Annotated in this window: 633 protein-coding genes, 16 tRNA genes, 2 other RNA genes, 11 pseudogenes, 1 CRISPR repeat array, 1 riboswitch and 1 other annotated feature (1 of these 665 cut by a window edge); of the genes and pseudogenes, 345 read left to right on the forward strand and 317 right to left on the reverse strand. The window is 57.7% G+C overall.

Translation table 11 applies throughout. The annotated features are described in order from the left end of the window. Window positions 1-105, forward strand: partial view of an L-fuculokinase gene (fucK, locus tag BN3796_RS10060; RefSeq protein ID WP_061708210.1) — the 3' end only. 1,299 nt of this gene lie to the left of the window's left edge; only the last 105 of its 1,404 coding nucleotides appear in the window; its start codon lies off the left edge, out of view; its stop codon occupies window positions 103-105. Beyond that, window positions 98-520 carry an L-fucose mutarotase gene (gene fucU, locus BN3796_RS10065; protein ID WP_061708211.1) on the forward strand — a complete coding sequence of 141 codons (423 nt, stop codon included), beginning with the start codon at window positions 98-100 and terminating at the stop codon, window positions 518-520. Before fucK ends, fucU begins: the two co-directional genes overlap by 8 nt. 45 nt (window positions 521-565) lie before the next feature. Here fucU and cyoE read toward each other — a convergent pair whose 3' ends face one another. From cyoE to BN3796_RS10100, 7 genes are all read right to left on the reverse strand, one after another. Continuing rightward, on the reverse strand, window positions 566-1,453 hold the full coding sequence (cyoE, locus tag BN3796_RS10070) for a heme o synthase (protein WP_061708212.1): 888 nt from the start codon (window positions 1,451-1,453) through the stop codon (window positions 566-568). An 11-nt stretch (window positions 1,454-1,464) separates the two neighbouring features. Next, window positions 1,465-1,791, reverse strand: coding sequence for a cytochrome o ubiquinol oxidase subunit IV (locus tag BN3796_RS10075; RefSeq protein ID WP_061708213.1), 327 nt, complete (start codon window positions 1,789-1,791; stop codon window positions 1,465-1,467). Further along, window positions 1,791-2,405, reverse strand: a complete 615-nt coding sequence (locus BN3796_RS10080) for a cytochrome o ubiquinol oxidase subunit III (RefSeq protein WP_061708214.1) — start codon at window positions 2,403-2,405, stop codon at window positions 1,791-1,793. The genes BN3796_RS10075 and BN3796_RS10080 overlap by 1 nt, the downstream gene beginning before the upstream one ends. Then, complete coding sequence (gene cyoB / locus BN3796_RS10085; protein ID WP_061708215.1) at window positions 2,395-4,386, reverse strand: cytochrome o ubiquinol oxidase subunit I; 1,992 nt, start codon at window positions 4,384-4,386, stop codon at window positions 2,395-2,397. The genes BN3796_RS10080 and cyoB overlap by 11 nt, the downstream gene beginning before the upstream one ends. 16 nt (window positions 4,387-4,402) lie before the next feature. Further along, window positions 4,403-5,350, reverse strand: a complete 948-nt coding sequence (gene cyoA, locus BN3796_RS10090; protein WP_061708216.1) for a cytochrome o ubiquinol oxidase subunit II — start codon at window positions 5,348-5,350, stop codon at window positions 4,403-4,405. A 472-nt stretch (window positions 5,351-5,822) separates the two neighbouring features. After that, entirely contained in the window at window positions 5,823-7,304 is a 1,482-nt protein-coding gene (gene ampG / locus BN3796_RS10095) for a muropeptide MFS transporter AmpG (protein ID WP_061708217.1), read from the reverse strand. Window positions 7,305-7,349: 45 nt separating this feature from the next. Next, on the reverse strand, window positions 7,350-7,928 hold the full coding sequence (locus tag BN3796_RS10100; RefSeq protein ID WP_061708218.1) for a lipoprotein: 579 nt from the start codon (window positions 7,926-7,928) through the stop codon (window positions 7,350-7,352). Window positions 7,929-8,232: 304 nt separating this feature from the next. Between BN3796_RS10100 and bolA the strand changes: the two genes are divergently transcribed. From bolA to BN3796_RS10155, 11 genes are all read left to right on the forward strand, one after another. Next, window positions 8,233-8,550, forward strand: coding sequence for a transcriptional regulator BolA (gene bolA, locus BN3796_RS10105; RefSeq protein WP_061708219.1), 318 nt, complete (start codon window positions 8,233-8,235; stop codon window positions 8,548-8,550). A 330-nt stretch (window positions 8,551-8,880) separates the two neighbouring features. Further along, window positions 8,881-10,179 (forward strand): trigger factor, encoded by a 1,299-nt coding sequence (gene tig / locus BN3796_RS10110; protein WP_061708220.1) that lies wholly within the window; start codon window positions 8,881-8,883, stop codon window positions 10,177-10,179. A gap of 258 nt (window positions 10,180-10,437) precedes the next feature. After that, window positions 10,438-11,061, forward strand: a complete 624-nt coding sequence (gene clpP, locus BN3796_RS10115; protein WP_061708221.1) for an ATP-dependent Clp endopeptidase proteolytic subunit ClpP — start codon at window positions 10,438-10,440, stop codon at window positions 11,059-11,061. A gap of 127 nt (window positions 11,062-11,188) precedes the next feature. Then, window positions 11,189-12,463 carry an ATP-dependent protease ATP-binding subunit ClpX gene (gene clpX / locus BN3796_RS10120; protein WP_061708222.1) on the forward strand — a complete coding sequence of 425 codons (1,275 nt, stop codon included), beginning with the start codon at window positions 11,189-11,191 and terminating at the stop codon, window positions 12,461-12,463. Window positions 12,464-12,647: 184 nt separating this feature from the next. Next, window positions 12,648-15,002: an endopeptidase La gene (gene lon / locus BN3796_RS10125; protein WP_061708223.1), complete on the forward strand. Its 2,355-nt coding sequence runs from the start codon at window positions 12,648-12,650 to the stop codon at window positions 15,000-15,002. 210 nt (window positions 15,003-15,212) lie between these two features. After that, window positions 15,213-15,485 (forward strand): nucleoid-associated protein HU-beta, encoded by a 273-nt coding sequence (gene hupB, locus BN3796_RS10130; protein ID WP_061708224.1) that lies wholly within the window; start codon window positions 15,213-15,215, stop codon window positions 15,483-15,485. Window positions 15,486-15,695: 210 nt separating this feature from the next. Continuing rightward, a complete protein-coding gene (gene ppiD, locus BN3796_RS10135; protein ID WP_061708225.1) occupies window positions 15,696-17,570 on the forward strand; it encodes a peptidylprolyl isomerase in 1,875 nt (624 codons plus the stop codon). 148 nt (window positions 17,571-17,718) lie between these two features. Continuing rightward, window positions 17,719-18,096, forward strand: coding sequence for a helix-hairpin-helix domain-containing protein (locus BN3796_RS10140; protein ID WP_061708226.1), 378 nt, complete (start codon window positions 17,719-17,721; stop codon window positions 18,094-18,096). Window positions 18,097-18,195: 99 nt separating this feature from the next. Continuing rightward, window positions 18,196-18,594 carry a YbgC/FadM family acyl-CoA thioesterase gene (locus BN3796_RS10145; protein ID WP_061708227.1) on the forward strand — a complete coding sequence of 133 codons (399 nt, stop codon included), beginning with the start codon at window positions 18,196-18,198 and terminating at the stop codon, window positions 18,592-18,594. Window positions 18,595-18,641: 47 nt separating this feature from the next. Further along, window positions 18,642-18,977, forward strand: coding sequence for a type II toxin-antitoxin system RelE/ParE family toxin (locus BN3796_RS10150; protein WP_061708228.1), 336 nt, complete (start codon window positions 18,642-18,644; stop codon window positions 18,975-18,977). Between the two features lie 5 nt (window positions 18,978-18,982). Continuing rightward, window positions 18,983-19,312, forward strand: coding sequence for a helix-turn-helix domain-containing transcriptional regulator (locus BN3796_RS10155; protein ID WP_061708229.1), 330 nt, complete (start codon window positions 18,983-18,985; stop codon window positions 19,310-19,312). Between the two features lie 4 nt (window positions 19,313-19,316). On the opposite strand, the gene queC is transcribed toward BN3796_RS10155, so the two are convergent. Beyond that, on the reverse strand, window positions 19,317-20,012 hold the full coding sequence (gene queC / locus BN3796_RS10160; protein WP_061708230.1) for a 7-cyano-7-deazaguanine synthase QueC: 696 nt from the start codon (window positions 20,010-20,012) through the stop codon (window positions 19,317-19,319). A gap of 66 nt (window positions 20,013-20,078) precedes the next feature. Continuing rightward, window positions 20,079-21,776 (reverse strand): SgrR family transcriptional regulator, encoded by a 1,698-nt coding sequence (locus BN3796_RS10165; RefSeq protein ID WP_061708231.1) that lies wholly within the window; start codon window positions 21,774-21,776, stop codon window positions 20,079-20,081. 100 nt (window positions 21,777-21,876) lie between these two features. Here BN3796_RS10165 and cof point away from each other — a divergent pair, with 100 nt between their 5' ends. Further along, on the forward strand, window positions 21,877-22,695 hold the full coding sequence (gene cof / locus BN3796_RS10170) for an HMP-PP phosphatase (protein ID WP_061708232.1): 819 nt from the start codon (window positions 21,877-21,879) through the stop codon (window positions 22,693-22,695). A gap of 40 nt (window positions 22,696-22,735) precedes the next feature. Here cof and BN3796_RS10175 read toward each other — a convergent pair whose 3' ends face one another. After that, window positions 22,736-23,782 carry a PLP-dependent cysteine synthase family protein gene (locus BN3796_RS10175; RefSeq protein ID WP_061708233.1) on the reverse strand — a complete coding sequence of 349 codons (1,047 nt, stop codon included), beginning with the start codon at window positions 23,780-23,782 and terminating at the stop codon, window positions 22,736-22,738. Window positions 23,783-23,897: 115 nt separating this feature from the next. Here BN3796_RS10175 and BN3796_RS10180 point away from each other — a divergent pair, with 115 nt between their 5' ends. From BN3796_RS10180 to amtB, 5 genes are all read left to right on the forward strand, one after another. Then, window positions 23,898-24,356 (forward strand): Lrp/AsnC family transcriptional regulator, encoded by a 459-nt coding sequence (locus BN3796_RS10180; RefSeq protein ID WP_061708234.1) that lies wholly within the window; start codon window positions 23,898-23,900, stop codon window positions 24,354-24,356. 29 nt (window positions 24,357-24,385) lie between these two features. Beyond that, window positions 24,386-26,158 (forward strand): SmdA family multidrug ABC transporter permease/ATP-binding protein, encoded by a 1,773-nt coding sequence (locus BN3796_RS10185; RefSeq protein ID WP_061708235.1) that lies wholly within the window; start codon window positions 24,386-24,388, stop codon window positions 26,156-26,158. Continuing rightward, a complete protein-coding gene (locus BN3796_RS10190; protein WP_061708236.1) occupies window positions 26,151-27,932 on the forward strand; it encodes a SmdB family multidrug efflux ABC transporter permease/ATP-binding protein in 1,782 nt (593 codons plus the stop codon). The genes BN3796_RS10185 and BN3796_RS10190 overlap by 8 nt, the downstream gene beginning before the upstream one ends. A 219-nt stretch (window positions 27,933-28,151) precedes the next feature. After that, window positions 28,152-28,490, forward strand: coding sequence for a P-II family nitrogen regulator (gene glnK / locus BN3796_RS10195; RefSeq protein ID WP_061708237.1), 339 nt, complete (start codon window positions 28,152-28,154; stop codon window positions 28,488-28,490). Between the two features lie 34 nt (window positions 28,491-28,524). Beyond that, window positions 28,525-29,811: an ammonium transporter AmtB gene (gene amtB, locus BN3796_RS10200; protein WP_061708238.1), complete on the forward strand. Its 1,287-nt coding sequence runs from the start codon at window positions 28,525-28,527 to the stop codon at window positions 29,809-29,811. Window positions 29,812-29,891: 80 nt separating this feature from the next. On the opposite strand, the gene tesB is transcribed toward amtB, so the two are convergent. Continuing rightward, on the reverse strand, window positions 29,892-30,752 hold the full coding sequence (tesB, locus tag BN3796_RS10205) for an acyl-CoA thioesterase II (protein ID WP_061708239.1): 861 nt from the start codon (window positions 30,750-30,752) through the stop codon (window positions 29,892-29,894). 207 nt (window positions 30,753-30,959) lie between these two features. On the opposite strand from tesB, the gene BN3796_RS10210 reads away from it, so the two are divergent. Then, window positions 30,960-31,529: a YbaY family lipoprotein gene (locus tag BN3796_RS10210; protein WP_061708240.1), complete on the forward strand. Its 570-nt coding sequence runs from the start codon at window positions 30,960-30,962 to the stop codon at window positions 31,527-31,529. A gap of 34 nt (window positions 31,530-31,563) precedes the next feature. Here BN3796_RS10210 and BN3796_RS10215 read toward each other — a convergent pair whose 3' ends face one another. Beyond that, window positions 31,564-31,875, reverse strand: coding sequence for an MGMT family protein (locus tag BN3796_RS10215; RefSeq protein ID WP_061708241.1), 312 nt, complete (start codon window positions 31,873-31,875; stop codon window positions 31,564-31,566). Between the two features lie 173 nt (window positions 31,876-32,048). On the opposite strand from BN3796_RS10215, the gene ffs reads away from it, so the two are divergent. The 3 genes from ffs to BN3796_RS10230 all read left to right on the forward strand — a co-directional run bounded on the left by ffs (window position 32,049) and on the right by BN3796_RS10230 (window position 32,770). Next, window positions 32,049-32,145, forward strand: an RNA gene (gene ffs / locus BN3796_RS10220) — signal recognition particle sRNA small type. Between the two features lie 161 nt (window positions 32,146-32,306). Continuing rightward, a complete protein-coding gene (locus BN3796_RS10225) occupies window positions 32,307-32,558 on the forward strand; it encodes a hypothetical protein (protein WP_061708242.1) in 252 nt (83 codons plus the stop codon). Beyond that, the gene (locus BN3796_RS10230; RefSeq protein ID WP_061708243.1) at window positions 32,555-32,770 is read left to right on the forward strand and encodes a hypothetical protein; all 216 of its coding nucleotides are present in this window, start codon (window positions 32,555-32,557) and stop codon (window positions 32,768-32,770) included. The genes BN3796_RS10225 and BN3796_RS10230 overlap by 4 nt, the downstream gene beginning before the upstream one ends. A 43-nt stretch (window positions 32,771-32,813) precedes the next feature. On the opposite strand, the gene yczR is transcribed toward BN3796_RS10230, so the two are convergent. Continuing rightward, complete coding sequence (yczR, locus tag BN3796_RS10235) at window positions 32,814-34,235, reverse strand: MocR-like transcription factor YczR (protein ID WP_061708840.1); 1,422 nt, start codon at window positions 34,233-34,235, stop codon at window positions 32,814-32,816. Window positions 34,236-34,319: 84 nt separating this feature from the next. Here yczR and yczE point away from each other — a divergent pair, with 84 nt between their 5' ends. After that, window positions 34,320-34,931 (forward strand): membrane protein YczE, encoded by a 612-nt coding sequence (gene yczE / locus BN3796_RS10240; protein WP_061708244.1) that lies wholly within the window; start codon window positions 34,320-34,322, stop codon window positions 34,929-34,931. 17 nt (window positions 34,932-34,948) lie between these two features. Here yczE and BN3796_RS10245 read toward each other — a convergent pair whose 3' ends face one another. Beyond that, window positions 34,949-36,505, reverse strand: a complete 1,557-nt coding sequence (locus BN3796_RS10245; RefSeq protein ID WP_061708245.1) for an EAL domain-containing protein — start codon at window positions 36,503-36,505, stop codon at window positions 34,949-34,951. 262 nt (window positions 36,506-36,767) lie between these two features. On the opposite strand from BN3796_RS10245, the gene BN3796_RS10250 reads away from it, so the two are divergent. Together BN3796_RS10250 and ykgO are read left to right on the forward strand one after the other, a co-directional pair. Then, window positions 36,768-37,034, forward strand: coding sequence for a type B 50S ribosomal protein L31 (locus BN3796_RS10250; RefSeq protein WP_061708246.1), 267 nt, complete (start codon window positions 36,768-36,770; stop codon window positions 37,032-37,034). Window positions 37,035-37,036: 2 nt separating this feature from the next. Further along, entirely contained in the window at window positions 37,037-37,177 is a 141-nt protein-coding gene (ykgO, locus tag BN3796_RS10255; protein WP_061708247.1) for a type B 50S ribosomal protein L36, read from the forward strand. A 36-nt stretch (window positions 37,178-37,213) separates the two neighbouring features. Here the strand turns inward: ykgO and BN3796_RS10260 are convergent, their stop codons facing one another. The 6 genes from BN3796_RS10260 to acrA all read right to left on the reverse strand — a co-directional run bounded on the left by BN3796_RS10260 (window position 37,214) and on the right by acrA (window position 44,052). Further along, window positions 37,214-37,711, reverse strand: a complete 498-nt coding sequence (locus tag BN3796_RS10260; RefSeq protein ID WP_061708248.1) for a YlaC family protein — start codon at window positions 37,709-37,711, stop codon at window positions 37,214-37,216. A 110-nt stretch (window positions 37,712-37,821) separates the two neighbouring features. Continuing rightward, on the reverse strand, window positions 37,822-38,373 hold the full coding sequence (maa, locus tag BN3796_RS10265; protein WP_061708249.1) for a maltose O-acetyltransferase: 552 nt from the start codon (window positions 38,371-38,373) through the stop codon (window positions 37,822-37,824). Window positions 38,374-38,571: 198 nt separating this feature from the next. Beyond that, window positions 38,572-38,790, reverse strand: a complete 219-nt coding sequence (locus tag BN3796_RS10270) for an HHA domain-containing protein (protein WP_010428174.1) — start codon at window positions 38,788-38,790, stop codon at window positions 38,572-38,574. A gap of 27 nt (window positions 38,791-38,817) precedes the next feature. Continuing rightward, the gene (gene tomB, locus BN3796_RS10275) at window positions 38,818-39,192 is read right to left on the reverse strand and encodes an Hha toxicity modulator TomB (RefSeq protein ID WP_061708250.1); all 375 of its coding nucleotides are present in this window, start codon (window positions 39,190-39,192) and stop codon (window positions 38,818-38,820) included. A 497-nt stretch (window positions 39,193-39,689) separates the two neighbouring features. After that, on the reverse strand, window positions 39,690-42,836 hold the full coding sequence (acrB, locus tag BN3796_RS10280) for a multidrug efflux RND transporter permease subunit AcrB (protein WP_061708251.1): 3,147 nt from the start codon (window positions 42,834-42,836) through the stop codon (window positions 39,690-39,692). Window positions 42,837-42,858: 22 nt separating this feature from the next. Continuing rightward, complete coding sequence (gene acrA / locus BN3796_RS10285; RefSeq protein ID WP_061708252.1) at window positions 42,859-44,052, reverse strand: multidrug efflux RND transporter periplasmic adaptor subunit AcrA; 1,194 nt, start codon at window positions 44,050-44,052, stop codon at window positions 42,859-42,861. Window positions 44,053-44,194: 142 nt separating this feature from the next. Here acrA and acrR point away from each other — a divergent pair, with 142 nt between their 5' ends. Both acrR and mscK read left to right on the forward strand, forming a co-directional pair. Beyond that, complete coding sequence (acrR, locus tag BN3796_RS10290) at window positions 44,195-44,851, forward strand: multidrug efflux transporter transcriptional repressor AcrR (protein ID WP_061708253.1); 657 nt, start codon at window positions 44,195-44,197, stop codon at window positions 44,849-44,851. Between the two features lie 100 nt (window positions 44,852-44,951). After that, entirely contained in the window at window positions 44,952-48,314 is a 3,363-nt protein-coding gene (gene mscK, locus BN3796_RS10295; RefSeq protein WP_148381781.1) for a mechanosensitive channel MscK, read from the forward strand. Between the two features lie 54 nt (window positions 48,315-48,368). Here the strand turns inward: mscK and rsmS are convergent, their stop codons facing one another. Continuing rightward, on the reverse strand, window positions 48,369-48,527 hold the full coding sequence (rsmS, locus tag BN3796_RS10300) for a pleiotropic regulatory protein RsmS (RefSeq protein WP_061708254.1): 159 nt from the start codon (window positions 48,525-48,527) through the stop codon (window positions 48,369-48,371). A gap of 10 nt (window positions 48,528-48,537) precedes the next feature. Then, window positions 48,538-49,065, reverse strand: coding sequence for a primosomal replication protein N'' (gene priC / locus BN3796_RS10305; RefSeq protein ID WP_061708255.1), 528 nt, complete (start codon window positions 49,063-49,065; stop codon window positions 48,538-48,540). 50 nt (window positions 49,066-49,115) lie between these two features. Here priC and BN3796_RS10310 point away from each other — a divergent pair, with 50 nt between their 5' ends. From BN3796_RS10310 to BN3796_RS10350, 9 genes are all read left to right on the forward strand, one after another. Next, a complete protein-coding gene (locus tag BN3796_RS10310) occupies window positions 49,116-49,493 on the forward strand; it encodes a DUF454 family protein (RefSeq protein ID WP_061708256.1) in 378 nt (125 codons plus the stop codon). Between the two features lie 153 nt (window positions 49,494-49,646). Continuing rightward, window positions 49,647-50,198: an adenine phosphoribosyltransferase gene (gene apt / locus BN3796_RS10315; RefSeq protein WP_061708257.1), complete on the forward strand. Its 552-nt coding sequence runs from the start codon at window positions 49,647-49,649 to the stop codon at window positions 50,196-50,198. 88 nt (window positions 50,199-50,286) lie between these two features. Next, a complete protein-coding gene (gene dnaX / locus BN3796_RS10320; RefSeq protein WP_061708258.1) occupies window positions 50,287-52,206 on the forward strand; it encodes a DNA polymerase III subunit gamma/tau in 1,920 nt (639 codons plus the stop codon). Continuing rightward, window positions 51,536-51,600: a sequence feature (DnaX frameshifting element), on the forward strand. (Overlaps the previous gene by 65 nt.) A gap of 53 nt (window positions 52,207-52,259) precedes the next feature. Beyond that, a complete protein-coding gene (locus BN3796_RS10325) occupies window positions 52,260-52,592 on the forward strand; it encodes a YbaB/EbfC family nucleoid-associated protein (RefSeq protein WP_004386900.1) in 333 nt (110 codons plus the stop codon). Further along, window positions 52,592-53,197, forward strand: a complete 606-nt coding sequence (recR, locus tag BN3796_RS10330) for a recombination mediator RecR (protein WP_061708259.1) — start codon at window positions 52,592-52,594, stop codon at window positions 53,195-53,197. The genes BN3796_RS10325 and recR overlap by 1 nt, the downstream gene beginning before the upstream one ends. A gap of 111 nt (window positions 53,198-53,308) precedes the next feature. Continuing rightward, window positions 53,309-55,183, forward strand: coding sequence for a molecular chaperone HtpG (gene htpG, locus BN3796_RS10335; protein ID WP_061708260.1), 1,875 nt, complete (start codon window positions 53,309-53,311; stop codon window positions 55,181-55,183). Between the two features lie 261 nt (window positions 55,184-55,444). Next, a complete protein-coding gene (gene adk / locus BN3796_RS10340) occupies window positions 55,445-56,089 on the forward strand; it encodes an adenylate kinase (RefSeq protein ID WP_014069168.1) in 645 nt (214 codons plus the stop codon). Window positions 56,090-56,213: 124 nt separating this feature from the next. Then, window positions 56,214-57,176 (forward strand): ferrochelatase, encoded by a 963-nt coding sequence (gene hemH, locus BN3796_RS10345; RefSeq protein ID WP_061708261.1) that lies wholly within the window; start codon window positions 56,214-56,216, stop codon window positions 57,174-57,176. Between the two features lie 62 nt (window positions 57,177-57,238). Next, the gene (locus tag BN3796_RS10350) at window positions 57,239-58,543 is read left to right on the forward strand and encodes an inosine/guanosine kinase (RefSeq protein WP_061708262.1); all 1,305 of its coding nucleotides are present in this window, start codon (window positions 57,239-57,241) and stop codon (window positions 58,541-58,543) included. A 441-nt stretch (window positions 58,544-58,984) separates the two neighbouring features. On the opposite strand, the gene ybaL is transcribed toward BN3796_RS10350, so the two are convergent. Both ybaL and BN3796_RS10360 read right to left on the reverse strand, forming a co-directional pair. Further along, a complete protein-coding gene (gene ybaL / locus BN3796_RS10355; RefSeq protein ID WP_061708263.1) occupies window positions 58,985-60,661 on the reverse strand; it encodes a YbaL family putative K(+) efflux transporter in 1,677 nt (558 codons plus the stop codon). Between the two features lie 232 nt (window positions 60,662-60,893). Further along, on the reverse strand, window positions 60,894-62,099 hold the full coding sequence (locus BN3796_RS10360) for an MFS transporter (RefSeq protein ID WP_061708264.1): 1,206 nt from the start codon (window positions 62,097-62,099) through the stop codon (window positions 60,894-60,896). Between the two features lie 163 nt (window positions 62,100-62,262). Here BN3796_RS10360 and ushA point away from each other — a divergent pair, with 163 nt between their 5' ends. Beyond that, complete coding sequence (gene ushA / locus BN3796_RS10365; protein WP_061708265.1) at window positions 62,263-63,915, forward strand: bifunctional UDP-sugar hydrolase/5'-nucleotidase UshA; 1,653 nt, start codon at window positions 62,263-62,265, stop codon at window positions 63,913-63,915. 204 nt (window positions 63,916-64,119) lie between these two features. Here the strand turns inward: ushA and ybaK are convergent, their stop codons facing one another. The 3 genes from ybaK to copA all read right to left on the reverse strand — a co-directional run bounded on the left by ybaK (window position 64,120) and on the right by copA (window position 68,194). Next, window positions 64,120-64,599, reverse strand: coding sequence for a Cys-tRNA(Pro)/Cys-tRNA(Cys) deacylase YbaK (gene ybaK / locus BN3796_RS10370; protein ID WP_061708266.1), 480 nt, complete (start codon window positions 64,597-64,599; stop codon window positions 64,120-64,122). A 199-nt stretch (window positions 64,600-64,798) separates the two neighbouring features. After that, complete coding sequence (locus BN3796_RS10375; protein WP_061708267.1) at window positions 64,799-65,593, reverse strand: TraB/GumN family protein; 795 nt, start codon at window positions 65,591-65,593, stop codon at window positions 64,799-64,801. Between the two features lie 102 nt (window positions 65,594-65,695). Further along, on the reverse strand, window positions 65,696-68,194 hold the full coding sequence (copA, locus tag BN3796_RS10380) for a copper-exporting P-type ATPase CopA (protein WP_061708268.1): 2,499 nt from the start codon (window positions 68,192-68,194) through the stop codon (window positions 65,696-65,698). 108 nt (window positions 68,195-68,302) lie between these two features. On the opposite strand from copA, the gene cueR reads away from it, so the two are divergent. Further along, entirely contained in the window at window positions 68,303-68,722 is a 420-nt protein-coding gene (cueR, locus tag BN3796_RS10385; protein WP_061708269.1) for a Cu(I)-responsive transcriptional regulator, read from the forward strand. Here the strand turns inward: cueR and BN3796_RS10390 are convergent. The 5 genes from BN3796_RS10390 to tesA all read right to left on the reverse strand — a co-directional run bounded on the left by BN3796_RS10390 (window position 68,709) and on the right by tesA (window position 72,567). Then, window positions 68,709-69,158, reverse strand: coding sequence for an NfeD family protein (locus tag BN3796_RS10390; protein ID WP_061708270.1), 450 nt, complete (start codon window positions 69,156-69,158; stop codon window positions 68,709-68,711). The two genes, cueR and BN3796_RS10390, sit on opposite strands and share 14 nt — an antisense overlap. Beyond that, a complete protein-coding gene (locus tag BN3796_RS10395; protein ID WP_061708271.1) occupies window positions 69,155-70,069 on the reverse strand; it encodes an SPFH domain-containing protein in 915 nt (304 codons plus the stop codon). The genes BN3796_RS10390 and BN3796_RS10395 overlap by 4 nt, the downstream gene beginning before the upstream one ends. 152 nt (window positions 70,070-70,221) lie before the next feature. Further along, window positions 70,222-71,076, reverse strand: a complete 855-nt coding sequence (locus tag BN3796_RS10400) for a co-chaperone YbbN (RefSeq protein ID WP_061708272.1) — start codon at window positions 71,074-71,076, stop codon at window positions 70,222-70,224. Window positions 71,077-71,135: 59 nt separating this feature from the next. Beyond that, window positions 71,136-71,945 (reverse strand): SDR family oxidoreductase, encoded by an 810-nt coding sequence (locus tag BN3796_RS10405; protein WP_148381782.1) that lies wholly within the window; start codon window positions 71,943-71,945, stop codon window positions 71,136-71,138. After that, window positions 71,926-72,567 (reverse strand): multifunctional acyl-CoA thioesterase I/protease I/lysophospholipase L1, encoded by a 642-nt coding sequence (tesA, locus tag BN3796_RS10410; protein ID WP_187374033.1) that lies wholly within the window; start codon window positions 72,565-72,567, stop codon window positions 71,926-71,928. Before tesA ends, BN3796_RS10405 begins: the two co-directional genes overlap by 20 nt. Here tesA and ybbA point away from each other — a divergent pair. The 3 genes from ybbA (at window position 72,535) to BN3796_RS10425 (ending at window position 76,961) form a co-directional block, all read left to right on the forward strand. Further along, window positions 72,535-73,221, forward strand: coding sequence for a putative ABC transporter ATP-binding protein YbbA (gene ybbA, locus BN3796_RS10415; protein WP_061708274.1), 687 nt, complete (start codon window positions 72,535-72,537; stop codon window positions 73,219-73,221). The genes tesA and ybbA overlap by 33 nt on opposite strands. Next, window positions 73,218-75,632, forward strand: a complete 2,415-nt coding sequence (gene ybbP, locus BN3796_RS10420) for a putative ABC transporter permease subunit YbbP (protein WP_061708275.1) — start codon at window positions 73,218-73,220, stop codon at window positions 75,630-75,632. The genes ybbA and ybbP overlap by 4 nt, the downstream gene beginning before the upstream one ends. Before the next feature lie 183 nt (window positions 75,633-75,815). Then, window positions 75,816-76,961: a porin gene (locus BN3796_RS10425; RefSeq protein WP_061708276.1), complete on the forward strand. Its 1,146-nt coding sequence runs from the start codon at window positions 75,816-75,818 to the stop codon at window positions 76,959-76,961. Window positions 76,962-77,053: 92 nt separating this feature from the next. On the opposite strand, the gene mnmH is transcribed toward BN3796_RS10425, so the two are convergent. The 3 genes from mnmH to purE form a co-directional block, all read right to left on the reverse strand. Continuing rightward, window positions 77,054-78,127: a tRNA 2-selenouridine(34) synthase MnmH gene (mnmH, locus tag BN3796_RS10430; RefSeq protein ID WP_061708277.1), complete on the reverse strand. Its 1,074-nt coding sequence runs from the start codon at window positions 78,125-78,127 to the stop codon at window positions 77,054-77,056. A gap of 94 nt (window positions 78,128-78,221) precedes the next feature. Beyond that, window positions 78,222-79,289, reverse strand: coding sequence for a 5-(carboxyamino)imidazole ribonucleotide synthase (gene purK / locus BN3796_RS10435; protein WP_061708278.1), 1,068 nt, complete (start codon window positions 79,287-79,289; stop codon window positions 78,222-78,224). Then, the gene (gene purE / locus BN3796_RS10440; protein ID WP_061708279.1) at window positions 79,286-79,795 is read right to left on the reverse strand and encodes a 5-(carboxyamino)imidazole ribonucleotide mutase; all 510 of its coding nucleotides are present in this window, start codon (window positions 79,793-79,795) and stop codon (window positions 79,286-79,288) included. Before purE ends, purK begins: the two co-directional genes overlap by 4 nt. 390 nt (window positions 79,796-80,185) lie before the next feature. Here purE and yajD point away from each other — a divergent pair, with 390 nt between their 5' ends. Together yajD and BN3796_RS21235 are read left to right on the forward strand one after the other, a co-directional pair. After that, complete coding sequence (gene yajD / locus BN3796_RS10445) at window positions 80,186-80,530, forward strand: HNH nuclease YajD (protein ID WP_061708280.1); 345 nt, start codon at window positions 80,186-80,188, stop codon at window positions 80,528-80,530. A gap of 67 nt (window positions 80,531-80,597) precedes the next feature. Next, window positions 80,598-80,723, forward strand: a pseudogene (locus BN3796_RS21235) (nucleotidyltransferase family protein); the annotation flags it as partial. An 18-nt stretch (window positions 80,724-80,741) separates the two neighbouring features. Here BN3796_RS21235 and lpxH read toward each other — a convergent pair. Together lpxH and ppiB are read right to left on the reverse strand one after the other, a co-directional pair. Next, on the reverse strand, window positions 80,742-81,464 hold the full coding sequence (gene lpxH / locus BN3796_RS10455) for a UDP-2,3-diacylglucosamine diphosphatase (RefSeq protein WP_061708282.1): 723 nt from the start codon (window positions 81,462-81,464) through the stop codon (window positions 80,742-80,744). Between the two features lie 3 nt (window positions 81,465-81,467). After that, the gene (ppiB, locus tag BN3796_RS10460; protein WP_061708283.1) at window positions 81,468-81,962 is read right to left on the reverse strand and encodes a peptidylprolyl isomerase B; all 495 of its coding nucleotides are present in this window, start codon (window positions 81,960-81,962) and stop codon (window positions 81,468-81,470) included. A gap of 172 nt (window positions 81,963-82,134) precedes the next feature. Between ppiB and cysS the strand changes: the two genes are divergently transcribed. Then, window positions 82,135-83,520: a cysteine--tRNA ligase gene (gene cysS, locus BN3796_RS10465; RefSeq protein ID WP_061708284.1), complete on the forward strand. Its 1,386-nt coding sequence runs from the start codon at window positions 82,135-82,137 to the stop codon at window positions 83,518-83,520. A 92-nt stretch (window positions 83,521-83,612) separates the two neighbouring features. On the opposite strand, the gene BN3796_RS10470 is transcribed toward cysS, so the two are convergent. From BN3796_RS10470 to BN3796_RS10495, 6 genes are all read right to left on the reverse strand, one after another. Beyond that, on the reverse strand, window positions 83,613-84,134 hold the full coding sequence (locus BN3796_RS10470; RefSeq protein WP_061708285.1) for a metal-dependent hydrolase: 522 nt from the start codon (window positions 84,132-84,134) through the stop codon (window positions 83,613-83,615). Window positions 84,135-84,207: 73 nt separating this feature from the next. Beyond that, the gene (gene malI / locus BN3796_RS10475; RefSeq protein WP_061708286.1) at window positions 84,208-85,224 is read right to left on the reverse strand and encodes a Mal regulon transcriptional regulator MalI; all 1,017 of its coding nucleotides are present in this window, start codon (window positions 85,222-85,224) and stop codon (window positions 84,208-84,210) included. 83 nt (window positions 85,225-85,307) lie between these two features. Then, on the reverse strand, window positions 85,308-86,807 hold the full coding sequence (locus tag BN3796_RS10480; protein ID WP_061708287.1) for a PTS transporter subunit EIIC: 1,500 nt from the start codon (window positions 86,805-86,807) through the stop codon (window positions 85,308-85,310). Window positions 86,808-87,080: 273 nt separating this feature from the next. After that, entirely contained in the window at window positions 87,081-87,293 is a 213-nt protein-coding gene (gene ybcJ / locus BN3796_RS10485) for a ribosome-associated protein YbcJ (RefSeq protein ID WP_061708288.1), read from the reverse strand. Between the two features lies 1 nt (window position 87,294). Continuing rightward, on the reverse strand, window positions 87,295-88,161 hold the full coding sequence (gene folD, locus BN3796_RS10490; protein ID WP_061708289.1) for a bifunctional methylenetetrahydrofolate dehydrogenase/methenyltetrahydrofolate cyclohydrolase FolD: 867 nt from the start codon (window positions 88,159-88,161) through the stop codon (window positions 87,295-87,297). A 51-nt stretch (window positions 88,162-88,212) separates the two neighbouring features. Then, window positions 88,213-88,461 (reverse strand): hypothetical protein, encoded by a 249-nt coding sequence (locus tag BN3796_RS10495; protein ID WP_061708290.1) that lies wholly within the window; start codon window positions 88,459-88,461, stop codon window positions 88,213-88,215. A 23-nt stretch (window positions 88,462-88,484) separates the two neighbouring features. On the opposite strand from BN3796_RS10495, the gene BN3796_RS10500 reads away from it, so the two are divergent. After that, a tRNA-Arg gene (locus tag BN3796_RS10500) sits at window positions 88,485-88,561 on the forward strand. A 106-nt stretch (window positions 88,562-88,667) separates the two neighbouring features. Here BN3796_RS10500 and BN3796_RS10505 read toward each other — a convergent pair. Continuing rightward, window positions 88,668-90,584 carry a methyl-accepting chemotaxis protein gene (locus tag BN3796_RS10505; RefSeq protein WP_238379225.1) on the reverse strand — a complete coding sequence of 639 codons (1,917 nt, stop codon included), beginning with the start codon at window positions 90,582-90,584 and terminating at the stop codon, window positions 88,668-88,670. A gap of 127 nt (window positions 90,585-90,711) precedes the next feature. Beyond that, complete coding sequence (locus BN3796_RS10510) at window positions 90,712-91,149, reverse strand: winged helix-turn-helix domain-containing protein (protein WP_061708292.1); 438 nt, start codon at window positions 91,147-91,149, stop codon at window positions 90,712-90,714. A 577-nt stretch (window positions 91,150-91,726) separates the two neighbouring features. Here BN3796_RS10510 and BN3796_RS10515 point away from each other — a divergent pair. The 5 genes from BN3796_RS10515 to pheP all read left to right on the forward strand — a co-directional run bounded on the left by BN3796_RS10515 (window position 91,727) and on the right by pheP (window position 98,016). After that, window positions 91,727-92,515, forward strand: coding sequence for a winged helix-turn-helix domain-containing protein (locus BN3796_RS10515; protein ID WP_061708293.1), 789 nt, complete (start codon window positions 91,727-91,729; stop codon window positions 92,513-92,515). Then, window positions 92,505-92,969: a hypothetical protein gene (locus BN3796_RS10520; protein ID WP_148381783.1), complete on the forward strand. Its 465-nt coding sequence runs from the start codon at window positions 92,505-92,507 to the stop codon at window positions 92,967-92,969. The genes BN3796_RS10515 and BN3796_RS10520 overlap by 11 nt, the downstream gene beginning before the upstream one ends. A gap of 247 nt (window positions 92,970-93,216) precedes the next feature. After that, entirely contained in the window at window positions 93,217-94,296 is a 1,080-nt protein-coding gene (locus BN3796_RS10525; RefSeq protein WP_061708295.1) for a YncE family protein, read from the forward strand. Window positions 94,297-94,359: 63 nt separating this feature from the next. After that, window positions 94,360-96,528: a TonB-dependent receptor gene (locus tag BN3796_RS10530; protein WP_148381784.1), complete on the forward strand. Its 2,169-nt coding sequence runs from the start codon at window positions 94,360-94,362 to the stop codon at window positions 96,526-96,528. Between the two features lie 102 nt (window positions 96,529-96,630). Next, window positions 96,631-98,016: a phenylalanine transporter gene (gene pheP / locus BN3796_RS10535; protein ID WP_061708297.1), complete on the forward strand. Its 1,386-nt coding sequence runs from the start codon at window positions 96,631-96,633 to the stop codon at window positions 98,014-98,016. Between the two features lie 74 nt (window positions 98,017-98,090). On the opposite strand, the gene nfsB is transcribed toward pheP, so the two are convergent. The 3 genes from nfsB to BN3796_RS10550 form a co-directional block, all read right to left on the reverse strand. After that, on the reverse strand, window positions 98,091-98,744 hold the full coding sequence (gene nfsB, locus BN3796_RS10540) for an oxygen-insensitive NAD(P)H nitroreductase (protein ID WP_061708298.1): 654 nt from the start codon (window positions 98,742-98,744) through the stop codon (window positions 98,091-98,093). Window positions 98,745-98,863: 119 nt separating this feature from the next. Further along, window positions 98,864-99,232 carry an MmcQ/YjbR family DNA-binding protein gene (locus tag BN3796_RS10545; RefSeq protein WP_061708299.1) on the reverse strand — a complete coding sequence of 123 codons (369 nt, stop codon included), beginning with the start codon at window positions 99,230-99,232 and terminating at the stop codon, window positions 98,864-98,866. Further along, window positions 99,222-99,812, reverse strand: coding sequence for a TetR/AcrR family transcriptional regulator (locus BN3796_RS10550; protein ID WP_061708300.1), 591 nt, complete (start codon window positions 99,810-99,812; stop codon window positions 99,222-99,224). Before BN3796_RS10550 ends, BN3796_RS10545 begins: the two co-directional genes overlap by 11 nt. Window positions 99,813-100,003: 191 nt before the next feature. On the opposite strand from BN3796_RS10550, the gene BN3796_RS10555 reads away from it, so the two are divergent. Further along, window positions 100,004-101,107 (forward strand): MBL fold metallo-hydrolase, encoded by a 1,104-nt coding sequence (locus tag BN3796_RS10555; RefSeq protein WP_061708301.1) that lies wholly within the window; start codon window positions 100,004-100,006, stop codon window positions 101,105-101,107. A 29-nt stretch (window positions 101,108-101,136) separates the two neighbouring features. Then, complete coding sequence (locus BN3796_RS10560; protein ID WP_061708302.1) at window positions 101,137-101,478, forward strand: RamA family antibiotic efflux transcriptional regulator; 342 nt, start codon at window positions 101,137-101,139, stop codon at window positions 101,476-101,478. 27 nt (window positions 101,479-101,505) lie between these two features. On the opposite strand, the gene BN3796_RS10565 is transcribed toward BN3796_RS10560, so the two are convergent. From BN3796_RS10565 to fepD, 4 genes are all read right to left on the reverse strand, one after another. Continuing rightward, complete coding sequence (locus BN3796_RS10565; protein WP_061708303.1) at window positions 101,506-101,754, reverse strand: DUF1158 domain-containing protein; 249 nt, start codon at window positions 101,752-101,754, stop codon at window positions 101,506-101,508. A gap of 77 nt (window positions 101,755-101,831) precedes the next feature. Continuing rightward, window positions 101,832-102,632, reverse strand: a complete 801-nt coding sequence (gene fepC / locus BN3796_RS10570; RefSeq protein WP_061708304.1) for an iron-enterobactin ABC transporter ATP-binding protein — start codon at window positions 102,630-102,632, stop codon at window positions 101,832-101,834. Beyond that, the gene (fepG, locus tag BN3796_RS10575; protein ID WP_061708305.1) at window positions 102,629-103,621 is read right to left on the reverse strand and encodes an iron-enterobactin ABC transporter permease; all 993 of its coding nucleotides are present in this window, start codon (window positions 103,619-103,621) and stop codon (window positions 102,629-102,631) included. The genes fepC and fepG overlap by 4 nt, the downstream gene beginning before the upstream one ends. Beyond that, window positions 103,618-104,622 carry a Fe(3+)-siderophore ABC transporter permease gene (gene fepD / locus BN3796_RS10580; protein ID WP_061708306.1) on the reverse strand — a complete coding sequence of 335 codons (1,005 nt, stop codon included), beginning with the start codon at window positions 104,620-104,622 and terminating at the stop codon, window positions 103,618-103,620. The genes fepG and fepD overlap by 4 nt, the downstream gene beginning before the upstream one ends. A gap of 111 nt (window positions 104,623-104,733) precedes the next feature. On the opposite strand from fepD, the gene entS reads away from it, so the two are divergent. Further along, entirely contained in the window at window positions 104,734-105,981 is a 1,248-nt protein-coding gene (entS, locus tag BN3796_RS10585; protein ID WP_061708307.1) for an enterobactin transporter EntS, read from the forward strand. Between the two features lie 137 nt (window positions 105,982-106,118). Here entS and fepB read toward each other — a convergent pair whose 3' ends face one another. After that, complete coding sequence (fepB, locus tag BN3796_RS10590; RefSeq protein WP_061708308.1) at window positions 106,119-107,078, reverse strand: Fe2+-enterobactin ABC transporter substrate-binding protein; 960 nt, start codon at window positions 107,076-107,078, stop codon at window positions 106,119-106,121. A gap of 187 nt (window positions 107,079-107,265) precedes the next feature. Between fepB and entC the strand changes: the two genes are divergently transcribed. Genes entC through entH form a run of 5 tightly spaced genes read left to right on the forward strand, consistent with a single transcriptional unit; the run spans window position 107,266 to window position 112,089 of the window. After that, the gene (gene entC / locus BN3796_RS10595; protein ID WP_061708309.1) at window positions 107,266-108,441 is read left to right on the forward strand and encodes an isochorismate synthase EntC; all 1,176 of its coding nucleotides are present in this window, start codon (window positions 107,266-107,268) and stop codon (window positions 108,439-108,441) included. A 9-nt stretch (window positions 108,442-108,450) separates the two neighbouring features. Next, window positions 108,451-110,061 (forward strand): (2,3-dihydroxybenzoyl)adenylate synthase EntE, encoded by a 1,611-nt coding sequence (gene entE, locus BN3796_RS10600; protein WP_061708310.1) that lies wholly within the window; start codon window positions 108,451-108,453, stop codon window positions 110,059-110,061. A 10-nt stretch (window positions 110,062-110,071) separates the two neighbouring features. Beyond that, on the forward strand, window positions 110,072-110,926 hold the full coding sequence (locus tag BN3796_RS10605) for an isochorismatase (protein ID WP_061708311.1): 855 nt from the start codon (window positions 110,072-110,074) through the stop codon (window positions 110,924-110,926). Then, the gene (gene entA / locus BN3796_RS10610; RefSeq protein ID WP_061708312.1) at window positions 110,926-111,675 is read left to right on the forward strand and encodes a 2,3-dihydro-2,3-dihydroxybenzoate dehydrogenase EntA; all 750 of its coding nucleotides are present in this window, start codon (window positions 110,926-110,928) and stop codon (window positions 111,673-111,675) included. Before BN3796_RS10605 ends, entA begins: the two co-directional genes overlap by 1 nt. Continuing rightward, window positions 111,676-112,089, forward strand: coding sequence for a proofreading thioesterase EntH (gene entH / locus BN3796_RS10615; protein WP_061708313.1), 414 nt, complete (start codon window positions 111,676-111,678; stop codon window positions 112,087-112,089). It begins immediately after the preceding gene. A gap of 275 nt (window positions 112,090-112,364) precedes the next feature. On the opposite strand, the gene BN3796_RS10620 is transcribed toward entH, so the two are convergent. Continuing rightward, window positions 112,365-113,477: a M20 family metallopeptidase gene (locus tag BN3796_RS10620; RefSeq protein ID WP_061708314.1), complete on the reverse strand. Its 1,113-nt coding sequence runs from the start codon at window positions 113,475-113,477 to the stop codon at window positions 112,365-112,367. Between the two features lie 282 nt (window positions 113,478-113,759). Here BN3796_RS10620 and cstA point away from each other — a divergent pair. Together cstA and BN3796_RS10630 are read left to right on the forward strand one after the other, a co-directional pair. After that, window positions 113,760-115,887 (forward strand): annotated as a pseudogene (gene cstA, locus BN3796_RS10625) (pyruvate/proton symporter CstA). A gap of 59 nt (window positions 115,888-115,946) precedes the next feature. Then, window positions 115,947-116,144 (forward strand): YbdD/YjiX family protein, encoded by a 198-nt coding sequence (locus tag BN3796_RS10630; protein ID WP_061708315.1) that lies wholly within the window; start codon window positions 115,947-115,949, stop codon window positions 116,142-116,144. A 410-nt stretch (window positions 116,145-116,554) separates the two neighbouring features. Here BN3796_RS10630 and citR read toward each other — a convergent pair whose 3' ends face one another. Next, window positions 116,555-117,454, reverse strand: a complete 900-nt coding sequence (gene citR, locus BN3796_RS10635; protein WP_061708316.1) for a DNA-binding transcriptional repressor CitR — start codon at window positions 117,452-117,454, stop codon at window positions 116,555-116,557. Between the two features lie 771 nt (window positions 117,455-118,225). Between citR and ahpC the strand changes: the two genes are divergently transcribed. The 6 genes from ahpC to BN3796_RS10665 all read left to right on the forward strand — a co-directional run bounded on the left by ahpC (window position 118,226) and on the right by BN3796_RS10665 (window position 124,919). After that, window positions 118,226-118,789 (forward strand): alkyl hydroperoxide reductase subunit C, encoded by a 564-nt coding sequence (ahpC, locus tag BN3796_RS10640; protein ID WP_061708317.1) that lies wholly within the window; start codon window positions 118,226-118,228, stop codon window positions 118,787-118,789. Between the two features lie 184 nt (window positions 118,790-118,973). Then, on the forward strand, window positions 118,974-120,539 hold the full coding sequence (ahpF, locus tag BN3796_RS10645; protein ID WP_061708318.1) for an alkyl hydroperoxide reductase subunit F: 1,566 nt from the start codon (window positions 118,974-118,976) through the stop codon (window positions 120,537-120,539). Window positions 120,540-120,767: 228 nt separating this feature from the next. Next, entirely contained in the window at window positions 120,768-121,322 is a 555-nt protein-coding gene (locus BN3796_RS10650; RefSeq protein WP_061708319.1) for a TorD/DmsD family molecular chaperone, read from the forward strand. Continuing rightward, a complete protein-coding gene (locus tag BN3796_RS10655; protein WP_061708320.1) occupies window positions 121,319-123,601 on the forward strand; it encodes a molybdopterin-dependent oxidoreductase in 2,283 nt (760 codons plus the stop codon). Before BN3796_RS10650 ends, BN3796_RS10655 begins: the two co-directional genes overlap by 4 nt. Beyond that, window positions 123,598-124,155 carry a 4Fe-4S dicluster domain-containing protein gene (locus BN3796_RS10660; RefSeq protein ID WP_061708321.1) on the forward strand — a complete coding sequence of 186 codons (558 nt, stop codon included), beginning with the start codon at window positions 123,598-123,600 and terminating at the stop codon, window positions 124,153-124,155. Before BN3796_RS10655 ends, BN3796_RS10660 begins: the two co-directional genes overlap by 4 nt. Next, entirely contained in the window at window positions 124,155-124,919 is a 765-nt protein-coding gene (locus tag BN3796_RS10665) for a dimethyl sulfoxide reductase anchor subunit family protein (RefSeq protein WP_061708322.1), read from the forward strand. The genes BN3796_RS10660 and BN3796_RS10665 overlap by 1 nt, the downstream gene beginning before the upstream one ends. Window positions 124,920-124,953: 34 nt before the next feature. Here BN3796_RS10665 and uspG read toward each other — a convergent pair whose 3' ends face one another. Next, on the reverse strand, window positions 124,954-125,382 hold the full coding sequence (uspG, locus tag BN3796_RS10670) for a universal stress protein UspG (protein ID WP_061708323.1): 429 nt from the start codon (window positions 125,380-125,382) through the stop codon (window positions 124,954-124,956). A 218-nt stretch (window positions 125,383-125,600) separates the two neighbouring features. On the opposite strand from uspG, the gene BN3796_RS10675 reads away from it, so the two are divergent. Then, window positions 125,601-126,839 carry a zinc-dependent alcohol dehydrogenase gene (locus BN3796_RS10675; protein ID WP_061708324.1) on the forward strand — a complete coding sequence of 413 codons (1,239 nt, stop codon included), beginning with the start codon at window positions 125,601-125,603 and terminating at the stop codon, window positions 126,837-126,839. Between the two features lie 6 nt (window positions 126,840-126,845). Here the strand turns inward: BN3796_RS10675 and yldA are convergent, their stop codons facing one another. Then, window positions 126,846-126,935 (reverse strand): small membrane protein YldA, encoded by a 90-nt coding sequence (gene yldA / locus BN3796_RS21120; protein ID WP_321572441.1) that lies wholly within the window; start codon window positions 126,933-126,935, stop codon window positions 126,846-126,848. Between the two features lie 133 nt (window positions 126,936-127,068). Beyond that, the gene (gene rnk, locus BN3796_RS10680) at window positions 127,069-127,479 is read right to left on the reverse strand and encodes a nucleoside diphosphate kinase regulator (protein WP_061708325.1); all 411 of its coding nucleotides are present in this window, start codon (window positions 127,477-127,479) and stop codon (window positions 127,069-127,071) included. A 270-nt stretch (window positions 127,480-127,749) separates the two neighbouring features. Here rnk and BN3796_RS10685 point away from each other — a divergent pair, with 270 nt between their 5' ends. After that, a complete protein-coding gene (locus tag BN3796_RS10685; RefSeq protein ID WP_061708326.1) occupies window positions 127,750-128,370 on the forward strand; it encodes a flavin reductase family protein in 621 nt (206 codons plus the stop codon). A 2-nt stretch (window positions 128,371-128,372) separates the two neighbouring features. Beyond that, window positions 128,373-128,492: pseudogene (locus tag BN3796_RS20975) on the forward strand (AraC family transcriptional regulator); the annotation flags it as partial. 64 nt (window positions 128,493-128,556) lie between these two features. On the opposite strand, the gene rna reads toward BN3796_RS20975, so the two are convergent. After that, on the reverse strand, window positions 128,557-129,366 hold the full coding sequence (rna, locus tag BN3796_RS10690; RefSeq protein WP_061708327.1) for a ribonuclease I: 810 nt from the start codon (window positions 129,364-129,366) through the stop codon (window positions 128,557-128,559). A 91-nt stretch (window positions 129,367-129,457) separates the two neighbouring features. Then, window positions 129,458-130,831: an anaerobic C4-dicarboxylate transporter DcuC gene (dcuC, locus tag BN3796_RS10695; RefSeq protein WP_061708328.1), complete on the reverse strand. Its 1,374-nt coding sequence runs from the start codon at window positions 130,829-130,831 to the stop codon at window positions 129,458-129,460. Between the two features lie 879 nt (window positions 130,832-131,710). Between dcuC and cspE the strand changes: the two genes are divergently transcribed. Continuing rightward, on the forward strand, window positions 131,711-131,920 hold the full coding sequence (gene cspE, locus BN3796_RS10705; RefSeq protein WP_002439184.1) for a transcription antiterminator/RNA stability regulator CspE: 210 nt from the start codon (window positions 131,711-131,713) through the stop codon (window positions 131,918-131,920). Between the two features lie 215 nt (window positions 131,921-132,135). Here the strand turns inward: cspE and crcB are convergent, their stop codons facing one another. Next, window positions 132,136-132,519 (reverse strand): fluoride efflux transporter CrcB, encoded by a 384-nt coding sequence (crcB, locus tag BN3796_RS10710; RefSeq protein WP_061708330.1) that lies wholly within the window; start codon window positions 132,517-132,519, stop codon window positions 132,136-132,138. A 66-nt stretch (window positions 132,520-132,585) separates the two neighbouring features. Here crcB and BN3796_RS10715 point away from each other — a divergent pair, with 66 nt between their 5' ends. Continuing rightward, window positions 132,586-133,374, forward strand: a complete 789-nt coding sequence (locus BN3796_RS10715) for a deaminated glutathione amidase (RefSeq protein ID WP_061708331.1) — start codon at window positions 132,586-132,588, stop codon at window positions 133,372-133,374. A gap of 127 nt (window positions 133,375-133,501) precedes the next feature. Next, the gene (gene tatE / locus BN3796_RS10720) at window positions 133,502-133,705 is read left to right on the forward strand and encodes a twin-arginine translocase subunit TatE (RefSeq protein ID WP_061708332.1); all 204 of its coding nucleotides are present in this window, start codon (window positions 133,502-133,504) and stop codon (window positions 133,703-133,705) included. A gap of 77 nt (window positions 133,706-133,782) precedes the next feature. On the opposite strand, the gene lipA is transcribed toward tatE, so the two are convergent. From lipA to leuS, 14 genes and pseudogenes are all read right to left on the reverse strand, one after another. Next, the gene (lipA, locus tag BN3796_RS10725; RefSeq protein ID WP_061708333.1) at window positions 133,783-134,748 is read right to left on the reverse strand and encodes a lipoyl synthase; all 966 of its coding nucleotides are present in this window, start codon (window positions 134,746-134,748) and stop codon (window positions 133,783-133,785) included. 207 nt (window positions 134,749-134,955) lie between these two features. Beyond that, window positions 134,956-135,910, reverse strand: a pseudogene (locus BN3796_RS10730) (YbeF family transcriptional regulator). A 298-nt stretch (window positions 135,911-136,208) separates the two neighbouring features. Further along, window positions 136,209-136,850: a lipoyl(octanoyl) transferase LipB gene (gene lipB, locus BN3796_RS10735; protein WP_061708334.1), complete on the reverse strand. Its 642-nt coding sequence runs from the start codon at window positions 136,848-136,850 to the stop codon at window positions 136,209-136,211. 89 nt (window positions 136,851-136,939) lie between these two features. Then, a complete protein-coding gene (gene ybeD / locus BN3796_RS10740) occupies window positions 136,940-137,203 on the reverse strand; it encodes a DUF493 family protein YbeD (protein WP_061708335.1) in 264 nt (87 codons plus the stop codon). Between the two features lie 105 nt (window positions 137,204-137,308). Next, window positions 137,309-138,520 carry a D-alanyl-D-alanine carboxypeptidase DacA gene (dacA, locus tag BN3796_RS10745; RefSeq protein ID WP_061708336.1) on the reverse strand — a complete coding sequence of 404 codons (1,212 nt, stop codon included), beginning with the start codon at window positions 138,518-138,520 and terminating at the stop codon, window positions 137,309-137,311. Between the two features lie 139 nt (window positions 138,521-138,659). Then, window positions 138,660-139,707 (reverse strand): annotated as a pseudogene (rlpA, locus tag BN3796_RS10750) (endolytic peptidoglycan transglycosylase RlpA). 16 nt (window positions 139,708-139,723) lie between these two features. Then, entirely contained in the window at window positions 139,724-140,836 is a 1,113-nt protein-coding gene (gene mrdB / locus BN3796_RS10755) for a peptidoglycan glycosyltransferase MrdB (protein ID WP_061708337.1), read from the reverse strand. A gap of 2 nt (window positions 140,837-140,838) precedes the next feature. Continuing rightward, window positions 140,839-142,740: a peptidoglycan DD-transpeptidase MrdA gene (gene mrdA / locus BN3796_RS10760; RefSeq protein WP_061708338.1), complete on the reverse strand. Its 1,902-nt coding sequence runs from the start codon at window positions 142,738-142,740 to the stop codon at window positions 140,839-140,841. Window positions 142,741-142,768: 28 nt separating this feature from the next. Continuing rightward, entirely contained in the window at window positions 142,769-143,236 is a 468-nt protein-coding gene (rlmH, locus tag BN3796_RS10765; RefSeq protein WP_003858701.1) for a 23S rRNA (pseudouridine(1915)-N(3))-methyltransferase RlmH, read from the reverse strand. A gap of 3 nt (window positions 143,237-143,239) precedes the next feature. Next, a complete protein-coding gene (gene rsfS, locus BN3796_RS10770; RefSeq protein WP_061708339.1) occupies window positions 143,240-143,557 on the reverse strand; it encodes a ribosome silencing factor in 318 nt (105 codons plus the stop codon). Window positions 143,558-143,825: 268 nt separating this feature from the next. After that, on the reverse strand, window positions 143,826-144,491 hold the full coding sequence (gene nadD / locus BN3796_RS10775; RefSeq protein WP_061708340.1) for a nicotinate-nucleotide adenylyltransferase: 666 nt from the start codon (window positions 144,489-144,491) through the stop codon (window positions 143,826-143,828). Continuing rightward, a complete protein-coding gene (gene holA, locus BN3796_RS10780) occupies window positions 144,484-145,515 on the reverse strand; it encodes a DNA polymerase III subunit delta (RefSeq protein ID WP_061708341.1) in 1,032 nt (343 codons plus the stop codon). The genes nadD and holA overlap by 8 nt, the downstream gene beginning before the upstream one ends. Further along, entirely contained in the window at window positions 145,515-146,087 is a 573-nt protein-coding gene (lptE, locus tag BN3796_RS10785; protein WP_061708342.1) for an LPS assembly lipoprotein LptE, read from the reverse strand. The genes holA and lptE overlap by 1 nt, the downstream gene beginning before the upstream one ends. Before the next feature lie 14 nt (window positions 146,088-146,101). Beyond that, a complete protein-coding gene (gene leuS / locus BN3796_RS10790; RefSeq protein ID WP_061708343.1) occupies window positions 146,102-148,684 on the reverse strand; it encodes a leucine--tRNA ligase in 2,583 nt (860 codons plus the stop codon). A 214-nt stretch (window positions 148,685-148,898) separates the two neighbouring features. On the opposite strand from leuS, the gene BN3796_RS10795 reads away from it, so the two are divergent. Further along, the gene (locus tag BN3796_RS10795; protein WP_061708344.1) at window positions 148,899-149,381 is read left to right on the forward strand and encodes a zinc ribbon-containing protein; all 483 of its coding nucleotides are present in this window, start codon (window positions 148,899-148,901) and stop codon (window positions 149,379-149,381) included. A gap of 70 nt (window positions 149,382-149,451) precedes the next feature. Here the strand turns inward: BN3796_RS10795 and rihA are convergent, their stop codons facing one another. The 10 genes from rihA to miaB all read right to left on the reverse strand — a co-directional run bounded on the left by rihA (window position 149,452) and on the right by miaB (window position 160,078). Continuing rightward, window positions 149,452-150,408 carry a pyrimidine-specific ribonucleoside hydrolase RihA gene (gene rihA / locus BN3796_RS10800; RefSeq protein ID WP_061708345.1) on the reverse strand — a complete coding sequence of 319 codons (957 nt, stop codon included), beginning with the start codon at window positions 150,406-150,408 and terminating at the stop codon, window positions 149,452-149,454. A 120-nt stretch (window positions 150,409-150,528) separates the two neighbouring features. Next, window positions 150,529-151,254, reverse strand: coding sequence for an amino acid ABC transporter ATP-binding protein (locus tag BN3796_RS10805; RefSeq protein ID WP_061708346.1), 726 nt, complete (start codon window positions 151,252-151,254; stop codon window positions 150,529-150,531). Beyond that, entirely contained in the window at window positions 151,251-151,928 is a 678-nt protein-coding gene (gene gltK / locus BN3796_RS10810; RefSeq protein ID WP_061708347.1) for a glutamate/aspartate ABC transporter permease GltK, read from the reverse strand. Before gltK ends, BN3796_RS10805 begins: the two co-directional genes overlap by 4 nt. Next, entirely contained in the window at window positions 151,928-152,668 is a 741-nt protein-coding gene (locus tag BN3796_RS10815) for an amino acid ABC transporter permease (protein ID WP_061708348.1), read from the reverse strand. The genes gltK and BN3796_RS10815 overlap by 1 nt, the downstream gene beginning before the upstream one ends. A gap of 155 nt (window positions 152,669-152,823) precedes the next feature. Continuing rightward, window positions 152,824-153,729, reverse strand: a complete 906-nt coding sequence (locus tag BN3796_RS10820) for an amino acid ABC transporter substrate-binding protein (protein ID WP_061708349.1) — start codon at window positions 153,727-153,729, stop codon at window positions 152,824-152,826. A gap of 729 nt (window positions 153,730-154,458) precedes the next feature. Continuing rightward, window positions 154,459-155,997 (reverse strand): apolipoprotein N-acyltransferase, encoded by a 1,539-nt coding sequence (gene lnt / locus BN3796_RS10830; RefSeq protein WP_061708351.1) that lies wholly within the window; start codon window positions 155,995-155,997, stop codon window positions 154,459-154,461. Between the two features lie 5 nt (window positions 155,998-156,002). Beyond that, window positions 156,003-156,881 (reverse strand): CNNM family magnesium/cobalt transport protein CorC, encoded by an 879-nt coding sequence (corC, locus tag BN3796_RS10835; RefSeq protein ID WP_061708352.1) that lies wholly within the window; start codon window positions 156,879-156,881, stop codon window positions 156,003-156,005. 89 nt (window positions 156,882-156,970) lie between these two features. Then, window positions 156,971-157,438, reverse strand: a complete 468-nt coding sequence (gene ybeY / locus BN3796_RS10840; RefSeq protein ID WP_061708353.1) for an rRNA maturation RNase YbeY — start codon at window positions 157,436-157,438, stop codon at window positions 156,971-156,973. Next, the gene (locus BN3796_RS10845; protein WP_061708354.1) at window positions 157,435-158,481 is read right to left on the reverse strand and encodes a PhoH family protein; all 1,047 of its coding nucleotides are present in this window, start codon (window positions 158,479-158,481) and stop codon (window positions 157,435-157,437) included. Before BN3796_RS10845 ends, ybeY begins: the two co-directional genes overlap by 4 nt. 172 nt (window positions 158,482-158,653) lie before the next feature. Next, a complete protein-coding gene (gene miaB / locus BN3796_RS10850; protein WP_061708355.1) occupies window positions 158,654-160,078 on the reverse strand; it encodes a tRNA (N6-isopentenyl adenosine(37)-C2)-methylthiotransferase MiaB in 1,425 nt (474 codons plus the stop codon). Between the two features lie 136 nt (window positions 160,079-160,214). Between miaB and ubiF the strand changes: the two genes are divergently transcribed. Beyond that, on the forward strand, window positions 160,215-161,390 hold the full coding sequence (gene ubiF, locus BN3796_RS10855; RefSeq protein ID WP_061708356.1) for a 3-demethoxyubiquinol 3-hydroxylase: 1,176 nt from the start codon (window positions 160,215-160,217) through the stop codon (window positions 161,388-161,390). Window positions 161,391-161,487: 97 nt separating this feature from the next. Here ubiF and BN3796_RS10860 read toward each other — a convergent pair. The 12 genes from BN3796_RS10860 to nagB form a co-directional block, all read right to left on the reverse strand. Further along, window positions 161,488-161,562 (reverse strand) — tRNA-Gln (locus BN3796_RS10860). Window positions 161,563-161,603: 41 nt separating this feature from the next. Next, window positions 161,604-161,678 (reverse strand) — tRNA-Gln (locus BN3796_RS10865). 43 nt (window positions 161,679-161,721) lie between these two features. After that, window positions 161,722-161,798: transfer RNA gene (locus BN3796_RS10870), tRNA-Met, on the reverse strand. Window positions 161,799-161,819: 21 nt separating this feature from the next. Further along, window positions 161,820-161,894: transfer RNA gene (locus BN3796_RS10875), tRNA-Gln, on the reverse strand. A 33-nt stretch (window positions 161,895-161,927) separates the two neighbouring features. Further along, window positions 161,928-162,002, reverse strand: a tRNA-Gln gene (locus tag BN3796_RS10880). Between the two features lie 23 nt (window positions 162,003-162,025). After that, window positions 162,026-162,110, reverse strand: a tRNA-Leu gene (locus BN3796_RS10885). Window positions 162,111-162,117: 7 nt separating this feature from the next. Continuing rightward, window positions 162,118-162,194, reverse strand: a tRNA-Met gene (locus BN3796_RS10890). Window positions 162,195-162,418: 224 nt separating this feature from the next. Then, complete coding sequence (gene asnB / locus BN3796_RS10895) at window positions 162,419-164,080, reverse strand: asparagine synthase B (RefSeq protein ID WP_061708357.1); 1,662 nt, start codon at window positions 164,078-164,080, stop codon at window positions 162,419-162,421. A 234-nt stretch (window positions 164,081-164,314) separates the two neighbouring features. Further along, complete coding sequence (locus BN3796_RS10900; protein WP_061708358.1) at window positions 164,315-165,067, reverse strand: HAD-IIA family hydrolase; 753 nt, start codon at window positions 165,065-165,067, stop codon at window positions 164,315-164,317. 46 nt (window positions 165,068-165,113) lie between these two features. Next, a complete protein-coding gene (nagC, locus tag BN3796_RS10905; protein ID WP_061708359.1) occupies window positions 165,114-166,334 on the reverse strand; it encodes a DNA-binding transcriptional regulator NagC in 1,221 nt (406 codons plus the stop codon). Window positions 166,335-166,342: 8 nt separating this feature from the next. Continuing rightward, window positions 166,343-167,491, reverse strand: coding sequence for an N-acetylglucosamine-6-phosphate deacetylase (gene nagA / locus BN3796_RS10910; RefSeq protein ID WP_061708360.1), 1,149 nt, complete (start codon window positions 167,489-167,491; stop codon window positions 166,343-166,345). Window positions 167,492-167,544: 53 nt separating this feature from the next. Further along, on the reverse strand, window positions 167,545-168,345 hold the full coding sequence (nagB, locus tag BN3796_RS10915; protein ID WP_061708361.1) for a glucosamine-6-phosphate deaminase: 801 nt from the start codon (window positions 168,343-168,345) through the stop codon (window positions 167,545-167,547). A 328-nt stretch (window positions 168,346-168,673) separates the two neighbouring features. Between nagB and nagE the strand changes: the two genes are divergently transcribed. From nagE to chiQ, 4 genes are all read left to right on the forward strand, one after another. Continuing rightward, window positions 168,674-170,626, forward strand: coding sequence for a PTS N-acetyl glucosamine transporter subunit IIABC (nagE, locus tag BN3796_RS10920; protein ID WP_061708362.1), 1,953 nt, complete (start codon window positions 168,674-168,676; stop codon window positions 170,624-170,626). 226 nt (window positions 170,627-170,852) lie between these two features. Beyond that, on the forward strand, window positions 170,853-172,520 hold the full coding sequence (glnS, locus tag BN3796_RS10925) for a glutamine--tRNA ligase (RefSeq protein WP_061708363.1): 1,668 nt from the start codon (window positions 170,853-170,855) through the stop codon (window positions 172,518-172,520). Between the two features lie 416 nt (window positions 172,521-172,936). Beyond that, entirely contained in the window at window positions 172,937-174,334 is a 1,398-nt protein-coding gene (gene chiP, locus BN3796_RS10930; protein ID WP_061708364.1) for a chitoporin ChiP, read from the forward strand. Between the two features lie 45 nt (window positions 174,335-174,379). After that, on the forward strand, window positions 174,380-174,709 hold the full coding sequence (gene chiQ / locus BN3796_RS10935; protein WP_061708843.1) for a ChiQ/YbfN family lipoprotein: 330 nt from the start codon (window positions 174,380-174,382) through the stop codon (window positions 174,707-174,709). 112 nt (window positions 174,710-174,821) lie between these two features. Here chiQ and fur read toward each other — a convergent pair whose 3' ends face one another. The 4 genes from fur to ybfF form a co-directional block, all read right to left on the reverse strand. Then, window positions 174,822-175,268, reverse strand: coding sequence for a ferric iron uptake transcriptional regulator (fur, locus tag BN3796_RS10940; RefSeq protein WP_061708365.1), 447 nt, complete (start codon window positions 175,266-175,268; stop codon window positions 174,822-174,824). Between the two features lie 286 nt (window positions 175,269-175,554). Then, window positions 175,555-176,085 carry a flavodoxin FldA gene (gene fldA, locus BN3796_RS10945; protein ID WP_061708366.1) on the reverse strand — a complete coding sequence of 177 codons (531 nt, stop codon included), beginning with the start codon at window positions 176,083-176,085 and terminating at the stop codon, window positions 175,555-175,557. Window positions 176,086-176,242: 157 nt separating this feature from the next. Continuing rightward, window positions 176,243-176,530, reverse strand: a complete 288-nt coding sequence (gene ybfE, locus BN3796_RS10950) for a LexA regulated protein (protein WP_061708367.1) — start codon at window positions 176,528-176,530, stop codon at window positions 176,243-176,245. A gap of 128 nt (window positions 176,531-176,658) precedes the next feature. Then, the gene (gene ybfF / locus BN3796_RS10955; protein ID WP_061708368.1) at window positions 176,659-177,432 is read right to left on the reverse strand and encodes an esterase; all 774 of its coding nucleotides are present in this window, start codon (window positions 177,430-177,432) and stop codon (window positions 176,659-176,661) included. Window positions 177,433-177,619: 187 nt separating this feature from the next. On the opposite strand from ybfF, the gene seqA reads away from it, so the two are divergent. After that, window positions 177,620-178,156: a replication initiation negative regulator SeqA gene (seqA, locus tag BN3796_RS10960; protein ID WP_061708369.1), complete on the forward strand. Its 537-nt coding sequence runs from the start codon at window positions 177,620-177,622 to the stop codon at window positions 178,154-178,156. 23 nt (window positions 178,157-178,179) lie between these two features. Then, window positions 178,180-179,820 (forward strand): phosphoglucomutase (alpha-D-glucose-1,6-bisphosphate-dependent), encoded by a 1,641-nt coding sequence (pgm, locus tag BN3796_RS10965; RefSeq protein WP_061708370.1) that lies wholly within the window; start codon window positions 178,180-178,182, stop codon window positions 179,818-179,820. 63 nt (window positions 179,821-179,883) lie between these two features. Here pgm and kdpE read toward each other — a convergent pair whose 3' ends face one another. The 6 genes from kdpE to kdpF are packed head-to-tail and all read right to left on the reverse strand — an operon-like array spanning window position 179,884 to window position 187,670. After that, window positions 179,884-180,561: a two-component system response regulator KdpE gene (gene kdpE / locus BN3796_RS10970; protein WP_061708371.1), complete on the reverse strand. Its 678-nt coding sequence runs from the start codon at window positions 180,559-180,561 to the stop codon at window positions 179,884-179,886. Then, window positions 180,558-183,245, reverse strand: coding sequence for a two-component system sensor histidine kinase KdpD (gene kdpD, locus BN3796_RS10975; protein WP_061708372.1), 2,688 nt, complete (start codon window positions 183,243-183,245; stop codon window positions 180,558-180,560). The genes kdpE and kdpD overlap by 4 nt, the downstream gene beginning before the upstream one ends. Beyond that, window positions 183,246-183,821: a potassium-transporting ATPase subunit KdpC gene (gene kdpC, locus BN3796_RS10980; RefSeq protein WP_061708373.1), complete on the reverse strand. Its 576-nt coding sequence runs from the start codon at window positions 183,819-183,821 to the stop codon at window positions 183,246-183,248. 12 nt (window positions 183,822-183,833) lie between these two features. Beyond that, window positions 183,834-185,882 (reverse strand): potassium-transporting ATPase subunit KdpB, encoded by a 2,049-nt coding sequence (gene kdpB / locus BN3796_RS10985; RefSeq protein WP_061708374.1) that lies wholly within the window; start codon window positions 185,880-185,882, stop codon window positions 183,834-183,836. Between the two features lie 19 nt (window positions 185,883-185,901). Further along, window positions 185,902-187,581 carry a potassium-transporting ATPase subunit KdpA gene (gene kdpA / locus BN3796_RS10990; RefSeq protein ID WP_061708375.1) on the reverse strand — a complete coding sequence of 560 codons (1,680 nt, stop codon included), beginning with the start codon at window positions 187,579-187,581 and terminating at the stop codon, window positions 185,902-185,904. After that, window positions 187,581-187,670 carry a K(+)-transporting ATPase subunit F gene (gene kdpF / locus BN3796_RS20150; protein ID WP_071601114.1) on the reverse strand — a complete coding sequence of 30 codons (90 nt, stop codon included), beginning with the start codon at window positions 187,668-187,670 and terminating at the stop codon, window positions 187,581-187,583. Before kdpF ends, kdpA begins: the two co-directional genes overlap by 1 nt. Before the next feature lie 310 nt (window positions 187,671-187,980). Between kdpF and BN3796_RS11000 the strand changes: the two genes are divergently transcribed. The 7 genes from BN3796_RS11000 to nei all read left to right on the forward strand — a co-directional run bounded on the left by BN3796_RS11000 (window position 187,981) and on the right by nei (window position 194,056). Then, window positions 187,981-188,187, forward strand: coding sequence for a YbfA family protein (locus BN3796_RS11000; protein ID WP_061708844.1), 207 nt, complete (start codon window positions 187,981-187,983; stop codon window positions 188,185-188,187). A gap of 565 nt (window positions 188,188-188,752) precedes the next feature. Next, complete coding sequence (gene phrB, locus BN3796_RS11005) at window positions 188,753-190,165, forward strand: deoxyribodipyrimidine photo-lyase (RefSeq protein WP_061708376.1); 1,413 nt, start codon at window positions 188,753-188,755, stop codon at window positions 190,163-190,165. Between the two features lie 9 nt (window positions 190,166-190,174). Further along, the gene (locus BN3796_RS11010; RefSeq protein ID WP_061708845.1) at window positions 190,175-190,918 is read left to right on the forward strand and encodes a type 2 GTP cyclohydrolase I; all 744 of its coding nucleotides are present in this window, start codon (window positions 190,175-190,177) and stop codon (window positions 190,916-190,918) included. A 14-nt stretch (window positions 190,919-190,932) separates the two neighbouring features. After that, window positions 190,933-191,589, forward strand: coding sequence for a 5-oxoprolinase subunit PxpB (pxpB, locus tag BN3796_RS11015; RefSeq protein ID WP_061708377.1), 657 nt, complete (start codon window positions 190,933-190,935; stop codon window positions 191,587-191,589). Then, the gene (gene pxpC, locus BN3796_RS11020; protein ID WP_061708378.1) at window positions 191,583-192,515 is read left to right on the forward strand and encodes a 5-oxoprolinase subunit PxpC; all 933 of its coding nucleotides are present in this window, start codon (window positions 191,583-191,585) and stop codon (window positions 192,513-192,515) included. The genes pxpB and pxpC overlap by 7 nt, the downstream gene beginning before the upstream one ends. Further along, window positions 192,502-193,239 (forward strand): 5-oxoprolinase subunit PxpA, encoded by a 738-nt coding sequence (pxpA, locus tag BN3796_RS11025; protein ID WP_061708379.1) that lies wholly within the window; start codon window positions 192,502-192,504, stop codon window positions 193,237-193,239. Before pxpC ends, pxpA begins: the two co-directional genes overlap by 14 nt. Window positions 193,240-193,264: 25 nt before the next feature. Further along, window positions 193,265-194,056 carry an endonuclease VIII gene (gene nei / locus BN3796_RS11030; protein ID WP_061708380.1) on the forward strand — a complete coding sequence of 264 codons (792 nt, stop codon included), beginning with the start codon at window positions 193,265-193,267 and terminating at the stop codon, window positions 194,054-194,056. Between the two features lie 98 nt (window positions 194,057-194,154). Here nei and BN3796_RS11035 read toward each other — a convergent pair whose 3' ends face one another. Further along, a complete protein-coding gene (locus BN3796_RS11035; RefSeq protein ID WP_061708381.1) occupies window positions 194,155-195,438 on the reverse strand; it encodes a citrate synthase in 1,284 nt (427 codons plus the stop codon). A gap of 220 nt (window positions 195,439-195,658) precedes the next feature. Next, window positions 195,659-195,751, reverse strand: a complete 93-nt coding sequence (locus tag BN3796_RS21240; protein WP_425606151.1) for a hypothetical protein — start codon at window positions 195,749-195,751, stop codon at window positions 195,659-195,661. A 323-nt stretch (window positions 195,752-196,074) separates the two neighbouring features. On the opposite strand from BN3796_RS21240, the gene sdhC reads away from it, so the two are divergent. From sdhC to sucD, 8 genes are all read left to right on the forward strand, one after another. Beyond that, entirely contained in the window at window positions 196,075-196,479 is a 405-nt protein-coding gene (gene sdhC, locus BN3796_RS11040; RefSeq protein ID WP_061708382.1) for a succinate dehydrogenase cytochrome b556 subunit, read from the forward strand. Continuing rightward, window positions 196,473-196,820: a succinate dehydrogenase membrane anchor subunit gene (sdhD, locus tag BN3796_RS11045; protein WP_061708383.1), complete on the forward strand. Its 348-nt coding sequence runs from the start codon at window positions 196,473-196,475 to the stop codon at window positions 196,818-196,820. The genes sdhC and sdhD overlap by 7 nt, the downstream gene beginning before the upstream one ends. Next, the gene (gene sdhA, locus BN3796_RS11050) at window positions 196,820-198,586 is read left to right on the forward strand and encodes a succinate dehydrogenase flavoprotein subunit (protein ID WP_061708384.1); all 1,767 of its coding nucleotides are present in this window, start codon (window positions 196,820-196,822) and stop codon (window positions 198,584-198,586) included. Before sdhD ends, sdhA begins: the two co-directional genes overlap by 1 nt. A 15-nt stretch (window positions 198,587-198,601) precedes the next feature. Beyond that, on the forward strand, window positions 198,602-199,318 hold the full coding sequence (sdhB, locus tag BN3796_RS11055) for a succinate dehydrogenase iron-sulfur subunit SdhB (protein ID WP_061708385.1): 717 nt from the start codon (window positions 198,602-198,604) through the stop codon (window positions 199,316-199,318). A 293-nt stretch (window positions 199,319-199,611) separates the two neighbouring features. Next, the gene (gene sucA / locus BN3796_RS11060; RefSeq protein ID WP_061708386.1) at window positions 199,612-202,419 is read left to right on the forward strand and encodes a 2-oxoglutarate dehydrogenase E1 component; all 2,808 of its coding nucleotides are present in this window, start codon (window positions 199,612-199,614) and stop codon (window positions 202,417-202,419) included. Window positions 202,420-202,433: 14 nt separating this feature from the next. Further along, entirely contained in the window at window positions 202,434-203,660 is a 1,227-nt protein-coding gene (gene odhB / locus BN3796_RS11065; protein WP_061708387.1) for a 2-oxoglutarate dehydrogenase complex dihydrolipoyllysine-residue succinyltransferase, read from the forward strand. Between the two features lie 117 nt (window positions 203,661-203,777). Continuing rightward, window positions 203,778-204,944 carry an ADP-forming succinate--CoA ligase subunit beta gene (sucC, locus tag BN3796_RS11070; protein ID WP_061708388.1) on the forward strand — a complete coding sequence of 389 codons (1,167 nt, stop codon included), beginning with the start codon at window positions 203,778-203,780 and terminating at the stop codon, window positions 204,942-204,944. Continuing rightward, the gene (gene sucD, locus BN3796_RS11075; RefSeq protein WP_005122544.1) at window positions 204,944-205,813 is read left to right on the forward strand and encodes a succinate--CoA ligase subunit alpha; all 870 of its coding nucleotides are present in this window, start codon (window positions 204,944-204,946) and stop codon (window positions 205,811-205,813) included. The genes sucC and sucD overlap by 1 nt, the downstream gene beginning before the upstream one ends. An 85-nt stretch (window positions 205,814-205,898) precedes the next feature. Here sucD and BN3796_RS11080 read toward each other — a convergent pair whose 3' ends face one another. Next, entirely contained in the window at window positions 205,899-206,615 is a 717-nt protein-coding gene (locus tag BN3796_RS11080) for a GntR family transcriptional regulator (protein ID WP_061708389.1), read from the reverse strand. A gap of 181 nt (window positions 206,616-206,796) precedes the next feature. Here BN3796_RS11080 and mngA point away from each other — a divergent pair, with 181 nt between their 5' ends. The 20 genes from mngA to pnuC all read left to right on the forward strand — a co-directional run bounded on the left by mngA (window position 206,797) and on the right by pnuC (window position 224,111). After that, window positions 206,797-208,713 carry a PTS 2-O-a-mannosyl-D-glycerate transporter subunit IIABC gene (mngA, locus tag BN3796_RS11085; RefSeq protein ID WP_061708390.1) on the forward strand — a complete coding sequence of 639 codons (1,917 nt, stop codon included), beginning with the start codon at window positions 206,797-206,799 and terminating at the stop codon, window positions 208,711-208,713. A gap of 23 nt (window positions 208,714-208,736) precedes the next feature. Beyond that, complete coding sequence (gene mngB, locus BN3796_RS11090) at window positions 208,737-211,370, forward strand: mannosylglycerate hydrolase (protein WP_061708391.1); 2,634 nt, start codon at window positions 208,737-208,739, stop codon at window positions 211,368-211,370. 674 nt (window positions 211,371-212,044) lie between these two features. Beyond that, entirely contained in the window at window positions 212,045-213,613 is a 1,569-nt protein-coding gene (cydA, locus tag BN3796_RS11095) for a cytochrome ubiquinol oxidase subunit I (protein ID WP_061708392.1), read from the forward strand. 15 nt (window positions 213,614-213,628) lie between these two features. After that, on the forward strand, window positions 213,629-214,768 hold the full coding sequence (gene cydB / locus BN3796_RS11100) for a cytochrome d ubiquinol oxidase subunit II (protein ID WP_061708393.1): 1,140 nt from the start codon (window positions 213,629-213,631) through the stop codon (window positions 214,766-214,768). Between the two features lie 14 nt (window positions 214,769-214,782). After that, the gene (cydX, locus tag BN3796_RS11105) at window positions 214,783-214,896 is read left to right on the forward strand and encodes a cytochrome bd-I oxidase subunit CydX (RefSeq protein WP_061708394.1); all 114 of its coding nucleotides are present in this window, start codon (window positions 214,783-214,785) and stop codon (window positions 214,894-214,896) included. Window positions 214,897-214,898: 2 nt separating this feature from the next. Continuing rightward, window positions 214,899-215,189: a cyd operon protein YbgE gene (ybgE, locus tag BN3796_RS11110; protein WP_073885205.1), complete on the forward strand. Its 291-nt coding sequence runs from the start codon at window positions 214,899-214,901 to the stop codon at window positions 215,187-215,189. A gap of 142 nt (window positions 215,190-215,331) precedes the next feature. Continuing rightward, a complete protein-coding gene (gene ybgC, locus BN3796_RS11115) occupies window positions 215,332-215,736 on the forward strand; it encodes a tol-pal system-associated acyl-CoA thioesterase (RefSeq protein ID WP_061708396.1) in 405 nt (134 codons plus the stop codon). Continuing rightward, entirely contained in the window at window positions 215,733-216,425 is a 693-nt protein-coding gene (gene tolQ, locus BN3796_RS11120; protein WP_061708397.1) for a Tol-Pal system protein TolQ, read from the forward strand. The genes ybgC and tolQ overlap by 4 nt, the downstream gene beginning before the upstream one ends. A 3-nt stretch (window positions 216,426-216,428) precedes the next feature. Further along, on the forward strand, window positions 216,429-216,857 hold the full coding sequence (tolR, locus tag BN3796_RS11125) for a colicin uptake protein TolR (RefSeq protein WP_061708398.1): 429 nt from the start codon (window positions 216,429-216,431) through the stop codon (window positions 216,855-216,857). Between the two features lie 38 nt (window positions 216,858-216,895). After that, window positions 216,896-218,188: a cell envelope integrity protein TolA gene (tolA, locus tag BN3796_RS11130; protein WP_061708399.1), complete on the forward strand. Its 1,293-nt coding sequence runs from the start codon at window positions 216,896-216,898 to the stop codon at window positions 218,186-218,188. Between the two features lie 134 nt (window positions 218,189-218,322). Then, entirely contained in the window at window positions 218,323-219,615 is a 1,293-nt protein-coding gene (gene tolB, locus BN3796_RS11135; RefSeq protein ID WP_061708846.1) for a Tol-Pal system beta propeller repeat protein TolB, read from the forward strand. A 34-nt stretch (window positions 219,616-219,649) separates the two neighbouring features. Next, window positions 219,650-220,174, forward strand: coding sequence for a peptidoglycan-associated lipoprotein Pal (gene pal / locus BN3796_RS11140; protein ID WP_061708400.1), 525 nt, complete (start codon window positions 219,650-219,652; stop codon window positions 220,172-220,174). 9 nt (window positions 220,175-220,183) lie between these two features. Further along, window positions 220,184-220,978 carry a cell division protein CpoB gene (cpoB, locus tag BN3796_RS11145; RefSeq protein WP_061708401.1) on the forward strand — a complete coding sequence of 265 codons (795 nt, stop codon included), beginning with the start codon at window positions 220,184-220,186 and terminating at the stop codon, window positions 220,976-220,978. Window positions 220,979-221,139: 161 nt separating this feature from the next. Beyond that, window positions 221,140-221,215: transfer RNA gene (locus BN3796_RS11150), tRNA-Lys, on the forward strand. Window positions 221,216-221,351: 136 nt separating this feature from the next. Beyond that, window positions 221,352-221,427, forward strand: a tRNA-Val gene (locus tag BN3796_RS11160). A 3-nt stretch (window positions 221,428-221,430) separates the two neighbouring features. Beyond that, window positions 221,431-221,506 (forward strand) — tRNA-Lys (locus BN3796_RS11165). A gap of 145 nt (window positions 221,507-221,651) precedes the next feature. Continuing rightward, a tRNA-Lys gene (locus BN3796_RS11175) sits at window positions 221,652-221,727 on the forward strand. 23 nt (window positions 221,728-221,750) lie between these two features. Then, window positions 221,751-221,826, forward strand: a tRNA-Lys gene (locus tag BN3796_RS11180). A 482-nt stretch (window positions 221,827-222,308) separates the two neighbouring features. Then, window positions 222,309-223,352, forward strand: coding sequence for a quinolinate synthase NadA (gene nadA / locus BN3796_RS11185; RefSeq protein ID WP_061708402.1), 1,044 nt, complete (start codon window positions 222,309-222,311; stop codon window positions 223,350-223,352). A 36-nt stretch (window positions 223,353-223,388) separates the two neighbouring features. Then, window positions 223,389-224,111, forward strand: a complete 723-nt coding sequence (pnuC, locus tag BN3796_RS11190; protein WP_061708403.1) for a nicotinamide riboside transporter PnuC — start codon at window positions 223,389-223,391, stop codon at window positions 224,109-224,111. Here pnuC and zitB read toward each other — a convergent pair. Together zitB and BN3796_RS11200 are read right to left on the reverse strand one after the other, a co-directional pair. Continuing rightward, a complete protein-coding gene (gene zitB, locus BN3796_RS11195) occupies window positions 224,105-225,040 on the reverse strand; it encodes a CDF family zinc transporter ZitB (RefSeq protein ID WP_061708404.1) in 936 nt (311 codons plus the stop codon). The genes pnuC and zitB overlap by 7 nt on opposite strands. 104 nt (window positions 225,041-225,144) lie before the next feature. Further along, window positions 225,145-225,639 carry a YbgS-like family protein gene (locus BN3796_RS11200; RefSeq protein WP_061708405.1) on the reverse strand — a complete coding sequence of 165 codons (495 nt, stop codon included), beginning with the start codon at window positions 225,637-225,639 and terminating at the stop codon, window positions 225,145-225,147. A 320-nt stretch (window positions 225,640-225,959) separates the two neighbouring features. Between BN3796_RS11200 and aroG the strand changes: the two genes are divergently transcribed. Continuing rightward, window positions 225,960-227,012, forward strand: coding sequence for a 3-deoxy-7-phosphoheptulonate synthase AroG (aroG, locus tag BN3796_RS11205; protein WP_061708406.1), 1,053 nt, complete (start codon window positions 225,960-225,962; stop codon window positions 227,010-227,012). 79 nt (window positions 227,013-227,091) lie between these two features. On the opposite strand, the gene gpmA is transcribed toward aroG, so the two are convergent. The 7 genes from gpmA to modE form a co-directional block, all read right to left on the reverse strand. After that, window positions 227,092-227,844 carry a 2,3-diphosphoglycerate-dependent phosphoglycerate mutase gene (gene gpmA, locus BN3796_RS11210; RefSeq protein ID WP_061708407.1) on the reverse strand — a complete coding sequence of 251 codons (753 nt, stop codon included), beginning with the start codon at window positions 227,842-227,844 and terminating at the stop codon, window positions 227,092-227,094. Window positions 227,845-228,095: 251 nt separating this feature from the next. Next, on the reverse strand, window positions 228,096-229,136 hold the full coding sequence (galM, locus tag BN3796_RS11215) for a galactose-1-epimerase (RefSeq protein WP_061708408.1): 1,041 nt from the start codon (window positions 229,134-229,136) through the stop codon (window positions 228,096-228,098). Then, window positions 229,130-230,278, reverse strand: coding sequence for a galactokinase (gene galK, locus BN3796_RS11220; protein ID WP_061708409.1), 1,149 nt, complete (start codon window positions 230,276-230,278; stop codon window positions 229,130-229,132). The genes galM and galK overlap by 7 nt, the downstream gene beginning before the upstream one ends. A 2-nt stretch (window positions 230,279-230,280) precedes the next feature. Then, window positions 230,281-231,327 carry a galactose-1-phosphate uridylyltransferase gene (galT, locus tag BN3796_RS11225; protein WP_061708410.1) on the reverse strand — a complete coding sequence of 349 codons (1,047 nt, stop codon included), beginning with the start codon at window positions 231,325-231,327 and terminating at the stop codon, window positions 230,281-230,283. A 9-nt stretch (window positions 231,328-231,336) separates the two neighbouring features. After that, the gene (gene galE, locus BN3796_RS11230; RefSeq protein WP_061708411.1) at window positions 231,337-232,353 is read right to left on the reverse strand and encodes a UDP-glucose 4-epimerase GalE; all 1,017 of its coding nucleotides are present in this window, start codon (window positions 232,351-232,353) and stop codon (window positions 231,337-231,339) included. Between the two features lie 279 nt (window positions 232,354-232,632). After that, entirely contained in the window at window positions 232,633-234,105 is a 1,473-nt protein-coding gene (modF, locus tag BN3796_RS11235; protein ID WP_061708412.1) for a molybdate ABC transporter ATP-binding protein ModF, read from the reverse strand. 67 nt (window positions 234,106-234,172) lie between these two features. After that, window positions 234,173-234,961: a molybdenum-dependent transcriptional regulator gene (gene modE / locus BN3796_RS11240; RefSeq protein WP_061708413.1), complete on the reverse strand. Its 789-nt coding sequence runs from the start codon at window positions 234,959-234,961 to the stop codon at window positions 234,173-234,175. A 129-nt stretch (window positions 234,962-235,090) separates the two neighbouring features. On the opposite strand from modE, the gene BN3796_RS11245 reads away from it, so the two are divergent. The 4 genes from BN3796_RS11245 to modC all read left to right on the forward strand — a co-directional run bounded on the left by BN3796_RS11245 (window position 235,091) and on the right by modC (window position 237,942). Further along, window positions 235,091-235,240, forward strand: coding sequence for an AcrZ family multidrug efflux pump-associated protein (locus BN3796_RS11245; RefSeq protein WP_061708414.1), 150 nt, complete (start codon window positions 235,091-235,093; stop codon window positions 235,238-235,240). A 179-nt stretch (window positions 235,241-235,419) separates the two neighbouring features. After that, window positions 235,420-236,196 (forward strand): molybdate ABC transporter substrate-binding protein, encoded by a 777-nt coding sequence (gene modA / locus BN3796_RS11250; protein ID WP_061708415.1) that lies wholly within the window; start codon window positions 235,420-235,422, stop codon window positions 236,194-236,196. Further along, window positions 236,193-236,882 (forward strand): molybdate ABC transporter permease subunit, encoded by a 690-nt coding sequence (gene modB / locus BN3796_RS11255; RefSeq protein WP_061708416.1) that lies wholly within the window; start codon window positions 236,193-236,195, stop codon window positions 236,880-236,882. The genes modA and modB overlap by 4 nt, the downstream gene beginning before the upstream one ends. A 1-nt stretch (window position 236,883) precedes the next feature. Next, complete coding sequence (gene modC / locus BN3796_RS11260) at window positions 236,884-237,942, forward strand: molybdenum ABC transporter ATP-binding protein ModC (protein WP_061708417.1); 1,059 nt, start codon at window positions 236,884-236,886, stop codon at window positions 237,940-237,942. Here modC and BN3796_RS11265 read toward each other — a convergent pair whose 3' ends face one another. After that, window positions 237,943-238,761 (reverse strand): pyridoxal phosphatase, encoded by an 819-nt coding sequence (locus BN3796_RS11265; RefSeq protein WP_061708418.1) that lies wholly within the window; start codon window positions 238,759-238,761, stop codon window positions 237,943-237,945. 141 nt (window positions 238,762-238,902) lie between these two features. Between BN3796_RS11265 and pgl the strand changes: the two genes are divergently transcribed. Beyond that, a complete protein-coding gene (pgl, locus tag BN3796_RS11270) occupies window positions 238,903-239,898 on the forward strand; it encodes a 6-phosphogluconolactonase (RefSeq protein WP_061708419.1) in 996 nt (331 codons plus the stop codon). A 56-nt stretch (window positions 239,899-239,954) separates the two neighbouring features. Here the strand turns inward: pgl and BN3796_RS11275 are convergent, their stop codons facing one another. The 3 genes from BN3796_RS11275 to bioA all read right to left on the reverse strand — a co-directional run bounded on the left by BN3796_RS11275 (window position 239,955) and on the right by bioA (window position 243,310). Continuing rightward, window positions 239,955-241,238, reverse strand: coding sequence for a putative acyl-CoA thioester hydrolase (locus BN3796_RS11275; protein ID WP_061708420.1), 1,284 nt, complete (start codon window positions 241,236-241,238; stop codon window positions 239,955-239,957). Window positions 241,239-241,472: 234 nt separating this feature from the next. Next, the gene (locus tag BN3796_RS11280; protein ID WP_061708421.1) at window positions 241,473-241,949 is read right to left on the reverse strand and encodes a kinase inhibitor; all 477 of its coding nucleotides are present in this window, start codon (window positions 241,947-241,949) and stop codon (window positions 241,473-241,475) included. A 74-nt stretch (window positions 241,950-242,023) separates the two neighbouring features. Further along, window positions 242,024-243,310 carry an adenosylmethionine--8-amino-7-oxononanoate transaminase gene (gene bioA, locus BN3796_RS11285; protein ID WP_073885206.1) on the reverse strand — a complete coding sequence of 429 codons (1,287 nt, stop codon included), beginning with the start codon at window positions 243,308-243,310 and terminating at the stop codon, window positions 242,024-242,026. 86 nt (window positions 243,311-243,396) lie between these two features. On the opposite strand from bioA, the gene bioB reads away from it, so the two are divergent. The 5 genes from bioB to uvrB all read left to right on the forward strand — a co-directional run bounded on the left by bioB (window position 243,397) and on the right by uvrB (window position 249,628). Then, window positions 243,397-244,437, forward strand: coding sequence for a biotin synthase BioB (bioB, locus tag BN3796_RS11290; RefSeq protein WP_061708422.1), 1,041 nt, complete (start codon window positions 243,397-243,399; stop codon window positions 244,435-244,437). Continuing rightward, window positions 244,434-245,591: an 8-amino-7-oxononanoate synthase gene (bioF, locus tag BN3796_RS11295; RefSeq protein ID WP_061708423.1), complete on the forward strand. Its 1,158-nt coding sequence runs from the start codon at window positions 244,434-244,436 to the stop codon at window positions 245,589-245,591. The genes bioB and bioF overlap by 4 nt, the downstream gene beginning before the upstream one ends. Beyond that, entirely contained in the window at window positions 245,575-246,330 is a 756-nt protein-coding gene (gene bioC, locus BN3796_RS11300) for a malonyl-ACP O-methyltransferase BioC (protein ID WP_061708424.1), read from the forward strand. The genes bioF and bioC overlap by 17 nt, the downstream gene beginning before the upstream one ends. Beyond that, window positions 246,323-247,015 carry a dethiobiotin synthase gene (gene bioD, locus BN3796_RS11305; protein WP_073885175.1) on the forward strand — a complete coding sequence of 231 codons (693 nt, stop codon included), beginning with the start codon at window positions 246,323-246,325 and terminating at the stop codon, window positions 247,013-247,015. The genes bioC and bioD overlap by 8 nt, the downstream gene beginning before the upstream one ends. 591 nt (window positions 247,016-247,606) lie before the next feature. Next, window positions 247,607-249,628: an excinuclease ABC subunit UvrB gene (gene uvrB, locus BN3796_RS11310; protein ID WP_061708426.1), complete on the forward strand. Its 2,022-nt coding sequence runs from the start codon at window positions 247,607-247,609 to the stop codon at window positions 249,626-249,628. A 621-nt stretch (window positions 249,629-250,249) separates the two neighbouring features. Here the strand turns inward: uvrB and yvcK are convergent. After that, on the reverse strand, window positions 250,250-251,158 hold the full coding sequence (gene yvcK / locus BN3796_RS11315; protein ID WP_061708427.1) for a uridine diphosphate-N-acetylglucosamine-binding protein YvcK: 909 nt from the start codon (window positions 251,156-251,158) through the stop codon (window positions 250,250-250,252). Window positions 251,159-251,382: 224 nt separating this feature from the next. Next, window positions 251,383-251,517: riboswitch (molybdenum cofactor riboswitch) on the forward strand. Between yvcK and moaA the strand changes: the two genes are divergently transcribed. The 6 genes from moaA (at window position 251,505) to BN3796_RS11345 (ending at window position 254,979) form a co-directional block, all read left to right on the forward strand. Continuing rightward, window positions 251,505-252,494 carry a GTP 3',8-cyclase MoaA gene (gene moaA, locus BN3796_RS11320; protein WP_061708428.1) on the forward strand — a complete coding sequence of 330 codons (990 nt, stop codon included), beginning with the start codon at window positions 251,505-251,507 and terminating at the stop codon, window positions 252,492-252,494. It overlaps the preceding riboswitch by 13 nt. A gap of 23 nt (window positions 252,495-252,517) precedes the next feature. Then, window positions 252,518-253,030 carry a molybdenum cofactor biosynthesis protein B gene (moaB, locus tag BN3796_RS11325; protein WP_061708429.1) on the forward strand — a complete coding sequence of 171 codons (513 nt, stop codon included), beginning with the start codon at window positions 252,518-252,520 and terminating at the stop codon, window positions 253,028-253,030. Window positions 253,031-253,033: 3 nt separating this feature from the next. Next, window positions 253,034-253,519: a cyclic pyranopterin monophosphate synthase MoaC gene (moaC, locus tag BN3796_RS11330; protein ID WP_061708430.1), complete on the forward strand. Its 486-nt coding sequence runs from the start codon at window positions 253,034-253,036 to the stop codon at window positions 253,517-253,519. Beyond that, complete coding sequence (moaD, locus tag BN3796_RS11335) at window positions 253,512-253,757, forward strand: molybdopterin synthase sulfur carrier subunit (protein ID WP_061708431.1); 246 nt, start codon at window positions 253,512-253,514, stop codon at window positions 253,755-253,757. Before moaC ends, moaD begins: the two co-directional genes overlap by 8 nt. 2 nt (window positions 253,758-253,759) lie before the next feature. Next, window positions 253,760-254,212: a molybdopterin synthase catalytic subunit MoaE gene (gene moaE, locus BN3796_RS11340; protein WP_061708432.1), complete on the forward strand. Its 453-nt coding sequence runs from the start codon at window positions 253,760-253,762 to the stop codon at window positions 254,210-254,212. A gap of 59 nt (window positions 254,213-254,271) precedes the next feature. Next, window positions 254,272-254,979 (forward strand): Bax inhibitor-1/YccA family protein, encoded by a 708-nt coding sequence (locus tag BN3796_RS11345; RefSeq protein WP_061708433.1) that lies wholly within the window; start codon window positions 254,272-254,274, stop codon window positions 254,977-254,979. A 106-nt stretch (window positions 254,980-255,085) separates the two neighbouring features. Here BN3796_RS11345 and BN3796_RS11350 read toward each other — a convergent pair whose 3' ends face one another. Genes BN3796_RS11350 through BN3796_RS11360 form a run of 3 tightly spaced genes read right to left on the reverse strand, consistent with a single transcriptional unit; the run spans window position 255,086 to window position 258,047 of the window. Further along, entirely contained in the window at window positions 255,086-256,048 is a 963-nt protein-coding gene (locus BN3796_RS11350) for a lysylphosphatidylglycerol synthase domain-containing protein (RefSeq protein WP_061708434.1), read from the reverse strand. Further along, a complete protein-coding gene (gene clsB / locus BN3796_RS11355; protein WP_061708435.1) occupies window positions 256,048-257,289 on the reverse strand; it encodes a cardiolipin synthase ClsB in 1,242 nt (413 codons plus the stop codon). Before clsB ends, BN3796_RS11350 begins: the two co-directional genes overlap by 1 nt. After that, window positions 257,286-258,047 carry an endonuclease/exonuclease/phosphatase family protein gene (locus BN3796_RS11360; protein WP_061708436.1) on the reverse strand — a complete coding sequence of 254 codons (762 nt, stop codon included), beginning with the start codon at window positions 258,045-258,047 and terminating at the stop codon, window positions 257,286-257,288. Before BN3796_RS11360 ends, clsB begins: the two co-directional genes overlap by 4 nt. A gap of 133 nt (window positions 258,048-258,180) precedes the next feature. On the opposite strand from BN3796_RS11360, the gene BN3796_RS11365 reads away from it, so the two are divergent. After that, window positions 258,181-258,591, forward strand: a complete 411-nt coding sequence (locus tag BN3796_RS11365; protein ID WP_061708437.1) for a YbhQ family protein — start codon at window positions 258,181-258,183, stop codon at window positions 258,589-258,591. On the opposite strand, the gene BN3796_RS11370 is transcribed toward BN3796_RS11365, so the two are convergent. The 5 genes from BN3796_RS11370 to cecR all read right to left on the reverse strand — a co-directional run bounded on the left by BN3796_RS11370 (window position 258,553) and on the right by cecR (window position 264,267). Further along, window positions 258,553-259,659: an ABC transporter permease gene (locus tag BN3796_RS11370; RefSeq protein WP_061708438.1), complete on the reverse strand. Its 1,107-nt coding sequence runs from the start codon at window positions 259,657-259,659 to the stop codon at window positions 258,553-258,555. The genes BN3796_RS11365 and BN3796_RS11370 overlap by 39 nt on opposite strands. An 89-nt stretch (window positions 259,660-259,748) precedes the next feature. Continuing rightward, window positions 259,749-260,882 (reverse strand): ABC transporter permease, encoded by a 1,134-nt coding sequence (locus BN3796_RS11375; RefSeq protein WP_061708439.1) that lies wholly within the window; start codon window positions 260,880-260,882, stop codon window positions 259,749-259,751. Then, complete coding sequence (locus BN3796_RS11380) at window positions 260,872-262,608, reverse strand: ATP-binding cassette domain-containing protein (protein ID WP_061708440.1); 1,737 nt, start codon at window positions 262,606-262,608, stop codon at window positions 260,872-260,874. The genes BN3796_RS11375 and BN3796_RS11380 overlap by 11 nt, the downstream gene beginning before the upstream one ends. Next, window positions 262,601-263,593: a secretion protein HlyD gene (hlyD, locus tag BN3796_RS11385; RefSeq protein ID WP_061708441.1), complete on the reverse strand. Its 993-nt coding sequence runs from the start codon at window positions 263,591-263,593 to the stop codon at window positions 262,601-262,603. Before hlyD ends, BN3796_RS11380 begins: the two co-directional genes overlap by 8 nt. After that, complete coding sequence (gene cecR, locus BN3796_RS11390; protein ID WP_061708442.1) at window positions 263,590-264,267, reverse strand: transcriptional regulator CecR; 678 nt, start codon at window positions 264,265-264,267, stop codon at window positions 263,590-263,592. The genes hlyD and cecR overlap by 4 nt, the downstream gene beginning before the upstream one ends. A gap of 245 nt (window positions 264,268-264,512) precedes the next feature. Between cecR and rhlE the strand changes: the two genes are divergently transcribed. Next, the gene (gene rhlE, locus BN3796_RS11395) at window positions 264,513-265,844 is read left to right on the forward strand and encodes an ATP-dependent RNA helicase RhlE (RefSeq protein ID WP_061708443.1); all 1,332 of its coding nucleotides are present in this window, start codon (window positions 264,513-264,515) and stop codon (window positions 265,842-265,844) included. Window positions 265,845-265,941: 97 nt separating this feature from the next. Beyond that, the gene (gene dinG, locus BN3796_RS11400; protein ID WP_061708444.1) at window positions 265,942-268,119 is read left to right on the forward strand and encodes an ATP-dependent DNA helicase DinG; all 2,178 of its coding nucleotides are present in this window, start codon (window positions 265,942-265,944) and stop codon (window positions 268,117-268,119) included. Here the strand turns inward: dinG and BN3796_RS11405 are convergent. Genes BN3796_RS11405 through BN3796_RS11425 form a run of 5 tightly spaced genes read right to left on the reverse strand, consistent with a single transcriptional unit; the run spans window position 268,106 to window position 273,431 of the window. Then, a complete protein-coding gene (locus tag BN3796_RS11405; protein WP_061708445.1) occupies window positions 268,106-268,603 on the reverse strand; it encodes a fimbrial protein in 498 nt (165 codons plus the stop codon). The two genes, dinG and BN3796_RS11405, sit on opposite strands and share 14 nt — an antisense overlap. Further along, a complete protein-coding gene (locus BN3796_RS11410) occupies window positions 268,600-269,586 on the reverse strand; it encodes a fimbrial protein (protein WP_061708446.1) in 987 nt (328 codons plus the stop codon). Before BN3796_RS11410 ends, BN3796_RS11405 begins: the two co-directional genes overlap by 4 nt. Window positions 269,587-269,603: 17 nt before the next feature. Continuing rightward, window positions 269,604-272,141: a fimbria/pilus outer membrane usher protein gene (locus BN3796_RS11415; protein ID WP_073885176.1), complete on the reverse strand. Its 2,538-nt coding sequence runs from the start codon at window positions 272,139-272,141 to the stop codon at window positions 269,604-269,606. A 31-nt stretch (window positions 272,142-272,172) separates the two neighbouring features. Then, window positions 272,173-272,847, reverse strand: coding sequence for a fimbrial biogenesis chaperone (locus BN3796_RS11420; RefSeq protein WP_061708447.1), 675 nt, complete (start codon window positions 272,845-272,847; stop codon window positions 272,173-272,175). A 47-nt stretch (window positions 272,848-272,894) separates the two neighbouring features. Then, window positions 272,895-273,431, reverse strand: a complete 537-nt coding sequence (locus BN3796_RS11425) for a fimbrial protein (RefSeq protein ID WP_061708448.1) — start codon at window positions 273,429-273,431, stop codon at window positions 272,895-272,897. Between the two features lie 261 nt (window positions 273,432-273,692). On the opposite strand from BN3796_RS11425, the gene ybiB reads away from it, so the two are divergent. Next, window positions 273,693-274,655, forward strand: coding sequence for a DNA-binding protein YbiB (ybiB, locus tag BN3796_RS11430; RefSeq protein WP_061708449.1), 963 nt, complete (start codon window positions 273,693-273,695; stop codon window positions 274,653-274,655). 105 nt (window positions 274,656-274,760) lie between these two features. Here ybiB and ybiJ read toward each other — a convergent pair whose 3' ends face one another. The 3 genes from ybiJ to mcbA all read right to left on the reverse strand — a co-directional run bounded on the left by ybiJ (window position 274,761) and on the right by mcbA (window position 275,944). After that, entirely contained in the window at window positions 274,761-275,021 is a 261-nt protein-coding gene (ybiJ, locus tag BN3796_RS11435; protein ID WP_061708450.1) for a DUF1471 family protein YbiJ, read from the reverse strand. A gap of 284 nt (window positions 275,022-275,305) precedes the next feature. Then, complete coding sequence (locus BN3796_RS11440) at window positions 275,306-275,572, reverse strand: DksA/TraR family C4-type zinc finger protein (RefSeq protein ID WP_061708451.1); 267 nt, start codon at window positions 275,570-275,572, stop codon at window positions 275,306-275,308. Between the two features lie 108 nt (window positions 275,573-275,680). Next, window positions 275,681-275,944 (reverse strand): DUF1471 family periplasmic protein McbA, encoded by a 264-nt coding sequence (mcbA, locus tag BN3796_RS11445; protein WP_061708452.1) that lies wholly within the window; start codon window positions 275,942-275,944, stop codon window positions 275,681-275,683. A 241-nt stretch (window positions 275,945-276,185) separates the two neighbouring features. Between mcbA and rlmF the strand changes: the two genes are divergently transcribed. Further along, on the forward strand, window positions 276,186-277,100 hold the full coding sequence (gene rlmF / locus BN3796_RS11455) for a 23S rRNA (adenine(1618)-N(6))-methyltransferase RlmF (protein ID WP_061708454.1): 915 nt from the start codon (window positions 276,186-276,188) through the stop codon (window positions 277,098-277,100). Between the two features lie 4 nt (window positions 277,101-277,104). Here rlmF and ybiO read toward each other — a convergent pair whose 3' ends face one another. The 8 genes from ybiO to rhtA form a co-directional block, all read right to left on the reverse strand. Continuing rightward, on the reverse strand, window positions 277,105-279,312 hold the full coding sequence (ybiO, locus tag BN3796_RS11460; protein ID WP_061708455.1) for a mechanosensitive channel protein: 2,208 nt from the start codon (window positions 279,310-279,312) through the stop codon (window positions 277,105-277,107). A gap of 157 nt (window positions 279,313-279,469) precedes the next feature. Beyond that, on the reverse strand, window positions 279,470-280,432 hold the full coding sequence (locus tag BN3796_RS11465) for an adenine-specific methyltransferase EcoRI family protein (protein WP_061708456.1): 963 nt from the start codon (window positions 280,430-280,432) through the stop codon (window positions 279,470-279,472). 45 nt (window positions 280,433-280,477) lie between these two features. Further along, window positions 280,478-281,314, reverse strand: coding sequence for an EcoRI family type II restriction endonuclease (locus BN3796_RS11470; protein WP_061708457.1), 837 nt, complete (start codon window positions 281,312-281,314; stop codon window positions 280,478-280,480). A gap of 185 nt (window positions 281,315-281,499) precedes the next feature. Next, window positions 281,500-282,222, reverse strand: a complete 723-nt coding sequence (glnQ, locus tag BN3796_RS11475) for a glutamine ABC transporter ATP-binding protein GlnQ (RefSeq protein ID WP_061708458.1) — start codon at window positions 282,220-282,222, stop codon at window positions 281,500-281,502. Next, the gene (gene glnP, locus BN3796_RS11480; protein ID WP_061708459.1) at window positions 282,219-282,878 is read right to left on the reverse strand and encodes a glutamine ABC transporter permease GlnP; all 660 of its coding nucleotides are present in this window, start codon (window positions 282,876-282,878) and stop codon (window positions 282,219-282,221) included. The genes glnQ and glnP overlap by 4 nt, the downstream gene beginning before the upstream one ends. Before the next feature lie 91 nt (window positions 282,879-282,969). Continuing rightward, the gene (glnH, locus tag BN3796_RS11485) at window positions 282,970-283,713 is read right to left on the reverse strand and encodes a glutamine ABC transporter substrate-binding protein GlnH (RefSeq protein WP_061708460.1); all 744 of its coding nucleotides are present in this window, start codon (window positions 283,711-283,713) and stop codon (window positions 282,970-282,972) included. Between the two features lie 361 nt (window positions 283,714-284,074). Then, window positions 284,075-284,578 carry a DNA starvation/stationary phase protection protein Dps gene (gene dps / locus BN3796_RS11490; protein WP_061708461.1) on the reverse strand — a complete coding sequence of 168 codons (504 nt, stop codon included), beginning with the start codon at window positions 284,576-284,578 and terminating at the stop codon, window positions 284,075-284,077. Window positions 284,579-284,865: 287 nt separating this feature from the next. Continuing rightward, window positions 284,866-285,753 (reverse strand): threonine/homoserine exporter RhtA, encoded by an 888-nt coding sequence (gene rhtA, locus BN3796_RS11495; RefSeq protein ID WP_061708462.1) that lies wholly within the window; start codon window positions 285,751-285,753, stop codon window positions 284,866-284,868. 355 nt (window positions 285,754-286,108) lie between these two features. Between rhtA and ompX the strand changes: the two genes are divergently transcribed. After that, window positions 286,109-286,627 (forward strand): outer membrane protein OmpX, encoded by a 519-nt coding sequence (gene ompX / locus BN3796_RS11500; RefSeq protein WP_061708463.1) that lies wholly within the window; start codon window positions 286,109-286,111, stop codon window positions 286,625-286,627. Between the two features lie 72 nt (window positions 286,628-286,699). Here ompX and BN3796_RS11505 read toward each other — a convergent pair whose 3' ends face one another. Together BN3796_RS11505 and mntS are read right to left on the reverse strand one after the other, a co-directional pair. Further along, on the reverse strand, window positions 286,700-288,283 hold the full coding sequence (locus BN3796_RS11505) for a phosphoethanolamine transferase (RefSeq protein ID WP_061708464.1): 1,584 nt from the start codon (window positions 288,281-288,283) through the stop codon (window positions 286,700-286,702). A gap of 277 nt (window positions 288,284-288,560) precedes the next feature. Then, entirely contained in the window at window positions 288,561-288,689 is a 129-nt protein-coding gene (gene mntS, locus BN3796_RS11510; RefSeq protein WP_061708465.1) for a manganase accumulation protein MntS, read from the reverse strand. 181 nt (window positions 288,690-288,870) lie between these two features. Between mntS and mntR the strand changes: the two genes are divergently transcribed. The 5 genes from mntR (at window position 288,871) to BN3796_RS11535 (ending at window position 294,735) form a co-directional block, all read left to right on the forward strand. Beyond that, the gene (gene mntR / locus BN3796_RS11515; protein ID WP_061708466.1) at window positions 288,871-289,344 is read left to right on the forward strand and encodes a manganese-binding transcriptional regulator MntR; all 474 of its coding nucleotides are present in this window, start codon (window positions 288,871-288,873) and stop codon (window positions 289,342-289,344) included. Then, window positions 289,341-290,450: an anion transporter gene (locus BN3796_RS11520; RefSeq protein ID WP_061708467.1), complete on the forward strand. Its 1,110-nt coding sequence runs from the start codon at window positions 289,341-289,343 to the stop codon at window positions 290,448-290,450. The genes mntR and BN3796_RS11520 overlap by 4 nt, the downstream gene beginning before the upstream one ends. Before the next feature lie 102 nt (window positions 290,451-290,552). Continuing rightward, window positions 290,553-291,647 (forward strand): HlyD family secretion protein, encoded by a 1,095-nt coding sequence (locus BN3796_RS11525; protein WP_061708468.1) that lies wholly within the window; start codon window positions 290,553-290,555, stop codon window positions 291,645-291,647. After that, the gene (locus BN3796_RS11530) at window positions 291,644-293,215 is read left to right on the forward strand and encodes a DHA2 family efflux MFS transporter permease subunit (protein WP_061708469.1); all 1,572 of its coding nucleotides are present in this window, start codon (window positions 291,644-291,646) and stop codon (window positions 293,213-293,215) included. Before BN3796_RS11525 ends, BN3796_RS11530 begins: the two co-directional genes overlap by 4 nt. Then, a complete protein-coding gene (locus BN3796_RS11535; protein ID WP_061708470.1) occupies window positions 293,215-294,735 on the forward strand; it encodes an efflux transporter outer membrane subunit in 1,521 nt (506 codons plus the stop codon). The genes BN3796_RS11530 and BN3796_RS11535 overlap by 1 nt, the downstream gene beginning before the upstream one ends. Before the next feature lie 65 nt (window positions 294,736-294,800). Here BN3796_RS11535 and ldtB read toward each other — a convergent pair whose 3' ends face one another. Then, complete coding sequence (gene ldtB, locus BN3796_RS11540) at window positions 294,801-295,721, reverse strand: L,D-transpeptidase (RefSeq protein ID WP_061708849.1); 921 nt, start codon at window positions 295,719-295,721, stop codon at window positions 294,801-294,803. 221 nt (window positions 295,722-295,942) lie between these two features. Here ldtB and BN3796_RS11545 point away from each other — a divergent pair, with 221 nt between their 5' ends. After that, window positions 295,943-297,538, forward strand: a complete 1,596-nt coding sequence (locus BN3796_RS11545) for an ABC-F family ATPase (protein ID WP_061708471.1) — start codon at window positions 295,943-295,945, stop codon at window positions 297,536-297,538. Between the two features lie 64 nt (window positions 297,539-297,602). Here BN3796_RS11545 and BN3796_RS11550 read toward each other — a convergent pair whose 3' ends face one another. Next, the gene (locus BN3796_RS11550; RefSeq protein ID WP_061708472.1) at window positions 297,603-299,966 is read right to left on the reverse strand and encodes a glycoside hydrolase family 31 protein; all 2,364 of its coding nucleotides are present in this window, start codon (window positions 299,964-299,966) and stop codon (window positions 297,603-297,605) included. Window positions 299,967-299,983: 17 nt separating this feature from the next. Then, window positions 299,984-301,285, reverse strand: coding sequence for an MFS transporter (locus tag BN3796_RS11555; protein ID WP_061708850.1), 1,302 nt, complete (start codon window positions 301,283-301,285; stop codon window positions 299,984-299,986). A gap of 279 nt (window positions 301,286-301,564) precedes the next feature. Here BN3796_RS11555 and BN3796_RS11560 point away from each other — a divergent pair, with 279 nt between their 5' ends. Further along, window positions 301,565-302,638, forward strand: coding sequence for a LacI family DNA-binding transcriptional regulator (locus BN3796_RS11560; RefSeq protein WP_061708473.1), 1,074 nt, complete (start codon window positions 301,565-301,567; stop codon window positions 302,636-302,638). Here BN3796_RS11560 and BN3796_RS11565 read toward each other — a convergent pair. The 4 genes from BN3796_RS11565 to BN3796_RS11580 form a co-directional block, all read right to left on the reverse strand. Continuing rightward, the gene (locus BN3796_RS11565) at window positions 302,635-303,891 is read right to left on the reverse strand and encodes a DUF1479 domain-containing protein (protein ID WP_061708474.1); all 1,257 of its coding nucleotides are present in this window, start codon (window positions 303,889-303,891) and stop codon (window positions 302,635-302,637) included. The two genes, BN3796_RS11560 and BN3796_RS11565, sit on opposite strands and share 4 nt — an antisense overlap. Before the next feature lie 143 nt (window positions 303,892-304,034). Further along, window positions 304,035-304,850 carry a Cof-type HAD-IIB family hydrolase gene (locus tag BN3796_RS11570; RefSeq protein ID WP_061708475.1) on the reverse strand — a complete coding sequence of 272 codons (816 nt, stop codon included), beginning with the start codon at window positions 304,848-304,850 and terminating at the stop codon, window positions 304,035-304,037. A 155-nt stretch (window positions 304,851-305,005) separates the two neighbouring features. Then, window positions 305,006-307,438: a formate C-acetyltransferase/glycerol dehydratase family glycyl radical enzyme gene (locus tag BN3796_RS11575; protein ID WP_061708476.1), complete on the reverse strand. Its 2,433-nt coding sequence runs from the start codon at window positions 307,436-307,438 to the stop codon at window positions 305,006-305,008. Between the two features lie 4 nt (window positions 307,439-307,442). Continuing rightward, window positions 307,443-308,342, reverse strand: a complete 900-nt coding sequence (locus BN3796_RS11580; RefSeq protein WP_061708477.1) for a glycyl-radical enzyme activating protein — start codon at window positions 308,340-308,342, stop codon at window positions 307,443-307,445. Window positions 308,343-308,468: 126 nt separating this feature from the next. Here BN3796_RS11580 and fsa point away from each other — a divergent pair, with 126 nt between their 5' ends. Beyond that, the gene (gene fsa, locus BN3796_RS11585) at window positions 308,469-309,131 is read left to right on the forward strand and encodes a fructose-6-phosphate aldolase (RefSeq protein WP_061708478.1); all 663 of its coding nucleotides are present in this window, start codon (window positions 308,469-308,471) and stop codon (window positions 309,129-309,131) included. Window positions 309,132-309,362: 231 nt separating this feature from the next. On the opposite strand, the gene moeB is transcribed toward fsa, so the two are convergent. After that, window positions 309,363-310,124: a molybdopterin-synthase adenylyltransferase MoeB gene (gene moeB, locus BN3796_RS11590; protein ID WP_061708479.1), complete on the reverse strand. Its 762-nt coding sequence runs from the start codon at window positions 310,122-310,124 to the stop codon at window positions 309,363-309,365. Window position 310,125: 1 nt separating this feature from the next. After that, window positions 310,126-311,358: a molybdopterin molybdotransferase MoeA gene (gene moeA / locus BN3796_RS11595; protein WP_061708480.1), complete on the reverse strand. Its 1,233-nt coding sequence runs from the start codon at window positions 311,356-311,358 to the stop codon at window positions 310,126-310,128. A gap of 187 nt (window positions 311,359-311,545) precedes the next feature. On the opposite strand from moeA, the gene iaaA reads away from it, so the two are divergent. From iaaA to gsiD, 5 genes are read left to right on the forward strand one after another with little or no spacing between them, the layout of a single operon-like run. Beyond that, a complete protein-coding gene (gene iaaA, locus BN3796_RS11600) occupies window positions 311,546-312,484 on the forward strand; it encodes a beta-aspartyl-peptidase (RefSeq protein WP_061708481.1) in 939 nt (312 codons plus the stop codon). An 11-nt stretch (window positions 312,485-312,495) separates the two neighbouring features. Next, window positions 312,496-314,367 (forward strand): glutathione ABC transporter ATP-binding protein GsiA, encoded by a 1,872-nt coding sequence (gene gsiA / locus BN3796_RS11605; protein WP_061708482.1) that lies wholly within the window; start codon window positions 312,496-312,498, stop codon window positions 314,365-314,367. Window positions 314,368-314,390: 23 nt separating this feature from the next. Continuing rightward, complete coding sequence (gene gsiB, locus BN3796_RS11610) at window positions 314,391-315,926, forward strand: glutathione ABC transporter substrate-binding protein GsiB (RefSeq protein ID WP_061708483.1); 1,536 nt, start codon at window positions 314,391-314,393, stop codon at window positions 315,924-315,926. Window positions 315,927-315,971: 45 nt separating this feature from the next. Next, window positions 315,972-316,892 carry a glutathione ABC transporter permease GsiC gene (gsiC, locus tag BN3796_RS11615; RefSeq protein WP_061708484.1) on the forward strand — a complete coding sequence of 307 codons (921 nt, stop codon included), beginning with the start codon at window positions 315,972-315,974 and terminating at the stop codon, window positions 316,890-316,892. Then, window positions 316,893-317,804 (forward strand): glutathione ABC transporter permease GsiD, encoded by a 912-nt coding sequence (gene gsiD, locus BN3796_RS11620; RefSeq protein ID WP_061708485.1) that lies wholly within the window; start codon window positions 316,893-316,895, stop codon window positions 317,802-317,804. It abuts the gene before it with no gap. Window positions 317,805-318,044: 240 nt separating this feature from the next. On the opposite strand, the gene rimO is transcribed toward gsiD, so the two are convergent. Then, window positions 318,045-319,370, reverse strand: a complete 1,326-nt coding sequence (rimO, locus tag BN3796_RS11625) for a 30S ribosomal protein S12 methylthiotransferase RimO (protein WP_061708486.1) — start codon at window positions 319,368-319,370, stop codon at window positions 318,045-318,047. A gap of 215 nt (window positions 319,371-319,585) precedes the next feature. Between rimO and bssR the strand changes: the two genes are divergently transcribed. Beyond that, window positions 319,586-319,969, forward strand: a complete 384-nt coding sequence (bssR, locus tag BN3796_RS11630) for a biofilm formation regulator BssR (protein ID WP_061708487.1) — start codon at window positions 319,586-319,588, stop codon at window positions 319,967-319,969. Between the two features lie 107 nt (window positions 319,970-320,076). Next, window positions 320,077-321,192, forward strand: a complete 1,116-nt coding sequence (locus tag BN3796_RS11635; protein ID WP_061708488.1) for a PQQ-dependent sugar dehydrogenase — start codon at window positions 320,077-320,079, stop codon at window positions 321,190-321,192. Between the two features lies 1 nt (window position 321,193). On the opposite strand, the gene BN3796_RS11640 is transcribed toward BN3796_RS11635, so the two are convergent. Beyond that, window positions 321,194-321,820 carry a glutathione S-transferase family protein gene (locus BN3796_RS11640; RefSeq protein WP_061708489.1) on the reverse strand — a complete coding sequence of 209 codons (627 nt, stop codon included), beginning with the start codon at window positions 321,818-321,820 and terminating at the stop codon, window positions 321,194-321,196. Window positions 321,821-322,060: 240 nt separating this feature from the next. Here BN3796_RS11640 and dacC point away from each other — a divergent pair, with 240 nt between their 5' ends. After that, on the forward strand, window positions 322,061-323,263 hold the full coding sequence (gene dacC / locus BN3796_RS11645; protein ID WP_061708851.1) for a serine-type D-Ala-D-Ala carboxypeptidase: 1,203 nt from the start codon (window positions 322,061-322,063) through the stop codon (window positions 323,261-323,263). Between the two features lie 143 nt (window positions 323,264-323,406). Here the strand turns inward: dacC and deoR are convergent, their stop codons facing one another. The 3 genes from deoR to BN3796_RS11660 all read right to left on the reverse strand — a co-directional run bounded on the left by deoR (window position 323,407) and on the right by BN3796_RS11660 (window position 325,574). After that, window positions 323,407-324,162 (reverse strand): DNA-binding transcriptional repressor DeoR, encoded by a 756-nt coding sequence (gene deoR / locus BN3796_RS11650; protein ID WP_061708490.1) that lies wholly within the window; start codon window positions 324,160-324,162, stop codon window positions 323,407-323,409. A gap of 67 nt (window positions 324,163-324,229) precedes the next feature. Then, window positions 324,230-324,838, reverse strand: a complete 609-nt coding sequence (ybjG, locus tag BN3796_RS11655) for an undecaprenyl-diphosphate phosphatase (protein WP_061708491.1) — start codon at window positions 324,836-324,838, stop codon at window positions 324,230-324,232. A 7-nt stretch (window positions 324,839-324,845) separates the two neighbouring features. Then, window positions 324,846-325,574 carry a phosphatase PAP2 family protein gene (locus BN3796_RS11660; RefSeq protein ID WP_061708492.1) on the reverse strand — a complete coding sequence of 243 codons (729 nt, stop codon included), beginning with the start codon at window positions 325,572-325,574 and terminating at the stop codon, window positions 324,846-324,848. A 168-nt stretch (window positions 325,575-325,742) separates the two neighbouring features. Here BN3796_RS11660 and BN3796_RS11665 point away from each other — a divergent pair, with 168 nt between their 5' ends. Further along, window positions 325,743-326,975: an MFS transporter gene (locus tag BN3796_RS11665; RefSeq protein WP_061708493.1), complete on the forward strand. Its 1,233-nt coding sequence runs from the start codon at window positions 325,743-325,745 to the stop codon at window positions 326,973-326,975. A 32-nt stretch (window positions 326,976-327,007) separates the two neighbouring features. On the opposite strand, the gene BN3796_RS11670 is transcribed toward BN3796_RS11665, so the two are convergent. Both BN3796_RS11670 and BN3796_RS11675 read right to left on the reverse strand, forming a co-directional pair. After that, entirely contained in the window at window positions 327,008-327,820 is an 813-nt protein-coding gene (locus tag BN3796_RS11670; RefSeq protein ID WP_061708494.1) for a Cof-type HAD-IIB family hydrolase, read from the reverse strand. Next, window positions 327,810-329,027, reverse strand: coding sequence for an MFS transporter (locus BN3796_RS11675; protein WP_061708495.1), 1,218 nt, complete (start codon window positions 329,025-329,027; stop codon window positions 327,810-327,812). Before BN3796_RS11675 ends, BN3796_RS11670 begins: the two co-directional genes overlap by 11 nt. Window positions 329,028-329,108: 81 nt before the next feature. On the opposite strand from BN3796_RS11675, the gene BN3796_RS20980 reads away from it, so the two are divergent. After that, a complete protein-coding gene (locus tag BN3796_RS20980) occupies window positions 329,109-329,660 on the forward strand; it encodes a TetR/AcrR family transcriptional regulator (RefSeq protein ID WP_061708496.1) in 552 nt (183 codons plus the stop codon). A 6-nt stretch (window positions 329,661-329,666) separates the two neighbouring features. On the opposite strand, the pseudogene BN3796_RS11685 reads toward BN3796_RS20980, so the two are convergent. Continuing rightward, window positions 329,667-331,049: pseudogene (locus tag BN3796_RS11685) on the reverse strand (MFS transporter); the annotation flags it as partial. A 124-nt stretch (window positions 331,050-331,173) separates the two neighbouring features. On the opposite strand from BN3796_RS11685, the gene BN3796_RS11690 reads away from it, so the two are divergent. Continuing rightward, on the forward strand, window positions 331,174-332,085 hold the full coding sequence (locus BN3796_RS11690) for a LysR family transcriptional regulator (RefSeq protein WP_061708497.1): 912 nt from the start codon (window positions 331,174-331,176) through the stop codon (window positions 332,083-332,085). Here the strand turns inward: BN3796_RS11690 and BN3796_RS11695 are convergent. After that, entirely contained in the window at window positions 332,075-333,589 is a 1,515-nt protein-coding gene (locus BN3796_RS11695; protein WP_061708498.1) for a UbiD family decarboxylase, read from the reverse strand. The two genes, BN3796_RS11690 and BN3796_RS11695, sit on opposite strands and share 11 nt — an antisense overlap. A gap of 115 nt (window positions 333,590-333,704) precedes the next feature. Here BN3796_RS11695 and BN3796_RS11700 point away from each other — a divergent pair, with 115 nt between their 5' ends. Together BN3796_RS11700 and BN3796_RS20165 are read left to right on the forward strand one after the other, a co-directional pair. Then, complete coding sequence (locus BN3796_RS11700; RefSeq protein ID WP_061708499.1) at window positions 333,705-334,589, forward strand: LysR substrate-binding domain-containing protein; 885 nt, start codon at window positions 333,705-333,707, stop codon at window positions 334,587-334,589. 90 nt (window positions 334,590-334,679) lie between these two features. Continuing rightward, complete coding sequence (locus BN3796_RS20165) at window positions 334,680-335,282, forward strand: sterol desaturase family protein (protein ID WP_148381786.1); 603 nt, start codon at window positions 334,680-334,682, stop codon at window positions 335,280-335,282. On the opposite strand, the pseudogene crtB reads toward BN3796_RS20165, so the two are convergent. From crtB to BN3796_RS11735, 7 genes and pseudogenes are all read right to left on the reverse strand, one after another. Beyond that, window positions 335,246-336,094, reverse strand: a pseudogene (gene crtB, locus BN3796_RS11705) (15-cis-phytoene synthase CrtB); the annotation flags it as partial. The gene BN3796_RS20165 and the pseudogene crtB sit on opposite strands and share 37 nt — an antisense overlap. Further along, window positions 336,088-337,566 (reverse strand): phytoene desaturase, encoded by a 1,479-nt coding sequence (locus BN3796_RS11710; protein WP_061708500.1) that lies wholly within the window; start codon window positions 337,564-337,566, stop codon window positions 336,088-336,090. The gene BN3796_RS11710 and the pseudogene crtB, both read right to left, overlap by 7 nt. Further along, a complete protein-coding gene (crtY, locus tag BN3796_RS11715; RefSeq protein ID WP_061708852.1) occupies window positions 337,559-338,737 on the reverse strand; it encodes a lycopene beta-cyclase CrtY in 1,179 nt (392 codons plus the stop codon). Before crtY ends, BN3796_RS11710 begins: the two co-directional genes overlap by 8 nt. 59 nt (window positions 338,738-338,796) lie before the next feature. After that, window positions 338,797-340,050: a glycosyltransferase gene (locus tag BN3796_RS11720; protein ID WP_061708501.1), complete on the reverse strand. Its 1,254-nt coding sequence runs from the start codon at window positions 340,048-340,050 to the stop codon at window positions 338,797-338,799. Beyond that, window positions 340,047-341,327, reverse strand: coding sequence for an alpha-hydroxy-acid oxidizing protein (locus tag BN3796_RS20580; protein ID WP_407681203.1), 1,281 nt, complete (start codon window positions 341,325-341,327; stop codon window positions 340,047-340,049). The genes BN3796_RS11720 and BN3796_RS20580 overlap by 4 nt, the downstream gene beginning before the upstream one ends. Further along, window positions 341,318-342,235 carry a polyprenyl synthetase family protein gene (locus BN3796_RS11730; RefSeq protein ID WP_061708503.1) on the reverse strand — a complete coding sequence of 306 codons (918 nt, stop codon included), beginning with the start codon at window positions 342,233-342,235 and terminating at the stop codon, window positions 341,318-341,320. Before BN3796_RS11730 ends, BN3796_RS20580 begins: the two co-directional genes overlap by 10 nt. A 231-nt stretch (window positions 342,236-342,466) precedes the next feature. Next, the gene (locus BN3796_RS11735; RefSeq protein WP_061708504.1) at window positions 342,467-344,143 is read right to left on the reverse strand and encodes a GIY-YIG nuclease family protein; all 1,677 of its coding nucleotides are present in this window, start codon (window positions 344,141-344,143) and stop codon (window positions 342,467-342,469) included. 508 nt (window positions 344,144-344,651) lie between these two features. Here BN3796_RS11735 and BN3796_RS20985 point away from each other — a divergent pair. Beyond that, window positions 344,652-344,860, forward strand: a pseudogene (locus BN3796_RS20985) (regulator). A gap of 32 nt (window positions 344,861-344,892) precedes the next feature. Beyond that, a pseudogene (locus BN3796_RS11740) lies at window positions 344,893-345,015 on the forward strand (phage regulatory CII family protein); the annotation flags it as partial. A 14-nt stretch (window positions 345,016-345,029) separates the two neighbouring features. On the opposite strand, the gene BN3796_RS11745 reads toward BN3796_RS11740, so the two are convergent. After that, window positions 345,030-345,272 (reverse strand): DUF7694 domain-containing protein, encoded by a 243-nt coding sequence (locus tag BN3796_RS11745; protein WP_061708505.1) that lies wholly within the window; start codon window positions 345,270-345,272, stop codon window positions 345,030-345,032. Between the two features lie 132 nt (window positions 345,273-345,404). On the opposite strand from BN3796_RS11745, the gene BN3796_RS11750 reads away from it, so the two are divergent. The 3 genes from BN3796_RS11750 to BN3796_RS11765 all read left to right on the forward strand — a co-directional run bounded on the left by BN3796_RS11750 (window position 345,405) and on the right by BN3796_RS11765 (window position 347,130). Further along, window positions 345,405-345,860, forward strand: coding sequence for a hypothetical protein (locus tag BN3796_RS11750; protein ID WP_148381787.1), 456 nt, complete (start codon window positions 345,405-345,407; stop codon window positions 345,858-345,860). Window positions 345,861-345,862: 2 nt separating this feature from the next. Next, window positions 345,863-346,384: a DUF2778 domain-containing protein gene (locus BN3796_RS11755; RefSeq protein ID WP_061708507.1), complete on the forward strand. Its 522-nt coding sequence runs from the start codon at window positions 345,863-345,865 to the stop codon at window positions 346,382-346,384. Between the two features lie 254 nt (window positions 346,385-346,638). After that, the gene (locus BN3796_RS11765) at window positions 346,639-347,130 is read left to right on the forward strand and encodes an Hcp family type VI secretion system effector (protein WP_061708508.1); all 492 of its coding nucleotides are present in this window, start codon (window positions 346,639-346,641) and stop codon (window positions 347,128-347,130) included. Between the two features lie 288 nt (window positions 347,131-347,418). Here the strand turns inward: BN3796_RS11765 and BN3796_RS11770 are convergent, their stop codons facing one another. Beyond that, a complete protein-coding gene (locus BN3796_RS11770; protein WP_061708509.1) occupies window positions 347,419-349,104 on the reverse strand; it encodes an aspartate:alanine antiporter in 1,686 nt (561 codons plus the stop codon). Between the two features lie 275 nt (window positions 349,105-349,379). On the opposite strand from BN3796_RS11770, the gene BN3796_RS11775 reads away from it, so the two are divergent. The 12 genes from BN3796_RS11775 (at window position 349,380) to BN3796_RS11830 (ending at window position 360,622) form a co-directional block, all read left to right on the forward strand. Continuing rightward, on the forward strand, window positions 349,380-349,748 hold the full coding sequence (locus BN3796_RS11775; protein ID WP_061708510.1) for an inner membrane protein YbjM: 369 nt from the start codon (window positions 349,380-349,382) through the stop codon (window positions 349,746-349,748). A 125-nt stretch (window positions 349,749-349,873) separates the two neighbouring features. After that, on the forward strand, window positions 349,874-350,596 hold the full coding sequence (gene nfsA, locus BN3796_RS11780; RefSeq protein WP_061708511.1) for an oxygen-insensitive NADPH nitroreductase: 723 nt from the start codon (window positions 349,874-349,876) through the stop codon (window positions 350,594-350,596). Between the two features lie 70 nt (window positions 350,597-350,666). After that, window positions 350,667-351,569 carry a 30S ribosomal protein S6--L-glutamate ligase gene (gene rimK, locus BN3796_RS11785; RefSeq protein WP_061708512.1) on the forward strand — a complete coding sequence of 301 codons (903 nt, stop codon included), beginning with the start codon at window positions 350,667-350,669 and terminating at the stop codon, window positions 351,567-351,569. Between the two features lie 62 nt (window positions 351,570-351,631). After that, on the forward strand, window positions 351,632-352,108 hold the full coding sequence (locus BN3796_RS11790; protein WP_061708513.1) for a YbjN domain-containing protein: 477 nt from the start codon (window positions 351,632-351,634) through the stop codon (window positions 352,106-352,108). A 345-nt stretch (window positions 352,109-352,453) separates the two neighbouring features. Then, a complete protein-coding gene (gene potF, locus BN3796_RS11795; protein WP_061708514.1) occupies window positions 352,454-353,566 on the forward strand; it encodes a spermidine/putrescine ABC transporter substrate-binding protein PotF in 1,113 nt (370 codons plus the stop codon). Window positions 353,567-353,667: 101 nt separating this feature from the next. Next, entirely contained in the window at window positions 353,668-354,801 is a 1,134-nt protein-coding gene (gene potG, locus BN3796_RS11800; RefSeq protein ID WP_061708515.1) for a putrescine ABC transporter ATP-binding subunit PotG, read from the forward strand. 9 nt (window positions 354,802-354,810) lie between these two features. Then, on the forward strand, window positions 354,811-355,758 hold the full coding sequence (gene potH, locus BN3796_RS11805) for a putrescine ABC transporter permease PotH (protein WP_061708516.1): 948 nt from the start codon (window positions 354,811-354,813) through the stop codon (window positions 355,756-355,758). Continuing rightward, the gene (gene potI / locus BN3796_RS11810) at window positions 355,755-356,600 is read left to right on the forward strand and encodes a putrescine ABC transporter permease PotI (protein WP_061708517.1); all 846 of its coding nucleotides are present in this window, start codon (window positions 355,755-355,757) and stop codon (window positions 356,598-356,600) included. Before potH ends, potI begins: the two co-directional genes overlap by 4 nt. Before the next feature lie 42 nt (window positions 356,601-356,642). Then, complete coding sequence (locus BN3796_RS11815) at window positions 356,643-357,140, forward strand: YbjO family protein (protein WP_148381788.1); 498 nt, start codon at window positions 356,643-356,645, stop codon at window positions 357,138-357,140. A 40-nt stretch (window positions 357,141-357,180) separates the two neighbouring features. Then, the gene (gene rlmC, locus BN3796_RS11820; RefSeq protein ID WP_061708519.1) at window positions 357,181-358,311 is read left to right on the forward strand and encodes a 23S rRNA (uracil(747)-C(5))-methyltransferase RlmC; all 1,131 of its coding nucleotides are present in this window, start codon (window positions 357,181-357,183) and stop codon (window positions 358,309-358,311) included. Window positions 358,312-358,467: 156 nt separating this feature from the next. Continuing rightward, entirely contained in the window at window positions 358,468-359,175 is a 708-nt protein-coding gene (locus tag BN3796_RS11825) for a response regulator transcription factor (RefSeq protein WP_061708520.1), read from the forward strand. Beyond that, on the forward strand, window positions 359,162-360,622 hold the full coding sequence (locus BN3796_RS11830) for a sensor histidine kinase (RefSeq protein WP_061708521.1): 1,461 nt from the start codon (window positions 359,162-359,164) through the stop codon (window positions 360,620-360,622). The genes BN3796_RS11825 and BN3796_RS11830 overlap by 14 nt, the downstream gene beginning before the upstream one ends. Before the next feature lie 73 nt (window positions 360,623-360,695). Here the strand turns inward: BN3796_RS11830 and artJ are convergent, their stop codons facing one another. The 6 genes from artJ to BN3796_RS11860 form a co-directional block, all read right to left on the reverse strand. After that, window positions 360,696-361,427, reverse strand: coding sequence for an arginine ABC transporter substrate-binding protein ArtJ (gene artJ / locus BN3796_RS11835; protein WP_061708522.1), 732 nt, complete (start codon window positions 361,425-361,427; stop codon window positions 360,696-360,698). A gap of 195 nt (window positions 361,428-361,622) precedes the next feature. Beyond that, window positions 361,623-362,291, reverse strand: coding sequence for an arginine ABC transporter permease ArtM (gene artM / locus BN3796_RS11840; RefSeq protein ID WP_061708523.1), 669 nt, complete (start codon window positions 362,289-362,291; stop codon window positions 361,623-361,625). Further along, complete coding sequence (gene artQ, locus BN3796_RS11845) at window positions 362,291-363,007, reverse strand: arginine ABC transporter permease ArtQ (RefSeq protein ID WP_061708524.1); 717 nt, start codon at window positions 363,005-363,007, stop codon at window positions 362,291-362,293. The genes artM and artQ overlap by 1 nt, the downstream gene beginning before the upstream one ends. A gap of 6 nt (window positions 363,008-363,013) precedes the next feature. Beyond that, window positions 363,014-363,745 carry an arginine ABC transporter substrate-binding protein ArtI gene (gene artI / locus BN3796_RS11850; RefSeq protein WP_061708525.1) on the reverse strand — a complete coding sequence of 244 codons (732 nt, stop codon included), beginning with the start codon at window positions 363,743-363,745 and terminating at the stop codon, window positions 363,014-363,016. A 19-nt stretch (window positions 363,746-363,764) separates the two neighbouring features. After that, a complete protein-coding gene (gene artP / locus BN3796_RS11855) occupies window positions 363,765-364,493 on the reverse strand; it encodes an arginine ABC transporter ATP-binding protein ArtP (RefSeq protein ID WP_061708526.1) in 729 nt (242 codons plus the stop codon). A gap of 225 nt (window positions 364,494-364,718) precedes the next feature. After that, complete coding sequence (locus BN3796_RS11860; RefSeq protein ID WP_061708527.1) at window positions 364,719-365,237, reverse strand: lipoprotein; 519 nt, start codon at window positions 365,235-365,237, stop codon at window positions 364,719-364,721. A 117-nt stretch (window positions 365,238-365,354) separates the two neighbouring features. On the opposite strand from BN3796_RS11860, the gene BN3796_RS11865 reads away from it, so the two are divergent. The 3 genes from BN3796_RS11865 to BN3796_RS11875 all read left to right on the forward strand — a co-directional run bounded on the left by BN3796_RS11865 (window position 365,355) and on the right by BN3796_RS11875 (window position 367,403). Next, a complete protein-coding gene (locus BN3796_RS11865) occupies window positions 365,355-365,678 on the forward strand; it encodes a heavy metal-binding domain-containing protein (RefSeq protein ID WP_061708528.1) in 324 nt (107 codons plus the stop codon). Beyond that, entirely contained in the window at window positions 365,675-366,496 is an 822-nt protein-coding gene (locus BN3796_RS11870) for an N-acetylmuramoyl-L-alanine amidase (RefSeq protein WP_061708529.1), read from the forward strand. The genes BN3796_RS11865 and BN3796_RS11870 overlap by 4 nt, the downstream gene beginning before the upstream one ends. A gap of 283 nt (window positions 366,497-366,779) precedes the next feature. Further along, the gene (locus tag BN3796_RS11875) at window positions 366,780-367,403 is read left to right on the forward strand and encodes a helix-turn-helix domain-containing protein (RefSeq protein ID WP_061708530.1); all 624 of its coding nucleotides are present in this window, start codon (window positions 366,780-366,782) and stop codon (window positions 367,401-367,403) included. Here the strand turns inward: BN3796_RS11875 and BN3796_RS11880 are convergent. Both BN3796_RS11880 and BN3796_RS11885 read right to left on the reverse strand, forming a co-directional pair. Beyond that, a complete protein-coding gene (locus tag BN3796_RS11880; RefSeq protein ID WP_061708531.1) occupies window positions 367,400-368,035 on the reverse strand; it encodes a hypothetical protein in 636 nt (211 codons plus the stop codon). The genes BN3796_RS11875 and BN3796_RS11880 overlap by 4 nt on opposite strands. Continuing rightward, a complete protein-coding gene (locus BN3796_RS11885; protein WP_061708532.1) occupies window positions 368,035-369,588 on the reverse strand; it encodes a peptidoglycan-binding domain-containing protein in 1,554 nt (517 codons plus the stop codon). The genes BN3796_RS11880 and BN3796_RS11885 overlap by 1 nt, the downstream gene beginning before the upstream one ends. Window positions 369,589-369,844: 256 nt before the next feature. Between BN3796_RS11885 and gspC the strand changes: the two genes are divergently transcribed. The 15 genes from gspC to BN3796_RS11960 all read left to right on the forward strand — a co-directional run bounded on the left by gspC (window position 369,845) and on the right by BN3796_RS11960 (window position 386,055). Next, the gene (gene gspC / locus BN3796_RS11890; protein ID WP_061708533.1) at window positions 369,845-370,615 is read left to right on the forward strand and encodes a type II secretion system protein GspC; all 771 of its coding nucleotides are present in this window, start codon (window positions 369,845-369,847) and stop codon (window positions 370,613-370,615) included. 12 nt (window positions 370,616-370,627) lie between these two features. Beyond that, entirely contained in the window at window positions 370,628-372,544 is a 1,917-nt protein-coding gene (gene gspD, locus BN3796_RS11895) for a type II secretion system secretin GspD (RefSeq protein ID WP_061708534.1), read from the forward strand. Window positions 372,545-372,556: 12 nt separating this feature from the next. After that, window positions 372,557-374,032: a type II secretion system ATPase GspE gene (gspE, locus tag BN3796_RS11900; RefSeq protein ID WP_061708535.1), complete on the forward strand. Its 1,476-nt coding sequence runs from the start codon at window positions 372,557-372,559 to the stop codon at window positions 374,030-374,032. Further along, window positions 374,032-375,240, forward strand: a complete 1,209-nt coding sequence (gene gspF / locus BN3796_RS11905) for a type II secretion system inner membrane protein GspF (protein ID WP_061708536.1) — start codon at window positions 374,032-374,034, stop codon at window positions 375,238-375,240. The genes gspE and gspF overlap by 1 nt, the downstream gene beginning before the upstream one ends. 2 nt (window positions 375,241-375,242) lie before the next feature. After that, window positions 375,243-375,692: a type II secretion system major pseudopilin GspG gene (gene gspG, locus BN3796_RS11910; protein ID WP_061708537.1), complete on the forward strand. Its 450-nt coding sequence runs from the start codon at window positions 375,243-375,245 to the stop codon at window positions 375,690-375,692. After that, window positions 375,692-376,174, forward strand: a complete 483-nt coding sequence (gspH, locus tag BN3796_RS11915) for a type II secretion system minor pseudopilin GspH (protein ID WP_061708538.1) — start codon at window positions 375,692-375,694, stop codon at window positions 376,172-376,174. Before gspG ends, gspH begins: the two co-directional genes overlap by 1 nt. Beyond that, on the forward strand, window positions 376,167-376,547 hold the full coding sequence (gspI, locus tag BN3796_RS11920) for a type II secretion system minor pseudopilin GspI (protein WP_061708539.1): 381 nt from the start codon (window positions 376,167-376,169) through the stop codon (window positions 376,545-376,547). Before gspH ends, gspI begins: the two co-directional genes overlap by 8 nt. Further along, window positions 376,544-377,194: a type II secretion system minor pseudopilin GspJ gene (gene gspJ / locus BN3796_RS11925; protein WP_061708540.1), complete on the forward strand. Its 651-nt coding sequence runs from the start codon at window positions 376,544-376,546 to the stop codon at window positions 377,192-377,194. Before gspI ends, gspJ begins: the two co-directional genes overlap by 4 nt. After that, window positions 377,191-378,201 (forward strand): type II secretion system minor pseudopilin GspK, encoded by a 1,011-nt coding sequence (gspK, locus tag BN3796_RS11930; RefSeq protein ID WP_061708541.1) that lies wholly within the window; start codon window positions 377,191-377,193, stop codon window positions 378,199-378,201. Before gspJ ends, gspK begins: the two co-directional genes overlap by 4 nt. A 14-nt stretch (window positions 378,202-378,215) precedes the next feature. Further along, window positions 378,216-379,355 carry a type II secretion system protein GspL gene (gspL, locus tag BN3796_RS11935; protein WP_061708542.1) on the forward strand — a complete coding sequence of 380 codons (1,140 nt, stop codon included), beginning with the start codon at window positions 378,216-378,218 and terminating at the stop codon, window positions 379,353-379,355. After that, window positions 379,352-379,837 (forward strand): type II secretion system protein GspM, encoded by a 486-nt coding sequence (gene gspM / locus BN3796_RS11940; RefSeq protein ID WP_061708543.1) that lies wholly within the window; start codon window positions 379,352-379,354, stop codon window positions 379,835-379,837. The genes gspL and gspM overlap by 4 nt, the downstream gene beginning before the upstream one ends. After that, a complete protein-coding gene (locus tag BN3796_RS11945; RefSeq protein ID WP_061708544.1) occupies window positions 379,834-380,673 on the forward strand; it encodes a prepilin peptidase in 840 nt (279 codons plus the stop codon). Before gspM ends, BN3796_RS11945 begins: the two co-directional genes overlap by 4 nt. 252 nt (window positions 380,674-380,925) lie before the next feature. After that, entirely contained in the window at window positions 380,926-383,601 is a 2,676-nt protein-coding gene (locus BN3796_RS11950) for a glycosyl hydrolase family 18 protein (protein WP_061708545.1), read from the forward strand. 83 nt (window positions 383,602-383,684) lie between these two features. Continuing rightward, window positions 383,685-384,137, forward strand: a complete 453-nt coding sequence (gene iagB / locus BN3796_RS11955) for a type III secretion system invasion protein IagB (protein ID WP_061708546.1) — start codon at window positions 383,685-383,687, stop codon at window positions 384,135-384,137. Window positions 384,138-384,255: 118 nt separating this feature from the next. Further along, on the forward strand, window positions 384,256-386,055 hold the full coding sequence (locus BN3796_RS11960) for a glycoside hydrolase family 19 protein (RefSeq protein WP_061708547.1): 1,800 nt from the start codon (window positions 384,256-384,258) through the stop codon (window positions 386,053-386,055). Between the two features lie 328 nt (window positions 386,056-386,383). Here the strand turns inward: BN3796_RS11960 and BN3796_RS11965 are convergent, their stop codons facing one another. From BN3796_RS11965 to aqpZ, 8 genes are all read right to left on the reverse strand, one after another. Continuing rightward, window positions 386,384-387,397: an NAD-dependent epimerase/dehydratase family protein gene (locus BN3796_RS11965; RefSeq protein WP_061708548.1), complete on the reverse strand. Its 1,014-nt coding sequence runs from the start codon at window positions 387,395-387,397 to the stop codon at window positions 386,384-386,386. 88 nt (window positions 387,398-387,485) lie between these two features. Then, window positions 387,486-388,925: an SDR family oxidoreductase gene (locus tag BN3796_RS11970; RefSeq protein ID WP_061708549.1), complete on the reverse strand. Its 1,440-nt coding sequence runs from the start codon at window positions 388,923-388,925 to the stop codon at window positions 387,486-387,488. Window positions 388,926-388,934: 9 nt separating this feature from the next. Continuing rightward, window positions 388,935-389,936 carry a low-specificity L-threonine aldolase gene (gene ltaE / locus BN3796_RS11975; RefSeq protein WP_061708550.1) on the reverse strand — a complete coding sequence of 334 codons (1,002 nt, stop codon included), beginning with the start codon at window positions 389,934-389,936 and terminating at the stop codon, window positions 388,935-388,937. A 38-nt stretch (window positions 389,937-389,974) separates the two neighbouring features. After that, complete coding sequence (poxB, locus tag BN3796_RS11980; protein ID WP_061708551.1) at window positions 389,975-391,693, reverse strand: ubiquinone-dependent pyruvate dehydrogenase; 1,719 nt, start codon at window positions 391,691-391,693, stop codon at window positions 389,975-389,977. A 195-nt stretch (window positions 391,694-391,888) separates the two neighbouring features. After that, window positions 391,889-392,857, reverse strand: coding sequence for an NADH oxidoreductase (gene hcr / locus BN3796_RS11985; protein WP_061708552.1), 969 nt, complete (start codon window positions 392,855-392,857; stop codon window positions 391,889-391,891). Window positions 392,858-392,867: 10 nt separating this feature from the next. Beyond that, window positions 392,868-394,520, reverse strand: a complete 1,653-nt coding sequence (hcp, locus tag BN3796_RS11990) for a hydroxylamine reductase (protein WP_061708553.1) — start codon at window positions 394,518-394,520, stop codon at window positions 392,868-392,870. A gap of 143 nt (window positions 394,521-394,663) precedes the next feature. Beyond that, complete coding sequence (locus BN3796_RS11995; protein ID WP_061708554.1) at window positions 394,664-395,563, reverse strand: lysine exporter LysO family protein; 900 nt, start codon at window positions 395,561-395,563, stop codon at window positions 394,664-394,666. A gap of 106 nt (window positions 395,564-395,669) precedes the next feature. Then, window positions 395,670-396,368 (reverse strand): aquaporin Z, encoded by a 699-nt coding sequence (gene aqpZ, locus BN3796_RS12000; protein WP_061708854.1) that lies wholly within the window; start codon window positions 396,366-396,368, stop codon window positions 395,670-395,672. Between the two features lie 334 nt (window positions 396,369-396,702). On the opposite strand from aqpZ, the gene BN3796_RS12005 reads away from it, so the two are divergent. Beyond that, a complete protein-coding gene (locus tag BN3796_RS12005; protein ID WP_061708555.1) occupies window positions 396,703-398,361 on the forward strand; it encodes an ATP-dependent endonuclease in 1,659 nt (552 codons plus the stop codon). On the opposite strand, the gene BN3796_RS12010 is transcribed toward BN3796_RS12005, so the two are convergent. Next, on the reverse strand, window positions 398,358-399,314 hold the full coding sequence (locus tag BN3796_RS12010) for a VirK/YbjX family protein (protein WP_061708556.1): 957 nt from the start codon (window positions 399,312-399,314) through the stop codon (window positions 398,358-398,360). The genes BN3796_RS12005 and BN3796_RS12010 overlap by 4 nt on opposite strands. 158 nt (window positions 399,315-399,472) lie before the next feature. On the opposite strand from BN3796_RS12010, the gene macA reads away from it, so the two are divergent. Both macA and macB read left to right on the forward strand, forming a co-directional pair. Then, window positions 399,473-400,588, forward strand: coding sequence for a macrolide transporter subunit MacA (macA, locus tag BN3796_RS12015; RefSeq protein ID WP_061708557.1), 1,116 nt, complete (start codon window positions 399,473-399,475; stop codon window positions 400,586-400,588). Then, the gene (gene macB, locus BN3796_RS12020) at window positions 400,585-402,525 is read left to right on the forward strand and encodes a macrolide ABC transporter ATP-binding protein/permease MacB (RefSeq protein ID WP_061708558.1); all 1,941 of its coding nucleotides are present in this window, start codon (window positions 400,585-400,587) and stop codon (window positions 402,523-402,525) included. Before macA ends, macB begins: the two co-directional genes overlap by 4 nt. 116 nt (window positions 402,526-402,641) lie before the next feature. Here macB and cspD read toward each other — a convergent pair whose 3' ends face one another. Beyond that, complete coding sequence (gene cspD / locus BN3796_RS12025) at window positions 402,642-402,863, reverse strand: cold shock-like protein CspD (protein ID WP_061708559.1); 222 nt, start codon at window positions 402,861-402,863, stop codon at window positions 402,642-402,644. A 325-nt stretch (window positions 402,864-403,188) separates the two neighbouring features. Between cspD and clpS the strand changes: the two genes are divergently transcribed. The 9 genes from clpS (at window position 403,189) to cas6f (ending at window position 418,393) form a co-directional block, all read left to right on the forward strand. Further along, window positions 403,189-403,509, forward strand: a complete 321-nt coding sequence (gene clpS / locus BN3796_RS12030) for an ATP-dependent Clp protease adapter ClpS (RefSeq protein ID WP_061708560.1) — start codon at window positions 403,189-403,191, stop codon at window positions 403,507-403,509. Window positions 403,510-403,538: 29 nt separating this feature from the next. Beyond that, a complete protein-coding gene (clpA, locus tag BN3796_RS12035; protein WP_061708561.1) occupies window positions 403,539-405,818 on the forward strand; it encodes an ATP-dependent Clp protease ATP-binding subunit ClpA in 2,280 nt (759 codons plus the stop codon). A 496-nt stretch (window positions 405,819-406,314) separates the two neighbouring features. Beyond that, on the forward strand, window positions 406,315-406,755 hold the full coding sequence (locus BN3796_RS12040) for a hypothetical protein (protein WP_061708562.1): 441 nt from the start codon (window positions 406,315-406,317) through the stop codon (window positions 406,753-406,755). Window positions 406,756-406,924: 169 nt separating this feature from the next. Beyond that, window positions 406,925-410,020: direct repeats of the CRISPR family, unit length 28 nt; unit sequence GTTCACTGCCGTGCAGGCAGCTTAGAAA. A gap of 313 nt (window positions 410,021-410,333) precedes the next feature. Beyond that, window positions 410,334-411,302, forward strand: coding sequence for a type I-F CRISPR-associated endonuclease Cas1f (gene cas1f, locus BN3796_RS12045; RefSeq protein WP_061708563.1), 969 nt, complete (start codon window positions 410,334-410,336; stop codon window positions 411,300-411,302). After that, a complete protein-coding gene (gene cas3f / locus BN3796_RS12050; RefSeq protein ID WP_061708564.1) occupies window positions 411,299-414,523 on the forward strand; it encodes a type I-F CRISPR-associated helicase Cas3f in 3,225 nt (1,074 codons plus the stop codon). Before cas1f ends, cas3f begins: the two co-directional genes overlap by 4 nt. Before the next feature lie 55 nt (window positions 414,524-414,578). Beyond that, window positions 414,579-415,886 carry a type I-F CRISPR-associated protein Csy1 gene (gene csy1, locus BN3796_RS12055; RefSeq protein ID WP_061708565.1) on the forward strand — a complete coding sequence of 436 codons (1,308 nt, stop codon included), beginning with the start codon at window positions 414,579-414,581 and terminating at the stop codon, window positions 415,884-415,886. Further along, window positions 415,883-416,812 (forward strand): type I-F CRISPR-associated protein Csy2, encoded by a 930-nt coding sequence (gene csy2 / locus BN3796_RS12060; protein ID WP_061708566.1) that lies wholly within the window; start codon window positions 415,883-415,885, stop codon window positions 416,810-416,812. The genes csy1 and csy2 overlap by 4 nt, the downstream gene beginning before the upstream one ends. Before the next feature lie 18 nt (window positions 416,813-416,830). After that, window positions 416,831-417,829: a type I-F CRISPR-associated protein Csy3 gene (gene csy3 / locus BN3796_RS12065; RefSeq protein ID WP_061708567.1), complete on the forward strand. Its 999-nt coding sequence runs from the start codon at window positions 416,831-416,833 to the stop codon at window positions 417,827-417,829. 9 nt (window positions 417,830-417,838) lie between these two features. Further along, window positions 417,839-418,393 (forward strand): type I-F CRISPR-associated endoribonuclease Cas6/Csy4, encoded by a 555-nt coding sequence (gene cas6f / locus BN3796_RS12070; protein WP_061708568.1) that lies wholly within the window; start codon window positions 417,839-417,841, stop codon window positions 418,391-418,393. Between the two features lie 114 nt (window positions 418,394-418,507). On the opposite strand, the gene infA is transcribed toward cas6f, so the two are convergent. From infA to trxB, 5 genes are all read right to left on the reverse strand, one after another. Then, window positions 418,508-418,726: a translation initiation factor IF-1 gene (gene infA / locus BN3796_RS12075; RefSeq protein ID WP_001040187.1), complete on the reverse strand. Its 219-nt coding sequence runs from the start codon at window positions 418,724-418,726 to the stop codon at window positions 418,508-418,510. Between the two features lie 284 nt (window positions 418,727-419,010). Then, on the reverse strand, window positions 419,011-419,715 hold the full coding sequence (gene aat / locus BN3796_RS12080; protein ID WP_061708569.1) for a leucyl/phenylalanyl-tRNA--protein transferase: 705 nt from the start codon (window positions 419,713-419,715) through the stop codon (window positions 419,011-419,013). Window positions 419,716-419,757: 42 nt separating this feature from the next. Continuing rightward, window positions 419,758-421,479 (reverse strand): heme ABC transporter ATP-binding protein/permease CydC, encoded by a 1,722-nt coding sequence (cydC, locus tag BN3796_RS12085; RefSeq protein ID WP_061708570.1) that lies wholly within the window; start codon window positions 421,477-421,479, stop codon window positions 419,758-419,760. Then, on the reverse strand, window positions 421,479-423,245 hold the full coding sequence (gene cydD, locus BN3796_RS12090; protein WP_061708571.1) for a heme ABC transporter permease/ATP-binding protein CydD: 1,767 nt from the start codon (window positions 423,243-423,245) through the stop codon (window positions 421,479-421,481). Before cydD ends, cydC begins: the two co-directional genes overlap by 1 nt. Window positions 423,246-423,358: 113 nt before the next feature. Beyond that, on the reverse strand, window positions 423,359-424,327 hold the full coding sequence (gene trxB / locus BN3796_RS12095; protein ID WP_061708572.1) for a thioredoxin-disulfide reductase: 969 nt from the start codon (window positions 424,325-424,327) through the stop codon (window positions 423,359-423,361). 551 nt (window positions 424,328-424,878) lie between these two features. On the opposite strand from trxB, the gene lrp reads away from it, so the two are divergent. The 10 genes from lrp to BN3796_RS12145 all read left to right on the forward strand — a co-directional run bounded on the left by lrp (window position 424,879) and on the right by BN3796_RS12145 (window position 439,116). Then, window positions 424,879-425,373, forward strand: coding sequence for a leucine-responsive transcriptional regulator Lrp (gene lrp / locus BN3796_RS12100; protein ID WP_000228469.1), 495 nt, complete (start codon window positions 424,879-424,881; stop codon window positions 425,371-425,373). A 135-nt stretch (window positions 425,374-425,508) separates the two neighbouring features. Next, window positions 425,509-429,453, forward strand: coding sequence for a DNA translocase FtsK (ftsK, locus tag BN3796_RS12105; protein ID WP_061708573.1), 3,945 nt, complete (start codon window positions 425,509-425,511; stop codon window positions 429,451-429,453). 123 nt (window positions 429,454-429,576) lie between these two features. After that, window positions 429,577-430,191 (forward strand): outer membrane lipoprotein chaperone LolA, encoded by a 615-nt coding sequence (lolA, locus tag BN3796_RS12110; protein ID WP_061708574.1) that lies wholly within the window; start codon window positions 429,577-429,579, stop codon window positions 430,189-430,191. A 9-nt stretch (window positions 430,192-430,200) separates the two neighbouring features. After that, a complete protein-coding gene (gene rarA, locus BN3796_RS12115; RefSeq protein ID WP_061708575.1) occupies window positions 430,201-431,544 on the forward strand; it encodes a replication-associated recombination protein RarA in 1,344 nt (447 codons plus the stop codon). 91 nt (window positions 431,545-431,635) lie between these two features. Next, window positions 431,636-432,928: a serine--tRNA ligase gene (gene serS, locus BN3796_RS12120; protein WP_061708576.1), complete on the forward strand. Its 1,293-nt coding sequence runs from the start codon at window positions 431,636-431,638 to the stop codon at window positions 432,926-432,928. 214 nt (window positions 432,929-433,142) lie between these two features. Further along, window positions 433,143-435,587: a dimethylsulfoxide reductase subunit A gene (gene dmsA, locus BN3796_RS12125; RefSeq protein WP_061708577.1), complete on the forward strand. Its 2,445-nt coding sequence runs from the start codon at window positions 433,143-433,145 to the stop codon at window positions 435,585-435,587. Window positions 435,588-435,597: 10 nt separating this feature from the next. After that, window positions 435,598-436,212 carry a dimethylsulfoxide reductase iron-sulfur subunit DmsB gene (gene dmsB, locus BN3796_RS12130; protein ID WP_061708578.1) on the forward strand — a complete coding sequence of 205 codons (615 nt, stop codon included), beginning with the start codon at window positions 435,598-435,600 and terminating at the stop codon, window positions 436,210-436,212. Window position 436,213: 1 nt separating this feature from the next. Then, window positions 436,214-437,077, forward strand: coding sequence for a dimethyl sulfoxide reductase anchor subunit family protein (locus BN3796_RS12135; RefSeq protein WP_061708579.1), 864 nt, complete (start codon window positions 436,214-436,216; stop codon window positions 437,075-437,077). Between the two features lie 263 nt (window positions 437,078-437,340). Beyond that, window positions 437,341-438,489 carry an MFS transporter gene (locus BN3796_RS12140; RefSeq protein ID WP_061708580.1) on the forward strand — a complete coding sequence of 383 codons (1,149 nt, stop codon included), beginning with the start codon at window positions 437,341-437,343 and terminating at the stop codon, window positions 438,487-438,489. Between the two features lie 123 nt (window positions 438,490-438,612). Then, window positions 438,613-439,116: an anti-virulence regulator CigR family protein gene (locus BN3796_RS12145; RefSeq protein ID WP_061708581.1), complete on the forward strand. Its 504-nt coding sequence runs from the start codon at window positions 438,613-438,615 to the stop codon at window positions 439,114-439,116. A gap of 35 nt (window positions 439,117-439,151) precedes the next feature. On the opposite strand, the gene pflA is transcribed toward BN3796_RS12145, so the two are convergent. The 4 genes from pflA to ycaO form a co-directional block, all read right to left on the reverse strand. After that, on the reverse strand, window positions 439,152-439,892 hold the full coding sequence (gene pflA, locus BN3796_RS12150) for a pyruvate formate lyase 1-activating protein (RefSeq protein ID WP_061708582.1): 741 nt from the start codon (window positions 439,890-439,892) through the stop codon (window positions 439,152-439,154). 342 nt (window positions 439,893-440,234) lie between these two features. Next, on the reverse strand, window positions 440,235-442,517 hold the full coding sequence (gene pflB, locus BN3796_RS12155; RefSeq protein ID WP_061708583.1) for a formate C-acetyltransferase: 2,283 nt from the start codon (window positions 442,515-442,517) through the stop codon (window positions 440,235-440,237). Window positions 442,518-442,568: 51 nt separating this feature from the next. Then, window positions 442,569-443,426, reverse strand: coding sequence for a formate transporter FocA (gene focA / locus BN3796_RS12160; protein WP_061708584.1), 858 nt, complete (start codon window positions 443,424-443,426; stop codon window positions 442,569-442,571). A gap of 394 nt (window positions 443,427-443,820) precedes the next feature. Next, window positions 443,821-445,590, reverse strand: a complete 1,770-nt coding sequence (gene ycaO, locus BN3796_RS12165) for a 30S ribosomal protein S12 methylthiotransferase accessory factor YcaO (RefSeq protein ID WP_061708585.1) — start codon at window positions 445,588-445,590, stop codon at window positions 443,821-443,823. A 137-nt stretch (window positions 445,591-445,727) separates the two neighbouring features. Here ycaO and BN3796_RS12170 point away from each other — a divergent pair, with 137 nt between their 5' ends. From BN3796_RS12170 to BN3796_RS12230, 13 genes are all read left to right on the forward strand, one after another. Then, window positions 445,728-446,420 carry a DUF421 domain-containing protein gene (locus BN3796_RS12170; RefSeq protein WP_061708586.1) on the forward strand — a complete coding sequence of 231 codons (693 nt, stop codon included), beginning with the start codon at window positions 445,728-445,730 and terminating at the stop codon, window positions 446,418-446,420. Window positions 446,421-446,582: 162 nt separating this feature from the next. Then, window positions 446,583-447,671 (forward strand): 3-phosphoserine/phosphohydroxythreonine transaminase, encoded by a 1,089-nt coding sequence (gene serC, locus BN3796_RS12175; protein WP_061708587.1) that lies wholly within the window; start codon window positions 446,583-446,585, stop codon window positions 447,669-447,671. 68 nt (window positions 447,672-447,739) lie between these two features. Beyond that, window positions 447,740-449,023 (forward strand): 3-phosphoshikimate 1-carboxyvinyltransferase, encoded by a 1,284-nt coding sequence (gene aroA, locus BN3796_RS12180; RefSeq protein ID WP_061708588.1) that lies wholly within the window; start codon window positions 447,740-447,742, stop codon window positions 449,021-449,023. Window positions 449,024-449,209: 186 nt separating this feature from the next. Further along, a complete protein-coding gene (cmk, locus tag BN3796_RS12185; RefSeq protein ID WP_061708589.1) occupies window positions 449,210-449,893 on the forward strand; it encodes a (d)CMP kinase in 684 nt (227 codons plus the stop codon). 110 nt (window positions 449,894-450,003) lie between these two features. Then, window positions 450,004-451,677, forward strand: coding sequence for a 30S ribosomal protein S1 (gene rpsA, locus BN3796_RS12190; RefSeq protein ID WP_061708590.1), 1,674 nt, complete (start codon window positions 450,004-450,006; stop codon window positions 451,675-451,677). Between the two features lie 120 nt (window positions 451,678-451,797). Beyond that, entirely contained in the window at window positions 451,798-452,085 is a 288-nt protein-coding gene (ihfB, locus tag BN3796_RS12195) for an integration host factor subunit beta (protein ID WP_061708591.1), read from the forward strand. A gap of 212 nt (window positions 452,086-452,297) precedes the next feature. Continuing rightward, window positions 452,298-454,562, forward strand: a complete 2,265-nt coding sequence (locus BN3796_RS12200) for a ComEC family protein (RefSeq protein WP_061708592.1) — start codon at window positions 452,298-452,300, stop codon at window positions 454,560-454,562. Between the two features lie 36 nt (window positions 454,563-454,598). Then, window positions 454,599-456,347 carry a lipid A ABC transporter ATP-binding protein/permease MsbA gene (msbA, locus tag BN3796_RS12205; RefSeq protein ID WP_061708593.1) on the forward strand — a complete coding sequence of 583 codons (1,749 nt, stop codon included), beginning with the start codon at window positions 454,599-454,601 and terminating at the stop codon, window positions 456,345-456,347. Continuing rightward, window positions 456,344-457,321, forward strand: coding sequence for a tetraacyldisaccharide 4'-kinase (lpxK, locus tag BN3796_RS12210; RefSeq protein WP_061708594.1), 978 nt, complete (start codon window positions 456,344-456,346; stop codon window positions 457,319-457,321). The genes msbA and lpxK overlap by 4 nt, the downstream gene beginning before the upstream one ends. A gap of 40 nt (window positions 457,322-457,361) precedes the next feature. Further along, window positions 457,362-458,582, forward strand: coding sequence for a winged helix-turn-helix domain-containing protein (locus tag BN3796_RS12215; protein ID WP_061708595.1), 1,221 nt, complete (start codon window positions 457,362-457,364; stop codon window positions 458,580-458,582). 45 nt (window positions 458,583-458,627) lie between these two features. After that, window positions 458,628-458,810 (forward strand): protein YcaR, encoded by a 183-nt coding sequence (gene ycaR / locus BN3796_RS12220; RefSeq protein WP_061708596.1) that lies wholly within the window; start codon window positions 458,628-458,630, stop codon window positions 458,808-458,810. Continuing rightward, window positions 458,807-459,553, forward strand: a complete 747-nt coding sequence (gene kdsB, locus BN3796_RS12225; protein ID WP_061708597.1) for a 3-deoxy-manno-octulosonate cytidylyltransferase — start codon at window positions 458,807-458,809, stop codon at window positions 459,551-459,553. The genes ycaR and kdsB overlap by 4 nt, the downstream gene beginning before the upstream one ends. 143 nt (window positions 459,554-459,696) lie before the next feature. Further along, complete coding sequence (locus BN3796_RS12230) at window positions 459,697-460,587, forward strand: YcbJ family phosphotransferase (RefSeq protein WP_061708598.1); 891 nt, start codon at window positions 459,697-459,699, stop codon at window positions 460,585-460,587. Here the strand turns inward: BN3796_RS12230 and elyC are convergent. Further along, window positions 460,567-461,343, reverse strand: coding sequence for an envelope biogenesis factor ElyC (elyC, locus tag BN3796_RS12235; protein WP_061708599.1), 777 nt, complete (start codon window positions 461,341-461,343; stop codon window positions 460,567-460,569). The genes BN3796_RS12230 and elyC overlap by 21 nt on opposite strands. Before the next feature lie 125 nt (window positions 461,344-461,468). Here elyC and cmoM point away from each other — a divergent pair, with 125 nt between their 5' ends. From cmoM to BN3796_RS12270, 7 genes are all read left to right on the forward strand, one after another. After that, complete coding sequence (gene cmoM, locus BN3796_RS12240; protein WP_061708600.1) at window positions 461,469-462,254, forward strand: tRNA uridine 5-oxyacetic acid(34) methyltransferase CmoM; 786 nt, start codon at window positions 461,469-461,471, stop codon at window positions 462,252-462,254. After that, a complete protein-coding gene (gene mukF / locus BN3796_RS12245) occupies window positions 462,251-463,573 on the forward strand; it encodes a chromosome partition protein MukF (RefSeq protein ID WP_061708601.1) in 1,323 nt (440 codons plus the stop codon). Before cmoM ends, mukF begins: the two co-directional genes overlap by 4 nt. Further along, complete coding sequence (gene mukE / locus BN3796_RS12250; RefSeq protein WP_061708602.1) at window positions 463,554-464,255, forward strand: chromosome partition protein MukE; 702 nt, start codon at window positions 463,554-463,556, stop codon at window positions 464,253-464,255. Before mukF ends, mukE begins: the two co-directional genes overlap by 20 nt. Next, entirely contained in the window at window positions 464,255-468,703 is a 4,449-nt protein-coding gene (gene mukB / locus BN3796_RS12255) for a chromosome partition protein MukB (RefSeq protein WP_061708603.1), read from the forward strand. The genes mukE and mukB overlap by 1 nt, the downstream gene beginning before the upstream one ends. Window positions 468,704-468,881: 178 nt before the next feature. Continuing rightward, a complete protein-coding gene (ldtD, locus tag BN3796_RS12260) occupies window positions 468,882-470,702 on the forward strand; it encodes a L,D-transpeptidase (RefSeq protein WP_061708604.1) in 1,821 nt (606 codons plus the stop codon). A 176-nt stretch (window positions 470,703-470,878) separates the two neighbouring features. Further along, the gene (locus BN3796_RS12265; RefSeq protein WP_061708605.1) at window positions 470,879-471,430 is read left to right on the forward strand and encodes a YcbK family protein; all 552 of its coding nucleotides are present in this window, start codon (window positions 470,879-470,881) and stop codon (window positions 471,428-471,430) included. Window positions 471,431-471,446: 16 nt separating this feature from the next. Further along, entirely contained in the window at window positions 471,447-472,094 is a 648-nt protein-coding gene (locus BN3796_RS12270) for an MBL fold metallo-hydrolase (protein ID WP_061708606.1), read from the forward strand. A 57-nt stretch (window positions 472,095-472,151) separates the two neighbouring features. Here BN3796_RS12270 and aspC read toward each other — a convergent pair whose 3' ends face one another. The 4 genes from aspC to pncB all read right to left on the reverse strand — a co-directional run bounded on the left by aspC (window position 472,152) and on the right by pncB (window position 478,005). Continuing rightward, the gene (gene aspC, locus BN3796_RS12275) at window positions 472,152-473,342 is read right to left on the reverse strand and encodes an aspartate transaminase (RefSeq protein WP_061708607.1); all 1,191 of its coding nucleotides are present in this window, start codon (window positions 473,340-473,342) and stop codon (window positions 472,152-472,154) included. A 180-nt stretch (window positions 473,343-473,522) separates the two neighbouring features. Beyond that, window positions 473,523-474,629, reverse strand: a complete 1,107-nt coding sequence (locus BN3796_RS12280; protein ID WP_061708608.1) for a porin — start codon at window positions 474,627-474,629, stop codon at window positions 473,523-473,525. 604 nt (window positions 474,630-475,233) lie between these two features. After that, on the reverse strand, window positions 475,234-476,634 hold the full coding sequence (gene asnS, locus BN3796_RS12285) for an asparagine--tRNA ligase (RefSeq protein WP_061708609.1): 1,401 nt from the start codon (window positions 476,632-476,634) through the stop codon (window positions 475,234-475,236). Window positions 476,635-476,802: 168 nt separating this feature from the next. Continuing rightward, on the reverse strand, window positions 476,803-478,005 hold the full coding sequence (pncB, locus tag BN3796_RS12290; RefSeq protein WP_061708610.1) for a nicotinate phosphoribosyltransferase: 1,203 nt from the start codon (window positions 478,003-478,005) through the stop codon (window positions 476,803-476,805). Window positions 478,006-478,268: 263 nt separating this feature from the next. On the opposite strand from pncB, the gene pepN reads away from it, so the two are divergent. After that, a complete protein-coding gene (gene pepN / locus BN3796_RS12295; RefSeq protein WP_061708611.1) occupies window positions 478,269-480,881 on the forward strand; it encodes an aminopeptidase N in 2,613 nt (870 codons plus the stop codon). Between the two features lie 112 nt (window positions 480,882-480,993). Here the strand turns inward: pepN and ssuB are convergent, their stop codons facing one another. The 5 genes from ssuB to ssuE are packed head-to-tail and all read right to left on the reverse strand — an operon-like array spanning window position 480,994 to window position 485,250. Then, entirely contained in the window at window positions 480,994-481,779 is a 786-nt protein-coding gene (gene ssuB / locus BN3796_RS12300) for an aliphatic sulfonates ABC transporter ATP-binding protein (protein WP_061708612.1), read from the reverse strand. Next, window positions 481,776-482,567, reverse strand: a complete 792-nt coding sequence (ssuC, locus tag BN3796_RS12305; RefSeq protein ID WP_061708613.1) for an aliphatic sulfonate ABC transporter permease SsuC — start codon at window positions 482,565-482,567, stop codon at window positions 481,776-481,778. The genes ssuB and ssuC overlap by 4 nt, the downstream gene beginning before the upstream one ends. Window positions 482,568-482,577: 10 nt before the next feature. Continuing rightward, window positions 482,578-483,723, reverse strand: a complete 1,146-nt coding sequence (gene ssuD, locus BN3796_RS12310) for an FMNH2-dependent alkanesulfonate monooxygenase (RefSeq protein WP_061708614.1) — start codon at window positions 483,721-483,723, stop codon at window positions 482,578-482,580. Next, window positions 483,720-484,682, reverse strand: coding sequence for a sulfonate ABC transporter substrate-binding protein (locus tag BN3796_RS12315; protein WP_061708615.1), 963 nt, complete (start codon window positions 484,680-484,682; stop codon window positions 483,720-483,722). The genes ssuD and BN3796_RS12315 overlap by 4 nt, the downstream gene beginning before the upstream one ends. Further along, window positions 484,675-485,250, reverse strand: a complete 576-nt coding sequence (ssuE, locus tag BN3796_RS12320; protein WP_061708616.1) for an NADPH-dependent FMN reductase — start codon at window positions 485,248-485,250, stop codon at window positions 484,675-484,677. Before ssuE ends, BN3796_RS12315 begins: the two co-directional genes overlap by 8 nt. Window positions 485,251-485,498: 248 nt before the next feature. Between ssuE and pyrD the strand changes: the two genes are divergently transcribed. Further along, window positions 485,499-486,509, forward strand: coding sequence for a quinone-dependent dihydroorotate dehydrogenase (pyrD, locus tag BN3796_RS12325; RefSeq protein WP_061708617.1), 1,011 nt, complete (start codon window positions 485,499-485,501; stop codon window positions 486,507-486,509). 167 nt (window positions 486,510-486,676) lie between these two features. Next, window positions 486,677-487,219 carry a cell division protein ZapC gene (gene zapC / locus BN3796_RS12330; RefSeq protein WP_061708618.1) on the forward strand — a complete coding sequence of 181 codons (543 nt, stop codon included), beginning with the start codon at window positions 486,677-486,679 and terminating at the stop codon, window positions 487,217-487,219. Here zapC and BN3796_RS12335 read toward each other — a convergent pair. Beyond that, complete coding sequence (locus BN3796_RS12335) at window positions 487,216-488,325, reverse strand: YcbX family protein (protein ID WP_061708619.1); 1,110 nt, start codon at window positions 488,323-488,325, stop codon at window positions 487,216-487,218. The two genes, zapC and BN3796_RS12335, sit on opposite strands and share 4 nt — an antisense overlap. A gap of 98 nt (window positions 488,326-488,423) precedes the next feature. Here BN3796_RS12335 and rlmKL point away from each other — a divergent pair, with 98 nt between their 5' ends. The 6 genes from rlmKL to rmf all read left to right on the forward strand — a co-directional run bounded on the left by rlmKL (window position 488,424) and on the right by rmf (window position 496,348). Beyond that, complete coding sequence (rlmKL, locus tag BN3796_RS12340; RefSeq protein WP_061708620.1) at window positions 488,424-490,532, forward strand: bifunctional 23S rRNA (guanine(2069)-N(7))-methyltransferase RlmK/23S rRNA (guanine(2445)-N(2))-methyltransferase RlmL; 2,109 nt, start codon at window positions 488,424-488,426, stop codon at window positions 490,530-490,532. A gap of 12 nt (window positions 490,533-490,544) precedes the next feature. After that, complete coding sequence (locus BN3796_RS12345) at window positions 490,545-492,452, forward strand: ABC transporter ATP-binding protein (protein WP_061708621.1); 1,908 nt, start codon at window positions 490,545-490,547, stop codon at window positions 492,450-492,452. Between the two features lie 12 nt (window positions 492,453-492,464). Further along, window positions 492,465-493,718: a membrane integrity-associated transporter subunit PqiA gene (gene pqiA, locus BN3796_RS12350; protein WP_061708622.1), complete on the forward strand. Its 1,254-nt coding sequence runs from the start codon at window positions 492,465-492,467 to the stop codon at window positions 493,716-493,718. 4 nt (window positions 493,719-493,722) lie between these two features. Continuing rightward, window positions 493,723-495,363: an intermembrane transport protein PqiB gene (gene pqiB, locus BN3796_RS12355; RefSeq protein WP_061708623.1), complete on the forward strand. Its 1,641-nt coding sequence runs from the start codon at window positions 493,723-493,725 to the stop codon at window positions 495,361-495,363. After that, entirely contained in the window at window positions 495,360-495,926 is a 567-nt protein-coding gene (gene pqiC, locus BN3796_RS12360; RefSeq protein ID WP_061708624.1) for a membrane integrity-associated transporter subunit PqiC, read from the forward strand. The genes pqiB and pqiC overlap by 4 nt, the downstream gene beginning before the upstream one ends. A gap of 254 nt (window positions 495,927-496,180) precedes the next feature. Continuing rightward, window positions 496,181-496,348, forward strand: coding sequence for a ribosome modulation factor (rmf, locus tag BN3796_RS12365; protein ID WP_061708625.1), 168 nt, complete (start codon window positions 496,181-496,183; stop codon window positions 496,346-496,348). A 64-nt stretch (window positions 496,349-496,412) separates the two neighbouring features. Here rmf and fabA read toward each other — a convergent pair whose 3' ends face one another. Next, window positions 496,413-496,931 (reverse strand): bifunctional 3-hydroxydecanoyl-ACP dehydratase/trans-2-decenoyl-ACP isomerase, encoded by a 519-nt coding sequence (gene fabA / locus BN3796_RS12370; RefSeq protein WP_061708626.1) that lies wholly within the window; start codon window positions 496,929-496,931, stop codon window positions 496,413-496,415. Between the two features lie 68 nt (window positions 496,932-496,999). Then, entirely contained in the window at window positions 497,000-498,760 is a 1,761-nt protein-coding gene (locus BN3796_RS12375; protein ID WP_061708627.1) for an AAA family ATPase, read from the reverse strand. Between the two features lie 185 nt (window positions 498,761-498,945). Here BN3796_RS12375 and matP point away from each other — a divergent pair, with 185 nt between their 5' ends. Further along, on the forward strand, window positions 498,946-499,401 hold the full coding sequence (matP, locus tag BN3796_RS12380; RefSeq protein ID WP_061708628.1) for a macrodomain Ter protein MatP: 456 nt from the start codon (window positions 498,946-498,948) through the stop codon (window positions 499,399-499,401). A gap of 62 nt (window positions 499,402-499,463) precedes the next feature. On the opposite strand, the gene ompA is transcribed toward matP, so the two are convergent. Continuing rightward, window positions 499,464-500,516, reverse strand: a complete 1,053-nt coding sequence (gene ompA, locus BN3796_RS12385; RefSeq protein WP_148381790.1) for a porin OmpA — start codon at window positions 500,514-500,516, stop codon at window positions 499,464-499,466. Between the two features lie 357 nt (window positions 500,517-500,873). Next, window positions 500,874-501,368: an SOS-induced cell division inhibitor SulA gene (gene sulA / locus BN3796_RS12390; protein ID WP_061708630.1), complete on the reverse strand. Its 495-nt coding sequence runs from the start codon at window positions 501,366-501,368 to the stop codon at window positions 500,874-500,876. A gap of 217 nt (window positions 501,369-501,585) precedes the next feature. Between sulA and BN3796_RS12395 the strand changes: the two genes are divergently transcribed. Beyond that, complete coding sequence (locus tag BN3796_RS12395; RefSeq protein WP_061708631.1) at window positions 501,586-502,203, forward strand: TfoX/Sxy family DNA transformation protein; 618 nt, start codon at window positions 501,586-501,588, stop codon at window positions 502,201-502,203. Here BN3796_RS12395 and yccS read toward each other — a convergent pair. Continuing rightward, a complete protein-coding gene (yccS, locus tag BN3796_RS12400; RefSeq protein WP_061708632.1) occupies window positions 502,169-504,322 on the reverse strand; it encodes a YccS family putative transporter in 2,154 nt (717 codons plus the stop codon). The genes BN3796_RS12395 and yccS overlap by 35 nt on opposite strands. Before the next feature lie 18 nt (window positions 504,323-504,340). Then, window positions 504,341-504,787, reverse strand: a complete 447-nt coding sequence (locus tag BN3796_RS12405) for a YccF domain-containing protein (protein WP_061708633.1) — start codon at window positions 504,785-504,787, stop codon at window positions 504,341-504,343. Window positions 504,788-504,904: 117 nt separating this feature from the next. Between BN3796_RS12405 and helD the strand changes: the two genes are divergently transcribed. Then, window positions 504,905-506,959: a DNA helicase IV gene (helD, locus tag BN3796_RS12410; RefSeq protein WP_061708634.1), complete on the forward strand. Its 2,055-nt coding sequence runs from the start codon at window positions 504,905-504,907 to the stop codon at window positions 506,957-506,959. A gap of 40 nt (window positions 506,960-506,999) precedes the next feature. Here the strand turns inward: helD and mgsA are convergent, their stop codons facing one another. After that, entirely contained in the window at window positions 507,000-507,458 is a 459-nt protein-coding gene (gene mgsA / locus BN3796_RS12415; protein ID WP_061708635.1) for a methylglyoxal synthase, read from the reverse strand. A gap of 81 nt (window positions 507,459-507,539) precedes the next feature. Then, the gene (gene csgI, locus BN3796_RS12420; RefSeq protein WP_061708636.1) at window positions 507,540-508,202 is read right to left on the reverse strand and encodes a curli synthesis inhibitor; all 663 of its coding nucleotides are present in this window, start codon (window positions 508,200-508,202) and stop codon (window positions 507,540-507,542) included. Window positions 508,203-508,371: 169 nt separating this feature from the next. Between csgI and BN3796_RS12425 the strand changes: the two genes are divergently transcribed. Further along, complete coding sequence (locus BN3796_RS12425; RefSeq protein ID WP_061708637.1) at window positions 508,372-508,785, forward strand: CoA-binding protein; 414 nt, start codon at window positions 508,372-508,374, stop codon at window positions 508,783-508,785. A 26-nt stretch (window positions 508,786-508,811) separates the two neighbouring features. On the opposite strand, the gene hspQ is transcribed toward BN3796_RS12425, so the two are convergent. Together hspQ and rlmI are read right to left on the reverse strand one after the other, a co-directional pair. After that, window positions 508,812-509,129: a heat shock protein HspQ gene (gene hspQ / locus BN3796_RS12430; RefSeq protein WP_061708638.1), complete on the reverse strand. Its 318-nt coding sequence runs from the start codon at window positions 509,127-509,129 to the stop codon at window positions 508,812-508,814. 60 nt (window positions 509,130-509,189) lie between these two features. Next, window positions 509,190-510,380: a 23S rRNA (cytosine(1962)-C(5))-methyltransferase RlmI gene (gene rlmI / locus BN3796_RS12435; RefSeq protein WP_061708639.1), complete on the reverse strand. Its 1,191-nt coding sequence runs from the start codon at window positions 510,378-510,380 to the stop codon at window positions 509,190-509,192. A gap of 92 nt (window positions 510,381-510,472) precedes the next feature. Between rlmI and yccX the strand changes: the two genes are divergently transcribed. Beyond that, window positions 510,473-510,754, forward strand: a complete 282-nt coding sequence (gene yccX, locus BN3796_RS12440; RefSeq protein WP_073885181.1) for an acylphosphatase — start codon at window positions 510,473-510,475, stop codon at window positions 510,752-510,754. On the opposite strand, the gene tusE is transcribed toward yccX, so the two are convergent. Together tusE and yccA are read right to left on the reverse strand one after the other, a co-directional pair. Beyond that, complete coding sequence (gene tusE, locus BN3796_RS12445; RefSeq protein ID WP_061708641.1) at window positions 510,751-511,080, reverse strand: sulfurtransferase TusE; 330 nt, start codon at window positions 511,078-511,080, stop codon at window positions 510,751-510,753. The genes yccX and tusE overlap by 4 nt on opposite strands. 88 nt (window positions 511,081-511,168) lie before the next feature. Continuing rightward, window positions 511,169-511,828 carry an FtsH protease modulator YccA gene (gene yccA, locus BN3796_RS12450; protein ID WP_061708642.1) on the reverse strand — a complete coding sequence of 220 codons (660 nt, stop codon included), beginning with the start codon at window positions 511,826-511,828 and terminating at the stop codon, window positions 511,169-511,171. A 259-nt stretch (window positions 511,829-512,087) separates the two neighbouring features. Between yccA and BN3796_RS12455 the strand changes: the two genes are divergently transcribed. The 3 genes from BN3796_RS12455 to agp all read left to right on the forward strand — a co-directional run bounded on the left by BN3796_RS12455 (window position 512,088) and on the right by agp (window position 515,322). Then, window positions 512,088-513,710 (forward strand): ABC transporter substrate-binding protein, encoded by a 1,623-nt coding sequence (locus tag BN3796_RS12455; protein ID WP_061708643.1) that lies wholly within the window; start codon window positions 512,088-512,090, stop codon window positions 513,708-513,710. Window positions 513,711-513,845: 135 nt separating this feature from the next. Next, window positions 513,846-513,933, forward strand: a tRNA-Ser gene (locus tag BN3796_RS12460). Window positions 513,934-514,080: 147 nt separating this feature from the next. Next, window positions 514,081-515,322, forward strand: coding sequence for a bifunctional glucose-1-phosphatase/inositol phosphatase (gene agp / locus BN3796_RS12465; RefSeq protein WP_061708644.1), 1,242 nt, complete (start codon window positions 514,081-514,083; stop codon window positions 515,320-515,322). A 30-nt stretch (window positions 515,323-515,352) separates the two neighbouring features. On the opposite strand, the gene BN3796_RS12470 is transcribed toward agp, so the two are convergent. Together BN3796_RS12470 and wrbA are read right to left on the reverse strand one after the other, a co-directional pair. Further along, a complete protein-coding gene (locus BN3796_RS12470) occupies window positions 515,353-515,580 on the reverse strand; it encodes a YccJ family protein (RefSeq protein ID WP_061708645.1) in 228 nt (75 codons plus the stop codon). A gap of 19 nt (window positions 515,581-515,599) precedes the next feature. Further along, a complete protein-coding gene (gene wrbA / locus BN3796_RS12475) occupies window positions 515,600-516,196 on the reverse strand; it encodes an NAD(P)H:quinone oxidoreductase (RefSeq protein WP_061708646.1) in 597 nt (198 codons plus the stop codon). A gap of 388 nt (window positions 516,197-516,584) precedes the next feature. Here wrbA and BN3796_RS12480 point away from each other — a divergent pair, with 388 nt between their 5' ends. Continuing rightward, window positions 516,585-516,758, forward strand: coding sequence for a con-10 family general stress protein (locus BN3796_RS12480; RefSeq protein WP_061708647.1), 174 nt, complete (start codon window positions 516,585-516,587; stop codon window positions 516,756-516,758). Window positions 516,759-516,846: 88 nt separating this feature from the next. On the opposite strand, the gene rutG is transcribed toward BN3796_RS12480, so the two are convergent. Genes rutG through rutA form a run of 7 tightly spaced genes read right to left on the reverse strand, consistent with a single transcriptional unit; the run spans window position 516,847 to window position 522,280 of the window. Then, entirely contained in the window at window positions 516,847-518,169 is a 1,323-nt protein-coding gene (rutG, locus tag BN3796_RS12485) for a pyrimidine utilization transport protein G (RefSeq protein WP_061708648.1), read from the reverse strand. Between the two features lie 20 nt (window positions 518,170-518,189). Continuing rightward, window positions 518,190-518,684 carry an NADH-dependent FMN reductase RutF gene (gene rutF, locus BN3796_RS12490; protein ID WP_061708649.1) on the reverse strand — a complete coding sequence of 165 codons (495 nt, stop codon included), beginning with the start codon at window positions 518,682-518,684 and terminating at the stop codon, window positions 518,190-518,192. A 9-nt stretch (window positions 518,685-518,693) separates the two neighbouring features. Further along, the gene (locus BN3796_RS12495) at window positions 518,694-519,284 is read right to left on the reverse strand and encodes a malonic semialdehyde reductase (protein ID WP_061708650.1); all 591 of its coding nucleotides are present in this window, start codon (window positions 519,282-519,284) and stop codon (window positions 518,694-518,696) included. A 9-nt stretch (window positions 519,285-519,293) separates the two neighbouring features. Continuing rightward, entirely contained in the window at window positions 519,294-520,094 is an 801-nt protein-coding gene (gene rutD / locus BN3796_RS12500; RefSeq protein ID WP_061708651.1) for a pyrimidine utilization protein D, read from the reverse strand. A 7-nt stretch (window positions 520,095-520,101) separates the two neighbouring features. Then, on the reverse strand, window positions 520,102-520,488 hold the full coding sequence (gene rutC, locus BN3796_RS12505) for a pyrimidine utilization protein C (protein WP_061708652.1): 387 nt from the start codon (window positions 520,486-520,488) through the stop codon (window positions 520,102-520,104). A gap of 11 nt (window positions 520,489-520,499) precedes the next feature. Next, a complete protein-coding gene (gene rutB / locus BN3796_RS12510; RefSeq protein WP_061708653.1) occupies window positions 520,500-521,189 on the reverse strand; it encodes a pyrimidine utilization protein B in 690 nt (229 codons plus the stop codon). Continuing rightward, window positions 521,189-522,280 carry a pyrimidine utilization protein A gene (gene rutA, locus BN3796_RS12515; protein WP_061708654.1) on the reverse strand — a complete coding sequence of 364 codons (1,092 nt, stop codon included), beginning with the start codon at window positions 522,278-522,280 and terminating at the stop codon, window positions 521,189-521,191. Before rutA ends, rutB begins: the two co-directional genes overlap by 1 nt. A gap of 277 nt (window positions 522,281-522,557) precedes the next feature. On the opposite strand from rutA, the gene rutR reads away from it, so the two are divergent. Beyond that, window positions 522,558-523,196, forward strand: coding sequence for an HTH-type transcriptional regulator RutR (gene rutR, locus BN3796_RS12520; protein WP_061708655.1), 639 nt, complete (start codon window positions 522,558-522,560; stop codon window positions 523,194-523,196). Here rutR and BN3796_RS12525 read toward each other — a convergent pair. Beyond that, complete coding sequence (locus BN3796_RS12525) at window positions 523,193-523,588, reverse strand: lysozyme inhibitor LprI family protein (protein WP_061708656.1); 396 nt, start codon at window positions 523,586-523,588, stop codon at window positions 523,193-523,195. The genes rutR and BN3796_RS12525 overlap by 4 nt on opposite strands. 99 nt (window positions 523,589-523,687) lie before the next feature. Further along, the gene (gene putA, locus BN3796_RS12530; protein ID WP_061708657.1) at window positions 523,688-527,650 is read right to left on the reverse strand and encodes a trifunctional transcriptional regulator/proline dehydrogenase/L-glutamate gamma-semialdehyde dehydrogenase; all 3,963 of its coding nucleotides are present in this window, start codon (window positions 527,648-527,650) and stop codon (window positions 523,688-523,690) included. A 403-nt stretch (window positions 527,651-528,053) separates the two neighbouring features. Between putA and putP the strand changes: the two genes are divergently transcribed. The 5 genes from putP to phoH all read left to right on the forward strand — a co-directional run bounded on the left by putP (window position 528,054) and on the right by phoH (window position 534,333). After that, window positions 528,054-529,562 (forward strand): sodium/proline symporter PutP, encoded by a 1,509-nt coding sequence (gene putP, locus BN3796_RS12535; RefSeq protein WP_061708658.1) that lies wholly within the window; start codon window positions 528,054-528,056, stop codon window positions 529,560-529,562. 202 nt (window positions 529,563-529,764) lie between these two features. After that, window positions 529,765-530,598 (forward strand): iron uptake transporter permease EfeU, encoded by an 834-nt coding sequence (gene efeU, locus BN3796_RS12540; protein ID WP_061708659.1) that lies wholly within the window; start codon window positions 529,765-529,767, stop codon window positions 530,596-530,598. 44 nt (window positions 530,599-530,642) lie between these two features. Next, window positions 530,643-531,770: an iron uptake system protein EfeO gene (efeO, locus tag BN3796_RS12545; protein WP_061708660.1), complete on the forward strand. Its 1,128-nt coding sequence runs from the start codon at window positions 530,643-530,645 to the stop codon at window positions 531,768-531,770. 5 nt (window positions 531,771-531,775) lie between these two features. Then, on the forward strand, window positions 531,776-533,056 hold the full coding sequence (efeB, locus tag BN3796_RS12550; RefSeq protein WP_061708661.1) for an iron uptake transporter deferrochelatase/peroxidase subunit: 1,281 nt from the start codon (window positions 531,776-531,778) through the stop codon (window positions 533,054-533,056). 488 nt (window positions 533,057-533,544) lie between these two features. Next, window positions 533,545-534,333, forward strand: a complete 789-nt coding sequence (gene phoH, locus BN3796_RS12555; protein WP_187374035.1) for a phosphate starvation-inducible protein PhoH — start codon at window positions 533,545-533,547, stop codon at window positions 534,331-534,333. A 707-nt stretch (window positions 534,334-535,040) separates the two neighbouring features. Here phoH and BN3796_RS12560 read toward each other — a convergent pair. From BN3796_RS12560 to BN3796_RS12570, 3 genes are all read right to left on the reverse strand, one after another. Further along, a tRNA-Ser gene (locus BN3796_RS12560) sits at window positions 535,041-535,128 on the reverse strand. A 145-nt stretch (window positions 535,129-535,273) separates the two neighbouring features. After that, entirely contained in the window at window positions 535,274-535,951 is a 678-nt protein-coding gene (locus BN3796_RS12565) for an isochorismatase family protein (protein ID WP_061708663.1), read from the reverse strand. Window positions 535,952-535,971: 20 nt separating this feature from the next. Next, complete coding sequence (locus tag BN3796_RS12570; RefSeq protein ID WP_061708664.1) at window positions 535,972-536,832, reverse strand: pirin family protein; 861 nt, start codon at window positions 536,830-536,832, stop codon at window positions 535,972-535,974. A 108-nt stretch (window positions 536,833-536,940) separates the two neighbouring features. On the opposite strand from BN3796_RS12570, the gene BN3796_RS12575 reads away from it, so the two are divergent. Beyond that, a complete protein-coding gene (locus BN3796_RS12575; RefSeq protein WP_061708665.1) occupies window positions 536,941-537,846 on the forward strand; it encodes a LysR family transcriptional regulator in 906 nt (301 codons plus the stop codon). 489 nt (window positions 537,847-538,335) lie between these two features. On the opposite strand, the gene BN3796_RS12580 is transcribed toward BN3796_RS12575, so the two are convergent. Next, window positions 538,336-538,472, reverse strand: a non-coding RNA gene (locus tag BN3796_RS12580) — RtT sRNA. A gap of 45 nt (window positions 538,473-538,517) precedes the next feature. Continuing rightward, window positions 538,518-538,605, reverse strand: a tRNA-Ser gene (locus BN3796_RS12585). Between the two features lie 228 nt (window positions 538,606-538,833). Here BN3796_RS12585 and ghrA point away from each other — a divergent pair. From ghrA to BN3796_RS12605, 4 genes are all read left to right on the forward strand, one after another. Continuing rightward, window positions 538,834-539,772: a glyoxylate/hydroxypyruvate reductase GhrA gene (gene ghrA / locus BN3796_RS12590; protein ID WP_061708666.1), complete on the forward strand. Its 939-nt coding sequence runs from the start codon at window positions 538,834-538,836 to the stop codon at window positions 539,770-539,772. Window positions 539,773-539,856: 84 nt separating this feature from the next. Continuing rightward, window positions 539,857-540,594, forward strand: coding sequence for a phosphatase (locus BN3796_RS12595; protein ID WP_061708667.1), 738 nt, complete (start codon window positions 539,857-539,859; stop codon window positions 540,592-540,594). Between the two features lie 20 nt (window positions 540,595-540,614). Next, the gene (locus BN3796_RS12600) at window positions 540,615-541,169 is read left to right on the forward strand and encodes a TorD/DmsD family molecular chaperone (RefSeq protein WP_061708668.1); all 555 of its coding nucleotides are present in this window, start codon (window positions 540,615-540,617) and stop codon (window positions 541,167-541,169) included. 96 nt (window positions 541,170-541,265) lie between these two features. Next, a complete protein-coding gene (locus tag BN3796_RS12605; protein WP_073885183.1) occupies window positions 541,266-541,748 on the forward strand; it encodes a DUF1097 domain-containing protein in 483 nt (160 codons plus the stop codon). A 40-nt stretch (window positions 541,749-541,788) separates the two neighbouring features. Here the strand turns inward: BN3796_RS12605 and csgG are convergent, their stop codons facing one another. The 5 genes from csgG to BN3796_RS20715 all read right to left on the reverse strand — a co-directional run bounded on the left by csgG (window position 541,789) and on the right by BN3796_RS20715 (window position 544,785). Beyond that, a complete protein-coding gene (gene csgG / locus BN3796_RS12610; protein ID WP_061708670.1) occupies window positions 541,789-542,622 on the reverse strand; it encodes a curli production assembly/transport protein CsgG in 834 nt (277 codons plus the stop codon). 26 nt (window positions 542,623-542,648) lie between these two features. Then, window positions 542,649-543,065 (reverse strand): curli production assembly/transport protein CsgF, encoded by a 417-nt coding sequence (gene csgF / locus BN3796_RS12615; RefSeq protein WP_061708671.1) that lies wholly within the window; start codon window positions 543,063-543,065, stop codon window positions 542,649-542,651. 16 nt (window positions 543,066-543,081) lie between these two features. Then, window positions 543,082-543,471 carry a curli production assembly/transport protein CsgE gene (csgE, locus tag BN3796_RS12620; RefSeq protein WP_061708672.1) on the reverse strand — a complete coding sequence of 130 codons (390 nt, stop codon included), beginning with the start codon at window positions 543,469-543,471 and terminating at the stop codon, window positions 543,082-543,084. Window positions 543,472-543,475: 4 nt separating this feature from the next. Continuing rightward, window positions 543,476-544,123, reverse strand: a complete 648-nt coding sequence (gene csgD, locus BN3796_RS12625) for a biofilm master transcriptional regulator CsgD (RefSeq protein ID WP_061708673.1) — start codon at window positions 544,121-544,123, stop codon at window positions 543,476-543,478. Between the two features lie 467 nt (window positions 544,124-544,590). Continuing rightward, complete coding sequence (locus tag BN3796_RS20715; RefSeq protein WP_155848009.1) at window positions 544,591-544,785, reverse strand: hypothetical protein; 195 nt, start codon at window positions 544,783-544,785, stop codon at window positions 544,591-544,593. Window positions 544,786-544,870: 85 nt separating this feature from the next. Between BN3796_RS20715 and csgB the strand changes: the two genes are divergently transcribed. From csgB to BN3796_RS12655, 6 genes are all read left to right on the forward strand, one after another. Then, entirely contained in the window at window positions 544,871-545,326 is a 456-nt protein-coding gene (csgB, locus tag BN3796_RS12630; RefSeq protein ID WP_061708674.1) for a curli minor subunit CsgB, read from the forward strand. A 40-nt stretch (window positions 545,327-545,366) separates the two neighbouring features. Then, window positions 545,367-545,831, forward strand: coding sequence for a curli major subunit CsgA (gene csgA, locus BN3796_RS12635; RefSeq protein WP_061708675.1), 465 nt, complete (start codon window positions 545,367-545,369; stop codon window positions 545,829-545,831). Window positions 545,832-545,888: 57 nt separating this feature from the next. Beyond that, entirely contained in the window at window positions 545,889-546,212 is a 324-nt protein-coding gene (csgC, locus tag BN3796_RS12640; RefSeq protein ID WP_061708676.1) for a curli assembly chaperone CsgC, read from the forward strand. 163 nt (window positions 546,213-546,375) lie between these two features. Then, entirely contained in the window at window positions 546,376-546,702 is a 327-nt protein-coding gene (locus BN3796_RS12645; RefSeq protein ID WP_061708677.1) for a fimbrial protein, read from the forward strand. A 100-nt stretch (window positions 546,703-546,802) separates the two neighbouring features. Further along, window positions 546,803-547,345 carry an O-acetyl-ADP-ribose deacetylase gene (gene ymdB, locus BN3796_RS12650; protein ID WP_061708678.1) on the forward strand — a complete coding sequence of 181 codons (543 nt, stop codon included), beginning with the start codon at window positions 546,803-546,805 and terminating at the stop codon, window positions 547,343-547,345. Continuing rightward, window positions 547,281-548,765 (forward strand): phospholipase D family protein, encoded by a 1,485-nt coding sequence (locus BN3796_RS12655; protein ID WP_162267586.1) that lies wholly within the window; start codon window positions 547,281-547,283, stop codon window positions 548,763-548,765. The genes ymdB and BN3796_RS12655 overlap by 65 nt, the downstream gene beginning before the upstream one ends. Window positions 548,766-548,774: 9 nt before the next feature. Here the strand turns inward: BN3796_RS12655 and mdoC are convergent, their stop codons facing one another. After that, window positions 548,775-549,932: a glucans biosynthesis protein MdoC gene (gene mdoC / locus BN3796_RS12660; protein ID WP_061708680.1), complete on the reverse strand. Its 1,158-nt coding sequence runs from the start codon at window positions 549,930-549,932 to the stop codon at window positions 548,775-548,777. Between the two features lie 272 nt (window positions 549,933-550,204). On the opposite strand from mdoC, the gene mdoG reads away from it, so the two are divergent. From mdoG to BN3796_RS12675, 3 genes are all read left to right on the forward strand, one after another. Beyond that, window positions 550,205-551,740, forward strand: a complete 1,536-nt coding sequence (mdoG, locus tag BN3796_RS12665) for a glucans biosynthesis protein MdoG (RefSeq protein WP_148381791.1) — start codon at window positions 550,205-550,207, stop codon at window positions 551,738-551,740. Beyond that, window positions 551,733-554,261 (forward strand): glucans biosynthesis glucosyltransferase MdoH, encoded by a 2,529-nt coding sequence (gene mdoH / locus BN3796_RS12670; protein WP_061708682.1) that lies wholly within the window; start codon window positions 551,733-551,735, stop codon window positions 554,259-554,261. Before mdoG ends, mdoH begins: the two co-directional genes overlap by 8 nt. A 75-nt stretch (window positions 554,262-554,336) precedes the next feature. Further along, window positions 554,337-554,564, forward strand: a complete 228-nt coding sequence (locus BN3796_RS12675) for a YceK/YidQ family lipoprotein (protein WP_061708683.1) — start codon at window positions 554,337-554,339, stop codon at window positions 554,562-554,564. On the opposite strand, the gene BN3796_RS12680 is transcribed toward BN3796_RS12675, so the two are convergent. The 3 genes from BN3796_RS12680 to BN3796_RS12690 all read right to left on the reverse strand — a co-directional run bounded on the left by BN3796_RS12680 (window position 554,565) and on the right by BN3796_RS12690 (window position 557,326). Beyond that, window positions 554,565-554,939, reverse strand: a complete 375-nt coding sequence (locus tag BN3796_RS12680) for a MysB family protein (protein ID WP_061708684.1) — start codon at window positions 554,937-554,939, stop codon at window positions 554,565-554,567. 98 nt (window positions 554,940-555,037) lie between these two features. After that, the gene (mdtG, locus tag BN3796_RS12685) at window positions 555,038-556,276 is read right to left on the reverse strand and encodes a multidrug efflux MFS transporter MdtG (protein WP_061708685.1); all 1,239 of its coding nucleotides are present in this window, start codon (window positions 556,274-556,276) and stop codon (window positions 555,038-555,040) included. Between the two features lie 123 nt (window positions 556,277-556,399). Then, window positions 556,400-557,326 (reverse strand): Kdo(2)-lipid IV(A) acyltransferase, encoded by a 927-nt coding sequence (locus BN3796_RS12690; protein ID WP_061708686.1) that lies wholly within the window; start codon window positions 557,324-557,326, stop codon window positions 556,400-556,402. A gap of 214 nt (window positions 557,327-557,540) precedes the next feature. On the opposite strand from BN3796_RS12690, the gene trhO reads away from it, so the two are divergent. Continuing rightward, entirely contained in the window at window positions 557,541-558,590 is a 1,050-nt protein-coding gene (gene trhO, locus BN3796_RS12695) for an oxygen-dependent tRNA uridine(34) hydroxylase TrhO (protein WP_061708687.1), read from the forward strand. 45 nt (window positions 558,591-558,635) lie between these two features. Here the strand turns inward: trhO and BN3796_RS12700 are convergent, their stop codons facing one another. The 10 genes from BN3796_RS12700 to mdtH all read right to left on the reverse strand — a co-directional run bounded on the left by BN3796_RS12700 (window position 558,636) and on the right by mdtH (window position 566,063). Further along, window positions 558,636-559,211: a YceI family protein gene (locus BN3796_RS12700; RefSeq protein WP_061708688.1), complete on the reverse strand. Its 576-nt coding sequence runs from the start codon at window positions 559,209-559,211 to the stop codon at window positions 558,636-558,638. A gap of 1 nt (window position 559,212) precedes the next feature. Further along, window positions 559,213-559,779: a cytochrome b gene (locus BN3796_RS12705; RefSeq protein WP_061708855.1), complete on the reverse strand. Its 567-nt coding sequence runs from the start codon at window positions 559,777-559,779 to the stop codon at window positions 559,213-559,215. A gap of 259 nt (window positions 559,780-560,038) precedes the next feature. Beyond that, entirely contained in the window at window positions 560,039-560,152 is a 114-nt protein-coding gene (locus BN3796_RS12710) for a DUF2770 family protein (protein ID WP_061708689.1), read from the reverse strand. Between the two features lie 58 nt (window positions 560,153-560,210). Then, window positions 560,211-561,329, reverse strand: coding sequence for an N-methyl-L-tryptophan oxidase (gene solA, locus BN3796_RS12715; protein ID WP_061708690.1), 1,119 nt, complete (start codon window positions 561,327-561,329; stop codon window positions 560,211-560,213). A 116-nt stretch (window positions 561,330-561,445) separates the two neighbouring features. Beyond that, complete coding sequence (gene bssS, locus BN3796_RS12720) at window positions 561,446-561,700, reverse strand: biofilm formation regulator BssS (protein WP_061708691.1); 255 nt, start codon at window positions 561,698-561,700, stop codon at window positions 561,446-561,448. A 262-nt stretch (window positions 561,701-561,962) separates the two neighbouring features. Continuing rightward, a complete protein-coding gene (gene dinI / locus BN3796_RS12725) occupies window positions 561,963-562,208 on the reverse strand; it encodes a DNA damage-inducible protein I (protein WP_061708692.1) in 246 nt (81 codons plus the stop codon). Window positions 562,209-562,281: 73 nt separating this feature from the next. Beyond that, entirely contained in the window at window positions 562,282-563,328 is a 1,047-nt protein-coding gene (pyrC, locus tag BN3796_RS12730) for a dihydroorotase (protein WP_061708693.1), read from the reverse strand. 136 nt (window positions 563,329-563,464) lie between these two features. After that, the gene (locus tag BN3796_RS12735; RefSeq protein WP_061708694.1) at window positions 563,465-564,025 is read right to left on the reverse strand and encodes a lipoprotein; all 561 of its coding nucleotides are present in this window, start codon (window positions 564,023-564,025) and stop codon (window positions 563,465-563,467) included. Window positions 564,026-564,144: 119 nt separating this feature from the next. Further along, window positions 564,145-564,792 carry a glutaredoxin 2 gene (grxB, locus tag BN3796_RS12740; protein WP_061708695.1) on the reverse strand — a complete coding sequence of 216 codons (648 nt, stop codon included), beginning with the start codon at window positions 564,790-564,792 and terminating at the stop codon, window positions 564,145-564,147. Between the two features lie 62 nt (window positions 564,793-564,854). Continuing rightward, window positions 564,855-566,063 carry a multidrug efflux MFS transporter MdtH gene (mdtH, locus tag BN3796_RS12745; protein ID WP_061708696.1) on the reverse strand — a complete coding sequence of 403 codons (1,209 nt, stop codon included), beginning with the start codon at window positions 566,061-566,063 and terminating at the stop codon, window positions 564,855-564,857. Between the two features lie 284 nt (window positions 566,064-566,347). Here mdtH and rimJ point away from each other — a divergent pair, with 284 nt between their 5' ends. The 4 genes from rimJ (at window position 566,348) to murJ (ending at window position 570,201) form a co-directional block, all read left to right on the forward strand. Next, complete coding sequence (rimJ, locus tag BN3796_RS12750; RefSeq protein ID WP_061708697.1) at window positions 566,348-566,932, forward strand: ribosomal protein S5-alanine N-acetyltransferase; 585 nt, start codon at window positions 566,348-566,350, stop codon at window positions 566,930-566,932. 9 nt (window positions 566,933-566,941) lie between these two features. Continuing rightward, complete coding sequence (locus tag BN3796_RS12755) at window positions 566,942-567,592, forward strand: YceH family protein (RefSeq protein ID WP_061708698.1); 651 nt, start codon at window positions 566,942-566,944, stop codon at window positions 567,590-567,592. Window positions 567,593-567,594: 2 nt separating this feature from the next. After that, window positions 567,595-568,518 carry a Gfo/Idh/MocA family protein gene (locus tag BN3796_RS12760; protein WP_061708699.1) on the forward strand — a complete coding sequence of 308 codons (924 nt, stop codon included), beginning with the start codon at window positions 567,595-567,597 and terminating at the stop codon, window positions 568,516-568,518. A 147-nt stretch (window positions 568,519-568,665) separates the two neighbouring features. After that, window positions 568,666-570,201, forward strand: coding sequence for a murein biosynthesis integral membrane protein MurJ (gene murJ, locus BN3796_RS12765; RefSeq protein WP_061708700.1), 1,536 nt, complete (start codon window positions 568,666-568,668; stop codon window positions 570,199-570,201). Between the two features lie 58 nt (window positions 570,202-570,259). Here murJ and flgN read toward each other — a convergent pair whose 3' ends face one another. The 3 genes from flgN to flgA all read right to left on the reverse strand — a co-directional run bounded on the left by flgN (window position 570,260) and on the right by flgA (window position 571,730). Then, window positions 570,260-570,682 carry a flagella biosynthesis chaperone FlgN gene (gene flgN / locus BN3796_RS12770; RefSeq protein ID WP_061708701.1) on the reverse strand — a complete coding sequence of 141 codons (423 nt, stop codon included), beginning with the start codon at window positions 570,680-570,682 and terminating at the stop codon, window positions 570,260-570,262. Between the two features lie 4 nt (window positions 570,683-570,686). After that, window positions 570,687-570,980: a flagellar biosynthesis anti-sigma factor FlgM gene (gene flgM / locus BN3796_RS12775; protein WP_061708702.1), complete on the reverse strand. Its 294-nt coding sequence runs from the start codon at window positions 570,978-570,980 to the stop codon at window positions 570,687-570,689. A gap of 90 nt (window positions 570,981-571,070) precedes the next feature. Continuing rightward, a complete protein-coding gene (gene flgA / locus BN3796_RS12780) occupies window positions 571,071-571,730 on the reverse strand; it encodes a flagellar basal body P-ring formation chaperone FlgA (protein WP_061708703.1) in 660 nt (219 codons plus the stop codon). A gap of 157 nt (window positions 571,731-571,887) precedes the next feature. Between flgA and flgB the strand changes: the two genes are divergently transcribed. The 11 genes from flgB to flgL all read left to right on the forward strand — a co-directional run bounded on the left by flgB (window position 571,888) and on the right by flgL (window position 581,735). Continuing rightward, window positions 571,888-572,304, forward strand: coding sequence for a flagellar basal body rod protein FlgB (gene flgB / locus BN3796_RS12785; RefSeq protein WP_061708704.1), 417 nt, complete (start codon window positions 571,888-571,890; stop codon window positions 572,302-572,304). A gap of 3 nt (window positions 572,305-572,307) precedes the next feature. Continuing rightward, window positions 572,308-572,712 carry a flagellar basal body rod protein FlgC gene (gene flgC, locus BN3796_RS12790; protein WP_061708705.1) on the forward strand — a complete coding sequence of 135 codons (405 nt, stop codon included), beginning with the start codon at window positions 572,308-572,310 and terminating at the stop codon, window positions 572,710-572,712. An 11-nt stretch (window positions 572,713-572,723) separates the two neighbouring features. Continuing rightward, window positions 572,724-573,434 carry a flagellar hook assembly protein FlgD gene (flgD, locus tag BN3796_RS12795; protein WP_061708706.1) on the forward strand — a complete coding sequence of 237 codons (711 nt, stop codon included), beginning with the start codon at window positions 572,724-572,726 and terminating at the stop codon, window positions 573,432-573,434. Window positions 573,435-573,460: 26 nt separating this feature from the next. Continuing rightward, on the forward strand, window positions 573,461-574,669 hold the full coding sequence (gene flgE / locus BN3796_RS12800; protein WP_061708707.1) for a flagellar hook protein FlgE: 1,209 nt from the start codon (window positions 573,461-573,463) through the stop codon (window positions 574,667-574,669). 17 nt (window positions 574,670-574,686) lie between these two features. After that, a complete protein-coding gene (locus tag BN3796_RS12805; RefSeq protein ID WP_061708708.1) occupies window positions 574,687-575,442 on the forward strand; it encodes a flagellar basal body rod protein FlgF in 756 nt (251 codons plus the stop codon). An 11-nt stretch (window positions 575,443-575,453) separates the two neighbouring features. Continuing rightward, window positions 575,454-576,236, forward strand: a complete 783-nt coding sequence (flgG, locus tag BN3796_RS12810; RefSeq protein WP_061708709.1) for a flagellar basal-body rod protein FlgG — start codon at window positions 575,454-575,456, stop codon at window positions 576,234-576,236. Between the two features lie 57 nt (window positions 576,237-576,293). Further along, window positions 576,294-576,992: a flagellar basal body L-ring protein FlgH gene (gene flgH / locus BN3796_RS12815; RefSeq protein ID WP_061708710.1), complete on the forward strand. Its 699-nt coding sequence runs from the start codon at window positions 576,294-576,296 to the stop codon at window positions 576,990-576,992. A gap of 11 nt (window positions 576,993-577,003) precedes the next feature. After that, the gene (locus tag BN3796_RS12820; protein ID WP_061708711.1) at window positions 577,004-578,101 is read left to right on the forward strand and encodes a flagellar basal body P-ring protein FlgI; all 1,098 of its coding nucleotides are present in this window, start codon (window positions 577,004-577,006) and stop codon (window positions 578,099-578,101) included. Then, window positions 578,101-579,051, forward strand: coding sequence for a flagellar assembly peptidoglycan hydrolase FlgJ (gene flgJ / locus BN3796_RS12825; RefSeq protein WP_061708712.1), 951 nt, complete (start codon window positions 578,101-578,103; stop codon window positions 579,049-579,051). The genes BN3796_RS12820 and flgJ overlap by 1 nt, the downstream gene beginning before the upstream one ends. Before the next feature lie 75 nt (window positions 579,052-579,126). Then, entirely contained in the window at window positions 579,127-580,770 is a 1,644-nt protein-coding gene (gene flgK / locus BN3796_RS12830; RefSeq protein WP_061708713.1) for a flagellar hook-associated protein FlgK, read from the forward strand. 14 nt (window positions 580,771-580,784) lie between these two features. Beyond that, window positions 580,785-581,735 carry a flagellar hook-associated protein FlgL gene (gene flgL / locus BN3796_RS12835; protein ID WP_061708714.1) on the forward strand — a complete coding sequence of 317 codons (951 nt, stop codon included), beginning with the start codon at window positions 580,785-580,787 and terminating at the stop codon, window positions 581,733-581,735. Window positions 581,736-581,803: 68 nt separating this feature from the next. On the opposite strand, the gene BN3796_RS12840 is transcribed toward flgL, so the two are convergent. Next, a complete protein-coding gene (locus BN3796_RS12840; RefSeq protein WP_061708715.1) occupies window positions 581,804-583,015 on the reverse strand; it encodes an MFS transporter in 1,212 nt (403 codons plus the stop codon). A 108-nt stretch (window positions 583,016-583,123) separates the two neighbouring features. Here BN3796_RS12840 and BN3796_RS12845 point away from each other — a divergent pair, with 108 nt between their 5' ends. Continuing rightward, entirely contained in the window at window positions 583,124-584,062 is a 939-nt protein-coding gene (locus BN3796_RS12845; RefSeq protein ID WP_061708716.1) for a LysR family transcriptional regulator, read from the forward strand. 42 nt (window positions 584,063-584,104) lie between these two features. Here the strand turns inward: BN3796_RS12845 and rne are convergent, their stop codons facing one another. Beyond that, complete coding sequence (gene rne / locus BN3796_RS12850; RefSeq protein ID WP_061708717.1) at window positions 584,105-587,278, reverse strand: ribonuclease E; 3,174 nt, start codon at window positions 587,276-587,278, stop codon at window positions 584,105-584,107. A gap of 570 nt (window positions 587,279-587,848) precedes the next feature. On the opposite strand from rne, the gene rluC reads away from it, so the two are divergent. Then, a complete protein-coding gene (rluC, locus tag BN3796_RS12855) occupies window positions 587,849-588,796 on the forward strand; it encodes a 23S rRNA pseudouridine(955/2504/2580) synthase RluC (RefSeq protein WP_073885215.1) in 948 nt (315 codons plus the stop codon). A gap of 79 nt (window positions 588,797-588,875) precedes the next feature. On the opposite strand, the gene BN3796_RS12860 is transcribed toward rluC, so the two are convergent. After that, window positions 588,876-589,460 (reverse strand): Maf family protein, encoded by a 585-nt coding sequence (locus tag BN3796_RS12860; RefSeq protein WP_061708719.1) that lies wholly within the window; start codon window positions 589,458-589,460, stop codon window positions 588,876-588,878. Window positions 589,461-589,601: 141 nt separating this feature from the next. Here BN3796_RS12860 and yceD point away from each other — a divergent pair, with 141 nt between their 5' ends. The 14 genes from yceD to ptsG all read left to right on the forward strand — a co-directional run bounded on the left by yceD (window position 589,602) and on the right by ptsG (window position 602,104). Further along, window positions 589,602-590,123, forward strand: a complete 522-nt coding sequence (gene yceD / locus BN3796_RS12865) for a 23S rRNA accumulation protein YceD (protein ID WP_061708720.1) — start codon at window positions 589,602-589,604, stop codon at window positions 590,121-590,123. Window positions 590,124-590,139: 16 nt separating this feature from the next. Continuing rightward, window positions 590,140-590,313 carry a 50S ribosomal protein L32 gene (rpmF, locus tag BN3796_RS12870; RefSeq protein WP_003857964.1) on the forward strand — a complete coding sequence of 58 codons (174 nt, stop codon included), beginning with the start codon at window positions 590,140-590,142 and terminating at the stop codon, window positions 590,311-590,313. A gap of 145 nt (window positions 590,314-590,458) precedes the next feature. Next, window positions 590,459-591,493 (forward strand): phosphate acyltransferase PlsX, encoded by a 1,035-nt coding sequence (plsX, locus tag BN3796_RS12875; protein WP_061708721.1) that lies wholly within the window; start codon window positions 590,459-590,461, stop codon window positions 591,491-591,493. A 6-nt stretch (window positions 591,494-591,499) separates the two neighbouring features. Next, window positions 591,500-592,453, forward strand: a complete 954-nt coding sequence (locus BN3796_RS12880; protein ID WP_061708722.1) for a beta-ketoacyl-ACP synthase III — start codon at window positions 591,500-591,502, stop codon at window positions 592,451-592,453. Window positions 592,454-592,468: 15 nt separating this feature from the next. Next, on the forward strand, window positions 592,469-593,398 hold the full coding sequence (gene fabD, locus BN3796_RS12885) for an ACP S-malonyltransferase (RefSeq protein ID WP_061708723.1): 930 nt from the start codon (window positions 592,469-592,471) through the stop codon (window positions 593,396-593,398). A 12-nt stretch (window positions 593,399-593,410) separates the two neighbouring features. Further along, entirely contained in the window at window positions 593,411-594,145 is a 735-nt protein-coding gene (fabG, locus tag BN3796_RS12890) for a 3-oxoacyl-ACP reductase FabG (RefSeq protein WP_061708724.1), read from the forward strand. Between the two features lie 277 nt (window positions 594,146-594,422). Beyond that, on the forward strand, window positions 594,423-594,659 hold the full coding sequence (acpP, locus tag BN3796_RS12895; RefSeq protein ID WP_000103754.1) for an acyl carrier protein: 237 nt from the start codon (window positions 594,423-594,425) through the stop codon (window positions 594,657-594,659). Between the two features lie 91 nt (window positions 594,660-594,750). Then, window positions 594,751-595,992: a beta-ketoacyl-ACP synthase II gene (gene fabF / locus BN3796_RS12900; protein ID WP_061708725.1), complete on the forward strand. Its 1,242-nt coding sequence runs from the start codon at window positions 594,751-594,753 to the stop codon at window positions 595,990-595,992. A 120-nt stretch (window positions 595,993-596,112) separates the two neighbouring features. Beyond that, entirely contained in the window at window positions 596,113-596,922 is an 810-nt protein-coding gene (gene pabC, locus BN3796_RS12905; protein ID WP_061708726.1) for an aminodeoxychorismate lyase, read from the forward strand. Between the two features lie 2 nt (window positions 596,923-596,924). Next, on the forward strand, window positions 596,925-597,947 hold the full coding sequence (gene yceG, locus BN3796_RS12910) for a cell division protein YceG (RefSeq protein ID WP_061708727.1): 1,023 nt from the start codon (window positions 596,925-596,927) through the stop codon (window positions 597,945-597,947). Beyond that, entirely contained in the window at window positions 597,937-598,578 is a 642-nt protein-coding gene (tmk, locus tag BN3796_RS12915) for a dTMP kinase (RefSeq protein WP_061708728.1), read from the forward strand. Before yceG ends, tmk begins: the two co-directional genes overlap by 11 nt. Continuing rightward, window positions 598,575-599,579, forward strand: a complete 1,005-nt coding sequence (holB, locus tag BN3796_RS12920) for a DNA polymerase III subunit delta' (protein ID WP_061708729.1) — start codon at window positions 598,575-598,577, stop codon at window positions 599,577-599,579. The genes tmk and holB overlap by 4 nt, the downstream gene beginning before the upstream one ends. A gap of 10 nt (window positions 599,580-599,589) precedes the next feature. Next, window positions 599,590-600,384, forward strand: a complete 795-nt coding sequence (locus BN3796_RS12925; protein WP_061708730.1) for a metal-dependent hydrolase — start codon at window positions 599,590-599,592, stop codon at window positions 600,382-600,384. 286 nt (window positions 600,385-600,670) lie between these two features. Then, window positions 600,671-602,104 (forward strand): PTS glucose transporter subunit IIBC, encoded by a 1,434-nt coding sequence (gene ptsG, locus BN3796_RS12930; protein WP_061708731.1) that lies wholly within the window; start codon window positions 600,671-600,673, stop codon window positions 602,102-602,104. A gap of 112 nt (window positions 602,105-602,216) precedes the next feature. Here the strand turns inward: ptsG and fhuE are convergent, their stop codons facing one another. Then, window positions 602,217-604,409, reverse strand: coding sequence for a ferric-rhodotorulic acid/ferric-coprogen receptor FhuE (fhuE, locus tag BN3796_RS12935; protein WP_061708732.1), 2,193 nt, complete (start codon window positions 604,407-604,409; stop codon window positions 602,217-602,219). Between the two features lie 332 nt (window positions 604,410-604,741). Between fhuE and hinT the strand changes: the two genes are divergently transcribed. The 8 genes from hinT (at window position 604,742) to BN3796_RS12975 (ending at window position 610,825) form a co-directional block, all read left to right on the forward strand. Further along, window positions 604,742-605,101 carry a purine nucleoside phosphoramidase gene (gene hinT / locus BN3796_RS12940; RefSeq protein WP_061708733.1) on the forward strand — a complete coding sequence of 120 codons (360 nt, stop codon included), beginning with the start codon at window positions 604,742-604,744 and terminating at the stop codon, window positions 605,099-605,101. A gap of 1 nt (window position 605,102) precedes the next feature. Continuing rightward, window positions 605,103-605,477: a YcfL family protein gene (locus BN3796_RS12945; RefSeq protein ID WP_061708734.1), complete on the forward strand. Its 375-nt coding sequence runs from the start codon at window positions 605,103-605,105 to the stop codon at window positions 605,475-605,477. Window positions 605,478-605,490: 13 nt separating this feature from the next. Further along, window positions 605,491-606,138 (forward strand): penicillin-binding protein activator LpoB, encoded by a 648-nt coding sequence (gene lpoB, locus BN3796_RS12950; RefSeq protein ID WP_148381804.1) that lies wholly within the window; start codon window positions 605,491-605,493, stop codon window positions 606,136-606,138. Continuing rightward, window positions 606,119-606,931: a thiamine kinase gene (thiK, locus tag BN3796_RS12955; RefSeq protein WP_061708736.1), complete on the forward strand. Its 813-nt coding sequence runs from the start codon at window positions 606,119-606,121 to the stop codon at window positions 606,929-606,931. The genes lpoB and thiK overlap by 20 nt, the downstream gene beginning before the upstream one ends. A gap of 22 nt (window positions 606,932-606,953) precedes the next feature. Beyond that, window positions 606,954-607,979 carry a beta-N-acetylhexosaminidase gene (gene nagZ, locus BN3796_RS12960; protein WP_061708737.1) on the forward strand — a complete coding sequence of 342 codons (1,026 nt, stop codon included), beginning with the start codon at window positions 606,954-606,956 and terminating at the stop codon, window positions 607,977-607,979. Between the two features lie 32 nt (window positions 607,980-608,011). Further along, window positions 608,012-608,554 carry an alpha/beta hydrolase YcfP gene (gene ycfP / locus BN3796_RS12965; protein ID WP_061708738.1) on the forward strand — a complete coding sequence of 181 codons (543 nt, stop codon included), beginning with the start codon at window positions 608,012-608,014 and terminating at the stop codon, window positions 608,552-608,554. Window positions 608,555-608,790: 236 nt separating this feature from the next. Then, window positions 608,791-610,095, forward strand: coding sequence for an NAD(P)/FAD-dependent oxidoreductase (locus tag BN3796_RS12970; RefSeq protein WP_061708739.1), 1,305 nt, complete (start codon window positions 608,791-608,793; stop codon window positions 610,093-610,095). A gap of 190 nt (window positions 610,096-610,285) precedes the next feature. Next, window positions 610,286-610,825 carry a glycine zipper 2TM domain-containing protein gene (locus BN3796_RS12975; protein WP_061708740.1) on the forward strand — a complete coding sequence of 180 codons (540 nt, stop codon included), beginning with the start codon at window positions 610,286-610,288 and terminating at the stop codon, window positions 610,823-610,825. A 509-nt stretch (window positions 610,826-611,334) separates the two neighbouring features. Here BN3796_RS12975 and BN3796_RS12980 read toward each other — a convergent pair. Next, the gene (locus BN3796_RS12980) at window positions 611,335-611,970 is read right to left on the reverse strand and encodes a TetR/AcrR family transcriptional regulator (RefSeq protein WP_061708741.1); all 636 of its coding nucleotides are present in this window, start codon (window positions 611,968-611,970) and stop codon (window positions 611,335-611,337) included. A 245-nt stretch (window positions 611,971-612,215) separates the two neighbouring features. On the opposite strand from BN3796_RS12980, the gene bhsA reads away from it, so the two are divergent. Beyond that, window positions 612,216-612,473 (forward strand): multiple stress resistance protein BhsA, encoded by a 258-nt coding sequence (bhsA, locus tag BN3796_RS12985; RefSeq protein ID WP_061708742.1) that lies wholly within the window; start codon window positions 612,216-612,218, stop codon window positions 612,471-612,473. A gap of 135 nt (window positions 612,474-612,608) precedes the next feature. On the opposite strand, the gene ldtC is transcribed toward bhsA, so the two are convergent. The 3 genes from ldtC to BN3796_RS13000 form a co-directional block, all read right to left on the reverse strand. Beyond that, entirely contained in the window at window positions 612,609-613,565 is a 957-nt protein-coding gene (gene ldtC, locus BN3796_RS12990) for a L,D-transpeptidase LdtC (RefSeq protein WP_081430665.1), read from the reverse strand. A gap of 154 nt (window positions 613,566-613,719) precedes the next feature. After that, window positions 613,720-617,166, reverse strand: coding sequence for a transcription-repair coupling factor (gene mfd / locus BN3796_RS12995; protein WP_061708744.1), 3,447 nt, complete (start codon window positions 617,164-617,166; stop codon window positions 613,720-613,722). 147 nt (window positions 617,167-617,313) lie between these two features. After that, window positions 617,314-618,387 carry an acyltransferase family protein gene (locus BN3796_RS13000; RefSeq protein ID WP_061708745.1) on the reverse strand — a complete coding sequence of 358 codons (1,074 nt, stop codon included), beginning with the start codon at window positions 618,385-618,387 and terminating at the stop codon, window positions 617,314-617,316. 267 nt (window positions 618,388-618,654) lie between these two features. Here BN3796_RS13000 and lolC point away from each other — a divergent pair, with 267 nt between their 5' ends. The 5 genes from lolC to cobB all read left to right on the forward strand — a co-directional run bounded on the left by lolC (window position 618,655) and on the right by cobB (window position 623,673). Further along, the gene (gene lolC / locus BN3796_RS13005; protein ID WP_061708746.1) at window positions 618,655-619,854 is read left to right on the forward strand and encodes a lipoprotein-releasing ABC transporter permease subunit LolC; all 1,200 of its coding nucleotides are present in this window, start codon (window positions 618,655-618,657) and stop codon (window positions 619,852-619,854) included. Next, window positions 619,847-620,548 carry a lipoprotein-releasing ABC transporter ATP-binding protein LolD gene (gene lolD / locus BN3796_RS13010; RefSeq protein WP_061708747.1) on the forward strand — a complete coding sequence of 234 codons (702 nt, stop codon included), beginning with the start codon at window positions 619,847-619,849 and terminating at the stop codon, window positions 620,546-620,548. Before lolC ends, lolD begins: the two co-directional genes overlap by 8 nt. Then, on the forward strand, window positions 620,548-621,792 hold the full coding sequence (gene lolE, locus BN3796_RS13015) for a lipoprotein-releasing ABC transporter permease subunit LolE (RefSeq protein WP_061708748.1): 1,245 nt from the start codon (window positions 620,548-620,550) through the stop codon (window positions 621,790-621,792). Before lolD ends, lolE begins: the two co-directional genes overlap by 1 nt. 132 nt (window positions 621,793-621,924) lie before the next feature. Beyond that, a complete protein-coding gene (gene nagK / locus BN3796_RS13020; RefSeq protein ID WP_061708749.1) occupies window positions 621,925-622,836 on the forward strand; it encodes an N-acetylglucosamine kinase in 912 nt (303 codons plus the stop codon). A 15-nt stretch (window positions 622,837-622,851) separates the two neighbouring features. Then, window positions 622,852-623,673 (forward strand): Sir2 family NAD+-dependent deacetylase, encoded by an 822-nt coding sequence (gene cobB / locus BN3796_RS13025; RefSeq protein WP_061708750.1) that lies wholly within the window; start codon window positions 622,852-622,854, stop codon window positions 623,671-623,673. A 458-nt stretch (window positions 623,674-624,131) separates the two neighbouring features. Here the strand turns inward: cobB and potD are convergent, their stop codons facing one another. From potD to potA, 4 genes are read right to left on the reverse strand one after another with little or no spacing between them, the layout of a single operon-like run. Beyond that, on the reverse strand, window positions 624,132-625,178 hold the full coding sequence (potD, locus tag BN3796_RS13030) for a spermidine/putrescine ABC transporter substrate-binding protein PotD (protein WP_061708751.1): 1,047 nt from the start codon (window positions 625,176-625,178) through the stop codon (window positions 624,132-624,134). A gap of 2 nt (window positions 625,179-625,180) precedes the next feature. Continuing rightward, window positions 625,181-625,966: a spermidine/putrescine ABC transporter permease PotC gene (potC, locus tag BN3796_RS13035; RefSeq protein WP_061708752.1), complete on the reverse strand. Its 786-nt coding sequence runs from the start codon at window positions 625,964-625,966 to the stop codon at window positions 625,181-625,183. Then, window positions 625,963-626,820, reverse strand: a complete 858-nt coding sequence (gene potB / locus BN3796_RS13040) for a spermidine/putrescine ABC transporter permease PotB (protein WP_061708753.1) — start codon at window positions 626,818-626,820, stop codon at window positions 625,963-625,965. The genes potC and potB overlap by 4 nt, the downstream gene beginning before the upstream one ends. After that, window positions 626,804-627,940, reverse strand: coding sequence for a spermidine/putrescine ABC transporter ATP-binding protein PotA (gene potA / locus BN3796_RS13045; protein WP_061708754.1), 1,137 nt, complete (start codon window positions 627,938-627,940; stop codon window positions 626,804-626,806). Before potA ends, potB begins: the two co-directional genes overlap by 17 nt. Before the next feature lie 251 nt (window positions 627,941-628,191). On the opposite strand from potA, the gene pepT reads away from it, so the two are divergent. Next, a complete protein-coding gene (pepT, locus tag BN3796_RS13050) occupies window positions 628,192-629,415 on the forward strand; it encodes a peptidase T (RefSeq protein WP_061708755.1) in 1,224 nt (407 codons plus the stop codon). 120 nt (window positions 629,416-629,535) lie between these two features. Continuing rightward, window positions 629,536-630,027, forward strand: a complete 492-nt coding sequence (locus tag BN3796_RS20590) for an REP-associated tyrosine transposase (RefSeq protein ID WP_061708756.1) — start codon at window positions 629,536-629,538, stop codon at window positions 630,025-630,027. A gap of 296 nt (window positions 630,028-630,323) precedes the next feature. On the opposite strand, the gene BN3796_RS13060 is transcribed toward BN3796_RS20590, so the two are convergent. The 9 genes from BN3796_RS13060 to rluE all read right to left on the reverse strand — a co-directional run bounded on the left by BN3796_RS13060 (window position 630,324) and on the right by rluE (window position 638,473). Continuing rightward, entirely contained in the window at window positions 630,324-631,445 is a 1,122-nt protein-coding gene (locus tag BN3796_RS13060; RefSeq protein WP_061708757.1) for a ribosomal protein uL16 3-hydroxylase, read from the reverse strand. A gap of 92 nt (window positions 631,446-631,537) precedes the next feature. Next, window positions 631,538-633,001, reverse strand: coding sequence for a two-component system sensor histidine kinase PhoQ (gene phoQ / locus BN3796_RS13065; RefSeq protein WP_061708758.1), 1,464 nt, complete (start codon window positions 632,999-633,001; stop codon window positions 631,538-631,540). Beyond that, on the reverse strand, window positions 633,002-633,673 hold the full coding sequence (gene phoP, locus BN3796_RS13070; protein ID WP_061708856.1) for a two-component system response regulator PhoP: 672 nt from the start codon (window positions 633,671-633,673) through the stop codon (window positions 633,002-633,004). A 124-nt stretch (window positions 633,674-633,797) separates the two neighbouring features. Then, entirely contained in the window at window positions 633,798-635,168 is a 1,371-nt protein-coding gene (gene purB / locus BN3796_RS13075) for an adenylosuccinate lyase (protein ID WP_061708759.1), read from the reverse strand. Window positions 635,169-635,187: 19 nt separating this feature from the next. Beyond that, a complete protein-coding gene (hflD, locus tag BN3796_RS13080; protein ID WP_061708760.1) occupies window positions 635,188-635,817 on the reverse strand; it encodes a high frequency lysogenization protein HflD in 630 nt (209 codons plus the stop codon). 27 nt (window positions 635,818-635,844) lie between these two features. Next, complete coding sequence (gene mnmA, locus BN3796_RS13085) at window positions 635,845-636,954, reverse strand: tRNA 2-thiouridine(34) synthase MnmA (RefSeq protein ID WP_061708761.1); 1,110 nt, start codon at window positions 636,952-636,954, stop codon at window positions 635,845-635,847. Window positions 636,955-636,995: 41 nt separating this feature from the next. Next, a complete protein-coding gene (locus BN3796_RS13090; RefSeq protein WP_061708762.1) occupies window positions 636,996-637,469 on the reverse strand; it encodes an NUDIX domain-containing protein in 474 nt (157 codons plus the stop codon). Window positions 637,470-637,480: 11 nt separating this feature from the next. Beyond that, window positions 637,481-637,810 (reverse strand): lysozyme inhibitor LprI family protein, encoded by a 330-nt coding sequence (locus BN3796_RS13095; protein ID WP_061708763.1) that lies wholly within the window; start codon window positions 637,808-637,810, stop codon window positions 637,481-637,483. Beyond that, window positions 637,811-638,473 (reverse strand): 23S rRNA pseudouridine(2457) synthase RluE, encoded by a 663-nt coding sequence (rluE, locus tag BN3796_RS13100; protein WP_061708764.1) that lies wholly within the window; start codon window positions 638,471-638,473, stop codon window positions 637,811-637,813. Between the two features lie 117 nt (window positions 638,474-638,590). Between rluE and icd the strand changes: the two genes are divergently transcribed. Both icd and BN3796_RS13110 read left to right on the forward strand, forming a co-directional pair. Then, window positions 638,591-639,841, forward strand: a complete 1,251-nt coding sequence (icd, locus tag BN3796_RS13105) for an NADP-dependent isocitrate dehydrogenase (RefSeq protein WP_061708765.1) — start codon at window positions 638,591-638,593, stop codon at window positions 639,839-639,841. A 234-nt stretch (window positions 639,842-640,075) separates the two neighbouring features. Continuing rightward, window positions 640,076-640,624 (forward strand): OmpH family outer membrane protein, encoded by a 549-nt coding sequence (locus BN3796_RS13110; RefSeq protein ID WP_148381793.1) that lies wholly within the window; start codon window positions 640,076-640,078, stop codon window positions 640,622-640,624. Between the two features lie 94 nt (window positions 640,625-640,718). Here the strand turns inward: BN3796_RS13110 and BN3796_RS13115 are convergent, their stop codons facing one another. The 8 genes from BN3796_RS13115 to BN3796_RS13150 form a co-directional block, all read right to left on the reverse strand. Next, the gene (locus BN3796_RS13115) at window positions 640,719-641,261 is read right to left on the reverse strand and encodes a LuxR C-terminal-related transcriptional regulator (RefSeq protein WP_061708857.1); all 543 of its coding nucleotides are present in this window, start codon (window positions 641,259-641,261) and stop codon (window positions 640,719-640,721) included. Between the two features lie 163 nt (window positions 641,262-641,424). Continuing rightward, window positions 641,425-642,507 carry a fimbrial protein gene (locus BN3796_RS13120; RefSeq protein ID WP_148381794.1) on the reverse strand — a complete coding sequence of 361 codons (1,083 nt, stop codon included), beginning with the start codon at window positions 642,505-642,507 and terminating at the stop codon, window positions 641,425-641,427. Window positions 642,508-642,509: 2 nt separating this feature from the next. After that, window positions 642,510-645,023 (reverse strand): fimbria/pilus outer membrane usher protein, encoded by a 2,514-nt coding sequence (locus BN3796_RS13125; RefSeq protein WP_061708768.1) that lies wholly within the window; start codon window positions 645,021-645,023, stop codon window positions 642,510-642,512. 56 nt (window positions 645,024-645,079) lie between these two features. Further along, window positions 645,080-645,748 carry a fimbrial biogenesis chaperone gene (locus BN3796_RS13130; protein ID WP_061708769.1) on the reverse strand — a complete coding sequence of 223 codons (669 nt, stop codon included), beginning with the start codon at window positions 645,746-645,748 and terminating at the stop codon, window positions 645,080-645,082. 54 nt (window positions 645,749-645,802) lie between these two features. Beyond that, window positions 645,803-646,414, reverse strand: a complete 612-nt coding sequence (locus tag BN3796_RS13135; protein ID WP_073885187.1) for a fimbrial protein — start codon at window positions 646,412-646,414, stop codon at window positions 645,803-645,805. A gap of 214 nt (window positions 646,415-646,628) precedes the next feature. Next, window positions 646,629-647,891, reverse strand: a complete 1,263-nt coding sequence (umuC, locus tag BN3796_RS13140; protein WP_061708770.1) for a translesion error-prone DNA polymerase V subunit UmuC — start codon at window positions 647,889-647,891, stop codon at window positions 646,629-646,631. Next, window positions 647,875-648,309 (reverse strand): translesion error-prone DNA polymerase V autoproteolytic subunit, encoded by a 435-nt coding sequence (gene umuD, locus BN3796_RS13145; protein ID WP_061708771.1) that lies wholly within the window; start codon window positions 648,307-648,309, stop codon window positions 647,875-647,877. Before umuD ends, umuC begins: the two co-directional genes overlap by 17 nt. Before the next feature lie 227 nt (window positions 648,310-648,536). Continuing rightward, on the reverse strand, window positions 648,537-648,776 hold the full coding sequence (locus BN3796_RS13150) for a DinI family protein (RefSeq protein WP_061708772.1): 240 nt from the start codon (window positions 648,774-648,776) through the stop codon (window positions 648,537-648,539). 300 nt (window positions 648,777-649,076) lie between these two features. Between BN3796_RS13150 and lpxL the strand changes: the two genes are divergently transcribed. Beyond that, complete coding sequence (gene lpxL / locus BN3796_RS13155; RefSeq protein ID WP_061708773.1) at window positions 649,077-650,042, forward strand: LpxL/LpxP family Kdo(2)-lipid IV(A) lauroyl/palmitoleoyl acyltransferase; 966 nt, start codon at window positions 649,077-649,079, stop codon at window positions 650,040-650,042. Window positions 650,043-650,355: 313 nt separating this feature from the next. Next, the gene (locus BN3796_RS13160) at window positions 650,356-650,604 is read left to right on the forward strand and encodes a GlsB/YeaQ/YmgE family stress response membrane protein (protein WP_061708774.1); all 249 of its coding nucleotides are present in this window, start codon (window positions 650,356-650,358) and stop codon (window positions 650,602-650,604) included. Between the two features lie 49 nt (window positions 650,605-650,653). On the opposite strand, the gene yoaJ is transcribed toward BN3796_RS13160, so the two are convergent. Genes yoaJ through BN3796_RS13165 form a run of 3 tightly spaced genes read right to left on the reverse strand, consistent with a single transcriptional unit; the run spans window position 650,654 to window position 651,897 of the window. Next, window positions 650,654-650,728: a protein YoaJ gene (gene yoaJ, locus BN3796_RS21190; protein ID WP_073885218.1), complete on the reverse strand. Its 75-nt coding sequence runs from the start codon at window positions 650,726-650,728 to the stop codon at window positions 650,654-650,656. Beyond that, a complete protein-coding gene (locus BN3796_RS20720; RefSeq protein ID WP_148381795.1) occupies window positions 650,729-650,827 on the reverse strand; it encodes a YoaK family small membrane protein in 99 nt (32 codons plus the stop codon). 41 nt (window positions 650,828-650,868) lie between these two features. After that, entirely contained in the window at window positions 650,869-651,897 is a 1,029-nt protein-coding gene (locus BN3796_RS13165) for a GGDEF domain-containing protein (protein ID WP_061708775.1), read from the reverse strand. A gap of 299 nt (window positions 651,898-652,196) precedes the next feature. Here BN3796_RS13165 and BN3796_RS13170 point away from each other — a divergent pair, with 299 nt between their 5' ends. Together BN3796_RS13170 and BN3796_RS13175 are read left to right on the forward strand one after the other, a co-directional pair. Further along, window positions 652,197-652,439, forward strand: coding sequence for a putative hemolysin (locus tag BN3796_RS13170; RefSeq protein ID WP_061708776.1), 243 nt, complete (start codon window positions 652,197-652,199; stop codon window positions 652,437-652,439). Window positions 652,440-652,505: 66 nt separating this feature from the next. Continuing rightward, window positions 652,506-652,811: a hypothetical protein gene (locus BN3796_RS13175; RefSeq protein ID WP_061708777.1), complete on the forward strand. Its 306-nt coding sequence runs from the start codon at window positions 652,506-652,508 to the stop codon at window positions 652,809-652,811. Here the strand turns inward: BN3796_RS13175 and BN3796_RS13180 are convergent. Next, window positions 652,798-653,157: a DUF488 domain-containing protein gene (locus BN3796_RS13180; protein ID WP_061708778.1), complete on the reverse strand. Its 360-nt coding sequence runs from the start codon at window positions 653,155-653,157 to the stop codon at window positions 652,798-652,800. The two genes, BN3796_RS13175 and BN3796_RS13180, sit on opposite strands and share 14 nt — an antisense overlap. Window positions 653,158-653,303: 146 nt before the next feature. Between BN3796_RS13180 and BN3796_RS13185 the strand changes: the two genes are divergently transcribed. Then, window positions 653,304-654,011: a CTP synthase C-terminal region-related (seleno)protein gene (locus BN3796_RS13185; protein WP_061708779.1), complete on the forward strand. Its 708-nt coding sequence runs from the start codon at window positions 653,304-653,306 to the stop codon at window positions 654,009-654,011. 6 nt (window positions 654,012-654,017) lie between these two features. Here BN3796_RS13185 and BN3796_RS13190 read toward each other — a convergent pair whose 3' ends face one another. Then, the gene (locus BN3796_RS13190; RefSeq protein WP_061708780.1) at window positions 654,018-655,205 is read right to left on the reverse strand and encodes a CynX/NimT family MFS transporter; all 1,188 of its coding nucleotides are present in this window, start codon (window positions 655,203-655,205) and stop codon (window positions 654,018-654,020) included. 100 nt (window positions 655,206-655,305) lie between these two features. Between BN3796_RS13190 and BN3796_RS13195 the strand changes: the two genes are divergently transcribed. Beyond that, entirely contained in the window at window positions 655,306-656,097 is a 792-nt protein-coding gene (locus BN3796_RS13195; protein ID WP_061708781.1) for an AraC family transcriptional regulator, read from the forward strand. Here the strand turns inward: BN3796_RS13195 and BN3796_RS13200 are convergent. Beyond that, the gene (locus BN3796_RS13200; protein ID WP_061708782.1) at window positions 656,081-656,527 is read right to left on the reverse strand and encodes a DUF441 domain-containing protein; all 447 of its coding nucleotides are present in this window, start codon (window positions 656,525-656,527) and stop codon (window positions 656,081-656,083) included. The two genes, BN3796_RS13195 and BN3796_RS13200, sit on opposite strands and share 17 nt — an antisense overlap. A gap of 148 nt (window positions 656,528-656,675) precedes the next feature. On the opposite strand from BN3796_RS13200, the gene yoaI reads away from it, so the two are divergent. After that, window positions 656,676-656,780 (forward strand): small membrane protein YoaI, encoded by a 105-nt coding sequence (yoaI, locus tag BN3796_RS20990; protein WP_238379226.1) that lies wholly within the window; start codon window positions 656,676-656,678, stop codon window positions 656,778-656,780. A gap of 11 nt (window positions 656,781-656,791) precedes the next feature. On the opposite strand, the gene BN3796_RS13205 is transcribed toward yoaI, so the two are convergent. The 3 genes from BN3796_RS13205 to yeaG all read right to left on the reverse strand — a co-directional run bounded on the left by BN3796_RS13205 (window position 656,792) and on the right by yeaG (window position 660,695). Next, complete coding sequence (locus BN3796_RS13205; protein ID WP_061708783.1) at window positions 656,792-657,292, reverse strand: YbaK/prolyl-tRNA synthetase associated domain-containing protein; 501 nt, start codon at window positions 657,290-657,292, stop codon at window positions 656,792-656,794. Between the two features lie 90 nt (window positions 657,293-657,382). Beyond that, entirely contained in the window at window positions 657,383-658,666 is a 1,284-nt protein-coding gene (locus tag BN3796_RS13210) for a YeaH/YhbH family protein (RefSeq protein WP_061708784.1), read from the reverse strand. A gap of 94 nt (window positions 658,667-658,760) precedes the next feature. Continuing rightward, complete coding sequence (yeaG, locus tag BN3796_RS13215; protein WP_061708785.1) at window positions 658,761-660,695, reverse strand: protein kinase YeaG; 1,935 nt, start codon at window positions 660,693-660,695, stop codon at window positions 658,761-658,763. A 432-nt stretch (window positions 660,696-661,127) separates the two neighbouring features. Here yeaG and BN3796_RS13220 point away from each other — a divergent pair, with 432 nt between their 5' ends. Continuing rightward, window positions 661,128-661,874, forward strand: a complete 747-nt coding sequence (locus tag BN3796_RS13220; protein WP_061708786.1) for a MipA/OmpV family protein — start codon at window positions 661,128-661,130, stop codon at window positions 661,872-661,874. A 92-nt stretch (window positions 661,875-661,966) separates the two neighbouring features. Further along, window positions 661,967-662,821 carry an aldo/keto reductase gene (locus BN3796_RS13225; protein ID WP_061708787.1) on the forward strand — a complete coding sequence of 285 codons (855 nt, stop codon included), beginning with the start codon at window positions 661,967-661,969 and terminating at the stop codon, window positions 662,819-662,821. A 39-nt stretch (window positions 662,822-662,860) separates the two neighbouring features. Here the strand turns inward: BN3796_RS13225 and BN3796_RS13230 are convergent, their stop codons facing one another. Both BN3796_RS13230 and gapA read right to left on the reverse strand, forming a co-directional pair. Continuing rightward, entirely contained in the window at window positions 662,861-663,745 is an 885-nt protein-coding gene (locus tag BN3796_RS13230; protein ID WP_061708788.1) for a D-hexose-6-phosphate mutarotase, read from the reverse strand. A 74-nt stretch (window positions 663,746-663,819) separates the two neighbouring features. Beyond that, window positions 663,820-664,815 carry a glyceraldehyde-3-phosphate dehydrogenase gene (gapA, locus tag BN3796_RS13235; protein ID WP_061708789.1) on the reverse strand — a complete coding sequence of 332 codons (996 nt, stop codon included), beginning with the start codon at window positions 664,813-664,815 and terminating at the stop codon, window positions 663,820-663,822. Window positions 664,816-665,153: 338 nt separating this feature from the next. Here gapA and msrB point away from each other — a divergent pair, with 338 nt between their 5' ends. Continuing rightward, on the forward strand, window positions 665,154-665,567 hold the full coding sequence (gene msrB / locus BN3796_RS13240; protein WP_061708790.1) for a peptide-methionine (R)-S-oxide reductase MsrB: 414 nt from the start codon (window positions 665,154-665,156) through the stop codon (window positions 665,565-665,567). 41 nt (window positions 665,568-665,608) lie between these two features. After that, the gene (locus tag BN3796_RS13245) at window positions 665,609-665,884 is read left to right on the forward strand and encodes a YeaC family protein (protein WP_061708791.1); all 276 of its coding nucleotides are present in this window, start codon (window positions 665,609-665,611) and stop codon (window positions 665,882-665,884) included. Window positions 665,885-665,918: 34 nt separating this feature from the next. On the opposite strand, the gene BN3796_RS13250 is transcribed toward BN3796_RS13245, so the two are convergent. From BN3796_RS13250 to sppA, 4 genes are all read right to left on the reverse strand, one after another. Further along, window positions 665,919-667,172, reverse strand: a complete 1,254-nt coding sequence (locus tag BN3796_RS13250; RefSeq protein WP_061708792.1) for a glycoside hydrolase family 18 protein — start codon at window positions 667,170-667,172, stop codon at window positions 665,919-665,921. Between the two features lie 216 nt (window positions 667,173-667,388). Beyond that, window positions 667,389-668,030 (reverse strand): bifunctional nicotinamidase/pyrazinamidase, encoded by a 642-nt coding sequence (gene pncA, locus BN3796_RS13255; protein WP_061708793.1) that lies wholly within the window; start codon window positions 668,028-668,030, stop codon window positions 667,389-667,391. Between the two features lie 9 nt (window positions 668,031-668,039). Further along, window positions 668,040-669,056: an asparaginase gene (gene ansA / locus BN3796_RS13260; protein ID WP_061708794.1), complete on the reverse strand. Its 1,017-nt coding sequence runs from the start codon at window positions 669,054-669,056 to the stop codon at window positions 668,040-668,042. A 55-nt stretch (window positions 669,057-669,111) separates the two neighbouring features. Beyond that, window positions 669,112-670,968: a signal peptide peptidase SppA gene (gene sppA / locus BN3796_RS13265; protein WP_061708795.1), complete on the reverse strand. Its 1,857-nt coding sequence runs from the start codon at window positions 670,966-670,968 to the stop codon at window positions 669,112-669,114. Window positions 670,969-671,136: 168 nt separating this feature from the next. Between sppA and BN3796_RS13270 the strand changes: the two genes are divergently transcribed. The 3 genes from BN3796_RS13270 to BN3796_RS13280 all read left to right on the forward strand — a co-directional run bounded on the left by BN3796_RS13270 (window position 671,137) and on the right by BN3796_RS13280 (window position 674,760). Further along, a complete protein-coding gene (locus BN3796_RS13270) occupies window positions 671,137-671,688 on the forward strand; it encodes an NAD(P)H nitroreductase (RefSeq protein ID WP_061708796.1) in 552 nt (183 codons plus the stop codon). Between the two features lie 116 nt (window positions 671,689-671,804). Beyond that, window positions 671,805-672,848 (forward strand): selenide, water dikinase SelD, encoded by a 1,044-nt coding sequence (selD, locus tag BN3796_RS13275; RefSeq protein WP_061708797.1) that lies wholly within the window; start codon window positions 671,805-671,807, stop codon window positions 672,846-672,848. 4 nt (window positions 672,849-672,852) lie between these two features. After that, window positions 672,853-674,760, forward strand: coding sequence for a DNA topoisomerase III (locus BN3796_RS13280; protein WP_061708798.1), 1,908 nt, complete (start codon window positions 672,853-672,855; stop codon window positions 674,758-674,760). A gap of 473 nt (window positions 674,761-675,233) precedes the next feature. On the opposite strand, the gene gdhA is transcribed toward BN3796_RS13280, so the two are convergent. Then, window positions 675,234-676,577, reverse strand: a complete 1,344-nt coding sequence (gdhA, locus tag BN3796_RS13285; protein WP_061708799.1) for an NADP-specific glutamate dehydrogenase — start codon at window positions 676,575-676,577, stop codon at window positions 675,234-675,236. Window positions 676,578-676,801: 224 nt separating this feature from the next. On the opposite strand from gdhA, the gene BN3796_RS13290 reads away from it, so the two are divergent. Next, window positions 676,802-677,071, forward strand: coding sequence for a YnjH family protein (locus BN3796_RS13290; RefSeq protein ID WP_061708800.1), 270 nt, complete (start codon window positions 676,802-676,804; stop codon window positions 677,069-677,071). On the opposite strand, the gene BN3796_RS13295 is transcribed toward BN3796_RS13290, so the two are convergent. Then, window positions 677,031-677,447 carry a pyrimidine (deoxy)nucleoside triphosphate diphosphatase gene (locus BN3796_RS13295; RefSeq protein WP_061708859.1) on the reverse strand — a complete coding sequence of 139 codons (417 nt, stop codon included), beginning with the start codon at window positions 677,445-677,447 and terminating at the stop codon, window positions 677,031-677,033. The genes BN3796_RS13290 and BN3796_RS13295 overlap by 41 nt on opposite strands. Before the next feature lie 75 nt (window positions 677,448-677,522). On the opposite strand from BN3796_RS13295, the gene BN3796_RS13300 reads away from it, so the two are divergent. Both BN3796_RS13300 and BN3796_RS13305 read left to right on the forward strand, forming a co-directional pair. Then, window positions 677,523-678,092, forward strand: a complete 570-nt coding sequence (locus BN3796_RS13300; protein WP_061708801.1) for a carboxymuconolactone decarboxylase family protein — start codon at window positions 677,523-677,525, stop codon at window positions 678,090-678,092. After that, window positions 678,085-678,702: a CDP-alcohol phosphatidyltransferase family protein gene (locus BN3796_RS13305; RefSeq protein ID WP_061708802.1), complete on the forward strand. Its 618-nt coding sequence runs from the start codon at window positions 678,085-678,087 to the stop codon at window positions 678,700-678,702. The genes BN3796_RS13300 and BN3796_RS13305 overlap by 8 nt, the downstream gene beginning before the upstream one ends. Here the strand turns inward: BN3796_RS13305 and BN3796_RS13310 are convergent. From BN3796_RS13310 to xthA, 6 genes and pseudogenes are all read right to left on the reverse strand, one after another. After that, window positions 678,699-680,006: a rhodanese-like domain-containing protein gene (locus BN3796_RS13310; RefSeq protein ID WP_061708803.1), complete on the reverse strand. Its 1,308-nt coding sequence runs from the start codon at window positions 680,004-680,006 to the stop codon at window positions 678,699-678,701. The genes BN3796_RS13305 and BN3796_RS13310 overlap by 4 nt on opposite strands. A 77-nt stretch (window positions 680,007-680,083) precedes the next feature. Continuing rightward, window positions 680,084-680,704, reverse strand: coding sequence for an ATP-binding cassette domain-containing protein (locus BN3796_RS13315; protein ID WP_061708804.1), 621 nt, complete (start codon window positions 680,702-680,704; stop codon window positions 680,084-680,086). Further along, a pseudogene (locus BN3796_RS13320) lies at window positions 680,704-682,277 on the reverse strand (ABC transporter permease subunit). Before BN3796_RS13320 ends, BN3796_RS13315 begins: the two are co-directional and overlap by 1 nt. Further along, entirely contained in the window at window positions 682,250-683,413 is a 1,164-nt protein-coding gene (locus BN3796_RS13325; protein WP_061708860.1) for an ABC transporter substrate-binding protein, read from the reverse strand. The pseudogene BN3796_RS13320 and the gene BN3796_RS13325 overlap by 28 nt, the downstream one beginning before the upstream one ends. 21 nt (window positions 683,414-683,434) lie before the next feature. Next, window positions 683,435-684,115 carry a TVP38/TMEM64 family protein gene (locus tag BN3796_RS13330; RefSeq protein ID WP_061708805.1) on the reverse strand — a complete coding sequence of 227 codons (681 nt, stop codon included), beginning with the start codon at window positions 684,113-684,115 and terminating at the stop codon, window positions 683,435-683,437. 4 nt (window positions 684,116-684,119) lie between these two features. Continuing rightward, window positions 684,120-684,926, reverse strand: coding sequence for an exodeoxyribonuclease III (xthA, locus tag BN3796_RS13335; RefSeq protein ID WP_061708806.1), 807 nt, complete (start codon window positions 684,924-684,926; stop codon window positions 684,120-684,122). A 433-nt stretch (window positions 684,927-685,359) separates the two neighbouring features. On the opposite strand from xthA, the gene astC reads away from it, so the two are divergent. From astC to astD, 3 genes and pseudogenes are all read left to right on the forward strand, one after another. Beyond that, entirely contained in the window at window positions 685,360-686,580 is a 1,221-nt protein-coding gene (gene astC, locus BN3796_RS13340; protein WP_061708807.1) for a succinylornithine/acetylornithine transaminase, read from the forward strand. Then, a complete protein-coding gene (gene astA / locus BN3796_RS13345; RefSeq protein WP_061708808.1) occupies window positions 686,577-687,611 on the forward strand; it encodes an arginine N-succinyltransferase in 1,035 nt (344 codons plus the stop codon). Before astC ends, astA begins: the two co-directional genes overlap by 4 nt. Then, window positions 687,608-687,760: pseudogene (astD, locus tag BN3796_RS20230) on the forward strand (succinylglutamate-semialdehyde dehydrogenase); the annotation flags it as partial. The gene astA and the pseudogene astD, both read left to right, overlap by 4 nt.

Genomic DNA, 687,760 nt, shown 5'->3' on the forward strand with positions numbered 1-687,760 from the left:
TATGGCTGGTGGGGAGCCGGAGAGGCACAAAGCGCAGAGGCGGCGCGCGCGCGCGTGACCTACCGCTACCGTTATTTTTATCCGAAGGAGCAGACTGATGCTTAAAACCATATCGCCGCTGATCTCGCCGACGCTGTTAAAGACGCTGGCCGAGATGGGGCATGGCGATGAGATTATTTTTGCCGATGCCCATTTTCCCGCACATAGCCTGGGGCCAGCAGTCATTCGCGCCGACGGGCTGCGGGTGAGCGAACTGCTGGCTGCTATCATCCCGCTTTTTGAACTGGACAGCTACGCAGATCCGCTGGTGATGATGGCCCCGGTCGAGGGCGATACGCTCGATCCTGAGGTGGAGGCGCGCTACCTGAAAGCGCTCTTTAATGGGGAGCAGGGGAGGGGAGTGATGCGCATCGACCGGTATGCTTTTTATGAGCGGGCGCAAAAGGCGTTCGCTATTGTGGTGACCGGCGAGACGGCGAAGTATGGGAATATTTTGCTTAAGAAAGGGGTGACGCCGTAAGCATAAAAAAGCCGGGATAAGTCCCGGCTTTTCGTTTTTACACCTTTACCAGACGTAGGTCAGCAGGCTGTGCGAATCGGGGACCATAAAGTCCACGGACATCATCACCGACAGAGAGGTGATGGCAACGATCGAGAACACAAACAGCTTGCGCGCCCAGACCTTGTCATCTTCCACCTTGTAACCGCGAAGCGCCATACCGAGCCACCAGACGCTCACCGCAGCGGCAACCGCCAGATATTTATAGCCGGCGTAACCACCCAGCGAGAGCATCAGCGTTGCCACGGCAAATGCGATGATGTAGAGCGTGATATGGTTCTTGGCGACCGAAATGCCTTTAACCACCGGCAGCACCGGAATGTTCGCCGCCTGATAATCCTTAAAGCGGAAAATCGCAATGGCGTAGGAGTGCGGCATCTGCCACAGGCTAAAGATAGCCAGCAGAATCAGCGCACCGCTGTCGAACTCGTTGGTGACCGCACAGTAGCCAATCACCGGCGGCGCCGCGCCGGAGAGAGAGCCAATCAGCGTACCGTAGACGGAGTGACGTTTCATATAGAGGCTATAGACGCCCACATAGACCACGAACCCCATCACCCCCAGCCAGCAGGCCAGGGGATTCGCACCAAACCACAGCAGCATAAAGCCAGCAATACCCAGCAAGGTGGCGTACACCAGCGAGACGGAGGGAGACATCAGGCCTTTTACAAGCACCCGATTCTTGGTCCTTTCCATCTTCTTGTCGATATCCCTGTCGATGTAATTATTAAATACACAACCGGACGCAACCACCAGCGACACCCCGACCAGCGTATTGATAAAGAGGAGGTAATCGATGCTGCCTTTCGAGGCGAGCAGGAACCCTCCGATCACGGAGATCAGGTTGCCGAAGATGATGCCTGGTTTCGTTACTTGCAGGTATTGCTTAAACATACTCGCCGCTCTTAGTGAACCATCATGTTGTAGTTAAGGTTCCACATGATCCAGATGGAGCCTACTACCAGGATAGCGATGATAATCACGGTAAAGATAAAGGCGGTCAGGTTCCAGCCCTCATCAGACTTGGTGTTCATGTGCAGGAAGCAAACCAGATGCACCAGAATCTGAACTACGGCGGTGACCAGAATGGTACCCAGAATCACCGTCTTAGAAGCAGAACCGTTCATCACCATCCAGAACGGGATCACCGTCAGGATGATCGACAGGATAAAACCTGTCATGTAGGTTTTTACGCTACCGTGGGAAGCGCCATGATCGTTGGTATGACTCATTACATCGCCCCCATCAGATAAACAACAGAGAACACACAGATCCACACCACGTCCAGGAAGTGCCAGAAGAGGCTCAGGCACATGATACGGGTGCGGTTAGTGCTGGTCAGACCGCGGCGGGAGATCTGGAACATCAGTACAGCCATCCAGATCAGACCGGAAGTCACGTGCAGACCGTGGGTGCCGACCAGCGCAAAGAACGCCGACAGGAAACCGCTGCGATCCGGGCCGAAGCCCTCCATGATCAGGTGATGGAACTCATAGATTTCCATCCCGATAAAGCCAGCGCCAAACAGCCAGGTCAACGCCAGCCAGGAGATAACCTGGCTTTTGTTGTTCTTGTACATGGCGATCGCCGCCATGCCGTAGGTGATGGAGCTGAAGAGCAGCAGAGCGGTTTCTACCAGAACGAACGGCAGTTCAAAGATATCCTTGCCGGTCGGGCCGCCCGCTGTGCCGTTCACCAGAACGGCATAGGTCGCGAACAGACAGCAGAACAGAATGCAGTCGCTCATCAGGTAGATCCAGAAGCCGAAGACTTTCGTCGCTCCTGCATCATGGTGCGCATGGTCATGCGCGTGCGCGGTTGAGTGCGCCAGAGTATCAGTTGCCATTTTTCAGCCCCGCTTTAGAAATCTCATCGAAATGCTGGTTTTCCAGTTTTTCGACTTCACGGACTGGTACGTAGTAGTCCACGTCCTCGTCAAAACTCTTCACAATCCAGCTAATGACGATACCGGCAAAGCCGACAATTGCCATCCACCAGATATGCCAGATCATGGCGAAGCCAAATACCGTCGCGAATGCGGCAATAACGATGCCCGCGCCGCTGTTTTTCGGCATGTGGATCTCTTCATAATGGGCAGGCTGCTTATACGCTTCGCCTTTCTCTTTCATTTCCCAGAAGGCATCACGCTCGTGAACGTGCGGCACAACGGCAAAGTTATAGAACGGCGGCGGAGAGGAGGTAGACCACTCCAGCGTACGGCCACCCCACGGGTCACCGGTCAGATCGCGATTCAGGTTACGGTCGCGGATAGAGACGTAGTACTGAATCAGCTGGCACAGGATACCGCAGGCGATCAGCGCCGCGCCGCCCGCTGCAACCATCAGCATCGGGTGGAACTGCGGATCGATCTGCTGGCTCAGACGACGGGTCATCCCCATGAAGCCCAGCACGTACAGCGGCATAAACGCCACGAAGAAGCCGATGATCCAGAACCAGAAGGCGCGCTTACCCCATTTTTCGTTCAGGGTGAAGCCGAACGCCTTAGGCCACCAGTAGGTCACGCCCGCGAAGCAGCCAAATACCACGCCGCCGATGATGACGTTATGGAAGTGCGCAATCAGGAACAGGCTGTTGTGCAGAACGAAGTCCGCGCCCGGAACCGCCAGCAGCACGCCGGTCATACCGCCCACCGAGAAGGTGACGATAAAGCCGATGGTCCACATCATGGCCGAATGGAACTGGATACGGCCCTGGTACATGGTGAACAGCCAGTTGAAGATCTTCACCCCGGTCGGGATGGCGATAATCATGGTGGTAATACCGAAGAAGGCGTTTACGTTCGCACCGGCACCCATGGTGAAGAAGTGGTGCAGCCAGACGATGAACGACAGGACGGTAATACAGACGGTTGCCCACACCAGAGAGGTGTAACCAAACAGACGCTTACGCGAGAAGGTCGCTGCGATTTCGGAGAAGACCCCGAAGACCGGCAGAACCAGGATGTACACTTCCGGGTGGCCCCAGGCCCAAATCAGGTTGATGTACATCATCATGTTGCCACCCATATCGTTGGTAAAGAAATGGGTGCCCAGGTAGCGGTCCAGGGTCAGCAGCGCGATGGTGACGGTCAGGATTGGGAAGGAGGCGATAATCAGTACGTTGGCGCACAGAGAAGCCCAGGTAAATACCGGCATTTTGAACATCGTCATGCCCGGCGCACGCATGCGCAGGATGGTGACGAAGAAGTTAATACCGGTCAGCGTCGTACCGATACCGGAGAGCTGCAACGCCCAGATCCAGTAATCGACCCCGACACCCGGACTGTACTCAATTCCCGAGAGCGGCGGATAGGCCAGCCAGCCGGTCTGAGCAAATTCGCCCACACCCAGCGACAGGTTAACCAGGATAACGCCGACAACCGTGAACCAGAAGCTCAGGTTGTTCAGGAAAGGGAACGCCACGTCGCGCGCACCGATCTGCAGCGGCACAACCACGTTCATCAGACCGATAACCAGCGGCATCGCCACGAAGAAGATCATGATAACGCCGTGGGCGGTAAAGATCTGATCGTAGTGGTGCGGCGGCAGGAAGCCTGCTTCACCCGCTGAGGCGAGCGCCTGCTGGCTACGCATCATGATCGCATCCGCAAAGCCACGAATTAACATGACGATACCGACGATGCAGTACATGATGCCCAGTTTTTTGTGGTCAACCGAAGTCAGCCACTCTTTCCACAGGTAGCTCCACTTACCAAAGTAAGTGATCAAGCCCAGAACGGCCGCGCCACCAATGATAATTGCAGCAATCGTAACCATGATAATGGGTTCATGGTACGGCACCGCATCCAGTGTCAATTTTCCGAACATTTTCTTCCTCGGCCCCTTAGTGAGCGGATTCCGCGTGGCTCATGTCCATGCCTTCCATACCTTCGTGCGAGCCGTGCTCACCTTCTGGCTGAGTCATGTCCATGCTCTTGCCGTGCCCCATAAATTTGTTAATCACCTCTTTGAACAAATCCGGTTTCACGTCAGAGAAGTACTCCACCTTGTTGTATTCGCTAGGCACAGCCACTTTTTCGAACGCTGCCATGTCAGACATGGTGTTCGGTGACTGTTTCGCTTTAGCAACCCACTGGTCGAAAGTGGCGCGGTCAGGCGTGGCAATGGCTTTAAACTTCATGCCAGAGAAGCCCGGGCCGCTGTAGCTGGCGGAGATACCATCATAGGTGCCTGGTTCGTTCGCGATCAGGTGCAGGTTAGTCTGCATACCGGCCATCGCGTAGATCTGGCTACCCAGACGCGGGATAAAGAAAGAGTTCATCACGGAGTTGGAGGTCACTTTGAACTGCACCGGCGTGTTCGCCGGGAAGGCGATCTCGTTAACGGTTGCAATGCCCTGCTCCGGGTAGATGAAGAACCATTTCCAGTCCATGGAGACCACTTCAATGGTCACCGGTTTCTCATCGTGGACCAGCGGTTTGCTCGGCTCAAGTGAGTGGGTGGTTTTCCACGTCAGTACGGCCAGGAACAGGATGATCAGGATAGGCACCGTCCAGACCACAGCTTCAACTTTGTTGGAGTGTGACCAGTTCGGGCTGTACTTCGCATCTTTATTGCTCGCACGATACTTCCAGGCGAAACCAATTGCCATCAAGATAGCCGGGATCACGACAATCAACATCAGGCCAAAGGCCGTCAGTATCAGTGAACGTTGCTCCAGTCCAATCTGTCCTTTGGGGTCAAGAAGTGCAGAATCGCAGCCACTGAGTAAAACAGTGCCTGCGAATAAAGACATCCATCCCAAACTTTTATTGTATTTCCTGAGTCTCATTTAACGACCTCAATTCCACGGGATCTGGTGGCGTTTAAAGTGTGTGGGCATTTTACGGGAAGGTTACATTACTGTAAACATCATTAGCCCTGTGTCAGTAAGGTGTTACCAGGTTCTGCCGCACATGTCACATGTGTTGCAAAATATGTCCCTTATAAGGATAGAATGCCCTGAGACGAGGCGTTATAACGAAAGAGATGTCGGTGAGAGGGGAGAGAGGGTAATTGGTATAACCATTACTTAAAAGACACAAATAATTAACAATTAATTATCATTAAAAAGACAAGTGAGAAACGAATAATTAATCCTGTCATTGCTGAATCGTTTAATGAGAAATAGCCAGTAAAATTAAGTTGGGTTAATTTTCTCTGGCTATCCCGCACAAAACAACAAATAAATTTTTTAACGCCTGCTGTTTATTTCGCCAATATAATTACGGCTCGTGATTGCAACGGAAAATAACCTTTCTTTATTATCTGGTTATTTCCGCTGTTTTACGCAGAGCCAGAAAATCAAGCAGGCCTCCCGTCACAATACCAAGCAGCGCCAGCGTCCCGCCAATATCCAGCAGCAGGGACTCCACGGGCAGCGCAAGCGTGGTCAGGCTGTTGATAATCAGAATGATTAACCAGAGAACCAGCACCAGAGACCCGGCCATCAGCACGCGCAGCGCCAGACGGTACGCGCGGGGAAACGCGGTGCGCGGCGGGAAATGTTCGGTGCGCTGGATATATTCCAGCGTCTGGCGACAAACCAGCAGCAGGGCGATCCCCGGCACCGCCGCCGCCACGGAAAAGAGGTAAAAGGTCGGCCAGCCGTGGGCCTCCACAAACCAGCCGGCCGCGGGGCCGACGTAGACGCGTCCCACCGCAGAGAGAGCGGAGAGCAGGGCAAACTGCGTGGCGGAAAATGACTTGTTGCACAGCGTCATCAGTAACGCCACAAAGGCCGCGGTACCCATCCCGCCGCAGAGGTTTTCGAAAAAGACCGCAGCCGCCATGCTGAACATCTGTTTATCGGTCACCGACAGCAGCCAGTAGCCAGCGTTCGACGCCCCCTGGAGCAGACCGAAGATCAGCAGCGCGCGAAACAGCGACAGGCGCTGCATCAGCACCCCGCCGTAGAGCGCGCCGACAATCGTGGCGCACAGCCCCAGGGTTTTGTTCACCACCCCAACCTCACCGGCGTCAAAACCCACGCCGCGGATAAGAAAAGTGGTGGTCAGGCTCATGGCGAAAGCGTCGCCGAGCTTATAGAGCACAATCAGCAGGAGGATCAGCCAGGCGTTGTTGCGGCCAAAAAAGTCGCGTAACGGCGCGACCACCGCCTGCTCCAGCGTACGAGGCACCGGAATCGCATCACTCGGCTCCGGGGCGAGAAGGGTGGCGATAATGCAGGGGATGAGCAGCGCGGCCATCAGCCAGTACATTCCCTGCCAGCCGAGGTAGCGATCCGCCAGCCAGAGCGCCAGCCCGCCGGAGACCAGCATCCCCAGCCGGTAGCCGAGCACGCTGATTGCCGCTCCCGCTCCGCGTTCATCGGCAGGCAGCACGTCGGTTTTCCAGGCGTCAAAGACAATGTCCTGCGAGGCGGAGCAGAAGGCGATAACCACCGCCAGCGCCGCCATCCAGCGCAGCTGTGTTGACGGTTCAAGAAATCCCATCGCGGCAATCGCGACCAGCAGCAAAAGCTGCGTCATGGCCAGCCAGCCGCGACGTCGCCCCAGGAACGGCGGCGTGTAGCGGTCCATCAGCGGCGACCAGAGAAATTTAAATACGTAGGCCTGACCGACAAGCGAGAAAAAGCCGATGGTTTTCAGGTCAATATTTTCGACGGTCATCCACGCCTGAAGCGTACCGGAGGTAAGGGCAAGCGGCAGACCGGAGGCGAAGCCGAGGATCAGCAAAATCGCTGATTTAGGCTGCTGGAAAATGCGCAGGTAAGGAGTCGACATGGGCTGTAGTGCTGGCCCGACGAGACGCCGGGCCAGGCGGCAGAATTAACGGGCGTTCTGCTTGATAAAGTCGTGGATGCTAGTGTCCTGCGCCATATCGGCGATGGTGTCGGTCAGCACGCTGTTAACGGCATCAGCAATATTCTTATTCGAGGCCTGGAAAGCCCCCTCCACGGAGTAGCTGGCGCGATAGTTCTTGGTCATCTTGTTGCCGCTCTTCGCGGTGGCGATGATGGCGATATCCGCTTTAGTGGAGATGTTATAACGCACGTTACCCTGCGAGACGTCAGCGTAAAGGTTATTAACAATAATTTGCAAATCCACCGCACCGCTTGGGCCAATCATATAGCCGCGCGCCGTCATCTGCTTCTCCAGCACTTCCTGGAGCAGGAAACGCAGATCGCGTGAGGCGGTGAGCGTCACCAGCTGGTTGTCGCGGGTCACTTTCGCCAGCGCCTGATCCTGACGCTGGTCGGCACCGTTAATGCTCACGGTAACGCCCATCAGGCTCGGATCCTGCTGCGGCAGGGAGATTTTCGGGGAGACATCAATAGTGGTCGGTGGCGTGGCGCAGCCGGCCAGCATAAAGAGGGCTACCAACGGGAAGAAGAGTTTTTTTAACATTTCAGATTCTCAACGGATCGTAAGTATGTAGAGCGAAAAATTGTCGCCATCATAACATTGCCAACGGCCAGTGGAAGTGGTCAACGCATGTAAATTCATCGTCTTGTCCGAAAACTAACCACATTGCTCTTTTCACCGCGGCGCCAGCGGCAAAAAGGGTGAGACAGACAGGAAACTTCATCCATTTGGCTGAAAAAAACGGCTGAAGGCTAAATATTTGTTGTCTTGATGTAATGGAAACGGTAAAAGCGGCTAACATTTAAAGGGATGGGCGACCAACCAGCGTTGTCGAAGGAGTAAATTCATGATGATACGTGAGCAGATCGAAGAAAAATTAAGGGCAGCGTTTAACCCCGTGTTTCTCGAAGTCGTCGACGAGAGCTATCGTCATAATGTACCGGCGGGATCTGAAAGCCACTTTAAGGTGGTGCTGGTCAGCGATCGCTTCCTGGGTGAACGTTTTCTGAACCGTCATCGTATGATTTACAGCACGCTGACGGAGGAGCTCGCGACCACCGTACACGCGCTGGCGCTTCACACTTACACGCTTAAAGAGTGGGAAGGGTTACAGGATACGGTCGTTGCCTCACCGCCCTGCCGGGGTGCGGGAAGCTTCGCCTAAAAATCCAATTTGCAACAGTTGAAGCTTTTCCAGTATGTTGCATACAGATTTTCTCAAGACGGCCTGCGGGCCGTTTTGTTTTGTCAGAGTTTTGGACGTGTGGCGCGATTTTGCGGCTAAAAATAGCCTTAAAGTGTGAAAAAAGCCGTAGCTACATACCGTAACCGTTCTCGACTCCCCCCATTGATGCCGCTATAATGCCGCGTCTTAATGAATGTCTTCGGGATGATTCTGGCGACAGGGAATGTGAGTCTGCACTCAGAGCGCATCCCGGTATAGCGAGACAGATTCAGAGTTGACCGAGCACTGTGATTTTTTTGAGGTAACAAGATGCAAGTTTCAGTTGAAACCACTCAAGGCCTTGGCCGCCGTGTAACGATTACTATCGCTGCTGACAGCATCGAAACTGCTGTGAAAAGCGAGCTGGTCAACGTAGCAAAGAAAGTACGTATTGACGGCTTCCGTAAGGGTAAAGTACCGATGAATATCGTTGCTCAGCGTTATGGCGCTTCCGTACGCCAGGACGTGCTGGGCGACCTGATGAGCCGCAACTTCATTGATGCCATCATCAAAGAGAAAATTAATCCGGCTGGCGCGCCGAACTATGTGCCGGGCGAATACAAACTGGGCGAAGACTTCACCTACTCCGTAGAGTTTGAAGTTTACCCGGAAATCGAACTGAAAGGTCTGGAGTCTATCGAAGTTGAAAAACCGATCGTCTCCGTGACTGACGAAGACGTTGACGGCATGCTGGAAACCCTGCGCAAGCAGCAGGCGACCTGGAAAGACAAAGAAGGTGCCGTTGACGCTGAAGACCGCGTGACCATCGACTTCACCGGCTCCGTAGACGGCGAAGAGTTCGAAGGCGGCAAAGCGACCGACTTCGTACTGGCGATGGGCCAGGGCCGTATGATCCCGGGCTTTGAAGATGGCATCAAAGGCCACAAAGCAGGCGAAGAGTTCACCATCGACGTGACCTTCCCGGAAGAGTACCACGCTGAAAACCTGAAAGGTAAAGCGGCGAAATTCGTTATCAACCTGAAAAAAGTTGAAGAACGCGAACTGCCGGAACTGACCGAAGAGTTCATCAAACGTTTCGGCGTGGAAGATGGCTCCGTTGCCGGTCTGCGCGCTGAAGTGCGTAAAAACATGGAGCGCGAGCTGAACGGCGCCGTGCGTAACCGTGTTAAATCTCAGGCGATCGAAGGCCTGGTAAAAGCGAACGAAATGGATGTGCCGGCTGCGCTGATCGACAGCGAAATCGACGTACTGCGTCGCCAGGCTGCTCAGCGTTTCGGTGGCAACCAGCAGCAGGCGATGGAACTGCCGCGCGAGCTGTTTGAAGAGCAGGCTAAACGTCGCGTCGTTGTAGGTCTGCTGCTGGGCGAAGTGATTCGTACCCATGAGCTGAAAGCTGACGAAGCGCGCGTGAAAGGCCTGATCGAAGAGATGGCTTCCGCTTATGAAGATCCGAAAGAAGTGGTTGAGTTCTACAGCAAAAACAAAGAGCTGATGGACAACATGCGTAACGTCGCTCTGGAAGAACAGGCTGTTGAAGCGGTTCTGGAAAAAGCGAAAGTGACCGAAAAAGAGACCTCTTTCAACGAACTGATGAACCAGCAGGCGTAATTCGCGCTAAACGGTTTAAAGTTTGAACAAAAACCCGTTGCCCTGTGGCGACGGGTTTTTTTTATCACCGCTTTGGTCCAGGAAGAGTGCTAAAACGGCGCCAGAGTGTTAGCGTAACAACAAAAGATTGTTATGCTTGAATTATGGCGATGCTGTCCCAATTAGTAGGTAAGCATGTTTTGAGACTGGCTGATAATCCGTCCGTAAGGTTACAATCAGTACAGCAGGTATTTTCCAATTTTTATCCAGGAGACGGAAATGTCATACAGTGGCGAACGAGATAACTTTGCACCCCATATGGCGCTGGTGCCAATGGTTATTGAACAGACCTCACGTGGTGAGCGTTCATTTGATATCTATTCCCGTCTGCTGAAGGAACGCGTTATCTTTCTGACCGGCCAGGTAGAAGACCATATGGCCAACCTGATTGTCGCGCAGATGCTGTTTCTGGAAGCAGAAAACCCGGAAAAAGACATCTACCTGTATATCAACTCTCCAGGCGGCGTTATCACTGCCGGGATGTCCATTTATGACACCATGCAGTTTATCAAGCCGGATGTCAGCACCATCTGTATGGGGCAGGCGGCGTCCATGGGAGCCTTCCTGCTGACGGCAGGCGCCAAAGGCAAGCGTTTCTGCCTGCCGAACTCCCGCGTCATGATTCACCAGCCGCTGGGAGGGTATCAGGGGCAGGCGACGGATATTGAAATCCACGCCCGTGAAATTCTGAAAGTAAAAGCGCGCATGAATGAACTTATGGCGCAGCATACGGGTCAATCACTTGAGCAGATCGAGCGCGACACCGAGCGCGATCGCTTCCTCGCTGCCCCAGAAGCAGTGGAGTACGGCTTAGTCGATTCCATTTTGACCCATCGTAATTGATGCCCGCGACGCAAGGGTGCCGCTATAATAATGTAGGGCGGCACGCTGTCTGGCAGCGGCTTGCGTCTAAAAATGGCATTTGCGTCGTCATGTGCGGCACAAAGAACTTAAAAAGAGGTTTGGACTCATGACAGATAAACGCAAAGATGGTTCGGGCAAACTGCTGTACTGCTCTTTTTGCGGCAAAAGCCAGCATGAAGTGCGTAAACTGATTGCCGGACCGTCCGTGTATATCTGCGACGAATGTGTCGACTTATGTAACGACATCATTCGCGAAGAGATTAAAGAAGTCGCGCCGCATCGCGAGCGCAGCGCGCTGCCGACCCCGCATGAAATTCGTCACCATCTGGACGATTATGTGATCGGTCAGGAACAGGCGAAAAAAGTGCTGGCGGTAGCAGTGTATAACCACTACAAACGCCTGCGTAACGGCGATACCAGCAACGGCGTGGAACTGGGCAAAAGTAACATTCTGCTGATTGGCCCAACAGGTTCCGGTAAAACGCTGCTGGCGGAAACGCTGGCGCGTCTGCTGGATGTCCCTTTTACCATGGCCGATGCCACCACCCTGACCGAAGCCGGTTATGTGGGCGAGGATGTTGAGAACATCATCCAGAAGCTGCTGCAGAAGTGCGACTATGACGTACAGAAAGCGCAGCGCGGGATCGTCTATATCGATGAGATCGATAAGATTTCCCGTAAGTCCGATAACCCATCCATCACTCGTGACGTCTCCGGTGAGGGTGTGCAGCAGGCGCTGCTGAAGCTTATCGAAGGTACCGTGGCGGCCGTTCCGCCGCAGGGTGGACGCAAGCATCCGCAGCAGGAGTTCCTGCAGGTTGATACTTCGAAGATCCTCTTTATCTGCGGCGGCGCGTTTGCCGGTCTGGATAAAGTGATCTCCCACCGTGTAGAAACCGGCTCCGGCATCGGTTTTGGCGCGACGGTAAAAGCGAAATCTGAAAAAGCGAACGAAGGCCAGCTGCTGGCTCAGGTAGAACCGGAAGATCTGATCAAGTTTGGTCTGATCCCGGAGTTTATCGGCCGTCTGCCGGTTGTCGCCACGCTGAACGAGCTGAGCGAAGAAGCGCTGATCCAAATCCTGAAGGAGCCGAAAAACGCCCTGACCAAGCAGTATCAGGCGCTGTTTAATCTGGAAGGGGTTGATCTGGAGTTTCGCGATGAGGCGCTGGATGCGATCGCCAAGAAAGCGATGGCGCGTAAAACCGGCGCCCGTGGTCTGCGCTCTATCGTAGAAGCCGCGCTGCTCGACACCATGTACGATCTGCCATCAATGGAAGACGTTGAGAAAGTGGTGATTGACGAGTCGGTTATTGCCGGGCAAACCAAGCCGCTGTTGATTTACGGCAAACCGGAAGCGCAGCAGGCGTCTGGCGAATAATTAGCCAAAGCTAACAAGCAGTTAAGCCGGAAGGGGGGATTTTATCCCCCCTTTTATTTTTCGTTAATCATGGCGTTGAATGTGTGGGAAACATCCCCATATACTGGGTTACATGTTAAAGGTTGTGTGAAGCACAGTCGTGCAGCCTGTTTACCTGGCGGACACTAAACTAAGAGAGAGCTCTATGAATCCTGAGCGTTCTGAACGCATTGAAATCCCCGTATTGCCGTTGCGCGATGTGGTGGTTTATCCGCACATGGTCATACCCTTATTTGTAGGGCGGGAAAAATCTATCCGTTGCCTTGAAGCCGCCATGGATCATGATAAAAAAATCATGCTGGTTGCGCAGAAAGAAGCGTCAACGGATGAGCCGGGTGTAAACGATCTTTTCACCGTCGGGACCGTGGCCTCAATTTTGCAGATGCTGAAACTGCCGGACGGCACCGTGAAGGTGTTGGTTGAAGGTTTGCAGCGTGCGCGTATTACCACCTTGTCTGACAATGGCGAACACTTCTCGGCTAAGGCGGAGTATCTGGAGTCGCCACAGATTGACGAGCGTGAGCAGGAAGTGCTGGTACGCACGGCGATCAGTCAGTTTGAAGGCTATATCAAGCTGAACAAGAAGATCCCGCCGGAAGTGCTGACCTCCCTGAACAGCATTGACGATCCCGCGCGCCTGGCGGACACCATCGCTGCTCATATGCCTCTGAAGCTGGCGGACAAACAGTCCGTGCTGGAGATGTCCGACGTTAACGAACGTCTGGAATACCTGATGGCGATGATGGAGTCGGAGATCGATCTGCTGCAGGTTGAGAAACGCATTCGCAACCGCGTGAAAAAGCAGATGGAGAAATCCCAGCGCGAGTACTATCTGAACGAGCAGATGAAAGCCATTCAGAAAGAGCTGGGCGAGATGGACGACGCGCCGGACGAAAACGAAGCGCTGAAGCGCAAAATCGACGCGGCGAAGATGCCGAAAGAGGCGAAAGAGAAAGCCGAAGCGGAACTGCAGAAGCTGAAAATGATGTCGCCGATGTCGGCAGAAGCGACCGTCGTGCGCGGCTACATCGAGTGGATGGTACAGGTTCCGTGGAACGCCCGCAGCAAGGTCAAAAAAGATCTGCGTCAGGCGCAGGAGATTCTGGATACCGACCACTACGGCCTGGAGCGTGTCAAGGATCGTATCCTTGAATACCTCGCGGTGCAGAGCCGTGTGAACAAAATCAAAGGCCCGATTCTCTGCCTGGTAGGACCGCCGGGGGTAGGTAAAACCTCCCTGGGGCAATCTATCGCCAGAGCGACCGGCCGTAAGTATATCCGTATGGCGCTGGGTGGCGTACGTGATGAGGCGGAAATCCGCGGTCATCGTCGTACCTATATCGGCTCCATGCCGGGTAAGCTGATCCAGAAAATGGCGAAAGTGGGCGTTAAAAACCCGCTCTTCCTGCTGGATGAGATCGATAAGATGTCGTCGGATATGCGCGGCGATCCCGCCTCCGCGCTGCTGGAGGTTTTAGATCCAGAGCAGAACGTGGCGTTCAGCGATCACTATCTGGAAGTGGACTACGATCTCAGCGATGTGATGTTCGTGGCGACCTCTAACTCCATGAATATTCCGGCGCCGCTGCTGGATCGTATGGAGGTGATTCGTCTGTCGGGCTATACCGAGGATGAGAAGCTAAATATTGCTAAAAAGCACTTGTTGCCGAAGCAAATTGAGCGTAATGCGCTTAAAGCCAGCGAACTGACCGTAGAGGATAGCGCCATTGTCGGCATTATTCGTTACTACACTCGCGAAGCGGGCGTGCGTAGTCTGGAGCGTGAAATCTCTAAACTGTGCCGTAAGGCGGTGAAACAGCTGCTGCTGGATAAGAGCCTGAAGCACATCGAGATCAACGGCGATAACCTGCATGAGTACCTGGGTGTACAGCGCTTTGACTATGGCCGCGCCGATAACGAAAACCGCGTGGGCCAGGTTACCGGGCTGGCATGGACGGAAGTGGGCGGCGATCTGCTGACCATCGAAACCGCCTGCGTACCGGGTAAAGGTAAACTGACCTATACCGGCTCGCTGGGTGAAGTGATGCAGGAGTCCATCCAGGCGGCGCTGACCGTGGTACGCGCGCGTGCGGAAAAATTGGGTATTAACTCCGATTTTTACGAAAAACGCGACATCCACGTTCACGTTCCGGAAGGGGCGACGCCGAAGGATGGCCCAAGCGCCGGTATCGCTATGTGTACCGCGCTGGTCTCCTGCCTGACCGGTAACCCGGTGCGCGCCGATGTTGCGATGACCGGCGAGATCACTCTGCGCGGACAGGTATTACCGATCGGTGGTCTGAAGGAAAAACTGCTGGCGGCACACCGCGGCGGCATTAAGACCGTGCTGATTCCTTATGAGAATAAGCGCGATCTGGAGGAAATTCCTGATAATGTCATCGCCGATCTCGATATCCATCCGGTGAAGCGTATTGAGGAAGTTCTGACTCTCGCGCTGCAAAATGAGCCGTCTGGGATGCAGGTCGTTACCGCAAAATAGTGACCTCGCGCAAATAGCGCCAATAAAAACGAGGCTGGTAAGTCATTTCGTACTTGCCAGCCTTTTTTTGTATGGCTAATTTAGATTGCTGATCGGGCAAGCCATCAACAACGGGTGTTGTAAGGTCATGGCAGGCCTGTTATAACTGCTGCGCGGTCGCATCGTGAAGGATTTAGATGCGATATAAATAATAAAGAGAGGAAGAGAACAGTGAATAAATCTCAATTGATTGACAAAATTGCTGCGGGTGCTGATATCTCTAAAGCTGCGGCTGGACGTGCATTAGATGCTTTCATTGCATCCGTGACTGAGTCTCTGAAAGACGGGGATGATGTAGCGCTGGTTGGCTTTGGTACTTTTGCTGTTAAAGAGCGTGCTGCCCGTACTGGCCGTAACCCTCAGACCGGTAAAGAGATCACCATTGCTGCCGCTAAAGTTCCTGGCTTCCGTGCAGGCAAGGCACTGAAAGACGCAGTAAACTGATCGCTTTCTCCCACAGGGAAACCGAAAAGTACAAGGGCGCATCGCGAGATGTGCCTTTTTTGTTTGTCGAGAGCTGATTTGTTCGAGTTTATGCGATTCCGGGCTGACAATCGCCCCGGTTTCTTGTCACAATACGTCTTTACGCGCTGCGGTCAGGATTTGCCGGCAGCGTAAGGTCACCAGTCACCTTCAGCGGAGTGTGGTTACACCATGATGGACAGCTTACGCACGGCTGCTAACAGTCTCGTGCTCAAGATTATTTTCGGTATCATTATCGTGTCGTTCATTTTGACCGGCGTGAGTAGTTACCTGATTGGCGGTGGCAGCAACTATGCCGCAAAAGTGAATGGCCAGGAGATCAGCCGCGGGCAGTTCGAAAATGCTTTTGCCGGTGAGCGTAACCGTATGCAGCAGCAGATGGGCGAGCAGTATTCCGTCCTCGCCTCTAACGAAGCCTGGATGAACCAGCTGCGCCATGACACGCTGAACCGCCTTATTGATGAAGCCCTGCTGGACCAGTATGCAAAACATCTGGGTCTTGGCATCAGCGACGAGCAGGTAAAAAATGCCATTTTCGCCACGCCTGCCTTCCAGTCTAACGGTAAGTTCGACAACACACGCTATAACGCCATTATCAATCAGATGGGCATGTCAGCCGACCAGTATGCCCAGGCGCTGCGTAACCAGTTGACCACCCAGCAGCTGATCAACGCCGTTGTCGGCACCGATTTCATGCTGAAGGGTGAAACCGACGAGCTGGCCGCGCTGGTCGTGCAGCAGCGTGTGGTGCGTGAAGCGACGCTGGATGTTAACGCGCTGGCGGCGAAGCAGCAGGTGAGCGACGAGGAGGTGAAAGCCTACTATGCGCAGAACAAAAATACCTTCACCGCACCGGAACAGTTCCGCGTAAGCTACATCAAGATGGATGCTGCCGCGATGGCGCAGACCGCCTCGGACAGCGAAATTCAGGCGTACTACGATCAGCATCAGGATCAGTTCACCCAGCCGCAGCGTAACCGCTACAGCGTGATTCAGACCAAAACCGAAGCTGACGCGAAAGCGGTACTGGATGAGCTGAATAAAGGCGCTGACTTTGCCACGCTGGCGAAAGCGAAATCCACCGATATCATCTCCGCGAAAAACGGCGGCGATATGGGCTGGCTTGAAGCCTCCACCACGCCTGATGAGCTGAAAAACGCGAATCTTACCGAAAAAGGCCAGCTTTCCGGGGTGATTAAATCCTCTGTAGGCTTCCTTGTAGCGCGTCTTGATGACGTTGAGGCGGCAAAAACCAAGCCGCTGGCGGACGTGCGCGATGAGATCGCGGCGAAAGTGAAGCAGGAAAAAGCGCTGGATGCTTACTATGCGCTGCAGCAGAAAGTGAGTGACGCCGCCAGCAATGATAATGAATCGCTGGCTGGCGCCGAGCAGGCTGCGGGTGTGAAAGCGGTCGAGACGGGCTGGTTTGGCCGTGATAACGTGCCGGAAGAGCTTAACTTCAAACCGGTAACCGATGCGATTTTCAACGGCGGCCTGGTGGGAGAAAATGGCACGCCGGGCAGCAACTCCGACATTATCACTGTCGATGGCGACCGCGCGTTTGTTCTGCGTGTTGCGGAGCACAAGCCGGAATCGATCAAGCCGCTCGAGGCGGTAAAAGATCAGATTACCGCGCTGGTGAAACACAACAAAGCGGTTGAGCAGGCAAAACTCGATGCGGACAAGCTGGTGGGTGAGCTGAAAGCGGGCAAAGGCGATGAGGCGATGAAAGCTGCTGGCCTGAGCTTTGGCGAGGCGAAAACGCTGAGCCGTACCGGTCAGGATCCGATAAGCCAGGCGGCCTTTAATCTGGGCCTGCCGGCGAAAGATAAACCGGTCTACGGCACCGCTTCCGATATGCAGGGTAACGTGGTTATCCTGGCGCTGGATGAAGTGAAAGCCGGTACCATGCCGGACGCGCAGAGAAAAGCGATGGTAGCGGGCATCACCCAAAATAATGCGCAAATCGCGTTTGAGGCGCTGATGAGCAACCTGCGTAAAGAAGCCAAAATCAAACTTGGCGATGTGGTTAACCAGCCGCAATAATCGCGATGCTTCTCGCATAATGTAGCAACCCGCTGCAATAAACAAAGGCCGCTTTCGCGGCCTTTTCCATTTCTGCAATCTGCTGTTTGTTCTTGTTTTTGCCCACCGTTATTGTGGCCCCGCTGTCAACAAACAAGGAGAAAACAGCATGAAACGTGGATTCAAAGCGCTTCTGGTTACGCTTGCTATCGCAGGCTTTGGGATGAACGGTAGCGCGCAGGCGGCCCCGGCGAGTAAAAACCCGACGGTGCAGGCGCAGGCCAACGGTGCAGCACCCGCTACCGAACAGGCAAGGGCAACGGAAAGCAGTAAAAAGAGCGACGAGGATGGCTCGAAGGTGAGTATTAATCAGGCCCCGGCAGAGGAGCTGGCGCGGGTGATGAACGGAGTGGGGCTGAAGAAGGCGCAGGCCATCGTCAGCTATCGCGAGGAATATGGTCCTTTCAAAACGCTCGACGACCTGAAGCAGGTGCCGGGAATGGGAAGCGCGCTGGTTGAGCGTAACCTCTCACATCTGACGCTCTAATCACGTAATAACTTGCACAGTGGCAAAAATTTGCCAGGCTAGAGAGGTCATACCAGTTGTGACCTCTTACCCTATAACAACAGTAAAGGTTTTTGCGCTATGCAGACACAAATTAAAGTTCGTGGTTACCATCTTGATGTTTACCAGCACGTTAATAACGCCCGCTATCTGGAGTTTCTTGAAGAGGCGCGCTGGGATGGTCTTGAGAACAGCGAAAGTTTTCGCTGGCTGACGGCGCGTAACATCGCCTTTATCGTCGCCAACATCAATATCAACTACCGCCGTCCGGCGGTACTGGGGGATCGCCTCACCGTAACAAGCCAGCTGCAGCAGCTTAATGGTAAAAGCGGCGTGCTCAGTCAGGTGATCACGCTGGAGCCGGAGGGGCAGGTGGTCGTTGACGCGCTCATCACTTTTGTCTGCATCGATCTGAAAACCCAGAAAGCGCTGCCGCTGGAAGGAGAGCTGCGCGAAAAGCTGGAGCAGCTGATCGAATAGCAAATTTGTCTTTTATAAAAGACAAATGAGCGTTTCAGGGATAGACTATGCACAGGGACTACAGCATTGAGCGTTACCGGACGCGTGACGGAAAGATCCCGTTTACCGACTGGATAGAGAAGATGAACCGCAAGGATCCGTATGTCGCTTTTCGGATCCTTATGCGTATCAACCGCGCGATTAAGCGCAACTTTGGTGACTATCGTTATCTCAGGGAGGGTGTCTGGGAAATGCGAGTGGATTGTGGTCCAGGTTACAGAATCTATTTTGCCGTTGAAAATCGACAGGTTTTATTACTGCTGGTAGGGGGTGATAAAAAAACGCAGAAAGCCGATATCAACCGTGCGATAGAATACTGGCAGGATCATCAATCAAAAGGATAAAACGAATGAGCCAGGAGAAAAGAAAATTTTCAAGCTCAGTAAGCCACCACGATGCGGTTGTGCAGATGCTGCGTGAAAATCCTCACTATGCACAAATCTATCTGCAGACGGCCCTTGATGAGATCTATGAGGATCAGGGGATCCCTGCCTACCTGATTGCGCTGCGCCATGTTATCGAGGCGCGCGGCGGTATCGGCGTCATCTCTGAGAAAGCGGGCTTATCACGCCAGCAACTCTACAAAACGCTCTCTGATAATGGTAACCCCACGCTTACCACGCTGATGAAAGTTACCCGTGCTGCCGGCGTGAAACTGTTCGACAGCACGGTGAAATAAGGCCTTATTGCAGCCCGGTTTTCTGCTTCATCGCCGCCATGACCGCAGGCTTATCGGCCAGGTAGTGGTTCAGACCGTTAGCTCGCAGGTTGCAGGCGGCGCATTCGCCGCAGCCTTCGCCCTTAATGCCGTTATAGCAGGTGAGCGTCTCATAGCGCACCAGATCCAGCTTACCCCAGTAGTCGGCCAGCGCCCAGGTTTCGGCTTTATCGAGCCACATCAGCGGCGTTTCGAAGCGTATTTCTTTCGCCATGCCTAAATTCACCGCATGGTTTAGCGCCTTAACAAACTCATCCCGGCAGTCAGGGTAACCGGAAAAATCGGTTTCGCACACGCCGGTGATCACCGCCTCGGCCTGCACCTGATAGGCGTAAATCGCGGTCAGCGTCAGGAAGAGGATATTACGGCCAGGAACAAAGGTATTGGGAATGCCGCTGGCGTCGGGAGCATAGTCCGGAACCGGAATGTTATCGCGGGTCAGGCTGCTGACCGCCAGTTCGTTGAGCAGGGTTACGTCCAGCACCTTATGCGCCCGGGCGCCCAGTTGCAGCGCTAAATCACGGGCTACGTCGATCTCCGCACGATGGCGCTGCCCATAATCAAACGTTACGCAATGCACTTCATCATACTGCTGAAGCGCCTGAATCAGGCAGGTAGTGGAATCTTGTCCTCCGCTGAATACGACCACGGCACGTTTCATAGATAGTCTCGACAGTTACGGTAAAAGGATAATGGTAACCGCTGAGCCTGACCGCGACCAGCTTCTTCACTCTTTTGGCGCTGGCAGCCACGCCTCGGTAAAATCGAACCAGCCGCGGGTATTGAGGCGAATACCATTGACGCCAGGGGGCGCGCTAACCTGATACTGGTAGTTGAAGAGCGGTGTTAGCACCGCTTTCTCCATCAATCTGGCGAAGATCTCCTTAAGCTTCGCATGCCGATCCTGTTCGCAGGCCTGCTTTTGTACCGCGTCCAGCGTCGCCTGCAGATGCGCAAATTCCGGCGCGCTCAACAGATGCGGCCAGAGGATATCGCAGCGCAGCCACTGCTCAAGCGTCGACTCCGGCGCTTCACCAATCAGGCGATCGCCCATCATCATATCCGCCTGCGCAAGCGAGGCGCAGCCATCCCAGGTTTTCGCGTCATGAAAAATAACCGTAAGGTCGCAGCCCTGCTGTGCCAGGTACCGTTTCAGCTGTTCAGCCATGATATGCAGCTCAACGGGGAGGTGATAAACCAGCGTCAGCGTCGCGGGAAGCGTCACATGGTTGAGGGCGGGCCACTGCGGAATGGCCCAGCCCGGCAGCAGTTCCCGGGAGGGGGTGATAAGATTTTTCTCCAGCGGCAGGGTAAGCAGCAGGGTTTGATGGATGATATTGATTAACCGGCGCGCCTGCATCTCGCTGAGTCCGGAGCTCTGCTTGAGCGTGAGATAACAGAAGCCCAGGCTAATACTGTTGCTGACCAGGCGCAGGCTGGCCAGCTCCTCCGGCTCGCCGATGGCGATTTGTACCGGATGGCGGCAGCTGGTTCCCAGCCCGCGATCGAACAGCTGCGGCGTGATCCAGTATTCGATCGCCTTCAGCAGCGGATGGCTGAGATGATACTGTTCGTGGCACTCCAGACGCACCAGCTCGGGCTCCCAGGCGGCGATGCGGAACGGGCCGCTGCCGATGTCAGGGCGCTCCGGGTGGGCAAGACGACTGGCGTAGCTCGCCAGACGGTGCGCCAGCCAGTAGTCTGGCTGATGCAGCACAAAGGTTAAACACTGCGGATGGGTCACCTCCGTGCGTTGCACGCTGGCAAACAGCCGCTGCAGAACGGGCAGGGCGAGCAGCGCCGTCAGGCTTGCCTGCAGCTGCGCCGTTTCGATTTTATCGCCGTTATGCCAGTGGAGCGTAGAGCGGATGTAGAAATGCCAGCGCAGCCCATCGGCTGAGATCTCCCAGTGGTGGGCCAGATCGCCCGCGGGCGTGCTGCAGTTGCCATTAAAGCGCGTCAGGCCGGAAAAAACCTGGCCCGCCAGATGCTGTTCGGCGCGTCCCGGCAGGAAGCCCGGCTGCAGCGGATCGAGTGGGCGATAGTAAGGAATACGCAGCGTAGGGGTATCGTTCTGCCACTGCCCGCCGAGAAAGGGCTCCAGCAGCGCGCGAATATCCTGCGGCGCAAGCTGGGCCAGTTCGAGCGCGGTATGTTTATGCCCGCTTCTGAGCGCCTCTTCCATCATCCGGTTGCGCAGGGTCTCGGGCGACACGTGAAAGGTGAGTTCCCCGCGTTTTCCGCGCCCGGATTGTGCCCGCCAGCTAAGCCAGCCCGCCTCCTGCGCCTGGCGCAACAGCGTACGCACGTGCCGCTCGCTGCAAAAACAGCGTTCGGCAAGTTCGGTAACGGTAACACGCTGCGGCGCTCCGGCGGAGGGGTGCCACAGGCGCTGATACTGATTAAGGCGGTTGAGCTGGCGCATAATAAACCCGGAACAATAATTTTCATCTATTCACTATTACTTCCGTATATCGCAGGCAATACTGGTTCACAAGTCACCGCATCACATTTCGGGAGTAAACATGGCTCGGCTCGCTGCATTTGATATGGACGGCACGCTTTTAATGCCGGATCACCGCTTAGGCGACAACACCCTGAGTGTACTGAAGCGGCTGCGGGAGCGTGATATTACTCTGACCTTTGCCACCGGCCGCCACGTGCTGGAGATGCGCCACCTGCTGGACAAGCTGGCGCTGGATGCGTTTCTTATCACCGGTAACGGCACCCGCATTCACACTAATGAGGGAGAGGTCATTTATCGGCAGGATCTTGACCCGTCTGTTGCAGAGCAGGTATTGCACAGCCGCTGGGACACCCGCGCCAGCATGCATGTTTTTAACGATACCGGCTGGCTGACGGGACAGGAGGATCCGCTGTTGCTGAAGGCCCATGCCTATAGCGGCTTTCGCTATCAAATTACCGACCTGCGTCGTATCCCGGCCCATGCGGTGACTAAAATCTGTTTTTGTGGCGATCATGACGATCTGCGTCGCCTGCGTATTCAGCTTAACGAGGCGCTGGGCGTCCGGGCGCATTTAACCTTTTCAGCGTTCGACTGCCTGGAAGTGCTGCCGGTGGGGTGCAACAAAGGCTCAGCCCTGGCGGTGCTGAGCGATCGTCTGGGGCTGACTCTGAACGACTGTATGGCGTTTGGCGACGCGATGAACGATCGCGAAATGCTGGGAAGCGTTGGTCGCGGCCTGATTATGGGCAACGCCATGCCGCAGCTTATCGCCGAGCTGGCCCATCTGCCGGTTATCGGTCACTGCCGTAACGAAGCAGTCTCCCATTTTTTGAACCATTGGCTGGATAAACCCGATCTTCCCTATTCCCCCGAATAGTCAGATGTTTCCGGCAAGCCAGACGCAGGTCTGGCTTTTTTTATGCGACAAGCTGGTTAATCTCCGCTCTCCACGGCGCGATATCCCCGATGTGCTGTTTTACCCACTCTTCGTGATAGTAGGTGTCCAGGTAGCGCTCTCCGCTGTCGCAGATAAGCGTCACGATGGAGCCCTGCTCCCCGGACGCCCGCATCCGCGCCGCCAGCTGCAGGGCGCCCCAGACGTTGGTGCCGGTTGAAGCGCCAACCTTACGGCCAAGCTGCGTCTCCAGCCAGTGGGCGGCGGCGATGCTTGCCGCGTCGGGTACGCGCAGCATCTCATCCACCACGTCCGGGATGAACGACGGCTCCACGCGCGGGCGGCCAATCCCTTCGATTCGGCTGCCTGTCGGGCTTCGCAGCGTTGCATCGCGGGAGTGCCAGTAGTCGAAAAAGACGGAGTTTTGCGGATCCACAACCATCAGGCGCGTGTCGTAACCCTGGCAGCGGATATAACGGCCAATCGTGGCGGAGGTGCCGCCGGTGCCTGCGCTCATCACAACGTACGCGGGAACGGGATGCGGCTCGCTGCGCATCTGCCGGTAGATGCTTTCGGCAATATTGTTATTGCCGCGCCAGTCGGTGGCGCGCTCGGCATAGGTAAACTGATCCATATAGTGGCCGCCCAGCTCGCGGGCAAGCATTCCGGAGGCGGCGTAAATCTCACAGGCGCTTTCCACAAAATGGCAGCGCCCGCCATAAAATTCGATCTGCTCAACTTTGCGTTTCGCGGTGCTGGCGGGCATGACGGCGATAAACGGCAGCCCCAGCAGACGGGCGAAATAAGCTTCCGAGACGGCGGTCGAGCCGGAGGAGGATTCGATAACCGGCGTGCCCTCTTTGATCCAGCCGTTACACAGGCCATATAAAAAGAGCGAGCGCGCCAGGCGGTGCTTCAGGCTGCCGGTAGGGTGGGTGCTTTCATCTTTAAGATAGAGCGAGATCCCCGGAAAACCCGGCAGGGGGAGACGAATCAGATGCGTATCCGCTGAGCGCTGATAGTCGGCGTTAATTTCGCTGATAGCATCTTTAACCCAGGAGCTGATCATTAAATGTTCCATTTTGTCATTTTGTGCCCAGAATAGCGAAAAGCCGGGAAAAAATTGTTGCCATCCGGCCTTTAAAATAGAATGTAAGGAGAAAAAAATTCTCTCAGAGGCGGATATGTTAGACAAAATTGACCGTAAGCTGCTCTCTTTACTCCAGAACGACTGCACCCTCTCTTTGCAGGCGCTGGCTGATGCCGTTAATCTGACCACCACCCCCTGCTGGAAACGGCTCAAGCGGCTGGAGGATGACGGTATCCTTCTGGGGCGGGTGGCGCTGCTCAACCCTGAAAAGCTCGGGCTTGGGCTGACCGCGTTCGTGCTTATCAAAACGCAACATCACAGCAGCGAATGGTACAGCCAGTTCGTTACGCAGGTGGGGGAAATGACCGAGGTGCTCGGCTTCTGGCGGATGGCCGGAGAGTATGACTACCTGCTGCGCGTACAGGTGGCGGACATGAAACGCTACGACGACTTTTATAAGCGGCTTGTCAATAGCGTGCCGGGCCTTACGGATGTCACCTCCAGCTTTGCGATGGAACAGATAAAATATACTACCGCGCTACCCATTGAATAACGTCGAACAAGACCTCAGGAATTAACCGCGTGCGATTATTTGCTCAGTTAGGCTGGTATTTCCGCCGGGAGTGGCGACGCTACCTCGGCGCAGTAGCCCTGCTTATTATCATTGCCATTCTTCAGCTGCTGCCGCCCAAAGTGGTGGGCTTTGTGGTGGATGGCGTTACGCAACAGCATTACACCGCCGTACGGGTGTGGATGTGGATCGGCACGCTGGTGTTAACCGCGGTGATTGTCTACCTGCTGCGCTATGTCTGGCGCGTGCTGCTGTTCGGCGCCTCCTATCAGCTAGCGGTAGAGCTGCGGGAAGATTTTTATCGTCAGCTCAGCCGCCAGCATCCGGAGTTTTACCTGCGCCATCGCACCGGCGATCTGATTGCGCGCGCCACTAACGATGTGGATCGGGTGGTGTTTGCCGCCGGGGAAGGGGTGCTGACGCTGGTGGATTCGCTGGTGATGGGCTGCGCGGTGTTGATTGTGATGTCCACCCAGATCAGCTGGCAGCTCACCCTGCTGGCGCTGCTGCCGATGCCGGTCATGGCGCTGGCAATCAAACGCTACGGCGACCAGCTGCACGAGCGTTTCAAACTCGCCCAGGCGGCCTTCTCCTCGCTCAACGACCGCACCCAGGAGAGCATGACCAGTATCCGCATGATCAAAGCCTTTGGCCTGGAAGATCGCCAGTCGGCGCTTTTTGCCGCCGATGCGGCGGATACCGGGGCCAAAAATATGCGCGTGGCGCGTATCGACGCCCGCTTCGATCCTACTATCTATATCGCTATCGGCATGGCGAACCTGCTGGCCATCGGCGGCGGCAGCTGGATGGTCATCAACGGCACGCTGACGCTGGGCCAGTTAACCAGCTTCGCCATGTACCTGGGGCTGATGATCTGGCCGATGCTGGCGCTGGCGTGGATGTTTAATATCGTCGAGCGCGGCAGCGCAGCCTACAGCCGTATCCGCGCCATGCTGGCGGAGGCGCCGGTGGTTAACGACGGCAGCGAAACGGTTCCCGACGGGCGGGGAACCCTGGCCGTGGCGATCCGGGAGTTTGCCTGGCCGCAGACTGACCACCCGGCGCTGGAGAATCTTCACTTCACCCTGACGCCGGGAGAGATGCTTGGGATTTGCGGCCCGACGGGGGCAGGAAAAAGTACCCTGCTGGCCTTAATTCAGCGGCACTTCGACGTGGGGCAGGGGGAGATTCGCTTTCACGATATCCCCCTCCCGCGCCTGCAGCTGGACGCCTGGCGCAGCCGCCTGGCGGTGGTGAGTCAGACGCCGTTTTTATTCTCCGACACTGTCGCCAATAACATCGCGCTCGGTCACCCGAACGCCACCCCGGAGGAGATTGAACATGTGGCGCGGCTGGCAAGCGTGCATGAGGATATCCTGCGGCTGCCGCAGGGTTATGAAACAGAGGTAGGAGAGCGCGGCGTGATGCTCTCCGGCGGTCAGAAACAGCGTATCGCCATCGCCCGCGCGCTGCTGCTCAATGCGGAAATCCTGATTCTGGACGACGCGCTCTCCGCTGTGGATGGCCGCACCGAACATCAGATTTTGCATAATCTGCGCGAGTGGGGCGAGGGGCGCACGGTGATTATCAGCGCGCACCGGCTGTCGGCGCTCACCGAAGCGAACGAAATTCTGGTATTGCAGCACGGTCATATTGCCCAGCGCGGCCAGCATGAGCAGCTCGTCGGGCAGCCGGGATGGTATCGCGATATGTATCGCTATCAGCAGCTTGAAGCGGCGCTGGACGATGCGCCAGAGCTGAACGAGGAGGTAGCGAATGCGTAAATTTGCCGAGCTGTGGCCGACGCTGAAACGTCTTCTGGCGTATGGATCGCCGTGGCGCAAGCCGCTCTCGCTGGCGGTGGCGATGCTGTGGATTGCCGCTATCGCCGAGGTGAGCGGTCCCCTGTTGATCAGCTATTTTATCGACAATATGGTGGCGAAAAATCATCTGCCGCTGGGGATGGTCGCAGGGCTGGCGGCGGCCTACGTGGGCCTGCAGGTGCTGGCGGCCGCGCTGCACTATACGCAATCCCTGCTCTTTAACCGCGCCGCCGTTGGGGTGGTGCAACAATTGCGCACTGACGTGATGGACGCCGCGCTGCGCCAGCCGCTGAGTGAATTTGATACCCAGCCGGTGGGCCAGGTGATCTCCCGCGTCACCAACGACACCGAAGTGATCCGCGATCTCTACGTAACGGTGGTGGCAACGGTGCTGCGCAGCGCGGCGCTGATCGGCGCCATGCTGGTGGCGATGTTCACCCTCGACTGGCGCATGGCGCTGGTGGCGATGACTATCTTCCCGGCGGTGTTGACGGTGATGCTTATCTACCAGCGTTACAGCACGCCGATTGTACGCCGGGTCCGCGCCTATCTGGCAGACATTAACGATGGCTTCAACGAAGTGATCAACGGCATGAGCGTGATCCAGCAGTTTCGCCAGCAGGCGCGTTTTGGCGAACGGATGGGCGAGGCGAGTCGCTCCCACTATATGGCGCGGATGCAGACCCTGCGGCTGGATGGCTTTCTGCTGCGGCCCCTGCTGAGTCTTTTCTCTTCCCTGGTGCTCTGCGGCCTGCTGATGGTGTTCGGCTTTACCTCTGTAGGGACGATCGAAGTCGGGGTGCTTTATGCCTTTATTAGCTATCTTGGCCGTCTTAACGAGCCGCTGATCGAGCTCACTACCCAGCAGTCGATGCTGCAACAGGCGGTGGTGGCGGGGGAGCGCGTTTTTGAGCTGATGGACAGGCCGCGCCAGCGCTACGGTGATGATGAGCGTCCTTTGCAAAGCGGAGCGATCGCCTTTGACCATGTTTCGTTTGCCTACCAGGACGATCGTCTGGTGCTGAAGGATATCGACCTGAACGTGCCGTCGCGCAGCTTTGTGGCGCTGGTTGGTCACACTGGCAGCGGCAAGAGCACGCTCGCCAGTTTGCTGATGGGCTACTACCCGCTGACGCAGGGGGAGATTCGCCTGGATGGCCGTCCGCTCGCCTCGCTTAGCCACCATACGTTGCGTAAAGGGGTGGCGATGGTGCAGCAGGATCCGGTGGTGCTTGCGGACTCCTTTTTTGCCAACGTCACGCTGGGACGCGCCTTCAGCGAGGAACAGGTCTGGGCGGTGCTGGAAAAAGTGCAGCTGGCGGATCTGGCCAGAAGCATGAGCGAGGGGATCCATACCCGGCTCGGCGAGCAGGGTAACAACCTCTCTGTAGGGCAGAAACAGCTGCTGGCGCTGGCGCGGGTGCTTATCGAAACCCCGCAGGTGCTGATTCTGGATGAAGCCACCGCCAGCATTGACTCCGGTACGGAGCAGGCAATCCAGCAGGCGCTGGCGGCTGTGCGCGATCGCACGACGTTGGTGGTGATTGCCCATCGTCTCTCCACCATCGTGGAGGCAGACACCATTCTGGTGCTGCATCGCGGTCAGGCGGTGGAGCGTGGCACCCACCGTGAGCTGCTGGCGGCGAAAGGACGCTACTGGCAGATGTACCAGCTGCAGCTGGCGGGGGAGGAGCTGGCCGCCGCTACCCGCGAGGAGGCCTCCCTTAGCGCCTGATGCACCAAAATCAGGCAGAGCATCTTCAACGAATGTTGTTGGTGCAGAATCGTAACGCATCATGCACTGGCATGGTGCGTTTTTTTAACCGCTTTCCCTTCGCGCTTTACGCCATCAGCCCGCCACTGCCTTTTCACGCCGTTTTCAATCCTGGCACACCGCTTGCAATAACTCTCAGGTGAGCTGCGGCGACAAGCAAATTCTGACTGGAGGGGATCTATGAAGCTGGTAACGGTGGTAATTAAGCCATTCAAGCTGGAGGACGTGCGCGAAGCACTGTCTTTAGTGGGTATTCAGGGATTAACGGTGACCGAAGTGAAGGGCTTTGGTCGTCAGAAGGGGCACGCCGAGCTTTACCGTGGCGCGGAATACAGCGTCAACTTTCTGCCGAAGGTGAAGATCGACGTGGCGATTGCGGACGATCAGCTCGATGAAGTGATCGACGTTATCAGCAAGGCGGCCTACACCGGAAAAATTGGCGACGGTAAAATTTTCGTTGCCGAACTGCAGCGCGTCATTCGCATCCGTACGGGCGAAGCTGACGAAGCGGCTCTTTAAGTCACTCCTGCATACAGCGATAGGGATCAACACAATGAAAACATGCACAATCAAATCGGCTCTGGGGTCTCTGGCGCTGCTGCCCGGGCTGGCGATGGCCGCCCCGGCGGTCGCGGATAAAGCCGACAACGCCTTTATGATGATCTGCACCGCGCTGGTGCTGTTCATGACTATCCCGGGCATTGCCCTCTTTTATGGCGGCCTAATCCGCGGCAAAAACGTTCTCTCTATGCTCACCCAGGTGGCGGTGACCTTTGCGCTGGTGTGCGTGCTGTGGGTGGTTTACGGCTACTCGCTGGCGTTTGGTGAGGGCAACAATTTCTTCGGCAGCTTCAACTGGGCGATGCTGAAAAATATCGAGCTGACCGCCGTGATGGGCAGCTTCTACCAGTATATTCACGTGGCGTTCCAGGGCTCGTTTGCCTGCATTACCGTGGGGCTGATCGTCGGGGCGCTGGCGGAACGTATCCGCTTTTCGGCGGTGCTCATCTTCGTGGTGGTGTGGCTGACGCTCTCCTATGTTCCGATTGCGCATATGGTCTGGGGCGGTGGTCTGCTGGCTTCGCACGGCGCGCTGGACTTCGCCGGTGGTACGGTGGTGCATATCAACGCGGCGGTGGCCGGGCTGGTGGGCGCCTATCTTATCGGCAAGCGCGTGGGCTTTGGCAAAGAGGCGTTTAAGCCGCACAACCTGCCGATGGTCTTTACCGGGACGGCGATCCTCTACTTCGGCTGGTTTGGTTTCAACGCCGGCTCCGCCAGCGCTGCCAACGAAATCGCCGCTCTGGCCTTCGTTAATACCGTTGTGGCGACGGCGGGGGCGATCCTCTCCTGGATATTTGGCGAATGGGCCGTGCGCGGGAAACCCTCCCTGCTCGGCGCCTGCTCCGGTGCCATTGCCGGTCTGGTCGGTATTACGCCAGCCTGTGGCTTCGTTGGCGTCGGCGGCGCGCTGATTATCGGTATCGTGGCGGGTCTGGCCGGGCTGTGGGGCGTTACCGCGCTCAAGCGCCTCCTGCGCGTGGACGATCCCTGTGACGTATTTGGCGTGCACGGCGTTTGCGGTATTGTGGGTTGCATCATGACCGGGATCTTCGCGGCGACCTCCCTCGGCGGCGTAGGCTTTGCCGAAGGCGTCACGATGGGGCATCAGGTGCTGGTGCAGCTGGAAAGTATCGCTATCACCATCGTCTGGTCGGGCATTGTCGCCTTTATTGGTTACAAGCTGGCGGATATGACCGTTGGCCTGCGCGTACCGGAAGAGCAGGAGCGCGAAGGGCTGGACGTTAACAGCCACGGCGAGAACGCTTACAACGCATAATCTATTGCCCGGCGGTGGCATCGATAAAACAAAACGGCAACCAGGAGGTTGCCGTTTTCGTTCACAGGGGGCGCGTCATCTCATCCCCGGTTACGCATCACCCCTTCCTGCACCGTGGACGCCACCAGTACGCCATCCTGAGTATAGAACTCCCCGCGTACAAAGCCGCGCGCGCTTGATGCCGACGTACTCTCCACGCTGTAGAGCAGCCACTCATTCATGTTAAACGGACGATGGAACCACATGGAGTGGTCAATAGTCGCGACCTGCATCCCTTTTTCCAGGAAGCCCACCCCGTGCGGCTGCAGGGCAACCGGCAGGAAGTTAAAGTCGGAGGCGTAGCCCAGCAGATACTGATGGACGCCGAACTCATCCGGAACGGTGCCGTTGGCGCGGATCCAGACCTGCCGTCTGGGTTCTGCGATGTGGCCCTTAAGCGGGTTATGAAACTCCACCGGGCGGATCTCCAGCGGCTTATCACAGAGGAATTTCTCTTTTGCCTGCGGCGGCAGAAAATGCGCCAGCTCGCGGGCAATCTCCGTTTCTGATTTCAGCCCCTCCGGGGAGGGGGCAGCAGGCATCGGTTTTTGATGCTCATATCCCGGCTCCGGCGCCTGAAACGAGGCGGTCATATAGAAGATGGGCTTACCGTTCTGGATCGCCGCGACGCGGCGCGCGCTGAAGCTTTGACCATCGCGCAGCACTTCTACGTCATAGACGATAGGTTTGGCGCTGTCGCCGGGACGCAGAAAGTAGCTGTGAAAAGAGTGCACCAGACGATCCGCGGGCACGGTCTCTTTGGCGGCATAGAGCGCCTGGCCCACAACCTGACCGCCAAAGACCTGTCGCAGGCCCAAATCTTCGCTCTGCCCGCGAAAGAGGCCTTCTTCTATTTTTTCCAGATTCAGTAATGTCAGCAGATTGTTCAGGGCCTGACTCATAAACGTCCTCAATAATACGCCGTGGCGAAAGATAAGCTGATTATAACGCAGAAAAGGAAGTGGTCGGATGGGTACATTAGTCTGAATAAGCGGCTGAAACCAGGCAAAAATGAGTGAGCTGTGCCACACTTGGTTACGTTATCTTAATGTTAACCACTCATCCGACGGGATCGATCCCGCTGGGGCATTGATGATAAGGAGACTTCAATGAAACTCGTTCACATGTTAAGTGGTTTAGCGGTAGCGGTTGCCCTGTCCGCCTGTGCGGATAAAAGTGCGGACATCCAGACGCCAGCGCCAAACCCAAATACCGCTGGCGTAAACACCCAGCCAGTTATTCAGCAGCCGAATGTTTCCGGTACCGTCTGGATCCGTCAGAAAGTGGCCCTGCCGCCTGACGCGGTATTGACCGTTACCCTCTCTGACGCGTCCATGGCCGACGCACCGTCAAAAGTGCTGGCTCAGAAAGCGGTGCGTACCGAAGGGAAACAGCCGCCTTACAGCTTTGTACTGCCGTTTAAACCTTCTGACGTCCAGCCGAATGCGCGCATTCTCCTGAGCGCAGCCATCACCGTCGACGGCAAACTGGTCTTTATCACCGATACGGTGAAGCCAGTGCTTAACCAGGGCGGCTCTAAAGCTGACCTGACGCTGGTGCCTGTACAGCAGACAGCCGTACCGATGCAGCAGAGCGGTGGTGCGGCAACAACGGTGCCGTCAACGTCGCCGACTCAGGTTAATCCGTCTAACGCGGTTCCTGCCCCCACTCAGTTCTAAGCGCCATATCCCTCTCCCGGACGGGGGAGGGAAGCTACCCGATCCAGCGATAGCGCGCTAAATCGATCTCCCCGCGACCCGATACTTCGACCCCTTCAGCTAATAAAGCCTGACGCTGACGCTGCAAATCTGGCCCTTTCAGAGAGATGGCGCCATGCCGGTTAACGACCCGATGCCATGGCAGCTTGCTCCCCTCGGGCAGTCGTTTTAGCACGCCGCCCACCTGTCGCGCCGCGCGCGGCGAACCGGCCAGTCGGGCGACATCGCCATAGGTGGTGACATAGCCTTCGGGGATCGCGGCAACGATTTGCCAGACTCGCTGCGGAAAAGCGTCATGCTCGTTCACGGGGACTCCTGATACCTGATTTGTCGCTTACAGGGTATCACGCCCCGTTTTAGTGAAAAATAATGGTTTGTTGCGTAATAAACCAGCATCCGGTTGAGGCTAACTTGCAATTGCTTTCCGCTGCAGGGATAATGCGCCAGCGCGTTGGTTATCAACGCTCTCAATGGGGGCTCTGTTGGTTCTCCCGCAACGCTACTCTGTTTACCAGGTCAGGTCCGGAAGGAAGCAGCCAAGGCAGATGACGCGTGTGCCGGGATGTAGCTGGCAGGGCCCCCACCCATTTCTGCCTCCCTCTTTTTTGTTACGAATATTTCACCCATTTTTCATGACGCTGACATCTTTTTGTCATAAACCCGTCACAATTCGCTGGCATCTTAATACCGGGTTCCTTCTCTTATAAAACGCTCTTATTGCGAAAGGATGTTTCAGACATGGCCACGGCGGTATTGAACGTAAAAATTGATGAAGCGCTGAAAGAAAAACTCCGCCACTACGCAGAAGTTCATAATGAAAATTTAAGCGTAACCACAGAAAAACTGCTGTTGCTGGCTTTTGAGGCAGCGGAAGAGGCGGGGGTATCGGAAGAGGAGATAGATAATCAGCACACGGAAGAAGAGAACATCCTTCCTTTTAATCCTAAAGAAACCAAAGCATTACGTAAAATTCTGAAGAAGAGAAAATGAAAAGCCATTCGACAATCGCCAACGACTATAAAGAAGCCTGCGACCTGTTACGTTCAGGGTATGTAAAGCGTGTCCGTCTGGGCTGGAATGTTGGAAGTGATGAATTTTTTCGTATCGCCTCAGACTGGTGTGATACCGGCGCTAAAATAAAAAAAGAGGGCGATAGCTTCGTGATCTCCCTCAAAGGTTTCCCCATTCCCCCGCAGCATTAAGCTGCAACCGTAAAAACGGCTGGCCGCAACCGGGCACGCCGTTTTAAATCACCCGTCTTCTGAAGGGCGTCTCCGCTTTATCAAGCGGCAACCACAGCGTCTTAATTTTCAGCAACGCCTCTTCAAGCGCGTCCGATTCCAGCGTGAAAGGTATACGTAGATAGCGATCAAATGCCCCGGCGAGGCCAAAGCGTGTACCGGTCCCCAGATGGATCCCCTGCGTCTCAGCCCGCGCGGCCAGCGACGTCGCCACGCTATCCGGAAGCTCAATCCAGTAAGAGAGACCTCCCTGCGGGACCTCAAAACGCCACTGGGGAAAATGTTCACGCATCAGGGCGCCGCAGATATCCCGGCGAAGAGCCAGCATCTGCCGACGCGCGGGTAAAATTTGAGCCTCATGCTCAATAAGCCACTGCGTTGCTAGCTGCTCCAGAAGCGGAGAGCCGAGATCGAGGGTGTCACGCGCCTGCGCCAGCGCGGCAAGGGTACGTGCCGGGGCGCGGATCCAGCCCAGGCGCAGCCCGCCCCAGAAGCTTTTTCCGGCAGAGCCGATAGTAATGACTGACGCCCGGGAGTTAAACGCCGCCAGCGGCGCAGGCGGCGGCTCGTCATACCAGAGATCGACCATCGTCTCGTCAACAACCAGCGTCGTGCGGGTATTGGCCGCGATATCGGCTATCGCCTGTCGGGTGGCGATATCCATACAGCGCCCGGTCGGATTATGGAAATCAGGCATCAGCCAGGCGAGACGCGGCGAGGTCTGCGCGACGGTCGCGGCAAACCCGGCGACATCCCACCCTCTCTCCGGCAGAGAGACACCCACCGGACGGCATGAGGCCCCCTGGATGGCGGCAATCGCCAGCGGATAGGTGGGGTGATCGACCAGCACCCGGTCGCCGGGGCCGGTTAACATACGCAGCACCATCGCCAGGCCGCTTACTGCGCCGTTCACAATCATAACCTCATCCGCCTGCGTGGGAAGCCCGCGCGCGCTGTAGCGGGCGGCGATCGTCTCGCGCAGCGCGGGCAGGCCGAAGCGCTCGTAACCTGTCTGATGAAGGTGCTGTGGCAGAGCGGCAATCGCATGGGTATAGGCCTGATGGATTTCGGGGCCGGCACCCAGCGCGGCCGTGGAGAGATCAACCCCTTCGCCGCTCACGGCGCTGGCCTGCATGGGACGGCCCGCAGGCAGTAGCACGCGTGAGCCGCTGCCGTGTCGGCTCTCCAGATAGCCCTCTTCCCGCAGATGCGCCAGCGCGCTGCCCACGGTGGTGCGGCTGACCGCCAGCGCGGCGGCCAGCTCCCGCTCGCCGGGCAGGCGTGTGTCCAGCGCCAGACGGCCGTCGAGGATCAACAGCCGTAGCGCGTCCGCCAGCTGTCGCCAGAGTGGCATGCGGGAGCCGGGCTGCTGCCAGTGACCGAGCAGGCGAACCAGCGACTGACTTGCGAAACGGCGTGATGACATAGGCAGACCACTATTTGAAAACTGGTCATTAATCATAAGACCAATTTCGGTAAAGATGGAAGTCTCAACTACCGGAGGAAAATTATGCTGCGTCGCCTGCTGCAACTCTATATCGGACTGGGGCTTTATGGCCTTTCCACCGCGATGTTTGTCCGTGCCGATCTGGGGGCCGATCCATGGAACGTCTTTCATCTCGGCGTGGCAAAACTGCTGTCAATGGACATTGGCACCGTCATTATCCTGACCGGAGCGTTGGTGCTGCTGCTGTGGATCCCTCTGCGCCAGTGGCCGGGACTGGGTACGCTCAGCAATGTGATTGTGATTGGCCTGGCCGCCGACGCGGCGTTATCTCTGCTGCCGGCGATGAGCGCGCTGACGGCGCGCAGCGTGATGCTGGCGGCGGCCATAGTGGTTAACGCCCTGGCGACAGGTATGTATATCGGGGCTGGCTTTGGCGCCGGACCGCGCGATGGGCTTATGACCGGTATCAACGCGCGTACTGGCTGGTCTGTACGGCGCGTGCGCACGGCAATTGAACTGGCGGTGCTGCTGACGGGATGCGCGCTGGGCGGCACCTTTGGAGTTGGCACGGTACTATACGCGCTGACTATCGGGCCGCTGATCCAGCTCTGCCTGCCGTGGTTTCGTTACCCGACCCGGCGATGCGCCGCTGCGCGACCGGAGGAGATGGCCTGAAAATACGTTCCTGGGGCTTACTCCGGCTCCAGGTTATTTTCCGCCCAGAGAATAAACTCCCCTTTGGCTAATGCCTTGCTGTAGAGCCACCCCTGGCCATACTGCACGCCGTGCTTACGCAGCCATGCGAGCTGGCCTTCGGTCTCTATTCCTTCAGCCACCATCGCCAGATTCAGCGATTTCGCCATCTCGATAATGTGTGGCGTCACGTTTTTATACTCCAGCGCATCCACGAACGACTTATCAATTTTCAGAATATCGACGTCCAGATCCTGCAGGTAGCTGAGGCTGGAGTAGCCGGTGCCGAAATCGTCGATATAGACGGCGTGACCGGCCCGGCGATAGCCCGCGATAACCGGCGCGCTGATAGTTGGATCGGCAAAGCCACGCTCGGTCAGCTCCAGGGCGATTTGCTGCGGCAGCACGCGCCAGCGGTTTAAAAGCGTGGCCAGCAGGGGAGGCAACTCTTTGCAGCGCAGATCGGCCGGCGCCAGGTTGATGGAGATATGTTTGTCCGGATGGTGGTGCAGCCAGTCGCCCATATCTTCAAACACCCTCTCGATAACCAGCCGGGTAAGCTTTGCCGTTAGCCCGGTCTGCTCCGCCAGTGGAATAAAGCTATTGGGCGGCAGAAAGGTGCCGTCAGGCTGCGGCCAGCGGGCGAGCGCCTCGGCGCCAACGATTTTGCCGCTGCTGAGCGTTACGATGGGCTGGTAATGCACCTCGATTTCGCGGGCGTGGAGAGCGTCCAGCAGGCGGTTGCGCGGAGACTGGAGGCGGCTTAAGACGCGCAGAATAAAGAGCGCGGCCGCCAGGCTAAGCAGGGCGCCAAAGGGAAGCCAGAAAAGCAGCTGCCGGTGCCAGCTATCTTTTAACGGCGCCAGGGATGCCCAGCTCACAAGGGTGAAGTGCAGCTCAGGCACTTCTCTGGCGACATACAAAAAGCCGTTGTGCTGGAGCGGTTCAAGCTTCTGCTGGCGAAGCTTTTGCCAAATCTCCGGATCGAGCTGGCTGCTGCTGGCAAAGATCCTTCCGTCAGGACTGACCATCGCCACCTCGATAGGCCACGAACTCAAAGGGATCACGTCGATCAGTGAATCCGGGTCGATTATTACTACATACCGGCCTTTCCCCATTGCCGCCATATAACGTTTAAAACCGAGATCGTTATGTTCTGTCAGCCAGGTCTTATAGCCATCCGGAGTGATACGCCCGGGAGGGGGGAAGGGGGGCGCATTACTTTCCTGCTCCAGGGATGAACAGATCGGCTGGAGATTGTCCATATAGAGCGTTTCCTGAATATAGAGCAGCGAGTAGGCCACGCGGCGCAGCGCCAGCAGATGCGCGTGCTGGCAGGGAGCATCGTGATTGCGCTCCAGAAGGTCTAACGCCATTTTCCCCTGATCCACGACTCGGGTGGTGCGTATAAGTACGCGGGAAGCATAATGATTAAGATCGTCGACAAATTTCTCCTCCGCCTGTCGATGCGCCAGCCAGACGCTGAGACTGACGGGAAGCAGCACCGATAAGATCAACACACCGATAACCAGGCTGATCAGATGTCGCGTTGTCATGCTGTCGTACCTTTCCTGAATACCCGGTTAGTCGGCGGGAGGGAGAGTTTCGAATAAGAAGTAAAATGACGCTAAATGATAATGTTATAGCATGCGGCAAGATTTGATCTTAGCCAGCTCAAAAAGAAACAAAAAGAACTTAAGGCTACTGTTATTCGCGTTGCCAGAAACAGGATACAACACCCCATTACGGGAAGGGTTGTTTTTTGATCGGGAACGGCATAGGATTAATGTTATGTTATAACAAAACATAGGATCGCCAATGAAACCTGATATCCACCCTTACTACCGCACCGTAGTTTTCCATGACACTACCGTGAACGAATATTTTAAAGTGGGCTCGACCATCAAAACCGATCGTGAAATCGAACTGGACGGCGTGACTTACCCGTATGTCACGCTCGACGTCTCGTCGAAATCCCACCCCTATTACACCGGTAAGCAGAAAACCCTCTCCACAGAAGGGAGCGCCGCGCGTTTCCGCCAGCGCTTTGGCGGTTTTCTTAATGCCAGCGAAAAGCGGAGCTGATCATGCAGGTACTCAACTCGCTGCGCAGCGCGAAACAGCGCCATCCCGACTGCCAGGTCGTCAGACGCAAAGGCCGTCTGTATGTGATCTGTAAATCGAATCCGCGCTTTAAGGCGGTACAGGGAAGAAAGAAAAAGCGGTAAGCAGGCCCGCCGTCGCGTTGACGGCGGGCTCGTTTTTTAACTTACGCTAACAGCAGCTGTAGAAGCCGGGGCAGGGGCCGGTCGTGACAGGGTAAAGATATCGTAAAATGACAGCTCGCCTTTGGTCGCTATCATCTTTTTCAACCTCGCCTTCTGTTCTGCCTCCACCTTTGGCGACTGTAAAATGCTCTCAATCAGCGAGGGCGGTACAAAGCGGGTGTTGTACCACTCGCCGTTGTAACAGACGCGAAAATCGAGTACGTCGATATCTTCGTAGCGATAACGCGGGTTAACGTCAAAAAAGAAAAACGCGTTAAAGACAATAAACAGGACCACCAGAAGCCAGACCGAGCCGATAAGGGTTTCGGAAAGCAACATCACCACCAGCGTCGCGAGCAGCGCCGCGTACATCGCGACGAAGAGACCGGGATGCTTACGAATAAAGCTGATGCTGAAGCGCGGGCGATTGTCGCGCTTTTCACGCTGGTTAATATCATCGATGGTTTGGGTGAGCAGGCGCTGTATTTCAGTCATTTAATGCCTTTAAGAATGTTGCAAAATACAGGCCCATTTTAGGTGAGCAAATTGTATGAAAAAAGTAACAGTTATGGTGGGAAAGAGCATAACAGTTACTTTTTGCCCGTTTACAGCGTCTTAATAATCTTTGCCGGGTTGCCGCCGACCACTACATTTGCCGGCACATCTTTCGTTACCACGGCGCCAGAAGCCACTACTACATTATCGCCGATGGTCACCCCAGGATTAATTACTGCCTGCCCGCCTATCCAGACGTTATGACCGATAGTAACGGGCTTACCCAGTTCGACGCCGCTGTTACGCTCGGTGGCGTCTAGCGGGTGGGTGGCGGTGTAGATATGCACGCCTGGCGCGAGCATACAGTTATCCCCGATATGAACAGGGCAGACGTCCAGGATCACGCAATCAAAGTTGGCGTAAAAGTCACGGCCGAGAAAAATGTTATAGCCGTAGTCGCAGCGAAAGCTCGGCTCGATATAAGCGCCTTCGCCAGCGCCGAGCAGTGCCGTCAGGATCGCCTGGCGTTCAGCCCGTTCATCGGGGGCGGTATGGTTATAGCGGTGGATCAGATGGCGGGCGTGTAGCCGATCGGCCCGTAACGTTTCGTCAGAGGGACGATAGCGCTCCCCGGCAATCATTTTGCGTTTTTCTTCACTCACAGCTTTCCCTTTTCAGTAGAGGTTTTCCCTGAGCATAACGATTAGCGGAAGAAAGGGGAACGTTCCCGCCTGCCTGTTGCGAGCGCTGTCACAATCTAACGCTGAATGGCACGTAACGGCGGGTCCGCTTTAAAAAGAGAAGGGACGTAACAGAAAAGGGTATGCAATTTAAAAGTAAGCCTCAAAGCGCAGAGCGTGCTAACGGACAAATTTCCATACGGAAGTCGGAATTTTATCGTACAGCTTATTCATGGTGAGCTCGGCGAGACGATGGTCAGCGGCTGAATAAAAGACGGCCAGTTCATTATCGGACAGCTCGTATTTATTTTTTTCAATCACACGCTCCAGCGTGTCAATTGACTGGCAGCGTCGCAGACGCATCAAATAATCAACTTTAGTCAGGGGTTTGTCAGACATAAATTCACCTTAGTCATTGTAATAATTTTAACAGGAGAGGCTAACAGGGTTAGCTCTGCTCACATTGACGAAACTGCGGAATAGTCGATTTCCGGATTTACGCCATTTTTGCAAATCCTGCGCAGTAATGCCGTAGCTGCTGAACAGCATAAAGGTGTCGTCCAGGTATTCGTCAATTTGCTCAATCAGCTTATTGTCTTCATTATACTTAATTTTATAATTAAGTGCGAAGGTCGCAATATGCTCAATCAGTTCATTTAACTGTAAATTGATGGCCGAAGTTGGGTCATTAACCCATCCATGATTACTGTCGTCAAGGTTGGCAAGGCAGTCATGGTACAGGGATTCACAGAGAAACTTCAACTGTGCGATATCATGCCTTTTTGGCGAGTATTCGTCCATAGCGCATCCCCTTTTGAGTGATTTTTTACTCACCGAACATCAGCGTCGGGATGGTACAACTTACTGTGCCGCGCGAGGCGGTGTCCTGATAAGGTAACTATAAGCTAGTCTGATCAAGATTTCATCGCGCTATTACGAAAAATTACAAATAAAAAAACAAGGCGTCGCGATAAAAGTCCAGTATTCATAAGATCAATTTTATCCTCTATACACTATTGCTCTGTTCAATCCTTATCTTTCATTAACTTAGCGCCTGAAAGAAAAAGTCCAGATTCGGGCTCTATTTCTGATACAGGGACATGCAACAGGAATAATCCTAATAAAATAGCCAAAGAGTGAGTTATTAAAAGTGTTGTGAAGCAAAATAAAGGGAAGATTATTGGCAGCTATCCATTCACAATAAGACAAAATAAATGAATGGACAATAAGCATAATTTATCATTTAGCGCGCAATAAAAAAGGCCGCAGCGCGGCCTTTTTCAAATATGAAACCGGTATCAGTGATGTTCTACCGGATGGGTATGCTCCACGTCCTCATTCTTGCGGCTAAAGCGGCGGCGAACCACCACAAAGAAGACCGGAACGAAGAAGATCGCCAGAATGGTTGCTGTCACCATCCCGCCCATTACGCCGGTACCTACCGCATTCTGCGCGCCGGAACCTGCGCCGGTGCTGATAACCAGCGGCAGAACGCCGAGGATAAACGCCAGCGAAGTCATCAGAATCGGACGCAGACGCATACGTACCGCTTCCAGCGTCGCCTCGATAAGGCCTTTACCCTCTTTCTCCATCAGATCTTTGGCAAATTCCACGATAAGTATCGCGTTCTTTGCCGACAAGCCAATGGTTGTCAGCAGGCCCACCTGGAAGTAAACGTCGTTGGTCAGGCCGCGGAAGGTCGCCGCCAGCAGCGCCCCGATAACCCCGAGCGGTACCACCAGCATAACCGAGAACGGTATCGACCAGCTCTCATACAGCGCCGCCAGACAGAGGAAGACCACGATCAGCGAGATAGCGTAGAGGGCAGGGGCCTGGTTGCCGGAGAGGCGTTCCTGATAGGACATGCCGGTCCAGTCATAGCCGATACCTGCTGGCAGCTTGCTCGCCAGCTGTTCCATCATATCCATCGCTTCACCGGTGCTTCGCCCCGGCGCCGCCTGGCCGAGGATCTCCATCGATGGCAGACCGTTATAGCGTTCCAGACGCGGTGAACCGTACTCCCAGCGAGAGGTCGAGAAGGCGGAGAACGGCACCATCTGCCCGTCGCTGCCGCGCACGTACCAGTTATCAATATCGCTTGGCAGCATACGGTATGGCGCTTCGGACATCACGTAAACTTTCTTCACGCGACCACGGTCGATGAAGTCGTTAACGTAGCTACCGCCCCATGCCGCGCCCAGCGTAGTATTAATATCGCTAATGGATACGCCCAGCGCCTGCGCTTTCTCCTGGTCAATATCGATCTTGAACTGCGGGGTATCTTCCAGACCGTTAGGACGTACGCCGGTCAGCAGCTCGGGGTGCTTGGCCACTTCGCCAAAGAGCTGATTACGCGCCTGAGTCAGTTTTTCGTGGCCCAGTCCGCCCTGGTCGATCAGCTGGAAGTCGAAACCGGTGGCTGTCCCCAGCTCGACGATGGCCGGCAGGTTAAAGGCGAATACCATCGCATCTTTAATCTGCGAGAAGGTACCCATCGCACGGCCGGTAATGGCCTCGACCTTGTTCTCATCACCCGGACGATCGGCCCAGTCTTTCAGCGAGACGAAGGCGATACCGGTGTTCTGGCCGCGGCCCGCAAAGCCGAAGCCGTTAACCGCAAACACCGACTCGACGTTCGCTTTCTCTTTGGTGAGGTAGTAGTTCGTCACCTCATCCAGCACCTTCTGGGTACGCTCCTGAGAGGCGCCCGCCGGCAGCTGCGCCATGGTCAGGAATACCCCCTGGTCCTCATCGGGCAGGAAGGAGCTTGGCAGACGGACAAAGAGATAGGCCATGCCCACCACAATGATGATGTAGAGCAGCAGGTAACGACCGGTGCTGCGCAGGATGTTGCCCACGCTGTCGGTGTAGTGGTGCGTGCTCTTGTCGAACATGCGGTTAAACCAGCCGAAGAACCCTTTGTGCTCCCCGTGGCCGCCTTTCTGAATCGGTTTCAGCATGGTGGCGCACAGGGCAGGGGTGAGGATCAATGCGACCAGCACCGACAGCGCCATCGCCGAAACGATGGTAATGGAGAACTGACGGTAGATTGCGCCGGTGGAGCCGCCGAAGAAGGCCATCGGGATAAATACCGCCGACAGCACCATGGCGATACCCACCAGCGCGCCCTGGATCTGGCCCATCGACTTACGGGTCGCCTCTTTTGGCGGCAGCCCCTCTTCGGACATGACACGCTCGACGTTCTCGACCACTACGATGGCGTCATCCACCAGCAGGCCTATCGCCAGCACCATCCCGAACATTGTCAGGGTGTTTATCGAGAAGCCGAAAGCGGCGAGGATCGCGAAGGTCCCCAGCAGAACGACCGGTACGGCGATGGTTGGGATCAGCGTCGCGCGGAAGTTTTGCAGGAACAGGTACATCACCAGGAAGACCAGGATGATCGCTTCGACCAGCGTTTTCACCACTTCGTGGATAGAGATTTTCACGAACGGCGTGGTGTCATACGGGTAAACAATCTTCAGGCCTGACGGGAAGAACGGCTCCATTTTTTGCAGTTCAGCGCGGATCGCGGTGGCGGTATCCAGCGCGTTGGCGCCGGTTGCCAGCTTGATCCCCAGCCCCGAAGCGGGCTGACCGTTGAACTTAGCGATCACATCGTAGTTTTCGCCGCCCAGCTCAATCTTCGCGACGTCGCGCAGACGTACCTGAGAACCATCCGGGTTAACCTTCAGCAGGATCTTGCCAAACTCATCCGTGGAGGTGAGACGGGTCTGGGCAATAATCGAGGCGTTAAGCTGCTGGCCTTTCACCGGCGGCGTACCGCCCAGCTGACCTGCCGCGACCTGGGCGTTCTGCGCTTTGATCGCGTTAATAACGTCAACCGGAGTCAGCTGGAAGTTATTCAGCTTGTTCGGGTCCATCCAGATACGCATCGCATACTGGGAACCAAACAGCTGAACGTCACCCACGCCGGAGGTACGGCTGATGACATCCTTCATATTGGCGCCCACGTAGTCGGAGATATCCTCCTGCGTCATGGTGCCGTCGGTGTTGATAACGCCGACAACCATCAGGAAGCTACTGGACGATTTCTCGACGCTAACACCCTGCTGTTGTACTTCCTGCGGCAGCAGCGGCATCGCCAGCTGCAGTTTGTTCTGCACCTGTACCTGCGCAATATCCGCATCAGTACCGGATTCGAAGGTAAGCGTGATCTGCACCGTACCGGTGGAGTCACTGTTTGAGGACATGTACATCAGGTTATCGATACCGTTCATGTTCTGTTCGATAACCTGCGTAACGGTGTCCTGCACCGTTTTGGCATCAGCCCCGGGGTAGGTTGCGGAGATCGTAACCGCCGGCGGCGCAATCGTTGGATATTGCGCAACAGGCAGCTTCAGGATCGCAAGTCCCCCGGCCAGCATGATGATAATGGCGATCACCCACGCAAATATGGGGCGATCGATAAAGAAATTAGGCATGTCTTAACGGCTCCTGTTTAAGTTAAGACTGAGGTTGTTCTGACTGTCCACCGGCTGCAGCTTGCTGGTTATTGTCAGACTTCACTTCCTGCGCTTTCACCTGCGCCCCAGGACGGACTTTTTGTAAACCGGTCACAATTACGCGATCGCCTTCCTTCAGGCCTTTCGTTACCAGCCATTTGTCGCCAATGGCCTGCGTCGCGGTAATGGCGCGGGTTTCGACTTTATTGTCGGCCCCCACTACCAGCGCGCTCGCGTCGCCGCGCGGCGTACGGGTCACACCCTGTTGCGGCACCAGCAGCGCATTCGGGTTAGTCCCCTCTTCCAGACGGGCGCGGACGAACATACCCGGCAGCAGCGTATGATCAGGGTTAGGGAAAATCGCGCGCAGGGTGATAGAGCCAGTGGTCTGATCGACGGTTACGTCGGAGAACTCCAGCGTCCCTTCCTGAGGAAACTTATTGCCGTCGTTGGTCACCAGTTCCACTTTCGCTTTGCCGTTTTCCTGCTTCAGCGTGCCGTTTGCCAGCTCCTGCTGTAAACGCATGAAATCGTTGCTCGACTGGGTGACATCTACATAGATAGGATCGAGCTGCTGTACGGTGGCCAGCGCGGTGCTCTGGCCGTTCTGCACCAGCGCCCCTTCGGTCACATTAGATTTACCGATACGTCCGCTGATAGGAGAGGTCACTTTGGTGTAGGCGAGGTTAATACGTGCCGTTTCAACCGCCGCTTTGGCCGCCACGACCGCCGCGCTGGTCTGCTGGGCGTCTGCCAGCGCAGTATCATAATCCTGTTGGCTGATGTACTGCGTGCCGAGCAGTTTCTTATAGCGATTGAGCGTTACCTGGGAGATCTTGGCGGCCGCTTCTGCTTTCGCCAGATCGCCTTTCGCGCTCTCATACGAGGCCTGATAGGTCGCCGGATCAATCTGATACAGAGATTCACCCGCCTTCACATCACCGCCTTCGGTGAAGTTACGTTTCAGGATGATGCCGCTCACCTGAGGACGAACTTCCGCCACGCGATAGGCGCTGGTACGGCCAGGGAGTTCCGTTGTGATCTGAAGAGGTCCGCTCTTGAGCGTCACGACGCCCACTTCGGGCACCTGCTGAGCTCCTTGTTGAGCCTGTTTCTCATCACATCCTGTAAGCGCTAAGCCGCCTGAGAGCATCAGAACGATCGCCAGAGGCGTTAACCCTCTGTTTTTGTTCATAAGTAAACCTCGAGTGTCCGATTTCAAATTGATCAATGGATCAAAAGTCCGCAAACCCATTGCTGCGTTTATATTATCGTCGTGCTATGGTACATACATTCATAAATGTATGTAAATCTGACGCCTGTAAATTCATTGACCTATGGCACGAAAAACCAAACAACAAGCGCGTGAAACACGTCAGCATATCCTGAACGTCGCGATGCGTTTGTTCTCGCAGCAGGGTGTCTCTTCTACCTCCCTGGCGCAAATCGCGCAGGCCGCTGGCGTTACCCGGGGCGCGATTTACTGGCATTTCAAAAACAAGTCAGATCTGTTAAGTGAAATTTGGGCGCTGTCAGAATCCAGTATTGGCGATCTTGAATCAGAGTATCGGGCAAAATTCCCCGGCGATCCACTCTCCGTGTTAAGAGAAATTCTCGTCTATGTGCTTGAGGCGACGGTCCTCGAGGAGCGGCGCCGTTTGCTGATGGAAATCATCTACCATAAATGTGAGTTTGTCGGCGAAATGGCGGCGGCGCAAGAGGCCCAGCGCAGTATGTGCCTGGAAAGTTACGACCGCATTGAACAGGCGCTTAACCAGTGTAAAGAGTCAAATATGCTGCCCGCGGATCTGCTGACGCGTCGGGCCGCGGTGCTGATCCGCAGCTATATCTCCGGGTTGATGGAAAACTGGCTGCTGGCGCCGCACTCCTTCGACCTCAAAAGCGAAGCCCGCAGCTACGTCGCCATCCTGCTTGAGATGTGCCAGTATTGTCCCACGCTTCGCGATCGGGGTGCTCTCGCTTTAGAAGCGTAGCCAGGAATTATCTGCAGGTACATGTTCACGCTATTCTGCTTCAGGCTGGCGTGATATTCTTCGCGCCGGACTATTTTCGGTCATCTTTCAGATCGCTTTCATGACTATGCTGCACTACACTCGCTCGCAACAGCCTGTTTTGGCTTTAGTTTTTACTTTCATACTGTTTCTGTTTTCTGCTCAGGACGCTTTTGCCCGTGCGGAGAATAACAGCGATACCCCGACCCGCGCGGATATCCAGTCCCAGCTGGATACGCTCAATAAACAGAAGGATCTCTCCGCTCAGGATAAGCTGGTTCAGGCCGATCTGACCGAGACGCTGGAAACGCTCGATAAAATCGAACGCGTTAAAACCGAAACCACCCAGCTTCGCCAGAGGGTGGCCGATGCGCCGGAGCAGATGCGCAAGGCGATGGCCTCGCTCAACGCCCTGAGCGATGTGGATAACGATGACGAAACGCGTAAAACGCTGGCGACGCTCTCCCTGCGCCAGCTAGAAGCCCGCGTGACGCAGCTGCTGGACGATCTGCAGAGCGCCCAGAGCGATCTCTCCACCTACAACAGCCAGCTGGTTTCTCTCCAGACGCAGCCAGAGCGTGTGCAAAATGCCATGTATAGCGCGTCGCAGCAGCTGCAGCAGCTGCGTAACCGTCTGAACGGCACCGCCTCCGGCGAGGGGGCTCTGCGACCCACGCAGCAGACGCTATTGCAGGTACAACAGACCCTGCTAAACGCGCAGATCGACCAGCAGCGAAAGAGTCTTGAAGGCAACACCGTATTGCAGGATACCCTGCAAAAGCAGCGGGACTACGTCACAGCGCATATCAACCGTCTGGAGCATCAGCTTCAGCTGCTGCAGGAGGCGGTCAGCAGCAAACGTCTCACCCTGACGGAAAAAACCGCGCAGGAGGCTATTTCGCCGGATGAGACGGCGCGTATCCAGGCCAACCCCCTGGTGAAACAGGAGCTGGATATCAACCATCAGCTCAGCGAGCGGCTAATCCAGGCGACCGAAAATGGCAGTCTGCTGGTTCAGCAAAACATCAAGGTGAAAAACTGGCTCGACCGCGCGCTGCAGGCCGAACGCAATATTAAAGAGCAAATTTCAGTGCTGAAGGGGAGTCTGTTGCTTTCGCGCATCCTCTACCAGCAGCAGCAGACGCTCCCTTCGGCGGATGAGCTGGAGGATATGACCAACCGCATCGCCGACCTGCGTCTGGAACAATTTAACGTTAATCAGCAGCGCGATGAGCTGTTCCAGAGCGACGCCTTCGTGGCGAAGCTGGAAGAGGGGCACAGCAGCGAAATCAACGACGACGTTCATGACGCCCTGTTGCAGGTGGTAGATATGCGCCGCGAACTGCTGGATCAGATGAATAAACAGCTGGGTAATCAGCTGATGATGGCCATCAACCTGCAGATTAACCAGCAGCAGCTGGTCAGCGTCTCGAAAAGTCTGCAGGAGATCCTCACTCAGCAGATTTTCTGGGTGAACAGCAATAAACCGATGGACTGGGACTGGCTTAAATCGTTCCCGGCGGCGCTGAAAGCACAGGTTAGCGGTATGAAGATCACCGTTAACTGGGAAAAAGCGTGGCCTGCGGTGGTCATCGCTTTTCTTGCCGGCCTGCCGCTGCTGCTTATCGCAGGGCTGATCCGCTGGCGTCTGAAATGGCTGAAACAGTACCAGGCGAAGCTCGCCTCTGAAGTTGGACAGCTGCGTAGCGACAGCCAGCTCCACACCCCGAAAGCAATTCTTATCGATCTGGTCCGTGCGCTGCCGGTTTGTCTGCTGATTCTGGCCGTGGGCCTGATTTTGCTGACGATGCAGCTGAATATCAGCGATCTGCTCTGGGCTTTCAGCAAAAAGCTGGCGCTCTTCTGGCTGGTGTTTGGCCTCTGCTGGAAGGTGCTGGAAAAAGAGGGCGTGGCGGTACGTCACTTCGGCATGCCTGAGCAACTGACCAGCCACTGGCGCCGTCAGATCGTACGCATCAGCCTGGCGCTGCTGCCGCTTCATTTCTGGTCGGTCGTGTCGGAACTCTCCCCGCTGCATCTGATGGACGATGTGCTGGGGCAGTTTGTTATTCTGCTGAACCTGCTGCTGATTGCGGTATTAATGTGGCCGATGCTGCGCGACAGCTGGCGCGATAAAGAGTCGCACACCTTTCGCCTGATTACCGTGACCGTTCTGTCGCTCATCCCGGTGGCGCTGATGGTGCTGACGGCGACGGGCTACTTCTACACCACGTTGCGTCTCTCCGGACGCTGGATCGAAACGGTCTACCTGGTGATTTTCTGGAACCTGCTTTATCAGACGGTATTGCGCGGTCTGAGCGTGGCCGCCCGCCGCATTGCCTACCGCCGCGCGCTGGCGCGCCGTCAGCATCTGGTGAAAGAGGGGGCGGAAGGGGCAGAGCCTCAGGAGGAGCCGACCATTGCGCTGGAGCAGGTGAACCAGCAGACGCTGCGTATCACCATGCTGGTGATGGTCTCCCTCTTTGCCGTGCTCTTCTGGGCAATCTGGTCAGATCTGATTACCGTCTTTGCCTATCTCGACAGCATTACCCTCTGGCACTACAGCGGCACCGAGGCGGGCGCAGCGGTGACGAAAAGCGTCACCATGGGCAGCCTGCTGTTCGCCCTCATCGCCTCGATGGTGGCCTGGGCATTGATCCGCAACCTGCCGGGCCTGCTGGAGGTGTTAATTCTTTCGCGCCTCAAGCTGCGTCAGGGGGCCTCGTATGCCATTACCACCATCCTGAACTACGTCATTATTATCGTCGGGGCGATGACGGTCTTTGGTTCGCTGGGCGTCTCCTGGGATAAGCTGCAGTGGCTGGCGGCGGCGCTGTCGGTCGGTCTTGGTTTTGGTTTGCAGGAGATCTTCGGTAACTTCGTCTCCGGCCTTATCATCCTCTTTGAGCGCCCGGTGCGTATCGGGGATACGGTGACCATCGGCACCTTCTCCGGGACGGTCAGCAAGATCCGTATTCGCGCCACCACCATTACCGATTTCGATCGTAAAGAGGTGATCATCCCCAACAAGGCCTTCGTGACCGAGCGGCTGATCAACTGGTCGCTCTCCGATACCGTCACCCGCGTGGTGATCCGCGTCGGGGTTGCCTATGGCTCCGATCTGGATAAGGTGAGAGATGTGCTGCTGCAGGCGGCGATGGAACATCCCAAGGTCATGCACGATCCTGAACCGGCGGTATTCTTCACCACCTTTGGGCCAAGCACGCTGGATCATGAGCTGCGTTTATACGTGCGCGAACTGCGCGACCGCAGCTACGCGGTGGATGAGCTGAACCGGGCAATCGACCGTCTGTGTCGTGAAAACGGGATCAACATCGCCTTTAACCAGCTTGAGGTGCATCTGCACAATAATAAGGGCGAAGAGCATACGGAAGTGAAGCGCTCCCTGCAGGGACAGGATCCGCAACCTGATTTTCTTTCTTAAAGAGAGACCAAACGGGGACGTTTTACAGCCGTCCCCGTCTTCCTCCTCTCCCTTTCAGGGAGAGGGCAGGGGGGAGGGTAACTTCCCCTCGAAATCCCGTCTGACAATCTCCAGCGCCTTCAGCACCGTCTCTGCCGGAATGGCGTGATTCTCCAGCAGCATAATCAAATCCACGGCCAGTTTAACCTCGTCAGGGGCGTTCTCCAGCGACATACGATCTCCTCTAGCGTGTCAGGCGTTCAATAACGCGTTCGATCTTATCCAGCGCCTGGCGGCAGCGGCTCAGACGGCCCTCCAGCAGAGTGACCTCCCGTAGCAGGCGCTGCTGCGCCTCCAGCGTGTCGGCGGTGCGCAGATTCGCTTCCCGGGCTTGCTTCATCCCGAACAGCCGCTGCTCATACTCCTGGTGCTGCAGCCGTTTTCGCTGCCACTTTTCCAGCGCGGGCGAGGCGCTATCCCAGACGCGCAGGGGCCAGGCGGTAATCTCCTGGTGCAGGGCGGCGATCTGCTCGCCCAGATGTTCCGCCAGCCAGATAACCTGCTCCCGACGATCGTGGCTGACGGCGTGGCGCAACGCCTCCAGGTTCTCCTGCGCCTCATCAAGGTAATCTTCCATCCGCGTGCTGCGGGTGCGAAAGCGTTGCCGGTCAAAGCGGGGCTTCAGCGTCGCGTGCTGCATCAGCGGCGATGCCTGCGCGCGCAGCGACGTAAGCTGATTTTGCAGCGTCTCTAAAAGCAGGGCTGTTTTCAAGGCGCTCTCCAGTGGTACAGTAGCCGTTCAGTTTGATAACGATTCGCATTATGCAGCGTACTATTTTAATCATCATTGGCTGGCTCGCGGTAGTGCTTGGCACGCTTGGGGTGGTTTTACCTCTGTTACCGACTACGCCCTTTATTCTGCTGGCAGCCTGGTGCTTTGCCCGCTCCTCGCCACGATTTCACCACTGGCTGCTTTACCGCTCCTGGTTCGGCGGCTATCTGCGTCACTGGCAAAAACACCGGGCGATGCCGCCGGGGGCGAAACCGCGCGCCGTGGCGGTGATCCTGATTACCTTCGCTATCTCCCTGTGGCTGGTGAAGATCCTGTGGGTGCGGATCATGCTGCTGGCGATCCTCAGCTGTCTGTTGATCTTTATGTGGCGGATCCCGGTCGTCGATGAAACGCAACAAAAGCACTGAAGCCTCATAATCGCTGTTGCAATTCTCGCGTACAGCCAGTAAATTCGAGCGTTTTCGAGCACAGGCGCGCCTGGTCAAAGGTTATACGATTGTAACGTTGGCCCTGGTTTTTGCGCGCCCTGAGTAACACCGTTTCCAATCAGGCATACATTTATGACCGCAACTGCGCAGCAGCTTGAATTTCTTAAAAACAGCATCAAAAGCATCCAGGATTATCCTAAGCCTGGCATTCTTTTCCGTGATGTCACCAGCTTGCTGGAAGACCCGAAAGCGTACGCGCTCAGCATTGAACTTCTGGTGGAGCGTTATAAAAACGCCGGAATCACGAAAGTCGTTGGTACCGAAGCGCGTGGCTTCCTGTTTGGCGCCCCGGTTGCGCTGGCGCTGGGCGTTGGCTTTGTGCCGGTGCGTAAGCCGCGTAAACTGCCGCGTGAAACCATCGCGGAAAGCTACGAACTGGAGTACGGCACCGATCAGCTGGAGATCCACGCTGACGCCATCAAGCCGGGCGATAAGGTCCTGGTTGTGGACGATCTGCTGGCGACCGGCGGTACCATCGAAGCGACCGTTAAGCTTATCCGTCGTCTGAATGGCGAAGTCTCCGACGCGGCGTTCATCATTAATCTGTTCGATCTGGGCGGCGAACAGCGCCTGGAGAAACAGGGCATTACCAGCTACAGCCTCGTCTCATTCCCGGGCCACTGATCCCGAACGTCACAGCCTCGCCCAAAGGGTGAGGTTGTGATAGCATTCCCCCTCATACATCCACCTTCCAGCGTTGCAGAGCCTGCCCATGAGTTATCAGGTGTTAGCCCGAAAATGGCGACCCCAAACCTTTGCTGACGTTGTCGGCCAGGAACATGTGCTGACCGCCCTGGCGAACGGTTTATCGCTAGGACGTATTCACCACGCGTACCTTTTTTCCGGCACGCGCGGCGTCGGTAAAACCTCGATTGCCCGCCTGCTGGCGAAAGGACTGAACTGCGAAACCGGCATCACCGCCACCCCCTGCGGCGTGTGCGATAACTGCCGTGAAATTGAACAGGGGCGTTTTGTCGATCTGATTGAGATCGATGCCGCCTCGCGCACGAAGGTTGAAGATACCCGCGATCTGCTGGACAACGTGCAGTATGCTCCGGCGCGTGGCCGCTTCAAGGTCTACCTGATCGATGAAGTGCACATGCTGTCGCGCCACAGCTTTAACGCGCTGCTGAAAACGCTGGAAGAGCCGCCCGCGCATGTGAAGTTCCTGCTGGCGACCACCGATCCGCAAAAGCTGCCGGTTACTATTCTGTCGCGCTGCCTGCAGTTCCATCTGAAGGCGCTGGATGTCGATCAGATCCGTAGCCAGCTGGAGCATATTCTTGACGCCGAGAAGATCGACCACGAGCCGCGCGCCCTGCAGCTGCTGGCCCGGGCGGCGGATGGCAGCCTGCGCGATGCGCTGAGCCTCACCGATCAGGCGATTGCCAGCGGCGACGGCAGACTTACCACCCAGGCGGTGAGCACCATGCTCGGCACGCTCGACGACGATCAGGCGCTGTCGCTCATAGAAGCGGTTGTTAACGCCGATGGCGAGCGGGTGATGGCGCTGGTCAACGAGGCCGCCTCCCGCGGCGTCGAGTGGGAAGCCCTGCTGGTGGAGATGCTGGCGCTGCTGCACCGCGTGGCGATGCTTCAGCTTTCACCTGCCGCGATTGGCGCTGACATGGCGGCCATTGAACAGCGCATGCGTGAGCTGGCCCGCACCGTTCCGCCGGGCGACGTGCAGCTTTACTACCAGACGCTGCTGATTGGCCGCAAAGAGCTGCCGTTTGCGCCGGACAGGCGCATGGGGATCGAAATGACCCTGTTGCGCGCGCTGGCGTTTCATCCGCGCAAGCCGCTGCCGGAGCCTGAGGGGCCCCGGCAATCTTTCGCTCCCGTCGCACCCACCGCGGTGATGACGCCGACGCAGGTTCCGCCGCAGCCGACGCCGCAAAACGTGCCGCTGTCGGATGTCACCAGTTCGGTGCTTGCCGCCCGCAGCCAGCTGCAGCGCGCGCAGGGAGCAACCAAACCAAAAAAGAGTGAACCGGCAGCGCCAGGCAGAGCGCGGCCGGTTAACAACGCCGCGCTTGAACGACTGGCTTCGGTAACGGAGCGCGTTCAGTCGCGTCCCGCGCCGTCCGCGCTTGAGCAAAAAGCCCCGGCGAAGAAAGAGGCTTACCGCTGGAAGGCGACCACGATTACCGAAGAGGTGAAAGTCGAGGTCGCCACGCCGAAGGCGCTTAAAAAAGCGCTGGAGCATGAGAAAACGCCGGAGCTGGCGGCCAAACTGGCCCAGGAAGCGCTGCTGCGCGATCCGTGGGCTGCCGAGGTGAATCAGCTCCAGCTGCCGAAGCTGGTGGAGCAGGTGGCGCTGAACGCCTGGAAAGAGCAGGAGGGGAACCAGATCCGCCTGCACCTGAGGCCGACTCAGCGGCACCTTAACTCCCCGGCTGCGCAAAAGGCGCTGGCTGAGGCGCTCGCCACATTACAGGGCGTACCGGTTGAATTGACTATCATTGAAGATGATAATCCGGCGGTGCGCACGCCTCTGGAGTGGCGTCAGGCCATTTATGAAGAGAAACTCGCGCAGGCGCGCGAGGCGATTATTGCGGATAACAATATTCAGACCCTGCGCCGCTTTTTCGACGCGGAGCTGGATGAAGAGAGTATTCGCCCCCTTTGATCGTAAGCCTGGCTTACGGTTGTACTATTGACTTTGACGTGAGAGATAAGCCTATGTTCGGTGGTAAAGGCGGTCTGGGTAACCTGATGAAGCAGGCCCAGCAGATGCAGGAAAAAATGCAGAAGATGCAGGAAGAAATCGCTCAGCTGGAAGTAACGGGCGAATCGGGCGCAGGCCTGGTCAAAGTGACTATCAACGGCGCGCATAACTGCCGTCGCGTCGAGATCGACCCTTCTCTGCTCGAAGATGACAAAGAGATGCTGGAAGATCTGGTCGCTGCGGCCTTCAACGACGCGGCGCGCCGTATCGAAGAGACCCAGAAAGAGAAAATGGCTTCCGTCTCTTCCGGTATGCAGCTGCCGCCGGGCTTCAAGATGCCGTTCTGATGCAGACCAGTCCGCTGCTCACGCAGCTTATGGAAGCCCTGCGCTGTCTGCCGGGCGTTGGCCCAAAGTCGGCGCAGCGTATGGCGTTTACGCTCCTGCAGCGCGACCGCAGCGGCGGAATGCGCCTGGCGCAGGCGTTGACCCGCGCCATGTCGGAAATTGGTCATTGTGCGGACTGCCGTACCTTCACCGAGCAGGAGGTCTGTAACATCTGCTCCAATCCGCGCCGTCAGGAAAACGGCCAGATTTGCGTGGTGGAGAGTCCGGCAGATATCTATGCCATCGAGCAGACCGGCCAGTTTTCAGGACGTTACTTCGTGCTGATGGGCCATCTCTCGCCGCTGGACGGAATCGGCCCGCACGATATCGGTCTCGACAGGCTCGAACAGCGGCTTGAGTCCGAAACCATCAAAGAGGTGATCCTCGCCACCAACCCCACGGTGGAAGGCGAAGCGACGGCGAACTACATCGCCGAGCTGTGCGGGCAGTATGGCGTCGACGCCAGCCGCATCGCCCACGGCGTGCCGGTGGGCGGCGAGCTGGAGATGGTCGACGGCACTACGCTTTCGCACTCTCTGGCTGGTCGTCACAAGATTACTTTTTAATCAAACGGAGGCGGCGCTGGCTGCCTCCGCTTGAAATTCTCCCTCGCTATCCCCATCTCAGACCCAACGTTTTTTAAACCCCATTAAATGGCATTGTTGAGGTCGACTTACATGAAAGGACAAGAAACCCGTGGTTTCCAGTCAGAAGTAAAACAGCTTCTGCATCTGATGATCCATTCTCTTTATTCCAACAAAGAAATCTTCCTGCGTGAGCTTATCTCCAACGCCTCCGATGCGGCGGACAAGCTGCGTTTCCGCGCGCTGTCCAACCCGGATCTGTACGAGGGCGACGGCGAGCTGCGCGTGCGCGTCTCCTTTGATAAAGAGAAACGCACTCTGACCATCGCCGACAACGGTATCGGCATGAACCGCGACGAGGTGATCGACCATCTCGGTACCATCGCCAAATCCGGCACCAAAGCCTTCCTGGAGTCGATGGGCTCTGACCAGGCGAAAGACAGCCAGCTGATCGGCCAGTTCGGCGTTGGCTTCTACTCGGCGTTTATCGTGGCGGATAAAGTGACCGTCCGCACCCGCGCGGCGGGCGACAGCGCCGAAAACGGCGTCTTCTGGGAATCCCAGGGCGAGGGCGAGTACACCGTCGCAGATATCACGAAAGAAGATCGCGGCACCGAGATCACCCTGCATCTGCGCGAAGGCGAGGATGATTTCCTCAACGACTGGCGCGTACGCTCCATTATCAGCAAATATTCCGATCACATCGCGCTGCCGGTAGAAGTTGAGAAACAGGAAGAAAAAGATGGCGAAACCGTCATCTCCTGGGAGAAGATCAACAAGGCGCAGGCGCTGTGGACCCGCAACAAGTCGGAAATCAAAGAGGACGAGTACAACGAGTTTTATAAGCACATCGCCCACGATTTCACCGATCCGCTGACCTGGAGTCACAACCGCGTGGAAGGGAAGCAGGAGTACACCAGCCTGCTCTATATTCCTTCCCAGGCGCCGTGGGATATGTGGAACCGCGATCACAAGCACGGCCTGAAGCTGTACGTGCAGCGCGTCTTTATCATGGACGACGCCGAGCAGTTTATGCCGAACTACCTGCGCTTCGTGCGTGGCCTGATCGACTCCAACGATCTGCCGCTGAACGTCTCCCGTGAAATTCTGCAGGACAGCACCGTCACCCGTAACCTGCGTAACGCCCTGACCAAACGCGCGCTGCAGATGCTGGACAAGCTGGCGAAAGATGATGCGGAAAAATATCAGACCTTCTGGCAACAGTTTGGCCTGGTGCTGAAAGAAGGCCCGGCGGAAGATCCGTCCAACCAGGAAGCGATCGCGAAGCTGCTGCGCTTTGCCTCCACCCACACCGACTCCTCCGCGCAGACCGTCTCTCTGGAAGAGTATGTCTCTCGCATGAAGGAAGGGCAGGAGAAGATCTACTACATCACCGCCGACAGCTACGCCGCGGCGAAGAGCAGCCCGCACCTGGAGCTGCTGCGTAAGAAAGGCATCGAAGTACTGCTGCTTTCCGATCGCATCGACGAGTGGATGATGAACTACCTGACCGAGTTCGACGGCAAGGCGTTCCAGTCTGTCGCCAAGGCAGATGAGTCTATCGAGAAGCTGGCGGATGAAGTGGACGAAAGCGCAAAAGAGGCCGAGAAGGCGCTGGAGCCGTTCGTGGAGCGTGTGAAAACCCTGCTGGGCGACCGCGTGAAAGAGGTGCGCTTTACTCACCGTCTGACCGATACCCCGGCGATTGTCACCACCGATGCGGACGAAATGAGCACCCAGATGGCGAAGCTGTTCGCCGCAGCGGGCCAGACCGTGCCGGAAGTGAAATATATCTTTGAGCTGAACCCGGATCACCCGCTGGTGAAACGCGCGGCAGAGACCCAGGACGAAGCACGTTTCGCCGAGTGGGTTGAACTGCTGCTGGATCAGTCTCTGCTGGCCGAGCGCGGCACGCTGGAAGATCCTAACCTTTTCATTAAACGTGTGAATGCGCTGCTGCTGGCGTAATTAAACACCTGCCCCTTGCCCTGCTCTCTCCCCAAAGGGGAGAGGGTGTTCAAGTTCTCTTTTCCCTTTGGAGAGGGGGTGTTCAAGTTCCCTCTCCCCTTTGGGGAGAGGGTTAGGGTGAGGGGAAACCCTTGCACTATCCCAAATAATCTCCCCGCATTAACCGTTTCAGCCTTCCCGCCTTCCTTGAGCGATCCCCGTTCTGGTGGTATTGTTTAGCGCTTTTGAAAAATTGAAACGACATTTGAGGGGATTTTCGCAATGCGTATTATTCTGCTTGGCGCTCCGGGCGCGGGTAAAGGAACTCAGGCTCAGTTCATCATGGAGAAATACGGTATTCCGCAAATCTCCACCGGCGACATGCTGCGCGCCGCGGTGAAATCTGGCTCAGAGCTGGGCAAACAGGCGAAAGATATCATGGACGCGGGCAAACTGGTGACTGATGAACTGGTTATCGCCCTGGTGAAAGAGCGCATCGCGCAGGAAGATTGCCGCAATGGTTTCCTGCTGGACGGCTTCCCGCGCACCATTCCGCAGGCTGACGCCATGAAAGAAGCGGGCATCAACGTCGACTACGTTCTGGAGTTCGACGTGCCGGACGAGCTGATCGTTGACCGCATCGTGGGTCGTCGCGTACACGCCGCCTCTGGTCGCGTTTACCACATCAAATTCAATCCGCCGAAGGTGGAAGGTAAAGACGACGTGACCGGCGAAGAGCTGACCACCCGTAAAGATGACCAGGAAGAGACCGTGCGTAAGCGTCTGGTGGAATACCATCAGATGACCGCGCCGCTGATCGGCTACTACTCTAAAGAGGCGCAGGCGGGTAACACCAAATACGCAAAAGTCGACGGCACCCAGGCCGTGGCTGACGTACGTGCAGAGCTGGAAAAAATCCTCGGCTAATTGTGCACCTCTCACCCGGTTCTCCGGGTGAGAAAAATTCTCATCTTACCTATTACAGCAATGGGTTTCGTTTAAACGCATTTCCGCTACAATTGACAACCTATCAAATGGTTAAGAGGCGTGAATGAGTCAGGCGAAAACCGGCATCCTGCTTGCCAATCTGGGGACCCCAGAAGCACCTACTCCAGCGGCGGTAAAACGCTACCTGCGACAATTTTTAAGCGACAGGCGCGTCGTGGATACCCCGAGACTCTTATGGTGGCCACTGCTGCGTGGCGTCATTCTGCCGATTCGTTCCCCGCGTGTGGCAAAGCTCTATCAATCCGTCTGGATGGATGAGGGCTCACCGCTGATGGTCTACAGCCGTCGTCAGGAAAAAGCGCTCGCCGAACGCCTGCCGGATATGCCCGTTGCGCTCGGCATGAGCTATGGCAAACCGTCGCTCGAAAGCGCGGTGGACAATCTGCTCTCACAGGGGGTGGATCATATCGTGGTGCTGGCGCTCTACCCGCAGTACTCCTGTTCGACCGTGGCTGCCGTCTGGGACGAGCTGGCGCGCATCCTGGCGACCCGCCGCCGCATTCCAGGAATCACCTTTATCCGCGATTATGCCCAGCATCCGCTTTACATCGCCGCGCTGGCGAACAGCGTCCGGGCCTCCTTTGCGAAGCACGGCGAGCCGGATCTGCTGCTGCTCTCCTACCATGGCATTCCGCAGCGCTACGCGAACGAAGGGGATGACTATCCGCAGCGCTGCCGCGATACCACGCGCGAGCTGGTCTCCGCGCTGGGTCTGCCGCCGGAGAAGGTGATGATGACCTTCCAGTCGCGCTTTGGCCGCGAGCCGTGGCTCACCCCTTACACCGACGACACCCTCAAAATGCTGGGGGAGAAGGGGATAAAACATATTCAGGTGATGTCGCCGGGCTTTTCGGCGGATTGCCTGGAGACGCTGGAGGAGATTGCGGTGCAGAACCGGGAGTTTTTCCTTGAGGCGGGGGGCGAAAAGTATGAGTACATTCCGGCCCTTAACGATGCGCCGGAGCATATCGACATGATGGTTTCGCTGATCGCCAACAGCCGCTGATCGCGCCAGTGAGCGGGAATGTGCTACCATTCCCGCCCCATTTATCATCCGTAGCGCAGACCATGAAATTTCCCGGTAAACGTAAATCCAAACACTATTTCCCCGTTGACGCCCGCGATCCGCTGCTGCAACAGATCCAGCCGGAAAACGAGACCAGCGCCGCCTGGGTGGTGGGCATCGACCAGACGCTGGTGGATATCGAAGCGAAAGTGGACGATGCGTTTGTCGAACGCTACGGCCTGAGCGCCGGACACTCGCTGGTCATTGAAGATGAGGTGGCCGAGGCGCTCTATCAGGAGCTGACGCGCGAAAATCTGATCACCCACCAGTTTGCCGGCGGTACCATCGGCAACACTATGCACAACTATTCGGTGCTGGCGGACGACCGTTCGGTGCTGCTGGGGGTGATGTGCAGCAATATCGATATCGGCGGCTACGCTTACCGCTATCTTTGCAACACTTCCAGCCGGACCGATCTTAACTATCTGCAGGGCGTTGACGGGCCGATTGGCCGCTGCTTTACGCTTATCAGCGACTCCGGCGAGCGAACTTTCGCCATCAGCCCCGGCCACATGAATCAGCTGCGCCCGGAAAGCGTCCCGGAAGCGGTGATCGCAGGCGCCTCGGCGCTGGTGCTGACTTCCTATCTGGTGCGCTGTAAGCCGGGAGAGCCGATGCCGGAAGCGACCATGAAAGCCATCGAGTATGCGAAAAAGTATAACGTGCCGGTGGTGCTGACCCTGGGGACGAAGTTTGTTATCGCTGATAACCCGCAGTGGTGGCAAACGTTTTTAAAAGAGCACGTCTCGATACTGGCGATGAACGAGGAGGAGGCCGAAGCGCTGACCGGCGAAAGCGATCCGCTGCTGGCTTCTGATAAGGCGCTGGACTGGGTCGATCTGGTACTCTGCACCGCCGGACCGGTGGGACTCTATATGGCGGGCTTTACCGAAGAGGAGAGCAAGCGCAAAACCCAGCATCCGCTGCTGCCGGGGGCGATTGCTGAATTTAACCAGTATGAGTTCAGCCGTGCGATGCGTCATAAAGAGTGCGTCAATCCGCTGCGTATCTATTCCCACATCGCCCCTTATATGGGCGGGCCGGAGAAGATCATGAACACCAACGGCGCAGGCGACGGCGCGCTGGCGGCGCTGCTGCACGACATTACCGCTAATGCCTACCATAAGACCAACGTGCCGAACTCCAGCAAACACGCTTTTAACTGGCTGACCTATTCCTCGCTGGCGCAGGTGTGCAAGTATGCGAACCGCGTGAGCTACCAGGTGCTGAACCAGCACTCGCCGCGTCTGACGCGCGGGCTGCCGGAAAGGGAAGATAGCCTGGAAGAGGCGTACTGGGAGCGTTAAGCAAGGCCCCTCACCCTGGCCCTCTCCCCAAAGGGGAGAGGGGACCGATCGTGCGCGATTTTTCACAGCCCGGTCAGGGCGGGTTTCCTTCTCTCCCCAAAGGGGGGAGGAGTGTGGGGCGTTATTGTTTATCTTTGCGGCTGAAACGGGGTGGTTTTCCCCCTCTCCCCTCCTGGGTGAGGGGATCCGATCGACTGTCTTTTCTGCCGTATCTGTTTTCCCCCCTCTCCCCAAAGGGGAGAGGGAATCGATCGTGCTCGATTTTTCACAGACCGGTCAGGGCGGGTTTCCTTCTCTCCCCAAAGGGGGGGAGTGTGGGGCGTTATTGTTTATCTTTGCGGCTGAAACGGGGTGGTTTTCCCCCTCTCCCCTCTGGGGGTGGTTTTCCCCCTCTCCCCTCTGGGGAGAGGGCCGGGGTGAGGGGCCCGCCAGCCTGCGCGCTTATCCCGTCACCGCTTCTTCAGCAGACGGTTTACCCAGCAGCGTCAGCATCGTATTCGCAATCTCGCGCTCGCCCATCACCACCTGATTCGCTCCGCGTTCGGAAATGTACTCCACCTCGTCGTCATAATGCGCGCGGGCGATAATCTCGATATCCGGGCACTTCTCGCGTGCCGAGGCGACAATCTCCCCGGCCTCGTAGCCGTTCGGAATCGTCAGCAGCAGCCAGCGGGCGCAGTCGAGATGCGCCAGATTCATGATCTCTTCATTCGCCGCATTGCCCAGCACCGCCCGAATACCGCGCGCCCGCAGCTCGTCCACCCGGGAGCGGGAGGTTTCGATCACCACCAGGGGGATCCCCTGCGCCATTAGCTTCTCACCCAGCAGGCTACCGACGCGGCCAAAACCGACCAGCAGGGCATGATTACAGATATCCACCGGGATCTGTTTCTCATCTTCCGTCACCTCTTCCAGCGTCTGGTCGTCCAGCGTTTCGGTTTTTTCGAGATATTTTTCCAGCAGGGCAAACAGAATGGGGTTAAGCATAATGGAGAGAATCGCCCCCGCCAGGACAAGGTTCTGCCCGGCCTGCGGCAGCAGATCCAGCGCCATGCCGAGGCCTGCCAGGATAAAGGCAAACTCCCCGATTTGCGCCAGACTCGCGGCAATGGTCAGGGCGGTACGCGGCGAGTGGCCAAAGAGACGCACCAGGAAAAAGGCCGCTGCCGATTTACCGAAGATAATAATGGCCAGCGTTCCCAGCACCGCCAGCGGTTGCTCCACCAGAATCATCGGGTTAAAGAGCATTCCTACCGAGACAAAGAAGAGCACCGCGAAAGCGTCGCGCAGCGGCAGCGTATCGTGCGCCGCACGATGGCTGAGTTCTGACTCGTTCAGCACCATTCCGGCGAAGAAGGCGCCAAGCGCAAAGGAGACATCGAAGAGTTCGACGGCGCCAAACGCGATACCCAGCGCCAGCGCCAGTACGGAGAGGGTGAAAAGCTCCCGGGAGCCGGTCGCCGCGCTGCGCGCCATAATCCACGGCACCAGCCGACGGCCCACGAGCATCATGATGGCGATAAACGCTACCACCTTGCCGATGGTAATGCTCATATCCAGCGCCAGCGTCGCCAGGCCGACGTTCTCTTTTTCAATCATTCCGGCGACGGCGGGCAACAGCACCAGCGTCAGTACCATTACCAGATCTTCTACGATCAGCCAGCCGATGGCGATCTGCCCGCGCTGGCTGTCGATCAACTGTCGCTCTTCAAGCGCGCGCAGCAGCACCACGGTACTGGCGGTAGAGAGACAGAGACCAAAGACGATACCGGTCATCAGCGACCAGTCCAGCAGTGCCGATAGCGCCATCCCCAGCAGCGTCGCCACCACAATCTGGGCGATCGCGCCGGGTATGGCGATAGACTTTACCGCCATCAAATCCTTAAGGGAGAAATGCAGACCCACGCCAAACATCAGCAGAATCACGCCCAATTCCGCCAGTTCTGGCGCCAGTTTGGTATCCGCCACAAAGCCTGGCGTAAAAGGTCCCGCCAGCACACCCGCTAATAAATAACCGACAAGAGGAGAGATTCGAAGCTTATTGGCAATCATGCCAAGGATAAAGGCAAGCACAAGTCCACCAACAATGGTGGTGATAAGCGGTGTGGCGTGGTGCATTCCGTCTCCTTTCGTCAATAAGGTGTTCCATTTTTGGCCAAAACCAAAAGTCCAGATAATAGTTTATGACAAAATGCTTCAGTATGTTTATGAATAATTATTGAAAACTGAATAAAAAGGTCATAAAGCGGTAAAAAAGTCAAAGACGATACGCAGATGCATATCTGCCGGCACAAGGGCTGATGGAGTAAGGGGAGAAGGCGGCTAAAGTTCGACTTTAGCCGCAAGAAAATCAGGCTTTATGCCGGTTATCAGGCAGGAATATGGTCAACATGCCCAGAAGAGGCAGGAAAGCACAGATTTTATAAACTAAAAAGATGCTGGTATGGTCGGCAACGATACCCAGCACCGCCGCGCCCAGGCCGCCCATGCCAAAAGCAAAGCCAAAAAAGAGTCCGGAAACCATGCCGATACGTCCCGGCAGCAGCTCCTGCGCATAGACCAGGATAGCGGAAAAGGCCGATGCCAGGATAAAACCAATGATCGCGGTGAGAATCCCCGTCCATTCCAGTCCCACATAGGGTAAAACAAGGGTGAAAGGCGCGACGCCGAGGATAGAGCCCCAAATCACATATTTTCTTCCAATTTTGTCCCCTACCGGGCCGCCAATCACGGTGCCTGCGGCGACGGCAAAAAGGAAAGCGAAGAGGTGTAGCTGGGCGTTTTGTACCGATAATCCGAATTTTTGCATCAGATAAAAGGTGTAATAGCTGCTGATGCTCGCCATATAGAAATATTTCGAGAAAATCAGCACCAGCAGCACGCAGACCGCCAGCACCACCTTGTTGCGCGGCAGGGGATTGACCACCACCGCCTTCGGTTTGCCTTTATTAACCCGATGCTGAGCGGCGTACCAGCGGCTGATCTGAGCCAGCACCACAATCGCCAGCAGCGCTGCCAGCACAAACCACGCCACGTTGCCTTTGCCGTAGGGGGCAATAATCACCGCCGCCAGCAGCGGGCCGAGCGAACTGCCAAAGTTGCCGCCCACCTGGAAGAGCGATTGCGCCAGGCCGTGTCGGCCGCCGGAGGCCATCCGCGCCACGCGCGATGATTCCGGATGGAATACCGAAGAGCCTGTTCCCACCAGCGCCGCCGCCAGCAACACCATCTCAAAGCTCCCCGCCAGCGCCAGCAGCACCAGACCGCTCAGGGTAAAGCACATCCCAATGGGGAGCGACCAGGGCATGGGATATTTGTCCGTCCAGTAACCCACCACCGGCTGCAACAGCGAAGAGGCGAGCTGGAAGGTGAGGGTGATAAGCCCAATCTGAACGAAGGTTAACGAAAACTCAGACTGCAGTAGCGGATAGATCGCAAGGATGAGCGACTGAATCATATCGTTAAGGAGATGCGAGAGGCTGATCGCCCCTAAAATGCCAAACGCCGTCCGCCCTTTCGGCGGCGCAGCGGGCCGGGAGGTTTCACTGATTGCCATAAATACCACGTATGAAGTTAAACGAATTGCAGGGAGTCATTATTATCCGCCTAACATACCTGTCCGTGAGTTTTGAAGGAAGTCGCAATTCTGAAAACATATTTGTCTATTCTTTTTACTCACTGTAATTTCAGCGTTTGTCTTGAGGTCAGGGAGCGAGAATATGAAGTTAATGAAGCGAGGCGTCGCGCTGGCGCTGGCGGCGGTCTGGGCGTTATCGGCTCTGCCCGCGCAGGCGTATGAGAAAGATAAAACCTATAAAATCACCATCCTCCATACCAACGATCACCATGGCCATTTCTGGCGAAGCGAATATGGCGAATATGGGCTGGCGGCGCAAAAAACGCTGGTGGACTCGATTCGTAAAGAGGTGGCTGCCGGGGGCGGCAGCGTGCTGCTGCTCTCCGGGGGGGATATTAATACCGGCGTGCCGGAGTCCGATCTGCAGGACGCCGAGCCCGATTTCCGCGGGATGAACCTCATTGGCTATGACGCCATGGCCGTCGGCAACCATGAGTTCGATAACCCGTTAACCGTCCTGCGCCAGCAGGAGAAATGGTCAAAATTCCCTTTTCTCTCCGCCAATATTTATCAGAAAAGCACCGGGGAGCGGCTCTTTAAGCCCTGGGCCATCTTCAAGCGACAGGATCTGAAGATTGCGGTAATGGGGCTGACCACTGACGATACGGCAAAGATCGGCAACCCGGAATTTTTTACCGACATCGAATTTCGTAAGCCCGCTGAAGAGGCGAAGCTGGTGATTCAGGAGCTGCAGCAGACCGAAAAGCCGGACATCATTATCGCCGCCACCCATATGGGCCACTACGATAACGGCGAGCATGGCTCTAACGCCGCGGGAGATGTGGAGATGGCGCGCAGCCTGCCCGCAGGCTCACTGGCAATGATCGTTGGCGGTCACTCTCAGGATCCGGTTTGCATGGCCTCTGAAAATAAAAAAGAGGTGGATTATGTGCCGGGTACTCCCTGCGCGCCGGATCGCCAGAATGGTATCTGGATCGTGCAGGCTCACGAGTGGGGCAAATATGTGGGCCGGGCAGATTTTGAATTTCGCAACGGCGAGATGAAACTGGTGCACTATCAGCTGATCCCGGTAAACCTGAAGAAGAAGGTGACCTATCCGGACGGGAAGAGCGAGCGCGTGTTATATACGCCAGAGATCCCGGAAAACGGCCCGATGCTCTCTCTGCTTACGCCGTTCCAGAACAAAGGAAAAGCGCAGCTGAGCGTCAAAATCGGTACCCTTAACGGCCGCCTGGAAGGGGATCGCAGCAAGGTGCGCTTTGTACAGACTAATATGGGCCACCTGATTCTGGCCGCGCAGATGGCGCGCACCAGCGCCGATTTTGCGGTGATGAGCGGCGGTGGCATTCGTGATTCGATTGATGCGGGTGATATCACCTATAAAGATGTACTCAAGGTTCAGCCGTTTGGCAATATCGTGGTCTATGTGGACATGAGTGGCAAAGAGGTGATTGATTACCTCACCGCCGTGGCGCAGATGAAGCCCGATTCTGGCGCCTATCCGCAGTTTGCTAACGTGAGCTTTGTGGCGAAAGAGGGCAAATTGTCCGATCTGAAAATTAAGGGCGAACCGGTCGATCCGGCTAAAACCTACCGTATGGCGACGCTAAGCTTTAATGCCACCGGGGGTGATGGTTACCCGCGTATTGATAATAAACCGGGCTACGTGAATACCGGCTTTATTGATGCCGAGGTACTGAAGCAGTTCATCGAGCAGAACTCGCCTGTGGATGTGAATCAGTACGAACCGAAGGGCGAGGTGAGCTGGCAGTAGCGCCTGTTGTTTTGCCCGGTGGCGCTTCGCTTACCGGACCTGCGGTATCGTGCACTTCTGGAGGCCGGGTAAGGCGTAGCCGCCACCCGGCTTTTAACCGCTGCCCTGCAGGGGGATTTATTGCCCGGTGGCGCTTCGCTTACCGGGCCTGTGGTATCGTGCACTTCTGTAGGCCGGGTAAGGCATAGCCGCCACCCGGCTTTTTTAATCCCGGCGCGCAATATCGGCAAACTGAGCATCCAGCATTTTCGCCAGATCGTCTGCCGCCAGTTCAATATCCAGCCCGCGCTTGCCGCCGGAAATATAGATGGTGTCAAAACCCCGGGCCGGGGCGTCAATCAGCGTTGGCAGCCGTTTTTTCTGCCCCAGCGGGCTAATGCCGCCCACCAGATAGCCGGTGGTGCGTTGCGCAACCATTGGATCGGCCATATCCACCTTTTTCGCCCCCAGCGCTTTGGCGACCTTCTTCAGATCCAGCTGCCCGGCCACCGGCGTTACCGCCACGGCGAGATGCTTCATGTCGCCATTCACCGCCACCAGCAGCGTTTTATAGACCTGCTCACTATTCAGCCCCAGTTTACGCACCACTTCGTCACCAAAGTTGGTTTCGTTAGGGTCATGATCGTAGGTATGGATCCGGAATAAAATTTTTTTCTTTTCGAGTAACTTAACGGCTGGAGTCATAGCAAACCTTACTCATACAGACGGAAGAGGCAATGAGCATACATCTGATGGGTGTCTGAAAAATAGCACCATCTTGCGCAATAGTATTGGCAGCGATGGTCACTTTGAGCGACAATCTGCTCAACCGGAGGCTTCCTCCGGCATAATAATAACGATGAAATTCCTCTTTGACGGGCCAATAGAAATATTGGCCATTTTTTTATCGCAACAGCGACGGCAGATTCCCTTCTCCATACAGATGCAGCGCGCCGACGGCCACCACGTAGCGGCCCGGGGGCAGCGCGTTCAGCATGGTACACCACGCCTGATTACGCTCGTTCATCAGCACATCATAAAGCGATTCGCTAAAGGTGGAGGGCAACGCCAGCCGCTCTTCAGCGGGCGGCGCGTTCAGCCACCAGCCGATCATCGTCTGCAGCAGCCGGGCGTTGGTGTGCCAGTGGGTGAGCGTATCATCCAGCAGCAGTTTTCCCTCTTCAGGCAGGCGGCGAAGCAGGGCGACCTGACTCTGTGCCCCCTCCAGCTCAATCACCGGAAGCTGACGCGCCCGGGCCAGATGCAGCAGCTGGTAATCGATACCATAATCACCGCGCAGCCCCAGACGCTGAGCCTGCGTCGCCTGCAACACCATCGCGATCTGCCACAGGGGCAGCGTTTGCAGCATCGACAGCGGGAGATCCAGCTCCCCGGCGTAACGCTCCAGTTCGGCGAACTGCGCGGCATCAAGCCGCTCCTCCAGCGTGGGCGGCGTCCCGGTATCGGTAAAGGGCGACTCGCTGCCGGAGATATCTGCTTCCACCACCAGCGCGTCAGCCTTTTTAAGCTCTTTTACCAGCCCGTCAGGAAGGGGGGACATATCGCGGGTGCCCATGTGGATGCTGCCCACCAGATGCAGATCCTGGCCGCCGGGAAGCAGAATATCCAGAGCGGGCCAGGTATAACGGCGGGGGAAAAAGGCGCGAAGTGATGCTCTTATACGACGAAACAGACTCATGCGCGCTCCCGCAGTTGAAAAGAGCATGCTAGCGCGTGGCTGGAGAAGGTGCAACTTCACGCTCCCCTGCGCCAATTAAGGACAGGCGCAGGGGAGGGGCGATTACGCCTTAGGTTTAAAGCGCAGCAGGCGGTTAGCGTTACTCACCACCGTAATGGAGGAGAGCGCCATTGCCGCGCCAGCGACCACTGGATTGAGCAGCGTACCGGTGAGCGGCCAGAGGATCCCGGCGGCAATCGGAATGCCGAAGGCGTTATAAATAAACGCGCCCAGCAGGTTCTGCTTCATGTTGCGCAGCGTCGCCTTCGCGATAGCGAGCGCGTCCGCTACCCCCATCAGGCTATGGCGCATCAGGGTAATGGCTGCGGTTTCAATCGCCACGTCGCTGCCGCCGCCCATGGCGACACCCACTTCCGCCTGTGCCAGCGCCGGGGCGTCGTTAATTCCGTCGCCCACCATCGCCACCTGGCGCCCATGGCTTTGCAGCGTCTTAATGGCATCCGCTTTGCCGTCCGGCAGCACGCCGGCAATCACCTCGTCGATACCCGCCTCGCGGGCAATCGCGTTGGCGGTAACCGGATTATCGCCGGTGAGCATCACCAGGCGGTAGCCAGCCTGATGCAGGCGAGCCAGCGCCTCTACGCTATCCTGGCGCAGCGGATCGCGAATGGCGAACAGCGCCACCGCCTTGCCGTCAACCGCCAGCAGTACCGGGGTCGCCCCCTGCGACGCCTGCGCTTTCACCTCGTCGTCAAGCGCAACGGTATCTACACCCTTTTCGTTAAGAAGCGTGGCGTTGCCGAGCAGCAGCGTTCGGTTTTCCGCCTCGCCGCTCACCCCCAGCCCGCGCAGGGTGCGGAAGGCGCTCACCTGTGCCAGCGCGGCGTCACCCGCTTTATCAAGAATGGCGCGGGCCAGCGGGTGGCTGGAGCCTTGCTCAAGCGAGGCGGCAAGACGCAGGGCTTCCGCTTGCGCAAAATCAACCGTCCTGAAAGCCACTACCTGCGGTTTACCTTCGGTGAGGGTGCCGGTTTTATCAAACACCAGCGTGTCGAGCGTGCTGGCTCTTTGCAGCGCGTCGGCGTCGCGCACCAGGACGCCAAATTCGGCGGCACGCCCGACGCCTGCGATAATCGACATCGGCGTCGCCAGTCCCAGCGCACACGGGCAGGCGATAATCAGCACCGTGGTCGCAATCACCAGCGTATAGACAATCTGCGGCGCGGGGCCGAAGAGATACCAGATAGCGCCGCTCAGAAGCGCTATCGCCACCACCACCGGTACGAAAACCGCCGAGATCTTATCCGCCAGCTGGCCAATCTCCGGCTTGCTGCTTTGCGCCTGGCGCACCATACGGATAATGCGCGACAGGGTGGTATGGCTACCCACCGCGCTCGCCTGGAACAGCACGCTCCCATCCTGGACCACCGTTCCGGCGTGAACGCTCTCGCCTTCGCCTTTTTGTTGCGGCACCGGCTCGCCGGTCAGCATCGCCTCGTCGAGCCAGGCCTCACCCCGGGTAATGGTGCCGTCTACCGGCACGCGATCGCCGGTGGTTAAACGCAGCGTCATGCCTGGCTGTACTTCGGCCAGCGGCACCGTTTTCTCACCCTCGTCAGTGACTACCCGCGCGGAGGGGGGCGTCAGGTCAAGCAACCTTTCCAGCGCCTTCGACGAACGCTGGCGGGCGCGCGCTTCGAGCATATGACCCAGGTTAATCAGACCGATGATCATGGCGCTCGCTTCGTAATAGAGATGACGCGCCTCTGGCGGGAAGGCGTGCGGCCAGAGGTTGACGCTCATGGAGTAGAGCCACGCCGCGCCGGTGCCCAGCGCCACAAGGGTGTCCATGGTCGCGGTGCGGTTTTTGAGGCTTTTCCAGGCGCTGGTATAGAAGTGGCCACCGGCAAAAATCATCACCGCCAGGGTAATGATACCGATGGTCAGCCAGAGGGAGCGGTTGCTGTCGGAGACCATCATATTGTCGCCGATCATCCCCCAGACCATCACCGGGATACCTACCAGCAGGGCGACAATTGCCTGCCAGCGAAAGCGTTTCATGGTGGCGATGGCGGATTGCTGCTGACGTTCACGGCGTTCGGCGTCATCCTCGATCGCCTCCGCCCCGTAGCCTGCTTTCTCCACCGCCTGCACTAAATCGGTGGCGGACGCGCTGCCCATTACCAGCGCAGTGCGTTCCGCCAGATTTACCCGTGCCTGCGAGACGCCCGGTACGCTCTGCAAAGCGTTCTGTACGCGGGAGACACAGCTGGCGCAGCTCATACCATTGATCAACAGCTGTTGGCTGTCGTCGATATCATCCGCTGCCGGAAGCTCAGGAGTAGCCGCTGTCAGTGCTTCCGACGGGATTGATGACTCTGTCAGCGGTTTAGCCTTTGGGTGGCTTAACTCCGCGCCGTAACCGGCCTCTTTGACGGTGTCTATCAGGGCCTCGGCGCTGGCGCTACCGGTGATAACCGCATGGTCGATTGTCACTTCCGCGCTTTCCACATCGGCGCGTTTTTCCAGGCTTTCTTTTACCCGTTTGACGCAGTGGCCACAGGAGAGGCCGTCCAGCGTCAGGTTGATGGTGTGAGACATAGCAAAACTCCTTTATAATTTTCCGGTCAGCTATTGACCTTCATAACGCGTTTACCTGACAGTTATAAAGGTTAAACCTTCCATCAAGGGGAAGGTCAAGGGGGAAAAGTGAATATCAGCGATGTGGCGAAAAAAACCGGCTTAACCAGCAAGGCGATTCGGTTTTATGAAGAGAAGGGACTGGTCACGCCGCCGTTGCGCAGCGAGAACGGCTACCGCAGCTATACCCAAAAACATCTTGATGAGCTGACGTTGCTGCGCCAGGCGCGGCAGGTGGGGTTTAACCTCGAAGAGTGCGGCGAGCTGATCAATTTGTTTAACGATCCAGCGCGTCACAGCGCCGATGTGAAAAAGCGGACTCTGGAGAAGGTGGCGGAGATTGAACGTCACATCACTGAACTGCAGACGATGCGCGAGCAGCTGCTGGCGCTGGCGGACGCCTGCCCGGGCGATGAGAGCGCCGACTGCCCGATCATTGATAATCTCTCCGGCTGCTGTCATCGCAAATCCGGAACTAGCAGCGCGTAATACGCAGCGTAATGCCCTCTACGGCAATTACCTCGACCCGCGTGCCCGCGGCGAGGTCGTCGTCCGCCACGACGGGCCAGGAGCTGTCGCCGACGCGCACATGCCCATGGCCATTTACCAGCGCGTTTTCCAGCATAAACCGCCGTCCTATAAGCTGTTGTCCGCGCTGATTCAGGTGGGCATCCACCGGCTTTTGTTGCCGGACCTGGCGCGCCAGCCAGCGCCACCACAGCCAGACGGCCACCAGTGTCAGGGCTGCAAACAGTACACCCTGCCACTCCCAGCTCAGCGGGAAAAGCCAGGCGATCAGCCCGACGATCAGCGCCGCGACCCCGCTCCAGAGCAGATAGCCGTTGGTACCGAGCATCTCTGCAATCAGCAGCAGCCCGCCGAGGCTGAGCCAAAAAACATGAGGGTGTGCCGCGATCTCATTCATTTTTTGCGCTCGTTTCCACTTTCTTTTATCAGTTCGGCAATGCCCGCGATGGAGCCCATCAGGCTGCTGGCATCCAGCGGCATCATCACCACTTTGCTGTTATTGGCCGCGCCAATCTGCTGCAGCGCGTCGGTGTATCGCTGCGCCACAAAGTAGTTCACCGCCTGGATATCCCCCGCGGCGATAGCCTCTGAAACCATCTTCGTGGCTCGTGCTTCCGCCTCTGCCGAACGCTCGCGCGCCTCCGCCTGCAAAAACGCCGACTGGCGCTCACCTTCCGCCTTCAGGATTTGCGACTGTTTATCCCCTTCGGCCTTGAGGATCTCCGCCTGGCGCACACCTTCTGCCTCGAGAATGTAGGCGCGCTTGGTACGCTCGGCCTTCATCTGGGCGTTCATGGAGGAGATCAGCTCCGCAGGCGGGCGCACGTCGCGGATTTCGATACGGGTAACCTTGATGCCCCACGGGTTTGTCGCTTCATCGACGATATGCAGCAGACGCGTGTTAATGCTGTCGCGTTGAGAGAGCATCTCATCCAGCTCCATAGAGCCGAGCACGGTGCGGATGTTGGTCATCGTCAGGTTGATGATCGCCAGTTCCAGATTGCTCACCTCATAGGCCGCTTTAGGTGCGTCGATCACCTGGATAAAGCAGACGGCGTCGATGGTCACGTTGGCGTTATCTTTCGAGATCACCTCCTGCGAGGGGATATCCAGCACCTGTTCCATCATATTGATTTTACGACCGATGCGGTCCATAAAGGGGACAACCAGGCTCAGACCAGGCTGCAGGGTGGTGGTATAACGTCCGAAGCGTTCGACGGTCCACTGATAGCCCTGCGGTACGATTTTCACGCCCGCCGCGACGACCACCAGCACCAGAAAAATAAAGACAGGAATAACGATAAGCATAAAACCTCCTGTTTGCATGCCATAACCGGAAAAGCAGTTCTATGAGTATATCGACTACAAATAAAAATTCTTCTCTTATCGCCAGCAGGTGGCGTTTCGGACAGACAGGAGGGAAAGGGGCAGATCGCGCATCGGGCGATCTGCCGGGGGGATCAGTAGAGCAGGGCGTAGAGCTGACGACGGTATTTAGACGCCAGCGCGTCGCCAGTGCCCAGCGCGGCGAGGATCTCCTGGAAGACCTTCCGCGCCTGGCCATCAGCCGCGCCGAGATCGCGCTGCAGGTGCCCGAAGAGCAGCGCCAGCGCCTCTTCGTTGCGTCCAACCTGGTGCAGCTGCAGCGCAAGCTGGCTGGCCAGCGCGGCATCGTCCGGGTTATCGGCCACCTGCTGCTGAAGCTGCTGAATTTCCGGCGTGTCTGCCGCCTGCTTAAGCAGCTCAATCTGCGCCACCAGCCCCTGGTAGCGGGTATCCTGGTCCTGCAGCGGAATGGTTTTCAGCACCGCTTCCGCCTCTTCGGAGCGGTGAAGCGCAATCTGCGCCTGCGCCAGCAGCAGCCCGATCTGGCTATCCTGATTTGAAAGCTGCCAGGCCTCTTTCAGCAGCGGCAGCGCTTCGTCGTTTTTGCCTTCCTGCATCAGCGCCATCGCTTCCTGCGCCTTCAGCTCCTCTTCACGCGGCAGCACTTTGTCCAGCAGGGCGCGGATCGCCTCTTCCGGCTGCGGCCCCTGGAAACCATCCACCGGCTGGCCGTTCTGGAAGAGATAAACGGTAGGGATCGCGCGCAGGCCAAACTGGGAGGCGATCATCTGCTCCGCGTCACAGTCCAGCTTCGCCAGAATGAATTGTCCCTGATATTGAGCGGCGAGCCGCTCCAGCACCGGCGTCATCTCCAGGCATTGCTGGCTGCGCTCGGACCAGAAGTAAAACAGCACCGGCGTTGTCATCGACTGTTCCAGCGTCTGGTGCAGGTTAGCTTCGGTAATGTTGATAATATTCTGTACGGACATGCGGCATTCTCTGTTGTCAGTGTAAGGGTTACATGGGGGGCGTCAGGCGCGCCTTCAACTCAACCCTGTAAAATTTTATCCATCAGACGGCCCGGCAGCAGACGCTTAAGCAGCGTAACCGCGCAGGTCACCAGCGTCACCGGATAGCGCATTTTGGGACGATCGCTCTCAAAAGCATGGCGCACTTTGGTGACCACCGCCTCCGGCCCGAGGGTGAAGCGGGCGGCGATGCCGGGGTTCTCCACCGGCTGGTCAGCCTGGGTCTGGTTGACGTTATCGGTGAAGCGGGTGCGGATGGGGCCTGGCTCAATCAGGCTCACCTTGATCCCGCTGTGGCGCAGCTCCATGCGTAGCGCGTCGGCCCACGCCTCCAGCGCATATTTGCTGGCGGCATAGGCGCCGCGCCCCGGCGTTGAGATCAGTCCCATCACCGAGGAGGTCATTACGATGCGCCCTTCGCCGTGGGGCAGCATGGCGGGCAGCAGCGCCATGGTGAGCTGGTGTACGCCAAAAAAATTGGTGGAAAATTGCTGTTCAAGCTGCTCGCGGGTGACGGTCTGCAGCGGGCCGTAAACGCCAAATCCGGCGTTGTTAAAGAGGCCGTAGAGCTGGTTATCAGTCAGCGCGATCACCTCGGCGGCGGCGCGTTCTACGCTCTCGGGGGAGTTAACGTCCAGCAGGATGCCGGTGAATCCCATGCCGTTCATCCGTTCCACATCTTCTGGTTTACGACAGGCGGCCAGGACCCAAAATCCCTGGCGCTTAAGTTCAAGGGCGCTTTCAAGGCCAATACCGCTGGAACATCCTGTTATTAAGACCGATTTTTGCATAACTTTACCTGTTACGATCTCAGCTGTTTGACGAGTCATGTTTAACTAAAGGAGCCAGCCGGGTTGCCATCCAGTCGGCAATAAAGGGCTGTGCGTCGCGATTGGGGTGAATACCATCCTCCTGCATCCATTGGGGTTTCAGATAGACCTCTTCCATGAAAAATGGCAGCAGCGGAATATCAAACTCTTTGGCAAGCTTAGGGTAGATCGCGCTAAAGGCTTCATTATAGCGGCGACCGTAGTTAGCTGGCAGCCGAATTTGCATCAGCAGCGGTTGGGCATCAGCGGCCTGAATCATCTGCACGATCTGGCGCAGCGTCTGTTCGGTCTGCTGCGGCTGGAATCCGCGCAGGCCGTCGTTGCCGCCCAGTTCCACCAGCACCCAGCGCGGCTGGTGCTGTTTCAGCAGGGCGGGCAGGCGGGATAGTCCCTGCTGGGAGGTGTCGCCACTAATGCTGGCGTTCACCACCTGCGTCTGAGCCTGCCATTTATCGTTAAGCAGTGCAGGCCAGGCGGCGGTGGCCGCCATGCGGTAGCCCGCGCTCAGGCTATCGCCCAGAACCAGTAGCGTCTCCGCAGCGGCGGCGCGAAACGTCATCAGAATCAGAATCAGAAACAGGAAAGGCAAATGCCAGCGGAAAACAGTGTTGAAGTTCATCATCTTAAGAAGTCCGTGGGTCAGGGAGAGCATCAGCTTTCCATCCTTACCGGAGTTGAACTTGTTGTCAAACGCGCAGAGACCATTGCGCTGATCGGGGAGTCGGGTTCTGGTAAATCGACGCTGCTGGCGATTCTGGCCGGGCTGGATGACGGCAGCAGCGGCGAGGTCTTTCTGGTCGGCCAGCCGTTGCACCAGCTTGACGAAGAGGCGCGCGCGGCGCTGCGGGCGAAACATATCGGCTTTGTCTTTCAGTCTTTTATGCTGATCCCGACGCTGAACGCGCTGGAGAACGTGGAATTGCCGGGGCTGCTGCGCGGCGAGAAGAGCGCCCAGAGCCGCAGCCAGGCCAAAGCGCTGCTGGAGCAGCTTGGCCTTGGCAAACGTATCGGCCATCTTCCGGCCCAGCTCTCCGGCGGCGAACAGCAGCGCGTGGCGCTGGCCCGTGCCTTCAACGGACGTCCGGCGGTGCTCTTTGCCGATGAACCCACCGGTAATCTCGATCGCCACACCGGGGACAAAATTGCCGATCTGCTGTTTGAGCTGAACCGGACGCATGGCACCACGCTGATTCTGGTGACCCACGATCCGCAGCTGGCGGCCCGCTGCGATCGCCGCCTGCGGCTGGTGGAAGGCCAGCTCCGGGAGGAAGCATGATCGCCCGCTGGTTCTGGCGCGAGTGGCGCTCTCCCTCGTTGCTGATTGTCTGGCTGGCGTTGAGCCTTGCCGTCGCCTGCGTGCTGGCGCTCGGCAGCGTCAGCGACCGTATGGAGAAAGGGCTCAGCCAGCAGAGTCGGGAGTTTATGGCGGGCGACCGGACGCTGCGCAGCTCGCGGGAGATACCGCAGGCGTGGCTGGATGAGGCGCGAAAAATCGGGCTGAAGGTGAGCGAGCAGGTCAGCTTTCAGACCATGACCTTTGCGGGGGATACGCCGCAGCTGGCAAGCGTAAAAGTGGTGGACGATCTCTATCCCCTCTACGGCGAACTACAGACCTGGCCGCCGGGGCTTAAGCCCGCCGCGGGCACCGTACTGCTGGCGCCACGGCTGATGGCGCTGCTAAATCTGAAGCCCGGGGAGAGTATCGACGTGGGGGACGCCACGCTGAAAATCGCCGGCGAGGTGCGTCAGGAGCCGGATGCTGGTTTCAACCCGTTCCAGATGGCGCCGCGCCTGCTGATGAACCGCGCCGATATGGCGAAAACCGGGGCGGTGCAGCCGGGCAGCCGCGTCAGCTGGCGCTACAAATTCGGCGGTACGCCGTCGCAGCTGGCGGCGTATGAAAAGTGGCTTCTGCCGCAGCTCAGGCCGGAGCACCGCTGGTCCGGGATGGAGCAGGAGGAGGGGGCGCTGGGCAAATCCCTGGCGCGCGCCCAGCAGTTCCTGCTGCTTTCGGCGCTGCTGACGCTGCTGCTGGCGGTGGCTGCGGTGGCGGTGGCGATGGGACATTATTGCCGCAGCCGCTACGATCTGGTGGCGATCCTCAAAACCCTGGGGGCAGGACGGGCGCAGCTGCGAAAACTGATCGTCGGCCAGTGGCTACTGGTGCTGGCTCTCTCCGCCCTGACCGGAGGGGCAATCGGGCTGGCGTTTGAGCGGCTGCTCATGCTGCTGCTCAGGCCGGTGCTGCCCGCCGCGCTGCCGCCCGCGAGCCTCTGGCCTTGGCTCTGGTCGGTGGGGGCGATGGTGATGATTTCGCTGCTGGTGGGATTACGTCCTTATCGCCTACTGCTGGCCACCCAGCCGCTGCGCGTGCTGCGCCGCGACGCGGTGGCTAACGTCTGGCCTTTGAAATTTTACCTTCCGGCGATGATCGTGGCGGTGGTTCTGCTGCTGGCCTGGCTGATGGGCGGCAGTACGCTGCTCTGGTCGGTGCTGGCGGGGGCGGTGGTGCTGGCGCTGCTCTGCGGCGCACTGGGCTGGTTGCTCTTGAAGGCGTTAAAACGGCTCACCTTTAACGCGCTGCCGGTACGCCTGGCGGTTAACCGCCTGCTGCGCCAGCCCTGGTCCACCTTAAGCCAGCTTTCGGCCTTCTCGCTCTCATTTATGCTGCTCGCGTTGCTGCTGGTGTTGCGTGGCGATCTTCTCGATCGCTGGCAGCAGCAGCTTCCCCCGGAAAGCCCTAACTACTTTCTGATCAATATCGCGCCGGAGCAGGTGGCGCCGTTGAAAGCCTTCCTCGCCGCGCATCAGGTGACGCCGGAGTCGTTCTACCCGGTGGTGCGCGCGCGCCTCACAGCGATCAACGGCCAGTCGACCCAGGGTAATCAGGACGAGGCGCTGAACCGCGAACTGAACCTGACCTGGCAAGAAAAGCGCCCGGATCATAACCCGATTACCGCCGGAAGCTGGCCGCCGAAAGCGGGGGAAGTCTCCATGGAGGAGGGGCTGGCGAAACGCCTGAACGTGCGTCCCGGCGATACCCTGACCTTTACCGGCGATACCCAGGCCTTTAACGCCAGGGTGACCAGCCTGCGTAAGGTGGACTGGGAGAGCCTGCGGCCTAACTTCTTTTTCATCTTCCCTTCCGGGGCGCTGGACGGACAGCCGCAGAGCTGGCTGACCAGCTTTCGCTGGGAAAAGGGCAACGCCATGCTAACGGAGCTTAACCGCGCCTTTCCCACGGTCTCCCTGCTGGATATCGGCACCATCTTAAAGCAGGTGGGGCAGGTGCTGGAACAGGTCAGCCGCGCGCTGGAGGTAATGGTGGTGCTGGTGACGCTCTGCGGCGTGCTGCTTCTGCTGGCCCAGGTACAGGTAGGTATGCGCCAGCGGCATCAGGAGCTGGTGGTCTATCGCACGCTGGGGGCGGGCAAAAAACTGTTGCGTACCACGCTCTGGTGCGAGTTTGCCCTGCTGGGGCTGGTCTCCGGGCTGGTCGCGGCTATTGGCGCCGAGACGGCGCTGGCCCTCCTGCAGAAACAGGTCTTTGATTTCCCCTGGGAGCCGGACTGGCGGCTGTGGCTGATCCTGCCAACGAGCGGGGCGCTGCTGCTCTCGATGTGCGGCGGCTGGCTCGGTTCGCGGTTGCTGAAAGGGAGAGCGCTGTTCCGTCAGTTTGCTAGTTAAGATTTTTTTTTGTATTTGTTACGCGCCAGTTAATTTGCTGGCGCGTAACATTTTTAGCAGCACAGATCGTTAAAGTCATTGTTTTTAGAAGCACAAATCTTCAAAAAAGTGTCAACATGAGTCAAAAAATTCCAGATATGATTAGTGTGCTAATTTTTTAGCCGTGTCTATCAAGGAATTAAAATGAACATAAAAAAAACAGCGCTGGCGACAACGATCGGCGCAGCAGTGGCGTTGGCGTCATTCGCCTCGCAGGCGGAAATCACGCTTCTGAAGCAGGATCCGCAGGCGGGCGATCCCCTGAGCCGTCTGAACTTCACCGTGGGCGGGAGTATTCGTCCGCAGTTCCAGAACATGACGGGCAACGACGGTAAAAATAGCTACAAGCGTAATGGCTTCGACGGCGGCACCCGCTTCCGTTTTGCTGCGGATTACTACCTGTTCGACGACATCAGCTGGATCAGTTATTACGAACTGGGCGTCAATATTCCGGCCCTGTTTGACTGGGATAACCACTACGCCGACGGCGCGAACGACACCTCCCGTCGTATGCTCTATACCGGCCTGAAGAGCGCGACCTGGGGTACGCTGACCTTCGGCCAGCAGAACAGCGTTTACTACGATGTCATTGGCGCGAAGACCGATATCTGGGACTACGATATGCTCGCCCAGGCGCCGGGTAACGGGATTAATGGCGACTACGATGGCTCCTACCGTTCACGCAAGATGCTGAAGTATAAGAAAACCGTAGGCGATGCCGATCTCTACGCCTCTTATCTCTTTGAAGATGGCGAATATCTGCCGGGCAACGGCCTGCGCTATAAGCGCAAAGGCGGCGGCTCTCTCGGTGTGGATTACCATCTGACGAAAGATCTGACCTGGGGTACGGCGTGGAACTATACCCGCGCGGATATGCGTAACCCTGGCAACGACGACAGCAAAACTTACGACCAGAACATCGTCGGTACGGCGCTGAGCTGGAAGCCGGACAACTGGACCTTCTCCGCTGGCGGCGGCTGGTACCAGAACTTCCTGACCACCAAAAAAGTCTCCGTGGATGACTACTTCGCTGGCGACGCGTGGGGCGTGGAATACTTTGCGGGCTACACTTTCCCGATTGGTCAGTATGCGGTGAAATCGATCCAGCCATACTTCATGGGCGATCGCCTGGAGTATATCAACGGGCGTAACTACCAGCGCATTGATAACGGCTTAGGCATTAGCTTCCAGCTGGATTACGGTTTCCGTGTCGATTATGAACACGTCTTTACCTCCAGCACCGACGATCTGGGCGATATGAACCTGGTGCGTCTGCGCTACGACTTCTAAGGTCGGATAGCGGGGTGGGAGCGGATGCCCACCCTGATACTCAAAACGGCAACCTGCGTTGCCGTTCTGTTGTTACCTCGCCACCCGATTTTTTATCCGCGATTAAGCCACTCGGCCATCTCGTCATACGTCCCGCGAAAGACAATTTTCTGCGCTTTTTTACTGAGCTGGTAGCGATACATCGGATCGTAATACTCTTCCAGCAGCGGAGTAAGCCAGCTGAAATGGGCATCGGTGCTGCCGGTGCGACGCTGCACCTCAAGGGCAGCATCCAGCAGGGCGGTGAGTTCGGCAAAACGCTGCAAACCGAGACGGCGGCGAATGGCGAACAGCCCCTGATGCAGATAATCAACATACTCCTGCCAGCCCGTCTCATCGCCATAGGCCGCGCTGAAATCGTGATGCATCCGCAGGAAATACTCTTCGCGCAACCGCTCAAGACGGATGTCAAAGGGGTCCTCAATCACCGCCACCGGCGAATCGGCCATCCGCTCGCGCAGACAGGCGGGCAGATGATTCGAGCCGATGGTGCGACCTTCATCCTCCAGCACCCAGCGCGGCGTCTCTTTCTTCAGCAGGGCCACCGCCAGATAATTTTCAAAGCTGGCCTGCGAGAGCTGCGCCCGGAGGGTGCGGCCAAAGGAGGAGCCACGATGGCGCGCCAGCCCTTCGAGATCGATCCCGTCAGGCCGGGCGCTTACCAGCAGCGTTTTACCGCTGCCGGTACAGCCGCCAATCAGGATTATCGGCTTTTGCACCTCTTCTTCGGTGGCCTGTATCGCCGCCTGACGCAGTGCCTTATAGCCGCCCGCGATGAGCGGATAGTCGATACCCGCCTCTTTTAGCCACGCCTGGGCGATATGCGACCGCTGCCCGCCCCGGGCGCAGCAGAGATAGCCCTGCGGATGCGCCTGCGCCGCCTCGCGCCAGGCGTTAATGCGCTGCTCGCGCACCTCGCCGCAGACCAGCTGATGCCCCAGCGCCAGCGCCGCTTCCGGTCCTTGACGTTTATAGCAGGTGCCCACGGCCGCCCGCTCCTCGTCATCCATCAGAGGCAGGTTGATTGCGGCGGGCATAGCCCCCTGTGTAAATTCGATCGGCGCGCGAACGTCGATAACTGGCGTATCGGTCGCCAGAATGGCGCGATAGTCCGTCCCATCTTTCATAACGATCCTGAAAACTAAACTGCGATGGGCGAGGATTCTACGCTTGTCAGGAGAGGCCGGGGAAGGGGAAGATCAACTCCCCGGCATTTATCGCTTATCCGAGCAGGGATTGCGCCCAGGTGATACCGCTGGCGTACTCCGCCGGCAGGAGAGGGCGGATCGCTTCCAGCGTGGCGCTCAGACGATCGGTGTCGCAGTCGTTGAGGTTCAGATGCCCCACTTTACGACCGGGGCGTACCTCTTTGTCATACCAGTGAAGGTGAACCAGCGGCAGCTTCAGCCAGTCGTAGTTGAGATCGGTGCCGATCAGGTTGATCATCACCGACGGGCTGTTGACCACCGGCTGCGGCAGCGGCAGGCCGGTGATGGCGCGCAGATGCAGCTCAAACTGGCTAATAGAGGCGCCATTTTGCGTCCAGTGACCGCTGTTGTGCACGCGTGGCGCCAGCTCGTTGATCAGCAGACCGGCAGGGGTAACAAAGCACTCCATCGCCATCACGCCTACATAGTTCAGCGCCTGCATAATGGCGCCGAGCATCGACTCCGCCTGCGCCTGCTGCTGAGCGTTGGCCTGCGGGAAGGCGACGCTGGTGCGTAAAATGCCTTCCTGATGGAGGTTGTGGGTCAGGGGATAAAATACGGTGCTGCCGTCAGCGGCACGGGCTCCCACCAGTGAGACCTCGCCGCTGAAGTTAATTCCCTGCTCGACGATACATTCCCCATAGCACTCCTGCGGGAGAGTGTCGGTTTCCCCGGCGCGCAGACGCCACTGTCCGCGCCCGTCGTAGCCGCCGACGCGGCGCTTAACGATTGCCAGCTCGCCGAGCTTGTCGAATACCGCCGGCCACTCTTCCCGATCCGCCAGCAGCTGCCACGGCGCGGTGGCCAGTCCGAGCTGGTCAAAAAGCTGCTTTTGCGTCAGGCGATCGGCAATGACGGGAAAGACGTCGCGATTGACGAACGCCTTGTGGCGCGCCAGCTCGCGGGTAAGCGCGGTTTCGGGCCAGCGCTCGATCTCTGCGGTGATGACGCTCTGCTGAAAGGGAACCGCTTCCGGCTCCGCGTCCAGCCCGACGGGCCAGACGGCGATACCGAGCGGCTCACCGGCCTGGCGCAGCATACGGCCCAGCTGACCGTTGCCAAGAACGCACACCTGCTTCATGCCGCACCTCGCGGGTCCGGATTTTCCAGCACTTCGTCGGTCTGCGCCTTGCGCCACGCCGCCAGACGCTGGTGCAGCTCACGGTCGTGGGTCGCCAGAATCTGTGCCGCCAGCAGCGCCGCGTTAGCCGCGCCCGCCTTGCCGATGGCAAGAGTTCCCACCGGAATGCCGCGCGGCATCTGAACGATAGAATAGAGGCTGTCGACGCCGCTCAACGCCGCGCTCTGTACCGGTACCCCGAGCACCGGCACCAGGGTTTTGGCGGCGATCATGCCCGGCAGATGCGCCGCGCCGCCCGCGCCCGCGATAATCACCTGATAGCCGTTCTCCTCCGCCGCTTCGGCGAAGCTGAAGAGTTTATCCGGGGTGCGGTGTGCGGAAACCACTTCGGTGTGGCAGGGAACATCGAGAATATCGAGGATTTCGGCGGCAAACTGCATGGTAGCCCAGTCGCTTTTGGACCCCATCACGATGGCGACACGCGCCGGGTTATTGCGGGTAGACATGCGTCTGAAAACTCCTGTGGTGCAAATCACACTGCGTTGAGGGCAGAGAGAATAGCACGATAAACGGGCAAGGAAAACGGTTGCGTGGCGGCCGGAACGGCAAATCTCCTTTCAGGGGAGGCAGACATTGTTAGCTACCTTTGCCGCCGTTGAAAGCGATATCTCGCCTTCAAAACGGGTCGAAAAAATCACCAAAATTGTCCGTCCTGGCTACCGTCTATGACCTATTTCCGGGCAATAAGGATGTGTTGCGCCAGCGGCTTCTTTCGTTGCAGAACGCGGAAATTTAGCGGAGGATACCCGATCAGTTTACGAGGGAGGCTATCTGTTCAGCAGACTGGCTCACTTCACCCTATGTAAAATTATCTTTTAATACAGGTAATACTGATAATGGCTCTGATCCCAAAAAACTATGCGCGGCTTGAAAGCGGCTATCGAGAGAAAGCATTAAAAATTTATCCGTGGGTATGCGGAAGATGCTCGCGAGAGTTTGTCTACTCGAACCTGCGTGAACTGACGGTCCATCATATCGATCACGACCATAACAACAACCCGGAAGATGGCAGTAACTGGGAATTACTGTGTTTGTACTGCCACGACCACGAACACTCGAAGTACACGGAAGCTGGATTGTATGGCTCAACCGTTATCGCGGGAGACGATGCGCAAAAAGATATTGGCGCCGCCACCTACAATCCCTTTGCCGATCTGAAGTCGATGCTGAATAAAAAATAGTGGCTGAGTGGGAAGAGCACTGCTTTCCCTGACTAAGGTGCCAGCAAAGAGCATGACCATGAAAGTGATGAACACTCAGCGCGCATTGCAGAACATAGTGTTAAACGATCCTTTGCAGATGCAGGCGCTTTTTGCGGTGCAGGCATTACAGCTTAATGATGGCTGGATCGGCGCCGGGTTTGTGCGGGATGCCCGGAGGGGCGCTGAATGTTCAAAACGGAAAAGCGATTAACTCCACGCCTTCCGGTGTCACTTTTACCATTGATCCTTCGCTGTGCCAGGCTCCCAGCACCACGCGATGCGCGGTTGTACCGTTGGCGATAAGCGTGTGGACGTCAGGCCGATGGGTATGGCCGTGGATCAGCCACTGCACCTGATGCTTCTCCATGACGTTAACCACCGCCTGCGGATTGACGTCCATGATGGTCATCGATTTGCTGCTGTTGGCGGCCTTGCTGCCCGCGCGCATCTTCGCGGCGATGCGACGGCGGATAAAGAGCGGCAGGGCGAGGAACAGCTTTTGAATCCAGGGGGTATGCACTTTGGCGCGAAACGCCTGATAGCCGGTGTCGTCGGTGCAGAGCGTGTCGCCGTGCATGATCAGCACCTTGCGGCCATAGAGATCGAGCACTTCCTCTTCTTTCAACAGCCTCATGCCGCTTTCACGGGCGTAACGCTTGCCGAGTAAAAAGTCGCGGTTACCGTGGATGAAAAAACAAGGAACGCCCGCATCGACCAGTGATTTGATGGCGGCGGCTATCTCGCGGTGAAGCGGGTCAGGATCGTCATCGCCAATCCAGGCTTCGAAGAGATCGCCCAGAATATAGAGCGCGTCGGCGGTTTTCGCTTCGCCGCGTAAAAAATGCAGAAAACCGGCGGTGATCGCCGGTTCTTCTGTTTGCAGATGGAGATCTGCAATGAAAAGTGTCGCCACGAATTATTCGCTGACGGTCACGTTTTCAATAATAACGTCCTCTTTCGGAACGTCCTGGTGCATACCGCTGCGACCGGTAGAAACGGCTTTGATCTTATCAACCACGTCCATACCTTCTACCACTTCTGCGAATACGCAGTAGCCCCAACCTTGCAGGCTCTCGCCGGAGAAGTTGAGGAAGTCGTTGTCCGCCACGTTGATGAAGAACTGCGCGGTTGCGGAGTGCGGCGCCTGAGTACGGGCCATCGCCAGGGTACCGCGGGTGTTTTTCAGACCGTTGTTCGCTTCATTCTGGATCGCTGCTTTGGTCTCTTTCTGACGCATGCCAGGCTCGAAACCGCCGCCCTGGATCATAAAACCATTGATCACACGGTGGAAAATAGTGTTGTTGTAGAAACCTTCGCGGCAGTAGTCCAGGAAGTTTTTAACTGTTTCAGGCGCTTTGTCATCAAAGGTTTTGATTACGATATCGCCATGATTAGTGTGGAAAGTAACCATTTTTGCATCCTGTTCCGTTAGTGTGGTGCATGACCCGTGCTCGGATCACATATAGGGGCTTGTTATAGCATAACCTTAATGCGCGATCACCCTGCATTGTGTGCTGCTTCAGCTCAGAATTATGGGTATGATAGGACCGTATCTATCCACACACGTCTACATGGAATCTTCGATGTTAAAAATCTTTAATACACTGACGCGCCAAAAAGAGGAATTTAAACCTATCCATGCCGGGGAAGTCGGCATGTACGTGTGTGGTATTACCGTTTACGATCTCTGTCATATCGGCCATGGACGTACGTTTGTTGCATTTGATGTGGTCTCCCGTTACCTGCGCTTTCTGGGATATAACCTGAAGTACGTGCGTAACATCACCGATATTGACGACAAAATCATCAAACGCGCCAATGAAAACGGCGAACACTTTGTCGCGCTGGTGGATCGCATGATCGCCGAGATGCACAAGGATTTTGATGCGCTTAATATTCTGCGCCCGGACAGCGAGCCGCGCGCCACTCACCATATCAATGAAATTATCGAGCTGACCCGCACGCTGATTGAACGCGGTCACGCCTATGTTGCCGAAAACGGCGACGTCATGTTCTCGGTGCCCACCGATCCGACCTATGGTTGCCTCTCCCGCCAGGATCTGGAGCAGCTGCAGGCAGGCGCGCGCGTTGACGTGGTTGACGTTAAGCGCAACCCGATGGACTTTGTGCTGTGGAAGATGTCCAAAGAGGGCGAGCCGAGCTGGCCTTCGCCGTGGGGCGACGGGCGTCCGGGCTGGCATATCGAATGCTCCGCCATGAACTGCAAGCAGCTGGGCAACCATTTCGACATCCACGGCGGCGGCTCCGACCTGATGTTCCCGCACCATGAAAACGAAATCGCCCAGTCCACCTGCGCCCACGGCGGCGAGTATGTAAACTACTGGATGCACTCCGGCATGGTGATGGTCGACCGCGAGAAGATGTCCAAATCGCTTGGCAACTTCTTCACCGTGCGCGACGTGCTGAAGTATTACGACGCTGAAACCGTGCGTTACTTCCTGATGTCCGGCCACTATCGCAGCCAGCTCAACTATAGCGAAGAGAACCTTAAGCAGGCGCGCTCCGCGCTGGAGCGTCTCTATACGGCGCTGCGCGGTACCGATAAGTCTGTTCCGGCCGCAGGCGGCGAGGCGTTTGAAGCGCGTTTTATCGAGGTGATGAACGACGACTTTAACACGCCGGAAGCCTACTCTGTGCTGTTCGACATGGCGCGCGAGGTGAACCGTCTGAAGGCAGAAGATATGGCGGCGGCAAACGCGCTGGCCTCTCACCTGCGTAAGCTCTCTTCCGTACTGGGCCTGCTGGAGCAGGAGCCGGAAGCGTTCCTGCAAAGCGGTGCGCAGGCGGATGATGCTGAAGTCGCTGAAATTGAAGCGCTGATTAACGCCCGTCTGGAAGCGCGTAAGGCGAAAGACTGGGCGGCGGCGGATGCGGCGCGCGACCGTCTGACCGAGATGGGCATTATTCTGGAAGATGGCCCGCAGGGGACCACCTGGCGTCGTAAGTAAGTCTGATGCGCGCTGATGCCCTCACCCCAGCCCTCTCCCACAGGGAGAGGGTGCAAACACTAAAAACGGCAACTTGAGTTGCCGTTTTGCTTTTACCTCCGCTTCCACCACAGCAACCCCATCAGCACCATCCCCGGCAGCCACACCCACAGCAGTTCCGAAATGATCACCTGATGCCCGTACGGCGTGGTGTAACGTGACAGCGCAAACGGCGCGACCTTAATCACCTGCCACGGCGCGAAAAAGCGTTCATCTGACCACGGCCACAGCCAGCCGACGCCTTTCCCGCCGGTGGTAACAGAATCCAGCAGGCTGTGTGACAGCAACGACACGGTTAAAAAGAGCCAGCTGCGCGTCAGGCTGGCCCTGAACCATCGACGCCCAGCCAGCACGCAGAGTATCGGCACCACCAGGGCAAACAGCAGGGAGTGGGTGAAACCGCGGTGGCCGAAAATATTCCCGTAAGCGACACCGAATTTAAACGCCAGTACGTCGGCGTCCGGCAGCATGGCGAGGACGATCCCGGCAAACAGCAGGCGGGGTGGGATGACTTTGGTTCCGAGCCCCAGGCCCAGACACAGGGGGACGGCAGCGTGGGTGATAACGGTAGGCATTGCATTTATCCATGGCAAATCATGGGAATATAGCAGTGAATCCGCCGCCACAAACCTGTGCTAAATTCTGATTTTATGCCGATTCCCGCGCGATAAGCTGCCCGGAGAGGGTAATGCGCTGGGTTTGCAGATCCGGCTCTTTCAGCCGGCGGATCATCAGCCCTGCCGCCTGGCGGCCTGTCTCTTCACTGGCAGAGGAAACGTAAGTCAGCGACGGCGACGTGAGGTTAACGTGGAGCATATCTTCAAAACCAATCAGTGCCACCTGCTGTGTCAAAAAAACGTCTTTACCCACCGTGCGTCCTACCTGGTGAATGCCGGATATCGAACCGATCATCGCATCCGGTGAATGGCAGAGCAGGGCAGTAATCGTATTGTTCTTCTCCAGCAGCTGGCGGGTCACTATTGCCGCCGCCTGCGTGTCATCGGTGCAGGCGGGAGAATATTCCTCACGCCAGACCAGGCCGTTCTGCGTTAGCGCGCTGCGAAAACCGAGCAGGCGCTGCTCGCGAATACGACACCCGTCGCGCCCGCCAATGTAGGCGATGTTGCGGTGCCCGCGCTCGATAAGATAACGCGCGGCCAGGTTCGCCGCCTGGCGGTTATCGCGCATCACCAGGTTGCATTTCTCTTCCAGCAACGACTGCGAAACCGCCACCAGCGGCAGCGGGCAGTGGCGAATGTGCTCCGGGAGAGAGGCGGCGCGGGTGTCCGACGCCAGGTAGATAACGCCCGCCACGCCCTGCTGCTTAAACGAGAGCAGGGTCCGTTCGAGATGTTCGCCGTCGTTCAGCGGCTGACCGAGAAAAACCATATAACCCTGCTTCTCCAGCTCCTGAACGATGCTCGCCATCACTTTGATGGAAAAGCTGTCGCTGAAGTCTCGCAGGATCAGGCCGATTAAGTTGGAGGTGTTGGCGCGAAGGTTGGCCGCGGCGACGTTATGAACATAGCCCAGCGTTGTGATGGCAGCATTGACCTTCCCGATCGTCGCCTCTGAGATCTTCCCTTTCTGGCGCAGCACCAGCGAAACGGTAGAAACCGACACGCCCGCATGCTTTGCAACATCAATAATGCTGACTTTCTTCAAAACCGCTCCCTGAAATTTACCGATTATCAGCCAGATAAGAGGCGTCTCCCAGCGTACAGGAGACGCCTCTTTCAGGCATCTTATTATTTGCCAATCATCGTTGACATGGTCTGGGCGATAAACTGTGCTCTGGCCCCGAAAATCACCTGTATACCGTTGTCGCCAACGAACACCACGCCGCGCGCGCCAAGCCCGTTCAGCCCGTCCCGGTCTACCGCATCGCTCTTCGCCACTTCCAGACGCAGACGGGTGATGCAGGAGCCAACGGAGTCAATGTTCTGCGCACCGCCCAACAGGCTAATAATTTCGGTGGCAAGTTCGGAATCAGACTTGTCATTTGCACTGGCGGTGACTTCGGTGCGCCCCGGCGTTTTCACGTCGAAACGGCGGATCACGAAGCGGAAGGTGAAGTAGTAGATAAGCGCCATCGGAATGCCGATGATAATGGCGCTCAGGAAGTTGGTCTGATAGCCATTAAACGACGGCAGGATCCCGAACGACAGGTAGTCGATAAAGCCCGCCGAGAACGATTTGGCGATATGCGCATGCATCAGATACATGGTCATATACGCCAGCCCCGCCATGATAGCGTTGAAAACGTAGAGAATGGGGGCCACGAAGATAAAGGTGAACTCCACCGGCTCGGTGATCCCTGTCAGGAAACAGGTGAGCGCCGCAGAGAAGAGAATACCGGCCGCAATTTTCTTATTTTTGGTGTGCGCTTCGTGGTACATCGCCAGGCACGCCGCAGGCAGCGCGAAGAGCATCAGCGGGAACTCGCCCTGCATGAACTTCCCGGCGTTCTGGTAGGTGTCGCTGCTGAAGGATTTCACCCCCTCTTCCAGCATCTTGAACCAGATGGTCTGGTCACCGTGGATCACCTGTCCCGCCTGGGTGGTGTAATCCCCGAACGAATACCAGAAGGAGGGATACCAGATGTGGTGCAGGCCGAGCGGGATCAGCGCGCGCTCCACCAGCCCGAAGATAAAGGTCGAGGCCGCCTGGTTATCGCCATTCACCACCACGGACAGGGCGTCGATCCCGGACTGAATATGCTGCCAGATGTACGGCAGCAGCAGGCCGAGCAGGAACGACAGAAACGCCGTCGCAATCGCCACAAAGCGCTTGCCGGAGAAGAAACCGAGGAACTCCGGCAGCTGCATGGTGTGGAAGCGGTTATAGCACCAGGCCGCGAGAATACCGCAGATCAGGCCGCCAAAGACGCCCATCTGCAACGTCGGGATGCCGACAACCATGGCGTATTTCCCGCCCAGAGAGGCCATTTCCGGCGTAATACTCAGCACCGTGCTGATGGTGATGTTGGTGACAAAAACCGAAACTGCCGCAGAGAGGGCGGCAATGCCGGATTCCGAGGCCAGGCCGACGGCAGAGCCGATGGCGAACAGCATTGGCAGGTTATCAAAGATAACCCCGCCAGCGTTCATCATCAGCGGCAGATGGAACTTATCGCCGAAGGCCAGCAGCAGGCCCGCAGCGGGAAGCAGTGAAATTGGCAGCATTAATGCGCGACCAATCATCGATAACTTAGACAGCGATTTAACAAACCCTGATATCAGACTCATGCTGATTTCCCCCGAGTAGCGCTTTTTTTGCGCTGTTATTTTAAGTAGAACGTTTTAGTAGAACGTTCTACTTATCGTGATGAAAGGGAGAACAGCGTGCAACTTAATTTTTACATTTCGCCAGAGGGAATAGTGATTGTTTGAAGTTGATCGATAATTAACCACGATGGCTGTGGGGGGTTTGGGAAGGGAGTGTCGGGTGGCGGCTACGCCTGACCCGACCTACAAAACCCGTAGGCCCGGTAAGCGCAGCGCCACCGGGCATCACACGGCTCAGGCCGTAACCGTCACGCTCTGGCCTTCAAACGTCACCGTCTGACCGACGACAATCTTGCAGCGCTTGCGGGTTTCAACCGCGCCATCGACCAACACCCGCCCGTCGGCGATAAAGAGTTTGGCCTGCGCGCCGCTCTCGCTCCAGCCTTCCAGCTTCAGCAGGTCGCATAATTCAACGTGAGGGTGTTTGCCCAGAGAAAATGTCGCCATCTTACGCCTCCTCCACGTCGTGATACTCTTCGCACGCCTGAAGCGTGTTCTGAATCAGCGTGGCGACCGTCATCGGGCCAACACCACCCGGCACCGGCGTGATATATGAAGCACGCGCGGCGGCCTCTTCAAACACCACATCACCCACTACCTTGCCATTCTCAAGACGGTTGATGCCCACATCCACCACAATGGCCCCCTCTTTAATCCATTCGCCAGGAATAAAGCCCGGTTTGCCCACGGCCACGATCAGCAGGTCAGCGTTCTCAACGTGATGACGCAGATTTTTGGTAAAGCGGTGCGTAACGGTCGTGGTGCAGCCTGCCAGCAGCAGCTCCATACTCATAGGACGCCCCACGATATTGGAGGCACCGATGACCACGGCGTTCAGCCCGTAGGTGTCGATGTTATAACGCTCCAGCAGGGTGACAATCCCGCGCGGCGTACAGGGGCGCAGGCGCGGCGCGCGCTGGCACAGACGGCCCACGTTATAGGGGTGGAAGCCGTCCACATCTTTATCCGGCGCGATACGTTCCAGCACCTTCACGTTGTCGATGCCCGCAGGGAGCGGCAGCTGCACCAGAATGCCGTCGATCTCTTTATCACCATTCAGGGTGTCGATCAGCGCCAGCAGCTCCGCTTCGCTGGTGGTTTCAGGCAAATCGTATGAGCGGGAGACGAACCCCACCTCTTCGCAGGCTTTACGCTTGCTGCCGACATAAATCTGCGAGGCCGGGTTGCTGCCGACCAGCACAACGGCCAGCCCAGGCGCGCGTTTTCCTGCGGCTTTGCGCGCCTTTACTTTTTCCGCGACCTCAGAGCGCACCTGCTGCGCAATCGTTTTACCGTCAATAATCTTTGCTGCCATCAGAGAGAGGATTCCATCTGTAACGTTTGAAGGGGGGATGTGACTATTTTGTCAGAAGCGAGCCTCGCTGTCAGTTATCCTGTAAGAGTTTTCCACGGCAGGGGAGAAGAAGGGGGAAAACAGGGCGCTCGTTCGCATCGGGTGATTTTGCAGTACGCTGACCTGCAAGACATTTTCGCACAATGGTGAAAAAAACGGCGCTCTGATGAAGAATTGGCGAGCCAGCGCCCGTAAGCCCGCCGCTTGCGCGAAAAGACGTTGACTCACCTGCCATTGACCGTATAATTCCAGGCGTTTCATCCCCGCGAAGTTCTCTTCTTCGTGCGCCCTTAGCTCAGTTGGATAGAGCAACGGCCTTCTAAGCCGTGGGTCGCAGGTTCGAATCCTGCAGGGCGCGCCATTTGAATCAGTCAATTACCTGTTATGTATCGCTTTTCGCCTCCGTCAGAGGTGGCGTAACGGGTGTTATTCCGTTATCGCATATCGCCACCTTATTGCTGCGCTAATCAGAACGTCACCCAGTCGCCCGAAGCATGCTCTTTTGCGCTGCCTGGCCCCTGGGACGGGCGCGGTTCGCTGCGCGGGGCGGCGTCGTTTGATACCCTGAAAACAGAGACCACTTTTTCCAGCTGGATCGCCTGATCCTCCAGCGAGCTGGCGGCGGCAGAGGACTCCTCTACCAGGGCGGCGTTTTGCTGGGTGGTGGTATCCATCTCGGCCATTGCCTGGGCTATCTGGGCGATCCCGCGGCTCTGCTCGTCAGTGGCGGAGGCGATTTCGCTCATGATGTCGCGCACCTGAGCCACGGAGGATTCGATCTTCGCCATCGCCTCGCCGGCGCTCTCCACCATTGTAAAGCCTGTATCCACATGTTCCACGGATTCGCCGATCAGGTTTTCTATCTCCTTCGCCGACTGGGCGCTGCGCTGGGCGAGATTCCGCACCTCCGCCGCCACGACCGCAAAACCTTTCCCCTGATCGCCGGCACGCGCCGCCTCGACCGCCGCGTTCAGCGCCAGGATGTTGGTCTGAAAGGCGATACTGTTGATAACCGTGGTGATCTCTGAAATGCGATGCGAGCTGCTGCGCACGTTTCTCATGGTTTCGACCACCCTTCGCGACAGCTGGTTACCTTCGCTGGCGTTCCGGGACGCCTCCTCCGCCAGCAGCCGGGCGTGGCGGGCGTTATCGGCATTGAGCGCAACGGTGGAGGTCAACTCCTCCATGCTGGCGGCGGTCTCCACCACGGCGGCGGATTGCTGCTCGGTCCGTGCGGAGAGATCCATATTGCCTGCGGCTATCTCGGTGGCCGAGCGCGCCACGCTATCCACGCCGTTGCGAACCTCATTAATAATGTTTTTCAGGTTGGCATTCATGGTCGCCACCGCCTGCATCAGGCGGCCCGGCTCGTCGCGGCGCGTGCTGGTTAGCGTACTGGTGAGATCCCCTTTCGCAATCTGACCCGCGACCGCCAGCGTCTGGTTGAGCGGACGGGTAATGGATACGGTGATGGTCATTGCCATCAGAATACCCAGCGCAATACCGATAGCCGCCACAATGCTCATCTGGATCTGTACGCTGACGACGGTCTCGGCCACTTTTTTCTGCTGCAGATCGAACAGTGTCTGGATGGCGCTGGTTAACACTCCGGCCCGACTGGTCAGGTCATCCGAAATAGCCGCCTGCTGGATCCAGGCGCGCTGATAGTTATCCAGCCCGGCCTGAATAGTGGCTATCTCTTTTAAGGCAGAAAGCATCGCCTCTTTTTGTCCGGCGACAAGTACCGGCAGAAGCTGCCCGATGGCGCTATCGGCCTGGCTCAGGCGCGCGATAATCCCGCCCTGGATCTCATCGGTCGGGTGCTCTTTAAAGAGATTAACCTGCGTGTCGATATCGCTCATCATAAATGCCACCTGAGCTGCGACCAGCGTCAGCGGCGGGGAGAGCGTTTCACCCCGACTCAGGGTAGCGGCGATTGTTGCGTTATCGCGTAATCCGCTGGTGTTAAGCGCACTTTCGCTCCGCTTTTTCAGCTCCAGCGCCCGGGTAAAGGGGGTCAGCGCCGCGACATAGTTATCGATGGCGCGCAGGCTCTCCTCCAGCGCCGCCTTGCCGTCAGCCGTCCACGAGAGCGCCTCCATTTGTTTGACGGTCTCCTTCAGCGCCCGGGTCGCGGCGTTAGTCTGATCGAGATAGCTCTGCTCCAGCGTATATTGATAGTTAGTGCGCCCCAGCCGCACGGCGGAAAGTTCGTTAAACAGATCCGTTGCCAGGCGATTTTTGGCCACTTTATCGTGAATGCTGCTAAATCCATACAGACCCGAAGCCAGAATCGCCAGGGTTACTGACAGAACAATGGCAAAGCCGATAAATAATTTTCTACTGACTTTTAAATTTAAAAAGCGATCTACTGTGCTCATCATTTTTCCAGTGTCGGCACAGGCCGACAGGTTATTATTGTGATACGCTATCATTAACAAGAATTAATGGATGGATTCGGGATAAAAAAAGCCCCGGCGTCAGGCTCAGGGCAAAACATCTGAGTTGACATCACTCACTCAGAGCAAATGGTGTCTCCTTCTTTTTTAAATTCGGCGGGAGTTCACTTACTCTGTAATATACGGGAATGACCTCCTGATAGTTTATGAAGTAGCCACGACCTTTAATATTAATAATAAAATCATCAGGCAAACCCAGCAGCTGAAGTTTACCGTTAAGGTTGTGCAGTACCTGCCATAAACGTTGCGTGGAGGGGCTGAGATTATACTCTTCCCATATTTTTTCAAATAACTCTTCCTTAGGGACAACTTTCCCTCGCCCATGCTGCAGAAGATAGAGAAAAAGCCGCATCATGGTATCATTAAAATATATCGAAGCGAACGCCACGCTTTTATCCGTCAGATCCCCTGTGAGCCGATACAACCTGCGGTGCAGAATATCGAAGTGTATTCCATCACCAATTTTAAAACCGTATAGCTGATAGTCCATTTTTTGTAATCCACATAATTTGCACGAGGCCAGAGGTATTGACAGCGAGAGCGGTATAAATCCCTATTATTTATGTGGCCGATTATATTGCCGCGCGAAAGAGTTTCAATACTCAGCAGGCTACGCTACAACCTGCTTTATGTTGCCCCCCTGCGAATGCGCTATTCTGTTCCCTAAATCCTATTTCCAGTATTTATGAGTCCATCTTCCCGGCCTGGTTAGCGCAATCTGCTGATTTGGAGTGAGCGATCTACAGATCAACTTTATATCGTCTATTTTCGACTGAATGTAGAATCTTTCACTGCAGGCGGTGCATCGTTCCCCGCACCGTTTCGGATCACGCCCTCCGATGATGGTGAAGATAAGATTTACCTGACAAAAAGAAGAGTGAAGTTCTATGATTTATAGTGAGTCATCGTTCGCGGCATATGCCAGGAACGACCATTTGCAGTGCGTTAGGGAATGATTTATCTTGCTGATTAATATCAGATAAAAATCTGAATCAGAACTATTTGGTTATGTGTCGCCGTGAGGATGGAAAATGTCCTGTTATTCTCACAGGGCTGATGAACACGCCATGAACATAATTTACCTAATCAATGAAACGGTGCTTTTTGAACCGGATCGACGCCGGCTGGGACCCGCCTCTGGTTATCCGCAGTGGGCCGTTACGCTGCATGGGCCGGTGAGTGAGTGTCTGAATTTGCTGCTGGAGCACAATGGAGAGGTGTTAAGCCAGCGATTTCTCTTTGCCGCCGTCTGGGAAAAGCAGGGCGCCGTGGTGACCACCAACGCCCTCTATCAAACCATCGCCTCTATCCGCAAAGCGCTGAAAACAGCGGGTCTGCAAGAAAATATCGTCCAGACGGTACCAAAGGAGGGATTTAAATCGGTCGCCCGGATAAGGGTAGTCAGCCCTGAAGAGTGGGTGGCTTCCCCCACGGTTGCGGTTCTCAACCCGCCCGTTATTCAGGAGGAGAGCGGGCGCGTAAAAAAGCGTACCGACTGCGCGTTGACTATGAAAATCGCTTATTGTCTGGCCGCGCTGCTTTTTATCGGTGCATGCTTTGTGCTCTACAATGAATTGAAACCTCCGGCCCCCGTCTATGCTCGCTACCAGTCGGCGGGAAAGGTAAATGGCTGTGAAATTCTCTCCTCTTTGCGTGATAATAATAAAAGCAGGCAACTCTTTAATGCACTTTCTAAACGATATCCGCTGACCTGTGACCCGGGCGGGGTGGTGTATATATCCTTTAATCAGTTGCAGCTGGGGAACGTGGTTCTGGTTTGCGACAGACGTGTCGAAAATAACCAGACAAATTGTCACTCCATTTTTTATAGCGAGCGTTTTCAGGATGATGAATAGTAAAAACAGGCTGATCTGGTCCGGTATTGCTATCGCCATTGCGGCGCCCCTTATTGCGGCCGGCTACCTGCACGCGCAGCGGGATAGTTTTTCCTGCGAAGCCTATACCACTATAATTCAGGGTGATGCGGCGATCGAACTGATAATGAATTATGACTTCCGGCAGGGGAAGGGACACTATCAGTCGTCAGGGGAATATAGCAGCCCGGGGAAACCGACCATCAGGCTCAGTAATAAGGTGGAGTTTGATTACTGGCATGAGGCCGGGCGGGTTATTATGATCTCCAGCGAGACCAATGAATTACCGCGAAAGGATTTCCCGTTCCGAAATGTGATCCCTGATTTCTATCATTTACGTGAGCGCGGCGTGAGTTTTCAGGTCGTACCCGCAAACGACGCCAGCTACTATTTTCTTTACGCCGGATCGCCGGTCTTTTACTGCATCCGGGATTAGCGCCCCTTTTTTCCTGCCAGATTACCTTTACGCTTGCTTACATAAAGATAATGAGTATAGTTCTCATTCTCTTTAGTGTTTGCGGCCCTGATGGACCCTTTCCGCACTGATAGTGAGGCTACCTCACATGGAACGCTGAATGTGAAACACGGATCCTGCTCAGGCCAGACGGCCTGCCATAACCCGACGCGCCAGCAAGACGCGATGCAGTTTCCGCCTCCTTTTTTGACGGTAATGGATGTTCCTGATGACGAAAACATTGTCCACGCTGGCGCTACTGATCGCCACGACGCTGACCGGCTGTGCCGCCCACCACGACGCCGCTCCCGTTCCGGCAGCGCAAAAAACTGCGCCCGCCGCAGCGCAAACCGGAATTATTAAACGCGAGCTTGCCGACGGCCTCTATGAGATGGCGCTGAGCCCGAAGGGAGATGCCCTCTACGTTGCCAGCTCAGAAGGTTTTAAGGATGTGCAGGGCGGGGTGATCTATAAGCTCGACCCCGCCACGCTGAAGAGCCGGGGCCGCAGCCACACCGATCTGAAAAACTTCGCGCTGGCGATTTCGCCGGATGGCCAGACGCTCTATGTCACCAACTCGCTGGACGGCGGTATCTCAGCCATTAGCACCGCCGATGGCAAAGTGAAAAAACGGCTGATGTTTACCGAGCGCAATAAAGAAGGATACCCGTTTGGCGCCCGGGAAATTCTGCTGCACGACGGGCTGCTCTACGTGGGCGGCGTGGGCGAACCGGGGGTGATTTGGGTCGTCAACGCCGACACGCTGACGCTGAAAAAGACCATCAAAAACGCCGGGCAGTGGGTTACCGGCCTGCTCTGGTCTGAACAAACCGGCAGGCTCTACGCGGCGAACGGCGGCGGTGAAATCCTGGTGATCAACCCGCGCAACAACCGTATCGAAAAACGCTGGAAGCCGCTCGGCGACAAACCGGCGCTGCTGCTCAATATGGCGGAGGACAAGGCAACAGGCCGTCTCTTCGTAACCGATAATTCAAAAGCAAAAACCACGCTGGTGCTCGATATCAACACGGGCGCGCTCATTCGCTCGCTGCCGGTGGGCGACTCGCTGGCGGTGAAATTCAACGCCGCGCGCCACGAGCTTTACATCACCCAGCGTGAAAGCGGAAAGCTGCTGAGCCTGGATGCCACCACCCTGGCGGTGAAACGCTCCTGGGATCTGCCACCTCATCCGAACAGCCTGCTGCTGTCGGCGGACGGGCAGACGCTCTACGTCACCGTGAAGCAGCCCTTCAATAAAGACCACTCCACCAACGGGCCGGACAGCGTGGTTCGTATCGCCCTCCAGTAAATACTCCGGCCCGGGAGCGGGCCATTTTGCTCTGATGAGTCGGTTATGAGAGAGACCAGAAAAATGAAAAAAACGCTGCTGGCGCTGGCCATTGGCGCGGTTGCGCCCGTTTCCCAGGCGGCGGAAAAGGCCGGGGAAGAGACTATCGTCGTGCAGGCCGCGCCGGCGGGCGATTTCAAACCCGGCGGTGACCAGCCGATGCCCGCTTTTCTCGACGGACAGGTGGCGAACGGCGGGCGGCTGGGGATGCTCGGCCAGCAAAACGCGATGGATGTCCCTTTTAACGTCATTAGCTACACCTCGAAGCTGGTGGAAGATCAGCAGGCGAAAACCATTGCCGACGTGGTGGCAAACGACGCGGGCGTGCAGTTTGTGCAGGGCTACGGCAACTACGCCGAAAGCTACCGCATACGGGGCCTGAAGTTTGACGGCGACGATATGACCTTTGGCGGGCTTTCGGGCGTGCTGCCGCGTCAGGTGGTGGATGCGCAGATGGTGGATCGCATCGAGGTCTTTAAGGGGGCCAACGCCCTGATGAACGGCGCGGCCAGCTCCGGCGTCGGCGGGATGATTAATCTTGAGCCGAAGCACGCGGGCGATACGCCGCAGGCGAAGGTGGGGGTGGATTACACCTCCGACTCCCAGTTCGGCGCCACGCTGGACGCGGGCCGCCGCTTTGGCGACAACGACCAGTTCGGCGCGCGCGTCAATCTGGTGCATCGCGAAGGCGAAGCGCCGGTGGCAAACGATCGCCGTCGTACCACGCTGGCCGCCGTCGGGCTGGATTACAAAGGCGATGCCGTGCGCTCCTCACTGGACGTGGGCTACCAGAAGAAAACCTTCCACGGCGGCGAAACCGGCGTCAATATTTCGGGCGTCGATTTTGTGCCGGAACCGCCGAAAAACGATCGCAACTACTCGCAAAAATGGGCCTACAGCGATATCGAAAACGAGTTTGGCCTCTGGCGCAGCGAGGTTGATCTGACCGATAACTGGACCGCCTACACCGGTCTGGGGGCGCAGCACGCTCATGAAGAGGGGCTCTACAGCGGCGCGAAGCTTATCGACAAAAGCGGCAACGCCACCGCCACGCGTCTTGATACTAACCGCATCAGCGATTCAGTCAGCGGTATGGCGGGGCTGCGCGGTAACTTCGACACCGGCTTCATCTCCCACAAGGTGAATGTCGGCTACTCGGCGATGACCAAAAATGAAAAAATCGCCTGGAAAATGTCTAATGCGGCGGATAATCCCGCCACCAACATCTATCACAACGACGGCGTTGACGCGCCCGACAGCAGCAATTTTAACGGCTCCGGCGGGAAGTACAGCGATCCGCTCACCAGCGGACGCACCCGCACCCAGGGCTGGCTGCTGAGCGATACCCTCGGCGTACTGGACGACAAGCTGCTGTTTACCGCCGGGGCGCGCCATCAGAAGGTGGTGATCCGTGGCTACAGCAAAATCACCGGCGTGGAAAACCCGGGCGACAGCTTCGACGGCAGCCGCTGGATGCCGACCTACGGCGTGGTCTATAAGCCGTGGCGCGAAATCTCGCTCTACGCCAACCACACCGAAGCGCTCCAGCCGGGAAAAACCGCGCCCAACACCGCCATTAACTACGGGCAGAGCACCGGCATCGTCCATTCGAAGCAGAACGAAGTGGGGGTGAAGGCTGATTTCGGCCGCATGGGCGGCTCGCTGGCGCTGTTTGAGATCAAAATGCCGTCGGCCATTCTTGACAGTGAAACCCGCTACTACAGTCTCGATGCGGAGCAGCGTAACCGCGGCGTGGAGGTAAATCTCTTCGGCGAGCCGCTGCTGGGCGTGCGTCTGAACGCCAGCGCCACCTGGCTGCAGGCGGAGCTCACCAAAACCAACAACGGTCTGAACCAGGGGAACGACGCCATCGGCGTGCCGAACTTCTACGCCGTACTGGGGGCGGAATATGATATTCCGACCCTCGACGGTCTGACCGCCACCGCCCGTGTGAACCACTCCGGCTCCCAGTATGCGGATCTGGCGAACAGCAAGAAGCTCGACAGCTACACCACGCTGGACCTCGGGATGCGCTATCGCTTCACGGTCAATCAGGGCAACCAGATGACCCTGCGCGCGGGTATCGATAACGTCACGGATGAAAATTACTGGGCAGGTGTGGACGACTCCGGTACCTATCTCTTCCAGGGGGAGCCGCGCACCTTTAAGGTCTCCGTGGATTACGCCTTCTGAGGCGGGCCGCCGTTCGGGGCAGGGAGGCCCCTCCATTCGCTTGCTCGCGCCAGCCCGAAGTGTTAAAACGTGCCCCTTCTAAAAAAGAGACAGGGGAAGGGCGTGAAAAACGCGTCATCAGCTTCCGGCAAGGGTATTGCCGGAGGGGCGTCGGAGAAGAGTCCGACGCTGCATCGTGGTTTGCAAAACCGACATATTCAGTTAATCGCCCTCGGCGGCGCCATTGGTACCGGGCTCTTTCTTGGCATCGGTCCGGCGATTCAGATGGCGGGGCCGGCGGTTCTGCTGGGCTACGCCGTCGCGGGGTTTATCGCCTTTTTGATTATGCGCCAGCTTGGCGAGATGGTCGTTGAAGAGCCGGTATCGGGCTCCTTTGCCCACTTTGCGTGGAAATACTGGGGACCTTTTGCCGGCTTCCTCTCCGGCTGGAACTACTGGGTGATGTTCGTGCTGGTGGGGATGGCGGAGCTGACCGCCGCGGGCATCTATATGCAGTACTGGCTGCCGGGCGTTCCCACCTGGGTCTGGGCGGCCGCCTTCTTTGTGATCATCAATGCCGTTAACCTGGTGAACGTACGCCTCTATGGCGAAACGGAGTTCTGGTTCGCCCTTATCAAGGTGCTGGCCATTATCGGGATGATCGGCTTTGGCCTTTGGCTACTCTTTAGCGGCAACGGGGGCGAGCGCGCCACGCTGGATAACCTGTGGCAGCATGGCGGCTTTCTGGCGACCGGCTGGAAAGGGCTTATTCTCTCCCTGGCGGTAATTATGTTCTCCTTTGGCGGGCTGGAGCTTATCGGCATCACCGCCGCGGAAGCGCACGATCCGCATAAAAGCATTCCCAAAGCGGTCAACCAGGTGGTCTACCGTATTCTGCTGTTCTATATTGGCTCGCTGGTGGTCCTGCTCGCGCTCTACCCGTGGGTGGAGATCAAATCTGACAGCAGTCCGTTTGTGATGATTTTCCACGATCTCAACAGCAACGTCGTCGCCTCCGCGCTGAACTTCGTCATTCTGGTCGCCTCGCTTTCGGTCTATAACAGCGGCGTTTACTCCAACAGCCGCATGCTGTTTGGGCTCTCCGTGCAGGGCAACGCGCCGAAGTTTTTAACCCGCGTCAGCCGTCGCGGCGTGCCGGTCAACTCGCTGCTGCTCTCCGGTGCCGTAACCTCGCTTGTGATCCTGATTAACTATCTGCTGCCAAAGGAGGCCTTTAGCCTGCTGATGGCGCTGGTGGTGGCGACGCTGCTGCTGAACTGGATCATGATCTGCCTGGCGCACCTGCGCTTTCGGGCGGCGATGCGCCGTAAAGGGCGTGAAACCCTCTTCAAAGCGCTGTTCTATCCGGCGGGGAACTATCTCTGTATCGCCTTTCTGGCGATGATCCTGGTGCTGATGTGTACGATGGAGGGAATGCGTCTTTCGGCGCTGCTGCTGCCGGCGTGGATTATCTTTCTGTTTGTGGCGTTTAAGCTGTCGCGGCGATAAAAAAGCGGCAACCTTGGTTGCCGCTTCAGTCCTCACTCTGAGGAGGCGAGCCGCAGGTGACTGCGGCGTTGCGATTAGCAGTCAGTAATAATGGTGCTCTGCGGCAGGCGGGACTTCGGCAGGGCAGCATTGAAATCTTCCGCGCTGTGATGGCCAACCGGCACCACTACGAGGCTGGTATAGCCTTGCTCTTTCAGCTCAAATTCCGCATCGAGAACGGCAGCGTCAAAGCCCTCGATCGGCACCGCGTCCAGACCCATCGCGGCGACGCCCAGCAGGAAGTTACCAACGTTGAGGTAAACCTGTTTCGCCATCCACTGCGCATCATCTTTCAGATCTACCCGGTGCATATCCGCAAAGTAGCGGCGCCCTTTGTCATTACCGGCTTTAGCTTCCGGGGTGGCGAAACGGCCATCGGCCTCTTCCTGATCCACCACGCGCTCAAGCCAGGCATCATCCATCGCCGTTTTAGCGCAAAAGACCACCACGAGAGGCGCATCCAGCATTTTGCGTTCGTTAAATACATAGCTGCCAGCAGCCGATTTAGCCACGCGCGCCTTTCCCTCTTCAGTACCCGCGACAATAAAGTGCCACGGCTGCGAGTTGGTGCTGGACGGGCTGTACTGTAGCAGCGTTTTGATTTTTTCAATCTCCTCAGCGGTCAGCTTCTTAGCGGGATCAAAGGCTTTAGCTGAATGGCGCTTCAGGGCAACTGAAATGATATCCATAACGACTCCTGGTATTAAAAATATGCCCACGGCGGGCAGAAAGAGAAGCAGATTACAGGGGGAACCGGGAAATGATAAGGGCTATCGATGCGCTTATTCTGTTCGTCTGAGACGAACAGTCAGTCAGGACGCAGACGCTTTTGCGTCTTTTTCGGCAGCTTATCCACCACCCGATTCCAGGACTCAGCGACCAGGTCGGTCACCAGCTCCGGGGTGATATCGTCGCTGGCGTAGACTGAAATCCAGTGCTTTTTATTGAGGTGGTAACCGGGCTCGATGCCGCGATAGATTTGCTGGTTTAACAGCGATTTTTGCGGGTCCGATTTCAGGCTGATGTGCGGCCGCCCGTGGGCCACCGCCGCCAGCATAAAAATTTTCCCCTCCACCTTAAAGACGTCAAACTCCGGGCCAAAGGGCCAGCACAGTTCGGTGAAGGGCAGTTCGAGCGCCACGCGCTTCGCATGCGCCTGTAATGCCTTACTCTCCATGGGGCACCTCGATAGCGAGCGCCCGCCACATCGCCTCAAAACCCAGCTCCTTAAACTCCGCCGCCCGGGCCGGCTCGCGGGTGGCAAACGCCATGGTGGTTTCCGCCAGCGACAGAAACAGCGCGTCGCCGAAGGCGTGAAACGCGTCGGAGAGAAAGACCGGGCGGATCGAGCGGCGACAGAGATCGTGCAGCTCCGGGAACAGTTCATGCACCGCCTGCTCCGTTTCGGCGGTGATTTTCTCGCTCACGCCGAGCTGGCGAATCGCGCCGTGCGCTATCGGATTTCTAAGCCCCCAGTCGATGTAGCTGTTCCAGATGCTGCGGGTATGCTCCTTGGGGGTGGTCAGGCCGCGATCTAAACTGGCGAGCATGGCGCGGCAAAGATCCTGTTTCAGATGCAGATAAAGGGCATTAAGCAGATCGTCCTTGGTGGCGAAATAGCGAAACAGGGTTCCTTCGGCAACGCCCGCGTTGCGGGCAATCAGGGCGGTTGACGCCGCGATCCCCGACTGCGCAAAGGCGGCGGTTGCTGCCTCCAGCAAGGCCTGTTTTTTATCTTCACTTTTGGGACGCGCCACGCAATTTGCCCTCACATTGATGCTAAAAAGCGGTATTGAAGCATGCGCGTCATACTGCTGCAACGCGCAATGTCAAAGATCGAAAACGTCTTGACGACTTATTCATCACCCTTATAATGAGTGCTTACTCACTCATAATCAAGCTCACTGGCATAAACCCCTGTTTAAAGGGGGCATAGCCGGGTCAGGATATGAAAAAGCCTCTTATCGTAAGCGTGGTGTTAGTCATGATGATAGCGACAGCGGCGGGTCTGCCCTTTGTCCTGAACGCCGGATTTGGCCAGCCGCCGCAGGGGGCGGAGCTGACCCCGGTGCAAGCCTCCCCCCATTATCGGGACGGCCAGTTTTACAACGCGCTGCCAACGCCGGGCTTTACCGGGGATAAATCGACGCTGGCGGCCTGGTGGGATTTTCTGACGCGCAAAACGGAAAACGCCCGTCCCGCCGCGCCGCTGCCGCTGGTGAATACCGATCTTGCCGCGCTGCCGCTGGACCAGGATCGCCTGGTCTGGCTGGGCCACTCCTCCTGGTATCTGCAGCTGGCGGGGAAACGCATTCTGATCGACCCGGTGCTGGGCAATTACGCCGCCCCCTTTTCATTTCTGAATAAAGCCTTTGCCGGAGAGTACCCCTGGCGTGCAGAGACGATGCCGGACATCGACCTGCTGGTCATCTCCCATGACCATTACGATCACCTGGATTACGCCACCATCAAAGCGCTGCTGCCGAAGGTGAAGCGGGTGGTTACCCCCCTGGGCGTGGGATCGCACCTGCGCTACTGGGGGATGAAATCCGACATTATTGAAGAGCGCGACTGGAACCAGTCGGTGCGTATCAGCGATGCGCTGACCGTTCACCTGCTGCCGGCGCGCCATTTTTCAGGCAGGGGACTGAAGCGCAACCAGACGTTGTGGGGCAGCTTTATGTTCGTCACCCCTGAGCAAAAGATTTACTACAGCGGCGATTCCGGCTACGGGCCGCACTTTAAGGCGATAGGCGAACAGTTTGGCAAGGTGGATCTCGCCATCATGGAGAACGGTCAGTATGACGATGACTGGCGCTACATCCACATGCATCCGCAGGAGACGGCGCAGGCCGCCGTCGATATCAACGCCAGCGCGGTGGTGCCAGGCCATAACGGGCGCTTTGTGCTGGCGAAGCATACCTGGAACGATCCGCTGATTCGGCTGGCGCAGGCGAGCCAGGATAAAAACTATCGCCTGCTGACGCCCGAACTGGGGGAGCCGATCCGGCTTAATGACGCCACGCAGCGTTTTCAGACATGGTGGCAATAATGGTTAATCGAGGAACAGGGGAGGGCGCTATGACGATTTCCGCTCAGGTCATCGACACTATCGTCGAGTGGATCGACGATAACCTTCATCAGCCGTTGCGTATCGAGGATATCGCCCGGCACGCGGGCTACTCCCGCTGGCATCTGCAGCGGCTTTTTATGCAGTACAAGGGGGAGAGCCTCGGGCGCTATATCCGTAAACGCAAGCTGCAGCTGGCGGCCCGGGATCTGCGCGAATCGGATGAGAAGGTCTACGAGATCTGCCTGCGCTACGGGTTTGACTCGCAGCAGACCTTTACCCGCATCTTTACCCGCACCTTCAACCAGCCGCCTGGCGCCTACCGCCGGGAAAACCACGACCGGGCGCATTAACGCCCTTCTCCCTGAAAAGGGGGAGGGCTATTCCGCCTGCGAAAACCAGCGGCGCCAGATAAAGCGCAGCACGAAAAACTCGACCGCGCCGAGGACCAAAAACCACAGGCAGAAAAGCAGGGTGTAGAGCTGGTTAAGATCCATCATATGGAAAAACGAGACCAGCTTTTGCGCCAGCGCCAGTCCAGGGGAGGGGGCGGGCAGCAGCAGACAGGAGAGCATGGCCATCAGCAGTATGCCTCCTGCCGTTAAGAGGGATTCCAGCGGGTGCTTCATGGTAATGTTAATCTTCAGTTAAAGAATAATTGTCCGGCATCCGCCCGCGTAAAGCAATAACGGCGCGGCAGGCGGGATTAACCCGCACGCCGTCCCAGCGGTACCACCAGCGGCGTGCCCGCCACCGGATCGTCAATAATCATGCAGCGCATCCCGTAGATCCGTTCGATCAGGGCCGGCGTCACAATCTCCTCCGGCGCTCCCTGCGCCACGATCTCCCCGTCGCGCAGGGCGATCAGATGGGTGGCATAGCGGCACGCCTGATTCAGGTCGTGCAGCACCGCCGCCAGGGTGTAACCCTGGGTCTGGTTCAGCTCGCTTAACAATTCCAGCAGGTCGATCTGATGGCTGATATCGAGCCACGTTGTCGGCTCATCCAGCAGCATGATCGCCGTCTCTTGCGCCAGTACCATCGCGATCCATGCCCGCTGGCGCTGGCCGCCGGAGAGCGTATCCACGCTCTGCTGCGCCAGATCGGTAATGCCCGTCGCCCGCATCGCCCGCGCAACCGCCTCGTCATCCTCTTTACGCCAGCGGGTGAAGAGCGGCTGGTGGGGATATCGTCCGCGCGCCACCAGCTCCTGCACCGTAATATCGCCCGGCGTGGTGGCGTTTTGCGCCAGAAGCCCGATACGCCGCGCCACCTCCTTGCTGGCATAGCGCTGGATGGCATCGCCGTCGAGATAAACGTGGCCCTCAAGCGGCGTCATCAGGCGGCTCAGGGTCCGCAGCAGCGTCGATTTACCGCAGCCGTTAGGGCCGATAATGGCCGTAAAATGACCGTCGGGGATGTCGACGCTGAGTTCCCGGGCGACCACTTTTTTGCCGTAGCCCAGAGTAAGGTTTTCGCCGCGCAAGCGGGGGGTGCTGGCATTCATTTCCTGCGGGACTCCTGAACGAGCAAGACGATAAGGTAGATACCGCCGAGACTGACGGTTACCACGCCTACCGGAAGTTGATAAGGCATAAAGAGGCGCTGGGCGCAGATATCGGCGGCGAGCAGCAGCAGGGCGCCGCAGAGCGCCGACTGGGTCAGCCCCCAGCGCGCGGTGCGGCCAAGCCGCCGGGCAATGTGGGGCGCCACCAGCGCAATAAAGGAGATCGGCCCGGCGATGGCGGTTGCCGCCGCGGTCAGCACTACCGCCACCAGCATCAGCAGCAGGCGCGAGCGCTCCACGCTGACGCCCAGCGCGCAGGCGCTCTCGTCACCCATCTCCAGCAGGCGCATCCGGCGCGACAGCAGCCAGGCGCCGATAAACATCAACGCGATGAGCGGCGCCGCGGGAACGGTTTTCGTCCAGGTCAGGCCGTTGAGCGAGCCGGCAAACCAGAGCCCGGCGGAGAGGGAGGTCTCCAGGGAGGCCTGCAGCAGAAGCCAGGTGTTAAAGGCCATCAGCATGGCGCGCATTCCGATACCGATGATAATCAGCCGGAAGGTGTCGATCCCGTCGCGCCAGGCGAGCGCCCAGACGACCAGCGAGGTGAGAATGCCGCCCGCCATCGCCGCGAGGGTAATGGCGGTGAGATGCTGGCCGAAGATCACCATCGCCACCAGCACGCCGCTCCACGCTCCGGTGTTAAAACCCATTACGTCCGGGCTGCCGAGCGGGTTACGCATCAGGGACTGGAAAATCGCGCCGCTGACCCCGAGCGCCGCGCCCACGATTATCGCCATCGCCACGCGCGGCAGACGCCACTCGGTGACCACCAGCGTCATACTGCGCGGGGCGCTGCCGGTGAGAGCCTGAAAAACCTGCGTAAAGTCGAGCATTACCGCGCCGCTGCGCAGGCTCCAGATCGCCAGCAGCAGAACGGTGAGAATCAGCAGAGCGCAGCTGGCGACCAGCCGACGGGAGGGGGCCATCACGCTGCACCTCCCCGCTTGCGTCGCACCAGAAAGATCAGCACCGGCGCGCCGATAAAGGCGCTGACCACCGAGACGCGCAGCTCTCCCGGCACCAGCAGACGCCCGATAATATCGGCAAACAGCAGCAGGGCAGGGGTCGCCAGCAGGGTCACCGGCAGCGACCAGCGGTGATCCGCCCCCACCAGCCAGCGCGCCATGTGCGGCATCATCAGGCCGATAAAGGCGATCGGGCCGACCACCGCCGTGGCGCTGCCGCAGAGCACCGCGATCGCCAGCAGGCCGGTAAGCTGGGTGCGCGCCACGCGGCTGCCGAGGGCGGTAGCGGTGTCGCTGCCGAGGCTCAGGCTGTTAAGCGCCCGGCTGGAGAGAAGCGCCACGGCGCCGGCAATCACCACCGGAATGACCACCGCTTTTAGCGTTTGCAGGGTACGGATATCGAGCGAGCCCGCCTGCCAGAAGCGCAGCTGATCGTAGACGTCCGGGTTAAGCAGGGCGATGCCGTTGGAGAGCCCCTCCAGCACCGCGCCGAGCGCCACTCCCGCCAGCGTTAGCCGCACCGGGCTGAGCTGACCGCCGCCCTGGCTGCCGGTAAACGCCACCACCAGGGAGGCGGCCAGCGCGCCGCAAACGGCCATGCCGAGCTGCTCCATGGGGGAGGAGAAACCAAAGAGCGCCGCCCCCAGCACAATGGCGAAGCTCGCCCCGGCGTTAACGCCAAGAATACCGGGATCGGCCAGCGGGTTACGGGTAAGGGTCTGCATCAGCGCGCCGGCCAGACCGAGCGCCGCGCCAGCCAGCAGTCCGGCAAGGGTTCGCGGCAGGCGGGCATCCAGCACGATGGTGCAGTCGACGCTCTGACAGGTGCCAAAAAGCGCGTCGATCACCACCGCGCCGGGCAGGGATTTTGCGCCTGTCAGCAGGCTTAGCGCGATGGCCAGCAGCAGTATCAATAGCAGTGAAGGCACGGCAACGGCGCGCGCCGGGTGAGAGGAAAACGACATAGCGACATCCATGATTTGATAATGATATTAATTATCGTTATCTATCTTATTTGGCTATGTTAGCATGTGCCGCCATGAAATGGGTAGAACGTTAGTCGACAAGGTCTTGTCATGAATCAAAAATCCTGGCTGCTCAACCTCAGCCTGCTGAAAACGCATCCGGCCTTCCGCGCCGTCTTTATCGCCCGCTTTATCTCCATCTTATCTCTCGGCCTGCTCGGGGTGGCGGTGCCGGTGCAAATTCAGACGATGACCGGCTCCAGCTGGCTGGTGGGACTCTCCGTCACCTTGACCGGCGGAGCGATGTTTATCGGACTGATGGTCGGCGGCGTGCTGGCGGATCGTTACGAGCGCAAAAAGCTGATCCTGCTGGCGCGGGGCACCTGCGGCATCGGCTTTATCGGCCTCTGCATCAATGCCCTGCTGCCGGAGCCGTCGCTGCTGGCGATTTACGCGCTCGGAGTATGGGACGGCCTCTTTGCCGCCATCGGCGTTACCGCGCTGCTGGCCGCCACCCCCGCGCTGGTGGGGCGCGAGAATCTGATGCAGGCGGGGGCGATCACCATGCTGACCGTTCGCCTGGGCTCGGTGATTTCACCGATGGCGGGCGGCCTGCTGCTGGCGACCGGGGGCGTGGCGTGGAATTACGGCCTGGCGGCGGCGGGCACGTTTATTACCACGCTTACCCTGCTGCGCCTGCCGCTTCTGCCGCCGCCTCCCCGGCAGCGGGAACATCCGCTGACCTCGCTGATGGCGGCGATCCGCTTTCTCTTCAGCAATCCTCTTATCGGCGGTATCGCGCTGCTGGGAGGGCTGTTAACCATGGCGAGCGCGGTGCGCGTTCTCTATCCGGCGCTGGCGGGGGAATGGCAGATGAGCGCCTCTGAAATCGGCCTGCTTTATGCGGCGATCCCCCTTGGGGCGGCCTTCGGCGCGCTCACCAGCGGCAACCTGGCGCAGCGCCCGCGACCAGGGCTGATTATGCTGCTGACCACCCTGGCGTCGTTTATCGCTATCGGCTTCTTCAGCCTGATGCCGCTCTGGGGGCTGGGAGTCGTCTGCCTGGCGCTCTTCGGCTGGCTGAGCGCGGTGAGTTCGCTTCTGCAATACACCCTGATTCAGACCCAGACGCCAGAGGCGATGCTCGGGCGGATCAACGGCCTGTGGACCGCGCAGAACGTCACCGGCGATGCGGCTGGCGCCGCGATTGTCGGCGGGCTGGGGGCGGTGATGACACCCGCGGCGGCGGCCAGCAGCAGCGGCTTCGCGCTGGCGATAGTCGGAGTGATTTTGCTGGTGGCGCTGGTGGAGTTGCGACGGTTCCGGCAGGAGGCTGTGCCGACCTCGCAGGTTGGATAAGGCGCAGCCGCCGTCCGGCACGATGCCCGGTGGCGCTGCGCTTACCGGGCCTACGGATTAGAAGGCCGCAGGTCGGGTAAGGCGAAGCCGCCACCCGACAACGCTGCATTTACCGGGCCTGCGCCATCTAAAACGTCTTATTTGAACAGCGTCGCTAAACGCGATAACACCCGCATGGCGCTGTAATAATCCAGACGGAAGGTCTCCGTACCCAGCGCCCAGACGCGTTTGTTCTTCACCGCAGGCAGATGCGCCAGCAGCGGGTTGGCGTAAATCGCATCCACATCTTTCTGGTCACCGGCAAACAGGAACAGCCCTTCGCCGTTCAGCCCCGTCGCCAGATTTTCTCCTCCGAGCTGAATAATGTCGTGGCGTTTGCCCTGGCTCTGGGAGGTATGCAGCCCGGCGGGCAGCGGGGCGAGGGTAAAGCCGAGCTGTTGCAGCAGCTTGCCCTGGGCGGAGTCGGCGGTCCAGAGGTTAGCGCTATGGGCGGCGGCGGTGTAGACGATGGCGTTGACCGGTTGCGGCGGCAGCTTCATCTGCTGTTTCACCTGCGCGAGCGCGTTATCAAACTCCGCGATGCGCGCGGCGGCCTGCTTCTCCTGGCCGGTGAGCGTGCCAAGCTGCGTCAGCAGCGCCTGCCAGCTTTTGTCATCGTAGTTAATGACCAGCGTCGGGGCGATGGTGGAGAGCTGGTCATACAGCGCCAGCGCCGAGTCGCCCCCCGTGGCGCTAATCAGGATCAGATCCGGCATCTGGGCGGCCACCGCCTCGGCGCTCGGCTCGCCAATATAGAGGCGGGTCAGCTTACGCTCTCTGGCAATTTCCCCCCACTGGCGCAAAAAGCCCTGGTCATCCGCCACCCGGTTGTTGGGGGTAGTCGCGCCGCTGGCGACCACCGGCGCGTCAATCGCCAGCAGTGAGCCGGTGAGCGTGACGCTGGTAGAGACGATACGCGTCGGCTTGCTTTCCAGCGTGTGGGTTCCCCGGCTGTCGGTGACCTGCCGCGGCCAGTCGGCGGCGGTGGCTGAGATTATTCCTGAAAGCAAAAGCCCGATAAAAAGCAGGGCGTTACGGTATACGGCGGGGAAATTCACAAGGCGGCATCCTGTTTTAGATGTGGTTAATGCTTCTCATTTTCATAAATGCGGCGGCGGGATGCAAGCGTCGGACGCACAAGATGCGCACCCGGCGGTTGACACTCCGGCGCTCTGCGATTAGGTTAGCCATCGAAAATATAAATGATAATTATTCTTAATGCTTTTATCATTTTTGGAGGATGATATGGATACGTCACTGGCTGAGGATTTTCAGCACACCGCGACCCCGCTGCAATCAGACAGCTTTTTCTTTATGTCGCCTTATCGCAGTTTTACCACGTCTGGCTGCTTTACCCGCATTTCTGCCAGCGCCGCTGACGGCGACGATCCCGCCGGCACCTTCCAGCAGGCGCTGGCAAAAGGCTTTAGCGAGGCGAAAGCCAGCGGCATCGCCAGGCCAATAGTCGTAGGGGCGATCCCGTTTGATACCCGCCAGCCCTCTTCGCTCTTTATTCCGCAGTCGTGGGAGTTCTTCTCCCGCCCCGCACGCCAGCAGGCGGCGCGCTACCGCTCCCGGGCGCAGGCGCTGACCGTGGAGCAGCGTACGGAGATCCCCCCGCAGCCCCGTTTTGAAGAGATGGTGGCTCGCGCCGCGGCCCTGACCGCCACGCCGCAGGTCGACAAAGTGGTGCTGTCGCGCCTGATTGAGATTGAGACCCGCGAGTCTGTCGACAGCGGGGCGCTGCTGGAGCGGCTGATCGCTCAGAACCCGGCGAGCTTTAACTTCCACGTGCCGCTGGAGGATGGCGGCGTTCTGCTGGGCGCCAGCCCGGAACTGCTGCTGCGCAAAGAGGGGGCGCGCTTTAGCTCCCTGCCGCTGGCGGGCTCGGCGCGTCGTCAGCCCGACGACATGCTCGACCGTGAGGCGGGCAATAAGCTGCTGGCCTCACAGAAAGATCGCCACGAGCACGAGCTGGTTACCCAGGCGATGAAGGCGGTACTGGCGCCGCGCAGCCGCCAGCTGGAGATGCCCGCCTCGCCGCAGCTCATCACCACCCCCACGCTCTGGCACCTGGCCACGCCGGTCGCGGGCGAGGCGCGTGAAGGGGAGAACGCCCTGACGCTCGCCTGTCTGCTGCACCCGACCCCGGCGCTGAGCGGCTTCCCCCATCTGGCAGCGAAACAGGTTATTGAAGAGCTGGAGCCGTTCGATCGCGGGCTGTTCGGCGGCATCGTCGGCTGGTGCGATAGCGAAGGCAACGGCGAGTGGGTGGTGACCATCCGCTGCGCGCGCATTGGTGAAAGGCAGGTGCGCCTCTTTGCTGGCGCAGGGATTGTGCCCGCCTCCTCGCCACTGGGCGAGTGGCGCGAAACGGGCGTCAAGCTCTCCACCATGCTCAATGTTTTTGGTTTGCACTGAGGAGTTATCATGACCATCCCCTTTACCCGCTGGCCCGAAGCGTTTGCCCGGCGCTACCGTGAAAAAGGCTACTGGCAGGATCTGCCGCTGACCGACATCCTGACCCGCCACGCCGGGCGCGATACGGTGGCGATTATCGACGGCGAGCGGCGCTATACCTACCGCCAGTTTAACCAGGCGGTGGAGAATCTGGCCGCGACGTTTCAGGCGCAGGGCATCCGCCGCGGCGAAACGGCGCTGGTGCAGCTGGGCAACGTGGCGGAATTTTATATCACCTTCTTCGCTCTGCTGCAGGCGGGGATCGCCCCGGTTAACGCGCTTTTCAGCCACCAGCGCAGCGAGCTTAACGCCTACGCATTACAGATTAAGCCTGCGCTGATGATTGCCGATCGCGCCCATGCCTGCTTCGCCACGGACGATTTCCTCAACACCTTTGTCGCGGAGCACTGTTCGGTGCGCCACGTGCTGCTGCGCGGCGGCGACGGCGATCGGGCGCTGGAAAAGGCTATCGCCCGCCCGGCGGATAATTTCTTTGCCAATCCGACCCCTGCCGATGAGGTGGCCTTTTTCCAGCTCTCCGGCGGCAGCACCGGCACCCCGAAGCTCATTCCGCGTACCCATAACGACTACTATTACAGTATCCGGCGCAGCAATGAGATCTGCGGCATTACCGCAGAGACCCGCTACCTGAATGCGCTGCCCGCCGCGCATAACTATGCCATGAGCTCCCCCGGCTCGCTGGGGGTATTCCTCGCCGGCGGCTGCGTGGTGCTGGCTTCCGATCCAAGCGCCACGCTCTGCTTCCCGCTGATTGAAAAGCACCAGATAAATGTCACCTCGCTGGTGCCGCCCGCGGTCAGCCTCTGGCTCCAGGCGATAGCCGAGGGGGCGGGTAATAACCAGCTTCGCTCGCTGAAGCTGCTGCAGGTGGGCGGCGCACGCATCGCCGCCTCCCTGGCCGCCCGCATTCCGGCTGAGATCGGCTGCCAGCTACAGCAGGTCTTCGGCATGGCGGAGGGGCTGGTGAACTACACTGCGCTGGACGACACGCCCGAACGCATCATCAACACCCAGGGGCGCCCTATGTGCCCCGACGACGAGGTGTGGGTGGCTGACGAAAATGGCAATCCGCTGCCGCGCGGCGTGGTAGGGCGCCTGATGACCCGCGGGCCCTATACCTTCCGCGGCTATTTCAACAGTCCGGAACACAACGCCAGCGCGTTCGATGAAAACGGCTTCTATTGCTCCGGCGACCTGATTGCCATCGATGAAGAGGGCTACATCACCGTACAGGGGCGCGAAAAAGATCAGATCAACCGCGGGGGCGAGAAGATCGCCGCCGAGGAGATCGAAAACCTGCTGTTGCGCCATGAGGCCGTGATCCACGCGGCGCTGGTCAGCATGGAGGATAACCTGCTGGGGGAGAAAAGCTGCGCTTACCTGGTGGTGAAACAGCCCCTTCGCGCGGTTGAGGTGCGCCGGTTCCTGCGGGAGCAGGGGGTGGCCGATTACAAGCTGCCGGACCGCGTGGAGTGCGTGGAAGCGCTGCCGCTGACGCCGGTGGGGAAAGTTGACAAGAAACAGTTGCGCCTGTGGCTGGCTGAACGCGCCAGGGGCTGAGGAGAGAAGAATGGCAATTCCAAAATTAACGGGCTATACGCTGCCCACCGCGGCGGATCTGCCGCAGAACAAGGTAAACTGGGCCTTTGAGCCGGAGCACGCGGCGCTGCTTATTCACGATATGCAGGCCTATTTCCTCAACTTCTGGGGGGAGAACTGCCCGATGATGGCGCAGGTAGTGGCGAATATCGTCAGGCTGCGTGACTACTGCAAACAGCACAACATTCCGGTCTACTACACCGCCCAGCCGAAAGAGCAGAGCGATGAAGATCGCGCCCTGCTGAACGATATGTGGGGACCGGGCCTGACCCGTTCTCCGGAACAGCAGCGCATTATCTCCGAACTGGCTCCGGACGAAACGGATACGGTACTGGTGAAGTGGCGCTACAGCGCCTTTCACCGCTCGCCGCTGGAGCAGATGCTGAAGGAGACGGGACGCAATCAGCTCCTGATTACCGGCGTCTATGCCCATATCGGCTGCATGACCACCGCCACCGACGCGTTTATGCGCGATATCAAACCGTTCTTTATCGCCGATGCGCTGGCGGACTTCAGCCGCGAGGAGCATCTGATGTCGCTGAAGTACGTGGCGGGACGTTCCGGTCGCGTGGTGATGAGCGACGACCTGCTCCCTTCCATTCCGGCGAGCAAAGAGGCGCTGCGCGCCGTGATCCTGCCGCTGCTGGATGAGTCCGACGAGCCGATGGATGACGAAAACCTGATCGACTACGGACTGGACTCCGTGCGCATGATGGCGCTGGCGGCCCGCTGGCGTAAAGTACACGGCGATATCGACTTCGTGATGCTGGCGAAAAATCCCACCCTGGATGCCTGGTGGGCGCTGCTGTCGCGCGAGGTGAAGTGATGTTCGACTTCAGGAATAAAACCGTCTGGGTGACCGGCGCCGGTAAGGGTATCGGCTACGCCACGGCGCTGGCCTTCGTGGAGGCTGGCGCAACGGTGACTGGCTTTGACATCGCCTTTCCGGGCGATGACTATCCCTTTGCCACTGAAGTGCTGGACGTGGCAGATGCCGGACAGGTGAGCGACGTGGGCGGGCGCTTGCTGCGCCAGCTGACGCGCCTTGATGTGCTGGTGAACGCGGCGGGTATTCTGCGTATGGGAGAGACCGACAGGCTTTCTCAGGCGGACTGGCAACAGACCTTTGCGGTCAACGTGGGCGGCGCGTTTAACCTCTTTCAGCTGACCATGGAGCAGTTTCGCCGTCAGCAGGGCGGGGCGGTGGTGACCGTGGCTTCCGATGCGGCACATACGCCGCGCATCGGCATGAGCGCCTATGGCGCGTCGAAAGCGGCCCTGAAAAGCCTGGCGCTGACCGTCGGCCTTGAGCTGGCGGGCAGCGGCGTACGCTGTAATCTGGTCTCGCCAGGCTCAACGGATACCGACATGCAGCGCACGCTGTGGAAAAGCAGCGACGCGGAGCAGCAGCGTATTCGCGGCTTTGGTGAGCAGTTTAAGCTGGGTATTCCGCTTGGCAAAATCGCCCGGCCGCAGGAGATCGCCAGCACCATTCTGTTCCTCGCCTCTGATTGCGCCAGCCACATTACCCTGCAGGATATTGTGGTAGACGGCGGCTCCACGCTGGGGGCATAGATGATCTGGAAACGTCACCTTACCCTTGATGAGCTGAACGCCACCAGCCAGAACACGCTGGTGGCCCATCTTGGCATCGAATATACGCGAATCGGCGACGATACGCTGGAAGCGGAAATGGAGGTGGACGCCCGTACCCATCAGCCGTTTGGCCTGCTGCACGGCGGTGCGTCGGCGGCGCTGGCGGAAACGCTCGGTTCGATGGCCGGTTTTCTGATGACCCGCGACGGGCAGAACGTGGTGGGAACGGAGCTGAACGCCACCCATCACCGGGCGGTCTCCCGGGGAAAAGTGCGCGGCGTTTGTCAGCCGCTGCATCTTGGGCGCCAGAGCCAGAGCTGGGAGATAGTGGTGTATGACGAACAGGGACGGCGCTGCTGCACCTGTCGGCTGAGCACCATGGTGCTGGGGTAGCCAGCTGCGCTTACCCGGCCCGTAGGCCGGGTAAGGCAAATCCGCCACCCGGCGTTTACAGCATTGAGACCAGTGCGTAGGCCGGGTAAGGCAAATCCGCCACCCGGCGTTTACAGCATCGAAACCAGTTCGTAGGCCGGGTAAGGCAAAGCCGCCACCCGGCGTTTACAGCATCGAGACCAGTTCGTAGGCCGGGTAAGGCGAAGCCGCCACCCGGCGTTTACAGCATCGAGACCAGTTCGTAGGCCGGGTAAGGCGAAGCCGCCACCCGGCGTTTACAACATCGAAATCAGCCGTTTCAGCAGCCGTACTCTCGGCTCAATCGACGCTTTATCCAGCCACTCCGCCGGGCTGTGAAACCCTGCGCCAATCGGCCCTAAGCCATCCAGGGTCGGAATACCGAGCGCGGCGGTATGGTTGGCGTCGCTGCCGCCGCCCACCGCCTGCCAGCTAATCGCGATCCCTTCCTCACGCCCGGCGGCTTCCACCGTCTGCATAAGCTCCTGCGTCGCGTCGCTCGCCACCATAGCGGGCTTATGGTTCACCCGGGTGAGGGTGGTGGTCACCTCCGGCGCAAACCCCCGCCCGCAAAGCGCCTCGAGCGCCTGATGAACCCGGTCGTACTCGTCATTATCCCAGAAGCGCACGTCCAGCTCCGCCGTGGCGCGATCGGCCACCACGTGAGCCGCGCTGCCGCCCTGAATAACCCCCACGTTGAGGGTAGTGCCGCGATCCCAGTCCGTCAGCCCGTTGATGGCGATAATGGCGTTCGCCAGCGCGTTAATGGCGGAGCGGCCCTTTTGCGGATCGTTGCCCGCATGCGCCGCCACGCCGCTGAAGGTCAGCTGATAGCCCGCCAGCCCCTTGCGGGCCTTCACCAGCGAACCATCGGCGCGGGCAGCCTCGCAGACCAGCACGTAGCGGGCGCGCTTTGCCAGCTCCCCTAACCAGGCGTGGGAGTAAACCGAGCCGGTTTCTTCGTCCGGGTTCATCGCCACGGCGATCGCCAGACGCGTCTTGTGCTCCTCTTCCAGTCCGCGCATCGCCCAGAGAATATTCAGCAGCCCGCTTTTCATATCTGAGACGCCAGGGCCATAGAGGCGCGTCTCATCTTCGCTCATCGGACGCTCAGCGGCGGTACCGGCGGGAAATACGGTATCCAGATGACCCACCAGCAGCACGTCAAAACGTTCCGCTTCGGGCTGGTTGGTGACAAAGAGCCCCGGGCCGACTTTCTCGCCCAGATCGACCTGCTGCGTATGCCAGCCCTCGCGCTGCCAGAGAGAGGCCATGATCCCGGCAACCCGGGCCACGCCTTCCGGCGTCTGGGTGCCGCAATCGACATTTACCAGCGATCTTAACTCTTCGATATAGCGTTGCAGATCCATTGTTTCTCCTGATTTAAAGCCTGTTGATCGTGCGGCTATTCTCACGAAGCGCGATGCAAAAGAAATGACATCAGTCATCCTCTGTCAACGTGACTGGCTGAAAAAGAGAAAAATGTGAGCCAGGCAAAAGCGGTTCTGTTTCAGCGTGAAAGTGATCGGCTTAACAGTGTGGGGTAAATGTCTGGTTTGACCGCACACTTCTGTGTTTCTAAGTTGTTAAATTTCGGGCGGTGTTCTAGAAACAAAATGTAACATTCTCCGCTCATTTTTCGGACACCAATTATGAACAACTCAGGGAAATACCTTATCTGGGCAGTGCTCTCCGTTGTGGGGGCATTTGCGCTGGGCTACATCGCGCTAAACCGGGGCGAACAGATCAATGCGTTATGGATAGTGGTTGCGGCCGTCTGCATTTATCTGATCGCGTATCGTTTTTACGGGCTCTATATTGCGAAAACGGTTCTGGGGGTGGATGGCACCCGAATGACCCCCGCCATTCGCCATAATGATGGTCTGGACTATGTGCCGACCGATAAAAAAGTGCTGTTCGGTCACCATTTTGCCGCCATTGCCGGGGCGGGGCCGCTGGTTGGCCCGGTGCTGGCCGCGCAGATGGGCTACCTGCCGGGGATGATCTGGATCCTGGCGGGCGTTGTGCTGGCGGGGGGGGGGCAGGGCTTTTTGGGGCTCTTTGCAGGACTTTATGGTGCTCTTTGTCTCCACCCGCCGCGACGGGCGTTCCCTCGGCGAGCTGGTGAAAGAGGAGATGGGGGCGACCGCCGGGGTGATTGCGCTGGTGGCGACCTTTATGATCATGGTGATTATCCTCGCGGTGCTGGCGATGATCGTGGTGAAAGCGCTGGCCCACAGCCCGTGGGGAACTTATACCGTGGCGTTCACCATCCCGCTGGCGATTTTTATGGGGATCTACATTCGCTACCTGCGCCCCGGGCGCATTGGCGAAGTGTCGGTGATTGGTCTGGTGCTGCTGGTCTTTGCCATCATCTCCGGCGGCTGGGTGGCGCAAAGCCCCACCTGGGCTCCGTGGTTTGATTTTACCGGCGTACAGCTCACCTGGATGCTGGTGGGCTATGGGTTTGTGGCGGCGGTGCTGCCGGTGTGGCTGCTGCTGGCGCCGCGCGACTACCTCTCCACCTTCCTGAAGATCGGCACCATTGTCGGGCTGGCGGTCGGTATTCTGATTATGCGCCCGACCCTGACCATGCCGGCGCTGACCAAATTTGTCGACGGCACCGGCCCGGTCTGGACCGGTAATCTCTTTCCGTTCCTGTTTATTACCATTGCCTGCGGCGCGGTGTCAGGTTTCCATGCGCTGATTGCCTCCGGCACCACGCCGAAGATGCTGGCGAATGAAAATCAGGCCTGTTTTATCGGTTACGGCGGCATGTTAATGGAGTCGTTCGTGGCGATCATGGCGCTGGTCTCTGCCTGCATTATCGATCCGGGCGTCTATTTTGCGATGAACAGTCCGATGGCGGTACTGGCGCCAGCGGGCGCCGTCGACGCGGTCGCCTCTGCGGCGCAGGTGGTGAGCGGCTGGGGCTTTGCGATTACGCCGGAGACGCTGAACCAGATCGCCCGTGAGGTGGGCGAGCAGTCAATTATCTCCCGTGCGGGCGGGGCGCCGACGCTGGCGGTGGGGATGGCCTATATCCTGCACGGGGCGCTGGGCGGCCTGATGGATGTGTCGTTCTGGTATCACTTCGCCATTCTCTTTGAGGCGCTGTTTATCCTGACGGCGGTGGATGCGGGCACCCGCGCGGCGCGATTTATGCTGCAGGATCTGCTGGGGGTCATCTCCCCGAACCTGAAGCGCACCGATTCGTTGCCCGCCAACCTGCTGGCGACGGCGCTGTGTGTGCTGGCCTGGGGCTACTTCCTCCATCAGGGTGTTGTCGATCCGCTGGGCGGCATTAATACCCTCTGGCCGCTGTTTGGTATCGCCAACCAGATGCTGGCGGGGATGGCGCTGATGCTCTGCGCGGTGGTACTGTTCAAGATGAAGCGTCAGCGCTTTGCGTGGGTGGCATTAGTGCCGACCGCGTGGCTGCTGATCTGTACCCTGGTCGCCGGCTGGCAGAAAGCGTTCAGCCCGGATGCGAAGGTGGGCTTCCTGGCCATTGCCAACAAATTCCAGGGGATGATCGACAGCGGCAATATTCCGGCTCAGTATACCGAGTCGCAGCTTTCGCAACTGGTCTTTAATAACCGTCTGGATGCGGGGCTAACCATCTTCTTTATGGTGGTGGTTGTGGTGCTGGCGCTGTATTCTGTGAAAACCGCGCTGGCGGCGCTGAAAGTGGATAAGCCGACCGCGAAAGAGACGCCCTATGAGCCGATGCCGGAAAATCTGCAGCAGATTGTGACTCAGGCGAAAGGAGCGCATTAACTTTTGGGCCGGGTGGCGCGAGCGCTTACCCGGCCGACATTCCCTTTGAGAGAAAAACTATGTTCGACACCCTATCCAAAGCAGGAAAATATCTAGGCCAGGCCGCGAAAATGATGATTGGCGTGCCGGATTATGACAACTACGTCGAGCATATGCGCGCCACGCACCCGGATCAGACCCCCATGACCTACGAGGAGTTTTTCCGCGAGCGTCAGGATGCCCGCTACGGCGGCAAGGGCGGCGCGAAGTGCTGCTAACCCTCCTTTGGTAAAGAGAGACGTAACTCTACTTCTGCCCTGAACATCTGGAATTAATTAGGCTATTAAATAAATTCTGAATTGATGGCCGGGGCGGAGCCGCTCTCACAACGATGATGCGCAACGGTGATGAAGTTGAGCCCGGCGGCGTGAAGTAGCGGCGATTCCGCTACCGGTGTTCTGCGCCGAACCGTATCACTATCAACGGTTGAAAGAGGAAACTGACCCGTTGCGCAAGGGAGCGGTTTTATTTAACCATTTTTCCGCAAATTATTATCCGCCCTGTTTTGACGCAAAAGCGAATAGCAAACTTAATCTCCATGGATGATAGCGCGTGCAAGGATAGCGGTAAGTTATAATTTATATATTTGTCAGGCAGTATCTGAATGAGTCTGCGTTAGTCGATTTCATTACTCATTATTTAGCTGGTTAACAAATTTTGCGAAGACGGTGCTATTAAGCGCTGAACGGTTATAGAGCATGAAAATATTTATTGGCGGCACCGTGAAAGGGGCTGAGACTGATTTCAGATTTAACAACTCTTTATAGGTTTCGAACGTGGATTGTGGAAGAAAGCCAACAAAATCAGTCGCGCTGATAATGTGCAAAATTGACATAAGCGAATCGCTACTAAAAGCGAAGCAGCGATCGGGCAGCTTCATGCTCGATTCCGAGCGGAACTCCAGGACCGCTTTGTTCTGGGTAGTGAAGCGCGTAAAACGCTCGTTCAGCAGCTCCTCATTGGTGGGATTGTCGCTCAGGCGCGGATGATCCTGCCTGCAAACCAGCACCGGGGAGAGGGAGTAGAAAAAGCTGGAAACAATCGAGCGGTTATTGACCGGCGACAGGGTGAAAACCAGATCGGCTTTTCTGTAAGCCAGCAAATCTTCCGCTGATTCAGTGGTTAGCAGGAGATCGCGTAACTCAATTTCATAGCTCTCTTCGGAGGCGATCATCTTGATAGTATCAAGCAGTACGCTGTGCGAGACGAGCTGCGGCGTATAGATAACTATCTTTTTCGTCAGCTCAGAGCCATGCATCACATTGATGGTTTTCTCAATCTGGTTAAGGTTTTGCTCCAGGTGAAAATGGAGGTTATTGCCCACCGTGGTAGGGGTGATGCCCTTACCGGAGCGTATAAAAAGCGGATCGTTAAGCTGGATACGCAGGCGTTGTAAAGACTGGCTAACAGCCGAGGGCGTGATATAAAGCGTTTCCGCCGCTTTGCTGATGCTTAGGTGCTGATAGATGCATTCAAAAATAACCAGTAGATTAAGATCGAACTTCTTTAAGTCGTAAAGGTTAGCCATAGTCCATCCTGAGTACGTTACATATGCGGGGCTATTACATAAATAATCACATAAGCACAGCCGCCCCCGCCATCCTACGGTTCATTTAACTTAATTTGTCTTGAAAACAAACTTAATATATCACGATGCTGGATTAATGAAATGATTCTTTAAAGGAAGTTTAGTTATTTTTATCTTCCGTGGCGGTGGTCATCATAATTGACAACCTTCATTTATAGATCATTCGTTATTCATCATTGTTTTTAATTTATCTTGCCCGGAAAGCGTCACTACTACCGTAATTCATCAATATTATTCATATAGTAAATGGCTGGCGCCGTGATCTTCCTTTGATAGTTAGTTTTTATGGAGTGTTTTCATCGGCGCCTCCCCGGACGGCACGGCACGGGCTTGCCGCGCAGGATCGTGGTGGAAAAGGTCTTATGCTTAAGCCGGTTGTTCCTGGAAACCGTTATTAACATAATGGATGGCAGAACCTATCACAGCCATAGGCGGAACACCTGCTGTGCCTGATTGCTCTCCTGCCGGGTGGATGGTCTAATCAGCTCGCTATCTTCGCCTTGCCTGCGGTAAGGTAGGGTAGCGTAAGGCTTTGCTATCCAGGCTGGCGCTGGACCAACCTTTGCGCTTCAGGCTTACCCTTTCATGTTCACAAAATGAGTTTGTTCGGGTTGTTAGGTATGACTGATTGATTTGATAATGCAAACGCATTAGCACTGGATACAAAAGTTCGTTACCTTACATCTCAACGAAAACACGGAGGAAGTATAGATGTCCTTGATTAATACCAAAGTTAAACCTTTCAAAAACCAGGCGTTCAAGAACGGTGAATTTATCGAAGTAACCGAGAAAGATATCGAAGGCCGCTGGAGCGTCTTCTTCTTCTATCCGGCTGACTTCACCTTCGTTTGCCCGACCGAACTGGGCGACGTGGCAGATCACTACGAAGAACTGCAGAAGCTGGGCGTAGACGTTTACTCTGTATCTACCGATACCCACTTCACTCATAAAGCGTGGCACAGCAGCTCTGAAACCATCGCGAAAATCAAATACGCGATGATCGGCGACCCGACTGGCGCCCTGACCCGTAACTTTGAAAACATGCGTGAAGACGAAGGTCTGGCCGATCGCGGCACCTTTATCGTTGACCCGCAGGGCATCATCCAGGCTATCGAAGTTACCGCTGAAGGTATTGGCCGTGACGCGTCTGACCTGCTGCGTAAAATCAAAGCGGCTCAGTACGTTGCTGCTCACCCAGGCGAAGTGTGCCCGGCTAAATGGAAAGAAGGCGAAGCGACTCTGGCTCCGTCCTTAGATCTGGTTGGTAAGATTTAAGTCTGTTCTGCCCGGCGGCGCTACGCTTGCGCGGGCCTACAAAATCGTAGGCCGGTTAAACGCAGTGCCATCCGGCAATCCACAGGCGCAGTTCTGCGCCTGTTTCTTCAACACCATGATTCAAGTTGCATTCAGGCAGCCATAAGGCAGCTTGCATGATGATGTTTTTAAGCAGGAGATAACGATGCTCGACACTACTATGAAAACCCAGCTCAAGGCCTACCTTGAGAAACTGACCAAACCTGTTGAGCTGATTGCCACGCTGGATGACAGCGCTAAATCGGCAGAAATCAAGGAACTGCTGGCGGAAATCGCCGAACTGTCACCGAAAGTGACCTTTAAAGAGGATAACAGCCTGCCGGTGCGCAAGCCCTCTTTCCTGATCACCAACCCGGGATCTGACAAGGGGCCGCGCTTTGCGGGCTCGCCGCTGGGCCACGAGTTTACCTCTCTGGTGCTGGCGCTGCTCTGGACCGGCGGTCACCCGTCTAAAGAGGCGCAGTCTCTGCTGGAGCAGATCCGCGACATCGACGGTGATTTTGAATTTGAAACCTATTATTCGCTCTCCTGCCATAACTGCCCGGATGTGGTACAGGCGCTGAACCTGATGGCGGTCCTGAACCCGCGCATCAAACATACGGCGATTGATGGCGGCACCTTCCAGAATGAAATCACCGATCGCGGCGTGATGGGTGTTCCGGCGGTCTTCGTTAACGGTAAAGAGTTTGGCCAGGGCCGCATGACGCTGACCGAAATCGTTGCCAAAGTCGATACCGGCGCTGAAAAACGCGCGGCGGAAGAGCTGAACCAGCGTGACGCGTATGATGTGCTGATCGTCGGCTCCGGCCCGGCGGGCGCAGCGGCGGCTGTCTACTCTGCCCGTAAAGGGATCCGTACCGGTCTGATGGGCGAGCGCTTTGGCGGTCAGGTGCTGGATACCGTTGATATCGAAAACTACATCTCCGTACCGAAAACGGAAGGTCAGAAGCTGGCCGGCGCCCTGAAAGCGCACGTGAGCGACTATAACGTGGATGTGATCGACAGCCAGAGCGCCAGCCGCCTGGTTCCGGCTTCTCAGGAAGGCGGTCTGCATCAGATTGAAACCGCCTCCGGCGCGGTGCTGAAAGCGCGCAGCGTGATCATCGCGACCGGCGCGAAATGGCGCAACATGAACGTGCCGGGCGAAGATCAGTATCGCACCAAAGGGGTGACCTACTGCCCGCACTGCGACGGCCCGCTGTTTAAAGGTAAGCGTGTGGCGGTCATCGGCGGGGGCAACTCCGGTGTGGAAGCGGCAATCGACCTGGCGGGTATCGTTGAGCACGTCACGCTGCTGGAATTTGCTCCGGAAATGAAAGCGGATCAGGTTCTGCAGGATAAAGTGCGCAGCCTGAACAACGTCGATATCGTTCTGAACGCTCAGACCACCGAAGTGAAGGGCGACGGCAGTAAAGTGACCGGCCTGGAATATCGCGACCGCGTAAGCGGCGATGTACACAACGTTGCGCTGTCGGGTATCTTCGTCCAGATTGGCCTGCTGCCGAATACCGTGTGGCTGGAAGGGGCGCTGGAGCGCAACCGTATGGGTGAGATCATCATCGACGCGAAGTGCGAAACCAGCGTGAAAGGGGTCTTTGCCGCGGGTGACTGCACCACCGTACCGTATAAGCAGATCATCATTGCAACCGGCGAAGGGGCAAAAGCCTCCCTGAGCTCCTTTGATTATCTGATTCGCACCAAAACTGCATAAAAGAAAGCAAGACAACACCTGCAATTCCCAAAACCGCCTGTCAGGATGACCGGCGGTTTTTTTTCGTCCCTCTTAATCAGATAAATTTTGAAACAATAAAATGAGTTAACCATTGTTTTTATGTGGTTAATGAACATTTTAATCAAAAAAGAATAAACGCCTTTTTATTATTATATCGCCCAATAGCAAACAATATATTTATTGCGTGAATGATAAGTTGGTGTATTCATGGATTCAATTTATAAAGCTCTGACGGAATTTGAGTCGTCAGGGTTACTGCTGCGTGATTTCTTTATTGCCTCCGATAGCCACTCCCTGAAGTCTGCTTACCTGGCCCTTAACCAGGCAGCGAGCGCCCTCACAGAGGAGGAGTGGCTGGCCGTTGAGTATGATTTCAATGCCCTGTTTGTCGGGCCCGGGAAGCTCAAGGCCGCGCCTTTCGCCTCCGTCTATCTTGAGGAGGCGGGGCTGGTGATGGGCAAAACTACCCTGAACCTGCGTGAATTTATGGAGCAGTTAGGGTTGTCCCTCAATCAAGAAAATAATATCCCGGACGATCATATTTCCTGTGTGCTGGAACTGGCGGTGCTATTGTCCGTTAACGCCCGGCAGTCCACAGAATATACAGAGGCATTCATTCACTACGTAAATGAATACGTGCTGTCATGGGTGCCTGTGTATTGCGAGAAAATAAAAATAAATGCCCAAACGGCGCCGCTACGTCACGTGGCGGAAAGATTATCTGATTGGCTTGATGAATTAAAAACGAGAGTGTCTATATGAGCAATGAACCGGGTCTGTTGAACAGACGTTCATTTTTAAAGGGACTGGTTGCGCTGGGGGCAGTGTCTGCTTTACCCGGGGGGCTGCTGTCTTCCCGTTGCGCTTACGCGCAACCTCCGATCCCATTTAATCCCAAAACCTACAAAATCTATCGGAATGCATGTCCGCGTAACTGCTATGACACCTGCAGCCTGAAGACCTGGGTTAAAGACGATGTGATTACCTTTGTCGAAGGGGCGCCGGAATCGACCTTTACCCACGGTACGCCGTGCGTAAAAGGGCTGAGCTATCCGCGCCGTGTCTATAGCCCGGACCGCATCAAGTACCCGATGGTGCAGGACGTTCGCGGCAGCGGCAACTGGCGTCGCATCTCCTGGGAGGAGGCGATGCAGCGCATTGCCGCCAAGATGCTCGAGATTAAGAAGAAAGATGGCTCCATGCTGGGGGTGGCGCTGACCAAATATTCCGGTAAGTTCGGCGTGCTGAACTATGCCGTGGAGGGGATGATGTCCTCCCTTGGCTACACCACCCGATTTGCCGGTACGCCGTGCTGGCCTGCCGGCATCGACGCGCAAAACTACGACATGGGCGACATGTGGTGTAACGACCCGGAAGATATGGTGAAAGCCAAATATATCATTATCTGGGGCGCTAACCCGGCCTGGTGCTCTATGCACACCATGAAGTACATCTATCAGGCGCGGGAGAAAGGGGCGAAAGTGGTAGTTATCGACCCGCTCCTGTCGCAGACTGCCGCGAAAGCCGATCTTTACCTGCGCGTGCGTCCGGGTTCCGATGGCGCGCTGGCGCTGGGTATGGCGCGCCACCTGGTCGATAAAGGGTTAGTGGATCACGACTTCGTGAATAACTACGCCCACGGCTATGCCGAATTTGAAGCGTACCTGCGCAACAACGTTACGGTGGAGTGGGCGTCGGAAATCTGCGGCCTCTCCGCGGATGTCATTCGCCAGCTGGCGGAAGAGTTTACCGCGGTTAACCCGGCGACGGTGTGGATTGGTTACGGGATGCAGCGCCACGTCAACGGCGGGGCTAACGTACGCGCGATTGACGCCTTTGTCGCGATGACAGGCAACATTGGTGTGGAGGGCGGCGGCGCCCGCTACGGCCATCTGCATACCTGGGGCTTTAACTACAACGCCATGCTGCAGAAGCCGCCGGTCGGCTCGGTTGGCGTGCCTGGCGCGGCGGGCACGACCAGTGAATTTGGCGCCAGCGCCGCAGACGGCGCGGCGGTTCAGTACTCCGACCGCTCCCTGAACATCAACCAGACGGCGCAGGGTATTCTCGACGCTAACGATCCGCCGGTGCGTATGCTGTGGGTCGCCTGTAAGAACCCGTTCTCCCAGGATTTCGATCGCAGCAAAATGGAAAAAGCGTTCGAAAAAGTGGAGATGGTGGTCTGCGCCGATCAGTTCTTCAACGAAACCGTTCAGCACGCCGATATTGTGCTGCCGGTAACCACCGCCTTTGAAGAGTGGAACGTGGATGCCTCTTACTGGCACTACTGGCTCTCCATCAACCAGCCGGCCATTAAGCCGATGTACGAGGCGAAATGCGACCTTGAAATCGCCACCCTGCTGTCGCGCGCCATCAACAAGATGGAGCCGGGCTCCTGTACTTTCCCGCAGGAGTTCGATCATAAGCGCTGGCTGGATCTGGAGTTTAACGACGGTATGGCGAAGATGTTCGGCATCTCCTCCTGGGACGATCTGCTGGACGGGCCGAAGAAAGCGATCCTGCCAAGCTCTGCCGCATGGTACGACCGCAAATTCAAAACGCCGTCAGGCAAGTATGAATTTAAATCTGAGCTGGCGGAGAAAAACGGCCACACCGCGCTGCCGGAATATAAACCGGAAGCGGAGAGCAAGCTGCCATTCCACCTCTTTACGCCGCACGTGCAGTTTGGTCTGCATTCCCAGTTCATTAACCTGGACTGGATGCAGGTCTTCTACCCGGAACCGTTCGTCTATATCCATCCTGCTTCCGCGAAGAAAAAGGGCATCAGCGAGAACGATCTGGTCAAAGTCTTTAACGGCACCGGGGAGATTGAGCTGCGGGCGAAAGTCACCACTAACGTACCGGAAGATTTCCTGGTGATGTACGAGGCCTGGTTCCCGAAACGTAAATACAACGTGCAAAACGTGGTTGCCGATACCCCAGCCGATATGGGCTTGATGAAAACCGGCGCGCCGGGCGCCGCCATCCACAGTCAGTTTGCTGACGTAGAGTTGATCAGTAAAGGAGAATCCGCCGCATGAGACGCGCATTCTTAGTCAATAGCGATAAATGCATCGGCTGCCGTGGCTGTGCAATGGCCTGTAAGAGTTTTAACCAGCTGGAGCCGGAGCGCTTCTGGCGTTACGTCTATCCGCTGGATAAAGAGATCTATCCGCACGAAGAGCGCGCGTTCTACTCGCTGGCCTGTAACCACTGTGAACACCCGGCCTGCGTCGCCGCCTGCCCGGTAGAAGCCTATACCAGACGCGAAGATGGAGTGGTAGTACACAACCCTGAGCGCTGCATCGGCTGTAAAAACTGCATTCGCAACTGCCCTTATGGTGCGCCGCGCTTCAACGAAGAGACCCGGAAGGCCGAGAAGTGCAGCATGTGCTACGAACGACTCGATATCGGTATGAATCCGGCGTGCGTTAACGCCTGCCCGGTCGGGGCGTTGACCATTATCGATCTCGATTCCGATCCGCTGCCGGAGAATGCGGTGCAGTTCCCGCCGGGCTTCCCGCACATGCCGCAGCTCAATCCGGGCACACGCTTCATTCTGGCGCGTCAGCCGAAACAGCCGGAGGACAATTAATGGAAAAGTATGAGCTGCCGTTAGTCATTTTTACCGTTTTAAGCCAGATGTCCGTCGGGATGACGCTGCTGCTTACCTGGCGTACCTGGCGCGGGCAAATCGAAGGCAACCGCGTGATGTGGCTGATCACCGGGCTGGTCCTGGGCGTCGCGTCTGTGGCGGCGATCCTCCACCTGGCGCATCCGGACCATGCCTATAACGCACTGATCAACCTCAGACACGCCTGGCTGAGCCGTGAAATTCTCGGTGCGACGCTTTACGGGGCGATGATTGCGCTGGCCTTTTTGACCAAAGGCAACAAGGGGGCGGCGCTGCTGGCGTCGCTGTTTGGCATTCTGCTGGTGGCAGTGCAGGGGATGACCTATGCCGCGCCGGCGATGCAGGCGATCGCCAACGGCCTGACGATGGTATTCTTCTTTATCACCGTCTGGGTGATGGGCTGCGCTGGCGCGCCGCTGCTGAAGCTTAACGCGTCGGTTGCCGCGCTGCGTCAGGCAATCGTGGTCTTTATCGCGGTGATGGTGGTCGCGCCGCTGATCTGGCTAAGCGGCGGCACCGTGGTGAAGATGACGGCTCATGCGTGGCTCACCTCGCCGCTCTGGCTGCTGAGCCTGGTATGCGCTATCGCTGCGTTAGCGCTTACCCTGCGCCGCGCGATGCCGAGAACGCTGTTCGTCATTCTGCTCGCGTCCATGCTGCTGAGCCGGTTGAGCTTTTTTGGCGATACCATCAGCACCATCGTCAATATCGGCCATCTCTACTGACAGAAAAAACCCCGCATTCGCGGGGTTTTTACGTTTAGCGCACCACCATCACCGGAATATGGGCGTGGCGGATCACGCTGGAGGCGTTAGAGCCTAACAGATGCGTGGTAATAGAAGGGTTACGCGAACCGATAACCACGACGTCGGCCTGTAGCTCCTCCGCCAGCTCGTTTACCGCATCGCGCACGCTGCCGAAGCGAACGTGGGTCTTAATACGCGACGGATCGAGCGTAAAATGTTCCACCATGGTTTGCAGTCGCGCCTGGGCTTCGCGCTCAAGGTGCTCCTCAAAGCGGCGAACGTCGGCGGCAAACCGATGCAAACTCAGGCTGGCGGAACCCGGCAGCACGTGCAGCAGATGAATAATGCCCTCCTGCTGTGCCAGAAACTCGGCGTGACGTACGGCCTTGTCACTTAACGCCATTTCGAAAACATCAACCGGCATAATGATAGTCTTATACATACCCGTTTCTCCTTGTTATTCAACGTCTAATTCATTCAAGCATAAAATAGTATTTGTTTCTGCTATCTTTACAGCACTTTTGCTTTCCGCCCGTTTTTTAACCCCTCCGTTGGCTGCCTGATTCCAGGATTAATCTCAAAACCACCCTTTTTATCGGCGAAGCGCCGGGGATGACTACCCTTTAAAGAACTAATCCGCACTTTTTTTACGGAGGTTGCATGAAAGCACTCACGTACCACGGCCCACATCATGTTCGCGTCGAGGAAGTGCCCGATCCCGGTATCGAGCAGCCCGACGATATTATTCTGCGCGTAACCGCCACCGCCATTTGCGGCTCGGATCTGCATCTTTATCGCGGCAAAATCCCCAAGGTTAAACATGGCGATATCTTTGGTCATGAATTTATGGGCGAGGTGGTGGAAACCGGCAGCGAAGTGAAAAACATCCGTAAGGGCGATCGGGTGGTGATCCCCTTTGTCATTGCCTGCGGCGACTGCTTCTTTTGCCGCCTCCAGCAATATTCCGCCTGTGAAAACACCAACTCCGGTCAGGGCTCAGCGCTGAATAAAAAACAGATCCCGCCGCCGGCCGCGCTGTTTGGCTACAGCCACCTCTACGGCGGCGTACCGGGCGGACAGGCTGAGTATGTCCGCGTGCCGAAGGGCAACGTCGGTCCCTTTAAGGTGCCGCCGCTGCTCTCTGATGATAAGGCGCTCTTTTTATCCGATATTCTGCCTACGGCGTGGCAGGCGGCAAAAAACGCCCAGATTGAAAAAGGCTCAAGCGTGGCGGTATTTGGCGCCGGTCCGGTGGGGCTGCTGACCATCGCCTGCGCGCGTCTGCTGGGGGCGGAGCAGATCTTTATCGTCGATCACCATCCCTATCGTTTGAGCTTTGCCCAGCAGCGTTACGGGGCGATCCCCATTAACTTCGATGAGATTGACGATCCGGCGGAAGCGATTATCGAGCAGACCGCAGGGCACCGCGGCGTGGATGCGGTCATTGACGCCGTCGGCTTTGAGGCCAAAGGCAGCACTACCGAGACCATCCTCAGCAACCTCAAGCTGGAAGGGAGCAGCGGTAAGGCGCTACGCCAGTGTATGGCTGCGGTGCGCCGCGGCGGGGTGGTGAGCGTGCCGGGCGTTTATGCCGGGTTCATCCATGGTTTCCTTTTTGGCGATGCCTTTGATAAAGGGCTCAGCTTTAAGATGGGGCAGACCCACGTGCACGCCTGGCTTGGGGAGCTGCTGCCGCTAATCGAAAAAGGGCTGCTGAAACCAGAAGAGATAGTCACCCACTACATGCCGCTGGAGGAGGCCGCGCGCGGCTACGAGATCTTTGAGAAGCGGGAGGAGGAGTGCCGCAAGGTGATTCTGGTTCCTGGCGCTGCCAGCGCCGAAGCCGCACAGGAGAAAGCGACCGGTCTGGTTAACCCGATGCCGGGTGGCGTCGTGTAACGTCACTTACCAGTGACGTTCCAGATAAAGCACCGCCGCGACAAGGATCGCCGCAATCGCGCAATAGACCAGGGTGATGACGAGGATCTCGCTCATAACCGTCCTCATACAGAGAAACGGCTCCAGTCTGCACCGAAGGCGGTACGCGTTGCGCCAGGAAGAACGGGTGAAATTGCGTAAAGAGGATGCAGTCGCATCCTCCTGATCAAGCGGCGTAGCGCTTAAGAGGTTAGCGCAGGTACTCACCCGCGGCTTCTGGCTGATAGAGCAACTCCAGCACCTCCAGATGGGTCGAGGCGCCGCCCGGCAGTGCCCAGTTAATGGTATCGCCTACGCGCAGGCCCAGCAGCGCGGCGCCCACCGGCGCCAGGACGGAGAGCTGGGTGCTGCTGTCGGTCATCTGTGTCGGATAGACCAGCGTGCGGGTGCGCGTCTCACCGCTCTTTAAATCGCGGAAGGTGACCTTGCTGTTCATGGTCACCACGTCATGCGGCATCGATGCGGGGGCGCACATCTGCGCCCGGTCTAACTCGACGTTGAGAGCGTCGGCCACCGGCAGCGAAGCGTAAGCGGGCTGTTCCAGCAGGCGATCGATACGTTCCGCATCCAGTTCGTTAATGATGATAGGGGGTCTGGACATCTTCTACTCCATGTCGTTAACGCCGCGCGTCGCGCAGGCTTTTATCCAAAAGAAAACCCTCGCCGTCTGGCAGCGAGGGTTTTAACTTCTCTGATAATACTGATTGTCTGGCAAACTTTGAAGTGATGGCGGTCACATTCATCACTACTGTGAATGTTGTGCAGATAACACGCGGCGCTATTGCCTGGCGCAGGGCCGCCTACTATTATCGCCGGATGTCTCTCAAACCGGGCCGGCAATCGCTGCCCGCTTTTTGTCTTCGGGAAAACTATGTATTTTTATCAGCCCTCTGAAGGCCATGGCCTGCCGCACGATCCCTTAAACGCCATTATCGGCCCGCGTCCTATCGGCTGGATCGCCAGCCAGGACAGCGAAGGGCGACACAATCTGGCCCCCTACAGTTTCTTTAACTGCTTCAACTACCGCCCGCCGATTATCGGCTTTTCCAGCAACGGCTGGAAAGACAGCGTGCGAAATATTACCGAGACGCGAGAATTTGTCTGGAACCTGGCGACCCGCGAACTGGCGAGCGCCATGAATGAAACCTCCGCCTCGCTGCCGCACGATGAAGATGAGTTTACCTTTGCCGGACTGACGCCCGTCGCCAGCCGCGTGGTGGCGCCGCCGCGCGTGGCGGAAAGCCCGGTCAATTTTGAGTGTCGTCTGAGCCAGTGCATCCAGCTGACGGGGGCCGACGGCGCGCCCATTGATACCTGGCTGGTGCTGGGAGAAGTGGTGGGCGTGCATATCCACGAGGGGCTGCTGGAGAAGGGGATCTACCAGACCGCCAAAGCGAACCCGATCCTGCGGGCGGGTGGGCCGAGCGCCTACTATGGCATCAGCGAAAACGAGCGTTTTGATCTGGTGCGCCCGGATGCCCGCCGGAGCTGACAATGAGCGACCGCCCGCTTCCCGCAGACCAGCATTTTTTCGCCGATCTCTTCAGCGGACTGGTGCGCAACCCGCAGCAGCTGGGACGCGTTGAATTTGCCCGGCAAGGTCGGGCGATCCCGGGACAACAGGGGGCGGAGTGGCAGGGAAAAAGGGAGGCCAGGCGCAGTGACGCCTGGCAAAGGATCAGTAGCCGACGCTGTCCAGCACAAACTGCTTCCCGCAGTTCCCGGGATGCGGCTGCGGTGCAAAGGAGGCGGAGGTGAGCGGCGCGTTGATGGCGGCGGCGTGAAGGGAGATCTGCATTTCGGTTAAATAGGCCGGATTACCGTTACAGGTCAGCTTCACCGCCTTCACCGCGTTGGAGCCCCAGCTTTTTGCCACGGCGTCGTCAAAGGCGCTGCGGGCGATCGGTTTTCCGTAGTGCGCCGCCAGGAAAGCGCCAAGCGCGCTGGCTTTAACCTCCTGGTTCATTCGCACCATCGTGCCGAAATAGGCGTCGGGATCGAAGCCAAAGCAGACGCCATGTTTAGCGTATTCGTAGCGCTCCAGGCAGGAGTTACCACCCGCGCCCGGCATCACTTCGTTCAGTTTTGCCGCGGCCTCCAGCGACAGGCCGGTTTCCGCCGAAGCGCATTTACGGCTGGCGCGCGCTTCCGGCAGGTCAGGAACCGGACGCGTGGCGCAGCCAAAACGCATCCAGCGACGTTCGTCAACGCCGCGCGCCGCGATCGATTTTGGCAGGCCGGGCCACAGGCCGTGTACGGTCAGGAAATCGGTTTTGGTATCACTCTCTTTTTGCAGACGGCACTCGTCAGGCTCGTCACGGTTGCGATCGTGCATACTCTGACAAAAACCGGTTTGCCAGGAGAGGGCGAGCACGTAACGGTCAAAATCCGCATATTGTGTGGCCTGAAGCGGCGCAGCTACGACGGAACAGGCGCACAGAGCGACGGCCGCTGCGCTGAAGCGGCTCACGATATCCTTCCTGAGCATATAAATTCCTGATGATTTACGTTAAATTCATTTTAGCCACTTATTAAAACACAAAAAGCGCCCGCAGGCGCTTTTTGATCATCAGGAGAGCTTAGCCCGCTACGGTGCCCGGCACCATCAGCTCGGTGGCAACAATGACAATCACTAGCCCCACCAGCACCGGCACAGAGGTGCGTTTCACCACCTCAAACGGCGAGATTTTCGCCATCCCCGCCACCGCAACCACCACGCCCGATACCGGCGAAATGGTGCGTCCCAGGTTCGAAGCCTGCAGCATTGGAATCGAGAGATAGGCCGGGTTAATGCCGGAGGAGTGGGCGAGCTTAGGGATCATCTCTACAAAGGCGTAGAAGGGCGCGTTGCCGGAGCCGGTGGTCATGGCCGCCAGCATAGTCAGCACCACCAGCACCAGCATCAGGATAATGCTGGCCGAACCGAAAGAGGTGGCGATGGAGATCAGGCTCTGAATAAAGCCGATAGTGCTCAGCCCCTGTGCGAATACCCCCGCCGCGACCAGCAGCATTACCACGCCGGCGAAGGCATCCGCCATACCGCGATAGGCCACTTCCAGACCGGTAAATACCTTTTGGGTGTTGAAGCCGCGAACAAACTCCAGTACCGCCGCCAGCAGCATGCAGATTACAAGGATTGTGATGATGTGCAGCTGCGGCCCCCATTTGCCGTCAAAAATCAGCACGCCAATAATGGGGGTGAAGGGCAAAATGGCGTAAAACGACGGCGCGGTGGTGGTAATTTCGCTTACGTCGAGCATCTCATGGTTAATATTCTCTTTTTTATCGAGATACCGCTGCCAGAAAAAGTGCGCAATCGCCATGCCGACAATCGCGGCAATAGAGATAGGCAAGGTGGTTTTAAAGGCAAAATCGATAAGCGGCATCTCTGCGGCTTTGGCTGCCAGCACCACATCCCCGGAGGTGGGGGAAAGAATAATGGCTGCTGGGGAAGCGCAGATCGCCGCCGCCGCGCCGCGACTGATGCCAACGTTAACCATTACCGGGAAGAGGGTAGCCATCAGCAACACCCCCAAGCCGGTGGCCGAGGAGACCGCCAGCGACATCAGACAGGCGACGAAATAGGCGGCAATCATCAGCATATAGGGCGAGTTGATATACTGCAGCGGTTTTGACGCCAGCTTCACCACCATGTCGTTAGCGCCGATATGGGTCATATAGGCGGCGAAACCGCACAGCATCATGATCATCATACCGAGATCGCCGCCGCGGCTCATCAGCAGAATCTTAATGTATTCGACAATATCCGTGGCGGCATAACCGGTGCCGGTTTCGCTGGTCGGTAAAACCTGATGGCCCATAAGGGCGCTAATAATAAGCAGTGTTAAACCGCCGACGAATAATACCCCGGTGGCGGAAAAGCCCTTAATGATATACCGCGCAACGCCAACTATGACGACCACTCCGATCAGGAGTTCGATAAAGGTAAGCATGGATTCCCCTGTAACGCGCACTCCCGGAGAGCACGAATAGATCAGCAATAATGAGAAGGATGGAAATGTGCCTAATTAATGGGCGACTCTTGCTGATTAAAATCAATAAACCCTCTGTTAACGCCACGAACTTCACTCTTTTGCCACACGGATGACATTCAGGGAGTGGCATCAGACAGGGGGATAAACTGATTTGTAATCAATATGATAATGGTATGTTAATCGCTGTCTGTTTTGCAGTTAAGCATGCTGCCCGGCCGGAGGGAACGCGGGAAAATCCCTGTTTTACAAAGGGGTAATAAAGTGGATGAATGATCTGGTTTTCATAAAAGATTAAGCGGCTAAATCTGTTTACGTTATTCTTACGATTTTTAAGTGTAATTTCATGGCTTCGTAAAGCCATAAAAAGTTTAAGATTTTTATTTTATTACAATGAACAGAATATATTGACTGAAGCAGAATAATGTAAATCAAAACTTAATTTTCTGGCCCGGGCCGGGCAGAGAGCAATAATGGGCGGCTGGTGGCCTAAAAAATAACAGGGCTCGTTATGAACGCTGCCGGAAAGATCGTTATCCCGGCGCGCCATTCCGATCCCAGCGGGGTTGCCGCTGGCCTTTGTTGGGCAGGCACGGCCACCTTTCAGATGACCCGGTATACCAGCGGCGCCGCGGTGCGTGGCGTTTTATCTGCAGAAAAGCGGGAGGCTGGCAAGAAAGAGGGAAGGTGAGCGTGGGTAAAGCACAAAAAGCTACCCCCTAAAATTAACGCGACTTTTGTCACTTTTTATCAAAGTTCCGCTGGACAAAACGCCTCACAATTGATGTACTGGTATCCGACACAGCATTTGTGTCGATTTTTCATGTAAAGGTAATTTTGATGTCTAAGATTAAAGGTAACGTTAAGTGGTTTAATGAATCCAAAGGATTCGGTTTCATTACTCCGGAAGATGGCAGCAAAGACGTGTTCGTACACTTCTCTGCAATCCAGAGCAATGGTTTCAAAACTCTGGCTGAAGGTCAGCGCGTTGAGTTTGAAATCACTAACGGTGCCAAAGGCCCTTCTGCTGCTAACGTAATCGCTCTGTAATCCAGACGCGTCAGCAAGAATTTCAAAACCCGCTCAGTGAGCGGGTTTTTTTCGTTTTGAATTAGTTAAAAAGATAAACTTTCAGAAAGCTTGCCACAATCAGCAGGCTTAACGCCACCATGCTGGCGCTCATTATATTTTGCTTCATCTTCACCCCCGTTACGTATCCTTCAAGGGTGACAGAGAAAAATTAAGCCAACATTAACGCGGCGTTTTTAGTGCGCGCTGGCGGTGGAAAAAAGCCAAAATGCGAGCGCGGTCATGATAAAGGAGCCGAGCAGATTGACGGCGATGTTGGTCAGCGCCCAGCCGATGCGCCCCTCCTGTAATAAAAACACCACCTCTGCGGAAAAGGTGGAGAAGGTGGTCAGGCCGCCGCAAAAACCGGTAGTGATGAGTAGCTTCCACATGGGATCGAGATGCGTCATCCGCGAAAACCAGGCCAGCCCTGCGCCGATGATAAATGCCCCCAGCAGGTTGGCGGTCAGCGTGCCCAGGGGAATCGCCTGATGAACCGGGTTAAAACGCAGGCTCAGCAGCCAGCGTGCCACGCTACCCGTGCCTCCCCCAATAAAAACGGCTAAAAGTAGTTGTAACACTCTTTATTCCTGCTATTTGATGTAATGAAGCGATGAGTGTAACGCCGTTCGGCAGAGAGAGAAAATATGTATATTGCGGCAGGACAATTTACGGTAACGCCTGACTGGCGGGAAAATGCACGGCTCTGCGTGAAGATGATGGCCAGGGCCGCCGCGCAGGGCGCTTCGTTGCTGGTACTGCCCGAGGCGTTGCTGGCGCGTGATGATAACGATCCCGAGCTGTCGGTCAACTCGGCGCAGCCGCTTGATGGCGGCTTCCTGCAGCCGCTGCTGGCGCAGAGCGCGCAGGATAACCTCACCACTCTTCTGACCATACATGTGCCTTCCACACCGGGCAGAGCGGTGAATACGCTGGTGGCGCTGCGCGGAGGGGAGATCGTGGCCACTTATGCCAAGCTTCACCTCTACGATGCCTTTAACATTCAGGAGTCGCGCCGGATTGACGCCGGAAAGATCGTTCCGCCGCTGATTGAGGTGGAGGGGGTAAGGGTAGGGCTGATGACTTGCTACGATCTGCGCTTCCCGGAGATGGCGCTCGCTCTGGCGCTGGCTGGTGCGGAGCTGTTGGCGCTCCCGGCAGCGTGGGTCAAAGGGCCGCTGAAGGAGCACCACTGGTCAACCCTGCTGGCGGCCCGGGCGCTGGATACCACCTGCTATGTGGTGGCGGCGGGGGAGTGCGGCAATCGCAACATCGGGCAGAGCCGGATCGTTGATCCCCTCGGCGTGACCGTAGCGGCAGTGGCTGAAGGACCAGGGCTGGTGATGGCGGAATTTGACCGGGCGCGGCTGGCCTCAGCGCGCCAGCAGCTGCCTCTGCTTCGCAACCGCCGCTTTGCGCCACCGCAATTATTATGACGTTTTTTTAAACACTGCTTGATTCACCTTGTTACAGGTTGCTATTGTGTGCGCGCGCCAAATGTCCGTTAATACCATCAGGTTTTTGGCGCTGTATGCAGCCTGTTTTTATGTAAAGAAGGTATCTATGGGTGAGATTAGTATTACTAAACTGCTGGTGGTCGCTGCGCTGGTCGTCCTGCTGTTTGGCACAAAGAAGTTACGCACGCTGGGCGGCGATCTGGGTGCAGCCATTAAAGGCTTTAAAAAGGCAATGAATGATGACGACGTCGCTGCACAAAAAAATGCAGACGACGCTGTAGTTGCCGAGAAGCTTTCTCACAAAGAGTAACGGCAGCGCCTGAAAAGGGCGGCATAAAAAAACCGGCACGATAGCCGGTTTTTTTATGGGGAAAATGTAAGCGGATATTACTTCACCTCTTCGCCCTTCGCCTGCAAATCGGCATGGTAAGAAGAGCGGACAAACGGACCACAGGCAGCGTGGGTAAAGCCCATCGCCAGCGCTTCGGCTTTCATTTCATCAAACTCATCCGGGCTTACGTAGCGCTGTACCGGCAGGTGATGGCGGCTCGGCTGCAGATACTGGCCCAGCGTCAGCATCGTGACCCCGTGACGGCGCAGATCGCGCATAACCTCGACGATCTCGGCGTTCGTCTCGCCTAAACCCACCATCAGGCCCGATTTCGTCGGGATATGCGGGTGGGCCTCTTTAAAGCGCTCCAGCAGCTTCAGGGACCAGTTATAGTCGGCACCCGGACGTACCTGACGGTAGATACGCGGCACGTTCTCCAGGTTATGGTTAAAGACGTCTGGCGGCGTCGCGGTCAGAATATCCAGCGCGCGGTCCATGCGGCCGCGGAAGTCCGGGACCAGCGTCTCAATTTTGATATTCGGGCTTTTTTCCCGGATAGCGGAGATACAGTCAGCGAAATGCTGTGCGCCGCCATCGCGCAGGTCGTCGCGGTCTACCGAGGTGATAACCACGTAGCGCAGTCCCATATCGGCAATAGTTTGCGCCAGCTTCTGCGGTTCATTCACATCGGGGGCGATCGGGCGGCCGTGCGCCACGTCGCAGAAAGGACAGCGGCGGGTACAGATAGCGCCCAGAATCATAAAGGTCGCCGTACCGTGGTTAAAACATTCCGCAAGGTTCGGGCAAGAGGCCTCTTCACAGACGGAGTGAAGGCCATTTTTGCGCATCGCCGCTTTGATACCCTGAATACGTGACGAGTCCGCCGGAAGTTTGATTTTCATCCACTCCGGTTTTCTTAACAGCGCTTCGCGCTCCGTAGCCACGTTTTTAACCGGGATAAGGGCCATTTTATCGGCGTCGCGGTACTTAACACCGCGTTCCATCACAATGGGTTTACTCATAGCGTGCGTGTTCCAGTTGCGAAATTCGAGGGAAAACGTTCCAATTCAAGGGAATGTTGTATTTATCAACTATTTTTGAACGAACGACAGGCAGTATATCATTGAAACGGGCCATAAAGCAGCCTGCGAGGTCGCCAAATTGTAAAATAGTTGTTGTTTCGTGCCCTTTGCCCCGGCCAGGATAATAACGCAGGCGGGGCGAGAGCGTCAGAAGGCTTTACGGATGATATTGATCACATTTTCCAGGAATCGGGTCACGCAGGCTGAGCTTGTTGTAATGCAGCGAAATTTCAATGGATTCTGCGTTGAGGGGAGCAAAAGGTATCTGCTCAAGCGCCCAGTGCTGGCGCAGCAGATTAAACAGCCTCACCGGCATAATCGTCAGCAGATCGCTGCTGCCGATCAGGGCGGCAATGGTAAACATATTGTAACTACTAAAGCTAATCAGCCGCTCCGGGAAGAGTTCATTCACGCGCTGGCGCAGATGATTCAGGCTAAATCCCTCGTTAACAAATAACGCGTATTCATACTCGCGCAGAAGTTCTGGCACCTGGGCATGCCCGTAGGCGGGATGGTCCTTGCGGCACACCAGCACCAGGCTGTCAGCATAGAGCACGTTGTGGCCGAGAGCGCGCGCGCCAAAGGTATTACAGTCGACGATCAGGTCAGTCTGGAATTGAGAGAGCTGGCTTTCCGCATCATCCACCGGAATATTGCGCAGCAACAGCTGCGGCGCTTCGCGCTTTACCGCCTGGTAGATAGTAGGCAGGACCAGCGCGCCTACCGAGGGAGCGGTGCCGATAGTAATGGTGCGCTGTTTATCGTGGCAGCCGGTGAGATCCAGCGCGCCAAGTATCGATTCCAGCCCCTGGCTAATATACTCGTGCAGGTGAGTCGCATAGGCGGTGGGGGTCACACCCTGGCCTTTACGAATAAAGAGCGGATCGGGAAATATAGCGCGAAGTTTTTGAATGGACTGGCTAATAGCTGAAGGGGTGAGATTAAGAATTTTCGCAGCATTAACGATTCCTTTATGAACATATACTGCCTCGAAAATCGTCAATAAATTGAGGTCGATATTGCGTAATGTCCGGAAAATTTGCGGCTTCTCGTCACTGCCAGGCGCAAGCTGACGTTTCGCAGGTAAATTATTATAATCCACGCTCTCACTCCGCATTCATTTACAATATGAATGATAGTTGAATTTAAATATTATGCCTGAAGCAATGGGTTAAGTATTATGCAGGCGTCGCTTATTCAGACAAATCAGTCGGTTTGGAGGCTTTTGCATAAGGGATGAACAACTCGTCCTGGAGGTAAACATCACATGGATTATGCGTATCGCATAAAGGCAAATCGGTCAGGCGCTTCGAAAATATAGAATCTGCGGATTATTGTAAAGGGCAAAAGGGGTAAATGCGCGATGGCCCACTAAATTACTGAACCATCGGCTAAATATATTAAGCGGCAATATATTCGTGGGGGGGATTGTTAAGCAGTGCTAAAAAGTTACGGATGAGACAGGGTCGAATAATATCCGGCGTGACTGTTTCTACCCAGTGACGCATCTGGGTCATCTCCATACCGGCGTAGCCGCAAGGGTTGATGCGCAGGAAAGGCGAAAGGTCCATATCCACGTTGAGCGCAAGCCCATGAAACGAACAGCCTTTACGGATCCTGAGTCCCAGCGAACAGATTTTTTTCTCACCAACGTAAACGCCAGGCGCATCCGCGCGTGGATGCGCATCAATCCCATATTCCGCAAGCGTGGCGACAACCGTCTGCTCCAGCAGGGTCACCAGTTCACGCACGCCAAGCTTACGGCGCTTCAGGTTTAGCAGGACATACATCACCTGCTGACCTGGCCCGTGGTAGGTCACCTGACCACCGCGATCGCTCTGGATAACCGGAATATCGCCGGGCAGGAGCACATGCTCCGCTTTGCCCGCCTGGCCCTGGGTAAAGACGGGCGGATGCTCGACCAGCCAGATCTCATCCGGCGTCTCTTCATCGCGTCTGTCGGTAAAATCATGCATAGCCTGTGAGACAGGCTCATAGGGTTGTAGCCCGAGATGGCGGACCAGAATTTTATCCTGATACAAAACTACAGCTCCGGGGAGAAGGCAATGGATGCGGGGAGTATATCACAGCAGGCGAGCGGGTTACCCGGGAGCCGGGTAACCGCAGGGGATTACAGCACCATTCGAACGATTTCGATATTACCCAGCTCTTCGTAGAGGGTCTCTACCTGCTCAATATGGGTAGCGTTGATGGTGATTGAGACCGAGTGGTAATTGCCTTTGCTGCTGGGTTTGACGGTCGGAGAGTAGTCCCCTGGCGCATGGCGCTGTACCACTTCAACCACCTGGTCAACCAGCTCCGGCTTCGCCTGTCCCATTACTTTGTAAGTAAAGGGAGTAGGAAATTCAAGCAGTTCGTTAAGTTTGGTTTTCATGTCAGCTCCGGCGTGTGTGTAAAAAAATCACTCCCGCCAGAGGGCGGGAGTGTTACTGATGCTTAGTATATGGGGATCAAAATCACACTTTCAAGTGTTCGATTTTTAGCCAAACCAGTGGTGGAACATCAGTTTAATGTAATCAATGATTTTGCCGAAGAAATTCCCTTCCGGGATCTCCTGCAGCACAACCAGCGGACGCTGATCGATGGTCTTGCCATCCAGCTGGAAGTTGATGGTGCCCACCACCTGGTTTTTTTGCAGCGGCGCGTGCAGCTCGCTGGTATTCAGTACATAGCTCGCTTTCAGATCTTTCATGCGGCCGCGAGGAATGGTCAGGTAGAGATCTTTATCCACGCCCAGGGAGGCGCGATCGTTATCGCCAAACCAGACCGGCTCGGAGGCGAACTCTTTGCCCGCTTTAATCGGATTGACGGTTTCAAAGAAGCGGAAGCCCCAGGTCAGCAGTTTTTTGCTCTCGGTTTCGCGTCCTTTAAAGGTACGACCGCCCATCACGGCGGAGATCAAACGCATCTGACCTTCGGTGGCGGAGGCCACGAGGTTATAACCCGCTTTGTTAGTATGGCCGGTTTTGATGCCGTCTACGTTCAGGCTGTTATCCCACAGCAGGCCGTTGCGGTTGGTCTGGCGAATGCCGTTGAACGTGAACTCTTTCTCTTTATAAATGGCATATTCGTTCGGTACGTCGCGGATCAGCGCCTGACCAATCAGCGCCATGTCACGGGCGGAGCTGTACTGGCCGTCAGCGTCCAGACCATGCACGGTCTGGAAGTGGGTATTTTTCAGGCCCAGCGCGTTAACGTAGCTGTTCATCAGCCCGACAAAGGCATCCTGGCTACCGGCAGCGAAATCAGCCATCGCCACGCAGGCGTCATTGCCGGACTGCAAGTTAATACCGCGAATCAGCTGCGAAACCGGCACCTGCATGCCCGGCTTCAGGAACATCAGCGAAGAGCCTTTAAAGACCGGGTTGCCGGTCGCCCACGCGTCGTTGCCGATGGTGACCAGGTCGGACTCTTTGAATTTGCCCGCTTTCATCGCCTGGCCGATAACGTAGCTGGTCATCATTTTGGTCAGGCTGGCCGGATCGCGGCGCGCATCGGCGTTCTGTTCCGCCAGTACCTTGCCGGAGTTGTAATCGATCAGGATATAGGATTCCGCGTCAATCTGCGGAACGCCAGGGATCATGGTCTTGATATTCAGGTCATCGGCGTGCGCTGCGCCAATGGCAGTGGCGCACAGGGCCGTGGTCAGCGCCATGCGCTGCAGAAAACGAGCGGAGAAAGTGGTCTTCATGGTCAGAACTACGACATCCGTGATGGAATTAAAAAAAGTGCCTTACTATAGCAAAAGCTATACAGGCAGGCATCCGACTTTCAGCATGATAATGTGAATCAGAATGACAAAAGCTGACAATTCGGATACCGCCGATTAATTATTTTGTAACAGCAATAAACGACTGGAGCTGCGCTTCGCTTTGCAGACGCTGCTGAAGGGCGCTCGCTTGCGCTTTGCTGGCGAAAGGCCCCAGCTGAATGCGCCAGACCGCGCCGTTTTGCTCCACGCGTCCTGGAACGCCAAACTGCTGGCTGAGGCGCTGTTGATACTGTTGGGCGCGGCCCTGGTCGCTCACTGCGCCCACCTGGACGACAAAACCGCCGCTGGGGGGCCGTAACGGGGGCTGCGACTGGCGCAGGGGCCGGTTCGCTACTCTCCAGCACGCCCGACGCGAGCGTCGTTGGCGCACCCAGGAAACCGCTGCTGCTGACCGGCGCCCCGGTGGCATCGTCGCTTTTCAGGGTATCGTTACTGACGGGAAGCACATCGTTCTGCGGCGTAGCAGCGACCGGCGCGGATGAAACGCTACCCATACCGCCGCTCAGATCCGGGCGAGCGGGCAGCGCGTAGGTCTGTTTCGCCACCGTAGTACAGGCCATGCCGGGGCCGGAGAGGGTGCCATCCTGCGCGACGATAATCGGGTCGATACGCACTTTGGTATTGTTCGAGGTATTCAGACGATCGGCGGCGGCGCGGGAGAGGGAGATCACGCGATCGTTGCCGTACGGGCCGCGATCGTTAATGCGCACGACGATCATGCGGCCGTTAGCGAGGTTGGTGATGCGCGCGTAGCTCGGGATCGGCAGTGTCGGGTGTGCGGCGGTGAGCTGCATCGGGTCAAAGGTCTCGCCGGAGGCGGTCAGGTTACTGCCTGGCTCCGCATCATAAATCGCCGCCAGACCTGTCTGACTAAAGCGGGAGAGATCCTGAACGATTTTATAGCTCTTGCCGTCGCGCTGGTAATCCTGATTCACCGTCGCGTTCAGCGGTTCATAAACGGGATCCGCGCCGCTTATTTCAACCACCGGTCCGTTACAAACCGCCGGTTGCGGCGGTGCCACGGTCGCCTGCTGTTGGCCATCGTCACTCGTACAGGCTGCCAGCAAACTTGCTGCGATGAAGACTACAGGCCACTGCTTACGCATTGTGCTCCCCTTATTTTTATACGCTCTTGGACAACATTTTCCTGTGGGTATGGATAGACATCACTATCCCAAACCCGGCCATCAACACAATCAGTGCCGAGCCCCCGTAGCTTACCAGCGGCAACGGCACGCCCACCACCGGCAGAATGCCACTCACCATACCAATATTCACGAAAACATAAACGAATAAGATCAGCATTAACCCGCCTGCCATGACGCGGCCAAAGGTGGTTTGCGCCCGGGCGGCGATCCAGAGCCCGCGCATAATCAGCAGCAGGTAGAGCGCCAGCAGGATCAGGATCCCGAAAAGCCCCAGCTCCTCGGCCAGCACCGCAAAGATAAAGTCGGTATGGCGTTCGGGCAAAAATTCCAGCTGTGACTGGGTGCCGTGCAGCCACCCTTTACCGCGCAGCCCGCCGGAACCGATAGCAATCTTCGACTGAATAATATGATAGCCTGCGCCGAGCGGATCGGTTTCAGGATCGAGCAACATCATCACGCGCTGACGCTGATAGTCGTGCATCAGGAAGAACCAGAGCACGGGGATAAAGGCGGCCACCAGCACAACCGCGATGCCGATCAGCTTCCAGCTCAGGCCGGAGAGAAACAGAACGAAGAGGCCGGAGAGCGCGATCAGAATGGCGGTTCCCAGGTCCGGCTGGGCGGCCACCAGCAGCGTCGGCAGGAAAATCAGCACCAGCGCGATGCCGGTATTTTTCAGCGATGGCGGGCAGACGTCACGGTTGATAAAGCGCGCCACCATCAGCGGGACGGCGATCTTGGCGATTTCGGAGGGCTGAAAACGCACAATTCCCAGATCCAGCCAGCGCTGCGCCCCTTTGGAGATGGCGCCAAAGGCATCCACCGCCACCAGCAGAATGATACAGAAGATATAGAGATAGGGCGCCCAGCCTTCGTAAACGCGGGGCGGGATCTGCGCCATCACCACCATTACCACCAGGCCCATGGCGATCTGGCCGATTTTACGTTCCATCATGCCCAGATCCTGGCCGCTGGCGCTCCAGATAACCAGCGCGCTGTAGGTCAGCAGCGCCAGCAGGATCAGCAGCATGGCCGGGTCGATGTGGATTTTGTCCCACAGCGATTTTTTGTTCGGATTATCCGTCATGGTTATTGGTCCTCCGCCGCGGCGGCGGCCGGATTTTCAGCCGGCAGTTCTGTGTTGTTGTCACCCAGCATAATGTGGTCAAGGATCTGGCGCATGATGGTCCCCACCGCCGGACCAGCGCCGCCGTTTTCAAGGATCATGGAGACCGCCACCTGCGGATGGTCGTAGGGGGCAAACGCAATCATCAGCTTGTGGTCGCGCAGGCGTTCAGCAATTTTATGGGCGTTATAGGTTTCGTTAGCCTTCAGGCCAAAGACCTGGGCGGTACCCGATTTTGCCGCCACCTTGTAAGGCGCGCCGGCAAAATATTTATGCGCCGTCCCGTTAGGACGGTTAGCTACGCCGTACATACCATCCTTCGCGATCTCCCAGTAGCCGGAGTGAATATCGCCCACCGGCGGCTCATGCGGCTGGATCCACGGTACCTGTCTGCCATCTTCCACCGTACTTTTCAGCAGATGGGGAACCTTAATCACGCCGTCGTTAATGAGGATCATCAGCGCTTTGTTCATCTGGATAGGCGTTGCCGTCCAGTAACCCTGACCGATACCCACCGGAATGGTGTCGCCCTGATACCAGGGTTTCTTAAAGCGTTTCAGCTTCCACTCCCGCGTCGGCATGTTCCCGGAGCGCTCCTCCGAGAGATCGATGCCGGTATAATGACCGTAGCCGAATTTGCCCATCCACTCTGAAAGGCGATCAATACCCATGTCATAGGCGACCTGGTAGAAGAAGGTATCGGCGGACTCTTCCAGCGATTTGGTGACGTTCAGGTGGCCGTGGCCCCACTTTTTCCAGTCGCGGTAACGTTTTTCCGAGCCGGGCAGCTGCCACCAGCCGGGATCGAACAGGCTGGTGTTGCGGGTAATAACGCCCGCGCTCAGCGCCGAGACGGCGACGTACGGTTTAACGGTGGAGGCGGGCGGATAGACCCCCTGCGTGGCACGGTTTACCAGCGGCGTGTTCGGATCGTTGAGCAGGCCGGAGTAGTCCTTGCTGGAGATGCCGTCCACGAAGAGGTTCGGATCGTAGCTGGGCATGGAAACCATCGCCAGAATACCACCGGTGCGCGGATCGCTTACGATAACGGCGGCGCGGCTGCCCGTCAGCAGGGTTTCGATATATTGTTGCAGTTCAAGGTCGAGCGTCAGGTAGACGTCGTGGCCCGCCTGGGGCGGCACCTCTTTGAGCTGGCGGATGACGCGGCCACGGTTGTTAACCTCGACCTCTTCATAGCCGGTCTGACCGTGCAACACATCTTCATAATAACGTTCGATACCGAGTTTGCCGATATCGTGGGTCGCGGCGTAGTTGGCCAGCTTGCCCTCTTTATCGAGTCTTTCGACATCTTTATCGTTAATTTTGGAGACATAGCCGATAACGTGGGTCAGCGCTGAACCGTAAGGGTAGTAGCGACGCTTATAGCCTTTGACCTCCACGCCCGGGAAGCGGTACTGGTTCACCGCAAAGCGGGCCACCTGCACTTCAGTGAGGTTAGTTTTAACCGGAATCGAGGTAAAGCGGTGGGAGCGGGCGCGCTCTTTTTTAAAGTTGGCGATATCGTCATCGTTGAGATCGACTACGCTTCGCAACGCGTCCAGCGTTTGCTGCACGTTGTCCACCTTCTCCGGCATCATTTCGATCTGGTAGATGGTGCGGTTCAGCGCCAGCGGCGTGCCGTTACGATCGTAGATGATGCCGCGGGTTGGCGCGATAGGCACCAGCTTAATACGGTTCTCGTTGGAGCGCGTCTGGTAGTCGGTATAACGGACAATTTGCAGGTTGTACAGGTTGGCGATCAGCACGCCGGTCAGCAGCAAAATCCCCAGAAAGGCGACCAGCGCCCGGCGCACAAACAGCGCGGACTCAGCCGTATAGTCGCGAAAAGAATTTTGTAGTTTCATCCGCTGCTTAATCTACCCTGGTCAATCATTACTCACGGTGATAAGGGTGGTTGGTGGTAATGCTCCACGCGCGATAGAGGCTTTCCGCTACCAGTACCCGAACGAGCGGGTGGGGCAGCGTCAGCGCGGAGAGAGACCAACTTTGTTCTGCGGCCGCTTTGCAGGCGGGGGAGAGTCCCTCCGGGCCGCCAATTAACAGGCTGACGTCGCGGCCATCCTGCTTCCAGCGTTCCAGCTCGTGCGCCAGCTGCGGCGTATCCCAGGGTTTGCCCGGAATATCCAGGGTGACGATGCGGTTTTTGCCGGCAGCGGCGAGCATCAGTTCACCCTCTTTGTCGAGAATGCGTTTAATATCCGCGTTCTTGCCGCGTTTACCTGCCGGTATCTCTACCAGCTCGAACGGCATATCTTTAGGAAAACGGCGCAGATATTCGGTGAAACCCGTTTGTACCCAGTCGGGCATTTTTGTGCCGACGGCTACCAGCTGCAACTTCACGCATTAACCCCAGAGTTTTTCCAGCTCATACAGGCGACGGCTCTCTTCCTGCATGACATGTACAATCACGTCGCCGAGATCGACAACCACCCAGTCGGCGGTCGCTTCGCCTTCAACGCCAAGCGGCATCAGGCCAGCCGCGCGCGACTCCTGAACCACATGATCGGCAATAGAGACGACGTGACGCGTGGAGGTCCCGGTGCAAATAATCATGCAGTCGGTGATACTGGATTTACCTTTTACGTCGATAGCGATGATGTCCTGACCTTTCAGGTCATCAATTTTGTCGATAACAAAATCCTGGAGTGCTTTACCCTGCAAGTGTTCCCCCTGGGTGAATGAAGTTGAGCTACTGTTCTTTCGTAGCCAGACAGTATACCTGAACTGGCTACGGTGTCGGGACAAAAGTCACCGGACGGGCGCGTGGAGGCGGGTATCATCCCATCCCCGGCATGACATTGCATCGCCATTTTTGTAAAACAATTTCTGTAAATCAGCGAGTGGCGGGCAAGTCAGGCTGCGGAGAATATCAGCCTGGAAAGGGGTGTCAATGGCAGAAGGGCGAATAAACGTAATTTTCGCCACTCCCTCAGGCGTCGGCGCTTTGCTGGTACAACCCCTGGGCGTGAATATAATCCAGCACAGTCGGCGGTAAAAGCGCATCGCAGGAGAGCCCCTGCTGTAAACGCTCGCGAATAATGGTCGCGGAAATATCAAACCACGGCGTTTCCGCCAGATAAATTTTCCCCGCCGGGCGCGTATGCAGATCTTCCACGTTATGGGTGAGGTGTTCGTCAAGCCAGCGCTGATGCTGCTCCTCTTTCATCAGTAGCGGATAACCTGGGCGACGACAGACCAGCAGGTGACTGTTGTCGAGGATCGTCTCATAACGATGCCAGCTCGGCAGATTCAACAGGGAGTCCTGACCGATGATAAAGGCCAGCGGTCGATCCGGGCCCTCTTCTGCCCGCCATTCCGCCAGGGTTTGCGACGTCCAGGAAGGGGTGTCGCGCTTCAGCTCCCGCTCGTCGAGGGTGAAGAGCGGTTTATCCGCTATCGCCAGGGCCAGCATATATTTGCGCTGCGCGGGCGTCGCTTCCGGCTGAGGACGATGGGGCGGAACGTTGTTCGGCATAATAATGACGCGCTGTAAGCCTATCAGGTTCGCCAGAATTTCAACCGGCTTAAGGTGGCCATAATGAACGGGATCGAACGTGCCGCCGTAAATTGCCTGTAACGTGTTCATATCAACCATCAATAAAAACGTCTGCCAGCGCCTTATGGCAGATCAGCAAAGAGAGACTTTCCAGCTCGGCCCAAACCGACTGACCATAATCCTGCTTGAGCGTCAGCTCGGCGCGGGCAAGCAGCTGTACCGCCTGGCGAAGCTGCTCGTGGCTCAGACGGTTGATCGCCTCGGTGGTCATCGCCCGGCGGTTTTGCCAGACGCGATGTTTATCGAACAGGGCGCGCAGCGGAGTGTGGGCCATCTGCCGCTTGAGCGTCAGCAGCAACAGCAGTTCACGCTGAAGCGTACGCAACAGGATAACCGGTTCACTCCCCTCCAGCCGCAGCTGCTGCAGAATATGCAGCGCACGTTTGCTTTTGGCCGCCAGCAGAGCGTCCACCCAGTGGAACGGCGTAAAATGGGCCGCGTCGTTCACCGCCTGCTCCACCCGCGGCAGGGTCAGTTTACCGTCGGGCCAGAGCAGGGAAAGCCGTTCCAGCGCCTGCGCCAGCGCCAGCAGGTTGCCTTCATAACAGTAGCAAAGGAGCTGGTTCGCCGCTTCGTCAAGCTGGAGGTTTTGCTGCCGGGCGCGGGCCGCCACCCATTTGGGCAGTTGCGCCTGTTCCGGCGTCTGGCAGGTCACCAGTACCGCCTGAGGCGAGAGCTGCGTAAACCAGGCCGCATTTTCTTGCGCTTTGGTGAGCTTGTTGCCGCGAACGATGAGCAGCAGATCGCCGTGCAGCAGGCTGACCAGCGTCGCGAGCTGTTCGTTAATCGTCGCGTTGGGGCCGTTTTCCGGCAGCAGAAGCTGGATCGTTTGCCGGGAGGCGAAGAGGCTCATCGCCTGGCAGAGCGAGAAGATAGCCTGCCAGTCGGTGCTGTTATCAAGCTGGAAAGTATGGTGTTCATCAAAGCCCTGCGAGGCCGCCACTTCGCGGATCGCATCCTGGCTCTCCTGCAGTAACAGGGGATCGTTTCCCAGCAGCAGATAGGCCGCGCGCAGCCCCTCATGGAGCTGCGCGCGGAGTTGTTCGGGATACAACCGAACCATTAGTTGCCCAGCGTCGTGGAGACGCGTGACGGGGTGGTGGCAGGGGCCGCCGGCTCGACATCAGCCGCCTCTTTCGCGGCAAGCTGAATGCTCGGCAGCTTGCGGATCAGCTGTTCCGCCGCCTTGTCGTACATTTCGTTGATGATAATCTGCTCTTCGGCATCCTTCGCCAGTGCCGTTTGCGGGTTATCAAAGAACGAACGGTAGACTTTGGTGGAGATGGGGTAGATATCCCGTCCCGGAACCAGCACCGCCGCATTAACCGTCATCACCATCTGGTATTCCGCCGTCCGGCCATCCTGGAAGATGGAGGCGGTATCTTTAGCCAGAGAGGAGTTCAGGATACGGAATGACGGCACATCCTGGCGCAGCGTTCCCTTCTCAATCAGCTCTACGCCGTTCAGGCGCAGCTGGTTACGAACGGCACGGCTCAGCGGACCGTTCGGATCTGACGAGTCGAAGATCATTGTTTTCATCTGCGCCGGAACCTGCGTGGTATTACGCAGGTGCCAGCCGCAGCCGGCGGTGGCAAGCACCGCCAGGGATAAGAGTAATGTTGCCAGTTGTCGCACGTTTCCTCCCGCGCTTAGCCAACGACCAGATTCAGCAGTTTACCGGGTACGTAGATAACCTTACGTACGGTAACGCCCTCAAGGTATTTCGCCACCAGATGTTCCTGGCCTGCGCGCTCGCGTACCTGTTCCTCGGTGGCATCCACCGGAACGGTAATTTTGCCGCGCACTTTACCGTTTACCTGCACCACCACCAGGGTCGTGTTCTCTACCATAGCGGACTCGTCCGCAACCGGCCACGGCGCGTTGTCGATATCGCCTTCGCCTTTCAGCTCCTGCCACAGGGTAAAGCTGACGTGCGGCGTGAACGGGTTGAGCATACGTACCACCGCCAGCAGCGCTTCACGCATTAAGGCGCGATCCTGATCGCTCTCCTGCGGTGCTTTCGCCAGCTTGTTCATCAGTTCCATAATAGCCGCAATCGCGGTATTAAAGGTCTGACGACGACCGATATCATCGGTGACTTTAGCGATGGTTTTATGCACGTCACGGCGCAGCGCTTTTTGATCTTCGCTCAGCGCATCCACGTTCAGCGCCGGGGCATCGCCCTGAGAGGTGTGTTCGTAGACCAGCTTCCAGACGCGTTTCAGGAAGCGGTTTGCCCCTTCCACGCCGGACTCCTGCCATTCCAGCGTCATATCGGCCGGAGAAGCAAACATCATAAACAGACGCACGGTGTCGGCGCCGTAACGTTCTACCATCACCTGCGGGTCGATGCCGTTGTTTTTCGACTTCGACATTTTGCTCATGCCGGTGTAAACCAGCTCATGCCCCGCCGCATCTTTCGCCTTCACGATACGGCCTTTCTCGTCGCGCTCAACGATGGCATCTACCGGAGAGACCCAGTTACGCTCGCCGTTTTCGCCAACGTAGTAGAACGCATCAGCCAGCACCATCCCCTGACACAGCAGCTGCTTAGCCGGTTCGTCAGAGTTGACCAGACCCGCGTCGCGCATCAGCTTATGGAAGAAGCGGAAGTAGAGCAGGTGCATAATGGCGTGTTCAATCCCGCCGATATAGATATCCACCGGCAGCCAGTAGTTTGCCGCATCGGAATCCAGCATGCCTTCTTTGTACTGCGGGCAGGTGTAGCGCGCGTAGTACCAGGAGGACTCCATAAAGGTGTCGAAGGTGTCAGTTTCACGCAGCGCAGGCTGGCCGTTGACGGTGGTTTTCGCCCACTCGGGATCGGCTTTGATCGGGCTGGTAATGCCGTCCATCACCACATCTTCCGGCAGGATCACCGGCAGCTGATCTTCCGGCGTAGGCATTACGGTGCCATCTTCCAGGGTCACCATCGGGATTGGCGCGCCCCAGTAACGCTGACGGGAGACACCCCAGTCGCGCAGACGGTAATTCACTTTACGCTCGCCCACGCCCAGAGAGGCGAGCTTATCAGCGATAGCGTTAAAGCCCTCTTCGAAGCTCAGACCGCTAAATTCGCCGGAGTTGAACAGGGTGCCTTTTTCGGTCAGCGCCTGCTCAGAGAGATCGGGTTCTGAACCGTCGGCCGCCAGAATAACCGGTTTGATAGTCAGGCCATATTTGGTGGCAAACTCGTAGTCGCGCTGATCGTGGCCCGGAACGGCCATCACCGCGCCGGTGCCATATTCCATCAGGACGAAGTTAGCGGCCCAGACAGGGATCGCTTCACCGGTGAGGGGGTGGATCGCTTTAAAGCCGGTATCCACACCTTTTTTCTCCATGGTCGCCATGTCGGCTTCGGCCACTTTGGTGTTGCGGCATTCATCAATGAAAGTCGCCAGCGCCGGATTATTTTCCGCTGCTTTCTGCGCCAGCGGGTGACCGGCGGCAACAGCCAGATAGGTAGCACCCATAAAGGTGTCCGGACGGGTGGTGTAGACGGTCAGCGTCTGGTCGTAGTTCTCAACGTTGAAGGTGATCTCTACCCCTTCAGAACGACCGATCCAGTTGCGCTGCATGGTCTTAACCGTATCCGGCCAGTGGTCCAGGTTATCCAGATCGTTGAGCAGTTCGTCAGCGTAAGCGGTAATTTTGATAAACCACTGCGGGATCTCTTTACGCTCAACTTTGGTGTCGCAGCGCCAGCAGCAGCCGTCGATGACCTGCTCGTTGGCGAGAACGGTTTGATCGTTCGGGCACCAGTTAACGGCAGAGGTTTTCTTATACACCAGGCCTTTTTTATACAGCTCGGTAAAGAATTTCTGTTCCCAGCGGTAATATTCCGGGGTGCAGGTTGCCAGCTCGCGGCTCCAGTCATAGCCAAAGCCCAGCATCTTGAGCTGGTTTTTCATATAGGCGATGTTGTCGTAGGTCCACGGAGCCGGTGCGGTGTTATTTTTTACCGCGGCGCCTTCTGCCGGCAGACCGAACGCATCCCAGCCAATCGGCTGCAGTACGTTTTTGCCCAGCATGCGCTGGTAGCGCGCGATAACGTCGCCGATGGTGTAGTTACGCACGTGGCCCATGTGTAGTCGACCAGAAGGATAGGGAAGCATCGACAGGCAGTAATACTTCTCTTTGCTCTCGTCTTCGGTAACTTCAAAGGTACGCTTCTCGTCCCAGTGTTGCTGGACTTTTGATTCTATCTCTTCCGGGCGGTATTGCTCTTGCATGGCAGCCAGTGGTCCTGTTTTCAATACAGCTACATATGTAGCCAATGGATGTGGTATCTCAGATCCGCATAGCATAGCCCAAACGCTTGCGTCAAAACAGCCTTTCCCACAAAAGCCGCGAGGAGGAATTTACCGGCAGTGTGGCTTACCTGGCAAAGCGGAACAGAAATAAGGTCTATTATTAGAGATAGTTACTGACCCGGGAGGCGAAACGATGAACAAGGTTGCTCAATTTTACCGCGAGCTGGTGGCGACAATGACGGAACGACTGCGCAACGGCGAGCGGGATATCGACGCGCTGGTAGCACAGGCGCGGGCACGGGTGGCGCAAACGGGTGAGTTAACGCGCACTGAGATAGATGAGGTGACGCGAGCCGTAAGGCGCGATCTGGAGGAGTTTGCCCGAAGCTATGGCGAGAGCCAGGATGAGGTGACCGACAGCGTCTTTATGCGGGTGATTAAAGAGAGCCTGTGGCAGGAGCTGGCGGATATTACCGACAAAACCCAGCTGGAGTGGCGGGAGGTGTTCCAGGATCTTAACCACCATGGCGTCTATCACAGCGGCGAGGTGGTAGGGCTGGGGAACCTGGTGTGTGAGAATTGCCATTATCATCTGGCGGTTTATACCCCGGACGTGCTGCCGGTCTGCCCGAAGTGTGGCCACGATCAGTTCCAGCGCCGCCCGTTTGAGCCGTGATGCCCTTCTAACGCAGGCCGGATAAGGCAAAGCCGCATCCGGCACAAGGTATTGCCCGGTGGCGCTTCGCTTACCGTGCCTGGAGGGCGGCCTTGCTATACCAGGTAAGCCGCTCTGCCAGCAGGTCTACAAACGCCTCTCTGTTAAGATCCACCATTAGCGTGGTGTTCGGCGCTTTGCCCGTCAGGAAGTAGTAATCTACGACGGTCATGCCCTGCGTATATTTCCCCTGAGTCTCAACACCTACCCAGCGCTCCACTGTGGTGAAAATCTCAGGCTTCAGCAGCCACGCGATAGTGCAGGGATCGTGCAGCGGCGCGCCCTGGAAGCCCCATTTATCGGCCTTATGGTACTCCATAAAGAAATCCAGCAGTTCGGCGACCGTCACGGCGACAGGGTTGCCGATGGCGCGAAAGCGTTCAATATCCGACGCCATGATCTGCGCGCGGTGGGTGACATCCAGCCCGGCCATGACTACCGGCAGACCGGACTGAAAGACAATCTCCGCCGCTTCGGGATCGACAAAAATGTTAAATTCGGCGGCTGGCGTCCAGTTACCCAGCCCCATCGCGCCGCCCATCATGACGATGCGCGCGATATTGGGGCGCAGTTCCGGATGGCTGTTCAGCAACAGCGCGACGTTGGTCTGCGGCCCGGTGGCGACAATGGTTACCGGCTCCTCACACTCGCGCAGCACCTTCGCCATTAGCTCAACCGCCGTACAGTTTTGCGCAGCAAAGCCAGGCTCCGGCAGCGCCGGGCCGTCCAGTCCGCTTTCGCCGTGAACGTTGTCGGCGATAATCAGCTCGCGCATCAGCGGTTTTGCCGCGCCACCCGCTACCGGAATATCGCTGCGCCCGAGCAGGGTCAGCATGCGTAGCACGTTGCGCAGGGTCTTTTCCGGGGTCTGATTACCGGCGGAGGAGGTGACCGCTTTCAGAGAGAGCTCGGGGGAGGCGAGGGCGAGGACAAGGGCGATCGCGTCATCATGACCCGGATCGCAGTCGAGAATAAGGGGTAGTGCCATACGTGGTTTCCTTCCGGACGTTATTTTGTCACAAGGCTAACGCTGTAAGCTGCTGCAGACGATAAGGAGAACGTAAAAGCGTGAAGCAGTGCGCAATCAGGAGATTGCGCACCGTAACGATTAATGCAGGATTTTAGCGAGGAAATCTTTTGCGCGTTCGGACTGCGGATTTGCGAAGAAGGCTTCTTTCGGCGAATCTTCCACGATTTTTCCTTCATCCATAAAGATGACGCGGCTGGCCACCTTACGGGCAAAGCCCATCTCGTGGGTTACCACCATCATGGTCATTCCCTCCTGCGCCAGCTCAACCATCACGTCCAGCACCTCGTTGATCATCTCAGGATCGAGCGCGGAGGTCGGTTCATCGAACAGCATAGCGACGGGATCCATGCAGAGCGCGCGGGCGATCGCCACACGCTGCTGCTGGCCGCCGGAGAGCTGGGCCGGGAACTTATTGGCATGGGCCGCAAGGCCGACGCGCTCCAGCAGCTTCAGCCCTTTTTCGCGGGCGGCGGCTTTGTCGCGCTTCAGAACTTTCACCTGTGCCAGCGTCAGGTTCTCAATGATAGAGAGATGCGGGAAGAGCTCAAAATGCTGGAACACCATGCCAACGTGGGAGCGCAGCTTCGCAAGGTCGGTTTTCCGGTCATTTACCTTTGTTCCGTTAACGATAATTTCGCCCTGCTGTACCGGCTCCAGGCCATTGACGGTTTTAATCAGCGTCGATTTACCCGAGCCGGACGGCCCGCAAACCACCACCACTTCGCCTTTTTTAACGCTCGTAGAGCAGTCGGTCAGCACCTGAAAGTGCCCATACCATTTAGAAACATTTTTCAGGGAAATCATTGTACTGTCCTTTTCTTCAGCCAGCTGACCAACAGCGACGCGCTTAAACTAATGGCAAAATAGACCGCTCCTGCAAACAGGATCATCTCCACCTGCGTACCGTCACGCTCGCCGATGGTCGAGGCGGTACGGAAGAAGTCCGCGAGGCTCAGCACATAGACCAGCGAGGTATCCTGGAACAGGACGATACCCTGGGTCAGCAGCAATGGAACCATGGCGCGGAAGGCCTGCGGTAAAATAATGAGCTTCATGGACTGCCAGTGGGTCATCCCCAGCGCCAGCGCGGCGCTCGACTGGCCGCGGGAGATACTCTGGATCCCGGCACGAATAATTTCCGAATAGTAGGCCGCCTCGAACATAGAGAAGGCCACCATCGCGGAGATAAGCCGGATATCGCTTTTCGGCGACAGCCCCAGCACATTCTGCAGGAAGCCGGGTACGATGAGATAGAACCAGAGCAGTACCATCACCAGCGGGATGGAACGAAACACGTTAACGTAGGCCGTGGCAAACCAGGCGAGCGGCTTAAAGCTCGACAGGCGCATTACCGCCAGGATAGTGCCCCAGACGATACCGATAATCACGGCGGTTACGGTGATTTTCAGGGTGATCACCAGCCCTGCCAGCAGGTAAGGCATCGACGGAACAACAGAACTCCAGTCAAATTCGTACATTATTTGCCTCCCAGATTGCCAGGCAGGCGAACTTTACGTTCAACCAGGTTCATCACCAGCATGATAATGGCGTTGATAAGCACATAAGCGAGCGTAATCGCGGTAAACGACTCCCAGGCGTGTGCGGAGTAGTCAAGCAGTTTGCCCGCCTGAGCAGCCATATCGACCAGCCCGATGGTGGAGGCGATGGCCGAGTTTTTCACCAGGTTCATCATCTCGGAGGTCATCGGCGGCACGATGACGCGGTAAGCGTTCGGCAGCAGCACGTAGCGGTAAGTCTGCGGCAGGGTTAACCCCATCGCCAGACCCGCATTTTTTTGTCCACGCGGCAGCGACTGAATGGCGGCGCGTACCTGCTCACAGACGCGAGCGGCGGTAAACAGCCCCAGACAGAGCATTGAGGAGACAAAGAACTGTACGTTTGGATCCAGCTCCGATTTAAACCACATGCCGATATCTTCGGGCAGCAGTTCCGGCATCACCAGATACCAGGTGAAGAACTGTACGATAAGCGGAACGTTACGGAACAGTTCAACGTAGAGGGTGCCAATGGCGGAGAGCAGACGGTTAGGGACGGTGCGCAAAATACCAAATAACGAACCGACTAAAAACGCGATAATCCATGCGGTGATGGAGAGCGCGACGGTAACCTGGAAGCCGCTCCATAGCCAGCCCAGATAGGTGGTGTTGCCGAACGGGGCCTGCTGCAGAAATATGCCCCAGTTCCAGTCTATAGACATAATAAACTCCAGAAAAAAAAGGGTAGCAGCGCTACCCTCGAAGATTGGTGAGAAGCTCTTTTTTGCGCCAGGCGGGGAACGACCGCCTGTCGTATAGTCTGTCCATGCTTCCCGACAATCGAGAGGGCAGGAGGTCCCGCCCCTTGTGGTTCTAATTAGTTAAGTGCTTTGTCGTTCGGTTCTTTGAACAGCGCCTTCATGTCATCAGAGAGGTCGAAGTTCATGTTGAGATTTTTTGGCGGAATCGGATTCTTGAACCACTTATCAAACCATTTCGCCGCTTCGCCGGAGGTCTGTACCTGAGCGATGGTGTCGTCGATCAGCTTCTTGAACTGCGGGTCGTCTTTACGCAGCATGCAGCCGTAAGCCTCTTTAGACTGTGGCGTGCCGACGATTTCCCAGTTATCCGGCTTTTTCGCCTTCGCACGTTCACCCGCCAGCAGCGCGTCATCCATCATAAACGCGACGGCGCGACCGCTTTCCAGCGTGCGGAAGGAGTCGCCGTGATCTTTCGCGCTGATGATGCGCATATCCATCTTCTTCTCGTCGTTCAGCTTGTGCAGCAGCACTTCTGAAGTCGTACCGGAAGTCACCACCACCGCTTTGCCTTTCAGATCGGCGAAGTCTTTAATATCGCCACCTTTTTTGGTCAGCAGGCGGGTGCCTACCACGAAGATAGTGTCGGAGAAGGCTGCCTGTTTCTGGCGCTCAAGGTTGTTGGTAGTGGAGCCGCACTCAAAATCGAAAGTACCGTTTTGCAGCAGCGGAATACGGTTCTGGGAGGTAATCGGGATCAGCTTCACCTGCAGATCGGGCTTATTCAGCTTTTTCTTGACGGCATCCACGATGGCGTTGGAGTAGCTCTGAGAGTAACCCACCACTTTTTGCGTGTTATCGTAGTATGAGAACGGGACAGAAGATTCACGGTGGCCGACCACGATCACGCCGTTTTTGGCGATTTTATCGAGGGTACTACCTGCTGCAGGTGCGTCATCGGCGTGAGCCACGCCTGCACTTACCCCCATCACCAGCATTGCTGTGGCCAGTTTACGTAATTGCATATCCAACTCCTTTATCTGCGCCAGAGACGCATTGTTACCCAGTGTGATGTTGTTATTGCTCGCGCGCGGCGAGTGTAGTGTTATGCAAGCTTGTTAACATTTAGTCTGGCTTAATGTAAATATTTTGCTGCTTTATTGTTTATTTTTGCGAAGCGCGCCGCACCATTCAAAGGCAAAAATCTTAAGTTGCACCGTTTTGGTGCCACCTTTGCTCGTCTCTGGTGCGACAAGGTTGCACGTTAAGCCAAACCAGGTTTGCGGGAGTAAATAAAGCAACAGGCGTGCCAGAAATGACCTTCACCCTCACCCTGGCCCTCTCCCTGAAAGGGAGAGGGGAAAAGACGGTGCTTTGGCCCGGGAAAGTGTTCGATGATCTCCCGCATCCCTGTGGGTAGAGGGCAAAAGGCGGTGCTTTGGGCCGGGAAAGTGTTCGATGATCCCCTTATCCCTGTGGGTAGAGGGGAAAAGGCGGCGCTTTGGCCCGGGAAAGTGTTCGATGATCCCCTTATCCCTGTGGGTAGAGGGGAAAAGGCGGTGCTTTGGGCCGGGAAAGTGTTCGATGAGCCCCCGCATCCCTGTGGGTAGAGGGGAAAAGACGGTGCTTTGGGCCGGGAAAGTGTTCGATGATCCCTCTCACCCCTGTGGGTAGAGGGGAAAGACGGTGCTTTGGGCCGGGAAAGTGCTCGATCAATCCCCTCTCCCCTATGGGGAGAGGGTTAGGGTGAGGGGTTATTTATGACGCTGACGCAGGCTCATCAGCACCGCGCCAAAGCCAAACAGCGCGGTCAGGATCCAGAGCGGCCAGTTGCCGGTGCGGGCATAGGGAGTCAGGCCGCGCACGGGTGTAACCGTGGTGGTCAGCACCTGACGGGTGAACTGCGGGATCATCGCCTGAACTTCACCCTGCGGACCGATCACGGCGGTGATACCGTTATTGGTGCTGCGCAGAAGAGGGCGCGCCAGCTCCAGCGAGCGCATCCGCGCCATCTGGAAGTGCTGCCACGGGCCGATCGACTTGCCGAACCAGGCGTCGTTCGAAATAGTCAGCAGATAGTCGGTATCCGGGCGGAAGTTATCCCGCACCTGCTCACCGAGAATAATCTCGTAGCAAATGGCCGCCGTCAGGGCCAGTCCGTGCGCATGCAGCTGCGGCTGGATGTACGGCCCGCGGCTGAAGGAGGACATGGGCAGATCGAAGAAAGGCGCTAACGGGCGCAGAATCGACTCCAGCGGTACAAACTCCCCAAACGGCACCAGGTGGTTTTTGTTGTAGCGGTTGGTCGACTCATAGCTGTACGGGTTGTCTTTGCCGAGCGTGATGATGGTGTTATAGGTGTCGTAGCGGTTCCGCTGATTCAGCCGCGCGTCAACGATACCGGTCACCAGCGTACTGTTGTGAGCGCGAAGCTCCTCATCCAGCCCGGTTAAAAAGCGCTGCTGGTTGATCTCCAGATCGGGAATAGCGGACTCCGGCCAGATGATGAGCTGCGATTTGCCCATCTCTTTTTGCGTGGCGTCGAGATAGATTTTCAGCGTATTGATGAGCTGATTTTCATCCCATTTCAGCGACTGCGGGATATCGCCCTGCACCAGCGAGACCCGCGTGGCGCGCTCCGGCTGCAGGGTATACCACTGGGTAAAGCGCAGCGGGAAAGGCAGCGCGAAAAGCACTAACCCGACGATAAACGGCTTCCAGCTACGGGTGGCGATAGCCAGCACCAGCAGACCGCTGACTATCATCAGCAGGAAGTTTATCGACTCCACGCCCATCACCGGAGCCAGCCCTTTCAGCGGGCCGTCAATCTGGCTATAGCCAAACTGCAGCCAGGGGAAGCCGGTCAGCACCCAGCCGCGCAGAAACTCGGTGATCTGCCAGACCGCCGGCGCGGCAATCGCCACGCGCAGCCAGCTGGTTTTGGGCCACAGGCGGGCAAGAATACCGGCAAACAGGCCGGTATAAAGCGACAGATAGGCCGCCAGCAGCACCACCAGAAAAACGTTAACCGGGCCGGGCATCCCGCCAAACTGCGCGATGCTAACGTAGACCCAGTTGATGCCGGAGCCAAACAGTCCCAGCCCCCAGACGTAGCCGATCGCGGCGGCCTGCAGCGGACGACGGTTGAGCGTCAGCCCCTGCAGGCCCATCAGGGAGAGGATGGCCGCAGGCCAGATATCGTAAGGAGAAAAAGCCAGCGTTCCGCTGGCTCCAAGGATCAGCGCCAGCAGCAGACGTACGCGCTGGCGTTCAAACAGGGGGGCAAATGCCATTTACATTAATCTTCCAGTTTTGGCACCGGTGAGTCGTCCGGCATTCTGACATGGACCTGAATGATACGGCGGCTGTCGGCCATCGCGACCTTAAACTGATAGCCGTCGATCTCCACGGTTTCACCGCGGGCAGGCAGGTGGCCAAACGCCTGCATCACCAAGCCGCCGATGGTGTCCACCTCTTCATCGCTGAAGTGGGTGTCGAAGGTATCGTTAAAATCTTCGATAGAGGCCAGCGCCCGCACCGTCCAGGTGTGGCGGCTGAGCTGACGGAAGTCGATATCCTCTTCTTCGTCATACTCATCTTCGATTTCGCCGACGATCAGCTCAAGAATATCCTCGATGGTCACCAGGCCCGATACGCCGCCAAATTCATCGATAACAATCGCCATGTGGTAGCGCTGGGAGCGGAACTCCTTCAGCATGCGGTCAACGCGCTTGCTTTCAGGCACCACCACCGCCGGACGTAACACTTTCTCCATGCTGAAGGCGTCGGCATCGCTGCGCATAAATGGCAGCAGATCTTTGGCCATCAGAATCCCTTCAATGTGATCTTTATCCTCGCTGATCACCGGAAAACGCGAGTGGGCGGACTCAATAATGACGTCGAGGCACTCATCCAGGGGCTGGTTGCGTTTCAGGGTGATCATCTGCGAGCGGGGGATCATGATGTCGCGGACGCGCTGGTCAGCGATATCCATAACCCCTTCGAGCATTTCGCGCGTATCTTCGTCGATAAGCTCGTTTTGCCCGGAATCACGGATCAGCTCCAGCAGTTCGTCACGGTTTTTGGGCTCGCCGTGGAAAAGCTGGTTCAGAATAAGGGAGAAAAATCCCTTCTTACCGGTTGTCGTGTCGCTACTGTGTGAATTGTCGTCGCTCATGGCGTTTGTTAAGGGTTCTCTTGTCAGTGAAAAGCGCACCGCCGCGGAAATCCTCGCGCGGCGGCAGGGGTAATCAGTCGAAAGACTGACTATTCTTTCTCGGCAATGTACGGATCCTCATAGCCCAGAGCAAGCATTATCTCTGTCTCGAGGGATTCCATCTCTTCTGCTTCGTCATCTTCGATATGGTCGTAACCGAGCAGATGCAAACTGCCGTGCACCACCATATGCGCCCAGTGGGCGTCGAGGGGCTTCTGCTGCTCTTTCGCCTCCTGTTCCACCACCTGACGGCAGATGATCAGGTCGCCCAGCAGCGGCATCTCGATGCCCGGCGGCGCCTCAAAAGGGAAGGAGAGCACGTTAGTCGGCTTATCCTTCCCGCGATAGGTCAGATTCAGCTCGTGGCTTTCCGCCTCGTCCACCAGGCGAATCGTGACTTCCGACTCCTCCTGGAACTGCGGAATGACCGCGTTCAGCCATGCCTGAAACTGGCTCTCTTCCGGTAACCCGGCGCTGTCTTCGCACGCCAGCTGTAAATCGAGAATAACCTGACTCATTTATGTTCCTGTTCTTGCGCTTCGCGTTTGCGTTCTGCCGCCAGCTCCGCCTTACGTTTCTGGTCTGCCTCTTCCCAGGCTTCATAGGCGTTCACGATGCGGGCCACCACCGGATGACGCACCACATCTTCGCTGTGGAAGAAGTTAAAGCTGATCTCTTCCACGTTCGCCAGCACCTCGATCGCGTGGCGCAGGCCCGATTTGGTGTTGCGCGGCAGGTCAATCTGCGTCACGTCACCGGTGATCACCGCTTTCGAGTTAAAGCCAATACGCGTCAGGAACATCTTCATCTGTTCGATAGTGGTGTTCTGGCTCTCATCAAGAATGATGAACGCGTCGTTCAGCGTACGCCCACGCATGTAAGCGAGCGGCGCCACCTCGATGACGTTACGTTCGATAAGCTTTTCCACCTTCTCAAAGCCAAGCATTTCGAACAGCGCGTCGTAGAGCGGGCGCAGATAGGGGTCAACCTTCTGGCTCAGGTCGCCGGGGAGAAAGCCGAGCTTTTCGCCCGCTTCAACCGCCGGGCGGGTCAGCAGAATACGACGGATCTCCTGGCGCTCCAGCGCATCGACCGCTGCGGCGACCGCGAGATAGGTTTTACCGGTCCCCGCCGGGCCGACGCCAAAGGTGATGTCGTGGTCGAGGATATTGGCGATGTACTGCGCCTGGTTCGGCGTACGCGGCTTGATCACGCCACGTTTGGTTTTGATGTTAACCGCCTTACCATACTCCGGGACGCTCTCCGCGCTCTGTTCCAGCACGCGCGCTTCTTTAATGGCAAGATGGATCTGTTCAGGCTCGATATCCTGAATCTGACCGCGCATCGGGGCGGTATCAACGTAAAGGCTGCGCAGAATATCCGCGGCGGCGCTGACGCAAATTTCGCGTCCGGTGAGTTTGAAATGATTATCGCGACGATTGATTTCGATGCCCAGACGTCGCTCCAGTTGTTTGATGTTGTCATCAAACGGCCCGCACAGGCCCAGCAGGCGAGCGTTGTCTGCGGGCTCAAGGGTAAGTTCACGCGTATCTATGTTCAAACTGTTCCTCTTGGGTGTGTTGGTCAGCCCCCGGGCACCACGCCCGCGGACGGAATAAAACCGTCATAAATGAAATTATTCACGCCTGCGAATAAAGGCGCAAGTGCTGGTAAGGATATGGGGGAGTTCGGGGAGAAATACAAGGCCTGCCATAGCGGCAGGCCTGAAGGGATCAGGGCTGATAGACGCCCACGCCCAGATCGTTTTCTTTGCGGGTACGGGCGATGACGGACGCCGGCGTTTCCACCACGCGCAGCCCCATCTCATCCTCGGTACGGATCACTTTCCCGCGCAGGGAGTTAGGACGCACCTCGGTAATCTCCACATCGACAAATTTACCCACCATCTCCGGCGAGCCTTCGAAGTTGACCACGCGGTTGTTTTCGGTACGGCCAGAAAGCTCCATGATGCTCTTACGGGAAGTACCTTCCACCAGGATACGCTGGGTGGTGCCGAGCATCCGGCGGCTCCAGGCCATCGCCTGCTGGTTGATGCGCTCCTGCAGGATATAGAGACGCTGCTTTTTCTCCTCTTCCGGCACATCGTCGACCATATCGGCCGCCGGGGTACCCGGACGCGCGGAGAAGATAAAGCTGTAGCTCATGTCAAAATTGACGTCGGCAATCAGCTTCATGGTGCGCTCAAAGTCATCCGCGCTTTCGCCCGGGAAACCGACGATAAAGTCGGAGCTAATCTGGATATCCGGGCGCGCTTCGCGAAGCTTGCGGATAATCGCTTTGTACTCCAGCGCGGTATGGGTACGCCCCATCAGGTTCAGCACCCGGTCAGAGCCGCTCTGTACCGGCAGGTGCAGGAAGCTCACCAGCTCCGGCGTGTCGCGGTAAACCTCGATAATGTCGTCGGTAAACTCGATCGGGTGGCTGGTGGTAAAGCGGATACGGTCGATACCGTCAATGGCCGCCACCAGACGCAGCAGCTCCGCAAAGGAGCCAGGAGTACCATCGTAGTTTTCACCGCGCCAGGCGTTAACGTTCTGGCCGAGCAGGTTAACTTCACGTACCCCCTGTGCCGCAAGCTGGGCGATCTCAAACAGGATATCGTCGCAGGGGCGGCTGACCTCTTCGCCACGGGTGTAAGGCACCACGCAATAGGTACAATATTTATTGCAGCCTTCCATAATGGAGACAAAGGCGGTCGGGCCTTCCGCGCGCGGCTCAGGCAGACGGTCAAACTTCTCGATCTCCGGGAAGCTAACATCCACCACCGGGCTGCGGTCGCCGCGTACCGAGTTGATCATCTCCGGCAGGCGGTGCAGGGTCTGCGGCCCAAAAACAATATCTACGTAGTGGGCGCGGCTACGGATCAGCTTGCCTTCCTGAGAAGCCACGCAGCCACCGACGCCAATGATCAGGTCCGGATTTTTCTCTTTAAGCAGCTTCCAGCGACCTAACTGGTGAAAGACTTTTTCCTGAGCCTTTTCACGAATGGAGCAGGTGTTCAGCAGAAGCACATCCGCTTCTTCCGCCACGTCGGTCAGCTGATAGCCATGAGTGGCATCCAGCAGATCGGCCATCTTCGATGAATCGTATTCGTTCATCTGACAGCCCCAGGTTTTAATATGGAGTTTTTTTGTCATCGACTTGCTCGTGCTCAGAATTGCAAGGCGCGTATTGTAATGCTTTGGTGCGGTTGTGACCAGTGTGAAGGTTCTCAGCCTCGGCGGTAAAAAAATCCGGTAAACTTAAGGGATTCTCAAATAAGGACGATTGACCATGACACACCAACAAACCGAAATTGCCGTCGTCGGCGGCGGTATGGTCGGCGGCGCGCTGGCGCTGGGACTGGCACAGCAGGGCTTCAGGGTGACGGTGATTGAAAAGGCGACGCCGCCCGCTTTCGAGGCGACGGCAAAACCTGACGTCAGGATCTCGGCGCTGAGCGCGGCGTCGGTCGATCTGCTGCGCGGGCTGGGCGTCTGGGATGCCGTTCTCGCCATGCGCGCCCACCCCTGGCGCCGTCTGGAGACCTGGGAGTGGGAGACGGCTCATGTAACGTTCGATGCCGCAGAGCTGAAGCTGCCCGCGCTGGGCTATATGGTGGAAAATAACGTTTTGCAGCTGGCGCTCTGGCAGGCGCTGGAGGCGAATCCCAACGTCACCCTGCGGGTGCCCGCCTCAATCACGTCGCTAAAACGGTGCGATAACGCTTATCAGCTGGAGCTGGAGAATGGCGAGCCGCTCACGGCGCAGCTGGTGGTCGGAGCGGATGGCGCTAATTCACAGGTGCGGCAGATGGCCGCCATCGGCATTCACGCCTGGGACTATCAACAGGCCTGCATGCTGATTACCGTCGAGTGTGAAGAGGAGCCGGGGGAGAGCACCTGGCAGGAGTTTACTCCGGATGGCCCGCGCGCCTTTCTGCCGCTTTATGACAAATGGGCGTCGCTGGTCTGGTATGACCGGCCCGCGCGCATCCGCCAGCTGCAGGGGCTACCGCTGGGGCAGCTGCAGCGTGAAATCAGCAAACATTTTCCCGCCCGTCTCGGGAAGGTGACGCCGGTGGCGGCCGGCAGTTTTCCGCTGACCCGCCGCCATGCGCTGAAGTATGTCAAAGAGGGGCTGGCGCTGGTGGGGGATGCGGCGCATACCATTCATCCGCTGGCGGGACAGGGGGTAAACCTCGGCTACCGCGATGTAGAGGCGCTGCTGGAAGTGCTGGTCAATGCCCGCAGCTATGGCGAAGCCTGGGCGAGCGAGCAGGTGCTCAGGCGCTACCAGATGCGTCGCATGGCCGATAATTTTATTATGCAGTCGGGAATGGATCTCTTTTATGCCGGATTCAGCAACAATCTTGGACCGGTGCGGATGCTGCGCAATATTGGCCTGATGGCGGCCGCGCGGGCGGGCGTGTTAAAGCGCCAGGCGCTGAAATATGCCTTAGGACTTTAAGCGGCGAGGCATAACTTCCTCTCTTTTCATCAGGAAAGGGAGGAGGGGAGATGACAAAAACAAAAAAGCCCGCAGAGCGGGCTTTTTTGCTGTGTAGTGGCTGGGGTACGAGGATTCGAACCTCGGAATGCCGGAATCAGAATCCGGTGCCTTACCGCTTGGCGATACCCCAACGGGTGCGTTCAGACAAATTGTACAAACGGCTTTGAAAATTGGCTGGGGTACGAGGATTCGAACCTCGGAATGCCGGAATCAGAATCCGGTGCCTTACCGCTTGGCGATACCCCAATTTTTCACTGGCGAAACACTGCTTATGCAATGGTTCTTAATCTGGTGGCTACGACGGGATTCGAACCTGTGACCCCATCATTATGAGTGATGTGCTCTAACCAACTGAGCTACGTAGCCAACGTTACTGCTCTTCTTCGATGGCTGGGGTACCTGGATTCGAACCAGGGAATGCCGGTATCAAAAACCGGTGCCTTACCGCTTGGCGATACCCCAACAGCTGCGGAGAACCGCTAAATCGAAGAAATATGGCTGGGGTACCTGGATTCGAACCAGGGAATGCCGGTATCAAAAACCGGTGCCTTACCGCTTGGCGATACCCCATCCGTGCAACGCCTGTCTGGGAATGGTGCGGGAGGCGAGACTTGAACTCGCACACCTTGCGGCGCCAGAACCTAAATCTGGTGCGTCTACCAATTTCGCCACTCCCGCAAAAAGATGGTGGCTACGACGGGATTCGAACCTGTGACCCCATCATTATGAGTGATGTGCTCTAACCAACTGAGCTACGTAGCCATCTTTTTCGCGTTACCTTATCGGCGTTGCGGGGCGCATTATGCGTATAGACCCTTGCAGCGTCAACACCTTTTTCATCGAAAATAGCCTGAAAGCGTCTGTTTGGTTAGGTTGCGAACAGCGTGGCCGATTATTCGGCAATTATTGGTTATTTATCGTTTTTGTCCAGCGAAAAAGGGCAAAAAAAGAGGCCCCTTGGGGCCTCCTGACGAACCGCGTTAAGATCAATAGGCAGCCTGATGGACGCCCACCGCGCGGCCTGACGGATCGTTCATGGTTTTAAAGGCTTCATCCCATTCGATCGCCTTAGCGGAAGAGCAGGCGACGGACGGACCGCCCGGCACGCACTCCGCTGCGCTCGGTACCGGGAAGAGCTCCTCGAAGATCTCGCGATAGAGATAAGCCTCTTTGGAGACCGGCGTGTTATAGGGGAAGCGGAAGCTGGCGGTTTCCAGTTGTTGATCGGAAATCTGCTTCGCGGCCACCTCTTTCAGGGTGTCGATCCAGCTATAGCCGACGCCGTCGGAGAACTGCTCTTTTTGACGCCATGCCACGCTTGCCGGCAGGTAGGATTCAAAGCATTCACGCAGAATATGCTTTTCCATTTTGCCGTTGCCGCACATCTTGTCCTGAGGGTTGATGCGCATTGCCACATCGAGGAATTTCTTATCAAGGAATGGCACTCGCGCTTCAACGCCCCAGGCGGACATCGCTTTGTTGGCGCGGGCGCAGTCGAACATATGCAGCGCCTGCAGCTTGCGCACCGTCTCTTCGTGCAGCTCTCTGGCGTCCGGCGCCTTATGGAAGTAGAGGTAGCCGCCGAACACCTCATCGGAGCCCTCCCCGGAGAGCACCATCTTGATCCCCATCGCTTTGATTTTGCGCGACATCAGGTACATCGGCGTGGAGGCGCGAATGGTGGTGACGTCATAGGTTTCAATGTGGTAAATCACGTCGCGGATGGCGTCGAGGCCTTCCTGTACGGTGAAGTGGATTTCATGGTGCACGGTGCCGAGATGGTTCGCCACTTCCTGCGCGGCTTTCAAATCGGGGGCGCCTTCCAGACCCACGGCAAAGGAGTGCAGCTGTGGCCACCAGGCCTCGGAGCGCTCCTGATCTTCCACGCGGCGCGCAGCAAATTTTTTGGTAATGGCGGAGATAATCGACGAGTCCAGGCCGCCTGAGAGCAATACGCCATAAGGCACGTCAGACATCAGGTGGCTTTTCACCGCCTCTTCCAGCGCCTGACGCAGCTCGGCTTTGTCGGTCACGTTATCTTTTACCGCCTCATAGTCGAACCAGTCACGCTGGTAGTAAGAGCGGATTTCGCCGTCCTGACTCCAGAGATAACTTCCCGCCGGGAACTCTTTAATGGTGCGGCAAACCGGCACCAGCGCCTTCATCTCTGAGGCGACATAGAAGTTGCCATGCTCGTCATGCCCCATGTAGAGCGGGATAATGCCGATATGATCGCGACCAATCAGGTAAGCGTCTTTTTCGCTGTCGTAGAGTACGAAGGCAAACATACCCTGCAGATCGTCCAGAAACTCCGGCCCTTTCTCCTGATAGAGGGCGAGGATCACCTCGCAGTCGGAGCCGGTTTGAAAGGCGTAGCGGTCGCCATATTCCGCGCGCAGCGCCTGATGGTTGTAGATTTCACCGTTTACCGCCAGCGCATGGGTTTTTTTCTCATTATAAAGCGGCTGGGCGCCAGCGTTGACGTCGACAATCGATAAACGTTCATGCGCCAGAATGGCGTTGTCGCAGGCATAAACGCCAGACCAGTCAGGCCCGCGGTGGCGCATCAGGCGGGAGAGCTCCAGCGCCTTTTTACGCAGCTCGCCTGCGTCAGTTTTAATATCCAGTACGCCAAAAATTGAACACATAACCTTCTCCATTAACCCTGTTGCTGTGTGATGTTGCTTGCTTATGAAAATGCCGCAAAACCGCCGCCGGGCGCAAGGCTTTTAGCGGGTAAAAGAGAAAAAGCGCAACGCACGTTGCCGATTGTTGAAAATTGCTTATGTATGGCGGGAGATTATTGATGGTTTGTCAGTAAAAGGGCGATTTTATTAGATGAGTTCAGGGTGGGGCCGCCACGCGCAAGGGCGTGGCCGAAATCAGAAAAGATCAACTTCTGCCACAGAGGGGTAAATCCAGTCGGGGCGGAAGGGCATGGTATCCACATCGTCAATGGTCGAGACGCCCGACAGCACCAGAATGGTCTCCAGTCCCGCCTGAAAACCAGCCAGAATATCGGTACGCAGGTTATCGCCGACAATAACCGTCTGTTCCGAGTGCGCCTGCATGGCGTTGAGCGCCGCGCGAATAATCCACGGGCTCGGTTTGCCGACATAAAACGGGGTACGTCCGGAGATTTTCTCAATCCCGGCGCAGAGCGCGCCGCAGGCGGGATAAAAGCCGCGACCGTGGGTATCCGGGTTCGTCGCAATAAAGCGCGCGCCGTTGGCGACAAACCAGGAGGCTTTGTGCATCATTTCCCAGTTATAGGAGCGCGTTTCGCCCACGATAACAAAATCGGGATTGACGTCGGTGATGGTAAAACCGGCTTTATAAAGTTCATGAATGAGCGCGCCTTCGCCCACCACGTAGGCTTTTTTACCTTCCTGACGCTTGAGAAAATCTGCCGTCGCCATCGCTGAGGTGTAAAAGACGCTGGCGGGCACATCAATGCCTGCCGTTGCAAAGCGGTTAGCCAGATCCTGGCCGGTCTGCGACGGATAGTTAGTCAGCAGGACCAGGGGCATGCCTTTCTCGATGATGCGGTTCAGAAACTCGCCCGCGCCTGGCACCGCCACGTTGTCATGCATCAGCACGCCGTCAATATCGCAAATCACATTCTGAATGGTCATGAACTACCCGACACTGTAAAAAAGAAGGCGTAACTATAAATCGCTCTTAACTTTCCAGCAAACGCTGGAGCAGAACCCCGTTAAGCATGGCGCGTTTTACCAGTGCAAAAGCGCCGATGGCCGACCGGTCATCCAGCGCGGAGCGCACCACCGGCAGATTCTGGCGAAAGGCCTTCAGCGCCTGGGTATTAATACAGCTCTCAATCGCCGGCAGCAGAACCTTTTCCGCTTCGGTAATCTCGCCGGCAATCACAATCTTTTGCGGGTTAAAGAGGTTGATAGCGATGGCGATGGTTTTACCAAGATGGCGTCCTACCTGTTCGATAACCTCGCACGCCAGCGGATCCCCTTTGGTGGCGGCTTTACAGATGGAGCCGATCTTACATTCATCCAGCGTGATGCGGGTAGGGTAGCCCTGTTCAATAAGATGGCGGACGCGCTGTTCAATGGCGGCGTTGGCAGCGACAGTCTCCAGACAGCCGAAGTTGCCGCAGTGGCAGCGCACTCCCAGCGGATCGACCTGGATATGACCAATCTCACCGACGTTGCCGTTACGGCCAATAAAAATGCGCCCGTTGGAGATGATGCCCGCGCCGGTCCCCCGGTGGACGCGCACCAGAATAGAGTCTTCGCAGTCCTGGCTTGCACCGAAATAGTGCTCCGCCAGCGCCAGACTGCGAATGTCATGGCCAACAAAGCAGGTCACTCTGAAACGTTTTTCCAGCGCCTCCACCAGGTGCCAGTTTTCCACTGCGATATGCGGCATATAGCGAATGATGCCGCTCTCCGGATCAACCAGCCCCGGGAGGATCACCGAGATGGCGATCAGCTCGCGGATTTTCCGCTGACAGGCGTCAATAAACTGCGCGATGGTGTTGAGCAGGGCATGCTCCAGAGTTTCCTGGGTGCGTTCCGGCAGGGGATAATGTTCCTCGGCGATCGCTTTGCTGCTCAGATCGTAGAGCGTCAGGGTGGTGTCATGGCGGCCAAGACGCACGCCTATCGCATGAAAATGGCGGGTTTCGGTGACGATGGAGATAGCGCGGCGGCCCCCGGTGGAAGCCTGCTGATCGACCTCTTTGATCAGCCCGCGCTCAATGAGCTGGCGCGTAATTTTCGTGACGCTGGCGGGGGCAAGCTGGCTCTGTTCGGCTATCTGTATCCGCGAGATGGGACCATGCTGGTCAATCAGGCGATAAACAGCCGCGCCGTTAAGTTGTTTTACGAGATCAACGTTACCAATTGGAGCTTGTCCGCCAGAAGTCATACGTTTACTTACTCAGTGACGACCTCGTTACCATTAACGATGGTCTTAATAATTTTATAATCTCGCGTGAATGCGGTCAGATTTGCTACCTGTCCTGGCGCAATCGTGCCCAGTTGCCGATCCACGCCAATCGCGCGTGCCGGGTAGAGCGTCGCCATGCGCAGCACCTCATCCAGCGCGATGCCGCAATGTTCCACCAGATTGCGCACGCCTTCGATCATGGTCAGTGACGAGCCGCTGAGGGTGCCGTTCTCATCCACGCAAAGTCCATTTCGATAGTATATTGTTTTACCGGCAAAAATGAACTCGTCAATATTTGCCCCCGCCGGCGCGGTGGCGTCGGTCACCAGGCAGAGCTTGTCACCCTTCAGACGTTTGGCGGTACGGATGTTCGCGTAATCCACATGCAGCCCGTCAGCGATGATGCCGCAGTAAATATCCGGCTCGTCAAAAATCGCCCCGGTCAGCCCCGGCTCACGGCCGGTAATGTAAGGCATGGCGTTGAAAAGGTGGGTGGCGAAGGTGATCCCGGCGCGAAAGCCGATCTTCGCCTCTTTCAGCGTGGCGTTAGAGTGTCCGGCGGAGACAACGATACCGGCGGCGGCGAGCTTGCTAATCACTTCCGGCTCAACCATCTCCGGCGCCAGCGTCACTTTGGTGATGACATCGGCGTTGGCGCAGAGGCAATCCACCAGCTCGGCATCGGGCTTACGCACGTAATCCGGGTTGTGGGTGCCTTTTTTGACCATATTCAGCCATGGCCCTTCCAGATGCAGACCCAGCGCCTGATTCGGGTGTTTTGCCAGATATTCACGCATGACGCGAATACCCTGTTTCATCAGATCGTCGCTGGCGGTGATGAGCGTCGGCAGGAAACTGGTGCAGCCCGATTTTTCATTCGCCTTCTGCATAATCTCCAGCGTTTCAACGGTGACCGCTTCCGCCGTGTCGTTGAACTGGACGCCGCCGCAGCCGTTAAGCTGTACGTCGATAAAACCGGGGGAGACGATCGCTCCGTTGAGCGAGCGCTGTTCAATCTCCGGCGGCAAATCAGCCAGCGGGCAGAGACGTTCAATCAGACCGTTGGCGATCACAATCGCATGGTCATCCAGAATTTCATGGCCGGTATAAATCCGACCGTGGGTTAAAGCGTACATAGGACCCCCGGTTTAAAAATGCGACCGCCTCCGGGTAAGAGGCGGTTATTCAATTACAGACCTTTAATGTTTTCTGCTTCCAGCTCGTTGAAATATTTCAGCGTTTTCACCTTCAGCTCCATGGTGGACGGCTCGTCACACACCACCACGGCTTTCGGATGCAGCTGCAGGCAGCTGATGGTCCACATGTGGTTTACGTTACCTTCGACGGCGGCCTGCAGCGCCTGGGCTTTCTGATGGCCCAGCACCAGAATCATCACCTCTTCGGCATCCAGCAGCGTACCCACGCCAACGGTCAGCGCATACTTAGGCACCTGATCCACATCGCCGTCGAAGAAACGGGAGTTTGCTACGCGGGTGTCGTGAGTCAGGGTTTTGATGCGGGTGCGAGAAGCCAGCGAAGAGGCCGGTTCGTTAAAGGCGATGTGACCGTCGTTACCCACGCCGCCCATAAAGAGGTGAATTTTACCGTAAGCACGAATTTTTTCTTCATACTGGCGGCATTCTGCATCAATATCAGGCGCGTTTCCGTTCAGGAGGTTAATGTTTTCAGCCGGAATATCAACGTGATCAAAGAAATTCCGGTGCATAAAGCTATGGTAGCTCTCCGGATGCTCCTTCGGCAGGCCGACATACTCGTCCATGTTGAAGGTGACGACATGTTTGAAGCTGACCTGGCCCGCTTTATGCATTTCAACCAGCGCTTTATAGGCGGTCAGCGGCGTGCCGCCGGTCGGCAGACCCAGTACGAAAGGGCGGTCGGCGGTCGGTTTGAACGCGTTGATGCGGTTAACGATATGGCGCGCGGCCCATTTACCGACTTGTTCAGCTGTAGCCAGGGGAATCAGTCTCATTGTTCACCTCTAAAGTTTGTTGAAAGCGTGGGCGGATAAGGCGCCTGGACCTGATGTAAGCGTAACCTGGATCTCGGGGAGCAGGAGCAATCCGTTTTGATTTTTTGAATGATAAAATAAGTTTTCGATGTTAGCCAGCGTCAGGGAGGGTTATAAACGATATTTGGTGACAAAAATCACAAAAAGTATGCGTTTAATTTGCGATACGAATTAATTTTCCACACACTCACAGAGCCAGTGATTCATCAACGGTAGTAATGCGTTATTGACACAATAAAAAACATCGTTTGCAACGGGCCTTGAAGCGGGGGCTCGTAGGGGGAATAGGATGAATATTTTAGGTTTTTTTCAGCGGCTCGGTAGGGCTTTACAGCTCCCTATCGCGGTGCTGCCTGTCGCGGCGCTGCTGCTGCGATTTGGTCAACCCGATCTGCTTAATGTGGCGTTTATCGCCCAGGCAGGCGGGGCGATTTTCGACAACCTGGCGCTCATTTTCGCCATCGGGGTTGCTTCGACCTGGTCTAAAGACAACGCCGGTTCGGCTGCGCTGGCCGGGGCGGTAGGTTACTTTGTGCTGACCAAAGCCATGGTGACCATCAATCCAGAGATTAATATGGGCGTGCTGGCGGGGATTATCACCGGCCTGGTCGGCGGCGCCGTTTATAACCGTTGGGCAAATATCAAGCTGCCTGACTTCCTGAGCTTCTTTGGCGGCAAACGTTTCGTACCGATTGCGACCGGTTTCTTCTGTCTGGTGCTGGCGGCTATCTTTGGCTACGTCTGGCCGCCGGTGCAGCATGCCATTCACGCAGGCGGCGAGTGGATCGTCTCTGCAGGCGCGATGGGTGCGGGCATCTTCGGTTTCATCAACCGTCTGCTGATCCCGACCGGTCTGCATCAGGTGCTGAATACCATCGCCTGGTTCCAGATTGGGGAGTTCACCAACGCGGCGGGCACCGTGTTCCATGGCGACATTAACCGCTTCTATGCGGGTGACGGCACCGCGGGCATGTTTATGTCTGGCTTCTTCCCGATCATGATGTTCGGTCTGCCTGGCGCGGCGCTGGCGATGTACTTTGCCGCCCCGAAAGCGCGTCGTCCGATGGTGGGCGGGATGCTGCTCTCCGTAGCGGTAACCGCTTTCCTGACCGGCGTGACCGAGCCGCTGGAATTTCTCTTCATGTTCCTGGCGCCGCTGCTCTATCTGCTGCATGCCATTCTGACCGGTATCAGCCTGTTTATCGCGACGGCGCTGGGTATCCATGCGGGCTTCTCCTTCTCCGCAGGGGCTATCGACTACGTTCTGATGTACAGCCTGCCGGCAGCCAGCCAGAACGTCTGGATGCTGATCGTGATGGGCGTGGTCTTCTTTATCGTCTACTTCGTGCTGTTCAGTGCGGTTATTCGTATGTTTAACCTCAAAACGCCGGGTCGCGAAGATACTGATAACGACGTCGTGACTGACGAAGCGAACAGCAACACCGAAGAAGGGCTCTCTCAGCTGGCAACCAGCTACATTGCCGCCGTCGGCGGTAGCGATAACCTGAAAGGCATCGACGCCTGTATTACCCGTCTGCGTCTGACCGTTATGGATTCTGGTCGGGTGAATGACGCGGCCTGTAAACGCCTGGGTGCATCCGGCGTGGTGAAACTGAACAAGCAGAGCATCCAGGTTATCGTGGGTGCGAAAGCGGAATCGATCGGCGACGCCATGAAGCGCGTTATCGCCCGCGGTCCGGTTGCCGCTGCGGCGCCGGTTCAGGCTGAGCCTGCCGCCGCGATCACTGCGGCTAAACCGCAGGCGGTAGCGAACGCGCAAACTATCGCGGCGCTGGTTTCACCGGTCACCGGTGATGTTGTCGCGCTGGATCAGGTTCCTGACGAGGCTTTCGCCAGCAAAGCGGTTGGCGATGGCGTGGCGGTGAAGCCGACGGACAAACTCGTCGTCTCCCCGGCTGCGGGTACGATTGTAAAAATCTTCAATACCAACCACGCGTTCTGCCTGGAAACGGAGAAAGGCGCGGAGATTGTGGTGCATATGGGGATTGATACCGTCGCGCTGAACGGCCAGGGCTTCAAACGTCTGGTGGAAGAGGGGGCGGAAGTGACCGCAGGTCAGCCGATCCTGGAGATGGATCTCGACTACCTGAACGCCAACGCGCGCTCGATGATCAGCCCGGTGGTATGCAGCAACATCGATGACTTCAGCGGTCTGGTGATCCAGGCGCAGGGTCAGGTGGTTGCGGGCCAGACGCCGCTCTATGAGATTAAAGGCAAGTAATCGCTCCTGAGTAGAGTTAATGCCTTTAGCGGCGGGGAAAATCCTCGCCGCTTTTTTTTATCTCTGTAAAACCATGCTGCATGGCGTGGAGCCTGAGCGGCAAAACAGGGAAGAGGAGAGGGCATCAGGCAGAATCACCCGTTTTTCTGCAACTAAGTGTTGTCACTACGTCCGGCTTATAAGATCATATGCCGTTATACGTTGTTTACGCTTTGAGGAATCCACGATGAGTGAGGCTGAAGCCCGCCCGACTAACTTTATTCGTCAGATCATCGATGAAGATCTGGCCAGTGGTAAGCACACCACGGTACATACCCGTTTTCCGCCGGAGCCGAACGGCTATCTGCATATCGGCCATGCGAAATCTATCTGCCTGAACTTTGGCATTGCCCAGGATTATAACGGTCAGTGCAACCTGCGTTTTGATGACACCAACCCGGCAAAAGAAGATATCGAATACGTTGAGTCCATCAAGAACGATGTGCAGTGGTTAGGTTTTAACTGGTCTGGCGATATCTGCTATTCATCAGACTACTTTGACAAGCTTTATGGCTATGCCGTGGAGCTTATCAACAAAGGGCTGGCCTATGTGGATGAGCTTTCCGCCGATGAGATCCGCGAGTATCGCGGCACGCTGACCGCGCCGGGTAAAAACAGCCCGTACCGCGACCGTTCCGTGGCGGAAAACCTCGAACTGTTTGAAAAAATGCGTGCCGGTGGGTTTGAAGAGGGTAAAGCCTGCCTGCGCGCCAAAATTGATATGGCCTCGCCGTTTATCGTGATGCGCGATCCGGTGCTCTACCGTATTAAATTTGCTGAACACCATCAGACCGGCAACAAGTGGTGCATCTACCCGATGTATGATTTCACCCACTGTATCAGCGATGCGCTGGAAGGGATCACCCACTCGCTCTGTACGCTGGAGTTCCAGGACAACCGTCGTCTTTACGACTGGGTGCTGGATAACATCACCATTCCGGTTCATCCGCGCCAGTACGAATTTTCGCGCCTGAATCTGGAATATACCGTGATGTCCAAGCGCAAGCTGAACCTGCTGGTGACCGACAAGCACGTCGAGGGCTGGGACGACCCGCGTATGCCGACTATCTCTGGCCTGCGCCGTCGCGGCTACACTGCCGCGTCCATCCGTGAGTTCTGCAAACGCATCGGCGTGACCAAACAGGACAACACCATTGAGATGGCGTCGCTGGAATCCTGCATTCGCGAAGATCTCAACGAAAACGCCCCGCGCGCCATGGCGGTAATCGATCCGGTTAAGCTGGTTATCGAAAACTACCCCCAGGGCGAGAGCGAAATGGTCGCCATGCCTAACCATCCGAATAAGCCGGAGATGGGCAGCCGCGAGGTGCCGTTCAGCGCTGAAATCTGGATCGATCGCGCGGACTTCCGCGAAGAGGCGAACAAGCAGTACAAGCGCCTGGTGCTGGGTAAAGAGGTGCGCCTGCGTAACGCTTACGTGATCAAGGCTGAGCGCGTGGAAAAAGATGAGCAGGGGAATATCACCACTATTTTCTGCACCTACGATGCCGATACGCTGAGCAAAGATCCGGCAGACGGCCGCAAGGTGAAAGGGGTGATCCACTGGGTAAGCGCGGCGCACGCGCTGCCGGTTGAAATTCGCCTGTACGATCGTCTGTTCAGCGTGCCGAACCCGGGCGCGGCGGAAGATTTCCTGGCAACCATCAACCCGGAATCTCTGGTGATTAAGCAGGGATATGCCGAGCCGTCACTGAAAGAGGCGGAAGCGGGCAAAGCGTATCAGTTCGAACGCGAAGGCTATTTCTGCCTGGATAGTCGCTACGCCACGGCAGACAAGTTGGTCTTTAACCGCACCGTGGGCCTGCGTGACACGTGGGCAAAAATGGGCGAATAAAGCTCGCTGTGAAAACGCCGCGCAATGCGGCGTTTTTTGTATTACTGAAAGACCGAATATTCTTATAACGTAAAAGAGAATTAATTCGGGAGAGCAAATAAGCTTGTAATAAATAAATGTGATCCTGCCTGCAAAATTCATTTATGTAATCGCTATCATAACGTTAACTCCCTGAAATTATCCTAATAAACCTTTATTTACCTCTTTACTGATAGATATTTCAAAACGCTACTGATTATGTGCACTTCGTCATAATCCTGCATTTTCGTAACGGAAAAGCATTGATAATTCGCGTCACGAAAAATAGTCTTAAGACAGCAGGTCATCAGGGGTTTTCCCGATGCTGTTGCGACCGTCAGGTCTTTTTATTTTTTACGCCATTAGGGCGTTTTTATATCGTCAAAGAGGAACACACTATGCGTACGTTTAGTGGCAAACGTAGTACGCTGGCGCTGGCTATTGCCGGGGTCACCGCTATGTCTGGCTGGGTCGTTTCACCGCAGGCCCATGCAGAAGGATTCATCGAAGATTCTACTCTCACGGGCGGTATTTATTACTGGCAGCGTGAGCGTGACCGTAAAGACGTTACCGACAATAAATATAAAACAAACCTTTCGCACTCTACCTGGAACGCCAACCTCGATTTCCAGTCCGGCTATGCCGCGGATATGTTCGGGATCGATATCGCCGCGTTTACCGCTATTGAAATGGCGGAAAATGGCGACAGCGGGCACCCGAACGAAATCGCCTTCTCCTCCAGCAATAAAGCCTACGATGAGGACTGGTCTGGCGATAAGAGCGGTATCAGCCTCTATAAAGCGGCCGCTAAGTTCAAATATGGCCCGGTCTGGGCGCGCGCGGGCTACATTCAGCCTACCGGGCAGACGCTGCTGGCGCCGCACTGGAGCTTTATGCCGGGCACCTATCAGGGCGCCGAAGCCGGTGCTAATTTCGACTACGGCGATGCCGGGGCGCTGAGCTTCTCCTATATGTGGACCAACGAGTATAAAGCGCCGTGGCATATCGAAATGGATAAGTTCTACCAGAACGATAAAACCACTAAAGTAGACTATCTCCACTCCCTGGGCGCGAAGTACGACTTCAAAAATGACCTGGTGCTGGAGGCAGCATTTGGTCAGGCGGAAGGCTATATCGACCAGTACTTTGCGAAAGCCAGCTATAAATTCGATGTGGCCGGCAGCCCGCTCGCCACCAGCTACCAGTTCTACGGTACCCGCGATAAAGTTAGCGACGGCGGCACGAACGATATCTATGACGGCACAGCCTGGCTGCAGGCGCTGACCTTCGGTTATAAAATCGGTCAGGTCGATTTGCGCCTGGAGGGAACCTGGGTCAGAGCGGAAGGGCAGCAGGGCTATTTCCTGCAGCGTATGACCCCGACTTACGCCTCCTCCAACGGTCGTCTCGATATCTGGTGGGATAACCGTTCCGACTTCAACGCCGACGGCGAAAAAGCGGTTTTCTTCGGCGCAATGTATGACCTGAAAAACTGGAATCTGCCGGGCTGGGCGGTGGGCGCCTCTTACGCCTACGCCTGGGACGCGAAGCCGGGTGATATGGCTCAGCCGGACGCTTACTACGATCCCGATTATCGCCTGAAAGAGTCCTCCTACAGCCTGGATGCGGCGTATACCGTTCAGGAAGGGCGCGCGAAAGGAACGCTGTTCAAGCTGCACTTCACGCAGTATGACAACCATTCCGACATTCCGAGCTATGCGGGCGGTTATGGCAACATCTTCCAGGATGAACGCGACGTGAAATTTATGGTTATCGCACCGTTCACCATTTTCTGATAAACCTTCCGGCGGGTGCAGGTCCGCCGGTTCGGAGTTCCTATGATGAAAAAAATTGTGCTTGTCGCGGTGTTCGCCTCAATAGTGACAGCCTGCTCCCAGCAGCAGGCGCCGCAGGAAGATTCCCGTCTGAGAGAGGCCTACAGCGCCTGTATCAATACAGCGCAAGGTTCGCCGGAGAAAATTGAAGCCTGTCAGAGCGTGCTGATCGTGCTGAAGAAAGAGAAGAAGCATGAGCAGTTCGCGAACCAGGAGAGCGTGCGGGTGATGGATTATCAGGCCTGTATCCAGGCACGTAAAACCGGTAACGACCAGGAAGTGACTCAGCGTTGCGATAAGATCTGGCAGGAGATCCGCAGTAATAACGCCAACTGATTGATGACATGCCATGCTGTTTTGCCCGATAGCTCTCAGGCTACCGGGCTTTTTTTCGTCTGCGGCAGGCAAAAAAAAGCCAGCCTTCAGGCTGGCTCAGAGTGTGAGCAAATTATTTTGCGTCGTGCGCGTGTTCATCTTCGCGGCAGTCGCCCTCAGCGCAGTGACCATAGAGGTAAAGGCTGTGGTTGGTCAGGCGGATACCGTGACGCGCTGCGATTTCACGCTGGCGCGCTTCGATGGAATCATCGCTGAACTCAATCACCTTGCCGCAGTCGAGGCAGATAAGGTGATCGTGGTGATGCTGCTGCGTCAGTTCAAAAACGGATTTGCCGCCTTCGAAGTTATGGCGGGTGACAATCCCCGCGTCGTCAAACTGGTTCAGGACGCGGTAAACGGTCGCCAGACCAATCTCTTCGCCCATATCGATCAGACGTTTGTATAAGTCTTCCGCACTGACATGATGGTTGTCCGGCTCCTGAAGCACTTCAAGGATTTTTAACCGAGGAAGCGTAACTTTCAGGCCAGCCTTCTTTAATGCGGTATTGTTGTCGGTCATGCGGAATCTGTCCTGTTGCTAGACATTCACTTCTCAACAAGAAGTGATAAAAATGCACCCGGGATAATGCGTCTCATTATAGAACTGCCATTACTAAATGAAAACTGCAAGCCTCAGGCAAAGTATGCTGTTAAAAACGTGGTATCGCCAACAAAGTTGACTGCTGGCATTCACTTCAACCCGGGGATATTGTACAGATATGAGCGCAAAAGTTAAAAGTTTGTAGCAATTAATTTAATTGGCAAACCTGTAATGCGGCACAGCGCACGCTGTGCCGTATCCGCTATCAGGCGTTCAGGATCGCGTCGAGGTTCAGTTCTTCGCGGATCTGTTTCACCCACTTCTCTACGCGCTCGGCGGTCAGTTCTGGCTGGCGATCTTCATCAATGGCGAGACCAACGAAGTGGTCATCATCGGCCAGCCCTTTAGAGGCTTCGAAGTGGTAGCCAGCGGTCGGCCAGTGACCCACAATCGCCGCGCCGCGCGGTTCGATGATGTCGCGAATGGTGCCCAGCGCATCACAGAAATATTCAGCGTAATCTTCCTGGTCGCCGCAGCCGAAGAGGGCAACGAGTTTGCCGTTGAAATCTACCTCTTCCAGCGTCGGGAAGAAATCGTCCCAGTCACACTGCGCTTCGCCGTAGTACCAGGTGGGGATGCCCAGCAGCAGAATATCGTAACCTTCGAGATCTTCTTTGCTGCTCTTGGCAATGTCATGCACATCGGCAACATCTTTACCTAGCTGTTTCTGAATGTTTTTTGCGATATTTTCAGTATTACCGGTGTCGCTGCCGAAAAAAATGCCGATGATTGCCATGAGTAAAATAACCTCTTGAAACTTAATGGTATGGTGGCGCAAATTGTCCACGGATAAGGGCAATCATAGCAGAACAGGCAAGTTCGCGGAAACTGCTATCACGCGGGACTGCACTCTGTGCTACATGATTGGGAAGATTGCGCGGCTTTTCAGATTTTTACTTACTGCTGCGCAGCGTCTCAAGCTGGGACAGCAATATCGCTTCGATCAGTTCGCTGCGGCTGATCTGGCGGGCTTCCGCCAGCTCGTTCAGCGCGTCGACCGCCTGGGCGTTGAGCTTCAGCTCGACGCGTTTAAGCCCGCGGCTTTTGTCGCGTTTAAGCTGGTTGCGCTTGTTGATGCGCAGCTGTTCATCACGCGACAGCGGATTGGTTTTCGGTCGTCCCGGTCGACGCTCAGTCGCGAACAGATCTAATGTCGTGCGGTCCGTTTGTTCTTTGGCCATGATTCAGAGAGTTCGGGGAAAACAAGCAGCCCTGCTTATGCCGGGGCGATGAGCGCGACATCATACATCACCGATATCGGCACGCCAACGACTGGCGGCCTGTAGTCATCCAGTCGCTGGCTTTTTAATCAGTTTGCGGGTTCGGCGAGATAGCGGCGAATGGCGCGTAGCACCGCTTCCGGCTTTTCAGCATGCACCCAGTGGCCAGCACCGGCGATCACATGCGCCCGCGCCTGTGGAAACTGGGCGAGCAGGGCGTCACGATGGCTTTCGGCGATGTAGGGGGAGTTACCGCCGGCGATGAACAGAACAGGGTGCGCCCAGGCGGGGACCGGCTGCCAGCCGACAATATCGTCGTAGCGATCCCAGAGTACCGGGACGTTAAAACGCCACGCTCCATCCACGAACGATTTCAGCAGAAACTGCACCACCCCCTCTTCATTCAGATGGTCACGCATTACCGCCGCCGCCTGCTGGCGCGTGGTAACGCCCGCCGCGGTTACCGCGTTAATGGCGGCAAAAATCTCATCGTGGCGGCGAACCTGGTAATCCACCGGGGCGACATCGATCACCACCAGCTTGTCGATCCGCTCCGGCGCCAGGGCGGTGAGCGCCATTACCGCTTTGCCGCCCATAGAGTGGCCGACCAGCGTCGCTTTCTCGATATGGTGCGCATCCAGGGTATCCAGCAGGTCCTGGGCCATCGCCGCGTAGTTCATCTGCGCGGAGCGTTCAGAGAGGCCGTGGTTACGCATATCCACCTGCAGGATATCCCGATCGGTCACCAGATCGCGCGCCAGCACGCCCAGGTTATCAAGGCTGCCAAAAAGGCCGTGCACCAGCACGACGGGAGAGTGGTTGTTCGGCGATTGTGCAGATTGCGCTCGGCTATTCAATTTCATGGCAAAGTTCTTTTTTTACGTGGGTCAGGTTAGGGTATTATGGTGAACATTCTACTGCCCGGCTGCAAGGTCCCAGTTTTATCCGACTTTTGCCGCCTCTCAGGTTTAACCCTATTCGCGGTTGGGATTAGCTCCTATAATCCCAACGACTTGTTTCAATTCAGATAAGATATCGCACTGGATAAAGATGAAAACAATTGAAGTTGATGACGAGCTTTATCAATACATCGCCAGCCATACGCGGCACATCGGCGAAAGCGCGTCCGACATTTTACGGCGTATGCTGAAAATTTCCGCCGCGACACAGCCCGTTACCCCTTCTGTTAAAGAAGCGCCCCAGCCCGCGGTGGCCGCTGCACCGGCTTCCCCGGTGAAAGATAAGGTTCGCGCCATGCGCGAACTGCTGCTGTCGGACGAATATGCCGAACAGAGAAAAGCGGTTAACCGTTTCATGCTGGTGCTGACTACACTTTATTCACTGGATAACCACGCGTTTGCCGAAGCGACCGAGTCGCTACATGGTCGTACCCGCGTCTATTTTGCGGGTGATGAGCAGACGCTGCTGCAGAGCGGCAATCAAACCAAGCCCAAACATGTCCCAGGCACACCGTACTGGGTGATCACCAATACCAATACCGGGCGCAAGTGCAGCATGATTGAACATATCATGCAGTCGATGCAGTTCCCGGCGGAATTGATTGAGAAGGTTTGCGGTACAATCTAACCCTTGCAAGAAAGGATCACGCAATGGCAAATCACACCCGTGCAGGCCAACCTGCACAACAAAGCGATTTGATTAACGTCGCTCAGCTTACCGCTCAGTATTATGTGCTGAAACCGGTGGCGGGCAACGCAGAACACGCAGTGAAGTTTGGTACCTCTGGCCACCGCGGCAGCGCGGGGCGTCACAGTTTTAACGAACCGCATATTCTGGCCATTGCGCAGGCTATCGCGGAAGAGCGCGCCAAAAACGGCGTGACCGGACCGTGCTACGTGGGCAAGGATACCCACGCGCTGTCTGAACCCGCGTTTATTTCGGTGCTGGAAGTGCTGGCGGCCAATGGGGTCGACATCATTATCCAGGAAAATAATGGCTTCACCCCTACGCCAGCGGTGTCGAACGCCATTCTGGTGCATAACAAAAAGGGCGGCCCGCAGGCTGACGGTATTGTTATCACCCCGTCCCATAACCCGCCGGAAGATGGCGGTATCAAATACAACCCGCCTAACGGTGGCCCGGCTGATACCAACGTCACCAAAGTGGTGGAAGACCGCGCCAACGCGCTGCTGGCTGATGGTCTGAAAGGCGTGAAGCGTATTTCGCTGGATGAGGCGATGGCCTCAGGACACGTTAAAGAGCAGGATCTGATCCAGCCGTTTGTGGAAGGGCTGGCGGATATCGTCGATATGGCGGCCATCCAGAAAGCGGGCCTGAAGCTCGGCGTCGATCCGCTGGGCGGCTCCGGTATCGAATACTGGAAGCGCATCGGCGAGTATTACAAGCTCGATTTGACCATCGTGAACGATCAGGTCGATCAGACTTTCCGCTTTATGCATCTTGATAAAGATGGCGCAATCCGTATGGACTGCTCCTCCGAGTGCGCAATGGCGGGCCTGCTTCAGCTGCGCGACAAATTTGATCTCGCCTTTGCCAACGACCCGGACTATGACCGTCACGGTATCGTGACCCCGGCCGGGCTGATGAACCCGAACCACTATCTGGCGGTGGCGATCAACTACCTGTTCCAGCACCGTCCGCAGTGGGGCAAAGAGGTTGCCGTGGGGAAAACGCTGGTCTCTTCCGCCATGATCGACCGCGTGGTTAACGATCTTGGCCGTAAGCTGGTGGAAGTGCCGGTAGGCTTTAAGTGGTTTGTTGACGGTTTGCATGACGGCAGCTTCGGCTTTGGCGGTGAAGAGAGCGCGGGCGCCTCTTTCCTGCGCTTTGACGGCACACCGTGGTCCACCGACAAAGACGGTATCATCATGTGTCTGCTGGCGGCGGAAATCACTGCCGTGACCGGTAAAAACCCGCAGGAGCATTACAACGAGCTGGCCGATCGTTTCGGCGCGCCAAGCTACAACCGTCTGCAGGCGGCCGCGTCGTCCGCCCAGAAGTCAGCGCTCTCCAAACTCTCTCCGGAGATGGTCAGCGCCAGCACCCTGGCGGGCGATCCTATCACTGCGCGCCTGACGGCAGCGCCGGGCAACGGCGCCTCCATCGGCGGCCTGAAGGTGATGACCGACAACGGCTGGTTCGCGGCGCGTCCGTCCGGTACGGAAGATGCCTACAAAATCTATTGCGAAAGTTTCCTGGGCGAAGAACATCGCCTGCGTATTGAAAAAGAAGCGGTAGAGATTGTCAGCGAAGTGCTGAAAAACGCCTGACGTTAGCGATATCCGCATAAACCCGGCACGCGAGAGCGTGGCGGGTTTTTTATTGCCCGATCCTCAGAGCATAAACCGGTAGCCGATGCCGGTTTCGGTTAACAGATGACGCGGACGGGCAGGATCGGCTTCAAGTTTCTGGCGAAGATGGCCCATATAGATGCGCAGATAATGGCTGTGCTCAACGGCGTTGGGTCCCCAGATCTGGCTTAACAGCTGGCGCTGGGTTAGCACCTTACCGTGGTTATTAAGCAGTACCGCCAGCAGGCGAAACTCAATGGGTGTCAAGTGTATCTCATTGCCGTCGCGCAGGATGCGGCGTGAAGCAAGATCAACCTGAACAGAGGAAAACGTATATATCGGATCGACAGGCGCTGTCGCTCCATGACGGCGCAGCGCCACGCGCAGGCGCGCCTGCAGTTCGCCGATGCCAAAAGGTTTACTGAGATAATCGTCCGCGCCAGCGTCCAGGGCGGCGATTTTATCCGCCTCTTCGGTACGGGCCGAGAGGACGATAATCGGCATCTGGCTCCACTGACGCACCTCGCGGATAAAATCGAGGCCGTCGCCATCCGGCAGGCCCAGATCCAGAATCGCCAGATCCGGCTTGCGCGTGGCCGCCTCAATCAGGCCGCGCTGCAACGTCCCGGCTTCAAAGACGCGCAGGCCGTCTCCCTCCAGCGCGGCGCGCAGAAAGCGGCTTATGGCGAGCTCATCTTCAATAATCAGAACGTTAATCACAGATCCTCAGGTAATTCACTCAGCTGGGGCGGTACGTCCAGCGGAAGTGTAACACAAAATAGCGCCCCGCCTTCCGGGCGATTATGAGCGCTGATGGTGCCCCCATGCACCTCCACAATAGCCTGACAGATAGCCAGTCCCAGCCCGACGCCGGGGATGGCTGACTCTTTGTTGCCCCGGGCAAATTTGGCAAAGATAGCGCGCTCCTGGCCTGGCGGAATGCCCGGTCCATCGTCCCACACCTCCAGCCTGAGCGTCTGCTCTTCCACGCGGGCGTTAAGACCAATCTGCGCCCGGGGACCACCATATTTCGCCGCGTTCTCCAGCAGATTGATCAATACCCGTTCAAACAGCGGCCCGTCCACGGAGATAAGCGCCAGCGGCTCCGGTATCGCTAACTGAATCTGTCGCCCGCCCGCCTCGGGCTCCAGCATTCTGATGGCGCTGCCTACCACCTCTTCCAGCGTCAGCCACTCTTTTTTCAGGTTAAAGCCGCCGGACTGGATGCGCGCCATATCCAGCAGATTATTGACCAGCCGGGTTGTGTTCAGAATGTGCTGGCGGATTTCGCTCGCCTGGGGGGCGTGGCGCGATCCCTCCGCCGCCAGGTCGAGGGTAAGGATTTCCGCCTGACCGAACAGCACCGTCAGCGGGGTGCGCAGATCGTGGGAGAGCGCGGCAAGAAGGGCGTTGCGAATGCTCTCCCGCTCGCTCGCCAGCCGCGCCTGCTCTTCGCTGGCGGTGAGGGCGAGCCGTTCCAGCGCGCTGGCGACCAGCAGGGTAAAGGTCTCCAGCAGCCGCTGCTGTTCGGGGATCATCAGCTGGCGAAGGTTAGCCGGTTCGACAATCGCCACCCCCTGGATCTGGCCCGCGCTGCGCAGCGGCAGGATTTGATATGGCACGCCCGGCAGGGTATCGGTTCCCGCCCCGGCGGGCTGGCCTTTGTCAAAGCTCCAGCGGGCAATCGCCTCATCCCACGGAGTCATACCGCTCGCCGGGGTGAGAGGACGCAGATGCCCTGATTCATCGGGCAACAGAATCTGGCTGCTGGCGTGAAATGCCGAGCGGATAAAACGTTCGCTGGTCTGCACGATATCCTGTGGCGTACGGCCTACCGCCAGCGATTTTGACATTTCATAGAGATGGCGGGTTCGCTGCTCCCGGTAGCGGGCGATACGCGCCTGATAGCGCACGCCGGCGGTCAGGTTGCCGATCACCAGCCCCACCGTCAGCATCACCGCAAAGGTCAGGATGTACTGCACGTCCGAGACCGCCAGCGTGCCGCGCGGCGCGATAAAAAAGAGATCGAAGCTCACCACGTTAATCACCGTGGCCAGCACCGAGGGCCAGCGGCCATAGAAAAGCGCCACCACCACCACGCCAAACAGATAGAGCATCACCAGGTTGGCGGCGTCGAAAGCGATCAGCCACTGCTGCGCCACCACGGTAATGATCGCGCAGAGCGCCACGGCGACCAGCGAGCCGCGCAGCTGAATGCGCCACTTGTCGGCAAAGGGGCGGTTATCCGGCGCGCCACCCGGCAAGGGAGCCGGTTTCTCATCCAGGGCGACAATCACCAGATCCAGATCGGGCGCCTGTCTGGCCAGACGGTCGGCGAATGACGCCCGACTGAACCAGCGGCGCTGGGGGCGGCGGCCGGTCACGATTTTGCCCAGATTATGTTCCCGGGCATAGCGCAGGATCGCCTTATCCTCTGCCGGGTCGGAGAGGGTGGCGGTTTCCGCCCCCAGCTCCTGGGCCAGCCGCAGGGCGGCTAATATCGCCCGCCGCTGTTGCTCTGGCAGGGCATGAAGGCGGGGCGTTTCAACATACACCGCATGCCAGACGCTGCCGAACCTGGCGGCCAGCCGGGCGGCGGTGCGCACCAGCTTCTCATTGCCGCTGCCGTGACCGATGCAGAGCAGTATCGCGTCGCGGGTGTGCCAGACGCGCTCCTGCCCCTGGCGATCGCGCCAGGCGCGCATCTGATCGTCTACGCGATCGGCGGTGCGCCTTAATGCCAGTTCGCGCAGGGCGATCAGGTTCCCCTTGCGAAAGAAATGTTCGATGGCCCGCTCCGCCTGGTCGGCAATATAGACTTTTCCTTCGTGCAGCCGCTGGCGCAGATCGTCCGGAGGGAGATCCACCAGCACCACTTCGTCGGCGGCGTCAAAGAAGGGGTCGGGGAGGGTTTCCCTCACCTTGATACCCGTCACGCCGCTCACCACGTCGTTAAGGCTTTCCAGATGCTGAACGTTGACCGTGGTAAAGACGTCGATGCCCGCCTCCAGCAGCTCTTCCACATCCTGCCAGCGCCTGGGGTGACGCGAGCCGGGCGCGTTACTGTGCGCCAGCTCGTCCATCAGGATCAGCGCGGGACGGCGGGCGAGGGCGGCGTCGAGGTCAAACTCGCTGACCTGACGTCCCCGGTGGCTCATGCGCCGGGGCGGAAGGATTTCCAGCCCCGCCAGCAGCGCCGCCGTCTCCTTACGCCCGTGGGTCTCCACCACGCCGATAAGAATGTCGAGCCCCTGCCTGCGCAGACGCTGCGCCTGGGCCAGCATGGCGTAGGTTTTCCCCACCCCCGCGCAGGCGCCAAAGAAGATCTTCAGCTTGCCGCGATGCGGGGCGGCGGCCTGCTGGAGCAGCCGATCCGGATCCGGGCGCAGTGGCTCATCGGTCATTTAGTTCTTCCTTAGCGCGTCCAGCGCCAGATTCAGCTCAACAATGTTTACCACCGGCGTGCCGATAAAAACGGGCAGCGGCGTTTCGGTATGCGTTTCGACCAGTTGACGAAGGGCCGCTTCAGGCAGGCCGCGCGCCGCCGCCACGCGGGGGATCTGCCAGCGAACGGCTGCTGGCGTCAGGCTGTAGTCGAGCCCGCTGGCGGAGGCGGTTGTCAACTCCACCGGCACCGCCTGGCTGGCCTGCGGGTTGGCGGCGCGCAGGGCGGCGATCCGTTCAGCTATCGCTTTGTCCAGCGCGGGATTGCTGCCTGCCAGGTTGCTGCCGCCGGATGCCAGCGGATTATACGGGCTTTCCGCCGTGGCGGAAGGGCGTCCGTGGAAGTAGCCCGGCGCGGTGAACTCTTGTCCAATCAGCCGTGAACCGCGCACCGCGCCTTCCTGAATAATCAGCGAGCCGTTGGCCCGATCCTTAAACCACCACTGCCCCAAAGCGGTGGTCAGAAGCGGGTAGAGCCCGCCGGTAATCAATGCCAGTAAAATAAACAAAAGTATAGCGGGACGTAACATACTCATTTGATTTCCCTCTTAAACCAGACCAAACAGCGTCAGCAGCAGGTCAATTAGCTTAATACCGATAAACGGGACGACCAGCCCGCCCAGACCGTAGATCCAGAGATTGCGGCGCAGCATGGCGGCGGCGGTAAGCGGCCTGTAGCTCACCCCTTTTAACGCCAGCGGGATCAGGAAGATGATGATCAGGGCGTTAAAAATCACCGCGCTTAAAATCGCCGATGCGGGGGAGTGCAAATGCATTACGTTGAGCGCGTTAAGCTGCGGATAGGTGGCCGCAAACGCCGCCGGAATAATGGCGAAGTATTTCGCCACGTCGTTGGCGATGCTGAAGGTGGTGAGTGAGCCGCGGGTCATCAGCATCTGCTTGCCGATATGCACCACCTCAATCAGCTTGGTCGGGTTAGAGTCGAGATCGACCATATTTCCCGCCTCTTTCGCCGCCTGGGTGCCGGAGTTCATCGCCACCGCCACGTCCGCCTGGGCCAGCGCCGGGGCATCGTTGGTACCGTCGCCGGTCATCGCCACCAGCCGACCTTCCGCCTGATACTGACGGATCAGCGCCAGCTTGGCTTCCGGCGTCGCTTCCGCGAGAAAATCGTCCACCCCCGCTTCCGCAGCGATGGCCGCGGCGGTCAGGCGGTTATCCCCGGTGATCATCACCGTTTTGATCCCCATTTTGCGCAGCTGGGCGAAGCGCTCCTTGATACCGCCTTTGACAATATCCTTCAGCGCAATGGCGCCGAGTACCTTCGCCCCCTCCGCGACCACCAGTGGTGTTGCCCCCTGGCGGGCGATACCCTCCACCAGACGTTCCACCTCCGGCGGGAAGTGGCCGCCGTTGGCGTCGATGTGGCGGCGGATGGCATCCACCGAACCTTTACGGATCAGGCGATCCTGCACGTTGATACCGCTCATCCGCGTCTGGGCGGTAAAAGGGACGAACGTGGCGTTCAGGCTCTGCACGTCACGCTGGCGCAGGTTAAAGCGCTGCTTCGCCAGTACCACGATGCTGCGCCCTTCCGGCGTCTCATCGGCAAGCGAGGCGAGCTGCGCCGCGTCGGCCAGCGCTTTCTCCTCGACTCCCGGCGCAGGCAGGAAATCGGAGGCCTGGCGGTTACCGAGGGTGATGGTGCCGGTCTTATCCAGCAGCAGCACGTTCACATCGCCCGCCGCTTCCACCGCGCGCCCGCTGGTGGCGATAACGTTGGCGCCGAGCATCCGGCTCATGCCCGCCACGCCGATAGCCGACAGCAGCCCGCCGATGGTCGTGGGGATCAGGCAGACCAGCAGGGCGACCAGCACCGTTACGCTTACCGCGGTACCGCCGTATGCAGAGAAGGGCCACAAGGTGGCGGTGGCCAGCAGAAAGACCAGCGTCAGCGCCACCAGCAGGATAGTGAGAGCGATTTCGTTGGGCGTTTTACGTCGCTGCGCCCGTTCCACCATGGCGATCATCCGGTCAAGAAAGGTTTCGCCAGGGTTAACGCTGCAGCGGATCACCAGCCAGTCGGAGAGGATACGCGTCCCGCCAGTAACCGAGGCGAAGTCGCCGCCCGATTCGCGGATCACCGGCGCAGACTCGCCGGTAATGGCGCTTTCGTCCACGGAAGCGCCCCCTTCGATAACTTCGCCATCACAGGGGATAATATCGCCCGCCTCCACCAGCACGACGTCGCCGCGACGCAGCGCCTCAGCACTGACGCGTTCTGTTTGCGCGCCATATTTTGGCTCACTCAGCTTGCGGGCAAACACGGTCTTCTTCACCCCTTTCAGGCTGTTGGCTTGCGCCTTGCTGCGTCCCTCCGCCAGCGACTCGGCGACGTTGGCAAAGAGTACGGTGAACCAGAGCCACAGGCTGATGGCGGCGGTAAAGACGGCATTGCCCGGCAGTTGGCCCGTTCCCATTGCCACCGCCAGCAGGGTGGTAAGCAGGCTGCCGACCCAGACGATAAACATCACCGGGTTGCGCCATTGCACGCGCGGGCTCAGTTTTTTGACCGCATCCATTAGCGCCTGGCGAACCAGGGCAGGTTCGAGCAGGGCCAGTTGTTGACGACTCATGAAAGGTGTCTCCGCACAATTAGCGTAAAGAAAGATGTTCCGCGACCGGGCCTAACGCGAGGGCGGGGATAAAGGTAAGCGCGCCCACCAGCAGCACGGTGCCGATCAGCAGTCCGATAAAGAGCGCGCCGTGGGTGGGCAGTGTTCCGCTGGTGGCTGGCTGAATCTTTTTACTCACCAGCGAGCCGGCAATCGCCATTACCGGAATAATCACCCCGAAGCGGCCCACCAGCATGCAGAAGGCCAGCAGGCAGTTCCAGAAGGGGGAGTTGGCGCTTAAGCCCGCAAAGGCGCTACCGTTGTTATTGGCCGCTGACGAGACGGCGTAAAGCACTTCGCTAAAGCCATGTATGCCGGGGTTGTAAATGCCGCTGCGTCCGGCCTCGGTCATCAGCGCCAGCGCGGTGCCGAGCAGCACAAGGGCAGGGGTGACCAGAATCGCCAGCGCGGTGAGCTTCATCTCGCGCACGTCGATTTTTTTACCGAGATATTCCGGCGTGCGGCCGATCATCAGTCCGGCGATAAAGACCGCCAGCAGCACGAAGAGCAGCATGCCATAGAGCCCGGAACCGACCCCGCCAAAGACCACTTCGCCAATCTGCATCAGCCACATCGGGATCATCCCGCCCAGCGCGGTAAAGGAGTCATGCATCGCGTTGACTGCCCCGCAGGAGGCGGCGGTCGTTACCACGGCATACAGGCAGCTGACGAGGATGCCAAAGCGGCTCTCTTTCCCTTCCATATTGATGGCGCTGTCAGCGCCCAGCTGCATCAGATGCGGGTTGCCATGCCACTCGGCCCACATCACCAGCGCGGCGCAAAGGATAAAGATAAGCGTCATCGTCCAGAGGATGGCGCGCCCCTGACGCGGATCGCCCACCGTCTCGCCAAAGGCGAAGCAGAGTGCCGCAGGAATCAGAAAGATCGCCAGCATCTGCACCAGATTGGTCAGCGCCGTCGGGTTTTCAAAAGGATGGGCGGAGTTCGCATTAAAGAAGCCGCCGCCGTTGGTGCCGAGCATTTTTATCGCCTCCTGCGAAGCGACCGGCCCCATCGGCAACAGCTGTTTCACCCCTTCAAGGGAGGTAAAAGGGGTTGCGGGGAGGAAATTTTGCAGCGCGCCCTGCTGGATAAAAAAGAGGGCGATAACCAGTGAAACGGGCAGCAGCACCCAGAGGGTGATACGCGTCAGATCAACCCAGGCGTTACCCAGCGTGGTGACACTTTTGCGGGCAAAGGCGCGAATCAGCGCAAAGACCACCGCAATGCCGCTGGCGGCGGAGAGGAAGTTCTGCACGGTCAGCCCCGCCATCTGGCTGAAGTAGCTGAGGGTGGTTTCGCCCGCGTAGGATTGCCAGTTGGTATTGCTGACAAAGCTCGCCGCCGTATTCAGCGCCAGATGCCAGGAGAGGCCCGGCAGCTGCTGCGGATTTAAGGGGAGCATGCCCTGGAGCATCAGCATGGCGAACAACACCGCCAGCCCCACCAGATTGAGCAGTAAAATCGACAGAAGATATTGCCGCCAGTTCATCTCCCCCGGGTCGATGCCCGCTGTCCGAAACAGTGCGTTTTCAATGCGGCTTACCCCCGGCAACCCGACGTTCGCGATCATTCTCGCCAGTAAGGTGCCGAGCGGTTTTGCCAGCAGAAAAAGCACCAGCAGAAAGCTGGCAATGAGTAAAAATCCCTGCGCAACCATCAGAATGCCTCCGCATTAATCAGGGCATAGACCAGATAACCCAACAACAGAAAAACCAGCACAATGCCGGTAAGCAGACCTGCACTCACACTTCACCTCCGGGTGATGTTTCTCGTGATGCTGAAGGTAGATTTTGCGGCGCAAAGATTTTGCAAAAATCGACAGGCGGGATGTAAAAAAAGTATAAAAATAGCTAAAGCCACAATTTAACTAATGGTTAGTATTATTTTAACTTTTATGTAACTTAGTTACGGAATGGAATGTAAAGATCCGCAAACCGGTCTGAAAAAGTGGTCGGATGAGTAGTAAAATTACAGGCAAAGCGGTACTATTTTAATCAGATAACAGCTTACATTTTCCGGAGATCGTTTCCGGCTGGCAAAAAAGGGGGAGAAAATGATGGGTGTTTATAAAGCGTATCCCGCACATGTTGTGCTGCTGCGTCGCGCTTTTGTCCTGATTGCGGGTATCCTGGCGCTGCCGGTGATGCTTTTCTGGAAAGATCGCGCACGCTTCTATAGCTATCTGCACCGCGTCTGGGCGAAAACCAGCGATAAGCCTGTGTGGATGGATATGGCCGAAAAAGCAGCCTGCGACTTTTACTAAACGACTGCACACAGCAATAAAAAAACCGCCAACAGCAATGTGGCGGTTTTTTTCCCCTCGGGATTCGCGGTCCTTCGGGTTTTTTCAGGCTCTCACCAGAGATTTTTCATCTTACTGACCTGATATGAATAATCAATCTGGGCTGCCTAAATATAATCTTAAATGCAGACCTGGTAGCTTACGCTTTATCCGTAAGCCCATTACTATGCCTCGTCCCTTTTCGCCATCTCGCAAATGGGCACCGGTCCCGGGAAAGGTGTACTGTCAACCGTCAGACTGGCTCTCACCAGGGCTTGTGTCCACCGACTTATCACCGGTGGTAAACGGTGGAGCGGTTATTCGCAGGGACCGCATAATGAAACGCTATATCTGCATTGCGTTCATTGTCGCCAGCGCGCTTGCAGTGAAAGGTGATGAACACGCCACGTTCATCGCCTTCACCGTTACCGCGCAGGACAAGTAGCGTTAAGGCCGCCATCGGGCGGCCTTTTTTATTTCATGAGGTCTACACTTTCATGGCAAAGTAGCGCAGCACTAACGACATGGACAACCTTGCAGGAGAATTATGCCAACCCATCTGGTCTGGTTTCGCGCCGATCTGCGTATTAACGATAACCTGGCGCTGGCTGCCGCCTGTCGTCATCAGACGGCGCGCGTGCTGGCGTTGTTTATCGCCACGCCTGAACAATGGCGCCAGCACGATATGGCGCCGCGGCAGGCTGCCTGTCTGCAATCCCACCTTAATGACCTGCGCCGCAGCCTGGCGGAAAAAGGGATCCCGCTCCTTTTTGAAGAGGTGAGCGACTTCAACGCGCAGAGAAACAAGGTTCAGCAGATCTGCGAGCAGCATGACGTCACCCATCTTTTCTATAACTATCAGTATGAATGGAACGAGCAGCAGCGCGACCGGCAGCTTGAAAAGGCGCTGGATGTGGTGGTCTGCCAGGGATTTGACGACAGTGTTATGCTCCCGCCCGGTAGCGTCATGACCGGCAGCCGGGAGATGTATAAGGTCTTTACCCCGTTTAAAAACGCCTTTCTCCGGCGCCTGAAAGAGGGGCTGCCCGAGTGCGTCGCCGCCCCCGCGCGGCGGGAGAGCGCGATTGCCGCCGGGGAGGCGATCAGGCTCTCTTATCCGCAGCAGCCTTATGATTCCGGGCTCTTTCCCGACAGCGAAAAGGCGGCGCTTGCCCGGCTGCGTCATTTTTGTCAGCAGGGGGCAGGGGAGTATGAGACGCAGCGGGATTTTCCCGCCGTCGATGGCACCAGCCGCCTCTCTGCCTCTTTAACGCTGGGGGCTCTCTCGCCGCGCCAGTGTCTGCATCGTCTGCTGGCGGAACAGCCGCAGGCGCTGGATGGCGGCCCGGGCGCAGTGTGGCTTAACGAGCTTATCTGGCGGGAATTTTATCGCCACCTGATGACGTATCACCCTGATTTATGCAAACATCGGCCTTTCATTCGCTGGACGGATAACGTGCGCTGGCGTCAGGATGACAGCATGTTCGACGCCTGGAAAACAGGAAAAACCGGTTTTCCCATCGTGGATGCGGCGATGCGCCAGCTTAATGAAACCGGCTGGATGCATAACCGCCTGCGGATGATTACCGCCAGCTTCCTGGTAAAAGATCTGCTTATCGACTGGCGCGCCGGAGAGCGTTATTTTATCTCTCAGCTGATTGATGGCGATCTGGCGGCCAACAACGGCGGCTGGCAGTGGGCGGCCTCCACCGGCACCGACGCGGCCCCTTACTTTCGTATTTTTAACCCGACAACGCAGGGGCAGCGCTTTGATGCTGACGGTGATTTTATTCGCCGCTGGCTGCCGGAACTGGCCCACGTGCCGGGCAAAGCGATCCACGAACCCTGGCAATGGGCGGAAAAGTCGGGCGTAACGCTCGATTATCCGCGCCCGATTGTCGACCATAAACAGGCGCGCACCGCCGCGCTGGCGGCCTATGAAGCCGCCCGTACTGCTTAGAGAGTGATGATGAAAAATAGCGAACTGGAAAGCCTGATTAACGAGAAGCTCAACAGCACCCGCTTTAGCGATTATGGTCCCAACGGCCTGCAGGTGGAAGGGCGCGAAACGGTGCAGAAAATTATCACCGGGGTGACCGCAAGCCAGGCGCTGCTGGATGAAGCGGTGCGTCAGCAGGCCGATGCGGTTATCGTCCATCATGGCTACTTCTGGAAAAATGAATCCCCGGTGATTCGTGGCATGAAGCGCCAGCGCCTGAAAACGCTGCTGGCGAACGACATCAACCTGTACGGCTGGCACCTGCCGCTGGACGCGCATCCGGAACTGGGCAACAACGTTCAGCTCGCGCAGCTGCTGGGTATTACGGTAATGGGCGAAATCGAAGAGCTGGTGCCGTGGGGCGAGCTGTCGATGCCGGTGCCGGGTCTGGAGCTGGCCTCGTGGATAGAGGCCCGGCTGGGACGTCGCCCGCTCTGGTGCGGCGATACCGGACCGGAACTGGTGAAACGCGTCGCCTGGTGTACCGGCGGCGGGCAGGGCTTTATTGACAGCGCGGCGCGCTTTGGCGTGGATGCCTTTATCACCGGCGAAGTGTCGGAGCAGACCATCCATTCCGCCCGCGAGCAGGGATTACATTTTTACGCCGCTGGCCACCACGCCACCGAGCGCGGCGGTATTCGCGCCCTGAGCGAATGGCTGACGGAGAATACCGATCTCGACGTCACCTTTATTGACATTCCTAACCCAGCCTGACGGGAGGTATCTGAGTGCAGCGAGCGCGTTGTTATCTGCTTGGGGAGACGGCCGTCGTGCTGGAGCTGGAGCCGCCCGTTACGCTGGCCTCGCAAAAGCGCATCTGGCGGCTGGCCCAAAGGCTGACGGAGATGCCCGGCGTGGTGGAGTCGATACCGGGCATGAACAATATCACCGTAGTGTTACGCCATCCGCAGACCCAGGCGCTGGATGCCATCGAGCGCCTGCAGCGCTGGTGGGAAGAGAGTGAAGCGCTGGAGCCGGACTCCCGCGCCGTGGAAATCCCGGTCGTCTACGGGGGCGAGAGCGGGCCCGATCTGGCGGCCGTGGCGCACCACTGCGGTCTGACCGAAAAGCAGGTGGTGGAGCTGCACGCGTCGGTCAATTATGTGGTCTGGTTTTTGGGCTTCCAGCCGGGCTTTCCTTATCTCGGCGGACTACCCGCAGAGCTGCATGTGCCGCGCCGGGCCGAGCCGCGCCTGAGCGTGCCGGCGGGCAGCGTCGCCATTGGCGGCGAGCAGACCGGTATCTATCCGCTCTCGACCCCGGGCGGCTGGCAGCTCATCGGCCTGACCACCGCGCCGCTTTTTGATCCGCACCAGCCGCAGCCGATCCTGCTGCGCCCGGGCGACAGCCTGCGCTTTGTGCCGCAAAAGGAGGGGGTATGTTAAAGCTTATCCGCGCAGGGATGTATAGCTCCGTTCAGGATGCGGGGCGCTTTGGCCTGCGCCAGGCCGGGGTGAGCTACTGCGGGGCGCTGGACAGGCCCTCCCTGGAGATCGCTAACCTGCTGGTGGGCAATGCGCCTGACGCCGCGGCGCTGGAGATCACCATGGGGCAGTGCGTGGTGGAGTTTACCTGCGAAACCTGGTTCGCGCTGACGGGGGCGGGATGTGACGCGACCCTGGATGATAAAGCGGTCTGGACCGGCTGGCGTCTGCGGGCCAGGGCGGGGCAGCGGCTGAGCCTGAAGCGTCCTTTACATGGCGTGCGCAGCTATCTCGCCGTGGCGGGGGGCATCGACGTGCCGGAGATCATGAGCTCCTTTAGTACCGATGCGAAAGCGGGCATTGGCGGACATGAAGGCCGCCTGCTGAGAGATGGCGATACGCTTGCCATCCGGCCTTCCACACGCCACTTCACCACTACGCAGGGGGTGAAACAGCTGCTGTGGGGGAATGTGATCCGCGCGCTGCCGGGACCGGAATATCATGAATTTGATACGGTATCTCAGGAGGCGTTCTGGCGTGCGCCGTGGCGGCTGAGTCCGCAGAGTAACCGGATGGGGTACCGGCTTCAGGGACAGCCGCTGAAGCGAACCACCGATCGGGAGCTGCTCTCCCATGGTCTGCTTCCCGGCGTGGTGCAGGTACCACACAACGGTCAGCCGATCGTCTTAATGAACGACGCGCAAACCACCGGCGGATATCCGCGCATCGCCTGCATCATTGAAGCGGATCGCTACCATCTGGCGCAGATCCCGCTCGGGCAGCCTATCCATTTTGTGCAGTGCTCCATTGAGGAGGCGCTACAGGCGCGTCAGGAGCGGCAGCGCTTTATCGAACAACTGGCGTGGCGGCTTGATGGTAAAGATTGATTTAAATGCCGATCTGGGCGAGGGCGGTGAGGCGGACGGTGCCCTGATGAAGCTGGTGTCGTCGGTCAATATCGCCTGCGGCTTTCACGCCGGGGATGCGCAGACCATGCTGGCCTGCGTGCGTGAGGCGCTGAAAAACGGCGTGGCGATCGGGGCGCACCCGAGCTTTCCGGATCGGGAAAACTTTGGCCGTACCGCCATGCAGCTCCCTTCCGAAACGGTCTACGCGCAAATGCTCTATCAAATCGGCGCGCTGGAGGCGATCGTGCGCGCCGAGGGCGGCGTGCTACGCCACGTCAAACCGCACGGCATGCTCTACAACCAGGCGGCGAGGGATCCAGAGCTTGCCCGGGCCATCGCCCGGGCGGTACACGCTGTTAACCCCCGGCTGATTCTGGTGGGGCTGGCCGGCAGCGAGCTGATTCGCGCCGGGCAGGCGCAGGGGCTCGTCACGCGCCAGGAGGTGTTTGCCGATCGCGGATATTGTAGTGACGGCAGCCTGGTGCCCCGTACGCAGCCGGGGGCGCTGATCGCTGACGCTGAGCAGGCGCTTGCGCAAACGCTGGAGATGATTAAGCACCATCGCGTGACCACACATGACGGCGGCAGGGCGCGGGTGCAGGCTGAAACGGTCTGTCTGCACGGCGATGGTGAACATGCGCTGCAGTTTGCCCGTCGACTGCGGGAGGCGTTTGCTGAAGAGGGGATAGCAGTCAGCGCCTGAACAACATTTCTGAAAGGATAATATGATGCCTGAAGGACCGGAGATCCGCCGCGCGGCGGATAGCCTCGAGGCGGCGGTGAAGGGCAAACCCCTTACCCGCGCCTGGTTTGCCTTTCCTGAGCTAAAAGCGTTCGAGTCTCAACTGGTGGGCGAGCGCATTACGCATATCGAAACGCGCGGCAAAGCGCTGCTCACTCATTTTTCCAATAACCTGACGTTATATAGCCATAATCAGCTTTACGGCGTCTGGCGCGTGGTGAAGGCGGATGAAGAGCCGCAAACGACGCGTATTTTGCGCGTCCGGTTACAAACAGTGGATAAGGCGATCCTGCTGTATAGCGCGTCTGATATCGAAATGTTAACGCCAGAGCAACTGCTTGCTCACCCGTTCTTACAGCGCGTCGGGCCGGACGTACTGGACATGCGCCTGACGGCGAACGAGGTAAAAAACAGATTATTATCTGCCAAATTCCGTAACCGGCAATTTTCCGGGCTGTTGCTGGATCAGGCGTTTCTCGCGGGCTTAGGAAACTACCTGCGGGTGGAAATTCTCTGGGAAGTGGGGCTGGCGGCGCAGCATAAAGCGTCGCAGCTGACTGACGAGCAGCTGGAGGCACTTTCTCACGCGCTTCTGGATATCCCGCGTCTGTCCTATAACACGCGCGGCAGGGTGGCGGAGAACAAGCATCACGGGGCATTGTTCCGTTTTAAGGTATTTCACAGGGCGGGGAAAAAGTGTGAGCGGTGCGGCGGGATAATTGAGAAAACCACGCTCTCGTCGAGACCGTTTTACTGGTGTCCAGGGTGCCAGAGGTAAAAGCAAAACGGCAACGAAAGTTGCCGTTTTGAATGTTTTCACCCGGTCCCACGAGGGAGAGGGGCGGGGTGAGGGCATCAGGCCGCACCCAACTTCTTTTAGCGCTTAATATCAGATTTAAAATCACGCTGCTCGTAGCCGGTGTAGAGCTGACGAGGACGGGCGATTTTCATCCCTTCGCTGTGCATTTCGTTCCAGTGCGCAATCCAGCCCACGGTACGCGCCATGGCGAAGATAACGGTGAACATGGAGGACGGAATACCCATCGCTTTCAGAATGATACCGGAGTAGAAGTCCACGTTCGGGTAGAGTTTCTTCTCGATGAAGTACGGGTCGTTGAGCGCGATGTGCTCCAGCTCCATGGCGACTTCCAGCAGGTCGTCTTTGGTGCCCAGCTCTTTCAGCACTTCGTGGCAGGTTTCACGCATAACGGTGGCGCGCGGGTCATAGTTTTTATAGACGCGGTGGCCAAAGCCCATCAGGCGGAAAGAGTCATTCTTGTCTTTCGCACGACGCACAAATTCCGGAATGTGCTCCACGGAGCTGATCTCTTCCAGCATCTTCAGGGCCGCTTCGTTCGCGCCGCCGTGAGCCGGTCCCCAGAGGGAGGCGATACCCGCAGCGATACAGGCGAACGGGTTCGCACCGGAAGAACCCGCAGTACGTACGGTAGAGGTCGAGGCATTCTGCTCATGGTCAGCGTGCAGGATCAAAATACGATCCATGGCGCGTTCCAGCACCGGGTTCACTTCATACTCTTCACACGGCGTGGAGAACATCATGCGCAGGAAGTTACCGGCGTAGGAGAGGTCGTTACGCGGATAAACAAACGGCTGGCCGATGGAGTACTTGTAACACATCGCCGCCATGGTCGGCATTTTAGAGAGCAGGCGATAGGCGGCAATTTCACGGTGACGCGGGTTATTCACATCCAGGGAGTCGTGATAGAACGCCGCCAGCGCGCCGGTGATCCCGCACATCACCGCCATCGGGTGAGAGTCGCGGCGAAACGCGTGGAACAGACGGGTGATCTGCTCGTGAATCATGGTGTGGCGGGTGACGATAGTTTTGAACTCATCGTACTGTTCCTGCGTCGGTTTTTCACCGTTCAGCAGGATGTAACAGACTTCAAGATAGCTGGAGTCGGTTGCGAGCTGATCAATGGGGAAACCACGGTGCAGCAGGATACCTTCGTCACCGTCAATGAAGGTGATTTTGGATTCGCACGATGCGGTGGAGGTAAAGCCGGGGTCAAAGGTAAACATTCCTTTTGAACCCAAACTACGGATATCAATAACATCCTGACCGAGCGTGCCTTTTAGCACATCCAGTTCAATAGCATCACTCCCGTTGAGGGTAAGTTTTGCCTTTGTATCAGCCATTTACGGTCTCCTTAGCGCCTTATGCTTAAGACTACGGTTCACCGGATTTGCTTTCCGCCGTTGATCATCGCTACCCGTTTTTTATTTGGCTCGCTGCTCAGCTCACGAGGAGAAACCAGGGTACAGAGCTGTGGCGCCTTGCAGGTAAGTGAATGAAAAATCAGAGAAACAGCAGCAAATCAGCGTTTTTGCAGTCCGAATTATTCAAACCTGTATATCACTAATAGCGTGTCCTGATAACTGCGGTCAATACGTTCACACTGTTACATAACTTATTCTCAGGTGAAAGAGAGACCTCATAACTTTTGTGCATTATATGCCTTTTCTGGTGATGTTTGTAACAATATTGTTTAACATTTGTCAAATCAGATGATTAAAAATTAAATATATGTTGTTATCGTGACCCGGATCACTGTTCCGCATAAAACCTGACAAACTGTATGTAGGTTAATTGTAATGATTTTGTGAACATCCTATACTGCCGCCAGGTCTCCGGAACAACCTGCTAATCCCGAGCCACCCAGCGTTATATGTGTCGTATTTGCTTCTGAAAGGGAGTTTTAACATGACGCTTAGTTATAGAAAGGACGCTGCTTGACCCGCACGCAGACCGGAGGATGGAATAATAAGAACAGCATGTGGGCGTTATTCATGATAAGAAATGTGAAAAAACAAAGACCTGTCAATCTGGATCTGAAAACGATCCGGTTCCCTGTAACGGCAATAGCGTCCATCCTCCACCGCGTTTCCGGTGTGATCACGTTTGTGGCGGTCGGTATTCTGCTGTGGTTACTGGGTACCAGTCTCTCCTCTCCGGAAGGCTTCCTTCAGGCTTCGGCCATCATGAACAGCTTCTTCGTCAAATTCATTATGTGGGGCATCCTCACCGCGCTGGCGTATCACGTCGTGGGCGGCATTCGTCATATGCTGATGGATTTCGGCTATCTGGAAGAGACCTTCGAGGCCGGGAAACGGTCCGCTAATCTTTCCTTTGTGTTGACTGTCGTGCTTTCAATTCTCGCAGGAGTTCTCGTATGGTAAGCAACGCCTCCGCATTAGGACGCAACGGCGTACATGACTTCATTCTGGTCCGTGCTACCGCTATCGTTCTCACGCTCTACATCATCTACATGGTCGGTTTTTTTGCCACCAGCGGCGAGCTGACGTGGGAAATCTGGACCGGCTTCTTCGGCTCCGCCTTCACCAAAGTGTTTACCCTGCTGGCGCTCTTTTCCATTCTGATCCACGCCTGGATTGGCATGTGGCAGGTACTGACCGATTACGTTAAACCGCTGGCGATTCGCCTGCCGTTACAGCTGATTATCGTCGTGGCGCTGGTGGTTTACGTTATTTATGGATTTGTTGTGGTGTGGGGTGTGTGATGAAACTGCCAGTCAGAGAATTTGATGCTGTTGTGATTGGTGCCGGTGGCGCAGGTATGCGCGCGGCGCTGCAAATTTCCCAGAGCGGCCAGACCTGTGCGCTGCTCTCAAAAGTTTTTCCAACCCGTTCCCACACCGTATCAGCGCAGGGCGGTATCACCGTTGCGCTCGGTAATACCCATGAAGATAACTGGGAATGGCATATGTACGACACCGTAAAAGGGTCGGACTATATCGGCGACCAGGACGCCATTGAATATATGTGTAAGACCGGCCCGGAAGCGATTCTGGAGCTGGAACATATGGGCCTGCCGTTCTCCCGTCTGGACGATGGCCGCATCTATCAGCGTCCGTTTGGCGGCCAGTCGAAAAACTTCGGCGGCGAGCAGGCGGCACGTACCGCGGCGGCGGCGGACCGTACCGGCCACGCCCTGCTGCACACGCTTTACCAGCAGAACCTGAAAAACCACACCACCATCTTCTCCGAGTGGTACGCGCTGGATCTGGTGAAAAACCAGGATGGAGCCGTGGTCGGCTGTACGGCGCTCTGCATTGAAACCGGGGAAGTAGTTTACTTCAAAGCCCGTGCCACCGTGCTGGCGACCGGCGGCGCAGGCCGTATCTACCAGTCCACCACCAACGCGCATATCAACACCGGCGACGGCGTAGGCATGGCGATCCGCGCTGGCGTGCCTGTGCAGGATATGGAGATGTGGCAGTTCCACCCCACCGGCATCGCCGGCGCAGGCGTGCTGGTTACAGAAGGCTGCCGCGGGGAAGGCGGTTATCTGCTGAACAAACATGGCGAGCGCTTTATGGAGCGTTATGCCCCGAACGCGAAAGACCTGGCGGGTCGTGACGTGGTGGCGCGCTCCATCATGATCGAAATCCGTGAAGGTCGCGGCTGCGACGGCCCGTGGGGTCCGCACGCCAAGCTGAAGCTCGACCATCTGGGTAAAGAGGTGCTGGAATCCCGTCTGCCGGGCATTCTGGAACTCTCCCGTACCTTTGCGCACGTTGATCCGGTGAAGGAGCCGATCCCGGTTATCCCAACCTGTCACTACATGATGGGCGGTATTCCGACCAAAGTGACCGGCCAGGCGCTGACCGTTAACGCCGAAGGCGAAGATGTGGTGATCCCGGGGCTGTTTGCGGTGGGCGAAATCGCCTGCGTATCGGTACACGGCGCCAACCGTCTGGGCGGCAACTCGCTGCTTGACCTGGTGGTCTTTGGCCGCGCGGCGGGCCTGCACCTGCAGGAATCTATCGCCGAACAGGGCGCGCTTCGCGACGCGAGCGAATCAGATATCGAAGCCTCCCTGACGCGTCTCAACCGCTGGAACAACAACCGTACCGGCGAAGATCCGGTTGTCATCCGCAAGGCGCTGCAGGAGTGCATGCAGCACAACTTCTCCGTATTCCGCGAAGGCGATGCGATGGCGAAAGGGCTGGAGCAGCTGAAGGTGATCCGCGAGCGTCTGAAGAATGCCCGCCTGGACGACACCTCCAGCGAATTTAACACCCAGCGCGTGGAGTGCCTTGAGCTGGATAACCTGATGGAAACCGCTTACGCCACCGCTGTATCCGCTAACTTCCGTACCGAAAGTCGTGGCGCCCATAGCCGCTTCGACTACCCGGATCGTGACGACGAAAACTGGCTGTGCCATTCCCTGTACCTGCCAGAGTCGGAGTCCATGACGCGTCGCAGCGTCAACATGGAGCCGAAACTGCGTCCGGCATTCCCGCCGAAGATTCGTACCTATTAATGCGGAGACAGGATAATGAAACTCGAATTTTCAGTTTATCGTTATAACCCGGATGTCGATGACGCTCCGCGTATGCAGGACTACACCTTGGAGGCGGAAGAGGGTCGCGACATGATGCTGCTGGATGCGCTGCTCCAGCTTAAAGAAAAAGATCCGTCGCTGTCGTTTCGTCGCTCCTGTCGTGAAGGGGTGTGCGGCTCTGACGGTCTGAACATGAACGGCAAAAACGGTCTGGCCTGTATCACGCCGATCTCCGCACTTCAGCGCCCCGGGCAGAAAATCGTCATTCGTCCGCTGCCGGGCCTGCCGGTGGTGCGCGATTTGGTGGTGGACATGGGGCAATTCTACGCACAATATGAGAAGATTAAGCCTTACTTATTGAATAATGGGCATAATCCACCTGCTCGTGAGCATTTACAGTCGCCTGAGCAGCGTGAAAAGCTGGACGGCCTGTACGAGTGTATTCTCTGTGCCTGCTGTTCCACCTCCTGCCCGTCGTTCTGGTGGAATCCGGACAAATTTATCGGCCCGGCGGGGCTGCTGGCGGCGTATCGCTTCCTGATCGACAGTCGCGATACCGAAACCGCCAACCGTCTGGATGGGTTGAGCGATGCTTTCAGCGTATTCCGCTGTCACAGCATCATGAACTGCGTCAGCGTATGTCCGAAAGGGCTGAACCCGACGCGCGCCATCGGCCATATTAAGTCGATGTTGTTGCAGCGCAGTGCGTAAGTAACAACGCCGGATGGCGCTGCGCTTATCCGGCCTACGTAACAGTAGGCCCGGTAAGCGTAGCGCCACCGGGAAATAACAGGAAATCTTTAAAAACCGCTACATTGCAGTACCCGTAATCGAGGCGTTCAGGCAGCCAACGAAATCGCAGCCGGAACGCAGAAGATTAATGGCAGTTTTTAAAGGTTCCTTCGCGGGCCAAAAAGAGCTCGCAGGTGAACCCCGGCACGTACACGTGTTGTGCGTGGTAGTTTCTACGGCGAAATAAGCATACAAATGCTTAAGGGATCACGATGCAGAACAGCGCTTTGAAAGCCTGGATGGACTCTTCTTACCTCTCTGGATCTAACCAGACCTGGATAGAACAGCTCTATGAAGACTTCTTAACCGATCCTGACTCGGTGGACGCAACCTGGCGTTCCATGTTCCAGCAGTTGCCTGGTACGGGAGTCAAACCGGATCAATTCCATTCCAAAACGCGTGATTATTTCCGTCGCCTGGCGAAAGATGCTTCACGTTACTCTTCGGCGATTTCCGACCCTGACACCAATGCGAAGCAGGTTAAAGTCCTGCAGCTTATCAACGCTTATCGCTTCCGCGGTCATCAGCATGCGAATCTCGATCCGCTGGGGCTGTGGAAACAGGAGCGTGTCGCCGATCTCGATCCCGCTTTTCACGATCTGACCGAGGCCGATTTCCAGGAGAGTTTCAACGTCGGTTCTTTCGCTATCGGCAAAGATACGATGAAGCTGGGCGAGCTGATCGAAGCGCTCAAGCAAACCTACTGCGGTTCCATCGGCGCGGAATATATGCACATTACCTCCACGGAAGAGAAGCGCTGGATCCAGCAGCGTATCGAGTCCGTGGCGGGCCATGCGAACTTCTCTGTAGATGAGAAGAAACGCTTCCTGAACGAACTGACCGCCGCCGAAGGGCTGGAGCGCTATCTCGGCGCCAAGTTCCCGGGCGCGAAACGCTTCTCGCTGGAAGGCGGCGACGCGTTAATCCCGATGTTAAAAGAGATGATCCGCCATGCGGGTAAGAGCGGCACCCGCGAAGTGGTGCTGGGCATGGCGCACCGTGGTCGTCTTAACGTGCTGGTTAACGTGCTGGGTAAAAAACCGCAGGATCTCTTTGATGAGTTTGCGGGCAAGCATAAAGAGCATCTCGGCACCGGCGACGTGAAGTACCATATGGGCTTCTCCTCCGATATCGAAACCGAGGGCGGCCTGGTTCACCTGGCGCTGGCGTTTAACCCGTCGCACCTGGAGATTGTCAGCCCGGTGGTGATGGGCTCCGTGCGCGCCCGTCTGGATCGTCTCGACGAGCCGAGCAGCAACAAGGTATTGCCGATCACCATTCACGGGGACGCGGCGGTCACCGGCCAGGGCGTGGTGCAGGAGACCCTGAACATGTCCAAAGCGCGGGGTTACGAGGTGGGCGGTACCGTTCGCATCGTTATCAACAACCAGGTGGGCTTCACGACTTCGAACCCGCTGGACGCGCGCTCCACCCCATACTGCACCGACATCGGCAAGATGGTGCAGGCGCCGATTTTCCACGTTAACGCGGATGATCCGGAAGCGGTGGCGTTTGTTACCCGCCTGGCGCTGGACTACCGTAACACCTTTAAGCGCGATGTGTTCATCGACCTCTTCTGCTATCGCCGTCACGGCCATAACGAAGCGGACGAGCCGAGTGCAACCCAGCCGCTGATGTATCAGAAAATCAAAAAACATCCGACCCCGCGTAAAATCTACGCCGATCGTCTGGAAGGGGAGAAAGTGGCCTCGCTGGAAGATGCGACCGAAATGGTCAACCTCTACCGCGACGCGCTGGATGCGGGGGAATGCGTGGTGAAAGAGCTGCGCCCGATGAACATGCACTCCTTTACCTGGTCGCCGTACCTCAACCACGAGTGGGATGAGAGCTACCCGAACAAGGTCGAGATGAAGCGTCTGCAGGAGCTGGCGAAGCGTATCAGCACCGTGCCGGAAGCGATCGAGATGCAGTCCCGCGTGGCGAAAATCTACGGCGACCGCCAGGCGATGGCGGCAGGCGATAAGCTTTTCGACTGGGGCGGCGCGGAAACGCTGGCCTACGCCACGCTGGTTGACGAAGGCATCCCGGTGCGTCTGTCCGGGGAAGATGCGGGCCGTGGTACTTTCTTCCACCGTCACGCGGTGGTTCACAACCAGGCGAACGGTTCTACCTACACCCCGCTGCAGCACATCCACAACGGTCAGGGCCAGTTTAAGGTCTGGGACTCCGTGCTCTCTGAAGAGGCGGTGCTGGCCTTTGAATATGGTTACGCCACGGCGGAACCCCGCACCCTGACCATCTGGGAAGCGCAGTTCGGCGACTTCGCCAACGGCGCGCAGGTGGTCATCGACCAGTTCATCTCCTCTGGCGAGCAGAAGTGGGGCCGTATGTGCGGTCTGGTAATGCTGCTGCCGCACGGCTACGAAGGACAAGGGCCGGAACACTCCTCCGCCCGTCTGGAGCGTTATCTGCAGCTCTGCGCCGAGCAGAACATGCAGGTCTGCGTGCCGTCCACCCCGGCTCAGGTTTACCATATGCTGCGTCGTCAGGCGCTGCGCGGTATGCGTCGTCCGCTGGTGGTCATGTCGCCGAAATCGCTGCTGCGCCATCCGCTGGCGGTCTCCAGCCTGGATGAACTGGCGAACGGTACCTTCCTGCCAGCCATCGGCGAGATTGATGAACTGGATCCGCAGGGCGTTAAGCGTGTGGTGATGTGTTCTGGTAAGGTTTATTACGACCTGCTGGAACAGCGCCGTAAGAACGATCAGAAAGATGTCGCCATCGTGCGTATCGAACAGCTTTATCCGTTCCCGCATCAGGCGATGCAGGAAGTGCTGAAACAGTATGCTCACGTACATGATTTTGTCTGGTGCCAGGAAGAGCCGCTCAACCAGGGCGCATGGTACTGTAGCCAGCATCATTTCCGTGAAGTGATTCCATTTGGGTCAGCCCTGCGTTATGCAGGTCGCCCGGCCTCCGCCTCTCCGGCGGTAGGGTATATGTCCGTTCACCAGCAGCAGCAGCAGGATCTGGTGAATGACGCGCTGAACGTCGATTAATTAAAGGATACATAATGAGTAGCGTAGATATTCTTGTTCCCGACCTGCCTGAGTCCGTAGCGGACGCCACCGTCGCCACCTGGCATAAAAAACCGGGCGACGCGGTAACCCGTGACGAAGTGCTGGTAGAAATCGAAACTGACAAAGTGGTACTGGAAGTACCGGCGTCGGCGGATGGTATTCTGGATGCGGTGCTGGAAGATGAAGGCACCACCGTCACCTCTCGTCAGATTCTGGGCCGCCTGCGTGAAGGCAACAGCGCCGGTAAAGAGTCCAGTGCAAAATCGGAAGAGAAAGCGTCCACCCCGGCGCAGCGCCAGCAGGCCTCTCTCGAAGAGCAAAACAACGATGCCCTCAGCCCGGCGATCCGTCGCCTGCTGGCTGAGCACAGCCTCGATCCGGCGGCCATTAAAGGCACCGGCGTTGGCGGCCGCCTGACCCGCGAAGATATCGATAAGCATCTGGCGAAAGCGCCGGCGAATGCTAAAGAAGAAGCCAAAGCGCCGGAAGCTGCGCCAGCCGCTCAGCCGCAGCTTGGCGCACGCAGCGAAAAACGCGTGCCGATGACTCGTCTGCGCAAGCGCGTGGCCGAGCGTCTGCTGGAGGCGAAAAACTCCACCGCGATGCTGACCACCTTCAACGAAGTCAACATGAAGCCGATCATGGATCTGCGTAAGCAGTACGGTGAAGCGTTTGAAAAACGCCACGGCATCCGTCTGGGCTTTATGTCCTTCTACGTGAAGGCGGTGGTAGAAGCGCTGAAGCGCTATCCGGAAGTTAACGCCTCTATCGACGGCGACGACGTGGTTTACCACAACTATTTCGACGTCAGCATGGCGGTATCGACGCCACGTGGCCTGGTGACCCCGGTTCTGCGTGATGTGGATACGCTGGGCATGGCTGATATCGAGAAGAAGATCAAAGAGCTGGCGGTGAAAGGGCGCGACGGTAAGCTGACCGTTGAAGACCTGACCGGCGGTAACTTCACCATCACCAACGGCGGTGTATTCGGTTCGCTGATGTCCACCCCGATCATCAACCCGCCGCAGAGCGCGATCCTGGGCATGCACGCCATTAAAGATCGTCCGATGGCGGTAGACGGTAAAGTGGAGATCCTGCCGATGATGTACCTGGCGCTCTCCTACGATCACCGTCTGATCGATGGTCGCGAGTCCGTGGGCTTCCTGGTCGCCATTAAAGAGCTGCTGGAAGATCCAACGCGTCTGCTGCTGGACGTCTAGTTACTTTTAAGCATCACCTGCCCTGTAGGCCGGATAAGCGTAGCGCCGTCCGGCACACAGACCGCGCCGGTCTACAGGTTTGAAGATAACGATTACCCTGAAGGATGGATAGAACACATGAACTTACATGAATATCAGGCCAAACAGCTGTTTGCCCGGTATGGCTTACCGGCTCCGGTGGGTTATGCCTGTACTACCCCGCGTGAAGCAGAAGAAGCCGCATCTAAAATCGGTTCCGGCCCGTGGGTAGTTAAATGTCAGGTTCACGCTGGTGGCCGTGGCAAAGCGGGCGGTGTGAAGGTTGTTAAGAGCAAGGAAGAGATTCGCGCGTTTGCTGAGCACTGGCTCGGCAAGCGTCTGGTAACTTACCAGACAGATGCGAACGGCCAGCCTGTAAACCAGATCCTGGTGGAAGCGGCGACCGATATCGCGAAAGAGTTGTACCTCGGCGCAGTAGTCGACCGTAGCTCCCGTCGCGTGGTGTTCATGGCGTCTACCGAAGGCGGCGTGGAGATTGAAAAAGTGGCGGAAGAGACCCCGCACCTGATCCACAAAGTGGCTATCGATCCGCTGGCGGGCCCGATGCCGTACCAGGGTCGTGAGCTGGCGTTCAAACTGGGCCTGGAAGGCAAACTGGTTCAGCAGTTCACCAAGATCTTTATGGGCCTGGCGACCATCTTCCTGGAGCGCGACCTGGCGCTGATCGAGATCAACCCGCTGGTGATCACCTCCCAGGGCGATCTGATCTGCCTCGATGGCAAGCTGGGCGCTGACGGCAACGCGTTGTTCCGCCAGCCGGATCTGCGCGAAATGCGCGACCAGTCGCAGGAAGATCCGCGTGAAGCGCAGGCTGCACAGTGGGAGCTGAACTACGTGGCGCTGGATGGCAACATCGGCTGCATGGTTAACGGCGCGGGCCTGGCGATGGGCACCATGGACATCGTTAAGCTGCACGGCGGCGAGCCGGCGAACTTCCTCGACGTGGGCGGCGGCGCGACCAAAGAGCGCGTGACCGAAGCGTTTAAAATCATCCTCTCCGACGATAACGTGAAAGCCGTTCTGGTGAACATCTTCGGCGGCATCGTCCGTTGCGATCTGATTGCTGACGGTATCATCGGCGCGGTGGAAGAGGTGGGCGTTAACGTTCCGGTTGTTGTTCGTCTGGAAGGGAACAACGCGGAACTCGGCGCGAAGAAACTGGCTGACAGCGGCCTGAATATTATTGCAGCGAAAAGTCTGACGGATGCAGCTCAGCAGGTTGTTGCCGCAGTGGAGGGGAAATAATGTCCGTTTTAATTAATAAAGATACCAAGGTTATCTGCCAGGGCTTCACCGGTAGCCAGGGGACTTTCCACTCCGAACAGGCGATCGCTTACGGTACGCAGATGGTTGGCGGCGTAACGCCGGGCAAAGGCGGCACCACCCATCTGGGCCTGCCGGTGTTCAACACCGTGCGTGAAGCTGTAGAAGCAACGGGCGCAACCGCGACCGTTATCTACGTTCCGGCACCGTTCTGCAAAGACTCCATCCTGGAAGCGATCGATGCAGGTATTAAGCTCATCATCACCATCACCGAAGGTATCCCGACGCTGGATATGCTGACCGTGAAGGTGAAGCTGGACGAAGCGGGCGTGCGCATGATCGGGCCGAACTGCCCGGGCGTGATCACCCCAGGCGAGTGCAAAATCGGCATCATGCCGGGCCATATTCATAAGCCGGGCAAAGTGGGCATCGTCTCCCGTTCTGGTACCCTAACCTATGAAGCGGTCAAGCAGACCACCGATTACGGCTTCGGCCAGTCCACCTGCGTGGGTATCGGCGGCGACCCGATCCCGGGCTCTAACTTCATCGACATCCTGAAGCTGTTCCAGGAAGATCCGCAGACCGAAGCGATCGTGATGATCGGTGAGATCGGCGGCAGCGCGGAAGAAGAAGCGGCTGCTTACATCAAAGATCACGTCACCAAGCCGGTTGTCGGTTACATCGCGGGCGTCACCGCGCCGAAAGGCAAGCGTATGGGCCACGCCGGAGCAATCATCGCGGGCGGTAAAGGTACGGCGGATGAGAAATTCGCCGCGCTGGAAGCCGCTGGCGTGAAAACCGTTCGCAGCCTGGCCGATATCGGCGAAGCGCTGAAAGCTGTCATTAAGTAAATCCTCTCTGCTCCCTTTGCGGGGAGCTTTGGAATAATAAGTGTCCATTTTCGACATGGTTGGCCGCTGAAAAGCGGCCTTTTTTTTATTGCCTGCGTTTCGCCACCAGGGTGAATTTATAGTCGTCGCTATTGAACACGTTACGGCTGTACTCGAATACCTGCCCGTCCTTCAGAAATCCTCTTGAGACTTTTTCCAGCACCGGTTTTCCCGGCTCCAGGGCCAGCGCGGCGACAGCTTCTTCAGACGGCATAACCGGCGAAAGCTCCTGCTCGCTACGATCGATGATCATCTTCTTCATCTGCTCGATGTAGCGGTATTTCGAGTTCTCCATTACCTCCCAGGTCAGATCGCCGAAGAGCGCCAGCGGCATCCAGGTCTCCTCCAGGTTGACCGGCTTTTGCTTAATAAAGCGCACCCGCTTAACGTGCCAGACCTTGTCATGAGCGGCTATCTGCAACTTTTCCGCCAGCCACGGCTCCGCCTGGATCACCTCGAAGACTTTCACATCGCTATGGCTGTCAATATTACGGTTAGCCAGTTTTTCATAAAAACCGGTGAGCTGATAAATATCGTAATTAACGCGCTCCTCTTTTACATAAGAGCCGCTGCCCTGGATACTTTCGATGATCCCTTCTTCAGTCAGCAGCTTTAGCGCCTGCCTGACGGTGACGCGGCTGACGCCAAAAGAGGCCTGTAGGGTCGACTCGGTGGGCAGCGCATCGCCGGGCTTCAGCGTTGCACAACGAATCTCTTCGCGCAGCGCGTCGGCAATCTGCCGGTACATCGGTTTCCTGCTCATAATTTCCGTTTTTGTATGAATTAACTAATACCATTTCCCTGAATTATGCCTTTATCCGGCATATTGTAAACAATACAAAATTAATACAAATATTGCTATTTAGGTGAAAGTGATCACATAAAGGTATTATATTCTCAGGCACAATCCGCCCGACATTACCTATCATTCTGTGAGGATCATGATGAACCTGACGACACTGACCCACCCCCATGCGATCTGCCTGAACGCCAGGTTTACCGACCGCGATGAGGCGATTCGAAAGCTCGCGCAGCGGCTCTGCGAGCTGGGAAAAATTAACGATCCGGCTGCGTATCTGGCGGAGGTGTTTCACCGGGAGACGCAGGGACCGACGGCGCTGGGGGAGGGGCTGGCGGTGCCGCATGGCAAAACCGACGCGGTGAAGGAAGCGGCCTTCGCGGTGGCGACGCTTGGCGAGCCGCTGGAATGGGAAGGGGTGGACGGGCCGGAGCCGGTCAGGCTGATTTTTCTGCTGGCGATCCCGGCCTCGGAGGCGGGATCGACCCACATGCAGTTGCTGACCGCTCTGACCACGCGGCTGGCGGATGATCGGCTCCGCGCGCGCGTAATGAGCGCCACCACGCCGGAAGCGCTGCTGGCGGCGCTCGACGCCCAGCCGGATAACGAGACGCCGGCCAGCCTTGAGGATGCGCCGACTCTGGTCTGCGTAACCGCCTGTCCGGCGGGTATCGCCCATACCTATATGGCGGCGGAATATCTGGAAAAAGCCGGGCGCAAGCTGGGGGTGAATGTCGTTGTGGAAAAGCAGGGCGCCAACGGAATAGAAGGGCGGATTACCGATCGGCAGCTTCGCGATGCGCGGGCCTGCATTTTTGCGGCGGAAGTGGCCATCAAGGAGAGCGAACGTTTCGCCGGTATCCCCACTATCGCCGTGCCGGTGGCTGAACCGCTGCGCCACGCGGAGGCGCTGATCGAGCGAGCGCTGGCCCTGGAGCCCTCACAGGGCGCGCGACCCAGCCAGACGACCTCTCCACAGGCCAAAGGGGTAAAGGCTGAGTTAAAGCAGGCGCTGCTCAGCGGCATCTCTTTCGCTGTGCCGCTCATTGTGGCGGGCGGAACGGTGCTGGCCGTGGCGGTGCTGCTGGCGCAGCTACTGGGCTTGCAGCACCTTTTTGATCAGGAAAACTCCTGGCTGTGGATGTACCGCAAGCTTGGCGGCGGGATGCTGGGTATCCTGATGGTGCCGGTACTGGCGGCTTATACCGCCTTTTCGCTGGCGGATAAGCCCGGCCTGGCGCCAGGGTTTGCGGCGGGGCTGGCGGCCAACATGATCGGTTCCGGCTTTTTGGGCGCGGTGGCGGGCGGTCTGATTGCGGGCTACCTGATGCGCTGGGTCAAAAATCATATTCGCCTCAATAATCGCTATAACGGATTTCTGACCTACTACCTCTATCCGGTGATTGGCGTGCTGGGCGCGGGCAGCCTGATGCTGTTCGTAATTGGCCAGCCGGTGGCCTGGATTAATAACGGCCTGACCGCCTGGCTGAACGGCCTGTCCGGGGCGAATGCGCTGCTGCTTGGCGCTATTCTCGGCTTTATGTGTTCCTTTGATCTCGGCGGACCGGTGAACAAGGCCGCCTACGCCTTCTGTCTGGGGGCTATGGCCAACGGTGTCTACGGCCCTTACGCCATCTTCGCCTCGGTCAAAATGGTCTCTGCCTTTACGGTGACCGCCGCGACGATGATCGCGCCCCGGCTGTTTAAGCAGTTTGAAATCGAAACGGGTAAATCCACCTGGCTGCTGGGGCTGGCGGGGATTACCGAAGGGGCGATTCCAATTGCGATTGAAGATCCGCTGCGGGTAATTGGCTCGCTGGTGCTCGGCTCGATGGTTACCGGTGCCATTGTCGGCGCGATGGGGGTAGGGCTTTCCACCCCGGGCGCGGGAATTTTCTCCCTGTTCTTACTCCATCATGGCGGGCTGGACGGCTTTGTCGCCGCAGGGGGCTGGTTTGGCGCGGCGCTGGTGGGAACAGCTCTCTCTACGTTGATTTTGCTGGCCTGGCGACGTCAGGCGGTTAAACAGGGGAAATACATCACCGACAGCGTGATGCCGTAAGATTTCAGGAAAAGGAAATAACGATGAAAGCACTCTCACGGGTTCACATTACGCCGCATATGCACTGGGATCGCGAGTGGTATTTCACCACCGAAGAGTCGCGTATTTTGCTGGTCAATAATATGGAGGAGATCCTGACCCGCCTTGAGCAGGACGCGGAGTATAAATATTACGTTCTCGACGGGCAGACGGCGGTACTGGAGGATTACTTTGCGGTCAAACCGGAAAACCGGGAGCGTGTCAGGGCGCTGGTGCAGGCTGGCAGGCTCATTATCGGGCCGTGGTATACCCAGACCGATACCACCATCGTGTCGGGGGAATCGATTGTGCGCAACCTGATGTACGGTATGCGCGACTGCATGGCGTTTGGCGAGCCGATGAAAATTGGCTATCTGCCCGATTCGTTCGGTATGTCAGGCCAGCTTCCCCATATCTATAACGGTTTTGGCATCCGACGCGCCATGTTCTGGCGCGGCTGTTCGGAGCGTCACGGCACCGATAAAACTGAGTTTCTGTGGCAAAGCAACGACGGAAGCGAAGTGGCGGCGCAGGTATTACCCCTGGGCTATGCCATCGGAAAATATCTGCCAGAAGATGAGGCGGGGTTGCGCAAGCGGCTCGACATTTATTTTGACGTGCTGGAAAAAGCTTCGCTCACGCAAGAGATCCTGTTGCCGAACGGCCACGATCAGATGCCGCTTCAGCAGAATATTTTCGCGGTAATGGATAAACTGCGCGAAATCTATCCGCAGCGCCGCTTCGTGATGAGCCGCTTTGAGGAGGTCTTTGAGCAGATTGAGGCCCAGCGTGAGCAGCTGGCGACCCTCACCGGGGAGTTTATCGACGGAAAATATATGCGCGTACACCGCACCATCGGTTCGACGCGGATGGATATCAAAATCGCCCACGGGCGCATTGAGAATAAAATCGTTAATCTCCTCGAGCCGCTGGCGACTATCGCCTGGACGCTCGGCTTTGAGTATCACCACGGCCTGCTGGAGAAAATGTGGAAGGAGATCTTAAAAAATCACGCCCACGACAGTATCGGCTGCTGCTGTAGCGACAAGGTTCATCGGGAAATCGTCGCCCGCTTTGAACTGGCGGAAGATATGGCCGACAACCTGATCCGCTTTTACATGCGCAAGATTGTCGACAATATGCCGCAAAGCGATCATGACAAACTGGTGTTGTTTAACCTGATGCCCTGGCCGCGGGAAGAGGTGATCAATACCACGGTGCGCCTGCGCGCCAGCCAGTTCCGCCTGCTGGATGACAAAGGCAATGAGATCCCCTTTTTCATCCGCCACGCCCGCGAAATTGACCCTGGCCTGATCGACAGGCAAATCGTCCATTACGGCAATTATGAGCCGTTTATGGAGTTTGATATTCAGCTCAGCCAGATCCTGCCCTCCATGGGCTACCGCACGCTTTATATCGAACCGCATAAGGCGGGACGCCTGCAGCAGGCGACGACAAGCCCTGACGCGCTGCTGGAGAACGCCTTCTGGCAGATCACGCTCAACTCCGACGGCACGCTGCGGCTGCGTGATAAAGAGAGCGGCGTCATTTACGATCGCGTACTGGAGATTGAAGAGGGGTCAGATGATGGGGATGAATATGACTACTCCCCGGCGCGCGAAGAGTGGCTGCTCTCATCGGCGCAGTGTCAGCATGAGGTCGACGTTATCCACGAGGGGTGGCAGAGCCGGGCGCTGATTCGCTGCCGGATGGCGGTACCGCTTAATCTGGCCGAGCGCGCCGCCCGCCAGCGCAGCGGCTCGCTGGGTATAGAGATGGAGGTGACCTTAAGTCGGCACAGCCGCCGCATCGAGGTGACGGTCCATCTTGATAATCAGGCGGATGATCACCGCGTACGGGTGCTTATCCCGACGCCGTTTGTCACCGACCACGTGCTGGCCGATACGCAGTTCGGCACGCAGACGCGCCCGGTGCGCGACGAGGCGATGGCCAGCTGGCAGGAGGAGGGCTGGAAAGAGGCGCCTGTGCCCGTCTGGAACCTGCTCAGCTACGCCACGCTCCAGGAGGGACGCAACGGGCTGGCGCTCTTCAGCGAGGGGCTGCGGGAATTTGAGGTGGTGGGCGAGAGGCAAAAAAGCTTTGCGCTGACGCTGCTGCGCGGCGTCGGATTGCTCGGCAAAGAGGAGCTACTGCTGCGTCCGGGCAGGCCGTCGGGGATCAAAATGCCTGTTCCCGACTCGCAGGTGCGCGGTCTGTTGCACTGCCGCTTTAGCCTGTTTAGCTTTAGCGGTTCGCCGCTCAACGCGGGCGTCGCTCATCAGGCCAGAGCCTGGCTCACGCCGGTGCAGTGCTACAACAAAATTCCGTGGGACGCCATGAAGCTCAACAAAGCGACCTTTACCACCCCGCAGAGCTTCAGTTTGCTCGCCGTGCCGCCGGTCGGTTGCGTACTGAGCACGCTAAAAAAGGCGGAAGATCGCGATGAGATCATCGTCCGGCTCTTTAACCCGTCAGAAACGGTCAGTTGCGACACAACCCTCTCTTTTGGAAACGAGACGGTGCGCTGTCGTGAAACGGGAATGGACGAAGTTCTCCTGCAAGAGAGTGAAGAAGGGGAGGGGCTCGCGGGGACGTTCCGGCCCTGCCAGTCCAGAACGTTCAGCGTGAAGCGGGGGTAAACTTTCCGGCGTCGATTCAGGGCCACCTTAGCGGTGGCCTTTTTGCCTCTTAGTTTCGGTGCGGTGTTAATTCCGTTAATATGAAAAGTAGCGCAAATGTAATTATTGGCATGAGTCCTGCGCGGGCGAGAAACTGTGATCCACGCGGTATCTCAGCATGACCTACTAAAAATGCGAGTCGCTTTCCCTGAGGTTAATAAATATCACTAAGTTTTATATTTGTTATGGCTATTAACAACTGATAAAGGTTTTTATTTATACATATCGTTAACAAGGTTTTTACTGTTGTCACCTCGAAACCACACAATTAACAACGTAACGGCCAATTGATTTAAATCAATGTTTAATGGTTGGAAAAAGACTCCAAAAGGCGTTAAATTGTTCCCGATCAAACCAGCCGAAAAGCGGCAAATTCCCGAGATCTTGATCGCCGTCGTAAAACGTAAATCCCGTTCAATAAAAACCTGTTTATTGTAAGGGTTTTGCGGCGTATTATATTCGAGGGATCAATTTTGGTTTTTTCTTAACGTATTTGTAACCTTTTTCACCTTTTGTCTCGTATTAAAAATAAGAGGCGCTTGAGGTTATCGATAAATTGGTATTGGGGCATGCGTGTGAACCCTTTCTAACGGGGTTCATTCTCGGAGTCTTCATGCGATGAGCAAGGAGTCATGATGTTAGATGTAGTCGAACTGTCGCGCTTACAGTTTGCCTTGACCGCGATGTACCACTTCCTTTTTGTGCCGCTGACGCTGGGTATGGCGTTCCTGCTGGCCATTATGGAAACGGTCTACGTCCTCTCCGGCAAACAGATTTATAAAGATATGACCAAGTTCTGGGGCAAGTTGTTTGGGATCAACTTTGCACTGGGCGTGGCAACCGGCCTGACCATGGAGTTCCAGTTCGGGACAAACTGGTCTTACTATTCCCACTATGTTGGGGATATTTTCGGTGCGCCGCTGGCCATTGAAGGTCTGATGGCCTTCTTCCTCGAATCCACCTTTGTAGGTCTGTTCTTCTTTGGCTGGGATCGTTTGGGCAAAGTTCAGCACATGGCGGTCACCTGGCTGGTGGCGTTAGGCTCTAACCTCTCTGCCCTCTGGATTCTGGTCGCTAACGGCTGGATGCAGAACCCGGTCGCCTCTGACTTCAACTTCGAAACCATGCGCATGGAGATGGTCAGCTTCTCCGAGCTGGTGCTTAACCCGGTTGCACAGGTGAAGTTCGTCCACACCGTCGCCTCAGGCTACGTCTGCGGCGCGATGTTTATTCTCGGCATCAGCGCTTACTATATGCTGCGCGGTCGTGATTTCGCCTTTGCAAAACGCTCCTTCGCCATCGCCGCAAGCTTTGGTATGGCGGCGATTCTCTCCGTTATCGTTCTGGGTGATGAATCTGGCTACGAGATGGGCGACGTGCAGAAAACCAAGCTGGCAGCCATCGAAGCCGAATGGGAAACCCAGCCGGCGCCTGCTGCGTTCACGCTGTTTGGTATTCCCGATCAGGATGCGCAGGAGAACCACTTTGCCATTCAGATCCCTTACGCGCTGGGCATCATCGCGACGCGCTCCGTGGATAAACAGGTTACCGGCCTGAAAGAGCTGATGGAGCAACACGAAGAGCGTATCCGTAACGGCATGAAGGCTTACTCCCTGCTGGAACAGCTGCGCGCTGGGGCGACCGATCAGGCCGTTCGCGATCAGTTTAACGACGTCAAAAAAGATCTGGGCTACGGTCTGCTGCTGAAACGCTATACCCCGAACGTCACCGACGCGACGGAAGCGCAAATTCAGATGGCGACAAAAGATTCGATTCCACGCGTTGCGCCGCTTTACTTCGCGTTCCGTATCATGGTGGGCTGTGGCGTGCTGATGCTGCTGATCATTGCCGCCTCCTTCTGGAGCGTGATTCGTAACCGTATCGGCGAGAAAAAATGGCTGCTGCGCACCGCGCTCTACGCCATTCCGCTGCCGTGGATCGCTATCGAATCTGGCTGGTTTGTGGCGGAATATGGCCGTCAGCCGTGGGCGATTGGTGAAGTGCTGCCCACCGCGGTGGCCAACTCCTCCCTGACGGCGGGCGATCTGATTTTCTCCATGCTGCTGATTTGTGGTCTTTATACCCTGTTCCTGGTGGCCGAACTGTTCCTGATGTTCAAGTTCGCGCGCTTAGGCCCAAGCAGCCTGAAAACCGGCCGCTACCACTACGAGCAGTCCACCGTGACTACTCAGCCGGCACGCTAAGACAGGAGTCGTCAAATGATCGATTATGAAGTATTACGTTTTATCTGGTGGCTGCTGGTTGGTGTGCTGCTGATTGGCTTTGCGGTGACAGACGGGTTCGACATGGGGGTGGGCATGCTCACCCGCTTCCTCGGCCGTAGCGATACCGAGCGCCGGATCATGATTAACTCCATCGCCCCGCACTGGGACGGTAACCAGGTGTGGCTGATCACCGCCGGCGGCGCGCTCTTCGCTGCCTGGCCGATGGTCTACGCGGCTGCGTTCTCCGGCTTTTATGTGGCGATGATCCTGGTGTTGGCCTCTCTTTTCTTCCGTCCGGTTGGTTTTGACTATCGCTCGAAGATTGAGGACAACCGCTGGCGTAACCTGTGGGACTGGGGCATCTTCATCGGCAGCTTTGTGCCACCGCTGGTGATTGGCGTGGCCTTCGGCAACCTGCTGCAGGGCGTACCGTTCAACATCGATGAATATATGCGCCTTTACTACACCGGTAACTTCTTCCAGCTGCTGAACCCGTTCGGCCTGCTGGCGGGCGTGGTGAGCGTGGCGATGATCATCACCCAGGGGGCGACCTATCTGCAAATGCGTACCGTTGGCGAGCTGCATCTGCGCTCCCGCGCCGTGGCGCAGGTTGCCGCGCTGGTTACCCTGGTGGGCTTTGCTCTGGCGGGCGTCTGGGTGGTTTACGGTATTGAGGGCTTTGTTGTGACCTCGGCTATTAACCACGTTGCGCCGTCGAATCCGCTGACCAAAGAGGTGGTTCGTCAGGCGGGCGCATGGCTGGTGAACTTCAATAACACGCCGATTCTGTGGGCAATTCCGGCACTGGGTGTCGTGCTGCCGCTGCTGACGGTGCTCACTTCGCGCCTGGAAAAAGGGGCGCTGGCGTTCGTCTTCTCTTCTCTGACGCTCGCCTGCATCATCCTGACTGCCGGTATCGCGATGTTCCCGTTTGTTATGCCGTCCAGCACTATGCCGAATGCGAGCCTGACCATGTGGGATGCGACCTCCAGCCAGATGACGCTGAACCTGATGACCTACGTGGCCTGCGTGTTTGTCCCGATCATTCTGCTCTACACCGGCTGGTGTTACTGGAAAATGTTCGGACGCATCACGAAAGAGCATATCGAAAGCAACACCCACTCTATGTACTAAGTCAGGAGCTAAATATGTGGTATTTCGCATGGATTTTAGGAACGCTTCTTGCCTGTGCTTTCGGTGTCATTACCGCGCTGGCGCTTGAGCACGTCGAAGCGACCAAAACGGGTGAAGAACCGCGCTAATGATCAACATTATCGCGACGCTCTATAACGTCATGGATAAGCGCCCGTTAAGGGCGCTTTCCCTGCTGATGGCGTTAGCGCTGGCGGGCTGCATCTTTTGGGACCCGACGCGCTTTGCGGCCAGGACCAGCGAGCTGGAAATCTGGCACGGTTTTCTGATGATGTGGGCAGTCTGCGCCGGGGTGATCCACGGCGTTGGCTTCCGTCCAAAGGCGGTGCACTGGCAGGGCATTTTCTGCCCCCTGCTGGCGGATATCGTGCTGCTCGTCGGCCTTATCTTCTTCTTCTTTTGAAAGCCGCCTCACCCTTAATGCTATGGGCTTACCCGGGCCCATAAAAATTTACTCTCCGTTTACTTTCCCCCATTCCAAACCAACTTGCCCGCGCGTATAGTAGCGAAGTTTAAAAGCTCTAATTGCATTACCGGGATGTAACGTGAATACAACGCTGTTTCGATGGCCGGTTCGGGTCTATTACGAAGATACTGATGCCGGAGGAGTCGTTTACCACGCCAGCTACGTTGCTTTTTATGAACGTGCGCGAACTGAGATGCTGCGCCATCACCACTTTAGCCAGCAGGTTCTGCTGGAGGAGCGCGTTGCCTTCGTGGTACGCAAGATGACGCTGGAGTATTTCGCACCCGCCAGACTCGACGACATGCTCGAAGTCCAAACGGAAATAACATCAATGCGTGGTACCTCGCTGGTCTTCACGCAGCGGATCGTCAATGCAGAGAATACCGTACTGAACGAAGCTGAAGTGCTGATTGTCTGTGTTGATCCAACCATAATGAAGCCTCGTGCGCTTCCTAAGTCTATTGTCGCGGAGTTTAAGCAGTGACTGACATGAATATCCTTGATTTGTTCCTGAAGGCGAGCCTTCTGGTCAAACTTATCATGTTGATTTTGATTGGTTTTTCAATCGCTTCCTGGGCCATCATCATCCAGAGAACGCGCATCCTTAATGCCGCAGGCCGTGAAGCTGAAGCGTTTGAAGATAAGTTCTGGTCGGGTATCGAACTTTCCCGGCTCTATCAGGAAAGCCAGGGGCGTCGCGATAGCCTCGCAGGATCGGAGCAGATCTTCTATAGCGGTTTCAAAGAGTTTGCGCGTTTGCATCGGGCTAACAGCCATGCGCCGGAGGCGATTGTCGAAGGGGCTTCACGTGCGATGCGTATCTCTATGAACCGTGAGCTGGAAACGCTGGAAACCCACATTCCTTTCCTGGGGACCGTTGGCTCCATCAGCCCTTATATCGGCCTCTTCGGTACGGTATGGGGGATCATGCACGCCTTTATCGCGCTCGGCGCGGTGAAGCAGGCGACGCTGCAGATGGTCGCGCCGGGTATCGCAGAAGCGCTGATCGCCACCGCGATTGGTCTTTTTGCGGCGATTCCTGCGGTTATGGCCTACAACCGCCTTAACCAGCGCGTGAATAAACTCGAACAGAACTACGACAACTTTATGGAAGAGTTCACCGCAATTCTGCATCGTCAGGCGTTTACCAGCACTGAGAGCAACAAGGGGTAAACCATGGCCAGATCGCGTGGACGAGGTCGTCGCGAACTTAAGTCCGAAATTAACATCGTTCCGCTGCTGGACGTACTGCTGGTGCTGCTGCTGATCTTTATGGCGACAGCGCCCATCATTACCCAAAGCGTGGAAGTAGATCTGCCGGATGCGACAGAATCGAAGACGGTGAGCACCAATGATGATCCTCCGGTCATTATTGAAGTGTCCGGCGTAGGACAGTACAGCGTGGTGGTGGATAAAGATCGTCTGGATCAGCTCCCGCCTGAGCAGGTTATTGCCGAAGCGCAGCGCCGCCTGACGTCAAATCCGAAAACGGTCTTTTTAATCGGTGGCGCAAAAGATGTGCCTTACGATGAAATTATTAAAGCGCTGAACCTACTGCATAGCGCAGGTGTGAAGTCAGTCGGTTTAATGACTCAGCCTATTTAATCATCTGCGTAGCGGTGACGAGTTTTTGGGAACCAATAGTGTCAAAGGCAACCGAACAAAACGATAAGCTTAAGCGAGCGATAATTATCTCCGCGGTGCTGCACGTCATCCTTTTTGCAGCCCTGATCTGGAGTTCGTTCGATGAGCATATAGATGCAGCTGCTGGCGGCGGTGGGGGCGCTATCGACGCGGTAATGGTGGATCCCGGCGCGGTAGTGCAAAACTACAACCGGCAGCAACAGCAGCAGGCGAGTGCGAAACGGGCGCAAGCACAGCGGGAAAAAGAGGCGCAACAGCAGGCCGAGGAGCTGCGTGAAAAGCAGGCCGCGGAGCAGGAGCGACTCAAGCAGCTTGAGAAAGAACGTTTGCAGGCGCAGGAAGCGGCTCGCGAGCAGGCGGAACAGCAGAAGCAGGCGGAAGAAGCCGCGAAGAAAGCCCAGGAGCAGCAGAAGCAGGCGGAAGAGGCAGCAGCTAAAGCCGCCGCGGATGCGAAAGCGAAGGCTGACGCGCAGGCGAAAGAGGCCGCAGAAGCTGCGAAGAAAGCCGCAGCGGACGCCCAGAAGAAAGCGGAAGCCGAAGCTGCAAAAGCGGCCGCCGACGCGAAGAAGAAAGCGGAAGCCGAAGCTGCAAAAGCGGCTGCCGACGCGAAGAAGAAAGCGGAAGCTGAGGCGGCAAAACAGGCTCAGGCTGAAGCGGCGAAAAAGGCTGCGGCTGAGAAAGCCGCCGCCGAAAAAGCCGCTGCCGCGGAAAAAGCTGCGGCAGCCAAAGCCGCAGCAGCGGAAAAAGCCGCCGCCGAAAAAGCGGCTGCCGAGAAGGCCGCCGCCGATAAGAAAGCAGCCGCTGAAAAGGCCGCAGCGAAAGCCGCTGCTGATAAGAAAGCCGCAGCAGATAAAGCGGCCGCAGCTAAAAAAGCGGCTGCGGACAAGGCGGCTGCGGCGGATGTTGACGATCTTTTCGGTGACCTTAGCTCGGGTAAGAATGCGCCGAAAGGGACAAATAGTGGTAGCGCAGGAGGCTCCTCGCCTGCTAAAGGAAGTAAGCCGGGGCAGGGGGGCGCATCTCAGGCTGAGATCGCTTCCTATATTGCGCAGGTACAGGCCGCTATTCGTGGGCATCTCTACGACTGGGATACCTATAAAGGCAAAATGTGTACGCTGCGCGTGAACCTCAGCGCGGATGGGACGATACTTAGCGTGAAGCAGGAAGGGGGCGACCCGGCGTTTTGTCAGCAGATGTTGGCGGCAACCAGCAGAATGACAAAGTTCCCGAAACCACCTTCTCAGGCTGTGTACGAAACGTTCAAAAATGCACCGCTGGATTTCAAACCATAAGCTACAGTTTCCCCGTGTGAGCGGGGAACGGAGTTCCGGTTTTAATCACAGGGCGTGAGTAGTTTTGTCTATTTGAGTTTGTTAACATTCTGCTAAATTATCATGGGTAACGTTACCCAGGTAAGGGAGATATGATGAAGCAGGCATTACGTGTAGCATTTAGTTTCATAATCCTGTGGGCAGCCGCGCTGCACGCAGAAGTCCGTATCGAGATCACCCAGGGGGTGGACTCGGCACGTCCGATCGGTGTGGTTCCTTTCCAGTGGGCGGGTTCTGGTGCTGCGCCTGAAGATATTGGCGGCATTGTCTCTGCTGACCTGCGTAACAGCGGTAAATTTAACCCGCTGGATCGCTCTCGTCTGCCTCAGCAGCCGGGTACGGCGCAGGAAGTTCAGCCTGCGGCATGGTCTGCGCTCGGTATTGACGCCGTTGTTGTTGGCCAGGTGACCTCCAATCCTGACGGCTCCTACAACGTGGCCTATCAGCTCGTTGACACGGGCGGCGCGCCGGGTACCGTGCTCGCGCAAAATTCCTACAAGGTAAACAAGCAGTGGCTGCGCTATGCGGCCCACACCGCAAGCGATGAAGTGTTCGAGAAGCTGACCGGCATTAAAGGGGCGTTCCGTACCCGTATCGCCTATGTCGTGCAGACCAACGGCGGTCAGTTCCCGTATGAGCTGCGCGTATCCGATTACGACGGTTACAACCAGTTTGTGGTTCACCGTTCTCCGCAGCCGCTGATGTCTCCGTCATGGTCGCCTGATGGTTCCAAACTGGCCTACGTGACCTTCGAAAGCGGTCGTTCTGCGCTGGTGATCCAGACGCTGGCCAACGGCGCGGTGCGTCAGGTCGCCTCGTTCCCGCGTCACAACGGTGCGCCTGCCTTCTCTCCGGACGGTACAAAACTGGCGTTTGCGCTCTCTAAAACCGGTAGCCTGAACCTCTATGTGATGGATCTCGCTTCAGGTCAGATTCGTCAGATTACCGACGGTCGCAGCAACAATACTGAACCGACCTGGTTCCCGGATAGCCAGAACCTGGCGTTCACGTCTGACCAGGCTGGCCGTCCGCAGATCTACAAAATGAATATCAACGGCGGCGCTCCGCAGCGTATTACCTGGGAAGGTTCGCAGAACCAGAACGCTGATGTAAGTAGCGATGGCAAAACAATGGTCATGGTAAGTTCTGCTGGTGGTCAGCAGCACATTGCCAAACAAGATCTGGTAGCGGGTGGCGTACAAGTCCTGTCGTCAACGTTCCTGGATGAAACGCCAAGTCTGGCACCTAACGGCACGATGGTAATCTACAGCTCTTCTCAGGGGATGGGATCTGTGCTGAATCTGGTTTCTACAGATGGGCGTTTCAAAGCGCGTCTTCCGGCAACTGACGGACAGGTAAAATCACCTGCCTGGTCGCCGTATCTGTAATAATAATTAATTGATTACTAAAGGAATCTTAGAAATGCAACTGAACAAAGTGCTGAAAGGGCTGATGATCGCTCTGCCTGTCATGGCAATCGCGGCGTGTTCTTCCAATAAGAACGCAAGCAATGACCAGAGCGGCGAAGGCATGATGGGTGCCGGCACTGGTATGGATGCTAACGGCAACGGCGGCAACATGTCTTCTGAAGAGCAGGCGCGTCTGCAGATGCAGCAGCTGCAGCAGAACAACATCGTTTACTTCGATCTGGACAAGTATGACATCCGTTCTGACTTCGCAGCGATGCTGGATGCGCACGCTAACTTCCTGCGTAGCAACCCGTCCTACAAAGTCACCGTAGAAGGTCACGCTGACGAACGTGGTACCCCGGAGTACAACATCTCCCTGGGTGAACGCCGTGCTAACGCAGTGAAAATGTACCTGCAGGGCAAAGGTGTGTCAGCGGATCAGATCTCCATCGTTTCTTACGGTAAAGAAAAACCTGCAGTACTGGGTCATGACGAAGCGGCTTACTCCAAAAACCGTCGTGCCGTACTGGTTTACTAAGAGAATTGCATGAGCAGTAACTTCAGACATCAACTGTTGAGTCTGTCGTTACTGGTTGGCATAGCGGCCCCCTGGGCCGCTTTTGCTCAGGCGCCAATCAGTAGTGTCGGCTCAGGCTCGGTCGAAGACCGTGTCACTCAACTCGAGCGTATTTCTAACGCTCACAGCCAGCTTTTAACTCAGCTTCAGCAGCAGCTCTCCGATAACCAAAGCGATATTGACTCCCTGCGCGGGCAGATTCAGGAAAACCAGTATCAGCTCAACCAGATCGTCGAGCGCCAGAAGCAGATTTTGCTGCAAATTGACAGCCTCAGCAGCGGCGGCGCGGCAGCGCAACCGGCAACGGGCGATGCCAGCGGGGCAGCTACAGCAGCGCCAGCACCGGCGGGAGATGCTTCAGCCGCCACAGGCGCGCCTGTACAGAGCGGTGATGCGAATACCGACTACAACGCAGCGTTTGCCCTGGTGCAGGACAAATCGCGTCAGGATGACGCGCTGGCGGCGTTTCAGAACTTCGTGAAAAAGTACCCGGATTCAACCTATCAGCCGAATGCCAATTACTGGCTCGGACAGTTGAATTACAATAAGGGGAAAAAAGACGATGCGGCTTTCTATTTTGCCTCTGTGGTGAAAAATTATCCTAAATCACCGAAAGCACCCGACGCGATGTTTAAGGTGGGGGTAATCATGCAGGACAAAGGTGATACCGCCAAGGCTAAAGCCGTCTACCAGCAGGTGATTAGCAAATACCCGGGCACCGATGGTGCTAAACAAGCGCAAAAACGCTTAAATAGTCTGGGATGATTATCGCATGACCAGAAATCGCATTATTTCTGGTCGTGCCGCATGATTCCTAAGCAGTTAAGTGATCTTTGTCGAAATTTTTGTTGCGCTAAAATCTGAAATCAGTAATATATGCCGCCGTTGCCACGGGATATCAAACATCTCAAAAGCAACGCAAAAGTGGGTCGTTAGCTCAGTTGGTAGAGCAGTTGACTTTTAATCAATTGGTCGCAGGTTCGAATCCTGCACGACCCACCAATCGTTCTGGTGGAAACGAAAGTAGAACGTGAAGGATAACGTTGCGTCAGCAACGGCGCGTAGGGCGAGGCGAAGCCGAGTCATCCTGCACGACCCACCACTAACTAAGGTTAGTAGAAGTATCCAGCGCAGTATCGGGTGATTAGCTCAGCTGGGAGAGCACCTCCCTTACAAGGAGGGGGTCGGCGGTTCGATCCCGTCATCACCCACCACTCGGGTCGTTAGCTCAGTTGGTAGAGCAGTTGACTTTTAATCAATTGGTCGCAGGTTCGAATCCTGCACGACCCACCACTTTTCAAGTGGAACAGAGAGTAAAACGTGAAGGATAACGTTGCGCCAGCAACGGCCCGTAAGAGCGAGGCGAAGCTGAGTCATCCTGCACGACCCACCACTTTTCGGTGGAACGAGTAAAAATCTTCGAAGTCAGCACCCGAATGGGTCGTTAGCTCAGTTGGTAGAGCAGTTGACTTTTAATCAATTGGTCGCAGGTTCGAATCCTGCACGACCCACCACTTCGAAGAAAAAATCCCATAAGGGGTCGTTAGCTCAGTTGGTAGAGCAGTTGACTTTTAATCAATTGGTCGCAGGTTCGAATCCTGCACGACCCACCAGTGTAAAAAGGCGCCCTAAAGGCGCCTTTTTGCTATCTGCGATGCCAATGATTCGAACCTGCAGCAGGTTCGGGTCGACAAAATTGTCGGGAACAATTTTGAACAACGCGTAGCGTTGGCCCGAGGGTGAGTCTCAGGATGAGACGAGTAAAGAAGTGAGACACTGGAGCCGCCTGCGGCGACGGCCCGTAAGGGCGAGCGAAGCCGGGTCATCCTGCACGACCCACCAGTGTAAAAAGGCGCCCTAAAGGCGCCTTTTTGCTATCTGCGGTATTAACGATTCAAATTTTCTTAAACCTCTTGGTTTTGTAGGTCGGGTAAGGCGAAGCCGCCACCCGACAAATGCTTCCCTATCTATTTCCGGTGACTTTTGCTCGCAAATTAGCTATCTTGTTTAGTATATAAAACACCATTGCCACAGTTTTTGCTATTTCCCGCAAAATGAAGGCAATATTGTTAAGCCAGAAAAACGAGAAGCCATAATGAGCGTGATGTTTGATCCTGAAGCTGCGATTTATCCTTTTCCTCCTAAGCCCGTCCCGCTGACCCTGGACGAAAAGCAGTTCTACCGCGAAAAAATCAAGCGTCTGCTCAAGGAGCGGGACGCGGTCATGGTGGCGCACTACTACACCGATCCTGAGATCCAACAGCTCGCGGAAGAGACCGGCGGCTGCATCTCCGACTCGCTGGAGATGGCGCGCTTTGGCGCCAGGCATCCCGCCTCCACGCTGCTTGTAGCCGGGGTGCGCTTTATGGGCGAAACGGCCAAAATACTCAGCCCGGAAAAAACGATCCTTATGCCCACGCTCAACGCGGAGTGCTCGCTCGATCTCGGCTGCCCCATTGAGGAATTTAGCGCCTTTTGCGATGCGCATCCTGACAGAACGGTAGTTGTCTATGCGAACACCTCTGCAGCGGTAAAGGCGCGGGCGGACTGGGTGGTAACGTCCAGCATTGCCGTCGAGCTGATCGATTATCTCGACAGTCTTGGGCAAAAGATTATCTGGGCGCCGGACAAACATCTCGGCAGCTATGTGCAGAAGCAGACCGGTGCTGACGTGTTGTGCTGGCAGGGGGCCTGTATCGTTCATGACGAATTTAAAACCCAGGCGCTGATGCGCATGAAAGGGCTCTATCCTGAGGCTGCGATCCTGGTGCACCCGGAGTCGCCTCAGTCAGTTGTCAGCATGGCGGATGCAGTCGGCTCGACCAGCCAGCTTATCAATGCGGCCAGAACGCTTCCCCATCAGCAGCTTATCGTTGCCACCGATCGCGGGATCTTCTATAAAATGCAGCAGGCGGTGCCGGAAAAAACTTTATTCGAGGCGCCGACCGCCGGGGAAGGGGCGACCTGTCGCAGCTGCGCTCACTGTCCCTGGATGGCGATGAACGGCCTGAAGGCGATTGCCGAGGGGCTGGAAACGGGCGGAACCGCCCATGAGATCCATGTGGATGCCGCCTTGCGTGAAGGGGCGTTACTGCCGCTTAATCGTATGCTCGATTTTGCAGCTACACTACGTTCATAACAGGGCGGTCCACACACCACAGGCTTCGGGGACAAGATGGATTTTTTTAGCACACAGAACATCCTGGTACATATACCTATTGGGACAGGCGGCTATGACCTGTCATGGATTGAAGCCGTGGGGACCCTGGCGGGCCTGCTCTGTATTTGGCTTGCCAGCCTGGAGAAAATCAGCAACTACGCGTTTGGCCTGATTAACGTCACGCTCTTCGCGATTATTTTCTTTCAGATCCAGCTCTACGCCAGCCTGCTGCTCCAGCTCTTTTTCTTTGCGGCGAATATTTATGGCTGGTACGCATGGTCCCGGCAGAACAACGAGCAGGAGGCGGCGCTGCACATCCGCTGGTTGCCGCTGCCGAAGGCGCTGGGTTGGCTTGCCGCCTGCGTAATCGCCATCGGGTTAATGACTGTCTATATTAATCCGGTGTTCGCGTTTCTCACGCGTGTGGCGGTGACGGCGATGTCTGGGCTGGGGCTGAATGTCACTATGCCGGAACTTCAGCCTGACGCCTTTCCGTTCTGGGACTCCTGCATGATGGTGCTCTCGATAGTCGCCATGATCCTGATGACCCGAAAATACGTTGAGAACTGGCTCTTGTGGGTCATCATTAATGTGATAAGCGTGGTGATATTCGCTCTGCAGGGGGTCTATGCCATGTCGCTGGAGTACCTCCTGCTCACCTTTATCGCCCTCAACGGCAGCAGGATGTGGATGAACAGCGCGCGTGAACGGGGCTCCCGCGCGCTATCCGGTCAGTGATGATGGTGCGTATGGGGGGAGTGTAGCTCATTGAGATGACAGTCTGCCCCGGCGCACGGCTGGTATTCCATCTGTATGGTGGCATGCGCTATCGCGTAGTGATGCTCCAGAAAATGTTGAATCCTTCCCAGCAGCGCATCGTGATCGTGCGGCGGGATCACCTGCACATGCAGTGTGATAACCGGTTTTTCCCCCACCTGCCAGAGGTGAACATGGTGAACGTTGCGCACTTCCGGCAACGAGCGGCAGAGGTTACGTTTGAGGTCGGGGATATCCATTGAGACCGGCGCGCCTTCCAGCAGCTCGTTGACGCTCTCCTGCAAAAGTTTCCAGGCGCTGCGCAGCACAAGGCATGAAACCAGTATCGACAGGATCGGGTCGACCGGGGTCCAGCCGGTGGTCAGGATCACCACAGCGGCCACGATGGCGCCTACCGAGCCCAGCAGATCGCCCAGCACATGGAGCGCGGCGGCGCGTACGTTTAAGTTCTTCTCTGCGCTACCGCGATGCAAAATCCAGAATGCCAGCAGATTGGCAATTAACCCGGCGACAGCGATGACGATCATCGTCGTGCCGGCGACGGGTTGTGGGAAGCGAAAACGCTGGATCGCTTCCCAGACAATCAGAATAGTAATCACCACCAGCGCGATGGCGTTCACAAAGGCGGCAAGGGTGGTGAGGCGCAGCCAGCCGAAGGTGTGGCGGGCGTTGGGTGGGCGGCGGGCAAATTGTACCGCCAGCAGCGCGAACAGCAGGGCGGCGGCGTCGGTCAGCATATGGCCCGCATCGGCCAGCAGCGCGAGCGAGCCGGAGATAAGCCCCCCGATCACCTCTATAACCATGAATGTGGCGGTAACGGCGAAAGCCAGCATTAGCCGTCTGGCGTTTTCATCCTGATTGCCGTGCGAATGGGAGTGCGAGTGCGCCATAGTGAAATCCTGATTCGTTATTATTCCCTGCAGAGTGTTAAATATTTTGCACAAAAAAGAAAGGAGAGCCCAGGCTCTCCTCTTCGTCATTCACCGAAACAGACTTACTGGGTGGTGCCGTCCGTTTTAGTGTTGACATCGGTATCGCCATTCACGGAACCGACTTTGTCATTGGTATCCGGGCAACGACCATCCTTGCACATGGTATTTTTGTGCATTTCTTCTGTGGACATATTGTCATGGTTCATGGTGCCAGTAGTGCCTGTCGCGCTGGTACCCGTAGTGCCGGTGGTGCCGGTAGCGCTGGTACCCGTAGTGCCGGTGGTGCCGGTAGCGCTGGTGCCGGTCGTAGAGTCAGTGCCGGTTGCGCTTGTCCCGGTGGTATTAGTATTGGTACTGCTTTTGTTAATATTGGTGCCATCAAGGTTATTTGGCGCAATATTCTCTTTCGCGCCAGGCGCCACCTGGCCCGCATCCGCAGCGGCGTTCGCCTGGCCGTTATTATCGGCTGAACCGGTGGTATCGGCAGCCAGCGCGGCGCCGCTTGCCATGGTCAGAGTTGCTGTCAGGAAAAGGGTTGCCAGTTTAGTCATTTTCATCTTACTGCTCCTGTTCTGGTCGTTATATGCTGGATAACTTCGTCCAACAGTACACAGGCGATAAAAGTAGTCGCTCAGTGGTGAAAGATCCCGACCGCAGAATCTTAGCCAGTACGGAATCGCGTTAAAGTGCATAAACAGAGTGGTTACAGTTAAAAAGTGTAGGGTAAATCTCGTTTTTCGCTACTTTGTGAGGTTTTTTTAGCGTATTCCAGGAATAATCCGTGAGAAGTGTAAAAGGCAGTTTACACTTCCGGGGTGACAAGATAGATTGAAAGCATTGCATTCCCCAAAAAAAATATGGCAACGCTGGAAAGAAGATGAATTATCAGAACGACGATTTACGTATTAAAGAGATCAACGAGTTATTACCGCCCGTAGCGCTCCTTGAAAAATTCCCCGCCACTGAAAACGCCGCCAATACCGTCTCTCACGCCCGTAAAGCGATCCACCAGATCCTGAAAGGTGAGGACGATCGACTGCTGGTGATTATAGGTCCTTGCTCCATTCACGATCCGGCGGCAGCCAAAGAGTATGCGGCACGACTGCTGACGCTGCGGGAAGAGCTGAAGGGCGAGCTGGAGGTGGTGATGCGCGTTTACTTTGAAAAGCCGCGTACCACCGTCGGCTGGAAAGGGCTGATTAACGATCCGCACATGGATAACAGCTTCCAGATTAATGACGGCCTGCGCATCGCCCGTAAACTGCTGCTGGATATTAACGACAGCGGCCTGCCGGCGGCGGGAGAATTCCTCGATATGATCACCCCGCAATACGTTGCCGATTTGATGAGCTGGGGAGCGATTGGTGCGCGTACCACCGAGTCCCAGGTACACCGCGAACTGGCGTCGGGGCTTTCCTGCCCGGTAGGATTTAAAAATGGCACCGACGGCACCATCAAAGTGGCCATTGATGCCATCGGCGCCGCGAGCGCGCCACACTGTTTTCTCTCGGTCACCAAGTGGGGCCACTCCGCGATTGTGAACACCAGCGGCAACGGCGACTGCCATATCATCCTGCGCGGCGGTAAAGAGCCGAACTACAGCGCGAAGCATGTGGCGGAGGTGAAAGCGGGCCTGGAGAAAGCGGGTCTGCCGCCACAGGTGATGATCGACTTCAGCCATGCCAACTCCTGCAAGCAGTTTAAAAAGCAGATGGAGGTGGGCGCCGACGTCTGCGAGCAGATCGTGAAGGGTGAGAAAGCGATTATCGGCGTAATGATTGAAAGCCATCTGGTGGAAGGCAATCAGAGCCTGGAGAGCGGCGAGCCGCTGGTCTACGGTAAAAGTGTTACCGACGCCTGCATCGGCTGGGAAGATACCGATACCCTGCTGCGCCAGCTGGCCGCCGCGGTCAAAGCGCGTCGCGGTTAAGAAAATAAAAAAGCCGGATCGCACAGGCGATCCGGCCAGCAGAGAGTCCGGTACGCGCTATGCGCGACCGGGCTTTTTTTTACTTCGCTTTACCCTGGTTCGCTACCGCTGCCGCTTTGGCTGCGATCTCTTCTGCGTTGCCCAGATAGTAGTGTTTAATCGGCTTGAAGTTCTCATCGAACTCGTAAACCAGCGGCACGCCGGTCGGGATGTTCAGTTCGAGAATCGCTTCTTCGCTCATGTTATCCAGGTATTTCACCAGCGCGCGCAGGGAGTTACCGTGAGCTGCGATGATCACGCGCTCACCGCTTTTCAGGCGCGGCAGAATGGTTTCATTCCAGTACGGTACGACGCGGTCAATGGTCAGCGCCAGGCTTTCGGTAGTTGGCAGTTCCGCGTCGGTCAGTTTGGAGTAGCGCGGATCGTGGCCCGGGTAACGTTCATCGTCTTTGGTCAGCTCTGGCGGAGTCACCGCGAAGCCGCGACGCCACTGTTTCACCTGCTCGTCACCATACTTTTCAGCGGTTTCCGCTTTGTTCAGACCCTGCAGCGCGCCGTAGTGACGCTCGTTCAGTTTCCAGGATTTCTCAACCGGCAGCCAGGCCTGATCCAGCTCGTCCAGCACGTTCCACAGCGTATGGATGGCACGTTTCAGCACAGAGGTGTAAGCAAAATCAAAGGTAAAGCCTTCCGCTTTCAGCAGCTTACCGGCTGCTTTCGCTTCGCTTACCCCTTTCTCGGACAGGTCAACGTCATACCAGCCAGTAAAGCGGTTTTCGTTGTTCCACTGGCTTTCGCCGTGACGAACCAGAACCAGCTTAGTTACAGCCATATCGTACTCCTCAAGCATTTTGAATGATAACAATTCTCATTATATTGCCGTAGCTGTGCCAGCGGCAACGCTTACCCATAACCATAGCGAAAATAGTCACGCAGTGTAAGCTGCTTGTGAATACAGGGTTATGTTTTTGTCCTTGAATGGCGCTATTTTCAGCAATATGCGCAGAAAAAAGCCCTCCGGTGGAGGGCTGATGATTGGTGTTATTCCCGCAGGCGGGGTAAGTGAAGCGCCACCGGCAGAGATTATCGCGGCGTAAACTGATATACCGTCACGCTGACATACTCTTCCCCCGGGCGCAACACGCAGTCTGGCTGCGGCCACTCCGGATGGTTCGGGCTGTCCGGCAGAAACTCGCTTTCCAGCGCCAGCCCCTGCCAGGCGTTATAGTCGCCATGTTCGCGTGCGGCGGTGCCTGCCAGAAAGTTGCCGGAATAGAACTGCAGCGCCGGAGCCGTCGTATAGACCGACATTTGCAATTTCTTGTCCGCCGACCAGACGTGAGCAGCCGGCTGCTTCATATCCCCCTGAGCGGTCAGCAGGAAGGCGTGGTCGTAGCCGTTTACCTTGCGCTGATCGTCATCGCTTAAGAAATCCTGGCCGATGGTTTTCGGCTGGCGGAAATCAAAGCTCGTACCGGAGACCAGCTTCAGTCCCTCATGGGGGATCCCCATCTCATCCACCGGCAGATAAGCATCCGCCAGAAGCTGCAGATGGTGGTCGCGCACGTCGCTCTGGTCGCCGTCGAGGTTGAAATAGGCGTGGTTGGTCAGGTTGACCGGGCAGGGCTTATCGACCGTGGCGCGATACTCAATGGCCAGACGGTTATCCTCGCTCAGGGTAAAGCGGGCCGAGGCGATAAGGTTGCCGGGGAATCCCTGGTCGCCGTCCGGTGATTCCAGGGAAAAAAGCGCTTCGCTGTCGTTCTGCTGCACAATGCGCCAGCGGCGCTTGTCAAAGCCGTCCGGCCCGCCGTGAAGCTGGTTTTCGCCCTGACTTGACAGCAGGCTGTAATCCGCGCCGTCCAGGGTAAAGCGACTTTTGGCGATGCGGTTCGCATAGCGACCAATCGACGCGCCAAGAAAGGCGGTCTGCTCAGTATAGTGCTCCGGGGAGGGGCAGCCGAGCAGGGTTTCGCGCACGCTGCCGTCCGGCAGGGGGACGCGTGCCGAAAGCAGCGTCGCGCCCCAGTCCATCAGGGTGACGACCATTCCCGCCTCGTTGCGCAGGGTGATCAGACGCCAGGGCAGGCCATCGGCGGCGGTGGAAGGAGTCTCTTTTAACACTGTCCCGCTCCTTGTGACGCTTTGCACACGTAAAAAGTCTCTTTAATGCCGGTTTTGGCTTCGTACTGTGCCGCTACCGCTTCTTCTACCGTTGAGACCAGATCCTCAGGCACCAGCGCCACGACGCAGCCGCCGAAGCCGCCGCCGGTCATGCGTACGCCGCCTTTCTCACCAATCGCGGCTTTGACAATCTCCACCAGGGTGTCGATTTGCGGCACGGTGATTTCAAAATCGTCGCGCATGGAGGCATGGGACTCGGCCATCAGCTCGCCCATACGCTTCAGATCGCCTTTTTCCAGCGCGCTGGCCGCTTCTACGGTACGGGCATTCTCGGTCAGGACGTGACGCACGCGTTTCGCGACTACCGGATCCAGCTCCGAGGCCACCTTATTGAACTCTTCAAGGGTGACGTCGCGCAGGGCGGGCTGCTGGAAGAAGCGCGCGCCGGTTTCGCACTGCTCGCGGCGGGTGTTGTATTCGCTGCCCACCAGGGTGCGCTTAAAGTTACTGTTGATGATGATCACCGCCGCCCCTTTCGGCAGGGAGACCGCTTTGGTGCCAAGCGAGCGGCAGTCGATCAGCAGGGCGTGATCTTTCTTGCCGAGCGCGGAGATGAGCTGGTCCATGATGCCGCAGTTACAGCCGACAAACTGGTTCTCCGCCTCCTGGCCGTTGAGGGCGATCTGCGCCCCGTCCAGCGGAAGATGGTAGAGCTGCTGAAAGACGGTTCCCACCGCCACTTCCAGCGAGGCGGAGGAGCTCAGTCCGGCCCCCTGCGGCACGTTGCCGGTGATCACCAGATCGGCGCCGCCGAAACTCTTGTCGCGCTGCTGGAGATGCTTCACCACACCGCGCACGTAGTTCGACCACTGCTGGGTTTCATGCGCCAGAACAGGCTCATCCAGCGAGAACTGGTCGATTTCGTTATCGTAGTCAGCCGCAATCACGCGCACCTGACGGTCGTCGCGTTTTGCGCAGCTAATAACGGTTTGATAGTCAATGGCGCACGGCAGCACGAAGCCGTCGTTATAGTCGGTGTGTTCGCCAATCAGGTTAACGCGGCCCGGCGCCTGGATAGCATGGGTGGCAGGGTAGCCGAATTTTTCAGCAAACAGGGATTGTGTTTTCTCTTTCAGACTCATTATTAAACTCCTGATTCGCGATAATGGACGTCGCTGACCGCGCGCAGGCGTTCCGCCGCCTGTTCCGCCGTCAGATCGCGCTGGGTTTCCGCCAGCATCTCGTAGCCCACCATAAATTTACGTACCGTTGCCGAGCGCAGCAGCGGCGGATAAAAATGGGCGTGCAGCTGCCAGTGCGCATTCTCTTCGCCATTAAACGGCGCGCCGTGCCAGCCCATCGAGTAAGGGAAGGAGCACTGGAAGAGATTATCGTAGCGGCTGGTCAGCTTCTTCAGCGCCAGCGCCAGATCGTCGCGCTGGGCGTCGTTCAGGTCGGTGATGCGTTGTACATGCGCTTTTGGCAGCAGCAGCGTCTCAAACGGCCAGGCGGCCCAGTAGGGCACAACCGCCAGCCAGTGCGCGGTTTCCACTACCGTGCGGCTGCCGTCGGCCAGCTCGCGTTGCACGTAATCCACCAGCATCGGGGAGCCCTGCTGCGCGTAATAGTCGCGCTGCAGACGATCTTCGCGCTCGGCCTCGTTGGGTAAAAAGCTATTCGCCCAGACCTGACCGTGCGGATGTGGGTTAGAGCAGCCCATCGCCGCCCCTTTATTTTCAAACACCTGAACCCAGGGATAGTGCTGGCCTAAGTCGGCGGTTTGCGCCTGCCAGGTTTTCACCACCTCTTTCAGCGCCGCGACGCTCAGTTCCGGTAGCGTTTTGCTGTGATCGGGTGAAAAGCAGATCACGCGGCTGGTGCCGCGCGCGCTCTGGCAGCGCATCAGCGGATCGTCGCTTTCCGGCGCGTCCGGCGTGTCGGTCATCAGCGCCGCGAAGTCGTTGGTAAAGACGTAGGTGCCCTTGTAATCGGGATTCTTATCGCCGGTGACGCGGGTATTGCCCGGGCAGAGAAAACAGTCGGGATCGTGCGTCGGCAGCTTCTCGCTGGACGGCGTCTCCTGGGCGCCCTGCCAGGGGCGCTTTGCGCGATGCGGTGAAACCAGAATCCATTGCCCGGTTAAGGGGTTGTAGCGTCGATGCGGATGATCGACGGGATTGAATTGCGTCATGACAAATCCTTAGTCTGGATACCCCTGCGGATGGCGTGACTGCCAGCGCCAGGTATCTTGTGCCATCTCATCAAGCGTGCGGGTAACACGCCAGTTTAGCTCGTTGTCCGCTTTCGTCGCGTCTGCCCAGTAGGCCGGGAGGTCGCCGTCGCGACGCGGCGCAAAATGATAGTTCACCGGCTTGCCACAGGCCTTGCTGAAGGCGTTGACCACGTCCAGCACGCTGCTGCCCACCCCCGCGCCGAGGTTGTAGATATGTACGCCCGGCTTGTTGGCCAGCTGCTGCATGGCGGCCACGTGGCCGTCTGCCAGATCCATCACGTGGATATAGTCGCGCACGCCGGTGCCATCTTTGGTCGGGTAATCATTGCCAAAGACCGCCAGCGATTCGCGGCGCCCGACGGCGACCTGGGCGATATAAGGCATCAGGTTATTCGGAATACCCTGCGGATCTTCGCCCATATCGCCTGACGGATGGGCGCCGACCGGGTTGAAATAGCGCAGCAGGGCAATGCTCCACTCCGGCTGGGCTTTCTGCAGATCGGTCAGGATCTGTTCCACCATCAGCTTGCTCTTGCCGTAGGGGCTTTGCGGCGTGCCGGTAGGGAAGCTTTCAACGTAGGGGATTTTCGGCTGATCGCCATAGACCGTGGCGGAGGAGCTGAAGATAAGGTTTTTTACGTTCGCCGCGCGCATGGCGGCGATGAGACGCAGCGTACCGTTGACGTTGTTATCGTAGTATTCGAGCGGTTTCGCCACCGATTCGCCCACCGCCTTCAGGCCCGCAAAGTGGATCACGGTATCAATGGCGTGGTCGTGGAGGATCTCGGTCATCAGCGCTTCGTTGCGGATATCGCCCTCCACGAAGGTGGGCTGGTTACCGCCGAGACGCTCAATAACGGGCAGCACGCTACGCTTGCTGTTGCAGAGGTTGTCGAGGATCAGAACATCATGGCCATTTTGCAGCAATTGCACACAGGTATGGCTGCCAATGTAACCGCTACCACCTGTTACCAATACTCTCATAATTCGCTCCGTTAAGCCTATGGTATGAAATAAACATAGCATAACAGAGCGCGTAAAAGTGTGACATGGGATAAAATAGTGGAATCGTTTACACTGCGTATTTTATCCATTTAAATGATGGTGTACGCCATAGTAAATCAATTAGTTAAAGGTGCAATCCTGCTGATTGTCTGAAAAAGAGGGCACAGCGTTACGCCGGGTGGCGGCTAAGCCTTACCCGGCTGATATCCCTGTAGACCTGAAGCGCAGCGAATCAGGCGCGAAGAGTGTGCTTTTGACTTACCGAATACGACTCAGATCGTAGCGATAGCCTTCATCCTGCGGGATAAAGGCGAGCCGGTGGGTGATGCAGGCGGGGGCATCCTCGGCGTGATGGGAGACAAACAGTAGTTGCGTTTCACCTTCGCCAATCAGCACATCCACAAAACGCCGGATTAGCTGGCGGTTGAGCGGGTCCAGCCCCTGTAGCGGCTCGTCGAGGATCAGCAGCGTCGGATGTTTGACCAGCGCCCGCACGATCAGCGCCAGCCGCTGTTGCCCCCAGGAGAGGCTATGAAACGGCGCATCCGCCACCCGGTTATCCATTCCAAGAATATCAAGCCACTGCTGCGCCAGCATGCGCTGCTTATCCGATACCGCCTGATAGATACCGATAGAGTCGAAATAGCCTGACAGAATGACGTTACGCACCGAGGTACTGACGCGATAGTCCAGATGCAGGCTGCTGCTGACATAGCCGATATGCTTTTTGATATCCCAGATGGTTTCGCCGCTTCCGCGACGGCGGCCAAAGAGCGTCAGATCGTTGCTGTAGCCCTGAGGATGATCGCCGGTGATAAGACTCAGCAGGGTTGATTTACCCGCTCCGTTGGGGCCAGTAATCTGCCAGTGCTCTTTGGGATTGACGGTCCAGCTCAGCCGATCGAGCACCGCCCGATCGTTATAAGAGACCACGCCGTTGTTCAGCACGATGCGTGGCTGGTCGTGGGGGAGAGCGTGGCGGGCGGGCGGGGCGTCCGGCTCGGGAAGAGCAATCTCGGCAAGCTTCTCGCTGTGCGCCAGCTGGGCAATCAGCGCCTGCTGAAGCAGCGTCGCTTTCGGCCCGGTCTCCGTCAGGGTACAGTCCGCCAGCACTCCCGCATACTGCACAAAATCGGGAATTTCATCAAAGCGGTTGAGCACCAGCGCCAGCGTATAACCCTGCTGGTTAAGCTCCTCCAGCAGCAGGGCCAGCTGTGCGCGAGATGCCACGTCCAGGCCATCGAACGGTTCGTCCAGAATCAGCAGATCCGGTTCCCCCATCAGCGCCTGGCAGAGCAGAGTCTTGCGGGTTTCGCCGGTAGAGAGGTATTTGAAGCGACGCGACAATAGCCCGCTAATACCAAACTGCGCCGCCAGGGCGCGGCAGCGGGCATCATCCTGGATCTCATCCTGAATGATCTCCGCGGTGGTGCGTCCGGTATCCTCTTCGCCGGGGCTGAGCAGATCGGTATTGTTCCGCTGCCACTCGTCGCTGACCAGTTTTTGAAGCTGTTCGAAAGAGAGGCGCGTCAGGCGGCGAAAATCGCAGCGCCGCTCGCCCTGCAGTAGCGGCAGCTCCCCTGCGAGGGCGCGGGCAAGGACTGATTTGCCGCTGCCGTTTGCGCCGACAAAGGCCCAGCTTTCCCCCGCACGTAGCGTCAGGTTGCCCGTGTTAAGCGTGCGCGTATCGCCAACGCGAAACGTACCTTGCGAAATTTGCAATGATGACATGAGTTATCCCGTTTTTTGCAGCAACAGCGTTCAGGGATACCCACAGACGGTATGTTTGTCAATGCGCTTAGCACAACGTGGCGATAATGATCCGATCGGCGTTAAAATATGCCGTCACTTCCCGATCTTCTTCCAGATCCGCCGCCCCGGAGGAGGGTACCGTGGCGCAAAGGCGCTGGCCGTCCGGCAATGTCATTAGCACCTCACACTGCGTTTCGCCGCGCTCAATATGGCTTATCGTGCCGCGCAGCTGGTTATCCGCCCCCTGTGCCTGTGCGGGGTCGCACGTCACGTTAACCCACGGCGCTTTCAGCAGGATCAGCACCTCTTTGCCTTCCTCCAGCCCCAGCCGCTCGCCGCTCTGCGCGGTGACCGCGACCTTCAGGCGGGTGGCACCATCGGCCAGCAATACCTCTACATGCTGCTGGATCTGATCGCGATCCCGGGCGGTGATTGTGCCAAACCACTGATTGCGGGCGCTGGTCTGTAGCGAGAAGCGGGAGAGCGCCGCCAGCAGGCTGTCGAGCGGTACATCATCGTTGTCGCTCAGGGCATCAAACGCTTTCTGCTGGATCTGCGCCAGCAGATCGTATAGCTGGATCAGGCGGCGACCGTAGCGGGTCAGCGCCGCACCGCCGCCGCCCCTGCCACCGGTGGCGCGATCCACCAGCGGCTGTTCGCTCAGGGTATTCATCTCATTGATGGCATCCCAGGCGCTCTTGTAGCTGATGCCGGCGTTTTTTGCCCCCTGGCTAATGGAGCCGGTTTGTTCTATCTGTTTAAGCAGGGCGATCCGACGCGGATCGGCAAACAGCTTTTGCTGGAGTTTCAGGGTAAGAAGGATTTCAGCCTGCATAACGCGGTATCCTGACAAAAATTCTATTGTGACCCAATTGGCCCTACGCGCAAAGGGCACCGCACAAAAGGGGATGTTTTTCTGACGTTTCGGGTTAGAATAAGATGTTCACAATATCTGGAGAAAGCCATGTTAGAGTTGTTGAAAAGTCTGGTATTCGCCGTGATCATGGTCCCAGTGGTGATGGCTCTCATCCTCGGCGCCATCTACGGCCTGGGTGAAGTGTTCAACGTCTTTTCTAAAATTGGTCACCGCGACCAGCCCAAAAAACAGCACTGATTCCCTCAAATCGCCCGGCCTGTCCGGGCGTTTTGCTCTCAAGTTTCCCCGCCCTGCGCCGATAATTTTTCTGACCGATCGTACCCCTTAATCGTTACCTTACCCGACGGTAAATCGCTGGCGTTCCGCTTCCTCTTTCCGTTATATTTATATTTATATAACGAAAGGAGGAGTGAAGAATGACACGTACCTGGGTACGCCTTTTTGCAGGCGCGACGTTAACCCTCGTCATGGCCGGGCAGGCGCTGGCGCAGGAGGGGAAAATTACGGTCTTTGCCGCGGCGTCATTAACCAACGCCATGCAGGATATTGCGGCGCAGTATAAGAAAGAGAAAAATGTTGAGGTTGTCTACTCCTTTGCCTCATCCTCCACGCTGGCACGCCAGATAGAGGCAGGCGCGCCGGCCGATCTCTTTATCTCTGCCGATCAGAAGTGGATGGATTACGCGGCGGATAAGAAAGCGATCGATATCGCTACCCGTGAAACGCTGCTGGGCAACAGCCTGGTGGTAGTGGCACCGAAAGCGAGCGCGCAGGGGGAGTTCACGGTTAACAAACAGACGCCCTGGACCACGCTGCTGCACGGCGGTCGCCTGGCGGTAGGCGATCCGGACCACGTTCCGGCGGGCATCTACGCCAAAGAGGCGCTGCAAAAGCTGGGCGCCTGGGATACCCTGTCGCCGAAACTGGCCCCAGCGGAAGATGTACGCGGCGCGCTGGCGCTGGTAGAGCGTAACGAAGCGCCGCTCGGTATTGTCTACGGCTCTGACGCGGTTGCCAGCAAAAGTGTTAAGGTGGTCGGCACTTTCCCGGAAGATTCCCACCAGAAGGTGGAATATCCGGTGGCCATCGTGGATGGACATAAAAATGCGGCGGTGAGCGCGTTCTGCAACTACCTGAAAGGGCCAGAAGCTTCCGCTATCTTTAAACGCTATGGATTTACCACGCACGAATGATACTGACGGATCCCGAATGGCAGGCGGTACTGCTGAGCCTGAAAGTCTCTTCCCTGGCCGTTGTTTTTAGTCTCCCCTTTGGGATCTTTGTCGCCTGGCTGCTGGTACGCTGCCGATTTCCGGGTAAAGCGTTGCTCGACAGCCTGATTCATCTTCCTCTGGTCCTGCCGCCGGTGGTGGTGGGATATCTGCTGTTAATCACGATGGGGCGCCGCGGATTAATCGGCCAGTGGCTCTATGACTGGTTCGGTCTGACCTTTGCCTTTAGCTGGCGCGGTGCGGTGCTGGCGGCGGCGGTAATCTCCTTTCCACTGATGGTGCGGGCGATTCGCCTCGCGCTTGAAGGGGTGGACATCCGGCTGGAGCAGGCTGCCCGCACGCTGGGTGCCGGGCGCTGGCGGGTCTTTTTGACCATCACGCTGCCGCTCATCCTGCCGGGGATTATTGTCGGCACCGTGCTGGCGTTTGCCCGTTCGCTGGGGGAGTTTGGCGCGACCATCACCTTTGTCTCTAACATTCCCGGGGAAACCCGCACCCTGCCGTTAGCGATGTATACCCTGATCCAGACTCCCGGCGGGGAGGGGGCCGCCACGCGGCTGTGCGTGATTTCGATTGTGCTGGCGCTGGCGTCACTCCTGGTCTCCGAGTGGCTGGCGCGCCTCAGCCGTCAACGAATGGGGAAATAAGATGCTGGAGCTCCACTTCACCCAGACGCTGGGCAATCACACGCTGTCGCTTAACGAAACGCTGCCCGCCAGCGGCATTACCGCTATCTTTGGCGTCTCAGGCGCAGGCAAAACCTCTCTTATCAACGCTATCAGCGGCCTGACGCGCCCGCAGAAGGGGCGTATCGTCCTTAACGAACGGGTACTGAACGACGTGGAGCGGGGGATCTACCTTGCGCCGGAGAAGCGCCGTATCGGTTATATTTTTCAGGATGCGCGACTCTTTCCGCACTACAGCGTGCGCGGCAACCTGCGTTACGGCATGGCGAAAAGCATGGCGGGGCAGTTTGATAAGCTGGTGGCGCTGCTGGGCATTGAGCAGCTGCTCGATCGGCTGCCCTCTTCGCTTTCGGGGGGAGAAAAACAGCGCGTGGCGATTGGCCGGGCGCTGCTTACCGCGCCGGAGCTGCTGCTGCTGGATGAGCCGCTGGCTTCGCTGGATATTCCGCGTAAGCGCGAGTTACTGCCCTATCTGCAGCGGCTGGCGCGCGAGATTAATATCCCCATGCTCTATGTGAGCCACTCGCTGGATGAAATTTTGCATCTGGCGGATAAGGTGCTGGTGCTGGAAGCGGGGAGTGTGAAGGCGTTCGGGAATCTGGAAGAGGTGTGGGGCAGCAGCGTGATGCATCCGTGGCTGCCGCAGGATCAGCAGAGCAGCATTCTGCGCGTCAGCGTGCTGGAGCACCATCCGCACTACGCCATGACCGCGCTGGCGCTGGGCGATCAGCATCTGTGGGTAAATAGGGTGGATAAGCCGCTGCAGTCGGTGCTGCGCATCCGTATCCAGGCTTCGGACGTTTCGCTGGTGCTCCAGCCGCCGCAGCAGACCAGTATTCGCAACGTGCTGCGCGCCAGAGTCGCCCGTTGCTACGATGATAGCGGGCAGGTGGAGGTCCAGCTTGAGATAGGCAGTAAGACGCTCTGGGCGCGGGTGAGCCCCTGGGCCAGGGATGAGCTGGGCATCAGGCCCGGCCTGTGGCTCTACGCGCAGATCAAGAGCGTCTCCATCACCACCTGATCAGAGCAGGTGGGTGTAGATAAATTTAGCGATGCTGTCGGTCGTGTTATCGCCAATCACCACGTTCGCCCGCGCCTTTACCGCGTCGTCGGCGTTACCCATCGCCACGCCCATGCCTGCCGCTTCCAGCATGCTGATATCGTTATAGTTATCGCCAAAGGCGATCACATCGCTCATAGAGCCGCCCCGGGACTCAATGTACCGGGTCAGGCGCTTGCCCTTGCTGTTGCCCCGGCGGGCAATATCCACCTGATCGTGCCAGGAGCGTTCGCACTCCAGCCCGAGCGTCTCTTCCACGTGGCTGGCAAAATGGTTGAGCTTGACGGAATCTTCGTCGGTCAGGGCAAATTTCCAGATGGCATTCACCTCCCGGGCGGCATCACGCAGCGAAGCGACCTGGGTAAAGACCGGACGCTGGGCCTCCGGCAGCGACTGCGCCCAGTTACGCGTGCGGATCACGTGGCCGGTAGGGCGCTCAAAGAGCATAGCGTCGTCCACGTACATCAGGCCGTGAACGTCATGTTCGTCCAGTAGCGTAATTAATTTCAGCGCATCGTCTGCGGGCAGCGGATCGGCTTCCAGCACCTTTTTTGCATGATAATCATACGAATAAGTGCCATTGCAGCAAATTGCAGGTGTATCCAGCGCCAGTGCCTGATAAAAAGGATGAATGGCAACGTGGTGTCGGCCCGTCACGATGAGGAGTTGATATCCCGCTTCCTGGGCGCGCTTCAGCGCCTCGAGGGAGGAGGGGAGCAGGGTTTTTTGCGGAGTAAGCAGTGTGCCGTCTAAATCCAGCGCAATTACACGAGAGGTCATTTTTTCTTCCGGATTGATAATGAATGTAATTTCTTCAGGGATGGTACACCGGGAGGCGATACCGACAAAATTCCTGGCTAAAATTCAGCATTCACCGTTAAAAACTCACCACTTTCACGTGCAGTGACGAAAGGAGTATTCATGAAACAAACTGTTTATACCGCCAGCCCGGAAAGCCAGCAGATCCACGTCTGGCGTCTGAACGCCGAAGGCTCCCTCACGCTGGTGCAGGTTGTCGATGTGCCAGGGCAGGTTCAGCCGATGGTTATCAGCCCGGATAAACGTTTTCTCTACGTCGGCGTGCGCCCGGAGTTCCGCGTGCTGGCCTATCGTATCGCTCCTGACGACGGCGCGCTGACCTTCACCGCCGAAGCGCCGCTGCCGGGCAGCCCGACCCATATCTCCACCGACCGTTCAGGCCGTTTTCTCTTTAGCGGCTCCTATAATGCCGGCTGCGTGAGCGTTACCCGCCTGGAAGACGGGCTCCCGACCGAAACCGTCGAGGTGGTGGAAGGGCTGGAAGGCTGCCACTCCGCCAACATCTCCCCGGACAACCGTACCCTGTGGGTGCCCGCTCTCAAGCAGGATCGCATCTGCCTGTTTACGCTGAGCGATGACGGCCATCTGGTGGCGCAAAACCCGGCGGAGGTAACCACCGTGGAAGGGGCAGGCCCGCGTCATATGGTCTTCCACCCCAACCAGAAGTTCGCCTATGTGGTAAACGAGCTGAACAGCTCCGTCGACGTCTGGGCGCTGAGCGATCCGCACGGTCAGATCGAGTGCGTGCAGACACTGGATATGATGCCTTCCGACTTCTCCGACACCCGCTGGGCGGCGGACATTCATCTCACCCCGGACGGCCGTCATCTCTACGCCTGCGATCGTACCGCCAGCCTGATCACCGTCTTTAGCGTCTCCGAAGATGGCAGCGTGCTGGCGATTGAGGGCTTCCAGCCGACCGAAACGCAGCCGCGCGGCTTTAACATCGATGACAGCGGTAAGTTCCTTATTGCGGCGGGGCAGAAATCCCACCATATCGCGCTCTATGAGATCAAAGGAGTGCAGGGGCTGCTGGAGGAAAAAGGCCGTTACGCCGTGGGCCAGGGGCCGATGTGGGTGGTCATTAACGCACACTAAGCCGAAAAAGAAAAAACCTCGCCAGCGCGAGGTTTTTTTATCACTACAAAAGCGGATTACGCTTTCGGTTCGGCAACCACTTTGCTGCCCAGACCGCGGTTGTTGTATTCCCACATGCGGTTGAAGCTGGCGTCGTTCAGGTTACGCTGCACGTTGCCTTTATCGTCCGTCGCACCGGTATTACCCGCGTAAGGACGTTTCGAGACAGCCGCGTCGGCCCACGGCTTCGCCATGTTAAAGCCTTCGTTAATCACGCTGTCGCGGATCACTACCTGACCGTTCGTCATGGAGTCGACATCCAGCGAGCGGCCCAGCTGCGCCACGCCATCCCCTGCGGCGGTGAAGCGGCTGTTGACCGCGAGGAAGCCGTAGTAGAGGTTCGACAGCGTCGCCGGGGCAAAGACATACCCCTCCTGCTGGGTGCGGGAGTTCACCACGCGGAAATCGGTATTATCAAACACCACCGCGCCGCGTCCGGAGACAATATCCACATCGCCTTCAATGTAGCTGTTGGTCACCTGCGTACGGGTCAGGCGATTGTTCTGCATCGCGTTCTGAATGCCGCTGTTGGTGACAAAGAAGGTGTTCTGACGACCCAGGATATTAACGTTGTTGAGCTGCACGCGATCGCCGTCGTTGCGCAGGGCAACGGCCTGATGCGTTCCGGCGTCGACGCTGTCGCCCAGCGTATTCTGGATGGTCAGGTTCTGCAGCTGCAGCCCGTTGTTCTGGGACCAGAAGACGGCGGAGCACATCATCCCCACCGTGGCGCTGCGCTTGCGCTGGCAGTTGTCATACATATACCAGGCCGGTTTGCCCGGCATATATTTCCCGGCCGGGTTAACCAGATGACGCCAGGTATTGCTGTCGATTTCAGAGTCGATCGCCAGCCCAATCTTTACGTCGATCGCTTTTTCGCCCGTACCATAAATCGTAATACTGCCCGGTGCGGCAGGCACATAGACGGTGCCTTCATACTCGCCCGGCATCACCGCGATATACTGGCGGGAGGCGCTATGTTTGGTGATCGCGGCATCTACGGCTGCCTGGATCGAGGTGTGGGTGACCCCCTGTGTACCCGCCGGCCCGACGACAAAATCAGGCTGGGCAGGCAGGCGAATTGGCGACGGCGCCCACGGCGCGGCATTGGGATCCATTGACGCGAAATAGTGTGCCGGAGTGAAGTTTTTCGCTTCATCCGCCGAGAGGATCGGGCGAGAGGCGGTGCCCGGCGCAACCTGCTCAGAAGGCTGCTGATCTGGCGGCGTGGAGCTGCACGCGGAGAGGGTAACGCCAAAAGCGAGCGCCAGCGCCAGACGGGAAATCCTGGAAATGTTCAAGGGAAAGCTCCTTGCTTAGCGAGTCAAAACGGGATAATCGAAATAGCCTGCTTTTTTATACTAAGTTGAGCGAAACGGGAAGATGAATTGGCAAAAAGTTGCATGAGTGGCGGGTAAATTTAAATAAATATCGCGATAACCTGTAAACCCGGGGTTATCGAGTGTGACGCCCCTCCCCGGCAGGAAGAGGGGCAGAAATGTGGGCCAGGCAAGGCGAAGCCGACGCCCGGATTTTTAAATATAGATCGCCGTAATCGACGCACTGCCCAGAGTATGGAAATGGACGTTAAAGCCCACCATTGCGCCGCTCGACTCTTCATCCACTTCAATCTTCTCCACGTCCAGCGCGTGTACGGTGAAGATATAGCGGTGCGACTCCCCCTTCGGCGGCGCCGCGCCGCCGTAGCCCGCTTTGCCAAAGTCGGTGCGGGTCTGCACGGCGCCTTCCGGCAGCGCCACCAGATCGGAGCCCGAGCCCTGCGGTAGCACGCGGGTATCCGCCGGCAGATTAGCGACAATCCAGTGCCACCAGCCGGAGCCGGTGGGGGCATCCGGATCGTAGCAGGTCACGACAAAACTTTTGGTGCCCGCAGGCACATCGTCCCACGCCAGATGGGGCGAAATATTATCGCCCTGATAACCCATGCCGTTAAAGACATGGCGTGCGGGCAGCTTTTCGCCGTCGCGCAGATCCTGACTGATGAGCTTCATCCCGATTTCTCCCTCTGTTGAATGAGAAAAGTGTAATGCACAATCCCGCAGAGTACCTAAGCTAAGGCGTTGGGTTAACTCACAAAATGTTCAGGAATGTTAACGGCTTCGGTCACCGCGCGGGTCAGGCGGGTCAGCTGCGCTGAATCAATGATATACGGCGGCATCAGGTAGATGAGTCTGCCGAACGGCCGCACCCAGACGCCACGCTCGACGAAAAAGCGCTGCAGCGCCGCCATGTTGACCGGCTGGCTTGTCTCCACCACTCCCGTGGCGCCCAGCACGCGCACGTCTGCGACAAATTCCGAGGCAGCCGCAGCCAGCTCCGCTTTGAGCTGCGCTTCGATGGCGGCCACCTGTGACTGCCACGCGCCGCTTTCCAGAATCGCCAGGCTCTCGTTCGCCACCGCGCAGGCAAGCGGGTTACCCATAAAGGTCGGGCCGTGCATAAAGCAGCCCGCCTCGCCGTCGCTGATGGTCTCGGCCACCTGCCGGGTGGTAAGGGTGGCGGAGAGGGTCAGGGTGCCGCCGGTCAGCGCTTTGCCAAGGCAGAGAATATCCGGCGCGATCCCCGCATGCTCGCAGGCAAAGAGCTTGCCGGTACGACCAAACCCGGTGGCGATCTCGTCAGCAATCAGCAAAATTCCCTCGCGATCGCACATTTTACGCAGGCGTTTAAGCCACTCAGGGTGATAGAAGCGCATTCCGCCCGCCCCCTGGATCACCGGCTCAAGGATCACCGCCGCAATCTCGTGGCGGTGCGCCGCCATCAGGCGGGCAAAGCTGACCATATCCGCCTCGTCCCACTCGCCATCAAAACGGCTTTGCGGTGCAGGGGCGAAAAGGTTCTCCGGCAGATAGCCCTTCCACAGGCTGTGCATGGAGTTATCCGGGTCGCACACCGACATGGCGCCGAAGGTATCCCCGTGATAGCCGTTACGGAAGGTAAGGAAACGCCGGCGCGCCTCCCCCTTCGCGTGCCAGTACTGAAGCGCCATTTTCATCGCCACCTCTACCGCCACGGAGCCGGTATCGGCCAGAAATACGCACTCCAGCGCCGAAGGGGTCATGGCGACCAGCCGACGGCAGAGATCCACCGCGGGCTGGTGGGTGATCCCGCCAAACATCACATGCGACATCTTCGCGATCTGCGCCTGCATCGCCGCGTTCAGACGCGGATGGTTATAGCCATGGATCGCCGCCCACCAGGAGGACATGCCGTCCACCAGCCGCTCGCCGCTGGCAAGCTGCAGCTCGCAGCCGTGGGCCGACGCCACCGGGTAGACGGGCAGGGGGCGGGTCATGGAGGTGTAAGGGTGCCAGATATGTTGCCTGTCGAAGGCGAGATCGTCCTGGGTCATAATCGACTTGTAAACCATTTTGAAAAGATTTAGGTTTACAATCATAAACCGAAACGTCAATTAACAAAACCCTTTGGAGAAGCCCGATGGCTCACCACGCACGCTGGACACTGTCGCAAGTCACCGAATTATTTAATAAACCCCTCCTGGATTTGCTCTTTGAAGCCCAGCAGATCCACCGTCAGCATTTCGATCCGCGCCAGGTGCAGGTCAGCACGCTGCTCTCGATCAAGACCGGCGCCTGCCCGGAAGATTGTAAATATTGTCCGCAGAGCGCCCGTTATAAAACCGGGCTGGAGTCCGAACGTCTGATGGAGGTGGAGCAGGTGCTCGACTCGGCGCGCAAGGCGAAAAACGCCGGTTCCACCCGCTTCTGCATGGGGGCGGCGTGGAAAAACCCCCACGATCGCGATATGCCTTACCTGGAGCAGATGGTCAGGGGGGTGAAGGAGATGGGGCTGGAGGCCTGCATGACGCTGGGGACGCTGACCGGGCCACAGGCGCAGCGTCTCTCCGAAGCGGGGCTGGACTACTATAACCACAACCTGGACACCTCCCCGGAGTTCTACGGCAACATCATCACCACCCGCACCTACCAGGAGCGTCTCGACACCCTCGACAAGGTGCGTGAGGCGGGGATTAAGGTCTGCTCGGGCGGCATCGTCGGGCTGGGAGAGACGGTGAAAGATCGCGCTGGTCTGCTGTTGCAGCTCGCAAATCTGCCCACGCCGCCGGAGAGCGTGCCGATCAACATGCTGGTGAAGGTGAAAGGGACGCCGCTGGCGGACAACGAGGATGTAGACGCCTTCGATTTTATCCGCACTATCGCCGTAGCACGCATCATGATGCCTACCTCGTTTGTGCGCCTCTCCGCCGGACGTGAGCAGATGAACGAGCAGACCCAGGCGATGTGCTTTATGGCGGGCGCCAACTCCATCTTCTACGGCTGCAAACTGCTTACCACACCGAACCCGGAAGAGGATAAGGATGTGCAGCTGTTCCGCAAGCTGGGGCTTAACCCCCAGCAGACAGAGGTGCTGGCGGGGGACAACGAACAACAGCAGCAGCTGGAAGCGCAGCTTTTTAACGCCGATACCGAAAGCTATTACAACGCGGCGGCGGTATGAGTTGGCAGGAGCGAATCCATGCTGCCCTCGACCAGCGACGCGCGGCCGACGCCCTGCGCGTGCGGGCAGTGGTGGACAACGGCGCGGGGCGCTTTTTAACACGCGACAACCGCCGCTACTGCAACTTTTCCAGTAACGACTACCTTGGCCTGAGCCGTCACCCTGCCATCGTACGCGCCTGGCAGCAGGGGGCGGAGCGCTACGGCGTTGGCAGCGGCGGCTCCGGGCACGTTAGCGGCTACACCACGGCGCACCATCAGCTTGAGGAGCAGCTTGCCGACTGGCTCGGCTATCCTCGCGCGCTGCTCTTTATCTCGGGATTTGCCGCCAATCAGGCGGTTATTACGGCCCTCACCGATAAAGAGGACAAAATCGTTGCCGACCGCCTGAGCCACGCCTCGTTGCTGGAGGCGGCGGATCTCAGCGCCGCCCGGCTGCGCCGCTTTCACCATAACGACGTCAGCCATCTGCAGACGCTGCTGGCGACTCCCTGCGCCGGCCAGCAGCTGGTGGTCACAGAGGGGATCTTCAGCATGGATGGTGACGGGGCGCCGCTGGGGGCGATAGCGGAAGCGGCGCGGCAACAGCAGGCCTGGCTGATGGTGGATGATGCCCACGGCATCGGCGTGACCGGCGAGCAGGGGCGCGGCAGCATCGCGGTCCATAACGTCAAACCGGATCTGCTGATAGTCACTTTCGGCAAAGGTGTGGGAGTCAGCGGGGCGGCGGTACTTTGCAGCGAGCCGGTGGCGGACTATTTACTCCAGTTCGCCCGGCATCTTATCTATAGCACCAGCATGCCGCCCGCCCAGGCCGCAGCGCTCCAGGCTTCGCTGGCGATAATTCGCAGCGAAGAGGGGGACGCGCGGCGTCAGCGTCTGGGGGAGCATATCCGCCGTTTTCGCCGCGGAACAGGCGAGTTTTCCGGCGCGCTCGGCGAATCTGACAGCGCCATCCAGCCGCTGATTATCGGTGAAAACGCGCGCGCGCTGGCGCTGGCGCAACGGCTACGGGAGGAGGGGATCTGGGTGACGGCGATGCGCCCTCCCACCGTACCGCCGGGTACGGCGCGCCTGCGTCTGACGCTCACTGCCGCGCATGAGGCGCAGGATATCGACAGGCTGCTGGAGGTCCTCTATGCCGCCGGTCAATAAGCAGGCCGTCGCCGCCGCCTTTGGCCGGGCGGCGCACAGCTATTCGCAGCACGATGAACTCCAGCGCCGCAGCGCCGCGGGGCTGTTGGCCCTGCTGGGAGAGGGGCAATTTAGCCGTGTACTGGACGCGGGCTGCGGGCCAGGCGCCAACAGCCGCTACTGGCGCGACGCGGGAAGCCGCGTCACCGCCCTCGATCTCTCGCCTCTGATGCTGACGCAGGCGCGCGCGCGGCAGGCGGCGCATCACTATCTGGCGGGCGACATCGAGGCGATTCCGCTGGCTGCCGGGCAGTTCAGCCTCGTCTGGAGCCACCTGGCGGTGCAGTGGTGCGAAAGCCTGGTGCAGGCGCTGGGGGAGCTTTATCGGGTAACGCAGCCCGGCGGCACCGTCGCCTTCACTACCCTGCTGGCGGATTCCCTGCCCGAGCTGCGCCAGGCGTGGCAGGCGGTGGACGATCGCCCCCACGCCAACCGCTTTCTGACTCTGCCGGAGGTACTGGACGCGATGACGGGCTACCGCTACCGCTTCTCGCTGCAGACCGTGACGCTCGACTTCAGCGACGCGCTGGGCGCCATGCGCTCGCTTAAAGGTATCGGCGCCACGCATCTGCACGCCGGTCGCGCCCGTGCGCCGCTCACGCGTGGTGAGCTGCACCGCCTTGAGCTGGCGTGGCCGCAAAAGGGCGGAAATTTCCCGCTCTCCTATCAACTTTTTCATGGGATTATCGAACGTGACTGAACGTTTTTTTGTTACCGGGACCGACACGGAGGTGGGCAAGACCGTTGCCAGCGCTGCCCTGTTGCAGGCCGCGAGCGCTCTGGGATTCACTACCGCGGGCTACAAGCCGGTCGCCTCCGGCAGCGAGATGACGCCGGAGGGCTTACGCAATAGCGACGCGCTGGCGCTGCAGCGCCACAGCAGCCTGCCGCTCAGCTATGAGCAGGTCAACCCGTATACCTTCGCCGAGCCGACCTCGCCGCATATCATCAGCGCCGACGAGGGGCTTCTTATCGATCTGGATAAGCTCTCATCCGGCCTGCGGGCGCTGGAGCAGCAGGCGCAGTGGGTACTCGTGGAAGGGGCAGGGGGCTGGTATACGCCGCTGTCGCAGGAGCACACCTTTGCCGACTGGGTATGCCGCGAACGGCTCCCGGTAATTCTGGTGGTGGGGGTCAAGCTTGGCTGCATTAACCACGCCCTGCTTACCGCCCAGGCCATTGAGCAGTCCGGGCTGCGGCTGGCTGGCTGGATCGCCAACGACGTTGTCGCGCCGGGTAAACGCCATCGCGAATACCTTGCCACCCTGCAGCGCATGCTCCCCGCACCGTTTCTGGGGGAAATTCCGTGGCTGTCGGGCGATCCTGACGACGCGGCAACCGGCCACTATCTCAACCTGCAGCTCCTGCATCATCACGGGCGATAACAACGCTTTTCCCCCTCTCTGCGGCAGGGGGAAATGTGATGGCGATCGCACCGGTTTTTTTGTGCCAAAAGGGGCATTCGCATCAAAAAATGGCTAAAAATTTTTTTGTTTTCCGGCGAAACGGGAAAAATCAGGAACTGTCCGAGTGGCGGTTCGTATGGGCTGGAAGCAGTTATCCACTATTCCTGTGGATAACCATGTGTATTAGAGTTAGAAAACGTGAGGCAAGCGAGAGAATACGCGGCCTGCGCCTGAATTGGCGCGAAAGGCGGCTTTAAAAAATAGTCTAATTTTTTTAATGAGTTATATAAAAGCAATGACTGTCAAGAAAGTGTCACCCGTTGCCATAAAACTTTAATTCTGACGCTTGACAAATGTTAAAAAAGGAAATTTTTTGGGGATAACCTTTCCCTGACAGCGTTTTGTCTTGTTTGTGTACAGATTTACGCTTTTTTACGTTGAGCGGTGGCGTTGGGTAAGTGTAATCATGATCGGTAACTGTTTTTATATCCAGTATTTTTTACTGGCAAAATCGGCAGGCGGGAGTAAAATTAGAGACCTGCCGCTTATTTCGTCATCAGGTCGTCGCCCATGAGTAAACCGTTTAAATTAAATTCCGCCTTCCGTCCTTCCGGCGATCAGCCTGAGGCGATCCGCCGTCTGAAGGAGGGGCTGGAGGATGGGCTTGCTCACCAGACGCTGCTTGGCGTAACCGGTTCGGGCAAGACCTTTACCGTCGCCAATGTGATTGCCGATCTGCAGCGCCCCACCATGGTGCTGGCGCCTAACAAAACCCTGGCGGCGCAGCTTTATGGCGAGATGAAGGCCTTCTTCCCGGACAACGCCGTCGAGTATTTCGTCTCTTACTACGATTACTACCAGCCGGAAGCGTACGTGCCGAGTTCAGACACCTTTATCGAGAAAGATGCCTCGGTAAACGAGCACATCGAACAGATGCGTCTCTCCGCCACCAAGGCGCTGCTTGAGCGTCGGGATGTGGTGGTAGTCGCGTCGGTCTCCGCCATCTACGGCCTGGGCGACCCGGATCTCTACCTGAAGATGATGCTGCACCTGACCAACGGTATGATTATCGACCAGCGCGCCATTCTGCGGCGGCTGGCGGAGCTGCAGTATACCCGTAACGATCAGGCGTTCCAGCGCGGCACATTCCGCGTGCGCGGCGAGGTGATCGACATCTTCCCGGCGGAGTCGGACGACCTGGCGCTGCGCGTGGAGCTTTTTGACGAGGAGGTTGAACGGCTGTCGCTTTTCGACCCCCTGACCGGCCACGTGGAATCGACCGTCCAGCGCTTTACCATCTACCCGAAAACCCACTACGTCACGCCGCGCGAGCGCATTGTACAGGCGATGGAGGAGATCAAGGTGGAGCTGGCCGAGCGGCGCAAGGTGCTGCTGGCGAACAACAAGCTGCTGGAAGAGCAGCGTCTGACCCAGCGCACGCAGTTCGACCTGGAGATGATGAACGAGCTGGGCTACTGCTCCGGGATCGAAAACTACTCCCGTTATCTCTCCGGGCGTGGCCCTGGCGAAGCGCCGCCAACGCTCTTTGACTACCTGCCCGCCGACGGCCTGCTGGTGATCGATGAATCTCACGTGACGATCCCGCAGATCGGCGGAATGTACCGCGGCGACCGGGCGCGTAAAGAGACGCTGGTGGAGTACGGTTTCCGTCTGCCGTCCGCGCTGGACAACCGTCCGATGAAGTTTGAGGAGTTCGAGGCGCTGGCCCCGCAGACCATCTACGTCTCGGCGACCCCGGGCAACTACGAGCTAGAGAAATCGGGCGACGAGGTGATCGATCAGGTGGTACGTCCTACCGGCCTGCTCGACCCGATTATCGAGGTCCGCCCGGTGGCGACCCAGGTGGACGATCTTCTGTCGGAAATCCGCATCCGCTCGGCGATCAACGAGCGCGTGCTGGTGACGACGCTGACCAAGCGCATGGCGGAAGATCTGACCGAATATCTGGAGGAGCACGGGGAGCGGGTGCGCTATCTGCACTCCGATATCGACACCGTGGAGCGAATGGAGATCATTCGCGACCTGCGCCTGGGCGAGTTCGACGTGCTGGTGGGCATCAACCTGTTGCGGGAAGGGCTCGACATGCCGGAAGTCTCGCTGGTGGCGATTCTGGACGCCGACAAAGAGGGCTTTTTGCGCTCCGAGCGTTCGCTGATTCAGACCATCGGCCGCGCCGCGCGTAACGTGAACGGCAAGGCGATTTTGTATGGCGATAAAATCACCCCGTCAATGGCCAAAGCGATTGGCGAGACGGAACGCCGTCGTGAGAAACAGCAGCGCTACAACGAAGAACACGGCATTACCCCGCAGGGGCTGAACAAGAAAGTGGTCGATATTCTGTCGCTGGGCGAGAATATCGCCAAAACCAAAGCGAAGGGTCGCGGCAAGTCACGTTCTCCGGTAGAGGCGGATACCGCCGCGCTGCCGCTGACGCCGAAAGCGCTGCAGCAGAAAATCCACGAACTGGAAGGGAAGATGATGGAGCATGCGCAGAACCTGGAGTTCGAGGAGGCGGCGCAGATCCGCGACCAGCTGCATCAGCTGCGCGAGCTGTTTATTGCGGCGTCGTGACGGGTTACCCCTCACCCTAACCCTCTCCCCAAAGGGGAGAGGGGACAGTCCCAGCACGGACCAGCCTCAGGAGTACCATTCAGGGAAAGACCGCTTTTCCCCCTCTCCCCAAAGGGGAGAGGGGACAGTCCCAGCGCGGATCAGCCTCAGGAGTACCGTTCAGGGAAAGATCGCTTTTCCCCCTCTCCCAAACGGGAGAGGAGGCAGCCCCAGCGCGGACCAGCCTCAGGAGTACCGTTCAGGGAAAGACCGCTTTTCCTCCTCTCCCCAAAGGGGAGAGGGGACAGCCCCAGCGCGGAGCAGCCTCAGGAGTACCGTTCAGGGAAAGACCGCTTTTCCCCCTCTCCCCAAACGGGAGAGGAGGCAGCCCCAGCGCGGACCAGCCTCAGGAGTACCGTTCAGGGAAAAACCGCTTTTCTCCTCTCCCCAAAGGGGAGAGGGGACAGTCCCAGCGCGGATCAGCCTCAGGAGTACCGTTCACGGAAAGACCGCTTTTCCCCCTCTCCCAAAGGGGAGAGGAGACAATCCCAGCACGGAGCAGCCTCAGGAGTACCGTTCAGGGAAAAACCGCTTTTCCCCCTCTCCCCTTTGGGGAGAGGGTCGGGGTGAGGGGCGCGTTTCTCAACCCAGCTTCTGTATCGCTTTCTCCAGCGCTTCGCGCAGCAGGTGGCGGTCATGACGGTACTGGATGTCGCTCGCTTCCAGCGGCTCCTGCACCACCACTCGTCCTTCCATGCCGGTCACATTCACTTTCGGCCCCACGACCACTGCGTCGATAATCTTTTTGCCCACGTACTGTTCCATCAGGTTCAGCTTGTCAGACAGCGACAGGCTGGCGGCGGCGGGGCTTAGTTCGCGGCCCAGATTACCGATATAGACCACCGGCGCGGGAGTTCTGCGCAGCGCCTGCGCCAGCTCCTTAACCAGCAGAAGCGGCATCAGGCTGGTGTAAAAGCTCCCGGGACCGATCAGGATCAGATCCGCCTCGCCGATCGCTTCCACCGCTTCACGCGTGGCGGCCACTGCCGGGGAGAGCAGCAGCTCTGTTGGCGCCTGGGTGAGCTGGTCAATATTTACCTCCCCGTAAACCTCATGCCCCTCCGCGTCGATCGCCATTAAATCGACCGGATGCTCCGACATGGGGATCAAAAAGGCGTCCACCTTCAGCAGATTACGGATTAAGTTGATCGCCTCCAGCGGGCGCACGCTGAGGTGGTCCAGCGCTTTTAACATCAAATTTCCCAGGTTATGCCCGGAAAGTTCGCCATTACCGCCGAAACGGTACTCAAACATTGCCGACGCCACGCTCGGCTCGGTAATCAGCTGGTTCAGACAGTTACGCATGTCACCCCATGCAATGCCGCCTTCGGCGCGACGAATACGCCCGGTAGAGCCGCCGTTATCCGTGGTAGTGACCACTCCGGTCAGCCGCGAACCTAATGATGACAGGGATGACATAACCCGGCCCAGGCCATGCCCGCCGCCCAGCGCCACCACGCGATCAAGATCGGCAAGAGTGCGATTGCGCATATCAATTCCTTATGGTTGAACTTTGCGTAAGGTAACCTAACTACTCCTAAAAGACGATGCCCCGCCGCGCCGCGCATGACGTATATCAATGCAAAAACGCTACTTTTGCGTATTCTGTAGCGAAAATGCACGATAAGGTCGCTATGTATAATTTTATATAGCGAAACAGCGGAATGGCGAAAACGCGCTTTCCGCGCTACTATCGGCATAACCACGTTTTCTTTTATGAAAACATACACTCTAGCCCTGGCGCCTGTGTCGAGAGATATGGCGCCCTGGCCGTGGCGATATCGCCACCAGGGTACAGAAAGAAATGACTGTGCCTCCCGTATCTGGAAAGGTGTACATGGCTTCACAACTTACCGATGCTTTCGCGCGTAAGTTTTACTACTTACGTCTGTCGATTACCGATGTGTGTAACTTCCGTTGCACCTACTGCCTGCCGGACGGCTACAAGCCGGGCCGTGTCACCAATAATGGCTTCCTCTCCGTGGAGGAGGTAAAACGCGTTACGCGTGCGTTCGCCAGCCTCGGCACGGAAAAAGTCCGCCTGACCGGCGGTGAGCCGTCGCTGCGCCGCGACTTCCCCGATATTATCGCCGCCGTGCGCGAAAACCCGGCTATCCGCCAGATTGCCGTGACCACTAACGGCTACCGCATGGCGCGCGACGTGGCGCGCTGGCGCGAGGCGGGGCTGACCGCCCTCAACGTCAGCGTCGACAGCCTCGACGCGCGGCAGTTTCACGCCATCACCGGCCAGGATAAATTCCGCCAGGTAATGGAGGGAATCGACGCCGCCTTTACGGCGGGGTTTGAGAAGGTCAAGGTCAACACGGTCCTGATGCGCGACGTCAACCATCACCAGCTCGACACCTTTCTGGCGTGGATCAAACCGCGACGCATTCAGCTGCGTTTTATTGAGCTGATGGAGACGGGTGAGGGGAGCGAACTGTTCCGCCGCCATCATCTCTCCGGCATGGTGCTGCGCGATGAGCTGCTCCGGCGCGGCTGGATCCACCAGATTCGCCAGCGCAGCGACGGTCCGGCGCAGGTCTTTTGCCATCCCGATTACGAAGGGGAAGTGGGGCTTATCATGCCCTATGAGAAAGATTTCTGTGCCAGCTGCAACCGCCTGCGCGTCTCCTCCATCGGCAAGCTGCATCTCTGCCTCTTCGGCGACGGCGGCGTGGATCTACGCGATCTGCTGGCGGACGACAACCAGCAGGAGGCGCTTGAGGCGCGTATCGCCGGTGCGCTGGCACACAAAAAGCAGACCCACTTCCTGCACCAGGGTGATACCGGCATTACTCAGAACCTGTCCTACATCGGCGGGTAATCAGGCTTAAGAAGGAACAAGAAATGAGTCAGGTAAGCGCAGAATTTATCCCGACGCGTATTGCTATTCTCACCGTCTCTGAACGCCGCGGCGAAGAGGATGACACTTCCGGCCACTGGCTGCGTGACGCGGCCTTAGAGGCGGGCCACCACGTTGTTGATAAGGCGATTGTAAAAGAGAACCGCTACGCCATTCGCGCGCAGGTTTCTCACTGGATCGCCAGCGACGAAGTGCAGGTAGTGCTGATTACCGGCGGCACCGGTTTTACCGCAGGCGATCAGGCGCCGGAAGCGCTGCTGCCGCTTTTCGATCGTGAAATCGAAGGTTTTGGCGAAGTGTTCCGCATGCTCTCCTTTGAGGAGATTGGTACCTCCACGCTCCAGTCTCGCGCGGTGGCGGGCATGGCCAACAGGACGCTGATTTTCGCCATGCCCGGCTCAACCAAAGCCTGCCGTACCGCATGGGAAAATATTATTGCGCCGCAGCTCGATGCCCGAACCCGTCCGTGCAACTTCCATCCCCATTTGAAGAAATAAGCTATGTCGCAACTGACCCACATTAACGCCGCCGGCGAAGCGCATATGGTGGATGTTTCCGCCAAAGCGGAAACGGTGCGAGAAGCGCGCGCGGAAGCGTTCGTTACCATGCTGCCAGAGACGCTGGCGATGATTATCGATGGCCGCCACCACAAAGGTGACGTCTTTGCCACCGCCCGCATCGCCGGGATCCAGGCGGCGAAACGCACATGGGATCTCATTCCGCTCTGCCATCCGCTGATGCTGAGCAAAGTGGAAGTCAATCTTCAGGCGCAGCCGGAGCATAACCGCGTGCGCATCGAGTCGCTCTGCCGTTTAACCGGTAAAACCGGCGTGGAGATGGAGGCGCTTACCGCCGCTTCCGTTGCGGCGCTGACTATCTACGACATGTGCAAAGCGGTACAGAAAGATATGGTGATTGGCCCGGTACGCCTGCTGGCGAAAAGCGGCGGCAAGTCGGGGGATTTCAGGGCGGAGAATCATGATTAAAGTGCTTTTTTTCGCGCAGGTGCGCGAGCTGGTCAGTACCGACAGCCTGGCAGTGGATGGCGCATTCGATAACGTGGAAGCGCTGCGCGCGCATCTGGCGGCGCAAAGCGATCGCTGGGCGCTGGCGCTGGAACCTGGCAAATTGCTCGCCGCAGTAAACCAGACGCTGGTGGAGTTTACCCATCCCCTGCGTGAGGGCGACGAAGTGGCTTTCTTTCCACCGGTCACAGGGGGCTGATGATGGCGGAAACCCGTATTGTCGTCGGGCCGGAGCGCTTTAGCGTCGGTGATGAATATGCCTGGCTTGCCGAACGAGACGAGGATGGCGCGGTCGTCACCTTTACCGGCAAAGTGCGTAACCACAATCTCGGCGACAGCGTCAAAGCGCTGACGCTGGAGCACTACCCTGGGATGACCGAAAAATCCCTTGCCGACATCGTCAGCGAGGCACGTACCCGCTGGCCGCTGGGGCGCGTGACGGTGGTGCACCGCATCGGCGAGATGTGGCCGGGTGAAGAGATTGTTTTCGTTGGCGTTACCAGCGCCCACCGCGGCAGCGCTTTTGACGCCGGGGAGTTCATTATGGACTACCTGAAAACCCGCGCCCCGTTCTGGAAACGCGAGGCGACGCCGGAAGGGGAGCGCTGGGTGGAGTCGCGCGACAGCGATCGGGAGGCGGCGCGCCGCTGGTAATCGTTATCGTGCGGATGTGTTAGGCTTAAGGAGTGTTTCCACTTAATCAGGAGTGAGTCATGGACCGATTTCCGCGTTCCGATTCGATAGTACAACAGACACGTACCGGCCTTCAGACCTATATGGCTCAGGTTTACGGCTGGATGACGGTTGGGCTGTTGCTGACGGCGTTTATCGCCTGGTATTCCGCCAATACCCCGGCGGTGATGATGTTTGTCTTTTCCAGCAAACTCACCTTCTTCGGGCTGATCATCGCCCAGCTGGCGGTGGTGTTTGTGCTTTCAGGGCTGGTGCATAAGCTGAGTGCGGGGGTCGCCACCACGCTATTTATGCTCTATTCGGCGCTGACCGGGCTGACCTTATCCAGCATCTTTCTCGTCTATACCTACTCCTCTATCGCCAGCACCTTTGTGGTGACCGGCGGTATGTTTGGCGTGATGAGCCTCTACGGCTATACCACCAAACGCGATCTGAGCGGTTTCGGGAATATGCTCTTTATGGCGCTGATTGGCATTGTGCTGGCGTCGCTGGTGAACTTCTGGCTGAAGAGTGAAGCGCTGATGTGGGCGGTGACCTATATCGGGGTGGTGGTTTTTGTCGGCCTGACCGCCTATGACACCCAGAAGCTGAAGAATATCGGCGAGCAGATTGATGTGCGGGACGCCTCTCAGCTGCGCAAATACTCCATTCTCGGCGCATTGACGCTCTATCTGGATTTTATCAACCTCTTCCTGATGCTGCTGCGCATCTTCGGCAACCGTCGGTAAGGTCAGTTTTACCCCTCACCCTAACCCTCTCCCCATAGGGGAGAGGGGACCGATCCAGCTTAACGTTTGGTGTTTTCCCCCTCTCCCCCTCGGGGAGAGGGGAACGTCACTTCGCCATCGCTTTCTCATTCTTCGCCCGTAGCTTTTTCGCCCGGCTCTCCAGCACCAGATAACAGACCGTTGCCAGCGCCAGCGGCAGGAAATAATAGAGCATACGATAGGCAAGCAGGGCGGCGATGATCGTGCCGTGGGAGACATGCTCCCCTGCCAGCAGGGCGATAAACACCGCCTCCAGCACCCCTATCCCCGCCGGGATATGGACGATGACCCCCGCGATACTGCTCACCAGCAGCACCCCGAGCACAAAGAAATAGTTCACATCCTGACCCATCAGCATCCAGATAATCAGCCCCATCACCATCCAGTTGGCGCTGGAAATCACCATCTGTAAGAGAGCGAATTTCCAGGTAGGCAGCACCAGCTTCTGCCCTTTGATGGTCATATGGCGGCGTTTGGCAAAGGCGCAGGCCCACAGGTAGAAGGCGATCATCGCCAGCAGCACGATCCCCAGAATGCGCAGGGTGCCCTGGTCGATGTACCAGTGGTCGGGAAGCTGAACAACCCCGGCCGTAAAGATCACCCCTCCCAGCAGGATATAACCAAGCCAGTTAGTGGTGATACTCAGGGAGAAGATACGGGTAATGGTGCTGCCAGGCAGACCCAGGCGGGAGTAGAGACGGTAACGCATGCCGATACCGCCCACCCAGGTGCTGAGGGTCAGGTTGAAGGCGTAGCAGATAAAGGAGACCAACATCACCTGGCGTTTGGCCAGCTTATGGCCGCAGTAGGTGCGCCCCAGCAGATCGTAAAAGCCATAGAGAACATAGCTGAGGATAACCAGCCCCACCGCGCCGAGCAGCACGAGGCGGTTATAGTTGCGGATAACCTTCCATACCTCTTCCCAGTCGACCTTTTGCGCGTAGACCACCAGCAGGACGGCCACAGCGATAAAAAAGACCCAGGTCAGAATTTTTTTGGCGAGCCGCCAGCGGGGATGTGATTTTTTCATCAGGGCTTCACTCCGGTATTTTGCGCTTCCACGCGATCCTGGGTTTCCATTTCCGGTTGTACCGGGGCGGGTACCTGAGCAAGTTTCGGCGTATGGGCGGGCAGCCAGCCGACCAGCGCCGGGAAGTGGCGCAGGAAGTGGAACACCACGATACTCTTGCCGAGGTTCCACCAGGTGCGCTTCGGCACCATGGTATCATCGACGCGCACGCAATCTTCCCGCAGCAGGGTGGTGAGGTTGTCGCGCAACGTCTGGTTAAATTGCCGATCGTGAATGATCAGGTTGGCTTCGAGGTTCAGGGACAGGCTCAGGGGATCGAGGTTGCTTGATCCGACCGTCGCCCAGTGATCGTCCATCAGCGCCACCTTGCCATGCAGCGGGCGACGGCGGTACTCATAAATCTGTACGCCGCCTTTTACCAGATAGTCGTAGAGCAGGCGCGCGCCAACGGCGACGATCGGCATATCCGGCTCGCCCTGGACAATCAGCTTCACCCGCACGCCACGGCGGGCGGCGTTGCGCATGGCGTGCAGCAGCCGGTAGCCAGGAAAGAAGTAGGCGTTAGCGATAATTACCTCACGCTTCGCGTTCGCCAGCATCTTTATATAATGGCGTTCGATATCGTCCCGGTGTTCTTCGTTGTCGCGCCAGACAAAGAGCGCCTGCGCCTCGCCGGGATGCAAATTCTCCTCAGGACGATGGTGGCGTTTCCACCAGCGGCGCGCGGCGGCGTGGCCGGGGAGGTTCTCCAGCTCAAACAGTAAAATATCCTGTACGACCGGTCCCTCGACCCGGATGGCATAATCCTGCTTCGCCTCGGGGCCGTAGTCGGACATATGTTCATCGGAGTAGTTGATGCCGCCGACGAAAGCGACGGTTTCGTCCACCACCACGATCTTACGGTGCATCCGGCGAAAGACGTTGGTCCGCATCCCCATCAGGCGTGGGCGCGGATCGTAGTAGCGAAAAATCACGCCCGCCGAAGTCAGCTGATTAACAAAATCGTCGCTCAGATCCGGCGAGCCGTAGCCGTCGAGCAGAACCTCAATCTTCACCCCACGCTGTGCGGCGCGCAGGATCACCTCATGGAGCCGTTTGCCCACCCCATCCTCAAACCAGATAAAGGTTTCGAGAATAACTTTGCGCTGCGCCTTGTCGATAGCGTTAAACACCGCCGGATAAAAGTTATCGCCGTTCTCCAGTAGCGTAATTTTATTTCCTTCTTGCCATGAGCATTTCATAAGTGTATCTCCGCACTTAAAGGGGCATGGTCAGACAAATGACGCCAGTTGCGCAGCACCAGCGCGGTGGGGCTGCTGGCATGGGCGTTTTTTACGTAAATACGATCGAGGCGGAGCAGCGGGAAACTCACCGGAAAAGTCCGTGCCGGCCGCCCGTGGGCGCGGGTAAAAATCTCCTCCAGCCCCGCCTGGGACTTCAGGGGATGGTTGGCGCGCTGACGCCAGTCGTTAAAATCGCCCGCCAGCACCACCGGTTCTCCCTCCGGTAACGTATTGACCCATCTGGCCATCATCTGTAGCTGCGCCTGCCGGTGCGCCTCTTTCAGCCCAAGATGGGCGCATCCCACATGGACTGGATAGTCAAGGTCAGGCGGGACGATGCGACAGTAGAGCAGGCCGCGTTTTTCGCTCTCGCCCACCGAAACGTCGTGATTTTCATAATGTTCGATAGGAAAGCGCGACAGCACCGCGTTACCGTGATGCCCTTCAGGATAGACCGCATTGCGGCCATAAGCGTAGTCGCTCCACATGGTGTCGGCCAGAAATTCATAGTGGGTGGTGTCGGGCCAGTTTTCCACATGCAGCGGATGCACCTCATGCGCGCCCATCACCTCCTGCAGGCAGACGATATCTGCCCCGACGGTACGGACCGCGTCGCGCAACTCGGGCAAAATGAAGCGGCGATTAAACGCCGTGAAGCCTTTGTGTGTATTAATTGTCAGCACTTTAAGCGAGAAATGCCGGTTTTTATGTGTCATTAGTTCCTTCCCGCGTCACTATCCTCATGAAAATAAAGTGTAGTCGTCGTCACAAAAAGATGCGGCGTTACGGAATTTTCCGTAAAGTGCGGTAGTCTGAAAATGCAGAGAAAAATCCTTCAGGAGAAAAGCCATGAAGTGGCAACAACGTGTTCGTGTCGCAACGGGGTTAAGTTGCTGGCAGATTATGTTGCATTTACTGGTCGTGGCCGTACTGGTGATGGGCTGGCTGAGCGGCGCGCTGGTGCGTGTTGGTCTGGGGCTATGCGTCCTCTATGGCGTAACGGTGGTGCTGATGCTCTTTTTACAGCGTCACCATGAGGAGCGCTGGCGTGAGGTGGGTGATTTCCTCGAAGAGCTCACCACCACATGGTACTTTGGCGCGGCGATGATTGTGCTGTGGCTGCTGTCGCGCGTGCTGCAAAACAACCTGCTGCTGGCCCTGGCGGGGCTGGCCATTCTCGCAGGGCCAGCCGTGGTCTCGTTACTGACCCGTGAGAAAAAGCTAGGCGATATTCCGCCGGAACATCGCATACGCCACTGAGCCTGTCGTGGCCGCGATGACCAGTAGCGGCCACAAACTTCCCCACACTATATCCAGACTCGCATCCTTCAAATAGATCTGCTTGGTGATATCGGTAAAGTGGCGGATGGGGTTTATCCAGGTGATATTCTGCAGCCAGACCGGCATATTCTCCACCGGCGAGACATACCCCGAGAGCAAAATCGCCGGCATCATAAAGACAAAGACGCCGATAAAGGCCTGCTGCTGTGTGGAGCAGAGGGCAGAGATCAGCAGACCAAACCCCACCAGCGATAACCCGTAGATCAGCATCGTAAAGTAAAACAGCCCCAGCGACCCGGCAAAGGGGATCTGGTAGGCCCAGATACCGACGGCCAGCACCACGCTCGCCTGAAAGGTCGCGACAATGAGTGCGGGCACCGCTTTACCGACAAAAATCTGCCAGGTGGTCAGCGGCGAGACCAGCAACTGATCGAGCGTGCCCTGTTCGCGCTCGCGCGCCACCGAGAGGGAGGTGACGATCATCACCCCGATGGTTGTGATCATGGCGATCAGCGACGGGACCACAAACCACTTATAGTCGAGGTTCGGGTTGTACCAGTTGCGTACCACCAGTTCGCTGTTGTTTGGCTTCGCTTTGCCGGTCATTAGCTCCTGCTGGTAATTTTTAACCACCTGCTGAAGATAGTTGGCGGCAATCTGCGCGCTGTTGGAGTTACGCCCGTCGAGAATCAGCTGCATCGGCGCGGGCTGGAAGGTATCCAGATTACGCGAAAAATCGGCGGGGAAGCGCACCAGCAGCAGCGCTTTTTGCGTGTCGATAGTCGGCTGAATCTCCTGCGGGCTGTTCAGCAGCAGAACGTGGGTGAACGCTTTGGCGCGGGCGAAGCGCTGGGTCAGCTCCACGGAATGTTTACCGTTGTCTTCGTTATAAACGGCGATGGTGGCGTTGGTCACCTCAAGCGTCGCCGCAAAGGGAAAAAGCACAACCTGAATCAGCACCGGCAAAATCAGAATGGCGCGCGTCTGCGGTTCGCGCAGCAGCGACTGTAGCTCTTTGCGGATCAATGTCCATAGACGGTGAAACATAGTCACTCCTTAAAACGCCAGGCGGCACTGCGTTTGCCCGGCCTGCAAGAACCGCTGGCCTGATAAGCGCAGCGCCATCAGGCAAAAATTTAATCCAGCCGACGTTTGGTTTTCATCCACGTCAGGCCAATAAACATCACCGCCGAGGCGATCAAAAAGAGAATGTTGATCGTCAGCACCACCGGGATATTCCCTGCCAGGAAGAGGCTTTGCAGGGTGCTGGAAAAATAGCGTGCCGGGATGATGTAAGTCACCGCGCGGATCGCCGCCGGCATACTGTCTATCTGAAAAATAAAGCCGGAGAGCATCACCGAGGGCAGAAACGCCGCGTTGAGCGCAACCTGCGCGGCATTGAACTGGTTACGGGTGATGGTGGAAATCAGCAGGCCCATCCCCAGCGTACTGAGCAGAAAGAGGCTGGTGATCAGAAAAAGCAACAGCAGCGAGCCGCGGTAGGGGACGTCGAGAATAAAGACGGAAACCAGCATACAGAGCAGCATCGCCAGCATGCCGAGAAAATAGTAGGGGATAAGCTTGCAGAGCAGCAGCTCGACGCGGGTCACCTCGGTGGAGAGCAGCGCCTCCATGGTGCCGCGCTCCCACTCGCGGGCGATCACCAGCGAGGTGAGGATAGCGCCAATGACCGTCATAATAATGGTCACGGCGCCGGGAATAATAAAGTGCTGGCTGATGGCGGCGGGGTTGAACCAGTAGCGGGTCTGCACGTCGATAAGCGGCGTCATGCTCTCGCCCCGATCCTCCGCCCGCTGCATCTGCCAGAGCTGCCAGATCCCCTCCACGTAGCCCTGCACAAAGTTCGCGGTATTCGGCTCGCTGCCGTCAGTAATGACCTGTATGGGCGCTTTGCTGTCGTCCCGGGCCATGCTGGCGGCAAAATCCACCGGGATCACCACCAGCCCGCGAATACGCCCCGCCTGCATCTTCTGAATCAGCGCCTGGCGATTATCGCTGATGGTGGCGTCAATATAGGGCGAGCCGGTCATGGCGTGGGTAAAATCGAGCGCCTCTTTACTCTGCTGCTCCAGCAGAATACCCACCCGCAGCTTGCTGGAGTCGAGGTTGATGCCATAGCCGAAGATAAAGAGCAGCAGCAGGGGGATCACTACCGCGATCAGCCAGCTGCTGGGGTCGCGCACAATCTGCCGCGTCTCCTTCAGGCAAAGGGCGCGCACCCGCCGCCAGGATAGTCCGTTAGCGCTCATGACCATTCTCCTTATCCCAGTCGTGAATCAGGGTAATGAAGGCCTGCTCCATGGTCGGATCGGGCATACTTTCGTCAGCGGCCTGCGCTTTTAAATCATCCGGTGTGCCGTGGGCGATAAGCTTGCCGCGATAGACCAGCCCGATACGATCGCAATACTCCGCCTCGTCCATAAAGTGGGTGGTGACCATCACGGTCACCCCTTTCTCCACCATGCTGTTGATATGCAGCCAGAACTCGCGGCGGGTGAGGGGATCGACGCCGGAGGTTGGCTCGTCGAGGAAGAGAATATCGGGTTCATGCATCAGCGCGCAGGCCAGCGCCAGGCGTTGCTTAAAGCCGAGCGGCAGCGCGTCGGTCGGCTGGGAGGCGATGCTGTGAAGGCCAAACGCCTCGCTCATACGGTCGATTTTCTCTTTTTGCGCCCGCCCGCGCAGGCCATAGACGCCGGAGAAAAAGCGCAGGTTTTGTTCGACCGTCAGGTTGCCGTAGAGGGAAAATTTTTGCGCCATGTAGCCCAGATGCTGGCGCGCTTTGCCGGAGCTGACCTTCAGATCCATATCCAGCACCAGCGCCTTGCCGGAGGTGGGCACCAGCAGGCCGCACATCATTTTAAAGGTGGTGGATTTGCCCGCGCCGTTTGGTCCCAGCAATCCGAAAATCTCCCCGCGTTTCACCGCGAAATTGACGTTGTCGGTGGCGGCAAAGTCGCCGAACTTTTTGGTGAGCGATTTCGCCTCGATCACCGTTTCGCCGGGCGTCCCTTCCACCGTATGCAGTATCGCCCCCAGGGGAGACTCCTGCGCCCCGGCGCCGCCCAGCAGATCGATAAAAGCATCCTCAAAGCGCGGGGCTGTCTCCTCCATAACGATGTCGGGCATACCTTCGGCGCGTTGGATCTGGTCGGGCGTGGCTGCCTTGCGCAGGATCAGGCGCACCGAGCGGCCCTGTATCATGCCGTCGCTCGCCTGCGGCAGTTTAAGCACCTGCTGGAGCAGGCGACGGTTGTTCTCCTGCGGGCTGTGCAGTAAAAAGCTGCGCCCGGCCATGCTCCGGGTAAGCGTTTTCGGTTCGCCCTGGTAGAGCAGCTCCCCTTCGTTCATCAGCAGCACGTCGCGGCACTGTTCCGCCTCATCGAGATAGGAGGTGCTCCAGAGGATCAACATGCCGTCGCCCGCCAGCTCATGCACCATCTGCCACAGCTCGCGGCGTGAGATGGGGTCGACGCCAACGCCCGGTTCATCCAGCAATAGCACTTTCGGCTCGCCCACCAGGGTACAGGCCAGCCCCAGCTTTTGCTTCATCCCCCCGGAGAGCTTGCCCGCCAGCCGGTCGGTAAAGGGGCCCAGCGCGGTAAAGTCCAGCAGCCGGGCGAAGGTTTTTTGTCGCGCTTCCCCGGTGACGCTGCGCAGATCGGCGTAGAGGTTAAGGTTCTCCATCACCGTTAAATCTTCATAAAGGCCAAACTTCTGCGGCATATAGCCCAGCAGGGCATGGAGGGCGCGGTCATTCTCGATGGGATCGAGTCCCACCACCCGGGCGCTGCCCGCGTCGGGCTTTAGCAGCCCGGCCAGCATCCGCATCAGGGTAGTTTTTCCCGCGCCGTCCGGGCCAACCAGCCCGGTCACATAGCCGCTGCGGATGGTGCAGGTGAGCGGCGCCACGGCGGGTTTCTCCATCCCGTCGAAGCGTTTGACCAGGCCCGCAAGCTCAATGGTCTCACTCATCGCGCGGTCCGTCGTTAAACTGGATTGTCACCGGCATCCCCTGGCGCAGCGCGTCATCGGCATCGGTCACGATAATGCGCAGGCGATAGACCAGATCGGTTCGCAGATCCGGCGTCTCCACGGTTTTCGGCGTAAACTCCGCCGTCGGCGAGACGAAGCCAACCTTGCCGTGATAAGGCTTATCCGGGCGACCGTCGGTATAGAGCAGCATCTCGCTGCCCGGTTTCGCCCGGCCCAGATTGGGCTCATCAATATAGGCGCGTACCCACACCGGGCGCGTCAGCGAGAGGGTGAGTACGGTGCTGCCCGCGTTCAGCATGCTGCCCGGCTCCACGGCACGGGTCAGGATGGTCCCGGCGGAGGGGGAGACCAGCGTGGTGTCATGCAGATCCAGCTCGGCCTGCGCCAGCTGCGCCTGCGCCTGTTCAAGCGAGGCCTGCGCCTGGGCGATATCCTGCGGGCGGTTACCGGTGCGGTACTGGCTCAGCTTATCCTGCGCTGATTTCAGGGTCGCCTGCGCCTGATCGCGCGACGAGCGAGCGTTTTCCAGATCGTTGGCGGAGATAGTGCGGCTTTTCCACAGCCCCTGCTGGCGGGCATAGAAGTTCTGCGCATAGTCTGCAGCGGCTTTCGCCTGTCTGACTGCCGCTTCCGCCTGGGCGATCTCCTCGTCGCGATAACCCGCCTGCATAAGATCGTATTGCGCCTGGGCCACTGCCACGCTCGCTTTGGCCTGCATCAGGGCATTTTTGTAGGGAGCCTGATCCAGCGCGCCGACCACCTGCCCGGGCTTCACCGCATCCCCTTCATCCACGGTCAGCGACGCCAGCCGACCGCCGACGCGAAAGCTCATATTGACCGTGCGGATATCGACGTTGCCGTAAAGAGTCAGACCGCTCTCCTGCCGCCCCTCGTACCACAGCCAGCCGCCGATCGCGACGGCCACCACAACAGCCGCCAGCAGGGCGGCGACGGGTTTTTTCATGGCTCCATACTCCTTTGCGTTAAACCGTTGAGGATCAGATCGATATGGCAGGTAATGATCTGACTTATCTGCGTGGTTTTATCATCATCAAATTTTGCCCAGCCGGTGCGCAGCAGAATGGTCTCCCGCCCAAGGCGAAACGCGAGCACCTCCCCCAGCAGGGCGTGGGTATGCAGAATGGTCTCCGTGTCGCTGGCATCGCGCCCGGTATAGGCCGCCACCAGCCGCGTGAGGTGCCGGTGCATGGGGGCAATAACCCGGTCATGCACCCGCTGACAGGCGGCGGTGGGGGAGAGCTGTTCGCGGGAGATAAATTTGCTCAGGCTCAGCGTGTCGTCCCGGGTCAAAAGCTGAATGATGCTGGTGCAGGCGCAGAGGATAAGCTGACGGATGGCCGCCCGATCCGGCGTGGCACTACTCAGCAGCGCCTCGGCGTGTTTGACATGGGTTGCAAAACGGGAGCCGATAAAATCGGCAATCCAGTCGGCGCAGGCGAGGTACAGCTCCTCTTTAGAGCCAAAATAGTAGGGGATGGCGGCGATATTCTGTCCCGCCTGGGCGGCGATATCGCGGGTGGTGGCGTGCAGCCCATACTCGCCAAACTGCGCCAGCGCGGCGGCGATAAGCTGACTTTTAGCCTGTTCGCCTTTGGAGGTGGTGGGCGTCGTACTCATGGCATCACCAAAAATTAATCAATCGATTGATTGAGATTATGCCGCTTTTTTGCCCTTGTCCAGCAGGCGCAGCAAATGGGGGCGTGATGAAATATTCTGAAAGACGGATACGAGGGGATATTTTATGCGCCACGTCACAAAAGCTGCTACACTCCGCTGCTTCGCGACATTGTGGTTTTTGTCCTTTTATCTGTCACTATCTCCCTGAAAACTACACCTCACGGTCGGGGCGGTTCGGAGTTGTTATGTCTTTTGATGCCCTTGGCCTAAATCCGGAGATCCTGCGCGCCGTTGCGGAGCAGGGCTACCGCGAACCTACCCCTATTCAGCAGCAGGCGATTCCTGCCGTGCTGGAAGGGCGCGACCTGATGGCGAGCGCCCAGACTGGCACCGGTAAAACCGCCGGTTTTACCCTGCCGCTGCTGCAGCGTCTTGTAGAGAATCAGCCGCACGCGAAGGGCCGTCGCCCGGTTCGCGCGCTGATCCTCACCCCAACCCGCGAACTGGCGGCCCAGGTGGGTGAAAACGTGCGGGAGTACAGCCGCTACCTGAATATTCGCTCGCTGGTGGTTTTTGGCGGCGTAAGCATTAACCCGCAGATGATGAAGCTGCGCGGCGGCGTTGACGTGCTGGTGGCGACCCCAGGACGCCTGCTCGATCTGGAACATCAGAACGCGGTTAAACTCGATCAGATTGAAGTGCTGGTGCTGGACGAAGCGGATCGCATGCTCGATATGGGCTTTATCCATGATATCCGCCGCGTGCTGGCGAAGCTGCCGCCGCGCCGTCAGAACCTCCTCTTCTCCGCGACCTTCTCGGACGACATCAAAGCGCTTGCTGAAAAGCTGCTGCATAATCCGCTGGAAATCGAAGTGGCGCGTCGTAACACCGCTTCTGAGCAGGTGACGCAGCACGTGCATTTTGTCGACAAGAAACGCAAACGCGAGCTGCTGTCGCAGATGATTGGTCAGGGGAACTGGCAGCAGGTGCTGGTCTTTACCCGTACCAAGCATGGCGCCAACCATCTGGCGGAACAGCTGAACAAAGATGGCATCCGTAGCGCCGCTATCCACGGTAACAAGAGCCAGGGGGCGCGTACCCGGGCGCTGGCCGATTTTAAATCGGGCGAAATCCGCGTGCTGGTGGCGACCGATATCGCCGCTCGCGGCCTGGATATCGAAGAGCTGCCGCATGTGGTCAACTATGAGCTGCCGAACGTGCCGGAAGATTATGTCCACCGCATCGGGCGTACCGGCCGCGCGGCGGCCACCGGCGAGGCGCTCTCTCTGGTCTGCGTGGATGAACACAAGCTGCTGCGCGACATCGAGCGCCTCCTGAAAAAAGAGATCCCGCGTATCGCCATTCCGGGCTACGAGGTGGATCCTTCCATCAAGGCGGAGCCGATTCAGAATGGTCGTCAGCAGCGCGGCGGCGGCGGTGGTGGACGTGGGCAGCAACAGCCGCGTCGTCAGAACAGCGGCGCGCCGAAGGCCAAACAGCAGGGGGCAGGCGAAGGAAAACCGGCGGGTGAGAAACCGCGCCGTCGCCGTCCGCGTAAGCCTGCTGGCGCGCAGTAATCCGGAAGCCTGGCCGCAAAGCCAGGCTTTTCTTTTTGCGGCGGGCGAATGAACGTGCCACAATAGTGGCTGTTTATACAGTATTTTCAGGTTTATGATGGCTTTGACCGCCGCGCTGAAAGCGCAAATCGGCGCATGGTATAAGGCGCTACAGCAGCAGATCCCCGACTTTATCCCCCGAGCTCCGCAGCGGCAGATGATTGCCGACGTGGCGAAAACGCTCGCCGGTGACGAAGGGCGGCATCTGGCCATCGAAGCGCCGACCGGCGTCGGGAAAACTCTCTCCTATCTTCTCCCCGGCATCGCGATTGCCCGCGAGGAGCAAAAAACGCTGGTGGTCAGTACCGCCAACGTCGCGCTTCAGGATCAGATTTTCAGCAAAGATCTGCCGCTGCTGCGCAAAATCATCCCCGATCTGCGCTTTACCGCCGCCTTTGGCCGCGGGCGTTACGTCTGCCCGCGTAACCTGGCGGCGCTCGCCAGCAGCGAGCCTGACCAGCAGGATCTGCTGGCCTTTCTCGACGACACGCTGGCCCCGAACAATAAAGCCGAGCAGGAGCAGTGCGCAAAGCTTAAGGCCTCGCTCGATGGCTACAAATGGGACGGCCTGCGCGACCACACCGATCAGGCGATTGGCGACGACCTCTGGCGGCGGCTGAGTACCGACAAGGCGGGCTGCCTGAACCGCAACTGCCACTATTACCGCGAATGCCCCTTTTTTGTCGCCCGCCGGGAGATCCAGGAGGCGGAGGTGGTGGTGGCGAACCATGCGCTGGTGATGGCGGCGCTGGAGAGCGAGGCGGTCCTGCCGGAGCCGAAAAACCTGCTGCTGGTGCTGGATGAGGGCCATCACCTGCCGGACGTGGCGCGCGATGCGCTTGAGATGAGCGCGGAAATCACCGCCCCGTGGTTCAGGCTCCAGCTCGATCTCTTTACAAAGCTTGTCGCCACCTGCATGGAGCAGTTCCGCCCGAAAACCATTCCACCGCTGGCAATACCGGAGCGGCTCAGCGATCATTGCGAGGAGGTCTATACCCTTATCGCTTCGCTGAATAACATCCTCAATCTCTATCTGCCCGCCACCCAGGAGGCGGAACATCGCTTTGCGATGGGGGTGCTACCGGAAGAGATCATGGAGATCTGTCGCGAGCTGGCGAAGCACATTGAGAAGCTGCGCGGCCTGGCGGAACTCTTCTTAAACGATCTCAGCGAAAAGACCGGTACTCATGACGTGGTGCGCCTGCATCGCGTGCTGCTGCAGATGAACCGCGCGCTCGGCATGTTTGAGGGGCAGAGCAAGCTGTGGCGGCTGGCCTCCATGGAGCAGGCCTCCGGCGCGCCCGTCACCAAATGGGCGACCCGCGAGGTACGGGAAGGGCAGGCACATCTCTTCTTCCATTGCGTCGGTATCCGCGTCAGCGACCAGCTGGAGAAGCTTATCTGGCGCAGCGTTCCGCATGTGGTCGTCACCTCTGCCACCCTGCGCTCGCTGAACAGCTTTTCGCGTCTGCAGGAGATGAGCGGACTTAAAGAGAAAGCGGGCGATCGGTTTGTGGCGCTCGACTCCCCCTTCAACCACTGTGAGCAGGGCAAGCTCATCATTCCGCAGATGCGCTATGAGCCGCTGATAAGCAATGAAGAGGAGCATATTGCGGAGATGGCCGCCTGGTTTCGCGAGCAGGTGGAGAGTAAAAAGCATGCCGGCATGCTGGTGCTCTTTGCCAGCCAGCGGGCGATGCAGCTCTTCTTAAGCTACGTGCCCGATCTGCGCCTGCTGCTGCTGGTGCAGGGCGATCAGCCGCGCTACCGGCTGGTGGAACTGCACCGCAAGCGTATCGACGCCGGCGAGCGCAGCGTGCTGGTGGGGCTACAGTCCTTTGCCGAAGGGCTGGATTTGAAAGGCGATTACCTCACGCAGGTGCATATCCATAAGATCGCGTTTCCGCCCATCGACAGCCCGGTGGTGCTCACCGAAGGCGAGTGGCTCAAAAGCCTTAACCGCTACCCCTTTGAGGTACAGAGCCTGCCCGCCGCCTCCTTTAACCTGATTCAGCAGGTCGGGCGACTGATTCGCAGCCACAGCTGCTGGGGCGAGGTGGTGATTTATGACAGGCGATTGCTCACCAAAAGCTACGGCCAGCGACTGCTGGCGGCGCTGCCGGTCTTTCCTGTTGAACAGCCGGAGGTGCCGGAGGCAAAAAAACGCCCGGCCAAAAAAACGACCGGGCGGCGCAAAAACTTTCCTGCTAAAAGGTGCACATCTACTGGTAAATAAAGGTCACCTGCACCACGCTGCTGAAGCTGCCGGCGCGAACCGGTGTGTCGGTGGCGTAGTAACGGGCCGCCAGCGGAAAATCGACGTTGCCGCTCTGGTTAACCAGCGCGTTAAAGCTGGCCTGCGGCGCGATAAGGATATCGTCCGTTCTGTCCGCCAGCTCCAGCGCCAGCCCTTGCGCGCTGCCGGTATTGGCGAATTTGGTGGGATGTTCGCTATCCGGCTGGCCGTTAAAGGTGGCGGTGACCAGCGTGGTGGTAGGCGGGCATTTCGAGAGCGTCAAATCAAACGCCTTCCAGCTTCCCGTATCGCCCACATCCTTAAAGTCACTGGCGACCGCCTGGCCGAGATCGACCGTCAGGTTCTGGCTGGCGCTATCCACCGAACAGGTATTGGCTAAAATATTGCCCCGGATCTGGACTGCGACGCTGTCGGCATGCGCCTGCGTCGCCAGCAGCAGCGCCAGCAGATAGATCTTTCTCATTTATACCCCAGCGTAATCGTGGCGATGGTATTGGCGGCGCCTGGCGTCACCTGCGGGCCGGTCTGCTCGTAGCTGACCTGGAAAGGGATCGCGAGCGTTTCGTTCGCCTGCGCCATCCGGGAGGTATTGCGGTAAGTTTCAAAGGTGGCGGGCTGTCCTTCAACCAACATTTTCACCCCTACGCCGGTGGCGACACCCTCCTCCTGCGTCAGCTTAATCACGCCGGGAAACTGCGTTTCATAACCGTTGGCGCTGGCGATCATCACCTGCGGCTGTACCGTATTGTTGCAGTTTACGTTCACATCGAACGTCTTTGGCGTGGTTTCACTTCCCGTTCCGCTAAAGGCGCTGAGGGGAAAATTGCCCAGCGTAACGGTGAGGCTCTCAGGTGAAACGGAGCAGGTCACCGGGTTAAAATTGATATTTCCCGCGTAGGAGACGGTGTTCGGGCTGCCGATACCGTCATTACCATAGACGCCAATACCAAATTTGGTCTGGTCCTGCGCCAGCATTCCCGACTGCACCGCTTCGCTGGTTTTGACCAGCTCCAGCATGACGCTGAAATCAAAGGTCATTAACCCGTCGTTTGATATATAACCAATGGGTGTACTTCGGGAGTCGCAGGCGGTCTTGCCGCCGCCGGTGATCCGCTCGCCTTGCGCATTCCTTAACGCTACGCCGATCCCCGGCACGCCGGAGTCATACACCCCGGGCAGCCCCGGAATTTCCGCGCCGTTGCCGTAGTAACAGGCGATAATCTCCATGCCGCTCTCATAAGGATGATTGCAGCTGCCCGCGACATGAACATGCTGTTCGGAGCCGGGAATGGTTGCGCCAACCGCAAGGGTTGTGGAGACCGACACCGACGCCACGTTGATAAGCTTCGGCATATCCGGGGTACTGCAGGTCGCCCTGGCATGCGGCATAAAGAGCGCCGCTAACGCCAGGGACAGAAGAAGAAGAGAGGATTTTACAATCTGCATAGGTGGTTTCCAGGTAATCAGCGGCACCGGGCGGCGGCGCTGGTGATGGTGGATTTATCGGGCTCGTCCGCCAGCTCGTAGTGCGCGACGCACTGCTCGCCTGCCTGTTGCCCCCAGGAGAGGGTTAGTGTGCCGCGACGGGAGAGGCCGGAGAGATAGGTCTGCCCGTCATTGCCCACAATAAATTCGCCCTCGCGATCGTCGGTGGTGACGGTGGCGCCAAAAGGTAACGGTTTGCCGTTTCGCGTCAGGGTCATCAACACTCGACGCCCTGTGTGGGTGGTAAAGGTGGCGCGCACCACCGCGCCCCGCGTCGGCGTGACGATGCGGGCGGCCTGGGGCACATCGGCGTCATCGGGTAACGTTTCGGTATCCAGCGCGATGGTGTTATGGCGCCAGGCGGTGACAAAGGGGACCGCGGTATAGCCCCGAAAATCGGTTTTGACACCGGTCTGGTTAGTAATGTGCGTACCATAGGCGCCCGGCGCTTTGACCAGGACGACGGTCTCCCCCAGCGGTTGGGTAAAGGTGACGCCGTCGGCATGGGCGATCACGCCCCCCTGCAGGCCAAGGTTAAGGGTGCGCTGATGTTTATCCTCGCTCAGCCCGCCGCTGATTTCGCCATAGGTCGCTTTATAATCGGCATTCATGCTGCTGTTGCTGCCGCTGCCGGTCGTACTGAACCCCTGCTGAAGGTTCCAGCTGAGATTGTTATCCTCCAGGGCGGTGCCGTTCAGGCCGACGGTTTGCGTGGTGCCATCCTTGCTGTTATTCAGGTTCCAGGTCGCCCAGGTGTTATGCATCCAGCGATCCAGCGGAACGGAGAGACTGAGCGCGAACTGATTGTCGTGGGTGGAGGCATTCTCCTCGTCGTTAGCCGTGTTTTGATTCTTGCTGTAGCTAAGGCTGTAGGTGATACCGTGCCAGCTGTTGTTGTAGCTGAGGTTCAGGGAGGTCATTGACTGGCTCTGGCTCCAGTAGCGCTCTTTCACCAGGCTCAGCGTCACGAAGCCCCAGCCGTCGCCCAGCGTCTGGTCAATGGTGGCTTCGGTACGGGCGCGGCGCTGCTGCGGCGTATTCTCCTCATCCGAGCGCGTCCACGACTCCAGCGTATCCTCCATGGTGTAAAAGCCTTTGCTGTTATAGCGATAGCCCGCCAGGGAAAAGTTGGTGCCCGTTGCCGGGAAATCTTTACTGTAACGCACGCGCCAGGCGTTACCCTTGCTGGTTTTCCGCTGTTTGAGCAACGCTTTCGCGCGGGTGACATCGAGGGAAAAAGCTCCCAAATCGCCGATATTTTTACCTGTACCGATGGCCAGAGAGCGGTAACGACGGCTTTGCTGCGTTCCGCCATAGAGCGTGAATCCCCGCGGGAGGCCATAGATAGCGCTCCCCTGGGTGAAGGGGGTTTTATCGACATTATGGTTGTATGAGCGATAGCGTCCCGCCGTCAGGCTATAGCGTAAATGTTTCTCGCGCTGCAACACCGGCACGGAAGCGTAGGGCACGACAAAGTGCTGCTCGCTGCCGTCGGTCTCCTGAACGGTAACCTGGAGATCGCCGCTGCTGCCGGTGGGGTAGAGATCGGTTATCTCAAAAGGGCCGGGAGCGACCTTGTTCTGGTAGATGATGTAGCCATTCTGGCGCACCACCACCTGCGCGTTGCTGTGCGCCGCCCCGCGGATCGCCGGGGCGTAACCCTTCTCGCTGTCCGGCAACATATCGCTGTCGGAATTAATCTGCATGCCGGTATAGGGGACGCTGTCAAACACATCGGCGGGGGAGCTGCTCTGCCCGACCGTGAAATCGCTCTTTAGCGCCACCAGATCGCGCCGGGCGTAGGTATAGACGGAGGAGAAATTCTGCTGGACGTGGCTGCCCGTTTTGTCGCGATTCCAGGTGGAGTAGTTACGGATGCGCCATGCCCCTACGTTAAAGCCGGGGCGCAGGTTAACGTACTGACTGCTGCTGTTCTGCTCATTCGGCAGGCGGGCGTCGTTCTGACTGGCGGTGGCGCTGTAGTTCAGCAGGCCCGCCGTGATCCCTTCATCATACTCCCGGGGGTCGATATAGCCGCGCGGAGTGTGGCCCAGCGCCACCTGCGGAAGGGTCATTCGCAGCTGCTGATGGCTGACGCGAAACGTCGCCGAGGCGGAGGGAATGGCCTGCAAATCGGCGCACTGCCCGTGCGCCATCAACCCGGGGTAGTTCCTGGTCTTAATCCCCAGGCTGTGAAGATCCTGCTCACTGAAGCAGGGCTGTAGCGTAGTCTGGCCCTGCGCGCCGGTTTGCAGCTTAAAATCGACCTCCCGGGTAGCCACCTTCTGGTTATTGATTAAAATAGTTACCTGGTAGCGGCCGGGCGCCTGCCCGGGGCCTTTTTCATACAGCGACAGATCGGTTTTTTGCTGCGAGGGGTTATCCAGATCCAGCAGCGCCGGGTTGAAATAGTCCTGCGCCTGCACCGGCGCGCAGAGGCACACCGCTGTCGCCCAGAGACTAAAGCTCAGCAGAGCGAAGCCGCGGCGTAAGAGAGAGGGGGATCCGCCTCGCATCATCCTGTTCAACCACCCGTGCGCCACAGGATCAGCCTACCGGCGCGGTCCAGGTTTTACTGACGCTGCCGTAGTCGTTAATCACCGACCAGGCAACGCGATGACCGTTAACGCCCGCAGGCAGGGCAAACCGGGTTTGCTTTTTGGGTTCAGCCCAGGTGGCTTTTAACACTTTCTGGCCGTTAAGGGTGACGCTCTGAAAGTTCATGTAGTAAGGGGTGGGGTTATCCACCACCAGCTCCTGGCCTTCGCGGCGCCACGTCAGCTTATCGGCTACCTCTTCCGGTTTACCCCTGAGCGCGGCAGGGCGGTAAATTAACTTGATGCGGGTATTCACCGCAATCTGCAGCGTATTCACCCCCTCCATTTTCTTCGAGGAGGGAATGGATTTAATATTGAGCCAGTAAAGGGATTCGCGATCTTCAGGTAAATTTCCGCCTGTGCGAACGACGCGCAGCACGTTATCTTCTTTTGCATCCAGACGAAACAGCGGCGGCGTAATGAGAAACGGCGGCTTATTCGGGTTATTGCGCCCGGCGTCGGTCCAGGACTGCACCAGATAATCGATATTGTCTGGATTTGTCAGGCCGACAGAGGACTCTTTTTTACTTCCCTGATAGATAAGCCGGGTGCCGTTAATAATTACGCCCGCATGTGCGGTAGCGGCAATGAATAAAAGGGAGCTAAGTAGATAACCGTGACGCATAAAATTTCTCAATATAATATGGAGAGCACAGCGCTCTCCGTAGAGGGTCAGTTATAAATAACGGTGAAAGTGGAAACGGAATTAGCCGGGCCAGCCGTAACGGCGGCTTTGGTCTGGATATATCGGGCGCCAAAATCCAGAGCGTTTACCGTAGTCCCGGAGGTCAGCGGATAGGCTTTGGACGGCGTAAAGAGGCTGATCGGCTGCGCGGCAGAGTCAACCAGCTGGATAGCGACCCCTGTCGCAGCACCCGTGCCCGGCGTGAGCGCCAGCGCCGCGTTATTATCACTGTCCGGCGTACCGCCAAAATTAATTGACGCCGAGGTGACGGTCTGCGGACAATTAGTCAGACTGATAGTAAATTTCGTTAAAGTACTGGCGGAGCCAGCGCCGGTAAAAACGGTCTTAGAAACTTTACCTAATGCGACATTGAGCGGACTGCCTAAATCGTTTACAACCTGACAGGCGGAATCGATGATCTCACCCGTAAAATTAATTTGGCCTTCGCCATTAGTGGCCGCGAAAACGGATGCTGAACATCCCAACGCCACAGCAGTAAATAAACCTAACGTTACCTTGTTCATAATCACTCCTGGAATTAACCCAAAAGTCAGCCAGACTTCGGGAAGAGATAACTCATTGCGGGCGGTTATTTAAACAGAATGCAGAAAGGCGAAAAGCTGTTGCGGGCATTACAATTAATTAAATAAACGCTTGTAAAAAAATTTAATCAATAAAAACAGCAGATTAAAAAACAACCTGTTTTGAGGAGAAGGCGACAAAAAAGCTCGACCTGGCTTTCTTCACCGTTATAGTGGTAGCAACATGTCGCAAGGAGAAATGTCGTGGATTATCGCAAGATTATTAAAGAGGTGGGACGCGGCAAAAATCATGCCCGCGACCTAGATCAGGAGACCGCCCGGGCGCTCTACACCCGCATGCTGAACGGCGAAGTACCTGACCTGGAGATGGGCGCTATCCTGATCGCGCTACGGATTAAAGGGGAAGGGGAAGCCGAGATGCATGGCTTTTACGAGGCGATGCAGGCGCAGACTCTCCGCCTGACGCCGCCGGTGACGAAACCGATGCCCATCGTTATCCCGAGCTATAACGGCGCGCGCAAGCAGGCGAACCTGACGCCGCTGCTGGCGATCCTGCTGCATAAGCTCGGTTTTCCGGTGGTGGTGCACGGCGTTAGTGAAGATCCGACCCGCGTGCTGACGGAAACCATTTTTGAGCTGCTGGGCATTCAGGCCACCCGCCATGCGGGCCAGGCGCAGGCAAAGCTCGACGGCCATCAGCCGGTCTTTATTCCAGTCAGCGCCCTTTGTCCGCCGCTGGAGAAACAGCTGGCGATGCGCTGGCGTATGGGAGTACGTAACAGTGCCCATACCCTGGCCAAGCTGGCGACACCCTTTGAAGAGGGGGCCGCGCTGCGCCTCTCCAGCGTTTCGCACCCTGAATATGTCACTCGCGTAGCCAACTTTTTTGCGAAAACCGGTGGACGCGGGCTGCTGATGCACGGCACCGAAGGGGAGGTTTATGCCAACCCGCAACGCTGCCCGCAGCTGACGCTTATCGATCCTGCCGGCACGCGCGTACTGCTGGAGCGGGGAGAAGAGGAGAGCGACGTTCAGCTTGCGCAGGCGAAAGATCCGCAGACTACCGCCCGCTGGATTGAACAGTGTCTCGCCGGTAATGTGCCGGTGCCTGCCGCCATTAAGTTACAGATGGCCTGCTGCCTGGTGGCGACGGGGGAAGAACAGAGCGTGGAGGCCGGGTTACAGCGTATCGGGCAATGGTTTTAGCCAAAAAAAAGCCCGTCCATTCCGGGACGGGCAAACAAGGGTAATAAAGGGTCAATCAGGGTTGGAGCAGCTTGCCTGAGGGGCAAGATAGGGTCAGGGTCGCGGTTATTTGTAGATCACCGCGGTACCGCTAAGTTTGTTCTGGCCATTGGCGGAGGTGATGGAGTAACCGCTGGCGCCTGCCGCTTCGGCTTTAGCGGCCAGTCGCGCTTCCAGACCATCCAGCGTGGAGGCGCCATCTGCGCTGACTACGCCAATTTTATTCATGTTCTGCGCCTGTGCTGGCGTAACGGGCTCTGCAGCAAAAGCGCCAAAAGAGAGAGCGGTAAGAGCAGCAGCGGCAACAGCATATTTGATGGTTTTCATAGCTTTTATCTCGCAGGTTATTCCATTAAGGGGACGTTTTACCGTCGATGTGATAAGTATCACGTTTTTTCTTGAAAGATAAAATCGAAGAGAATTGACGTCATCACTCAAAAAAACTGAATGACATATAAGCCACTGAAAAATTAAGGATTAAGCGACAGCGTTTACGCTTTTTTTCGCTTCGCTTTACGAAGCGGCAGGGAAGGGCACAATCTGCCAAACGCAGCGCTCAATTTCGTGAGGGTAAAGTTACCGCAGGAGGAGAACAAAAATGTCAGCCAGCGTCAGCGAAGCTGGCTGTCTTTAGAGCCTCTGCGGTTATAGCCGGTGAACGCGGCGTGATGCGCATCTCTCTCCTGCTGGCAGGCGAGGCATAGCCGCACCCCGGGCACCGCCTTGCGTCGGGCCTCCGGGATCGGTTCTCCACACTCCTCGCACTCGTGCAGGCTTTCGCCCCGGGGCAGCTCCCGGCGCGCGCGGGCGACCGCATCTTCAATGGTGCTGTTGATCTGTTCATTGACGGCGTCATCATTGGCCCAGCCGGATGCCATAGCGCTCTCCTGATTAACGGAAGTTTTCAGAGTAAATATGGGGTCAAAAAGCGTACAGTCAAGGCGGGGAGGGAAAACTGCATCCGCCGGGCGGATGCAGTGACAGCGTTATTTATAGATGGTAGCGGTGCCGTACATATGGTTATCGCCCCCGGCAGAGTCAACCACAAAACCTTTGGCTCCTTCCTGACGGGCTTTTTCCGCCAGCTTATCCTGTAAATCGTCCAGGTTTCTCGCCCCGCTCGCGGAGACGGTTCCCGCAGGGTGTAGCTGGCTCATATCAGACTGGCTCAGTGTGTTAACCGCCTGGGCGGAAAAGGTGGCGGCAGCCAGCGTTCCGGCTGCGATAAATAGCGTCAGCATTCTTTTCATCATGACTTCCTCTACATGGCAACGGGTGATTCACGCTAAGTGTAGAAGCTGTCAGGGTGTGATTTGCCGCAAAAATTTGACGATCTGCTGCTCATTTTTTGAACGATATAAATTGACAATCGGCTGACAAATCATGGAGATACAGGTCACTGATTTTTCGCCTTTTCCTGGCCCATCAACAGAGTTATTTACCGTCGCGCCGGCAAACGGTATCTTACGCCGCTGTTGAAAGGAGAATACCATGACTGCCCAAAAGCCGGGATTGCACCCGCGTAACCGCCACCGCAGCCGCTATGATATGGCCGCGCTCTGTCAGAGTAGCCCGCAACTGGCCGCCTTTATTGTCCAGACCCCCGCGGGTGAACCCTCGGTTAACTTTGCCGATCCTCTGGCGGTAAAGGCGTTAAATAAAGCGCTGCTGGCCCACTATTATGGCGTGGCGCAATGGGATATTCCCGAGGGCTTCCTCTGCCCGCCCGTACCGGGGCGCGCTGATTATATTCATCATCTCGCGGATCTGCTGGCGGAGGATCGTGACGGCGCGGTACCGACGCAGGCGACCGTTCTGGACGTGGGCACTGGCGCCAATCTTATCTATCCGCTGATTGGCGTGGCCGAATATGGCTGGCGTTTTACCGGCAGCGAAATCGACGCGCAGGCCTTCGCCAGCGCCCAGGCGATTATTAACGCCAACCCTGGCCTGAGCCGCGCCATCCGCCTGCGCAGGCAGAAATCACCGTCCGCCATTCTCGACGGGGTGATCCACAAGAACGAGCAATATGACGCCACCCTCTGTAACCCGCCGTTTCACGACTCCGCTGAGGCGGCCCGGGCGGGAAGCGAGCGCAAACGCCGCAACCTGGGGCTGACGCAAGAGGCGGGGCTTAACTTTGGCGGTCAGCAGCGGGAGCTGTGGTGCGAAGGGGGCGAGGTGGCGTTTATCAAAACGATGATTGCCGAGAGCAAAGGGTTCGCCCGCCAGGTGAAATGGTTCACCTCGCTGGTGTCGCGCGGGGATAACCTGCCGCTTCTCTACCGCGCGCTGAGCGAGGCGGGTGCGGTGAAGGTGGTTAAAAAAGAGATGGCCCAGGGACAAAAGCAGAGCCGCTTTATCGCCTGGACCTTTATGACCGACAGCCAGCGCCGTCGCGGGTAATGCCCTACAGCGTCGGCTCCTGAGCCGGCGCCTGGGGCGGCTCAGGCGGCAACAGCTGATAAAGCTGGACCGGCGCACGGATATGGGCGAGGTCGAAATGTTTTTTCACCATGCTGTCCAGCGCAAAGCGGACCGTCCACTGCTTCAGCGGCTGGGTGGTAAAAGTTACACGCAGGGTGAAGGCGGTATTGGTCAGCCCGACGATGCCGGTGAAGGTCGGCTCGCCGATCACCAGCCCGCGAATATCCTCCATGCTCATCAGCTCCTCCACGGCATCCTTCAGCGCCTGCTTCGCCCTCTCCGCATCTTCATGGCGATCGACATCGTAGTTGGCCACTATTGAGCCGATGCCGCGCACAAAGTTTGCGAAGGTGGTGATCGAGGACCAGGGAATAATATGGTACGCGCCGGTATCCTGGCGCACGCCGACGGAGCGAATCGACATTCGCTCAACCGTCCCGGTCAGCGGGCCGATAGTCACCAGATCGCCGGTGTTCATCCCGTTTTCAAACTGGATAAAGATGCCGGTAATAATATCCTTCACCAGCGTCTGCGCACCGAACGAAATGGCCAGCCCCAGGGCGCCTGCCCCCGCCAGCAGCGGCGCGATATTCACCCCTATCTCCGAAAGCACGGTCATGATGGTAATGGTGCTGATGATCACCGCCAGGGCGTTGCGAAATAGCGTCAGCAGCGTGCGGGCGCGGGCGCTGGGCAGCGGGCGACCATGCACGTCGGAGACCAGCCGGTTCTCTATCAGGCTCGCCAGCACTGTCCAGCCGATGGCGGAAAAGAAGAGAATAAGCGCGATGCGAATTAAAATATCGACCGTTTTCTCCCCCGCGCCATTGTGTAGCCAGTTCCAGAAATCGAACAGTCCCCAGGCGTTCAGCAGCAGCAGGATCGCCACGCAGACGGTGAGAATACGCGCCACCTTCAGCGACACGGAAATCCAGCCGTTTACCCGCTTTTGCAGTTCAGGATAGTTACGCTGCACGTGCGGCGACAGGGTGATGGTTTTTGAAAGCCAGCGCGAGAGCAGCCCCGACACAAAGGCAGCGATACCGATAATCGCCAGGCTGCGCACCGTTGCCCCCATCATAAACTTCAGGCTGTTGCCCGGATCGAAAAGAGAGAAGAAGAAGAGCACGATGAAATAGGCGCAGGCGAGCCAGTGCCATACCAGCGCAAAGGCGCGGATAAAGAGGCTAAAGAAGGCCAGCGAACGGTCGGCAAGGGCGAGCAGATGCTCGGTGATCGTTTTTTTATTGTGGAAAATCAGATAGAGCGCCCAGACCGTAATAAAGAGCATGATAATAACGTTGGCCAGCGCGCCTATCTGCACATTGACCTGGTTGGAGATAATCGGCACCGCCACCAGCAGCCCGTAACCGATCAGGCTGCTGAGGGCGCTGAGGCGCAATGCCCAGTATTTTGCCTGGCCATCGGTGATGGCAAAAGGGCGAAGCTGCGGCGCGTGCGGGCAGAAGATCAGGCGCAGTATCGCCTTGAAAAATTCGATCAGGGCGAATGCGTTGAGGAAAAGCCCCTGCTGGAACGCGATGGTTTTATTACCGGCGTGAAGCCTGTCGCTCAGCATCTGACCGATAAAGAGCGTCACGGCCAGGAGCGCTAAATCGATGATAAAGGCGCTGATAATCATCAGCGGCAGATGAAGCCAGCTGCCCCGGTCGCGGTTTTTGCGCCGTCCCCAGTCGCCCATTTTGCGATAGAGCGGCCAGACGCAGAGCCGCGCCAGCCAGTAAAAGCCAAAAACCAGTCCGGCGAGGATCAGAAAATGGGTGGCGGCGTTGCTGAAGGTCTGCGGGTTAAAGGGTTTATGCGGCGAGCCGATCAGGTTGCGGTAAAGCTGCGCCAGCCGGTCGCTAAAGGCTTCGCCATAGTGGCGGCCAATATCGGTGACATTTTCCAGCACGGTCTTTTCGTCCGCTTCCTCCACCGGCGCGACGGTCGGCACCGGCTGTTCCGGCGGCGTGGCGGCCACGGCCCGCAGCTGGTCGATAAGCTCTTTGCGGGAGGTCTCGTTTTCCAGCACATCCGCCAGCGCCGCGTAGGCCGCTTTCTTCTCTTCGGCGTCAGGCTCGGGGGGCGGGGTAGAGGAGGTAGTGGCCGCAGGGGTAATACCCGGGATAGTCACCGCCTGCGCGGGGGCGCAGAAGAGACAAAAAAATAACAGCAGGATCCACGGCACGGCTTCCTCCGATGAATAAGTGGCGCAAAAAGATAAGTATAGATGGCGGGACGGAGCGGGAGATTTTTAGGACAATTTCTGTGAAAAAGCTGGGTAGAAACGTTCCTCCCCGCGGGGCGGGGAGGAACGATCCTGCGCATAATGGTCTGAGGAAGGTTTACTGTAATCGTTTGTTTTTTATAAGTATTCTGAAATATGGGCATTTACCGTTAATAGCTAAATCCTTTTCATCATTCCCTTTACGGAATTTGATGATTTCAAATTGGTCCGGGTTAAATTTATGTAAAAAGGTAATTGGAACTCCCATTACCCCTTTATAGTCCAGGGGGATGTCCTTTGTTTTATTAACATTGATCGCATCGTAGTTATCGTATTTCGGGTAACTCGCTTCATTGCCAGCATATTTTTTTGTGAGGACAATATCTTCATGGCGAATAAAGGTATCTAAGTTAGTTAGCCACAGACAGTTATTTGGCGATACGATTCTGTTGCCCTGTTCATCAATTCTTGCCTCGGTTCCGTATAATTCATAATGCTGTGGAACAATGAAGCCAGAGACTCCTCTGCCGAGGTTAATGCCGAGCCAGACCTTATTCTCCTTAATAAGGTTAAAGACTTCTTTATAGGTTATGGCGTTTACGTTTGCGATGACCAAGAATTTTTTATCATATCTGATTAGCTGGTCAAGATACTCTCTGAACAATGAAAAGGGGGGATTGGTTACCACAATGTCTGATTGTTTTAGCAGTTCAATGCTCTCAGCGCTACGGAAGTCCCCATCCCCCTCTAACGGAATGATGTCAAGCTTTTCCGGACGTTCGCCAATATACTCACAGAAAAAGCCGCGCTCTTCACCCGCATTGTTAAAGAGATCGTCAGTTTGTTCTCTGTAGCAAGAGGTGATTATTTTTTTAAGGCCCAACGATTCAAAGTTGTTCGAAAAATAGGTAAAGAAATTACTGACCCGTGGGTCATCGCAATTACAGAAAACAACCTGATTAGCAAAATGTGAGCGGTAGTATTGCAACTCACTTTCGATATCACAGAGTTGCGTATAAAACTCGTCGCTTTTAGATTTTTTTGCTTTCTGCAAGAGTTTGTTGGTTGCTTTTCTGGCCATAAAAATCCAAACTAAACCTTATATATCAAAAGATTAAATTAAAAATTACTTTTTAGACGTAAGCTGATCAAATAAATCACGCCCTAGCACCCTGAGGGAAGAGGTAGAGACTTCCATCATGATATTGAACATGATTTCCGCATCCCATTTCTCTCCCTTCCCCTGGGTATAGATCGACGCTGCCTGAAGCATAATATTTTTATCTTTATGCTTCACAAACCGGTTTACGCACAGGTTGCTGTTAATGGGCAACCCGTAGTTAGCGGCTGTTAATCTGTCCAGTCGGTTTAACATTCCTGAGTTATGCGCAAGCGTTACCTCTCTGTCATCCGGCCTTTTTATGACAAGCGTTTCTGTCAGAAAATTAGAGCCTTCCAGAAAGAGGATGTAAGGAAAATGGCTTTCAGAGAGCATCAGGTTGGCGATTTCCGAGATATTTTTATGCGATCGCTCAATGGCATTACCGGCCGCCATTAAATCCTGGGTGCTGGTTTTACCAACCAATAACCCTTTTTTGATATTCATGACATCTTTGCCCTGATGCTTTGCCTCCGTGACAAGGACGATTCGCCATTCACCATGATCATCCTGCACTTCGACAATCCCGCCATCAGGTTTAATGCTGGAGTTTGAAACAAAAAGCGTCTGGCCCAACTCCGGATCAACTTTTTTTAGCGCCTCGTTAATCTCTTCTTTGGTTATTTTTTCGCGGAATCTGAAAGATAACTGAGGATACTCCTCTTCAAGCGCCAGTTTTACCAGTTTTGAAACCGCACCAACGGCAAGATCGTGAGACCTGGCAATATCGCCAAATATACCCACTACGCCCTGAGATAATTTATGCTGGTCTGTTAACCGGGTTGATTGATTTTTGTTAGACATAAATTTTAGTTTCTCTACTCAGCAAGATAAAATTCAGACGCAATCCTAGACTAATACAGAGGTGTTGGGAAATGATTTTCCAGCTCATCCTGAACGCGGCAATCGTACCCGCAACCGCTGGAAATAAACAGGCCAGAGCTGGTCGATTACCGGCTCTGGCCCGTGTCGGTACATGTGAATAACGGTCAGGCGACGTGCTGCAGAAACTCCTGCAGACGCTGGCTGGGCGGATTTTCAATCAGCGCCTGTGGATTGCCATCCTCGGCGATACGCCCCTTGTCGATAAAAATCAGGCGGGAGGCGACCTTCTCGGCGAAGCCGATCTCATGGGTCACGATGACCATGGTCATCCCCTCTTCGGCCAGGTCCTGCATTACCTTCAGCACTTCGTGACGCAGCTCCGGGTCGAGGGCGGAGGTGGGCTCATCAAAGAGCATCATCTTTGGCTTCACCGCCAGCGCCCGGGCAATCGCTACGCGCTGCTGCTGGCCGCCGGAGAGCTCCGACGGATAGTGGTGGGCGCGCTCGGCAAGACCGACCTTCGCCAGCAGCGCTTTGGCAAGGGTTTCAGCCGCCGTTTTGCTCGCGCCGCGCACGCGCAGCGGGCCAAACATCACGTTTTCCAGCGCCGTCAGGTGCGGGAAGAGGTAGAACTGCTGGAACACCATCCCCGCCTCCTGGCGGATGAGGCGCTCGTCCACCTTCGGGTCATTTACCTTCAGGCCATCAACAATCAGATCGCCGCTGGTGATCTCCTCCAGCTTGTTGATGCAGCGCAGCAGGGTCGATTTACCCGAGCCGGATGGCCCGATAATCACCACCACTTCGCCCTGTTTAATGTTCAGATCGATATTATGCAGCACCTGGGTCTGGCCAAAGTGCTTGGAGACGTTTTTAAATTCAATCACAGGATTTTCATCCTTCTTTCAAGACGACGCAAAACAAAGCTCAGTACCAGCGTGATAATCAGGTAGACCACCGCCACGGCGCTCCAGATCTCCAGCGCGCGGAAGTTTCCGGCAATGATCTCCTGGCCCTGACGGGTCAGCTCCGCCACGCCGATAACGATAAAGAGCGAGGTATCTTTAATACTGATGATCCACTGGTTACCCAGCGGCGGCAGCATACGGCGCAGCGCCAGGGGAAGGATCACGTGGCGAATGGTTTCGCGGCGGGATAACCCCAGCGCGAGGCCCGCTTCGCTAAAGCCTTTATGAATCGACAGCACCGCGCCGCGGGTGATCTCGGCGATGTAGGCGCCGGAGTTGATCATAATTGTCACTACCGCGGCGGTGAACGGGTCGATGCGCAGATCGGAAAAGGCCATCGGCAGGGCGAAGTAGATAAACATCACCTGCACGACGATAGGGGTGCCGCGGATAATTTCGATAAAGACCAGCGCGATATGGTTTGCGAGCCAGCCGCCGTAGGTGCGGGCGAAACCGGCCACCAGGCCGATAATCAACCCGCCAATCAGACCGAGGACCGAAATCCAGAGGGTCATTTTGGCGCCTTCAAGCAAAAGGGGAATGGCGGGCCAGATGGCGCTCCAGTCAAACTGCATGATGTGTTCCTGTTACCGTGGTGAAGAAGAAAAACGTAGGCCCGGTAAGCGTGGGCGCCACCGGGCGTTACAAACCTGAATCCAGGTAAATTTATTTAGGCTCGCTGCCGAACCATTTTTTATAGATTTCGTTATAGGTGCCGTTGTCGCGCAGGGTTTTCAGCGCGCCGTTCACCTTCTCACGCAGCTCGTCGCTCCCTTTGGGGAAGGCGATGCCATACTGCTGCGCTTCCAGCGATTCACCTACCGCCTTGAACTGGCCATTGCCCGCGGTTTTGATGAAGTAGAGAATGTTTGGCGTATCGTGCAGTACCGCGTCGGCGCGGTTAGTCCCCAGCTCCATATAGGCGTTGTCGATATTCGGGAACTGACGCAGATCTTTGGTTTTGATATTGGCTTTGGCGTAATCAACGGAACCGGTGCCGCTCTTCACCGCCACCACTTTACCGTCAAGATCCTTCACGCTCTTCACGTCGTTGTTATTTGCTTTGACCATCACCAGCAGGCCGCTTTTGTAGTAGCCGTCAGAGAAGTCGATCGCTTTTTTACGTTCGTCAGTAATAGTGATGCCCGCCAGCGCCACATCAACGTTTTTGGTCTGCAGTGCCGGGATGATGCCGCTAAAATCCATCGGCTTCAGGGTGTAATCGAGCTTCAGCTCTTTGGCGATAGCCGCCCACAGATCCACATCGAAACCGACATATTTGTCGCCCTGCTTAAATTCAAACGGCACAAAAGCCGTGTCGGTTGCCACAACGAGTTTATCCGCAGCCTGCGAAGAGACGGCAAAAGCCAGGGTAAGTGCAGCCAGTGAGAGTTTCAGTACAGACTTCATAGCATTTCCTTTTATATCCTCGGGGCGATCCCCTGCGAGAGCGAACCTTGATATGAAAAAATCATGCCAGGTTTACAAGCTCTTGTTTTTTAACGGCAGCCTGCGCTGCCGTTGCACTACAAAGGGAGCAAAGCGGCCGCTGTGCACCATATTGAAGCACCATTGTGGTGCGTCACCGCAAAGGCAACGGCCATCAGGCTATTTAGCGTAAATTATGGTTAGAAAACAATCTTTCATTAACGATTGTGTGAGGTGATTATTACAAATGGTTTACTTTTGCGGGGAGGGAAGGAAAAAGCTTGCACCATAAACGTGCAAAACCCTCGCCGGAGCGAGGGTTAAGATAATAAATCCGTATGGGTTATTCGATGTTAGATTCGATGAACCACAGGAATTTATCCAGGTCGCGGGAAGCGGCGGTAAAGATATCAGCAGTATCTTCATCTTTTGCCTCTTCAATCGCTTTACGCACGTCGTTCGCGACAACCGCGTAGCGGTCAGCCAGCTCTTTCAGGTGCTCCTGAACGGTGTGGATATCGAGCGGGTAGCTCTTCAGCGGCGTTTTGCTATTGATGACCTGGGTGGTACCCAGAGCGACGCCACCAAGCTGTACAGCACGTTCCGCCATGGTATCCAGATGATCGACTAAGGTGGTACGGAAGCCGTCCAGCATTTCATGCACGCCAATAAAGTTAGCACCGCGCATATTCCAGTGGGCCTGCTTAGTGATCAGAGACAGGTCAATGAACTGGACTACCTGGCGATTCAGCAACTCAACCGTCGCTTTTTTATCGCTATCCGATACATCGTTACGGGTATAAAGCAGATTAGACGTTTTGGTTTTGACCAGTTTAGCGGTACTCATAATCTCATATCCTCTTGATGATAGTGTCCCAGGTAATTACCGGAAATAAGTATAGCACCGGATTTGACGGGCACCTTTCTGGCTCTGCCTATCGGTTTAATAGCCTCAACGAAGGGGGGTATATAACTAATTGTTTTTTAAGTTATTTTAAATTATGAGTAGGGCGAGTTCTTAAATTTGCCGACGAAGGTCGATCTTAATGAGAATATTTCGTCTTACCTTCATTATGACGGCCTGCCATATTTCCGCGCCCTGCATGGCATAGCCGCCATGCAGGGTGAGAAAGCTTAGTTAATATCGACCTCGTTAATTTTATGCGGCGGTCGCATCGTCAGGGTTGATCCCATGGAGGCGGCAATAATGGAGCAGAGCGCCAGCGTCTGGGTGAGGGTCAGCGTCTCGCCAAGAAAGATCATACCCGACATAGCGGCCAGCGCCGGTTCCATACTCATCAGCGTGCCGAAGATGCGCGTCGGCAGGCGGGTGAGGGCAATCATCTCCAGTGAATAGGGTAGCGCGGTGGAGAGCACCGCTACCGCCAGGCCGACAGGCAGTACCGACCACTGCCAGATGGAGTCTGTCGCCTGGGCCATGCCGAGGGGGACAAAGATCACCGCGGCGATCAGCGAGCCGAGCGCCACCGTCGCCGGACCATGCTCCTCTCCCGCCCGCTGGCCGCAAAGAATATAGACCGCCCATCCCGCACCTGCCCCCAGCGCCAGGGCCGCTCCCTTAAGATCGACATGACCGACGCTTTGCCCCAGCGGCAGCAGGAACCAGAGGCCCAGCACCGCCAGTGCCACCCAGACGAAATCAACCGGGCGGCGGGAAGAGAAGAGCGCCACGGCCAGCGGGCCGGTAAACTCCAGCGCCACCGCGATCCCAAGCGGAATGGTCTGGAGAGAGAGGTAGAAAAGGTAGTTCATCGCCCCCAGCGACAGGCCATACAGGAGCAGAGGCAGACGTTGCTCTTTTTTAAATCTCAGCCGCCAGGGTTTAAAAATAACGACTAAAATCACGGTGCCAAGCGCGATGCGGAGCGCCGTAACCCCGGGCGCGCCGATCAGCGGAAAGAGCGACTTCGCCAGCGAAGCGCCGCTCTGAATGGACAACATGGCGATAAGAATTACGGCGATGGGCAACCAGACTGAAGCCCTGCGGGACATCCCAGGCATCCTTTCTCCTGTCAGAAAAGGTCAACGAAAGTAAAAGCCGCAGTGTAATGGAAATAAAGTATGGCGGTTTACCCTTCGTTGAAAAAAAAGCCTGCCATAATTTGTAGAATCAGAAGGAGTTGATGCTTTTCTCAGCTGTCAGATTAGGAATAATCTGGATGAATAAGCGTGACAGGGCGCGCACTATTAGCCTCCTGACACAGAAATTCGATGTGATTTTAAGGAGATAGCGCGATGTGGAAACGTTCTGTTACACGAAATCGCGCCTTAGACACCAAGAATGACAAAGAGTTTCACAATAAATTTTGATATATTTAAAACTTACGGACTTACTTGAAGCACATTTGAGGTGGTTATGAAAAAAATTGCATGTCTTTCAGCACTGGCCGCTGTTCTGGCTGTCTCCGCAGGTTCCGCAGTAGCTGCTACTTCTACCGTTTCCGGTGGCTACGCTCAGAGCGATATGCAGGGCGTAATGAACAAAACTAACGGTTTCAACCTGAAGTATCGTTACGAGCAGGATGACCAGCCGCTGGGTTGGATCGGTTCTTTCACCTACACCGAGAAAGACCGTTCTGAAGACGGCGCTTACAACAAAGGCCAGTATTACGGCATCACCGCAGGTCCGGCATACCGTCTGAACGACTGGGCGAGCATCTACGGCGTAGTGGGTGTTGGCTACGGTAAGTTCCAGCAGACTGAAGATCGTGGTCTGACCCGTACTGCAAGCAACAGCGACTACGGTTTCTCCTACGGTGCGGGCCTGCAGTTCAACCCGATCGAAGACGTTGCGCTGGACTTCTCCTATGAGCAGAGCCGTATCCGTAACGTTGACGTTGGCACCTGGATCGCTGGCGTAGGTTACCGCTTCTAATCACCTCCGGTGACGCATAAAAAATCCGCCCTCGTGGCGGATTTTTTTTAGGCCTGGCAACGGCTGTTCCGGTTAGCGGCTTTTGGTCTCAAAGATATCGCTCGCCAGATGGTTGTAATCGACCTTCTGCAGCTTAAAGTTGGTGACATAGACCGGAGGCGCTTTTTTCCCGGAGATAAAGGGATAGCTGTTCACAATCTCTTTTGCGCGAATGCCGGTCCACTGCGAGAAGAAGTTGAGAAAGTCGTTGGCCGAGCGACGCGCCTTCACGATGCGATGGGTTTTGTCATCGCTGGAGAGCACCATAAACGGCACCTGGAAATTCTGCTGATACTTATCGTCGTGGGCCAGATACTGCACCGCTTTTCCCCGCTCCTTAAACGCCAGCCCGTGATCGGAAAAGTAGACCATCGAGAAGCTGTCCCCGCTGTTGCGAAGCTGGTTGTAGAGCTTGCTCAACAGCTCGTCAGTTTGCGTCACGCTGTAGAGATAGCAGGAGGTCTCTTTCGACTGCACGAACTCGGCATATTTCCCCTGCGTCCGGTCGCAGGCCTGCGGGTGCGACCCCATGAGGTGCAACACAATCAGCTGCGGCGGGGTGCGCTGAGTGGCGAACACCTGGGCGGTCATCTTCAGCAGCGCCTCATCTTTGGTATTTTTATCCGCTTCGAAATCCCCGCTTTTTAAGAACTGCACCTCGTCGGCGCGTTTCGCGATGCTGGCGATCGCCGTGTCATATTCGCCGATCTGCCCCTGGTTGGAGAACCACCAGGTCTGGAAACCGGCGCGGTTTGCCAGCGTGACAAAGTTATCCTGATACTGCGGCTTGCCGTCGACCACGCGGTTGAGCGTCAGCCCCAGCGACTTCTGCGTGGAGCCGCTGGCGGCGATGTAGTCGGTAAAAAAGAGGCCGTTTACGCTGCTGGCGAAAGGGGTATTGTCCCAGTGGCCGCCAAACGCGCCGAGCGCGTCGCGGCGTGCGCTTTCCCCGATCACCACCACATATGTGTGATACTTCGGCTTCACCGCCACCACGTGCCAGCTATCTTTGCGGGTGGAGAGCGCCGCCATCCGCGCCTGCTCCTCCAGCACCTCTTCGTTACTGGTTATCACATCCTTCGCGAACCTGAAGACCGGATAGCCAGTATCCTGCAGCTTAAAGACCCCACCCCAGGCCAGATTCTGGATCGGCGCGACAAACCAGGCTCCCGCGCTTAAGGCGAGACAGAGATACTCCACTTTACCCCAGCCTCTGCGCGCTTCGGGACGGCGGCGCACGGCGATAACGCCGAGCGCAAAGATAAAGAGCCCCACCACGTAGCTGTACCACGGGAAGATGGTCAGGATCTCCGTGGACTCCTCCATATTGGTGGAGTGCAGCGCCAGCAGGGTATTGAAGTTAGGCGAGCCGTAGGCCTGTCCAAAAGGGAAGTAGAGCGCCGCGATCGACGAGCAGATCCCGAGCAGCCCCTTTTGCACGCGCGGCGCGCTGCGCCACAGCAGATGTAAAAAAGCGGTGAAGGCGACGGCGTAAAGCAGGCTAAACGGGTAGCCAAGCGCGTAGTTAATCAGCAAAGCGTGGAGAAAGTAGAATCCTGTCCATGGGCTCAGGGTTCGGCTGCGGGTAACGAGCGTCTCTTTCAGCGTTAAATTCATAGGTCACTATCATGAAAACGCCATGTGCTCACCCTGGCGCCAAGGGTCAAAACCTGCCTGACAGTGCGTGGAGAGGGGATGAGGTCCGCTTCTGCGAGCCGCAAATAGTGCAGGGCTGCAAGAAGATAGTGCTGTGCAGGACGAAGGTCAACCGTTGTTAAACAAAGGTTTTGCGAAGCGGTTTGCAAATCAGCAAAAAAGGTAGGGAGAAAAGGGCCGCAGGGGAGCGTAACTGACGGAGATGACAGAGAGATGAAGCGGCGTGCCGCGACGCCGCTTACGGTTTAGCGTTATCTTTGCGCTGTGGCTTACCGCTGATTTTCTCGCACAGCATGTTCAGCAACAGCAGACGGACTTTAAAGGGAGAGTAGGTAAACACGGTCATACACCTCTTAAATTCACTCATAGATCCTCCTGAGAACGATTCCTTCGATCCGTGAAGGTGACTGCATTACATACAGATATAGCACAGGCTATATTTTATAGCCATGGCTGTTTCGTTAATTTTTTGTGGTTGTGTGGTGTTGGTTTACAATAAGCGCTCTCGTTACATGATGCTGGACGCGTCCGCCCACTGAGGAAGCCCAATGAATCGCCGCGCAGGTAAGCCCACAACCAAAAAAAAGACGCTACTGGTCAATGTCGAAGAGCACGTTGAAGGATTTCGCCAGGTCCGCGAAGCGCACCGTCGTGAACTGATCGACGACTATGTGGAGCTGATTTCCGACCTTATTCAGGAGTCGGGCGAGGCGCGTCAGGTTGATATGGCTGCGCGGCTGGGGGTATCGCAGCCCACCGTCGCGAAGATGCTGAAACGGCTGGCGTCGGTGGGGCTCATCGAGATGATCCCCTGGCGCGGCGTATTCCTGACGCCGGAGGGGGAAAAGCTGGCCCAGGAGAGCCGCGAGCGTCACCAGGTAGTGGAGAACTTTCTGCTGGTGCTGGGCGTCAGCCCGGAAACCGCCCGCCGCGACGCCGAGGGCATTGAACACCACGTCAGCGAAGAGACGCTGGCGAAATTCCGCGACTTTACCCTGCGCTACGGATCGCTTACCGAATGATCCTCCCCGGCCTGCGGGCGCTCGCCCGCGATCGTTTCTTTCACCTGCTGATCCTGGTCGGCGTCGTGCTGAGTTTTTTCGTTCCCTTCGCGCCAGCGCGCTGGCCGGAGGCTATCGACTGGCACACCATCATTACCCTGAGCGGGCTGATGATGCTCACCAAAGGGGTGGAGCTGAGCGGCTATTTTGACGTGGTGGGACGTAAAACCGTACGCCGTTTTGCCACCGAGCGCAGGCTGGCGATGTTTATGGTGCTGGCCGCGGCGCTGCTCTCCACCTTTTTAACCAATGACGTGGCGCTCTTTATCGTGGTGCCGCTCACCCTGACGCTGCGCAAACTCTGTGCGATCCCGGTTAACCGGATGATTATCTTCGAAGCGCTGGCGGTCAACGCCGGATCGCTGCTGACCCCCATCGGCAACCCGCAAAATATTCTGCTGTGGGGACGTTCCGGCCTCTCTTTTGGCGCTTTCACCGCGCAGATGGCGCCGCTGGCGTTGCTGATGATGATCTCTCTGCTGGCGGTCTGCTGGTTTGCGTTTCCCAATAAAGCGCTGCACTACCACAGCGGAACGCCAGCGCCACAGTGGCAGCCGCGTCTGGTCTGGAGCTGTCTGGGACTTTACCTTCTCTTTCTGACGGCGCTGGAGCTGAAGCTGGAGCTGGCGGGGGCGCTGCTGGTGGCCGCAGGCTTTTTGCTGCTGGCGCGCCGCGTGCTGGTGAGTGTGGACTGGACGCTGCTGCTGGTCTTTATGGCGATGTTTATCGACGTCCATCTGCTGATCCAGCTCCCCCTCTTGCAGGGGCTGCCCGCGCATGTCAGCCAGCTCTCCAGCGGTGGACTCTGGCTGACGGCCATTGGCCTGTCGCAATTTATCAGCAACGTTCCGGCCACCATTTTGCTCATTAACTATGTGCCGCCGACGACGCTGCTCGCCTGGGCGGTAAACGTGGGGGGATTTGGTCTGCTGCCGGGCTCGCTGGCGAACCTGATCGCGCTGCGAATGGCTAACGATCGGCGCATCTGGTGGCGTTTCCATCTCTGGTCGCTGCCGATGTTGGCGTGGGCCGCTGCGGCCGGGTTTCTTTTGTACCTTTTCAGATAGTGCCTATTTTGTCAGTTTTTCCTGGCAAATGTATAGCAACGTCCTAATTTTATTAAAGGGCATATCTGTGATGCCGTTTACTGACAGGATAGTTGCTGACCTATGGCAGAAAATGAAAAACAGCCTGCTGACGAGCAGGATAATAAGAATAATGAACGCAAACGCCCCGGTAAAAAACCCTTAATTATTCTCGGCATCGTCGTCGTGGTAATGGTGGTCGTGGCGCTGGTCTGGTGGTTTTTAACCCGCAATGAAGAGACAACCGACGACGCCTTCACCGATGGCGACGTGGTGACCATTGCCCCGAAAACGGCGGGCTATGTGACCGAGCTGCGGGTGAGCGATAACCAGCGCGTGAAAAAAGGCGATCTGCTGGTGGTGATCGATCCGCGCGACAATACCGCCCAGCGCGACCAGGCGCGGGCGCAGCTGGGGCTTGCCGAGGCGCAGCTCCATCAGGCGCAGGCGCAGCTCGCGCTCTCTAAAGTGCAATATCCCGCCCAGCGCGACGAGGCGAAGGCCCAGGTGCTTAAAGCCCAGGCCGATCTTGCTAACGCTCAGGCGGAGTACCGCCGTCAGCGCGGCGTTGACCCGCGCGCCACAACCCAGCAAAGCATTGATACCGCGAACGCCCAGCTGCGTAGCGCCCAGGCCCAGCTTGCCAGCGCGCAGGCGCAGCTGGAGGTGGCGGATCAGGTGCAGCTGCAGATCCGCCAGCAGGAGACCAACGTCGAGGCGCGCCAGCGTCAGGTGGATCAGGCGAAGGCCCAGCTGGAGACGGCAGAGCTGAATCTCTCCTACACCGAAGTTCGCGCCCCGTTCGACGGGTTTGTCACCAAACGCAACGTACAGACCGGCACGCTGGTGCAGGCGGGCACCGCGCTCTTTTCCCTTGTCTCGCCCCACGTATGGGTGGTGGCGAACTTTAAAGAGTCGCAGCTGGAGCGGATGCGCCCGGGCAATAAAGTGACGGTGTCGGTGGATGCGTGGCCGGATATGGAGCTGGAAGGGCACGTCGACAGCATCCAGCAGGGGAGCGGTTCGCGCTTCTCCGCCTTCCCGTCGGAAAACGCCACCGGTAACTACGTGAAGATTGTTCAGCGCGTACCGGTAAAAATCGTGATTGATAAAGGTCTTGATCCGAACAAACCGCTGCCACTGGGGCTCTCCGTAGAGCCGAAGGTTACGCTCGAATGACCGACCAGAGCCACGAGAACTGGCGCCCCGCCAGCAATCCCTGGGCGGTAGCGATTGTGGTCACGCTGGCGGTGTTTATGGAGATCCTCGACACCACCATCGTCAACGTGGCGCTGCCGCATGTGGCGGGATCGCTCTCCGCCAGCTATGACGAATCCACCTGGGTACTGACCAGCTATCTGGTCGCCAACGGTATCGTGCTGCCCATCTCCGCCTTTTTAAGCCGGGTCTTTGGGCGTAAACAGTTTTTTCTTATCTGTATCGTGATGTTCACCATCTGCTCGTTCCTGTGCGGTATCGCCACTGAGCTTTGGCAGATCATTCTGTTCCGTATCCTGCAGGGCTTTTTCGGCGGCGGGCTACAGCCCACCCAACAGTCGGTGCTGCTGGATTACTTTAAGCCGGAGGACAGGGGCAAAGCGTTTGGCCTGTCGTCGCTCGCGATCATCGTCGCCCCGGTGATGGGGCCAACGCTTGGCGGCTGGATCACCGATAACTTCTCCTGGCGCTGGGTCTTTTTCATCAACATTCCGGTGGGGATCGTGACGCTGCTGGCGATTTACCAGCTGCTGGAAGATCCGCCGTGGGAGCGTAAATCGGAAGAGAAGCTCTCCGTCGACTGGACCGGCATCGGGCTGATTGCGCTCGGGCTGGGCTGCCTGCAGGTGATGCTTGACCGGGGCGAGGATGATGACTGGTTCTACTCCAATTTTATCCGCACCTTTGCGGTGCTGACGCTCATCGGCATTATCGGGGCGATCTACTGGCTGCTCTACGCCAAAAAGCCGGTGGTGGATCTGCACTGCATGAAGGACAAAAACTTCGCCGTCTCCAGCCTGCTGATGGCGGGAATGTCCATGATCCTTTACGGCAGTTCGGTGGTGATCCCGCAGCTGGCGCAGCAGGATCTGGGTTATACCGCCACCTGGTCCGGGATGGTGCTCTCCCCCGGGGCGATATTGATTGTTCTCACCATTCCGCTGGTGCTGAAGCTGATGCCCATGGTGCAGACTCGCTGGATTATCGCCTTTGGCTTCGCCTGCCTGGGAACCGCCTTTTTCTGGTCGCGATCGCTGACGCCCGATATCGATTTTGAGACGCTGGTGATGTTCCGCAGCGCCCAGTCGCTGGGGCTTGGCTTTCTGTTTGTGCCGCTGACCACTATCGCCTTTATTTCGATACCCCGGCAGCTTAACGCCGATGCCGCGGCGCTGTTTACCATGTTTCGTAACGTGGCGGGGTCGATTGGCATCTCGCTCTCCACCGCCGCCATTACCGAGCGGGCACAGACGCACAGCGCCTACCTGGCCTATCACGCCTCGCCATTCAACGAGCAGTTCCAACTGGCGGTACGCGAGACGGCGCAGGCGATTCAGAACTTCACCACCCAGGTGGGCGACCCGACGGGCATCGCCACCGGGCGTCTGTACCAGACCATGATTGAGCAGTCGCGTTTTCTCGCCTATATCGACGTCTTTACGATCCTGAGCGCGGTCGCGCTGCTGTTGATACCGTTTTGTTTGTTGCTCTCGCCGGTCAAGAGCGAGGGAAGTGCAGGAGCACATTGATGAGTTACAGACGTTTAACGCCCCTGGCGGTGATGCTGCTGGCGGGCTGCGCCGTCGGGCCTGACTACCAGCAACCCGCCCCGCAAACCCCGTCGCACTGGAACGATCCAGGCGATCGCGCCGTGAAATCGCAAACCGACTCCAGCGCCATCAATCCGCGCTGGTGGAAGACGTTCGGATCCCCGCAGCTCAACAGCCTGATTGAGCGGGCGATAGCGGGCAACCTCTCGCTGCAGCAGACGGTGCTGCGCATCGCGGGGGCGCGCGAGCAGATTAACCAGGCGGGCGGGGCCTTTTTCCCGGCGGTGAACGGTAACCTGCAGGCCACGCGCCAGCAGCTGGGGCTGGAAGGGGAGCTAAAATCCCACGGCGTCTACGATCAGCTGGATGATATCGATCCTGAACTGCGCAGCGCGCTCGGCCCGCTGACGCAGCCGATCAACCTCTACCAGGGGAGCTTTGACGCCCAGTGGGAAATTGACCTCTGGGGTAAGGTCCGCCGTCAGGTTGAGGCCGCCGAAGCCCAGCAGCGGGTTGCCATCGAGCAGCGTAACGACGCGCTGGTATCCCTGGAGGCGGAAGTGGCGCGCGCCTGGCTACAGCTGCGCGGCGCGCAGAGCGTCATTGCCACGCTCAATACCCAGATAGAGAGCGCCCGGCAGACCGTAGAGCTGACCGAGATCCGCCAGCGCGGCGGGCTGTCGCCGCAGCTGGATGTGGAGAACGCCCGGGCGCAGCTCGGCAACCTGGAGGCGCAGCTGCCGCAGTATCAGGCGCAGGAGCGCCAGGCGATGAACGGACTGGCCATTCTGCTCGGCAAGCCGCCGGGCGCGCTGGATGGCGAGCTGCGAAACGTACAGCCGATGCCGGCGCTGCCGGAAATCGTCCCGACCGGCATCCCCTCCACGCTGGCGCGCCGCCGTCCGGACGTGCGGGAAGCGGAGGCGAACCTGCATGCGGCGACGGCGCAGATTGGCGTCTCCGTGGCACAGCTTTTCCCGAGCCTGTCGCTCTCCGGGCAGTTTGGCCTGCGTAACAGCGAAACCAACTGGCTCACCGACTGGAGCAGCCATTTCTACAGCGTGGGGCCGCAGATCTCCATTCCCATCTTCCAGGGCGGAAGACTGGTCTCCAGCGTGAAGGTGGCGCGGGCACAGCAGGGGGCGGCGGTACTCAACTATCGCCAGACGGTACTCACCGCGCTGAACGATGTGGAAAATGCGCTGGTCAGCTATCGTACCGATCAGCAGCGCGAGGCGGGGCTCGGCAAGAGCATCGACGCCCTGCAAAACGCGTTCGAACTGGCGAGCGACAGCTATCGTCAGGGGATCGCCAGCTTTATTGACGTGCTCGACGCGCAGCGCCAGCTGGCGCAGGCGGAACAGCAGCGCGCCCAGGCGAAGGTACAGAGCGCGCTGGATCTGGTGGCGCTCTATAAAGCCCTCGGGGGAGGCTGGGAGCCTTATCAGCAGGTGCAACTGCCGGACTACGCCGTCTTCGGGGAGGCGCCGCGCGGGTAAGGCGCTGGCGCGGCAAGAAGCAAAAAAAAGCGGGCCCTCTGGCCCGCTTTCTCTTTTTCTGAACCTTAGTTCAGGCGTACCGGCATACCGGAACGGTTCTGAATCGCCTGGTCAACGACGCTCTTATCTACGTCAGCCTGTTCAGTAATGGCGGTGATATTTTTCTTCAGCGTGATCGGCACAATCTCGTTGTTGTTGATCTGATCTTCGCTGGTGGAGAGCGGGTTATGCACTTCGATATAGCGGCTGCCATCCGCCTCGGTGGTCGCTTTTACCGGCTCGTTAATGAACTGTACGCGGGTACCAACCGGCACATTCTCGAACAGGAACTTGATGTCGTCGTTACGCAGACGCACGCAGCCGTGGCTTACGCGCAGGCCGATACCGAAGTTCGCGTTGGTGCCGTGAATGGCGTAAAGGCGGCCGATATAGAGCGCGTAGAGACCCATCGGGTTATCCGGGCCAGCCGGAACTACGGCGGGCAGCGGCTCGCCTGCGGCAGCGTATTCGGCGTGCATCTTGGCGGTCGGCGTCCAGGTCGGGCCCGCTTTCTTACGTTCCACCTTGGTCGTCCAGTTCAGCGGGGTGTCTTTACCCAGCTGGCCGATGCCGATTGGCAGAACGATGACGGTGTTGGAATCTTTCGGATAGTAGTAGAGGCGCATTTCAGCACTGTTGATAACGATGCCTTCATGGACGGTATCCGGCAGGATCAGCTGCTGAGGGATATTCAGCACCGTGCCCGCTTTCGGCAGGTATGGATCGACGCCCGGGTTCGCTTCCAGCATATTGGAGAGACCAAGCTGATACTCCGCCGCGTAGTACTCCAGCGGCTGGGTATTGCCTTCCGGCACGATCACCACCTGGTTTTCACCCACCAGACGGCTGCCATCAGTAGGCAGGGGATAGGTAACCGCAGAGGCGGTATTGCAAAAACCGACTACGGCTAACGCCGCCGCAAAAAGCGTAGATAATTTCATATTCATGTTATGCGAGGTATCTTGGCCACTCTGGCAACTGGTTAAAAGGCTGAATTGCTGATCGGAGCGCATTATATGTGCATTCCCCCCTACAGCCAATTCAGATGTGTACGAAATCACATTTTTTTCAGATATGTTAAAGTCTAGTGTTTCGTTGCAACATGGGATCTGATTTCGGAATTGTGGCATAATGCCGTGTTTATCACACTTTTTCGCAGGAATCTCCCGTGTTAGTTACCAGCAACGTCACTATGCAGTTTGGCAGTAAGCCGCTGTTTGAAAACATTTCCGTCAAGTTTGGCGGCGGCAACCGTTACGGCCTGATTGGCGCCAACGGTAGCGGCAAATCGACCTTCATGAAAATCCTCGGCGGCGATCTGGAGCCGACGCTCGGCAACGTCTCGCTCGACCCGAACGAGCGTATCGGTAAGCTGCGTCAGGATCAGTTTGCTTTCGAAGAGTTCACCGTGCTCGACACCGTGATCATGGGGCACGCGGAGCTGTGGGAGGTGAAGCAGGAGCGCGACCGTATCTACGCGCTGGCGGAAATGAGCGAAGAAGATGGCTACAAGGTGGCCGATCTGGAGACGCAGTACGGCGAGATGGACGGCTACTCCGCCGAAGCGCGCGCCGGGGAACTGCTGCTCGGCGTCGGTATTCCGGTGGAACAGCACTACGGCCCGATGAGCGAAGTGGCGCCCGGCTGGAAGCTGCGTGTGCTGCTGGCGCAGGCGCTCTTCTCTAACCCGGACATCCTGCTGCTCGATGAACCAACGAACAACCTGGACATCGACACCATCCGCTGGCTGGAGCAGACGCTCAACGATCGCGACAGCACCATGATCATCATCTCGCACGACCGTCACTTCCTGAACATGGTCTGCACCCATATGGCGGATCTGGATTACGGCGAGCTGCGCGTTTATCCGGGCAACTATGACGAGTACATGACGGCGGCCACCCAGGCGCGTGAACGTCTGCTGGCGGATAACGCCAAGAAAAAAGCGCAGATCGCGGACCTGCAATCCTTCGTCAGCCGCTTTAGCGCTAACGCCTCCAAGTCCCGCCAGGCGACCTCCCGCGCTCGTCAGATCGACAAAATCAAGCTGGAAGAGGTCAAAGCCTCCAGCCGTCAGAACCCGTTCATCCGCTTCGAGCAGGACAAGAAACTGTTCCGTAACGCGCTGGAAGTGGAGGCTCTCACCAAAGGCTTCGATGACGGCCCGCTGTTTAAAAACTTCAACCTGCTGCTGGAAGTGGGCGAGAAGATCGCCATTCTTGGCGCCAACGGCGTGGGTAAATCGACCATGCTGAAAACCCTGGTGGGCGAACTGCAGCCGGATAACGGTACCGTGAAATGGTCTGAAAACGCGCAGATTGGCTACTATGCGCAGGACCATGAGTATGAGTTCGAAAATGACCTGACCGTCTTTGAGTGGATGAGCCAGTGGAAGCAGGAAGGGGATGACGAGCAGGCGGTACGCAGTATTCTGGGGCGTCTGCTCTTTAGCCAGGATGACATCAAAAAGCCCGCCAAAGTGCTCTCCGGGGGAGAGAAGGGCCGTATGCTGTTCGGCAAGCTGATGATGGAAAAACCTAATATCCTGGTGATGGATGAACCGACCAACCACCTGGATATGGAATCGATTGAGTCGCTGAACATGGCGCTGGAGATGTATCAGGGCACCCTGATCTTCGTCTCTCACGACCGTGAGTTCGTCAGCTCCCTGGCGACCCGAGTGATCGAAATTACGCCGGAGCGCGTAGTGGACTTCACCGGTAACTACGAAGATTACCTGCGCAGCAAAGGTATCGAGAACTAAAAACCTTAGGGAAAGACGTAGCATTTTGTAGGCCGGGTAAGGCGAAGCCGCCACCCGGCAATGTTCAGAGCACCCATTCCCCCGTTTCAACCCCATTCACCCGCAGCTTGCGTTTTTCCCCTGCCGGTAACGAGAGCTTCACTGCTTTCCATGCCGGACGATAATCCCCGCGCGCATTGACCTTCAGGTTGATTGTCGCTCCATCACACGCCATCTCCCACTCCACCCACAGCGCGTTACCCGTCCGGTAACCCCAGCTCTCACCGTCGTCCTCAAACAGCAGCCCGGCGGTAGTGCCGACCCCTTTCACCGGGAACAGCTTCAGCTCGCGGGTATCGTCTTTTTCGGCGCAAACGTGTGTGATGCGTTCGCTCAGCGGCAGGCCCACCCCGGCGCGTACCAGCAGCGGTAGTTTTTCCAGCGGCGCGTCGCGGGTAATCCACTGCCCGCCGGAGAACCACTCGTGGGTATAAAAATCGTACCAGCCGGTTTGGTTATCCGGCAGCCAGACGCGGCGTTCGCGCTGCCCGGCTTCGACGACGCTTGCCACCAGCAGATCCCGGCCCAGCAGAAAATCGTCGCACTCTTCAAACGTCTGCGCGTCGTGCTCATGGTCAAGAAAGGTGGGGCGCAGCATCGGCTCGTCGTCGGCGTGCGCCTGCCACAGCAGGGTATAGAGATAGGGCAGCAGGCGATAGCGCAGTTCAATGGCGCTGCGGATCGCGGGCGTCACCCCCGGGTACATCCACGGCTCGTTCACCGTATGGTCATCGTTCCAGGAGTGGATGGTGAAGCGCGGGTGCATCACGCCGTTCTGCACCCAGCGGACAAACAGCTCGGCATCCGGTTTATCGCCGGAGAACCCTCCCACGTCATGACCGACGTTATACAGCCCCGAGAGGCTCATACCCAGCCCCATACGGGTGTTATAGCGCAGGGTATCCCAGTTAGTGCGGTTATCGCCGCTCCAGGTCTGAACGTAGCGCTGCATCCCGGCGCAGCCGGAGCGGGAGATGAGATAGGGACGTTTCTCCGGGGCAAAGCGCTGCTGCGCTTCCAGAGAGGCGCGCATCATCAAAAGCGGCATGACCGGGCGGATATGCTTGATGGCGATCGCCTTGCCGAAACCATAGCAGCGCGCTTCGCCGTCCCACACCTCGAACTCGTTATTATCATTCCAGGTGGAGTCGATCCCCATCTCCAGCAGCTGGGTGGTGACGCCGTTCTGCCACCACTGCACCGTCTGCGGGTTGGTGAAGTCGAGGTGCGACCCTTCGTCATCCCAGAAGCTGGAGCGCTCTGGCGCATCGGTTTCTGAATCACGAATGAACAGGCCGCGTTCCGCCACTTCGCCATAACGCGGATGATCCTGCAACAGGCACGGCTTGATGTTAGCGGCGAGCTTCAGCCCGGCGTCGTGGAACGCCTGGGTCATCGCCTTCGGCTGCGGCACTTTTTCATAGTTCCAGTTAAAGACGTAGCGCTTACCGTTGATGGAGGTGTACCCCGACGAGAGCTGGAAGGAGTCGCAGGGGATGGCGTGCTCCTCGCAGAGGCGAATAAAATTCATCAGCTGATTCTGCGCGTCCGGCGCGTCGGTATAGTGCATGGTCGAGCCGCTGTAGCCCAGGCTCCACTTCGGCCCGAACAGCGTTTTCCCGGTCAGGCGGACAAACGCTTTGGTAACATCCAGCGCTCGTTTGCCGGTAAAAGTGTAGTAGTCGATATCACCCGCCTCCGCCTGCCAGCGGCGATAGGCGGTGTGGTAGTTATCGATCTCATTGCCCAGATCGAGCCAGCAGCTGCTCAGGTTGTCGTAAAACAGACCGTAGCTCACATCATCGCGGCGGGTAAGGGTAAACGGAATATGTTTGTAGAGCGGATCGGTGCTGACGGCGTTATAGCCCATCGCATCCAGGTTGCGCATCTCGTAGCGTTTGCCGTTGCGCTGTAAATCACCCGCTTTTTCGCCAAGACCATAAAACCGTTCATCTTTACGACGGCTTAAATAGTGCGCCACCCCGTCGCCGTGGGCGTTAAGCAGATAGGCGCTGGTAGGGCGATCGTTGACCAGCGGCTGCCATTCGCCCGCGTCAACGCGGTAGTGCCACTCCAGCCAGAGCGGCTGATGGACGGTTACGCGCAGCTGTTCGGTCGAGACCACCAGGGCATTATCCCGCTGCTCCAGCGTCCAGGCGGGGCAGGTAAAGCCGCTGATATCTTCACGTTTGCGGCCCTCCCACGGCACGTCTTGTTCGGGGGCGATGCTCCAGGTGCGGTCCAGCGCCAGCTCGCCTTTGCGCTTTATCAGCACGCGAAACAGGTTCTCTTCCAGCACATACAGGCACAGGCGGTGCTGCTTATCCACCAGCAGTTCCAGATGATTCGCAGACTGTTTATCAACGATCCAGTTTTTCAGGGTTTTCATAGACGTTACATCCACTATCAGGCGCGTTTGGCGCGACGTTCAGCAATAAATGCCACAAGGAAAAAGGCGCCGATCAGGTCAAAAAAGCCCATGGCGATAAAGAGCGGGTTAAAGCCGATTTTGTCGGCGGTAACCCCGATCAGCAGAGAAAAGAGGAAGCTCGCGATCCAGGCCGCCGAGCCGCGCATGCCGTTGACGGTGGCCATCTGGCCCTTGTCAAACGACTCCACCACCAGCGCGCTTAACATGCAGGAGATGATCTGGTGGCCGAAACCGCCAATTGAGATCAGGATGATGGTGATATACGGGTCGCGGGTAATGGCGACGATAGCCAGCGAAATCATCATAAACGCGCCGGTCACGGAGCTTGCCACCACCGAGTTAACGCGGCTGCAGCCAAAAAGATGCGTGTAGAGGCGGGTCAGATAGCCGCTCGCCACGCTGCCGAGGTCGGCGGCCAGGAAGGGCAGCCAGGCGAACATGGCGATCTGTTTCAAATCCATACCGTGCTCTTTGGCGAGATAGAGCGGCACCCAGAAGCTCAGAACCGCCCAGGCCGGCTCGGCCATAAAGGCCGGAATGGCGATACCATAGAAGCGCTTGTTCTTCGAGACGGTTTTCAGGGCGGTGAGGAAGGGCAACTTGACCGGCGCAGGCTCGTTATCCTGCTTAATAAACGCCAGCTCTTCGCGGCTCAGATGGGGATGTTTTTCCGGGTTATGGTAGAACGCCCACCAGAGAACCACCCAGATCAGCGCCAGCACGCCGGTAAACATAAACGCCCCCTGCCAGCCGAACGAGGCGTGGGCAAAGTAGATGATCGGCGGGGCCAGCATCGCGCCGATGGAGAAGCCGACCCCGGCCCAGCCTGCGGCGACGGGGCGCTCTGATTTCGGGAACCATTCACCGATGGTTTTAGCGTTGGCGGGTGTCGCCGCCGCTTCCGAGGCACCCATAAAGAAGCGCAGGATCGCCAGATGCAGCCAGCTGCCCGCTCCGGCATGGAGAATACACATCAGCGCCCATAGCCCGGCGCAGACCAGAAAGCCGATCTTCAGACCGATAACGTCAATCAGCCAGCCGCAGAGAGGCTGGAAAATGGTGTAGGCTAGCTGAAACGCGCCGACGATCCAGGAGTACTGTTCGGTGGTAATACCGAGACTCTGTTTCAGCTCCGGCGCAAGAATGCCAAGGGAGTTTCGGGTGATGTAGTTTACGGTGACCCCGAGTAAAAAGAGCACCAGCACGTACCAGCGCAGGTTTTTAATGACGCGGCGCGTTTTGCCTGCCACAAGAGTGTTATTGATGTCCTGACTCATTTTCATCTCCATAAGACGGACGGTAGGGTTACATGGCGGACGTCACACCTTATCCCTCTGAATATTTTCTCTTTTCTTCCTGAAGTTGCCATACAACTAGTATGGAAGGTGTGTGACAACTTCACCTTAGGACAGAAAAACGGTGGGCTGTAGCGGATTTTGTGCAAGCTTTCTCATAAAAGTTGTCGACCATCAGGCACTATGCTTTTCCATGCCGTTAATCCCTGACTTTCTGGCTGTGAAAATTTTTTCATTTCACAATCGGAGCGAGATCACAAAATGGATAAAAGACTCAAAATTGCCGATATTGCCGCCCGTACTCAGCTCTCTATCAGCACCGTCTCCCGCGTGCTGGCGGGGAAGGCCAACACCAGCGAAAAGGCACGTAATAAGGTGCTGGCATGCGCCCGGGAGCTGGGGGTGATGGAGGGGATGGCGGCGGGCAGGCTGCTGCTCAACAGTCTGGTAGTCTTTGCCCCCCAGCGGGCGTTTGATGAGCGGTCCGACATCTTTTACTACCGGGTCATTCAGAGCATCAGCAAAGGGCTGGCCTTCCATGAGGTTCGCCTGCGCTTCTGCGCGCTGGAAGAGAACGACGCCGACGCCCAGCAGTTCCTCACCCGCATGAACGAGCCGGAGACGCAGGCCGCCATCCTGCTGGGCATTGACGATCCGCATATTCACGATCTGGCCGCCGATGTGGGGAAACCCTGCGTGCTCATTAACTGCCGCGACCGGCGGATGCGCCTGCCTGCGGTGGCGCCCGATCACCGCGCCATCGGTGAACTGGCGGCGGAGTATCTCTTTGAGCGAGGGCACCGGGATGTGATGAACGTGCTCTGTCTGCGCCGCTACACCATGGAGCTGCGCCTGGCGGGGATCCGCGACGCGTGGCTCAGCCACAATCTGCGCTTTAACAACCGGCGCGACTTGCTGGTGGTGCCGAGCTTCAGCGCCAGCGAGAGCGAGCAGCTGGTCAGCGCCTGGCTGGAGCAGACGGCCCGCAAGGATCTGCCGACCGCCTTTCTGGTGGGGGGCGACTTTATGGCGGCGGGCACGATTGCCGCCCTGCAAAAGCACGGTCTGCGCGTGCCGCAGGATATCTCGGTAATGAGTATCGACGGGTTTAACCTGACCTCCATTCAGGATGTTTCTCTCACGGCGGTACATGTGCCGCGGGATGAGCTGGGCGCCGAGGCGGTGCATCTGCTTCAGCAGCGGCTGGTGCGCCCCGATGCGCCGGTGGGAACTTTACTGTTGAACGGGACGCTGGCAGTGCGGGAGTCGGTACGGCGGATACGTCAGGGGAAGCGACGCACCGCCGTTGAACGGGAAGGACTTTACGACGCTTAAGCCAGCCCCAGCGCCCGTTTACCGTGGATATTCAGATCCGCCACGGTAAAGCGATCCTGCCAGTTTTTCTCATAATCTTCGCGCGGGAAGTCATCAGGCGACGCGCCCGTCTCCAGCGCGACTTTCACCCGCTTCGCCCAGGCGAGATTCTTCTCGCAGAGCGGCGCGGCGGGAATATACATCACGTTTCCCCAGCCCTGCTGATTTTCCACCGGGGCGACGGAGTGGATCACGTCGCAGTGCCACCACACCGAATCGCCCGCCTCCAGCGCCGGGATGCTGGTAAGTGCCTCGATGAGCAGCGGGTGCCACTTCTCAGAGATGGGCAGCACGCGGCCCGGCGCCACGCCGCATAACTCATCTTCCGGCACGTCGTCCAGCAGCGGGCGCAGCAAAATATACGCCATCGCCTCCGGGATCGGCACCACGTGCAGCAGCCCCTGGCCGGGGAGCATATCCGACAGCGCCGTCCACCCCTGGAAGGTGCGAAAGACGGAGCATTTGGTGGTGTTATCCACCGTGTACTCCTCCACCTCGGTGCGGTGGGCGGCGTCCCAGGGATCGTACTGTTCGATATTGCCGTCAAAGACCCGGGCAAAGACCTGCTGATAGGCAGGCAGCAGCCAGCGCTCCAGCGCGCCGGAATCGGTATGCGCCCCCAGTCCGCGGGAGGTGGTGCCCGGCGGACGACGGCGGATACGGTCAGGGTAGAGCACGCTGACATCCGGGTTGAACCACTGTTTGCCGTGGCTTTCAAAGGTCCAGAGTCGGTTGAGGAACGACTGCGCCTGGGCTATCTCCTCGCTCTGGCGCGCCTGCATCTGCGCCTGCGACCAGTAGATAGGGAAGATTTCCGGGCGCGAGGCGCTAAGGGTGCCGAAGAAATTATCCCCCGGTCCGCTGTAGACCTCGTCAAAGCGGTTGCGATCCAGATAGTCGAGCATCGATTTATCCCACGCCAGCGCCTGCTCGCGGGGGAAATGTCCTTTGATCACCGCACAGCCCCGGCGCCTGATGGCCTCCCGCTGTTCGGCGGTCACGGCGCTATTTTTGATCGCCTCAAAGGGGATAACAGGCCAGACGGCGTCGCCCTGCGCCTTGAGGTCGTTGATCTCCGTCACGCGGGCGGCGATGCGTTCGCTGAGCCGGTTGAATACCGCCTCCACGTCACCCAGCTGGGCGCGCAGCTCGCGTTTTAACTGGCGAATCGCCGCTTTGTGATCTGCCGGTAAGGTATCGCTGGAAAAGGTCATGATTGCCTCGCTATCTTTCATTCGAAAGTGAAATTACCTACAGACGATACTTTAAGTTAAAAATAAGTTAATGCAAGTTTAAAAACTTGAAATGAGACGCGGGCTGGAAAAGCAGGGCCGGAGCAGCGCTCCGGCGGGGAGGATCAGGCGTTGAAGGGGGCGGTGTGATCGAGCACGGCCTGAATAACGTTCAGCGCGCCCTGGTGGTTGTTATTATCGGTGTGGAAACGGCTCAGGGATTTGATTTCCGGCGCCGCGTTGTCCATGGCGAAGGAGTAGTTCACCAGCTTCAGCATCTCCGCATCGTTACCGCTGTCGCCGATTGCGACGCATTCCTGGGGGGAGATGTGCCAGCGTTTCAGCAGGCGGCTGATGCCGTTGGCTTTGTGCAGGCCAGGGATAATCAAGTCGACAAAGCCGAAGCCGCTGGTGACCGGCTTCATGATGCCGTCCAGCGAGACGTGGAGCTTATCGATCAGGTTCGGAATATCGCTGTCCGGCAGGTTCAGGGAGAACTTGAACAGCACATCGTCAATTTCGCCGTAATCGCGGATGCGTTTTAAGCGGTGATAGTGTTTTGACATCAGCGCGACGAACGCGTCCGGGGCTTGCTCGCTCACCCAGGCGCTCTCCAGCCCGCAGGCGACAAAGTTCAGCCCTTTATCTTTCAGCAGTTCGCCGATAACAATCTGCGACTCGTGGCGGGTCAGTTCGCCGTGGAAAATCTGCTCGCCATGATCGAACACCAGCGCGCCGTTTTCGGCGACAAAAGAGATCTGATCCTTCAGTTCCGGGAAGAATGAGATGAGCTGGTAATACTGGTTGCCGCTGGCGACCACGAATTTAATGTTGCGGGCGTTAAGCTGTTCAAACTGTGCCTGGAAGCGGTCACGATCGTACTGCTTGGCGTCATCAAGGAAAGTTCCGTCCATATCGGTGACGATAACTTTAACGGTCATAGGTACTCCTGAGTCACGGCGTTTTGAAACATTCTAATAACAAGGTGACGGAGAGCACAAATTTAATTTCATTCGAAAGAAAAAGCAAAACGGCAACCGAGGTTGCCGTTTTTAGAATTGTAGGCCCGGTAAGCGCAGCGCCACCGGGCGTTTTTTTACAGCGTATGCTCCGTACGCGCAATGATATCGTCCTGTGCATCCGGGGAGAGGGCGGTGAAGAAGGCCGAATAGCCTGCCACGCGCACTACCAGGTCACGATACTGGTCAGGATGTTTCTTCGCTTCCAGAAGCGTTTCGCGGGAGACGATGTTGTACTGGATATGCCAGCCCTTATGCACCTCGAAGAAGGTCCGCAGCAGCGCCATCAGCTTCTGGCGATCGCTGTCGTTTTCCAGCGTCGACGGGTTGAGCTTCTGGTTCAGCAGCACGCCGCCGAGAATGGCGTTAGTGGGCAGTTTGCCTACCGAGCCGATCACCGCCGTCGGGCCGAGGTGGTCGGTGCCGGAGGCGGGGCTTGCCCCTTCCGCCAGCGGAGTATGCGCTTTGCGTCCGTCCGGCGTCGCCATCGTCGCCGCGCCAAACGGCACGTTCGCCGAAATGGAGGAGGTGCCCGCGTAGTAGTTGCCGCCGATCGGGCCGCGACCGTAGCGCGGGTTATGGTACTCCTTCAGCGCTTCGATATAGGTGGCGTAGGCGCGGGTCAGCAGCATATCCACGCTGTCGTCGTCGTTACCGTACTTCGGCGCGCCGTTGATCAGCCGCTGGCGCAGCTGTTCATGCGTCAGCCCGTCGAAATCCGCCGCCAGCGCTGCCGCCAGCTGTTGCTGGCCAATCGCGCCCTGCTCAAAGACCAGCTTTTTCACCGCGGCGAGGCTGTTGCCGAGGTTAGCAATACCTACCTGCAGGCCGGAGACCCAGTCATACTTCGCACCGCCCTGCTTGATGCTTTTCGCCCGCTCGATGCAGTCGTCCACCAGCGCGGAGCAGAGGATGTCGTGTACGTTCTCCTCCAGCATGGTGTCCACCACATACTCAATCTCAATTGATTTGCGGGTGTAGTAGCGGATCTGGGTATCCCACGCCTTCATCACCTCGTCAAAGCCTGAGAAATTACCGGCGGAGAGCGCTTTTTCCTGCGGCAGGAACACCTTGCCGCTGGTGGCGTCGCGCCCGCCTTCCAGCGCCGCCAGCATCACCCGGGCAAAGTTGATAAAGCTCATGCCGGTGCAACGGTAGCCCCACTTACCGCCCACCGCGGTTTCAATACAGCCGATGGCCGCATAATCGTAGGCATCCGCTTTTTCCACGCCGAGCTTAATAAATTCCGGGATAACGATTTCATCGTTATTGAACGCCGGCATACCAAAGCCGCAGCGGATCACCTGTACGCAGGCGTCGAGGAAGTCGTTGCTCATGCCCGCGTGATAACGCACGCTCAGGTTCGGCTGAGTGGAACGCAGACGACCGCAGGACTCCAGGATGGCGTAAGAGAGCGGGTTGACCGCATCCATCGGCTCGCCGTTCACCAGCCGCTGTCCGCCGATAGTGACGTTCTGGTAAAGCGGGCTGCCCGCGGAAGCTTTGGAGTGCGAGCCGGAGCGGATCTTGTTCACCTCCAGCAGCTTCAGCCAGCAGCTCTGTAACAGCTCGATCGCCTGCTCGCGTGAAAGCGATTGCGCCAGCTCCACGTCGCGGCGGTAGAACGGATAGAGATACTGGTCCATGCGGGCAAATGAGACGGAGTGGCCGTTAGACTCAATCTGCAGAATCAGCTGGATGAAATAGCAGAGCTGCAGCGCCTGCCAGAAGGTTTGCGGCGGCTGGTGGGCGATAAGATCGCAGTTCTCCGCGATCGCCAGCAGCTCGTTGCGGCGGCTTTCGCGGGTTTCAGCGGAGGCCATCTCGCGCGCCAGTGTGGCAAAGCGCTGGATGTGCAGGCTCACCGCCTCCAGGACGATATCGATCGCCTTCAGGAACTGCTCCCCGTGCAGATCTTCCAGCACGGTGAGGTTAATACGCGAGCGGCGCTCCGCCACTTTTTCGCGCAGGCCGTCGATCCCTTTCTCCAGCAGCAGCGGGAAGTTGACCGCCAGATGGGCATCCCCGGAGGTCATATTGCCTTCGGCCTTGATGATGCCGCTTTCCAGCAGGCTTTTCTGTTCGTCGGTAAACATGCCGTAGCAGCGATCCTGCACCGTCTGGCCGCGCCACCAGGGGCAAATCTCGTGCAGCACGCGCTTGTTCTCTTCGCTCACCGAGAAGCCCGCGCCCGGGCGATCCGCCAGCTCATCGATCTCTTTCTCAATCCAGGAGACGGTATATTCCGGGAAGATGGGAGCAGCGCGCACCTCGCTCGCCTGGTTGCCGACAATCAGCTCGTCGTGTTTGATCCAGATGGTGCGCTCCGCCAGGTGGTGAGCCAGCGCCAGCGCGCGACGCACCGGAATCGGCTTGTCCAGGTGCTGCTGGTAGATGTGGGTGTAGTGGCGGGCGCGTTCGGTGCAAACCGGCGGCTTAACGATATGCACCAGCGCGGATTTATGCGCCTTGATGCGGTCGGTCAGGGTGTTGAGATTAAGCTGTGTCATGTCATTATCCTCGTAAAGTCGCGGTTAACCCGTTCTGGCAGGCAACGTCCCGGGCAAAATCGAGCAGCGCCGGGTTATCGAGCGGTTTATCGGGTGCAGAGTAGGGCTGGCCGAGCAGGTTGTATTTATTCATGCCGAGCGTGTGATAAGGTAAAAAGTGAATATCGCGTACGTTCAGTTCGTCGGCGGCGAAGCGGGTAATCGCCTCTATCGACGCCTCGTCGGCGTTAAAGCCGGGGATCAGCGGCACGCGAATGGTCAGCGTTTTTCCGGCGGCGGCCAGCCGTTTCAGGTTATCCATCACCCGCTTTGCCGAGCCGTCGGTCCAGCGTTTAAAGCGCTCGCTGTCCACATGCTTCAGGTCGGCCAGGAAGAGATCCACATACGGCAGGCTCGGCTCGATATAGCGCCAGGGTACATGCAGGCAGGTCTCGACCGCCGTGTGGATCCTCTCGGCGTGGCTGGCGCTCAGCAGGGCGTGGGCCAGCGCCGGGTTCATAAAGGGTTCGCCGCCGGAGAGGGTGATACCGCCGCCGCTGCGATCGTAAAAGGGTTTGTCGCGCCGCACGGTAGCCATGATCTCCGCGACCGACTTCTCTTCGCCGCAGACGCTCAGCGCCTGGGTCGGGCAGCAGGGGGTGAGGGCGTCCAGCATGTCGTCATTGAGCTTTTCGCGATGAATCATCAGCCCATTCAGCGCCCGCTCGATAGCCGCAGGCGCCGCCTGCTGGCAGAGATCGCATCCGTCCAGACAGAGACGGGGATCGAAGAGCAGATCCCGCGTGGCGGAGCGGCTTTCCGGGTTCTGGCACCAGCGGCAGCCCAGCGAGCAGCCTTTCAGGAACACCACGGTGCGAATGCCGGGGCCGTCATGGGTAGAGTAACGCTGAATATTGAAGATCATAATGTCGCCTCTTGTTGCGTATGAAGATTAAATAACTTTCGAATGAAAGTAATTTTGACGTGAATCAACTCTGCGACGGGTTTTTACGTGGTAGTGTGACGGCAACGTAAAAATGAGGGCGACATCATGGAATTGTATCTCGACACGTCTGACGTTCAGGCGGTGAAAAAACTGGCCGCGATTTTTCCGCTGGCGGGCGTGACCACAAATCCCAGCATCGTGGCGGCGGGTAAAAAGCCGCTGGAGGTACTGCTGCCGGAGCTGCTGGAGGCGCTGGGCGGGCAGGGGCGTCTCTTTGCGCAGGTGATGGCGACGCAGGCTGGAGAGATGGTGGAGGAGGCGCGCAAGCTTCGCGCGATTGTCAGCGATCTGGTGGTGAAGGTGCCGGTGACACCGCAGGGGCTGGCGGCGATCAAACTGCTTAAAGCGCAAGGGATCCCGACGCTCGGCACGGCGGTCTATGGGGCGGCGCAGGGGATGTTTTCGGCGCTGGCGGGGGCGGACTATGTGGCCCCTTACGTCAATCGCGTTGACGCCCAGGGTGGGGATGGCATTCAGACCGTGGTGGAGCTTCAGCAGCTGCTGACGTTACACGCGCCGCATGCCAAAGTGCTGGCGGCGAGCTTTAAAACCCCGCGCCAGGCGCTGGATTGTCTGCTGGCGGGCTGTGAATCTATTACCCTGCCGCTGGACGTGGCGCAGCAGATGATCAGCTACCCGGCGGTGGATGCGGCGGTGGCGAAGTTTGAGCAGGACTGGATGGGCGCGTTTGGGCGCAAATCGATTTAACGGGCAGATGTAAGCGTTATCGCCGGGTGGCGGCTCCGCCTTACCCGGCCTACGTTTGGGCGTTGTCACCGTTATCGCCGGGTGGCGGCTCCGCCTTACCCGGCCTACGTTTGGGCGTTGTCACCGTTATCGCCGGGTGGCGGCTTCGCCTCACCCGGCCTACGTTCGGGCGTTGTCACCGTTATCGCCGGGTGGCGGCTCCGCCTTACCCGGCCTACGTTCGGGGCGCAGTTATCCTTTGCCGCCTACCCCCCCGCACACCTCGCACTGCGGATTGCGTATCAGCTTCATCTCGCGAAACTGACAGGTCATCGCGTCATACATCACGATCTTTCCCGCCGCCGGCGTGCCGTATGCGGTCAGCACTTTGATCGCCTCCATCGCCTGCAACGAACCGATGACCCCTACCAGGGGCGCCATCACTCCCGCCTCCACGCAGGTGAGTGCATTCTCGCCAAAAAGACGGCTCAGACAGCGGTAACAGGGCTCGCCTTCCGTCCATGTAAAGACGCTAATCTGCCCCTCCATACGAATCGCGGCACCCGACACCAGCGGAACTTTATGAGCAAAACAGCCGGCGTTGAGCTGGTTGCGGATGGCCACGTTATCGGTGCAGTCCAGCACCAGATCGTGACGGGCGATTTGCTCGCTCAGCGCTGCGTCATCCAGCAGCGCGTTGATAAGGGTAAACTGCACGTGGGGATTGATGCGCTTCAGCGCGGCGTGAGCGGAGTCGACCTTCGGCTCGCCGAGGGTCGCCTCGCTGTGCAGCGTCTGGCGCTGCAGGTTGGAGAGCGAAACGGTATCGAAATCGAGCAGCGTCATGCTGCCCGTGCCCGCCGCCGCCAGATACTGCGCTGCGGCGCAGCCCAGTCCGCCCAGCCCGACCACCAGCACACGGGCGGCCTTCAGCCGCTCCTGGCCGTCAAAGTCAAAACCGCGCAGCACAATCTGGCGGTTATAACGCATCATCTCCTCGTCGCTCAGCTCCATCTTAGCCTCCGAAGAGCGGGTTAAAGGCTTCTACCTCGACCCATTCGCCCGCTTCCACATTGCCGCGCTCGCGCTCCAGCACGATAAAGCAGTTGCCCTGGCTGAAGGAGCTGAAAATATGCGATCCCTGATGACCGGTGGTGCTCGCCGTCAGTTCGCCGTCACCGTTGCGAGCCAGTATGCCGCGCTGAAAATCCAGACGGCCCGGCGTCTTTTTCAGCCGGGTTGCCGCCCGCACGCGCTGGCGAAGAGGCATGAAGGGGTTGCGATTGCCGGAGAGTTTCGCCAGCAGCGGCTGTACCAGCTGGTAGAAGGTGAGGGCCGCCGAAACCGGATTCCCCGGCAGGCCGCAGAACCAGCTATGCGGGAGCTTGCCGAAAGCGAACGGCTTGCCTGGTTTGATAGCGAGCTTCCAGAAGCCGATCTCGCCCAGCTCCTCCAGGATGGTTTTGGTGTAGTCCGCCTCGCCCACCGAGACGCCGCCGGAGCTAATCACCACGTCCGCCGCCTTATCCGCCTCAATAAAGGCGGCGCGCAGCCTGTCGGGATCGTCAGGAATGATGCCAAGGTTAATCACCTCGCAGCCCAGCTGCTCCAGCATCAGGTGAACCGCCAGGCGGTTGGTATCGTAAATCTGCCCTGCGCCGAGCGGCTGGCCGGGAAGGCGCAGCTCGTCGCCGGTGGAGAATACCGCTACCCGCACCTTACGTACGACCTTCACCTCCGCAATCCCCAGCGAGGCGAGCACCGGCAGCTCGGCGGCGGTGAGCCGTTGTCCGGCGGCGAACACCGTCGCGCCCTGGGCGATATCTTCCCCCAGGCGGCGAATATTCTGGCCCGCCCTGACGCTGGCGGTAAAGCGCACGCCCTCGTCGCTCTGTTCAGTCTCTTCCTGCATCACTACCGCGTCGCAGCCTGCCGGAACCGGCGCGCCGGTCATAATGCGAATGCAGCTTCTCGCCGGCCACTCGCCAGTAAAAGGCTGGCCCGCGAAGGCTTTACCCGCCACCGGCAGTGGCTGGCCCCCCTCAAGATCCGCCAGCCGTACCGCATAGCCATCCATCGCTGAGTTATCAAATCCCGGAACGTTGAGCGGCGAGACGATATCGCCTGCGGTCACGCGGCCAAAACAGCTTAGCAGCGGCAACGTTTCGTCATCAGTCAGCGGGGCGATGCGGGAGAGCATCTGCTCCAGCGCCGTCTCAAGCGGCATCAGTCCGGCGGTAAAATCCATGGGTTACTCCTGCGCAATGGCGATGAAAGCGCACATTATGGCAGAAAAGCAGCGGTAACTGTATGACTCGTCAGTGTAACCTTTACATCACCCGGGCATCTTTCTATATTCAAAAATTATATGAAGCTTCGCCAACGATAATGATATTTATAGAAAAAGCGGCGTTTTTGGCTGACAGGTGATGGAAATGGGCAATGCGGTGATCGCGATACACGGCGGTGCGGGGGCTATCAGTCGCGCCTCGCTGACGCCTGAGCAGGAGAAGCGCTACGTTGACGCGCTCTCCGCAATAGTGGAGACAGGCCAGCGTATGCTGGAGGAGGGGGCCAGCGCACTGGATGCGGTGACCGAAGCGGTGCGCGGCCTGGAGGAGTGTCCACTCTTCAACGCAGGTATCGGCGCCGTTTTTACCCGTGACGAAACCCACGAGCTGGATGCCTGCGTGATGGATGGCAATACCCTCAACGCGGGCGCGGTGGCAGGGGTAAGCCGCCTGCGCAATCCGGTGCTGGCGGCGCGTCTGGTGATGGAGAAAAGCCCGCACGTGCTGCTGGTGGGGGAAGGCGCAGAGCGGTTTGCCTTTGACCACGGCATGGCGCCGGTCTCGCCTGAGATCTTCTCTACCCCTGAACGCTACGATCAGCTGGTCGCGGCACGTACCGCGGGGCTGACCCGCCTCGATCACGCCGCGCCGCTGGATGAGCGCAGCAAGATGGGCACCGTCGGCGCGGTGGCGCTGGATAAGGCGGGCAATCTCGCCGCCGCCACCTCCACCGGCGGGATGACCAACAAACTGCCGGGACGAGTGGGCGACAGCCTGCTGGTGGGGGCGGGCTGCTACGCTAATAATGCCAGCGTCGCCGTCTCCTGCACCGGCACCGGCGAGGTCTTTATCCGCGCGCTTGCCGCTTACGATATCGCGGCGCTGATGGACTACGGTGGGCTGAGCCTTGCCGAAGCCTGCGAGCGGGTGGTGATGGAAAAACTGCCCGCGCTGGGCGGCAGCGGCGGTTTGATTGCCGTCGATCGCGAGGGCAATGTCGCGCTGCCCTTCAACTGTGAAGGGATGTATCGCGCCTGGGGATATGCGGGCGACGCCCCGACAACGGGCATTTATCGTGAATAAGGGGGCTTCAGGTGCCGCACAGTGATGAGCTGGAGAGAGATGAAGTTCTGGCCCTCCACAATCTGAATATTGCCTTTCAGGAGAAGCGCCAGAGCGTGCCGGCCGTTAAAGGGCTGACCTTTTCCCTGCGCTGCAAGGAGACGCTGGCAATCGTCGGGGAGTCCGGCTCGGGGAAATCGGTCACCGCGCTGGCGCTAATGCGTCTGCTGGGGCAGACGGGAGCGCAGGTGGGGTGCGACAAGATGCTGCTGCGCAGGCGTAACGGTCAGGCGGTGGATCTCAACACCCTCAGCCACGCCCAAATGCAGGGGGTGCGCGGCGCCGATATGGCGATGATTTTTCAGGAGCCGATGACCTCTCTCAATCCGGTATTTCCGGTAGGGGAGCAGATCGCCGAGTCGATCCGCCTGCATCAGGGGCTCAAGCGTGACGACGCTCTGCGGGAGGCGAAGCGGATGCTGGAGCTGGTACGCATCCCTGAAGCGCAGGCGATCCTGTCGCGCTACCCGCATCAGCTCTCCGGCGGCATGCGCCAGCGGGTGATGATCGCCATGGCGCTCTCGTGCCGCCCGGCGGTGCTCATCGCCGACGAGCCGACCACCGCCCTGGATGTCACCATTCAGGCGCAGATCCTCCAGCTGATCAAGGTGCTCCAGCAGGAGATGGGGATGGGGGTCATCTTCATTACCCACGATATGGGGGTGGTGGCCGACATTGCCGACCGCGTGCTGGTGATGTACCAGGGCGAAGCGGTCGAGACGGGCAGCGTGGAGCAGATTTTTCACGCGCCGGTTCACCCCTATACCCGGGCGCTGCTTGCCGCCGTCCCGCGTCTCGGGGCGATGAACGGGCGCGATCTGCCCCGGCGTTTTCCCCTTATCTCTCTCTCCGATCCCAGCCTGCAAGAGGTGGAGATTGAGCAGAATACGGTGGTACCGGGGGAGCCTGTTCTGCAGGTGCGCGATCTGGTTACCCGCTTCCCTCTGCGCGGCGGGCTGCTCAACCGGGTGAAGCGGGAAGTGCACGCGGTGGAGCATGTCAGCTTTGACCTCTGGCCCGGCGAGACGCTGGCGCTGGTGGGGGAGTCCGGCTGCGGTAAATCCACCACCGGGCGGGCGCTGCTGCGGCTGGTGGAGACGCAGGGCGGCACCATTACCTTCGACGGCAAGCGTATCGATACGCTGCCCGAAAATCAGCTTCAGCCGCTGCGCCGGGATATTCAGTTTATCTTCCAGGATCCTTACGCCTCGCTCGATCCGCGCCAGACCGTGGGCTACTCCATTATGGAGCCGCTGCGGGTGCATGGGTTACTGAAGGGTGAAGAGGGGGAACATCGGGTCGCCTGGCTGCTGGAGCGGGTGGGGTTAAAGGCGGAACACGCCTGGCGTTACCCGCATGAGTTCTCCGGCGGCCAGCGTCAGCGTATCTGCATCGCCCGCGCGCTGGCGCTTAATCCAAAGGTGGTAATTGCCGATGAGTCGGTCTCCGCGCTGGATGTCTCGATTCGCGGGCAGATTATTAATCTGCTGCTGGATCTGCAGCGGGAGATGGGCATCGCGTTCTTATTTATCTCGCACGATATGGCCGTCGTCGAGCGTATCAGCCATCGCGTGGCGGTGATGTATATGGGACAGATTGTGGAGATCGGCCCGCGCCGCGCGGTCTTTGAAAATCCGCAGCATCCTTATACCCGCAAGCTGATGGCGGCAGTGCCGGTTGCCGATCCTGCCCACCGCCGCGCCCGGCGCGTGATGGTGCAGGATGAGATGCCGGGGAACATCCTCCGGCGAGGGGAGTCGATGGCGCGCGTGACGTTACGTGAGGTGTCGCCCGGGCATTTTGTCGCCTCCTCGCCGCAGGACAACGCTTTTGCACGCTTATAACAATTAACTGGCAGGAGAAGAGAATGATAAAAACCGTTGCTCGTACGTGGCTGTTAGCCGCGAGCGTGACCGCCGCGCTGGCCGCCCCCGCGTTTGCTGCCAAAGATGTGGTGGTTGCCGTGGCCTCTAACTTCACTACCCTCGACCCTTACGACGCCAACGATACGCTGTCGCAGGCGGTGGCGAAGTCGTTCTATCAGGGACTGTTCGGTCTGGACAAGGATATGAAGCTGAAAAACGTGCTGGCGGAGAGCTATACCGTCTCCGACGACGGCCTGGTCTATACCATCAAACTGCGCAGCGGCGTTAAGTTTCAGGACGGAACGGACTTCGACGCCCAGGCGGTGAAGGTCAATCTGGATCGCGCCAGCGACCCGGCCAACAGCCTGAAGCGCTATAACCTCTATAAAAATATCGCCAAAACCGAGGCGGTCGATCCCACTACGGTAAAAATCACCCTCAAAGCGCCGTTCTCCGCCTTTATTAATATTCTGGCGCACCCGGCGACCGCCATGATCTCCCCGGCGGCGCTGAAAAAATATGGTAAGGAGATTGGCTTTCATCCGGTTGGCACCGGACCCTATGCGCTGGAGACCTGGAACCAGACCGATTTTGTGAAGGTGAAAAAATTTGACGGATACTGGCAGAAAGGGCTGCCGAAGCTGGATACCATCACCTGGCGCCCGGTCGTGGATAATAACACCCGCGCGGCGATGCTGCAGACCGGCGAAGCGCAGTTCGCCTTCCCGATCCCCTACGAACAGGCGGCTATCCTGCAAAAAAACAGCAAGCTGGAGCTGGTCGCCAGCCCGTCGATTATGCAGCGCTATATCAGCATGAACGTCACCCAGAAGCCGTTCGATAACCCGAAAGTGCGCGAGGCGATCAACTACGCCATTAACCGTAAGGCGCTGGTGAAGGTGGCTTTCGCAGGCTACGCCACTCCGGCGACCGGCGTCGTTCCCCCGTCGATTCAGTTTGCCCAAAGCTATCAGCCCTGGCCTTACGATCCGGCCAAAGCCCGCGCGCTGCTGAAAGAGGCGGGTTACCCGAACGGGTTTACCACCACGCTCTGGTCCTCCCATAACCACAGCACCGCGCAGAAGGTGCTGCAGTTCACCCAGCAGCAGCTGGCGCAGGTGGGGATTAAGGCGCAGGTTACGGCGATGGACGCGGGCCAGCGCGCCGCCGAGGTGGAAGGCAAGGGGCAAAAAGAGAGCGGAGTGAGAATGTTCTATACCGGCTGGACCGCCTCCACCGGCGAAGCGGACTGGGCGCTCGCGCCGCTGTTCGCCACCCAGAACTGGCCGCCCGCGCTCTTTAATACCGCCTTTTACAGCAATCCGCAGGTGGATAAGGATCTGACTGACGCGCTGAAAACGACCAAACCAGAGGAGAAGACGCGGCTCTATAAAGAGGCGCAGGATATCATCTGGAAAGAGTCGCCCTGGGTGCCGCTGGTGGTTGAGAAGCTGGTCTCTGCCCATAACAAGGCGCTGACCGGTTTTTACATCATGCCGGATACGGGCTTTAGCTTTGACGAAGCAGATTTAAAATAATGCTCGCTCCCGCAGGCAAGGGCCTGCGGGAGAAGAGGAACAGGCATGCTCAACTACGTCTTAAAACGCCTGCTGGGTCTCATCCCGACGCTGCTCATCGTGGCGGTGCTGGTGTTTTTGTTTGTCCATATGTTGCCGGGCGACCCGGCAAGGCTGATAGCCGGGCCGGAGGCGGATGCCACGGTGATCGAACTGGTGCGTAAACAGCTGGGTCTCGACCAGCCGCTCTACCTCCAGTTCTGGCACTACATCACCAGCGTCCTGCAGGGGGATTTCGGCACCTCGATGGTGTCGCGCCGTCCGGTTTCGGAGGAGATTGCCAGCCGCTTTCTGCCCACGCTCTGGCTGACGCTCGCCAGTATGGCCTGGGCGATGCTGTTTGGTCTGGCGGCGGGTATTATCGCCGCCGTCTGGCGCAACCGCTGGCCCGATCGGCTGGGAATGGCGCTGGCGGTAACGGGGATCTCGTTCCCGGCCTTTGCGCTGGGGATGCTGCTGATGCAGATTTTCTCCGTGAAGCTGGGATGGCTGCCGACGGTGGGGGCGGATACGTGGCAGCACTACATCCTGCCCGCGCTTACTCTTGGCGCGGCGGTGGCGTCGGTGATGGCCCGCTTCACCCGCGCCTCGTTCGTGGAGGTGCTGGGGGAAGATTATATGCGCACCGCGCGGGCCAAAGGGGTAAGCGAGCGGTGGGTGGTGCTTAAGCATGGCCTGCGTAACGCCATGATCCCGGTGGTGACAATGATGGGGCTCCAGTTCGGCTTTTTGCTGGGCGGCTCGATTGTGGTTGAGAAGGTCTTTAACTGGCCGGGGCTGGGCCGCCTGCTGGTGGATTCGGTGGAAATGCGCGACTACCCGGTTATCCAGGCGGAAGTGCTGCTCTTTTCGCTGGAGTTTATCCTTATCAACCTCGTGGTGGATGTGCTCTACGCCGCCATCAATCCGGCAATCAGGTACAAGTAAATGCGACTGTTAAACTGGCGTCGCCAGGCCATTTTAAACGCCATGCCGGGGCTGAAACCGGACCATGTCAGAACGCCGTGGGCGGAGTTCTGGCGTCGTTTCCGTCACCAGCCGGTGGCGATGACCGCGGGGCTGTTTGTGCTGCTGCTGATTATTGTGGCGGTGCTGGCGCCGTGGATCGCGCCGTTCGACGCGGAGAATTACTTTGACTATGACCGGCTCAACGAGGGGCCGACCATGTTGCACTGGTTTGGCGTTGACTCTCTCGGGCGGGATATTTTCAGCCGCGTGCTGGTGGGGGCACAGATATCGCTCGCCGCCGGGGTCTTTGCCGTTTTGACCGGGGCCATTATCGGAACGGTGCTGGGGCTGCTGGCGGGCTATTACGAAGGGTGGTGGGATCGCATCATTATGCGCATCTGCGACGTCCTGTTCGCCTTTCCCGGCATCCTGCTGGCGATTGCGGTGGTGGCGATCATGGGTAGCGGCATGGCGAACGTTATCATCGCCGTGGCTATTTTTTCAATTCCTGCTTTTGCCCGACTGGTGCGCGGCAATACGCTGGTGCTGAAGCAGCAGACCTTTATCGAATCGGCGCGCAGCATTGGTGCCAGCGACGCGACGATCCTCTTCAACCATATCCTGCCGGGGACGGTCTCCTCGATTGTGGTCTACTTCACGATGCGGATCGGCGTGTCGATTATCTCTGCCGCCAGCCTGTCGTTTTTAGGCTTAGGCGCCCAGCCGCCAACTCCGGAGTGGGGTGCGATGCTGAATGAGGCGAGGGCGGATATGGTGATCGCCCCGCATGTGGCGATCTTCCCGAGCCTGGCGATTTTCTTCACCGTGCTGGCGTTTAACCTGTTAGGCGACGGGCTGCGTGACGCGCTGGATCCGAAGATTAAGGGGTAGGGAAGGCGTGCTCAGGGTGGGGAGTGTGCGCAGGACGTTCCCCTCACCCCGGCCCTCTCCCCAAAGGGGAGAGGGGGAAAACCATCCGTCTCCTGTGAGGAGAGGGGGGAAAACCATCATTGCTGAGCTTGATCGGTCCTCTCTCCCCTGTGGGGAGAGGGAAAACCATCAGTCTGAGCTTGATCGGTTCCCTCTCCCCTTTGGGGAGAGGGTTAGGGTGAGGGGCAGGGGCGGTCGAAACTACACCCGGCTCCCCCACAGGTCATACTCGTCCGCGTTCTCCACCTTCACGCGTACAATATCGCCCGGCTTGACGTTGGTCTCACCGTTCAGATACACCGCGCCGTCGATTTCAGGCGCGTCCGCCATGCTGCGGCCAATCGCCCCTTCTTCGTCCACTTCGTCGATAATGACCAGAATTTCGCGGCCAACTTTCTCCTGCAGTCGCTCAGCGGAGATCTGCTGCTGCAGCTGCATAAAGCGGTTCCAGCGCTCCTCTTTCACCTCTTCCGGCACCTGGTCGGCCAGCTCGTTCGCCGTGGCGCCCTCCACCGGACTGTACTTGAAGCAGCCCACGCGATCGAGACGCGCTTCCTTAAGGAAGTCGAGCAGCATCTGGAAATCTTCTTCGGTTTCACCCGGGAAGCCGACGATAAAGGTAGAGCGCAGGGTCAGATCCGGGCAGATTTCACGCCACTGCTTGATGCGCGCCAGCTGGCGATCGGCGGAACCAGGGCGCTTCATCAGCTTCAGAATGCGCGGGCTGGCGTGCTGCAGCGGAATATCGAGATAGGGCAGGATTTTGCCTTCCGCCATCAGCGGGATCACATCGTCAACGTGCGGGTAAGGGTAGACATAGTGCAGACGGGTCCAGATACCCAGCTTCGCGAGCTGTTCGCACAGGCCCACCATGCTGGTTTTCACCGGCTCGCCGTTGTGGAAGCCGGAGCGGTGCTTCACGTCCACGCCGTAAGCAGAGGTATCCTGGGAGATGACCAGCAGCTCTTTCACCCCGGCGTCCGCCAGGCGTTTCGCTTCGGCCAGCACCTCGCCAATCGGACGGCTCACCAGATCGCCGCGCATGGAGGGGATAATGCAGAAGGTGCAGCGGTGGTTACAGCCTTCAGAAATTTTCAGATAGGCGTAGTGGCGCGGCGTCAGTTTCACACCCTGTTCCGGCACCAGGCTCAGGAAGGGGTTGTGCTTCGGTTTCGGCACGTAGTGGTGAACATGCTGCAGCACCTGCTCGTAGCTGTGCGGCCCGGTGATCTCTAGTACCTTCGGATGCACTTCGCGGATCTGATCCTCTTTCGCGCCCAGGCAGCCGGTAACAATCACTTTGCCGTTTTCATTAAGCGCTTCGCCGATCGCCTCCAGCGACTCCTGCACGGCGCTGTCGATAAAGCCGCAGGTGTTGACGATGACCATATCGGCATTGTCGTAGCTCGGCACCACGTCATAGCCTTCGGTGCGCAGTTCAGTCAGGATACGTTCAGAATCCACCAGGTTCTTCGGGCAGCCCAGCGAGACGAAGCCGATTTTCGGCTGGTGCATAACATTGCTCATAGATTAAAAAGTGTTCAGTTATGGAGTTATCAGGGCAGGGATTGTACAGAGTTCCGGCGGCGATTTACAGACTCGCTTTGCGTCGGCAGACGTTCGGCATGTTGTTGCATTGTAAAGAATGTTAAGAATTTAATCTTTATTGATCTTAACCAGTAAATTGTACAAAAAATAGACGTATGCTAATGATGCCGATAGCTGACAAGGGGGGAAATAGCATGACCGTTGACAGACTAAAGCTCGCTCTGCTGGAAAAACTGTTGAACGCCCGGCTGGATCTCGCGGCGTATCTGCAGCTCAGAAAAGCGAAGGGGTATATGTCAGTCAGCGAAAGCGACCATCTGCGTGATAATTTACTGGAACTTTGCAACTCGATGCGAGAAGAGGCGCCGCTCCTGAAAACGTGCTTTGACGCACAGGAGCAGCAGATTCTGCGGCGTGCAGCGCAAGCCCTCTCCACGGCTGGCGTCTGCCTGATGACCGGGCACCATGATTGCCCCACATTTGTTGTTGTAAACGCCCGGACGCTTGAAAACTGCCTGACCACGCTGTCTCTGTGCCTGATGTGCCTGCAGGAACATACTCCACTCGGACAGCCCTGATCCTCGGGGGGAGGCGACTCCCCCTTCTGATTAAGATTATGTAAAAGTGATAACGCGCCCGTGCGGGGTGGCTACCTTTAAGCCATATCCCAAAAAAGGAGTGCGTTATGCGTCGATCCTCCCTGATTGTCATTCCTCTGCTGCTGGGCTCTGCGGCGGCGCTGGCCGCCCCCGCTCCCGTTAAAGTCGAGGTGCTGCAAAACCGTCTCGATCACCCCTGGTCGCTCGCCTTTCTGCCCGATAACCAGGGCATGCTGATTACTCTTAAGGGCGGCCAGCTGAAGCGCTGGCAGCAGGGGAAAGGGTTATCCGATCCCATCGTCGGCGTGCCCGATGTCTGGGATTCCGGGCAGGGCGGGCTCTTTGACGTGGTGCTGGCGCCCGATTTTGCCACCTCACGCCGGGTCTGGCTGAGCTACGCCGAAGCGGGCAGCGACGGCAAGGCGGGCACCGCGGTGGGATATGGACGCCTGAGCGATGACATGACGCGCATAGAAGGATTTAAGGTGGTTTTCCGCCAGATGCCGAAGCTCTCCACCGGCAACCATTTCGGCGGACGGCTGGTGTTTGACGGCAAAGGCCATCTCTTTATTGGCCTTGGCGAGAACAACCAGCGGCCCACGGCGCAGGATCTCGATAAGCTGCAGGGTAAAGTGGTGCGCCTTACTGACCAGGGCGAGGTGCCGAAGGATAACCCGTTTGTCGGCAGGGCTGGCGCCCGTCCGGAGATCTGGTCTTACGGTATTCGCAATCCGCAGGGAATGGCGATGAACCCCTGGAGCGATACGCTCTGGCTGAACGAACATGGCCCGCGCGGCGGCGATGAGATCAACATTCCTGAAAAAGGGAAAAACTACGGCTGGCCGCTGGCGACACACGGTATTAACTACAGCGGTCTGAAGATACCGGAATCGCAAGGCGAGCAGGCGCCCGGCACCGAGCCGCCGCTCTTCGTCTGGAAAAAATCACCCGCGGTGAGCGGCATGGCCTTCTATAACAGCGATCGGTTTCCGCAGTGGAAAAACCATCTTTTTATCGGCGCGCTGAAGGAGCAGGACGTTATCGTGCTGACCGTCAACGGTAATAAGGTAACGGAGGAGGGGCGTATTCTGGGGGATAAAGCGCAGCGCATTCGCGACGTGCGGGTGGGGCCGGATGGATATCTCTATGTCCTGACCGACGAAACGGACGGGCAACTCTGGAAAGTCAGCCCGTCCGGTTAAATCAGCTGACCGGGATCATCACCACATTACGATATGCCGGGCGCTCTGCAAGCTGGGCCAGCCAGCGCGTCAGGTTTGGCCGGGGCGTCCAGGTGAGGTTAATGTTGGTCAGGTTCCAGACGAACGGCGCAACGGCGATATCCCCGAGGCCAAACGCGCTGCCGGAGAGCCACGGCTTTTTCGCCAGCGCCTCATCCAGAATGGCGAACAGCCCCTCGCAGTTCTGCTGAGCCGCCTGGATCGCCGGATAATCCCGCTCCGCTTCCGGCGTTCTTACCAGCCCCATCAGCATCACCCGGTGCACCGGAGAGAGCGTCTGGTTGGCCCAGTCCATCCATTTCTCCCCTTCGGCCCGCAGCGCCGGAGACTCAATCCACAGGCGGCCCTGACCATACTGGGCGGCCAGATAGCGCACAATGGTGTTGGACTCCCAGAGCGTAACGTTGGCTTCATCGTCGCGCAGCAGCGGGACCAGCCCGTTGGGGTTCAGCGCCAGGTACTCCGGGTCATGGTTCACGCCGAACTGCATACCCGCCATAATCTGGTTAAAGGGTAAATCCAGCTCTTCCAGCGTCCAGAGCACTTTTTTAACGTTCGTCGAATTGTTCCTGCCCCACAGCGTAATCATGCCGACTCCTGAATGTGATGAACCTGCCTGAATAAAACCTTATGTTGAGATAAAGCTAACATTTACGCAACAGAGAAGAAAAATATCGCCGCGGTCAAAGCGTCGCGAAATGTTATTGCATAAACTTTAAAAACTTTACCTGGTTTCGGTTTCATTGAAAGCGGTTGTGCGCTATTACTCATCGCTTCTTGCGACACGGTGATGTGACGTATTTTTTGAATGGACACTCGGGTGGCATTTATGACGCAACATTCTTTTTCACTGCGCGGCCTCGCGGCAGGCTCGCTGCTTTTTCTTTTTGCTCCAACGCTTTACGCTGCCGAACCGGCTGCACCCCAGGCGCCGCCGGTCGACGCCCGCGCCTGGATCCTGATGGATTACGCCAGCGGCAAGGTGCTCGCCGAGGGAAACGCTGACGAAAAGCTTGATCCTGCAAGCCTCACCAAACTGATGACCAGCTACGTGGTGGGCCAGGCGCTGAAGGCGGGTAAAATCAAGCTTAATGATATGGTCACCATCGGCAAAGACGCCTGGGCGACCGGTAATCCGGCGCTGCGCGGCTCGTCGGTTATGTTCCTTAAGCCTGGCGATCAGGTTTCCGTCGCGGATCTCAATAAAGGGGTGATTATCCAGTCGGGCAACGACGCCTGTATCGCGCTTGCGGACTACGTGGCGGGCAGCCAGGACTCCTTCATCGGTCTGATGAACGGCTACGCGCAGCGGCTCGGCCTGACCAACACCACCTTCAAAACCGTCCACGGGCTGGATGCGCCGGGACAGTTCAGCACCGCGCGGGATATGGCCCTGCTCGGCAAGGCGCTGATTCATGACGTGCCGGAAGAGTATGCCATTCATAAAGAGAAAGAGTTCACCTTCAACAAGATCCGCCAGCCGAACCGCAACCGGCTGCTCTGGAGCAGCAATCTCAACGTCGACGGCATGAAAACCGGCACCACGGCGGGAGCGGGCTATAACCTGGTCGCCTCGGCAACCCAGGGGGATATGCGCCTGATTTCCGTCGTGCTGGGCACCAAAACGGACCGTATTCGCTTCAATGAGTCAGAAAAACTGCTGACCTGGGGTTTCCGCTTCTTTGAAACCGTCACCCCGATCAAGCCGAATGCGACCTTTATTACGCAGCGCGTCTGGTTTGGCGACAAGAGCGAGGTTAACCTCGGGGCGGGCGAAGCGGGCTCGGTGACGATTCCGCGCGGCCAGCTTAAAAACCTGAAGGCCAGCTATACGCTGACCGAACCGCAGCTCACCGCCCCGCTGAAAAAGGGCCAGGTAGTGGGAACCATCGATTTTCAGCTTAACGGCAAGTCCATCGAGCAGCGTCCGCTGATTGTGATGGAGCCGGTGGAAGAGGGCGGTTTCTTCTCCCGGATGTGGGATTTTGTGATGATGAAAATCCACCAGTGGTTTGGCAGCTGGTTCTCATAAGCCCTGACAGCGGCTTGCCGGGTGGCGCTTGCGCTTACCCGGCCTACGGGCCGCACAACTTTTGTAGGTCGGGTAAAACGTAAAGGCTGCACAATTTTGTCGGTCGGGTAAAGCGCAGCCGCCACCCGGCGTCGTTCTAGCGATTAATAGATCAGCTTAATCTGCTGCGCTTTCGCGAAAGCGACCAGCTCGTCATCCGGGCAGCAGTCGCTCACCAGCGCGTCAAAGCAGGCCAGATCCCCCATTCTCGCCGGGCGCACCTTGCCAAACTTGCTGTGATCCACCACCAGCACATGATACTGCGCAGCGGTCATCGCCCAGCGCTTCACCGGCAACTCTTCCAGATTAAAGCAGGTCGCCCCCTGGCGCACGCTCACTCCCGCCGCCGAATAAAAGGCGATATCGGGGCAGAGATTGCTGAGGATATCTTCCAGATTCAGCGGCTTAAAAATGGCGTTGCTGGCGTGAAACTCGCCGCCGCAGAGAATGGCCCGGCAGAGCGGCTTTTCCTGGAGCGCCAGAAAGGTGTTGAGGGAATAGCAGACGCCGGTAAAAGGCAGGTCGCGATCGATAGCGTCGATAATCCACGGCGTGGTGGTGCCGCAGTCGAAAAAGATTGTCTGGTGGGGCTGTACCAGCGAGGCAGCCAGCCTGGCGGCCTTACGTTTCTCTTCCACCAGCCGGGTTTTCTGATCGCTCAGCAGGTAGTGGGCGCTGCGCGGCTCGAGAACGATATAACCGCCGAGCAGCACCACCGGGGCGCTTTCACCGTTCAGATCGCGACGAATGGTCATCTCCGATACGCCAAGCAGGGTGGCAGCCTCTTTGAGATGCAGCTTATCGGTGCGCTTCAGCGCCTGAATGAGCTGAGCAATGCGGTCGTCGCGTCGTGTTTCCATAGTGCCTCGGGTTAAAAAAGTGAACCCCCGCAGGGCGGGGATTCAAGTGTAACCTGACGAAGCGGGATTAGTCACGTATCCAGCCTTTACGGATAGGGAAGGCCAGGCAGACGCGGTAGGCCTGCCGCAGGCCGCGATAGAGCGGCTGACCAAACCAGTTCCAGAGGATCTGCGCGCTCAGGCAGCCGAGCAGCCCCACCAGCAGCCCGCCCAGCATATCCAGCGGCCAGTGTACGCCGAGATAGACGCGGGACCAGGCGATAGCGACGGCAACCGCCATCAGCACCGCGCCTGACCAGAGGCGATGCCAGAACAAAAACGCCAGCGCAAAGGTAAAGATCACCGTGCCGTGGTCGCTCGGGAAGGAGTCGTCCGCCGCATGGTGCAGGAAGTTGGAGCCGATATGGTCGACAAAGGGCCTGTCGTGCGGGAAAAGATGCCCCAGCGTCCAGGAGGCGGTCATGCTCACCGCCAGCGCCATCGCCACCTTAATCACCAGCTGGCGCTGGGCGCTCACCTGTCCGCGCGGCCCCCACAGCCAGAGGATCACCACCAGCGCCGGCACGATATTAATCAAATCTTTGGCGATAATGGTCGCCAGCGTCAGCATCCACGACGGGGAATCGGCGTTGGCGTTAATCAGATAAAACAGTCCGTAGTTAAGATTTTCTAACATACCCTCGTCACTCTTTTGCAAACCAGGCGGAGATCAGGCCATAGGCCGCCACCTGGGAAAACCATACCCACCAACCCGCCCACAGGTTGTGAGAGAAAAAATGTGCCCCGCGCATCACCTGGCCGTAGCCCATCGCAAGACCCAACACCACGCCCAGCGCGACAAAACTCCAGGCAAGCCGCGGGCGATCCCGCCAGAAGGCGAAAAAGAGCCCCATCACCATAAAGCCACTGGAGGCGTGTCCCCCGGGAAAGCAGCGCCCCGGGCCGCTCTGTGCGGGCGCGGCGCTAAACAGGGGATACCCGACCGCGTGACCGCCATACTCCACCAGATCCCAGGGGCAGCTGTGGTGGCTGATGCTTTTCAACACGCCGACAACCAGCGCCCCCAGCCCCATCAGCAGCGCGCCGGTGACCAGACGCGGCTGGCGGCGCACAAGCCCGCAGAGCAGCGTCATCACCGCCAGAGCGATGGTGATATATTTCGCCAGCCGATGGTTGAGCAGATCGAGCAGCGCGTTATGTTGCAGGGGAAAGCGCTGCGTCGCGGCGTCGTACCAGTAGCCGGTGATGATCCTGTCGAGCGTTTCATCCCGGGAAAGCCAGGTAAACAGCAGCGCCAGCGCCACCAGTATGAAAAGTTGATAACCATAAAAGCGCGTCGGCAGAGGGTAAAGCGTTTTTACCTGAATTGACGGCAACCTGGAGGAATCTGAGGCAGCGGGGATCTGGGTCATAATCAACACAAATAATATGAAATAAGCGCTATCATAAAAGCCGCAACTTAAGGAAACCTTAAACGACAACGTTAAGTGCTTTATTTCTCTTTCCGGCGACAAATTTGCTATCTCAGGTCGCGTCATTTCATTACACTCATCGCGATTTTTTTACCATTAAGAGACCCCATGCTAAACCCTCCTTCTTCCGGCCGTCGGCTGGGCCGCCAGGCGCTGCTGTTTCCGCTCTGCCTGGTGCTGTACGAATTTTCCACCTATATCGGCAACGACATGATCCAGCCTGGGATGCTGGCGGTGGTCGCGCAGTACAACGCCGGGATCGAGTGGGTACCCACCTCCATGACCGCCTATCTGGCGGGCGGGATGTTTTTGCAGTGGCTGCTGGGGCCGCTCTCCGATCGCATTGGTCGCCGTCCGGTGATGCTCACCGGCGTGGCGTGGTTTATCGTCACCTGCCTGGCGACGCTGCTGGCGCAAAACATCGAGCAGTTCACCTTCCTGCGCTTCCTGCAGGGGGTGAGCCTCTGCTTTATCGGCGCGGTAGGGTATGCCGCCATTCAGGAGTCGTTTGAAGAGGCGGTGTGCATCAAAATTACCGCCCTGATGGCGAACGTGGCGCTGATTGCGCCGCTGCTCGGGCCGCTGGTGGGGGCGGCGTGGGTGCACGTGGCGCCGTGGGAGGGGATGTTTGTGCTGTTTGCGCTGCTGGCGGCCATCTCCTTTTTTGGCCTGCACCGGGCGATGCCGGAGACCGCCACCCGGCTTGGCGAAACGCTGTCGCTCAAGGCGCTGGGACGCGACTATAAGGCGGTGATGAAGAACGGGCGCTTCGTGGCGGGGGCGCTGGCGACGGGTTTTGTCAGCCTGCCGCTGCTGGCGTGGATTGCCCAGTCGCCGATTATCATCATCAGCGGCGAGAAGCTGAGCAGCTACGAATATGGTCTGCTGCAGGTGCCGATTTTCGGCGCGCTGATCGCGGGTAACCTGGTGCTGGCGCGCCTCACCTCCCGGCGTACCGTGCGGTCGCTGATTATTCTGGGCGGCTGGCCGATTGCGGCGGGGCTGATCGTCGCCGCCCTCGCGACGGTGCTCTCCTCCCACGCTTACCTGTGGATGACGGCGGGGCTGAGCCTCTACGCCTTTGGCATTGGTCTTGCCAACGCGGGGCTGGTGCGCCTGACCCTTTTTGCCTCTGATATGAGCAAGGGGACCGTCTCGGCGGCGATGGGGATGTTACAGATGCTGATCTTTACCGTCGGTATCGAGCTGAGCAAACATGCTTATCTGCTGGGCGGCAACGGCCTGTTCAGCCTCTTTAACCTGGTGAACGGCCTGCTGTGGGTCGGGCTGATGGTAATCTTTCTGAAGGATAAGCGCGTCGGCAGCGCGCTGCAGCCGTAGGGAAAAGCCCGGCTCGCGCCGGGCTCAGGCGGTCAGTTAAAAGGCGCTTCGCCGTTTAATACCCGATCGATGACCGTCAGTACCCCTTCCTGATTGTTGTCCGGCGCCTCAAAGCGGGCCACCGCCTTGATATGCGGTCTGGCGTTTGCCATGGCAAAGCCAAAGCCCGCCTGGCGCAGCATCTCCACGTCGTTGCCGCTGTCGCCAAACGCCACCACTTCGCTGTCGTCAATGCCCCAGCGCTGTTGCAGAATGCGCAGGCCGTTCGCCTTGTGCACGCCGGGAATAATCAGATCGATGCTGCCGTGACCGGTGGTGACCGGCACCATGATGTCGTTCAGCCGCTCGTGCAGGTAAGCCTGCATGCGCGGGATCTCGCTGTCGCAGACGTTCAGCCCAAACTTAAAGAAGATATCGTTGAGATGGTCGAAATTATCCACCATCTCCAGACGGTGATAGTACTTCGCCGCCATCGCTTTAAAGGCGTCGTCATAGGTTTTGAGCGTGTAGGCGCTGGATTTACCGCAGGCGATAATCTCGATGCCCGGTACGTCGTGAAGCAGCTTGCAGACGGCGGCGAAATGGGCCTGAGTAAGCTCGCCGTTAAAGACATCTTCGCCCGCATCCACCACCCAGCCGCCGTTTTCGGCCACAAAGGCGATTTCATCTTTGATTTCCGGAAAGAAGGAGATCAGCTGGTAATACTGGTTTCCGCTGGCGACCACAAAGCGGATCCCGCGCTGCTTCATCTGCGCGTACTGGGCGAGAAAGCGCGCGCGGTTATAGGTTTTTGCATCGCTCAGGAAACTGCCATCCATGTCCACTGCAATCAGTTTAACGCTCATATCCCTTCTCCATAACAGACTCATCCTGGGCCACCGGTTTGGCCACCGCGCGGGCGACCAGGGCGGCAATAATCACTAATCCTAACACCACCAGCATGGCGCTGCGCAAGCCGTAGTGCTCGCCGAGGAAGCCGAGCAGCGGCGGGCCGACCAGAAACGCCAGATAGCCGGTAGTGGCGACCACGCTAACGCGGGTGGGGGCGTCCGGGCCGGTATCGCTGGCCGCGGAGATGGTCAGGGGGAAGCCGAGAGAGGCGCCAAGCCCCCAGAGGATCACCGAAACGCCGGCGATCCAGTCCACGTCCACGAAGATAATCATCGCCATGCCCAGCCCGCCCAGCAGGGCGCTGGCGCGCACCACCGCCACGCGGCTGTAGCGGTCGATAAACCAGCCGCCGGTAAAGCGCCCGACCGTCATCCCGAGGGTAAAGCCCGCATAGATCAGGGAGCCGGAGGTGGGGCTAAAGCCGTGACCGTCCACCATCAGCAGCGGCAGCCAGTCATTGGCGGAGCCTTCGGCGAAGGCCATTGCCAGCACAATCACGCCGATGAGCATCAGCTGTAGATCGCGGTAAAACGGCACCCCTTTCGGCGTAGTGTGCGCCTCTTCGCGATCGTTTTTACCGTTGCCGTCGGGAATGGCGGCGATGCCGGTTAAAATCGGAATGATGCAGACCAGCGCCGCCAGCAGAATATGCAGATTCGCCGCCACGCCCAGCGCGGTCAGCACCATTCCCACCCCGGCGCCCGTCAGCGTGCCAAGGCTGTAGAAGCCGTGCATCATCGGCAGTACGGTTTTATTCATCTCCCGCTCAACTGAGGCTCCCTCCACGTTAATGGCGACCTCCGCTGAGCCAAAGCTGGCGCCAAAGACCATCAGCCCCAGCGCGAAGAGAAGCGCGGAGGCCATCCACAGCGCCACGCTCAGGACAATCATCCCCAGCACCGCGCAGCACATGGTGGTGCGGATCACCTGACGGGTTCCAAAACGTTTTACCAGCCAGGCGGAGCAAAGAATGCCGCTCATGGAGCCAATCGACAGCCCAAAGAGTACGATGCCCATCTCCGCCGTCGAAACCGACAGCACATCGCGAATGGCGGGGGTACGGGTTGCCCAGGAGGCCATCAGCAGGCCGGGAATAAAGAAGAACATAAACAGCGCGAACAGGCGAAGACGCAGCGCTTTACGGGGAGAGGCTTGTGTCATGGGTATCACACCAGCAGTATGAGAATAGCGACAACACTAGCAAGTTTGTGTACATTTGTACACAAATGAGCGGGGGAATTAATGAGCAGACGACCTAACGACCCGGACCGTCGGGAGAAGATACTTCAGGCCACGCTGGAGACCATCGCCACGCACGGCGTCCATGCCGTCACGCACCGTAAAATCGCCAGTTGCGCGGGGGTGCCGCTGGGCTCCATGACCTACTATTTTACCGGTATGGAGCCGCTGCTGGAGGAGGCCTTTACCCGCTTCACCCACGAGATGTCCCGCCAGTACCGCGACTTTTTCTCCGGCGTGACCAGCCAGGAGGCCGCCTGCGACGCCATCGTCACGCTGATCCTCAGCTCTGAGGTAACCACGCCGCGCAGCATGGCGCTGATGTACCAGCTCTACGCCTTTATGCACCGCAGCGAAGCGCTCAAAACGGTGATGCAGGACTGGATGCAGACCAGCCAGTCAACGCTTAATCAATGGTTTGACCCGGCTACCGCCCGCGCGCTGGACGCCTTCATCGAGGGGATGACGCTCCATTTCGTCACCGACCGCCAGCCGCTCTCCCGTGACGATCTGCGGGCCATGGTAAGGCGTATGGCTGGGCTCGCGGCGGACTGAGAAACGCAGGCGGCTGATGCTGAAGGCAACGGAGAGCAGGGTGGCTCCTGCCGCCAGCCACAGTCCAAGGTGCATCGCGAACGTCTCCGCGCGCAGCGCGCCGTGCGGTGCCCAAAGCGAGAGGAGAATCCCCACCAGCGCCGCCCCTACGCACTGCCCGAAGGTGCGAACAATCGCCAGGACGCCGCCCGCGTAGCTGCTGAACTCCCGCGCGGCCCCCGCCAGCATCTCTTTATTATTCGGACTCTGAAAGCAGCCAAAACCCATCCCGCAAATAAGGCTGCGCAGGGCGATATCCCACATCGCCGCTTTTTCGGGCAGTAGCGCCAGCAGCGCCAGACCGAGAGCGAAGAGCATTAATCCGACGGTAGCGATCCTGGCGGGCGCGTAGCGATCGGCAAGCCTGCCGGCATGCGGCGCCACCAGCACTATCCCCACCGGCCAGGCGGTAAAGAGCAGCGCCGCGGTGAGGGTAGAGTAGCCGTAGATCTGCTGGAAAAGGAAAGGCAACGCCACGAAGCTTATCCCCTGGGCCACGAACGAAGAGAGCGAGGTCAGCGCCGCCAGCGAAAAGCGCGGCGCGGCAAAAAGCTGAAGCGGCAACAGCGGATGCGGCGCCCGCCGCTGACGGCGAATAAAAGCCAGCGCGGAAACGATCGCCACCACCCCAAACGCCAGCGCCGTGGGCCATCCGCCTGGCCGGGAGAAGGCGGTGGAGGCGAGCACCGCGCAGCCCAGCATCAGCGCCGAGAAGAACCCGCCCTGCACATCAAACGCGCCGCCGCGTGGACCGCTTCGGCCCGGCAGAACCCGCAGGGAGAAGGCAAGCGCGATCGTCCCCAGCGGCAGGTTCACCGCAAAAAGCCATTCCCAGCCTGCGTGAGTGAGCAGAATGCCACTGACGGTCGGCGCGATAGCGGTACAACCCGCAATCAGCAGCGCATTAAGGCCGAGAACCCTTCCGAGCAGCCGGTTGGGGAAGATAGTGCGCAAGATCGCCGGGGCGATACTCAGCGTTGCCGCTCCTCCGATGCCCTGGAGTACGCGCATGGCGATCAGCATCTCCAGCGACGGGGAGCACGCGCAGCCCAGCGAGGCGAGGGTAAACACACTCAGCCCGATACAAAACAGTAGCCGATAGCCGAGCCGGGTCGCCAGCGCAGCGAAGATCGCCAGCGTCATGGCGGTAGAAAGCAGATAGGCGTTGGCGATCCAGACGGCGTCGGCAGGAGCGACATTCAGCCTCTGCGCCATCTGCGGCAGGGCAATATTGACCATCGAGCCGTCAAAAACGGCCATTGTGGTGCTGGTCATCAGCGCCGCCAGCGCCATACGACGCTCGCGTCCAGGCAGCCCCTCATCGCCGGGTTTATCAGTGAACAGTTCCATACTTCTCTCCGAATGGGTGTACTGGCGTAAAGCATAAGAGAGGGTGGTATAGTGCGGAAGACGCAGCACCTGCACTGATAAGTTGCAGCAAACGCCTTCTCTCACTTTACGAGGACGCAAAAGCATGAATGAGCCCGATCTCAATCTTCTGATTGCCCTGGATGCCCTGATCACTGAACGCAGCGTGGCGGGGGCCGCCCGACGGCTCGGCCTGAGTACCTCCGCCATGAGCCGCACGCTGGGCCGCCTGCGTGAGGCCACCGGCGACCCCCTGCTGGTAAGGGCCGGACGGCTGATGGTGCTGACGCCCCGCGCCGGGGCGATCCGCGAGCGCGCCCGCTATGCGGCGAATGAGGCACGAACGTTGCTGCGTCCGGCACAGACGGAACTGAATATTGCGTCGCTGACGGAGACCTTTACGCTGCGCGTCAGCGACGGCTTCATCGAAGCCTTTGGCCCGGCGCTGATTGCCGAGGTGGCAACCCAGGCGCCCGGCGTACTGCTGCGCTTTACCCCCAAACCGGAGAAAAGCGACCTGCCGTTGCGTGAAGGACGGGTGGATCTGGAGATTGGCGTAGCCGGGAAGAGTATGGGGCCGGAAATTCGTCTGCAGGGGCTGTTTCGCGATCGCTTCGTCGGCGTGGTGAGAGAAGGGCATCCTCTGGCTGGCGCGAAGAGAGTGACGCTTGAGGAGTATATCGCATGGGGGCACGTGGTGGCGTCGCGGCGCGGCCTGATGCATGGTCCGGTGGACGAGGGGCTGGCACAGGCGGGCGTCAGCCGAAAGATTGCCACGGTGGTGCCGGGGTTTCCTGTCGCCCTGGCGGTGGCTCGCGCCACCGATCTGGTGGCGCTGGTCCCGGCGTCGATCCTGTTAAGCCCCTCCGCCCGCGAAGGGATGGTGCACTTTGAGCTACCGGTCAAAACGCGGACCATCACTATCTCGCAGCTCTGGCATCCCCGACTGGAGGTGGACCCCGCACACCGCTGGCTGCGGGGTGTCGTGCTTCAGGTCTGCCGTCGGCTTATGCCTTAATCTCAGGATCGGTTTTTCCCTCAAGCTGAGTGAAATAGTCCGGCGCCCACGGGCGGGGATCGACCTCCATAAACGGCGCGCGCTCAAAGCGTGACTTCAGCGCCCACGGTACCGTACAGTCGAAGATGGTCTTGCAGGTGATCCCCTGCCCGCGAATCGACGGGCTGTAGTCGGGCATCTGGGAGGGATCGAGCTGGTGGCCGCGCACGCCGGGCAGGTTGGTGATACTCACATCTCCCTGCATACGGGTGGTCATCGCCCAGAGGATGTCGTCGCTGTCGAAAATATCGACATCCTCATCCACCAGAATAATATTTTTCAGCTCGGAGTAGGTGGCCAGCGCAATCAGCGCCGCCTGCCCCTGACGGCCTTCATCCGACGGCTGACGTTTTTTCACCTGCAAAATGCCAAGAAACTTGCCGCCGCCCGCCGTGTGGGCATAGACATTCTGCAAAAAGCCCGGGATTGCCGCGTCGATGGCGTTCCAGAGGCTCGCTTCGGTGGGCAGGCCGGCAAGGGTGGTGTGCTCTTCCCCCGGGCCGACCAGCGTCTGAAGGATCGCCTGATGACGCATGGTGACCGCTTTCACCTTGATCACCGGCAGCGACGGGTTGGCTTCTCCGCAATAGCCCGGAAACTCCGGCATCGCGTGGCCGCTGTTGGTATGCTGATCCTCCCGGACGCGCACCCCCGGCAGCAGCTCCCCTTCGATGATGATCTCCGCGCGGGCAATCGCTTTTTCCGCGACCGCCACCCCCTGCACCAGTTCAACCGGCGTCTGGCGCAACGCGCCCGCGACGCCCAGCTCGTTATAGCCAAACGGCGTGGTGGGGGCTTCAAAGCAGGCGCCGATATAGATAGCGGGATCCAGCCCCATGTTAATGGTCACCGGCAGCGGTTTTCCCGCCGCCTCCGCCTTCTGGCGAAAGACCTCGATATGACGGCCGGCGGCCAGGAACATGGAGAGTTCATCGCGCTCCTGCACGCAGAGGCGGTGAATGGTAACGTCAGTGAGGGAGGCATCCTCCGGGTCGCTCGCCAGCACCAGACCGAGGCAGAAAAAAGGACCGGCATCAATGGGGGTATTGGTCGGCGCAGGCAGGAGCTTGCGCAGGTCGAAGTCGGGATCGTCGGCATAAAAGACCTGCTCCTGGCACGGCGCTTCTGATGCGGGCACCACCACCGGGGCCACCGGGCGTTTCACCGCTTCGCCCACGTGCAGCGCCAGCCGGGAGGGTTCGCAGCCCAGCAGCAGCGCCGCGCGCTCGCGGCTGGCGTGCATCCCCACCAGGATACGGGAACCGGGGTAGCCCTTCACGTTATTAAACATCATCGCCGGGCCGGTGCGGGTAGGGCGTTTTACCGTGCCGCCCGCGCCGATGTGGCGATAAACTCCCGCCAGCTCGGCGTTGGGGTCCACCGGGTGGTTTGTCTCAATAAACTGCCCGTCATGCTGCTGCAGCAGCGCAATGGCGCTGCGTAGATCCAGAACCTGATTCGTCATATGCCCTCCTTTAATTCTGTTCCTCCAGTCTGTTGCCAAACAGTCAGGGGATCAATTGCATCATTTATGCGATATTGATAACGTTTTTCTTATCAATGCGTGAAAGGAGCGGGGCATGCAGTTTCGGCTGATGCGCAATTTTATCGTGGTGGCGCAGGAGCTTCATATGCACCGGGCGGCGGAGCGGCTCGGCATGGCACAACCTGCACTTAGCCAGCAGATTAAAAATCTGGAGGCGCAGCTGGGCGTAGCACTCTTCTCCCGGGCGCACCGCCGTCTGACGCTGACGCCCGCCGGGGAAGCTTTTCTGCAAAAGGCGCAGATGGCGCTGGAGATGGCGGATCGGGCGGTGCTGGAGGCCCGGCGCACCGCCCGGGGAGAGCAGGGAATGCTCAATCTCGGCTATGTCTCCAGCGCCATGTTTAACGAGACGCTGCCCGCCATGCTGCGCCAGCTTCACACCCGCTGGCCGGCGATCAACGTGTCGCTGGTGACGGGCGACGTGCAGACGCTCTGTGAGGCAGTCCGCCACTATCATCTGGATATCGCGGCGATCCGCGCCCCGCTCGCGACCCTGCCGGAGGAGCTGCGGATGCAGACCCTCGTGCAGGAAAAAACAATCCTCGCGCTTTACGCGCAACATCCGCTGGCCGGTTCGGCGGCGCTGACGCTGGCGTCGTTGAAAAACGAATCCTGGATCTCATTAACCGATCCGGACGGCGTGGGGCTGGAGCAATATTTTATCGACGCCTGTCGCACTGCCGGGTTTAAGCCGCAGGTGGTGCAGAAGGTGAGCGATGTGCCGACGCTTATCAGCCTGGTGTCGGCAGGCTTTGGCGTGGCGCTGCTTCCCGCCTCCGCGCGGGCGATACGCCCTGGTAACGTGGTCTACGTTGATATCCTTGACCGGCTGGCCGAGAGCGAACTGGCGCTGGTTTATCACCGGGCGATCCGCTCGGAGGTGCTGAAAAAGTTTCTGGCGATGCTCCATCCGGCTTAACCCTGCGCCGGTTAGCTTCTATGCTTAGACGGATGTGAGTAACGCCAGCCCGGCGGAAAGCATAACGATGACCGACCGTAAGGAGTCCCGATGCTGGCGCTGTACAATACGCTGATTGTTCTGTTTACCGTGGTCATGATGGAAATCGTCGCGACGCTCGCCCACAAGTACATCATGCACGGCTGGGGGTGGGGATGGCACCATTCGCACCACACGCCGCGCACCGGCTGGTTTGAGCTTAACGATCTCTATGCAGTGGTCTTTGCGGCGCTGGCGATCGCCCTGATAGCGTTCGGTACCGCGGGCTACTGGCCACTGCAGTGGATCGGCGCGGGGATGACCCTTTACGGGGCGCTCTACTTTATGGTGCATGATGGGCTGGTGCACCAGCGCTGGCCGTTTCGCTACGTGCCGCGCCGGGGCTATTTTAAGCGCCTCTATCTTGCTCACCGTCTGCATCACGCAGTGCGCGGCAAGGAGGGATGCGTCTCCTTCGGTTTTCTCTATACGCCGCCGGTGGCGGCGCTCCAGGCGACGCTGCGGGCGCGTAAGGCGCTTAACGCGCGCGGGAAGGGCGCTGCCAGAGATGCGGCGGGCGGCGGACGCGGCGCAGGCGTCCCGACGCGAGAGCTGACCGCCACGCCCGCGCCTTTGACCAGCAGCCCCAGCTTTTCCAGACGGCGAGTGCCCTGACGCCTCTCCCAGGCGGCGGCCCCTGCGGCGCTCACCTTGATGCCGATTTCGCGATAGACGCCATGGGCGGAGGCGATTGCCCAGGCGGAACGCAGCGGCAGGCCGTTCAGCCCGGCGCGGGCGGAGGCGTAATAGGGCTCCGCCTCGGCCACCAGTCGTTGCGCCAGCCGGGCGAGGTTTTCCCGCTTCGCGGGATCGGCAATCTCAGCGGCGCTCATCTGCTCTTCCGCCAGCCAGCTGGCGGGCAGATAGCAGCGTCCGGCGCGGGCGTCGTCCACCAGATCCCGGGCGATATTGGTCAGCTGAAACGCCAGCCCTAAGTCGCAGGCGCGATCCAGCACCGCCTCATCGCGTACTCCCATCACCCGCGCCATCATCAGCCCCACCACGCCCGCCACGTGATAGCAGTAGCGCAGCGTGTCGGCGAAGGTCTCGTAGCGGGTGTCGCGCACGTCCATGGCGAACCCTTCCAGATGGTCGAAAGCCAGCCGGGGAGAGATGGCGTGGCGGGTGGCGACCTCCTGAAAGGCGGCAAAGGCGGGTTCGTGCATCGGCGCGCCCGAACAGGCGAGCCGCGTCTTCTCTTCCAGCTGCGCTAGGCGCTGCTGCGGGCTGCCGCGCGGGGTGTCCCGGGAGGTAAACCCCATCTCCTGCCCGTCGATCACGTCGTCGCAGTGCCGGCACCAGGCGTAAAGCATCAGCACGCTGCGCCGGGTGGCGGGATCGAAGAGAGAGGCGGCGGCGGCAAAGCTTTTTGAGCCGACGGTGATGCTCTCCCGCGCGTGGTTCATCAGCGCCTCTTTTTTCAGCATAGCGCCTCCAGCATCAGTCCGGCGGTGGCTCTGGCGGAGCCAATGACGCCGGGAATACCCGCCCCCGGATGGGTTCCCGCCCCCACGAGGTAGAGATTACTGATTTGGCTGTCGCGGTTATGCGGCCGGAACCAGGCGCTCTGGCGCAGGATGGGCTCGATGGAAAAGGCCGATCCCAGGTGCGCGCCGAGCTGGTCGCGAAAATCGAACGGGGTAAAGAGACGGTGCGTCACCAGCTGGCTGCGCAGGCCCGGCATATAGCGCGCCTCCAGGTAGTCGAAAATGCGATCCCGCAGACGCGGCCCTTCGACCGTCCAGTCGAGATCGGCGGTCCCCAGATGAGGGACCGGGGCCAGCACGTAAAAGCTGCCGCACCCCGGCGGGGCGAGGGAGGGATCGGTAACGCAGGGGGCGTGCAGATAGAGCGAAAAGTCATCTGCCAGCCGGTTGCCGTGAAAAATCTCCTCGATCAGTTCCTGATAGCGCGGTCCGAAGCAGACGGTATGGTGTGCCAGCTGCGGGTGGGGGTGGTTCAGGCCGAAGTAGAGCACAAACAGGGAGTTACTCATCCGCTTGCGCTTAAGCGAGGCGGCGCGGGCAACGCCCGTCGGGTGATGGCCCAGCAGCCGCTCGTAGGTGTGAACCACGTCGGCATTAGAGGCAACCGCCCGACAGGGAATGCGTCGTCCATCCTTAAGCTGTACGGCGTCAATCTGTGAGCCGGTGGTCTCCAGCCGGGTGACCTCCGCGTTCAGCGCCAGCTCGCCGCCGAGATCCTCAAAGAGCTTAACCATCCCCGCTACCAGCGCTCCGGTGCCGCCGCGGGCAAACCAGACCCCCCATTCGCGCTCCAGGGCGTGGATCAGCGTATAGATGGAGGAGGTGGCGAACGGGTTGCCACCCACCAGCAGCGAATGGAAAGAGAACGCCTGGCGCAGCTGTTCGTTCTCAATAAATTGCGACACCATGCTGTAGACGCTGCGCCACGCCTGTAGTCGCGCCAGCTGCGGCCCGGCGCGAACCATATCGCGAAACGATAAAAAAGGCACCGTACCGAGCTTCAGGTAGCCCTCTTTAAATACCGCCCGGGAATAGGCGTAAAAGCGGCGGTAGCCCTCCACGTCGCGCGGGTTAAAGCGCGCGATCTGCGCCTCCAGCCGCGCCTGAACATTGTCGTAGTCAAAGACCTGGCCATCTTCCCAGCAGAGGCGATAGAAGGGGGTGACCGGCAGCAGATCCACGTAATCCGCCATCCTTTTGCCCGCCAGGGTAAACAGCTCCTCGATGGCGGTGGGATCGGTGATCACCGTGGGACCCGCGTCAAAGGTAAAGCCCTGGTCCTGATAGACGTAGGCGCGTCCGCCCGGCTTGTCGCGCTGCTCCAGCAGCAGGGTGGGAATACCGTTGGCCTGTAGCCGGATGGCTAAGGCCAGGCCGCCGAAACCGGCGCCAATTACAACCGTTTTATCCATGTTTAAATGCTCGCAACCGGGAAGTCTGTTTCAGTGCGGCGAGGATCGCTTCGCCGGGCGGCACCGGTGGCTTGCCCGCGAGGATCCTCACCCTGTCGGCAAGCGTAGGCTGACCGGCGTAAAAGCGGGCTATCAGCCCGTCGTTGAGGGCGTAAAAGCGTTGCATTACCCGCCAGCGGTTTTCCGGCTGCCCGGCGAGAAAGAGCATGCGGTTGAGCAGCCGGAAAAAGCGCTGCTCCCGCCACTGCTGCCGGGCGAAGCCGTGAATCAGCGGAAAGAGGGCGGCGGCGCGCAGATCGGGCTGCCCGGCGATGGCCTCCGCCAGCCTGACGGCCAGCGGCAGGGAGTAACCGGTGGTGGCGTGAAAAAGCCCGGCGCGCAGGCCGCTGCACGGCTGGCGGCGCTGTGCCGCCCAGAAGGCGCGATGCTCGCCCGCCAGCATAATCGGCAGGATCCCCTCCTCCTCCCGCAGTAAAGTCTCCAGCTGCCACCCCTGCTCACCGGCATACGCCTGGATCTGCCGTCGCGCCCGATCGTTGTCAAAGGTGGCGCGGTCCACATAGCTGGTATCTTCTATCAGCAGCTCGGTGGGGGAGAAGGGGAGGGTATAGACGAAGCGATAGCCCTGCTGCTGGTCAACCGTCGCATCCATCAGGATCGGCTGTGCCAGGCCGTGCGGCTGCCGCAGCCGCCAGAGCTGGCCCAGAAACGCCTGCGCCCCGGTGGTGAGGCGGACATCGGGACGGTAGCCCCGCCCGTCAATCACCGCGCCTGCGGTCAGGATCTGGCCATTGACGAGCGTCACAGTTTGCGGAGAAAGCGTTGCCACCTCAGCAGAAGTCAGTAGACTCCCTCCCAGCATGTTCGCAAGCGCGTCGGCAAAATGTTCTGAAATTATACTGAGATAGCCGCCGCTGAGCGTGCGGGTAAAGGCGGGGAAACGCACCTCGTAGCCGGGCCAGCGGTAAGAGACCAGCGGCGCAATCCAGGCGTGTTGTTCGGGTGTCAGATCGGCCTGGTGGAAGGACCAGGTATGGTTTCCCCCCGCTTTTTCTCCCGCCTCCAGCAGCAGCACCCGCAGGTCGGGGCGACGCTGGCGGAGATGCCAGGCGATCAGGCCGTTCGCCAGCCCGCCGCCCACCAGAATCAGATCCCACTCTCTGTTTACCATCGTAAACTCCCCGCTGGCCGGGCTGTTCAGTTCACTAAACATCCCTGTTGGCCTGTTGTTTAGCATATTGAACCCCTGACGACCGGCTGGCGCGTCTCCAGCGCCTGCTCCACGATAACCGCTCCCCGCGCCGCGCCACCGGCACGCTCCAGCTCCGCCCGCAGCGGCAGCAGGCGGTGACGATACTCCTCATCGGAAAGCAGATCGTACAGGCTTTCGGCAAACGCATCGTGACCGGCAAAACGCGACAGACGCCGCCCGATGCCGCAATATTCCACCCGCGCGGCGACGCCGGGCTGGTCAAAGGCGAGCGGGACGGCAAGCACCGGCGTGGCGGTAGCGATAGCATCCATCACCGTGTTCAGCCCCGCGTGGGTAATCACCACGCTGGCGCGCCGCAGCACGGCGGGCTGATCGGCAAAGTCCACCGTACGGGCACCGTCGTCCCGCAGACGGGCAGTCTGATGCACGTTAAGCCCTCCGCAGTGTGCAATCAGCAGGCGGATGCCGGTTTGCTGGCAGGCGCGGGCGATAGTGCGAAACAGGCGAAAGCGATGCCCCTGCAGCGTGCCCAGGGAGGCGAACGCCAGCGGCTGCTTTTCGCCCAGAGGCGGTAGCACCGCGGCGCGCAGCGGGCCCACGGCGTGAAAGCAGTCGGGAAGGCGGCGGGGAAAATCAAAGCCCGGCAGCGTCTGGGCCACCTGTGCCAGGGGAGAGAGGCAATCCTGCAGGCCCCGGCGCTCCCCCAGACCGAAGGCGCGGGCGTGGCGGGCGATAACCGCACCGTGGCTGCGCATCAGCCAGTCGTAAATTCTGGTGCTGGTCTGGTACCGTTTGCGGCTGCGCACATCCGTACCATAGCTGAAGGGCATTACCGCCAGCGGCAGCGTCTCGTCACGGTTAACCGGCAGCGCGCAGGCCACCGAGACAAAGGGCAGCCCCATCGCCTCGGCCACCAGCCCGCCCGCCGCCTCCATCTGATCGGCAATCACGCCATCAATGCCCGCCCGGGCAAACGCCGCGGGCAGTTCGCGACAGAGCGTATCGGTAGTCTGCGCCAGATGGTCAATCAGCCGGAACATCCCGGTGCCTGCGGGGTGCGCCATCAGGCGAAGGGTGTGCGCCAGCGGCGGCGAGCGCTCCTCGTCACCCACGGCGATAAACCCCGAGCGGGGATCGCGAAGCAGCGTTCGCGCCTGCGCCTGCTGGAAAAAGGTAATACGATGCCCGCGCGCCAGCAGCGGCTGAGCCAGCGCCTCTAACGCCCGTACGTGGCTGTATAAGGGGGGCGCAATAATCGCATAATGACTCATTCGACCCGTTCCAGCCTCGCCTGACGCAGCGCGCGCAGATCTGTGCTGCCGGTACAAAAACAGGCCACGCGCAGCTGCGCGATCAGCGTTTCGAAATGGGTAATCACCGCCTCGCTGGAGTGCAGGGCACTCTGCAGTACGCCCGCCGCCTGGCCAACGAGCGTGGCCCCCAGACGCAGCGCCTTGGCCACGTCGATACCGTCGGCGATACCGCCCGACGCGATAAGCGGCAGCTGCGGCAGCGCCTGGTGCAGATCCGCCAGCGCCCTGGCGGTGGGGATACCCCAGCCGGAGAAGGCCATCGCCACCGCGCGGGCCTGCGGCTCAGGTGCGCGTGCCGCCTCGATGGCCGCCCAGCTGGTGCCGCCCGCACCTGCCACGTCGAGCATGGCAACGCCGACATCGACAAGACGGCGCGCCACCGGCACCGACAGCCCGCCGCCCACCTCTTTCACTACCACCGGCACCGGCAGGGCCTGCACCGTTTTGCCGATCGCCTGCAGCACCCCTCGCCAGTCACGATCCCCTTCGTGTTGCAGCGCCTCCTGCAACGGGTTNCGGGCCTGCGGCTCAGGTGCGCGTGCCGCCTCGATGGCCGCCCAGCTGGTGCCGCCCGCACCTGCCACGTCGAGCATGGCAACGCCGACATCGACAAGACGGCGCGCCACCGGCACCGACAGCCCGCCGCCCACCTCTTTCACTACCACCGGCACCGGCAGGGCCTGCACCGTTTTGCCGATCGCCTGCAGCACCCCTCGCCAGTCACGATCCCCTTCGTGTTGCAGCGCCTCCTGCAACGGGTTGAGGTGGATAATCAGTGCATCCGCCTCCAGCGTCTCCACCGCCCGGCGGGCGTAGTCGAGGCCGTTTGCGCCTGCGATCTGCGCGGCGCCAAGATTAGCCATCAGCACGATATCGGGCGCCACCTCTCTGAGCGCTTTGGTCAGCCCCCGGCTGTCGTTCCCTTCCAGCGCCACGCGCTGCGAACCCACGCCCATCGCCAGCCCGAGCGCCTGCGCCGCCTGGGCCAGATGTCGGTTAATCGCATCGGCGCGGCTGGCACCCCCGGTCATGGAGCTTATCAGCAGCGGCGCGTTGAGCCTTCGGCCAAAGAGGGAGAGGCGCAGATCGATGGCGTCGAGATCCAGCTCCGGCAGGGCGCAGTGTTCGAAACGCCAGCGCTCAAAGCCGCTGGCGATAATTTTTTGGTCGGACGGGGGGTTTAGCACGATATCCAGATGATCGTTTTTACGCCGGGTAATCCTGCTCATGGGCACCCCGTGGTGGAAAGCGGCCCGTTCTGGCGGATAAGCGACATCTGGTTATCAAACCAGGCGTGTAAAAAACGGCGGGTCACGCTGCCGGTGTGGCAGGCGTGCGCGATATGTTCGTCGGCGCTGTGCATATGGTTGTGCAGCTTCTGCCAGACCGCATCGGCGCCCAGCATCGCCACCAGCGTCGATTTGCCGCGATCTTTATGGGGATCTTTCCCGGTGCTGTTCAGCCCGTCCGCCAGATCGTCCATAAGCTGAAAGGCCTGGCCCATATCGCGGGCAAAACAGCGCAGCCGCTCCTGCACGCCGGGGGAGGCGCTGGCGGCAATAGCCGCCATCTGCAGCGTGGCGTCAAAGAGACTGCTGGTTTTAAGGGTATTGGTGAGGATAATCGCCTCCGCATCCCGCGCCCGATCCCCTTCGCTGAGGTCGAGAAACTGCCCCTGCGCCAGCCCGAGATGGCCGATAGCGGTGGCCAGCTCCGCGATAGCACGAGATTTCGCCTCGCCCGGCAGGGCAGGCGTGCGGGAGATAACGCCAAAGGCGTGGCTTAACAGCGAGACGGCGGCGAGGATCGCCACGTTTTCCCCATACTGGCAGTGAATGGTCGGCCGCCCGCGGCGCAGCAGGGCGTTATCCATGCAGGGCATATCGTCCAGCATCAGGGAGGCGGCGTGCACCATCTCAACGGCGCAGGCCATATCCAGTAGTCCCGGCTGCTCCAGCGCGCAGCCCATATCCCGGGCGGTCAGCACCAGCAGCAGGGGGCGCATGCGTTTGCCCGTCCCCAGCGTGCCGTCGCGCATCGCCGCATAGACCTGCCCCATCTGTTCACCGGCAGGCAACAGCTCCTCCAGACGCCGCTCCAGCGCCTCTTGTGCTCGCTTTACATCATCTTCATGGCTGACCATCGTGCTATCCCGGTATCTGTAGTGGCTACATCCGCAAAGGAGGCAAAAACGCGCGCCAGTGGAAGATGTTTTAAAAGCGTAGCGTAAGATTTGGAGATTTTTGGAAAGGGGGCGGGGGGAGGAAGAAATTTACAAAAATTGAGGGGGGTGATAGATAGACCCTCATATTTGAGGGCCTAATTGTCAGCATTTATATAAAGAGGAGGATGGGGAAAAAGAAGAAATATACGGTCAGGCGACAACGAGCTCTTGATTTGCAGTAACGGACGCTATGCGTTCATTCTCAATTGCTATTGATTCTCTGTATTCCTTCGCCTCGGCAAACAGCGTCCAATGTGCATTGATATTCATATGTTCAATAGTCGACTTGATGTCTTTAATGCTAACGTTGAAGAACTCCTTGCGGGAATTAACCTTGTTGACTTGTTTTTCATTAAATACTTTATGCAGATGTTTTTCCAGAGACGGGGCATCATCACTGTAAATCATTGCATGTACATCAAAGGAAAATGGCACGCTAGCATCACCAAGTTCACGTACGCGATCTAGTGGCTCAAGGCGACGGGTCATCCCAATCTTATAAACGTTTTCACCGAAGGAGCCAATATTGCTGATAACGTACACATGACCTGAACGTGTTTGTTGCGCCATTGAAATAGCCCGTTGGTTTTTGGCTTCAGCTTCTTCATATTTGGCTTGTAGTTCTGCTAATTTTTGTTCAAGTACCAGACGCTGTTCTTCACCCGCCAGTAAGAGATCTTTAGTTGCTTTGTCAATGGCCTGCTGGATTGCCTTTTCTTCTTTTTCTGCTTCTTTTATAGCCTTTTCATATTCTCGACGAGCCTTTTCTTCTTCACGCAATTGCTCTTTGATTCTTCTTTGCTCTTCCTTTTCTTCAAGCATAATTTCATTTACCGCAACACCCCATTTAAGTTCGTTGAGTCGGGCTTGCAGATAGATATCAGTAATCTGTGCAGATCTGAATGCGGAGCCGTTATAATTTACTAGCTGAAAAGCATCCTTGATCTCTTGGGAAAGCTTACCAAAGTTGTTATGTTTTATTTTAGAAAGAGTGCTATCTACCTTACCATTAAAAGCATCTAATACAAATTTGATAGCTGTGGTTCGTCTGTTGTTTTCAACATAGTCGCAATTCGCTGCTTTGCTTGTTTTGATAAGTGATTTAGTGAGTTCCCTGGCTTTTTGCAACTCCTTTCCTGCATCGGTAAATTCATAATTTTCAGCAAGTTCGTCTAAAACGCTGCGGTTCGGAATTATCCATTCATCCCCATATCCTGCTATTTTATTTTTCATGGATTCAGCGACTGCCTTATATGTTTCTGCAAACTCTTTCGCTTCATAGGCAGAACCAGCAATTTCTTTCGCTCTGTTCTCTGCATCAGCAATTATTTTAAAGGCGTTATCATTTGCATTTGAAATTAACTCATCCGCTTTACTATTTGCTGTATCCAATCGTTCTTTGGCTTTTAATCTGGCTTCACGCGCATCTTTGGTAATAGATACTGCTTCGCTATTTGCGTTGCTAATTGTAAGTTGCGCCTGATAGTTTGCATCACGGAGGGTTTTAGAGGCTTTAATTTCTGCTTCGGTTATCTTTTGTTTAGCTATTGAATCAGCATTGTTGATCTTTTCCTCCGCAGCGACTACTGCGCTATGAAGTTCGTCATATTGCCACAGAGGTGCTGCTTTTTCTTCCAGTTCAGCGTGCTGGCATGTCACTTGCACCAGTTTTTCCTGGCTCTCTTGTAGCTCTTTAACAAGTTCTGAATTAATGACATTGAGAGTCGTAATCTCTGCTTTATGCTTCTTGCTCTCCTTGTATAAAATTACAGCAAGCAATGGAGCCATTAATGCTAATAAAAATACAATAATGATAAACAAATTCATTTCTAAATCCCTTTATTTTGTCGATTTGAAAAATATATGTTTCATAGATGTGTAATGGTTTTGTAAGGGGAGGGTATATACTGAGCGATTATCATGAATTTAAAATTTTAATCTTCTGTAAAAAATCATTTTATCACCAGAGAGCTTCCGATGATTATCAACGAGTGCCTTTTTAACTCTATGATGATTTGTTTGCTGGGAGTGATAAGGTTTAATCGGAAGAGATAATTACGATGGGTGAAAGAGTCCATTAAAAAAGAGCGAGCAACCTTCGAAAGGTTTGCGATTAGAAAGCTAGCACACGATGAACGAATACATAAACAGCGCTATCAGAGGCAAAAGTATCAAGCGGCTATCTATAAATTTTTGTGTGCTTTAACTCAACACTACAATGTATCACCCGGAAGCAGGCTGAAACATTTACATAGATATGAGGCAGGCAGCCCTAACCCGCTACCATGTACCAAACTAAATTCCCTCAGCCGTACAACCAAAGCTATGGAGGGGTATCAAAGACTACCTTGGTCTTACCCTCGATCTCTGTCAAAAGTGCAATGAACTCACTGGATTATCTATCGATACGATAAATGACATGCTTTCTGACGGACGCCGTAAACGTCATCGCCTACGTAAAGATAAAAGCGCGAGAAAGTGATTGTCAACATCGCAGCTATGACTATTGATGCGTTAACTGATTGCAATGTGACATTCAGTTGATGTGATTTTGAGACGTAGAGGGATTGCTTACTATGTTTGATTGCCGAACTTCCAAACGTGCAAATTTTGATGCAGCTTGCCGAGCGCTTGCGCTGTTGCACAATCTGGAAAAAGTGGCCGCTGCCGTTGGTATTCGGCCGCAGATCCTGCGCAATTAGTTGAACCCGATTCAACCGCACCGCCTGACCTGTGACGAGCTGCTGGCTATCACGTAATCCATATCATCCCATGTCGGCATGCGGTCCTTCATCGAAGCAGAGACGTGTTCCCAGTCCCCACCGTCGCTGGCGATGACCGTCAGGTTTTGCTTCGAGCCGTTCCTGCGCGGAATGACAAACAGGCCGTTATTACCATCCTCAGCGGTAGTGCTGAGAGGATCGGATTTAACACGATACTTTTCTGGAACGTTCATAAGTTAACTCCTTTATTTGGTTAAGATTTGCCTGGTCAATGTCTTAAAAAAACATCGATTGGGCATAAACATGATCTGGTTTCACCCTCCATACGGAATGCGGGCATACGCTGATGTGAATTGACACACTCGATGGAAGAAACAGGAATGAAGTTTTCAAGCGCAGTAATGGCATTAGCGCTGCTGGCACCGGTAGCAGGGAACGCAGCGAAAGATCACTCGATTGAGCTGAAGTGCGAGAAGATAAAGGTGACGGTCTTCGACAAAAAGGGGGCGATCTTTATTGATAGCATCCCGGGCAAGGACGGGCCTTCAAAAATGGATCACGTGAAGGCCGAGCAGATAGAAATGATGGGTTTCCCTGTTATTAAGACCCGATTCGTTGCCTGTCCGGAAATGGGCGGTACATATGGCTTATACAATCTTTATACGTACGATGACGGTCAGCCAGCCGTTCTCACCTCTGAATGGCTTAATGCCGATGACCAGCCAATGAGACCGGTAAAATCTTACGAATGTTCGAAGCCCGTCGAGAAGATGCAGACCATGCCGAATATCCAGTCCATCGGTGAGATGAGAGGCCAGTAAGCATGGCTTTAAATGGAACGTTGATACTTAACGGGGCTGATTACGCGCCCTTTAACCTTTATGGGGTGGGCGTGTTTATGGCTCACTCCGGCCAGGGTGCCTTTCGAAATAATGGCGCTTGTGGTGGAGTCAAAGACTCAGGCCCTATTCCGCCTGGTAAATACTGGATTGTTGATCGTGGCACTGGTGGATTCATTTCTTCATTGAAAGCGAAAGCACAGGACCAATGGAACAAAGTAAGGTCGGGTGCAGTATTTGGTCGTGATGAGTGGTTCGCGTTGTACAGGGATGACTTCGGTATAGACGATGGAACATGGGTTGATGATGTCCACCGGGGCTTGTTCAGGCTTCACCCGGGTACTATCTCCGAGGGTTGCATCACTATCGCTCATAACTCCGATTACGGGTTAATTAGAGACGCTTTGATGAATACAACGCTAATGCAGGTACCTTGCATGCGCTCTTTGATGGCTCGCGGTTGGATAGAGGTTATTGATGGTGGCTATACCAATATCTGCCCGTAAATGGGGCATCAGATTGCTCAAAACGGTCTGGTACCTGCTCATTAGCCTTGCAATTGCTCGTACGCTGGGCCCAACCGCTACCTATCTGGACCACGACGTAGCATCAGCAATATGCGACTTCATCTATGGTGATGTGAACGCAGAGACGATGTACGAAACATATACAAACATCGACATTTTGATAGTGCTTTCACTCACTACGGTGATTTATCTATTAACAATGAAGTTTATTAACAAAATAAGGAAAAAATGACATGCCTATTCCTCCCTATATGTGGCTCAAAGACGATGGCGGCGCCGATATTAAAGGCTCAGTAGATGTAAAAGACCGCGAAGGAAGCATCGAGATCATCGGGCTAAGTCACGGCATCAATTTACCAGTAGACAGGGCTAACGGTACGATCACCGGTACACGTCAGCACTCTTCTATGAGGATCGAAAAGGAGGTGGATAGCTCTACCCCTTATCTTTATAAAGCTGCCGCCACCGGCCAGGCGCTGAAAAGCGCAGAAATTAAGTTCTATCATATTAACGATGCCGGTCAGGAGGTGTGCTATTACACCGTGTTCATGGAGAATGTGAAGGTGACCGGGGTTAACTGTAGTGTGCCTAACGTGAAAATCGCGGCCAACGATAAAATTAATCACGTCGAAAGCGTCAGCTTGCAGTATGAGAAGATCACCTGGCGCATTGTTGACGGGAATATCCAGCACAGTGATGCGTGGAACGAGCGTGTGACCGCGTAAATTTAATAGTGATACCGGCACGCAGCGATGAGGATCGCTTCTTCTGTAATCTGACATACAAAAAAACTGTCGCCATAATGTCGACAATGACCAAATGTAACTGGTTGAATTTAAAAAGGTTGTTTTTTTAAGCCAACAAAAAACCCATCAACCTTGAACCAAAATGGCGGGGTTGATGGGCTCCACAAATTGGGGACATCAAAGAAAAGCAGTGGCACTAGTTATGACTGCCTCCCGCGAAAAAAGTTCTGTCCGTGACAAAAATATTTTCGCAGGGGCTGTCGCGGCTTATCCCAGTCCCGGCCAGATGATGATGATCAGCGTACCGGCGAGAGTCAGCAGCACGTTGGCGATGGCGTAGGTGCCCGCGTAGCCCAGCGCCGGAATGTTGCTGCGCGCGGTGTCGCTGATGATCTCCATCGCCGGGGCGCAGGTGCGGGCGCCCATCATCGCGCCGAAGAGCAGGGCGCGGTTCATGCGCAGCACGTAGGCGCCGAAGAGGAAGCAGATCACCACCGGCACCAGGCTGACGATTAATCCCGCCACCAGCATCTGCCAGCCGACCGCCCCCAGGCTGTGGCTGATGCCGCTGCCCGCGCTCAGCCCCACGCCCGCCATAAAGACCATCAGGCCAAACTCTTTCACCATGTTCAGCGCCCCCTGGGGGATATAGCCGAAGGTAGGGTGATTGGCACGCAGGAAGCCGAGCATAATGCCGGCGAAGAGCAGCCCGGCGGCGTTACCGATGCCGAAGCTAAAGTTGCTGAACTGGAAGGTGATCATGCCGATCATCAGGCCGACAATAAAAAAGGCGCAGAAGGCGAGCAGGTCGGTCACCTGGCTGTGAATGGAGATAAAGCCAATGCGATCCGCCACGGTTTTCACGCGGCGGGCGTCGCCGCTGACCTGCAGCACGTCGCCTTTGTTGAGCACCACGTTATCGTCGATCGGCATCTCAATCTGGCTGCGGATCACGCGGTTCAAAAAACAGCCGTGGTCGGTCAGCTTCAGCTGCGCCAGGCGGCGGCCCACGGCGTTATGGTTCTTGACCACAATCTCTTCGGTGACGATGCGCATATCCAGCAGGTCGCGGTCGAATACCTCTTTGCCGTTGCGAAAGCTCGGGTCGAGCCGCGCGTGGGCATCCGGGTAACCCACCAGCGCGATATCATCCCCCATCTGCAGTACCGCGTCGCCGTCCGGGTTCGCCAGAATGCCGTTACGACGGATGCGCTCGATGTAGCAGCCGGTCTGCCGGTAGATACCAAGTTCGCGCAGGTTTTTTCCATCCGCCCATGCCACCAGCTCCGGCCCGACGCGATAGGCGCGGATCACCGGCAGGTAGACCTTGCGCTTGCTGTCGGTATCCAGACCGCGTTCGCGGGCGATTTGCTGGGCGCTGGTCTGCAGATCCTGGTGCTGCAGCCTGGGCAGATAGCGCGCGCCGACAATCAGGCTCACAAGGCCGATAAGATAGGTCAGGGCATAGCCCAGGCTAAGATGATCAAGCGCAATGGAGAGGTCGGCGCTGCTCATTCCGAAGTGGCGCAGGGTATCGCCCGCGCCCACCAGCACCGGGGTGGAGGTCATGGAGCCCGCCAGCATCCCCGCCGTCAGGCCGATATCCCAGCCAAAGAGCTTGCCCAGCCCCAGGGCAATCAGCAGGGCGCTGCCGACCATCACCAGCGCCAGCATCAGGTAGTTCTTGCCGTCGCGAAAGAAAATCGAAAAAAAGTTCGGACCCGCTTCCACGCCGACACAAAAAATAAACAGCATAAAACCGAGGTTTAGCGCGTCCGTGTTAATGGCGAAATGTTGCTGGCCTAATAATAATGAAACGACTAAAACGCCAATGGAATTACCAAGTTGGATTGATCCGAGGCGTAATTTGCCCAGACATAAACCCAGCGCGAGTACCACAAATAATAACAGGATGTAATTCCCATTTAACAAGTCTGCGACGTTTATATTCACGGAGGCTAACTTCTTGTTTACGAGTAAGTTGTTGAATAAAAGGGCTATTTGGGCTACTGTTTTGAGGCCGAAGGGAAATTTTGAACATTCCGTGCGCTCATCAGTTCATCCCTAAAACAATATCAGGCGATTAGTGTAATCGTATTAATTATCAACGGCTAGTAGTTCTCGCGCATCGCTGTGCGCGTATGGCAAGGATTGCCACACAGCTTTATCTGACTGGGCGTCCACTGGACGAGAGGGTATTTGATAGAGAAGGTGTCAGGAGGGATGGAGTGAGCATTAAGCGAAGCTGGATTGGGGTTATCTGCTGTTTTTTACTCTTCACCGTAGTGTGTCTTTCATTGACCTTTCATCTGAAAGGCGCGTTTCGCGAATCGGGGCGACCTGAGCTGGGGCTGCTCTTTTTTATCTTACCGGGCGTCATCGCGAGCTTTTTTTCGCGCGGGGAAGAGGTGACGAAATGCCTGCTGGGGGCGATACTGGCCGCACCCGTCTGCCTGGTGCTGACGCGGCTGCTGTTTGTCACGTCGCGGTCGTTTCTGCAGGAGCTGGCCTGGCTGTTGAGCGGCGTTTTCTGGTGCGCCCTCGGCGCGCTCTGCTTTCTCTTTATCCGCACCTTTATCCGGCATTATCGGCGCTGATAACCGCCCTCACAGTCAGAGCGTGGTTCCGCTCGCCCGTTTCAGGCTATCTTTCGCCAATTACAGCTTCGTCATCTTTGCCTATACTGGCTTCCACTGTTTATAAGAGTCAGAAGAGAGACGAGATGACGCCGACAATCGATCTGTTACGTTCCCACCGTTCTATCCGCCATTTTACCGATCAGCCGATCGACGACGAGCAGCGGGCGGCCATTGTCGCCAGCGCACAGGCCGCATCCAGCTCCAGCTTCCTGCAGTGTACCTCCATTATCCGCGTCACCGATCCCGCCATGCGCGAAGAGCTGGTCACCCTCACCGGCGGCCAGCAGCACGTGGCCCAGGCGGCGGAGTTTTGGGTTTTCTGCGCTGATTTTAACCGTCATCTGCAGATTTGTCCGGACGCGCAGCTGGGGCTGGCGGAACAGCTGCTGCTGGGGGTGGTCGATACCGCCATGATGGCACAAAACGCCATGACGGCGGCGGAGTCGCTGGGTCTTGGCGGCGTCTATATCGGCGGTATCCGTAACAGCATTGAACAGGTGACCGGGCTGCTGAAGCTGCCGAAGCACGTCCTGCCGCTGTTCGGCCTCTGCCTTGGCTGGCCCGACGATAACCCGGACATCAAGCCGCGCCTGCCTGCCGCGCTGGTGATGCATGAAAACCACTATCAGCCGATGGATAGCGAACTGCTGGCGCAGTATGACGAGGAGCTGGCCCACTACTACATGACGCGCGGCAGCAACAACCGTCGCGATACCTGGAGCGACCATATCCGCCGCACCATCATTAAAGAGAGCCGGCCGTTTATCCTCGACTATCTGCACAAACAGGGCTGGGCAACACGATAGCCCATTCATCCTGCGCCTTCCTGCGTGTATGATACGCAGGCATTGGCTAAGTCCTTTAGAGAGGTGCAGGGTGAAAATCGCCATATTGTCCCGGGATGGAACGCTCTATTCATGTAAACGGCTGATGGAGGCGGCGAAAGCGCGCGGTCATCAGCCAGATATTCTCGATCCGCTGTCGTGCTATATGAATATCAGTCCGGCCGCCTCGTCGATTCACTACAAAGGGCGCCAGCTGCCCCACTATGACGCGGTGATCCCGCGCATCGGCTCCCAGATCACCTTCTACGGCACCGCCGCCCTGCGCCAGTTCGAAATGCTCGGCAGCTATCCCCTGAATGAATCGGTCGCCATTACCCGCGCCCGGGACAAGCTGCGTTCGTTGCAGCTGCTGGCCCGCCAGGGGATCGATCTGCCGGTTACCGGCATCGCCCACTCCCCGGACGATACCCGCGATCTGATCGACATGGTGGGCGGCGCGCCGCTGGTGGTAAAGCTGGTGGAAGGAACGCAGGGCATTGGCGTGGTGCTGGCGGAGACGCGGCAGGCGGCGGAAAGCGTCATCGACGCCTTTCGCGGGCTCAATGCCCATATCCTGGTGCAGGAGTATATTGCCGAGGCGAAGGGGTGCGATATCCGCTGTCTGGTGGTCGGCAACGAGGTAGTTGCCGCCATTGAGCGCCAGGCGAAGGAGGGCGATTTTCGCTCCAATTTGCACCGGGGCGGCGTGGCGCGTGTCGCCACTATTACCGCCCGGGAGCGGGAGATCGCGATCCTGGCCGCCCAGACGCTGGGGCTGGACGTCGCCGGGGTGGATATTCTGCGTGCCCGCCGCGGGCCGCTGGTGATGGAGGTTAACGCCTCCCCCGGTCTGGAGGGCATCGAGACCACCACCGGCATCGACATTGCGGGTAAGATGATCCAGTGGATCGAACAACACGCCACGCCGGGCTTTTGCCTGAAAACGGGCGGCTGAATAGCAAGCAACGGAATTTTTGCGTACTCTACGCACCGTAATTAATTAAAGAGGCTGAGTGTATGGATTTACAGGTCGTTCCCACGCTGGATACGTTACGTCAATGGCTTGATGAAGCGGGCATTACCTTTTTCGAGTGCGACGCCTGCCAGGCGCTGCATCTGCCGCATATGCAAAATTTTGACGGTGTATTCGACGCCAAAGTTGACCTGATCAACGACATCATCCTTTTCACCGCCCTGGCGGAGGTAAAACCTTCGGCGCTGCTGGCGCTGGCGTCGGACCTGTCGGCAATCAACGCCAGTTCGCTGACGGTCAAAGCGTTTCTCGATATACAGGATGATAATCTGCCAAAGCTGGTGGTTTGCCAGTCTTTATATGCCGCTGTTGGGCTATCTTTTAAGCAGTTTGCCGCCTTTATGCGCCAGAGTGAGGAGCAGATTTCCATGGTGATGCTGGAGGCCAGCGCCCATCATCTGCTCTTTACCGCCGAGGACGACGGCGAGAATAATCATTCATCTGAGCCTTTCCTGCACTAAGCCTGCCTGGCTGACGGGTGGCCGCTGCCTGGCGGCTACCTTCTGCCATTTTATCTGCTGCGTTTAACCCTCTTTTAAAGAATATTTAACCTCCTTTCTCGCCGATAGACGCGTGTGGATCGACTCTTCGTGCATAAAAAATTGATAAAAGGCGTTTTTTAAGCTGGGCTATAGCCTGGGACACGGGCTACAGTTATCCTTGCGAAGCTTAAAAAAGCGAGCACAACTGGCGATGTTTTTTAACGTTTGTCAGGGGCAGAGCGACAAAATATGCACGGTTCTTGCATATCTTCGAATGCACAGAATGAGTTCGTCGATTAACGGGCTTTAAGAAGGAATAACAATATGATCGCCTTGAACAAAAAATGGTTATCGGGTCTGGTTGCGGGTGCTCTGATGGCTGTCTCTGCCGGTACGCTCGCTGCAGAACAAAAAACGCTGCACGTCTACAACTGGTCTGATTATATCGCCCCGGATACGGTGGCGAATTTTGAAAAAGAGACCGGAATAAAAGTGGTTTATGACGTGTTCGACTCCAACGAGGTGCTGGAAGGTAAGCTAATGGCGGGCAGCACCGGTTTCGATCTGGTGGTTCCTTCCGCCAGCTTCCTGGAGCGCCAGCTGACGGCGGGGGTCTTTCAGCCGCTGGATAAGAGCAAGCTGCCGGGCTGGAAAAACCTCGACCCGGAAGTGCTGAAGCTGGTGGCTAAACACGATCCCGAGAATAAATACGCCATGCCTTACCTGTGGGCGACCACCGGTATCGGCTATAACGTCGATAAAGTGAAAGCGGTGCTGGGCAATGACGTCAAGCTGGATAGCTGGGACGTGGTGCTGAAGCCGGAAAACCTCGAGAAGCTGAAAAGCTGCGGCGTCTCTTTCCTGGATGCGCCGGAAGAGATCTTCGCCACCGTGCTTAACTACCTGGGCAAAGATCCCAACAGCACCCGGGCCGATGACTATACCGGCCCGGCGACCGATCTGCTGCTGAAGCTGCGCCCGAATATCCGCTACTTCCACTCGTCCCAGTACATTAACGATCTGGCTAACGGCGACATCTGCGTGGCGATCGGCTGGGCAGGGGATGTCTGGCAGGCGGCTAACCGCGCGAAAGAGGCGAAAAACGGCGTGAATGTCTCCTACTTCATCCCGAAAGAGGGGGCGCTGGCCTTCTTCGACGTCTTCGCCATGCCGGCTGATGCGAAAAACAAAGAGGAAGCGTATCAGTTCCTCAACTACCTGATGCGCCCGGAGGTGATTGCGCATATCAGCGACCACGTCTACTACGCCAATGGTAACAAGGCCTCCGTGCCGCTGGTCAGCGAAGCGATCCGCACTAACCCGGCTATTTATCCCCCGGCGGATGTCTTTGCCAAGCTCTTCACCCTGAAGGTTCAGGAACCGAAAATTGACCGCGTACGTACCCGTGCGTGGACTAAGGTGAAAAGCGGTAAGTAATTTTCCGTGAGTTGTAAGCCGGGCAGGCGTAAGCGCTGCCCGGCGACGCGCACCCCAACGGTGCGTTTGCACCAGTTTTGATTTCTGCCGGAGAGCACCCCGTGAATGACGCGATCCCCCGCCCGCAGGCGAAACCCCACAAAGCGCTGACCCCGCTGCTTGAAATCCGTAACCTGACCAAATCTTTCGACGGCCAGCACGCCGTGGATGATGTCAGTCTGACTATCTACAAGGGCGAAATCTTCGCGCTGCTTGGCGCCTCCGGCTGCGGAAAATCGACGCTGCTGCGCATGCTGGCCGGATTTGAACAGCCCACCGCCGGGCAGATTGTGCTTGATGGCGTCGATCTCTCCCGCGTGCCGCCCTATCAGCGCCCGATCAATATGATGTTTCAGTCCTACGCGCTGTTTCCGCATATGACGGTGGAGCAGAACATCGCCTTTGGTCTGAAGCAGGACAAACTGCCGAAGGCGGAGATCGACGCCCGGGTGAGCGAAATGCTGAGCCTCGTGCATATGCAGGAGTTTGCGAAGCGCAAGCCGCACCAGCTCTCCGGCGGCCAGCGTCAGCGCGTGGCGCTGGCCCGCAGCCTCGCGAAACGGCCAAAGCTGCTGCTGCTTGACGAGCCGATGGGGGCGCTGGATAAAAAGCTGCGCGACCGTATGCAGCTGGAGGTGGTGGATATCCTGGAGCGCGTGGGGGTGACCTGCGTGATGGTAACCCATGACCAGGAAGAGGCGATGACCATGGCCGGACGCATCGCCATTATGAACCGCGGCAAGTTCGTGCAAATCGGCGAGCCGGAGGAGATCTACGAGCATCCCACCACCCGCTACAGCGCCGAGTTTATCGGCTCGGTTAACGTCTTTGAGGGGCTGTTAAAAGCGCGCCAGGAGGATGGGCTGGTGATTAGCTCCCCGGGACTAGTGCATCCCCTGAAGGTCGATCCCGACGTTTCGGTGATGGACAACGTGCCGGTTTACGTCGCCCTGCGCCCGGAAAAAATTATGCTCTGCGACGAGCCGCCCGCCGATGGCTATAACTTTGCCGTGGGTGAGGTGGTCCACATCGCCTATCTGGGCGATCTCTCTATCTATCACGTTCGGCTGAAAAGCGGGCAGATGCTAAGCGCCCAGCTGCAGAACGAACACCGCTACCGTAAAGGGCTGCCGACCTGGGGCGACGAAGTGCGTCTCTGCTGGGATGCGGACAGCTGCGTTGTGCTGACGGTATAAGGAGCGGCCATGAGTAAACCTGAACCGCCAGCCCGCGCGCCGGGCGGCTTTTCCCGCTGGCTTGCCCACCTGCAGATGGCGCACGGGCGCAAGCTGGTGATCGCCATGCCTTACCTCTGGCTGATCCTGCTCTTTTTATTGCCCTTTTTAATTGTCTTTAAGATAAGCCTCGCGGAGATGGCGCGGGCAATCCCGCCTTACACCGACCTGATGGAGTGGGCTGACGGGCAGCTCTCCATTACGCTCAACCTCGGGAATTTTCTACAGCTAACCGATGATCCGCTCTATGCGGAGGCCTACCTGCAGTCGCTGCAGGTGGCGGCGATCTCGACCATCTGCTGCCTGCTGCTGGGCTATCCGCTCGCCTGGGCGGTGGCGCACAGCAAGTCGTCGACGCGCAACATTCTGCTGCTGCTGGTGATCCTCCCCTCGTGGACCTCGTTTCTGATCCGCGTCTATGCCTGGATGGGGATCCTGAAAAACAACGGCGTGCTCAACAACTTTCTGCTCTGGCTCGGCGTAATCGACCAGCCACTGACTATTCTGCACACCAATCTGGCGGTCTATATCGGCATCGTCTACGCCTATCTGCCGTTTATGGTGCTGCCCATCTACACCGCCCTGACGCGTATCGACTACTCGCTGGTGGAGGCGTCGCTGGATCTGGGCGCCAGGCCGCTGAAAACCTTTTTCAGCGTGATTGTGCCGCTCACGAAAGGGGGCATTATTGCCGGGTCGATGCTGGTCTTTATTCCGGCGGTGGGGGAGTTTGTTATTCCGGAACTGCTCGGCGGGCCGGACAGCATTATGATTGGCCGCGTGCTATGGCAGGAGTTCTTTAATAACCGCGACTGGCCGGTCGCCTCGGCGGTGGCCATTGTCATGCTGCTGCTGCTGATTGTGCCGATCATGTGGTTCCATAAACATCAGCAAAAACAGACGGGGGAACAGGGATGAACAATCTGCCGGTTGTGCGCTCCCCGTGGCGCACTCTTATTCTGGTGCTCGGCTTTACCTTTCTCTATGCGCCGATGCTGATGCTGGTGATCTACTCCTTCAACAGCTCAAAGCTGGTGACGGTCTGGGCGGGGTGGTCCACCCGCTGGTACGGCGAGCTGTTTCGCGATGAGGCGATGATGAGCGCTGTAGGCTTAAGCCTGACCATCGCCGCCTGCGCCGCCACGATGGCGGCGATCCTCGGCACCATCGCGGCGGTGGTAATGGTACGCTTCGGGCGCTTTCGCGGCGCTAACGGCTTCGCCTTTATGATCACCGCGCCGCTGGTTATGCCGGATGTGATCACCGGCCTGTCGCTGCTGCTGCTGTTTGTCGCCCTGGCCCACGCCATCGGATGGCCGGCGGACCGCGGCATGCTCACTATCTGGCTGGCGCACGTTACCTTCTGTACCGCCTACGTGGCGGTGGTTATCTCCTCGCGCCTGCGGGAGCTGGACCGCTCCATCGAAGAGGCGGCGATGGATCTGGGGGCGACGCCGCTGAAGGTCTTTTTTGTCATCACCCTGCCGATGATTATGCCGGCGGTGGTGTCGGGCTGGCTGCTGGCGTTTACCCTCTCGCTGGACGATCTGGTGATCGCGAGCTTCGTCTCCGGTCCGGGGGCGACCACGCTGCCGATGCTGGTCTTCTCCAGCGTGCGTATGGGGGTCAACCCGGAGATTAACGCCCTGGCGTCTATTATTCTTGGCGTGGTGGGAATTGTCGGATTTATTGCCTGGTATCTGATGGCGCGCGCGGAAAAGCAGCGGATACGCGATATCCAGCGTGCAAGACGCGGCTGAAGCATCTAAAATTCCCGGTGATGTGCCGCGCCCGTCGCGGCACTGTTTTTCAGGGAAGCAAAAACAGTGGGATTTTTAACGAAAACCAGCTATTCGCATGCTCGTCTGAACGTTCCTGCTCTGGTGCAGGTGGCGGCGCTCGCCATTATTTTAATTCGCTGCCTCGACCTGCTGATGATCTTTAACCTGCTCGGCGTGCGCGGCGTCAATGAGTTTGTTCACCGCAGCGTGCAGACCTGGAGTCTGACGCTGGTTTTTTTCGCCAGCCTGATGTTGGTATTTACCGAGATCTACTGCGCCTTTTCGCTGGTAAAAGGGAAGAGCTGGGCGCGCTGGATCTACCTGCTGACCCAGATTGTCGCGACCGGCTATCTCTGGGCCGCCTCGCTGGGCTATGGCTATCCTGAGCTGTTCAGCATTGCGGGCGAAACAAAGGGGGAAATCTTCCACTCGCTGGTAATGCAAAAATTGCCCGACATGCTGGTGCTCTTCCTGCTGTTTGTTCCCGCCGCCAGCCGACGGTTCTTCCGCCTGCAATAATGTGTATAATCGCAGCCCTCGTTATCCTTAAGGTTTTTCTATGCAGTGCGCACTCTATGACGCCGGGCTTTGCCGATCCTGCCAGTGGATTGAAGAGCCGGTTCCCCGACAGCTTGACGCCAAAATGGCCGACCTCCGCCAGCTGCTTGCCGGGCATGCGGTGGGGGAGTGGTGCGCACCCGTCAGCGGGCCGGAGCAGGGCTTTCGTAATAAAGCAAAAATGGTGGTCAGCGGCAGCGTCGAAAAACCGCTGCTGGGGATGCGCCACCGCGACGGCACCCCGCAGGATTTAACAGCGTGTCCGCTCTATCCCGCCTCGTTTGCTCCCGTCTTTGCCGCGCTGAAGCCCTTTATCGCCCGCGCGGGCTTAACGCCCTATAACATCGAGCGCCGACGCGGCGAACTGAAATACCTGCTGCTCACTGAAAGCCAGCTCGACGGCGGCATGATGCTGCGCTTTGTGCTGCGCTCGGAGAGCAAGCTCGCCCAGCTGCGCGCGGCGCTGCCCTGGCTGCGACAGCAGCTGCCGCAGCTGAAGGTGATTACGGCGAATATTCAGCCGGTGCATATGGCCATTATGGAAGGGGAGCAGGAGATCTACCTGACGGCGGATGAGGTGCTGGCGGAGCGGTTTAACAACGTGCCGCTCTGGATCCGCCCGAAAAGCTTCTTTCAGACCAACCCGACGGTGGCCAGCGCCCTGTACGCCACCGCCCGCGACTGGGTGCGCCCGCTCCCTGTCCGCCATATGTGGGATCTCTTCTGCGGCGTCGGCGGTTTTGGCCTGCACTGCGCCACCCCCGATATGCGGCTGACCGGCATAGAGATCTCCGCCGAGGCGATCGCCTGCGCGACGCGCTCCGCCGCCGAACTGGGGCTGACGAATCTGCACTTCCAGGCGCTGGATTCAACTCGTTTTGCCACCGCGCAGGAGAGCGTGCCGGATCTGGTGCTGGTCAACCCGCCACGCCGCGGCATCGGGGAAGTGCTCTGCGACTATCTGAGCCAGATGGCGCCGCAGTTTATTATCTACTCCAGCTGCAACGCGCAGACGATGGCAAAAGATATCGCCAGCCTGGCGAACTACCGCATCGCCCGCGTTCAGCTTTTCGATATGTTCCCGCACACCGCCCATTACGAAGTGTTGACGCTGTTGGTTAAAAACGGTTAACCGCGTAGTGCCCGGTGGCGCTGCGCTTACCGGGCCTGCGATCTGGAGCAGGCCGGGTAAGGCGAAGCCGCCGCATAATGTTCAACAAAATGTGAACTCTTCCCCCCTGTGAAATCAGGTAAGCTTAAGCCATCAGAACTGACCAAAGGTTTACCGATGAAGCAGATCCTGCTGGTGGAAGATGACAGCGACATCGCCGCGCTGCTGCGTCTGAATTTAGAAGATGAAGGCTACGCCATTACCCATGTGGCGGACGGGGCGCAGGCGATCGCCTGCCTTGAAGAGCGGCTCTGGGATGCCGCCATTCTCGATTTGATGCTGCCGGGGGTGGACGGACTGGAGATTTGCCGCCGCATCCGTCAACAAACCCGCTACCTGCCGGTGATTATCATCAGCGCCCGCAGCAGTGAAACCGACCGGATTACCGGGCTGGAAAACGGCGCCGATGACTATCTGGCAAAACCCTTCTCCGTCCAGGAGCTGATTGCGCGCATCCGGGCGCTGTTTCGGCGCCAGCAGGCGATGGCGCAGGCGCAAAGCGGTGAACAAATTCATGCCCACGGCATGGTGCTCGACCCGCTGACCCGCAGCGTTCGCCTGCACGGGCAGGAGGTCGATCTCACGCCGCGCGAGTTCGAACTGCTCTGGTTTTTCGCCCGTCATCCCGGGCAGGTTTTTTCGCGCCTGGCGCTGCTGGAGCAGGTGTGGGGCTATCAGCATGAAGGTTACGAACACACTGTTAATACCCACATCAACCGTCTGCGCATCAAGATTGAGAAAGAGGCGGCAGAGCCGGAGATCATCCGTACCGTCTGGGGAAAAGGCTACAAATTTGCGGAGATAAACCCGGATGCGGCGGTTTAGCCTTGGGCAGCGCCTGACGCTGCTCTTTATTCTGCTGCTGATGCTCTGCGCGGCGGTCGCCTGCGCCGTACAGCTCTGGGCCAGCACACAGTATGGCAACGCGATGGTGCAGCGTCTCTCCGGCGGGCTGGCGCAGCAGATTGCCCGGCACGAGCCGATCCTCGACGCCCGGGGCAATGTCGACCGCCGCACGCTGAGGCCGCTCTTTGACCGGCTGATGACCTTTAACCCGAGCGTTGAGCTGTACGTCATCTCCCCCGACGGCGACCTGCTGGCCGATGGCGCGCCGCCGGGCCATATCCAGCGTCAGAAAATTGCCATTGCGCCGGTGCAGGCATTTCTCGGCGGGGCGCCGATGCCGGTGCTGGGCGACGATCCCCGCAGCCAGCATCAGAAAGTGTTCAGCGCCACGCCGCTGCGTCAGGAGGGGGTGCTGAAAGGCTACCTCTATATTATTTTGCAGGGGGAGGAGTCCAACGCGCTGGCGGCGATGGCCTGGCGCCAGGCGCTCTGGAGTACGGCGCTCTGGTCGCTGCTGCTGGTGGCGCTCTTTGGCCTGCTGGCGGGATTACTGGCCTGGTACTGGGTCACGCGCCCGGTGAAGCAACTCACCGCCGAAGTGGCGGGGCAGGAGAACATCACCGCCATCAAAGCGCTGGCGGCGCAGCCGTTGCAGCCTGCTGACGGTAATGAGGTGGCGCAGCTGCGGAACACCTTTATCGGGCTGGCGCGCAAGATCGCGACCCAGTGGGATCAGCTTGCCGACAGCGATCGCCAGCGCCGGGAGTTTATCGCCACGCTCTCTCACGATCTGCGCACGCCGCTCACCTCCCTGCTGGGCTATCTGGAGACGCTCTCCCTGAAGGCAACCAGCCTGACGCCGCAGGAGCAGCAGCACTATCTTGCCACGGCGATGCGTCAGGGGCAGAAAGTACGTCATCTCTCGCAGCAGCTCTTTGAGCTGGCGCGGCTGGAGTATGGCGGGATTAAGCCGCAGCGGGAGCGCTTCGCGATGGGCGAGCTGGTTTCCGACGTGGCGCAGAAGTTTGAGCTAACGGCCCGCACGCGCGAGCTGAATCTGCATATTGACGTGCCCGGGCCGCTGCCGCTGGTGAACGCCGATGTGTCGATGATTGAGCGCGTAATGACGAATTTGCTGGATAACGCCATACGCCATACCCCTGTAGGCGGGGAGATCCGTCTGACGGTGTGGCAGGAGAACGCACAGCTGCAGGTTGAGGTGGCGGATAGCGGAACGGGCGTGGACGCCGCGCTACGCGACGATCTCTTTCAGCGTCCTTCTGTGTTAAATCCGCAGGCATCGCGGGAGAATCGGGGAGGATTAGGGCTGCTTATCGTCAAAAGGATGCTGGAGCTGCACGGCGGCGGGATCAGGCTGATGGATTCGGTAAGCGGAGCGCGTTTTCGCTTCTTTGTACCGCTGTAGAAGTGCCGGATGGCGCTGCGCTAATCCGGCCTGCAGACCACCCCCGCAGGCCAGACCACCCGGCAAAGAACGGTTACTCAGGGAACCACTGGTCGCTGATTTTCTGATACGTGCCGTCAGCTTTAATCGCCTTCAGGGCGCCGTTCAGCTTCTCCAGCAGCGCTTTGTTATCCGGGCGCACCGCGATACCAAGACCGGTGCCGAAATAGTGCGGGTCGGTCACTTTATCGGTGGCGGTCCCCAGCTGCGGGTTGGTTTTCAGCCACTCGTTTACCACGGCGGTATCGCCGAACACGCCATCGATACGGCCATTTTTCAGATCGATAATCGCATTCTGGTAGCTGTCATAGGCCACGGTTTTCACCTCAGGATGTTTATCCTGCAGGTATTTCTGGTGCGTGGTGCCGTTCTCCATGCCGATGCGTTTGCCTTTCAGATCGGCGAAGCTTTTCCAGGTATCTTTTTTGGCAATCACCACCGCGGAGTTGGCGTAGTAGGGCTCGGTAAAGGCGACCTGCTTGCTGCGCTCCGGCGTAATATCCATCCCTGAAATCACCGCGTCATATTTCTTAAATTTGAGGGCGGGGATCAGGCTGTCGAAGGCGTGATTGGTGAAGGTACATTCTGCCTGCATCTGCTTGCAGAGCGCCTTTGCCAGATCGATATCAAAACCGACAATCTGGTTGCTGGCGTCGAGGGATTCGAACGGCGGATAGGTGGCGGAGACGCCGAAGTTGATCTTATCCGCGGCGGATGCGCCAGCGGCGAATGTAGCCAGCAGTGCGGCCAGTATTACCTTTTTCATCTTGAAGCTCCCGTCTGTCTAACTTTTTCAGCACCGTCTCTGCGGCATGAAGCTACAATGCCACTGATTGAATTTGTATGCAATAAAAATGATTAAATATTATCTTCATAATAAAAAAAACGGGTAAACCAGATGGTTACCCGTTTCGATAAGTGAGATTTATGCACTTCTTGCCGGATGGCGAAGCGCTTTACGTTAGTTTCTGCGCTCGAACGCTAACGCCTTGCGTTCAATCAGGCGCATCAGCAGCGTCAGCAGGCCGTTAACCACCAGATAAATCACCCCCGCCGCGCCAAAGACCATCACATCATAGGTGCGGCCATAGAGCAGCTGTCCGTGGCCCATCACCTCCATCAGCGTAATGGTGTAGGCGAGCGAGGTGCTCTTGAACACCAGCACCACCTCGTTGGAATAGGAGGAGAGCGCGCGCTTAAAGGCGTAGGGCAGGAGGATCGCCAGGGTATCTTTTTTGCTCATCCCCAGCGCGCCGCACGACTGCCACTGGCCTGCCGGAATGGCGCGAATCGCCCCGTAGAAGAGCTGCGTGGTATAAGCGGCGCTGTTCAGCGACAGGGCGAGCAGCGCGCAGAGCCACGGCTCGGAGAGCAGGTGCCAGAGCACCGGGTACTCCTGAAGCCGCGGGAACTGGCCCGGCCCGTAATAGATCAAAAAGATCTGCACCAGCAGCGGCGTACCGGTGAACAGGGTGATATAGCCGCGCACAATCCACGCCAGCACCGGCGTTTTGAGCGTCAGGATGATGGTGAAGATCAGCGCCAGGATAAGCGCCACGATAATAGACGCCACGGTGAGCGTCAGGCTGGTGTGCAGCCCTTTCATCAGTTCAGGTAAATACTCAAGCATCAGCCCGGTCTCCGCTCAAAACGCGTCGCGCGCAGGTCAATACGCTTAAGGATGTACTGACTGACCAGGGTAATCACCAGATAGATAGCCGCGGCAATGATGTACCAGTTAAACGGCTCCTGGGTACGGGTGGCGATACTTTTGGTCTGCAACATTAAATCGTTAACGCTTATCAGGCTCACCAGCGCGGTATCTTTCAGCAGCACCAGCCACTGGTTGCCCAGCCCCGGCAGGGCATGACGCCACATCTGCGGCATCACCAGACGGAAGAAGATGGCGGTTTTCGACAGACCCAGCGCCTGGCCCGACTCCCACTGCCCCTGCGGTACCGCTTTCAGCGCGCCGCGCAGGGTTTGCGAGGCGTAGGCGGCGTAGAGCAGCGAAAGGGCGATCACGCCGCAGAGGAACGGGCTGACGTCAAAGTTCTCAATCTGCATCTGCACCGGGATCTGCGCAAAGCCGAGGTTGATCGTAAAGCCGTCCGACAGCGTGAGCAGCAGCTGTGAAGAACCGAAATAGATAAAGAGGACCACCAGAATTTCCGGCAGCCCGCGCAGGATCGTCACCAGCGCCGAGCCTGTCCAGGCGATGGGGCGCCATTTTACCGACTCCCACACCGCAAAGAACATGGCCAGCGCCAGCCCGATGATAAGCGCGCAAACGGCAAGGCCGACGGTCATCCCGGCGGCGCTTGCTAAAGGAAAAATTTCATTCATCAGGAATTACTTCTGGAACCATTTGTTATAGATGGTTTCGTAGGTGCCGTCTTTCTTCGCTTTTTCCAGCGCAGCGTTAAACTTCTGCTGCAGCTCGGTGTTGCCCTGACGAACGGCGATACCCAGCCCGGTGCCGAAGTAATCTTTATCGGTCACTTTATCGCCCACGGCGGCGAGCTTGTCGTTGGCCTTCAGCCACTCGGTCACCACGGCGGTATCCCCAAAGACCGCGTCGATACGGCCATTTTGCAGATCCAGCTTCGCGTTCTGGTAGCTGTCATACGGCACGGTATTGATTTCCGGATGCTTATCCATAATGAACTTCTGGTGAGTTGTGCCGTTCTGCACGCCCACTTTTTTGCCTTTCAGCAGGTCAACAGAGGCATATTTGCCTTTCTGCCCGACGAACAGCGCGGAGTTGTCATAGTACGGGGTGGTGAAGAGCACCTGTTTTTCACGCTCCGGCGTGATATCCATGCCCGCCATCACCGCGTCAACGCGGCGGAACTTGAGGCTTGGGATCAGGCTGTCGAACGACTGGTTGCTGAAGGTGCAGGTCGCGTCGATCTCTTTACAGAGGGCGTTCGCCAGATCCACGTCAAAGCCGACAATCTTGTTGTTGGCGTCGATGGACTCAAACGGAGGGTAGGAGGCTTCGGTGGCGAAGCGAATCGTCTGGGCTGCGGTAGCGGAAAGGCTGACGCTGGCGAGCAGTGCGGCTATCAGTACTTTTTTCATTCTCTTTTTCCCTAACACATCAGTGAGATAAATAGTGTTTAAAGGCGTCGGTCTGCGGATCGCTAAAGCAGCTGGCGTCCCCTTGTTCGACGATATGACCATTTTCCATATAGACCACGCGGCTGGCGGTTTTACGCGCCACTTCCACCTCGTGGGTCACGATAACTTGGGTGATATTGGTCTGCGCCAGTTCGCGGATAATGCTGACGATCTGGGCGGTGATCTCCGGGTCCAGCGCGGCGGTCGGTTCGTCAAACAGCAGCACCGCAGGCTCCATCATCAGCGCGCGGGCAATCGCCACGCGCTGCTGCTGGCCGCCGGAAAGGTGCAGCGGGTAGCGATCGCTGTAGGGCTTCAGACGCAGGCGCTCCAGCAGCTTGTCGGCGCGCGCCATCGCCTGATCTTTGCTTAAACCGAGCACGCGGCACGGCGCTTCAATCAGGTTTTGCAGCACGGTCAGGTGCGGCCAGAGGTTGTACTGCTGGAAGACCATCCCGACGTTGCGGCGCAGATCGCGAATCGCTTTATCGGAAGGGGTTTTCGCAAAATCAAAGTGATTGCCCGCAATCTCCAGGGTGCCGGAGCGCGGCATTTCAAGCAGGTTAAGCACGCGCAGCAGAGAACTTTTGCCTGCCCCGCTTGGGCCGAGCAGAACCAGCGTTTCGCCCTCGGGGCAGTGCAGCGTAATGTCGAACAGCGCCTGGTGTGCGCCGTAAAAGCAGTTAATGCCGTTTAGTTGAATACTCATCGGGGCAGTCTTTACTCATCCAGGCAATCTATAGCAATTGAGGCCGCAGATAGTACCGTCGACAGAATAGTTATGCAATATTTATGCGTTAAAAGTTAAATATAACCCGCATTCTACCCTAAAAATAGCACAAAATAGGGGAAGGCATTGGCGGCGAGAATAAATGTCGGCATTCCTTAAGAAATGCCGGACATTTTACGGGGTTAACTATTCTGCGGCGGGAAATTAACGGTCCTCAATGGACTGGCGCAGCGTGCCGGCGGGAGCATGGACGCTGCCGCCAAGGTAACGCACGTCGTCAACGGCCCAGCACTGCCCTTCGCGGATCATCAGCACCTCATCCTGCCAGCGCTGGCTGCCCTGAGTCAGCGTTACGCGCAGCGGAATGTTGCGCGCGTCGGTATTCGGAATTGTTGAGGCGCTGGCCACCACGGCGCTGTCAGGCGGGGTGGTGCGGCTGGAGAACGGGTCGGACTGAAGCAGCACGCGTTTCTCCGGATCGCGCATCGCCTCATCAAGCTGGGCGGCGAGCTTGTCGCTCAGGTAAGGACGCAGCGCCGTCAGGTCGGTGCTGTTATGCTGCATGCGGTAGTCATAAAACTGTTGCGCCACGGAGTCGGGACCGCCCTGCACACAGGGGCCGCTGCGGGTGCCGATATCCTTAAAGGCCGGATCGACCTGGGTGGTACAGGCACTGAGCAGCAGCGCGCAAGGCACTAAAACCGTCAAACTTTTTAAGTGCATGGGGATTTCCTTATTAAGTACAGGACGTAACTTTCCTTTCAATCATAGCGCAACGATCCGATAATGTGAGTGTGTAATAATTCGCTAACGCATTGAACGCTAAAGAAGGAGCCAAACATGCAACTTTCCACAACGCCTACGCTGGAAGGGCAGTCGATTGTCGAGTATTGCGGCGTCGTGACGGGCGAAGCGATTCTCGGAGCGAACATTTTCCGCGACTTTTTTGCCGGGATCCGCGACATCGTTGGCGGCCGTTCGGGCGCCTATGAGAAAGAGCTGCGCAAGGCGCGTGAAATCGCTTTTCGCGAGCTGAGCGAACAGGCGAGGGCGCTGGGCGCCAATGCGGTGGTCGGCATTGATATCGACTATGAGACCGTAGGGAAAGAGGGCAGTATGCTGATGGTGAGCGTCAGCGGCACGGCGGTGAAAACGGCGCGATGAGGCGCTCCCTCCTCCCGCTGGCGCTGGCCCTGCTGCTGGCAGGGTGCGCGGCGGAAAAAGGCATTGTCGATCGCGGCGCCTACGAGCTGGATACCCGCCATCAGGCGCAGGCGGCCTATCCGCGCGTCAAGGTGCTGGTGATCCACTACACCGCCGACGATTTCGACAGCTCGCTCGCCACCCTCACCGCGAAGCAGGTCAGCTCGCACTATCTGATTCCGGCGAAGCCCCCCGCGCCGGACGGCAAGCCGCGCATCTGGCAGCTGGTGCCGGAGAACGAGCTGGCATGGCACGCGGGCGTCAGCTTCTGGCGCGGCACAAACCGCATTAACGACACTTCCGTTGGCATCGAGCTGGAAAACCGCGGCTGGCAAAAGGCGGGCGGGGTAAAATATTTCGCGCCGTTTGAACCTGCGCAGATTGCCGCTCTTATCCCCCTGGCGAAGGATATTATCGCCCGCTACGACATTCAGCCGCAGAATGTCGTCGCCCACGCGGATATCGCCCCGCAGCGTAAAGAGGATCCCGGCCCGCTCTTTCCGTGGCGCGAGCTGGCGCAGCAGGGCATTGGCGCCTGGCCCGATCCGGCGCGGGTCGCTTTTTATCTTAACGGCCAGCCGCCTCATCAGCCGGTCGATCGCGAGGTGCTGCTGGGGCTGCTTGCCCGCTACGGCTATGAAGTCCCCCAGGGGGCCACAGATAAAGAAAAGAGCCGAATAATAAGCGCGTTTCAAATGCATTTCCGTCCCGATTTATATTCAGGCGTTTCTGATAAAGAAACAATGGCAATTATCGAAGCGTTGCTGGAAAAATATTGAGAGGAGTAACCCTCTGGTACTACTCCTGATTAATTACTTACGCAGCGTAATTTTTTGAGATTAATCTTAAGTTCAAAGTGAATTAACTTTTAGTTAATTGACTTAAAAATGCTCTCATCTAAGATAGACACATAGCTTGCTAAGGAATGTACGCAACAAACTCTAAGGGATGAGAATGACTCTCATAATATCTTCGTAATATTTAGTTGGCATTTTTTTGATATTCGGTTTATTGCCGGGATCAAACTTATCTAAACTTTAAAAATCTTAAACAGGTCTAATAATGTTAAATATCTACGGTCAGAATTTGCGTCCGCATAAGGCGCTGGATGCTATTATTAATGCAACGTCCGCTTATGAAGAAAAAACGCTGAAGAAGTGGCAAAAAATCAGTACTAAAGAGTGCGAATATATTCATATTATTCTCGAAGGGAATGTGGAATTTCGCCGTGAGTCTGATGAGTTGTGCGTTTTTTCCTTACGCGGACACTGTATCTTCGGTATCGCCTCTATTTATCATAAAGCTACCCATATGTACGGGCTGGTACGGGATAAAACGGTGGTTCGCTCCATCCGTAAAGAGGAGTTTTTAGAGGTTATTACTCAGCAGAACCTGTGGCCGGAGCTGAGCGAAGTCATGGCATGGTATATTTGCCTCATGAGCAAGCGTGACGATCTGCTGGTTGCCCGTAATGCCTATTCCGTTGTGCGTGAGTTTTTACTGGAAATTAACGAACTGATCGTTAATCAACAGCGCGATATTAATGTTTATGACTATATCCAGGAATATACCAATCTGGCCCGTAGTACTATCATTAAAATTCTCTCCGATCTGAAAAAAGGTCGCTATATTGTGGTAGAGAAAGGGCGTCTGCTGAATATTACCACGCTGCCCGAAAGATATTAACTCCCCACCTTCGTCTCCTTTTCTTTAAAAGGGGACGATTTATTTTTTTGCGAAGTGAACTCCTCATTTTTTTGTTGTGACGTCTCATCCTCGGGCGGCGCGGGTATTTTCCCCTGGGAATAATCCTGCTGCTGCTCTTTTAATGCCTGCATAAATAACGCTTTTAACGAACTCTCGTCTCCCTCTTTGACGGCATCCTCTTCAGGGATCGCGCTATCCTGACGCGCATCGCGCTGCGGCGGGGTTTCCGCGCGCGCGCGGGGGAGCTCGCCCTCCGGCGCCTGCTGCCAGTCCGCATCATCGGTAACGGGCGGTAGCGCCTGCATGGGCGTGAGACGGTCGTGTACCGACGCAGGCGCAGGCGGCGGAAAGGGTTTGCTAATCCAGACATAGTGCATATCGGAAAGCTGCGTCTCGGGTTTCACCACCTCTGCCTTAACCGGCTGCGAGGTGGGGTGGCGTTCGTGCCAGTAAAGGTGCGCGTAAAGCCCGGCGAGAATAAAGGCGCAGGCGCCCAGCGCCCAGAGCAGCGCCGCGCCGAAAAGATGGTTCAGCCGGGGCAGGCGGTACGAAACCCTGACCGCTTCGCCGGTGGTATAGCTGCGCTGGGCAGCAAGAGAAATGGTGGACATTATGATTGCTTCCCTTTCGTGGTTTGCTCTGCCTGGCGGCGGGAGCTCTGGAGGAGCAGCTGCGGCGTGGTGTTATTCGCGCGCATCAGCTGCATCAGCGTCTCCTCGCCGGGAATACCGTCCACCTCCAGGTGCATCTTTTCCTGAAACGCGCGGGTTCTTTGCATCATCTCTGCGCTCCAGGCCCGGGCATGCGTCTCCGGCTCGCCCAGCGCCTGGCTGAGCTGGCCGTCAAGCCAGCCGATATCGTTGTGGCTGCTGGCGGCACTAATCGCCGCTTTGCCGTCCGGCGTCAGACGGTGCAGCAGCGTAAAGTTGCCGGTAGCGTGTTGATTAAACCAGCGTCGGCTCACCTGCCAGGTGCGGTTATTCAGCAGCAGATCCAGCGAATCTTCCCCCACCCGGGCGACCACCGCATAGTTGATATGGTTGCCGGTGTTGATTTCACTAATCCACGGATACCCCTCGCGGGCCAGCGTCTCCAGCGGCGCTTTCCCCTGTTTACAGGCAAGGTTCACCCTGGCGGCGTTCTGGCAAAGCGCCTCGTCCGCCGAGGCGTCATAACCCCACATCAGATAAAGCTGGTGCATGGCGTCGGGCTGATTCACTACGTCGTTATCAATCTGCGCCACGACGGGAGTGGCGGGTTTCACGGCCTGCTGCGACCAGCTGGCCGGCTCCGGCAGGTGTATCGGCAGCCTGGCGTTGATGGCGCCTGAGAAGTACCAGCCGCAGGCGGCAAACAGCGCCGAAGCCAGAAGCCCGGCGGTGGCCAGCCCTTTATGCCCTCTGGCGGGAAGCAGTTCGCCTGCCGCCAGACGCAGATGACGGGCGCTTACCTGCGCCGCCCGTTCGGTCCACGCCGCCAGCAGAGAAAGGTGCGCCAGCGCGTTCAGCTTGCTGATATGTCCCTGGGTCAGGGCGTGCATCCTGCGCACCCGGGCGGTGGTCAACGGCGAGGCGGGCGCGCCGTGCGCTTCACACTGGGCCTGAATATAGGCCAGCGTTTCGCGACGGGTCAGCCTGCGCAGCGTGTGGCGGGTATGGATACTCTCCCGCAGCAGCGGATGCGCCGTTACGGCGGCGTCGGGGCTGCCCGTAAGCAGGATCGTCAACGAAAAGTTAAGCTCGCGGGCGCGGGTCAGCAGCCTGGCGAGGAGCGCCGCGCCGCTCTCTTTGAGCGCCTGTGCATTGGCGATGGCCACAACCTTCGCGTTACCCGCCTTCTGCCACTGACGCAGCGTTGCATCTATCGCCTGCATTCTGGAGAGCTCCGCCCCGGCCTGCGGGTTGAGCTTATAGAGCAGCGTGCTGCCCCCGGTTTCGGGGAAAGCATCGAGCGCCAGCAGCGGAAGTTCGCATGCCTTAAGCGCGTCGATGAAGCGGCTAAGCAGCGCGGCATCCTCGCTAAAGAGGGCAGTAATGCCAGAATCCTTGCTTTTCTCTTTCAGCAAACCGAATACGTCCTGGTGATAGGGAATAAAAAACTCGCCCGTAACGCGGGTAATTGCCCTGAACGGTTGGGTAGTGAAATTAAAATGACTCAGATACATAACGTCCGTCTCTTTAGCGGGATATCGGGTGAGCGATGACGTTACGGTATGGCCTGTAAGTGGGTCAATTTGCTCACAGGATAAAAATATTCTGTGGCGAAGCGCTAGCATCGCTTTTTTCACGGGTCAATCAATTTCTTCATTAAAGTTAATGGCAAAGCGGGTGGTAGTCAGCCAGGCGACTTATTACTCTACAGTCACATATTGGCGCAGCATGACGCTGCTTATTTCTGCATTGTTTAAGGCGAGAAGGATAATGAGGAATCCATTCCTTTCCAGACTGATAATGCCCTGTATAACCTTTTTTCTGCTTATATTTTGCGGGCAGCAGGGCTACGTCGTCTTAAAAGAATATAAAAAAACCAGCGATAAATTATCGTCGACTGAAAATACGCTGACGCCGCTGTGGAAGCAGACGAATAAATTTACGCTTTTTACCCCGGCGCTCAACCAGACGGCCGCGACAGCGCCGGTCAAAGCGCCACTGGCGGCGGAGATAGAGGGGATAATCCGTAGCGATGAAGCCTGGCTCTCCTTTGCAGTGATCAAGACCCCGGCCGGGCAACGAAGCTACCGCGAAGGGGAGAGTCTGACGGGTTTTGACGATGCCTGGGTTGCCCAAATTAATCAAGATAACGTCGTGGTCAATTACGGTGGCGCGCCGCAGGTTCTGGCGTTGAAAAAGCCCGATTATTTCAGGGGCGACGCGGAAAAGTCCCCGGCGCCGTCAACAAAAGACCCGGGCGCTGACAATCTCCATCTGGATGATTATCTGGTGCTGAAGCCCTTTTTCGAACAGGGGCAGCTGGAAGGCTTTAACATCAATCCACGTAACGCCTCTTCCTTTTTTAGCCAGAGCGGGCTGCAAAAAGGCGACGTGGTGGTGAAAGTAAATACCGTTGATATGACGAAAGCGGCGGAGGCAAAAAAGATTGTCGCCAGCTGGTCAAAAATGAAAGAGGCGGAGGTGGTCGTCAAACGCCATGCCCACCTTGAGAATATTTGGGTTAATGTTTTAAACAATTAACAAGTGAAAGACATGAAAAAATTTCCCTGGGCATGCGTCGCGCTGACCGCATTGTCACTCTATTCCAGCTCGCTGATTGCGGCGAATTTTAGCGCCAGTTTTAAAAATACCGATATCCGTGAATTTATTGATACGGTTGGCCGTAACCTTAATAAAACTATTCTGGTCGATCCCTCTGTGCAGGGCACCGTCTCGGTCAGAACATATAACGTGCTGACGGAGGATGAATATTATCAGTTCTTCCTCAGCGTGCTGGATCTCTACGGTCTGTCGGTGATCCCGATGGATAACGGCATGATTAAAGTGGTGCGCTCCAGCGTGGCGCGGACCGCAGGCGCGCCGGTGGCCGACAGCCACAATCCGGGCAAGGGCGATGAGATCATCACCCGCGTCGTGCGCATGGAAAATGTGCCGGTACGCGAGCTGGCGCCGCTGCTGCGTCAGCTTAACGACGCCAGCGGCATTGGCAACGTGGTCCATTTCGAACCCTCCAACGTGCTGCTGTTAACCGGGAAAGCGTCCGTGGTCAACCGGCTGGTGGATCTGGTGCAGCGCGTGGACCGCTCCGGTATGCAGCGCCGGGAGATTGTCCCCCTGCGCTACGCCTCGGCGAAAGAGCTTTCCGACATGCTCAACAACCTCAATAACGAGGAACAAAAAGGGCAGAACGCGCCGCAGCTGGCAACCAAAGTGGTGGCGGATGACGAAACGAACAGCCTGGTGATCAGCGGTACGGAAGAGGCGCGCACGCGAACCCGGGGGCTGATCCGCCAGCTCGACCGCGAGCAGAATAACGAGGGGAATACCCGCGTCTTTTACCTGAAATATGCCAATGCCACGAAGGTGGTGCCGGTGCTGACCGGCATCGGCGAGCAGATGAAGGAGAAGCCAGGCGCTGCGAAGAGCAAATCCGCCGCGCCGGCGGGCGATCTGAGTATTACCGCCGACGAGTCGACCAACTCGCTGGTGATCACCGCCCAGCCAAACGTCATGAACTCGCTGGAGAAAGTGATCGACAAGCTCGATATCCGCCGTCCGCAGGTGCTGGTGGAGGCGATCATCGCCGAGGTGCAGGACGGCAACGGCCTGGATCTGGGCGTACAGTGGACCACTAAACATGGCGGCACACAGTTTGGCGCCACCGGTCTGCCGATTAGCCAGGTCAAGGATGGTAAAGCGAAAACCACTAACTTTACCGGGCTGGCGACCGGTTTCTTTAACGGCGATTTTGGCGCGCTGATGACCGCGCTCTCCACCGACGGCAAGAACGATATTCTCTCCACCCCGAGCGTGGTGACGCTGGATAACAAAGAGGCCTCCTTCAACGTGGGTCAGGATGTACCGGTTCTGGCCGGCTCCCAGACCACCAGCGGCGATAATGTCTTTAACACCGTGGAGCGCAAGACCGTCGGGACCAAGCTGAAGATTGTGCCGCAGATTAACGACGGCAACATGATCCACCTGAAGATTGAGCAGGAGGTCTCCAGCGTGGATACCAGCGCGACGGAAGATGCCAGCCTCGGCCCTACCTTTAACACCCGCACCATCAATAACGAAGTGATGGTGCATAGCGGGCAAACCGTGGTGCTGGGCGGCCTGATGGAGAATGTCACCAAACAGTCCGTCTCCAAAGTGCCTTTGCTGGGGGATCTGCCGCTGGTAGGCCAGCTGTTCCGCTACACCTCGCAGGACTCCTCTAAGCGCAACCTGATGGTCTTTATTCATACCACCGTGCTGCAGGATGACGACACCTACAGCGCGGCGTCGAAGGAGAAGTACGATCAGATCCGCGCGCGCCAGCAGCAGCGTCTGGAGGAGAAAAAGCTCGGCATCATTGATGCGCCAGACAGCGCCATTCTGCCGGCTTATCCCTCGCATAGCGCCTCCGTCGCGCCAGCGGCGGCTTCCCGCAATCCGTTTAAAGAGTGAGGCGGATAGCGTATGGATGAGTTAAGCACAGCCACAGACAGCAGCTTCGCCAGAGAGCATGGCGTGCTGCTGCATCAAAACACGGTCTACGCCCGGGAGGATGCCCCCGCGTTTGCGCTGCTGGAAGTGCAAAGGGTGCTGGGGCGCTCCTATACCCCTGTTCTACTGACGGGGGAAGCCTTTGAGGAGATGCTCACCAAAATATGGCAGCAGAACAGCGGCGTCTCCCGCCAGCTGGTTGAGGATATGGATGCCGAGATCGACCTGCTGGCCTTAACGGAGGAGATCCCTGACAACGAAGATCTGCTGGATAACGACGAAAACTCGCCGGTGATCCGCCTTATCAACGCCATTCTCGGAGAGGCGGTGAAAGAGGGGGCGTCAGATATTCATATCGAAACCTTCGAGCGCACGCTGAGCATTCGCTTTCGCGTCGACGGCGTGCTGCGCCCGGTGCTGCAACCGGCGCGTAAGCTCGCGCCGCTGCTGGTCTCCAGGATCAAGGTGATGTCGAAACTCGATATTGCCGAAAAGCGGCTGCCGCAGGATGGGCGTATTTCGCTGCGCATCGGGCGCAAGGCGATTGACGTGCGAGTCTCGACCATTCCCTCTCAGTATGGCGAGCGGGTGGTGATGCGTCTGCTCGACAAGAGCAATCTCAAGCCCGATATCAACAAGCTGGGGCTGATTGACGCGGAGCTGGAGAAGCTAAAAGAGCTGATTGCGCGTCCTCACGGCATCATTCTGGTCACCGGGCCGACCGGCTCCGGCAAAAGTACCACCCTTTACGCCATTCTCTCGGCGCTGAACGGCCACGAGCGCAACATCCTGACCGTGGAAGATCCGATTGAGTATGAGCTGGAAGGGGTCGGGCAGACGCAGGTCAATCCGCGCGTCGATATGACCTTTGCCCGCGGCCTGCGCGCCATTCTGCGCCAGGACCCGGATGTTGTGATGATCGGGGAAATTCGTGATGGCGAAACGGCGCAGATCGCGGTGCAGGCGTCGCTCACCGGCCACCTGGTGATGTCCACGCTGCACACCAACAGCGCGGCGGGGGCGATCACCCGTTTGCGGGATATGGGGCTGGAGTCGTTTTTAATCGGCTCTTCGCTGCTGGGGGTGATCGCCCAGCGTCTGGTGCGTCGGCTCTGCCGCCATTGCCGGACCACCAGCCCGCTGGAGGAGAACGAAAAAGCGCTCTTTAGCTTTATGGACTCCCCGCCGAAGGCGATCTGGCGCGCGGTGGGCTGCGATCAGTGCCGCCAGAGCGGCTACCAGGGACGCGCCGGTATTCATGAGTTTCTGGTGGTCGACAGCGCCATGCGCCGCGCCATTCACGAAAATCAGGATGAGATGACGCTGGAAACGCAGCTTTTTAAACACGCCTACAGCCTGCGTGAAAATGGCCTGCTGAAGGTGATCTCCGGCGTGACCTCGCTGGAAGAGGTGATGCGCGTCACCGCCGAGCGCGGAGGAGAGGCGTAATGGCCTGGTACGCATGGTCCGCCACGGACAGCACCGGAAAAAGCCGACGCGGCACGCTCCAGGCGGAGGGGCCAAAACAGGTCCGGCAGCAGCTACGCGAACAGAAGCTGATGCCGGTGAATATTGTCCAGACCAGCGGGCCGGGGGCGGGGAAGGGGGCGCAGAAAGGGGCCAGACTCTCCACGCCAGCCCTCTCAATGTTTACCCGTCAGCTCTCCACGCTGGTGAACGCCGCCCTGCCGCTGGAGAGCGCGCTGAAGGCGATCTCCCGGCAGACGGAAGATAAAAAGCTGGCGGCCATGGTGACGGAAATCCGCGATAAGGTAGTGGAGGGACATACGCTGTTCGACGCCTTCAGCCAGTTTCCGCGCACCTTCGACAAGCTCTACTGCACCCTGGTGATGGCGGGGGAGAAGACCGGCCACCTCGGCGACGTGCTGGAGAAGCTCGCCGAATACAACGAACAGCGCCAGAAAATGAAAAGCAAGCTGACCCAGGCGATGGTTTATCCCATCACCCTGACGGTGGTGGCTATCGCGGTGATCGCTATTCTGCTGGTGGCGGTGGTGCCGCAGGTGATCGAGCAGTTTGTCCATATGAAGCAGCAACTGCCACTTACCACCCGCACGCTCATTGCCGTAAGCGACTTTTTGCAGGCTTACGGTCTCTTTATCGCGGGCGGGCTGGCGGGGACATTCACCGGCTTTCGCGTCTGGCTGAAAACGGACAAGAACCGCTTCAGCTATCACCGCTGGCTGATTTTGCGCTCGCCGCTGAAAAAGCTGGTCTGCGCCATCAACAGCGCCCGCTACATCCGTACCCTCAGCATTTTGCAGGCCAGCAGCGTGCCGCTGCTGGAAGGAATGTATATCGCAATGGACGGCATTGAAAACCGCTATGCCCGCCAGCTGCTGGAGCAGGCGGCGGATACCGTGCGACAGGGCGCCTCGTTATATCAGGCGCTGGAGCAGGCGAAGCTCTTTCCGCCGACCATGCTCTATATGATCGCCTCCGGGGAGGAGAGCGGCGAACTGGGCTCATTAATGGATCGCGCCGCAGAGAACCAGGAGTCCGCATTACAACACCGAATTACCTTAACGCTGTCGGTATTTGAACCGGCGCTGGTGGTAACAATGGCAACGGTCGTTCTATTTATCGTGCTGTCAATATTACAACCGCTTCTTCAGCTCAATAATATGGTGGGTTAATTATGACTATCAAACAACAACGCCTGACGCGTCAGGCAGGATTTACGCTACTCGAATTAATGGTGGTGATCGTTATTCTCGGCGTACTCGCCAGTATGGTGGTACCCAATTTAATGGGGAATAAAGAGAAAGCCGATATTCAGAAAGCGACCAGCGATATTGTCGCGCTGGAGGGATCGCTGGATATGTACAAGCTGGATAACCACCGTTATCCCACCACCGAACAGGGCCTGCAGGCGCTGGTGACAAAGCCTGAGATCGCCCCGATCCCGAAAGGCTATCGCGCGGATGGCTATATTCGCCGCCTGCCGCAGGACCCGTGGGGCAATGACTATCTGCTGGTCAGTCCCGGCGAACATGGCGCCGTTGATATTTTTTCCGCCGGTCCCGACGGGGAAGCCAATACCGCCGATGATATTACCAACTGGTCTTTAGATAAAAAAGAGAAGTAATGAAACAGCGCGGCTTTACATTGCTGGAAATTATTCTGGCGCTGGTGATATTCGCCAGCTGCGCCATGATGGTGGTTTCCACTATTCCCTCGCGTAATGCGGCGGATCGATTAGGACAGCAATTAAAATCGCTCGTTGAATATGGCTCGGACCGCGCGGTAATGGACGGGAATATTGTCGGCCTGGTGATTACCCCCACGGACTATCAGCTGGTGACCTTTACCGTGAAAGAGGGCCAACGGCGCTGGCAGAAATTAACCGCCGGCCGGATCCTTACCCACGGTCAGTTTCCCGAAGAGATGCATGTCTCGCTCTCCCCCCAGCGGCTGGCGGCCACGCCGCAGGCCGATCCGCAGATTATTTTCCTGCCGGACGGGGAGATAGGGCGGTTTCGCCTCACGCTGGAAAGCCTGGATAAAACGCAACGTTTTAGCGTGGTGTCGCAGGGGGCACCGCCCGTATCGGTAGAAAACAATGACTAAACCCACGGCAAAGATGCAGGGCATGACCCTGCTGGAAGTGATGGTGGCGCTGGTGATCTTCTCCACCGCCGCGCTGGCGCTGATGAACTCCGTCTCCCTGAACGTGCGTTTTACCCACGGCCTGGCCGATACGCTACAGGCGAGCTGGGTGGCGGAGAATCAGCTAGCTCAGGCGAAGCTTGAGAACAGCGCCTTTCCCGAGGCGCCGCAGCGGGGAAGCGAAACCATGGGCGGACGCACATGGCTCTGGCGGGTGCAGCGCATCGACACCGGCAAGCAGCGCTTCGCCGACGAGGTGCAGGTCTTTGCCGAAGGGGAGGAGAGCCAGCCGGTGCTGGCGCTGCGCATCCCCGATCCTGAGGAGGCGCCATGAAACGGCCAGCCGCGCGCCAGCAGGGCTTTACGCTGCTGGAGATCATGATCGCCCTGACCATTTTCGCGGTGATCGCCACCCTGGCGTGGCAAATACTGGACGGCGCCATGCGCACCAGCAACGCCACCGATACGGCCGCCGTAAAGCTTAACCAGCTTCAGCGCGCCTGGAATCTGCTGGAGCGCGATTTTTTTCAGCTTCAGGCGCGTGCGCCCTACAGCGATCCCGATCTCTTTCGGGAGGAGAAGAATGCGCTGGTGCTGACCACCCTCAATGGGGTGAACGGCCAGCTGCAGATGGAGCGCGTGCGCTGGCGGCTGGAGGATCATCGGCTGTGGCGCGACGTCTGGCCGGAGATGGACAGCCCGGCCGGGGTGAAACCTGAAGCGGTGCCCATCCTCAGCGGTGTGAAATCGATGGCGTGGCGCTTCTGGCGAGACGGCTGGCAGAGCCGCTGGCAGGAGACCGACCATCAGCCGGACGGCGTGGAGCTGACCCTCACCATGGAGAACGGCGACACCTGGCGCTGGATCTTTACCACGCCGGGGGATATGCCCGCCATGCCGAAGGCGGCAGAGGAGGCGGCGGATAAAGAAAAGAGGCCTGAGCAACCGGCCGCGCCACAGAGCGAAGGAGGCAAGCCATGAGCGCAACGCGCGGGCAGCGGGGCGTGGCCCTGCTGGTGGTGCTGATCCTGCTGGTGATGATGGCGGCGCTGGCGGCCAAAATCAGCCAGCAGTTCTGCCGCAATCTGCAAAAAACGCACTATCAGGTGAGCCAGCAACAGCTGCGCTGGGCGATTGCACGCCAGCAGCAGACGGCACAAGCGTTACTGACCACCTACGCGACGGGAGAGAGCGCCGCGCTTTCGCCCGAGGGGGAGTGGGCGCAGCCGCTTGAGACGAAGGGCGATAATTTTACCGTGGTCAGCCAGCTGGAGGACGCGCAGGACTGTTTTAACGTCAACAGCCTGCTGGCGCCGGAAAAGGCGCCCGTTGTCAGCGAGCCCGGGGCGCGCCCGGAGAAGCCGCTGCGCGAACAGATCCTGGAGCAGCTGCTGGTTGACGGCGGTCTGACGACGGTTGCCGCTGAAGAGGTCTATCAGCAGCTGCTGGATGAGCTGGACAGCGACGGCACCACAGCAACCGGCGAGCAGGAGAGCGACCGCCTGGCGGGGATGACGCCGCCGCGGCACCCGGCGAACCAGATGATGCGCCTGCCCAACGAGATTGCGCGGCTGCCCGCCTTTCCGCGGGCGGCGTGGCCTGCCGTGAGCAAGTTGCTCTGCACCCTGCCGGATGTCAGCGGCAAGGTGAATGTCAACACGCTGAAGCCGGAGCAGGCCGCGCTGCTCTCCGCGCTACTGAAAAACGCTCTCAGCGAAGAGGAGGCGAAGCGTCTGCTGGAATCGCGCCCGGAAGGGGGCTGGGAGTCGGTGGAAGCGTTCAGCAAAGCGCTGGAAACCGCTTTTCCGCAGAGCGCCGCGATCCTGCCGCAGGCGCAGGAGTATATCGCGGTAAATAGCCGCTACTTCCGTTTCAGCAGTACCGGAAATACCGATGATTTAACGCTGCGCGTCGTCAGCGAGCTACAGGTCGACCCTGAAGCTGGCAAGGTGATCACCTGGCAACGTCGCTATCGAATGGTTGAATAATAAAAGACAACGCTATGAAACAGGTGCTTTTTATTCGTCCCGACACACGCGAGGACGGAAATATAGAATGGTGTGTATCCGGGAGCCCGCAGGTGGAAACCCTGGCCGGCTGGCAGGCGCTTTGCTTGCTGGCTGACCATCCGCTTGCCTCCCGCGTCTGCCTTTTGCTGCCCGCAAACGAGATGATTTTCCGGCGGTTTACGCTGCCGAAAAAAGGCTTATCCGGCCAGGCCACCCCCTTCTCCTGGATGGCGGAAGAGACGCTTATGGGGGAAGTGGACGATCTGCACTGGACGGTACTGAACAAAAAAGGGAGAGAGGTGGATGCGGTGGCGATTGACGCCGGTCGCCTGCAGCACTGGCTGACGCTATGCGACGCGGCGGGCCTGAAGGTGATTCAGGCGCTGCCCGACGCTTTCCTGCTGCCCCTCGCGCCAGGGGGCATAACGCTTCTGCAGATGGAGGAGCGTTACTGGTTGCGCTACTCCCCGTTTGGCGCCAGCGTCGCTGATGCCGGGCTTGTGCCCTTGCTGGCAGGCAAGCCGGACGACGGGGTGGTCTGTTGCTATGGCAAGGCGCCAGAGGGGGTGACGGTGGAAGAGACGCTGCCCTGGCAGCATCCCCTGCTGCTGATCCAGCCCCAGTGGAAGGCGTGTCGCGCCAACATGCTGCACGGCCCTTTTGCCACCCGAGGCGGGGAACATTTTCGCTTCTTAAAACCGGCGATGGTGGCGGCAGTGGTGCTGGGACTGGGGCTGCTGCTTGGCTCGCGCGTCGGGCTGGCGTGGATGCTGGTAGAGCAGGAGAACCAGACTCAGCAGGAGATGGTAGAGCTTGCCAGACACTACTTCCCCACCTTACGGCAGACGACCAACCTGAAATACCACTTTGGTCAGTATGTGAAAAAAGAGAACAAGGGGATCTTTTTACAAATCTACGACCTTGAGCGCGTGCAGCAGGCGGTCCCTGCTGTGGCGATTGACGACATGGCCTTTGACGACACGCAAAACCAGCTGACGCTCAGCCTGTCGGCCAGCACCCCGCAGGCATTAGAGGATTTTATGAGCCGCAGCGGCGAATGGTTCGACTTTACGCTACAGCCGATCTCGGACGCCGCGCCTTATACCGCCATCATCACAGGGAAGCATAAATGAAAGAGCGAATGAGACAGTTAACGGCGCGATACCAGCGCTACAGCCCGCGGGAGAAGCAGCTTATTAAACTTTGCGCGGCGGCGCTCTGCTCTGCTGCGGTCTGGTACGGCGGGGTCGCTCCGCTGGATAAATTCATCACGGCCAGCCAGAACACAATCAATCGACAGCGAGAGACGCTGGACTGGATGCGCGCCGAAATTAACCGCAACCATCTGCAGGCGCGGCGGCTACGGACCAGCAACCCCCGCCGCCTGGTGGAAAACAGCGCCAGATCGTTACATTTTACGCTGCGGGATATCCGGCAGCAGGCGCAAACTTTATCCTTCAGCATTGAGCGGGTGAACGTTTACGCGCTGAAAAACTGGCTGCTGGAGATGAACTACACCTCCGGCATTCAGCTGGACAAGATCGATCTCAAGCCGGTGGATCGCGTCAGCGACGTCAGCGTACAGATTTCGCTCAGCTGGAAAAAAGCGCCATGATGCCGTTAATGGCGCTACGGGAGACCGCGTTGCCCGCCTTTTGTCTGCTCAGCGGCGGGCTGGGGGCGATTGCCGGCAGCTTTCTCGGGGTCGTGGCCGAGCGCGTACCGCAGGCGGTACGCGGGGAGGAGGGTGCAGAAAATCTGCTCTTTCCCGGCTCGCACTGCGCCGCCTGCGACCACTCGCTTGCGTGGTGGGAGAATATTCCGCTACTGAGCTGGTGTGTGCTCCGTGGCCGCTGTCGCTGCTGTAAGACGGCGATCCCGGCGCGCCTGCTGCTGATGGAGGGGCTAAGCGCACTCTTTTTTGCCACGACGGCGGCCTTTGCCCCGTCGCCTCTCGCCCTGGGCGGGCTGTGGCTGCTCTGGTGCGGGCTGCTGCCGCTGGCGGTTATCGACCTGCGCTGGCTGCTGCTGCCGGACTGCCTGACGCAGCCGCTGCTCTGGGCGGGGCTGCTTTATCACGCCCTGACGCAGCCGCTGCTCTGGGCGGGGCTGCTTTATCACGCCGCGCTCCCTCAGCCCGCCTTAACCGATGCCCTCTGCGGCGCGGTGGCGGGCTATCTGTCGCTCTGGCTGGTCTACTGGACCTTTCGTCTGTTGACCGGTCGCGAAGGGCTAGGCTATGGCGACTTTAAGCTGCTGGCGGCCCTCGGCGCGTGGTGCAGCTGGCAGGCGCTGCCCGCGCTGGTCATGATGGCGTCGGTCAGTGGTATTTTCGCCTTTATTCTTTTTCGCCCCGGCGATAAGCGCCACGGGCATATTCCCTTTGGCCCTTGCCTGGCGCTGGCAGGAATAATTATTTTTATTGCTGAAACTTTTCATTTCACATTTTAAAGTCGTAGGTCAAGTATTTTTTAAAATCTTTTCGCTAATGGAATGACGGGAATTAAAAAGTCTCCTGCTGTAATGTAAGACTTATAAGAAAACGGGATTTACGGTATCCACTAAAGAGGGGAGCGATACGCCATATATTTATTACCACTCAGGTCTGTTTGCGTTTTAAATAAAACGTTATTTAAATTCGTCTGTGCATGAAGGATTGCATGGTTCTTTAATTGTATTCAAAATAATTATCAGGAACAAATAATGAAATTTTTGAAGCCTAAATATCTGGCGCTCTTTGTAGCGGCAGCGACCAGTCCGGTATTTGCTGCGGCGCCAGGTACACCTTCTATTGGCAGCGGCAATGATAAATTCGCCATTGTTGAGGTCGATCAGGCTGCCCAGGATTATAACAGCCTTGTGAAGGTTCACGATGGCGCCGACGTTAAAGTCGAATGGAACGTCTGGAGCGGCGACGCGCCGACCTCGGCGAAAGTACTGCTGGACGGGAAAACCGTCTGGTCCGGCGCCGCTGGCGCGTCGGGCTCCGCCACTTTCAAGGTTAAAAAAGGCGGCCGTTATCAGGAGCAGGTTGAAGTCTGTAATAACAGCGGCTGCACCAGAAGCGCCAGCAAGCTGGTTATTGTTGCCGATACCGACGGTAGCCACCTGCTGCCGCTGAACACGAAGATGGCTGAAAATAATAAGGCTTTCGCAAAACACACCGATAAAGTGGTCGCGGCCTATTTCCCGGAGTGGGGCGTATATGGTCGTAACTTCCCGGTCGATAAGATGCCGGCTGCGAACCTGAACCATATCCTCTATGGCTTTATTCCAATCTGCGGCGGCGACGGCATCAACGACGGTCTGAAAACCATCGAAGGCGGCAACAGCTTTAACGTGCTGCAGCGCGACTGCGCGGGCCGTCCGGACTTTACCGTTGCCATTCACGACCCGTGGGCTGCCCTGCAGAAACCGCAGGCGGGTGTCTCCGGCTGGGATGATCCCTACAAAGGTAACTTTGGTCAGCTGATGGCGCTGAAAAAAGCGCATCCGGACCTGAAGGTTCTGCCTTCCATCGGCGGCTGGACGCTCTCCGATCCCTTCTTCCATATGGGCGATCCGGCGATTCGCGCCCGTTTTGTCAGCTCGGTGAAAGATTTCCTCAAAACCTGGAAATTCTTTGACGGCGTGGATATCGACTGGGAGTTCCCGGGCGGCGGCGGCGTCACGCCTGATGCCGGTAACCCGCAGCAGGATAAGGCGACCTATACCGCGCTGATGCACGATCTGCGCGCCATGCTGAATGAGCTCTCCGCAGAGACGGGGCGTACATATGAGCTGACCAGCGCCATCGGCGCCGGCCGCGATAAGATCGAAAATGTCGATTACAACCAGGCGCAGCAGTACATGGATCACATCTTCCTGATGAGCTATGACTTCTACGGCGGCTGGAGCAACACCGATCTGGGCCACCAGGCCGCGCTGCATGGCGCCTCCTGGAAACCGGACACCAACTACACCACCGAAAACGGCGTGAATGCGCTGCTGGCCCAGGGCGTTCAGCCAGGCAAGATTGTGGTCGGCGCCGCCATGTATGGCCGCGGCTGGACCGGCGTGCATGGCTATACCGGCGACAACCCGTTCACCGGTACGGCGACCGGTATGGTGAAAGGCACCTGGGAACCGGGCGTGGTGGATTACCGTCAGATCGTCAATGAGTACAAAGGCAAGCCGGGCTGGGAATATAAGTATGATGCGCAGGCGGAAGCGCCGTACATCTTTAACAAGTCCACCGGCGATCTGATTACCTATGAAGATGCGCGCTCTACCGCAGCGAAAGGTAAATACGTTCTGGAAAATAAACTGGGCGGCCTCTTTGCCTGGTCTATCGACTCCGATAACGGCGATATCCTGAACGCGATGAACGAAAGCCTGCTGGGCAGCACCCCGACGCCGGTTGATCCGGTGGAGACCAACCATCCGCCGGTAGCGACCGCCACCGATCAGAAGGTGACGGGCCCGGCAACGGTAACGCTGGATGGCTCTGCCTCCACCGACCCGGATGGCGATGCTATCACCTATAAATGGACCCAGATTTCCGGCCCGACCGTGACGCTGACCAACAGCACCAGGGCGAAGGCGACCTTCAACGCGGCGGCGGTCACCAGCGACCAGACCCTGGCGTTCCGTCTGACCGTGACCGATGCCAAAGGGCTGAGCAACGCGATTGACGTGGAAGTGGTGAACAAAGCGCCGAAAGCGAACCAGGCGCCGGTCATTAACCAGATGCAGTCCGTGACGCTGGAATCGGGTCAGAGCTACGCCCTGCATGCGGAAGCGGTTGACCCGGATGGCGATGCGCTGACCTATGCCTGGAGCGTCCCGGCGGATATGAACGCCACCGGTACCGATACCGCCAACGTCAATATCACTGCGCCGGAAGTAAGCGCTGAAAACAGCTACACCCTCAGCGTGGTGGTGAGCGACGGTAAAACCAGCGTGCAGTCCAACGTGCAGGTCACCGTTAAGCCAGCAGCCAAACCGTCTGACGACGTAACGCCGCCGGATGACGATGTGACGCCTCCTGCGGACGACACCACGCCGGGCAGCTGTGATAAGCCGGTTGATGCCAACGCCAGCAAATATGCGGCGTGGGATGCCAGCAAAATCTACAACAACGGCGATACCGTGAGCTTCGACCATCTGGTCTGGAAAGCGAAGTACTGGACGCAGGGCAACCAGCCTGGCTTCGGTGTGGACGCGTGGGAAATGGTCAGCCAGGTGCAGTTCAACTGGCGTTCCGATGTGGTCTATAACGGCGGCGACACCACCACCTACGAAGGTAACCTCTACCGTGCGAAGTGGTGGACCCGCGGTGATAAGCCCGGCAATAGCGATGTATGGGTGAAAGAGGGCGCATCGCCTGACTGTAAATAATCGCTCATAACAGAAGAGGCCGCGTCCGGTGACGGACGTGGCCTGTTTATGGCGGTGCGAGAAAAGGAGGCGCAGGTGAAAAGATGAAGCGGTGGCTTTTTTTACTTGTTCTTTTAAGCCAAAGCGCGCTGGCAAACTGCTGGGACCGGGCAGCGCATTATTACCATGTGGATCCCTGGCTGTTATATGCCATCGCCCATGTCGAATCAGGAATGAATCCCTACGCGGTAGGACAAAATTCAGACGGCACCCGGGATGTGGGGTTAATGCAAATTAACAGCTCGCATTTTCCGGCGCTGAAGCGCCAGGGAATTGATGAATATCGTTTAACGATGGAGCCCTGTACCTCCGTTATGGTCGGAGCCTCTATTTTATCAGACATGATCAAGGTTTATGGAAATAACTGGGAAGCGGTGGGCGCCTATAACGCCGGATTAAAACCGGAGAATTTCCCCAGGCGAATGGTCTATGCCCGAAAAGTCTGGCGACAGTATCAGCAAATTAAACAACACGCGCATGAAAAAGCGCCCGGCTGATTTTATTTTTTGAAGGATCCCCCGAGGGTGTTCTTCAAAAAATGAAAAATAAATACCGCGGTTTATTTCATAAGGATTAATAAACCGGTTTGTCATAGTTAACGTGAAAGGAAAATATATGAGCAAGCGGACATTATTGAGTCTACTGATTGCGGGGGCCTGCGTGGCGCCGTTGATGGCCCAGGCGGATACCCTGCAGGCCGCCAGCAGCGAACCCTATACCATGAAAGCCAGCGACCTGGCGAACAAAGAGAAAGAGCTGACCAACTTTCCGCTGATGCAGTCGGTCAAGGCGACTATCCGCACGCTGGATAACAGCCTGGTGGAGCAGATCGAACCGGGTAAAGCTTCCAACCCGGCGAACGTCAAGCGCGTGGAGAGTATCCTTAAAGAGAGCGACTGGGAGTATCTCTTCCCGCTGCGCGCCAAAGAGTACAGCTACAGCAATTTCCTGAAGGCGGTAGGTAAATTCCCGGCGCTGTGCGACACCTATACCGACGGTCGCGACAGCGAGGCGATCTGCCGTAAAGAGCTGGCCACCATGTTTGCCCACTTTGCCCAGGAAACCGGCGGCCACGAAAGCTGGCGACCGGAAGCTGAATGGCGCCAGGCGCTGGTTTACGTGCGTGAAATGGGCTGGAGCGAAGGCCAGAAGGGCGGCTATAACGGGGAGTGTAACCCGGATGTCTGGCAGGGGCAGACCTGGCCGTGCGGCAAAGATAAAGAGGGTGATTTCTTAAGCTACTTTGGCCGCGGCGCGAAGCAGCTCTCCTATAACTACAACTACGGCCCCTTCTCTGAAGCGATGTATGGCGACGTGCGCACGCTGCTGGATAAACCGGAGCTGGTGGCGGACACCTGGCTGAACCTGGCGAGCGCCATCTTCTTCTTTGCCTACCCGCAGCCGCCAAAACCGAGCATGCTGCAGGTGATTGACGGAACATGGCAGCCGAACGATCACGATAAAGCGAACGGCCTGGTGCCGGGCTTTGGCGTGACCACCCAGATCATCAATGGCGGCGTGGAGTGCGGCGGGCCGACGGAAATTGCGCAGTCGCAGAACCGTATCAAATACTACAAAGAGTTTGCTAACTACCTGAAGGTGCCAGTCGCGCCCGATGAAGTACTCGGCTGCGCCAATATGAAGCAGTTTGACGAAGGTGGCGCCGGCGCGCTGAAGATTTACTGGGAACAGGACTGGGGATGGAGCAGTGATACGCCGGACGGCAAGACCTACGCCTGCCAGCTGGTGGGCTATCAGACGCCGTTCAGCGCCTTCAAAGAGGGCGACTACAGCAAATGCGTGCAGAAATTCTTTAACGTGAACATCGTTAACGATGATGGCTCTGCCACCGACCCGGACGACCAGAAGCCGGATGATGTAACGCCGGTTCCGCCGGAAGATAATACGCCGTCAGACGATACGCCGCCGCCAGCGGTCAACCATGCGCCAGTAGCGCATATAGCCGGACCTATCGGCGCGGTAGACGCCGGTGCGAAGGTTTCCCTTAGCGCCGAAGGGTCGACGGATGAAGATGGTAATCCGCTGACCTATACATGGCGTTCGCAGGATGGTCAGACCGTGACAGGCCTGGATAAAGCGGTGGTAACCTTTAACGCGCCGGAAGCGGCGACGCCCCAGCAGGTGGAGATTAGCCTGACCGTGAGCGACGGCGAGCTGAGCAGCACCACCTCCTACCTGCTGAACGTGAAAGCGAAAGCGGCGACGCCGTCAGAGGATGAAACCTATCCGGCCTGGAGCGCGAACAGCAAGTATAAGGCGGGGGATATCGTGAACAACCACGGTAAGTTGTTCCAGTGTAAGCCTTTCCCGTACAGCGGCTGGTGTAATAACGCGCCAGCCTATTATGAACCGGGTGCCGGTCTGGCATGGGCAGAAGCCTGGAGCGCACTGTAAGTGAGATAACGGCAACCGCAAGGTTGCCGTTTTTTATCAGGGGAAAGGTTAGCGTCGGGTTTGAGTTTGTTGCCACGGCTTATGCCGGGTGGCGGCGATGTACAGAACCCACCTGTAGGCCTGATAAGCGAAGCGCCATCAGGCATCGGTTTTAAGCGTGGTGCCTCGGTTATGCCGGGTGGCGGCGATATACAGAACCCACCTGTAGGCCTGATAAGCGAAGCGCCATCAGGCATCGGGTTTAAGCGTGGTGCCTCGGTTATGCCGGGTGGCGGCGAAGCCTTACCCGGCATACAAAACCCGTCATCGGTTTTTTTAAATGAGGAAGTTAGCGGTGCAGCTTGCCGTGATCCCGCAGCCATGCCGCCGTGCGTTCAATTCCCTCATCCAGCGTCACAATGGGCTGATAGCCCAGCTCCTCTTGCGCGCGGGTGATGTCCAGCGTGAAGTCAAAATTAAGCTTCGACACGCCGTAGTGCGTCAGCGCAGGCTCCTTCGCCGATTTACTGCCAAGACGTTCCATGCTGCGGGCGATCATATCCAGCATCGGGTAGGGCACTGAACGAATGCGGCAGTGAATATTGAGCGAATCGATCAGTTTCTCCACGATGCTGCGCAGCGGACGCGGCTCGCCGTTGGTGATGTTATAGGCGCGCCCGGAAATGAGCCTGTCGCATGCGGGCTGGCTGGCCAGCCACATGGCATGGACGGCGTTTTCGTAGTAGGTCATATCCACCAGCGCATCGCCGCCACGCGGCAGCAGCACGCTGCCGTAATGGTGCATCATCTGCGCCAGGCGCGGGATAAAGACCTTATCATGCGGCCCGAAGAGGCTTTGCGGGCGCAGTACGGTAAAACGGGTGTGGGGGTTCGACTGCGCCAGCAGGTCGATCACCTCTTCGCCTGCCGCCTTGCTGCGGGCAAACTCGCAGGCGAAGCGCGCGGGGCGGAACTCTTCCTTAATATCGCGGTGGTGGTGGTAATCGAAGTAGAGCGACGGAGAGGAGATATGGATAAAGTTGCGTACGCCCCAGGCGACGGCCCACTCTCCCAGACGGCGGGTGGCCCGGACGTTTGCCATATCGAACGCCTCCTGAGTACCCCAGGGGGAGGTAAAGCTGGAGCAGTGCCACAGCGTGTCGATTCCGGCCAGCATCACCTTCGCCTGCGAAGAGACCAGCTCAGTCAGATCTGCATGGACAAATTCGGCGCCCATTTTTTGCAGCAGTTTACCCATCGCTTCGTTGCGACCGGTCGCCCTGACGCTGATGCCTTTACTGCGAAGAAATTCGACCGCGTTTCGGCCTAAGCCGCTGGTGGCGCCGGTAACCAGAACCTTCATATCGATCCATTGTGTTAGAAAGAATTTCGTGCGCATTCTTTCGTGATTTACGCGCTGATGCAATGGGGAAGGTGAAAGAATAAGAGTTTTATTCAGACTTTACAGTCTGCTGCTCTGCCAGGCTGGCAATACGCTGCGCCATACCGCGAAAGATAAACAGGTGCGCCGGGATCATCAGCAGCCAGTAAAACAGCCCCGGCATACCGTGCGGATGCCACCACGCGCGCACGTCCAGCTCGCGGTAATCGCCCTTGTCCCGCAGGGTAAAACAGAGCCGGCCAAGGCCCGGCGCCTTCATGCCGAACAGCAGCGCCAGCTTTTTTTCCGGCTCGACGATGATCACCTTCCAGCTGTCGACGCTGTCGCCGACCGCAAGCCAGGGGCGATCCGGTCGCCCTTTCGCCAGCCGGTGCCCCACCAGATTGTCCATCGCGCCCCGCGTCTGCCAAAGAATGTTACCAAAGAAGTAGCGCTCCTTACCGCCGATCTGGTTGACAACCGCCCACAGCGCCGCACGGCTGGCGGAGGTTTTCACCGTATGACCCGCCTGTTTGGGGTAGTAGCCATACTCGGGCCGCCAGCGGGCAAACGCCTGCGGGTCGTAACCCCAGTCGCTGGAGTTAACCAGCTTCTCTTCCTCTTTCAGCGTCTGGCGAACCGCATCCTCAAAGCGGAGCAGCGGCTGGGGGATCAGCGCCCGCAGCGTGCGATCGTCCGCCAGCAGATCGTGCTTCAGCCCCTGAATCAGCGCTTTTGCCACGGTGGGCGGTACAGAGGTGATAACGTTCAGGAACCAGACCGAGATCCAGCGGGTGGGGAAGGGGAGGGGGATCAATGGACGATGCCGGCCGCTGACCCGCATAAACTGCTCGAACTGCGCCTGATAGCTCAGCACCTCCGGCCCGGCGGCCTCCAGTACGCGGTGATGATCTGCCGGATGGTTTAACAGCTCCACCAGGTAATAAAGCAGGTTTTCCAGCGCGATGGGCGCCGTGCGCGAGCGCACCCAGCGCGGCGGGGTGAGGAGCGGCAGGTTGTAGACCATGTCGCGCATCACCTCGAACGCGGCGGAGCCTGCGCCGACGATAATGCCCGCCCGCAGCTCCGTTAGCGGGATGCCCGCCCCGCGCAGCGTCTCGGCGGTGAGCTGGCGCGCGCGCAGGTGGTCGGACTGCTCGTGCGCGGGCGCCTGGAGCGAGCTTAAAAAGATAATTTGCCTGACCGGCGCGAGCAGCAGCGCGTCGCGCACGTTCATCGCCGTCTGGCGCTCGTGCGCGACGAAATCGCCCCCTTCACCCATGCCGTGAACCAGATAGTAAAGGGTATCCACTCCCGCCAGCAGGGCGGGGAGATCGTCAGGCCAGCTGAGATCCACCGTGTGGCAGGAGACATTCGCCAGCGCCAGCTTTTGCAGCCGCCCGACGTTGCGTGCCGCCGCCAGCACCCGATGCCCGCGCTGGCTTAAGGCGCGGACGAGATGCTGGCCGATGTAGCCGCTGGCCCCGAGGACCAGAATCCGTTGCGGCACGTGAACTCCTCAGCGTTGCAAAAACGCCTGCCAGTGTTGAACCACCTCCGCGAGCTGTTCGCGGCTGACGTCAAGATGCATCACCAGCCGCACCACCGCAGAGGCGTTAATCAGCACGCCGCGCGCCTTCATAAACTCGCCCAGCGCGGCGGCATTCTCTTCGCCCACGCGGACAAAGAGCATATTGGTGTCGTGGCGCATCACCTCCGCGCCGATTTCGCGCAGCTGCGCTGCCAGCCACGCGGCGTTCTCGTGATCCTCTTTCAGGCGCGCCACGTTATGTTTCAGCGCATAAAGGCCCGCCGCCGCCAGAATGCCCGCCTGACGCATGCCGCCGCCGGTCATTTTGCGCCAGCGGTTGGCGCGCTTGATGTAGTCGGCGTTACCCACCAGCAGGGAGCCCACCGGGGTGCCCAGCCCTTTGGAGAGACAGATGGTGAAGGAGTCACAGTACTGCGCCACCTCTTTGAGTTCGCAGCCATACTCCACGATGGCGTTGAAGATGCGCGCCCCATCCACATGCAGCCCGAGCCTGCGCTCGCGGGTGAACTCCCACGCCGCTTTCAGGTAGTCGCGCGGCAGCACCTTGCCGTTATGGGTATTTTCGAGGCTCAGCAGTTTAGTGCGGGCAAAATGGATATCGTCAGCCTTGATTTTGGCGGCGACCTTATCGAGCGGCAGGGTGCCGTCCGGTGCGGCGTCAATCGGCTGCGGCTGGATGCTGCCCAGCACCGCCGCGCCGCCCGCTTCATAGAGATAGTTATGCGCCCCCTGGCCGACGATATACTCTTCACCGCGCTCGCAGTGGCTCAGCAGCGCCACCAGGTTAGCCTGGGTGCCGGTGGGCAGGAACAGCGCCGCCTCTTTGCCGCTCAGTTCGGCGGCGTAGCGCTGTAGTTCATTAACCGTCGGGTCATCACCGTACACATCGTCCCCGACCGGGGCGGCCATCATCTCTTCCAGCATGGCGCGGCCCGGACGGGTTACGGTATCACTGCGTAAATCGATCATCTCACATCCCTTGTCTCAGTAAGGTAATGGGAGATGTTTTACCTGAGCCAGTTGGTTTTGGCTAGCTCCATCACCTCGTCGCCGCGCCCGCTGATAATGGCGCGCAGCATATAGAGGCTGAAGCCCTTCGCCTGTTCAAGCTTGATCTGCGGCGGGATCGCCAGCTCCTCTTTGGCGACCACCACATCCACCAGCACCGGTCCGTCGGTGGCGAAGGCGCGCTGAAGCGCCTCATCCACTTCGGAGGCTTTCTCCACGCGGATACCGGTGATGCCACACGCCTCGGCGATGCGGGCAAAGTTGGTCTCGTGCAGATCGGTGCCGTCGGTGAGATAGCCGCCGGCCTTCATCTCCATCGCCACAAAGCCGAGCACGCTGTTGTTAAAGACGATGATTTTGACCGGCAGCTTCATCTGCGCCACCGAGAGAAAATCGCCCATCAGCATGCTGAATCCGCCATCGCCGCACATCGCCACCACCTGCCGTTCCGGGGCGGTCGCTTTGGCGCCCAGCGCCTGCGGCATGGCGTTGGCCATCGAGCCGTGGTTAAAAGAGCCCAGCAGACGACGTTTGCCGTTCATCTTCAGGTAGCGTGCCGCCCAGACGGTGGGCGTGCCCACGTCGCAGGTAAAAATGGCGTCATCGGCGGCAAAGTGGCTGATCTGCTGCGCCAGATATTGCGGGTGAATAGCTTTCTCGCTCGGCTTCGCCAGATCGTCCAGCCCCTTGCGCGCATCTTTATAGTCGCTGAGCGCCTTATCAAGGAATCTGCGGTCGGTTTTCTCTTCAAGATGGGGCAGCAGGGCGGTGAGAGTCGCCTTGATATCGCCCACCAGCGCCATATCCACCTTGCTGTGCGCGCCGATACTGCCGGGATTGATATCGATCTGGATAATTTTCGCGTCGGTCGGGTAGAAGGCGCGGTAGGGGAACTGGGTGCCGAGCAGCACCAGCGTGTCGGCGTTCATCATGGTGTGGAAACCTGACGAGAAGCCGATTAGCCCGGTCATCCCCACGTCATACGGGTTATCGTACTCGACATGCTCCTTGCCGCGCAGGGCATGGACGATGGGGGCTTTGATCTTACCGGCAAACTCAATCAGCTCCTGGTGGGCGCCTGCGCAGCCGCTGCCGCACATCAGGGCGATATTGCTGGAGTAGCGCAGCAGCTGCGCCAGTTTTTTCAGCTCCTCTTCCGCCGGGGTGATCACCGGCTGCGGGGCGTGATACCAGTGGCTGCTGGCGCCTTCCGGGGCAGGTTTCAGCGCCACGTCCCCCGGCAGGACAATCACGGAGACGCCGCGATTCAGCACCGCCTTACGCATGGCGATAGCCAGCACCTGCGGGATCTGCTCCGGCGTGGAGACCAGCTCGCAGTAGTGGCTGCATTCGCGGAACAGCTCTTCCGGATGGGTCTCCTGAAAATAGCCGCTGCCGATTTCGCTGGAGGGGATATGAGCGGCAATCGCCAGCACCGGGACATGGTTACGATGGCAGTCAAAGAGACCGTTGATCAGATGCAGGTTGCCAGGCCCGCAGGAGCCGGCACAAACCGCCAGTTCGCCGGTCAGCTGCGCCTCGGCGCCCGCGGCAAACGCGGCCACCTCTTCATGGCGAGTGGACATCCAGTCGATGGTACCCATGCGATTCAGACTGTCGCTGAGCCCGTTCAGGGAGTCGCCGGTGACTCCCCAGATACGTTTAACCCCGGCCTGTTCAAGAGTTTTCGCTATATAAGCCGCCACGGTTTGTTTCATGGTGGTCCGTCTCCTTTGTTTAAGCGCATTGATAAGCTTAGAAGAAAGTGGCGGTACTGGTGGGCAGGGTAACGACTTGTTACGGGTTTTAAGGAGGCCCCTCACCGTGCGGGGTGTTGTTCACTGCCGTACAGACAGCATAAAAAAGCCCGGCAGCGCGAGCGCGTGCCGGGCCTGAGTGACCACCTCTACTGATTATGCGAGTACCAGGTCGCCCTGCGGGTGACACGAGCAGGCCAGCACATAACCGTCAGCGATTTCCGCGTCGGTCAGCGTCATGGTGCTGCTGACGGTATACTCCCCGGAAACCACTTTGGTTTTACAGCATCCACATACCCCAGCGCGGCAGGCGGCAGCGACGGGTACCTTGTTACTTTCCAGCGCTTCCAGCAGCGTGGTGCCCACGCGGCCAAAGAATGTCTGCGCTGGCTGCAGCTTCGTGAACTTCACTCCGCTGGTGGCCGCTTCCGCGACCGGCGTGAAGAACTGCTCTTTAAAGAAGCGGGTGACGCCGAGCGCCTTCACTTCCTCTTCCACAATCGCCATATAGGGCGCCGGGCCGCAGGTCATCACGGTGCGGGAGGCGATATCCGGCACGCTTTGCAGCAGCTCGCGGCTCAGTCGGCCAGCGACAAAACCGTGGGTGGCGTTATTTTCCGCCACCAGCGTAACCGGGTAGTCGCGCCACTCGTCAGCAAAAATCACATCCTGCGGCGAACGCACGCTGAAAATGACCTGTACGTCAGCCTGCGGGCGGTGTTTCGCCAGCCAGCGGCGCATCGACATAATCGGCGTTACGCCGCAACCGGCTGCCAGCAGCAGGAATTTATCGTCCGCTTTGTCATCGCAGATAAATTCCCCCTGGGCGTCGGAAAGCCAGATGTAATCGCCGCGCTTCACCTCGCCGGTCAGCCACCCGGAGCCTGCGCCGTCGTCAATGCGGCGGACAGTCAGCGTAATGTATTCGCTCACGCCCGGCGTGGACGACAGGGTGTAGGCGCGCAGCGTATCCGCGGAGTTGCGGATACTGACCAGCGCATATTGCCCGGCGCGGTACGGATAGTAGTCATGACACAGCAGGGAGAGCGTCCACACATCCGGCGTCTCCTGATGGATGTGGTGAACCTGCATCCGCCATGGACATTGTGAGGTTGGCATCGTCATGGTTTTCTCCTTACGCGGTCAGCAGCTGCTGCATATCTTCTTCAACGCTGGTTACAGAGCGCAGACCGAATTTCTCGTTCAGCACCGCCAGCAGGTCCGGCGTCAGGAAGCCTGGTGCGGTCGGGCCGGTGACGATGTTGGTCACGCCCAGCGACAGCAGGGTTAGCAGGATCACAATCGCCTTCTGCTCAAACCAGGAGAGCACCAGCGACAGCGGCAGATCGTTCACGCCGCAGCCCAGCTTCTCGGCCAGCGTCACCGCCAGAATGATGGCGGAGTAAGCGTCGTTACACTGCCCGGCATCCACCAGACGTGGCAGTCCTTCAATGTTGCCAAAATCGAGCTTGTTAAAGCGGTACTTGCCGCAGGCGAGCGTCAGGATCAGGCAGTCGTCCGGTACGCGGGTGGCGAAGTCGGTGAAGTAGTTACGTTCGCCACGGGCGCCGTCACAGCCGCCAATCAGGAAGATGTGGCGCAGTTTTTCGCGGCTCACCAGGTCAATCAGCGTATCCGCCGCGCCCAGCAGGGTCTGACGGCCAAAGCCGACGGTAATCAGGTGCGGGATTTCGCTGTAGGGGAAGCCCGCCATCTGCTGCGCCTGGGCGATCACCGGACCGAAGTCGTCGCCTTCCAGGTGGCTCACGCCCGGCCAGCCAACGATGCTGCGGGTCCAGATGCGATCGTCATAGGCGCCCACGGTCGGATCGATGATGCAGTTAGAGGTCATCACGATGGGGCCCGGGAAGCGGGCAAACTCGACCTGCTGGTTCTGCCAGCCGCTACCGTAGTTGCCAACGAGGTGTTTGAACTTGCGCAGCTCCGGGTAGCCGTGCGCCGGCAGCATCTCCCCGTGGGTATAGACGTTAACGCCGGTGCCTTCGGTCTGAATCAGCAGGTTGTGCAGATCTTTCAGGTCGTGACCGGAAATCAGAATGCATTTGCCTTCGGTCGCTTTTACGTTGACCTGGGTCGGCGTCGGGTGGCCGTAGGTGCTGGTTTCGCCAGCGTCCAGAATGCTCATCACCTTAAAGTTCATCTGGCCGATCTCCATGGCGCACTCCAGCAGCGCGTTCATGTCGGCAGGCCAGGTACCGAGCCATGCCATGATTTTATGGTACTGAGCGTAGATATCGTTGTCGTACTGGCCCAGCACGTGGGCATGCTCCATATAGGCCGCCGCGCCTTTCAGGCCGTACAGGCAGAGCAGGCGCAGGCCGAGGATATTTTCACCAATCGCCGCTTTGTCTTTATTCGGGGTAAAGTCCGCCGCCTGGCGCTGCAGTTCGCCCAGATCGTCGCTGACCAGCTGCAGGTCAGCCATCGGGTTATCCACGGTGGCGCTGGCATCCACGTTCAGGCACTGCGCTTTCAGCGCTTCACGCAGGGCGATCGCTTCCCGGGCGTAGCCGACGATGCGCGGAGAGTCGAAGTTAACGTTGGTCAGCGTGGAGAAGAAGGCCCGCGGCGCGAAGCTGTCTACATAATGGTCGATAATGCTGTATTCGCGCGCTTTCACCGCCCACGCCGAGAGCCCCTGGAGGGTGGCAATCAGCAGATCCTGCAGATCGGAGGTTTCAGCGGTTTTCCCGCACATGCCCTGAGCGTAAGAGCAGCCGTTACCTGCCGGAGTACGGATGGTTTGTTCACATTGCACACAAAACATAATCACACCTGTTAAAGTTATATTTTAGATACATGTTTAAGGTTATGATCAGGCCGATGCGGTGAAAAGCGCTTTTTAGGGCAAAGTGGCGGGAGATTGATTTAGCGCAATTTTGGCGGCAGATGCCTACCGCCAGAGGGGTATCAGGCGGAGAAAAACGCCATCAGTATCGGCACCAGCAGGCTCAGAATAAAGCCGTGAACAATGGCGGCAGGCACCATCTCCAGACCACCGGAGCGCTGGAGCACCGGCAGGGTGAAATCCATCGAGGTGGCACCACACAGGCCGAGCGCCGTGGAGCGGCTCTGGCGCACCATACCGGGAATAAGCATGATGGCGATAAGCTCCCGCGCCAGATCGTTGAAGAAAGCGGCGCTGCCAATCACCGGCCCGAAGGATTCGGTGAGCAGGATCCCGGAAAGGGAGTACCAGCCGAAGCCGGAGGCCATCGCCAGGGCGGTTTTCAGCGGCAGATCGAGAATAAACGCGTTAATCACTCCGCCAAGCAGGGAGCTTGCCAGCACGATCACCGCCACAATCATGCCGCGACGATTAAGGACAATCTGCTTTAAGGTCATGCCGTTGTTACGCAGCTGAATACCGATCAGGAAAAGCAGGAAAATTAGCGTATATTCGCTGGCTTCGGTGGCGTGTTGTAAAAATTCCAGCCCGCTCAGGCCGAGTAAAAAGCCGAGCACCACCACGCCGCAGAGCTTTAATGACTCCAGCGCCATGGCCACGCGCGAGGGTAATTTCTCCTGACGGTGCTGATTTTTCCACGGCAGGGAGCGCTCAAGCCAGAGCAGGGCGACAATATTGCAGAGCAGAATCACCACTATCGTGACGGCGGCATAGTGGAAAATAGCCAGCAGGTTACTGGCGAGATTATCGAGAAAAGCCAGGCTTATCCCCATAAAAAAGAGAATAACGTAAACAATCCAGCTGAGCAGACGATTAATTAATCTTAAGGCCGGGGCGTATTGCAGAGGGATGAGATAGCCCACAATAAGTGGCGCTAAGATGATTAACAGTCCTGAAAGCATGAACAGCGGGATCCTTTAATTGGGCGAAACGGCGCCATGACACTACCCAATAATGGCCGCGCAGTAAACTGCTAAAAACGGCAACCCGAAGGCTGCCGTCATGCTTTTATTCTTCGCGCTGCTGAAGCAGGATGCGGTAGATAAGGCCACCCAGAAGCCCGCCGATAATCGGCATTACCCAGAACAGCCACAGCTGATCCAGCGCCCAGCCGCCCTGGAAAATGGCCACCGCGGTGCTGCGCGCCGGGTTGACCGAGGTGTTGGTCACCGGAATGGAGATCAGGTGAATCAGGGTCAACGCCAGACCAATGGCAAGTGGCGCAAAGCCTGCTGGCGCGCGTTTATCCGTGGCGCCATGAATCACCAGCAGAAAACCTGCCGTCAGGACAATCTCAATCACAATGGCAGAGAGCATGGAATAGCCGCCCGGCGAATGTTCCCCGTAGCCGTTGGAGGCAAATCCGCTGGCGGCGGCGTCAAAGCCCGCCTTACCGCTGGCGATAACATACAACACCGCCGCGGCAATAATCCCGCCGACGACCTGCGCGATGATATAGCCAATCACCTCTTTCGCCGGGAAACGGCCGCCTGCCCACAGACCTAAAGTCACCGCCGGATTAAAATGACCGCCGGAAATATGGCCTACGGCATAGGCCATGGTTAATACGGTTAAACCGAAGGCCAGCGCAACCCCCGTAAAGCCAATTCCCAGCTCCGGGAACGCTGCCGCCAGTACCGCGCTGCCGCAGCCGCCAAAAACAAGCCAGAATGTACCGAAACATTCCGCTGCCAATTTTCTTACCATAACCACCTCAATAAAAAAGACCGACAGCAATTCACCTGCCGGTAAATAATCGTCATCGGGGATGACAATAACTGAACCCTTATTTTAAAAACGGTGTCTGCCGTTTCGCTACCTGAATAAAGCGGGTAAATTTGATGTAAGGCATTGCGCAGCCATTCCGTATAAAAAATGTCCGGAAATAATCGACAGAATGGCAGGGGGAATATTTTCCGGGCGGTGATATTTTAGAATTAATATTATTAGAATAATCGTGAAATAACCCGCTATCCTGCCCGCAGGCCAGCCGTTATACTGCGTTGAGAATGAAGGAAAACAGGCTATTTCTGGAGGATGCATGTTGCTTGAACGCGTAGAGGTGGTCGGCTTTCGCGGCATTAACCGTCTGTCGCTGATGCTGGAACAGAACAACGTGCTGATCGGCGAAAACGCCTGGGGTAAATCCAGCCTGCTGGATGCGCTGACGCTGCTGCTCTCCCCGCAGTCCGATCTGTATAGCTTCGTGCGCGAGGATTTCTGGTTCCCGCCCGGGGATATTCAGGGGCGCGAGCACCATCTGCATATCATTCTCACCTTCCGGGAGAGCGAGCCGGGGCGCCACCGCGTACGCCGCTACCGCCCGCTCTCTCCCTGCTGGGTTCCCTGTGACGACAGCTATCAGCGCATCTTCTACCGGCTGGAAGGGGAGCTGGGGGACGATGGCAGCGTCATGACCCTGCGCGGGTTTATGGATGCGAAGGGCAACACCCTGCGCCTCGACGATATCGACGAGCTGGCCCGTCATCTGGTGCGCCTGATGCCGGTTCTGCGCCTGCGCGACGCGCGCTTTATGCGCCGGATCCGTAACGGCACCGTGCCCCACGTGCCGGAGGTGGAGATCACCGCGCGGGAGCTCGATTTCCTGGCGCGTGAACTGGTCTCCCGCCCGCAGAATCTCACCGACGGGCAGATCCGCCAGGGGCTCTCCGCTATGGTCCAGCTGCTGGAGCACTACTTTTCCGAGCAGGGGAGCGGCCCGTCGCGCCATCGCCTGATGCGCCGCCACTCCCACGATGAACAGCGCAGCTGGCGCTATCTGGATATTATCAACCGGATGATCGACCGCCCCGGCGGCCGCACCCACCGCGTGATCCTGCTGGGGCTCTTCTCCACGCTTTTGCAGGCGAAGGGGAGCGTGCGCCTCGACCGCGATGCCCGTCCGCTGCTGCTGGTGGAAGATCCCGAGACGCGTCTGCACCCGATCATGCTCTCCGTGGCATGGCAACTCCTCAACCTGCTGCCGTTACAGCGCATCACCACCACCAACTCGGGGGAGCTGCTGTCGCTGACGCCCGTGGAGCAGGTCTGCCGCCTGGTACGCGAGTCGGCGCGGGTAACCGCGTTCCGGCTCGGGCCGGGCGGGCTGAACGCCGAAGATGGCCGCCGTATCGCCTTTCATATCCGCTTTAACCGCGCCTCTTCGCTCTTTGCCCGCTGCTGGCTGCTGGTAGAGGGGGAGACCGAAACCTGGGTCATCAACGAGCTGGCGCGCCAGTGCGGCCACCATTTTGACGCCGAGGGCATCAAGGTGATTGAGTTTGCCCAGTCCGGCCTTAAGCCGCTGATCAAGTTCGCCCGGCGGATGGGCATCGAGTGGCATGTGCTGGTGGATGGCGACGAGGCGGGGGAAAAATATGCCGCGACGGTGCGCAGCCTGCTCAATAACGACCGGGAGGAGCAGCGCGAGCATCTTACGGAGCTGCCCGCGGCGGATATGGAGCACTTTATGTATCGCCAGGGCTTTGCGGACGTCTTTCACCGGGTGGCGATGATCCCCCCGGGCGTGCCGATGAATATGCGCCGGGTGATTGTCAAAGCGATCCACCGCTCGTCAAAGCCCGACCTGGCGATCGAGGTGGCGACCGAGGCCGGACGCCGGGGCGTGGAGTCGGTGCCGACGCTGCTGCGTAAAATGTTCTCCCGCGTGTTGTGGCTGGCGCGGGGGCGGGCGGACTAGCCGCCCAGGGCGCGGTTCAGCTGTTCTTCAAGGCTGTCGAGCAGCTCGTAGCGGCGGCGGTACCCGGCGCGTTTCTTGCTGGCGATCGCCTCCATCGGTTTACGCGTTATCGCCAGCGGTAGCCGGAAATAGCCCTGAGCCGCCTGACAGCCGCCAACGGAGAGCCAGAAGCTGTCATAATCCGCCTGCATTTTGCCCTCTTTTTTCTTGCGATAGCGCCAGCTCCGGTAGATATGGGTGGCGTTACCCACGGCGACAATCTGCTCCACCGTGAGGAAAGCGCCCAGCGTCATCGCCGCCTCCAGCAACAGACGTTTTGGGAAAAGACCGTGACAGGCTTTGGTCGCCTCCTGGATAAGCGCGTGCGGCACGTGCGCTTTCGCCCCCTGCAGGCCGCCGATAAAGAGCGTCGGCTTACCCTCAAACGGGCAGAGGGTGAAGGTCAGCTCCGCCAGCGTGAGCCCCTCAGCGGTGCAGAACTTCAGCGTCGCCTCGCCCTCTTTATCCAGAAACGGGTCGGCGCACAGGCGCAGGGTAAATGAGACCTCATCTTTGCCGTTAAGGGTCAGGAGCGTAACGCCCTGCGAAGAGAGGTAGCCGTTCATCAGCCTCACCGGCAGCTGCTGGCTCAGGGTGCGATAGTGCCAGGCCAGCGCCCGCAGCGCCTGCCGGCGGGTGACAACCACCGACAGCCACGGACGGTGCAGGCGGCAGGGCAGCCCCGGCTGGGCGTGCAGCAGGGCGAGCATGCGCGGCTCGCGGATGAGATCCTCCAGCAGCTGCGCGGTGCTCCACGGCATGCACAGCGAGCGAAGCATAAACTTGCGGCGGTAAGCCGGGTTTTGCCATGCCAGCCCGGGCGCCAGCGCGCCGGAAGCGAGATATTTGAACAGCTGCCAGCCGGACTCAGGTATGGCCGGACGGGAGGAGGGGGTATCGACAATTGCAGACATGGTCAATCCGGTGCTGATGAGTGAATGCGCTCATTTCAGCAGGGGAATTATCAACGTCTCATCAACCAAATTTTTACAACGCCATAATCTGGGGTTTCGTTGAAGAAGAGTTTAGTTAGAATCAACGAAGGATAACTGAATTTATATCTGGAACATTTATGAACCTGAAGGGAAAACGCAGGAAGCTCTGGCTGCTGCTGGCCATTGTGGTGCTGGTGGGCGGTTACTGGGTCTGGCAGGTACTTAACGCGCCGGTGCCGCAATATCAGACGCTGATTGTCCGCCCCGGCGAGCTGCAGCAAAACGTGCTGGCGACCGGCAAGCTGGATGCGCTGCGCAAAGTGGACGTGGGGGCGCAGGTGAGCGGTCAGCTCAAGACGCTCTCGGTGGAAATTGGCGATAAGGTGAAAAAAGGTCAGCTGCTGGGGGTTATCGACCCGGAGCAGGCGGAAAACCAGATTAAAGAGGTGGAGGCGACGCTGATGGAGCTGCGCGCCCAGCGCGGCCAGGCGGAGGCGGAGCGCAAACTCGCCCAGGTGACGCTCGCCCGTCAGCAGGCGCTGGCCAGAACCCAGGCGGTATCGCGACAGGATCTTGATACTGCGACGACGGAACTGGCGGTGAAACAGGCGCAGATTGGCACCATCGACGCGCAGATCAAGCGTAACCAGGCGTCGCTGGATACCGCGAAAACCAACCTCGACTATACCCGTATCGTGGCCCCCATGGCGGGCGAGGTGACACAAATCACCACCCTCCAGGGGCAGACGGTGATCGCTGCCCAGCAGGCGCCCAATATTCTGACGCTGGCGGATATGAGCACCATGCTGGTCAAAGCGCAGGTCTCCGAGGCGGATGTGATTCACCTTAAGCCGGGGCAGAAAGCCTGGTTTACGGTGCTGGGCGATCCGCAGACCCGCTACGAGGGGGTGCTGAAGGATATCCTGCCGACGCCGGAGAAGGTTAACGACGCTATCTTCTACTACGCCCGCTTTGAGGTGCCGAACCCGCAGGGGGTGCTGCGTCTCGACATGACGGCGCAGGTTCATATTCAGCTGAGCGGCGTTAAAGATGTGCTGACCGTGCCGCTCTCCGCGCTGGGCGATCCGACGGGTAACAATCGCTATAAGGTGAAAATCTTACGCAACGGCGAAGTACGCGAGCGGGAGGTAGAACCTGGCGCGCGTAACGATACCGATGTGGTCATCGTGAAGGGGCTGGAAGAGGGTGACGAGGTGATCACCGGTGAAGCCCAGCCCGGAGCCGCCAAATGACGGCGCTGCTTGAACTCACGGAGATCCGCCGCAGCTACCCCTCCGGGGAGGGCGAGGTGGAGGTGCTCAAGGGCATCTCCCTGCGCGTGGAGGCGGGGGAGATGGTGGCGATCGTGGGGGCTTCCGGCTCCGGTAAATCGACGCTGATGAATATTATCGGCTGTCTGGATAAGCCCACCAGCGGTACCTACCGGGTGGCGGGAACGGATGTCTCCACGCTAGACGGCGACGCGCTCGCCCGCCTGCGGCGCGAGCACTTCGGTTTTATCTTCCAGCGCTATCACCTGCTCTCGCACCTGACCGCGGCGCAAAACGTCGAGGTGCCGGCGGTCTATGCCGGCGTGGAGCGCAAAAAGCGCCTCGAACGGGCGCAGGCGCTGCTGGGACGGCTCGGGCTGGCGGAACGGGTCGGTTATCAGCCCTCGCAGCTCTCCGGCGGGCAGCAGCAGCGCGTCAGTATCGCCCGCGCGCTGATGAACGGCGGGCAGGTGATCCTGGCGGATGAGCCCACCGGCGCGCTCGACAGCCGCTCCGGTGAAGAGGTAATGGCGATCCTCCACCAGCTGCGCGATCAGGGGCATACGGTGATTATCGTCACCCACGATCCGCAGGTGGCGGCGCAGGCGGAACGGATCGTCGAAATCCATGACGGCGTGCTGATAAGCAACCCGCCGCCGAAAGCGGGGCGGGCGGGCGTCCAGCGAGAAACCTTGCCCCCGCCGTCGGGGTGGAGCCAGTTTGCGAGCGGTTTTCGCGAGGCGCTGACCATGGCGTGGCGCGCGCTGGCGGCCAATAAAATGCGCACCCTCCTGACCATGCTGGGGATTATTATCGGCATCGCCTCGGTGGTGTCGATTGTGGTGGTAGGGGATGCGGCCAAGCAGCTGGTGCTGGCGGATATCCGCGCCATCGGCACCAACACTATCGACGTCTATCCCGGCAAAGATTTTGGCGACGATGAGCCGCAGTATCAGCAGGCGCTGAAGTATGACGATCTGCTGGCGATCCAGAAGCAGCCGTGGGTCAACTCCGCCACCCCCGCCGTCTCGCAAAACCTGCGTCTGCGCTACGGCAATATCGACGTGGCGGCCAGCGCCAACGGCGTGAGCGGGGACTATTTTAACGTCTACGGCATGACCTTCAGCGAAGGGGCGACCTTTAACGCCGAGCAGCTGGCGGGCAGGGCGCAGGTAGTGGTGCTGGACGCTAACTCCCGTCGGCAGCTCTTTCCCAATAAGACCCGCGTGGTGGGGGAGGTGATCCTGGTAGGTAACATGCCCGCCACCGTGATCGGGGTAGCCGAGGAGAAGCAGTCGATGTTCGGCAGCAGCAAGATCCTGCGCGTCTGGCTGCCCTACACCACCATCTCCGGGCGGATTATAGGGCAGTCCTGGCTTAACTCCATCACCGTGCGGGTGAAGGAGGGCTACGACAGCGCGCAGGCTGAACAGCAGCTGGAGCGGCTGCTCACCCTCAGGCATGGCAAAAAAGATTTCTTCACCTGGAACATGGACGGCATCTTGAAAACGGCGGAAAAGACCACACGTACTCTTCAGCTGTTCCTGACGCTGGTGGCGGTGATTTCGCTGGTCGTCGGCGGTATCGGGGTGATGAACATCATGCTGGTGTCGGTGACTGAACGCACGCGGGAGATTGGCATCCGCATGGCGGTGGGGGCGCGGGCGAGCGATGTTTTGCAGCAGTTTCTCATCGAGGCGGTGCTGGTTTGCCTGGTGGGCGGCGCGCTGGGGATTGCGCTTTCGATGCTGATCGCCTTTACGCTGCAGCTCTTTTTATCCGGCTGGGAGATTGGCTTTTCGCCGGTGGCGCTGTTTGCCGCGTTTTTATGTTCGACCGTGACCGGGGTTCTGTTCGGCTGGCTGCCCGCCCGCAACGCGGCGCGACTCGACCCGGTGGATGCGCTGTCGCGCGAGTAACGTTGTAAGCCTGTGGCGTCGTGCCGCCGGTTATCTGGCGCAGGGCGTGGTAAATAAAAATGCCAGCCGATCGGGCTGGCATTTTGTCTGCGGGATGTACACAATGAAGCAGAGAGCTATGCAACCGATTCTACTTCGATGGGCACAATAAGGCTCGCATGATTGCCTTTCGGACCCTGGTGGACATCAAACCGGACCGACTGCCCGGCTTTTAGCGTTCTGTATCCATCCATCTGAATGGTGGAGTAATGTGCGAAGATATCTTCGCCGCCGCCTTCAGGGCAGATGAAACCAAACCCTTTGGCATTGTTGAACCACTTTACAGTACCCGTTTCCATGCTTCGACATCCTTCGTATATCTTTTAATGAGATGGAATGAACCGGTGACGGAGTGGGGGCTGTTCAAAACCTCGCCAACTCACGCTTGTACAATTTAGATAAATCGAACTTGCCGTCAAGCGTTTACGGCCTGAGAGGGGGCAATAATCAACCAAAGTTTGAGGCAGTTAACGCTATTGCCAGGGTTTGTGACAGATATCGCGATGGCAGTAATAGATGTTTGTTATCGCACATCTGAAGTAGATTCATAACAGGTATAGTTTCCCGTCAGCGGCGGCAGTGACCGCCGAAAACCGTAACCGATGATGACGACTGACACTGACAATGGGTAAGACGAACGATTGGCTGGATTTTGACCAGTTGGCGGAAGATAAACTGCGCGACGCGCTAAAACCGCCATCTATGTATAAAGTTATGTTAATGAACGATGATTACACGCCGATGGAATTTGTTATTGACGTGCTACAAAAGTTCTTTTCTTATGATGTAGAACGTGCAACGCAACTGATGCTTACCGTTCACTATCAGGGCAAAGCAATCTGCGGGATTTTTACTGCAGAGGTGGCCGAGACGAAAGTCGCCATGGTGAACAAGTATGCGAGGGAGAACGAGCATCCGTTGCTGTGTACGCTGGAAAAAGCCTGATAAGGCAATGAAAATTGGGGGAGGTGCCTATGCTCAATCAAGAACTGGAACTCAGTTTAAACATGGCTTTCGCCAGAGCGCGTGAGCACCGACATGAGTTTATGACCGTCGAGCACCTGCTGCTCGCGCTGCTCAGCAACCCATCTGCCCGCGAAGCGCTGGAAGCCTGCTCCGTGGATCTGGTGGCGCTGCGTCAGGAACTCGAAGCCTTCATCGAACAAACCACGCCGGTCCTGCCTGAGAGCGAAGAGGAACGCGATACCCAGCCGACGCTGAGCTTCCAGCGCGTGCTGCAGCGCGCGGTGTTCCACGTTCAGTCATCCGGGCGCAGCGAAGTGACCGGGGCCAACGTGCTGGTGGCTATCTTCAGCGAACAGGAGTCGCAGGCCGCCTATCTGCTGCGTAAACACGAAGTAAGCCGCCTCGACGTGGTGAACTTCATCTCTCACGGAACGCGCAAAGACGAGCCGAATCAGGCATCGGACTCCAGCAGCCCCATCAACAATCATGATGAGCAAGCAGGCGGGGAGGAACGTATGGAAAACTTCACCACCAACCTTAACCAGCTTGCGCGCGTGGGCGGCATCGATCCGCTAATCGGACGCGACAAAGAGCTTGAGCGCGCCATCCAGGTACTCTGCCGTCGCCGCAAGAACAACCCGCTGCTGGTGGGGGAATCGGGCGTCGGTAAGACCGCCATTGCCGAAGGGCTGGCCTGGCGCATCGTGCAGGGCGACGTACCGGAAGTGATGGCCGACTGCACCATCTATTCGCTGGATATCGGCTCCCTGCTGGCGGGCACCAAATACCGCGGCGATTTTGAGAAGCGCTTTAAGGCGCTGCTCAAACAGCTGGAGCAGGATACCAACAGCATCCTCTTCATCGATGAGATCCACACCATCATCGGCGCTGGGGCCGCTTCAGGCGGGCAGGTGGATGCCGCCAACCTGATCAAACCGCTGCTCTCCAGCGGCAAGATCCGGGTGATGGGCTCCACCACCTACCAGGAGTTCAGCAACATCTTCGAGAAAGACCGCGCGCTGGCGCGTCGTTTCCAGAAAATCGACATTACCGAGCCGTCGGTTGAGGAGACGGTGCAGATCATCAACGGCCTGAAGCCGAAGTATGAAGCGCACCACGACGTACGCTACACCGCCAAAGCGGTACGCGCCGCGGTGGAGCTGGCGGTGAAATATATCAACGACCGTCATCTGCCGGATAAAGCGATTGACGTCATTGACGAAGCGGGCGCCCGCGCCCGTCTGGTGCCGGTGAGCAAGCGCAAGAAAACCGTTAACGTGGCTGATATCGAGTCGGTGGTGGCCCGTATCGCGCGTATCCCTGAGAAGAGCGTCTCTCAGAGCGATCGCGACACGCTGAAGAGCCTGGGCGAGCGCCTGAAAATGCTGGTGTTTGGTCAGGATAAAGCGATTGAAGCCTTAACCGAAGCGATCAAGATGGCCCGCGCCGGGCTGGGGCATGAGCACAAGCCGGTCGGTTCATTCCTGTTTGCCGGGCCTACCGGGGTCGGTAAAACCGAGGTGACGGTACAGCTCTCCAAAGCGCTTGGCATTGAGCTGCTGCGCTTTGATATGTCCGAGTATATGGAGCGCCACACCGTGAGCCGTCTGATCGGTGCGCCTCCGGGCTACGTGGGCTTTGACCAGGGCGGCCTGCTCACCGACGCGGTGATCAAGCATCCGCACGCGGTACTGCTGCTCGATGAGATCGAGAAGGCGCACCCGGACGTGTTCAACATCCTGCTGCAGGTGATGGACAACGGGACGTTGACCGACAACAACGGGCGCAAGGCGGACTTCCGCAACGTGGTGCTGGTAATGACCACCAACGCCGGGGTACGCGAGACCGAGCGTAAGTCCATCGGCCTGATCCAGCAGGATAACAGCACCGATGCGATGGAGGAGATCAAGAAGATCTTTACGCCAGAGTTCCGCAACCGTCTGGACAACATTATCTGGTTCGATCATCTCTCTACCGAGGTGATCCATCAGGTGGTGGACAAGTTCATCGTCGAGCTGCAGGTTCAGCTGGATCAGAAGGGCGTGTCGCTGGAAGTGAGCCAGGAGGCCCGCAACTGGCTGGCCGAGAAAGGCTACGACCGGGCGATGGGCGCCCGCCCGATGGCGCGCGTGATTCAGGACAACCTGAAAAAACCGCTCGCCAACGAGCTGCTGTTTGGTTCGCTGGTGGACGGCGGCCAGGTGACGGTGGCGCTGGATCAGGCGAAAAACGAGCTGACCTACGACTTCCAGAGCGCGCAAAAGCGCAAACCGGAAGCGGCGCACTAAGTTCGCTTTAACGCAAAGCCGGGTTTTTTAACCCGGCTTTTTTGTGTCTGCTCTCTCCCTTCCTCATAAACCATACAACCTATTCCTCTCCTTATGATTAGCGTGAGGTTAAAAGGCCGCACCGGCAGTCCCTCTCTCCTGTGGGGTGAGGGCAGGGCGAGGGGGGATATTCGGCTCGCACTAAAATTTTGCGAGGCGCTTTCCAGTTTCTCGCCATGACGATTGCTGGATAAAATCCCAGTAATAAAATGGCGGCGCACCTGCAAAATCAGGTGCCGGGATTGGCGTCCTGCAAGTGTGTGAGCAGCAATATTTTGCTGTAGGCTTCGTTCGCCCTTAAGTACAGGGTACAATCTGCATCCTGGCGGGCGAATGGGAAGCTTCTTTTGAAGCGCCAGTGCTCACACACGCTGGTACGCCAATTCCCTTTCGTCCGCCGCCAGTGAATGTGGCGTTTCCTGCGGTGGTAAATTCAAGTGTGTGAAGGAATTACTCCATGAATACTGAAACCAATTTCGCCCATCTTTATAGCGAGTTTTCTCATCCCCTCGAGCTTCCCGCCCTGGCCCTGCGCTGTAATCTGCTCACTGAAATCCTGCTGGATTGCTCGACGTTGTCGCAAGTAAAACCTCTCTGCCGCTGCCTTGGCAGCTATCTGGAGGTCCTTAAGCGTGAACTAGACGCATCAATGGGTGATTTTTACATCGTCGGGACTGATGACGCAGACGACCAGCCGCAGCCGAAGGGGTGGTTACTTGAAGATACGCAGACGCTGTGCGATTACAGCCGCGCGTTAAATCACCTTCTTCTGGTGTCACAATGCGATCGCGATATGCTCCCGCATCTTACAGGGTTGCTTCATGACATAACCCACGCTCTGGCAGACGATCTGAACATGACTTCTGTTCACGCCTGCGCTGCACAAAACAGACATTAATCAGGGGATCGCACCCGAAACACACTTCCGGTATCCACAAACCCTTTTTTCAGTCATGTTTGTAAGTTATTGATTTGTTGAGACGCGAACTAAAGTGCAGGAAAAAGGGTTTTTTAAGGAAAGTTTGATTATTTATTTGCATAACAATAGGATGGGAAAGGCTTGCTTAGTTCACTGCCGTGCAGGCAGCTTAGAAAGGCACCGTTAGCGCCCACTCGCTCACATGATTGTTCACTGCCGTGCAGGCAGCTTAGAAAAGCCACACTACAAGCTGGCTATCAAGCCTAATGTTCACTGCCGTGCAGGCAGCTTAGAAAAGCCCCGCCTACTGACTCAAACGCAGATAGATGTTCACTGCCGTGCAGGCAGCTTAGAAACGCTTATCTGGGGTGCTATGGCGGTTATGCCGGTTCACTGCCGTGCAGGCAGCTTAGAAACCGTATGTCTTGCCGATACGGTTGGCGGCTGAGTTCACTGCCGTGCAGGCAGCTTAGAAAATCTCGAGGATTTCATCGCCGGTCATCGCACTGTTCACTGCCGTGCAGGCAGCTTAGAAACGATCGCTGCCGGATTTAAGGGGCTTCTGCCGGTTCACTGCCGTGCAGGCAGCTTAGAAAATTCACGAAATGCCGTTTGGTAATGGTTACTAGTTCACTGCCGTGCAGGCAGCTTAGAAATGAGTCGCGCTATAGAAATGAATTTCACTTTCGTTCACTGCCGTGCAGGCAGCTTAGAAAAATCAGGATCGCCCGCCTTGACCGTCTTTTTCGTTCACTGCCGTGCAGGCAGCTTAGAAACTGAGAATTTAGCTGAATCCGGGTCTTTCAGACGTTCACTGCCGTGCAGGCAGCTTAGAAATGCAGCCATTGCGGATCAGCGCTCCGGCTGCGGTTCACTGCCGTGCAGGCAGCTTAGAAATTTCAGGAGGCGTGGGCGTCCGGCAAGCCGAAGTTCACTGCCGTGCAGGCAGCTTAGAAACAACGCCAGCGGCACAGCAATCGCGCTTACTCAGTTCACTGCCGTGCAGGCAGCTTAGAAATGGCTGCCGGCAGCACTGACGGCCAGGAAGAGGTTCACTGCCGTGCAGGCAGCTTAGAAAAAAAGGCGGGCTGGAATGACGTTTCGCACATTGTTCACTGCCGTGCAGGCAGCTTAGAAATCACGCCGTAAATGATACTTTTACAGCCTTGTTGTTCACTGCCGTGCAGGCAGCTTAGAAAAGTAGCTGGCATTAGTCTGCCACGGGTAGCTTGTTCACTGCCGTGCAGGCAGCTTAGAAACTCTGTCATACTGACCTCCTGTCATGCGTTAAGGTTCACTGCCGTGCAGGCAGCTTAGAAATTTACCCGCGATCTGTGTCCCGGTCTGGAAGAGTTCACTGCCGTGCAGGCAGCTTAGAAAGGCGTTCGCGCCCTTTAAGGTGAAAAACCATGGTTCACTGCCGTGCAGGCAGCTTAGAAACACTATCCCCGATACCGCAACGCCCACAGCAATGTTCACTGCCGTGCAGGCAGCTTAGAAAAGGAGCTTTCCCGCGCTGTTGTAGACCTCAAAGTTCACTGCCGTGCAGGCAGCTTAGAAAGTCCGCGTTCGCCTGGTGTCGGCGGTACTGGCGTTCACTGCCGTGCAGGCAGCTTAGAAACGTACAAACAACTTGCGCGGGCATATATCGAGGTTCACTGCCGTGCAGGCAGCTTAGAAAGTCATCAGTCGCCGGAATATTAATGGCAGACGGTTCACTGCCGTGCAGGCAGCTTAGAAATATGGATGCCTGTATTCGTCTGTTTGACGGGCGTTCACTGCCGTGCAGGCAGCTTAGAAAATTAGCTCTTTCTGCAAAACCTTTCGCGTGGAGTTCACTGCCGTGCAGGCAGCTTAGAAAGCTGCGATGCTCGCCAGCGCATTCCTGGATTTGTTCACTGCCGTGCAGGCAGCTTAGAAAGGTTCTCGGGCAGGGTGCTATCTACCCGTACAGTTCACTGCCGTGCAGGCAGCTTAGAAATGGAGGCGGCAGCAAAACAGGAGGAGCAGCAGGTTCACTGCCGTGCAGGCAGCTTAGAAAAGCGTAACCCTGGACACGCCTGACACGTTTTGGTTCACTGCCGTGCAGGCAGCTTAGAAATTATCAGTTGCGCCACGTCGCGCACATCAACATTTCACTGCCGTACAGCCAGCTTAGAAAGTCACGCTGATACGCCGTAAACCATCTATTCATTTCACTGCCGTACAGGCAGCTTAGAAACACAATGCCCGCCAGGTTGCGACGAATCTAGTGTTCACTGCCGTACAGGCAGCTTAGAAATGGGTTGACGAGCAGAGCGAACGAGAGCAGGAGTTCACTGCCGTACAGGCAGCTTAGAAATTAGCGCTCGTATCTCACCCAGGGGCGTTATTGTTCACTGCCGTACAGGCAGCTTAGAAATCGAACCGTCCCGCGTCAATATGCTGCGCGTAGTTCACTGCCGTACAGGCAGCTTAGAAATACCAGTCCATCTGTGGCAGGAGTTAGCTTCCGTTCACTGCCGTACAGGCAGCTTAGAAACACAAGAAGTGGCAGACGCGGACGGCCTTAGCGCGTTCACTGCCGTACAGGCAGCTTAGAAAGGCGCGGACGAAACCGAAGCGCGGCGCAACGCGTTCACTGCCGTACAGGCAGCTTAGAAAGTTCTCGGTCAGGGTGCTATCTACCCGTACAGCGTTCACTGCCGTACAGGCAGCTTAGAAATGGGCAGATCGGCTTATCCACTATGGGTGTATGTTCACTGCCGTACAGGCAGCTTAGAAAGATCGGGTCGCCATCCCATTCTCCTGGCGCAAGTTCACTGCCGTACAGGCAGCTTAGAAATTCGCCGACCTTTTCAACGCTCGCCAGCAGGGGTTCACTGCCGTACAGGCAGCTTAGAAAAAAGAAACGGACTTCCGGCTGTTTCTCATCGAGTTCACTGCCGTACAGGCAGCTTAGAAAACTCAGTGAACATTCTTCTGCTCCTCTTCTTTGTTCACTGCCGTACAGGCAGCTTAGAAATGAAGTGGGCTGGTGGGAAGTACTCAATGCTCATTCACTGCCGTACAGGCAGCTTAGAAATTCGTAAATGACATATCCTCGACAGGAACCACGTTCACTGCCGTACAGGCAGCTTAGAAATTCGTCTGAGCTTCGAGCCGGGTTACGTCGGTGTTCACTGCCGTACAGGCAGCTTAGAAAGTATGCCCTATTTTCCGCAGGGGCTGCGGGATGTTCACTGCCGTACAGGCAGCTTAGAAAAACAACAGCAAAGAACCATAGTCCATGCCGATGTTCACTGCCGTAACGGCAAATAACCAAAGTAAATTCCCTGGTACAAATAACCGTCCAATCTCATCACGGATATTTATTTAACTATTCCATAGAAATACATACTTAACATGAATAAATCTACGCAATATATTTCTAGTGGATATGAATAACTTTTTGTAAAGAAAAATCCTGTCATCCTCAGGCGCTTATGCAATCTAAGGTGACTTAGATCACATCTTATAAATCAATACCTCAGATAGCATGACACCCCATCGTTTTACCGTTGCGCAAAGGGTTAAGCATGTCCGGCAGTATTGTTTCCTCCGATCTTAAAACCATTCTGCACTCCAGACGGGCAAATATTTATTATCTGGAAAAATGCCGTATCCAGGTTAATGGCGGTCGGGTGGAGTATGTAACTCAGGAAGGAAATGACTCTTTTTACTGGAATATCCCTATCGCCAACACCACGGCGGTAATGCTGGGCATGGGAACGTCCGTTATGCAAATGGCGATGCGGGAATTTGCCAGGGCGGGGGTAATGGTGGGGTTTTGCGGTACTGACGGCACTCCGCTTTATTCTGCTAACGAAGCAGAACCAGATGTCTCCTGGCTCAGCCCGCAAAGTGAATATCGGCCCACGGCTTATCTGCAAAACTGGGTCTCATTCTGGTTTGATGAAGAGAAGCGATTTCAGGCAGCAAAAAATTTTCAATTTATCCGCCTGGAGCAGATCGAAAAACACTGGCTGGCATCCCGCTCTGCTTTTACACCAGATAAATCAGAGCTGAAAAATCTTCTCGAACGTGCGCGCCTGTCGATGGAGGCCGCAGCCGACCACGCCTCGCTTATGCTGCAGGAAGCCCATCTGACGAAAGCGCTTTATAAACTGGTAAGCCAGACCGTCGGTTATGGCAGTTTTACCCGCGCAAAACGAGGTGGCGGCATCGATCTCGCAAACCGTTTTCTCGATCAAGGCAACTATCTCGCATACGGCCTTGCCGCCGTCGCAACATGGGTAACCGGCATCCCGCATGGCCTGGCGGTAATGCATGGCAAAACCCGCCGCGGCGGGCTGGTGTTTGACGTGGCCGATCTGATAAAGGATGCGCTGGTGATGCCGCAGGCTTTTCTGGCCGCTATCGAAGGTGACGACAATATGATGTTCCGTCAGCGTTGCATCAATACGTTTCAGCAGGCCGACGCTCTGGATCTGATGATTACCGTTTTGCAGGAGACATCGCAAAAACTGGCGGTCAACGCAGAATGAATGTCCTGATTATCTCCCGCTGTACCAAAAACGCGCGGATACAAAGCTGCCAGATTATCGATCAGTTTGCCGAACGTACCGGCGATGCGGCGTGGCAAACCGCTATTACGCTGGAAGGGGTGAATACGTTGCGCAAGCTGCTGCGCAAAAGCGCGCGGCGTAACACGGCGGTTGCCTGCCACTGGCTGAAAAAGAACGGACAAACGGAACTGCTGTGGATCGTGGGTAACCTGCGTCGCTTTAACGCGCAGGGCCGCGTGCCGACAAATCGGACCACGTTACGGGTGCTCAATAATGAAGAGCAACGCTGGCACTGTGCGGAAAGCGTGGCGCTGCTGGCGGCTATTGCCGGGCTGTTTCACGATTTCGGCAAGGCGGGGCAGTTGTTCCAGCAAACGCTGCGCAAGGAGAATAAACTCCGTTGTCAGCCGTACCGGCACGAATGGCTCTCTGTACGTCTCTTTCAGGCGTTTGTGAAGGGAAAAACGGATGAACAGTGGCTGGCGCAGCTTGAGCATCTCCAGCCAGCCGACGAAAAGTCGATTCGCAAGGCGCTAATTACCGATACTCAAGAGATGAGCAGCAGCCCGCTGGCCGGGCTGACGCCGGTGGCAAAAACCGTGGCCTGGCTGATACTCTCGCACCATCGCCTGCCACAGTCGAATACCTCCAGACCTTCTCTCAACTATTGCGCAGGCTGGCTTGATACACAGCTTAATGCCGACTGGAACGCCGTCAATCATCTGCCCGGGGTACATAACTGGAAACCTGCCGATTTTAACAAAGCCTGGAAATTCCCTCACGGCACGCCGCTTGTCAGTGATACCTGGCGTGAAAAAGCCCGTCAGATTGGGAAACGGGCAAGAAACGCCCGCTCTCTGGTGCAGTATGGCGCGCTGAACAATCGGGTGACGATCCATCTTGCCCGGCTGTCGCTGATGCTGGCCGATCATTATTATTCTTCGCAACCGCCCCGTATCGCCTGGCAGGACAGGAGTTATGATGCGTGGGCAAATAGCGATCGCACCACCTCCGAACTTAAGCAAAAGCTCGACGAGCACAATATTGGCGTAGCGCATCATGCGCTGCTGATGGGCCGCTCGCTGCCGTCGTTTCGCCGTTCGCTCCCGGCTATTGGCCGACATAAAACCTTTCGCGAACGAACTCAGATCGGCCAGTTTCAGTGGCAGAACAAAGCGTGGGAGATTGCCACATCCCTGCGCGAGCGCAGCGTTGAGCAGGGCTTTTTTGGCATCAATATGGCCTCCACGGGCTGCGGCAAAACCTTTGCCAATGCCCGCATTATGTATGCTCTTGCCGATGAGCAGGAGGGATGCCGCTTCAGCGTGGCGCTTGGTCTGCGCACGCTCACTCTGCAAACGGGCCGTGCGCTTCAGTCCCGGCTGGGGCTGGATGAAGATTCACTGGCGATTGTCACCGGATCGGCGGCGGTTCGCGAGCTTTACGATGATCCATCTGACGCTGACAATAACAGCGCTAGCGATGAAGCCTATTTTGCCAGCCATCACTATGTCCACTATGAAGGCAGCAGCAGTACGGGTGTGGCGCAGAAATGGCTGTCGGGTGAGCCCGCGCTTAACCGGCTGGTAAGTGCGCCTGTCCTCGTCACTACGGTCGATCATCTGATGCCAGCTACCGAAGGCGTCCGTGGCGGCAGGCAAATCCCCGCCATGCTGCGCCTGTTAACCAGCGATCTGGTGCTCGACGAGCCGGATGATTTTGATATTAACGACCTGCATGCGCTGTGCCGCCTGGTAAACTGGGCCGGGATGCTCGGCTCGCGCGTATTACTCTCCTCCGCGACGCTGACCCCTGCCCAGACCGAAGCGCTCTTTGAAGCGTACCGGACGGGCAGAAAAGCCTGGCAGGAAGCCTGCGGTATGTCCGGCAGGCCGGTTAATATCTGCTGCGCCTGGTTTGACGAATATGGTGCGCATCCGCAGGAGATTGCGCAGGAGCAGCAGTTCCGGGAGGCGCATAATGTGTTTGCCTCTCGCCGGGCGGCGCGCCTGCCGGAGCAGCCGTGCCTGCGGCTGGGCAGGCTCGCGGTCGTCGAACCCGAATCGTCATCGAGCCAGGATGTGATAAAGGCGGTCGCGAACACGCTCTGGCAGGAGATGATAACGCTGCATCAGTCTCATCATACTGCCCACCCGGGCGGGAAAACCGTCTCGTTTGGGCTTATCAGACTGGCTAATATTAATCCGCTGGTCGCTGTGGCACAGGCCCTGATGGCGCTGCCCGCCCCGGAAAACTACTGCATTCACTATTGCGTTTATCATGCCAGACATCCGCTGGCGGTACGTTCATTTATTGAGAAGCGACTGGACAGCGCCTTCGATCGTCACGATCCGCAGCAGGTATGGCAACGTCCGGAAGGGATCCGGGTGCTCGAATCTTCCTGCCAGCATCATCTGTATGTGGTGCTCGGTACATCGGTGCTGGAGGTAGGGCGCGACTTCGATGCCGACTGGGGCATCATTGAACCCAGCTCTATGCGCTCGCTTATCCAGTTTGCCGGACGTATTCAGCGTCATCGTCAAATTGTCCCTTGTCGCGAAAACCTGGCGATCTTAAACCGCAACATCCGCGCCCTTCGCGGTGATGCGGTGGCCTACTACATGCCGGGTTTTGAAAGCAAAGCGTACCCCTTGAGCGATCACGATCTCTCTGCGCTGCTGCCGGAGGCATGCTGGCGCAGGATAAACGCCGTACCGCGCATTATTGAAAATCAGCCCGACAACCAACTTGCCAGCCTTGAGCACCGGCGGCTGCGCAGCGCGCTGCTTGAGAATGACGATAGCGCGCAGGCCATTGCCGCGCACTGGTGGCGGTTACCCCTCACCTGGTGCGGGGAGCTTCAGCGGCGGACGCCGTTTCGTGAATCGACGCCGCAGGAGAGCTATTTTCTGGCTATGGAGGAGGAGGACGATGAGCCTGTGTTCTGTCTGATGCAGGCCGACGGAGGATTAAAACCTTCGCATCTCTTTGAAGAACAGCCGCTCATCATGGCAGAAGGGGTAACGTCCTGGCTGGCGATTGATTACCGGGAAGTGTTGCTAAGCCTGGCGGAGGAGAAGCAAAAAGAGCTGCAGGTGGTGTCGACGCGCTACGGAGAAGTGACAGTCAGTTCTGGCAAAGAAGATGCAACGGAGAGATGGCGCTATCACCCGATTTTAGGGGTGTTTCGCGCCCTCTGAGAGGGCGCGAGCTCGCAGTAATTAGCAAGATTTTAAAGCCGAACAGGAGATGGCTATGGCGATTGAGTCGTTAGCTCAATACATAGAAAACTATATCGCGACGAGACGGCAGACAAAGCTGGACGCGTTTGATAAAGAGGCTGCAAAGCGCAGTGGCGAAGAGAGCGTGGCGCTTGCGGCAGAGCGTCGGGAGCTGGAGCTTCGCTATGAGCCGCAGGCGTGGCTTACGGATGCGGCGAGACGAGCCGGACAGATTCACCTTGTCACCCACGCGGCAAAATTTACCCACGGGGATAACAAAGGCAGCAGCGTTTATAGCGAGACGGTCGCTAATGAAGGCTACCTCGTCAGCGCGGCGTTGCCCCAGCTGGAACCTGATGCGGTGGGCAATGCCGCAGCGCTGGATGTCGCGAAGTTTCTGCAAACCATGGTGGAAGGGGATTCTCTGCTGGCGTGCCTGCAGCGCGGTGATAGCCGCCCGCTGGAGCGGTTCGCCAGCGATGAGGCCCAGCTAAACGGCTGGATTGAGGGGTTTTCACGCGCGCTCAGCGCCAGCGAACCCGCCTCGCATAAGCTCGCCAAACAGAGCTATTTCCCGGTGGGGGAAGGGTATCACCTGATTAACCCGCTCTTTGCCACCTCGTTTGTGCATGCGCTGCATCAAAAAATGGCGGAACTGCGTTTTGGTGATAACGCAAAAGCCATCTGGAAAGCGCGTCGCGAAAAGACGTGGCACCCGCAGCCGCTGGTCACTTTCCCCCATTCGGCAGAAATGCACTTCGGTGGTACTAAACCGCAAAATATCTCCTGGCTCAACAGCGTGCGCGGTGGCCGCGCGTGGCTTCTCTCTGCCGAGCCGCCCCGGTGGCGCCGGGCTGACAGCCCCCCGGTCAATATCCGCTCGATTTTTGCCTCGGGTGGGCCGTTTGACCGACGGGCAAACAGCACGGTTAAGCTTTTGGTCTCCTTGTTAACCCGCTCCGGTGATTACAACAACCGCCGTATTCGCGAGGCGCGCGAGGCCTATGTCGGCACTCTTATCGATCTGCTGTTTGACGTTGCCTGTGAGCTTCAGCGCGAAGCATGGCAAAACTGGACCCGACACTGTCCGGATCTCAAACCCCACCAGCAGCTCTGGCTCGATCCGTGGCGCAGTAAAACCGATCCGGCGTTCCGTCTGGAGCGTGAAAAAGGCGACTGGCAGGCGGGCGTGGCGGGCGATTTTGCGCTCTGGCTTAATGCCAAATTGCGTAAGGTCAGCACAGAGGTAGGCGCGGTGGAAGAGAGGGAGTGGAGAACCCGTGAACGGTTACGCACTAACCTGCGCGAGTTCGAAAAAATCATTCAGGAGGCGCTGAAATGAGCACGTTAATTCTTCTTCGTCGCGTGCGGGTAGAAAACGCCAACGCGATTGCTGGCGTAACGTGGGGCTTTCCCGCCATCACCCATTTTCTCGGATTTACACATGCGTTATCCCGCAGGCTCTCAGAAACCGAAGGGCTGACGTTGGGCGGCTGCGCGGTAATCAGTCATGAACACCAGCTCCATGCGCATACTTCGGGCCGTGACTGTCAGCTCGCCTTAACGCGCAATCCGTTGACCCGTGAAGGTAAAACCGCCTCTTTTAATGAAGAGGGACGGATGCATATGACGGTTTCGCTGCTCCTCGAATGTCATGGCGAAATCCCTAACGGCGAGTATGGCCAGCGGGCGCTGTCAGAATTGCTGATGAAGCTCTGCCCGACATTAAGGCTGGCGGGGGGGATCATCGTCAGTATCCAGGAGATCAGCGTGATGGATGCGCCTGCTGACGATCGTGATATGGCGCGTCTGCAATGGCGTCTGATGCCGGGATTTGTTCTGCGCGATCGCAGCGCCTGGCTTACAGAACATCATCAGTCGCTGCGCGAACAGGATCCTGATGCCACGCTGCTGGACGCCTGGCTCGATTTTGCAGCGCTGAAAATGGCAGCGGAGACGCCGGAAGAAGGGGAGATAAAAGAGGGCGATCCCGCTTCCTGGCATTACGTACCGAAACCGCAGCCGGGCTATCTGGTGCCATTAATGACGGGCTACCAGCGTATCTCGCCGCTTTACGCGCCGGGTATCGTAGCGAACACCCGCGATGCGCAGACACCGTTTGCCTTTACCGAGGCGGTTTACGGTATTGGTGAATGGTGCGGGCTGCATCGTATTTCCTCTCTGGAGGAGATCTTCTGGCGCTATCGCACCACGGAGACAGGCTATTACTGCCAGGGTGCCAATGCACCGCTGGCGGCTGAACTTTAACACAACAAGGATCCTCACATGGCAAAGGCACCTACAGCCATTAAAACGGCTTCTGTACTGGCATTTGAACGCAAGCTGGCAACATCTGATGCGGTAATGCATGCAGGTCAATGGGAAGGTAACGCGTGGCAGCCCATTCGTATTCAGGAAAAAGCGGTACGCGGTACCATCTCTAACCGGCTGAAAAATGCGACAGCCAGCGATCCGGCTAAACTGGATGCGGAAATCCAGAAGCCGAACCTTCAGCGCGTGGACGTGGCGGCGCTGCCCGCCGATGCTGATACCCTGCGGGTGAAATTCACGCTGCGCGTGCTCGGCAATCTTTCTGTGCCGTCCGTTTGTAACGATCGTATTTATCAGGATGAGCTTCAGCGGGTGGTTGAAGGGTATATCAGCGAACACGGTTTCACCGAGCTGGCGCATCGTTACGCGACCAACCTGGCGAACGGGCGTTTTTTGTGGCGTAACCGCGTTGGCGCAGAAAAAATCACAGTTACGGTGAAAGGCAGCCAGACGTGGCAGTTCAATGCCCATGACTATGCGCTGCGCCATTTCAACGACAGCGATGAATCGCTGAAGTCGCTGGCGCAGGAGATCGAGACTGGCCTGCGGGGCGATGGGTTTATTTTGCTCTCCGTGGAGGCACAGGTGCTGCTGGGCGCCGGGCAGGAAGTCTTTCCCTCACAGGAGCTGGTGCTGGACAGCAACAGCAGTAAAAGCCGTCTGCTTTACCAGATTGATGGCGTGGCGGGAATGCATTCGCAGAAAATTGGCAACGCAATTCGTACCATTGATACGTGGCACCCCCTGGCCGATGAGCTTGGCGCGATAGCCGTTGAGCCTTACGGCTCGGTCACCAGCCGCGGCGTGGCATGCCGTCAGCCGCGCGAAAAAATGGATTTCTACACGCTGCTGGATAACTGGGTCACGAAGGGGCAGAAGCCTGACGCCGAACAGCAGCATTACGTGATGGCGGTGCTGATCCGTGGTGGCGTATTCGGCGAGAAGGGTGAGTAAGGAGACAATATGGATCACTATCAGGAGATCCGCGTAGCGCCCGATCCCGAGTTTAAGGAAGAGATGCTGATGGCCGCCCTGTTCGCCAAACTGCACCGTGCGCTGGGGGCAAGAGGAAAGGGGGATATTGGCGTGAGTTTTCCGGAGTTCAGGCACAAGCCCGGTGGCTGCCTGCGCCTGCACGGAAGCGGGGCGTCGCTTCAGGAGGTAGAAGCGATGCAGTGGCGCAAAGGGCTCAACGACTACTGTCAGAGCACCGCGATTCTCCCTGTTCCTGATTCCGTTGCCTGGCGCTGTGTCAGCCGTGTACAGGTTAAAAGCAGCCCGGAACGTCTGCTGCGCCGCTCGGTGAAAAAAGGCTGGCTGACAGAGGAGGAAGCCCAGGCGAGGCTCGCGTTAATGCAGATGGAACAAACCGATCTCCCCTGGCTGAATATGCGCAGCCTGTCGACCGGGCAGTCGTTTAAGCTATTTATTCGTCACGGTGAAATAGTGGACGCGCCCGTTCCAGGACTTTTTTCCAGCTATGGTTTAAGCCCCACGGCAACCGTACCCTGGTTTTAAAAGGATGTTTGCACCGGGTGATATTTTCACCCGGCCTGGTCAGGTAGCGGAAAATAAAAAAGGCCGGGTTTTACCCGGCCTTTTAAAATCGTGCGCCTTTACCGGCGAAATAGATTAGCGACTACGGAAGACAATGCGGCCTTTGCTCAGGTCGTACGGGGTCAGCTCAACAGTCACTTTGTCGCCCGTCAGAATGCGGATGTAGTTTTTACGCATTTTACCGGAGATATGCGCGGTTACCACGTGACCGTTTTCGAGTTCTACGCGAAACATGGTGTTAGGCAGCGTTTCAAGAACGGTACCCTGCATTTCAATATTGTCTTCTTTGGCCATCTAATCCTCTGGGGTATCACTACCAAGTTTTGAACCGGCAAGATAATGCCGAAATTCCTCAATTAAGTAAAGATTTGTGCGTTAAAACGCAGCAAAGCAGTTTCAGCGTATTGCCCGGACGCCACGGTAAAACCGCACAATTTGCGCATGCAGGAGGGAGGCGGCAGGATAAACGACAGGACGTTATCTGGTGCTAACTATTCCCAAACGGCGGCGGGACAACAGGCAGAATCGACTCTGCGGCACCAATTATAACACCCTCATAAAAAATATGCGGAAAACATTTATCCCTGCGGCATAAAGAGCGTGCGCGGCACCCAGAAGTTTTGCGGCAGCTTCTGCTGACGCAGTCTCTCCAGCGCATCCAGATAGTCCCGCCGCGACATCTCTACTGCCCCCAGCGAGGCGGTGTGATCGTTCAGCACCTGACAATCCATCAGCTGGCCGCCGCTTGTGGCGAACTCGCGGCAAAATACCAGCAGCGCCGTTTTGGAGGCGTTTACCGCCCGGCTGAACATCGACTCGCCGCAAAAGAGCGTTCCCTGTGCGACACCATACATGCCCCCCACCAGCGCATCACCCTCCCATACCTCAATGGAGTGGGCGTGGCCCAGCTCATGCAGACGATGGTAAGCCACGATGACGTCGCGGGTGATCCAGGTTCCTTCGTGGCGATCGCTGGCGCAACCTTCGATAACCTGACCAAAGGCGTGGTTCACCGTAACGCGATAGGGGGATTTGGCGTGAAAACGTTTCATGCTGCGGCTGAGATGAAACTGCGCGGGATAGAGCACCGCGCGGGGATCGGGCGACCACCAGAGAATCGGATCGCCCGATGAAAACCAGGGGAAAATACCGCGCTGATATGCCATCAACAGGCGCGCCGGGCTCAGGTCGCCTCCCAGCGCCAGCAAACCATTGGGTTCGCGTAGCGCTCCCTCCGGGGAAGGGAACGCCAGATTAAAACGAGAAAGCTGGACCAGGCGCATGCAGGCAAAACTCCAGGGCAATCAGGATCGATAAAATATAGTCTACAGACGTTGTTTAAACTGGAAGTAGCGCCCCTGTTTCGCCAACAGCTCTGCGTGATTACCTTGCTCAATAATGCGGCCGTTGTCCATGACTATTATCTGATCCAGATCCGCCAGCCCGCGCAGGCGATGGGTCACCATCAGCACGGTTTTCTCCCGCATGGTTTGATGAATTAACTCAAGGATTTGGCTTTCGGTTGTTGCGTCCAGCCCCTCTGTCGGTTCGTCGAGCAGCGTCAGCGGCGCGTCGTGCAGCAGGGCGCGCGCAATCGCCAGACGTCGCAGCTCGCCGCCGGAAAGCTGGCGGCCACCCTCCCCGAGCCAGCTGTTCAGCCCTTCATCCTCCAGCAGCTTCTGCAGCCCGACCTGTCCCAGCACCGTGCGGAGCTGGTCATCACTGGCGGCAGGGGCCGCCAGCAGCAGGTTATCGCGCAGCGTCGCGCTGAAGAGATGCACGCGCTGCGGCACCACACTTATCGCCTGACGCAGGGCGGCCTCGCTAATATCCGCCAGCGGTGTCTCGTTAAGCAGGATCTGGCCCTGGCGGGGATCCCAGGCGCGAGTCAGTAACTGAAGCAGCGTGGATTTGCCACACCCGGTACGCCCCAGGATCGCCACGTGCGCGCCTGCCGGGATATCGAGCGTGATACCGTCCAGGGCATTTTGCGTCTGGCCAGCATAGGCGAAGGTCACTTCGCGTAGCTGCAGCGCCACGCGTTCAGGGACTTCTGTCTCCTGGGTCGTAAACTGTACCTCCGGCGTCTGGCCGGTGATGTCGGTAATGCGCACGGCGGAGGCGATCACCTGCCCCAGATGCTGGAACGCGCCGGTCACCGGCGCCAGCGCTTCAAAGGCCGCCAGCGCGCAGAAGACAAACAGCGCAATAAGCGGGCCGGGCTGGGCGTTATCGCCGATGCCGCCCGCGGCCATCCACAGCATCGTCAGGACCGCAATACCGCCGATTAATGTCATCAGCGCCTGTGAGAGGGCGGTCAGCTCCGACTGTCGGCGCTGGGCTTCATGCCAGTTCAGCTCCGTGCTCTCCATACGTTCGCGGTAGCGGTTGTTGGCGCCAAAAATAGAGAGCTCCGCCTGACCCTGCAGCCAGGCGGTAAGCTGCTGGCGGTAGTCGCCACGCAGCCGGGTCAGGCTTTCACCCGTCGGTTTACCGGCGCGGTAGAAGAGCGGCGGCAGCAGGATCAGGGTCAGCAGCATAATCCCGCCAAGGGTGAGCGCCAGCCCGACGTCGAGCAGGCAGAGCCCTAAAGTCACCACGACGATCACCACGAACGCGCCTGCCAGCGGCGAAATCACGCGCAGATAAAGATGATCCAGCGTGTCGACATCCGCAACAACGCGGTTAAGCAATTCACCCTGGCGAAAGCGCGCCAGCCCGGCGGGGGAGAGGGGGAGCAGCTTGCTGAAGGTAGAGACCCGCAGGTGCTGCAGGACGCGGAAAGTGGCGTCGTGACTCACCAGCCGCTCAAAATAGCGGCCCGCGGTACGAGTGATCGCCGTCCCGCGCACGCCCGCGGCGGGCAGCATATAGTTGAAACTGTACAAACCCGCAAAACCCGCCACGGCGGAGGCGGAGAGGAACCAGCCGGAGAGCGTCAGCAGGCCAATGCTCGCCAGCAGGGTGACAATGGCAAGGATAACGCCCAGGGTCAGCATCCATTTATGGCGCTTATAAAGAGCAAGATAGGGAAGCAGGGCGCGCATTAGATCTCCTCCTGACGGTTGGCCAGCAGGGCGGCGAACGGCCCGTTACCGGCAGCGAGCGTGGCGTAGTCACCCTGCTCGACGATACGACCATTATCCATCACCCAGATCTGATCCCAGTCGGCGATATTATCGAGCTGGTGGGTAACCATCAGCGTGGTTTGCTGGCGCGACGCCTCGTTAAGCGCATGCATGACCCGCTGCTCGCTGTGGGCGTCCAGGCTGGCGCCGGGTTCATCCAGCAGCATCAGCTGGCAGGCGTTGAGCAGGGCGCGGGCCACCGCGACGCGCTGCGCCTGGCCGACCGAAAGGCCAGCCCCCTGGTCCCCCACGGCGGTGTTCACGCCGTCCGGCAGCAGAGGCAGAAACTCGCTCACCCAGGCGCGATCGAGCACCGACTTGAGCTCCGCATCGCTGGCGTCCGGGCGCGCCAGCAGCACGTTCTCGCGAAGCGTCGCGGCGGGCAACTGCGGATTTTGTCCCACCCAGCTCAGCTGGCTGCGCCAGGCGTCGGGATCGAGCAGGCTCAGCTCCGTCTGGTTAACGCGCAGCGAGCCGGTGTAGGCCATAAAGCCCGACAGCGCGCTAAGCAGGGAGCTTTTGCCTGAGCCGCTCGCGCCCACAATCACCACGCGCTCGCCTGGCTTTATCCTGAAGCTGAGCGGCCCGGCGAGAACCTTGCCCTGCGGCGACAGCACCGAAAAATCGTCCGCCTCCAGGGAGACCGGCTTGTTGCTGTTCAGGGTGACTTCGCCGCGCGCCGGATGCGCCAGCGGCGTTTCGAGGAAGGTTTTAAGGCTATCTGCAGCGCCGACCGCCTGCGCTTTGGCATGATAAAAGGTGCCCAGATCGCGCAGCGGCTGAAAAAATTCCGGCGCGAGGATCAGGGCCAGGAAGCCTGCGGAGAGGGTAACGGCGGTGCCGTAGTGGCCAAAGTTAAGCGCGCCAAGATAGTTGAAACCAAAATAGACCGCTACCAGTGCAATCGACAGGGAGGTGAAAAACTCCAGGACGCCGGAGGAGAGGAACGCCAGACGTAGCACCTCCATGGTGCGCTGGCGAAAATCCTGCGAAGCCAGACGGATACTCTCGGTTTCGGCATCGCCCCGTCCAAAGAGACGCAGGGTCTCCATGCCGCGAAGGCGATCGAGAAAGTGGCCGCTCAGACGGGCCAGCGCGAGGAAGTTGCGGCGGTTTGCGTCGGCGGCCCCCATCCCGACCAGCGCCATAAAGAGCGGGATAAGCGGGGCGGTGGCAAGCAGAATCAGCGCTGCGGCCCAGTTAACCGGGAAAATCGCCAGCACGATCAGCAGCGGCACGCTGACCGCCAGCGCCATCTGCGGCAGATAGCGGGCGTAATAGTCGTGCATATCATCGATCTGCTCCAGAATGAGCGTGGCCCAGCTTCCGGCAGGTTTGCCCTGGATCCAGGCGGGACCCGCCGCCTGTAGCCTGTCCAGCACCTGGCGGCGGATTTCGTAGCGAATATGCTGCCCGGCATGAAAACCGACCCGCTCGCGCAGCCATACCACCCAGGCGCGAACCACAAAGGTCAGCACCAGCAGGACAAAGGGGAGCAGCAGCGCCTCGCGCGGGATATTTTCCATAATCATGTGATGGAGGATGCGGGCCAGCAGCCATGCCTGGGCCACAATCAACAGACCGCTGACAAACCCTAACAGCCGGGATATCGCCAGCCATCGGCGGGAAATAACGCTTTGCTTTTTCAGCCAGCGGGTTAACTCTTGTTGACGGGTTTTTTCCATTGCGCGCTTTGCAGGTGAAGTTACAGGGATCAGGACCCGAGCATGTTACACGTGAGCAAAAATAAAGGCGACCAATGGTCGCCTTTTTTACGTTTGTTACTGACTTGTAAAGATTATTTTGCTGCTTCGGCCAGACCGTCGAGATAGCGCTCCGCATCCAGCGCCGCCATGCAGCCGGTGCCCGCAGAGGTGATCGCCTGACGGTAGATGTGGTCCATGACATCGCCTGCGGCAAAGACGCCCGGAATGCTGGTCTGGGTGGCGTTGCCATGAATGCCGGACTGCACCTTAATATAGCCGTTCTCCAGCTCAAGCTGGCCGTCGAAGATGGCGGTGTTCGGGCTATGACCGATGGCGACAAACAGGCCTGCCACCTCCAGCGACTCTATGTTGTCAGCGTTCTGCGTATCGCGCAGACGCAGGCCGGAGACGCCCATCTGGTCGCCCGTTACCTCTTCCAGGGTGCGGTTGGTGTGCAGCACGATATTGCCGCTCTCCACCTTATCCATCAGGCGCTTGATGAGGATTTTCTCCGCGCGGAAGCTGTCGCGACGGTGAATCAGATGCACCTCAGAGGCGATGTTCGCCAGATAGAGGGCCTCTTCAACCGCAGTGTTGCCCCCGCCGATGACGGCCACTTTCTGGTTGCGATAAAAGAAGCCGTCGCAGGTGGCGCAGGCGGAGACGCCGCGGCCCTTAAACGCCTCTTCAGAAGGCAGACCGAGATAGCGGGCGGAGGCGCCAGTCGCGATAATCAGCGCATCGCAGGTATATTCGCCGCTGTCGCCGATCAGGCGGAACGGACGGTTCTGCAGATCGACCTTATTAATATGGTCGAACAGAATTTCGGTCTCGAATTTGGCGGCATGCTCATGCATACGCTCCATCAACAGCGGCCCGGTCAGATCGTTCGGGTCGCCTGGCCAGTTTTCCACTTCTGTGGTGGTGGTCAGCTGACCGCCTTTTTCCATGCCGGTGATTAAAACCGGTTGCAGGTTTGCGCGTGCAGCGTAGACCGCCGCGGTATAGCCCGCAGGTCCAGAGCCAAGGATTAGCAGCTTACTGTGTTTGGCCGTGCCCATGAGATCCCCATAATTGTTGGCAGACAGTTGCCAGGATTGTAGGGAATTTACGATCGTAAAAAAAGGGCGCAGCAGTTTTGTAAACTATTTGTGTAATAGCCAGCGTCAATAACGGCGCGCGGCGGATCGTAATAACATAACGAAATCTACTGTGGATCGGTCATTAATAAGTCGATTAAATGAAGATTAATCAACAGCGAGAATGAATAACTGGCATGTTGTACTAAAAATCGATGTTTTGCTTTGACAATCCCCTGCGCTTTTGCGAAAACAGTCAAGGAAGAAAAAAACGCGTAGCAGCAAGTCGCATAGGCATGCATGTTTTCGCCATTTTTACCGGGTCAGCGAAATCTACGCATGGTGTGGACAGACGCCATACGTGATGTTGATGGCAGCCTGACGGCAACGGTCTTCTTATTAACTACAGAACCCGAGCCGCATCGCGTAAAACAGATAAAAGGCGATGTGTCGTGCAACGGGTACAGGCTCTGAACAGTGATGTGAGCAGGGTCCGGGCAGGAGTAGGGAAGGAATACAGAGAGACAATAATAATGGTAGATAGCAAGAAGCGCCCTGGCAAAGATCTCGACCGTATCGATCGTAACATTCTTAATGAGCTGCAAAAGGATGGGCGTATTTCCAACGTCGAGCTTTCAAAGCGTGTGGGACTTTCTCCGACGCCGTGCCTTGAGCGTGTGCGCCGACTCGAAAGACAGGGTTTTATTCAGGGCTACACGGCTCTGCTGAACCCGCATTATCTGGATGCCTCACTTCTGGTATTTGTTGAGATTACTCTGAATCGTGGCGCGCCGGATGTGTTTGAGCAATTCAACGCCGCTGTACAAAAACTTGAAGAAATTCAAGAGTGTCATCTGGTTTCGGGTGATTTCGACTACCTGTTGAAAACACGCGTACCGGATATGTCAGCCTATCGTAAACTGCTGGGTGAAACCCTGCTGCGACTGCCTGGCGTGAATGACACCCGTACCTACGTGGTGATGGAAGAGGTCAAACAGAGCAATCGTCTGGTTATTAAGACGCGCTAACACGGAACAGGTGCATTATCAGCGTAGTTTGATTACACTCCTGTTAATCCATACAGCAGCAGTGCCGGGGAGACCCGGCGCTGTTGTCCGTTTTAGCAAACAGGCAGGGCATGCCTGAGACCTGGAGAGCCTTTCTTGAGCCAGGAATATACTGAAGACAAAGAAGTCACATTACAGAAGTTAAGCAGCGGGCGCCGACTCCTTGAGGCGTTACTGATCCTTGTTGCCCTTTTCGCCGTCTGGCTGATGGCCGCCTTACTCAGTTTCAACCCATCCGATCCCAGCTGGTCGCAAACCGCCTGGCACGAGCCTATCCATAATCTGGGCGGTATTCCCGGCGCCTGGCTGGCGGATACGCTCTTTTTCATCTTCGGCATCATGGCCTATACCATCCCGGTCATTATTGTGGGTGGCTGCTGGTTCGCCTGGCGGCATCGCCAGAATGAAGATTACATCGACTATTTCGCCGTCTCGCTGCGGTTGATTGGCGCGCTGGCGCTGATCCTCACATCCTGCGGGCTGGCCGCCATCAATGCGGATGACATCTGGTACTTCGCCTCCGGCGGAGTGATCGGCAGTCTGCTTAGCACCGCGCTTCAGCCGATGCTTCACAGCAGCGGCGGCACGATTGCGCTGCTTTGCATCTGGGGCGCGGGCCTGACGCTCTTTACCGGCTGGTCCTGGGTGAGCATTGCCGAAAAGCTCGGCAGCGTGGTGCTCAATATCCTCACCTTTGCCAGTAATCGCACCCGCCGGGATGATACCTGGATGGATGACGAAGAGTACGAGGACGATTACGAAGACGATTACGAAGAAGAAGCGGCGACGGCAGAACGCCGTGAGTCTCGTCGTACCCGTATCCTGCGCGGCGCGCTGGCGCGCCGTAAACGCATGGCGGAAAAATTTGCTAATCCGCTGGGACGTAAAACCGACGCGGCGCTCTTCTCCGGTAAACGGATGGATGATGCCGACCAGATTGAATACAGCGCAGGCGGCGTAGCGGCCGATCCTGACGATGTGCTCTTCTCGGGCAATCGCGCGCTGCCTGGCGATTACGACGAATACGATCCGCTGCTGAACGGCCACTCCGTGACGGAGCCCGTGGCCGCCGCCGCCGTTGCGACCACCGCCGCCCAGGCGCGGGTTGCGCCCGTTGAGGCGGTAATGCCCTCCGCACCGGTAACCGCCGCTGACCCTGCCATGCAACAGCCCGTGGTGGAGTGGCAGACCGTGCCGGGCGTCCACACCCCTGAGCCGGTGATTGCGCCGGAGCCGGAAAGTTATCTCGCTGTGCAGCCGCAGACGGAATATGCGCAGCCTTATGAACAGAATCCGCAACCTGTTCAACCGTATGCGCAAAACCCGCAGCCGGTCGCCCAGCCTTATGGGCAAAACCCGCAGCCGGCCGCTCAGCCTTATGCGCAAAACCCGCAACCGGCCGCCCAGCCTTATGAACACAATCCGCAGCCGGTCGCCGACGCGTATCACTCCTGTGAGCCGCCGTATCAGCAAACGACTGAACCCGCTGTTCCCGCTGTGGAGCCTGAACCAGAAATCGAAGAGGTTAAACCTTCCCGTCCGCCGCTCTATTACTTTGAAGAGGTGGAGGAGCGCCGTGCGCGCGAGCGCGAGCAGCTTGCCGCCTGGTACCAGCCAGTGCCGGAGCCGGTTGAAACCCCGGTAACCTCCCGCCCGGCTACGCCGCCCTTATCGGCGCCGCAGACCGATCCGACCGCCAGCGTTGCGCCTTTAGCGGAAAGCGTGAAGCAGGCCGCCGCGCCTGCGGCAACCGCCGCGGCTGCCGCAGCGCCGGTCTTTAGTCTGGCGACTGGCACCACGCCACGTCCGCAGGTAAAAGAGGGGATTGGCCCTAAACTGCCGCGTCCGAACCGTGTACGGGTGCCTACCCGCCGCGAGCTTGCCTCTTATGGCATCAAGCTTCCTTCCCAGCGTATGGCTGAGGAGAAGGCGCGCGAGATCGACAACGACGACAGTGATGAGATGCAGCAGGACGAGCTGGCGCGTCAGTTTGCTGCACAACAGCAGCAGCGTTATGGCGAGAGCTATCCTCAGTCGGGCGAACGTGACTTGTCGCAGCAGGATGAAGAGGATGCCGCCGAAGCAGAGCTGGCGCGCCAGTTTGCCGCTTCTCAGCAGCAACGCTACGCGGGCGAGCAGCCTGCGGGGGCGAATCCTTTCTCGCTGGCGGACTTTGAGTTTTCGCCGATGCGCGATCTGGTTGACGATACCCCTGGTGAACCGCTGTTTATGCCGGAGCCAGAGCCGCAGCGTCAGCCCTTTGCGCCTGCGCCGCAGCATGCTCAGCCGCAGCAGTACGCGCAGCCGCAGCAGGCACAACCAGTTCAGCCGCAGCAGTACGCGCAGCCTCAGCACGCACAGCCGGCTCAGCCACAGCAGTACTCGCAGCCTCAGCACGCGCAACCGGCGCAGCCGCAGCAGTACGCGCAGCCTCAGCACGCGCAACCGGCTCAGCCGCAGCAGTACACGCAGCCGGCGCAGCCGCAGCCCGCGCCGCAGGAGAGCCTGATTCATCCGCTGTTGATGCGTAATGGCGACAGCCGCCCGCTGCAAAGGCCGAGCACGCCGCTGCCGTCGCTGGATCTGCTGACGCCTCCGCCTTCCGAGGTGGAGCCGATCGACACCTTTGCGCTGGAGCAGATGGCGCGACTGGTGGAAGCGCGTCTGGCTGACTTCCGTATTAAAGCGGATGTGGTGAACTACTCCCCGGGGCCGGTCATCACCCGCTTCGAGCTCAACCTGGCGCCGGGTGTAAAAGCCGCGCGAATCTCTAACCTCTCCCGCGATCTGGCGCGCTCTCTTTCGACCGTAGCCGTGCGCGTGGTGGAGGTGATTCCAGGGAAACCCTATGTAGGTCTTGAGCTGCCGAATAAAAAGCGTCAGACCGTTTACCTGCGTGAGGTACTGGATAACGCCCGTTTCCGTGAGAATCCTTCGCCGCTCACCGTCGTGCTTGGCAAAGACATTGCCGGCGAGCCGGTCGTGGCGGATCTGGCGAAGATGCCACACCTGCTGGTGGCCGGTACCACCGGTTCCGGTAAGTCGGTGGGCGTCAACGCCATGATTCTGAGCATGCTCTATAAAGCGCAGCCGGAAGATGTCCGCTTCATTATGATCGACCCGAAAATGCTGGAGCTGTCGGTCTACGAAGGGATACCGCATCTGCTCACCGAAGTGGTGACCGACATGAAAGACGCTGCCAACGCCCTGCGCTGGAGCGTTAACGAGATGGAACGTCGCTACAAGCTGATGTCGGCGCTCGGGGTGCGTAATCTGGCGGGCTATAACGAGAAGATCGCGGAGGCCGCGCGCATGGGCCGCCCGATCCCGGATCCGTACTGGAAGCCGGGCGACAGTATGGATGCCCAGCATCCGGTGCTGGAGAAACTGCCTTATATCGTCGTGCTGGTGGATGAATTTGCCGATCTGATGATGACCGTCGGTAAAAAGGTGGAAGAGCTGATTGCCCGCCTGGCGCAAAAGGCGCGAGCGGCGGGGATCCACCTGGTGCTGGCAACCCAGCGTCCCTCCGTGGACGTCATTACCGGCCTCATCAAAGCGAATATCCCGACGCGTATCGCCTTTACCGTGTCGAGCAAAATCGACTCCCGTACCATCCTCGATCAGGGTGGCGCGGAATCTCTGCTCGGAATGGGGGATATGCTCTACTCCGGCCCGAACTCCACCACGCCGGTGCGCGTACACGGGGCGTTTGTCCGCGACCAGGAAGTTCACGCCGTGGTGCAGGACTGGAAGGCGCGGGGACGTCCGCAGTATGTTGACGGCATCACCTCCGATAGCGACAGCGAAGGCGGCGGCGGTGGTTTTGACGGCGGCGAGGAGCTGGATCCGTTATTCGACCAGGCGGTGAGCTTTGTGACGGAAAAACGCAAAGCCTCTATCTCCGGCGTTCAGCGTCAGTTCCGCATCGGCTATAACCGCGCCGCGCGTATTATCGAGCAGATGGAAGCGCAGGGGATTGTCAGCGAGCAGGGCCATAACGGTAACCGTGAGGTACTGGCACCGCCGCCGTTTGAATAACCTTTCGCCGTTTGCAAAGATGGGTAAAACTGCAAAAATTAAGCATTTTCTTCTGTCGCCTGCCTGCGGGCAGGTCCAGAATTAAAGTACCCATTCCGGGATGATCTATTTTAAGGATTAAGAATGAAAAAAATCGCCATTGTCGGTGCATTACTTACCAGCTTTGTCGCCACCAGCGTCTGGGCAGATGCCGCAAGCGACCTTAAAAGCCGTCTGGATAAGGTCAGCAGCTTCCACGCCAGCTTCACGCAAAAGGTCACAGACGGTAGCGGCAACGCGGTGCAGGAAGGTCAGGGCGATCTGTGGGTAAAACGTCCTAACCTCTTTAACTGGCACATGACCCAGCCGGATGAAAGCATTCTGGTCTCTGACGGCAAAACCCTCTGGTTTTATAACCCGTTCGTGGAGCAGGCGACCGCTACCTGGCTGAAGGATGCCACCAGCAATACGCCATTTATGCTGATCGCCCGTAACCAGACCAGCGACTGGCAGCAGTACAACATTAAGCAGAACGGCGACGACTTTGTGCTGACCCCGAAAGGCAGCAACGGTAACCTCAAGCAGTTCACCATTAACGTGAGCAGCAGCGGCACCATTAACCAGTTCAGCGCCGTAGAGCAGGACGACCAGCGCAGCAGCTATCAGCTGAAATCCCAGCAGAACGGCGCTGTGGATGCATCTAAATTCACCTTTACCCCGCCGCAGGGCGTAACGGTGGACGATCAACGCAACAAATAAGAGGCCTGAGTGGGCAATCTGTCGCTCGATTTTTCGGATAATGCGTTTCAACCGCTGGCCGCCCGTATGCGGCCAGAAAATTTAGCGCAGTACATTGGCCAGCAGCATCTGCTGGCGCCCGGTAAACCCCTGCCTCGCGCTATTGAGGCAGGGCATCTGCACTCCATGATCCTGTGGGGGCCGCCTGGCACCGGAAAAACCACGCTCGCAGAGGTGATTGCCCGCTATGCCAGTGCTGACGTCGAACGCATCTCGGCGGTGACCTCCGGCGTCAAGGAGATCCGCGAGGCGATCGAGCGCGCCCGGCAGAACCGTAACGCGGGACGTCGCACCATCCTTTTTGTCGACGAAGTGCATCGCTTCAACAAAAGCCAGCAGGATGCCTTTCTGCCGCATATTGAAGACGGCACCATTTTCTTCATTGGCGCCACCACCGAAAACCCGTCCTTTGAACTCAATTCGGCGTTGCTCTCCCGCGCCCGCGTCTACCTGCTAAAATCCCTCACCACGGAGGATATTGAACAGGTGCTGACGCAGGCGATGGAAGATAAAACGCGGGGCTACGGCGGTCAGGATATCGTTCTGCCGGACGAGACGCGCCGCGCTATCGCTGAGCTGGTCAACGGCGACGCGCGCCGGGCGCTAAACACGCTGGAAATGATGGCCGATATGGCCGAGCTGGATGATGCGGGCAAGCGCGTATTGAAACCTGAACTGCTGACCGAAATTGCCGGTGAGCGCAGCGCGCGTTTTGATAACAAAGGCGACCGTTTCTACGATCTCATCTCCGCGCTGCATAAATCGGTACGCGGCAGCGCTCCGGACGCCGCGCTCTACTGGTACGCGCGAATCATCACCGCCGGCGGCGATCCGCTCTATGTCGCCCGCCGCTGCCTGGCGATCGCCTCGGAAGATGTCGGTAACGCCGATCCGCGCGCCATGCAGGTGGCGATTGCCGCCTGGGACTGCTTTACCCGCGTCGGCCCGGCGGAAGGGGAGCGCGCCATCGCGCAGGCGATCGTCTATCTCGCCTGCGCACCGAAAAGCAACGCCGTCTATACCGCCTTTAAGGCTGCGATGGCCGATGCCCGCGAGCGGCCTGATTATGACGTGCCGGTTCACCTGCGTAACGCGCCCACGAAGCTGATGAAAGAGATGGGGTACGGGCAGGAGTACCGCTACGCCCACGACGAGCCGAACGCCTATGCCGCAGGCGAGGCGTATTTCCCTCAGGAAATGGCGCAAACGCGCTATTATCGCCCCACCAACAGAGGGCTTGAAGGGAAGATTGGCGAAAAGCTCGCCTGGCTCGCCGGACTGGATCAAAATAGCCCTATAAAACGCTACCGTTAGCGCGATCGTTGCGGTAATGTTGGCAAGTATCTCTGTGGCCGCAGGCTGTGGTCACTTTTTCCTTTTTTAATTCGATAAGCACAGGATAAGCATGCTCGATCCCAATCTGCTGCGTAACGAGCCAGACGCAGTCGCTGAAAAACTGGCACGCCGGGGCTTTAAGCTGGATGTAGATAAGCTGCGCGCTCTTGAAGAGCGTCGTAAAGTTCTGCAGGTACAAACTGAAAATCTGCAGGCAGAGCGTAACTCTCGATCGAAATCCATCGGCCAGGCGAAAGCGCGCGGGGAAGATATTGAGCCATTGCGTCTGGAAGTGAACAAGCTGGGCGAAGAGCTGGATCAGGCGAAAGCGGAACTGGACGTGCTTCAGGCTGAAATTCGCGATATCGCGCTGGCCATCCCGAACATTCCTGACGACAGCGTACCTGTCGGCAAAGATGAAAACGACAACGTGGAAGTTAAACGCTGGGGCACGCCTCGCCAGTTTGACTTTGAGGTTCGCGATCACGTGACGCTGGGCGAAATGCATGGCGGGCTCGATTTTGCCGCGGCGGTGAAGCTGACCGGCTCCCGCTTCGTGGTAATGAAAGGGCAGCTTGCTCATCTTCATCGCGCGCTGGCTCAGTTTATGCTGGATCTGCATACCGAACAGCACGGCTACAGCGAAACCTACGTCCCTTATCTGGTAAACCACGATACGCTCTACGGTACCGGTCAGTTGCCGAAGTTTGCCGGCGATCTGTTCCATACCCGTCCGCTGGAAGAAGAGGCTGACAGCAGCAACTACGCGCTGATCCCGACTGCGGAAGTGCCGCTGACCAACCTGGTGCGCGATGAGATCCTCGACGAGGAGGACCTGCCGATCAAGCTGACGGCGCACTCTCCGTGCTTCCGTTCAGAAGCGGGTTCTTACGGGCGTGATACCCGTGGCCTGATCCGTATGCACCAGTTCGACAAAGTTGAAATGGTGCAGATCGTTCGCCCGGAAGAGTCCATGAACGCGCTGGAAGAGATGACCGGCCATGCTGAAAAAGTGCTGGAGCTGCTGGGCCTGCCTTACCGCCGTGTAGCGCTCTGCACCGGTGATATGGGCTTTGGAGCCTGCAAAACCTTCGACCTGGAGGTCTGGGTGCCAGCGCAGAACACCTATCGTGAAATCTCCTCCTGCTCTAACGTCTGGGATTTCCAGGCGCGTCGTATGCAGGCGCGTTGCCGCAGCAAGTCTGACAAGAAAACCCGTCTGGTACACACCCTGAACGGTTCCGGTCTGGCGGTGGGCCGTACGCTGGTTGCCGTGATGGAAAACTATCAGCAGGCAGACGGTCGCATTGAGATCCCGGAAGTGCTGCGTCCTTACATGAAAGGTCAAACGCACATCGGCTGAGTAATTTATGTGCACTAACTCTAAAAAGCGCCTGCGGGCGCTTTTTTTATCCCCTTGTTTTGACTCGAAACAATACCCAGTACTCCTGAAGTAGTAATACTCCTCTCGCAGTTTAGTAGCACAAAACGCGGCGTTAACGTTTTTACGTTATATAAAAAACTATATAGCGTTTGTGCCATACCTCTATTTCTGTGAGCAATCGAAGCGAGTAATTATGAAAATCAAAGCACCCGATGCTTTACTGGCCGCCGAGGTAAGTCGTCGTGGGCTGGTGAAAACCACCGCGATAGGTAGCCTGGCCGTCGCCAGCAGCGCCTTTAGCTTGCCCTTCTCCCGTGTCGCCTCTGCCGCGCAGGCAATAGCCCCTTCCACCGCTGCCGAAAAAGTCGTCTGGAGCGCCTGCACCGTGAACTGCGGCAGCCGCTGCCCGCTGCGTATGCACGTTGTTGACGGGGAAATTCGCTATGTTGAAACGGATAATACCGGTGACGATAACTACGACGGGTTACACCAGGTTCGCGCCTGCCTGCGCGGTCGTTCCATGCGTCGGCGCGTCTATAATCCCGATCGTCTGAAATATCCCATGAAGCGCGTGGGCAAACGCGGCGAAGGTAAATTCGAACGCATCAGCTGGGAAGAGGCGTATGACACCATCGCCAGTACGATGCAGAGGCTGATTAAAGAGTACGGTAACGAATCGATCTACCTGAACTACGGCACAGGCACCCTGGGAGGGACGATGACCCGCTCCTGGCCGCCGGGTAAGACGCTGATTGCCCGCCTGATGAACTGCTGCGGCGGCTATCTGAACCATTATGGTGACTACTCTTCCGCACAGATTGCGGCTGGCCTGAACTACACCTATGGCGGCTGGGCAGACGGCAACAGCCCGTCCGATATCGAAAACAGCAAGCTGGTGGTGCTGTTTGGTAACAACCCGGGCGAAACGCGTATGAGCGGCGGCGGGGTGACTTACTATCTCGAACAGGCGCGTGCAAAATCCAATGCCCGCATGATTATTATCGACCCGCGCTATACCGATACCGGCGCCGGCCGTGAAGACGAGTGGATCCCGATTCGTCCCGGCACCGACGCCGCGCTGGTCAGCGCTCTGGCGTGGGTGATGATCACCGAAAACCTGGTGGATCAACCTTTCCTCGATAAATACTGCGTCGGCTACGATGAGAAAACCCTGCCCGCCAGCGCGCCCGCTAACGGACACTACAAAGCGTATATCCTCGGTCAGGGCAGCGACGGCGTGGCGAAAACGCCTGAGTGGGCGTCTACCATCACCGGTATTCCGGTGGAGCGTATTGTTCAGCTGGCGCGTGAAATCGGCTCCACGAAACCGGCCTTTATCAGCCAGGGCTGGGGACCGCAGCGCCATGCGAATGGTGAAATCGCCACCCGCGCCATTTCGATGCTCTCCATTCTCACCGGCAACGTAGGCATTCACGGCGGTAACTCTGGTGCGCGCGAAGGCTCTTATGAAGTGCCGTTCGAACGTATGCCGACGCTGGAGAACCCGGTGCAGACCAGCATCTCCATGTTTACCTGGACGGATGCGATTGAACGCGGCCCGGAAATGACCGCGCTGCGCGACGGCGTACGCGGTAAAGAGAAGCTGGATGTACCGATCAAAATGATCTGGAACTATGCCGGTAACTGTCTCATCAACCAGCACTCGGAAATCAACCGCACCCACGAGATCCTCCAGGACGATAAGAAGTGCGAGATGATTGTGGTGATCGACTGCCACATGACCTCCTCGGCGAAATATGCCGATATCCTGCTGCCGGACTGCACCGCCTCGGAGCAGATGGATTTTGCGCTGGATGCCTCCTGCGGCAACATGTCCTATGTGATCTTCACCGATCAGGCCATTAAACCCCGCTTCGAGTGTAAAACCATCTATGAGATGACCACTCAGCTGGCGAAACGCCTTGGCGTCGAGCAGCAGTTCACGGAAGGGCGTACTCAGGAAGGGTGGATGCGGCATCTTCATGAACTCTCGCGTAAAGCGATCCCCGATCTGCCGGACTTCGACACCTTCCGCAAGCAGGGGATGTACAAACAGCGCGATCCCGAAGGGCATCATGTTGCCTATAAGGCCTTCCGGGAAGATCCCCAGGCCAATCCGCTGACCACGCCGTCGGGCAAAATCGAAATCTACTCCGAAGAGCTGGCAAAAATTGCCGCCACCTGGGAGCTGCCGGAAGGGGATGTTATCGATCCGCTGCCGATCTACACGCCTGGCTTCGAAAACTATAACGATCCGCTGGCGGCGAAGTTCCCGCTGCAGTTGACCGGTTTCCACTATAAGGCGCGCGTGCACTCCACCTACGGCAACGTTGACGTACTGAAAGCGGCCTGCCGCCAGGAGATGTGGATCAACCCGCTGGATGCGAAAGCGCGCGGTATCAGCAATGGCGATCGGGTGCGTATTTTCAACGGGCGCGGCGAGGTGCATATCGAAGCGAAAGTGACACCGCGCATGATGCCTGGCGTTGTCGCGCTGGGGGAGGGGGCCTGGTACAGCCCGGATGCAAACCGCATCGACCAGGCGGGCAGCATCAACGTGCTCACCACGCAACGTCCGTCGCCGCTGGCGAAAGGCAACCCGTCCCACACGAATCTCGTTCAGGTTGAAAAGGCGTAAGGAGTAACCCATGACACAGTACGGATTTTATATTGACTCCAGCCGTTGCACCGGATGTAAAACCTGCGAGCTGGCCTGCAAGGACTACAAGGATTTAACCCCGGAGGTCAGCTTTCGCCGTATCTACGAGTACGCGGGCGGCGACTGGCAGGAGGACAACGGCGTCTGGCACCAGAACGTCTTTGCCTACTACCTCTCCATCTCCTGCAACCACTGCGAAGACCCGGCCTGCACCAAAGTCTGCCCCAGCGGGGCGATGCACAAGCGCGAGGATGGCTTTGTGGTGGTTAACGAGGATGTCTGCATCGGCTGCCGCTACTGCCATATGGCCTGTCCGTACGGCGCGCCGCAGTACAACGCCGCCAAAGGGCATATGACCAAGTGCGACGGCTGTCATGAGCGCGTGGCGGAGGGCAAAAAGCCGATCTGCGTGGAGTCCTGCCCGCTGCGGGCGCTCGATTTCGGGCCGATTGAGGAGCTTCGCCGGAAGCATGGCAAGCTGGCGGCGGTTGCGCCGCTGCCCTCGGCGCACTTTACGAAGCCGAATATTGTGATTAAACCCAACGCCAACAGCCGCCCGACGGGTGATACCACCGGCTATCTGGCAAACCCGAAGGAGGTGTGAGATGGGAAACGGATGGCATGAATGGCCGCTGATGATTTTTACGGTCTTCGGGCAGTGTGTGGCGGGGGGATTTATCGTTCTGGCTCTGGCATTGTTGCGTGGCAGGCTGACGGCGGAACAGCAGCAGCGGGTTGTTCTCAGCATGTTTGGTCTGTGGGTGCTGATGGGGATCGGGTTTATCGCCTCCACGCTGCATCTGGGCTCACCGATGCGCGCCTTCAACTCCCTCAACCGGGTGGGGGCTTCGTCATTGAGTAACGAAATTGCCAGCGGGGCGATCTTCTTTGCCGTGGGTGGCCTTGGCTGGCTGCTGGCCGTGCTGAAAAAACTCCCTGCCGGGCTGCGTACCCTGTGGCTGATCGTCACCATGGTGCTGGGGCTGGTGTTTGTCTGGATGATGGCGCGGGTCTACAACTCCATCGACACGGTGCCGACCTGGTATAGCCTCTGGACGACGATGAGCTTCTTCCTGACGCTGTTTATCGGCGGTCCGCTGCTGGGTTATCTGCTGCTGCGGGTGGCAGGCGTAGAGGGCTGGGCGATGCGTCTGCTGCCGGCAATCTCGCTGCTGGCGCTGGTGGTGAGCACGGTCGTGGCTCTGATGCAGGGGGCTGAGCTGGCGACGATCCATAGCGCGATCCAGCAGGCCTCTGCGCTGGTGCCTGCTTACGGCTCCCTGATGGCATGGCGAGTGGTATTGCTGGTTGCCGCGCTGCTTTGCTGGGTATTGCCGCAGCTTAAGGGTTATCAGCCTGCGCTGCCGCTGCTTTCACTGGCGTTTGTGCTGGCGCTGGCGGGCGAACTGATTGGCCGCGGCGTCTTCTACGGATTGCATATGACGGTCGGCGTCGCCATTGCCAGCTAAAGGCGCGCTTTAATAAAAGGCCGGTGCGTAATGCCCGGCTTTTTATTATGAAATTTTTCTTCGTAAATTATTTACGCAACTCAGGACTGGCTGAATAAAAACAAGCATATAAAGCTGATTTATATTTCGACGGCGCTTCGCAGGATAAGTTTTTCAAATCGACGCCTGGCAAATCGTGCGAGGCCGCTAACTGCATGGATTGACTTTGTTTTTGGCGGTGGCATGATGCGCTCGAAATCAAAACCTCCTCACGGTTATCACCCATGTCCACCTATACCCGGCCAGTGCTGCTATTGCTCTGTGGCCTGCTGTTGTTGACGCTGGCGATTGCGGTATTAAATACCCTCGTCCCGCTTTGGCTCGCCCATGAACACTTACCGACCTGGCAGGTGGGTATGGTGAGTTCATCTTATTTTACCGGCAACCTGCTGGGAACGCTGCTTGCCGGCAAGCTCATCAAGCGTATGGGCTTTAACCGCAGCTATTATCTGGCTTCGCTGATCTTTGCCGTCGGCTGCGTGGGGCTGGGCATGATGGTGGGGTTCTGGAGCTGGATGATCTGGCGTTTTATCGCCGGTATCGGCTGCGCCATGATTTGGGTCGTGGTGGAAAGCGCGCTGATGTGTAGCGGTACCTCCCGTAACCGTGGCCGCCTGCTGGCCGCCTATATGATGATCTACTACGTGGGAACGGTGCTGGGCCAGCTGATGGTCAGCAAACTGCCGACCGACCTGATGAGCGTGCTGCCCTGGGTAACAGGTATGGTACTGGCCGCTATTTTACCGCTGCTCTTTACCCGCATCGTCAATCAGCAGAGCGAACACCAGGAGGCGACGCCGGTCTGGCCGATGCTGAAGCTGCGCCAGGCGCGTCTGGGCGTTAACGGCTGCATTATTTCGGGCATCGTGCTGGGCTCGCTGTATGGCCTGATGCCGCTCTATCTCAACCACCAGGGGGTAAGTGACGCCGGGATCGGCTTCTGGATGGCGGTGATGGTCAGCGCCGGAATTGTAGGCCAGTGGCCGATTGGGCGTCTGGCAGATCGTTTTGGCCGCCTGCTTGTGCTCCGCGTGCAGGTCTTTGTGGTGATCCTGGGCTGCTTTGCCATGCTGAGCAATGCGGCAATGGCGCCTGTTCTCTTTATCCTTGGCGCGGCGGGCTTTACGATCTATCCGGTAGCGATGGCCTGGGCCTGTGAGAAAGTAGAGCATCATCAGCTGGTGGCGATGAATCAGGCGCTGCTGTTGAGCTATACCATCGGCAGTCTGTTAGGACCGACCTTTACCGCCATGCTGATGCAAAGTTTCTCCGATAACCTCCTGTTCATCATGATTGCCAGCGTGTCGTTTATCTACCTCTTAATGCTGCTGCGCAAAGCGGGCGAACATCCCACGCCAGTGGCCCATGCCTGATTAAATAAAAGCCTGTCGATGACAGGCTTTTTTGTCCCGATCACATATAAGAGTTTTACGCATTGTCTGTTTATTGCCCTGGGCGATAATTCCCATGAGTTCTACCACTAAAAGGCAGCGATCATGTCTACTCGTCGTTTTACCACTACCGCACTGGCAGTAGTGTTGTCTTTTACGTTTGCTACAGCACCGGTCATGGCTAATCCTGGAAACGGGAATGGCGGTGGTCACGGTAACAGTGGCGGACAAGGCAATAGCGGCAATCATGGGAAAGGAAACGCCGGTAACCAGAGTAATAAACAAAATAATGGTCACCAGAACCCGGGTAAATCTCACAAAAGCGTCAGTGATGATGTCGATGTACGCGTGAGTTTCGATCATGCCCGTCATCTGGCGCTGAACTATGGCTTAACGGGCTATGAGTCATTGCCGCCGGGTATTGCAAAAAACCTGGCGCGGGGTAAACCACTTCCTCCGGGGATTGCGAAGAAAACCGTGCCAGCCGCTATGCTGGGGCAGCTTCCCTCTTATCCTGGCTATGAATGGCGGGTGGTGGGTGATGACCTGGTCTTAATCGCGCTCAGTACGGCGATTGTGACAACTATTATTAATGGCGTCTTTAAATAGAATACAAAAAGGCCCGGTTTTCACCGGGCCTTTTCTTAATACATGACCTTGTGGCCGTACTGTTCAAGAATACCTTTGACGCGTTCCATCGTCTCTTTCTTCGGTGGTTTAACGCCATCGAGCTTGTACTCTTCACCCATCGCCACCCATTTATGCTTGCCCAGCTCGTGATAGGGCAGCAGCTCGATTTTTTCCACGTTGCCCATGTCGCGGGTAAATTCGCCCAGGCGATGCGCGGAATCGTCATCGTCCGACCAGCCCGGGACGACCACATAGCGGATCCAGGTTTTAATCCCTTTGGCCGAAATATATTTGGCAAACTCCAGCGTGCGGTGGTTTGAAACCCCGACCAGATTCTGGTGGATCTCATCGTTCATCTGTTTCAGATCGAGCATGACCAGGTCGGTCACCTCAAGCAGCTCATCGATAACCGGATCGTAGCGGCGGACAAATCCGTTGGTATCCAGGCAGGTGTGAATACCCTCTTTTTTGCAGGCGCGGAACCAGTCGCGGACAAACTCGGCCTGCAGTATCGCCTCGCCACCGGATGCGGTAACGCCACCGCCGGAAGCGTTCATAAAGTGGCGGTAGGTCACCACCTCTTTAATCAGATCTTCTACGGTGATCTCTTTGCCGCCATGGGTATCCCAGGTATCGCGGTTATGGCAATAGAGGCAGCGCATCAGGCAGCCCTGGAAGAAGGTGATAAAGCGAATCCCCGGGCCATCGACAGTGCCACAGGATTCAAAGGAGTGAATACGACCAATAGTTGACATTGCGGTGATATCTCCAGATTCGGCCCTTCCGGGGGCCTGTGCGTGCACAGCTCAAACCGGCTGTGTTTACGAGCCAATCCCATGAGTGATTTCATTGCCGTTTTGAACCTGGGCAGAGCTCACAATCCTTACGTACTCTGTGTACGCTCCGGTTGTTGCGCGCTGTCGGTGTTCAAAATGACTGCGACAATGACCTAATGGGACAGGCTCTTAGTCTGTTTTGGCGGCTACCCATCAGTATAGATAGTCGACAAAAGAGACTGTGGTGGGGGTGTTAAAAAGGCCCCACTTGCGTGGAGCCTTTATTGTACGCTTTTTAACGCGTGATTTCAGTCAAATCCATTACATGGACTGAGTGAAAGTACGGGTGATAACGTCCTGCTGCTGTTCTTTAGTCAGGGAGTTAAAACGTACTGCGTAGCCAGATACGCGGATGGTCAGCTGCGGATATTTTTCCGGATGTTCCATCGCGTCGAGCAGCATTTCACGGTTCATGACGTTCACGTTCAGGTGCTGACCACCTTCGATGGACGCTTCGTGATGGAAGTAACCATCCATCAGGCCCGCCAGGTTGGTTTTACGCACTTCGTCATCTTTACCCAGCGCGTTCGGTACGATAGAGAAGGTGTAAGAGATACCATCTTTAGCGTAAGCAAACGGCAGTTTAGCAACGGAGGTCAGAGAGGCAACAGCACCTTTCTGGTCACGGCCGTGCATCGGGTTAGCACCTGGTCCGAACGGCGCGCCAGCACGACGACCATCAGGGGTGTTACCGGTTTTCTTACCATACACAACGTTAGAGGTGATGGTCAGAACAGACTGAGTCGGGATAGCGCCACGGTAGGTAGTGAGTTTCTGAATTTTCTTCATGAAACGTTCTACCAGGTCAACCGCCAGGTCATCCACGCGAGCGTCGTTGTTACCGAACTGCGGGTATTCGCCTTCGATTTCGAAGTCGATCGCCAGACCGTCTTCGTCACGAACCGGTTTAACTTTCGCGTATTTAATTGCAGACAGGGAGTCAGCCGCTACGGACAGACCAGCGATACCACACGCCATGGTGCGGATAACGTCACGGTCGTGCAGCGCCATCAGAGAGGCTTCGTAGCTGTACTTGTCGTGCATGTAGTGGATAACGTTCAGCGCGGTGACATATTGTTTAGCCAGCCAGTCCATGAAGTGATCCATGCGCTCCATCACTTCGTCGAAGTTCAGAACATCGCCTTTGATCGGTTCAGACTTAGGACCAACCTGCATTTTCAGTTTTTCATCAACGCCGCCGTTGATAGCGTACAGCATGGTTTTCGCGAGGTTAGCGCGCGCACCGAAGAATTGCATCTGCTTACCAACAACCATCGGGCTTACGCAGCAAGCGATAGCATAGTCGTCGTTGTTGAAGTCCGGACGCATCAGGTCATCGTTCTCATACTGCAGAGAAGAGGTGTCGATGGAGACTTTAGCAGCGAATTTCTTGAAGTTCAGCGGCAGTTTTTCAGACCACAGAACGGTGATGTTCGGCTCCGGAGACGGACCCATGGTGTACAGGGTGTTCAGGAAGCGGAAGCTGTTTTTGGTTACCAGAGTACGGCCGTCAATGCCCATACCGCCGATAGATTCGGTTGCCCAGATCGGGTCGCCGGAGAACAGCTCATCATATTCCGGAGTACGCAGGAAGCGAACCATACGCAGTTTCATGACCAGGTGGTCAATCATTTCCTGAGCGTCTTGTTCAGTGATTTTGCCTGCTTTCAGGTCACGTTCGATGTAAGCATCCAGGAAGGTGGATACGCGACCGAAGGACATTGCTGCGCCGTTCTGAGATTTAACGGCAGCCAGGTAACCGAAGTAGGTCCACTGGATAGCTTCCTGAGCGTTGGTAGCCGGACCAGAGATATCGCAGCCATATTTAGCAGCCATCTCTTTGATCTGACCCAGCGCGCGGTGCTGTTCAGCAATTTCTTCACGCAGACGGATAGTCGCTTCCAGGTTTACGCCGTTCTCCAGGTCAGACTGCAGAGAGGTAAACTGAGCGAATTTGTCTTTCATCAGGAAGTCGATACCGTACAGCGCAACGCGACGGTAGTCACCGATGATACGACCACGGCCATAGGCATCCGGCAGACCGGTCAGCACGCCAGATTTACGGCAGCGCAGGATGTCCGGAGTATAAACGTCGAACACGCCCTGGTTGTGGGTTTTGCGGTATTCGGTGAAGATTTTCTTCAGCATCGGATCCAGTTCGCGGTTGTACGCTTTGCAGGAACCTTCAACCATTTTGATACCACCGAACGGGATAATCGCACGTTTCAGCGGAGCTTCAGTCTGCAGACCAACGATTTTCTCAAGAGCTTTGTTGATGTAGCCCGCGTCGTGAGAAGTGATGGTGGATGCAACGGAAGTATCGAAATCAACAGGCGCGTGAGTGCGGTTTTCCTGTTTTACGCCTTCCATTACGCTGTCCCACAGCTTGGTGGTCGCGTCAGTTGCGCCAGCCAGGAAGGATTCGTCGCCTTCATACGGGGTGTAGTTTTTCTGGATGAAGTCACGGACGTTTACTTCATTCTGCCAGTCACCTTTAGTAAAACCTTCCCAGGCTGTGGCTAACTTTTCATTAAGCTCGGACATGTAACACCTACCTTCTTAAGTGGATTTTTTATTTACTGCCTGAGATAACCATCAATGATGGTTGTCGCCACGCAGGTAAATGACCCAGTATGTCAACCCGACTAATAACCCACCACCAATAATGTTCCCGATAGTCACTGGGATCAGGTTATCTGTGATGAAGTTCATGATAGTCAGGTGAGAGAAACTTTCCGGGGTTGCACCGACAGCGGTCCAAAACTCCGGGCTCGCAAAGTTGCGGATTACGATACCCATCGGGATCATAAACATGTTTGCGATACTGTGCTCAAAGCCGCTGGCGACAAACATGGCGACAGGCAGAACCATAATCATGGCTTTGTCCATCAGGCTGCGTCCGGAGTAACTCATCCAGACGGCCAGGCAGACCATCAGGTTTGCGAGGATGCCAAGCGCGACGGCTTCGATAAATGTGTGATGCATTTTATGGTCGGCGGTTTGCAGGACGTTCAGCCCCCAGCCGCCGTTAGCGGTCATATACTCGCCGGATAGCCACATCAGCAGAACAAAGAGCAGGCAGCCAATCAGGTTACCTACATAAACGTTAAGCCAGTTGCGTGCCAGCTGTCCCCAGGTGATTCTTCCGCTCGCTTTCGCCACGACGATCAGAACCGTCGAGGTGAAGAGGTCGGCGCCGCAAATGACGCAAAGAATCAGACCCAGCGAGAAGCAGATGCCGCCAATCAGTTTGGCAATACCATAAGGCATTGCGGCGGTACCCGTCGTGGCGGTGATGTAAAAGACAAAAGCAATCGAGATGAACACACCGGCAGTAATCGCCAGGTAAAATGTTTTCATCGGATGTTTCGTTGCTTTATAGACACCCGCTTCTTCGGCCACTTGGGCCATCGCGGCGGGGAGCAATAGATCAAAAGGGTTGTCAGCTTTCACACTAACTCTCTCTTTATTAAGTCGGCGACGAGATACTAACAAAGCATTATAGAAGAGAAATTGATGTAGATCATATCTCGCCTGGCTTATAGGCCCGCAAATTGTACTGTTTTTCAACAGATGCGGAGTAACTTCTTGATTGTACAAGTGAAAATATATTTTAAAAGTTATGAAAAGAGTTGAATTATTTCGGCAGACCTCCTCAGCAACGGTTAATTAAAATGGGGTAAGCCTCATAAAAAGTAACAGTAAGGGTAGGGTAATTATTATTATATTTACCCTGGATTAACCTTATTATTACAATTAAATGGCGCCGCCAAAAAATAAAAACGGGGCAATAAAAATCGCCCCGTAATATAGCCCAGCGGATTCGCTACGCCTACAACTTATAATGCTATTCGCTCTCTTTTGACCACCAGCTCGCTTTCGCTCGCTGTAATTTTTCATAGGCCTTAAGCAGCGACTGATGCGCAGGGAAGGCCTTAAGATCGTTATCAACGGCCTGCAGCCCATAGAAAGGTGCTTCGCCGCTCAGCGCCGCGCTGGCGGCTTCAACCGCGTCGGCGCCATACATACGTACAAAGGCGTTGAGATATTGCAGCGGCTGGCGTTCCTCTTCCTGCGCCAGAAGCAGCAGCGTCTGCAGACAGCGGTAATAGTTGGCGCGCTCGGGCGAGAAGACGGACTGGTTAAATTCCATCGTCCACTCCGTCCAGGCCAGCGCCTGATCCAGATCGCCGCCCGCCAGCGCCAGCATCGCTTTCAGCTCGCCGATACGCAGGGTATACCAGCCGTTATCCTTGCCCGTCGCCAGGCCCAGCAGCTCGCGTACGCGGGTAAAGTCGTCGTGGCCTTCATCATCAAGCTGGTTGATGAGGTTCAGATAATCCTCTTTTTCCCATTCGCTGCCTGGCAGAGAGAGCAGCGTTTCCCGCAGATGGCTGCCCATACTGTTGTTTGCAAGCCAAAGATCTTCCGCCGGATAGATATCCGACATGCCCGGCACCAGGATACGGCAGGCATATACGCCCAGGTGCTCGTAATCGGCGATATAGACCTCTTTATCTTCCGCCTGGAAGATCGCCATCAGGGTGGCAAACTCCTCTTCCGTGGTGCCGGCGAAGCTCCAGTCCACGAAGGGATAATCCGCATCCTGTTTAAAGAGATCCCAGGAGATCAGGCCGCTGGAGTCGATAAAATGCGTTTCGAGATTCGCATGTTCCGCCACCTCTTCATCGTCAAAGGTTGGCGGGGTAAAAACATCCAGATCCTTCAGGCTGCGGCCCTGCAGCAGCTCGGTAACGGTACGCTCAAGCGCCACGCCAAAGTCGGGATGCGCGCCGAAAGAGGCGAAGCAGGTACCGTTGGTCGGGTTGAAAAGCACGACGCAAATCACCGGGTATTTACCGCCCAGCGAGCCGTCATAGGCAAAAATCGGGAAGCCTTCCGCTTCCAGCTTCGCGATCGACTCCACCACGCCCGGATAGCGCGCCAGCACCTCGGACGGGATCTCCGGCAGGCTAATCGACTCGGCGATAATACGGTTTTTAATATGGCGCTCGAAAACCTCCGACAGTCCCTGTACGCGCGCTTCGTTACGGGTGTTGCCCGCCGACATGCCATTAGAAACATACAGGTTGCCCACGATGTTCATCGGAATATAGACAGTCTGCTGGTCAGACTGACGGGTAAAGGGCAGGGCGCAGATGCCGCGCTCGTCATTCCCGGACTGCAGATCGACCAGCATACCGGCGGTCAGTTGATCGTCAGGATCGTAAAACGCGCGCAGGCGTGCATCAAGCATCCCCTCCGGCAGTTCGTCATCCTCGGTGAGCGGGAACCATTTTTCATTGGGATAATGGACGAACGGCCCGTTGGCGATGGTTTCTCCCAGCCAGAAATCAGCAAAGAAATAGTTGGTGGAAAGACGCTCAAAATATTCGCCTAACGCCGAGGCCAGCGCCGCTTTTTTAGTCGCGCCTTTACCGTTAGTAAAGCAAAGCGCGCACTCTTTATCGCGAATATGGACGGACCAGACGTGCGGGACGGGGTTAAGCCAGGAGGCTTCTTCAATATTAAAGCCCAGGTCGGTCAGTTTTTGCTGGAATCGGGCGATGGAATCTTCCAGAGCGGCATCTTTGCCGGGGATAAACGTTTGAGTCATGAAAGTCACTTTTATCGTACGTAAAGCGCGCAATGATACGGCTTTTGCGTGGCAGGCGCTATCTTCGCGACCGCTGCGGCGAAAATAAAAGTGTGGGCTATGCTTATTAACAGTAACTCACTGTAAGGAATAGAAAAATGAAAGCTTTTGATCTCCAGCGGATGGCATTTGATAAGGTTCCTCCTGAGTTTTTGGGCGAGGTGGCGCTGCGCAGCCTTTTTACCTTTGTACTGGTTTTTCTCTTTCTCAAAATCGCCGGGCGCCGCGGCGTGCGGCAGATGTCGCTCTTCGAGGTGTTGATCATTCTGACGCTCGGCTCCGCGGCGGGTGATGTGGCTTTCTATGATGATGTGCCGATGATCCCGGTATTTGTCGTCTTTGTCTCCCTGGCGGTCTTTTACCGGCTGGTGATGTGGGCGATGTCAAAAAGCGAAAAGCTGGAGGATCTCTTTGAGGGAAAACCGGTTGTCATCGTAGAAGAGGGAAAGCTGGCGTGGGATAAAGTGCGCAGCGCGAATATGACCGAGTTCGAGTTTTTTATGGAACTGCGTCTGAGCGGCGTAGAGCAGCTTGGGCAGGTGCGTCTGGCGATTATGGAAACCAACGGCCAGCTCAGCGTCTACTTCTATGGTGATGAGGAGGTTAAGCCGGGGCTCTGTATTCTGCCGGATGTCTGCGTTGAGCGCTTTACACACGTGCCCGAGGCGGGAAATTACGCCTGCGCACGTTGTGGCGAAGTGGTGACCATGCAGCCGCACGATCACCAATTGTGTCCGCGCTGCGCAAATGCGGAATGGACAAAGGTTAGCCTGGCGAAACGCACACGCTGACAGCCATTCCGTCGGTTTTGCGCCGCTGCGCCGGAAGATTGTATTGTGTGACGGAGGCCGCGTTTTTTCAGCCATAAGTTTTAGACATTGCGGCGCGTGTCACTGAATGATAAAACCGATATCCACAGGTATTACTTATTGCTTTTAGCGTGGTGAGGGAAAATGGCTCAGGTCTTTAATTTCAGTTCAGGTCCGGCGATGCTGCCGGCGGATGTGCTTAAACAGGCTCAACAGGAGCTGTGCGACTGGCACGATCTTGGTACGTCAGTAATGGAAATCAGCCACCGGGGTAAAGCCTTTATCGAGGTGGCGGAAGAGGCGGAAAAAGATTTCCGCGACCTGCTGAACATTCCCTCCAACTATAAAGTGTTGTTCTGCCACGGCGGCGGGCGCGGACAGTTTTCTGCCCTGCCGCTGAATATTCTCGGCGACAAAACCACCGCCGACTACGTTGATGCCGGCTACTGGGCCGCCAGCGCGGTCAAAGAGGCAAAAAAATATTGCACTCCGCACGTCATCGACGCCAAAACGACCGTTGACGGGTTACGCGCCGTTAAGCCGATGAGTGAATGGCAGCTTACCGACGGTGCCGCCTATCTGCACTACTGCCCGAACGAAACCATTGACGGCATCGCCATTGACGAAACGCCGAACTTTGGCGACGAAGTGGTGGTAACGGCGGATTTCTCCTCCACCATCCTCTCCCGGCAGATCGACGTCAGCCGCTACGGCGTTATCTATGCCGGGGCGCAGAAAAATATTGGGCCGGCTGGCCTGACGCTGGTGATTGTGCGTGAAGATCTGCTGGGCAAAGCGAGCGTCGCCTGTCCGTCGATTCTGGATTACAGCGTACTGAACGAAAATGACTCCATGTTTAACACGCCGCCAACCTTTGCATGGTATCTCGCGGGCCTGGTCTTTAAGTGGCTGAAGCAGAAAGGGGGCGTGCCGCAGATGGAGCGCATCAACCAGCAGAAAGCCGAGCTCCTGTATGGCGTGATCGACAACAGCGGGTTCTATCGCAACGACGTGGCAAAAGCGAACCGCTCGCGTATGAATGTGCCGTTCCAACTGGCGGACAGCAGCCTGGATTCACTCTTCCTTGAAGAGTCGTTTGCCGCCGGTCTGCACGCCCTGAAAGGACACCGCGTGGTAGGCGGTATGCGCGCCTCTATCTATAACGCCATGCCGCTTGAAGGTGTACAAGCCCTGACCGACTTCATGCGCGACTTCGAACGTCGCCACGGTTAATTGCGCCACCATTCCCCCCGCAGCCAGTCTGCGGGGTTTTTATTATGTTGAGTCGAGAGTTAAGTTTCATGGAATCCCTGACGTTACAACCCATCGCGCGGGTAGATGGCACCATTAATCTGCCTGGTTCAAAGAGTGTCTCGAACCGCGCCTTGCTGCTGGCAGCCCTGGCACACGGCACCACCGTCCTTACCAACCTGCTGGACAGCGACGATGTGCGCCATATGCTCAATGCGCTGAAAGCGTTGGGAGTTCATTACGTATTGTCTGACGATCGTACCCGCTGCGAGGTGCAGGGGAACGGCGGGCCGCTGCGCGCCGCCGAAGCGCTGGAGCTCTTTTTAGGGAATGCGGGAACCGCCATGCGTCCGCTGGCGGCGGCGCTCTGCCTGGGTAACCATACCGTGGTGCTCACCGGCGAGCCGCGCATGAAGGAACGTCCGATTGGCCATCTGGTGGATGCCCTGCGTCAGGGCGGCGCGCAAATCGACTACCTGGAGCAGGAGGACTATCCGCCCGTACGTCTGCGCGGCGGCTTTACCGGCGGCGATGTGGCGGTGGACGGCAGCGTCTCCAGTCAGTTCCTCACCGCGCTGCTGATGACCGCGCCGCTGGCGCCGCAGGATTCAACGATCGCCATTAAAGGCGAACTGGTCTCTAAGCCATACATTGATATCACGCTAAATCTGATGAAAACCTTCGGCGTCGAGGTCGAAAACCAGGCTTATCAGCGCTTTATTATCCGCGGCAATCAGCAGTATGTCTCTCCCGGGCATTACCTTGTGGAAGGCGACGCCTCATCCGCCTCCTATTTCCTCGCCGCGGCGGCGATTAAAGGCGGTACGGTGAAGGTGACCGGTATTGGTCGCAACAGTATGCAGGGCGATATTCGTTTTGCCGACGTGCTGGAAAAGATGGGCGCGACCCTCACCTGGGGCGACGATTTTATCGCCTGCACCCGCGGCGAGCTCCACGCTATCGATATGGATATGAACCACATTCCTGACGCGGCGATGACCATCGCCACCGCCGCACTGTTCGCCAGCGGCACCACGACGCTGCGCAATATCTATAACTGGCGGGTCAAAGAGACCGACCGCCTGTTTGCCATGGCGACCGAGCTACGTAAAGTCGGCGCTGAGGTGGAAGAGGGGCACGATTATATTCGCATCACCCCGCCTGCCCAACTTCAGGCAGCGGAGATCGCGACCTACAACGATCACCGAATGGCGATGTGTTTCTCGCTGGTGGCGCTCTCCGATACGCCGGTGACCATTCTCGATCCGAAATGTACCGCCAAAACTTTCCCGGACTATTTTGATCAGCTGGCGCGCATCAGCACCCCCGCCTGACATCCTTTCTATGCCGCTTCATAAGAGGCGGCATTTTCTTACGCTTCTCAATCTCTGTTCTTCGCGGGATCTTCTACACTCTCACCTTAATTCCGTAATTTACAGACAAAGGTAACAGTTGCGCAGCGAGGCGCGTATAATGCGCCGCGTTCATGTTGACGGTATGCCTTAATGAAGGAGAACACGATGACGGCAGCTGCCCCGGTAATTACCATTGATGGGCCAAGTGGCGCAGGAAAGGGGACCCTGTGCAAAGCGATGGCGGAAGCCTTGCAGTGGCATCTTTTAGATTCGGGTGCAATCTATCGCGTACTGGCGCTGGCTGCGCTGCATCATCATGTGGATGTAGCCTCTGAAGAGGCGCTGGTGCCGCTGGCGGCGCACCTGGATGTCCGTTTTGTCTCAACCGACGGCAACCTTGAAGTGATCCTCGAAGGGGAAGATGTGAGTGGCGAAATCCGCACCCAGGAAGTGGCGAACGCCGCATCCCAGGTGGCCGCCTTCCCGCGCGTGCGCGAAGCGCTGCTGCGTCGTCAACGCGCGTTCCGCGACGCCCCCGGGCTAATTGCCGACGGGCGGGACATGGGCACGGTGGTTTTCCCTGATGCGCCGGTCAAGATTTTCCTTGATGCCTCCCCGGAGGAGCGCGCTCAGCGCCGCATGCTTCAGTTGCAGGAAAAGGGGTTTAGTGTTAACTTTGAACGCCTTTTATCCGAGATAAAAGAGCGCGACGACCGCGATCGCAACCGCGCCGTCGCACCGCTTGTTCCCGCACAAGATGCATTAGTTCTGGATTCTACCAGTTTAACTATTGAGCAAGTGATTGAAAAAGCGCTACAATATGCGCGCCAAAAACTGGCTCTCGCGTAAAGCGACCGATTTAGCAGTACCCCCGCTGTAATGGATTAACGGCGGGTATGTGAAACAACCCCATCCGGCATGGAGCCAGGTGGACGTTAATATTAACCTGAAGATTAAACATGACTGAATCTTTTGCTCAACTCTTTGAAGAGTCCTTAAAAGAAATCGAAACCCGTCCGGGTTCTATCGTTCGCGGTGTTGTTGTTGCTATCGATAAAGATGTAGTACTGGTTGACGCCGGTCTGAAATCTGAATCCGCCATCCCGGCAGAGCAGTTCAAAAACGCCCAGGGCGAGCTGGAAATCCAGGTCGGTGACGAAGTTGACGTTGCTCTGGATGCAGTGGAAGACGGCTTCGGCGAAACTCTGCTGTCCCGTGAGAAAGCTAAACGTCACGAAGCCTGGATCACGCTGGAAAAAGCTTACGAAGATGCTGAAACTGTTACCGGTGTTATCAACGGCAAAGTTAAGGGCGGCTTCACTGTTGAGCTGAACGGTATTCGTGCGTTCCTGCCGGGTTCCCTGGTAGACGTTCGTCCGGTGCGCGACACGCTGCACCTGGAAGGCAAAGAGCTTGAATTTAAAGTAATCAAGCTGGACCAGAAGCGTAACAACGTTGTTGTTTCTCGTCGTGCCGTTATCGAATCCGAGAACAGCGCAGAGCGCGATCAGCTGCTAGAAAACCTGCAGGAAGGCATGGAAGTTAAAGGTATCGTTAAGAACCTCACTGACTACGGTGCATTCGTTGATCTGGGTGGCGTTGATGGCCTGCTGCACATCACCGACATGGCGTGGAAACGCGTTAAGCATCCGAGCGAAATCGTCAACGTTGGCGACGAAATCACTGTTAAAGTGCTGAAGTTCGATCGCGAGCGTACCCGTGTCTCCCTCGGCCTGAAACAGCTGGGCGAAGATCCGTGGGTAGCTATCGCTAAGCGTTACCCGGAAGGTACCAAACTGACCGGTCGCGTGACCAACCTGACCGACTACGGCTGCTTCGTTGAAATCGAAGAAGGCGTTGAAGGCCTGGTACACGTTTCCGAAATGGACTGGACCAACAAAAACATCCACCCGTCCAAAGTTGTTAACGTTGGCGACGTAGTGGAAGTGATGGTTCTGGATATCGACGAAGAACGTCGTCGTATCTCCCTAGGTCTGAAGCAGTGCAAAAACAACCCGTGGCAGCAGTTCGCGGAAACCCACAACAAGGGTGACCGTGTTGAAGGTAAAATCAAGTCTATCACTGACTTCGGTATCTTCATCGGCCTGGACGGCGGCATCGACGGTCTGGTTCACCTGTCTGACATCTCCTGGAACGTTGCAGGCGAAGAAGCAGTTCGTGAATACAAGAAAGGCGACGAAATCGCTGCCGTTGTTCTGCAGGTTGACGCAGAGCGTGAGCGTATCTCCCTGGGCGTTAAACAGCTCGCGGAAGATCCGTTCAACAACTGGGTTGCACTGAACAAGAAAGGCGCCATCGTAACCGGTAAAGTAACTGCAGTTGACGCGAAAGGCGCAACCGTAGAACTGGCTGACGGTGTTGAAGGTTACCTGCGTGCTTCTGAAGCATCCCGTGACCGCGTTGAAGATGCGACCCTGGTTCTGAGCGTTGGCGACGAAGTGGAAGCGAAATTCACCGGCGTTGATCGTAAGAACCGCGCAATCAGCCTGTCTGTTCGTGCTAAAGACGAAGCTGACGAGAAAGATGCAATCGCAACTGTTAATAAGCAGGAAGATGCAAACTTCTCCAACAACGCAATGGCTGAAGCTTTCAAAGCAGCTAAAGGCGAATAAGTTACTCGCTGAGTGACTTGACAGATTACAGGATTCGTCCTGTAATCAATAACAAAGGGCGGCTATGGCCGCCCTTGTTTAAGCTGTTAAGCTCATTGGTTTGAAGGAACCGGAGGAATCATGACCAAGTCAGAATTGATCGAAAGACTTGCCAGCCAGCAATCGCACATTCCCGCTAAGGCAGTAGAGGACGCGGTGAAAGAGATGCTGGAACATATGGCCTCGACTCTTGCACAGGGCGAGCGCATTGAAATCCGCGGTTTCGGTAGTTTCTCTTTGCACTATCGTGCTCCACGTACCGGGCGTAACCCGAAGACTGGCGATAAAGTGGATCTGGAAGGTAAATACGTTCCGCACTTTAAACCGGGTAAAGAACTGCGCGATCGCGCCAATATTTACAGTAACTGAGTTGAGCCTGCGGGCATAACCCGGTTACCAGAAGAAAGCACCTGCGGGTGCTTTTTTCGTTTTTGTCCTGCAAAACTGGAAGCGGCGCTGCAGTTTTTCGCTGCCGCAACCGCAAGCTGTTAAAAAGGCTACAGTCCGCTTCGCAACCCCTCACTTTCCCGCCTGACGCACTCCCTCTTCCCATGCACACTGTGGCTGACAGGGAGGTGTCTATGACCATTACCGCATTAAGCACATGTCTGATTCTGGCGATGCTGCCGCTGTTGTGGCTACCGGCTCTGCCTGATATCACCACGGTGTGGGCGATGCTGGGTGCTGGCCTGCTGCTGGCGTGTTGTCGGCATCAGGCGGCCCGCTACGCAGGGTGGGGAGCGATCTTTCTGGCCTGGGGGATGCTGGCGGCCCTAGAGGCTGTCTGGCCGATGGAAAACCTGACAACCGGCCCGCAGCGGGCGGAGATCGTCCTGACCGCCACCGACGGCGCTACCACCCATCAGGGGCGCCTTGTCCGGCTGAACGGCGAGCGTTGGCCGGCGCAAACGGGCGTAGCGTTGTATGGCAACTATTTGCCGCAGCCTGGCTGCGCGGGACAACGGTGGGCGATGACGCTGCGCCTGCGGCCCGTGCACGGACAGCTTAACGAAGGCGGATTCGACTCACAGCGCTTTGCGCTCGCGCAGCATCAACCCTTGACCGGGCGCTTTACTCAGGCTGAGGTTATAGATGCCTCATGCAGCCTGCGGGCACGCTATCTGGCCTCGCTGAGCGCGACGCTGGCTCCCTTGCCATGGGCGGGCGTGATGCTGGGGCTTGGCATGGGAGAGCGGCTGGCGGTCTCCCGGGAGATAAAAGATCTCATGCGTAAAACGGGGACGCTGCACCTTATGGCCATCTCCGGGCTGCATATCGCCCTCGCGGCCTCGCTGGTCTGGCTGCTTGTTCGCGGTATACAGTTTTTGCTTCCCTGCCGCTTTATCGACTGGCGCGTGCCGCTGCTGGCAGGGCTTGGCTTTGCAATCTTTTACGCCTGGCTTACGGGAGCGCAGCCGCCTGCGCTACGAACCGTTGTCTCGCTTGGCGTACTGGCGTGGCTGCGCCTTAGTGGACGACTCTGGTCACCCTGGCAGGCATGGCTGAGCTGTATTGCTGCGATCCTGTTTCTTGATCCTTTAGCCGTGCTCTCGCATAGCCTCGCGCTGTCGGCTTTCGCCGTCGCCGCGCTCATCTTCTGGTATCAGTGGCTGCCGCTGCCCGCCTGGCGTTTACCTCCGCTACTCAAGCCTTTGCTCAATCTGCTGCATCTGCAACTGGGTATGCTGTTACTGCTGCTGCCCTTGCAGATAGCCATTTTTCACGGCGTCAGCCTCTCTTCGCTGGTTGCTAACCTGTTTGCTGTGCCGCTGGTCACCTTTATCATCGTCCCGTTAATTTTGAGCGGAATGGTGCTGCACCTGCTGCCTGCATTTACGCTGGAGTCAGCAATCTGGCGGCTGACGGACCGTACGCTGGGTACGTTGTTCTGGCTGTTAGAGCAGTTACCCGACGGCTGGCTTGATGGCGATAAGCGCTGGCTTTGCCTCTCTGTCCTCCCCTGGCTTGCCATTGCTGGCTGGCGTTTTCGCGCGTGGCGGGGGATGCCAGCCGTCAGTATCACGCTCTGCCTGTTGCTGGCATGGCCTTTCTGGCGTGAGACGCGATCGCCCGGCTGGAAGATCCATATGCTGGATATTGGTCAGGGGCTGGCGATGGTCATTGAGCGTCAGGGGAGGGCGATTCTCTACGATACCGGGTTAGCCTGGCCGGGCGGCGACAGCGCAAAGCAGATCATTATCCCCTGGCTGCGCTGGCATCACCTGGTACCGGAAGGGGTGATTATCAGCCACGAGCACGCGGATCATATCGGGGGGCTGCAGTCACTCAGGGAAGCCTGGCCCACCGTTTGGGTGCGCAGCCCGCTGCGCTGGGCCGGCCATCTTCCCTGTTTTCGCGGTCAACGCTGGGAGTGGCAGGGCTTAACCTTCACGGTACACTGGCCGCCGGAGGCGTACCGGGGGCAGGGGAATAACCGCTCCTGCGTGGTGAAAATTGATGACGGGAAACAGAGCGTGCTGCTGACCGGCGATATTGAAGCCGCCGCTGAAAAAGCGATGCTAAGCCGTCACTGGCAACATCTTGCCTCGACCTTTATTCAGGTGCCGCATCACGGCAGCAATACGTCGTCATCACTGGTGCTGCTGCAGCGGGCAGAAGGGCGGGTGGCGCTGGCCTCGGCGGCACGTTTTAACGCCTGGCGATTCCCGTCGGTGAAAGTGGTAAAACGCTACAAAAAGGCAGGATATGCGTGGCAAGACACCCCCCATAGCGGGCAAATTACCGTTACTGTTTTACCGCAGGGGTGGCAAATCTATCGCTTAAGGGAGCAAATTTTACCGCGTTGGTATCATCAGTGGTTTGGCGTGTCCGTCGATAACGGGTAGAATATGCGGCTATTTCAACAAATGCTGGTTTTTTGAATGCATAACGACAAAGATCTCTCCACGTGGCAGACCTTCCGCCGACTCTGGCCGGTGATCTCACCTTTTAAAGCAGGTCTGATCGTGGCGGGCGTAGCGTTAATCCTCAACGCAGCCAGCGATACCTTCATGTTATCGCTCCTCAAACCGTTACTGGATGACGGTTTTGGTAAAACGGATCGCTCAGTGTTGCTCTGGATGCCTCTGGTGGTTATCGGACTGATGATCTTACGCGGTATCACCAGTTATATCTCCAGCTACTGCATCTCGTGGGTATCGGGCAAAGTTGTGATGACCATGCGTCGTCGATTGTTCAGCCACATGATGGGCATGCCGGTCGCCTTTTTCGATAAGCAGTCCACCGGTACCTTGCTGTCGCGTATTACCTACGATTCTGAACAGGTCGCCTCCTCTTCTTCGAACGCGCTGATCACCGTCGTGCGTGAAGGGGCCTCCATCATCGGCCTGTTTATCATGATGTTCTATTACAGCTGGCAGCTTTCTCTCATTCTTATCGTGCTGGCGCCGGTGGTTTCTGTCGCCATTCGCGTGGTATCGAAGCGCTTTCGCAACATCAGTAAGAATATGCAGAATACGATGGGCCAGGTGACCACCAGCGCGGAGCAGATGCTGAAAGGCCACAAAGAGGTGCTGATATTTGGTGGTCAGGAGGTCGAAACCAAACGCTTTGACAAGGTCAGCAATAAAATGCGCCTGCAGGGTATGAAAATGGTCTCTGCCTCTTCCATTTCCGACCCGATTATTCAGCTGATCGCCTCTCTGGCGCTGGCGTTTGTGCTCTATGCGGCAAGCTTCCCGAGCGTGATGGACACGCTGACGGCGGGGACCATCACCGTCGTCTTCTCCTCCATGATCGCGCTGATGCGCCCGCTGAAATCCCTGACTAACGTCAACGCCCAGTTCCAGCGCGGTATGGCAGCCTGTCAGACGCTGTTTTCGATTCTGGACAGCGAGCAGGAGAAAGATGAAGGCAAGCGCGTTATCGAGCGTTCAAACGGCGACCTGGAGTTCCGGAACGTCACCTTTACCTACCCGGGACGTGAAACGCCGGCGCTGCGTAACATCAATCTGAAGATCCCGGCGGGCAAAACCGTTGCGCTGGTCGGCCGCTCCGGATCGGGTAAATCGACTATCGCCAGCCTGATCACCCGTTTCTACGATATCGACGAAGGCGAGATCCTGATGGACGGTCACGACCTGCGGGAATATACCCTGCGGTCGCTGCGTAACCAGGTCGCGCTGGTCTCGCAAAATGTCCACCTCTTTAACGATACGGTGGCCAATAACATCGCCTATGCGCGCACCGAAGAGTACAGCCGCGAACAGATCGAGAACGCGGCGCGTATGGCCTACGCCATGGACTTTATTAACAAAATGGATAACGGCCTCGACACGGTGATCGGCGAAAACGGCGTGCTGCTCTCTGGCGGCCAGCGTCAGCGTATCGCCATTGCCCGTGCGTTGCTGCGCGACAGCCCGATTCTGATCCTCGACGAAGCGACCTCGGCGCTGGATACCGAATCGGAACGTGCGATTCAGTCGGCGCTGGATGAGCTGCAAAAGAACCGTACGTCGCTGGTAATTGCCCACCGTCTCTCCACCATCGAACAGGCGGATGAGATTGTTGTGGTGGAAGATGGCGTCATCGTGGAGCGTGGCAGCCACGCCGAGCTGCTGGAGCATCGCGGCGTTTACGCTCAGCTTCATAAGATGCAGTTTGGCGAATGATTGCCCGCATCTGGTCCGGTGAATCGCCTCTCTGGCGCCTGCTGCTGCCGCTCTCCTGGCTCTATGGCCTGGTGAGCGGGCTGATCCGCCTGAGCTACCGGCTGGGGTTAAAACGCGTCTGGCGGGCGCCGGTGCCGGTGGTGGTGGTGGGTAACCTGACCGCTGGTGGCAACGGCAAAACGCCGGTGGTGATCTGGCTGGTGGAGCAGCTGTCAAAACGCGGGATCCGCGTCGGGGTGGTCTCACGCGGCTATGGCGGCACAGCGGCCCGTTACCCTCTGCTGCTGACGGAGCAGACCACCACGGCAGAAGCGGGGGATGAACCGGTGCTAATCTTCCAACGCACCGGCGCGCCCGTGGCGGTGTCACCGAAGCGCAGTGAGGCGGTGCAGGCTCTTCTGGCGCAACACCCGGTACAGATCATCGTTACTGATGATGGGTTGCAACACTACGCGCTCGCCCGCGATAAAGAGATTGTGGTAGTCGATGGCGTCCGTCGCTTCGGTAACGGCTGGTGGCTCCCCGCCGGCCCGATGCGTGAGCGGGCCTCGCGCCTGCGCAGCGTGGATACGGTTATCGTCAACGGCGGCGAGGCGAAAGGGAGTGAAATTCCCATGCGTTTGCGGCCCGGGCTGGCGGTTAATCTTTTAACCGGCGAGCGTCGTGCGGTTTCCGCTCTCGCGCCGCTGGTGGCGATGGCGGGTATCGGCCATCCCCGGCGCTTCTTTGCCACCCTGGAACAGTGCGGCGCCCGACCTGTAAAGCAGGTGGCGCTCGCCGATCATCAGGCGCTGAACCCGGCGCTGGTCGAATCCTTCGTCACCCCAGGCCAGCAGCTCATCATGACCGAAAAAGATGCGGTGAAATGCCGCGCGTTCGCCAGAGAAAACTGGTGGTATCTCCCCGTCGATGCCGAGCTTGACGGAGACCAGCCTGAACACCTGCTTAAGGAACTTCTCGCGCTGGTGCACTAAACTGACGCGGTTCTGGTAGCGCTGACTGACAGGAAAACGCATGTCTTTACCGCCTCTCTCCCTTACCACCGCACGCCATTTGCACCTTGCCGCGCAGGGGTTATTAACCACCCCGCGCCGCCGTGCGCAGCCTGCGGATATTCTCGCCACCATCAGGCGCATGTCGCTGCTGCAAATCGACACCATTAATATTGTCGCCCGCAGCCCCTATCTGGTGCTTTTTAGCCGTCTCGGCAACTATCCTACCCACTGGCTCGATGAGGCGCTGCGCTGCGGCGAACTGATGGAGTACTGGGCGCATGAAGCCTGCTTTCTGCCGCGCAGCGACTTTGCGCTGGTGCGCCATCGTATGCTGTCACCCGACGGCATGGGCTGGAAGTACCGCCGGGCGTGGATGCAGGAGCATGCCGCGGAGATAGAAGCGCTTATCGCGCATATCCAGGATAACGGACCGGTGCGTTCAGTCGATTTTGCCCCTCCGCAGAAAGGTAAAAGCGGCTGGTGGGAGTGGAAACCGCACAAGCGCCATCTGGAAGGGCTCTTCACCGCAGGTCAGGTGATGGTGGTGGAGCGGCGCAACTTCCAGCGGGTCTACGATTTAACCCACCGCGTCATGCCGGAGTGGGACGACGCGCGGGATCTGCTCGACCAGGCGACGGCCGAGGGGCTGATGCTGGCGAACAGCGCCCGCAGCCTCGGTATATTTCGCCCGCAGTGGCTGGCTGATTACTATCGTCTGCGCCAGCCCCCGCTTAAGCCGCTGCTGGAACGCTGGGAGGCGGAGCAACGCGTGGTACGCGTGGAAGTGGAGAGCCTCGGCGAAATGTGGCTGCACGCCGATCTGCTTTCCCTGGCGCAGGCGGGTAAACTGACCGCCACCCATAGCGCCGTTTTGTCACCTTTCGATCCCGTCGTCTGGGACCGCAGACGGGCGCAGGAATTATTCCAGTTCAGCTATCGGCTGGAGTGCTACACCCCTGCGGCGAAGCGTCAGTACGGCTATTTTGTCCTGCCGCTGCTGCACAGAGGGCGGCTTGTTGGCCGCATGGATGCCAAAATGCACCGTAAAAGCGGCGTGCTGGAGATTATCGCGCTCTATCTGGAAGAGGGGATCCGCATCAGCGCATCCCTGGAAAAGGGGCTATACGGTGCGATTACCCGCTTTGGCGCCTGGCAGGGGGCAACGCGGGTCACGCTTGCCCGTCTGCCGGACGGTTTGTTTAATGGCAGTCGAAGTGGCTGGGAAATAGACATAGCCTGAAAAAGGATTATGGTAAGCTTTAGCCACTACCCCTACGGAGGAACTATGGATCACCGTTTACTTGAAATCATTGCCTGCCCGGTATGCAACGGCAAACTCTATTACAGCCAGGATAAGCAGGAGCTTATCTGTAAAGCGGACAATCTGGCCTTCCCGCTGCGCGACGGGATCCCTGTCCTGCTGGAAAACGAAGCCCGCGCCCTGGCCGCCGAAGAGAGCAGACCATGAGTTTTGTCGTCATTATCCCGGCACGTTACGCCTCCACGCGTCTGCCGGGCAAGCCGCTTTCGGATATCAACGGCAAGCCGATGATTGTTCATGTGCTTGAGCGGGCGCGCGAGTCTGGCGCCGCTCGGGTGATTGTCGCGACCGATCACGACGAGGTGGCGCGCGCCGTTGAGGCGGCGGGCGGCGAAGTTTGCATGACCCGCGCCGATCATCAGTCGGGCACCGAGCGTCTGGCTGAGGTGGTGGAGAAGTGCGGTTTTAGCGATGATACGGTTATCGTGAACGTTCAGGGCGACGAGCCGATGATCCCGGCGGTGATTATCCGTCAGGTGGCCGAGAACCTGGCCCAGCGCCAGGTGGGTATGGCCACCCTCGCGGTGCCGATTCAGCATGCGGAAGAGGCCTTTAACCCGAATGCCGTGAAGGTTGTCATGGACGCGCAGGGCTATGCGCTCTATTTTTCACGCGCGACCATTCCCTGGGATCGGGATCGTTTTGCCGCCTCTAAAGAGACGATTGGCGATACTTTCCTGCGTCATCTGGGTATCTATGGCTATCGCGCGGGCTTTATCCGCCGCTATGTGGCTTGGGCGCCGAGTCCCCTGGAGCAAATCGAAATGCTGGAGCAGCTGCGCGTGCTCTGGTATGGCGAGAAAATCCACGTTGCCGTGGCGCACGAGGTGCCAGGAACGGGCGTCGATACGCCGGAAGACCTGGAACGCGTTCGCGCCGAGCTGCGTTAATTTCCTGCACCCTCCCGTCCGGGAGGGTGCATAAACTACTCCCTTTCCCGCTTTTTTCTCTCTTCATATTGATCGTTGCAGGGTGACAATCGCCCGTGAGGCGCCCATTATAAAAGCAGTAGTATTGATGGGGGTAATAACATATGGAACAGTTACGCGCCGAACTTAGCCATCTGCTGGGGGAAAAGCTGAGCAGAATGGAGTGCGTGAATGAAAATCCCGATACTGCGCTGTGGTCGTTGTATGACAGCCAGGGCAATCCGATGTCGCTGATGGCAAGAAGTTTTACCGCTCCTGGCATCGCCAGACAGCTGGCATGGAAGATATCCATGCTGGCGCGCAGCGGGACGGTACGTATGCCCACGGTATATGGCGTCATGACGCATGAAGAGCATCCGGGCCCGGACGTTCTGCTGCTTGAGCGGCTGCGCGGGGTGCCAGTAGAAGCGCCCGCCCGCACGCCAGAGCGGTGGGATCAGCTAAAAGAGCAGATTGTCGAAACGCTTCTCGCCTGGCACCGGCAGGACAGCCGGGGGCTGGTGGGGATGGTAGAGAGCACGCAGGAGAATCTCTGGCCGATCTGGTATCAGCAGCGCATCGAGGTGCTCTGGGGGACGCTTAATCAGTTCAACAATACCGGCCTGACGATGCAGGATAAGCGGGTGCTTTTCCGCACCCGCGAGTGTCTGCCTGCGCTGTTTGAAGGGTTTAACGATAACTGCGTCCTGGTGCACGGTAATCTTACGCTGCGCAGCATGCTCAAGGATCCGCGCAGTGACCAGCTGCTGGCGATGATCGAGCCCGGCATTATGCTCTGGGCGCCCCGGGAGTATGAGCTGTTCCGCCTGAGCGACGGCGGGCTGGCGGAAGGGCTGATGTGGCACTACCTCCGGCGCGCGCCGGTCTCAGAATCGTTCGTCTGGCGGCGCTGGCTCTATCAGCTGTGGAACGAGGTGGCGCAGCTCGTCAACACCGGACGATTTAACCGCGCCAGCTTCGATATGGCCGCGAAATCACTGCTGCCCTGGCTCTGAGCCGCCTTTCAGCCACTGCCAGAGACGGCCAAGTGTCTCATAACCGACGCGGTCGCTGTGCATCAGCCAGACCGGGGAGGGGATGATGCGCTCCCAGCTATTAAGCGGGGCGTTAATGGCAAGCTGATTGGCCGGGGCAGGGAGGGGATGCAGCCCGGCCCGCTGGAAGAAGATCATCGCCCGTGGCAGGTGAGATGCGGATGTCACCAGCAGGAAAGGGACATCCCCTATCGCCGCTTTCACTGCGGCAGCCTCTTCTTCAGTATCTTTAGGCGTGTCGAGAGTGAGGATATCGGCGCGCGGTACTCCCAGCGACTCGGCCCCCCGCGCCCCCGCCTCCGCCGTACTGACCGGATTACTCTGCGCCGCTGCGCCGGTGAAAATCAGCTTCGCCCCCGGGTTGGCGCGCCACAGTCGGATCCCTTCATTCAGACGCGGCAGGCTATTGCTAATCAGGTTTGAGCTGGGCGCCCATTGCGGGTCCCAGGTATAGCCGCCGCCAAGAACCACGATATAGCCGACTTTCTGCTCTCCCCGCCAGGTCGGGTAGCGATCCTCAATCGGGCGCAGCAGGCCATCTGCCACGGGCTGTAGGCTTAGCAGCAGCAGCGCCAGCCAGCCTGCGGTAATCAGCGTTTTGCCGCTTTTCTGAAAGCGAGTGAACCAGACCAGCAGCAGCCCGAGCGCAATCAGCAACAGCAGCAGCGGCAGGGGAAGCATCATGCCCCCAATATATTTTTTTAGGGTGAAAAGCATGCTCTTTGGTTCCTTTTTTAATCACATAGCGAACGAATGTCGTCGATATTACACCAGAGAGGTTCATTCTCCGCCCGGGTGTGACAAAATAGCGGTTTTGTGAGTAGCGTGTGAGGCCCTCCGGAATGCGGGATCGCAATTTCGATGATATCGCGGAAAAATTTTCGCGGAACATTTACGGCACGACAAAAGGACAACTGCGCCAGACGATCCTCTGGCAGGATCTTGATAAGGTTCTGGCCGCTTACGGCAGCCAATCCCTGCGCGTGCTGGATGCGGGGGGCGGAGAAGGTCAGACCGCGATAAAAATGGCGCAGCGCGGTCACCACGTTACGCTTTGCGATCTCTCAGGAGAGATGATCGCCCGGGCAGAACGCGCCGCGCAGGAGAAAGGTGTGAGCGGGAACATGCATTTTATACAATGCCCCGTTCAGGAGATTGCGCAGCATTTGGAAAGCCCGGTTGATCTGATATTGTTCCATGCGGTGCTGGAATGGGTGGCCGAGCCGCAGAGCGTTTTGCAGACGCTCTGGTCAGCGCTTCGCCCCGGCGGTACCTTGTCGCTGATGTTTTATAACGCCAACGGCTTGCTGATGCATAACATGGTGGCCGGCAACTTCGACTATGTCGCAGCCGGTATGCCGAAAAAGAAAAAGCGCACGCTTTCCCCGGATTATCCCCGCGATCCGCAGCAGGTTTACGGCTGGCTGGAAGCGATCGGCTGGGAGATCGTCGGGAAAACGGGCGTAAGGGTGTTTCATGATTATCTGCGTGAGAAACATCAACAGCGTGACTGTTTTGACGCCTTAACAGAATTAGAAACGCGGTACTGCCGCCAGGAGCCGTACATCAGCCTTGGCCGCTATATACATGTCACGGCTCGCAAACCGCAGATGAAGGATAACCTATGAGTGAATTTTCCCAGACAGTCCCGGAACTGGTTGCCTGGGCCAGGAAAAATGATTTCTCCATCTCGCTGCCGGTCGACAGGCTCTCTTTTTTGCTGGCGGTCGCGACGCTCAACGGCGAGCGTCTGGATGGCGAGATGAGCGAGGGCGAGCTGGTGGATGCCTTTCGCCACGTCAGTGATGCGTTTGAGCAAACCAGCGAAACCATTAGCGTGCGTGCGAACAACGCGATCAACGATATGGTGCGTCAACGTCTGCTGAACCGCTTTACCAGCGAGCAGGTGGAAGGCAACGCCATCTATCGTCTGACGCCGCTGGGTATTGGCATTACCGACTACTACATTCGCCAGCGTGAATTTTCCACGCTGCGCCTCTCCATGCAGCTCTCCATCGTGGCGGGGGAGCTGAAGCGCGCCGCCGATGCGGCGGACGAGGGCGGGGATGAGTTTCACTGGCATCGCAACGTCTATGCGCCGCTGAAATATTCAGTGGCGGAAATTTTCGACAGCATCGATCTGACCCAGCGTCTGATGGATGAGCAGCAGCAGCAGGTCAAAGATGATATTGCGCAGCTGCTGAATAAAGACTGGCGGGCGGCGATCTCCAGCTGCGAACTGCTGCTGTCGGAGACCTCCGGCACCCTGCGCGAGCTCCAGGATACGCTGGAGGCGGCGGGGGATAAGCTGCAGGCCAACCTGCTGCGCATTCAGGATGCGACCCTGGCCCACGACGATCTCCATTTTGTCGATCGTCTGGTCTTCGATCTGCAAAGCAAGCTTGACCGCATTATCAGCTGGGGCCAGCAGTCTATCGATCTCTGGATCGGCTATGACCGCCACGTGCATAAGTTTATCCGTACCGCCATCGATATGGATAAGAACCGCGTCTTCGCCCAGCGTCTGCGTCAGTCCGTTCAGAACTATTTCGACGAGCCGTGGGCGCTGACCTATGCGAACGCCGATCGTCTGCTGGATATGCGCGACGAAGAGATGGCGCTACGCGACGAAGAGGTTACCGGCGAACTGCCGCCGGATCTGGAATATGAAGAATTTAACGAAATACGCGAACAGCTTGCGGCCATGATCGAAGAACAGCTGGCGGTTTATAAAACCAGACAGGTGCCGCTGGATCTGGGCGTCGTGGTGCGCGACTATCTGGCGCAGTATCCGCGCGCGCGCCATTTCGATATTGCCCGCATCGTTGTCGACCAGGCGGTACGTCTGGGCGTCGCACAAGCAGATTTCACCGGACTGCCGCCGAAGTGGCAGCCGATTAATGATTACGGAGCCAAGGTACAGGCGCATGTCATTGACAAATATTGAACACGTGATGCCGGTTAAGCTGGCCCAGGCGCTGGCGAATCCGTTATTTCCGGCGCTGGACAGCCAGCTGCGCGCCGGCCGCCACATTGGACTCGACGAGCTGGATAATCACGCTTTTTTAATGGATTTCCAGGAGTACCTGGAAGAGTTTTACGCCCGCTACAACGTGGAGCTGGTGCGCGCGCCGGAGGGGTTTTTCTACCTGCGCCCGCGCTCCACTACTCTCATCCCACGCTCCGTGCTCTCCGAGCTGGATATGATGGTCGGCAAGATCCTCTGCTATCTCTACCTCAGCCCGGAACGGCTGGCGAATGAAGGGATTTTTACCCAGCAGGAGCTCTATGACGAGCTGCTGAACCTGGCGGATGAGGCCAAACTGCTGAAGCTGGTGAACAACCGCTCCACCGGTTCCGATCTCGACAGGCAGAAGCTGCAGGAGAAGGTACGCGCCTCCCTGAACCGTTTGCGCCGCCTGGGGATGGTCTGGTTTATGGGCCACGACAGCAGCAAGTTCCGCATCACCGAATCGGTATTCCGCTTTGGCGCTGACGTGCGTACGGGGGACGATCCGCGCGAGGCGCAGCTGCGGATGATCCGCGACGGCGAAGCGATGCCGGTAGAGAACCATCTGCAGCTCAGTGATGAGCATGACAATCAGCCGGATAGCGAGGAGGAAGAGTAATGATTGAACGCGGTAAATTTCGCTCACTGACGCTGATTAACTGGAACGGCTTCTTCGCCCGCACCTTCGATCTCGATGAGCTGGTCACCACTCTCTCCGGCGGTAACGGCGCGGGTAAATCGACCACCATGGCGGCGTTCGTCACGGCGCTGATCCCTGACCTGACGCTTCTGCATTTCCGTAACACCACCGAAGCGGGGGCGACAAGCGGCTCGCGCGATAAAGGACTGCACGGCAAGCTGAAGGCGGGGGTCTGCTACTCCGTTCTCGATGTCATCAACTCGCGCCATCAGCGCGTGGTGGTTGGCGTACGTCTGCAACAGGTGGCAGGGCGCGATCGCAAGGTGGATATCAAACCGTTCGCCATTCAGGGGCTGCCCACCGCAATGCAGCCTACCGCGCTGTTAACCGAAACCCTTAACGATCGCCAGGCGCGTGTCCTTTCGCTACAGGAGCTGAAGGAGAAACTCGACGCCATCGAAGGGGTGCAGTTCAAGCAGTTCAACTCCATTACCGAATATCACTCTCTGATGTTCGATCTGGGCATTGTCGCCCGCCGTCTGCGCTCCGCCTCCGATCGCAGCAAATACTACCGCCTGATTGAAGCCTCGCTGTATGGCGGTATCTCCAGTGCCATTACCCGCTCGCTGCGCGATTATCTTCTGCCGGAAAACAGCGGCGTGCGCAAGGCGTTCCAGGATATGGAGGCGGCGCTGCGTGAAAACCGCATGACGCTGGAGGCGATTCGCGTTACCCAGTCCGACCGCGATCTCTTTAAACATCTGATCAGCGAAGCGACCAATTACGTGGCGGCGGACTATATGCGCCACGCCAACGAGCGCCGTATCCATCTGGATCAGGCGCTGACCTGGCGCCGCGAGCTCTTTACCTCCCGCCAGCAGCTGGCGGCGGAGCAGTATAAGCATGTCGATATGGCGCGCGAGCTGGCCGAGCACAGCGGGGCGGAAGGGGATCTGGAGGCGGATTATCAGGCCGCCAGCGATCACCTCAACCTGGTGCAGACCGCGCTGCGCCAGCAGGAGAAGATCGAGCGCTACGAAGCGGATCTTGATGAGCTGCAAATTCGTCTCGAAGAGCAGAACGAAGTGGTGGCGGAAGCCGCCGACCGCCAGGAAGAGAACGAAGCCCGCGCCGAGGCCGCAGAGCTGGAGGTGGATGAGCTGAAAAGCCAGCTTGCCGACTATCAGCAGGCGCTCGACGTGCAGCAGACCCGCGCCATTCAGTACACCCAGGCGCTGCAGGCGCTGGAGCGCGCCAAAGCGCTCTGCCATCTGCCGGATCTGACGCCTGAGAGTGCTGACGAGTGGCTGGAGACCTTCCAGGCGAAGGAGCAGGAAGCGACCGAGAAGCTCTTTGCGCTCGACCAGAAAATGAGCGTGGCGCAGACCGCCCACAGCCAGTTCGAGCAGGCGTATCAGCTGGTGGCGGCCATCAACGGCCCGCTGGCGCGTAGCGAAGCCTGGAGCGTGGCGCGCGAACTGCTGCGCGACGGCGTGAACCAGCGCCACCTGGCGGAGCAGGTGCAGCCGCTGCGCATGCGTCTCAACGAGCTGGAGCAGCGCCTGCGCGAGCAGCAGGAGGCTGAGCGTCTGCTGGCCGACTTCTGCAAGCGTCAGGGCAAACGCTACGACGCTGACGAGCTGGAAGCGCTGCATCAGGAGCTGGAAGCGCGCATCGCGTCGCTCTCAGACTCCGTCTCGAACGCCCATGAACAGCGTATGGCGCTGCGTCAGGAGCTGGAGCAGCTTCAGTCCCGCACCCAGACGCTGATGAAGCAAGCCCCCATCTGGCTTGCCGCGCAAAACAGCCTCAGCCAGCTAAGCGAGCAGTGCGGCGAAACGTTTGAATCCAGCCAGGATGTGACCGAATACCTGCAGCAGCTGCTGGAGCGCGAGCGCGAAGCGATCGTCGAGCGTGACGAAGTGGGCGCGCGCAAGCGTGCCGTCGACGAGGAGATCGAACGCTTAAGCCAGCCGGGCGGGGCGGAAGATGCGCGCCTGAACGCGCTGGCCGAACGGTTTGGCGGCGTACTGCTCTCCGAAATTTATGATGACGTTAGCCTGGAAGATGCGCCGTACTTCTCGGCGCTCTATGGCCCGTCGCGCCACGCGATTGTGGTGCCCGATCTCTCGCTTATCGCCGAACAGCTTGAAGGGCTGGAAGATTGCCCGGAAGATCTCTACCTGATCGAAGGGGATCCGCAATCCTTTGACGACAGCGTCTTTAGCGTTGACGAGCTGGAAAAGGCGGTAGTCGTCAAGATTGCCGACCGCCAGTGGCGCTATTCGCGCTTCCCGACGCTGCCGATCTTTGGCCGCGCGGCGCGGGAAAACCGCATCGAAAGCCTGCACGCCGAGCGGGAAACGCTGGCGGAACGTTTTGCCACGCTGTCGTTTGACGTACAGAAAACCCAGCGCCTGCATCAGGCCTTCAGCCGCTTTATCGGCAGCCACCTCTCCGTCGCCTTTGAGGCGGACCCGGAAGCGGAAATCCGCAAGCTCAACACGCGCCGCGGCGAGCTGGAGCGCGCCATTGCGAATCATGAAAATGATAACCAGCAGAGCCGCGTGCAGTTTGAGCAGGCAAAAGAAGGGGTCAGCGCCCTTAACCGTATCCTGCCGCGCCTGAACCTGCTCGCCGACGAGACCCTGGCCGATCGCGTGGATGAGATCCAGGAGCGTCTGGACGAAGCGCAGGAGGCTGCGCGCTTTATCCAGCAGTACGGCAATCAGCTGGCGAAGCTGGAGCCGATGGTGTCGGTGCTGCAGAGCGATCCGGAGCAGTTTGAGCAGTTGAAAGAAGATTATGCGTATTCGCAGCAGATGCAGCGCGACGCCCGTCAGCAGGCGTTTGCCCTGACCGAAGTGGTGCAGCGTCGCGCCCACTTCAGCTACAGCGACTCGGCGGAGATGCTGAGCGGCAACAGCGATCTGAACGAAAAACTGCGTCACCGTCTGGAGCAGGCGGAGGCGGAACGTACCCGCGCCCGCGAAGCGATGCGTAGCCACGCGGCCCAGCTCAGCCAGTACAACCAGGTACTGGCGTCGCTGAAAAGCTCCTTCGATACCAAAAAAGAGCTGTTAAGCGATCTGCATAAAGAGCTGCAGGATATCGGCGTCCGCGCCGACAGCGGGGCGGAGGAGCGCGCGCGCCATCGTCGCGACGAGCTGCATTCGCAACTCAGCAACAACCGCGCCCGCCGCAATCAGCTGGAGAAAGCGCTCACCTTCTGCGAAGCGGAGATGGATAACCTGACCCGTCGCCTGCGCAAGCTGGAGCGCGATTATCACGAGATGCGTGAGCAGGTAGTGACCGCGAAGGCGGGGTGGTGCGCGGTAATGCGCATGGTGAAAGACAATGGCGTGGAGCGCCGTCTGCACCGTCGCGAGCTGGCCTATCTCTCGGCTGACGAGCTGCGTTCCATGTCGGATAAGGCGCTGGGGGCGCTGCGTCTGGCGGTAGCGGATAATGAACACCTGCGCGACGTGCTGCGTCTGTCGGAAGATCCGAAGCGTCCTGAGCGCAAGATCCAGTTCTTTGTCGCGGTTTACCAGCATCTTCGCGAGCGTATCCGCCAGGATATTATCCGTACCGACGATCCGGTGGAAGCGATTGAACAGATGGAGATTGAGCTGAGCCGCCTGACGGAAGAGCTCACCTCCCGCGAGCAGAAGCTGGCCATCAGCTCCCGCAGCGTGGCGAATATCATTCGTAAAACCATTCAGCGCGAGCAGAACCGTATTCGCCAGCTCAACCAGGGGCTGCAGAGCGTCTCGTTCGGCCAGGTGAACAGCGTGCGTCTGAACGTCAACGTGCGGGAAGCGCACGCCACGCTGCTGGATGTGCTCTCCGAGCAGCATGAACAGCATCAGGATCTCTTTAACAGCAATCGCCTGACCTTCTCCGAAGCGCTGGCGAAGCTCTATCAGCGTCTGAATCCGCACATTGACATGGGCCAGCGCACGCCGCAGACCATCGGCGAAGAGCTGCTGGACTACCGCAACTATCTGGAGATGGAAGTGGAAGTTAACCGCGGATCGGACGGCTGGCTGCGCGCCGAATCGGGCGCCCTCTCCACCGGGGAGGCGATCGGTACCGGGATGTCGATTCTGGTGATGGTGGTGCAGAGCTGGGAAGATGAGTCCCGCCGCCTGCGTGGAAAAGATATCTCGCCGTGCCGTTTGCTCTTCCTCGACGAAGCGGCGCGTCTTGACGCCCGTTCTATCGCCACGCTGTTTGAGCTGTGCGAGCGTCTGGATATGCAGCTGATTATCGCCGCGCCTGAGAATATCAGCCCGGAGAAAGGGACCACCTATAAGCTGGTACGTAAGGTGTTCCAGAACACCGAACATGTGCATGTGGTCGGCCTGCGTGGATTTGCGCCGCAGCCGCCGGAAATGGTGGAAGGAACGGCCGACGCCTCCTGAGGCAGGCTTAACGAAAAGAGCGGCTCAACGGAGCCGCTTTTTTATTTGCTTAACTTGTCTGACGGGGTGCGTTATCTTTAAACTTCTTTACATAAGGTAAGGCAGCAGGCGTCACGCCTTTCTATAATGAAGAAAAGCCCGCCGCTGTGGGCAAAACGTACACAACAGGGGGCAAGGGATGTTGCTAAAGAAACGATGTAGTTGTCAGCTGTCGGCGCTGAGTTTGTGCCTGGCAGCGACATTTGCTCCACTGTGTAACGCATGGGCTGATGAACCGGCGGTCGTGCCGGTGGACGGTTCCGCCACGCTGGGCGCACAGCCCACCTCGCTCTCCCAGCCGCTGGAGCAGTCGCCCGCGACGGCTATTATGGCGGGGATCAAACCATTACCGGCTGATTTCAATACCGATACGCTGCGCCAGACGCTGATGGACGGGCTGCCCGCCGGGTACACGCCTGCCTATATCAATCAGCTGACGCTGCTCTACGCCGCGCGGGATATGACCCCTATGTGGGACAATCGTGACGCGGTACGCGCCTTTCAGCAGCAGCTGGCGGAGGTGGCAATTGCCGGTTTTCAGCCGCAGTTCACCACCTGGGTTGAGCTTCTCACCAACCCTGCGGTCACCGGCATGGCGCGTGACGTCGTGCTCTCCGACGCCATGATGGGCTATCTGCAGTTTGTGGCCGGTATTCCGTTGGATGGCAACCGCTGGCTCTACAGCAGCAAACCCTACAAGCTGGCGACGCCAGCGTTGTCGGTCATTAACCAGTGGCAGCTGGCGCTGGACAGCGGCGAGCTGCCCCGTTTTATCGCAAGCCTCGCCCCGTCTCACCCGCAATATGAGACGATGCACCGGTCGCTGTTTGCGCTGGTGGCAGACACTCGCCCCTGGCCACAGATCCGCGGCACGCAGTCGCTGCGACCGGGCCAGTGGAGTAGCGATGTGCCCGCGATACGCGAGATCCTTCGGCGTTCCGGTTATCTTGACGGCGGGCCGAAAATCGCCCTGCCGGGGGACGAAGGGCAGGATGCGGTGGTCAGCCCGTCGGCGCCGGTAAAAGTGCCGGTGAAAGCGGTCTCCAGTAAACCGGCCGCCTACGATCGCGAGCTGGTGGCGGCGGTGAAAGCGTTTCAGACCATGCAGGGGCTGGGGGCTGATGGCGTCATTGGCCAAACCACGCGCGACTGGCTTAACGTGACTCCCGCTCAGCGGGCCGGGGTGCTGGCGCTCAATATACAGCGTCTGCGCCTGCTACCTGGAACGGTCTCCACCGGGATTATGGTGAATATTCCCGCCTACTCGCTGGTCTATTACCAGAACGGCAGTGAAGTTCTCGCCTCCCGGGTGATTGTAGGCCGACCGGATCGCAAAACGCCGATGATGAGCAGCGCCCTGAACAACGTGGTCGTAAACCCGCCCTGGAACGTGCCGCCCACCCTGGCGCGCAAGGATATCCTGCCGAAGGTGGCAAACGATCCGGGTTACCTGGAGCGACACGGCTATACGGTCATGCGCGGCTGGAACAGCAGCCAGACCATCGATCCTTATCAGGTCGACTGGTCGACGATTACCGCCTCCAATCTGCCTTTCCGCTTCCAGCAGGCGCCGGGCGCGCGTAACTCGTTAGGACGTTACAAGTTTAATATGCCGAGCTCGGATGCGATCTACCTGCACGATACGCCTAACCACAACCTGTTTCAGAAAAACACGCGGGCGCTCAGCTCGGGCTGCGTGCGGGTGAATAAAGCGTCTGAACTGGCCAATATGCTGCTGCAGGATGCGGGCTGGAACGACTCGCGAATATCGGACGCGCTGAAACAGGGAAATACGCGCTACGTCACTATCCGGCAAAATATTCCGGTCAATCTTTACTACCTGACCGCCTTTGTCGGGGCGGATGGACGCACCCAGTATCGAACAGATATTTACAATTACGATCTCACCGCGCGATCCGGCGCACAAATCCTGCCAAAAGCGGAACAATTAATCAGGTAAATGAAGCATTTCGGGTAAACACATTGTCGTAAGTTATGGCTAAAAGGGGGCCGGCGTTCTGCCAGCCCCTCTTTTTCCTGGGATGGGGTACCTTGACGTCTAAGGTTTAGGCAGTTATGGTGCCCCTCGTGCGCTAAGCATACTCACGACCACTTTGACCTGTAGACCTGATTATCATGGACAAATTTGACGCTAATCGCCGCAAACTGCTGGCGTTAGGTGGCGTTGCGCTCGGCGCCGCGGCCATCCTGCCGACGCCAGCATTTGCCACCCTCTCTACACCTCGTCCGCGCGTTTTAACGCTTAACAATTTACATACCGGTGAAACGCTCAGGGCAGAGTTTTTTGATGGCAGAGGCTATATTCAGGATGAATTAGCAAGACTTAACCATTTTTTCCGTGATTTCCGCGCGAATAAAGTGAAAGCGATCGATCCGGGATTATTCGACCAGCTTTATCGACTCCAGGGACTGCTTGGCAGCAACAGGCCGGTGCAGCTTATTTCTGGTTACCGTTCTCTGGATACCAACAATGAACTGCGCGCCCACAGCCGCGGGGTAGCGAAACACAGCTACCACACGAAAGGGCAGGCGATGGATTTTCATATTGAAGGCGTTTCATTAGCCAATATTCGCAAAGCTGCGTTATCTATGCGCGCGGGTGGTGTAGGATATTACCCTCGTAGCAACTTTGTGCATATTGATACCGGGCCGGTACGGCACTGGTAATAATGAAAGGAGCAGCATGAACTATCGTCTTATTCCGGTTACCGCGTTCTCCCAGAACTGTTCGCTGATCTGGTGTGAAGAGACCCGACTGGCCGCGCTTGTCGATCCCGGCGGTGACGCCGAAACGATCAAACAAGAAGTCGCAGCGTCCGGCGTGACGCTGATGCAAATTTTGCTGACCCATGGTCATCTTGATCATGTGGGGGCGGCGGCGGAACTGGCGCAACATTACGGCGTGCCGGTGATCGGCCCGGAAAAAGAGGATGAGTTCTGGCTACAGGGGCTGCCTGCCCAAAGCCGTATGTTTGGTCTCGACGAGTGTCAGCCGCTGACGCCCGATCGCTGGCTGAAAGAAGGGGAGAGCGTGAGCGTAGGAAATGTCACGCTAGAGGTGTTACATTGCCCAGGCCATACTCCCGGCCATATTGTCTTTTTTGATGCCCGGTCGCGTTTGCTGATCTCCGGCGACGTGATATTTAAAGGCGGCGTGGGGCGCAGCGACTTTCCGCGCGGCGACCATGGCGCGCTGATCCAGTCGATTAAACAGAAGCTGTTGCCGTTAGGCGATGATGTGACGTTTATTCCTGGACACGGTCCGCTCTCCACGCTGGGCTACGAGCGCCTGCACAATCCCTTCCTGCAGGATGAGATGCCCATCTGGTAATACGCCATGAATAAAAAAGCCTGCATGATGCAGGCTTTTTTGTAGGTCGGGGAGCGATTACAGCACGGCGACGATCGCTTCGCACAGCGGCGCCATGTTGTCCGGGGTCATGCCCGCTACGTTCACACGGCCCGATGCCACCGCATAGACGCCAAACTCTTCACGCAGACGCAGCACCTGCTCTTTGGTCAGGCCGCTGAACGAGAACATCCCGTTCTGACGGATGATAAAGCTGAAGTCGCGATTGGCCCCTTTCTCCGCCAGCGTATTGACGAACAGCTGACGCATGCGCTGGATGCGCTGGCGCATATCGTTCAGTTCCTGCTCCCAGATGGCGCGCAGGGCGTCGTTGCTGAGAATGGTCGCGACCACGGAAGCGCCGTGTGCCGGCGGGTTGGAGTAGTTCGCGCGAATCACGGATTTCATCTGGCTGAAGGCGCGATCGACCGTCTCTGTATCGGCCGCCACCAGCGTGCAGGCGCCCACGCGCTCGTTGTAAAGGCCAAAGTTCTTGGAGTAGGAGCTGGCGACAATCAGCTCTTTATGGACGGCTGCAAAGGCGCGCAGGCCCTCGGCATCCTCTTCCAGACCGCGGGCAAAGCCCTGGTAGGCAAAGTCGAACAGCGGCAGCCAGCCTTTTTCAACCGACAGTTTCGCCAGCTGCTCCCACTGCGCAAGCGTCGGGTCAATACCCGTTGGGTTGTGGCAGCAGCCGTGGAACAGCACCACGTCGCCCGCCTGCGCTTCGTTCAGGCTTGCCAGCAGGCCGTCAAAGTCCAGCGCATGGTTGGCCGCGTCATAATAAGTGTATTCGCGCACCTCCAGACCCGCGGAGTTAAAGACGCCCTTATGGTTCGGCCAGCTTGGGTTGCTTACCCAGACGCGCTTCACATCGGTGTTTTTAGCCAGGAAATCCGCCGCGACGCGCAGGGCGCCGGTACCGCCAGGGGTTTGCGCAGTGCGGGCGCGCTTATCGCTGACGATAGCGCTGCCTTTACCGAAGAGCAGTTCCTGGGTGCAACGACCAAATTCCGGGATACCATCAATGCCCAGGTAGTTCTTGGTGGTTTCATTTTCCAGCAGATACTGCTCAGCTTTTTTAACGCTGGTCAGTACCGGAGTTTTGCCGGTTTCATCTTTATATACACCAATACCCAGGTTGATTTTTCCGGGGCGATCGTCGGCACGAAACAGATCGGCCAGGCCCAGAATTGGGTCGGCAGGAGCGGCGGTAATGTTCTCAAACATGACGAAGTTCCATTGTGATTACAGAAGTGAAATCCGCTATCAGGTTAACGGTGAATTTACAAAATGCCAACCGTTTGCGAGAAAAAGCGTGCGGCTTTTCAAAAGACGCTATTTTTCGCTTTCAGACATAAAAAAAACAGGGCCGAAGCCCTGTTTCTTAAGCATGTCGTGCGGTTCTGATTAGAACTGGTAGGTCACGCCCACGGCAGCCATATCGTTGTTGCCGTTGATGCCGCCAACTTCAGAGGTGTACGCGTCGTCTTCATCCAGCAGGTTGATGTAGTAGTCAGCCCACACGTTGAAGTTCTTGTTGAAGTAGTAAGTCGCGCCAACCTGGATGAACTTCGCCAGATCCGCATCGCCACCGTCGAAGCTGCCAACCGGAGAGAGATCTTTACCTTTGGTCTGCACGTAGGAGATAGCCGGACGCAGGCCGAAGTCGAACTGGTACTGAGCAACCAACTCTACGTTCTGAGTTTTGTTAGCAAAACCGGCGTCGCCGTCGCTACCGGTACGGGTGGTGTTACGGGTTTCTGCGTAGGTGGCCGCCAGGTAGATGTTGTTGGCGTCATATTTCAGACCCACACCCCAGGCTTCCGCTTTATCGCCTTTACCATCTTCTTTCTGATCCAGAGTACGGTTTGCGTTGCTGTAGGAAGCGATAGCGCCAAAGCCTTCAGCGAAGTCATAGCCCAGAGAGTAACCTACGCCGTCACCGTTAGAGGTGTAGACGTTGTCACGGTCGTTTTTGCCCTGGTACTGTACGCCCAGGCTCAGACCGTCAACCAGACCGAAGAAATCGCTGTTGCGGTAGGTCAGCAGACCGGTACCACGGCTGGTCATGTAGTTGTCAACGTAGTTGCCAGCCCAGGTCATACCGGAGAAGGATGGCGCCATATCGGTGTAAGAACCTACGTCGTAGACGATACCGTAGTTACGACCGTAGTCGATGCTGCCCGCGTCGCCTGCTTTCAGGCCCGCGAATGCCAGACGGTTTTTGTTGGACTGCGCGGTGTTTTCAGCCTGGTTCGCCATGAAGCGGTATTCCCACTGGCCGTAACCGATCAGCTGATCGTTGATCTGAGTTTCGCCTTTGAAACCGATCTGCGCGTAGGTCGCGTCGTTGTTAGAGGTGTCATCCCCGGAGGTCACGAAATCGTGTTCGGCGTTAACTTTGCCGTAAAAATCCAGCTTGTTACCGCTCTTGTTGTAGATTTCTGCAGCGTTAGCTGCGCCCGCTACCAGCAGGGCAGGGATAACCACTGCCAGAATATTGCGCTTCATCATTATTTATTACCCTCATTGGTTTTTTTATGACACTCGCCACTGCCGCCAATAAATTCTGTCAATAAATATTTCCGGAACCATTGATGAGAGTTTGGTGTCTTTTTGTGTCTGACAGGCATCTTTCCATTCCACTAAGCGTTTCGCTACCCGGAAAGTGCTACAAACATAAAGATTAAGTAACAAAAAGAAATTATATGTAAGAATTTATGTAATTTATGGAACTTTGTGAACTAACTCAAACTTCAGAACCAATCGCTTAATAAACAGCCGTTCTTTATTCTATCTATATGAAATGCCTATCTTTAATTTGGATAAAGGTTTTTCATATTAACGGCGGCTAAACAGGTGATCTTTTCTTATAGCGCTATTTGGCCGTCCGGAAGGCTTATAAATTGTTCGAATTTTGTGCTAAAGCTTGAGGAAAGTATTAGGCGCAAGGAGAGTAGGGATTATTTTTCTTAAAAAGATGTTTCGTGGAAATAAAAGGTAACAGCTGGAGCTTTTGGCGGGGTTGCACTTTTAATATTTTGACTTTCAACTGACATTGATTGACATTGCAGCATAAAATAATGGCCAGCAGAGGCTGGCCATGGATGAAGCACGATTAGAAAGTTGCGTTGCGCGGCGTACGCGGGAAGGGGATTACGTCACGTACGTTCTGAACGCCGGTGACATAGGCGATCAAACGCTCGAAGCCCAGGCCAAAGCCGGAGTGCGGAACGGTGCCGTAACGGCGCAGATCGCGGTACCACCAGTAGTCTTCTTTATTGAGACCCATTTCTGCCATGCGGGCATCCAGCACGTCCAGACGTTCTTCACGCTGGGAACCGCCGATAATCTCCCCGATGCCAGGCGCCAGGACATCCATCGCGGCAACGGTTTTGCCGTCATCGTTAAGACGCATGTAGAACGCCTTGATATCTTTCGGGTAGTTTTTCACAACGACCGGCGCTTTGAAGTGTTTCTCGGCGAGATAACGTTCATGCTCGGAGGCGAGATCCACACCCCAGTAGACCGGGTTTTCGAACTTCTCACCGCATTTTTCGAGGATGGCTACCGCATCGGTATAATCCACCTGAGCGAAATCAGCTGAGACGAAACGTTCCAGACGCGCTACCGCATCGCTGTCCACGCGCTCGGCGAAGAATTTCATGTCATCCGCGCGCTCGTCGAGCACCGCTTTAAAGACATACTTCAGCATCGCTTCCGCCAGACCGGCGACATCATCCAGGTTGGCGAACGCCACTTCCGGCTCCAGCATCCAGAACTCTGCCAGATGGCGGCTGGTGTTAGAGTTTTCTGCGCGGAAAGTCGGCCCGAAGGTGTAGACCTTAGAGAGCGCACAGGCGTAGGTTTCACCGTTGAGCTGGCCTGACACGGTCAGGAAGGACTCTTTGCCAAAGAAATCTTTGTCGTAGTCCACTTTACCTTCCGGCGTGCGCGGCAGGTTTTCCATATCCAGCGTAGAGACGCGGAACATTTCGCCCGCACCTTCCGTATCGGAGGCGGTGATCAGCGGCGTGGAGACCCAGAAGTAGCCCTGCTCATCGAAGAAACGGTGCAGCGCCTGCGCCAGGGTGTGACGTACGCGGGCGACCGCGCCAATCAGGTTGGTACGCGGACGCAGGTGCGCCACTTCACGCAGATACTCGATGCTGTGGCGTTTGGCCGCCATCGGATAGGTATCAGGATCTTCCACCCAGCCAGTGACCTCCACCTGGGTGGCCTGGATTTCAAAGCTCTGGCCCTGGCCCGGCGAGGCGACGACTTTCCCGGTCACGATAACCGAGCAGCCGGTGGTCAGATGCAGAACGTCATCATTGTAATTGGGCAGAGAATTATTAATGACGGCCTGTACAGGATCAAAGCAGGAACCGTCATAGACGGCGAGGAAGGAGATGCCAGCTTTAGAATCTCGGCGAGTACGCACCCATCCGCGCACGGTGACTTCTTGGTCAACGGCGACACGGCCCTGGAGTACGTCGGCTACAGGCACAACGCTCATAATATTCTCTCTGTTAATAGTCGGAAAAAATAAACACTTGTCCGCCCTCATCGGGGGGATATCTATGTTACCTGGCATCCGCGAGCAGACAAGCAGATTTCGCAGGGAAAAGCGAAGAAATCAGAAATAAATAAGAGAGGGGAGCGCGCTTAGCACTCCCCGGGAAGGTTAGCTCGCTTTTTTGACCTGCGGCAGATCGAACGCTTCACGCAGGGCGCGCACGAACGCTTTGTCATGGCAGATGGTTTTGCCCGGGCTGTCGGAGAGTTTCGCGACCGGCTTACCGTTACATTCCACCAGTTTAATGACGATATTTAGCGGTTTGACCTGCGGCAGATCGCAGGTGAGACGGGTACCGATCCCAAAGCTGAGATTAATGCGGGAGGAGAAGTGGCGATAGAGCGCGACCGCCTTGTTAAGATCCAGGTTATCGGAAAATACCAGCACTTTGGTGAGCGGATCGATGCCCAGCTTTTCATAATGGGCGATCGCCTTCTCGCCCCATTCCACCGGATCGCCGGAGTCGTGGCGCAGCCCCTGATAGCGGGTGGCAAATTCCGGCCCGAAGTCGCGTAAAAACGCATCCATGGTAATGCAGTCGGTCAGGGCGATGCCGAGTCTGTCGGGATACTCCTCAAGCCACGCGGCGAGCGCCGCCCGCTGGCTGGTCGCCAGGTCAGGGCTGATCTGCTGGTGCGCCTGGAACCATTCGTGGGCCTGCGTCCCCATCGGCGTCAGGTTGAGGCGGCGCGCCAGATCGTAATTACTGGTGCCGACAAACCACGGCTCCTGCTGCAGGCGTTCAACAATCGCCTGCTGAACCTCGCGCGAAAAACGGCGGCGGGTGCCAAAATCCATCAGACGGAAGCGGGACATATCCAGCGTTCCGGTCAGCCGGGCGAAATCAGCCAGCTTGCTTTCAAGGGTGGCGAGCGCCTGATCCACGCCGGTTTCCGGCGTGCGGAAGCGGTGTACCAGCTCGCTAATTACCGCCAGCAGGGGAACCTCCCACATGATCACTTCGCGCCACGGGCCAGCCAGACGGATATTGAGTTTGCCGTTATCGTTGCTGACGGTGACCTGCGCCGGGTTATAGCGGAAGTCGCGCAGAAAGGCCAGGTAGTCGGGTTTAAAGAAAGGCAGACCGGAGAGCCACTGGAACTCGTTATCCTGAAGCGTCAGATGCTGCATGGCATCGACCTGTTCACGAATAGCGTCAGCATAAATGCCGAGCAGATCGTCACCGCGGCAGCGAAATTCAGCCGCTACCTCTACGTCATAGTAATGGTGAAAAACGGCTTGCTGCATGTGCAGTTTATACGCATCGGTATCCAGCAACGTATGCAGAACAGGAGAAGCGAATTGTGTCATAGGTGCCCGGTAGCATCCTCATACGGGAGCGTTTAGTACATTAAACAACTACAGAAACCGCTGAAGTATACCTTGTTTAGCGATTTATTGAACCCCGATCACATCATAAGCTGTTCTGATGGTCGAGCGCATTTTGTGCCAGTGTTATACAAATGTAGCAAAAAAAGAGTTTGTGCCTGAAAAGATGAAGATTCTGCGTAGCGCGATCTACACAACAGGAATAGACTGGATTCGTTATTCGACAACGATGCATAAGGTTTTCTATGACACAACAGCCTCAAGCCAAATACCGCCACGACTACCGTGCGCCGGCGTACCTGATTAGCGATATCGATCTGACTTTTGACCTGGATGCCACTAAAACCGTTGTAACCGCCGTCAGTCAGGTGACGCGACAAGGGGCAGCCGATCTCCCGCTGCGCCTGGATGGGGAGGAGCTGACGCTGGTTTCTCTGCAGGTTAACGATGAAGCCTGGACCGACTATAAAGAAGAAGAGAACCAGCTGGTCATCAGCAATCTGCCGGATCGCTTTAGCCTGCGCATCGTGACCCAAATCAGCCCCGCGGCTAACACCGCGCTGGAGGGGCTTTATCAGTCAGGCGAGGCGCTCTGCACCCAGTGTGAAGCGGAAGGGTTCCGCCACATCACCTGGTATCTGGATCGCCCGGACGTGCTGGCGCGTTTTACCACCAAAATTATTGCCGACAAAACCAAATACCCGTTCCTGCTCTCTAACGGCAACCGCGTGGCGGAAGGGGAGCTGGAGAATGGCCGCCACTGGGTGCAGTGGCAGGACCCGTTCCCGAAGCCGTGCTATCTCTTTGCGCTGGTGGCGGGCGATTTCGACGTGCTGCGCGACACCTTCACCACCCGTTCCGGTCGTGAAGTGGCGCTGGAGCTGTTTGTCGATCGCGGCAATCTGGATCGCGCGCCCTGGGCGATGACCTCCCTGAAAAACTCCATGAAGTGGGACGAAGAGCGCTTTGGTCTGGAGTACGATCTCGACATCTATATGATCGTCGCCGTCGACTTCTTCAATATGGGAGCGATGGAGAACAAAGGGCTGAACATCTTTAACTCCAAATATGTGCTGGCCCGTACCGATACCGCCACCGATAAAGATTATCTCGATATCGAACGGGTTATCGGCCACGAATATTTCCACAACTGGACCGGCAACCGCGTCACCTGCCGCGACTGGTTCCAGCTGAGCCTGAAAGAGGGCTTAACGGTATTCCGCGACCAGGAGTTCAGCTCTGACCTCGGCTCGCGTGCGGTGAACCGCATCAACAACGTGCGCACCATGCGTGGGTTGCAGTTTGCGGAGGACGCCAGCCCGATGGCGCATCCGATTCGCCCAGATAAGGTGATCGAGATGAACAACTTCTACACCCTGACCGTCTATGAAAAAGGGGCAGAGGTGATCCGCATGATGCACACCCTGCTGGGAGAGGAGAACTTCCAGAAAGGAATGCAGCTCTACTTTGAGCGTCACGACGGCAGCGCGGCGACCTGCGACGATTTCGTGCAGGCGATGGAAGATGCCTCCAATGTCGATCTCTCCCATTTCCGCCGCTGGTACAGCCAGGCGGGGACGCCGATCGTCTCGGTGAAGGATGATTACAATCCGGAATCCGAACAATATAGCCTGACCATCAGCCAGCGCACGCCGCCGACCGCCGAGCAGGAGGAGAAGCTGCCGCTGCATATCCCGTTCAGCATTGAGCTGTATGATAACGAAGGCAACGTTATCCCGCTGCAGAAGGGCGGCCATCCGGTGCATAACGTACTCAACGTCACCCAGGCGGAGCAGACCTTTATCTTTGACAAGGTCTATTTCCAGCCGGTGCCTGCGCTGCTGTGCGAATTTTCTGCCCCGGTGAAGCTGGAGTACAAATGGAGCGATCAGCAGCTCACCTTCCTGATGCGCCATGCGCGCAACGACTTCTCCCGCTGGGATGCCGCCCAGAGCCTGCTGGCGACCTACATTAAGATTAACGTCAACCGCCACCAGCAGGGCCAGCCGCTGTCGCTGCCGGTGCATGTGGCTGACGCCTTCCGCGCTATTCTGCTGGATGAGAAAATCGACCCGGCGCTGGCGGCGGAGATCCTGACGCTGCCTTCCGCAAACGAGATTGCCGAGCTGTTTGAGATCATCGATCCGATTGCCATCGTGACGGTGCGCGAAGCGCTGACCCGCACCCTGGCGACCGAGCTGGCGGACGAGTTCCTGGCGATCTATAACGCCAACAAGCTGGACGGCTACCGCGTGGAGCATGCCGATATCGGTAAACGCTCCCTGCGTAACACCTGCCTGCGCTATCTGGCCTTTGGCGACGCTGAACTGGCCGATCGCCTGGTGAGCAAGCAGTATCACGAAGCGGATAACATGACCGACGCGCTGGCGGCGCTGTCGGCGAGCGTGGCGGCGGAACTGCCGTGCCGCGACACCCTGATGCAGGAGTATGACGACAAGTGGCATCAGGATGGTCTGGTGATGGATAAGTGGTTCATTCTGCAATCCACCAGCCCGGCAGCCGATGCGCTGAGCAAGGTGCGCAGCCTGTTGACGCATCGCTCCTTCACCCTGAGCAACCCGAACCGTGTTCGTTCGCTGATTGGCGCCTTCGCCAGCGCCAACATGGCGGCCTTCCATGCGGAGGATGGCAGCGGCTATCAGTTTATGGTGGAGATGCTGACCGAGCTGAACCGCCGTAACCCGCAGGTAGCGTCACGCCTGATCGAACCGCTGATCCGTCTCAAGCGTTACGATGAGAAGCGTCAGGGGATGATGCGCGCCGCGCTGGAGCAGCTGAAAGGGCTGGAGAATCTTTCGGGTGATCTGTTCGAGAAGATTACGAAAGCGTTAGCCTGACAGGTCCTCTCCGTGCCGGATAAGGCGAGGGCCCGGTAGCGCGATGCTTACCGGGCCTGCCGGGGCAGTACTCTCTGTAGGCCGGGCAAGCGTCAGCGCCGCCCGGCTTTTTTTATCCGTGCCTGCGGGCAGGTAATTCGCCTGCGCCACGCTGCATTACCCGCTCCAGTACCTGCGCCTCCAGTTCAGCCAGCCTCGCGGAGCCAGTCCGGCGCGGACGCGGCAGATCCACCGCCACATCCAGGCCAATTTTTCCCTCTTCGATCAGCAAAACCCTGTCCGCCATCGCTACCGCCTCGCTCACATCGTGCGTTACCAGCAGCACCGTAAAGCCGTGGGTTTGCCACAGGGAGGCGATCAAATCCTGCATCTCAATGCGCGTCAGGGCGTCGAGCGCGCCGAGCGGCTCATCAAGCAGCAGCAGGCCCGGGCGGTGGATCAGCGCCCTGGCGAGCGCCACGCGCTGTTTCTGCCCGCCGGAGAGCGCGGCGGGCCATTCACCGGCGCGGTGCTCCAGCCCGGCGCGGTGCTCCAGCCCCACCGAAGCCAGCGCCTGCGCCGCCGCCGGCCGCCACTCTCCCTTCAGGCCGAGCCCCACATTATCAATCACCGTTTTCCATGGCAGCAGGCGCGCCTCCTGAAACATCATGCGCGTATCCTCCTGGAGTTCGGCAAGCGGCGTCGTACCCGCCAGTAGCTCGCCGCCGTTGGGGGATTCCAGCCCGGCGAGCAGGCGCAGGAGGGTGCTCTTTCCGCCGCCGCTGCGCCCGACGACAGCAACAAACTGCCCGGCGGGAATATGCAGATCGAGCCCGTTAAGCACCGTTGTGGCGCCGTAGCGTTTGGTGACGCCGTTGAGCAGCAGCGGCGTCCCCTGGTTTAAGCGAGCGGTATTCATACGTTAGCCTCCTTAAGGGAGTAAGCCGGGTTCCAGCGCAGCCAGCTGCGCTCCAGCCACTGGGCGCTAAGATCGGCCAGCTTGCCGAGCAGGGCGTAGAGGATAATCGCCACCACGACGACATCCGTTTGCAGGAACTCGCGCGCGTTCATGGCGAGATAGCCGATACCGGCATTAGCGGAGATGGTCTCCGCCACGATAAGCGTCAGCCACATCAGACCCAGGGCAAAGCGTATTCCCACCATAATTGAGGGCAGGGCGCCGGGCAGGATCACATGGATAAACAGAGCGAATCCCGACAGCCCGTAGCTGCGCGCCATCTCCACCAGCCCGCGATCGATATTGCGGATCCCGTGCCAGGTGTTGATATAGATGGGGAACAGCGTCCCCAGCGCCACGAGAAAGATTTTTGCGGTTTCATCAATGCCGAACCACAAAATCACCAGCGGGATCAGCGCCAGATGCGGCACGTTGCGCAGCATCTGAATGGAGGTATCCAGCAGCCTTTCGCCCCAGCGCGACAGGCCGCTTATCAGCCCCAGCGTCAGGCCGATGGCGCCGCCAATGGAAAAACCGATGAACGCGCGCCAGGCGCTGATCGTCAGATGTTGCCAGAGTTCGCCGCTGACGCTCAGTGACCAGAACGCCTCCACCACCCCCTCGGGAGAGGGGAGAATGCGGCTGGAGAGCCAGCCGGTGGCGGAGGCAACCTGCCAGATCGCGACGATAGCGGCGGGCAAAAGCCAGGGGGCAATGCGCAGCAGCCATTTACGGGAAGGATTTGTCATCCGCGCCTCCTTAGCTTTGCGCCACGCGGCGCGGGATAAATTCGTTAGCCACCGCTTCGCCCTGCTGCTGAAGCTGGCGCGGCTGCGGCACCTCGGGTATAGCCACGTCAAGATGCGGGAAAAGCAGTTCCCCCACCCGGAGAGCCTCTTCCAGATGGGGATAGCCGGAGAGGATAAAGCTGTCGATGCCCAGCGCCGCGTAGTCATTGATACGCGCCGCCACGGTCGGGCCATCGCCCACCAGCGCGGTGCCTGCGCCGCCGCGCACCAGCCCCACGCCCGCCCAGAGGTTGGGGCTAATCTCCAGATTTTCCCGCTTGCCGTTATGCAGCGAGGCCATCCGGTGCTGGCCGACGGAGTCGGTTTTGGCCAGCGCCGCCTGCGCTTTGGCAATGGTGGCGTCATCCAGATGGGAGATCAGGCGATCGGCGGCCTGCCAGGCCTCTTCGTTAGTTTCACGCACAATGACGTGCAGACGGATGCCGAAACGCACCGTACGCCCGAGCGCGGCCGCTTTAGCGCGCACCTGCTCAATCTTCTCTTTTACCAGCTCCGGCGGCTCGCCCCAGGTCAGATAGAGATCGACCTGTTCTGCGGCCAGATCCTGCGCCACGTCTGACGATCCGCCAAAGTAGAGCGGCGGACGCGGCTGTTGCACCGGAGGAAAGAGCAGTTTCGCCCCACGCACATGAATATGCTTGCCCTCGAAATCCACCGTCTCACCCTCCAGCAGACGACGCCACACGCGAGTAAACTCGGCGGAGGCTTCGTAACGCTCGGTGTGATCGAGGAAGACACCGTCGCCCGCCAGCTCCTGCGGATCGCTGCCTGTCACCAGGTTAAACAGCGCGCGGCCGTTGGAGAGACGATCCAGCGTGGCGGCCTGGCGCGCCGCCACGGTAGGGGAGGTGACGCTGGGGCGCAGCGCCACCAGAAACTTCAGACGCTGGGTCACCGGGATCATGGAGGCGGCGACCAGCCAGGCATCCTCGCAGGAGCGACCTGTCGGGATCAGCACGCCGGTAAAGCCGAGCCTGTCAGCCGCCTGCGCAATCTGCTGCAGATAGCCATGGTCGACCGGGCGGGCGCCCTGTTCCGTCCCCAGATAGTGTCCGTCGCCGTGGGTCGGTAAAAACCAGAAGAGATTCAGGTTCATGATTTCGCTCCTTTTTGAAGTGTGGGTTGCCAGATGCGCTCGCGAATGGCGATCTTTTTCGGCACAAGGCGATTTTCGTAAAACAGATCGGCGGTCTGCTGCTGGCGCGCGGCCGTGTCTGCATCAACCGGTTTAATGACGGTGGGCGGGCGGTGATCCAGGTAGCTGCTAATCACCGGCTCAGGTAGCCCCATGGTTTTTGCCAGCAGAGCAATGCTCGCCTGACGCTGGCTCAGGGTGAGGGCGTCCGCCTCGCTGAAGGTATCCAGCACCCCCTGAATAAACGCGCCGTTCTTTTCGGCATAGGGGCGAGCCGCCAGATAGAAAGAGCCGGTCTGCTTCAGGGTTTCGCCATCTTTCAGCACCCTTACGCCCCCCTGCAGCAGCGCGGCCGAGTAGTAGGGGTCCCAGATCGCCCAGGCGTCAACGTTGCCCTGCTGAAAGGCGGCGCGGGCGTCCGCCGGAGTAAGGTAGACCGGCTGGATATCCTTAAAGCTCAGCCCTGCCTGCTGTAAGGCGCGCAGCAGAAGATTGTGCGAACTGGAACCTTTCTGGAACGCCACCTTACGGCCCTTCAGATCCGCCACGCGCTTAATGGGGCTCTTGTCGGCAACCAGAATAACCTCCGCTTTCGGCTTGGGCGGCTCAACGCCCACATAAACCAGATCGGCTCCCGCCGCCTGGGCGAAGATGGGCGGGATATCGCCGGTGCTGCCGAGATCGATGCTGCCGACATTAAGCGCCTCCAGCATCTGCGGCCCGGCGGGGAACTCCACCCATGAAAAGCGGGTGGCGGGATAGCGCTTTTCTAAAAGCTGGTGGCTCTTTGCCAGCACCATGCTGACGCTGCCTTTCTGATAGCCGATGCGCAGGCTGGCGGGGGCAGGTTCGGCGGCGTACGCGAAAGCGGAGAGGGACAAAAGTCCCGCCAGCCCGAGGCGAATAGCGGATTTAAACATGGGCGACTCCCTGCAGGTGGGTAAAGGCGGGGGGCTGCACGGCGCGGCGACGCAGCGCCTGCCAGAAACTCTCCAGCGCTTCGTCAAGGCGGTGCTGCAGATGCGCGCTAAAGCGCGGGCTATGCTGGTACTCCAGCACCTGGGTATCGTCGGCAAAGACGCCGTGCAGGATCTCCTGCGCTTTCAGGGCGCTCAGTACCGGCTTGAGGGCATAATCAACCGCCAGCAGGTGGGCGACGGTGCCGCCTGTCGCCAGGGGGAGCACCACTTTGCCTGCCAGCGCGCGCTCCGCCAGCAGGTCGAGCAAGGTTTTCAGCGCGCCGGAAAAGCTGGCTTTGTAGACAGGTGTAGCCACGATCAGCCCATCCGCCGTCTCAAGTTGTTCAGAGAGCGCCTTCAGCGCCGGGCTGTCGAAGCGGGCATAAAGCAGATCTTCCGGCGCAAAGTTGTGAAGATTCCAGTGGCACACCTCGACGTCGCGGGCGCTTAGCTGTTCGCGGGCATATTCCAGCAGGGCGCTGGAGCGGGAAGGGAAGCGCGGGCTTCCGGCCAACGTAATGACGCGCATAGACTCTCCTTATAACTATTAGTTTGCTTTTGCCTGACATTCATAACCATTGTTCGAAGTGTGACACCGCAGGCCTGTTCCACTAAATGATTTATCTGAGATACCAAAGCCAGAAATCGCATAAGAAAGCAGCGGAAAAGAAAACGATTGCGTTTCGACCGCTTTTTTTGCCGCAGGTCAATTCCTTTTCCCGGCGGGATCGCCCATAATCCCCTCCCGGTTTGCACACCGGGAATCCAGGAGAGTTCATGTACTACCCCTTCGTTCGTAAAGCCCTTTTCCAGCTCGACCCCGAGCGCGCTCATGAATTGACCTTTCAGCAATTGCGCCGTATTACCGGCACCCCTCTTGAAGCGCTGGTGCGCCAGAAGGTGCAGGCAAAACCGGTTCAGTGCATGGGGTTAACCTTTAAGAATCCGCTGGGCCTGGCGGCCGGGCTGGACAAAAATGGCGAGTGCATTGATGCGCTGGGCGCGATGGGGTTTGGCGCCATTGAAATCGGCACCGTCACGCCGCGCCCGCAGCCGGGTAACGACAAGCCGCGCCTCTTCCGTCTGGTGGAAGCCGAAGGGCTCATCAACCGCATGGGCTTCAATAACCTGGGCGTCGATCATCTGGTGGAGAACGTTAAAAAAGCCCATTTCGACGGCGTGCTGGGGATCAATATCGGCAAAAATAAAGATACGCCGGTAGAAAAAGGCAAAGATGACTATCTGATTTGTATGGAGAAAATCTATGCCTATGCGGGTTATATCGCCATCAATATCTCCTCGCCCAATACCCCGGGGCTGCGCACGTTACAATATGGCGAGGCGCTGGACGATCTGCTGAGCGCCATTAAAAATAAGCAGCAGGCGCTGCAGGCCACCCACCATAAATATGTCCCGGTCGCGGTAAAAATCGCCCCGGATCTTTCTCATGAGGAATTGATTCAGGTAGCGGACAGCTTAATTCGCCATAATATCGATGGTGTGATTGCCACCAATACCACCCTCGATCGTTCCCTGGTTCAGGGGATGCAGTATTGTAACGAAACGGGAGGACTCAGCGGGCGTCCGGTGCAGTTAAAAAGTACCGAAATTATTCGGGCATTAGCTGTGGAATTAAATGGCCGTTTACCCATTATTGGCGTGGGGGGCATTGATTCAGTTATCGCCGCGCGTGAGAAGATGGCCGCTGGCGCCAGCCTCGTGCAGATCTATTCAGGCTTCATTTTCAAAGGCCCGCCGCTGATTAAAGAGATCGTTAACTTTATCTAGCCAGGTCGCTAAACAGACGGCCAGGGGTTTATTTCCATCCCTGGTTGTTTTATATTCCCTCCCTGTTGCTTATTTAGACATGATGGTCTTTTATTATTGATGTAGTAAGCGAAGCGGCAATAAGGACATTTTCTGAACAGGATGTTTAAACGGGGAGGTGAGGGCCAATGCGAATTAAACCTGACGATAACTGGCGCTGGTATTATTGCGAAGAACACGATCGCATGATGCTCGATCTCGCCAATGGTATGCTTTTTCGCTCCCGTTTTGCGCGCCGAATGCTGACGCCGGACGCCTTTGCGCCGTCGGGCTTTTGCGTGGATGACGCCGCCCTCTACTTCTCCTTCGAAGAGAAATGCCGCGATCTTCAGCTTTCGAAAGAGCAGCGTGCTGAACTGGTGCTCAATGCGCTGGTGGCTATCCGCTTCCTGAAACCCCAGATGCCCAAAAGCTGGCATTTTATGGCCCACGGCGCGCCGTGGACGCCCGCTCCTGGCGATGCCGCCTGCGTTAATCTGAGCGATACCGCCGAAGAGGTAAGTCTGCTGGTGGTGGAGCCGGGCGAAAATGCCGCGCTTTGCCTGCTGGCCCAGCCCGGCGTGGTGATTGCCGGGCGTACCATGCAGTTGGGGGATGCAATTAAGGTGATGAACGATCGGCTCAAGCCGCTACCGATCGCCGAATCTTACCGTTTCGAACAGGCCGTTTAAGGCTCCAGCCGTAGTGAAGTCGCCGGCACGCAGCTGCAGCAGAGGATGGTGCCATCGTTGCCCACCGCCGACTGTTTCAGCGCGCTGACCTCTCCCTCAACCAGCCTGACGCGACAGCATCCGCAAATACCCGCCCGACAGGAGTAAGGCACCCGGATCCCGGCCTGCTCAAGCTGTTCCAGCAAAACCTGCTGATTATTACCGCGTATCACCTGGCCCTGCCATTCGATATCCACCGTTGCGCTCGGCTGCGTTTCACGCTCGACAGGTTCGCTCTCTTCGCCTGGCCCGTAAACTTTAGCCGGGGCGGTAGCGAGAACTTCGATCTCATCGCCAACGCGGATCACGCCGCTGGAACGAGGAATAAGGTTCTGCCCAAAATCCACGTTGCCGTTATCCTGCGCGGTGCGAAACGACTGCAGCGTTTTGAGCGGCTCGCCGGCGGGATGTTTTTGCCCTTTTTCCGGGCTGATGGTGGTCAAAATACAGCGGCTGCACGGTTTGGCTACGTCAAATATGACGCTGCCGATGCGGATCGTTTTCCAGGTATCCTCCTCCCATGCCTGCGCGCCGGTGACCACCAGATTCGGGCGAAACTGCTCCATCTGAACGCTGGCGGGGCAGCGGTGTTGCAAATCCCGCAGGGAGGCTTCGTTAGTCAGCAGGAAAGGGAAGCCGTCGGCGAAAGAGAGGGGCACCGCCTCGAAGCGCTTCACGCGGCGGGTCAACTGCGGCCCGACCCAGCGCAGCTGCACATCGCGGGCGAAAAAGCCGCTCAGCCAGCGGTTGATCTCCTCGGGGGCAATGCGGGCGGTGAAGTGGTTGCCCCAGACTTCAGTGGGGGCATCGACGGCGGCGAAATCGCTGAAGCGGACGACAACGCTTGAGCCGTCCGGCGCGGTCAGATGCAGCCCGTCGTGCAGCGGCGCCGGGAAAAAGCGAACCATCTGCGGATACTGCCGGGCGGTAATAAAGGTGCCGTCAGTTTCCGTCACCATAAAAATACGATCGAAGGCAAAACCGCTAAAATCGGCCAGCGCATGCGTCAGGCCAATCCCGCGCATCGATTTAACCGGATGGATGAAAAGCCTGGATAAAGTCGGCATCGTATTCTCCCTTCGATGAAAATAAGCCCTCAACTTTATGACATACACCGGAGATTGGCTATAATGCGCAGCAATTTTCTTAGAGTAAAAGTGACGATATGAATTCTCTGTTTGCCAGTACGGCCCGTGGGCTGGAAGAGCTGTTAAAAACTGAACTGGAAGGAATGGGCGCGCAGGCGTGCCAGGTGGTTCAGGGTGGTGTCCATTTTGAGGGCGACACGCGGCTTATTTACCAGAGCCTGATGTGGAGCCGTCTCGCCTCGCGCATCATGATGCCGCTGGGAGCCTGTAAGGTCTACAGCGATCTTGATCTCTATCTCGGCGTGCAGGCGATTGACTGGACAGAGATCTTCGCGCCAGGCGCTACCTTTGCCGTCCATTTTAACGGGCTGAACGACGAAATCCGCAACAGCCAGTACGGGGCGCTGAAGGTGAAAGATGCCATCGTCGACAGCTTCACCCGTAAAAATCTGGAGCGTCCTAATGTGGATCGCGAAAGCCCTGACCTGCGGATTAACGTCTGGCTTAATAAAGAGACGGCGAATATCTCGCTGGATCTGAGCGGCGAAGGGCTGCATCTGCGCGGCTATCGCGATCGCACCGGCATGGCGCCAATCAAAGAGAACCTCGCGGCGGCAATCGTCATGCGCTCCGGCTGGCAGCCGGGCACGCCGCTGCTCGATCCGATGTGCGGCTCCGGCACGCTGCTGATTGAAGCGGCGATGTGGGCCACCGACCGGGCGCCGGGCCTGCACCGCGGCCACTGGGGCTTTGGCGGCTGGGCGCAGCACGACGAGGCTATCTGGAAAGAGGTCAAAGCCGAAGCGCAAACCCGCGCGCGCAAGGGGCTTGCCGACTACGGCTCCCGCTTCTACGGCTCCGACAGCGACGCTCGCGTCATTGAACGCGCGCGCAGCAACGCCCGCCGCGCCGGAATTGGCGAGCTGATCGACTTTGAGGTAAAGGATGTGGCGCAGCTGACCAATCCGCTGCCGAAAGGGCCTTACGGCACCGTGATCAGCAACCCGCCCTACGGGGAGCGTCTGGACAGTGAACCGGCGCTGATTGCCCTGCACAGCCTGCTGGGGCGCAACCTGAAGGATCGCTTTGGCGGCTGGAACCTGTCGCTGTTTAGCGCCTCGCCGGAGCTGTTAAGCTGCCTGCAGCTGCGCGCCGAGCGTCAATTCAAGGCGAAAAACGGCCCGCTGGACTGCGTGCAGAAGAACTACCATCTGGCGGAGAAAGAGGGCGACAGCCGTCCTGCCACGGTGGCGGAAGATTACGCCAACCGTCTGCGCAAAAACGTGAAGAAATTTGAAAAGTGGGCGAAGCAGGAGGGGATTGAGTGCTATCGCCTCTACGACGCCGACCTGCCGGAGTATAACGTGGCGGTTGACCGCTACGCTGACTGGATCGTGGTGCAGGAGTATGCGCCGCCGAAAACCGTCGATGCGCAAAAAGCGCGTCAGCGTCTGCTGGATATTATCGCCGCCACCATCAACGTGCTGGGCATCGCCCCCAACAAGCTGGTGCTGAAAACCCGCGAACGACAGAAAGGGAAAAACCAGTACCAGAAGATGAACGAGAAGGGGGATTTCATCGAAGTGGGCGAATATAACGCCCGCCTGTGGGTGAACCTGACCGACTATCTTGATACCGGTCTGTTCCTTGACCACCGTATCGCCCGTCGTATGCTGGGGCAGATGAGCAAAGGGAAAGATTTCCTCAACCTCTTCTCCTATACCGGCAGCGCCAGCGTTCATGCGGGGCTCGGCGGCGCGCGTTCCACTACCACGGTGGATATGTCGCGCACCTATCTGGAGTGGGCGGAGCGCAACCTGCGGCTTAACGGCCTGACCGGACGTCAGCATCGCCTGATGCAGGCCGACGTGCTGGGCTGGCTGCGGGACACCGATGAACAGTTCGACCTGATCTTTATCGATCCGCCGACCTTCTCCAACTCCAAGCGTATGGAAGAGACCTTTGACGTTCAGCGCGATCACCTGCGCCTGATGACCGATCTCAAGCGTCTGCTGCGCAAGGGGGGAACGATCATGTTCTCAAACAACAAACGCGGTTTCCGCATGGATCACGACGGGCTGGCAGCGCTTGGGCTGAAGGCACAAGAGATTAGCCAAAAAACCCTCTCTCAGGATTTTGCCCGTAACCGTCAGATCCATAACTGCTGGCTGATTACCGCAGCCTGAAAGGAATAACAGATGTCACTGATTAGTATGCACGGCGCCTGGCTCTCCTTTAGCGACGCGCCGCTTCTTGATAACGCAGAGCTGCACATCGAGGACAACGAGCGCGTCTGTCTGGTAGGGCGCAACGGCGCGGGTAAATCGACGCTCATGAAGATCCTCAACCGCGAACAGGGGCTGGACGACGGGCGCATCGTTTACGAGCAGGATCTGATTGTATCCCGCCTGCAGCAGGACCCGCCGCGTAACGTGGCGGGCAGCGTGTACGATTTTGTCGCCGAGGGGATTGAAGAGCAGGCGGAGTACCTGAAACGCTATCACGAGATCTCCCATCTGGTGATGAGCGATCCGAGCGACAAAAACCTCAACGAGATGGCCCGCGTACAGGAGCTGCTCGACCACCACGGCCTGTGGCAGCTGGAGAATCGTATTAACGAGGTGCTGGCGCAGCTCGGGCTGGAAGCCGATACGCCGCTCGCCTCGCTCTCGGGCGGCTGGCTGCGTAAGGCGGCGCTGGGCCGCGCGCTGGTCAGCGGGCCGAAGGTGCTGCTGCTCGACGAACCGACTAACCACCTGGATATCGAAACTATCGACTGGCTGGAAGGGTTCCTGAAATCCTTTAGCGGCACCATTATCTTCATCTCCCATGACCGTTCGTTTATCCGCAACATGGCGACCCGCATCGTCGACCTCGATCGCGGCAAGCTGGTGACCTATCCGGGGGATTACGACACCTACCTGCTGGAAAAAGAGGAGAACCTGCGGGTAGAAGAGCTGCAAAACGCCGAGTTTGATCGCAAGCTGGCGCAGGAAGAGGTGTGGATCCGCCAGGGCATCAAGGCGCGTCGTACCCGTAACGAAGGGCGCGTGCGCGCGCTTAAAGCGATGCGCCGCGAGCGCAGCGAACGCCGGGAAGTGATGGGTAGCGCGAAGATGCAGGTGGAAGAGGCCTCCCGCTCCGGCAAAATCGTCTTTGAGATGGAAAACGTCAACTACCAGGTCAACGGCAAAGTGCTGGTAAACGATTTTTCCGCGCAGGTTCAGCGCGGCGATAAAATCGCGCTCATCGGTCCGAACGGCTGCGGTAAAACCACCCTGCTGAAGCTGATGCTGGGCCAGCTGAAGGCGGACAGCGGGCGCATTCACTGCGGTACCAAGCTGGAGGTCGCCTATTTTGACCAGCATCGCGCCGAGCTTGATCCTGACAGAACGGTGATGGATAACCTGGCCGAGGGCAAGCAGGAGGTGATGGTCAACGGCAAGCCGCGCCACGTGCTGGGCTATCTGCAGGACTTTCTCTTCCACCCGAAACGGGCGATGACCCCGGTGCGGGCGCTGTCGGGCGGGGAGCGTAACCGTCTGCTGCTGGCGCGTCTGTTCCTTAAGCCCAGCAATCTGCTGATCCTCGATGAACCGACCAACGATCTCGATGTCGAAACGCTGGAGCTGCTGGAAGAGTTGATTGATGGCTATCAGGGTACCGTGATGCTGGTCAGCCACGATCGTCAGTTTGTGGATAATACCGTCACCGAGTGCTGGATCTTTGAAGGCCAGGGCCGTATCGGGCAGTATGTCGGCGGCTACCACGACGCGCGCGGTCAGCAGGCGCAGTCTCTGGCGCAAAAGCAGCCGAAAGCGAAAGAGAGCGTCGCGACCCCTGCGGTAAAAGCAGAAAGTGTCAAAAAATCAACGACCAAACTAAGCTATAACCTGCAGCGCGAACTGGAAGGCTTACCGCAGCGGCTTGAAGAGCTGGAGGCCGCGCTTGAGGCGTTACAAAGTCAGGTCGCCGATGCCTCATTCTTTAGTCAGCCGCACGACTATACTCAAAAAATACTGGCAGAGCTTGCCCAGGCCGAGCAGGCGCTGGAAGAGGCTTTTGAGCGGTGGGAGTACCTTGAGTCTCTGAAAAATGGCGCGTAAACAGGAACCTCTATGTGTGATCAGCACCATGCCGACCGGCATATACTGTGTTCGCAATGCGATCTGCTCGTGGCGTTGCCCGAGCTTGGGCAGGGAGAGCGGGCGGAATGCCCGCGCTGCGGCGCGACGCTGACCACCCGCTGGGATGCTCCCCGACAACGTCCCACCGCCTATGCGGTGGCGGCGCTGTTCATGCTGCTGCTCTCCAACCTCTTTCCGTTCGTCAACATGAAAGTGGGCGGAATGACCAGCGAAGTAAAGCTGCTTGAGATCCCTGCCGTCCTCTTCTCAGAAGATTACGCCAGCCTCGGCACTTTCTTTCTGCTCTTCGTGCAGATAGTGCCGGCGCTCTGTCTGGCGATCATTCTGCTGCTGGTCAACCGGGTACAGATGCCGGTTGTGCTTAAAGCCCGTCTCGCCCGCATCCTTTTCCTGCTGAAAAGCTGGGGAATGGCGGAGATTTTCCTGGCGGGGATCTTGGTGAGTTTCGTTAAGCTGATGGCCTATGGCGACATTGGCATCGGCAGCAGTTTTATCCCCTGGTGTCTCTTCTGTATCGTGCAGCTTCGCGCCTTTCAGTGCGTGGACCGCCGCTGGGTGTGGGACGATATTGCCCCCGCGCCGGTGCTGACACAGCCATTGAAGGTGGGCGTCGCGGGGATCCGTCAGGGGCTGCGCTCCTGCGCCTGCTGTACCGCGGTGCTGCCGGCCGACACTGCGGTTTGCCCGCGCTGCCTGACCAAAGGAGATGTGCGACGTAAAAATAGCCTGCAGTGGACGATGGCGCTGCTGGTGACCTCCCTGATGCTCTATCTGCCCGCCAATATTTTGCCGATCATGATCACCGATCTGCTCGGCGATAAGATGCCCTCGACCATCCTGGCGGGGGTCATTTTGCTCTGGGGAGAAGGCTCCTACCCGGTGGCAATGGTGATTTTTATCGCCAGCATCATGGTGCCGACCCTCAAAATGATCGCCATCGCCTGGCTTTGCTGGGATGCGAAAGGGCACGGCAGGCGCGATAGCGAGCGCATGCACCTTATTTATGAAGTGGTTGAGTTTGTTGGTCGCTGGTCGATGATCGACGTGTTTGTAATAGCCGTACTCTCTGCGCTGGTGCGTATGGGAGGGCTGATGAGTATTTATCCCGCGATGGGAGCGCTGATGTTTGCGCTGGTCGTTATTATGACGATGTTTGCGGCCATGACCTTCGACCCTCGGTTATCGTGGGATCGTGAGCCAGATTCAAGCCATGAGGAAAGATAAGAGCATGGAAAATAAGAGTGGAGAGGCCAAAGTGCAGAAGGTCAGAAACTGGTCGCCGGTGTGGATTTTTCCCATCGTAACCGCCCTGATCGGCGCATGGATCCTGTTTTATCATTATAGTCACCAGGGACCGGTGGTGACGCTGATCACCAACAACGCCGAAGGCATCGAAGGGGGTAAAACCCCCATCAAGAGCCGAAGCGTTGATGTGGGCGTAGTGGAGAGCGCGACCCTTACCGACGATCTGACCCATGTGGAGATCAAAGCTCGTCTGCGTGCCGGCATGGAAAAGCTGCTGCATGGCGACTCGGTGTTTTGGGTGGTGAAGCCGCAGGTCGGGCGTGAGGGAATTAGCGGCCTCGGCACGCTGCTTTCCGGCGCCTATATTGAACTTCAGCCTGGGACGAAGGGTGCCCAGCCCCCACAGTATCAGCTGCTTGACTCCCCTCCGCTGGCGCCGCCGGATGCAAAGGGGATCCGCGTGATTCTGGAGAGTAAAAAAGCGGGCCAGCTCTCTCCGGGTGACCCGGTGTTGTTCCGTGGCTATCGCGTCGGCTCGGTTGAAACCAGCACCTTTGACGCGCAGAAACGGACCATCCGCTATCAGCTCTTTATTAATGCGCCAAACGATCGTCTGGTGACCAGCAACGTGCGCTTCTGGAAAGACAGCGGTATCGCGGTTGATCTTACCTCTGCCGGGATGCGCGTGGAGATGGGGTCGCTGTCGACGCTCTTTGGCGGCGGCGTTAGCTTCGACGTGCCGGAAGGGCTGGAGCTGGGGCAGCCGGTCGCAGAAAAAACAGAGTTCCCGCTCTATAACGATCAGAAAAGTATTCAGGATGCGCTCTATACCGATCATATCGACTATCTGATGTTCTTTAAAGATTCCGTTCGCGGCCTGCAACCGGGCGCGCCGGTAGAGTTTCGCGGCATTCGTCTGGGAACCGTGGGTCAGGTGCCGTTCTTCGTGCCGGGGCTGCGTCAGGTGCTGGACGATGATTACCGTATCCCGGTGCTGATCCGCATCGAGCCTGAGCGCCTGATCAATAAAGTGGGCGTGGAGACCGACATTGGTACCCACATCACCGATCTGATGAAGCGCGGGCTGCGCGGCTCGCTCAAAACCGGCAACCTGGTAACCGGCGCGCTCTACGTGGATATGGACTTTTACCCGAAAGCGCCGCCGATTACCGGTATGCGTGAGTTTGGCGGTTATAAGATTATCCCGACGGTCAGCAGTGGCCTGGCGCAGATCCAGCAGCGACTGATGGATACTCTGGATAAGATCAACAATCTGCCGCTGAATCCGCTGGTACAGCAGGCGACCAACAGCCTGACGGAAACCCAGGCGACCATGCGCCGTCTGCAAACCACGCTGGATAATCTCAACAGAATCACAGCGAACCAGTCTGTGCAGCAGCTGCCGCAGGATATGCAGAACACGCTGCGCGAGCTGAACCGGAGTATGCAGGGCTTCCAGCCGGGATCGGCAGCCTATAACAAGATGGTGGGGGATATGCAGCGCCTGGATCAGGTTCTGCGCGAGCTTCAGCCGGTTCTGAAAACGCTCAACGAAAAGAGCAACGCGCTGGTATTTGAAGCGAAAGACAAAAAAGATCCTGAGCCGAAGAGGGCAAAAGAATGAAAAAATGGTTATTGATCGCCGGAGCCCTGGCCTTAACGGCCTGCAGCTCAGGCGGTGATAATAAAAGTTACTACCAGCTGCCGATGGCCTCCCAGACCGTCGGGCAGAGCAGCATGGCGCAGTCCAGCCGCCTGCTGTGGGTGGAGCAGGTCAGCGTGCCCGACTATCTGGCGGGCAACGGCGTGGTCTATCAGACCAGCGATGTGCAGTACGTAATTGCCAGCAATAATCTGTGGGCCAGCCCGCTCGACCAGCAGCTACGCAACGCGCTGGTGGCGAACCTGAGCAGCCAGCTGCCGGGTTGGGTGGTCGCCTCCCAGCCGCTGGGTACGCAGCAGGATACGCTTAACGTTAACGTCACGGGCTTTCACGGCCGTTACGATGGCCGGGTGATTGTCAGCGGCGAGTGGCTGCTGAATCACCAGGGACAGCTGATTAAACGTCCGTTCCACGTCGAGCTTAAGCAGCAGCAGGATGGTTATGACGAGATGGTGAAAATGCTGGCGCAGGGATGGGCGCAGGAGGCGGCCTCCATCGCCAGCGAGATTTCCCGACTGCCATAAGTAAATTTCATCGAGCGAGGCCGTAATCAGCCAGAAGCTGATTGCGGCTTTTTTTTCGTTTGGGCTTCAGGTCGTTACTGATACGAGCGAACAATTTTTGTACAAATGAACTTCTGCTTAGTTCACAAATATGACACTGGCGTGAATTTTGCGCATTGACGATGGCAGCGATTCGGGGTATTCGTTACCTGTGATTGCACATTTTGCAACCACTGTTTTCTTTTCCACCAGACCAGAAATGAGGGAAACGAGGCATGAAGAGACAGAAACGAGATCGCCTGGAACGGGCTCATCAACGTGGTTATCAGGCTGGCATCGCCGGACGCTCAAAAGAAATGTGTCCCTATCAATCGCTGAATCAGCGTTCGCAATGGCTGGGAGGCTGGCGAGAAGCCATCGGAGACAGGGTACTTATTGCCTGATACCGTCTCTTTAGAAAAAGAAACCTCCGCGCTGCGGAGGTTTCGCCTTACAGGAGGGCATCCATCAGAATGCAGAGGTGTCCTGGAAGAGGCCAACTTTCAGATCGTTGGCAGTATAGATCAGACGATCGTCGACCAGCACTTCGCCATCCGCCAGGCCCATGATCAGGCGACGGTTAACCACGCGTTTGAAGTGAATACGATAGGTCACTTTTTTCGCAGAAGGCAGTACCTGGCCGGTAAATTTCACTTCACCCACGCCCAGGGCGCGGCCTTTGCCTTCGCCGCCGAGCCAGCCCAGGTAGAAACCGACCAGCTGCCACATGGCATCGAGACCCAGACAGCCCGGCATAACCGGATCGCCGATAAAGTGGCAGCCGAAGAACCACAGGTCCGGGTTGATATCGAGTTCCGCTTCTACGTAACCCTTATCGAAGTTGCCGCCGGTTTCGGTCATTTTCACGACACGGTCCATCATCAGCATGTTCGGTGCCGGCAACTGCGGGCCTTTTGCGCCAAACAGTTCACCGCGACCAGAGGCAAGAAGATCTTCTTTAGTATAGGATTCGCGTTTATCTACCATGTTCTCAGTAAGCCTTATTTTAGTGAAGCACGCAGGATAGCGAACACGTGTACGCTGAACAAGTCCGATCAGTTACGATTCAACCAGCCCAGCCAGCGTAACGGCCAGGGATAACGGTGGCGCGCATCCTGCTGAGTTGCCTGGGCAATGCGCTCCTGAATGGTTTGCATCAGCGTGGTTTGCCCTTCGCCGTCCCAGACGAGGTTGGTCAGCAGGGGGAGCGCATCGGTAATATCTTCTATCGCCCAGAGAGTAAACTGTCCCGCCTCTACCGCATCGAGAAGTTCCTGATTGAGACTGAGGTGGCGTGCGTTCGCCGCGGGAATAATCACCCCCTGTTTGCCGTTCAGACCGCGCTGCTGGCAGATGGTGAAAAATCCCTCGATCTTCTCATTCAGCCCGCCGACAGGCTGGGCGCGACCAAACTGATCCACTGAGCCGGTAATGGCGATATTCTGGTTAATCGGCACATCGGCCAGGGCGCTGATTAAAGCGCAAAGCTCGGCCATGGAGGCGCTGTCGCCATCTACCTCGCTGTAGGACTGCTCAAACGTCAGGGAGGCGGAGAAGGGAAGCTGCTGCTCCAGATCGAGCTGCGACATCAGGAACGCCTGCATGATCATCATGCCCTTAGCGTGGATATTTCCCCCCAGCTCGGCTTTGCGCTCTATGTCGGTCAACTCGCCGTCGCCAATATGTACCACGCAGCTGATGCGGGACGGTTCGCCAAAGGCGCGAGGATGGCCTGGAAATTCAATGACCGACAGGGCGTTAATCTGCCCCACGCGTTCGCCTTCGGTCTCAACCAAGATCTGCTCCAGCAGGATCTCATCCTGCATACGCTCGGCCAGAAAACCTCCCCGCCATTCCCGTTGCAAAAGCATTTGGGCAAGCTGCTCGCCGCTAAAGTGTCCTTCGCCGCTGATCGCGCCTACTTCGCGCAGCTGCCGGCCAATCCACAGGGGGCAGAGCGGCAGCGTTTCACGATCGCCGGTATAGCGTACAGCTTCGCGGATAAGGCCAGGCCAGGCGTCAGCCGCAGGGGCGGGCAGGGCCGCACGCCCGGCGACAGACAACACCCATTCGCACCACTGGCGCATATCGTCTTCATCGGCAATCTGAAGGTTATCTTCAAACTCTGTATAGACAGCCTGCTCCGCCAGCTCCGGCTCCATCTCCTGGAAGTCAGCCAGCGAGTCGCGATCGCCAACCAGTACCACCTTCAGCGAGAGGGGCATCGACGGCACGGTAACCGGCAGCGGGCGGGATTCATCAAAGGTGAGCCAGTCGAAGCGCTGATGCATAACGAAAGATTTAAGCCTCATCCACAGCAGCGGCTGGGCGAGAAGGGCGCGAAGCGACACCATCAATATGCCGCCGTTGGCCCGATGCACCAGTCCAGGCTCCAGAGTCAACTCGCCGTTAAACTGGCGCAGGCAGCCGAAAAGCTGCTCCGCCTCGGTCCATTCCGCCGTGACGATCCCGCCGGTTGTGGCGAAGCGGTCGTCAGCCTGCCGGGCCGCTTCAAAAGTGACGTCGCGACCGCTGATGCGGTAGACGCCGCCGAAAACGGTTTCTGATTCAGGAAGCAGCTGTTGCAGGGCATCGGCCAACAGCGCCAGATATTCCGCTTCTTCTGGCGCTTTTAAGAGCATGAAAGGAGAGGTAGCCCACGGGCTTACCATCTGCTCAAGCGCATAGTGTAAACGCGGCTGCGTTTCGCTTAATACAAACTCAGGGTCTTTCGCAAGATCGGGCTGTGCAAACAGTTCCTGATAACTGTCGGTATCGGGAACCAGATCACGCCATGCTAATTTCGTAATGGTCAAAGTTGATGTTTTTTAGTCAGATTCAAAACGGTGGATTATAACTCAAGCGGCTGACGCTGCCCATGGAGGAATAGCGGTTTCGGCGCGGAATGCGATATAACGGCGCAGACTCAACGATTTCTTTTCAGCAGAGCGCAAAAAAACTGATATTCTGAACTAAGTTACACGGTAACATTGAGATCGCAATGAAATATCAACAACTGGAAAACCTCGAAAGCGGCTGGAAATGGAAATATCTGGTGAAAAAGCATCGTGAAGGAGAGCTTATCACCTGTTATATCGAAGCCAGTGCCGCAAAGGAAGCTGTAGATTTATTGCTGACGCTCGAAAACGAACCGGTGAAGGTGAACGGCTGGATAGATAAACACATCAATCCCGCGTTGCTCAACCGTATGAAGCAGACTATCCGCGCGCGCCGCAAGCGGCATTTTAACGCCGAGCATCAGCATACCCGTAAAAAATCGATCGACCTGGAGTTTATGGTCTGGCAGCGGCTGGCCGGGCTGGCGCAACGTCGGGGGAAAACCTTGTCGGAAACGGTCGTGCAGCTGATTGAAGACGCGGAGCATAAAGAAAAATATGCTCACAAGATGTCCTCTTTGAAAAACGACCTTCAGGCTCTGCTGGGTAATAAAGAGTAATAAGAAAAGAGTCAGATAATAAAAAACCCCGCATAGCGGGGTTTTTTGTCAAACGGGGTAACTTATGCCGCAGGCTGAGTTACAACGTCTTTGATACCTTTAACTTCGATCTCTACGCGACGATCCGGTGCCAGGCAGTCGATCAGGGCAGCGCGAGCTTTCACGTTGTCACAGGTGTTGCCGGTAACCGGGTTGGATTCGCCCATACCACGTGCGGAGATCTTGTTGCTCGGGATACCTTTAGAGATCAGGTAATCAACAACAGACTGAGCACGTTTCTCAGACAGACCCTGGTTGTAAGCGTCAGAACCGATACGGTCGGTGAAGCCCAGAACCACTACGGAACCATCTTTCGGATCCAGGTTGCTCAGCTGGGTGTACAGCTGATCCAGCGCCTGCTGACCTTCCGGTTTCAGGGTCGCTTTGTTGAAGTTGAACAGAACGTCAGACTTCAGAGTGAAGTGCTTGGTCTGTACTTCCGGAGCCGGAGCCGGAGCCGGAGCAACTACCGGAGCAGCTTCCTGCTGGCCGAAGCGGTAGGAAACACCTAAGCTCAGCATGCCGTTGTCCGGACGAACGCCAACGGTGTTGCCGTCGCCGATGTTGTTAACCCACTGGTATTCCAGACGGGTAGCGATATCACGAGTCATCGCCCACTCTACGCCGCCCGCGAATACCGGGGAAACGCCAGTGTCGTGGTCGTCGCCAGCGATGTTGTTGCTGGAGTCAGCGCGCCATACCATGCCGCCCAGACGGGTATATACGTCCAGATCGTCGGCAACCGGGTAACCCAGTTTAGCGGTCAGCTGTACGCCCTGAGCTTTGAATGCGCCGTTAATGTTGTCGCCTTTGTACGGCATACGACCTAACCAGTCGTAACCCATTTCAAAACCAACATACGGGTTAACCTGATAACCACCGAACGCACCTGCACCGAGCTGGCTTTCGTGAGTCGGGCCGTCGTTGTTCAGGGAGCTGTTGTACCAGCCAGTATCATGGAACTGAGACCAGCCCAGTTTACCACCTGCATACCAGGTATTATCTTTCGGAGCGGCCTGCGCTACGGTAGCGAAGCCAGCCAGTGCCACTGCAATCGCGATAGCTGTCTTTTTCATTTTTTGCGCCTCGTTATCATCCAAAAATCGCCATGAAAACTCAGTGAGAAATCACGGTTAAATCCTTCACCGGGGGGCGTAGCTCAAACTAGTAACTCTACCGATATCTTCGGCTTAGACCGAGCACCCCTGGCGATGTAAAGTCTACAACGTACTTGAAAACTTACAAGTGTGAACTCCGTCAGGCAACGGAAAAAAAAAGTTCCGTATACCGAATATTTAACGTTTATAGACCGATCTTTGTGCAATAAATTTAACGAGAACCGCGCCAGATAAGCTTTCCCGAAGTTTTCACTGCTGACGCAAAACGCCACTCAAAAGTTCAAAAAAATTTTCCAGGAAAAATCTTAAACTGAATTAATGGTAGGCATTTGAGTGAATTTTTAACCCGGAAAGTTGTCCCCTGCGAAGAGGATCGTGACGAACCGGCCTCATGATAAAGCCCATCGCCTCACCCGCTTCCGCAGCTTGCGCCAGCCGATCATGCTCTTCCTGCGTTAACTCTTCCGACAGCCAGCCTATCACCACGCTGTAGTTCCCGGTGCGCAGCGCACGAACCATGGAATCAACCGTGTGGCAGGGGGAGAGCTGGTTAATTTGCATCACTTTTGTGAGCGGCAGGCCCGCTGACTGCACCCACTCGCGGCTCAGCTTTTGCTGCGGCGTCAGCCAGAGCTGCCAGCGCGACTGCTGTCCAAGCTGCTGCAACAGCGGCAGTAACAGCAACTGTGTTAACAGGGGCTGGTCCTCACGGTAGATCACTTCGCTAATCAGCCCGGTAGAAGGGTAGCCGGCGCAGCCTGCGGAAGAGGAGAAAGAGGTTGAGCGATTTGCATAGCCTGAAGTGTACATAATCATTCCAGCCCTGTAGTTACTGTATAGATATACAGTACCCTTGCGCAGACTAAAGATCAACCTCAATTTCTGAAAGCGCTTCGCAAAATTGATGTGTTTTTACCCGGCCTTTAAAAATCATCTTGCCGCGCGATGATAAGTTGCCTATTTTTCTGTTAACGGATCCGGCAGTACAAAATGTTGTCGTTAATTGCTGATATAGAAGGATTTTATCATGAAAAACATATCATATAAGCGGATCTATCAATCGCAAGAATACCTCTCCACGCTGGGTGATATTCGTCACCGCGCGCTTTTTGGTGGCTATACGCTCTCGGTCGATAACGCTGTATTCGCGATGGTCTCTAACGGTGAGCTCTACCTTCGCGCCTGTGAGCAAAGCGCCCCTTATTGCGTCAAACATAGCGCCCCCTTTTTAACGCTGGTTAAGCGGGGCAGGCCGGTGCTGCTGAACTACTATCGGGTGGATGAAGGCCTGTGGCAGGACCGGGAAAAACTGCTGCAGCTCTCCTCCTTCGCCCTTGACGCGGCGAGAGAGGAGCGTCTCCAGCGCGTTCATTGTAAACGGCTGAAGGACCTGCCCAATCTTACCTTCCAGCTGGAAGTGCTGCTCTATGAGGCGGGCATAAAGGATGAAACGATGCTGCGCCAGATGGGCGCGCAGGCGAGCTGGCTCAGAATGCGGGCCAAAAACCGTCATCTCAGTATTAAGGTGCTGTTTGCGCTAGAAGGGGCGATCGCCGGCTTACACGAAGCGGCGCTCCCGGCAGCCAGACGCCGGGAGCTGCTCGCATGGTTTAAGGCGCTTCCTGAGTCGTCTGCCGATCGGTAGCGATTCGCGTCTGCAGACGACAGATTTCGGGCAAGAGTGCGATGAGCAACCCCACCTGTTGCAATACAAGCGGCGCCTTGGCCTCTGTTGTGGGCTCTGGATGGGCAATCCGCCGGCTGATCTCCTCCAGCGCGCGCTGAACGCGCGGCTCGTCCGCCGGACCGTGATGAAGGGCGTCGTCAACATAGCATACGGCGTCATCCAGAAGGGCGAGGACTGCGGGCTGGTTCAGTTTCTCGCGGTGCGCGCCGAGCGTGGAGATATAGCTGGTGAAGGTATGGTTCAGCGTCAACAGCCTGAAGGCGGCGTCGCGGATCGCCTCCGTCACGTTCGGTTCCGTGGACATATTTGAGACCACCGACGCCAGCTCCGCGTCGCGGTTATGTGCATCCCGCCTGGCGATGCGGTAGGCCAGACGGTTATCGCGACCCTGGTGATACTGCTCCAGAATAGCGTCCAGGTAGCGGCAGTTGGCGTTGATGGCGTTCTCCAGCGCGCGCGGCAGGTTGCGAAAACGCCAGTCGGGCCAGATAAAACTCACCGCCGCCCAGGCGATAGCGCAGCCAATCAGGGTATCCACGATACGCGGCAGCGCAACCTCAAAGCCTTCGCCCAGCAGGTTAAAGCAGAGCAGCACCAGCAGCGTGATAAACATTGTCGCGTGGGCATACTGAACGTTACGAAAGGCAAAGAACAGAACGCCGGTGATCACAATGAGGATTAGCTGTCCCTCCACCGAAGGAACAAACCAGAGCACCGGCAGCCCGATAGCGACCCCCACCAGCGTGCCGATAATACGCAGCGCCAGCCGGTGGCGGGTGGCATTGTAGTTTGGCTGGCAGACAAAAAGGCTGGTCAGCAGGATCCAGTAGCCATGCTGCAGGCCGGTTATCTGGATGAAGGCGTAGCCGACGCACAGCACGACGGACATACGCACCGCGTGGCGAAAAAGCGCTGACTCCGGGGTGAAGTTACGGCTCAGGCGTAACCACATATCGGCAAGGCCGCGGGGCGAATCATCGGCCAGCTGACTCTCCGCCTCATTGCGCAGGCGCGCCAGCGACTGTTCGGACTCAATATTAGCCAGCTGCGCATCGATGGCCCGCAGATTATTCAGCAAAAATCCCAGCGCTTTCATCTGTTCCGCAGAGGTGCCGCTGGCCTGTACCCGATCGAGCGCGGCGTCGAGATGGCTGAAGGCGCGCTCAAACCGGGAGTCATGCTGGTAGGGCGTTCTGAGCAGGACAGATCTCGCCAGCTGCTGGCAGGCCTGGGACTGCATGGAGAGCAGGCGCTGAAAGCGGAACATCACGTCGCTATAGCGGAACTTCTCGCGCAGGGAGGCATACTGGATATGCGACGAGCTGGCCCGTTCATGAATATCCTGCGCGACAAAATAGTAGTGCAGCGTGCGCCGGGTGCCTCGCTGTCCGCGATCGCCACGCAGGCGGGTCAGCAGGGAATTTTTGGTCTGGTTGAGCGTATTGACGAGCTGGCCGTTCGCCAGCGCCAGATCGTAGAGCGGCGCCTGGCTCTCCTCTTCGATATCGGGATCGAACAGGCGTGATTTCAACTCAAGGTAGTGCGCCAGCTGCTCATAGCAGCGGGCGAGATTATCCTGCAGCGGACGGATAGGAAAAATCAGGTGGCCGGTGAGGGTCAGCGCGTTATACCAGATTGCCCCCAGCAGCAGCAGAAGCGGCTGCTGATACCAGTGGTCATAGAGAGAGACCCCCAGCATGGTATAGATGGCGATCAGCAGCGCGCCGAAGGCGATAGTGGCATAGCGCTGTCCCAGCCCGCCCAGCAGGATAAAGCCGCTGGTAGAGATCATTAACCCAATGGCAAACAGCCAGGGCCAGGGGAAAAGCAGCTCTACCGAGGCGGAGGCGATAAAAAAGCAGACCAGCGTAATAATAAGGTTACGCAGACGCCCGGTAAGCCTGTCGTCAAGATCGGCCAGCGCACCTGCCACCACCCCCAGCGTCAGGGGAATGGTGAGCTTGATATCCCCGATCCACCAGGGAAGGGCTGCAGCGCCGCAGAGGGCGATAAAGATCCTGACGTTATAAAGCCAGTTACTGTTCCATGTATATCGACGAAGCAATGGGCTTAGCATAAGCGCGGCCAGTCCTTATTAATTAAAACGCGCGCGGGCATTGGCTTCACGTGCGGCGCGGGCGACTTCGACAGAGACCACACGGCGCCCTACCGGCCAGAGCGCGATAGCGGCGATCTTAAAGTTAGCAATCCCGACCGGAATGCCGATGATGGAGATGCATTGCGCGATGCCAGCGAAGATATGCATCAGACAGAGCCACCAGCCAAAGAGCACCAGCCAGATAATATTCAGCAACGTGCCGCCGGTATTGAGCAGCGCGCTGCGGTTACCGGGGTGGAGTTCATCCACGTGAATCGCTTCATTCCCGTAAGGAACCAGCGACAGTTTGGCGATCTCCCAGCACGACCGGGTAAGCGGAAGGGTTACCACCAGCACGACGCTGACCAGCGTCGCCAGCAGCCAGGAAAGGGTCGTGGCGAAGCCGCCAAGGACAAAATTCAAAATATTCAGAACGGTACGCATACGTCCTCACAGCCAGACAGAAAAATTAAAACCTGATGATTGTAACGCTTTTTTAGGCTGGAGCACCTGAAAACTGGCGGGTAAACTAGTGACCAATCATAACCGGATGGGCTGGACATGGAACTCAAAGCAACTTCTCTTGGCAAACGGCTGGCGCAACATCCCTATGACTCCGTGCAGCTTCTTAATGCCGGGGTGAAAGTCTCCGGGGAACGCCACGAATACCTTATTCCCTTTAATCAGCTGCTGGCTATTCACTGTAAACGCGGCCTCGTATGGGGTGAGCTGGAATTTGTTCTGCCGGAGGAGAAAGTGGTTCGGCTGCATGGCACGGAGTGGGCGCAGACGCAGCGTTTTTATCAGCATCTCTCGGGCCGCTGGCAGCAGTGGAGCGAAGAGATGAGCGACGTGGCGGCGCAGGTTCTGCAAGAGGTGCTGGCGGATATTGCCCATAGCCATGAACAAAAGCAGTGGCTCACCCGTGCGCAGACTACGGGAATGCAGGCGCGTATCCGGCAGGCGCTCACCGCGCTGCCGCTGCCGGTGGCCCGTCTGGAGGCCTTTGAAAACTGCCGTGAGCTGTGGCGCCAGTGTCAGGGATGGCTGACCGATATCGAACAAAGCCGCCTGGCGCATAATCAGGCCTGGACCGACGCCATGCTGAGCGAATATGCCGACTTCTTCAGCCAGGTCGAGTCCTCGCCACTGAATCCCGCGCAGGCGAGGGCTGTCGTAAATGGCGAGACGTCGCTGCTGGTGCTGGCGGGGGCGGGCAGCGGTAAAACCTCGGTGCTGGTGGCGCGTGCCGGCTGGCTGCTGGCGCGCGGTGAGGCGAGCCCCGATCAGATCCTGCTGCTGGCCTTCGGACGGCAGGCGGCGCAGGAGATGGACGAACGTATTCAGGCGCGGCTGCATACCCAGGACATCAGCGCGAAAACCTTCCACGCCCTGGCGTTGCAAATTATTCAGCAGGGCAGCAAAAAAGTGCCGACCATAAGCCGCCTGGAAAACGATGCCCAGGCAAGGCAGGCGCTGTTTATTGAGGCGTGGCGCCAGCAGTGCAACGAGAAAAAAGCGCAGGCGAAAGGCTGGCGGCAGTGGCTGGAGGAGGAGCTTGCCTGGACTCTCCCGGAAGGCAACTTCTGGCAGGATGAGGCGCTGGCGCGTCGGCTCGGCAGCCGCCTCGACCGCTGGGTCAGCCTGATGAGGATGCATGGCGGCACCCAGGCGGAGATGATCGATGGCGCGCCGGAAGCTATCCGCAGCCTCTTTTCGAAGCGCGTGAAGCTGATGGCGCCGCTGTTAAAAGCCTGGAAAACAGCGCTGAAGGCGGAAAACAGTGTCGATTTTTCGGGGCTTATTCATCAGGCCATCGCGATTCTGGAGAAGGGGCGTTTCGTCAGCCCGTGGAAACATATTCTGGTGGATGAATTTCAGGATATCTCGCCCCAAAGGGCGGCGCTGCTGAAGGCCTTACGGGATCAAAATAAACATACTTCGCTATTTGCGGTGGGGGACGACTGGCAGGCGATCTACCGTTTTAGCGGGGCGCAACTCTCCCTGACCACCGCGTTTCACGATAACTTTGGCGAGGGCGATCGCAGCGATCTCGACACGACCTATCGCTTCAACTCGCGCATCGGTGAAATTGCCAACCGCTTTATCCAGCAGAATCCCGGGCAGCTTAAAAAACCGCTCAATAGCCTGCGGGCCGGAGATAAAAAGGCGGTGACGCTGCTGCCGGACGGCCAGCTGGAGCCGCTGCTGGATAAGCTCAGCGGCTATGTGAAGCCCGATGAGCGCATTCTGCTGCTGGCGCGCTACCACCATCTTAAACCGGCCCTGCTGGAGAAGGCCGCCACGCGCTGGCCGAAGCTCCAGCTCGATTTCATGACGATCCATGCCAGCAAGGGCCAGCAGGCTGACTATGTGATCATTCTGGGGCTGCAGGAGGGGAGCGATGGCTTCCCGGCGCCGGCGCGGGAGTCGATCATGGAGCAGGCGCTGCTGCCCGAGCCGGAGGCGTTTCCCGATGCGGAGGAGCGCCGTTTACTCTACGTTGCCCTGACACGGGCGCGGCATCGCGTCTGGCTGCTGTTTAATCAGGAGGCGCCATCGCGCTTTGTCGCGATCCTTAAAGCGGTGGATGTGCCGGTGGCTAAAAAGCCCTGACGGCGAGTTTTCCGGCGGCCTGCGCCGCCGGAAGAGGGGGTTATTTTAACCGTTCGGCAAGATAGCGGGCGTAGTCCGGGATCGGGATCTCGACGGAGGAGTTGAAGTCGGGCGACTGGATAATAAAGTCGGCGGTGGAGAGGTTAGTCGCCACCGGGATGTTCCACACCGTTGCCAGGCGCAGCAGCGCTTTTACGTCCGGATCGTGCGGGACGGCATTCAGCGGATCCCAGAAGAAGATCAGCACGTCGATTTTACCTTCAGAAATTAAGGCGCCAACCTGCTGATCGCCCCCCATCGGGCCGCTGAGCATGGCGTTAACCGCCAGCCCCGTGGCGCGGTGGATAAGGTTGCCCGTAGTGCCCGTTGCCGAAAGGTTATGTTGCGCCAGCAATGGCTGGTGGCGCTGAACCCAGCTGAGCAGCATCTGTTTGCAGTGATCGTGCGCGACCAGCGCGATATGTTTACGCGCGGGGAGCGTGCGTGTCGTGGTTTCCATCATCGTTTCCATCAAGGTTAACTGGTTACAAGATTACTGGAAGCGCCTGATGCTGCAAGAGAAAGGGTAAAAAAATGCGGCTCAGGACGAGGGTTGCTGTCTGGCCCACTGTAAAAAGCGGGTACGGGTATCAGGATCGGCCTGTTGAAACCAGAACTTGAGACGCTGTTCGGTAAGCGTCTGAGACTGCGGCGGGATGACATCCAGCTCCGATACGCCGGAAAGCAGGGTGCTGTCATCGGCCATCATGGGGGCGAAAGCGGGCAGCGAGGCCGCTTTGCCCGCTTTGTTATAGCGCTCTGTCTCAGCCTCATAATCGACTCCTTTGCGGGGCGTCGTCAGCGCCAGGATATCGAGCTTTACCGGAATGGGCATCGCGTCGCCATCCAGCAGCGTGATTTGCGGCGAGGCATCAAAATGGTCCGCTTCCTTTTTGTTTTCAAGCCGCGGCAGGTTGAAGTTCACCTGGCTGATTTTCTCGGTATTAAAACTCAGCACCAGCGGCGGGGAGATATAGAGCTGCTCCTCGCGATCCGTCATCCGGATGGTTTTTTCCACCCTGAAAACTACCTGGTGGGGGCCGTTATCCAGCTCAATGCTGTCTGCACCGCGCAGCAGGGAGCTGGAGACCTTTTTCCCGTCCAGCACCAGCAGATCGATTTCGCTGGAGAGACGTAGCGTGGTGGCACAGACACAAACCGGCACCATTAACGCGATAGCCATACTGACAATGCCGGATTTCATAGAAAGCTCCTGTAGCAAGCACGCGCCGCAATATTGTATCTAAAGTTTTCGAAAAACATGTTTACTAACATATAGACATATTCTGCCGGTTTGCCCTCATACAGATGTATGGGTTAGATGGTTGCCCTCACGGCTTTGGCATACACTGTAAAAAAACGGGAGAAAACGTATGCAAGAGAACGACATTGCCACCATTCTGACCTCGACCCGCACCATCGCCCTGGTCGGCGCCAGCGACAAGCCTGACCGCCCGAGCTACCGGGTGATGAAATATCTTCTTGATCAGGGATATCACGTCATCCCCGTCTCACCGAAGGTGGCGGGCAAGACGCTGCTGGGGCAGCAGGGTTACGGTACGCTCGCCGAGGTGCCGGAAAAGATCGATATGGTGGATGTATTCCGTAACTCGGAAGCGGCATGGGGCGTGGCGCAGGAGGCGGTCGCCATCGGGGCGAAAACGCTCTGGATGCAGCTCGGGGTGATTAACGAGCAGGCAGCGGTGATGGCGCGGGAGGCGGGGCTGAACGTGGTAATGGATCGCTGCCCGGCGATTGAAATCCCGCGTTTAGGCCTGACCAAATAAAAAAAGCCCGCTTGCGGGCTTTTGGATCAGTTCCGCAGGCGCGGCGCCTGCAGCTGTTTACGGATGGAGCGGGCGAGTTCGTCCATAGAGGGTTGTTCAGGGTGATCCCCCTGCGGCTCGCCGCTCAGCTGGGCCTCGGCAAGATAAGTATGTACCGGCTGACCGTCGTCATCCTCCATCACCACATGATACCAGGGCGCAGCGCGAAGCTCGTCGTTAACCGCCAGCTCGTCGGCCGACGGCTCCTCAAGGGAGTATTCCGGGTCGATATCCACGACCACGCCCAGGAAACCTAACAGGGAGTGGCGAACCTGCTGGCCGATACCGAATTTGCTGGCAATCATAGTCACCTCCCGGGAAACGTTACTTACACAATATGTGTGGGCAACCTTCCACTTTTCAAGTTACATGACGCGGCAGGCAAATCCTTTCAGATACAGACCTTCCGGGTAGGTAGCGATCACCGGATGATCGGCTGCCTGACGGAACTGCTCTATAAATTGTACATCACGACCGGCATCTGTTGCGGCATCTGCGATGATTTTCTGAAATAAATCGGTGGTCATCAGGCCTGAGCAGGAGAAGGTCAGAAGAATGCCGCCAGGGTTAAGCAGCTGGATCGCCAGCATATTGATATCTTTGTAGCCGCGGCAGGCGCCCATCAGCTGGCTTTTATTCTCCACGAACTTCGGCGGGTCCATAACGATGACGTCAAAGGTTTCGCCCTGGTCGCGGTATTTACGCAGCAGCTTAAAGACGTCGTCGCGCACAAAGTCGGCTTTGCTCAGGTCAAGCTTGTTGAGCTCCACGTTCTGCTTCGCCACGTCGAGCGCCTCCTGCGAGGTGTCCACGCTGACCACCTGACGGCAGCCGCCCATCAGGGCGGAGACGGCAAAGCCGCCAGTGTAGGAGAAGCAGTTCAGTACCCGCTTGTTTTCCACATATTTACGGGTCGCCAGGCGGCTGTCGCGCTGATCGAGGTAGTAGCCGGTCTTATGGCCGCCCTGGATATCCACGTAGAGCTTCATGCCATGCTCTTCAATCGGCAGCAGGGGAGGCGGCAGCTCGCCGGTCACCGGCCCCTGGGTCAGCTCCATGCCCTCTTTTTTACGTACCGCCACGTCGCTGCGATCGTAGATGGCGCAGTCGGGATAGAGCGACTGCAGGGCGCTGATTAAGGGGGCGCGCTGATACTCCGCCCCGGCGCTCAGCAGCTGCAGCACCAGAAAATGGCCGAAGCGATCGATAGTAATCCCCGGCAGCCCGTCGGATTCACCGGCAATCAGACGGTAGCTGTCGAGACCGTCACGCTTCGCCAGCCAGTCGCGCCACTGCTGCGCCTGCTGCAAACGGCGGACGAAGAAATCGATATCGATATTCTCTTCTTTATCGAAGGTCCAGACGCGGGCGCGGATCTGGGAGGCGGGCGAGTACGCGCCGCGTGCTAACCATTTTCCCTGATGGTCAACGATATCTATGGTTTCACCGAGGCTGGCTTTACCTTCCATACGGGCAACCGCGCCGGAAAAGACCCAGGGATGACGGCGGAGTAATGATTTCTCGCGCCCTTTGGCTAACACTAAACGTACGCTCATAATTTGCTATTCTGCTGGTTCACTAAAATGGCCGCCATTTTCCCGAGTTCACGGAGGAAATGCAACGCGCCAGACGGATAAGGAGAACGATGATGTCAAAAGTCTGCACAATCGCGTGGGTTCACGGCAGGGTCCAGGGGGTGGGCTTTCGCTACAGCACGCAGCATGAAGCGTCGCGTCTTGGGCTGACCGGCTATGCCCGTAACATGGATGACGGCAGCGTGGAGGTGCTGGCCTGCGGCGAGGCGGAGCAGGTGGAAAAGCTGATCGCCTGGCTGAAGGCGGGCGGGCCGCGTAGCGCGCGGGTTGACAAGGTCTTAACGGAGCCGCATCAACCCGGGCGGGAGTATCAGAACTTTGGCATTCGCTATTAAATACATTTCACCGGCTTCGGCAGACCGGCGATTTTCGTCGCCTGTTTAGCCGGGCCTTTCGGGAAGAGGCGATAGAGGTAGCGGCTGTTGCCTTTCTCCTCGCCAAACTTGTTGGCCATCGCCTTTACCAGCATGCGGATGGCGGGCGAGGTATTAAATTCCAGGTAGAACTCGCGCACAAACCGCACCACTTCCCAGTGCTCAGGGGAGAGGGTGATAGACTCCTGTTCGGCAATCACCTCGGCCAGCGCTTCGCTCCACTGGCTGCTCTCTTTCAGATAACCGTCTTTATCGGTCTCTATCTCTTTACCTTCAAAGCTCAACATAGGGATTCACACATCAGTCAATAACCGGCGCAGTGTAGCAAAAAACAAAGCCCCGCATAAGCGGGGCTGAGGGCAGAGCCATGGGCGGTTAATCGCGGCTGGCGAAGCCCAGGATGCTCAACAGGCTGACGAAGATGTTGTACAGCGACACGTAGAGGCTCACGGTAGCGCGGATGTAGTTGGTCTCGCCGCCGTGAATGATGTTGCTGGTTTCATACAGGATCGCGCCTGAGGAGATCAGAATAAATACTGCGCTAATCGCCAGGTGCAGCGCCGGCAGCTGCAGGAAGATGTTGGCCACCATCCCGATCAGCACCACCACAATACCCGCCATCAGCATACCACCCAGGAAAGACATATCCTTGCGGGTGGTCAGCACATAGGCGGAGCAGCAGAAGAAGACCAGCGCGGTACCGCCGAGCGCCAGGCCGATGACATCACCCATCCCGGCAGAGAGATAGGCGTTCAGCATCGGCCCCAGGATATAGCCCAGGAAGCCGGTAAAGGCGAAAGCGGAAAGGATGCCCGCCGGGGAGTTGGCGGTTTTGTAGGTCAGGAACATCAGACCATACATGCCCACCAGCGTCAGGATAAGACCCGGAGAAGGCAGCATCAGCAGGGTGCTGGCGGTAGCGGTAATGGCGGAAAACGCCAGCGTCAGGCTCAGCAGAAAATAGGTGTTGCGCAGCACTTTGTGGGTGCTGAGCAGCGATGTGCGGTCGCGGGACGATATAACAATACGATCCATGAGTCACTCTCTTATGACAGATGTAATTAACGGCAAGAATAGAAAAGAGCGCGGCCGGAACAAAGCGGTTTTACCCATCTTTACTCACTCTTTCCCTGGCGCTTTATGCTGAAAAAACGGATTTTGGCCGCATAATTGCGGTTTTGTAAAGTTTATTCAGATCGAGATCTTATAGGTTACTGAAAAATATTGCGTTCCCGCCTGCCGGGCGCTAAGTGTTAAGCCGGATCGTCATAAAACAGACAATAAGGCGAAGCACATGAAGCAAACACGCATACGTTTTACACGCTCGTTACTGGCCGCCGCCATCCTCTGCGCAGGCGCGGCTCAGGCCGCCAGCGTGCCGCAGGGAACCGCGCTTGCAGAGAAGCAGGAGCTGGTCAGGAATAACGGCAGCGAGCCCGCCTCGCTCGACCCGCATAAAGTCGAAAGCGACGTCGAATTTAATATCATCAGCGATTTATTCGACGGGCTGGTCAGCGTTTCCCCGGCGGGAGAGATCCAGCCCCGGCTGGCGGAAAAATGGGAGACGAAAGATAATACCGTCTGGACCTTCCATCTGCGCCCTGGCATTACCTGGAGCGACGGCACGGCCATTACCGCCCAGGATGTGGTCTGGAGCTGGCAGCGGCTGGTTGATCCGAAAACCGTCTCCCCCTACGCGAGCTATCCGGGCAGTATGCTTATCGTCAACGCCGCCGATATCGCTGAAGGCAAAAAAGCGCCGGATACGCTGGGGGTAAAGGCGCTTAACGATACCACGCTGGAGGTGACCTTAACCCAGCCGAACGCCGCCTTCCTGCCGATGCTGGCGCACCCGTCGCTGATGCCTCTCGATCGGACGCTGGTGACGCGCTACGGCGAAAAGTGGACCCAGCCGGAACATTTCATCAGCAGCGGCGCCTATAAACTCTCTCAGTGGGTGGTGAACGAGCGCATCGTGGCGGAGCGCAACCCGCGTTACTGGGATAATGCCCACACCGTAATCAACAAGGTGACTTACCTGCCGATCGCCTCCGAGGCGGCCGACGTCAACCGTTACAAGGCGGGGGAGATTGATATCAACTACACCGTGCCGATCAACCAGTTTGCCCAGCTTAAAAAGACGATGGGCAACGAGCTGAACGTCTCTCCGCAGCTGGCCACCTATTACTACGAGTTCAATACTACCCGCGCACCGTTTAACGATGTACGCGTACGCAAGGCGTTAAACCTGGCGCTGGATAAAACCATCATCGCTGACAAGGTGCTGGGGCAGGGGCAGCGTCCCGCCTGGTTGATCAGCCAGCCGGACATCGGCGGCGTGACGCTACGCAACCCCGATTACGCCAGCTGGCCGATGGAGAAGCGCATCGCCGAGGCGAAAAAGCTGCTGAGCGAGGCGGGGTATAATGAAGGGCATCCGCTCACCTTCCATCTGCTCTATAACACCTCAGAGTCCCATCAGCGTATCGCCATTGCCGCCAGCTCCATGTGGAAGAAAAATCTGGGCGTGGAGGCGAAGCTGCAGAATCAGGAGTGGAAAACCATGCTCGACACCATGCACACCCATAGCTTTGATGTGGTGCGCTTCGCCTGGGTTGCCGACTATGATGATGCGTCGACCTTCCTGAATAACTTCCGCACCGGCGATAGCCAGAACACCAGCCAGTACAGTAATCCTGCTTACGATAAGGCGCTTATCAGCGCCGCGAAAGCGGGTTCGATCGACGAGCGCGGAAAGTTTTACCAGCAGGCGGAAGATCTGCTGGGGCAGGATGTGCCGGCTATTCCGGTTTACCACTACGTCCGTTCTCACCTGGTGAAGCCCTGGGTAGGCGGATTCACGCCGGATAAGCTCGGTTACTACTACACCAAAGATATGTACATCAAAAAATACTAGCGGTATTTTGTGCTGATAAAACCATCAACGCGCTGTTATTTCAGCCGATTAACTTCGTTTTGACTGTTTTTCAGGCAAACGAACACTTCCGGGGTTTACACGGCGCAACGAGGTGTTTATAGTGCGCCTCACACCGGAAGTGTGGCCGAGCGGTTGAAGGCACCGGTCTTGAAAACCGGCGACCCGAAAGGGTTCCAGAGTTCGAATCTCTGCGCTTCCGCCAGATACGAAATAACCCCGCGATAGCAATATCGCGGGGTTTTTCTTTTTCTCCTCCCGACTCCCTCTTCACTTTGCGAAACGCCTCCGGGAAATTTGTCCCGCTTCTGTCACACTCCTGTCGACAATAATCACCGCTAAGGAGTAAGGGATGAGAAAAGCACCACTGGTAAGCGCAGTTGCGGGAATGCTGGCGCTGGTATCGGGCGCGCAGGCGCAGAACACCCCCGAGGGGTATCAGCTACAGCAGGTTCTGATTATGAGCCGCCATAACCTGCGCGCGCCGCTCGCCGATAACGGCAGCGTGCTGGCGCAATCCACGCCTAACGAATGGCCGCAATGGGATGTGCCGGGCGGGCAGCTCACCACCAAGGGCGGCGTGCTGGAGGTCTATATGGGGCACTACATGCGCGAATGGCTGGCGCAGGAGGGGCTGGTCAGGGCAGGCGAATGCCCGGCGCCGCAGGCGGTCTACGCCTACGCCAACAGCCTGCAGCGCACCGTGGCCACCGCGCAGTTCTTCATTACCGGCGCTTTCCCTGGCTGCGACGTGCCGGTACACCATCAGGAGAAGATGGGTACCATGGACCCCACCTTTAATCCGGTGATAACCGATAACTCCCCGGCATTCCATGATAAGGCGATTAGCGCCATGCAGGCCGAGCGCCAGGGGATGCAGCTTGAGGAGAGTTACCGGCTGCTGGCGCAAATGACGCGCTACAGCGATCCCCCCGCCTGTAAAGAGAAGCAGGTCTGCTCTCTAACCGAGGCCAAAGACAGTTTCAGCGCCGACTATGGCAAAGAGCCGGGTGTCTCCGGGCCGCTGAAGGTAGGCAACTCGCTGGTGGATGCTTTCACGCTGCAATACTACGAAGGTTTCCCGATGGATCAGGTGGCGTGGGGAGACATCAACAGCGACCAGCAGTGGCGGGTCCTCTCGAAGCTGAAAAACGGCTATCAGGATGCGCTTTTTACCTCCCGGGAGGTGGCGCAAAACGTGGCGAAGCCGCTGGTAAAATATATTGATAAAGCGCTGGTCACCGACCGGGATAAGGCACCTGCCATCACCCTGCTGGTAGGGCATGATTCGAATATCGCTTCGCTGCTGACGGCGCTCGATTTCACCCCGTACCAGCTGCACGATCAGTATGAACGCACACCTATTGGCGGCAAAATCGTCTTTCAGCGCTGGCACGATAAACAGGCTAACCGCGACCTGATGAAAATCGAGTATGTCTACCAGAGCGCGCAGCAGCTGCGAAACGCCGAGGTATTAACGTTAAAATCGCCGGCCCAGCGGGTCACTTTGTCCCTGAAGGGCTGCCCGGTAGATGCTAACGGCTTCTGTCCGATGGATAAATTCACGATGGTGATGAACGAGGCGGCAAAATAGAAGGAACCCCCGCGCGAGCGGGGGAGACGTTTAGACGTTTTTACGTTCGATGGTTTGTTCGCCCCAGAAGAGCGAATCTTTGTCGGTTTTCTTAAAGGCGCGCATCAGCACTTCGTCACTGCCTTCTTCCCAAATCTGCTCCGCCAGCTTTTCGTCGTAGTTCGCGACTTCAAAGATCGCTTCGGCAATCTCTGGTGAGGTGTTGCGTAAACTTGCCCATTCACCTACGCGATGAGCTTTTGCTTCTTGAGTTGGCATGTTGCCCTCCTGTCGACAGTTAGCCTTTCAGTTTTACTGCTATTTTTGCAACGTGTTCGCCCTGATAACGGGCGATCGCCAGCTCTTCCTGGCTTGGCTGACGCGAGCCGTCGCCGCCTGCGATGGTGGTGGCGCCGTAAGGCGTGCCGCCGCGCACCGTCGAGATATCAAACAGCTCCTGCGCCCCGTAGCCGATGGGCACAATGATCATCCCATGATGAGCAAGGGTAGTCCATGTGGAGGTAATCGTCTGCTCCTGCCCGCCGCCGGTGCCGGTGGAGCTAAACACGCTCGCAATCTTGCCGTAGAGCGCGCCGGAAGCCCACAGCCCGCCGGTCTGGTCGAAGAAGGTGCGCATCTGGCCGGACATATTGCCGAAGCGGGTTGGCGTACCGACGATAATAGCGTCGTAATCGGCCAGCTCCTGCGGCGTGGCGACCGGGGTGTTTTGCGCTTTGCCGCCCGCTTTGGCAAAGGTTTCAGCATGCATCGTCTCGGGCACACGCTTTACCACCACTTCCGCGCCGTCAACCTTATTAACCCCTTCGGCCACCGCCTGGGCCAACGTTTCGACATGTCCGTACATGGAATAATAAAGGACCAGAACTTTTGCCATAGTGGATGACTCCTCGAGTGGGGATGATCAGCGTATCGCTGCGTTCTTTTAAAGATATGACGTGTTAGCCAGAGTGCAAACCGTAGTGCCATTTATTTGATAAATAACAATATTTTTAAGACTGTTCTTTGTAGCAAAATGAAACATTTCTGCGAGGGCGATTTTTTTAAACGATAAGAGTAACTTATCAATCGCGACGGCGTAATTGCGGCAAAACGGTGAAAATCATGTTGCAGAATATGAATATGAACTGGATGAATAGAGCTGTTCCACTAAGCTTAACCTCAAGCGACGAGATAAAGACGCTGTCTTGGAGTCGCCAGGTGAAAGAATCCTCTTTTACTGAATGCAATATGATGTCTAATGTTTCACATACCGGAGGTTAGAGATGGCAAACCATCGTGGTGGTTCAGGTAATTTCGCTGAAGACCGTGAAAGAGCATCAGAAGCAGGTCGTAAAGGTGGCCAGCACAGCGGCGGGAACTTCAAAAATGACCCGCAACGCGCATCAGAAGCTGGTAAAAAAGGGGGCAAAAGCAGCGGCGGGAACAATAAACGCTAACTGTTACTCTCTGACTTCGTGACTGAATGAAGTCGCCCCCAGCCGCCGGGTTAACCCGGCGGTTTTTTTTGCGTGGCGTCCGGCGCGATTACACATCCTGTGGCATCACATCCCCCTGTAGCCTGCTGGCCCGCCGTTGCAGCAGAGCGTTCAGCAGGATCGCGCCAAAGGTGGCGGTGCCAATCCCTCCGAGGGTGAAAGCGCCCAGCCGGAGCGCAAAGTCGCCCGCCCCCAGTACCAGCGTGACCGCCACCATAATCAGATTGCCATTTTGGTTGAGATCGACGTTATGCTGCACCCAGATGCGCGCACCGGCGACCGCGATCAGCCCGAACACCACGATCGACGCGCCGCCAATCACCGGCCCGGGAATGGTATGGATCAGCGCGCCGAACTTGGGTGAAAAGCCGAGCAGGATAGCGATGGCCGCCGCCGCGACAAAGACCAGCGTCGAATAAATTTTCGTTACCGCCATCACGCCGATATTCTCCGCATAGGTGGTGACGCCGCTGCCGCCCACCGAGCCGGAGAGCATCGTGGCCAGCCCGTCGCCGACAAAGGCGCGTCCGATATACGGGTCCATATTGCGCCCGGTCATTCCCGCCACCGCCTTCAGATGCCCCAGGTTTTCCGCCACCAGGATCACCGCCACCGGCGCGATAAGCAGCATCGCCGGTCCGTCAAAGGTCGGGCGGCTGAAATGGGGCAGCCCCAGCCAGGCGGCCTGCTGCACCAGCGCGAAATCGATCGGTTTCCCCAGCCCCAGCACGCTGGTCAGCAGGGCGTAGATCAGGCAGGCGACAATCAGCCCCACCAGGATCAGCAGACGTTGCACCATGCCGCGGGTAAAGACCGCCACCACGCCGATGCAGAGGACGGTAATCGCCGCCATCCAGCTTTCAAAGGCGGAGCCGGAGACGCTTTTCACGGCGATGGGCGCCAGATTGAGGCCTATGGCCATTACTACCGCACCGGTGACGACCGGCGGCATTAGCCGCTCTATCCAGCGGGTGCCGACGCGTATCACCAGCAGCCCCACCAGCGTGTAGAGCAGCCCGCAGGCGATAATGCCGCCCAGCGCCACGCTGATGTTGGGGTTCAGCCCCTGGCCGTTAAAACCCGTCGCGGCGATCACTACGCCGACAAACGCCGCGCTGGAGCCAAGATAGCTGGGTACGCGCCCGCCGGTAATAACGAAAAAGAGCAGCGTGCCGACGCCCGACATCAGGATGGAGAGGTTTGGATCAAGCCCCATCAGAATGGGCATCAGCACCGTCGCGCCAAACATGGCAACCGCATGCTGCACGCCAAGGACCGCGGTCTGAGCCAGCGGAAGCCGTTCATCCGGCGCGATCACGCCATCTTCCGGGGTCGCTTTTAACTGCCAGTGAGGAAAACCGAAGAGTGCCATGAGCTTCTCCTTAAGGAGGGTTAACAGGCGGGCCGCATCAGCGCGTGGTAGCCGCGATCGAACCACACCAGCCCCTGCGGGGTGGGATGGCGCACCAGTGAAACGATATGGCAAAAAAGAATGTCGTGTGTGCCGACGCTCACCACCTGGCTGATGCGGCAGTCAAAGGAGACCAGCGCCGCTTCCAGCCGCGGGCAGCCGGTCTCTCCGCTCTGCCAGCGGGCGGCGGCGAAGCGATCGTCCATCGGCGTTTTACCGCCGAAAAGCTGAGAGAGCGTCTCCTGTCCGGCACTCAGGGTATTTACGCACAGGGTGCGGTTTGCGCTAAACGCGGGCCAGACCGAGGCGCTGCGGTTCAGGCAGACCAGCAGGGTCGGCGGTGAATCGGTAACGCTACAGACCGCGCTGGCGGTAAACCCTGCCCGTCCGCCGGGACCGTCGGTGGTAATAATATTAACCGCCGCGCCAACGCAGGCCATGGCGTCACGAAAGGTATGTTGATCTACGGTACTCATGGGTGCTCCTTATGCCAGCCCGCAGGCCTCTTCAAAGGTTAAACGCGGCAAACGCCCATACAGCGCCTGCGGATCGCCATAGCCGATATTCACCAGCAGGTTGCTTTTTAAGGGCGTGCCGGTAAAAAAGGCCTCGTCGACCTTTTGCCGGTCAAAGCCGGAGAGCGGGCCGGTATCCAGCCCCAGCGCGCGGCAGGCAACGATCAGATAGGCCGCCTGCAGGGAGCTGTTGCGAAACGCGGTCTCTTCGGCAAGCGCCGGGCTGGAGGTAAACCAGCTGCGGGCGTCGCCGTGCGGGAACAGCGCAGGCAGGCGTTCGTAAAACTCGCTGTCCCAGGCGACGATAGCGGTCACCGGCGCGGTAAGCGTTTTTTGCAGATTGCCGCTGGAGAGAGCCGGGCGCAGCTTCTCCTTGCCTTCCGGCGTGCGGATAAAGACGATGCGCGCGGGCGAGCAGTTGGCGGAGGTCGGGCCCCACTTCATCAGGGCGTAGATTTCGCGCAGCGTCTCGTCGCTGACCGCGGTATCCCGCCAGCCGTTGTGGGTGCGGGCGCCGGTAAAGAGCGTTTCCAGTGCGGTGGGGCTCAGGGCTTCGGACATAAGGGCTCCTTACAGAACAGCTTCGTGGCCGGGCAGCAGGCTGCCAAGGCCGCTCAGCAGCAGGGCGTTAAAGGTTTCGGGTTCGGTGACGTTGCAGGCGTGGCCGCCCTGCGTCATCACCGTCTTGCGGCTGTCGGGCAGAGCGGCGTGAAGCGCATCCGAACAGCAGGCGGGGACCAGCAGATCGTCAGCCGCGCAGATGACCTGTACCGGGCAGCGTATCCGGGCCGCGAGCAGGCTGAAATCGGCCTCCTTCAGGGCGGCCAGCCGCCGCAGCAAATTCTCCCGTCCCTGAAAGTGGACCAGCCCCAGCGTCTCCTCCGCTTCAAGCCGCGGCGCGTTGGCGGCCATCCAGCTGGCGGGATAGAGGAACAGCGGCTGCGCTTCCACCCACGCCGCCGGGCCGCCCGCGTCGAGCAGGCGCTCGCGCACCTGGAAGCAGCGCCGGGTATGGGGATGCAGGCTGAGCCAGCCGTTAACACAGACCAGCGCGCGCACCGCGTCAGGGCGATCCAGCGCCATCTGCAACCCCACCAGCGCGCCGAGTGCATGGCCCACCACAGCGTAGCGCGTCAGACCCGCCTCGTTCAGCGCCTGCGTCAGCTCGCCCGCCATATGGCGCAGGGTATAACCCGCAGGCAGAGCCCCTGCGTTTTGCCCGGTGCCGCGCTGGTCATAGCAGACCAGCTGGTAGCGCTGTTCCAGGGCTGCGCTCTGCGCCAGCCAGTAGCTGGCGCTGCCGCCCAGTCCGGCAATAAGCACCACCACCGGCGCGCCGGGATAAGGGGGTGGCGAAACCGAAATTTTCACGGCAACCTCACTTAGCGATATGGGCGATGGAGGCGATCTCCACCAGCGCCTCGGGCTTCACCAGCCCGCACTGGATGCAGAAACGCGCCGGTTTATCCCCCGGGAAAAACTCCGCGTAGATCTCGTTAATCGCGGCGTAATTTTTCCAGTCGGTAATAAAAATGCTGTTGAAGGTCACATCCTCCATCGTGCCGCCCGCCGTTTCGATCACCCGCCGGATGGTTTCGAGAACGTGGCGGGGTTGCGCCTTTGGGTCATCCGGAAAGACCACATTGTTCTGCGCGTCGAAGGGGAGGGTACCGGAAACGTACACCACGCCGTCGGCGAGCGTGCCGGGGGAGAAGGGGGCGATCGGCGCGGCGGTGCCGGTCGGGGTAATGACAGATTTAGGCATAGCGTCTCTCCTCAGGCGATGCGGGCTAACGGGGGCTGGAGGGCGTCGCAAAAAGTAGCGACGTCGCTGACCCAGCCGAAAAAGGTTTCGATATTGAACAGCGCGGCCTTTTGCGCAAATTCCGGTCCGGCCTGGTGGGTGGCGTCATGCAATACCACGCCGAAATACTCAAGGAAAAAGCCGTCGCGCAGGGTGGACTCCACACAGACGTTGGTGGCGATGCCGGTAAAGATAAGGTGGCGAATCCCCCGGCTGCGCAGCAGGCTGTCGAGGGGGGTGTTAAAGAATCCGCTGTAGCGTGGCTTGGGCAGCACGATATCGCCCGGCTCCGGCACCAGTTCGTCCACCAGCTGGTAATCCCATCCCCCTTTCGCCAGCAGTTTTCCCTGCAGCTCTGGCTTCTGGCGCATGGTTTTTAGCGCGTTGGATTTGTGATAGTTCGGCGAGCCGGGGCCGCCCGCCTCCACATACTGCGCGTCCCAGCCGTTCTGGAACCAGATAATCAGCATCCCCGCCTCGCGGGCGGCGGCCACCGCTTTTTTAATGTTCTCAATCACCGGCCGGGTTGCGGAGACATCAAACCCGGCGAGATCCAGATAGCCGCCCGGGCTGGCGTAGGCGTTCTGCATATCCACCACGATCAGGGCGCTTTGCGCGACGTCGAAGGTCACCGCTTCAGGGCGTGCGGATAAGGTTGCCATCATGCCACCTCCCGGGTTACAGCGGGAAGATGGGCGCGGCACTGCATCAGCGGCTGGATGCGCTCGCCGAAGGCTTCAATTCCCTGTAAGAAATCATCAAAGGTCAGCAGCACGCCCTCGGCGCCTGGTACGCTGGCCACCTCGTCGAGCATCCGCGCTACGCTGGCGTAAGAGCCGACCAGCGTCCCCATATTGATATTCACCGCCGAGGTGGGGTCGGCCATCTGCCGCACGTTGGTATCGGCGCCGGAGCGGGTATCCTTCTGGCTCTGCTCGGTCAGCCAGCTTAACGCCTCCTGATCGGCTCCGGCTTTATAGTGCTCCCACTTCGCCCGGGCAGCGTCGTCCGTTTCGTCGGCGATCACCATAAACAGCACGTAGGAGCCGACGTCGCGGCCGGTCTGCTCTGCGGCCTCCTTCATACGGGCGGCGGTGGGGGCGAAAGCGGCGGGGGTATTGACCCCTTTACCGAAGCAGAAATTGACGTCGGCATAGCGGGCGGAAAAGGCGATGCCCGCGTCGCTCTGCCCGGCGCAGATCACCTTCATCGGCGCGGAGGGGCGCGGGCTGACGCGGCAGTCGTTCATGGTGAAATAATCACCCTTAAAGTCGCTTTTACCGGTGCCCCACAGATCGCGCAGCACCTGCACATACTCCGTCAGGTAGTCGTAGCGGCGGGCGAAATAGTCATCCCCCGGCCAGATACCCATCTGCTCATACTCCGGCTTTTGCCAGCCGGTCACCAGATTGACGCCAAAGCGCCCGCCGGAGATGGAGTCGATGGTGGAAGCCATACGGGCGACAATGGCGGGCGGCAGCGTCAGGGTCGCGGCCGTGGCGTAGATCTCAATTCGCGACGTCACCGCCGCCAGCCCCGCCATCAGGGTGAACGACTCCAGATTGTGATCCCAGAATTCGGTTTTACCTCCAAAGCCGCGCAGTTTGATCATCGAGAGCGCAAAATCGAAATGGTAATGCTCCGCTTTTTGCACGATCGCCTTATTCAGCTCAAAGGTCGGCATGTACTGCGGCGCGTGGGTGGAGATAAGCCAGCCGTTGTTGCCGATAGGGACAAATACGCCAATTTTCATCACGAACCTCTCTTCTCTGCGGGTGAACGGGTGGGGCGGCGCGTGTTGCAGAGCCGCTTGCCTTGCAGAAAGTGAATTGCAAACGCAATGCCAGGTTTAAAAAAGGCAATGTTGTTAATGTGTTAACGTAAGGTTGCGTAATACGGGCGCTGGAAAGTGGACTAACTGGTCAAAAAGAGTGCACAAAAAACAGGCGCTCGTGTGCAACAAGAGTGCAGAGGGTCGAGGGAGGGCAGCGCTTTTGCTATGCTGAGGGCGACAACTCAAGGAGAACGGCATGACGCAAGGCGCAGTGCACACACCCGGTAAACGTACCCGCGCGGTCAGCGCCAAAAAGCAGGCGATCCTCAGCGCGGCGCTGGAGAGTTTTTCGCAATACGGCATTCACGGCACGCGTCTGGAGCAGGTGGCTGAACGGTCCGGCGTCTCCAAAACCAATCTGCTCTACTATTACCCCTCCAAAGAGGCGCTCTACGTGGCGGTGCTCCAGCAAATTCTCGATATCTGGCTCGCGCCGCTGAAGGCCTTTCGCGAAGAGCTTGCCCCGCTGGCGGCGATCAAAGAGTACATCCGGCTCAAGCTGGAGGTTTCCCGCGATTTCCCTCAGGCTTCACGCCTCTTTTGCATGGAGATGCTTCAGGGGGCGCCGCTGCTGCAGGGGGAGCTGACCGGCGATCTCAAAACGCTGGTGGATGAAAAATCGGCGATTGTGGCGGGCTGGGTCGCCGCCGGAAAGCTGGCCCCCGTTGACCCGCACCATCTGATCTTTATGATTTGGGCCGCCACCCAGCACTACGCGGACTTCGCAAGCCAGGTGGAGGCGGTGACCGGCAAGACGCTGCAGGATGAACACTTTTTCCAGAGCGCGGTGGAAAACGTCCAGCGGCTGATTATCGAAGGGATCCGCGTGCGTTAAGAGGCTGGCGGCAGCGGACAGCTCAGATCCCCTTCATCGCACTGCAATAGCGAGGAGAGCCAGGCTTCGCGCTCAACGGTTTTTTCCGCCAGACACTGATGGTTGATCATCGGCTGTACGCTGCCCCCCTGGGCGCCGGAGGCAACGAAGGCGCAGTCGGCGTCGCGCAGGGCGATCCACGCCTGCTGCGCCTTTTTCAGCAGATCGCGCTGGGGCGGCGTGGCGCGGCTCAGCACCGTTTGCCAGGTCTGGTTCAGCGCCTTGTCCGCCGTCTGGTACTGCTGCGCGGTGCAGCTGTTCAGTTCCGCCTGGCTGGTGGCGGTGTCGCATTCCGCCGCCAGCGCGCCGCTGCTGAGCAGCAGGGCTGCGGCGGCAATAAGCGTTTTTTTCATCATTTCCCCCTGTAAAAAAGCCGGATGCGCTGGGCTAATCCGGCCATGTTGACGGGTAGCCCCGGTAAGCGTAGCGCCACCGGGGAGATTGTACACGTTTTACCCGATTGTCATCAGGCTGGCGTTACCGCCCGCCGCCGCGGTATTGACGCTGAGCGAGCGCTCCACGTACAGGCGCTCCAGCAGCAGGGCGGTTTCACCCCGGGCAAAGCCCTGCACCGAGACAATCGCGCCGTCGCGGGCGGCGACCTGTTCGCACAGCTCGCGCAGCTGATCGGAGTCGCCGTGGTAGATCACCGCGTCGAACGGCTGGCTGGTCATGCTCTCCGCCTTCGCCAGACGAATACGCGACGAGACCGCCTGCGGCAGCTTTTTCAGCAGATCGCGATGCAGCCCATCTTCCGGCCACAGCACCTCGCAGCCGGTAGCCATTGCCGCCGCCAGCTGGATCAGGCAATCCTCTTCGTTATCCGCCACGCAGAGCACGCGCTCGCGCGGCATCAGCGTCCAGGTGTTGCGCTCCCCGGTCGGCCCCGGCAGCACGCGCTGGGTGCCCGCCTGCGCCTGCTGGCCATACTGTTCGCAAAGCGCGCGCAGCGCAGGGCGATCGGCCGCCCAGCCCGCTAACGCCTCCAGCGGCTGGGTCAGTGTCGCTTTAAGACGGGCATCCACAGGATACGCTTTATCCTGACGGGCGAGCGTTACGCCTAAAGCCCCTTCCGGCCGGCTGGAGAGCAGGCGGTAGAGATAGAGCGGCCCGCCCGCTTTCGGACCGGTGCCGGAAAGCCCCTCTCCGCCGAAGGGCTGTACGCCCACCACGGCGCCCACCATGTTGCGGTTAACGTAGAGGTTACCCACTCTGGCGCTGCCGGTCACCTGCGCGATGGTCTCGTCGATACGGGTATGCACCCCGAGCGTGAGGCCATAGCCGGAGGCGTTGATCTGCCCGATAAGCTCCTCCAGATTGTTGCGGTTATAGCGCACCACGTGCAGTACCGGACCAAAGATCTCTTTTTTCAGTTCGTCAAAGCTGGCCAGCTCAATGAGGGTGGGCGCGACAAAGGTGCCGGTCGCCCACTCGCGGGCATCTTCGCTGTTTTCTCGCACCGCCTGGAAGACCGGACGGCCCTTCGCGCGCATCGCCTGTATATGTTCCTCAATATTGGCTTTGGCCTCCGCATCGATCACCGGGCCGATATCGGTGGTGAGACGCCCTGGGTTGCCCATCCGGCATTCGGCCATCGCGCCGCGCAGCATCTTCAGCGTGTGGTCAGCAATGTCCTCCTGCAGGCAGAGCACGCGCAGGGCGGAGCAGCGCTGTCCGGCGCTGTCGAAGGCGGAGGCGAGTACATCCACCACCACCTGTTCGGTCAGCGCCGAGGAGTCGACAATCATGGCGTTCATGCCGCCGGTTTCCGCGATAAGCGGCGTCGGACGGCCCTGGGCATCCAGACGGGTGGCGATGTTGCGCTGCAGCAGCGTGGCCACGTCGGTTGAGCCGGTAAACATTACGCCGCGTACCCGGGTATCGGCGGTCAGCTTCGCGCCGACCGTTTCGCCACGACCCGGCAGTAGCTGTACCACGCCCGCAGGCACGCCCGCCTCCAGCAGGATCTGAACTCCCTGCGCGGCGATAAGCGGCGTCTGCTCGGCGGGTTTCGCCAGCACGCTGTTGCCCGCGGCCAGCGCGGCGGCAATCTGCCCGGTAAAGATCGCCAGCGGGAAGTTCCAGGGGCTGATACAGACCATCGGCCCCAGCGGACGGTGGGTTTCGTTATCAAAATCCTCGCGGACCTGGCCCGCGTAGTAGTGGAGGAAGTCCACCGCTTCGCGCACCTCGGCAATGGCGTTGCTGAAGGTTTTGCCCGCTTCACGCACCAGAATGCCGATCAGCTGCTGCATGCGATCTTCCATCAGCAGCGCGGCACGCTCCAGAATTGCGCCGCGCTCCTGCGGCGGGGTGGCAAACCAGATAGGCGCATTATCAATTGCGCTCTGCAACGCCGCCTCGACTTCCTCTTCGCTCGCCTCACGCACATAGCCCACCACGTCGCGCGGATCCGCCGGGTTAACGACCGGCTGCATCTCGCCATCCTCCACCGGCTGCGCCAGCAGCGGTTTTGCCTGCCATTTTTGCAGGGCGCTGTTCAGCAGGGCGGAGGAGAGGGAGGCCAGGCGGTGTTCGTTGGCGAGATCCAGCCCCGCCGAGTTAATGCGCCCCTTGCCGTACAGCTCGCGCGGCAGGGGGATCTTCGGATGGGGCAGGCCAAACTGGCCCTCCTGCGCCGCCAGTTTCTCCACCGCCTGCACCGGGTCGGCCACCAGCTCGTCCAGCGGCAGGGTGCTGTCGGCGATGCGGTTAACGAAGGAGGTGTTAGCGCCATTCTCCAGCAGACGGCGCACCAGATAGGCGAGCAGCGTCTCATGGGTGCCGACCGGAGCGTAGATACGACACGGACGGTTCAGCTTGCCCTCCGAGACCTTACCGGTCACCTGCTCGTAGAGCGGTTCGCCCATGCCGTGCAGGCACTGGAACTCATATTGCCCCGGGTAGTAGTTCTGCCCGGCGAGGCTGTAGATCGCCGCCAGCGTATGGGCGTTATGGGTGGCGAACTGGGGGTAGATCAGATTCGGCACGCTGAGCAGCTTTTTGGCGCAGGCGAGGTAAGAGACATCGGTATAGACCTTGCGGGTATAGACCGGATAGCCCTCCAGCCCCTCCATCTGGGCGCGTTTGATTTCGCTATCCCAGTAGGCCCCTTTCACCAGACGGATCATCAGGCGGCGACGGCTGCGGGAGGCGAGGTCGATTAGGTAGTCAATGACGAACGGACAGCGTTTCTGGTAGGCCTGAATAACGAAACCAATCCCGTTCCAGCCTGCCAGCTCCGGCTCGAAGCAGAGTTTTTCCAGCAGGTCGAGGGAGATCTCCAGACGATCCGCCTCTTCGGCGTCGATATTGATGCCGATATCGTACTGGCGCGCCAGCAGGGTCAGAGATTTCAGGCGCGGGTAGAGTTCGTCCATCACCCGGTCGTACTGGGCGCGGCTGTAGCGCGGGTGCAGGGCGGAGAGCTTAATCGAGATCCCCGGTCCCTCATAAATGCCACGACCGTTAGAGGCTTTGCCGATGGCGTGGATCGCCTGCTGGTAAGAGACCATATAGGCCTGCGCGTCGGCGGCGGTCAGCGCCGCCTCTCCCAGCATGTCGTAGGAGTAGCGGAACCCTTTCTCCTCCAGGCGGCGGGCGTTCGCCAGCGCCTCGGCGATGGTTTCGCCGGTGACAAACTGTTCGCCCATCAGCCGCATCGCCATATCGACCCCTTTGCGGATCAGCGGCTCGCCGCTCTTGCCGATGATGCGGTTCAGGGAGCGGGAGAGGTTGGCTTCGTTATGGGTGGAGACCAGCCTGCCGGTAAACAGCAGCCCCCAGGTGGCGGCGTTAACGAACAGCGACGGGCTGCGGCCAATGTGCGACTGCCAGTTGCCGTTGCTGATCTTGTCGCGGATCAGCGCATCGCGGGTAGCTTTATCAGGGATACGCAGCAGCGCTTCGGCGAGGCACATCAACGCCACCCCCTCCTGGGAGGAGAGCGAGAACTCCTGCAGCAGGCTCTGCACCATTCCGGCGCGCCCGGAGGCGGTTTTCTGATTACGCAGCTTTTCGGCCAGCGTCCAGGCGAGCTGGTGAGCCTGTTCAGCGACAGGCTGCGGCAGGCGGGCCTGCTCCAGCAGCATCGGCACGGCGTCGGTTTCGGCACGACGGTAAGCCCCGGTAATGGCGGCGCGGCTGACCGACTGCGGCAGGATCTGCTCGGCAAATTCCAGGAACGGCTGCGGGGACTCCTCCGTCGCAACGGCGGCTTCTTCCCCTTCATTGGCGGCTCCGGCCAGCAGGGCAGGCAGTTCAGGCAGACCTTCGTCGCTCTCCAGCCTTTCGAGATAATTAAAAATGGCCTGCTTAATCAGCCAGTGCGGGGTGCGATCGATACGGCTTGCGGCGTTTTTAATCCGCTCGCGGGTGGCTTCATCCAGCTTAACCCCCATGGTGGTCATGCCCATGCCAAAACTCCTGTCGGTGTTAGATTCTGCGGTTAGCCCGCAATATCCACTATGTTGCAACTTTGTGCAACCGTGTTAAATGTGACGCGGGTAACAAGCTGAGAAACCGCTGGATTGTTAATAATTGGTTATCAGGGATAACACTGCGTCAGCCTGCGATTTATGCGGTGGTTAACACTTTTTGCGGGTGCAACCGGGAAAAGCGTGAGCGAGTGCAACCTATACGAAAGTCATATAAACCGGGGGCTGTTTTTCATGTAAATGCAGTGTTAAATCATTTGTGAATGGGCCGCGCTTACGGCAGGATACGCGCCCGACACGACAACACACCATCACCACGTTCCGGTGATCGAATAACAAGGCAATCGGGATGGTTGCCGCGCGACAAGTCTGGAGAATTTGTATGGCTTTGAGTACACCGATGCTGGTGACATTTTTCGTTTATATCTTTGGCATGATCCTGATTGGGTTTATAGCATGGCGATCGACGAAAAACTTTGACGACTACATTCTCGGCGGTCGCAGCTTAGGGCCGGTGGTGACGGCGCTCTCCGCCGGGGCATCCGATATGAGCGGCTGGCTGCTGATGGGGCTGCCGGGGGCGATTTTCATCTCCGGGATCTCAGAAAGCTGGATCGCCATCGGGCTGACGCTCGGGGCGTGGATCAACTGGAAGCTGGTGGCGGGGCGCCTGCGCGTACACACCGAAGTCAACAACAATGCCCTGACCCTGCCGGACTACTTTACCGGACGTTTCGAGGACAAAAGCCGTATCCTGCGCATTATCTCCGCGCTGGTGATCCTGCTCTTTTTCACCATCTACTGTGCATCGGGTATTGTGGCGGGGGCGCGTCTGTTTGAAAGCACCTTCGGCATGAGCTACGAAACGGCGCTCTGGGCGGGGGCGGCGGCCACCATCCTCTACACCTTTATCGGTGGTTTCCTGGCGGTGAGCTGGACCGACACCGTCCAGGCGAGCCTGATGATCTTCGCCCTGATCCTGACGCCGGTGATTGTTATTTTCACCGTCGGCGGCTTCGGCGATTCCCTTGAAGTGATCAAGCAGAAAAGCATTGAAAACGTCGATATGTTCAAGGGGCTGAACTTTGTGGCGATTGTCTCGCTGATGGGCTGGGGTCTGGGCTACTTCGGCCAGCCGCACATTCTGGCGCGTTTTATGGCGGCAGATTCCCACCACACCATCGTGCATGCCCGCCGTATCAGTATGGCCTGGATGATCCTTTGCCTGGCGGGCGCCTGCGCGGTGGGTTTCTTCGGTATCGCCTACTTCAGCGACAACCCGGCCCAGGCGGGGGCGGTCAACCAGAACGCCGAGCGCGTCTTTATCGAACTGGCGCAAATCCTCTTTAACCCGTGGATTGCCGGGATCCTGCTTTCCGCCATTCTGGCGGCGGTGATGTCCACGCTGAGCTGCCAGCTGCTGGTCTGCTCCAGCGCTATCACGGAAGATCTCTACAAGGCGTTTCTGCGTAAGGGCGCCAGCCAGACAGAGCTGGTGTGGGTCGGGCGTTTTATGGTGCTGGTGGTCGCGCTGGTGGCTATCGCGCTGGCGGCGAATCCGGAAAACCGCGTGCTGGGGCTGGTGAGCTACGCCTGGGCGGGCTTTGGCGCCGCGTTTGGTCCGGTGGTGCTCTTCTCGGTTCTGTGGCCGCGCATGACCCGCAACGGGGCGCTGGCGGGCATGATCATTGGCGCGGTGACCGTTATTGTCTGGAAACAGTTCGGCTGGCTCGGCCTCTACGAAATCATCCCGGGCTTTATCCTGGGCAGCCTGGGCATTGTGATCTTTAGCCTCATGGGTAAAGCCCCGTCTGCAGCCATGCAGCAGCGCTTTGCCGAGGCGGATGCCCACTACCGCTCTGCGCCGCCGTCAAAACTGCAGGCGCAGTAAACTGTTTTCCCCCTCCCGCCGGGGAGGGGGCTTTCTCCCCGTTGCGCCTCTCTGTAAACAGTTCCGCTGTAAAAGTTACGTCCTGCCAACAAAACGTAAACATTTCGCTTGTTTTTCTTTTTGTCGTAATGATAATCACTATCAAAAGAATTTACTTTTCTTTGCACTGTTTGACTGCAACAGACGTTTAAGGATATCTGGCATGTTTGTCCCATTTCTTATTATGTTACGTGAAGGCCTCGAAGCGGCCCTGATCGTCAGCCTTATCGCCAGTTATCTGAAGCGCACCCGGCGCGGCCGCTGGATTGGCGTGATGTGGGTGGGCGTGATACTTGCCGCCGCCCTCTGTCTGGGGCTGGGCATTCTTATCAATGAAACCACCGGCGAATTTCCGCAGAAAGAGCAGGAGCTCTTTGAAGGCATTGTGGCCGTGATAGCGGTGGTCATCCTGACGTGGATGGTCTTCTGGATGCGCAAGGTCTCGCGCAACGTGAAGATGCAGCTTGAACAGGCGGTAGATACCGCCCTGCAAAAAGGCAGCCACCACGGCTGGGCGCTGATTATGATGGTCTTTTTCGCCGTGGCGCGGGAAGGGCTGGAGTCGGTCTTTTTCCTGCTCGCCGCTTTTCAGCAGGATGTGGGCATCTGGCCGCCGCTGGGAGCGATAGTGGGACTGGCAACGGCGGTGGTGCTGGGCTTTCTGCTTTACTGGGGCGGCATCCGTCTCAATCTGGGAGCGTTCTTCAAATGGACCAGCCTCTTTATCCTGCTGGTGGCGGCAGGTCTGGCGGCAGGCGCTATCCGCGCCTTCCACGAAGCGGGGCTGTGGAATCACTTCCAGGATGTAGCGTTCGACCTCAGCAATATTCTCTCCACCCACTCTCTGACCGGGACGCTGCTCGAAGGGATCTTCGGTTACCAGGAGGCACCGAGCGTCAGCGAAGTGGCGGTCTATATCCTCTATCTGATCCCGGCGCTGGTGCTGTTTGCATTGCCTTCGCGTCCTGACACTCAGCCGTCGCAGACCGCGTCCTGATGCGCCTGATTTAGTTACAACATACTTTTTGAAAGGGAAAGGTTATGGCAACACAATTCCGTCGTAGTGCTTTACAGCTGGGCGTGGCAGCGCTGTTTGCCGCCGCCTTCTCCGCAGAGGCAGCTGATATTCCGCAGGTGAATGTCACCGTCAATGATAAACAGTGTGAACCGATGACCCTGACGGTCAACAGCGGCAAAACCCAGTTCATTATCAAGAACCTGAGCCAGAAAGCGCTGGAGTGGGAGATCCTCAAAGGGGTGATGGTGGTGGAGGAGCGGGAAAACATCGCTCCGGGCTTTACGCAGAAGATGACCGCTAATCTGCAGCCCGGGGAGTATGAGATGACCTGCGGCCTGCTGACTAACCCGAAAGGTAAGCTCATCGTGAAGGGCAACGCCACCGCCGACGCCGCAAAGGGCGACGCGCTGCTGGGGCTGGGCGATGCCATTACCGCGTATAAAGCCTATGTCATGAAAGAGACGGCGGAGCTGGTGAGTGGCACCCAGGCCTTTACCGATGCGGTGAAAGCGGGGGATATCGCCAAAGCGAAATCCCTCTACGCGCCGACGCGCCAGCATTATGAGCGTATTGAGCCGATAGCGGAACTCTTCGCCGATCTGGATGGCAGCATCGATGCCCGCGAGGATGACTACGAGCAGAAGGCCGCCGACCCGAAATTCACCGGCTTCCACCGTCTGGAAAAAGCGCTCTTTGGCGATAACAGCGTCCAGGGGATGGAGAAATATGCGACGCAGCTCAACGGCGATGTGCAGGAGCTGCAAAAGCGCATCAGCGAGCTGGCTTTCCCGCCCTCTAAAGTGGTGGGGGGCGCGGCTGCTCTGATTGAAGAGGTGGCTGCCAGTAAAATCAGCGGTGAAGAAGATCGCTACAGCCATACCGATCTGTGGGATTTCCAGGCGAACATCGACGGGGCGCAGAAAATTGTCGATCTGCTGCGTCCGCAGCTGCAAAAAGAGAGTGGCGAGCTGCTGGCGAAGGTAGACGGCAACTTTAAGAAGGTAAATACCATTCTGGCGAAGTACCGCACCCAGGAAGGGTTTGAAACCTACGACAAGTTAACCGCCGCCGATCGAAACGCCCTGAAGGGGCCGATCACCTCCCTGGCGGAAGATCTCTCCCTGCTGCGCGGCGTACTCGGGCTGGACTAAGTATCATGAACAAGCAAGACGAGTACGACGTAGCGGAACCCTCGCGGCGTCGGTGGTTAAAAGGGGTGGGGGCGCTGGGCGGCGCGCTCGCCCTGACCGGCGGCTGCCCGGTGGCACACGCGGCAGGGAAAAGCGCGCCGGGTACGCTCTCGCCGGATGCGCGGATGGAGACGCAGCCTTTTTATGGCGAGCACCAGGCGGGGATCCTTACGCCCCAGCAGGCGTCGATGATGATTGTCGCTTTCGACTCCCTGGCGAGCGATAAGGCGGATCTGGAGCGTCTGTTCCGGCTGCTGACCCGGCGGATCGCCTTTTTAACGGCGGGCGGACCGGCACCGGATACCCCCAATCCGCGCCTGCCGCCGATGGATTCCGGTATTCTTGGACCCTTTATCGCCCCGGATAATCTCACCATCACCGTGTCGGTGGGGGAATCGCTCTTTGATACGCGCTACGGCCTGCAAAAACAGAAGCCGAACGCCCTGCAAAAGATGACCCGTTTTCCGAACGACGCGCTTGATGCCTCGCAGTGTCATGGCGATCTGCTGCTGCAGATCTGCGCCAACACTCAGGATACGGTGATCCACGCTCTGCGTGACATTATCAAACACACCCCGGATCTGCTGAGCGTGCGCTGGAAGCGGGAAGGCTTTATCTCCGATCACGCGGCCCGCAGCAAAGGCAAAGAGACGCCGGTTAATCTGCTGGGCTTTAAGGATGGTACGGCTAACCCGAACAGCCGCGACGCGGCGCTGATGAAGAAGGTGGTGTGGGTGACCCCGGATCAGGGGGAGCCTGCCTGGGCGCAGGGTGGCAGCTATCAGGCGGTGCGTATTATTCAGTTCCGCGTGGAGTTCTGGGACCGCACGCCGCTGAAGGAGCAGCAGTCTATCTTCGGGCGTGACAAGCAGACCGGCGCCCCTCTGGGGATGCAGCACGAGCACGATGTACCCGATTACGCCCGCGACCCGAACGGGGAGGTGATTGCGCTGGATAGCCATATCCGCCTGGCAAACCCGCGTACCGCTGAGACCCAGTCGAGCCTGATGATGCGCCGCGGCTACAGCTACTCGCTGGGTGTAACCGCCTCGGGCCAGCTTGATATGGGGCTGCTCTTTGTCTGCTATCAGCACGATCTGGAGAAGGGCTTTTTGACCGTCCAGAAACGGCTCAACGGCGAGGCGCTGGAGGAGTACGTTAAACCCGTCGGCGGAGGCTACTTTTTTGCCCTGCCCGGCGTGCCCGACAGCAACGGCTACCTTGCGCAAGGGCTACTCAACGCCTGACACACTCCCCGCCTCTGTGCGGGGAAGGAATATTCTTATCCTTGCCTGCTGTTATCCTTGTGTCATATTTTTCTATGAGACTGATTCATCATGAAAGAATGCGATGAAGTTGCACTCAAGTAAATTTAATGTTGCATTTATGATAATTCCTGATGTACTTAGAGTAAGACAGCGGTAGTTCCCGGTAGTAGCAGACATCACGGAGATCGCGAATGGTAGGGTCCTGTACTGGACATGCTCACACTCTCAAGCGCAGCACCCCCTTCGGAGGCTCAGACTCCGAAAGCGATTTCTTCACTCAGTTTTTTCTCTCCTTTTACCCGACCTGGTTTTCCGACGTGCAGGATGATGCGCGTAGTTATCCTGTATCGTCATTCAAAAAGGCAAGCTATGGCTTACAAGGAAGCCAAACCTCAGATGTTCGTGCGCATAATCGCGCCGCGACGTGCGGTGCGTGTGATGAATACCAACAACTCAAGGTGCTCTCCATGGGAAGACAAAAAGCAGTGATCAAAGCTCGTCGTGAAGCAAAACGTGTGCTGAGACGGGATTCACGTAGTCATAAACAGCGTGAAGAAGAGTCGGTCACCTCGCTTGTGCAGATGAGTGGCGTAGAAGCAATTGGCATGGCGCGGGATAGCCGTGATACGACCCCGATTGTTGCAAGGAATGACGCTCAGGCGCACTACCTGAATGCAATTGAGACGAAGCAGCTAATCTTTGCCACCGGCGAAGCCGGATGCGGTAAAACCTGGATTAGCACGGCCAAAGCGGCAGAGGCTCTGATTCATAAGGACGTGGACAGGATAATTGTCACCCGTCCGGTATTGCAGGCCGATGAAGATCTCGGCTTCTTGCCCGGAGATATCTCAGAGAAATTTGCCCCCTATTTCAGGCCGGTTTATGACGTGTTGGTGAAACGTCTGGGGGCATCTTTTATGCAATACTGCCTGCGCCCGGAGATCGGCAAGGTAGAAATCGCGCCGTTCGCTTATATGCGCGGACGTACATTTGAAAATGCGGTGGTGATCCTTGACGAGGCACAGAACGTCACCGCAGCGCAAATGAAGATGTTTTTAACGCGCCTCGGGGAGAACGTGACGGTGATCGTCAACGGCGACATCACCCAGTGCGACCTGCCGTCGGGCGTCCAGTCCGGCCTGAGCGACGCGCTGGCACGTTTTGAAGAAGATGAGATGGTGGGCCTGGTGCGTTTTACCAAAGACGACTGCGTGCGCTCGGCCCTGTGTCAGCGAACGCTTAAAGCGTACGACTGAGAGTAATGATCCTTCATAGCCCGGGCAACCGGGCTTTGTTTTTTTAGGTAAACTGTGGCACGGCTTTTCCCTCTCCCAAAGGGGAGAGGGTAGGGTTAGGGCAAACCGTGGCACGAACTTTCCCCTCTCCCACAGGGAGAGGATAAGGGGGAGGGGCAAAACGTGGCACGAACTTCCCCTCTCCCTGCGGGGAGAGGAAAAGGGTGAGGGGTAAACCGTGGCGCGAACTTTCCCCTCTCCTGTGGGGAGAGGAAAAGGGAGAGAGGTAAACCGTGGCGCGAACTTTCCCCTCTCCCCTCTGGGGAGAGGGCCAGGGTGAGGGGAAATGCGAGCACGGTGCAAAAATATGGCGCCGGGGGGGATTGACTCGCTTGCGCTCGCCCTACGGGCAGCCCGTCCGCTGCGCGTCCGGTCTGTCCAACTGGCTTCGCCAGTTGTCGAACCCCGGTCGGGGATTCTCATCCCCCCGGTCCGTGCACGACATACGAAAAGAGCCCGTACAAAAGTACGAGCTCTTCTCTAAATATGGCGGTGAGGGGAGGATTGACTCGCTTGCGCTCGCCCTATGGGCAGCCCGTCCGCTGCGCGTCCGGTCTGTCCAACTGGCTTCGCCAGTTGTCGAACCCCGGTCGGGGGTTCTCATCCCCCCGGTCCGTGCACGACATACGAAAAGAGCCCGTACGCAAGTACGAGCTCTTCTCTAAATATGGCGGTGAGGGGGGGATTCGAACCCCCGATACGTTGCCGTATACACACTTTCCAGGCGTGCTCCTTCAGCCACTCGGACACCTCACCATATTGTATTGCTGCCTGACCGCTTGGGGGGGCAACGGGGCGCTACTATAGGGAGTTGCGCTAAAACGGTCAAGCAGATTTTAAATGAGAGCGTCTGTTCGGTTAAGCAATAAGCATCCCGCGCGTTTTACGCGCGGGAAAGGAATTATCGCTGTGAATCAAGCGTCTCGTTGTTTTTAACCACGTCCTGCGCTTTGGTATAGCTTTCAATCAGCAAACGATAGGCCGGGAAGATTTGGGTATAAACTTCTGCCCACTCGGCCGCATCCGCACGGTTCCAGGTCCGCTGAATCTCCGACGCTACCGCGGCGGTATCCATCGGCACTACGCCCGCCTGCACCACCCGCGCCAGGGTAATCTCCTGCGCCATCTTGCTGTAGGTGCCTGAGGCGTCGATCACCGCAAACACTTTATAACCGTCAGCAACCGCGCTGATGGAAGGAAACGCCATGCAGACGCTGGTGATCGTACCGGCGATAATCAGCGTTTTGCGACCGGTCGCTTTAACCGCGGCCACAAAATCCGGGTTATCCCAGGCGTTGATTTCTCCCTTACGCGCCACATATTTTGCATGCGGCGCGTTGGCGTGGATCTCCGGGATCAGCGGCCCGTTTGGACCCTGAGGCACTGATGCCGTCGTTATCACCGGAATATTGGCAAGCGAGGCGATCTTCGCCAGCGCCGCTGCCCGGGCGCGCAGTTCTGGCATCGGCATATCGCCCACGGTCTGGAACAGCCCACTCTGATGATCGATAAGCAGCATCACAGCATCATCAACGTCAATCGCCGGACGGGCGCCATTAAAGTTTGCAGGGGTAGACATAAGATTCTCCTTTGTTACGCTCAGATCTGGCCAAAGCGGCCGGTATTGAAATCACTGATTGCTTCAGCGATTTCGGATTGGGTATTCATCACGAACGGGCCGTAACCAACCACAGGCTCGTTCAGCGGCTCGCCCGCCATTACAAGTATTTTGGCGTCGCGGCTCGCTTCCAGATGGAATCGTTCACCTTTCTGGCTCAGTACCGCCAGCTGCGCTTCTCCCGCCTGAATGGTGCCGTTTACGGTTACTTCGCCTTCCAGAACGACAATCGCCGTGCTCCAGCCCTCGGGCTGCTCAAGCGTCAGGTGACCACCCTGAAGCAGGGCGATATCCCAGACGTTAAGCGGCGAAAAGGTATGTGCTGGTCCTGCCGTCTCGCCATAACGACCCGCGATAACGCGCAGGCTGCCCGCCTTTTCCGGCAGCGTGACCACCGGGATGTCGGCCCGGGTAATGCTCTGGTAGCCCGGGGCAGCCATTTTGTCTTTTGCCGGCAGGTTGACCCACAGCTGAATCATCTTTAACTCGCCGCCCTGACGGGCAAAATCTCGCGAATGAAACTCTTCATGCAGGATGCCGGCGCCTGCCGTCATCCACTGCACGTCGCCCGGGCCAATGACGCCGCCCTTACCGGTTGAGTCACGGTGTTCAACCTCGCCGGCATAGACGATAGTCACCGTTTCAAAGCCCCGGTGTGGATGCTGGCCCACGCCGCGTTTCTCTCCGTCCCCCGGAAATTGATGGGGGCCTGCATAATCCAGCAGCAGGAACGGGCTCAGTTGTTCGCCGTGGCTCTGATATGAAAACAGTGAACGAACCGGAAAACCGTCACCCACCCAGTGTGGACGCGGTGCGGTATAGACGCCTGTGAGCTGTTTCATAAAATTCTCCTGATGCGTTGTTGATGGAGAGAAGTTTATATTTGTTGTTAATTGACCAGTAGATAGTGAAAATGACATTCACTGTTCTAAAAATGGAACGATAAAGCTATGCACGATCTCAATGACTTTGCCTGGTTTGTGAAAGTGGTCGATTACGGGGGATTTGCCGCAGCGGGCAGGGCGCTTGACCTGCCCAAATCGCGGCTCAGCCGACGTATTGCTCAGCTGGAGGAGCGGCTGGGGGTAAGGCTTATCCACCGGACAACGCGTCAGTTTACGGTCACCGACGTTGGCCAGACTTTTTATCAGCACTGTAAGGCGATGCTGATCGAGGCCGAAGCGGCGCAGGAGGCGGTGGCCGCGCTACAGGCCGAACCGCGGGGAACGGTGAGGATCACCTGTCCGGTCACGCTGCTGCATGTTCACGTTGGGCCGATGCTGGCGCGTTTTATGGCGCGCTACCCAGGAATTACGCTACAGCTGGAGGCGACCAACCGGCGGGTGGATCTGGTTGCCGAGGGGGTCGATCTGGCGATTCGCGTCCGGCCCCGGCCATTTGATGATAGCGATCTGGTGCTGCGGGTGCTGGCCGATCGCGGACATTGTCTGGTTGCCAGCCCGGCACTCGTGGAGCAGATGGGCAGACCCGGCGGCCCGGCCGATCTCAGCGTCTGGCCGGGTCTCAGTATGGGGTCAGGTAAGCAGGTGCATAGCTGGTCCCTTACCGGTCCCGACGGAGCCAGAGCGGAGGTGCATTTTACGCCGCGATTTATCACCACCGACATGCTGGCGTTACGTGAAGCGGCGATCGCGGGCGTCGGCGTGGTGCAGCTTCCGATACTGCTGGTGCGGGAGCAACTTGCTGACGGGACGCTGGTGCGGGTATTGAACGAATGGGAACCCCGGCGGGAGGTGATTCACGCCGTCTATCCTTCACGGCGCGGCTTGCTGCCCTCGGTGCGCGCGCTGGTGGATTTTTTGAGCGAAGAGTATGCACGGATTGTGGAGGAGTAGGAGCAAACTGTGGCTCGGACTTTTCTTCTTTCCTTTGGGGAGAGGGTAGGGAGAGGGGCAAACCGTGGCACGAACTTTCCCCTCTCCCCTCCGGGGAGAGGGCCAGGGTGAGGGGCAAACCGTGGCGCGAACTTTCCCCTCTTCCCTTTGGGGTGAGGGCCAGGGTGAGGGGCAAACCGTGGCGCGAACTTTCCCCTCTTCCCTCCGGGGAGAGGGCCAGGGTGAGGGGCAAACCATGGCGCGAACTTTCCCCTCTCCCCTTTGGGGAGAGGGCCAGGGTGAGGGGAAATGCGAGCACGGTGCAAAAATGTGGCGCCGGGGGGGATTGACTCGCTGCGCTCGCCCTACGGGCAGCCCGTCCGCTGCGCGTCCGGTCTGTCCAACTGGCTTCGCCAGTTGTCGAACCCCGGTCGGGGGTTCTCATCCCCCCCGGTCCGTGCACGACATACGAAAAGAGCCCGTACGCAAGTACGAGCTCTTCTCTAAATATGGCGGTGAGGGGGGGATTGACTCGCTGCGCTCGCCCTACGGGCAGCCCGTCCGCTGCGCGTCCGGTCTGTCCAACTGGCTTCGCCAGTTGTCGAACCTCGGTCGGGGATTCTCATCCCCCCCGGTCCGGGGATCCCATAAGAAAAAAGCCCGTACTTGCGTACAGGCTCTCTACTTGAATATGGCGGTGAGGGGGGGATTCGAACCCCCGATACGTTGCCGTATACACACTTTCCAGGCGTGCTCCTTCAGCCACTCGGACACCTCACCATATTGTCTTCCCGTTGTTGTCGGGACGGGCGCTAATGTATGTAAAACCCGAACCGTCGTCAATGAACTTTTCAACAAATTAGCGCGTTTAAACAAACTTTAAGCAAGATGATTCCTGAATGTGCTGAAAGCGCCTCTTTTGTCAGCAACGCAGATTGCCGATTAATTTGGTATGCTGACAAACCATCTGAAAACAAAAAAATCAGCACAATAAAAGCAGGAGCTTATATGGATATCATCTTTTACCATCCGACATTCGACGCCACATGGTGGCTTAACGCGCTAACGGCAGCCCTGCCCGGCGCGCGCGTTCGTGAATGGCAGCCGGGCGATAATGAACATGCCGACTATGCGCTGGTCTGGCATCCCCCCGTTGAAATGCTCCAGGGACGCGAGCTGAAAGCGGTCTTTGCGCTGGGTGCGGGTGTGGACTCTATCCTGAGCAAGCTAAAGGCCAACCCGGAGATGTTACCGGAACATATTCCGCTTTTTCGTCTCGAAGATACCGGTATGGGCCAGCAAATGCAGGAGTATGCTGTAAGCCAGGTACTGCACTGGTTCCGCCGCTTCGATGACTATCAGGCGCTCAAACAGCAGGCCCGCTGGGAGCCGCTCCCTGAATATCAGCACGACGAGTTCACCGTCGGTATTCTCGGCGCGGGTGTGCTGGGCTCAAAAGTCGCCGAGGCGCTGCGCCCGTGGGGATTCCCTCTGCGCTGCTGGAGCCGCAGCCGCAAAGCCTGGCCCGGCGTGGAAAGCTTTGCCGGGAAAGAGGAACTACCCGCCTTTTTGAACAACACGCGCGTGCTGATCAACCTTCTGCCTAATACGCCGGAAACGGTCGGTATTATTAACCAGACGCTAATTAACCAACTGGCGGATAACAGCTACCTGCTCAACCTCGCGCGCGGCGTGCATCTTAACGAAGAGGATCTGCTGTCAGCGCTGGAGAGCGGCAAGCTCAAAGGGGCGATGCTGGACGTCTTTAGCCGCGAGCCGCTGCCGGCGGAAAGCCCGCTCTGGGCCCACCCGCGCGTGGCGATGACGCCACACGTCGCGGCCGTGACGCGCCCGCCGGAAGCGGTTGACTATATCGCCCACACCATCGGCCAGCTTGAAGCCGGCAACGCGGTGACCGGGCAGGTCGACAGAGCGCGCGGCTACTAAGCGAAACCCGGCGCTGGCCGGGTTTTTACTGATATTCGACAGCCAGACCTGCTATTCTTTGCAAAAACACCCGAGGAGAAAACGATGTATCCCGTTGACCTGCATATGCACACCATCGCCAGCACTCATGCATACAGCACCCTCCATGACTATATCGCCGAGGCGAAGCGTAAGGGCATCAAACTCTTCGCGATCACCGATCATGGCCCGGACATGGCAGACGCGCCGCATTACTGGCACTTTGTGAATATGCGCATCTGGCCGCGTCTGGTGGATGGCATCGGGATCCTGCGCGGCATTGAAGCGAACATCAAAAATACCGAGGGTGAGATCGACTGCACCGGTCCTATGCTCAGCTCGCTGGATCTGATTATTGCGGGCTTTCACGAGCCGGTGTTTGCGCCGCAGGATAAAGATACTCATACCCGGGCGATGATCGCTACGATCGCCAGCGGCAACGTCCATATTATCAGCCACCCTGGCAACCCCAAATTCCCTGTCGACATTCCCGCCGTGGCGGAAGCTGCGGCGAAACACCGCGTGGCGCTGGAGATCAACAACTCCTCCTTTCTCCACTCCCGCAAGGGCAGCGAAGCCAACTGCCGGGCGGTGGCCGCTGCCGTGCGCGATGCGGGCGGCATGGTGGCGCTGGGGTCGGACTCCCACACCGCCTTTACGCTGGGGGAATTTCACGAGTGCAGAAAGGTGCTGGATGATGTCGGCTTCCCGGAAGAGCGGATCCTGAACGTCAGCCCGCGCCGTCTGCTGGATTTTCTGGAGTCTCGCGGCATGGCTCCCATTGATGAATTTGCCGCACTTTAATCGAGTAATGGAATAATTTAATGAACGAGTTTTCTCTCCTTTGCCGCGTACTGGGCACGCTCTACTACCGTCAACCGCAGGACCCGCTGCTGGTGCCGCTCTTTACGCTGATTCGCGAAGGCAAGCTCGCGGAAAACTGGCCGCTGGAGCAGGATGAGCTGCTGCAACGGTTGCAGAAAAGCTGCGACATGCAGCAGATTGCCGCGGACTATAACGCCCTGTTTGTGGGCGAAGAGTGCCGCGTGGCGCCCTGTCGCTCCGCATGGGTGGAGGGGGGGACGGAGGCTGAAGTACGCGCCTTCCTCTCCGGGCAGGGCATGCCGCTGACCGACACCCCGGCTGACCATATCGGCACGCTGCTGCTGGCCGCCTCCTGGATCGAAGATCACGCCGCAGAAGATGAAAGCGAAGCGATCGAAACCCTCTTCGCAACCTGGCTTCTCCCCTGGTGTGACACCTTCTTTGGCAAAGTTGAAGCCCATGCCACCTCCGCTTTCTGGCGCACTCTGGCGCCGCTCACCCGCGACGCCATTGCAGCAATGTGGGATGAGCTTCAGGAAGAGGAAGAAGAGTGATTTAAATCACGCATTTAATGTAACGGAGCATTTTTAGTTACATGTAGTGTGCTTGTGATCTCATTTCTACGGCGCGTTTCTGCTAAGATGCGCGCCATGAACATACTCTTTTCAATTGCACTGACCACCGGCATCCTCTCCGGTCTCTGGGGTTGGGTCGCCGTCTCCCTCGGCCTGCTGAGCTGGGCCGGTTTTCTCGGCTGTACGGCCTATTTCGCCTGCCCGCAGGGTGGGCTGAAAGGGCTGGCGATTTCGGCCTGCACGCTGCTGAGCGGCGTGATCTGGGCGACGGTCATAATCCACGGCAGCGCCCTGGCGCCGCAGATGGAGATGCTCGGCTATCTGATCACCGGCGTGGTGGCGTTTCTGATGTGCATTCAGGCGAAGCATCTGCTGCTGTCTTTTGTACCGGGCACCTTTATCGGCGCCTGCGCAACCTTTGCCGGGCAGGGGGACTGGAAGCTGGTGCTGCCCTCGCTGGCGCTGGGGCTGGTGTTTGGCTATGCCATGAAAAACAGCGGGCTATGGCTGGCTGCCCGGCGCGAGCGGCAGCAGTCAGGCGCGGCGGTGGAAGAATAAAAAAAGGCGAGAATTTCTCGCCTTTTTTATTGCCCGTCGATCACGACTCCGGCGGGACTGACATCTCACGGTATTTCACCAGTACCGCGTTTTTCACGTCGCTTTTATTCTGCAAATCCCACAGTCCACGATCGATCCCGTCGTTAATCAGGAAAATGACGCCCGTTTCGATGGCCGACATCAGGCAGAGCATGACCGGTTCATTTGAGGTGTAACCAATTTCCCCTTCGAGCAGACGCTGGTAATCGATAAAGCGGAATACGCCCGCCTGAACTTCATAAGAGAGAATGGTTTTGCTGGTGGTTACTGAGGATAAAATCTCCCCGGTGCTGACATTAACCACGCGCAGGTTAACGGCGATCTGATCGAGCTGATACTGCGTATCGCCGCCGATACCAAAATAGCGCGCCCCCACGCCGCCCGACTTCACATTGCTTTCATAGCCGATTATCGATCCTTCAACCATCACGTTTGCCGCCACCAGGGACTGCAGCGGCACGCGGTTATTGACGCCGACGGTGCCATTCTCCTGCGCGGCACGAATGATTTTGCGTTCGTTCAGCAGATTTTGCAGCCCCTGGCGCTCGAGGGGGATAAACCAGCGCGAATCCTTCAGGGCGCTTACCAGCATGGCTGTCGCGCTCTGCGGCACCGCCGTGGAGAAGTTACTTGCCGGATAGGGTTTAAACTGCCCGGTCTCATCCTGAATGTTATAGACCGAAACGAATATTTTGCCGGTAGGCGCCGGGAGATGCGTCAGGTCGCGATAGCTTTGCGCCCTTGGCATCAGCGTTGGCTTTGCGGCCTGTTTGGGGGGAGCAGTTAAACAACCGCTCAATAAGCACACCGCAACAATAAGAAGTAAGCGCTGCATGATGATGGACCTTATTTCGTGGTTATTTAAAAATCGGTAGAGTTGGTCTGAAGTCCCGAAACCTGAATAGTCGATGTTTTACCCGTTTTACGGTCAGTCACGTTAAGCTGAAGCTGTCCGTCTTTATTGGCAATATCGACGATAAAATCACTGGTGACCATCCGGCCCGGCTTGCCGGTATTAATATTGGTCAGCAGCCCCCCTAATATTTGCGACTGAATTGCCTGGGTAAAGTTATCCAGGGCCGACGGGGTTTCAATTCCGAAATCATCCTCGTAGCTGGGATCTTTATAGGAGTTTTGTGCCTGTGCCTGGTTAAGCAGATAAGCACCGTTATTCGGGTTGCCGCCAAAGTTGGGGTTACGGAACTGAAATGTCATATTCCCGGCCCAGCTTAAAGGCGCAACCAGCATTAATGCAATGACTGTGTGTGTGAGACGCATTACTGCCTCCAGATAATTAGAACTCATCTTTTGCTAAATCGCCTGTACTTAGCAAAGCCTTATCGATTTGCAGGCGATTAATCGCTTCTTCGGTTTGCGCCAGCGCAAAAACGACGTTTTGGTCGAAATCTCTTTTGGTCGGAAATAAAAATGTCTGGAAAATAACGTCCTGATTAACCGTTATGGTGATCCAGCTTCCCCACCGTGCGCTGGGCCGTTCGTTGATGGTTAAATTGCCGGGATAATCACTTTCCCATTTATCACTGAATGCCCGATAAAAATCATGGCCGATAGAAGAGACGGTATGATCCGTTAACAATCCGGGCACTTCCACTTCCACCGCCCGCAGGTTACCGGCAGCCAGCAATAAAACCGCCGCGGCGAAATATCCTGACTTGCGTTTCATGGTATTAACGCCTGAGATTATCGTTGGCCCATGAAACCGCCTGCGTTCTGTTTTTTACAGCTATCTTTTTGAAAAGATTATAAAGATGCGTCTTTACAGTATTTTCGCTGATAAACAGAGAGCGGGCGATTTCAATATTGGATGCGCCGATACGCAGCTTATTCAGGATCTCTTTTTCGCGATGCGTCAGCAGCGTTGAATCGGAGCCGTTATAGCGATAATTGCCTGAGTGGGTGATGAGATAGCTGGCCAGCTTTTGCGAGAAGTAACATTCGCCACGTAAAATGCCCTGCAGACCTTCCACAACGCGCGTTTCATCTTCGCTGACGTAAAACACGCCGTTGATATGCGGCCAGCTTTCGATATCCCGGAACGGATATTCATCCGGGGTATTGAGCAGAAGTACGCGAATGGAAGTGTTTTTTCGACCTAAATTATCCTGCCAGTAATGGATAAGCTTTTTATCCGCTTCCATCATATCAAAAAGAATGAGACTACCTGCGACAATATCATCGTAAGAACGTTGAATATTATGCAATTTTCCATTTACGGCCAGCGACTGTTTTAAATGTTGCAATAACGCCGTCGCCTGTAAGGAAGGTTTGGTGATCAACAATAATGTATGACCTAAGCTATGGAATTCATTAAACATGATGAAACCCCACTTTTATTTGACACCTGCCAGCTGCCCCCGATAAAAGCGGGGGCACCAGAAGTACTGACAGATATGGCACTGCTGTGTGTAGGAGAAAACGCATAACCTCCGTGGGGAGGCAAAAATATAAAAAATAATACGTACTAACAGGATTCAATCTAGCTATTACGATTTTTAAAGCAAGTGTTAATGGTGTAACAAAATGTAAAAATCAATATTAATTTGTGTATTTTGAGATAACCAATAGTTCAGAATTGATGAAAAAGTTGTACATAATATTAATGGTGCACAGATATTAAAAATCATACAAATTATTATAAGTCTGTGATGATACAGGGATATATTTATTCACAGGCGTAGCTTAGTAGCCTCTGAAGCAGCCATCTTTTCTGTTACGCCTTTCGTGCAGCGCGGATTCTTAAGAAATCGCGAGTTTTGTCACGGGTTAAGAAAAAATCTTTCGGCTAAGCCTGCGGATGGGGAAAATCCGGCTGTATTACCGTTTCGCTTCGGCACCGGGAATGGTTTTCATCTTTTTTTAGCAAAAACGAAAGCGCCTGCATTCTTGTCTTTTTTAAATCGAAATTACAACTTTGAGGTGAGAATAAAAATAAAAATAAGTCTGGTGGGTGAGTTATTAAAATTGTTTCGGCAGACATACTCTTCTCCGTAACGCAGCGTTAACATTAAACGTATCGCGTTTACAATAAACAGGCTCTCTATAGCCAGGTCCAGGGTGACAACATGAAAAACAGCGCGTTATTTATGATGTTAACTTTTCTGGGTTTGCCTGGATTAACATTCGCCGCCGGTGCAGATCTGGCAGGTGCAGAATATAACTTCGCGGTGAATGAATTAAGCAAGTCCTCCTATAATCAGGCAGCCATTATTGGTCAACAGGGTACAGATAATAGTGCCAGCGTGCGGCAGAGCGGCTCAAAATTACTGTCGGTTGTTTCTCAGGATGGCGGAAGCAACAGAGCAAAGGTTGATCAGTCAGGGACTTATAACCTTGCTTATATCGATCAGGCCGGTAACGGTAACGATGCGAGTATTAAGCAAGAGGCTTTTGGTAATACCGCCATGATTATCCAGAAAGGCGTGGGGAACAAGGCGAATATTACCCAATATGGTACGCAGAAAACAGCAGTTGTAGTTCAGAGACAGTCGCAAATGGCTATTCGCGTTATTCAACGCTGACCGTGCGCGGCAATTTAAATCAAACCGATGGGGGTTTACCATGAAACTTTTCAAAGTGGCAGCAATTGCAGCAATCATCGTTTCTGGCAGTGCTCTGGCTGGTGTCGTTCCGCAATATGGCGGTGGTAATCATGGCGGTGGAAATGGCGGCGGCAGTAATAACAGCGGCCCTAATTCAGAGCTGAGCATTTACCAGTATGGCGGCGGTAACTCCGCGCTTGCTTTGCAGACCGATGCAAAAAATTCTGAACTGACTATTTCCCAGAGCGGCGGCAGCAACGGCGCTGATGTTGGACAGGGTTCTGATGACAGCTCCATCGATCTTCAGCAGCGCGGCTTCGGCAACAGCGCCACGCTCGATCAGTGGAACGGCAAAGAGTCTACTATGATCGTGAAACAGTACGGCGGCGGCAACGGCGCGGCTGTGGATCAGACCGCTTCCGGTTCAACCGTATCGGTTACTCAGGTTGGCTTTGGCAACAACGCCACTGCGCATCAATACTGATTCAAATTTCTGCTACACAAAAACAGGGCATCAGCCCTGTTTTTTTTGGAGTTGATTATGCATACCTTTCTCCTCCTCGCCGCGCTCTCCAGTCAGATTACTTTTGAAACCCGCCAGGAAGGGACCATGACCACCATTATTCCGCAGGTGACGCTGGTGGAGCCGTGCCTGTGTCACGTCGAAATTATCGCTCAGCGGAAAGGGCGGGGGGGCGAAAGCAACTCCCGCCAGGAAAATAGTCTCTCGCTGCCCGCGAATCAGACGATTGATCTCTCGCGTTTGCGCTTAACCATTACGCCAGAAGATAAGGTGACAATCATTGTTACCGTTTCTGATGGACAGTCGCTGCATTTAACACAACAGTGGCCGCCCTCTGAGTAAGAGGTCGTGAATTATTCACCAAATCAATAGGTTGTACTTCCCGGAAGAGACTACTATGCTCATCTTACAGGACTGTTAGCAGTCGTATAAATCAAAGACATGCCCACCCGTTACCAGGAAAGCGTTTCCCCTCAAGGATGATTGACCATTGAGGAGCGAAGTTATGGTTATGTCTATCTCCCGAGCGACAACAGCTCTTACCCTGTTTTCTTTATGCGCGTTACATTCCGCCATCGCCGCATCACCCGTCGATGGCGGCGTGATTCACTTTTATGGCCGGGTTGTTGAGAGCCCGTGCGAACTGGCTTCCCACCCAAATCAGATAGCGGTCACCTGTCGCGATCCCGATAAGGGCACGATCAGCACCCGTAAGATGCGCTATGGCGAGCTGATGCAGGCGACGCAGCCCTTTCCCCGTAACGTCTCTGTAAGCATGCACTATATCGATCCTAAAAAGAGCCTGGCGGTGGTAAAGCTTACCTATCAATAACCCTCTCCGCTCCCGCCGCCACGCGGGAGCGGGCAATTGCGCATATTCCCCTCTTTTTCTTTGCTGTACACTGATAAAAAGGCTGTCGCAGGGGGAAATGATGAAACCACAAATTGAAATCGTGACCGGGGATATAACTACGCTGCCGGTGGATGTGATTGTAAATGCCGCGAATCCGTCTCTGCTCGGGGGCGGAGGCGTCGACGGCGCGATCCACCGGGCTGCCGGGCCTGCGCTTCTTGAAGCCTGTAAGGTGGTCCGCCAGCAGCAGGGAGAGTGCGCGCCGGGGCACGCGGTCATTACGCTTGCCGGAAATCTCCCGGCAAAAGCGGTGATCCATACCGTTGGCCCCGTCTGGCAGGGGGGCGACCATCAGGAAGCGCGTATTCTGGAAGAGGCTTATCGCAACAGCCTTGCACTGGCGGCGGCCAATAACTATCGCACTATCGCCTTCCCGGCCATCAGTACGGGCGTTTACGGTTTTCCGCGCGCGGCTGCGGCGGAGATAGCCATCAGAACGATTTCAGACTATCTCACCCGTCGCCCTTTACCGGAGCGGGTATACTGTGTTTGTTATGATGAAGAAAATGCCCGACTCTATCAGCGATTGCTTACCCAGCAAGGGAACGATACCGACGCATAAAACGCGGCTTGGGCGCGCCATTGCGCCCGTTAGCGCCACGCATCCTGGCCTGTGCGGTCTGCTGCCTCTGGATGACAGTCTGGATGCGTTCGCCTGCCGCTACCGGCTGGCGGAGATGGCGGAGAAAACCCTTGATGTGCAGTATTACATCTGGGAGGACGACATGTCCGGGCGGCTGCTCTTTTCCGTCCTGCTCTCCGCCGCCGCGCGCGGCGTGCGCGTTCGTCTTTTGCTGGATGATAATAACACCCAGGGGCTGGATGAGATCCTGCGCCTGCTGGATGCTCACCCCAATATTGATGTCCGTCTGTTTAATCCTTTCTCCTTTCGCACTCTGCGCTCCCTCGGCTATCTCACCGATTTTGCCCGCCTCAACCGACGGATGCACAACAAAAGCTTCACCGTGGATGGGGAAGTGACCGTCGTGGGCGGCCGAAACGTCGGCGACGCCTATTTTGGCGCGGGCGAGGAGCCGCTCTTTTCCGATCTCGACGTCATGGCGATCGGCCCCGTGGTGGCGGATGTGGCGGAGGATTTCGAGCGCTACTGGGAGTGCGCCTCTGTCTCAACCCTGCAGCAGGTGCTGGAGCTCTCCCGGGAAGAGATCGAGGCGCGTATTCAGCCGCCAAAAGAGTGGTACGAAGATACGATCACTCAGCGCTACCTGCAAAAGCTGGAAACCAGTGAATTTATCACCCGCCTGGAAGAGGGAACCCTGCCGCTTATCTGGGCGAAAACCCGTTTGCTGAGCGACGATCCGCGTAAGGGGCAGGGAAGGGCGAAGCGCCACTCCCTGTTGCCGCAGCGTCTGCTGGACGTTATGGGCTCCCCGACCGAGCAAATTGATATCATCTCCTCCTACTTTGTCCCCACCCGGGCGGGGATTGCCCTGCTGCTCAATATGGTGCGCAAAGGGGTCAAGGTGGCGATCCTCACCAACTCGCTGGCGGCAACGGATGTGGCGGTGGTACATGCGGGCTATGCGCGCTGGCGTAAAAAGCTGCTGCGTCACGGGGTGGAGCTGTATGAACTCAAACCGACCCGGGAGTTTGTTCCCGGCGTACACGATCGCGGCCTGACCGGTAACTCCGGCTCCAGCCTGCATGCCAAAACCTTCAGCGTGGACGGGGAAAAGGTTTTTATCGGCTCCCTTAACTTCGATCCCCGCTCCACCATGCTCAATACCGAGATGGGCTTTGTGATTGAGAGCGAAACTCTCGCCCGGCTGATTCACCGGCGATTTACCCGCAGCCGCCGCCAGGAGGCGTGGCAAATCAGGCTGGATCAGAACGGCAAGCTCAACTGGGTGGAGTATAAAGACGGGGAAGAGATCGTCCATCAAAAGGAGCCCAAAACGCGCTTCTGGCAGCGCGTTCTGGTACATATTGCCTGGCTGTTACCGGTGGAGTGGCTGCTCTGAGCCGGCCACTCAACTCCTCACCTTAATACTGGCCACCTTGTTTTGCGGCTTGCCGGAAAAGAGAAAGCGCAGCAGCGGGATACGCAGGTGGATCTCATACAACACCAGAGCAATACCAATCACAAATACCAGCCCCGCCAGGAAGCCCAGTGCGTTAGAGGCGATGTGCGGGGTGATGTAAGCGCCGAAAAAGAGCGTCAGCGGATGGTGCACCAGATAGATAAAGAGCGAGGCGTTCACAAAGTAGGTCACCCGCTTCGACTCAAAGTTGAGCAGGCGATGGCCCAGCGCAAAGACCACGTTCACCATCCATAGCCCCATCAGCATGGTAATCACGCTTTCAGTCTCATACATCCACGCCTCTCCGCTGCCATAACGCTGATTCAGCAGATAGGCAATAAACGCCAGCGTGGCGGCCACGGCGCACCAGGGTGACGGGGTGGTAAATAACGCTTTCAGACGCGGATAAACAAAAGCCAGCGCGCCGATCAGGAAGAAAGGGAGATAAAAGAGCGTCTGCATGACGACAAAGTTAAACAGTCCGTCACTCAGGATCGGCGGCCAGGCGATGAAGAGCGCACGACGCAGGGCGGCATAGGCGATCCCCAGCAGCAGAAAGAGCAGTGAGAGTTTGCCCAGGGTAATGTGCGCGAAAAAGCGATCGGCGCGGGCGCTCAGACGCTGGCGCAGGTGGCTAAAAATCCACAGGCTGACGGTGGTCAGCACCACCAGCACCAGCAGGAACCAGAGGTGTGACACCAGCTCCCAGACCAGCGTGTTGTATTTCTCGTAGGGGGTGAGGGTGTGCCAGTTCTGCGCCTTGCCCTTCACATACTGCAGCATCATAAACTGCGGCAGCGTCAACAGCGGGATCGCGGTGAGCATGGGGATTCCTACACGTTCGACGCGCACTTTCCACCAGCGTTTCAGCGGATAGCGCAAAAAGAGCATGTAGGAGAAATAGCCAGAAATAACAAAAAACACCTGCATACGAAACGCATGTATAAAGTCATTAAACAGCGTCAGCCACCAGGATGGCTCTATACTATTAACATGCCAGGTGTGACTTGAGTAGATTAATGAGATATGGAAAGGGATCCCCAACAGCATCAGCCAGGCCCTGATCGAGTCGAGGAAATATTCACGTTGTGCGGGTGCAGTAGTCATTTTACGTTGTGTATTCTCAGACTTTTCGCCTTATCCCTAAGGCTCTTAGTGGTTACATTCGGAGCCAACCCTACACCAAGACCGATAGCCTGTCTCCAGGATAAGCGCATAATAGTGACCAGGGGGCTTTTACTTGCTTAATCCATGAGCCAGCGAGCTGAACAAAGCGGGGATATTGTTGTCGGAATGCCTGAAATTCCAGTAAAATGGATCGGATCGATATAAGCACACAAAGGGGGAAGTGCTTACTTATTATGAAACATAAACCACAAATGATGAAAATGCGTTGGTTAGGTGCAGCAGTGTTGTTATCTCTGTATACCTCATCAGCATGGTCCTTTTCTATCGATGACGTCGCAAAACAGGCGAAAGAGATGGCGGGCAAGGGCTATGAGGCGCCAAAGAGTAATCTGCCCTCCGTTTTCCGTGACATGAAGTACGCGGACTATCAAAAAATCCAGTTTAACCACGATAAAGCGTACTGGAACAAGATTAAAACCCCATTCAAACTTGAATTTTACCATCAGGGTATGTACTTCGAAACGCCGGTGACGATTAACGAAGTGACCGCCACGTCGGTTCATAAAATCAAGTACAGCCCTGACTACTTCAATTTTGCTGATGTGCAGCACGACAAAGATACCGTTAAAGACCTGGGTTTCGCAGGCTTTAAGGTTCTCTATCCCATCAACAGCAAAGACAAGAATGACGAAATCGTCAGCATGCTTGGCGCGAGCTACTTCCGCGTGCTAGGCGCAGGGCAGGTCTACGGCCTTTCCGCGCGCGGGCTGGCCATCGACACCGCGTTGCCCTCCGGCGAAGAGTTTCCGCGCTTTCGCGAGTACTGGATCGAGCGTCCAAAACCGACCGACAAACGCCTGACCATCTATGCGCTGCTGGATTCCCCTCGTGCAACCGGCGCTTACCGTTTTGTCATTATGCCGGGCCGCGACACCGTGGTGGATGTGCAGTCAAAAATCTATCTGCGTGACAAAGTGGGCAAACTGGGCGTTGCGCCGCTGACCAGCATGTTCCTGTTCGGGCCAAACCAGCCCTCTCCGGCGACCAACTTCCGCCCTGAACTGCATGACTCTAACGGTCTCTCGATGCACGCCGGCAATGGCGAGTGGATCTGGCGTCCGCTGAACAACCCGAAACACCTGGCCGTCAGCAGCTATGCGATGGAAAATCCGCAGGGCTTTGGTCTGCTGCAGCGTGGCCGCGATTTCTCCCGTTACGAAGATCTGGATGACCGTTACGATCTGCGCCCGAGCGCGTGGGTGACCCCGAAAGGGGATTGGGGCAAAGGTAAAATCGAACTGGTGGAGATCCCAACCAACGATGAAACCAACGATAACATCGTCGCCTATTGGACGCCGGATCAGCTGCCAGATGCCGGCAAAGAGATGAACTTCAAGTACACCATCACCTTCAGCCGCGACGAAGATAAGCTGCACGCGCCGGATAACGCGTATGTGACCCAAACTCGTCGTTCCACCGGTGATGTTCGACAGTCTAACCTGATTCGCCAGCCCGACGGCACTATCGCTTTTGTGGTGGATTTCACCGGCCAGGATATGAAAAAACTGGACCCGGCCACCCCGGTAACTGCCCAGGCGAGCATTGGCGACAACGGTGAAATTGTTGAAAACAGCGTGCGCTACAATCCGGTGACCAAAGGATGGCGTTTGACCCTGCGCGTGAAGGTGAAAGATGCGAAGAAAACCACCGACATGCGCGCTGCGCTGGTCAATGCCGATCAGACGCTGAGCGAAACCTGGAGCTACCAGCTACCGTCCAATGAATAAGATAACTGACTATATCGATGCCATGCCGCTGACGGAGATCGAAAAGGCGGCATTGCCCAGGGACGATATCCGCGCGGTGCATACCGCGCTGGATAGCGAACATCATGCGTTTACCCGTGATGACGATACGCCGCTTGGCTCAGTGAAGGCGCGCCTGGAGCAGGCGTGGCCGGAGTCGCTGGGGCAGGAGCAGCTTATCCGCGACGATGAAGGGCGCACGCAGCTTCAGGCGATGCCTAAGGCGACACGCTCTTCGATGTTCCCGGACCCGTGGCGCACCAACCCGGTGAGCCGCTTCTGGGATCGTCTGCGCGGACGCGACGTCACGCCGCGCTATATGTCACGGCTGACGAAAGAGCAGCAGGCTTCCGAGCAGAAGTGGCGTACCGTCGGTACGATCCGCCGCTATATTCTGCTGCTGCTGACCCTGGCGCAAACCGTGGTCGCCACCTGGTATATGAAAACCATTCTGCCCTATCAGGGCTGGGCGCTGATCAACCCTGCCGATATGGTGGGGCAGGATCTGTGGGTCTCCTTCATGCAGTTGCTCCCCTATATCCTGCAAAGCGGCATCCTTCTGCTCTTCGCGGTGCTCTTCTGCTGGGTCTCCGCCGGCTTCTGGACCGCGCTGATGGGCTTCCTGCAGCTGCTGATGGGGCGTGACAAATACAGTATCTCCGCGTCGACGGTGGGGGATGAACCCCTTAATCCTGAACACCGTACTGCGCTGATTATGCCGATTTGTAACGAGGACGTTGACCGCGTATTTGCGGGCCTGCGCGCGACCTGGGAGTCCGTTAAGGCGACCGGTAACGCCGCCCATTTCGACGTCTATATCCTGAGCGACAGCTACAATCCCGACATCTGCGTGGCGGAACAAAAAGCCTGGATGGAGCTTATCGCCGAGGTGCAGGGCGAGGGGCAGATTTTCTATCGCCGCCGCCGCCGCCGCGTGAAGCGTAAAAGCGGTAACATCGACGACTTCTGCCGCCGCTGGGGTAGCCAGTACAGCTATATGGTGGTACTGGACGCCGACTCCGTTATGACCGGCGAGTGCCTTAGCGGTCTGGTGCGTCTGATGGAAGCGAACCCCAACGCCGGGATCATCCAGTCGTCGCCGAAGGCGTCCGGCATGGATACGCTCTATGCGCGCTGTCAGCAGTTCGCCACGCGTGTTTACGGCCCGCTCTTTACCGCCGGTCTGCATTTCTGGCAGCTGGGGGAATCCCACTACTGGGGCCACAACGCCATCATCCGCGTGCAGCCGTTTATCGAGCACTGCGCCCTGGCGCCGCTGCCGGGGGAAGGCTCTTTCGCCGGTTCGATTCTCTCCCATGACTTCGTGGAAGCGGCGCTGATGCGTCGTGCCGGATGGGGGGTCTGGATCGCCTATGACCTGCCGGGCTCCTATGAGGAGCTGCCGCCCAACCTGCTGGATGAGCTGAAGCGCGACCGTCGCTGGTGCCATGGTAACCTGATGAACTTCCGCCTCTTCCTGGTGAAGGGGATGCACCCGGTGCATCGCGCGGTATTCCTGACGGGGGTGATGTCCTACCTCTCCGCGCCGCTGTGGTTTATGTTCCTTGCGCTCTCTACGGCGCTGCAGGTGGTGCATGCCCTGACCGAGCCGCAGTACTTCCTGCAGCCGCGTCAGCTCTTCCCGGTCTGGCCGCAGTGGCGTCCTGAACTGGCGATAGCGCTTTTTGCCTCAACCATGGTGCTGCTCTTCCTGCCGAAGCTGCTCAGCATTGTGCTTATCTGGTGCAAAGGGCCGAAAGAGTATGGCGGTTTCTGGCGCGTCACCCTCTCCCTGCTGCTGGAGGTACTCTTCTCGGTACTGCTGGCGCCGGTACGTATGCTTTTCCACACCGTGTTTGTGGTAAGCGCGTTCCTGGGCTGGGAAGTGGTCTGGAACTCTCCGCAACGTGACGATGACTCCACGCCATGGAGCGAGGCGTTTATGCGTCACGGCTCGCAGCTGCTGCTGGGGCTGGTCTGGGCGGTCGGTATGGCCTGGCTGGATCTGCGCTTCCTCTTCTGGCTGGCGCCGATCGTCTTTTCGCTGATCCTCTCGCCGTTCGTCTCGGTGATCTCCAGCCGCTCCACGGTCGGCCTGCGTACCAAACGCTGGAAGCTCTTCCTGATCCCGGAAGAGTACTCTCCGCCGCAGGTGCTGGTGGATACCGATAAATATCTGGAGCTGAACCGCAGTCGTTCGCTGGAAGAGGGCTTTATGCACGCGGTGTTCCATCCGTCGTTCAACGCCCTGGCAACCGCGATGGCTACGGCGCGTCACCGGGCGAGCCAGGTACTGGAGATTGCCCGCGATCGTCACGTGGAGCAGGCGCTGAACGAAACGCCGGAAAAACTCAATCGTGACCGTCGACTGGTGCTGCTGAGCGATCCGGTGACCATGGCGCGTCTGCACTATCGCGTCTGGTCTGCCCCGGAGAAATACTCCTCGTGGGTCAACTACTACGATAAGCTGACGCTCAATCCCGCGTCGCTGAAAACGAAGTAAAACCCTGACCGGGCGCGGGCGCGCCCGATAAATAAATACCGGCTCCAGGGCCGGTATTTTTATAAGAGGCAGCGTATGAAAATAGTGATGGTTGTGGCAATGGTGCTGTTACTGAGCGGTTGCGGCAGTATCATCAGCCGCACCGTGCCCGGACAGGGGCACGGTAACCAGTACTATCCGGGCGTGCAGTGGGACGTTCGCGACTCCGCCTGGCGTTACCTGACGATCCTCGACCTGCCTTTTTCACTGGTCTTTGATACCCTGCTGTTGCCGCTCGACGCTCAGCATGGTCCTTATGAGTAGTTAGCGCTCATCCCACTCATCCGCAGCAGCCTGACCCTCTTCGGTATCCAGCGGCGGCTCAAGCTGAAATTCGCCCTCATCCCATTCATGAAGGGTATTTTCCTCCAGCCACTCCTGGCGAAGCTCGATCTCATCATATTCGCCGTCAAAAACCGCCTGCGCCGCTTCTCCGCTCAGTACCGGTAAACATTCACCCTCTTCACCGTCATCCGCAAAAAACTCGGCCTGCCACATAATGTCCCCGTCCTGCAGAACATACTTTTGAATATTGAGTTGCTGAATATCCGCGTCATCCTCCTCAAGTTCGGGACGATCGGCGAGGAACTCTTCACGTGCGGCATCAATCGCTTCTTCCAGCGTGGCGTACATAGTCATTGGTGTCTCCCTGTGATTCGCAATGGTCTTCAGGGAAAGAATAGCTGATTCTCTGCTTATGCAAGTATGAAAGCGGGAATAAGTTGCCACATCGCGCCTTAACCCTGCGCAGCGATTTTTCTGTGCCGACCGGGGCGCGAGGCCCGGGCGATGCTGATCCAGGAGTAAACTGCGTTGAACAACACGATACTCGCGGTGACCACAAAGACCGCGCGAAAGCCAAAGCTTGCGGAGACCGCGGAGCCGACCAGAGGGCCGGTGACGTTGCCAATGTCACGAAACGACTGGTTATAGCTGAAAATGCGCCCGGCGATCTGGTTGGTGGAGTTATAGACCAGCAGCGTCTGCACCGCAGGGAGCAGCGCGCCGTCGGCAGCGCCCAGCAGGAAGCGCAGCACGCCAAGCTGGAACGGGTTTTGTACCATTGACATCGGGATCAGCAGCAGCACGGAGATCAGCAGCGCGGCGATAAGGATCTTCTCCGGTCCGATGCGATCGCCGAGCTTGCCGAGGCGCGGTGCGCTGAGCAGCGCCGCAACCCCCGGTACAGAGGCGATCATGCCGCTGATAAAGGCGATATTATTGACGTTGCCCGCCAGATCGCGCACGTAAAGCGTCAGAATGGGCGCGATGGAGCCGGTTGCCACCTGGATAATCAGGGTGGTGACAAAGAGGCTCAGCACCAGTTTCGGGTTTTTCAGCGCGCCGAATACGTCACGGGCGCTCAACATCTCCCGTTTCGGTACCGGGACAAAGTTTTCGCGAATGCTAAACCAGGTCAGGAGGAAACAGGCAAACAGCACCGCCGCGGTGATGAAGAATACCGGGCGCAGGCCATAGCTGTCCGCCATCAGCCCGCCCGCCAGCGGCCCCAGCAGCGCGCCCGCCACCGCGCCGGTGGAGAGCGTGCCCAGCGCCCAGCCGCTCTTGTGGCGGGGGATCTGGGTGGCAATGAGCGCGTTAGCGTTGGGAACAAATCCCCCCAGCAGGCCGAGCAGCGCCCGCAGGATCAGAAACTGCCAGACGTTTTGCGCCATCCCCATCAGCGCCATCACAATCGCCATCCCCAGCGCCGAACGCAGCAGCATGATTTTGCGCCCCTTACGGTCCGCCAGACCGCCCCAGAAAGGGGAGGCAATAGCGGAAAAGAGGAAGGTAATGCTATAGACCAGCCCGGACCACATATTCAGGGCGCTATGCCCGGTTATGCCGAGCTGTTCGACGTAGAGTGGCAGAAAAGGCATCACCAGACTAAATGCGGCGCCGGTGAGAAAACAGCCTAACCAGGCAACAGTGAGGTTACGCTTCCAGTTAATGGGGGCATCTGAGGGTGACATAGCAATCCGCGTTGACAGAGAATAGAAAATAATAACCCTGCTAATTATGCGCCTGCGAAATCGTTGCCGCAACGCGTAGAGCTTTTATAGCTAAAACGGGCGCGGCCCCGGGCCGCGCGCGAGTTAATAGCGGGAGGGCACGCCTTCGGGACGGGTCTTAAAGCGGCGGTGCAGCCACATATATTGCTCCGGCGCGAGCATAATGCATTTCTCCACGATGCCGTTCATCCAGCGGGCAGTGGTGTCGGCATCGTCGAGCGGCGGATCATACTCCGGCTCCAGCATGATCAGCTCGTAGCCTTTACCATCCGGCTTGCGTCGCGGAACAAAGGGGACGATGGCGGCTTTAGACATGCGCGCCAGCATCCAGGTGCCGGTGGTGGTGGCCGCCTCGTCAACGGCGAAGAGCGGCGCAAACACGCTCGCCTGCGGGCCGTAGTCGTGGTCGGGAGCGTACCAGATCACTTCGCCGTTTTTCAGGGCGCGGATCATCCCTTTCAGATCCTTGCGGTCTATCATGCTCTTGTTGGAGCGCATACGGCCCCAGGTTTGCAGCCAGTCGATAACCGGGTTATCGTTCGGACGATAAACCCCGATCCCCGGCGCCTGCATACCAAACATCCGCGCGCCGATCTCCAGCGTCAGGAAGTGGATGCCGATCAGCAGCACGCCCCGCTTTTGCGCCTGCAGGGTATGCACCGGGGTCATGCCGGTTCCGGCGACCTCATACCAGCGCGACATGCGGCGATCTGACCAGAACCAGGCCATGCCGGTTTCCATCAGCCCCATCCCCACGGACTCGAAATTCTTGACCACCAGCTGATGCCGTTCGCCCTCGCTCATTTGCGGGAAGCAGAGCTCCAGGTTGCGGTAAGCGATGCGGGCGCGACGCTTCATCAGGCGCAGCGCGAGACGGCCTATACCGCATCCCAGACGGTAGATGACAGGGTAGGGCAGTTGCACGATCAGCCATAAAAAGGCAACGCCTGTCCAGCTCAGCCAGTGGCGCGGATGGAGAAGTGCTGCGGAAAATCGGGGTAACTGGGTCATGAGAGTCCTTTTCAGTACGGCTAATGATCTGCATTGTCGCATTTTTTATAAAAGAGCTATAGCCGGAACAGCGAATCAGTGGCGATTCTGTAGATGTAAACATCAGGAAATTAAGGTGATAAGAATGTAGCGTAAAATGTAGGGATGTAAATTCCTGCTATTTGCTATATGATGCCGGCCGATTTTCTTCTCATCTTTGCAGGAACCGTACACCATGCCAGTGTTACACAACCGCATTTCGAATGAGACGTTAAAAGCGCGCATGCTGGCCGAAACCGAACCGCGCACGACGATCTCTTTCTATAAATATTTCACGATCAACGATCCGCAGGCGACCCGCGACACCCTCTATAAAGCGTTTGAGACGCTGCAGGTCTTTGGCCGCGTTTATCTGGCCCGCGAGGGGATTAACGCGCAGATCAGCGTGCCGGCAAGCAAGGTCGACGCGTTTCGGGATTTCCTCTACGGTTTCGACCCCGCCCTGAACGGGCTGCGGCTTAACGTGGCGCTGGATGACGATGGCAAATCGTTCTGGGTGCTGCGCATGAAGGTGCGCGAGCGCATCGTGGCCGACGGCATCGACGATCCCGATTTTGATGCCAGCAACGTGGGCGACTATCTGAAGGCCGCCGAGGTTAACGCCATGCTGGACGATCCGGACGCCATCTTTATCGATATGCGCAACCACTATGAATATGAGGTGGGGCACTTCCAGAACGCGCTTGAAATCCCGGCCGATACCTTCCGCGAGCAGCTGCCGAAGGCGGTGGAGATGATGCAGGAACATAAAGACAAGAAAATTGTTATGTACTGCACCGGCGGGATCCGCTGCGAAAAGGCCAGCGCCTGGATGAAGCACAACGGTTTCAACAAGGTCTGGCACATCGAAGGCGGGATTATCGAGTATGCCCGTCGCGCCCGCGAGCAGGGGCTGCCGGTGCGTTTTATCGGCAAGAACTTTGTCTTTGATGAACGTATGGGCGAGCGTATCTCGGAAGAGGTGATCGCGCACTGTCACCAGTGCGGCACGCCGTGCGATACGCACACCAACTGTAAAAACGACGGCTGTCACCTGCTGTTTATCCAGTGTCCGGCCTGCGCTGAAAAATTCAGCGGCTGCTGTAGCGAGCTCTGTTGCGAAGAGAGCAAGCTTCCGGAAGAGGAGCAGCGCCGCCGCCGAGCCGGACTCGAAAACGGCAATAAGATCTTCAATAAGTCGCGCGGACGTCTCAATACCCGGCTCGGCATACCTGACCCGGAATAATAAAAAACGGCAACCTGGTTGCCGTTTCTTCTTTCTGTCAGGCGCTTATTTCTGCTGAACCCCTTCCACGGAGATAATCAGCTCCACATCCTGCGAAGCAGGGCCGAGATCGGTGGTGATATTAAAGTCTTTCAGGTGAATTTTACCTGACGCTTCAAAGCCCGCGCGTTTACCGCCCCACGGATCGTCGCCCTGTCCAATCAGCTTCGCATCCAGCGTTACCGGTTTGGTGACGCCGTTCAGCGTCAGGTTGCCGGTAATATCCAGCCCATCGCCATCCTTTTTCACCGCCGTGGAGGTGAAGGTCGCCTGCGGGAATTTCGCCACGTTCAGAAATTCAGCGCTGCGCAGATGCTTATCACGCTCGGCGTGGTTGGTATCGAGGCTGGTGGTGTTAATCGTAACGTTCACCTTATCCGCGGCGGGATTGGCTTCGTCAAAGGTAAAAGTACCGTCGAAATCCCGGAAGGTGCCGTAGAGCCAGCTGTAGCCCAGGTGCTGAATACGAAAGTTGACGAAGGCGTGCTGCCCCTCTTTGTCAATCTTGTAGTCAGCGGCGATGGCCGAGCCGGTGGTGAACAGCAGTGAACCTAATGCGATGCCCAGCAGATGTTTTTTCATATTATGCTCCAGAGTCAGGGGACGAACGGCCCAGCATGCGGCTGAGCGTAGCGTCTTTATCGATAAAGTGGTGTTTAAGGGCCGCGAGGCCATGTAAAACGGAGATGACAACGACGCCCCATGCGAGCCAGAGATGGACCGTACCAGCCAGATCCGCCTGCGCACCCGCGTTCGCAAGCGTGGCGGGCACCTCAAAGAGGCCAAATACGTTGATCAGTTTGCCGTCTGCCGTTGAGATGAGATAGCCGCTAATGAGAATGGAGAACAGCAGCAGATAGAGCAGGATATGCACCACTGCGGCGCCGAGGCGGGTGTTTCTGCTGTAGCTTTTTAACGGCGGCGGCACAGGGGAGAAATGGCGCCAGACGACGCGAAAAACCAGCGCCATCATCAACAGAATACCGATACCTTTGTGCAGTTCCGGCGCCTGATGATACCAGTCATCATAGTAGCCCAGCGTGACCATCCACAGCCCCAGGGCGAACATGCCATAAACCGTCAGGGCCACCGCCCAGTGCAGCAGTATGGAAATAAATCCGTAGCGAGAAGAGGAGTTACGCCATTGCATAAAGATAACCATTATCAGTTAAATGGAGAACTCAAAATGGCGTGCGCGAAAATAAAAATCAACTGAATTTTAATGCTAAGAAACGTTAATTTAATTCTTTCATATTTTTTGAATAAAAAATGAAAGTCTTGTTCAGGGTTGTCGTGTTAAATCACGATTTTGGCAGTAAATTTAGCCTGTTGAAAATATTATTTATTTCAAATTCGCTGCTGCTAAATTCAGTAAATATAAAGTAGTGTCAATTAATGTCAGCCGCCATTCAGAGCCAGAAAATATAGATCAGATCAATAATCGCCAGCAGCAGCCAGAGAAAAAGATAGAGCATAAAATGCTCGCGAATATTATTTATCAGGTAATCAAATATTCTGCGCATGGCCTTAAGGGTTGTTCAGCAAAAATGAATTAGCTCCGGGAAACCGGAGCCAGAAAGGTCAGCCGCCAAAGCGCGAGAGCGAGAAGGGACTTAAGTCAAACTCTGCCGGGAGGTCCCGGGCAAAGCGGGCGGCGATTTCACCCAGCACCGAGGCAAACTTAAAGCCATGCCCGCTGAGGCCGGCGATTAATAACGTATTGCTGTGGCCGGGCAGCGTATCGATGATGAAATCTTCATCCGGGGTATTGTCGTAGCTACAGGCGGCGCCGTGGAGCAGCCCGCCGATACCCGGCAGGATCTGGCGCAGGAAGGGAAACGCCTCGGAGCCATCCCCCGGCAGGGCGCCGAAGGGCTTACGTTCCCCGGCGTGGGTAATCGGCTGCCCGCCGTTATGTTTACCGATCTTGAGCGCGTCGTTTTCCGCAGGGAAGCCGTAAAACTGGTCGCCGTTCGGCAGCTCCCCGGTGAAGGCCGGAAAGCGATTATTACTGCTGAAGCGACCATCCGCCTGGAACCAGGAGAAGACCTTACGCACCGGCTGGATCGGCAGACCCGGCAGCAGCGCGTTCACCCAGGTACCGGCGCTTATCAGCAGTTTTGCCGCCGTAAAATCGCCTTCCGGGGTGGTGACCGTCACGTCGTCAGCATGGTGGGTAATCGCCTCCACCGGGCAGTTAAAGAGCTGCGCACAGCCCGCCTGCTCAGCGAGAGTGATATAGGTTTTAACGGCGGTTTCGCTATGCAGTACGCCGGAGCTGGCCTCAAACAGGCCGATATAGCCCTGCGGCAGGGTGATTTCCGGCCAGCGGGCCATCACCGATGCGGCGTCGAGCTGTTCCACTTCGAGGTTAAACTCTCTCGCACTCTGCGCCACGTTGTGCAGAAAAGCGGAGTCGGCGGAGCCAAGATTGAGCACGCCCGTGCGTTCGAAAAGAGGCGCCTCGGTCTGCGCGGCGAGCGCATCCCAGAGCGTTTGCGCGCGTAGCACCAGCGGAACATAGCGCTCGCCTTCGCCGTAGGCGTGGCGGATAAGACGCGTATCGCCGTGGTGGCTTCCTTCGGTATGGGGCGGATGATGTGCGTCAATCATCAGAACGTTTAGTCCGGCTTGCGTGGCGTAATAACCCGCAGCGGAGCCGACCGAACCGCTGCCAATAATTATCAGGTCATATTTCATAAGGATCTCATTAATCAACGCGTTAGTCAGCAGAGTAATTAAGAAGAGGGGAGGTTACAAGCGGGAAATAAGTGAGGCACCGCAAGGGTGCCTGTTGAGTGAATGTCGGGCATAAATCAATGCCGCCTGTACTCATTTGCCTGATAGTCGCCAGATTCTATTTTGGCAATGCCTGCCTCGAGAATAGAAATAAACTGACGGGCGACATCTGTGGTCAGCCATAAGGTCTGACCGACCTCCGCATCTTCGTGGTCTGTCTGATTTGGGGTCTGGTAGTGCAAGCGCAGCATCAACGCGTCGTAACTGTCGACAGTGCTGATATCCCAGCCCACAAGCGGGTGGGTCTGGATGACTTCATTATTTTTTTCCATCATAACCCCCTGAATACGTGTTAAAAGACAACGACTTTGAGGTTCAATGCGTGTTTTTCTGAAGCAATTTCAGTATATCAATAAATAGGGGCAAAGAAGGGAAAATTAAAGGCTGGCAGTCAATTTTTCTGCTTTTTAGGATTAAGTGAACAATAAAACACCAGTTTGTTCACGGAATTTAAAGACGAGACGCAATTAATTTGAACTAACGTAAAGGCATAAAAAAGCCGGGGCGACCCGGCAAAAAAGAGAAATTTAAACATTAATCGGTGATGAACCAGTCGTCGGCGCTCTCCCAGGTTTCCTGCAGAATTTCGGTGATACGCTCTTTTTCATCTTTTGCGCCGCCGATTACCGAGAGATTATTGGAGGCCGCATAGCGGACCGAAACCGCGCCATTACGATCGGGATAAGTAGAGTTGATACGTCGGGTTAATTCACCGGCCAGCGCATCCAGCGCGCCTGCGGGCAGAACGGTGGTTTTGGCTATGGTAACTTCGATACGCATAATTGCCCCCTGTGTAATATACTGTTTATTTATACAGTGATGGTTGACGATTTACAACAGGGGGCGCGAAAAATTACTGTTTAACTGTCCAGTGTACGGTTTCGCCTGCGAGGAACGGTATCAGCGTATCGTCCGACAACGCGATGGACTCTTCTACCTGCCAGGCCTTACGCTCCAGCTCAACGAAACCTTCGTTAACCGGCAGGCCGTAGAAACGCGGGCCGTTAAGGGAGCAGAACGCTTCAAAATGATGCAGCGCGTCCATCTCCTCAAAGACGGTGGCGTAGCTGGCAAGCGCAGTCGGCGCGTTGAAGCAGCCTGCGCAGCCGCAGCTGGCCTCTTTGCGGTGACGGGCATGGGGGGCGGAGTCGGTGCCGAGAAACGCGCGGGTAAAACCGCTGGCGACCAGCTCGCGTAACGCCTGCTGGTGAATGTTGCGCTTCAAAATCGGCAGGCAGTAGAGGTGAGGGCGCACGCCGCCAACCAGCATATGGTTGCGGTTAAACATCAGGTGCTGTGGAGTAATCGTGGCGGCCAGCAGTTCGTTGCCGTCGCGCACGTACTCTGCCGCATCTTTAGTGGTGATATGCTCAAAGACCACCTTCAGCCCCGGCAGACGCTGGCGCAGCGGCTCCATCACCGTTTCAATAAAGCGCGCTTCCCGATCGAAAATATCGATATCCGCGTGCGTCACTTCACCATGCACCAGCAGCGGCATACCGATCTTTTCCATACGCTCCAGCACCGGCATGATGGCGTCGGTGCTGGTCACGCCATGACTGGAGTTGGTGGTGGCGTTCGCGGGATAGAGCTTGGCGGCGGTAAAAACGCCGTCGTGAAAGCCGCGTTCCACCTCATCGGGGTTGATCGAGTCGGTGAGATAGCAGGTCATCAGCGGCGTAAAATTCTCTCCCGCCGGTACCGCATCAAGAATGCGCTGGCGATAGGCGATGGCTGCATCAACGGTGGTAACAGGCGGTGCCAGGTTAGGCATGACAATCGCGCGGCCATAAATTTTGCTGGTATAGGGGACAACGGTTTTCAGCATCTCGCCATCGCGCAGATGGATATGCCAGTCGTCCGGGCGGCGGATTTTAAGAACCTGGGGTTGTGCAGTCATGGGTGTGCTCCGGCTTATCAGGAATCAGTCATGGAATGGCTGTTTTTGCCGGACACAAATCATAAGCGGAAACGTTTTCGTTTGCACCCCTTTCTCAGCAAGGGGCGTAAAAAAGGGCGCCGCGGCGCCCGGAGGGTTAGTTGGTGAAGGGGATGATAATCTCGCCTGGCTTCACCTCGATCCCTTTCGCATATTTTTTCGCCAGCGCTTCGCCTTTGCTCTTATCCTCGCTGAGGATATAGGCAGGCTGCCGGGCAAAATAGCTGCGCAAAGACTCATTCAGATAGGGCATCAGCGTCTGCAGCACCGGTTTCATCTTGTCCGGGGTCACCACGGCGTCGACGATCTCCATCTCCTGCAGGTAGATAGCCCCTTTCTCTTTATTAAAGACCGGCAGCGCTTTGAGCTTCAGCTTGATATTGGCCTTCTGGCTGCCAAAGAGGGAGTTCATGTCGAGATCGGCATCGCCGGAAAGGGTCACCTTGTTCGGCTCTTCACGCCCTATCTGGCTGACAAGATGGGTCAGGACAATATGGGCATCCGCGACGCCGGGTACGCCGATATCCTTCGAGAAGTTGTTATGCTTTTCCAGCGCCTGATTAATTTCCTGTTCACTGACGGTGTACTGCGTAAGCTGGTTACAACCCACCAGCAATCCACTGACGATAAAGGCAGCGGCTAAGACAACTTTTTTCATGGGGTTCCTCAACATGATACCGGCATTTCTGTCCCGAAGCGTCAGTATGTCAGGCGAATATTGACGAAGCCAGCAGAAAAAGCTGAGAAAGCGGCGGAAACGCTGTTCCGCCGCCCGGGTTAAATAGCCTGGGAGGAGAGCAGGTTAACCTGCGTCTGTTTGGCCATATTGTCGCGGTAATCGGCCACCCGCGTCGGCCAGCTTATCCCTGCCACCAGCGTCAGGTTGCGCAGCAGCGGGAAAAGATGGAAATCATCTTCCGAAAGTTCGCCATTAACCGCGTTAGGCTGCACGATAAGCTTCTCCAGCGCCCGCAGATCGTCGCTGATGTTTTTCACAAGCCCCGCGGAGTGGGAAAGGTGCTCGTCAAAGTTACCGATGGCGGCCTCTTTTTTGGCCACGAAGTACGCGCGCGCCTCAGGGGTGGCGAATTCATCAAACGACCCTTTCGCGAAACGCGGCAGAAGCAGGCGGTTAGCGTAGCCGTTCACCTTACGTAACCACTCCTCAATGGCCGGGTTACGCTTGCCGGTTAGCAGCGGCTGGCCGTCGAGTTTGTCGACATAGTGAACAATATCCATGCTTTCCGGCAGGTAGCGGCTGTCATCTTTTTGCAGAATGGGCGCCACCTTTTTGCCAACCATCCGTACGGGCGTGGCTTCATCGTCATTAAGCAGCGTGACCAGCTCGACGGGCAAATTTTTCAGGCCGAAGATCATACGCGCTTTAACGCAGAACGGGCAGTGATCGTAAATATAAAGTTTCACTTTTCTCCTCCAGTTGTTGATCCTCAGCTGTGAGTATGGAAGAGAAAAAAGCATGTTTCAAATCAAGCCCCTGGCTCGAGCATGCCCCCCGCGCTGCGTTTCTGGCTGAACTGCCACCACAGGGCGAGGAGGGTGATAAAGCCGACAACGCCCAGCATCATCCACGGCAGCTCCGGCTGCTGTAGCGCTTTGCCCGCGTCAAACAGCCAGCCGCCGCCCGTGTAGCCCAGCGCGCCGCCCAGCGCCAGCCCGAGACGGCTGAAGCCCATATAGCTGCCGCGCGCCCGCGGGTCGGCCAGCTCCGCGCTCAGGGTTTCCCGCGCCGGTTCAGCGATAATTGAGCCGATATAGAAGGTGCAGATAAGGATGAAGAGCTGCTGCAGGGAACCCACCAGGCCGATCGGCATCATGCTGAGGGTCATCAGCAGCAGGCCCGCCATCAGGCGTTGTTCCAGCCGAAAGCGTTTTTCGCTCCAGCGTGCAATGGGGTAGAGCAGCGTCAGCGACAGACTCGCTTCAATGGCATACATCCACTTTACCGCCGACGGCGAGCCGGCGATGTCGTTGACCATGATCGGCAGCATCAGCATCACCTGCACCGCCAGCATGTAGTAGCCAGTCAGGGTCAGCACATAGGTGACAAAACGGCGATCGCCCGTCACGCGGCTCAGCCCTTCGCGCACGGGGGCGCGCACCGTGGAGAGCTTCCAGGCGGGCAGCAGCCAGGCGTTGAAAGCCGCGCAGAGAATGAAGATCACCGCACCGGTGGCGCAGACCAGGCGGAAATCATACTGCAATAGCCAGCTGCCGAGCAGGGCGCCCACTACCGCGCCCGCGCTGTCCTGCATCATCAGCAGAGAGAAAAAACGCCCGCGGTGGCGGGGACGGATCAGCTTCACCACCAGCGCGGTGCGCGGCGGATCGAACAGCGTGCCGCCGATACCGGAGAGGAAGCAGGAGAACCAGAGCAGCCACGGCTCGTGGGCGACGCCCATGGTGGCAAAGCCCGCCGCCCGCAGCAGCATGCCGGTGACGATCATCGGTTTCGCGCCAAACCGGTCGGCTATCGCGCCGCCGAAGATGCCGAGCCCCTGCTGGACAAACTGGCGCAGGCCGAGGGCGATCCCCACCAGCAGCGCCGCCCAGCCCATCTGATCGACAAAGCGAATCGAAATCAACGGGAATACGACAAAAAAGCCGAGCACGACCAGCATGTTATCGATGAGCAGGAAATATTTACCCAGGTTCCGGGCCTGCGATACGCGGGACATTTTCCCTCCCGGGAAACAGACACTATCCTTTATGGCCCCGGCGCGGCGCGCCTGGCGGGAGATGTATTCAGAAAACCGACGCCCTATTTTGCGGCCTCGCCCTTCCTTTTCCCATACCCGAACGCGACAATATTTTTTTATCGAAATGCGGCTTTGATAGAGCCTTTTGATGGAAAAAAAGTAAAACTGAATAAAAGGGTATGTCACTGTTTTCACAGAACGCATCGGGGCAAGTATAGTAAGGTTAACGGGTAACGCAGAAGCGACGCGAAGGAGTGGTATTGATGTTTGGCTATCGCAGTAATGTGCCAAAAGTGCGCCTGACAACGGATCGGCTGGTGGTTCGGCTGGTGCACGAACGTGATGCCTGGCGGCTGGCGGATTATTACGCCGAGAATCGCCAGTTTTTACAACCCTGGGAGCCCGTCCGGGACGAAAGCCACTGCTATCCCTCCGGCTGGCAGGCTCGTCTCGGCATGATCGCAGAGTTTCACAAGCAGGGAAGCGCCTTCTACTTCGCGCTGCTTGATCCTGAGGAGAAAGAGATTATCGGCATCGCCAACTTTTCGAATGTGGTGCGCGGTTCGTTTCACGCCTGTTATCTGGGCTACTCCATCGGACAGAAATGGCAGGGGCAGGGGCTGATGTTTGAGGCGCTGACGGCGGCGATCCGCTATATGCAGCGCACGCAGCATATTCACCGCATCATGGCGAACTATATGCCGCACAACCAGCGCAGCGGCGCCCTGCTGGCGCGTCTGGGTTTTGAAAAAGAGGGTTATGCCAAAGATTACCTGATGATCAATGGCGAATGGCGTGACCACGTGCTGACCGCGTTAACCACCAAAGAGTGGACGGCAGGCCGTTAAGGAGAAGAGATGAAATATCAGTTAACCGCAGCAGAAGCCCGCGTAGTGGGTTGCCTGCTGGAAAAGCAGGTCACCACGCCGGATCAATACCCTCTGTCGGTCAATGCGGTGACCATGGCCTGCAATCAAAAGACCAACCGTGAGCCGGTGATGAACCTGAGCGAGCAGGAGGTGCAGGATCTGCTGGATGCGCTGGTTAAGCGCCACTATCTGCGCACCGTCAGCGGCTTTGGCAACCGCGTCACCAAATATGAGCAGCGCTTCTGCAACTCCGAGTTCGGCGATCTGAAACTCTCCCCGGCGGAGGTGGCGCTGGTTACCACTCTGCTGCTGCGTGGTCCGCAAACGCCGGGCGAACTGCGCTCGCGCGCGGCGCGGATGCATGAGTTTGGCGACGTGCAGGAGGTGGAGCAGACGCTGGAAACCCTGGCCGCCCGCGAGGATGGCCCCTTTGTACAGCGCCTGGCGCGGGAGCCGGGCAAACGCGAAAGCCGCTATATGCATCTTTTCAGCGGTGACGTAGCGCTGGCCTATCACGTTGTGGAGGCGGAAGGGAAGCCCGGCGACGAGACGCTGGCCGCCCGCGTCGAGGCGCTGGAGGTCGAAGTGGCTGAACTGAAGCAGCGTCTCGATTCGCTGCTGGCACACCTGGGAGAGTGACAATGACGAAGTTACGTATTGGTGTCGTGGGGCTGGGCGGGATCGCCCAGAAGGCCTGGCTGCCGGTGCTGGGGGCCGCCACCGACTGGACGCTGCAGGGGGCCTGGTCGCCCACCCGGGAGAAAGCGCTGCGTATCTGTGAAAGCTGGCGCATCCCCTACGCTTCATCGCTGCTCGATCTCGCCCGGGAGTGCGACGCCGTTTTTGTCCATACCTCCACCGCCACCCACTATCAGGTCGTGAGCGAGCTGCTTAACGCCGGGGTGCACGTCTGCGTGGATAAACCGCTGGCGGAAAATGTGGCGGACGCCGAGCGGCTGATTGAGCTGGCGGCGCGCAAAAAGCTGACGCTGATGGTGGGCTTTAACCGCCGCTTCGCGCCGCGCTACCAGGCGCTTAAGACGCAGCTCGGCGACGTTGCGTCGCTGCGCATGGATAAACACCGCACCGACAGCGTCGGTCCAAACGATCTGCGCTTTACCCTGCTTGATGACTATCTGCATGTCGTTGATACCGCCCTGTGGCTCGGCGGCGGCAGGGCGCAGCTGCAGAGCGGCACGCTACAAACCAACGAGCAGGGGGAGATGATCTACGCCGAGCACCATTTCGCCGTGGAACATCTGCAAATCACCACCAGCATGCATCGACGCGCGGGCAGCCAGCGGGAGTGGGTGCAGGCGGTGACCGACGGCGCCTTGTATGAGGTGACCGATATGCGCGAGTGGCGTGAGGAGCGGGGCGACGGCGTACTGACGCGCCCGGTGCCCGGCTGGCAAAGCACCCTGGAGCAGCGCGGCTTCGCCGGCTGTGCCCGTCACTTTATCACCTGCGTAGAAAATCAGACGGTTCCGCAAACTTCAGGGGAGCAGGCTCTGCTGGCGCAGCGCATCGTAGAAAAGCTCTGGCGCGAAGCGATGAGTGAATAAAACGCTGTAACAACTGACGATAGTAATTCGCGACAATCCAGGTAGACTAAGCGCCTCTGTTGGCTTGTCGGAATATTTGCGCTTACCGACGCTCATAACGCCTGCCCTGCAGGCGTTTTGCCGTAATGGTTTTGGACATTCACATTAATGAACTTATTAAAATCGCTGGCGGCCGTCAGCTCGATGACCATGTTCTCTCGCGTACTCGGTTTTGCCCGTGACGCGATTGTGGCGAGGGTGTTTGGCGCAGGGATGGCGACCGATGCCTTTTTTGTCGCCTTTAAACTGCCCAACCTGCTGCGCCGTATTTTTGCCGAAGGGGCTTTTTCCCAGGCCTTCGTGCCAATTCTGGCGGAGTACAAAAGCAAACAGGGCGAAGAGGCGACGCGGGTCTTTGTCGCTTACGTTTCCGGTCTGCTGACCCTGGCGCTGGCGGTAGTGACGGTGCTGGGGATGCTGGCCGCCCCCTGGGTGATCATGGTGACCGCGCCGGGCTTTGCCGACACCGCGGATAAATTCGCGCTCACCACCCAGCTGCTGCGCATCACCTTCCCCTATATTTTGCTGATCTCCCTGGCCTCGCTGGTGGGGGCGATCCTTAACACGTGGAACCGCTTCTCGATCCCCGCCTTTGCGCCGACCTTTTTAAATATCAGCATGATCGGCTTTGCGCTCTTTGCCGCTCCCTATTTCCACCCGCCGGTGCTGGCGCTGGCGTGGGCGGTCACCGTCGGGGGCGTACTGCAGCTCGCCTATCAGCTGCCGCATCTGAAGAAGATCGGTATGCTGGTGCTGCCGCGCATCAGCTTTCGCGATGCGGGGGCGATGCGGGTTATTAAGCAGATGGGGCCGGCGATCCTCGGCGTCTCGGTCAGCCAGATCTCGCTGATCATCAACACCATTTTCGCCTCCTTCCTGGTCTCCGGTTCGGTCTCCTGGATGTACTATGCCGACCGCCTGATGGAGTTCCCCTCCGGCGTGCTGGGCGTGGCGCTGGGGACTATCCTGCTGCCGTCCCTCTCAAAAAGTTTCGCCAGCGGCAATCATGACGAGTATTGCCGCCTGATGGACTGGGGGTTGCGCCTCTGCTTCCTGCTGGCGCTACCGAGCGCGGTGGCGCTGGGTATTCTGGCTAAGCCGCTCACCGTCTCCTTATTCCAGTACGGCAAATTCTCCGCCTTCGACGCGCTGATGACCCAGCGCGCGCTGGTCGCCTACTCGGTGGGGCTGATGGGGCTTATCGTGGTGAAGGTACTGGCGCCGGGCTTCTATTCGCGTCAGGACATCAAAACGCCGGTCAAAATCGCTATTGTGACGCTTATCATGACGCAGCTGATGAACCTGGCGTTTATCGGCCCGCTTAAGCACGCGGGGCTCTCCCTGTCGATCGGTCTGGCAGCTTGTCTGAACGCGGCGCTGCTCTACTGGCAGCTGCGTAAGCAGAAGATCTTCACGCCGCAGCCCGGCTGGATGCGCTTCCTGGTGCGTCTCGTTGTGGCGGTGCTGGTGATGGCGGCGGCGCTGCTCGGGATGATGCACGTCATGCCGGACTGGGCGCAGGGAACCATGCCCTGGCGTCTGCTGCGCCTGATGGCGGTGGTAATTGTCGGCGTGGTGGCCTACTTTGCCACGCTGGCGGTGCTGGGCTTTAAGGTGAAAGAGTTTACGCGTCGTACCGCGTAAAGCACAAAAGGGGAGTCACCGTCGGTGCTCCCCGCTATGTTGTTAACCGCCGTGGCGATTAAATCGAAATCTTTTTCCCGCCAGGACGCGCGCTGGAGGTCTGGCCGTTTGCGCCATACAGTTCCGGGGCCTGGTGCGGTTTTAAAACCTCCAGCGCCTGCTGATTGCGCAGGATCTGTCCTTCCAGCAGCCAGCCGTTGTGCTGATTGAGATCGCGCAGGTGCCGGGTCTTCTCGGTAATGGTTTGCCAGCGTTCGTGGGTGTCATCATTGGCGCTGCGACGCGGATCTTGCTCCACGCGGCGCTGCTGCTCCAGATAATCCAGCGTGGCGAGCAGCGAGCTTTTCTCTTCCGTAATGCGCTGCAGCGCGCTGCCGCTGACGTGGCCCATGGATAACTGCTGCTGTTCGGCATCCATAACCGTCTTCAGGTCGTTCAGGACTACCGTCATCTGATCCAGTATTTCTGACAGTCGACTCATACGCTTACTTACTCTGCAGGAAACTCTGCGCGTCCTGGATCAGCGCGTCGGCAATTTTACTGGTATCCATTTTCAGTTCGCCGTTGCGGATGGCGCTCTTCAGCTGCTCTACGCGTTCCATATTGATATCGCTGGCACCCGGCTGCATCAGCCTGGACTGCGCGTCGCTCAGCGTGACGCTGGTGCTGTTCGCCGCGGTCGCGCTCGTCGGACGCGCTTTTTGGGCCGGCGTGTCGTTCGTTTCGCGGGGTTGTACGGTGCTTACCGGCTTAAGGGGCGAAGTACGATCAATGCTCATTGTGTTGTCCTCATCGAGGGTTCGCGGCGCTGGCGCCTCGTCATCATTTGTTAATAATCTATCGGCAGCCGCCGGCAAATCTTTAAAAGATTATAGGTTAATCAGAATATTCCCATCAGCGCCAACCTTTCCGCTCACCACCTGACCGGAGGACATCCTCACCCGGGCGTTTTGTGCGACGGCGGCGTTATTCAGCGCCTGACCTTCGCCGTTGATGCTAAACCCGTCGCCGTTCGCCACCACCATGACCCGCTGCCCGGCCTTTACGCGCCACGCCTGGCGCAGCATCGTCAGCTGAATCGCCTGGCCTGGCATCAGATCCCGCAGGCTGACCGCGTTCTGCGCCTGGCTGATGTCGAGCATCGTGCGCGGCGGCAGCTGATCCAGCCGACCACGCTTCAGCGCCACGCTGCCGGGCGCCAGCACGCTGCCGCGGGCGATGGGCTGCGCGGCGACCACATAGTTGCCCGTCGCCTGGACGTTAACCTGCAGATAGCGCTTCTCGCTGGCGCAGCGGGCCAGCACGCTGAGGTTACCCCAGAGTTTCATGCCGCCGGCGACGGTGAACGCGGGGTTTTCGCAGGTGGGAAGCAGCGCTGCAGGCGTGCGTACGCTGACCTCCACCTCATCGCTAAAGCCCGCCAGGCGCTCGCTAAAAAAGGCGGTGAGCCGGGCGTTAATATCCTGCGCCTGGAGAAGGGGGCTTAACAGCAACAGGGTGGCGGCCAGGCCGCGTCTCAGATTCCGCATCGTTAGTTCCCGGTTTTTTGATTCGGCCGAAATTTTACCCGCCGCGAGCCGGAATCAACGCAATAAATAGCGACGCATTTTGCGCTTATTCCGTCGATAGGGTGGACGGGGGGAGATTTACTCTATCCGCTGACATTTTCCCATCAGCGGAGGAGACATGCTCGATAAACTCGACGCTGCGTTACGTTTTCAGCAGGAAGCGCTCAATCTGCGCGCTCAGCGTCAGGAGATCCTGGCGGCGAATATCGCCAACGCGGATACCCCCGGGTATCAGGCGCGCGACATCGATTTTTCCAGTGAGCTTAAAAAAGTGATGGAGCGCGGACGCGCCGGGGAGACGGGCATTGCCCTGACCACGACATCCGCCCGCCATATCCCGGCCCAGGCGATGAGCGCCCCCGCCGTCGATCTGCTCTACCGCATCCCCGATCAGCCCTCGCTTGACGGCAACACCGTCGATATGGATCGGGAGCGCACCCAGTTTGCCGACAACAGCCTGAAGTACCAGACCGGGCTGACGCTGCTTGGCGGGCAGATCAAAGGGATGCAGACCGTTCTGCAGGGAGGAAACTAATTCATGGCTTTACTGAATATTTTCGATATCGCCGGCTCCGCGCTAACCGCCCAGTCCCAGCGTCTTAACGTCGCCGCCAGCAACATGGCCAACGCCGACAGCGTGACGGGGCCGGACGGTCAGCCCTACCGCGCGAAGCAGGTGGTCTTTCAGGTGGATAGCGCGCCGGGCGCGGCGACCGGCGGCGTGAAGGTGGCAAGCGTGGTGGAGAGCCAGGCGCCGGATAAGCTGGTCTACGAGCCGGGTAACCCGCTGGCGGACGCCAACGGCTACGTCAAAATGCCCAACGTCGACGTCGTGGCTGAGATGGTCAATACCATGTCCGCTTCCCGGAGCTATCAGGCCAACGTCGAGGTCCTGAATACCGTCAAGAGCATGATGCTCAAAACGCTCACTCTCGGCCAGTAAAGGAGACGCCCATGTCCATTGCCGTGAATGTAAACGACCCCACCAACACCGGCGTCAGCACTACCAGCGCCACCACCGGGTCCAGCTCGCTGACCGGCAGTAACGCCTCCGATCTGCAGAGCAGCTTTCTGACCCTGCTGGTGGCGCAGCTGAAAAACCAGGACCCGACCAACCCGATGCAAAACAACGAGCTGACCACGCAGCTGGCGCAGATCAGCACCGTCAGCGGCATCGAAAAGCTCAACACCACCCTGGGCTCCATCTCCGGGCAGATCGACAGCAGCCAGTCGCTGCAGGCCAGCAACCTGATTGGCCACGGCGTGATGATCCCTGGTACCACCGTGCTGGCGGGCACCAGCACCACCGACGGCACCAGCACCACCAGCACCACGCCGTTTGGCATTGAGCTCCAGCAGGCTGCCGATAAGGTCACCGCCACCATCACCGATAAGAATGGCGCGGTGGTGCGCACGATCGATATCGGCGAGCTGAAGGCGGGGGTACACACCTTTACCTGGGACGGCACCCTCACCGACGGTACGACGGCGCCAAACGGCTCCTACAACGTCGCCATCTCCGCCAGCAGCGGCACGACGCAGCTGGTGGCCCAGCCGCTGCAGTTTGCGCTGGTGCAGGGGGTAATTCGCGGCAGCGACGGCAACAAACTCGATTTAGGGACTTCCGGCACCACCACACTCGATGAAGTTCGGCAGATCATTTAAGCCCTTATACTTATCAGGAGTAAGTTATGGCCTTTTCTCAAGCGGTTAGCGGCCTGAACGCTGCGGCCACCAACCTGGACGTGATTGGTAACAACATCGCCAACTCCGCGACCTATGGCTTCAAATCCGGCACCGCCTCGTTTGCGGATATGTTTGCCGGCTCCAAAGTGGGTCTCGGCGTGAAAGTGGCGGGAATTACCCAGGACTTCACCGACGGCACCACCACCAGCACCGGTCGCGGGCTGGACGTGGCGATTAGCCAGAGCGGCTTCTTTCGCATGGTCGACAGCAACGGCTCGGTCTTTTACAGCCGTAACGGCCAGTTCAAGCTGGATGAAAACCGTAATCTGGTGAACATGCAGGGGCTGCAGCTGACCGGTTATCCCACGGCAGGCACCCCGCCGACCATCCAGACGGGCGCTAACCCGCAGCCTATCTCCATTCCCAACACGCTGATGGCGGCGAAGTCCACCACCAGCGCGTCGCTGCAGATCAACCTGAACTCCACCGATGCGGTACCGGGCAAAACCCCCTTCGATGCCACTAACCCGGACTCCTATAACAAAAAAGGAACGGTCACGGTATTTGACAGCCAGGGTAACGCGCATGACATGAACCTCTATTTCGTCAAGAGCACGACGGCGAACAGCTGGAATGTTTACGCGCAGGACGGCAGCGTGGCGGGCAGCGGAGCCACGCAGATGAAGACACTCTCCTTCAATGAGAACGGCGTCTTGCAGGGCGATGAAATCTTCAACATTGTCACTGGAACTGTGCCCGGCGCGGATCCCGCAACGTTCCAGCTGAGCTTTGCCAACTCCATGCAGCAGAACACCGGGGCCAACAATATTGTGGCCAGCAACCAGAACGGCTACAAGCCGGGCGATCTGGTGAGTTACCAGATCAACGACGATGGCACCGTGGTGGGCAACTACTCCAACGAACAGACCCAGGTGCTGGGCCAGATCGTACTGGCGAACTTCGCCAACAACGAAGGGCTTCAGTCCGAAGGGGATAACGTCTGGTCAGCGACCCAATCCTCCGGCGTGGCGCTGCTGGGTACGGCGGGCACCGGTAACTTCGGCACCCTGACCAACGGCGCGCTGGAAGCCTCCAACGTCGATCTGAGCAAAGAGCTGGTCAATATGATCGTCGCGCAGCGTAACTACCAGTCGAACGCGCAGACCATCAAAACCCAGGATCAGATCCTCAACACCCTGGTTAACCTGCGTTAATCGCAAGGGAATAGGTCATGGATCACGCTATTTATACCGCGATGGGCGCGGCGAGCCAGACGATGAATCAGCAGGCCGTTACCGCCAACAACCTGGCGAACGTCTCCACGCCCGGCTTTCGCGCTCAGCTCAACGCCCTGCGCGCCGTCCCGGTAGAGGGACTTTCGCTGCCGACGCGTACGCTGGTCGCCGCCTCCACACCCGGCGCCGATATGACGCCGGGGCAGATGGATTACACCTCGCGTCCTCTCGACGTGGCGCTACAGCAGGATGGCTGGCTGGCGGTGCAGGCCGCTGACGGGACGGAGGGCTATACCCGTAACGGCAGCATCCAGGTGGACGCCACCGGGCAGCTCACCATTCAGGGACATCCGGTGATTGGCGAGGCGGGGCCGCTTACGGTACCGGAGGGGGCGGAGATCACCATCGCCGCGGACGGCACCATTTCGGCCCTCAATCCGGGCGACCCGCCTAACACCGTGGCGCCGGTCGGCAAGCTTAAGCTGGTGAAGGCGGACGGTACCGAGGTAACGCGCGGGGATGACGGGATGTTCCGTCTGACTCAGGCCGCCCAGGCTGCCCGCGGGGCGGTGTTACAGCCCGACCCAACCCTGCGCGTCATGTCCGGGGTGCTGGAAGGCAGTAACGTGAAGGCGGTCTCGGCGATGACCGATATGATTGCGAACGCCCGCCGTTTCGAAATGCAGATGAAGGTGATCACCAGCGTTGACGACAACGCCGGGCGCGCCAACCAGCTGCTCTCTATGAGTTAACAGGACCACTTATGATCAGTTCTTTATGGATCGCGAAAACGGGTCTCGACGCGCAGCAAACCAATATGGATGTTATTGCCAACAACCTGGCGAACGTCAGTACCAACGGGTTTAAGCGCCAGCGCGCCGTGTTCGAAGATTTGCTCTACCAGACCATCCGCCAGCCGGGGGCGCAATCCTCCGAGCAGACCACGCTGCCCTCCGGGCTGCAGATTGGTACCGGCGTGCGTCCGGTCGCCACCGAGCGCCTGCACAGCCAGGGGAACCTCTCCCAGACCAACAACAGCAAGGATGTCGCCATCAAAGGGCAGGGGTTCTTTCAGGTCCAGCTGCCTGACGGCACCGCCGCCTACAGTCGCGACGGCTCCTTCCAGGTGGATCAGAACGGCCAGCTGGTGACGGCGGGCGGCTTTCAGGTGCAGCCAGCCATCACCATTCCGGCGAATGCGCTTAGCATCACCATCGGGCGTGACGGCGTGGTGAGCGTGACCCAGCAGGGGCAGGCGGCGCCGGTGCAGGTCGGCCAGCTCAACCTGACCACCTTTATGAACGATACCGGTCTGGAGAGCATTGGTGAAAACCTCTACATCGAAACCCAGGCCTCCGGCGCGCCAAATGAGAGCACGCCGGGGATGAACGGGGCCGGACTGCTCTATCAGGGGTATGTGGAGACCTCGAACGTCAACGTGGCGGAGGAGCTGGTCAATATGATCCAGGTTCAGCGCGCGTATGAAATTAACAGTAAAGCGGTATCGACGACCGATCAGATGCTGCAAAAACTGACGCAACTCTAAGGTGCAGCCCGGCGCGGCCCAGGTCGCGTCGGCTCCCTGTTTTTGAAGATGAAAGCAATGCAAAAACTCGCGGCGAATCGTTATCCGACAGTGGCCCTGCTGGTCGCTACCCTCAGCGGGTGCGCCTGGATCCCGTCACAACCGTTGGTCCAGGGGGCGACAACGGCCCAGCCCGTTCCCGGCCCGGCGCCGGTGGCGAACGGATCTATTTTTCAGACAGCGCAGCCCATCAACTACGGCTATCAGCCGCTGTTCGAGGATCGCCGTCCGCGCAACGTCGGCGATACGCTGACCATCGTCCTGCAGGAGAACGTCAGCGCGAGCAAAAGCTCCTCCGCGAACGCCAGCCGCGACGGCAAAACCAATTTTGGCTTTGACACCGTGCCGCGCTATCTCTCCGGCCTGTTCGGCAACGAGCGCGCCGATGTGGAGGCCTCCGGCGGCAACAGCTTTAACGGCAAGGGCGGGGCCAACGCCAGCAACACCTTCAGCGGCACGCTGACGGTGACGGTTGACCAGGTGCTGGTTAACGGCAATTTACATGTGGTGGGCGAAAAGCAGATCGCCATCAACCAGGGAACGGAATTTATCCGCTTCTCCGGAGTGGTAAACCCGCGCACCATCAGCGGCAGCAACACCGTGCCCTCTACTCAGGTGGCGGATGCGCGCATTGAGTATGTCGGTAACGGCTACATCAACGAAGCGCAAAATATGGGCTGGCTGCAGCGCTTTTTCCTTAACCTTTCGCCGATGTAAGCGAGGTGACTATGTTTAAATCTCTCTTCGCGGCGGTGCTGCTGCTGGCGGCCTGCGTCGCCCAGGCAGACCGTATCCGCGATCTCACCAGCGTCCAGGGCGTGCGTGAAAACTCCCTTATCGGCTACGGTCTGGTGGTGGGGCTGGACGGAACGGGTGACCAGACCACCCAGACGCCGTTTACCACCCAGAGCCTGAATAACATGCTCTCCCAGCTGGGGATCACCGTGCCGACCGGCACTAACATGCAGCTGAAAAACGTGGCGGCGGTAATGGTCACCGCCTCTTACCCGGCCTTTGCCCGCCAGGGGCAGACCATCGACGTGGTGGTCTCCTCCATGGGTAACGCCAAAAGCCTGCGCGGCGGCACGCTGCTGATGACCCCCCTGAAAGGGGTCGACAGCCAGGTCTACGCGCTGGCGCAGGGCAACATTCTGGTGGGCGGCGCGGGCGCTTCGGCGGGAGGCAGCAGCGTGCAGGTTAACCAGCTCAACGGCGGGCGTATCACCAACGGCGCGATTATCGAGCGTGAGCTGCCGACCCAGTTTGGCGCGGGAAACACGCTGAATCTGCAGCTGAATAACGAAGATTTCACTCTCGCGCAGCAGATCGCCGACACCATCAACCGCAGCCGCGGCTACGGCAGCGCCACGGCGCTGGATGCGCGCACCGTACAGGTTCGCGTCTCCAGCGGCAGCAGCAACCAGGTGCGCCTGCTGGCGGATATTCAGAACCTGGAGGTGGCGGTGCCGCTGCAGGATGCGAAGGTGATTATTAACTCCCGGACCGGCTCGGTGGTGATGAACCGCGAGGTGACGCTCGACAGCTGCGCCGTGGCGCAGGGCAATCTTTCGGTCACGGTTAACCGCTCGGCAGAGGTCAGCCAGCCGGATACGCCATTTGGCGGCGGGCAGACGGTGGTCACGCCGCAGACGCAAATTGACCTGCGCCAGAGCGGCGGATCGCTGCAAAGCGTACGCTCCAGCGCCAGCCTCAACAACGTGGTGCGGGCGCTGAACGCGCTGGGGGCGACGCCGATGGATCTGATGTCGATTTTACAATCAATGCAGAGCGCGGGCTGCCTGCGCGCCAGACTGGAAATCATCTGATGCTGGGGGAGAGCAAACTGCTGAGCAGCGCGGCCTGGGATGCCCAGTCGCTTAATGACTTGAAGGCGAAAGCGGGCAAAGATCCGGCGGGAAATATCCGCCCGGTTGCCCGTCAGGTGGAGGGGATGTTTGTGCAGATGATGCTGAAAAGCATGCGCGACGCGCTGCCAAAAGATGGGCTTTTCAGCAGCGACTCTACCCGTCTCTACACCAGCATGTATGACCAGCAGATCGCCCAGCAGATGACGGCGGGCAAAGGTCTGGGGCTTGCCGACGTGATAGTCCGGCAGATGCAGGCCGCACAGGGCGGAGAGCCGCAGGCGCCCGCTCAGGTGCCGATGAAGTTCGATCTTGAAACGGTGACCAGCTATCAAAATCAGGCGCTGACCCAGATGGTGCGCAAGGCGATGCCAAAACCGACGCCGGTGAGCGACGAGCCGCTCAGCGGCGACAGCGGCGATTTTCTGGCCCAGCTATCGCTGCCTGCCCGTCTGGCGAGCGAGCAGAGCGGGGTGCCGCACCACCTGATCCTGGCGCAGGCCGCCCTGGAGTCGGGCTGGGGGCAGCGGCAGATCCGCCGGGAAAACGGCGAGCCCAGCTTTAACATCTTTGGCGTGAAGGCGACGGCAAGCTGGAAGGGGCCGACGACCGAGATCACCACCACCGAGTATGAGAATGGCGAAGCGAAGAAGGTGAAGGCCCGCTTTCGCGTCTATAGCTCTTATCTGGAGGCGCTGTCGGATTACGTGGGGCTGCTCAGCCGCAACCCCCGCTATGCGGCGGTCACGACCGCCGCCACGGCGGAGCAGGGGGCACAGGCGTTGCAGAACGCCGGTTACGCCACCGATCCGCAGTATGCCCGCAAGCTCACCAGCATGATCCAGCAGCTAAAAGCGATGGGCGAGAAGGTCAGCAAAGCCTATGGCGGCGATATCGAAAATCTGTTCTGAAAGTTCTCAAGTCCCGATGGCGGCTGCCGATAATCTCCATCAGGACTCGTGTCTGAACGTTTACAAGGAACCTCCATGTCCAGTTTAATTAACAGCGCCATGAGTGGCCTCAGCGCCGCCCAGGCCGCGCTGAATACCGTGAGTAATAATATTTCGAGCTATAACGTGGCAGGTTATACCCGCCAGACCACGGTGCTGGGCGCAGCGAACAGCACCCTGGCGGGCGGCGGATGGGTAGGCAACGGCGTCTATGTCTCCGGCGTGCAGCGTGAGTATGATGCGTTTATTACCAACCAGCTGCGTACCGCGCAGAACCAGAGCAGCGGCCTGACGACACGCTACCAGCAGATGTCGAAAATCGACGACGTGCTCTCGGACAGCACCAACTCCCTCTCCACCACCCTGCAGGATTTCTTCACCAGCCTGCAGACGCTGGTAAGCAACGCGGAAGATCCGGCGGCGCGTCAGACGGTGCTGGGTAAGATGGATGGCCTGGTTAACCAGTTTAAGGTTAACGATCAGTATCTTCGCGATCAGGATAAGCAGGTGAATACCGCTATCTCGACCAGCGTCGATCAGATCAACAGCTACGCCACGCAGATCGCCAGCCTGAACGATCAGATCTCCCGCCTGACTGGCGTTGGCGCGGGTTCTTCGCCAAATAACCTGCTCGACCAGCGCGACCAGCTGGTGAGTGAGCTTAACCAGCTGGTGGGCGTCGAGGTCTCGGTGCAGGACAGCGGCACCTACAATATCTCCATCGCCAACGGCTACAACCTGGTGCAGGGAAGCCGGGCAAATCAGCTTGCGGCGGTCCCCTCCAGCGCCGACGCTACCCGGCTGACCGTCGCTTATGTGGATGCGACGGCGGGCAGCGTGGAGATCCCGGAAAAACTGCTCTCCGGCAGCGGCTCCCTGGGCGGCCTGCTGACCTTCCGCAGCGAAGATCTCGATAAGGCGCGCAACACCCTTAACCAGCTGGCGCTGACCTTTGCCGACGCGATGAACAAACAGCATGAAGCGGGGTTTGATGCGAATGGCAAGGCGGGAGAAGCGCTGTTTAAATTTGGTACCCCCGCCGTGCTGAGCAACAGCCGCAATACCGGCTCGGCCACCGTCAGCGCAACCGTGGATAACAGCGCCCTCGTACAGGCCACCGACTATAAGCTTGAGAAAAACGGCGCCAGCTGGACGGTAACGCGCCTGTCGGACAAGACCAGCTTTAGTGTGAGCCCGGGCACGGATGGAACACTCTCTTTCGATGGCCTGAAGGTGGCGGTCAGCGGGACGGCGAACGACAAAGACAGCTTTACCGTTAAGCCGGTCGCCGACACGATCATGAATATGGAGCTGGCCATCAGCGATGAATCGAAGCTGGCAATGTCCGCTGAACAGAAAGGCGGCGAGAGCGATAACCGTAACGGCCAGAAGATGCTGGATCTGCAAAGCGCAAAAGTGGTGGGCGGCAATAAGTCGTTCAACGACGCCTATGCGGCGCTGGTGAGCACCGTCGGCAGTACCACCGCCTCGCTGAAAACCAGCAGCGAGACCAAAGCTAACGTAGTGACGCAGTTAAGCAATCAGCAGCAGTCCATCTCCGGCGTCAACCTGGACGAAGAGTATGGCAACCTGCAGCGCTACCAGCAGTACTACCTGGCCAACGCCCAGGTATTGCAGACGGCGAGCACGCTTTTCGACGCGTTAATCAACATTCGTTAAGGGCGGAGTCCAGAATGCGAATCAGTACCCAGATGATGTACCAGCAGAATATGCGCGGGATCACCGACTCCCAGAGCCGCTGGCTGGCCTATGGCGAACAGATGTCCACCGGCAAGCGGGTGAACCGTCCCTCCGACGATCCTATCGCCGCTTCGCAGGCGGTCGTGCTCTCCCAGGCGCAGGCGCAGAACAGCCAGTACGCCCTGGCGCGCACCTTCGCCACGCAAAAAGTCTCCCTCGAGGAAAACGTGCTCACGCAGGTGACCACCGCTATCCAGAGCGCGCAGGAGAAGGTTGTCTACGCGGGCAACGGCACCCTGAGCGATAACGATCGGGCGTCGCTGGCGACCGATTTGCAGGGGATCCGCGATCAGCTGTTAAACCTCGCCAATACCACCGACGGAAACGGGCGTTATATCTTTGCCGGCTATAAAACCGAATCCGCCGCCTTCAGTGCCGACGGCAAGTACGAGGGGGGGGCAACCCCTATCAGCCAGCAGGTGGATTCCGCGCGCAATATGCAGATAAGCCATACGGGCGACAGCGTATTCAATAAATTCACCAGCAACCCGAAGACCGACGAGAACGGCAACGCGGGCGAAACCAATCTGTTTAAAATTCTCGACGATGCGATAACGGCCCTGAACAAGCCCATTGAAGGCGATGAGGATAAAGCGGATACATTCACTGCCGCTATCGACCAGGCGAACCGGGGGCTGAGTAACTCCCTGGATAACGTGCTGACGGTACGCGCCGATCTCGGGACCAAACTTAACGAGCTGGATAAACTGGATGCGCTGGGCGACGATCGGGCGCTGGGGCAGACCCAGCAGATGAGCGACCTGGTGGATGTGGACTGGAACTCGGTCATCTCCTCTTACACTATGCAGCAGGCGGCGCTTCAGGCCTCTTATAAAGCGTTCACCGATATGCAGGGTATGTCCTTGTTCCAGCTGAATAAATAAAACCTCTTAGGCATGTCTTTCACCGACATGTTTGTCTGCCCGGTCCGGATGACGAACCGGGCATTTTTTTATCGGTTTTCCATCTGGAGCGTGGCGACGCGGGCGCTCTCCATCAGGCGAATCAGCAGCGCGATAATGCCGCAGGCCGTAGCCAGCGCCACCACGCCTGCCCATCCCGCCATCGCGTAAAGCTGGCTGCCCAGCGCCGAGCCCAGCGCCATGCCGATAAAGACCACCGTAAAGAGCAGGGCGTTAAGGCGTCCGCGCGCCTGCGGCTCCAGGCTGTAAACCAGGTTCTGGTGCGCCACCAGGCTGGACTGCAGCCCCAGGTCAAACCCTACCGCCGCAATCCCCAGCAGAATAAGCTGGCCGTGGATGCTGGTCAGCGGCATAAGAAACATCAGCGCGAAGGAGAGAGTCACCAGTGCCGCGCCCAGCTGCGTTACCTTGCCCGCGCCGAGCCTGTCTGCCAGGCCGCCCGCCAGCGGCGCCGCCAGCGCCGCCGCACCGGCGATCCCGTAGCCGCCTGCCACCGCGCTGCCGAGGTGATAGTGCTCCAGCAGCATCACCGCAAGCGTTGACCAGAAGGCGCTGAAGGCCACGGACAAGAAACCTTGCGCCAGCGCGGCGCGGCGCAGGGCGGGATAGCGGCGCCACAGATGTCCCATCGAGCGCAGCAGTGCCGGATAGCTGAGCGTGGAGTGGGCGGCGAAACGGGGCAGTACCGCCCACAACACCACGCCGATCAGGGCGATACTGACGGCAGCCAGCTGGTACATTGCGCGCCAGCCGAAGGCTTCTCCCACCACGCCGCTGACGGTACGGGAAAGCAGGATCCCGAGCAGCAGGCCGGTCATCACCGTCCCGACGGTTTTACCCTGTTTCCCCTCCGGGGCGAGTATAGCTGCCGCCGGCACGATATCCTGCGCCATGGTCGCCGCCATACCGATAAGCAGGCTGGCGACCAGAAGCGAGTGAAGCTGCCCGGTCAGGCTACAGCCCAGCAGGAAGAGGGCGAGCGCTGCGCTTTTTATCAGAATGAGCAGGCGGCGATCGTGGCGGTCGCCGAGCGGCAGTAAAAAGAGAATGCCCAGCGCATATCCCGCCTGGGTGAGCGTGGGGACCAGCCCCATTCCTGCAACGCTCAGATGAAGATCGTTACCCATCAGCGGCAGCAGCGGCTGCGCGTAGTAAATCGAGGCGACGCTAAAGCCTGCGCCGAGCGCCATGATAAAAATGACCCAGCGGCTGACGGTGGGGTGTGCGGTGGATGCGTTCATAACTTTTCCTCATTCGGGGTGTGGAGCTATTTTTCCCTGGCGCGACTTGCGACGGTAGCGGGCCCGGTGATAAAACGGTTATACGTGTAACGTATAGGCAGCGTAGAAATGAAACGAACGGATCGTATAGACAGGGTGGAGCTGATGCGCACCTTCGTGCGTATCGTCGAGGCGGGTTCGCTCTCGGCGGCGGCGCGACAGATGGCGACTACCCAGGCGACGGTCAGCCGCAGGTTACAGTCACTGGAGACGCTGCTGGGGGTGCGGCTGCTGCTGCGTACGACCCACGCGACAAAGTTAACCGACGACGGCGAGCGCTGTTACCAGCACGCCAGAAGAGTGATCGACAGCTGGCTGGCGCTGGAAGATGAGGTGGGGCAGGCGGAGGACGAGCCGGTGGGCACCCTGCGGGTCCGGGCGCCGCACGCCTTTGGCCAGGAGCAGCTCCTCGTCCCCCTCACGCAGTTTTTGCAGCGTTACCCCCGGCTTTCGGTGGAGTGGATGCTCAACGACAGATCGGTCGATTTCCTGAGCGATAATATCGACTGCGCGATACGCGTCGGGGCGGAGGTCGATCCGGCCACCGTCTCGGTACTGCTGGCCGAAGTTCCCCGTAGCGTGGTGGCTTCGCCGACGCTGCTGGGGAATTACCCGGCAGTCAACGCGCCGCAGGCGCTCTCCGCGCTGCCGTGGATTGCCCTCAGCAGCTTTTATACCCGCCACATTGAGCTTTATACCGCGGGCGAAACGCAGCCGGTGCGGGTGGCCATCTCGCCGCGGCTCAGCACCGACAGCCTGTACGTGGCGCGTAATTGTGCCCTTGCCGGACTGGGTGTGGCGGCGGTTTCGAGCTGGACGGTGGAAGAGGATATCCGTGCGGGCAGGCTGGTGGCGCTTATTCCGGAGTGGCAGCCCGCAGCGTTGCCGGTGCATCTGGTCTATCCCTGGTCGCGCTACTACCCGGCGCGTCTGCGTAAGTTTCTGGAACTGATGCGTGAAGTGATGCCGAGGATAACCGGGATGCGCAGGCCACCCGAAGCGCCATAAAAAAAGCCGACCCGGAGGTCGGCTTTTTAAGCGGGTTATGGCTTATTCAGCCTGCTGCGGACGCGTGGCAGGCGCGGTAGCGTGATGCGTCGCGCTGTGGCCGCCTGCAGCGCCTTTGCCGTCAAACTGGAACGCCGGGCGCACCCAGTCGCTGTGACGCGGCGCTTCCGGAACGTAAGCCGGGGCAGGGGCGCGGGTCATCGGCGCGGTGGCGACAGGTCTAGCGCTTACCGCTTCAGCGGTCGGTTTTTCCACCGGCGCAGGCGCGCTGTCGACAACAGGCGCTGGCGCCTTCACCTCGTCCTTCACCGGCTCTTCCGGGGCAGCTTCAGGAGCAGGCTCTTCTACAGGCTGCGCCTCTTCCACTACCTCTTCAACAACCGGCAGATCCTGCGGCTCGATAATCTGCGGCTGGGCATCAACCGGCGCGGCGATCGCTTCTGGATGCGTGGTTTCGACCGCGGCTGGCTGCGGCTGAGCAGCGGCTTCCTGCGGCTCAACAACCGTTCCCTGCTCTTCAGTCTCGCGCGTTTCAGCCGCCTGAGTCTGTGCTTCAGCGACGTTAGCCAGCGGCTCTGCCACGGTTACCGCTTCGGTGACAACCGGCTGCGGAGCCTCGACCGGTGCGACGAGAGTTTCGTTGACGGTCTGCTCTTCTGCCTGCTGCTCCTGAGGACGGGCAACCGGATAGCGGATCCAGACCTTGCCGGAGGCCATTTCTGGTGACGCGCAGGCCACGGTTAACGGCATTGGAGACTGGGTCGGATAACGCTCGTCACGGTAGCGACGGCGACGCTGGCCGCTCACGCGCAGGTGGCGCGGGGAACGACGGGAGCGACGCGGCATGCCGTTGGTGTCGCGGCTTTCGTTTTCATCCTGCTCCGGCGCGGCGTCCACCACGGCAGGCAGATCCAGCTTCGCCAGCTGTGTACTTTGCGCAGCCTCCTGCGCAGGGGCGGCAGGCGCTTCTGTCGGCTCTTGCGCAACGGCGGATTCAATACGCACCTTTTGCGACAGCTGACGCTGCTTACGGCGCGGCATCACCTGCACGCGCTCTTCCTGCTCGGTCTCCTGCTCAACCTGCGGCTCTTCGCGGGTCTGGGCTTTGGTTTCCTGCTGGGCCTGACGTTTGTCGTCGTTGCGGCGGCGGTTACGTTCGCGACGCGGCTGGTCGTCACGCTGTCTCGGTTTTTCGCTCTCCTCGCTGACCGGCTGGCGGATCTCGCGATCTTCCACCTGTTGCGGTTTCTCGCGGCGAGGACGACGGTTCTCTTCGCGCGATTCACGAACGTCACCGTTTTCGGCGCGGCTGTCGCGGCGTTCGTTACGCTCGCTGCGATCGTTACGTTCATTACGCTCGTTACGGTCGTTGCGATCGCGGCGGTTGTTCTGACGCTTGCGGCGCTCCGGCTGACGCTCCTGTTTTTCCGGCTTCGGCTCAACCTTCGGCTGTTCCGGCTGAACTTCTTCCCCGGCAAACATTTTCTTCAGCGCGGTGAAGAAACGGCTCAGCAGACCCGGCTCAGCGGTTTCCGCCTTCACGGGTTCGGCAGGTTTCTGCACGCTGGCGCTAACCGGCGCTTTTTCCTGCGCAGGCGCAGGCGGCGCTTCCGGCATGATGAAGGTGGCCAGCGCTGGCTGTTCCGGCAGCTTACGCTCGGCGAAATCGTCTTCAGACGGCAGCGCCATCTCTTCTTCGTGCAGCTTCGGCAGCAGATAGCTGAGGGTGCTTGTCTCTTCGCCTTTACGCACGCGCAGCACGGAGTAGTGCGGCGTTTCCATCTGATCGTTCGGTACGATGATGCAACGAACGCCGCCCTGACGCGCTTCAATCGCGCTTACCGCGGCACGTTTTTCATTCAGCAGGTAGGAGGCGATCGGCACAGGGACAATCGCGTGCACTTCTTTGGTGTTCTCTTTCAGCGCCTCTTCTTCGATCAGACGCAGGATAGAGAGCGAGAGCGATTCGTTGTCACGCACGGTGCCGGTGCCGCTACAGCGCGGGCAGACGTGATGGCTGGACTCACCGAGCGACGGGCTCAGACGCTGGCGGGACATCTCCAGCAGGCCGAAGCGGGAAATATGGCTGATCTGGATGCGAGCGCGATCCTGACGAACCGCTTCACGCAGGCGATTTTCCACCGCACGCTGGTGGCGGACCGGCGTCATATCGATAAAGTCGATAACGATCAGGCCGCCAAGGTCGCGCAGGCGCAGCTGGCGGGCAATCTCATCCGCCGCTTCCAGGTTGGTATTAAACGCGGTTTCTTCGATATCGCCGCCGCGGGTAGCGCGAGCGGAGTTAATATCGATGGCGGTCAACGCTTCGGTGGTATCAATAACAATGGAGCCGCCGGAGGGCAGACGCACCTCACGCTGGAAGGCGGACTCAATCTGCGATTCGATTTGGTAGTGGCTGAACAGCGGGATTTCACCGGTGTAGAGCTTAATTTTGCTGCTGAAATCGGGACGGCCCAGCGCGGCGATATGCTGGCGAGCCAGCTCCAGCACTTTCGGGTTATCGATCAGGATTTCGCCGATGTCCTGGCGCAGGTAGTCGCGGAACGCGCGAACGATAACATTGCTCTCCTGATGGATTAGGAAGGGCGCAGGACGGCTTTCGGCCGCTTTTTTGATCGCTTCCCAGTGCTTCAGACGGAAGCTCAAGTCCCACTGCAGGGCTTCAGCTGATTTGCCAACGCCTGCGGTACGAACGATGAGGCCCATGCCATCCGGCAGCTCCAGGCTTGCCAGCGCTTCTTTAAGCTCGGTGCGATCGTCGCCTTCAATCCGTCGGGAGATACCGCCCGCACGCGGATTGTTCGGCATCAGCACCAGATAGCTGCCCGCCAGGCTGATAAAGGTGGTCAGCGCCGCGCCTTTATTGCCGCGCTCTTCTTTATCAATCTGGACGATAACTTCCTGGCCTTCACGCAGGACATCTTTGATGTTCGGGCGACCGTGGGAGCTGTAGTTGGCAGGGAAATATTCGCGGGCAATTTCTTTAAGAGGAAGAAAACCGTGACGCTCAGCGCCGTAATCGACGAAGGCTGCTTCAAGGCTTGGTTCAATACGGGTGATTTTACCTTTGTAAATGTTCGCTTTTTTCTGTTCGTGTCCAGGACTTTCGATATCCAGATCGTACAGGCGCTGCCCATCCACAAGGGCGACACGCAACTCTTCTTGCTGAGTTGCGTTGATTAACATTCTTTTCATCGTAACTTACTCATTATTCTTACATTGACGACTAAGCTGCGGGCAAGGTAACGCATTCCGGGGTGTGAACCGATGGCCTCGTGACTGTTCACGTCGCCAACCTCACGGTTGTCGCTCGCTTAAGAGGCGCAAAGTGTCGGTTGCCTGTATTTCATACGGAAATACAGCGCAATTATCAGGGGAATAGTCTGGGAACAACTCTCCAGAGAACATTCCTTATACCGGGAAGTACTGCAACCCGCAGCCCGCTAACTGCCTGAAAGATCAATACGTCTTACGCCATTGCTGCGTGGATGATCGGTCAGACAAAATGGGTTATTCCGTTGTCTTCTTGATTAACCAGGATTTAACACGGAAAACGGCCTCATTATTCCATTGCTCGCAGGGTGATAGCAAGATGACTTTTATCAATTATCACCCGGTTACTCACAGTTTCTCCACTTCACCCCGGTGATTGGTTTAATTACCACCAAATCGATTGCGCAGAGAGGGAAGGGGCGGAATAAAAGACAATATAAGCACAGAAAAATGAGTGGCGCTAACGCGGCGCGCTATTTAGAATCGCCAACCATGAAAACAGAGACCCCATCCGTAAAAATGGTTGCTATTGCCGCTGATGAAGCGGGGCAACGAATCGATAATTTTTTGCGCACCCAGCTTAAAGGCGTGCCGAAAAGTATGATTTACCGCATCCTCCGTAAGGGCGAGGTGCGGGTGAATAAAAAACGCGTTAAGCCGGAATATAAGCTTGAGGCGGGCGACGAAGTCCGTATTCCGCCGGTGCGCGTCGCCGAGCGCGAAGAGGAGGCGGTCTCCCCGCATCTGCAAAAAGTCGCCGCGCTGGCCGACGTCATTCTCTATGAAGATGATCATATTCTGGTGCTTAACAAACCCTCCGGCACCGCGGTGCACGGCGGCAGCGGGCTGAGCTTCGGCGTGATTGAAGGGCTGCGCGCGCTGCGCCCGGAAGCGCGTTTCCTGGAGCTGGTGCACCGTCTGGATCGCGATACCTCCGGCGTGCTGCTGGTGGCGAAAAAGCGCTCAGCGCTGCGTTCGCTGCATGAGCAGCTGCGCGAAAAGGGAATGCAGAAGGATTATCTGGCGCTGGTGCGCGGCCAGTGGCAGTCCCATGTGAAGGTGGTACAGGCGCCGCTGCTGAAAAATATTCTGCAAAGCGGGGAGCGCATCGTGCGCGTCAGCCAGGAGGGGAAACCGTCCGAGACGCGCTTTAAGGTGGAGGAGCGCTACGAGTTCGCTACCCTGGTTCGCTGTAGCCCGGTGACGGGTCGTACCCATCAGATCCGTGTGCATACCCAGTATGCCGGTCATCCTATCGCCTTTGACGATCGTTACGGCGACCGCGAGTTTGACAAGCAGCTGGCGGGAACCGGGCTGTCGCGCCTCTTCCTGCACGCGGCGGCGCTGAAGTTTACCCATCCGAATACCGGTGAAGTTATCCGTATCGAAGCGCCGCTGGACGATCAGCTAAAACGCTGTCTGAAGGTGCTGCGCGGTTAGAGGAGTGCCGGGTGGCGCTGCGCTTACCCGGCCTACGAAACCCGTAGGCCCATGCAAGCGAAGCGCCGCCGGGCAATAATTACAGGCTCAGCGGATTACACTCTTCCCGCCTTAACATCTGGCAGAGCGCAATCAGCGGTAACCCCACCAGCGTGTTCGGGTCCCTGCCTTCCAGTCTTTCAAACAACGCAATGCCCAGCCCTTCACTTTTGAAGCTCCCGGCACAGTTCAGCGGACGCTCCCGGCGCACATAATCCACAATTTCCTGCTCGCTCAGATGGCGGAAATGGACATCAAACGGCTCGCACTCGGTCTGCAAATGACCAGTGGCGGAGTTATAGAGCGCAAGGCCGGTATAAAAAGTAACAATATTGCCCCGCGCGCGCATCAGCTGCTGGCAGGCCCGCTCTTCGGTGTGCGGTTTACCGGTAATTTCGCCATCCAGCACGCAAACCTGATCGGAGCCTATAATCAGATGTGCGGGGTAACGTTCGGCCAGCGACTGCGCTTTCGCCTGCGCAAGACGTGTAACCAGATGACGCGGCGACTCACCCGGCTGCGGCGTCTCGTCAACATCCGGCGCGGCGCATTCAAACGGGATCCCGAGCTTTTCCAGCAGCATTCGGCGGTAAGGTGAAGTGGAAGCAAGAACGAGATTTGGCATATTTTTTTCACCAGATATAGCGTATCGATGCCAGCCATTTTAAACTACAGGCCGCAATGTGTGCGAATAATTGGCAAAAGGCAGCCGGCGGTTGCCTTTTTCTTTGACTCTATGACGTTACAAAGTTAATATGCGCGCCCTATGCAAAAGGTAAAATTACCCCTGACTCTTGATCCGGTTCGTACGGCTCAAAAACGCCTCGATTACGAGGGTATTTATACTCCCGATCAGGCTGAACGTATTGCCGAGTCTGTAGTCAGTGTGGACAGTGATGTGGAATGCATCATGTCGTTCGCCATCGACAACCAGCGCCTTGCCGTTTTAACCGGTGATGCAAAGGTCTCGGTGACGCTCGAGTGTCAGCGTTGCGGGAAACCGTTCCCTCATCATGTTCACACAACGTATTGTTTTAGTCCGGTTCGTTCTGACGAACAGGCTGAAGCACTCCCGGAAGCGTATGAGCCGATTGAGGTTAACGAATTCGGTGAAATCGATCTGCTTGCATTGGTGGAAGATGAAATCATCCTCTCTTTGCCGGTAGTTCCGGTGCATGATTCTGAACACTGTGAAGTGTCCGAGGCGGACATGGTCTTTGGTGAACTGCCTGATGAAGCGCAAAAACCGAACCCATTTGCCGTATTAGCCAGCTTAAAGCGTAAGTAATTGAGGAGTAAGGTCCATGGCCGTACAACAGAATAAACCAACCCGTTCCAAACGTGGCATGCGTCGTTCCCATGACGCGCTGACTGCAGTTACCAGCCTGTCTGTTGACAAGACTTCTGGTGAAAAACACCTGCGTCACCACATCACTGCTGACGGTTTCTACCGCGGCCGCAAGGTTATCACTAAGTAATCACGCGTACTCGCAGGATTTTGCGGTACGGAAGCGCAACCCGCGCAGCCGTAGCGTAAAAGACGACGAGTAGATGCGTGATTAGGCTTAGTGAGGGGCTCCCCGCGCGAGCGGGGAACAGACCGAACCAGGCTGCGAAGATACCTTGACACGTCTAACCCTGGCGTTAGATGTCATGGGGGGTGATTTTGGCCCATCCGTGACAGTGCCTGCAGCATTGCAGGCACTGAATTCTAATTCTGAGCTCACACTTCTTTTAGTCGGCGACCCCGACGCCATCACGCCATTACTTGCAAAAGCTGACTTTGAACAACGTTCACGTCTGCAGATTATTCCTGCGCAGTCAGTTATTGCCAGTGATGCGAGGCCATCTCTGGCGATCCGCAACAGTCGCGGATCCTCTATGCGGATTGCGCTGGAGCTGGTAAAAGAGGGACGGGCGCAGGCCTGTGTCAGCGCCGGGAATACCGGTGCGTTGATGGGCCTGGCGAAGATGATGCTCAAACCCATTGAGGGGATTGAGCGACCCGCGCTGGTGACGGTACTGCCGCACCAGCAGAAGGGTAAAACGGTAGTGCTCGACCTGGGCGCTAACGTCGATTGTGATAGCACCATGCTGGCGCAGTTCGCCGTTATGGGTTCGGTGCTGGCGGAAGAGGTCGTGGGAATTGCCCATCCGCGGGTTGCGTTGCTCAACATCGGTGAAGAAGAGACGAAAGGTCTCGACAGCATCCGTGAAGCGGCGGAGCGGTTAAAATCTGTTCCGACGATCAACTATATTGGTTATCTTGAAGCCAATGAATTATTGACCGGTAAAACTGATGTGCTGGTCTGCGACGGCTTCACCGGCAACGTAACGTTAAAGACGATGGAAGGGGTCGTGCGCATGTTCCTTTCGCTGCTGAAATCGCAGGGAGAGGGCAAAAAACGATCCTGGTGGCTTTATTTATTAAAGCGTTGGTTACAAAAAAGCCTGACGCGGCGATTCAGTCACCTCAACCCCGACCAGTATAATGGCGCCTGTCTGTTAGGATTGCGCGGCACGGTGATTAAGAGTCATGGTGCGGCCAATCAGCGAGCTTTTACCGTCGCTATAGAACAGGCAGTGCAGGCGGTGCAGCGGCAAGTCCCTCAGCGGATTGCCGCTCGCCTGGAATCTGTATTAGCAAAAAGTGACTGAGCGTACATGTATACGAAGATTATAGGTACCGGCAGTTATCTGCCAAAACACGTGCGAACTAACGCCGACCTGGAAAAAATGGTAGATACGTCTGACGAGTGGATTGTCACGCGCACAGGTATCCGTGAACGTCGTATTGCCGCGCCGGATGAAACCGTTTCTACCATGGGTTACGAGGCGGCGCTGCGCGCGCTGGAGATGGCGGGCGTCGATAAAGAAGAGGTCGGCCTGATCATCGTTGCTACCACCTCAGCAACCCACGCTTTCCCGAGCGCAGCCTGCCAGATTCAGGGCATGCTGGGCATTAAAGGCTGCCCGGCGTTTGACGTTGCCGCCGCCTGCGCAGGCTTTACCTACGCGCTGAGCATCGCCGATCAGTATGTGAAATCCGGTGCGGTAAAACATGCGCTGGTAATCGGCTCTGACGTGCTGGCGCGCACCTGCGATCCTGCCGATCGTGGGACGATCATTATTTTTGGCGATGGCGCAGGCGCCGTGCTGTTAGGCCAGTCGGAAGAGGAGGGGATCATCTCGACCCATCTGCACGCCGACGGCAGCTACGGCCAGCTTCTGACGCTGCCTAACGCCGACCGCGTTAATCCGGAGAATCCGATTTTCCTGACCATGGCCGGGAACGAAGTCTTTAAAGTGGCCGTAACAGAACTGGCCCATATCGTGGACGAGACGCTGGCGGCGAATAATCTCGATCGCGCCGCGCTGGACTGGCTGGTGCCGCACCAGGCTAACCTGCGCATTATCAGCGCCACGGCGAAAAAGCTCGGCATGTCGATGGATAACGTTGTGGTGACGCTCGATCGTCACGGCAATACTTCTGCGGCATCGGTACCGTGCGCCTTTGACGAAGCGGTACGCGATGGACGAATTAAACGGGGCCAGCTGGTCCTGCTGGAGGCCTTTGGTGGTGGTTTCACCTGGGGTTCCGCGCTGGTTCGTTTTTAGTATAAGGATTAAAACATGACGCAATTTGCTTTTGTCTTTCCGGGACAGGGTTCTCAGGCCGTAGGGATGCTGTCTGATATGGCAGCGAGCTACCCGATCGTGGAAGAGACCTTCCGTGAAGCTTCTGATGCGCTGGGGTACGACCTGTGGGCGCTGGCCCAGCAGGGACCAGCCGAGGAGTTGAACAAAACCTGGCAGACGCAGCCTGCGCTGCTGACCGCTTCCGTTGCGCTGTGGCGCGTCTGGCAGCAGCAGGGCGGTAAAGCCCCGGCAATGCTGGCCGGTCACAGTCTGGGCGAATACTCCGCGCTGGTTTGTGCGGGCGTGATCGCCTTTGCCGACGCGGTGCGTCTGGTGGAGATGCGTGGCAAATTCATGCAGGAAGCGGTACCGGAAGGGACGGGCGGAATGTCGGCGATTATCGGCCTCGACGATGCGGCTATCGCCAAAGCCTGTGAAGAGTCTGCCGAAGGGCAGGTGGTTTCGCCTGTTAACTTCAACTCCCCAGGCCAGGTGGTGATTGCCGGTCACAAAGAGGCAGTTGAACGTGCAGGCGCAGCCTGTAAAGCCGCAGGCGCAAAACGCGCGCTGCCGCTGCCGGTGAGCGTTCCGTCTCACTGCGCGCTGATGAAACCTGCCGCTGAGAAGCTGGCGGCGGAGCTTGAAAAAATCACCTTTAACGCGCCGGCGATTGCGGTGGTGAATAACGTAGACGTGAAATGCGAAACCGCGCCGGAAGCGATTCGTAATGCGCTGGTTCGCCAGCTCTACAGCCCGGTACAGTGGACCAAAACCGTTGAGTTTATGGCGTCCCAGGGCGTGGAACATCTTTATGAAGTCGGCCCGGGTAAGGTCCTCACCGGCCTGACCAAACGTATTGTTGATACCCTGACCGCCTCGGCGCTTAACGAGCCGGACGCGATGTCAGCGGCACTCTCGCAATAAAAGAGGAATACCATGAGTTTTGAAGGAAAAATCGCCCTGGTCACAGGCGCCAGCCGCGGTATTGGACGCGCAATCGCTGAAACGCTGGCTGCGCGCGGCGCAAAAGTGATCGGTACTGCCACCAGCGAAAACGGCGCGCAGGCGATCAGCGACTATCTGGGTGCTAACGGCAAAGGTCTGCTGCTGAATGTGACCGATCCTGCATCTATCGAATCTGTTCTGGAAAATATTCGCGCTGAGTTTGGCGAAGTCGATATTCTGGTCAATAATGCCGGAATCACTCGCGACAACCTGCTGATGCGAATGAAAGATGATGAGTGGAACGATATTCTCGAAACCAACCTGTCATCGGTATTCCGTCTGTCAAAAGCGGTAATGCGAGCTATGATGAAAAAGCGTCATGGCCGTATTATCACTATCGGTTCTGTGGTCGGTACCATGGGAAATGCTGGTCAGGCTAATTACGCTGCGGCGAAAGCTGGCCTGATCGGTTTCAGTAAATCGCTGGCGCGCGAAGTTGCGTCCCGCGGTATTACGGTGAACGTTGTTGCTCCGGGCTTTATTGAAACGGACATGACGCGTGCGCTGACTGAAGAACAGCGTGCGGGTACGCTGGCGGCAGTTCCTGCGGGTCGTTTAGGCGATCCTAAAGAAATCGCCAGCGCGGTTGCATTTTTAGCTTCTGACGAAGCGGGTTACATCACAGGTGAAACTCTGCACGTCAATGGCGGAATGTATATGGTTTAACCGCGAGCTCCACCGGGTCGTTCTGATCGAATCGCAACGGCAATGCGGCTTATCCTGGCAACATTGATGATGATGTGGCCAGTTTAATCGGGCGTTGTTGATGCAAAATCGGTCTGTTTGATGAGGTGGAGAAAAATATTTGCGTTATTAGGGCAAAAGGCCTCAAAATAACGTAAAATCGTGGTAAGACCTGCCGGGATTTAGTTGCAAATTTTTCAACATTTTATACACTACGAAAACCATCGCGAAAGCGAGTTTTGATAGGAAATTTAAGAGTATGAGCACTATCGAAGAACGCGTTAAGAAAATTATCGGCGAACAGCTGGGCGTTAAGCAGGAAGAAGTTACCAACAACGCTTCTTTCGTTGAAGACCTGGGCGCAGATTCTCTTGACACCGTTGAGCTGGTAATGGCTCTGGAAGAAGAGTTTGATACTGAGATTCCGGACGAAGAAGCTGAGAAGATCACTACCGTTCAGGCTGCCATTGATTACATCAACGGCCACCAGGCGTAAGTGAACATCTCCAGGCGGTCATTCGACCGCCTGAGTTTTATCTTTTTTAGCCCCACGAACCTCTTTTTTTATCCCTCCCTGGAGGACAAACGTGTCTAAGCGTCGTGTAGTTGTGACCGGACTTGGCATGTTGTCTCCTGTCGGCAATACCGTAGAGTCCACCTGGAAAGCTCTTCTTGCCGGTCAGAGCGGCATCAGCCTAATCGACCATTTCGATACTAGCGCCTATGCAACGAAATTTGCTGGCTTAGTAAAGGATTTTAACTGTGAAGAGATCATCTCGCGCAAAGAACAGCGCAAGATGGATGCCTTCATTCAATATGGAATTGTCGCTGGCGTTCAGGCCATGCAGGATTCTGGCCTTGAAATTACGGAAGAGAACGCAACCCGTATTGGCGCCGCTATTGGCTCCGGGATTGGCGGTCTTGGCCTGATTGAGGAAAACCATAGCTCTCTGGTGAATGGTGGCCCGCGTAAAATCAGCCCGTTCTTCGTTCCGTCCACGATTGTTAACATGGTGGCCGGTCACCTGACCATCATGTACGGTCTGCGTGGTCCAAGTATCTCGATCGCAACCGCCTGTACCTCAGGCGTCCATAACATCGGCCAGGCGGCGCGTATTATCGCGTACGGCGATGCAGATGCTATGGTTGCTGGCGGTGCTGAAAAAGCCAGTACCCCGCTGGGCGTTGGCGGTTTTGGCGCGGCGCGCGCGCTCTCCACCCGCAATGATAACCCGCAGGCGGCAAGCCGTCCGTGGGATAAAGATCGCGACGGCTTTGTGCTGGGCGATGGCGCGGGCATGATTGTGCTCGAAGAGTACGAACATGCGAAAAAACGCGGCGCGAAAATCTATGCTGAAGTGGTTGGTTTTGGTATGAGCAGCGACGCCTACCACATGACCTCTCCGCCAGAGAATGGCGCGGGTGCCGCGCTGGCAATGGAAAACGCAATCCGCGATGCGGGCATTACCCCGGCAGAGATTGGCTACGTTAACGCGCACGGTACCTCTACCCCTGCGGGCGATAAAGCTGAAGCGCAGGCGGTTAAGTCTATCTTCGGTGAGTCTGCCAGCCGCGTAATGGTCAGCTCCACCAAATCCATGACCGGTCACCTGCTCGGTGCGGCGGGAGCAGTAGAGTCAATCTACTCTATCCTCGCTCTGCGCGATCAGGCTGTTCCGCCAACCATCAACCTGGATAACCCGGATGAAGGTTGCGATCTGGACTTCGTTCCACACGAAGCGCGCCAGATCAGCGGACTGGAGTATACCCTGTGTAACTCCTTTGGCTTTGGTGGCACTAACGGCTCGCTGATCTTTAAAAAGATCTAAGCCAGCTCGCTGCATATGATTAAAAAGGTCCGCTTGTCGGACCTTTTTTATTTCCGGTTTCTCTTCTTGTCCCGCACTCCTCATCCTGACAAACTACCCAGCCATGCAGAAGGAGCCATCATGTTCTTAATTAATGGTGAACAACAGGAACATCTGCCGGCAGGGGACAGGGCGACGCAGTTTGGCGACGGCTGTTTTACTACGGCGCGTATTGCCGACGGCGAGGTGTGTCTGCTGGAGGCCCATCTCCGGCGGCTGCAGGACGCTTGCGAACGTCTGATGATCCCTTTTAGTGACGGGGAGAGTCTGCGCCGGGAAATGATCGCCCTCGCAGCAGAAAAACGGAGCGGCGTTCTGAAGGCGATTGTCAGCCGCGGAGTCGGCGGACGTGGCTACAGCGGCGCCGCCTGCCTGCAGCCAACACGTATTCTTTCCATTTCTGACTTGCCTGCCCATTATGCGCGCTGGCGCAGCGAAGGGATAGCGCTCGCCACCAGTCCGGTGCGGCTGGGTCGTAATCCGGCGCTGGCGGGTATTAAGCATCTCAACCGGCTTGAGCAGGTGCTGATTCGCGCTCATCTTGAGCAGACAGGCGCGGATGAGGCGCTGGTTCTTGACAGCGAAGGGGTGGTTACGGAATGCTGTGCGGCTAATTTACTGTGGCGCAAAGGTGAGGATGTTTTTACGCCGAGAATGGACCAGGCAGGCGTGAATGGCATAATGCGCCAGTTTTGTCTGCAGCAGCTGGCACGCTCGCGCTTTCGCGTTGTCGAAGTTAGCGTGGATGAGAGCGCCTTGCTGGATGCCGACGAAGCGATCGTCTGTAACGCCCTGATGCCCGTGGTTCCGGTGCGGGCCTGGGGCGAAATGCGCTGGGCATCGCGTGAACTCTATTCGTTTTTAGCCCCTCTCTGTGAGCAAACCCGATAGTCATGAAAAAAATGTTGCGCGTAGTTCTTCTTCTCATTGTCGTGCTGGTTATTGCAGGCGGCGTGGGGATGTGGAAGGTCCGTCACCTGGCGGACAGTAAAATTTTAATTAAAGAGGAGACGATCTTCTCCCTGAAGGCGGGAACCGGGCGTCTGGCGCTTGGCGATAAACTTTATCAGGATAAGATCATCAATCGTCCACGCGTTTTTCAGTGGCTTTTACGCGTCGAGCCGGAGCTGTCGAACTTTAAGGCGGGAACCTATCGCCTGACGCCGGGGATGACCGTGCGCGAGATGCTACAGCTGCTTGAAAGCGGTAAAGAGGCCCAGTTCCCGCTGCGTTTTGTGGAGGGGATGCGTCTTAGCGACTATCTGAAGCAGCTACGCGATGCGCCGTATATCAAACATACCCTGAAGGATGATAACTACGCGACGGTGGCTGAGGCGCTGAAATTTGACCATCCTGACCAGGTGGAAGGCTGGTTCTGGCCCGATACCTGGATGTACACCGCCGGTACAACCGATGTGGCTATCCTTAAGCGCGCCCATAAGAAAATGGTCGAAGCGGTGGATGCGGCATGGGAGAAACGGATGGAGGGGCTGCCGTATAAAGATCAAAACCAGTTCGTGACGATGGCCTCGATCATTGAAAAAGAGACGGCCGTGGCCGCAGAGCGCGATCGCGTGGCCTCGGTCTTTATCAACCGTCTGCGCATCGGGATGCGTCTGCAAACCGATCCGACGGTGATTTACGGCATGGGTGAGAATTATAACGGTAAGATTTCACGCAAGGATCTGGAAGCGCCGACACCTTATAACACCTACACCATCAGCGGGTTACCGCCTGGCCCTATCGCCACGCCGAGCCAGGCTTCGCTGGATGCCGCCGCGCATCCCGCCAAAACCCCGTATCTCTATTTTGTGGCTGACGGGAAGGGCGGGCATACCTTTAATACCAACCTCGCCGGTCACAATCGCTCCGTGCAGGAGTATCTGAAGGCACTTAAGGAAAAAAATGCGCAGTAAGTACATTGTCATCGAGGGGCTGGAAGGCGCCGGAAAAACCACCGCCCGCAATGTCGTGGTTGACACGCTCAGGGCGGCGGGCATCAGCGACATCGAATTTACCCGCGAGCCGGGCGGCACGCAGCTTGCGGAAAAACTGCGAAGTCTGGTGCTGGATATCAAATCGGTTGGCGACGAGGCGATAGTCGACAAAGCTGAAGTGCTGATCTTCTACGCCGCTCGCGTACAGCTGGTGGAGACGGTGATCAAACCGGCGCTGACCGACGGAAAATGGGTGATTGGCGACAGGCACGATCTCTCTACCCAGGCCTATCAGGGGGGAGGTCGCGGTATTGACCAGCAGATGCTGGCGACGCTGCGCGATGCGGTGCTGGGCGATTTCCGCCCCGATCTGACGCTCTACCTCGACGTGACGCCGGAAGTGGGGCTTAAACGCGCCCGCGCCCGCGGAGAACTGGATCGTATCGAACAGGAGTCGCTCGATTTCTTCAACCGCACCCGCGCGCGTTATCTTGAGCTGGCTGGACAGGATCGCTCCATTCGCACTATTGATGCCACCCGCTCGCTGGAAGAGGTCACCCATGCCATTCAGGAGACGGTCACCGGCTGGCTCAGGGAGCAGACGGCATGAAATGGTACCCTTGGCTGCGTCCGCACTTTGAACAGCTGATTAGCAGCTACCAGGCCGGTCGGGGACATCATGCGTTACTGGTCCAGGCGCTCCCTGGCATGGGGGACGATGCGCTGATTTACGCCATCACCCGCTTTCTGATGTGCCAGCAGCCGCAGGGGCATAAAAGCTGCGGCAAATGCCGCGGCTGCCAGCTGATGCAGGCGGGGACTCACCCCGACTACTACGCGCTGGCGCCGGAAAAAGGGAAAACCACGCTCGGTATTGATGCGGTGCGCGAGGTGAGTGAAAAGCTCTACGAGCACGCCCGTCTTGGCGGGGCAAAGGTAGTATGGCTTAACGATGCGGCCCTGCTGACCGAAGCGGCGGCGAACGCTCTGCTGAAGACGCTGGAGGAGCCGCCGGAGAAGACCTGGTTCTTCCTGTCGTGCCAGGAGCCAGGACGACTGCTGGCGACGCTGCGCAGCCGCTGTCGTCTTCATCATCTGGCCGTGCCGCAGGAGACATGGGCGTTAAGCTGGTTGCAGCGAGAAGTGACAGCGTCACAGGACGAGGCGTTAGCCGCGCTGCGTCTGAGTGGCGGGGCGCCCGCTGCGGCGCTGGCTCTTCTGCAGCCGGAAATCTGGTCGCAGCGCGCCGCGCTCTGTACGGCTCTGGGACGGGTGCTGGAGGGCGGTGAATGGACAGAGCTGCTGCCGGTACTTAACCATGAGCAGGCTCCGGCGCGGCTGGGCTGGCTCATTTCTCTGCTGCTGGATGCGCTTAAACTGCAGCAGGGCGCGACCCTTATCGGCAATCCCGACGTCTGGCTGTTAGTCAATACGCTGGCGAATCGCCTGCCGGGCGCGGCGCTGGGCGCTATACTTCATCACCTCTGCCGCTGCCGTGAACAGCTTTTGACGGTGACGGGACTGAATCGCGAACTCATGCTGACGGACCAGCTGCTGCGTATCGAACATGACCTGCAATCAGGCGTAACGCTGCCTGTTACCTCGCTTTGAGAGAAATCGAATGTTTTTAGTAGACTCCCACTGCCATCTCGATGGCCTTGATTATCAGTCGCTGCATAAAGATGTAGACGACGTACTGGCGAAAGCCGCCGCCCGCGATGTGAAATTTTGTCTGGCGGTCGCCACTACGCTGCCGGGCTATCGCGCCATGCGCGAGCTGGTGGGCGTGCGTGACAACGTGGTCTTCTCCTGCGGCGTGCATCCGCTCAACCAGGATGAGGCGTATGACGTCGAAGATCTGCGCCGTCTGGCGGCAGAGAGCGGTGTCGTGGCCCTGGGGGAGACGGGTCTGGATTACTACTACACGCCGGAAACAAAGCCGCTGCAGCAGGCGTCATTCCGTCACCATATCCGCATCGGGCGCGAGTTTAACAAGCCGGTTATTGTGCATACCCGTGACGCCCGGGCAGATACCCTGGCGATCCTGCGGGAGGAAAAGGTGACGGATTGCGGTGGCGTACTACACTGTTTCACAGAAGACAGAGAAACGGCGGGAAAACTGCTCGATCTGGGATTCTATATCTCCTTTTCCGGGATCGTGACGTTCCGTAATGCAGAACAGCTGCGCGAGGCCGCGCGCTATGTGCCTCTCGACCGTATTCTGGTCGAGACAGATTCACCGTACCTGGCACCGGTGCCGCACCGGGGCAAAGAGAACCAGCCCGCCATGACGCGGGACGTGGCGGACTATATGGCCGTTCTGAAGGGCGTAAGCACTGAAGAGCTGGCGCGCGTCACTACGGATAACTTTGCCCGGCTGTTCCATATCGATCCTGCCCGCCTGCAGTCTCTGTAAGAGAGACATTTTTTTTGGCTCGTAATTAATAGATAAAGCGAGTAAAGTTCACCGCCTCATTTGGGGCGGTGACGGGCAGTTTTGATGCAAAATTTGTAAAAAAACGAAAGTTTTTTACACAGCTCAGGCTGAAACGTGATAGCCGTCAAACAAAGTTTAAGAGAATTATTTTACTCTGTGTAATAAATAAAGGGCGCTTAGATGTCCTGTCCACGGCGCGGTTCTCCCCCCGTGCCAATGCGTGAAAAGCGTAAAAAAGCACAAATACTCAGGAGCACTCTCAATTATGTTTAAGAATGCATTTGCTAACCTGCAAAAGGTCGGTAAATCGCTGATGCTGCCAGTATCCGTACTGCCTATCGCAGGTATCCTGCTGGGCGTCGGTTCTGCTAACTTCAGCTGGCTGCCAGCCGTAGTTTCCCATGTGATGGCCGAAGCCGGCGGTTCTGTTTTTGCGAACATGCCGCTGATCTTCGCTATCGGTGTCGCTCTGGGCTTCACTAATAACGATGGCGTGTCTGCGCTGGCCTCGGTTGTCGCTTACGGCATCATGGTGAAAACCATGGCGGTCGTTGCACCGCTGGTTCTGCATTTATCTGCTGATGAAATCGCGGCGAAACATCTGGCTGATACCGGTGTGCTTGGCGGTATCATCTCCGGTGCGATTGCAGCGTACATGTTCAACCGCTTCTATCGCATTAAGCTGCCTGAGTATCTGGGCTTCTTTGCGGGCAAGCGTTTCGTACCGATTATCTCTGGTCTGGCGGCGATCTTCACTGGCGTGATCCTCTCCTTCATCTGGCCGCCGATCGGGACTGCAATCCAGACCTTCTCCCAGTGGGCTGCTTACCAGAACCCGGTTGTGGCGTTTGGTATCTACGGCTTCATCGAGCGCTGCCTGGTGCCGTTTGGTCTGCACCATATCTGGAACGTACCTTTCCAGATGCAGATCGGCGAATACACCAACGCCGCAGGCCAGGTGTTCCACGGCGATATCCCGCGCTACATGGCGGGCGACCCGACCGCGGGCAAACTCTCTGGTGGCTTCCTGTTCAAAATGTACGGCCTGCCGGCTGCGGCGATCGCAATCTGGCACTCTGCTAAACCAGAGAACCGTGCAAAAGTGGGCGGTATCATGATCTCCGCAGCGCTGACCTCGTTCCTGACCGGTATTACCGAGCCGATCGAGTTCTCCTTCATGTTCGTTGCGCCGATCCTGTACATCATTCACGCGATTCTGGCCGGTCTGGCGTTCCCGATCTGTATCCTGCTGGGTATGCGTGACGGTACCTCCTTCTCCCACGGCCTGATTGACTTTATCGTTCTGTCCGGTAACAGCAGCAAACTGTGGCTGTTCCCGATCGTGGGCATCTGCTATGCCATCGTCTACTACGTTGTCTTCCGCGTGCTGATTAAAGCGCTGGATCTGAAAACGCCGGGACGTGAAGATGCGACCGAAGACAGCAAAGCGGGCGCGACCAGCGAAATGGCTCCTGCACTGGTTGCCGCATTTGGTGGTAAAGAGAACATCACTAACCTCGACGCCTGTATCACTCGTCTGCGCGTAAGCGTGGCGGATGTGGCGAAAGTTGACCAGCAGGGGCTGAAAAAGCTCGGCGCGGCTGGTGTGGTTGTTGCAGGTTCCGGCGTTCAGGCTATTTTCGGCACCAAGTCCGATAACCTGAAAACCGAAATGGATGAGTACATCCGCAACAACTAAGTGGTGATCGGGGAGACTAAGGCAGCCGAATGGCTGCCTTTTTTATTGCCCTCTGGCCGGTCAGCGCCATAAAAAAGGGAGCCAGCTGGCTCCCTTGATGCGGGGCGGGTAATCAGAACTGATAGCTTGCCGTTACGCTTACGCTGCGCGGTTCGCCGTAGACCAGTGAACCCTGTACGTTAGTGTCATAGGCTTTGTCGAACAGGTTGTTGATATTCCCCTGCAGGGAGAAATTCTTCGTAACCTCGTAGCGGGTGAAGAGATCCACCAGCGCGTAACTGCCTTGCTCCGCGCGCCAGGTGCCGTAAGGGGTAACGACGTCGCTGTAAACGCGGTTCTGCCAGTTCACGCCGCCACCAACGGTCAGTGCAGGCATAGCCGGCAGACGATAGCGGGTAAAGAGCTTGATGCTGGTGCGCGGCAGGTAAGGGTTCACCGCGTTGCCGTCGCTGTCGTCAGCGATATAGCGCGTTGCGCCGAAGGTCATCTGCCAGTTGTCAGTCAGTGCACCGTTCAGTTCGAACTCCACGCCGCGGCTGACGGTACCGTCCACCTCTTCATAGGCGATATCGGTTGAGCCCGCAATCACCCGACCGGTACTTTGCCCCACGTTATCCTGCTCAATACGGAAGACGGAGAGGGTGGTGGTCAGGCGGCTGTTCATCCAGTCGGATTTCAGCCCCGCCTCGTAGTTATTGCCGGTAACAGGCGTGAGGTAGCGGCCCGAACTGTCGCGATAGTTTTGCGGCTGGAAGATAGAGGTATAGCTGGCGTAGGCTGACCAGTTATCGTCGATGTCGTAGACCAGGCCCGCATACGGCGTGGTGTGGTTTTTCTCCATCCCATAGCTCATCGTATCCACGCGCCAGTTGGTATAGCGCGCCCCGAGGATCAGGTGCAGCGGATCGGCAAGGGTGAGGCGGGTCGCCGCATAGAGCGACTTCATATAGGTTTTATCATCCTGCGCGACGAGCTGCTGGCCCCAGTTGGTTTCTGGGAAGCGGCCATCTTCGTAGTCATAGAAGCTGCCAAACTCATCAGGGTAGACATTCGCCCAGGTGTTGATGTAGCGGTTGGTCTGACGGCTGTAGCTGCCGCCAATCATGGCGGTATGCTGGCGGCCAAAGAGCTCGTAGCCGCCGTCGGCAAAGAGATCCACCGCATCCACTTTACGTGTGCCGCTGTTCCAGCCGGTACCGCCGACGTAGTCATAACCCGGGCCGTAGCTGGCGTACGGGCCGACCAGCATTCCGGTGCTTTTATCCACGTAAGCATCCAGGTACATCGCTTTACTGTCAAATTTGGCCTGCGTATGGGTGGCGTTTAGCGTCGCCTGCCAGTTCTGGGCGAAGCGCTGCTTGAGGGTAGCGTAGAACTTATTGAACTCTTTGTCGTTATAGGCCCACTCCGGCGCGGTGCTGTGGGCGCGATCGTAGTGGTTCAGGCTGCCGTCGGTATTCCAGCGCGGCAGGCCGCCCCAGGTCTGATCGTTGGTATCAATGCGCTGGTATTCGTAACCCGCCGAGAGGGAGGTTGAATCGCCCAGATCGGCGTCCACAATACCGGAGAAGAAGGTTTTTTTCTGGTTATAGCGGTCAAGCCAGGAGTCGCTATCCTGATAGCCCGCCACGATACGGCCGCGCACGTTGCCATCCGCGGTGAGCGGGCTCTGCATATCCATCACGTAGCGCTGCTTGTTCCAGGAGCCATACTCTGCCGAGACGTTGCCGGTAAACTCGCGGCTGGTGGCATGTTTGCGCACCATGTTAATGGCGGCGGAAGGGTTGCCGGTACCGGTCATCAGGCCCGTCGCGCCGCGCACCACTTCAACGCGTTCATAAAGGGCGGTGTCTGACTGCGCGTCGCCCATATTCCAGCGGGATTCGAAATAGGTAGGAATACCGTCGATCATGTAGTTATCGATTTCAAATCCGCGCGAGTAGTAGCTGGCACGCTCTGAATCGGCGCTGTTTTTGCTGATCCCCATGGTGTTATCCATGACGTCACCCAGCGTCTGGAGCTGCTGATCTTCCATGCGTTGCTCGCTGACGATGGTAACGGACTGGGGAATATCCCTCTGAACCATCTGTATTTTTGTGCCGGCTGAGGTTATTTTGACGCTGTAGTCCTGCTTTTCATCGACGGTGGCGTCTGTGCCGGTGGAGCCGTCTACAATAACTGTCTCTTCTGTCGGTGCGGCGAACGTTACGGTCGGCATCAATGCCATGGCAATACAGGCAGCCAGCAACGAAGGCGTGGCGGCTGGCTGACGTTGCCCATCCCTGGTGTGATTAATGAAAGACATCATCAAACCCTTAATGAAATGTGAAGGTGAGCGCTAGTCCCGGATCCGGGCTACCGTTTCTCTATTTTTGAAATGCGCGTGTAAATGCAAATGCGAAATATACGCATTGTTATTAGCGCTGTAAACAGATGTTTCAGACCTAAACAGGCGCCTGAAGCCCGGGAAAAAGAGGGTGGGTGGTTATTGTGCGACCAGCTTCAACTCATTAACTAAAGAATTAAAGGGATAAGGTTGAAAGGATTAGAGAAAGTCGCTCATACTCTTTTATTGTGTCACCGGGAGTAAGTTAAACCGGTCACGTTTCGCCAGATAACATAAAAAAGGAAAACGTCATGGCTGAAGAGAGCATATTCAGTAAAATTATTCGCCGTGAAATCCCGTCGGATATTGTGTATCAGGATGAGCTGGTCACCGCTTTCCGCGACATTTCACCGCAGGCGCCTACACACATTCTGATTGTTCCTAATATCCTTATTCCGACCGTTAACGAAGTCACCGCCGGGCATGAAATGGCTCTGGGCCGTATGGTAACGGTAGCGGCAAAAATTGCCGAACAGGAAGGCATTGCAGAGGATGGCTATCGTCTGATCATGAACTGTAACCGTCACGGCGGGCAGGAAGTCTATCATATTCACATGCATCTGCTGGGCGGTCGACCGCTGGGACCGATGCTGTCACATAAAGGTCTTTGAGATGCACAAAAGGGGCGTTGCGTTTCTGGCGCTGGCAATGCTGATGGCGGGATGCAGTTCGCGTCCGGCCATCCCGGTGAGCGAAGACCAGACGCTGGTGATGGAGTCCTCGGTGCTGGCGGCGGGCGTGACGGCCGACGCGCCGGAGATGACGCGCAGCGAAATCCAGCGGACGGCGTCATCGACGCTCTATAACGAAAGAGCGGAGCCCGTCACCATCAACTATCGCTTTTTCTGGTACGACGGACGAGGCCTGGAGATGCACCCTCTTGAAAAACCGCGCAGGGTGACCATTCCGGCCAAATCGGCGGTAACACTTTATGGCAGCGCAAACTCTCTGGGTGCGCATAAGGTCAGACTTTATCTTTATCTTTAAGGGGTGAACCTTGATTAATAACATGAGCCGTTATGCGCTGGTTACCGCGCTGGCGCTATTTCTTGCAGGATGTGTGACGCGAACCGAACAACCGCCCGCGCCGGTGGACGAGGCGAAGCCGGGAACCACGCAGCCGGTACAGCCGACTCAGCCGGTGCCAACCGTGCCGACTGTGCCGACCGTTCCTGAACAGCCGGGGCCGATTGAGCATCAGGAGCCGCCCGCCCAGCCTGAACCGCGCGTTCGTCATTACGACTGGAACGGCGCGATGCAGCCGATGGTAGATAAAATGCTGCAGGCCCAGGGCGTCTCTGCCGGCAGCGTTCTGCTGGTTGATAGCGTCAATAACCGCACTAACGGTTCGCTGAACGCTGGCGAAGCCACGGAAACCCTGCGCAGCGCGCTGGCGAACAACGGTAAATTCACCTTAGTCTCCACGCAGCAGCTGGCGGTGGCGAAGCAGCAGCTGGGTCTCTCGCCGCAGGATAGCCTCGGCACCCGCAGCAAGGCGATCGGTATTGCCCGTAACGTTGGCGCGCAGTATGTGCTTTACTCCAGCGCCTCCGGCAACGTCAACGCTCCGTCGCTGCAGATGCAGCTCATGCTGGTGCAGACCGGCGAGATTATCTGGTCAGGTAAAGGTGCCGTTCAACAGCAGTAATCTTTCGCGTGACGAGCTCGTCGCGCGATATTTTCCGCACTACCGTCTGCTTGCGCCGCAGCCCCATACCGGGCTGAGCGGCGCAAGCTGCATTATCGAAGAGGGAACGCACCGGCTGGTGCTGCGTCAGCACCATGATCCCCGCGCGCCCGCTTTTCTGTTTCGTCGTCAGTACCATGCCCTGCGGAGCTTGCCTGCTTCGCTTGTTCCGACTCCGCGTTTTTTTGGCGGCGGCTGGATGGCGGTGGATTATCTGGCGGGCGAAACGAAAAGCGTGCTACCCGATGCGCAAACCCTTGCCACGATGTTGTATCATCTGCACCGTCAACCCCGACTGGGCTGGCGGGTAGCGCTGCTCCCGCTGCTGGAGCAGTACTGGCAGCAGGCGGCACCCGGACGACGCACTCCCCTCTGGCTGGCGCAGCTTAAACGCTTACGCCACCGGGGCGAGCCGCGTCCCCTGCGACTGGCGCCGCTGCATATGGATGTTCATGCAGGCAACGTGGTGCACACGCCGGAAGGGGTCAGGCTTATCGACTGGGAGTATGCGGGCGACGGTGATGTCGCTCTGGAACTTGCCGCGGTCTGGATGGAGACGGAAGCGACGCGCCGCGCGCTGGTGGAGGCTTACGCCCGGACAACAGCCCTTGCCGCGCCTGCGCTGCTCCTGCAGGTGGCGCGCTGGCGGCCCTGGGTCAGGATGCTGATGGCCGGCTGGTACGAGCTGCGCCTGGCGCAGTCGGGCGATCAACAATTTAAGGCGCTGGCGGATGAGATCTGGCGTCAGTTCTAATAAAAGGATAAGAGAGGTTCGTGTGGGTCCGGTAATGTTGGATGTGGAAGGGTATGAACTGGATGCGGAGGAGCGCGAGATTCTGGCGCATCCGCTGGTGGGTGGATTAATTCTCTTTACCCGGAACTACCACGATCCTGAGCAGCTACGCGAGCTGGTGCGGCAGATCCGCGCGGCTTCGCGCAACCGTCTGGTGGTCGCCGTGGATCAGGAAGGCGGCCGCGTGCAGCGTTTCCGTGAAGGCTTTACCCGCCTGCCCGCCGCCCAGTCTTTCGCTGAACTGGGCGGCATTGAGCAGGGGGGGGATTTAGCGGAAGAGGCGGGCTGGCTGATGGCGAGCGAGATGATCGCCATGGATATCGATATCAGTTTTGCGCCGGTGCTGGATGTGGGCCATATCAGTGCCGCCATCGGAGAGCGCTCTTATCATGCCGATCCGGCTATCGCGCTCGCCATCGCGACGCGCTTTATCGACGGGATGCACGCCGCCGGGATGAAAACCACCGGCAAACACTTTCCCGGCCATGGCGCCGTCACCGCCGACTCGCACAAGGAGACGCCCACCGACCCGCGTCCGGCTGCCACCCTCCGCGCCCACGATATGCTCCCCTTCCAGAGCCTGATTCGTGACAATAAGCTCGACGCCATCATGCCCGCGCATGTGATCTACAGCGAAATCGATCCGCGTCCGGCCAGCGGCTCCGCCTACTGGCTGAAAACGGTGTTGCGCCAGGAGCTGGGCTTTAACGGGGTTATCTTCTCTGACGATCTCTCCATGGAAGGGGCCGCGATCATGGGCAGTTATGCCGAGCGCGCGCAGGCGTCGCTGGAGGCGGGTTGCGATATGATCCTGGTCTGCAATAATCGTAAGGGGGCGGTGAGCGTGCTGGATAACCTGTCGCCGATCAAGGCTGAACGTGTTACACAATTGTATCATACAGGTTCATTTAGCCGTCAGGAGCTGATGAGTTCTGAACGCTGGAAGGTGGCGAACGCCCGGCTTGAGACGCTTCATGAGCGCTGGCAGGCACATAAAGCAGGCCTGTAATTTTTCGTAAGTTGTAGGGTGGTGAGGATACGATGATTATTTATCTACACGGTTTTGACTCTAATAGTCCTGGTAACCATGAGAAAGTGCTTCAGCTGCAGTTTATCGATCCCGATGTGCGTCTGATTAGCTACAGCACTCGCCATCCGAAGCACGATATGCAGCATCTGTTGAAGGAGGTGGACAAGATGTTGCAGCTTAATATCGACGAGCGTCCGCTTATCTGTGGCGTTGGCCTCGGTGGATACTGGGCAGAACGTATTGGCTTTTTATGCGACATCCGGCAGGTGGTCTTTAACCCGAATCTGTTCCCTAACGAGAACATGGAGGGCAAGATCGACCGTCCGGAAGAGTATGCGGATATCGCCACCAAGTGCGTAAGCAACTTCAGGGAGAAGAATCGCGATCGCTGCATGGTGATCCTCTCCCGTTACGACGAGGCGCTCGACAGCCATCGCGCGGCGGAGCTGCTGGACCCGTACTATGAGATAGTCTGGGACGAAGAGCAGACCCACAAATTCAAAAATATCTCGCCGCACCTGCAGCGTATCAAAGCGTTTAAAACGCTGGGTTAACCCCTTTTAGCCTCTCCTCAGGCCCGGTGACGCAAGCGCACCGGGCTTTTTTTATTTGCGATTTGTCTAAAATGTAGTCATCAAAACTTGATTCATATCAATTTTGGTATGACCAATGCGCCGGGCGTGCTATTCTCAATGCAGATGAACGGTTTCACTTCGGTAACCTGTTGTTAATTAAGGGTTATTTTTATAACTTTTAATTAACAATTGGTTAATATTTTGAGGGGGTCACGTTGACTACGCCATTGAAAAAGATTGTAATTGTCGGCGGCGGCGCTGGCGGGCTGGAACTGGCTACGCAGCTTGGCCAGAAGCTGGGGCGCGGTAAGAAAGCCAAAATCACGCTGGTGGATCGCAACCATAGCCATCTCTGGAAACCGCTGCTGCATGAAGTGGCGACCGGATCGCTGGATGAGGGCGTGGATGCGCTGAGCTACCTTGCCCATGCGCGCAACCATCATTTCCAGTTTCAGCTGGGCTCGGTGGTGGATATCAACCGTGAAAGCAAAACCATTACCCTCGCCGAGCTGCGTGATGAGAAAGGCGAACTGCTGGTGCCGGAGCGCAAGCTGCCTTATGACACCCTGGTGATGGCGCTGGGAAGTACCTCCAACGATTTCAATACGCCGGGCGTTAAAGACCACTGTATTTTCCTCGATAACCCCCATCAGGCGCGCCGTTTCCATCAGGAAATGCTCAACCTGTTCCTGAAATACTCCAGCAACCTTGGGGCTAACGGCAAGGTGAATATCGCCATCGTTGGCGGCGGCGCCACGGGGGTGGAACTTTCCGCCGAGCTGCATAACGCGGTCAAACAGCTGCACAGCTACGGTTACAAAGGGCTGACTAACGAGGCTCTCAACGTCACGCTGGTGGAGGCGGGCGAGCGGATCCTGCCGGCGCTGCCGCCGCGCATCTCCGGGGCAGCGCATAATGAGCTGACTAAACTCGGCGTGCGCGTTCTCACCCAGACGATGGTAACCAGCGCTGACGCAGGCGGTCTGCACACCAAAGAGGGCGAATATATTCAGGCGGATCTGATGGTCTGGGCGGCGGGTATCAAGGCGCCGGACTTTATGAAGGAGATTGGCGGCCTGGAAACTAACCGTATCAATCAGCTGGTTGTTGAGCCGACGCTGCAGACCACCCGCGATCCGGACATCTTCGCCATCGGCGACTGCGCCTCCTGCGCCCGTCCGGAAGGGGGCTTTGTGCCGCCGCGCGCTCAGGCCGCCCACCAGATGGCAAGCCTGGCGCTGCACAACATCCTCGCCCAGCGCAAGGGCAAACCGATGAAAGCCTATATCTATAAAGATCACGGCTCTCTGGTCTCGCTCTCTAATTACTCCACGGTGGGCAGCCTGATGGGTAACCTGATGCGCGGCTCAATGATGGTGGAAGGGCGTATAGCACGTTTCGTCTATATCTCCCTCTACCGCATGCATCAGATCGCGCTGCATGGCTACTTCAAAACCGGGTTAATGATGCTGGTTGGCAGCATTAACCGCGTGATCCGCCCGCGCCTGAAGCTGCATTAATCCTCAGACCCTCCGGCACTACCGGAGGGTTTTTAGCATATCATGCTGTTCTAAGCCCTCTCTCTGCTTCAGAGTTCTCTGAAATCGCGGCTGACTTCCCATTCCCTCCGATTTTTGCGCCTTTTTCCGATAGTCGCCCAAGGTGATTGCCTGCAAAATAGCATGCATATGCAACGAAGGAGGATCTCCCGTGAATAAATCAATGTTGGCGGGTATAGGGATTGGCGTGGCTGCCGCGCTGGGTGTGGCGGCTGTCGCCAGTCTGAACGTCTTTGATCGTGGTCCGCAGTATGCTCAGGTGGTTTCAGCCACCCCCATCAAAGAGACGGTTAAAACACCGCGCAAGGAGTGCCGTAACGTGGCGGTGACCCATCGTCGTCCGGTGCAGGATGAAAACCGCATCGCCGGCTCTGTGCTGGGCGCGGTGGCAGGCGGGGTGATTGGTCACCAGTTTGGCGGCGGACGCGGCAAGGATGTTGCCACGGTAGTCGGCGCGCTTGGCGGCGGCTATGCGGGTAACCAGATCCAGGGATCGATGCAGGAGAACGATACCTACACCACAACGCAGCAGCGTTGCAAAACGGTCTACGACAAGTCAGAAAAGATGCTGGGTTATGACGTAACCTACAGAATCGGAGAACAGACTGGTAAAATCCGTATGGATCGCGATCCGGGCGCCCAAATCCCGCTGGACAGCAATGGTCAGCTGGTTCTGAACAACAAAGCCTAAAAAAGAAGTCTTACAGAATTTGGCTCCTCATCGCTCAGGCTGAGGAGCCTTTTTTGGCAGGCAATTGCATTCATTAGAGATCAAAGACCTGGTTGTGGCGCATTAGCATAAATCCGGTCAGCAGGATCGAGATAAATGCAAAGAGAAGAGAACCACCACATAACACCCAGAGTCCAAATAAGAAGGCAATTGCGATTAACACTTTTACCAAAGGTAATAGCAAAACCATTTTTATTATCCTTCCGCATGTGAATAGTCAGAAAACGCAGCATCTCCTTTCATTAAAATTTCCGCATTGTGCCCCATAGTTGTCAGGGAAAGCGCCGCGGTTTAGCTCGTCATCATGACGGAAGTGACTCCTGTCCTAATCGGCTAATCATTAGCCGTGTAATAGTTACTGTTAATAATAGCAAACGCGAAGCGGTTCGAGAAAGGTTTCGCCTATTGTTCAGGGCTGAAAAGAGATTTTCAGTGCAGCAGGGGAGAGCGGGGCGTCGCAGCGCCCCGTTTCAGGCTTTCAGCATCTCCGGCCACAGGCGCAGAGTGGTATCGCAGATAAGTTTGAGTTTAGCGAGATCGGCCCCTTCCCGGGCGCTGATCGACATTCCCTGTAATATGCAGTTGAGATATTGCGCCAGCGCCTCCGGGTTAGCGTGCGCAGGGATTTCGCCGCGCGTCTGACGCTGACGTAAAAAGAGGGTCAGCGTCTCCTCCTGCATGGCATGGCGCGACTTTATGGTGTTGGCGATTTCACGCGACGAGGCGGCGAGGGTGGCGGAGGTATTAATCATAAAGCAGCCCGCCGGGTTCTCCTTGCTGGTGAAACAGGTCGCCACGGTGCAAAAGTAGTCGCGCAGGGCCTGCTCCACGCTCTTCTCTTCACAGAAGAGCTCAGCTTCATGTTTCGCGGCGAAGCGGGTGATATAGCGATCCAGCACTGCCCGGAACAGCCCCTCTTTATTGGTAAATTCAGCATAAAGGGTGGGTGCTTTCGCCCCGGTCGCTTCGACGAGATCGGAGAGCGAGGTGGCTTCATAGCCATGCTGCCAGAAGAGTGTCATGGCCTTATCAAGCGCCGCTTCCCTGTCGAACACTTTTGGCCGGCCACGGCTTTTTTTAGCGCAACGCGTGGTATCGGTTGTCATGTGCCGCTCTACCTCTGTTGGTTTACGAAGTGACCATTATAAAAATAATAGCCCGCAGCCACCAGCCCTGATTCAGGTAAAATAATTTAATCGTATGCGTATGAAAAATAATGGATTTAAAATTATTATAACGATCATTATAAAATGTGTTTGACTGTGATGTAGATCACGCTTATCATTTACCTATCGATCGTTAAGTTAATGCGACCAGACAAATTCATCTGCACACATAAAAGGTCATTATTATGAAAAACGTAAAAGCCCTCATCGCCGCAGCCGTACTCAGTTCACTCTCGTTCGCCAGCGTAGCCGCGGTAGAAGTTCAGTCCACCCCGGCTAACCAGCAGAAAGTGGGAACCATCTCCGCCAGCGCAGGCACTAACCTGGGCTCGCTGGAAGATCAGCTTGCGCAAAAAGCGGACGAAATGGGTGCGAAATCTTTCCGCATCACTTCCGTCACCGGTCCGAACACCCTCCACGGGACCGCTGTGATCTACAAATAAGCAGGCGCATAACCCTCATTTTTGCCACTGCGAATGACGCTGCATACCCGGCACCCTCTGGCCGGGCGGCAGCAAAAAGGCCTGGACTCGGTTAATCACCGGCTCCGGGCCTTTTGTTTTAAGCCATTAAAAGAGTTAAAGCGACTGGCGGGAGTCGGGATGGGGCGTAACATCCACCGGCATGCCTGACCGCGCCTCCAGCGCGCGCGTCATTACCGCGGCGTCAGCAGCCTGCTGGAAACGTTGCGCCTCTGCGTTAAGGACAATCGGCAGGGTCTGCGGATCGTCACCGATATTTTTCGACAGCGGTTGATGCACCTCTACCAGACGCTGGCCGTTCGGCTCTGACGATACCTTCAGCGGCGCGTTGATAATGTTCACTTTGGTGCCCGGCGTCACGACGCGAAAGAGGGTCTCGATATCGTTATCCCGCAGGCGAATACAGCCGGAGCTGACGCGCATGCCGATGCCGAAATCAGCGTTAGTTCCGTGCAGGAGGTAGACGCCGCCGTAGGCTGCCAGGCGAATGGCATGATGGCCCATCGGGTTATCCGGCCCGGCAGGCACCACCGTCGGCAGATCGACCCCCTGCGCCTTGTAGCGGGCGCGGATATTGGCGGTCGGCGTCCAGGTCGGGTTCGCGCGCTTATCGGAAACCGTGGTCACCATCGTGGGGGTCAAGGTATCCCCGCCAAGCTGCCCGATGCCGATCGGGTAAATCGTCACCTCGTTTTTACCCGGCGGATAGTAGTAGAGACGCAGCTCCGCCAGGTTAATCACAATACCCGTACGCGGCGCGTCCGGCAGCAGGGTCTGCAGCGGAATGGTCAGCACGCTGCCGGGGCGGGGGACATAAGGATCAACGCCGGGGTTAGCCTGCAGTAGCGCCAGGAACCCTACGTTATATTTTTTGGCAATCGCCTCCAGCGAGCCGCCGTTGTCCTCCACCACATGATAGCGGTTCTCGCCAACCAGACGACTGCCGGATGGCGGTAAAGGCCAGGTATTGGCGCGGAGCGGCAGGGCGATCATAAGCGTCGCGATAAGCGTCAATCCGCTCAGCCAGCGTAAAAAATAGGTCTGCTTCGTCATCATTATTATCCCTGTTAATGACATGGTTAACTGTTTCGGTAGGAAGGATTGATAATTATGGTGAATATGTCTGTCGGGAAGTGCGGGCGGAGTGCAAGAGTTTGTAAATAGCGAGGAAAAGGGCCGGGCAGCATCAGGCCGCCCGGCCGTCGGGTCAGGCGATGGCGTTCTCTTCCATCTGGCGCATAAAATTACTTACCCAGTCCATGCGCGTTTTGCGCTCGGTCAGCTCACGGGTGAACTTCAGGCGCGTCGGTCCATCAAGGCGGTAGTGCTGCGGCTCCTTCTGCAGCAGGCCGATAAGCCACATCGGATCGACATGGTTCTTCTCGGCAAACTCGATCGTGCCGCCTTTCTCGTTGCTCTCCAGCTTGCGAATACCCAGCTTCTGCGCCTGCTGACGCAGCCGGGCGATGTTCAGCAGGTTGCGCGCCGGATCGGGTAACAGGCCGAAACGGTCGATCAGCTCCACCTTAATCTCCTCCAGTTCGGCTTCAGACTTCGCACTGGCTACCCGCTTGTAGAACGAGAGTCGGGTATTGACGTCAGGAATATAATCATCCGGCAGCAGGGCAGGCATACGCAGCTCCACCTCGGTCTGCTGGTTGGTCAAATCCTCCAGCGATGGCTCGCGTCCCGCTTTCAGCGCGTCGACGGCATTCTCCAGCAGTTCCATATAGAGAGAAAAGCCGATCGTCTCCATGGAGCCGCTCTGGTCTTCGCCCAGCAGCTCGCCCGCGCCGCGGATCTCCAGATCGTGAGTGGCCAGCGCAAAGCCCGCCCCCAGATCCTCCAGCGAGGCGATCGCCTCCAGCCGCTTTTGCGCGTCAGGGGTCATCGCTTTTGGATGCGGCGTCAGCAGCCAGGCGTAGGCCTGATGGTGGGAACGGCCCACGCGGCCCCGAAGCTGATGAAGCTGTGCCAGACCGAAGTGATCCGCGCGTTCAATGATGATGGTGTTAGCCGTCGGAATATCGATCCCGGTTTCGATGATGGTGGTACAGACCAGCACATTAAAGCGCTGGTGGTGGAAATCGTTCATCACCCGCTCCAGCTCGCGCTCGCGCATCTGGCCATGCCCGATAGCGATGCGCGCCTCCGGCACCAGCTCCGCCAGGCGATCCGCCGCTTTCTGAATGTTTTCCACGTCGTTATAGAGGTAATAGACCTGGCCGCCGCGCAGGATCTCGCGCAGGATCGCCTCGCGCACCACCAGGTTGTCATACTCCCGGACGAAGGTTTTGACCGCCAGGCGACGCGCTGGCGGGGTAGCGATAATCGAGAGATCGCGCATACCGCTCATCGCCATATTGAGCGTGCGCGGTATCGGCGTCGCGGTCAGGGTGAGGATATCCACGTCGGCCCGCATCGCCTTGATCCGCTCCTTGTGACGCACGCCGAAGCGGTGCTCTTCATCCACAATCAGCAGCCCTAAATCTCTCCATTTCACGTCGCTTTGCAACAGCTTGTGGGTGCCGATCAGAATATCGATCTTCCCTTCGCTGGCCTGCTCCAGGATCTGCGTCTGCTCTTTGGCGCTACGAAAACGCGACAGCATTTCGATGCGCACCGGCCAGTTGGCGAAGCGGTCGCGGAAGTTATCGAAGTGCTGCTGGGCGAGGAGGGTGGTGGGCACCAGCACGGCCACCTGCTTGTTATTTTCTACCGCGAGGAAGGCGGCGCGCATGGCGACTTCGGTTTTGCCAAAGCCGACATCGCCACAGACCAGCCGATCCATCGCCAGCGGCTGGCACATGTCACTCAGCACGGCGTTGATCGCCTGCGCCTGATCCGGCGTGGTTTCAAACGGGAAGCTGTCGCAGAAAAGCTGGTACTGCTCTTTGTCGTGCTTAAAGGCGAAGCCCGCTTTGGCCGCGCGCTGGGCGTAGATATCCAGCAGTTCCGCCGCCACGTCGCGCACTTTCTCCGCCGCTTTCTGCCGCGCCCGCGCCCAGGCGTCGCCGCCGAGCTTATGCAGCGGCGCATTCTCTTCCGCCCCGCCCGCGTAGCGGCTGATCAGGTGCAGGGAGGAGACCGGCACGTAGAGCCTGGCGTCGTTAGCATAGGTAAGCATCAGGTACTCGCCCTTGATGCCGCCCGCCTCCAGGGTGGTCATCCCCGCGTAGCGGCCCACCCCGTGCTCCAGGTGGACAATAGGCTGGCCGACGTGCAGCTCCGCCAGGTTGCGGATTAACGTGTCCGGGTTGATGGTGCGGCGGCTATCCTGGCGACGGCGCGCCACCCGTTCGCCCAGCAGATCGCTTTCGCAAATCAGCGCCCGGTTGTTCAGCGTATCGATAAAGCCATGTTCCGCCGCGCCGATCATCAGATAGCGACCGTTACCGGTGGCTTCGTCGAGACGATGAATACGCTTCGGCGCAATCTTGATGCGACTTAGCAGCTCGCCAAGCGCTTCGCGACGGCCTTCGCTTTCGACGGAGAAGATCACCGGCCCGCTGAAGGACTCCAGGAACTGGCGCAGGCTATCGAGCGGCGATTTTTGCTGCGCCTGCACCGCCAGATCCGGCAGCGTGCGGAATGCGAGGTTGGTATGGGCGGCTTTATCGGCCAGCGTGTCGGTTTTAAGCTGCACTCGCGGCCATTTTTTCAATTCGGCAAAGAGCTCATCCGTGCGCAGCCAGAGCGCTTCCGGCGGCAGAAGCGGGCGCATCGGATCGACGCCGCGGTTCTCAAAGCGGGCGCGGGCCTCGTTTTCGAAGCGGTTGGCGCTCCCTTCCAGGTCGCCGGTATTGATCACCAGCGTGTTCGACGGGAAGTAGCTGAACAGCGGTGGCAGCGGTTCGCTGAAAAAGAGCGGCTGCCAGTACTCGATCCCGGCGGGGAGCGTGCCTTTACTGACCTGCTGGTAGATATGCTCTGCGTCGCGCTTCACGTCGAATTTATCGCGCCACTGGCTGCGAAACAGCTCAATGGCCGCCTTATCGGTGGGAAACTCATGGGCGGGTAGCAGGTTAATCGCCTCCACCTCTTCCAGCGTCCGCTGGGTATCCGCATCAAAGAGGCGCAGGCTGTCAATTTCATCATCGAAAAAGTCGAGCCGGTAGGGGCGATCGCTGCCCATCGGGTAGAGGTCGAGCAGCGCTCCGCGGGTCGCATACTCCCCATGTTCCATCACCTGATCAACATGGCGATAGCCCGCGCTGTCGAGCTGCGCCCGCAGGGCATCCCGCGACAGCTGCTGCCCTTTTTTCATCACCAGCGCGTGGCCGTGCAGGTAGCTGTGGGGGCAGACGCGCTGCATCAGGGTATTCACCGGCACAATCAGCACGCCGCGCTGCATGGCGGGCAGCTGGTAGAGCGTCGACAGGCGCGAGGAGATAATGTCCTGATGTGGAGAGAAGCTGTCGTAGGGCAGCGTCTCCCAGTCGGCCAGGCTACTGACCAGATGGTCGGTAAACTGGCGGATTTCGTCATGCAGACGCAGGGCGTTTTGCATATCGGGGGCGATGAGAACCACCGGCCCGTTGTGGCGTCCGGCAATATCCGCCACGACGGCGGCGCACGCCGCCCCGGTCAGCTCGCCCAGTTGACGCTGGTCGCCCGCTTTGCCGGGCAGGGAAAAAGGATAATGTTCAGGCATGGCTTTATCAGGATCTCTTGTGGATATACTTCCAGTATTGGGGCATATCACTGATACGCAATATCTTTATTATCCTGCATCGTTTTACATTAGCAAACCTGAACCGCACGCGAGGTAAAGGCGCCCTTCGCCGAGGGCGCATAAATGCTAGCGCGTGGCACGCTCCAGCGTGAAGTTTGACGGCGGGGAGAAGAGAAAATCGTCGAACAGCCGTTGCGAAATTTTTCGCATCCCCAGTCCAAAGAGGGTACAGACAAGCAGGCTGGCGAAAGGGTAAAACAGCACCAGCGACAGCTCACCCCAGAGCGGCAGCCAGGCGGCGTTAACCTCTTTGACCAGCAGAAGGCTGAAAGCTTCAATAAGGATGCGGTGGGTGGTGTAGATGGCGATAGTATTGGCGCCAATCACCGTTAAAAGATTATTTGGCCCCACGGCGTAGCGCTGTTCCACGCTGTAGAAGAGCTTCATGATCAGCAGGATGGAGAGCAAAGAGAGCGCCAGCGGCACGCTGGCAAACCACAGCACTACCGACACCAGCCCGGCGGCAAGGAGCACCAGCCAGCGCCGGCGAAGCGATACCGCTTTCATCCACGCCATCAGCCCCGCGCCGTACCACGCGCCAAGGCTGTAGTAGATCGCATTACGCACCACGCTGTTCATGCCCCACCACGGCAGCGGCAGAAAGTTTATCGCCACGCTGGCTAACGCCATCAGCCCCAGCACCGGCAGCTTCCAGCGGCTAAGCAGCTTGCCCAGCACAAAATAGACCACCAGCGCGTAGAGATACCAGAGACTGGTGCTGGCGGTGAGCATACCCTGCAGGAAGCCGGTCACCGAGTCGGCATAGGCGGCGTTAGCGCTGGTGGCAACTTCGCGCTGCGGCGCAAGCCAGGCGTTCAGATGGGTCAGCGCCTGCCATTGCACCACGCCCCACAGCGCCAGCACCCAGACGATACTCCAGATACGTTTGTCCATGCAGGTGCGCCAGTCCACCTCGTCGATATAACGGCGAATCAGATAGCCGGAGATAAAGAAAAAGACCGGCATCCGAAACGGCGCCAGGTAAAGATTGGCGTAGATCCAGCATTTGGCGAGCAGGCCGGAGAGAGGATGCTGCAGACCGGTAAGATGCGGATAAAAGGTGATGACCGAGTGGTAAATCACCACCAGGCAAATGCATAGTCCTTTGATCTGATTAATCCATAACGCTTTTTGTTTCATCGTGAAAGAAGACCCGTGTTGCCCTTAAAGAGGGGATATGCTGGGCGAACCGGCGGGGGATGTAATGGGCAAGAGTCTGTAACCGGATGCTTTTCGGAACAGTTAACCTACGGTATGCGCGGCCTGCCGCGGGCGGGCAGGGGTAGTACAATGATTTTGCTGTAATTTTTGGAAAAGAGATTACCGATACTTACCGTTTCAGTCATTTACGCTTTATGGATTCGCTTATATACTCGTGGGTCTGCTATCAGCAAACAGACGGATTACATGTATCAACCTGTCGCACTATTCATAGGCCTGCGTTACATGCGCGGGCGTGCTGCGGACCGCTTCGGTCGTTTTGTCTCCTGGCTTTCCACCATCGGCATTACGCTCGGCGTGATGGCGCTGGTCACGGTGCTTTCCGTGATGAACGGCTTCGAGCGCGAGCTGCAAAACAACATTCTGGGGCTGATGCCTCAGGCGGTACTCTCCTCCCCGAACGGCTCGCTCAATCCCCGGCAGGTGCCCGAAAGCGCGGCCCGTCTGCAGGGGGTAAACCGTGTCGCTCCGCTCACCACCGGTGATGTGGTGTTGCAGAGCGCGCGCAGCGTGTCGGTGGGGGTGATGCTGGGCATCGATCCCGCCCAGAACGATCCGCTTACCCCTTTCCTGGTCAACGTGAAGCAGACGGAGCTTAAGCCCGGCGCTTATAACGTTATCCTCGGCGAACAGCTGGCGGGCCAGCTGGGGGTGAACCGCGGCGATCAGATCCGCCTCATGGTTCCCTCCGCCAGTCAGTTCACCCCGATGGGTCGATTGCCGAGCCAGCGTCTTTTTAACGTTATCGGCACCTTCGCCGCCAACAGCGAGGTGGACGGCTATCAGATGCTGGTCAACATTCAGGACGCTTCGCGCCTGATGCGCTATCCGCTGGGTAACATCACCGGCTGGCGCCTGTGGCTTAATGAACCGCTGAAGGTGGACCAGCTAAGTCAGCAGACGCTGCCTGAGGGCACCAAATGGCAGGACTGGCGCGAGCGTAAAGGGGAGCTCTTCCAGGCCGTGCGCATGGAAAAGAACATGATGGGGCTGCTGTTAAGCCTGATCGTGGCGGTAGCCGCCTTTAATATCATCACCTCCCTGGGGCTGATGGTGATGGAGAAGCAGGGCGAAGTGGCCATTCTCCAGACCCAGGGATTAACGCCGCGGCAGATCATGGCGGTATTTATGGTGCAGGGAGCCAGCGCCGGGATCATCGGCGCGCTGCTCGGCGCGGTACTGGGGGCGCTCCTTGCCAGCCAGCTTAATAACCTGATGCCCATCATCGGCGCGCTGCTCGACGGCGCCGCGCTACCGGTGGCTATCGAACCGCTACAGGTCGTCGGTATCGCGCTGGCCGCGATGGCGATTGCGCTGCTCTCCACGCTTTATCCTTCATGGCGCGCCGCCGCCACCCAACCCGCTGAGGCTTTACGTTATGAATAAGATCCTGTTGCAGTGCGTCAACCTGTGCAAACGCTATCAGGAAGGCAATGTGCAGACTGACGTGCTGCACAACGTCAGCTTCAGCGTGGGCGAGCGGGAGATGATGGCGATTGTCGGCAGCTCCGGCTCCGGTAAAAGTACGCTGCTGCATCTGCTGGGCGGTCTGGATACCCCCACCTCCGGCGATGTGATTTTCTCCGGCAAGCCGCTGAGCGGCATGTCGTCGTCCGCAAAAGCGGAGCTGCGCAACCGCGAGCTGGGCTTTATCTACCAGTTCCACCATCTGCTGCCGGACTTCACCGCGCTGGAAAACGTGGCGATGCCGCTGCTGATCGGCAAGAAAAAACCGGCGGAGATCAATGCCCGCGCCAGCGACATGCTGAAGGCGGTCGGGCTGGGTCATCGCGGTAACCATCGCCCGTCGGAACTTTCCGGCGGCGAGCGTCAGCGTGTGGCGATTGCCCGTGCGCTGGTGAACAATCCGCGGCTGGTGCTGGCGGATGAGCCGACCGGGAACCTGGACGCCCGCAACGCCGACAGCATCTTCCAGCTGCTGGGCGAGCTGAACGCCTCCCAGGGGACCGCGTTTCTGGTGGTCACCCACGACCTGCAGCTGGCGAAGCGGATGAACCGTCAGCTTGAGATGCGTGACGGTCACCTGACGGCGGATCTGACCCTGATGGGGGCCGAGTAATGGCTTCACCGTTATCGTTACTGATTGGCTTACGCTTCAGCCGCGGCCGCCGTCGCGGCGGCATGGTCTCTCTCATCTCTGTGATCTCCACCGTCGGTATCGCCCTGGGCGTGGCGGTGCTAATCGTGGGCTTAAGCGCCATGAACGGCTTTGAGCGCGAGCTGAACAACCGCATTCTGGCGGTAGTGCCGCACGGCCAGATTGAGCCGGTAAACCAGCCGTGGGCCAACTGGAACTCGGCGCTGCAAAAGGTGGAGAAGGTGCCGGGGATTGCCGCCGCCGCCCCCTATATCAATTTTACCGGGCTGGTGGAGAGCGGGGCCAACCTGCGCGCCATCCAGGTGAAAGGGGTTAACCCGCAGCAGGAGGCGCGTCTTAGCGCGCTGCCGAAATTTGTACAGAACGGCGCCTGGAATGACTTTAAAGCAGGCAGCCAGCAGATTATCCTGGGCAAAGGGGTTGCCGATGCGCTGAAGGTGAAGCAGGGCGACTGGGTATCGATCATGATCCCGAACGCCAGCGCCGACCATAAGCTCCAGCAGCCGAAGCGCGTGCGTCTGCACGTGACGGGTATTCTGCAGCTGAGCGGCCAGCTCGATCACAGCTTTGCGATGGTGCCGCTTGAAGATGCCCGCCACTATCTGGACATGGGCGAAAGCGTTACCGGCATCGCCATCAAGGTCAACGACGTCTTTAACGCCAATAAACTGGTGCGTGACGCGGGCGAAGTGACCGACAGCTATGTCTACATCAAAAGCTGGATCGGCACCTACGGATATATGTATCGTGATATCCAGATGATCCGCGCCATTATGTATCTGGCGATGGTGTTAGTGATCGGCGTCGCCTGCTTTAACATCGTCTCCACGCTGGTGATGGCGGTGAAGGACAAAAGCGGCGATATTGCGGTACTGCGTACCCTGGGGGCGAAAGACGGGCTTATTCGCGCCATCTTTGTCTGGTACGGTTTGCTCGCCGGTCTCTTCGGCAGCCTGTGCGGCGTAGTGATTGGCGTGGTGGTCTCACTGCAGCTCACCCCGATTATGAGAGGAATTGAAAAGCTTATCGGCCATCATTTCCTCTCTGGCGATATCTATTTTATTGACTTCCTGCCGTCAGAACTGCACTGGCTGGATGTCGTTTATGTGCTGATTACGGCACTTTTGTTAAGTCTGCTGGCAAGCTGGTATCCGGCGCGTCGCGCCAGCCGGATCGATCCGGCGAGGGTACTGAGTGGCCAGTAATTACGTCATGATTTGACGTCTTACACGCAAAATCATTCAGGCTGTCTCACAAAACGGTTTATCCGCTTTTGCACAGACGCAAGGCTTTGAAGATTGAAGCGTGTAGCCGCCAAATCAAAAGAGGAATGCACTATGTATTACGGATTTGATATTGGCGGCACCAAAATTGCGCTCGGCGCGTTCGATGACGATCTTACCCTGCGGTGGGAAACCCGCGTTCCCACCCCTCACGCCAGCTATGAGCAATTCTTAAGCGCCATCACCGGGCTGGTCGCTCAGGCCGATGCCCGCTTCGGCACCAAAGGGACCGTTGGCATCGGGATACCCGGCATGCCGGAAACCGACGACGGGACCCTCTACGCCGCGAACGTCCCTGCCGCCAGCGGCAAACCGCTGCGTCTCGATCTCTGCGCGCGTCTCGATCGCGACGTGCGGCTGGATAACGACGCCAACTGTTTTGCCCTTTCTGAAGCCTGGGACGAGGAGTTTCGCCACTATCCGCTGGTGATGGGGCTGATCCTCGGTACCGGCGTAGGCGGCGGGCTCGTGCTGAACGGTAAACCTATCACCGGTCGCAGCTATATCACCGGTGAGTTTGGGCATATCCGCCTGCCTGTCGACGCGCTGGAGGTGGTGGGGCGCGACTTCCCGCTGACGCGTTGCGGCTGCGGGCAGCAGGGCTGTATTGAGAACTATCTCTCAGGACGAGGGTTTGCATGGCTCTACGAACACTTCTATCATCAGAAGCGCCAGGCGCCCGAGATTATCGCCCTGTGGCAAGAGGGCGATAAGCAGGCGCACGAACACGTCGAGCGTTATCTCGATCTGCTGGCGGTGTGCCTGGGCAATATATTGACGATTGTTGATCCCGATCTGCTGGTTATTGGCGGTGGATTATCAAATTTTTCGGCGATTACGGAGAGATTGCCCGGGCGCTTGCCCCGACATCTGCTGCCGGTCGCCCGCGTGCCGCGCATTGAGCGGGCGCGTCATGGAGATGCCGGAGGGATGCGCGGTGCGGCGTTCCTCCATCTCACCCGCTAGCCTGATGAGGTGATTATGCTGTCGCGTCGATTACATCGACTGAGCCGTTTTCGTAAAAACAAACGCCGCCTGCGCGAGCGCCTGCGCCAGCGGATCTTTTTCAGAGACAGAGTTATGCCAGACGTGATGGAAAAGCCACGGGTTGTGGTGTTAACGGGGGCGGGGATCTCTGCGGAATCGGGTATTCGCACCTTCCGCGCGGCCGACGGACTGTGGGAAGAACATCGGGTGGAAGATGTGGCGACGCCGGAAGGCTTCGCCCGCAATCCCGCGCTGGTGCAGGCGTTCTATAACGCCCGCCGCCGTCAGCTCCAGTCACCGGAGATCGCTCCTAACGCGGCGCATCTGGCGCTGGCGAAGCTGGAAGAGGTGCTGGGGGATCGTTTTCTGCTGGTCACGCAGAATATCGATAACCTGCATGAGCGCGCCGGTAATCACCATGTTCTGCATATGCATGGCGAGCTGCTGAAGGTGCGCTGCGCCTGGAGCGGGCAGATACTCGACTGGAGCGGAGACATTACTCCCGACGATAAATGCCACTGCTGTCAGTTTCCGTCGCCGCTGCGCCCGCACGTCGTCTGGTTTGGCGAGATGCCGCTGGGGATGGATGATATCTACAGCGCGCTGGCGATGGCCGATGTGTTTATCGCCATCGGCACCTCCGGGCACGTCTATCCGGCGGCGGGCTTCGTACACGAGGCGAAACTGCACGGTGCGCACACGGTGGAACTGAATCTGGAGCCAAGCCAGGTCGGCAGCGAATTTGAAGAGAAGCACTACGGGCTGGCGAGCGAAGTGGTGCCCGCTTATGTGGAGAAGCTTCTGAAAGGGCTGTGAGCTGAAACTCGCACCAGACTATCCCTTCTTCCCGGTTCAGGAGTAAGAAGGGAGCACTGGACCATCCCCTCTCTCCAGGTAAGGAGTGAGAAGGGAGCACTGGACCATCCCCTCTCCCCAGTTAAGGAGTAAGAAGGGAGCACTGGACTATCCCCTCTCCCCAGTTAAGGAGTAAGAAGGGAGCACTGGACTATCCCCTCTCTCCAGGTAAGAAGTAAGAAGGGAGCACTGGACTATCCCCTCTCTCCAGGTAAGAAGTAAGAAGGGAGCACTGGACTATCCCCTCTCCCCAGTTAAGGAGTAAGAAGGGAGCACTGGACTATCCCCTCTCTCCAGGTAAGGAGTAAGAAGGGAGCACTGGACTATCCCCTCTCCCCTCTGGGGAGAGGGAGGGCCAGGGTGAGGGGAGAGGGTCAGGGTGAGGGGAGAGGGTCAGAGTGAGGGGAGACGCAACGAAATCAGCGTCCCGCCTTCAGCTTCTGGTAATACTCTTCGTAAATGCGGCTGGCATCGCCCACGTCGTTCTGCCATTCCCCTTTCTTGATGGTTTCCGCATCCGGATAGAGCGACTTATCGTTCGCCACTGCCGGGCTTAACAGCTTACGCGCCGCCAGGTTTGGGGTGGGGTAGCCAATCGTCTCGGCAACCTGTTTCGCCACGTCCGGACGCAGCAGGAAGTTGATCAGCTTTTGCGCGCCTTCCACGTTTTTCGCGTTAGACGGGATCGCCAGGCTGTCCATCCAGAAGATGCCGCCCTCTTTCGGCCATACCACCTCCAGCGGCGTACCGGCCTGACGGGCCACAAACGCGGAGCCGTTCCAGACCATACCCAGATTCACTTCGCCTTCCATATAGGGGTTTGCCGGGTTATCGGAGTTGAACGCCGCCACGTTTGGCATCAGCTTTTTCAGCTCGTTGTAAGCTGCCTCGATCTCCTTCGGATCGGTGGTATTCCCGGAGTAGCCGAGCTTGCGCAGCGCCACCTGGAAAACTTCCCGCGCGTCGTCGGTCAGCAGCAGGCTGCCCTTATAGTCTGGCTTCCAGAGATCCGCCCAGCTGGTGATCGTTTTCGGATCTATCGCGTCGCTGTTTACGCCGATCGCCGTCGCACCCCAGATATAGGGAATGGAGTAATCGTTATTGGGATCGAACGGCTTGTTGAGCATCTCCGGATCGAGATTATGGAAGTTGGTCAGCTTCGTCTTATCGATCTTCTGGATCATCCCCTCTTTACGCATCTTGTCGACGTAATAGGTAGAAGGCACCACCAGATCGTACGCCCCCTCTTTATAGGTCTTGAGCTTGGCGTACATGGTTTCGTTCGACTCATAGGTGGAGTAGATCACCTTGATGCCGGTCTCTTTGGTGAACTGCTCCAGCAGGCCTGGCGGCACATATTCGGTCCAGTTGTAGAAGTAGAGCGTTTTGCTGTCGTCCGCATGCGCGGCGCCCATGCCGAGTGCGAGAGCGCCTGCAGCGAGCAGGTGGCGTGACCATTTTTTCATTCTTACGTCCCCTGAGTTTTCGTTTTATCACGAGCAATAAGCTGGCTGGCGATCACCAGTACCAGCGATAAGACCAACAGAATCGTCGCCAGCGCGTTCACCTCGGGCGATACGCCGACTTTTACCATGGAGTAGATCTTCAGTGGCAAAATTTCATAGCTCGGCCCCGTCACAAAAGAGGAGACCACGACATCGTCCATCGACAGGGTAAAGCTTAGCAGCCAGCCTGCGGCGACCGCCGGCAGCGCCAGCGGCAGGATGATTTTACGCAGAATCGTCACCTCGCTGGCTCCCAGATCTTTCGCCGCCTCCAGCATTCGCACATCAAAGCCTTTCAGACGGGAGTAGACCGTCACCACCACAAAGGGCAGGCAGAAGGTGATATGTGAAAAGAGCAGCGACCAGAAGCCGAGCTGCACGCCAAGCAGCATAAAGAGCACCAGCAGTGAGATAGCCATCACGATATCCGGCGACATCATCACCACAAACAGCATGCCGCTGACGAACGGTTTGCCGCGAAAGCGGTAGCGATAGAGCGCCACGGCGGTAAGCGAACCGATAAGAGTGGCGAAGGTGGCGGAGACAATCGCCATCGTCAGCGAATGCTGAGCCGCCTGCAGCAGGCTGTCGTTATTGACCAGCAGGCTATACCAGTTGGTGGTGAAGCCCTGCCAGTTGATGCCGAAGCGCGAACTGTTAAACGAGTTGACGATTAAAATAATCATCGGGATATAGAGCCAGGCGTAAATGGCGGTCATAAAACCGCCGCGCAGCAGTCGACCGATCATTCGAGTTCCACCTTCTTGTTCAGTAAACGGGCGGCGCGCCAGTAGATCAGCAGCATCAGCCCCATCACCAGCGTCAGGGTAATGCTGGTGGCCGAGCCAAACGGCCAGTCGCGAATGTTGAGGAACTGGCTCTTGATGACGTTGCCGATCAGCAGGTTTTTAGCACCGCCCATCAGGTCGGAGACGTAAAAGAGCCCCATCGCCGGCAGCATCACCAGCAGGCAGCCGGCCACGATACCCGGCATCGTCAGCGGTAAGATAATACGGATAAAGGTTTGCAGCTTGCTGGCGCCCAGATCCCGTGCCGCTTCCAGCAGGGGTTTATCCAGCTTCTCAATGCTGGAGTAGAGCGGCATCACCATAAACGGCAGCAGAATGTAGACCAGCCCGATAATGACCGCGGCAGGAGTAAACATGATGCGCACCGGCGTCTCAATAACGCCCAGCCAGAGCAGGAACTCGTTCAGATAGCCGCGGGTGCTGAGGAAGATCTTCAGCCCGTAGATGCGGATCAGCGAGTTGGTCCAGAAGGGAACAATCAGCAAAAACAGCAGCAGCGGGCGCACTTTTTTCGGCAGTTTCGCGAGGAACCAGGCGAAGGGATAGCCCAGTACCAGGCAGGCGAGTGTGGCAATCAGCGCCATATTCAACGAGTGCAACAGCACGTCGAAATAGAGCGGATCGAGCAGGCGCGCGTAGTTATCCAGCGTAAAGACCAGCTTGACGAAGTTCGCGTCGTCGCGGGTCAAAAAGCTGGTGGCGACAATCATCAGGTTGGGAAGAAAGACAAACAACACAAGCCAACCGACGACCGTGGCAATTACCACATTCTGGAACTTACTTGTGCTCTTCATCAGCCAGTACAACCTCCCAGCTTTCTACCCAGTTGATGACCATTTTCTGGTCGAGGGAGTGGTCAAAGTCCGGGTCATCCTCGTTAAAGAACTCGCTGACCATCACCATTTTGCCATTTTCCAGCTCAACCACAGACTCCAGCGTCATGCCTTTATAGTTTCGCTCGCGGATATAGCCGATAAGCCCCTCCGCCTCGGTACCGTCATGCACCTCATCGACGCGCAGATCTTCCGGGCGCAGCATCACATTCAGCTTCTGGCCGGGCTCGACGGCAAAATTGACATAGATATTGCACTCGCGGCCTTCGACGCTGGCGCGCACGCGCTGTTCATCCAGTCGCTCTATTACCGTCGCGCTGAAGATATTGATTTCACCAATGAAGCTGGCGACAAACAGGTTTTTTGGCTCTTCGTAAATTTCACGCGGGGTGCCGTCCTGTTCGATTTTACCGTCGCGCATCACCACGATGCGATCCGACATGGTCAGCGCCTCTTCCTGATCGTGGGTCACAAACACAAAGGTGATGCCGAGCTTACGCTGGAGCGCTTTCAGCTCGTTTTGCATCTGCTTGCGCAGTTTGTAGTCGAGCGCCGAGAGTGACTCATCAAGCAGCAACAGGCGGGGTTTGTTGACCACCGCGCGGGCAATCGCCACACGCTGCTGCTGGCCGCCGGAGAGTTGATGCGGCTTTCGGCTGGCAAACTCATCAAGCTGTACCATACGCAGCGCTTCGGTCACGCGCGGTGCGATCTGGTCGGCGGGCGTTTTCTGCATGCGCAGGCCAAACGCGACGTTTTCGAACACCGTCATATGCGGGAAAAGCGCGTAGCTCTGAAAGACAGTATTGACGTGGCGATGTTCGGCAGGAACATCGGTAATCTCTTGATTATCGAGATGGATATGGCCGTTATCGACGCTTTCCAGCCCGGCAATCAGGCGCAGTACTGTTGTCTTGCCGCAGCCCGACGGGCCCAGTAACGTAAGAAATTCGCCGTTATTGATGGTCAGGTTGAGATCGTCGATGACCGTTTTGCCATCAAAACTTTTGCGGATCCCCGCCAGCTGCACCAGCGGCGACAGTGTACCCGGATGTGTTTTCAATTTTTGACTCTGTCCCATATCGTCGCCCCCGGATCAAACAAGCGGGAGCGGGGTTTGTGTTTAACCACCTTGGTGACTCGCAATGAGGGCCGACATTCTACGGCAAACCCTTTCGATCGCCAATCCTTGTGATTGATAGATAAGCTACATTTATTATCGGATCGCGATATAAACGAAAAATTTTCGTTTACGGGATAAAAGTGACCTGACGCAATATTTAGGGTTGAATGCTTATTGATAATGTTGTCACAAAAAGTGAGGGTGACTGCATGGATAAATTACTTGAGCGTTTTTTACAGTATGTTTCGCTGGATACCCAGTCTAAGGCGGGCGTCAGACAGGTGCCGAGCACTGAGGGCCAGTGGAAACTGTTAAACCTCCTGAGGGAACAGCTAGAGGAGATGGGCCTGGTCAACGTCACGCTCAGCGACAAGGGTACGGTAATGGCGACGTTGCCTGCCAACGTGGAGGGCGATATTCCGGCCATTGGTTTTATTTCCCATGTCGATACCTCACCTGATTTTAGCGGTAAACACGTTAATCCGCAGATCGTTGAAAACTACCGGGGCGGCGATATTGCGCTGGGTGTGGGCGATGAGGTGCTGTCGCCGGTCATGTTCCCGGTGCTGCACCAGCTGCTGGGCCAGACGCTGATTACCACCGACGGCAAGACGCTGCTCGGCGCGGATGATAAAGCTGGCGTGGCGGAGATCATGACCGCGCTGGCGGTGCTGAAAGGCAAAAATATTCCTCACGGTGATATCCGCGTCGCCTTTACCCCTGACGAAGAGGTGGGCAAAGGGGCAAAACATTTCGACGTGGCGGCCTTCGATGCGCAGTGGGCCTATACGGTTGACGGCGGCGGAGTAGGCGAACTGGAGTTTGAAAACTTCAATGCCGCCTCGGTGACCATCAAAATTGTCGGCAATAATGTTCATCCGGGAACGGCCAAAGGGGTGATGGTGAATGCCCTCTCGCTGGCGGCGCGTATTCACGCCGAAGTCCCGGCTGAAGAGAGCCCCGAGCAGACCGAGGGTTATGAAGGGTTCTATCATCTCGCCAGCATCAAGGGGACGGTGGATAGCGCCCAAATGCACTACATCGTGCGCGACTTCGATCGTAAAGCGTTCGAAGCCCGCAAAAGAAAGATGATGGAGATCGCCAAGAAAGTGGGTAAGGGGCTGCACCCGGACTGCTACATAGAGCTTATCATCGAGGACAGCTACTACAACATGCGCGACAAGGTGATGGAGCATCCTCATATTATCGATATCGCACAACAGGCGATGCGGGATTGCGGCATTGAGCCCGATATGAAGCCGATTCGCGGCGGCACCGACGGCGCGCAGCTCTCCTTTATGGGATTACCCTGCCCGAATATCTTTACCGGCGGCTACAACTACCACGGTAAACACGAGTTCGTTACCCTGGAGGGGATGGAAAAAGCGGTGCAGGTGATCGTGCGGATCGCCGAGCTGACCGCCAAACGGTAAGACAGTATGGCTCGGGTAACGCCCGGTGGCGCTTCGCTTACCGGGCCTACAGGGGCAGATAAGCAGGCCGGGTAAGGCGCAGCCGCCACCCGGCTTCTGTCAACGAGGAGGGAGCCTCATATGTCAAACTATCGCCGTTATTACGTGCCCGGCGGTACCTGGTTTTTCACCGTAAATCTGCAAAACCGACAAAGCGATCTGCTTACGCGCCATATCGATAAATTACGCGCGGCCCTCTCTTTCGTTAAATCCCGCAGACCTTTCCTGATCAATGCGTGGGTTATTCTTCCCGATCATATGCATTGCATCTGGACGCTGCCGGAAAACGACAGCGACTACTCTTCCCGCTGGCGGGACATTAAGAAAACCTTTACCCGTGCGCTGGCGCAACGCGACGTCTGGCAGCCGCGCTTCTGGGAACATACTCTTCGTAATGAAGAAGATTACCGACGTCATATGGACTACATCTATATTAATCCGGTGAAACATGGCTATGTCAGCCGCGTAAGCGACTGGCCCTGGTCCACCTTTCATCGAGACGTGCGCGAGGGAATATATCCGGTGGACTGGGCGGGTAATATTGAGGAATTTGACGCCGGAGAGCGCCGGTAAAAAACGCCCGGTGGCGCTTCGCTTACCGGGCCTACAGGGCCAGATAAGCAGGCCGGGTAAGGCGAAGCCGCCACCCGGCGCAGTTGTGCGAGGAGTACCAGTAAAAACGCCCGGTGGCGCTTCGCTTACCGGGCCTACAGGGCCAGAGATAAGTAGGCCGGGTAAGGCGAAGCCGCCACCCGGCGCAGTTGTGCGAGGAGTACCAGTAAAAACGCCCGGTGGCGCTTCGCTTACCGGGCCTGCAGGGGCAGATAAGCAGGCCGGGTTAGGCGCAGCCGCCACCCGGCGCAACAGGTTTACTCTTCGAAGAACCAGTAGCCGTTGTTAACCAGCGCGGCGAGCATGGCCAGGAAGGAGGGATCGTCCAGCGCGTCGCCGAAGGTTTCCGCTTTCAACACCAGATGGCTGGCCAGCGCCTCCAGAGCCGGACGATGCGGCGAATCAAGCTGCTCGCCGTTGACGAAAATATCCTCGCCAATGCGCAGCACGCGCAGGCCTCCCAGCCGTACCAGCGCATCGCCCTGCTGCAGCGCGTCATAAATTTCATCCGGCTGATAGGGTGGCTCCGGCGGGGAGACATCCAGCTCGTGGCGGGACTGACTGATAAATTCGCCAAACCACTGGCGGAAATGGTCCGGCTCGTTAATCAGATCCAGCATCATGCCGCGCAGCTTGTCGAGCTCTTCAGGCAGAATATCCGCCGGATGGGCGCGGGAAGGCACGTCGGGATCGCTGTAGCGATAGCTGCCCAGCTCGCGTTGCAGCACGTAATCGGCAAAGCTGCTGATCATCTCCCGGCCGCTCGGCGCACGGAAACCGACCGAGTAGTTCAGCGAGTTTTCCAGCGAATAGCCTTCATGCGGGAAACCCGGCGGAATATAGAGAATATCCCCCGGCTCCAGCTCCTCGTCGATGATCCCTTCGAACGGGTCGACCTGCAGCAGATCCGGATGCGGGCAGTGCTGTTTCATCGGCACCTTCTCACCCACGCGCCAGCGGCGACGCCCGGTTCCCTGAATAATAAAGACGTCGTACTGGTCCAGGTGCGGCCCCACGCCGCCGCCCGGCACCGAGAAAGAGATCATCAGATCGTCCATGCGCCAGTCGGGGAGGGCGCGAAACGGACGCATTAAGGCGGCGGTCGGCTCATGCCAGTGGTTGACGGCCTGTACCAGCAGCGACCAGTTGGTTTCGCCCAGGTGATCGTAGCTCTCGAACGGACCGTGGCTGACCTGCCACTTCCCCTCCTGATGGCTCACCAGACGGCTGTCGACTTCGCTTTCCATCGCCAGCCCCGCCAGTTCATCCGGCGAAAGGGGGTCGACAAAGTTACTGATCCCGCGTTTCAGAACGACCGGGCGTTTTTGCCAGTAACGTTCGATAAAGTCGGGCCAGTTGAGTGTTAATTGATATTCCATGTTTATAGTTCCGCAGGCTCTTACTGACTCGGATTATAACGGAAGCCTCAGAGCCTGCGTGGGAGAATCGCGCTTTATTTCATGTCAGAAGGTTAACTATTTTCTGACGGGGGCTGCTGGCGACCAAATATGACCGTCATACGCGCGCCGCCATAGCTGCTTTCGCCGGTTTCGATGCGTCCCTCGTACTGCTCGACAATCTCGCGCGCCACCGACAATCCTACCCCCTGACCCGGACGTAGGGTGTCCGCCCGCTGGCCACGGTCAAAAATCAGATCGCGTTTATTTAGCGGGATGCCGGGGCCGTCATCCTCCACGATAATGTGCAGCTCGTGGTCCGTCTGACGAGCGGAGAGATCGACAAACTCAAGGCAATATTTACAGGCGTTGTCCAGCACATTGCCCATCACCTCCATAAAGTCATTTTTCTCTCCAACGAAGCTCACTTCGGGGGAGATATCGAGGCTTATCGCCACCCCTTTACGCTGATAGACCTTGTTCAGCGCCGAGGTGAGGTTATCCAGCAGCGGGGCGACAGGGTGCAGTTCACGACTCAAGAGCATACTGCCGGAGCGCATGCTGGCCCGGTGCAGATAATAGCCGATCTGCTGCGAGATACGGCTGATCTGTTCCAGCATGACCGGCTCCGCCTCATCCACGCTCATTCTGGCGCTGCGCATGGAGCGCAGGGTGCTCTGCATCACCGCCAGGGGCGTTTTCAGGCTGTGGGTAAGATCGGTCAGGGTAGTCCGGTATTTGTCGTAACGTTCGCGCTCGCTTTTCAGCAGGCGGTTAAGGTTGCTCACCAGGCTTGTCAGCTCGCGGGTGGTCTCCGGGTTGAGCTTTTCCCGGTGGTGCTCCTCCAGTTCGCGCACCTCTTTTGCCAGCGATTCGATAGGGCGCAGACTCCAGCGCGCCGCCAGCCAGAGCAGGGGGATGACCAGCAGCAGGTTGGCCAGCAGTACGTAGCCGAACCAGTTCCAGACCATCCAGGATCGTTTGAGCTCCACGGGGATGGTGTCGATCACCACGATGGTCAGCTGCGGCATATCCAGCGTGGCGGGGTAAAGATTGATAGCGACCGAGTGGGTCATCTCCGTGTCATCATCGTCAGCGCGGATCGCCGCCAGCTGCCGCTGCATCGGGATATCATCCCCCAGCAGGGTGCTGGTGGCGTTAAGATCCGCCTCGATCTCATGAAAGCCGTTGGTTTTGAGCCACTCCGGGCGGATACGCTGTTCAAGCCAGGGAACGTGCCGCTGCGCCCAGAGCAGCTTACCTTTCTCGTTGTAAATAAGCGCCATGGTCGGGCTTTGCCGGTCGAGATTTTCCGGCATCTCCACCGTAATGCGCTCATTCTCCCAGCGGGCAAGGGTGTAAAAGAGGTTGCTCTCGCCGCGCAGCAGACGAAACGTGGTTTTATCGAAGCTGACGCTGTAACCCACCAGCGCCACCAGCCCGTAGGCGAGGGAGAGCACCAGCACCACTGCGGCGGTGGCCAGCAAAAAGCGGCCCCGCAGGGAGAGGGGCAGAAAAGGGCGGAAGAGGCGTTTCATTTAGCGTAATTCGAACAGGTAACCCTGGCCCCGAACCGTGGTAATCACCTCGTTGGGATATTGCGCCTGAATTTTTTTTCGCAGGCGGCCCATCAGTACGTCTATGGTGTGGCTCTCGCGCAGCTCCGCGTCAGGATAGAGCTGGAGCATCAGGGAGTCTTTGCTCACCACCTTGCCACTGTTGCGGATCAGCGTCTCCATAATGGTGTATTCAAAGGCCGTCAGCTTCACTACCTCGTCATTGATGGAAAACTCGCGGCGGGAGAGATCAACCTGAAACGGCGGAATGGAAATAACCTGCGAGGCCAGACCGCTGTTGCGGCGCATCAGCGCCTGCATCCGCGCCGCCACCTCTTCAATGTGGAAAGGTTTGGTGACGTAGTCATCCGCGCCTGCGCTCAGCACTTCCACCTTGTCCTGCCATCCTTCCCGGGCGGTCAGCACCAGCACCGGCAGCGAGACGTCGTGGCTGCGCCAGCGGCGGATCAGCGACAGCCCGTCTTCGTCCGGCAGGCCTAAATCGACGATGGCGATATCAGGGAGATGTTCATTGAGATAGTAGTCCGCCTCCCTGGCGTCTTCCGCATCGTCAACCTGATGCCCCATCTCCTGCAGCTGAACCTTCAGGTGGTGGCGCAGCAGCGCATTATCCTCAACAACCAGCACGCGCATCATCTTTTCTCCCTTATATGGATGGTCTGAATAGTGTAACGCTGATTATGTTGCTGTGGGGATAAACATTGGCTAAACCGGGGGGGAGGGTGCCCCCTTTCCGGGCGGAAAGGGGGAGGCGGGCTTATTTCAGCTCATCAACCAGCGTAATGGCGCGGCCAATGTAGTTCGCCGGGGTCATCGCCTTCAGGCGGGTTTTCTCTTCTTCCGGTAGTTCCAGACTGTCGATAAACTGCTTCATCCCTTCGGCATCAACGCGCTTGCCGCGGGTCAGCTCTTTCAGTTTTTCATACGGTTTTTCGATGCCGTAGCGGCGCATCACCGTCTGAATCGGCTCCGCCAGCACTTCCCAGTTATGATCCAGCTCGTCCAGCAGACGCTCGCGGTTCACCTCCAGCTTGCTCACCCCTTTCAGGGTGGACTGGTAGGCGATCAGCGCATAGCCGATACCGACGCCCAGGTTACGCAACACGGTGGAGTCGGTGAGATCGCGCTGCCAGCGGGAGACCGGCAGTTTGCTCGCCATATGCTGCAGCACGGCGTTGGCCAGCCCCAGGTTGCCTTCGGAGTTTTCGAAGTCGATTGGGTTAACCTTGTGCGGCATGGTGGAGGAGCCGATTTCGCCGGCAATGGTTTTCTGCCTGAAGTGGTTCAGCGCGATGTAACCCCAGACGTCACGATCGAAGTCGATCAGGATGGTGTTAAAGCGGGCGATGCAGTCAAACAGCTCGGCAATATAGTCATGCGGCTCGATCTGGGTGGTGTACGGGTTCCACTGAATGCCGAGAGAGGTGACAAACTCTTCGCTGAACTGATGCCAGTCAACGAACGGGTACGCGGCGATGTGGGCGTTGTAGTTCCCGACCGCGCCGTTGATTTTGCCGAGGATCTCCACCTGCTCCAGCTGACGGTACTGGCGCTCCATGCGGTACGCCACGTTCGCCATCTCTTTACCGATAGTGGACGGGGTCGCCGGCTGGCCGTGGGTACGGGAGAGCAGAGGGATATCGCGGTACTGAACGGCAAGCTCCTTCACCGCGTCAATGATCTTCCGCCAGAAGGGCAACACCACCTCCTGACGCGCGGTAGAGAGCATCAGCGCGTGGGAGAGGTTGTTAATATCTTCAGAGGTACAGGCGAAGTGGATAAACTCCGAGACGGCGTGCAGCGCCGGAACGGCCGCCACTTTCTCTTTCAGAAAATACTCCACCGCCTTCACGTCATGGTTAGTGGTGCGCTCGATGGTTTTAATGCGCTGCGCATCTTCTTCATTAAATTCCGCGACGATTTTATCAAGGTAATCGTTTGCCTGGGCGTCAAAAGCAGGAACTTCCTTGATTGCTGCCTGCGCCGCCAGCTTCTGCAGCCAGCGTACTTCAACCTGTACACGGAACTTCAGCAGGCCATATTCGCTGAAGATCCCGCGCAGCGCGCTGACTTTATCGCCGTAGCGTCCATCGACAGGGGAAACGGCGGTCAGTGAGGATAATTCCATAGTTCGCAACTCCGGGAGGTTAACAATGAGCAAGAATTTGTTTTGCCTGAGTCGTCAGGCGATGACGGGAAAACATCAGCTGCAGTCGTCCGCCGCCTACCTGCTGCCACAGGACTGCGGCGCGGATGCCCGCCAGCAGGGAGGCGCGTACTTTAGCCTGCACCTGCGGGCTTTGCAGAACGGCGGGGGAGCCAGTGACCTGAATGCGCGGGCCGAGAGGGCTTATCACGTCAACGTAGATAGCCGCCATCGCGCTGAGGAGGGTCTCCGATTGCAGATCAAAATGTTCAAGCTGGCGCTGCAGTCCGGCAATGCGGTTGCCGAGCGTATCCATGGCACCTTTCGCGCCGTTGAGCTTGCGCTCCAGCACCATCAGACTCAGGGTGTAGCGCGTCAGTTCGGCATTCAGCCCCTGACGGCTGCTGGCGTTCAGTACGCCGAGAAGCGTTTCAAGCCCGAGACGAAGATTGGCTTCGCTGCCGCCGAACACCCCCAGCGTCGAGCTGGGGTTAAGATCGACCACGCTGTTAAGCGAAACGTGCAGCGCGTCCGCATCGCAGTGACCCTGATGCGCCAGCTGTTGCACCAGACGGGCAGACTGGCAAATTCCCGCCAGCGCCAGGGTGATGTCATAATAATTCTTCGCCACACGGGCTCCTTTTAGTGTGCAATCGCGTTAAACAGCAGTCAGCGGCAGCCGCTGCTCAATAATTCCGCCGCCCAGACAGATATCGCCGCTATAGAAGACGGCGGACTGCCCCGGCGTGACCGCGGCGACCGGCTCATCAAAGCGCACCTCGATACGATCGTCATCGAGGGCGGTCACGGTGCAGGGAATGTCGGTCTGGCGGTAACGGGTTTTCACCGTGCAGCGCAGGGTGCCTTTTAACGGCTCGCGATCGACCCAGTGCAACTGTTGTGCAATCAGTCCAGACGACATCAGGCGAGGGTGATCGTGCCCCTGGGCAACAATCAGAATATTGTTTTCCACATCTTTATCGACCACGTACCACGGATCTTCGCTGCCCTCTTTGGTACCGCCGATACCGAGTCCTTTACGCTGTCCGAGCGTGTGATACATCAGCCCCTGGTGCTGGCCGATTTCGTCGCCATCAACGGTGACGATTTTACCCGGCTGCGCAGGGAGATAGCGGCCGAGAAATTCGCGGAATTTACGCTCGCCGATAAAGCAGATGCCGGTGGAATCTTTCTTTTTCGCGGTAATCAGATCCAGTTCTTCCGCGATGCGGCGCACTTCGGGTTTTTCCAGCTCGCCCACCGGGAAGAGGCTCTGGGCGATCTGTTCGTGGCCGAGCGTATAAAGGAAGTAGCTCTGGTCTTTATTGCCATCCAGACCGCGCAGCAGCTGGCTTTTGCCATTCACATCCGCGCGGCGCACATAGTGGCCGGTGGCGATATAGTCGGCGCCCAGATCTTCGGCGGCAAATTCGAGGAAGGCTTTGAACTTAATCTCTTTATTGCAGAGGATATCCGGGTTAGGCGTGCGCCCCGCTTTATACTCCGCGAGGAAATGCTCGAACACGTTGTCCCAGTATTCGGCGGCAAAGTTGACGGTGTGCAGTTCAATGCCCAGCTTATCGCAGACCGCCTGCGCATCGGCGAGATCGGCGGCGGCGGTGCAATATTCCTCGCCATCATCCTCCTCCCAGTTCTTCATGAACAGGCCTTCCACGTGGTAACCCTGCTGTTGCAGAAGGTACGCGGAAACCGAGGAATCGACGCCGCCGGACATGCCGACGATCACTTTTTTAGGGCTTTCTGACATTGGAATACTCACGACATTGAACTTCAAGGCGGCGTATTCTATCACGCCCCCCCACCGTTGACACCCTCTGTAAATGGCCAGTTAAATTCGCCGATAACCTCCAGCGGCAGTCGGGGACCGCTGAAGTAGCTGCGAACGCTCTCCGCAACCAGCGGCGAGCGCAGGTTTGGCGCCTCCAGAATCTCCTGCGCCGTCACCCACAGGCAGCGATCGATATCGCTGTCGTGCGGCTCGGTGGCGCACATTTCGTCAAGCTCAATGACAAAGAGAAAACGCAGGAAGGGGGTGCGATCCGGCGCAATCCACTGGTGCATCCGAATGAACTGCTGCGGCGCGGCGTCGATGCCGGTCTCTTCCCACAGCTCGCGACGGGCGGCCTGCGCCAGCGTCTCGTCCGCTTCCAGATGGCCGGCAGGCTGATTCCACAACGCTTTGCCGTTGATGGTCTCTTCCACCACCAAAAATTTATCTTCAGCATGAACAAGGCAGGCGACGGTCACGTGTGGCTTAAACATAGGCATCCTTATTACAGCGGTTTATCAATACTGGCGTAAATGGCGTCAAGCTGCTGCAGGCGCGTATCGTAGGCCCGGTTCAGGCAGGCGGTATCCGCGCCGCACTGTTTGCGTGTTTTAAGCCAGCTCCGCTGATCGTCCTGCATTTCGCCGCGGCGGCCCATAGCAAAAAGTCCCTTCAGGAACTGATATTTGGTGCTCATCACCACATCTTTATCGTTAAGCGTACGATGGGCGCAAATCGCCTTTTCATCGGCCTGTTTCGCTTTATTGCAGTCAAAGCTCGCCGCGCCTGCGGCGAGAGGAGAGAGCAGTAAGCACGTCAGTAAAATCCGCTTCATCTATTTTTCCTCCAGGGTGATATCACGCCACTGGGCGTTGTCGAGGCCTTCCAGCGTATAGCTGCCCATGCTGTAGCGTATAAGGCGCAGGGTCGGGAAGCCGACATGAGCCGTCATCCGGCGAACCTGACGGTTACGGCCTTCATAAAGAGTGATCTTCAGCCAGGCGACAGGGATCGATTTGCGCTCCCTGATGGGGGGATGACGCGGCCAGAGCCACGCCGGCTCGTTCACCCGTTCGACGCCGGCGGGCAGCGTCGGGCCATCGTTGAGCGTCACGCCGCGGCGCAACGCCTCCAGCGCCTCTTCCCCCGGCTCGCCTTCCACCTGCACATAATAGACTTTGCCGGTGCGCTTGCCCGGCTGTGTAAGCCGCGCCTGCAGCGCGCCGTCGTTGGTTAAGACCATCAGCCCTTCGCTGTCCCGGTCAAGACGGCCCGCGGCGTAGACGCCCTGAACGGGAATAAAATCTTTCAGCGTACTGCGGCCCGCTTCGTCGGTGAACTGCGGCAGAACGTCGAAAGGCTTGTTGAACAAAATTACCCGTCTCGGCTGGGTGTCGATGAGATTTTTCTTGCGCTGGCTGCGGCTGAATCGCTTAAGCTGGTGATTTTTAATAGAAGTTTTGTTCATGGTATTTTCAGACGTTATCAATTGCCGCATTATAGCTGAATAACGAATGCCTTTCATGGCGTCGGACATTCAGGTACTATCGTCAGGCTCATTACAAATTATTAACATAAGATCAGTAACAACCAGAAGCGCTCGAAGGAGAGGTTAATGGAAAGCAAAGTAGTAGTTCCGGCGGAAGGTAAAAAGATCACCCTGCAGAATGGCAAGCTTAACGTTCCGAACAACCCGATTATTCCGTTCATCGAAGGTGACGGTATCGGCGTTGACGTAACCCCGGCGATGCTGAAAGTGGTTGATGCCGCTGTGGAGAAAGCCTACAAAGGCGAGCGTAAAATTTCCTGGATGGAAATTTACACCGGTGAAAAATCTACTCAAGTTTATGGCCAGGATGTCTGGCTGCCGGCGGAGACGCTGGACCTGATCCGCGACTACCGCGTCGCCATTAAAGGCCCTCTGACGACGCCGGTTGGCGGCGGCATTCGCTCCCTGAACGTGGCGCTGCGCCAGGAGCTGGACCTTTACATCTGCCTGCGTCCGGTACGTTATTATCAGGGCACTCCAAGCCCGGTTAAACACCCTGAACTGACCGATATGGTTATCTTCCGTGAGAACTCCGAAGATATCTACGCCGGTATCGAGTGGAAAGCGGACTCTGCCGACGCGGAAAAAGTGATTAAATTCCTGCGCGAAGAGATGGGCGTGAAGAAAATTCGCTTCCCGGAACATTGCGGTATCGGCATTAAGCCGTGCTCTGAAGAGGGAACTAAACGTCTGGTACGCGCGGCGATTGAGTACGCGATCACCAACGACCGCGACTCCGTGACCCTGGTGCACAAAGGCAACATCATGAAGTTCACCGAAGGGGCGTTCAAGGACTGGGGCTACCAGCTGGCGAAAGAAGAGTTCGGCGGCGAGCTGATTGACGGCGGCCCGTGGCAGAAGATTAAGAACCCGAACACCGGCAAAGAGATCATCATTAAAGATGTCATCGCCGATGCGTTCCTGCAGCAGATCCTGCTGCGTCCTGCCGAGTATGACGTTATCGCCTGTATGAACCTGAACGGCGACTATATCTCTGACGCCCTGGCGGCGCAGGTCGGCGGTATCGGTATCGCCCCGGGCGCGAACATTGGCGACGAGTGCGCGCTGTTCGAAGCGACCCACGGCACCGCGCCGAAGTATGCCGGCCAGGATAAAGTGAATCCGGGCTCCGTGATCCTCTCCGCTGAGATGATGCTGCGCCATATGCAGTGGTTCGAAGCCGCAGACCTGATTGTTAAAGGTATGGAAGGGGCGATTGCCGCCAAAACCGTAACCTATGACTTCGAACGTCTGATGGAAGGCGCTAAACTGCTGAAATGTTCAGAGTTTGGTGACGCGATTATCGCGAATATGTAATCCTGCGGGATTAAGTGAGAACGGGAACCTGAGGGTTCCCGTTTTTTATGGCTAATCATTATTAACACCACGAAAAACGGTGAGCGTCTGGCGAATAAGCAATAGATTTAACGTCTTTTTTTAAACCTGATAAAAGGGAACCAACGGACTCTCGAAGAATTAAATTTGTTATACTCCCTTTCACGGTTGTAACTATGCTTTCCCCTGCGTTTTTTAAAAGCGTGTCTAATCTTAGTGAATCTGACAATGACAACAACAGGGCTTGTATCACGTCTCTTTTTTATACTGCTTATCTCGTTCTGCGCGGTATATCTTCTTTTTTCCACTTTACCCTTTAGTGGCAATACTCAGAAAGGGGGAATAGCCTGTGTCAGCTATACCCGGGCGCTGGAAGGAACCTCTATCCTGGAGCAGGAAAACCGGCGGCATGAAAAGATTGTGGCGCTGGCAAGAGAGGCGCTGGAAAAAAAGCAGCAAAAATATTACGCCATGCCTGAACCCCTTAGCCGGGAACTCCGGGAGATCGATAACATCACTAACAATAACCTGCTGCGCGCGGAGCAGAGTCACGAGCGGAGAATTAGCCTGCAGGTTATCTCCGATGCGGTGGAGAAATACCGCGTTGAAAATCATTACTCGGTAGTTTTCAACAAAGACATAGCAGAACACGTACCGGCCGGTCGGGATATCAGCGAGGAAATAATTAATCATCTTCAGAGGATTAAAGTGGAATATGGCGAACTGCCCACCTTTGATGAGCGCGCTCTGCCGCACTCTCATTAAGGCATGGAGGAGCAGGGCGGGGGCGGAGATCTAAGCCACTTTTCAAAGGACTGTACGCCCGTGTTGGTTGACGCCCCCGGCGCTGAGGCATAAATTATCCTGATCCGCTTTCAAATCGTTGGTCCACGATAACCGATTTGATTCTGTGCATAGCCAGCATGTTTTTGGCTCGCATATTTAACTTCTCCTGAATTTTAACGCGATAGGTGCTGGTGGTTTTCTCGGAAAGCTGGAGCGCCCTGGCTATTTTATTATTTTCCAGATGAGAGAGTTTTAAAACGTCATACTCTCTTCTCGTGAAATGACTCTGCTTTAAACTGTGCAAGAAATGGAGCAGTCGTCGTAATCGCTTGATATTAAAATGCAGGGAGGAGTAAACGGTGCCATTGATTTTAACGTAGCAACCCTGCTCAATCTCATTAAGCAATACAATATACCGACACCCTCTCTTCTTAAGGTGCTTGATGGCTTCGTTTCTTAGCACATTATGCTCAATTGCCACGACGCAGGTAGAGGAAGAGGGGAGATCGCAAAGGGTATTCACCTCTTTCATTCCTTCGACAAACGTAACGTTAAACCTTGCGCGCGACGTGCCCACGCATAAATAGTAATTATCGCTCAGGAAAATAACGTTCATGAGGAAGCGTTCCCCGTTCGGGTAAAGTTTAATATCTTCAGTGCTAAAGGGAATTTCATAGAGTGAAGCCTGTGGTTTTCTCATGGAATAAAATTACGCAGCAGCGTAATAGCGCCTCTGACGCGGCTTCGCTGGGGTATTACCGACGCGCGACAGAGATGATTCAGTTATAAATCAGACTCAAGGTGGCCAGACTGTCCGCTTGTCCGGCCGTGACCTGAGAGGCGGTGCGAACATACTGGGCCTCATAATGGAGGCTGAAGAGCGTCTGGCTCGCCGTACTGGTAAAAGGCTGAACTGCCGTGCTGTTCAGGGGGACAGGGGCTCCCTGCGCCGCGCCGAAACTGTCGCCGTAGAGAAGGCGTATCCCCGCGCCCGTTGCGCCGCCTTCCTGCTGGCTCAGGGCCAGGACGTCGTTATTCGTGCCATCTTTTTCCGTTGGCCCAAAGAAGCCGATCTTTATGGTGCCCGTCTGCGGTGACTCGCAGGCCAGCGGTATCGTAAAGCTGTGTTTTTCTCCGTCGAGGCCCTTATTGAGATCGCTGACGCTGCTCTGTCCCATGTTGACGCTGATGTTGTTATCTGGGATGTAGCAGCTGGATTTATGGACCTTCAGGTCTGCCGCCGCTACCTGTACGGTGACGCCCGCCCCGGAGATGACGGTGCCGCTGGCATCTTCAAGGATCAGTTTGCCCGCCCTGATTTGCCCGCTGTTTGGTTGTTCGTAGACAATTTCCTGCGCGGTTTTGTAGAACACCACGAAGAACTGGGTGGCCATTTGCGAAGGATCGTTGGTGCTGCAAACCGCCACGCTGTCATCCCCCGAGGCGATGTAATGGACCGGCTGGCCCGCGCAGTGCGTCGTTTCCCTGATGCCTACGGCAAAACCAACGCCGGGAATGTCAGGAACTTCGTAAACCGATACCGGGGCGCCTGTGCCGTTGGGCGCGACGCCGCTCACGCCGGAGACGGTCAGCCCGTTGTCAGCGACAAAACGCATCGTCACCGGGCCGGTGCCTTCCGCGCAGTTATAGAAAGAGCGATTCTCCTGCCCCAGAATGGCCCCCGAAAGCATCGAGCCGGGTGGCAGGGTCGGATAATCTGTAATGGAATAATTCTGGAAGTTAATGATCGCATCGTTCATCGTCGGCGGACAGGTCTCGCCTGCCATTGCCCGCGCGGGAAAAAGCAGACAGCAGCCTGTCAGCAGGGGGAGGATCAGGTATAAATCTGAACGTCTTTTCACATTTACCTCTTTAAAGGGTGACACTGGGCAGTCAGCAGCCTGACGGGGCTAAATTCTGTGGCCGCGGGTAAGGTAAGAAGGGCCGTACAGCGCACGTTCTGACCCTCCCGGCGCCAGCTGGCGTGGAGCGTGCCGTGGAGCGGCACCCCGCTCAGATAGACCTCTCCGCCGTCGCCAACGATACCGGTGCTGGATTTTGCCTCGTCGTCACCGGTCACAAAGGCGCTGGCGCCGAACGGCAACGGACGGCCGCGATAGGTGAGCGTAATAAGCGCTCTTACGCCGACGTGGGTGTGGTAGTTGGCCAGCACGACGGCGCCGCTGGTCGGTACCACCGTCTGGCTACTCTGTTCCAGGTCAACCTCGTCCTGCAGCGTCCCGGTATCCAGCGAAAGCATGTTTTTATGGTAAGCCGACAGGGTCGGCATAACGGCGTAGCCGCGGGAATCGGTATGGACGTTGGTTGCCCCTTCGATCTGTACACCGGCGGCGCCCTTAGCCCGGATCAAGCCGATGGTGTCGCCGAGGCTTTGGCTCAGCGTCACCCCGTAACGGGTCGCTACGATGCCGCCCGCCGCGCCGTAGTTGAGGCGATCGCTATTACGATCGTGGCTATAACCGATGCTGGCGCTGCCTGATCCGCCGTGATAGGCCAGGGCAAGGTTGCTGCTGGCGCTATGCGCCTGGTTGTCAAAACCTTGCTGCAGGTTATAGCTCAGCCGATCGTTTGAAAGGGCGGTGCCGTAGAGCGAGATCTGCTGGGTGGTATGGCCGTCGAGATTATTGTTAAGGCTGTAACTGGTGGTGGCGCCGGGTAACCAGCGGCTGAGCGGTACGCTAATGCTCAGGTTTATCGAACGTTCTTTATCGTTGTCGTTAGCGCCCGAGCGGGTCAGGTAATAGCCCAGGCTGCAGGAGATGCCTTTGTAACTGGTGTAATAGCCCACATGAACGGTCTGGTCCACATCCGGGGATTGCCAGTAATCCTGACGATAAAACGATGCGCTGACGTTGCCCCACGCGCCAAAATCCTGCGTCAGGCTAAGCTCGGTACGGTTACGCCGGTTTTCAACATGCTGATCGGGATCCTGGTAATGGTTCGCTTCACTAAAGCTGTAAAAATCGCGGCTGGTATAGTGATTGCCGGTGAGATCAAACGACGTGTCCGTAGTCGCAAAATTTTTATGGTACTGGACGCGCAGCTGCTGCCCGCGACCCTCTTTATGGTCTGTAAGCTGCGCCCGGGCCGCGACGGTATCAATCCCCAGGGCGCCCCACCGGCCGAAATCCTTGCCGATGCCTGTCGCCAGCGCCTGATAGCGGCTGGATAGCTCCGCCCCGCCGTAAAGCGTGAAGCTTGAAGATAACCCGTAAAACGCGGAGGCCTGGATAAAGGTCGGCGTGTCGCCATCGCTATCCGGGCTGGTGTATCTCCCTGCGCTGGCGCTGAATTTAACGCGTCCTTCACGGAGCATAAAAGGCACCGCGGCCCAGGGCTGCGTGAACGTGCGCTCGCTGCCGTCGCTTTCGTGAACGGTGATTTCCAGGTCACCGCTTTGGGCGGTGGGAAAGAGATCGTTGATAACAAACGCCCCAGGGGCTACATAGGTCTCATAAATGATATAACCGTGCTGGCGAACGCTGATACGGGCATTGCTGCGGGCGACGCCGCGTATGGTGGGGGCAAAACCGCGCTCGCTGTCAGGGAGCATATCGTCATCAGAGGCGAGCTGAACGCCCGTAAACTGAAAGCTGTCAAAGATCTCGCCGGAGGTATAGCCATCCCCCAGCGTCAGCTCGCTTTTCCACTTTTTAATCGCACGCCTGACCGATGTTCCCTGCGTCTGCCAGTGATGTCCGGCGCCATATTCAAACGAAGAGGCGTTGCGCACCCGCCATGCGCCAAGGTTAAATCCTGAACGCAGGCTGAGATAGCTGTCGCTGTCGTGAATGTGGCTAATGTTTGTTGTCGACCCGGTCAGGTTGTAATCGATAAAGGCGGCGGGGATCCCCTCATCCCACTGCTCCGGCGGGATATAACCGCGCCTTTTTTGCCGCATGGCCGCCTGGGGAATGCTCAGGTCCAGACGGCTGGTGGCAAAATCATATTTTACCGTCGCATCCGGAATATATTTTCCGGGATCGGAAAAGCGCTCGCCTTCATGCAGCGTGTTAAAGGCCGGTAAGGCATCCGTATTCACCCCCAGTCTGCTGAGACAGGCGACATCCAGAACCGGCACCAGACGCGCATCCCGGATGATGAACTCCAGCTCACGCTCGTCGACCTGGGTCTGGTTCACGAAAATCGTGGCCCGATAGCGCCCGGGTTTCTGCCCCCCTTGCCGGGAAAAATAGCTCAGATCGCTCGCCTGCTGCTGCCCGGAGGTGATCTCCAGCGCCCGGGGGTCAAAATAATCCTCCGCCTGCGCGCGCCGCGCGCTGGAGCCGAGAGTCAGGGCGCCGGTCAGGATGGCCAGATGAACCCGGTTAAAACGGTGCAGGGAGAGGGTATGCATAGGCTGTTATAGACTAAATGCAAAGGCGCGATCGCCTGTCGCTTCCTGTCAACGGTTCAGGACTGCGTGGCCAGGCGCGTCAGTCCGCCATAATCGTTAATGGCCTGCCAGCTGATGGCGCCCGAGCAGGGGGTGTTCCAGCTACGCGCGGCAAAGGGATCCACCATCCCGGGCTCCTTTACCTCGGTATTGCCAACGTTGATCAGATAAAAGGAGACAAACCAGGGGGTAGGGTTGTGCACGGTCAGCCTGTTGTTGCTACAGGTAAATTCCAGCTTTTTATAGGCCAGCGCCGGATCCCCTTTCAAACCTTTCGGGCGAAAGAAAATTTTAAATCTGGACTTAACGTTGATCTGCAGTTTATTGCTGTTGGCCTTACTGGTGGGGGCGATATTTTTTACGTTAAGCCAGAATACGGATTCCCGGTCAGCGGGCAAGGGGGTACCCAGGTAGCTTATTCGTAGCGTATTTTTTTGTTCCGCGTCCAGACGAAATAATGTTGGCGTGACCACAAAAGGAGGCGTGGATTTATTTTCGCTGTCAGGATTTTCGATCCAGGACTGAATTAAATAGGGGGTCTCTTTTTCCATATTGGTAATAGAAAAAGCGACTTCCCGCTGCTCCTGCGGATAGATGACGCGGGTTCCCCCCATGACGACACCGGCCTGTGCGCAAAGGCAATAACCCAGCGATAAAAACAGTATCGCGAATGTTGTTTTATTCATGTTGATTTTACCGGCGGTTTTAAATAGCAGAGTCTCCTCTGCTATTTAAAATTATCAGTTATAGACCATCAGGAAGTTTGCATCGGCATCGGCTTCTCCGGTGGTCACAGTCTCTGCGGTCGCGTTATAGCTGGCGTAAAAATTCAGGGTCTTTGAATCTTCCCCTTCAGTGAGTTCGACGCTTCTGGAGATATCGCCAATCTTAATCTGAGTATTGCGATCGCTTTCGTACAGTTTAACGGCCACGCCCGTGGCGGTATTCCCCTCGCTGTCTACCGCGGAGTTCAGGCCCAGCAGGGAGTTATCCGTCGAATCTTTGGTGCCATCAAACAGAACGGCAACAGATTTTACCGAGTCCGGGCAGCCCTCTACGGAGATATGGAAAGGGGTGCGCGTCGTCTCTTTTTGTGTTGCAAAGTAGGTGGCCGCCCAGGTGCCCAGCTCAACCGACTGGCCTGCGCTGTCCGTGCTGATGTTACAGGATGCGTCGGTAATTTTTCCGGTGAAATGCACCACGCCACCGGTCCCCTGGGTACCGGCGTCGTTGCCGGGATTGGTATTAATGGTATTATCGTTATTACCTGACGGAAGTTCAGCCAGCGCATTTGCACTTACCATCATCAGCGTACATACGCTCATTGCCAGGATGGTTTTTTTATTAATCATGTCCACTCGTCCCATTTAGCTCAATAAACCCTTTTGATTAATTTCAGCTATGTAACTGGTGGTGTTCTCTTGCCATATCACCATTATTACCAGCAGGTCTTTCTATTCGCAGTGAATATCAAACGGCAAAAATGCTAACAAAAAATCTGCTATGCGCTGACCGAAAAGCGGTTTAAAAATAAATTATGTTACGGGCGCGAGTAAGAGAAAAAGCTTATTTGACGACGGGCAGATCCGAATAGCGGGTTGTATAGCAAGGGGATAACATTTCGCGCTTCATCGCCCAGGATTTCTGCGCACCCTGACCCGCAAACCACAGGGTGCCCCGGCCAGAGCGATTAAGATCGTCAATAACATGCATCAGCGCGGCACTGTTCGGACGGGGTTGATGCTCGTCAAACAGGTTAAGCTGAGCCACCCCCTGGCTGAAGAAGTCGCTCAGCATTACGCCCGCTTTAATATAGCGGGGGCCATCAACCCAGATGCGGTTCAGCCCGTCGATCGCCACGTTGATAATATCCCGGGTATCGTTAGAGGGCGTCATCAGCCTGCCCGAAGCCTGATTGCCGTAAAAAACCCCATCCTTCGCATGTGGGCTGGTACGAATAAAGACGGTGATAAAGCAGCAAAATTGTTTCTCTTCCCGCAGTTTCTCGGCGGCGCGCTCGGCGTAGGCGCAGACCGCCTGGCGCATATCTTCATACCGGGTGATGCGGCTACCGAAGGAGCGGCTGCAGATTATCTGTTGCCTGGCCGGAGAGAACTCTTCCAGCGCCAGACAGGGTTCTCCTCGCAGCTCGCGTGCCGTTCTTTCCAGCACCACGTTGAAATGTTTACGGATCACCCAGCCTGAACAGTCGGCCAGTTGCAGAGCGGTGTCGATGCCCATCAGGCTCAGCTTCTTGCCGATCCGTCGTCCGACGCCCCACACCTCGCCGACCGGCACCAGCGCCAGCAGCCTGCGTTGGCGGTCGATGTTTGATAAATCGACCACGCCCCCCGTTTTTTTCCAGGTTTTTGCCGCGTGGTTGGCCAGCTTGGCTAACGTTTTCGTGGGAGCGATGCCCACCCCGGCGGTAAGGCCGGTCTCCCGGAAGAGGCGCTGGCGAATGGCGTGGCCGAACACCTCCAGGCTCATACAGTTACGGATACCGGTCACGTCAAGGAACGCTTCGTCAATGGAGTAGATCTCCGCTCTCGGCGCCATCTCTTCGAGAATGGTCATGACCCGGCGGCTCATATCCGCATAGAGCGCATAATTGGAGCTAAATACGTGGACCTTTTGCCGCTTCAGCTGATCCTTTAACTGAAAATAGGGGCCCGCCATGCTAATCCCCAGCGCTTTCGCTTCTGCTGAGCGCGAAATAATACACCCATCATTATTGGAAACGACCACCACCGGCTTTCCCTGCAGATCGGGCCGAAAAACGGTCTCGCAGGAGGTGTAAAAGCTATTTATATCAACGAGCGCGAACATGTCTGTTGGACTTCAGAGTAAAGGTCACTACGCCAAATATTTGCAGCTCTTCTTCCGTGTCGAAAACAATGGGCGAATAGTTAGCGTTATGGGGTAAGAGCTGAAAGCGTGGATATGTTTGCAGCTCTTTTACGGTAAATTCACCGCCGACGGCGGCGATAACAATATCGCCATGCGCGGCAGATAAGGAGCGATCCACGACCAGTAAATCACCGTTGCTGATGCCTGCGCCGATCATGGAGTCGCCGCTTACTCTGACAAAGTAGGTTGCACTGGGATGTTTTATAACCAGCTTGTTGAGATCGAGGCTCTCTTCGATATAGTCCTGGGCGGGGCTGGGGAACCCGCAAGGCACCCGTTCCATAAATAGCGGAAGCAATATTGGGGTGCCGGGTTGACAGGGAAAGATGAATTGCATAATCCGTGGCTCATTCAACTGTATTTATATACAGTATCCATGATTGATCGCAACGATCAAGTTACCGGAAGAATATTTTCTTCAATACTTTGAAAAATAACAGAATTTTAGCGGTTTTGAAAATGCAAAGGCGGTTAAAAAGCAGGCGTGATGCCGGACAGGGGGGTCAGACAGAGCAAAGAAGGGCGCACGCTTTTGGACCAGAATGCGCCACGCAAAGGAGGGGGTTATTCGTTGATGAGCCACATATCGGACTCGTCAAACATCTCTTCGAGCATGCGGTTCAGCTTCTCGCGATCGTTTTTACTGGCATCGCTGTTTAACCCGTTAGCCTGCATCGGCTTAACCCTCACCTCGGCATCGGGAAAGAGGCGGTGAACGCGCCGGGTCAGTTCATTCAGGATGATCTCGTTTGCTCCCGGCAATCCTGCAACGTTACGTTTGTCATAAACAAGCTCAACGAACATATAAAAAACCTTTACTGTTTACATATACAGTATTTATACAAGGTTCGCAGAGAGAGTCAAGCGATGGAGAAGGTAAGCTGTGTGACGGTTACACAGAGAGTAAACAGGAGGTGTCGGGGGAGACGCCCCGTTTAACCCCCCTTTTTTTGCCGGTATTTAGCAAAAAATGCCAAGACCCATATTCTCTCTTTTCATAGACTTTGCGGATCTGATCGCGGTCCCGATTTTGCTATACAGGTAAAAACGCCTATAAACTATCCGGGCTGCTCTTACCACCTGAACAGGAAAGCGTTTCACTCAATGACGAGACTGCCAACTTTTTCACTCTCTTTTTTTCATCCGCGCTACTGGCTGCTCTGGCTGGGGATTATTCTCCTGCGATGCGCGCTGCTACTGCCTTACCCTCTGCTGCGCCGTCTGGGATGCAGCCTGGGGAGACTCTCCATGTGGGTTTTGCCCCGCCGTGTGAAGGTCGCCCGCCGCAATCTGGAACTTTGCTTCCCGGAACTTTCCTCTACGGAGCGCGAACAGCTGCTTCGCAAAAACTTCGAATCTGTCGGTATGGGGGTAGTGGAAACAGGGATTGCCTGGTACTGGCCCGACTGGCGGATGCGTAAATGGTTTACCGTCAGCGGCTATGAACATATGGAAAAGGCGCGCGCGGGCAAACGCGGCGTGCTGCTTATCGGCATGCATTTTCTGACGCTGGAACTCGGCGCGCGTATTTTCGGCATGTTGAATCCAGGGGTGGGCGTTTACCGGCCCAATAATAACGCGCTCTATGACTGGCTGCAGACGAGAGGGCGGTTACGCTCCAATAAAACCATGCTCGATCGCTATGATTTAAAGGGAATGATAAAGGCGCTTAAGCAGGATGAAATTGTCTGGTACGCCCCCGATCACGATTACGGCGCGCGCAACAGCGTGTTCGTTCCCTTTTTTAATGTCCCGGATGCGGCAACCACCGCCGGCAGCTATATGCTGGTACGCAGCGCTCGCCCGGCGGTAGTCCCCTTTATCCCGCGTCGTCGCGCCGACGGGAAAGGCTACGAGCTGATTATCCTGCCGGATATCGGGGAGCAGCTCTACGATCAGGATAAAGAGAGCGTGGCCACCCGCATGAACCAGGCGATAGAGGAGGCCATTCGCCAGGCGCCGGAGCAGTATATGTGGCTGCATCGCCGCTTCAAAACGCGCCCGGAAGGGGAGCCTGCGCTCTATGAAAAGGTTAAAAAACGCAAACGTAAGCGCAAGCGCAAATCCTGACGCTCTCCCGCAGCCGCTGCGAAAGCAGGTAAAAAAAGCCCACCGAAAGGTGGGCAAGAATACTGGAAGCAATGTGAGCAATGTCGTGCTGAATAGTTGAGTGTTTTGCTCAACTATTCAGTGTTGAGAAAGATAATCTTTCTCAATAAAACATGCAACCCCATCTTTTGTGTGTTTTGTCTTGAGTGGCCTGTTGTCGATAAAATGTGCAAACGCGCCTGTGATTCTTGTCACAAACTTTCTTTCCTGAATCCTGTGCTATCCTTTTCTGTGTTGTTGATTTATTGAAAAAAACCATACGGAGAGGAAAGCTATGGGAATTTTATCGTGGATTATCTTTGGGCTTATCGCGGGTATTCTGGCTAAGTGGATCATGCCTGGTAAAGATGGCGGTGGCCTCATCGTAACCATCATTCTGGGTATTATCGGCGCCGTGGTCGGCGGCTGGATCAGTACTCTGTTCGGCTTTGGCCGGGTGGATGGCTTCAATTTCGGCAGCTTTGTCGTTGCGGTGATTGGCGCACTGGTGGTTCTGTTTATCTACAGAAAAGTCAGAAGCTAACAGACGACATATCAGATAAGGCTGCCCCGGGCAGCCTTTCTTTTGGCCGTTACCACCAGCCCAGCTGCGATCCCGCCACGGCCACAATCGCGACGATTAGCATAATGATGGTTGTCTTTCTCATCTATACCCCAGGCGCAGCGTAGCCGCCGACGAAAAACCACGTTAAAAAGATGACTGCCGCGATAAAAATCGCGACCGGAAACAGAATACCGATTCGCATCACGTTACCTTTAAGCTTGCCGAGCCGTTGAGTGTACGGGGTTAATCCTCAGGGAGAAAGTCCGTTGCGCGTTTTCCCTTCTTCTCCTCATACATCGCCATGTCTGCCGCGCGCAACGCGCTGTCAACATCGGTATGGAGAGGATCAATCGCCACGACCCCGACGCTCGCTCCCGGATAGACAATATGCACATTGCCGAGCCAGTATTCACCCGCGATGCGCGCCCCGATCTCTGTTTTAATGACGTTGATCTGCCTGCGCTCCGCCTCACCCTCGCCCTGGCTCAGACAGGCCAGCAGAAACTCATCGCCGCCCAGACGCCCAATAATATCGTCTTCGGTCTGTCCTTCGGTCAGGCGCCGGCCAGCCTCCACCAGAAACCGGTCGCCCGCTTCGTGGCCGTAGCGATCGTTGATGAGCTTAAAATCATCCAGATCGATAAAGGCGAGGATGGCATGGCGCTGCAGATGGCGCGCCAGTGAAAAGAGGGCGTTGAGATTTTCAAAAATTGCCCGGCGGTTGGGCAGGCCGGTGAGGGCGTCGGTGTAGGAGTGGGCGATCAGGGCGGCGTTAGCCTCCTGAAGCTGTATCACCAGCGCCTCTTTCTGAATGTATTGTGCAATCAGGCCGGCAAAAAGCTGTAAAACCTGCTCGCCGCGGCTGCTGAGCGCCCTCTTTTCCGAGCTGCTGGCGCAGAGCGTGCCGTAGAGCGACCCATCGGCAAGGTGAATGGGAATACTCATCCAGGTTGTAATACCCAGCGCTTTAGCCGCCTCGCAGTCGGGCCAGCGTTCCGGCACGTTATCGCTAAAAAAGCAGTGGCTGTCAAAGGCGCGCTTACAGAGCGTCTCGCCCCAGGGGACGCTCATTCCTTCCGGGATCTGCATCTGTTTGCTGTTGCGGGCGTAGAGGATATGCTGCAGACGCGCGTTGAGATCCACTTTGGTGAGATAGGTTGACTCCATCTCGGTGACGATCTCCAGCATCTCCAGCAACTGGCGGACCAGGCTTTCGAGGGAGTGTTGAGTGGCGAGGGTTTCTGAAACACGGGCAAGAATAATGTCCGACATCTGTAACTTGACTCCCATGCAGAGGAGAGTTCTCTGCATGTTATGCTGAAATTTTAAACTCCTGCGCATAGTAGAACATGAAACGGTGAAATTTTATATATCGTGTTCGCGTCCATTACCCATAAAAAAGCCCCACCACGGCGGGTGAGGCAAAATTTTGCATCATGGAAAAGTGTTCTGTGGTCAAGACAGAACGTGGCCATTATCGCTGGTGAAAGTGCAGGCTTAATGAAGAAATCGTGGAGAAAATCGACGTCAGCCGTTAGTCTTATCTTCTTCAGAAAGAAAAGGAAATGTTCATGCGTTATTTACTTCTTGCGCTGGCCTTACCCCTTGCCGCCTGCTCAGCCAGGCAGGAAGAGGCCCCTCGTCCCCCCATCGGCATGGCTAACCCTGCGTCGGTTTACTGCGTACAAAAAGGGGGCGAACTGGTGCCGGTACAAAGTCCGCAGGGCGTCTTCGCCAACTGTAAACTGCCAGGTGGCCAGACGATTGAAGAGTGGGATCTCTACCGACGCGATCATCCCGCGCCCACCAGATGACAGCGGCCCGGTAACTGCGATACACTTTCTTTAAGAATTATCCTGGTATTAAGTCGCGAGAGAAGTATGTTTCAGTTAAAACCGGGCACCCTGGCGGTGGTCATCGGCGCCCGCACCCCTGCCGGGCGTCGCAATATCGGTAAGTCCGTTGAGCTTTTCGCCCTCTGTCAGCCAGGGCAGCGTTTTTTAAATCCGGTCAATGGTGTGATGACCACTCTGCCCGCCACGGCAGAGCGCGCCCTCTGGCTGGTGACCGGCGATGTCTACGCCTTCGATAATCAGCACGGTTTCGCCTTTATACGCCCCGAACATCTGCTACCGCTTACGCCGGATGAGGTTTCGCAACGCTGCGATGAGCTTACGATCGGCTGACCGCCAGCTGGCGCAGCCAGGCGGCTAAAACCTGCGCGTGATTCTGTTCGGTCTGCTTCGCGGCATAGAGCAGGGTCACCGTCTGCGTTTGCGCCCGCGCCGCAATACGTTCACCCTCCGCTTTGTGCTGCGCCAGCTCCTGCCGGTAGGCCTGGCTGAAGGCGGCAAAGTCGAGAGTATCGCCGTGATAGGCTTTGCGAAGCTCGCTGGAAGGGGTCAGGGCCTTGCACCATTCGTCATAAACCAGGTCGGCTTTTTTGATGCCGCGCGGCCAGAGCCTGTCCACCAGGATCCGGTAGCCATCCTCGCGCGCCGGCGCATCATAAACCCGTTTGCACTGAATCATCTCTTCTCCTCGTTAACCCGTTCTCCGCCCGATACTCTACCACTCGCCGGCGCGCCTCCCAATTTACGGTGTTGCCCCGTCAATAAAAGATCGGTAGGCTGAGGTTCCTTATGTAATCCGTTAACTGTCTGGCATAAGGAACCCCGATGGAACTCTCCCCTGAAAAAGATACGCTGCGCATTGCGCTTGTCGGCGATTACAACCCTGAGGTGATCGCGCATCAGGCTATCCCCCTGGCGATTGATGATGCCGCCGCCGTGCTGGACGTGACGGCAGACTACGACTGGATTGCCACCGCAGAGCTGAACAGCCCGGAAGATCTGGTGGGCTATGATGCCCTCTGGCTGGTGCCGGCAAGTCCTTATCAGAATGCGGAAGGGGCTTTTCTGGCGGCGCGCTATGCGCGGGAAAACAGCATTCCGTTTCTCGGTACCTGCGGCGGATTCCAGCATGCGCTCATTGAGTATGCCCGGGACGTTCTCGGCTGGCATGACGCGGCCCATGCGGAAACCGATAGCGAAGGGCGAATGGTGATTGCGCCACTCGCCTGCTCGCTGGTGGAAAAGAGCGATCTGATTGAACTGCGGGCCAACACTCTGATCGCCAGAGCCTATGGCCGCCTGACGATTGAGGAAGGGTACCATTGCAACTACGGGGTATCGCCTGAGTTCGCCCTGATGCTGGAAAAGGGCGACATGCGCGTTACGGGCTGGGATGAGCAGGGCGAAATCCGCGCCGTTGAACTGGTCACTCACCCCTTCTTTGTCGGCACCCTGTTCCAGCATGAGCGCGGCGCGCTGGCAGGCAGGCCCGTCCCGCTGGTGCAGGCGATGCTACGCGCCGCGCGCCGTTAATCCCTTTTAGCCCTGAGCGATTTCCCGATCGCGCCCGGCGAGCATGCCGCAGAGCGCCATCACCACCGATACCAGCGCGCAGGCGAGGAGCGGAATACGCCAGTCGCCTGCCGTATCGTGAATTTTCCCCATTAACGGCGGCCCACAGGCCGCCAGCAGATAACCTACCGACTGCGCCATGCCGGAAAGCGCCGCCGCCTGATGGGCGCTGCTGGCGCGCAGGCCGATAAAGGTCAGACCGAGGATCATAGTCGCTCCCGAGCCAAAGCCAAAAATCAGCGTCCAGGCTACCGCGCCGTCAGGGAAGAACCACAGTCCCGCCGCGCTGATGGCGCAAAGCAGCGCGACAAACCCGGCGATGGCGCGCTGATCCTTCAGACGAGGCAGAAGCAGCGGCACCACCAGCCCGGGCACGGCGGTAGCCAGCTGGAGCAGGCCGTGCATGGATCCCGCCTGGGTTTCGCTATAGCCGTGGCTGAGCAGAATGGCGGGCAGCCAGCCGATGATCACGTAGTAAATCAGCGAGTTGATCCCGAGGAACAGCGTCACCTGCCACGCCAGCGCCGAGCGCCAGATCCCGCGGTTGTGCAGCGCCCGGGCGCCGCTTAGCGAGGCGGGCGGATGCTGACGCCACTGGGGAAGCCACAGCAGCAGTGCCAGCAGCGGAAAGGCCATCAGCATCAGCAGGGCGCCGCGCCAGCCCGCGCCGCCCAGCGCCAGCGGCACGACTAACGCCGAGCCAAGCGCTGCCGCGGCGCCCATCGTCAGGGAATAGGTGCCGGTAAGCCTGGCGACCTGACCGGGAAAATCGCGCTTAATCAGCCCCGGCAGCAGCACGTTGCCGAGCGCGATGCCGCCGCCGATCAGCGCGGTGCCGGTAAAGAGCAGGGTGGCGGAGGGAAGGGAGCGAACGCCGATACCCGCGCAGATGAGCAGCAGGGCCACAAACAGGCTACGCTCCATGCCAATGCGGCGCGCCACGCCCGCCGCCAGCGGCGAAATGAGCGCGAAGGCCAGCAGCGGAAGGGTGGTCAGCAGGCCCGTCTGGGCGGTGGTTAAGCCGTAATCGGCACGAATGGTATCCAGCAGCGGCGCGGCGCCGGTAAAGGTGACGCGAAGCGTCGTGGCGATCAACAAAATACCGGCAATCAGCAGCGCGCGATGTTGACCGGCAGAAGCGGTGGCAGTCGTCATGGTTTTTCTCTAACAACAAAATGAGGGCACACCATACCCGTTTTGAGGGCGGTTGAAATCAGGCTAAAATGACAGTTTATCGCTAAAATCGGACAAGTTAATGAGAGGACTCGGACTGGAAGGGTTCGACCCGGACAGCCGCCCCGACGCGGCGGCGGCGTTTCACGTTCAGGTCGTGGAGGATGAGCAGCGCATCCCCCGGCATCACCACCGTAAGGGGCAGCTGATTCTGGCCCTGCATGGCGCCATCGTCTGCGAGGTGGACAACGCGATGCTGATGGTGCCGCCGCAATATGCGGTCTGGATCCCGGGGCAGCTGCCGCACAGCAACCGGGCGACTCCGGGCGCGCAGCTCTGCTTTCTCTTTATTGAGCCGGGGGCGCTCTCCCTTCCCGACTACTGCTGTACCTTAAAAATTTCGCCGCTGGTGCGGGAGCTGATCCTCACCCTGGCGGCGAAACATCCCGGCGAACCCGTGTCGCCCGCCACGGCCAGGCTGATTGCTGTGCTGTTCGACGAGCTTCCCCGACAGCCGCAGGAGCAGCTTCAGCTGCCGGTCTCCCCGCATCCCAAAATCCGGCTGATGAGCGAAACCATGGCGGAAGAGCCAGCCGCCTGGCAGACGCTGGCGCAGTGGGCACAGCGCTTCGCAATGAGCGAGCGCAACCTGGCGCGGCTGGTGGTAAAGGAGACCGGGCTCAGTTTTCGCCGCTGGCGACATCAGCTGCAGCTGATCGTGGCGCTTCAGCTGCTGATTAGCGGCCAGTCGGTGCAGCAGGCGGCGCAGGCGCTGGGCTACGACTCGACCACCGCCTTTATCACCATGTTTAAGAAGGGGCTGGGGCAAACACCGGCGCGCTATATCGCCAGCCTCGCTATGACTTCCCGATAAAAAGCGACACCAGCCCGGCGGCAATCAGCGGGCCGACCGGCACGCCGCGAAACAGCGCCACGCCCAGCACGGTGCCCACCAGCAGCCCCGCCACCAGCGAAGGCTGGCTGCTCATCAGCGTCACGCCGCGCCCGCCGAGCCAGGAGACAAATACGCCCACGGCAATCGCGATAAGCGATTTCCAGTTGACGAACGAGTGAAGCAGGGTGGAGGCGGGCAGGGTGCCGCTGGCGATGGGCGCCATCACCCCGATGGTCAGGATGATAATCCCGAGGGTCAGCCCCTGTTTTTCTATCCACGGGAAAAAGGTATTGAGCGGCGTAACGCGCACGATGATCAATACCAGGATGGAGATCGCCACCGTGGTGTTATGGCTGATAAAGCCGAGCGCGGCGAGCCCGAGAAGAATAAGCAGAGTAGGGTCAAACATACGGTGTTCCTTGCCGAAAATTAGCCAGCCTGGCGCATAACGCACAGGGCCGATCGTTTATAATTATTCATCATAGTGACGCACGCACGTCACGGAAATGTCATCCCCCGGCGGTAAAAGGGGAGCATATACTGCATGGAGAGTCGCCATGAACGACCCAATGTTTGTTGAGACGCTGGTCATTACCTCCCTGTTTTTCACCATTGCGCTTATTTTAATCGCATCGGTGCTGTTCCTGGAACGAACGCGCTGACGGCAGCCGCGTTACGGGCGGCGAAAGGTCACCAGTTCAGGCCGGGCGATGCGCAGGTAGTCCCGCGTATTCATAATCACCGATTTTTCCAGCAGTCCGGCATTAAAGGCGATCTCATCGAAACGTTCAAAGAGCAGCGGATCGGCCACCAGCGTCAGGTCGGGGTGGAAGCTGAACGGCGGGATCGCGCCAAAGACGCAGGCGGTCAGGGCGTCCACTTCCGCCGGGCTGGCGAGAGAGGCTTTCAGGCCACCAAAGTGGCTCGCCAGCTGGCTTAAATCAGCCTGCTGATCGGCAGCCAGAATCGCCAGCACATGTTTTTTTACCCCGTTTCCTTTGATTTTGCAGACCAGCGCTTTGGCGCCCTGGCGCAGATCGGTGCCACGAATTTCACTCACCGCTTCGCATTTGCCGACCGGCTCATGCTCCATAACGCGAAACTGCGCCCCCTGTTCGGTCAGCAGAGTAATCAGCTGGCGGTGGGTGGCAACTCCTTTAACTTCTTCAGACATAGCGATTTCCCGTAGCGTAAAAAGAGGAAACGGTAGAGTAACACCGGGAAAGGAAGAAAGTGAACGGCCAGCTTATCGCTGGCCGTGACGTTACGCGGTTGTGGTGCTGGACTGCTTGTGGAACAGCTCGCGGAAGACCGGATAGATATCATCCTGGTCGCGGATATGCTGCATGGCGAAGTTGTCAAACGCCGCCTGCAGATGCTCATATTCGCGCCAGAGCGTCTGGTGGGCGCGACGGGTGATCTCGATATAGCTGTAGTAACGCACCACCGGCAGGATCTTTTTCGCCAGGATCTCGTGACACAGCGGCGAGTCATCCGCCCAGTTATCGCCATCCGACGCCTGGGCCGCGTAGATATTCCACTGCCCGGGATCGTAGCGTTCTTTCACCACCTCATCCATCAGCTTCAGCGCGCTGGAGACGATGGTTCCCCCTGTCTCCTGGGAGTAGAAGAACTCATGTTCATCCACCTCTTTGGCCTGGGTATGGTGACGGATATAGACCACCTCCACGTTCTTATAGGTTCTGCTCAGGAACAGATAGAGCAGAATATAAAAACGCTTCGCCATATCTTTGGTGGCCTGATCCATGGAGCCGGAGACATCCATCAGGCAGAACATCACCGCCTGGCTGGAAGGTTCCGGACGTTTTTCATAGTTCTTGTAGCGCAGATCGAAGGTGTCGATAAAGGGCACGCGCTCGATCTTTGCCCGCAGTTCAGCGATCTCCTTGCGCAGCCGCTCCTCCTCCAGCAGTTGTGCCGGCTCGCTGTTCTCCACCGTTTTCAGGTCGGCTTCGAGAGCGCGCAACTCCCGTCGTTTTCCGGCGGTCATCGCGGTGCGCCGCGCCAGCGAGTTTTGCAGGGAGCGCACCACGCTGATGTTGGCCGGTACGCCATTGGCGGTGTAGCCTGCCCGGTGGGTTTTATACTCATTGAGCTGGCGCTGCTGGTTTTTTTTCAGGTTTGGCAGCGCCAAATCCTCAAACAGCAGGTCAAGATACTCATCTTTGGAGATCTGAAAGACAAACTCGTCCTGGCCTTCTCCATCCTGGCTCGCCTGGCCCTGACCACTGCCCGATCCGCCGCCGCCGCCCTGGGGACGCTCGATGCGGTCATTCTGAATAAAATGGTCATTACCAGGGTGAACGCGATGGCGCAGGCCGCCGCGTCCCTGATGGAACATCGGTTCGCTGATATCATCCGTCGGGATAGAGACAGATTCGCCGCTCTCTACGTCGGTCACCGAGCGCTTGTTAATGGCCTCGGAGATCGACTGTTTAATTTGCGATTTATAACGGCGCAAGAAGCGCTGGCGGTTAACCGTGCTCTTGTTTTTGCCGTTAAGACGCCGGTCAATAAACCAGGTCATATGCCCCCCGTACTGCATGTGCCAACTTGCAGTGTCCGCAACTGCCGGACCTTTTTGTAGGCCCGGTGGGCGTCAGCGCCACCGGGCACTTGTGTTAAGACGATTTACGCACGCGCAGATACCATTCGCAGAGCAGGCGAACCTGTTTGCGGGTATAGCCTTTTTCCATCATGCGATCGACAAAATCGTCATGTTTTTTCTGCTCGTCGGTTGAGGTTTTCGCGTTAAAGGAGATAACCGGCAACAGCTCCTCGGTATTGGAGAACATCTTCTTCTCAATAACCGTGCGCAGTTTTTCGTAGCTGGTCCAGTTCGGATTCCGGCCGCTGTTATTGGCCCGGGCGCGCAGGACGAAGTTGACGATCTCGTTGCGGAAATCCTTCGGATTGCTGATCCCGGCCGGCTTCTCGATCTTCTCCAGCTCGGCGTTGAGCGATTCGCGATCGAACAGCTGACCGGTATCCGGATCGCGATACTCCTGATCCTGGATCCAGAAATCTGCGTAGGTGACGTAACGATCGAAAATGTTCTGCCCGTACTCGGAGTAGGATTCCAGATAGGCGGTCTGGATTTCTTTGCCGATAAACTCAGCATATTTCGGGATCAGATAGCCTTTCAGGAACTCCAGATAGCGCTCGGCCTGCTCCTGCGGGAACTGCTCGCGCTCAATCTGCTGCTCCAGCACGTAGAACAGATGGACCGGGTTAGCGGCGACTTCCGTATGGTCGAAGTTAAAGACGCGGGAGAGGATCTTGAACGCGAAACGCGTGGAGAGCCCGTTCATCCCCTCGTCAACCCCGGCGTAGTCGCGGTACTCCTGATAGGACTTCGCTTTCGGGTCGGTATCTTTCAGGCTTTCCCCGTCATAGACGCGCATTTTCGAATAGATGCTGGAGTTTTCCGGCTCTTTCAGGCGCGACAGGATAGAGAAGCGCGACAGCGTTTCCAGCGTGCCGGGGGCGCAGGGTGCATGGACCAGCTCGCTGTGGTTAAGCAGTTTTTCGTAAATCTTGATCTCTTCAGAGATCCGCAGGCAATAAGGCACCTTGACGATATACACGCGGTCAAGGAAGGCCTCATTGTTTTTATTGTTACGGAAGGTCACCCATTCCGATTCGTTGGAGTGGGCGAGAATAATCCCGTTGAACGGCAGGGCAGAGATCCCTTCCGTACCGTTATAGTTCCCTTCCTGGGTGGCGGTCAGCAGCGGATGGAGCACCTTAATAGGCGCTTTGAACATCTCGACAAATTCCATAATGCCCTGGTTGGCGCGGCAGAGCGCGCCGGAGTAGCCGTAGGCGTCCGGATCGTTTTGCGCGTGGTTTTCCAGCTTACGGATATCCACTTTACCGACCAGCGCGGAGATATCCTGGTTGTTCTCATCCCCGGGCTCGGTTTTCGCAATCGCGATCTGCTCGAGAATGGAAGGCCAGACCTTCACCACGCGGAATTTAGTGATATCACCGCCGAACTCATGCAGCCGTTTCGCCGCCCAGGGCGACATAATGGTGCCGAGATAGCGGTGCGGGATGCCAAACTCTTTTTCCAGAATCTGCGCATCTTCCTGCGGGTTAAAGAGGCACAGCGGGTGGTCGTTCACCGGGCTGCGCTCGCCGTTGGCGCTGAGCACGTAGATCGGTACGCGCTGCATCAGCGCTTTTAACCGTTCGGCCAGCGACGATTTACCGCCGCCTACCGGCCCCAGCAGATAGAGGATCTGCTTCTTCTCTTCCAGGCCCTGAGCCGCATGTTTCAGATAAGAAACAATCTGCTCAATGGCATCTTCCATGCCGTAGAACTCTTCAAAGGCGGGATAGCGAGCAACGACACGATTCGAAAAGAGACGGGAAAGCCGTGGTTCATGCGCCGTATCGACCATCGTCGGCTCTCCAATAGCCATCAATAGCCGCTCTGCCGCATTGGCATAGGCACTGCGATCTTGCCGACAAATGGTAAGAAACTCCTGCAGTGTGAACTCTTCGTCCTTGGCAGCTTCATAGCGCTGGCGATAGTGATCGAATATATTCATGGCATGCCGTCCTTTCGTATTTTTAGCACAGGATAAGAGCCGTTCGTATGAATAATGGAGGCTCCCGGAAGAGGACTCTACGCGCCGTGACTGACAAAGCAGTAACCCGTGTGCCAGGGCATGAGCTAACAACCGCAGGGCGTTAAGGAATCTTCTTCTTCAAATAAGCGTAGATGGCATTTGCAAAACTTGCATGCCAGCGAAATCTACTTTCAATGACATATCAATAACTCATCTCACAAATTCCCTGTCATTATTCAGCCTGAAAGAATGATTTCACGCGGGCGTCACCCGGCTGAAAACGGTTGGTCATCTGAAAAAGAGAAAATAGTCGGTTAATCCATCTGATAAACAGCCAAAAAATTTTGGGTTGTTCGGGAATGGCGGTTACACTTCACCCGCTGATTATTTGACTACAGGAAAGAATGGATTGTGACCAAACTCAAACTTCTGGCATTAGGCGTGCTTATTGCCACCGCAGCGAACACCGCAGTCGCGGCAAATCAGTGGTCTGTTGGTGCGGGCGTTGGTGTGATCAACAGTCCCTACAAACAGTACGATCGCGACTTCTACCCGGTACCGGTTCTCACCTACGAAGGTGATGATTTCTGGTTCCGCGGGCTGGGCGGCGGCTACTATCTCTGGAACGACAAGACCGATAAGCTCTCGATCATGGCCTACTATGATCCCACCCACTTTAAACCGGGTGACAGCGACAACGGTCAACTGCAGCGCCTCGACAAACGCAAAAGCAGCATGATGGCGGGGCTCTCTTACGTGCATAACACCGAGTACGGCTTCCTGCGCACGGCGCTGGCGGGCGATACGCTGGATAACAGTAACGGCTTTACCTGGGATCTGGCGTGGCTTTATCGCTACACCAACGGCGGGCTGACCGTGACGCCGGGTATCGGGGTGGAGTATTACAGCGAAAACTACAACGACTACTACTATGGCGTCTCCAAAAACGAGTCCCGACGTAGCGGTCTTGACAGCTATAGCGCGGACGACGGCTGGAACCCCTATCTGGAGCTCTCGGCCAGCTATAATTTCATCGGCGACTGGAACGTTTACGGCACCGGTCGTTACATCCGTCTGAGCGATGAAATTAAAGACAGCCCGATGGTCGACAAATCCTGGTCGGGGATCTTCTCCGTGGGTGTCACCTATACGTTCTGATTGGGCACTTTAACAGTGTAATTCGTGCATAAAAACGGGGCGCTTGCGCCCCGTTTTGTTTTACCGTGGTACAGCGAAAAGAGGAGAAAGGGATGAATAAGAAAACCGTAACCTTTGCTGACCAGATCGTCGTGCCTGCCATCGGGCAGGGGACATGGTACATGGGCGAAAAAGCGAGCCAGCGCAGCGAAGAGGTGAATGCCCTGCGGGCGGGAATCGATCTGGGGCTGACCCTTATCGACACCGCCGAGATGTATGCCGACGGGGGCGCCGAAGAGGTAGTGGGCGCGGCGATAAAAGGGCAGCGCGACAAAGTCTGCCTTGTGTCAAAAGTCTATCCGTGGAACGCGGGCGGTAAAAAAGGGATCGCCGCCTGTGAAGCGAGCCTGCGCCGTCTGGGTACCGATCGTATCGATCTCTATCTGTTGCACTGGCGCGGCAACTACGGGCTGGATGAGACGGTGGAGCTGATGGAGACGCTGCAACAGCAGGGCAAAATTGGTCACTGGGGCGTCTCGAACCTCGACTATGAAGATATGCAGGCGCTGTGGCAACTGCAGGGCGGCAGGGCGTGCGCCACTAATCAGGTTCTTTACCACCTGGCCTCCCGGGGCATTGAATACGATCTGCTCCCCTGGTGCCAGCAGCAGAAGATGCCGGTGATGGCTTACTGTCCGCTGGCCCAGGCGGGACGGCTACGTTCAGGCCTGCTCAACCATCCGGCGGTCAATGAGATTGCCCATATCCATCATGCCAGCCCCGCCCAGATCCTGCTGGCGTGGGTGATTCATCATCAGGGGGTTATCGCTATTCCAAAAGCGTCGTCGGTTAAACATGTCGAGGAGAACGCGCGGGCGCTGGAGATTACGCTGAACGCCGGGGAAGTGAGCCAGCTTAACGCTGCGTTTCCGGCGCCGGGGCGTAAAGTGCCGCTGGATGTGGTGTAACAGGACACCCTCTCCCGGACGGGAGAGGGTGGAAAGCGCTTAGCGCTTCGCAATGCAGATAGTCTGGCCGAGACGAGAAGGCTTCTCTTCGCTCGCTTTCTGCGGCGCGGTGACACAGGCCGTTTCAACGCAGACAAAGGTTTTGTAGCCCTCGTCCGGTACATCCGCCATGCTGACGGAGAGCGCCGGGCCCGGGTTCCAGCCCACCACGTTGCTGTGATGGTGATGGATCACCTCCATGGTGCGATTCAGGGCGCTGTCATGGATCACGCTGCACGCTTCAGGATGCAGGTAGACGCGATCGGTGCGATCCGGGAAGGTCTGTACGCCGTCGGTCAGTTCACCTTCTTTCGCGTTATCCACCTTATCAATAAAGGTATCACCCAGGCCGCTGACCTTCACCGCGGCGATATCGCCCACGTTGAAATAGGTATGCAGGGCGGAGGTGGTTTCAAATTCGCCGTGCGCTTCCAGTTCGATTTCGCAGGTTTTACCCAGCTTAAAGCGCGCGTAGAGGGTGAACTCGTGCGGCCACAGCTTACGGGTTTCGTCGTTCGCCTGCAGCGCAAAGGTCAGCACCGCGCCGTTATCATCTTCATTATGCGCCTGCAGCGTCCACTGCTGGTTACGGGCAAAACCGTGGGAAGGGAGCCCCTGCGTGGCTGACGGGCCAAACCACGGCCAGCAGATCGGCACGCCGCCGCGGATCGCCGCCCCTTTTGCAAAGGAGGTGGCCTCGCTCAGCCAGAGCGCCTCTTCTTCGCCTGCCGGTTTCCAGGAGAGCAGGTGCGCGCCGTTCAGGGCAACAGAGGCCCGCACGCGAGGATGATCCACGACGATAATGTCTGCGCCCTCAATCTGGCGGCGGGAGAGTACAGGGGTAAGTTGTTCTACTACCGGCAGATCGAAAATTTTATTAATCATTACACAATCCTCTGTATTCAAATCAATAAAAAAGGCGACCGAAGTCGCCTTTGAAGATCAGAGTCTCATCTCACTTATTTGGAGATGTGAGCGATCAGATCCAGAACCTTGTTGGAGTAACCGGTTTCGTTGTCGTACCAGGATACCAGCTTAACGAAGTTGTCGTTCAGTGCGATACCTGCTTTAGCATCGAACACGGAGGTGCATACTTCGCCGTTGAAATCGGTAGAAACAACGTCGTCTTCGGTGTAACCCAGAACGCCTTTCATCGGGCCTTCGGAAGCAGCTTTAACGGCTTTCTTGATCTCTTCGTAAGAAGCTGCTTTTTCCAGACGAACGGTCAGGTCAACAACAGATACGTTCGGAGTCGGAACGCGGAACGCCATACCGGTCAGTTTGCCGTTCAGTTCCGGCAGAACTTTACCTACAGCTTTAGCAGCACCGGTAGAGGACGGGATGATGTTCTGAGCCGCGCCACGGCCGCCGCGCCAGTCTTTGTGAGACGGGCCGTCAACGGTTTTCTGAGTAGCGGTGGTCGCGTGAACGGTAGTCATCAGACCTTCGATGATGCCGAAGTTGTCGTTGATAACTTTAGCCAGCGGCGCCAGGCAGTTGGTGGTGCAGGATGCGTTGGAAACGATGTCCTGGCCTGCGTAAGTTTCAAAGTTAGCACCACGTACGAACATCGGGGTGTTATCTTTAGACGGACCAGTCAGAACCACTTTTTTCGCGCCAGCGGTGATGTGTTTACGCGCGGTTTCGTCGGTCAGGAAGATACCGGTTGCTTCAGCAACAACGTCAACACCGATTTCATTCCACTTCAGATTAGCCGGATCTTTTTCAGAAGTAACACGGATGGTTTTACCGTTAACAACCAGGTGGCCGTCTTTCACTTCAACGGTGCCGTCGAAACGACCGTGAGTGGAGTCGTACTTCAGCATGTACGCCATGTATTCAGCGTCTAACAGATCGTTGATACCAACGATTTCGATGTCAGAACGTTTCTGAGCAGCACGGAAAACAATACGGCCGATACGGCCAAAACCGTTGATACCTACTTTGATAGTCATATATTCCACCAGCTATTTGTTAGTGAATAAAAGGTTGCCTGTAAAATTACAAAAACCTTACGCAGCGTCAAGCGGAATCGTGTCAATCATTGCGACAAATCAATCCGCTGCATAAGCTTTGCGCGACTGACCGCCTCACTTTCCCTTTGAGCTAGCAACCACATGGGGGCTGCGGCCGAATTTTAAAGGGCTGACAGGATTAATTTGTGAACCCGGTCACAATTGCCTGACCGCTCTGCGGCAACGACTAAGTTTAGAACAAAAGTTCAGGCTTCACTGTTAATGTTTTGTTAGAATCTGGGGTTAAGTTGTTTGTTACTGTTGCGAGATGTGAGCCTATGTCGAATCCTAAAAATCCTGAAGAACTGAAAAAAAATCTCACGGAAATGCAGTTTTACGTCACCCAGCATCGCGGCACGGAACCCCCGTTTACCGGGCGTTTGCTGCATAACAAGCGGGACGGCGTCTACCACTGCCTGGTCTGCGACGCACCGCTCTTTAGTTCCGGTACAAAGTATGATTCCGGCTGTGGCTGGCCAAGCTTTTATGAGCCGGTGAGCGAGGAGGCGATCCGCTATCTGAACGACTCTTCCCACGGCATGCAGCGCACCGAAATCCGCTGCGGTAACTGCGACGCGCATCTGGGACATGTCTTTCCGGACGGTCCACAGCCGACAGGCGAGCGTTTTTGCGTCAATTCCGCCTCCATGAGCTTCACCGATGACGAAAATGGCGACCAGACGCAGGGCTGATTAAACGATTCAGCAAATTATTCCATTGCAGGGGCGAAATCATGAATTTAGAACAAATGATTAACAGCATGACGCCGGAGATTTATCAGCGGCTGCTGACCGCCGTCGAGACGGGGAAATGGCCGGATGGTGTGGCGCTGACCGCGGAGCAAAAAGAGAACAGCCTTCAACTGGTGATGCTCTGGCAGGCGCGGCACAACACCCAGGCGCAGCACATGACCATCGACACGAACGGTCAGATGGTGATGAAGAGCAAACGCGAGCTGAAAGAGGAGTTTGGCATCACGCCAAAGCCGATCGCGACGTTCAAATCGTAACGGTATGCCGGGCGCACAGGCCCGGCAGAATGCCTTAATGTTTAATTCCCAGCGAATCCGCCAGCTGTTTCGCCAGCTGGTTGTTATCGTCCGCCCCGTATTCCCAGAACATCGCCCCCGCAAGACCGCGTTTTTTAATGTACTCCGCCTTGATCGCCACCGAGCGCGGGTTTTCATAGGAGAGAGCAAAGAGCGGTTTTCCGTTCGCCCCCTCCACGGAGAGCCACGGCACCTGCGCCTGGTCATCCCAGTGTTCGGTAAAGCGCTTCTGCGGATCGTTTAAAAGCTTCTTCACAATATCGTTATATTTGACGTAAGTGTCTTTGGTCAGGTCATAGCCCAGCGATTTAAAAAGCGTCAGCTCGGCCGGGCCAAAATAGGGCTGGGTAACAGGGTTTTTCTGCGCGTCCGGCTTGCTCCAGTCGATGCCCGGCTCCACGGCGCGCTTGGGCACGCGGCCATAGAAACCAATACCGAGGTTCATCTGCTGCGGTTTTAACCCGGCGGCCAGATAGTTATTCACCACAAAATCGACGCTGTACTTATCCGCCGCGGCAACGGTCGGCCAGGTCTTCGAGTCGTAGAGGTTAGCGTTGAAGTATTGCGTGCCGTACGCCATGTCGTAGGTCATCAGGTTGATGTAGTCGAGAAGCGGCGCGATCGCCTTCACATCCACCCAGCTTTTCGGGCTCTCGGCGTTGGCCCCCACCGCAATGGTCACCAGCTTGCTATGGCCGAACGCGGCGCGCAGCTCTTTCAGCAGGGCGGTAAAGTTGTCCCGATCCGCCGGCTGGCTGGCGACCAGTCCCCATGCGCCGTTGACCGGAAACTCCCAGTCGAGGTCAATGCCGTCCAGACCATATTTTTTGACAATCTCCTGAGCCGAACGAATAAAGACAGCCCGCGTCTCTTTGGTGGCTGCCGCGCCGGAGAAGCCACGCGCTCCCCAGCCGCCGACCGAGAGCAGCACCTTCAGCTGCGGGTTTTGCTTACGCAGGGTGGGGATAAGGGCGAGATCGGAGGCGACCTTCGGCGACAGCCAGATCTGGTGCAGTTTAGCCGGATCTTTCAGCGCCTCGTTAGTCTCATCCTTTTCGTCGTTATAGATCAGGCCAAAGGAGTAGTTCAGGTGGGTAATCTGGCGGACATCCAGGGTGTTGATATCGCCGCCCGGTCCCGCGGTGACGTCGCCGCCGCCGTTGAAATAGCCGACCGACATCATAGAGCTGGCGGATGCCACGGATGCGCAGAGCAGGGGTAAGGCTGCCAGCAAGGGCAAAAGTTTCATAGCATTTCCTCTTTGACAAAAAAATAAACACGCCACGGAAATGGCGTGGCGAAAAAAAGCTTTATGAGAATAACATTGCGGTTTCGCTTGTGATGCGAGGGAGTTCACTTTATGGGATATCGGCGAGGGGGTTGCCGGGTGGCACTGACGCTTACCCGGCCTGCGATCCGATTTTTATGGGCCAGGTAAGCGTAGCCGCCATCCGGCTTAAAAGGCTTACGCCTGCGTCTCCTGCCAGTCTGCCAGGGTATAGAGCGTGGCGCCTTCTGAGGCCATATCCATGAAGGCCTGGGCGCTGTCCTGCGGATTAACGTTAACGCCGCGGCAGCCGTCGGTGATAACGTTCACCGTATAGCCGAGCTGCAGCGCATCCAGCACCGTGTACTTCACGCAGTAGTCCGTCGCCAGCCCCATGACAATCAGCTCCACGATCTCATGATGGCGCAGCCAGGCGTCGAGGGCGGTTTTCTGGCGATGGCCGTTATCAAAAAAGGCGCTGTAGCTGTCGATAGTCGGGTTTTCACCCTTCTGGAAAACGGCGTCGATCGCCTTCTGGTTAAGCAGAGGGTGAAGCTGCGCCCCTTCGGTCTGCTGGATGCAGTGATCGGGCCAGAAGGTCTGCGGCAGGCCGTCCAGCTCGCCCTGGGTGAAAGGCTCTACGCCGTGCTGGCTGGCAAAGCTGCCGTGGTCAGCAGGATGCCAGTCCTGGCTTGCCACCACCGCTTCGCCGCGCGCTTTGCACCACTCGATAAGCGCGTTGGCAATATCAACGGTGCTGTCGCCCTCGGCCACCGCCAGCGCGCCGCCCGCGCAGAAGTCGTTCTGTAAATCAACCAGTAACAGGGCTCGTTGTTTCATAACTTCTCCTTATTCATCCGGGGTCAGTTCGCCACGCAAATTCTGCATCATGGCAGTACGAATGGCATCCGCATCCAGATCCTGACTGAGTAAATAGTGAAGTTTAGTCAGGGTCGCCTCTACCGTCATATCCGCGCCGCCGATCACCCCCGCATGGGCGAGGGCGTTACCGGTGGCGTAACCGCCCATATTGACCTTGCCGGACATGCACTGGGTCAGATTCACCACCACGATGCCGCGATCGCTTGCCGCCTGTAGCTCCTGCAAAAACTCGCCGTTCTGCGGCGCGTTGCCTACGCCGTAGGAGCGCAGGATCAGCGCCTTCACCGGCTGGCGCAGGAAGTTACGCACCACGTCAGCGGAGATCCCGGGATAAATCGTCACCACGCCGATCGGCTGCGGCGTAATGGGGTGTACAATCAACTCGCCCGCGGTATGCGGCGCAGGGGGCGTACCCAGACGGCGGATATGAATGCCCGCCTCCAGCAGTGGCGCCAGGTTCGGCGAGGCGAAAGCGTCAAAACCGTCCGCGTGCGCCTTGGTGGTGCGGTTACCGCGATAGAGCCGGTTGTTGAAGAAGAGGGTGACCTCGTTGATGGGGTAGTTGGCCGCCACGTAGAGCGAGTTGAGCAGATTGATCTGCCCGTCCGAGCGCAGCTCCGCCAGCGGGATTTGCGAACCGGTAACAATCACCGGCTTGCCCAGATTCTCCAGCATAAAGGAGAGGGCGGAGGCGGTGAACGCCATGGTGTCGGTGCCATGCAGGATCACGAAACCGTCGTAGTCGTCATAATGCGCTTTGATATCGTCGGCGATATGCTGCCAGTCCTCCGGCGTCATGTCTGACGAATCCATCAGCGGATCGTATTCATGGATGGTAAAGTCGGGCATCTCCGGGCGGTGAAACTCTGGCATCAGCGCCAGCTGGCGCTGCAGGTGGCCCGATACCGGAATATAGCCATTCTCAGAGCGCTGCATACCGATGGTCCCGCCGGTATAGGCGACATAAATTGATTTCTTCTGCATGGTTTAAGTTCTTATGCTGTAAAAAATCCCCTCTTCGGTTGAAGAGGGGAGCGCGTTATCGGACGTTGCCGCAGGTCAGGCAAAAGGCGTAACGGTTCTGCGGATCGTTAAAGGCGGCGAGTTTATCACTTTCCGCTTTCACCACGCTTGCCGCCTGTGCGACCGGGGCCGGAAGGTATGCCTGAATCGCCTCGGGCAGCATGGCGCGCACCGAGCCGGACATGCTCTGCATCACCATATCGAAGAAGGTCGGCTCATCCTGGTAATACTCCACGTGCCACTTCTTAAGCTTCGCCAGTTCGGCTGCTTTAGCCACGGCGTCGTCAAAGTCGCCCAGGCTATCCACCAGCCCGTTGCTCTTCGCGTCCTGGCCGGTCCAGACATGGCCCTGAGCAATTTTATCCACCTGATCCGGGGTCGATTTGCGCGACTGCGCCACCAGGGTGATAAAGCGCTTATAGCCATTCTCAATGCTGAGTTGCATCATCTGCGCCACTTCCGGCGGCAGGGATTTAGTTACCGACACATCCGCCAGCGGCGAGGTGCTCACCCCGTCGGTATGAACGCCCACGGCGTCGAGGCTATTTTCCACGGTGTTGATGACGCCGAAGATGCCGATAGAGCCGGTGAGGGTGCTCGGATTCGCCACGATGTAATTTGCCGGGGTGGAGATCCAGTAGCCGCCGGAGGCCGCCATGCCGCCCATCGACACCACCACCGGTTTACCCGCCGCACGGGCAGCGGCAAGCTCAGCGCGGATCACCTCGGAGGCGCTGACGCTGCCGCCGGGGCTGTTGACGCGCAGTACAATGGCTTTCACCTTCGGATCGAGGCGCGCGTCGCGAATTTGCGCGGCGGTGGTATCGCCACCGACGTTACCCGGGGTCTCCTCCCCGTCCATGATCGCGCCGTTGGCAAAGACCACGGCGATGCTTGCGCCCGCGTCGCTGGGTTTCTTCGGCGTGTAGTCGTAGAGGCTAATGGCGCTGTAGTTTTTATCCGCTTTGCTCCAGCCGAACTGTTTGGTCAGCGCTTTTTCGATCTCGGCGCTGGAGCCGAGCGCATCCACCAGCTTGTGCTCTAAGGCATATTTCGCCGTATCGCCGCCCGCTTTTTGCAGATCGCTGAGCATCGACTGCGCGCCCGGGAAGGCCTGTTCAGGAGTAATCTGGCGGTTGGTTGACACCGTTTTAAGGTAGTTCTGCCACAGCTCGCCAATCCAGCGGCTATCCGCCTCGCGCGCCGCCGGAGACATGTCGTCACGGATAAACGGCTCCACGGCGGACTTATAGGTCCCGACGCGGAAAACGTGGGTCGTCACCTTCAGCTTGTCGAGCAGCGATTTGTAGTAGAGCCCGTTGGTGGCAAAACCGTGCAGGTCGACGGTGCCGTAAGGGGAGAGCCAGATCTTGTTGGCGAAGCTCGCCAGGTAGTATTGCCCCTGGGTATAGCTGTCGCCGACGGCGATAACCGGCTTGCCGCTGTCGCGGAACTCGCGCAGCGCCTTGCCGATATATTGCATGGAGGGCTGATCCGCGCCGGTGAAATTCTTCAGATCCAGCACGATACCGGTGATATTGCGATCTTCCTTCGCCTGGCGAATGGCATCGACAATATCAAACAGGGAGTTTTCCTGCAGCCGGTCGGAGGTGGCGCCCAGCAGCTGGCGGCCAAGCGCCCCGAGACGGTTGCTGGTGGAGGGTTTGTCGACAATCACGCCGGTAATATTGAGCAGCAGCGCGCCGCGTGTGGTGTGCTGTGTCTGACTGTTGTCGCTGACGTGCATCCAGATGCCCGCGCAAACCAGTACCAGCAGGATGAAAAAGAGATTCATCACCAGGTTGCGGACGAAGTTAAGCACCCGCCACGTCCATCTAAAGAAACCGGCAATAATTCGCCAAAGGGTTCGCATGTATTCTCCGTGTCCAGTTAAGTACCCGTTATCCGTCGCCATCCAACGGAAATGTGGAGGTTATCGTAATGACCCAACCGCCACTTGTCAGCAGGAATCGCCTGCTGCGCTGTAACAAAATCTGCGACCGTGTTAATTTTAAGTAAATATCAAGAGAGGAGTTGACTCATGGACGCACTTGAACTGTTGATTAACCGTCGTAGCGCCTCCCGTCTGGCGGAACCTGCCCCGGCGGGCGAGCAGCTGGAGGCGATTTTGCGGGCGGGCATGCGCGCGCCGGATCACGGTACGCTTCAGCCGTGGCATTTCTTTATTATTGAAGGCAGCGGCCGCGACCGCTTCAGCACCCTGCTGGAAAAAGGGGCGATTGCCGCAGGCCAGGATGAGAAAGGGATAGATAAAGCGTGCAACGCACCGTTTCGCGCGCCGATGATCATCGCCGTGGTGGCTAAATGTCAGCCGAATCATAAAGTTCCGGTATGGGAACAGGAGATGTCAGCGGGCTGCGCGGTAATGGCGATGCAGATGGCCGCGCTGGCGCAGGGCTTTAACGGCATCTGGCGCACAGGCCCGCTGGTGGAGAGCCCCGCGGTGCGCGAGGGGCTGAACTGCGGGGAGCATGACAAAGTAGTCGGCTTCCTCTATCTCGGCACGCCGCAGCTGAAGGCCTCCACCACCGTTTCCGTGCCGGACGTCACCCCCTTCGTCACCCATTTTTAACTATTCCTTTTCGACTGTCTGGATTATGAGCAAGCGTCGCATAATTCAGACGGTCAGACTTACCTCATCACGGAATGAGCGCTACCATAGCGCAAAGGCAATGTCAGGAGATGACCATGAGCGAGCAAACTATTCGTCTAACGCAATACAGCCACGGAGCCGGTTGCGGTTGTAAAATTTCCCCTAAGGTGCTGGAGACCATTCTGCACAGCGAACAGGCGAAGTTTATCGACCCGAACCTGCTTGTCGGTAACGAAACGCGTGACGATGCGGCGGTGTACGATTTAGGTAACGGCACCAGCATTATCAGCACCACCGACTTCTTTATGCCGATTGTCGACAATCCCTTCGACTTTGGCCGTATCGCCGCCACCAACGCCATCAGCGATATCTTCGCGATGGGCGGTAAGCCGATCATGGCGATTGCGATCCTGGGCTGGCCGATCAACACCCTCGCGCCGGAAATTGCCCGCGACGTGGTGGAAGGGGGGCGTTATGCCTGTCAGCAGGCGGGGATCGCGCTGGCGGGCGGCCACTCTATCGATGCGCCGGAGCCGATCTTTGGCCTGGCGGTCACCGGCGTAGTGCCCACCGAGCGCGTGAAGCGCAACAGCACCGCCGAGGCGGGCTGTAAGCTCTTCCTGACCAAGCCGCTGGGGATTGGCGTACTTACCACCGCGGAGAAAAAATCCCTGCTTAAGCCGGAGCACGCTGGCCTGGCGACGGAAGTGATGTGCCAGATGAACCTGGCGGGCACCGCATTCGCCAGTATTGACGGCGTGAAGGCGATGACCGACGTCACCGGCTTTGGTCTGCTGGGCCACCTCTCTGAAGTGTGCCAGGGGGCGGGAGTACAGGCGCAGGTCTGGTATCAGGAGGTGCCGAAGCTGCCGGGCGTGGAGGAGTATATCGCGCAGGGCGCCGTACCGGGTGGCACCCAGCGTAACTTTGCCAGCTATGGCCATCTGATGGGCGATATGCCGCAGGCGTGGCGCAATCTGCTGTGCGATCCGCAAACCTCCGGCGGCCTGCTGCTGGCGGTCACGCCGGAGGCGGAGGCGCAGGTGCAGGCGATCGCGGCGGAGTTTGGGATTACCCTGACGGCGATCGGCGAGCTGGTGCCTGCCCGCGGCGGCCGTCCGATGATCGAGATCCGCTAAGTCGATGCGGTTGTTTATTGCCGAAAAGCCGAGCCTGGGCCGCGCCATTGCGGACGTGCTGCCAAAGCCGCACCGCAAAGGCGACGGCTATATCGAATGCGGCAACGGACAGGTGGTGACCTGGTGTATCGGCCACCTGCTGGAGCAGGCGCAGCCCGATCTCTATGACAGCCGCTACGCCCGCTGGAATCTCAGCGATCTGCCTATCGTGCCGGAAAAGTGGCAGCTGCAGCCGCGCGCTTCCGTTACCAAACAGCTTAACGTTATCAAGCGATTGCTGAATGACGCCACCGAAGTGATCCACGCGGGCGACCCGGACAGGGAAGGCCAACTGCTGGTGGACGAGGTGCTCGACTACCTGGCGCTGGCGCCGGAAAAGCGCCAGCAGGTACAGCGCTGCCTGATTAACGATCTTAACCCTCAGGCGGTGGAGCGCGCAATTTCGCGACTGCGCGCCAACAGCGAGTTTGTGCCCCTCTGCGTCTCGGCGCTGGCCCGCGCCCGCGCCGACTGGCTCTACGGCATTAATATGACCCGCGCTTATACCATTCTCGGGCGCAACGCAGGCTATCAGGGAGTGCTGTCGGTCGGGCGCGTGCAGACGCCGGTGCTCGGGCTGGTGGTGCGGCGCGATGAAGAGATTGAGAACTTTGTGGCGAAAGATTTCTTTGAGGTGAAGGCGCATGTCGTCACCCCGAAGGAGGAGCGCTTTACCGCCACCTGGCAGCCGAGCGAAGCCTGCGAGCCTTACCAGGACGAGGAGGGCCGTCTCCTGCACCGTCCGCTGGCGGAGCATGTGGTCAACCGCATCAACGGCCAGCCTGCGAACGTCACCAGCTATAACGATAAACGGGAATCAGAACCCGCGCCGCTGCCCTTTTCGCTGTCGGCCCTGCAGATTGAAGCGGCCAAACGCTTTGGCCTGAGCGCGCAGAACGTGCTGGATATCTGTCAGAAGCTCTATGAAACCCATAAGCTCATCACCTACCCGCGCTCCGACTGCCGATATCTGCCGGAGGAGCATTTCGCCGGACGGCAGGCGGTAATGAAGGCGATTGGCGTTCACGCGCCGGACCTGACGGGGCAGTCGGCGGTCGACCCGCAGATCCGCAACCGCTGCTGGGATGATAAAAAAGTCGATGCCCACCATGCCATCATCCCCACCGCGCGCAGCAGCAACGTCAACCTGACGGAGAATGAGGCGAAGGTCTATAACCTGATTGCCCGGCAGTATCTGATGCAGTTCTGCGCGGATGCGGTCTACCGCAAGTGCGTGATTGAGCTGGAGATCGCCAAAGGTAAGTTCATCGCCAAAGCCCGTTTCCTGGCGGAGGCGGGCTGGCGCGCGCTGCTCGGCTCTAAAGAGCGAGACGAGGAGAACGACGGCACGCCGCTGCCGGTGGTGGCGAAGGGGGATGAACTGCTGTGCGAGAAAGGCGAGGTGGTGGAGCGTCAGACCCAGCCGCCGCGCCACTTTACCGACGCCACGCTGCTCTCGGCAATGACCGGCATCGCCCGTTTTGTACAGGATAAAGATCTGAAAAAGATCCTGCGCGCTACCGACGGGCTGGGTACCGAAGCGACCCGCGCCGGGATTATTGAACTGCTGTTTAAGCGCGGTTTCCTGACCAAAAAAGGGCGATATATCCACTCCACCGAGGCGGGCAAGGCGCTGATCCACTCCCTGCCGGAGATGGCCGCCAGACCGGACATGACCGCCCACTGGGAGTCGGTGCTGACGCAGATAAGCGAAAAGCAGTGCCGCTACCAGGATTTTATGCAGCCGCTGGTTGGAACGCTCTATACGCTTATCGATCAGGCCCGAAGCACCCCGGTGAAGCAGTTCAGAGGACTGGTGGCGCCGGGCGGCGGGGCGAAAAAACCGTTTAAAAAGAGAAAGAGCGCCGCCTGAAAATGCCCGGTGGCGCTGACGCTTACCGGGCCTGCAAAAACAGCAATGACCGTAGGCCGGGTAAGGCGCAGCCGCCACCCGGCGAACGCGACGCTGAAGCGTGAAAACGCCCGGTGGCGCTGACGCTTACCGGGCCTGCAAAATCTGCAATGACGAACCGTAGGCCGGGTAAGGCGCAGCCGCCACCCGGCGAACGTGGCGCCGGAGCGTGAAAATGCCCGGTGGCGTTTACGCTTACCGGGCCTACAAAAACAGCAATGACCGTAGGTCGGGTAAGGCGCAGCCGCCACCCGGCGAACGTGGCGCCGGAGCGTGAAAATGTCCGGTGGCGCTGGCGCTTACCGGGCCTGCAAAATCTGCAATGACGAACCGTAGGCCGGGTAAGGCGCAGCCGCCACCCGGCGAACGTGGCGCCGGAGCGTGAAACGCCCGGTGGCGCTGACGCTTACCGGGCCTGCAAGAAGGGCAATCCCTTAAATCACACCCTGTCCTGCCATCGCATCCGCCACCTTCACAAACCCGGCGATATTGGCGCCGCGCACGTAGTTGGTCTGCGATCCCTCTCCGCCGTACTCCACGCAGGCCTGGTGAATATCGAGCATAATGTGATGCAGGCGCGCGTCCACTTTCTCCGCTTTCCAGCCCAGTCGCGCGGCGTTTTGCGCCATCTCCAGACCGGAGGTGGCCACGCCGCCCGCGTTGGCCGCTTTGCCCGGCGCAAAGAGCACGCCCGCTTCCAGGAAGAGATCGGTCGCTTCGATGGTGGTCGGCATATTGGCCCCTTCCGCTACCGCCTTCACTCCGTTGGCGATAAGCGTGCGGGCAGCCTGCGCATCCAGCTCGTTCTGGGTGGCGCAGGGGAGGGCGATATCCACCGGCACCGCCCAGGGCTGCTGCCCTTCCAGATAGGGCAGGCCAAACTCGCGGGCATAATCGGCCACGCGGCCGTCGCGGCTGGCTTTGATTTCACACAGACGCGCCAGCTTTTCAGCCGTAAAGCCCGTTTCATCCACCACGGTGCCGCTGGAGTCGGAGGCGGTAATGACGCGCGCGCCAAACTGCATCGCTTTCTCTATCGCATACTGCGCCACGTTGCCCGAGCCGGAGACCGCCACGCGCATCCCCTCAAAGCCCAGCCCGTGACGCTTGAGCATCGCTTCGGTGAAGTAGACCAGACCGTAGCCGGTCGCCTCCGGGCGAATCAGGCTGCCGCCAAAAGAGAGCCCCTTGCCGGTAAAGACGCAGGCGCTGTTATTGGAGAGTTTTTTCATCATCCCGGCCATAAAGCCGACTTCACGACCGCCCACGCCGATGTCGCCCGCCGGTACGTCGGTATCCGGCCCCAGGTGGCGCCAGAGCTCGGTCATCAGCGCCTGGCAGAAGCGCATCACTTCCCCCTCGCTTTTGCCCTTCGGATCGAAGTCGCTGCCGCCCTTGCCGCCGCCCATGGGCAGGGTGGTCAGGGCGTTTTTGAAGGTCTGCTCAAAGCCGAGGAATTTGAGGATCGAGAGATTCACCGAGGGGTGAAAACGCATGCCGCCCTTAAACGGGCCGATGGCGGAGTTAAACTGCACGCGCCAGGCGCGGTTAACCTGCACCTGATTCTGGTCATCCACCCAGACGACGCGAAACTGGATCACCCGCTCGGGCTCCACCAGCCGCTCCAGCAGCGACATCTGTCGGTAGCGCGGGTTAGCTTCAAGGAAGGGCCACAGGGTGGTCATCACTTCGCGAACGGCCTGCGCAAACTCGCTTTGATGCGGGTCGAGCTGTTGAACATAGGTTAAAAACGATTCCAGAGAGCGTGCCTGATCCATAGATATAAGAACCTCTTATAATAGCTTTTGCGTGTTGTTTGTGCGTGTTGCGGTCTTTTTCGACTATACCACCCGCACCGCTTCGTCAGGCAAGAGAAAAATAGGCGGCTAAGGGAAATTCATTATTGGCGCTCCGTCATAATAAAAAACGATGAAGCGAGAAATTAAAGAAACGGCGCGGGTGACCGTTATAGTTATGATGATAAGTAAAAGGAAGAGGCGTGATGAAACGATACGTAATGATACTGCTGGGGCTGTTCGCCGCCGGCGCGCAGGCAGATCCTGTTCGCCCGGAAGTGGAAGTCAACGTGCCGCCGGAGGTATTCAGCACCGGCGGAGCGCGCGCCCAGCCCTGCCGTCAGTGCTGTATCTATCAGGATCAGAACTACTCCGAAGGGGCGGTGGTACGGGCCGACGGGGTACTTCTCCAGTGCCAGCGCGATGAAAAACGGCTCAGCACGAACCCGCTGGTCTGGCGTCGCGTAAGAGAATAAAGGCCTCCAGCAGCGGAATATCGGCCGGGGCGAGATCGTAGTCCAGCGCCGCTTCTGGAGTACACCAGACAAGCTGGCTGTGAAAGTGCGGTGCGGGTGTACCGCGGAAGGCGGCCACATGCCAGGCGTGAAGATGGATTAACCGCTGCGACACTTCCCGCGTATGGCTGGCGACGTAGCGGGTGGGCTGCGCCTCTATGCCGAGCTCCTCCCGCAGCTCCCGCGCCAGCGCCTCTGGCTGCGTTTCGCCCGCCTCAACTTTTCCACCCGCCAGCTCCCATTTACCCGGCTGATCGGCATGGGCCGGACGCCGGGCCAGCAAAATTTTGCCCTCCCGCTCAAGGATGGCGGCAACAACATCGATAGTTTTCAGCACGTTCGTCAATAATTCAAAAGGGAAAATGCCATATTATCCTCCCTTTTCCCGGAGTCCAGTCATCAGGAGAATCAGGTGAACGAGCGTCAGCACTGGGTAGCCCCCGTTACAGCCCTTCCCGCCAGCCTCAAACCCATCGCCGCCATGCAGAAAAAACATTTCGGCGTCATACTCAATCCCACCCGCTGGTGGGGAAGAATGCCGCGCCTCTTCTGGCTGGTGGCGCTTTTTGTCGGCTATCTTGAACGCCGTCGCGCCCGCCTGGATCCGGCGCTGCGCTCGCTGCTAATGACCCGCGTGTCGCAGCTTTGCCACTGCGCTTTTTGTATTGACGCCAACAGCCTGCGGCTGGCCGAGCGCAGCGGCGCGCTGGATAAGGTGCTGGCGGTAAGCGACTGGCAAAATGCCGCGCTGTTTAACGAGGCGGAGCGGGCGGCGCTCGCCTATGCTGAGGCGGTAACGGCGACGCCGCCGCAGGTGACCGGGGAGATTAAGGCGGCTCTGAAGCGCCATTACGACGACGCGGCCATTACGGAGATGACGGCGTTGCTCGCTTTTCAGAATCTCTCGGCGCGTTTTAACGCAGCCCTGGAGATCCCCGCGCAGGGACTTTGCGATCCGTTACAAGGGAGACCTCATGCTTGATCGTTATCTTCACCCGGGCGTGAAGCCGGTGCTCAACAGGCTGGCGCAGGCTGTCGACAAACCGGGCATCTCTCCTGACGGCATCACGCTGTTGGGCTTTGCAATCGGCGTACTGGCGCTGCCGTTTCTGGCCCTTGGCTGGTACGACGCGGCGCTGGTCGCGATCGTTATCAACCGTCTGCTGGATGGCCTGGACGGGGCGCTGGCGCGTCGGCGGGGGCTTTCCGATGCCGGGGGCTTTCTCGATATTTCGCTCGATTTTCTCTTCTACGCGCTGGTGCCGTTCGGTTTTGCGCTGGCGGCGCCCGTCGAGAACGGTCTGGCGGCGGCGTGGCTGCTGTTTGCCTTTATCGGTACCGGCAGCAGCTTTCTCGCCTTTGCGGCGCTGGCGGCGAAGCACGAGATTGATAATCCCGGCTATGCGCATAAATCGTTTTACTATCTGGGCGGGCTGACGGAGGGAGCGGAGACCATCGCGTTGTTTGTGCTGTGCTGCCTCTTCCCGGCAAACTTTACCCTGTTTGCCGGGATTTTTGGCGCGCTCTGCTGGCTGACCACCATTACGCGCGTCTGGAGCGGCTATCAGACGCTAAAAGCGCTGAAGCGTTAACGGACAGCGTCGGGGCCGCGTTCCCCGCTCGATACCGGGTTTTTCGGATCGCTGCTCCACTCGTACCAGCCGCCATCATAGACGGCTATCTTTTCCCAGCCCATTGCGCGAGCGTACATAAAGGCTTCCGAGGCGCGCCAGCCGGTGCCGCAGTAGAACGCCACCTGCTGCTCCGGCAGGATATGCCACGTTTTCCACATGGCGGCGATATCATCCGCGCTGCGCATGGTGCCGTCCGGGTTATGGAAATCTTCCATATGGGTGGAATCGCTGCCCGCGTGGCCCCAGCGCGCGCCGGCAATTTCGCCTTTGGGCTTAATGTAGCTGTACCCGCTGGTGGTGCCGATAAATTCTGGCCAGGAGCGAATACTGACCAGCGACGCGTCCTGGCGGTGCAGCAGGCCACGCGCCTGCTCCATACCCACCATCAGCTGCGGCTGTCCGGGGATCGGCGCGCCAAAATCGCTGGCAGGTTTTACCTTCTCAGGCGTGCCGCGCTCGACCGGCAGCCCCGCGTCCGACCAGCTCTGCCAGCCGCCATCCAGCAGACGTACATCTTTCACCCCGGCGTAGAGCATGATCTGCGCCACGCGGGCGGCGGCATAGACGTCGCGGCCATAGAGGATCACGGTGGTGTCGTGGCGAATACCGTGTTTCGCCAGCATCGCTTTTAGCTTGTCATCAGAGACTTTGTTCCACAGCGGTTCGCTCTCCACCTCGTTGGTGTCGATATAATCTGCGCCGGGGATATGGCTCAGCAGATAGAGCTTTGGCGCGCCCCAGGCCGCCTCGATGACCTTCCAGTCACCGGCGGGGGCGGCCGCTACCGGCTTGCCCTGCGACAGGTCATGCAGCCAGCCAGGATAGACCAGCTGTTCGAAATGGGCTAAACGCTGCAGTCGCGCGCCGTTTTGCAGCGCGTCGCCAAGCGTTACGACCCGGATATAACCGGCTTTTTCCAGACGCGCTTTCACCGCCTGGTTATCGGCGTCGCTGCCGTAGAGCGCCACGGGACTGGTCGGGGCAAGGTGGTGCTGCGTGGCCCAGGCGCTCAGCTGTTCATCGCTCATCGCGTTCAGCCAGGAGGCGGAGAGGTTAAGCGCGGCGGGTTCATGGCCCGAGGTCGCGGAGGGTGTTTGCGGCCAGCCGTTATAAAAGGCGCTCGGGCGCGTGTCGATCACCGCGCCGTGCTGCTGTTGCAGCTCCTTAAGGGTGAGCGAGGAAGGCATATCAGCGGAAAAAGCGGAGAGCGAGACGAGACCCAGTGCGAGGGTCAGCGCCGTCAGTTGAGAAACACGTTTCATCGAAAAGCCTGACGTCAATAAAAGGGAGCGCCATTTTCATCTTCCTTCCGGGAAATTTCTTTGCGTTAGCACATAGATTATCGCCAGTCGGCTATCTGCAGCACCCGGCCGCCGGGGGGGATATCCTCCTCGTCGTGAGTCACCAGCACCACCGGCACGTTCAGGACGCGAATTTGGGCATAGACCCACCGGCGAAAGGTAGCGCGCAACGCCTTATCCAGGCGGCTGAAGGGTTCATCCAGCAGCAGAGCTTCGGGGCGGGCCAGCAGGGCGCGTAGCAGGCTGACCCGCGCGCGTTCGCCGCCGGAGAGCCGCGCCGGATCGCGGGAGAAAAAGCCCGCCAGGTCTGCTGACGCCAGCGCCGCCTCCACCTGCTCCCGCCGCGCCCTCCCTTTCACCGGGGCGGGCAGGGCCAGCAGCAGATTTTGCCCTACGCTGAAGTGTTCAAAGAGCAGCGGGTCCTGAAACAAAATGCCGATCTGACGGCGCTCCACGGGCAGAGTATCGCAGCGACGATCGTTGAGCCACAGTTCGCCCCGGGCATTCAGACCGTCACCGAGCGCTCCCACCATCCAGGCGAAAAGGGTCGATTTACCGCTCCCGGAGGGACCCATCAGGGTGAGGATCTCCCCCGGGCGGACGCTAAAGCGGACCCCGCGCAGCAGCGGTTCGATCGTCAGATTTTCTACTTTCAGCATCAGCGTAGCCCCTGTCGGTAGCGGCCCGCCAGCCGGGATAGCCCGGCGGCAAGGCCAAAGAAAGCGGCGGTGAGCGCCAGCAGCCAGAGGGCGCGGGCGGCCAGCAGCGGCACGCTGCCACCGCTGCTCAGCGCCACCGCCTCGGTGGTCAGCGTGGGATAGCGGCCCGCGCCCAGCCACAGCGTTGGCATATATTGCGCCATGCTCACGGAAAAGCCGGTTGCCAGCGCGGTGAGAAGGGGGCGGATCAGCATCGGGCATTTCAGCCGCCAGAAGATCGCCGCCCGCCCTAATCCCAGGGTGCGGGCCACCACGATTTTACGTGGGTCGATAGCGCGCCAGGCGGGCTGTAACAGCAGCAGCATCCATGGAATGACCCACAGCAGATGGCCCCAGATTACCGTGAGGGCGGCGCCATCCACCTGAAGCCACAGCGCCAGCTGGTACTGCCCGGCCACCAGCGGCAGGGAGGGGAGAACCAGCGGCAGCCAGAGCCATTGCCCGCGCCGCTGCGGGCCCCATTCAAGCCAGAGCAGGATCAGGGCAAGGGCAAGGAGGCTTGCTGTCACGCCGAAGGTCAGGCTGGTGTAAAACGCCTGGGAGGTCAGGGTAAAGTCGCGCGCCAGCGCCGCCAGCACCCCCGCGCAGGCGATGCCCGACAGCACCACCAGCCAGCCGAGGGGGCGGCCCGGGGAAGGAACGACACGCCGGCCTCGCCTGCCGGCCGTGGACGGAATGCGCCGACGCCAGAGTTGCCAGAGGAGTCCGCCGAGAGCGGCATAGCCCGCCAGCAGCCCCATCAGCAGCAGACATACCAGGGCGCCTTTGATCTGCGCCGCCGGATCGCCCTGGCTCAGCCACTGCCAGGCCAGCACCGCCAGTGTGGGAGGATTACCCGGCCCCAGCACGATAGCCACATCCACCACCGAGAGCGACCAGGCGACCACCGCCAGCATCAGCGCGCCAAGAGCTGGCGCGATTTCCGGTAGCGCCAGCCAGCAAAAGCCCTGCACGCGTGAATAGCCGAGGGTGCGCATCACAACCCAGCGCGGCGCCAGCCTCTCTTCTGGCAGGAGGGCGTAAAGCGCCCACAGGATAAAGCCGCTCTCTTTTACCGCCAGCGTGACGCCAAGGCCGATGCCGTAGCGGTCGAGCTGCGGGGTACAGGCAGTGCAGAGCCGATAAAACGCGCCCCCTTCGGCAAAAAGCAGCAGCGCCGCGGTGGCAAAGGCGACGTGCGGCACGGCGAGCAGCCACGGAAGGCGGGCGCTGAGTCGGCGCCAGCCCGCGCCCGGCCAGAGGGCCATCGCCACGCAGGCCAGCCCGCGCCCGGCCAGAGGGCCATCGCCACGCAGAGCGCCAGCGCCAGCGCCCCGACGGCGGCAAGCGTCGTGGAGACAAGCGTGGCGGCCAGCGCCTGCGAAAACTGCGGGTCGGCAAAGAGCGCCTGCCAGCCTGAGAGGGAGAAGGCGGGGGCGAGCATCAGACCGGCGGCGGGCAGCAGCGGCAGATAAACCGCCGTCATTGCCGCCAGCGCCAGCCAGCCTAGCGGGTGCCGTAGCGTCGAAGCCATTCCTGCTCCAGCGCGTTCACCCAGGCGGCGTGGGGTTCAGGCAGCACCGGTGGCAGCTCCCCGGGAGTGAGTTTGCCCAGCGCAGCGGCCTGGTGGGGCGGTAGCGACGCCACGGAGAGCACGCTTGGATCGCCCCAGATCTGCGGGTCGGCCTTGCGGATCTGCGCCTCGGGGGAGAGGAGGAAGTTGGCGACCACCTTCGCCCCCGCGCTGGCGCTGCTGTTGGCGGGGATCGCCACGAAATGGACATTGCCCAGCATGCCGTCGGTAAAACCAAAGCTGTAGCTGTCGGCGGGGAGTTCCCCGCTGGCGACCTTCTGCCGGGCGTGCGCCGGGTTAAAAGTGAGCGACAGGTTCAGGCTGCCGCTGGCGAGCAGGGTGTCCATGCGCGCGGGTGAGGGCGGAAAATCCTCCCCTTCGCGCCACAGCCAGGGATGCAGCGTGTCGAGATAGCGCCAGAGCGGGGCGGTGATCTGCGCGAAGGTGGCGCTATCCGGCGGCGATTTGAGCGCCTGCGGGTTATCCGTCAGGGTCAGCAGCAGCTGCTCGAGGAAGGCGGTGCCGGTAAAGTCGGGCGGGCGCGGATAGGTCACCTTGCCAGGGTGCTGGCGCGCATAGTCAAGCAGGGCATTCGCATCGCGTAGCGGCGCAGGCAGGCTCTCTTTACGGGCGATAAAGGTGAGCTGGGCGCCGCCCCAGGGGGATTCCGCCCCGTCGGTGGCGATGGCGAAATCCTCGGTAACCGGTTTAGCGCGATCCACGTAGCGCCAGTTTGGCAGGCTCTGCGCCCAGCCGGTTTGCAGCAGGTTCGCCTCTTTCAGCGTGCGGAAATTCTCGCCGTTCACCCACAGCAGATCGACCGAGCCACGGCGGGTGCGCCCGGCGCTGGCTTCGGTCTGGATGCGTTTCACCGCATCGGCGCCGTCGGCAAGGTGCACAATCTTCAGGGTGATAGCGTAGTGGCTTTTCATCTCGCCGCTCACCCAGTCGAGATAGCGGTTCACCGCCTCATCTCCGCCCCAGGCGTTAAACCAGACGGTCTGCCCCTGCGCCTCCTTCTTCACCGCCTGCCACGTATCGGCGGCAAGGGCAGGGACCGCCAGCAGCAGGCCAATCAGAAACATGCAGGAACGCACACGGCGCATAATGCCTCCCGGTTAGTGAGCAGAAGAGGTGAATCGGGACAAGAGCCGGCGCGTCGCCAGCGGTAATAGCCCCAGCAGTGTAAAGGCGATCGCCATTCCCGGCGAGAGAATATCGTGCAGCGAAGCGACATTGCCTAATTCCCGTCCGGCATTGACGAAAACGATCGTCGCCGGGAGCATGGCGAGCTGGCTGACCCACCAGTAGCGCACCACACCGAGCCGGGTGAGACCCGCCAGCAGATTGACGAGGAAAAAGGGGAACAGCGGCATCAGCCGCAGGGCGAAAAGATAGCGCGCTCCGTCGCGGGCCATGCCGCGATTTACCGTCTGCATCTGCCTGGCGAAACGGCGCTGCACCCAGTCACGCAGCAGATAGCGGCTGGCCAGCATCGCCAGCGTGGCGCCGAGGGTGGAGGCGAAGGAGACCAGCACGACGGCCAGCCACAGGGGAAAAAGCGCGCCGATAAGCAGCGTCAGCGCCGCCGCGCCGGGGATCGACAGGGCCGTTACGCCGACATAGATCCCAAATCCGAGCGCTACGCTCAGCCAGGGATGGGTGGCGATCGCCTCGCTCAGCGCCTGCTGGTGGTGCTTCAGCGAGGCGAAGGAGAGCAGGTCAGGAGCAAGCCAGGCGGCGCCCACGATAAATGCGCCCCCGAGGGCGCACAAGAGCAGAATTTTACGGATGTTCACGATGTTACAGGTTGAACGTCGCCCAGACCGGCGCGTGATCGGAAGGTTTTTCCATCCCGCGGATTGCATAGTCGATGCCGGTCTCCACGCAACGCTCCGCCAGCGGGGTGCTTGCCAGCAGCAGGTCGATGCGCAGGCCGCGGTTATCGTCAAAGCCGCGGGAACGGTAGTCAAACCACGAGAAGCGATCCTCCGTCTGGGGGTTGGCGCTGCGGAAAGTATCCACCAGGCCCCACTCCAGCAGGCGGCCCATCCACTCGCGCTCTTCCGGCAGGAAGGAGCATTTCCCGGTACGCAGCCAGCGCTTGCGGCTCTCTTCGCCGATACCGATATCCCGATCAGTGGGGCTGATATTCATATCGCCCATGATAAGCACCGGCTGATCGCGGTTAAGTTCCGTCTCCAGATGGTCCTGCAGATCCTGGTAAAACTTCGCCTTGGCGGGAAATTTCAGCGGATGGTCGCGGCTTTCGCCCTGCGGAAAATAGCCGTTAATCACGGTGATATTGCCTATCGGGGAGGGGATCTCCGCCATGATGATACGCCGCTGCGCCTCTTCCCCGTCTCCCGGGAAGCCGCGGCGTACGCTGACCGGCGTCGCTTTGGTCAGCAGCGCCACGCCGTAATGCCCTTTCTGGCCATGGTAAAAGACGTTATAGCCAAGTTTCGCCACCTCTTCGAGGGGGAACATGTCATCGTGGACCTTTGTCTCCTGGAGACCGATGACGTCGGGCTGATGTTGCGCGACGATGGCTTCAAGCTGATGGGGACGGGCGCGCAGGCCGTTGATATTAAAAGAGACAAATTTCATAGTCGCTGCCAGTGCAAGGTGAATAGTGCAGGGATGGTAGCAGAAATTGTTGCCGCTGTTATCCGCTTGCGCCAATAACTGCGACAGATAATGTCATTGGTGCAAAATCTGCACCGCTGCGATGCAGCGTGCCCTCCAGTGGGGCGGAAATGACCCGTAAATTCCATCTGCGATCACAAATCCAGAATTATATTTGGCATGTGAATAATATTCCTGGTTTTCGTTCGGCAACCCGCCGCTTTCCGTAAAAATATTCACTTTTTATGCAGTTTAAGTGAATGGCTGTACATTCTAACGTCTTGATATGACGTGATCCTCCTCCGGTTATGCAGTTTTCTCGCTGGCTGGCACGAAGCCTGCAATCTACAGTCACAGGGCAAACACCCAATTATTTAACAATTAATCAACTTTTTATTTACCGGATGAGGTCGCTATGTCTCTGTCAGTTACGCGTGAAAACTTTGATGAATGGATGATGCCGGTTTACGCCCCGGCGGCTTTTATTCCGGTTCGCGGGGAGGGCTCGCGCCTGTGGGATCAGCAGGGGAAGGAGTATATCGACTTCGCGGGCGGGATCGCGGTCAACGCGCTGGGCCACGCGCATCCCGCGCTGCGCCAGGTGCTGAACGATCAGGCGGCGAAATTCTGGCACACCGGTAACGGCTATACCAATGAGCCTGCGCTGCGGCTGGCAAAGAGACTGATTGATGCCACCTTTGCCGATAAGGTCTTTTTCTGTAACTCCGGCGCAGAGGCGAACGAGGCGGCGCTGAAGCTGGCGCGTAAGTATGCGCATGACAAGTCTGGCGCGTATAAAAGCGGCATCGTGGCGTTCAAAAATGCCTTCCACGGTCGCACGCTGTTTACCGTCAGCGCGGGCGGCCAGCCTGCCTACTCTCAGGATTTCGCCCCGCTGCCGCCCGATATCCGCCACGCGGTTTATAACGATTTAGCGTCCGCCAGCGAGCTCATCGACGATACTACCTGCGCGGTGATTGTTGAGCCAATGCAGGGCGAAGGCGGGGTAGTCCCGGCCACCCGGGAATTTTTGCAGGGGCTGCGGGCGCTCTGCGACAGGCACAACGCGCTGCTGATTTTTGATGAAGTACAGACCGGCGTGGGTCGCACCGGCGAACTGTATGCCTATATGCACTACGGCGTTACGCCGGATCTCCTCTCCACCGCCAAGGCGCTGGGAGGCGGTTTCCCCATCGGTGCGCTACTGGCCACGGAGGAATGCGCCAGCGTGATGACCGTCGGCACCCACGGCACCACCTACGGCGGCAACCCGCTGGCGACGGCAGTGGCGGGCGAAGTGCTTAATATTATCAATACCCCGGCGATGCTGAACGGCGTGAAGCAGCGCCACGACTGGTTTGTGGAGCGGTTACAGGCGATCAACGCCAGAACGGGACTCTTTAAGGAGATCCGTGGGCTGGGGCTGCTGATTGGCTGCGTGCTGGCTGAGCCCTTTACCGGCAAGGCGAAGCAGATCTCCCTGGAGGCGGCCAGGGCGGGGGTGATGGTGCTTATCGCGGGGGCAAACGTGGTACGCTTCGCGCCGGCGCTTAACGTCAGCGAAGAGGAGGTGCAGACCGGTCTCGACCGCTTTGCGCAGGCCTGCGACCATATTAAGGCGGAGGTGTCATCATGATGGTTATCCGTCCCATAGAGCATGGCGATCTCGCCGGGCTGATGCGGCTGGCCGCCAAAACGGGGGGCGGTCTGACCTCGCTTCCGGTGGATGAGGCAACCCTCTCGGCACGCATCGAGCGCGCTCAGCAAACCTGGCAGGGGAGCCTGCCGAAAAGCGAGCAGGGCTATGTGTTTGTGCTGGAAGATACCGAAACCGGCACCATGGCCGGGATCTGCGCCATTGAGGTGGCGGTGGGCCTTAACGATCCGTGGTACAACTACCGCGTCGGCACGCTGGTGCACGCCTCTAAAGAGCTGAACGTCTATAACGCGCTGCCGACGCTGTTCCTTAGCAACGACCATACCGGCAGCAGCGAGCTCTGTTCGCTCTTTCTCGACCCCGACTGGCGCAAGGAGGGGAATGGCTATCTGCTCTCCAAATCGCGCTTTATGTTTATGGCCGCCTTTCGCGACAGGTTCAACGACAAGGTGGTGGCGGAGATGCGCGGAGTGATTGACGACACGGGCTACTCTCCCTTCTGGGAGAGCCTGGGCAAGCGCTTCTTCTCCATGGAATTTAGCCGCGCCGACTACCTTTGCGGCACCGGGCATAAGGCTTTTATCGCTGAACTGATGCCGAAACACCCTATCTACACCCATTTTCTCAGCCCACAGGCGCAGGCGGTGATTGGCGAGGTACACCCCCAGACCGCGCCCGCCCGCGCGGTGCTGGAGAAAGAGGGATTTTGCTACCGCAACTATATCGATATCTTCGACGGCGGCCCGACGCTTGAGTGCGATGTCGACCGCATCCGCGCCATCCGTAAAAGCCGGCTGGTCACCGTGGCAGAGGGCCAGCCCGCGCCGGGAGAGTGGCCCGCCTGCCTGGTGGCGAATGAACAGTACCAGCAATTTCGCGCCACGCTTATTCGCACCAACCCGAAATGTGAACGGCTGGTGCTGACCGCCGCGCAGATGGATGACCTGAAATGTAGCCCGGGCGATAAGGTTCGCCTGGTGCGACTCTGCCCTGAGGAGAGAACAGCATGAGCCTGTGGATTAACGGCGCCTGGATCGCAGGGGAAGGCGAGCGACGCGTAAAAAACAACCCGGTGGGTGGCGAACTGCTCTGGCAGGGCGCCGACGCCAGCGCCCGTCAGGTCGACGCGGCCGCCCGCGCGGCGCGGGCCGCCTTCCCG

The sequence above is a fragment of the Pseudenterobacter timonensis genome, from assembly GCF_900021175.1.
In the GTDB taxonomy this organism is placed as follows: domain Bacteria; phylum Pseudomonadota; class Gammaproteobacteria; order Enterobacterales; family Enterobacteriaceae; genus Enterobacter; species Enterobacter timonensis.

What these genes read in the sequence shown, in the direction of transcription:
- fucU (WP_061708211.1), top strand. Translation starts at nt 98, where the DNA reads ATGCTTAAAACCATATCGCCGCTGATCTCGCCGACGCTGTTAAAGACG.
- cyoE (WP_061708212.1), bottom strand. Translation starts at nt 1,453, where the DNA reads ATGTTTAAGCAATACCTGCAAGTAACGAAACCAGGCATCATCTTCGGC.
- BN3796_RS10075 (WP_061708213.1), bottom strand. Translation starts at nt 1,791, where the DNA reads ATGAGTCATACCAACGATCATGGCGCTTCCCACGGTAGCGTAAAAACC.
- BN3796_RS10080 (WP_061708214.1), bottom strand. Translation starts at nt 2,405, where the DNA reads ATGGCAACTGATACTCTGGCGCACTCAACCGCGCACGCGCATGACCAT.
- cyoB (WP_061708215.1), bottom strand. Translation starts at nt 4,386, where the DNA reads ATGTTCGGAAAATTGACACTGGATGCGGTGCCGTACCATGAACCCATT.
- cyoA (WP_061708216.1), bottom strand. Translation starts at nt 5,350, where the DNA reads ATGAGACTCAGGAAATACAATAAAAGTTTGGGATGGATGTCTTTATTC.
- ampG (WP_061708217.1), bottom strand. Translation starts at nt 7,304, where the DNA reads ATGTCGACTCCTTACCTGCGCATTTTCCAGCAGCCTAAATCAGCGATT.
- BN3796_RS10100 (WP_061708218.1), bottom strand. Translation starts at nt 7,928, where the DNA reads ATGTTAAAAAAACTCTTCTTCCCGTTGGTAGCCCTCTTTATGCTGGCC.
- bolA (WP_061708219.1), top strand. Translation starts at nt 8,233, where the DNA reads ATGATGATACGTGAGCAGATCGAAGAAAAATTAAGGGCAGCGTTTAAC.
- tig (WP_061708220.1), top strand. Translation starts at nt 8,881, where the DNA reads ATGCAAGTTTCAGTTGAAACCACTCAAGGCCTTGGCCGCCGTGTAACG.
- clpP (WP_061708221.1), top strand. Translation starts at nt 10,438, where the DNA reads ATGTCATACAGTGGCGAACGAGATAACTTTGCACCCCATATGGCGCTG.
- clpX (WP_061708222.1), top strand. Translation starts at nt 11,189, where the DNA reads ATGACAGATAAACGCAAAGATGGTTCGGGCAAACTGCTGTACTGCTCT.
- lon (WP_061708223.1), top strand. Translation starts at nt 12,648, where the DNA reads ATGAATCCTGAGCGTTCTGAACGCATTGAAATCCCCGTATTGCCGTTG.
- ppiD (WP_061708225.1), top strand. Translation starts at nt 15,696, where the DNA reads ATGATGGACAGCTTACGCACGGCTGCTAACAGTCTCGTGCTCAAGATT.
- BN3796_RS10140 (WP_061708226.1), top strand. Translation starts at nt 17,719, where the DNA reads ATGAAACGTGGATTCAAAGCGCTTCTGGTTACGCTTGCTATCGCAGGC.
- BN3796_RS10145 (WP_061708227.1), top strand. Translation starts at nt 18,196, where the DNA reads ATGCAGACACAAATTAAAGTTCGTGGTTACCATCTTGATGTTTACCAG.
- BN3796_RS10150 (WP_061708228.1), top strand. Translation starts at nt 18,642, where the DNA reads ATGCACAGGGACTACAGCATTGAGCGTTACCGGACGCGTGACGGAAAG.
- BN3796_RS10155 (WP_061708229.1), top strand. Translation starts at nt 18,983, where the DNA reads ATGAGCCAGGAGAAAAGAAAATTTTCAAGCTCAGTAAGCCACCACGAT.
- queC (WP_061708230.1), bottom strand. Translation starts at nt 20,012, where the DNA reads ATGAAACGTGCCGTGGTCGTATTCAGCGGAGGACAAGATTCCACTACC.
- BN3796_RS10165 (WP_061708231.1), bottom strand. Translation starts at nt 21,776, where the DNA reads ATGCGCCAGCTCAACCGCCTTAATCAGTATCAGCGCCTGTGGCACCCC.
- cof (WP_061708232.1), top strand. Translation starts at nt 21,877, where the DNA reads ATGGCTCGGCTCGCTGCATTTGATATGGACGGCACGCTTTTAATGCCG.
- BN3796_RS10175 (WP_061708233.1), bottom strand. Translation starts at nt 23,782, where the DNA reads ATGATCAGCTCCTGGGTTAAAGATGCTATCAGCGAAATTAACGCCGAC.
- BN3796_RS10180 (WP_061708234.1), top strand. Translation starts at nt 23,898, where the DNA reads ATGTTAGACAAAATTGACCGTAAGCTGCTCTCTTTACTCCAGAACGAC.
- BN3796_RS10190 (WP_061708236.1), top strand. Translation starts at nt 26,151, where the DNA reads ATGCGTAAATTTGCCGAGCTGTGGCCGACGCTGAAACGTCTTCTGGCG.
- glnK (WP_061708237.1), top strand. Translation starts at nt 28,152, where the DNA reads ATGAAGCTGGTAACGGTGGTAATTAAGCCATTCAAGCTGGAGGACGTG.
- amtB (WP_061708238.1), top strand. Translation starts at nt 28,525, where the DNA reads ATGAAAACATGCACAATCAAATCGGCTCTGGGGTCTCTGGCGCTGCTG.
- tesB (WP_061708239.1), bottom strand. Translation starts at nt 30,752, where the DNA reads ATGAGTCAGGCCCTGAACAATCTGCTGACATTACTGAATCTGGAAAAA.
- BN3796_RS10210 (WP_061708240.1), top strand. Translation starts at nt 30,960, where the DNA reads ATGAAACTCGTTCACATGTTAAGTGGTTTAGCGGTAGCGGTTGCCCTG.
- BN3796_RS10225 (WP_061708242.1), top strand. Translation starts at nt 32,307, where the DNA reads ATGGCCACGGCGGTATTGAACGTAAAAATTGATGAAGCGCTGAAAGAA.
- BN3796_RS10230 (WP_061708243.1), top strand. Translation starts at nt 32,555, where the DNA reads ATGAAAAGCCATTCGACAATCGCCAACGACTATAAAGAAGCCTGCGAC.
- yczR (WP_061708840.1), bottom strand. Translation starts at nt 34,235, where the DNA reads ATGTCATCACGCCGTTTCGCAAGTCAGTCGCTGGTTCGCCTGCTCGGT.
- yczE (WP_061708244.1), top strand. Translation starts at nt 34,320, where the DNA reads ATGCTGCGTCGCCTGCTGCAACTCTATATCGGACTGGGGCTTTATGGC.
- BN3796_RS10245 (WP_061708245.1), bottom strand. Translation starts at nt 36,505, where the DNA reads ATGACAACGCGACATCTGATCAGCCTGGTTATCGGTGTGTTGATCTTA.
- BN3796_RS10250 (WP_061708246.1), top strand. Translation starts at nt 36,768, where the DNA reads ATGAAACCTGATATCCACCCTTACTACCGCACCGTAGTTTTCCATGAC.
- ykgO (WP_061708247.1), top strand. Translation starts at nt 37,037, where the DNA reads ATGCAGGTACTCAACTCGCTGCGCAGCGCGAAACAGCGCCATCCCGAC.
- BN3796_RS10260 (WP_061708248.1), bottom strand. Translation starts at nt 37,711, where the DNA reads ATGACTGAAATACAGCGCCTGCTCACCCAAACCATCGATGATATTAAC.
- BN3796_RS10270 (WP_010428174.1), bottom strand. Translation starts at nt 38,790, where the DNA reads ATGTCTGACAAACCCCTGACTAAAGTTGATTATTTGATGCGTCTGCGA.
- tomB (WP_061708250.1), bottom strand. Translation starts at nt 39,192, where the DNA reads ATGGACGAATACTCGCCAAAAAGGCATGATATCGCACAGTTGAAGTTT.
- acrB (WP_061708251.1), bottom strand. Translation starts at nt 42,836, where the DNA reads ATGCCTAATTTCTTTATCGATCGCCCCATATTTGCGTGGGTGATCGCC.
- acrA (WP_061708252.1), bottom strand. Translation starts at nt 44,052, where the DNA reads ATGAACAAAAACAGAGGGTTAACGCCTCTGGCGATCGTTCTGATGCTC.
- acrR (WP_061708253.1), top strand. Translation starts at nt 44,195, where the DNA reads ATGGCACGAAAAACCAAACAACAAGCGCGTGAAACACGTCAGCATATC.
- mscK (WP_148381781.1), top strand. Translation starts at nt 44,952, where the DNA reads ATGACTATGCTGCACTACACTCGCTCGCAACAGCCTGTTTTGGCTTTA.
- rsmS (WP_061708254.1), bottom strand. Translation starts at nt 48,527, where the DNA reads ATGTCGCTGGAGAACGCCCCTGACGAGGTTAAACTGGCCGTGGATTTG.
- BN3796_RS10310 (WP_061708256.1), top strand. Translation starts at nt 49,116, where the DNA reads ATGCAGCGTACTATTTTAATCATCATTGGCTGGCTCGCGGTAGTGCTT.
- apt (WP_061708257.1), top strand. Translation starts at nt 49,647, where the DNA reads ATGACCGCAACTGCGCAGCAGCTTGAATTTCTTAAAAACAGCATCAAA.
- dnaX (WP_061708258.1), top strand. Translation starts at nt 50,287, where the DNA reads ATGAGTTATCAGGTGTTAGCCCGAAAATGGCGACCCCAAACCTTTGCT.
- BN3796_RS10325 (WP_004386900.1), top strand. Translation starts at nt 52,260, where the DNA reads ATGTTCGGTGGTAAAGGCGGTCTGGGTAACCTGATGAAGCAGGCCCAG.
- recR (WP_061708259.1), top strand. Translation starts at nt 52,592, where the DNA reads ATGCAGACCAGTCCGCTGCTCACGCAGCTTATGGAAGCCCTGCGCTGT.
- htpG (WP_061708260.1), top strand. Translation starts at nt 53,309, where the DNA reads ATGAAAGGACAAGAAACCCGTGGTTTCCAGTCAGAAGTAAAACAGCTT.
- adk (WP_014069168.1), top strand. Translation starts at nt 55,445, where the DNA reads ATGCGTATTATTCTGCTTGGCGCTCCGGGCGCGGGTAAAGGAACTCAG.
- hemH (WP_061708261.1), top strand. Translation starts at nt 56,214, where the DNA reads ATGAGTCAGGCGAAAACCGGCATCCTGCTTGCCAATCTGGGGACCCCA.
- BN3796_RS10350 (WP_061708262.1), top strand. Translation starts at nt 57,239, where the DNA reads ATGAAATTTCCCGGTAAACGTAAATCCAAACACTATTTCCCCGTTGAC.
- ybaL (WP_061708263.1), bottom strand. Translation starts at nt 60,661, where the DNA reads ATGCACCACGCCACACCGCTTATCACCACCATTGTTGGTGGACTTGTG.
- BN3796_RS10360 (WP_061708264.1), bottom strand. Translation starts at nt 62,099, where the DNA reads ATGGCAATCAGTGAAACCTCCCGGCCCGCTGCGCCGCCGAAAGGGCGG.
- ushA (WP_061708265.1), top strand. Translation starts at nt 62,263, where the DNA reads ATGAAGTTAATGAAGCGAGGCGTCGCGCTGGCGCTGGCGGCGGTCTGG.
- ybaK (WP_061708266.1), bottom strand. Translation starts at nt 64,599, where the DNA reads ATGACTCCAGCCGTTAAGTTACTCGAAAAGAAAAAAATTTTATTCCGG.
- BN3796_RS10375 (WP_061708267.1), bottom strand. Translation starts at nt 65,593, where the DNA reads ATGAGTCTGTTTCGTCGTATAAGAGCATCACTTCGCGCCTTTTTCCCC.
- copA (WP_061708268.1), bottom strand. Translation starts at nt 68,194, where the DNA reads ATGTCTCACACCATCAACCTGACGCTGGACGGCCTCTCCTGTGGCCAC.
- BN3796_RS10390 (WP_061708270.1), bottom strand. Translation starts at nt 69,158, where the DNA reads ATGAATGAGATCGCGGCACACCCTCATGTTTTTTGGCTCAGCCTCGGC.
- BN3796_RS10395 (WP_061708271.1), bottom strand. Translation starts at nt 70,069, where the DNA reads ATGCTTATCGTTATTCCTGTCTTTATTTTTCTGGTGCTGGTGGTCGTC.
- BN3796_RS10400 (WP_061708272.1), bottom strand. Translation starts at nt 71,076, where the DNA reads ATGTCCGTACAGAATATTATCAACATTACCGAAGCTAACCTGCACCAG.
- BN3796_RS10405 (WP_148381782.1), bottom strand. Translation starts at nt 71,945, where the DNA reads ATGACTCGTCAAACAGCTGAGATCGTAACAGGTAAAGTTATGCAAAAA.
- ybbA (WP_061708274.1), top strand. Translation starts at nt 72,535, where the DNA reads ATGCCAGCGGAAAACAGTGTTGAAGTTCATCATCTTAAGAAGTCCGTG.
- tesA (WP_187374033.1), bottom strand. Translation starts at nt 72,567, where the DNA reads ATGATGAACTTCAACACTGTTTTCCGCTGGCATTTGCCTTTCCTGTTT.
- ybbP (WP_061708275.1), top strand. Translation starts at nt 73,218, where the DNA reads ATGATCGCCCGCTGGTTCTGGCGCGAGTGGCGCTCTCCCTCGTTGCTG.
- BN3796_RS10425 (WP_061708276.1), top strand. Translation starts at nt 75,816, where the DNA reads ATGAACATAAAAAAAACAGCGCTGGCGACAACGATCGGCGCAGCAGTG.
- mnmH (WP_061708277.1), bottom strand. Translation starts at nt 78,127, where the DNA reads ATGAAAGATGGGACGGACTATCGCGCCATTCTGGCGACCGATACGCCA.
- purK (WP_061708278.1), bottom strand. Translation starts at nt 79,289, where the DNA reads ATGAAGCAGGTGTGCGTTCTTGGCAACGGTCAGCTGGGCCGTATGCTG.
- purE (WP_061708279.1), bottom strand. Translation starts at nt 79,795, where the DNA reads ATGTCTACCCGCAATAACCCGGCGCGTGTCGCCATCGTGATGGGGTCC.
- yajD (WP_061708280.1), top strand. Translation starts at nt 80,186, where the DNA reads ATGGCTCTGATCCCAAAAAACTATGCGCGGCTTGAAAGCGGCTATCGA.
- ppiB (WP_061708283.1), bottom strand. Translation starts at nt 81,962, where the DNA reads ATGGTTACTTTCCACACTAATCATGGCGATATCGTAATCAAAACCTTT.
- cysS (WP_061708284.1), top strand. Translation starts at nt 82,135, where the DNA reads ATGTTAAAAATCTTTAATACACTGACGCGCCAAAAAGAGGAATTTAAA.
- BN3796_RS10470 (WP_061708285.1), bottom strand. Translation starts at nt 84,134, where the DNA reads ATGCCTACCGTTATCACCCACGCTGCCGTCCCCCTGTGTCTGGGCCTG.
- BN3796_RS10480 (WP_061708287.1), bottom strand. Translation starts at nt 86,807, where the DNA reads ATGAGTCTGATATCAGGGTTTGTTAAATCGCTGTCTAAGTTATCGATG.
- ybcJ (WP_061708288.1), bottom strand. Translation starts at nt 87,293, where the DNA reads ATGGCGACATTTTCTCTGGGCAAACACCCTCACGTTGAATTATGCGAC.
- folD (WP_061708289.1), bottom strand. Translation starts at nt 88,161, where the DNA reads ATGGCAGCAAAGATTATTGACGGTAAAACGATTGCGCAGCAGGTGCGC.
- BN3796_RS10495 (WP_061708290.1), bottom strand. Translation starts at nt 88,461, where the DNA reads ATGAAACGCCTGGAATTATACGGTCAATGGCAGGTGAGTCAACGTCTT.
- BN3796_RS10505 (WP_238379225.1), bottom strand. Translation starts at nt 90,584, where the DNA reads ATGATGAGCACAGTAGATCGCTTTTTAAATTTAAAAGTCAGTAGAAAA.
- BN3796_RS10510 (WP_061708292.1), bottom strand. Translation starts at nt 91,149, where the DNA reads ATGGACTATCAGCTATACGGTTTTAAAATTGGTGATGGAATACACTTC.
- BN3796_RS10515 (WP_061708293.1), top strand. Translation starts at nt 91,727, where the DNA reads ATGAACATAATTTACCTAATCAATGAAACGGTGCTTTTTGAACCGGAT.
- BN3796_RS10520 (WP_148381783.1), top strand. Translation starts at nt 92,505, where the DNA reads ATGATGAATAGTAAAAACAGGCTGATCTGGTCCGGTATTGCTATCGCC.
- BN3796_RS10525 (WP_061708295.1), top strand. Translation starts at nt 93,217, where the DNA reads ATGACGAAAACATTGTCCACGCTGGCGCTACTGATCGCCACGACGCTG.
- BN3796_RS10530 (WP_148381784.1), top strand. Translation starts at nt 94,360, where the DNA reads ATGAAAAAAACGCTGCTGGCGCTGGCCATTGGCGCGGTTGCGCCCGTT.
- nfsB (WP_061708298.1), bottom strand. Translation starts at nt 98,744, where the DNA reads ATGGATATCATTTCAGTTGCCCTGAAGCGCCATTCAGCTAAAGCCTTT.
- BN3796_RS10545 (WP_061708299.1), bottom strand. Translation starts at nt 99,232, where the DNA reads ATGGAGAGTAAGGCATTACAGGCGCATGCGAAGCGCGTGGCGCTCGAA.
- BN3796_RS10555 (WP_061708301.1), top strand. Translation starts at nt 100,004, where the DNA reads ATGAAAAAGCCTCTTATCGTAAGCGTGGTGTTAGTCATGATGATAGCG.
- BN3796_RS10560 (WP_061708302.1), top strand. Translation starts at nt 101,137, where the DNA reads ATGACGATTTCCGCTCAGGTCATCGACACTATCGTCGAGTGGATCGAC.
- BN3796_RS10565 (WP_061708303.1), bottom strand. Translation starts at nt 101,754, where the DNA reads ATGAAGCACCCGCTGGAATCCCTCTTAACGGCAGGAGGCATACTGCTG.
- fepC (WP_061708304.1), bottom strand. Translation starts at nt 102,632, where the DNA reads ATGAATGCCAGCACCCCCCGCTTGCGCGGCGAAAACCTTACTCTGGGC.
- fepD (WP_061708306.1), bottom strand. Translation starts at nt 104,622, where the DNA reads ATGTCGTTTTCCTCTCACCCGGCGCGCGCCGTTGCCGTGCCTTCACTG.
- entS (WP_061708307.1), top strand. Translation starts at nt 104,734, where the DNA reads ATGAATCAAAAATCCTGGCTGCTCAACCTCAGCCTGCTGAAAACGCAT.
- entC (WP_061708309.1), top strand. Translation starts at nt 107,266, where the DNA reads ATGGATACGTCACTGGCTGAGGATTTTCAGCACACCGCGACCCCGCTG.
- entE (WP_061708310.1), top strand. Translation starts at nt 108,451, where the DNA reads ATGACCATCCCCTTTACCCGCTGGCCCGAAGCGTTTGCCCGGCGCTAC.
- BN3796_RS10605 (WP_061708311.1), top strand. Translation starts at nt 110,072, where the DNA reads ATGGCAATTCCAAAATTAACGGGCTATACGCTGCCCACCGCGGCGGAT.
- entA (WP_061708312.1), top strand. Translation starts at nt 110,926, where the DNA reads ATGTTCGACTTCAGGAATAAAACCGTCTGGGTGACCGGCGCCGGTAAG.
- entH (WP_061708313.1), top strand. Translation starts at nt 111,676, where the DNA reads ATGATCTGGAAACGTCACCTTACCCTTGATGAGCTGAACGCCACCAGC.
- BN3796_RS10620 (WP_061708314.1), bottom strand. Translation starts at nt 113,477, where the DNA reads ATGGATCTGCAACGCTATATCGAAGAGTTAAGATCGCTGGTAAATGTC.
- BN3796_RS10630 (WP_061708315.1), top strand. Translation starts at nt 115,947, where the DNA reads ATGTTCGACACCCTATCCAAAGCAGGAAAATATCTAGGCCAGGCCGCG.
- citR (WP_061708316.1), bottom strand. Translation starts at nt 117,454, where the DNA reads ATGGCTAACCTTTACGACTTAAAGAAGTTCGATCTTAATCTACTGGTT.
- ahpC (WP_061708317.1), top strand. Translation starts at nt 118,226, where the DNA reads ATGTCCTTGATTAATACCAAAGTTAAACCTTTCAAAAACCAGGCGTTC.
- ahpF (WP_061708318.1), top strand. Translation starts at nt 118,974, where the DNA reads ATGCTCGACACTACTATGAAAACCCAGCTCAAGGCCTACCTTGAGAAA.
- BN3796_RS10650 (WP_061708319.1), top strand. Translation starts at nt 120,768, where the DNA reads ATGGATTCAATTTATAAAGCTCTGACGGAATTTGAGTCGTCAGGGTTA.
- BN3796_RS10655 (WP_061708320.1), top strand. Translation starts at nt 121,319, where the DNA reads ATGAGCAATGAACCGGGTCTGTTGAACAGACGTTCATTTTTAAAGGGA.
- BN3796_RS10660 (WP_061708321.1), top strand. Translation starts at nt 123,598, where the DNA reads ATGAGACGCGCATTCTTAGTCAATAGCGATAAATGCATCGGCTGCCGT.
- BN3796_RS10665 (WP_061708322.1), top strand. Translation starts at nt 124,155, where the DNA reads ATGGAAAAGTATGAGCTGCCGTTAGTCATTTTTACCGTTTTAAGCCAG.
- uspG (WP_061708323.1), bottom strand. Translation starts at nt 125,382, where the DNA reads ATGTATAAGACTATCATTATGCCGGTTGATGTTTTCGAAATGGCGTTA.
- BN3796_RS10675 (WP_061708324.1), top strand. Translation starts at nt 125,601, where the DNA reads ATGAAAGCACTCACGTACCACGGCCCACATCATGTTCGCGTCGAGGAA.
- yldA (WP_321572441.1), bottom strand. Translation starts at nt 126,935, where the DNA reads ATGAGCGAGATCCTCGTCATCACCCTGGTCTATTGCGCGATTGCGGCG.
- rnk (WP_061708325.1), bottom strand. Translation starts at nt 127,479, where the DNA reads ATGTCCAGACCCCCTATCATCATTAACGAACTGGATGCGGAACGTATC.
- BN3796_RS10685 (WP_061708326.1), top strand. Translation starts at nt 127,750, where the DNA reads ATGTATTTTTATCAGCCCTCTGAAGGCCATGGCCTGCCGCACGATCCC.
- rna (WP_061708327.1), bottom strand. Translation starts at nt 129,366, where the DNA reads ATGCTCAGGAAGGATATCGTGAGCCGCTTCAGCGCAGCGGCCGTCGCT.
- dcuC (WP_061708328.1), bottom strand. Translation starts at nt 130,831, where the DNA reads ATGCTTACCTTTATCGAACTCCTGATCGGAGTGGTCGTCATAGTTGGC.
- cspE (WP_002439184.1), top strand. Translation starts at nt 131,711, where the DNA reads ATGTCTAAGATTAAAGGTAACGTTAAGTGGTTTAATGAATCCAAAGGA.
- BN3796_RS10715 (WP_061708331.1), top strand. Translation starts at nt 132,586, where the DNA reads ATGTATATTGCGGCAGGACAATTTACGGTAACGCCTGACTGGCGGGAA.
- tatE (WP_061708332.1), top strand. Translation starts at nt 133,502, where the DNA reads ATGGGTGAGATTAGTATTACTAAACTGCTGGTGGTCGCTGCGCTGGTC.
- lipA (WP_061708333.1), bottom strand. Translation starts at nt 134,748, where the DNA reads ATGAGTAAACCCATTGTGATGGAACGCGGTGTTAAGTACCGCGACGCC.
- ybeD (WP_061708335.1), bottom strand. Translation starts at nt 137,203, where the DNA reads ATGAAAACCAAACTTAACGAACTGCTTGAATTTCCTACTCCCTTTACT.
- dacA (WP_061708336.1), bottom strand. Translation starts at nt 138,520, where the DNA reads ATGAAGACCACTTTCTCCGCTCGTTTTCTGCAGCGCATGGCGCTGACC.
- mrdB (WP_061708337.1), bottom strand. Translation starts at nt 140,836, where the DNA reads ATGACGGATAATCCGAACAAAAAATCGCTGTGGGACAAAATCCACATC.
- mrdA (WP_061708338.1), bottom strand. Translation starts at nt 142,740, where the DNA reads ATGAAACTACAAAATTCTTTTCGCGACTATACGGCTGAGTCCGCGCTG.
- nadD (WP_061708340.1), bottom strand. Translation starts at nt 144,491, where the DNA reads ATGGTTGATATGAACACGTTACAGGCAATTTACGGCGGCACGTTCGAT.
- holA (WP_061708341.1), bottom strand. Translation starts at nt 145,515, where the DNA reads ATGGTTCGGTTGTATCCCGAACAACTCCGCGCGCAGCTCCATGAGGGG.
- leuS (WP_061708343.1), bottom strand. Translation starts at nt 148,684, where the DNA reads ATGCAAGAGCAATACCGCCCGGAAGAGATAGAATCAAAAGTCCAGCAA.
- BN3796_RS10795 (WP_061708344.1), top strand. Translation starts at nt 148,899, where the DNA reads ATGAACAAGGTTGCTCAATTTTACCGCGAGCTGGTGGCGACAATGACG.
- rihA (WP_061708345.1), bottom strand. Translation starts at nt 150,408, where the DNA reads ATGGCACTACCCCTTATTCTCGACTGCGATCCGGGTCATGATGACGCG.
- BN3796_RS10805 (WP_061708346.1), bottom strand. Translation starts at nt 151,254, where the DNA reads ATGATTTCCCTGAAAAATGTTTCTAAATGGTATGGGCACTTTCAGGTG.
- gltK (WP_061708347.1), bottom strand. Translation starts at nt 151,928, where the DNA reads ATGTACGAATTTGACTGGAGTTCTGTTGTTCCGTCGATGCCTTACCTG.
- BN3796_RS10815 (WP_061708348.1), bottom strand. Translation starts at nt 152,668, where the DNA reads ATGTCTATAGACTGGAACTGGGGCATATTTCTGCAGCAGGCCCCGTTC.
- BN3796_RS10820 (WP_061708349.1), bottom strand. Translation starts at nt 153,729, where the DNA reads ATGCAATTACGTAAACTGGCCACAGCAATGCTGGTGATGGGGGTAAGT.
- lnt (WP_061708351.1), bottom strand. Translation starts at nt 155,997, where the DNA reads ATGGCATTTGCCCCCCTGTTTGAACGCCAGCGCGTACGTCTGCTGCTG.
- corC (WP_061708352.1), bottom strand. Translation starts at nt 156,881, where the DNA reads ATGAGCGACGACAATTCACACAGTAGCGACACGACAACCGGTAAGAAG.
- ybeY (WP_061708353.1), bottom strand. Translation starts at nt 157,438, where the DNA reads ATGAGTCAGGTTATTCTCGATTTACAGCTGGCGTGCGAAGACAGCGCC.
- miaB (WP_061708355.1), bottom strand. Translation starts at nt 160,078, where the DNA reads ATGACAAAAAAACTCCATATTAAAACCTGGGGCTGTCAGATGAACGAA.
- ubiF (WP_061708356.1), top strand. Translation starts at nt 160,215, where the DNA reads ATGACACACCAACAAACCGAAATTGCCGTCGTCGGCGGCGGTATGGTC.
- asnB (WP_061708357.1), bottom strand. Translation starts at nt 164,080, where the DNA reads ATGTGTTCAATTTTTGGCGTACTGGATATTAAAACTGACGCAGGCGAG.
- BN3796_RS10900 (WP_061708358.1), bottom strand. Translation starts at nt 165,067, where the DNA reads ATGACCATTCAGAATGTGATTTGCGATATTGACGGCGTGCTGATGCAT.
- nagC (WP_061708359.1), bottom strand. Translation starts at nt 166,334, where the DNA reads ATGACTTCTGGCGGACAAGCTCCAATTGGTAACGTTGATCTCGTAAAA.
- nagA (WP_061708360.1), bottom strand. Translation starts at nt 167,491, where the DNA reads ATGTACGCTTTAACCCACGGTCGGATTTATACCGGCCATGAAATTCTG.
- nagB (WP_061708361.1), bottom strand. Translation starts at nt 168,345, where the DNA reads ATGAGACTGATTCCCCTGGCTACAGCTGAACAAGTCGGTAAATGGGCC.
- nagE (WP_061708362.1), top strand. Translation starts at nt 168,674, where the DNA reads ATGAATATTTTAGGTTTTTTTCAGCGGCTCGGTAGGGCTTTACAGCTC.
- glnS (WP_061708363.1), top strand. Translation starts at nt 170,853, where the DNA reads ATGAGTGAGGCTGAAGCCCGCCCGACTAACTTTATTCGTCAGATCATC.
- chiP (WP_061708364.1), top strand. Translation starts at nt 172,937, where the DNA reads ATGCGTACGTTTAGTGGCAAACGTAGTACGCTGGCGCTGGCTATTGCC.
- chiQ (WP_061708843.1), top strand. Translation starts at nt 174,380, where the DNA reads ATGAAAAAAATTGTGCTTGTCGCGGTGTTCGCCTCAATAGTGACAGCC.
- fur (WP_061708365.1), bottom strand. Translation starts at nt 175,268, where the DNA reads ATGACCGACAACAATACCGCATTAAAGAAGGCTGGCCTGAAAGTTACG.
- fldA (WP_061708366.1), bottom strand. Translation starts at nt 176,085, where the DNA reads ATGGCAATCATCGGCATTTTTTTCGGCAGCGACACCGGTAATACTGAA.
- ybfE (WP_061708367.1), bottom strand. Translation starts at nt 176,530, where the DNA reads ATGGCCAAAGAACAAACGGACCGCACGACATTAGATCTGTTCGCGACT.
- ybfF (WP_061708368.1), bottom strand. Translation starts at nt 177,432, where the DNA reads ATGAAATTGAATAGCCGAGCGCAATCTGCACAATCGCCGAACAACCAC.
- seqA (WP_061708369.1), top strand. Translation starts at nt 177,620, where the DNA reads ATGAAAACAATTGAAGTTGATGACGAGCTTTATCAATACATCGCCAGC.
- pgm (WP_061708370.1), top strand. Translation starts at nt 178,180, where the DNA reads ATGGCAAATCACACCCGTGCAGGCCAACCTGCACAACAAAGCGATTTG.
- kdpD (WP_061708372.1), bottom strand. Translation starts at nt 183,245, where the DNA reads ATGACCGATGAGCCACTGCGCCCGGATCCGGATCGGCTGCTCCAGCAG.
- kdpC (WP_061708373.1), bottom strand. Translation starts at nt 183,821, where the DNA reads ATGAGTATGTTACGTCCCGCTATACTTTTGTTTATTTTACTGGCATTG.
- kdpB (WP_061708374.1), bottom strand. Translation starts at nt 185,882, where the DNA reads ATGAGTCGTCAACAACTGGCCCTGCTCGAACCTGCCCTGGTTCGCCAG.
- kdpA (WP_061708375.1), bottom strand. Translation starts at nt 187,581, where the DNA reads ATGGTTGCGCAGGGATTTTTACTCATTGCCAGCTTTCTGCTGGTGCTT.
- BN3796_RS11000 (WP_061708844.1), top strand. Translation starts at nt 187,981, where the DNA reads ATGGGTGTTTATAAAGCGTATCCCGCACATGTTGTGCTGCTGCGTCGC.
- phrB (WP_061708376.1), top strand. Translation starts at nt 188,753, where the DNA reads ATGCCAACCCATCTGGTCTGGTTTCGCGCCGATCTGCGTATTAACGAT.
- BN3796_RS11010 (WP_061708845.1), top strand. Translation starts at nt 190,175, where the DNA reads ATGAAAAATAGCGAACTGGAAAGCCTGATTAACGAGAAGCTCAACAGC.
- pxpC (WP_061708378.1), top strand. Translation starts at nt 191,583, where the DNA reads ATGTTAAAGCTTATCCGCGCAGGGATGTATAGCTCCGTTCAGGATGCG.
- pxpA (WP_061708379.1), top strand. Translation starts at nt 192,502, where the DNA reads ATGGTAAAGATTGATTTAAATGCCGATCTGGGCGAGGGCGGTGAGGCG.
- nei (WP_061708380.1), top strand. Translation starts at nt 193,265, where the DNA reads ATGCCTGAAGGACCGGAGATCCGCCGCGCGGCGGATAGCCTCGAGGCG.
- BN3796_RS11035 (WP_061708381.1), bottom strand. Translation starts at nt 195,438, where the DNA reads ATGGCTGATACAAAGGCAAAACTTACCCTCAACGGGAGTGATGCTATT.
- BN3796_RS21240 (WP_425606151.1), bottom strand. Translation starts at nt 195,751, where the DNA reads ATGCACAAAAGTTATGAGGTCTCTCTTTCACCTGAGAATAAGTTATGT.
- sdhC (WP_061708382.1), top strand. Translation starts at nt 196,075, where the DNA reads ATGTGGGCGTTATTCATGATAAGAAATGTGAAAAAACAAAGACCTGTC.
- sdhD (WP_061708383.1), top strand. Translation starts at nt 196,473, where the DNA reads ATGGTAAGCAACGCCTCCGCATTAGGACGCAACGGCGTACATGACTTC.
- sdhA (WP_061708384.1), top strand. Translation starts at nt 196,820, where the DNA reads ATGAAACTGCCAGTCAGAGAATTTGATGCTGTTGTGATTGGTGCCGGT.
- sdhB (WP_061708385.1), top strand. Translation starts at nt 198,602, where the DNA reads ATGAAACTCGAATTTTCAGTTTATCGTTATAACCCGGATGTCGATGAC.
- sucA (WP_061708386.1), top strand. Translation starts at nt 199,612, where the DNA reads ATGCAGAACAGCGCTTTGAAAGCCTGGATGGACTCTTCTTACCTCTCT.
- odhB (WP_061708387.1), top strand. Translation starts at nt 202,434, where the DNA reads ATGAGTAGCGTAGATATTCTTGTTCCCGACCTGCCTGAGTCCGTAGCG.
- sucC (WP_061708388.1), top strand. Translation starts at nt 203,778, where the DNA reads ATGAACTTACATGAATATCAGGCCAAACAGCTGTTTGCCCGGTATGGC.
- sucD (WP_005122544.1), top strand. Translation starts at nt 204,944, where the DNA reads ATGTCCGTTTTAATTAATAAAGATACCAAGGTTATCTGCCAGGGCTTC.
- BN3796_RS11080 (WP_061708389.1), bottom strand. Translation starts at nt 206,615, where the DNA reads ATGAGCAGGAAACCGATGTACCGGCAGATTGCCGACGCGCTGCGCGAA.
- mngA (WP_061708390.1), top strand. Translation starts at nt 206,797, where the DNA reads ATGAACCTGACGACACTGACCCACCCCCATGCGATCTGCCTGAACGCC.
- mngB (WP_061708391.1), top strand. Translation starts at nt 208,737, where the DNA reads ATGAAAGCACTCTCACGGGTTCACATTACGCCGCATATGCACTGGGAT.
- cydA (WP_061708392.1), top strand. Translation starts at nt 212,045, where the DNA reads ATGTTAGATGTAGTCGAACTGTCGCGCTTACAGTTTGCCTTGACCGCG.
- cydB (WP_061708393.1), top strand. Translation starts at nt 213,629, where the DNA reads ATGATCGATTATGAAGTATTACGTTTTATCTGGTGGCTGCTGGTTGGT.
- cydX (WP_061708394.1), top strand. Translation starts at nt 214,783, where the DNA reads ATGTGGTATTTCGCATGGATTTTAGGAACGCTTCTTGCCTGTGCTTTC.
- tolR (WP_061708398.1), top strand. Translation starts at nt 216,429, where the DNA reads ATGGCCAGATCGCGTGGACGAGGTCGTCGCGAACTTAAGTCCGAAATT.
- tolB (WP_061708846.1), top strand. Translation starts at nt 218,323, where the DNA reads ATGAAGCAGGCATTACGTGTAGCATTTAGTTTCATAATCCTGTGGGCA.
- pal (WP_061708400.1), top strand. Translation starts at nt 219,650, where the DNA reads ATGCAACTGAACAAAGTGCTGAAAGGGCTGATGATCGCTCTGCCTGTC.
- cpoB (WP_061708401.1), top strand. Translation starts at nt 220,184, where the DNA reads ATGAGCAGTAACTTCAGACATCAACTGTTGAGTCTGTCGTTACTGGTT.
- nadA (WP_061708402.1), top strand. Translation starts at nt 222,309, where the DNA reads ATGAGCGTGATGTTTGATCCTGAAGCTGCGATTTATCCTTTTCCTCCT.
- pnuC (WP_061708403.1), top strand. Translation starts at nt 223,389, where the DNA reads ATGGATTTTTTTAGCACACAGAACATCCTGGTACATATACCTATTGGG.
- zitB (WP_061708404.1), bottom strand. Translation starts at nt 225,040, where the DNA reads ATGGCGCACTCGCACTCCCATTCGCACGGCAATCAGGATGAAAACGCC.
- BN3796_RS11200 (WP_061708405.1), bottom strand. Translation starts at nt 225,639, where the DNA reads ATGAAAATGACTAAACTGGCAACCCTTTTCCTGACAGCAACTCTGACC.
- aroG (WP_061708406.1), top strand. Translation starts at nt 225,960, where the DNA reads ATGAATTATCAGAACGACGATTTACGTATTAAAGAGATCAACGAGTTA.
- gpmA (WP_061708407.1), bottom strand. Translation starts at nt 227,844, where the DNA reads ATGGCTGTAACTAAGCTGGTTCTGGTTCGTCACGGCGAAAGCCAGTGG.
- galK (WP_061708409.1), bottom strand. Translation starts at nt 230,278, where the DNA reads ATGAGTCTGAAAGAGAAAACACAATCCCTGTTTGCTGAAAAATTCGGC.
- galT (WP_061708410.1), bottom strand. Translation starts at nt 231,327, where the DNA reads ATGACGCAATTCAATCCCGTCGATCATCCGCATCGACGCTACAACCCC.
- galE (WP_061708411.1), bottom strand. Translation starts at nt 232,353, where the DNA reads ATGAGAGTATTGGTAACAGGTGGTAGCGGTTACATTGGCAGCCATACC.
- modF (WP_061708412.1), bottom strand. Translation starts at nt 234,105, where the DNA reads ATGTCATCATTGCAAATTTCGCAAGGTACGTTTCGCGTTGGCGATACG.
- modE (WP_061708413.1), bottom strand. Translation starts at nt 234,961, where the DNA reads ATGCAGGCTGAAATCCTTCTTACCCTGAAACTCCAGCAAAAGCTGTTT.
- BN3796_RS11245 (WP_061708414.1), top strand. Translation starts at nt 235,091, where the DNA reads ATGTTAGAGTTGTTGAAAAGTCTGGTATTCGCCGTGATCATGGTCCCA.
- modA (WP_061708415.1), top strand. Translation starts at nt 235,420, where the DNA reads ATGACACGTACCTGGGTACGCCTTTTTGCAGGCGCGACGTTAACCCTC.
- modB (WP_061708416.1), top strand. Translation starts at nt 236,193, where the DNA reads ATGATACTGACGGATCCCGAATGGCAGGCGGTACTGCTGAGCCTGAAA.
- modC (WP_061708417.1), top strand. Translation starts at nt 236,884, where the DNA reads ATGCTGGAGCTCCACTTCACCCAGACGCTGGGCAATCACACGCTGTCG.
- BN3796_RS11265 (WP_061708418.1), bottom strand. Translation starts at nt 238,761, where the DNA reads ATGACCTCTCGTGTAATTGCGCTGGATTTAGACGGCACACTGCTTACT.
- pgl (WP_061708419.1), top strand. Translation starts at nt 238,903, where the DNA reads ATGAAACAAACTGTTTATACCGCCAGCCCGGAAAGCCAGCAGATCCAC.
- BN3796_RS11280 (WP_061708421.1), bottom strand. Translation starts at nt 241,949, where the DNA reads ATGAAGCTCATCAGTCAGGATCTGCGCGACGGCGAAAAGCTGCCCGCA.
- bioA (WP_073885206.1), bottom strand. Translation starts at nt 243,310, where the DNA reads ATGACCCAGGACGATCTCGCCTTCGACAGGCAACATATCTGGCACCCT.
- bioB (WP_061708422.1), top strand. Translation starts at nt 243,397, where the DNA reads ATGGCTCACCACGCACGCTGGACACTGTCGCAAGTCACCGAATTATTT.
- bioF (WP_061708423.1), top strand. Translation starts at nt 244,434, where the DNA reads ATGAGTTGGCAGGAGCGAATCCATGCTGCCCTCGACCAGCGACGCGCG.
- bioC (WP_061708424.1), top strand. Translation starts at nt 245,575, where the DNA reads ATGCCGCCGGTCAATAAGCAGGCCGTCGCCGCCGCCTTTGGCCGGGCG.
- uvrB (WP_061708426.1), top strand. Translation starts at nt 247,607, where the DNA reads ATGAGTAAACCGTTTAAATTAAATTCCGCCTTCCGTCCTTCCGGCGAT.
- yvcK (WP_061708427.1), bottom strand. Translation starts at nt 251,158, where the DNA reads ATGCGCAATCGCACTCTTGCCGATCTTGATCGCGTGGTGGCGCTGGGC.
- moaA (WP_061708428.1), top strand. Translation starts at nt 251,505, where the DNA reads ATGGCTTCACAACTTACCGATGCTTTCGCGCGTAAGTTTTACTACTTA.
- moaB (WP_061708429.1), top strand. Translation starts at nt 252,518, where the DNA reads ATGAGTCAGGTAAGCGCAGAATTTATCCCGACGCGTATTGCTATTCTC.
- moaC (WP_061708430.1), top strand. Translation starts at nt 253,034, where the DNA reads ATGTCGCAACTGACCCACATTAACGCCGCCGGCGAAGCGCATATGGTG.
- moaD (WP_061708431.1), top strand. Translation starts at nt 253,512, where the DNA reads ATGATTAAAGTGCTTTTTTTCGCGCAGGTGCGCGAGCTGGTCAGTACC.
- moaE (WP_061708432.1), top strand. Translation starts at nt 253,760, where the DNA reads ATGGCGGAAACCCGTATTGTCGTCGGGCCGGAGCGCTTTAGCGTCGGT.
- BN3796_RS11345 (WP_061708433.1), top strand. Translation starts at nt 254,272, where the DNA reads ATGGACCGATTTCCGCGTTCCGATTCGATAGTACAACAGACACGTACC.
- BN3796_RS11350 (WP_061708434.1), bottom strand. Translation starts at nt 256,048, where the DNA reads ATGAAAAAATCACATCCCCGCTGGCGGCTCGCCAAAAAAATTCTGACC.
- clsB (WP_061708435.1), bottom strand. Translation starts at nt 257,289, where the DNA reads ATGAAATGCTCATGGCAAGAAGGAAATAAAATTACGCTACTGGAGAAC.
- BN3796_RS11360 (WP_061708436.1), bottom strand. Translation starts at nt 258,047, where the DNA reads ATGACACATAAAAACCGGCATTTCTCGCTTAAAGTGCTGACAATTAAT.
- BN3796_RS11365 (WP_061708437.1), top strand. Translation starts at nt 258,181, where the DNA reads ATGAAGTGGCAACAACGTGTTCGTGTCGCAACGGGGTTAAGTTGCTGG.
- BN3796_RS11370 (WP_061708438.1), bottom strand. Translation starts at nt 259,659, where the DNA reads ATGTTTCACCGTCTATGGACATTGATCCGCAAAGAGCTACAGTCGCTG.
- BN3796_RS11375 (WP_061708439.1), bottom strand. Translation starts at nt 260,882, where the DNA reads ATGAGCGCTAACGGACTATCCTGGCGGCGGGTGCGCGCCCTTTGCCTG.
- BN3796_RS11380 (WP_061708440.1), bottom strand. Translation starts at nt 262,608, where the DNA reads ATGAGTGAGACCATTGAGCTTGCGGGCCTGGTCAAACGCTTCGACGGG.
- hlyD (WP_061708441.1), bottom strand. Translation starts at nt 263,593, where the DNA reads ATGAAAAAACCCGTCGCCGCCCTGCTGGCGGCTGTTGTGGTGGCCGTC.
- cecR (WP_061708442.1), bottom strand. Translation starts at nt 264,267, where the DNA reads ATGAGTACGACGCCCACCACCTCCAAAGGCGAACAGGCTAAAAGTCAG.
- rhlE (WP_061708443.1), top strand. Translation starts at nt 264,513, where the DNA reads ATGTCTTTTGATGCCCTTGGCCTAAATCCGGAGATCCTGCGCGCCGTT.
- dinG (WP_061708444.1), top strand. Translation starts at nt 265,942, where the DNA reads ATGGCTTTGACCGCCGCGCTGAAAGCGCAAATCGGCGCATGGTATAAG.
- BN3796_RS11405 (WP_061708445.1), bottom strand. Translation starts at nt 268,603, where the DNA reads ATGAGAAAGATCTATCTGCTGGCGCTGCTGCTGGCGACGCAGGCGCAT.
- BN3796_RS11410 (WP_061708446.1), bottom strand. Translation starts at nt 269,586, where the DNA reads ATGCAGATTGTAAAATCCTCTCTTCTTCTTCTGTCCCTGGCGTTAGCG.
- BN3796_RS11415 (WP_073885176.1), bottom strand. Translation starts at nt 272,141, where the DNA reads ATGCGAGGCGGATCCCCCTCTCTCTTACGCCGCGGCTTCGCTCTGCTG.
- BN3796_RS11420 (WP_061708447.1), bottom strand. Translation starts at nt 272,847, where the DNA reads ATGCGTCACGGTTATCTACTTAGCTCCCTTTTATTCATTGCCGCTACC.
- BN3796_RS11425 (WP_061708448.1), bottom strand. Translation starts at nt 273,431, where the DNA reads ATGAACAAGGTAACGTTAGGTTTATTTACTGCTGTGGCGTTGGGATGT.
- ybiJ (WP_061708450.1), bottom strand. Translation starts at nt 275,021, where the DNA reads ATGAAAACCATCAAATATGCTGTTGCCGCTGCTGCTCTTACCGCTCTC.
- BN3796_RS11440 (WP_061708451.1), bottom strand. Translation starts at nt 275,572, where the DNA reads ATGGCATCCGGCTGGGCCAATGATGACGCCGTCAATGAACAGATCAAC.
- mcbA (WP_061708452.1), bottom strand. Translation starts at nt 275,944, where the DNA reads ATGAAAAGAATGCTGACGCTATTTATCGCAGCCGGAACGCTGGCTGCC.
- rlmF (WP_061708454.1), top strand. Translation starts at nt 276,186, where the DNA reads ATGACTGCCCAAAAGCCGGGATTGCACCCGCGTAACCGCCACCGCAGC.
- BN3796_RS11465 (WP_061708456.1), bottom strand. Translation starts at nt 280,432, where the DNA reads ATGGCCAGAAAAGCAACCAACAAACTCTTGCAGAAAGCAAAAAAATCT.
- BN3796_RS11470 (WP_061708457.1), bottom strand. Translation starts at nt 281,314, where the DNA reads ATGTCTAACAAAAATCAATCAACCCGGTTAACAGACCAGCATAAATTA.
- glnP (WP_061708459.1), bottom strand. Translation starts at nt 282,878, where the DNA reads ATGCAGTTTGACTGGAGCGCCATCTGGCCCGCCATTCCCCTTTTGCTT.
- glnH (WP_061708460.1), bottom strand. Translation starts at nt 283,713, where the DNA reads ATGAAGTCTGTACTGAAACTCTCACTGGCTGCACTTACCCTGGCTTTT.
- dps (WP_061708461.1), bottom strand. Translation starts at nt 284,578, where the DNA reads ATGAGTACCGCTAAACTGGTCAAAACCAAAACGTCTAATCTGCTTTAT.
- rhtA (WP_061708462.1), bottom strand. Translation starts at nt 285,753, where the DNA reads ATGCCTGGGATGTCCCGCAGGGCTTCAGTCTGGTTGCCCATCGCCGTA.
- ompX (WP_061708463.1), top strand. Translation starts at nt 286,109, where the DNA reads ATGAAAAAAATTGCATGTCTTTCAGCACTGGCCGCTGTTCTGGCTGTC.
- BN3796_RS11505 (WP_061708464.1), bottom strand. Translation starts at nt 288,283, where the DNA reads ATGAATTTAACGCTGAAAGAGACGCTCGTTACCCGCAGCCGAACCCTG.
- mntS (WP_061708465.1), bottom strand. Translation starts at nt 288,689, where the DNA reads ATGAGTGAATTTAAGAGGTGTATGACCGTGTTTACCTACTCTCCCTTT.
- mntR (WP_061708466.1), top strand. Translation starts at nt 288,871, where the DNA reads ATGAATCGCCGCGCAGGTAAGCCCACAACCAAAAAAAAGACGCTACTG.
- BN3796_RS11520 (WP_061708467.1), top strand. Translation starts at nt 289,341, where the DNA reads ATGATCCTCCCCGGCCTGCGGGCGCTCGCCCGCGATCGTTTCTTTCAC.
- BN3796_RS11525 (WP_061708468.1), top strand. Translation starts at nt 290,553, where the DNA reads ATGGCAGAAAATGAAAAACAGCCTGCTGACGAGCAGGATAATAAGAAT.
- BN3796_RS11530 (WP_061708469.1), top strand. Translation starts at nt 291,644, where the DNA reads ATGACCGACCAGAGCCACGAGAACTGGCGCCCCGCCAGCAATCCCTGG.
- BN3796_RS11535 (WP_061708470.1), top strand. Translation starts at nt 293,215, where the DNA reads ATGAGTTACAGACGTTTAACGCCCCTGGCGGTGATGCTGCTGGCGGGC.
- ldtB (WP_061708849.1), bottom strand. Translation starts at nt 295,721, where the DNA reads ATGAATATGAAATTATCTACGCTTTTTGCGGCGGCGTTAGCCGTAGTC.
- BN3796_RS11550 (WP_061708472.1), bottom strand. Translation starts at nt 299,966, where the DNA reads ATGAAAACCCTGAAAAACTGGATCGTTGATAAACAGTCTGCGAATCAT.
- BN3796_RS11555 (WP_061708850.1), bottom strand. Translation starts at nt 301,285, where the DNA reads ATGAGTCAGGACATCAATAACACTCTTGTGGCAGGCAAAACGCGCCGC.
- BN3796_RS11560 (WP_061708473.1), top strand. Translation starts at nt 301,565, where the DNA reads ATGGATAAAAGACTCAAAATTGCCGATATTGCCGCCCGTACTCAGCTC.
- BN3796_RS11565 (WP_061708474.1), bottom strand. Translation starts at nt 303,891, where the DNA reads ATGACCTTTTCCAGCGATACCTTACCGGCAGATCACAAAGCGGCGATT.
- BN3796_RS11570 (WP_061708475.1), bottom strand. Translation starts at nt 304,850, where the DNA reads ATGACCGTTAAAGTTATCGTCACCGATATGGACGGAACTTTCCTTGAT.
- BN3796_RS11575 (WP_061708476.1), bottom strand. Translation starts at nt 307,438, where the DNA reads ATGACACAGCTTAATCTCAACACCCTGACCGACCGCATCAAGGCGCAT.
- BN3796_RS11580 (WP_061708477.1), bottom strand. Translation starts at nt 308,342, where the DNA reads ATGATCTTCAATATTCAGCGTTACTCTACCCATGACGGCCCCGGCATT.
- fsa (WP_061708478.1), top strand. Translation starts at nt 308,469, where the DNA reads ATGGAATTGTATCTCGACACGTCTGACGTTCAGGCGGTGAAAAAACTG.
- moeB (WP_061708479.1), bottom strand. Translation starts at nt 310,124, where the DNA reads ATGGAGCTGAGCGACGAGGAGATGATGCGTTATAACCGCCAGATTGTG.
- moeA (WP_061708480.1), bottom strand. Translation starts at nt 311,358, where the DNA reads ATGGATTTTACCGCCGGACTGATGCCGCTTGAGACGGCGCTGGAGCAG.
- iaaA (WP_061708481.1), top strand. Translation starts at nt 311,546, where the DNA reads ATGGGCAATGCGGTGATCGCGATACACGGCGGTGCGGGGGCTATCAGT.
- gsiB (WP_061708483.1), top strand. Translation starts at nt 314,391, where the DNA reads ATGATAAAAACCGTTGCTCGTACGTGGCTGTTAGCCGCGAGCGTGACC.
- gsiC (WP_061708484.1), top strand. Translation starts at nt 315,972, where the DNA reads ATGCTCAACTACGTCTTAAAACGCCTGCTGGGTCTCATCCCGACGCTG.
- gsiD (WP_061708485.1), top strand. Translation starts at nt 316,893, where the DNA reads ATGCGACTGTTAAACTGGCGTCGCCAGGCCATTTTAAACGCCATGCCG.
- rimO (WP_061708486.1), bottom strand. Translation starts at nt 319,370, where the DNA reads ATGAGCAATGTTATGCACCAGCCGAAAATCGGCTTCGTCTCGCTGGGC.
- bssR (WP_061708487.1), top strand. Translation starts at nt 319,586, where the DNA reads ATGACCGTTGACAGACTAAAGCTCGCTCTGCTGGAAAAACTGTTGAAC.
- BN3796_RS11635 (WP_061708488.1), top strand. Translation starts at nt 320,077, where the DNA reads ATGCGTCGATCCTCCCTGATTGTCATTCCTCTGCTGCTGGGCTCTGCG.
- BN3796_RS11640 (WP_061708489.1), bottom strand. Translation starts at nt 321,820, where the DNA reads ATGATTACGCTGTGGGGCAGGAACAATTCGACGAACGTTAAAAAAGTG.
- dacC (WP_061708851.1), top strand. Translation starts at nt 322,061, where the DNA reads ATGACGCAACATTCTTTTTCACTGCGCGGCCTCGCGGCAGGCTCGCTG.
- deoR (WP_061708490.1), bottom strand. Translation starts at nt 324,162, where the DNA reads ATGGAAACACGACGCGACGACCGCATTGCTCAGCTCATTCAGGCGCTG.
- ybjG (WP_061708491.1), bottom strand. Translation starts at nt 324,838, where the DNA reads ATGTTAGAAAATCTTAACTACGGACTGTTTTATCTGATTAACGCCAAC.
- BN3796_RS11660 (WP_061708492.1), bottom strand. Translation starts at nt 325,574, where the DNA reads ATGACCCAGATCCCCGCTGCCTCAGATTCCTCCAGGTTGCCGTCAATT.
- BN3796_RS11665 (WP_061708493.1), top strand. Translation starts at nt 325,743, where the DNA reads ATGCTAAACCCTCCTTCTTCCGGCCGTCGGCTGGGCCGCCAGGCGCTG.
- BN3796_RS11670 (WP_061708494.1), bottom strand. Translation starts at nt 327,820, where the DNA reads ATGAGCGTTAAACTGATTGCAGTGGACATGGATGGCAGTTTCCTGAGC.
- BN3796_RS11675 (WP_061708495.1), bottom strand. Translation starts at nt 329,027, where the DNA reads ATGACACAAGCCTCTCCCCGTAAAGCGCTGCGTCTTCGCCTGTTCGCG.
- BN3796_RS20980 (WP_061708496.1), top strand. Translation starts at nt 329,109, where the DNA reads ATGAGCAGACGACCTAACGACCCGGACCGTCGGGAGAAGATACTTCAG.
- BN3796_RS11690 (WP_061708497.1), top strand. Translation starts at nt 331,174, where the DNA reads ATGAATGAGCCCGATCTCAATCTTCTGATTGCCCTGGATGCCCTGATC.
- BN3796_RS11695 (WP_061708498.1), bottom strand. Translation starts at nt 333,589, where the DNA reads ATGACGAATCAGGTTCTGGATCTACGCAGCGCCATTGCGCTGCTGCAG.
- BN3796_RS11700 (WP_061708499.1), top strand. Translation starts at nt 333,705, where the DNA reads ATGCAGTTTCGGCTGATGCGCAATTTTATCGTGGTGGCGCAGGAGCTT.
- BN3796_RS20165 (WP_148381786.1), top strand. Translation starts at nt 334,680, where the DNA reads ATGCTGGCGCTGTACAATACGCTGATTGTTCTGTTTACCGTGGTCATG.
- BN3796_RS11710 (WP_061708500.1), bottom strand. Translation starts at nt 337,566, where the DNA reads ATGGATAAAACGGTTGTAATTGGCGCCGGTTTCGGCGGCCTGGCCTTA.
- crtY (WP_061708852.1), bottom strand. Translation starts at nt 338,737, where the DNA reads ATGGTAAACAGAGAGTGGGATCTGATTCTGGTGGGCGGCGGGCTGGCG.
- BN3796_RS11720 (WP_061708501.1), bottom strand. Translation starts at nt 340,050, where the DNA reads ATGAGTCATTATGCGATTATTGCGCCCCCCTTATACAGCCACGTACGG.
- BN3796_RS11730 (WP_061708503.1), bottom strand. Translation starts at nt 342,235, where the DNA reads ATGGTCAGCCATGAAGATGATGTAAAGCGAGCACAAGAGGCGCTGGAG.
- BN3796_RS11735 (WP_061708504.1), bottom strand. Translation starts at nt 344,143, where the DNA reads ATGAATTTGTTTATCATTATTGTATTTTTATTAGCATTAATGGCTCCA.
- BN3796_RS11745 (WP_061708505.1), bottom strand. Translation starts at nt 345,272, where the DNA reads ATGAACGTTCCAGAAAAGTATCGTGTTAAATCCGATCCTCTCAGCACT.
- BN3796_RS11750 (WP_148381787.1), top strand. Translation starts at nt 345,405, where the DNA reads ATGGAAGAAACAGGAATGAAGTTTTCAAGCGCAGTAATGGCATTAGCG.
- BN3796_RS11755 (WP_061708507.1), top strand. Translation starts at nt 345,863, where the DNA reads ATGGCTTTAAATGGAACGTTGATACTTAACGGGGCTGATTACGCGCCC.
- BN3796_RS11765 (WP_061708508.1), top strand. Translation starts at nt 346,639, where the DNA reads ATGCCTATTCCTCCCTATATGTGGCTCAAAGACGATGGCGGCGCCGAT.
- nfsA (WP_061708511.1), top strand. Translation starts at nt 349,874, where the DNA reads ATGACGCCGACAATCGATCTGTTACGTTCCCACCGTTCTATCCGCCAT.
- BN3796_RS11790 (WP_061708513.1), top strand. Translation starts at nt 351,632, where the DNA reads ATGGATTTACAGGTCGTTCCCACGCTGGATACGTTACGTCAATGGCTT.
- potF (WP_061708514.1), top strand. Translation starts at nt 352,454, where the DNA reads ATGATCGCCTTGAACAAAAAATGGTTATCGGGTCTGGTTGCGGGTGCT.
- potH (WP_061708516.1), top strand. Translation starts at nt 354,811, where the DNA reads ATGAGTAAACCTGAACCGCCAGCCCGCGCGCCGGGCGGCTTTTCCCGC.
- potI (WP_061708517.1), top strand. Translation starts at nt 355,755, where the DNA reads ATGAACAATCTGCCGGTTGTGCGCTCCCCGTGGCGCACTCTTATTCTG.
- rlmC (WP_061708519.1), top strand. Translation starts at nt 357,181, where the DNA reads ATGCAGTGCGCACTCTATGACGCCGGGCTTTGCCGATCCTGCCAGTGG.
- BN3796_RS11825 (WP_061708520.1), top strand. Translation starts at nt 358,468, where the DNA reads ATGAAGCAGATCCTGCTGGTGGAAGATGACAGCGACATCGCCGCGCTG.
- BN3796_RS11830 (WP_061708521.1), top strand. Translation starts at nt 359,162, where the DNA reads ATGCGGCGGTTTAGCCTTGGGCAGCGCCTGACGCTGCTCTTTATTCTG.
- artJ (WP_061708522.1), bottom strand. Translation starts at nt 361,427, where the DNA reads ATGAAAAAGGTAATACTGGCCGCACTGCTGGCTACATTCGCCGCTGGC.
- artM (WP_061708523.1), bottom strand. Translation starts at nt 362,291, where the DNA reads ATGCTTGAGTATTTACCTGAACTGATGAAAGGGCTGCACACCAGCCTG.
- artQ (WP_061708524.1), bottom strand. Translation starts at nt 363,007, where the DNA reads ATGAATGAAATTTTTCCTTTAGCAAGCGCCGCCGGGATGACCGTCGGC.
- artI (WP_061708525.1), bottom strand. Translation starts at nt 363,745, where the DNA reads ATGAAAAAAGTACTGATAGCCGCACTGCTCGCCAGCGTCAGCCTTTCC.
- artP (WP_061708526.1), bottom strand. Translation starts at nt 364,493, where the DNA reads ATGAGTATTCAACTAAACGGCATTAACTGCTTTTACGGCGCACACCAG.
- BN3796_RS11860 (WP_061708527.1), bottom strand. Translation starts at nt 365,237, where the DNA reads ATGCACTTAAAAAGTTTGACGGTTTTAGTGCCTTGCGCGCTGCTGCTC.
- BN3796_RS11865 (WP_061708528.1), top strand. Translation starts at nt 365,355, where the DNA reads ATGCAACTTTCCACAACGCCTACGCTGGAAGGGCAGTCGATTGTCGAG.
- BN3796_RS11870 (WP_061708529.1), top strand. Translation starts at nt 365,675, where the DNA reads ATGAGGCGCTCCCTCCTCCCGCTGGCGCTGGCCCTGCTGCTGGCAGGG.
- BN3796_RS11875 (WP_061708530.1), top strand. Translation starts at nt 366,780, where the DNA reads ATGTTAAATATCTACGGTCAGAATTTGCGTCCGCATAAGGCGCTGGAT.
- BN3796_RS11880 (WP_061708531.1), bottom strand. Translation starts at nt 368,035, where the DNA reads ATGTCCACCATTTCTCTTGCTGCCCAGCGCAGCTATACCACCGGCGAA.
- BN3796_RS11885 (WP_061708532.1), bottom strand. Translation starts at nt 369,588, where the DNA reads ATGTATCTGAGTCATTTTAATTTCACTACCCAACCGTTCAGGGCAATT.
- gspC (WP_061708533.1), top strand. Translation starts at nt 369,845, where the DNA reads ATGAGGAATCCATTCCTTTCCAGACTGATAATGCCCTGTATAACCTTT.
- gspD (WP_061708534.1), top strand. Translation starts at nt 370,628, where the DNA reads ATGAAAAAATTTCCCTGGGCATGCGTCGCGCTGACCGCATTGTCACTC.
- gspE (WP_061708535.1), top strand. Translation starts at nt 372,557, where the DNA reads ATGGATGAGTTAAGCACAGCCACAGACAGCAGCTTCGCCAGAGAGCAT.
- gspF (WP_061708536.1), top strand. Translation starts at nt 374,032, where the DNA reads ATGGCCTGGTACGCATGGTCCGCCACGGACAGCACCGGAAAAAGCCGA.
- gspG (WP_061708537.1), top strand. Translation starts at nt 375,243, where the DNA reads ATGACTATCAAACAACAACGCCTGACGCGTCAGGCAGGATTTACGCTA.
- gspH (WP_061708538.1), top strand. Translation starts at nt 375,692, where the DNA reads ATGAAACAGCGCGGCTTTACATTGCTGGAAATTATTCTGGCGCTGGTG.
- gspI (WP_061708539.1), top strand. Translation starts at nt 376,167, where the DNA reads ATGACTAAACCCACGGCAAAGATGCAGGGCATGACCCTGCTGGAAGTG.
- gspJ (WP_061708540.1), top strand. Translation starts at nt 376,544, where the DNA reads ATGAAACGGCCAGCCGCGCGCCAGCAGGGCTTTACGCTGCTGGAGATC.
- gspK (WP_061708541.1), top strand. Translation starts at nt 377,191, where the DNA reads ATGAGCGCAACGCGCGGGCAGCGGGGCGTGGCCCTGCTGGTGGTGCTG.
- gspL (WP_061708542.1), top strand. Translation starts at nt 378,216, where the DNA reads ATGAAACAGGTGCTTTTTATTCGTCCCGACACACGCGAGGACGGAAAT.
- gspM (WP_061708543.1), top strand. Translation starts at nt 379,352, where the DNA reads ATGAAAGAGCGAATGAGACAGTTAACGGCGCGATACCAGCGCTACAGC.
- BN3796_RS11945 (WP_061708544.1), top strand. Translation starts at nt 379,834, where the DNA reads ATGATGCCGTTAATGGCGCTACGGGAGACCGCGTTGCCCGCCTTTTGT.
- BN3796_RS11950 (WP_061708545.1), top strand. Translation starts at nt 380,926, where the DNA reads ATGAAATTTTTGAAGCCTAAATATCTGGCGCTCTTTGTAGCGGCAGCG.
- iagB (WP_061708546.1), top strand. Translation starts at nt 383,685, where the DNA reads ATGAAGCGGTGGCTTTTTTTACTTGTTCTTTTAAGCCAAAGCGCGCTG.
- BN3796_RS11960 (WP_061708547.1), top strand. Translation starts at nt 384,256, where the DNA reads ATGAGCAAGCGGACATTATTGAGTCTACTGATTGCGGGGGCCTGCGTG.
- BN3796_RS11965 (WP_061708548.1), bottom strand. Translation starts at nt 387,397, where the DNA reads ATGAAGGTTCTGGTTACCGGCGCCACCAGCGGCTTAGGCCGAAACGCG.
- ltaE (WP_061708550.1), bottom strand. Translation starts at nt 389,936, where the DNA reads ATGATCGATTTACGCAGTGATACCGTAACCCGTCCGGGCCGCGCCATG.
- poxB (WP_061708551.1), bottom strand. Translation starts at nt 391,693, where the DNA reads ATGAAACAAACCGTGGCGGCTTATATAGCGAAAACTCTTGAACAGGCC.
- hcr (WP_061708552.1), bottom strand. Translation starts at nt 392,857, where the DNA reads ATGACGATGCCAACCTCACAATGTCCATGGCGGATGCAGGTTCACCAC.
- hcp (WP_061708553.1), bottom strand. Translation starts at nt 394,520, where the DNA reads ATGTTTTGTGTGCAATGTGAACAAACCATCCGTACTCCGGCAGGTAAC.
- BN3796_RS11995 (WP_061708554.1), bottom strand. Translation starts at nt 395,563, where the DNA reads ATGCTTTCAGGACTGTTAATCATCTTAGCGCCACTTATTGTGGGCTAT.
- aqpZ (WP_061708854.1), bottom strand. Translation starts at nt 396,368, where the DNA reads ATGGTAAGAAAATTGGCAGCGGAATGTTTCGGTACATTCTGGCTTGTT.
- BN3796_RS12005 (WP_061708555.1), top strand. Translation starts at nt 396,703, where the DNA reads ATGTTGCTTGAACGCGTAGAGGTGGTCGGCTTTCGCGGCATTAACCGT.
- BN3796_RS12010 (WP_061708556.1), bottom strand. Translation starts at nt 399,314, where the DNA reads ATGTCTGCAATTGTCGATACCCCCTCCTCCCGTCCGGCCATACCTGAG.
- macA (WP_061708557.1), top strand. Translation starts at nt 399,473, where the DNA reads ATGAACCTGAAGGGAAAACGCAGGAAGCTCTGGCTGCTGCTGGCCATT.
- macB (WP_061708558.1), top strand. Translation starts at nt 400,585, where the DNA reads ATGACGGCGCTGCTTGAACTCACGGAGATCCGCCGCAGCTACCCCTCC.
- cspD (WP_061708559.1), bottom strand. Translation starts at nt 402,863, where the DNA reads ATGGAAACGGGTACTGTAAAGTGGTTCAACAATGCCAAAGGGTTTGGT.
- clpS (WP_061708560.1), top strand. Translation starts at nt 403,189, where the DNA reads ATGGGTAAGACGAACGATTGGCTGGATTTTGACCAGTTGGCGGAAGAT.
- clpA (WP_061708561.1), top strand. Translation starts at nt 403,539, where the DNA reads ATGCTCAATCAAGAACTGGAACTCAGTTTAAACATGGCTTTCGCCAGA.
- BN3796_RS12040 (WP_061708562.1), top strand. Translation starts at nt 406,315, where the DNA reads ATGAATACTGAAACCAATTTCGCCCATCTTTATAGCGAGTTTTCTCAT.
- cas1f (WP_061708563.1), top strand. Translation starts at nt 410,334, where the DNA reads ATGTCCGGCAGTATTGTTTCCTCCGATCTTAAAACCATTCTGCACTCC.
- cas3f (WP_061708564.1), top strand. Translation starts at nt 411,299, where the DNA reads ATGAATGTCCTGATTATCTCCCGCTGTACCAAAAACGCGCGGATACAA.
- csy1 (WP_061708565.1), top strand. Translation starts at nt 414,579, where the DNA reads ATGGCGATTGAGTCGTTAGCTCAATACATAGAAAACTATATCGCGACG.
- csy2 (WP_061708566.1), top strand. Translation starts at nt 415,883, where the DNA reads ATGAGCACGTTAATTCTTCTTCGTCGCGTGCGGGTAGAAAACGCCAAC.
- csy3 (WP_061708567.1), top strand. Translation starts at nt 416,831, where the DNA reads ATGGCAAAGGCACCTACAGCCATTAAAACGGCTTCTGTACTGGCATTT.
- cas6f (WP_061708568.1), top strand. Translation starts at nt 417,839, where the DNA reads ATGGATCACTATCAGGAGATCCGCGTAGCGCCCGATCCCGAGTTTAAG.
- infA (WP_001040187.1), bottom strand. Translation starts at nt 418,726, where the DNA reads ATGGCCAAAGAAGACAATATTGAAATGCAGGGTACCGTTCTTGAAACG.
- aat (WP_061708569.1), bottom strand. Translation starts at nt 419,715, where the DNA reads ATGCGCCTGGTCCAGCTTTCTCGTTTTAATCTGGCGTTCCCTTCCCCG.
- cydC (WP_061708570.1), bottom strand. Translation starts at nt 421,479, where the DNA reads ATGCGCGCCCTGCTTCCCTATCTTGCTCTTTATAAGCGCCATAAATGG.
- cydD (WP_061708571.1), bottom strand. Translation starts at nt 423,245, where the DNA reads ATGGAAAAAACCCGTCAACAAGAGTTAACCCGCTGGCTGAAAAAGCAA.
- trxB (WP_061708572.1), bottom strand. Translation starts at nt 424,327, where the DNA reads ATGGGCACGGCCAAACACAGTAAGCTGCTAATCCTTGGCTCTGGACCT.
- lrp (WP_000228469.1), top strand. Translation starts at nt 424,879, where the DNA reads ATGGTAGATAGCAAGAAGCGCCCTGGCAAAGATCTCGACCGTATCGAT.
- lolA (WP_061708574.1), top strand. Translation starts at nt 429,577, where the DNA reads ATGAAAAAAATCGCCATTGTCGGTGCATTACTTACCAGCTTTGTCGCC.
- serS (WP_061708576.1), top strand. Translation starts at nt 431,636, where the DNA reads ATGCTCGATCCCAATCTGCTGCGTAACGAGCCAGACGCAGTCGCTGAA.
- dmsA (WP_061708577.1), top strand. Translation starts at nt 433,143, where the DNA reads ATGAAAATCAAAGCACCCGATGCTTTACTGGCCGCCGAGGTAAGTCGT.
- dmsB (WP_061708578.1), top strand. Translation starts at nt 435,598, where the DNA reads ATGACACAGTACGGATTTTATATTGACTCCAGCCGTTGCACCGGATGT.
- BN3796_RS12135 (WP_061708579.1), top strand. Translation starts at nt 436,214, where the DNA reads ATGGGAAACGGATGGCATGAATGGCCGCTGATGATTTTTACGGTCTTC.
- BN3796_RS12140 (WP_061708580.1), top strand. Translation starts at nt 437,341, where the DNA reads ATGTCCACCTATACCCGGCCAGTGCTGCTATTGCTCTGTGGCCTGCTG.
- BN3796_RS12145 (WP_061708581.1), top strand. Translation starts at nt 438,613, where the DNA reads ATGTCTACTCGTCGTTTTACCACTACCGCACTGGCAGTAGTGTTGTCT.
- pflA (WP_061708582.1), bottom strand. Translation starts at nt 439,892, where the DNA reads ATGTCAACTATTGGTCGTATTCACTCCTTTGAATCCTGTGGCACTGTC.
- pflB (WP_061708583.1), bottom strand. Translation starts at nt 442,517, where the DNA reads ATGTCCGAGCTTAATGAAAAGTTAGCCACAGCCTGGGAAGGTTTTACT.
- ycaO (WP_061708585.1), bottom strand. Translation starts at nt 445,590, where the DNA reads ATGACTCAAACGTTTATCCCCGGCAAAGATGCCGCTCTGGAAGATTCC.
- BN3796_RS12170 (WP_061708586.1), top strand. Translation starts at nt 445,728, where the DNA reads ATGAAAGCTTTTGATCTCCAGCGGATGGCATTTGATAAGGTTCCTCCT.
- serC (WP_061708587.1), top strand. Translation starts at nt 446,583, where the DNA reads ATGGCTCAGGTCTTTAATTTCAGTTCAGGTCCGGCGATGCTGCCGGCG.
- aroA (WP_061708588.1), top strand. Translation starts at nt 447,740, where the DNA reads ATGGAATCCCTGACGTTACAACCCATCGCGCGGGTAGATGGCACCATT.
- cmk (WP_061708589.1), top strand. Translation starts at nt 449,210, where the DNA reads ATGACGGCAGCTGCCCCGGTAATTACCATTGATGGGCCAAGTGGCGCA.
- rpsA (WP_061708590.1), top strand. Translation starts at nt 450,004, where the DNA reads ATGACTGAATCTTTTGCTCAACTCTTTGAAGAGTCCTTAAAAGAAATC.
- ihfB (WP_061708591.1), top strand. Translation starts at nt 451,798, where the DNA reads ATGACCAAGTCAGAATTGATCGAAAGACTTGCCAGCCAGCAATCGCAC.
- BN3796_RS12200 (WP_061708592.1), top strand. Translation starts at nt 452,298, where the DNA reads ATGACCATTACCGCATTAAGCACATGTCTGATTCTGGCGATGCTGCCG.
- msbA (WP_061708593.1), top strand. Translation starts at nt 454,599, where the DNA reads ATGCATAACGACAAAGATCTCTCCACGTGGCAGACCTTCCGCCGACTC.
- lpxK (WP_061708594.1), top strand. Translation starts at nt 456,344, where the DNA reads ATGATTGCCCGCATCTGGTCCGGTGAATCGCCTCTCTGGCGCCTGCTG.
- BN3796_RS12215 (WP_061708595.1), top strand. Translation starts at nt 457,362, where the DNA reads ATGTCTTTACCGCCTCTCTCCCTTACCACCGCACGCCATTTGCACCTT.
- ycaR (WP_061708596.1), top strand. Translation starts at nt 458,628, where the DNA reads ATGGATCACCGTTTACTTGAAATCATTGCCTGCCCGGTATGCAACGGC.
- kdsB (WP_061708597.1), top strand. Translation starts at nt 458,807, where the DNA reads ATGAGTTTTGTCGTCATTATCCCGGCACGTTACGCCTCCACGCGTCTG.
- BN3796_RS12230 (WP_061708598.1), top strand. Translation starts at nt 459,697, where the DNA reads ATGGAACAGTTACGCGCCGAACTTAGCCATCTGCTGGGGGAAAAGCTG.
- elyC (WP_061708599.1), bottom strand. Translation starts at nt 461,343, where the DNA reads ATGCTTTTCACCCTAAAAAAATATATTGGGGGCATGATGCTTCCCCTG.
- cmoM (WP_061708600.1), top strand. Translation starts at nt 461,469, where the DNA reads ATGCGGGATCGCAATTTCGATGATATCGCGGAAAAATTTTCGCGGAAC.
- mukF (WP_061708601.1), top strand. Translation starts at nt 462,251, where the DNA reads ATGAGTGAATTTTCCCAGACAGTCCCGGAACTGGTTGCCTGGGCCAGG.
- mukE (WP_061708602.1), top strand. Translation starts at nt 463,554, where the DNA reads ATGTCATTGACAAATATTGAACACGTGATGCCGGTTAAGCTGGCCCAG.
- mukB (WP_061708603.1), top strand. Translation starts at nt 464,255, where the DNA reads ATGATTGAACGCGGTAAATTTCGCTCACTGACGCTGATTAACTGGAAC.
- ldtD (WP_061708604.1), top strand. Translation starts at nt 468,882, where the DNA reads ATGTTGCTAAAGAAACGATGTAGTTGTCAGCTGTCGGCGCTGAGTTTG.
- BN3796_RS12265 (WP_061708605.1), top strand. Translation starts at nt 470,879, where the DNA reads ATGGACAAATTTGACGCTAATCGCCGCAAACTGCTGGCGTTAGGTGGC.
- BN3796_RS12270 (WP_061708606.1), top strand. Translation starts at nt 471,447, where the DNA reads ATGAACTATCGTCTTATTCCGGTTACCGCGTTCTCCCAGAACTGTTCG.
- aspC (WP_061708607.1), bottom strand. Translation starts at nt 473,342, where the DNA reads ATGTTTGAGAACATTACCGCCGCTCCTGCCGACCCAATTCTGGGCCTG.
- BN3796_RS12280 (WP_061708608.1), bottom strand. Translation starts at nt 474,629, where the DNA reads ATGATGAAGCGCAATATTCTGGCAGTGGTTATCCCTGCCCTGCTGGTA.
- asnS (WP_061708609.1), bottom strand. Translation starts at nt 476,634, where the DNA reads ATGAGCGTTGTGCCTGTAGCCGACGTACTCCAGGGCCGTGTCGCCGTT.
- pncB (WP_061708610.1), bottom strand. Translation starts at nt 478,005, where the DNA reads ATGACACAATTCGCTTCTCCTGTTCTGCATACGTTGCTGGATACCGAT.
- pepN (WP_061708611.1), top strand. Translation starts at nt 478,269, where the DNA reads ATGACACAACAGCCTCAAGCCAAATACCGCCACGACTACCGTGCGCCG.
- ssuB (WP_061708612.1), bottom strand. Translation starts at nt 481,779, where the DNA reads ATGAATACCGCTCGCTTAAACCAGGGGACGCCGCTGCTGCTCAACGGC.
- ssuC (WP_061708613.1), bottom strand. Translation starts at nt 482,567, where the DNA reads ATGACAAATCCTTCCCGTAAATGGCTGCTGCGCATTGCCCCCTGGCTT.
- ssuD (WP_061708614.1), bottom strand. Translation starts at nt 483,723, where the DNA reads ATGAACCTGAATCTCTTCTGGTTTTTACCGACCCACGGCGACGGACAC.
- BN3796_RS12315 (WP_061708615.1), bottom strand. Translation starts at nt 484,682, where the DNA reads ATGTTTAAATCCGCTATTCGCCTCGGGCTGGCGGGACTTTTGTCCCTC.
- ssuE (WP_061708616.1), bottom strand. Translation starts at nt 485,250, where the DNA reads ATGCGCGTCATTACGTTGGCCGGAAGCCCGCGCTTCCCTTCCCGCTCC.
- pyrD (WP_061708617.1), top strand. Translation starts at nt 485,499, where the DNA reads ATGTACTACCCCTTCGTTCGTAAAGCCCTTTTCCAGCTCGACCCCGAG.
- zapC (WP_061708618.1), top strand. Translation starts at nt 486,677, where the DNA reads ATGCGAATTAAACCTGACGATAACTGGCGCTGGTATTATTGCGAAGAA.
- BN3796_RS12335 (WP_061708619.1), bottom strand. Translation starts at nt 488,325, where the DNA reads ATGCCGACTTTATCCAGGCTTTTCATCCATCCGGTTAAATCGATGCGC.
- rlmKL (WP_061708620.1), top strand. Translation starts at nt 488,424, where the DNA reads ATGAATTCTCTGTTTGCCAGTACGGCCCGTGGGCTGGAAGAGCTGTTA.
- BN3796_RS12345 (WP_061708621.1), top strand. Translation starts at nt 490,545, where the DNA reads ATGTCACTGATTAGTATGCACGGCGCCTGGCTCTCCTTTAGCGACGCG.
- pqiA (WP_061708622.1), top strand. Translation starts at nt 492,465, where the DNA reads ATGTGTGATCAGCACCATGCCGACCGGCATATACTGTGTTCGCAATGC.
- pqiB (WP_061708623.1), top strand. Translation starts at nt 493,723, where the DNA reads ATGGAAAATAAGAGTGGAGAGGCCAAAGTGCAGAAGGTCAGAAACTGG.
- pqiC (WP_061708624.1), top strand. Translation starts at nt 495,360, where the DNA reads ATGAAAAAATGGTTATTGATCGCCGGAGCCCTGGCCTTAACGGCCTGC.
- rmf (WP_061708625.1), top strand. Translation starts at nt 496,181, where the DNA reads ATGAAGAGACAGAAACGAGATCGCCTGGAACGGGCTCATCAACGTGGT.
- fabA (WP_061708626.1), bottom strand. Translation starts at nt 496,931, where the DNA reads ATGGTAGATAAACGCGAATCCTATACTAAAGAAGATCTTCTTGCCTCT.
- matP (WP_061708628.1), top strand. Translation starts at nt 498,946, where the DNA reads ATGAAATATCAACAACTGGAAAACCTCGAAAGCGGCTGGAAATGGAAA.
- ompA (WP_148381790.1), bottom strand. Translation starts at nt 500,516, where the DNA reads ATGAAAAAGACAGCTATCGCGATTGCAGTGGCACTGGCTGGCTTCGCT.
- sulA (WP_061708630.1), bottom strand. Translation starts at nt 501,368, where the DNA reads ATGTACACTTCAGGCTATGCAAATCGCTCAACCTCTTTCTCCTCTTCC.
- BN3796_RS12395 (WP_061708631.1), top strand. Translation starts at nt 501,586, where the DNA reads ATGAAAAACATATCATATAAGCGGATCTATCAATCGCAAGAATACCTC.
- yccS (WP_061708632.1), bottom strand. Translation starts at nt 504,322, where the DNA reads ATGCTAAGCCCATTGCTTCGTCGATATACATGGAACAGTAACTGGCTT.
- BN3796_RS12405 (WP_061708633.1), bottom strand. Translation starts at nt 504,787, where the DNA reads ATGCGTACCGTTCTGAATATTTTGAATTTTGTCCTTGGCGGCTTCGCC.
- helD (WP_061708634.1), top strand. Translation starts at nt 504,905, where the DNA reads ATGGAACTCAAAGCAACTTCTCTTGGCAAACGGCTGGCGCAACATCCC.
- mgsA (WP_061708635.1), bottom strand. Translation starts at nt 507,458, where the DNA reads ATGGAAACCACGACACGCACGCTCCCCGCGCGTAAACATATCGCGCTG.
- csgI (WP_061708636.1), bottom strand. Translation starts at nt 508,202, where the DNA reads ATGAAATCCGGCATTGTCAGTATGGCTATCGCGTTAATGGTGCCGGTT.
- BN3796_RS12425 (WP_061708637.1), top strand. Translation starts at nt 508,372, where the DNA reads ATGCAAGAGAACGACATTGCCACCATTCTGACCTCGACCCGCACCATC.
- hspQ (WP_061708638.1), bottom strand. Translation starts at nt 509,129, where the DNA reads ATGATTGCCAGCAAATTCGGTATCGGCCAGCAGGTTCGCCACTCCCTG.
- rlmI (WP_061708639.1), bottom strand. Translation starts at nt 510,380, where the DNA reads ATGAGCGTACGTTTAGTGTTAGCCAAAGGGCGCGAGAAATCATTACTC.
- yccX (WP_073885181.1), top strand. Translation starts at nt 510,473, where the DNA reads ATGTCAAAAGTCTGCACAATCGCGTGGGTTCACGGCAGGGTCCAGGGG.
- tusE (WP_061708641.1), bottom strand. Translation starts at nt 511,080, where the DNA reads ATGTTGAGCTTTGAAGGTAAAGAGATAGAGACCGATAAAGACGGTTAT.
- yccA (WP_061708642.1), bottom strand. Translation starts at nt 511,828, where the DNA reads ATGGATCGTATTGTTATATCGTCCCGCGACCGCACATCGCTGCTCAGC.
- BN3796_RS12455 (WP_061708643.1), top strand. Translation starts at nt 512,088, where the DNA reads ATGAAGCAAACACGCATACGTTTTACACGCTCGTTACTGGCCGCCGCC.
- agp (WP_061708644.1), top strand. Translation starts at nt 514,081, where the DNA reads ATGAGAAAAGCACCACTGGTAAGCGCAGTTGCGGGAATGCTGGCGCTG.
- BN3796_RS12470 (WP_061708645.1), bottom strand. Translation starts at nt 515,580, where the DNA reads ATGCCAACTCAAGAAGCAAAAGCTCATCGCGTAGGTGAATGGGCAAGT.
- wrbA (WP_061708646.1), bottom strand. Translation starts at nt 516,196, where the DNA reads ATGGCAAAAGTTCTGGTCCTTTATTATTCCATGTACGGACATGTCGAA.
- BN3796_RS12480 (WP_061708647.1), top strand. Translation starts at nt 516,585, where the DNA reads ATGGCAAACCATCGTGGTGGTTCAGGTAATTTCGCTGAAGACCGTGAA.
- rutG (WP_061708648.1), bottom strand. Translation starts at nt 518,169, where the DNA reads ATGGCACTCTTCGGTTTTCCTCACTGGCAGTTAAAAGCGACCCCGGAA.
- rutF (WP_061708649.1), bottom strand. Translation starts at nt 518,684, where the DNA reads ATGAGTACCGTAGATCAACATACCTTTCGTGACGCCATGGCCTGCGTT.
- BN3796_RS12495 (WP_061708650.1), bottom strand. Translation starts at nt 519,284, where the DNA reads ATGTCCGAAGCCCTGAGCCCCACCGCACTGGAAACGCTCTTTACCGGC.
- rutC (WP_061708652.1), bottom strand. Translation starts at nt 520,488, where the DNA reads ATGCCTAAATCTGTCATTACCCCGACCGGCACCGCCGCGCCGATCGCC.
- rutB (WP_061708653.1), bottom strand. Translation starts at nt 521,189, where the DNA reads ATGGCAACCTTATCCGCACGCCCTGAAGCGGTGACCTTCGACGTCGCG.
- rutA (WP_061708654.1), bottom strand. Translation starts at nt 522,280, where the DNA reads ATGAAAATTGGCGTATTTGTCCCTATCGGCAACAACGGCTGGCTTATC.
- rutR (WP_061708655.1), top strand. Translation starts at nt 522,558, where the DNA reads ATGACGCAAGGCGCAGTGCACACACCCGGTAAACGTACCCGCGCGGTC.
- BN3796_RS12525 (WP_061708656.1), bottom strand. Translation starts at nt 523,588, where the DNA reads ATGAAAAAAACGCTTATTGCCGCCGCAGCCCTGCTGCTCAGCAGCGGC.
- putA (WP_061708657.1), bottom strand. Translation starts at nt 527,650, where the DNA reads ATGGGCATGACCACCATGGGGGTTAAGCTGGATGAAGCCACCCGCGAG.
- putP (WP_061708658.1), top strand. Translation starts at nt 528,054, where the DNA reads ATGGCTTTGAGTACACCGATGCTGGTGACATTTTTCGTTTATATCTTT.
- efeU (WP_061708659.1), top strand. Translation starts at nt 529,765, where the DNA reads ATGTTTGTCCCATTTCTTATTATGTTACGTGAAGGCCTCGAAGCGGCC.
- efeO (WP_061708660.1), top strand. Translation starts at nt 530,643, where the DNA reads ATGGCAACACAATTCCGTCGTAGTGCTTTACAGCTGGGCGTGGCAGCG.
- efeB (WP_061708661.1), top strand. Translation starts at nt 531,776, where the DNA reads ATGAACAAGCAAGACGAGTACGACGTAGCGGAACCCTCGCGGCGTCGG.
- phoH (WP_187374035.1), top strand. Translation starts at nt 533,545, where the DNA reads ATGGGAAGACAAAAAGCAGTGATCAAAGCTCGTCGTGAAGCAAAACGT.
- BN3796_RS12565 (WP_061708663.1), bottom strand. Translation starts at nt 535,951, where the DNA reads ATGTCTACCCCTGCAAACTTTAATGGCGCCCGTCCGGCGATTGACGTT.
- BN3796_RS12570 (WP_061708664.1), bottom strand. Translation starts at nt 536,832, where the DNA reads ATGAAACAGCTCACAGGCGTCTATACCGCACCGCGTCCACACTGGGTG.
- BN3796_RS12575 (WP_061708665.1), top strand. Translation starts at nt 536,941, where the DNA reads ATGCACGATCTCAATGACTTTGCCTGGTTTGTGAAAGTGGTCGATTAC.
- ghrA (WP_061708666.1), top strand. Translation starts at nt 538,834, where the DNA reads ATGGATATCATCTTTTACCATCCGACATTCGACGCCACATGGTGGCTT.
- BN3796_RS12595 (WP_061708667.1), top strand. Translation starts at nt 539,857, where the DNA reads ATGTATCCCGTTGACCTGCATATGCACACCATCGCCAGCACTCATGCA.
- BN3796_RS12600 (WP_061708668.1), top strand. Translation starts at nt 540,615, where the DNA reads ATGAACGAGTTTTCTCTCCTTTGCCGCGTACTGGGCACGCTCTACTAC.
- BN3796_RS12605 (WP_073885183.1), top strand. Translation starts at nt 541,266, where the DNA reads ATGAACATACTCTTTTCAATTGCACTGACCACCGGCATCCTCTCCGGT.
- csgG (WP_061708670.1), bottom strand. Translation starts at nt 542,622, where the DNA reads ATGCAGCGCTTACTTCTTATTGTTGCGGTGTGCTTATTGAGCGGTTGT.
- csgF (WP_061708671.1), bottom strand. Translation starts at nt 543,065, where the DNA reads ATGCGTCTCACACACACAGTCATTGCATTAATGCTGGTTGCGCCTTTA.
- csgE (WP_061708672.1), bottom strand. Translation starts at nt 543,471, where the DNA reads ATGAAACGCAAGTCAGGATATTTCGCCGCGGCGGTTTTATTGCTGGCT.
- csgD (WP_061708673.1), bottom strand. Translation starts at nt 544,123, where the DNA reads ATGTTTAATGAATTCCATAGCTTAGGTCATACATTATTGTTGATCACC.
- BN3796_RS20715 (WP_155848009.1), bottom strand. Translation starts at nt 544,785, where the DNA reads ATGTCTGCCGAAACAATTTTAATAACTCACCCACCAGACTTATTTTTA.
- csgB (WP_061708674.1), top strand. Translation starts at nt 544,871, where the DNA reads ATGAAAAACAGCGCGTTATTTATGATGTTAACTTTTCTGGGTTTGCCT.
- csgA (WP_061708675.1), top strand. Translation starts at nt 545,367, where the DNA reads ATGAAACTTTTCAAAGTGGCAGCAATTGCAGCAATCATCGTTTCTGGC.
- csgC (WP_061708676.1), top strand. Translation starts at nt 545,889, where the DNA reads ATGCATACCTTTCTCCTCCTCGCCGCGCTCTCCAGTCAGATTACTTTT.
- BN3796_RS12645 (WP_061708677.1), top strand. Translation starts at nt 546,376, where the DNA reads ATGGTTATGTCTATCTCCCGAGCGACAACAGCTCTTACCCTGTTTTCT.
- ymdB (WP_061708678.1), top strand. Translation starts at nt 546,803, where the DNA reads ATGAAACCACAAATTGAAATCGTGACCGGGGATATAACTACGCTGCCG.
- BN3796_RS12655 (WP_162267586.1), top strand. Translation starts at nt 547,281, where the DNA reads ATGAAGAAAATGCCCGACTCTATCAGCGATTGCTTACCCAGCAAGGGA.
- mdoC (WP_061708680.1), bottom strand. Translation starts at nt 549,932, where the DNA reads ATGACTACTGCACCCGCACAACGTGAATATTTCCTCGACTCGATCAGG.
- mdoG (WP_148381791.1), top strand. Translation starts at nt 550,205, where the DNA reads ATGATGAAAATGCGTTGGTTAGGTGCAGCAGTGTTGTTATCTCTGTAT.
- mdoH (WP_061708682.1), top strand. Translation starts at nt 551,733, where the DNA reads ATGAATAAGATAACTGACTATATCGATGCCATGCCGCTGACGGAGATC.
- BN3796_RS12675 (WP_061708683.1), top strand. Translation starts at nt 554,337, where the DNA reads ATGAAAATAGTGATGGTTGTGGCAATGGTGCTGTTACTGAGCGGTTGC.
- BN3796_RS12680 (WP_061708684.1), bottom strand. Translation starts at nt 554,939, where the DNA reads ATGACTATGTACGCCACGCTGGAAGAAGCGATTGATGCCGCACGTGAA.
- mdtG (WP_061708685.1), bottom strand. Translation starts at nt 556,276, where the DNA reads ATGTCACCCTCAGATGCCCCCATTAACTGGAAGCGTAACCTCACTGTT.
- BN3796_RS12690 (WP_061708686.1), bottom strand. Translation starts at nt 557,326, where the DNA reads ATGACCCAGTTACCCCGATTTTCCGCAGCACTTCTCCATCCGCGCCAC.
- trhO (WP_061708687.1), top strand. Translation starts at nt 557,541, where the DNA reads ATGCCAGTGTTACACAACCGCATTTCGAATGAGACGTTAAAAGCGCGC.
- BN3796_RS12700 (WP_061708688.1), bottom strand. Translation starts at nt 559,211, where the DNA reads ATGAAAAAACATCTGCTGGGCATCGCATTAGGTTCACTGCTGTTCACC.
- BN3796_RS12705 (WP_061708855.1), bottom strand. Translation starts at nt 559,779, where the DNA reads ATGCAATGGCGTAACTCCTCTTCTCGCTACGGATTTATTTCCATACTG.
- BN3796_RS12710 (WP_061708689.1), bottom strand. Translation starts at nt 560,152, where the DNA reads ATGCGCAGAATATTTGATTACCTGATAAATAATATTCGCGAGCATTTT.
- solA (WP_061708690.1), bottom strand. Translation starts at nt 561,329, where the DNA reads ATGAAATATGACCTGATAATTATTGGCAGCGGTTCGGTCGGCTCCGCT.
- bssS (WP_061708691.1), bottom strand. Translation starts at nt 561,700, where the DNA reads ATGGAAAAAAATAATGAAGTCATCCAGACCCACCCGCTTGTGGGCTGG.
- dinI (WP_061708692.1), bottom strand. Translation starts at nt 562,208, where the DNA reads ATGCGTATCGAAGTTACCATAGCCAAAACCACCGTTCTGCCCGCAGGC.
- pyrC (WP_061708693.1), bottom strand. Translation starts at nt 563,328, where the DNA reads ATGACTGCACAACCCCAGGTTCTTAAAATCCGCCGCCCGGACGACTGG.
- BN3796_RS12735 (WP_061708694.1), bottom strand. Translation starts at nt 564,025, where the DNA reads ATGAAAAAAGTTGTCTTAGCCGCTGCCTTTATCGTCAGTGGATTGCTG.
- mdtH (WP_061708696.1), bottom strand. Translation starts at nt 566,063, where the DNA reads ATGTCCCGCGTATCGCAGGCCCGGAACCTGGGTAAATATTTCCTGCTC.
- rimJ (WP_061708697.1), top strand. Translation starts at nt 566,348, where the DNA reads ATGTTTGGCTATCGCAGTAATGTGCCAAAAGTGCGCCTGACAACGGAT.
- BN3796_RS12755 (WP_061708698.1), top strand. Translation starts at nt 566,942, where the DNA reads ATGAAATATCAGTTAACCGCAGCAGAAGCCCGCGTAGTGGGTTGCCTG.
- BN3796_RS12760 (WP_061708699.1), top strand. Translation starts at nt 567,595, where the DNA reads ATGACGAAGTTACGTATTGGTGTCGTGGGGCTGGGCGGGATCGCCCAG.
- murJ (WP_061708700.1), top strand. Translation starts at nt 568,666, where the DNA reads ATGAACTTATTAAAATCGCTGGCGGCCGTCAGCTCGATGACCATGTTC.
- flgN (WP_061708701.1), bottom strand. Translation starts at nt 570,682, where the DNA reads ATGAGTCGACTGTCAGAAATACTGGATCAGATGACGGTAGTCCTGAAC.
- flgM (WP_061708702.1), bottom strand. Translation starts at nt 570,980, where the DNA reads ATGAGCATTGATCGTACTTCGCCCCTTAAGCCGGTAAGCACCGTACAA.
- flgA (WP_061708703.1), bottom strand. Translation starts at nt 571,730, where the DNA reads ATGCGGAATCTGAGACGCGGCCTGGCCGCCACCCTGTTGCTGTTAAGC.
- flgB (WP_061708704.1), top strand. Translation starts at nt 571,888, where the DNA reads ATGCTCGATAAACTCGACGCTGCGTTACGTTTTCAGCAGGAAGCGCTC.
- flgC (WP_061708705.1), top strand. Translation starts at nt 572,308, where the DNA reads ATGGCTTTACTGAATATTTTCGATATCGCCGGCTCCGCGCTAACCGCC.
- flgD (WP_061708706.1), top strand. Translation starts at nt 572,724, where the DNA reads ATGTCCATTGCCGTGAATGTAAACGACCCCACCAACACCGGCGTCAGC.
- flgE (WP_061708707.1), top strand. Translation starts at nt 573,461, where the DNA reads ATGGCCTTTTCTCAAGCGGTTAGCGGCCTGAACGCTGCGGCCACCAAC.
- BN3796_RS12805 (WP_061708708.1), top strand. Translation starts at nt 574,687, where the DNA reads ATGGATCACGCTATTTATACCGCGATGGGCGCGGCGAGCCAGACGATG.
- flgG (WP_061708709.1), top strand. Translation starts at nt 575,454, where the DNA reads ATGATCAGTTCTTTATGGATCGCGAAAACGGGTCTCGACGCGCAGCAA.
- flgH (WP_061708710.1), top strand. Translation starts at nt 576,294, where the DNA reads ATGCAAAAACTCGCGGCGAATCGTTATCCGACAGTGGCCCTGCTGGTC.
- BN3796_RS12820 (WP_061708711.1), top strand. Translation starts at nt 577,004, where the DNA reads ATGTTTAAATCTCTCTTCGCGGCGGTGCTGCTGCTGGCGGCCTGCGTC.
- flgJ (WP_061708712.1), top strand. Translation starts at nt 578,101, where the DNA reads ATGCTGGGGGAGAGCAAACTGCTGAGCAGCGCGGCCTGGGATGCCCAG.
- flgK (WP_061708713.1), top strand. Translation starts at nt 579,127, where the DNA reads ATGTCCAGTTTAATTAACAGCGCCATGAGTGGCCTCAGCGCCGCCCAG.
- flgL (WP_061708714.1), top strand. Translation starts at nt 580,785, where the DNA reads ATGCGAATCAGTACCCAGATGATGTACCAGCAGAATATGCGCGGGATC.
- BN3796_RS12840 (WP_061708715.1), bottom strand. Translation starts at nt 583,015, where the DNA reads ATGAACGCATCCACCGCACACCCCACCGTCAGCCGCTGGGTCATTTTT.
- BN3796_RS12845 (WP_061708716.1), top strand. Translation starts at nt 583,124, where the DNA reads ATGAAACGAACGGATCGTATAGACAGGGTGGAGCTGATGCGCACCTTC.
- rne (WP_061708717.1), bottom strand. Translation starts at nt 587,278, where the DNA reads ATGAAAAGAATGTTAATCAACGCAACTCAGCAAGAAGAGTTGCGTGTC.
- rluC (WP_073885215.1), top strand. Translation starts at nt 587,849, where the DNA reads ATGAAAACAGAGACCCCATCCGTAAAAATGGTTGCTATTGCCGCTGAT.
- BN3796_RS12860 (WP_061708719.1), bottom strand. Translation starts at nt 589,460, where the DNA reads ATGCCAAATCTCGTTCTTGCTTCCACTTCACCTTACCGCCGAATGCTG.
- yceD (WP_061708720.1), top strand. Translation starts at nt 589,602, where the DNA reads ATGCAAAAGGTAAAATTACCCCTGACTCTTGATCCGGTTCGTACGGCT.
- rpmF (WP_003857964.1), top strand. Translation starts at nt 590,140, where the DNA reads ATGGCCGTACAACAGAATAAACCAACCCGTTCCAAACGTGGCATGCGT.
- BN3796_RS12880 (WP_061708722.1), top strand. Translation starts at nt 591,500, where the DNA reads ATGTATACGAAGATTATAGGTACCGGCAGTTATCTGCCAAAACACGTG.
- fabD (WP_061708723.1), top strand. Translation starts at nt 592,469, where the DNA reads ATGACGCAATTTGCTTTTGTCTTTCCGGGACAGGGTTCTCAGGCCGTA.
- fabG (WP_061708724.1), top strand. Translation starts at nt 593,411, where the DNA reads ATGAGTTTTGAAGGAAAAATCGCCCTGGTCACAGGCGCCAGCCGCGGT.
- acpP (WP_000103754.1), top strand. Translation starts at nt 594,423, where the DNA reads ATGAGCACTATCGAAGAACGCGTTAAGAAAATTATCGGCGAACAGCTG.
- pabC (WP_061708726.1), top strand. Translation starts at nt 596,113, where the DNA reads ATGTTCTTAATTAATGGTGAACAACAGGAACATCTGCCGGCAGGGGAC.
- yceG (WP_061708727.1), top strand. Translation starts at nt 596,925, where the DNA reads ATGAAAAAAATGTTGCGCGTAGTTCTTCTTCTCATTGTCGTGCTGGTT.
- tmk (WP_061708728.1), top strand. Translation starts at nt 597,937, where the DNA reads ATGCGCAGTAAGTACATTGTCATCGAGGGGCTGGAAGGCGCCGGAAAA.
- holB (WP_061708729.1), top strand. Translation starts at nt 598,575, where the DNA reads ATGAAATGGTACCCTTGGCTGCGTCCGCACTTTGAACAGCTGATTAGC.
- BN3796_RS12925 (WP_061708730.1), top strand. Translation starts at nt 599,590, where the DNA reads ATGTTTTTAGTAGACTCCCACTGCCATCTCGATGGCCTTGATTATCAG.
- ptsG (WP_061708731.1), top strand. Translation starts at nt 600,671, where the DNA reads ATGTTTAAGAATGCATTTGCTAACCTGCAAAAGGTCGGTAAATCGCTG.
- fhuE (WP_061708732.1), bottom strand. Translation starts at nt 604,409, where the DNA reads ATGTCTTTCATTAATCACACCAGGGATGGGCAACGTCAGCCAGCCGCC.
- hinT (WP_061708733.1), top strand. Translation starts at nt 604,742, where the DNA reads ATGGCTGAAGAGAGCATATTCAGTAAAATTATTCGCCGTGAAATCCCG.
- BN3796_RS12945 (WP_061708734.1), top strand. Translation starts at nt 605,103, where the DNA reads ATGCACAAAAGGGGCGTTGCGTTTCTGGCGCTGGCAATGCTGATGGCG.
- ycfP (WP_061708738.1), top strand. Translation starts at nt 608,012, where the DNA reads ATGATTATTTATCTACACGGTTTTGACTCTAATAGTCCTGGTAACCAT.
- BN3796_RS12980 (WP_061708741.1), bottom strand. Translation starts at nt 611,970, where the DNA reads ATGACAACCGATACCACGCGTTGCGCTAAAAAAAGCCGTGGCCGGCCA.
- bhsA (WP_061708742.1), top strand. Translation starts at nt 612,216, where the DNA reads ATGAAAAACGTAAAAGCCCTCATCGCCGCAGCCGTACTCAGTTCACTC.
- ldtC (WP_081430665.1), bottom strand. Translation starts at nt 613,565, where the DNA reads ATGACGAAGCAGACCTATTTTTTACGCTGGCTGAGCGGATTGACGCTT.
- mfd (WP_061708744.1), bottom strand. Translation starts at nt 617,166, where the DNA reads ATGCCTGAACATTATCCTTTTTCCCTGCCCGGCAAAGCGGGCGACCAG.
- BN3796_RS13000 (WP_061708745.1), bottom strand. Translation starts at nt 618,387, where the DNA reads ATGAAACAAAAAGCGTTATGGATTAATCAGATCAAAGGACTATGCATT.
- lolC (WP_061708746.1), top strand. Translation starts at nt 618,655, where the DNA reads ATGTATCAACCTGTCGCACTATTCATAGGCCTGCGTTACATGCGCGGG.
- lolD (WP_061708747.1), top strand. Translation starts at nt 619,847, where the DNA reads ATGAATAAGATCCTGTTGCAGTGCGTCAACCTGTGCAAACGCTATCAG.
- lolE (WP_061708748.1), top strand. Translation starts at nt 620,548, where the DNA reads ATGGCTTCACCGTTATCGTTACTGATTGGCTTACGCTTCAGCCGCGGC.
- nagK (WP_061708749.1), top strand. Translation starts at nt 621,925, where the DNA reads ATGTATTACGGATTTGATATTGGCGGCACCAAAATTGCGCTCGGCGCG.
- cobB (WP_061708750.1), top strand. Translation starts at nt 622,852, where the DNA reads ATGCTGTCGCGTCGATTACATCGACTGAGCCGTTTTCGTAAAAACAAA.
- potD (WP_061708751.1), bottom strand. Translation starts at nt 625,178, where the DNA reads ATGAAAAAATGGTCACGCCACCTGCTCGCTGCAGGCGCTCTCGCACTC.
- potC (WP_061708752.1), bottom strand. Translation starts at nt 625,966, where the DNA reads ATGATCGGTCGACTGCTGCGCGGCGGTTTTATGACCGCCATTTACGCC.
- potB (WP_061708753.1), bottom strand. Translation starts at nt 626,820, where the DNA reads ATGAAGAGCACAAGTAAGTTCCAGAATGTGGTAATTGCCACGGTCGTC.
- potA (WP_061708754.1), bottom strand. Translation starts at nt 627,940, where the DNA reads ATGGGACAGAGTCAAAAATTGAAAACACATCCGGGTACACTGTCGCCG.
- pepT (WP_061708755.1), top strand. Translation starts at nt 628,192, where the DNA reads ATGGATAAATTACTTGAGCGTTTTTTACAGTATGTTTCGCTGGATACC.
- BN3796_RS20590 (WP_061708756.1), top strand. Translation starts at nt 629,536, where the DNA reads ATGTCAAACTATCGCCGTTATTACGTGCCCGGCGGTACCTGGTTTTTC.
- BN3796_RS13060 (WP_061708757.1), bottom strand. Translation starts at nt 631,445, where the DNA reads ATGGAATATCAATTAACACTCAACTGGCCCGACTTTATCGAACGTTAC.
- phoQ (WP_061708758.1), bottom strand. Translation starts at nt 633,001, where the DNA reads ATGAAACGCCTCTTCCGCCCTTTTCTGCCCCTCTCCCTGCGGGGCCGC.
- phoP (WP_061708856.1), bottom strand. Translation starts at nt 633,673, where the DNA reads ATGCGCGTGCTGGTTGTTGAGGATAATGCGCTGCTGCGCCACCACCTG.
- purB (WP_061708759.1), bottom strand. Translation starts at nt 635,168, where the DNA reads ATGGAATTATCCTCACTGACCGCCGTTTCCCCTGTCGATGGACGCTAC.
- mnmA (WP_061708761.1), bottom strand. Translation starts at nt 636,954, where the DNA reads ATGTCAGAAAGCCCTAAAAAAGTGATCGTCGGCATGTCCGGCGGCGTC.
- BN3796_RS13090 (WP_061708762.1), bottom strand. Translation starts at nt 637,469, where the DNA reads ATGTTTAAGCCACACGTGACCGTCGCCTGCCTTGTTCATGCTGAAGAT.
- BN3796_RS13095 (WP_061708763.1), bottom strand. Translation starts at nt 637,810, where the DNA reads ATGAAGCGGATTTTACTGACGTGCTTACTGCTCTCTCCTCTCGCCGCA.
- rluE (WP_061708764.1), bottom strand. Translation starts at nt 638,473, where the DNA reads ATGCGGCAATTGATAACGTCTGAAAATACCATGAACAAAACTTCTATT.
- icd (WP_061708765.1), top strand. Translation starts at nt 638,591, where the DNA reads ATGGAAAGCAAAGTAGTAGTTCCGGCGGAAGGTAAAAAGATCACCCTG.
- BN3796_RS13115 (WP_061708857.1), bottom strand. Translation starts at nt 641,261, where the DNA reads ATGAACGTTATTTTCCTGAGCGATAATTACTATTTATGCGTGGGCACG.
- BN3796_RS13125 (WP_061708768.1), bottom strand. Translation starts at nt 645,023, where the DNA reads ATGCATACCCTCTCCCTGCACCGTTTTAACCGGGTTCATCTGGCCATC.
- BN3796_RS13130 (WP_061708769.1), bottom strand. Translation starts at nt 645,748, where the DNA reads ATGAATAAAACAACATTCGCGATACTGTTTTTATCGCTGGGTTATTGC.
- BN3796_RS13135 (WP_073885187.1), bottom strand. Translation starts at nt 646,414, where the DNA reads ATGATTAATAAAAAAACCATCCTGGCAATGAGCGTATGTACGCTGATG.
- umuC (WP_061708770.1), bottom strand. Translation starts at nt 647,891, where the DNA reads ATGTTCGCGCTCGTTGATATAAATAGCTTTTACACCTCCTGCGAGACC.
- umuD (WP_061708771.1), bottom strand. Translation starts at nt 648,309, where the DNA reads ATGCAATTCATCTTTCCCTGTCAACCCGGCACCCCAATATTGCTTCCG.
- BN3796_RS13150 (WP_061708772.1), bottom strand. Translation starts at nt 648,776, where the DNA reads ATGTTCGTTGAGCTTGTTTATGACAAACGTAACGTTGCAGGATTGCCG.
- lpxL (WP_061708773.1), top strand. Translation starts at nt 649,077, where the DNA reads ATGACGAGACTGCCAACTTTTTCACTCTCTTTTTTTCATCCGCGCTAC.
- BN3796_RS13160 (WP_061708774.1), top strand. Translation starts at nt 650,356, where the DNA reads ATGGGAATTTTATCGTGGATTATCTTTGGGCTTATCGCGGGTATTCTG.
- BN3796_RS20720 (WP_148381795.1), bottom strand. Translation starts at nt 650,827, where the DNA reads ATGCGAATCGGTATTCTGTTTCCGGTCGCGATTTTTATCGCGGCAGTC.
- BN3796_RS13165 (WP_061708775.1), bottom strand. Translation starts at nt 651,897, where the DNA reads ATGTCGGACATTATTCTTGCCCGTGTTTCAGAAACCCTCGCCACTCAA.
- BN3796_RS13170 (WP_061708776.1), top strand. Translation starts at nt 652,197, where the DNA reads ATGCGTTATTTACTTCTTGCGCTGGCCTTACCCCTTGCCGCCTGCTCA.
- BN3796_RS13175 (WP_061708777.1), top strand. Translation starts at nt 652,506, where the DNA reads ATGTTTCAGTTAAAACCGGGCACCCTGGCGGTGGTCATCGGCGCCCGC.
- BN3796_RS13180 (WP_061708778.1), bottom strand. Translation starts at nt 653,157, where the DNA reads ATGATTCAGTGCAAACGGGTTTATGATGCGCCGGCGCGCGAGGATGGC.
- BN3796_RS13185 (WP_061708779.1), top strand. Translation starts at nt 653,304, where the DNA reads ATGGAACTCTCCCCTGAAAAAGATACGCTGCGCATTGCGCTTGTCGGC.
- BN3796_RS13190 (WP_061708780.1), bottom strand. Translation starts at nt 655,205, where the DNA reads ATGACGACTGCCACCGCTTCTGCCGGTCAACATCGCGCGCTGCTGATT.
- BN3796_RS13195 (WP_061708781.1), top strand. Translation starts at nt 655,306, where the DNA reads ATGAGAGGACTCGGACTGGAAGGGTTCGACCCGGACAGCCGCCCCGAC.
- BN3796_RS13200 (WP_061708782.1), bottom strand. Translation starts at nt 656,527, where the DNA reads ATGTTTGACCCTACTCTGCTTATTCTTCTCGGGCTCGCCGCGCTCGGC.
- yoaI (WP_238379226.1), top strand. Translation starts at nt 656,676, where the DNA reads ATGAACGACCCAATGTTTGTTGAGACGCTGGTCATTACCTCCCTGTTT.
- BN3796_RS13205 (WP_061708783.1), bottom strand. Translation starts at nt 657,292, where the DNA reads ATGTCTGAAGAAGTTAAAGGAGTTGCCACCCACCGCCAGCTGATTACT.
- BN3796_RS13210 (WP_061708784.1), bottom strand. Translation starts at nt 658,666, where the DNA reads ATGACCTGGTTTATTGACCGGCGTCTTAACGGCAAAAACAAGAGCACG.
- yeaG (WP_061708785.1), bottom strand. Translation starts at nt 660,695, where the DNA reads ATGAATATATTCGATCACTATCGCCAGCGCTATGAAGCTGCCAAGGAC.
- BN3796_RS13225 (WP_061708787.1), top strand. Translation starts at nt 661,967, where the DNA reads ATGAATAAGAAAACCGTAACCTTTGCTGACCAGATCGTCGTGCCTGCC.
- BN3796_RS13230 (WP_061708788.1), bottom strand. Translation starts at nt 663,745, where the DNA reads ATGATTAATAAAATTTTCGATCTGCCGGTAGTAGAACAACTTACCCCT.
- gapA (WP_061708789.1), bottom strand. Translation starts at nt 664,815, where the DNA reads ATGACTATCAAAGTAGGTATCAACGGTTTTGGCCGTATCGGCCGTATT.
- msrB (WP_061708790.1), top strand. Translation starts at nt 665,154, where the DNA reads ATGTCGAATCCTAAAAATCCTGAAGAACTGAAAAAAAATCTCACGGAA.
- BN3796_RS13245 (WP_061708791.1), top strand. Translation starts at nt 665,609, where the DNA reads ATGAATTTAGAACAAATGATTAACAGCATGACGCCGGAGATTTATCAG.
- BN3796_RS13250 (WP_061708792.1), bottom strand. Translation starts at nt 667,172, where the DNA reads ATGAAACTTTTGCCCTTGCTGGCAGCCTTACCCCTGCTCTGCGCATCC.
- pncA (WP_061708793.1), bottom strand. Translation starts at nt 668,030, where the DNA reads ATGAAACAACGAGCCCTGTTACTGGTTGATTTACAGAACGACTTCTGC.
- ansA (WP_061708794.1), bottom strand. Translation starts at nt 669,056, where the DNA reads ATGCAGAAGAAATCAATTTATGTCGCCTATACCGGCGGGACCATCGGT.
- sppA (WP_061708795.1), bottom strand. Translation starts at nt 670,968, where the DNA reads ATGCGAACCCTTTGGCGAATTATTGCCGGTTTCTTTAGATGGACGTGG.
- BN3796_RS13270 (WP_061708796.1), top strand. Translation starts at nt 671,137, where the DNA reads ATGGACGCACTTGAACTGTTGATTAACCGTCGTAGCGCCTCCCGTCTG.
- selD (WP_061708797.1), top strand. Translation starts at nt 671,805, where the DNA reads ATGAGCGAGCAAACTATTCGTCTAACGCAATACAGCCACGGAGCCGGT.
- BN3796_RS13280 (WP_061708798.1), top strand. Translation starts at nt 672,853, where the DNA reads ATGCGGTTGTTTATTGCCGAAAAGCCGAGCCTGGGCCGCGCCATTGCG.
- gdhA (WP_061708799.1), bottom strand. Translation starts at nt 676,577, where the DNA reads ATGGATCAGGCACGCTCTCTGGAATCGTTTTTAACCTATGTTCAACAG.
- BN3796_RS13290 (WP_061708800.1), top strand. Translation starts at nt 676,802, where the DNA reads ATGAAACGATACGTAATGATACTGCTGGGGCTGTTCGCCGCCGGCGCG.
- BN3796_RS13305 (WP_061708802.1), top strand. Translation starts at nt 678,085, where the DNA reads ATGCTTGATCGTTATCTTCACCCGGGCGTGAAGCCGGTGCTCAACAGG.
- BN3796_RS13310 (WP_061708803.1), bottom strand. Translation starts at nt 680,006, where the DNA reads ATGAAACGTGTTTCTCAACTGACGGCGCTGACCCTCGCACTGGGTCTC.
- BN3796_RS13315 (WP_061708804.1), bottom strand. Translation starts at nt 680,704, where the DNA reads ATGCTGAAAGTAGAAAATCTGACGATCGAACCGCTGCTGCGCGGGGTC.
- xthA (WP_061708806.1), bottom strand. Translation starts at nt 684,926, where the DNA reads ATGAAATTTGTCTCTTTTAATATCAACGGCCTGCGCGCCCGTCCCCAT.
- astC (WP_061708807.1), top strand. Translation starts at nt 685,360, where the DNA reads ATGTCTCTGTCAGTTACGCGTGAAAACTTTGATGAATGGATGATGCCG.
- astA (WP_061708808.1), top strand. Translation starts at nt 686,577, where the DNA reads ATGATGGTTATCCGTCCCATAGAGCATGGCGATCTCGCCGGGCTGATG.